The organism is Bacillus sp. DTU_2020_1000418_1_SI_GHA_SEK_038 (genome assembly GCF_032341175.1).
GTDB lineage: Bacteria > Bacillota > Bacilli > Bacillales > Cytobacillaceae > Cytobacillus.
Map to the genome: position 1 here is coordinate 2,133,849 of NZ_CP135435.1, position 922,746 is coordinate 3,056,594.

942 protein-coding genes, 2 other RNA genes, 8 pseudogenes, 9 riboswitches and 6 other annotated features (2 of these 967 running past the window's edge) are annotated in these 922,746 nt (G+C 37.8%); of the genes and pseudogenes, 211 read left to right on the plus strand and 741 right to left on the minus strand.

Going from position 1 to position 922,746, the window contains the following annotated elements; genetic code table 11:
- The 18 genes from RRV45_RS10580 to RRV45_RS10665 form a co-directional block, all read left to right on the plus strand.
- Positions 1-598, plus strand: the 3' end of a protein-coding gene (locus RRV45_RS10580; RefSeq protein WP_315668786.1) for a UbiD family decarboxylase. Its footprint begins 740 nt before the window's first position; the window shows 598 of its 1,338 coding nt (coding positions 741-1,338); its start codon lies beyond the left edge, outside the window; its stop codon occupies positions 596-598.
- Positions 599-698: 100 nt separating this feature from the next.
- A complete protein-coding gene (locus tag RRV45_RS10585; RefSeq protein ID WP_410489350.1) occupies positions 699-968 on the plus strand; it encodes a BMC domain-containing protein in 270 nt (89 codons plus the stop codon).
- A 13-nt stretch (positions 969-981) separates the two neighbouring features.
- Positions 982-1,968 carry a hypothetical protein gene (locus RRV45_RS10590; protein ID WP_315668788.1) on the plus strand — a complete coding sequence of 329 codons (987 nt, stop codon included), beginning with the start codon at positions 982-984 and terminating at the stop codon, positions 1,966-1,968.
- Positions 1,969-1,992: 24 nt separating this feature from the next.
- A complete protein-coding gene (locus tag RRV45_RS10595; RefSeq protein ID WP_315668789.1) occupies positions 1,993-2,448 on the plus strand; it encodes a BMC domain-containing protein in 456 nt (151 codons plus the stop codon).
- A gap of 23 nt (positions 2,449-2,471) precedes the next feature.
- Positions 2,472-2,756 carry a BMC domain-containing protein gene (locus RRV45_RS10600; protein WP_066288284.1) on the plus strand — a complete coding sequence of 95 codons (285 nt, stop codon included), beginning with the start codon at positions 2,472-2,474 and terminating at the stop codon, positions 2,754-2,756.
- 2 nt (positions 2,757-2,758) lie between these two features.
- Complete coding sequence (locus RRV45_RS10605; protein ID WP_315668790.1) at positions 2,759-3,493, plus strand: hypothetical protein; 735 nt, start codon at positions 2,759-2,761, stop codon at positions 3,491-3,493.
- Between the two features lie 13 nt (positions 3,494-3,506).
- Positions 3,507-3,785, plus strand: a complete 279-nt coding sequence (locus RRV45_RS10610; protein ID WP_315668791.1) for a EutN/CcmL family microcompartment protein — start codon at positions 3,507-3,509, stop codon at positions 3,783-3,785.
- A gap of 3 nt (positions 3,786-3,788) precedes the next feature.
- On the plus strand, positions 3,789-5,597 hold the full coding sequence (gene ade / locus RRV45_RS10615; protein ID WP_315668792.1) for an adenine deaminase: 1,809 nt from the start codon (positions 3,789-3,791) through the stop codon (positions 5,595-5,597).
- Between the two features lie 92 nt (positions 5,598-5,689).
- Entirely contained in the window at positions 5,690-6,373 is a 684-nt protein-coding gene (locus RRV45_RS10620) for a cyclase family protein (RefSeq protein WP_315668793.1), read from the plus strand.
- Positions 6,374-6,389: 16 nt separating this feature from the next.
- Complete coding sequence (locus RRV45_RS10625; protein WP_315668794.1) at positions 6,390-7,013, plus strand: urea carboxylase-associated family protein; 624 nt, start codon at positions 6,390-6,392, stop codon at positions 7,011-7,013.
- A complete protein-coding gene (locus tag RRV45_RS10630; RefSeq protein ID WP_315668795.1) occupies positions 7,013-8,182 on the plus strand; it encodes a M20 family metallopeptidase in 1,170 nt (389 codons plus the stop codon). The genes RRV45_RS10625 and RRV45_RS10630 overlap by 1 nt, the downstream gene beginning before the upstream one ends.
- On the plus strand, positions 8,179-9,516 hold the full coding sequence (locus RRV45_RS10635; protein ID WP_315668796.1) for a 5'-deoxyadenosine deaminase: 1,338 nt from the start codon (positions 8,179-8,181) through the stop codon (positions 9,514-9,516). The genes RRV45_RS10630 and RRV45_RS10635 overlap by 4 nt, the downstream gene beginning before the upstream one ends.
- Positions 9,517-9,624: 108 nt before the next feature.
- A complete protein-coding gene (locus RRV45_RS10640; protein WP_315668797.1) occupies positions 9,625-10,038 on the plus strand; it encodes a CoA-binding protein in 414 nt (137 codons plus the stop codon).
- Between the two features lie 361 nt (positions 10,039-10,399).
- Positions 10,400-12,376: a DNA topoisomerase IV subunit B gene (parE, locus tag RRV45_RS10645; RefSeq protein WP_315668798.1), complete on the plus strand. Its 1,977-nt coding sequence runs from the start codon at positions 10,400-10,402 to the stop codon at positions 12,374-12,376.
- Positions 12,376-14,823: a DNA topoisomerase IV subunit A gene (gene parC, locus RRV45_RS10650; protein ID WP_315668799.1), complete on the plus strand. Its 2,448-nt coding sequence runs from the start codon at positions 12,376-12,378 to the stop codon at positions 14,821-14,823. Before parE ends, parC begins: the two co-directional genes overlap by 1 nt.
- A 242-nt stretch (positions 14,824-15,065) precedes the next feature.
- The gene (locus tag RRV45_RS10655) at positions 15,066-15,836 is read left to right on the plus strand and encodes a hypothetical protein (protein ID WP_315668800.1); all 771 of its coding nucleotides are present in this window, start codon (positions 15,066-15,068) and stop codon (positions 15,834-15,836) included.
- 86 nt (positions 15,837-15,922) lie between these two features.
- Entirely contained in the window at positions 15,923-16,402 is a 480-nt protein-coding gene (locus RRV45_RS10660; RefSeq protein ID WP_315668801.1) for a staygreen family protein, read from the plus strand.
- A 127-nt stretch (positions 16,403-16,529) separates the two neighbouring features.
- Positions 16,530-16,667 (plus strand): hypothetical protein, encoded by a 138-nt coding sequence (locus tag RRV45_RS10665; protein WP_315668802.1) that lies wholly within the window; start codon positions 16,530-16,532, stop codon positions 16,665-16,667.
- 531 nt (positions 16,668-17,198) lie between these two features.
- On the opposite strand, the pseudogene RRV45_RS10670 reads toward RRV45_RS10665, so the two are convergent.
- The 7 genes and pseudogenes from RRV45_RS10670 to RRV45_RS10700 form a co-directional block, all read right to left on the minus strand.
- Positions 17,199-17,532: pseudogene (locus tag RRV45_RS10670) on the minus strand (tyrosine-type recombinase/integrase); the annotation flags it as partial.
- A gap of 24 nt (positions 17,533-17,556) precedes the next feature.
- Complete coding sequence (locus RRV45_RS10675; RefSeq protein WP_315668803.1) at positions 17,557-18,195, minus strand: 4Fe-4S single cluster domain-containing protein; 639 nt, start codon at positions 18,193-18,195, stop codon at positions 17,557-17,559.
- Between the two features lie 55 nt (positions 18,196-18,250).
- A complete protein-coding gene (locus RRV45_RS10680; RefSeq protein WP_315668804.1) occupies positions 18,251-18,754 on the minus strand; it encodes an FHA domain-containing protein in 504 nt (167 codons plus the stop codon).
- A gap of 19 nt (positions 18,755-18,773) precedes the next feature.
- On the minus strand, positions 18,774-20,186 hold the full coding sequence (locus tag RRV45_RS10685) for a hypothetical protein (RefSeq protein WP_315668805.1): 1,413 nt from the start codon (positions 20,184-20,186) through the stop codon (positions 18,774-18,776).
- Positions 20,183-21,826: a protein kinase domain-containing protein gene (locus RRV45_RS10690; protein WP_315668806.1), complete on the minus strand. Its 1,644-nt coding sequence runs from the start codon at positions 21,824-21,826 to the stop codon at positions 20,183-20,185. The genes RRV45_RS10685 and RRV45_RS10690 overlap by 4 nt, the downstream gene beginning before the upstream one ends.
- A 65-nt stretch (positions 21,827-21,891) precedes the next feature.
- Positions 21,892-23,223, minus strand: a complete 1,332-nt coding sequence (locus tag RRV45_RS10695; protein ID WP_315668807.1) for a hypothetical protein — start codon at positions 23,221-23,223, stop codon at positions 21,892-21,894.
- A 63-nt stretch (positions 23,224-23,286) separates the two neighbouring features.
- Positions 23,287-25,200 (minus strand): AAA family ATPase, encoded by a 1,914-nt coding sequence (locus RRV45_RS10700; protein ID WP_315668808.1) that lies wholly within the window; start codon positions 25,198-25,200, stop codon positions 23,287-23,289.
- 149 nt (positions 25,201-25,349) lie between these two features.
- Here RRV45_RS10700 and RRV45_RS10705 point away from each other — a divergent pair, with 149 nt between their 5' ends.
- A complete protein-coding gene (locus RRV45_RS10705) occupies positions 25,350-25,904 on the plus strand; it encodes a hypothetical protein (RefSeq protein ID WP_315668809.1) in 555 nt (184 codons plus the stop codon).
- A 776-nt stretch (positions 25,905-26,680) separates the two neighbouring features.
- On the opposite strand, the gene cmr6 is transcribed toward RRV45_RS10705, so the two are convergent.
- The 23 genes from cmr6 to RRV45_RS10820 all read right to left on the minus strand — a co-directional run bounded on the left by cmr6 (position 26,681) and on the right by RRV45_RS10820 (position 53,585).
- On the minus strand, positions 26,681-27,844 hold the full coding sequence (gene cmr6 / locus RRV45_RS10710) for a type III-B CRISPR module RAMP protein Cmr6 (RefSeq protein WP_315668811.1): 1,164 nt from the start codon (positions 27,842-27,844) through the stop codon (positions 26,681-26,683).
- A 14-nt stretch (positions 27,845-27,858) separates the two neighbouring features.
- Positions 27,859-28,245 carry a type III-B CRISPR module-associated protein Cmr5 gene (gene cmr5, locus RRV45_RS10715; RefSeq protein WP_315668812.1) on the minus strand — a complete coding sequence of 129 codons (387 nt, stop codon included), beginning with the start codon at positions 28,243-28,245 and terminating at the stop codon, positions 27,859-27,861.
- A 16-nt stretch (positions 28,246-28,261) separates the two neighbouring features.
- Positions 28,262-29,146, minus strand: a complete 885-nt coding sequence (gene cmr4 / locus RRV45_RS10720) for a type III-B CRISPR module RAMP protein Cmr4 (RefSeq protein WP_315668813.1) — start codon at positions 29,144-29,146, stop codon at positions 28,262-28,264.
- 18 nt (positions 29,147-29,164) lie between these two features.
- Positions 29,165-30,304 (minus strand): type III-B CRISPR module-associated protein Cmr3, encoded by a 1,140-nt coding sequence (gene cmr3, locus RRV45_RS10725; protein WP_315668815.1) that lies wholly within the window; start codon positions 30,302-30,304, stop codon positions 29,165-29,167.
- 2 nt (positions 30,305-30,306) lie between these two features.
- On the minus strand, positions 30,307-31,923 hold the full coding sequence (gene cas10 / locus RRV45_RS10730) for a type III-B CRISPR-associated protein Cas10/Cmr2 (protein ID WP_315668816.1): 1,617 nt from the start codon (positions 31,921-31,923) through the stop codon (positions 30,307-30,309).
- Positions 31,920-32,852 carry a type III-B CRISPR module RAMP protein Cmr1 gene (gene cmr1 / locus RRV45_RS10735; protein WP_315668817.1) on the minus strand — a complete coding sequence of 311 codons (933 nt, stop codon included), beginning with the start codon at positions 32,850-32,852 and terminating at the stop codon, positions 31,920-31,922. Before cmr1 ends, cas10 begins: the two co-directional genes overlap by 4 nt.
- Before the next feature lie 15 nt (positions 32,853-32,867).
- Positions 32,868-34,166 carry a TIGR02221 family CRISPR-associated protein gene (csx2, locus tag RRV45_RS10740; RefSeq protein WP_315668818.1) on the minus strand — a complete coding sequence of 433 codons (1,299 nt, stop codon included), beginning with the start codon at positions 34,164-34,166 and terminating at the stop codon, positions 32,868-32,870.
- Positions 34,167-34,174: 8 nt separating this feature from the next.
- Positions 34,175-35,104, minus strand: coding sequence for a CRISPR-associated protein (locus RRV45_RS10745; RefSeq protein ID WP_315668819.1), 930 nt, complete (start codon positions 35,102-35,104; stop codon positions 34,175-34,177).
- Positions 35,031-35,372 (minus strand): hypothetical protein, encoded by a 342-nt coding sequence (locus RRV45_RS10750; RefSeq protein ID WP_315668820.1) that lies wholly within the window; start codon positions 35,370-35,372, stop codon positions 35,031-35,033. Before RRV45_RS10750 ends, RRV45_RS10745 begins: the two co-directional genes overlap by 74 nt.
- 14 nt (positions 35,373-35,386) lie before the next feature.
- A complete protein-coding gene (locus RRV45_RS10755; RefSeq protein ID WP_315668821.1) occupies positions 35,387-37,090 on the minus strand; it encodes a histidine phosphatase family protein in 1,704 nt (567 codons plus the stop codon).
- Between the two features lie 142 nt (positions 37,091-37,232).
- On the minus strand, positions 37,233-38,141 hold the full coding sequence (gene cas6 / locus RRV45_RS10760; RefSeq protein ID WP_315668822.1) for a CRISPR system precrRNA processing endoribonuclease RAMP protein Cas6: 909 nt from the start codon (positions 38,139-38,141) through the stop codon (positions 37,233-37,235).
- A gap of 818 nt (positions 38,142-38,959) precedes the next feature.
- Positions 38,960-41,344 (minus strand): hypothetical protein, encoded by a 2,385-nt coding sequence (locus RRV45_RS10765; RefSeq protein ID WP_315668823.1) that lies wholly within the window; start codon positions 41,342-41,344, stop codon positions 38,960-38,962.
- 31 nt (positions 41,345-41,375) lie between these two features.
- Complete coding sequence (locus RRV45_RS10770; protein ID WP_315668824.1) at positions 41,376-44,045, minus strand: ATP-binding protein; 2,670 nt, start codon at positions 44,043-44,045, stop codon at positions 41,376-41,378.
- An 89-nt stretch (positions 44,046-44,134) separates the two neighbouring features.
- Positions 44,135-44,881 (minus strand): hypothetical protein, encoded by a 747-nt coding sequence (locus tag RRV45_RS10775; protein WP_315668825.1) that lies wholly within the window; start codon positions 44,879-44,881, stop codon positions 44,135-44,137.
- A gap of 98 nt (positions 44,882-44,979) precedes the next feature.
- Complete coding sequence (locus tag RRV45_RS10780) at positions 44,980-46,542, minus strand: AAA family ATPase (protein WP_315668826.1); 1,563 nt, start codon at positions 46,540-46,542, stop codon at positions 44,980-44,982.
- Positions 46,539-47,099, minus strand: coding sequence for a hypothetical protein (locus RRV45_RS10785; protein WP_315668827.1), 561 nt, complete (start codon positions 47,097-47,099; stop codon positions 46,539-46,541). The genes RRV45_RS10780 and RRV45_RS10785 overlap by 4 nt, the downstream gene beginning before the upstream one ends.
- Complete coding sequence (locus RRV45_RS10790; protein ID WP_315668828.1) at positions 47,096-47,290, minus strand: hypothetical protein; 195 nt, start codon at positions 47,288-47,290, stop codon at positions 47,096-47,098. Before RRV45_RS10790 ends, RRV45_RS10785 begins: the two co-directional genes overlap by 4 nt.
- 14 nt (positions 47,291-47,304) lie before the next feature.
- Positions 47,305-49,002 carry a hypothetical protein gene (locus tag RRV45_RS10795; RefSeq protein WP_315668829.1) on the minus strand — a complete coding sequence of 566 codons (1,698 nt, stop codon included), beginning with the start codon at positions 49,000-49,002 and terminating at the stop codon, positions 47,305-47,307.
- 5 nt (positions 49,003-49,007) lie between these two features.
- Positions 49,008-49,487: a hypothetical protein gene (locus tag RRV45_RS10800; RefSeq protein WP_315668830.1), complete on the minus strand. Its 480-nt coding sequence runs from the start codon at positions 49,485-49,487 to the stop codon at positions 49,008-49,010.
- 50 nt (positions 49,488-49,537) lie between these two features.
- Positions 49,538-50,155, minus strand: a complete 618-nt coding sequence (locus tag RRV45_RS10805; protein WP_315668832.1) for a hypothetical protein — start codon at positions 50,153-50,155, stop codon at positions 49,538-49,540.
- Positions 50,156-50,874: 719 nt separating this feature from the next.
- Entirely contained in the window at positions 50,875-51,312 is a 438-nt protein-coding gene (locus tag RRV45_RS10810; protein ID WP_410489373.1) for a GNAT family N-acetyltransferase, read from the minus strand.
- Positions 51,313-51,743: 431 nt separating this feature from the next.
- A complete protein-coding gene (locus RRV45_RS10815) occupies positions 51,744-52,412 on the minus strand; it encodes a hypothetical protein (protein WP_315668834.1) in 669 nt (222 codons plus the stop codon).
- A gap of 195 nt (positions 52,413-52,607) precedes the next feature.
- A complete protein-coding gene (locus RRV45_RS10820) occupies positions 52,608-53,585 on the minus strand; it encodes an L-lactate dehydrogenase (RefSeq protein ID WP_315668835.1) in 978 nt (325 codons plus the stop codon).
- Positions 53,586-53,780: 195 nt separating this feature from the next.
- On the opposite strand from RRV45_RS10820, the gene RRV45_RS10825 reads away from it, so the two are divergent.
- Positions 53,781-53,954, plus strand: a complete 174-nt coding sequence (locus tag RRV45_RS10825) for an H-type small acid-soluble spore protein (RefSeq protein ID WP_315668836.1) — start codon at positions 53,781-53,783, stop codon at positions 53,952-53,954.
- 96 nt (positions 53,955-54,050) lie between these two features.
- Here the strand turns inward: RRV45_RS10825 and RRV45_RS10830 are convergent, their stop codons facing one another.
- The 7 genes from RRV45_RS10830 to RRV45_RS10860 form a co-directional block, all read right to left on the minus strand.
- Positions 54,051-54,662 carry an FHA domain-containing protein gene (locus tag RRV45_RS10830; protein ID WP_315668837.1) on the minus strand — a complete coding sequence of 204 codons (612 nt, stop codon included), beginning with the start codon at positions 54,660-54,662 and terminating at the stop codon, positions 54,051-54,053.
- Between the two features lie 4 nt (positions 54,663-54,666).
- Positions 54,667-57,138, minus strand: a complete 2,472-nt coding sequence (locus tag RRV45_RS10835) for a protein kinase domain-containing protein (RefSeq protein ID WP_315668838.1) — start codon at positions 57,136-57,138, stop codon at positions 54,667-54,669.
- 22 nt (positions 57,139-57,160) lie between these two features.
- Positions 57,161-57,886 carry a PP2C family protein-serine/threonine phosphatase gene (locus RRV45_RS10840; RefSeq protein WP_315668839.1) on the minus strand — a complete coding sequence of 242 codons (726 nt, stop codon included), beginning with the start codon at positions 57,884-57,886 and terminating at the stop codon, positions 57,161-57,163.
- Positions 57,886-59,139 carry a trypsin-like peptidase domain-containing protein gene (locus RRV45_RS10845; protein ID WP_315668840.1) on the minus strand — a complete coding sequence of 418 codons (1,254 nt, stop codon included), beginning with the start codon at positions 59,137-59,139 and terminating at the stop codon, positions 57,886-57,888. Before RRV45_RS10845 ends, RRV45_RS10840 begins: the two co-directional genes overlap by 1 nt.
- A gap of 21 nt (positions 59,140-59,160) precedes the next feature.
- The gene (locus RRV45_RS10850) at positions 59,161-60,027 is read right to left on the minus strand and encodes a PP2C family protein-serine/threonine phosphatase (RefSeq protein WP_315668841.1); all 867 of its coding nucleotides are present in this window, start codon (positions 60,025-60,027) and stop codon (positions 59,161-59,163) included.
- 122 nt (positions 60,028-60,149) lie between these two features.
- Positions 60,150-60,812: a DUF2085 domain-containing protein gene (locus RRV45_RS10855; protein WP_315668843.1), complete on the minus strand. Its 663-nt coding sequence runs from the start codon at positions 60,810-60,812 to the stop codon at positions 60,150-60,152.
- A 99-nt stretch (positions 60,813-60,911) separates the two neighbouring features.
- Complete coding sequence (locus tag RRV45_RS10860) at positions 60,912-61,130, minus strand: hypothetical protein (RefSeq protein WP_315668844.1); 219 nt, start codon at positions 61,128-61,130, stop codon at positions 60,912-60,914.
- A gap of 275 nt (positions 61,131-61,405) precedes the next feature.
- Here RRV45_RS10860 and RRV45_RS10865 point away from each other — a divergent pair, with 275 nt between their 5' ends.
- Positions 61,406-61,921, plus strand: a complete 516-nt coding sequence (locus tag RRV45_RS10865; protein WP_315668845.1) for an undecaprenyl-diphosphatase — start codon at positions 61,406-61,408, stop codon at positions 61,919-61,921.
- A 60-nt stretch (positions 61,922-61,981) separates the two neighbouring features.
- Here the strand turns inward: RRV45_RS10865 and RRV45_RS10870 are convergent, their stop codons facing one another.
- On the minus strand, positions 61,982-62,263 hold the full coding sequence (locus RRV45_RS10870; RefSeq protein ID WP_315668846.1) for a hypothetical protein: 282 nt from the start codon (positions 62,261-62,263) through the stop codon (positions 61,982-61,984).
- A 193-nt stretch (positions 62,264-62,456) separates the two neighbouring features.
- On the minus strand, positions 62,457-63,575 hold the full coding sequence (locus RRV45_RS10875; protein WP_315668847.1) for an NAD(P)/FAD-dependent oxidoreductase: 1,119 nt from the start codon (positions 63,573-63,575) through the stop codon (positions 62,457-62,459).
- A 245-nt stretch (positions 63,576-63,820) separates the two neighbouring features.
- On the opposite strand from RRV45_RS10875, the gene RRV45_RS10880 reads away from it, so the two are divergent.
- The 3 genes from RRV45_RS10880 to RRV45_RS10890 are packed head-to-tail and all read left to right on the plus strand — an operon-like array spanning position 63,821 to position 67,642.
- On the plus strand, positions 63,821-65,356 hold the full coding sequence (locus RRV45_RS10880) for a spore germination protein (RefSeq protein ID WP_315669001.1): 1,536 nt from the start codon (positions 63,821-63,823) through the stop codon (positions 65,354-65,356).
- The gene (locus RRV45_RS10885) at positions 65,353-66,552 is read left to right on the plus strand and encodes a Ger(x)C family spore germination protein (RefSeq protein ID WP_315668848.1); all 1,200 of its coding nucleotides are present in this window, start codon (positions 65,353-65,355) and stop codon (positions 66,550-66,552) included. The genes RRV45_RS10880 and RRV45_RS10885 overlap by 4 nt, the downstream gene beginning before the upstream one ends.
- Positions 66,542-67,642, plus strand: coding sequence for a GerAB/ArcD/ProY family transporter (locus RRV45_RS10890; RefSeq protein WP_315668850.1), 1,101 nt, complete (start codon positions 66,542-66,544; stop codon positions 67,640-67,642). The genes RRV45_RS10885 and RRV45_RS10890 overlap by 11 nt, the downstream gene beginning before the upstream one ends.
- Positions 67,643-67,705: 63 nt before the next feature.
- Here RRV45_RS10890 and RRV45_RS10895 read toward each other — a convergent pair whose 3' ends face one another.
- Both RRV45_RS10895 and RRV45_RS10900 read right to left on the minus strand, forming a co-directional pair.
- Entirely contained in the window at positions 67,706-68,491 is a 786-nt protein-coding gene (locus RRV45_RS10895; RefSeq protein WP_315668851.1) for an HAD family hydrolase, read from the minus strand.
- 130 nt (positions 68,492-68,621) lie between these two features.
- Entirely contained in the window at positions 68,622-69,848 is a 1,227-nt protein-coding gene (locus RRV45_RS10900; RefSeq protein ID WP_315668852.1) for a DUF438 domain-containing protein, read from the minus strand.
- A gap of 186 nt (positions 69,849-70,034) precedes the next feature.
- Here RRV45_RS10900 and RRV45_RS10905 point away from each other — a divergent pair, with 186 nt between their 5' ends.
- Complete coding sequence (locus tag RRV45_RS10905) at positions 70,035-70,817, plus strand: hypothetical protein (protein WP_315668853.1); 783 nt, start codon at positions 70,035-70,037, stop codon at positions 70,815-70,817.
- Between the two features lie 34 nt (positions 70,818-70,851).
- Here RRV45_RS10905 and RRV45_RS10910 read toward each other — a convergent pair whose 3' ends face one another.
- Complete coding sequence (locus RRV45_RS10910) at positions 70,852-71,655, minus strand: RDD family protein (protein WP_315668854.1); 804 nt, start codon at positions 71,653-71,655, stop codon at positions 70,852-70,854.
- A gap of 145 nt (positions 71,656-71,800) precedes the next feature.
- Between RRV45_RS10910 and RRV45_RS10915 the strand changes: the two genes are divergently transcribed.
- Entirely contained in the window at positions 71,801-72,781 is a 981-nt protein-coding gene (locus RRV45_RS10915) for a stage II sporulation protein M (protein ID WP_315668855.1), read from the plus strand.
- Here RRV45_RS10915 and RRV45_RS10920 read toward each other — a convergent pair.
- The 6 genes from RRV45_RS10920 to shc all read right to left on the minus strand — a co-directional run bounded on the left by RRV45_RS10920 (position 72,759) and on the right by shc (position 79,706).
- Positions 72,759-74,117, minus strand: coding sequence for a DUF58 domain-containing protein (locus RRV45_RS10920; RefSeq protein WP_315668856.1), 1,359 nt, complete (start codon positions 74,115-74,117; stop codon positions 72,759-72,761). The genes RRV45_RS10915 and RRV45_RS10920 overlap by 23 nt on opposite strands.
- Positions 74,068-74,997, minus strand: coding sequence for an AAA family ATPase (locus RRV45_RS10925; RefSeq protein ID WP_315668857.1), 930 nt, complete (start codon positions 74,995-74,997; stop codon positions 74,068-74,070). The genes RRV45_RS10920 and RRV45_RS10925 overlap by 50 nt, the downstream gene beginning before the upstream one ends.
- On the minus strand, positions 74,994-76,133 hold the full coding sequence (locus RRV45_RS10930; RefSeq protein ID WP_315668858.1) for a DUF4350 domain-containing protein: 1,140 nt from the start codon (positions 76,131-76,133) through the stop codon (positions 74,994-74,996). Before RRV45_RS10930 ends, RRV45_RS10925 begins: the two co-directional genes overlap by 4 nt.
- A gap of 14 nt (positions 76,134-76,147) precedes the next feature.
- Positions 76,148-76,789, minus strand: coding sequence for a DUF4129 domain-containing protein (locus RRV45_RS10935; RefSeq protein WP_315668860.1), 642 nt, complete (start codon positions 76,787-76,789; stop codon positions 76,148-76,150).
- 27 nt (positions 76,790-76,816) lie between these two features.
- Positions 76,817-77,722, minus strand: a complete 906-nt coding sequence (locus RRV45_RS10940; protein ID WP_315668861.1) for a hypothetical protein — start codon at positions 77,720-77,722, stop codon at positions 76,817-76,819.
- Positions 77,723-77,834: 112 nt separating this feature from the next.
- The gene (gene shc / locus RRV45_RS10945) at positions 77,835-79,706 is read right to left on the minus strand and encodes a squalene--hopene cyclase (RefSeq protein ID WP_315669003.1); all 1,872 of its coding nucleotides are present in this window, start codon (positions 79,704-79,706) and stop codon (positions 77,835-77,837) included.
- An 86-nt stretch (positions 79,707-79,792) separates the two neighbouring features.
- Here shc and RRV45_RS10950 point away from each other — a divergent pair, with 86 nt between their 5' ends.
- Positions 79,793-80,938 (plus strand): DUF2515 domain-containing protein, encoded by a 1,146-nt coding sequence (locus RRV45_RS10950; protein ID WP_410489374.1) that lies wholly within the window; start codon positions 79,793-79,795, stop codon positions 80,936-80,938.
- Entirely contained in the window at positions 80,865-81,314 is a 450-nt protein-coding gene (locus RRV45_RS10955; protein WP_315668863.1) for a CBO0543 family protein, read from the plus strand. The genes RRV45_RS10950 and RRV45_RS10955 overlap by 74 nt, the downstream gene beginning before the upstream one ends.
- 57 nt (positions 81,315-81,371) lie before the next feature.
- Here RRV45_RS10955 and RRV45_RS10960 read toward each other — a convergent pair whose 3' ends face one another.
- The 18 genes from RRV45_RS10960 to RRV45_RS11045 form a co-directional block, all read right to left on the minus strand.
- Positions 81,372-81,692: a rhodanese-like domain-containing protein gene (locus RRV45_RS10960; protein ID WP_315668864.1), complete on the minus strand. Its 321-nt coding sequence runs from the start codon at positions 81,690-81,692 to the stop codon at positions 81,372-81,374.
- 45 nt (positions 81,693-81,737) lie between these two features.
- A complete protein-coding gene (locus RRV45_RS10965) occupies positions 81,738-82,697 on the minus strand; it encodes a threonine ammonia-lyase (RefSeq protein WP_315668865.1) in 960 nt (319 codons plus the stop codon).
- A gap of 13 nt (positions 82,698-82,710) precedes the next feature.
- Positions 82,711-83,172 carry a RidA family protein gene (locus tag RRV45_RS10970; RefSeq protein ID WP_315668866.1) on the minus strand — a complete coding sequence of 154 codons (462 nt, stop codon included), beginning with the start codon at positions 83,170-83,172 and terminating at the stop codon, positions 82,711-82,713.
- A 108-nt stretch (positions 83,173-83,280) separates the two neighbouring features.
- Entirely contained in the window at positions 83,281-84,072 is a 792-nt protein-coding gene (locus RRV45_RS10975) for an ABC transporter permease (protein ID WP_315668867.1), read from the minus strand.
- A 2-nt stretch (positions 84,073-84,074) separates the two neighbouring features.
- Positions 84,075-84,848, minus strand: coding sequence for an ABC transporter ATP-binding protein (locus tag RRV45_RS10980; RefSeq protein ID WP_315668869.1), 774 nt, complete (start codon positions 84,846-84,848; stop codon positions 84,075-84,077).
- A gap of 4 nt (positions 84,849-84,852) precedes the next feature.
- Positions 84,853-85,917: an ABC transporter substrate-binding protein gene (locus tag RRV45_RS10985; protein WP_315668870.1), complete on the minus strand. Its 1,065-nt coding sequence runs from the start codon at positions 85,915-85,917 to the stop codon at positions 84,853-84,855.
- Positions 85,918-86,166: 249 nt separating this feature from the next.
- Positions 86,167-86,790 carry a thiamine phosphate synthase gene (thiE, locus tag RRV45_RS10990; RefSeq protein ID WP_315668871.1) on the minus strand — a complete coding sequence of 208 codons (624 nt, stop codon included), beginning with the start codon at positions 86,788-86,790 and terminating at the stop codon, positions 86,167-86,169.
- Entirely contained in the window at positions 86,787-87,590 is an 804-nt protein-coding gene (gene thiM / locus RRV45_RS10995) for a hydroxyethylthiazole kinase (protein WP_315668872.1), read from the minus strand. Before thiM ends, thiE begins: the two co-directional genes overlap by 4 nt.
- Positions 87,591-87,617: 27 nt before the next feature.
- Complete coding sequence (thiD, locus tag RRV45_RS11000) at positions 87,618-88,433, minus strand: bifunctional hydroxymethylpyrimidine kinase/phosphomethylpyrimidine kinase (RefSeq protein ID WP_315668873.1); 816 nt, start codon at positions 88,431-88,433, stop codon at positions 87,618-87,620.
- Complete coding sequence (thiW, locus tag RRV45_RS11005) at positions 88,402-88,923, minus strand: energy coupling factor transporter S component ThiW (RefSeq protein ID WP_315668874.1); 522 nt, start codon at positions 88,921-88,923, stop codon at positions 88,402-88,404. The genes thiD and thiW overlap by 32 nt, the downstream gene beginning before the upstream one ends.
- 25 nt (positions 88,924-88,948) lie before the next feature.
- Positions 88,949-89,962 carry an ABC transporter substrate-binding protein gene (locus RRV45_RS11010; RefSeq protein WP_315668875.1) on the minus strand — a complete coding sequence of 338 codons (1,014 nt, stop codon included), beginning with the start codon at positions 89,960-89,962 and terminating at the stop codon, positions 88,949-88,951.
- A 24-nt stretch (positions 89,963-89,986) separates the two neighbouring features.
- Entirely contained in the window at positions 89,987-90,754 is a 768-nt protein-coding gene (locus RRV45_RS11015) for an ABC transporter permease (protein ID WP_315668876.1), read from the minus strand.
- Positions 90,741-91,484 carry an ABC transporter ATP-binding protein gene (locus RRV45_RS11020; protein WP_315668877.1) on the minus strand — a complete coding sequence of 248 codons (744 nt, stop codon included), beginning with the start codon at positions 91,482-91,484 and terminating at the stop codon, positions 90,741-90,743. Before RRV45_RS11020 ends, RRV45_RS11015 begins: the two co-directional genes overlap by 14 nt.
- 19 nt (positions 91,485-91,503) lie before the next feature.
- Positions 91,504-92,193 carry a thiaminase II gene (gene tenA / locus RRV45_RS11025; RefSeq protein WP_315668878.1) on the minus strand — a complete coding sequence of 230 codons (690 nt, stop codon included), beginning with the start codon at positions 92,191-92,193 and terminating at the stop codon, positions 91,504-91,506.
- A 111-nt stretch (positions 92,194-92,304) separates the two neighbouring features.
- Positions 92,305-92,394: riboswitch (TPP riboswitch) on the minus strand.
- 94 nt (positions 92,395-92,488) lie between these two features.
- Positions 92,489-93,559, minus strand: a complete 1,071-nt coding sequence (locus RRV45_RS11030) for a branched-chain amino acid aminotransferase (protein WP_315668879.1) — start codon at positions 93,557-93,559, stop codon at positions 92,489-92,491.
- 201 nt (positions 93,560-93,760) lie between these two features.
- Entirely contained in the window at positions 93,761-94,360 is a 600-nt protein-coding gene (locus RRV45_RS11035; RefSeq protein ID WP_315668881.1) for a response regulator transcription factor, read from the minus strand.
- An 11-nt stretch (positions 94,361-94,371) separates the two neighbouring features.
- Positions 94,372-95,493: a sensor histidine kinase gene (locus tag RRV45_RS11040; RefSeq protein ID WP_315668882.1), complete on the minus strand. Its 1,122-nt coding sequence runs from the start codon at positions 95,491-95,493 to the stop codon at positions 94,372-94,374.
- 119 nt (positions 95,494-95,612) lie between these two features.
- On the minus strand, positions 95,613-96,650 hold the full coding sequence (locus RRV45_RS11045) for a Delta(5) desaturase DesA (RefSeq protein ID WP_315668884.1): 1,038 nt from the start codon (positions 96,648-96,650) through the stop codon (positions 95,613-95,615).
- Positions 96,651-96,781: 131 nt separating this feature from the next.
- On the opposite strand from RRV45_RS11045, the gene RRV45_RS11050 reads away from it, so the two are divergent.
- On the plus strand, positions 96,782-97,144 hold the full coding sequence (locus tag RRV45_RS11050; RefSeq protein WP_315668885.1) for a hypothetical protein: 363 nt from the start codon (positions 96,782-96,784) through the stop codon (positions 97,142-97,144).
- Positions 97,145-97,179: 35 nt separating this feature from the next.
- On the opposite strand, the gene RRV45_RS11055 is transcribed toward RRV45_RS11050, so the two are convergent.
- The 13 genes from RRV45_RS11055 to RRV45_RS11115 all read right to left on the minus strand — a co-directional run bounded on the left by RRV45_RS11055 (position 97,180) and on the right by RRV45_RS11115 (position 112,308).
- Positions 97,180-98,097, minus strand: a complete 918-nt coding sequence (locus RRV45_RS11055) for a DUF1002 domain-containing protein (protein WP_315668886.1) — start codon at positions 98,095-98,097, stop codon at positions 97,180-97,182.
- 119 nt (positions 98,098-98,216) lie between these two features.
- Positions 98,217-98,807 (minus strand): branched-chain amino acid aminotransferase, encoded by a 591-nt coding sequence (locus tag RRV45_RS11060; protein WP_315668888.1) that lies wholly within the window; start codon positions 98,805-98,807, stop codon positions 98,217-98,219.
- A 2-nt stretch (positions 98,808-98,809) separates the two neighbouring features.
- On the minus strand, positions 98,810-100,132 hold the full coding sequence (locus RRV45_RS11065) for a DEAD/DEAH box helicase (RefSeq protein WP_315668889.1): 1,323 nt from the start codon (positions 100,130-100,132) through the stop codon (positions 98,810-98,812).
- A gap of 248 nt (positions 100,133-100,380) precedes the next feature.
- Entirely contained in the window at positions 100,381-101,496 is a 1,116-nt protein-coding gene (locus RRV45_RS11070; protein ID WP_315668890.1) for a Ger(x)C family spore germination protein, read from the minus strand.
- Positions 101,480-102,583, minus strand: coding sequence for a GerAB/ArcD/ProY family transporter (locus RRV45_RS11075; RefSeq protein WP_315664756.1), 1,104 nt, complete (start codon positions 102,581-102,583; stop codon positions 101,480-101,482). Before RRV45_RS11075 ends, RRV45_RS11070 begins: the two co-directional genes overlap by 17 nt.
- On the minus strand, positions 102,573-104,027 hold the full coding sequence (locus RRV45_RS11080; protein ID WP_315664757.1) for a spore germination protein: 1,455 nt from the start codon (positions 104,025-104,027) through the stop codon (positions 102,573-102,575). Before RRV45_RS11080 ends, RRV45_RS11075 begins: the two co-directional genes overlap by 11 nt.
- Before the next feature lie 175 nt (positions 104,028-104,202).
- Positions 104,203-104,913, minus strand: coding sequence for an ABC transporter ATP-binding protein (locus RRV45_RS11085; protein WP_315664758.1), 711 nt, complete (start codon positions 104,911-104,913; stop codon positions 104,203-104,205).
- A complete protein-coding gene (locus RRV45_RS11090; protein ID WP_315664759.1) occupies positions 104,906-105,679 on the minus strand; it encodes an ABC transporter ATP-binding protein in 774 nt (257 codons plus the stop codon). The genes RRV45_RS11085 and RRV45_RS11090 overlap by 8 nt, the downstream gene beginning before the upstream one ends.
- Positions 105,651-106,631 carry a branched-chain amino acid ABC transporter permease gene (locus tag RRV45_RS11095; protein WP_315664760.1) on the minus strand — a complete coding sequence of 327 codons (981 nt, stop codon included), beginning with the start codon at positions 106,629-106,631 and terminating at the stop codon, positions 105,651-105,653. The genes RRV45_RS11090 and RRV45_RS11095 overlap by 29 nt, the downstream gene beginning before the upstream one ends.
- Before the next feature lie 4 nt (positions 106,632-106,635).
- On the minus strand, positions 106,636-107,520 hold the full coding sequence (locus tag RRV45_RS11100) for a branched-chain amino acid ABC transporter permease (protein WP_315664761.1): 885 nt from the start codon (positions 107,518-107,520) through the stop codon (positions 106,636-106,638).
- A gap of 25 nt (positions 107,521-107,545) precedes the next feature.
- Positions 107,546-108,706 carry an ABC transporter substrate-binding protein gene (locus RRV45_RS11105; RefSeq protein WP_315664762.1) on the minus strand — a complete coding sequence of 387 codons (1,161 nt, stop codon included), beginning with the start codon at positions 108,704-108,706 and terminating at the stop codon, positions 107,546-107,548.
- A 189-nt stretch (positions 108,707-108,895) separates the two neighbouring features.
- Complete coding sequence (locus RRV45_RS11110; protein WP_410489285.1) at positions 108,896-109,549, minus strand: spore coat protein; 654 nt, start codon at positions 109,547-109,549, stop codon at positions 108,896-108,898.
- A gap of 203 nt (positions 109,550-109,752) precedes the next feature.
- A complete protein-coding gene (locus RRV45_RS11115; RefSeq protein ID WP_315664763.1) occupies positions 109,753-112,308 on the minus strand; it encodes a DEAD/DEAH box helicase in 2,556 nt (851 codons plus the stop codon).
- A gap of 197 nt (positions 112,309-112,505) precedes the next feature.
- Here RRV45_RS11115 and RRV45_RS11120 point away from each other — a divergent pair, with 197 nt between their 5' ends.
- On the plus strand, positions 112,506-113,036 hold the full coding sequence (locus RRV45_RS11120; protein ID WP_315664764.1) for a YceI family protein: 531 nt from the start codon (positions 112,506-112,508) through the stop codon (positions 113,034-113,036).
- 40 nt (positions 113,037-113,076) lie between these two features.
- On the opposite strand, the gene dacB is transcribed toward RRV45_RS11120, so the two are convergent.
- From dacB to RRV45_RS11145, 5 genes are all read right to left on the minus strand, one after another.
- Complete coding sequence (gene dacB / locus RRV45_RS11125) at positions 113,077-114,561, minus strand: D-alanyl-D-alanine carboxypeptidase/D-alanyl-D-alanine endopeptidase (protein ID WP_315664765.1); 1,485 nt, start codon at positions 114,559-114,561, stop codon at positions 113,077-113,079.
- A gap of 511 nt (positions 114,562-115,072) precedes the next feature.
- On the minus strand, positions 115,073-115,399 hold the full coding sequence (locus RRV45_RS11130; RefSeq protein ID WP_315664766.1) for an MGMT family protein: 327 nt from the start codon (positions 115,397-115,399) through the stop codon (positions 115,073-115,075).
- 24 nt (positions 115,400-115,423) lie between these two features.
- Positions 115,424-115,933, minus strand: a complete 510-nt coding sequence (locus RRV45_RS11135; RefSeq protein WP_315664767.1) for a mismatch-specific DNA-glycosylase — start codon at positions 115,931-115,933, stop codon at positions 115,424-115,426.
- Between the two features lie 139 nt (positions 115,934-116,072).
- Positions 116,073-117,035: a S8 family peptidase gene (locus RRV45_RS11140; protein ID WP_315664768.1), complete on the minus strand. Its 963-nt coding sequence runs from the start codon at positions 117,033-117,035 to the stop codon at positions 116,073-116,075.
- Positions 117,036-117,321: 286 nt separating this feature from the next.
- Positions 117,322-118,524, minus strand: coding sequence for a Ger(x)C family spore germination protein (locus RRV45_RS11145; protein ID WP_315664769.1), 1,203 nt, complete (start codon positions 118,522-118,524; stop codon positions 117,322-117,324).
- Positions 118,525-118,664: 140 nt separating this feature from the next.
- On the opposite strand from RRV45_RS11145, the gene RRV45_RS11150 reads away from it, so the two are divergent.
- The 3 genes from RRV45_RS11150 to RRV45_RS11160 are packed head-to-tail and all read left to right on the plus strand — an operon-like array spanning position 118,665 to position 121,660.
- Entirely contained in the window at positions 118,665-120,260 is a 1,596-nt protein-coding gene (locus RRV45_RS11150) for a spore germination protein (RefSeq protein WP_410489286.1), read from the plus strand.
- A 34-nt stretch (positions 120,261-120,294) separates the two neighbouring features.
- Entirely contained in the window at positions 120,295-120,528 is a 234-nt protein-coding gene (locus RRV45_RS11155; protein WP_315664770.1) for a hypothetical protein, read from the plus strand.
- Positions 120,529-120,541: 13 nt separating this feature from the next.
- The gene (locus RRV45_RS11160) at positions 120,542-121,660 is read left to right on the plus strand and encodes a GerAB/ArcD/ProY family transporter (protein ID WP_315664771.1); all 1,119 of its coding nucleotides are present in this window, start codon (positions 120,542-120,544) and stop codon (positions 121,658-121,660) included.
- Between the two features lie 67 nt (positions 121,661-121,727).
- On the opposite strand, the gene RRV45_RS11165 is transcribed toward RRV45_RS11160, so the two are convergent.
- From RRV45_RS11165 to RRV45_RS11195, 7 genes are all read right to left on the minus strand, one after another.
- A complete protein-coding gene (locus RRV45_RS11165; RefSeq protein WP_315664772.1) occupies positions 121,728-122,165 on the minus strand; it encodes a peptidylprolyl isomerase in 438 nt (145 codons plus the stop codon).
- Positions 122,166-122,483: 318 nt separating this feature from the next.
- On the minus strand, positions 122,484-122,681 hold the full coding sequence (locus RRV45_RS11170; protein WP_315664773.1) for a hypothetical protein: 198 nt from the start codon (positions 122,679-122,681) through the stop codon (positions 122,484-122,486).
- Between the two features lie 166 nt (positions 122,682-122,847).
- Positions 122,848-124,917 carry a transglycosylase domain-containing protein gene (locus tag RRV45_RS11175; protein ID WP_315664774.1) on the minus strand — a complete coding sequence of 690 codons (2,070 nt, stop codon included), beginning with the start codon at positions 124,915-124,917 and terminating at the stop codon, positions 122,848-122,850.
- Between the two features lie 241 nt (positions 124,918-125,158).
- Positions 125,159-126,421, minus strand: coding sequence for a glycosyl hydrolase family 18 protein (locus tag RRV45_RS11180; protein ID WP_315664775.1), 1,263 nt, complete (start codon positions 126,419-126,421; stop codon positions 125,159-125,161).
- Positions 126,422-126,541: 120 nt separating this feature from the next.
- Entirely contained in the window at positions 126,542-127,081 is a 540-nt protein-coding gene (locus RRV45_RS11185) for a histidine phosphatase family protein (protein WP_315664776.1), read from the minus strand.
- 132 nt (positions 127,082-127,213) lie between these two features.
- Positions 127,214-127,792, minus strand: a complete 579-nt coding sequence (locus tag RRV45_RS11190) for a TerD family protein (RefSeq protein ID WP_315669007.1) — start codon at positions 127,790-127,792, stop codon at positions 127,214-127,216.
- A 121-nt stretch (positions 127,793-127,913) separates the two neighbouring features.
- Positions 127,914-128,495 (minus strand): TerD family protein, encoded by a 582-nt coding sequence (locus RRV45_RS11195; protein WP_315664777.1) that lies wholly within the window; start codon positions 128,493-128,495, stop codon positions 127,914-127,916.
- A gap of 395 nt (positions 128,496-128,890) precedes the next feature.
- Between RRV45_RS11195 and RRV45_RS11200 the strand changes: the two genes are divergently transcribed.
- Positions 128,891-129,664: a hypothetical protein gene (locus RRV45_RS11200; RefSeq protein ID WP_315664778.1), complete on the plus strand. Its 774-nt coding sequence runs from the start codon at positions 128,891-128,893 to the stop codon at positions 129,662-129,664.
- Between the two features lie 44 nt (positions 129,665-129,708).
- On the opposite strand, the gene RRV45_RS11205 is transcribed toward RRV45_RS11200, so the two are convergent.
- Positions 129,709-131,484: an ATP-binding protein gene (locus RRV45_RS11205; protein WP_315664779.1), complete on the minus strand. Its 1,776-nt coding sequence runs from the start codon at positions 131,482-131,484 to the stop codon at positions 129,709-129,711.
- 235 nt (positions 131,485-131,719) lie between these two features.
- Here RRV45_RS11205 and yhfH point away from each other — a divergent pair, with 235 nt between their 5' ends.
- Together yhfH and RRV45_RS11215 are read left to right on the plus strand one after the other, a co-directional pair.
- Entirely contained in the window at positions 131,720-131,854 is a 135-nt protein-coding gene (gene yhfH / locus RRV45_RS11210; protein WP_315664780.1) for a protein YhfH, read from the plus strand.
- Positions 131,855-132,020: 166 nt separating this feature from the next.
- A complete protein-coding gene (locus RRV45_RS11215; protein ID WP_315664781.1) occupies positions 132,021-132,194 on the plus strand; it encodes a hypothetical protein in 174 nt (57 codons plus the stop codon).
- Between the two features lie 67 nt (positions 132,195-132,261).
- Here the strand turns inward: RRV45_RS11215 and RRV45_RS11220 are convergent, their stop codons facing one another.
- On the minus strand, positions 132,262-132,477 hold the full coding sequence (locus RRV45_RS11220) for a cold-inducible protein YdjO-related protein (protein ID WP_315664782.1): 216 nt from the start codon (positions 132,475-132,477) through the stop codon (positions 132,262-132,264).
- A 62-nt stretch (positions 132,478-132,539) separates the two neighbouring features.
- Here RRV45_RS11220 and RRV45_RS11225 point away from each other — a divergent pair, with 62 nt between their 5' ends.
- On the plus strand, positions 132,540-132,686 hold the full coding sequence (locus tag RRV45_RS11225) for a hypothetical protein (RefSeq protein ID WP_315669127.1): 147 nt from the start codon (positions 132,540-132,542) through the stop codon (positions 132,684-132,686).
- Positions 132,687-132,740: 54 nt separating this feature from the next.
- On the opposite strand, the gene RRV45_RS11230 is transcribed toward RRV45_RS11225, so the two are convergent.
- Positions 132,741-133,919, minus strand: a complete 1,179-nt coding sequence (locus RRV45_RS11230; protein ID WP_315664783.1) for an MFS transporter — start codon at positions 133,917-133,919, stop codon at positions 132,741-132,743.
- Positions 133,920-134,148: 229 nt separating this feature from the next.
- On the opposite strand from RRV45_RS11230, the gene RRV45_RS11235 reads away from it, so the two are divergent.
- The gene (locus tag RRV45_RS11235) at positions 134,149-135,633 is read left to right on the plus strand and encodes an aldehyde dehydrogenase family protein (protein ID WP_315664784.1); all 1,485 of its coding nucleotides are present in this window, start codon (positions 134,149-134,151) and stop codon (positions 135,631-135,633) included.
- Positions 135,634-135,781: 148 nt separating this feature from the next.
- Positions 135,782-136,381, plus strand: coding sequence for an SCO family protein (locus RRV45_RS11240; RefSeq protein ID WP_315664785.1), 600 nt, complete (start codon positions 135,782-135,784; stop codon positions 136,379-136,381).
- Between the two features lie 67 nt (positions 136,382-136,448).
- Here RRV45_RS11240 and RRV45_RS11245 read toward each other — a convergent pair whose 3' ends face one another.
- Positions 136,449-136,583: a hypothetical protein gene (locus RRV45_RS11245; protein WP_315664786.1), complete on the minus strand. Its 135-nt coding sequence runs from the start codon at positions 136,581-136,583 to the stop codon at positions 136,449-136,451.
- 278 nt (positions 136,584-136,861) lie between these two features.
- Between RRV45_RS11245 and RRV45_RS11250 the strand changes: the two genes are divergently transcribed.
- Positions 136,862-138,481: an ABC-F family ATP-binding cassette domain-containing protein gene (locus RRV45_RS11250; protein WP_315664787.1), complete on the plus strand. Its 1,620-nt coding sequence runs from the start codon at positions 136,862-136,864 to the stop codon at positions 138,479-138,481.
- 54 nt (positions 138,482-138,535) lie between these two features.
- Here RRV45_RS11250 and RRV45_RS11255 read toward each other — a convergent pair whose 3' ends face one another.
- The gene (locus tag RRV45_RS11255; protein ID WP_315664788.1) at positions 138,536-138,673 is read right to left on the minus strand and encodes a YuzL family protein; all 138 of its coding nucleotides are present in this window, start codon (positions 138,671-138,673) and stop codon (positions 138,536-138,538) included.
- Between the two features lie 115 nt (positions 138,674-138,788).
- Here RRV45_RS11255 and RRV45_RS11260 point away from each other — a divergent pair, with 115 nt between their 5' ends.
- From RRV45_RS11260 to modB, 3 genes are all read left to right on the plus strand, one after another.
- On the plus strand, positions 138,789-139,031 hold the full coding sequence (locus RRV45_RS11260; RefSeq protein ID WP_315664789.1) for a YkuS family protein: 243 nt from the start codon (positions 138,789-138,791) through the stop codon (positions 139,029-139,031).
- Between the two features lie 169 nt (positions 139,032-139,200).
- The gene (modA, locus tag RRV45_RS11265) at positions 139,201-140,001 is read left to right on the plus strand and encodes a molybdate ABC transporter substrate-binding protein (protein WP_315664790.1); all 801 of its coding nucleotides are present in this window, start codon (positions 139,201-139,203) and stop codon (positions 139,999-140,001) included.
- A gap of 5 nt (positions 140,002-140,006) precedes the next feature.
- Positions 140,007-140,660, plus strand: a complete 654-nt coding sequence (gene modB, locus RRV45_RS11270; protein WP_315664791.1) for a molybdate ABC transporter permease subunit — start codon at positions 140,007-140,009, stop codon at positions 140,658-140,660.
- A 27-nt stretch (positions 140,661-140,687) separates the two neighbouring features.
- Here modB and RRV45_RS11275 read toward each other — a convergent pair whose 3' ends face one another.
- Together RRV45_RS11275 and RRV45_RS11280 are read right to left on the minus strand one after the other, a co-directional pair.
- Positions 140,688-141,833 carry a D-alanyl-D-alanine carboxypeptidase family protein gene (locus tag RRV45_RS11275; RefSeq protein ID WP_315664792.1) on the minus strand — a complete coding sequence of 382 codons (1,146 nt, stop codon included), beginning with the start codon at positions 141,831-141,833 and terminating at the stop codon, positions 140,688-140,690.
- A 160-nt stretch (positions 141,834-141,993) separates the two neighbouring features.
- On the minus strand, positions 141,994-142,941 hold the full coding sequence (locus tag RRV45_RS11280) for a glycine-rich domain-containing protein (protein WP_315664793.1): 948 nt from the start codon (positions 142,939-142,941) through the stop codon (positions 141,994-141,996).
- 207 nt (positions 142,942-143,148) lie between these two features.
- Between RRV45_RS11280 and RRV45_RS11285 the strand changes: the two genes are divergently transcribed.
- Positions 143,149-143,601: a cupredoxin domain-containing protein gene (locus RRV45_RS11285; protein WP_315664794.1), complete on the plus strand. Its 453-nt coding sequence runs from the start codon at positions 143,149-143,151 to the stop codon at positions 143,599-143,601.
- 39 nt (positions 143,602-143,640) lie between these two features.
- On the opposite strand, the gene nadE is transcribed toward RRV45_RS11285, so the two are convergent.
- The 3 genes from nadE to RRV45_RS11300 form a co-directional block, all read right to left on the minus strand.
- Complete coding sequence (nadE, locus tag RRV45_RS11290; protein ID WP_315664795.1) at positions 143,641-144,462, minus strand: ammonia-dependent NAD(+) synthetase; 822 nt, start codon at positions 144,460-144,462, stop codon at positions 143,641-143,643.
- Between the two features lie 45 nt (positions 144,463-144,507).
- The gene (locus RRV45_RS11295) at positions 144,508-145,968 is read right to left on the minus strand and encodes a nicotinate phosphoribosyltransferase (RefSeq protein WP_315664796.1); all 1,461 of its coding nucleotides are present in this window, start codon (positions 145,966-145,968) and stop codon (positions 144,508-144,510) included.
- 131 nt (positions 145,969-146,099) lie between these two features.
- On the minus strand, positions 146,100-147,041 hold the full coding sequence (locus RRV45_RS11300) for a putative bifunctional lysylphosphatidylglycerol flippase/synthetase (RefSeq protein WP_315664797.1): 942 nt from the start codon (positions 147,039-147,041) through the stop codon (positions 146,100-146,102).
- Positions 147,042-147,508: 467 nt separating this feature from the next.
- Here RRV45_RS11300 and yidC point away from each other — a divergent pair, with 467 nt between their 5' ends.
- Positions 147,509-148,306: a membrane protein insertase YidC gene (gene yidC, locus RRV45_RS11305; RefSeq protein WP_315664798.1), complete on the plus strand. Its 798-nt coding sequence runs from the start codon at positions 147,509-147,511 to the stop codon at positions 148,304-148,306.
- A 26-nt stretch (positions 148,307-148,332) separates the two neighbouring features.
- Here the strand turns inward: yidC and crcB (RRV45_RS11310) are convergent, their stop codons facing one another.
- A complete protein-coding gene (gene crcB / locus RRV45_RS11310) occupies positions 148,333-148,692 on the minus strand; it encodes a fluoride efflux transporter CrcB (protein WP_315664799.1) in 360 nt (119 codons plus the stop codon).
- Positions 148,689-149,078 (minus strand): fluoride efflux transporter CrcB, encoded by a 390-nt coding sequence (gene crcB / locus RRV45_RS11315; RefSeq protein ID WP_315664800.1) that lies wholly within the window; start codon positions 149,076-149,078, stop codon positions 148,689-148,691. The genes crcB (RRV45_RS11310) and crcB (RRV45_RS11315) overlap by 4 nt, the downstream gene beginning before the upstream one ends.
- Positions 149,079-149,225: 147 nt before the next feature.
- Here crcB (RRV45_RS11315) and RRV45_RS11320 point away from each other — a divergent pair, with 147 nt between their 5' ends.
- Positions 149,226-149,807, plus strand: coding sequence for a YhcN/YlaJ family sporulation lipoprotein (locus tag RRV45_RS11320; RefSeq protein WP_315664801.1), 582 nt, complete (start codon positions 149,226-149,228; stop codon positions 149,805-149,807).
- A 60-nt stretch (positions 149,808-149,867) separates the two neighbouring features.
- On the opposite strand, the gene RRV45_RS11325 is transcribed toward RRV45_RS11320, so the two are convergent.
- The 4 genes from RRV45_RS11325 to RRV45_RS11340 form a co-directional block, all read right to left on the minus strand.
- The gene (locus tag RRV45_RS11325; RefSeq protein WP_315664802.1) at positions 149,868-150,071 is read right to left on the minus strand and encodes a DUF6501 family protein; all 204 of its coding nucleotides are present in this window, start codon (positions 150,069-150,071) and stop codon (positions 149,868-149,870) included.
- 26 nt (positions 150,072-150,097) lie between these two features.
- A complete protein-coding gene (locus RRV45_RS11330) occupies positions 150,098-150,352 on the minus strand; it encodes a hypothetical protein (RefSeq protein ID WP_315664803.1) in 255 nt (84 codons plus the stop codon).
- 127 nt (positions 150,353-150,479) lie between these two features.
- Entirely contained in the window at positions 150,480-150,641 is a 162-nt protein-coding gene (locus RRV45_RS11335; RefSeq protein WP_315664804.1) for a hypothetical protein, read from the minus strand.
- Between the two features lie 148 nt (positions 150,642-150,789).
- A complete protein-coding gene (locus tag RRV45_RS11340; protein WP_315664805.1) occupies positions 150,790-151,587 on the minus strand; it encodes a VOC family protein in 798 nt (265 codons plus the stop codon).
- A 194-nt stretch (positions 151,588-151,781) separates the two neighbouring features.
- Between RRV45_RS11340 and sda the strand changes: the two genes are divergently transcribed.
- Positions 151,782-151,913 (plus strand): sporulation histidine kinase inhibitor Sda, encoded by a 132-nt coding sequence (gene sda, locus RRV45_RS11345; RefSeq protein ID WP_315664806.1) that lies wholly within the window; start codon positions 151,782-151,784, stop codon positions 151,911-151,913.
- A gap of 90 nt (positions 151,914-152,003) precedes the next feature.
- Here the strand turns inward: sda and odhB are convergent, their stop codons facing one another.
- On the minus strand, positions 152,004-153,263 hold the full coding sequence (gene odhB, locus RRV45_RS11350) for a 2-oxoglutarate dehydrogenase complex dihydrolipoyllysine-residue succinyltransferase (RefSeq protein ID WP_315664807.1): 1,260 nt from the start codon (positions 153,261-153,263) through the stop codon (positions 152,004-152,006).
- Between the two features lies 1 nt (position 153,264).
- Entirely contained in the window at positions 153,265-156,108 is a 2,844-nt protein-coding gene (locus RRV45_RS11355; protein ID WP_315664808.1) for a 2-oxoglutarate dehydrogenase E1 component, read from the minus strand.
- Between the two features lie 401 nt (positions 156,109-156,509).
- Positions 156,510-156,629, plus strand: a riboswitch (SAM riboswitch).
- A 78-nt stretch (positions 156,630-156,707) separates the two neighbouring features.
- Here RRV45_RS11355 and RRV45_RS11360 point away from each other — a divergent pair.
- Genes RRV45_RS11360 through metH form a run of 4 tightly spaced genes read left to right on the plus strand, consistent with a single transcriptional unit; the run spans position 156,708 to position 164,308 of the window.
- On the plus strand, positions 156,708-157,820 hold the full coding sequence (locus RRV45_RS11360; RefSeq protein ID WP_315664809.1) for a methionine biosynthesis PLP-dependent protein: 1,113 nt from the start codon (positions 156,708-156,710) through the stop codon (positions 157,818-157,820).
- The gene (gene metC, locus RRV45_RS11365) at positions 157,817-159,001 is read left to right on the plus strand and encodes a cystathionine beta-lyase (protein ID WP_315664810.1); all 1,185 of its coding nucleotides are present in this window, start codon (positions 157,817-157,819) and stop codon (positions 158,999-159,001) included. The genes RRV45_RS11360 and metC overlap by 4 nt, the downstream gene beginning before the upstream one ends.
- A gap of 11 nt (positions 159,002-159,012) precedes the next feature.
- Positions 159,013-160,878 (plus strand): bifunctional homocysteine S-methyltransferase/methylenetetrahydrofolate reductase, encoded by a 1,866-nt coding sequence (locus tag RRV45_RS11370; RefSeq protein ID WP_315664811.1) that lies wholly within the window; start codon positions 159,013-159,015, stop codon positions 160,876-160,878.
- Positions 160,856-164,308, plus strand: a complete 3,453-nt coding sequence (gene metH, locus RRV45_RS11375) for a methionine synthase (RefSeq protein WP_315664812.1) — start codon at positions 160,856-160,858, stop codon at positions 164,306-164,308. The genes RRV45_RS11370 and metH overlap by 23 nt, the downstream gene beginning before the upstream one ends.
- A gap of 78 nt (positions 164,309-164,386) precedes the next feature.
- Here the strand turns inward: metH and RRV45_RS11380 are convergent, their stop codons facing one another.
- Together RRV45_RS11380 and RRV45_RS11385 are read right to left on the minus strand one after the other, a co-directional pair.
- Positions 164,387-164,710, minus strand: coding sequence for a DUF3889 domain-containing protein (locus RRV45_RS11380; protein WP_315664813.1), 324 nt, complete (start codon positions 164,708-164,710; stop codon positions 164,387-164,389).
- Positions 164,707-164,853, minus strand: coding sequence for a hypothetical protein (locus RRV45_RS11385; protein WP_315664814.1), 147 nt, complete (start codon positions 164,851-164,853; stop codon positions 164,707-164,709). Before RRV45_RS11385 ends, RRV45_RS11380 begins: the two co-directional genes overlap by 4 nt.
- Before the next feature lie 135 nt (positions 164,854-164,988).
- Between RRV45_RS11385 and RRV45_RS11390 the strand changes: the two genes are divergently transcribed.
- Together RRV45_RS11390 and RRV45_RS11395 are read left to right on the plus strand one after the other, a co-directional pair.
- Positions 164,989-165,156 carry a hypothetical protein gene (locus RRV45_RS11390; protein ID WP_315664815.1) on the plus strand — a complete coding sequence of 56 codons (168 nt, stop codon included), beginning with the start codon at positions 164,989-164,991 and terminating at the stop codon, positions 165,154-165,156.
- Positions 165,157-165,336: 180 nt separating this feature from the next.
- The gene (locus tag RRV45_RS11395; protein ID WP_315664816.1) at positions 165,337-165,729 is read left to right on the plus strand and encodes a globin domain-containing protein; all 393 of its coding nucleotides are present in this window, start codon (positions 165,337-165,339) and stop codon (positions 165,727-165,729) included.
- 1 nt (position 165,730) lies between these two features.
- On the opposite strand, the gene RRV45_RS11400 is transcribed toward RRV45_RS11395, so the two are convergent.
- The 3 genes from RRV45_RS11400 to RRV45_RS11410 all read right to left on the minus strand — a co-directional run bounded on the left by RRV45_RS11400 (position 165,731) and on the right by RRV45_RS11410 (position 168,898).
- Positions 165,731-166,309, minus strand: a complete 579-nt coding sequence (locus RRV45_RS11400) for a glycerol-3-phosphate acyltransferase (RefSeq protein WP_315669009.1) — start codon at positions 166,307-166,309, stop codon at positions 165,731-165,733.
- Between the two features lie 133 nt (positions 166,310-166,442).
- Entirely contained in the window at positions 166,443-168,614 is a 2,172-nt protein-coding gene (locus tag RRV45_RS11405) for a beta-propeller domain-containing protein (RefSeq protein ID WP_315664817.1), read from the minus strand.
- Positions 168,615-168,766: 152 nt separating this feature from the next.
- Positions 168,767-168,898: a hypothetical protein gene (locus tag RRV45_RS11410; protein WP_315664818.1), complete on the minus strand. Its 132-nt coding sequence runs from the start codon at positions 168,896-168,898 to the stop codon at positions 168,767-168,769.
- Between the two features lie 275 nt (positions 168,899-169,173).
- On the opposite strand from RRV45_RS11410, the gene RRV45_RS11415 reads away from it, so the two are divergent.
- Positions 169,174-169,314 carry a hypothetical protein gene (locus RRV45_RS11415; protein ID WP_315664819.1) on the plus strand — a complete coding sequence of 47 codons (141 nt, stop codon included), beginning with the start codon at positions 169,174-169,176 and terminating at the stop codon, positions 169,312-169,314.
- Between the two features lie 70 nt (positions 169,315-169,384).
- Here the strand turns inward: RRV45_RS11415 and RRV45_RS11420 are convergent, their stop codons facing one another.
- Positions 169,385-169,801, minus strand: a complete 417-nt coding sequence (locus RRV45_RS11420; protein WP_410489376.1) for a ferritin-like domain-containing protein — start codon at positions 169,799-169,801, stop codon at positions 169,385-169,387.
- Between the two features lie 208 nt (positions 169,802-170,009).
- Here RRV45_RS11420 and RRV45_RS11425 point away from each other — a divergent pair, with 208 nt between their 5' ends.
- Positions 170,010-170,756 (plus strand): thermonuclease family protein, encoded by a 747-nt coding sequence (locus RRV45_RS11425; protein WP_315664820.1) that lies wholly within the window; start codon positions 170,010-170,012, stop codon positions 170,754-170,756.
- Between the two features lie 109 nt (positions 170,757-170,865).
- Here RRV45_RS11425 and RRV45_RS11430 read toward each other — a convergent pair.
- The 5 genes and pseudogenes from RRV45_RS11430 to thiT all read right to left on the minus strand — a co-directional run bounded on the left by RRV45_RS11430 (position 170,866) and on the right by thiT (position 177,545).
- Positions 170,866-172,350 (minus strand): annotated as a pseudogene (locus RRV45_RS11430) (APC family permease).
- A gap of 252 nt (positions 172,351-172,602) precedes the next feature.
- A complete protein-coding gene (gene xsc / locus RRV45_RS11435; RefSeq protein WP_315664821.1) occupies positions 172,603-174,372 on the minus strand; it encodes a sulfoacetaldehyde acetyltransferase in 1,770 nt (589 codons plus the stop codon).
- A 44-nt stretch (positions 174,373-174,416) separates the two neighbouring features.
- On the minus strand, positions 174,417-175,781 hold the full coding sequence (locus RRV45_RS11440; protein ID WP_315664822.1) for an aminotransferase: 1,365 nt from the start codon (positions 175,779-175,781) through the stop codon (positions 174,417-174,419).
- Between the two features lie 239 nt (positions 175,782-176,020).
- Entirely contained in the window at positions 176,021-176,743 is a 723-nt protein-coding gene (locus tag RRV45_RS11445) for a GntR family transcriptional regulator (protein ID WP_315664823.1), read from the minus strand.
- A 202-nt stretch (positions 176,744-176,945) separates the two neighbouring features.
- Positions 176,946-177,545, minus strand: a complete 600-nt coding sequence (thiT, locus tag RRV45_RS11450) for an energy-coupled thiamine transporter ThiT (protein WP_315664824.1) — start codon at positions 177,543-177,545, stop codon at positions 176,946-176,948.
- A 67-nt stretch (positions 177,546-177,612) separates the two neighbouring features.
- Positions 177,613-177,715, minus strand: a riboswitch (TPP riboswitch).
- A gap of 238 nt (positions 177,716-177,953) precedes the next feature.
- On the opposite strand from thiT, the gene RRV45_RS11455 reads away from it, so the two are divergent.
- A complete protein-coding gene (locus RRV45_RS11455) occupies positions 177,954-179,687 on the plus strand; it encodes an AAA family ATPase (RefSeq protein ID WP_315664825.1) in 1,734 nt (577 codons plus the stop codon).
- Between the two features lie 198 nt (positions 179,688-179,885).
- On the plus strand, positions 179,886-181,124 hold the full coding sequence (locus RRV45_RS11460; RefSeq protein ID WP_315664826.1) for an ATP-binding protein: 1,239 nt from the start codon (positions 179,886-179,888) through the stop codon (positions 181,122-181,124).
- Between the two features lie 538 nt (positions 181,125-181,662).
- Here RRV45_RS11460 and RRV45_RS11465 read toward each other — a convergent pair.
- The 7 genes from RRV45_RS11465 to RRV45_RS11495 all read right to left on the minus strand — a co-directional run bounded on the left by RRV45_RS11465 (position 181,663) and on the right by RRV45_RS11495 (position 188,506).
- On the minus strand, positions 181,663-182,736 hold the full coding sequence (locus RRV45_RS11465) for an ABC transporter substrate-binding protein (RefSeq protein WP_315664827.1): 1,074 nt from the start codon (positions 182,734-182,736) through the stop codon (positions 181,663-181,665).
- Positions 182,733-183,533 carry an ABC transporter permease gene (locus tag RRV45_RS11470; RefSeq protein ID WP_315664828.1) on the minus strand — a complete coding sequence of 267 codons (801 nt, stop codon included), beginning with the start codon at positions 183,531-183,533 and terminating at the stop codon, positions 182,733-182,735. The genes RRV45_RS11465 and RRV45_RS11470 overlap by 4 nt, the downstream gene beginning before the upstream one ends.
- Entirely contained in the window at positions 183,530-184,333 is an 804-nt protein-coding gene (locus RRV45_RS11475; RefSeq protein WP_315664829.1) for an ABC transporter permease, read from the minus strand. Before RRV45_RS11475 ends, RRV45_RS11470 begins: the two co-directional genes overlap by 4 nt.
- Positions 184,323-185,429: an ABC transporter ATP-binding protein gene (locus tag RRV45_RS11480; RefSeq protein ID WP_315664830.1), complete on the minus strand. Its 1,107-nt coding sequence runs from the start codon at positions 185,427-185,429 to the stop codon at positions 184,323-184,325. The genes RRV45_RS11475 and RRV45_RS11480 overlap by 11 nt, the downstream gene beginning before the upstream one ends.
- A 208-nt stretch (positions 185,430-185,637) precedes the next feature.
- Positions 185,638-186,765 (minus strand): metallophosphoesterase, encoded by a 1,128-nt coding sequence (locus RRV45_RS11485; RefSeq protein WP_315664831.1) that lies wholly within the window; start codon positions 186,763-186,765, stop codon positions 185,638-185,640.
- 176 nt (positions 186,766-186,941) lie between these two features.
- Positions 186,942-187,784, minus strand: coding sequence for an oxidoreductase (locus RRV45_RS11490; RefSeq protein WP_315664832.1), 843 nt, complete (start codon positions 187,782-187,784; stop codon positions 186,942-186,944).
- A 38-nt stretch (positions 187,785-187,822) separates the two neighbouring features.
- Complete coding sequence (locus RRV45_RS11495) at positions 187,823-188,506, minus strand: M50 family metallopeptidase (protein WP_315664833.1); 684 nt, start codon at positions 188,504-188,506, stop codon at positions 187,823-187,825.
- A 208-nt stretch (positions 188,507-188,714) separates the two neighbouring features.
- Between RRV45_RS11495 and RRV45_RS11500 the strand changes: the two genes are divergently transcribed.
- A complete protein-coding gene (locus RRV45_RS11500; protein WP_315664834.1) occupies positions 188,715-189,725 on the plus strand; it encodes an AI-2E family transporter in 1,011 nt (336 codons plus the stop codon).
- Positions 189,726-189,882: 157 nt separating this feature from the next.
- On the opposite strand, the gene RRV45_RS11505 is transcribed toward RRV45_RS11500, so the two are convergent.
- The 3 genes from RRV45_RS11505 to htpG form a co-directional block, all read right to left on the minus strand.
- On the minus strand, positions 189,883-190,935 hold the full coding sequence (locus RRV45_RS11505; protein WP_315669013.1) for an ATP synthase beta subunit C-terminal domain-containing protein: 1,053 nt from the start codon (positions 190,933-190,935) through the stop codon (positions 189,883-189,885).
- A 139-nt stretch (positions 190,936-191,074) separates the two neighbouring features.
- Positions 191,075-191,299 (minus strand): hypothetical protein, encoded by a 225-nt coding sequence (locus RRV45_RS11510; protein WP_315669015.1) that lies wholly within the window; start codon positions 191,297-191,299, stop codon positions 191,075-191,077.
- Positions 191,300-191,457: 158 nt separating this feature from the next.
- Positions 191,458-193,338 (minus strand): molecular chaperone HtpG, encoded by a 1,881-nt coding sequence (htpG, locus tag RRV45_RS11515; protein WP_315664835.1) that lies wholly within the window; start codon positions 193,336-193,338, stop codon positions 191,458-191,460.
- Positions 193,339-193,545: 207 nt separating this feature from the next.
- Here htpG and RRV45_RS11520 point away from each other — a divergent pair, with 207 nt between their 5' ends.
- Together RRV45_RS11520 and RRV45_RS11525 are read left to right on the plus strand one after the other, a co-directional pair.
- Positions 193,546-193,995 (plus strand): SRPBCC family protein, encoded by a 450-nt coding sequence (locus RRV45_RS11520; protein ID WP_315664836.1) that lies wholly within the window; start codon positions 193,546-193,548, stop codon positions 193,993-193,995.
- Positions 193,996-194,019: 24 nt separating this feature from the next.
- Complete coding sequence (locus RRV45_RS11525; RefSeq protein ID WP_315664837.1) at positions 194,020-194,724, plus strand: NAD-dependent protein deacylase; 705 nt, start codon at positions 194,020-194,022, stop codon at positions 194,722-194,724.
- Between the two features lie 102 nt (positions 194,725-194,826).
- On the opposite strand, the gene corA is transcribed toward RRV45_RS11525, so the two are convergent.
- The 3 genes from corA to RRV45_RS11540 all read right to left on the minus strand — a co-directional run bounded on the left by corA (position 194,827) and on the right by RRV45_RS11540 (position 197,728).
- A complete protein-coding gene (gene corA / locus RRV45_RS11530; RefSeq protein WP_315664838.1) occupies positions 194,827-195,768 on the minus strand; it encodes a magnesium/cobalt transporter CorA in 942 nt (313 codons plus the stop codon).
- 100 nt (positions 195,769-195,868) lie between these two features.
- Positions 195,869-197,053, minus strand: coding sequence for a DHH family phosphoesterase (locus tag RRV45_RS11535; protein WP_315664839.1), 1,185 nt, complete (start codon positions 197,051-197,053; stop codon positions 195,869-195,871).
- A gap of 42 nt (positions 197,054-197,095) precedes the next feature.
- Positions 197,096-197,728, minus strand: a complete 633-nt coding sequence (locus tag RRV45_RS11540) for an NUDIX hydrolase (protein ID WP_315664840.1) — start codon at positions 197,726-197,728, stop codon at positions 197,096-197,098.
- Positions 197,729-197,908: 180 nt separating this feature from the next.
- Between RRV45_RS11540 and RRV45_RS11545 the strand changes: the two genes are divergently transcribed.
- Positions 197,909-198,400, plus strand: a complete 492-nt coding sequence (locus tag RRV45_RS11545) for a GNAT family N-acetyltransferase (RefSeq protein ID WP_315664841.1) — start codon at positions 197,909-197,911, stop codon at positions 198,398-198,400.
- A gap of 43 nt (positions 198,401-198,443) precedes the next feature.
- Here the strand turns inward: RRV45_RS11545 and RRV45_RS11550 are convergent, their stop codons facing one another.
- The 3 genes from RRV45_RS11550 to RRV45_RS11560 form a co-directional block, all read right to left on the minus strand.
- Entirely contained in the window at positions 198,444-198,758 is a 315-nt protein-coding gene (locus tag RRV45_RS11550) for a DMT family transporter (RefSeq protein ID WP_315664842.1), read from the minus strand.
- Complete coding sequence (locus RRV45_RS11555; protein WP_315664843.1) at positions 198,755-199,099, minus strand: DMT family transporter; 345 nt, start codon at positions 199,097-199,099, stop codon at positions 198,755-198,757. The genes RRV45_RS11550 and RRV45_RS11555 overlap by 4 nt, the downstream gene beginning before the upstream one ends.
- Before the next feature lie 67 nt (positions 199,100-199,166).
- Positions 199,167-199,261: riboswitch (guanidine-I (ykkC/yxkD leader) on the minus strand.
- A gap of 150 nt (positions 199,262-199,411) precedes the next feature.
- Positions 199,412-200,053 carry a hypothetical protein gene (locus RRV45_RS11560; protein ID WP_315664844.1) on the minus strand — a complete coding sequence of 214 codons (642 nt, stop codon included), beginning with the start codon at positions 200,051-200,053 and terminating at the stop codon, positions 199,412-199,414.
- 200 nt (positions 200,054-200,253) lie between these two features.
- On the opposite strand from RRV45_RS11560, the gene RRV45_RS11565 reads away from it, so the two are divergent.
- On the plus strand, positions 200,254-201,825 hold the full coding sequence (locus RRV45_RS11565; protein WP_315664845.1) for a GNAT family N-acetyltransferase: 1,572 nt from the start codon (positions 200,254-200,256) through the stop codon (positions 201,823-201,825).
- 72 nt (positions 201,826-201,897) lie between these two features.
- Here RRV45_RS11565 and xth read toward each other — a convergent pair whose 3' ends face one another.
- On the minus strand, positions 201,898-202,653 hold the full coding sequence (gene xth / locus RRV45_RS11570; protein ID WP_315664846.1) for an exodeoxyribonuclease III: 756 nt from the start codon (positions 202,651-202,653) through the stop codon (positions 201,898-201,900).
- A gap of 334 nt (positions 202,654-202,987) precedes the next feature.
- Here xth and RRV45_RS11575 point away from each other — a divergent pair, with 334 nt between their 5' ends.
- Positions 202,988-203,434: an OsmC family protein gene (locus tag RRV45_RS11575; RefSeq protein WP_315664847.1), complete on the plus strand. Its 447-nt coding sequence runs from the start codon at positions 202,988-202,990 to the stop codon at positions 203,432-203,434.
- A gap of 254 nt (positions 203,435-203,688) precedes the next feature.
- A complete protein-coding gene (locus RRV45_RS11580; RefSeq protein ID WP_315664848.1) occupies positions 203,689-205,182 on the plus strand; it encodes a nitrate/nitrite transporter in 1,494 nt (497 codons plus the stop codon).
- Between the two features lie 57 nt (positions 205,183-205,239).
- Here RRV45_RS11580 and narI read toward each other — a convergent pair whose 3' ends face one another.
- The 7 genes from narI to RRV45_RS11615 form a co-directional block, all read right to left on the minus strand.
- Positions 205,240-205,935, minus strand: a complete 696-nt coding sequence (narI, locus tag RRV45_RS11585) for a respiratory nitrate reductase subunit gamma (protein WP_315664849.1) — start codon at positions 205,933-205,935, stop codon at positions 205,240-205,242.
- Between the two features lie 159 nt (positions 205,936-206,094).
- Positions 206,095-206,697, minus strand: coding sequence for a nitrate reductase molybdenum cofactor assembly chaperone (gene narJ, locus RRV45_RS11590; RefSeq protein WP_315664850.1), 603 nt, complete (start codon positions 206,695-206,697; stop codon positions 206,095-206,097).
- Positions 206,694-208,196 (minus strand): nitrate reductase subunit beta, encoded by a 1,503-nt coding sequence (gene narH / locus RRV45_RS11595; RefSeq protein WP_315664851.1) that lies wholly within the window; start codon positions 208,194-208,196, stop codon positions 206,694-206,696. Before narH ends, narJ begins: the two co-directional genes overlap by 4 nt.
- A complete protein-coding gene (locus RRV45_RS11600; protein ID WP_315664852.1) occupies positions 208,186-211,869 on the minus strand; it encodes a nitrate reductase subunit alpha in 3,684 nt (1,227 codons plus the stop codon). Before RRV45_RS11600 ends, narH begins: the two co-directional genes overlap by 11 nt.
- Positions 211,850-212,146 (minus strand): hypothetical protein, encoded by a 297-nt coding sequence (locus RRV45_RS11605; RefSeq protein WP_315664853.1) that lies wholly within the window; start codon positions 212,144-212,146, stop codon positions 211,850-211,852. Before RRV45_RS11605 ends, RRV45_RS11600 begins: the two co-directional genes overlap by 20 nt.
- A 16-nt stretch (positions 212,147-212,162) precedes the next feature.
- Positions 212,163-212,474, minus strand: a complete 312-nt coding sequence (locus RRV45_RS11610) for a hypothetical protein (RefSeq protein ID WP_315664854.1) — start codon at positions 212,472-212,474, stop codon at positions 212,163-212,165.
- Positions 212,475-212,523: 49 nt separating this feature from the next.
- Positions 212,524-212,937: a hemerythrin domain-containing protein gene (locus tag RRV45_RS11615; RefSeq protein WP_315664855.1), complete on the minus strand. Its 414-nt coding sequence runs from the start codon at positions 212,935-212,937 to the stop codon at positions 212,524-212,526.
- A 222-nt stretch (positions 212,938-213,159) separates the two neighbouring features.
- On the opposite strand from RRV45_RS11615, the gene RRV45_RS11620 reads away from it, so the two are divergent.
- The 3 genes from RRV45_RS11620 to RRV45_RS11630 all read left to right on the plus strand — a co-directional run bounded on the left by RRV45_RS11620 (position 213,160) and on the right by RRV45_RS11630 (position 214,840).
- Positions 213,160-213,429: a CGCGG family putative rSAM-modified RiPP protein gene (locus tag RRV45_RS11620; protein WP_315664856.1), complete on the plus strand. Its 270-nt coding sequence runs from the start codon at positions 213,160-213,162 to the stop codon at positions 213,427-213,429.
- Entirely contained in the window at positions 213,405-213,686 is a 282-nt protein-coding gene (locus tag RRV45_RS11625; protein ID WP_315664857.1) for a hypothetical protein, read from the plus strand. Before RRV45_RS11620 ends, RRV45_RS11625 begins: the two co-directional genes overlap by 25 nt.
- Positions 213,687-213,913: 227 nt before the next feature.
- Positions 213,914-214,840 (plus strand): MerR family transcriptional regulator, encoded by a 927-nt coding sequence (locus tag RRV45_RS11630; protein WP_315664858.1) that lies wholly within the window; start codon positions 213,914-213,916, stop codon positions 214,838-214,840.
- A gap of 157 nt (positions 214,841-214,997) precedes the next feature.
- On the opposite strand, the gene speD is transcribed toward RRV45_RS11630, so the two are convergent.
- Positions 214,998-215,804, minus strand: a complete 807-nt coding sequence (gene speD, locus RRV45_RS11635; protein WP_315669017.1) for an adenosylmethionine decarboxylase — start codon at positions 215,802-215,804, stop codon at positions 214,998-215,000.
- 227 nt (positions 215,805-216,031) lie between these two features.
- Between speD and RRV45_RS11640 the strand changes: the two genes are divergently transcribed.
- Positions 216,032-217,162, plus strand: a complete 1,131-nt coding sequence (locus RRV45_RS11640; RefSeq protein WP_315664859.1) for a CAP domain-containing protein — start codon at positions 216,032-216,034, stop codon at positions 217,160-217,162.
- Positions 217,163-217,196: 34 nt separating this feature from the next.
- On the opposite strand, the gene RRV45_RS11645 is transcribed toward RRV45_RS11640, so the two are convergent.
- From RRV45_RS11645 to RRV45_RS11665, 5 genes are all read right to left on the minus strand, one after another.
- Complete coding sequence (locus RRV45_RS11645) at positions 217,197-217,913, minus strand: ABC transporter ATP-binding protein (RefSeq protein WP_315664860.1); 717 nt, start codon at positions 217,911-217,913, stop codon at positions 217,197-217,199.
- Position 217,914: 1 nt separating this feature from the next.
- Positions 217,915-218,865 (minus strand): ABC transporter permease, encoded by a 951-nt coding sequence (locus RRV45_RS11650; RefSeq protein WP_315664861.1) that lies wholly within the window; start codon positions 218,863-218,865, stop codon positions 217,915-217,917.
- 41 nt (positions 218,866-218,906) lie between these two features.
- Positions 218,907-219,365 (minus strand): nitrous oxide reductase accessory protein NosL, encoded by a 459-nt coding sequence (locus RRV45_RS11655; RefSeq protein WP_315664862.1) that lies wholly within the window; start codon positions 219,363-219,365, stop codon positions 218,907-218,909.
- Positions 219,355-220,713 carry a right-handed parallel beta-helix repeat-containing protein gene (locus RRV45_RS11660; RefSeq protein WP_315664863.1) on the minus strand — a complete coding sequence of 453 codons (1,359 nt, stop codon included), beginning with the start codon at positions 220,711-220,713 and terminating at the stop codon, positions 219,355-219,357. Before RRV45_RS11660 ends, RRV45_RS11655 begins: the two co-directional genes overlap by 11 nt.
- Before the next feature lie 203 nt (positions 220,714-220,916).
- Positions 220,917-221,975 (minus strand): multicopper oxidase domain-containing protein, encoded by a 1,059-nt coding sequence (locus RRV45_RS11665; protein WP_315664864.1) that lies wholly within the window; start codon positions 221,973-221,975, stop codon positions 220,917-220,919.
- A gap of 391 nt (positions 221,976-222,366) precedes the next feature.
- On the opposite strand from RRV45_RS11665, the gene RRV45_RS11670 reads away from it, so the two are divergent.
- Together RRV45_RS11670 and RRV45_RS11675 are read left to right on the plus strand one after the other, a co-directional pair.
- Positions 222,367-223,203: an undecaprenyl-diphosphate phosphatase gene (locus RRV45_RS11670; protein ID WP_315664865.1), complete on the plus strand. Its 837-nt coding sequence runs from the start codon at positions 222,367-222,369 to the stop codon at positions 223,201-223,203.
- A 127-nt stretch (positions 223,204-223,330) separates the two neighbouring features.
- Positions 223,331-224,362 carry an LLM class flavin-dependent oxidoreductase gene (locus RRV45_RS11675; protein WP_315664866.1) on the plus strand — a complete coding sequence of 344 codons (1,032 nt, stop codon included), beginning with the start codon at positions 223,331-223,333 and terminating at the stop codon, positions 224,360-224,362.
- Between the two features lie 69 nt (positions 224,363-224,431).
- Here the strand turns inward: RRV45_RS11675 and RRV45_RS11680 are convergent, their stop codons facing one another.
- Positions 224,432-225,007: a DUF1836 domain-containing protein gene (locus RRV45_RS11680; protein WP_315664867.1), complete on the minus strand. Its 576-nt coding sequence runs from the start codon at positions 225,005-225,007 to the stop codon at positions 224,432-224,434.
- Positions 225,008-225,151: 144 nt separating this feature from the next.
- On the opposite strand from RRV45_RS11680, the gene trhA reads away from it, so the two are divergent.
- A complete protein-coding gene (gene trhA, locus RRV45_RS11685; RefSeq protein WP_315664868.1) occupies positions 225,152-225,799 on the plus strand; it encodes a PAQR family membrane homeostasis protein TrhA in 648 nt (215 codons plus the stop codon).
- Positions 225,800-225,835: 36 nt separating this feature from the next.
- Here trhA and RRV45_RS11690 read toward each other — a convergent pair whose 3' ends face one another.
- Together RRV45_RS11690 and RRV45_RS11695 are read right to left on the minus strand one after the other, a co-directional pair.
- Positions 225,836-226,096 (minus strand): hypothetical protein, encoded by a 261-nt coding sequence (locus RRV45_RS11690; protein ID WP_315664869.1) that lies wholly within the window; start codon positions 226,094-226,096, stop codon positions 225,836-225,838.
- 237 nt (positions 226,097-226,333) lie between these two features.
- Complete coding sequence (locus RRV45_RS11695) at positions 226,334-227,308, minus strand: aromatic ring-hydroxylating dioxygenase subunit alpha (RefSeq protein ID WP_315664870.1); 975 nt, start codon at positions 227,306-227,308, stop codon at positions 226,334-226,336.
- Positions 227,309-227,494: 186 nt separating this feature from the next.
- On the opposite strand from RRV45_RS11695, the gene RRV45_RS11700 reads away from it, so the two are divergent.
- Together RRV45_RS11700 and RRV45_RS11705 are read left to right on the plus strand one after the other, a co-directional pair.
- A complete protein-coding gene (locus tag RRV45_RS11700) occupies positions 227,495-228,844 on the plus strand; it encodes a uracil-xanthine permease family protein (RefSeq protein ID WP_315664871.1) in 1,350 nt (449 codons plus the stop codon).
- A 208-nt stretch (positions 228,845-229,052) separates the two neighbouring features.
- Positions 229,053-230,810: a SulP family inorganic anion transporter gene (locus RRV45_RS11705; RefSeq protein WP_315664872.1), complete on the plus strand. Its 1,758-nt coding sequence runs from the start codon at positions 229,053-229,055 to the stop codon at positions 230,808-230,810.
- A 67-nt stretch (positions 230,811-230,877) separates the two neighbouring features.
- On the opposite strand, the gene RRV45_RS11710 is transcribed toward RRV45_RS11705, so the two are convergent.
- Positions 230,878-231,333: a nucleoside deaminase gene (locus RRV45_RS11710; protein ID WP_315664873.1), complete on the minus strand. Its 456-nt coding sequence runs from the start codon at positions 231,331-231,333 to the stop codon at positions 230,878-230,880.
- A gap of 363 nt (positions 231,334-231,696) precedes the next feature.
- Between RRV45_RS11710 and RRV45_RS11715 the strand changes: the two genes are divergently transcribed.
- The 3 genes from RRV45_RS11715 (at position 231,697) to RRV45_RS11725 (ending at position 235,218) form a co-directional block, all read left to right on the plus strand.
- Positions 231,697-233,433: a SulP family inorganic anion transporter gene (locus tag RRV45_RS11715; RefSeq protein ID WP_315664874.1), complete on the plus strand. Its 1,737-nt coding sequence runs from the start codon at positions 231,697-231,699 to the stop codon at positions 233,431-233,433.
- A gap of 46 nt (positions 233,434-233,479) precedes the next feature.
- On the plus strand, positions 233,480-233,827 hold the full coding sequence (locus RRV45_RS11720) for an ArsR/SmtB family transcription factor (protein ID WP_315664875.1): 348 nt from the start codon (positions 233,480-233,482) through the stop codon (positions 233,825-233,827).
- A gap of 185 nt (positions 233,828-234,012) precedes the next feature.
- Positions 234,013-235,218 carry an MFS transporter gene (locus RRV45_RS11725; protein ID WP_315664876.1) on the plus strand — a complete coding sequence of 402 codons (1,206 nt, stop codon included), beginning with the start codon at positions 234,013-234,015 and terminating at the stop codon, positions 235,216-235,218.
- A gap of 243 nt (positions 235,219-235,461) precedes the next feature.
- On the opposite strand, the gene RRV45_RS11730 is transcribed toward RRV45_RS11725, so the two are convergent.
- Positions 235,462-236,628 (minus strand): pyridoxal-phosphate-dependent aminotransferase family protein, encoded by a 1,167-nt coding sequence (locus RRV45_RS11730; protein ID WP_315664877.1) that lies wholly within the window; start codon positions 236,626-236,628, stop codon positions 235,462-235,464.
- Positions 236,629-236,823: 195 nt separating this feature from the next.
- Positions 236,824-237,014 (plus strand) — a binding site (T-box leader).
- Positions 237,015-237,059: 45 nt separating this feature from the next.
- Here RRV45_RS11730 and nhaC point away from each other — a divergent pair.
- Positions 237,060-238,481: a Na+/H+ antiporter NhaC gene (gene nhaC, locus RRV45_RS11735; RefSeq protein ID WP_315664878.1), complete on the plus strand. Its 1,422-nt coding sequence runs from the start codon at positions 237,060-237,062 to the stop codon at positions 238,479-238,481.
- On the plus strand, positions 238,478-239,344 hold the full coding sequence (locus RRV45_RS11740) for an MBL fold metallo-hydrolase (protein WP_315664879.1): 867 nt from the start codon (positions 238,478-238,480) through the stop codon (positions 239,342-239,344). The genes nhaC and RRV45_RS11740 overlap by 4 nt, the downstream gene beginning before the upstream one ends.
- Positions 239,345-239,485: 141 nt before the next feature.
- Here the strand turns inward: RRV45_RS11740 and RRV45_RS11745 are convergent.
- A pseudogene (locus RRV45_RS11745) lies at positions 239,486-239,809 on the minus strand (redoxin domain-containing protein); the annotation flags it as partial.
- An 18-nt stretch (positions 239,810-239,827) separates the two neighbouring features.
- A complete protein-coding gene (locus RRV45_RS11750; RefSeq protein ID WP_315664880.1) occupies positions 239,828-239,995 on the minus strand; it encodes a lipoprotein in 168 nt (55 codons plus the stop codon).
- Between the two features lie 513 nt (positions 239,996-240,508).
- Between RRV45_RS11750 and RRV45_RS11755 the strand changes: the two genes are divergently transcribed.
- Together RRV45_RS11755 and RRV45_RS11760 are read left to right on the plus strand one after the other, a co-directional pair.
- Positions 240,509-241,489 (plus strand): ring-cleaving dioxygenase, encoded by a 981-nt coding sequence (locus RRV45_RS11755; RefSeq protein WP_315669019.1) that lies wholly within the window; start codon positions 240,509-240,511, stop codon positions 241,487-241,489.
- Between the two features lie 211 nt (positions 241,490-241,700).
- Entirely contained in the window at positions 241,701-241,910 is a 210-nt protein-coding gene (locus RRV45_RS11760; protein ID WP_315664881.1) for a hypothetical protein, read from the plus strand.
- A 71-nt stretch (positions 241,911-241,981) separates the two neighbouring features.
- On the opposite strand, the gene RRV45_RS11765 is transcribed toward RRV45_RS11760, so the two are convergent.
- From RRV45_RS11765 to RRV45_RS11860, 21 genes and pseudogenes are all read right to left on the minus strand, one after another.
- Entirely contained in the window at positions 241,982-242,188 is a 207-nt protein-coding gene (locus RRV45_RS11765) for a helix-hairpin-helix domain-containing protein (RefSeq protein ID WP_315664882.1), read from the minus strand.
- Between the two features lie 30 nt (positions 242,189-242,218).
- A complete protein-coding gene (locus tag RRV45_RS11770) occupies positions 242,219-242,845 on the minus strand; it encodes a metal-dependent hydrolase (RefSeq protein ID WP_315664883.1) in 627 nt (208 codons plus the stop codon).
- Between the two features lie 199 nt (positions 242,846-243,044).
- Positions 243,045-243,824, minus strand: coding sequence for an enoyl-ACP reductase FabI (fabI, locus tag RRV45_RS11775; RefSeq protein ID WP_315664884.1), 780 nt, complete (start codon positions 243,822-243,824; stop codon positions 243,045-243,047).
- Between the two features lie 562 nt (positions 243,825-244,386).
- The gene (locus tag RRV45_RS11780; protein WP_315664885.1) at positions 244,387-244,770 is read right to left on the minus strand and encodes a hypothetical protein; all 384 of its coding nucleotides are present in this window, start codon (positions 244,768-244,770) and stop codon (positions 244,387-244,389) included.
- 73 nt (positions 244,771-244,843) lie between these two features.
- Complete coding sequence (locus tag RRV45_RS11785) at positions 244,844-245,404, minus strand: methyltransferase domain-containing protein (RefSeq protein WP_315664886.1); 561 nt, start codon at positions 245,402-245,404, stop codon at positions 244,844-244,846.
- Positions 245,405-245,726: 322 nt separating this feature from the next.
- On the minus strand, positions 245,727-246,401 hold the full coding sequence (locus RRV45_RS11790) for a peptidylprolyl isomerase (protein ID WP_315664887.1): 675 nt from the start codon (positions 246,399-246,401) through the stop codon (positions 245,727-245,729).
- Positions 246,402-246,858: 457 nt separating this feature from the next.
- Entirely contained in the window at positions 246,859-246,999 is a 141-nt protein-coding gene (locus tag RRV45_RS11795) for a hypothetical protein (protein WP_315664888.1), read from the minus strand.
- 123 nt (positions 247,000-247,122) lie between these two features.
- Positions 247,123-248,601 carry a protein adenylyltransferase SelO gene (locus RRV45_RS11800; RefSeq protein ID WP_315664889.1) on the minus strand — a complete coding sequence of 493 codons (1,479 nt, stop codon included), beginning with the start codon at positions 248,599-248,601 and terminating at the stop codon, positions 247,123-247,125.
- 174 nt (positions 248,602-248,775) lie between these two features.
- Positions 248,776-249,837, minus strand: a complete 1,062-nt coding sequence (locus RRV45_RS11805; protein ID WP_315664890.1) for an LLM class flavin-dependent oxidoreductase — start codon at positions 249,835-249,837, stop codon at positions 248,776-248,778.
- A 44-nt stretch (positions 249,838-249,881) separates the two neighbouring features.
- The gene (locus RRV45_RS11810) at positions 249,882-250,322 is read right to left on the minus strand and encodes a hypothetical protein (protein WP_315664891.1); all 441 of its coding nucleotides are present in this window, start codon (positions 250,320-250,322) and stop codon (positions 249,882-249,884) included.
- Between the two features lie 105 nt (positions 250,323-250,427).
- Positions 250,428-250,583, minus strand: a pseudogene (locus RRV45_RS22105) (YkgJ family cysteine cluster protein); the annotation flags it as partial.
- 2 nt (positions 250,584-250,585) lie between these two features.
- Positions 250,586-251,620, minus strand: a complete 1,035-nt coding sequence (locus tag RRV45_RS11815; protein WP_315664892.1) for a hypothetical protein — start codon at positions 251,618-251,620, stop codon at positions 250,586-250,588.
- Positions 251,621-251,773: 153 nt separating this feature from the next.
- Positions 251,774-253,318: a hypothetical protein gene (locus tag RRV45_RS11820; RefSeq protein WP_315664893.1), complete on the minus strand. Its 1,545-nt coding sequence runs from the start codon at positions 253,316-253,318 to the stop codon at positions 251,774-251,776.
- Positions 253,319-253,670: 352 nt separating this feature from the next.
- Positions 253,671-254,540 (minus strand): proline iminopeptidase-family hydrolase, encoded by an 870-nt coding sequence (locus RRV45_RS11825; protein WP_315664894.1) that lies wholly within the window; start codon positions 254,538-254,540, stop codon positions 253,671-253,673.
- A gap of 119 nt (positions 254,541-254,659) precedes the next feature.
- Positions 254,660-256,198 (minus strand): acyl-CoA carboxylase subunit beta, encoded by a 1,539-nt coding sequence (locus tag RRV45_RS11830; RefSeq protein WP_315664895.1) that lies wholly within the window; start codon positions 256,196-256,198, stop codon positions 254,660-254,662.
- A 667-nt stretch (positions 256,199-256,865) separates the two neighbouring features.
- Positions 256,866-257,771 (minus strand): hydroxymethylglutaryl-CoA lyase, encoded by a 906-nt coding sequence (locus RRV45_RS11835; RefSeq protein ID WP_315664896.1) that lies wholly within the window; start codon positions 257,769-257,771, stop codon positions 256,866-256,868.
- Positions 257,772-257,850: 79 nt separating this feature from the next.
- Positions 257,851-258,063: an acetyl-CoA carboxylase biotin carboxyl carrier protein subunit gene (locus RRV45_RS11840; RefSeq protein ID WP_315664897.1), complete on the minus strand. Its 213-nt coding sequence runs from the start codon at positions 258,061-258,063 to the stop codon at positions 257,851-257,853.
- Between the two features lie 13 nt (positions 258,064-258,076).
- Entirely contained in the window at positions 258,077-259,435 is a 1,359-nt protein-coding gene (locus RRV45_RS11845) for an acetyl-CoA carboxylase biotin carboxylase subunit (RefSeq protein ID WP_315664898.1), read from the minus strand.
- Positions 259,436-259,499: 64 nt separating this feature from the next.
- Positions 259,500-261,137, minus strand: coding sequence for an AMP-binding protein (locus RRV45_RS11850; RefSeq protein WP_315669020.1), 1,638 nt, complete (start codon positions 261,135-261,137; stop codon positions 259,500-259,502).
- A gap of 18 nt (positions 261,138-261,155) precedes the next feature.
- Positions 261,156-262,298 carry an acyl-CoA dehydrogenase gene (locus RRV45_RS11855; protein WP_315664899.1) on the minus strand — a complete coding sequence of 381 codons (1,143 nt, stop codon included), beginning with the start codon at positions 262,296-262,298 and terminating at the stop codon, positions 261,156-261,158.
- Between the two features lie 154 nt (positions 262,299-262,452).
- Positions 262,453-263,091: a TetR/AcrR family transcriptional regulator gene (locus RRV45_RS11860; RefSeq protein ID WP_315664900.1), complete on the minus strand. Its 639-nt coding sequence runs from the start codon at positions 263,089-263,091 to the stop codon at positions 262,453-262,455.
- A gap of 365 nt (positions 263,092-263,456) precedes the next feature.
- Between RRV45_RS11860 and RRV45_RS11865 the strand changes: the two genes are divergently transcribed.
- Together RRV45_RS11865 and RRV45_RS11870 are read left to right on the plus strand one after the other, a co-directional pair.
- Complete coding sequence (locus RRV45_RS11865) at positions 263,457-264,659, plus strand: MFS transporter (RefSeq protein WP_315664901.1); 1,203 nt, start codon at positions 263,457-263,459, stop codon at positions 264,657-264,659.
- Between the two features lie 191 nt (positions 264,660-264,850).
- Complete coding sequence (locus RRV45_RS11870) at positions 264,851-265,567, plus strand: 3-ketoacyl-ACP reductase (RefSeq protein ID WP_315664902.1); 717 nt, start codon at positions 264,851-264,853, stop codon at positions 265,565-265,567.
- A gap of 112 nt (positions 265,568-265,679) precedes the next feature.
- On the opposite strand, the gene RRV45_RS11875 is transcribed toward RRV45_RS11870, so the two are convergent.
- Together RRV45_RS11875 and RRV45_RS11880 are read right to left on the minus strand one after the other, a co-directional pair.
- Positions 265,680-266,576, minus strand: coding sequence for a carbohydrate kinase family protein (locus RRV45_RS11875; protein ID WP_315664903.1), 897 nt, complete (start codon positions 266,574-266,576; stop codon positions 265,680-265,682).
- 163 nt (positions 266,577-266,739) lie between these two features.
- Positions 266,740-267,735 carry a DoxX family membrane protein gene (locus RRV45_RS11880; RefSeq protein WP_315664904.1) on the minus strand — a complete coding sequence of 332 codons (996 nt, stop codon included), beginning with the start codon at positions 267,733-267,735 and terminating at the stop codon, positions 266,740-266,742.
- A 240-nt stretch (positions 267,736-267,975) separates the two neighbouring features.
- Between RRV45_RS11880 and RRV45_RS11885 the strand changes: the two genes are divergently transcribed.
- Positions 267,976-268,206, plus strand: a complete 231-nt coding sequence (locus RRV45_RS11885; protein ID WP_315664905.1) for a hypothetical protein — start codon at positions 267,976-267,978, stop codon at positions 268,204-268,206.
- 134 nt (positions 268,207-268,340) lie between these two features.
- Here RRV45_RS11885 and qoxD read toward each other — a convergent pair whose 3' ends face one another.
- The 5 genes from qoxD to RRV45_RS11910 form a co-directional block, all read right to left on the minus strand.
- Positions 268,341-268,625: a cytochrome aa3 quinol oxidase subunit IV gene (qoxD, locus tag RRV45_RS11890; protein WP_315664906.1), complete on the minus strand. Its 285-nt coding sequence runs from the start codon at positions 268,623-268,625 to the stop codon at positions 268,341-268,343.
- Positions 268,626-268,627: 2 nt separating this feature from the next.
- Entirely contained in the window at positions 268,628-269,224 is a 597-nt protein-coding gene (qoxC, locus tag RRV45_RS11895; protein WP_315664907.1) for a cytochrome aa3 quinol oxidase subunit III, read from the minus strand.
- Positions 269,224-271,170: a cytochrome aa3 quinol oxidase subunit I gene (gene qoxB, locus RRV45_RS11900; protein WP_315664908.1), complete on the minus strand. Its 1,947-nt coding sequence runs from the start codon at positions 271,168-271,170 to the stop codon at positions 269,224-269,226. The genes qoxC and qoxB overlap by 1 nt, the downstream gene beginning before the upstream one ends.
- Positions 271,171-271,339: 169 nt before the next feature.
- A complete protein-coding gene (gene qoxA / locus RRV45_RS11905; protein WP_315664909.1) occupies positions 271,340-272,254 on the minus strand; it encodes a cytochrome aa3 quinol oxidase subunit II in 915 nt (304 codons plus the stop codon).
- A gap of 351 nt (positions 272,255-272,605) precedes the next feature.
- A complete protein-coding gene (locus RRV45_RS11910; protein WP_315664910.1) occupies positions 272,606-273,970 on the minus strand; it encodes a MocR-like pyridoxine biosynthesis transcription factor PdxR in 1,365 nt (454 codons plus the stop codon).
- Positions 273,971-274,064: 94 nt separating this feature from the next.
- On the opposite strand from RRV45_RS11910, the gene RRV45_RS11915 reads away from it, so the two are divergent.
- The gene (locus RRV45_RS11915; RefSeq protein WP_315664911.1) at positions 274,065-274,640 is read left to right on the plus strand and encodes a GNAT family N-acetyltransferase; all 576 of its coding nucleotides are present in this window, start codon (positions 274,065-274,067) and stop codon (positions 274,638-274,640) included.
- A gap of 528 nt (positions 274,641-275,168) precedes the next feature.
- Here RRV45_RS11915 and RRV45_RS11920 read toward each other — a convergent pair.
- Entirely contained in the window at positions 275,169-275,963 is a 795-nt protein-coding gene (locus tag RRV45_RS11920) for a nucleotidyltransferase domain-containing protein (protein ID WP_315664912.1), read from the minus strand.
- Between the two features lie 179 nt (positions 275,964-276,142).
- Positions 276,143-276,392: a binding site (T-box leader), on the plus strand.
- A 50-nt stretch (positions 276,393-276,442) separates the two neighbouring features.
- Here RRV45_RS11920 and brnQ point away from each other — a divergent pair.
- Positions 276,443-277,777 carry a branched-chain amino acid transport system II carrier protein gene (gene brnQ, locus RRV45_RS11925; protein WP_315664913.1) on the plus strand — a complete coding sequence of 445 codons (1,335 nt, stop codon included), beginning with the start codon at positions 276,443-276,445 and terminating at the stop codon, positions 277,775-277,777.
- A 150-nt stretch (positions 277,778-277,927) separates the two neighbouring features.
- Here brnQ and RRV45_RS11930 read toward each other — a convergent pair whose 3' ends face one another.
- The 8 genes from RRV45_RS11930 to RRV45_RS11965 all read right to left on the minus strand — a co-directional run bounded on the left by RRV45_RS11930 (position 277,928) and on the right by RRV45_RS11965 (position 285,825).
- Positions 277,928-278,821 (minus strand): EamA family transporter, encoded by an 894-nt coding sequence (locus RRV45_RS11930; RefSeq protein ID WP_315664914.1) that lies wholly within the window; start codon positions 278,819-278,821, stop codon positions 277,928-277,930.
- Between the two features lie 70 nt (positions 278,822-278,891).
- Positions 278,892-279,824, minus strand: a complete 933-nt coding sequence (locus RRV45_RS11935) for a nucleoside hydrolase (RefSeq protein WP_315664915.1) — start codon at positions 279,822-279,824, stop codon at positions 278,892-278,894.
- Positions 279,825-279,890: 66 nt separating this feature from the next.
- Positions 279,891-281,126 carry a NupC/NupG family nucleoside CNT transporter gene (locus RRV45_RS11940; protein WP_410489289.1) on the minus strand — a complete coding sequence of 412 codons (1,236 nt, stop codon included), beginning with the start codon at positions 281,124-281,126 and terminating at the stop codon, positions 279,891-279,893.
- Positions 281,127-281,177: 51 nt separating this feature from the next.
- Entirely contained in the window at positions 281,178-282,062 is an 885-nt protein-coding gene (gene rbsK / locus RRV45_RS11945) for a ribokinase (RefSeq protein WP_315664917.1), read from the minus strand.
- 16 nt (positions 282,063-282,078) lie between these two features.
- Positions 282,079-283,053 carry a LacI family DNA-binding transcriptional regulator gene (locus RRV45_RS11950; protein WP_315664918.1) on the minus strand — a complete coding sequence of 325 codons (975 nt, stop codon included), beginning with the start codon at positions 283,051-283,053 and terminating at the stop codon, positions 282,079-282,081.
- A gap of 344 nt (positions 283,054-283,397) precedes the next feature.
- Positions 283,398-283,724 (minus strand): sporulation protein, encoded by a 327-nt coding sequence (locus RRV45_RS11955; protein ID WP_315664919.1) that lies wholly within the window; start codon positions 283,722-283,724, stop codon positions 283,398-283,400.
- A gap of 391 nt (positions 283,725-284,115) precedes the next feature.
- Positions 284,116-284,667, minus strand: a complete 552-nt coding sequence (locus tag RRV45_RS11960; protein WP_315664920.1) for a cysteine hydrolase family protein — start codon at positions 284,665-284,667, stop codon at positions 284,116-284,118.
- A gap of 207 nt (positions 284,668-284,874) precedes the next feature.
- Positions 284,875-285,825, minus strand: coding sequence for a ribose-phosphate diphosphokinase (locus RRV45_RS11965; RefSeq protein ID WP_315664921.1), 951 nt, complete (start codon positions 285,823-285,825; stop codon positions 284,875-284,877).
- A gap of 399 nt (positions 285,826-286,224) precedes the next feature.
- Between RRV45_RS11965 and RRV45_RS11970 the strand changes: the two genes are divergently transcribed.
- The 4 genes from RRV45_RS11970 to RRV45_RS11985 all read left to right on the plus strand — a co-directional run bounded on the left by RRV45_RS11970 (position 286,225) and on the right by RRV45_RS11985 (position 291,004).
- Positions 286,225-287,841, plus strand: a complete 1,617-nt coding sequence (locus RRV45_RS11970; protein ID WP_315664922.1) for an FMN-binding glutamate synthase family protein — start codon at positions 286,225-286,227, stop codon at positions 287,839-287,841.
- A gap of 358 nt (positions 287,842-288,199) precedes the next feature.
- Positions 288,200-288,811, plus strand: a complete 612-nt coding sequence (locus tag RRV45_RS11975; RefSeq protein ID WP_315664923.1) for a DUF502 domain-containing protein — start codon at positions 288,200-288,202, stop codon at positions 288,809-288,811.
- Between the two features lie 138 nt (positions 288,812-288,949).
- The gene (locus RRV45_RS11980; protein WP_315664924.1) at positions 288,950-290,218 is read left to right on the plus strand and encodes a mechanosensitive ion channel family protein; all 1,269 of its coding nucleotides are present in this window, start codon (positions 288,950-288,952) and stop codon (positions 290,216-290,218) included.
- A 258-nt stretch (positions 290,219-290,476) separates the two neighbouring features.
- Positions 290,477-291,004, plus strand: a complete 528-nt coding sequence (locus RRV45_RS11985) for an ECF transporter S component (RefSeq protein WP_315664925.1) — start codon at positions 290,477-290,479, stop codon at positions 291,002-291,004.
- A gap of 69 nt (positions 291,005-291,073) precedes the next feature.
- Here RRV45_RS11985 and RRV45_RS11990 read toward each other — a convergent pair whose 3' ends face one another.
- The 16 genes from RRV45_RS11990 to RRV45_RS12060 form a co-directional block, all read right to left on the minus strand.
- The gene (locus RRV45_RS11990; protein ID WP_315664926.1) at positions 291,074-291,484 is read right to left on the minus strand and encodes a vWA domain-containing protein; all 411 of its coding nucleotides are present in this window, start codon (positions 291,482-291,484) and stop codon (positions 291,074-291,076) included.
- Between the two features lie 392 nt (positions 291,485-291,876).
- Positions 291,877-291,960: a putative holin-like toxin gene (locus RRV45_RS22110; RefSeq protein WP_410489377.1), complete on the minus strand. Its 84-nt coding sequence runs from the start codon at positions 291,958-291,960 to the stop codon at positions 291,877-291,879.
- A 170-nt stretch (positions 291,961-292,130) separates the two neighbouring features.
- Positions 292,131-293,387 (minus strand): benzoate/H(+) symporter BenE family transporter, encoded by a 1,257-nt coding sequence (locus tag RRV45_RS11995; RefSeq protein ID WP_315664927.1) that lies wholly within the window; start codon positions 293,385-293,387, stop codon positions 292,131-292,133.
- A 27-nt stretch (positions 293,388-293,414) separates the two neighbouring features.
- A complete protein-coding gene (locus RRV45_RS12000; protein WP_315664928.1) occupies positions 293,415-294,209 on the minus strand; it encodes an enoyl-CoA hydratase/isomerase family protein in 795 nt (264 codons plus the stop codon).
- Positions 294,209-295,765 carry a class I adenylate-forming enzyme family protein gene (locus tag RRV45_RS12005; protein WP_315664929.1) on the minus strand — a complete coding sequence of 519 codons (1,557 nt, stop codon included), beginning with the start codon at positions 295,763-295,765 and terminating at the stop codon, positions 294,209-294,211. Before RRV45_RS12005 ends, RRV45_RS12000 begins: the two co-directional genes overlap by 1 nt.
- The gene (locus RRV45_RS12010; RefSeq protein ID WP_315664930.1) at positions 295,765-296,271 is read right to left on the minus strand and encodes a (2Fe-2S)-binding protein; all 507 of its coding nucleotides are present in this window, start codon (positions 296,269-296,271) and stop codon (positions 295,765-295,767) included. The genes RRV45_RS12005 and RRV45_RS12010 overlap by 1 nt, the downstream gene beginning before the upstream one ends.
- 3 nt (positions 296,272-296,274) lie before the next feature.
- Positions 296,275-297,150, minus strand: a complete 876-nt coding sequence (locus tag RRV45_RS12015) for an FAD binding domain-containing protein (RefSeq protein ID WP_315664931.1) — start codon at positions 297,148-297,150, stop codon at positions 296,275-296,277.
- A gap of 17 nt (positions 297,151-297,167) precedes the next feature.
- A complete protein-coding gene (locus tag RRV45_RS12020) occupies positions 297,168-297,623 on the minus strand; it encodes an SRPBCC family protein (RefSeq protein ID WP_315664932.1) in 456 nt (151 codons plus the stop codon).
- A gap of 12 nt (positions 297,624-297,635) precedes the next feature.
- Positions 297,636-300,050, minus strand: a complete 2,415-nt coding sequence (locus RRV45_RS12025) for a xanthine dehydrogenase family protein molybdopterin-binding subunit (RefSeq protein ID WP_315664933.1) — start codon at positions 300,048-300,050, stop codon at positions 297,636-297,638.
- Positions 300,051-300,160: 110 nt separating this feature from the next.
- Positions 300,161-301,279 (minus strand): XdhC family protein, encoded by a 1,119-nt coding sequence (locus RRV45_RS12030; protein ID WP_315664934.1) that lies wholly within the window; start codon positions 301,277-301,279, stop codon positions 300,161-300,163.
- A gap of 253 nt (positions 301,280-301,532) precedes the next feature.
- Entirely contained in the window at positions 301,533-302,285 is a 753-nt protein-coding gene (locus tag RRV45_RS12035) for a response regulator transcription factor (RefSeq protein ID WP_315664935.1), read from the minus strand.
- A gap of 56 nt (positions 302,286-302,341) precedes the next feature.
- Positions 302,342-303,865: a class I adenylate-forming enzyme family protein gene (locus tag RRV45_RS12040; protein WP_315664936.1), complete on the minus strand. Its 1,524-nt coding sequence runs from the start codon at positions 303,863-303,865 to the stop codon at positions 302,342-302,344.
- Between the two features lie 256 nt (positions 303,866-304,121).
- Complete coding sequence (locus tag RRV45_RS12045; protein WP_315664937.1) at positions 304,122-304,304, minus strand: hypothetical protein; 183 nt, start codon at positions 304,302-304,304, stop codon at positions 304,122-304,124.
- Positions 304,305-304,687: 383 nt separating this feature from the next.
- Positions 304,688-304,831: a hypothetical protein gene (locus RRV45_RS12050; protein ID WP_217039188.1), complete on the minus strand. Its 144-nt coding sequence runs from the start codon at positions 304,829-304,831 to the stop codon at positions 304,688-304,690.
- Between the two features lie 933 nt (positions 304,832-305,764).
- Complete coding sequence (locus tag RRV45_RS12055) at positions 305,765-306,145, minus strand: GNAT family N-acetyltransferase (RefSeq protein ID WP_315669022.1); 381 nt, start codon at positions 306,143-306,145, stop codon at positions 305,765-305,767.
- A 326-nt stretch (positions 306,146-306,471) separates the two neighbouring features.
- On the minus strand, positions 306,472-306,909 hold the full coding sequence (locus RRV45_RS12060; RefSeq protein WP_315664938.1) for a VOC family protein: 438 nt from the start codon (positions 306,907-306,909) through the stop codon (positions 306,472-306,474).
- 150 nt (positions 306,910-307,059) lie between these two features.
- On the opposite strand from RRV45_RS12060, the pseudogene RRV45_RS12065 reads away from it, so the two are divergent.
- Positions 307,060-307,869, plus strand: a pseudogene (locus RRV45_RS12065) (MFS transporter); the annotation flags it as partial.
- Between the two features lie 88 nt (positions 307,870-307,957).
- On the opposite strand, the gene RRV45_RS12070 reads toward RRV45_RS12065, so the two are convergent.
- From RRV45_RS12070 to RRV45_RS12100, 7 genes are all read right to left on the minus strand, one after another.
- Positions 307,958-308,644, minus strand: coding sequence for a hypothetical protein (locus tag RRV45_RS12070; protein ID WP_315664939.1), 687 nt, complete (start codon positions 308,642-308,644; stop codon positions 307,958-307,960).
- 221 nt (positions 308,645-308,865) lie between these two features.
- Entirely contained in the window at positions 308,866-310,245 is a 1,380-nt protein-coding gene (locus RRV45_RS12075) for a M20/M25/M40 family metallo-hydrolase (RefSeq protein WP_315664940.1), read from the minus strand.
- Between the two features lie 60 nt (positions 310,246-310,305).
- A complete protein-coding gene (locus RRV45_RS12080) occupies positions 310,306-310,908 on the minus strand; it encodes a hypothetical protein (protein WP_315664941.1) in 603 nt (200 codons plus the stop codon).
- Positions 310,909-311,019: 111 nt separating this feature from the next.
- Positions 311,020-311,364, minus strand: coding sequence for a hypothetical protein (locus RRV45_RS12085; protein WP_315664942.1), 345 nt, complete (start codon positions 311,362-311,364; stop codon positions 311,020-311,022).
- Between the two features lie 223 nt (positions 311,365-311,587).
- Positions 311,588-312,409 (minus strand): helix-turn-helix domain-containing protein, encoded by an 822-nt coding sequence (locus RRV45_RS12090; RefSeq protein ID WP_315664943.1) that lies wholly within the window; start codon positions 312,407-312,409, stop codon positions 311,588-311,590.
- A gap of 247 nt (positions 312,410-312,656) precedes the next feature.
- Complete coding sequence (locus RRV45_RS12095) at positions 312,657-313,301, minus strand: YczE/YyaS/YitT family protein (RefSeq protein WP_315669024.1); 645 nt, start codon at positions 313,299-313,301, stop codon at positions 312,657-312,659.
- Positions 313,302-313,447: 146 nt separating this feature from the next.
- The gene (locus RRV45_RS12100) at positions 313,448-313,660 is read right to left on the minus strand and encodes a hypothetical protein (RefSeq protein ID WP_315664944.1); all 213 of its coding nucleotides are present in this window, start codon (positions 313,658-313,660) and stop codon (positions 313,448-313,450) included.
- Between the two features lie 422 nt (positions 313,661-314,082).
- On the opposite strand from RRV45_RS12100, the gene RRV45_RS12105 reads away from it, so the two are divergent.
- Positions 314,083-315,638, plus strand: a protein-coding gene (locus tag RRV45_RS12105; protein ID WP_315664945.1) for an IS3 family transposase whose coding sequence is annotated in 2 segments (ribosomal slippage) — positions 314,083-314,722 and positions 314,722-315,638 — 1,557 coding nt in all. Because the reading frame shifts where the segments join, the coding sequence is not laid out codon by codon here.
- Between the two features lie 93 nt (positions 315,639-315,731).
- On the opposite strand, the gene RRV45_RS12110 is transcribed toward RRV45_RS12105, so the two are convergent.
- The 9 genes from RRV45_RS12110 to RRV45_RS12150 form a co-directional block, all read right to left on the minus strand.
- Positions 315,732-316,757, minus strand: a complete 1,026-nt coding sequence (locus RRV45_RS12110; RefSeq protein WP_315664946.1) for a phosphotriesterase family protein — start codon at positions 316,755-316,757, stop codon at positions 315,732-315,734.
- Positions 316,758-316,771: 14 nt separating this feature from the next.
- Complete coding sequence (locus RRV45_RS12115) at positions 316,772-317,788, minus strand: ABC transporter permease (RefSeq protein ID WP_315664947.1); 1,017 nt, start codon at positions 317,786-317,788, stop codon at positions 316,772-316,774.
- Positions 317,785-318,540 (minus strand): ATP-binding cassette domain-containing protein, encoded by a 756-nt coding sequence (locus tag RRV45_RS12120; protein ID WP_315664948.1) that lies wholly within the window; start codon positions 318,538-318,540, stop codon positions 317,785-317,787. The genes RRV45_RS12115 and RRV45_RS12120 overlap by 4 nt, the downstream gene beginning before the upstream one ends.
- Before the next feature lie 61 nt (positions 318,541-318,601).
- Entirely contained in the window at positions 318,602-319,585 is a 984-nt protein-coding gene (locus tag RRV45_RS12125) for a substrate-binding domain-containing protein (protein WP_315664949.1), read from the minus strand.
- Positions 319,569-320,522 carry a ribokinase gene (locus RRV45_RS12130; RefSeq protein ID WP_315664950.1) on the minus strand — a complete coding sequence of 318 codons (954 nt, stop codon included), beginning with the start codon at positions 320,520-320,522 and terminating at the stop codon, positions 319,569-319,571. The genes RRV45_RS12125 and RRV45_RS12130 overlap by 17 nt, the downstream gene beginning before the upstream one ends.
- Before the next feature lie 6 nt (positions 320,523-320,528).
- Positions 320,529-321,377: a BtpA/SgcQ family protein gene (locus RRV45_RS12135; protein ID WP_315664951.1), complete on the minus strand. Its 849-nt coding sequence runs from the start codon at positions 321,375-321,377 to the stop codon at positions 320,529-320,531.
- Between the two features lie 35 nt (positions 321,378-321,412).
- Positions 321,413-322,150, minus strand: coding sequence for a glutamine amidotransferase (locus RRV45_RS12140; protein WP_315664952.1), 738 nt, complete (start codon positions 322,148-322,150; stop codon positions 321,413-321,415).
- Positions 322,151-322,169: 19 nt separating this feature from the next.
- Positions 322,170-323,096, minus strand: a complete 927-nt coding sequence (gene rbsK, locus RRV45_RS12145) for a ribokinase (protein WP_315664953.1) — start codon at positions 323,094-323,096, stop codon at positions 322,170-322,172.
- Positions 323,093-324,103 carry a LacI family DNA-binding transcriptional regulator gene (locus tag RRV45_RS12150; protein ID WP_315664954.1) on the minus strand — a complete coding sequence of 337 codons (1,011 nt, stop codon included), beginning with the start codon at positions 324,101-324,103 and terminating at the stop codon, positions 323,093-323,095. The genes rbsK (RRV45_RS12145) and RRV45_RS12150 overlap by 4 nt, the downstream gene beginning before the upstream one ends.
- Positions 324,104-324,626: 523 nt before the next feature.
- Here RRV45_RS12150 and RRV45_RS12155 point away from each other — a divergent pair.
- Positions 324,627-325,109, plus strand: a complete 483-nt coding sequence (locus RRV45_RS12155; RefSeq protein ID WP_315664955.1) for an ABC transporter ATP-binding protein — start codon at positions 324,627-324,629, stop codon at positions 325,107-325,109.
- A 119-nt stretch (positions 325,110-325,228) separates the two neighbouring features.
- On the opposite strand, the gene RRV45_RS12160 is transcribed toward RRV45_RS12155, so the two are convergent.
- The 13 genes from RRV45_RS12160 to RRV45_RS12220 all read right to left on the minus strand — a co-directional run bounded on the left by RRV45_RS12160 (position 325,229) and on the right by RRV45_RS12220 (position 345,254).
- Entirely contained in the window at positions 325,229-326,101 is an 873-nt protein-coding gene (locus RRV45_RS12160; RefSeq protein WP_410489378.1) for a phosphorothioated DNA-binding restriction endonuclease, read from the minus strand.
- A 44-nt stretch (positions 326,102-326,145) separates the two neighbouring features.
- Complete coding sequence (locus RRV45_RS12165; RefSeq protein WP_410489290.1) at positions 326,146-327,525, minus strand: DEAD/DEAH box helicase; 1,380 nt, start codon at positions 327,523-327,525, stop codon at positions 326,146-326,148.
- 120 nt (positions 327,526-327,645) lie between these two features.
- Positions 327,646-328,557 (minus strand): CBASS oligonucleotide cyclase, encoded by a 912-nt coding sequence (locus tag RRV45_RS12170; RefSeq protein ID WP_315664957.1) that lies wholly within the window; start codon positions 328,555-328,557, stop codon positions 327,646-327,648.
- Positions 328,558-328,569: 12 nt separating this feature from the next.
- Positions 328,570-329,526 (minus strand): hypothetical protein, encoded by a 957-nt coding sequence (locus tag RRV45_RS12175; protein ID WP_315664958.1) that lies wholly within the window; start codon positions 329,524-329,526, stop codon positions 328,570-328,572.
- Entirely contained in the window at positions 329,519-330,091 is a 573-nt protein-coding gene (locus RRV45_RS12180; protein ID WP_315664959.1) for a 7-cyano-7-deazaguanine synthase, read from the minus strand. The genes RRV45_RS12175 and RRV45_RS12180 overlap by 8 nt, the downstream gene beginning before the upstream one ends.
- A complete protein-coding gene (locus tag RRV45_RS12185) occupies positions 330,066-330,686 on the minus strand; it encodes a hypothetical protein (protein ID WP_315664960.1) in 621 nt (206 codons plus the stop codon). The genes RRV45_RS12180 and RRV45_RS12185 overlap by 26 nt, the downstream gene beginning before the upstream one ends.
- Before the next feature lie 307 nt (positions 330,687-330,993).
- Positions 330,994-334,617: an AAA domain-containing protein gene (locus tag RRV45_RS12190; protein WP_315664961.1), complete on the minus strand. Its 3,624-nt coding sequence runs from the start codon at positions 334,615-334,617 to the stop codon at positions 330,994-330,996.
- Positions 334,618-334,656: 39 nt separating this feature from the next.
- Entirely contained in the window at positions 334,657-335,292 is a 636-nt protein-coding gene (locus tag RRV45_RS12195; RefSeq protein ID WP_315664962.1) for a hypothetical protein, read from the minus strand.
- Positions 335,293-336,018: 726 nt separating this feature from the next.
- A complete protein-coding gene (locus RRV45_RS12200; protein WP_410489291.1) occupies positions 336,019-338,079 on the minus strand; it encodes an AIPR family protein in 2,061 nt (686 codons plus the stop codon).
- Positions 338,080-338,085: 6 nt separating this feature from the next.
- A complete protein-coding gene (locus RRV45_RS12205; RefSeq protein ID WP_315664964.1) occupies positions 338,086-339,030 on the minus strand; it encodes a PD-(D/E)XK motif protein in 945 nt (314 codons plus the stop codon).
- On the minus strand, positions 339,002-341,716 hold the full coding sequence (locus tag RRV45_RS12210; protein WP_315664965.1) for a Z1 domain-containing protein: 2,715 nt from the start codon (positions 341,714-341,716) through the stop codon (positions 339,002-339,004). The genes RRV45_RS12205 and RRV45_RS12210 overlap by 29 nt, the downstream gene beginning before the upstream one ends.
- Complete coding sequence (locus tag RRV45_RS12215; RefSeq protein WP_315664966.1) at positions 341,700-343,130, minus strand: ATP-binding protein; 1,431 nt, start codon at positions 343,128-343,130, stop codon at positions 341,700-341,702. Before RRV45_RS12215 ends, RRV45_RS12210 begins: the two co-directional genes overlap by 17 nt.
- 387 nt (positions 343,131-343,517) lie before the next feature.
- A complete protein-coding gene (locus tag RRV45_RS12220; protein ID WP_315664967.1) occupies positions 343,518-345,254 on the minus strand; it encodes a DNA cytosine methyltransferase in 1,737 nt (578 codons plus the stop codon).
- A 198-nt stretch (positions 345,255-345,452) separates the two neighbouring features.
- On the opposite strand from RRV45_RS12220, the gene RRV45_RS12225 reads away from it, so the two are divergent.
- Entirely contained in the window at positions 345,453-345,869 is a 417-nt protein-coding gene (locus tag RRV45_RS12225; RefSeq protein WP_315664968.1) for a very short patch repair endonuclease, read from the plus strand.
- A 46-nt stretch (positions 345,870-345,915) separates the two neighbouring features.
- Here RRV45_RS12225 and RRV45_RS12230 read toward each other — a convergent pair whose 3' ends face one another.
- The 5 genes from RRV45_RS12230 to RRV45_RS12250 form a co-directional block, all read right to left on the minus strand.
- A complete protein-coding gene (locus tag RRV45_RS12230; protein ID WP_315664969.1) occupies positions 345,916-347,727 on the minus strand; it encodes an AIPR family protein in 1,812 nt (603 codons plus the stop codon).
- Between the two features lie 3 nt (positions 347,728-347,730).
- Complete coding sequence (locus RRV45_RS12235) at positions 347,731-348,753, minus strand: PD-(D/E)XK motif protein (RefSeq protein WP_315664970.1); 1,023 nt, start codon at positions 348,751-348,753, stop codon at positions 347,731-347,733.
- A gap of 25 nt (positions 348,754-348,778) precedes the next feature.
- A complete protein-coding gene (locus tag RRV45_RS12240; RefSeq protein ID WP_315664971.1) occupies positions 348,779-351,424 on the minus strand; it encodes a Z1 domain-containing protein in 2,646 nt (881 codons plus the stop codon).
- Complete coding sequence (locus RRV45_RS12245; RefSeq protein WP_315664972.1) at positions 351,411-352,889, minus strand: ATP-binding protein; 1,479 nt, start codon at positions 352,887-352,889, stop codon at positions 351,411-351,413. The genes RRV45_RS12240 and RRV45_RS12245 overlap by 14 nt, the downstream gene beginning before the upstream one ends.
- Positions 352,890-354,206: 1,317 nt before the next feature.
- Entirely contained in the window at positions 354,207-355,592 is a 1,386-nt protein-coding gene (locus RRV45_RS12250) for an excalibur calcium-binding domain-containing protein (protein ID WP_315664973.1), read from the minus strand.
- A gap of 480 nt (positions 355,593-356,072) precedes the next feature.
- Between RRV45_RS12250 and RRV45_RS12255 the strand changes: the two genes are divergently transcribed.
- The 3 genes from RRV45_RS12255 (at position 356,073) to RRV45_RS12265 (ending at position 358,937) form a co-directional block, all read left to right on the plus strand.
- A complete protein-coding gene (locus RRV45_RS12255; protein WP_315664974.1) occupies positions 356,073-357,119 on the plus strand; it encodes a TRAP transporter substrate-binding protein in 1,047 nt (348 codons plus the stop codon).
- 64 nt (positions 357,120-357,183) lie between these two features.
- Complete coding sequence (locus tag RRV45_RS12260; RefSeq protein WP_315664975.1) at positions 357,184-357,666, plus strand: TRAP transporter small permease; 483 nt, start codon at positions 357,184-357,186, stop codon at positions 357,664-357,666.
- A complete protein-coding gene (locus RRV45_RS12265; RefSeq protein ID WP_315664976.1) occupies positions 357,663-358,937 on the plus strand; it encodes a TRAP transporter large permease in 1,275 nt (424 codons plus the stop codon). The genes RRV45_RS12260 and RRV45_RS12265 overlap by 4 nt, the downstream gene beginning before the upstream one ends.
- A gap of 264 nt (positions 358,938-359,201) precedes the next feature.
- On the opposite strand, the gene RRV45_RS12270 is transcribed toward RRV45_RS12265, so the two are convergent.
- From RRV45_RS12270 to RRV45_RS12290, 5 genes are all read right to left on the minus strand, one after another.
- On the minus strand, positions 359,202-359,546 hold the full coding sequence (locus RRV45_RS12270; RefSeq protein ID WP_315664977.1) for a hypothetical protein: 345 nt from the start codon (positions 359,544-359,546) through the stop codon (positions 359,202-359,204).
- A gap of 201 nt (positions 359,547-359,747) precedes the next feature.
- Entirely contained in the window at positions 359,748-360,776 is a 1,029-nt protein-coding gene (nadR, locus tag RRV45_RS12275; RefSeq protein WP_315664978.1) for a multifunctional transcriptional regulator/nicotinamide-nucleotide adenylyltransferase/ribosylnicotinamide kinase NadR, read from the minus strand.
- Positions 360,777-361,472, minus strand: a complete 696-nt coding sequence (pnuC, locus tag RRV45_RS12280) for a nicotinamide riboside transporter PnuC (protein WP_315664979.1) — start codon at positions 361,470-361,472, stop codon at positions 360,777-360,779. It abuts the gene before it with no gap.
- A 60-nt stretch (positions 361,473-361,532) separates the two neighbouring features.
- On the minus strand, positions 361,533-362,315 hold the full coding sequence (locus RRV45_RS12285; RefSeq protein WP_315664980.1) for an NUDIX hydrolase: 783 nt from the start codon (positions 362,313-362,315) through the stop codon (positions 361,533-361,535).
- A 414-nt stretch (positions 362,316-362,729) separates the two neighbouring features.
- On the minus strand, positions 362,730-363,602 hold the full coding sequence (locus RRV45_RS12290; RefSeq protein WP_315664981.1) for an RpnC/YadD family protein: 873 nt from the start codon (positions 363,600-363,602) through the stop codon (positions 362,730-362,732).
- Between the two features lie 349 nt (positions 363,603-363,951).
- Here RRV45_RS12290 and RRV45_RS12295 point away from each other — a divergent pair, with 349 nt between their 5' ends.
- A complete protein-coding gene (locus RRV45_RS12295) occupies positions 363,952-364,572 on the plus strand; it encodes a DUF3298 and DUF4163 domain-containing protein (RefSeq protein WP_315664982.1) in 621 nt (206 codons plus the stop codon).
- 148 nt (positions 364,573-364,720) lie between these two features.
- On the opposite strand, the gene RRV45_RS12300 is transcribed toward RRV45_RS12295, so the two are convergent.
- The 4 genes from RRV45_RS12300 to RRV45_RS12315 form a co-directional block, all read right to left on the minus strand.
- Positions 364,721-365,041, minus strand: a complete 321-nt coding sequence (locus RRV45_RS12300) for a hypothetical protein (RefSeq protein ID WP_315664983.1) — start codon at positions 365,039-365,041, stop codon at positions 364,721-364,723.
- Positions 365,042-365,115: 74 nt separating this feature from the next.
- Entirely contained in the window at positions 365,116-366,552 is a 1,437-nt protein-coding gene (locus RRV45_RS12305; protein WP_315664984.1) for a cytosine permease, read from the minus strand.
- A gap of 138 nt (positions 366,553-366,690) precedes the next feature.
- Entirely contained in the window at positions 366,691-367,479 is a 789-nt protein-coding gene (locus RRV45_RS12310; RefSeq protein WP_315664985.1) for a creatininase, read from the minus strand.
- A 681-nt stretch (positions 367,480-368,160) separates the two neighbouring features.
- On the minus strand, positions 368,161-368,601 hold the full coding sequence (locus RRV45_RS12315; protein ID WP_315664986.1) for a cell wall hydrolase: 441 nt from the start codon (positions 368,599-368,601) through the stop codon (positions 368,161-368,163).
- 206 nt (positions 368,602-368,807) lie between these two features.
- On the opposite strand from RRV45_RS12315, the gene RRV45_RS12320 reads away from it, so the two are divergent.
- A complete protein-coding gene (locus RRV45_RS12320; RefSeq protein WP_315664987.1) occupies positions 368,808-369,605 on the plus strand; it encodes a metal-dependent hydrolase in 798 nt (265 codons plus the stop codon).
- 296 nt (positions 369,606-369,901) lie between these two features.
- Here the strand turns inward: RRV45_RS12320 and RRV45_RS12325 are convergent, their stop codons facing one another.
- From RRV45_RS12325 to RRV45_RS12335, 3 genes are all read right to left on the minus strand, one after another.
- Complete coding sequence (locus RRV45_RS12325) at positions 369,902-370,486, minus strand: GDYXXLXY domain-containing protein (protein WP_315664988.1); 585 nt, start codon at positions 370,484-370,486, stop codon at positions 369,902-369,904.
- On the minus strand, positions 370,464-371,756 hold the full coding sequence (locus RRV45_RS12330) for a DUF2157 domain-containing protein (protein WP_315664989.1): 1,293 nt from the start codon (positions 371,754-371,756) through the stop codon (positions 370,464-370,466). Before RRV45_RS12330 ends, RRV45_RS12325 begins: the two co-directional genes overlap by 23 nt.
- A gap of 308 nt (positions 371,757-372,064) precedes the next feature.
- Positions 372,065-372,922 (minus strand): MBL fold metallo-hydrolase, encoded by an 858-nt coding sequence (locus RRV45_RS12335; protein WP_315664990.1) that lies wholly within the window; start codon positions 372,920-372,922, stop codon positions 372,065-372,067.
- A gap of 164 nt (positions 372,923-373,086) precedes the next feature.
- Here RRV45_RS12335 and RRV45_RS12340 point away from each other — a divergent pair, with 164 nt between their 5' ends.
- Positions 373,087-373,857 carry a S1C family serine protease gene (locus RRV45_RS12340; RefSeq protein WP_315664991.1) on the plus strand — a complete coding sequence of 257 codons (771 nt, stop codon included), beginning with the start codon at positions 373,087-373,089 and terminating at the stop codon, positions 373,855-373,857.
- Positions 373,858-374,674: 817 nt separating this feature from the next.
- Positions 374,675-375,997 carry an alkaline phosphatase gene (locus RRV45_RS12345; RefSeq protein ID WP_315664992.1) on the plus strand — a complete coding sequence of 441 codons (1,323 nt, stop codon included), beginning with the start codon at positions 374,675-374,677 and terminating at the stop codon, positions 375,995-375,997.
- A 385-nt stretch (positions 375,998-376,382) separates the two neighbouring features.
- On the opposite strand, the gene RRV45_RS12350 is transcribed toward RRV45_RS12345, so the two are convergent.
- The 5 genes from RRV45_RS12350 to glnH all read right to left on the minus strand — a co-directional run bounded on the left by RRV45_RS12350 (position 376,383) and on the right by glnH (position 380,367).
- Positions 376,383-377,258, minus strand: coding sequence for a MurR/RpiR family transcriptional regulator (locus tag RRV45_RS12350; RefSeq protein ID WP_315664993.1), 876 nt, complete (start codon positions 377,256-377,258; stop codon positions 376,383-376,385).
- Between the two features lie 36 nt (positions 377,259-377,294).
- Positions 377,295-378,074 carry a nitrilase-related carbon-nitrogen hydrolase gene (locus RRV45_RS12355; protein ID WP_315664994.1) on the minus strand — a complete coding sequence of 260 codons (780 nt, stop codon included), beginning with the start codon at positions 378,072-378,074 and terminating at the stop codon, positions 377,295-377,297.
- Positions 378,075-378,107: 33 nt separating this feature from the next.
- On the minus strand, positions 378,108-378,830 hold the full coding sequence (locus tag RRV45_RS12360) for an amino acid ABC transporter ATP-binding protein (protein WP_315669026.1): 723 nt from the start codon (positions 378,828-378,830) through the stop codon (positions 378,108-378,110).
- Positions 378,830-379,498, minus strand: a complete 669-nt coding sequence (locus RRV45_RS12365; protein ID WP_315664995.1) for an ABC transporter permease subunit — start codon at positions 379,496-379,498, stop codon at positions 378,830-378,832. Before RRV45_RS12365 ends, RRV45_RS12360 begins: the two co-directional genes overlap by 1 nt.
- 62 nt (positions 379,499-379,560) lie before the next feature.
- On the minus strand, positions 379,561-380,367 hold the full coding sequence (glnH, locus tag RRV45_RS12370; protein ID WP_315664996.1) for a glutamine ABC transporter substrate-binding protein GlnH: 807 nt from the start codon (positions 380,365-380,367) through the stop codon (positions 379,561-379,563).
- 212 nt (positions 380,368-380,579) lie between these two features.
- Here glnH and RRV45_RS12375 point away from each other — a divergent pair, with 212 nt between their 5' ends.
- Together RRV45_RS12375 and RRV45_RS12380 are read left to right on the plus strand one after the other, a co-directional pair.
- Complete coding sequence (locus RRV45_RS12375) at positions 380,580-381,962, plus strand: aspartate aminotransferase family protein (protein WP_315664997.1); 1,383 nt, start codon at positions 380,580-380,582, stop codon at positions 381,960-381,962.
- A gap of 424 nt (positions 381,963-382,386) precedes the next feature.
- On the plus strand, positions 382,387-383,157 hold the full coding sequence (locus tag RRV45_RS12380; protein ID WP_315664998.1) for a S1C family serine protease: 771 nt from the start codon (positions 382,387-382,389) through the stop codon (positions 383,155-383,157).
- A gap of 425 nt (positions 383,158-383,582) precedes the next feature.
- Here RRV45_RS12380 and RRV45_RS12385 read toward each other — a convergent pair whose 3' ends face one another.
- The 10 genes from RRV45_RS12385 to RRV45_RS12425 form a co-directional block, all read right to left on the minus strand.
- Positions 383,583-383,978, minus strand: coding sequence for a (deoxy)nucleoside triphosphate pyrophosphohydrolase (locus tag RRV45_RS12385; RefSeq protein WP_315664999.1), 396 nt, complete (start codon positions 383,976-383,978; stop codon positions 383,583-383,585).
- Between the two features lie 52 nt (positions 383,979-384,030).
- Positions 384,031-384,765 carry a sulfite exporter TauE/SafE family protein gene (locus RRV45_RS12390; protein WP_315665000.1) on the minus strand — a complete coding sequence of 245 codons (735 nt, stop codon included), beginning with the start codon at positions 384,763-384,765 and terminating at the stop codon, positions 384,031-384,033.
- A 128-nt stretch (positions 384,766-384,893) separates the two neighbouring features.
- Complete coding sequence (locus tag RRV45_RS22115; RefSeq protein ID WP_410489379.1) at positions 384,894-385,187, minus strand: DUF2085 domain-containing protein; 294 nt, start codon at positions 385,185-385,187, stop codon at positions 384,894-384,896.
- Between the two features lie 37 nt (positions 385,188-385,224).
- Entirely contained in the window at positions 385,225-385,458 is a 234-nt protein-coding gene (locus tag RRV45_RS12395; RefSeq protein ID WP_315665001.1) for a hypothetical protein, read from the minus strand.
- Positions 385,459-385,579: 121 nt separating this feature from the next.
- Entirely contained in the window at positions 385,580-385,999 is a 420-nt protein-coding gene (locus tag RRV45_RS12400) for an amidase family protein (RefSeq protein WP_315665002.1), read from the minus strand.
- Positions 386,000-386,098: 99 nt separating this feature from the next.
- Complete coding sequence (locus tag RRV45_RS12405; protein WP_315665003.1) at positions 386,099-387,091, minus strand: amidase; 993 nt, start codon at positions 387,089-387,091, stop codon at positions 386,099-386,101.
- Between the two features lie 93 nt (positions 387,092-387,184).
- The gene (locus tag RRV45_RS12410) at positions 387,185-388,555 is read right to left on the minus strand and encodes an aldehyde dehydrogenase (protein ID WP_315665004.1); all 1,371 of its coding nucleotides are present in this window, start codon (positions 388,553-388,555) and stop codon (positions 387,185-387,187) included.
- 25 nt (positions 388,556-388,580) lie between these two features.
- Positions 388,581-388,754 (minus strand): hypothetical protein, encoded by a 174-nt coding sequence (locus tag RRV45_RS12415; RefSeq protein WP_315665005.1) that lies wholly within the window; start codon positions 388,752-388,754, stop codon positions 388,581-388,583.
- Between the two features lie 175 nt (positions 388,755-388,929).
- Positions 388,930-389,778, minus strand: a complete 849-nt coding sequence (locus RRV45_RS12420; RefSeq protein WP_315665006.1) for a nuclease-related domain-containing protein — start codon at positions 389,776-389,778, stop codon at positions 388,930-388,932.
- 457 nt (positions 389,779-390,235) lie between these two features.
- Positions 390,236-390,430, minus strand: a complete 195-nt coding sequence (locus RRV45_RS12425) for an IDEAL domain-containing protein (RefSeq protein WP_315665007.1) — start codon at positions 390,428-390,430, stop codon at positions 390,236-390,238.
- A gap of 159 nt (positions 390,431-390,589) precedes the next feature.
- On the opposite strand from RRV45_RS12425, the gene RRV45_RS12430 reads away from it, so the two are divergent.
- Positions 390,590-390,811: a hypothetical protein gene (locus RRV45_RS12430; RefSeq protein WP_315665008.1), complete on the plus strand. Its 222-nt coding sequence runs from the start codon at positions 390,590-390,592 to the stop codon at positions 390,809-390,811.
- A 78-nt stretch (positions 390,812-390,889) separates the two neighbouring features.
- On the opposite strand, the gene RRV45_RS12435 is transcribed toward RRV45_RS12430, so the two are convergent.
- The 13 genes from RRV45_RS12435 to RRV45_RS12495 form a co-directional block, all read right to left on the minus strand.
- On the minus strand, positions 390,890-391,969 hold the full coding sequence (locus RRV45_RS12435) for a YkvI family membrane protein (RefSeq protein WP_315665009.1): 1,080 nt from the start codon (positions 391,967-391,969) through the stop codon (positions 390,890-390,892).
- Positions 391,970-392,062: 93 nt separating this feature from the next.
- Complete coding sequence (menC, locus tag RRV45_RS12440) at positions 392,063-393,169, minus strand: o-succinylbenzoate synthase (RefSeq protein ID WP_315665010.1); 1,107 nt, start codon at positions 393,167-393,169, stop codon at positions 392,063-392,065.
- A 15-nt stretch (positions 393,170-393,184) separates the two neighbouring features.
- Positions 393,185-394,033 carry a GNAT family N-acetyltransferase gene (locus RRV45_RS12445; RefSeq protein ID WP_410489292.1) on the minus strand — a complete coding sequence of 283 codons (849 nt, stop codon included), beginning with the start codon at positions 394,031-394,033 and terminating at the stop codon, positions 393,185-393,187.
- 7 nt (positions 394,034-394,040) lie between these two features.
- Positions 394,041-395,165: a M20 peptidase aminoacylase family protein gene (locus tag RRV45_RS12450; RefSeq protein ID WP_315665012.1), complete on the minus strand. Its 1,125-nt coding sequence runs from the start codon at positions 395,163-395,165 to the stop codon at positions 394,041-394,043.
- Positions 395,162-396,022: a MurR/RpiR family transcriptional regulator gene (locus RRV45_RS12455; protein WP_315665013.1), complete on the minus strand. Its 861-nt coding sequence runs from the start codon at positions 396,020-396,022 to the stop codon at positions 395,162-395,164. The genes RRV45_RS12450 and RRV45_RS12455 overlap by 4 nt, the downstream gene beginning before the upstream one ends.
- A 231-nt stretch (positions 396,023-396,253) precedes the next feature.
- Entirely contained in the window at positions 396,254-396,730 is a 477-nt protein-coding gene (locus RRV45_RS12460) for a hypothetical protein (protein WP_315665014.1), read from the minus strand.
- Positions 396,720-397,106, minus strand: a complete 387-nt coding sequence (locus tag RRV45_RS12465; protein ID WP_315665015.1) for a hypothetical protein — start codon at positions 397,104-397,106, stop codon at positions 396,720-396,722. Before RRV45_RS12465 ends, RRV45_RS12460 begins: the two co-directional genes overlap by 11 nt.
- 395 nt (positions 397,107-397,501) lie before the next feature.
- On the minus strand, positions 397,502-398,455 hold the full coding sequence (locus tag RRV45_RS12470; RefSeq protein ID WP_315665016.1) for an NAD(P)-dependent alcohol dehydrogenase: 954 nt from the start codon (positions 398,453-398,455) through the stop codon (positions 397,502-397,504).
- 290 nt (positions 398,456-398,745) lie between these two features.
- Positions 398,746-400,323 carry a SagB family peptide dehydrogenase gene (locus tag RRV45_RS12475; RefSeq protein ID WP_315665017.1) on the minus strand — a complete coding sequence of 526 codons (1,578 nt, stop codon included), beginning with the start codon at positions 400,321-400,323 and terminating at the stop codon, positions 398,746-398,748.
- A 23-nt stretch (positions 400,324-400,346) separates the two neighbouring features.
- Entirely contained in the window at positions 400,347-402,290 is a 1,944-nt protein-coding gene (locus RRV45_RS12480) for a TOMM precursor leader peptide-binding protein (protein ID WP_315665018.1), read from the minus strand.
- The gene (locus RRV45_RS12485) at positions 402,287-404,251 is read right to left on the minus strand and encodes a putative thiazole-containing bacteriocin maturation protein (RefSeq protein WP_315665019.1); all 1,965 of its coding nucleotides are present in this window, start codon (positions 404,249-404,251) and stop codon (positions 402,287-402,289) included. Before RRV45_RS12485 ends, RRV45_RS12480 begins: the two co-directional genes overlap by 4 nt.
- Before the next feature lie 179 nt (positions 404,252-404,430).
- On the minus strand, positions 404,431-404,715 hold the full coding sequence (locus RRV45_RS12490; RefSeq protein ID WP_315665020.1) for a heterocycloanthracin/sonorensin family bacteriocin: 285 nt from the start codon (positions 404,713-404,715) through the stop codon (positions 404,431-404,433).
- 294 nt (positions 404,716-405,009) lie between these two features.
- Positions 405,010-405,555: an NADPH-dependent FMN reductase gene (locus RRV45_RS12495; RefSeq protein WP_315665021.1), complete on the minus strand. Its 546-nt coding sequence runs from the start codon at positions 405,553-405,555 to the stop codon at positions 405,010-405,012.
- Positions 405,556-405,724: 169 nt separating this feature from the next.
- On the opposite strand from RRV45_RS12495, the gene RRV45_RS12500 reads away from it, so the two are divergent.
- On the plus strand, positions 405,725-405,934 hold the full coding sequence (locus RRV45_RS12500; RefSeq protein WP_315665022.1) for a methionine aminopeptidase: 210 nt from the start codon (positions 405,725-405,727) through the stop codon (positions 405,932-405,934).
- 50 nt (positions 405,935-405,984) lie between these two features.
- Here RRV45_RS12500 and RRV45_RS12505 read toward each other — a convergent pair whose 3' ends face one another.
- Positions 405,985-407,049 (minus strand): M14 family zinc carboxypeptidase, encoded by a 1,065-nt coding sequence (locus tag RRV45_RS12505; RefSeq protein WP_315665023.1) that lies wholly within the window; start codon positions 407,047-407,049, stop codon positions 405,985-405,987.
- Between the two features lie 382 nt (positions 407,050-407,431).
- Positions 407,432-408,493: a DmpA family aminopeptidase gene (locus tag RRV45_RS12510; RefSeq protein ID WP_315665024.1), complete on the minus strand. Its 1,062-nt coding sequence runs from the start codon at positions 408,491-408,493 to the stop codon at positions 407,432-407,434.
- 193 nt (positions 408,494-408,686) lie between these two features.
- On the opposite strand from RRV45_RS12510, the gene RRV45_RS12515 reads away from it, so the two are divergent.
- On the plus strand, positions 408,687-410,732 hold the full coding sequence (locus tag RRV45_RS12515) for a molybdopterin oxidoreductase family protein (RefSeq protein WP_315665025.1): 2,046 nt from the start codon (positions 408,687-408,689) through the stop codon (positions 410,730-410,732).
- Positions 410,733-410,846: 114 nt separating this feature from the next.
- Here the strand turns inward: RRV45_RS12515 and RRV45_RS12520 are convergent, their stop codons facing one another.
- From RRV45_RS12520 to RRV45_RS12540, 5 genes are all read right to left on the minus strand, one after another.
- Positions 410,847-411,056, minus strand: coding sequence for a hypothetical protein (locus tag RRV45_RS12520; RefSeq protein ID WP_315665026.1), 210 nt, complete (start codon positions 411,054-411,056; stop codon positions 410,847-410,849).
- A gap of 146 nt (positions 411,057-411,202) precedes the next feature.
- The gene (locus RRV45_RS12525) at positions 411,203-411,580 is read right to left on the minus strand and encodes an SET domain-containing protein (protein WP_315665027.1); all 378 of its coding nucleotides are present in this window, start codon (positions 411,578-411,580) and stop codon (positions 411,203-411,205) included.
- A gap of 104 nt (positions 411,581-411,684) precedes the next feature.
- Positions 411,685-412,059 carry a hotdog family protein gene (locus RRV45_RS12530; RefSeq protein WP_315665028.1) on the minus strand — a complete coding sequence of 125 codons (375 nt, stop codon included), beginning with the start codon at positions 412,057-412,059 and terminating at the stop codon, positions 411,685-411,687.
- Positions 412,060-412,162: 103 nt separating this feature from the next.
- Positions 412,163-413,146 (minus strand): MBL fold metallo-hydrolase, encoded by a 984-nt coding sequence (locus RRV45_RS12535; RefSeq protein ID WP_315665029.1) that lies wholly within the window; start codon positions 413,144-413,146, stop codon positions 412,163-412,165.
- Between the two features lie 405 nt (positions 413,147-413,551).
- The gene (locus RRV45_RS12540) at positions 413,552-415,720 is read right to left on the minus strand and encodes a sensor domain-containing protein (protein ID WP_315665030.1); all 2,169 of its coding nucleotides are present in this window, start codon (positions 415,718-415,720) and stop codon (positions 413,552-413,554) included.
- Positions 415,721-416,055: 335 nt separating this feature from the next.
- On the opposite strand from RRV45_RS12540, the gene RRV45_RS12545 reads away from it, so the two are divergent.
- Positions 416,056-416,844, plus strand: coding sequence for a DUF169 domain-containing protein (locus tag RRV45_RS12545; protein WP_315665031.1), 789 nt, complete (start codon positions 416,056-416,058; stop codon positions 416,842-416,844).
- A 51-nt stretch (positions 416,845-416,895) separates the two neighbouring features.
- Here the strand turns inward: RRV45_RS12545 and RRV45_RS12550 are convergent, their stop codons facing one another.
- From RRV45_RS12550 to RRV45_RS12670, 25 genes and pseudogenes are all read right to left on the minus strand, one after another.
- Positions 416,896-418,068 (minus strand): phenylacetate--CoA ligase family protein, encoded by a 1,173-nt coding sequence (locus RRV45_RS12550; protein ID WP_315665032.1) that lies wholly within the window; start codon positions 418,066-418,068, stop codon positions 416,896-416,898.
- A complete protein-coding gene (locus RRV45_RS12555; RefSeq protein ID WP_315665033.1) occupies positions 418,068-418,856 on the minus strand; it encodes an ABC transporter ATP-binding protein in 789 nt (262 codons plus the stop codon). Before RRV45_RS12555 ends, RRV45_RS12550 begins: the two co-directional genes overlap by 1 nt.
- A gap of 63 nt (positions 418,857-418,919) precedes the next feature.
- A complete protein-coding gene (locus RRV45_RS12560; protein ID WP_315665034.1) occupies positions 418,920-420,095 on the minus strand; it encodes an ABC transporter substrate-binding protein in 1,176 nt (391 codons plus the stop codon).
- An 89-nt stretch (positions 420,096-420,184) separates the two neighbouring features.
- On the minus strand, positions 420,185-421,246 hold the full coding sequence (locus tag RRV45_RS12565) for a branched-chain amino acid ABC transporter permease (RefSeq protein WP_315665035.1): 1,062 nt from the start codon (positions 421,244-421,246) through the stop codon (positions 420,185-420,187).
- Positions 421,247-421,250: 4 nt separating this feature from the next.
- Positions 421,251-422,135 carry a branched-chain amino acid ABC transporter permease gene (locus RRV45_RS12570; protein WP_315665036.1) on the minus strand — a complete coding sequence of 295 codons (885 nt, stop codon included), beginning with the start codon at positions 422,133-422,135 and terminating at the stop codon, positions 421,251-421,253.
- Positions 422,135-424,051 (minus strand): AMP-binding protein, encoded by a 1,917-nt coding sequence (locus RRV45_RS12575; protein WP_315665037.1) that lies wholly within the window; start codon positions 424,049-424,051, stop codon positions 422,135-422,137. The genes RRV45_RS12570 and RRV45_RS12575 overlap by 1 nt, the downstream gene beginning before the upstream one ends.
- Before the next feature lie 24 nt (positions 424,052-424,075).
- Positions 424,076-424,846, minus strand: coding sequence for an ABC transporter ATP-binding protein (locus RRV45_RS12580; RefSeq protein ID WP_315665038.1), 771 nt, complete (start codon positions 424,844-424,846; stop codon positions 424,076-424,078).
- 165 nt (positions 424,847-425,011) lie between these two features.
- Positions 425,012-425,680 carry a CDP-diacylglycerol--serine O-phosphatidyltransferase gene (gene pssA / locus RRV45_RS12585; RefSeq protein ID WP_410489380.1) on the minus strand — a complete coding sequence of 223 codons (669 nt, stop codon included), beginning with the start codon at positions 425,678-425,680 and terminating at the stop codon, positions 425,012-425,014.
- 228 nt (positions 425,681-425,908) lie between these two features.
- Positions 425,909-427,063, minus strand: a complete 1,155-nt coding sequence (locus RRV45_RS12590; RefSeq protein ID WP_315665040.1) for a thiolase family protein — start codon at positions 427,061-427,063, stop codon at positions 425,909-425,911.
- A gap of 14 nt (positions 427,064-427,077) precedes the next feature.
- Positions 427,078-428,223, minus strand: coding sequence for an acyl-CoA dehydrogenase family protein (locus tag RRV45_RS12595; protein WP_315665041.1), 1,146 nt, complete (start codon positions 428,221-428,223; stop codon positions 427,078-427,080).
- 101 nt (positions 428,224-428,324) lie between these two features.
- Positions 428,325-429,092, minus strand: coding sequence for a 3-hydroxyacyl-CoA dehydrogenase (locus tag RRV45_RS12600; RefSeq protein WP_315665042.1), 768 nt, complete (start codon positions 429,090-429,092; stop codon positions 428,325-428,327).
- A 167-nt stretch (positions 429,093-429,259) separates the two neighbouring features.
- Positions 429,260-429,787, minus strand: coding sequence for an RNA polymerase sigma factor (locus RRV45_RS12605; RefSeq protein ID WP_315665043.1), 528 nt, complete (start codon positions 429,785-429,787; stop codon positions 429,260-429,262).
- Positions 429,788-429,803: 16 nt separating this feature from the next.
- Entirely contained in the window at positions 429,804-431,753 is a 1,950-nt protein-coding gene (locus RRV45_RS12610; protein ID WP_315665044.1) for a DUF6449 domain-containing protein, read from the minus strand.
- A complete protein-coding gene (locus RRV45_RS12615) occupies positions 431,728-432,627 on the minus strand; it encodes an ABC transporter ATP-binding protein (protein WP_315665045.1) in 900 nt (299 codons plus the stop codon). The genes RRV45_RS12610 and RRV45_RS12615 overlap by 26 nt, the downstream gene beginning before the upstream one ends.
- Entirely contained in the window at positions 432,614-433,009 is a 396-nt protein-coding gene (locus tag RRV45_RS12620) for a GntR family transcriptional regulator (protein WP_315665046.1), read from the minus strand. The genes RRV45_RS12615 and RRV45_RS12620 overlap by 14 nt, the downstream gene beginning before the upstream one ends.
- Positions 433,010-433,335: 326 nt before the next feature.
- Positions 433,336-435,417, minus strand: coding sequence for a formate dehydrogenase subunit alpha (fdhF, locus tag RRV45_RS12625; protein WP_315665047.1), 2,082 nt, complete (start codon positions 435,415-435,417; stop codon positions 433,336-433,338).
- Positions 435,418-435,679: 262 nt separating this feature from the next.
- Positions 435,680-437,461 (minus strand): L-lactate permease, encoded by a 1,782-nt coding sequence (locus RRV45_RS12630; protein WP_315665048.1) that lies wholly within the window; start codon positions 437,459-437,461, stop codon positions 435,680-435,682.
- Between the two features lie 223 nt (positions 437,462-437,684).
- A complete protein-coding gene (locus tag RRV45_RS12635; protein WP_315669028.1) occupies positions 437,685-438,455 on the minus strand; it encodes an IclR family transcriptional regulator in 771 nt (256 codons plus the stop codon).
- Between the two features lie 70 nt (positions 438,456-438,525).
- Positions 438,526-440,703, minus strand: a complete 2,178-nt coding sequence (locus RRV45_RS12640; protein WP_315665049.1) for a malate synthase G — start codon at positions 440,701-440,703, stop codon at positions 438,526-438,528.
- A gap of 144 nt (positions 440,704-440,847) precedes the next feature.
- Positions 440,848-442,305: an FAD-linked oxidase C-terminal domain-containing protein gene (locus tag RRV45_RS12645; RefSeq protein WP_315665050.1), complete on the minus strand. Its 1,458-nt coding sequence runs from the start codon at positions 442,303-442,305 to the stop codon at positions 440,848-440,850.
- Positions 442,289-443,647, minus strand: a complete 1,359-nt coding sequence (locus RRV45_RS12650; protein ID WP_410489381.1) for a (Fe-S)-binding protein — start codon at positions 443,645-443,647, stop codon at positions 442,289-442,291. Before RRV45_RS12650 ends, RRV45_RS12645 begins: the two co-directional genes overlap by 17 nt.
- A gap of 7 nt (positions 443,648-443,654) precedes the next feature.
- On the minus strand, positions 443,655-444,974 hold the full coding sequence (locus tag RRV45_RS12655; RefSeq protein ID WP_315665052.1) for an FAD-binding oxidoreductase: 1,320 nt from the start codon (positions 444,972-444,974) through the stop codon (positions 443,655-443,657).
- Positions 444,975-445,174: 200 nt separating this feature from the next.
- On the minus strand, positions 445,175-446,488 hold the full coding sequence (locus RRV45_RS12660; protein ID WP_315665053.1) for a C40 family peptidase: 1,314 nt from the start codon (positions 446,486-446,488) through the stop codon (positions 445,175-445,177).
- Between the two features lie 320 nt (positions 446,489-446,808).
- A complete protein-coding gene (locus RRV45_RS12665; RefSeq protein WP_315665054.1) occupies positions 446,809-449,157 on the minus strand; it encodes an FdhF/YdeP family oxidoreductase in 2,349 nt (782 codons plus the stop codon).
- Positions 449,158-449,535: 378 nt separating this feature from the next.
- Positions 449,536-449,886 (minus strand): annotated as a pseudogene (locus tag RRV45_RS12670) (DUF2294 domain-containing protein); the annotation flags it as partial.
- Positions 449,887-450,414: 528 nt separating this feature from the next.
- On the opposite strand from RRV45_RS12670, the gene fdhD reads away from it, so the two are divergent.
- Together fdhD and moaA are read left to right on the plus strand one after the other, a co-directional pair.
- Positions 450,415-451,203 carry a formate dehydrogenase accessory sulfurtransferase FdhD gene (gene fdhD, locus RRV45_RS12675; protein WP_315665055.1) on the plus strand — a complete coding sequence of 263 codons (789 nt, stop codon included), beginning with the start codon at positions 450,415-450,417 and terminating at the stop codon, positions 451,201-451,203.
- 20 nt (positions 451,204-451,223) lie between these two features.
- Positions 451,224-452,240: a GTP 3',8-cyclase MoaA gene (moaA, locus tag RRV45_RS12680; RefSeq protein WP_315665056.1), complete on the plus strand. Its 1,017-nt coding sequence runs from the start codon at positions 451,224-451,226 to the stop codon at positions 452,238-452,240.
- 79 nt (positions 452,241-452,319) lie between these two features.
- On the opposite strand, the gene RRV45_RS12685 is transcribed toward moaA, so the two are convergent.
- From RRV45_RS12685 to RRV45_RS12695, 3 genes are read right to left on the minus strand one after another with little or no spacing between them, the layout of a single operon-like run.
- Entirely contained in the window at positions 452,320-453,180 is an 861-nt protein-coding gene (locus RRV45_RS12685) for a DUF421 domain-containing protein (RefSeq protein WP_315665057.1), read from the minus strand.
- A 20-nt stretch (positions 453,181-453,200) separates the two neighbouring features.
- Complete coding sequence (locus RRV45_RS12690; protein WP_315665058.1) at positions 453,201-453,404, minus strand: DUF1657 domain-containing protein; 204 nt, start codon at positions 453,402-453,404, stop codon at positions 453,201-453,203.
- A 60-nt stretch (positions 453,405-453,464) separates the two neighbouring features.
- Complete coding sequence (locus tag RRV45_RS12695) at positions 453,465-453,668, minus strand: DUF1657 domain-containing protein (RefSeq protein ID WP_315665059.1); 204 nt, start codon at positions 453,666-453,668, stop codon at positions 453,465-453,467.
- 226 nt (positions 453,669-453,894) lie between these two features.
- On the opposite strand from RRV45_RS12695, the gene RRV45_RS12700 reads away from it, so the two are divergent.
- Complete coding sequence (locus RRV45_RS12700; protein WP_315665060.1) at positions 453,895-454,236, plus strand: cupin domain-containing protein; 342 nt, start codon at positions 453,895-453,897, stop codon at positions 454,234-454,236.
- Positions 454,237-454,289: 53 nt separating this feature from the next.
- Here the strand turns inward: RRV45_RS12700 and RRV45_RS12705 are convergent, their stop codons facing one another.
- From RRV45_RS12705 to RRV45_RS12790, 18 genes are all read right to left on the minus strand, one after another.
- Positions 454,290-454,961, minus strand: a complete 672-nt coding sequence (locus tag RRV45_RS12705; protein WP_315665061.1) for a GNAT family N-acetyltransferase — start codon at positions 454,959-454,961, stop codon at positions 454,290-454,292.
- Between the two features lie 56 nt (positions 454,962-455,017).
- Positions 455,018-455,710: a GNAT family N-acetyltransferase gene (locus RRV45_RS12710; RefSeq protein ID WP_315665062.1), complete on the minus strand. Its 693-nt coding sequence runs from the start codon at positions 455,708-455,710 to the stop codon at positions 455,018-455,020.
- Between the two features lie 19 nt (positions 455,711-455,729).
- Complete coding sequence (locus tag RRV45_RS12715) at positions 455,730-456,590, minus strand: carbon-nitrogen hydrolase family protein (protein ID WP_315665063.1); 861 nt, start codon at positions 456,588-456,590, stop codon at positions 455,730-455,732.
- 174 nt (positions 456,591-456,764) lie between these two features.
- Positions 456,765-457,682, minus strand: coding sequence for a DL-endopeptidase inhibitor IseA family protein (locus RRV45_RS12720; RefSeq protein ID WP_315665064.1), 918 nt, complete (start codon positions 457,680-457,682; stop codon positions 456,765-456,767).
- Positions 457,683-457,807: 125 nt separating this feature from the next.
- The gene (locus RRV45_RS12725; RefSeq protein WP_315665065.1) at positions 457,808-458,242 is read right to left on the minus strand and encodes a threonine/serine exporter family protein; all 435 of its coding nucleotides are present in this window, start codon (positions 458,240-458,242) and stop codon (positions 457,808-457,810) included.
- A gap of 40 nt (positions 458,243-458,282) precedes the next feature.
- A complete protein-coding gene (locus tag RRV45_RS12730) occupies positions 458,283-459,038 on the minus strand; it encodes a threonine/serine exporter family protein (RefSeq protein WP_315665066.1) in 756 nt (251 codons plus the stop codon).
- A 452-nt stretch (positions 459,039-459,490) separates the two neighbouring features.
- Positions 459,491-460,813: a sensor histidine kinase gene (locus tag RRV45_RS12735; protein ID WP_315665067.1), complete on the minus strand. Its 1,323-nt coding sequence runs from the start codon at positions 460,811-460,813 to the stop codon at positions 459,491-459,493.
- A 20-nt stretch (positions 460,814-460,833) separates the two neighbouring features.
- Positions 460,834-461,259 carry a GAF domain-containing protein gene (locus RRV45_RS12740; RefSeq protein WP_315665068.1) on the minus strand — a complete coding sequence of 142 codons (426 nt, stop codon included), beginning with the start codon at positions 461,257-461,259 and terminating at the stop codon, positions 460,834-460,836.
- Positions 461,260-461,274: 15 nt separating this feature from the next.
- Entirely contained in the window at positions 461,275-461,928 is a 654-nt protein-coding gene (locus RRV45_RS12745) for a response regulator transcription factor (protein ID WP_315665069.1), read from the minus strand.
- Between the two features lie 130 nt (positions 461,929-462,058).
- Positions 462,059-462,709, minus strand: coding sequence for a sensor histidine kinase (locus RRV45_RS12750; protein WP_315665070.1), 651 nt, complete (start codon positions 462,707-462,709; stop codon positions 462,059-462,061).
- A 20-nt stretch (positions 462,710-462,729) separates the two neighbouring features.
- Complete coding sequence (locus tag RRV45_RS12755; RefSeq protein WP_315665071.1) at positions 462,730-464,238, minus strand: MFS transporter; 1,509 nt, start codon at positions 464,236-464,238, stop codon at positions 462,730-462,732.
- Positions 464,231-464,503, minus strand: a complete 273-nt coding sequence (locus tag RRV45_RS12760) for a hypothetical protein (protein ID WP_315665072.1) — start codon at positions 464,501-464,503, stop codon at positions 464,231-464,233. Before RRV45_RS12760 ends, RRV45_RS12755 begins: the two co-directional genes overlap by 8 nt.
- A gap of 1 nt (position 464,504) precedes the next feature.
- On the minus strand, positions 464,505-464,816 hold the full coding sequence (locus tag RRV45_RS12765; protein ID WP_315665073.1) for a hypothetical protein: 312 nt from the start codon (positions 464,814-464,816) through the stop codon (positions 464,505-464,507).
- A 5-nt stretch (positions 464,817-464,821) separates the two neighbouring features.
- A complete protein-coding gene (locus tag RRV45_RS12770; protein ID WP_315665074.1) occupies positions 464,822-465,013 on the minus strand; it encodes a hypothetical protein in 192 nt (63 codons plus the stop codon).
- A complete protein-coding gene (locus tag RRV45_RS12775; protein WP_315665075.1) occupies positions 465,003-465,530 on the minus strand; it encodes a Rieske (2Fe-2S) protein in 528 nt (175 codons plus the stop codon). Before RRV45_RS12775 ends, RRV45_RS12770 begins: the two co-directional genes overlap by 11 nt.
- A gap of 11 nt (positions 465,531-465,541) precedes the next feature.
- Positions 465,542-466,102 (minus strand): 4Fe-4S dicluster domain-containing protein, encoded by a 561-nt coding sequence (locus RRV45_RS12780; RefSeq protein WP_315665076.1) that lies wholly within the window; start codon positions 466,100-466,102, stop codon positions 465,542-465,544.
- A complete protein-coding gene (locus RRV45_RS12785) occupies positions 466,103-468,271 on the minus strand; it encodes a molybdopterin oxidoreductase family protein (protein WP_315665077.1) in 2,169 nt (722 codons plus the stop codon).
- Complete coding sequence (locus RRV45_RS12790) at positions 468,258-469,340, minus strand: hypothetical protein (RefSeq protein WP_315665078.1); 1,083 nt, start codon at positions 469,338-469,340, stop codon at positions 468,258-468,260. Before RRV45_RS12790 ends, RRV45_RS12785 begins: the two co-directional genes overlap by 14 nt.
- A 522-nt stretch (positions 469,341-469,862) precedes the next feature.
- Here RRV45_RS12790 and RRV45_RS12795 point away from each other — a divergent pair.
- Positions 469,863-470,078, plus strand: a complete 216-nt coding sequence (locus RRV45_RS12795; RefSeq protein ID WP_315665079.1) for a hypothetical protein — start codon at positions 469,863-469,865, stop codon at positions 470,076-470,078.
- Here RRV45_RS12795 and RRV45_RS12800 read toward each other — a convergent pair.
- Positions 470,064-470,615, minus strand: a complete 552-nt coding sequence (locus tag RRV45_RS12800) for a hypothetical protein (protein ID WP_315665080.1) — start codon at positions 470,613-470,615, stop codon at positions 470,064-470,066. The two genes, RRV45_RS12795 and RRV45_RS12800, sit on opposite strands and share 15 nt — an antisense overlap.
- 385 nt (positions 470,616-471,000) lie before the next feature.
- Here RRV45_RS12800 and RRV45_RS12805 point away from each other — a divergent pair, with 385 nt between their 5' ends.
- The 3 genes from RRV45_RS12805 (at position 471,001) to RRV45_RS12815 (ending at position 471,987) form a co-directional block, all read left to right on the plus strand.
- Complete coding sequence (locus RRV45_RS12805; protein ID WP_315665081.1) at positions 471,001-471,171, plus strand: hypothetical protein; 171 nt, start codon at positions 471,001-471,003, stop codon at positions 471,169-471,171.
- A gap of 70 nt (positions 471,172-471,241) precedes the next feature.
- A complete protein-coding gene (locus RRV45_RS12810; RefSeq protein WP_315665082.1) occupies positions 471,242-471,694 on the plus strand; it encodes a DinB family protein in 453 nt (150 codons plus the stop codon).
- 128 nt (positions 471,695-471,822) lie between these two features.
- Positions 471,823-471,987, plus strand: a complete 165-nt coding sequence (locus RRV45_RS12815; RefSeq protein ID WP_315665083.1) for a hypothetical protein — start codon at positions 471,823-471,825, stop codon at positions 471,985-471,987.
- Positions 471,988-472,758: 771 nt separating this feature from the next.
- Here the strand turns inward: RRV45_RS12815 and trpA are convergent.
- The 8 genes from trpA to RRV45_RS12855 all read right to left on the minus strand — a co-directional run bounded on the left by trpA (position 472,759) and on the right by RRV45_RS12855 (position 480,592).
- Positions 472,759-473,544, minus strand: a complete 786-nt coding sequence (gene trpA, locus RRV45_RS12820; RefSeq protein WP_315665084.1) for a tryptophan synthase subunit alpha — start codon at positions 473,542-473,544, stop codon at positions 472,759-472,761.
- Positions 473,541-474,743 (minus strand): tryptophan synthase subunit beta, encoded by a 1,203-nt coding sequence (gene trpB / locus RRV45_RS12825; protein ID WP_315665085.1) that lies wholly within the window; start codon positions 474,741-474,743, stop codon positions 473,541-473,543. The genes trpA and trpB overlap by 4 nt, the downstream gene beginning before the upstream one ends.
- Positions 474,744-474,873: 130 nt before the next feature.
- The gene (locus tag RRV45_RS12830) at positions 474,874-475,509 is read right to left on the minus strand and encodes a phosphoribosylanthranilate isomerase (protein ID WP_315665086.1); all 636 of its coding nucleotides are present in this window, start codon (positions 475,507-475,509) and stop codon (positions 474,874-474,876) included.
- Entirely contained in the window at positions 475,506-476,300 is a 795-nt protein-coding gene (gene trpC / locus RRV45_RS12835; RefSeq protein WP_315665087.1) for an indole-3-glycerol phosphate synthase TrpC, read from the minus strand. The genes RRV45_RS12830 and trpC overlap by 4 nt, the downstream gene beginning before the upstream one ends.
- A gap of 1 nt (position 476,301) precedes the next feature.
- Positions 476,302-477,327, minus strand: coding sequence for an anthranilate phosphoribosyltransferase (trpD, locus tag RRV45_RS12840; RefSeq protein ID WP_315665088.1), 1,026 nt, complete (start codon positions 477,325-477,327; stop codon positions 476,302-476,304).
- Positions 477,299-477,910 (minus strand): anthranilate synthase component II, encoded by a 612-nt coding sequence (locus RRV45_RS12845; RefSeq protein WP_315665089.1) that lies wholly within the window; start codon positions 477,908-477,910, stop codon positions 477,299-477,301. Before RRV45_RS12845 ends, trpD begins: the two co-directional genes overlap by 29 nt.
- Positions 477,894-479,288 carry an anthranilate synthase component I gene (trpE, locus tag RRV45_RS12850; RefSeq protein ID WP_315665090.1) on the minus strand — a complete coding sequence of 465 codons (1,395 nt, stop codon included), beginning with the start codon at positions 479,286-479,288 and terminating at the stop codon, positions 477,894-477,896. The genes RRV45_RS12845 and trpE overlap by 17 nt, the downstream gene beginning before the upstream one ends.
- A 64-nt stretch (positions 479,289-479,352) precedes the next feature.
- Positions 479,353-479,606: a binding site (T-box leader), on the minus strand.
- 36 nt (positions 479,607-479,642) lie between these two features.
- Positions 479,643-479,897, minus strand: a binding site (T-box leader).
- A gap of 62 nt (positions 479,898-479,959) precedes the next feature.
- Positions 479,960-480,592: an MOSC domain-containing protein gene (locus tag RRV45_RS12855; RefSeq protein ID WP_315665091.1), complete on the minus strand. Its 633-nt coding sequence runs from the start codon at positions 480,590-480,592 to the stop codon at positions 479,960-479,962.
- Between the two features lie 164 nt (positions 480,593-480,756).
- Between RRV45_RS12855 and RRV45_RS12860 the strand changes: the two genes are divergently transcribed.
- The gene (locus RRV45_RS12860; RefSeq protein WP_315665092.1) at positions 480,757-482,016 is read left to right on the plus strand and encodes an MFS transporter; all 1,260 of its coding nucleotides are present in this window, start codon (positions 480,757-480,759) and stop codon (positions 482,014-482,016) included.
- 178 nt (positions 482,017-482,194) lie between these two features.
- Here the strand turns inward: RRV45_RS12860 and RRV45_RS22120 are convergent, their stop codons facing one another.
- The 5 genes from RRV45_RS22120 to RRV45_RS12880 form a co-directional block, all read right to left on the minus strand.
- Positions 482,195-482,284, minus strand: a complete 90-nt coding sequence (locus RRV45_RS22120; protein ID WP_410489293.1) for a putative holin-like toxin — start codon at positions 482,282-482,284, stop codon at positions 482,195-482,197.
- 204 nt (positions 482,285-482,488) lie between these two features.
- On the minus strand, positions 482,489-483,286 hold the full coding sequence (locus RRV45_RS12865; RefSeq protein WP_315665093.1) for a DUF2935 domain-containing protein: 798 nt from the start codon (positions 483,284-483,286) through the stop codon (positions 482,489-482,491).
- A gap of 126 nt (positions 483,287-483,412) precedes the next feature.
- Positions 483,413-484,411: a polysaccharide deacetylase family protein gene (locus tag RRV45_RS12870; RefSeq protein WP_315665094.1), complete on the minus strand. Its 999-nt coding sequence runs from the start codon at positions 484,409-484,411 to the stop codon at positions 483,413-483,415.
- A gap of 420 nt (positions 484,412-484,831) precedes the next feature.
- A complete protein-coding gene (locus RRV45_RS12875; protein WP_315669030.1) occupies positions 484,832-485,329 on the minus strand; it encodes a DUF255 domain-containing protein in 498 nt (165 codons plus the stop codon).
- Positions 485,330-485,454: 125 nt separating this feature from the next.
- Positions 485,455-486,588 carry a glycerate kinase family protein gene (locus RRV45_RS12880; protein WP_315665095.1) on the minus strand — a complete coding sequence of 378 codons (1,134 nt, stop codon included), beginning with the start codon at positions 486,586-486,588 and terminating at the stop codon, positions 485,455-485,457.
- 300 nt (positions 486,589-486,888) lie between these two features.
- Between RRV45_RS12880 and RRV45_RS12885 the strand changes: the two genes are divergently transcribed.
- Positions 486,889-487,614 (plus strand): YqcI/YcgG family protein, encoded by a 726-nt coding sequence (locus tag RRV45_RS12885; RefSeq protein WP_315665096.1) that lies wholly within the window; start codon positions 486,889-486,891, stop codon positions 487,612-487,614.
- Positions 487,615-487,688: 74 nt separating this feature from the next.
- Here the strand turns inward: RRV45_RS12885 and RRV45_RS12890 are convergent, their stop codons facing one another.
- The 4 genes from RRV45_RS12890 to RRV45_RS12905 all read right to left on the minus strand — a co-directional run bounded on the left by RRV45_RS12890 (position 487,689) and on the right by RRV45_RS12905 (position 491,051).
- Positions 487,689-487,868 (minus strand): hypothetical protein, encoded by a 180-nt coding sequence (locus RRV45_RS12890; protein ID WP_315665097.1) that lies wholly within the window; start codon positions 487,866-487,868, stop codon positions 487,689-487,691.
- Between the two features lie 66 nt (positions 487,869-487,934).
- A complete protein-coding gene (locus RRV45_RS12895) occupies positions 487,935-488,363 on the minus strand; it encodes a GtrA family protein (RefSeq protein WP_315665098.1) in 429 nt (142 codons plus the stop codon).
- Positions 488,317-489,354: a glycosyltransferase family 2 protein gene (locus RRV45_RS12900; protein WP_315665099.1), complete on the minus strand. Its 1,038-nt coding sequence runs from the start codon at positions 489,352-489,354 to the stop codon at positions 488,317-488,319. Before RRV45_RS12900 ends, RRV45_RS12895 begins: the two co-directional genes overlap by 47 nt.
- Before the next feature lie 17 nt (positions 489,355-489,371).
- Complete coding sequence (locus RRV45_RS12905) at positions 489,372-491,051, minus strand: DUF6044 family protein (RefSeq protein WP_315665100.1); 1,680 nt, start codon at positions 491,049-491,051, stop codon at positions 489,372-489,374.
- Positions 491,052-491,231: 180 nt separating this feature from the next.
- Between RRV45_RS12905 and galU the strand changes: the two genes are divergently transcribed.
- Complete coding sequence (gene galU / locus RRV45_RS12910; protein WP_315665101.1) at positions 491,232-492,092, plus strand: UTP--glucose-1-phosphate uridylyltransferase GalU; 861 nt, start codon at positions 491,232-491,234, stop codon at positions 492,090-492,092.
- Here galU and galE read toward each other — a convergent pair.
- From galE to RRV45_RS12925, 3 genes are all read right to left on the minus strand, one after another.
- Positions 492,083-493,090, minus strand: coding sequence for a UDP-glucose 4-epimerase GalE (galE, locus tag RRV45_RS12915; RefSeq protein WP_315665102.1), 1,008 nt, complete (start codon positions 493,088-493,090; stop codon positions 492,083-492,085). The genes galU and galE overlap by 10 nt on opposite strands.
- Positions 493,091-493,209: 119 nt before the next feature.
- Positions 493,210-493,677: a YndM family protein gene (locus RRV45_RS12920; RefSeq protein WP_315665103.1), complete on the minus strand. Its 468-nt coding sequence runs from the start codon at positions 493,675-493,677 to the stop codon at positions 493,210-493,212.
- A gap of 78 nt (positions 493,678-493,755) precedes the next feature.
- Positions 493,756-494,106 carry a hypothetical protein gene (locus tag RRV45_RS12925; RefSeq protein WP_315665104.1) on the minus strand — a complete coding sequence of 117 codons (351 nt, stop codon included), beginning with the start codon at positions 494,104-494,106 and terminating at the stop codon, positions 493,756-493,758.
- A gap of 159 nt (positions 494,107-494,265) precedes the next feature.
- Between RRV45_RS12925 and RRV45_RS12930 the strand changes: the two genes are divergently transcribed.
- On the plus strand, positions 494,266-494,895 hold the full coding sequence (locus RRV45_RS12930; protein WP_315665105.1) for a LysE family transporter: 630 nt from the start codon (positions 494,266-494,268) through the stop codon (positions 494,893-494,895).
- Positions 494,896-494,971: 76 nt separating this feature from the next.
- On the opposite strand, the gene RRV45_RS12935 is transcribed toward RRV45_RS12930, so the two are convergent.
- Entirely contained in the window at positions 494,972-496,348 is a 1,377-nt protein-coding gene (locus RRV45_RS12935; RefSeq protein ID WP_315665106.1) for an amino acid permease, read from the minus strand.
- Between the two features lie 129 nt (positions 496,349-496,477).
- On the opposite strand from RRV45_RS12935, the gene RRV45_RS12940 reads away from it, so the two are divergent.
- Positions 496,478-496,621 (plus strand): hypothetical protein, encoded by a 144-nt coding sequence (locus tag RRV45_RS12940; RefSeq protein WP_315665107.1) that lies wholly within the window; start codon positions 496,478-496,480, stop codon positions 496,619-496,621.
- Between the two features lie 73 nt (positions 496,622-496,694).
- Here RRV45_RS12940 and RRV45_RS12945 read toward each other — a convergent pair whose 3' ends face one another.
- Complete coding sequence (locus RRV45_RS12945; RefSeq protein ID WP_315665108.1) at positions 496,695-497,192, minus strand: spore coat protein; 498 nt, start codon at positions 497,190-497,192, stop codon at positions 496,695-496,697.
- 290 nt (positions 497,193-497,482) lie between these two features.
- Positions 497,483-497,669, plus strand: a riboswitch (cobalamin riboswitch).
- A gap of 147 nt (positions 497,670-497,816) precedes the next feature.
- On the opposite strand from RRV45_RS12945, the gene RRV45_RS12950 reads away from it, so the two are divergent.
- The 4 genes from RRV45_RS12950 (at position 497,817) to RRV45_RS12965 (ending at position 502,203) form a co-directional block, all read left to right on the plus strand.
- A complete protein-coding gene (locus RRV45_RS12950) occupies positions 497,817-500,105 on the plus strand; it encodes a ribonucleoside-diphosphate reductase subunit alpha (RefSeq protein WP_315665109.1) in 2,289 nt (762 codons plus the stop codon).
- A 116-nt stretch (positions 500,106-500,221) separates the two neighbouring features.
- The gene (locus tag RRV45_RS12955) at positions 500,222-501,268 is read left to right on the plus strand and encodes a ribonucleotide-diphosphate reductase subunit beta (protein ID WP_315665110.1); all 1,047 of its coding nucleotides are present in this window, start codon (positions 500,222-500,224) and stop codon (positions 501,266-501,268) included.
- Positions 501,265-501,714: a flavodoxin domain-containing protein gene (locus tag RRV45_RS12960; RefSeq protein WP_315665111.1), complete on the plus strand. Its 450-nt coding sequence runs from the start codon at positions 501,265-501,267 to the stop codon at positions 501,712-501,714. The genes RRV45_RS12955 and RRV45_RS12960 overlap by 4 nt, the downstream gene beginning before the upstream one ends.
- A 60-nt stretch (positions 501,715-501,774) precedes the next feature.
- A complete protein-coding gene (locus tag RRV45_RS12965) occupies positions 501,775-502,203 on the plus strand; it encodes a VOC family protein (protein ID WP_315665112.1) in 429 nt (142 codons plus the stop codon).
- A gap of 101 nt (positions 502,204-502,304) precedes the next feature.
- Here RRV45_RS12965 and ilvD read toward each other — a convergent pair whose 3' ends face one another.
- Both ilvD and RRV45_RS12975 read right to left on the minus strand, forming a co-directional pair.
- Positions 502,305-503,984 (minus strand): dihydroxy-acid dehydratase, encoded by a 1,680-nt coding sequence (ilvD, locus tag RRV45_RS12970; RefSeq protein ID WP_315665113.1) that lies wholly within the window; start codon positions 503,982-503,984, stop codon positions 502,305-502,307.
- Positions 503,985-504,234: 250 nt separating this feature from the next.
- On the minus strand, positions 504,235-504,453 hold the full coding sequence (locus RRV45_RS12975) for a hypothetical protein (RefSeq protein WP_315665114.1): 219 nt from the start codon (positions 504,451-504,453) through the stop codon (positions 504,235-504,237).
- 282 nt (positions 504,454-504,735) lie between these two features.
- Between RRV45_RS12975 and RRV45_RS12980 the strand changes: the two genes are divergently transcribed.
- A complete protein-coding gene (locus RRV45_RS12980) occupies positions 504,736-505,242 on the plus strand; it encodes a DoxX family membrane protein (RefSeq protein WP_315665115.1) in 507 nt (168 codons plus the stop codon).
- A gap of 27 nt (positions 505,243-505,269) precedes the next feature.
- On the opposite strand, the gene RRV45_RS12985 is transcribed toward RRV45_RS12980, so the two are convergent.
- Positions 505,270-505,674: a hypothetical protein gene (locus RRV45_RS12985; RefSeq protein WP_315665116.1), complete on the minus strand. Its 405-nt coding sequence runs from the start codon at positions 505,672-505,674 to the stop codon at positions 505,270-505,272.
- Between the two features lie 297 nt (positions 505,675-505,971).
- Here RRV45_RS12985 and RRV45_RS12990 point away from each other — a divergent pair, with 297 nt between their 5' ends.
- Both RRV45_RS12990 and bioB read left to right on the plus strand, forming a co-directional pair.
- Complete coding sequence (locus RRV45_RS12990) at positions 505,972-506,568, plus strand: biotin transporter BioY (protein ID WP_315665117.1); 597 nt, start codon at positions 505,972-505,974, stop codon at positions 506,566-506,568.
- Between the two features lie 27 nt (positions 506,569-506,595).
- Positions 506,596-507,591 (plus strand): biotin synthase BioB, encoded by a 996-nt coding sequence (bioB, locus tag RRV45_RS12995; RefSeq protein ID WP_315665118.1) that lies wholly within the window; start codon positions 506,596-506,598, stop codon positions 507,589-507,591.
- Between the two features lie 75 nt (positions 507,592-507,666).
- On the opposite strand, the gene RRV45_RS13000 is transcribed toward bioB, so the two are convergent.
- The 5 genes from RRV45_RS13000 to RRV45_RS13020 all read right to left on the minus strand — a co-directional run bounded on the left by RRV45_RS13000 (position 507,667) and on the right by RRV45_RS13020 (position 511,239).
- Positions 507,667-509,043 carry a HAMP domain-containing sensor histidine kinase gene (locus tag RRV45_RS13000; RefSeq protein ID WP_315665119.1) on the minus strand — a complete coding sequence of 459 codons (1,377 nt, stop codon included), beginning with the start codon at positions 509,041-509,043 and terminating at the stop codon, positions 507,667-507,669.
- The gene (locus RRV45_RS13005) at positions 509,040-509,714 is read right to left on the minus strand and encodes a response regulator transcription factor (protein ID WP_315665120.1); all 675 of its coding nucleotides are present in this window, start codon (positions 509,712-509,714) and stop codon (positions 509,040-509,042) included. Before RRV45_RS13005 ends, RRV45_RS13000 begins: the two co-directional genes overlap by 4 nt.
- 129 nt (positions 509,715-509,843) lie before the next feature.
- Entirely contained in the window at positions 509,844-510,023 is a 180-nt protein-coding gene (locus tag RRV45_RS13010) for an H-type small acid-soluble spore protein (RefSeq protein WP_315665121.1), read from the minus strand.
- A gap of 61 nt (positions 510,024-510,084) precedes the next feature.
- Positions 510,085-510,927, minus strand: coding sequence for a hypothetical protein (locus RRV45_RS13015; protein WP_315665122.1), 843 nt, complete (start codon positions 510,925-510,927; stop codon positions 510,085-510,087).
- 99 nt (positions 510,928-511,026) lie between these two features.
- Complete coding sequence (locus tag RRV45_RS13020) at positions 511,027-511,239, minus strand: cold-shock protein (protein WP_315665123.1); 213 nt, start codon at positions 511,237-511,239, stop codon at positions 511,027-511,029.
- 326 nt (positions 511,240-511,565) lie between these two features.
- Here RRV45_RS13020 and RRV45_RS13025 point away from each other — a divergent pair, with 326 nt between their 5' ends.
- Positions 511,566-511,856: a DUF6509 family protein gene (locus tag RRV45_RS13025; RefSeq protein WP_315665124.1), complete on the plus strand. Its 291-nt coding sequence runs from the start codon at positions 511,566-511,568 to the stop codon at positions 511,854-511,856.
- 54 nt (positions 511,857-511,910) lie between these two features.
- Here RRV45_RS13025 and RRV45_RS13030 read toward each other — a convergent pair whose 3' ends face one another.
- From RRV45_RS13030 to RRV45_RS13060, 7 genes are all read right to left on the minus strand, one after another.
- Entirely contained in the window at positions 511,911-512,312 is a 402-nt protein-coding gene (locus RRV45_RS13030; RefSeq protein WP_315665125.1) for a cytosolic protein, read from the minus strand.
- A gap of 105 nt (positions 512,313-512,417) precedes the next feature.
- The gene (locus RRV45_RS13035; RefSeq protein WP_066300509.1) at positions 512,418-512,618 is read right to left on the minus strand and encodes a cold-shock protein; all 201 of its coding nucleotides are present in this window, start codon (positions 512,616-512,618) and stop codon (positions 512,418-512,420) included.
- A 160-nt stretch (positions 512,619-512,778) separates the two neighbouring features.
- Positions 512,779-514,227, minus strand: coding sequence for a DEAD/DEAH box helicase (locus RRV45_RS13040; protein WP_315665126.1), 1,449 nt, complete (start codon positions 514,225-514,227; stop codon positions 512,779-512,781).
- 481 nt (positions 514,228-514,708) lie between these two features.
- Entirely contained in the window at positions 514,709-514,909 is a 201-nt protein-coding gene (locus RRV45_RS13045) for a cold-shock protein (RefSeq protein WP_066300496.1), read from the minus strand.
- A 676-nt stretch (positions 514,910-515,585) separates the two neighbouring features.
- Positions 515,586-517,244 carry a glycerol-3-phosphate dehydrogenase/oxidase gene (locus RRV45_RS13050; protein WP_315665127.1) on the minus strand — a complete coding sequence of 553 codons (1,659 nt, stop codon included), beginning with the start codon at positions 517,242-517,244 and terminating at the stop codon, positions 515,586-515,588.
- Positions 517,245-517,305: 61 nt separating this feature from the next.
- Positions 517,306-518,796 (minus strand): glycerol kinase GlpK, encoded by a 1,491-nt coding sequence (gene glpK, locus RRV45_RS13055; RefSeq protein WP_315665128.1) that lies wholly within the window; start codon positions 518,794-518,796, stop codon positions 517,306-517,308.
- 283 nt (positions 518,797-519,079) lie between these two features.
- Entirely contained in the window at positions 519,080-519,910 is an 831-nt protein-coding gene (locus RRV45_RS13060; protein ID WP_315665129.1) for a non-homologous end joining protein Ku, read from the minus strand.
- A 148-nt stretch (positions 519,911-520,058) separates the two neighbouring features.
- On the opposite strand from RRV45_RS13060, the gene RRV45_RS13065 reads away from it, so the two are divergent.
- Complete coding sequence (locus RRV45_RS13065; RefSeq protein ID WP_315669031.1) at positions 520,059-521,900, plus strand: DNA ligase D; 1,842 nt, start codon at positions 520,059-520,061, stop codon at positions 521,898-521,900.
- An 18-nt stretch (positions 521,901-521,918) separates the two neighbouring features.
- Here the strand turns inward: RRV45_RS13065 and RRV45_RS13070 are convergent, their stop codons facing one another.
- The 4 genes from RRV45_RS13070 to ribE (RRV45_RS13085) all read right to left on the minus strand — a co-directional run bounded on the left by RRV45_RS13070 (position 521,919) and on the right by ribE (RRV45_RS13085) (position 525,681).
- Entirely contained in the window at positions 521,919-523,166 is a 1,248-nt protein-coding gene (locus tag RRV45_RS13070) for an EAL and HDOD domain-containing protein (RefSeq protein WP_315665130.1), read from the minus strand.
- A 145-nt stretch (positions 523,167-523,311) separates the two neighbouring features.
- On the minus strand, positions 523,312-523,782 hold the full coding sequence (gene ribE, locus RRV45_RS13075) for a 6,7-dimethyl-8-ribityllumazine synthase (RefSeq protein WP_315665131.1): 471 nt from the start codon (positions 523,780-523,782) through the stop codon (positions 523,312-523,314).
- A 15-nt stretch (positions 523,783-523,797) separates the two neighbouring features.
- Positions 523,798-524,991 carry a bifunctional 3,4-dihydroxy-2-butanone-4-phosphate synthase/GTP cyclohydrolase II gene (locus RRV45_RS13080; protein ID WP_315665132.1) on the minus strand — a complete coding sequence of 398 codons (1,194 nt, stop codon included), beginning with the start codon at positions 524,989-524,991 and terminating at the stop codon, positions 523,798-523,800.
- Positions 524,992-525,027: 36 nt separating this feature from the next.
- A complete protein-coding gene (gene ribE / locus RRV45_RS13085) occupies positions 525,028-525,681 on the minus strand; it encodes a riboflavin synthase (protein ID WP_315665133.1) in 654 nt (217 codons plus the stop codon).
- Positions 525,682-525,799: 118 nt separating this feature from the next.
- Positions 525,800-525,947, minus strand: a riboswitch (FMN riboswitch).
- 133 nt (positions 525,948-526,080) lie between these two features.
- On the opposite strand from ribE (RRV45_RS13085), the gene RRV45_RS13090 reads away from it, so the two are divergent.
- Complete coding sequence (locus tag RRV45_RS13090; protein WP_315665134.1) at positions 526,081-526,905, plus strand: EcsC family protein; 825 nt, start codon at positions 526,081-526,083, stop codon at positions 526,903-526,905.
- Positions 526,906-526,945: 40 nt separating this feature from the next.
- Here the strand turns inward: RRV45_RS13090 and RRV45_RS13095 are convergent, their stop codons facing one another.
- From RRV45_RS13095 to RRV45_RS13120, 6 genes are all read right to left on the minus strand, one after another.
- Complete coding sequence (locus RRV45_RS13095; RefSeq protein WP_315665135.1) at positions 526,946-527,515, minus strand: peroxiredoxin family protein; 570 nt, start codon at positions 527,513-527,515, stop codon at positions 526,946-526,948.
- Positions 527,516-527,620: 105 nt separating this feature from the next.
- On the minus strand, positions 527,621-528,406 hold the full coding sequence (locus tag RRV45_RS13100) for a hypothetical protein (RefSeq protein ID WP_315665136.1): 786 nt from the start codon (positions 528,404-528,406) through the stop codon (positions 527,621-527,623).
- 157 nt (positions 528,407-528,563) lie between these two features.
- Positions 528,564-529,340: an ABC transporter permease gene (locus RRV45_RS13105; RefSeq protein ID WP_315665137.1), complete on the minus strand. Its 777-nt coding sequence runs from the start codon at positions 529,338-529,340 to the stop codon at positions 528,564-528,566.
- The gene (locus RRV45_RS13110) at positions 529,337-530,242 is read right to left on the minus strand and encodes an ABC transporter ATP-binding protein (RefSeq protein ID WP_315665138.1); all 906 of its coding nucleotides are present in this window, start codon (positions 530,240-530,242) and stop codon (positions 529,337-529,339) included. The genes RRV45_RS13105 and RRV45_RS13110 overlap by 4 nt, the downstream gene beginning before the upstream one ends.
- Positions 530,242-530,442 carry a PLD nuclease N-terminal domain-containing protein gene (locus RRV45_RS13115; RefSeq protein ID WP_315665139.1) on the minus strand — a complete coding sequence of 67 codons (201 nt, stop codon included), beginning with the start codon at positions 530,440-530,442 and terminating at the stop codon, positions 530,242-530,244. The genes RRV45_RS13110 and RRV45_RS13115 overlap by 1 nt, the downstream gene beginning before the upstream one ends.
- A 120-nt stretch (positions 530,443-530,562) precedes the next feature.
- Positions 530,563-530,886, minus strand: coding sequence for a DUF4870 domain-containing protein (locus RRV45_RS13120; RefSeq protein ID WP_315665140.1), 324 nt, complete (start codon positions 530,884-530,886; stop codon positions 530,563-530,565).
- A 249-nt stretch (positions 530,887-531,135) separates the two neighbouring features.
- On the opposite strand from RRV45_RS13120, the gene RRV45_RS13125 reads away from it, so the two are divergent.
- From RRV45_RS13125 to RRV45_RS13140, 4 genes are all read left to right on the plus strand, one after another.
- Positions 531,136-531,915, plus strand: a complete 780-nt coding sequence (locus RRV45_RS13125; RefSeq protein ID WP_315665141.1) for an undecaprenyl-diphosphate phosphatase — start codon at positions 531,136-531,138, stop codon at positions 531,913-531,915.
- Between the two features lie 35 nt (positions 531,916-531,950).
- On the plus strand, positions 531,951-532,541 hold the full coding sequence (locus RRV45_RS13130; RefSeq protein WP_315665142.1) for an undecaprenyl phosphate transporter UptA: 591 nt from the start codon (positions 531,951-531,953) through the stop codon (positions 532,539-532,541).
- Positions 532,542-532,646: 105 nt separating this feature from the next.
- Positions 532,647-533,771: an amidohydrolase gene (locus tag RRV45_RS13135; protein ID WP_315665143.1), complete on the plus strand. Its 1,125-nt coding sequence runs from the start codon at positions 532,647-532,649 to the stop codon at positions 533,769-533,771.
- A 290-nt stretch (positions 533,772-534,061) separates the two neighbouring features.
- Positions 534,062-534,625 carry a GNAT family N-acetyltransferase gene (locus RRV45_RS13140; RefSeq protein WP_315665144.1) on the plus strand — a complete coding sequence of 188 codons (564 nt, stop codon included), beginning with the start codon at positions 534,062-534,064 and terminating at the stop codon, positions 534,623-534,625.
- Positions 534,626-534,682: 57 nt separating this feature from the next.
- On the opposite strand, the gene RRV45_RS13145 is transcribed toward RRV45_RS13140, so the two are convergent.
- Complete coding sequence (locus RRV45_RS13145) at positions 534,683-534,841, minus strand: hypothetical protein (RefSeq protein WP_315665145.1); 159 nt, start codon at positions 534,839-534,841, stop codon at positions 534,683-534,685.
- Positions 534,842-535,055: 214 nt separating this feature from the next.
- Between RRV45_RS13145 and RRV45_RS13150 the strand changes: the two genes are divergently transcribed.
- Positions 535,056-536,414: an MATE family efflux transporter gene (locus RRV45_RS13150; RefSeq protein ID WP_315665146.1), complete on the plus strand. Its 1,359-nt coding sequence runs from the start codon at positions 535,056-535,058 to the stop codon at positions 536,412-536,414.
- Between the two features lie 48 nt (positions 536,415-536,462).
- On the opposite strand, the gene RRV45_RS13155 is transcribed toward RRV45_RS13150, so the two are convergent.
- Positions 536,463-537,236: an SDR family oxidoreductase gene (locus tag RRV45_RS13155; protein ID WP_315665147.1), complete on the minus strand. Its 774-nt coding sequence runs from the start codon at positions 537,234-537,236 to the stop codon at positions 536,463-536,465.
- Positions 537,237-537,403: 167 nt separating this feature from the next.
- On the opposite strand from RRV45_RS13155, the gene RRV45_RS13160 reads away from it, so the two are divergent.
- Positions 537,404-537,877, plus strand: coding sequence for an Hsp20/alpha crystallin family protein (locus RRV45_RS13160; RefSeq protein WP_315665148.1), 474 nt, complete (start codon positions 537,404-537,406; stop codon positions 537,875-537,877).
- Between the two features lie 72 nt (positions 537,878-537,949).
- Here the strand turns inward: RRV45_RS13160 and RRV45_RS13165 are convergent, their stop codons facing one another.
- From RRV45_RS13165 to RRV45_RS13185, 5 genes are all read right to left on the minus strand, one after another.
- Positions 537,950-538,732, minus strand: coding sequence for a CAP domain-containing protein (locus RRV45_RS13165; protein ID WP_315665149.1), 783 nt, complete (start codon positions 538,730-538,732; stop codon positions 537,950-537,952).
- 340 nt (positions 538,733-539,072) lie between these two features.
- Positions 539,073-540,473 (minus strand): sensor histidine kinase, encoded by a 1,401-nt coding sequence (locus RRV45_RS13170; protein ID WP_315665150.1) that lies wholly within the window; start codon positions 540,471-540,473, stop codon positions 539,073-539,075.
- Positions 540,463-541,146 (minus strand): response regulator transcription factor, encoded by a 684-nt coding sequence (locus RRV45_RS13175; protein WP_315665151.1) that lies wholly within the window; start codon positions 541,144-541,146, stop codon positions 540,463-540,465. The genes RRV45_RS13170 and RRV45_RS13175 overlap by 11 nt, the downstream gene beginning before the upstream one ends.
- Positions 541,146-542,123 carry a YncE family protein gene (locus RRV45_RS13180; RefSeq protein WP_315665152.1) on the minus strand — a complete coding sequence of 326 codons (978 nt, stop codon included), beginning with the start codon at positions 542,121-542,123 and terminating at the stop codon, positions 541,146-541,148. Before RRV45_RS13180 ends, RRV45_RS13175 begins: the two co-directional genes overlap by 1 nt.
- Positions 542,124-542,206: 83 nt before the next feature.
- The gene (locus RRV45_RS13185; protein WP_315665153.1) at positions 542,207-542,467 is read right to left on the minus strand and encodes a hypothetical protein; all 261 of its coding nucleotides are present in this window, start codon (positions 542,465-542,467) and stop codon (positions 542,207-542,209) included.
- A gap of 111 nt (positions 542,468-542,578) precedes the next feature.
- Here RRV45_RS13185 and RRV45_RS13190 point away from each other — a divergent pair, with 111 nt between their 5' ends.
- Positions 542,579-542,818, plus strand: coding sequence for a DNA alkylation repair protein (locus RRV45_RS13190; RefSeq protein WP_315665154.1), 240 nt, complete (start codon positions 542,579-542,581; stop codon positions 542,816-542,818).
- 36 nt (positions 542,819-542,854) lie between these two features.
- Here RRV45_RS13190 and RRV45_RS13195 read toward each other — a convergent pair whose 3' ends face one another.
- The 7 genes from RRV45_RS13195 to deoD form a co-directional block, all read right to left on the minus strand.
- Positions 542,855-543,682 carry a hypothetical protein gene (locus RRV45_RS13195; RefSeq protein WP_315665155.1) on the minus strand — a complete coding sequence of 276 codons (828 nt, stop codon included), beginning with the start codon at positions 543,680-543,682 and terminating at the stop codon, positions 542,855-542,857.
- Between the two features lie 113 nt (positions 543,683-543,795).
- Positions 543,796-544,725 carry a CobW family GTP-binding protein gene (locus RRV45_RS13200; protein ID WP_315665156.1) on the minus strand — a complete coding sequence of 310 codons (930 nt, stop codon included), beginning with the start codon at positions 544,723-544,725 and terminating at the stop codon, positions 543,796-543,798.
- Positions 544,722-545,123: a hypothetical protein gene (locus RRV45_RS13205; protein WP_315665157.1), complete on the minus strand. Its 402-nt coding sequence runs from the start codon at positions 545,121-545,123 to the stop codon at positions 544,722-544,724. Before RRV45_RS13205 ends, RRV45_RS13200 begins: the two co-directional genes overlap by 4 nt.
- A 106-nt stretch (positions 545,124-545,229) precedes the next feature.
- A complete protein-coding gene (locus tag RRV45_RS13210; RefSeq protein WP_315665158.1) occupies positions 545,230-546,168 on the minus strand; it encodes an LCP family protein in 939 nt (312 codons plus the stop codon).
- A 171-nt stretch (positions 546,169-546,339) separates the two neighbouring features.
- Positions 546,340-547,749 (minus strand): lmo1851 family serine protease, encoded by a 1,410-nt coding sequence (locus RRV45_RS13215; protein WP_410489382.1) that lies wholly within the window; start codon positions 547,747-547,749, stop codon positions 546,340-546,342.
- Between the two features lie 204 nt (positions 547,750-547,953).
- A complete protein-coding gene (locus tag RRV45_RS13220) occupies positions 547,954-548,808 on the minus strand; it encodes a M15 family metallopeptidase (RefSeq protein ID WP_315665160.1) in 855 nt (284 codons plus the stop codon).
- A gap of 133 nt (positions 548,809-548,941) precedes the next feature.
- Positions 548,942-549,646 (minus strand): purine-nucleoside phosphorylase, encoded by a 705-nt coding sequence (gene deoD, locus RRV45_RS13225; RefSeq protein WP_315665161.1) that lies wholly within the window; start codon positions 549,644-549,646, stop codon positions 548,942-548,944.
- Positions 549,647-549,793: 147 nt separating this feature from the next.
- Between deoD and RRV45_RS13230 the strand changes: the two genes are divergently transcribed.
- Positions 549,794-549,922, plus strand: a complete 129-nt coding sequence (locus RRV45_RS13230; RefSeq protein WP_315669129.1) for a hypothetical protein — start codon at positions 549,794-549,796, stop codon at positions 549,920-549,922.
- A gap of 14 nt (positions 549,923-549,936) precedes the next feature.
- A complete protein-coding gene (locus RRV45_RS13235) occupies positions 549,937-550,083 on the plus strand; it encodes a hypothetical protein (protein ID WP_315665162.1) in 147 nt (48 codons plus the stop codon).
- Between the two features lie 24 nt (positions 550,084-550,107).
- Here RRV45_RS13235 and RRV45_RS13240 read toward each other — a convergent pair whose 3' ends face one another.
- Positions 550,108-550,416, minus strand: a complete 309-nt coding sequence (locus tag RRV45_RS13240; RefSeq protein WP_315669033.1) for a YodL domain-containing protein — start codon at positions 550,414-550,416, stop codon at positions 550,108-550,110.
- Between the two features lie 244 nt (positions 550,417-550,660).
- Here RRV45_RS13240 and RRV45_RS13245 point away from each other — a divergent pair, with 244 nt between their 5' ends.
- Positions 550,661-551,518, plus strand: coding sequence for a glycerophosphodiester phosphodiesterase (locus RRV45_RS13245; RefSeq protein ID WP_315665163.1), 858 nt, complete (start codon positions 550,661-550,663; stop codon positions 551,516-551,518).
- A gap of 61 nt (positions 551,519-551,579) precedes the next feature.
- Here the strand turns inward: RRV45_RS13245 and RRV45_RS13250 are convergent, their stop codons facing one another.
- Positions 551,580-552,350: a sporulation protein gene (locus RRV45_RS13250; RefSeq protein ID WP_315665164.1), complete on the minus strand. Its 771-nt coding sequence runs from the start codon at positions 552,348-552,350 to the stop codon at positions 551,580-551,582.
- A gap of 182 nt (positions 552,351-552,532) precedes the next feature.
- On the opposite strand from RRV45_RS13250, the gene RRV45_RS13255 reads away from it, so the two are divergent.
- On the plus strand, positions 552,533-553,513 hold the full coding sequence (locus RRV45_RS13255; RefSeq protein ID WP_315665165.1) for a 2-hydroxyacid dehydrogenase: 981 nt from the start codon (positions 552,533-552,535) through the stop codon (positions 553,511-553,513).
- Positions 553,514-553,599: 86 nt separating this feature from the next.
- On the opposite strand, the gene RRV45_RS13260 is transcribed toward RRV45_RS13255, so the two are convergent.
- Positions 553,600-553,773 carry a YozD family protein gene (locus RRV45_RS13260; RefSeq protein ID WP_315665166.1) on the minus strand — a complete coding sequence of 58 codons (174 nt, stop codon included), beginning with the start codon at positions 553,771-553,773 and terminating at the stop codon, positions 553,600-553,602.
- Positions 553,774-553,958: 185 nt separating this feature from the next.
- On the opposite strand from RRV45_RS13260, the gene RRV45_RS13265 reads away from it, so the two are divergent.
- Positions 553,959-554,126, plus strand: coding sequence for a hypothetical protein (locus RRV45_RS13265; RefSeq protein WP_315665167.1), 168 nt, complete (start codon positions 553,959-553,961; stop codon positions 554,124-554,126).
- Here the strand turns inward: RRV45_RS13265 and RRV45_RS13270 are convergent.
- The 13 genes from RRV45_RS13270 to rsgA all read right to left on the minus strand — a co-directional run bounded on the left by RRV45_RS13270 (position 554,123) and on the right by rsgA (position 565,666).
- Entirely contained in the window at positions 554,123-554,827 is a 705-nt protein-coding gene (locus tag RRV45_RS13270) for a hypothetical protein (protein ID WP_315665168.1), read from the minus strand. The genes RRV45_RS13265 and RRV45_RS13270 overlap by 4 nt on opposite strands.
- Before the next feature lie 173 nt (positions 554,828-555,000).
- On the minus strand, positions 555,001-555,222 hold the full coding sequence (locus RRV45_RS13275) for a YozE family protein (RefSeq protein ID WP_315665169.1): 222 nt from the start codon (positions 555,220-555,222) through the stop codon (positions 555,001-555,003).
- A gap of 169 nt (positions 555,223-555,391) precedes the next feature.
- Positions 555,392-555,586 carry a hypothetical protein gene (locus tag RRV45_RS13280; protein ID WP_315665170.1) on the minus strand — a complete coding sequence of 65 codons (195 nt, stop codon included), beginning with the start codon at positions 555,584-555,586 and terminating at the stop codon, positions 555,392-555,394.
- Positions 555,587-555,692: 106 nt separating this feature from the next.
- The gene (locus tag RRV45_RS13285) at positions 555,693-555,977 is read right to left on the minus strand and encodes a YokU family protein (RefSeq protein ID WP_315665171.1); all 285 of its coding nucleotides are present in this window, start codon (positions 555,975-555,977) and stop codon (positions 555,693-555,695) included.
- 14 nt (positions 555,978-555,991) lie between these two features.
- Positions 555,992-557,416 (minus strand): lysine 2,3-aminomutase, encoded by a 1,425-nt coding sequence (gene ablA / locus RRV45_RS13290; RefSeq protein ID WP_315665172.1) that lies wholly within the window; start codon positions 557,414-557,416, stop codon positions 555,992-555,994.
- A gap of 206 nt (positions 557,417-557,622) precedes the next feature.
- Positions 557,623-559,044 (minus strand): sigma-54 interaction domain-containing protein, encoded by a 1,422-nt coding sequence (locus RRV45_RS13295; RefSeq protein WP_315665173.1) that lies wholly within the window; start codon positions 559,042-559,044, stop codon positions 557,623-557,625.
- Between the two features lie 119 nt (positions 559,045-559,163).
- Positions 559,164-560,018 (minus strand): putative beta-lysine N-acetyltransferase, encoded by an 855-nt coding sequence (ablB, locus tag RRV45_RS13300; RefSeq protein ID WP_315665174.1) that lies wholly within the window; start codon positions 560,016-560,018, stop codon positions 559,164-559,166.
- 43 nt (positions 560,019-560,061) lie between these two features.
- Entirely contained in the window at positions 560,062-561,330 is a 1,269-nt protein-coding gene (locus tag RRV45_RS13305) for a peptidase (RefSeq protein ID WP_315665175.1), read from the minus strand.
- Positions 561,331-561,373: 43 nt separating this feature from the next.
- Complete coding sequence (locus RRV45_RS13310) at positions 561,374-562,036, minus strand: 3-oxoacid CoA-transferase subunit B (RefSeq protein WP_315665176.1); 663 nt, start codon at positions 562,034-562,036, stop codon at positions 561,374-561,376.
- Positions 562,021-562,713: a CoA transferase subunit A gene (locus RRV45_RS13315; protein ID WP_315665177.1), complete on the minus strand. Its 693-nt coding sequence runs from the start codon at positions 562,711-562,713 to the stop codon at positions 562,021-562,023. The genes RRV45_RS13310 and RRV45_RS13315 overlap by 16 nt, the downstream gene beginning before the upstream one ends.
- Entirely contained in the window at positions 562,713-564,068 is a 1,356-nt protein-coding gene (locus tag RRV45_RS13320) for an aspartate aminotransferase family protein (RefSeq protein ID WP_315665178.1), read from the minus strand. The genes RRV45_RS13315 and RRV45_RS13320 overlap by 1 nt, the downstream gene beginning before the upstream one ends.
- A gap of 187 nt (positions 564,069-564,255) precedes the next feature.
- Positions 564,256-564,429: a YjcZ family sporulation protein gene (locus RRV45_RS13325; RefSeq protein WP_315665179.1), complete on the minus strand. Its 174-nt coding sequence runs from the start codon at positions 564,427-564,429 to the stop codon at positions 564,256-564,258.
- 169 nt (positions 564,430-564,598) lie between these two features.
- Complete coding sequence (gene rsgA, locus RRV45_RS13330) at positions 564,599-565,666, minus strand: ribosome small subunit-dependent GTPase A (protein WP_315665180.1); 1,068 nt, start codon at positions 565,664-565,666, stop codon at positions 564,599-564,601.
- A 341-nt stretch (positions 565,667-566,007) separates the two neighbouring features.
- Here rsgA and RRV45_RS13335 point away from each other — a divergent pair, with 341 nt between their 5' ends.
- Positions 566,008-566,772 (plus strand): DUF4397 domain-containing protein, encoded by a 765-nt coding sequence (locus RRV45_RS13335; protein WP_315665181.1) that lies wholly within the window; start codon positions 566,008-566,010, stop codon positions 566,770-566,772.
- Positions 566,773-566,829: 57 nt separating this feature from the next.
- Here the strand turns inward: RRV45_RS13335 and RRV45_RS13340 are convergent, their stop codons facing one another.
- The 4 genes from RRV45_RS13340 to RRV45_RS13355 all read right to left on the minus strand — a co-directional run bounded on the left by RRV45_RS13340 (position 566,830) and on the right by RRV45_RS13355 (position 570,691).
- Complete coding sequence (locus RRV45_RS13340) at positions 566,830-567,411, minus strand: YpmS family protein (RefSeq protein ID WP_315665182.1); 582 nt, start codon at positions 567,409-567,411, stop codon at positions 566,830-566,832.
- A gap of 2 nt (positions 567,412-567,413) precedes the next feature.
- Positions 567,414-568,247: an SGNH/GDSL hydrolase family protein gene (locus RRV45_RS13345; protein ID WP_315665183.1), complete on the minus strand. Its 834-nt coding sequence runs from the start codon at positions 568,245-568,247 to the stop codon at positions 567,414-567,416.
- A gap of 121 nt (positions 568,248-568,368) precedes the next feature.
- Positions 568,369-568,950: an SCO family protein gene (locus RRV45_RS13350; RefSeq protein WP_315665184.1), complete on the minus strand. Its 582-nt coding sequence runs from the start codon at positions 568,948-568,950 to the stop codon at positions 568,369-568,371.
- 109 nt (positions 568,951-569,059) lie between these two features.
- Entirely contained in the window at positions 569,060-570,691 is a 1,632-nt protein-coding gene (locus tag RRV45_RS13355; protein ID WP_315665185.1) for an ATP-binding protein, read from the minus strand.
- Positions 570,692-570,913: 222 nt separating this feature from the next.
- On the opposite strand from RRV45_RS13355, the gene RRV45_RS13360 reads away from it, so the two are divergent.
- Entirely contained in the window at positions 570,914-571,423 is a 510-nt protein-coding gene (locus RRV45_RS13360; protein WP_315665186.1) for a PCYCGC motif-containing (lipo)protein, read from the plus strand.
- An 86-nt stretch (positions 571,424-571,509) separates the two neighbouring features.
- Here the strand turns inward: RRV45_RS13360 and RRV45_RS13365 are convergent, their stop codons facing one another.
- The 4 genes from RRV45_RS13365 to ilvA all read right to left on the minus strand — a co-directional run bounded on the left by RRV45_RS13365 (position 571,510) and on the right by ilvA (position 574,383).
- Entirely contained in the window at positions 571,510-571,764 is a 255-nt protein-coding gene (locus tag RRV45_RS13365; protein WP_315665187.1) for a DUF2535 family protein, read from the minus strand.
- Between the two features lie 138 nt (positions 571,765-571,902).
- Positions 571,903-572,661, minus strand: a complete 759-nt coding sequence (gene tatC, locus RRV45_RS13370; protein ID WP_315665188.1) for a twin-arginine translocase subunit TatC — start codon at positions 572,659-572,661, stop codon at positions 571,903-571,905.
- Positions 572,662-572,738: 77 nt separating this feature from the next.
- On the minus strand, positions 572,739-572,936 hold the full coding sequence (gene tatA, locus RRV45_RS13375) for a twin-arginine translocase TatA/TatE family subunit (RefSeq protein WP_315665189.1): 198 nt from the start codon (positions 572,934-572,936) through the stop codon (positions 572,739-572,741).
- 178 nt (positions 572,937-573,114) lie between these two features.
- The gene (gene ilvA, locus RRV45_RS13380; RefSeq protein WP_315665190.1) at positions 573,115-574,383 is read right to left on the minus strand and encodes a threonine ammonia-lyase IlvA; all 1,269 of its coding nucleotides are present in this window, start codon (positions 574,381-574,383) and stop codon (positions 573,115-573,117) included.
- Between the two features lie 237 nt (positions 574,384-574,620).
- On the opposite strand from ilvA, the gene RRV45_RS13385 reads away from it, so the two are divergent.
- Complete coding sequence (locus RRV45_RS13385) at positions 574,621-574,857, plus strand: hypothetical protein (RefSeq protein WP_315665191.1); 237 nt, start codon at positions 574,621-574,623, stop codon at positions 574,855-574,857.
- Positions 574,858-575,005: 148 nt separating this feature from the next.
- Here the strand turns inward: RRV45_RS13385 and RRV45_RS13390 are convergent, their stop codons facing one another.
- The 6 genes from RRV45_RS13390 to RRV45_RS13415 all read right to left on the minus strand — a co-directional run bounded on the left by RRV45_RS13390 (position 575,006) and on the right by RRV45_RS13415 (position 580,748).
- A complete protein-coding gene (locus RRV45_RS13390; RefSeq protein WP_315665192.1) occupies positions 575,006-575,524 on the minus strand; it encodes a dihydrofolate reductase in 519 nt (172 codons plus the stop codon).
- Positions 575,521-576,315, minus strand: a complete 795-nt coding sequence (locus RRV45_RS13395) for a thymidylate synthase (RefSeq protein WP_315665193.1) — start codon at positions 576,313-576,315, stop codon at positions 575,521-575,523. Before RRV45_RS13395 ends, RRV45_RS13390 begins: the two co-directional genes overlap by 4 nt.
- 63 nt (positions 576,316-576,378) lie before the next feature.
- Positions 576,379-577,083, minus strand: a complete 705-nt coding sequence (locus RRV45_RS13400) for an anthrax toxin lethal factor-related metalloendopeptidase (protein ID WP_315665194.1) — start codon at positions 577,081-577,083, stop codon at positions 576,379-576,381.
- Between the two features lie 197 nt (positions 577,084-577,280).
- Positions 577,281-577,892, minus strand: a complete 612-nt coding sequence (locus RRV45_RS13405) for a TerD family protein (protein ID WP_315665195.1) — start codon at positions 577,890-577,892, stop codon at positions 577,281-577,283.
- A gap of 101 nt (positions 577,893-577,993) precedes the next feature.
- Positions 577,994-579,097: a toxic anion resistance protein gene (locus RRV45_RS13410; RefSeq protein WP_410489383.1), complete on the minus strand. Its 1,104-nt coding sequence runs from the start codon at positions 579,095-579,097 to the stop codon at positions 577,994-577,996.
- 13 nt (positions 579,098-579,110) lie between these two features.
- A complete protein-coding gene (locus RRV45_RS13415) occupies positions 579,111-580,748 on the minus strand; it encodes a YceG family protein (protein WP_315665197.1) in 1,638 nt (545 codons plus the stop codon).
- 223 nt (positions 580,749-580,971) lie between these two features.
- Here RRV45_RS13415 and RRV45_RS13420 point away from each other — a divergent pair, with 223 nt between their 5' ends.
- The gene (locus RRV45_RS13420; protein ID WP_315665198.1) at positions 580,972-581,211 is read left to right on the plus strand and encodes a hypothetical protein; all 240 of its coding nucleotides are present in this window, start codon (positions 580,972-580,974) and stop codon (positions 581,209-581,211) included.
- 1 nt (position 581,212) lies between these two features.
- Here RRV45_RS13420 and RRV45_RS13425 read toward each other — a convergent pair whose 3' ends face one another.
- The 13 genes from RRV45_RS13425 to RRV45_RS13485 form a co-directional block, all read right to left on the minus strand.
- Entirely contained in the window at positions 581,213-582,016 is an 804-nt protein-coding gene (locus tag RRV45_RS13425) for an HAD family hydrolase (RefSeq protein ID WP_315665199.1), read from the minus strand.
- Positions 582,016-583,131 (minus strand): cysteine protease StiP family protein, encoded by a 1,116-nt coding sequence (locus RRV45_RS13430; protein WP_315665200.1) that lies wholly within the window; start codon positions 583,129-583,131, stop codon positions 582,016-582,018. Before RRV45_RS13430 ends, RRV45_RS13425 begins: the two co-directional genes overlap by 1 nt.
- Positions 583,124-584,506 carry a phosphoribosyltransferase family protein gene (locus RRV45_RS13435; RefSeq protein ID WP_315665201.1) on the minus strand — a complete coding sequence of 461 codons (1,383 nt, stop codon included), beginning with the start codon at positions 584,504-584,506 and terminating at the stop codon, positions 583,124-583,126. Before RRV45_RS13435 ends, RRV45_RS13430 begins: the two co-directional genes overlap by 8 nt.
- Positions 584,433-585,644, minus strand: coding sequence for an HpcH/HpaI aldolase/citrate lyase family protein (locus RRV45_RS13440; RefSeq protein ID WP_315665202.1), 1,212 nt, complete (start codon positions 585,642-585,644; stop codon positions 584,433-584,435). The genes RRV45_RS13435 and RRV45_RS13440 overlap by 74 nt, the downstream gene beginning before the upstream one ends.
- A gap of 95 nt (positions 585,645-585,739) precedes the next feature.
- A complete protein-coding gene (locus RRV45_RS13445) occupies positions 585,740-586,513 on the minus strand; it encodes a TerC family protein (protein ID WP_315665203.1) in 774 nt (257 codons plus the stop codon).
- 196 nt (positions 586,514-586,709) lie between these two features.
- Positions 586,710-587,291 (minus strand): TerD family protein, encoded by a 582-nt coding sequence (locus RRV45_RS13450; protein WP_315665204.1) that lies wholly within the window; start codon positions 587,289-587,291, stop codon positions 586,710-586,712.
- An 89-nt stretch (positions 587,292-587,380) separates the two neighbouring features.
- Positions 587,381-587,986 (minus strand): YpjP family protein, encoded by a 606-nt coding sequence (locus RRV45_RS13455; RefSeq protein WP_315665205.1) that lies wholly within the window; start codon positions 587,984-587,986, stop codon positions 587,381-587,383.
- A gap of 22 nt (positions 587,987-588,008) precedes the next feature.
- Complete coding sequence (locus RRV45_RS13460; RefSeq protein ID WP_315665206.1) at positions 588,009-589,187, minus strand: LL-diaminopimelate aminotransferase; 1,179 nt, start codon at positions 589,185-589,187, stop codon at positions 588,009-588,011.
- Positions 589,188-589,621: 434 nt separating this feature from the next.
- Entirely contained in the window at positions 589,622-590,425 is an 804-nt protein-coding gene (locus RRV45_RS13465; protein WP_315665207.1) for a class I SAM-dependent methyltransferase, read from the minus strand.
- Positions 590,426-590,484: 59 nt separating this feature from the next.
- A complete protein-coding gene (locus RRV45_RS13470; RefSeq protein WP_315665208.1) occupies positions 590,485-590,919 on the minus strand; it encodes a BrxA/BrxB family bacilliredoxin in 435 nt (144 codons plus the stop codon).
- An 84-nt stretch (positions 590,920-591,003) separates the two neighbouring features.
- Complete coding sequence (locus tag RRV45_RS13475) at positions 591,004-592,131, minus strand: conserved virulence factor C family protein (protein ID WP_315665209.1); 1,128 nt, start codon at positions 592,129-592,131, stop codon at positions 591,004-591,006.
- A gap of 121 nt (positions 592,132-592,252) precedes the next feature.
- The gene (locus RRV45_RS13480; RefSeq protein WP_315665210.1) at positions 592,253-594,130 is read right to left on the minus strand and encodes an ABC-F family ATP-binding cassette domain-containing protein; all 1,878 of its coding nucleotides are present in this window, start codon (positions 594,128-594,130) and stop codon (positions 592,253-592,255) included.
- A complete protein-coding gene (locus tag RRV45_RS13485; RefSeq protein ID WP_315665211.1) occupies positions 594,127-594,771 on the minus strand; it encodes an HD domain-containing protein in 645 nt (214 codons plus the stop codon). Before RRV45_RS13485 ends, RRV45_RS13480 begins: the two co-directional genes overlap by 4 nt.
- A gap of 191 nt (positions 594,772-594,962) precedes the next feature.
- Here RRV45_RS13485 and cysK point away from each other — a divergent pair, with 191 nt between their 5' ends.
- The 4 genes from cysK (at position 594,963) to RRV45_RS13505 (ending at position 598,547) form a co-directional block, all read left to right on the plus strand.
- Positions 594,963-595,892, plus strand: coding sequence for a cysteine synthase A (cysK, locus tag RRV45_RS13490; protein ID WP_315665212.1), 930 nt, complete (start codon positions 594,963-594,965; stop codon positions 595,890-595,892).
- Positions 595,893-595,979: 87 nt separating this feature from the next.
- Positions 595,980-596,822 carry an ABC transporter ATP-binding protein gene (locus RRV45_RS13495; protein ID WP_315665213.1) on the plus strand — a complete coding sequence of 281 codons (843 nt, stop codon included), beginning with the start codon at positions 595,980-595,982 and terminating at the stop codon, positions 596,820-596,822.
- Positions 596,755-597,507, plus strand: a complete 753-nt coding sequence (locus RRV45_RS13500; protein WP_315665214.1) for an ABC transporter permease — start codon at positions 596,755-596,757, stop codon at positions 597,505-597,507. The genes RRV45_RS13495 and RRV45_RS13500 overlap by 68 nt, the downstream gene beginning before the upstream one ends.
- A complete protein-coding gene (locus RRV45_RS13505; protein ID WP_315665215.1) occupies positions 597,492-598,547 on the plus strand; it encodes an ABC transporter substrate-binding protein in 1,056 nt (351 codons plus the stop codon). Before RRV45_RS13500 ends, RRV45_RS13505 begins: the two co-directional genes overlap by 16 nt.
- 58 nt (positions 598,548-598,605) lie before the next feature.
- Here the strand turns inward: RRV45_RS13505 and RRV45_RS13510 are convergent, their stop codons facing one another.
- From RRV45_RS13510 to RRV45_RS13525, 4 genes are all read right to left on the minus strand, one after another.
- Positions 598,606-599,457 carry a DegV family protein gene (locus RRV45_RS13510; RefSeq protein WP_315665216.1) on the minus strand — a complete coding sequence of 284 codons (852 nt, stop codon included), beginning with the start codon at positions 599,455-599,457 and terminating at the stop codon, positions 598,606-598,608.
- A 94-nt stretch (positions 599,458-599,551) separates the two neighbouring features.
- Positions 599,552-600,430, minus strand: coding sequence for an amidohydrolase family protein (locus RRV45_RS13515; RefSeq protein ID WP_315665217.1), 879 nt, complete (start codon positions 600,428-600,430; stop codon positions 599,552-599,554).
- A gap of 302 nt (positions 600,431-600,732) precedes the next feature.
- The gene (locus tag RRV45_RS13520; protein WP_315665218.1) at positions 600,733-601,233 is read right to left on the minus strand and encodes a hypothetical protein; all 501 of its coding nucleotides are present in this window, start codon (positions 601,231-601,233) and stop codon (positions 600,733-600,735) included.
- Between the two features lie 38 nt (positions 601,234-601,271).
- A complete protein-coding gene (locus tag RRV45_RS13525; protein ID WP_315665219.1) occupies positions 601,272-602,960 on the minus strand; it encodes a formate--tetrahydrofolate ligase in 1,689 nt (562 codons plus the stop codon).
- 185 nt (positions 602,961-603,145) lie between these two features.
- Between RRV45_RS13525 and metA the strand changes: the two genes are divergently transcribed.
- Positions 603,146-604,054: a homoserine O-acetyltransferase MetA gene (gene metA / locus RRV45_RS13530; protein WP_315665220.1), complete on the plus strand. Its 909-nt coding sequence runs from the start codon at positions 603,146-603,148 to the stop codon at positions 604,052-604,054.
- Between the two features lie 37 nt (positions 604,055-604,091).
- Here the strand turns inward: metA and RRV45_RS13535 are convergent, their stop codons facing one another.
- From RRV45_RS13535 to RRV45_RS13550, 4 genes are all read right to left on the minus strand, one after another.
- On the minus strand, positions 604,092-604,784 hold the full coding sequence (locus RRV45_RS13535; RefSeq protein ID WP_315665221.1) for an AIM24 family protein: 693 nt from the start codon (positions 604,782-604,784) through the stop codon (positions 604,092-604,094).
- Complete coding sequence (locus RRV45_RS13540) at positions 604,781-605,485, minus strand: class I SAM-dependent methyltransferase (RefSeq protein ID WP_315665222.1); 705 nt, start codon at positions 605,483-605,485, stop codon at positions 604,781-604,783. The genes RRV45_RS13535 and RRV45_RS13540 overlap by 4 nt, the downstream gene beginning before the upstream one ends.
- A 150-nt stretch (positions 605,486-605,635) precedes the next feature.
- Positions 605,636-606,064 carry a transcriptional regulator MntR gene (gene mntR / locus RRV45_RS13545; RefSeq protein ID WP_315665223.1) on the minus strand — a complete coding sequence of 143 codons (429 nt, stop codon included), beginning with the start codon at positions 606,062-606,064 and terminating at the stop codon, positions 605,636-605,638.
- A gap of 306 nt (positions 606,065-606,370) precedes the next feature.
- Entirely contained in the window at positions 606,371-607,102 is a 732-nt protein-coding gene (locus RRV45_RS13550) for a TerC family protein (RefSeq protein WP_315665224.1), read from the minus strand.
- Between the two features lie 204 nt (positions 607,103-607,306).
- Between RRV45_RS13550 and RRV45_RS13555 the strand changes: the two genes are divergently transcribed.
- Complete coding sequence (locus tag RRV45_RS13555; protein WP_315665225.1) at positions 607,307-608,980, plus strand: ribonuclease J; 1,674 nt, start codon at positions 607,307-607,309, stop codon at positions 608,978-608,980.
- 136 nt (positions 608,981-609,116) lie between these two features.
- Here RRV45_RS13555 and RRV45_RS13560 read toward each other — a convergent pair whose 3' ends face one another.
- The 9 genes from RRV45_RS13560 to RRV45_RS13600 form a co-directional block, all read right to left on the minus strand.
- Positions 609,117-609,905, minus strand: a complete 789-nt coding sequence (locus RRV45_RS13560) for a cytochrome c oxidase assembly protein (RefSeq protein ID WP_315665226.1) — start codon at positions 609,903-609,905, stop codon at positions 609,117-609,119.
- The gene (locus RRV45_RS13565) at positions 609,895-610,413 is read right to left on the minus strand and encodes a DUF2243 domain-containing protein (protein ID WP_315665227.1); all 519 of its coding nucleotides are present in this window, start codon (positions 610,411-610,413) and stop codon (positions 609,895-609,897) included. Before RRV45_RS13565 ends, RRV45_RS13560 begins: the two co-directional genes overlap by 11 nt.
- Before the next feature lie 115 nt (positions 610,414-610,528).
- Complete coding sequence (locus RRV45_RS13570) at positions 610,529-612,181, minus strand: M20/M25/M40 family metallo-hydrolase (protein ID WP_315665228.1); 1,653 nt, start codon at positions 612,179-612,181, stop codon at positions 610,529-610,531.
- A gap of 112 nt (positions 612,182-612,293) precedes the next feature.
- A complete protein-coding gene (locus RRV45_RS13575) occupies positions 612,294-614,447 on the minus strand; it encodes a type IA DNA topoisomerase (RefSeq protein ID WP_315665229.1) in 2,154 nt (717 codons plus the stop codon).
- A gap of 223 nt (positions 614,448-614,670) precedes the next feature.
- Complete coding sequence (locus tag RRV45_RS13580) at positions 614,671-615,303, minus strand: FMN-dependent NADH-azoreductase (RefSeq protein WP_315665230.1); 633 nt, start codon at positions 615,301-615,303, stop codon at positions 614,671-614,673.
- 157 nt (positions 615,304-615,460) lie between these two features.
- A complete protein-coding gene (locus RRV45_RS13585) occupies positions 615,461-615,904 on the minus strand; it encodes a MarR family winged helix-turn-helix transcriptional regulator (RefSeq protein WP_315665231.1) in 444 nt (147 codons plus the stop codon).
- A gap of 172 nt (positions 615,905-616,076) precedes the next feature.
- On the minus strand, positions 616,077-617,135 hold the full coding sequence (locus RRV45_RS13590) for an LLM class flavin-dependent oxidoreductase (protein ID WP_315665232.1): 1,059 nt from the start codon (positions 617,133-617,135) through the stop codon (positions 616,077-616,079).
- A gap of 14 nt (positions 617,136-617,149) precedes the next feature.
- Complete coding sequence (locus tag RRV45_RS13595; protein WP_315665233.1) at positions 617,150-618,091, minus strand: ring-cleaving dioxygenase; 942 nt, start codon at positions 618,089-618,091, stop codon at positions 617,150-617,152.
- A gap of 332 nt (positions 618,092-618,423) precedes the next feature.
- Positions 618,424-618,708, minus strand: coding sequence for a hypothetical protein (locus RRV45_RS13600; RefSeq protein WP_315665234.1), 285 nt, complete (start codon positions 618,706-618,708; stop codon positions 618,424-618,426).
- Positions 618,709-619,034: 326 nt separating this feature from the next.
- Between RRV45_RS13600 and cspD the strand changes: the two genes are divergently transcribed.
- Positions 619,035-619,235, plus strand: a complete 201-nt coding sequence (cspD, locus tag RRV45_RS13605) for a cold-shock protein CspD (RefSeq protein ID WP_057771282.1) — start codon at positions 619,035-619,037, stop codon at positions 619,233-619,235.
- A 68-nt stretch (positions 619,236-619,303) separates the two neighbouring features.
- Here cspD and RRV45_RS13610 read toward each other — a convergent pair whose 3' ends face one another.
- Positions 619,304-619,486, minus strand: coding sequence for a zinc-finger domain-containing protein (locus RRV45_RS13610; RefSeq protein WP_315665235.1), 183 nt, complete (start codon positions 619,484-619,486; stop codon positions 619,304-619,306).
- Positions 619,487-619,515: 29 nt separating this feature from the next.
- Positions 619,516-620,172 (minus strand): reverse transcriptase-like protein, encoded by a 657-nt coding sequence (locus RRV45_RS13615; protein WP_315665236.1) that lies wholly within the window; start codon positions 620,170-620,172, stop codon positions 619,516-619,518.
- Between the two features lie 104 nt (positions 620,173-620,276).
- On the opposite strand from RRV45_RS13615, the gene RRV45_RS13620 reads away from it, so the two are divergent.
- Positions 620,277-620,663, plus strand: a complete 387-nt coding sequence (locus tag RRV45_RS13620) for a reverse transcriptase-like protein (RefSeq protein WP_315665237.1) — start codon at positions 620,277-620,279, stop codon at positions 620,661-620,663.
- Positions 620,664-620,722: 59 nt separating this feature from the next.
- Here the strand turns inward: RRV45_RS13620 and RRV45_RS13625 are convergent, their stop codons facing one another.
- Together RRV45_RS13625 and RRV45_RS13630 are read right to left on the minus strand one after the other, a co-directional pair.
- Positions 620,723-620,992, minus strand: a complete 270-nt coding sequence (locus RRV45_RS13625; RefSeq protein WP_315665238.1) for a DUF6123 family protein — start codon at positions 620,990-620,992, stop codon at positions 620,723-620,725.
- A 64-nt stretch (positions 620,993-621,056) separates the two neighbouring features.
- Complete coding sequence (locus RRV45_RS13630; RefSeq protein WP_315665239.1) at positions 621,057-621,524, minus strand: divergent PAP2 family protein; 468 nt, start codon at positions 621,522-621,524, stop codon at positions 621,057-621,059.
- Positions 621,525-621,624: 100 nt separating this feature from the next.
- On the opposite strand from RRV45_RS13630, the gene sspL reads away from it, so the two are divergent.
- The gene (gene sspL, locus RRV45_RS13635) at positions 621,625-621,753 is read left to right on the plus strand and encodes a small, acid-soluble spore protein L (protein ID WP_066294554.1); all 129 of its coding nucleotides are present in this window, start codon (positions 621,625-621,627) and stop codon (positions 621,751-621,753) included.
- Between the two features lie 37 nt (positions 621,754-621,790).
- Here the strand turns inward: sspL and RRV45_RS13640 are convergent, their stop codons facing one another.
- The 6 genes from RRV45_RS13640 to RRV45_RS13665 form a co-directional block, all read right to left on the minus strand.
- On the minus strand, positions 621,791-622,654 hold the full coding sequence (locus RRV45_RS13640; RefSeq protein ID WP_315669035.1) for a 5'-3' exonuclease: 864 nt from the start codon (positions 622,652-622,654) through the stop codon (positions 621,791-621,793).
- Positions 622,655-622,702: 48 nt separating this feature from the next.
- Positions 622,703-623,539: a sulfurtransferase gene (locus RRV45_RS13645; RefSeq protein ID WP_315665240.1), complete on the minus strand. Its 837-nt coding sequence runs from the start codon at positions 623,537-623,539 to the stop codon at positions 622,703-622,705.
- Positions 623,536-623,727, minus strand: coding sequence for a hypothetical protein (locus RRV45_RS13650; RefSeq protein ID WP_315665241.1), 192 nt, complete (start codon positions 623,725-623,727; stop codon positions 623,536-623,538). Before RRV45_RS13650 ends, RRV45_RS13645 begins: the two co-directional genes overlap by 4 nt.
- A gap of 16 nt (positions 623,728-623,743) precedes the next feature.
- Positions 623,744-627,412, minus strand: coding sequence for a dynamin family protein (locus RRV45_RS13655; protein ID WP_315665242.1), 3,669 nt, complete (start codon positions 627,410-627,412; stop codon positions 623,744-623,746).
- A gap of 353 nt (positions 627,413-627,765) precedes the next feature.
- Entirely contained in the window at positions 627,766-628,314 is a 549-nt protein-coding gene (locus tag RRV45_RS13660) for an isoprenylcysteine carboxyl methyltransferase family protein (RefSeq protein WP_315665243.1), read from the minus strand.
- Between the two features lie 3 nt (positions 628,315-628,317).
- Positions 628,318-629,406, minus strand: a complete 1,089-nt coding sequence (locus RRV45_RS13665; protein ID WP_315665244.1) for a type III polyketide synthase — start codon at positions 629,404-629,406, stop codon at positions 628,318-628,320.
- A gap of 356 nt (positions 629,407-629,762) precedes the next feature.
- On the opposite strand from RRV45_RS13665, the gene RRV45_RS13670 reads away from it, so the two are divergent.
- Entirely contained in the window at positions 629,763-630,218 is a 456-nt protein-coding gene (locus tag RRV45_RS13670; protein WP_315665245.1) for a chemotaxis protein CheX, read from the plus strand.
- Positions 630,219-630,672: 454 nt separating this feature from the next.
- Here the strand turns inward: RRV45_RS13670 and RRV45_RS13675 are convergent, their stop codons facing one another.
- Complete coding sequence (locus RRV45_RS13675; protein WP_315665246.1) at positions 630,673-631,248, minus strand: xanthine phosphoribosyltransferase; 576 nt, start codon at positions 631,246-631,248, stop codon at positions 630,673-630,675.
- A 143-nt stretch (positions 631,249-631,391) separates the two neighbouring features.
- Positions 631,392-631,493: riboswitch (purine riboswitch) on the minus strand.
- A gap of 383 nt (positions 631,494-631,876) precedes the next feature.
- Between RRV45_RS13675 and RRV45_RS13680 the strand changes: the two genes are divergently transcribed.
- The 3 genes from RRV45_RS13680 to RRV45_RS13690 all read left to right on the plus strand — a co-directional run bounded on the left by RRV45_RS13680 (position 631,877) and on the right by RRV45_RS13690 (position 634,247).
- Complete coding sequence (locus tag RRV45_RS13680) at positions 631,877-632,026, plus strand: cytochrome c oxidase subunit 2A (RefSeq protein WP_315665247.1); 150 nt, start codon at positions 631,877-631,879, stop codon at positions 632,024-632,026.
- A 23-nt stretch (positions 632,027-632,049) separates the two neighbouring features.
- Positions 632,050-632,526, plus strand: coding sequence for a cytochrome c oxidase subunit II (locus RRV45_RS13685; RefSeq protein WP_315665248.1), 477 nt, complete (start codon positions 632,050-632,052; stop codon positions 632,524-632,526).
- A gap of 119 nt (positions 632,527-632,645) precedes the next feature.
- Complete coding sequence (locus RRV45_RS13690) at positions 632,646-634,247, plus strand: b(o/a)3-type cytochrome-c oxidase subunit 1 (protein ID WP_315669036.1); 1,602 nt, start codon at positions 632,646-632,648, stop codon at positions 634,245-634,247.
- 46 nt (positions 634,248-634,293) lie between these two features.
- Here RRV45_RS13690 and RRV45_RS13695 read toward each other — a convergent pair whose 3' ends face one another.
- The 3 genes from RRV45_RS13695 to RRV45_RS13705 all read right to left on the minus strand — a co-directional run bounded on the left by RRV45_RS13695 (position 634,294) and on the right by RRV45_RS13705 (position 637,143).
- Complete coding sequence (locus RRV45_RS13695; protein WP_315665249.1) at positions 634,294-635,205, minus strand: DMT family transporter; 912 nt, start codon at positions 635,203-635,205, stop codon at positions 634,294-634,296.
- Positions 635,206-635,257: 52 nt separating this feature from the next.
- Positions 635,258-636,769, minus strand: coding sequence for a carboxypeptidase M32 (locus RRV45_RS13700; protein ID WP_315665250.1), 1,512 nt, complete (start codon positions 636,767-636,769; stop codon positions 635,258-635,260).
- A 140-nt stretch (positions 636,770-636,909) separates the two neighbouring features.
- Entirely contained in the window at positions 636,910-637,143 is a 234-nt protein-coding gene (locus RRV45_RS13705; protein WP_315665251.1) for a DUF2249 domain-containing protein, read from the minus strand.
- Between the two features lie 210 nt (positions 637,144-637,353).
- Between RRV45_RS13705 and RRV45_RS13710 the strand changes: the two genes are divergently transcribed.
- From RRV45_RS13710 to RRV45_RS13730, 5 genes are all read left to right on the plus strand, one after another.
- The gene (locus tag RRV45_RS13710) at positions 637,354-638,511 is read left to right on the plus strand and encodes an MFS transporter (protein ID WP_315665252.1); all 1,158 of its coding nucleotides are present in this window, start codon (positions 637,354-637,356) and stop codon (positions 638,509-638,511) included.
- Between the two features lie 284 nt (positions 638,512-638,795).
- Positions 638,796-639,029 carry a DUF2249 domain-containing protein gene (locus tag RRV45_RS13715; RefSeq protein WP_315665253.1) on the plus strand — a complete coding sequence of 78 codons (234 nt, stop codon included), beginning with the start codon at positions 638,796-638,798 and terminating at the stop codon, positions 639,027-639,029.
- A 5-nt stretch (positions 639,030-639,034) separates the two neighbouring features.
- Positions 639,035-639,241 carry a DUF2249 domain-containing protein gene (locus tag RRV45_RS13720; RefSeq protein ID WP_315665254.1) on the plus strand — a complete coding sequence of 69 codons (207 nt, stop codon included), beginning with the start codon at positions 639,035-639,037 and terminating at the stop codon, positions 639,239-639,241.
- A gap of 14 nt (positions 639,242-639,255) precedes the next feature.
- Positions 639,256-640,497: a hypothetical protein gene (locus RRV45_RS13725; protein WP_315665255.1), complete on the plus strand. Its 1,242-nt coding sequence runs from the start codon at positions 639,256-639,258 to the stop codon at positions 640,495-640,497.
- Positions 640,498-640,508: 11 nt separating this feature from the next.
- The gene (locus RRV45_RS13730; RefSeq protein WP_315665256.1) at positions 640,509-640,808 is read left to right on the plus strand and encodes a metal-sulfur cluster assembly factor; all 300 of its coding nucleotides are present in this window, start codon (positions 640,509-640,511) and stop codon (positions 640,806-640,808) included.
- Between the two features lie 111 nt (positions 640,809-640,919).
- On the opposite strand, the gene RRV45_RS13735 is transcribed toward RRV45_RS13730, so the two are convergent.
- The 10 genes from RRV45_RS13735 to RRV45_RS13780 form a co-directional block, all read right to left on the minus strand.
- Entirely contained in the window at positions 640,920-642,845 is a 1,926-nt protein-coding gene (locus RRV45_RS13735) for an ATP-dependent DNA helicase (protein ID WP_315665257.1), read from the minus strand.
- A gap of 181 nt (positions 642,846-643,026) precedes the next feature.
- Complete coding sequence (locus RRV45_RS13740; RefSeq protein WP_315665258.1) at positions 643,027-643,209, minus strand: hypothetical protein; 183 nt, start codon at positions 643,207-643,209, stop codon at positions 643,027-643,029.
- 220 nt (positions 643,210-643,429) lie between these two features.
- Positions 643,430-644,563, minus strand: a complete 1,134-nt coding sequence (locus RRV45_RS13745) for a THUMP domain-containing class I SAM-dependent RNA methyltransferase (protein WP_315665259.1) — start codon at positions 644,561-644,563, stop codon at positions 643,430-643,432.
- A gap of 9 nt (positions 644,564-644,572) precedes the next feature.
- Complete coding sequence (locus RRV45_RS13750; RefSeq protein ID WP_315665260.1) at positions 644,573-646,282, minus strand: putative bifunctional diguanylate cyclase/phosphodiesterase; 1,710 nt, start codon at positions 646,280-646,282, stop codon at positions 644,573-644,575.
- A 206-nt stretch (positions 646,283-646,488) separates the two neighbouring features.
- An RNA gene (gene rnpB, locus RRV45_RS13755) (RNase P RNA component class B) lies at positions 646,489-646,892 on the minus strand.
- A gap of 80 nt (positions 646,893-646,972) precedes the next feature.
- The gene (gpsB, locus tag RRV45_RS13760; protein WP_315669037.1) at positions 646,973-647,272 is read right to left on the minus strand and encodes a cell division regulator GpsB; all 300 of its coding nucleotides are present in this window, start codon (positions 647,270-647,272) and stop codon (positions 646,973-646,975) included.
- 84 nt (positions 647,273-647,356) lie between these two features.
- Entirely contained in the window at positions 647,357-647,920 is a 564-nt protein-coding gene (locus tag RRV45_RS13765; RefSeq protein ID WP_315665261.1) for a DUF1273 domain-containing protein, read from the minus strand.
- A gap of 98 nt (positions 647,921-648,018) precedes the next feature.
- Positions 648,019-648,363, minus strand: coding sequence for a spore coat protein (locus RRV45_RS13770; protein ID WP_315665262.1), 345 nt, complete (start codon positions 648,361-648,363; stop codon positions 648,019-648,021).
- A 380-nt stretch (positions 648,364-648,743) separates the two neighbouring features.
- Complete coding sequence (locus tag RRV45_RS13775; protein ID WP_315665263.1) at positions 648,744-649,979, minus strand: ribonuclease H-like domain-containing protein; 1,236 nt, start codon at positions 649,977-649,979, stop codon at positions 648,744-648,746.
- Positions 649,969-652,269, minus strand: a complete 2,301-nt coding sequence (locus tag RRV45_RS13780) for a DEAD/DEAH box helicase (protein ID WP_315665264.1) — start codon at positions 652,267-652,269, stop codon at positions 649,969-649,971. Before RRV45_RS13780 ends, RRV45_RS13775 begins: the two co-directional genes overlap by 11 nt.
- A gap of 162 nt (positions 652,270-652,431) precedes the next feature.
- On the opposite strand from RRV45_RS13780, the gene RRV45_RS13785 reads away from it, so the two are divergent.
- On the plus strand, positions 652,432-653,124 hold the full coding sequence (locus RRV45_RS13785; protein WP_315665265.1) for a Crp/Fnr family transcriptional regulator: 693 nt from the start codon (positions 652,432-652,434) through the stop codon (positions 653,122-653,124).
- A 53-nt stretch (positions 653,125-653,177) separates the two neighbouring features.
- On the opposite strand, the gene hcp is transcribed toward RRV45_RS13785, so the two are convergent.
- On the minus strand, positions 653,178-654,470 hold the full coding sequence (gene hcp / locus RRV45_RS13790) for a hydroxylamine reductase (protein WP_315665266.1): 1,293 nt from the start codon (positions 654,468-654,470) through the stop codon (positions 653,178-653,180).
- 268 nt (positions 654,471-654,738) lie between these two features.
- Here hcp and RRV45_RS13795 point away from each other — a divergent pair, with 268 nt between their 5' ends.
- Positions 654,739-655,203 carry an Hsp20 family protein gene (locus RRV45_RS13795; RefSeq protein WP_315665267.1) on the plus strand — a complete coding sequence of 155 codons (465 nt, stop codon included), beginning with the start codon at positions 654,739-654,741 and terminating at the stop codon, positions 655,201-655,203.
- Between the two features lie 27 nt (positions 655,204-655,230).
- On the opposite strand, the gene RRV45_RS13800 is transcribed toward RRV45_RS13795, so the two are convergent.
- The 3 genes from RRV45_RS13800 to RRV45_RS13810 all read right to left on the minus strand — a co-directional run bounded on the left by RRV45_RS13800 (position 655,231) and on the right by RRV45_RS13810 (position 659,216).
- On the minus strand, positions 655,231-657,639 hold the full coding sequence (locus RRV45_RS13800; RefSeq protein WP_315665268.1) for an ABC transporter permease subunit: 2,409 nt from the start codon (positions 657,637-657,639) through the stop codon (positions 655,231-655,233).
- Positions 657,632-658,495, minus strand: a complete 864-nt coding sequence (locus RRV45_RS13805) for an ABC transporter permease subunit (RefSeq protein ID WP_315665269.1) — start codon at positions 658,493-658,495, stop codon at positions 657,632-657,634. Before RRV45_RS13805 ends, RRV45_RS13800 begins: the two co-directional genes overlap by 8 nt.
- 136 nt (positions 658,496-658,631) lie before the next feature.
- On the minus strand, positions 658,632-659,216 hold the full coding sequence (locus RRV45_RS13810) for a YppG family protein (protein WP_315665270.1): 585 nt from the start codon (positions 659,214-659,216) through the stop codon (positions 658,632-658,634).
- Positions 659,217-659,510: 294 nt separating this feature from the next.
- Here RRV45_RS13810 and RRV45_RS13815 point away from each other — a divergent pair, with 294 nt between their 5' ends.
- Positions 659,511-659,693: a YppF family protein gene (locus RRV45_RS13815; RefSeq protein WP_315665271.1), complete on the plus strand. Its 183-nt coding sequence runs from the start codon at positions 659,511-659,513 to the stop codon at positions 659,691-659,693.
- A 104-nt stretch (positions 659,694-659,797) separates the two neighbouring features.
- Here the strand turns inward: RRV45_RS13815 and RRV45_RS13820 are convergent, their stop codons facing one another.
- The 3 genes from RRV45_RS13820 to RRV45_RS13830 form a co-directional block, all read right to left on the minus strand.
- Positions 659,798-660,181 carry a YppE family protein gene (locus tag RRV45_RS13820; RefSeq protein ID WP_315665272.1) on the minus strand — a complete coding sequence of 128 codons (384 nt, stop codon included), beginning with the start codon at positions 660,179-660,181 and terminating at the stop codon, positions 659,798-659,800.
- A gap of 103 nt (positions 660,182-660,284) precedes the next feature.
- Positions 660,285-660,566, minus strand: coding sequence for a hypothetical protein (locus RRV45_RS13825; RefSeq protein WP_315665273.1), 282 nt, complete (start codon positions 660,564-660,566; stop codon positions 660,285-660,287).
- Positions 660,567-660,959: 393 nt separating this feature from the next.
- Complete coding sequence (locus RRV45_RS13830) at positions 660,960-661,952, minus strand: DUF2515 domain-containing protein (protein ID WP_315665274.1); 993 nt, start codon at positions 661,950-661,952, stop codon at positions 660,960-660,962.
- A 115-nt stretch (positions 661,953-662,067) separates the two neighbouring features.
- Between RRV45_RS13830 and recU the strand changes: the two genes are divergently transcribed.
- Entirely contained in the window at positions 662,068-662,679 is a 612-nt protein-coding gene (gene recU, locus RRV45_RS13835) for a Holliday junction resolvase RecU (RefSeq protein WP_315665275.1), read from the plus strand.
- A 43-nt stretch (positions 662,680-662,722) separates the two neighbouring features.
- A complete protein-coding gene (locus RRV45_RS13840) occupies positions 662,723-665,278 on the plus strand; it encodes a transglycosylase domain-containing protein (protein ID WP_315665276.1) in 2,556 nt (851 codons plus the stop codon).
- Positions 665,279-665,333: 55 nt separating this feature from the next.
- On the opposite strand, the gene RRV45_RS13845 is transcribed toward RRV45_RS13840, so the two are convergent.
- From RRV45_RS13845 to RRV45_RS13925, 17 genes are all read right to left on the minus strand, one after another.
- Complete coding sequence (locus RRV45_RS13845) at positions 665,334-665,858, minus strand: YpoC family protein (RefSeq protein ID WP_315665277.1); 525 nt, start codon at positions 665,856-665,858, stop codon at positions 665,334-665,336.
- Positions 665,855-666,511: an endonuclease III gene (gene nth, locus RRV45_RS13850; protein WP_315665278.1), complete on the minus strand. Its 657-nt coding sequence runs from the start codon at positions 666,509-666,511 to the stop codon at positions 665,855-665,857. Before nth ends, RRV45_RS13845 begins: the two co-directional genes overlap by 4 nt.
- Before the next feature lie 30 nt (positions 666,512-666,541).
- Positions 666,542-667,249: a DnaD domain-containing protein gene (locus RRV45_RS13855; protein WP_315665279.1), complete on the minus strand. Its 708-nt coding sequence runs from the start codon at positions 667,247-667,249 to the stop codon at positions 666,542-666,544.
- A 165-nt stretch (positions 667,250-667,414) separates the two neighbouring features.
- Positions 667,415-668,707, minus strand: coding sequence for an asparagine--tRNA ligase (gene asnS / locus RRV45_RS13860; RefSeq protein ID WP_315669038.1), 1,293 nt, complete (start codon positions 668,705-668,707; stop codon positions 667,415-667,417).
- 250 nt (positions 668,708-668,957) lie between these two features.
- On the minus strand, positions 668,958-670,148 hold the full coding sequence (locus tag RRV45_RS13865) for a pyridoxal phosphate-dependent aminotransferase (protein ID WP_315665280.1): 1,191 nt from the start codon (positions 670,146-670,148) through the stop codon (positions 668,958-668,960).
- 51 nt (positions 670,149-670,199) lie between these two features.
- Complete coding sequence (locus RRV45_RS13870) at positions 670,200-670,673, minus strand: cell wall elongation regulator TseB-like domain-containing protein (protein ID WP_315665281.1); 474 nt, start codon at positions 670,671-670,673, stop codon at positions 670,200-670,202.
- Positions 670,674-670,687: 14 nt separating this feature from the next.
- A complete protein-coding gene (locus RRV45_RS13875; RefSeq protein ID WP_315665282.1) occupies positions 670,688-670,858 on the minus strand; it encodes a YpmA family protein in 171 nt (56 codons plus the stop codon).
- A 208-nt stretch (positions 670,859-671,066) separates the two neighbouring features.
- On the minus strand, positions 671,067-673,868 hold the full coding sequence (dinG, locus tag RRV45_RS13880) for an ATP-dependent DNA helicase DinG (RefSeq protein WP_315665283.1): 2,802 nt from the start codon (positions 673,866-673,868) through the stop codon (positions 671,067-671,069).
- Positions 673,869-674,044: 176 nt separating this feature from the next.
- Positions 674,045-674,431 (minus strand): aspartate 1-decarboxylase, encoded by a 387-nt coding sequence (gene panD, locus RRV45_RS13885; protein ID WP_315665284.1) that lies wholly within the window; start codon positions 674,429-674,431, stop codon positions 674,045-674,047.
- A gap of 15 nt (positions 674,432-674,446) precedes the next feature.
- Entirely contained in the window at positions 674,447-675,292 is an 846-nt protein-coding gene (gene panC, locus RRV45_RS13890; protein ID WP_315665285.1) for a pantoate--beta-alanine ligase, read from the minus strand.
- Entirely contained in the window at positions 675,289-676,125 is an 837-nt protein-coding gene (gene panB, locus RRV45_RS13895) for a 3-methyl-2-oxobutanoate hydroxymethyltransferase (RefSeq protein WP_315665286.1), read from the minus strand. The genes panC and panB overlap by 4 nt, the downstream gene beginning before the upstream one ends.
- 306 nt (positions 676,126-676,431) lie before the next feature.
- The gene (locus tag RRV45_RS13900; RefSeq protein ID WP_315665287.1) at positions 676,432-677,412 is read right to left on the minus strand and encodes a biotin--[acetyl-CoA-carboxylase] ligase; all 981 of its coding nucleotides are present in this window, start codon (positions 677,410-677,412) and stop codon (positions 676,432-676,434) included.
- Positions 677,397-678,596 (minus strand): CCA tRNA nucleotidyltransferase, encoded by a 1,200-nt coding sequence (locus tag RRV45_RS13905; RefSeq protein ID WP_315665288.1) that lies wholly within the window; start codon positions 678,594-678,596, stop codon positions 677,397-677,399. Before RRV45_RS13905 ends, RRV45_RS13900 begins: the two co-directional genes overlap by 16 nt.
- On the minus strand, positions 678,593-679,738 hold the full coding sequence (gene bshA, locus RRV45_RS13910; protein WP_315665289.1) for an N-acetyl-alpha-D-glucosaminyl L-malate synthase BshA: 1,146 nt from the start codon (positions 679,736-679,738) through the stop codon (positions 678,593-678,595). The genes RRV45_RS13905 and bshA overlap by 4 nt, the downstream gene beginning before the upstream one ends.
- Before the next feature lie 21 nt (positions 679,739-679,759).
- Positions 679,760-680,179, minus strand: a complete 420-nt coding sequence (gene mgsA / locus RRV45_RS13915) for a methylglyoxal synthase (protein ID WP_315665290.1) — start codon at positions 680,177-680,179, stop codon at positions 679,760-679,762.
- Between the two features lie 16 nt (positions 680,180-680,195).
- Positions 680,196-680,996 carry a 4-hydroxy-tetrahydrodipicolinate reductase gene (gene dapB, locus RRV45_RS13920; protein ID WP_315665291.1) on the minus strand — a complete coding sequence of 267 codons (801 nt, stop codon included), beginning with the start codon at positions 680,994-680,996 and terminating at the stop codon, positions 680,196-680,198.
- Between the two features lies 1 nt (position 680,997).
- Complete coding sequence (locus RRV45_RS13925; protein WP_315665292.1) at positions 680,998-681,339, minus strand: nucleotide pyrophosphohydrolase; 342 nt, start codon at positions 681,337-681,339, stop codon at positions 680,998-681,000.
- Positions 681,340-681,532: 193 nt separating this feature from the next.
- Between RRV45_RS13925 and RRV45_RS13930 the strand changes: the two genes are divergently transcribed.
- The gene (locus tag RRV45_RS13930; protein ID WP_315665293.1) at positions 681,533-682,393 is read left to right on the plus strand and encodes a YitT family protein; all 861 of its coding nucleotides are present in this window, start codon (positions 681,533-681,535) and stop codon (positions 682,391-682,393) included.
- 30 nt (positions 682,394-682,423) lie between these two features.
- Here RRV45_RS13930 and RRV45_RS13935 read toward each other — a convergent pair whose 3' ends face one another.
- The 31 genes from RRV45_RS13935 to RRV45_RS14085 form a co-directional block, all read right to left on the minus strand.
- A complete protein-coding gene (locus RRV45_RS13935; protein ID WP_315665294.1) occupies positions 682,424-683,104 on the minus strand; it encodes a zinc metallopeptidase in 681 nt (226 codons plus the stop codon).
- Between the two features lie 123 nt (positions 683,105-683,227).
- Positions 683,228-684,022 carry a sporulation protein YpjB gene (gene ypjB, locus RRV45_RS13940; protein ID WP_315665295.1) on the minus strand — a complete coding sequence of 265 codons (795 nt, stop codon included), beginning with the start codon at positions 684,020-684,022 and terminating at the stop codon, positions 683,228-683,230.
- 61 nt (positions 684,023-684,083) lie between these two features.
- On the minus strand, positions 684,084-684,683 hold the full coding sequence (locus RRV45_RS13945) for a lipoprotein heptaprenylglyceryl N-acetyltransferase LhaT (protein WP_315665296.1): 600 nt from the start codon (positions 684,681-684,683) through the stop codon (positions 684,084-684,086).
- Between the two features lie 135 nt (positions 684,684-684,818).
- Positions 684,819-685,586, minus strand: a complete 768-nt coding sequence (locus RRV45_RS13950) for a menaquinol-cytochrome c reductase cytochrome b/c subunit (RefSeq protein WP_315665297.1) — start codon at positions 685,584-685,586, stop codon at positions 684,819-684,821.
- Between the two features lie 44 nt (positions 685,587-685,630).
- Entirely contained in the window at positions 685,631-686,305 is a 675-nt protein-coding gene (gene qcrB, locus RRV45_RS13955) for a menaquinol-cytochrome c reductase cytochrome b subunit (protein WP_066294312.1), read from the minus strand.
- Positions 686,306-686,308: 3 nt separating this feature from the next.
- Entirely contained in the window at positions 686,309-686,815 is a 507-nt protein-coding gene (locus RRV45_RS13960; protein WP_315665298.1) for a ubiquinol-cytochrome c reductase iron-sulfur subunit, read from the minus strand.
- A gap of 273 nt (positions 686,816-687,088) precedes the next feature.
- Positions 687,089-687,553, minus strand: coding sequence for a YpiF family protein (locus RRV45_RS13965; protein WP_315665299.1), 465 nt, complete (start codon positions 687,551-687,553; stop codon positions 687,089-687,091).
- Positions 687,554-687,889: 336 nt separating this feature from the next.
- Positions 687,890-688,432 carry a ReoY family proteolytic degradation factor gene (locus tag RRV45_RS13970; RefSeq protein WP_315665300.1) on the minus strand — a complete coding sequence of 181 codons (543 nt, stop codon included), beginning with the start codon at positions 688,430-688,432 and terminating at the stop codon, positions 687,890-687,892.
- Between the two features lie 52 nt (positions 688,433-688,484).
- Positions 688,485-689,744: a tetratricopeptide repeat protein gene (locus RRV45_RS13975; protein WP_315665301.1), complete on the minus strand. Its 1,260-nt coding sequence runs from the start codon at positions 689,742-689,744 to the stop codon at positions 688,485-688,487.
- Positions 689,745-689,763: 19 nt separating this feature from the next.
- Positions 689,764-690,657: a hypothetical protein gene (locus RRV45_RS13980; protein ID WP_315665302.1), complete on the minus strand. Its 894-nt coding sequence runs from the start codon at positions 690,655-690,657 to the stop codon at positions 689,764-689,766.
- Between the two features lie 138 nt (positions 690,658-690,795).
- Positions 690,796-692,085: a 3-phosphoshikimate 1-carboxyvinyltransferase gene (gene aroA / locus RRV45_RS13985; protein WP_315665303.1), complete on the minus strand. Its 1,290-nt coding sequence runs from the start codon at positions 692,083-692,085 to the stop codon at positions 690,796-690,798.
- Between the two features lie 52 nt (positions 692,086-692,137).
- Positions 692,138-693,244: a prephenate dehydrogenase gene (locus RRV45_RS13990; protein WP_315665304.1), complete on the minus strand. Its 1,107-nt coding sequence runs from the start codon at positions 693,242-693,244 to the stop codon at positions 692,138-692,140.
- Positions 693,245-693,332: 88 nt separating this feature from the next.
- The gene (hisC, locus tag RRV45_RS13995; RefSeq protein WP_315665305.1) at positions 693,333-694,433 is read right to left on the minus strand and encodes a histidinol-phosphate transaminase; all 1,101 of its coding nucleotides are present in this window, start codon (positions 694,431-694,433) and stop codon (positions 693,333-693,335) included.
- A gap of 56 nt (positions 694,434-694,489) precedes the next feature.
- The gene (gene aroH / locus RRV45_RS14000) at positions 694,490-694,864 is read right to left on the minus strand and encodes a chorismate mutase (protein WP_315665306.1); all 375 of its coding nucleotides are present in this window, start codon (positions 694,862-694,864) and stop codon (positions 694,490-694,492) included.
- A gap of 13 nt (positions 694,865-694,877) precedes the next feature.
- Positions 694,878-695,954, minus strand: coding sequence for a 3-dehydroquinate synthase (gene aroB / locus RRV45_RS14005; RefSeq protein ID WP_315665307.1), 1,077 nt, complete (start codon positions 695,952-695,954; stop codon positions 694,878-694,880).
- Positions 695,954-697,126: a chorismate synthase gene (aroC, locus tag RRV45_RS14010; RefSeq protein WP_315665308.1), complete on the minus strand. Its 1,173-nt coding sequence runs from the start codon at positions 697,124-697,126 to the stop codon at positions 695,954-695,956. Before aroC ends, aroB begins: the two co-directional genes overlap by 1 nt.
- A gap of 215 nt (positions 697,127-697,341) precedes the next feature.
- Positions 697,342-698,115, minus strand: a complete 774-nt coding sequence (locus RRV45_RS14015; protein ID WP_315665309.1) for a CheR family methyltransferase — start codon at positions 698,113-698,115, stop codon at positions 697,342-697,344.
- A gap of 136 nt (positions 698,116-698,251) precedes the next feature.
- Entirely contained in the window at positions 698,252-698,698 is a 447-nt protein-coding gene (gene ndk / locus RRV45_RS14020; RefSeq protein WP_315665310.1) for a nucleoside-diphosphate kinase, read from the minus strand.
- A 119-nt stretch (positions 698,699-698,817) separates the two neighbouring features.
- Positions 698,818-699,780, minus strand: a complete 963-nt coding sequence (gene hepT / locus RRV45_RS14025; protein WP_315665311.1) for a heptaprenyl diphosphate synthase component II — start codon at positions 699,778-699,780, stop codon at positions 698,818-698,820.
- 136 nt (positions 699,781-699,916) lie between these two features.
- A complete protein-coding gene (locus RRV45_RS14030; RefSeq protein WP_315665312.1) occupies positions 699,917-700,624 on the minus strand; it encodes a demethylmenaquinone methyltransferase in 708 nt (235 codons plus the stop codon).
- 5 nt (positions 700,625-700,629) lie between these two features.
- Positions 700,630-701,445 (minus strand): heptaprenyl diphosphate synthase component 1, encoded by an 816-nt coding sequence (locus RRV45_RS14035; RefSeq protein ID WP_315665313.1) that lies wholly within the window; start codon positions 701,443-701,445, stop codon positions 700,630-700,632.
- 188 nt (positions 701,446-701,633) lie between these two features.
- The gene (mtrB, locus tag RRV45_RS14040) at positions 701,634-701,870 is read right to left on the minus strand and encodes a trp RNA-binding attenuation protein MtrB (protein ID WP_315665314.1); all 237 of its coding nucleotides are present in this window, start codon (positions 701,868-701,870) and stop codon (positions 701,634-701,636) included.
- Positions 701,871-701,934: 64 nt separating this feature from the next.
- A complete protein-coding gene (folE, locus tag RRV45_RS14045) occupies positions 701,935-702,501 on the minus strand; it encodes a GTP cyclohydrolase I FolE (RefSeq protein WP_315665315.1) in 567 nt (188 codons plus the stop codon).
- A 164-nt stretch (positions 702,502-702,665) separates the two neighbouring features.
- Positions 702,666-702,938, minus strand: a complete 273-nt coding sequence (locus RRV45_RS14050) for an HU family DNA-binding protein (RefSeq protein WP_066294243.1) — start codon at positions 702,936-702,938, stop codon at positions 702,666-702,668.
- 48 nt (positions 702,939-702,986) lie between these two features.
- Complete coding sequence (locus tag RRV45_RS14055; protein ID WP_315665316.1) at positions 702,987-703,154, minus strand: hypothetical protein; 168 nt, start codon at positions 703,152-703,154, stop codon at positions 702,987-702,989.
- A 380-nt stretch (positions 703,155-703,534) separates the two neighbouring features.
- Complete coding sequence (spoIVA, locus tag RRV45_RS14060; protein ID WP_315665317.1) at positions 703,535-705,013, minus strand: stage IV sporulation protein A; 1,479 nt, start codon at positions 705,011-705,013, stop codon at positions 703,535-703,537.
- 223 nt (positions 705,014-705,236) lie between these two features.
- A complete protein-coding gene (locus tag RRV45_RS14065; RefSeq protein ID WP_315665318.1) occupies positions 705,237-705,950 on the minus strand; it encodes a hypothetical protein in 714 nt (237 codons plus the stop codon).
- Positions 705,951-705,998: 48 nt separating this feature from the next.
- Entirely contained in the window at positions 705,999-706,199 is a 201-nt protein-coding gene (locus tag RRV45_RS14070) for a DUF2768 domain-containing protein (RefSeq protein WP_315665319.1), read from the minus strand.
- A 223-nt stretch (positions 706,200-706,422) separates the two neighbouring features.
- Positions 706,423-707,481: an NAD(P)H-dependent glycerol-3-phosphate dehydrogenase gene (locus RRV45_RS14075; RefSeq protein WP_315665320.1), complete on the minus strand. Its 1,059-nt coding sequence runs from the start codon at positions 707,479-707,481 to the stop codon at positions 706,423-706,425.
- A 147-nt stretch (positions 707,482-707,628) separates the two neighbouring features.
- Positions 707,629-708,939 carry a ribosome biogenesis GTPase Der gene (der, locus tag RRV45_RS14080; RefSeq protein WP_315665321.1) on the minus strand — a complete coding sequence of 437 codons (1,311 nt, stop codon included), beginning with the start codon at positions 708,937-708,939 and terminating at the stop codon, positions 707,629-707,631.
- A gap of 254 nt (positions 708,940-709,193) precedes the next feature.
- Positions 709,194-709,808 (minus strand): YphA family membrane protein, encoded by a 615-nt coding sequence (locus tag RRV45_RS14085; RefSeq protein WP_315665322.1) that lies wholly within the window; start codon positions 709,806-709,808, stop codon positions 709,194-709,196.
- Positions 709,809-709,933: 125 nt separating this feature from the next.
- On the opposite strand from RRV45_RS14085, the gene RRV45_RS14090 reads away from it, so the two are divergent.
- The gene (locus RRV45_RS14090) at positions 709,934-710,074 is read left to right on the plus strand and encodes a YpzI family protein (protein ID WP_315665323.1); all 141 of its coding nucleotides are present in this window, start codon (positions 709,934-709,936) and stop codon (positions 710,072-710,074) included.
- Between the two features lie 172 nt (positions 710,075-710,246).
- Here the strand turns inward: RRV45_RS14090 and fni are convergent, their stop codons facing one another.
- The 9 genes from fni to prsW form a co-directional block, all read right to left on the minus strand.
- Complete coding sequence (fni, locus tag RRV45_RS14095) at positions 710,247-711,308, minus strand: type 2 isopentenyl-diphosphate Delta-isomerase (RefSeq protein ID WP_315669039.1); 1,062 nt, start codon at positions 711,306-711,308, stop codon at positions 710,247-710,249.
- Between the two features lie 15 nt (positions 711,309-711,323).
- The gene (rpsA, locus tag RRV45_RS14100) at positions 711,324-712,460 is read right to left on the minus strand and encodes a 30S ribosomal protein S1 (RefSeq protein ID WP_315665324.1); all 1,137 of its coding nucleotides are present in this window, start codon (positions 712,458-712,460) and stop codon (positions 711,324-711,326) included.
- Between the two features lie 119 nt (positions 712,461-712,579).
- Positions 712,580-713,161, minus strand: a complete 582-nt coding sequence (locus tag RRV45_RS14105) for a lysophospholipid acyltransferase family protein (RefSeq protein ID WP_315665325.1) — start codon at positions 713,159-713,161, stop codon at positions 712,580-712,582.
- 2 nt (positions 713,162-713,163) lie between these two features.
- Positions 713,164-713,838, minus strand: a complete 675-nt coding sequence (gene cmk, locus RRV45_RS14110; protein ID WP_315665326.1) for a (d)CMP kinase — start codon at positions 713,836-713,838, stop codon at positions 713,164-713,166.
- A gap of 282 nt (positions 713,839-714,120) precedes the next feature.
- Complete coding sequence (locus RRV45_RS14115; protein WP_315665327.1) at positions 714,121-714,300, minus strand: YpfB family protein; 180 nt, start codon at positions 714,298-714,300, stop codon at positions 714,121-714,123.
- Between the two features lie 67 nt (positions 714,301-714,367).
- A complete protein-coding gene (locus RRV45_RS14120; RefSeq protein ID WP_315665328.1) occupies positions 714,368-715,051 on the minus strand; it encodes a flagellar brake protein in 684 nt (227 codons plus the stop codon).
- 103 nt (positions 715,052-715,154) lie between these two features.
- The gene (gene ypeB / locus RRV45_RS14125; RefSeq protein ID WP_315665329.1) at positions 715,155-716,504 is read right to left on the minus strand and encodes a germination protein YpeB; all 1,350 of its coding nucleotides are present in this window, start codon (positions 716,502-716,504) and stop codon (positions 715,155-715,157) included.
- 14 nt (positions 716,505-716,518) lie between these two features.
- Positions 716,519-717,340 (minus strand): spore cortex-lytic enzyme, encoded by an 822-nt coding sequence (gene sleB / locus RRV45_RS14130; RefSeq protein ID WP_315665330.1) that lies wholly within the window; start codon positions 717,338-717,340, stop codon positions 716,519-716,521.
- 130 nt (positions 717,341-717,470) lie between these two features.
- Positions 717,471-718,142: a glutamic-type intramembrane protease PrsW gene (gene prsW / locus RRV45_RS14135; RefSeq protein WP_315665331.1), complete on the minus strand. Its 672-nt coding sequence runs from the start codon at positions 718,140-718,142 to the stop codon at positions 717,471-717,473.
- A gap of 253 nt (positions 718,143-718,395) precedes the next feature.
- Here prsW and RRV45_RS14140 point away from each other — a divergent pair, with 253 nt between their 5' ends.
- Positions 718,396-719,373 (plus strand): asparaginase, encoded by a 978-nt coding sequence (locus RRV45_RS14140; protein ID WP_315665332.1) that lies wholly within the window; start codon positions 718,396-718,398, stop codon positions 719,371-719,373.
- A 53-nt stretch (positions 719,374-719,426) separates the two neighbouring features.
- Here RRV45_RS14140 and RRV45_RS14145 read toward each other — a convergent pair whose 3' ends face one another.
- From RRV45_RS14145 to RRV45_RS14170, 6 genes are all read right to left on the minus strand, one after another.
- Entirely contained in the window at positions 719,427-720,386 is a 960-nt protein-coding gene (locus RRV45_RS14145) for a YpdA family putative bacillithiol disulfide reductase (RefSeq protein ID WP_315665333.1), read from the minus strand.
- A gap of 227 nt (positions 720,387-720,613) precedes the next feature.
- On the minus strand, positions 720,614-721,888 hold the full coding sequence (locus RRV45_RS14150; RefSeq protein WP_315665334.1) for a Glu/Leu/Phe/Val family dehydrogenase: 1,275 nt from the start codon (positions 721,886-721,888) through the stop codon (positions 720,614-720,616).
- Between the two features lie 214 nt (positions 721,889-722,102).
- Positions 722,103-722,681, minus strand: coding sequence for a genetic competence negative regulator (locus tag RRV45_RS14155; protein WP_315665335.1), 579 nt, complete (start codon positions 722,679-722,681; stop codon positions 722,103-722,105).
- Between the two features lie 189 nt (positions 722,682-722,870).
- Positions 722,871-723,647, minus strand: coding sequence for a metallophosphoesterase (locus RRV45_RS14160; protein WP_315665336.1), 777 nt, complete (start codon positions 723,645-723,647; stop codon positions 722,871-722,873).
- 33 nt (positions 723,648-723,680) lie between these two features.
- Positions 723,681-724,064 carry a hypothetical protein gene (locus RRV45_RS14165; protein WP_315665337.1) on the minus strand — a complete coding sequence of 128 codons (384 nt, stop codon included), beginning with the start codon at positions 724,062-724,064 and terminating at the stop codon, positions 723,681-723,683.
- Between the two features lie 77 nt (positions 724,065-724,141).
- Positions 724,142-724,774 carry a CBS domain-containing protein gene (locus RRV45_RS14170; protein WP_315665338.1) on the minus strand — a complete coding sequence of 211 codons (633 nt, stop codon included), beginning with the start codon at positions 724,772-724,774 and terminating at the stop codon, positions 724,142-724,144.
- 132 nt (positions 724,775-724,906) lie between these two features.
- On the opposite strand from RRV45_RS14170, the gene RRV45_RS14175 reads away from it, so the two are divergent.
- From RRV45_RS14175 to RRV45_RS14215, 9 genes are all read left to right on the plus strand, one after another.
- A complete protein-coding gene (locus RRV45_RS14175; RefSeq protein ID WP_315665339.1) occupies positions 724,907-725,125 on the plus strand; it encodes a spore coat associated protein CotJA in 219 nt (72 codons plus the stop codon).
- Between the two features lie 7 nt (positions 725,126-725,132).
- Positions 725,133-725,393, plus strand: a complete 261-nt coding sequence (locus RRV45_RS14180) for a spore coat protein CotJB (RefSeq protein ID WP_315665340.1) — start codon at positions 725,133-725,135, stop codon at positions 725,391-725,393.
- A gap of 67 nt (positions 725,394-725,460) precedes the next feature.
- Positions 725,461-726,030 carry a manganese catalase family protein gene (locus RRV45_RS14185; protein ID WP_315665341.1) on the plus strand — a complete coding sequence of 190 codons (570 nt, stop codon included), beginning with the start codon at positions 725,461-725,463 and terminating at the stop codon, positions 726,028-726,030.
- 310 nt (positions 726,031-726,340) lie between these two features.
- Positions 726,341-726,607: a hypothetical protein gene (locus tag RRV45_RS14190; RefSeq protein WP_315665342.1), complete on the plus strand. Its 267-nt coding sequence runs from the start codon at positions 726,341-726,343 to the stop codon at positions 726,605-726,607.
- Positions 726,588-727,223, plus strand: coding sequence for a TorD/DmsD family molecular chaperone (locus RRV45_RS14195; protein ID WP_315665343.1), 636 nt, complete (start codon positions 726,588-726,590; stop codon positions 727,221-727,223). The genes RRV45_RS14190 and RRV45_RS14195 overlap by 20 nt, the downstream gene beginning before the upstream one ends.
- A gap of 2 nt (positions 727,224-727,225) precedes the next feature.
- Positions 727,226-729,433: a molybdopterin-dependent oxidoreductase gene (locus RRV45_RS14200; RefSeq protein WP_315665344.1), complete on the plus strand. Its 2,208-nt coding sequence runs from the start codon at positions 727,226-727,228 to the stop codon at positions 729,431-729,433.
- Between the two features lie 2 nt (positions 729,434-729,435).
- Complete coding sequence (locus RRV45_RS14205; protein ID WP_315665345.1) at positions 729,436-730,005, plus strand: 4Fe-4S dicluster domain-containing protein; 570 nt, start codon at positions 729,436-729,438, stop codon at positions 730,003-730,005.
- Complete coding sequence (locus RRV45_RS14210) at positions 729,998-730,804, plus strand: dimethyl sulfoxide reductase anchor subunit family protein (protein ID WP_315665346.1); 807 nt, start codon at positions 729,998-730,000, stop codon at positions 730,802-730,804. Before RRV45_RS14205 ends, RRV45_RS14210 begins: the two co-directional genes overlap by 8 nt.
- 98 nt (positions 730,805-730,902) lie before the next feature.
- Positions 730,903-731,967, plus strand: coding sequence for an indolepyruvate ferredoxin oxidoreductase subunit alpha (locus RRV45_RS14215; RefSeq protein ID WP_315665347.1), 1,065 nt, complete (start codon positions 730,903-730,905; stop codon positions 731,965-731,967).
- Between the two features lie 76 nt (positions 731,968-732,043).
- Here the strand turns inward: RRV45_RS14215 and RRV45_RS14220 are convergent, their stop codons facing one another.
- The 5 genes from RRV45_RS14220 to RRV45_RS14240 all read right to left on the minus strand — a co-directional run bounded on the left by RRV45_RS14220 (position 732,044) and on the right by RRV45_RS14240 (position 736,459).
- The gene (locus RRV45_RS14220) at positions 732,044-732,502 is read right to left on the minus strand and encodes a YpbF family protein (RefSeq protein WP_315665348.1); all 459 of its coding nucleotides are present in this window, start codon (positions 732,500-732,502) and stop codon (positions 732,044-732,046) included.
- Between the two features lie 115 nt (positions 732,503-732,617).
- Positions 732,618-733,292, minus strand: a complete 675-nt coding sequence (locus tag RRV45_RS14225; protein WP_315665349.1) for a LysM peptidoglycan-binding domain-containing protein — start codon at positions 733,290-733,292, stop codon at positions 732,618-732,620.
- On the minus strand, positions 733,289-733,903 hold the full coding sequence (locus RRV45_RS14230) for a CPBP family intramembrane glutamic endopeptidase (RefSeq protein WP_315665350.1): 615 nt from the start codon (positions 733,901-733,903) through the stop codon (positions 733,289-733,291). The genes RRV45_RS14225 and RRV45_RS14230 overlap by 4 nt, the downstream gene beginning before the upstream one ends.
- Positions 733,900-735,405: a RecQ family ATP-dependent DNA helicase gene (locus RRV45_RS14235; protein ID WP_315665351.1), complete on the minus strand. Its 1,506-nt coding sequence runs from the start codon at positions 735,403-735,405 to the stop codon at positions 733,900-733,902. The genes RRV45_RS14230 and RRV45_RS14235 overlap by 4 nt, the downstream gene beginning before the upstream one ends.
- On the minus strand, positions 735,395-736,459 hold the full coding sequence (locus tag RRV45_RS14240) for a YpbB family protein (RefSeq protein WP_315665352.1): 1,065 nt from the start codon (positions 736,457-736,459) through the stop codon (positions 735,395-735,397). The genes RRV45_RS14235 and RRV45_RS14240 overlap by 11 nt, the downstream gene beginning before the upstream one ends.
- Positions 736,460-736,706: 247 nt before the next feature.
- Between RRV45_RS14240 and RRV45_RS14245 the strand changes: the two genes are divergently transcribed.
- Complete coding sequence (locus RRV45_RS14245) at positions 736,707-736,955, plus strand: ferredoxin (protein WP_315665353.1); 249 nt, start codon at positions 736,707-736,709, stop codon at positions 736,953-736,955.
- Between the two features lie 162 nt (positions 736,956-737,117).
- Here RRV45_RS14245 and RRV45_RS14250 read toward each other — a convergent pair whose 3' ends face one another.
- From RRV45_RS14250 to RRV45_RS14325, 16 genes are all read right to left on the minus strand, one after another.
- Positions 737,118-737,702 (minus strand): ECF transporter S component, encoded by a 585-nt coding sequence (locus RRV45_RS14250; protein WP_315665354.1) that lies wholly within the window; start codon positions 737,700-737,702, stop codon positions 737,118-737,120.
- A 162-nt stretch (positions 737,703-737,864) separates the two neighbouring features.
- A riboswitch (FMN riboswitch) is annotated at positions 737,865-738,081 on the minus strand.
- A 374-nt stretch (positions 738,082-738,455) separates the two neighbouring features.
- Positions 738,456-739,694 carry a hypothetical protein gene (locus tag RRV45_RS14255; protein WP_315665355.1) on the minus strand — a complete coding sequence of 413 codons (1,239 nt, stop codon included), beginning with the start codon at positions 739,692-739,694 and terminating at the stop codon, positions 738,456-738,458.
- Entirely contained in the window at positions 739,672-740,223 is a 552-nt protein-coding gene (sigX, locus tag RRV45_RS14260) for an RNA polymerase sigma factor SigX (protein WP_315665356.1), read from the minus strand. The genes RRV45_RS14255 and sigX overlap by 23 nt, the downstream gene beginning before the upstream one ends.
- A 213-nt stretch (positions 740,224-740,436) precedes the next feature.
- Positions 740,437-742,218 carry an ATP-binding protein gene (locus RRV45_RS14265; RefSeq protein ID WP_315665357.1) on the minus strand — a complete coding sequence of 594 codons (1,782 nt, stop codon included), beginning with the start codon at positions 742,216-742,218 and terminating at the stop codon, positions 740,437-740,439.
- Complete coding sequence (locus RRV45_RS14270; protein ID WP_315665358.1) at positions 742,215-742,931, minus strand: response regulator transcription factor; 717 nt, start codon at positions 742,929-742,931, stop codon at positions 742,215-742,217. Before RRV45_RS14270 ends, RRV45_RS14265 begins: the two co-directional genes overlap by 4 nt.
- A gap of 120 nt (positions 742,932-743,051) precedes the next feature.
- Positions 743,052-744,233, minus strand: coding sequence for a c-type cytochrome biogenesis protein CcsB (gene ccsB, locus RRV45_RS14275; RefSeq protein WP_315665359.1), 1,182 nt, complete (start codon positions 744,231-744,233; stop codon positions 743,052-743,054).
- 15 nt (positions 744,234-744,248) lie between these two features.
- Positions 744,249-745,874, minus strand: a complete 1,626-nt coding sequence (locus RRV45_RS14280; RefSeq protein ID WP_315665360.1) for a cytochrome c biogenesis protein ResB — start codon at positions 745,872-745,874, stop codon at positions 744,249-744,251.
- Positions 745,875-745,894: 20 nt separating this feature from the next.
- Positions 745,895-746,419 (minus strand): thiol-disulfide oxidoreductase ResA, encoded by a 525-nt coding sequence (gene resA / locus RRV45_RS14285; RefSeq protein ID WP_315665361.1) that lies wholly within the window; start codon positions 746,417-746,419, stop codon positions 745,895-745,897.
- A gap of 171 nt (positions 746,420-746,590) precedes the next feature.
- Positions 746,591-747,313, minus strand: coding sequence for a 23S rRNA pseudouridine(2605) synthase RluB (rluB, locus tag RRV45_RS14290; protein ID WP_315665362.1), 723 nt, complete (start codon positions 747,311-747,313; stop codon positions 746,591-746,593).
- Between the two features lie 149 nt (positions 747,314-747,462).
- Positions 747,463-747,996 carry a spore maturation protein gene (locus RRV45_RS14295; RefSeq protein WP_315665363.1) on the minus strand — a complete coding sequence of 178 codons (534 nt, stop codon included), beginning with the start codon at positions 747,994-747,996 and terminating at the stop codon, positions 747,463-747,465.
- A 6-nt stretch (positions 747,997-748,002) separates the two neighbouring features.
- A complete protein-coding gene (locus RRV45_RS14300) occupies positions 748,003-748,590 on the minus strand; it encodes a nucleoside recognition domain-containing protein (protein ID WP_315665364.1) in 588 nt (195 codons plus the stop codon).
- A complete protein-coding gene (locus RRV45_RS14305; RefSeq protein ID WP_315665365.1) occupies positions 748,583-749,737 on the minus strand; it encodes a D-alanyl-D-alanine carboxypeptidase family protein in 1,155 nt (384 codons plus the stop codon). Before RRV45_RS14305 ends, RRV45_RS14300 begins: the two co-directional genes overlap by 8 nt.
- Before the next feature lie 441 nt (positions 749,738-750,178).
- Positions 750,179-751,069: a superoxide dismutase gene (locus tag RRV45_RS14310; RefSeq protein WP_315665366.1), complete on the minus strand. Its 891-nt coding sequence runs from the start codon at positions 751,067-751,069 to the stop codon at positions 750,179-750,181.
- 110 nt (positions 751,070-751,179) lie between these two features.
- Positions 751,180-751,599, minus strand: coding sequence for a hypothetical protein (locus RRV45_RS14315; RefSeq protein WP_315665367.1), 420 nt, complete (start codon positions 751,597-751,599; stop codon positions 751,180-751,182).
- Between the two features lie 96 nt (positions 751,600-751,695).
- Complete coding sequence (scpB, locus tag RRV45_RS14320) at positions 751,696-752,283, minus strand: SMC-Scp complex subunit ScpB (RefSeq protein WP_315665368.1); 588 nt, start codon at positions 752,281-752,283, stop codon at positions 751,696-751,698.
- Between the two features lie 46 nt (positions 752,284-752,329).
- Positions 752,330-753,070 carry a segregation/condensation protein A gene (locus RRV45_RS14325; RefSeq protein WP_315669040.1) on the minus strand — a complete coding sequence of 247 codons (741 nt, stop codon included), beginning with the start codon at positions 753,068-753,070 and terminating at the stop codon, positions 752,330-752,332.
- 218 nt (positions 753,071-753,288) lie between these two features.
- Between RRV45_RS14325 and RRV45_RS14330 the strand changes: the two genes are divergently transcribed.
- Both RRV45_RS14330 and RRV45_RS14335 read left to right on the plus strand, forming a co-directional pair.
- A complete protein-coding gene (locus RRV45_RS14330) occupies positions 753,289-753,381 on the plus strand; it encodes a YjcZ family sporulation protein (protein WP_315665369.1) in 93 nt (30 codons plus the stop codon).
- Positions 753,382-753,580: 199 nt separating this feature from the next.
- Positions 753,581-754,114 (plus strand): DUF309 domain-containing protein, encoded by a 534-nt coding sequence (locus RRV45_RS14335; RefSeq protein ID WP_315665370.1) that lies wholly within the window; start codon positions 753,581-753,583, stop codon positions 754,112-754,114.
- 46 nt (positions 754,115-754,160) lie between these two features.
- On the opposite strand, the gene RRV45_RS14340 is transcribed toward RRV45_RS14335, so the two are convergent.
- The 17 genes from RRV45_RS14340 to spoIIM form a co-directional block, all read right to left on the minus strand.
- Entirely contained in the window at positions 754,161-754,517 is a 357-nt protein-coding gene (locus RRV45_RS14340; protein ID WP_315665371.1) for a GNAT family N-acetyltransferase, read from the minus strand.
- Between the two features lie 534 nt (positions 754,518-755,051).
- Complete coding sequence (lysA, locus tag RRV45_RS14345; RefSeq protein ID WP_315665372.1) at positions 755,052-756,371, minus strand: diaminopimelate decarboxylase; 1,320 nt, start codon at positions 756,369-756,371, stop codon at positions 755,052-755,054.
- 239 nt (positions 756,372-756,610) lie between these two features.
- Positions 756,611-758,071: a spore germination protein gene (locus RRV45_RS14350; RefSeq protein ID WP_315669041.1), complete on the minus strand. Its 1,461-nt coding sequence runs from the start codon at positions 758,069-758,071 to the stop codon at positions 756,611-756,613.
- Positions 758,061-758,648 carry a stage V sporulation protein AE gene (locus tag RRV45_RS14355; RefSeq protein WP_315665373.1) on the minus strand — a complete coding sequence of 196 codons (588 nt, stop codon included), beginning with the start codon at positions 758,646-758,648 and terminating at the stop codon, positions 758,061-758,063. The genes RRV45_RS14350 and RRV45_RS14355 overlap by 11 nt, the downstream gene beginning before the upstream one ends.
- Positions 758,649-758,680: 32 nt before the next feature.
- Positions 758,681-759,106, minus strand: coding sequence for a stage V sporulation protein AB (locus RRV45_RS14360; protein WP_315665374.1), 426 nt, complete (start codon positions 759,104-759,106; stop codon positions 758,681-758,683).
- On the minus strand, positions 759,093-759,713 hold the full coding sequence (locus RRV45_RS14365; RefSeq protein ID WP_315665375.1) for a stage V sporulation protein AA: 621 nt from the start codon (positions 759,711-759,713) through the stop codon (positions 759,093-759,095). Before RRV45_RS14365 ends, RRV45_RS14360 begins: the two co-directional genes overlap by 14 nt.
- Before the next feature lie 132 nt (positions 759,714-759,845).
- Positions 759,846-760,604 carry an RNA polymerase sporulation sigma factor SigF gene (gene sigF, locus RRV45_RS14370; protein WP_315665376.1) on the minus strand — a complete coding sequence of 253 codons (759 nt, stop codon included), beginning with the start codon at positions 760,602-760,604 and terminating at the stop codon, positions 759,846-759,848.
- A gap of 11 nt (positions 760,605-760,615) precedes the next feature.
- Positions 760,616-761,056 (minus strand): anti-sigma F factor, encoded by a 441-nt coding sequence (spoIIAB, locus tag RRV45_RS14375; RefSeq protein WP_315665377.1) that lies wholly within the window; start codon positions 761,054-761,056, stop codon positions 760,616-760,618.
- Position 761,057: 1 nt separating this feature from the next.
- Positions 761,058-761,408, minus strand: coding sequence for an anti-sigma F factor antagonist (spoIIAA, locus tag RRV45_RS14380; protein ID WP_315665378.1), 351 nt, complete (start codon positions 761,406-761,408; stop codon positions 761,058-761,060).
- Between the two features lie 129 nt (positions 761,409-761,537).
- Positions 761,538-762,704 (minus strand): D-alanyl-D-alanine carboxypeptidase family protein, encoded by a 1,167-nt coding sequence (locus RRV45_RS14385; protein WP_315665379.1) that lies wholly within the window; start codon positions 762,702-762,704, stop codon positions 761,538-761,540.
- A 193-nt stretch (positions 762,705-762,897) separates the two neighbouring features.
- Positions 762,898-764,202, minus strand: coding sequence for a pyrimidine-nucleoside phosphorylase (locus tag RRV45_RS14390; RefSeq protein ID WP_315665380.1), 1,305 nt, complete (start codon positions 764,200-764,202; stop codon positions 762,898-762,900).
- A 55-nt stretch (positions 764,203-764,257) separates the two neighbouring features.
- Positions 764,258-765,088 carry a purine-nucleoside phosphorylase gene (locus tag RRV45_RS14395; RefSeq protein WP_315665381.1) on the minus strand — a complete coding sequence of 277 codons (831 nt, stop codon included), beginning with the start codon at positions 765,086-765,088 and terminating at the stop codon, positions 764,258-764,260.
- A 12-nt stretch (positions 765,089-765,100) separates the two neighbouring features.
- On the minus strand, positions 765,101-766,285 hold the full coding sequence (gene deoB / locus RRV45_RS14400; RefSeq protein WP_315665382.1) for a phosphopentomutase: 1,185 nt from the start codon (positions 766,283-766,285) through the stop codon (positions 765,101-765,103).
- Between the two features lie 256 nt (positions 766,286-766,541).
- Entirely contained in the window at positions 766,542-767,435 is an 894-nt protein-coding gene (gene xerD, locus RRV45_RS14405; protein WP_315665383.1) for a site-specific tyrosine recombinase XerD, read from the minus strand.
- A gap of 7 nt (positions 767,436-767,442) precedes the next feature.
- Positions 767,443-767,673: a YqzK family protein gene (locus RRV45_RS14410; RefSeq protein ID WP_315665384.1), complete on the minus strand. Its 231-nt coding sequence runs from the start codon at positions 767,671-767,673 to the stop codon at positions 767,443-767,445.
- Positions 767,674-768,114: 441 nt separating this feature from the next.
- Positions 768,115-768,582: a ferric iron uptake transcriptional regulator gene (locus RRV45_RS14415; RefSeq protein WP_315665385.1), complete on the minus strand. Its 468-nt coding sequence runs from the start codon at positions 768,580-768,582 to the stop codon at positions 768,115-768,117.
- Between the two features lie 129 nt (positions 768,583-768,711).
- Positions 768,712-769,350 (minus strand): stage II sporulation protein M, encoded by a 639-nt coding sequence (gene spoIIM / locus RRV45_RS14420; protein WP_315665386.1) that lies wholly within the window; start codon positions 769,348-769,350, stop codon positions 768,712-768,714.
- 154 nt (positions 769,351-769,504) lie between these two features.
- On the opposite strand from spoIIM, the gene RRV45_RS14425 reads away from it, so the two are divergent.
- Positions 769,505-770,077, plus strand: coding sequence for a GNAT family N-acetyltransferase (locus tag RRV45_RS14425; protein ID WP_315669042.1), 573 nt, complete (start codon positions 769,505-769,507; stop codon positions 770,075-770,077).
- 69 nt (positions 770,078-770,146) lie between these two features.
- Here RRV45_RS14425 and RRV45_RS14430 read toward each other — a convergent pair whose 3' ends face one another.
- Both RRV45_RS14430 and RRV45_RS14435 read right to left on the minus strand, forming a co-directional pair.
- The gene (locus RRV45_RS14430; RefSeq protein ID WP_315665387.1) at positions 770,147-771,310 is read right to left on the minus strand and encodes an endonuclease Q family protein; all 1,164 of its coding nucleotides are present in this window, start codon (positions 771,308-771,310) and stop codon (positions 770,147-770,149) included.
- Entirely contained in the window at positions 771,311-771,862 is a 552-nt protein-coding gene (locus RRV45_RS14435) for an NUDIX hydrolase (protein ID WP_315665388.1), read from the minus strand.
- A 76-nt stretch (positions 771,863-771,938) separates the two neighbouring features.
- On the opposite strand from RRV45_RS14435, the gene mciZ reads away from it, so the two are divergent.
- Positions 771,939-772,073 (plus strand): Z-ring formation inhibitor MciZ, encoded by a 135-nt coding sequence (gene mciZ, locus RRV45_RS14440; RefSeq protein WP_315665389.1) that lies wholly within the window; start codon positions 771,939-771,941, stop codon positions 772,071-772,073.
- A 224-nt stretch (positions 772,074-772,297) separates the two neighbouring features.
- Positions 772,298-773,209: an aldo/keto reductase gene (locus RRV45_RS14445; protein WP_315665390.1), complete on the plus strand. Its 912-nt coding sequence runs from the start codon at positions 772,298-772,300 to the stop codon at positions 773,207-773,209.
- 46 nt (positions 773,210-773,255) lie between these two features.
- Here the strand turns inward: RRV45_RS14445 and RRV45_RS14450 are convergent, their stop codons facing one another.
- From RRV45_RS14450 to RRV45_RS14470, 5 genes are read right to left on the minus strand one after another with little or no spacing between them, the layout of a single operon-like run.
- Positions 773,256-773,501: a YqkE family protein gene (locus RRV45_RS14450; protein WP_315665391.1), complete on the minus strand. Its 246-nt coding sequence runs from the start codon at positions 773,499-773,501 to the stop codon at positions 773,256-773,258.
- A 45-nt stretch (positions 773,502-773,546) separates the two neighbouring features.
- Positions 773,547-773,921 carry a VOC family protein gene (locus tag RRV45_RS14455; protein ID WP_315665392.1) on the minus strand — a complete coding sequence of 125 codons (375 nt, stop codon included), beginning with the start codon at positions 773,919-773,921 and terminating at the stop codon, positions 773,547-773,549.
- Positions 773,922-773,977: 56 nt separating this feature from the next.
- Positions 773,978-774,646, minus strand: a complete 669-nt coding sequence (locus tag RRV45_RS14460; RefSeq protein ID WP_315665393.1) for a CoA transferase subunit B — start codon at positions 774,644-774,646, stop codon at positions 773,978-773,980.
- Between the two features lie 22 nt (positions 774,647-774,668).
- A complete protein-coding gene (locus RRV45_RS14465) occupies positions 774,669-775,358 on the minus strand; it encodes a CoA transferase subunit A (protein ID WP_315665394.1) in 690 nt (229 codons plus the stop codon).
- 53 nt (positions 775,359-775,411) lie between these two features.
- Positions 775,412-776,599, minus strand: coding sequence for an acetyl-CoA C-acetyltransferase (locus tag RRV45_RS14470; protein ID WP_315665395.1), 1,188 nt, complete (start codon positions 776,597-776,599; stop codon positions 775,412-775,414).
- A 158-nt stretch (positions 776,600-776,757) separates the two neighbouring features.
- Between RRV45_RS14470 and RRV45_RS14475 the strand changes: the two genes are divergently transcribed.
- Together RRV45_RS14475 and RRV45_RS14480 are read left to right on the plus strand one after the other, a co-directional pair.
- Positions 776,758-776,889 (plus strand): hypothetical protein, encoded by a 132-nt coding sequence (locus RRV45_RS14475; protein WP_315665396.1) that lies wholly within the window; start codon positions 776,758-776,760, stop codon positions 776,887-776,889.
- A 103-nt stretch (positions 776,890-776,992) separates the two neighbouring features.
- Positions 776,993-777,919 carry an alpha/beta hydrolase gene (locus tag RRV45_RS14480; protein ID WP_315665397.1) on the plus strand — a complete coding sequence of 309 codons (927 nt, stop codon included), beginning with the start codon at positions 776,993-776,995 and terminating at the stop codon, positions 777,917-777,919.
- A gap of 32 nt (positions 777,920-777,951) precedes the next feature.
- Here RRV45_RS14480 and RRV45_RS14485 read toward each other — a convergent pair whose 3' ends face one another.
- From RRV45_RS14485 to RRV45_RS14495, 3 genes are all read right to left on the minus strand, one after another.
- On the minus strand, positions 777,952-778,470 hold the full coding sequence (locus RRV45_RS14485) for a hypothetical protein (protein ID WP_315665398.1): 519 nt from the start codon (positions 778,468-778,470) through the stop codon (positions 777,952-777,954).
- 159 nt (positions 778,471-778,629) lie between these two features.
- Positions 778,630-779,361 (minus strand): polysaccharide deacetylase family protein, encoded by a 732-nt coding sequence (locus RRV45_RS14490; protein WP_315665399.1) that lies wholly within the window; start codon positions 779,359-779,361, stop codon positions 778,630-778,632.
- Between the two features lie 270 nt (positions 779,362-779,631).
- Positions 779,632-779,964, minus strand: coding sequence for an iron-sulfur cluster biosynthesis family protein (locus RRV45_RS14495; RefSeq protein ID WP_315665400.1), 333 nt, complete (start codon positions 779,962-779,964; stop codon positions 779,632-779,634).
- A gap of 241 nt (positions 779,965-780,205) precedes the next feature.
- Here RRV45_RS14495 and RRV45_RS14500 point away from each other — a divergent pair, with 241 nt between their 5' ends.
- Entirely contained in the window at positions 780,206-780,418 is a 213-nt protein-coding gene (locus tag RRV45_RS14500) for a CDGSH iron-sulfur domain-containing protein (RefSeq protein WP_315665401.1), read from the plus strand.
- Positions 780,419-780,449: 31 nt separating this feature from the next.
- On the opposite strand, the gene RRV45_RS14505 is transcribed toward RRV45_RS14500, so the two are convergent.
- Together RRV45_RS14505 and RRV45_RS14510 are read right to left on the minus strand one after the other, a co-directional pair.
- On the minus strand, positions 780,450-780,611 hold the full coding sequence (locus RRV45_RS14505; protein ID WP_315665402.1) for a hypothetical protein: 162 nt from the start codon (positions 780,609-780,611) through the stop codon (positions 780,450-780,452).
- Between the two features lie 134 nt (positions 780,612-780,745).
- Positions 780,746-781,603: a LysR family transcriptional regulator gene (locus tag RRV45_RS14510; RefSeq protein WP_315665403.1), complete on the minus strand. Its 858-nt coding sequence runs from the start codon at positions 781,601-781,603 to the stop codon at positions 780,746-780,748.
- Positions 781,604-781,722: 119 nt separating this feature from the next.
- On the opposite strand from RRV45_RS14510, the gene RRV45_RS14515 reads away from it, so the two are divergent.
- A complete protein-coding gene (locus RRV45_RS14515) occupies positions 781,723-782,898 on the plus strand; it encodes an MFS transporter (protein ID WP_315665405.1) in 1,176 nt (391 codons plus the stop codon).
- A 189-nt stretch (positions 782,899-783,087) separates the two neighbouring features.
- Here the strand turns inward: RRV45_RS14515 and RRV45_RS14520 are convergent, their stop codons facing one another.
- Both RRV45_RS14520 and RRV45_RS14525 read right to left on the minus strand, forming a co-directional pair.
- Positions 783,088-783,420, minus strand: a complete 333-nt coding sequence (locus RRV45_RS14520; protein WP_315665406.1) for a YolD-like family protein — start codon at positions 783,418-783,420, stop codon at positions 783,088-783,090.
- An 18-nt stretch (positions 783,421-783,438) separates the two neighbouring features.
- The gene (locus RRV45_RS14525) at positions 783,439-784,698 is read right to left on the minus strand and encodes a Y-family DNA polymerase (protein WP_315665407.1); all 1,260 of its coding nucleotides are present in this window, start codon (positions 784,696-784,698) and stop codon (positions 783,439-783,441) included.
- A gap of 213 nt (positions 784,699-784,911) precedes the next feature.
- On the opposite strand from RRV45_RS14525, the gene RRV45_RS14530 reads away from it, so the two are divergent.
- Positions 784,912-785,109 (plus strand): YqzH family protein, encoded by a 198-nt coding sequence (locus RRV45_RS14530; RefSeq protein ID WP_315665408.1) that lies wholly within the window; start codon positions 784,912-784,914, stop codon positions 785,107-785,109.
- Positions 785,110-785,169: 60 nt separating this feature from the next.
- Here RRV45_RS14530 and RRV45_RS14535 read toward each other — a convergent pair whose 3' ends face one another.
- The gene (locus RRV45_RS14535) at positions 785,170-785,964 is read right to left on the minus strand and encodes an SDR family NAD(P)-dependent oxidoreductase (RefSeq protein WP_315665409.1); all 795 of its coding nucleotides are present in this window, start codon (positions 785,962-785,964) and stop codon (positions 785,170-785,172) included.
- A 12-nt stretch (positions 785,965-785,976) separates the two neighbouring features.
- A complete protein-coding gene (locus RRV45_RS14540) occupies positions 785,977-786,936 on the minus strand; it encodes an MBL fold metallo-hydrolase (RefSeq protein WP_315665410.1) in 960 nt (319 codons plus the stop codon).
- A gap of 291 nt (positions 786,937-787,227) precedes the next feature.
- Here RRV45_RS14540 and RRV45_RS14545 point away from each other — a divergent pair, with 291 nt between their 5' ends.
- Positions 787,228-788,148, plus strand: a complete 921-nt coding sequence (locus RRV45_RS14545) for an LCP family glycopolymer transferase (protein WP_410489295.1) — start codon at positions 787,228-787,230, stop codon at positions 788,146-788,148.
- A gap of 395 nt (positions 788,149-788,543) precedes the next feature.
- On the opposite strand, the gene RRV45_RS14550 is transcribed toward RRV45_RS14545, so the two are convergent.
- The 3 genes from RRV45_RS14550 to RRV45_RS14560 all read right to left on the minus strand — a co-directional run bounded on the left by RRV45_RS14550 (position 788,544) and on the right by RRV45_RS14560 (position 793,950).
- Positions 788,544-789,221 carry an SOS response-associated peptidase gene (locus RRV45_RS14550; RefSeq protein ID WP_315665412.1) on the minus strand — a complete coding sequence of 226 codons (678 nt, stop codon included), beginning with the start codon at positions 789,219-789,221 and terminating at the stop codon, positions 788,544-788,546.
- Between the two features lie 10 nt (positions 789,222-789,231).
- Positions 789,232-790,044 (minus strand): ABC transporter ATP-binding protein, encoded by an 813-nt coding sequence (locus RRV45_RS14555; RefSeq protein ID WP_315665413.1) that lies wholly within the window; start codon positions 790,042-790,044, stop codon positions 789,232-789,234.
- Between the two features lie 168 nt (positions 790,045-790,212).
- Entirely contained in the window at positions 790,213-793,950 is a 3,738-nt protein-coding gene (locus RRV45_RS14560) for an endonuclease (RefSeq protein WP_315665414.1), read from the minus strand.
- A gap of 344 nt (positions 793,951-794,294) precedes the next feature.
- Positions 794,295-794,527: a binding site (T-box leader), on the plus strand.
- Positions 794,528-794,624: 97 nt separating this feature from the next.
- Between RRV45_RS14560 and proC the strand changes: the two genes are divergently transcribed.
- Both proC and namA read left to right on the plus strand, forming a co-directional pair.
- Complete coding sequence (gene proC, locus RRV45_RS14565) at positions 794,625-795,455, plus strand: pyrroline-5-carboxylate reductase (protein WP_315665415.1); 831 nt, start codon at positions 794,625-794,627, stop codon at positions 795,453-795,455.
- Positions 795,456-795,547: 92 nt separating this feature from the next.
- Positions 795,548-796,567, plus strand: coding sequence for an NADPH dehydrogenase NamA (namA, locus tag RRV45_RS14570; RefSeq protein ID WP_315665416.1), 1,020 nt, complete (start codon positions 795,548-795,550; stop codon positions 796,565-796,567).
- A gap of 228 nt (positions 796,568-796,795) precedes the next feature.
- Here the strand turns inward: namA and RRV45_RS14575 are convergent, their stop codons facing one another.
- The 4 genes from RRV45_RS14575 to RRV45_RS14590 form a co-directional block, all read right to left on the minus strand.
- Positions 796,796-797,746 carry a hydroxyacid dehydrogenase gene (locus tag RRV45_RS14575; RefSeq protein WP_315665418.1) on the minus strand — a complete coding sequence of 317 codons (951 nt, stop codon included), beginning with the start codon at positions 797,744-797,746 and terminating at the stop codon, positions 796,796-796,798.
- 327 nt (positions 797,747-798,073) lie between these two features.
- Positions 798,074-799,093, minus strand: a complete 1,020-nt coding sequence (locus RRV45_RS14580; protein ID WP_315665419.1) for an ABC transporter substrate-binding protein — start codon at positions 799,091-799,093, stop codon at positions 798,074-798,076.
- Between the two features lie 44 nt (positions 799,094-799,137).
- Positions 799,138-799,989 (minus strand): ABC transporter permease, encoded by an 852-nt coding sequence (locus tag RRV45_RS14585; protein ID WP_315665420.1) that lies wholly within the window; start codon positions 799,987-799,989, stop codon positions 799,138-799,140.
- A 20-nt stretch (positions 799,990-800,009) separates the two neighbouring features.
- On the minus strand, positions 800,010-800,846 hold the full coding sequence (locus RRV45_RS14590) for an ABC transporter ATP-binding protein (RefSeq protein ID WP_315665421.1): 837 nt from the start codon (positions 800,844-800,846) through the stop codon (positions 800,010-800,012).
- Between the two features lie 1,190 nt (positions 800,847-802,036).
- Here RRV45_RS14590 and RRV45_RS14595 point away from each other — a divergent pair.
- Positions 802,037-802,201 (plus strand): annotated as a pseudogene (locus tag RRV45_RS14595) (NADPH dehydrogenase); the annotation flags it as partial.
- A 249-nt stretch (positions 802,202-802,450) separates the two neighbouring features.
- On the opposite strand, the gene RRV45_RS14600 reads toward RRV45_RS14595, so the two are convergent.
- From RRV45_RS14600 to mce, 7 genes are all read right to left on the minus strand, one after another.
- Positions 802,451-803,794: a sodium-dependent transporter gene (locus tag RRV45_RS14600; protein WP_315665422.1), complete on the minus strand. Its 1,344-nt coding sequence runs from the start codon at positions 803,792-803,794 to the stop codon at positions 802,451-802,453.
- 116 nt (positions 803,795-803,910) lie between these two features.
- Positions 803,911-804,126: a binding site (T-box leader), on the minus strand.
- 66 nt (positions 804,127-804,192) lie between these two features.
- Complete coding sequence (gene rnz, locus RRV45_RS14605; protein ID WP_315665423.1) at positions 804,193-805,125, minus strand: ribonuclease Z; 933 nt, start codon at positions 805,123-805,125, stop codon at positions 804,193-804,195.
- Between the two features lie 79 nt (positions 805,126-805,204).
- A complete protein-coding gene (locus RRV45_RS14610; RefSeq protein WP_315665424.1) occupies positions 805,205-806,491 on the minus strand; it encodes a DNA polymerase IV in 1,287 nt (428 codons plus the stop codon).
- A gap of 115 nt (positions 806,492-806,606) precedes the next feature.
- Positions 806,607-807,080, minus strand: coding sequence for a chemotaxis protein CheW (locus RRV45_RS14615; protein ID WP_315665425.1), 474 nt, complete (start codon positions 807,078-807,080; stop codon positions 806,607-806,609).
- Between the two features lie 104 nt (positions 807,081-807,184).
- Positions 807,185-808,306, minus strand: a complete 1,122-nt coding sequence (locus RRV45_RS14620) for a tripeptidase T (RefSeq protein WP_315665426.1) — start codon at positions 808,304-808,306, stop codon at positions 807,185-807,187.
- Positions 808,307-808,375: 69 nt separating this feature from the next.
- Positions 808,376-809,926 carry an acyl-CoA carboxylase subunit beta gene (locus RRV45_RS14625; RefSeq protein WP_315665427.1) on the minus strand — a complete coding sequence of 517 codons (1,551 nt, stop codon included), beginning with the start codon at positions 809,924-809,926 and terminating at the stop codon, positions 808,376-808,378.
- 9 nt (positions 809,927-809,935) lie between these two features.
- A complete protein-coding gene (gene mce / locus RRV45_RS14630) occupies positions 809,936-810,340 on the minus strand; it encodes a methylmalonyl-CoA epimerase (protein WP_315665428.1) in 405 nt (134 codons plus the stop codon).
- Positions 810,341-810,570: 230 nt separating this feature from the next.
- On the opposite strand from mce, the gene prli42 reads away from it, so the two are divergent.
- Positions 810,571-810,666, plus strand: coding sequence for a stressosome-associated protein Prli42 (gene prli42 / locus RRV45_RS14635; protein ID WP_315665429.1), 96 nt, complete (start codon positions 810,571-810,573; stop codon positions 810,664-810,666).
- Positions 810,667-810,717: 51 nt separating this feature from the next.
- On the opposite strand, the gene RRV45_RS14640 is transcribed toward prli42, so the two are convergent.
- The 17 genes from RRV45_RS14640 to RRV45_RS14720 all read right to left on the minus strand — a co-directional run bounded on the left by RRV45_RS14640 (position 810,718) and on the right by RRV45_RS14720 (position 831,346).
- Positions 810,718-811,230, minus strand: coding sequence for a L,D-transpeptidase (locus tag RRV45_RS14640; protein WP_315665430.1), 513 nt, complete (start codon positions 811,228-811,230; stop codon positions 810,718-810,720).
- A 34-nt stretch (positions 811,231-811,264) separates the two neighbouring features.
- Positions 811,265-812,248, minus strand: coding sequence for an aromatic acid exporter family protein (locus RRV45_RS14645; protein ID WP_315665431.1), 984 nt, complete (start codon positions 812,246-812,248; stop codon positions 811,265-811,267).
- 138 nt (positions 812,249-812,386) lie between these two features.
- Positions 812,387-813,109: an amino acid ABC transporter ATP-binding protein gene (locus RRV45_RS14650; protein WP_315665432.1), complete on the minus strand. Its 723-nt coding sequence runs from the start codon at positions 813,107-813,109 to the stop codon at positions 812,387-812,389.
- Positions 813,102-813,761, minus strand: coding sequence for an amino acid ABC transporter permease (locus RRV45_RS14655; protein ID WP_315665433.1), 660 nt, complete (start codon positions 813,759-813,761; stop codon positions 813,102-813,104). The genes RRV45_RS14650 and RRV45_RS14655 overlap by 8 nt, the downstream gene beginning before the upstream one ends.
- 81 nt (positions 813,762-813,842) lie before the next feature.
- On the minus strand, positions 813,843-814,631 hold the full coding sequence (locus tag RRV45_RS14660; protein WP_315665434.1) for a transporter substrate-binding domain-containing protein: 789 nt from the start codon (positions 814,629-814,631) through the stop codon (positions 813,843-813,845).
- 294 nt (positions 814,632-814,925) lie between these two features.
- Positions 814,926-815,363, minus strand: a complete 438-nt coding sequence (locus RRV45_RS14665; protein WP_315665435.1) for a BrxA/BrxB family bacilliredoxin — start codon at positions 815,361-815,363, stop codon at positions 814,926-814,928.
- A 99-nt stretch (positions 815,364-815,462) separates the two neighbouring features.
- Entirely contained in the window at positions 815,463-816,584 is a 1,122-nt protein-coding gene (gene meaB / locus RRV45_RS14670; protein ID WP_315665436.1) for a methylmalonyl Co-A mutase-associated GTPase MeaB, read from the minus strand.
- Positions 816,577-818,769, minus strand: coding sequence for a methylmalonyl-CoA mutase (gene scpA / locus RRV45_RS14675; RefSeq protein WP_315665437.1), 2,193 nt, complete (start codon positions 818,767-818,769; stop codon positions 816,577-816,579). Before scpA ends, meaB begins: the two co-directional genes overlap by 8 nt.
- Complete coding sequence (locus RRV45_RS14680; protein ID WP_315665438.1) at positions 818,762-820,600, minus strand: methylmalonyl-CoA mutase family protein; 1,839 nt, start codon at positions 820,598-820,600, stop codon at positions 818,762-818,764. The genes scpA and RRV45_RS14680 overlap by 8 nt, the downstream gene beginning before the upstream one ends.
- 275 nt (positions 820,601-820,875) lie before the next feature.
- Positions 820,876-822,186 (minus strand): dihydrolipoamide acetyltransferase family protein, encoded by a 1,311-nt coding sequence (locus RRV45_RS14685; RefSeq protein ID WP_315665439.1) that lies wholly within the window; start codon positions 822,184-822,186, stop codon positions 820,876-820,878.
- A 39-nt stretch (positions 822,187-822,225) separates the two neighbouring features.
- Positions 822,226-823,209, minus strand: a complete 984-nt coding sequence (locus RRV45_RS14690; protein ID WP_315665440.1) for an alpha-ketoacid dehydrogenase subunit beta — start codon at positions 823,207-823,209, stop codon at positions 822,226-822,228.
- Between the two features lie 15 nt (positions 823,210-823,224).
- Complete coding sequence (locus RRV45_RS14695; protein ID WP_315665441.1) at positions 823,225-824,217, minus strand: thiamine pyrophosphate-dependent dehydrogenase E1 component subunit alpha; 993 nt, start codon at positions 824,215-824,217, stop codon at positions 823,225-823,227.
- Between the two features lie 83 nt (positions 824,218-824,300).
- The gene (lpdA, locus tag RRV45_RS14700; protein ID WP_315665442.1) at positions 824,301-825,722 is read right to left on the minus strand and encodes a dihydrolipoyl dehydrogenase; all 1,422 of its coding nucleotides are present in this window, start codon (positions 825,720-825,722) and stop codon (positions 824,301-824,303) included.
- A 62-nt stretch (positions 825,723-825,784) separates the two neighbouring features.
- Positions 825,785-826,891, minus strand: coding sequence for a butyrate kinase (gene buk / locus RRV45_RS14705; RefSeq protein WP_315665443.1), 1,107 nt, complete (start codon positions 826,889-826,891; stop codon positions 825,785-825,787).
- 111 nt (positions 826,892-827,002) lie between these two features.
- Positions 827,003-828,100 (minus strand): branched-chain amino acid dehydrogenase, encoded by a 1,098-nt coding sequence (bcd, locus tag RRV45_RS14710; protein WP_315665444.1) that lies wholly within the window; start codon positions 828,098-828,100, stop codon positions 827,003-827,005.
- 76 nt (positions 828,101-828,176) lie between these two features.
- Positions 828,177-829,076 (minus strand): phosphate butyryltransferase, encoded by a 900-nt coding sequence (yqiS, locus tag RRV45_RS14715; RefSeq protein ID WP_315665445.1) that lies wholly within the window; start codon positions 829,074-829,076, stop codon positions 828,177-828,179.
- Positions 829,077-829,276: 200 nt separating this feature from the next.
- The gene (locus tag RRV45_RS14720; protein WP_315665446.1) at positions 829,277-831,346 is read right to left on the minus strand and encodes a sigma-54-dependent Fis family transcriptional regulator; all 2,070 of its coding nucleotides are present in this window, start codon (positions 831,344-831,346) and stop codon (positions 829,277-829,279) included.
- A gap of 247 nt (positions 831,347-831,593) precedes the next feature.
- Between RRV45_RS14720 and RRV45_RS14725 the strand changes: the two genes are divergently transcribed.
- On the plus strand, positions 831,594-831,830 hold the full coding sequence (locus RRV45_RS14725) for a DUF2627 domain-containing protein (RefSeq protein ID WP_315665447.1): 237 nt from the start codon (positions 831,594-831,596) through the stop codon (positions 831,828-831,830).
- Between the two features lie 33 nt (positions 831,831-831,863).
- Here the strand turns inward: RRV45_RS14725 and RRV45_RS14730 are convergent, their stop codons facing one another.
- The 15 genes from RRV45_RS14730 to accB form a co-directional block, all read right to left on the minus strand.
- Positions 831,864-832,595 carry a glycerophosphodiester phosphodiesterase gene (locus RRV45_RS14730; RefSeq protein ID WP_315665448.1) on the minus strand — a complete coding sequence of 244 codons (732 nt, stop codon included), beginning with the start codon at positions 832,593-832,595 and terminating at the stop codon, positions 831,864-831,866.
- Positions 832,596-832,667: 72 nt separating this feature from the next.
- Positions 832,668-833,459 carry a sporulation transcription factor Spo0A gene (gene spo0A / locus RRV45_RS14735; protein WP_315665449.1) on the minus strand — a complete coding sequence of 264 codons (792 nt, stop codon included), beginning with the start codon at positions 833,457-833,459 and terminating at the stop codon, positions 832,668-832,670.
- A gap of 293 nt (positions 833,460-833,752) precedes the next feature.
- Positions 833,753-835,039 carry a SpoIVB peptidase gene (gene spoIVB / locus RRV45_RS14740; protein WP_315665450.1) on the minus strand — a complete coding sequence of 429 codons (1,287 nt, stop codon included), beginning with the start codon at positions 835,037-835,039 and terminating at the stop codon, positions 833,753-833,755.
- 123 nt (positions 835,040-835,162) lie between these two features.
- On the minus strand, positions 835,163-836,866 hold the full coding sequence (gene recN / locus RRV45_RS14745; protein ID WP_315665451.1) for a DNA repair protein RecN: 1,704 nt from the start codon (positions 836,864-836,866) through the stop codon (positions 835,163-835,165).
- Positions 836,867-836,884: 18 nt separating this feature from the next.
- Positions 836,885-837,334 carry a transcriptional regulator AhrC/ArgR gene (gene ahrC, locus RRV45_RS14750; protein WP_315665452.1) on the minus strand — a complete coding sequence of 150 codons (450 nt, stop codon included), beginning with the start codon at positions 837,332-837,334 and terminating at the stop codon, positions 836,885-836,887.
- Between the two features lie 199 nt (positions 837,335-837,533).
- The gene (locus RRV45_RS14755) at positions 837,534-838,376 is read right to left on the minus strand and encodes a TlyA family RNA methyltransferase (protein ID WP_315665453.1); all 843 of its coding nucleotides are present in this window, start codon (positions 838,374-838,376) and stop codon (positions 837,534-837,536) included.
- Between the two features lie 3 nt (positions 838,377-838,379).
- Positions 838,380-840,272: a 1-deoxy-D-xylulose-5-phosphate synthase gene (gene dxs / locus RRV45_RS14760; RefSeq protein WP_315665454.1), complete on the minus strand. Its 1,893-nt coding sequence runs from the start codon at positions 840,270-840,272 to the stop codon at positions 838,380-838,382.
- Between the two features lie 185 nt (positions 840,273-840,457).
- Complete coding sequence (locus RRV45_RS14765) at positions 840,458-841,351, minus strand: polyprenyl synthetase family protein (RefSeq protein WP_410489296.1); 894 nt, start codon at positions 841,349-841,351, stop codon at positions 840,458-840,460.
- Positions 841,352-841,353: 2 nt separating this feature from the next.
- Positions 841,354-841,587, minus strand: coding sequence for an exodeoxyribonuclease VII small subunit (locus tag RRV45_RS14770; RefSeq protein ID WP_315665455.1), 234 nt, complete (start codon positions 841,585-841,587; stop codon positions 841,354-841,356).
- 5 nt (positions 841,588-841,592) lie between these two features.
- The gene (xseA, locus tag RRV45_RS14775; protein WP_315665456.1) at positions 841,593-842,933 is read right to left on the minus strand and encodes an exodeoxyribonuclease VII large subunit; all 1,341 of its coding nucleotides are present in this window, start codon (positions 842,931-842,933) and stop codon (positions 841,593-841,595) included.
- 303 nt (positions 842,934-843,236) lie between these two features.
- Positions 843,237-844,100 carry a bifunctional methylenetetrahydrofolate dehydrogenase/methenyltetrahydrofolate cyclohydrolase FolD gene (folD, locus tag RRV45_RS14780; protein ID WP_315665457.1) on the minus strand — a complete coding sequence of 288 codons (864 nt, stop codon included), beginning with the start codon at positions 844,098-844,100 and terminating at the stop codon, positions 843,237-843,239.
- A 44-nt stretch (positions 844,101-844,144) separates the two neighbouring features.
- Complete coding sequence (nusB, locus tag RRV45_RS14785; RefSeq protein WP_315665458.1) at positions 844,145-844,531, minus strand: transcription antitermination factor NusB; 387 nt, start codon at positions 844,529-844,531, stop codon at positions 844,145-844,147.
- A 286-nt stretch (positions 844,532-844,817) separates the two neighbouring features.
- Positions 844,818-845,201, minus strand: coding sequence for an Asp23/Gls24 family envelope stress response protein (locus RRV45_RS14790; protein WP_315669045.1), 384 nt, complete (start codon positions 845,199-845,201; stop codon positions 844,818-844,820).
- 36 nt (positions 845,202-845,237) lie between these two features.
- Complete coding sequence (accC, locus tag RRV45_RS14795) at positions 845,238-846,596, minus strand: acetyl-CoA carboxylase biotin carboxylase subunit (protein ID WP_315665460.1); 1,359 nt, start codon at positions 846,594-846,596, stop codon at positions 845,238-845,240.
- A gap of 14 nt (positions 846,597-846,610) precedes the next feature.
- Positions 846,611-847,108: an acetyl-CoA carboxylase biotin carboxyl carrier protein gene (accB, locus tag RRV45_RS14800; RefSeq protein WP_315665461.1), complete on the minus strand. Its 498-nt coding sequence runs from the start codon at positions 847,106-847,108 to the stop codon at positions 846,611-846,613.
- 959 nt (positions 847,109-848,067) lie between these two features.
- On the opposite strand from accB, the gene RRV45_RS22125 reads away from it, so the two are divergent.
- Positions 848,068-848,889, plus strand: coding sequence for a methyl-accepting chemotaxis protein (locus tag RRV45_RS22125; protein ID WP_410489384.1), 822 nt, complete (start codon positions 848,068-848,070; stop codon positions 848,887-848,889).
- Between the two features lie 44 nt (positions 848,890-848,933).
- On the opposite strand, the gene RRV45_RS14810 is transcribed toward RRV45_RS22125, so the two are convergent.
- From RRV45_RS14810 to spoIIIAA, 8 genes are all read right to left on the minus strand, one after another.
- A complete protein-coding gene (locus RRV45_RS14810) occupies positions 848,934-849,476 on the minus strand; it encodes a SpoIIIAH-like family protein (RefSeq protein ID WP_315665463.1) in 543 nt (180 codons plus the stop codon).
- A gap of 3 nt (positions 849,477-849,479) precedes the next feature.
- Positions 849,480-850,148: a stage III sporulation protein AG gene (gene spoIIIAG, locus RRV45_RS14815; protein WP_315665465.1), complete on the minus strand. Its 669-nt coding sequence runs from the start codon at positions 850,146-850,148 to the stop codon at positions 849,480-849,482.
- A complete protein-coding gene (gene spoIIIAF / locus RRV45_RS14820) occupies positions 850,141-850,770 on the minus strand; it encodes a stage III sporulation protein AF (protein ID WP_315665466.1) in 630 nt (209 codons plus the stop codon). The genes spoIIIAG and spoIIIAF overlap by 8 nt, the downstream gene beginning before the upstream one ends.
- Positions 850,771-850,783: 13 nt before the next feature.
- A complete protein-coding gene (gene spoIIIAE / locus RRV45_RS14825; RefSeq protein WP_315665467.1) occupies positions 850,784-851,983 on the minus strand; it encodes a stage III sporulation protein AE in 1,200 nt (399 codons plus the stop codon).
- A 37-nt stretch (positions 851,984-852,020) separates the two neighbouring features.
- A complete protein-coding gene (spoIIIAD, locus tag RRV45_RS14830) occupies positions 852,021-852,410 on the minus strand; it encodes a stage III sporulation protein AD (RefSeq protein ID WP_315669046.1) in 390 nt (129 codons plus the stop codon).
- 14 nt (positions 852,411-852,424) lie between these two features.
- Positions 852,425-852,631 (minus strand): stage III sporulation protein AC, encoded by a 207-nt coding sequence (gene spoIIIAC, locus RRV45_RS14835; protein WP_009794945.1) that lies wholly within the window; start codon positions 852,629-852,631, stop codon positions 852,425-852,427.
- A 61-nt stretch (positions 852,632-852,692) separates the two neighbouring features.
- Positions 852,693-853,208, minus strand: coding sequence for a stage III sporulation protein SpoIIIAB (gene spoIIIAB, locus RRV45_RS14840; RefSeq protein ID WP_315665470.1), 516 nt, complete (start codon positions 853,206-853,208; stop codon positions 852,693-852,695).
- Positions 853,209-854,135 carry a stage III sporulation protein AA gene (gene spoIIIAA, locus RRV45_RS14845; RefSeq protein WP_315665471.1) on the minus strand — a complete coding sequence of 309 codons (927 nt, stop codon included), beginning with the start codon at positions 854,133-854,135 and terminating at the stop codon, positions 853,209-853,211.
- Positions 854,136-854,314: 179 nt separating this feature from the next.
- Here spoIIIAA and RRV45_RS14850 point away from each other — a divergent pair, with 179 nt between their 5' ends.
- Complete coding sequence (locus RRV45_RS14850) at positions 854,315-854,989, plus strand: SIMPL domain-containing protein (RefSeq protein ID WP_315665472.1); 675 nt, start codon at positions 854,315-854,317, stop codon at positions 854,987-854,989.
- 54 nt (positions 854,990-855,043) lie between these two features.
- On the opposite strand, the gene ssrS is transcribed toward RRV45_RS14850, so the two are convergent.
- The 4 genes from ssrS to RRV45_RS14870 all read right to left on the minus strand — a co-directional run bounded on the left by ssrS (position 855,044) and on the right by RRV45_RS14870 (position 857,684).
- Positions 855,044-855,224: non-coding RNA, 6S RNA (gene ssrS / locus RRV45_RS14855), on the minus strand.
- Between the two features lie 95 nt (positions 855,225-855,319).
- Positions 855,320-855,877: an elongation factor P gene (gene efp / locus RRV45_RS14860; protein ID WP_315665473.1), complete on the minus strand. Its 558-nt coding sequence runs from the start codon at positions 855,875-855,877 to the stop codon at positions 855,320-855,322.
- A gap of 75 nt (positions 855,878-855,952) precedes the next feature.
- A complete protein-coding gene (locus RRV45_RS14865; protein ID WP_315665474.1) occupies positions 855,953-857,014 on the minus strand; it encodes a M24 family metallopeptidase in 1,062 nt (353 codons plus the stop codon).
- Positions 857,015-857,171: 157 nt separating this feature from the next.
- Entirely contained in the window at positions 857,172-857,684 is a 513-nt protein-coding gene (locus RRV45_RS14870) for a YqhR family membrane protein (protein ID WP_315665475.1), read from the minus strand.
- A gap of 323 nt (positions 857,685-858,007) precedes the next feature.
- Between RRV45_RS14870 and RRV45_RS14875 the strand changes: the two genes are divergently transcribed.
- Together RRV45_RS14875 and RRV45_RS14880 are read left to right on the plus strand one after the other, a co-directional pair.
- A complete protein-coding gene (locus tag RRV45_RS14875; RefSeq protein ID WP_315665476.1) occupies positions 858,008-858,952 on the plus strand; it encodes a DUF1385 domain-containing protein in 945 nt (314 codons plus the stop codon).
- Positions 858,953-859,018: 66 nt separating this feature from the next.
- Positions 859,019-859,396, plus strand: a complete 378-nt coding sequence (locus RRV45_RS14880) for an SA1362 family protein (RefSeq protein ID WP_410489297.1) — start codon at positions 859,019-859,021, stop codon at positions 859,394-859,396.
- A 22-nt stretch (positions 859,397-859,418) separates the two neighbouring features.
- Here RRV45_RS14880 and RRV45_RS14885 read toward each other — a convergent pair whose 3' ends face one another.
- The 3 genes from RRV45_RS14885 to RRV45_RS14895 all read right to left on the minus strand — a co-directional run bounded on the left by RRV45_RS14885 (position 859,419) and on the right by RRV45_RS14895 (position 863,895).
- The gene (locus tag RRV45_RS14885) at positions 859,419-860,303 is read right to left on the minus strand and encodes a patatin-like phospholipase family protein (protein WP_315665478.1); all 885 of its coding nucleotides are present in this window, start codon (positions 860,301-860,303) and stop codon (positions 859,419-859,421) included.
- Between the two features lie 145 nt (positions 860,304-860,448).
- Positions 860,449-863,007, minus strand: coding sequence for a vitamin B12-dependent ribonucleotide reductase (locus tag RRV45_RS14890; RefSeq protein WP_315665479.1), 2,559 nt, complete (start codon positions 863,005-863,007; stop codon positions 860,449-860,451).
- Positions 863,008-863,355: 348 nt separating this feature from the next.
- On the minus strand, positions 863,356-863,895 hold the full coding sequence (locus RRV45_RS14895) for a GbsR/MarR family transcriptional regulator (RefSeq protein WP_315665480.1): 540 nt from the start codon (positions 863,893-863,895) through the stop codon (positions 863,356-863,358).
- 337 nt (positions 863,896-864,232) lie between these two features.
- Between RRV45_RS14895 and proV the strand changes: the two genes are divergently transcribed.
- The 3 genes from proV to RRV45_RS14910 are packed head-to-tail and all read left to right on the plus strand — an operon-like array spanning position 864,233 to position 867,257.
- Complete coding sequence (proV, locus tag RRV45_RS14900) at positions 864,233-865,510, plus strand: glycine betaine/L-proline ABC transporter ATP-binding protein ProV (protein ID WP_315669047.1); 1,278 nt, start codon at positions 864,233-864,235, stop codon at positions 865,508-865,510.
- Positions 865,498-866,346, plus strand: a complete 849-nt coding sequence (locus RRV45_RS14905) for an ABC transporter permease (RefSeq protein WP_315665481.1) — start codon at positions 865,498-865,500, stop codon at positions 866,344-866,346. Before proV ends, RRV45_RS14905 begins: the two co-directional genes overlap by 13 nt.
- Positions 866,346-867,257 (plus strand): glycine betaine ABC transporter substrate-binding protein, encoded by a 912-nt coding sequence (locus RRV45_RS14910; RefSeq protein WP_315665482.1) that lies wholly within the window; start codon positions 866,346-866,348, stop codon positions 867,255-867,257. Before RRV45_RS14905 ends, RRV45_RS14910 begins: the two co-directional genes overlap by 1 nt.
- 106 nt (positions 867,258-867,363) lie before the next feature.
- On the opposite strand, the gene pdxT is transcribed toward RRV45_RS14910, so the two are convergent.
- Both pdxT and pdxS read right to left on the minus strand, forming a co-directional pair.
- Complete coding sequence (pdxT, locus tag RRV45_RS14915) at positions 867,364-867,960, minus strand: pyridoxal 5'-phosphate synthase glutaminase subunit PdxT (protein ID WP_315665483.1); 597 nt, start codon at positions 867,958-867,960, stop codon at positions 867,364-867,366.
- 1 nt (position 867,961) lies between these two features.
- A complete protein-coding gene (gene pdxS / locus RRV45_RS14920) occupies positions 867,962-868,849 on the minus strand; it encodes a pyridoxal 5'-phosphate synthase lyase subunit PdxS (protein WP_315665485.1) in 888 nt (295 codons plus the stop codon).
- A 259-nt stretch (positions 868,850-869,108) separates the two neighbouring features.
- Here pdxS and RRV45_RS14925 point away from each other — a divergent pair, with 259 nt between their 5' ends.
- Positions 869,109-870,509 (plus strand): MocR-like pyridoxine biosynthesis transcription factor PdxR, encoded by a 1,401-nt coding sequence (locus RRV45_RS14925; RefSeq protein ID WP_315665486.1) that lies wholly within the window; start codon positions 869,109-869,111, stop codon positions 870,507-870,509.
- A 66-nt stretch (positions 870,510-870,575) separates the two neighbouring features.
- Here RRV45_RS14925 and RRV45_RS14930 read toward each other — a convergent pair.
- From RRV45_RS14930 to RRV45_RS14940, 3 genes and pseudogenes are all read right to left on the minus strand, one after another.
- Positions 870,576-870,653 (minus strand): annotated as a pseudogene (locus RRV45_RS14930) (DNA-binding response regulator); the annotation flags it as partial.
- Positions 870,654-870,693: 40 nt separating this feature from the next.
- The gene (locus RRV45_RS14935) at positions 870,694-871,617 is read right to left on the minus strand and encodes a ketopantoate reductase family protein (RefSeq protein WP_315665487.1); all 924 of its coding nucleotides are present in this window, start codon (positions 871,615-871,617) and stop codon (positions 870,694-870,696) included.
- 117 nt (positions 871,618-871,734) lie between these two features.
- On the minus strand, positions 871,735-872,571 hold the full coding sequence (locus RRV45_RS14940) for a lipoate--protein ligase family protein (RefSeq protein WP_315665488.1): 837 nt from the start codon (positions 872,569-872,571) through the stop codon (positions 871,735-871,737).
- 171 nt (positions 872,572-872,742) lie between these two features.
- Between RRV45_RS14940 and RRV45_RS14945 the strand changes: the two genes are divergently transcribed.
- Complete coding sequence (locus RRV45_RS14945; protein WP_315665489.1) at positions 872,743-873,123, plus strand: rhodanese-like domain-containing protein; 381 nt, start codon at positions 872,743-872,745, stop codon at positions 873,121-873,123.
- Between the two features lie 69 nt (positions 873,124-873,192).
- Here RRV45_RS14945 and gcvPB read toward each other — a convergent pair whose 3' ends face one another.
- From gcvPB to gcvT, 3 genes are read right to left on the minus strand one after another with little or no spacing between them, the layout of a single operon-like run.
- Positions 873,193-874,653: an aminomethyl-transferring glycine dehydrogenase subunit GcvPB gene (gcvPB, locus tag RRV45_RS14950; RefSeq protein ID WP_315665491.1), complete on the minus strand. Its 1,461-nt coding sequence runs from the start codon at positions 874,651-874,653 to the stop codon at positions 873,193-873,195.
- Complete coding sequence (gene gcvPA / locus RRV45_RS14955; RefSeq protein ID WP_315665493.1) at positions 874,646-875,992, minus strand: aminomethyl-transferring glycine dehydrogenase subunit GcvPA; 1,347 nt, start codon at positions 875,990-875,992, stop codon at positions 874,646-874,648. Before gcvPA ends, gcvPB begins: the two co-directional genes overlap by 8 nt.
- Positions 875,993-876,011: 19 nt before the next feature.
- Positions 876,012-877,115, minus strand: a complete 1,104-nt coding sequence (gene gcvT, locus RRV45_RS14960; protein ID WP_315665494.1) for a glycine cleavage system aminomethyltransferase GcvT — start codon at positions 877,113-877,115, stop codon at positions 876,012-876,014.
- A gap of 219 nt (positions 877,116-877,334) precedes the next feature.
- A riboswitch (glycine riboswitch) is annotated at positions 877,335-877,427 on the minus strand.
- Between the two features lie 304 nt (positions 877,428-877,731).
- On the opposite strand from gcvT, the gene RRV45_RS14965 reads away from it, so the two are divergent.
- Entirely contained in the window at positions 877,732-879,420 is a 1,689-nt protein-coding gene (locus RRV45_RS14965; RefSeq protein WP_315665495.1) for a DEAD/DEAH box helicase, read from the plus strand.
- The gene (locus RRV45_RS14970) at positions 879,398-880,192 is read left to right on the plus strand and encodes a YqhG family protein (protein WP_315665496.1); all 795 of its coding nucleotides are present in this window, start codon (positions 879,398-879,400) and stop codon (positions 880,190-880,192) included. The genes RRV45_RS14965 and RRV45_RS14970 overlap by 23 nt, the downstream gene beginning before the upstream one ends.
- 139 nt (positions 880,193-880,331) lie before the next feature.
- On the opposite strand, the gene RRV45_RS14975 is transcribed toward RRV45_RS14970, so the two are convergent.
- The 13 genes from RRV45_RS14975 to RRV45_RS15035 all read right to left on the minus strand — a co-directional run bounded on the left by RRV45_RS14975 (position 880,332) and on the right by RRV45_RS15035 (position 886,922).
- The gene (locus tag RRV45_RS14975; RefSeq protein ID WP_315665497.1) at positions 880,332-880,544 is read right to left on the minus strand and encodes a YqzE family protein; all 213 of its coding nucleotides are present in this window, start codon (positions 880,542-880,544) and stop codon (positions 880,332-880,334) included.
- Positions 880,545-880,636: 92 nt separating this feature from the next.
- The gene (gene comGG / locus RRV45_RS14980) at positions 880,637-881,020 is read right to left on the minus strand and encodes a competence type IV pilus minor pilin ComGG (protein ID WP_315665498.1); all 384 of its coding nucleotides are present in this window, start codon (positions 881,018-881,020) and stop codon (positions 880,637-880,639) included.
- Positions 881,007-881,489 (minus strand): competence type IV pilus minor pilin ComGF, encoded by a 483-nt coding sequence (gene comGF, locus RRV45_RS14985; protein ID WP_315665499.1) that lies wholly within the window; start codon positions 881,487-881,489, stop codon positions 881,007-881,009. The genes comGG and comGF overlap by 14 nt, the downstream gene beginning before the upstream one ends.
- On the minus strand, positions 881,440-881,775 hold the full coding sequence (locus tag RRV45_RS14990; protein WP_315665500.1) for a hypothetical protein: 336 nt from the start codon (positions 881,773-881,775) through the stop codon (positions 881,440-881,442). Before RRV45_RS14990 ends, comGF begins: the two co-directional genes overlap by 50 nt.
- Positions 881,759-882,199 (minus strand): competence type IV pilus minor pilin ComGD, encoded by a 441-nt coding sequence (gene comGD, locus RRV45_RS14995; protein WP_315665501.1) that lies wholly within the window; start codon positions 882,197-882,199, stop codon positions 881,759-881,761. The genes RRV45_RS14990 and comGD overlap by 17 nt, the downstream gene beginning before the upstream one ends.
- A gap of 5 nt (positions 882,200-882,204) precedes the next feature.
- Complete coding sequence (gene comGC, locus RRV45_RS15000; protein ID WP_315665502.1) at positions 882,205-882,528, minus strand: competence type IV pilus major pilin ComGC; 324 nt, start codon at positions 882,526-882,528, stop codon at positions 882,205-882,207.
- A 1-nt stretch (position 882,529) separates the two neighbouring features.
- Entirely contained in the window at positions 882,530-883,561 is a 1,032-nt protein-coding gene (gene comGB / locus RRV45_RS15005; protein ID WP_315665503.1) for a competence type IV pilus assembly protein ComGB, read from the minus strand.
- A complete protein-coding gene (locus RRV45_RS15010; RefSeq protein WP_315665504.1) occupies positions 883,548-883,949 on the minus strand; it encodes an ATPase, T2SS/T4P/T4SS family in 402 nt (133 codons plus the stop codon). The genes comGB and RRV45_RS15010 overlap by 14 nt, the downstream gene beginning before the upstream one ends.
- Positions 883,949-884,524: a M23 family metallopeptidase gene (locus RRV45_RS15015; protein ID WP_315665505.1), complete on the minus strand. Its 576-nt coding sequence runs from the start codon at positions 884,522-884,524 to the stop codon at positions 883,949-883,951. The genes RRV45_RS15010 and RRV45_RS15015 overlap by 1 nt, the downstream gene beginning before the upstream one ends.
- Positions 884,525-884,971: a hypothetical protein gene (locus RRV45_RS15020; protein WP_315665506.1), complete on the minus strand. Its 447-nt coding sequence runs from the start codon at positions 884,969-884,971 to the stop codon at positions 884,525-884,527.
- 5 nt (positions 884,972-884,976) lie between these two features.
- Positions 884,977-885,099, minus strand: coding sequence for a hypothetical protein (locus RRV45_RS15025; RefSeq protein WP_315665507.1), 123 nt, complete (start codon positions 885,097-885,099; stop codon positions 884,977-884,979).
- A gap of 10 nt (positions 885,100-885,109) precedes the next feature.
- The gene (locus RRV45_RS15030; RefSeq protein WP_410489298.1) at positions 885,110-885,700 is read right to left on the minus strand and encodes a replication-relaxation family protein; all 591 of its coding nucleotides are present in this window, start codon (positions 885,698-885,700) and stop codon (positions 885,110-885,112) included.
- Positions 885,627-886,922 (minus strand): FtsK/SpoIIIE domain-containing protein, encoded by a 1,296-nt coding sequence (locus RRV45_RS15035; RefSeq protein ID WP_315665509.1) that lies wholly within the window; start codon positions 886,920-886,922, stop codon positions 885,627-885,629. The genes RRV45_RS15030 and RRV45_RS15035 overlap by 74 nt, the downstream gene beginning before the upstream one ends.
- Positions 886,923-887,193: 271 nt before the next feature.
- On the opposite strand from RRV45_RS15035, the gene RRV45_RS15040 reads away from it, so the two are divergent.
- From RRV45_RS15040 to RRV45_RS15050, 3 genes are read left to right on the plus strand one after another with little or no spacing between them, the layout of a single operon-like run.
- Positions 887,194-887,397, plus strand: coding sequence for a helix-turn-helix transcriptional regulator (locus RRV45_RS15040; RefSeq protein WP_410489299.1), 204 nt, complete (start codon positions 887,194-887,196; stop codon positions 887,395-887,397).
- On the plus strand, positions 887,394-887,756 hold the full coding sequence (locus RRV45_RS15045) for a hypothetical protein (protein ID WP_315665510.1): 363 nt from the start codon (positions 887,394-887,396) through the stop codon (positions 887,754-887,756). The genes RRV45_RS15040 and RRV45_RS15045 overlap by 4 nt, the downstream gene beginning before the upstream one ends.
- Positions 887,740-888,006: a hypothetical protein gene (locus tag RRV45_RS15050; RefSeq protein WP_315665511.1), complete on the plus strand. Its 267-nt coding sequence runs from the start codon at positions 887,740-887,742 to the stop codon at positions 888,004-888,006. Before RRV45_RS15045 ends, RRV45_RS15050 begins: the two co-directional genes overlap by 17 nt.
- 26 nt (positions 888,007-888,032) lie before the next feature.
- On the opposite strand, the gene RRV45_RS15055 is transcribed toward RRV45_RS15050, so the two are convergent.
- From RRV45_RS15055 to RRV45_RS15250, 40 genes are all read right to left on the minus strand, one after another.
- Positions 888,033-888,779 carry an N-acetylmuramoyl-L-alanine amidase gene (locus RRV45_RS15055; protein ID WP_315665513.1) on the minus strand — a complete coding sequence of 249 codons (747 nt, stop codon included), beginning with the start codon at positions 888,777-888,779 and terminating at the stop codon, positions 888,033-888,035.
- 2 nt (positions 888,780-888,781) lie between these two features.
- Positions 888,782-889,144, minus strand: coding sequence for a phage holin family protein (locus RRV45_RS15060; RefSeq protein WP_315665514.1), 363 nt, complete (start codon positions 889,142-889,144; stop codon positions 888,782-888,784).
- Between the two features lie 43 nt (positions 889,145-889,187).
- Positions 889,188-889,433 carry a hypothetical protein gene (locus RRV45_RS15065; RefSeq protein WP_315665515.1) on the minus strand — a complete coding sequence of 82 codons (246 nt, stop codon included), beginning with the start codon at positions 889,431-889,433 and terminating at the stop codon, positions 889,188-889,190.
- Between the two features lie 11 nt (positions 889,434-889,444).
- On the minus strand, positions 889,445-893,980 hold the full coding sequence (locus tag RRV45_RS15070) for an LPD38 domain-containing protein (RefSeq protein ID WP_315665516.1): 4,536 nt from the start codon (positions 893,978-893,980) through the stop codon (positions 889,445-889,447).
- Positions 893,981-894,001: 21 nt separating this feature from the next.
- Complete coding sequence (locus tag RRV45_RS15075) at positions 894,002-895,540, minus strand: M23 family metallopeptidase (RefSeq protein WP_315665517.1); 1,539 nt, start codon at positions 895,538-895,540, stop codon at positions 894,002-894,004.
- A gap of 53 nt (positions 895,541-895,593) precedes the next feature.
- Positions 895,594-895,821 carry a hypothetical protein gene (locus RRV45_RS15080; protein ID WP_315665518.1) on the minus strand — a complete coding sequence of 76 codons (228 nt, stop codon included), beginning with the start codon at positions 895,819-895,821 and terminating at the stop codon, positions 895,594-895,596.
- Between the two features lie 14 nt (positions 895,822-895,835).
- Positions 895,836-896,144 (minus strand): hypothetical protein, encoded by a 309-nt coding sequence (locus RRV45_RS15085; protein WP_315665519.1) that lies wholly within the window; start codon positions 896,142-896,144, stop codon positions 895,836-895,838.
- Positions 896,141-898,417, minus strand: a complete 2,277-nt coding sequence (locus tag RRV45_RS15090) for a hypothetical protein (RefSeq protein ID WP_315665520.1) — start codon at positions 898,415-898,417, stop codon at positions 896,141-896,143. Before RRV45_RS15090 ends, RRV45_RS15085 begins: the two co-directional genes overlap by 4 nt.
- A gap of 11 nt (positions 898,418-898,428) precedes the next feature.
- Positions 898,429-899,961 (minus strand): hypothetical protein, encoded by a 1,533-nt coding sequence (locus RRV45_RS15095; RefSeq protein WP_315665521.1) that lies wholly within the window; start codon positions 899,959-899,961, stop codon positions 898,429-898,431.
- On the minus strand, positions 899,961-900,509 hold the full coding sequence (locus tag RRV45_RS15100) for a phage adaptor protein (RefSeq protein ID WP_315665522.1): 549 nt from the start codon (positions 900,507-900,509) through the stop codon (positions 899,961-899,963). The genes RRV45_RS15095 and RRV45_RS15100 overlap by 1 nt, the downstream gene beginning before the upstream one ends.
- An 8-nt stretch (positions 900,510-900,517) precedes the next feature.
- On the minus strand, positions 900,518-900,646 hold the full coding sequence (locus tag RRV45_RS15105; RefSeq protein WP_315665523.1) for a hypothetical protein: 129 nt from the start codon (positions 900,644-900,646) through the stop codon (positions 900,518-900,520).
- A 55-nt stretch (positions 900,647-900,701) separates the two neighbouring features.
- Complete coding sequence (locus tag RRV45_RS15110) at positions 900,702-901,598, minus strand: phage major capsid protein (protein WP_315665524.1); 897 nt, start codon at positions 901,596-901,598, stop codon at positions 900,702-900,704.
- A 17-nt stretch (positions 901,599-901,615) separates the two neighbouring features.
- The gene (locus RRV45_RS15115; RefSeq protein WP_315665525.1) at positions 901,616-902,392 is read right to left on the minus strand and encodes a hypothetical protein; all 777 of its coding nucleotides are present in this window, start codon (positions 902,390-902,392) and stop codon (positions 901,616-901,618) included.
- A 119-nt stretch (positions 902,393-902,511) separates the two neighbouring features.
- Positions 902,512-902,694: a hypothetical protein gene (locus tag RRV45_RS15120; protein ID WP_315665526.1), complete on the minus strand. Its 183-nt coding sequence runs from the start codon at positions 902,692-902,694 to the stop codon at positions 902,512-902,514.
- Entirely contained in the window at positions 902,694-903,176 is a 483-nt protein-coding gene (locus RRV45_RS15125) for a hypothetical protein (protein WP_315665527.1), read from the minus strand. The genes RRV45_RS15120 and RRV45_RS15125 overlap by 1 nt, the downstream gene beginning before the upstream one ends.
- Before the next feature lie 11 nt (positions 903,177-903,187).
- A complete protein-coding gene (locus RRV45_RS15130) occupies positions 903,188-904,933 on the minus strand; it encodes a portal protein (RefSeq protein WP_315665528.1) in 1,746 nt (581 codons plus the stop codon).
- Positions 904,934-904,982: 49 nt separating this feature from the next.
- Positions 904,983-905,138, minus strand: coding sequence for a hypothetical protein (locus tag RRV45_RS15135; protein ID WP_315665529.1), 156 nt, complete (start codon positions 905,136-905,138; stop codon positions 904,983-904,985).
- The gene (locus RRV45_RS15140) at positions 905,138-906,643 is read right to left on the minus strand and encodes a PBSX family phage terminase large subunit (protein WP_315665530.1); all 1,506 of its coding nucleotides are present in this window, start codon (positions 906,641-906,643) and stop codon (positions 905,138-905,140) included. The genes RRV45_RS15135 and RRV45_RS15140 overlap by 1 nt, the downstream gene beginning before the upstream one ends.
- Entirely contained in the window at positions 906,643-907,071 is a 429-nt protein-coding gene (locus tag RRV45_RS15145; protein ID WP_315665531.1) for a terminase small subunit, read from the minus strand. Before RRV45_RS15145 ends, RRV45_RS15140 begins: the two co-directional genes overlap by 1 nt.
- Before the next feature lie 12 nt (positions 907,072-907,083).
- The gene (locus RRV45_RS15150) at positions 907,084-907,305 is read right to left on the minus strand and encodes a hypothetical protein (RefSeq protein WP_315665532.1); all 222 of its coding nucleotides are present in this window, start codon (positions 907,303-907,305) and stop codon (positions 907,084-907,086) included.
- A 304-nt stretch (positions 907,306-907,609) separates the two neighbouring features.
- Positions 907,610-907,831, minus strand: a complete 222-nt coding sequence (locus tag RRV45_RS15155) for a hypothetical protein (RefSeq protein ID WP_315665533.1) — start codon at positions 907,829-907,831, stop codon at positions 907,610-907,612.
- A 416-nt stretch (positions 907,832-908,247) separates the two neighbouring features.
- Positions 908,248-908,625 (minus strand): sigma-70 family RNA polymerase sigma factor, encoded by a 378-nt coding sequence (locus RRV45_RS15160; protein ID WP_315665534.1) that lies wholly within the window; start codon positions 908,623-908,625, stop codon positions 908,248-908,250.
- Positions 908,625-908,957, minus strand: coding sequence for a hypothetical protein (locus tag RRV45_RS15165; protein ID WP_315665535.1), 333 nt, complete (start codon positions 908,955-908,957; stop codon positions 908,625-908,627). The genes RRV45_RS15160 and RRV45_RS15165 overlap by 1 nt, the downstream gene beginning before the upstream one ends.
- A complete protein-coding gene (locus RRV45_RS15170; RefSeq protein ID WP_315665536.1) occupies positions 908,954-909,238 on the minus strand; it encodes a hypothetical protein in 285 nt (94 codons plus the stop codon). The genes RRV45_RS15165 and RRV45_RS15170 overlap by 4 nt, the downstream gene beginning before the upstream one ends.
- On the minus strand, positions 909,238-909,369 hold the full coding sequence (locus RRV45_RS15175; protein WP_315665537.1) for a BH0509 family protein: 132 nt from the start codon (positions 909,367-909,369) through the stop codon (positions 909,238-909,240). Before RRV45_RS15175 ends, RRV45_RS15170 begins: the two co-directional genes overlap by 1 nt.
- Positions 909,366-909,638, minus strand: a complete 273-nt coding sequence (locus tag RRV45_RS15180; protein ID WP_315665538.1) for a nucleoside triphosphate pyrophosphohydrolase family protein — start codon at positions 909,636-909,638, stop codon at positions 909,366-909,368. Before RRV45_RS15180 ends, RRV45_RS15175 begins: the two co-directional genes overlap by 4 nt.
- 2 nt (positions 909,639-909,640) lie before the next feature.
- Entirely contained in the window at positions 909,641-910,387 is a 747-nt protein-coding gene (thyX, locus tag RRV45_RS15185; RefSeq protein ID WP_315665539.1) for an FAD-dependent thymidylate synthase, read from the minus strand.
- 2 nt (positions 910,388-910,389) lie between these two features.
- Positions 910,390-911,013 (minus strand): sigma-70 family RNA polymerase sigma factor, encoded by a 624-nt coding sequence (locus RRV45_RS15190; RefSeq protein ID WP_315665540.1) that lies wholly within the window; start codon positions 911,011-911,013, stop codon positions 910,390-910,392.
- Positions 911,014-911,022: 9 nt separating this feature from the next.
- A complete protein-coding gene (locus tag RRV45_RS15195) occupies positions 911,023-911,418 on the minus strand; it encodes a single-stranded DNA-binding protein (RefSeq protein WP_315665541.1) in 396 nt (131 codons plus the stop codon).
- Between the two features lie 54 nt (positions 911,419-911,472).
- Positions 911,473-911,652: a hypothetical protein gene (locus RRV45_RS15200; RefSeq protein WP_315665542.1), complete on the minus strand. Its 180-nt coding sequence runs from the start codon at positions 911,650-911,652 to the stop codon at positions 911,473-911,475.
- Positions 911,615-912,127: an HNH endonuclease signature motif containing protein gene (locus RRV45_RS15205; protein WP_315665543.1), complete on the minus strand. Its 513-nt coding sequence runs from the start codon at positions 912,125-912,127 to the stop codon at positions 911,615-911,617. Before RRV45_RS15205 ends, RRV45_RS15200 begins: the two co-directional genes overlap by 38 nt.
- Positions 912,128-912,138: 11 nt before the next feature.
- Positions 912,139-912,735: a hypothetical protein gene (locus RRV45_RS15210; RefSeq protein ID WP_315665544.1), complete on the minus strand. Its 597-nt coding sequence runs from the start codon at positions 912,733-912,735 to the stop codon at positions 912,139-912,141.
- Complete coding sequence (locus RRV45_RS15215; RefSeq protein ID WP_315665545.1) at positions 912,732-913,049, minus strand: hypothetical protein; 318 nt, start codon at positions 913,047-913,049, stop codon at positions 912,732-912,734. Before RRV45_RS15215 ends, RRV45_RS15210 begins: the two co-directional genes overlap by 4 nt.
- A gap of 18 nt (positions 913,050-913,067) precedes the next feature.
- Complete coding sequence (locus RRV45_RS15220; RefSeq protein WP_315665546.1) at positions 913,068-913,280, minus strand: hypothetical protein; 213 nt, start codon at positions 913,278-913,280, stop codon at positions 913,068-913,070.
- Positions 913,270-913,476: a hypothetical protein gene (locus tag RRV45_RS15225; RefSeq protein WP_315665547.1), complete on the minus strand. Its 207-nt coding sequence runs from the start codon at positions 913,474-913,476 to the stop codon at positions 913,270-913,272. The genes RRV45_RS15220 and RRV45_RS15225 overlap by 11 nt, the downstream gene beginning before the upstream one ends.
- Entirely contained in the window at positions 913,466-914,755 is a 1,290-nt protein-coding gene (gene dnaB / locus RRV45_RS15230) for a replicative DNA helicase (RefSeq protein ID WP_315665548.1), read from the minus strand. The genes RRV45_RS15225 and dnaB overlap by 11 nt, the downstream gene beginning before the upstream one ends.
- Positions 914,736-915,005, minus strand: a complete 270-nt coding sequence (locus RRV45_RS15235) for a replicative helicase loader/inhibitor (RefSeq protein WP_315665549.1) — start codon at positions 915,003-915,005, stop codon at positions 914,736-914,738. Before RRV45_RS15235 ends, dnaB begins: the two co-directional genes overlap by 20 nt.
- Complete coding sequence (locus tag RRV45_RS15240; protein ID WP_315665550.1) at positions 915,002-915,658, minus strand: hypothetical protein; 657 nt, start codon at positions 915,656-915,658, stop codon at positions 915,002-915,004. The genes RRV45_RS15235 and RRV45_RS15240 overlap by 4 nt, the downstream gene beginning before the upstream one ends.
- 1 nt (position 915,659) lies before the next feature.
- On the minus strand, positions 915,660-915,923 hold the full coding sequence (locus tag RRV45_RS15245) for an AbrB/MazE/SpoVT family DNA-binding domain-containing protein (RefSeq protein ID WP_315665551.1): 264 nt from the start codon (positions 915,921-915,923) through the stop codon (positions 915,660-915,662).
- Positions 915,924-916,056: 133 nt separating this feature from the next.
- Complete coding sequence (locus RRV45_RS15250) at positions 916,057-916,263, minus strand: helix-turn-helix domain-containing protein (protein WP_315665552.1); 207 nt, start codon at positions 916,261-916,263, stop codon at positions 916,057-916,059.
- A gap of 161 nt (positions 916,264-916,424) precedes the next feature.
- Here RRV45_RS15250 and RRV45_RS15255 point away from each other — a divergent pair, with 161 nt between their 5' ends.
- Positions 916,425-916,646, plus strand: a complete 222-nt coding sequence (locus RRV45_RS15255; protein ID WP_315665553.1) for a helix-turn-helix domain-containing protein — start codon at positions 916,425-916,427, stop codon at positions 916,644-916,646.
- 260 nt (positions 916,647-916,906) lie between these two features.
- Here RRV45_RS15255 and RRV45_RS15260 read toward each other — a convergent pair whose 3' ends face one another.
- The 12 genes from RRV45_RS15260 to RRV45_RS15315 form a co-directional block, all read right to left on the minus strand.
- Positions 916,907-917,497, minus strand: coding sequence for a hypothetical protein (locus RRV45_RS15260; protein WP_315665554.1), 591 nt, complete (start codon positions 917,495-917,497; stop codon positions 916,907-916,909).
- 245 nt (positions 917,498-917,742) lie between these two features.
- Positions 917,743-918,111 (minus strand): YopX family protein, encoded by a 369-nt coding sequence (locus RRV45_RS15265; RefSeq protein WP_315665555.1) that lies wholly within the window; start codon positions 918,109-918,111, stop codon positions 917,743-917,745.
- Positions 918,108-918,320: a hypothetical protein gene (locus RRV45_RS15270; RefSeq protein ID WP_315665556.1), complete on the minus strand. Its 213-nt coding sequence runs from the start codon at positions 918,318-918,320 to the stop codon at positions 918,108-918,110. Before RRV45_RS15270 ends, RRV45_RS15265 begins: the two co-directional genes overlap by 4 nt.
- Before the next feature lie 218 nt (positions 918,321-918,538).
- Positions 918,539-919,399, minus strand: a complete 861-nt coding sequence (locus RRV45_RS15275; RefSeq protein ID WP_315665557.1) for a DNA cytosine methyltransferase — start codon at positions 919,397-919,399, stop codon at positions 918,539-918,541.
- Positions 919,400-919,431: 32 nt separating this feature from the next.
- On the minus strand, positions 919,432-919,785 hold the full coding sequence (locus RRV45_RS15280) for a YopX family protein (protein WP_315665558.1): 354 nt from the start codon (positions 919,783-919,785) through the stop codon (positions 919,432-919,434).
- 34 nt (positions 919,786-919,819) lie between these two features.
- The gene (locus RRV45_RS15285; RefSeq protein ID WP_315665559.1) at positions 919,820-920,053 is read right to left on the minus strand and encodes a hypothetical protein; all 234 of its coding nucleotides are present in this window, start codon (positions 920,051-920,053) and stop codon (positions 919,820-919,822) included.
- A 36-nt stretch (positions 920,054-920,089) separates the two neighbouring features.
- Positions 920,090-920,320: a hypothetical protein gene (locus RRV45_RS15290; RefSeq protein ID WP_315665560.1), complete on the minus strand. Its 231-nt coding sequence runs from the start codon at positions 920,318-920,320 to the stop codon at positions 920,090-920,092.
- A gap of 12 nt (positions 920,321-920,332) precedes the next feature.
- On the minus strand, positions 920,333-920,983 hold the full coding sequence (locus RRV45_RS15295; RefSeq protein WP_315665561.1) for an ERF family protein: 651 nt from the start codon (positions 920,981-920,983) through the stop codon (positions 920,333-920,335).
- Between the two features lie 74 nt (positions 920,984-921,057).
- Positions 921,058-921,630, minus strand: coding sequence for a host-nuclease inhibitor Gam family protein (locus RRV45_RS15300; protein WP_315665562.1), 573 nt, complete (start codon positions 921,628-921,630; stop codon positions 921,058-921,060).
- Positions 921,631-921,641: 11 nt separating this feature from the next.
- Positions 921,642-921,851: a YqaI family protein gene (locus RRV45_RS15305; protein ID WP_410489300.1), complete on the minus strand. Its 210-nt coding sequence runs from the start codon at positions 921,849-921,851 to the stop codon at positions 921,642-921,644.
- Positions 921,829-922,284 carry a hypothetical protein gene (locus RRV45_RS15310; protein ID WP_315665564.1) on the minus strand — a complete coding sequence of 152 codons (456 nt, stop codon included), beginning with the start codon at positions 922,282-922,284 and terminating at the stop codon, positions 921,829-921,831. The genes RRV45_RS15305 and RRV45_RS15310 overlap by 23 nt, the downstream gene beginning before the upstream one ends.
- Before the next feature lie 74 nt (positions 922,285-922,358).
- Positions 922,359-922,746, minus strand: the 3' portion of a protein-coding gene (locus RRV45_RS15315) for an ORF6N domain-containing protein (protein WP_315665565.1). It continues 299 nt past the right edge of the window; 388 of the gene's 687 nt are visible here — the last part of the coding sequence; the start codon falls outside the window, past its right edge — the gene reads right to left on this strand; the stop codon is at positions 922,359-922,361.

Consider the following 922,746-nt stretch of genomic DNA (forward strand, 5'->3'; position numbering starts at 1 on the left):
GCCGAATGAGCGTGAAATGGAGGGGCCATTTGGAGAGTTGGCTGGATATTATGGGTTTAGATCACCTCAGCCAATAGTCGAAATATCTGCTGTAACCTATAGGAATCAGGCCATTAACCAGACCATTTTCCCTTCAAGCTATGAGGAAAGACTGCCAATGGCTCTCGTTAGGGAAGCGACCTTATTAAGTACTGTTAGACAAGTCGTTCCAAATATTAAAGGTGTACATATTCCTATGGGAGGTGTTGCTCGCTACCATGCTGTCATACAAATCGAGAAAAAATCTGAAGGTGATGGAAAGCAAGCGGCACTTGCGGCATTTGCTAGTGATAAAGATTTAAAGCATGTCGTTGTCGTAAATGATGATGTTGATATTTTCGATTCTGAGGATGTTGAATGGGCGATCGCAACTAGGGTTCAGGCCTCTAATGATGTTTTCATTGTACCTGGAGCTAAAGGTTCTCCACTCGAATCCTCCCATAACCTAAGAGGTGTTTCCGATAAAATGGGAATAGACGCTACATATCCTTTAGGTGAGGAAGAAATGTTTAGAAGAACATCCATTCCAATTGAAGTCAATCTTGAAGATTATTTATAGACGAACTAGAAGAATCATATGAATCAGTTGAATTTTTATACCTGAATAAAAAAATAAAAGCTCATTTGACTAGTTCTTCATATTGACCTTGGAAAGGGGGATGGAAATGAAGGCAATCGGGATGATTGAAACAAGGGGATTAACAGCTGCTATAGAAGCACTTGATTCCATGGCCAAAGCAGCCAATGTTAGTTTAGTAGATTTAAAACGGGTCGGTTCTGGTTTAGTGACTGTGATTGTAGAAGGAGATGTTGCAGCTGTAACTGCCGCTGTAGAAGTAGGAAAAACTGCTAATTCTAAGACCGGAGGAGAGTTAGTATCCTTTAATGTCATTCCTCGTCCGCATTCGGAGCTTGCTAAGATTCTCTAGGAGGTGATTATGCTTGTCAGATTTCATGAAAAATATTGTTCAGGAAGTATTAAAGCCAGCCAATAAGCCGAGAGAGAATCCTCTTTTTAACGGGGGGGCTTCAAGGTTTGTTTATTCGAAATCGACTGTCAATGACAAAAAACAGGAAGTTCCTAAACAATCAATAGCAGGAATAAACCGGCCAAACTATCAGCAAAAAAATATTCAAAAAAGACTAGCTGGATTACCTGCTAATACAAATAAAAATCCAATCATTCAATCATCAAAAAATGAACAGAGAAATGTTCATACTAAAACGGCAAGTAAAGATACCATCACAGGTTCCCTTTCCAAACTGCAAACGATCTCTCTAGTCCAAGGAAACCAGCCATTAAATAAGCCTCAAATAGGTTCATTTATAAATAAAAATTTTAATGAAGAAAGTAAGTTTATCGGCCAAACGAGAAATGGAATAAAAGCTTGGGTCTATTCTGGTCTATCTGAAAAACTGCTGGAATCATTTCAGAGGCCGCTTAAGTCACATTCCGTTGGAGTCATTTCAAGCGAACAATCTACAATCGGCCAGTTATTTATCGTGAACGAGATTTTACGAGAATTTTCGGCCATGAAATATAGCTTGATATGGGATAAAGATAAAAGCAGTGGCTTTGTCCTTGAATTGTATGAAGAGGATACCGCCAAACTTACCGAAGCTGTGAAAACATTATTTCAAAAACTTTCTCACCATTCTTATAAGCCATTGCAGCTTTTTAAAGTTCAGTCCCCTAGTCCATGGTTAACGAAACAGCTTAATTTGAATGCTCATGTAGACGGGGTCGCTGTACTTGATGGGATTAATCACTATTCATCCATCCTTATATTAGATCGTTTATTGAAAAAGTCACCAAATATAAAACTCAATTATAGCGTAGAGAAGGGATATTTACTTCTGTATGGACCATTCTTAACGATTTCGGATGCTTCAGACGAATTACTAAAGGAAGCTGAGAGGATTAAATAACTTTTATGACTGGAGGCTATGTAATTGCAAGCACTAGGATTAATTGAAACAGTAGGATATTTAACAGCTGTTTCTGCTGCAGACGCTGCAGTTAAAGCCGCGGATGTGGAAATTGTAGGCATCGAAAAAGTAATTGGCGTAAATGGGTATCTGGGTGTTACGGTCCATTTCAGCGGGGACGTTGCCGCAGTTAAATCTGCTGTGGATGCTGGGAAAGAAGCGGCAGATCGTGTCGGAAAGGTTATTTCCTTTCATGTGATTCCAAGGGCTCACAACGAAGTAGCAAGTAAACTTTTACCTCATTTTAAACTTGAAGAAAAGAGTTTAATTAAGAGGGAAGACATTGGGGAAAACGCGGAGAAAGCTGAAGTAAAGGGAAAAAATATAAAAGGATCAACGAAAAAGGGAACCACTAAAAAAGTGGAAAATGATGCAACGGAAAATAGTCAATCAGAGGAAGACAATAACAAATCAAATTAATTATTATGAGGAGGAAATAAATCATGGGTGAAGCATTAGGATTAGTAGAAACAAAAGGATTAGTTGGTGCAGTAGAGGCTGCTGATGCAATGGTTAAGGCAGCAAATGTGGAAATTTGCGGATATGAAAAGGTTGGCTTTGGACTTGTAACTGTGATGGTAAGAGGAGATGTAGGGGCTGTTAAAGCAGCAACAGATGCAGGAGCCGAAGCGGCAAGTCGCGTTGGTGAATTAGTATCTGTCCATGTGATTCCTAGACCTCACAGCGAAGTAGAAAGAGCATTATTATCAAAAACGATTGGTGAATAAATATGAGCTCAAATAAGCAGAGTGTAATGATGCAGCACACTCTGCACGAGCTGTCTAACCGAAACAGCTACAGTAAGAGCCTACAGAAAAGACCATATGTCCTGGCTCTAATTACCTCTCATTTGATTGGAATGGAACCGGGACTTTTATATTTGAAAGACTTAACTAGTAAACAATGCATGCTCCGAATCTCTGTGGAAGATTCGATTTACTCATATGACGAAAGAAATGACCTCTTGAGAATAATTGGCAATGATGATTGGATTTCTCTTCAGCGATTATCAGAAAAAAATAAGATTGATATAGTCTTTCTCCCAATCCTTTCATTTTCGCTAGTATCAGATATTCTTTCCTACAATGAACAAAGACCATTTGTCCGACTAATTCTACATAGTTTAATGACTGGTAAGAAAGTTATCGCATTAAATATAGGGATTAATGATAGTCATCAGCTATGGCGAGTGAAGGGTATGGATAAAGGATCTCTATCATTTAAAAGAAAACTAAAGGAACAAATGATTCAGCTAAAAGGGTTAGGAATTGACCTTATCAATGAAGATGATAGTTTTGATGTTTTTCTTAATAATTCTCTAAAAAAATCAATTGTTACTGCAGAAACAATAAGATATTTGCATGGGCAAAATCAACAAACATTGAGTGTGTCAAATCAGACTATCATTACTCCCCTTGCCAAGGATATGGCAAGAGAGTTGAATATTGCAATCATTACAGAATAAGGGGACGATCTTTATGCACATGGGAATAGTGGTTGGCCGGGTAACTGCTACGAGAAAAGATGAAAATCTAGTAGGGACGAAGCTATTAATTACACAGCCGATTGGATTAGATGGACAGGTACTGCCAAATCCCATTATTACCGTTGATACTGTTGGAGCCGGCATAGGTGAAAGAGTGATCTATGTAACTGGAAGCATGGCTTCACGAGCGATCAGGAATAAAGATGCACCCGTAGATGCTGCAATTATTGGAATCATTGATAGTTTGGAAGGAACGATGACAGGAGGTTAAAAAGTGGACGCTCTTAAAATTAAAGAGGCTATTCAATATAGAAAATTAATTGATGTATTATTGCATCCACATCAATATGCGGACATAGTCCTTAGAGGCGGGTATTTTATTAATGTAATCACCCGTGAAATATATGAAGCAGATGTTGCCATCAAAGGACAATATATTTTAATGGTCGGAGATGCAAAGGATCTGATTGGTCCGAAAACAACGATAGAAGATGTTAGGGGGAAATTTATTAGCCCGGGCTTTATTGATTCTCATATGCATTTCGAAAGTGCCATGCTGACATGTACTGAATTTTCCAAGCTGTCCATACCTACAGGGACGACTACATTAATTGGTGACCCGCATGAGATTGGAAATGTTCTCGGTGTTCATGGAATGAAAGCGATGATTGAAGAAGCAAAAACCCTTCCTAATCGCATCTTATTCACTGTTCCATGTGCCGTGCCTGATGCTCCTGGTCTCGAAACTTCAGGGTACGATGTTTCAGCGAAGGATATGAAGGACTTATTGAATGATCCATATGTTCAAGGAATTGGCGAAATTCAAAGCTTTAGTAATATCCAGCCAGTTTACCAGCATGCCCCTGAATTAATTGATGACCTAGTTGCTGCGGTCTCCTATGCAAACAGTATTGGAAAAACTGTCGAGGGAAATGCTCCTGGATTATTTGGAAAAGAACTAGCAGCTCATATTATAAGCGGGGGAACGCATGTTTCTTGTCATGAAACGACAACGAAGGAAGAAATGGTTGAAAAGCTGCGCTATGGAGTAAGTGTGTTTATGCGAGAAGGCTCCTCCCAAAGAAATATGGCAGAGTGTATTCGTGCCATTACAGAGGATGGATTGGATTCAAGACGAGCCATATTAGTTTCAGATGATATGGTTCCAGCTGATCTTCTGAAATATGGACATATGAATGATATTGTCCGCAGAACGATTGCAGAAGGAATTGATCCTGTGGAAGCCATCCAAATGGCAACCATTAACCCGGCTACCCACTTCGGGTTTAAGGATGTAGGAGTGATCGCACCTGGTAAAAGAGCGGATATCGCTGTTATTAGTGACTTAATGAATATGACAATCGACCAAGTTTATCTTGCTGGTAAAAAAGCAGCAGAAAAAGGTGAACTAACTATCGAGATAGCCCCTTATATTTATCCTGAAAGTGTTAAGAAATCGATAAAAAGAAAAGCAGTTACTAAAGATGAGCTTACTATTAATGCACCAGGATCTCGAGCAAGGGTAAGAGCTATTGAAGCCATTCCTTTCCAGAATTTAACGGGCGAGGGTGAGTATACTCTGAATGTGAAGGATGGAATTGTCCAACCTTGTCTAAAACAGGATGTATTGCCGTTACTCGTTGTTGAACGTCACGGAAGAACAGGAAAAGTAGGGAAAACATTCCTTCATGGCTTTGATTTAAAGAGTGGAGCCATTGCAGAAAGTGTTGCCCATGATACTCATAATATTATTGTGACAGGGACGAATTATGAGGATATGGTAACCGCAGTCAACCGTGTCATCGCCATGGGAGGCGGAATTGCCATGATCAAGGATAGTAAAGTGGTTGGAGATCTTCCGCTCCGAATTGGTGGTCTTATGACAGATGAATTAACCGGTAAGGAAATGAGTGATAAAGTTGACGAGCTTTCAAGGCTTGCAAAGGAAGAGCTTGGATGCGGAATGGAGGTTCCATTCATGCACTTATCCTTCTGGTCACTAGTCACAAGTCCGAAATGGAAAATTACCGACATGGGCTTAATTGATGTCGATAAATTCGAGGTTATTCCTACGATTATATAAAAGTACATCAATAAGAAAAGATCGTCTTCGGAACAATTTGGTCATTAATTGTTCCGCAGGCGCTTACGATTTTTGAATTGGAGGGAAAAATCATGGGAGTCAGATTAGTAGACTTAACTCAGGAAATCTATCATGGGATGCCAGTCTTCCCTCTTCATCCATCAACGATGATTTTTACAAATATTACACATGAAGAATCGGAAAAAAAAGTAGGATTTCCATTCGCAACGAACAATTTAATCATTAATGAACATGGTCCAACCCATAGTGATGCTACATATGAGTATGATCCAAATGGGAAATATATTGATGAAATGCCATTAGAATATTTTTATGGTCCAGCGGTGTGTCTTGATGTTTCGCATGTTCCGACAAATCGCTATATTACGAGTCAGGATTTAGAAAGTGCCCTAAATAAATCGGGACAGTTTATCGAGAAGGGAGATATTGTTCTTCTCTATACCGGCCATTATAACAGGTCGTACGGAACTGATGAATGGTTAACTACTTATACAGGGCTTGATTACCAAGCAGCAAAGTGGCTAGCAGAAAAAGGCGTTGTCAATATTGGCATCGATGCTCCGGCAATCGATCATCCAGATGATCCAAAGTATTCTGGACACTTAATTTGCAGGGAATATGGCATGACCAATACTGAAAATCTTTGTAATCTGGATCAAATAGCTGGTATGAGATTTTTATACTTCGGGCTCCCGCTCAGGATTCGTAAAGGAACCGGATCCCCTATTCGAGCAGTTGCCGTTTTCATTGAATAGACGGAGGGTGATTTTAATGAAAGAAATCTTTAATAGGGACAGAATTCGTGAAGAAATCATCATTCCTCCCTACGAAGGCAGAAGCGCTTTTTTAAGAAAAGGTGAAGAGTTAATCATCATTGACCTGGAAGGAAAGCAGGTTGGGGATTTTGTTTGTTTTAATCATTCAGATACTCAAGAATACGTATCCCCCGTTCATATGAGAGCATCATTAAGCAGTATTCGGTTAAAAAAAGGCGATTTATTATACAGCAATAGACGTCGCCCTCTTATGCAGCTTGTAGAAGATACAGTGGGTGTCCACGATATATTTTTCCCAGCCTGCGATTATTATCGGTATAAAATGGATTTCGATCATGATGATCATCCAAATTGCCATGACAATTTAGAAAAAGCTCTTAATAAGTTTAATATTTACCCAGCTATTGTTCCGGATCCTATTAATCTATTTATGAATATTGTGCTGGACGAACAAGGTGATTATGTAATTGAAGAACCGCTTTCAAAGCCAGGGGATTATGTGAAACTCAAAGCCTTGGAGGACGTGGTCATTGCCTGCACGACATGTTCACAGGATATGGCACCGGTAAACGGGTGGAAGGTTACATCTATAAAAATGCAAATAGTGGAGGCGGAATAATGGATGATATTCAATTCCTTCAGGAACTTCTGCGGATCAATAGTTCAAATCCTCCAGGTAACGAGCATGAGGTGACTGAGGCATTTATTGAACGATGCAAGAAGAAGGGCATCCCCTTCAAGATGACTTATCTCGAGGAAAACAGAAGTAATTTTGAGGTGACGCTCAAGGGCAGTGGTGATAAGCATCTATTTTTGTGCGGCCATATGGATACGGTTTCCCCTGGGGAAGCTGAGTGGCAGTATGCCCCATTTTCAGGCGACATTGTTGGAGAGAGGATTTATGGCAGAGGGGCATCAGATATGAAAAGCGGCTTGGCTGCCATGTATCTAGCATTAGAATCTATGATTTTGGAAAAAAAGATACCAGCTGCTTCCATTACATTTTTGGCAACAGCTGGTGAAGAAGTAGATAGCTGTGGAGCTAGAGCGTTTTTAGAAGGAAATGACGATCGAGTCATTGATGCACTTGTTATCGGGGAACCAACAAATGAAAAGGTTGTCGTTGGTCATAAAGGAGCACTATGGCTAGAAATTAGCACATTTGGAAAAACCGCTCACGGGTCTATGCCAGATCAAGGTATCAATGCAGTTGATCATATGGTGCAAATTATAAATGTGTTAGATTCGTTAAAAGTGGACTGGAAAATAGAGAAGGAGCCACTTGGAAGCAGCAGCCTAGCGGTTACAATGATCAATGGGGGAGTTCAAACGAATGTTATTCCGGATCGATGTTCTATTCGGGTGGATATCCGTACAGTACCTCCACAATCACATGACCACTTAATAGATGAGCTAAATCAAAAACTAAATCAACTTGTTGAAAATAACACGCTTCACCAGTTCAAGATAACGAAAGTGCTAGACCGCCCACCTATTCTTACTGCTGTTTCATCAGATATTATTCACTGTGCTTTAAAAATAAAAAATGAAGAGGCCTCTAAATGCTTTGGAGTTTCTTACTATACAGATGCTGCAGTCTTAAATCCGAGAAGTGAAATCCCAACTCTAATCTATGGACCAGGTGATGAGAAGCTTGCCCATCAGCCAAATGAATGGGTCAGTATTGCTGCCTATGAAAGATCGATTGATTTTTATAAATCATTAATTCTGAACTTTGACGAAAAGAAAGCCGATACGACCAGTCAGGTGCAGGGAGGTGTGAAATGAGCAGCATTCTCATTAGGAACGCAGAAATTGTTACGATGAATGAGAAGGAAGAAATTATTACTGGTGATATCTATATTGTAGATGACAAAATTGTTGAAATCGGGCAAAATCTCCCCCATTTCGCGAGTAAAATTATTGATGCTACGGGACGCACGGTGATTCCTGGATTTATTCAAACTCATATACATTTATGCCAAACATTATTTAGGGGGCAGGCTGATGACCTTGAACTGATGGATTGGTTAAAGCAAAAAATTTGGCCGTTGGAAGCATCACATGATGAGGAATCCATTTACTATTCTGCGATGCTTGGCATTGGGGAGTTATTACAAAGCGGAACAACAACAGTTGTGGATATGGAAACTGTTCATCATACTGATTCCGCTTTTAAGGCGATTGCGGAAAGCGGAATTCGTGCCTTAGCAGGGAAAGTAATGATGGATAAAGGTGACGAAGTTCCAGTTCTCTTAAGGGAAAACACACAAGAATCCATTCAGCAAAGTGTTGATCTGCTCGAAAAATGGCATAATCATGATGGCGGAAGAATTCAATATGCCTTCTGCCCTCGATTTGTTGTTTCCTGTACTGAAGAATTATTAACAACAGTAAGAGATCTTTCTAAGCATTACAATGTCAGAGTTCACACACATGCTTCTGAAAATGCTACGGAAATTTTACTGGTAGAAAAAGAACATGGAATGAGAAATGTTGTCTACCTAGATAGCATTGGGCTGGCGAATGAGCGTTTAATCCTGGCTCATTGTGTGTGGCTGGATGAGGAAGAGAAAAGAATTATTAAAGAGCGCGGTGTTAAGGTCAGCCATTGCCCAGGATCTAATCTTAAGCTCGCTTCGGGAATTGCCGAAATTCCGTCTTTGCTCGATACACATGCACATGTAAGTCTTGGTGCTGACGGGGCTCCTTGTAACAATAATCTGGATATGTTCAATGAAATGAGACTCGCTGCTATTATACAAAAACCTATCCATGGACCAACAGCAATGAACGCAAGAACTGTATTTCGCATGGCTACCATTGGTGGGGCAAAAGCAGTTGGAATGGAAAATGAAATTGGCAGTATTGAAATAGGGAAGAAGGCTGATCTGGCTATTTTGGACCTAAATGATTTCCACACATATCCATCCTCTGATATTGATCCGATTTCCAGAATTGTTTATTCAGCAACAAGAGCGGATGTTGAAACAACGATTGTGAACGGAAAAGTACTAATGGAAAATAGACAGATGAATACGATTGATAAGGCCGATATATTGAGGGAATCAAACAAATCCATTAAGCGATTAGTGAAAAAGTTGGAAACAATTTTATACTAAAACTTGATTTTTTAATATTAAGTACTCTCCTAATTAGTAAAACAACTTAATTTTCGGGTATGATAAAGATAAGCAAGTAAGTAAAGTATTAGTAGGAGGGTACATAATATGTCTATAGAAATTCCAAGCCGGGAAGAGCTCGGTGTTATTCTCAAAAAGTCAAAAAAAATCGCAGTAGTTGGTTTAAGCGGTAATCCTGAGAGAACATCTTATATGGTGTCGAAGGCTATGCAGGATGCAGGATATGAAATTATTCCTGTTAATCCAACGGTTGATGAAGTGCTTGGTGTAAAGTCTGTCAAAAGCTTAAAGGATATTGATGGTCATGTTGATATTGTTAATGTTTTTCGCCGTTCAGAGCATCTGCTAGAGGTAGCGAAAGAGTTTGTTGAAATAAATGCTGATGTATTTTGGTCACAACTTGGATGCATTGATGAGAATGCCTATAATTTCTTAAAGGAAAAGGGCTACACAGTTGTTATGGACCGCTGTATTAAGGTAGAACATGCATTAACAAAATAATGCAAATGACATGAGATCTTTATAGGTCTCATTTTTTATTTTTTTGAAAAAACAGCTATCGAAACTTGCCATAAATCGGTCAAAATTAAAAATCTCATTTGCCAAATTCGAATAAATAGATACAATAAAGCATAGACGCTTAATTAAAATATGGTAAAATACAACTAAGGAACATTTGTTCTTATCTCGCTTTTTCTTTTATATATAAAGGATTAATCATTTTTTAGACGAATACGTTAAATGAATGTATAATCAATTTTGTTTCTATGATTACCTGCTTATTATATAGATACGAAAGCAGAGTCTTGATCATATTATTTTTCAGCAATTCTTTTTTTGCAGTAATGAAAGGGGTATGTTTGTGGCAAGAAATCAGGGAGCTTTTGACTATAATGATGATGCCATACAAGTACTCGAAGGGCTTGAGGCAGTTAGAAAGCGCCCGGGTATGTACATTGGGAGTACAGATGCGAGAGGGCTACACCATCTAGTATATGAAATTGTCGATAACGCTGTCGATGAAGCATTGGCAGGTTACGGTGAACAAATCATTGTCAAAATACATAAAGATAACTCAATTAGTGTTATTGATAAAGGCCGCGGGATGCCTACTGGAATGCATCGTATGGGCAAACCAACTCCCGAAGTGATATTAACCGTCTTACACGCTGGAGGTAAATTCGGCCAGGGCGGCTATAAAACAAGCGGAGGACTGCATGGTGTTGGTGCCTCTGTTGTGAATGCTCTTTCCGAATGGTTAGTCGTTACCATCAAACGGGATGGGATTGTTTATGAACAGCGCTTTGAAAACGGCGGGAAACCGGTAACAACTCTTGAAAAAAAAGGGAAAACGAATCAAACAGGGACAACCATTCACTTTAAGCCAGATGAATCCATTTTTTCAATAACTACTTATAATTATGAAACATTATGTGAGCGGCTGCGTGAATCAGCATTTCTTTTAAAAGGAATGAAAATAGAAATAATCGATGAAAGACATGGTCTTCAGGAAGTCTTTCATTATGACAATGGAATTGAAGCATTTGTTGAATACTTAAATGAAGAAAAGGATGTTTTACATTCAGTCGTTAGCTTTGAGGGTGAGCAAAATGGAATTGAAGTAGATTTAGCTTTCCAATTTAACGATGGATATTCAGAAAATGTTCTTTCCTTTGTTAACAATGTTCGGACAAAAGATGGCGGTACTCACGAGGCTGGATCAAAAACAGCGATGACTCGTATTTTTAATGAATACGCTAGGAAGGTTAACCTTCTAAAGGAGAAAGATAAAAATTTAGATGGGGCCGATATTCGAGAAGGGTTTACTGCGATTGTCTCTGTACGAGTTCCGGAGGATTTGCTTCAATTTGAGGGGCAAACAAAGGGAAAGCTTGGTACAAGTGAAGCACGATCTTCAGTTGATGCGGTTGTATCAGAGCATTTATCTTATTTTCTTGAAGAGAATCCAAACGTAAGTTCTCTTTTGATAAAAAAGGCCATTAAAGCTTATCAGGCGAGAGAAGCGGCCCGAAAAGCACGTGAGGATGCAAGGAGCGGCAAAAAAAGAAAACGCTCAGATGCGGTCCTTTCTGGAAAATTAACACCTGCCCAATCAAGAAATCCTCAAAAAAATGAAATCTATTTAGTGGAAGGAGATTCAGCTGGCGGCTCAGCTAAACAAGGGCGTGACCGTCGTTTTCAAGCGGTTCTTCCATTGCGAGGGAAAGTTATTAATACTGAAAAAGCAAAGCTTCAGGATATTTTTAAGAATGAAGAGATTAATACGATCATCCATGCTGTAGGTGCTGGAGTTGGAGCAGATTTTAATTTAGAAGATGTAAATTACGATAAAGTCATTATCATGACAGATGCGGATACAGATGGTGCTCATATTCAAGTTCTTCTCCTAACCTTTTTCTATCGATATATGAAGCCGCTGCTGGATGCCGGTAAAATTTATATTGCACTACCCCCTTTATATAAAGTCAGCAAAGGTGCAGGCAAGAAAGAAATTATTGAATATGCCTGGGCCGAAGATGATTTGCAGGACGCCATAAAAAAAGTTGGAAAAGGCTATATGCTCCAGCGTTATAAAGGTTTAGGCGAAATGAATGCGGATCAGTTATGGGATACGACAATGAATCCAGAATCACGCACCTTAATCCGGGTTAGAATAGATGATGCTGCTAGAGCGGAACGCCGAGTAACAACGTTAATGGGCGATAAGGTTGAGCCGCGAAGAAAGTGGATTGAAACAAATGTGGCATTTGGTTTAGAAGAGGATGCAAGTATACTAGAAAATGAAAATATATCTGTCATAGAGGAGGAGATTGAATAATGGCTTCACAAGAGAAATTCCGCGATCTCCCTCTAGAAGACGTTATTGGAGATCGTTTTGGCCGCTATAGTAAATATATTATTCAGGAAAGGGCCTTACCTGATGCAAGGGACGGCCTAAAGCCTGTTCAACGAAGAATTTTATATGCCATGCATGTGGAAGGAAATACACATGAAAAAGGCTTTAGAAAATCTGCAAAAACAGTTGGAAATGTAATTGGTAACTACCATCCTCATGGTGATACATCTGTTTATGATGCAATGGTTCGATTGAGTCAAGATTGGAAGCTACGAAACTTGCTTGTCGAAATGCACGGGAATAACGGGAGTATTGATGGGGATCCACCTGCAGCTATGCGTTATACGGAAGCGAGACTTTCAGCCATTTCTTCAGAACTTCTTAAGGATATTGAAAAAAGAACGGTCGATTTTGTTCCGAACTTCGATGATACTTCCAATGAACCAACCGTTTTGCCTGCTATGTTCCCAAGTCTCTTAGTAAACGGCTCTACCGGTATTTCAGCTGGATATGCGACAGAAATTCCTCCTCATCACCTAAATGAAGTGATTGATGGTGTCATTCATCGATTGGATAACCCAAATTGCTCAGTAGATGACCTTATGAAGTATATAAAAGGTCCTGATTTTCCTACTGGCGGAATTATACAAGGTGTTGAGGGAATAAAGAAGGCCTATGAAACTGGAAAAGGAAAAATCATTGTCCGTGGGAAAGCTGAATTTGAAGAAATTCGCGGGGGGAAGAAACAAATTGTCATTACGGAAATACCGTTTGATGTCAATAAAGCAAATCTTGTCAAGAAAATCGATGAGTTTAGGCTAGATCGAAAAATCGAAGGGATAGCCGAGGTTCGAGATGAGACAGACCGAACGGGATTACGTATAGTTGTTGAATTGAAAAAAGACGCGGACCCTGAAGGTGTCCTTCATTACTTATACAAAAATAGTGATTTACAAGTTCCATATAATTTTAATATGGTGGCCATTTATAACAGACATCCAAAGCTAATGGGACTTAGAGAGCTATTAGATGCGTATATCGGACATCGAAAAGAGGTCGTAACAAGAAGAACAGGTTTTGATCTTGAAAAAGCCCAAGCCAGGCAGCATATAGTTGAAGGCTTAATAAAGGCTTTATCTATTCTTGATGAAGTGATTGCCGCCATTCGAGCATCGAAGGATAAAAGAGATGCAAAAGATAATTTAATTGCCAAGTTTGCATTTACTGAGCCTCAGGCAGAAGCAATCGTGTCATTGCAGCTATATCGTTTAACGAATACAGATATTACAGCACTCCAAGCTGAGGCAGAAGAATTGTCAAATCGAGTTGCCGAGCTAACATCGATTCTAGAGAGTGAAAAAAAGCTGTATTCTGTCATTCAAAAAGAATTAAAAGACGTAAGAAAACGTTTTGCTGATAATCGCCGTACTGTGATAGAAGACGAGATTGAAGAAATAAAAATCAATCTGGAAGTACTTATCGCAAGTGAGGACGTTATTGTAACAGTAACAAAGGAAGGCTATGTGAAGAGGACAAGCCCTCGTTCCTTTGCAGCCTCCAACGGACAGGATTTTGGTATGAAGGATTCAGACCGTCTGCTCGCACAGCTAGATATGAATACGACAGATGTTCTATTATTATTCACAAACAAAGGGAATTACTTATATTGCCCTGTTCACCAACTACCTGATATCCGCTGGAAGGATCTAGGTCAGCATGTTGCTAACATCATTCCTATTGATGGGGACGAATCTATTATAAAGGCTCTTCCTGTGAAGGATTTCGAAACAGAGTCCTATTTACTTTTTGTCACGAAATACGGAATGGTGAAGAAAACGGAGCTTAAGCTGTACAAGGCACAGCGTTACTCAAAACCATTGGTCGCCATTAATGTAAAAGACGATGATGAAGTGATTGATGTCCATGAAACAGATGGCTCTAAAGATCTGTTTGTTTCTACATACAATGGCTATGCATTATGGTTCCCCGAAGAAGAAGTCAGTATCGTTGGTACAAGGGCTGCGGGAGTAAAGGGGATTAATTTAAAAGACGGTGATCATGTGACTGGAGGACAAGTTGTTGAGAATTCACAAGAACAGTCGGTTGTCATTGTTACCCAGCGCGGTGCTATTAAGAAGATGAAATTTGCTGAGTTTGAGCGGGCTTCCCGTGCCAAACGAGGTGTCGTCATGTTAAGGGAATTGAAATCAAACCCTCACAGAGTTATTGGGTCTGTCATTGTAAGTGAAAATGATGATATTTACATGGAAACGGAAAAAGGTATTATTGAATCAACAAAAGCTTCTTCGATCAGATTTAATGATCGCTATTCAAATGGGTCATTTATATTGGATGAAACGGAAAGTGGAAAAACGAAATCCGTTTGGAAAATAGCTGCTCAAGAAGAAAATAAGAACTCTAACGAATAGAGATTGACTCCCTCCTAAAAAGGCAGGGAGTTTTTCTAATTAATATACTTTCGCTCGTTAATCGTCAATTTTGTGAATATTGTTCTTGTCTAATAATTATTATTTTTATCACCATTTCCAGATTAGGATAAGGGGAAAATTTATTTCAAATAGATAAAAATTGTTTTTTATTTAAAATTCCTACATTTATTTTCCAAAACTGGACAAAATAAGATGAGATATGTCTAGGGAGGAAATGAACAATGAGAAAAGAAATCGTATTTGCTCTTGCCGCGTTCTTTTTTATTACATTGTCGGCTATGACAGGTGCTTATGCTGGTGAAAACTCCAGTAAAATGATAACCATTTCTAAGGATAAAGAAGATGTGACAGGAGATGGGAAAAAAGATGAAATCATATTGAAGGGATTGCCCTATGAAGAAGGTACTGATTTTTTAAAAGAAATATATATGGAGATCCAGGCTTCCAATAAGAAATCATTTAATGTTGAATTCGATAGCGGGTTCAATCCAAGAGTGAATTTTATTGATTTAAATCATGATGGTTTAAAAGATATTTTCGTCACAGTGGATACAGGCGGGAGTGGGGGAATAACCAATCATTATTTGTACACTGTAAAGAATTTTGCACTCACTGATTTAACTGTACCAGAACCACTAGTGATTAACAGCCAGTTTCTTGATGGATATAAAGCAGCAATTACGATCCAGGATACAGGTGAATCGTATACGTTTGATTTAAGTAACCGGGCAGAAGATTATGAACGGACAGGGCTCTATCAAAAAGGCAAACTAAGTGAGCCGACCGAGTTAATGGTCGACCCGTTTTCCACATTAAAACCTGTTTTAGTTGATGGGAAGCAATATGGGTTGAAGGGAACTCAGGCAATCAGCGGCGCCTATCATGCAGACAGAATCGCCATCATTGAGTCCTTATGGCTTTATGAGGATGGAAAATGGTCTTTAAAGAATACGAGGGTCATGGAGACCAATCTTCAGAAGAAGAAAAAGTAAAAAATAGGCGGCTGTCACGTTTTCTGGAAATGGACATAAAATAAGATAAGTGAATTTCCTATTTATTGCAAAGGAGGGCGCTTATCTTGACTAAATTGGATGCATCACAGCTTAGTGTTACGTATTTGCCGCCTGCAACGGAATTTAGACCTGTAGATGGCAGAAAGTATACACTGGTTCAATCCCTATCAACAGGTGAATGGTTTCTAAATGTTGGCTATCGCTACCATGCTAATTATGTAAACTTAAAATTTCGTGACGAAGTAATTGCTGAGTGGGTTCCTCAAATGGGGCAGTATGTACTTAGTGGAAAAGTATTTATTAGTGATCAAGACTTTGATAAGCAATATGCAAAGGTTCGGTTTATGATTTTTCAGCGTGAAGTAGAACAAGCTTTAGCAGCAATCGTTTATGGAGACCGTATATTTTATTCGAATTATCCTTGGCTTTTAGATTCACCGATTTATATTCATTTTGAATCAAATTATGAAGAGTTTAATAAGATGATCTATTTTGGAACTCCTCGTCAATATTTGAAAGCAGCCATGCTGCCGATTGAAACATAATCTATATTATCAATCCTATCCAGCTAGTTTACAGGATCCTTTCCTGTATTTTTTTTGCGTTTTTACGTGCTATAAGCATAAAATTCTTTATTAAACACACGATAAAATGGAAAGGAGTGACTTAGATATGAAAAATAAAAATGAAGAATCGTCAAAAATGAGTTATGAATCTGATGGCAAAATGGGGAAAAATAATAATCAGCAAGAGCAAGGTAAAAGAAAAGTTAATGCTGACTTTTTTAATAGCACACAAAATAGTGAATGAAATAGGTTAAACAGACACTCTAAATCAGTGTCTGTTTTTTGCTTAACATAAGAGGAAATATAACATTATTATGTAAACTAATTTCAGTAGAATGAAGTCTGCGAAGTACCTGAAAATAAAATGCAATTACATAGAACGATACCTAAATAAACAGGTAAATATAATTCATTATAGATTAGGGTTTTGTATGCAGTGAAAAATACCCTGATTAATTTTACTTATTACATTTAATCAGGGAAAATTTTGTAGATAAAATAAAAATAAGATGATTTTGCTATTTTTTTGTTTTCTGTCTCACTATCTTAAGTATACTTATAGATTGAGATAAATAATATTTAACTTCCGATAATATATATTATGTAAACTAGGATTTTTGAAAAAGAATAGTAATATATCTATCACTATTCCTCTACTGACAAGTGACACAAAATTACTTATAAAAATGACATAAAGATACTGAAACTGTGACACAAAAATACTAAATATGGTATAAACCTCTATATACTCGCAGAAATGTACACTTGCTGCTCATTAATCTTTTGGCATATTGAATTTATTAATTGCTGTTTTTAGATCCTCGTTTTTAATATGAGTATAAATCATGGTCGTTTCAATAGAAGAATGTCCTAATTGACGTCTTAGCTTTGATACATCATTTTTTCAGCGTGATATCTTGTAGCAAACGAATGGCGCAATTTATGTACAGATAAAGAAGGTTTACCGAATAATGTGGCGAATTTTTCAATAAATTTTTCTATAGCTCTTGCTGATAATCTTCTAGTTGTACCTTTTTGGACCCATTGGAGCTGAGATAAAAAGCCTTATTATCTTTAGATATATTATACTTACTAGCTCTTACACTAAGGCAGAGGACCTATCATTACAACTGCTAGTCGTTTTTCTGTGGGGCTTTTGTAGAGACCCCTTTTTCAGATAATTTCTCGCAAACACTTTTATTGAAATCTCTTGGCGGAATTCCAAAGGATATTAGATTATCTTCGTAGTAGATATTTTGAATTGGCCGGCTTTCCCCTGCAATTATCTCCCTGTATCGTTCCTTATATTTAGTATTAAAAATATGTACAACCTGATTAGAAGATCCCCTTAGCGGCCGATTGTCGTTCAATGATTCAACATACTTGCCGTCAACGAGCACCGAAATATTGAAGAGAATATCATCGATACTCTCATTTTTCTGAGCTCTTAGCTCTGCCAATGTATATCCGGAATAAACAAGGATGTCTTCAATGCTATTTTTCTGAAGCCATTTTACCAACTGTCGTAGCTCTTTAGGCTGTGCAAATGGATCACCTCCGGAAATCGTCACACCATCCACTTTATATTTTTTTAAAATAGATTCTATGTAACTGAAAATAGCTGAAAGCTCAATATTCTTTGTTGGATCGGCAGCTTGAAGTTCGGGATTGCAACAAAGATGACAACGATGGGGGCAACCAACAAGCCAAATCCCAATTCTCTTCCCATACCCTAATGTTTCTAACGGGTAAAATATGCGTTCGATTTGCATAAGTACTCCTTCCATACATTTTCAACTTTATTTAAGAGGTAGATGACTGTTAGCTTTATTTAACCATGTATTCCAAATTAGCAAAAATGATGTAATCATTTCTCTTAATAGAATATAAACTATTGCTCAGTAGCGATTGGCCATTTAATTTTGTCCCATTTGTACTGCCGAGATCAACAATTGCATAATTTCCATCAGCATTTAATTGAATTCGCGCATGCTCATTGCTCACATATAAATTACTTTGAAAATGTTCCGGCTGAATGGTTCCAGATCTGCCTATAATCCCACCTGTTGCTGGAATAGAGATTTCATAACCACTAGCGGTATTGACAAATTGAATGCCGGTCATCCGGACTGTTTTTGGCTGCATATCCATAAAATTGTCTGCACCAGGTTTCTCCACTGAAGTCGAATTTTCAATCCCACCAGCCTCAAGCTCTGCTAAATTTGTAATCGGCAGATAAGATATATCTTCCCCACATCCATCTCCTCGGCAAAAAGTCGTATCTAACGAATTTAAATGACCACATACCTTACAAATTCTAACTTCTTCCATATCCTACCCTCCTGCTTTTTTAGTTATTTATTCGGTTGTATGTTGGACTTTGAGCAGATTGTCCCCTTCTCTCTTTTCGCTTCTTCAGTATCTTCTTATTGCATATGTCAACACTACGGGCATATTTCACATCCGCTGGCTTGATGTTTTCGTTCGTAAGGTAAATTCCTTTCTTTGCTAATTCAATTTTAATGTCTTCATAATTCGTACAAAAGGCTTCCATTCCTTCTTTGATTTTTAGCTTATCCATTGAAGTAAGCTCCTTTTGCCCTTCACTTATCCCGCTTACCTCAAATAATACACTGCCGCTATCAGAAACGAACACATTGACAGCCCCGTCTTCGATTTCATACAGCTGATGGTGAATATTATCGAAATTCTTCACCATATATTCTGTTGCAAACAAGTCATATCCTAAGGCTTCCATAACATCATTGATGCTTTCAACAATATAATCGGATTTTTGTTTTTCGGCATGCAGCTTATCTAGTTGAGCGACTTCCACTTCCAGTTGCACCTTTAATTCTGAAATTACAGCTTTATCCTCAGAGAAATAAATTGAATTTTGTTCGGCATTAAGCAGTTCACAAAGTGTTTGGTATTGGATTACAAGCTTTTCATATTCTGCATGCTCATGCCCAATTCGCTCAATTAATTGATCATATTTCTTTTTTCTAGCATAAAACGTACTCATAAGCTTTTTAATTTGGTTCCTTTTGTACCGATTATCGAACTTTTTGTGGTAGTAAACATCATGAATAGAATTATAAATATTTTGGACCTCATCTATAACTCCATGATAAAAGTATGGAACATAAGATTCTAACTGTGCTATTGCAGCTTCCATCGTTTCTGGGAGACTATTAAGCGCGCTTCCTATTTCTTTCTCAGGTGTTTTTTGCGGAGCACTCGGAATAGAATATTTTTTTGGCTGTGCTGCAGGTATTTGACCGGCTTCTGTTAAAAAAGACTGGGCATGCTTTTGACGTTCTAGCCCCTGAATTTCAAGAGAAATTTTGTTTTCAATTATTTCAAACTGTGTATTAACCTTTGTTAGCATGTTATTTGTAAACTGCTCCATCCTTACAATACATTCACTCAAACTTGCCATACTGTTAGAATCATATTCAACTAGAAAGTCATCCATTTGATTAAGCAAAGTATTTTTCAACTCAATTATTTCGTTCACTGTATACGAATCGGTTAAACCATATTGATTCGCTGTGTCGCTTTGACGGTCCGCAGTCTCGTTAATTTCTTCTTTAATTCTACCAATTTCCTTATGAAGAATGGTAATCCTCATTTTTAGCTTTTGCCGTTTTATCTCTTCTTTACGTCGTCTTTCCTCTTCAAGCTCTCTTTGTCTCTGCTGCTCTAGCTGTTTTTGCCGCTCTTGTTCAATATAGAATTGACTATGCTTCGGTCCACTCATATAATCGATCTCCATTTAGCAATATGTTCTTCATACCCCATATGTGAAAGCCATGCAAAGAAGTACTGATTTTCTAATAGTTCAGCAGCCAATGCATCAATGGCGTCACTTTGTTTACCTAGATAAAGTATTAAATCATCCAAATTAGTAAACGTCATTTTTTGAAAACAAAATTCATTTATATTTTTTAAAAGGAAACCTAGTAAATAATATCCGTATAACGAGTTTCTTTGGGCCTCATTGTATATTTTTTTCGCCTCGTTATAAAACGAAGGATTTTCCTTTTCTGCTTCAATTCTTTCTAAATACATCATCAACACACCAGACTTCAATAAATCTGAAATATCCTCATTAACTTGTGGCAATGAATCATGGATAAAAGACCCAAGCCCATTCAGGTCCCTAAAGGTATGCCCTTTCCAACAAAGCGATGGATTCGGATGCAGTCCGCATATGAGCTGGAATAGTCCAATGTCTTGATTTTGTTGTTTCTCACATTCAATAATAACTAACTCGTATTCCTCACCAAATTGTTTCACGAAGTTCTTAACTAGACCATTGTATAAATGTTTTTTTGCTTCCTCCCAATGGGCAGCAAATGCAATAGCCAATTCTTCAAGACTAGTGAAATCTCTTCCCTCAAATCGATAAGGACGAATATTCCGGTGAATCAAATCTTCAATAACAATGACATGCTCCCCGTTCAGCCATTTCTTTACCTCCTCATGGCCCCAACGATTATTCCGATCTTTTCTTGTTAATCCCTTTATTAAATGTGCCAGCTTCTTAGGAATCATTGACGGCACATCAATTTGATCCATCAACGTCATCTTTATTATCTGCTCAGTATTTAAATGCTTAAAAGGGTTTTCCCCTAGAGCTAATTCCAGTAATGTAATCCCAAATGAGTAATAATCACTTTCTTCGCATATTAATTGGTTATACACTTCCGGAGCGGCATAACCGTTCGTTCGATTCGCATTATTTGTAAAAATCACACTGCCTTCGCCCTTCGTGGAGCTTATACCGAAATCGCCAATAATAATCGATTCGCCATCTTGGAAAATATTATTTGGTTTAATATCCCGATGAAACACCCCGACACTATGAAGGGTTCTTAAACCTTCATTAATAGCGGGTGCAATCACATTAAGAATATAATCCGGCTCATGAGGGTATGTTTTTGTTAAATCGCCCTGTTTGTAATAAGGGAAAATTTCGTAATACCGCTTTGATTTCTTATCGACGCCATAGTCTAGAATGGGAATGACATGACTCGATTGAATTGCGCGAATCCTATCTGTCACCTCTTGTTTCGGATTCATACCTTGAAAATAAACTTTGGCAACAAACTGCTTTTCTTCATATTGGGAAACAAAAAGGGCGGCTTCTCCCGTATTGTAGGTGAGATTTATTGTCAGCTCATATTTCCCATCCAAAATATCCCCTGTTTGAATATACCCATTTATCGTTCCATCTGCTTGATTCATATGCTCTATAGGCTGCCCGGTAGCCATACGCAGCGTTTTTTGCTGGTTTTGCGGTACCATTTTTACTGTATTATCTTGAGGCAGTTTTATTGTTTGTTCTCGTTGCTCCCTAAATGGAGCTTTCATCCGAACAGTTTGCTTCTGGCTCAAATGATCACCCATTCTCCTTTATTCTTTTCCGGCTAAGATCGACTTGAACTTCCATTTCATCCCCGTTATTCCTTCACCGTGCTTCCATGGATCCATAGCATCTCTTGCGATTTTGGCTCTAATATATAATACCAAGTCACACCATCCACTATTTTTACTTCGTAGTAACTAAGGATTGTATTATGTGCGACTGTTGTACGTTCAGTACTTTTCGAAATAAGCGGTTCAGTTCGAACATGAGCACCGGATTTTGCCACAACTATCACTGTACCAATTGCCTCCACCTTCTCCTCGTCTTCCGTGGACGTTTTTTCTTCTGCTACCTTCTCTTTATCTGTGCTAAGCGCCTCAATTTTCGCAGCAAGATGTTGCTCCATTTTTACTTGAATAAATGGAAAAATATTAGCATCGGCTTTAAAGGCAAACGTCCACAATGTCCCGAAAGCAAGCAAAGCAATGGTCAAAAACCTCATTCCTCTCTCAACAAATCGAAAAAACTGATGCGGGCGATATGCCTGGGCAGGAATATAGTTTAATTTGTCTCCTAAGATAAAACCAAGAAATCCACCAAACAAACTGCTTAGCAGAAGTAAATTCACTTCACGTAGTTGTGTAAAATTAAAGCCTGTCGGCAAATGAAAAAAATCCTGTACCAAGGCTAAAATAATAAATCCGCTTGAATATGTGAGGAGCAGGAAAATTGAGAATAAGCGCATACTTTGGCGAATATTTGCTACCCCAAGTAAAAATAGAAGAGCACCGGTTCCAATTATCCCCCATTCTACTTGTATGCCTACCGGTTTTAAATAAAGCATGAGAGCAAAAAATACTAAGGCTCCCATAACTGTTCCGAATCTCCGCATAAATATAGCCCGCATATCATCCCGGAGCGCCATATCCCTTGTTCGCAAATTTACATATTCATCAATAATCCCTTTATGATTATTCTTTTTCAGAAAATTTCTAAAAGCATCTACAGGTAATAAGCCTGTCTTATTCTTTAAAATACGAATCTTATAGTATAAGTCTTGATTTATTTGTTTTAGTGCCTCCAAATCATTCTTCGAAATAAGATGAATATCGTATTTATTATTGTTCATCCTTTGGCGGGAGGTATTTTTGAGCTCGTGAAAGCTGCTGTATAAATTACATAGTGTCGCGAATTCCGTTTGCATTTCTGGTAATGTCTTCTTTTTCCATTGAATTTTCATTAGTTTATCATGAAGTTCCTTGCTAATTGATGAAATAAAGATATAGTCATGGAGACTCTCCAGCAGCCTGTATTCTGCTGTTTCCTGTATCCGCTTATAATAAATATCCATAAGCTCAGATTGATCCTTATTTGCTACTCCTGACAGAAGCAAGAGGAATTCTGTTGTCTTTTTTGGAACGCCCATCACCATCCTCCATTTCTTTCGGTATTTTTACTCAATAATTTGTAATTGTAAGATTACAGGAAACTACAATCCTACTTTTTCACGGAAATGCTCACACTCTAACTTAGTGATTTGTTCATCTTGTACAATTTGCCGTACATGCAGCTGGCAAGGGCCCTTAATTTCGTAATCATATAAATATCTTGATAACGGGTTGATAAAAATAGACTCAACAATATTCCCAATCCCACGGCCGCCATTTTCTAAGTTTGCAACGGCTTTTTCCCTTATGTATTCCCTTGCTTCGTCATTAATGGAAAGAATAATTTCTTTTTGCTCTTTTAACGCTGCCACAATTTTTCGCAGCTGGTGATCAAGTATCAATTGGGCCACATCTTCACGGATATAATCAAACACGATAATGTTGTCGCCAATTCTATTAAGAATTTCTGGGCGACCAAGCTCAAGCTTGAAGTAATTATTAATTTCGTTTAATATTTTTTCCTTCAATTCTGGGTATTCCATTTGAGGTGTGACATTCGGAATTCGCTCGCCCATTGCATCCTTCTTATAGATTCCGAGATTGCTTGTGAAAATGATTAAAGTCTCAGAGAAATAGACCGTTTCTCCCTGACCATCCGTCATCCTTCCGTCCTCCAATATTTGCAGGAACTTATCCAAAATAGAAGGATGCGCCTTTTCAATTTCATCGAAAAGTAAAACAGAGAACGGGTTTTCTTTCACTGCATTTGTTAATTGACCGCCGGCTTCATAGCCAACATAACCAGGAGGGGCGCCTAGCAGTTTTTGATCGGCATGGCTTTGCTGATATTCACTCATATCAAAGCGGTGACAGCTTGACTCATCACCAAAAATGAGTTCCGCTATTGTTTTTGCCAGTTCCGTTTTTCCTGTTCCAGTTGGCCCGGCAAAAAACAATATTCCTTTAGGTTTGCTTGAATGAGATGAATGCTGCAAGCCAGAAAAACCGCCAACTGCACGTTTTAAAATATCCAATGTTTGAATAACCGCCGGCTTTTGCCCCTTCACCCTTTCTTCAATTTTGCTGTGGGCATCCTTTAACTTCTCAATACCCACTTCTTCCCACAGATTTTCCTTTATCCCATGCTTAAACAAGCGGATCGCTTCGGCAACTTTGCGAATATAGATCTCCTCTTGGCGACAGAGATTTCTAAGTCCGATTAATTCAATATTCGTAAACCCTTCCGTTAAGTCAATAAATTGCTGCTTTAGATTTTCCTGTTCTTCGGCGGGTACCTCCTTTGATCCAATGAAGCCATCGAACTCATTATCAATGAAGCTTGCCCGTATCTTTCGATTAGGCTTTGGAATATGCAATGTTTTCACATATGGATTATCCAGATACATCCATGCGGGAATATCATTCGCTTTATTACAAACGAGAAACAACAGATTATTTACTAGTTTGTTAGTCGCTTCAACACGATGGCGGTTCAGTTTTTGAGTAGTTAAAAATAAACGTGAGTACAGGGTATTCTCTTCCTCACTTAAATTTTGCGGCGATATAATATATCTTGATGACAAATTCAAAATGACTGCCAACGGTTTTGTTGAAGTCTCCATTGCCGTACTAATCATTTCGGTTGCTTTCGATACGGTAGCCTTCAGCGACATTCTTACATGATTCCGTTCTTCACTGGGGTCGGCAGTTGAACCACTCTCTACTCTGCCTTTCGCCAGCGATTCAAACTGCCTTATGTGGTCCGAACTGTAAGGATTGTAAAAACCATCAATATGATTATAAAAAATAATGGTTTCAAACCCTTGATTGACTAAATATTGGTATAAATAATAGTCAAGTGCACTAATATTCCACTGTCTTTTCCCATCAACATTGTGTGAGTAAGCATGTAAATCAAAGATATTCCCTTCTACGATAAAGGTTGATTTAATTGATTTAAAGCGATCTAATTCAAGCTCCCAGCTGCTGGGCTGTAAAAATGGATCCGAAGTCATTTTCTGTCCCCTTTTTCATACATATATTTAATGAGTATCCTTGAAACATCTTCCAAATTTTTAGGATTATAAGACTATTCTAGCTTAATTTTCAAAAAAGGTATATAATTTTTGAAAAATCAGAATTTTAAAGAAGGAGAAAAGACCCTATGCAAAAAACCATGCTTATCTTAAACTATTTTATTCTTGCTACAGCGGCTTTATGGACGTATTTAGATATGAAGGATGGTACAAAACAGTTCTATCTATTACTCGGAATTATGATTTGTATTCTATTTAGCCATCTTACGAATGTAAAATTATGGACTTTTCTTGGTTATTTAGGAACGTTCTCCTTTATTCTTTTCGCGTTGGTACGGCCCTTGAAATTAAGCTTGTATATCGAAGTACTTGCTTACGAAAAGGAATGGAACTCAATTAATCCAGTCCTTATATTAATTGGAATAGCTATCGGCCTAGCCATTTTTAGTACTATTATTAAGCTGTCGATTAATTTACTCACAATCATGTGGAGCATCTTTTTTAGCTTGATTTATTTTGTAACATTCACAACAGAGCCTCTAGGGGAATTTCTGAAAGAACTAACTTCATGGAAGGTAAAATCTACAGTCATAACAAACTACTTTTCAATTCTGCTATTGGCTGCAATCTCCGGGCTGTTCATAGAATTTTCGAATAGACCGCGTAGGGGAGAGATAAATTAGACAAAAAGGGGCTGGCGGTAAGTCCTCAAAATAAGGCAAGGGGAGGAAAATGATCGTTTTTCTACTCTTGCTTTTGTTTTTTGCGAGTTACCTAATTTCAAAGGAAATGAAATAAAAAAAGCAAGAGGGGAAGAACAACTCGATTTTCCTCCTATTGCTTTTTTTCATAGGCTTTACTTAGGATTACGTCATTGTTTGTAATCCCCCGAATGGCGGGGAGTACTTTGCAACGAGTATGACGGAAACGATCTAGACGCCCATTGCATTGAGCCGTTTCAATCCCCTTATGACGGGGAGTACGATGCAACAGTCGCCTGTTGAAGTCGGTACAGCGTACGCTGTGGCTGCGTTTCAATCCCCTCATAACGGGGAGTACGTTGCAACGCAATCCTTCTGAAAAGAAAAACGAACTATTATGGATTGAGTTTCAATCCCCTCATGACGGGGAGTACGATGCAACGCTGCCTTTTTTAAACCTTGTGGTTTCAAGGCTGAGGATGCGCAAATCGCGAACCTCTATAAAAAGAGAATAAACAAAGAAATTTTTTTACTTATTTTCTGCTTCTATTGTACCAAATCCCTTGATAAATGGGAAGTCCTTTCATTTTGCGAATCGAAACGGTACAATGCGGATATGACAGGTCCTTGGACCTTTCGTGCAAAATACGATTAGAAAATCATTATCCCAAAATCTCATGTTAAAGTGAATTTTTGCCTAAAGAACTAAAAATGATGAACGCTAGAGTTTCTAAGTTGGAAACTCTAGCTATTCGAGTTTATAATTGCAAAAGCTTTTTCACTTCTTGCACCTTGTTGTATTGTTTTTTCTGTTGTTTTTTTATCTTCCATTGCCCATTTGTTTCCCAATAAGCTTTAAGAGCAGAAGCAGCTGCAGCATTTTTCTGACTTAATACTTCTTCAAACAAAGCATTCTTGCTTTTATCTTGGTCGGCTTGCGAAGATGATAAGGATTGAATTTCATAGAGCAATCGTTCTTCTTTTGTCATCTTTTCTAAGCGGGCGGCAATTGCTTCTTGCTCACGGGCTTCTCCCTCTATTTCCATCTTTCTTAGCCGCTCTTTCCGTTGTTTTTCAATTCTTTCTTCCTGCCCAGCTATCACAATTTCAAATTCATCCTTCGTTACATCCGTAACTTCCGAAAAAAGGCCATACCCTAAAGCTGATTTGGAACCGATTCCTAATTCTTTGAATGCTCGACACGTCCAACTGGCAGCCGCTTGAATTAAATCATCACTCGAAATCGCTGTTTTAATTCCCTTTGGCACAGTTAAGAATATATTAGCCTCTTTTACATTCACAGTCCAAAACGGGACGGGATTTGGTTTTTGACTATCCGTTGCCGTATTTCCCCCGCTATAATATTCTTTAAAATGCACTGTTAATATATCCGCTTCAATTTGTAACTGCTCATGCAAGTAAATATCATAAAACTGGACCGCACCACGATTTTCCTGCGAGCCAAAAACAGCTTTTCCCCACTCATTGTCCGCCAACTTGGATTCGTCCCCCTCACAATAGGCATGAATAAACCAATGGCGAACAAGGCCCTTCACACTCGAAGCGGGGATATAAGGAAACCCATAGACCGGGTGCAAAGTAAGGGATGTCTCCTTTACATGTCCTGCCCCCATCCCAGGAATAATCCGCGATAAAGCAGTTGCCCTTAATTGCCGAATATGAAAGGATGCATTCATTTCGGCAATTGCCCGTTGCCTGCCTTTTTCGACCGTTTTTCCGAGCTTGCTTAACTCCGGCAGTATTCGTGGAGCGGGTTTCTTTTTATCAGGTGAATATTCAATTTTCCCGTTTTTCACTTCTTGAATCATTTGATTATAATGAAGGTGATACCATAAGTGGGCAATTTTCCCCCTATCAGCAGGTTTAAATGCTTCCTCCGTATCTTTCGGATGAAAATGCATCACACTCCCCTCCTTTACTCATTGATCATGCCGTCAGCAAACTTGCGCATCCAGTTTAATAGCGCAATGGTTTCCATTGTCAGCATCCTGTATTCGGAACTCTTTAGGCTTACAACCACTTCAACGAGTTCCTTTGATTCATCTATAAAGTATTCTCCATGCGTTTCCTTTAACCATCTATGTATTTGCTGATAAATGGCCAGATATTCTTTCTTTTTCTGGAAACAGAACGCCAATGTTTGTCCTAAGCCGTTAACCTGAATAAGGGATGGGATTTTCTTCACGTATGAACGATATTTCTTATTATTGTGGTTCCCGCTTTCAACAATCCTTTTTACTTCTCCAAATGCATACGCCGCCCGGCCATTTTCGATACCAGTGCGAGTTCTTACCTTGCTCATACACACACCTCCTCCTTTACAGCCAAATTTTTCTTAACATTCCATGCCCAAGTGTACTGTTGCCTCCTAATTGAAAAACAGCCGGAAACCGCATTTCATCTACTAAGAATGCTTCCACATCAGCAGCTGTCTTCATATCGTCAGTACCTGCTCCGCGAACATTCCCTGTGTAAAGAATGCTATAAAAAATCGTTTCCGGGGGAACATTTTCCTCGTACCAAAGTGCTCCCTTATCAACAATGCCTGTTTCTGAATTAATTTTTATCCGTGCATTTACTTCAGTTGATAAGCGCACAAAATCATTGAAATCATCATCTCCTAAGATAACGATTCGATCCCGAACATCCGCAGAAAAGTCCTGTTGAATATAATTCGCTAATTCGTCGGCGATTTGTTTCGTTACACTGTTCTCTTCCACAGAGAATGCATATTCTTCCAAAACAATTTTACCCTCTGAAACGATAAGTTTATTGGAGGATACCGAATTCGGCTGTATTTCCGAAAATACTCTTTTCTTTGTACCGTTAATTGCCATCTCATTGTAAAATCTATTTAAAACATATGGGCATGTGATCCATGCAAAGATCCCGCGCATTGATTTCACTGGAAAAAGCAATACCCGTGCATCACTGAAAGCAATCGCGCTCGACTGGGATTCATTATCAGCTTTCATATTTGGACTAGAACCAAACACTAACTCGAATTTCTCCGCATCCTCTGACTGTAATCGCTGCTCAACCGTATAGCGAATAGCTCCCTTCAACGATGAGCTTTCAATTTTCGGGAAACCTGTATGCTGCTCACGTTGGATAGGCAAATCTACTAAGCCGATTTCGCTCCCGCTCCCGGCATGAACAGAAGTAATGGCATGCAATAAAAATGGTTTTGCTTTTGTATACATAATGTCGCCTCCTAATCTTTAATCCATATTTGCGGCTGCAATGACTGCAAAGCCAAATCCTTCTTGCGCTCCTTGATCCGTCAATGAAAAACCATTGACTAATTGAAGCAATGAATCTACTTGCTCAGCTATTGTCATAGCTTGGTTTTCTTGCAGACTTATATAAATAATCGAACCTTCCGGCACCATGAAACAGCGTTTTTTCGGACGGTGCTTCACGATATCCCAACCGCCATACAAACTTGGTCTGCCGATTGCAGCTGTTAGCCAGTTGACATGAATTCCATTAGGTAAGGTTAACTTTGTTCCATCAAACGTCAGCGGTCGTGACCCTTGCTCCCAAATAGCGGGAGAAAGAAGGACTAATTTTGCTAGTTTTGTTTCCAATATTTGTTGCCTTATTTTTTCGAGTTCAGTGCTATCCCATAATGAAAAGTCACCCTGCTCTTGTTTTATCGACCAAGGACGGTTTTCTCCGCCAATTCTTGCAAATGGTATTTTTGTAAAATCTGGACTGTTAGGTGTATAGACGATTAAGCCGCCATCATCCTTGAAGCGTAGTTTTGTCATATTATATAAATAATTCTCTTTTGTTCGCCGCTCATTATAATCAAGGGCAATTCCTATTTTTTGTTCTTTTTCCAACAATTCATTGACTGAAATGACATCTTTAAACGGTTGTACGCCCAATAAGGCTGTCTTCCATTGTTCAATTTTCACATATTGATTTGCAGAGCCTTTCGTTTTTTCCTTGCGGTTTGACATCAGCCTCCATCCAGATCCTTGTGACGATGGGTTTTCATCCATTTGCAAACTGAGTGGATATGCGATATTGCCATCATTCTCTGTCGCCATGACTTGATGATCGAGCGGGAGCGGAAGCAATAATTCCTGCTTGTAATACAGCCCACAGTAATCAAGGCGGAAATCGCCCAGCTTATCTGGTGTCCCCATCCATTTTTTCACTTCCGCATGTGTACCTTCCCGAAATTCTTCAAATGATATATGGTGATGAATGAAGGCAGAGCGGAGTGCGCCGTATATTGTATTAGGACGCGGTGGGAAAATCCCTGTCATGGTACTATCTGATCCGGCTTCTGTCATCTGCTGCCCTTTGAAGAAAAAGGTATCAACCGGCGCTAACCTTAATTTTGTCAAAACTATTCCTCCTTTCTTTCAAAAAAGGTTAGAATCTTTAATAAATGCAAGAAATCCATTGTGGTAGGGGAGCAGTCATGTAAAGTGACTAAGTATTGAACAGCTTCCTCTACTGTTTCGTTGTTCAATCGACCTTTAACTGATCTCTTAAGCAATCTGCGCAATTCTACCTCAACCATCTCGCGAGAGGCTATTTTTTCGTAATCCTTCACCGTTGGATGAAGAAGAGGTGCAAATGCCTCCATAAAGGTATAAACAAATGTGGATGAAAGCTCTTCTTTTAAAAGCGAAATTATTCTTTCCAATTGCTCTATCGTTCGCGTATCCCCAATTGTCCAAGGAAGAACTGTTTCGGAAATCTCGCCTGCTCTCGTATGTACGCCTATTGCTAATGCATTTTTCACCGTCTGTCCCTTGCGATAGCTTTTCGCTTTCTTTTCAAGATTTCGTACTTCATTTAAAAGCCCTTGTAATGGGGCTTTCTCGTGGCCAATAACTAAACCAGCGGATGCTGTTGCCCCTTTTCCAAGCCCCTCCTCCTCACTACTGAAAGCAAAGCGCAAATCATTGGCAATCTTTAATGCATCCTGAACAGGCATAAAAGCCAATACATCGTCACCGCCGGCATAAACAAGCTGTGCTCGAACCTCTTTTTCGACAATCTTAGGAACAGCATCCATCGCGAATGTGGCCAGTTTTTTACTAACTTCGCTGTAGCTTTCCATACGCTCCCCCGAAAACAAGGAACCCATATTATCTCCGTCCATCATTAATATCGCATAATAGCTCTGATTCGCACTTGTCAATTCCGTCACAGAATTAAAGCCGCGAAACCCCTTTGAAAAATTATAGAAAAACTTAAAATAGTCGCGGGCCAAACGTTTGCCGGTGCATATGCCACATAAAAACTCGTTGTCTCTGATTCTTTGCACCTTTTCTCCCTTAAATCTCCGATCGCGCTTATCCCATGTCCGCGCTAATTTTCGCTTCATATCGCCATAGCGATCTTTCTCGCTAATATGTTTCGCACATAAGGCATCTCGTTCATGGCAAACACTGCATGTAAGGCCAAGCTGTTCAACTTGGGGATATTGTTTATCGTTTTTTAATGCGCCTAAACGGCTTTCAAGCTTTTCTCTTACTAATTTAAAGTTATCTTCATCCGCAAATGGCTCTATTACCCAATACATTTCAAGCAAGGCATCAATTTGCTCCTCAGTGGCTTTTAGTAGATAAGAACGTTTTTCATCTGGTAAACTAGCAAATAATGTTTTAATCGCAAAGCCGCAAACATCAAGAAATGCTTCTTTTATTTCCTTTTCGGTTTCTTGTAAATGTTCAATAACTTTGTTCATGTCTCCTTCGATTATCGCTGTAAAACGATTAGGCAATGAAGCGATGTGAAGGGTATCATGATTAGGATTATCAATTTCCTCACGGGACAATACGGGAAAAACGAGTTGAAATGTTGGAGCATTTTTATATAAATTTCTAAGTGCTTCACGAATTAAGTGGGAAAGTAAATAGCTTCCACTCCAAAAATCTTCAATTTTCCGAGCGGAAGAGATAAAGGACTGTACAGGTCCGACTGTAAACAATACAAGATATCGCTTCGTCATAACTTCACCCCAAGTCTACGTAAAAATTGATCCCTTTCCCGTGCATAGACGGCTTTGTCGCGAATATTACTTCCATTCGTGTGCAGCTCCGTAATAATAGGATAATAGAGGGATCCTATTTGTCGAATTGTGCACCATAACGGTGAAGCCCAGCGTGGTTTTGCTGATCCTAATGTTCCTGGCGGGTTCACCTCGTGGGATGCAACTCCAAAATTAGTTAGGATTTTTCTAATGGAGCTATCACCTGACCCGATATAAACAGCCCCTAATACTGGATGAGCTACTCGAACTGAGGATTTTCTTTTTACTAAACATGGCCCGGCTTCGTTCCAACTAAATTCATTCTCAAAACCTAGTCCTGTCAGGGATTTCTTTAATGATTCTGCAAAATCCGACACTGTGCCCCATTGATGATTCTCCCATTGACACGCTCCATACCCCCGGCGGGACCTTTGCCCCATTCCGGTAAGGTGAAGTATATAATTCATGTATTTTTCATATAGTTCGAGCTTTCTCTCATTGACCTTCATTACGTGCATATGGATGTCAATTCTCTCATTTTCCGGAATGACCGATGATTTAACGTGCGTTTGCTTCGGATCATTTCTATCTCCGGTTCGGTGCGGCAATAAATTCTCTTGTTTCTCCCCTTTTACTTGTTGAATTAACGAAAAAGACACTGGTGATTTTCTCATATTATCTGTTTCCGTCCCGCCAAAGAGCAGGACCTCTTCGGATAAAAGATTTTTATTATTTGGTTCGAGCTGCAAAGAACGCCACCAATACCTGAGAATTCCTTTCATTGAGGCAGTCCGAAATTCAGCTGCTCCCCGTGGATATGCCCCATGCATTGCCATTGGAGAAACAATCGTCAATGAATAGTTTCTTTTTGCAATGGCGGTTTTCCCTTCCAACATATTTTCCTGCATTCTTCTTCCTCCCCTCTATACTTGCTGTCTAGTCAGTTCTAGCATTTTCTCAAAGAACGGTCTTAGCTCTTTGACACCTTTTTTTAAACTAGGCAGAAATATTTCCGCCTTTCGAGCATCAGAATTTGTACCTGCATGATTAATATCATTTCGGTAGTCTGACAGACTATCGAAAGGCTTCAGCTGCTCACGGTAAGGCTTGAGAAAGGCTAATATTTCTCTAACAAGCGGTTTCTCCTTTTCCTTCACCGTCCATCTTTTCTCAGGAAGGTTCCGCATTAAAATTTTGATTGCCGGATTAATGCATTTTCTTTTCTCTCGTTCTGTCGGGTCAATTTGGAGGGCATAGCAAATAGCTGTTACACAACTTTCTTGCAATAGCGTAATGCCCGGCTGAATTAGGCGATGCTCTACACACCATTCAGCCGCAAGCAGCCCATTCATTATTTTATCGTCGCCGAAATTTTCATATTTTGATTCTATTTCCGTTAATAGTGGTACAAGCGGCTTAATTTTATTAGATTTGGCACCTCTTACCGTCTCAATCTGCTGCTTTAATTTATTAATTTCATCCGTAAGCACGAGGCTTCGACATGTCTGGAATGACTGCCCAACGATATCTAACTGTTTTGTCAATCCATTAAGCGCTGCTGTAGTTACCTTCTCTTCTTTCGATATGGATTGATCACGGAATACATTTCCCGTCTCATCATTTGTAAATTGTTTTATCAAGGAGGCATCACCGGTTCTAATAAATTGATCGACTCCGTTTGTCCAGTCAAGCAGCGTAAGCATGCTGGTTACATCTATAATAGGTGCCAGTTTTTCCGGTTGATTCCGATCAAAAAGTCCATACATGAGTTTATTAATCTTGGCCTTTTTTACTAAGCGGGCATAATTTAATACTATGAGTGACACAAGTGGGATGGAACGGAAGCTATGTGTCATATCAAAGTAAATTTCGTCCCCCTCCTTAATTTGCGAGAGGATAATATCAAACAAATTCCAGTTGGCTTCTTCATCCTGGGAGCTGCTAATATCAACGAGTTTGACTTTTGCCCCGGGAGTAATTCTTGCAAAAGCTTTTTCTAGTCCTTCTAGCCACTCTCCCTTTTTATTTAGATGTTCCGCCCAGTTTTGCGCTTTTGCTTCCTTTGTAGCAAAAACAATAATTTCCAAAGGTCCTTCTGTTAACGTATGTTCATAAATAGCAGTCTGGATAAATCGGGTAAACGTTGATTTTTTTCCTTCATATGTGTAATAGCAAGACTCATAGTCTCCCATTCCAAGAAAGGAGAACAATACTTTCCTCATCCCATTATTCAACCCCTAATCAAAATTTTTTCCGTTTCGTCTACGAACTTTCTTCCTACTTTATATATTCCGATTCCTATAGCCGCTTCACGCATATATTTATCATGGTCAAGCCAAAGATGATTGGCAGTTAATACATCTGTTGCCTGATCGTATTGATAAGCTAATCGAAAGGCAGTTTGTCCGTTGCTTGCTCCTTTATACAAATGATACAAAACCTTTTTAGGGTCTATTTTTTCAAATTCCTTTTCATGCATTAGGTCATTATTTAAACTATTTTCATATTTAAGCTTTTTAATTAGTTCCCGCAGCTGCTGTGCGATAAAAATAGACTGATGTTTATTTTCGATGGCAAAACGTTGGACTTGTTCAGAAAGGATATATTTAGTCCCAAATAAATGGTCATACTTTGAACGTTCAAACAAAAACTCCCCGAACGGGCTTAACGCAACAAAGTGTTCTTCCAACGAAAAGAGTGCTGTATGTTTTTGGATCAACTGTTGTTCCTCATACGTTAATGAGCCCAATTCCATTAAGTCAAGCTGACATTTTCGCAGTAATTGACTATTTTCACCCACAAAGTCTTCATCGATATCTAATGGCATTGGCGGTAATTCAATAAGAATTTGATGATCTTCATGTAAATAAGCCGTCGGATAATGCAAAAATGACCCGATCAAATATCCGAGCGATGTTATAACTTTGTATCCGCCAATTGGGGCGAAGCAGGTTGTGGCCGGTTCACCTTCGGTTAACGCATCAGCTAGTACACGCAAAACACCGGCAGCTTGATGTTTCAGATCCTTAGAATTTGAAACAGACATTTCGATATAAAGCACTTTGACATTTGCTCTTATCTTCTCTTCAAAAATATACCGCAGCATGCGTTCGCAAATGATACCCCCGAAGGTTTTTGTTACAATTAGTACAATCGTCATGTTCTCTGCACATTTTTTTATTCTTTATTAAGGTATGAATCATCGAATACTCGGCACTAACTGCATGAGGATTTTTTTCAATCTCATACATATATGTTTTAGCCTGCTCGAAATACTGCTCCATTTCCTTCGTCATTTCTTCCGTTATCCTTGTCGTCTGAAGCGATGTTGTTAATATACCAGCTGTCCTATTCCCGGTTTTATTTGAAAATAAATTATTACCGGTAAATAAAGAGATCCCACATGTCATAACAACCGTATGATACATAGCTCCACTCCCAATTAAATTGATAATTTATCTAAATGATGAGCATTATTGACACAACGAATAATTATTTGGTTATTCTTCATAATAAAATGATGAATGGACGTATCTTCTGAATCTACACGGAAATCATGACTTAACGGCAAATTCATTACTTCTTTTAAAATAACGTTAATTGCACGTCCATGCGTAACTAAACAAACTGTTTTACATTGATGCCGATGAACAAGCTCATAAAATAATTCAACGACGCGCCGATTAAATTCGATGTTAGACTCGCCATCAAATGTCCTATCAAAAATTACTTGTTTCGAAGGCAGTGGATATAAAATTTCAGCTTCGCTTTTTGTTAAACCACCAGGTTTACCATAATTCATCGCTCGTAAATCATCTAATATTATCGGCTGCAAGCCCAATTCCCTACTTATATGTTCTGCTGTTTGTTTAGCCCTGCTTAATGAACTGGCATATAATATATCGATTTCAGGATGTTCATTTTTTAGATGTTCAGCTACTAATTCAGATTGCTTATGACCCATTTCGGTCAATTCAAAGTCTGCCCATCCTTCAATCCTTTGTTCTTCTTCCCCAACATGCTGCCCATGTCGAACTAGGATAAATTCTACGCTTCCCTCATCCTGATTCGACATAAACGGCTGATAGCGCTGGTATAATTCCACCATTACCGCGTTTAGCTCTAGCTCATTTTTGGCAGTTGTATGGATGGAAAATTTCCATGTCTTTTGATCTTGTCCATACGTACCTTCAATTGCACTGTTATGTATATTCAGTATTTGAAAGACTAGCGGTCCTGTTATATCATCTTTCATTCCTGTTATTTCAACTTTTTTCACATAACTCAAAGATTGAATGCTTTCTAGAATTGTTTGTAAGCTTAATGGTATATGGTCTAAATATTCAATCAATTCAACTGACACATTCCCCTTATTTTCCGTAGGGAGATAGAGTTTTCCTTCGTCCTTAAACCGATCCCAAAGCACCTCATGTAAAAGCAGACCAACTGAGGATAAACGAAGCTGTCCTCCTGAACGTTCAATTAACCCTTTTAAAGGCTCGAGATCAACGTTATCCGGCAATAATTTTGATGATAGAATCCCTAAATTATGTAACTCCTGAAACAAGCTAAAGTTTTTCAACCAAAGCTTATAATCCAAAGAAACCGGCAGTACAGGGAGTTGCACAACTGAAGAGAAACCTTCAAATTGATAGTAGACAGGAATTTTCAATACTTGTCCAATTAATCCCGCAAACGAAATTTGCGCTTTATAGCCGCCTGTAGCATTGATGATGCATGCAGATTCGCGTTCCGGAACACTCTTAATAATTTGCACAATTACTTTTACGAGATTCCTTAACCCCTCTTCTTTAAAAAACTCTGGTTTCTCACCGTTTAAGTGTTCAATTGTAATTGTATGAACGCGATGAAAAAGAGAAATAAAATACGCTTTTAAAATTTCATTTATCTTTTTCCCCTCTTTAGTGTCTGAACATAGTAAATATAGATTTTGTTGTTCATTTAATAGTTGTTCATCTATTATAGATAGAATAGAGGATATCTCCGCACTAATTTTCCCAGGGTCCTCTAGCTTGTCTAATTTACTAGCTATCTCTTGAGCGGGCAATTCCCAATCTATTTGACTTCTTTTAAGGCTGCCTATAAGTGACGTTCCTACTGTGGCAATCACAGTGTTTTTAATCATACCCTATCCTCCATAATAAGTTATTAGCTTTAGCCTAAATACATGTATGCTTTCAGATATTAAAACATACATATATAAGAAAATTCTACTATATTTTCAGATTTAAAGGAAATATTTAGTGGGTAATCTATCCTAAATAACTTTACTTCCAAATTTTTATTTTTCCAAATCCCATTGATGTACTCTTCCCAATATGGATGAGTTCAGCAAATTTTAAGAGGTGATAGGTTTCACGAGTACCCTCGTATTTTTGTAATCCGATCAATCCATCTAACCGCATTTTTTGACTTTTCCTATTTGAATAACGTTCAATGCTAGCCGCTTGCAAAAAATCATATACTTTATTTGCAACCACATCTTGTTCCGCTCTAATATTCACGTAAAGTTCTGGATAATAATGGCTTGCAATTTGATTGACTCTGCTCGTTATACTTTTCATAATAATCGAATATGTAAGTGTTTTTTGAAGCCTACCTTGATGAGTAATTCGTGCTGGCGTTATAAATTCAATAATAACCTCATTACGTTCCTCTAATTCAAGTTGTTTTGCGGGTATTTTTTTGCACTCTATATTTCCATCAATATATATAGATGATGTTATTTGTTCATCATTATAGGCTTCAACTTTCTTCAATTTCGCCGCAAGCCTAGACGCTCCCAATCCAATTTGCCCCATTTTCTCAAAGCATTGACACAATTCCGGGGTCATATCGTTTAGAAAGCTAATGGTTATGAGTTCAAAAGAGATGCGGTCCCCTGCTTTCCATTCCGTTCGGTAATCATTGCATCGCATTACAAACGGGTGCGGCGCAAATCCACCTTGAAGATTTGGCGATTCAAAAATCTGTTTATACATGCAGCCCTTCCCATATAAACACTCCGAATTTCCGCCCTCCGCACAAGAAGGGCAGGCTGTCTCCCGTAACGCATGCCCCATTAATCCCCTAAAGGTAGACCCTTTAAAAGATGGCAGAACCCCATCTTCTAATAATTCGTAAGTCACAATAATATGTCCGATTGACATTCTCTGGATTAAATCATATATTTCCATTTCTTCGGCTCCCTTTAGATAAATCTTATCCCATTACTGTAACTATTCCATTTTGGGAAGAGAAATAAATTATTGAATGCAGTTATATACTTGCTAATCATTTTACGAGATCGCTCGTTAAATTCACTATTAAAAAAGACAGAGGATCTCCTCTGTCTTTTTCTTTGCTATTCAATTTAAAGTTACAAACAAATACTGACGACTACCAAGTCAACGAAACTGACCAGTTTCAATCCCCTCATGACGGGGAGTACGTTGCAACGCTGCCTATTTTAAACCCTTGTGGCTCTAAGGCTGATGATGCGTAAATCGCGAACCTCTATAAAAAGGTAATAAACAAAGCAACTTATTTATTTATTTTCCGTTTCCATTGTACCAAATCCCTTGATAAATGGAAAGTTTTTCATTTTGCGAACCGAAACGATATAATGCGGTTAGCGCCTTTAAGTGAGTATTCGAGATTAGACATGACTATCTTTTGTAAGGAAAATTGATCATCACCATTCATAATGCCACCCGTATGTCTAAATGTATGCGGTGATACCTTGTTATTTGATATACCACTCATTTCCCCTAATTCAGTTAGACTTCTTCTCCATGTATTACTAAGAATATCCCTAGAATCCTTATTACAAAAATTCCCGTGCATGAGATTCGTTTATCAACAGCATAAACGAATCACGCAAATGGATTTTCTAGCTTATCTGTTTCAAAGGAATCTGGAAGTAGTATAGGATTAATTCCTAGATATATATAATGAACAAAAAAGCATAAATTTCACGAAGCTTTACGCTTTTTTGTCCGATATCAAAACGAACTTAACGCTTTTTCTTCCCAAAAAACATTCTTCGAATTTTAGCGCCGTAATTATTGGCATCTTCCTCTACCGGTTGGCGCTCATATTCATCAAATCGATCCTCACTAAATTGGATATAACGGCTACGCCCAAAAAGATCTTTGCCAAGATTATAAGACCAATCCTTCACAGGCTCTAAATTTGGATTGGCTAACCACGAGTGCACATTATTTTCCACTCTTGAACGAAACATTTTAAACCGCTGCGTCCGATCCCAATCCTCCTTCATCTCATGTTGCTTGGCATGCTTCAGTTCATGCCCAAGCGTGTCCACTGTTTCCTGGACATCGTTTTCAAGGAAAAATCGGTTAATGGAAACAGTATTATTTGCTTTCCTATAACACCCGTAGCTAGCCTCAACTGCTGTCGGCTCTTTATAATAATAGTCAATCGTCGGCGGATTTTTTAAGTTTAATAGCTCTGTTGCAATATACTCGCCAACATGTTCAATCGCTGCCTCTTTTTCCTCCAACGTCTTATCAGCCCATTTGGCCTCATCTACCTGCTCTCTCGCCGCCTCTAAGCGCTGCTCCTTTGCCTCAATGATTTCATCCCAGAGCGACATCGAAGAACCAGAATCAATCCATTTATTAAAGGCTTCTTGTTCCGTAAGGTTGTCAGACTCGGTGCGGTCCCCCGTCTTTTCTAGTTTTTGATCCATAAATTCGTCAAACTCAGCCTTTGCCTCTGGCTTCCCTTCGTCTCGTTCCATGAACTTGTCAAACTCGTTCTTTGCTTCAATCTTTTCTTCGTCTTGTCCCATGTATTCATCAAGCTCAGACTTCATTTCTCGTTCTATAAGCTGGTCATGCTTAGGACTTTCGTCAAGTACATCAGTAGCTTGTTCGACACGCTGGTCCGATTCAGGCATTGCTTCGATTGGAGCTTCGCTGTCAGCTGATTCAGACTCCTTCTGGAGTTCCTCATAGAACTTCCTGCTTGCCAGCCCGTGAGCAGCGCATTCCTCGGCGATTTCAGCATTGACTAGTCCTAAAACAGACGGGTGCACATACATTTCATTTTTTTCCTTGTTATATTCACCCATGACAAGTTGGTCGCCTTTGACGACATCCCCGTTATTTGGAGCCTCAAACACCAAACGCGGAGGATCCTCTAGTTCATTTTCAGCTGCTTTTCTGAACGCACGCTGCATTAGCTCTTTTCTCTCTTCAAATGAGGAATCCTTCCAGTCTTTCACTTCTGCTTCAGCCTCCGTGATAGAAGTGGCAAGCTTTTCACGATAATCTTGTTGCAATCCTTCGAACTGTCTGTTTTTTCGGTTCACATCGGAAAACTCTACCTCTTCAGCAATTTCCGTCTGCTGATGAAGCCGCTCCAACTGCTCCTGCGCAAATGCCTCGGCATCTTCTTTAAAACCGTTTTTGCGGTACTCATTGAGAGCAATTGTCATACCCTCCTGATAAAAGGAAGCATCCCATTCCGCTGCTCTGTCATCACATGGCTCGCCGCGATACTTTTTACCCATTTCTTGATGCATATATGCTTTATACGTTTCTCGCGATAACGACGAGATCACTTTGTCAAAATCATCGAAGTGCTCTTCGTTTAATTCGATTTGGTTTAAACCTTGATGGTAGCTGCTGTCATACTTTTCGGTATGAACATTGGTATAAAATCGGATGTCTTTGCATTCCTTATCAATGCCTAACTGCTCGTGCAATTCTTGATGATATTTATTTAATTGCTCGCGTTTTTCTTCCAAACTAGCCTCGTTCCAACTATTTCCATTTAACTGGAAGGATTCACCTTCTGTCTGATTAACACTGGATTCTTCCCATTTTTCATGACGTTGTTCGGAGTCAAAGTCGCTTTCATGAAAACCGTCTATTTGCTTTTCTTCATTGCGCTTCTGACGCTCGAGCGGTTCCACTGAATCAAGATCCTTTTCTTTCAACCGTTCTCTACTTTCAAAACTGTCATCGTCCTCATCTTCCAGCCCATCGTCATTGTTTTCCTGCTCATGCTCGTTTTTCTTCTTCTCGAGAGCTGCTTCACCCGCGATCTCCAGCATCTCTGAAGCATGAACACCACCCGGGCCACCTGCCGCTAATGACAGATACTCCACGCTTTTTTTAACATCCTCAACCGTTATTTCTCCTTTTTCTTTTGAATCAGATCGTCCCTTATTATTGAGGAAATCATCTTCATTAAAGCCGTCGCTTTCATTTTCTACTTCCCTATTAAAAAAATCAGACTCGTTAAAGCCATCGTTTTCTTGCAAAAAATCTCTTTCATCAAAACTGTCTTTTGACTCAAAGCTTTTGTCTTCACGCTGCTCAGTTTTTTTTGCTTCATTACTCCCAGATTCAAAATAATCTCGTTCCAATGATCCAACACCGCCATTCATTTTAGATTAATTATTTTCCCAGATATTGAGCCATGAGTTTTTGCCTCGAACTCCTTGGTAATTTTGTTAGCTCTAATAACCCACTCAAACAACAGCGCTTTTGATTGAAGGTGAGCGAGGGAACATAACCATTTTTTTGTAGTAACTCAAAATATCTTTCCAAGTAAGCAGCAGATTCTATTTGGAGCGGCAATTTTTCCGCAAGTGTGACATGCCAGCCTTTTTCTAAGGTAATCGCCTTTATTTTTTCATCCAATTCTTTATGCTGACAAGGACCTTGGCAATACGGGCAGCCGCCAGCTTCCCCTGTGAGCTGCTCCCAATCAAGAACTTCCCGCTTCACGGTTTCACGCATTTCAGTAATCACTTGGTCACGATATTTTCGAGCCTCTCCTCTGACTTCGTCAACAAGTGGCATCTTCACAAGCTTTGGCCGAGCATCCCCTTCTGCGTAAACTGCAGCATAGCCGCGTTTTAATGTACTTATATAATCAATTTGTTCCTCATTCATATTCATCGATTGCCCAATTAACTCACGGTCTTCCTTCATAACAATGCGGTGAACAATTTTAAGATTGGTATTTTTCAGCGTATCGGGAGCCAGCTTTGTCGGTACTTGATCGGCAATCAGGAACCCTTGACCATAGCTACGTATTTCCGCGAGCAGGTTCGTGAAAAACTCAACGGCCTTGGCACGCGGATTGGCTCCTTCTCCCCCTTTAGAGACATTGGCTAAAAGACGGTGCGCTTCCTCAATCACAATCAAATGCTCAAACTCTTTTTTGCTGACATTCTCTTCTTTTAATTTCTGTTTGCGATATTCATATAATTGGACTAGTAGAATCCCCATCACAAACGCTTTAACGTCATCATCGCCGATGTCCTCCAATTCCATCACAACAGGGCGGGATAGAAGCTTTTCCATTGAGACCGATTTCGCCGTATTCATCATCGCTCCCTTGCCGCCGACTTTTAAGGAAGTAACACGGGCTTTTAAGGCCGCAGTGATATCTGACTTCATCCGCTGATCATAGCCAAGCTCGGTGACAATATCATCGATAGTGTGAAGAAGGTCATCGAGGGTTGGATATTTATCAATGCCTAATACATTTTCATTCTTTAAAATGTCCCAACCAAGATTTTCATAGATACGATAAACCGCAGTCTCTAACACAAATGGCATCGGCGGAACAAGTTCAAAACTCGCTTTAAACGTCGACAGTAAGTAATCGATATGCGTTTGTAACGGAACGTCGCCAACTTTTTCAAACGGATTGATTCGAAACGGAACAGAATCCTTGTCCTCCGCTCCAAGCGTAAAGACGAGAAGCTCGTCTGCAAAGCCAGGAACATTGGCTAACTCCCAATATTCTCTTTTCGCTGATTCAATGACAAGAAACGGCTTTTTATGATCATTCCATAACCTCATCAACAAACTTTTTGAGGTGTTGGATTTCCCTCCTCCCGTCATTCCAACTATCAGTCCATGACGATTGAAATCGCTTGTTGGAACTGAATATCTATTTTGTTCCAATTCTTCATTCCCTTTTACGATATTCCCTAAGACGAAATCTCCGTTTTCCCTTCTTTCAGCAACTTCAAACTCTACATAGGGATTGACAAAATACCCCGGCATTTCTTTACGTGGGATTTGACTAAACGTAGCTAAATCCTCACTGGATACGAGCGTTTGATAGCGGTATATAAACGACTGTATTGGTGTCTCGTTCCCTGGGCGCATCCATTGTCCAAGTGGATGGAATTCTAGCTCATTAAACGGCAATTGATTCGCCATCAAGGGAAACGTGCTTATAGTTTCATGCATATTCGTTGCATGAAGGGCACGGACCTTTTCAGGTCTAGATTTATCACCCAAATAGGTTGAAATCAATAAATTGCGGAGCTTTTGCGCCGTTTCCGACTTTGCTGCTAAGAAATAACCACTCATTCTCCACATCCCTTTGGCACGACCCGTTTCTAATCTTTGTTCGACCATTTCCAGATTCTCTAAGTAGCGTTGGTTTATAAATCTCGTACGTTCTGAAGACTCGTCTCCGAACGCACCTCCGCTACTTGTGGATACTTTTAATGTCTGACTCACCAACTCCATTTCATCTAATAGCCGTTCATGTGTGCGGTCAATAAGGAGTGAGTGTATTCCTTTCGCAACAACGATATACGCCCAATCCTCGCCAAGTAAGCCAGTACAAAGTCTTTCGATCTGGAGGATTTCGTTCTCGCCAGACGTTTTATTTGTCGGGTAGCCCATAAAAGTTCCACCAAACTGACTTCGCTCACTCGTCACTTTTTTCATTTGCTGATTACTAATCTCCGTTAAATGTATATAAGGATATACCGATTTTAAAGAGCTTTTTAAGGCTTCCTTCCAATGAACCGTCATCCCGATATAGACGCTAATGTCAGTCCGACTTCCTACTAACGCATAGACGAAAGTCGTATGCATACTATGCAATCCGCTTAATATATCCATAAAAATCGAATCATAGTTCAGGTTCTCTTCACGATCCCAGAAGTTGGCTAACCCTTTGATTTGAAAAAAGCAAAGCTCCCCTGTTTCCTCGATTTCCACCTCGGAGATCGCTGATTCTCGGTCTAAAAAACTGCGACTTAAGGCCTGATACTTCCGATTAATTTGTTCTTTCTTCAGTTCAATTCGCATTGTATACTCCTTTTTAATTAATAAAAAAGGATTGGATCAAAAATCAATCTTCCCCATTGATTTTGACTAACAATCCTACTTTTTTCTAGCTATTTAAAAAACTTTCGAATCAACATCCAGAAGACAAATCCAATGATGATCAGTGGAAAAATCGCCGATAAAACTGAAACTACAAAATTCGTAATCCCTGCTGATAAACTTTGTAATAGAGTGCTTAAATCAACAAAAAGGATGAAATAAAGCAGAAAAATCGCAATCAAGCCTGTAATAACGCGAACAGCTAAACTCGACAAGGTTTTATTGACTGCCACTGAGCTGTTGCTGCCGAGATTTTCAATCTGTTTCGCAACAATCGTATTATGCCTATCTTGCGTCCCATAGACCCGAATATAAGAATGATCCTGGAAACGACCACGAATGACTTTTCCATAAAGAATGACACTATGAATGTCCCCTTTAGGGTCATCGACATCAAAAGTACAAATATTGCCATCACGAACAAAATGGCAGCCTTTTCTCAGTGATAAAAACCACTGCTTTACCGGATTTGTTTTAATGATATCCTCATGAAAATTACGTACCGTTCCCTCGACATATGCGTTGCCTGGTTTCACTTGAATGGAAGCCTGTGCTGAACTAGTTTGAGGGGCTGTTGCTGCAAATTGCGATGCTTGATACGGAGCTTGAGCATTTGCTTGCGTTTCAGAAGCATCATGAGTTTGCTGGGGTGGGGTTGAAATTACCTTTCGCACTGGGGTTAATGCTGCTCCATCAATCGGACAATTTAGATTCGAATCATCCCAAGTTTGATCACAAATCGCACATCTTTTCGCCATCCTATCCCTCCTAATCTAGCAGGAGGCATCAGCGAGAAACTGACACATCCTACGTAAGTGATATAACCCTAATGAACTTTTTGCTTAACTCCCTTTCGTTAGACGAGAACAGAACGTGGGCCTTTGCGGCGCGGATATTGTTCCTGATCAATAGATGTATCATCAAACGGCTTACCAGCTGGGACAGCGCGCTCACGGCCCCAAGCACGGATATGATCAATTTGTTCCGGACTTGTTTGTGAGAGAGGAACCACATTCTCAAAGAAACTGATAAACGTCTGATCAGTGATCGATTCATCACCATGTACGACCGCTTGCTTCACGACATCACGAACTGCCGCCTCTAAATCAGCACCAGCAAATCCATCCGAAAGACGAACTAATTTTTCTAATAAACTTGGACTCACTTCCCGCTTTAGACCTTTATTTATATAGATTTTGATAATTTCTTCCCGTTCTTTCGATGTTGGCAAATCAACGAAAAATAACTCATCAAAACGTCCGCGTCGCAGCAGCTCAGGAGGTAACTTCGAGACATCGTTGGCTGTCGCAACGACAAAAACTCGGGCAAGGCTTTCTTGAAGCCAATATAAAAACTGTCCTACCAATCTAGTTGAAGTTCCACCGTCGCCACCACCTGTAGCCCCAGCCAAACCTTTTTCAATCTCATCAATCCAAAGCACACACGGAGCCACATGGTTAGCTGTTGAGAGTGCTTCCTTTAATCTTGATTCACTTTGCCCTAAATATTGGCCATGAATCGTTGACAAATCCAGGCGGTACAGAGGCAGATTCCATTGCGAAGCAATCGCCTTGGCAGATAATGACTTGCCACAGCCGGGAACCCCTACTAAGAGAATCCCTCGTGGAGGACGAATGCCGCGATCGCGCAAATCAGCGGTGAGCAACTTTTCATTGGCATCAAGCCAACGCTTCATTCCTTCAAGGCCGCCGACCTGGTAATCCTGACGAACCTGGACACGTTCAATTCCTGATATATCAGCAAAGATCCGGTCTTTCGCATGCATTAGCTCTTTGAGATCATCATTTTTAATTGCGCCATTCGCTAGTAAGGTGGCAATTACATTTTCCGCTTCAATCTGACTGATACCTGCTAAAATCGCCGCAGACTGCTTTTCCTCCTCTTCGCCCCATTCAATCGGGATTTCCCCACGATAGGGAGAAATTTGCCCCTGGATGATCTTTAACATTTCATCCTCATTTGGCGGTGCTAACGTAATTGACATCCCAAGACGCTGCAACTGTCCCCAAACAGGCTTGTTCGTGATGATAATAATACTTCCGCCTGTATCTGTTGCCATCATTGCTAAATCTTGGAATTGTCTAGCCGTAGGAGTGTCATCTTCAATATCTTGAACTTCAGTAAATATGAATGTGATGTTTTGTTGCTGTGCAATTTTCTGATTAGCAAAATCCAGCCCCCCCATCACCGAGCGATCATCATTGACAAGACGGTTGGAAAGAATATCTCTCGTCCCTTGTGAAATTGTATGAAAAAAGACCGGTATTGAGAGCTGATGAGCAATTTGACCAGCAATTTCTAAAGCTCTTGCCCGCTCCGATGTTCGAATCGAAATAAAGGGAATTCTTGCTTTCAAATATCTTTCCAATGTACTTAAACAGCTTTTTAAATCGTTCATGGTAAAATAACCCTTCTTTTCCTAGATTTTTGTTCCAATTTCGGAGCGGTACCAGTGGCATCGGAAATTGGAATTGCGTGAGGCGTAGAACCAAAAACATTCTCAACTTGATCAAATTGAGTAATTGGATTATTTCTAATCAGGCTGCGCATGCGTCCCGTTCGGTCAGTCACTGCACTATCCTCAAGCGACTGTTGAGTTGACTTGGCATAGTCATGCAAAAGATTCCACATCGTTTCTCTCACTTGTTCTGGAAAAGCGGGCAAATGAGCAACCCGCTTTAAGACTGCTAATCGCTTACGGGCAGATAAAATGGCTTTCACTAATGCTGTTTCATTCCCGTTACATGTATTTATTTCTCTTTGAAGCTGATCACTCGACCTTCGTAACCGATGATCAATCGTTTCATAGAGTTGCTGTGTCAGACGCTCGGCAACCCCTTTCGTCCATTCAATCTGCCCTTGCTCCATTAATAAAATTGTTTCTTCATCCTTCGTTCCTGCTTTAAATTGCTCAAAACAGTTCACCCATTCTGCATAGGTTTCCAGCTTATTCATAGTAATTTCGTGCTCCTTCTTTTCACCAAATTTGCCGGAGGCGTTAAATCCCACTCCGGAAATTGTGTAGCAAGCGCACTGTTTATTGTTTCTTTTTCAACCTCTTCGAGCATTCTTTGAAAAGGGCCTGCTTCCCCTTTCTTTGACTTATTTCTATTTAATAAGCCCGATTGATTTTCTTGATTACTCATTTGCTTTCTCCCCCTTAGTTCACAACGGCACGTGCGTTATCAAAACTTGAAAATGAATACTGCTCTGGAGTGATCGTTTCTAATAAATCTGTCACCAACTGTGCATTTTGATCCTCTTTATCATACTCTTTTCTCCAGTCAACCGTTTCAGCCAATGTTGCCCGCAACACTTGTGTACAATGCTTTAAAAGCGTATCAAACTCATCTGCAACTTGTTCTTTTCTTTTTACAAGATTTTTCTTTTCATAAAAGAAGTATCCAATTCCTGCAAGCGCAAATAAGAAGAGAAATGGAGTACTAAATCCCATGAGTGCAAATAAAATTCCACCAGCCAGTGCAGCCCAATGCTTGAACGTCAGCTTAACATTTTCAATTGCCTTTACCTTTCTGTTTTCGATATGACTTTTCAGTGACTGAACTAATTCCGATTCATTAGACCCATTTCGCGTAGATCCTTTCCATTGGTCAATCTCGAAATCAATATCTATCGGAACCTCTGCACGGTTTTCAGCAGTGATATCATCATGAGCATGTTTGACCCACTCTTTTGAAAGCGCAATGGATAGCTTTTGGGTAGCAAGCGAGGCATTCGAAACATCCGGATGCATTGCAAAATTCGTTAATAGTGTCGTAAAAGATACGCGTTCTTCAAGCGTCTTCTCATTATCAAACAGGACTTCCGCCCTTTTACGGTCTCCACCTTCTTGAATCACCAATGATAATTGACGTTCATCCCGGCGAAGCGGGAGTTCCTCATCATCAAATTTAGAAACCAACGTATCAAGCAAAGCATCTACTGCGTAAGCAATATTTTTAGCTGGAATGACTTCCTTCATAAAAATATCATTAAAATACTCATGAATGATTTTGTGAAGCTTGGCTCCTTTCAAACTTTCTTCAAGCCCTGGCCACGTCGAACTATATTCTTTCAAGTATGGATAAACATGAGCCTCCAACTCTTTCACCTTGGACTCTAGTGCCGTTTTCCATTGAACATGCTGCTCTTCTACGAAGCCCACTTTTTGAGATAATTCCTCGATCCATCCCTCAATCTGTTTCCCACTTTTGATGCGAGCATCTGGTCCAAAAATCCCATTCGCAAAACCATCAATTAATATTACAATTTCTCTCTCTAGATTATGTGGATCTTGCAGGCCAAAATAACGATCAAGCCATTCTCTGCTCGCTTTATACCTTGCACCCCTGCGGGCAACAAGAGCAAAGAATAACGACGTTTTCTCATCATCTCTTCGTAAGCCTTCTAGTAAGGCTTTATCCGCTAATTCCTTATTCCCATTCAGCCAAGCAGATAGGGCAATTAAACAAGGGGCCAACCAGTAACGCGGCGCTGCTAGCATCTGCTCCTCGCTTGAATTTTCAATTGTTTCTTTCCTCACAAGGCTGGCATCAACAGCCTGAAGTATTCCAGTAACCCGGCGGCGAACATCGCCGTAATGACCAAAATTGGTTTCCAGTTCCTGACGTACCTTTACAATTCTTGTTTCTGCCAGTTGAATATTTTTTTCTAGCTGGTCTTTACGAACATACTCATGAAACTCCTGAATTAAAGCATGTAAGTCAGATTTTGTATCCAACACTTCTTGATTGACATGATCAACTTGATCGGATACATAATTGATATCATTTTGTAAGTTACGCAGATTCCCTTCAATTCGGCTTAAATCTGCTGTATGTATTATACGTTCTCCCATTTCTCTCACCCCTGAATGACAGCTACATCGCCGCTTTTCGTAACAGCTCGTAGAGTATCGTTATATACTTCAATAAACTCATAACTTGGATGCAAGGCTAACCCTCTTCCTCGATCAAGAATCGGAACAGCCTCTCCCTTTTTATAATGCTGGACAATGTCCAATTTAATATCTAGTGTATGTACTTCATACGGATTCCCTAAGTAACATTTAGCAATAATTCCGATTGGGTATTGATACGGATTTAATTCCGGAAATTCATTTTGAATTGCTTGCTTTAACTCGTCGATCTGTGCATGACTACATGTCACTCCCCCGGCATCAAGCTTCGTCAAGCTATTGACATAGGAAGGAGACCTTTTTTGCCGCAAACGTTTATCGAGTGCCAAACCAGTTAGCTCAACCGTTGTTCGAGAAATTTGTTGAGGTGTTACACTCAATTTTGTTTTTTGTTTCACATTTGTGTTAATAAGCGGTCGGCGCATTGTTTCATCCCCTTTAAACTCTTTATTGATGAAGAAAGACCCTTTCAGGTCTACTCTTTTGAAACAACCAGTTGGGCCATTTGAAGATCCTTCGGAATAGATATAATAAAGGTTCCTCGTTTTTCCCCCCAAGAAAATTCTTCATCAAAAGCCCTCTCTAGTTTTTCACTTTGGTAAAAATAAAGAAATCCGTCCCCATTCTCAACCTTATTTCGATAGATACTATCTATCGGGAGATAAGGCTCAAGAAAATGAACGAAATCTTCTGTAGATTCAAGCGGCTCCGTTGGATAAACATTGAGCTGAAAGGCCCTTTTTTCCCGAAACTCAAAAAAAGATGCCTCGAGTTTACTATTCTCAGTTTCAAAAGAATAGGCTATAAAGCCTTCATCCTTTGCGAATTTATCGAGCTGTTTATGTTTCTCTTGGAAAGTGAACAGCGAGTCACCTAACCCACCGTCTTCAGTTAGTATATTGGTAGCAGCATGCTCTTCAATTTGTGAACTATTGAAAAACATGAGCATAATGACCAGCGTAATTAGCCCAACTACTCCTTTCGTTGCTCGACCAAATCCAAAAACCATAATAGACAGTCCTGCCAACACAATCAAAATCAAGCAAATAATTTCTATCCATTCCTTCGTGAACCATAGCAAGTCCTCGACCAATAAACCACCCCTTACTAAAGATATGTATTCACTTAGAAACTGTAAGTAAATATTACTATATATAATATGAAAATAGAACCATTTATTCATAATTTTTCAAAAATAATAAAAATATGGGTAATTAAGCTTTTTTAGGCAGTGTTCAACATTGAACTATGAATGGGTTAACTGTAGGAATTCCCTTAAGTAGAGTTAACAAAGAAGTCAGGTGAGGAGGTGAGTCGATGCAAAAAATAACGTTCAATTTAAAACTTTTTTCTTATATTAAACGCAATGATGAATGGGTGGCATGATGTAATTATTCATATCTTCCGAAAAAATTTGTCTAGGCTGTTGAAAGTCAAAGACCGCATCAAGGTGGGCTTGTAGTTTCAAAATCCATGGTGCTCCTTTTAGCATCAATCTTTCCAATGGCACTACATGCAGATGTAGTCACAATAACCTCATCTTCACTTAACTTGTATCGAAAGTGATTTTCTCTTTTCACTATATTCCAATTCATGAGAAATGACGATTGTCCGAAATTCAATATGTGGGATCTAGTCATCTCCTTTTTACAATTTGATAAACTAATAGACCAGCAAAATTATAACAATTTTCTCTTTGAAGTGACTCCCTCGTCTCTCTATACCCTTATAAAACTAATACAATAATTAAAGAATACTGAGCATTAAGTAAAAAAGCATATCTGCATATGGTAGATACGCTACCGATAGTTTTTAAAGCTTCAGCTTTAAACCTTCATGCGTTGCTTTAAAACCTAACCGTTCATAAAACCTTAACGCATCTGGTCTTTTTTTATCAGTTGTCAGTTGTACTAAATGACAACCACGTGCTTCTGCACGTTGAATTGCCCATTTTATAAGTTCAGTACCTACACCCTTACCTCTTACAGAAGCTGATGTTCTCGCTCCTTCGATAGTAGCTCTCCATCCACCTTGATGTGTTATATAAGGCGTAAAAGTAATTTGTTGTACCCCAATCACTTCTTTACCGTCACAAGCCACTACTAACTCGTTATTAGGGTCAGATGTAATAGCCTCAAATGCTTTTATGTAATTATTGGGAAGTGGATGCTCATAACGTTCACGTTTACTTCCCAAATCATCATCACCAAGCATTGCAACAATACTGTCTAAACCTTTTTCAGTAGCCATTCTAAACCATATTTCTGTATTCAATCAAATCCCCCCTCTTGCAAAGAAGCCAAAAAACGCTTCTCTACTAAGAATTGCTCAAAAACCGAAACCAAAATCAATATGTATAGGGAGCATTGAAAGTTTCGTTCATATCAGTACATTTCTTCACAATTTTTTCTATACACTTTAACATAAATATCCAATTCCCTTTTAAGTATTATTTAACAATATGGCCCGATTGCTGAATAGATTGATTGGGCTTTTTTAAAACAACTTTACTGTTACAATATCGACATTATTATGATTTAAACAATTTTAATATCATGAAACATTAAGAAAAATGGCCCTCACCATATTCAGTATTTTTGTTTCATTTTTCAACATATTAAGTAAATTTATGTCAATTAAAATGACACGAATTTACTTAATAAAAAAGAAAAAAACCTTATTCAAAGGTTATCTGATTTAAGTATTCTTGTGTCGTTCGTCATCTTTACCTCTATTAAAGACAATTTGCTCCAATCAATAAATTGAACACTATTTTCTATAATTTCATTTACATATAATTTATTTATTTTTGCTATTTGTTTAATTTCCATAATTAACATTTGATCATACGTAGTTTTAAATTGAACCCGATCCTTAGGTCTAGATTGAACATTTATCGAAATAGATTCTTGGTCCAAAAGATTTTTTAATCCGTTTTCAAGTAAGTAATTTACAGATGTTCTATGTTCTCCAGCTTTAACTTTTAACGAATTCAAGATTAATTTACTTATATTTGTTCTAAATGATATTCTGGTATTCTTTGATGAATGGACTAATTTCCCATTAGATAGATTCCACCTTGGTATATCCTCAGTATCTTCTACAAAATAAAAATTGTCAGAGTGCTGTGTCATAAATATTCTCTTATGTACAATAAAATTATCATTATTTACATTGTTATAAATGATTGATGATAGTATTTGGAGCTGTAATTTTCCTTTTATCCAAATGCAATAAATTGTTTGTTCAGTTTGCCCAATCATTGACGTAATTTCGGCATTTAATCTCCAGGATTGAAACACCTTTTGAAGACCATTTGTAAAATCACTGCTTCCTGATGTTATATGCAACCATTTCCTTAAAAGACATACCGCTTTTATACATTTTTATTATCATGGCATCAGTCATCCCAGGTCTTCTTGGCAAGGCGCTCCCCCCCTAAAAAAATGTATCTTCTCTAGTTCTATTATACAAACGAATGTTCTTATAATCAATCTATTAACATATAAAAAAAGTCCCCACCTCTACAGATGGGGAACAAATATTTACAAATAGTCCTTTCCGGTCTTAGCCACTTTCATCGTATCTTGAATATACTTTGCTGATTTATGCAGCCACTCAGTTTCCTGCTCGTCCAATTTAATTTCTAGCTGCTTTTCCACGCCATTTCGGCCAATTACACATGGCATGCTGAGTGCAACATCACCATTATAGCCATATTGCCCATTTAGAGTAGTAGAAACTGGATATACACTGCGCTCATCAAGCATGACGGCTTTTGCTAATGTAATTGCAGCCTGTGCCACTCCTGCATTTGTCCAGCCTTTATTATTTAAAACAGCAAACGCTTCTTTGACGACCTGCTGACCCATTTTCTCTCTGTTTAAAGGTTCTTTCCCTTCAAATACTTGATCCAATTCATCTTCTCCAAACCCTTTCACATTTAAGCGGCTAAAAACAGGGAAGGATGTATGGCCGTGCTCACCCATCATATATCCGGTGACACTTTTCGGATCAATATTGTAATTCGAAGCAACGACATAGCATAAACGGGCGGAATCCAGCATCGTTCCAGTTCCAAAAACACGGCCCTTTGGATAGCCAAATTCATTTTCTGCAATATAAACCATCGTGTCTAAAGGATTTGTAATCATGATCACAATGGCTTCCTTCGTATACTTAGTAATTCCAGTCATCACTTCTCGGATGACTTCTGCATTTTTTTCAGCCAACAATGCCCGATCTGGCATCGCATCCTTATCAGTTGTCAAAACACTTGGACCTGCTGCACAAATAATAACATCTGCGTCAGCACATTCTGAATAATCACCTGATCGAACTGTCGTGTTGGACATATATGTAAGAGCAGTTGCATGCGCCTGGTCTAATGCTTCCCCAAAAGCAACATCCTCTCTACTATCAATAACAGCAATTTCTGAAAAAAGACCAAGTTTCATGGCGTCTGCTAAAACATATGATCCTACATGCCCGACCCCTACTACTACTAATTTATTTTTCTTCATCTGAATACCTCCCAAGCTTTCGTCAAAAGTGTTACCTTTAAATAATATTTCACAAAAACAGCTACAAGTAAATCCTTTGAGTGGATTATTTGTTTGAATAATGGAAAATATTAATATTCTATCTCTAAAGCCGTATTTTCCCTTCTAAATAGGAAACATTATACTTGGCAGTCAAAAGACAGGAGGCGCAAAAAAATGGACAAGCAGCGTGCAAAACAAATTTCAGAATCACCAGAGATACATAAAGTTATGTATAACGGAAAACAAGTTTATATTCAGCATGTAAATGAAAATGATACAGCAAGAATTTATCCTTTGGATGACCCAGCAAATGAGCAGGATGTGTCTTTGTCACAATTAGAGGAATAGCCAACACAAAAGGCGCTATCCTAATTATTTTTTAAAGTAGGAAGGCGCCTTTTTTATTAGTTAATATCTGCCATATCATTTTAATGATTTATTCTCTTAATCCCAAACGAATGTATCCCCACAAAATGGCATAAACATCAGCTTTGTTTTCCCAAGCTCAATAACGTCATATGGCTTCAGTTCGTCTGCTGTTATGACCTCTTCGTCATTTAAATAGACAAGTCCTCGAGATTCACCAGGATACACACGGAATTGACGTTTTTTAGGGCTAAAGCTGACAATGGCATGGTTTTCTCTAGAAATAGCTTCATCTCCTGCAATACAAATGTCCATTTTGTCAGAACGTCCGATAAAGTTCCGCTCACTCCTTATTCGAAAATCCTTTCCTTTATCTGGTCCATCTATACACACTAACCACCCAACAACTGGATCAATCCCCATTTGTTTGCGGAAAACAGCTACCGTTTTTCCGTCATTTTGACTAGGTGGAACAGGGGGATTTCTAATATCATTGCGTATTTTGGCTATTGTCTTGCCTAATTCAGCGTTGTCATTTGGCAGCTTTGCCTGAGTTTTGGAAGGGTCATTTCCTCCAGGCTGCCTCATCGGCATAGTCATCCCAAGATTTAAATCAATATTAACCCCACAATGAGGACATAAACTATGTTTCGCTTCGTCATAATAATGTCCATTTATACATCTTTTCATGATCCTATCCCCCTTCTACCTCTGTTGCGGAAATAAGCCACTTGAAAATGCCGTCCGAACGAATAAAGCTGTGAATTAATGTGCTTTTCGCTTCATAATTTTGTGTACCGTCCGTATAGGTCAAAGTTTGAACTACTTTTGCTTTTGCAGTATCTCCTTTTATTTCTAATACTTCAATACTTTCAATTGCAGCTTGGATTTCGTCATACGTTTTAAAGAAACTGGAAATGCTCTGCTCTGTAAGACCTGCTGCACTTGGATCAATGGTACTTAAATATGTTTCTACATCTTCATCCTCAAACGCAAACCCATTAGCGTAAATCGTGATTTCGATTTCAAGTTCATCGGAATATACATCAATATTTGGATTATTATACATATCCTCAATCTTTTGCATATCAGGATGTGTTAAGTTTTTTTCTTTAAAATACTTAAAATCGGCTAAAACAAAATCTTTAAACAATTCATTTTCAGATACGAGTTCATTCTGATGTGAAGAATAGAGGGCAACTGCTGCATTAAACTGATTTGAGAATAAATAGGCATGTGCCAAATTCGCTTTAAACACGATATTGCTGGGATCGAGTTCGAGCGCCAACTCTGCTGCTTCGATCGCATCGTTTGGCATTTTATTTAAAAATTGAATATAGGATAGCATCCCGTAAGAATTTGCTAATTCAACATAATCATCTTGAAAAATAGGATCCTCTTCAAGCAAATCTTCTAATATATCAACACTTTCCTCGATATCTTTAAGGGCATATTCGTAATATCCTAAATTACTTTTGATTATGGAAATATTTCTATACAATACCCCTATTGAATATTGAGCATCAAAATCATATTCATTCACTTCATACAGCACCTTTGCCATATCCCGAGCTTGAATATAATATTTTAGCGCTTCCTCCATTTTATTCTCTATATCCAAGTTATATCCCTTATCCCAATATTCATTAACAATTGATAGCTTCTGAACCTTAATGGTTTCTTCATCAACAGGAAGCTCAATCCCTTTACTAACCTCTAGATGAACTAAATCGTTTTCATTTACCTTTTGGTCAGGGTCTATAGATTGCTTCATAACCCAACCTTTTTCTAGAAATAAACTTTCAACATATGTGACATTACCGAGCTTTAAGCCTTCTTTTTCTAATAAATTCTTTGCCTCTTCCTCACGAATACTCATAATGTTAGGTACTGTTACCTGTTTGATAACTGGTTTGGGTGCTTCCTGAGTTTGATTAACGGCTACAGGATTGTCTTTCGTTTTCACTATTTCCTTACCGGTTTTAGCTCCAAACAGGATGGTTGCAGCAAATATCCCTGCAAACAAAAGGATTGCAACAGCCGCTCCTCCACCAATCCAAACCCATTTAGAAATTCCTTTTCTCTTTGGGGCTTGATTTGCCGAATCTTTTGGAGGTGAAGCTTTCGCCTTCGTTACTTGATTAATGGGCTCTAAATTGTTGCTTGCTTCCGTTTTTTCGGAACTAGGTGTAACTTGTAAATTCTCCAGCAGCTCCTGCTGAAATTCATCCATAGATTGGAAGCGGTCTGCCGCTTTTACGGATAATGCCTTCATTAGCGCTGCTTCTGCTTTTGCCGGAATATCAACACCAAGCTTAGAAGGTGGAATGATGGCATCCTCTTCTAGCCTATCAAGAGATTCAGGTGGTACATGACCAACAATAGCGCGGTAAAACGTAGCTGCAGTTGCATATACATCTGTCCAAGGTCCTTGTTTACCTTTACTCCGGTATTGTTCTTCTGGTGCATATCCAGGCTTTAATATAACGGAAATGCTTTTGCTAAACTCTGTTATGGCATGACGTGCCGCTCCAAAATCCAATACTTTAACCTGACCTTCAGCCGTAATATAAATGTTATCCGGACTAATATCCCGATGCAGTGTCTCTGACCGGTGAACTTCCCTCAATGCATCCATTACAGGCATCATGATCATAAGGGCAGTTTGATAAGGGACTTTTCCCCCCTGTGTTTCTAAATACTGCTTGAAGTCGACCCCTTCTAAATAGTACATAACTAAATACGCGGTTCCATTCTCTCTAAAGAAATCCCGTACACCAACAATTCCTGGGTGGTTATTATATTGTGCCAAGGTTTTCGCTTCATCTAAAAACTTATTCAAGCCATGCTCAAAATGAGAATTAAGACTGCCTGAGAAAACAGATACCATCGTATGTCCAAGCGATCTTGTTGCAAAATCGCGCGGCATATATTCTTTAATTGCTAGCTTCATATCGAGATTTAAATCCCAAGCTAAATACGTAATGCCGAAACCTCCGTGTCCAAGAACTCTGCCTAAAAGATATTTCTCGTGCAGAATTGTTCCAGGCGGTAAATGCTGTGGTGCTTCTGCGGCCGCTCCTGTTACCCAGCCGCAGTGAGGACATATATGATTTGATCCTTTATCCTCCATACACCCTAAACAAAGATGATTAATATCCGCCATCCCTTCACCTCATTGTGACAAATTATTCACTTACAAACACAGCAACTGCACTGTAATTATCATTGTTTTCGAGAGTGCGGCCCTTCAGAATGATCTCCATCGATTTAAGCCAGTCTGAAGGGGCAGAACATACTAACCTAGTATTCTCCATCTCTTCCTCTGTAACATATTCCCAAAAGCCATCAGAGCATAACAAGAAGGAATCTCCGGGATAAACGGTCATTTCTTTTTCTAGAAAAGTAGCTTTGATTACTCCTTCTGACCCCAATACTCGAAAAAGCCGATTCCGATCCTCGTGAAATCGAATTTGATCAGCTGTTATTTCTCCTGAATTGACGAGTGCTTGGCAGACGCTATGATCCTTTGTTTGGAACAGCACTTTTCCATTCCTGATCATATATAGACGAGAGTCGCCTACATGGGTCCAAGCGGCAAGATTATTTTTACATAATAGGACAACAAGGGTCGTTCTCATTGACTTTGCGTTTGTTCCTACTAGCAAATGTTCACGAATAACCTTTTGTGTTTGGTCTATGCCATCCTTTAGCCAATAAATATCATCCCTAATTTGGGATTCTGTCAAAATGGTTTCAACTGCAAGCTTGGCAGCAACTTCTCCTGCCTGATATCCGCCTAGCCCGTCAGCTAGCACCCAGCATCCGCCATTTTCCGATTCATGAAAGCCAGTGCAATCCTGATTAACTTCTCTTCCGCCTTTATCTGAGATGGAAGCTGTTCGATATTGCATTACTTAATCTCCCAATTTACTTCAAACATATTTTCCTGTGCGCTTAAATAAAAACGATCACCAGAACGCAATTGCGTTATTTTTCCTTGAGGAATCCGCTCCCCTGAAACTAGATACGTGCCATTAGAGCTATGGTCCTCGATCATAAAGGTCCCATTGTATTTATCAAATCGGATAGTACAATGCTTCCTGCTGATCTCTTCAGAAGTATTCGGATAAACTAGCTGGCATTGCTTCGCATCACGTCCAATGGATAACAGGGTCCCATTTAGCTCTAATGTCTGGCCAGCAAAATAACCTGAAAGCCCCTTTAATTTTGGAACTGAAATTGGAGGAGAAGGTACAATAGGTGCAGGGGTTGGTACATGACCCGGCTTATTTCCTTTTTTCTTCGTCATTAAAATGACCAGGACAATGATAAAAATTAATAAGAGTAACCCTCCAACTGCGATTCCGATTATCCACCATATGGCAGTAGATTTTTTTTCAGGAACGTCAACCATTACTTCAACGATCGGATTCGTTGCTGTTAAATAGTTTATTCCTCGTGATTCAAGCATCGGAATAAGTTCATCGATTTGGACGGCGCCATTTATTCCGGAAGCACTCGTAACGCCGAATGTATTAATTCCGATTACATGACCATTGTCATTTAAGAGCGGACCACCGGAATTTCCAGGATTAATATTGACATCAATTTGGAGGATTCCTCTTCCCCCTTGAGTAGATATTTTGCTTATGATCCCCTTTGTAATCGTGACATCATTAGGTTCACCAGAAGGGGTATCATCAATTAAATCGGCATCTCCAGGGAAGCCTAGAGCATACACCTCTTGACTTGCTTTCACTTCATCGCTTTTCCCTAACTCCATAGGCGGCCGCTTAAACAAATCCTGCGACAATTCTAAAACAGCCAAGTCTTTGATTTTATCAAAGGCAATAACAGTCGCTTGAATTTGGTCTTCCTTAGATAAGAGAATGGTGACCCCATTTAAATTCGGTTCTACAACATGATAGTTGGTAACAATATGACGAACAGGTTCTGAAGTGCCAACAGCGAAGCCAGTCCCCGTATATAACCCTCCATCCGATCCATAGCAAAGAATTCTTACCACACTATTACGAAGCTCATCAATCGGCCTTGTTTCCGCATTCACCCCATGCGAATAGGAAAATAGCAGAACGATTGAATATAAGAAAATCATCCATCTCCTAAAAAAAGTGCCTTCCCGCTTATTCTTTATCTGCATCATCCATTCCCCTCTTCCATAAATCTATCTTAAGTTCAAAATGGCTACTGTCGCGTTGTCCTGATGAGGTTTTTGTTTCTTTAGAACGTATTCAATAAAATTTTCCGCTGCTTCTTGCGTGGAAAACGATCTGCATATATCGATCATCTCTTCATTTGAAACAGATCCATATAGCCCGTCACTGCAAAGGATAACGGAGTCTCCCTTCTCCAAAGGAATTGGATCCACGGAAACATCTAATTCCTCGATTACATCTAAACCTAGAAAGCTCGTTAGGCTTTCTCTTTGGGGATCATATTTAGCCTCCTCCCTTGAGATTAGTCCAGCAGCCACTTTTTCATCTAGCTCTTTAGCATAAATATGATCTGTTGTCAGCTGCTTTACAGTATCATTTCTGTGTAAATAAATTCGGCTATCTCCAACAGATAACCAATACAATTGATCTTTGAATATGACAGTGGCAATGAGTGTCGTCCCCATTCCTCCTTCTACCCCATTCTCAACGGCAAAGGCTTTAACAGCTTCATTCGCTTCCTTAACCGCAAATATCAATTTTTCTGGTATAGAATCCATTTCAAACGATGTTATATAATGATTGGTGAACGTTTGTACAGCCAGGTTGCTCGCTTCCTTACCGCCTATTAATCCCCCCATCCCATCTGCTAAAACCGCGAGAACCCCAAACTTATTGATGAATGGATGATCATGGATATCAGAAAATGCAAATGCATCCTGCTGTTCTGTCCTGCTGCCAATATGCTGAGCATTTCCAGGCACTACAGTAAAGGGCAAAGGTATTTTCGTTATCGGATCAGATTTTAGTGTTATTTGTCGCTTCATTGAAGTGCAGGACCGAAATGGAAAATACACACCCAAAACTAATATGATCAATATTATGAGGTACCCCCACCAGGGCAAATTTTTGAGTATGTCCTTAAAATGTGAAAGATCTTTTGAAACGGTATTCGTTGCAGCGGTGAAAAAAACTAGCATCATGTTTAAGCACCTTCAATCTAAAGAAGATTTTGTAAATACAAAGGGCGTATTAAACTATGTGTATAGGACATGACACTAAGCGCCATTACACTGCTGGCCAGTGATAAACTAATTGATAGATAGTGATTGCTAAGACGGCTAAAGATTAAATAAAAGATTAATGAAATCCAAAAAATAAGTGTCACAATTATTAACAGTTGGAGAATCGTAAATGCTAAAAGGGAATGGAAAGTTAAGGAAACGGAAGCTGCTGCTATAAAGAGGGGAATAAACATTTCATGAATATTTTTTATGATAGGGATAACCTTTTTTTCAGATGAAGGATTAATAATTAGGGGGATTAGAAAAAAAGGCAAAGCACTGCCAAAAAAGATTCCAGTTATTACACGAATTAAGTTAGTAGTTGAATATACACCTAAGTAAGATCCAAATCCGTCAACTACTAAAGGCAACAGAAAGAGTAACAGAATAAAGCTGTTTTTTTTATTAGGGATGGTTATATTCCTATACCTTTTCTTCACAGTGATAAACATGAGCGAACTAAAAATGCCGAAATAAATTCCTGCATCTCGAGCACAGACAGGAAAATAATGTCCCTCCATTTCGAATGTACGTTCAGGAAGCTGATGACAGATGGCTTTTCCAATGAAAAATGTAATTTGTTCAATAATTGAAATCATTTACGCCCCCCATTTTTGAAAGAAAGGGGCTGACCAATTTGATCAATTGTATATTATCGGTACGTGTGCAAATTCTTAAGGGGTCAGCCGCGCATTCAATTAATAGGTGAAGAATGCAGGCATCACAGAGAAAGCAGATAATGCAAACCAGCATACACAGCTAAGAACAATTGAAATGATACTTATAAGCAAACAATTTTTACCGACACTCTTTTTATCAAAATCTTGATCATTCATCCAGATAATTCCTAAAATAATCCCTACAATAGGAATAAAAAAAGAAAGCAGGTAAAATAAAACCCTTTGCCCTCCAGACAATTCATTCACCTCCTTCTTTAATAGTTCTTTTTAGATCACAATGCTAAAAGTCCTAGTCATATATATGTAAACATATGTCTAAAATTGCTTATCCAACTTTAAGAATTAATGTGTAACCTAAGGAATTTAAGATAGATTAGAAAAGGATAAGTTAAGAATGGAGAAAAATATCGAAATGACCGAAATTATTTAAAAAAACGTGTTTTTTCGGTCTTACATATTTATTGATATCGAGGGAATTTTATTAGTATCGATCATATAGGGAGATATGCTTTATGGATTACAAAATATTTAAGACAATTAATCAGCTTTCTGGCCGCTGTTACCCAATTGATTTGCTTATGATATTGATATCAAAAAGAATTCGTTATTTGTTTATATTTGTTTTGATTACTATGTGGTTTAGAAATAGTTCCAACAAAATAGCATCTCGTAATGCAGTGATATCTGCAGGGATTACAACGTTAATAAACATATTTATAAAGCTGTTTTATTTTAAGCAACGTCCATTTATTAAGCGGAGGGTTGGAATTCTTATTGCCTCCAAATTAGATTCATCTTTTCCAAGCAAACATACCTTGCTAGTGTTCGCAATTTCCACTTCCATATTTATTTATGAACGTTTCATTGGTTCGATCATGTGGATATTATCTGTTTTAACTGGCCTTTCACGTATATGGGTTGGGCATCATTATCCTTCTGATATTATTGGAAGTGCCCTCTTAGGTACCATAACAAGTATCCTTATAGATAAAGCTACTCGATGTGTAAATTATTTTGCCCGTCCATAATTCATTTCGAATTTTGAATATTAAAATGCCCACAAAACGGTGGGCATTTTAATATTCATACTATTTGTTTGGTAATGAATTTTTATCAGGTGCTAATTCTTTAGCAAACTCTGCTAAAACAGCGTTTGGAATTTGACCCTTAAAAGGGGTTTTCACAGTATTCATTACATTTTGAAGTGGTTTTTTCATATTTCTAGTGCGAGTTCTGTTTATTCCGTATGCTGCAGCACTTGCTCCTAGACCCAGGATTGTGGCCCAAAGCATTCCACGATTATTTCGTTTTCTGCCAAATACGGTTTGTAATATATTTGTATTTAAAAGCACTCTCATCCATTTATTCAAATCAAAGCACTTCCTCTACAGAAATTTGAAAAGCAAATTGCCGCTCTCCACTTTTAATATGTTCTATAAAAGAAATGTTGATGCTGGTAATGCTTTGATTTTGTGTTAACTTTTAATATTTAGCAAAAACATAAGCAGTACCATCAAGGGTTTTTATTTGTGAAACTATACCAATTTGAATATTAACGATATGTTATTTACCTATTGCACCAGCTACATCATAAAGAGAAAGGTCAATTTCTAATGGGTGGCCAAGTGCAAGCTTTGCCAGTTCACCACCTAAATAAGGACCCACTGTTAAACCTGATGCACCAAGGCCATTAGCAATTAATATTCCCTTATAATTCGGCAATATCCCTATCACTGGAAGAAATCCAGGTGTGAACGGACGAAAGCCAACCCTAGTTTCAAGCACCTCGCTATCGCTTAAACCTGGTGCAACGGCTGATGCTTTACTAAATATTTCATTTAGACCACCTGCTGTTACCCGATGGTCGAAGCCTTTATCGTCCTCATGTGTAGCTCCTATTACTACTCTGCCGCCATCAAATGCCAAAATATATTGGTTATTCGGCGGCATAATAACGGGCCATTCACTTGTATCAGTCTCTGCCATACGAAGATGAACGATTTGTGCTTTTTGAGGTGAAACTAAAAAGTTTATACCGAGCGGCTTTAATAATTCATTCGCCCACGCACCTGCTGTTACGATAACCTGATCTGCAAGAAATGTTTCCCCATTTACCTTAATACCAGTTACTATTTTTTCATTAAATTGTAATTCTGCATTTCCATGCATAAACGAAGCTCCGTGATTTTTGGCTGCGTTAATAAGGGATTGGCAAAGAGCTCCGCCGTTTACCCTAGCAGCACCACTTATATGAACCGAAGAATACTCGTCTGCCAAAGGAGGAAACTTCTCCTTTGTTTCCTTATTAGATAATAATGTAATTTCCCCTATCTCTGGTGCGTCCTCCAGACGTTTGAATGCTCTTTCCTGCATTTTTTTCAGCTTATTTTCATCTCCATGCAGGCTGATGGCACCAACCCTTTTGTAGCCGGTTTCTGTTTCCCCATCAGCTTCCAATTGACTTATTAATGAAGAATAATATTTCGCCCCGATTTTTGCCAGCATATACCAAGCTTTATTCCTCCGTTGTGTAAGCCATGGACAAACAATTCCAGCTGCCGCATCGGTTGCTTGTCCACGGTCTTGGCGATCAACCAGTAAGACTTCAGCACCTGCCTTTGCAAGATGATAGGCGGTTGATGAACCTAATATACCGGCTCCAATAATAATATAAGATTTCATAGTAAATACACCTTTTCGTTTATTATTATTCTCATTATTTAATCCGCTATATATTATACCTTTATTTTCTAAGAGGCTAAACCAAAAGATTTTGCAATGCAGCTTCCTTCTTTATTGCTTTTAATTATCCACAATGTGTATACAAAACCACTTAATTGGAAAAATATACTTAAGAATTTAAGGGGGGCTCTTTCACCTTGGTTAAGATACGAAAAGGGAAAAAATTATTTGATTTTAAAAAGGAGATGCAATCTGAGCCTGCCGATAATCAATCTGAAAAGTTAAGCCCAGCTCTATCAGATATGGAGGAAATTTTAAAAGGTTATTTTAAAAATTGCGCTGATTTTGTCGTTCGTCCTATTAATGTTAGTGGGGATAAGAAAATATTGCTCGTTTATATTGACGGATTAATTGATACTAAGAGTCTGGATGAGTTTTTATTAAAGCCGATATTCTTCAAAGGATTGCCCAAAGGTTTAGGTGAGATTCATACTTTTGAACAAGTGATCGAGCAGCAGCTACTCTCAATTGCTCAAGTTAAAACTATTTCGACAGTTCCTGAACTTATTGATGGAATATTAAAGGCAAATCTCGCAATTATGGTAGATGGAGAATCAAGTGCAATCCTTGCAGACTTGAAAGGCTTTGAAACAAGAAGTATTTCTGAGCCTCAAACTGAGGTCAGTATTCGCGGTCCAAGAGATGGTTTTACAGAATTATTGCGAACAAATACGACTCTTCTTCGCAGAAGAATTAGGAGTTCAAAACTTAAATTTGAATCATACTCTATTGGAGAATTTTCAAAAACGGATATCGAAATTGCTTATATTGAGGGGCTTGCTACAGATACTCTCTTGAATGAAGTGCGTGCAAGGTTAGAGCGTATTCAGATTGACGGTGTATTAGAATCAGAGTTCATAGAGGAATTCATTGAGGATTTTCCTTTTTCTCCGTTCCCGCAAATTCAAAATACGGAAAGACCAGATATCGTTGCAGCGAGCCTGTTGGAAGGAAGAGTCGCTATACTAGTAGACAATACCCCTTTTGTTTTGATTGTCCCTATGACTTTTTGGGGTGGCTTGCAAGCTGTTGAGGATTATTACGAACGTTTTATTTATACAACATTCATACGAGTTATTCGTTTTACTTTGTTGAATATTTCACAGTTTCTTCCTTCAGTATATGTCGCTCTTACAACCTATCATCCGGAACTTATTCCTACTACATTGCTCATTAGTGTTGCGGCTGCACGTGAAGGTGTACCGTTTCCTGCTATTGTTGAAGCGCTAATAATGGAGATTGTCTTTGAAGGGCTCAGGGAAGCTGGGATTCGGTTGCCTAAACCAGTTGGTTCAGCGGTAAGTATCGTTGGAGCCCTCGTCATAGGACAAGCAGCTGTACAGGCGGGTATTGTTTCGGCTCCAATGGTTATTGTTGTGGCAACAACAGGGATAGCATCCTTTGCCATCCCTCGCTACAATTTCGGAACCGCCTTTCGAATGATCCGATTCGTTCTGTTAATTTTAGCAGGTGTTTTTGGATTTTACGGAATTGTTTTCGGCTTTATAGCCATTACGATTCATCTAGTCAATCTGCGTTCGTTTGGTATTCCTTATTTCAGCCCAGTCGCGCCACAGATTCCTTCAGGATTGAAGGATGTCATTATAAGAGTACCTAAATGGGCTTATAACTATAGGCCTCCATTCATCTCTAGTATGAATAAAATGCGGATACCATTTGGGCAAAAGCCTAGTCCAAAACAAGGTGGGAAAGACAAATGATGAGAAGGCGCATTTTTAGTTATATTATTTGCTTCTTCTTGATTTTTGTATCGGGCTGCTGGGATCGTAAGGAATTAAATGACAGAGCTATTTGGCTTGCAACTGGATGGGATGTTGGAGAAAAAGAAAATATTCGACTCAGTGGACAAATTGTCGTCCCCTCTAAAATGCAATCTCAAAATGGTGGCGGAGGAGGGGCAAAGGAGTATTTTACTGTATCAGCAACAGGAAAAAATGTAAATGATGCCTTACAGAATATGCAAACGAAGCTTTCAAGAGAGTCTTTTCCTGGTCACAGGCGAGTTGTTTTTTTCGGTGAAGAATTTGCAAAACACGGACTAAAACATCAGCTTGATGCTAATACCCGGGGGCCAGATGTCAGTTTGCGAACCGATATTTTTATTGTAAAAGGCGGCACAGCAATAGAAGCTCTAAATCTTTCTTATCCGCTAGAAAAGCCCCCGGCTGCAGCAACAATTAAAGTACATGAAGAAATTGGCGGAAGAGGAGACACGGCGTTTTTGTCCTTCCTTATTGCTGCAACTAGTGATGGTGTACGTCCGACTGTGCCAGTAGTTCAAATTGGACAATCTCAAGTTGGGGATAGCTCCGGAAAAGAAAACGCATCCGAGTCGGTTTTGCAAATAGCTGGGGTGGCTATTTTTAACAAGGACCTTGAATTAATTGGGTATTTGAACAATTTAGAAAACAGGGCCATGCTTTGGGTAATGGGAATCCTCAAAAAATTAACGATTACGGTCCCAATTAAGAACGGGAATGCTAGTTTGATTATGACAAAAATAAAAAGTGATATAGTACCAGAAATAAGCAAAGATAATAAAATAAAATTTATTGTCAAGCTTACAGGGGAAGGAGCTCTTCTGGAAAATAACACCGATTTAAACCTTATTGAACCAAAAAATATTAAGTATATGGAAAAAAAGTTTGAAGAAAGAGCCCAAAAAAAAGTACAGCAAGTTATTAAAAAAGTTCAAGAGGAATACGGAACTGATATATTTGGATTTGGTGAAGCTATTCATAAGAAACATCCGCATTTGTGGAAATCATTAAAAAAGGATTGGGACATGCATTTCTCAGATGCTATTGTCTCTGTAAAAGTAAACCTAAGGGTTAAGAGGATTGGAATGACGGGACAATCCATATTGTCGGAAAGTGAGAGCAACGATGAAAATTAATGGTTTGCAAATCTTTTGGCTAATATTCACTTTTGAAACAGGCAATATGCTTCTGCTAACCATTAATCCATTAATAAGTGATGCTAAACAGGACGCTTGGATTTCCGCACTGGTCGCCATCGTCCCAGGGATTATCATCGTTCTAATCGCATCTAAAGTTAGCCTTTTATATCCTAACCAAACGTTAATTGAGTTTAGTAAGACTATTCTAGGAAAATGGATTGGAACCATCATTGTCATGATTTATTTCATTCAATGGTATTCGGTAATCGGAAATATTTTAGGTGAGTTTGCAGAGTTTACCATTTTGATCCTTTTGCCAAATACACCTTCATGGATATTGATTTTGACTATGCTTTTATTAATGATCTATGTAACTTATATAGCGGGAATCGAAGGTATAGCACGCTGCAGCGAAGTATTTGGACCCATTGTGCTCCTTATGGTAATACTATTATTTATTCTTTCAATTCCCAATATGGAATTTCGGAAAATACTGCCTATTTATTCAGATACTGGGCTTACGACAATCATAAAAGGGTCCCTATCTCCGCTCTCATTTCTTGGGGAGACTGTTTTAATGATGATGATCATTTCATTTATGGATCGGCCTAAGCAAGGTCCATTAAAAGCTATATGGGGTATAGCGCTATCAGGATTTTTAGTGAGTACAACGACGCTAAGTGTAATTATGGTATTTGGACCTGAAGTTGCCAAAAATATTCTATTCCCTGCATTTGATACAATTAGGTTCATCAGTGTAATGAACTTTATCCAAAACTTGGAGATTGTTGCCGTATTAATATGGATACTAAGCGTTTTTATTAAGGTATCCTTGTATTTTTTTTCGGCGAGTTACGGAACAGCCCAACTTCTGAAAATAAAGGATTGGCGAAAGGCGATTTGGTTTGTAGCGATTGTTACCTTCCTATTAGGCATTTATCAGCCGACTATCACATTAATTGGCATTGAATACGTGAAGGAATATTGGGTTAAATATGTAATGCCTGTCAATATGGTTGGGATCCCTCTTTTGCTGCTAGTAGTTGGGAGTATACGAAAACGAATGACTAATTCTAAAAATGCATAATAATTAATAATAAAAAGCCCTGATTTCCTTCCGATGAGAGAGAGAATCAGGGCTTTTTATTTGCTATTTTAACACATCTAATATTTCAAACAGCTCTTCCAGATGTTTAACTTCGTATGTAGGAATGACGTCATTCCGCTCTTTATCATGACGGTTAATCCAAACTGATTTAATTCCCGCTTGATTGGCACCAAGAATATCTGTCATCAAGTTATCCCCTACCATAATTACTTCATCCTTTTGCAGGGACATGAGTGACAGTGAATGTTCAAAAATGGATGGATCTGGCTTCCCTCTTCCGAAATCGCCTGATATGACAATATGGTCAAAATAAGGAGTAAGCTCCGGTGTAATTGTTAATTTAGTGTTTTGTAAATCAGGGGAACCGTTTGTAAGTAATAAAAGCTGATACTTTTCCTTTAACTTATCCAAAACTTGAAAGGTCTCCTCATAAACAAACGGAGATTTACGGCGCTCCTGTGGGAAAAGTTCTGCTAATTCATATCCAAAGTCGGGATCATCAACTCCTAACTTTTTAAGTCCCCTTGTCCAAGCCTCTTTCCGATAAACGGGAACAATCTCCTTCATTTTTCGAAAATCATCCTGGTCATCTAAAAAATTACCCCACAATCCTTCAAACGGATTAATTCCAATCATTTGTGTAAAAGGGTAAGTTTCATAACTGGCGTAAAGATTTCTTGCTTCCTCTCGAACGGCTTCTTCAAATTGATTATGGTCCAATCCATAACGTTCTTCTGCTAATTTACATGTAGCAGCAAAGGCTTCCTTCACACTTTTTTGATCCCAAAGTAGTGTATCATCTAAATCGAAAAAAACTGCTTTTATCATTTTGAGCCTCTCTTTATGCAATATTTTATATACTAGTTTATCATGACTCATAATAGAAAAATATTATTCTTTTTAATTTTCATAAAATAAAACACCATTCAGTCATTATGAACGGTGTCCTTAATTATGATTATGATAATATTCTTTTTTCCCCTTCTATCGCTTTTATCGGATCAATATTTTGGGTGAATTCCAATGTGCCAATATAATTTTCGTTTTCATCCCTAACGGCGAAATATCGAATATACACATATTTATCGCGGAACTTAATCCAGAAATCTTCAGTATCCTTCCGTCCTGATTTGAAGTCTGCTAATAATTCTTCAACAACATGAACGCTTCTTGGCGGATGACAGTTTTGGACGGTACGGCCGATAACAGCCTTTGTTCTCGCAAAAATTCTCTCTTTTCCATGTGAAAAATAGCGTACAACATCGTCTTGGTCAATAAATGTAATGTCGACAGGTAAATGATTTAAAAGCAGCTCTAGCTGTTTTAAAGATAATATCCCTGTTTCCATTTTAATATAGCCCTCTGAGATGGCATTCTCGCCTAGTTGCTTTCTTTCTGGCTTCCATTCCTCCGCAGGACTAGTTAAACAATAACCAATTTCATCGCTTTCATGTGCAATCTTGACCCATTCATCCTCAGTTAGATTTTTCAAAGCCATTGGGAACAGGATGTGCTCTTCTCTATAGATCATGTTGATTACTTCTTCCATAATAAAATGAACGAGATTCACGATTTCCTGTTTATTGCCATCATAATTGGAAAGCTTCCTTTTTGCCTCTTTAATGCCATCCCTGATAAAGTCATCAATTCTCCACATATTGTTTGTCGGACCGTAGATCCCGTACTTTTCAAGATACGGAAAAAGCAGATTTTCTTTCCGGCTGTAATGCTTATCAATATCTAATAAAAGATTGCAATCCTCCAATAGTTTGTAAACATTTTCAGCTGTATCCTCCTGGATAAACTGTTGTAAATGTATTTGGACCTTTGATTTAATTAACTTATCAAGTTCATGATTTTCTTGGATGAATGTATGAATAGGATGTCCAGGTTCATTTTCCGGCTTTTTGGTACTCTCTGCTTCTTCAATAGATCCTCTAAAAATATCAGTATGGGCTGCATACAGGCGCTGCAGATCATCCAGCGGAATTCCACCCTCCTCCATTAAATCATGCTGGAGCTGAGTAATTTCTTCAATGGTGATTTTTCCGATAAATGCATTAAAATGTGCTTTTACTTCATCTACATTTCTTCCGTTATGTAGATCAACAAAAATTTGTTTTAAAACGGTTTGACGTTCTGTATTTTTAATCGTATGCTCTCTATTATTAATGACTTCGCTCATATTGGTTCTCCTTTGCAATGGACTTTATTTAATTGATTATTATTCTCATAATTAAAGTACCATTTATTTAAGCAAAGGATTGTGATGGCCATCATACTCTTTAAAATTGAGTTCCCATTAGATTCATGATAATCTAACCGTAATCAAATACATAAACATACACAATCTGAGAAAGGGTGAGTATTAATGGCTATTGCTCCAACTGTCAATCCTATTACCTATCTTCCTCCAAAAGGGAATTATGAAATCTTTGCCGATGATAACCATTACTCGGAGAAGGTTAGAGAATGGGGTCTTTCAACAACGAAAGAGGTCAAAAAACAATTCCTCTACAAGGAAAAAAATCTTCAGTATACTGTAACAGTAAAGGGCTATGAGGTTTATGAAAAAAACAGCGAATTAAACACTATCGTTATTGAATTTCAAGACGGGAGCTTAAGCTGCATTCATCCTGCATACCTAAAGGAAATGCAGTCTTCAAGCTTTGGAAAAGGCACATTTACCGATGCACCTGAAAAAGCCTCACCCTCCACTAGTCAAGAGGCACCAAAGGAAGAAAAACAGCCTGAGGAAAATAAAAGCACAAAAGAAACAAAAGAAACAAATAAGAAAAATGAGAAGAAAGAAAAGCCAGTAAAACTCGAGCTTCCCGAAGAGAAGGTTCATTTTACGGCAGCAGTTAAACAATTCGCATTAAGCTGGAATAATTTTAATGAAGAAAATGATGAAGTTGTTATCTTGGAAAATGTTGTAATTAAACAAGAAAATCCAGTTGATGTAGGACTATCATGGTGCTCTCACTCAAAGACTTTGAAGAAATATGAACTGGCACCTGGTGATACTCTTGAATTCGATGGCAAAATCGTAAAGAAGAAATTACCGAAAGGAAAAGATGCGGAAGAAGAATTTATCGTTTCTGATCCAGTGCCCTATAAAATTAATAATCCATCTAAAATTAAAAAAGGCTAAAAGGACGTTTATTCCGTTCCTTTTAGCTTTTTTCTTACAATTCATATTCCCATTCGTCCCTTAAATGTAAATATAGGACAAGCAGGATATTTTCTAAGTCTTGAAAGCTTTTGCCTGTTGTATCCAAACCTGCTTTTGGAAGTACTATTTCACCAATTTGCCTTGTTAGTCTAATACTCTCTTCTTCTGATAAATGCAAAAACCGGCTGCAATACGTTTTAACTAAGTTCCAATCTTTCACTCCGAATGTTTTCAAAACCTGTTCCTCTAGAAAGAGATCATTTTTTGCCAATCCTCGTTTTTCAATTTCTTTTTCTATAGGGGTTAGCTTCTTTTGCTTTTTAGTTTTTCTTTCATGAACAACAATCGTTCCAGCGACAAGGTCCCCTATTCTCTTATGCTTAGAATGAAAAAAGATCATCATCATGCCAAGAACATAATTGGCTGGCAGTGAATCAATAATACGGAGGAAATTGCGAATAAAGCTAGATAGCAGAGTAATACTGTGACCATCTTCTTGAATGACTCGCAGACCTAATACTTTCTTGCCAATTGTTCGCCCGCCCGAAAAGTATTCAAATGCAAAAAAGTACCCCCAATTGAGAATGAAAAGTAAAATAATCGCGATCGCAACAGGGACAGAATTTAATTCGGCCCATAATAGGAGATCTGACTGTCCAGATAATATTAGAAATAAGATGAATACAATTAAAATGTTCACAATGGTTAAAATGGCCTGATCGATTATGTAAGCTGCTGTTCTGCTTCCAAGACCAGCCAGCTGAAAATTTAGTGAAACATATTCTGGAGTTTTTATTCCGATACGGTCTTGGTACATGAAATCCCCTCCATTTTGTGTGCAAATATCTACTTAGATGAGAGCAGATGCTCATATGAGTTTTTTATAATATTACTCTAGCTGTTTCTATTTTTCTACAAAATTACTATAATAAGGAGAAAAGTAGTAAACAAGAGGTGTCAAAATGAATGTTAAGCAATTTATTAAGCAGCACCGCGAAAATTGGCAGCAGCTTGAACAAATGGCATCGGCTATGCAGAAAAGAAAAAGAAAGATAACGGGTCCAGAAATAAATCAATTTTACCGACTTTATCAAAAGGCTGCTCAGAATTTATCATACAGTCAAACCTATTTCCCTAATGAGAACGTAACCCCATATTTAAATGCTCTCGTTTCAAAATCACACAATGTATTGTATAAAAATCAAATGACAAGCATGAAACAAATCCGTTATTTTTTCCGGACGAAATTTATCGGTTTATTAATTGAGCAATGGAAATTTATTATTGCCGCCATGATCCTTTTTACCCTCGGTGGGATAGGCAGCTTTTTTTCAGTAATTGATGACCCGCTGCATATTTACTCCATCCTGCCAGCAGATATGGCACAAGGAGTGGATCCTGAAAAACTAGGCAGCAGTGATGGTGCGGTTGATTCCTCATTCATGTCAGCCGCTATTATGACGAATAATATTCAGGTAGCGATTTTAGCTTTTACCGGTGGAGTCACCTTTGGGATATTAACGATTTATTTATTAATTTATAATGGGATCCTTGTTGGCGCACTTGCTGCCCTTTTCTGGCATCATGGGAAGTCCTATGACTTTTGGGCGTACATCGTCCCTCATGGAATGATTGAGCTTACTGCCATATTTATTGCTGGTGGTGCTGGATTATTAATGGGCTATAAGCTGTTCGTTCCTGGAAATTTCTCGAGAGGCTTTCAATTAAAGCAGCAAGCCAGCCGCTCTGTTCAATTATTACTCGGAACCATACCGTTATTTGTCATTGCTGGAGTCATCGAAGGCTTTATCACACCTGCAGCGATCTCATTAGAAGCAAAGTATTTAGTTGCTATCATTACGGTTATTGGTTTAAGCCTTTATATTGCAATTGGTAAGCTATCATTAATGAAAAAACAAGCTATAATAAATTCCGATTCATAATATCTATGTAATGAGAAACGGCTGTAACTGCTAGTTTTTCCTCTACGGCCTCTGCCATTAAGAGGCCTTGTTTTTCCCATTTAAGCTTTTCTCTTTTCTTAATGAGCATTTGCTGCTGGGCGATACTCTTTATCATTGCTTTTTGTATTTGGTCGGGCTTTGTATTGATTGTTTTTAATAAGGTCACATCTTCTAGGCCAATCATTAAAAACAAATGCCGTTGTCTAAGCCGTTTTAAATAGGTAAGGGCTGTTTCCTCGTGAAGGAAAGTTGCTACATCACTAAACAAGAAAAGAAGGCTGCGTTTTTTCTGCATCGTTTCTAAATATTGCAGGACAGCAGCATAATTTGATTCGGCAGCATCCACTTCAACATTATAAATGGCCTTAAGAATCGTCTGCAAATGAGCCATCCCCTTAGCTGGAGGAACAAATACTTTCACTTCCTTGGAAAAAGCCAGGACAGATACATGATCCCCTTTTTGCAGAGCAGCTGCTGCTACTGTCAGTGCTGCTTCTAACGATCTTTCAAGCCGATTTCCCTTTTCCAGCTCTGCACCCATCATTCGCCCGCAATCAATTAATAACGTCACATACTTTCCATGCTCTGGTTCATATTCATTTGTCATCAATTCGCGAAGCTTCGCTGTTTGCCGCCAGTTAATTTTCCTCGGATCATCCCCTATAACATAGCTGCGAATTTTGGCAAAATCCCCTGCACCACTATGACGCATGCGGATATTTACACCTTCGTAAATTAAATACGCTTGAGCATTTTCTAAATATTGCTTCGTCTCCGATAAATCGGGAATGACTTTAATAGAATCATATAATTCAACCGTCATCTGCTTTTCCCAAAAGCCTAAGAAACTGGTGTAGCGAAAATAAAGCTTTTTCACCTCATATTTTCCTCTCACACTTGCTTTCGTTTCATATGAGTATATGGTGGCAGATTCCTTCCTAACCCTCCCTCTAAACGGAAAAGGGCGATGAAATGATTGCGGAATTCCATCAATGATTCGAAAATTAAAGGATTGCAGTGAATTGTTATTAATCTCGATTTGAATGGAATAAAACTTCCCTCTTTCCATATCCTCAGGAATAATACGTTTAAGCGTTATCAGGTTTTTATTTGGTGATAACAGTAAATCTAGAAGACTGGCAGCAAAAACAAATATATTAATAATAATTACAAATTGCCATGAGATATCCATAGCAGTTCCCACCATTAAAACGATGGAAAGAACAAAGAAAATGATTAATAATTTCTTTGTTGGCAATATCCCTCTATCTTGGAACAGGAATCGACCCCACAAGCTCTTCAATGATTTGGTCAACGGTCACTCCCTCCAATTCTATATGTGGAGATAACTGAATTCGATGTCTTAACGCTGATTTTGCAACGATTTTTATATCATCTGGTGTGACATAGTCCCTACCAGCAAGATATGACCAGCTTTTCGCTGCTTTCCCAATGGAAATGGCTGCTCTCGTACTTGCCCCAAAACGAATAGACTCTGATTCACGTGTTTTTCGAACGATTTGCATGATATAGTCTAATACCCCTTCTCCAATTGTAGCTTTCTGAATTTCCTTTTTTATCGAAAGAAAACTGTTCATATCAAGTAATGGAGTAACTAAACTACTGTCAAAGCTGTTTTCAATAACCTGCTTTAAAACATTTTTCTCTTCTTCAAAATCTGGGAAGTCAATTTGAAGCTTAAATAAGAATCGATCCTGCTGTGCCTCTGGCAATGGATAGGTTCCTTCAAATTCAATCGGGTTTTGCGTTGCCACTACAAAAAAGACATCGGGCAGCTGATACGTTTCCCCTTGAATGGTTACTTGCTTTTCTTCCATTGCTTCTAGAAGTGCTGCTTGCGTCTTCGCAGGTGTCCGGTTTATTTCATCTGCTAATAGAATATTCGTAAATACAGGACCTTTTAATGTTTGGAATGTGCTGTCTTTCATGTTGTAAATGGTGCTTCCTGTTATATCACTAGGCAGAAGATCTGGAGTAAATTGAATTCGGTTAAAGTTGCCGCCAAGCAGGTTGGCAAGAGTTCGTACCATTTGTGTTTTACCAGTTCCAGGAACCCCTTCTAACAGTACATGGCCTCCTGCTAAAATGGCTGATAGTAGAAGCCGAAGATTTAATCTCTGTCCTAAAATACGCTCTTCATATTTATCTAATAAGGCTGATAATTCCGTCCTCATCTTTCTTCCACCTCTTTCTTTAAACGATCAAGTTTTCTCGACCAAAGCAAGTATTCCTGCTTGTTAATTTTTTCATTGGCTAAAATAGTGGATAAACCTAACAGAAAAGATTGAATTTCCTTCTGCGGCATATTTATCCGTTTTCGTACTAGAACATCTGAGAGGTCCACCCATTGTTTACCATAAGGAATACCCCATCTTTCCTGCATGAGAAGCTTCACATAATCTGCCTGTATTAATAATGAATCACGGTATCTCCGGCCGCGAATATACCAAGCTGATAAAGCCTGAAGGCTCTCATCGCTAAATCTAACCGTTTCTTCTCTTGGAGTATCGATTGGCCCGAACCGCTTTCCTTTGTGCCAAAGAAACAGAACAGCAATGATTATCCCTTGCAGCATCAGCATCAAGAACCATTTTGGATATAAGGCTGACATCTTTGCTGCGTTCTCCCCGCCGTGTATGTATTCATCAAATAATATCGTATATGCTTCCTCCTCAGTTAAGAGAGCTGATAGGAGTGAAAGATGATCATAGTCTAATATTTTCCCATTTGCCATCCACTCTGGAGCAATGGAAACGATTAATTGCCCCTTGCCAAAAAAACGTTTTACAGCGACTGTACCCTCTTGATCAGACAATAAAATTTCATCCAGCTCATTTGTTTGCAGACGTACAGTTGAGCTTATTTCCGCTCGAAATATATTCCCATCAAGGCTGTAAACATCAGTTACACCATCAGAAGCGGCTTCCCCGCTAATTGGGGCAGTTGTCAAATCAAACATCCCTTTAGGATTCATTTTAAATAATAGAATTGTATGACCTGCTTCCATAAAGTCGATGTAAGCTTCCATTTCTTCATCTTTTGGGAAGAAATATGGTTCTGCCATTATTAGTAGTTGATTTTTCTCACCATTACTTAAAAGATTAGGAGCATGGGACCATTTCTTCACTTTCTTTTCCTTGGTTAAATACGTATAAAAAGCCTTTACACCTGTTGGAGAGGGCGATTCCGTTACATAATTTGGATAATGCTTAGGCTCTGGAGAAAAAGAGAAAAAACTAATCATCATAAATAAGATTAGTAGTACGAGCAGATAAATCCATGCTCGTCCTTTTGAAGTAGATTTCAACAAGTTGACATTCCTCCTTATCCCTCAAGCTTAGCAATTGGTTCCTGCAGCCAAAACATGGCTTCATTGCAAAACTGATCGTATTCTACTTTCGTAATTTCACGCTCACCGTATGTGGCTTCGTCAAATAAATGGGCAAGATGATAAAAATTTTCAGCCCAGCTAGGATTTATTTTCTGGAGCTCATCATAATACTCCCAGTTCGTTTTCCAAATCCTTGCCTCCAGCCACTCCTTCTCGTGTAAATAAAGAAGCAGAGCTAAAAACATATGCCGGGTTGATAATGTATAATCCCCTAAAGCCTCAAGTTTCCTAGCTTCTAATAAATGCTCCTGAAACGTCCAATTCAATTCCTGCATTGATTGGAGGGGCTTTTGGTCACGAAGCATTCGATTTCGTTTCATATTTCGGGCAACTAAAAATACAGCGATACTGAGCAGAACAACAACGATGATAAGAATAATAATTAAAATTAATCCTGATGCACCGCTAGTTGATTCAATTGAAGGAAAAAGTTTAGAGAGTTGCTCTGCAATCCATTTTTTCGCTTCTTCCCACCAAATCTCTATCATACTTTTAGAATCGTTATAATAAACTCGATATTCCTTGCCATCTAATATTCGCTGAAGCTCATCCTTTGCCTTGTTCGTCTCCAACATCAATGATCACCTAACTTAAATAGGTTATTAATATTTATGATAGTCATCAATCATTTCCTTTAGGTCGTCTGCATCATGCCTAATTTTTAAATCAAGATACATCACTCCATAGCCTACTGATAGAATCATAGTAGTAAATAAAGTGACCAAATTTGAAATGATTGACAGCAATACACTGTAGCCTAGGAATATACTAAACGTCATTTCAACTGCAAAACTAATGCTTGAAATAATTAAAAAGAATAAAAGATATAGCCCCATTAAAATCCATGTTCGATTTTTCGTAAGTCTCCAGCTATTTGAAAATCCAGGAGATTCCCAATCTAACACAACAGAACCAAAATAAAAGCTCCATCTGGTTAATAAGTAGCCAATCCCGATTGCACAGGCTAAAAAGAGAATGATGGCCAATAGGATTCCGATTGCCGGATGTACGATCGATCCGATGAATCCAGTTATACTTACGAAGAAAATTGGTACAATCACCAATCCAAATGTTATTAAACCAAATAAAATACTGCTGCCAATCATTGGCCAGAATCTGGAAAAGGCTTTTTTAATAACAGATCCAACTGTATATTCTTCATTTTTTCGAATATGGTTGATGGCGAAAAGAATCGCTCCCTCTGCAACCGGAAATAATAGAAAACTAATGAACCCAACAAGGATTAATCCAAAACCTGATCCGATACTATTTACGGATGATTCTGTTTCAAGACCGGATAGAATTTGTTCATACCAAGTACCCCCGCTGCCTAATTCTCTAAAGAAGTTTACTCCAGATAACAGTTGAATAATCGCTTGAAGCAAGTAAACCGGTCCCATTAAAATAAGTAATATCATAAAAAAATCTTTAAACCTATTTTTACTTAAACTAAAGGTGTGATCTAATATTTCACTGAAACCTTTTGGCTTGTTAAATTTTGCATTCAATGTTAATACTCCTCCTGCCCTTGAAAAACTAAATGGTAATATTGCCTATTTTATCATTATTCTGGCTTAACTTGAGTAAAAAATTGTAAAAAAGTATAATTTGTCATGTTTATTAGGAATATTTCCCCTTATAATGTGCTAATGCCAGCAGTGGGAAAATATAGCGGTAGCTGTGGTAGTGAAGATAAAAGTCTCCTGCCATTCCTTGGCCCTTTGGGTAATCAGTTGTCCAGTCATCTTTATTAAGGTTATCTAAAATAAATTGTATCCCAGACTCTATTTCCTTAGTTGGCTGGTCATATGCCGAAATTAATGCATCTAAGGCCCAAGCAGTATGCGTTAACGTACTTGCCTTTAAAGGAACGTAACTTTTATCACTATCACTTTTACAAGACTCTCCCCAGCCGCCATCCGGATTTTGGACTACCTTCAACCAATTGACCGCTTTTGCAATAGTTCGATGTCCGGGAAAAACTCCAGCTGCTCTAAGCCCTGTAATAGCGCCCCACGTTCCATAAATATAGCAAATTCCCCATCTTCCATACCAGGAGCCATTCTCTTCTTGGCTATTAGTCAGCCAGTTAATTCCCCTTTGGATAGGAGAATATTTCTTTGGTAGATTTGTATAGTTTCCGAGAAATTCTAGAGTTCTCCCTGTCAAATCTGCAGAAGAAGGGTCAGTCAGGAGAAACTCTGCTTTTTCAATTGGCAATAGCTGCAGTAACTTGCTGTTTGTGTTTTTTTCAAAAGCGGGCCACCCACCATCGTTATTTTGCATAGATAATACCCATGACACTCCTTTTTCCCAGGGCGGACGGTAACTCGGATTCGTCATAGCGATTCTTGCAATCGATCTTAATGAAGAGGTAGTATCATCTACATCTGGGTGGATAGTATTCATATCAGCAAAACCCCAACCTCCAGGAAGTGCACCTGGATTATTAATGATCCAGTCCCCATATTTATAATGCTGTCTTTTCAGCAAGTAATGGTTTGCTCTTATCACCATTCCATCTTTAACAGAAACCCCAGCTTCCTGCAAAGCATAATTGATTAATGAAGTATTCCACACGGTTGCAGTTGTGTATTGCATATGGGGAAATCCCTTAATTTCACATTTCATTCTCATTAAGCCATTGATTGCGTTTGTAATTAATGAATCTTTTTTTGAAACCCCAAGAGACAGTAACGCGAAAATCATCAGAAATGTAGAGCTAAAATAACCATAAAGGGTTCCGTCTGGCTCAATTCGATGAAGCATAAATTGCTTCGTCTGTTCTGTTGCCAGTTTATGAATTTGGCTTGGCAATCCTATTAAACTTTTTATCCCTTTTTCAATGGTTGAGAAAATAGAACGCCATTCATCCCATTCACTTTCAAACTCTGATCCTCTCTGTATGAATAAACTTGATAAATCGGGACTGCTGCTTGATTTAAGCTGAAACTTTCGATCTGCAAGAATCATGATCGGGGCGAGATTTACCTTTCCATATTCCGAAAAACTATAGAAATTTATTGGGAAGGAAATCGGGAGTAAAATCATTTCTAATGGAATAGGGAAAAACCTTGGCCACTTTATTTGCCCTGTTATGGCCAGCATGATTTTTGTAAACATATGCGCTTTATCTATGCCGCCTTTTTTCAAAGTAAATCTTTTGGCAGCCTTTAATCTATTGTCCTCTTTCTGATAATAACCAGAGTATAGCAGCGCATAATAAGCTTCTACAGTGGCAGTAAGATTCCCCTCTCCTTCATCATAAAACAGCTTCCATGCCCCGTTCCCTTCTTGTCTGCTTAAAATCCTCTTCGTCAGATCCAAAATTAACTTTTCATCATTTATTTCTAATGTCCTTAATAAAATAATCATATAGCAATCTGTGGAAATGCCTGTTTCAAAAGGATAATCCCAGCTGCCATTGGGGTTTTGGTCTTTTCTTAGCACCTCTATAAGATTATTAATTCCATCCAAAATGGCATTTTTCATCAATCTCATTCATCTCCCCTGCAAAATGCGTCATACAAATACATATTCATCTCAGAACCGGAGAATTCTTTGAGAAGGTGATTATCATCTTAAGTAAAATATTTCAACAAAACAAACCGCCGCTTCCCGAATCTCTATTAAACATAAAGAAAGCATTAAAGAAAAAAGCCGGCGCTCCAAATGATAAAATAGAACCCACTCCTGACGAGAAATCTCTAATTCAGCGAATATATGATAGGACAAGTCTATTAAATAAAAATAATATCACTCGAACAAAAGCTTATTTAGATTTCTATAATCGCTTTCCTGAGATTCACTGGGCCTTTTTAGCTCATATGGTATCTCGAAATGGCGGTTGGAATATGACAGACTTAAAAGGCAGCTTCCTTGCTAGACTGCTTACTAAAAAAGAAGCAGCCTCCTTTTTTGCCTTTTTAGAAAGAGGAAATTGGCTGATTTTTCAAGATGCATTCCCGCAATTTTTAATCTATGAAGAAAGTTTAAAAGGTGGAAAAAACTTATTTCACCTATTGCCTCATCTACATATATCCTCGTTCATGGAACCTATTTGGAATCATTTTTTGTATCATCACGATCCATATATTCTTACTATGGCACTAGTTATTAATGAACAAAGCTATCTAGAAGAAAGGGTGCTTAAACATCCCGCTTTCAAAAAGAATGTCTTTAATACATTAGAATTTATGCTGCAGGATTTCCTTTCAATGAATCATATTCTTTTCCCATATATAGAAAATGGCAAATTGAAGCTGATCGGTCAGACGCTGCATCATTTTGAAATCTTGCATGAACGGATCTTGTTAGGAAAAAGATTGTATGCAGTTCTGTTCGGTAATAATGAGCGATATTTATTAGTGAAGAAATGGGCGGATGAACATCCACATACCGGCTCCCGAAAGGATTATTGGCCGCAAATGTTTAACGATATCAATGAAGGAGTCCCAGGAACGTTGCTCAATCCTAGTATTAAATTTTGCAAGCTCGCTCCGGGTGCATCTAAATTGTATAGTCCGAGTCTTGAATTTGCCTGGGAAAATAAAGTACATCAGCCAGCTGAACCGGGGGACTGGTTTAAGGATTGGAGGGTGGTTCAATACTTGACCGCAACAAATGAAAACGTTGATGAGGAGATTAAAAATGACTATTGCAAAACACTTGAAAGGCTTGAGCTCGCAGCAATTACAAAAAAGGCCATTTTTCTACGAGATTAAAAAGATGGTTCCTGCGATTCTTCTTGCATCATTAATTGGGACGCATCTGGATCTATTTTTTGTTGGTATGGGCGTATATTCATTTCCAAAAAGATGGCTGCCTGAAGTTTTCTCCATTAATATTGTGTTTACTCTAATTGCATTGCCTTTGTTAGTGTCTGTTTATTTATTTTTAATGAAAAGGATAAATGTTTGGAAAAAAGCAGGTCTTATTTTTGTAATTAGCCTATTTGCAGCTTGCGCTGAAAAGTTTGCAGAGGAAATGGGTTTTTTCATCCATGAAGTTTCTTGGAAGCACTCGTATTCTTTTTGCGGATATATAGTTTTTCTAATTTGTGTTTACATATTTAATCGAATTAACTTTTTGTCAGTCTAACGCTGAAAAAAATCAAAAGCAGCCGTGTATATAATCGGCTGCTTCTTTAGTGTGGGTTTAATCATTTATTTCCTTCCAGGCAGTAACACCGCCAGAAAGCACAGTAACGACAAAGCCCTTCTCATATAGTATGTCAGCACATTTTCTTGCGGAATTACCTGTCGTGCAAGTGACGATGATCTCTTGATTCTTTGGCAAAGACGAAAACACTTCTTCGTTTAAAGAAAAAATGTTTGATTTTTCAATGTTTAAACTAAGTACATTTTTATTATTAATATGGTAGGCATCGTATTTATCAGTTGATCTTACATCTAGTATAAAAACCTCTTCAGTTTCTGTGAGTTTTTCAGCAAGTTCTTTAGCTGTCATTGTTTTCATTTTATAAAAGCCACCTTTAATGTTTTGTATACCGAGATCATCATATCACATTTGCGTATCAACGATAAAATTTGAAATTTTATCAATATCAACATTTCCTCCTGAAATAACAGTTACAACCTTTTTCCCTTGGAATGGCAGCTTATTAAACATAGCTGCCGCAACAGTGGTGGCACTCGATGGTTCAATCAATTGCTTCATTCTTTCCATTACAAAGCTAAAGGCTTGGCGGATTTCATCTTCACTGACGAGAACGATATCATCTAAGTATTTCATTAATACTGGGAATGTTAGATCACCTGGCTGGTTCGTTCTTAGACCATCAGCAATCGTATTCGTTCCTGGTATAGCTGTAATCTGCTTATTCTGAAAGGATAAGTATGTATCATTAGCTAAAACGGGCTCAACACCAATCACTTTGATTTGGGGATTGGTTTCTTTAATGGCTGTCAATATGCCAGATATTAGACCGCCGCCTCCAATAGGTACAATAACTGCATCTAAATCTTGAACTTGATCTAATATTTCTAGCCCAATTGTTCCTTGTCCAGCCATAATATATGGATCATCGTACGGTGGTATATAAACACCGTTTTCTTGGCTAGCTATCTCTTTTGCTCGTGGTAAACGCTCTGCAGAGGTTGTTCCACATTTTTCAATATTCCCATTGTAAGTATTAATGGCGTTTTCCTTGCAGAGACTTATATCTTCTGGAACAACAATTGTGGCAGGAACACTGTATCTGTTAGCAATATAAGCTACTGCCTGCCCATGATTTCCGGAAGAAGCAGCTGTCACATATTTTGCCCCATCCTGAACGGCTTGGATTAACTTATTGGCAGCTCCTCTAATTTTAAATGAACCTGTTTTTTGCAGGTGCTCTGACTTTAAATAGATTTGATTGCCACAGACGTTAGATAATTGGTCTGATTTCAATATCGGAGTTACATATGTGATATCCTTAATTCTCTCTCTTGCCGCTTGTACATCAGTTATTGATATCATAGGTCTCACCCGCCTATTCATTTATAGCAAATATAAAGTCAATCTCAACAGGAGTATTGCTTGGCAGTTCAGCTACCCCAATGGCTGTTCTTGCATGGCGACCTTTTTCATCGAAAATTTTAACTAGTAGTTCAGAAGCGGCATCTAAAGCATTTGGCTGCTGGGAAAATCCAGGGGCGGATTGGACATAGCCAGTCACCTTTAAAACCTGCTCTACCTTATCAAGACTCCCAATGACTTCCTTCAAGCAGCTAAGGCCCTTTAGCACACAAATTTCTGCTAATTCACGAGCTTGTTCAAGCGTTACTCCTTCACCAACCTTACCTCTATATGGGAGATTCCCGTTCACTCTAGGCACTTGGCCGCTAATATAAGCAACATGATTGTGGATCACAACAGGTACATAGCTGTAAATCGGAGGTATTGCTTCAGGTAATATTAAACCGAGCTCTTGCAAACGTTCTTCAATCAACACTTTTTCTAATCCCCTTTATCTATTGTGTTTTCAATATAATAATTCTGTAATGACCTTAAAAACTCCTTTAAAAAAGGACAATTCCCTGTGTAAGGAATTGTCCACTTTTTATTTCCATGGGATAAGTTTTCGTTCTAGCCACTGGAGTACCCGATTAAAGAGCAGTCCTAAGAAAGAAAGTAATAAAACCCCCACCATTAATTTATTCGTGATCATGAGATTACCGTAATGCAGCACCATTGCGCCAATCCCATATTGGGCAGCGATCATTTCAGCAGATACTAAAAGCAATAAAGCTGTACCGGCTGCTAATTTAAGACCCGCAAAAATGGTTGGTAGCGCACCAGGCAATATGACCTTTCGAATCACATTAAAATGATTTGATCCAAAGGTGACCGCCGCTTTTATTAAAATAGAGTCAACACTTTTTACTCCGGAAAATGTGTTAATTAGCACTGGGAAAAATACTCCTAATGCAATTATTGCGACCTTTGGCAATTCCCCTATTCCAAACCATAAGATAATAAGCGGAAGTAAGGCGATTTTTGGAATGGGATAAATCGAATATACGATTGGGGTAAATATCGCATCAGCCCATTTTGAAAAGCCAAGAATGAGACCTATGATGATGCCTAGGGCTGCACCAAGCAGGTATCCCCAGCCAATTCGGTATAAACTTGCTAAAAGATGTTTTAGGAGCTCCCCGCTGCTAATTAATTCCCAGCCCGCTATGACAATGGCTGTTGGTGCCGGTAAGAAAAGCGGAGGGACGATGTTCATTCGGCAAACGAGCTCCCAAATGAGCAAGAGTCCTGAAATACCTAACACAGATGCATACGTTGGAATTTTCCGTTCCAGAAACCCAACCCGGTTTTTGATGATTTGTTTATGTTCACTCATTTCTACGCCTCCTTCAATGCTTCTTTAGCATCATGGCGTATTAAATTCCAAATATCAGTGGAGTATTGTTCAAATTGACTCCGATATTTTTCTTCATCCCTGCCCATCTTCGGTAAATCAATATGAATAATGCTTTTGATTTTGCCTGGATGGCGGGATAATACGATAACTCGGTCAGCTAAATAGACAGCCTCCTGAATGTTATGTGTAACATAAAGTGTACTTAATCGCGTACGATTCCAAATCGTTAAGAGCTCTTCTTGCATAATCGTTCGTGTTTGTGCATCTAATGCAGAAAAGGGTTCATCCATAAGAAGGAGGTCCGGTTCGACAGAAAGGGCACGGGCAATTCCCGCACGCTGTTTCATTCCGCCTGAAAGCTGCTTAGGATAAGCACCTTCAAAACCAGTTAATCCCACCATATCAATATAGTATTTTCCTTTTTCTTCTCTTTCTTTTTTACTGACTCCCTTTTCTTCAAGTCCATAAACGACATTTTCAAAAACGGTCCGCCAAGGAAATAAAGCAATTTCTTGAAAGACGATCCCTAAATTGGGCTCCCTTCCTTGGGTGCCTTCAAAATATACCTGTCCTTCACTTGGCGACATTAAGCCGCCCACAATATTTAGCAAGGTAGATTTTCCGCAGCCGCTCGGACCGACAAGAACGACAAACTCTTGATTTTCGATAGCAAAATTAATATTTTCAAGAGCTGTTACTTCCCTTTTTTTGGAATCAGTAAATTTCTTACTGACGTCTTCTACAACTATTCTCATGATGTTATTCCCCTAGTACTTTTAATGCTTCCTCTAACAACTCTGTATTGACAATCTCTTTACTATCAATTGCCTTATCAATCAGTTTCTCTTTTGCATACCAATCAATTTGTGTCTGAATGTCAGACTCAAGTAATTTTCCATCACGATCCATATAAGGCAGGCCTTTTTTGATAAGCTCTGGATCTTGGTCCGTATACTTGGCAATGATATTTATAACTTCCTCGTAGTTTTCCCCTGGCACTGTTTCTCCATCTTTTTTCACTAAGACAGCATCATAGTAGTAACGGGATGCCTTAATATACGCCTTAAAGAATCTTACTGCCGCATCTTTATTATCTGCAAATGCAGGCGAGAAGAAAATTCCTGAAGTTTGATAGTCGATTTCTTCGCCAATTTGTGAAATGACTTTTCCATAACCTTCAGCCTCAACGGTTGAAATATTAGGCTCATTTAAAATAACAGCATCCACCTGCTTGCTATTTAAAGCTTCCATTAGCCCTTTAATACTATTAAGTGGTACTAATTGAACGTCAGCAATGCCTAAGCCATGATTTTCTAATACTCTGCCCGCCATATAATGGAAGGTAGAACCAGTTTGAGTAATCCCGATTTTCTTTCCTTTTAAGTCTTCAATTTTGGATACATCTGAGTCATTTGGCACAAGCAAGGCAGATGAAGAGTAGCTTTTCTGCTCTCTGCCCTTGTCAGCAACAATCCATAATTTCTGTCCGCCGCTGACCATATTGTACAGACTAGCAGTAATTCCAGTAGCACCAACATCTACACTGCCACCTGCTGTTGCAACAGCAATAGGCTGTGCTGCCTCAAACCAAGTAGCTTTTGCATCTATATTTTCTTCCTCGAAATATCCTTTTTCTAATGCGATAAATAATGGTGCTGAGCTCGTTAATTTAAGCATTCCAATGTTGACAGAGGCCTTTTCCGGGCCTTTTCCAGCATCAGATTCTTTCCCTGTTGTTTGACCTTCATCTTTTTGTCCGCAACCCGTAAGTGCTAGAGCCAATGATAGAATCACTGTAAAAATAATGGTTAAAGATTTTTTCAATGTTTAAACCTCCATCGCTTTAATGTAGTACATTATTAAATTGTAACATAAATGAATTATATTCGACATAATTTTCAAAAAAAACTTAAATAAAGGTAATTTAGCATGGAAACTAATTTTCAACTATGAGGTATCGCTTCAAAGCTTTTTTTGAAAAATATTATTTTAAATATATAAAAAGAAGAAATAATAGTCAAAAACAAAAATCCACGACATCTTACATCGATATCGTGGATTTTTTATGATCAACTAATTTACTAGACTAATTTCTCTTCTAAAGTCTTTAGCTGCGGAATAGGGATTTTCAGCTTTCATAATCCCCGAAACGATTGCGTACCCAGAAATGTTATTTACTGGGAGTTTCAACAAATTATCAATCTTAATCCCGCCGATTGCAACAACGGGAATGGAAACTTTTTCAATTATTGCTTCAAGCATGCCTTTGGGAAGCAGTTTGGCATCGTCTTTCGAACTTGTTGGGAAAACAGCACCGACTCCTATATAATTTGCCCCATTCCTCTCGGCTTCTTCAGCCTCCTCAATCGTTGAAACAGAGACTCCGACAATCATAGAGTCGGGGACTATGTTTCTAGCGGCAGACAAAGGCAGATCGCTTTGGCCAATATGTATACCAGCAGCATTTACCGCAAGTGCAATATCAATCCGATCATTAATTATTAGTGGAACTTCATATTGATCTAGCAAACTTTTTAACTTAAGTGCTTTTTCGAAAAAATGTTTGCCGCTGCTTTGTTTTTCACGGAGCTGAACAATCGTCACTCCTCCTTTCACGGCACTTTCAACGGTATGGAGAAGCTCTTCAACAGGAGCTGACTCTTCTGTAACGAAATATAATGTATAATCTGTTTTCATGCTAATCGAACACCTTCTTCCCATAATTGTTCATCCATTAATGATATTTCATCCATGAGCTTCATACGGTAAGTTCCGATGCCAGCGCAATCTTGCAGTCTATTTCTTGCTCTTTCACCTGCTAAACTCATTGCTGACATTCCAGCGATCGCTGCTGAAAATAGGTCATCTGTAATTCCGGCAAAGCAGCCGATTAAAGAAGCAGTCATACAGCCTGTTCCTGTAATACGGGTTAGCCAAACATCACCATTTGCGATTTTGACAGTCTTTTCCCCATCTGAGATGACGTCTATCTCCCCGCTAATAACTGTAATTGCATTTAGCCGTCTAGCTGCTTTAATCGCCAGGTCTTCCTTCGATATTGTAATGTCTCCAGCGTCAACCCCTCTTGTTACGGCCTTACCACCAATTAAGGCAAAAACCTCCGTTGCGTTTCCTCTTATGATGGAAACATCCACTTTATTGAGAAAATCAACTGCCTTTTCCGTTCTAAATGGAGTAGCTCCAACACCGACTGGATCAAAAACAACTGGAATTCCTTTTTCATTTGCTGCTTGGCCAGCTCGAATCATTGCACTATAAGTTAGATCATTTATCGTGCCAAAATTTATCACTAGTGCATTTGAAAGACTCGCCATATCCGCAACCTCTTCAATACTTGTCGCCATGACGGGAGAACCGCCAATCGCAAGTGTTGCGTTTGCACAATCATTTATCGTGACGTTATTGGTAATATGATGGATAAGCGGCTTGCGTTCCTTTATTTTCGAAAATAACTGTTTAATCGAGTCTTTGTTCATTCCATTTGTCCTCCAAGCTAAGGATGTTTAGGAGTTATGATTGATTAGCATACTTGCTTTTTCATAGAGCTCGTAAAAATGGTTAGTAGGTCCGTGCCCATGTCCTAGATTAAGACTGTGCATAATAGCAGTCGTGATATATTTTTTGGAAATATGAATAGCTTCTAATAGGGACTCACCCTTCGCTAAATTGGCTGCGATAGCAGATGAAAGGGTACAGCCTGTTCCATGCGTATTTTTTGTATGAATTCTTTTTCCCTTTATCCAATAAAATCTATCTCCATCATAAAATAAATCATTTGGCTCACCGCTAAGATGTCCGCCTTTTAATAGAACTGAAGCTGCACCTATCGCTTTGATAGCAAGGCAAGCATCCAACAGATCATCTTCCCTGAGAATTTTACGGCCTAATAATACCTCTGCTTCTGGTATATTTGGCGTTACAACGGTTGATAGAGGAATCAATCTTTCCTTTAGAGCAGTAATGGCTTCTTCCTGTAATAGGTGATGTCCGCCCTTCGAAACCATAACTGGGTCTAACACTAGATAATTTGGCTTATATTTTTCTAAAGAGCTGGCAACTACCTCAACTGTATCAGGTGTAGAAAGCATCCCGATTTTTACAGCATCCACACGAATGTCATCGAATACTGCTTCTATTTGATCTTGGATAATGGATAAATCAATATTTTGCACCGAGCGTACTTCCTGTGTGTTTTGCGCAGTAACAGCTGTTATGACTGACATTCCAAATACTCCTTGAGCTGCAAAGGCCTTCAAATCTGCTTGAATTCCTGCACCGCCTCCTGAATCAGAGCCCGCGATTGTAAGTGCTGTTTTCATGAAGCATCCCCCCGATCGCTTTGTTTTTAATTAATATTTTTAGGAGAGCAAAGCCCATGATCGCACCTGTAAAAGAGCTCATCGTAAAGGCTGGAATTAATCCAAATAATGTGGCTTCCTTCCCTAACAGCAGCACCGCAATAGGGTAAGTTGCCATAGCACCAAGAATACCTGTCCCAATAACCTCACCGGTTGCGGCGAATCCCAAATTCTTTGTTTTTCGATAAAGAATAGCAGCTAGAAATGCACCAATCATACTGCCTGGATAGGCAAATAAACTCCCGGTACCTAGCATATTTCTTAGCGATGAAGAGATAAATGCTTGAATCACTGCATACCAAGGCCCAAGTAAAACGGCTGAAAGGACATTAGCAAAATGCTGAATCGGAAAAATTTTCGCAAAACCAACTGGAATATAAATGAAACTGCTTGAAACAGTTGTGATCGCTGCGATGATGGCAGTTAATGTTAGCTTTTTCGTTTTTTGCATACCACTAACACTCCTATTCTTCTTTTTATTCAGATACGATATTTTCAAAGGCTGTTTTTGGGTCGACTTGCTCATTAATTACCTTTGACTCGTAAAGCCAATCTGCCACTTCCTGCCAAACTGCTTCATCCTGGTAACCGAATGGTGCATTTTCATCATCCATTAATGGCAAAAGGACTTCTAAACTCTTCTTTTCTACCTCTGCATCTAAAGGAAAGCTATCATTTTCATGATCAAGTAAAACTTTGAGCCCTGCATCAGGGTTTTGCTTTACGTCTTCATGGCCTTTCGTAACTGCACGCCAAAACTTTTCAAAGGAAGCTTTCTTCTTTTCTAAAGTCTTTTCCCCAGTAACGATAATAAGTTCATAATTATCAGGAACCCCGAAATCTGGCAAACGAAGAACATTAATGTTATAGCCTTCTTTTTGTAAAAGGACCTGCTCATGATTGATGTAGGCTCCAATTAGGGCATCGACATTATCTGTCGCTAAGGAAGCCATTAAATCCCAGCCAACATCTGTCATTTTAACCTTATTCATATCCCCGCCATCGTTTTCCACCATTGATGCAACAACTGCTTCACTTACTGATGCTGATGGGTAGCCAACATTTTTCCCTTCTAAATCTTTTGGTGATTGAATACCGCTTTCAGTCTTATACATAATTGCATCAAGGGAATGTCTAACAAATGCAGCAATTGAGACGACAGGGATACCCTCTGCTCTGGAAACTAGCAGCTGACTTTGATAACTTATCGCTAAATCAACCTTTCCTGTGGCTGCAAGCTTTAACGGATCATTCGTGTCAGCAGGCATTTCTATTTTCACATTTAGACCCTCATCTTCAAAATATCCCTTTTCTTTAGCGACATAAATGGCTGAATGGACGGCATTAGGATACCAGTCAAGCATAATACTAATATCTTCAAGTTCTTTCTTTTGATCTCCATTACTAGCTTCATTTTTTCCTGTGTTACATCCTGCAAGCATGATGACGATTATTATGATTAATAGGTGAACTAAGGGTGTTCTTTTCATTTTCTGACCAACTCCAACTGTAAATTATTCTGCGTTTTTCCACTTCAGTATATATTTTTCCACTGCTTTAATTATGGAGAACAAAAGGATGCCAAGTAAGGTTAAGATCGTAATGGCAGCGAAAACTCCTTCTGCATTTAAATTCCCGGACATCCTGCGGCTATAGTAGCCAAGGCCCTCACTTGCCCCGAGCCATTCTCCAATTGTGGCTCCTACGAGGGCATACACGATTGCAAGCTTCAGCCCTGAGAAAAAAGATGGCAATGCCATTGGAATGTTTAGCTTTAAGAAGATCTGCCAGCGGTTTGCACCCATGGAGCGCAATAATTCGCTATATTCCTGATCACTTGATTTAAGGCCATCATAAGTACCAACAATAATAGGAAAAAAAGAGATGAGAATCGTAACCGCTACTTTACTCCATATCGTATAGCCGAACCAGAGGACGAAGATAGGCGACAGGGCAATAATCGGTATCATTTGAGATATTAACACAGCTGGATAAAGCATTTTTTCCAGCGTTTTGTAAAAAAACATTCCAACTGCTAATGTAATTCCTCCTGCAGCGGCAAGGAGAAATCCAATTAGAAATTCAAGCATCGTAGCTGGCATATGTTCAAGCAGAAGTGGCTGCCAATTTTCAAAAATAGAAATGACGACACTCGTTGGTGCCGGGATGATAAAGGCAGGAACTGCATCAGCACGTACGAGCCATTCTAATAAAGTCAGGATAGCAGCAGAAAAAATGAGAAACAGACTATAAGACTGAATCCATAGGTTAAATCTTTTCATAGGCGATCTTCTTCTCCAAGCTCTGTCTTAAAGTAATCAATTCTTTTTCATGGAGCATAGCAAGGTTGCGTGGTCGTTTTAGATTGACGTTTATTTCCTCAACCTCTTTATTCGCGTGCAACAATAGAATTCGGTCACTAAGAAAGCATGCTTCCTCCAAATCATGGGTGATAAACAATACGGTTTTGTTTAATTCCTGCCAAAATGAAAGCAGCCATGCCTGCATTTCTTTTTTCGTTAATGCATCGAGTGCGCCAAATGGTTCATCAAGCAATAACAATTCCTTGCCTGTTAGCAACGCGCGAAGAAAAGAAACTCTTTGTCTCATCCCTCCTGATAGTTGTTTTGGAAATGAATTCTCGTATTCTAGTAAACCTATTCGATGAAGCCACTCTCTTGCTCTGTCCTTTGTAAGCCCATTTCTCTTCTGAATTTCGGCTGAAATCATAATATTTTCTATTATTGTTCGCCAAGGGAGGAGCAAGTCACGCTGGGGCATATAGCCAACATCCCCAAGCGTGATTGCTTTTCCGTTCAAAAGAACTTCTCCGCTATCCTGTTTTAGAAGACCAGTAATTAATTTTAAGATAGTCGTTTTACCTGTTCCGCTTCTTCCAATCAAAGAGACAAACTCGCCATTACTTACTGTAAAGCTTAGATTGGATAATATTTTGTTTTCTGGTTTTCTATCTTTAAAGGCATATGATACATTTTTTAATTCTAGTGTCATTTTTCCACCGTCTTATTTGTTAAATTGGCCAGTCCTGTTTGTAATAGTTCATATCCCAAAATAAATACTCGTATTTCGAAGTCATTTGGAAATGCTCTTCTAGGACAGCGAGTTCCCGCTCTGGCTTCCCTTCTGCCAGTTCATCCATTAGTTCAATCAACCATTTTGCACCATTGCCAAATGTTTCAGAATCATAAGTTTCAATCCATTTCGCATATCGGTTGGAGGATAACTTGTCACCGTATTGTTTTCTTAATAACTTTCCAATCTCCCAATAATCCCATGCACAAGGAAGCAAACAGGAAACCACTTCGGATAAACTGCCATTTTGAGCGACATGTAACATATACCTCGTATACGCCAAATTGACAGGTGTAGGTTTAGTTGCCTCCAATTCTTCACGAGAAATACCAAATTCTGCTGCAAATTGCCTATGCAATTCCATTTCAAAATGCAAGGTTTCATGCAGGATTTTGGCAAACTTCCCCATTGTGTCGAGATCCTGCGCCTTCATCACACCTACTGCAAACAGTTTCGAATAATCAATTAAATACACATAGTCTTGCTTCATATAATGAATAAACTTCTTTTCATCTAAAATGCCCTTTCCCAGCTCTTGGACAAAAGGATGATTGTGGTTTTTCTCCCAAATTGGCTGTACATTTTCAAATAATCTTTCAGAAAACTTTTTTGTTTTAACCGTTTCCATTGTGTTCTCCTCCTGAAAATTTATATTTATTTTGTGTTGCATAACACACGAAAAAGATAAAAAAACCGCCTTCCATTTGGAAAGCGGTTAAGTCAATACGCAGAAAATATACGTAATCGTTAACTACTTCCCTACGCTAGTATGATCTAGATCAGGTTCAAAGGGTTCATCTCAGCCAAAAAGGCGCCCCTAGTAGAATTAAATAATATTTATAAGATTCATTCATAAGGATAGCATGAATAATAATTAATGCAAGTAAAATAATTCAAAAAAAGAACTGCCTGAGAGCAGTTCCTTATACTTCAACACTCCATCCAAACGGATCTTCAAGAGTTCCATTTTGAATGCCAGTTAAAGTTTCATATAATTTTTTCGCTAATGGACCAGTTTCGCCATTGTTTACAATTAGTTTTTCATTTTTCCAAGAAAATTCGCCAATTGGTGAAATAACAGCAGCTGTTCCCGTGCCAAATGCTTCCTCTAATTTTCCGTCTAAGCTTGCTTGATAGACTTCATCCATAGAAATCTTACGTTCAACAATAGGTAAGTTCCAATGCTTCAAAAGTTGAATAATGGAATCACGAGTAACCCCTTGTAAAATACTGCCATTCAATTCAGGGGTAATAATTTCGCCATTAATCTTAAAGAAGACATTCATACTGCCAACCTCTTCAATGTACTTCTGTTCTTTTCCATCGAGCCATAATACTTGGGAATAGCCTTCTTTGCCTGAAATCTCTTGTGCTTTCAAGCTGCCTGCATAATTTCCTGCCGTTTTTGCATCACCAGTGCCGCCTTTAACTGCACGTACAAATTCGGTTTCTACTGCAATTTTTACTGGGTTAATTCCTTCTTTATAATAAGCTCCCACTGGAGAAAGAATAATAATAAATTGATAGCTTAAAGAGGCTGATACGCCTAAATGCACTTCAGTAGAAATAATGAACGGACGAATATATAAAGATGTTCCTTCAAGATTAGGGATCCAGTCTCTGTCTACTCTAATTAGCTCTTTTAATGCTTCTAATGCAAGCTCTTCATCCAGTTCAGGCATGCACAAGCGAGCGCTTGATCGATTTAACCGTTCAAAATTTTTATTCGGCCTAAATAAAAAAACTTTTTCATCCTTCGTTAAATAGGCTTTTAACCCTTCAAATACAGTCTGTCCATAATGAAAAATTGTGGCTGCAGGGTCTAAAGTAATAGGTTGATATGGAACAATCCTTGGATCATGCCAGCCTTTCCCTTCCGTATAGTCCATAATAAACATATGATCTGTGAAGGTTCTTCCGAATTCAAGCTTGTCAAACGCTGGCTTTTCTTTTCTAGTTGCCGCTAAGTTAATTTCAATTTGATGGTCTTTCATCCTTCAATTCCCTGCCTTTTTGTATGCTGTGTCACTTTAATGATTGGTCCAATCACTGAAATATTCTTTAGATTACCACTAAAGAGAAGTAAATATTATTTTCAAATAATTTCTAATAGTTGTGATTGTAATTATAATTATCCGACAACTTATAGTCGTTTGTCGAGTAGTTTTTACAAATTTTTAAAAAAATTTTAACAATCATTTAAACCAGCCTTTTTCTTTCGACTGAGTAATGGCTTCGATTCTGTTTTTAACCTCAAGCTTATCTAGAATTTGTGAGATATAATTTCTTACAGTCCCTGTTTTAATACTTAATTCATCAGCAATTTCTTTTGTGTTTTTTCCATCAGCCACAAGCTCAAGCACAGCTTTTTCCCGTTCTGTTAAAGGATTTTCTTCGTTATACACATCGTCCATTAATTCTGGCGCATAAATTCTTCTTCCCGCCATCACTGTTCTGATTGAGTTTGCCAGATCTTCACTTGGACTATCCTTTAATAAATACCCCCGTACACCAGCCTTCAATGCTCTTTGAAAATAACCCGTTCTTGCGAAAGTAGTCAGGATGATGACCTTGCAATCCAATTCTTTTAATTCTTCCGCAGCTTCAAGTCCGCTTTTTTCCGGCATTTCGATATCCATCATACAGACGTCTGGCTTATAGTGTTTTACGAGGGCAATAGCTTCTTCTCCATTGCTCGCTTTTCCGACTACTTCCATATCATCTTCCAAATTGAGCAGTGAACCTAATGCGCCTAACATCATGCGCTGATCCTCTGCAATGACAATCCGAATCATGACCGCTCCTCCTAATCTGTCTGCTTAATAACACTTGGAACTTTCATGATAATGGCAGTCCCATCTTGTTCAATGATTTCTAATGTGCCGTTGACAAATTCCAGCCGTTCCTTAATTCCAAGTAATCCGTGCCCTTTTAATGAGTCATAATCTCTTCCAATACCAATTCCGTTATCTTTAATTTTTATACAAATCTCATTCGCCGTTTGCTCAATCGTGATTTCGCATTCAGTAGCCTTACTATGTTTTACAACATTTGTTACTGCTTCCTTCATACACATGCTGAGAATATTTTCAAGAAAGATGGATACATTTGAAAGCTTTAGTTCATTGCTGCAAATGAATTTGATTTGTGCTGCATCTAGGAGCTGCTTTATTAGGACGAGCTCCTCTTTTATCCGTATTCCTCTCATTTGAGAAACCATTTTCCTTACTTCATTTAAAGCTGTTCTCGCTGTTTGCTGAACATCCTTCATTTCATTTCGTGACTGTTCTGGATCTTTATAAACTAGTCTTCTAGCTAAATCACTTTTTAAACCAATGAGTGAAAGCTTTTGCCCTAGAGTATCATGTAAATCACGGGCAATTCGCTGACGCTCTTCCTGTTTCACCAGGTCTGCGATTCTCTTATTGGCATATTCAAGCTGCTCTTCAAGCTTCTCTTGTTTTTTCTTATTATACAAATTGAATGGAAGAAGAATGACACTAATCCAAATAATAATGATAAATGGCAATTGACTTAAAAAAAGCTCATCCCTCAGGATAAAGTTATAATTAATCGAAATGGTTGTGGCTACTAAATGGATGATATAAAGCGTTAAAAATGCGATGCGATTTTTAATATTTCCATTATAGTAGGCAATATAAAAAGCAAAATAGACAAACTGAAAGTGAATAGTCATGATAATGGAGATACAAATAAGTATACAAGTCCATAAATAAACTGGCCACTTCTTAGAAATAAAAGCAAGCCGATAAGTGATAAAAAAGAGAATGGTCAAGATGATTCCAATTATGATATCGATTGTTGATGAGGATTGAAAAATAAAATAAAAAGGCAGAATACTAAAAACACTCCAAATATATGGAGCAATTCCTGAGCTTTTTAACGTTGTTAAATACTTTTTTACCATACTTGTACCCCATTTAATTAAATCATTGCTTTTATATATTCATTCTAACATAAATAAGGCAAGGTTCTCATCTAAGCTGAGGCCTTGCCTTATTATTATGGAAGTATGAACGAAGACGATTATTTAATGATATTAAGCTGTTTCTCTCTTTCGTTTCGTTCCTTCATGTAATAAGAAGCCTCTTTATACGTAATAAACTTTTTATTAAGTTCATCCCAAAGCCTAAAACGTAAAGATTGTAAGCTTGTCTTTAATGAAACAGTTGGAACGTTCCGTAGTGGCTCAGTATTATTATGTGCTTCTTCTAATTTATAGTTAGGCACTCTCGGGCTTAAATGGTGGACATGGTGAAATCCGATATTACCTGTCATCCACTGCAGTACCTTAGGAAGCTTATAAAAAGAACTTCCTTCAACCGCGGCCTTTACATACTCCCAGTGCTCATCTGCCTCAAAATAAGAATCTTCAAATGTATGCTGGACGTAAAAAAGCCATATACCTGCAGCACCGGATATTAAGAAAATTGGAGCCTGAACTAGGACAAACGCTTCCCATCCAATTGCCCAGCACATCACACTATACAATGCGACAATCGAAATATTTGTTAAATAAGTATTTAAGCGCTCCTTCATTCTTGCACCTTTTCTGTTAAAACGATTAACAATTAGAAACTGATAAATCGGACCAAGGCCGAACATAACAAGTGGATTGCGATATAATCGATAACCTAAACGTTGCCAGAAAGATGCAGCGATATACTCATCTACCGTAAGCATCCAAATATCTCCTACACCGCGCTTATCTAAATTACTGCTTGTGGCATGATGGACAGAGTGGTCGTGCTGCCATTGGCTGAATGGAAAAATGGTGATGACCCCTGTAATCGTGCCTACAATTTTATTAGCGGTTCGATTTTTAAAGAAAGAGTAGTGGCAGCAATCATGAAAAATAATGAAAATCCGGACTAAGAAACCAGCAGCTACAACAGCAATTGCAAGCGTTAGTAAATAGGAAACAGATAAACTTTTATATGCAATAAACCATAATACACCAAAAGGAATCAGAGTATTTATCATTTGCCAAACACTGGCTTTCAAATTTGCTTTTTCGTAAGGAGCCATCTGTTTTCTTAAATTAATTTGCTTTTGTTTGGTCATATTAAGTGTATCCTTTCAATCGATTTTTTCTTATTATATATAATTGGATATAGAATTATAAGGCATACGTGTCATGTACAAACCATGATAAATGTCATGTTTGATAAATAAATGACAGAGGAGATCAAGACATGAACCCGATATTAAATAAGTTTTTACACAAAGCAAAAACAAGCTTACACTCAGCAACAGCACTTGTTAAAGAAAGGATTTATGCAGTGACTGGAACATCATCGGCAACAGTCGTGCAGCTGGCTGATTTTATTCGAAAACACCCGGAAACAAAAATAAAGAAAAAGGAGTTATTAGGAAAAATATTTTATTTTTACAAATTGGAAAAGGATGAGGTTCGGTATTCACTTGAATGCAGAAATTCGTATATCCTCCAATTGGACGTACATGCTGGAAATGAGCCTGTTGTGGCGTATCGTTCTTACAGGGATCATTATCAACTAAATACACCGATAAAGTTTCCTAAACTAACAGCAGAATAAAAGAAAAAGGACCTCCAAAAATAGAGGTCCTAATTTCAAGAAAAAATACTCTTAATACTGTCGATTAGATTCTTAAAAAAGTCAGAAACGGCCTGCAGAAACCCTTTATCACCTACAGCTTCTTCAATGCGCTGCTTAATATCCTTTGAAATATCTTCAAGCTGGGATTGGACATTGTCAAAGTTAATATTTAAACTGCGCATTTTTTCGAATAAATCAATGAGCAGCTGACGATCCTGTTCACTCAATTGAATTTCAAGTGATTTTAATTGATCAGTTATAATTTGTTCAATTTCTTCCTTCGTTGCTGGCTTTTGATTGGCTATTTCTTTTTTGATTTCTGTCAGAAGCTCAGTAATTTTATCCTGATCCATGCCTTCTTTTTTTGCTAATTGAGTAGCAAGGTTTAGCTCCTCATTGGCAACCTCAGTATGGTCGGTATTTAAACCTTCTCCATTTCCTTCATCATAGGCTTTGTATATACCGACCAATGCCGAATGTCCTGAAACCTTCACTGGAGATGCCACTTCAACAACTGCATCCTGTATCCCTGCCGTTAAAAGAGCATTGGCATACATTTCATCCGTTACTTCTGTAATATTTTCAGGAGTAACTTGTTTGATGACAAGCCCTTCCCCCGCGTCTTTTCGAGTGATTTTTGCGGAGGAATACATATTCGCACGCTTGTCCCCTTTAATATAGGTGACCAAATCATCTCCAGTTACCGTTATTTCAGTTACTTGACTTGTGTCTTTAACGCCTAATAATTTTCGTACCTCTTCCTTTTGGGCAGAGGATAATTTCTCCCCATATACAACAATTGGGAGTCCGAATTTCTCATTAATGCTTTCCTCGTTATTGTTCCCATTAGCCGCGAGCGCATTTGTACCGAGATTGGCTGCAAATAAAAAAACGAATCCAATCATCATCCATTTCGTTAAATTCTTTAACATGTATACACTCTCCATTATTTTTGAATTACTCTAGTAATCTATAAGCTATACGATTATTTCATTACTATATGTATAGCGTTGCAAAAATTTTACCACAATTAATGAAAAAGGTCTTGTTCTCACTTATTACCCTTTTCTTCTACTGCCCAAATAAGCTTAATTAAGAATAAGTACACTAGCTTGCATGCCTCACTAATAGTCATTTCTTCATGAAATCCATTAACACCATTAAGAGCAAAATTGAACTCCCATAATCCGTCTGCTTGTGAAAACAATAAACTAAATTTTGCCTCTCCTGCTAATTCATTCGTTAAAAAACTCTTAATTGTCTTTTCATGCTTTTTTTGCAGTTTTAAACCTAACATTGCTTCATATGTACCAAATACATCATCCACTTCTAAACATAAAGAATCTGTGCTAACAATATCAAATCGGCTAGCTTCAATGTAAATAAATTCATTCTTATGTGTATTTAAATAGTTTATTGGCTGATTCAAAAATTCTGCAGATTCTTCAGCAAGTAGTTCCTCTGTTTCCTTGTTACTGCGTTCAATATATGCATCGTTGAATAGTGAAGCATCATTTTTTTCTGTAACAATCATTTCTTCAGTAATCAGTTGCTGTTTCTTGGCATAGTTTATTTCTTCCTTAGATAAGACTATATTTGGCTGTTCGTTTAACATAAATTCTTTGAATTTTGACTTTAGCATGTTCACGGTCTCCTTTGTTTCATAGTTGGACGTTTCTTTTTGGAAGGCTTCCCTTTGAATGGTTTTGGCTCCATTATTGCTTTGAAATTGTGTTTTTTTGATTTTGTGGATTGTTTTGATTCACGATCATTTTGTTTTTTTCTTGGCTTTCCCGAGTTATTTCTATCCTGAATTGTTTTCGAACGATTTTTATCCTCATCCTTTTTATCCGTATTTCCTATATTTTGTTTTTTAATTGTAATGTTAAGCTCTTTTTCAATGAGATCAAGAGTTCCTCTGTCTGCAGATGAGTATAGCGTAATCGCCAAGCCATTCATACCTGCTCTGCCAGTCCGGCCAATACGGTGAACATAACTTTCGGAATCCTGAGGAATATCATAATTAAATACATGGGTTACACCATCAACATCTAGTCCACGTGCTGCGACATCCGTTGCGATGAGGAACTGAGTTTTAGCATCCCTAAAGCGTTTCATAGCTTGCTCCCGCTTTGCTTGTGATATATCGCCATGCAGTTCGTCACAGTTATACCCTTTTGATTTGAGCACTTCGAATAGCTTGCTGACCCTTCTTTTCGTTCGGCAAAAAATAACGGCTAAGTATGGCCGATGAGTTTCGATTAGTTGAATAAGCGTTCCTTGTTTCGCGCGGTCAGTTGTGTGAATGGCCACTTGATTAATATTTTTCGCTGGTCCTTGTCTTTTCTCTACTTGTATGTACTTTGGATCCCTCATATACTTTTTAGCAAGCTTCCTAATTTCTGCTGGTACGGTCGCAGAGAATAACATTGTTTGACGTTTAGCAGAGGTTTCCTTAATAATGTCTTCCACTTCTTTTAGAAACCCGATATGAAGCATTTGATCAGCTTCATCGAGAACGAGATAAGAAACATTAGATAATTGCACGGTATCCCTACTAATATGGTCTAATAAGCGCCCTGGTGTACCAACAACAATTTGAACATTTTTCTTAAGTTTTTTCAGCTGTTTGTCCACATCTTGCCCGCCGTAAACCGCTAATACCTCTACTCCATCTATTTTTGAAATTAATTTTTCAATTTCATCTGTAATTTGCAGTGCCAATTCCCTTGTGGGTGTAACAATTAATGCTTGAATAGTTGAGGAGTATGGTTCAATCTTTTCAATGATTGGCAATATAAAGGCAAGCGTTTTCCCCGATCCCGTTTCGGACTGAGCAATGATATCGTTTCCTTCTAATGCAAAAGGAATCGCTTGTTCTTGTATAAGTGTTGGATTAGTGATGCCGTAATGTTGTAATGATTCGATTAAATCATTCGAAATACCTAATGACATAAATTTAGGCAAAGTATTCCCTACTTTCTAAAACTCTTGTGGAATTATTATCTTATTCATTTTGCTTGTTTTTCACTGGAATAGCAAACAAAAAAACAGACATCTAAATCTATAGTCTGCTTTTCTTCTGCAATTTGTTATTTTACGCTTGAAAGTATTATTTTCAATAATGAATGTACCACCAATTTTTTTGTATTCTCTATTAGTTTTTGTATATTTATTATTTCCGAGTATTATACGAATCATTCATTCAGCCTGTCCTAACTAATGATCCCCTTTTGTATAATTTTTACTTTCACGTCCGGGTTAAAAGTAATCGTTGGATACATGGATTGCCAATCAAGCTCCTTCCATATTTTGTGGTGCAAAGCGATCATTCTTCTCCCGATACCCAGACCATCACAATTTGCTTCTTGGAGCTGTTGTATTACTTTTTCTGCTTGGTCAGTCAGCTTTTTTGAGAGAATGCTATTAAGTTTATGAATTTCCTTTTGTGAATCCAAAACATCATGTGGATATTCAACTACTTTTGCTTTTAATTCAAGACTTAAATGAACATGAATAGCAGAGGGGTTCTTCGCTTCAATCGATAAATTTCTTTTGACATCTGAAATATCAAAGGTTATATAATCTTTGATACTTTCCGTATCATTGACTTTCTCAGTAAATCTCGCCAATTTTGAAAGATGGCCCTTTAACAGGTAAAATAGTACAGTATCATCCTTATTTAAATCCATTCCTGAGTATTTTTTGCCATCAAACATTGCAGTACCCATTACTTTGGCAGTCTTATGGTCAATACGATGAATAATCGGAATGGTAATATCTTGGCCTGGATCTAAGATGATTGTGCCGATGGATTGAATATCATTATTTTTCAACATAGTTGCCTCTTCGGCACTTGATAATAAATCAGAGAGATATTCACCGATAAATAAATCAGTTTCGCTTCCTAATTTTAACACTTCTTTTGCTTTACCTTTTACCAATGCTACTTTGGCATTTAGAGCGTTTTTTGGATCTCGATAAAAAACATCTAAAGTCGAGTAGAATTCTTTTCTAGCAAGCTCCTCACCAACTAGGAGAACCTGTAATTTGGATGATTCTATTTTTTTGGAAACCTCCAAATCAATTTTGTCTCGGGCCCCGCGAGGTGTATGATCATTTTCCGTAAATGTTTCTGTTCTAGCCTTCTGTTCACCTGCCCCTTCAGAGCCTTGTAAAGTTCGAATGGAGACAGTCGTAGAAATTTTTTTCGTATCCTCTAAATCAAAAGCTGCACTATTAATCAAGCTTACTTCCTTTAATAAATTCTGATCCCAGCATCCTGTTAACACAAGAATTGAAAGGAATAAAAGACTATTTATCTTTCGCATGCAGCTGTTGCCCCTTTCTGCTATAAAGAACAAATGGCAATAGAATGAATGGAATGGAGACTATCATATATCCTGCATAGGACGCATACTTAGCAAATTGATTCATTGACTGTTCAGTATCTAATGGAATAAGTCCAGCAAAATAAATGATCGCTAACATAATTAATGTATTTACAGATGACTTTTCGCTTCTGAAAATTCCTTTTATACAATCTGCTCCCCAGAACACATATGAAACAAATGATGTAAATACAGAAACAATCCAAATAATTAAAAAAAGAAGATCTGGTCGTTCAATTATTTTGAATGAAAATGCTTTAATTAAATATAGTAAAGTTTCTGGTATTAAAAGGATGTCAACAGGACTGAAAAATAAAAAGCAAGCGATAGTTGCTAACAAATAGAAAATTGTCACGACTATATTTGCAGCTGTAATAAATTTGATTTTTAGTTTTAAGGTACCTGATGTCATCGCCGTTAAAAACATGATTATTTCAAATCCCAGCAGAGCAATAATCGCATCCTTTGTGCCAAATAATATGTCCTTCCAGCCAGAGCTTCCAACAGGCATAATATAAAAAATATTAGCATCCTTAAAAGAATATATGATCAACCCTAGAAAGATAAATAGTAGCAGAGATACGATAACATAAAATCTTGCAATCACACGTATTTCTTCTTTGGCTAAAAAATAACAACACACGACCAATAATAAGGAAATAATCCAGTTAGGCGTTTCGGGCAAAACCCAAATATCAAGAATTCTTTTGTATAAATTAATAATAAGAACGCCTACTATTAATGAATAAAATAATAGACCAATTTCGAATAATTTCCTTATAATTTTTCCGAATAATATCTCTACAATCTCTTTCACTTTTTTATTTGGGAATTTTTTCATAATAATATAATATAGGATAATAAAAATTTGTACACCGATTCCACCTAAGATAAGTGAGATCCAGCCATCAATTTTTGATGCTTGAGCCATTGAATATGGTAATGATAAAATACCAACGCCTATTTGTGTTTGAATAATGAAGAAGAATAGCTGGGCAGGCGATATTTTCTTTGTTTTATTTTTCATCTTTATCCCAGCCTCTGACCCAATTAATTTTTTTCTGTCTTTTTGTCATTGTGTCTTGAGGTCGATTATTCATAAGCCATAAAGGCAATCGAACGATGGAATCCTTTAATCCATTAACTCTAAACGGGGCAACAGGATAAAAATATGGTACACCGAAGGATTCCTGCTTACATAGTTTTATCAGTATTAACATGAAACCGAACACTAAGCCAATGAATCCAAATGTTGCGGAAATAAGCATTAGGGGAAACCTTAATAATCTCACAGCAGCACTTAGTTCATTCGAGGGGACAACAAAGGATGAAATGGCAGTTATCGCTACAACAACGATCATTATGTTAGATACAATGCCTGCTTTTACTACAGCGTCACCGATGACTAATCCACCAACAATGCCAATGGTTTGGCTAATTGGAGTAGGTAGCCTAATTCCTGCCTCCCGAATTAATTCAATTGTTAATTCCATAATAAAAGCTTCAATGATGGGAGGATAAGGTATATCTTCAACTGCATTTTGCATAGGAATAATTAACTCATTTGGCAATACTTCCAAATGAAAGGAAACTACTCCAATATAAATAGATGGAAAAGTGATGGCAATTACAAAACTGACCATTCTTAATAAACGAATAAAGGTTGCCGTAGTCCACCTGCTATTATAATCATCGGGTGATTGATAAAAAGAGAAAAATGTTACTGGAACAATTAATGCAGCAGGACTTCCTTCAGTCATAATGGCAATTCGGCCATCCATAATGTTGTCCCCAACACGATCGGGTCTTTCTGTGTACAATATTTGGGGAAATACAGTGAATGGATCGTCCTCAATAAATTCCTCAATAAAGCCTGGACTAATGATTACATCTGTCTCGATATTCATATAAGAAAGTCTTCTTTTTACTTCCGTTAATATCTCCTGATTAACAATGTCATTTCGATAAATAATAGCTGATCTCGTCTTTGTTTTCGTTCCAAGCTCTATTAAATGTACAACTAAATCTCTATTATTAATAAGTGTTCTAATCATATGAAGATTAGTATTTAATCTTTCTACAAATCCTTCATGGGAACCTCGAACAATTAATTCGGACTTTGGCTCCTCAATCGATCTTTGTACAGGCTCAGTCATATTTACAAGGAATATTTCATCCTTCGTTGCTGTTAGAATCCCGATATGGCCGCTTAGAAGCATATCTACAGCTATTTGAAAGTCTTTTGTTTGAATGCTTTTAATATTATGCAGATATTCATGAAAAAGATATCCCTCAAGTCTTGTCATTAAAGGGATGAATGTTTCTGTTAATTTCTCGCTTGAGACTAAACTTGAAAAAAACAAAATATCAATTGCCGAATCCTTGATATACAGAGTTTTAAATGAAAAATCACTTGATTCTATAAATGTTTCTTTTATCTGATCCATTAGATTGTTTCTGTGTCCATGCAATTATATCCCCTACCAAACCAAGAATTAGTACAAATTGTTGGAAAATCCATTGATTCAATCAACTTATCAATAAGTTCTCCTTTTATTTCCTATTTATGCAAAAGATAAAAAGATGGCAGGGTTATGAAACAACAAAGAAAAACCCCGATGAAAATCGGGGCTCTTCTAGAAAGTATTAACTTGATTTCTTTCCAAGGTATGCTTCAACTACACGAGGGTCCTCTAAAAGATCAGAGGCCTTGCCGCTGATGATGATTTTCCCGGTTTCCATGACATACCCATAGTCAGCAATTTTCAATGCTTGCTTGGCATTTTGTTCAACAAGCAGAACAGTAGTTCCCTCGTCTTTAATTTCTTTAATAATTTTAAATATATCCGCTACAATTAATGGAGCAAGGCCCATCGAAGGCTCATCAAGGAGAAGCAGCTTAGGCCGTGAAAGTAAGGCGCGTGCGATCGCAAGCATTTGCTGCTGCCCGCCGGAAAGTGTTCCGCCTAGCTGGTCCTTTCTTTCTCGTAAAATCGGAAAATGATCCATCACATTTTCGATATCCTTGGTGATTTCATTATCCTTTCGCTGATAAGCGCCCATTTCTAGGTTTTCCATTACAGACATGCTGCCAAGAATGGCTCTGCCTTCAGGAACAAGGGATATTCCTTTTTGTAGGAGCTGGTCAGGTCTTAACCCAGTCACATCCTCACTCAAAAACTCAATTTTTCCAGATTGAGGCTTTAATAACCCGGCAATAGTTTTCATTGTCGTTGTTTTCCCTGCTCCGTTTGCTCCGAGCAATGTAACAATTTTCCCCTGCTCTACTTCTAAATTAATGCCCTTTAAAGCTTGGATTTTTCCATAAAACGTCTCAATATTAGTCACTTTAAGCACTTTCTTCATCCTCCTCTGATCCGAGGTAGGCTTCGATAACTGCTTCATTATTTTGTATTTCTAGCGGTGTCCCCTCAGCTAGTTTTTTTCCAAAATTCAAAACCATGATTCGATCGCAAAGCTTCATAACAAGCGGCATATCATGTTCGATAATTAGAACAGTTATTCCCATTGCTTGAACCTTTTTAATTAAATCGAAAAGGCTGGCTGTTTCAGTTTCATTCATTCCAGCAGCTGGTTCATCGAGCAGCAATAGCTTTGGATTACTGGCTAAGGCTCGGGCAATTTCAAGTCTTCTTTGTTGACCATAAGCTAGATTTTCTGCCTCAGACTCCATTTCATCTGTTAATCCAACTAAATCGAGCAATTCTTTAGCTTTTTCCCGCAGTTGCCTTTCCTCACTTTTCTGGGACTTTGTTCGCAATACACTGCTAAAAACTCCAGATTTGATCCGGCAATGTCCGCCGACCATTACATTTTCTAAAGCAGTCATTTGTGGAAAAAGACGGATATTTTGAAACGTTCGACAAATTCCTTTTTCTGTTATTAAATGAGGCTTTATACCAGTGATCGTGTAGCCAGAAAAGGTAATTTCCCCAGAAGTTGGAGGAAAAAGGTTCGTAATCATATTAAACATGGTTGTCTTTCCTGCTCCGTTTGGACCTATTAAGCCAAATATTTCGCCTTCCTTTACAGAGAAGGTGACATCCGTTAATGCTGAAATCCCGCCAAAATTCTTAGAGATGTTTTTGATTTCCAGAACCATGTTCAACCCCCCTTTTTGGCCGTTTTAGCTTTTGGAACCAATGTAAAACATTATTATCAATAATTCCTTGAGGACGGAATGCCATCATCAAAATTAATATTAGCCCATAAATCATGTAGCGATATTCACTAATAAATCTCAAAACCTCTGGCATTAGGGTCATAAAGGTAGCTCCAAAAATGGCTCCTACAATTACTTCGCTTCCGCCAAACACAGCAAAAATTAGAATTTCAACGGCACGGTGGTATGAAAAATCCGCCGGGCTAATATAGGCCATAACGTGTGCAAATAATGCCCCGGCAAATCCTGATATAACTGCACCTTGAACAAAAGCCAAAACCTTATAATAAGTAATATTAATACCCATAGACTCTGCAGCTTTTTCATCCATTTTTATAGAAGCAAATGCACGTCCAACTCTAGAATGATTTTGTCTAATAATAAACCAGACTACGAGAATATTAATAATTAATAGAATGACAAATACAACTAAGAACACAAATTGATTATTCTTTAAGCCTATAACTGCGGGGTCAAATCCAGCATCTTTTAATACTCTGAAAACTTCCCGTCCAATTTGTGGGATTCCTGAGATCCCTACTGCTCCTTTTGTTACGGATTCCCAGTTAACAAAGAATACGCGAATAACTTCCCCAAATCCCAGGGTTGCAATTGCTAGATATACTCCTTGAAGACGCAGTGATGGAATTCCTACTATTAGTCCTAATAAACCGGCAACTATTGCCCCTGCAATGACTCCGATGAAAATCGGAACATCAAAATTTAATGTCAGCAATGCAGAAGTATAAGCGCCAATCCCCATAAAGCCAGCATTCCCAAGAGATAACTGTCCTGATGAAAGAGTGACATAGATGCTTAGGCCGAGAATAATATTAATTAGGATAAAGGAACCTACTTGTAAATAATATGGATTTAATAATTCTCCTAGCATTACGTCACCTCCCTGCTGCTGTAGTCTTTTGGCCAAACAAGCCTTGAGGCCTTAGTAATAAGATAAAGATGATCGTAATAAATGCGATTGCATCACGATAGCCAGAATCTCCATACGCAACAACTAAAGTTTCAGATAGTCCGAGCAATAGCCCACCAGCCATTGCACCTTTTACATTTCCCATTCCGCCTAAAATGATGATCGCAAGACCCTTTAAGCCCATTGATAATCCCATTTGGGGATTGACAGAGTTAAAGGCCATTCCAACAAGGATTCCTGCAATTCCACCCATAGCAGAAGCAATAACGACCGTCATAATGATAATTCTTTTCGTATTAACGCCAAGTATACTGGCAGTCTCAATATTTTCTGCTGTTGCCCGAAGAGCTTTTCCAGCTTTAGTTTTTAATAGCCAGTAAGATAACACCATCATCAATATAACAGAAATAACAAAAATCAAAATTTGGACTAAATAAATGGTAATTGAGCCGATTTGAAAGTTAATTTCGGAAAAGGCATTTTTGAAAGGATGATTTCCCGCACCAAAAAGGTGATGGGATAAATTCTCTAGTAAAATAGATGCTCCGATCGTACTAATTAAAGGGGCAAGGTGAGAAACACCTTGCTTACCCCTTAATGGACGCAGAGCAAATCGTTCAAGCATATATCCGAGAATAGTTGTTACAATAATCGCAGCTAAAAATGCTACCCATATAGGCAATCCTAATGTACTTGTAACAATTACTCCGATAAAGGCTCCAAACATAAAAATTTCGCCATGTGCCATATTTATGATGCCTAAAACACCAAAAACAAGTGTAAAACCTAGGGCGACGATGGCATAGATGCTTCCCAATGTAATTCCGTTAATAAGCTGCTCTAGTAGCAAAACATCTCACCCTTTGCTTCGGTAATTATTCAAAGATTTTGAATTTTTTATCGTCAATGATTAATACAGTCGGTTCCATGACAACGTCACCGTCTTGGTCAAATGAGAACTTTCCTAAAATACCTTCCAAGTCTTTAATCTCAAGAAGGGCGTCTTTTAGCTTATCGCGATCAGCTTCTCCAGCATTTTTAAGTGCCTCTGCCATAATGTAAAGAGCGTCATACGCTTGTGCAGCAAATTGGTCAGGCTTCTTTTTGTATTCTGCTTCGAACTTTTCGTTAAAACCTTTTACTTTCGGATCGTCTTTTTCCCCGAACCATGGAGTTGCTACGATAAGTCCATTAGAAGCATCGCCAGCAATCTCAATAACCTGTGGAGAGTTAAAGCCATTACCGCCTACAAAAGGAACATCAATTCCCATTTTTCTCGCTTGGTCCATGATAACAGCACCTTCATTATAAAGCGCTGAAGCTAAGATTAAGTCAGGATTTTGTCCTTTTATTTTAGTTAATTGTGCGTTGTAGTCAGCTTGTCCTTTTTGGAACGTTTCAATTGTTGTAATTTCAAGTCCCATGTCTTTGGCTACTTTTTCCATTGTGTCAAAGCCTGATTTTGTGAACACATCGTCGTTTCCGTAAAGAATGGCAACTTTTTTCGCATCATATTTATCTACAGCCTTTTGAATAGAAGCTGGAATTGCTAGTGCTTCTGGAATCGAGTTTCTGAAAACATATTCACCAATTTGCGGAATTCCTTCTGCTGTAGTTGAAGTACCCATAATCGGTATACCATTTAGATCGGCTTCAGGACCTACAACATTCATTTCTGTACTTAAAGTTGGTCCTAATAGTGCAACAATGTTATCATCACTCATTAGCTTTTGTGCAGCCGATAATGCTTGTTCTTGTTTACCTGCAGAATCTTCAATAACTAAATCAATTTTAACTTCGCCTTTTTCGTTAATTTCTTTTTGAGCCAATTTGAATCCGCTTGTAATCGCTTCTCCATAAGCAGCACCAGGTCCTGTCATATAGGAAATAACGCCAATTTTTGCTTCGATAGGACCTCCATCTTTAGAAGGATTACTATCTCCTGCTGTGTCTGTGCTTTTGCCGCTGCATGCTGATAATAAAACTAGCATGAGTACGGCCATTGCTAGAAAAGGTTTTCTAATTGCTTTTCTCATTTTTTCATTGCCCCCTATTATCTGAAAATATTAAAAACATATCTCTATTAAATACCACTTCACTGACATTGTAAATGTTTTTTTTGAATTATTAGAAAATGAAAGCGTTTTTATTTTAAAATAATATTTTTACATAAAAGAAAGGTGATTCTATCATATAGAATCACCTTTTGATCGAACAATTTATTATTAATGTGTAGTATTATTAGGCATTCCATTCGTTTGTGCCGGTGCATAAGCATTTATCATTTGCTGCATATCCTGTGCAGCTAGCTGCGGTACTTGATAATAATGATGTTTATTCTGATAAATTGAAAGTTCATATGCCATTTCTATGCAATTTGGTACCGAATCTGCTAAAACACGGCGGACAACTGGATTTGTCACCTCGAGGGCAGCCATAGTTTTTGAACCAGCCATAGCTTTAATGGAACCGAGCATTAAACCCGAAATACATGCATCTGTTAATTCGGATGCCGCATTTATTGGTTTTTTCGGCTGAGTTGGCTTCAATCCATAAATAAAATCGTTATCTTGTGTCATCTTGTAGCTCTTTGTTGGCACTGCTGGATCTTGTCCAGTTTTAAAGCAATCAACGGTTGTATTGTATTCCTGTGTAATAAACTGATATTGTCTATCAAGAATACTTGCTAGTTCTTGATCTTTTACTAGGGGACGTAATAGAGTGAATTGGTCTAAAACACCAATCGTCCCAGATAATACCTCATGGACATCAAATACCTCATGTCCCCCATGATTCATTTGTTGATTAACCATGCCCGTATGCATATTTTGATGCATTTGACCTTGTTGCTGATTTTGATTTTGGTTTTGCATTTGCATTCAAATTCCTCCCTCATATTAATCAAAATTATTTTGCGACCGAAATTTTTTTTTATTCCTTTTTTGCGAGTTAATTTTGTTTTGCTGGAAATAAATGTACTGTTAATTGGTACTGCCTTATAGAATGTAATTCATTTTCGGATCAATAAATTGATAAAATAAAGCTTAGCTCCCGGATTTTTCATTTGCCGAAAGCTAAGCTTTTAATAATGTGAATAGTTTCGCCGATATTTTCTTTCATGACATTGATCGCAAATTTGGTATTTATGATCCCATGGAAGCTTCCTTCCGCAGCTACGACATTTTTTTGCCATGTTTTTCACATCGGTTCGTAATCTGTCATGTACTTTGTCACTAATTTGCTCCCGGATCCGCTCCCAATAAATGGCTTCGGTTCTTCGATCTAACCGATATAAAAACAATAGATGGAGGCCAATCGCTTTGTATGAAAGCTCTAATTCCTCTAAGTTGCGATTCTTTAAAAGCAGTTCTGGCAGCTCAGCCCCATCAATAATGGCTAACATCGTTTGTTCCCACTGCCAGATTAATTGAGGCTCCTTTTTGGAGAAAGGCAAATGAAGAAAACCATATAGATCCATAATGGACAGTTTTGCTTCTATTTCTGAGCCACGGATCTTTTCATACAACTCTCTTTCTTCTGATAAAGAAGCCTTCTTCGTCCCCTTTGGACTTTCAAATTTATCCCATAATTCAAAAAAAGTTCCGAGATCGCGATAGTAGGTTTGAAACCGGTCAAAAACAGTACTTGTTGGTGCTACAGAAAATGTTTGAATGGGCTTATCCTCGCCAACGAGCAGATCCCACATCTTTTTAATATTAGTAACAAAAGCTACTTTACCTACATCGTAAATCCCTTTTCTTCCTGCTCTCCCGGCAATCTGTTTAACTTCCTGGGATGTAAGGAGCCGTCTTTTCTGTCCATCAAATTTCTCATTTTCCAAGAAAATGACTCTTTTGATTGGGAGATTTAATCCCATTCCGATCGCGTCTGTTGAAACGATAATAGAGGATTCTCCGCTATTAAAACGATGAACTTGTTTTTTCCTAGTTTCAGGTGGCATACTTCCATATATCATGCTTACTGAATGTCCAGAATTTTCTAATCTCGAGGCAGTTTCTAGCACTTTCTTCCTTGAAAAACAAATTAAAGCATCGCCTTTATCAACACGGCTAAATTTAAACTCCCTCTTTTCTACTTCTAATGGGACATCTCGGGTGTATTCGAAAATTTCAATGCTTGAATCACCAAGAAGCTCAAGTAATATTTCTTTTACATTATTGCTGCCAATAATGTGCACTTCATTTGCGTTTGCCTTTGTTATTGCCTTGTACCACGAAAATCCTCGATCCTTATCAGTAATCATCTGTGCTTCGTCAATAACAATACAGTCGAAAAATTCCTTTTCATGAAACATTTCGACTGTACAGGATATATGGCTGGCACCAGCTACAATCTTTTCTTCTTCTCCTGTTTTTAAAGAGCATAGTGTATCTTCCTGATTCAGTTTATCGAATACCTCTAGAGCAAGCAGACGCAGCGGTGCCAAATACAGTCCACTTGAAGCTGCTTTCATTTTTTCTAATGCATGGTGTGTTTTTCCGGTATTCGTTTCTCCGATATGCAGAACAAAACGAATATTTCTTCTAATAGAAGGCTGATATTCTTGTCCGAATATTTCATTGATGATCCGCTTTTCCTCTTCTTTTTTTCTCTCAATTTCCGCTTTTTCTTCCTCTACTCTTCGCTGTAGGCTGGCTAGATCGTCTTGATATATTTCTTCATGCTTAGTTAAATCAAATGGAATTTTTGCCAGCTTAATAAGATCATTAACATATTCCTGTTGCGCAAACTCGATAAAGTGTAAGGCTAATTCTTCACTAGTTTCAGCTAGTATTTCATCTGCAAAGGACTGAATAAATGATCTTGAGAGATTAACCTCTTTATACTGCATTTCACTTATTCCCATATCCATCATTAAATCTTTTAAATAGCTTGCTGTTTTCAGTAAAAATCGATCAAAATAAGTTTCGTATTCAAAATACTGGCGACCCCAATGAGAGGTTTTGTGAATATCCCCAGTTAATTCTTCAAAAAATTCGCTGACATAAGTATAATCAGCAGGATCGAAAACACCGATCATTTTAAGTTTTTCTTCGAGTGCAAAAGTGTCAATCTTTTTATACTTTACTGGGCCTTGAAGGTCTTTTATAAGGTTTAAGGAAATGAAGTGTCTTACATATAAATATAGATTTTCTTCATTTCTTTCAATGAAACGATCGATATCTTGATTGAATTTTTCCTGGAAATTCTGAATTGATTTTTGCAGAAGTCTCTCTTCTTCTTTTTGTAGAAAGTCCTCCCTAGCTTCTTTATATTTATCCTCCCAATTTATTTCTTCCGCTTCCCATTTCTTGTTTAACCATTCAAGCGCATGAAATGGCTTATATGTACGCATTTCAGTTCGGAAGAGATGGTTTATTAATTTCTTGTCTACATTCTCAGTTTCGTAACCTTTCCCTTTTAAATAATCCTTTTTTGTCTGTCTAGACACGCTCCCGGTAGATTTATTTAACCAGACATTTAACCATAATTGATTAATATAGGTGCTTCTTTCTAAAACATAGTCTTCATAAGCTGGCATCTTATCTTTACTGCCCAAATATAATGTTAAATCATTTAATATTTTGGCTTTTGTATTCTCAACAGCATTCCGGTAGGTTAGTTCCAATTGGTTCAATGTTATCCCTCATTTAGTTAGACTTTCCAATTCATTATTGTTATTGTAACACTTCCCATAACAAATCATGAAAAAGGCCAAAATTTTATAAATTTTTTTATTGACAAATAGAGGAAGTGTTCATATAATTTATTTAGAATTAAATTATCTCGAATTCAAGTAAAGTGAATTCGAACGAAAATTAGGAGGAAACTAAAATGACAAATTCAAAATGGGCCCTTGATCCAGCACACAGCAGCGTTGATTTTTCTATCAAGCATATGATGATTGCAAATGTAAAAGGAACTTTTAATCAATTCGATGCAGTGATTGAAGCAGATCCTACGGACTTAACGTCAGCAAACATTCAATTTACAGTTGATCTTGCAAGCATTGATACACGTAATGCTGATCGTGATAACCATCTTCGTTCAGGTGACTTCTTTGATGTGGAAAATCATCCATCTATGACCTTCCAATCTACTAAGATTGTAAATAATGGCGATGGCGAATATGATGTAACTGGCGATTTAACAATTCGAGGAGTAACGAAAACGGAAACGTTTGAGGTTACTTATGAAGGTACAGGTAAAGATCCATGGGGCAACGATAAGGTTGGCTTCACTGTTGAAGGAGCTATTAAGCGCAGTGATTATGGTTTAACTTGGAACTCTGCTCTGGAAACAGGCGGTGTCCTTGTAGGGGATAAGGTGAAAATTTCTTTAGACGTTCAAGCTGCTAAAGCTTAATATAAAAAAGCGGGTCCAAAATGGATCCGCTTTTTTAAATCTATTGTTCCGCTAAAATAACTGCAATCTTATCCTCGATTACTTTCCCCTTTGAACCGTTAACTAAATTATTTAATACGATTGAAAAAATAAGTCTTTCGCCGCTCTTCGTATCCACATAACCAGATAATGAACTGACTGTAGAAATGGAGCCAGTCTTCGCCATTACTTTGTTTTGTGCAACAGAATTAATCATTCGATTTCGAAGTGTTCCTCCAACCATTCGATCAGTCGCCCCTGCAATAGGCAATGATGTCAAATAGCTTTCAAACCATTCCTTGTCTTGAACAGCAAACAAGAGCTTGGAAATTTCATTTGCAGGTATTAAATTCACATGGGAAATACCAGAGCCATCTCTAAGAACGAGTGTGTTTGTGTTAATCCCTAATTTGATTAGCTCCTCTTTCAGCACTTCAAGGCCTTTATCCCAGCTGCCTTCTCCTTTAACAACCTTGCCCATTTCTTTCATTATTGCTTCTGCATGTCCATTATTGCTTAACTTCATAAAAGGAATAAGCAATTCAGATAATGGCATTGATTGGTGACTAACTAATACATTTGATCCCTCAGGTGCGGCTGCTGTTCGCACTTTCCCATTTAATTTTATTCCTTGCTCTAATAATGATTGTTTAAATAAATCAAGTGCATAACCAGAAGGCTCCCATACAGCCATCCATTCTCTCGCTCTGCTTGCTTCTAATGGAATGGTGCCTTCAATAATAATATTATTTGTCCCATGCTGACGTTCTATTGAAATACTTTTCTTCCCGTCTTTTGCAACTGTTTTGGCGTTATTAATAATGTTTACATAATCCGTTTTTGGTTCTAATGTAACAATAGGTTCTACACCTGTATTTTTACCTGGATTTACATCAACGATAACGGTGCCAGCGTCATAATCTTCATTTGGTGAAGCCGTTAGAGCTGAAACTTGAGCTCCATAATAATAGGTTTCATCATTCCAGGTTAAGTCCATAGAATAGCGGATATTATCATACCACGTATCATCAGCAACTAAATCACCATGAATAATACCGATTCCCAAATCTTTAATCTTCCTTGCAAATTGATCGAAATCCGATTTTAATAATGTCGGATCTCCCTTTCCTTTTAGATAGAGATTTCCTTGCAATGTTACCCCTTTTACAGAACCGTCAGTAAGCAGTTCAGTTGCGAATTTGTAGTTTTCCCCTAATGTTGATAGAGCAGCTGCAGCGGTTAGCAGTTTCATATTAGAGGCAGGCTTTAAGCGAATATCTCCAATATGATCATACAGCAACTCCCCTGTCTCGGCTGATCGAACACTTACACCAGCAAGTGCTCCTTTTAAGTCAGGATCATTATTGAGGAGCTGATTAAGTTCCTGAACCAGTGCTCCTCCTTCTTCAGTTGCCTGAACGAAAGGCTTCTCCGGGTTTATTTGAGGAACGAATGCAAGCATAAAAATCAATAAAAGACTAAGACTAAATTTCATTGGTTTTTTCAATGATTTCAACACCTTTCTTCTATCTTATGTATAATAAAATTCTTCTTTGAAAGGTGAATCCCTCTATTTCCAGTATGAGGAAAAAGTAGTGTTTTTCATTCAATATTTTATTGTATTATGCTAAATTGATCAGTATGAAACCCAATCGAATTTCAATAAGTTTTAATAAATGAATATGAAGGAAGAACGATATAGTCTTTTAGATGCAAGGAAAAAGGAATATTTAATATAATTAGAACCTTTATCATATATTATATCAACGGAATAGGAGTCCGCTCAAAATTTTAGCGGACTCCCATTCCGTTATTTACTAAAAATCCCTCTACTTCCAAATGCTTGCGGACACCAGTTCTGTTAATCGATTAAAACCATACAAAATGCACCCTCATGGACCCTATTAACGGCACTAAGTCCGATAAGACTATGAAATGAAGGTTATTTTGTGAAATAGAGGAACCACAGTCCACAAATATCCTCAATCTGACGATTCGATAACTTTAGCCCATCCTTTTTATATTAAATGGTCATAAATTTCTGGTTCATACAAATAACGATTTAGATCAATCGTTCCATTCAGTTTAAATTCTACCCCTTCACTTTTTAAAGAAAGTCTTTGAACTGAATAATGCTCATCATCTTTTAAACCAATTTCCCCTTTTGAATTGATCACCCGATGCCATGGCAGTTGATGTTTTTTACTCATGGAATGCAGTATTCTTACTACTTGCCTTGCCCCTCTCGGACTGCCTGCAAGTTTAGCGATTTGCCCATATGTCATCACTTTTCCAGATGGGATATTTTTAATAATAAGGATAGCTCTTTCCGTAAACGATTCCACTTGTTAATCTCCCTTTGTTAATATTTACAATTTAGATAGGAGCTTAGGCAACTCCGAATAAATTTGGATAATCTCCTCAATTTTCATTCGAACTAATCCGCTGGAAGACGGTGCAACAAAATCAATTATCCCGGGAACAACCGATTCCTCTTGCTTCCCCCAAGGAATGGACTTTTTATTACTAAATTCCTGATAAACTCCTTTGCCGACAAAACAGACAATTTTCGGTTTATAATCATTTATTTTTCTTAAAAGCTCGATTCTTCCAGCTTCATATTCTTCTTTCGTAATTTCATCTGCAGCCTTCGTTGGTCTAGGCACAATATTCGTCATTCCATAACCTAGATCTACTAGTTTATAATCCTCAGTTGCAGCGAATTTTCTTGGGGTCAAACCTGACTCATGAAGTATTTTCCAAAAACGATTATTCGGATTGGCAAAATGATGGCCGGTTTCTGATGAACGGATACTAGGATTAAAGCCAACAAACAATAGATTCAGATCTTCTTGTAAATGATCATTTATTGGGTTCATTTCATACACCTTCCATCATTATTTTTGATTTGATTTATTTCATAAATAATAGCATAGTTCACTCTTGTTATGTAAATAAGGGGATTTGATTTTTAAATAAAGAAAAAGCTTGGAATTAACCAAGCTTTTCAATTCGGTATTAGATTGTACTTAGTAAGTATTTAAATTCTTGTTCAATAATAGATGCCAAATGCTCTGGCACCGTTAAATATATTAAACCATTTCCTTCTAGCTTGGGTGAATAACCTAAAGGAATGGTCCTCCGAATTAATTGTGCAAATAGCTCTGGTTCAGAAAGCTGCCGTTCAAAATGCCGAATCGATATATCTTTAATTAAAGCAAGTGCACCCGAGACATGTGGTGTGGCCATAGACGTACCGCTTAATGTGGCATATTTCCCATTCAAATATGTTGAGAGAATTTCTTCACCCGGTGCTACTAAATCGATTTCATTGTGGGAATTACTAAATTCAGATGATCGGCGCTTTAGATCTATCGCTCCTACGCTAATAACTTCATTATATGATCCAGGGAAAGCAAATTCGTCAGTAGCGTCATCCCCATCTCCCTCATTCCCAGCGGCACAAACAACGAGAATATTATTGTTTACCGCTTTTTTGATGGCCTCATGAAGCTCTGGCACATCATTTGGGCCCCCGAGTGACATTGAAATAATATCAGCTTTTTGCTCAATAGCGTAATGAATGCCCTTAATAATCCAGTCATATTGACCAGATCCATTTTTATTTAAAACTTTTACGATCAACAAGCTTGCTTCTGGTGCTACTCCGATTACTCCATTATTATTCTCCGACGCAGCAATGGTTCCAGCTACATGTGTTCCATGTCCATTGTAATCCATGAAAGAGTCTGGATTCCCTCTATCATCATTTGTAAAATTTCTTCCGCCAATAATACGGTCTTTTAGATCAGGATGGGTTATATCACAGCCCGTATCTAAAACAGCGACAGTAACACCTTTTCCCTTCGAATCTTTCCAAATCTTTGGTGCTTGAATCAATTCAACCCCTTTCGGAATTTCATTTGCCCCATCTGCTAGATTCATCAGTTTAAAAGGAATAACATGAACTAAATGCTCCATTTTCTTTCCCTCCTTAAGGCGCTTCCGCTTTTCATAGAGATTAATTTGAAGCAGGTTCTAGGTGTTAATAACATTTTAATAATTCTGAATTCAATTTGCTAGTTTCATTTGGACTGTTTTTTCATAGATTTTTAGTCATTAATAGGAGCTTCTATCTAGTTAAGAGTGAATTATGTACCCTCTTCATTCCACATGTTTAAAATTAATTTTCTTCGAAGAGCAATAAGTAAAAACCCAATTTCTCATTGTTAGAAGAATTGGGTTTGTTTTTAGATTATAGGTTTAATTACTCTGCTATTTCGTTTAGAGGAGAGTTGCCAATCGTTCCAGTCTGACGGATCTTTACGTCAACCTCTATTGTCACCGGCATCTCCGAAAATTTTTGATTCCATTCTTTCTTAACTTTTTTCCAATAGGCAGGATCAGAGCGGTGGAGTGCTTCTCCAAACCCAAAAACATCTGATTGAAACTCTTTTTGGGTAACTTCTATGGAAGATTGAATGACTTCCTTAAGGGCTTTTTCACCTATTTTTTCTAGATTATAAATAGTTTCGGTTTTTTTTAAGTCGAGGCCACGACATTTAACATCGCCTACATTCCCTTCAACTTGAACCTTTATAGTGCCTTTTGGTTCACCGTTCTTAACCATTGCTTTTAAATCAGCTTTTGTCCGTACCACTTCAATCCCTATTTTTCCTCCTTTTGGACAAGAAATCACGCCAACGCTACTTTTTACTGTTCCTGTAGAGTAATGAAGCCCTCTGCTATCGTCATCATTTAACCAGCCAATTAGTTTATCATTATTAAAAAGCGCCATACCTTGATATTGAAGCTTCGTATTTAAACCCGTTTTCTCTAAATTCTTCATCGTTTCTCCCATTTCCAGATCACCTTTAATGGTAATTCCAGTTAATGCAGGATTAATCCCATCACTCACCATGTCTGCAATTAGTTTGTCTAATGTAACCGTTACACTAGGTGCCCATGCCTTCTCCGATGTCTCAAGAGAAGTGAACATTTTATTTGCTGGGATAGCTTCTAAGTGAGTTAAAATTTTTAAAACATCTCCTGCTTTAGCATCTTTTGCTACAACGATATAAAAATCAGTCCGCAATTCCGGATCCCTTGATAAAAAGTCTAGTGCTTCACCTATCCCCTCTTTTGCTAGTTCTTCCCCAAACACTAACATTCGCTGGTGGGCAAAATATAATTTTCTTGGTGCAACGGTTGTGATTTTCCTAATTGCCTGAAATATTGTTTCTCCTTTTTCTTGATAAACAATCACTGGTGTTTTCCCTCCACCGCCTCCCTTTTTAGCGATTTCCCCTGGATTCACGACTTGTGCTGTTACCAGATATTGGTCATCTGATTTATCAATTCCCAACCCTACCACGATTGCGAGCTCATTTAATTCTCGCCGGTTCCAGCAGCCAGAAACAATGATAACGAGACTAATCAATAGGGTCATAATAAGAATTTTTCTTTTCATCCGTAAGCTCCTTAAGCTTTCATAATAGTTATATAATCTGCGGAACATGGATTTTTTAAGCAAAATTAGCACAAAATATTTTTAAAAGAGTTTCTTGCCATTTTGATTAGAATATTAGTTAAAAAGATTGGAGTCTCATTATGGGGTTTTTCAAACAATTAGCCAAGAAGCAAAAATTCCGCAATTCAACTACTCAAAAAAAGATGCAACAAAACCAGCTCAAAACTAATCAATTAAAGTTGAGCGTAGCTGAAAATATTCAAAAAATAAAAGCAACCCTGGGCAACAGTGATGATATTATCACTCGTGAAATCAGCCTCGGCAAAGAACTGAAAATAAAAGCAGGAATCATTTATACGGATGGATTGATCGATAGTACTGCAAATCAAAATTTCATAATGGAATCTTTAATGTTGGATTTACCGCAAGTCAATATAGACTCACTAGAATTTGAGGATCTTTTTGTTTTTTTTAAAGAAACAGTGCTGGCAGTTGGCGAAATTTCTGATGTATCAGATTATAATAGCCTGTTTGATTTTCTATTATCTGGTCACGTTATTCTCTTATTCGAGGGTTTTTCAAAAGGTTTAGCTGTTGGGATGAAGGGAGGAAAGGAACGCAGTATTACCGAGCCAGTAAATGAAAACTCAATTCGCGGTCCAAGGGAAGCACTGACGGAAAATATTCGAACGAATACCGCATTAATTCGCCGGAAGATAAATAATCAGAACCTTTGGCTTGAGACAAAAAAAATTGGAAAACAGACAAAAACGGCTGTTTCGATCATGTATATAAATGGAATTGCTAATGAAAAAGTTGTGGAAGAAGTAAGGGAACGACTAGATAAAATTAATATTGACAGCATGCTGGAAAGTGCATACATCGAAGAATTAATTCAAGATGAAACGTATACGCCCTTTCCGACTATTTATCATACAGAACGTCCTGATGTCGTGGCAGCCAGCCTATTAGAAGGGCGTGTAGCAATTTTAGTAGATGGAACACCTTATGTGCTGATAGTCCCTGCCTTGTTCGTTCAATTTCTGCATGCTCCTGATGATTATTATAACCGGGCTGATATTGTGACTCTTATACGGATGCTTCGTTTTATTGGGTTTTTTATCGCTCTGTTAGGACCTTCCCTTTATATTGCGATTACAACTTTTCATCAAGAGATGCTGCCAACACCATTATTAATTGGCTTAGCAGCCCAGCGAGAAGGTGTTCCTTTTCCAGCTTTCGTTGAAGCGCTAATGATGGAAGTCACCTTTGAAATATTACGGGAATCAGGCCTGCGATTGCCAAAAGCGATTGGGCAAGCCGTATCAATTGTTGGAACTTTAGTAATTGGTACCGCAGCTGTAGAAGCTGGGATTGTTTCTGCCGCAATGGTCATTGTCGTTTCGATTACAGCGATTTCCAGCTTTATTGTTAGCTCTTATAATTTATCAATTTCAATAAGAATGCTGCGATTTCCTTTCATGGCTTTAGCAGCTTCATTCGGTTTATTCGGATTGATCATTGGATTGATTGCACTTACCCTTCATTTATGCAGCTTAAGATCTTTCGGGATTCCTTACATGTCCCCATTTGGTCCATATATTAAAGAGGATCAAAAGGATGCCATTTTACGCTTTCCGAGATGGGGGTTATTTTCGCGCCCTCGTTTAATCAGTCAGAAAAATATTGAAAGAGATGATACTTCAGCTCCGAAACCTCCGGAAAAAAGTGAATAAATGGGTATTTTATATTATTGAAGGGAGCCTGCCTATGTTAATGGTTATAGGGATTATAGTAATAGCCATTATAATCATTGCTATAGAAGTACCTTATCTTAAAAAAAATAAGTTAAAGAAAGAAGCTTTAGTATTTTCGATTTTGCTGCTAATTGGTATTGGATTAAGCATTGCATATAATTTACATATCCACATTCCAAACCCTTTGCAAGGGCTTGCTGTTATTTTTAAGCCATTTAGCGATTTTGTTAATAGACTGCTGAAATGAAATCTAGGTGATAATGATGCTTGAAAAGGGAAAAATATCGGTTAGGCAATTTAGGGTGCTAGTGATCTTTTTTACGATTGGGACAAGTATTCTTGTAACCCCAGCAATCTTAGCTTCTTATGCAAGACAAGACGCTTGGATTGCAGTCATAATTGGTTTAGGAGCAGGCCAATTAGTCATTTGGTTATTTACTTCGATCGCTAATCTTTTTCCTAATTTGAACTTTGTCCAAGTCAATGAAAAAGTTTTCGGTAAATGGCTTGGAAAAATTATTTCGCTTTTGTTCCTAACAATGCCATTCGTTTATACGGTTGAACTTTTGTTTTATTCAGGAACTTTCATTACTGTAAACCTCATGCCAGAAACACCGATAGAAATGCTGTATATCATGACAGTGTTCATTTTGGTGATGGCTGTACGTCTCGGACTGGAAACATTTTCACGCACAGCGGAAATTAATATAGTTGTTTTTATTTTGCTTTTTTTGATATTACTATTTATTACGCCGCAATTAAAGATTGAAAACATTCAGCCTATATTAGAAAACGGGATAAAGCCTTTGCTGCTGCCAGTTTTACATTTAGTTGATGTTAGCTATTTTAATGCGGTTGTGTTATTAATGATCTACCCTGCCTATGTAAATCAGCCGAAAGATGCACAAAAATCATTTTTCATTGGTTCATTAATAGGAGGACTAGTCGTTCTTGTAATTACTTTGTTATCTACTATGGTTCTTGGTGTTGACACGACCATTAGAAATTTATATCCGGGGTATGCATTAGCCAAAAAAATTAACGTCGGTGGTTTTTTGCAGCGGATCGAAGCCGTTATAGCGTTTATGTGGATTATGGCGACTTATTTTAAAATGCTCCTCTATTTTTATGCGACTTGTCTAGGGTTAGCTCAAGTATTAAATTTAAAGGATTACCGGCCACTCACTCTCCCTTTAGCTATGATCGCTGTTGCTTTTGCTTCATTTATGATTCCAAATGTTGTAGAACAGCAAAATTGGGATAACGGAATTAATCTGGTTTTCTCTCTGAGTGTTGGAGGAATTTTACCTTTAATGATATTAATAGTAGCAATTATTAGAAAAAAATTAGCGATCGAAAGTTCAAAAAATGATATGTAATTTTCGTACCGTATGAATTTCTAAAGACAAAAAGAGCCCAAAAGCGGCTCTTTTTTTTAGTCTATCATTATGCTTCTGTAATTTCGACTTTCTCCATTATATCGCCATTCTTCATTTTTAGTACAGTATCCATTCCCGAAGTCACTTTACCAAAAACAGTATGTACTCCATTTAAATGCGGCTGTGGTTCATGAACAATAAAGAATTGGCTTCCCCCTGTATTGCGTCCAGCATGCGCCATTGAAAGCGACCCCGCTTCATGCTTATAAGGGTTGCCTTCTGTTTCACAATTAATTGTGTAGCCAGGACCACCTGTTCCTGTGCCATGCGGACAGCCGCCTTGGCTTACAAATCCAGGAATTACTCGGTGGAAAGTAAGACCGTTGTAATAGCCTTCGTTTGTAAGCTTTTCAAAGTTTGCAACTGTTCCTGGTGCTGCATCTGGATACAGTTCAAACTCCACTTTCTCACCATTTTGCATTAATATGTATCCTTTTTTCGACATAAAATCATCTCCTTCTGTAAAAATCAATTATTATCATACCATTATTGATTACCTAAATAAAAGTAATTGCTATTTTTTGTTTTAACTGAAAAGTTCAATAAACAACAATAAAATAAAAATGATTAATCCATAAAATGATACATGCAGAAAAATGGTTGTTAGACCAAATTTAAAATCTTCAAGATTTATTCCTCTTCTACGGATTCTAGGCCGCATAATATCACCATCCTTAATTAAATACTATCCATTTCTAACTATTTTGACAATATTCTACCAGAGTTTTTTAAGAATAGTGAAGAAAAATTCTACTAGACGACCTTAAAACTTTTTATTCAGCTGTTTTTGCTTGTTCATGATCTCAAAGGATTTTTCAATTATATCTGTTAGAACATCTCCTTTATAGATCCTGCCAACCTTCATGTTTTCTTGATAATATTGGACAATTTCATCCAATTTTTGAGAAGTTTCTTTCTCAATACGAACATTGAGTTGAATTCTTTTATCCCCAGCAGTCATGTGAAATATGCCTCCAGTTCCAGTAAGTTATAGCATCCGCTATTAAAGTGCTAGCATTATGATATCGGTTTGTATCTTTGAGCTATCTTCCGATTTTATTATACCATTAAATTTATGAAGCACTGCCGCCAACAAAAAAACTGGGTATTCCCCAGTTTTTTAATAACTATTTATTCATCATGTTTTGTATTTTTTCTTTTAGAAACTCCCCAAACTGTTCTAGCTCTTGTACACCATCTATAAACTTCTCTTTCCAAATTGGAAGCTCAGCTTTGATTTTTTCAGCGGAATCCTTTATTGTTTGTTCGACTTCCTCCTGAAACTCCTTTTCGGTCATCTTTTCATTTACAGATTTCGTAGAGAACTCCTCTTGTTCAATATGGGGGATTGAATTCTCCATAATAGACTTAAATAATGGGACAACAGTTTTAGAACTGCTGCTGGATAGATAATGCTCTCTATCTGTTTGATCATAACCAAGCCATACTGCCCCAACTAAATTGGGAGTATATCCTACAAACCATTGATCCTTCGTACCGTTAATATCTTTATAAGGCAGCTGCGTAGAGCCTGTTTTTCCAGCCAGCTGGACTCCATTTATTTTTGTTCCTTTTCCAGTTCCGGATTCAACAACATTTAGGAGCATCGATGTCATTTGATTGGCTACCGTTTTTGATGTCACTTTTACTGTTTTCTTCTTTCTTTCAGCAATCACGTTACCTGTCGGGCCAACTATTTTTGTAATTAAATGTGCATCTTTTCGTTTTCCCCCGTTTGGAAAGGTAGAATAAGCCTCAGCGAGCTTCAATGGGGAAATCCCTTTATGCATCCCCCCCAAGGCAATACCTAAATACTCATCTTCCTTTTCTAGAGGAATACCAAAACGATGAAGCGAATCAATTCCTTTTTCTAGTCCAATTTGATCGAGCAGCCAAACGGCAGGAACATTTAAAGAATCTTCTAGTGCTTTATACATTGTAACCTCACCTGAATATTTCTTAGAGGCATTTTCAGGTTTATATTTTTCAAAGGACATCGGTTCATCCTTAAGTATAGATGTGGTCTGGTAGCCTTCCTCAAGCGCGGGAGTATATACAGCGAGCGGCTTTAATGTAGATCCAGGCTGTGCTTTTATATGTGTGGCTCGGTTAAAGCCCCGGAATACATAGCTGCCTCTTCCACCTACAAGTCCTCTTACCCCGCCAGAAGCGGGATCTAGAAGAACTGCTCCACTTTGAACAAGCACTCCGCTTCGCCCGCGTGGAAATAAATAATCACTTTCATATACTTTTTCTAGTCCTGATTGTAAATTTTGGTCCATTTCAGTATATATCCGGTATCCTCTAGTGAAGATTTCTTCCTGTGTTAATCCGTATTTCTGAATGGCTTCATCTAGAACTGCATCAACGTAGTATGGATATTTTCTCTCGATAAAGCTGCCTTTACCTTCATTTAACCGGATTTCTTCTGAGACGGCCTTTTCATATTCGGCTCCACTGATCATGTTATGTTCTTTCATTTTTCCAAGGACTACATTTCTCCGCTCCATTGCGCGATCATAATTTCTGAACGGGTCTAGTGCAGATGGCGCCTGCAGTAATCCAGCTAAAAGTGCTGACTCACTGATAGTTAAGCCCTTAGCACCTTTATTGAAATATTTATTGGCTGCCTGATCAATTCCCCAAGCCCCGCTGCCAAAATAAACTTGATTTAAGTACATTTGCAGAATTTCGTCTTTTTTATATTTCTTTTCAATTTCAACTGCTAGGAATAATTCATCAATTTTTCGCTTATACGTTTTTTCAGATGAAAGTAAAGCATTTTTCGTAAGCTGCTGGGTAATGGTACTGCCTCCACCAGTTATTCTTCCGGCAAATAAATTTTTAAAGAACGCACGGGTTATCCCCTTCACATCAAACCCATTATGCTTATAGAAACGTTCATCCTCGATCGCAACAACGGCATCTTTAACATAGTCAGGCAATTTCTCAATGGCAATCCCTTCCGAACGATTAGTTGCTAAGCTGCTTGCAATTTCCTCATTCTTATCGTAAATGACTGTGGATTGCTTTAAGCCTTCCTTTAAAGACTCAACATTTGCAGTTGCTGCCATAAAGGCAAAGAACAGGATTGTTCCTAGAATAAATGTCAATAAAACTAACATGGCTAGTTTGGTTATATGCTTATTACGCCAAAATCGTCTAATTGATTCCCATAATGGTTGTAATTTTTCCATTATATCTCCCTACTTAATGCATTGCTATTTTACAAGCTTCAAATATTATACAAATTTAATGCCAAATTCGCAAAGATTCTTCCTTTTCAATGGAATTGCCAATATCGATGAAACATGATATAGTATATCTTGCGATGAGCTAATTGCATAAGACGATAGACAATCCATTTCTGGAATGCACGATGTGGCGTGCAGTCAATCGCCGCAATACGTAAAAGGATGCCTCTTTTGGCATCCTTTTTTATTGTATAGTAAAATTCCTCATCATATATGGCCAGTTTTGCGGAAATGGAAGACTTAATTGCCAAAAGGTTATACCTAATAAATCATATTGATCTGCCAATTTATACTTTTCAGCAAAGCTGCGAATATCATCAAACCATACGATATGCCGGTCAGATCCTTCCCAATAAATAAAGTTTGGTGTAGATGAGATACGGTCATAATTAATTTGAGCACCCGTTGAGATTGCTAAGTTTTGCGCATATAAAAGAGAGTATGCCTTAGTCAAGTTGTCTCTTACCCTCCAATCATAACCATACAAAGGCAAAGCCATCTGCAGCTTTTTGGGCTCGATTAAGCTGATCGAATACTGGATGACATCTTCAATCCACCATATCGGTGATACGGGATTTGGCGGTCCTGTAGGATATCCGTAATCTATCGTCATAACCGCAACAATATCAGCAGCTTTCCCAATGGCTGAATAATCATATGCACCAACGATCCGGTTTTGCGGGAGATCTGCTGTTTTCGCATGAACATTTACATGGAGAATTAACGGGCCAAGTGCTGTTTTCAATTCATTTAGAAATGTATTAAAATCCTGTCGTCTAGGCGGTGGAATAAACTCAAAATCAATGCTTACCCCTCCGTATCCCTTGCTCCTAATAAAATTCATCAAACTATTAATTAAATTCTTCCGATAGACAGGATTTTCCAGTACACGACCAATTAACTCTGGACTAAATTGCTGATTTTCAAAGTTTCTTATCATTAGTAATGGGATCACATTTAATCTTTTACTTTCTTCGATCACTTGTGAATCATCTACGGCTAAATAGGCGTATCCCTCATTTGTAAGTGAATAAGAGACAATGGCTAAATAAGAGATCATATTGGCTATTTGATTTAATACAGGAAGAAATGATTGAGGAGAAAATGGAATAATGAAACCGAGAGTTTGCATGGGTAATTTCAATGGAGAAGGTATATTTATTTTTTGGCCAATTTTTAGGTTATTTGACTGAATACCAGGATTAGCTGAGAGGATAGCATTAATATTAGTTCTGTATTTCTGTGCCAATTCCCATAACGTATCACCACTAGCGACAATTTTTGATCTGATTGGTAATGCTTGGTCAGGGATATAAAGGGCTAAATCAGGTATAATAATTCCACTTGCTGGTAACCCGTTCACATTTATTATCGATTGAATTGGAACGTTATATCGCTTTGAAATTGCCCATAGGGAGTCACCGCTTTGGACGATGTGAATAGACATTACTTACACACCTCCTAATTTATTACCTGTATTATCATATGGTGTTTTTCCATTTAAATAGTACATATAATATAGATTAAAATAAGCCAATTCCTACTGAAATTGACTTAGACTTTACGGCTATTTTTCAAAAACGTATAGCATGCCGTTTTTAGGATGGCTTATTTTTGGTCCTTTAAATCCTCTTTTAAGTAATTCCTTCCGCATAAATATCATTAACGCTCCATGACTTACTATAAGAACATGTTCATTTCCAGCAGAAAAGACCTCATCTAAGAAATAATTAATCCTTTCCCTAACGGCTTTCACTGAATCCATTTGTGATGGGTGGTTGCATAGCCAAGCAAGCCGGACGAAAACTGCCCATAGCTGATAGGGAAGTTTAATATTGGCTTGAGTAATGGGATATGCTTTTACTTCTCTTAATTTGTCAGTTTTAATAATTTCACCTTTATAGATTGCATATGCTGTTTTTTCAGCTCTAGATAGATCACTGCTATAACATGTATCCCATTCCACGTTATTTAAATCAGTTTCACCCTCTTCAATGTCGGATAAATCATATTCCTCAAACCATTTTGATAGTTCTGCGGGAGTGACCCAAGTTTTTTCCGGTACAGCATTTTTTACTTTGAAATGCCTAACAAGACCTATTTTCAATCTTCGTCTCCCCTAATTATCTCATTCTATTTTCTAATAATGCTTAACCCGACTTTTCCTAAAGCTACTTTTATTATACATAAGAAAAACACTCCATATCGGAGTGTTTTTACAAATGCGTCATATGCAGTCTTATACTTGAAGGCCATAATTCCGGCATAAGGATGCAAGTCCTCCAGAAAATCCGCTGCCGATGGCACTAAATTTCCAGTCGTTTCCGTGACGATATAATTCACAAATAACTACAGCCGTTTCAATCGAGAAATCTTCTCCTAAATCGAATCGCAATAATTCTTGATTATTAGAATCATCAACTAATCTTACAAAAGCGTTTGAAACTTGACCAAAGTTTTGCTGCCTGATCTCAGCATCATGAATCGTTACCGTAATGCCAATTCGATGAATGTGAGCAGGGATTTTAGTGAAATCAACGACTAGCTGCTCATCATCCCCGTCCCCTTCTCCTGTACGGTTATCGCCCGTATGAACGACAGACCCGCTTGGATGTTGAAGATTATTATAAAAAACAAAATCAAGGTCATTCTGGCAGCGATTATTTGCATCTACTAAAAAGGCAGAAGCATCTAAATCAAAATCATGGCCACCCTGATATTTATTTGTATCCCAGCCAAGTCCAATGATCGCTTTTGTTAAACCAGGATTTGTTTTTGTTAGGTCAATTCTTTGTCCCTTTGCCAATTGAATTCCCATCATAAAACCTCCCTGAAAAAATGATTATTCAATTGGGATTTAGAAAAATTACTTCTATTCCCCTTTTTTATCAGATAACGGGGCTTTAGGTCCCCTGCTGATTGGAATTTCACCTAATTTATTAGCCAACCTGTAAACCGAAGTCAGTCGCAATCCGTGCTAAACCGCCTTGGTAACCTGAACCAACAGCAGAGAATTTCCATTCGCCATTATGACGGTATAATTCCCCTACGATAATCGCTGTTTCAATTGAAAAATCTTCTCCAAGATCATAGCGAATGACTTCTTCATTTGTCGCTTCATTGACAATTCTTGCAAACGCATTGGAAACTTGTCCAAAATTCTGCCCACGACTTTCAGCATCATGAATCGTAATAACGAAAGAAATTTTTTCAATGTTTGCTGGAACAGCGCTTAAGTCCACTTTTACTTGCTCATCATCGCCGTCCCCTTCACCTGTACGATTATCCCCAGTATGTACAACAGACCCATTGCCGCCTTCTAGTTGATTATAAAAAATAAAGTCTTTATCAGAGGCACATTTACCCGATGCATCAAGTAAAAATACACTTGCATCTAGATCAAAAGCTTGTCCCCCGTCATATTTATTTGTGTCCCAGCCAAGTCCAACAATTACCTTTGACAGACCAGGGTTTGTTTTCGTTAAATCTACTTTTTGTCCTTTTGATAAAGAAATAGCCATTTAACAATCATCCCTTCAAATAAAAAATTATTAGAACTTCCCGCTAGAGGAAGGTTCATCCAGAAAACAAATATAATAAACCATTTTTTACTATCAGCTATAAAAGAAATTTTCCCCTTCTTTTATAGTGTATCTTTTAGGCACAAAAACGTAAACAATTTAAACTTATTATTATTCATTTTTATTGTACTAGATATAAAAGCTACTTACTACTTTTAATATAAGTAAATTTTCCAATAATGTAAATTCAGAGGGGTGTTAACCCGGGAATCGTAGTGGCGATCTTTCCATTTCCTAAGACTATCGCCTAATCTTGCCACCCTTTTCCTGAATAGTACATAGCATATAAATAATGCTATTTGTATGAATAGCAGGAAATTAAAGGAGTGTTTCACTTGGGTTTATACACAAATAGTCAGATTGTTCCCAATCTGTATAATAAGAAGCCTCAAATAGATAATCAGTCTAACCAAGATTCCTATCGCCTGAATTATCTTCAAGAAATTCTTAATGAGCAGAAATTAGTGAATAACCAGTTGACTGATACGTATGAAAAGATGGATGTGCAAATTTCAGAATCTTTAAAGGGCGTCCATCATAATATCGAGCGCACATCATCCAAGCATAATAAGGATCTTGTGAGACTGATGGATAGATTAGAAAAGCAGGAAAAAGTGATTATTCAGTTCTTGGAAGCGATAAAAGCCCAGGAAGCCGCGAACCAGATTATTATAGAACGTTTGGATGAGCTCGAAGGAAGGAATGCAATCATATTGGAAAACATGGAGAAAGAAAGCCTAATTAATCAGGCCGTTCTTGATCAGGTATCATTTCAGCACGCTTCAACGGAAGCTTTGATAGGGAAAATAGACCAATTCCAATCATTTTCATATGATTTAACAAATCAATTAAACAAACAGGAAGCCATATATGATGAATTATCTCGTAAGCTTGAGGTGCATGAAGTATTTCATAAGACCGTTATGGAACGGCTAGACGGACAAGAAGCAGTCGTACAAAAAATCTCGAGACAGATTGAAAATCTGCGTTCCACCCTATATGAAAGAGCATCGTTCTTAAGCGAAAAAATAGAAACTAGCTTCAAACAATTGCTAAAACCGGTCCAAAGCTATTTCATCCAAACAGAAAAAGAAAAAAATAAAAATTAGCTTATTTGTAGAAAGGAAGGTGCTAAACCTTCCTTTCCACCCATTTACTCACTAATCACAGGTAATTCAATTGTAAATGTTGTACCTTTATTTTGTTCACTTTCAATATTGACTCTTCCACCATGGTTTTCAATGATTTGAAAGCTCACCATCAGTCCTAGTCCATTCCCTTTTTCCTTTGTCGTGAAAAATGGCTCACCTATTTTTTTTAGCTGCTCTGGTGTAATACCGGTTCCTGAATCAGTGATGGAGATATTTACATATTCATTATTTATAAACGTATTCAAAATTAGTCTCCCGCCATTTGGCATAGCCTCAATTGCATTTTTTACAAAATTAATAAAAACTTGTTTTAAACGGTATTCATCGCATTCAATAAGGATTGAATCGTCACTGCACTCAAATTGTAAATGAATTTGTTTATCTCTTATTTCAAACTCAAATAAAGATAAGACATTCCTCAAAATTGGAATAAGGTTTTTTTCTTTAAGTTCAACTGATTTTGGTCTTGCAAGGAGCATAAAGTCCTCTACTATATGATTCACTCGTTCTATTTCATCAAGGATAATATCAAAATACTCCAGCCGCTCTTTATTCGTTTCTTCCATTTGAAGAAATTCAGTATACCCTTTCATTGATGTGAGAGGATTACGAATTTCATGTGCCACACCGGCCGCTAGCTGTCCAACGGCTGCTAGTTTATCCTGCCGATGAAGTATTTCTTTCGTTCTCTTCGTTTCGGTAATGTCATTCCGGATTGCCAAATATTGATACGGCTTTCCTTCCTCATCTAAGAATGGAATGATTGTTGTATCCACCCAATATAAGGTCCCGTCCTTTGCTGCATTTCTAATTTCGCCTTTCCAGACTTTTCCTTGCCGTATAGTAGTCCAAAGTTGTCTAAAAAACTCCTTTGAATGATGTCCAGAATTTAATAATGAGTGGCTGCGTCCGATCAGTTCATTTCTATCGTATTTGGATATTTCACAAAACTTATCGTTAACATTCGTAATAATACCTTTTTCGTCTGTGAAAGCAACAATGGAAGATTGATCAAGGGCAAATTTGATATCACGCAAATAATGATCACTATCAGCCAGCCTTTTTCCAATAACAGTTCTTGAACCGATCAGGCCGCTTAATATTAGTAAAGTAATAAATAGAACAAAATAAATAATATAAGATTTAGGATGAGATTCCGCCTGGGAAACATATTCTCCCATAACGCTTGAGAATGTCCGTAAAAGTAATAAATATCCTTCAATAATGGCAGCTGTAATAATGACAGCACTAACTGGTTTAATCCAGATTTCATTAAAGGGCGACAGACTCTTTGAGAAAAATAACATCCATAAAGAAAGGACAAATGAGCCAAAAATAAGGATTATCGAAATAATAAATAAAACAGGATTAAACTGAATGCTCATGTTCATTGCATATAATCCAGTGCTATGAATGGATAAAACCGCTGCAGTCAAAAAGAAACTGCTGATCCATAATTGCTTCGTTTTATATTCCTTATTAATAATTCCAAAAAAAGCGATTCCTGTAAAAATGATTCCCGAAAGAAGGGATAAAATGGTTATAAGAACATGATAATTACTTGATCCATTTATATTTACAGCAAGCATTCCGATAAAATTCATTATCCATAATCCTACACCAAGTGAAAACGTTCCTCCTAAAAATAAAAACTTCCGATTACGATCTGAAGTGCGAACAAGAGAAAATAAATCTAAACCTGTATAGGAGCAAACAAATGTAAGGATAATGGCCACAAAAATTAACATTGGATTAATTATATTTAAAATCTGCAGCATAGGCATCTCCCTCTTGTTTTTAAGGGTTTATAATTTTTTTGACAACACTTTAGAAAATCATACCTTATGATTGTAGTCTAATTAATTATCGGTTGAAAGTGAAATATGCATTAAGCTGAAAAAAGAAAAACTTTTTAAATTTTCAAAAAAGGCTACACATTTACGATTATTTTGTGTATACTGTTATATAACAAGGAAGTTAAATAAATTCTGTATTATAAAAAGGAGTGGGATCATGTTAAATTGTAAAGTGGAGTCAATTAAGGTTGCATCAAGAAAGATTTGTCAAGAATGCGGTCAAAATATTAAAGAATATACAGAATCATATTTAATGGAATGTGACCGCTGTTTATCTAAAAAAGCTGAATAACCGGCAAAAGAATAAGCTATGGAAAATCGGAGCTCCATAGCTTTTTCTTTTTTCATTCCAATAGTAAATATATCCGTTTCAGTTAATGGTGAATAAGAACCCGCTAACTATCAAAACTTATGATTAAATACAGTTTGCAGCAAAACATATACGAGAGGTGTTTAATATGGAGAAGCATTACGCAGCAGGAAGACAAGCTCTAGATAACGCTCTTAAAGCGGAAGGTTCCCTTAAACATAATAATTATCCTAGTGATTCAATTGATGAACATCGAGCAGTTGAAACAGGCAATATTATATTAGCTGAGAAAGAATTAGGTCAACAAAATGAGAATTCGTAAAGCGTATTAGGCTGTCTCAGCAAAAATAAGACTGCCCGATTTTTTGCAACAGTCTTATGCTCGTTTTTTATTCAATTTGTGGCAATTCCCTCATTTCGGGGGATGTATCATTTCCACATAACGGACATTTTAGATCAGTTGATGCGAATTCCTTTCTCATCCAGCCATTGCAGCTTGTACAAGCATAAACTTCTGTGTCCATCATGACAACCTCTGGTTTATCATCTTGACCTTTTCTATTGAAAAATATAATAAACGCCCCCTTTTTTTCTAGTATGGACAAAAAAAGGGAAAATATCCTGTGAAAATTCGGTCCAATTTTTTTATGACAGGAGGATCTCAAACGTGGATAACCAAAAGTCAATGACAAAATATACAATTGCTGGAACAGATATTGAAGAAGTCAAACGGCTGAACAGTCAATCAGGTTTATCCTATAACGAAGTGAAAAGAATGCTCGCCAGAAAGTTTCTGAATAAGTATAGTGAATAAATATGATAAAAAAAGAAGTTGCAGTTTACTGCAGCTTCTTTGTCATTAATAACTCTAATTTTTGGCAGCGGAAAAAGTTGCATGGCCTTTTTCTTCTTTCAATAGCCAAAGATTAAGGATAATCCCCAGAATGCTTAATACACTGAAAAATAAATATAAGCTGTTAATATTAAATTCCTCATAGATGATTCCACCGACAAATGTACTAAACCAGTTACCTAGGCCGTTTCCAATTGCTGAATATAAAGTAATAGCAGTAGCGGTAATATGTACGGGCGTAATATCTCTTATATACTGAAGACCAGCAGGAATGAATAAACCGATTGAAAAACCTTGTATGACAGCTGTTGCGTAAATGAACCAAAGACTTGGCTCCATAAAATATAACAGCCATCTTATTAAGGAAACAGCACCAGCAAGTGTGGCAATTTGTAATAAACCAAACCGGTGGATCCAGCTTCCTGCTGCCTTCATAAAGGGAATCTCAGACAGTACAGCAATCAAAAAAGCAATTCCTATTCCTGTATAGGTCCCTCCGCGATTTTCAATAAAAAGGCCAAAATAATTATTATTTGCGAGATTTGGACCAAAAATCAGAAAAGTAATTCCGAGGAAGATGAGAAACCTTTTATGAACAAGAATTTCCTTAACACCTGATAGCAGGTTCTGATTTTTAGAAGCACTTTCTGAGGGCATTTTCAAAGCTAGAACACTAGCGATTAATAATGAAGCGAAAAAGGAAATAAAAATGATTTTTGGATTCCATTCAGACAGCCTCCCCATGATAAAAACCGCTAACCCAAATCCAAGAGATCCAAACAACCGTACATTCCCATAATTAACTTTAACTTTGCTCGTATATTTGATTGATAAACTATCCGATATTGGAATTATCGCACTTTGGAAAATGGCTACACAAGTAGCTATAATAAAGATCCAGTAATAACCGTTGAAAGTAATATACCCTAGTGCGAAGAACCCAGCAATGAAAGTTGTTGCTGTAAGAATTTTAATGGGTGCGTTAAGCTTATCCGAAACCATTCCCCATAAAGGTTGAAAGAATATCATAATGATTGGGCTAATAGACATAATAGTCCCGATTTGATAGCCATTTAAATGCTCTACTTCACTTAAATATACACTGAGCAAAGGATATAAGCTGCCCACGCCAAAAAAAGTTAACAAGTAAAACCCTTGCATAGATAAAATATTTCTTTTTATTTCTTTATTCATTTTGGAAACCTCTTCATTTATTAGATTAGCAAGATATATTGTATCACTTATTTTATCAATCCAGTAAAGATTTGGGTAATCGTCGAATAATGTCAGAATATTTGTAATGTTTATAGTTGATTATTAAACTATTATATTGTTACCATAGATTTGTGGGTGTTCGCAAAGAGTTTCTACCCTACCCATGGCATCATGAAATACATAGATTACAATTCTAAGGAGGAGTTTTATGAGCCAATTAACTGTAAATTTATTAGAGAAGGTAGAAAAATTCTTAAGCGGTAAAAAACATTTGTACATTAATGGAGAATTTGTAGAAAGCAAATCTCAAAAAACATTTGAAACATATAATCCTGCTACTGGGGAGGTTCTTGCAAACGTATTCGAAGCTGGTCCAGAGGATATTGATCTTGCTGTTAAGGCTGCTAGAAAGGCATTTGATGAAGGCAAATGGTCTAAGATGAGTGCTTCCAAAAGAAGCAGACTTATGTATAAGCTAGCAGATTTAATGGAGGAAAATGCTGCTGAGTTAGCACAATTAGAAACATTAGATAACGGAAAGCCAATTCGTGAAACAACGAATGCTGACATTCCGCTAGCGGTTGAGCATATGCGTTATTATGCGGGCTGGTCAACGAAAATCGTTGGTCAAACAATTCCAGTAAATGGTCCATTCTTCAACTATACTCGTCATGAGGCAGTTGGGGTTGTCGGACAAATTATTCCTTGGAACTTCCCACTTCTAATGGCAATGTGGAAGATGGGTGCGGCACTTGCTACTGGCTGTACAATTGTACTAAAGCCTGCAGAGCAAACGCCTCTTTCAGCATTATATTTAGCAGAATTAATTCAAGAAGCCGGCTTCCCTCCTGGTGTCGTTAATATTGTAGCAGGTTTCGGTGAGACAGCTGGCCAGCCGCTTGTGGATCATCCGCAAGTTGACAAAATTGCATTCACTGGCTCTACAGAAGTTGGGAAACTGATTATGGAAAGAGCTTCAAAAACGTTAAAAAGAGTCACTCTTGAACTGGGTGGAAAATCGCCTAACATCATCCTTCCAGATGCGGATTTATCAAAGGCTATCCCTGGTGCATTAAATGGGGTTATGTTTAACCAAGGTCAAGTTTGCTGTGCTGGTTCCCGAGTATTTATTCAAAAGAAGCATTTTGATAATGTTGTGGCAGACATGGCAAGCCATGCTAAGAACATTAAACAAGGTGCAGGTATTCATGCGGATACAGAGATTGGCCCGCTCGTCTCCATCGAACAGCAAAATCGTGTCCTAGGCTATATCGAAAAGGGCTTAAATGAAGGAGCCCAGCTTGTTGTTGGCGGTGACAAGCCACAAGAACAAGGCTACTTTGTCTCTCCTACTATTTTTGCTGATGTAAGTGATGAAATGACGATCGCGAAAGAAGAAATTTTCGGACCTGTTATTTCTGCCCTGCCGTATGATGATATTGACGAGTTAATTAATCGTGCGAATAGCAGTGAATACGGACTGGCAGCGGGTGTTTGGACTCGTGATGTTGCAAACGCACATTATATTGCCAATAAACTTCGTGCTGGAACAGTTTGGGTTAACTGCTACAATGCTTTTGATGCAGCTTCTCCGTTTGGCGGATACAAGCAATCTGGTATTGGCCGTGAAATGGGATCGTATGCTTTGAATAATTACACAGAAGTGAAGAGTGTTTGGATTTCAATGAAATAAAGAACTCGCTTAGAAGGCCAAAGGAATCGATATCCTTTGGCTTTTTCATTTGTTTAAAATAAACCCTCCCACCCCATATCATATGTTCACATATTATCCATAGGATTTTTCTCACATTTTCATTATTCTTATATAGGGAGGGGAAATAATGAAAAAACTATATATTATTTGTGGAATTGTTGTCATTTTAGGGATCTCAGCTGGAATTTCCTTTTTTATTATTCGAGATGTGACATCTAAGATTCCAGATGACATTACACTTGTAACGATGCATGAAGAGAAATATGCGTTCTCGGAATCAAATAAAAAGTTGAAGCTGGTCGAATTTATGTATACCCACTGCCCAGATATTTGTCCAACGACTACGCAAAAAATGAAATTTTTGAAAAACGATTTAGAAAAGGCTGGGGTTTTTGGCAAAAATGTTGAATTTTTAACGGTTTCCATTGACCCTTATCGAGATACGCCTGAGAAAATGCTCAAGTATATGGAAACCTTTGAGATTGAAGATGATGGAAATTGGCTTCTCCTTACAGGAGACCAGAATAATATGAAAGAAGATCAGCAGGAAATAAAAGAGCTAGCTGACACTTTTCAATTTCAATACAGAGATCCTGGGAATGGTTTCTATGTTCATAGTACCTTTGTCTATTTAATTGATGAAAATAATAAATTTATTAAGAGATTTCCAATGGGAGAAGAGTTTAATGAAAAGGACATCTTCAAAAAAATTATGAATGAAATTTAAAATAAAGAAAAAACGTTAAACGACCTCATGTTTAACGTTTTTTCTTAATTTGGAATATAAGTATTGGTTAGTTCGGACTTGATGATAGTCTTTTGTTTTGTGGGAAAGCTATGAGCATTTTTGATCTTGGTTTTGTAAAGCTTACATTAATCCCTGCTTTTTTTAGACGATTGACTAAATCAACGAGCTGTTTTTTGGCCACAATAAAAACTCCTTTATCCTGCCTGTATAGATTTATTGTACATGAAAAATATGAAAAAACTATGAACAACTATGAAAAGTCTTAAATTTTTTCATGGAATTTTGCTGAAATGATCTCCTATATTTATTCTATATTTTATGATCTTTTCCTGTATTTTTTCGTAAATTTAATTTATTATTTTTTTAGTTAGCACTTCTCTATTTATAGAAGAAATTAGCGATTGTTCAAAAAAAGTGGTATAATTTTATAGATTATGTTTTCTGGAGGAATTTAGATAAATGATAACAGTTAGTAATGTAAGTCTTCGTTACGGTGATCGTAAACTATTTGAAGACGTTAATATTAAATTTACACCCGGTAATTGCTATGGGCTAATTGGAGCAAACGGCGCTGGGAAGTCAACTTTTTTGAAGATTTTATCAGGGGAAATTGAATCACAAACTGGAACCGTTCATTTAGGTCCTGGTGAGCGTTTAGCCGTATTAAAGCAAAACCATTTTGAATATGAAGAGTTTGAGGCGTTAAAGGTTGTCATCATGGGACATGCAAGACTATACGAGGTTATGCAGGAAAAAGATGCAATCTATATGAAGGCTGACTTTACAGATGAAGACGGAATGAAGGCTGCAGAGCTTGAAGGGGAATTTGCTGAGCTTAATGGCTGGGAAGCAGAGTCTGAAGCGGCGATTCTTTTAAAAGGATTAGGTATCGGTGAAGAGCTCCACACGAAAAAAATGGCGGATCTTTCTGGGGGAGAAAAAGTAAAGGTATTGCTTGCACAAGCTTTATTTGGCAAACCAGATGTTCTCCTATTGGACGAGCCGACAAACCACTTAGACATTAAAGCTATTCAATGGTTGGAAGAGTTTCTAATTAACTTTGAAAATACTGTCATTGTGGTATCTCATGATCGTCACTTCCTAAATAAAGTATGTACGCATATCGCAGATTTAGATTTCAGTAAAATTCAAATTTATGTTGGGAACTATGATTTCTGGTATGAATCAAGCCAGCTAGCTCTTCGTATGGCATCGGATCAAAACAAAAAGAAAGAAGAAAAAATTAAAGAGTTGCAAGCATTTATTGCCCGTTTTAGTGCAAACGCATCTAAATCAAAGCAGGCTACTTCTCGTAAGAAGCTCCTTGATAAAATTTCATTAGACGATATTAAGCCATCTTCAAGACGTTATCCGTATGTTGGGTTTACACCTGAACGTGAAATCGGAAATGATTTGCTTCGAGTTGAGGGAATCAGCAAGACTATTGATGGTGTTAAGGTATTAGATAATGTTAGTTTCATTATGAATAAAGACGACAAAATCGCTCTTGTAGGTACGAATGAAATTGCGAAGACTACGCTTTTCAAGATCTTAATGGGTGAACTTGAAGCTGATAGCGGCTCTTATAAATGGGGAGTTACAACTTCACAGGCTTATTTTCCAAAGGACAACTCCGAGTTCTTTGAAAATAGTGATTTGAATCTTGTTGACTGGCTTCGTCAGTTCTCTCCTAACGATCAAAGTGAAAGCTTCTTAAGAGGATTTCTCGGCAGAATGCTATTCTCAGGCGAAGAAGTGTTAAAGAAAGCAAGTGTTCTTTCTGGAGGAGAAAAAGTTCGCTGCATGCTGTCAAAAATGATGTTAAGCGGCGCGAACGTACTATTGCTTGATGAGCCTACAAACCACCTGGATTTAGAATCAATTACAGCTTTAAATAATGGTTTAATCAATTATAAGGGCTCTCTTATTTTCTCATCTCATGACCATCAATTTATTCAAACGATTGCAAACAGAATTATTGAATTGACACCAAATGGTTATGTTGATAAGCAAATGACATATGATGAGTATTTAGAAAACACCGAATTACAAAAACAAGTTGCTGAAATGTACAAATAATATAAAAAACAGGATGGAACCTTAGGGCTCCATCCTGTTTTTTATATGTACCATTTAATAATCCTGTTTTTTCTTTTTGTGAATACTTGAATCTGATGTTCTTTCACCTGTTTCCATATTGGTTGTTCCCTGCCCTTTTACTTCTGGAGAGCTTAATCCAGCTTTAGATGGGTCCTTTTTTCTTTTCGACATTTGATCTCACCTCCCTTCTTACTGTTTCTTGTCTCCTGCGTAATTATTCCTTAAAACGACAGAATAAAAATCAGGTAAAATAGCCAATCTATCAACGGAGGAGGTGTAATTGATAATGAAAAAGATTGCTGTAGAACAATCATTAACAAATGTGTCTGATGCACTTCGTGAAAAGGGATATGATGTAGTTGACTTAAGGTCTGCTGCTGATGCAGAAAACTGTTCTGCATGTGTAGTGACAGGAATGGATAATAACTTTATGGGCATGCATGATATTGTAACAAAAGCTCCTGTAATTGAGGCTAGCGGGTTATCTGCTGATGAGGTTTGTCAGCAGGTTGAGCAGAGATTACAATAATCGATTGATACAAACAAAACGCGGAAAATAGAATTCCGCGTTTTGTTTTTCCATTTATTTATAAGGTCAGTTTCCACTCTTCTCCATTTCCTGCTTTTTTGTATAGTTATTAATGGTAAGATTTAATATAATGTATTTATACATTTAATAGAGTGAGGGATTGAAAAACATGGAAGGTAAATTTTTTAAGATTTTTATTCTATGTTTTCTAATAGTGTTAGGAGGCTGTACCTCTGATAAGCAGGATGATCAGTCTAACCGTAAAATCCAAGCGAATATCGAGCTCACAATTTCTGCAGCTGCTAGTTTAGAAGATGCTTTTATTGAAATAAAGCCGTTCTTTGAAGAAGAACATAAAAATATTAAGTTATACTTCAACTTTGGCGGATCTGGAGCTTTGCAGAAGCAAATCATCCAAGGCGCACCTGTAGATCTTTTCTTTTCAGCAGCGGAGGATAAATTTGATGAACTTGTTGCACAAGGAATAATAGCCGAGGATCATAGTATGGACAGGCTGGAAAATACACTTGTATTAATCATACCAAAAGAATCTAATAATCCGATAGAAGGATTTAATGAGCTTGCTAATCTTGGCGATAGAAAAATGGCTCTCGGGACACCTGAAGTAGTTCCAGCTGGAAATTATGGTAGACAAGCTCTTGAATATTTAAATTTATGGGATCAAGCCCAAGGAAACATCGTATTTGCAAAGGATGTAAGACAAGTATTAACCTATGTAGAAACAGGGAATGTTGATGCAGGTATAGTTTATAAAACAGACGCGAAGTCATCTAATAAAGTAAGGGTAGTTGCAGAGGCAAATTCGAGTAGCCATGACCCGATTATTTATCCAGTTGGAATCATAAAAACTACTAAACATTTGAAGGAAGCTGAGCTATTTTATCAATTTCTTCAAGAAAAGAAAGCAGCTGAGGTATTTGTCAAATATGGATTTAATGTATTGGATTGATTATTATGAATGATTTATTTCTATCACCTGTTCAACTTTCTATAAAAGTATCAGTCATATCACTCATTTTCGTCTTTATTATTGGTACATTGTTGGCAAAATTCATGTTGGAAAAAAACTTTAAGGGGAAAGTAATAGCAGAAACTATTTTTATGCTTCCACTTGTCCTCCCTCCAACAGTAATTGGCTTTTTATTAATTATTATTTTTGGAAATTCAAGCCCTGTTGGGAGATGGCTTCAATCAATTTTTAACCATCCTATTATGTTTACTTGGTGGGCTGCAGTTATTGCTTCATCTATTGTAGCCCTGCCGCTTATGTATCAATCAGCGAAAACAGGATTTTCTGAAGTTGACCGGGGAATTAAAGAGGCTGCTAGAGTGGATGGAGCTGGAGAATGGACAATCTTTTTCTTAATTATGATGCCCCTTGCCTATAAATCTTTAATAACCGGAGCCATATTAAGCTTCGCGAGGGCACTTGGGGAATTTGGCGCCACACTTATGTTTGCTGGAAATATTCCAGGCAAAACGCAAACGATGTCAACAGCCATTTATATGTCAATTGAATCTGGAAACATGCATCTTGCTTGGGCACTTGTAGGAACAATGATTGTAATTTCATTCCTAATGCTTCTTCTTGTTTCAATTTTTAAATAAAAAACGATAAACGGTTATGATTCACGTTTATCGTTTTTTTAATTTTTGTAACCCTATAAACAGGACTCCAATAATGAGGAGAACCATTGCGTACTTTCCATAATAACCCATCGTTTCATTATTTGCTTGATCAATTATCCGATCTGCAGTCTCTTTTTTGTTTTCTTTTTTCTCAACTAAGGAAACAGATTGGATTAAATCCCCATTTTGACTTGTTAATCGCAACTGTCCATTCGAGGTTAGATGTTTTTGATAGGAAGAAGTTGGGATGGTAATCATAACATCGCGTTCATCAGTTGTGTATGTTCTTCCTTCTGTTTGAAAAATATCAGATTTACTAATGTAGGAATGTTTAAACTGCTCAAACCCATAGTCAAGCAACCGCTTTGTATCTTCATAAACTTCTTTATCATTTGCTCCTTTCAAAACAATGACAGTTAGCTGCATCTTGTCTCGAATAGCCGTTGTAGCCAATGTGAATTGCGACTCCTGTACATAGCCTGTCTTTCCGCCGTTTACAGCTTCATATGGAATCTCCCCTTTAAGCATCCGATGATGAGTTAAAAGAGTTGTGTCCCAAGACTTTCCAATCCATTTTAATTCCTTTGTTCCATAAATTTCCCTGAAGATTTCATTCTTAAGAGCATAATTTGTAATTTGGGCCAAATCCTTCGCTGTTGTATAATGATTTTCGTCAAAAAGCCCATGCGGATTTGTGAAGTGTGTGTCTTTCACATGTACCTTAGTTGTTAAATACTGATTTATTTGTTCTTCAAATTGATTTCCGTCAAGATGCTCAGCAATCGCAGCTGCTGCATCATTTCCGGAGTTAATGAGCATGCCTTGAATTAATTTTTTTAACGGAACTTGCTCCTCTTCTTCCAGAAATACACTTGTCCCATCTGCGTTTGCTGCCGCTTCACTAACGGTTACAGTATCCTCCAGCTCACCATTTTCAATTGAATAAATGGCAGTAGCTATTTTCGTTAAGCTTGCAGGAAACATTTTTTGTTCAGCGTTTTTTTCAAAAAGTACAGCACCCGTCTCAGAGTCTACAAGGATCGCCGATTCGCTTTGTAAATCGGGTGTCGTTAGCGCTTCTGCTTTCACAAAATTGTTTGCTGGCATACAAAGATAAAAAATGATTAATATTAAAAGAAATATCTTCTTCATACAATTCCCATCCATATTATCTTATTCTTGTCCATTTTTTGATTGTATCAAAACTTTTTCTTTTTAGGAGAAAAGTCATAAAATTGTTATATAAATGTTAATTTCAATATATTTTTTGAAAAAATAGGCAAAAAAATAAGCAATCCATTAGGATTACTTATCAGGAGCTGCACCCTCCTCCACAACTTGAACAGCTAGAACCTCCGCCCGAGTCACTGCCTGAATCTTTTGATGAGCAGCTGCTGCATCCATATCCATAACATGAGGACCCCCCTCCACTCGCCTTTGCCTGCTTAATTGGAATGAGTGGATTCATATCATGTGGGAATTCTTTTGGTGAATACATCGAGAAAAAAACAGCAGCAGGAAGAAGTTTATAATATTCTTTATCTGCACTTATACGTGAAAAAGAGTATTCATTATTGTTATTCATCATTAATTCTGCTTGAGATATCTCCAGCTTCATTTTACTGATTAAGTATTTTTTAATATCCAGCCAATCTTCTGTTGCCCTGAAATAACGATTTAAAAGCTCATCTTCTGATAGATTTAAAAAATCTTGAAGAATTTCAGGCTTTATCGGGTGTCTTAAAAATCCGCCCCAAAGCATACGGCTATTCGTAGTGGACTGGAATAAGCTTAAATATACCCAATCAAAAAAAGCTCTTTCTCCTGGAATCGGTTTTGACTCTATATTTGGTGTATGATGTAAAAATTCTTTGTAAAACTTATGAGAAAACCTTTCATAATCTTTTGTAAACATAAGCATTTCATGCCAAATTTCATCTACTCTTTCACTAAACATCGGGACTGTCTTTAATAAACTGTTTAAAATAAAATACCTTTTCAGCTCAAAATATGTCCAGTCAAAATCGTGATCTGTCCAATTAGCATTGTTTTGTAAAACTCGATTCTTTAATTGACTAACATAGGACGAGGGTAATGATGAGTGAAGGAGCTTCACGATTTCCTTATCTCTAGGCTTTAAGATTCCAAGATTTGCAGGAATCGTCTCATACTTTAGTCTAAACTTCCTTCTCCATTTCCTTCGTTTTAATAGGAAAAAAACTATTAGAAACCCTACCGCTATTAAGATAATGCCTTCCATTTTCCATCCCCTTTCCTACTGCTATTTTAATTATATCTGCAGTATGTATAATTTTTACAGCCATTTTGGCTAAATTAGGAGGAATGTACTAGTCATTTTAATACAAATAGGTATTTTATGAAAGAAAATAAATAAATTAGACAAGTTCTGCCTCCCTGTCAGCATATCTATAGTAATGGACAAACATTAAATGGGGGGAGAAAGTCAATGCCATTTTTGATTTTGAAAAAAAGAGCCATCATCATGTTTTTAGTTATCTTTGTAGCTATTGCCTCTGCTTCAATTTGGTTAATTGTTAACAAAGATGCTATTTCTGTATTTAGCCAAGAAGCAAATGAGGAAGTTCGGGAAATTCACATTGTGACAGGAGAATTTAAATCCAAGCTTCCAAATGGAAAAGAAATTGAATCATACCGCTGGGATCCGGGAACGATTTTTGTGAAAGAAGGAGAAAAAGTAAATCTCATTATTTCAGGCGTGAATGGGGCTGAGCATCCATTTTCTATTGAAGGAACCGATATTAAAGGAATAGTGAAAAAAGGCGAGGATACGGTTGTCCCTCTCCATTTCAAAAAAGAAGGAATCTACAGATTAATTTGTCATACCCATCACGGAAAAGAACAAAATGGACCGATGATTGCTTATATTGTGGTGGATTAAAAAAACAGCGTTAGGAATTTTCCTAGCGCTGTTTATACTTTATTTCCACCAATTGTCATGCATGGTTGCTGGCATTCTTCTTTTATGCTCAGAAAGGAGATAGCGTCTTTCAATTTTATCAACTGCATCTTGGCTTACTTGTTTGCCCTCGAGATAGTCATCTAGTTCATCATATGTGATCCCAAGTTCGGTTTCATCTGCCTGTCCCGGTTTATGATCAAGAAGGTCCGCTGTTGGAACTTTTAAATATAGTCTTTCATCGGCACCTAATTCCTTTAGAAGTGCCTTCCCTTGCCTTTTTGTTAACCCCGTCAGTGGAGTGACATCTGCGCCCCCATCACCAAATTTCGTATAAAAGCCTGTGATAGCCTCTGCAGCATGGTCAGTGCCAATGACTAGCAGCCCACTCTCACCGCCAAATGCATACTGGGCAATCATTCTCATTCTTGCCTTAACATTTCCCTTTTGATAATCACTTAATGGTTTATTAGTTACAAGCGAGTTATATTCATTTTGAATCTCATCAACGGCTGATTTAATGTTAAAAACATATTCCTGATCAGCTTTAATAAATGAAAGTGCCAGCTTCGCATCCTTTTCGTCCCCCTGAACGCCATAAGGAAGGCGAACAGCGATAAACAAGGCTTCATGGCCCTCTTTCCGTAACTCTTCTACTGCCAGCTGTGCCAGTTTCCCTGCTAGAGTTGAATCCTGCCCGCCGCTAATGCCAAGAACATATCCTTTCGCTCTTGTTTTTATTATATAATCTTTTAAAAAAGTAATTCGATTTCTGACTTCTTCCTTTGGATCTATATGTGGATTGACATGCAATTTCTCCATTATTTCCTTTTGTATGGTCATTATTCTTCCTCCCGCTTAACGATGCTGTCTCATCCCTGATCTTTTTTAAAGCTTGTTCACTTTATCTTTTACTCTTCTAATATGCTCCATTTTATTATCCCAGCATTTCTGACTTAAGTCGACCGGATATTCTGCTGGATTTAGTGAACGCCTATTTTCCTCCCAGAGTAAAGTTAAATTTTCTTTAACAACTTGTTGAATGTCCGTCAGTTTAGGAATAGTGTAAACAAGCTGTCCGTTTATAAATATATCTTTGTGAAGCTCTCTCGCTTCGAAATTAGATACATATTTTTTAATATAGGTGTGAATAGGATGAAACATTTTTAACCGTTTTTCCTCTTGTGGGTTTTCATCCTCTAATGCAATATAGTCACCTTCAGATTTTTGGGTTTCTTTATTAATAATCCGATATACCTTTTTTAATCCTGGTGTTGTCACCTTTTCCGGGTTTCCGCTAATCTTGATCGTATCGACCATTTGACCCGACTCATTCTCAATGGAGACGAGCTTATAGACAGCTCCAAGAGCAGCCTGGTCATAGGCAGTAATCAATTTCGTTCCTATACCCCAAGCGTCTATTTTGGCCCCCTGTCCCTTTAAATTCAAGATCGTATATTCATCAAGATCATTGGATGCAATTATTTTGGCGTCTGGAAAACCAGCTTCGTCTAGCATTTTTCTAGCTTCCTTTGATAAATAGGCTAGGTCTCCACTATCTAGCCTAATGCCGATAAAGTTTATCTGATCTCCAAGTTCCTTTGCGACTTTTATAGCATTTGGAACTCCTGATTTCAATGTATCATATGTATCAACTAGAAAAACGCAATTTTTATGTCTTCTTGCATATTTATGAAAGGCAATGTATTCATCCTGGTAGGCTTGAACAAGTGCGTGGGCATGTGTGCCAGAAACAGGGATACTAAATTTCTTACCTGCCCTAACATTCGAGGTTGACTGAAATCCCCCTATGAAAGCAGCTCTTGCACCCCAGATGGCTGCATCCATTTCATGTGCTCTTCTAGATCCAAACTCCATCGCAGTTTCATCACCTAGTACTTCCTTAATTCGGGCAGCTTTTGTTGCAATTAACGTTTGATAATTAATGATGTTCAGAAGAGCTGTTTCAATCAATTGTGCCTGTGCAAGCGGTGCCTCAATTCTCATAATCGGCTCATTTCCAAATACGAGTTCGCCTTCTGCCATTGAGCGAATAGTACCAGTGAATGTAAGTGTTTTTAAGTATTCGAGGAAATCTTCCCGATAACCTAATACGTCTCTTAAATAAGCAATATCACTTTCAGAGAAATGGAAATGATTAATATACTCGATTACTCTTTCCAGCCCAGCAAAGATTCCATATCCGTTTTTAAAAGGAAGTTTGCGAAAATATAAATCAAAAACAGCCTTTTTATTATGAATTCCGTCTTCCCAATAGGTTTCTGCCATATTTATTTGGTATAGGTCGGTATGCAGAGTTAGACTGTCGTCCTGAAAATAATGATGCATGAAAAATCCCCCTAGCAAATTATTAATACTACCATTTTACCCTCTAAATTGTTGGATTACACGAAAATGAACGGTTACAAATGAATATAAAAAACTAAACAAAGTGACTAGTCAGAAAATAGCCATTTTGTTTAGCTTTGATTTCTTCTGCCAACCATTTGATAAATAACAAAAGGCGTGCTTAGCAAAACAGGAAATATATAATAGCTAAGCCGATAAAACATGATAATTAACAAGCTTAATTCTGCTGGAATCCCGTGTGTCTCCATTCCAATGAGAAAAACTAAATCAAATGACCCAATCCCTCCTGGAATAAGGCTAATGATACCTGCACAAGCCGAGATAATCACGATCGGAAAAATAATTGAAAAAGGGACAGCTACGCTCAACAAGTGGGCAATCCCCCATATACATATCCCAACAAATAACCATTCAAAAATGGATATGGTTATTAATTCAGCAATAAAACCCTTTTGTAAGTTTTCTAAGCTCCAAAACCTTTTTCTAAATGAAAAAAGAATTAGTAAGACCGGTGTATAAGCAGCAATAGCCCAGACCGCAAATTTCATAAACTTGATTTCAGCATACACATGCATATCTGAAAAGGCTACTTGCCAAGAAAGAATGGATAGACCAGTTAAATAAAATAGAGAAATCTTTGCAATAATTCTAATGACTGGAACAGTATCAGGCGCATATTTGCGATAAAAAATAGAACGTAATGTCGCACCTGCCACTCCGCCAAATCCAACTAAATTTGAAAAAGCATTTGCAGATAAGGAATAAAAAATAAACTGTATCTTTCGAGCTCTACTTTTAAATAATTGAAAAAGAACAACATCATAAAAAAACATCGGAATTAAGGCAATTAAACCAATCATAAATATCATAATAATTCTTTGAAGAGAAAGCCTGTCTAAATATATGTCAATTAAATTCCAGTTAAAATCCTTAAACAAACCTTTTGCTTCATAGCTGATTATTAGCAAGATTAATATAGGAAATACAATCTTTGCAATTGTTAATAACGTTTTTCGCTTAATAAAAGACAAAATACCCCACCGTTCAATCAAATAGTCCATCCATCCTATATTCTATTACTTACTTATATTTGGTACAACCATTATTATTTCGTAGTCATTAAATTGGATAGTGTTCTCAATTGCGCCGTAATAAAAAATCAATTATAATTTACCCATTGCCCTAAAGTACCGAGGTGAGTAAATGTTAGATTTTTTGATGGATGCTTTCAATATTACAGCTGATCATTCCATCTATGTTAGTTTTATATTAGGGCTCATAATTAAATTTTTATGGGTATGGAATATCCAATATTCATTTCATGATTCATTGTATGATTCAGAACGCTGTAATTCTAATACAATAATTCCAATTAATTATTTGAGGGTAAATGTTCAGAGGAACCCATTTTTAAATTGGATTTCAAAATGTGCGAGAAGAATAGACGATCAAAGTGGTGATCCAGACAGTGATTGCTCCTGCCAACTTAGTTAAAACGATACTAGGAGGAGTTAATCGTATGAAAAACAAGAAAAGTATTTTTCTTTTTATACTAATATCAGTCGTAACCTTATTTTTATCAGCATGTTCTACTCAAATTGGCCAAAATAATGATGGAATTTTTCATAAAATTTTTGTCGAACCTTTTGCCTCTCTTATTCATGGAACAGCTGCAGTTTTTAATGATAATTATGGGATATCAATTATTATAATTACACTTGGCATTAGGCTTATTCTTATGCCACTTATGTTGAAGCAGTATAAAAACCAGCGCCTAATGAAAGAAAAAATGGACGCGCTTAAGCCAGAAATGGACGAGATCCAAAAGAAATTGAAAGCAGCAAACGATCCAAAAGAAAAGCAAATGCTGCAAAAAGAATTAATGGGCCTTTACCAGAAGCATGGTGTGAATCCGCTTAATATGGGATGTCTGCCAATCCTTATTCAAATGCCAATCTTAATGGGCTTTTATTATGCCATTAGCGGTTCAGAGGAAATTGCTGCCCACTCCTTCTTATGGTTTAATCTTGGGCACGCCGATATTTGGATTACAGCAGCTGCGGGGATTGTGTACTTCTTTCAATTCAAGGTTTCACAGGTGACAATGCCAATTCAACAGCAGCAGCAAATGAAATTTATGGGGCTCTTATCGCCGATTATGATCGTAATGGTCTCTTTAAATGCACCAGCTGCTTTACCACTATATTGGACTGTCGGCGGTATATTCCTAACAATTCAAACAATGATTGGGAAAAAGCTTTATCCATCGGAAAAAAAGGATGTCCTACAAACATCAAATCCGATTAGCGGTAAATAGTAAAGCGGGTGACTTGGTCACCCGCTTTATAAATTTCCAATAATAAAGCCAAAAAATGCAAGTGTAATTCCTAATACATAGGTTAACGATAAATAGGTAATGGCTTTGACTTTTTTATTTGCCTGCATGAGCTTAACAGCCTCCAAATTAAATGTGGAAAAAGTTGTGAAGGCACCCATAAACCCAGTTCCAAGTAAAAAATGAATGTGATCACTTTCATTTATCCCAATGATAAATCCTAATAAAAAGGAGCCCAATAAATTAACAAAAAGTGTTCCGAGAGGGATTTTATCAGATAACTGACTATTCAACAATAAAGAAAGTTTATACCTGCAAATAGCTCCAAGGAATCCGCCTATACAGATCAGCAATACATTTATGATCATTTTGCTTCCTCACGATCCCGCAGTTCCACCATTTTAAATCCTAAATAAATGGCAGCTAGCCCTCCAATTAAGCTAAAGAAAACATATAAAAAAGCAAAAAAATATGAGCCGCTATTCAATAATAGAACTGCATCTGAGCTTAAGGTTGATAAAGTTGTGAAGGAGCCAATTGCTCCAGTGCTAATAGCAATTTTTATTTGTGGATTCATTCTTCCTTTTTGGCTGAATTTCACTGTAAAAACACCTAAAAGGAGCGCTCCTATAAGATTTGTTAGAAGTGTTCCAATAGGAAAACCCTCTCCCCAAAGTGAGACTGAAATTGAAAACATCAAATATCTAAGGAGACTTCCTACTATGCCTCCTATTCCTATAAAAATATATGTCAACAGAATCTCCCGCTTTCAGAATTTAGTCATCATATTTTCAACAATGTCGTTAACGTTACTTATTTCCTTTTCCTCTAAATTCTATGGATAGAATTGAAACTTTGATGGAAACATATTGTTGTATCAATAATAAGAGGAGGAAACTGTATGAAAATGAAAGCGATCATCGCCTCATTATTTACAATGTCCATTCTTGCAGGCTGCGGTTTTAATAATAATAATAATAACATGGACGATACAGCTTTAAGAAACCGTGATACAAATGATCTGACAAGAGTTAACAATCCTGGCACGAGAGATTTTAATGTTTTTGACGATCGGAATACGAGGAATACAGATATAACTCCAGTTAGAAATAATAATAATAATAATAACGGTCAAAATGATAACTCCAGAATGCGAGTAGCTGACCGCGCTGCTGATAAGATCGTTTCGTTACCTGAAGTAGATCACGCAAATGTAATTGTTACAGATAATAACGCCTATGTCGCGGCACGGCTTGTAAATAACCAAAATGGCTTGACTCGTGACATTGAACGAAAAATTTCTGAGCAAGTAAAATCAGTTGACCGTGATATTAATGATGTTTATGTCTCAGTGAATCCAGATTTCTATGATCGAATGAACAATTATTCAAATGATATACGGAATGGCCAGCCGATTGAAGGGTTCTTCAATGAATTTACAAATTCCGTTCGCCGTGTATTCCCAACCCAATTTAATCAATAATTTTATCATAAAAAAAGAGGAACTAACAAAAAAGTTAGATCCTCTTTTTTTAATATTGAATTAAGCATTTTGAAAATAGTCTTTGTAAAACCCACCGACTTTGCCTGAATTATCAACGATAAAATAAAATTCCTCTGTTTCATTTTTTACTTCATATACTTTTCCAGCAGTTAAAGCCTTATTTACAATATATTTTGCCGCATTCGTGTGGACGCACTTTACTTTTTTAAATGTTGCCTGCTCATTCCAGTTAAGATGAATCAATGTTGCCACTTCCTTTACTTTTAATCTTAGTATAAAGAATTTTTGTTGTTGGCTGCAACATGATTCTTGTTTTTTGTTGAACTTTGCGGATAGTGGCAGAATTTTTTTCGAAAGCTTTTGATTTGATTCTGTTCAAAAGTAAATATCTCAGATGTTATGACATTTTTCAGCGTTATATAGCAAACCTCACAAATGTGATCTATTCGGATAAATTCAAGATCCTCATATAATGTATCATCGTAAATCAATTCAATTAAACGATAATCCCAGTAAAATTTCATATAATGACCTTCCTTCTATGAAGATGGCATTATTTATTTACCACTTTCTTAGCCTGTTTCAAACATTACGGAAGGTCATAATTATTATAAAATATTCTAATAAATGGTGAATTCGTTTCTTTTTGTATTATGTGCATTGACACTTTGGCAGTTGATTGATAACAGGAAGTCTGCATAGCTTTATTTTCATTCTACTATTTCTTTTTTCATAAACAAAATACGGAATTTTTTTAAGATCCTCCGCTTTATATTGTTCCAGCTTTTCAATTAAATAAATTTGTTCATACATATAAATTCTCCTCTCTGCTCTTCTTTCAACCTCATGATAACTAATTATTGGTAAATCCTCATTGACCATGAGAATGAAAACAAATACAGCTTTAGACTGAGAGAAAAATATATAAAAAAACGCATCGTCATATGACAACGCGCAAGTATTATTGATAGCATGAACCAAATAAAAAAATCGGCTGAGTCAAAAGTTCAGGCTCAAGCTGAACTAAAAATGGTCGCTCTCCGCGTAATTTTAAAGTATCATAGACGATTCCGTTTGCATCTAATGGTTCACAGAAGATAATTTTTGTAGTTCCGCAGTTAATCGTTGTTTTTATCAAGGAGGATTCTCGGTCCTTCTCCGTGTGAGAAATTGGAAAATCAAAAAGCTGTGACCATTCCTTTGCAGATTCTTCCCCATTGTTACAGGCAAAATTAATGGATTGAATCTGATGTTTTGCTAATTTCTGATCGACCATCCCAAGTTTCTTAAGTTCATTATAACGATCTTCATCCTGCTGCTCCCATTCAATGAAAAAGGGGGATGGCAAGGTTGACTCCTGTTTAATGAAGAGCATTTTCCACTTTATTGTCGATCCATCCTGTCTTTTCCTGCTCCCTGGAAAAATGGGAAACGTTTTGCACCCTTTTTTTTCAAGCTCGTTCTTTACTGTTAAAATATCATTTGTACGGAAACAGATTTGACCAATCCCTTCCCCTTTGTGTAAATCTGATACTAATTGTGAAATAAGGGGATTGTCCGAATTTTGAGCGATTCCTTCGTCTTCAACAGCAAGGAATTCGATATATGATGTACTATTATATAGTAAGCTATTAAATGTTCCCCACTTTTCATGGCTTCCCCCTATTACTGCTTGATAGCCAATCTTTTCCCACTCATCTATTGCTTTCTTCGGGCTTCCCTTTATAAAATGGACGATATGGTCAAGTTGTAGTTCCATATTTAAGCTCCTTTTCTTTAATTAGTTAATTAATCATACAAGTTCTAATTGGTAAATTTCAATTAATATCTCTTTAAGGTTCAAAAGTACTCTTTTCATTTTTTTCGAAAATAGGGTTTTCAAATTGGATGGAAACGTTTAAAATGGAGTGAATAGAAAGAATATTCAATCCATCTACTTAGGAGGTAATGCAAATGAAGATTATGAGCAATGAACAGTTGGTCGTCTCTTATCGTGATGCATTAAAGTCTGGTTCAGAGAAAGAATGGGTTCGGATATTGAAAAAGGAAATTATTAAGCGTGGATTAAAGCCAATTAAGAAGTAGATTTTGATTTATTACTTGAGGCGGGAGGTTTTCTCGCCTCTTTTTATATGGCAAAAAAGCAGAGTGGGTTTCCACTCTGCTAAATATATTTTACGCTTCAAAAAGAAGAGATTCAGGGTCTTCGATTAATTCCTTCACGCGTTTTAAGAAAGTAACGGCTTCTTTACCATCAACGATACGATGATCATATGATAAAGCAATATACATCATTGGACGGTTTTCCATTCTTTCAGCATCAATTGCAACTGGACGAAGATTGATCGCATGCATTCCTAAAATACCGACCTGAGGCCCGTTTAAGATCGGAGTTGAAAGCAGTGAACCGAACGTACCGCCATTTGTAATTGTAAAGGTGCCGCCTTGAAGGTCTTGTAAACCAAGCTTATTATTTCTTGCTTTTGTCGCAAGATCCATAATGTCTTTTTCAATTTCTGCGAAATTCTTGCGGTCTGCATCACGGACAACAGGGACGACTAAACCTTCTTCTGTAGACACAGCTACTCCGATGTCATAAAACTTTTTCAAGACAATTTCATCGCCTTGTATTTCAGCATTTAAGAATGGGTTCTTCTTAAGTGCGGCAACGACAGCTTTTGTAAAAAAGGACATAAAGCCAAGTTTTACATCATTTTCTTCAAAGAATTTGTCCTTGCGTTTTTTTCGAAGGTTCATCACATTTGTCATATCTACTTCATTAAAGGTTGTCAGCATAGCCGCTGTTTGCTGAACTTCAACAAGTCGATTCGCAATCGTTTGGCGGCGGCGAGTCATTCGGATACGCTCAACTCTTTTTTCTCCATCTTGCTTTATTGGTGCAGGTGCAGCAGCTTTTGGTGCTGATGCTGGAGCACTGCTTGCCTGCGCTTGAGGATTGAAGGATGAAACATCTTGAGCTCGAACTCTTCCTAATGGATCAACTGTAGGAACCTGAGTTAAATCAATGCCTTTTTCACGAGCCATTTTTCTGGCGGCTGGTGAAGCGATTGGACGCTGCTGGTTTTCGTTAGAAGGAGTTTGTTCAGGAGCACTTGGCTCTGCAGGTTTCACTGCAGGTTCAGGTGCTTGTTCTTCTTGAACTGGTGCAGCAGCCTGTGCTGGCTCTGTCCCTGCTTGACCGCTTTCGTCAATAATAGCAATTACTTCACCTACATTTACATTATCGCCTTCCTGAGCTTTCAATTCTTTTAAAACTCCAGTAAAGTCAGAAATGATTTCAACATTTACTTTATCAGTTTCTAACTCGACAACGAAATCCCCTTTATTAACGAAATCGCCTGGCTGTTTTAACCACTGCGCAATGGTTCCCTCTGTAATTGATTCAGCTAGTTCTGGTACTCTAATTTCGGCCACCTTAATTTCCTCCTTCTTGCTTTTGCGTTAATGCCTCTTCAATGATGCGTGCCTGTTCATGCTTATGAATAATCGGATCTCCTTCGGATGGGCTTGAACGGCGGCGTCTGCCGACATATGATACATCTTCCCCTTGATCAGCAAGCTTTTTCAATCGAGGCTCAACAAAAGTCCATGCACCCATATTTTTAGGCTCCTCTTGAACCCAGAGTATTTCTTTAAGGTTTGGATAACGGTTCATAATTTTCTTAATCGCATCCATTGGGAACGGATAAATCTCTTCTACACGTACAATATGGAACCAGTCTTGATCCTCAATTCTTTTAAGATTTTCAGCCAAATCGATGGCCATTTTTCCTGAGGCTAAAACTAAGCGAGTCACACTTTCCGTTTCTTTTCCAAGACCAGGCTGTTCAAGAACAGGTCTGAATTCACCCTCACTTAAATCTTTAGCACTTGATGCGACAAGCTGATGACGGAGAAGACTTTTTGGCGACATAATCACAAGCGGACGAACCTCTTCACGATTTAAAATAGCTGCCTGTCTCCGTAAAATATGAAAATATTGCGCTGATGATGATAAATTTGCTACAGTCCAGTTATTTTCAGCGGCTAAAGTTAAAAACCTTTCTAAACGGGCACTAGAATGCTCTGGTCCTTGGCCCTCATAGCCATGAGGAAGTAACATAACCAGACCAGATTTCTGTCCCCATTTAGCCCGGCCCGCTGCAATAAATTGGTCAAACATAACTTGAGCAGAGTTGGCGAAATCTCCAAATTGCGCTTCCCATAATACTAGTGTTTCTGGGGCAAACACGTTATACCCATATTCAAAGCCTAATACTGCCATTTCGGATAATGGGCTATTATGAACTGCAAAGGATGCTTTAGCCGTTGACATTAAATGAAGCGGAGAATATGATTTACCGGTTTCGTTATCATGTAAAACGATATTGCGGTGTGCAAACGTCCCCCGCTCAGAATCCTGACCTGTAAGACGGATTGGAGTACCATCATTAACAATTGATGCAAATGCTAATGTTTCCGCATGCCCCCAATCAATTTTTGCTTCACCTTCTAGTGCATCCAATCTTCTCTTTAATATCTTATCGAGTTTATTAAATACAAAAAAGTTTTCTGGGAAACCTAAAAGCTCCTGATTCATTTGCTTTAATGTTTCGATAGGTACAGCCGTATTAACATTTGGCAAGCCCTTTTCAACAGTTTCAGGTGGGTCCATATCCACAATGTCAATTTTTTTATTTGGAACCTTTTCATAGGCGGATTTTAATTTATCGATGATGGCTTCTTCCATTTTCGAAGCTTCATCCTTCGTAATGGCTGCTTGGCTAATTAGCTTATCTGCATATAAATTCTTAACCGTTACTTCCTGATGGATGATTTTATACATTAATGGATTCGTTGTCATTGGTTCGTCCATTTCATTATGGCCAAATCGACGATAGCCAATTAAATCGATTAAGAAGTCTTTTTGGAATTTCTCTCTGTATTCACATGCTAATCTTGCTGCAGCTACACATGCTTCTGGGTCATTAGCGTTCACATGAAGAATAGGAATCTCATAGCCCTTTGCTAGATCACTTGAATATCTTGTAGAACGCGAGTCATAGGATTCTGTCGTAAATCCAATCGTATTATTCGCAATGATATGTATGGATCCCCCAGTGTCATAACCTTTTAGCTGGCCAAGGTTTAATGTTTCTGCGACAACTCCCTGACCTGGGAAGGCTGCATCCCCATGTATTATAATAGAGAGAGCTGATCTGAAATCTACTTCAGGATATCCTTTGCTCGTTCGATCATCCTGTGCTGCCCGTGTATATCCTTCAACAACAGCACCGACAAATTCTAAATGGCTCGGATTATTTGCAAGAGTTAACCTCGCGATAGTTGTATTTTCATCTTTTATTTGCTTGTCCAATCCAAGGTGATACTTTACATCCCCTGTCCAGCCATAGCTTATGCCAATGGAGCCTTCAGATGGAACAAGCTCTTTATTAGGAGCGTGCTGGAATTCTGCGAATATCATTTCATACGGCTTTCCCAGAACATGTGCAAGCACATTAAGGCGTCCACGGTGTGCCATCCCAATATTTATTGTTTTAGTACCATTTGAGACTGATTCGGAAACAATTTCATCCAATAAAGGAACCATCGAATCAAGTCCTTCAATGGAAAATCGTTTTTGACCTACAAATGTTCGGTGAAGGTACTTTTCAAATTCCTCTACTTCTGTAAGTCTTCTTAGGATTTTCGTCTTTTCTTCTGCTTTTAAGTTTAGATTTAATTCATTTGATTCTACTTTTTTCCTGAGCCATTCCTTCTCATTCTCATCATCTACATGATGAAATTCGAAAGCGATGGTGCCCATATACACACTTTTCAAATATTCAATCGCATCATGTCCGTTTCTTAGTGGAACCTTTGCTTCTGTACAAATAAGATTAGCTGGGATTGCCTTTAGGTCTTCTTCAGTTAAACCATATCGAGAAAGTTCAAAGAGCTTTCTTTCTGGTTCATGATTTTTTAATGGATAAATATCAGCTGCACGATGCCCGTAAAATCTAATATTATCCGCAAGACGAATAGCAGCTAAAGTTTTCTCTAATACATTAGAGTTTGTAAATGTTACATTTGCTTCTGACTTAGGGAAATCTTTAATTTCAGTAACAGGTGATCCCGTCTCATCAAAATAGGCTCTCATTTCTGGATCAATGGAGTTAGGATCTTGCAAATAGTTTTCGTATAACTCAATGACATAGCCAAGGTTTGGACCATAAAATCCTTGATTAAAAGGTCTCTCACCATTCAATGGCTTTTTCATGTAAAAAAACCTCCACCACTATATTTGAAAAGTTCTATGTCCATTATTCTTTCCCTAAAAAACGATTAAATGAGTAAATTGGTAATTGGCAATACTTAATTGAGAATTACAAGAATAATAATATTTTTAGGGTACAAATAATTTCCAAAGCCATTTTAACACGTAAAAGTTTGTTATTCAAAGGTTTTAAACATGGATATAGTAGAAAATATTTGTTTTAAAAAAACCTATTTTAGTAAAGTAATCCATAAACGATTCTTTAGCTTGATATAATAATAAAGACAACGCTTACACAAATGCTAACTATGTGTCATCTCAATATGGATAAACAAATTATTATTTAAAGAGGATTGACTTTTCTGAATGTTAACGTGTAATATTAATAGAAAATTGAAAATGATTTCTTATCAAGAGAGGTCGAGGGTAAGGCCCGAAGACGCCTCAGCAACCATCAATCGCTAAAAATAGATTGAAAAGGTGCTAATTCCTGCAAGTTTTTATTAAAACTTGAAAGATAAGAAGAGTGACTATGTAAACAATGAAAAGTCTTCTTCTTAAGAAGGCTTTTTATTTTTTTTCAATAAAAAGGAGTGCTGACAATGTATAAGACAGATACGATTCTTGCGCAAATTGGAAACCGAAGTGAAACAGTTACTGGGACTGTTAACCCGCCCATTTATCTCTCAACGGCCTATCGGCATGACGGAATTGGCCAGTCTACTGGATTTGATTATATTCGAACAGGAAATCCAACACGAACAATATTGGAAAAGGCAATTGCTGAGCTTGAGGAAGGAGATCAAGGCTATGCATGCAGTTCAGGTATGGGTGCAATCCTTACCGTCCTCTCCCTGTTCCAATCAGGCGATGAATTAATCGTTTCAAAGGATCTATATGGCGGTACATATCGTTTATTCGAGCAAGGTTATAAGAAATGGGGCTTGAATTGTAAATATACTAAGGACTTTTCAGCTGAAAGTCTGGAAAAGGAAATCACAGCAAATACAAAGGCTATTTTCATTGAAACCCCTACAAATCCATTAATGGAGGAAACTGATATTAGAGTAGTGGCTGAGTTTGCGAAAAAGCATCAGCTTTTACTGCTTGTTGATAACACATTTTATACCCCTGTTTTACAGCAGCCAATAAAGCTTGGTGCTGATATCGTCATCCACAGTGCCACGAAGTATTTAGGCGGACATAATGATGTGTTAGCCGGATTAATTGTTGCGAAAGGAAAAGAGTTATGTGAATTATTAGCCATGCACCACAATGCAGCAGGTGCGGTACTAAGCCCATTTGATTCATGGCTTCTCATACGCGGAATGAAAACACTTGCGCTGCGGATGGAGCGTCACGAAAAGAATGCTCAGGAAATTGTCCGTTATTTATCTGAACATGATGTTGTAACCGATGTGCTCTATCCTGGCCGAGGAGGGATGGTTTCATTTCGAATTAAGGACGAATCTTATGTAAATCCGTTTTTACAAAGTCTTTCCTTAATATCCTTTGCGGAAAGCCTTGGGGGTGCGGAAAGCTTTATCACCTACCCTGCAACCCAAACTCATGCAGATATCCCTGAACAAATTCGAATTGAAACCGGAGTCTGTAACCGTTTATTGCGTTTTTCCGTAGGCATCGAAAATGCTGAAGATATTATCCAGGATTTAGAATTGGCATTCGCTAAAGTTATGGAGGGTGTTGCACTATGAGTAACGAGGTTAGCTATCATTTTGAAACAAAGCTTTTGCATAATAATCATAAATATGATCCAGTAACTGGTGCGGTGAGTGTACCTATTAACCATGCCTCTACCTTTCACCAATCTGACTTTGATACATTTGGAAAATATGATTATGGAAGAAGTCTGAATCCAACTCGTGAAGCACTTGAAACAGTTATTGCGGATCTTGAGGAAGGAACGCATGGCTTTGCGTTTTCTTCCGGAATGGCTGCAATCTCAACTGCATTTTTACTCCTCTCACAAGATGATCACGTTTTAATAACGGAGGATGTTTATGGTGGTACCTATCGTTTCGTTACACAAGTACTTACCCGATTAGGCATTGAACATACATTTGTTGATATGACTGACTTAGGTGCAGTTCAAAAAGCTATTCAGCCTAATACGAAGGTGTTTTACGTGGAAACTCCTTCCAACCCACTATTAAAGGTGACTGATATAAAAGCGATAACTACACTCGCAAAAAAGCACGGAGCTTTAACATTTGTTGATAATACATTTTTAACGCCTGCCCTACAAAAGCCGCTCTCTTTAGGAGCAGATGTTGTTTTACATAGTGCCACGAAATTTTTATCGGGACATAGTGATGTTGTTGCTGGCCTTGCAGTTGTGAAGGACGCTGAACTGGCTAAAAAACTAGGATTCTTGCAAAATTCATTTGGTGCTATTCTAGGCGTTCAAGATGCTTGGCTTGTTTTAAGGGGAATTAAAACTTTACATGTCAGACTAGAACACTCTATGAATTCAGCGCGAAAAATTGCTTCATTTTTAAGGGATCATCCAGCAATTAAAAAAGTATTTTACCCTGGTTTTGAAGAGCATCCGCAATATCAAATTCAATTGGAGCAAGCAAATGGTCCAGGAGCTGTTCTGTCATTTGAACTTGAGGATGAGTCGGCAGTTAGGGAGTTTATTTCAAAGGTAAAAATCCCTGTTTTTGCAGTCAGCCTCGGAGCTGTTGAGTCCATCCTCTCCTACCCTGCAAAAATGTCCCATGCTGCGATGCCAGAAGCTGAACGTGAGCAAAGAGGGATTAAAAGCGGATTGCTAAGGCTTTCAGTAGGATTAGAAAATCCCGATGATATCATTAATGACATCACTTCAGCTTTAGCTGATTCTGTTAAGGTTTTAGAACAGGAGTACCGTTAAGGAGGATGACAATGAGTTTCCTAGATAGATTGAAAAATGAAATATTAATAGCAGATGGCGCGATGGGAACTCTTCTTTATTCGTATGGGACGGATAGCTGCTTTGAGAATTTAAATCTCACCCATACGGAACAGATCCAGCAGATTCATGAGGCGTATATCCATGCTGGAGCAGATCTGATTCAGACAAATTCATATGCTGCCAATTATTTAAAGCTCCAAAGGTATGGGCTTGAAGATAGTGTAAAGGAAATTAACACCGCTGCAGTCAGAAATGCAAGGAAAGCAGCAAAAAAGGATACATTTGTCGCTGGAACAATTGGCGGTATTAGAGGTATTAAACCAAATATGGTCGCTCTGGAGGAAATAAAAAGAAGCTTTAGAGAACAGCTCTATTGCCTCCTGCTTGAAGGTGTAGATAGTATATTACTAGAAACGTATTATGACCTCGAAGAGCTTGAAAATGTGCTGACCATTGCTCGTAAAGAAACAGATTTACCGATCATTGCTCAAGTTTCGCTTCATGAAGCTGGTATTTTGCAAGACCAAACTCCAGTTTCCGAGGCCCTAACGAGATTAGAAAATTTAGGTGCTGATGTTGTCGGGTTAAATTGCCGGCTCGGCCCCTATCATATGCTTCTGACATTGGAAAATGTACCTCTGCCAAAGCAAGCATTTTTATCCTCCTATCCTAATGCAAGTATTCCGGCCTATACGGATGGGAAATTTCATTATGAAGGGGATTCAGAATATTTTAAACAATCGGCAAGAGATTTTCGAAATCAAGGTATTCGCCTATTAGGCGGCTGCTGCGGAACGACTCCTGATCATATTCGGGCATTCTCTGCTGAGCTTAAAGGGATGCCGCCGATTGTAGAAAAAACGATCAAAAAACGCAGTGAAATAAAAATTACTAATCCTTCAGCTGCGATTCGAGAAAACCCTCCCTTACATGACATAGTTAAGGAGAGATCTTCTATTATTGTGGAGCTTGACCCGCCAAAGAAATTAAATACAGATAAATTTTTCGAGGGAGCAAAAGCTTTAAAGGATGTCGGCATTGATGCGATTACGTTAGCGGATAATTCTCTTGCTTCTCCGAGAGTATGTAATTCTTCTCTCGGCTATCTTGTTAAAAAGGAAATTGGAGTAAGACCATTGGTGCATATTACATGCAGAGATCGCAATATCATTGGTCTGCAGTCCCATTTAATGGGACTGCATACACTCGGTTTACATGATGTATTAGCTGTAACAGGAGATCCAGCAAGAGTTGGAGACTTTCCTGGTGCGTCCTCCGTTTATGATTTATCATCATTTGAATTAATCCAGATGATTAAGCAGTTGAATGAAGGTCTTTCCATTTTAGGAAAAGATTTAGGTGAGAAAGCTGCCTTTTCAATTGGCGGAGCCTTTAACCCTAATGTCAGATCAGTCGATAAGGCGGTTCAGCGGCTAGAGAAGAAAATTGAATATGGGGCAGATTATTTTATTAGCCAGCCCGTATTCTCTGAGGAAAAATTAATCGAGGTCCATCAAGCCGTTAAGCATTTAAATAATCCGATTTATATTGGACTGATGCCATTAATCAGCTATAAAAATGCGGAATTCCTGCATAATGAAGTTCCAGGGATCAAAATATCCGACTCCATAAGGAAAATTATGGCTGACTGTAAGGATGATCCAGTCCATGCAGCACGAGAAGGCATTGCCATAACTAAGTCTCTAATTGATGCTGCCGCAGAATTATTTAACGGTATCTATTTAATTACCCCGTTTATGCGCTATGAATTAACGGTTGAATTATCAGCATATGCCCAAAAAGCAAGTTCCAAAATTGCAAGGAGGAAACAACATGCAGAAGTCATTATTAATTGAACAGCTTAAGAAAAAAATACTCATTATGGATGGCGCAATGGGAACGATGCTTCAAAACGCCAATTTAACTGCTGAAGATTTCGGCGGTGAGGAATTTGATGGCTGTAATGAAAATTTAAATATTACCTCCCCTGCAGTGATTGAAAAAATCCATATTGAATATTTACAAGCAGGAGCAGATATAATTGAAACGAACACGTTCGGTGCAACAAGTATTGTACTTGATGAATATGATATAGGTCATAAAGCCTATGAGATTAATAAAAAAGCCGCACTCATTGCCCGAAAAGCAGCCGATGAGCTTTCAACCTCTGAATGGCCGCGCTTTGTTGCAGGTGCTATGGGCCCTACAACAAAGACACTAAGTGTCACTGGCGGAACAACCTTTGAAGCACTGAAGCAATCGTATGAAGAACAAGCAATTGGGTTAATTGACGGGCAAGTGGACCTTCTCCTCCTTGAAACAAGTCAGGATATGCTGAATGTAAAAGCGGGTTTTATTGGAATTCAGCATGCATTCGAAAAAACAGGCAAGAAGTTGCCCCTTATTGTTTCAGGAACGATTGAACCAATGGGGACTACACTAGCAGGTCAGTCGATTGAAGCTTTTTATATTTCTTTGGAACATATGAAGCCATTGGCTGTTGGACTTAACTGTGCAACCGGCCCAGAGTTCATGCAGGATCATATCCGTTCCCTTTCAGGTCTCGCCTCATCCGCTGTAAGCTGTTACCCAAATGCCGGGCTGCCTGATGAAGAAGGACAATACCATGAAACACCAGAATCACTTGCCCTTAAATTAGGCGGGTTCGCATCACAAGGCTGGCTGAATATTGTGGGGGGCTGCTGCGGAACAACCCCTCCTCATATTAAAGCGATTGCAGAGGAAATGGCGAAATATCAGCCTCGAAGCTATGAAAAAAGCACAACCCATAAAGTATCCGGAATCGAACCTTTTATCTATGATGATCCTACCCTCCGCCCTATCATGGTTGGAGAAAGAACAAATGTCATTGGATCACGAAAGTTTAAGAGATTAATTAAGGAAGGAAAATTTGAAGAGGCTTCTGAAGTTGCGAGGGCACAAATTAAAGGCGGAGCCCATGTTATTGACGTTTGTCTTGCAGACCCAGACCGAGAAGAAATTGAAGATATGGAAAACTTCATGAAGGAGCTTGTGAAGAAAGTTAAAGCCCCTCTCGTTATTGATTCAACAGATGACTTGGTCATTGAAAAGGCACTGACTTATTCACAAGGGAAAGCGATTATTAATTCCATCAACCTTGAGGATGGCGAAGAAAGATTTGCCGCTATATCTCCTCTCATTCATAAATATGGGTCAGCCGTTGTCGTTGGGACGATAGATGAAAAAGGAATGGGCGTTACAGCTGAGAAAAAGCTCGAAATTGCCAAGCGATCCTATGATTTGCTCGTAGGCAAATATGGAATTCAGCCAGAGGATATTATTTTTGACCCGCTTGTTTTCCCTGTTGGTACCGGGGATGAACAATACATTGGAAGTGCGAAAGCAACAGTCGAGGGAATCCGCTTAATTAAAAAAGCAATGCCTGAAGTCCAAACAATTCTAGGAATTAGTAACGTTTCTTTCGGCCTCCCTCCTGTCGGCAGAGAAATATTGAACTCTGTATTTCTTTATCATTGCACACAGGCTGGACTCGACTATGCAATCGTGAATACAGAAAAGCTTGAGAGATTTGCTTCCATCCCTAAAGAAGAAGTGCAGTTAGCAGAAAAATTATTATTCGAAACAACGGATGAAACCCTTGCCGCCTTTACGGAGTTCTACCGCGATAAGAAAAAAGAACAAAAAAGCATCTTGCCGGATATGACTCTAGAAGAACGTCTCGCCTATTATATCGTAGAGGGCACGAAAGAAGGCCTTATTCCTGATCTGGAAGAAGCTCTTCGTAATTACCCTGCCCCATTGGATATTATTAATGGCCCATTAATGGATGGGATGAAAGAAGTTGGCCGGCTATTTAATGATAATCAGCTAATTGTTGCTGAAGTACTTCAAAGTGCGGAAGTCATGAAGGCATCGGTATCTTTCCTAGAGCCTTATATGGAAAAAGACGATACTAGTGCGAATAAAGGAAAAATTGTTTTAGCAACGGTCAAGGGAGATGTCCATGATATCGGAAAGAATTTAGTGGAGATCATCTTAAGTAATAATGGATTTGAAGTTGTGGATCTTGGGATAAAGGTCCCTCCTTCTGAGCTTGTTGAAACAATCAAGAAAGAGAAACCTGATATGGTTGGTTTATCAGGTTTGCTAGTGAAATCTGCACAGCAGATGGTCCTCACTGCTCATGATTTAAAGCAGGCTGGCATTGATATTCCGATTCTTGTTGGCGGGGCAGCCCTTTCCCGTAAGTTTACAGATACAAAAATCGCCAAGGAGTATGATGGCCTTGTTTTATATGCGAAGGATGCGATGAATGGCCTCTCTATCGCCAATCAGCTGCAAGATCCAGCTGAATTTGAAAAATTAAAAACCGAACAAATTGAAAAGCAGGAAGCTGCTCAAAATGCTGTTCCGTTTGATAGAAGTTCAATTGCTGTCGCTACTGCTGTCAAAGTAAGACCAGCATTGAATACCAATGTACCAGTTTTTACACCAAAGGATTTAAAAAGAAAAATATTAAATTCCATTACCCTATCACATATCGAGCCTTATATTAATAAGCAAATGCTTATCGGGCATCACCTTGGTTTAAAAGGAAAGCTTGAAAAGCTTCTAGCTGAAGGCGATGAAAAGGCTGTTAAAATAAATGAAATGGTGAACGGGCTGATTGAGGATTCGAAGGCAAATGGCTGGATAACCCCTGCTGCTGTTTATCAATTCTTCCATGCACAATCAGACGGAGATAAGGTTCTCATTTACAATGAGGAGCAAACTGAAATTATTGAAACCTTTCAATTTCCAAGACAAGAGGTTGAACCTTATTTATGCTTGGCCGACTTTTTAAAACCAAAAGAGAGCGGCCAGATGGACTATGTTGCCTTCTTTACGGTTACTGCGGGCAGAGGAATCAGACAAATGGCCGATCAATTAAAGGAGCAAGGCCGATTCCTTGAATGTCACGCCCTGCAATCACTTGCTTTGGAATCAGCTGAAGGGTTTGCAGAATTTGTTCATAGACAAATACGAGATCGCTGGGGCTTCCCTGACCCGGTTGATATGTCAATGAAGGATCGCTTTGCTGCTAAATACCAAGGGCAAAGATTCTCATTTGGATACCCTGCTTGTCCGAACTTAGAGGATCAGCAAAAGCTGTTTAAGCTAATTAGTCCAGAGGACATTGGCGTGAATCTGACTGAAGGCTGTATGATGGAGCCTGAAGCATCTGTTTCAGCCATTGTTTTTGCTCATCCTGAGGCTAGATACTTTAATGTATCAAAGGCATAACCTATTTTCGTTTACAGAAAAAAAGCCAAAAACGTTGATACTTTTAACGTTTTTGGCTTTTTTGTTACCTACTCTCTTTTATGTTGCTGATTTCTTAACATTAATTTGAATAACCTTTTCGCTTTTTGGATCAAATTCAATATTAATAAACAAACCGAATTCTTTTCCGTCTTCGCGCAGCCAAAGCTTGAATTTTTCAATGGAAGAATGATCCTTATCCTCCCTGCCGATATGTAAATAATCGACAATGTCTGCTTTTGGATGTTTTTCCTTTGCCGTTTTTACGGCTAATTGTCCCCACTTTGCATACGATGGGGCATCTGGCCGGGCATAGGTAATGTGGCTAGAAAATAGAAAAAGAATCGTAACTATGGCAAAGATCCTACTCAAATATATATTCATATAAATTCTTTTCCTTTACGTTCAATTTCCTCTCGTAGCCGTTCTTCCTCCTCTTGAACGGAAATATAGGCACTTTGCACTGCGAAATAGTGATGCAATAGATCTTTTTCATCCTTGCATTCCATACGTTCATCGTTTTTCATTTTGCTTCCCTCCTCTTTCTAAAGCTTTTCTATAGAGTTTGACAATTGGTGGCTGCTTATTCAAGTCACATATAAACAAGAAATAATTGCATATTTTTTTCTTTAAATTGCATGCTAATTTTAGGAGGTGCAGAGATGGAACAAGAAAATAGGGTCCCAGATTTTTCGCAAATGGACCACACGGTGAATAGTGCATATACGACTGAATCTATTGTTACAAATTCAAATCTAGATTTAAATATTTCAACTGAAGAACAAAATACGGTTGAAATTAAAAACACAAAAAACTTTTTCGCTGATTAAGAAAGCATTGCCGTTATCTGGCAATGCTTTTGCGTTGTACCGATCAAATCTATTAATGGTTTTTGTTTATTAATTAATAGGATTTAATATAACGAAGTTTCGTGATTTAAATCACGATTCACTTTTTGTTTTATGTTTATAATTTACATAATAAAGGAATAATTGAAAAAGGTGATAAATATGGATTACAAATTTAAAACCCTATTTACTGAAATTGGCGGAGAAGAAACAATTGATAGACTCGTACAAGCTTTTTATCCACGTGTATATGCAGACCCGGATTTAAGACCTTTATTTGAAGGGGACATGGAGGAGATTATGAGAAAGCAGCGAATGTTTCTTTCTCAATTTACCGGAGGACCAGCCCTTTATAGTCAAGAGTTTGGACCGCCTGCCATGCAGCAGCGCCACCTGCCTTTCGAAATCACACCATTGCGTGCTAAATGCTGGCTCCGTTGCATGAAGGAAGCGTTTCATGAAATTGGACTGGATGAAAGTCCTGCAGGAGCGGCTTTTTACGATCGATTAACACAGGTAGCAGGAATTATGGTTAACACTACAGATTATGAGTAATTTATGTTTGCTTAAATTTTCTTAATAAATTTTCCGAATGCGCTAGAATAAGAATGACAATGATTACAGCTAGTATCCATATAAGCTCGATAGACTGGTAAAAATATGAAACAGAAAATGGAATTAGACAGATGGCGGCAAGTCCTGCAATTGTAAAGCTTTTCGTAAAAGGATAAAATAGTAAAAAGCCAATGATAATGACGAGTGCCAGCAATGGCTCGAATGTAATAATCCCCCCGATAAAGGTTGAAATGCCTTTACCGCCTTTGAATTGAAATAGGATCGGCTTAATATGTCCAATAACAGCGAGCGTAAGACCAACAAGTGTCTCAATTTCTGTAATCTGGAGATATTTTCCAACAACGATAACAAGACTCCCTTTAAGCGCATCACCGAGAAAGGTAATGATAAATGCCTTTTTTCCATATAATCGTCCAATATTTCTAGCACCAGGGTTCCCTGAACCTTGGTTATGGACATTGCCTTTTCCGAGAAGCTTTAAATAAATATTAGCAGTGAGGATATTACCAATTAGATAAGAGCCAATAAAATATAGTATTTGATTCATATCGTTCTCCAGCTTTTTTGATAGTTGAAACTAGGAAACTAGGTATCTAATTCTATAATGAGATATATTCTATATTATGGACAAGTTTTATTAATTATTCAATAAAATAACACCCAATAAATGGGTGTTATTTTATTTTGCTGTTTTATTTTTTCAAACTTAATTCCCCCTGCTGTTTATACGAATTCAAGTCATATGATGATATTTTCGTTGAGGATAAGGCATATAGGGAATTTCCTATATAAATAATCCGATTAATTTGATTCTCCCATTCCTCATATGGAGCTTGTGGGTCCTGATGAGTTAATTTTGTTTGTAAATGAAAACCCGTTTTTAAATCAATGTTATAAACGAATGCCCCTTGGAACTCAAATGTGGATTCATATGCACTATTTTGCTTGTTTTGATAAACGGTAATAGGGAAAGCAAAGATGTTTTTCTTTTTATGAAATAACAATGCTTTATGATCATGATTTAAAGGTGAATAGGTTCCTCTTCCTCCAATAATCTCGGTAAATTTCACTTTCGGATTTGACATATCACTCACGTCAAATAATGAAATTTTCACTCCATCTGTTAAAATAATTGGCTGATTTCCGGAGCCTTTCCCACTTTGAACTTTTGTATCATAACCAAATCCAATAAGATGATTTTCATCAAATGGGTGCAAATAGTTACTAAAACCAGGGATTTTTAATTCCCCCAATACCTTTGGATTATTCGGGTCCTTGCCATCGATGACAAATAATGGATCAGTCTCTCTAAAAGTCACGATGTAAATGCGGTCATTCATAAAGCGTGCCGAATAAATTCGTTCTCCCCTTGCCAGATCCTCTAGCTCACCCACCTGTTTCAAATTTTCATCGAGAATATATAAGTTGTTTGAGGAAGGGCGATTATTATCCCAAGCCTGCCCTATTGTCGTGGCAATGCGAAAATAGCCTTTGTATTCGTCCATGGAAAACTGGTTTAAAACCGTACCAGGAACTTCACTTGAGCTATGAAACTCTACTTTCATGTCTTCGATAGAAAATTTATATACAGTTGTATCAGGCTGTTGAGATTTATCGGCATTCATAGGAAACCAATAATAGTTGCTGACGGCTAAATAGAGATTATTTTTTGACATATAAAGATTATTGCCGCTGCCTAAATAGGTGGAGACGGATATTTTTTCAGATGGTTTGTCAAGATCGATTACAGCAATATTTGTAAAATTTGATTCATTTGAATCAGGAAAATACTGAATATGGTCGTAATCAACTGGCTTCATGCCTGATTTCTCTAATGAGTCGGAATATTTAGGGCGAATATCAATTTCCGGATTGTCTTTCAAAATCCAAAGCTGTGGATATTTATTGGCAACGAGATAGACTTTTCCATTCATAAGCCTTGATGAAAGCATCGAGCCTTCCATTTCAAATTCTCTAATTTTTTTTGGTGTCTGTTTATTATTGATATTGTATATTATTGCTTTTGTTGTTTCATGTATCGGTGCAATTCCAATTTCGGTCATTTCCTTTTGACTCGGCTGCGCCATTTTTCCATAGCTATGCCCTATAATAATTAACTGATCCTTGTAAATAAAAACCTGATAGGGAGAAAAGCTATGATCAAAAGTTATTACAGACTCCAAAGACATCGTATTAGCTGGAGCAGCTTTGATGATTTGGACCTTTCCGTCTACAACCTGATAAATATGCGAACCATCTGTTTTCACCATATCTGCTTCATCAATACCTTGAACCTGAACATTCGTTTCAGAATAATTTGATCCGCTCGTATCAGCTGCGGCACTCTCTTGTGAAGCTTCCTTTGTACTAAAAGAAATACCTGTTTTATGTTGCTTCTCTTCTTCTTTTAAACGTTTTAATAATAATTCATTTAAGGCGGATTTCGAATTAACTGTAGGAAGTGTGGCTTTTACCTCAAAGGTCTGATTTTTTCCGGATAGCAATTTCCTTCCGAACGAAGATTTAATAGCTGAATTAACATGTAAAGTATAATATTTCGCATCTAAAGAATATCCCCCAGCAGGAGGATCTACAATAATTGCATTCCCCTCTTTACTTACATTCACAGTTACATTTTGCAGTTCACCCTTGTCATCTGTCACATAAACTGATTTTTCATTAACACTTTTTGAATCCAATTTTTCGGAAAAATTGATTTTCCAAATCTTATTCTGCAAGACAATGGTCTTATCATTTCTAGTGTCCATTCCACTTACAACCTTTAATTGAGTTATGAGGAAAAATGAAAGTATAACCGCCGTGACAGTAATGACTCCTCCAATTGCTAGCCATTTTTTCTTCATCGATAAACCCCCTTTATTGCTATTGACGGAATATGACTGCCTTTCGTTACAAACGCTTTCCATTACACCCATAGATTTACACACAAAATAATAATTTCCAATAATAAAAAATACCCACTCGATTAGAGCGGATATTTGATGTTCATCATTATTTACCAGTCTTGTGTTTTTTCAAGCAATTTATCAATTTCAACTCGTCTGATTATATATCGGAAATCATCTTCATCTGCCATTTCTTGGGTAGCATCTAACAGTTTATCAATATCGGCAATAGTTAAAGTCATAATCAGACCTCCTATGATGATTATTTAATAGAAACAATGATGTTTATTTCTATAAGATCATTCGGGTCACATGAAGGATATTATGGGGGTCTAATAGAAAAAAGATTTAGTTTTTCTATATATTTACCCGAAAAAGAATTGGAATAAACCTATTTTTTCCTTATTTTATAAATATAGTCCTTATACAAGTAACAAATAAAAATAATAATGTATATACTGTAAAGTAAATTTACTGCTTAGTTTTTCATCAAATGATTATTAGAAGGTGTTAACATATGAGACCGAAAGTAAATTCGTATGAGTTTGCAAAGGTTTTACAGTCCGCCCTAAAAAAAGGACAGAATGAAAATCAATTAACCGTTCATGAATTACTAAGGGAAATCGCAAGCCAGCTAGAACCCCTTATAAAAAAATAAAAAGAAGGACCAAAAATATAAATAAAAGACAAAAGAAATCGGGCTAAGTTTCCGATTTCTTTTGTCTTTACTAGTTACCATTTTTCCGGGTTAAATAATATAAAAACCAGACGGCATGATTTTGTTCATCTGCGGCAGCTCGTTTGAATATATTTTTAATGTGAACATCTGAAACCTCGTCAGACACATCTAAATAGAAATCTACAGTTTCTTGTTCATCTAAGAAGGCAAACTCTAACCCCTTCCTGTAGTTGTTCGGGCATGCTTCCTGAATTTGGGGCTGCGGCTGCCTGCCGGATAAATTGACATATATTTGTGTGAATTGCTGTAAATGTCTTATTTCATCCGTTCTAATTTCTAATATTTGCTTCCTTTCTTTCTCGGACGGTGCCATGCCTGCTATTTTTTGATAACACTGGACTGCACTATATTCTCCATTAATAGCTTTCATTAAATCGTTTAGTAACTTGTCTGTTTGCCTGTACATTTCTTTATATTCGTAATAAGGATACAAATGAATACCTCCTATCTTTTTTCCCTATATCATACGGGAATCCCTATTGGATGTGATTAGAACTGAAACAGATGTCATATGAAGATGCTCATATTTCAAAATTTCTGGAAATAAAGTAAAATCAATATAAATATGGTAAAATGTTTATTCGAATGATTGTATAATCGGAGGTAAATAAAAGTTGTATAAAATTTTACATAATAAAATAATAGTAGTGGTCTGTTTCTTATTTTTCATTATGCTTTCAACATCTTATGCTCATTATGAAGGTGATGATAAATTAGCTAGCGGAGGAATTCGACTCGGTGAAAAATACGATGCGGAGTTTGTGAAATGCGTTGATGGGAATACTGCACATTTTAAAATAAACGGACAAGTATTTAAAACAAGATTCCTTTATATCGATACTCCTGAAAATTCAAATGAGATTGAACCATATGGAAAAGAAGCTAGTGTATTCACTTGCAATTTTTTAAAAACTGGTAAAATCACGATTGAAACAGATGGAGAATCCGTTTATGACCAATATGGCCGTTTGTTGGCTTGGGTTTGGGTAGGAGATCAGCTTCTTCAAGAAGAAATGACAAAAGCAGGATTTGTAGAAGATTTCTATGATTACGGAGATTATTTATATGAGGATCGAATCATATCCGCTATGGAAGATGCTAGAAAATTGTCAAAAGGAATATATTCCTCCGATGAATCAACTTTCAATAAAGAGAATGGTGCAAAATCAGGCCCAGCCTCTCCATCTTCTGAAGAAAAAGTGAGTGCCTCAACAGATTTAGCAAAAGAGATTAGTCAAATAGAAAAAGAAGTCTCAGAAAATACAAAATCCAAAGGCTCATCAGGACATATTATTTCGTGGCTTATTGCCCTTGGATTTTTCGTATTCTTTTATAAAAAGAGAATTAAATACCGTAAATAGCGTTTGTTACTGAGAAAGGCACTTTCAATATAAAGAAGGTGCCTCTTCTATGGGTAACTATCTTAGTAATTATACTTCTTCCAGATTTGTGCTCCGTCAACAAATACTTTTATGCATCCAAATTTACTGGCGGCACCTTATTATCATCGGCCTCATGATTTATTTGTGTATTCCCGAAAATGTAATAATCAAGCTTGTCTTTTGGGATTCGGTGATATTCTTTTCTTTTGAACAGGTAGAACACAATTCCCAATCCAACCCAAACCGCTAGGGCAACTAATGAAGGAGTTCCTAATGCAGAAGGTGAAGCTGGAATTAGAAGCAGTCCAAGAAATGTAATGCCGCTTAATGCGCCAATTAAAGCGAAAAATTTCTTTACAGGAGCAATCTCCCCATTCACTGGACCACTCGTTTCATTCCATTTAAATAATTTATAAGCTGTGAAGCATGTATAAAAATAAGCAATAGTGACACCCGTGGCGGACATATCAACGATCCATAGTAAAACAGGACGTCCAAACCAAGGTGCAATTAAACAAAAGGCGCATGTAAATATAATCCCAATATATGGTGTCCCGTATTTAGGATGCAGTTTAGAAAAAACAGTTGGAATGACTTTTGCTCGGCCCATAGCAAACATGAGCCTGCTAGTAGATACGTAGAATCCGTTTAATCCTGTGAAAATCCCCATTAAAAGGGAAACAGCCAGCAAAATTATTCCAATGCCTCCAAGTGTATCAGATACGACATCGCCTGTTCCCCAAATTGGTTTTCCTTCAACAAGCTGCTGCCATGGAACGGCTACGGCTGTTGCTATGATCATAAACGAGTATAAAGCAGCCGCGACAATCAATGAATAAATGATGAGTTTAAAAGCTTTCTTGGGAGGGAAATTAAATTCTTCAGCTGCCTGGGGAATGTTATCAAATCCTACAAAAGCCCATGGTGCAATCGCAATAATTGCAATAATTCCGGTGAGTGTTGGAACGCTAGGATTGAAAAGCGGCTGAAGATTGCTCAAATCCGTTGCTGGACTTAAGATCATACTAATTGTTAATAGGCAAACTCCGGCCACAAGGATAATACAGAAAATATATTATAGACTGCCCGAGAGAGAGGCCCCTTTAATATTGAGGAAAGCAAAAATGATGAGTGCTAGAGTTGCAATAATTACTTCCCCAAGATAAACTTGCCAGCCGTTGATTTCGTATAAGAAAACAGTATTGGTGATGGATGGCAGCAGGAATTTTCCAGCTAGGGCTAATGCGGAGGCATTTAAAGCAACAATGCAAATATAGCCTAAAGTTAAGAACCATCCACATATAAAAGCATGATCCCTTCCAAATCCTAAATAAGCATAAGCGAATTCCCCGCCGGATACTGGATGTTTTTCGATTAATACCCCATAACTAATTGCAATAATCATCATTAAAAGAGCACCAATCATTAATCCAATAATAGCTCCAATTGGACCTGCCATACCCATCCATTCAGTAGGAAGAATAAAACAACCCCATCCAATTGCTGAACCTAAGGCAATTGCCCAAATCCATTGTGGTTTAAAGGTCTTCTCTAACTGTACCCTATTATCCATTATTCTCCTCCATCTTCTAATAGATTTCCGAAAATTCAGAAAAATTCAGTGACTATTTTCCTATGATCTGGATTAACACTAATTTGGTATTAGGAATGCTTATTGTTTCGAAAACCTTAAAAGGGAGCTGCTGTCCTTTAAGGTGCCTGGCATTATACCAACATCTAGAGCAAACTTCAATAATTGGACAATAGATATTGAATAGCGGTGCCAGGCACCTTCGCCTTTAGGACAGCCCCTCCCCATTTTTTCTTACCAGTTCTTATGATCTAGATGAGCATATTTCGGCAAAAGTCTTGTTGGCATTTGGAGTGCGTCTTTTCTAAAAGGCGGAGCAAGCTGTGTTCCATCTACTTGAATATCAATGACAGTAGGTTTATTGGATTCGATGGCCTTTTGTATAGCGGGTCCCAGATCCTCAGGTCTGTTAACATTCATTCCTACTGCCCCCATAGATCTTGCAACCTCTGCAAAATCAGGATTTTGAATATCTGCACCTACAAATCGATTATTATAGAAATCTACTTGATTTTTCTTCTCCGCACACCATGCATTATTATTAAATACACATGCAATAACAGGAATATTTTCCTCAACTGCCGTACTTACCTCATGCAAACTCATACCCCATGCTCCATCTCCTACAATTGCAATGACAGGGCTGGTTGGATTCGCTAGTTTAGCTCCTAATGCTGAAGGATAGGCAAAGCCGGTGTTGCCAAATGTTAGAGCAGCAATATGTTGACGCGGATGATTAAATTTTAAGTAAGCATTTGCAGTTGATGATACATTCCCAATATCTGTTGTCACAATCGCATTTTCAGGTAATACCTTTGTTAATTCTAGCAGAGCACGCCTTGGATTAATAGGATTTCCTTCTACCATTGCTAGATCGATAAGCTCTTTTTCCCACTTATCTTTATCTTGTGAAACTTGGAGCAGCTTTTCTTGATTAGGCTCCTGATTTGGAAGCCTTTCCTTCAAGCGTTTTCCAATCTCAATGGCTGCTGCTTTGGCATCTCCGATAATTCCAATTTCAACAGGATGGGTACGGGCGATGTTCCTTGGATTAATATCAATTTGGATAATCTTTGCATTTTTTGGGAAGTAATCGATATCATAGCAAGGAAGTGTTCCAAAAACGGATAAACGTGTACCAATCGCCAACAATACGTCTGCATCCTTAAGCGTATTCATAGCTGCCTTTGATCCCATATAGCCAATGGGGCCAACTGCTAATGGATGATTGGCAGGAAAAGCATCATTATGCATATAGGAAACTGCTGTAGGAATTGTTAAATACTCTGCAATTTCCTTTACAGCCTCTATTCCATCAGAATCAACTACCCCGCGTCCGGAGATGATGACAGGATTTTTAGCTCGTGCTAACAATTCTACGGCACGATCGAGTGATTCTGGAGATCCGCATCCTCGATTATCAACACGATATTGATGTGGCTCTAGAATATAATCTTCCACCTCTCCATAGAAATAGTCTCTAGGAATATCAAAAAGGACAGGTCCTCTTTCAGCATAGGCTATTCTAAATGCAGTTCTTAAGCAATCAGCTACACGTTTTGGATGAGTGACCCGAACTGTTTCCTTCGTAATCGCTTTAAAGACAGAAACTTGATCACATTCCTGGAACCCATCCCATCCGACTGTTGGAGTACCTGCAGATGGGGAAATGACAACCATTGGTGTATGGGCTTGATTTGCAGCTGCAACAGATGTGACCATATTCGTAATGCCGGGCCCATTTTGACCGATAACCACCCCTGCTACTCCGCTGACTCTTGTATAGGCATCCTCCATATGGGCTGCACTTTGTTCATGGCGAACCCCAATGAATCGGATTCCCGCTGTTGGCAGAAGATCGAGCAAATCCATAAATGCGGATCCTAGAATTCCGGAAATATGAGTAACTCCTTCTGCAACCAGTGTTTCTACAATTGCCTCACTCGGTGTCATTTTTAATTTCTTTGTTTTGATTGATTCTAATTCTTTTTCAATTTTTGCCATTTAATAGCACTTCCTTCCTTAAAAGTTTAATAATCATTTAGATTTCATTTAATGTTTTGCAAAACATTTGTTACTGTTTCAACTACAAAATGTAAATCATCCTCAGTGGAAACTAGAGGAGGTGCAATGATGAGTACGTTGTTAAATCCTGGAACCGTGTCACCATTTCTGCCGATAATAAGTCCCTTTTCTTTACAGCGGGAAATGATGTTAGCCATAAACTCGTCTGATGCTGGCTGTTTTGATCCTTTATCTTCAACCATTTCAATTCCATATAAGAATCCTACATGACGGACCTCTCCAACGTTTTGATGGGAGATCAGGTCTTTTAATCTACCTAGTATTCGATTTCCGAGTGAGGCTACCCTTGCAACTATATTCTCATTTTCAATTATTTCTATGTTTTTAAGTGCAACTGCACAGCTTGCAGGATGACCGCCATATGTTGAAACATGTCGTAAATGATTTGATGTGCCTTCCTCCTTAAATTTTTCATAAATTCTAGAATGAACGGCTGTTGCTCCAAGCGGCAAATACCCGCTTGTTAAACCTTTTGCCATTGTAATAATGTCAGGCTGGACCCCATCTGAATGCATGAATCCAAACATTTTTCCGGTCCTTCCAAATCCTGAAACCACTTCATCCATAATCAGGAGAACATCGTGTTTTTTACAGATTTCAGAAACTCTCTGGAGATAGGACGGAGATGGTACAATAACCCCTCCTCCTGAAATGAATGGTTCCATGATGACTGCTGCTACAGTTTCTGATCCCTCCCATGCAATGATTTGATCGATAAAATCGGCAGCCACCTTATCACAGTCCGTCACTTCATCACCGAATGGGCATCGATAGCTGTATGGCAGAGGAACATGCATGAAACCTGGCATACTTGGACCATATTTATATCTTCTATTTGCCTGCGCAGTTGCACTAAGGGCACCTAAGGTTGTTCCATGATAGGCACGGTAGCGGGAAATGATTTTATGTTTTTCTGGATTTCCATTTTGAAAATGGTATTGTCTAGCAATTTTGAATGCGGTTTCATTTGCTTCCGAACCGCTGTTTGAGAAAAAGGTTCTGTATGAATCACCAAGAAGGTTACTAATTTTTGCGGATAATTGGATGGCTGGAATGTGACTTAACGTAAGAGGAAAATAAGAAAGCTTCATCATTTGTTCGGCTGCTGCATCAACAATTTCTTTCCGTCCGTGGCCTAAATTTAAGCACCATAATCCGGATACTCCATCTAAATAACGATTTCCGTCAATGTCAGTAAACCAGGCTCCTTCACCTGACTCTGCAACCATTGTTTTTCCGCCTTCAACAAAGCGGCTCATAGCATGCCATAAATGATCTTGGTCTTGTTTTACTAATTGATCGTTTACGTTTATTTGAAGATTCGTCATGTATTACGTGCCTCCTTTAATTATATTTGTCTCTTGTCATCATAACATCATGTCGTCCGTACCAGTTGAGAAATGATGATCTCATGACTTATTAAAACACAATCATTTTAAATTTTCAATATATTCTAAATAAAATAATAATATTTTTTGACAAAAAATTAATCTACAAACTTTAGTAGACTATAATTTTATGTTGTATGATACTATTAGGTCTCTTGGATTAAGCACTCACTGCCCTTTTATGTGTGTTTTTTGGACAGGTTAATTCGAAATGAATACATATCAGCTCGAAATGAAGCAATATAATATTCAATTAATTGATCATCGACATCCATCAATAGTCTTTCTGTATTTAATACATTTGTATTTTCAGGCAAGCCTAATAATTCGGCATCTCCCTTTGAAAGGAAACTGCTCGTAATAATTTGTTTTGCCTCCGATAATTTAATGTGTAAATTTTGTTCTAAAATATCAAAAAGTGTGCCTTTATCAATATCATATTTTGCCAGTTGCTCTCCAATTTCTACAGGATAATATTGAATTTCAATGGCTAACGGCTGATCATCCGCATACCGAATTCTTTTAATATAATACGCCTCTTGAAACCCTGTCGTATCAATAATTTCTTGTGGAGGAATAACCCGTCCATGCTCAATTAATTTGGCATCGGGCTTCATACCCATTTTACGTATGGTGTCTGTCGTACTTGTTAAATTGCCAAGCCATTCTTCAATCGGTTTGGTTGAAATAAAAGTTCCTTTTCCGTGAACCTTTTCAAGCACCCCTTCACGAACTAGATGAGAAACAGCTTCCCTTACAGTACTTCTGCTTACCTTATACCTATCCATTAGTTCTCTTTCACTGGGAATCTTTTCTTTATAAAATCCTTCATTTATTAATTCTTGAATTCCGTCCTTTAATTGGATATGGAGGGGGATTGGACTTTTTGGATCTAATTCCATATTATCTTCTTACCTCCTTATTATAAGTTGAACATATTATCTATCATCATTATTAATAATCATAGAATATTATGAGTGTGTTTTAAAGTAAAATAGATACACTTTTTACATTATTTATTCTTTTTAGAAAAAACATCTTTTTATAGGTATAAAAATACGCTTCTAATAATCAGAAACGTATCTTTATGAGAAGAGCAGTGTATTAAGATGCTTTGTTATGTGTGATTAACAATGTATCGTCTTTTCTAATGATTAATCGAGGTGCTGTTGAAACTAATAGAACAACAACGATTGAGCACAATACCCATGCTCCAAGCATTGTAACTCCGTTTGCTGCGAATGAGAATAAAGCTGGCGACATACCTTCAGGTGCATATTCGCCAAAGAAAATAACGCCTGCAAGGAAATGCCAGAAATAACGAGCAAGGCTTCCTGCAAATACGGCAGCAACCATCCAGCCTAATGCCTTCTTCTTAGAGCCGAATCTGATCTCTTTTTGAATTAAGTTATAGAATAGTCCAGCAAATCCAATACAGGCAAAGGCAATAAAATATTCAATAAATGCTTGTGTTGGAGTGGCAATCCAGGCGTCCCCCATTGCAATTTGCAAGACTCCCCAAAGCAACCCAGATAGCAAGCTAACCTTAAAACCCCAGCGAAAGGCAAGAATGAAAATTGGGACCATCGCAATTGAAATGGAAACTGATGGCATTGGTTTAATCGAAGGCAATAAGTCTAAGACAATGGCAAATGCTGCGAAAAAAGACGCCTCAATTAATGCAAGCAAACCTAATTTTTTCATAAAAAAATCTCCCCTTTTGTGTATTCCGTTACCTCAAGGGGAGAATAGAAAAACATCAGAAATAAACGTTCTATTCATGCCACATTCCTGCGCTAGAATTATCTAACAGGTTCGAAGGGTCAGAACAGTTATCTGTTCACTCTCAGCATAAAGCTCCCCTTGTGGTTACGTATATGTAATTTTGATCCAACATCAGTATAGTATAGTTTCCAACATTTGTGAAGGAGAATCTCTATTATCCTTTTGCTCTTCAAAATATGGCCATTCCCCTCACGAATTACATGAAAGTGTCCGTCACATCATCTGTAAATTTTTTTCCAGTTATTTCACCATTTTACATGAATATTGACCTATCCCTGTCTTTAAATATTACTTATACTAGTTAGGTACAGTAAGGAGGGAAAATAGTTGAAATTACAATTTAGAAAAGCTTCAACGATTGTACCAATTATTGTTGGATTCTTGGTGATTTTGGCTTCGGTTATATGGGCTGTTCAGGAAGGAAATAAAGAAATAGCCATTCCCTTTTCTTCTGTTGAGAAGTTATTAGCCTCACAAAATGGAGAAATGGTTGCCATTAATGAGCATAAAAACGGTAAACTGACAATTGTTACGAGCGAGGGTGAATTTGAGTCTCATGTGCCTCCGAACAGTCAGATAATTGATAAATTAGTAGAAAACTATAATGTTCAATATACATTTTCTTCAAGCAGCCCATATACACCATGGATACTTGGCGGGCTAGTTGTTTTACTAATAGTAATTGGTGTTTATTTATATAAATCAGGAAAAGGCGGACTTGGTGCTGCAAACACTATGAAGGAAAGTGTATCAAAAGCAAGACCACTCCCTTCTATTTCCCTTGCAGATGTTGGCGGGATTCAAGGTGAGATGAAGGAAGAAATTATGCAAACACTTTCAACTCTTAAAGATCCAGAACGTTCATTGAAAATGGGGGTAAATCCGCCAAAAGGAATATTATTATATGGACCTCCAGGCACAGGTAAAACCTTGCTGGCACAAGCCATTGCGAAGGAGCTTGGGGCGACCTTCTTTTCTACAAGCGGTTCAGCCTTTAATGAAATGTTTGTTGGAGTTGGCGCATCTCGTGTCCGTACTTTATTTCAAAATGCTAGAAAACAGAAGCCTGCTGTCATTTTTGTCGATGAAGTGGATGCACTTGCCGGCAAAAGAAAGCAGCACGGCGGCGAAGAAAGCGAAAAAACATTGACCGAGCTTCTTGTTCAATTAGATGGCGGTCATTCGAATGATGGAATTCTTTTCATCGCAGCAACAAACCGTAAGGATATGCTCGATGATGCATTCCTCCGACCTGGACGAATTGATTTCTCATTTAATGTACCACTTCCAGACACAAAAGGAAGGAAAGAGATTATTGACATTCATACGAAAAATCGTGTGTTAGCGGCTGATGTCATGAGTTCACTTGATGAGCTGGCAGAGAGCACATCAGGATTTTCAGGAGCCGACCTCCATTCTCTTTTTGAAACTGCAAGCAGAAGAGCGGTGAGAAATGGACAAAATGTTATAGCTAAAGAGGATTTAGATTTTGCACTAGACCGAACCATTCTAGGAAGCTCAACAAGATCACTTCAAGATCAAAATACAAAAAATCGTGTGGCTATTCATGAAGCAGGACATGCCCTTGTTGCTGCTATTACGAAGCCGGGTTCTGTTCGTAAAGCAACGATTATTCCTCGCGGACAAGCGCTTGGATATGTGGCCCCAATTCCGAAAGAGATGCATCTATCAACGACAAGCGACATGCTTGACCAAGTTGCTATGATTCTCGCTGGTGGTGTTGCTGAGCGCATTTACTTAGGAGAACATAGCATTGGTGTAAGTGGCGATGTGCAGCAAGCGAAGCAAATCATTGAACAGATGGTTGACACTGGCTTGCTTGAAGATGGATTTACTCTTACTTTTAATAAGGTAGAAAAAGAAGCGAAAATGCAGGAGTTATTCCAAAAAGCATTAGAAAAATCTGAAGGGCTCATTAACAATTATAGTGTCCAATTTGAAATATTAGTTCGCACCCTTATGAAAAAGGAAACTTTAGAAGGAATTGAAGTACAGGAAATTGTAAATAGTGAGCCTGAAAGTGATAAGGCTATTGTCTAATTTCGCCGACTCTATTGAGCCGGCTTTTTTATTTTTACAGATTTTCACTGAAAATGATGAAAATAAAGCACTTTTGTCGAATCATGATGTTTTATGATGAAAAATTGTTAAGGTAAAATATTTGATAATTAAAGGATTCACTCTGCCATTCGTTTAATTTAAAGATAAACACAAAATAAGACTAGAGGAATGGTTCTTTTGAAGGAATTTATTGCAGAACTGCTTTTTCATTTTTTTATTATGATGATTATCCCACTTGTGAATATCATTTTATCTCGTCAAAGCAGAAATAATAAAATTAATTTTACCTTTTTTCTCACTATTTGCCTTTCACTTTTAATATCATCGCTTTTTCCGGTTCGAATTACTGATGGACTAGAATTCGATTTAAAATTCATCCCTATTTTTATAGCCTTTTATTATATTGGTCCAAGATGGGGGTTAATGGCCATTGGCATCCTGCTTGGAATAACCCTATTTGTTGATATAACTAAATTAATTCCTAACATAATCAATTATTTCTTTATGACGATCTTATTTTTTATTGTTTATAAACATTACATAAGGAAAAGATTATTATTCAAGCTTTTAGCAGGAGTCATTTTTTATTTATTCATTTTTACAACACGGACGATATATCTAATGCAAACCGGAGCTATGGGAGATTTTCCTCACCTCGTTTGGTTTTCTATCGTTTCCATAATTACATTATCTACAACCATTTATTTAATCGAAATGAATAAGCTCCAGCTATTAATGATGGAGCAGCTGAAAAAGGCAGATAAATTAAATGCTATTAGCCAGCTTGCGGCATCCATTGCACATGAAATTAGAAATCCGATGACAACTATTCGCGGCTTCTTACAACTAATGAAAAACGAAAAAAATATTACTGCAAGTCAAGGGATGTTTATATCCCTATCTTTAGAAGAATTGGATAGGACTAATCAAATTATCAATGATTTTCTTTCTCTTGCACGTCCTATAAGTGAATTTACGGAAACGATTCCTTTATCGAATATCATGTTAGATATTTCCGATTTTATGAAACCATATGCTGTCATGTCCAACGTAAAAATGAACATTCATTTGGAGGATAATTTATATATTGCAGGAAATGTGAATGAATGCAAGCAATTATTCATTAATCTCATTAAAAACGGAATTGAGGCTATGCCTGATGGAGGGAATTTAGAAATAAACGGTTATCAGCGAAATGACATGGCAATCATTGAAATTAAGGATAATGGTGTCGGTTTTTCTGCTATTCAATTAAATCAGCTCGGACAACCTTATTATTCTACTAAAACAAAGGGAACCGGGCTTGGATTAATGATATCCTTTGATATCATCAAGCGATTGAAAGGCGATTATAATATAGAAAGTATTGAAAATAAAGGCACCATTTTTACAATCACTTTTCCTGTGAAAATGTAGGAGAAAAAGTTGGAAATCACGACAACTTTCGCTATCATCGGCAAATTGTGCTATTTTCTGACGGCACAACTCAGGAAATGTCTGAATTTGCGCTTTCCCAAGAAATATTTATTGAATATTTCGTCATCATTTACTGGTTAAAAAAGGAGGAAAGGTTACGACCCTTTTCCTCCTTTTTTTATTATTGAGAAATGTGACTTTGATTTGCATCTTATTTTTATTTAACTCATATACTATTGTCAAGGCCGTCCACCTCTTCTTATTCGCTTCGTTGCGGGACTAACCAGATCGGAATGTGGGCGGTCTTTTTATTGGCGGACTCTGGTTCCGTTATTATTGAAAATAATCCGATATTGAGCATTTATCGGACACTCGTTCCTTTATTTAACGAAAAACCGTCAATATCCTCTTGTTTTTTTCAAATAAAAGATTGTGTGCCCTTTAACCCCAAAAATACTCATGTATTTATGCAAATAAGGGATTCTGTGTCCTCTAAAAAGTCCACATCACTCAAACCATTTGACAATCAGTTATCTTTTTATTTCCTATGCATTTTAAATTCTAAGAAAAGATCATTGTAGTAGGCCAGCATTCTTTTTCCAAGGTTTTCGTAAACCTCAAGCTTCGCTGTCATTTCTTCATCCGGGTAAAAGCGCTCGTCACTAATGACTTCTTCATCCATAAATTCGAGTGCCCCTTTATTAGGCGTAGAATACCCAACATATTCTGTATTTTGCGCAGCAACTTCAGGATCAAGAATAAAATTAATAAATTTATGTGCTGCTTCTGGATTTTTTGAAGTCTTTGGAATGATCATATTGTCAAACCAGAGATTGGAGCCTTCCTCTGGCACAACATACTCAACATCTTCATTTTCCCACATAATTTCTTGCGCTACTCCGGACCAGACAAGGCCAATACCTGCTTCGCCATTTTCTAACAACATCCGAATTTCGTCCCCTACGATCGCTTTAATATTCGGTGTTAACAAATCAAGCTTTTCTTTCGCTTCAATAAGGTGTTTTTCATCTGTATCATTTAAAGAATAGCCTAAGCTATTTAAGCCCATTCCCATCACTTCACGGGCACCATCAATAATTAATATTTGATTTTTGAACTTTGGATCCCATAAATCATCCCAGCTAGTTATATCTATATCACCTAGCATCTTTTTATTATACGCGATTCCAACTGTTCCCCAAAAGTAAGGGATGGAATATTTATTTCCTGGATCGAATGGTAAATCCATAAATCGAGAATCGATATATTGAAGGTTCGGCACTTTTGAATGATCAATCGGGATAAGCAAATTTTCCTGCCTCATTTTATCAATTGCATACTCAGACGGAACAGCAATATCGTAAGAGGTTCCCCCCTGTTCAATTTTTGTCAACATGGCTTCATTCGAATCAAACGTTTCATAGATGACCTTTATCCCGGTTTCTTCTTCAAATCGTTTAATGAGATCCTGGTCGATATAATCTCCCCAGTTAAATATCGTCAAAGTATTTCCACTTGAATACCCTTGAGCAGAATTCAGTTTATTGACAAGCAGAATTAAACCGATTGAAACGATGATTACAGCAGCTAAGGCACGGACAAGCTGTTTCATTTCTTAACCCCCATTCCAGCTGGACGATTGCGCTTCGTGATAAAGTAATAACCAATTACGAGCAGCATCGTGAAAATAAACAGTAAAGTAGATAGGGCATTAATATTTAATGAAACTCCACGTCTTGCAAGTGAATAGATTTCAACAGACAATGTTGTAAAACCATTTCCTGTTACAAAAAACGTAACGGCAAAATCATCTAGAGAATACGTTAAAGCCATGAAAAATCCTGCAAAAATACCAGGTGTGATAAAAGGCAGAATCACCTTTGTCAGTACATCCCATCTGCTTGCACCTAAGTCAAGAGCTGCATAAATCATCGATGTACTCATCTCTTCAATTTTTGGCAGCACCATGATTACTACTATCGGTACACTAAAGGCAATATGGGCAAATAGTACAGAAACAAACCCTAATTTGATGCCAATAATAGTAAACAATATTAAAAATGACGCTCCGATAATTACATCTGGGCTGACAATAAGAACATTATTGAGAGAAAGAAGTGTGTTTTTTACTCTTCTTCTTCTGGCATAATAAATGGCAAGTGCACCGGCAACTCCTAGAATCGTAGAGATCGCAGCTGATAAAAGGGCAATAATCACTGTATTTAACACGATAATTAGAAGCCTAGTATCCCCGAATAGCTCGCGATACCAATCAAGGGTGAATCCTTCAAACTGATACATATTTCCGCCACTATTAAATGAATAAAACATTAAGTAAAAAATTGGAGCATACAGAATTAGAAATACAATGGCCAAATAGATTGATGAAAGCTTTGTTTTTTTCCTCATAGGATCCCCCTCTTTCTTCTACCGGTAAGTACCATAATGAGTACCATGGCAATAATTAGGAAGACAGCTATCGTTGAGCCCATTCCCCAGTCTTGAGTGACGAGGAAATGCTGTTCGATGGCTGTTCCGAGGGTGATAACACGGTTACCAGCAATTAGTCTAGTAAGCATAAACAATGAAAGTGCAGGAATGAACACGACTTGGCATCCTGACTTTACTCCATCCAGTGTTAAAGGGAAAATAACACGGGTAAAAGTTGTCCATGGTGAAGCGCCCAAATCATTCGATGCATCGACTAGAGATGGGTTTAATTCATCTAGCGCATTAAAGATCGGCAAGATCATAAATGGCAGAAAGATATAAACAGAAACAAAGATAAAGCTGAAATCCGTAAATAGAAGCTGCTTGCTGCCAACCCCCATTACTTCAAGGAAACTATTAGCCGCACCATATGTACCAAAGATACCGATAAACGCATAAGCTTTTAACAATAAATTAATCCACGAAGGAAGAATAATTAATAATAGCCATAGCTGCTTATGCCTAGTTTTTGTTAGCAAATAGGCTGTTGGATAAGCAATAATAAAGGCGAAAAATGTAATTAAAAACGCATACCAAAAGGAACTAAATGTCATTTTCAGATAGACAGGCGTAAAGAACTTTTTGTAATTATCAAAAGTAAATTGCCCTTCAATATCAAAAAACGAATAGTATACGACGAGAAGAATGGGTGTGACGACAAATAGTAGAATCCAAATAACATAAGGGATTAAATATAGATTACGAGAGTTAGTTTTCATAGCTTCCCTCTTCATATGCTTCTAAACGTTTGTCGAATTCTTCTTCGGTTTCTCCATGTCTCATGACGTGAATGGCCTCAGGATCAAAGTACAGCCCTATTTCTTCTCCTACCATTGCCTTTTTCGTTGAATGAACAAGCCATTCATTTCCATCCTGGTCATAGCAGCTAATCTCATAATGAACACCGCGGAAAAGCTGAGTGTCTACCTTCACTCTTAGTTTTCCTGAATCCAGCTTAGTTATTTCTAAATCTTCAGGACGGATAACAATATCAACGGCTTCATTCGGATTTAGTCCACCATCCACACAATCAAAGATCTTCCCGGCAAACTGGACAGAAAAGTCTTTAATCATCGTCCCTGGTACAATATTCGATTCACCAATGAAATCAGCAACAAATCGGTTAATCGGTTCATCATATATATCAGTTGGCGTTCCACTCTGTTCGATTTTTCCGTTATTCAAAACAAAAATCTCGTCAGACATCGCCAGAGCTTCTTCCTGGTCATGGGTAACAAAGATAAACGTAATGCCTAATCGGCGCTGCAGCTCACGAAGCTCGTACTGCATTTCTGTACGAAGTTTTAAATCTAGAGCTGATAAAGGCTCGTCAAGCAGAATCACTTCCGGTTCATTGACAATGGCTCTTGCGATGGCAACACGCTGGCGCTGCCCGCCCGACATCTCTCTAATTTCACGATTTTCATAGCCTTCAAGATTTACAAAGCGCAGTGCTTCCTTTACTTTACGGTCTACTTCATTATTTTTCATTTTTTTGATTCTCAAGCCAAATGCTACATTCTCAAAAACATTTAAATGCGGAAATAACGCATAGTCCTGAAATACAGTGTTAACTTGGCGTTTATTTGCAGGCACTTCGTTGACTAATTTTTCATTAATAAATACTTTCCCTGATGAAGGCTCAATAAAACCGGCAATCAGCCGTAATATAGTTGTTTTTCCACAGCCTGATGGGCCGAGAAGAGTATAGAATTTGCCTCTCTCAATCTCAAAGCTTACCTCTTTCAAAACAGGAGGATCATCATCATATTGTTTTGTTACATTCTCAAAGCGGATAATAGTGTTGTTCGTCATTTTATCTCCTTCTAATAAAAAAATTTCAATAAACATTTGCGCGGTTTTTATCGAAAAAAATCGAATAATTAGATATAGACATCAAACGTTATAATACCATATTCCTACCATTGGTGGAGATGTTTTTAGAAAATATTGTATGCTGAATAACAGTTGTCAAAGAAAGTCTTCCTGCACATAGATTATCTATGTGCAGGCGATGAGCATTCTATTTACTAGTTTCAAAAAACTTTTGGATTTCAAGATGTATATACTCCAATACCTTCACAATCTTGTCATCCTCATTTACTAGTGGAAGGCTCTTTCCTTTTATAGTCTGGAACACTGGTTTTACCATTGATTGACTGCTATTAACTAACCAATTTCCATTCATCTTCGTTAATTCTAGGTCAATAATACCAAGATGATTTCCCCAATAGCCAGCTTGTACAGCCGGGACCCCATTAATGGTTCCAGTTTCATCTTTTACACTGTAGAGGTTCTTCCAAGGGAAAATTAGATGGGTATGACCGTATAAAATAGCATCGATCCCTTCTACTTCACTTAAAAAATATACAGAATTCCCCTCTTTCTCCTTTAAACCTTTGTCAGGATTTAATCCAACATGTGCAAGTGCGATTATGATGTCTGCACCCATCTTTTTCATGATAGGTACAAAATGCTCAGCCGTATCCTGGATATTTTTTATCTTTAATTTACCTTGAAAATACTTCTTGTCCCATTCGGCTGCAATTGGGGTAAGAAAGCCGATAACACCAACTTTTAATTTTTGTTTATTTCCGTTAGTATCAATAAAGTTTCTATCTAAGATCAAAAACGGATTGAAATAATTAAGATCATCGCCATCGTATTGATTTTGATCATCTATATAAATATTGGCATTTACGTATGGGAACTTGGCTCCTTGCAAGCTTTTATGCAAAAAGTCTAATCCATGATTGAATTCATGATTTCCTACTGTTGCCGCATCATAATTAAGTCCATTCATCGCTTTGAATACAGGATGAAAATAATGATCGTCCATATAGTTGGTTTTATCCACATATTCGTCTAGAGCACTTCCTACAAGTACATCACCTACATCAAAAAGCAGTGAATTAATTTCCTCTTCACGCGCTTGCTTGATAAGTGATGCAGTTTTGGCTAATCCGAATTCTAGATTCGGTTTATTTTTCTTATAATTAAAACCTAACATATGTGAATGCAAATCCGTTGTTTCTAAAATTCGAAGCCGCAAGCTAGATTCCATGATCTCTTTGGCGTCTGTCCGATTTAAGACAATGAGCAAAAGGCTGATGATCAGTATGACTGGAATGATCACTTTTATTCTTTTCATCCAAACACCCCTTACTATATGTTTTCTTATTTTCTCTAATTTAGGTGATAATAATCGGATTTTAGCGAAATAGTTTATGCTTCCGTAATTATGAATAATTGGGCACATGACTTAAGGTTCATATTATTGCACGTATAAAAAAAGATGATAGAATACGCTCTATCATCTTGATACGGTTACTTATTTAAGATTTTAATAAAAGCCTTTTCCCAAAATGTCCATTTGAACATATTCCTCATAAGTAAGCTCTGCTTAACACCTTTGCCAATTGGGTATCTTAGCTCAGGCTGATGATTCTCAGCTATCTTAGTTATCTTCCTAGCTACCTCTCTTGGATCACCGAACGAATCTGATCCATTTTCAATATACTGCTGAATTTGACGCATATAATGATAGTAGGGAGATTCTTCATGAAGTGATCTTTCAGTTATATGCTTCCCGCTTGACCAAATATTTGTCTTATATGATCCTGCTTCGATCAGAACAACTTTGACGCCAAAAGGCTTCATTTCAAGCCTGAGGCATTCACTCCACCCTTCTAGAGCGTGTTTGGAAGAGACATAGGGAGACATCCCGGGGAATCCCATTCTCCCGCTGATGCTGCTCATATTAATGATTGTACCTTTTCCTTGGCTGCGCATTAGGGGCAAAAAGCTTTGAGTAACGGCAATAGCGCCAAAGAAATTTGTCTCAAATTGCTTTCTGTACTCATCAATAGGAATCTCTTCAACAAAGCCTGCACTTGCATATCCGGCATTATTGAATAGTAAATCAATCCGGCCAATTTTTTCCACATATTGTTTCAAATTTTCAATGGATGGCTGAGATGTAACATCGAGCTGGGAAACGGTAATATTTCCTTTAACTCTATTTAATCTTGCCTCTGATAAAAGCGTTTCACTTTTATTCGTATCCCTCATGGTCGCTATAACATCGTAATTTTTCTTAGCGAGCTCGATAGCTGTCAGAAGCCCAAAGCCGCTTGATGCTCCTGTAATAACGGCGATTTTTCTATTCAAATGTTGACTCCTTTCCAGAAGATATGGTTGATTTGTATTTATTTGTCGATGCGGTAAATACCCTTCTTTAACCCTGCAACCAAGAAGGATATCGATTGAGCAAAAAAGAATAATCCCCATAATTGAGCAGGAATAAACATAGTTGTATTTGCTAAACCTGTAGCGTCCCCTGCTGCATTCGGCTGAATAAAGCTAAGCATGAGGATCGTAAAGGAAGATGTTAGTGATTCTACTAAAAGGATACTAGCTATAATCAATAAACAATTTTGTACAAATGATACGGAACCTTTATATAATAACAGAATAAATAATGCGCCAAAGGAAATAAGCCAAAATACACCATAAACATTTCTAACCCAAAGCACCAGGTTTAAGCCAACAAATAGTAGCAAAATAATAATAAGTGGTTTATATTGTTTTCTGCTAATGAACCAAAAGGATAAATATGCGATAAATGATGAAAAAACATATCCGGCTATCCCGGTAAAAAAACTTCCAAACCAGTTCGTATGACTTGTATAAGTTACCCCTTCTGTATTCATAAATAACGAGATTGTATGAACCTTGCCGCCTAATAGGGCTATAATTGCGTGGCCAGATTCATGGATTAATGTATTAATCATACGTATATAGCTGCCAACGAACGGGATATTTGTTAGAATAATAGCTATTACAATAAACAAACTGAATTTCCAAGTGATATTTTGCTTTAGTAAACTCAATACTGATTCTCCTCTTTTTAGACATAAAAATGACCAAGTATCATTTTATTATATGATGCTTCCACTAAAGGTTTCAATTTCTGCCAATCAGGGAATTAATAATTTTAAATAAAATCATTATGAATATATATAAAAATATTATAAAATAAAAATAGTAAGTAATCATATGGGTTTTTACATCCATGGCACGGGAGGAATTATTCGTATAATGGAAACGATCCGTTCGTTTATTAATAATCATTCATTTAAAAGGCTGCTTATTTTTTCAATCTTAGTGTTTCTTCTTTATATGCTAAGAAGTATGATCAACCTGATCCTAATCACCTTTATTTTCTCCTTTTTATTGGATCGGCTTGTGAATATTGTATCAAATAAATTCAATTTACACCGCAAGCTAACCGTCCTAATCTCCTATTTATTAATTATTGGGCTTTTATCGATCGGTGTTATTAAATACTTGCCAATTATTATTGTAGAGATTTCACAGTTAGTCACACAATTGCAGCTGTTTTTAACACAGCCCCATGATCATGTTCTTGTTAATTATGTTTTAGGCATGATTGAAACAAAACAAATTTCAAATTATTTGGAACAGGGTTTTACTTTTCTACTTAAATACTTTAGCGGTATGAGTAAAGTCGGGATTCAAATCATGATGTCCCTTGTGTTAAGTTTATTTTTTCTTTTGGAAAAGCCAAAGCTTATTGAATTTACTTCAAAATTTAAACATAGTAAAATCGCACCGTTCTATAATGAAATTGAATTTTTCGCAAAAAAGTTTGTTTTAACATTTGGTAAAGTACTTGAGGCTCAATTTATTATTGCGTTAGTCAACTGTGGGCTAACAACTCTAGCGTTATGGATCATGGGCTTCCCGCAGCTAATGGGGCTTTCCATCCTTATCTTTTTCCTTGGCCTCATCCCAGTTGCTGGTGTCATTATCTCGCTAATTCCTTTATGTGCTATTGCCTATACAATTGGCGGCATCATGCAGGTTATCTACATTCTAATTGTGATCACGATCATTCATGCAGTCGAAGCCTATATCTTAAATCCAAAACTTATGTCTTCAAAAACAGACTTGCCTGTATTCTATACCTTTATCGTGTTGATTTTTTCCGAGCATTTCTTCGGTGTTTGGGGTCTAATTGTTGGGATACCAGTATTCGTTTTCTTTTTGGATGTGTTGGATGTGAGGAATAAGAAACAAATAAACTAACTAATTGAAAAAGCAGAGAGGTTAATGTGAACTCTCTGCTTTTTCTTTTGGTTCTGACTTATTCAGCCATTTTCCTCTATCGGTTCTTTTAGAATGTGAATGCCAGTATATACGCCTTTCAAACATGACCAGTGATTTTGCTGATTTGTTCAGAATTTTATTTATTCATTAATTGACCAATGTAATTTAGTTTTTCAGCTTCAATAGAATCAACTGCACCATCTAATATTTTTCTAATATCATTTAGAGTGTCATTTAAATCAACTGCTTCTCCCTGTTTTCCCGTGAAGGCTTCAGCAACATAAAATGGTTGTGTTAAATAAGCTTCCAGTTTTTCACCGCGTGCAAAGGTTTGAGTTTCGGCAGCTGGGAGCCGCTCTATCCCACCAACATTTACTAATAACCGGAGTTCACGATAGCGACGAAGAAGTTTTTGGGCTCGCTGCTGGATATTGAGGTGATTTTGGTCAAGATGCGCTCCTTCAAGTACTGAAGAAGTTGAATAGATTGGATTAACGGCAGGGAATTTATGTCTTGCTGATAAATCTGCGTCAAATTGCCAAACGGTTTCCAACGGTCCATATGGTAAATCTTCATCAACTGCTTCCCCTTTTAAATCAACGAGAAATGTTGTAACTGAATTGATATCAATAGCTTGCAATTTTTCTTGGAGCTCATAAATATCCCCTGTTAAAACATGGCTCCTGTCAGCTGCAAAAGCAATCTCATTTGCTTTTCCTTTTTCAGCTATTGCTTCATATGCTTCTTCAATTGAATGGACGATAATATCTGTATTAATTTTTACATCGTTTAATTCTGGATAGTTCCCTTCTGGCATGAGCAGAACTGTAACATACTGATCTTTCTTCAGTCTGAAAAATACTTCAGATAGTAAGACAAGCTGCCCCATCCCATGACGTGCAACTAATCCAATCGTGCCGCCCTTGGCAAGCGGAGCAAATAAATCAAGCGTTTTTATCTTAGTCTCGATCATTTCAATTTTCTCCCCTCTAATGATTAATTCATCCAAACTACATTCCGCAAGCTCAGCAAGAGCCGCTAAAGTTCGAACTTCACATCTGCCAACTGGAATTTTTCCGGTACACAAATTTGAAACAGTGGCCGGCCGTAAACCTACAGATTTAGCTGCAGTCGTCAAATTAGGTACCTTTTTTCGTAAAAGTGCCACATTCAATTTTAAATTTTCCAGTTTTCCCACCCCTTTACTTTATAAGGTAATATATTTTACTTTTAAACGCAATATTATTTTACTTTTCAGAGTAATTAATTTTTCTTTAAAATAAAAAATGGAGAACAAGAAATGAATCCGTCCTCCATTTTGCTAAAAATCATAATATTTTTGGTTTGTTTTTGTATTCTTCAAGCTGCATTTGCTCAAGTTCCAGTCGCATCTTTTGTGTCTCAATTAAATAATTCTCTTGTTTTAACTTTTCAAGCTCAATTTGGTCTTGTATCATTTTGTGCTGAATCTTAGTTTGTTTTTGAAAATGAGTTGTAACAATTGCGATGATTGGAATTGAAAATACCATTACGACTGCGATTGTTCCTGTCAACATCATTCCACCTCGTACTCACAAACGAGAAATGCCGTTTGTATTTATTTTCCTTAATCATAACATAAATAATGGAAAAGTATTCTAGATTTTTCGACACCATATTTTATCTTATTTGCAAATAACAGCAAAAAGAGCTGCCGAAGCAACTCTTTAGTTTAAACCATTACTTTACAAATATCATTTGTAAACTCGACCGGATCTTGGAGTGGAAGCCCCTCGATTAACAGCGCTTGATTATAAAGGAGGTTTGTATATAACGTCAATTTTTCTTTATCCTTTTCAAACGCATTCTTTAATGATTGGAAAACCTCATGATTTACATTAATTTCTAAAACCTTATCAGCTTTAACATTTTGATTATCTGGCATTGAATTAAGGATTTTTTCCATTTCAATTGTTACTTCCCCATCGGAAGATAAACAAACAGGGTGGGTTCTTAACCTTTTTGATACCCTTACATCCTTTACTTTTCCTGATAAAATTTCTTTCATACTGTCAAACAGCTCTTTATTCCCATTTACTTCCTTGTCCGTATCTTGGTTATTTTCATTCTCGTCAATACCTAAATCAGCGCTTGAAACAGACTTAAACTCCTTCTCTTTATAGGTCATTAACATTTTAATGGCAAACTCATCAATATCATCAGTGAAGTATAGGATTTCATAGCCCTTTTCTGCCACTAACTCTGCTTGTGGCAGCTTGGCAATTCTCTCGTTCGATTCTCCAGAAGCGTAATAGATGTATTTTTGATCTTCAGGCATTCGAGATACATATTCATCTAAAGTAACTAGCTTCTTTTCTTTTGAAGAATAGAACATTAATAAATCTTGTAAAACCTCTTTATGCATACCAAAATCATTATATACGCCAAACTTTAACTGTCTGCCAAAAGATTGATAAAACGATTCGTATTTCTCTCTATCATTTTTCAGCAAACTTTGCAGTTCACTTTTAATTTTTTTGTTAATATTTTTGGCAATGAGCTTTAATTGGCGATCGTGCTGTAAGATCTCTCTAGAAATATTAAGAGATAAATCCTCAGAATCAACCATTCCTTTTACAAAGCTAAAATAGTCTGGAAGCAAATCAGCGCATTTATTCATGATTAAAACACCATTTGAATACAACTCTAATCCCTTTTCAAACTCTTTTGAATAATAATCAAATGGAATTTTCTCAGGAATATATAAAATGGCATTGTACCGGATCGTTCCATCTGCACTAATATGAATATGCTTTAAAGGCTTATCAAAGCCGTAATGCTTTTCATTATAAAATGCTGTATAATCTTCTTCCGTGAGTTCATTCTTGTTCTTTCTCCAAATCGGAACCATACTATTAATAATTTGTTCCTCTGTATAGTCCTCTAATTCATTTTCGCTGCCTTCTTTAGGCCTTTTACCGCTAATATCCATTTTAATCGGATAGCGGATAAAGTCTGAGTATTTTTTTATGATCGCTTTTAATCGATATTCGTCCAGATACTCATCATACGTATCTTCTTCATGATTTTCTTTTATTTTTAAAATAATTTCAGTGCCTACTAGCTCTTTATCGCATGGTGTGATTGTGTATCCATCCGCACCCTCGGATTCCCACTTGTAGGCTTGATCACTGCCTAAAGCTTTACTAATAACAGTTACAACATCTGCAACCATAAACGCTGCATAAAATCCAACTCCGAATTGACCAATAATATCATGTCCATCTTTTAGTTCATTTTCTTTTTTAAATGCTAAAGAACCGCTTTTGGCAATGATCCCGAGATTGGTTACTAATTCTTCCTTCGTCATTCCGATTCCAGTATCGATTATCGATAAAGTACGATTCTCTTTATTAGGAACAACCTTTATGTAGTAGTCTTCTTTGTTAAAACTTAAATTTTCATCTGTTAATGCTTTGTAATAAATTTTGTCAATCGCATCACTAGCATTCGAAATCAACTCTCGCAGGAAAACCTCTTTTTGAGAATAGATCGAGTTGATCATCATTTCTAAGAGCCTTTTAGATTCAGCTTGAAATTGTATTTTTTCCATTGTGTCCTCTCCTTCCTAGACTTTACATCCATTAGAATGAATAGCCATGTTAGCACTCTTCCCGTTAGAGTGCTAAACCACTAACAATTAAATACCATATCCTTTTTTTCTTGTCAATTGAAGTATCATCAATTAATGATAAAATGAATAACAGAATGGTATTTAGAAGATTTTGCTATATTTTATACAAAGGAGAGTTTGCTAAAGATGAAACAATGGACACATGAGGTGGAAATAGATGCCCCTATCGAAAAAATATGGAATCTCCTTAATGGCTCATTAGAGAATATGCAGAAAATAATGCCAAATGTAGTTGAAAACACACCAATAAAGATTACAGATGAAGGGGTCGGAAGTGTATACCGTCAAAAGTATAAAGAAGGTAATCGAGTCGAAGAGTATGAAGTTGAAACAATAGAATATCTGGATTCATCCACGTATAAAAAGTTAAAAGTTGGGTTTACATTGGCAAACATGTTCGACATAACAGCTTTTTATGAATTAATTCATATTAATGATGAAAAGACTTTATTTAAATACACAGTTACCAATCGACCATTAAAATGGTTTGTTAAATTTCTCTTGCTATTATCAAACAAGAAGGTTGTTGTAGAATTTTCGGACAGGGTCAAGCAAATCGCTGAATCTGAAGCTTAATAGTTAAAGGAGGCAGTGTAAAAATTGATTAATAGATGGTTAAAGGAATCGAAATATACAGTAGTGTTTACTGGTGCAGGGATGTCAACCGAAAGCGGATTGCCAGACTTCCGCTCTTCGAAACAAGGTTTATGGAATAAAAAGGATCCAAGTAAGATTGCCAGCGTAAAATCACTTAATGAAAATGTGGACGAATTCATTGAATTTTATCGTGAGCGAGTCTTAGGGGTAAAGGAGTATCAGCCGCATAAAGGACACTATATTTTAGCAGCTTGGGAAAAACGCGGGGTTATTCAATCAATAATTACTCAGAATGTCGATGGTTTTCACCAACTCGCAGGAAACAAGAGAGTTGCAGAGCTCCACGGGACATTACAACAATTACATTGCCAGTCTTGCGGGAAAAAATACAGCAGCGAAGAATATATCAATCAAGAGTATAATTGTCAGTGCGGGGGATTATTGCGCCCATCCATTGTGTTATTCGGCGAATCATTACCTGAAGCAGCTTTTCAATTTGCATTGAATGAGGCGGAGCAGGCTGAATTGTTCATTGTTTTAGGCTCTTCCCTTACTGTTACGCCAGCCAACCAATTTCCATTGATTGCAAAAAAGAACGGAGCTAAGTTAGTGATCGTGAATATGGAGCCAACAGATTTTGATACCTATGCTGATGAAGTCATCAACGGTAAGGAGATAGGTAATTGGCTGATTCAACTAAATAACTAAATTTCGATATAGCCATATATAAACAAATACCTTATATATATAAAATATAATAAGGGCTATCCATAATGAATATGGAACAGCCCCTTAACATATTTTACCTATCTACTTAAACCAGCCCATTCGCCATAGAACGAATAACAAGGTAGACCCGACTAAAAGCATAACGCCAAGTACCCCAAAATAGCCCCATTTCCATGTAAGTTCCGGCATGTATTCGAAGTTCATCCCATATATGCTGGCAATGAAGGTTAAAGGAATAAAAATGGAAGACATTACAGTCAGGGTTTTCATGATATTATTCATTCGATCCGAATTTATTGAGAGATAGCTGTCTCGAATATCTTTTGTCATTTCACGATTGGACTCAATCATTTCCGAAAGCTTAAGTAAATGATCATATATATCCATGAAATACATTCTTTCATCCTTTGGGATAATAACCCTCTCAGAATTTAAAATCCGATATAATAATTCACGCATTGGGAAAATCGTTCTCCGCAGTTTCAACAATTGGCTTCGTAATTCGAATACATTATTCATTAAATCTTTCTTGGCATCTTTTAGTTCAATCTCATTTAACTTATCCTCAATTTTATAAACAGCAGGAAAGTACTCATCCACTATTTTATCCATCAATTGATAAAACAAATGTAAAGCTCCTTTTTTATAATGGAAATCATCAGCTAATAACTTTTGTCTTACGATGGTAATTTCCGATGAAGGAGTTAAATGAAAGGTGACGATGAAATTTTTCCCTACAAACACATCCACTTCTTCTGGTAAAAGTGTATGCTGATTTAATGTATGGATGACATAAAAGTCATAGCCTTCATAGTAATCAAGCTTCGGCCGCTGCAGTAAATGCAGACAATCGTCAATTGCTAATGGATGGAAGTTAAAATGGGTTTTAAGAAGATTCGTTTCTTCTTCAGTTGGAGATTCAAAGTCTATCCAAAACCATTTTATATCGTCTTGAAATAATTGTTCAATTGGCAGATTCTCTGCAAGCTGATAGTCACTTGTTATCGAAAAAGAACGGATCATTTGGATAAAATCCTCCTATAACGAATAGTTTGCATTAGATGTGAAGGAAACTAATTCAAAAAGAAAAAAAGAATAGGAAAAATTCCTAATTCTTTTTTTCTTATATGTCTTTCCTTTTCACTTCTTTCATCAAATATTCAACAAATACATCATCTCTTACAAGCCAAGCTGCATAATTTCTTTTTAAGTAACTTTCGGCTTCTTCAAAACTTGAATAGTTATGATTCATTTTTGTATTATTTTGTTCAATGCTCCATGTTCCATCATCGTTTGAATATAAAAGAAATAAATCATCCGTTCGATTTGTATATAGAGTTCCAAAAGGCGACTGTTTCAAATTATAGCGATTTTGCTTTGAATCCTCTCTTAATGGTTCTAAATGAAATGTTTCTGCAGCAAACTGTCGATAGGCTTTTTCAGTTAATGAACAGCCTGATGCTTTCGCATGGCCGCCACCGCCATATTGTCCCGCCACTTCAGAAACATCTATATGATCATGGATGGTTCGGAATCCAAGCCGTTTTCCGCCAATATTTATTATGGCGATATAATCAAGATGGGGATATTCTTTTCCTAATTCATTCCCAAGCTCGGAATGGTAAGATTCTGCATAAACAATTCCAGCAAAATATTTACCAATTTTCGTTTGGACCAACTCTCGCCTTTTCCGGCGTATGTAGCGTTCAATTTTATCTTCTTCCATATCCAGAATCTTTTGTTCAAACTCATCAAAGCGAAAATGATCACTCGTTTTGAGCCGGCTAATCATTTTTTCTTCAAATTCCTCAATTGAAACTAGAAAAAAGAGTGCATTCAGCCGCTGAGCCTGCTGGTTGTTATTCTTTTCCCATTCCCACGTGTCATATTGCCTGACAAGCTCAACAAATTCTGTGATTGCTTCTGATGGATTTAGCAGCTGATTGGAAACAAGATATTCATAAAGTAAGGACGTAGCAGAAGTTAATTTACCTTCATCGTCTTCAACAATAACATGCCCCCAATTATAATCGTTGTAATGCAGAGACGTTTTATGATGATCCAGGAGCTGTAACTTCCCGCCCGAGTGGTAAAACTCTTCAAGTCTGGCTTCATTTTCTTTACTAACGGATAAATCTGTAATAAATAGAAATGTTTCCTTGCTATCGTTTTCTAAAAACCATTCCACTTCACGGTCGAGACCCGACACGGAATTGTAGCGTACCTTTACTTGCTTATCAAATGCAAGCTTGGCCAATATTCCACAGCCTACACCGTCCAAGTCATTATGTGATAATAGTTTGTACATGAACTTCACCCCTGAACGTAGTATGGTTCGAATTTTGAAAAATTATAAATAATTGTTAATTTCTTTAGTGATGAAATCTATTATATCCTCATAATATGATTGTTCATGCGGAACAAAATCTTTTCTCCTTACTTGCTTCCGAACGGTTATTTTTTTTCCAAACTGATTAATTTCGAATCCTTCTACCATAATTTCATCACAATCTCGTAGCATTAGTCTTGAAAAGTCTTGAAATTCAGCTTTAACAATTCCCGCTACTTCTTCTTTTTGCAAAATGTACTCATTAATAGAAAATTGACTCTTATATAAAAAAACATGTGAAATTTCATTATCAATAAATTCATTCCTAGTATGGCTGTACTCAATAATACCTAAAGGAACCAACTCATTAAATGTGACATCGATCCCTAATTCCTCTTTTATTTCCCGAACACCATCTTGAATGGTTTCCTGTGCTAAAATATGCCCAGCTGCTGTAATATCTAATAAATCGGGATAATCTTTCTTTAAAGCACTTCTTTTTTGCAGATAAATATAATGTACCCCATCTTCTTCACTTATGAACCAACAATGAAATGTTTCATGCCAATATCCTGCTCTATGTACTTCCTCCCTTGAGGCAACTCCTCTAGGATTTCTTTGTCGATCAAATATGTTTAGAAATTCTTGTTCCATCACTTTCTCCTTTGCTTAGGTTTTTTACCTGAATTTTCCTACTAAAATGATTATATCTATTAATTTAGAAACATCACATTAATTTCCCTTAGAAATAAATAAATTAAACACTAATTTTCCCTAACTATGATAATATTGGAAAAAATACATTTTGAAAAATAATAAGAAAGGTGGATTAACATGAAGTATTCTATCCGGATTATGACGCTCGATGATATTCCACAGGTACAAAATGTGGCAAAATCAAGCTGGAATCATACATATGAAGGAATCATCCCAAGAGACATCCAAGATAATTTCTTAAAATCGGCTTATAACTATGAAATGATGAAAAGAAGATTGGAGCATTCCTATTTATATGTTTCAGAAATAGATGGAAAAATTGTAGGTTTTGCTAATTTTTCTCCTGTTAAAGAACATGGAGAGATTGAACTTGGCGCCATTTATCTTTTGCCGGAATATCAAGGGAAAGGGATTGGAACAGCATTGCTCCGTGAAGGGCTTCATCTTATTGAAGGAATTAACGAGGTTTATATAAATGTAGAAAGAGATAATCATATAGGGAAAAATTTTTACGATGCCAAAGGTTTTACAGTAGTATCTGAATTTGACGACAACTTTGACGGACATATTTTGAAAACCGTTCGAATGGTTCTAAAAAAAATAGATTGAGATAAGATTTTTTTAAAAAAGCTCGCCTTTATAGCGAGCTTTTTCACGATACTAATTTCAACCCAATAGCAGCCCCTAGCACCATACTTATAAACAAGAGCCTTTTCCAATCCTTTTGCTCACCATACAAAATAATACCTAAAATAGCTCCACCAGAAGCTCCAATTCCTGTCCAGATGGCGTAGGCTGTTCCCATTGGCAATTCTTCCATCGCAAGGGCTAGAAAAAGAAAGCTTGCTCCGAATCCAACAATGAGCATGATAAAAGACTGCCAATTTCGGTTTTTGTGTAGACTGTTGATCATCAGAACTCCAATCATCTCACATATCCCTGCTAAAATGAGATAAACCCAACTCATGATGCAGCCTCTCCTTTCGATACAGCTTCTTCTTCATTCGTAACTAGCTTAAGCCCAATAACTCCTGCTAATAAAATTAGAACGAGAATAAGCTTGGATATTTTCAAAGGCTCGTCAAAGAAAATAATTTCTGACAATACGGTTCCTGCCGTACCCAAACCAACAAATACGGCATATACCGTACCGACCGGCAGCTTCTTTCCCGCCATGATTAATACATAAAAGCTGACAATTATAGAAATGACTGTCCCAGTCCATGTCCAAAAATCATAAGCATGCTTTAACCCTATCACCCAAAACACCTCAAAAAACGCGGCAATAAACACCTTTAACCAATTCATGCTGTTCCCTCCAATGCAAATTTTCCAAAAACAAAAAGCCAAGGAGATTACTGTTAAATATACAGTCATCTCCCAGGCTTTTATCCTTCCGTGGCACAGAATTATCTGTGATTTTTCTCTCGGACCAGACCAGCAAGCTGCGGAACCCTAGAAATCATTTTTATGAATTTCCTTTTATTATATAAAAAACGAAACCATGTGCAAGAGGAGCTATCAGCGAATATAAGCATCAATATCCGGTCAAATTACTTCTATCTCCAATATTCTCTGCTTTTCTTATGTTTTTAATTTCTTTTGTAGGGTCAAGAAACATCAATAATAAAGGTTCCACCTCCAAGCTAGGAATCCCATCAAAATGAAACCTCCTATACCTAGTCCAATGGAAAAAAGAATCTGTTTCCAATAAACCACTTCTTCTCTTTCTACCCGATATTTTTCAATAATATTTGTTTTGATATCTTCATATTCGTATAAACGCCACCATTTTTTAAAGCTTAAGTGATACGTCTTAAATTCCTTTTCTCCTCCCCAAGGATTGCTCACCTTTATGACTGTTTGGTCCTCTAGGTTAAATTGGTGCAAATCTGAAAGATCAAACCCCTCCTCTGTAAAAGAAATGGATAAGCGATTTAATTCTGAGCGCACACGTTCAACTATTATGTTTTTAGATGTATGTTTAACCACAATGACTTGCCCCGTCACAAAAAACCTATATAAAATAATGGCAAAAACGATGAATAAGCTGAAAATAAGGGGATATAAAAAATTTTCGTCAAAGATGTATTGGCTGGAGAGAACCATTTGAACGATAAAAAATGAAAAGGAGTATAGAGCCTCCACCTTTGATTTAGCTGAGATTCCTCGATATTTATACACTCTGTAAGCCTCATAAAAGTACAATAGTGAGGCAAATAGTCCAGAAATAATAAGAAAAATCTGCATATAATTATTCATAATTAGACTCCCGAAAATTTTATAAAACTATCATTCGTTGATTCCTAATCATACCAATTTTACCATACATTTATATTTAATCACTTCTATTACCATATTTAGGAGAAAAACATTTCTTTCAATCTAAAATTATGCGAAAATAGATTTTAGTCAGTTTGCATATAGTATAGAAAGAGCTTGAACGAAGAGAGGTTTTCAATATGTATTGGTGTAAAATAGCTCGCACAGAAAGAGAATTTTCCGAAATAGCAAAATTAAATTACGAAACCTTTGTTGAAGAGATCCCCCAGCATGAACCAGATGAAAATGGCGTTCGAGTGGATCCTTTTCATAATGAAAATAAATATATTATTGTTTTAAAAGATCAAGAGCTTGCTGGTATGATTGCGATCCGTGATCAGCGGCCTTTCTCCTTGGACAAGAAAGTCGGTCCTGTAGAAAATCTGCTGTCGGAAGATGCTTTGTCAGGAAAGCTTTGCGAAATTAGGCTTCTCGCAGTACGAAAAGAGCATCGAAATGGAAGGGTATTTTTCATGCTTGTCAGTGCATTATCAGAGTATGCTTATAAACAGGGGTATAGTGCTGCAGTTATTTCTGGAACAATTCGTGAGCAAAAGCTTTATAAGCAGATGGGCTTTGAAGCTTTTGCCGATACGGTTGGAACAGAAGATGCACAGTTTCTTCCTATGGTGTTAACTAGAAAGCAATTTGAGAAGTCAGTTGCTGCTAGATTAAAGCAAAAAAGATACTCTTTTTATCCCGGTCCAGTCGTATTAAAAGAAGATATTCGAACTGCCCTGACAGAAGAACCAGTCTCCCATCGCTCATACGATTTTTCGATAACACTTGAAAAAGTTAAGCAAATGCTTTTATCCATGAGTAAGGCAGCATATGTTCATTTATTAAATGGCAGCGGAACTCTTGCAAATGAAGCGATGATTGCTCAAGTGAAAAGGCTTCCCGGAAAAGGTCTAATTTTAACTAATGGAGCATTTGGGGACCGTTTAGTGAATCAGGCAAACAGATGGGGATTAACATTTGATTGTTTAAGCTATGAATGGGGTAAACCCTTCGATGAACTTCAAATTTCTAGAAAACTAGAACAATTGAATTATGAATGGGTACTTATGGTGCATGGAGAAACATCTACTGGTATGCTCAATCATATAGAAAAGATCCAAGAGCTATGTAAAATACATGAAATAAAGCTTTGTCTTGATTGTGTCAGCTCCTTTGGTTCCCTCCCATTCTCGCTTGCAGAAATATACTTAGCTACTGGGGTCAGCGGGAAAGCGATTGGAACAATGAGCGGGCTCTCGTTTGTTTTCTCAAACCATAAAATCGAAGAAGATTCAACTCTTCCTTCTTATCTAGATTTGGGTTTGTATGCGAATGGGAATATCCCGTTTACCTATTCTTCACAAGTGTTAAAAAGCTTAGAAAGAGCATTACGATATTATATGGACGAAGACCGATATACTGTATTGAAAAATCGCTATGAACAAATCCTTACTGCAGAGAAAAATGAGGAAATGGCCTTTTTAACCCCTTATGGCTATCCGATGATCGTAACATTAAAAGGTGAAGACAGCTGTACAAATATGGCAGAGGATGCCTCCCTTTCAGGCTTTGATCTGCATTTTAAGAGTGCTTATTTATCGAAAAGAGCTTGGGTCCAACTTTCAATTATTCAGCCGGATTTTGATGAGGCATGGGAAAAGTTTCGGAAGTGGCATTTGAATTATAAGGAATATCAGAGGAGACAAGGGTAATTTGAAATAACTTTTACAACTATAAAGCCGACTTCCTATTAATGTAACAGCAAGAAGTCGGCTTTAATTTATTTATAATTCCATCTCCAGCATAACAGGACAATGGTCACTTCCCATAATGTCACAATGAATTTCTGCAGCTTTTATTGCATTTTTCATTCTTTCAGAAACGATAAAATAATCGATCCGCCAGCCAATATTCCGTTCTCTTACTTTAGCCATATATGACCACCATGTATAGGCGCCTTCTGCATCTGGATAGACGTATCTAAAGGAATCAACGAAGCCCGATTGGAGCAAGCGAGTCATTTTATTCCTCTCCTCTTTTGTAAAGCCAGAGTTGCCATCATTCGATTTTGGATTTTTTAAATCGATCTCATTATGTGCGACATTTAGGTCTCCACAGTAAATAACCGGTTTTATTTGATCTAGCTCAAGAAGATATTGAAGCAGTTCTTTTTCCCACTCTAATCGATAAGATAATCGAGCCAAATCTCTTTGTGAATTTGGCGTATATACATTGACCAAGTAAAAAGATTCAAACTCTAACGTAATGATTCTTCCCTCTGGCTCCGTTTCATTCTCTCCTACACCATATTTAACGGAAAGCGGCTTCTTTTTTGTAAAAACTGCCGTACCTGAATAACCTTTTTTTAGCGCATAATTCCAAAATTGGTGATAGCCTTCAAGCTCAAGGTCGATCTGCCCTTCTTGCAGCTTTGACTCTTGAATGCAGAATATATCCGCATCCACCTCATGAAAATAATCTAAAAAGCCTTTTTTTACACAGGCTCGAATTCCATTCACATTCCATGATACAAATTTCATTTGGTATGACTCCTTTATAAAAAAACTCTAGATTAATAGAATATCATGGAACTAGTTTGCATGCTAATTAATAGCAGACAGAGAATCCCCTTATTACCTAAAAATTCGCATATTCGGCGAATGAATAGGACACAGAATTCGTTATTATGAGAAAGTATCCTTCTTTTCATGCAATAACGGAATGAGGGTCCGCAAACCTGGTGAAAAATAGTCTTTTCGGATAATTAATGGAACTACGGTCCTCTAAGTCCCTTTTTATACCTAAATTACAACTTTTCATCAAACTATCGTAAAATATATTCAAAAAGTAAGTTTCCTAGGAGGTTTTTTTACAATGGCTCAACACCATTTTCATTTAACAGCACATTGGCCGGGGCTTCGAAACGATGTGGGAGATATCGAAGTTGGTCAGTTGAAGACAAAAATTTCCATCCCGCCAGAAATGGATGGCCCTGGGATTGGGACAAATCCGGATGAAATGCTTCTTGGGGCGGCTGCTACTTGTTATATCATTACTTTGGCAGCGATGATGGAACACAGTAAGCTAGAAAAAAATAATTTATCGGTGAATTCCACAGGAATTGTTGATGTAACAAAGGGTGTGATTACATACAAAAAAATCATTCACCGCCCAGTCATCGTTTTAAAATCCGAAGCAACAGAAAAAGATAAAGCTTTAGCTCTAAAATTAGCCCAAAAAGCAGAAACGTCCTGCATGATCTCAAGAGCATTAAAAGGCAATGTAGAAATTGAACTGGAGGCAACGATCATTAAACAATAGGGGCACACGCTATAAGTTTATTGTTTTCATCAGCTGACAGCTAAAGAATGTGAAAATGTTTATTCGACCTTTTAATCAAGAGCTGAATTTGTCCGTAAGATGAGGACAAATTCAGCATTTTTTTTCAATTTATAGCAGATTGACGAGCTGTAAAACCGCCACTTATTGAAGTTTCACTTTATAGGATAAACATAAATAGTTAATACTATTAAGGAAACAAAATAGCTTTGATAATACATAGAAAGGAGAACATCATGCAAAGCAAAGGTTTTCAGTTAACATTACAAACAGGAAGCTTAGTTGCAGGCTTTTTGGTGTGGGTTATCCTCTCTTCCTTAATGCCTTTTATTAAAGCTGATATTCCGCTTTCAGAAAATGAAATTGCTTGGGTTGCGGCAGCACCTGTCATACTTGGTTCCTTGCTTCGCATTCCGATTGGCTTTTGGACAAACCGATACGGGGCAAGAGTTATCTTTACAATAAGTTTTCTCCTTCTAGTTTTACCAGTTTTCATTATTAGTACAGCCAATTCCTTCTTCACCTTAATTCTTGGCGGATTAATGCTAGGTATCGGCGGTGCGGTTTTCTCCGTTGGGGTTACTTCACTTCCAAAGTATTATCCTAAGGAGAAGCATGGATTTGTCAACGGAATTTACGGAGCAGGGAATATCGGCACAGCTGTAACATCCTTCCTAGCACCTGTTTTGGCAAACTCATTTGGATGGAGATTAACCATTCAATTTTATATTATCTTAATGGTCATAGTAGCTGTACTAAATTTATTACTTGGCGACCGAAAAGAAAAAAAGGTCAATGCTATTTTCTCCCAGCAATTCAAAAGTGTGTACAAAAATCCAAAACTCTGGCTTCTGAGCTTATTTTATTTTATTACTTTTGGCTCCTTTGTTGCTTTCACTATTTATTTGCCTAATTTTCTTGTCAATCATTTTGAGCTTGAAAAGGTCGATGCAGGATTTAGAACTGCCGGTTTCATTGCATTAGCTACCTTTTTGAGACCTGTTGGGGGATGGCTTGGTGATAAATTCAATTCATTCCTCATATTAGTTGTCGTGTTTTCCGGTCTCACTTTTGCCGGCTTCCTCCTTTCATTTACACCTTCCCTGCCTATTTATACTGTTGGTTGTTTAGCAGTTGCGATCTGTGCCGGAATTGGAAATGGAACGATTTTTAAGCTTGTGCCGATGTATTTCTCGAAGCAAGCTGGAATTGTAAACGGGATTGTTTCAGCAATGGGTGGACTTGGCGGGTTCTTCCCTCCTCTAATATTAACGATTTTGTTTAATTGGACTGGTCATTATGCGATCGGATTTATGGCTCTTTCTGAATTTGCATTAGCAAGCACCATTTTGGTTGTATGGCTGTATTACCAGGATAAACTTTCTCTTTCCAGCCAGATTATTGAAAGTACAAGTGAAGGAATAATGGTTACCGATTTAGACGGAAAGATTATCAATATCAATCCATCCTTTACAAGAGTTACTGGATATACCCAGCAAGAGGTTATAGGAAAGACTCCAAGTATTTTGCAATCTGGCAAACATGATGCAGGGTTCTACGAAAACATGTGGAAGAAAATTGATGATGTCGGGTATTGGCAGGGCGAGATTTGGAATAAACGGAAAAATGGCGAGGTTTACAAGGAATGGCTAACGATTAGCGTTTTGAAGGATGAAAATGGAGATCTTAAAAAATATATCGGCATGTTTAGTGATATATCTAATAAATAATAACGAAACACAAAAATCACTTTCGATTCAGAAAGTGATTTTTTGTATGTGAGTATCTCATTGTCTGCTGTTTTTGTATTCATCACGAGCCCGATACTGCTGTGGGGCTCTTGCAGGATAGCGTCCTGGAAAACTAAACATATGAATTAATTGTGTAAACGGAATGGCCGCAAATAATATGAATGATGTAATTACATGAATTTGGAAAAGGAGTGGCACTCCAGTCATAAGCTGGTAATCAGGCTGAAAGGTAAATAAACTCCGAAACCAAGGTCCAATCGTCACACGATATTCATATGCCACAACAGTTGTATTGTATACAATCGTCATATATGTGCCAATTCCTGCCACAATCAAAAGCCAAATCACTGTAAAATAATCTGCAAACGATGCATGGGCGCTGACCCTTGGGTTCGTAAACTTTCGTATCAGTAAAATAATTAAACCAGCCACAACCATTAGCCCTGCTAGTCCCCCGCCAGCTATTGCAAAGAAATGGTATAAATGGTCAGTCACCCCCAAGGCCAAATAGAAGCTCCTTGGAATCAATACTCCCATCAAATGACCAATAAAGGCGAATAGGATCCCCCAATGAAATAGCAATGAACCGGCTCGCAGCCATTTTTTCTCAAATATTTCAGTTGAAGGAGCATGCCAGCTTTTGCCGCGAAATACAAACCGATAAATTGAAGCAACAACTAAAATCGTCCCAACGATATAAGGAAAGATTCCCCACCAGAATAATCCATTCATGTCTGCCCTCCTTTAATAATTTTCAAAAATTACAAAGATCTATTTAAAGCAAATTTAAAGGACATAGTTCCTGCTATTTCTCAATTTCATGTCCTTTAGACCCAGTATGAAGAACACATTTTAGAAATAACTCTCAAAATAAGCGCACATCACTACAGCTTACCCGTACAGCATTGGATATGGGAGCTCATCCAGATCTGCATCCTCTCGTTCATTTTCTAGCCGGGCAATTTCCTCTTGGTTTGGTGCTTTAAAAATATAGGTCATTAACATATCAAAAACCAGATAATAAGGATTGCTGTTAGGCAAATGTGTAAAGATCCGGTGGATTGCATAAGCTAGCCTTCGCTCCAGCTGTTTGATTTCCTCTGTTTCTGGAGCAACGGCAATAAGCTCTAACAGCATCGGTATATAGTCGGCCAGTTCTTTCCCAGCAGGCTCATATCCAGTTTCTTCGATTAATTTTTGTAATTGAATAAGAGCACTGCCTCGCCTGCGGCTATCCCCAAGTTCTTGTGAGGTTAAATATAAGCCCGTTTTCTCCTTATAGTCGAAGGTTTCTACATAAAGCTCTTGAAGTTCGATGAGAGTCCGATCCAAAAGGATTTTTAAACGGCTGGAAAACTCCTTTTGTAATTTCTCAGATGAGATGTTCTGATTCACATAATTATCGACCTTTACACATTCTTCATAGAAATCCTGTTCTGGATAATCCAGAAAACGCGACACAAACAAAAGCGTAAAGGCACGGTCATTCTTCATGCATTCTCACTTCTTTCATACGGGTACGTCACCATTCCCTCAGGTGGTGCGATGTCCTCAATACTGCAAGAACCTTGGCGATAATGTAAATTATTATCCATTTCCCGTCTGCCGGTTGGAATGACAAACCGTTCATTATACTTGGCCACTCCAAGCAGTCGTGCCATCTCTTCTAATTCTTCTACAGTCGTATTGGCTTCCTGAAGCAATTTGCTTTTTTCCATGTCATCAATGCCCCCGACTGTTTTGGCACGCATATGAACACGCATCGCAGCCATTTTCAAAAGCACTCTCCGAATGACGTTCGTATCATCGGCAGATAGTAATGATGCCAAATATTCCATCGGTATCCTCATGTCGTCAACTGCTGGAATCCAGCCATCCATGCTCAGCTCATGTTCATTTGTAATATGGTTCATGATCGGGCTAAGAGGTGGGACATACCACACCATTGGCAATGTCCGATATTCAGGGTGAAGCGGAAGAGCAATTTTCCATTTCATCGCCATTTTATAAATCGGTGATTCTTGTGCACTCATTATCCAGCTATCATTGATGCCAGCTTCACGAGCTTTTTCAATCACTTCGGGATCATTTGGATCTAAGAAAACAGATAGCTGTGCTTCATATAAATCTTTCGGGTCCTCAACAGAAGCTGCCGCTTTTACTCGGTCGGCATCATATAAAACAACGCCAATGTAACGAATCCGCCCTACACATGTTTCCGAGCATACGGTCGGCAGCCCTGCTTCTGTCCTCGGATAACAGAAATTACATTTCTCTGCTTTATGAGTGTTCCAATTGTAATACACCTTGTGATAAGGACACCCGTTCATACAAAAGCGCCAGCCGCGGCACGCATCTTGATCAACAAGAACAATACCGTCTTCATCCCTCTTATACAAAGCACCTGATGGACAAGATGCCACACAGGATGGGTTTAGGCAATGTTCACAGATTCTTGGCAAATACATCATGAAAGTTTTTTCATACTCCATCTTAATATGCTCCTGGAGCTTTTGGACGTTAGGATCCATCGGAACAATTTCACTGCCGCCTGCAAGATCATCATCCCAGTTAGAGCCCCATTCAGGCTTATCGATAAATTTCCCGGTAATCATTGATTTAGGGCGGGCAACTGGTAAACTTTCTTTCTTCGGCGCCTTCTGAAGATGCTCAAAATCATAGGTCCATGGTTCATAGAAATCATCAAGCGTTGCCATATTTGGGTTGTAAAAAATATTCGCGAGCTTTGAAATCGGACCTCCAGCTCTTAAATGAAGCCTTCCATTTCTTAATGTCCATCCGCCTTTATATCGGTTTGTATTTTCCCATTCCTTCGGATAACCCGGACCTGGCCGGGTTTCTACGTTGTTATACCAGACATATTCCATGCCTGGTCTATTGGTCCATACATTCTTGCACGTTACTGAACAGGTATGGCAGCCAATACATTTATCAAGATGCATTACCATTGCCACTTGAGCCTTAATTCTCAAGCCAATCGACCTCCTTCAACGGGCGAATAACGGCCATCGTATCCCTGTTGCTGCCGGTAGGACCATAATAATTAAAGCCATAACTAAGCTGCGAATACCCGCCAACCATATGTGTCGCTTTTGGATTAATTCTTGTCACACTGTTATGTGTCCCGCCGCGTTTTTTATTAATTGTGTTTCCTGGAACACCCATTGTCCGGTCCTGCGCATGGTACATATAGGCCACTCCTCTTGGCAGCCGGTATGTGAGAATCGCTCTAGCTGCAACAACTCCATTACGGTTATAAACTTCAATCCAATCATTGTCCTTAATGCCAGCTGAAGCCGCATCCTTTTCGTTCAGCCACACAACCTGCCAGCCTCTAAACAGCTGTGACATTTGGTTCGTGTCCGTGAACATCGTATGGATTCCCCACTTCTGATGCGGGGTCATATAACGAAGCGTAAGCGACTTTCCAGAGTTTTCAACCTCTTTCTCCCCTTTTAAAAACGGTCCCACATTAACAGGCGGAAGATAGAGTGGAAGCCCTTCACCAAAATCAAGCATGACCTCGTGATCTAAATAAAAGCTTTGCCGGCCTGTTAGCGTATGCCAAGGAATGTTATATTCCTTGTTAACGGTGAAAGGAGAATAACGTCGGTTATCATTTTCCAATCCGCTCCAAACAGGTGTGGAAATGGTTTGGCGTGGCTGAACAGTTAGAGCATCCAGCGTGTAATCTTCCTCTTCACGGCCTTCGGAGATATGACCTAGTTTCTTACCAGTCTTTGCCTCCATTGATTTCCAGCCTTCAACTGCACGCTTTCCATTCGTTGCACCTGACATGAGAAGAATCGCATTGATAGCCTGTTTATCAGAATAAAGCTCTGGATGGCCTTTGCCGATACCCTCACGATTTGAAACACCCAATCTATTCAACAACTCTTGATACGTCTTTTCCCCATTTACCTTAACACCTTTTGTTCCGTAGCCATTGCGAATATTTTCACCGACAGTGGTCCACATGTTATATACATTCGGATAATCCCTTTTGACGATCGTTAAATTGGACATTGTTTTGCCTGGGATTGCTTCGGCATCTCCTTTACGCCAGTCTTTAACCTTGCCGTATTCTTGAGCAATTTCATTGATTGTATCGTGTGCAAGAGGTGACATGATTATATCCTCTTGTGCTGGGAGATGTTTTTCTGCTAGTTCTGAGAATACTTTCGAAATTTCTCTAAAGGCATCCCAATCACTTTTCGTTTCCCAAGGTGGTGAAATCGCCGCATTAAAAGGATGGACAAAGGGATGTAAATCAGTGCTGCTTATATCAAATTTCTCGTACCATGTTGCGGCAGGAAGGATAATGTCTGAAAATAACCCGGAGCTCGTCATCCGAAAGTCCATCGCCACAAAAAGATCGGTTTTTCCTTCCGGCGGCTTCTTGTCTATGTTGACGTCCACTGGCTGCCATGAATTTTCTGTATCGGTCAGAACGGAATCATCAGCTCCGATTAAGTGCTTAACGAAATATTCATGACCTTTCCCGCTGTCCCCTAATAAATTGGAGCGCCAGTTAAAGAATATACGCGGGAAATTTCGCGGATCATTCGGATTCTCAATTGCATAATTAATTTTTCCTTCAGCAATCTGCTTGGCAACATCCTTAATGATCGCCTGATCATCCTCTTTGAATCGTTCGCGAGCCTCTTTCATTACATCAAGGGAATTTTCTGACCACTGCGGAAAGCTAGGCAGCCAGCCTAAGCGAGCAGATAATGCATTAAAATCAGCAGGATGAACATGACTGTATTTACTGCCCCACTCTGTCACCTTTTCTTCTGCCTGATACTCGTAGCGGAATTGCTCCGTTGCAAAATAGAAAAAGGACGTTCCATTCATGAATCGAGGAGATTTTACCCAATCGTTGGCAAAGGCAATTTGTGAGAATCCCTCAATCGGACGGACCTTTTCTTGTCCGACATAATGAGCCCATCCCCCGCCATTTACACCTTGAGAGCCTGTTAAAAGAATTAGATTTAGGATGGAGCGGTAGATTTGATCACTATGGAACCAATGGTTTGTCCCACCACCCATAGCAATCATGGATTTGCCATTTGTTCTTGCTGCATTATCCGCAAATTCTCTAGCTACTTGAATGACATGTTCTTTTTTGACCCCTGTAATACTTTCCTGCCAGGCAGGTGTATATGGCTTGTTTGGGTCATTGTAATCAGCAGGGTAATCCCCTTGAAGCCCACGATTAATCCCAGTATGTGCCATCATTAAATCATAAACCGTTGTTACGACAAGCTCATTACCCGCTTGATCCTTGATTTTTTTTATAGGAACACCTCGTGATACAATTCCCCCTTCCTTTTCAGCAAAATAAGGAAATTCAACCATTGCTACTTCATCAGAATCCTGTATAAAACTGAGTTTAGGATTGATATTTTGTCCATCTTCACTTTGCAAATCAAGATTCCACTTATTCCCGCTATCCCAACGGAATCCTTGGCTGCCGATAGGAATGACTATTTTATTCGAAAGTTCATCCCAAACAACGGTTTTCCATTCGCCTAGCTCATGTCCACTTTGCATATCAGATGCTCTAAGGAAACGATCTGATCGATAACGTCCATTTTTATCGTTTAATATAATTAAAAATGGGAGATCCGTGTATTGTTTTGCATAATCTGTAAAGTAAGGTGTTTCTCGATCTACATAAAATTCCTTCAAAATGACATGTGTCATGGCCATGGCTAGAGCCCCATCAGTCCCAGGTTTAGCAGGCAGCCAAATATCAGCAAACTTATCATATTCGGCATAATCCGGACTGACCCCAACGACTTTCGTGCCATTATAGCGTGATTCCACCATAAAGTGCGCATCTGGTGTTCGGGTTTGCGGAATATTCGTTCCCCAAATAATGAAGTATTTAGAGTTATACCAATCTCCGCTTTCCGGAACATCCGTTTGATCTCCCCATACTTGTGGAGAAGCAGGCGGCAAATCGGCATACCAATCATAGAAGCTGAGTATTGTTCCGCCAATTAAAGATAGAAATCTACTTCCGCCGGCATAACTGATCATCGACATGGCCGGAATTGGACTAAAACCAACAATGCGGTCAGGTCCATACTTTTTAATCGTGTAAATGATCGAAGCAGCAATTAATTGGCAGAGCTCCTTCCAACTACCGCGTACAAAACCTCCTTTTCCGCGGGCTTTCACATACTTCGCCCGCTTTTCTGGATTAGTCACAATATTTTCCCAAGCTTGAACTGGATTATCTGCTGTTTTCAGCTCACTTTTCCATAATTCATATAAATCACTACGCACATATGGATGTTTCACCCGTGTTGGACTGTATGTATACCAGGAAAAGCTAGCCCCGCGAGGACATCCGCGAGGTTCATAGTCTGGAAAGTTTTCCCCTGTTGACGGGTAATCAGTTTGCTGTGTTTCATAGACAATAATCCCGTCCTTCACATGGATTTTCCAACTGCATGAACCTGTACAATTCACTCCATGAGTGGAGCGGACGATTTTATCGTACTGCCAGCGTCTGCGGTAAACATCTTCAGAATTACGCGGCCGCGGACTTTCTTCAGTCCAGCTATCATTAATCCGATTTCCTCTTTTTAAATGCTTCAATGCGTGAGAAAGCTTATTCTGCTTTTGCTCCATAGTGGTCGTCCCTCCCTAGTAGGTAGCTTCCAATTGGGTTGAAATCCTCTCCCAAAATCCGGACAGCCTCTTCTCCAGCTTCTAATTCCCGCAAAAAAACCTCCCAGCTGGCTGAATTCGCTGCTGCTAATATTAATCTTTGAAGAGAACTCATCTCATTTATTTCATAGATTTTCTCTATTACTTCGCCAGGGATAAAGCCAAACCTCATTTGCAAGACAGCAATTAAATCCTCTCTATCCTCCACGAGCAATGCATCACTTTCAAAAGAAAACATGTATCTATCACCCCTTTTAAAGCTTAATCATTTTGTAATAGTCCGATATAAGCAAGCTTTTGCATTTTTCAGCGGCCTCTTGGAATAAATTTTCGGTTTCTGTATCAGGCACCAATGCCTGTTCTTTACTAATTGTTATCGTTGCTATTTCAGAAAAATGATTAGCTGACTTGATTGTTATGTCATATCCATTTTTAGCAGGCTTAATCGTTCCTATCGCATCATATGGATGAATATTAAACTTTTTAAAAGAATCCACCATTGTTTGATAGACATGCGGTGCTGCAAATCGCAGTGACTGTTCTCTTTCCAGCTGAAATTCTCCCATATTCACCCTCCTTACTCATTTCCTGAATTTCCCTGCGTTAGTATTTGTGTTATGCCAGAAGTTTATTCATCTCATCATCATTATGAATTTGGTCGACAATGATGAGCCCATCCATCAAACGAATAAAATGCTCATCAGGTTCAAGTTTTTTCAGCTTTTCTTTCATATTTTCCACCATTCTTCTCATGAGATCATGATCCCTGGTAAGCTGAAGGACTAATTCCTGCAGTTGTGGATTTTCGTTAGCCATTTCCTGATACAAGCCATTTTCCTCTGACTCAGCATGTGCGAGTGTTCTTGATTCCCAATGTTCAATGGTTATTTCGGCCACATGTAGAGCTTTTTGTTTGTCCCCCTCCTTTAAACAGCGGCTGTATAGCTCCCTTAATTCCATCGCTTCATTTAAAGCTGCTTCATGGATCGAAGAATGAGCATCCTGTTTCTTTAAGCTTGGTCCTGACATCAAAGTCCACTTCCTTTCTGTTTTCAGCGTGTTTCCACATTTACCCATAAGCATGTCCATATTGTTAGTTATAAAAACTTTAATAAATCAAAACTTTAGGTCAAATCTGTGAGTGTTTTCGTTAATAGGCTAGTTTTTGGGAAGTATCATTCTCCTTTATTGTGATTGAAATCACCTGCTGTCTTTATGCAGAATATTAAAATATAAGTATGAGGTGAGAAAATGAGAAGAAACTGGTCAATTTCTCTAGAGCATGGAGAATATGAGGAGGATATAGAGTTACTTGTCAAGGATGCCATTAATGCGGTCGAGCAAACGAAAAAGGGCTACTATGTGAATGTTGTGACACCTGCTGTATTTGACCATCCTGGTCACTATTTGACAGAGGCTTTAGTTCTATATTTTGGCAGCAGCATTCACATCAATTATATTGATCAATGCGGCTGTGGGGGGCATGTGCTAAGAGTATGGAAAAAAGAATCGAGCAATTAGGGGTATTAGCGGAGTTCCAACATTGTCAAGTCATCCTCAATTTTTACGATGAAGACGATTTCCTTTGGAAAAGAGAGGGCTTCCATTTCGATACGATCGATGTGACTGATGATCATCTTATTTTTAGCCGGAAAAACGACATTAACTATACCATTTATTTACAGGAATATCCAAATTATTTTATTAATCGTGCTTTTCAGCATTACTATACTCTGAGAAATCAATCTTGCAAATTGGATATTTATTTTCCCCATTAATTAGAGGAGAGCGAACAGCAACTGTTTACTCTCTTTTTTTCGCTAAATATGATCCACGCTGTCGAAATCCCCTATTTCTGCTGAAATCCGTCTTCTTTTGATAGCTTTTGTCATGTTGCAGGAAAAAGGGATAGGCTTTGCTGAATAACACTTACATAGAAAAATTAACTCGGAATTACCTTCCGAAACATTCATAACGACTATAGACAGAAAGGGATGAAGAATTTATGCCAAATCAATTCGTTAAAGCCTATACGATTAAGGAAGTCTCAAAAATGATAAATATTCCTCCTGGAACACTGCGGCAATGGGAAAAGGATTTAGATGGGTTGTTAGTGATCCCCCGATCTAAGCAAGGGGCACGATTCTATACCAACGAGGAAATCAAATTACTTGAAACCATAAAGCAGATGCGTAATAAAAACCTGAGTAAGGAAATGATTAAGGAATTGCTTCACCAGCATATGGTTTCGGAATCAACTTCCGAATCAATCGAAACCTCACTAGCTCCCATATCAGAAGAAGAAATTAGCAGCAGGGAGGAAATTCCTGATATATCAATGGTTTATGCAGCAATGGAAACATTCAGGAATCAGTTAATTGATGATGTCAGAGCCGAAATTCGGACAAGCATTCGTAAAGAAGTACTAGAAGAAGTAAAGAAAGAAATATCGAAGGGATCAGTACACATAGTGAAAAGTCTATCTGACTCCATTTATAAATCGAATGAAAAAACAAAGCTTGAAATTCATGAGCTTTCAAACCATATACATAATGCTTCGGAACACGCCTCCGAAACGCTCGAAGCTCTATCGAAAAGGGTTGCGAAAGCTTCGAAAGGCACTTCCGAACAGCTGCGCTCTTTGGTTCATCGTGTTACAGAATCGTCTGAAGCTGCTTCCGAGGAATTCAAAACGATGATCCATTATATTTCAAGCTCAGCCGAGGTTACCCATACTGAAATTAGTGCACTTATTGAAACATTAAATACGGATAGAGAAATTTATCTTGAGACCATTACACGCGAACGGGAGCAATATTGGGAAGATGTTAATCATCGGGAAATGATGTTTCAGGATTTAATCGTCAGCTTCCGTAAAGCCGCAGCGGCTGAGGAGAAGGTTGAAAAACCATGGTGGAAGTTCTGGAGTTAACATAAATCCTGCATCTTTTTGATGAATTTCTCTATTTCTGGTCAAATCAATGATGTATTTGGACAGGTTTTGGGTAAAACACTGAAACCTGTCCAGTAAACCAGTATTTGAGGATTTTTTTTATTCCATTTCTCCCAATTCTTGTCCAAAATAAGGTTTAATTTATATTCGTCCCGTAAAAAATCTCGTCCATTTCAGTTTTGAGTTTCTCGGTGATTTCGTCCACTTCCTCTTGGCTAAGAGTGTCCTTTGTGTATCCAAAGAGATAATTATTCAAATCAAAATCCCGAATCCGGCATTTTGTATGGAAAATATGCGACTGATAAATATTCACATCAATCATATCAAATTCATTTTTGATTTCTTCTGGAATGTAGTTTTGGATCGAGCTTATATCATGATCGATAAAGAGCTTTTGGCCATCTTTATCTCTTGTAAATCCGCGGACACGGAAATCGATCGTCATAATGTCAGTATCAAAGGAATGAATTAAGAAATTTAAAGCCTTCAAGGGAGAAATTTCTCCACAGGTCGACACGTCAATATCTGCACGAAAAGTACTTATTCCTTCCGAAGGGTGATATTCAGGATAGGTATGTACAGTGATATGGCTTTTATCAAGCTGCATGACTACAGATTCAGGAAGGGGCCCTGGTGATTCTGAAAAGGATTCGCTCGGAACCTCGACAACAGGGCCTTCTGACACAAGCATAGTCACACTCGCACCTTGTGGAACATAGTCTTGCTGGGCAATATTCAGCACATGAGCTCCAATGATGTCAGATACATTCTGAAGGATTTTGGTAAGCCTTTCGGCGCTATATTCCTCATCAATGTACTCTATGTAAGCCTCCCGCTCTTCCTTCGTTCTTGTATAACAAATATCATACATATTGAAACTTAACGATTTTGTTAGATTATTGAACCCATGCAGTTCAATTCTTTGTTCTGGAGTTAAGCTCACAATCCATTCCCCCTCTTTAATGACTGTTAATAAATCTCCGTAAATATTGTTATATTGCCCAAAATCGCTTCCAATAATTAGTTTTTTAATTAACAAAAAATCATGCAATGTCATTTACCAAAAATACCTAAGTGTATTTTATTTTATTAATAATTGTTTTTTAAAATTTATAATGAATGGGTAATAATTGTGATAGTCAATAGAGGATAAAGACGGATGGTGAAACGTTGAGGAAATTTTTTCGAACATTATTGTTACTTTTTATTTTGTATATATCATGGCCCTTCATTGAAAAACAGTTGGAACAAACTGATTTTTATCCGGTGTTAGATAGGTTTAAGGATGAAGTTCAAGCCATATCGGATAATCCTCAGGTTTCTGAAACGATCGAGACGATTTATTCCGCCATTAATCAGTTAGCTGGGAAAATGAATGAAAAAGTTGAGCTTCTTCCAAATAAAGATCCAAACCCAATAGATAAACCGAAATTATCCATTCCTTCCAACCAAACCTTTTCGATTCATAATATTGTTCTTGGGGAAAGTAAGGAGAATGTTGAAAAGCTGGCAGGCACTCCCAAAAGGACCACTTATAATGAATATGGAACTAAATGGTATACCTATCATGAAAATTATCACAACTTCTTCATGGTCACATACGATACGAATCAACAGGTTTCAGGTCTATACACAAATCAAGACTTAATTTCTTCAGCAAAAGGGATAAAGCTAGGCAGTACAAAAGAAGATGTTCTTCAACAACTTGGTAAGCCTTTAAATCAAATTCGCAAAGGCTTAGTTTTTTATCAGTTTGAAAAAGAACGAGATTATGATGTTTTTTCTATGGACCAGAGCTATGTAACGGTTTTTTACGATAAGCACGTCAATAATACCGTGACAGCCATTCAAATGATTGACGATGATTTAGAACAGGCTAAAAATTACTTTTATGCAAATGAGTCACAACAGCTGAAGGAAGGATTTGAATACCAATTATTTGATTTGACGAATGCTGACCGTGTAAAACATGGCAAGTCCGTATTGAAATGGGATGATCATGTAAAGGAAACAGCTCGGAGCCATAGCCTTGATATGGCTGAAAAAAATTACTTTTCCCATACAAATTTAGAAGGACAATCACCTTTTGACCGTATGAGTGAGGATCAGGTATCGTTCACTGCAGCTGGAGAGAATCTCGCAATGGGACAATTTAGCAGTATTTTTGCCCACGAAGGTTTGATGAATTCACTCGGTCACCGTGAAAACATCCTTAGGCCAGAATATCAATATTTAGGTGTGGGTGTGGCATTTAATTCGAAGTCCCAACCCTACTATACTGAAAAATTTTTCAGAAAATAATGAACGGGCTGAGCATTTAACTCGGCCCGTTTTCTTATATCATTCTAGCATTCAACTGCTCCTGGTTTTCATTTTCATGGATGCTTAAGAATACTTCCTCAAGCGATTCACTGTTATGCTCATGATAAATTTCCTCTAAAGTCCCAAAAGACCGGACCTTTCCATTAAATAAAATCATGACTTTGTCGGCGATTTCGATGGCATCTCGCATGATATGACTGCTGACAATCACGGTTTTATGTTCATTTTTCAGCTTTTGTAAAATTCTTTTAAACTGAATGACCCAGTAAGGATCCAAGCCATTCGTAGGTTCGTCTAATATATATATGTCTGTATCTGCAAGCAAACATTGAGCAAGGTTAAGGCGCTGGTTCATGCCTTTAGAGAAGCCGCCAACCTTTAGATTCCGTTCCTCCCACAAGCCCACTTCCTGCAAAACCTGTTGAATTTTTTCCTTGTCCGCTTTTAAAAACTTTCCATAGTAATGTAAGATTTCAATGGGTGTCAAATCTGGCGGGAAATTCATTTGGTCTGGCATATAGGCAAATGGCTTTTTCTTTTTATAATGAAAAACCACCTTTCCAGAGGATGCTTGATCAATCCCCGTTATCATTTTGATCATCGTACTCTTACCTGCACCATTTCCTCCACATAATACGACACATTCTCCCAGAATAATTCCGGCATCTACCGGATATAAAGCCGTTTTATGTTTATATTTTTTGGAGAGATTTCTTAGTTCAAGTATCATGCTAGACTCCCCTTTTCTTCAACATTTTAGTTGAGATGACCATGGCGATCCACATTAGAAGCACGATTGAGATCATTAATGAAATGGAAAGCATGCCACTCTCACTCCATTGTTCAATTATTAAAAACTCTGGACCAAATACGTATTCTGCATTAAGCTTAGAAATCGACCATACTCGAATAGATTCAATTGGGTTTAGCAAAATAAAGAAAAATAAACTATTGAGTTTAAAAGCGTATGGAATCCAATTGATAACAGTCATAATAACAAACTCATAAATGAAAACTGTAATACACCAGAAGAACAGTGCATATGACAATCCCTGCATTCTTGTTTTGCTAATCGCTCCTACGAATAATGAAGCGGCAGAAAATACAATAATGAGAAGCATATTCACACTTAGGAAAACCTGAAAGATAGAAGCTTGAAAAGATTTCCCGATGATAGAAAAAATAAGACCGAATAATCCATAAGATACGCCCATGACGACAAACATGGAAACCACTAATGATAAAAATTTGCTGAGCATATATTTCCAATAAGAAATTTGATACGTTTTATATAATCCTAGTCTGCCGCTCTCTTTGTCTCCAATAATGGAATTTGCCCCCAGAATTAAACAAATAATCGGCAAGAGCCATAGGGATAAATTAATGAGCAATGCAATAGAACGATTATATGCCGTTTGATTTATATTTTCCGAATCTGCTGGCTGCTGTTTAATCTCCTTTAAACCGTAATACTCTGGATTCACGCCCATTGTTTCGATATTGCTATTAACTCCTTCTAAACCATAAGTTACTTTGACGGGATCTAGTTTAACGGAGTTCAACCCATAGAAATAAAGCAATCCAGATAGAAAAATAAAGAGAATCATAAAATTCAATAACCACTTACTTCTAAGCAGCAATCGCAGCTCATGTCTAACCATTGAATACAAAATATCCATCATTTCCCCTCCCATCTATGGATTTCCGCCAAAATCTCCTAAACTTAATGCCCGTGCTTTGTACCCTTCAAATCCTTTTCTAATAACTCTTTTGCAGTATATATCTCCCCTCCTTGTTCCTTTTGCATGGCAGCTGCTTGTTTCTCTGTTTCATATGCTGCAATTCCATAATTCATAGGACTATGAATATCCTGACTTTGGATGAAAGTACTATTATCGAACGATATCCATTCCTTTGAGTCGTAGTCGTGAACGAAGGCAGCTTCATACTTTGTCTGATGTTCTTTCATATAGACCACCATACAGCCAATATCATCGAATAACATCGGTTTGCCATCCTCCAAAATGATCTGTGCGGCCGAATGTAAATCTTCTATGCCCATGTGACAAGTATCACAATCTTCCTCATTTGCTTTTATTTCGATTGGAGCAGCTGTTTTATCAGAGCAGGCAGTTAAGAATACCACAACAGCCAATAACAGGATCCACCATCTACACTTCATGTTTCTCCCTCCCAAACTTAAATAAGATATAGGAACATACCGATAAAATGAGTAAAAAAGAGAGGATCTGAGAAAAGTTCCTATCTCTTTTCTCTTTATATGACAGCTCACTTTGACTCTTTTCCCAATTAACGGGCGCTGGGTTCATGAGCGGATATTCATCAATCACAAATGTATCAGATGGAATCGGGGTGAACTTTTCAATCATATTCCATAACTCCACTGCTGGACTTCGATGGAAAATTTGTAAATACGGCTCTTTGTTTGTCATATTGTAAAAAACATCCCCGCTTTTATAGGCAAAATCAACAATTTTATCTTTATTTAGGCTTAAGGATTGATGATCATCGAAATAATTTCCATATTGATCCTTGCTAAACTTATTCACATTCTTACTATCAGAAATTATCTGTTTTGTATTTTGATAAAAATTGTTTAAATAAACATAATTCTGGTCAGAGTTCTTTCTTAATTCCAATCCTGTATCGTTTTCTAGAAATGTATTAAACTCAATCCGATTTCGTTTCGCATTTTCCATAAGGATTCCCTTATAGTTACTCATGACCACATTGGAGGCAATTTTTGAATCGAAAGTGTCATAGATAAACATCCCTGCACCGTCAACTTTTGTATTTAAATAAAAGATATTTTCTAGAATAAAAACTTCATAGCTTTGCATAATCATCAGTCCATTTACACTTTCACGTACTTGATTTTGCGAGATTAGGACGTTTCTGGAATCCATTGTATGAACACCATACCTTGTCCGAATCATTTGATTTCCTTTTAACTCACAGAATTCAGAATAGGATACATAAACCCCATCCTGTGTTTCAAAAATGAGGTTGCTATTGGCAGAAGTATTTGGTGCCTTCACTAAATAAATCCCATAGCCTTTATATTTAGACTTTTCTTCAAAACTAGTAATAGTATTTTGTTCAAAACGATGGCCATAGCTTTCATGAGCATAAATCCCATGAAATACATTTCTAATTAAATTATGATGAATATGAGAACGATTGCCTTTAATATAAATCCCAGCATTTTGAGAACCGCTTCCTTCTATCTGCAGACCTTCAACCGTCACGTCATCTGCATCAATGGTAAGAACGTTCCCTTCATATGGACCGATGATCTTAGCTCCTTTTTCACCGATAAGTTGGACGGAATGAGTTATGGTTAATGGGCCTATATATTCTCCCGTTTTGAGGTTTATCACAGAAGAAGTTGGATTTAATAATGCCCCTTGAAGCTCCTTTGTATTGGATACAGTTACTTCCGCTCCGTGAACTTTACCAGCAAAAAAGAACCAGGCACATACAATAAATAGGAGAACTTTTTTATTCAAATGGGATACACCTCCCCAATCACTGTTACCATAATAAACGATTTTTTGATGATACAGCTAAAAGGGCAGTGTTCCTAGGTTGCATGTTTCACATCTGTCCATAAATCGTTTAGGAATATCTGCCCTCTTTATTTGAAACTTAAGGTTCACATTATTAATTTTTTCTTGTATACTTTTAGTTGTGTGATTTATTTATCTATTTATTAATGGCTCATTGTAGCCTTACCGTCGTCTTCACCAGTTTCGGTTACTTTAAGAATGGCGACGGCTCCTTTTTGTGCATGGTTGAATTGGTGTGTGACAATTGGGTAGCTTCCTACTCTTGTTACAGTAAATTCAACTACAGCACCGCCGCTGGCTGGAAGCATAACTGTTTGTAATCCTTTGTAATGGTTATATGGGTTACCGTCAATATATACATCATCAAATATTGTACCAACAACATGGAATGAGCTAACTTCATTTGGTCCTACATTGTTAATATAGATTCTTACTCTGTCTCCAACTTTTGCTAACAGTGGCTGCTCTTTTAGTGTGAACGTATCACCATTTGTATTTAGGTCACCTTCTTGAAGAGCTTTTGCTGAAAATACGACATGACTCGGTACACCATTTGTGAAATCGTCTAAATCGTTATATTTATACCATTCGTTTTGTATCATTACGAATTCTTTATTAATTCCTTCATCTGTTGGATAGCCATTTTTCGGCTTAACAATGATCGTACCATGCATTCCGTTTGCAATATGTGAAAGTACTGGTGCTGTTCCACAATGGTACATAAATACACCTGGCTTATTTGCTGGATAGCTGAATGTTCCTGATTCATTAGGCATTACATTGATAAAGTCCTTAGATGGTGCTGCATGAACAGCATGAAAATCCATGCTATGCGGAATGGCCGGATCCATATTCTTTAATGTAAAGTTAATTGTGTCTCCTTCATTTACTACTACAACCGGTCCTGGGGCTTCCCCGTTAAATGTCCAAGCTTTGTAAATATTTCCTTTGTCTATTTCAATGTCTGTAATCTGTGATGTCATTTCCACGTTTACTTCTGTAGGACCCACCCTTTCGATTTTCAACGGTACTGGTTCCTGGTTGACCCCTTTATGTGGGGCTATGACCTCATTAGTACTTTTCTCTGCTGCTAATACCTTTTGCTCTGGCTGTGGTTTTTCTTGTAAAGATTGTTGGTTACATGCGGTTAGTAAGCTTAGTCCAATTGCGGATGTTAGAAGATATTTCAAACCCTTTTTCATGTTAACTCCTCCTTTAATATCCTTTCCTTCACATCTTAATCATACTGTTTCCAATTCTCTGAATAGGTGATATTACTCACAAAAGATCCCGAGTCTGTGAAAAGTTTGTGAAGTATGTTCTTAAGAATCTTTCCGTACATAATTGCAGACTTTCGTATAAAATTGGAACTTTGAAATCGCTGTCATTCCAAACATCCGATAATTCCATGGAAATCTCACTTTTATTTGTGCTATACTTTAACAGCCCATGCATTTTGTCCGTTTTATAAAATACTTTTAATCTATAAGTGTAAGGTTTTGAACTGCATATTCGTCTATTATAATGAGAGCAAAAGAAGCAATTGAATAGACTTAATATCCCTACATACAAAAAGGAGAATTTCAGAAAAAAATGATAGTTGATTTTATGATGATTTTAAAAGCAATCATACTTGGATTAGTTGAAGGTTTAACAGAATTTGCTCCAGTTTCATCTACGGGGCATATGATCATTGTGGATGATATGTGGCTTCATTCAAAGGATTTTTTATCGAAGTCGACAGCGAATACATTTAAGGTTGTTATCCAGTTAGGATCCATTCTTGCAGTTGTCATCATCTTTAAAGATAGATTTATTGACATGCTCGGTCTTGGGAAACAGAAAAGGGATGCTGCGATTCCAGAAAGCCGTTTGAAGCTGACTCAGGTCATTGTCGGTCTGATTCCGGCTGGTATTCTTGGTGTTTTATTTGAAGATTATATCGATGAATACTTATTTTCCATTGAAACAGTTTTAATTGGCTTAGTTATTGGGGCTATCTTTATGATCTTTGCAGATATTTTTGGAGGGAAACGGCCAAAAGTGGACACTGTTGACCAAATTACTTATAAACAGGCATTTTCTATTGGATTGATACAATGCTTTTCACTCTGGCCCGGTTTTTCACGCTCAGGTTCAACGATTTCCGGTGGAGTATTGCTCGGGTTGAGCCACCGTGCAGCAGCTGATTTCACCTTTATCATGGCTGTACCGATTATGGCTGGTGCGAGCTTCATCTCACTATTAAAAAACTGGCAATATTTCACGATCGATGCCCTGCCGTTTTTCATCGCTGGCTTTATTAGCGCCTTTGTTTTTGCCCTTTTGTCTATACGTTTCTTTTTAAAACTGATTAATAAAATCAAACTTGTGCCATTCGCCATTTACCGAATTGTTTTGGCATTAGTCATCTATATTGTATTTTTCTAAAAAAGCGGACTAGCCTTAGTCCGTTTTTTTTGTAAGCATTTCATTATCCTGATTTCTTATTAATTGATAAAATTGCTTTTAAAGGTAAATCCTTTAAGAGAATATTGTATGAAGGTAGATGAAGAATATGGAAGTACAGTCTGAAAATAAACCACTTCACGAAATTCACTATTCTGTTTTAGACCTGTCCCCTATCATAGTTGGCGGTACAGCATCTGAAGCGTTTCGAAATACGCTAGATCTTGCTCAGCAAGCTGAAAAATGGGGTTATCACCGTTACTGGCTTGCCGAGCATCATAATATGCAAGGGATAGCTAGTTCAGCGACTTCAATCGTTATTAGTCATGTGGCAGCTGGAACTAAGAAAATTCGAGTTGGTTCAGGAGGAATTATGCTTCCCAATCATGCCCCTCTCATTATTGCAGAACAGTTTGGTACATTAGAATCGCTATTTCCTGGCCGCATTGATCTTGGCCTGGGACGTGCTCCCGGAACAGACCAAATAACTGCAAGAGCATTGAGACGTGACCGAAGATCAGATGGACAGGATTTTCCTGAACAGTTGGAAGAATTGCGTACATACTTTGATCCATCAAGAGCTTCAGGTCAAATGCCAGTTAGAGCTGTCCCAGGTGAAGGGTTAGACATTCCAATTTGGCTGCTTGGTTCGAGTGGTTTCAGTGCACAGCTTGCAGGACTTCTTGGCCTCCCATTTGCATTCGCAAGTCATTTCTCGCCAGAGAACACTTTGCCAGCCCTTGATTTATATCGAAAAAGCTTCCAGCCCTCCTCTGTTTTGGATAAACCCCATTCTATGGTAGGAACGAATGTGATAGCTGCTGATTCTGATGAAAAAGCAGAGTGGCTCGCAACATCTATGCAGCAGCAATTTCTAAACTTAGTCAGGAATACGCCAGGTCAGCTAAACCCTCCTGTCAATAATATGGATGAACTTTGGAGCGAATATGAGAAATCCATCTTAGAAAAGCAGCTCGGTTCTTCGATTATTGGCGGACCAGAAAAGGTTAAAGTGAAGCTCCAACAGTTTCTGAATGAAACTAAAGCAGACGAAATCATGATCAATGGGCAAATTTATTATCATCAGGATCGCCTCCGGTCGTTTGAAATCATATCAAACATTATGAAAGGCTCCTCTTGAGAAGGATGCATTTCAGGTATATAGGCCAGTCGGGAATCATGGGACAGTGTACCTGTCCCCATGCCCCTTCTAATTCTTTTTCTCCCCTAACTCATCAATTAGCCTCTCTGCTGTTCGGCGATACAAATTACTCATATGGACGAATGAGGCAATCATAAGGATTTTCTCTAGTTCCCCTGAAGCACTATCTTCCAGCAGCTTTACCTCATGCTTTACATCCTCTACTTTATTTTCAGCATCATTATAAAAGACTGAAAGGTTCTTTTCAGTAAGATGCAGAAAGCTATCATAAAATCGATCCACCTCGAATTCATGGTCGATGATTTTTGCATTAATGTTAGACAATGTATCCTTAATATCATTTATTGAAAGTCCGCCCTTCAACTGATAAATAAGGCTAATTAATATGAGATGGTCTTTTGAATACTTTTTATTTTTGATTGGGAATAAAAGCTTTCCTTTAGCATAATTATTGATCATTGTTTTTGTCAGAACCTTTTCATCCTCATTACGCTTCGTGCTGCTAAATTTATTTTCAAACAGCTGGATAACTTGATCCATATAAAGATCAATTTCAGGAATCTCATTTAAAGAAATTTGTCTGTTTAAGTTAAGTGATTCGATTATTTTTTGCAAGTTTTCCATATATATTAACCTCTGAATTCATAATCATTAAGTAAATATTACAGTATTAATAAGAGTAAGTAAATGATTGACTATGTATCAGAATGGCTGTATCATTATAAGTAGTTATAGAAACTACATACAGTCACATTAGGGGGATAATTTATGACATCTTTTATTCGAGAGCCTATTAACGGTCTTACGCATTTAGCTGGAGCGATTCTTTCCTTTGTTGGACTTCTAGCGATGGTGATCAAAGCTTCCATAACAACAGCGTCTCCAATTGCGATCACTTCTGTCATTATTTTTGGCATCAGCATGATTCTGCTTTATTCCGCATCAGCTACCTATCATATGGTAGTTGCTAAGGATAAAGTCATTTCTTTTCTCAGAAGACTTGACCATTCAATGATTTTTGTATTAATTGCTGGATCCTATACACCCTTTTGTCTGATTAGCCTAAAGGGAACGACAGGCTGGTTAATATTTTCAATTGTTTCTGCCATCGCAGTGGTCGGTGTCCTATTTAAAATGGTCTGGTTTAATTGTCCAAGATGGCTATCTACCGCACTTTATGTGGCAGTAGGCTGGATTATTGTGTTTGCCTTCTCCCCTTTGTCTGAATCATTAAGCACGGCTGGCATTCTTCTTCTATTAGCCGGAGGAATCCTTTACACAATTGGAGGAGTGATTTACGCGCTAAAGCCAAAGTTTTTGGAGTTTGAACATTTCGGCTTTCACGAAATCTTTCATATTTTTATTATGCTTGGCAGCATGTCTCATTTTCTATGTGTTTATATGTTTGTAATATAATGAAAAACCCGCTCTGTGAGCGGGTTTTTCTATTCTCTAATAGCCCATATTAATAAACATCGATAGGAAAAATGCAAAAATAAGAATAATACCAATGATAAGCAAAATAAATAAAACGACAATAATCCAGCCTAACACTTTTCTATTTGTGACGATTAAGTAAATCCCCAAGCCTAACAGACCTAATATAAAACCTAGGATTCCCCATAATACCGGACTTTTCCCATGCTTAGGTGCATCAATTACCATATATGCCGTAATCGCGATGCTTATAAGTAACCCTATAATATACTCCATTGCTCTCCTCCTCTAATAAAACACATATAATAAATTTCTATACAACTTTAACAGAATTATGCAATGGATTTAAGATGAAATGAATGGCTAAAAGGGATTATTATGACAACTTCTATATGGAGCCTGACCGATACATAACTTCAAAGAAATTTGGAAAACTTGTACAGAGGGAGGTGTGTTGCAAATAAAGTGAAAAACGCGGTACCTTAATAAAATAGTACCGCGTAAACTTTCTTTTTAATTCGTTCCCAAGACTACGCCAAGTTCTTTTAAATACTGCCTATAAGCAATACTCATTCTATCACATACAAGTGAAAGCTCAACCTGTAAATCAAGCGGCAGCTCTTCAGGCTTTTGATTCTCTACGACTGGTTTGTCTTGTAAGAAGATTTCATCTTGGAACTTTATAATCTCCTCATCTTTCAACCCAGTTTCATAGTCGAAGGAAAGGATACCGTAAGCAACAGAATTATCTTCATCCTTTGGCCGGATCGTTAATAATATCGTCATATGGGTCCCGTTTTCGCGATCTCTCTTCGTAAATAAAACGGTTAAAGGACGAATAATCTCATATGTGTAATACACATATTTCGGGTTTCCAGACCCATCGGGATCAGGCTGGTAGATAGCAATTTCGTCTGAATAAATTCGGCTCCCCTCTTTATGGACATAGTAATCCTGAATTTCACGATGAGTTTCTGTGCCAAGGAATCCTTGGTGGACAACCGCTAAGTGACCGACATCAAGGAAATTTTCTACGATGCGAGGCGGTTTAGCGTTTACTTCCTGCGGTCCCCAAATAACATTACGATAATTAGTTCCTTCCATCTCTTTATAATAGAAAAAATCAGGATTATTATTAGCAAGATTCACCCAGATAAAACCATACTTTTCTTGACATGCATATTTAATCGCTTTTGCTTTTTTTGGAATAGCACGCTCCTTAGGAAGCTGCGGGATCTTGACACAATCTCCATCATGATGAAATTCCCACGCATGATAAGGACAAACTAGGCAGTCATTCTTCACTTCGCCCAATGATAAAGCAGCCCCTCTATGAATGCATAAATCCTTAAATGCATGAACCCCTTCACTATTTCTAAAAATAACTAGCCGCTCTCCCATTAAGACCACTTGGATTGGCTTTTCTTTCACATCAACAGAACGACAAGCTACAATCCAATCTTCTAACAAAACTTTATCTTGTATCATGTTAGTCTCCTTTATCACGTTTTTTCTATTTTCATTGTAATAAGATTATTATCTTCGGTCAATATAAAATACGAACGTATTTAAAAAAAATTAAAAAAATGTTCGTTTTTTATATACAAACGATTTGATTTTTAATATAATCCACTTGAAAACATGAAAAACACAGATAATCAAGGAGGAATTCTGTTGGATAGGAAACCAGAAAATGGGATTATCATCGGAGTAGATGATAAAATTAGTTATGGCAAGGCACTCCTTCTTGGAGCACAGCACGTGTTAGCTATGGATTTGTATATTGCACCAATCATCATCGCAGGACTTTTATCTTTAGGAACTGAAAATACGTCATTCTTTATTCAAATGTGTTTTCTGGCAACAGGGCTTGCTACTTTAATTCAGACAGGTGCAGGAATTAAGCTGCCAGTTGTACAAGGTCCTTCCTATGTACCGATTGGAGCCATTGCAGCTATTGGGGGAAAGCTTGGTTTAGGGGCTATTGCAGGAAGTCTTATTCCAGGAGCACTGATTATTGCGCTTCTAGGATATCCAATGAAATGGTTTGCAAAGGTTGTCAAAAGAGTCATTCCCCCTCTTGTCGGAGGAACCGTTATTATTATTGTTGGGATTGCCTTAATGCCTGTCGGAATAAATAATATCTATATTGCACCTGGTAATGTAGGTGACAACATAATCGTTGCTGCAGTTTCTGCAGGCGTACTGATCGTTTGTATGCTTCTTGGCCGCAAAGTGAACGGAGTAGGAACCTTTTTCCGCTTGGTTTCTGTGTTAATTGCCATAGTTGCCGGAACTGCAACTGCTAGTTTTTTTGGTACTGTTGATTTCTCCCCTGTTAAGGAGGCAGCTTGGTTCTCATTGCCATCATTTCTTCCTTTTGGAAAACCGATTTTTAATGTAAGTGCTATTATTACAATGGTTTTAGTTTATTTTATTATTTTAATCGAAACGACTGGAACTTGGTTTGTCGTTTCTACCGTTACTGGAAAAGAGCTTGATGAGAAGCGTTTAAACCGTGCATCTGTTGGTGAAGGTCTAGGATGCTTTGTTGGTGCCCTGTTTGGAAGCACGCCAATGACTGGTTACTCATCTAATGCGGGACTTCTTGCTATCACGGGTGTTGCAAGCAGATTAGCAATTATGGCCAGTGGTTTCATCCTTGTATGTTTAGGACTTGTACCGAAGCTATCAACTGCCATCACATGCATCCCTGAACCTGTTATAAACGGGATATTCGGGATTGTCTGTGTCGCCATAGTGACAAATGGAATGAAGGTAATCCAGCCAATTATTATTGATGACCGCAATATGATGATTATTGGGATTCCAATTCTTTTAACTCTAGCTGTTACTGTTTTGCCAAAAGAAGTTCTATATAGTGCACCTGAATGGGCAACGTATATCTTATCCTCTGGAATTACAGTTGGCGCACTTGCCACTGTTATATTGAATTTAGTCATTCCGTCCGGAGAAAAAAAATCTGCTGCTGAACCAGTAAGTGAGATAACCGATACTCCATAAAAAGAGAAGTTTATTTTGAAGGAACTAATTTTAAAATTAGTTCCTTTTTTTGTATCCATGTTAGTGTTTTCGCTCGGTTTTTTTCAATACAAAGCCCTTCTAGGAATCTCTTTCATTGACTTTACTTCCTATACAAGATACATTCTATATATAGTATATTCAAATAATCAAATATACTAAAATAAAAATATATGAAAAAGGGATGGTTATGCAGCGGAAATCATTTTTTACTGGGAGATATGAGGGTTATTCTTTTCGAGGATTTCAAAAGGATCTTTTATCCGGCCTGGTAGTTGGTATCATTGCTATCCCGCTTGGTATGGCATTTGCCATTGCTTCAGGTGTTAAACCGGAATACGGAATTTATACAACCATTTTCGCTGGAATATTAATCTCGCTTTTCGGCGGTTCGAAGTACCAAATTGGCGGTCCTACTGGGGCATTTATTCCCATTCTATTTGGCATAGTCATGACATACGGATATGAAAATTTATTAATTGCTGGTTTTTTAGCGGGCATCATTCTTTTGCTCATGGGATTTTTCCGCCTTGGGTCTTTAATTAAATTTATCCCTAAACCTGTCACGATTGGTTTCACTTCGGGCATTGCTGTGATTATATTTTCTGGACAAATCGCTAATTTTCTTGGCTTGGAGAACATTGAAAAACATGAATATTTTCTGCAAAACATGCGAGAAATCATTGTTCATATCGATACAATTAATATCTATAGTCTCTTAACTGCGGGAATTTGCCTTATGACCGTTCTCCTCACTCCGAAGTTTCTTCCGAAAATTCCAGGTCCTCTTATCGGTTTATTAGTATCTACCGTCATTGCGTCCATTTTCTACCCTGGCCAAATTGCCACGATTGGCACAGTTTTTGGCGAAATTCCAAGTTCATTGCCCAGGCTGCAGCTTCCAGAAATTACACTGGAAAAAATCCGACTATTAATCGGACCTGCATTTGTGATCGCTCTTTTAGGAAGTATTGAGTCTTTATTGTCAGCTGTTGTTGCAGATGGCATGACGAATGGAAAACATAATAGTAACAGGGAGCTTAAGGGACAGGGAATTGCGAATATAATCACCCCATTATTTGGAGGGATTCCGGCAACTGGAGCGATAGCGAGAACCGCCACAAATATTAAAACAGGGGCAGTTTCTCCTTTTTCTGGAATCATCCATGGTGCTGTTGTTTTACTTGTACTTGTTCTATTTGCACCATATGCCTCGACGATTCCACTGGCAAGTATGGCGCCTATTCTTATGGTTGTCGCTTGGAATATGAGTGAAAAACATGTATTCAAACATATATTAAAGACTAAGACTGAGGATTCAATTGTTCTCGTTGTTACCTTCCTGCTTACTGTTTTTGTAAATTTAACTATTGCAGTTCAAATAGGCCTACTGCTCGCTCTTGTCTTATTTACAAAACGGATGAGTGACATTTTGGTCACAGCTAAGGTTTTGCCTAACCCACTGCATAAGAATAAAAAAGTGGAGTCGACTATGGTCACGAAGAACCGTGATTGCCCGCAAATTAGTATTTATAGTGTTGAAGGACCATTATTCTTTGGGGCTGCGCAATCTTTCTCACAGACGATAATGAAAACTATTCATTATAAACCTCGGGTCTTACTTTTGAGAATGGGAAAGGTTCCTTTCATGGATATAACGGGTGAAGCCTCACTTGCCTCTATTGTGAGGCATTTTTCAAAAAGCGGGGTTGTTTTAATTGCAGGCATAAATGCTCAGCCTAAAAGTGTTTTGCAACGAACAGGCTTGTACGATGTGATTGGTGAGGAGCATTTCTTTGAGCACACTGGGGATGCCATCAATTTGGCTCTTGCCCTTCTCACTAAAGATAAATGCCTTGGATGCAAGCATTTCGCCTTTAATGAATGTAAGGCCCTTTCACAAGGAAATGAAATGTTAAGTCAGAAGAAACTTCTCTCTTCATCATAGCTATGTCAAAAAGGAGCGAACTTGCAAAAGTGCCGCTCCTTCTTATGTTAATTATATCGACTTGTTCCTACTTTTGCTTTTCCTCCCATTGCTCCATCGGATCAGCAATGGACTCGTCATTAGGCATATGAATCATTTTTATTTCTCGCTCATTTCGTCCTTTAGCAATATCAAGATAGATCATTTTTGATTTGCCTAGGCCTGCTTTTTCCGCATCATCGATGGAAGCAGCATAGTAAACTGTCTTAATCCCTGCAAAATACATGGCAGTTAAGCACATTGCACATGGTTCACCACTAGCATACATGGTGCAGTCACTTAAATCTAATGTTTGCAGCTTCTCTTGAGCCCTTCTGATTGCTAATAATTCTGCATGTCCACTTACATCATAATGAATGTGAAGTTCATTTACTCCTTCAGAAATAACTTCATTGTCTTTTACCAAAACAGCACCAAACGGCTGCCCTCCCTGCTCAACATTTTTCAACGCTAATTGAATGGCTTGCTTCATGAATAAATCCATAATAATAAAATCTCCTTTCTATACTAAACTCATTTCTTATTAACGTATCATAAAAAATGGCAAGGTGAAACTCCAGAAATATTTCTTAAACTCTTTCAATCTATTTACCCCCATGCTTGTAGAGCTTTGAAGAGAAATTGGGTAATACAGTTTTGTCTAACTTTCACTATCATAATTCTCATTTTTTGAAATATCTTGCATTAGTGAATGCCCATTTCCCTTTTATACAATCTGTAAAAATCTTTTTATCCAATCAAAATTTTCTTTGACAGGATAAAAAATTGGGTGTACATTTTTAATATGATATATTCAAATAATCAGATATACTAATTTATGATTATACTAAAATAAAGAAGGGTTAACATGAAGCAAGAAAAATGGTTTTTTACAGGCAGGTATAAAGGGTATTCTTTACAGGGCTTTCAAAAGGATCTATTGTCTGGATTAGTTGTAGGTGTCATAGCTATTCCTCTAGGCATGGCTTTTGCCATTGCATCAGGGGTCAAGCCCGAGTATGGAATTTATACTACAATTATTGCCGGAATTTTAATTGCTGTATTTGGGGGTTCAAAATACCAAATTGGCGGTCCAACTGGGGCGTTTATCCCGATATTATTTGGAGTTGTGATTACCTATGGCTACGAAAACCTTCTAATTGCAGGATTTTTAGCGGGGATTATGCTCTGTTTAATGGGAATATTTCGGTTAGGGGCATTAATCAAGTTCATCCCTAGACCTGTCACGATCGGATTTACTTCGGGAATTGCTGTTATTATATTTACAGGGCAAATCGCCAATTTTCTTGGGCTTCAGGACGTGAAGCAGCATGAATTATTTCACAACAACATTGTAGAAATTTCTAGACATCTTCATACAATTAATTTTTATAGTGTGTTAACTGCTGGAATTTGCTTAGTAACTATTATTCTCACACCTAAGCTTTTTCCTCGGGTGCCAGGACCATTAATTGGCTTGCTATTGTCAACGATTGCAGCGTCCATCTTTTATCCAGGAGAGATTGCAACCATTGGCTCAACTTACGGGGAGATTTCTAGTACTTTACCGCGGTTCTCCATTCCTGAAATAACCTTTGACAAAATCGTGCAGCTGATTAGACCCGCGTTCGTCATTGCCATCCTCGGCGCAATTGAATCTTTACTGTCTGCCGTCGTGGCTGATGGAATGACAAATAGCAAACATCACAGCAATCGAGAACTTGTAGGACAGGGGATCGCCAATATGATTACTCCTTTATTCGGGGGTATTCCAGCAACCGGTGCGATTGCCCGAACAGCCACAAACATAAAAAACGGGGCAGTATCCCCATTCTCTGGGATCATTCATGGAATCATGGTATTATTAATACTAGTACTCTTTGCCCCATACGCATCAAGTATTCCATTAGCCAGTATGGCGCCAATCTTAATGGTAGTTGCCTGGAATATGAGTGAAAGACATGTATTCTATTATATATTAAAAACAAAAACGGAAGATTCCCTTGTTCTGACCGTCACCTTTCTTTTAACTGTATTTATTAATTTAACAGTTGCTGTTGAGGTCGGATTATTATTAGCCGTTGTTCTATTTACGAAACGGATGAGTGATGTAATGGTAACTGCTAAAGCATTGCCAGATCCGAAGAACAAACACGAAAAAGTTCTAACCCATATGGTTACTGATACTCACGATTGCCCCCAAATTAGTATTTATAATATTGAGGGCCCCTTATTCTTTGGCGCGGCGCAAACCTTTTCACAAACAATCATGAGCACCATCAACTATAAACCAAAGGTATTGCTGCTAAGAATGTCTAAGGTTCCATTTATGGATACAACAGGAGAAGCTTCTTTAGCCAGCATCATTAAAGAATTCTCCAAGAATGGCACCGTTTTAATTTCTGGAATAAGGCCACAGCCGAAGAAAGTTATGCTAAAAACCGGTTTATTCGACCTGATCGGAGAAGAGCGATTCTTCGAGCATACAGGCGATGCGATCGATTATGCCTTACAGGATTTAAATAAGGTGAAATGCCTAGGCTGCAAACATTTTGCTTTTAAGGAATGCACCGCGTTATCCGGCATGGCACAACAAACCGGTTAAAAGGCATTTACTTCATCATTGCACTAAATAAAGAGGGGTTATTGAAATGAACCTTGAAATGCAAAAATTTAAAGCAGATTTCTTTAAAGCCTTAGCTCATCCACTTAGAATACGAATTCTCGAGCTTCTCTCAGAAGGCGATAAAAGTGTAAACGAAATTCAAACACTCGTCGGCAGTGAAGGCTCAGCGGTCTCCCAGCAGCTAACAGTGTTGCGTTCGAAAAATATTGTTACGGGTACAAAGGATGGCAATCGGGTGATTTATTCCTTAAGAGATCCATTAATTATTGAATTGCTTCAAGTGGCAAGGCAAATTTTTAATAATCATCTTGTGGATGCGATATCAATGTTGGATAAATTATCTGAGATGGAGAGCAATGAGGATACAGACTAACACAGCATTTGATTGCTGTGTTTTTTTACGGTTAATACAAAGAATAAATCCTTATTGATAGATAAAACTAATGCCAAACCTTCTAAATAGAATTTTCATCCAATTTTATATACAATAGATATTATATTTAGCGTCTCTAAATATAATAAAATATTATTAAAGAGTTACACAGGGGGAAATTTAAAATGAGCCAACATGGAGTGGATGATACAACCGGGAATAGGATAAGGCCCGATAAGATTTGGACGCGAGATTTTATCTTAATTGTGATGTCTAATTTTTTGGTTTTCCTTGGGTTTCATATGACTCTGCCAACGATCCCGCTTTTTGTCGAGGAATTAGGCGGAAATGATCAGCTCATCGGCATTGTAGTCGGAATTTTTACTTTTTCTGCCCTGCTTCTTCGTCCTTATGCTGGGCATGCACTAGAATCAAAAGGAAGGCGTTTTGTCTACTTATTTGGGTTAGGGATATTTGTCATTTCCGTAGGATCTTTCGGTTTTGTACCAGGCTTATTTTTTCTGTTCATAGTTAGAATTGTTCAAGGAGTTGGCTGGGGTTTTTCCACAACTGCGTCTGGAACGATCGCGACCGATCTTATCCCGCCAAGAAGGCGCGGAGAAGGAATGGGGTATTATGGACTTTCGGGCACCATTGCATTAGCTCTAGGACCTACACTAGGCCTTGCCCTAACAGGATTTATTTCTTTTAAGATCTTATTTTTATTTTGCTCACTTCTTGGATTAATGGCCTTTATTCTTTCCTTTAAAATCCGATATAAACAAGTTGACCCTGTAGCTGTGCAGCAGCCTCATAAGAAATGGGACATCTATGAAAAAAGCGCTCTTCCGCCATCTTTGCTGTTATTCTTTCTAACCGTTACCTTCGGAGGAATCGCTACATTCCTGCCCCTTTATTCTTCGCAAAAAGGGATAGAAGGGATCCAATGGTATTTTCTGCTTTATGCCTTAGCCTTAATGCTATCACGAACATTTTCGGGAAAAATATATGACCAAAAAGGACATAAAGCCGTTTTTGTCCAAGGTGCCCTTCTTATAGTGATCTCGATGGGATTACTTTCATGGCTACCGAATAGCCTGATTCTATACATAGCTGCCATTCTTTATGGCTTAGGCTTTGGGACCGTTCAGCCAGCCTTGCAGGCATGGTCTGTAAAGGAAGCACCCATTCATCGGAGAGGAATGGCCAACGCAACATTTTTCTCTTTTTTTGATTTAGGAGTGGGAATAGGAGCTATCGCATTCGGGCAGATTGGCCACTGGTTTGGATATAGTGCAATTTATATGGCATCAGCAATATCTGTTCTATTCTCCATCATTCTTTATCTATTTATAGTCGCTAGAAGCCGTGAACATGCAGTTAGCAGATAGAGGATAAAATAAGAAAGATGGTTTAGACAATTTAACCCGTGTGTCCACAAAAATGAGGAATTAACCCCTTTTGCCACGGATAAGGAACTGATGTCCGCTAAGCTTAGAAGAAAATTAACATCTGTCTTCAAAATCCTGGTTGAACGAAAAAAGTGCGACAAAATAACTGTTGTCGCACTTTCTTATTGCTAAGATTCTTCTCTAGGTGGAACCGCATTAATCACACCTGCAATTCCTTCCTTATTATACAACCGGTAAAGCAAACTCTCTAAAACGCTCTACTGCCTTTTCTGTATCTCCTTCTAATCCTTGTTCCTTCAGCGTCTCTCCAATTAAGACGATTGCTTTTTCAAGCATTTGATCAGTCGTGTTCCCCATATGGCCGATTCGGAATGCTTTGCCAGCCAAGTGGGCAAGTGCTCCTGCTACGATTAGTCCCTTTTCAGCTAAAGCAGCCCGGAATGAAGCATCATCTATGCCCTCTGGATAAAGAATACAGCTTAATGTATCAGCAGCCACTTCTTCTTCTGCTAAAGCTTTCATGCCATATACAGCAAGGGCAGCCCGAACCGCTTTTCCAAACGCTTTATGACGTTTATAGCGATTTTCCATCCCCTCAGCTAGAACTAGGTTCATCCCTTCTTCATAAGCATAAATTAGATTAACAGGCGGGGTAGCAAAATATTTAGAAGGGTCATTCATAATTGGTATCCAATTGTTAATATCACAATAATAAGCAGGCACACGTTTAATTTGTTCCCGTGCGGCCAATGCCGTTTTATTAAAGGCAACAATTGCGATTCCCGGCGGTACGCCGATTGCTTTTTGGGAACCTGTTAAAATAACATCAATCTTTGCATCTTCATCCCCATACGACTTACTCATATCCTCTTCCATTGCAGCTGTAGCACAAACGCCGTCAAGGATGATAAGAGCTCCGTGCTTTTTAATGATTGGTACAAGTACATCCAAATCAGCTGCTACCCCTGTCGAAGTATCCGCATGTGTAATGGTAACTGCCTTAAAATATCCTGAATTCAGTTTTTCTTCTACATCTTGAGGATTAACCTGTTTTCCCCATTCAGCTTGAATGACCTCAACCTCAATCCCAAAGGCTTCCCCTATTTTGATGAAGCGGTCACCAAAAAATCCTTGGCTTATAACAAGAATCTTTTCACCAGCTCCCACTGTATTGACTAGTGCCATTTCCATTGCAATTGTACCTGATCCTGCGATCACGAGCACTTCTCCATCGGTTTTAAGCATTTCCCTAGTCTTGTTGATTGCACTCCGATAAATGGCCGTAAATCTTGGATCTGTATGACTTCTTGTTTCCTCTGCAAGTGCATCATAAATAGAATCGACAACTGGTGTCGGACCCGGAATTAACAGCATTTCTTTGTTTCGCATGATCATCCTCCTAATTGATTCTAATATTTATACTACATACAATTACTACTTCTATACTTATATTAAAAACCCTTCAATTATTAAATAATTCAGATTTAACTCTTTTATTTATAATTATAAGAGAAAAAATATTGACTTATAAATGATTTTAATAATATCATAGTTTTATACTTGATTACACAAAAGCATAAAAGCATAAAAGCGTTGAACTATTTAAGTAGCTGATACAAGCTTGAAAAGCAGAGACCTGATGGTGGTGAAAATCAGGCAAGGTGTATAGTGAATTACAGTTAGGGAGCTGTTTTTTCCGGTTTCGGCCGTTATCAAAACAAGAGAGCAGAGTAATCTGCTAACTAGGGTGGTACCGCGGAGCTTCCGTCCCTTTTTGGGATGGGGCTTTTTTGTTTTTATCTAAGGAAGGAGAAATTAATATGAAAAAAGAACTTACGATTGGAATGTCAGTTATCCCCATACTAGCACTAATTATTTCTGCTGCTTTATCGATCTTCTTTTGGAAGGCGGGAATGCATATTCCATTAATGATCGGAGTCATCCTTGCAGCAATTGTAGCAAAGGTATGTGGCTGGAACTGGGATGAAATTCAAAAAATGATGGTTCAGGGGGTTGCGAGAGCTTTACCAGCTGTATTTATTCTGCTCATTATTGGAATGATTGTTGGTTCATGGATCGCAAGCGGGGTTATCCCGACCATCATCTACTATGGTTTGTCAATCATTAAACCAGAATTGTTCGTACCGATTGTGGCTCTTGTTACTGGAATTGTTTCTGTTACACTAGGAAGCTCCTTTACTTCTATTGCAACTATCGGTCTAGCATTTATGGTGATTGGGGAAGGACTTGGATTTTCCCCTGGTCTTGTTGCTGGAGCAGTGATTTCTGGTGCCTATTTTGGAGACAAATTATCTCCCGTTTCAGATACTACAAATATTGCACCTGCTATGGCGGAAACGGATTTATTTAGCCATATTAAGCACATGCTTTGGGATACGCTTCCTGCATTTTTTCTTTCTATTCTTTTGTATTGGATCGTTAGTAATTCCGGAGCGATAAGTGTTGGCGCAGATGCAAGTGTCATTGATACGATCAAGACTGGTCTAAATGATGTATTTTTAATTCATCCGCTATTATTGATGATGCCAGTTCTAACGATCATCTTAATGATTATGCGTACACCAGCCATTCCTGCCTTAATGGGAGTTAGTATTTTAGGTGGTGTGCTTGCCCTCTTCTTCCAAGGGGCAACCGTATCTTCCATTATCCAAGTTATGACAAGCGGATATTCCGCTGAATCTGGAGTCGCAGCATTGGATTCTTTGTTAAATCGCGGCGGCATGATGTCCATGCTTGGTACAATTGCTTTATTAGTCATCGCGACTGCACTTGGAGGAATTTTAGAAGAAACAGGATCCTTTGAAGTGTTAACACGAAAAATGATGGCGAAGGTCAAATCTGCTGGAACCTTAATTAGTTCAACGATTCTTTCTACTTTTGTTGTAGCCTTTGCAAGTGGTGCTCAATTTTTGGCCATAATTTTACCGGCCAGAACCTTTGTAAATAAATATAAGGAAATGGGAATAGATACGAAAAACCTTTCAAGATGTGTAGAAGCAGCTGGAACGGTTGGGATTAACCTCGTACCATGGGGAGTCCCTGCTGTATTTGCGATGAGCATCCTTGGCGTATCCCCGGGCGAATTTATTCCTTACGCTTTCTTTGTTTTCCTTGTCCCGCTTATCAATATCCTATTCGGCTTCACAGGCTGGACGATTTCAAAGAAGAATTATCATGAAGATACTAAGCTATTGAAAGATAAAGGAGAAATTTCACTATGAGCGAAGTGATTTTACATGTATTAGGAACGGCACAAGATGCTGGACTGCCACATCCGAATTGTTATTGTAAAAATTGTACTGATGCGATTAACAATCCAAAGCTTCGCCGCTTTGCCGCCTCATTAGCCATCGTTCTTCTGAATGATCGAAAATGGCATTTAATTGATGCGACACCTGATTTAAAAGAACAGATGGTAAATCTGCAATTAAAATACGGCTTGCAGGGCCAGCTTATGGATAGCATCCTTTTAACACATGCCCATTTAGGTCATTATCCAGGATTACTATTTTTGGGACGTGAGGCAATTGGTGCTGCTGGAGTTCCTGTATTTGCAGGTCAAAAAATGAATCAACTGCTAAAAGAACAGGCGCCATGGAGTCAATTAACTAAGCTTAAGAACATCATGAATCATGAAATTAGGAATGGACAACCCCTTCCCATTGCTCAGCAGGTTTCGATTATTCCAATCGAGGTTCCACATAGAAATGAATTCTCTGAGACTTTTGGATTTGTGATTAAGGGACCAAATAAAAAAGTACTGTACATCCCGGATATCGATCGCTGGAATGAATGGGAAAAAGACATATACAAGGCTTGTCAAGAGGTTGACATCTGCCTGCTTGATGGGACCTTTCATTCACCAAAGGACCTTGAAAAAATTGGCCGTGATTTCAGAGAAATCCCCCACCCTCTTATGACAGAAACAATGGATAGGCTTCAAGATTTAGCTGGTGAAAAAGAAATTTATTTTACCCATCTTAATCATTCGAACCCAGCTCTTGACGCTGATCGCCAAATTAGAAGCCAAATTGAGGATAGAGGCTTTTTTGTCGCTGATGATGGGATGGAAATTAGATTGTGATTTTCTTTATAGCCCTTATGTCACTGACATTTTTCAGTAACAGTGTCTAAGAAGTTCATTCATTAGTAAATGTCCAAGTTCTGCATATAAATGGCCAGCCTCAAGAATTTATAATACGTGAGGCTGGCCATATTTTTGTATTTACTTTATTTTTTTATATTCTTCTTCAATATCTTGTACAGTTTGTTCTATCTGTTCGCCCCAATGATCATTTACTTTTTTGAAAATGATTTTCCCATTTTGATCCAAAATTCCGTAGCCGCGATAAGCAACATCGCCATTCTTCATTCCGAATCGGTCAATCAATTCCAGTTTCGGGTCAGAAATAAATGGCAAACTTGTACCAAAATAGTCTTTTAGATGGCTGTATAATTCCTTTTGCTGTTCCGGTGTATCATGGCTGATAATAAACATTTCCATATCCATATCATCTAACATGTCAAGATTTCCATGCAACTCAACTAGTTGCTGCTGACAAAGTCCTCAGGTGTATGTTGTAATAAAAAAGAACAATGCTGGCTTCTCTAACGGAAATGTAACTTCATTATTATCTTGATCTGATAATGTAATTGGATCTTCTAAACCCTTTTGTCCACATGCAGCAAGAAAAAGCACTGCTGCTAGTGTCAATAAAACCATTCGTAATTTCATAATGTCTCCTTTCTAGGTGCATGAAAAATAAACCATCTAATCCTGGCGATGTAGGAAATTGGCATTTTGGCATTCACCTGCATCGTATTACTTAAGATATTGTATAATAGATATCTATCCGAATCCACTAACAAGAATCCAAGTGTATTATAAAAAAACTATCCCCAGTGCTTAATTAATCATTCTTAATAATCAAGTATAAATTAAGCAAGAAGCTGCTTTCTAATATTTTTACCTCAAAATTTTTTTCAGATATCAGCAAAAATTTGAGATAATTAGTTTACATAATAAAATTACAATTAACTATGATTAGATAAAGTTCGAATTTTTACCTTAAACGGTTCTGTGAAATGGAAAATTATTAATTAAAAGTTGTCAGTCGTTACTATCCATGATATTATTATCTCGAATTAAAGATAGTTTTATTAAAGGTAAAATTTAATTCATGTGTACGAATCGCAGGGGAAAAGTAATTTATATAGGAAAATAAATAGTATTATAGGAGGAAGAATGATGAACGAACTAAAAGGCATCCATCATGTAACAGCCATAACAAGCAGTGCTGAAAAGATCTATGATTTTTTTACTTTTGTTTTAGGAATGCGCTTAGTAAAGAAAACAGTTAACCAGGATGATATAAAAACATATCACTTATTTTTCGCAGATGACGCTGGAAATGCAGGGACAGATATGACTTTCTTTGACTTTCCTGGTATTCCTAAAGGCGTACACGGAACAAATGAAATTTCAAAAACATCCTTTCGTGTCCCCAGTGACGCAGCATTAGAATATTGGGTGAACAGATTTGACCGTCTAGAAATTAATCATACAGGGATTACCGAGCAATTCGGAAAAAGGACATTATCCTTTATTGATTTTGATGAACAGCATTATCAATTGATTTCCGATGAACATAATAATGGGGTGGAATCTGGGACACCTTGGCAAAATGGTCCTATTCCTTTAGAATATGCGATTACTGGCCTAGGTCCAATCTTTGTTCGCATCGCAAATTTTCCCCATTTTAAAGAAATGATGGAAAAGGTCCTCTTATTCAGAGAAAGCGCTCAGGAAGGATCATTTCATTTATTTGAAGTTGGAGAAGGTGGAAATGGCGCCCAAGTTATCGTAGAAGATAATCCTAATCTCCATCAGGCTCAACAAGGGTTTGGCACCGTTCATCATGCCGCATTCCGTGTTGAAGACCGCTCTGTTCTAGAAGAGTGGGATAAACGAATTCGCAGCTTCAGAATTCCTACATCTGGTTTCATTGACCGTTTCTTTTTTGGGTCCTTGTACTCAAGAGTAGCACCCCAAATATTATTCGAGTACGCCACAGATGGACCTGGATTTATGGGAGATGAACCGTATGAAACACTTGGAGAAAAATTATCCCTACCACCGTTTTTAGAAGGAAAACGTGAACAAATTGAAAAAATGGTTAGACCAATTGATACGATTAGAAGTACGAAGAAAATAGAAAAGGAATATTAAGTTTTAAATCTTTAAAAGATTGCCTGATTTTTTCATTTTGGAAAATCAGGCAATATCACTTTTTATAACTTACTTATCATAAATTGCCTTTCTTTATCTTCAAAAGGATGCATACTTCTTTTATACATAGCTTCCCCTTCCTTAAATATGCTTTTTTAATACTTATAATTTTCCCTATCAGAAGCAACCTATTGATACAGGAGGTGCAGATATGACAGAGCCAAGCCAGCCAGGAAGCAAAAAACTGCCAGATTTTGATAGTCTTAATGATCGAATAATAGCCCCACAACGATCTTCTGGTCCCACTTTGGTCATTAAAACGAATCTGGATCCAAAAGACTCAACAGTCGAAAATCCCTATTTTGTAAATGATAAATCAACAGATATGAAAGAATTTAGAGATTTCTTTGAGGATGTTTAACTAGTAATAATACGAGTAGTCGGAGCCGGTATTTTGAATATCGGCTCTCCTAGCAGACTCAGATGATTTATTTACTTTTGAAAGGTCATCTCCTTTTCCTTTAGAGCATGTCTAATTTGCTCCAAAGCTTTAGGTCCCATTCCATGAAGCTGTAATATTTCATCCTCACTCACTTTCTTGAATTGCTCAAGTCTAAAGTAACCAGCGCCTTCCAGAGCACGTCTTGCTGGTTTTGCTAATCCGGTGGGAAGGTCGCTTTTCATTTTATCTTCATTCATTTTGAGCCCCCCTCTTTTATAGTGTAACTGTTAAAATTCCTTCTTCGAAAATGGCAAAAAGAATTTAATCCCTCTCTTGTTAAAGGGCAGTATCTTCATGTCGGCAATTATATGACTTACATAGCCCATAAGACACGTAATAAATACACCTTCATGCCCAATTGCTATTTCGAACTGAACGGATATGTATGCAAAAAAGAGAACACCTAATAATGAATGTGTATAGCTTCTATGAGGAACAAATGAAGCTGCGATAATATAAATGCCTAACAGCCATAACCAATTTTCTTGAAGTGATAAACCTCCAAATAGGACACCCATTCCTGTAATTGTCAGCATCCGTCTTTGTGTGATAAACGAGGATATGATGATAATAAGCATTCCTATTCCAATACCTATCCATTTGTTCATTCCTGTACTTGTAAAATAACTATACAAAACCAACAGTACAGCAATGAATTGAGCTGCTGTTCTTACGATGTTATGGGAAATTGTGATTTTATTACTTAACTTTCCGTCAATATCGATATCAGGCATTAAACCCGAAATTGCCCCTATACCTATTAATAAGACGGTTCCGGTTGGATCTGTATGCAGCAAATTAGCTGTCAAAAAGCCTGTTGCTGCGCCGATGACTGTATGTGATGTACCGTTCAATTTTTCACCTGTTTCTTTAATTTACCTGCTTAAATTTATTAATGAAAAAAGGAAACTACTTTTAGAACGTATGTTCCAAAAATGAATTATACTCTTAATTTCTATCAATCGCAAGGAAGATTCTTCATATTTTTCCCAACATAAAAGGAGATTCTAATTTGTCATCCTGACCAACGAGAATCTCCCTCTATTTAAAGCATTATCCCATAATATTATATCCCGCATCTACATAAACAATTTCACCAGTAACCCCTCTTGAAAGATGGCTCATTAAGGCAAGTGTCATATCCCCAACTTCCTCTTGAGTAACATTTCTTTTCAAAGGTGCTGTCTCTTCAATTTTGTGAAGGATTTGGTTAAAGGACGGAACTCCTTTTGCAGCAAGCGTACGAATGGCACCAGCTGAAATCGCATTGACACGGATATTGTCTTTCCCTAATTCAGAAGCTAAATATTTCACTGATGCTTCAAGGGAAGCTTTTGCAATCGCCATTACATTATACCCAGAAACCACACGCTCTGCGCCAAGATAAGACATCGCAATGATGGTGCCTCCTTCAGTCATGAGAGGCTTAGCGGCTTTCGCAACAGCAATTAACGAGTACGCACTTGTGTCTTGGGCAAAAGCATAACCGCTTCTTGTCGTATCGATAAAATCACCCTTTAAGTCTTCAGCATGCGCAAAAGCAACGGAATGGAGCACTCCATGAACGGTACCTGCTTCCTCTCCAATTTTATTAAAGGCTTCAGCAATACTTTCATCACTGTTCACATCGCATTGTACGATTAATTTCGCTTCTAAGTTATTATCACTTAGAAGTTTTGTCAGTTTTCCAAGAGAACGTTCTTTTCGATATGTAAAAATGACATTCGCTCCTGCTTGATAAAGAGATCTTGCTACTCCCCAAGCGATGCTCCGTTCATTTGCCACTCCCATAACAACAATATTTTTGTCTTTTAATTTAAGTAAATCTTCCATGTTAGCCTCCAAAGCGCAAGAAATTTATTTCAGCAAATCATAGAATTTGCTCTTAAATATTCATTATACCATAATACTTTCTATTTCAATGTTATTAAATGTGAGGATAAAGATGTTGCAATGAAAATGGAATAGGTCCCAGTATTGAAAGTTACTGAGCAGCTACATTGACCTAATGCGGATAAGAAATTTTTTTGGAGAGTAGTTTGAGGTAGATTATCCAAGAGCCTTACCAAGTTTGAGAATTTGGGATACATCAAGGGAAAACTCATTTTTAATAAAAAGAGTTTCCCTACATCCAAATAACATTTATTAAAAAGCGTTTCTTCAATAGTGCGTACTCTTAAAGTGAGGAAATTGAACAATTCTTGAAAAATAATAGTCTTTAATGAAGTAATCGAGGATTCTTGCTGCAGTTTTTAATGATTTTTTAACTTGTAAATTTGCCTGGAGTGCTCAGAAATCATTTGATCATAGTATTCCAGATCATGTTTAGTGGCCATTGAATTTTTGATTTCTTTTACTTCGTCAATAACCTTGTCTACTTTCTTTTCAAGAGCATCTATGTTTCTGAAATTTTTACATTCGTTGCTGCTACTGTTTCACTTAATGAAATTACCTTTTGATCCAATGTGTTTACTTTTTGATCCAGCGCGTTTACCTTTTGATCCAGGGCGTTTACTTTTTGATCCAGAACGTTTACCTTCTGATCCAGCGCGTTTACTTTTTGATCCAGAACGTTTACCTTCTGATCCAGGGCGTTTACTTTTTGATCCAGAACGTTTACCTTCTGATCCAGCGCGTTTACTTTTTGATCCAGGGCGTTTACCTTTTGATCCAGCGCGTTTACTTTTTGATCCAGCGCGTTTACTTTTTGATCTAAATTGGTTACCTTTTGATCCAAATTATCAAGTTTAGTCAAAATCAATTGAAGTGTTTTTTCCATGATTTTCACCTCCTTCTTATATTCCTGCCTATTATAACAGAATCCTGTAGAGATTTGTCGGTATAGCTAATAATTACCCTTTCCGACAAAATATTGTTTGCCGCCCCTCTTGTTCATTTTCTTCAAAATAAAGAATGCCCCAATCTTTAAACTCCTTTAATAACTCGTTCGGCTGTAGTTTAAATTGGTCAGAAATCTGCTTATTTTCGCTATGCGGTGAGTAGAAGTAGGTTTCCATGAAGAAATAACCACTATCTTTTATAAGGTTCTTTACAATCGGAAACAGTTTTCTATCCAGATAATAAGTAATAACAATTAGATCAAATGGTTCTTTAAGCCACTGACGGTCCATCATTTCCGTAAGATCACCAATACGTGTTTCGATGTTGAGATGATCTTTGGCAGCCTGTTCATTAACAAATTCGATGGCAACGTCTGAAATGTCAATAGCTTGAACTTGATAGTTTAGACCCGCAAGGAACAAACTGTTTCCCCCAAGACCACAGGCAAGATCCAGCGCAGTGCCACCACGAAGATAATCAGACAGCTTCTCTAATCTTGGATTGGCTACAGATGCCCTTAACTGCTTAATGCGTTCCTGATGTTTCATGTTCCATTTGTTTCGAATGTTCATTTGAAAATATCCTTTCCAAACCGTTAAGTGATTTGTTTAGCTTATTGGTCGTGCTTGTTCCATCTCAGCTATTCTATTCCCTTTACAATGGCACGTAGGGACTCGAGATGACTGTTTAATTCCCATTTCTCTAAATTTTTTAATTATTTTTGATTGTCTCAGTTTAAGATTAAAACAGCAAGGACAGATATCAAGTACTATAGTGATATTAAACACCATTAGTTTACATAATATTATTATGGGATAGAAGATGCGATTAATAATAAGAGCCTGACTCCTGCCGCGTTATTTCATTAACGGACCATGAGTCAGGCGCTATGTATTATTGAATTTTTTTTGGTTCTGGATAGTCAAAGCCTTTAGTATCAACGTTCACCGTTTTCATTTTCTGATCTTGTAATGGCTTGTCCATATCTCCAGTTTCAACGGCCACGATTGAATCAACTGTTTCCATTCCTTCAATGACTTTCCCGAAAGCAGCATATTCACCATCGAGATGTGGAGCTTCTTTAACCATGATAAAAAATTGCGATCCAGCTGAATTCGGGTCGGGAGTCCGTGCCATTGAAATGACGCCACGCTCATGTGTGATGTTATTTTCGAATCCGTTTGAAGTAAATTCACCTTCAATGGAGTATCCGGGGCCACCAGAGCCATTTCCCTCAGGATCTCCCCCTTGAATCATAAAATCAGGGATAACCCGATGGAAAATAAGTCCATCATAAAATCCATCTTCAATTAATGAAATGAAATTTGCTACAGTATTTGGTGCTGCAGCCGGATCCAATTCAATCACAATCTCTTTTCCATCTTCCATTGTTATTGTAACAATTGGTTTCTCTTGAACAGATGCTGGATAATCTGTATTTTCTGCAGATTCTTTAGCGGTATTTTCTTTTGTCTTCTCATTTTCCGCTTGCGTGCCACAGCCTGTCAAAACGAAAGCTGAAACCACTATTGCAAAAATAAAATAAAATGCTTTATTACTTAAAAACATATCCCTTTATATACCTCCTGCTGAAGAAATTGGCATAACTATTACTGATTTATTATAGCATTATTTTAAATGCTAAGAAGACCAATCTTACAAAAAACAACTACTCTCCATACTAAATATTTGTATCTTCTTTGTAACCTTAATTAATCTTTCATTAACTACTTTCCACCTTAACCAATATAAAATAAAGATAGATCATAATAGGAAAGAAGATAAGAAAATCAGTATGCCGATCGCCCAGACAGTATTGAATATAAGGAATTTGAGAAAATGAGCCTTGATTTTCAACTGCTAAAGAAAACCTTTATGTTTATCACATATTTACGTTTCTACAAGCTTCACTTTATCCTAACGTTAAAAGACAATCATCCGAGTTTCACGTTTTATCACATAGGCAAAAATCATCACGGGCATCCAAAAACATCATATGGAGCCCGTGTTGTGCCTTTTATCGTAATTATTGACCCTGTGCACCATTAGAAGTTACTCGGCGAACATGATCGTCTTTAAATCCATTTTTTCGGAGAGCTTCAACTTTGTCCTCGAGTAATTGCTTTTGATCGACTTGACTTGAGGGTGTTTGCTTGTTTTTTGCCACCTAAAAAACCTCCCTTGAAAAAATTCAATTAACGCCTTCTTATTTTGCTAGATTTAATAAAAATTAACCTCATTTGATGGATTTTGCAATTACTAGCAAATCAAAAATATTTTACTAAATGTATCAAGTTCCACAATAAGTTCTGTACGGAAGGTTTGAAGGTTCAGGTGTTGTGCAATATTCATTCTGTTCGGATGTATACGCAAAAGGATTTGAAAGAGCTTGGAGCAATCGTTCCATCACACTATAATCCCCATTGTTTACTGCAGCCTCAAGCGCTTCCTCCACCCGGTGGTTCCGCGGGATGACAGCAGGATTACTGTCACGCATCAACTGTTGAGAGGATTCTTTCGATGTTTGCTGCCTCGTCAATCTCGCCGTCCAGAGCTCATGCCACAGATTATAATCAGGGGTGCCGATAAGCGGAGTATCCTCCATCTTGTCTGTTGTTAAAGCACGGAAGGTATTCGTATAATCCGCTTTAACCTTCTGCATGATGCTCAAAAGTTTTTCTATCATTAATGTATCTCCTGGTTCTTCATTCGTTAATCCAAGTTTTGCCCTCATGCCAGCAAGCCAGTTTGATTGATAGATTTCACTATATTTTGAAATCTCATCCTGCGCCAGCTTAAGAGCCTGTTCTTCATCATCATGCAGCAGCGGGAGAATAGCTTCCGCAAAACGTGCGAGGTTCCAACCGCCTATAATTGGCTGATTACGGTAGGCATAGCGTCCTTGTCTGTCAATGGAACTGAATACTGTGTCAGGATCATACACATCCATAAAGGCGCAAGGTCCGTAATCAATCGTTTCTCCACTGATGGTCATATTGTCAGTATTCATTACCCCGTGTATGAAGCCAACTGATTGCCATTTAGCAATCAATGCGGCCTGTCGCTTAATCAATTGCTGAAGAAATGCAAGATATCTATTTTCATCCTGTTCAATTTCTGGATAATGACGATTTATCGTATAATCGGCAAGGATTCTTAACTCTTCTACTGGTCTCCAGTTTGCAGCAAATTGAAAGGTTCCAACGCGCAGATGACTGGCAGCAATACGGGTTAAAATAGCTCCTGGAAGTCCCGTTTCACGAATCACCTTTTCCCCCGTTGTCACAACTGCTAGACTTCGGGTTGTTGGTATACCAAGTGCATGCATAGCTTCGCTGATTATATACTCACGAAGCATCGGCCCTAATGCCGCTCGGCCATCACCCCCGCGGGAATATGGTGTTCTCCCCGAACCCTTAAGCTGCACATCAAATCGCTCACCATGTGGCGTCATTTGCTCGCCAATCAAAATGGCACGTCCATCCCCTAACATTGTAAAGTGGCCAAATTGATGACCTGCATAGGCTTGGGCTAGCGAATGCGCATGTTCAGGAACCTGGTTGCCAGCAAACACTGCCACTCCATCTTCACTTTTCAGTAACTGAGTATTTAAACCGAGTGCCTCCACCAATGATTCATTAAATTTGACCATTTTAGGTGTGCGTACAGGTGTCGGCTTAATGCTAGTAAAAAATGCTTGCGGCAATCGGCCATAACTATTGTCAAAATTCCAGCCAGCCGCTGTTGCTCCCTCTTCCTTATTTAACATTTAATCACCATCCTTCTTTTTGCTACCTACTTATATAATTTTCTGCCTCTATAAGTTTATTATACCTTTTGTATTAGCACATAGGGTCCGGTTAAGTGTCTACAGAATAAAAAAAATCCCACTTAAAGTGAGATTCCAAATTTATTACATATAATTGTTCAATTGTATGTAAATTTATTTCCGCCCTTCCATTTCCGCTTCCCATCTTTCAACTTCTTCCCTTACTATTGGGGCCACTTCTTTTCCGAGCAGCTCAATGGCTCTCATTACCTCATCATGAGGCATCGTGCCTAATGGGACATGAAGCATGAACCGGGTAATCCCAACGTTCTTTCTCAGATAGATGATTTTATCAGCAACGGTTTGTGGGTCACCGACATACAGAGCACCTTCCAAGCTGCGGGCAGCATCGAAGCTGGAGCGAGTATAAGGAGCCCAACCTCTTTCTCTTCCTAGTTTATTCATCACCTGCTGAGTGGAAGGGAAAAATTTTTCGGCTGCGTCTTCTGAACTCTCAGCAATAAAACCATGCGAATGCGAAGCAACAGATAGCTTGGACAAATCATGTCCAGCATGAGTTGCTGCTTTTTTATACAGCTGTACAAGCGGCTCAAAATGGAGAGGACTGCCGCCAATGATCGCAAGGACAAGAGGGAGTCCAAGCAGGCCAGCACGAACAACTGATTCAGAATTTCCGCCGCTTCCAATCCATACTGGCAATGGATCCTGAACTGGGCGAGGGTACACCCCGCGATCATGTATAGCTGGCCGATGCCCGCCTTTCCATGTCACCTTTTCAGTTGCTCGGATTTTTAGCAATAGCTCCAATTTCTCTTCGAACAACTCATCATAATCCTTCAAATCATAGCCGAATAACGGAAATGATTCGATAAATGATCCTCTGCCAGCCATAATTTCTGCACGGCCATTTGAAATCGCATCCACCGTTGCAAAATCCTGAAACACCCGAACTGGGTCAGCTGACGAAAGCACTGTGACCGCACTTGTCAGCCTGATATTTTTCGTTCTAGAAGCTGCTGCTGCCAAAATAATAGCTGGGGAAGACGCAGCAAAATCCTCGCGATGATGTTCTCCCACTCCATATACATCCAAACCTACCTGATCCGCTAATACAATTTCCTCAACGACTTCACGAATGCGCTCAGCATGGCTGATTACCTCACCCGTTTTGATATCTGGTGTTGTTTCTACAAACGTGCTAATACCTAGTTCCACTTAAATTTCCTCCTGTTTCGAGATTTAGAGACAGGGCCTCCAAATTACCACACTAATTCTTCATCTTCTTGATACAGGCTGCTTGCATAGTCAATAAATTCCATTAATTTATCTTTATTAATTGCATCAATACTGATTCGATATGTCTTGTCATATTTCATGTTAAGTTCTAATGCTGTAATATCCACACCAAGAAAACGATCTTCATTCATATATGTATAGTCGATATCCTCATATTTTGCAATGAACCTGGAGGTGCTGTTGGCAGCATCCTTCACACAAACAGAATCGATGGTTAAAACTAAGCCTGCTTTACCATTGCTGGATAAGCTCGTATCTGTTATATCAATCATTTCTTCTTTTTTATACTTACCTTGACAAATGATTTCCCGAGCATTCTTAACTCTCGGTGCATAATCATCCCCAGGCGCGTACCCAAATATCTCTTCAAATTTATTAATTAATGCATCCTTTATATCGCTCACTCTAATATTCTCCCTTTCCTTCAATATCTCACAAGACCGATAATTTAACCTGTAGTACTCATCCAGCGAGATTTTTGTTTTAAAAAATGCCTCATAGGCGTCATCTATCCGGCAAATAAGTGGTCGATTTTCATAGATATTGCAATGGTTCGTCTCCAAATTAAAGTGGATGCACACTCCATCTCCACGATCTAAATGCTGATAGATCTCAGATGCACCAACAGCCTTACAGCATAATCCACATTGATCACACTGAAACATCTCTAAACTTGTGAAAGCATTTGCAGATATTTATTTCCATCTTCAAGAACTTTATCGGTAGCCTCATCTAATTGGCCTTCCTGCTTCAATAAAGGGGCATCTAGTATCAGCTTAATTGTCTGCGCTAGCTGGACACATTTATAAATGTCCTGCTGTTCATGCATTGTGTAATCCTGCCAATCCAGACCTCGACGGTTTATAATATCCTTCATTTCTGTTACTCCCTTAGAAAAATGGATATCTAATTTTTGCAGTAGCTCCGTTAATTGATTCGCACGTGTAAAAATCCCTTTCAAAGCTATGCCGATATTTTTCGCCTGTTTCTTGAATACCTTAGCCTTATCAAAATTTCCATAAGCATCATTTAAGGCAGCTTTAGCTTGGCTAGCAAAAATCGTTCCCCCAATAGCAAGCGCTGGCCCTGCTACTAAACCGCCTAATACAACCATTCCACCTGCCATACCAAAGCCACCAGCTGTTAATGCCCCGCCACCAAGCCAAGCTAATGTTGCATTTGTTGCTGCAACACCTGTCAAGGATGTAAGAGCCGTTCCCGTAGTAGCTGTTACTAAAAGACCCCCAAGTCCTCCCATAACAACACTATACGTTCCATATGCAAGGAGAGCTCCGGATCCAATTGCAGCAATCCCATTTATCGCAACTTGCTTTGCTTCAAAGGATGCCTCCTTTAATTGTTTAAAGCTTTCACTAGTAGGATTGAAATTTTTCAATTCATCAATCCCTTCACTATTTTTGAGATTAATATTTTTAATTTTTTCATAGTGAATAACAAATTCATTAATAGATGTAGTCAAAATTCTTATTTTTTCCTGACCTAAATTAGTAATTGCCTCATTCGTATTCTCTTTTGCCATTTCAATAAACTTTTCAGCTTCCTTGGCCATCTCTTGTGAAGTTGCGTTTAGAGATTTTGCTTCATTCATATCACGTTTTGCATCTAAACCTTTTTTAACTCCTGTTGCTGCCGTAGCTGCGGCTATTCCTGCAATAATTGCCGGTACTAGTGGTAGTGGCATATCTAATTCCTCCAGTTGTAATTTATCATTTAAAGGCGATTTAAATAACAAACCGCCATGTACACATGTTCTCACTTGTTTTCGTCTCGAATAAAACCCTTTCACTTGCAAACAAAAGGCGAATTCAACATCAATTACCTAACATAGCCTTATTTAAAATTCTAAAACGGCTTCGTTATCCAACATAAATTGATTAAATTCATTAAAATCTTTAAATTGCAGTGCTCCGCCCATTTCAAGGGCAATTTGATTAAGGCCAGCTGTAAATAGGTCCAAATTCCCCTCTTTCGCAGCGGAATCAATTTTTAATAGACCTTCTGAGAACACTTTTGATCTATTCGAATAAAATTCATTCATTAATGCTAATAATTCTTTTCCTTGCAATTCCATTGCCTCAATTGCTGCTGTTGCTATCGAATGAATTTGGTTCCTTCTTGCTAGTGAAAGCTGCTCTTCATGTAAAACCTGCATACAAGCCTGGTAGATGGTAGAGCTTGTCATATAGCCAACCATCCCGCCAACCACTGTTCCAACCCCAGGAAAAATGGCTGTTCCAATAGCAGCCCCAAAGCTCGCTGCCATCATCCCTGTTCCCTTTTCCCCTAATTCCTCGGCGAGCTGAAGACTATCAATCTCACCTTTCGCATAACGAATCAGTGATTTACTTACTTGAACGGTAGTTGTTGCAATCATCGCTGGCACATTCGATTTTGACAAATGAACATACACACTCTTTTTACTAGCTGCCATAAATCCTCTGATAGCCGTATCCCCTGCTCCGATGACATAAGCAGTGGCAGCACCGCTAGCCGTATCTTTGGCAACATCTTTCACCGCTTCTTTAGCACTTTTGTCTCCACGAATAAGACTGGTCACATTTTGGGCTGAAGAAATAGCGACTGATATGATTGCTGCACTCTTTGCATTTTCCATTCCTGAACGATGAGCGGTTTTGGCTACATATTTGGCAGTAGCCAACTTTGGATGTTCACGAATAAAAAGAGCTTCCTTTGATGTAATCCCGCTATTTTCTAAATCTTTGGATACTTGCAGGTATTTTTGTGCCTTTTGATCCAGTAAATCAGCTTTCTCTAGATGCCCTTGTTGTCTAAATTTATCTGCCTGTTCAGTCAAGCTTTTGGCAGTGTCCTCTGCATACTTTTTTGCTAGATCGTATTGTTCTTTTGGCACTAAAACTTTGTTTCCTCTGTATCTTTCCCATTTATCTCCAGTCATTTTTTTAACAAGATCCTCTGAGCTTGCCTTAATCTCTTCAGGGGTACTAAACTTTCCGCAAAACTTCATTTGCGCACCCCAGGTTGGGTTCCCGTGATCATCTACTGACAAAATATCAAATACGGGATCATTACCTCTGCCTATATCATTAGAGCGATGTACACGCTCCGGATTTCGATTTATAATATTTTCCGCATTTGTACGATCAGTGTAATGTATTTCAGCGGAAAAACCAGATTGCTGTTTGATATTTTGGTATTGATAGTCAGGATGAACATTGGACTCTGAAACATGCTTAAGTCCTTTTTTCACGATATTCCCACTATCATCCACAATACCTTTATAACCCTTCAAATATTCCGATGCTGCCCGGCCAAATCTTTCGACATTTTCAGTTGTTGCTGATCCGATGACGGAATCAATGGGACCGCTATGATTCTTTTTATCTTCTTTTTTAGTCATAATAGTGAGATCCTTTCAAGAAGAAGTCAAATTAGGTTTATATGTATCATTTTTTTAAGGGGTCTAGATTAGATTATTTTTCCAATATATAACCTTATAGTCTGAAAGTCTATGTACATTTTACAACCTTTAATAAAAAAATGAAAACTTTTTTCCTATTTTTCCATAGAATCTCAAATTGTTGGTAAGGAAAAGGGGTATATTTATACTGGGAATTTCCCTATATGACTCGCTTCCCATAAAAACACTTCTACTGCCGATATAAATTTTAGGAAAAAAATGAAAAGGACCGAACATGATTGATTCATGCCCGATCCAATAGCTGAGTTTATAGGCTTCATTTTTTTAATTGTTATTCCACACTATTTAAGAATGCACGTATCACCTTCAAAAATTCTGCCTCTTCCTCTATATAAGGCATATGAGCACTGTTCTCAAACACATGGAATTTCGCTTTCGGAGTGAGTTTGCTGAAATATTCCGTTGATTGTGGAGTTGCTTCATCATAACGGCCACATGTATATAGTGCTGGGATATGAATTTCATTCAAACGAGCCGTGCAATCAAAGTTTTTCAAATTACCGGTAACATGAAATTCTGATGGTCCCCACATGATATTGTACACTACTGGATTTTTGTACTGTGCTCCCTGTTTTAAAAATTCCGGGAAAGGATCAAGACGGCAGACGAACCGCTTGTTAAATTCTGTAGTTGCCTCTTGGTACTCTTCTGAATCGGTTGTCCCATTTTGCTCACATTCCCTTAGCGTAGCTTGAATATCTTCCGGCAATAAGGAGCGATTTCGTTCTTGATCCTCTGCCCAAAGCGGTGCGCTTAAACACGGACTTGAAAAAATGACACTCTTGACTCCCTCAGGTATTGTTAATAAATAAGCAGCAGCTAATGTCGTCCCCCATGAATGTCCAAGAATGTGCATATCATCAAGTGATAGAGCTTTTCTGATCTGCCCCAATTCCTCAACAAAGCGATCAATCGTCCATAATGATTCATCATTAGGCCGGTCTGACTTCCCACAGCCCAATTGATCATAAAAAAGAACCGGTCGCTCATCCGCCAGTACTCTTAATCCTTGCAATGAATAATGTGACGAGCCAGGGCCTCCGTGTAAGATGATCACTGGTGTTTTCTTTGAGTTGCTATCATGATACTGATACCAGACCTTTCCGCCCGTTACTTCAATAAACCCTTCTTGGATTGCCATATCCTTATCCCCCTAAAGCTTTAGCGTTTTGAAGGGGCCGATTATGAATCATTGTACTTCAGACCCGGCCCCTTCTCCCATTATAAATCGTGACAGGGTTCCTGTCCCTCTGTTACGCCTTATACAGGGTAAACTCCGTGCTTGCGCTCAGTGAATACGAGATATTTTGACATATAAACATCCAGTCTAGCTGCGAGTTCCTCTCGCAGATGGTTTGGCTCAACAACATCATCAATAATCAATTCGGAAGCGAGTCTGTAAATATCGATATCTTCACGGTATTCTTCACGCTTTTCGGCAATAAAGGCAGCTCTTTCCTCTTCCGGAAGTTCAGCGATTTTATTCGCATAAACGGCATTGACCGCGGCCTCAGGACCCATAACGGCAATTGAAGCTGTCGGAAGCGCAATACAGCAGTCCGGTTCAAAAGCAGGACCTGCCATTGCATATAATCCAGCCCCGTATGCCTTACGGACAATAACAGTCATCTTCGGAACAGTCGCTTCACTCATCGCGGAAATCATTTTCGCCCCATGGCGGATGATTCCTGCTTTTTCCACATTTGTACCAATCATAAAACCTGGCACATCAGCAAGGAACAGGAGCGGAATATGGTAGGCATCACAAAGGTTGATAAATTTCGCTGCCTTATCTGCACTGTCATGGAAGAGTACCCCGCCTTTAACACGCGGCTGGTTAGCGATGATCCCAATTGGCTGTCCATTAATCCTACCAAGACATGTAATTAACTCAGCGGCAAACAGCTTTTTGATTTCACACATGGATCCCTCGTCAATTAAGCGATCAATCAGCTGATACATATCAAACGGCGCATTTTGGTTTTTCGGAATCAGTTCCTCAATTGTTTTTTCGAATGTTGCTGGTGCTTTTGCTTCCGCTTTTGCAGGCTTTTCGGAAAAATTATTAGGGAAATAAGTTAAATATTTGCGGGCATAGGCAATGGCTTCTTCCTCGGTTTTTGCAAGCACATCTCCACAGCCAGAAATAGAGCAATGCATTTTGGCGCCGCCCATTTGCTCAAGCGTTACTTTTTCACCGATTACCATTTCAGCCATGCGTGGGGATCCAAGGTACATGGAGGCATTACCTTCAACCATGACGACAATGTCACAAAATGCTGGGATGTATGCACCACCAGCTGCTGAAGGTCCAAACAATAAGCAAATTTGTGGCACTTTTCCTGAAAGCTTAACCTGATTGTAAAAAATTCTTCCCGCCCCTCTGCGTCCCGGAAACATTTCAAGCTGATCAGTGATACGGGCACCGGCAGAGTCAACTAAATAAAGAAGCGGACAGCGAAGCTTTTCAGCTGTCTCCTGAATGCGAATAATTTTCTCTACCGTTCTTTTTCCCCAGGAACCGGCCTTAACGGTCGAGTCATTCGCCATTACACAAACAGTGCGTCCATGGATTTTACCAATTCCAGTGACAACACCGTCAGCCGGCAGATCTCCAGCAAGGATATTGGCAAACATCCCATCCTCTGCCTGCAAACCATTATCAAACAGCATATTCAGGCGCTCACGAACAAAGAGTTTCCCTTTCTCCTGGTTTTTTTCATGGTATTTTTCATGTCCGCCCTGCAGGACAGAATTCTTTTTTATTTGATATTCGGACTTTGCTTCAGTTTCGTTCATCTTGCACCCTCCTTAAATTTCTACAACTGCTGAACCTAATAAGACTGCCTCAACAGAATCGATTCGAAGTAACATGCCACTTACGGAACTCCATATACCACTTTTTCAGGTTATGGTAGAAGTTTTTAATTTATATTTGTATAGCAACTGTTTTCTACTAAATTTAATCAAAACATGAGTTATGATCTTTTTATAGTGAGTGTTTTCTACTTGGGCCATTCAAAATGCGCGTTATGAGTGTTTCATTGTGCGTGTTTTCCGCTGAAACTCATCTAAACGCTCTCCATGAACACTTCATAGTGCGCGTTTTTTCGCTGAAACTCATCAAAATGCTCTCCATGAACGATCCATAGTGCGCATTTTCGGCTGTGCCCCATCAAAATGCTCTCCATGAACAATCCATAGTGCGCGTTTTCGGCTGTGCCTCATCAAAATGCTCTCCATGAACGATCCATAGTGCGCGTTTTCGGCTGTACCTCATTAAAATGCTCTCCATGAACAATCCATAGTGCGTGTTTTCGGCTGTACCTCATCAAAATGCTCTTCATGAACGATCCATAGTGAGCGTTTTCGGCTGAACCTCATCAAAATGCTCTCCATGAACAATTCAAAGTACGTCTTTTCACTCGAACACTATTAAAAATACCGTCAATCACGAGATGCACTCTTACTCTTCCGCGTGAAATATATCCATCTGCCGACTTTTTAATCGCTTTCCAAGTGTTCCTTCAATCAGCAGGGCCGATTTTAAAAGTTGATCAAGGTTGATCCCTGTTTCAATCCCCATTTCATGAAGCATATACAACAAGTCCTCTGTAGCGACATTTCCTGATGCACCTTTCGCATAAGGGCAGCCGCCCAATCCGCCAATCGCACTGTCAAAAATGGTAATGCCCATTTCAAGGGATTTGACTATATTGGCAAGTGCCGTTCCCCTTGTATCATGGAAATGCATTGCAAGCTTTCCTGAATCAAAATGCGGCAAAAGCTCTTCCAAAAGGGATTCCACCTGACTTGGCACGCCAACCCCAATCGTTTCACCGAGCGAAAGCTCATCAATGCCCATCGAAAACAGTCGGTCCGCCACTTCCCTAACCTTTGATGGGGCAATGGCCCCATCATACGGGCAGGCAATCACTGTAGACACATAGCCTCGAACAGATTTTCCAGCCTGCTTTGCTTCTTTGACTACTTCCTCAAGAATAGGATATGTTTCTTCCATTGACTTATTGATATTGCTCCGGTTATGCCCCTCGCTTGCGGACATAAAGACGCTCACTTCATCGACTTCGGCTTCAAGCGCACGTTCAAGTCCTCTAAGATTAGGAACAAGGGCGGCATATGTGACGCCCTGTTTTCTTTTTATCGTCTTAAGCACATCATAGGCATCCGCTAGCTGAGGAATCCATTTAGGGTGGACAAAAGAGCTGACCTCGATGTAGGAGAGCCCCGTTTCTGATAGAGAATCAATCCATGAGATTTTATCTTCCGTAGGAACGAGCATTTTTTCATTCTGCAATCCATCCCGAGGTCCTACTTCTTTAATTATGACTTTTTCTGGAAGTTTCAACATTTCACCCCCTGGATGCTTTTTTGACCGTTCTTCAAGTCCACTCTAATTTCGCATAGCAAGCCAGTGGACCATAATCAACCTACTCAGTTTCTACAAGCAAATCAGAGTCGTTAACAAATTCCCCTTCCTGGGCATGGACCTTTGTCACGATGCCATCTTCCTCAGCTGCAATCGGAATTTCCATTTTCATGGACTCAAGGATGACTACGTCTTGACCCGCCTTCACCTCGTCACCTTCTTTAACTAATACCTTCCAGACATTTCCAGCCATACTTGCTTCGATTTTCGCCATCTGTCATTTCTCCTCACTTAGTTGATGTAATGAACGGTAAATAATATTCGTTTACAAATTGGGTCGTAGTGTAACCTGATAAAAACTGCTCATGGGTTACAGTTTTAAGCAGCATCGGGATATTTGTCTTTATTCCAACAATTTTATAATTTTCAAGAGCCGTCTTCATTCGTGCTGCAGCCTCATCCCTTGTTTCGCCCCATGCTATCAATTTAGCAATCATCGGATCATAAAAGGGTGTCACTTGAGAACCTGCTTCAATTGCACATTCATTCCTGATTCCTTCACCGTGAGGCAGCTGGAATTCGGTTATTTTTCCAGGTGATGGGAAGAAGGTGTTTGGGTCTTCTGCATAGATTCTGACCTCAATGGCATGCCCCTTCCGTATTACCTCTTCACGGGTAAAAGAAAGCAGTTGACCCGTTGCCACTTTCAGCTGTTCCTCGACAAGATCGAGTCCGGTAATTTCTTCTGTAACCGGATGCTCAACTTGCAATCTTGTATTCATTTCAAGAAAATAATAATTTTGTTCCTTATCTACTAAGAACTCAATCGTGCCTGCGTTTGAATAGCCAATATGCTTTGCTGCTAAAACAGCTGAATCCAGCATTTTCAAGCGTGTATCTTCGCTAATAAAAGGGGACGGTGCTTCTTCAACTACCTTCTGATTGCGGCGTTGGATAGAGCATTCCCTCTCCCAAAGCGGGACAACATTTCCATACGTATCAGCCAGGATTTGAACTTCAATATGATGTGGCTCTGGAATATATTTTTCTAGAAACATAGCCCCATTGCCAAAAAAGGACTCAGCCCGCTTTTTATTGCCAGCGAAAGCTTTGACAAGCTCTTCCTCCGAATGAACGAGCTGCATACCAATCCCACCGCCGCCTGCAGATGCCTTCAGCATAAGAGGATAACCGATCTTTTCGGCAGCCAATTTGGCTTCCTCTTCGTCCGCAAGGGCAGTGTTGATCCCTTCAATAATCGGAACTCCGGCTTCCTTCATCATCTTACGCGCTTCGATTTTGCTGCCCATTGAAGCAATTATTTCAGGTGCTGGGCCGATAAAAACAAGGCCTTCATTCTTGCATCTAGCTGCAAATGCCGCATTTTCCGATAAAAGTCCGTAGCCTGGATGAACGGCCTCTGCCCCACTTTCTTTAGCAACCCGAATTATTTCGTCCACATTCAAATAACTCTGGTTTACTTGTGGCTTGCCCACACAATAAGCTTCATCCGCGTTTCGAACAAAAAGGGAATCGGCATCAGCCTCTGAATAGATGGCAACTGTTTTAATTCCAAGCTTTTGGCATGTACGGATCACCCGTAAAGCGATTTCGCCGCGGTTTGCGATCAATATTTTTGAAAACAAGAACATCACTCCTTCCGGTTGCTGGATTAATCGTTGTTATAGGGCACTTGCCCACAGCACTTAATTAAATGGTTAATAGATTTATAGATTGCTCGCGAAGCTTGAACTTTTGGATTTTCCCGGAAGCGGTCATAGGGTAGGCATCTGTGAAATAGATATATTTAGGAATCTTGTGGCGTGCCACTTTGTTTTTAAAATATTCTTTGATTTCTTCAGCAGTTGCCGTTTCGCCATCCTTCAAAATCAGCCAAGCCATTACTTCTTCGCCATATTTCTCATCAGGAATCCCGATTACTTGGGCGTCAAGCACCTTCGGATAGGTGTAAAGATACTCCTCAATTTCCCGTGGATAGATGTTCTCTCCCCCACGAATAATCATATCCTTCAGGCGACCTGTAACCCGGCAATAGCCATTTTCATCCATAACAGCTAGATCACCAGTATGCAGCCAGCCATCTTCATCAATGGCCTCCCTCGTTGCATCATCATTCCTGTAATAGCCCTTCATCACATGGTAGCCCCTCGTGCAAAGCTCGCCTTGCTGATTAGCCAGCAGTTCGTTGCTTGTTCCAGGTTCTACAATCTTTACTTCCACATTCGGAAGAGCTCTGCCAATCGTTTCTACCCGCAGCTCGATCGGATCATCTGTCCGAGTCTGTGTTATGACCGGAGATGCTTCGGTTTGGCCGTAACAAATCGTAATTTCCGTCATATTCATTTTGTTCATAACCGCCTTCATCACTTCAACCGGACAGTTAGAACCAGCCATCACACCAGTACGAAGTGTAGAAAGGTCATATTTTGCAAAATTAGGATGATTGAGCTCAGCAATAAACATTGTCGGTACCCCGTGAAGTGCTGTGCATTTTTCCATTTCAACTGTTCGAAGCACCGTTTCAGGGTCGAATTCTTGAACAGGGACCATCGTTGCCCCAACACTGACACAGGCTAGCGTACCAATGACACACCCGAAACAATGGAAAAATGGAACAGGAATACAGAGCCGATCTTCTTTCGTGAGCTCCATGCACTTTGCAATGTTATACCCATTATTTGTTAAATTACTATGTGTCAGCATGACTCCTTTTGGAAAACCGGTCGTGCCAGATGTGTATTGCATATTGATAACATCATCTGGCTCCAAAGTGGCCATTCTCTTCTTTAATTCTTCATCAGTGATCTGACTAGCCATTTCAATGATATCGGACCAGTTAAAAGCCCCATCATACTTCTTGTCACCAAGGATAACTACGTTTTTCAATAATGGAAGTCTCTTCGACTCGAGCTTTCCAGGTTCAGATGTTTTCAGTTCTGGACACAGGTCATAAATAGTATCAATATAAGAGTTTCCTCTGTAATCTTCAATTAAAAATAGAGTAGTGCTGTCTGATTGTTTTAAAAGATATTCAAGTTCTGAGGAGCGGTAGTTCGTGTTGACCGTAACTAAAACAGCACCCATTTTTCCTGAGCCAAATTGCAGGCTTACCCATTCCGGTACATTTGTCGCCCAAACAGCAACGTTTTCTCCCTTTTGAACACCTAGTGCCATTAAGCCCTTTGCTACCTGCTCACATACATCATTAAACTCACGGTATGAGTAGCGCAGGCCCCGGTCGGGATAAACAAGGGCATCATGGTCTGGCATTTCCTCTGCTCTGTCTGCTAAAAGCTGTCCTACACTTTTTCGGATCAATTCGGTCATCATTATTCCTCCTGCCTATTAACAACCTAAATGGCGCGCAATGACCAAACGCTGGATTTCGGACGTCCCTTCCCCGATTTCCATTAATTTGATGTCGCGCAAATGGCGTTCAACATCATATTCTTTCATATAGCCATAGCCGCCATGAATTTGGATTGCCTGGTTGCAGACGCGGAAACCTGCCTCTGATGCATACAGCTTAGCAAAGGCGGATTCCTTGCCAAATGGTTTACCCTGATCCTTAAGCCATGCTGATTTGTAAACCATATTGCGGGCCAATTCAATTTCCATCGCCATATCAGCCAATTTAAACTGAATCGCCTGAAAGTTAGAAATGGATTTCCCGAACTGCTGCCTCTCCTTTGAATATTGAAGGGCTTTCTCATAAGCAGCCTGCGCTATGCCAACAGAAAGGGCTGCTATCGAAATTCTTCCGCCATCTAGCGTATATAAAAATTGGCTAAAGCCTTTTTTCTCATCGCCAAGCAAGTTTTCCCTCGGAACTCGCACATTTTCAAGAACAATTTCACACGTATTGGATCCCCGGACCCCCATCTTGTCATAATTGCAGGAAATCCTTACTCCCGGTGCATCCGTTGGCACGATAATTGCAGAAACAATATTGCGGCCGTTGTCTTTTTTCCCAGTGACAGCGGTTACAATTACTTGCCTAGAATAACCAGCATTTGTAATCCAGCATTTTTCACCATTAATGACCCACTCGTCACCATCAAGCACAGCTCTTGTTCTAGTTCCGCCAGCATCAGACCCTGCATTTGGCTCCGTCAAACCAAAGGCACCCATCGTTTCACCTTTCGCCATCGGCACAAGCCATTCCTGCTTTTGTTCCTCAGTTCCGAAATAATAAATTGGGCTCGCTCCAAGACTGGTGTTTGCTGCATAGCTTAATCCAGTTCCTCCGCATGCTCTCCCAATTTCCTCCACTGCGATGATATAGGACATCGTATCCCCGCCAGCACCGCCGTATTTTTCAGGAAAAGGAATGCCCAGTAAACCAAGTTCCCCTAGCTTTTTAAAAGTTTCATAGCGCATTTGCGAAGTTTCATCCACTTCTTTTGCATATGGCTTGATTTCTTTCTCTGCAAAATCCCTTACCATTTCCTTAAGCATTTGCTGTTCATTCGTTAATTCGAAATTCACGTTTTTTCCTCCTCTTTTTAAAGACCGACCAGTTGGTCTGCATAGAGTTTAGATAATGCTTCGAATTGGGATCATGTTGTGCGGATCTTTTGTACTGGCTGTTCCAATTGAAAATACCGACTAGTCGGTCTGTCCTTTGTTTTTTAATAGCCAGCTAGAATGATAGAGGCTGACTTTTGAGTAAATATGTGTTGACTGCTTCATCCTTCATGCCCTTTTCCGTTAAAAGTGAATGAAGTATCAAGTCATTAAAGACCAGTGCAATTTCATCAATCGACAGTGGACCTTCTTTGCTAAACCATTTGTATGTCCAGTTAATCATGCCAATAATTGACATCGTTGAGATTTCAGCCGGAACTTCAGAGCGAAAATCGCCGTTTACTTGCCCTTCCTTAATCACTTGAACGATTATTTTCCGGTACTCATCACGCTTTTCATTAATTTTCTGATAAAAGTCTCCAACTAAATAAGTGCTTTCCTGGTAAAAAACTGTAATATGAGGTTTGTATAAATCAAATACTTTTGTAAAAGATTGAATGATGGCACATAAGCGAGAAACAGGTGTATCAAAATTATCATATGCTTCTCTGGCTTTATCGAGAACATAGGAGATAAAAACATCGTGGATGTGATAAAGCAATTCATCTTTCGATTTAAAATTGTGATAAAACCCCCCTTTGGACGTCCCGCACTCATCAACAATTTGACCAACAGTCACTCCGTGGTAACCATGCTTTTCAAACATAACGAGTGCCGTCTCAACAATCCTTTCCTTGAGTGGCAGCTTCTTCATATACATCATCCTTTGAAAAATATAGTAACATAGCAGATTAGAAGTATCAATTGAAATTTCAGAAAAGACAATAATATTCAGAAAAGAACAACGACGGGATAAAGAAAGTCGCTGCGAATGTGGGTTTTTTTGGGTTAATGACAGAATGGCTACGATAATACCATTTTATAAAAAAGTTAGAATTTAATAGCGATCTTCCCTTATAGACATTATACAGCCTGTACCTAGATTTACTTTGATTGAAAACAACTCTAAATAATTTTTAATAATAAGGAAAAAATAAACTTGTCATGTTTAAAAAGGAATTTTCACTAATAAATTACCACTAATTTTAGAAATAGCCTTGAAAGGCGGTCTTAAATACCATGGGTATAAAAAAAGTTAAACTATGGACTAACCAATATGTAATTATTATTTTATTGTCTTTAGTAATGTTTTGTGCTTTTTATATGATTACAGCAGGTTTCCCCATTTTTGTATCAACTATTAGTGATAACCCTGCGATTGCAGGAATCATGACCACTACCTTAATGTTGGCATCACTCATTACGCGCTTCTTTGCAAGTGTCATTATCCAAAAAGTGAATATGAAATTGCTGCTTATTATTTCTCTCCTTTATTTTTTGGGTACAATCGGTCTCACTTTTGTAAACCAATCAATCGGATTTTTAATATTCATTCGAGCACTACAAGGTATCGGATTTAGTATGCTTACGATTTTAGTCTTTACAATATCAAGTAATATTGTTCCTAAATCTCGGTTAGGTGAGGGCATTGTTTTTTTCGCAATGTCTACAAGCGTTGGGACGACAATTGGGCCACTAATCGCAATTTCCTATCTCGCAAATTATTCATTTAGGTCGATGATGATGATAACTCTCGGACTTATGTGTTTTTCACTTGTGTGCAGTTTTTTCACAAAGACTTCAACGGTAAAAGAAGAAAAGGAAAGTCCTCAGGCGACAAATAATGAACCTTTTTATAAGTACATGTTCGATAAGCGTGTCCTTCTTCCATGTATTTTGGTATCGTTAAATTATATGACAATTGCAGGAACAGTTAACTTTATGGGGGCGTTTGGTAAAGAGATCCATGTTGGCGGAAGGATTTCACAGTTTTTTATCGCACAGGGGATTGCGATGGTCATTTTTCGAGCATTCTCTGGTAAAATTTTCGATAAATTCGGTCACAGAATCCTTATTATTCCAGCCGCTATTTCAGGGGCTGTAGGTTTGATTCTTTTAGGCTTTTCTACTAGTATGGTGATGGTTTTGATTTCAGGGGCATTATTTGGAATCGCGTTTGCCATCATCCATCCAATTATCCAAGCCTGGGCATTAACTCTTGTTCCACCCGAGAAAAAAGCAACAGCCAATTCTATGCTTCTTATTTTTATTGATTTTGGTTTGGCCATTGGGTCAGTTGGCCTCGGATTCTTAGCAAAAAGTGTTGGGTACGGTATGACCTTTAGTTGTTCTGCAGCTTTTATGATTATTATTTTGTTATTGTATCTAATTGGGAGCAAGAAAATGGTAACATTAGATGCTAAAAAAGATAAATCATCCTGAGCTTATAGATACAAGAATATAATAAAAACCACTTGTGATAAAATAACGGGCGTATAATCCACCTGAGCTCTTCTAGCTAAAGGTCGGATTTTTTGTTAAATTTACCCTTTACGCTATAATAAATGAATGGGCGAATTCTTGCATCTACTATTGCCCTAATTATTATTTTGTTATTTCTAAGGAGCGATCATATGATTTCACTAAGCGGAAAAACTGCCCTGATTACTGGAGCTGGCAGAGGGATTGGCCGTGCTACTGCCATTGCATTAGCAAAAGAAGGTGTCAATATCGGATTAATCGGTTTAAATATGTCAAATCTTGAAAAGGTCAGTGCGGAATTGGACCAATATGATGTGAAGGTTTCAGGTGCTGCAGCTAACGTTGCAGATCTTGAATCGGTTCAACACGCGGTTGACCATATTAAGTCCGATCTAGGAACAATCGATATTCTTATTAATAACGCGGGAGTAGCCAAATTTGGAGGGTTTCTTGAGCTAACACCAGAGGAATGGGAAAACATTGTTCGCGTTAATTTAATGGGTGTATATAATGTGACAAGAGCGATTCTACCGGACATGATTGACAGGAAATCTGGTGATATCGTAAATATCGCATCAACTGCCGGCCTGAAAGGAGCACCCGTTACAAGTGCTTATAGCGCATCCAAATTTGCAGTGCTAGGGCTAACTGAGTCGTTAATGTTAGAGGTTAGAAAGCATAACATTCGTGTAACAGCTTTAACGCCTAGCACTGTCGCTACTGACTTAGCCATTGAAAACAATCTTATTCAGGAAAATGCTGACAATGTCATGCAGCCAGAAGATCTCGCTGAGCTCATTGTTGCGGGCTTAAAGCTGCATCCGCGAGTTTTTGTGAAAACAGCAGGTTTATGGGCGACCAATCCGTAATAATACATAAAATGCACAAATTTTATTAAAATAATCCACCGGACCAGGTGGATTATTATTATTGTAATTTAATTGAAACATTAACCTTTTTCTTTAATTCCACAGAAAACCACTATAATGCTCCAATCCTAGTGGTCGCATTTGCACCAGCTTGATTTGCAAAATGAATGAACTCTTCCATTAGTACATCCGTGACGGGTCTGCCTTTTTCATGAAAACAAAATAATAACGCCGCTAGAAACGCATCTCCCGCACCAGTTGTATCTATTGCTTGTACCTCCACTCCTTTCACACATAACTCTTTTCCACCATAATAAACACATGCCCCAGCTGAACCTTTTGTAATAAATAGATATGGAATATTAAATTTACTAATCTTAATAATCGCTTCATCCATTACTTTCGATTCTGTTAAAAATAGAAGTTCTTCTTCTGTCATCTTAACTAAATCGGCTCGATTCAGGAATGAACAAATTGTGTTTCTGCATTCTTCTTCGCATCCCCATCGTTTTTGGCGGATATTTACATCAAATGCTACTAATAAATTGGTTTCCTTTGCATAATCTAGGGCCTTTTCTGTAGTCTTCCTGGCTGTTTCATGAAAAAGCGTCCCCGACCCAATATAAAAGATTTTTCCTGTTTCAAACAGCTCTTTCTCTATTTCATTTTCCGTCAGCCATTCGTCAGGTGTTGGATTCACGTATGAATGAAACACTCTATCACCGCTACTATCTTGCTGAACATACACTAAACAGATCTTCTTTGTAGAAGAACGCACACAATAATCGAGACAAACCTCCTCTTTTTTAAAGGCCTTCTCAACGAATACACTTGTTTCATCCATACCTATTTTACAAAGATAATAGGATTTTACACCTAATCTTTTCACGCCTACAGCTAAATTAACCGTTGCCCCACCGAGGAACGGCTGAAAATTTTTATTCGTTTTATCTTGAGAAATCATATCTACTATGACCTCTCCGAATGAAATAATTCCATTTTTATTCATTTTGGTTACTCCTTGGGGACTATTGATTTATTTCCTTTTTCAACAACAATGGTTATGTAAGTACATCGTTTATGAACAAAGACTGAACATGCCTGCGACATGTTCAGTTTAGTAATGATATTAGTAGAACAACTATTAACTCAGAACCTTTTTAACAACTATATCATGCAAACCGATAATATATTAACACAAATGTAGCTAGAACAAAGATAAAATTTAAAAATACAAAGATAAACTGATCGACTTTAGTATTATGCATTTTAATCGGAGGATTGTAAAAGGAAACCCCTTCAATTATAAAGACGATTAATACAATATGAATCATAAAATGACCGATAATTTCTGTCATACCAAATAACATGGTTGTCATGATAAATATAACGGTTACAACAAATCCCAAAACCCGATTCAATATTCCGACCACTAATAAATACCCAACCACGAACTCAATAAAGGCGGCCATAACAATAAATGCATCTGGCGGAAAACCAAAAGTTGGAACACTGTGGCTTGCAACGATATCTAAAGTCATCGCTGGGTATACCCACTTTTCAACTGCCACCCAGCATAGAGATAAACCCGTGCCTAAATATAAGAAAGGAAAACCAATATCCTCTAGTTTCGTATTTCCTACTAATAAGACACCAATAATGGCGACATAAAATCCGTAATCCAACATGTGGAAAATACCGTTATCAATTGTTATAAATACGAATAAGCCTAATAATAAAACTGCCCCAAGTTTTGTGGGAATATGATGTGGAATAAGCAATAATCCGATTATTACCCAAACCAGAACTATAATGCTTGTATTTTCGAGTAGAAATTCTGGCGCAAACAATGTGCCGTTTGATACTTGGATGATTAAAGAAACAGCAGTTCCATATTTCAAAATATTTCTGCTGTACTTTCTTAAGCTAGAAAGTCTTTTATCTATTTTCTTGATGGTGCTCCATTCAGTTGTTTTTGGAATAATAATCGCCAGTAGAGCCAACGCAATTGCTGCGATAATGGCTAACAAAATAAATAATGGCGATAATATATTTTCAATCGATTCTTTTAGAGGGGCAACCTCTGTGAACCACTTTACATGTGCATGCGTAAAAAACGGAGAAAATATGATGCCTAACAATAATAGAAGTTGAAATATCCTTTTCATTATAAGACTCCTCTTCTCTATATAAACAAGATGAATACATTAATAATATACCCCAATTATGATTTTTACGTATGGATTAAAACTGACTTTTATGTGAAGTTTATCACATAACAAACAGGTGACACTTGAATTCTTCTGCAAATGAACTTTGCCAGACAGTCTGTCCCTCCCTCTTTAACAAAAAGTATTTGACAAATTTGTGAACAAAATGAATAATGTATGAAAAGGGGGATGAAATAAATGGATTCTAAGTTAAAAATACTTAATGCTGCTAAATCTGTTGGTTACACAGTACTTGCAATTGGGATAGCAATTTTCTTATACGGGTTTTTTGTAAGCGATTACAGCATAGTTACAGGAATTGGTATTGGAACTGTAATGGGGGCTATTTTTATCTTCCTTATAGGGGTATTCTTCGTTGCGACAGAAGAAATGAATGAAAAAACAGATAAGGGCATCAAAATTTTTTAGCGAGATAGAACGAACACTGGTAAATCTAGGGGTAGTTTGCCATGACGATTTCATATTTAAGTACAATTCTATTAATCTTTAACGTTTACTAAAACAAATAAAGGAGCGCCATAATTGACGCTCCCTTACATATTTTATGCCATATCCCAAATCAAAATGAGTAACGTACCGAAAATGGTCACTAAGGCGATGGCAAATGCATAATAAATATTCGTATAAATCGAACCTTTGTCTCCTGTTTCACCAGCGTGCATAAAGACAACGAGTTGAACACCTGCTTGCACGAATGCTGTTATTAATAGAATGGTCATACCCATTGCAAATGATAAATCAAAGAAGTAAACAGCAAGCGCCACAGCAGTAAGAACTAACGAAAATACAAAACCAATGACTTGTTTGCGCGGGAATAATTCACTCATTTTTACATCAATCCTTTCAAGTAGACGAAGCTGAAGATGAAAATCCAAACAACGTCTAGGAAATGCCAGTAAAGTGAAAAGATAAACGCTTTATTCGTTGTTTTCGGTGTCAAACCTTGTTTTTTCACTTGGAGAATGATGAATAATCCCCAGAATAAACCAAGCGTAACGTGCGCTCCATGCGTTCCTAATGTTGTTAATAAGGCCGCAGTAAAGGCACTCGTTTGCAGACCTGCTCCAACGTGAACATAGTGTACGAATTCATAAATCTCAACGCCTAAGAAGATTAGGCCAAGAATGAGTGTGATGGCAAAAAAGGTCATCATCGCCTTTTTACGGCCAATGCGCATCGCATGAACACCAAGACCGATCGTGAAACTACTTGTTAAAAGCACGAATGTTTCAATGAGCACTGGTGCAATTTCAAAAATCTCGGCTCCTGATGGCCCGCTTCCTGTCCGATCTACTAATGTGAAGTAGGTTGCAAAAAGTGTGCCAAAGAGCATAATTTCAGCTCCAAGGAAAATCCAGAAGCCTAAAATATTCATTTGATTTTGCTCAGTACTATATTCAAGTGGAAGCGCGTGATCTATTTTCATTAGCTAGCACCTCGCAATTTTTTTTCTGTGTCTTCAACTTCTTTTACGGAAATATAAAATCCGTCATCCTTCTCAAATGAACGATGAGCCATACAAGCAAAAATACCAATCGTAGTAATGATTAATGGAATCCACATGCTAAATACAAAACAGAAGCCCCATACGAAGAAAATACTACTCATAATAAACGGAACGCCACTGCTATTTGGCATATGAATTTTTTCAATTTTATCTTTATAAATTGGTGTACCTTTTTTCTTATGATCCCATAATGGTTCAATCGAATCCACTTGCGGTGTTACGGCAAAGTTATATGATGGTACAGGGGTATGTGTAGCCCACTCAAGTGTACGAGCATTCCAAGGATCCGCACTGATATCTCTTGAAGCATAACGTGTGCTGTAATAAACGTTATAGACAATTAACGCGAAGCCAATTGCAAGTCCAATTGCCCCGGCAAATGATAGTAAGTTAAGCGGTCCAAATCCAGTTTCTTCAGAGTATGTGTACATACGGCGTGCTTGCCCATCTAACCCAGTGAAGAACATCGGGAAGAATGTCACGTTAAAGCCAATCGCGATAAACCAGAATGCCCATTTTCCGATTCTTTCACTAAGCATGAATCCGAACATTTTTGGCCACCAGTAAGTGAGACCTGCAAGCATCGCAAATACGACACCAGGAATAATTGTATAGTGGAAGTGAGCAACTAGGAACATTGTATTATGGTACTGATAGTCGGCGCTTGCCATACCTAACATAACCCCAGTTACCCCACCGATTGTGAAAATCGGAATAAATCCTACTGAATAAAGCATTGGAACAGTAAATTCAATTTTTCCTTTATACATCGTTAACAGCCAGTTAAAGATTTTAATTCCGGTCGGAATTGCAATCGCCATTGTTGTAATCGAGAAAATACTATTCGTTAATGGTCCCTGCCCCATTGTAAAGAAATGGTGTGTCCAAACTAGGAATGATAAAAACGAAATAATTACAATGGAAGCAACCATTGATTTGTAGCCATATAGATTTCTACGTGCAAAAGTGGAAATTACTTCACTGTAAACTCCGAATGCCGGTAAAATTAATATATAAACCTCTGGATGTCCCCAAACCCAGAATAGGTTCGCCCAAAGCATATCCATGCCGCCATTTGTTGTTGTAAAGAAGTTTGCTCCAAATAATCGGTCCATTGTTCCTAGAAGTAGTGCAACTGTTAGTACTGGGAAAGCAAATACAACGATAACGTTCGCAATAAACGCAGTCCATGTGAACATAGGCATCTTCATTAATGTCATGCCCGGTGCTCTCATTTTTAAAATCGTCGTGATAAAGTTAATTCCTGAAATTAATGTCCCGATCCCTGCAATCTGAATCGCTATCATATAATAATTCGTTCCTACTGATTGACTGAAATCATTTCCTGCTAGAGGGAAATATGAAGTCCAGCCTGCATCAGGAGATCCCCCGATGACGAAGGAAATGTTGAATAACATCGCACCCATAAAGAATAACCAGAAGCTTAGCGCATTAAGACGCGGGAATGCTACGTCACGAGCACCAATTTGTAATGGAACAACGAAGTTCATTAAGGCATAAATAAATGGCATCGCCATAAAAATGATCATTACCACCCCATGGGTAGTGAATACTTCATTGTAATGCTGAGCATCAAGCAGCGTATTGTCAGGTACAGCCGTTTGTGCCCTCATCATAATCGCATCTACCCCACCACGGAAAAGCATGAGGAGAGCAGCTATCAAATACATAATACCGATCTTCTTATGGTCAACCGTTGTCAACCATTCACGCCATAAGTAACCCCATTTTTTAAAATAGGTAAGACCGGCGATGATCGCGATAACGGTCAGACCAATTGCAACCATCGATGCATAAATCGCTGGACTTGGATGAGGTATGGCAAATCGATCAAAGTAATCCATATTTATTTGACTCCTTTCAGGAAATATTGATAATTTCACTAGATGTAAACTTTGAATCTAGCATTTATTTTGGTGCACAGTATTTTTTGTCATATCTTAAGGTGAATCATTCGAACTGTGATATTGTCCCACTTGTTCATGTTTTGATTCTTCATGTAATTGATTCCTGTTAATGACCAGCGTGTTGATCTTCATGAGAATCATTTGATTCCTGCTTATCACCAGCATGTTGACCTTCATGAGTATCATTTGATCCATGATTATGTTCAGGAGCAGGTCTGAATTCTAAATGTGTATTGCTAAACGTTAATTGACCAAGGTGGCCTGGTTCGAGTAATTTATCGAATTTTTCTTCTGTTAAAGGCTCTGCAGTCTCTTTCACTTCTTCTACCCATTTATCAAACTCAGTTTCAGGCATCGCTTTCACATTGAATGTGTTTTCAGCGAATCCTTTCCCGCTAAAGTTTGAATTACGTCCCATATATTCTCCAGGAACATCTGCTGCTAAGTGCAACGTAGTTACCATGTCTGACATGGCGTATTTTTGTCCTCCTAACTGTGGAATCCAGAAGGCCGTGATTGGTCCAAATGAGTATAGCTTAAATTCTAACGCCCGATCAGTCGGGATATATAGGTAGTTAACCGTTTCGATCCCTTCTTCCGGATAACTAAAATGCCACTTCCAGTTAGAAGTTGATGCATAAACAACTAAAGGCTCCTTATCTTCATATCCCTTCGGAGTAGCTTCCACCTCATACGTGGATTTTACTGTAATGACAGACAGGAAAATGATGATTATAACGGGAATCCCTACACAGATTGCTTCAACAATCGGATTTCCTTCGATATGTGGAGGTTCATAATCCTCACTTTGTTTCGATGCACGGTATTTTAGTAGAACAAATACTAGCAGAGCAAAAACCGCAATGACAATGATCGCCATCATCGCAATCGATATCCAAATGACATTGGCTGTCGTTTCGGCTTGAGGTCCTTTAGGATCTAAAACCATTAATGATTCACAACCTGTTAACACAGTGAGAATAGTAATAACTAAACATAAAAAAGCCCATTTTATTTTCATTGAGGGTGCCCCTTTCTTTTAAATTCAGCTTTGAAGCATTAAATAAAAGTTTATCTGTGATTTATATCACATTTAACAACTATCTTATTCTCATAAAACATTTAAAACAATAAATAAAGCACGATGTCACAAAATGTTCATGATATAACGGCGAGAAAATTCACAAAAAGTTCAAAGATCGCAAACAACTAATATATTCATATAATAAATACTGGCATTATAAGAAGTAAGTGGATTAAAAAGAAAAATTAATTAATGGAAATTAAAAAAGACCAAACATAGAGAAATATGTCCAGTCCATTGAAATAGGTTTCCTTTAATTTCAATATAATGAGAAACAGCCTCCCTCCCCTATAACCACGCCTCTTGTAATCTTTGAATGCCTTCTTTAATTTCTTCTATAGTAAGCCCCCCATATCCAAGGATCACCATATGTGTTTTCGGTCTTTTTATAAATGATATGGATGCCGGGTATATCCGGACCCCTCTCTCTGCTGCTTGATGGATTGCGTATTGCTCTGTTAGGTTGGGAGGCAGCTTTAGGACAATATGCAGGCCAGAATTTTCCCCAATCAACTCAAAATCTTCGGGAAGATGGTATTCTATAGCTTGTAATAATGCTTGATGTTTTTTCCGATATGTAGTGCGCATTTTGGCGAGATGGCGATCAAAATAGCCTTCTTTCATAAAATCTGCTACTGCTAACTGATCGATACGTGAAACCGTTGACTTTCTGTGAATATTATATTTTTCAAACTCTTCAACTAAAGTTATTGGCAGAATCATATAGCTCATGCGGATGGATGGAATGAAAGATTTGGAAAATGAACCAAAATAAATAACATGCTGAAGTTGATCAATCTGAGTTAATGACGGAATCGGCAGCCCATTATAGCGAAATTCTGAGTCATAATCGTCTTCAATAATAAAACTTTTATGTTCATTTGCCCATTTTAATAATTTTATTCTCCTTTCAATGGACATAATCATTCCTAAAGGAAACTGGTGGGCCGGTGTTGTATACAATAAATCTATTTTTCTATCAGGTATTGATACTCCGTAATCATCAACTGGAATGGGGATCATTTTAATAACTAAATTTGCAAGTACAGCCTTTGCCCGAATAAAACCAGGATCTTCCATGCCAACACGTATATCTAAGCCAAAAAACTGGCATATATCCTGTAGCTGCATTTGTGTTCCGCTATAAAGAAATACTTGCCCGGCTTCGCATTGAACTCCGCGAGAACGTCCCACATATTTTGCTATCTCACTGCGTAACGCCCATTCCCCTTGCCACGGACTACTCACTAAGAATGATTCTTCAATGTACCGACGAATCATCCGTTTCCAAATATGATAAGGAAAATTGGCTGTATCCACATGTCCTGAATTGAAATCAATGGGCAATTGATTATTCGGATACATGGCTAAATCCTTATTTGGTATATTTATCGTTTTAGGCAGCCATTCCTGTTCAAAAGATGATACAAAATAGCCCGACCGCTCCCGGCTCATTATATAGCCTTCCGCTAATAATTGTTCATACGCTTCGCGCACGGTATGAATACTTACACCCAGTTGAGTAGAAAGCTCGCGTTTAGAAGGAAGTTTACTATGAGCAGCTACTGTTTTATTAAGAATGGCTGTTTTAATTTGCTCATAAATTTGGATATACTTAGCCTTTCCATGCTCTAAATAAATCGGCAGTTCCATTGGCTTCTCCTTTTGGTATGGCTAATATTTTTCATTTTGGTTATTTTTATCATACCAAATTTTCATTTTAATGGAGGCAAGGAGTGATTAAATCATGGAAAATATTAATTTAGAAAATGACATTGTTTTGTTAAGAGAAATGAATCAAAATGACGTGGAAGGAATTTATGAAGCTTCACAGGATGAATTAATTTGGAAGCATATGACGTTGAACATCGCAACTAAAGGCGATGCGGTGGAATTTGTGGAAATAGCACTAAGTTTAAAGGAACAAGGGACAGAATATCCATTTGTCATCATTGATCAAAAAACAAAGGAAATCATCGGATCGACTAGATTTTTAGATTTACATTTAGAGCATAAACGATTAGAGATTGGCTATACATGGCTGAATCCAAAGTATTGGCGTACAAGTATCAATACAAATTGTAAGTATTTGCTGCTAGAATATTGCTTTGAAAAACTGAATCTTCACCGCGTTCAACTTAAAACAGATCACGAGAATTTCCGATCGCAAAAGGCCATTGAACGAATCGGTGGAAAAAAAGAAGGCATTCTGCGCAACCATATGATTCGCCAAGATGGCACTGCCCGTCATACGGTCATGTACAGTATCACGCACGAAGAATGGCCATCTGTTAAGGAACATCTCCAGCAATTACTGGAATAGTTGAGTAGTCCATTGGGGAGTTTTGGAGGAATTCCAGTTAATATGAATACTATAAAGGTTTCATGGTGCACGTTTTGGTGGAGCCGCAGTTAAAATGGTAACTATGAACGATACATAACGCGCGTTTTGGAGGAACTTCAGCTAAAACGAGCACTATGAAGACTTCATAACACGCGTTTTGGAGGAATTCCAGTTAAAACGGACACTATGAAGACTTCATAACACGCGTTTTGGAGGAGCTTCAGTTAAAACGGTCACTATGAAGACTTAATAACACGCGTTTTGGAGGAGCCGCAGTTAAAACGGTCACTATGAAGACTTCATAACACGCGTTTTGGAGGAGCTACAGTTAAAACGGCCACTATGAACGATTCATAACACGCGTTTTGGAGGAGCCGCAGTTAAAACGGTCACTATGAACGTTTCATAACACGCATTCTGGAGGAACTCCAGTTAAAACGAACACTATGAAGTCCTCATGACGCAGGTTCTGTAGGAGATCCAGTTAAAACGAACACTTTGGGGATCTTATTCCCAGGTCTCTTTCAATATATCCCTGAAAAGCTGATTAAGCTCATTTGTTGGATTCGGACCATCCCGATGTATCTTTTTTGCAAATCCTTCGAGATGTTCAATTTCTGCCAGAATAAATGAATGGAGAATATCAATGTTCAAGTCAGCGCCAAACTCTTCTCCGTTCATTTTATATTGAATTATTTTTACAACTTCATCTGCCAGCTCTCCTGGTGAAATAAGCATATCTAACAAAATATGAAAGTTAACGGGAGGTATGGTTTGAAATGTTTCAATCCATTTGGCTGCTAGAAGTGGTCTTAATACATTGATATATTTTTTATTTTTTCGTTCAATCCTTTTAAGACAGTCACGGAAATTCCCTTTTGCCATTTTTACATAATGATTGACCCCAATTACAGGCAAAAATGCATTCTGTGCTATCAACCTCATTCGGTCGATGGTTGAATAGGATTGATGATAAATAATACTAGAATGAAGCCATTCGAAAAGAGACGGATTAGATTTCCTTAACAATCTCAATGCCTTTGTCAGCTCCCAGCCACTTAAATCCAATTGATCGTCAATTGGAATTGAAACGGCATCCCGATTCGGAATTTCAATCGTATCCCTCTGTTGATCAATAGATAAATACCAATCCATCCGGTGTACATAAATGAAACGAACATCGTAGTCACTAACTTTTGACGGGAACCCCCATGCTCGGCTACCCGCTTCACATGCATAAAGGACCTTTATATCATAATCCACTTCCAGTTGATGGATTACCTGCTCGATATGGTCTAACATTTGGATGCCCCCGATCTAATCATGATTAAGTATAGTCTTGGAACAATACCTATTTTTTTAGTATGACAATATTAATGTGACATAAGCAAATATAAGGAGATCATTCAATTTCAATTCAATTAAAAAATAAAAAAATTATATTGACATATTATTTTCTGTCTGCTAAATTTACTGTAATAACAAAATCAGTGACGAGAAAGAGTAAGATAAGCAACCCTGTTCAACAGAGAATCGGTATTTGGTGAGAGCCGATGTTCAGAACTTATCCGAAAATCATCTCCGAGATGCAAAGCTGAAATCAGTAAGCTTTGACGGGTTTCCGCCGTTACCATGGATCACGTATGATTGTACGTTGACTTAAGAGCCGTAATTTTTTTGTTTATTTTTACGGAATAAGGGTGGTAACGCGAGCGATAACTCGTCCCTACTATAGGGACGAGTTTTTTTGTTATTCAAATATAAAAAAGGAGAGAGTTTTAATGAAAAAGTTAGACACATTATTTATTGGCCTTATGTTATTTTCAATGTTTTTTGGGGCTGGAAACCTGATTTTCCCTCCAGTTCTAGGTTCTCAGTCGGGCACAACCTTTTGGTTTGCTATGGCCGGTTTTATCCTAACAGCTGTTGGGCTGCCATTTGCTGTCCTCTTTGCCGTATCACTAGTTAAGGATGGCGCAACAACAATTGGAAATCGAGTGCATCCAGTATTTAGCACTGTTTTCATGGTTGCTGTCTATCTATCAATCGGGCCATTTCTTGCAATTCCGAGAAACGCTAATGTTGCTTACGAAATGGGCGTGAAACCATTTTTACAAGAATCGTGGAACAGTTCAGTTGTACTACTTCTATTTTCAGTCGTGTTTTTCGCGCTAGTTTATGTAGTTAGCTTAAACCCTGCTAAAATGGAAAAATATATGGGGCGTTTTATCACACCAGTACTGCTACTATCAATGGTTATCTTATGTACAATTGGCTTTATGAAATTGGATGCACCACTCGGTACGCCAACTGCTGATTATCAAGATGGCGCATTCTCTAAAGGATTTATTGAAGGTTATAATACAATGGACGCCTTAGCTGCGTTAGCATTCGGGATTGTCATTCTTAGCGCAATTAAGAAAAAAGGGATTACTGACAGAAAACAATTAACTAGCTTTACATTAAAGGCTGGAGTCATTGCTGGGGGATTATTATCTCTTGTCTATGTAAGCATTGGTTTAATCGGAGGAAAAATGACAGATGCTTCTTCCTTTGAAGCGGGAACAGACATTTTAACAGCTGCTTCTACCCTATTATTAGGTTCTGGCGGAGTAGCTTTACTAGGCCTGATCTTTACTTTAGCATGTTTCACAACTTGTGTAGGATTAACAACAGCTTGCGGGCAATACTTTTCCAAAGTAATTCCTTCTGCCAGCTATAAAACACTCGTCTTAGCCGTAACAATTGTAGGGTTTACACTCTCAAACCTTGGTTTAAATCAAATTCTTAAATTCTCAGTGCCATTCCTTGTAACAGCATACCCATTAACAATTGTGTTAGTGACTTTGACATTCTTCAATCGTTTCTTTAAAAATTCAAGAAAAGTATACGGCAGCACGGTGTTATTTACAGGGGTATTTGCATTAATGGGTGGATTAAAAACCTTTGGTCTAGACTTAGGACCTCTAGAATCAGTCAGAGCAATCCTTCCATTCTCCTCGGCTGGATTAGAATGGGTCGTACCGGCCATTGCTGGGGCAGTTATTGGTATTTTATTGAGCGGGTTTGATAGAAAAGTAGAAACGTCAAAAACTGCAGATGTTAAAGGGTATTAGGATTTTATGTGTGATTTATATTTTTATGGTTCAGAAGATTTTGAAGTATAGAAATGGACAAATATAAAAGGCGAACGCAGATTATCATTGTTCGCCTTTTTACCATTTTCCCTTAAAAGTGACTTTAGGACAGGTTCTTTGTGTCAAAAGTTATTGAAGTTTAACCTTACTATTTATTAATTGTTTAATAGGTGTTACGGATATTCCTAAAAGAATAAGCAGTACTCCTCCCCATTGAAGAAAAGATACATATTCTTTTAATATAATAATGGAAGCAATAATGGCAGTAGGAAGCTCGGCACCGCCTAGAATAGTAGCCAATCCAGATCCTGTTTTCGGAGAACCAATAGCAAAAAAACTAATTGGAATAACTACTCCTAATAAGCCTAATAAAACACCATATTTCCATAATCCCTCTGTCATTGAACCATTATATAAAAATGAAGGTGAAAAAGAGATCATTAATATGATAACTGCTCCAGTTGTCATTAATGCTCCCCGATTTAGAAAGGGAACATCAGCTTCGATTCTTCCGCTGCTAAAAATAAATAAGGAAAATGTAATGGCTGACAATAATCCAAAAATAATCCCCTTCATATCGAGCGCCGAAAAACTGTTACCTATCATCCCACTAGCCATAATAGTACCAATTAATAGAATCACAACAGACAAAATTTTCTCTTTGCTTGGCAGTCGTTTATCAACCAGGCTTTCTATTAATATACCAATCCATGTAAATTGGAATAATAGTACAATTGCTATAGAAGCCGGAATTGTCATAAGGGATATTCCATAAAACATACCAGTAAAGCTTGATGAAGTTCCTGCAAGGATTAAAATTAGGGATTTTTTGAATGAAATACGTTTTCTAGAAAAAATTAGGCTTAACATCAGCAGCATTAACCAGCCAAAAAAATATTGACTGGTAATAACTTCCCCAACCGTAAAGCCATCCTGATAAGCAAGTTTTATAATAGATGCAATCACTCCATAGCTGCATGCCCCAAGAAAAACAAGAAGTGAATATTTATATGTTTTAAGCACGTATACCTCTCCTTAAGTTGTAAAAATAACGAATACCCACCTAAAAAAAGGTGGGCAATTAAAATGATATCTATTTTTTCAAATATTCGATAAAACGTTCAAGAAATCTTTCGTGATCTACATCTACACAAATGTTTACATTTGGTTCTTTTTTCAATAAATTTCTAAAGTCACAGATTGTCTGTCCATAGCTTAAATCACTTTTTGTCTCTACGTCAACATAATATTTTTCTGTCTTTACAAGACTTTTGTCTAATGCCACAGCAACGGCTAGTGGATCATGTAAAGCACAAGCATTGACGCCATATAGGTCTAAAGAAAATTCCCTGTACACGCCTGTACTATTTTTGACAAACTCATAATATTTGGTACCCTTTAATCCATTAATATGTTCTTCAGAAAGCATCACTTGTCGAGTCACATCTAAACTAACTAAAGTAATGTCCATGCCTGAATGGAAGACAATTTTCGCTGACTCTGGATCCCCATAAATATTAAACTCAGAAGTCGGCAACGTATTTCCTCTACCGGAAGATTGAACGATTCCCCCCATAATCACAACATCTTTAACCCATTCGGCCAATCTAGGTTCTTTACGAAGGGCTAGAGCGAGGTTTGTCAATGGAGCAACCATAATGAGAGTGAGTTCTCCCTTATATTTTTCTGCTTGTTCGATAATGAAATCAGCAGCAAAAATATTATTTTCTTGGATGACTGTATCGATATGATCAAGCGCACCACCGATCCCATCTTCTCCATGAACTCTAAATTCATGAAAAGGTTCTCTTAGAAGAGGACGAGAAGCACCTTTATATACATTAATCTTGTTTTCGATGCCGAGTAATTTCAACATTCTATTCGTATTAATATTTACTTGATCAAGTGGAACATTTCCGCAAACCGTTGTAATTCCTAAAATATCTAACTGTTCGCTCTGTGTCGCATACAAAATGGCAAGTGCGTCATCTACTCCAGTATCCACATCGATAATTACCTTTTTCACATCGATCACTCCTTATTTCACATGTACACAAAAGACTTTTATTCACCTTAAATTATTTACATAGACTTAGAAATAAATTCCTGCAATAGCTCCACTCATTAAATTTGCCAATGAAGCGGCAATTAACGCACGAAAGGCTAATTTCTGAATAACATCTTTTTTATTTGGAGCCATGGTTGATAATGCTCCTACTAATATTCCAATAGAGCCTAAGTTTGCAAATCCGCATAATGTAAACGTGATAACGGCTTGGGCTTTTTGTGAAAATTCAGCTGTTTCCCCAGCGAATGAAGCAAAGGCAACAAATTCATTAAATACTAATTTTTGCCCAATTAAGTTCCCTGCCATTACTGCTTCGCTCCAAGGAATTCCAATAATAAAAGCAAGCGGTGCAAATAAATAACCAAAGATCATTTCTAAAGATAGACCTTCAAATCCGAACAGTCCTCCGATTCCGCCAAGGACACCATTTGTGAATGCAACTAATCCAAGAATAGCCATTAGCATAACGGCAACACCAAACGCTATTTTGGCACCATCAAATGCACCATCCGTAATGACTTCTAAAATATTTCTTTTCTTCGGATTTTCACCATCGTTTGCTAATTTCTTCAAGTCAATCTCCGTGTTCTCTTCTGTTTCCGGCATTAATATTTTAGCCATGACAAGCCCTGCTGGAGCGGACATGAAACTCGCAGCAATTAAATATTCAATAGATACACCCATAGTAGCTAGTCCAATCATGACAGCTCCAGAAACAGATGCTAATCCTCCAACCATGACAGCAAAAATTTGCGATTTAGTCATATGTGGCAGATAAGGCTTAATAACAAGTGGTGCTTCTGACATCCCAACGAAAATATTAGCTGTAGCTGACATTGACTCAGTCTTGCTAACTTTTAAGAGTCTTGAGATAAACCCGCCGATAATTCGGACAAAAATCTGCATGATTCCTAAGTGATATAAAAGAGAAATTAAAGCTGATAAAAAGATAATTATTGCTAATACTCTAACCGCAAAAATTGAGCCTGCCGGACCAGTCTTATCTGCAAGACTGCCGAATACGAACGCAACACCTACATCTCCATAATGGATAACCTTGTTAACCCCAGCTGAAACTGCTTGTAATGCTTCTTGACCCAATTTTGATTTAAGAACGATATACCCAAAGACGAGCTGTAATAGAAATCCTAAACCAACTGTACGAAAATTAATCGCTTTCCTGTTTGAAGAAACTAGGTAAGCAATAAAAAATATGATTGAGCATCCGATTAGACCCCATAGAATATTCAATTCCTTCACCTCTCAAAAGTTTTTTAATTGTTTAGATTACACTTATTAATCCCAATATGCCTACTCGTTAGTTTTGATAAAATCATTAACTTCAATTTCCGTTGGCATGCCCGTTTGCGCACCGAGCTTTGTTGTAGATAACGCAGCAACTGCATTTCCATATTTACACGCAGCATTCAACGTAAGCCCTTTGCTTAGTGCAACCGCAAATCCGGCGTTGAATGAATCTCCAGCACCAGTAGTGTCTACAACATTTACTTGGAAAGCTGGTATATTTACTTCTTTTTCATCTAGATAGAAACTAACACCTTGGCTCCCTTTTGTAAGGATTACTTTTTCTTTTAAGACTTTTTCATCCATTCCATTTACTAATTCCTTAAACTCATGTTCATTCGGTGTTAGATAATCAATTTTTTCAATAAGATCTGTTGGCAGCTCTTGAATGGGAGCAGGATTTAAAATGACTTTGACCCCATTTTCTTTGGCAATTTCCACTGCTTTTAGTACCCCTTCAAGTGGGATTTCTAGCTGAAGAATGAGAATGTCACTGGCAGCAATCACATCTCTTTTTGATTCAACGAACGCTGCCGTCACATGTTCGTTTGCTGCAGGAACGACAATAATACTATTATCTTGATTGGATACAATGATCGTAGCCGTTCCCGTTGAACCTGTAACCGGTTCCACATTACTTACATCAACACCTTCGTCATTTAGATGTTGAAGAAGCTCTTTCCCAAAAGTATCATTTCCAACGCACCCTATCATGTTGACATTTGCCCCTAATCGGGCTGCTGCCACTGCTTGGTTTGCGCCTTTTCCCCCAGGATTCGTTTGAAATCGATTTCCTAATAGGGTTTCGCCTATTTGGGGAATTTGATCGGTTATCGTCACTAAATCCATATTAATGCTGCCGACAACCGTTATTTTCGGTTCAATGGCCATTCTAATGTTAACCCCCTTAAGTTGATTGCCTTTCAACAAGATGAACATCTAATGTATAGAATGTTTCCTTAATTGGCTGCTTCTCGATTAATTGAACGAGCAATGTAGCTGCTTTTTCTCCTAATTCATAGATCGGCTGGACAATTGTTGTTAATTCAGGCGTTGTAGCAACAGACATCATGATTCCATCAAATCCAACAATCGCAATATCCTCGGGCACTTTTTTCCCAAGCATATGCACAGCTTTAATCGTTCCAATGGCACTTGTATCATTCGCTGCAAATATCCCATCAATTTCAGGATGCAATTGCAAAAGCTTAACGGTTGCCTCTATAGAGGTTTGCATGGCAAAATCTCCATCAATGATGAACGATTCTTTAAACCAAGGCTCATGACTTATAACTTCTAGATATCCTTTACACCGCTCATCTGCAGTAAAAATACCGTGCGGACCCCTAATATGTGCAATCCGATTTCGCCCTATTTCTTTCAAAAAATTTGCAGCAAGTCTTGCGCCTTTTCTATTTTCAACAACGATAGTAGGCAGCCCCTTACTAATTTCCCGGTCAAGGCTGACAACAGGGATATTAAGCATCTCAATCTGCTCAGCACTTAAAGTATTAGATGCAACAATTAAGCCATCTACGTACTTCTGCATCATCATATCCAAATAACTCTGTTCTTTATCCCTATTCTCATCTGAATTGCATAGAATCACCGTATAGCCAAGCTTTATTGCTACGTCTTCAACAGCTCGAGCAAGCTCTGGGAAGAATGGATTCATTATATCCGGGAGCATTAAGCCTAATGTTTTCGATTGTTTCTTAAATAGACTCCTTGCTACTGCATTAGGTTTGTAGTTCAATTCGCTAATTGCCCGCTCGATCTTTTTTCTGGAATCTTCACTTACATAACCTTTATTATTTAATACTCTTGAAACAGTAGCTACGGAAAGACCTGCATGCTTTGCGACATCCTTGATTGATACCATTTTGTCACCTCATTAACCTGTAACCGGTTACACATATTTTATAGTATAATCATTTTATTAGTCAATAAAAATTTTGTCGAAAACCGTATAATGTGTCATACAAAATAAATGAATATGACACATTTATTTACATTCACACTGTTCTTTTTCATCATAAATCCATATTTAGTTATTAATGGCTGGACATTAAAATAGCGAACAGTGACATTCTCTGTTCGCTATTAAACACCCTATTACAATCATTTTGCTATAAAAACCTTACAGATTTTCTGAACGAGAAAGACTTGCAGGTCGCAGACGATCTTTAGATATTGGATGATAGTGAGATCAAATTGATAAGCTCACTAATCTTGAATAATCCGAATGGCGTCCTGATCTAAGCTTTCCACCCCTTGTTTGAAGGCCAGTCTTGTTTTAAATCGATAGGATAAAGTGTCTGTCGATAGTCTGGCATTGTTTGGCAAAAGGAAAGAGAATGGAATTTTGTTTACGGCTTCAGACTGAATAATTTTAGTAGTTAAAATAGAGATAGAATCCACAATTTCTTCTCTTTCATCTGTCCTATTAAAGGTGACCAAATCGCAATCTATCCTTTTGAGTTCTTGTGAGATTGTGCCGCCCTTAATCAAGAAATGACCCTTTACGACTTCACCAGACCTATTTATTTCCACTCCCTTTTCCAATTAAAGTTAGCGATTTATCAAATCCTAAAAGCTTTTGTTTGTTATGAGTAGTGATCATTTTGACACTTGTAGCTAAATCAATATATTGCAGAATAATAGACACCTCTCCTTGTATATGTGTAACGAACAATCAAAAAAAGACGTTATAACCGATTTTCTGGTTATAACGCCTTATACAAAAAGACCTTACCAAAAAATCGGTAAGGTCTCGCAAACAATTTAAAATTGCCAATAAAGCCGAGGAATAAATCCCGTAATGACGACTTTATTGTACTGCTACTCCCCTTAGACGGAAGAATTATTCGTATTAGTTAATCATAGTATAATAGCAATCTTTGAATGAGTCAAATATCCAGCCCAGTTTTTATAGATGAATTCCTTACTTAATAATCGTAGCACCTAGTGTTTTCTCAAAATGAGTAAGCGCCCATTCGTGCCCGTTTGGATTGAAAGACGCAACTGCGTCCTCGTAAATAAAAATTTTGTATCCTTCATTATAGGCACCAATAGCCGTATGGAGTACACAAATATCTGTACATACCCCCACTATATATATATCTGTAATCCCCCTCTCTCTAAGTTTTATAGAGAGATCTGTTCCGGCAAAAGCGGAATATCTTGTTTTATCCATATATTGAACATTCTTTTTGCTCTTATTTTCATCATATACTTCTTTCAAGGCACCATACAAGTCTCTACCTTTTGTACCACGAATATTATGGGGCGGAAACAATTTCGTTTCTGGATGACATGGATCCCCTTTTTCATGGACATCGATGGCAAAAACGACATAATCATCATTTTCAATAAACTCTTTTGTAATTTCTGTAATTCTTTCTTCTAAAGCCTGACCGGGTTTTCCGCATGTTAATGCGCCGTCTTCTGCAACAAAATCATAGGTGTAATCTACATTAATTAATGCCTTTTTCATAGCAATACTCACTCCTATTATTTTGATTACTTTAATTTATCTTTCAATTCAATCTTATCTTTGCCCCTCCTAATATTCAACTAAGGAGTTCTTCGAAATAAAGTTTTTTAGAATTTGATTGAGCCTAAACCCCTTATTACCGATTCTGGAGATACAAATAAGGAAGTCGAAAACATCAACTTCCTTTCATTACATGATCCCCCATGATTATTCAAATAACGGGCTCACAGCTTTTTCATTGTGAATACGGTCGATTGCTTCTACTAGTAATGGCGCAACAGATAATGGTGTAATTTTATCTAGTCGTTTTTTCTCTGACAGGTTAATTGTATTTGTTATGACTAATTCTTTAATCGGTGAAGACTCGATTCGCTCAATAGCTGGGCCCGAAAGAACAGCATGAGTGCAGCAGGCGTATACTGCTTTTGCCCCATTCTCGAATAAAGCATTTGCACCTGTCGTAATAGTTCCAGCTGTATCAATTAAATCATCAACAATTATTGCGTTTTTCCCTTCAATATTGCCGATAATGTGCATGATTTCAGTTTCATCATGCTCCGGACGACGGCGATCAATAAGAGCGAGTGGCACATTAAGCAAATTAGCCATCTTTCTTGCCCTAACAACGCCTCCATTGTGCGGGGCCACAATGACAAGATCCTCCAATGCTTTTTTCTTAAAGTAGTCTGCCAGAATTGGAATCCCGGTTAGATGATCCACTGGTATGTCAAAAAAGCCTTGTACTTGCGGAGAATGAAAGTCGATCGTCAGGACTCTAGCTGCTCCTGCCATTTCCAAAAGATTAGCAATGAGTCTGGCTGTAATCGGCTCCCGAGAACGGGCTTTTCGGTCTTGCCGCGCATAGCTATAGTAAGGCATCACAACATTGATCATTTTAGCGGAAGCTCTTTTTAAGGCATCAATCATAATAAGGAGTTCCATAATATGTTCATTCGTCGGCTCTGAAGCCGATTGAACTAAAAATACCTCACTTCCTCTCACACTTTCTTCAATTTGAATTTGAATCTCGCCATCACTAAATTGTCTACTTGAGCATTTCCCAAGCTCACAACCTAGAAGTTGTGCCATTTCTTCAGCAAGCTCTCGATTTGAGTTTAAGGTAAACATTTTGAAATTATCTTTTAATATGTATGACACCGTTTTTCCTCCAAGGTTTCATTTTTATTAATTTACTTTATATTACATGAAATGGAATGAGCAAGAAAGCATTTACTGCTTTTATTTACTTATGAAACGAGCAATGAACCAACAATTCAACTCTGCTTTTTTCTCTTCATAGCAAACCTATTTTCACCAAAAAACATAGATCATTACAAGTACGCAATAATTTTTTGCGCCAAATACTCTTTTTCGGAGCAAAAAAACCTTGCATACAGATCTATAATAATCCATTGTACATCATATTTCCCTGAGTTAATAGGCTTGGCATACTTCTTGCAATATTGTATGGTAAAGATTGTGAGTCTACTGCTGTAGTAAAAACAAGCTTGAATCCTTATTATTTTTTATTGAAAAATCCTAGGAGGATGTATATCAATGAGCACCTTTAGCAACATCATGATAATTGGGGTATCTGTCCTATTTATCGTCACTCTATTACTAATTCTTACAGTAATCGTTTCATTATTGGTAATCAGAAAGAGGGATAAGTCACAAACTCAACACGCAATCAGACGAAATTTTCCTGTCCTTTCTCGTATTCGGTATCTTTCCGAACATATTGGCCCGGAATTAAGACAGTATTTTTTCGAAGGAGATCATGAAGCTAAGCCTTTTTCACGGCTAGACTTTCAATACATAGTGAAAGCAGGGAAATACGCCAAAAACATCATTGCATTCGGAAGTAAGCGCGATTTTGACAAACCAGGCTTTTATATTCGGAATGCTTTTTTTGCGAAACAACTAACAGATTTAATAGCTGATAATGAAAACTTTATCGCTACACATAAATATATAGAAGATAAAGATACACTATTTGCCCGTCATGAGCATAGAGAGGAGGCTCAAATCAAGCCATGGCTTTATACAGATGCAGATAAGATCGTCATTGGAAAACATTCATGCCGTTATCCTTTTACGATTAAAAGCCCTGTGGCCATGAGCGGAATGAGCTACGGAGCCCTAGGTGACCGAGCAATCAAGGCTCTTTCTTATGGATTGAAAGATGCGGGTGCCTATATGAATACAGGTGAAGGCGGCCTTTCGCCCCACCATCTAAAAGGCGGCGCAGATATTATGGTTCAGATTGGCCCAGCCAAGTTTGGATTTAGAAACCCTGATGGAAGCTTCTCTTATGATTTGCTTCGTGAAAAGGCAAGTCATCCTCAGGTAAAGGCATTTGAAATTAAACTAGGTCAAGGAGCAAAAATTCGCGGCGGGCACATTGAAGGTTCAAAAGTAACACCTGAAATTGCTGAGATCCGCGGAGTAGAGCCATATAAAACCATCGATTCCCCTAATAGATTTGAAGAATTCGATGATATGGACATGATGATGGATTTTATTGATAGAATTCGGGATGAATCCGGTAAGCCTGTCGGAATAAAAATGGTCATCGGCAGTGAAGAAACGTTTGAAGAATTTGCAGCTTATATGGCGATTATGAAGAGATACCCAGATTTCATTACCATTGATGGAGGCGAAGGCGGAACAGGTGCTACCTATCAAGCAATGGCTGATTCTGTCGGGCTTCCGATTAAACCAGCATTAATGATTGCTCAGAGAGTATTGAAAAAATATAACGTTCGAGATAAAGTCACGTTAATTGCCAGCGGGAAGCTGTTCTCCCCTGATCGAATTGCAATTGCACTCTCCCTTGGAGCGGATATCTGTCATATCGCCAGAGGACTAATGATTTCCGTTGGATGTATCGGCGCTCAAAAATGTCAATCCAACGAATGTCCAGTAGGAGTTGCTACTACGAATCCAAAGCTACAAAAAGCTTTAGTCATTGAAGAAAAAAGATATCGCGTAACAAACTATATGACAACACTTCGAGAAGAATTGTTCACGCTCGCAGCAGCTGCTGGTTTGACATCTCCTCGACAATTCAATGAAAAACATGTCGTCTTTGTTGATCAAAACTTTAATGTAAAAACGATAGACAATGTAAAGCAAAAAGATGAGACAAGAGAAGTTGTTTCCATTTCATAAATAAATGAAGAAGCCATACCTAGAGAAAGTCTGTTGCAAGAGATTGTAACAGACTTTTTTCTGATTTTCCCGTTGAAAGGCTTTAAGGCGATTTCTAAACTCCCTTCTGAACCAATTTTTCCCATCAAAAAAACTTTAAAGAGACTTCTTAACGAACCCTTCGCTACTAATTTAACCTGTCTCCATCTAAGCTCTACAAAGACACTTTGGATCTTTTATTGTCCAATAGATATAGGTCAAAACTAATGTAAAAGTCTCGAAATCACCTGTTCCTATGTCTCTTCTATCACTTGAATAGTTCGATTTGTTATGTGAAAATTAATGAAATAGTGAATGCCTTATAAAAGGAGAAAACAAAATGAAACGTGTTGTTCAAAATTTTGTTAAGGGGATTATCACCATTGTCCCGATTATTTTAGTTATTTATGTTGTCTATCAATTATTCATCTTTTTAGATAGTTTATTAGGAAATTATTTAAAGCCTTATTTACAAGAAGGTTATATTCCTGGAATTGGTTTAGTTCTTACCCTAATCCTGATCACAATTTTAGGATGGTTATCAAATAAAGTGTTCACAGGAACGCTAATCCTAATCATTGACAGATTACTAGAAAAAATCCCACTCATTAAAACGCTTTATTCAGTTAGTAAAGATACGATTCAATCATTCCTTGGCGAGAAAAAGTCATTTTCAAAAGTTGCATTGGTAACCATTCCGGGTACAGAAATGAAAACCATCGGATTTATAACTACGGAAGATGTCGAAAGTTTTTATCATCCATTAAAGGACTATGTAGCTGTCTATATCCAACAAACTTTTCAAATTGCTGGACTTACGGTTCTAATTCCGAAAGACAAAGTAGAAATCATTGATGTAACGCCAGAAGACGCGATGAAATTTGTTGTTTCAGGCGGAATGACATCAAAGAAAGAGGAACAAACCACTAGTCGTAGGACTTCATTTGAATAGAAATTTGAATGTATGAAAAAACTGAATCAATCAGACATGCTCCCAGCAAAGTATACAGTAAACAAAATAGTGCCTAAATATATTGCCCGCCCCATTATTTAGTAAGTCTGTAATACTTATATACAACGGAGGAAATAGATGAAATTTATTAAAAAATTTATTTCACAATTTGACTTGGATCCTGTAGCAGCTAAGTATCTATCTGCATTTCTTGATGTGCTTTTTATTGCCCTAATCTGTATAATGGCAAATTTTATCACCAAAAAGGTGGTAATCAGAATCATCACTCATATTGTAAACAATACGAAATTCGAATGGGATAATATCATTTTGGAACGGCAGGTATTTCGTAAGTTATCTCATATTGTTCCGGCGATCATTATTTATCACTTTTCATTCATCTTCCCCTCTAATGAGGAGTTGATTAAGAAATGTGCGATTGCTTATTTAATTATTGTGGGATTATGGGTCATTAATAGCCTATTAGATGCCATTACTGATATTTATCAAACCTTTGAAATCTCAAAGGTTAAGCCGATTAAAGGCTATATTCAGGTGACTAAGATTATTTTTGTCACGCTTGGGGTTATCTTAGTAATCGCGAACATGATAGATAAAAGTCCGTTTATACTTCTAAGCGGGATTGGCGCCTTGTCAGCCGTCTTTTTGTTAGTTTTTAAAGATTCATTATTAGGACTGGTTGCGGGGATTCAGTTGGCGGCCAATGATATGGTACGGGTTGGTGACTGGATTGAAATGCCTAAATATGGAGCAGACGGAGACATCATTGATATCTCTTTAAATACCGTAAAGGTGCAAAATTTTGATAAAACAATAACGATGGTTCCAAGCTATGCCTTAATATCTGATTCCTTTAAAAACTGGAGAGGCATGCAATCCTCTGGAGGAAGACGGATTAAACGGGCATTATTTATCGATACGAAAAGTATTTCGTTTTGTACGGATGAGATGATTGAGCGCTATAAAGATATCCACTATCTTTCGGATTACATCATCGAAAAAGAACTTGAAATTGCCGAATTCAATTCTATGAACGATATAAACCGAAGCAATCCAGTGAATGGAAGAGCCCTTACAAATGTAGGTGTATTTAGGGCGTATATTAGTAATTACCTTAAAAATCATCCGGGAATCAATCAGGAAATGACGTTAATTGTTAGACAGCTGGCACCTAGTGAATACGGATTGCCGTTAGAAATATATGCATTTACGAATGATGTTAGATGGGCGGTATACGAAGCCGTTCAAGCTGATATCTTTGACCACCTTTTTGCCGTAGCGCAGGAGTTTGGTCTGCAATTATTCCAAAATCCTTCAGGTCATGACCTAAAAATAATGGTCGATGCCTCTAAATGGGATGGCATGATTAGAGAAATGGACCATTAGATGTATTTAGGCCTGTCCCCTACCACTATAAGGGTTAATCCTTTTAGTGAATTGGGACAGGCCTTTTTCTGCATTACTTCGCCTTTAACTTCTCGCTAAAATAAACTAAATATAAATAAAGGACAAGCACCTGACATTATTGCTTCCAAATAATTAATGTTGCCAGCATCATAAAACAATTTAATATAAAGAATTTTGTATTTATTAAATACATGATTAGTAGTATGATAATATATAAAAAAAGAAAGAGGACATCCTATGAATTCAACAGTCTTGCAGAGAGAAACAACTAAAACAAAAACTTTAGTCATCCATGCTCTTTTTATCGCACTAACCCTTGTCGCCACAATGTTCATCAATATTAAGCTCCCAATTATGGGTAATGGCGGCCTAATCCATCTGGGTAACGTGCCTCTTTTTATAGCAGCCTTAGTTTACGGAAAAAAAACTGGGGCCATTGCAGGCGCCTTTGGAATGGGCTTATTCGATCTTATATCTGGCTGGGGCGCATGGGCACCGTTTACGTTCGTCATTGTTGGTACAATGGGCTTTTTAGCTGGCTTAATATCCGAAAAGATGCCAGGTAAAAGAGTAGTTGTAAACACACTGGCAGTTGCCGTTGCTCTAATAATAAAAGTCGTTGGCTACTATTTTGCCGAAGTGCTCCTATACGGTAACTGGATCCTTCCTTTCGGCTCCATTCCAGGAAACGTTATGCAGGTTGTTATCGCAGGGATCATTGTGATACCTCTAGCGGACCGTTTTAAAAGAGCTATGCGTATTTAGGTATGAAATTTATTCATTGGACTCATGGATAGTAGAATCCCTCACAAGAGTGAGGGATTCTTTCACATTTTAAGCAACTTTAATGGCTTTTCCAAATGGCACCCTAGGGAGAAACGTGCCTGGGACTAGCCAGAATAATTCATAATTCACATCTTTGATTTCATCTGTAATAAAACCAGTTACATCGGTGATATAAAACAATGTATCCACCTTATTTTCCTCAGCCCATTCAAGAACTAAGGTGTAGGAAGATTTCCCATGTGAATAATATTTAATAGAATCGCTCTTTACGGGAATAATACTCCTAATTTTAAAATCTGCTTGAACTAATAAAGCATCTGATTTCACTTGTTCAAATAATTTCACAATGTTGTTAATTAAAATCTTAGGGACTTCATTTGTGGATGTATCGACAGCTATGGCAACATTTTTATCCTGCCGTTGCTGCAGCATAGATAGTAGCATTTTATGCCATTTCAATTTGACCACCTCCCCTTTGAATATAAACAAGCTTTACTGGCTTCAACAGGAGTTTCTGAAGTCAGTTATTGCCCATCTTATTTTGGGTTATTGCAAGGAGAGTTATTATTGAAATGTTGAGGAAATAATATGCAATTTTTTTAAAACGATAAATTGTACTACTTTATCGGAATTATATGTTTTTTTACTTCGCTAGTTACCTTTAATCCAAGTAATCCATAAAGAATTTGAACTTTTACACAATTATCGGTTATAATGGCACTAAGTACAGCATAAAATAAAAAATGACCGGACATGCTAGTAACATGTCCAGTCTAGCAATAGACGGTTCCCACAAAGGGATCGGCTATTAACGGGGAAAAATCCACCTGAGCGCCTAACTCAAGGGTGGATTATTTTTTATGGTTAAATGACAGAATGGCTACGATCAAACTTGCAAATGCAATCGTAAACATTAATGCTTCAAATACTGTCATTCAGCATCACCCCCTTTCCGTTCGGGAGTGTGCCGACCACCCTTGAGAAACCTATTCTATTGCTTCTTTAGTTTATCATATATTCAGCCCAATAGGAACGTGCGTTCTCTTCTTGTCGAAAAATTAAATTAAATAGGAACATGAGTATCGACCCATGTTCCTATTTCAAGTCAAATTGCACTTTTCATATTTCCATTTGTTTCGTCTGCTTGTAAATCAGTTTTAAAAGAGTCGAAGTCTGCTTTTTCAATTATAAGTGATACTAGAACTCCTCCGATTAGTGCCCAGAAAGGTGAACTGATTCCGAAGAAACTTACTCCTGACATGGCAATAACTAAAGAGAAAAATGCGCCAATTTGAAACTTTCTTTCAGAAAAGGAAGCTTGCAGGGAACTAATTAAAACACCAACCATCGCTAGACCAGCAACTGTTGCAATCAATGTGCTTGGCAAGGCGGTCACAAACGGAACCGCAATACCGGCAATTAAACCGAACCCTCCAAAAAGAAATGCATTAACTAAAACAGAGGCGTAACGTCCCTCCTTATTATCTCCTGATTCTTTTGAAGCACATATTGCTGTCATCGGACCGGCGATATTGGCATTGTGTCCACCAAAAAATGCCGTAACCATTCCACCAATTCCACTCCAGACTGTCATAGTATTAACAGGCGGTTTATAACCTTCTGCCATCAAAACACCAATAGCCTGAGCATTTTCAGCTCCTATGACCAGGAGTGTCAATGGTATAGCGACAGAAATGATTGCATCAATCGAGAAGGTTGGCATAAGAATTTCGGGAAGTGTCAATCCTGCTTCCATGCTTGTTGGCTGAAATCCCCCCATTGTTGCAGCCAGTATACCAGCAACTAAAAAAGAGGTCAAAATGGGCGGTACCTTTTTTAGATACCGTGATGATAGTAAGTAAACAACTATCGCTGACCCTGCAATTAGCGGTGCCCCTTGCAGAGATGTAATCATTCCGGTGCCAAATCGAATCATTGCACCGACTATCATCGCCATTACAATCGGGACTGGAATCCATTTCATCGCTTTTCCGATTAATCCGGAAATACCTAAAATGAATACGAGTACACCTGAAACAAAGTATGCACCTGATATTTCACTAAGTGAGTAGTGCTGCAGTGCACCAGCAACTAATACAGCCCCAGGAATTGAATAAGCACCGACAATAGGTTGGCGATATTTTAAAGCTAAATATAATCCAATTAAGCTTCCAAAAAAATAAACTGCAAACAACCAGGAAATCGTTTGTTCAATAGACAATCCTGCATCTGTTGCCCCACCAATGATGATTAATGCCGGACCGGTACAGCCAAATATGGCTGCAAGGGTCCCTGCACTAATAGTGTTAACGTTCAAATGCTTTGGAAACAATTTTAAGCTTTCGCCAACTGAATGTTTCATACATTCCTTCCCCTTTATATTCAATTTTTACTTGCCTTGGAATTTAGGTTTTACTTTATTATCAAAAGCCTGGACTCCTTCATTGAAATCCTCTGTTGAACGCAACATACCATAAGCAAATCCTTCAATTTCCATTCCCATGCTTAATGGTGCATCTTGAGAAGCATTAATTACGCGCTTGAGTACTTTAAGTGTCATTGGGGAAAGTCTAGTAAGATCTTCTACAAGTTTATTTACTTCTTCCTCAAGGTTTTCTGGGCTTGTTACTGTAGTTAGCAAGCCCCATTGGTGTGCTTCCTGTGCTGGAATACGTCTGCCTCTCATAATCATATCTTTTGCGCGTCCAACACCAGCAATTTTTGCAATTCGCTGTGAGCCACCGCTTCCAGGGATCATCCCAAGATTGATTTCTGGCAGAGCTAATAATGTATTGTCGGCTGCTACACGGAAATCGCATGCCATGGCGATTTCAAGTCCCACACCAAAAGTGTAGCCTTGTAATTGGGCAATAACTGGTTTCGGTGAACGTTCTGGTGCTGCCACATTGACGTGTAATTCAGAAAGGATGGAAGGATGCTGCTCCATGAATTCTGAAATAGTTCCTCCAGAGCTAAACGCTTTTTCTCCAGATCCTTTAATCACAATAACGCTTACTTCCGGATCATGGTTTAATTCATTAAATATTTCATTTAGGTGGGAACGAGCGATAAAACTCAAAGTATTCATTTTTTCCGGTCGATCTAAAATAATCGTTGCCGTTTGAGCTTCTGGATTTTTTTCTACTAGAATGTGATCCCATTGATAAGTTTTTTTGTTTGTCATTAACTTACACTCTCCTCTTTTATCGAATAAGTTTTATAGTTTTCTTTCAATTTTCTTCTTAAAATTTTTCCAACAGGGCTTTTCGGAATCTCAGGAACAAAATAATATTCCCTAGGCCGTTTAAAGTTTGCTAGACTTTCAGAAACCTTACAGTATTGATCCAATTCCTCAACTGACAATTTGCCATTTCGATCTACGACAAAAGCGACAACCTTTTCACCATAGCGATCGTCAGGTACACCTACAACTGCAACTTCAAGAACTTCCGGATGGGAAGCAAGAACATCCTCTACCTCCAGCGGATGGATATTTTCACCGCCAGAAATAATCATGTCATCAACTCGTCCTACAACATACAAATCTCCGTCTTCGTCCAGTACTCCCATGTCTCCTGTGAAATACCAGCCATTTCTAATTGCTTTTTTATTGGCATCCGGACGCTTCCAGTACCCTTTAAATGCTTCAATGGAATCAATATTAACAATAATTTCACCAGGCGTACCTTGTGGGACTAGATCATCAGGTGTAGAGTAGCCTTCAGGGTCAGGAGTTACAACTCTTAACTCTTGGTGAAGCCCTGGTTTACCTGCGCACCCTGGCTTTTTATCCAGGTAATCACAAATCGAGAACGTATATACCTCTGTACTGCCATAATGATTCACAAACACATCCGGCTTTAGTTTTTGATAACAAGCTTTTGTTAATTCGGTCGTCATCGATGCACCGGCATACCCTATTTTCCGAAGTTTCTGTAAATTGAATTTCGAAAAATCCTTATGATTTAAAAGATCATGAATAATCGTAGGTACTAAGTATACACAGCTTATTGCTTCCTCTTCCATAGTTGTTAACATTTTGATCGTTTCATTATCAGGAATCATGACTAATTTCCCATTTAAGAATGCCATTGAGAGTAGAGAACGCATGCCCATAGTATGGTAAAGAGGCATCACACCTAATGTGCTCTCATGAAGGACATATTGATTTTGGATAATGTGGGCAATGGCTGCTCCATATTCATTCTTATGGCTTCTAGGAACCCCTTTCGGCTTTCCTGTCGTTCCGGATGTATATAGCATTAAGCAAGTATCATCAAATTGAATGGTTGGTCGATGAAAATTTTCTTGTTCGTGGTCTAGAAGTTCTTCGTATGTTACATCGGATCCAGTTGCACCTAGTACACCGATTAACAACGGCTTATTAGTATACTCTCCATCAAGCGCAGCATCCTGACTGCTTGGTTCATATATGATGGCTTTTGCATCTGCATTGTTTACACAATAAGCGACTTCCTCCGTTGATAGCCGAAAATTTATCGGGGTAAAGATCGCGCCAATTTTTTGAATAGCCCAATAGAATGTGACCATCTCTAAGCGGTTTTTTAAAATGATGACTACTCGGTCCCCTTTTTCAATTCCTTTCTTTTGCAGTGAGTAGGCAAGCCGATTAATCTGCTTGTTCATTTCCTTATAGGATAGGCGGATATTATCCTGGGTGATAGCGATTTTATCCGGGAACCGCTTAACCGTAAATTCAAACAATGTTCCAAGATCCACTAATTTTCACCTTCTTTACATTCATTAGAACAACATGCCTTTTGGATGGCATTAATAATACCTGTATAACCCGTACACCGGCAAAGATGTCCAGAAAGCATTTCTTTAATTTCCTGCAGGTTAGGTTCTTCGTTGTTATTCAAAAGCTCTACAGATGACATTAAAATCCCTGGTGTGCAAAAACCGCACTGCAGACCATGACATTCTGTAAATGCTTGTTGTAATCGATGCTGCTCTCCGTCTTTTGCTAATCCTTCGATGGTTTGAATGTCAGAACCATTCGCTTGTACAGCAAACATTAGACAGCTTCGCACAGCTTTGCCGTTGTAAAGAACCGTACAAGAACCACACACTCCGTGTTCACAACCTACATGTGTTCCTGTTAAACCAAGGTCTTCTCTTATAAAATCACTAAGCAGCTTTCTAGGCTCTGCCTCTCCACCCATTTCCTTCCCATTAACAGATAATGAAATTTTCACTTTATCCTGCACAGAGAAATTCGTCATTTTTTAGCCCTCCTTTCCTAACCCGCGATTATAAGCTTTTAACAGCGCTTTTCTTGTCATTACCTTTGTTAATTGAAGTCTATATTCCTTTGAGGCATGCAAGTCAGCATCTGGATCTGCATCATTGACAGCTATTTCCACTGTTTTTTCTAAAATATCTTCTGTAAGAGTTTTTCCTATTAAATATTCCATTGCATCTTCTGCTAACAGAGGAACAGCATCAACGCCCCCTAATACAATCCTTGCTTGATCGATAATGCCCGCATCATCAACTGAGAGTAAGCAGGCGGCTGCAACTAAAGCAAAATCACCATGTCTTCTGCTAAATTCCTCGAATGCGTAGCCCGCAGGCTGAGATAACGGGACATGTATCTCTGTTAAAATTTCCTCCGGCATAAGCTCTGTTGTTAAATAGGTAATAAAAAAGTCGTTAATACTTGTAGTCCTGCTTCCATCGGCGCTAGTAATCACAATTTCAGAATCCAAAGCCAAGAAAGATAGCGGCAGCTCTGCACTAGGATCTGCATGGGCAACACTGCCTCCAACTGTTCCTCTGTTTCTCGTTTGAACGTGGCCAATATATTGAGCCGCCTCTACAAGCAGGGGGATATGCTTTCTTATATCCTCATGCTGCTCCAGTTCTCTTTGGGTGGTAAGGGCACCAATTTTGACAACCCCATCTTCTATCCGAATTCCCTTCAGCTCTGTTACTTGGTTAATGTCAATTAGACACCCCGGCTCAGACATTCTCATATTTAAAATGGGGATAAAACTTTGTCCCCCAGCAATAATTTTCCCTTCGCTGCCAAACTCATTTAATAGCTTGACAGCCTCTTCTAAATTCGAAGGACAATGGTAATCAAATGTTGCCGGCTTCATGTATGCTCCCTCCTTTCTTAGTCAGCCAAATGAACTGCTTCTAGCTCCTTTTTTATCTTTTTAAAGAAATCTTTAATAATCAATTTAGCTACTCCACCTAACATACGCTGACCAATTGCAGCAACTTTACCGCCGACGGCTGCTTCGTATGTGTAGCGAAGCTCCGTTTGTTCATCATCAATCCGAATTAACTGAATTTCTGCTTCTGCCTCTACAAAGCCTGGTGCCCCTTGACCATTGACAATCAACTTATAAGAGTTCGGCGGATTGAGGTCAGTTAGGCGTATGGTTGCATCGTATTTCCCTTTTACTGCTGCAACGCCAACCGATAGGTCAGCTACATAGACGTTTTCCCCCTGCTTATTTAATTGATTACAACCCATAATGCAGTTTTGTAAAACGACAGGATCTAATAAACTAGTAAAAACCGTTTCAAGATTTCCATCTAGTTGAATTGCTCCATCTCCATTCATCACAATTCCTCCCTAGTAAGTATTGACCGTTTTTTTATTTTGAATGATTGACCAAATCCGATCCGGTGATAGCGGAAGCTGGTCAATGGATACGTTAAAAGGTTTTAAAGCATCAGTCACAGCATTTGCAATTACAACAGGGGCACTCATCGTATTTCCTTCACCCAACCCCTTTGCACCTAGTGGCGTTAATGGCGATGGTGTTTCAATATGCTTAATAGTCACTTTAGGAATTTCAGTTGCTGTAGGACATAAATAATCCATAAAGCTTCCTGTCAAAAACTGACCCCGACCATCATAGGCAAGCTCCTCATACATAGCAGCACCAATTCCATGTGCTAAACCACCCATAATCTGACCCTCAACAATATTTGGATTTAATAGCTTACCAGCATCATGAATAGTCGTATAGTCTATTATTTTCACTTCACCTGTATCAATATCCACCTCAACTTCAACGGCATCAAAGACAAATCCGTATGTGACGGAACCATTTACTAAATCAAATTCATTCGGTGACTTTGCTGCTGGCAAAGTATAAAAGGCAGATTCATGAATTCCTGGCTCTAAACCACTAGGAAGCCCCTCTGGGTTCCAATGGGCTAAACCTACTAATCTTTTAATCGGTATACTTTTTTCAGGATTATTTTTTAATATTACTTTTCCATTATCAAAGACTAGCTCATCTGTAGGTTCGTTTAGCTCCTGCCCGGCGATTTCAAGCAGCTTCGATTTCACTTTGTGAGCAGCTTGATAAACTGCACTTGATCCAATTGGCGCAAATCTGCTGGAATAACTTCCAGATGCTACGGACCAAGGGCTTGTTAATGTGTCTAATTCAGCAACCACCCGAATTGTGGAAGGATCTACACCGAGAACATCTGCAACAATTTGAGCAGAAACGGTTTCATGGCCCTGACCTGTTGGAACCGTACTAATCCGAACGGTTATTCCTCCCTGTGGATCTATAGATACGGTCGCCCCTTCAGAGCATCCTGATTTCGGTAAGGATTTCGCTCTTTCTTCTGGTGTTAATGCAAGCGTAACGTATCCCATATTGGAACCAGATGGTTCAACAATACAAGCAAATCCTAACCCTAAATATTTTCGATTTTTCCATGCCTCTTTTTGCTTTGCTTTAAACCCTTCATAATCAATGGATTCAAGAGCAAGATTTAAGGCTCTGTGATAATCGCCGCTATCATAAATTCCTCCTGATGCGGTTTGATATGGGAATTCTTCTTTTGTGATCAGATTTTTCTTGATAACATCGATTACATCGAGATCTAGTTCATCCGAAATAATTTGGACCATGCGCTCAAGCGGGAAATAGTGCTGCGGACCTCCATATCCTCTTATAAGCCCTGTTGGACTTTTGTTGGTGACAACGGCAATTGCTTCAATTGCTACATTTTGAATCCGGTATGCCCCAGTAGAATTTGAATGGGTTCTGTATAAACAAGCTGGTTCTGGTGCCCGGATATATCCGCCAACATTATCTGCATATTTCATTTTTAATCCAAGTATTGTTCCATCCTTTTTTACAGCCGCTTCAATCCAAGTCACACGATCAGTACCACTTGAGCTTGCCATCAGATGTTCCTGACGATCCTCAGTCCATTTAACTGGTACCTTTACGATTCTAGACACTACACCCATCAGCACCATGTAAGGAAACACACCAGACTTAATGCCATAGCTTCCGCCTATATCTTTAGGTGTAATAATTCGAAGCTTATTACTTGGTACTTTTAAGGCTGCAGTCATAACAGAGTGAAGAGTGAAAGGACCATGGAAATTAGACCAAATGGTATAGGCTCCTTCACTTTTCGTATAGTTCGCAATCACCCCATAATTTTCAACTGGAGTGGCGCTAACCTTTGGGAAATTAAATTTTTTACTAATAACGTGATCCGCGTGATTAAACGCCTCTTCAACATTTCCATAATTGAAAAATCGCTGATTGACAATGTTGCTTCCCACTTCTTCATGAAGAATGGCAGAATCGGCTGATAAAGCATCTTCAATATTGACAACCGGATCTAATGCTTCATATTCTACATTTATTAGTGCTAGAGCATCCTCAGCAATATAACGATCTTTGGCGACTACTACCGCCACTGCTTCTCCGACAAAACGCACCTTATCAACAGCAATCGGATAATAATGAACCGGAACCTTAACACCTACCGGAAATGGCCGGGTCAATGCTGCAACATCATGGCCAGTCACTACACCAATTACACCTGGCAGCTTCTCAGCTTCTTCAGAATCGATTTTAATAATCCTTGCATGGGCATGTGGACTTCTCAAGATAGCCGCATGATGAATATTTGGCAGAGGTGACATGTCATCAATAAAGATCCCTTCACCCGATACTAATCTAGCATCCTCTATTCGTTTAAGAGGTTTTCCGATATAGCTCAAGTTAATTGCCTCCTTTTTAGTGAATTTTTTAAATTCTTAAATGTATTGAAACCATTTCCTTCTACAAAGTAGTTTGAACCTGCAGTAAACACTATTTTCTATTTTCAACATCAAACGAACTCTTTTAATTTACAATTTTGATATTCGAGGCTCGGCTGATGAATAGAACCTCTTTTCCACTTTAAGGGCTGATAACTTCCCTTATTTTTAAAACTCATAATTTCGGCAGCAATACTTAATGCGATTTCTTCAGGCGTCTCAGACCCAATATCAAGCCCAATCGGGGTATGTATCTTATCTAGAATATTCTGCGGGATTAGAACCCCTTCCCTCAGCAGATCACTCTTTATATTCTCATACCTTCTCTTTGGACCTAATAATCCGATATAAGCAGGCTCCATCTGAATCAATCCTTTGAGAAATATAAGATCCTGTTCATAATGATGAGTCATAATAACGGTATAAGAATTATTTAGATAGAGATCGTTTGGAAACTCCCGAGGTGGAACAAGTATCATTTCATCTACATTCGGAAAGTTCTCTTCATTTAAATAACCTGGACGATGATCGACCATCGTAACATGCCAATTTAACAGTTTCAGTTGATTAGTTAATGACAATGCGTCTGGTCCGGCTCCAAAGATCACAATGCTTGGTGCTGGTGTAATCGTTTCCAAAAATATAGTCAGCTCTAAAGCTTTTTCATCAATTGTCAAAATTTGATTTTTTAAAATTCCATTTAATTTATTCATTGGATTATGGACAAAATCCATCTCCTTCGTGTCCAAAATATATCCAGGCTGAATCAATTCTTGGTTATCAGAGGTTATGACAGTTCCTATTGTGAAAGCTCCGTTACTTACATATTGCCGTGTAAAAACATCCAGCATTTTCTCTGCTTCTCTCCTATTTTCGATAGGGTTTATGAGTGTTAGCCAGATTGTAATGACACCATTACACCCCACACCTAATCCCCAAGGTGTTTGATCGTCATTACGCAAGTCATAAATAACTTCCTTTGGTTCACCTGTTTCAAAAACTTCCTTTGCATGTTCAAACAGATCTTGTTCAATACATCCGCCGCTAAGAACCCCAAAGGTAGTTCCATCTAATAGAATGAGACTTTTTGCACCAACTTGGCGATAGGATGATCCCTTTTTATCAATAATGGTTGCAAGGATTGCTTTTTGATTATTTTGAATGCACTTCTTTAATTCAGTGATAATCAAAGTTCATCACCTCTTTTTCTTTGCATACACAAATTATAAAAATACTCAGAATACTTAAGTTTCATTATTCTCTCAATTCTATTTTTAAAATTTCATCAAAAACATTCATGAGCGGCTGCTCACAACCAAGAATGTAAATGTCGTTGGCTTCATTTCTCTGCACTGGTGATTACTTCGTACATCAAGGCTTGTTCAATGAATCCAACGACAATTTAGTTTTACATAGAAAAGGGATGAATCTCTTTTTTGAGATTCATCCCTTTTCAAATAAACTTCTATATTTTGAAGGCGTGAAGCCTTCACTTTTTCTGAATATAGTGGCAAAGTAACCAGCACTTGTAAAACCCATTTGGTGCGCAATAACCTCTATGGGCAAGGAAGTCATTTTTAATAATGATTTCGATTGTTCAACCCTAAATGCGGTCAAATATTCAACAAAAGTAACTCCCATTTCCTCTTTGAATAACCTGCTGAAATGGGAAGGGCTTAAATAGACAGAATCAGCTACAGTATTTAAAGTAATTGGCTCTTTAAAATGTTGTTGAATAAATTGGATTGATGATTCGATTGGATTTGCAAGATCAGGATTAGAAGGTGCTTCGTTTTTGTGAATAAAATAATTAGCTTCTGTAGAAAGACTTTGAATACTAATTCTCTCGAATATCTGCTTCAACTCACTTCTTAACACCGGTTTTAATAAATAAGCAGAAAATCCAAGATTTATGGCTTTTTGCACATTTTCAAATATTTTTAACTGAGACAGAATAATGACGGATATTCCTGGTTCCAATTGTTTTGCTTTCTCTCCAAACTCCAAACCATTTTGATCGGGCAATGAAATTTCTACTATAAGGATGGATGGTTTTAGCTGTTTTAACATGAGTATCCCTTTTTCATATGTGTCTGCTTCATGTACAGTAAAATAATTATATTCGCTAGTTTGAATAAACTCTCGAAGGGAATAACGGCTTTCCCATTCATCATCTACAATTAATAAATTTGGCAATGCCCACCCTCCCCCAACAATGCAAAGTTTTAAAATTTTGCTCCAATGATAAAATTTTAAAACTGAATGGAATTTATTTTATTGCGCAGGATTTTTCCTCCCGCTGTTTTTGGAAATGAAGATTGAAAAATGTATTTTCTCGGTCTTTTATAATTTGATAGTTTAGGATGCCTTTTACAAAATAGGTCTAATTCATTCGCTGTTAAAGAAGTATCATTTGGAACAATATAAGCCGCCAATACATTGCCCCATCTTTCATCTGGTTCGCCTGTCACTACTACTTCCTGAACTTTTGGATGTTCTAATAATACCGATTCTACCTCAAGCGGATAAATTTTTTCTCCCGCATAAATGATCATTTCATCCATTCGGCCAACCACAAACAGATCTCCATCATTATCTACATAGCCTAAGTCGCCAGTATAATACCAATTTTCTTTTACACTTCTTTTTGTTGATTCGGGTTTATTCCAATATCCTTTAAAAGATTCTGGTGAACCGATATGTACAATAATTTCTCCTATCTCCCCTTTTGGGACAGTGTCATTTGGTGATTTCGTGCGATTTACATCTGGATCTATAATTCTAATATTTTGATGGATGCCAGGCTTACCTACAGAACCGGGTTTCTCTATTACACGATCACAAAATGTAAAGGTATAGTTTTCCGTACTTCCATAGTGGTTGACAAAATATTTGGGACGAAAAACTTGCTGGCATAAATGAATTAATTTAGGCGACATCGGAGCACCTGCATAAACGATCGAATGAAGATCATCAAAATGAACTCTTTTAGTTTCAAGCAGGGCAGCAATATCATGGAACATATTTGGAAGCAAATATAAGACATTTATTTTCTCTTGTTCTATTAATTGAACAGCATCAAATGGGTCATAGTCTCGTAAAATAACAAAAGTGCCATTTAACATCATCATACTAATAAGAGATCTTAAGCCCATAGTATGATTGAGGGACATGACGCCAAGTGTAATATCATGCCACTGATAATGACATTGAAAGATATGAGCAAATGAAGCAGAATACTCATTTTGATGGGAACGTGGAACACCCTTAGGATTGCCAGAAGTTCCGGATGTATATAGAATGACAGATAAATCATCCTCTTTGACTTGATTTGGTGTAAAATCTCCTACTGGCTGCCTTATCAGGTCATGATAATTGATATCGCCTCCATTTCCATCGATATTAATAAGAAGGGGGCGTTCAGTAAAATTATTTTTATTAATTAAATTTTCTGTTACTTTTCCATAGATGACAAATCTCGCCTCTAAATCATTTAAACAATAATGAACAATCTCTTGAGACTGTCTAATATTGATCGGGGCAAAAATAGCCCCTAATTTTTGTATTGCCCAGAATAGAACAACTGCTTCTATTCGATTTTTTAAGAGCACAGCCACTCGGTCACTTTTTTTCATGCCAAGACTGTGTAAGGAAAAGGCAACAGCATCAACCTCTCTAGCAAGCTCCAAGTATGTATACCTTTTATTTCCATCCACAACTGCAATTTTATTAGGGTGTCTTTCAACAGAATAATTAAAAACCTTGCATAAATCCAAAAAGATCCCCTCCCTCTAACTAAAAAAGAGACGATTCTTCTGCCTCCTTAAGAAAGCTAGAAAACCATCCCTATGCTTGTCTACAATAATTATAACAAATCTTCTAAAAAAACAGTAAATATTTTATAATCATCAAATAATACGCTTAAAGCTTTTTCATTATTAATATGATCTAATGCCTCTACTATTAACAGAGCAACATAATGATTTACATCAAAATTATTTCCGTTCAAATCCTTCGTGTTAAAAGAAGCAATTATCTTATTAAAATAAAATGCTTATTCAATTCCGCTTCTGTAATAACAATCCTCCGAGTTAAATCTTCGGTTCGCAGTACAAATTCCTTTACACCGATAAACTCTGATTCGGCCACCAAGTAGAATTTTGTTCCTCTTTTGTAGCCTTTGAATTCATTTTTCAACCTATAATTCTTCATCATTAAACCCCTGGTATCAATTTAATTCTTAATATTAGCCTCTCAAAAATACTCTAAATATCAATTTTTAGCAATAGAATTCATTACCTAAAAATGACAATCACTTCACAATCCTTCGATTTCTATGACCTACTTTCAAATAAAAATGCTTCGATTTTAACCAGACCGTTACTTATTACTATATTGAATTAACCCGCTCCGTTCGTAAAATATGTTCAATATGTGCAACTAAGTCAGCATCAGTTGGTGGCTTAAATAATTTTAACGTGAATTATAAGCTGTTGGATCTTTTACAGTGAATTATATAAGATTAAACATGGGAAGCCTAGAATAGGCTGTAAACAAAGAAAAACCAGCTAACACATTGTCAACTGGTTCGTAATCCATTACTTTAAATCAACTTTAGGATTAGTATTAAATTTTCCATTTTTATTTTCCTTTTCGTGACCGTGAACTTGATCCCCACCATCACCTTTTTCCTTAACAATTTTTCCGCCTAAACTAACGTTTTGATAGTCCTTTTCTGTCATAATATTCACCTCCAATTATTAAAATGTCCATTAGCAATGGGAATTATAGAAAAAAGACAACCTTTGACGGCTGCCTGAAAATGGAGTTTATTATTGAATTTCTTTAACTAGCTTTCTACGCCTTTAGAAGGGGCAATAACTTTATAGGTATATTTAATGCCTTCTCTTTTAAAAATTGCTCTAACCTTTGATAATACTTCCATTGAAAAATATATTTTGTTCCATTTTCAATGCAAAAAGAGACAAGGCTTTATGCCCTGTATTCTTGTGATAATAATTTAATTATTTGTGTGCTTAAAGTAGAAAAATTTGTACTCTTCACTGCAGTTGTTTCCACTTTTCCATTGATTCCTATAAAAAATTTTTACTCTTCCCTGCAGTTGTTTCCATTTTTCCATAGATTTCTATAAAATTTGTACTCTTCCCTGCGGTTGTTTCCACTTTTCCATTGATTCCTATAAAAATTTGTACTCTTCCCTGCAGTTGTTTCCACTTTTCCATTGATTTCTATAAAAGTTTGTACTCTTCCCTGCAGTTGTTTCCATTTTTCCATAGATTTCTATAAAAATTTGTACTCTTCCCTGCGGTTGTTTCCACTTTTCCATTGATTCCTATAAAAGTTTGTACTCTTCCCTGCAGTTGTTTCCATTTTTCCATAGCTTTCTATAAAAGTTTGTACTCTTCCCTGCAGTTGTTTCCACTTTTCCATTGATTCCTATAAAAATTTGTACTCTTCCCTAAATCTTTCTGAGGAAACAGATTGTCAGAGTAAGAGTTATATAATTGCATGAATATTTTTCCAATTTAAACTTCACCAGTTGCAATAGTATGGAGAGAGAGCCTAAATATACAAGAAGTGCATAAAACCTTGTATATTCAGGTTCTTTAATTTTATTCCTTATTGTGTTAGAGCACCCGATAGTTCAATAACACTTATAAATACATAATCATAAAGTCTACATCAAAATAAATATTATTTTTCAGCCTTAAACCTTTTTTCTCTGTACCAAAAACTTCAAATCCCAATGAGGTATAAAGTTTTTTTGCTGATTCATTTGTTGAAACAACCGCTAAATATACCTGTTCCAACCCTTCTATATTTTTTGCTTTCTCTATTGCTTCTCCCATTAAAGCCTTCCCAATTCCTAAACCTCTTATGGAATCAGAAACATACATTGCTCCAATATGTGCCCTATGGCTTAGTTTATAAAACTTTTCTTTATATAAAGTAATGATTCCAACCAGTTCTCCCTTCTCAAAAGCTCCGTAAGTAAAAGAGTCGTTCGATTGAAACTCGTTTTGATATTTTTCAATAGAAAAGTCTCTTTCTTCTTCATAACTGGAAGCGAATGCTTCTGGAGTATTTTTTAAAGATTCAGTCTAATTCTCCGATACTTTTCTGCATCTTCTAATGAATTTAAAATTCTAATTTCCACTATTCTTCCCCTTTAAGCACTTAATCTATATGTTTCATTATAAAATAAAGCTTTTACTTGTTGTTAAGTTTAACTGTCCCTTTAGTTTAACAAGAAAAAGAGCAGCAATGGAACCCTTTGCAAAACATAAGCATCCGTTAATTTAAGTACATTTCTTGACAAACTATAAAAATGTAAAGTAACAAAGAGCCGTTCTTTCATTACTTATATGATTTCCTCAGCCAACTCCAAAATAATTCCCTCTGGACCACGAACGTAGCATAATTTATAACTTTCTTCATATTGCTGTATCTCACTAAAGATTTCTGTACCCTTCTTTTTCAATTTGGCAACAACAGCTTCAATATCTTCAACAGAAAATGCAATATGTCGGATACCCAGTGTATTTGCAAAGGGTTGCTGAATATCTTTTTCATCTGAAGGCTTATAAAATTTGATTAGCTCTATCCATGTCTGACCGTCTGGCGTTCCCAATCCTACACAAGCTACTTTAACGTCATTAAGCCCAACTGCATATCCCATCAACTCTCCTTCCATTTCCCATTCCCCTTTTACCTCAAGTCCAAAATCGAGAAAAAACTCTTTAGCGGCAGAGAGATCATTTACGATTACACCCACATGATCTATTCTTTGGATCTTCAAATTTCATATACCTCCTATGTTCCTTTTATTTTACAATTTCCTGTATTCAAATTCTAGTATTAACAAAGGGACGATTAATATAATAATAAGATACCAGCATTGCCAGTGAAGAAAAGAATCATTTCACAAATGTTATATTAATTTATTTTAGGTATTTTGGAAGCTGGATTTGGATTTAGACAAATGCTTATTGTACATGGGTCTCTCTTTTTAATTCACTACTTTGACTGGAGAATCGCGAATTTTGCATTAGGATTATTCTTATTGGTCTTGATCTTACCTGTCGCTGCCATTTTAATAAGAAATGATCCAAGTGAAAAAGGGATGTCTCCTATTGGCGGATTTATTAAAGATGAAGATGTACAAAAAGGAGATAAAAAGGCAAAAAATTTTTCCATTTGGGAAGTCATGCGAAAGAGGCAATTTTGGTTCTTAATTTTGCCTTTTGCTTTTTGTGGTTTTACGACAACCGGCCTAATGGACACTCACCTGATCCCCTACTCCCATAATCACGGATTTTCCACCACGGTCACTAGTGCAGCAGTTAGTATTCTAGCTGCATTTAATATTATTGGAATTTTATGTTCAGGGGTTATCATCGATCATTGAAGTAGTCGAAAACTCCCCGTTTTCTTGTACTTTACACGTGCCTTATCCATCGTTATTCTCATATATAGCCAAGACCCAGTGTTATTACTTATTTTTGCGGCCTTATTTGGATTAGTTGATTTTGCCACTGTTGCACCTACACAATTGCTTGCTACTCAATACTTTAAACATTATTCTATTGGGTTTATTGTAGGGTGTTTATCTTTAGGGCATCAAATAGGATCAGCATTAGGAGCTTATATTCCAGGATTACTATTTAATGAGTTTGGAAACTATGATTTTGCGCTTTACCTTTCGATAATCATCTTGGTGGTGGCAGCCGTTTTAAACTTTTTACTTCCTGAATCTTAAAGTAGATGCCTGTCCAACAATGCATAAATGTTTTGTTGGACAGGCTTCAAGAATTGCAGCTGTGACCTTTTTTTAACTCAAGCCCCCATTAGCTCAATATGTTTGTAGTAATAGAATCTTTTATATTAGAGTAAAATTGCTTGCCTTTCATGTACATAAAATTGGGATGATAGGTGCGAATAGTATTATTAGGCAATAATTCATGTTTCAACAATGCTATTTTCCTCGTTTCCCAACTATTAACACTATTAATCTTTAAATCTCGCCACTCAGTTTTAATGTATTGATCATAATTTGGACCAGTAAAAAAGATAATTAAGTCTGGCTTTAGAATTTCAATCTCTTCCTTAATCACAGGGAACTTTTCTTTTTGAATATTTACTAAACTTTTGTCAGGTGCTCCCTTAGTTTTTTCCTTTCCAATCTTTATTATATTGTTCCAAACACACTCGACACTTTTATCTGGATTTAATTGTTTTATTGTATTTACGTAATCTTTCACAGTATTCCAAAACGGACCACCATATTTAAAACATTTACCGTTTCCAAAAAAGTTGGAGTATGTTACTAATAATTCATCTATGCTTTTATTACCTAATTCTCCTTCCCATGTATTGGTTTCTTGTCCAAAAAACATAATTTTGATATCAGCATATTTATACTTGTCTTCATCATTTATATAAAGTAACAACGGATTACTTAGTTGATTTCCTTCAAGGGAAGAAACCATATCTGACCAATGTCTGCTATATAGGTTTAAAAGATTTTTATTCATAACAAATCCACCTTACTAAATATACTTTATTTAATATTATCATAGAAAGTTAATTACCTTATTAAACGTCACTTGACTAAAATAAACTAGAGACTGAACATACTGTTATCATGTTCAGTCTAGAAATAGACGGTTTTCTAAAAGAGATCTGTTATTCAGCAGGACAAACTACCTGAGCCACTTACACATCAAGGGCGCATATTTTTAGGTTAAATGTACCCTTATTGTGCTTTTTTCATAATCCTAACTGTGTCGGATGTATAGTCCCTCCGACCCAATACTCGTATCAACTCTCGATATCTCTCAAAATACCTGTCAACCAACAGAACTGTCCCGTAGCATGATTCAATGTCCAATGTTTCAGATGAAGTGTGCTCATGGGCATAGCCGACAGATAGGTTCACACATTGGATGCCATGTGATGCCCAAATTCTTGTGTCACTGCTGCCTCCTGCTGTACATTTCCAGCCTGTTAATCCCGCTTCCATTGCAGTTTCTTCAATGAAATTCCCATAATTTTGATCGCAGAAACGTTCGTGTCTGCCACATGATACAACAATATCTCCACTCCCACGCCTATCTAGCACAAGCGCAGCATCCACATCCCAGAGGAAATACTCATGCACCTGGCTGGCACCAACCAAACCTACCTCCTCTTTCACGGTAAAAATAAATTTCACAGTACCGCGAAAATGTGATTGTTGTAAGTTCCTTGCCATTTGCAAAATAATCGCCACACCAGCACGGTCATCAGCACCTAAAATCCCTTCGCTGCTTGACCAAACTCCATTATCCTTCACAATTTTCCGTCCCGGAACAAAAGATTCATACGTATCTAAATGAGCATTCAGCAAGATGCACGGACCATTGCCAGAACCGTATTTTTTCTGAGCCAAAATATTTCCGCTTTGATCCACTGCAATATGATCAACAAACGGAGTAAGAACTTGAACCACATAATCTCTTATTTCGCCCTCATTCCCGCTCTCTCCATTTATTGATAGCACTCGCTCCAGCTCGTGAAAAAATAACTGTTTTCTCATAAACTCTTCATTATGATTCAGCCATTCTTTTTCAATCTTTTGTATCCCTTCAGCAATATCTAACAAATCATAACGATTACAAAGGAAAGTTACATTTCTGTTCCTGATGCGGTAACGTCTTGTGGAGATCGCTCTGAAAATCATTTCCACCTTCTCCATATCTACCCCTGGGCGAAACAGGAGATATGGATTTCGATTGCCATGACCATCACAGCTTCCAATGGTGTATAAACCGAGACGATTAAATTGTCTAACCAATCCGCTTAAATACGTATCTAGTTCATGAATTTTTGGCGCTTCCGATTCTGGAGTAAACCAGTCTCCGAAATGCCCTCTGTCTTGAAAGTCAACTGCTCGCAGCCAATCAGATTCGATGACTGGTCCTGTACCGATGGTTAGTACGTTACGAACTAAGGTAAATTCGACATCCAACTTAAGAAGACACTCCCGTAAAAACTTTAAATTTACCTCGGATTCCTTTGAACAGTCGAACTGATTCTCTCCCATTTCCTTTAAGTTAAACCCTTGTCGAATAAATAACTGATTCCAATTTTTCATACATGATCATCTCCCTTTTCGTGATGTCTCTATTATCACAAAAAGGCGATGACCGACCTGTCATCGGTTGATATATTCACTTCCGTAAGCATCATCGACCCTAAACATGACAATATAAGGAACGCTTTCATTGAAAAAATAGGCGATGTCATCTTGATACCGTGTAGGCTCAATAATAAATGGAATGCCAACCGCGTCAAGTTTCGATCTTAATCTCTCTATAGCTTTCACCAGGTTCGCTTTTTTAACTAGACCATCTACCCCTGTTTTACCGAAAAAATCAACCAAGTTTGCTCTCGTTCCTGGATTTTCTTTATTGCAGCGGAGAAGGAAATGTCTGAGCATCGCAGCCTGATTAGGTGTGAGCACTTTTTCCTCCCCATTGAACACGAGAATATTTTGTTGGTCGTTAAAGTATAAAACGATGGTGTTCATCGGACTCTGTCCAGCAAGTTCATCACATGAATCCCTTGAACAAGACTCAATACCATCTTTCGATATTTGATAAAACGCATTGGCCTCCAAATAATTTTCATTATGTTTTAAAACATCGTAAAGAGGTGATAATTCAAGATTAGGCAATTGTCCATGGGATCTGTCTAATTGTTCAAGTGCCTGATGAGTGGAGCTCGCAACATATAAAGCACTATTCGTTAAATACATGTGGGCATGGAAAATTTGCTTGTCACTTAATTGATACTCCGACTTAATATGTGAGCACTGACAGTCTAATGCCGATTGAAAATATTGTACGGCCCTGCTATAACGCTGCTCTTAATAAGCCAAAAATCCTAAACGGTAATACGCGATCGGGATCGTTCGATCATATTTCAGCGCCTTTTCAAGCGAACTTTGAGCAAGCCCATCATCTTTCTCATTATTCATTTTTAAAAAAGTACCGTATTTAATAAGATGTGAGATTAATAGTTTTTTGATATATATAACCGTATCTCCGAATTGTTCTTTATCTTTTCTGGCAAGCTGTATTTGCCTGCGATACATTTCTTCATAGACGTTTATCAGCATGGAGTAATGACCAAAGTCACTTTTCGGTTCATTTTCGTGTAAGGTTTGTTCTAGGGTTTCTAATTCTTCTATGGATAATTGGGATAGTCTCATGGATAGTCATCTCGCTTAGCTTTTTTATTTGTTAAGTAGAATGTCGGGACTTTACTCGATTCCTCGATAAGATTAGTAAGGAAAAAATCCCGTTTAATCAGTCTCAACTATTTTTTGGCATTTCTAACTCAAAAACTACCAGATCCCCCTGATTATATCAATATTAGATATTTACTGTTCAAATTCATGCCAACTCATGAACATGTGATCTATTATTATATACTTAACCATTTCCATTAAGGAATTCGTTAAAAATGTCAAATCCAAAATGCCTATATTCCTGCCGCTTTGTAACCACCAATTTCGCATAAACAACGGAATAAAAATATCCTTCAAATGTGGTATGAATCTCCCCTGCCTTTTGCATAAACACAGTTTGTTTAAACGCACAAACAATAATTTCAATAACCTCTTCCAAAGGTTTTTCAAGTTTGCTTTTTCGATAAGCGATTAAGGCACGCTGCCACAGTTTATAAATATCAATGGCATAAAAAAATGGAGAGGCAGTTTCACTAAACTTAGGATGAACAGATTCAGGAAGGTAGCTAATATCTAGCTGCTTATTTGTATTCATTTTGTCAGGTTTCTTTACGTTCTTTTCGTTATGTTTATTCTCACAGAGTGAATGATGTTTTTTCTCTGTTTTAATAGGAGTGACAGATGGAGTGACATCTTGGGGTGACATATTATTTTTTTGCTCCTCAACAGTCGGAAAAGGTTGAATGACAAGCAAATTCATACCTTGTTTCCCATTCATTCGTGCCGTTGCGATTTTTTTAAGAAATCCTAGAATTTCAAGTTTTTGAACAGCTCGAATAACGGTCCTTCGGGAAAGCTGAACAGCCTCAGCAATCGTATGGTATTTGGCAAATGACACGCCCACCACTTTAACCGAATGCCTCCAAATAAACTGGAGAACTTTCAACACACCTTGTGAAAAGGACGATTTATGTACATATAAAAAGCCGCGAACCGCTTTGTCCATTTCTTCCAAATCCGCAAAAGATTGATACCTTTGAATGGTTTCATAATTTAATTTTTCCATTTTCATAGCCTTTCTACTGTGCACGATCTATTATTCCTAGGTAGCTCTAAATTAGTATAAATTTATAAAAAAAGGAAATTAGCAAATAAGGCCATAAACACGTTTTTTCAAGCCAAAAGTGATTTTTGAGGCGAAAAGAGGGGTTAATATGCAGATTTGGGGCTCAAATTGGAACTTTGATATTAAAAAAGAAGATTAATACTGATGTATATATTTAGAGACTGACTATGACAAGTCAGTCTCTGATTCATCGAATAGATGTGTTTGTAATGGTCGAAGTCTCTTGTTTGAGGCAAAGAGAATACAATTTTTTACATTGAGGAATTGAAATTCCGAGGATGGGCCCTAACCCAAACGCAATAATGACCGTGCCTACTCCTACAGGGCCTCCTAACATCCAGCCTATAAGAAAAATGATGATTTCAATCCCATTTCGTACCCAGGGGATGCTCCAGCCCGTTTTTTCAACAATCAAAAGCATAAAATGGTCTCTTGGTCCTGCTCCAAGGTCAGCAGAAACATATAAACCAATTCCATATCCTAGTAAAATAACACCGATTATATACACTAACGATTCCCCTATTAAACCATCAACCGGTGGAAGCAGCCAATTAAAAAAATCAATAAACAACCCTAGAAACACCATATTAAGCAGCGCTCCTATTTTGGGCCATTCCTTTTTAATTACGGAACTAATCAACAACAGTAAACATCCACTGATGATCGACCAAGTGCCAATGGAGAGTCCCAATTTGAGAAATAACCCGTAATGAAAAACGTCCCAAGGTCCAATCCCCAATTGTTTCCCTTTAATCGTTAAAGAAATCCCAAAAGCTAAAATCATTAATCCAAAAACAAAAAAAGACCAGCGCAGAAACCATTCTCTTCTCATCATGACTGCTCCTTCATCTTATAGAATGCTATACTAATATACCATAAAAATTTAGGAATTGGACATTTGGAAAGGAAAATGTCTCAGAGGCCTCGCAGCTAAAATGGGAAAAACTCATTCATAGATTAGTTAGAAGTATGGATGAATTACTCAGGATATTTATCTGTACGATCAACAATAGTATAATTAGAATAACTTCTTTTATGTAATTCAAAAGCTTCCTCAATTGAAGCCACATCAAACCATCCACCATCTCTTAACATTTCATTTATGCCTTTGCACTTTGGGTTACGTGACTTATTCTTACTGTGAACACCAAAATGTTTAGTTGGCTTGTCAATATCAATCCAGATGCTCATGTTAAATGCTTTATAACTATGATTTGTTTATTGATAATAATAATCAATTATTACCTCAAATAATACTCGTTTAAGCATTTTCAATTTTATCAATCATTTTCAATCACAAAGACTGCAATTCTAAGTAGAATTATTTGCAAGTTTAATTGCTTTACAGTTAAAGAAGATGGATTCCTAAAAAAGGGAGTATATAACCATCAAAAGACAGGTAAATATTTTATTCATATACAATTGAGGAAGCAAAAAAAATTTTGATGTAGAACCTGAATCAAATGAGTCATCAAGGGACAAAAAAGTTCAAATCTACCCCTTTTATAATTATTACGAAAAAAAAAATAAAACACCCACAACATTGATATGCTCCCCTATAGGTAGACAGATTAAAAAATAAAAATCTGGCCACCTATGGGGGAGTATTTTTAATGTCTAAAAGAGCTTATTCTGCAGAAGAAAAATATGAAATATTGAAAGCGTTAGGGGACGAACATTCGACACACGAAATTGCATTAATTTATAAGGTGCATCATTCCTCTATTTTGGAATGGAGGCATAAATTTGATAAATTTGGTCTGGAAGGGCTAAAGGAGTCTTCAACATGGAAAAAATATTCTAAAGAGCTAAAGCTATTAGCCATAAAAGATTATTTGTCTGGCGATTACTCTATGCGTGAGATTACTAGAATGTATGAAATATCGGATGTATCTGTCCTCAGAGGTTGGATTCGGAAGTATAATAGTCATAGTGAAATAAAAGATACGTCACAAGGAAGGACGAACTCTATGACTAAGGGAAGAAAAACGACTTGGGAAGAACGAATACAAATTGTACTTGACTGCTTGGGGAACGGAAAAGATTATCAAGAAGCAGCTAATACTTATAATGTTTCTTATCAACAAGTCTATCAATGGGTTAAGAAGTATGAAGACGGCGGAGATAAAGCGCTGAAAGATAAACGTGGTAATAAGAAAGAAGAAGCTAAACTAACGCCAGAAGAGAAAATCAAACTTCATATGAAAAAGTTAGAAAGAGAAAATGAACGGTTACGTGCGGAGAATTTATTCTTAAAAAAGTTAGAGGAGATCGAAAGGAGGCGAAAATAAGCCAAATTCGATTTGAAGATAAGTACATCGCTATTCAGGAGCTTCACGAGAAAGAGAATTTAAGCATTAGTTTACTTTGCGAAATTGCGGAAATTGCACGTTCTGCATACTATAAGTGGCTTAATCGTACCCCTTCTTCCCGAGAATTATTAAATGAAGAAATAATTAAAGAGATGAAAATTCTCCATGAAAAGGTTGATAGCACCTTTGGCTATCGTCAAATGACACTTCATATGAATAGAAAGTTTCAAGAGAAACTTAACCATAAAAGAATCTATCGACTAATGAAAGTAGTTGGCTTACGCTCTGTCATTCGGATCAAGAAAAAACAATATAAACGTACTACACCTCAACATGTGGCAGAAAACATATTAAATCGGGAATTTACCGCGGAAAAACCAAATGAAAAATGGGTTACAGATGTAACAGAACTTAAGTATGGCCTATCAAAGAAGGCTTATTTAAGTGCGATTCGTGATCTTTATGATGGATCAATTGTAAGTTATGTTTTAGGACATTCCAATAATAATCAGCTTGTATTCAAGACGCTTGACCAAGCTACAGTACTATTAGATGGGGAACATCCACTTATCCATAGTGATCGTGGGTTCCAGTACACTTCAAAAGGATTTAAGCGTAAGATAGACGCGGTGAAGATGACACAAAGTATGTCACGAGTTGGTCGATGTATTGATAATGGACCAATGGAATCTTTTTGGGGAACACTGAAATGTGAGAAGTATTATTTACATAAATATAAGACATTTGAGGAACTTTCTCTTGCGATAGATGACTACATTCATTTCTATAATCATGATAGATACCAAAAACGATTAAACGGCCTAAGCCCTATGGAATATAGAGCTAAAGCCGCTTAAATCATTTTTATTATTTCCACTGTCTACTTGACAGGGTGCATATCACATTTGTGAGTGCTTTATTGTTTTTTCTAAAGAGACCCTTATGTTTTATTATATATCTCTCTCAAAAATACGTCGAGGATTATCCACTAACATCATATTAATTTCTTTTTGATCTACTCCCATTTTTCTCAGACGTGGCACAAAGTTTTCAAGAATATGAGAATACCCCCAACCACCATAAGTCTTTAATAATATCTTTAAAAATACATCATGCGAGAGTAATAACGATTGCCCATAACCTTTTTCTAGTAATCTAATAATTGCTCGAGCATTTTCTTCATCTGATGGAGATTGTCCTTCTGGGAATAACAAATCCATACCAATCTGGTCATATTCCAAGAACGCTCCTCTATCCGCTAGCGAAGTTTGATAATCAAAGTCATCCATACTTGGATTCATATGATCAAGTATAGTTTTTTGGATAGATCCGCCCTCTTTTTCCACGATATCAAGTACTTTATGACCATACCTTTCCCATCCTGGGAGATGGATTGTCAGTACTTTTCCTGTTCTTTTCTGTGCCCTTGCAGCTGCACGCAAGACTTTTACTTCAAGGTCTGTCATTTCGGGACCAATCCCAATTTCCCCTATAATTCCCGCTTTAATACCTGTCTCATCTACACCAAATTCTAAGTCTCTAACAATGTCATCTTCTATTTGCTCTATTGACCACTCCCTTACATGTAGTGGGATGGCGTTATGAAGATAGTACCCACACCCCATAATAATATTTAACCCCGTTCTTCGGGATAAACGATATAATGCCTTAGGATCTCTCCCTAGACCGACTGGAGTGACATCGATAATTGTTGCACCACCGAAATTGTAAAATTCCTTTGCCTCTCTAACAGCCACTTCTTCATCCACCATTAAACAATTGTCTTTATTATCATAAGGATTTAATCGGAGCTTTCCTAAAATATCCATTGTTACATGTTGATTAGCAAAATACTTTGCGGGTCCGTTTGGCTCTTCCCAAAGATGGGACCGATCGATATAAAGATGTTCATGCATCAATGTTATTCCTAGCTCTTTGCTGTCGATTGTTCCTTGAACCGTTTGAACTGTAGCCATACTGAATCACCTGATTAATTATTTTTTTTAAAGCCAAAAACTCGTATGTTTAAAATAACTGCTAGTAGTAGAACTGCTCCCTCGATAATCTGAATAATATAAGGTGAAACCTGCATGAGTGTTAGCCCGTTATTTATTACACCGATTATTAAAACACCAACTAAGGAACCCATCATTGAGCCTTTACCACCCATCAAGGCTGTACCTCCAAGAACTACAGCTGCTATTATATCCATTTCAAACATTAACCCAATATTTGATGAACCTGAACCTAATCTAGAAGAAATAATCAGTCCTGCCAATGCTGCTGCTGTTCCACTCATCATATAGGTGATTAGTTTTATTTTTCTAGTATCCACACCTGAACGTCTAACGGCCTCTTCATTTGCTCCAATTCCAGTAACATAGATACCAAATCTACTATTAATCAATATTATTGCACCTATTACTGCAATAATTATTGCCAATATTGTAGAGATAGGAATCCCAAATAATGTTCCAAGACCAATATTGATTAGTCCATGATCTCTAGAAATCGCAATAGAATAACCACCTGTTACTAGCAATGCTAAACCACGAACATAAAGCATAGATGATAATGTTACAATAAAAGGTGGAATCTTGTGATAGGCAGTAATATATCCGTTTACGAAACCCGCAAGTAATCCACATAAAATCACTAACAAAAAGGTGGATGGGCTACTAAACCCAGCTTGTAACGCTGTTGCCGTTACAGCACTAGAAAGTGCCACAATGGACCCAACTGAAAGATCTATTCCTCCAGTAGTAATAATGAAGGTCATTGCAACCACAACAATTAAGTTTGGGGCTAATTGTTGAATTAAATTATAGAAGTTTCCAAAGCTAAAGAAGGCATTAGTCATAATTCCAAAGTAGATAGAGATAAGGAGAAAAATAAAAAAAATACTTAGAACCTGCTTGTTTTCTGCTAACCACAATGAATTTTTAAAGGTTGACTTATAAGATTTTAGATTTACATTATTCTCTTCAAGTTTTTCCTTCATCATCATTTAGATGCCACCCCCAGATTACCCATGATCGACTTAATGACTGATTCGAGAGTGAATTCTTCAATTGGTCGATTATCAATGCATTTTCCTTCATGTAACACCATTAAGCGATCGCATACCTCGAATAAATCTTGAAGACGGTGGGTGATAAGGATTACACTGACTCCTGTTTTCTTCACTTTATTGATTAATTCTAAGACCATATTAACCTCTTTTACTCCAAGAGCTGAGGTTGGTTCATCTAAAATCAATACATTGGGCTGGAATATCATTGCTCTTGCAATTGCAACAGCTTGGCGCTGTCCACCTGACATATTTTGTACTGCTAATTTGGTGGATGCAATGTTAATTCCTAACTTATCTAATTCCTCACGAGTTCTTTGATGTAGTTTCTTTTTATCGATCAATCTTCCAGCAAACTTAACCGGCTCTCGTCCTAAAAAAATGTTATTAGCAACATTTAAGGTGTCACAGAGGGCCAAATCTTGATAAACTGTTTCAATCTGTAAATCTTTAGCGTCTCTAGGATTTCTAATATTAACTTTTTGACCGTTTACATAAAATGTCCCTTGGTCTGGAATGATAACTCCACTAAGAATCTTCATTAGAGTCGATTTCCCTGCGCCATTATCGCCGAGAAGTCCAAGGCATTCTCCTTTGTACAAAGATAAATCCACACCTTGTAGAGGTTTTACTGGACCAAAACTTTTATGGATATTTTTCATTTGAATACGAATCTCTTTATCCTTCAAAACACAAACCTCCTTTAAAAAAAGCGGAAAAACTGAGTTTCCGCTTTTCCGTCACAGCCTGTTATTTAAATGAGTCTCTATATTCATCAATATTTTCTTTCGTAACAATAGAAACTGGAACGTTTAGTTGTTTTTCTACTGTTTCTCCGTCAATTAATTTCTTAGCAGCATTCACTGCCTCGCTTCCAAAATCAAATGGATGTTGTTGAACTACCGCTTCAACGAAACCTGCATCTATTCCTTCAATAACTTGTTTACTCAAATCCCAGCCAAAAAGTTTAACTCTGTCTTCAGCTTTTTGTGATCGAACAGCTGAAACTAACCCTATAAAAGCAGGTTCTCCAGTAGCAAAGGCAAAAGTTAAATCTGGAGAGCCAGTTAATAAGTTTTCTGAAGCAGTGAGTGCCTTTTCCTGAACATTTTCTCCATCCACCGTATTAACAATTTCTAAATTTTCGTTATTTGCTATAGTATCTTTAAAACCATCCTCACGATTTATTTGGATAGGAGAATTCAAAGCACCAACAACACCTAGTTTTATTTTTTGTCCATCATATTGACTTTTTATGAATTCATTAAAGTATTTTCCAAGTTCAACACTAGATTCGTAGTTGTCTACCCCAATTTGTACATCTACTGCATCACTCTGAATAATTGAATCTACTGAAATAATGTAAATGCCTGCTTTTTTTGCCTTTTCTACTACTGACTTCATTCCACCAGAATCAATCGCATTGACGATAATTGCATCAACGCCAGAGCTAATAAAGTCCTCAACGGAATTATGTTGACCAACTGTATCATTATTAGCATTATGAACAGTAAATTTTACCCCTAACTTATCAGCAGCTTCCTGAGCTCCTTTAACCATATCAGTAAAAAATAATGCTTCTTGGTTAATTACAGTCATAGCAATAGTTATTTCCCCATCATCTTCACTTTTCTTTGCAGGTTCTGTATTTCCTGCCGTATCGTCCACTTGACCACAAGCCATCAAAAATAAGAACAGCATTCCAACTAATAAACTGCTAATCCATTTTTTCATTTCCATTAGACCCCCTTGTTTTATTAATAAAATCTTCTACTTCCTTTCTATAAGGAAGAGAAGGTTGAGCCCCTTTCCTTGTAACAGAAATCGATGCTGCTACAACAGCTTTTTTAGTTGCATCAAACAAATTTTGTTCTTCTAACCAATACACTACAAGTGCACCGCAAAAGCAGTCACCCGCTGCTGTAGTATCAATAGGTTGAACTTCTGGTGAAGGAATGTGATTAATACCTTCTTTGTTCCCTACTATAGCCCCTAATCTCCCCATCGTTAATACAACATTAACTTGGTCCTCATCTAATAACTGTTGTACAGCTAACTTGGCATCATTTAAATCATGAATAGGCAGACCGGTTAACTGACTTGCTTCCACCTCATTAATAATTAGAAAATCTACTAACCTTCTTATATTGGAGTTGATTTCCATTACAGGAGCCAAATTTAGAAAAATAGGAATATTACATTTGTATAATGTCTGTATGATGGAATGAGCGACATCCAAGTCCATCTCTAATTGAAGCATTGCAGCTTTAGCGTTGTCTGATTTTTCTAGTGCTGCATTAGCCTCATGTAGTGTTAAATATTTGTTTGCATTTTGATTTGTAATAATGATATTTTGACCTTCATCATCCACCAAAATCATGGAATTACCTGTTGATGTTTCTGAGGCTGTGTAAATATGGTCAACGAGAATTCCTTCCTCTATGAACTTTTTTCTTAATAGATGTGCATAGGGATCATCACCAACTTTCCCTATAAGAGCTACTTGAGTTCCCAGTCGTTGGATAGCTAAGGCTTGATTGGCTGCTTTCCCCCCTGGAACTTGCTGGAATTCATTAGAAGAAAGAGTCTCTCCGATCTTAGGAAAACGTGAAACATAGGAGACAAAATCAATGTTGATAGTTCCAATAACTATTACTTCTGGTTTCTTCACTTCAACCTACTCCCTAGACCTAACTTTTTTTACCTCACTCATAAAGTTGATTACCTCTTCCTTGGATACAGGGTTCCACCATTTACCTTCTTCTTTCAGGGAACTTCCAACAATACAGCCATCAGCAATAGAAAGTATTTTAGATGCATTCTCTCGTGTCATACCACTACCAACGATGACAGGGAGATTAGTATAGTTTTTTATACCTTCTATCTCGTTAATTTGTGTTTCATTTCCAGTCCTTGTTCCTGTAGCAATTAAAACATCAGCATCAAAAAATACGTTGTCATAAGTTTGGTCTGCTAAACTTCGATCCGCGATAATTGAATGGCTTCCATGTTTTACATGGACATCCACGAACATTTTTATGTTCTCCCCCTTTATTTGTGACCGGTATCTTGAAGCTTTTGCCGCTGCGCCTTCAACAAATCCTTCGTTGGCCACATAGGCGTTTACCCATTGATTCACCCTAACAAACGGCAATTCAGCAGCTTTGGCAACAGCAAGGGCTTGGATTGCTCCATTAGCTAAACAATTAATGCCAATTGGAATAGTAATTTGTGATTTTAATCTGTTTGCTACCGATGTCATAGCTGCTACAGTTTCAAATCCAATATCCTCAGGCTTAGAAAATGGTATATCCCATGCGTTCTCTATGATTATTCCGTCAAACCCGCCTTTTTCAAGTACAATTGCATCTCTTATTGCCCAGTCATATACATCATCTAGATTTCCACCTTTATAATGGGGTGCGCCTGGTAATGGTCGAAGATGAACCATCCCTATCACTGCACACTCTTGGTTAAAAATCTCTTTTAGATAATTAGGTTTGCTAGGGAAAATTTTATTTGACATAATCTCCTCCGAAATATAGTTATTGAAATGTAAAGTTATTTTACCGTCAAAAAATTTAAAATACGGACCCATACATCTCGATAATGTACCCAATTCATAAATTCGGTTGTTCCCCAGTGTGGTGCACAATCACTTGCAAAGGCAGCAGTTTTTCCTTTACCATAGTTCCCAATAACAATAAATGGATCATCCATTACTTTCACCAAAACTTCTGCATTTTGCTTGGCTTTAAACTTGTTATAGCCAAGAAAGGTTGGCCAATTTTCAATGTCCTTTGTTATTTCATGTTGGGTAATGGTTATTGGGTTTATTCCATGAGGTGCTTCAATACGATCATCCCCATCTTGCAACTCCACAGGCAATACTTCTGATAGAACAGTATTTTTGTAGTTTGCTTTCCCTTCAATACCCATGAAGGATAAATATCCTCCAATCATTAACAAACCTCCTCCAAGATCTACATAATTGCGAATTAAATCTAGAGCATTTGGAACGACTTCCATTTGATAGAAGGTGCGGTTTTGCAAAAGAAACGTGTTGCTTCCAATATCACTGATAACAATAGAATCGTACTTTTGTAATTCTTCAACCGTTTTTGGAAAACGAACCTGTACTTCATGTGCTGGCATGTAATCTACTTCTACTTCCGATTCTTTTAAACAGTTCAATAAGTATGTAGCTCCTTCTTCATATTTCGTTGAAGTAAAACTATCATACCCCTTTGAGTGAATCATATGAATTACCCATGATTCTCCAATAAAAAGTACCTTCATTTAAAACACTCCTTATTTTTTAAATATTTTCTATTGCTTCGAATTTCAGTACATCATCTATATGTGGCATGCTAGATTGCGCACCAAATTTTCCAACAGAAAGAGCAGCCACCTTATTTGCAAAGGTAAGAGCATCCGATATCGGTAGCCCACTTCCTAAAGCAAAAGCTAATCCTCCGTTAAAGCTATCACCAGCCCCCGTAGTATCAACCACATTAACATGGTATCCGGGGTAACTCTTTATTTCTTGGTGTTTTGCTTTATAAAGAGCACCCTTCTCACCCATCGTGGCCACAACATGTTGTACATCATGTTCTAGGAGTCTATCGATACTGTACTTTAGAGTTTCGGTATTTACTTTATTCGTTGCTGTTAGTACTTTTAATTCCGTCTCATTGGGGGTAATAATATCAATTTGTCGCAATAATTCATCGGGAAGTTTTCTTGCAGGAGCTGGATTTAAGATGACAGTTTTCTTGTACTTTTTGGCAAGCTGTACGGCATGTTGTACAGTTTCTAGGGGAATTTCTAGTTGGATAAGAACTAAATCTGATTCACTAATAATATCTTGATTATTGTCAATATCTTCTTTCTTACATTGTGCATTTGCACCCTGTATTACAGTAATTCGATTATCTTCCTTGTCTAAGAAGATAATGGCTACACCACTGGATTCACCAGGTACTATTTTTATACGCGCAGTGTTAACTTTGTTTTCTTTTAACATATCAATCAACTTTTCTCCATAAATATCATCTCCAACAGCCCCAATCAAAGTTACGTCCGCTCCAAGCCTTGAGGCCGCAACCGCCTGATTTGCCCCCTTTCCTCCTGGAAGGTATTTCAAGCTCTCACCCAGTACAGTTTCTCCACTAGTTGGAAACCTGCAGGATTGTACAACTAAATCCATATTTAAACTGCCTATTACAGTAATTTTTGGTCTCATGTCTTCACCTCACTTTTCAGCGTAGACTCTCGTACAACTAATTTTGTATCCAATTTAATTACTTTTTCTCGAAAATAGGAATGTTCAATGTAATGAATTAAATGCTCTGCAGCCAAATTTCCAATTTTATAAGTCGGCTGAACTACTGTTGTAATTTCGGGTGTTGTAATTTCAGTTAGACTAATTCCATCGTATCCACATATTGCTAATTCTTCTGGAACCTTAATCCCTTTCTGATAAAGCAGTTTTAATGCACCGATGGCATTCATATCATTTCCAGCAAAAATTCCATCAACATCGGGATGCTTATCAAGGATTTTTCTTGTAGCTTCAATCCCTCCTTCTATGGAAAAATGCCCTTGGGCTAGTAAACTGGGAGTGAACCAAGAATAATGTTGAACAACATCTTCATAACCTTTTAAGCGTTCACGTGCAGTACTTATTTCCAATGGACCGTATATATGAGCGATTTTTTTGCATCCCATCTTAAGTAAGTGTTCAACCGCCTGTTTAGCACCTTTGTAATTATCTACTAAAATTTCACATTCTATGTCCATATCAGGAACACGGTCTAGAACAACAAGTGGGATTTTCGAATTTCTAATTTTTATGGCATCCTCTGGGTTTAGTACCCCCGCTGCAAATATGATTCCATCCACATACTTTTGTTTTAATAAATCCACGTAAACCTTCTTATTTTTACCAGTTTGTTCGTAATTACATAAAATTAGAGTGAAACCTCTGAAATTGACGTAATCCTCTACACCCTTAGCTAACGTTGCGAAGAACGGATTTGTAATATCAGGTATAAATAAGGCAATTGTTTTTGATTTTTTTACCGTTAAACTTCGTGCAACCTCATTTGGCTCAAAATTTAATAACTTTATTGCCTCTTCTATTTTTTTTCTTGTTTCGGTACTAACGTACCCTTTAGAATTTATTACTCTAGAAACGCTTGCGGTAGAAACTCCAGCTAGTTTAGCAACATCCTTTATGGTAGCAGACATATTCTTCAACACCTTTTTGAATATAGTAAACCGGTTACACAATGTTTATATAAATTTTTATACTATCGCCTTTAGAGTTTCAAACAGTAGTAAACCGGTTACACATTTTATAAAAAAAATAGTTTCTAAAGTTAATGAGCTAAAGACCAAAATATTCAGAATATATAAAATATTTAATATCAATAATATATATGTCTAAACTCACCTTGTCAACGCTTACATTTTAATTTTTTAAAAAAATATATATAAAACAGACGGAACACACAGGAGGCATCGCAGCTAAAATGGGGAAAACTCATACACATATTAATTGTTTTGCTAAATCTAGATTAAACAAAAAATCAATGAAACTCCCATTTTTCTTGGTTCGCACCTCCAAATATACTTTATCCAACAAATTACGACCTACTTCTTTAAATCCCCTTTAATAAAATCTTGTAGAATTATTGATGAGTGGCATTTTCCTTCGTGTTTTAAAAAATATATCCCAATTTAATTGGAATTAGCACCAAAAATTACCTAAATGGGACAAAATAACTATTATCTATTGTTTTTCTTCCGTAATCATTTAATAATAGAATTAGAGGAATATATAGGAATAAATGTTAATGAAATTGAAGTGGATAAGGTGTTAAAAGGGCTTCTTGATAAAATATTTAAACCAACCCAGCAGACATCTCAACAAAAGACTGAGAACATTAGCCAGGCGGATGTCGAGGCAATAATAGATGCAAAACTTAAAGAACATGCAGCAGCCATTCAATCTACCAATGTAAATCAGCAAAATCAAAAAACGGAAACCAATAGGGATGATTACAAATTAACCGCCAAACAATTGGAGTTTGCACTTTCACTAATTGCCAAAGTCAGTAAAGAATTTAAGCTTGTAATTGACCCATCTGAATTAACTGTAAAGGACTTGAATAGACTCATAGCCTATCAAAGGTATGGGAATAAGGGGACACTGATTAATCTAGTAAAAAATGGGGTTTTGAAAAAAATCTAGCCATAAAAAAATATCCCCTGGTTCGGGTTCCAGGGGATTCAAGTATTTAAATATTATAAGGAAGCATTTTATTATTCTTGAAAATAAGACAGTTTCTTAAATTAATGTGTAAATTAAACTCAATTGACTACATACCGTGATGGTCCTTTAAAGACCTCTTTGACATGCCAACCAAGAAATGAATCATTCGGAACATAGTAATGCTGAACAGGGTTGCGTACTGATTGTCCATGATATTTCATTACCCATTCGTCAAAACCATTTCCGCCATTTGCATATTCAGAGACTAGGAATTTTCTTTCGTGGTTTATTGTAAAAATACCACGATCGAACAGCTTATGATGTAAGGAACAAAGTGCTATACCATTCTCTTCAGTATCTGGACCGCCAGCCTGGTGCCATTTAATATGAGCTGCCTCAATTCCCACTAAATGATTCCCTAATCGAACGTTGAAACCACAAACTGCACACCGGTATTCATAAGCTTTGAGCACTCGGTCTCTGAACTTGGGATCACGGCTGCTTTTTTTACCAAAGGTAAAATCTAGCCCAATAGAATCAAGAATGTCTTCATGCAAGGTTTCCGGGAAGTGAGCATCGAGTACTGTTTCAGCCACTTCCCTCTGTAACTGGATATCATTTTTTAATAGTAAATATATCTCTGTTTTAAACCCTGCAGAGATTTGTTTATCGATTAGTTGTTTATTCGTGAATTTACTAGTATTTATTGGCTGTGAGAGGTCCCAGATACCATCATTCACTAATCTCACAAATGGCTGCTCTGGATGATATGAACTTCTTAGCGGACCAAATTCTACTAATAGCTCCTTTAATTTTTCTCTTGCTTTATTATATGGGATAAGACGTTGACTCTCTTTTTGCAAATCCGCAATTGCATACAAAATCAAGAGAGGTTTATGTGGAGCACGTTGATCCCCTTTTTTCCAAATCGATAATTGATTTAATCGATTAATTAATTCATTCCTATCTATTTTCACCATGCCCCCTTCCCTTTACAATTGAACGTATATTCACACTAACTAGTCTTTTCTCCAGACTTCTTAACAGTCTGCCGTTCCATATTGATCTCATCAAAATATTTCGTATACTCCGATTCTCCGGAATACGATAGGCATAGATATTCCTTTGCCCTTGTCATTCCAATATATAACAGAGATGCTTCTCGCTCTTTATCATCTTCTAAAGCAAACGGCATGTTATCTATATTCACAATAAAAACAGCCTGAAAATCTAAGCCTTTGCTGCTGTCAATTGTACTAATTTTCACGGAATCCTCTTCTCGTTCAAACTTCCGCTTGGACTCACTATTTTCAGTTAGCCAGTAATACCTAACGCCCTCCTGATCAAGGGCTCTCTTTAACACATCGATGTAATTCATCTGATATGTCTTTTTTACCCTATAAAGAATCAGCATTTCAGAAAAAGGAACTTTGTATTGCTCATGCAGCTTCTGAATTTGCCGTACCACAATTTTTGCCTCTTTAAAAAAACTGTCAGTTTTAACAATGGCTGGTTCTACACCTTTTCTTCTAGTACTTTGAGGTGCAATGATTTCCCCTTCGTGTTCCTTACTAACGACCTTATTTTTAAGAGCAGAATGCTTTTGATAAAAATCCCAAGCAAATTTCACAATCTGAGCTGTGTTACGATAATTAATGCTTAATACCTTAGATCTACCTTGAAAGCTCAACCCAGTGTCCTGCACATAACTGCGCTTCCGTTTGTATATAGTTTGGGCCCTATCCTCAACCAATAAGAGGGATTTTGTATCCGGATTCAGTAATTGACTAACAAGACCAAACCAATCTCCTTGGAAGTCCTGTCCCTCATCTATTAATATAGCATCATACATCGGTAAAATAGCTTGCCCGATTTCTAGTTTTTCAATCATGGATGGAATAGCATCCTCTGTGATCCTTAAATCATTCCTAAGCCATGCGTGGAAATTACGGACCTTTATATTATGTATTTTTGTATCGACTTCTTGTTCTGCCGCTGAATAATTAAAATCAAAGAGATTATCAGGCTCATTCATCATATGATAAATCATTTGCTCAATACTTCGGGCAAGAGAAATGTTATAACATAATATTAAAATCTTCCAATCCGGATGATCCTTTGCCAGCATCTTTGCCCGGCTGGCAAGTATCAATGTTTTTCCGCTCCCCGCCACTCCGCGAATCAAACGATTTTTATCCCCTATTTGCTTCGCCAGCATTTCCTGATGAAGGTCCATTGCCTTAATATCATGCAATGACAAAAGCAGCTGATCTTGGTATGGAACTGGTTGCTTAAATTCAGCACTAATGCGTACCTCCGGAAATAAATGATAGCGGATTGCATCCAGTTCTTCCTTTCCTAATGGAGCGGGCAAACGATAAGGGACAATGAACATATTAGAGATTTTTTCAAATAAATTTTCTGTCTTATAGTAGGTCGCAGAAACTTTTTAATTAAAAGTTGTAGTGTGTTTACCTATTTTTTACATCAAAAATAACGAATGCCGCATTTTGATTTATTTTCCAAGTATGTCCTTCCATTCATCAATTGAGCTGGCATTATTAATTTTCTTTTCTAAAATTCGGAAATTATTACTTATTCTTTTTCGATTAATACTATCTTTTACACCTAAATAATCATCTACATGTAAAGATTGACCTGTACTATCCTTAATTGGACTTAAAACAGCTGACCTGGAATGCTGACAAAATTTTTGAAGTGCTTCTTTAACCGTCTTAGGAAATGTTTGATTATTTTTGAAAGCCTCAATTGCTAATGATTCAATATGATAGCCAGAAAGGCGGTTCTTCTTGGGGAATTGGTCGTTAATACTCTTGAACAGTTTAATCATCGGTGTAACCTTACCACCATTTGACTGATTCACCTTGGATAGCTTTTCAGCAAATTTCTTAGGCTTAATAACGTTACTCCATTCGTTAATACCAGGCTTTGCAATTTTATAACCAGTAGCTGTCTTAATACTTGGTAATAATTGAACTTCATAACCACTTTTGAATTTAACAGTAACAGCTAAATCACCCTTTTTCACTTCTGTTTTAGGGAGTCGATTTTTGATTTGCTGAACAAAATAATCTAATACATCTTGAGGTTTTGCGTTTGCTAACTCGCTATTATTAATCCTAACTAACATGTCCACATCACTTAAGCCTTGCGCATAGGTATGTTTACTAACAGAGCCACCAAATAAAACGTCAACAGTTCCATCCACATCTTTTTCGATTGCATCTTTTAGCGTATTCAAGTGACGTTGAACTTGTTCTGTATCTCGATTATTCAACTCCGATAATAATGATTGAAGATAATCGTTAATCGCTCTTTCGTTTTCCTTTTGCTGTTGACTAGCTTGGTCTTTTAATAAATCCGATAAACTCATCTTTGGAACATTCCAACCTCCACCGCCGCCCAATTACTTCTCCTCCTACACTAAATCTATTATTTTGGTTATCTCTCTTTCAGTAGTTTTATCCAATTCAAAAACAGACAAATCATTTTCTTGAGTAAATAATTTCATTTTATGTTTTAGGTTATTTAAAGTTTTTATGTTCTCTAAATAAGAAATCAGTTTTAGTTCATCTGTTCTTAGACTCCAATTCCCACTTGAAATAGCGAAGCTATTAAAATAAACAGGATTGTTATCTTTGAAACCATATCTTAACCATGATAATCCATCAAATATATCTGCTCCGCACAAAAAATATACGATAATGTTTAATGGGTCCAAGCAACCAAAAATATGAATTGGTTGTTTTAATCCTTTATCATTAAGAGTGTTCCTGATTTTACAAATATTCCGGCACCTTTCATATACCGAATAACCTAACTCCTTTTCAGTGAAACCCAAAATTGAAAATGAAGATAACCTAGAAACATTATTAATGACACTCTCAATATTTATTTTTCCTTCTCCATTTTCCGGTTTAATTAGAAAGTCACTAGAAAACAAAGGGAATTTACTAAAGATAGAATTCGCCTTATTTATTTGTTCAAATACTGGTAAACCCATGTAATCGTAATTAATTAATACAATATCTGTCATCGGTTCAATACAGGCTATTTGCTTAAAATAAATCTCTTCATTCCAATCCAATGGTTTATGTGGAAAATCATATATTTCTGACAAATCTGGTTCAATACCTGCTTCGTAGCCACCGCTGTCAATAAATAATATTTCGGTTTCATATATCTGTTTACCATCGATTAGGTTGTAATATAAATCATAAGAACTAAATAGTGTAGCATCTGATAAATAGTCTTTTAAATTATAAAAGATTTCAGCAAATTGCCTTATACCTTTACTCGAAAAGGAAGGTATTAAAATTGGAGTAGTAACCTCTATTCCTTTTACTAACCTTTCCTTACATAAGTAATTACTCATTCAGAAACCTCCTTCTATCTTTGCATGATAAGCATCTCCCACAGTTCCCTTCATGACCAAGCTCACAACTATAAGTAAGAGCAACTGGTATAGATTTCTGTAAGCAATAATCTATTATTTGTTTTTTTGTAAATTGGAGAAAAGGAACATCAAGTAATACTGTACCGCTAAAATAACCATCTATTATTCTTTGATAATCTTCCACGAACGTTTGAGAACAATCATAATAAGGAGTTCCAGCATGAATCCCTAGCGCAATCTTTGAATAATTTGATGGAAGAAAACTTAGGGCTGCTGTAATAAATAATGCATTTCTTCCTACGAATTCACCATTGTTATTCTTCAGAGAAAAGCCTATATTTGATACAATTAAATTAATTCCATAGTACCGGCATATATCTTGAACTACTTGATTCTCTTTATTACTGCCTGGTTGTCCATAATCGAAAAATAGAGCTGTAACCTCATATTTTTTTAAAAGATAGTATTCAAGTAATGCAGTAGAATCTATCCCTCCACTAAACAGTACCAGGACAGTATTACTTTTTCTCATCATTACCCCCATTACTTACCTCATCCTTTTCTACTTTTTTTAGTTCTATTAACATCTTTTTTAACTTGTACAACCATAGAATCATGTAAGGATTATGTTCAAGTGCTGTACTTATCTCAATTTTTCTATAAAGATGCCTTTTAGCTTTTAGAAAATACTTATCGGGTATCATGGGGGTTGTTTCACATATTAATGTGTAATGTAAGGTTAAATGGTCGATATCTTCATTTGTTACATTTGTCCGTTTTTCAATCGAATCCGCATAACGAATAAACGAAGTTAATTGCTTCCCTGCACTTTCATATTCAGAAGCCCTTTTTGATAAGCTCAAGAACTCTTCGATAACTGTAAATATAAATACCATAGAGGCTAATAAACCAATAACTACTTTATAAACAGGCTCTGTTAAGTTTTTAATCATAGGTAAAAACACATCAAAATTGGCAAATGTTAAAATGGCAACTACAGTCGAACCTATTAATATTAAAAAGTGCAATAAACTACTTGATAATCTATATTTTTTGGATAACATAAAATATGCATTTCTAGAATTCTCCGCTTTTTTTCTTAGTTTTTTGATTTGATTTATTTTATTCAGTTCTGCCATAAACTAATTCACCTACAAGTCAAAATTTTTTAAAATAAAGGAAGAAGCCAATAATAAGGCAAATTACTGCTCGTTCCAATAATGCAAGATAATAGTCATAGTAAATTGGAATTACATTCCATCTAGTTCTATGATACCAAATATACACAATAAATGTATATTCATATATTTACTTCAATACACATGATGTAAAAAAACTGCCAAAAATTAATTTGGCAGTTTTTCGTGTCGTTTTTTTATTCTTCTAGCTTATTTTTTTCGCAAGGGCAGAACTCTCGTGTTTTTCTTAATTCACTTAATAATCATTTTAGTTAACAACCTTCTCTATACCCATTTCCTCCAATTTACCCCATAAACTTTCAAGTGACTTAGTTTTGTTGTAATAAAACTCTCTACCTCTAACTCTCCAAAATTTCCAACCAGCTCGTTCTAAGTCATTTTGCCGTTGCATATCCTCTTCCCATTTTTCAGGACCGTGCCACCTCTCACCATCACATTCAACAGCAAGACGGTCTCTGATTCCTTCAATAACTAAATCAATACGGTAATTACCTACTTTAACTTGAGGTTGTACTTTATAACCTTTCGCTACTATCATACGTAATACTTCAATCTCAAATGGTGAATCACATTTTTCTTCTAAGTTCTCAATAATTTCATTTACCCTTGCTGGATTTTTACAATAGCTTAATAACTGGTATCGGTAACAGTCTTTCTTCAATTCATCTAACTCGACTGAATGATACAGTCTCATTTGATTTTTAGCTCTACTTGCAGCTACATTAAAGGTTTGTTGTTGGTCTTTCTTTGCCATCGCTACAAAACGTCTGTTCCCTGCAACAACCATTGATAAGAATACAATATCTCTTTCGTCCCCTTGAAGGCTGTATGCATTTCCACAAATTATTTTTCTCTTTACAAATTCACTTTCAGATATTCTCTCACGTATTTTATTCTCAATAAGAGCTGCTTGTTTATTTCCTTGTAATGCAATCACACCAATTGTTTGATTTTCAAACTGTGGGTCTGCAATTATTTTTTCAATGTCTTCAACAATTTTATCTGCTTCCGGAACATTTATTAAAGAACTTCCTTCCGTGGCATAACCGTCCTCAACTTTAATTGCAACTACTGGAGGCCCAATTTTTTCGTTTTCAAATGGAAGTCTTAAAGGAACCATTTGTCCACCATAACTAAGGTCATTCGAAAATTGAATAATTTCAGGTACACATCTAAAGTGTTCTTTTAGCATTAATCTACCGCTCTTAGGGAAGATTTGGTCTGCAATTTCGTAAAGAGATATTTTATGGTCAAATAACCTCTTGTTTGGTACCCCTTCTAGATAGCGTTGTATCAATTCTTCAATTTCAGAGTCTTTTGTACCAATACCATACGGGCGTATTTGTTCATCATCACCTACAACAACAATCTTTTCACCACGTAATAGCACGGGAACAGACATGATATCGCATTGACTACTTTCATCAAAAATAATGACATCAAACTTATCATTATAAATTGGGAAGTTTTCAATAACTTGATTGACCGGCATAATCCATACAGGAATCGCTGATTGTGCCTTTTCCATTTCTTTACGTGCATCGGCTAAGTATCGCTTGTTGTTACCAGTAGCTTTACCATAACGCTTTATAAAGTTTTTCCAAGCTACAAGAGCTCTCTTTTGTGTTTCAGTTATTCGATTAATTTGGTTTAACCAAGTAGAATTTGACACTATTGATGTGATTAATTTCTTTTGATAATCTTGTTCAGATTTGATGTTGTTTTCTATTCGTTCCGCTTCAAAGCCTTGATTTTCTGTCATCCAATCATATAAAGATTTAAGTTCCCAAGACTTTTGAACTTCTTGAGGAATCGCTACATCTTTAGAGAGTAAATCAACTATCATAGCTGCTGTTTTAGGCGCAGTTGCCTCAAGTCGCGTAAATAAAGCAAAGTATTTAGTTACATCTTCTTTCTTATTGATTAGATACTTTAATTCATCAAGTACGGACCCCCACCTAGATTCATCTTTGTCATTTAATATTTCAAGGAATGATTTAACAATTGGGTGTATTTCTTTTTCATTCAATAGCTGATTTAATGAATCTCTATATAAATTATATTCCCTTTCCCATTCTTGAAAGTTAAGAACATCAAACAGGCGATTAGTTGTTGATTTAAGCTCTACATAAAGATTGTAATTTAGCCAGTTTGAATTATTCAGTAACAGGCGATTTGAAGTTTGTATAAAACCTTCTACTAAAGCTCCTAGACGTATTGTTTTCTCATAGGATTCAATTGCTTTATCAATTGTGCTAAAAAGACGCTTATCTTCGATATCAATTGGAGTTCCACTAATTTCATCGATGTTAGCGTTCCAAACACGAACTATCTCCACTTTTTTTCTTTTTAAATGGAGGTACTGTTGCAGTATCTCAATTTCTTCAAGAGTTCTTACTGGATGACCATTAATGATTGGTTCTTGCCATAAAAATTTCGCATTCTTTCCCTTTGTTAATGCAAATATCGTATTAGGTTTCTTGTTCGCTCTTAATCGTTCCCCATATATATAAATATCTGATTCTAATTCAAAATCTGGTTTTTTAGGAAGGGTAAAGTCATAACTAATAATGGTTTTATGAATAGATACCAATTCTTTGTTTAATTCTTTTATCTCATTAAAGAAAGAGGTCCAGCGCTCTTTTCGGGTATTACCAGCCAGGTAGTCTTCCAGTATCTTCTGATGTGCAGTTCCTTCTATAAAGCAATCTTTGTATTCTAATATTCTTGAAAGCTCTATGTTTAATTTTTCAGCATATTCCTTATCATGCGGAAATTGAATTTTATTAGTGTGAATGATTGCCATATCATGTTTAATTTTTAATTCCTGACCTTTTGAAAGCCATTTTTTCATTTCTTCTGTGCTTTTTAATAAATGGAAATCCGGAAGAATACTATCTCTTAAATAAAGGTCCTTTCCTTCTAATGAACCTCTTAGTTCCCAAAGAGTCTTAAATTCTTCTTCTGATAACGGAAATTCAGAATTCAACTCCACTTTATCTAAAATCCAATGAAAATCTAATGATTCTTCAGTCAACATTTGGGCAGTAACCGCTTTGCTGATAGAATTACCTTTGTAGTCAATTTCTGTTTTTTCACTTTTGCTGTATTCCAGTAACTGATGCTTATATTTTGCTTCATTTCTTCGACTACTATCTAATTCGTTTTTACTTCGAGCAATTTCTGCTTCTAATTTTTCAATGGATGTATTTCCAAGTTTCTCCGAAATTGTCCTTATGGATGCCTCAATTTCTCTTAGTGAATCTCTTCCGCCACCTAGGACTGGTACACACAAATCACGTATTTCTTCTGGAATTTTCTCTTTAAGAACTTTTAGAGGGTTTTCCTTTTGGCTAGTAATAAGTATTTTTTTTCCATGTGCAAGTAAATGAGAAACAATATTGGCTATCGTATGAGTTTTACCAGTCCCCGGAGGTCCTTGTACTGTCAAACCGTAGTTACTCGCCAGCCTTCTGGCGATTTCTTTTTGTTCTTCATTTGCAGCAAGAGGAAAATATAAATCTGTGGCAAGTTTATCCCAGTTTAAGCTATTCATTTCTTCATCTATTTTAACTTCATTCCCGACAATTGACTCTATTGTTGCAGGTACTTCATAGCCCTCTTCTTGCATAGACTCAATGATTTGTTCTAAATCTCTTTGTATAACCTGATTGTCTTTTCTTCTTAAAATAATTACATATTCATCTAAGTGTCCTATAGCATCTTTTGACTGATGGATAGGTTCATCAGTTAAAGAAGTACGACCACTCGCATCAATTACCTGCATAAATTGACTTGATAAATCCCTAACATCTTCTTCAAATACATCTCTATATCGAGCTATTCTTCCTATATTCTGAATCTCTTCCAAATTAGGAAGTGGGATACCACTAAGAATATTCAGTTCAAGCTAGTATCCTTGATTAGTTGGTTTGACAGTAATAATACCTTTATCAGTATCAAGTTCTATATCCAGTTTCGTCGTAAATAAAGGGTGTAATATAGAATCAACTTCATGTTTCCAAGTAAAAATTGTATTTCCTAATAGTAGTTCAATACCCTCACCTTCAACTTGGAAATCTTGATTAATTCTGAAAAAAAGCTCATACAAAGTTTGAACCTTTTTCATTCGAGAAATTTCCGCAGCCCAGTCACTCCACACTGATTTCCAACCATTGAATAACTTTAAACGACTCGAATCCTCTTCAAAACGCACTTCTACCTCATCTGTGCCTTGGATTAATACTTTGGGTGCAGGAATATTTGGAGGTTTAGTTTCATGATTATACGAATATGTAATCCACTCTCTAATGGACTTGTCAGGATGAGGAGGCGTCAAAATTTCTTCTGTGAACTTCTGTCTATGAATCTCAATAATTGCTTCCCCATCTTCTCCTTCTCCCAGTAAATATACTCCATCACCGTATTCCTCAAGAGAAGCTTTAGTCCAATTTTTATCATATTCCTTAAAATCACGGATAACCTTAAATCGCAAGTTATTGACTGCTAACAAATATTCAAACAGCTGCCTAGCCTTGTCGCTCAATTAAAAGCACCTCTTTATTATTTCATATAGTCAATATATCACATTGTATGTATGGGAATAAAAGTTAATTCTTGCTAGGTTGCTTGTATACTACCCATAAAAATAAGACATAATCGTTCAAACAAAGGGTGATATAAATGAGTCTTTTGTCACAGTACCAGATTTGTATCGTTTTAACCATTTTAATATATTTTTCTTAATACGTGATAAAAGCTTAGAGAATTTATATCTAAGCTTTGTACACTAACTATTACATTCCTATTAAGCTATGTATTGGTTCCTTGGTGCATGAACATTATTATAAATCCTCGGCGTTCCATCTTTTTCAATTTCTAACCGTGAAATGAATCTATTGATTACCTCAGGTAGGGTTTCTGGAGCGTAAAGATAGTTCCCAATCTTTTAATTCTTCAAAGCCTTTTTTCTTGAGCTCGTTTATGTATTCGTTATTTAGAATTCTAATAGAGTATTTTTTCCCCCTTGGGCAAAGACTTCTGGGATACGATCACTGACTAATTTGTTATATATGGGTATGGTTTGACCTCTGAATTTAAATGTAAATTATTTTAGTAAACAATATACGGTAATAAGGTTGAAAAGGTAAACCTAATGGTGAGCACTGGCCGTACAAGATGTTAGCCGCCAGAACTCTTGAGGAGCAAGTTATCAAAAGAAGTAACGATTTTCTCCTGTGGTATTTGAGTTTCGCATAAATCGATTTTTATTCTATACACCATAACTTTCTACAACTTCCCATCCTTCATTTACTGCTTTTTGATATAGCGAATAAAGAACCTTTGACTGCTTCTCGGACGGTAAAGGGATTTTACCATCAGTATATTTTTTTAAGATGTCCCTTTGTGTAATAGTAAGCGATCGAAAATTGTTATTGCTCATAAAATATCCTAATAGTTGAATCCAATGTTCTAATTCGGTTTGAACAACAAACGCTTGTATTTCAATACCATTGTCCAATTCTTTTTGTTTTTTATCTGATTTTTGTTCATATTTGGCTTCCTCTGTAGTGATAACTATTTTCTTAAGCGGTAATAAATCGATTTCTATACCACGAACATCGTTCCAGCATTGCTCTTTTTTACACCATTGTGCAATATTAGCGGAGCCTAGCGGCGGATTAGTAATTCTCTCATATACTTTCATTGTGATATGCTTCATTAATTCTTCTAACTCAAATGGTAACCGCTGTTCATCCCATATTCTACCAAAATCTAAAAATAGCTTCCGTCTTTGTATAGAATGAGAGAGCAATGAGATTGAATATGCAACTGTTTGTGCTCTAAAGGCATTTTCATACCAAGGGGCCTTTGAAACAATTTTTTCTGTTGCCCGGAATAGAATAACCCTTGATACTGCATCCTTAAAATAATTCTCTGTGATTGCCAGATCATTTTTTTCTAATGTATTTGTTATCGATTTGGCAAACTCCTCAAAGCTGTATTGGGCACCTTTTGAAACAATATGCGGTTTTCGATCCCATGAATTTTCGCTTTTCGCCAAGAACGTCTTTTCGATTAGCTGATCTTTAGGGTTTTCAATTTGAAATTGTCTTTTTTTAGCTGGTGATAAATAAGCTTGCTCATTTAAATATTCACCACGCACTCTTTCGTAAAACCAATGAGTACGTTTCTGAGAACCTCCTTGAGTAGCAACCCAAATGCGTTTAGAGTAATCTTTCATTTCTTTATGGAACGGACTATTAGAGAAGAAGTCTGATTTGTTAACTTTGTTTTGGGTATTGGCGTACTCCGACACGCTCGATACAAACTCGCTTTTTTTCTCAAAATTATTTACAACGGATAATTTCATTTGTACCGATATATTTGAAATATCCAGCTTTGAGTTCTTTTTTGCTGCATAAATGGCAGAAGTAGTTTGGCCGCCATTAACTATCTGGAAATCGGTAATTTTGGTGATATATCCGTTCCTCGTTTCCACATCCGTGGCAGTTGCAGTAATGCCGTTATTATAGGCAAAAAACATATCCGGTTTATACTGAATGGTATTTCGTATTCCTTTATTGACTCCTCCTCTAAACTGTAAAAAGGTACGGACGTTTTGTTCAAGAAGCTTTTGCCCGTATTCATCGTAAATTTTAAATAATTGTTCTCCGTTCATAATCCCTAAATAGGACTGATATTCATCCGATGTGTTATGTACTTCCAAATAAGGAATGTTCAATTCAATATTGTATGAACCAGAGCTGTTTTGAGACATATAGATACTGTATAAATATTGTATATCAATAATTTTATGCTCGCATACAATACCTTCAATCGATTCGTTTGGTATATGGGATATATTTTTTGACATTTTACCATCTGTTAAGACAATAAAACGAAATTTATCAATTAAGTTGTTTTGCACGTGCCGATTAATAGTAAATGCCAAAGAATAGGCATCAGAGGTCTCCTCTAAATCATAATGAAGACCATCCATGCTTAACTCCGCATATTTTTTTAAACGATTAAACTTTGTCGTTATCTGTTGTTTGGTTAATGTTTCAATGACATCATCTTGAAAGAATTGAAAATTAATCAATGTAAATATTTTTCTGCCTTCATCATAATCGTATCCATAAACCTCACAACCTGTTTTAATGAATTCCGCCATTTCATAATTATTGGTTAAATCGCCTACTTGCATAAGATCTTCACATACTAATTCGAAAAAAGACTGAGCTTTCAATAATCCGCGACTTTCGGAATCCGAAAATATGGATTGTAAGAAGTCCTGATGGAACTCTACTAAAGTTGCCATGACTACCATCTCCGTTTATATTAAAATATCTGTTATGTTTACTTTAAAATTTGTACACCCCGATAAATCAATGTTGTACTTTATGTTTGGTATTAAATGTGAAACATGTTCTGAAGCTATCTTCGGAAATCCATCTCTTACTTCATAACCGATAACCTGTTCTAATAGAAACTTTGATAGAGATTCCTGCGGTATTTCAGGAAAATAACCATACTCTTCAACCTTTTCAGTAAACTCATTTGAAAGGCTTTCATTTTCAATTTTTTCTTTAATCGATTTAACCAAGTCAGCAATGGTTTCCCCGCTACCTGCTTCATTTAGAGCACAGGAAAATAGATACAAAGGATTTTTTTCTGAATTCAATTGTTCTTTAGAAGAAATCCAAACACGATTACCTGAAGTCATACGAAAGGATTTTACTTCAATCGCGAAGTTCTTCAGGAGGAAATCCTGCTTGTCTCCCAATGCGCCAACCCAGCCGTGGATACCGACACTATAACCATAAGCAGGTATGATGTAATCGCGTAAGATTTTTAATTCGCTGTACAAACCCATCTGTTCTTCTTTTGACATGATTTTAAAACTTGACTTGCGAAGCAGCTTCTGCCAGCGTTCTACTCGTTTCATTACATTTACAATTATATTTTCATTATGTTCCTTCATAACATTTATTAAATCATTGCAAAGGATTAGGAAAATCTCCCAATCCTTCGATTCTTTTAATAGTAAAATAAGCTTGTTCGGACTTGAAGATTGATCAAGCTGAATTTGAATCCCATTAAGCTTGATCTCGCGGATCGGCTGAATAAAATCTTCATCACATTGCATCATTAATCCATATTTATTGAAGGCATCCACAATCCAAAACGCATTATATTTGATTGTTTCTTTTACTCTTATTCGGCTGAGCCGGTCTAATTGTAACCAGGGATTATTCATCATCATAGTCACCGTCTTCACCAGCTTCTTCTCTATACGCTTCTTCCAGTTGCTTTTTGTATACACTATTTATCCGAACTTTTACATTGTTAACAAAAGGATCTTTTGAATTTGGGAAGCTGATACTAAACCCAACAGCTTCTATTTTATTATTTTTTCTATCCCCAAGTTCTAAAGCATGTACGAATAATACTGGCTTCATCAATTTTTCGCGCATTTCGTGTGATTTCAACTTTTTGAATACAGTCGGCATGATAATACTTTCTGGTTTCGCTCTTGAAAGCTGTCTATTGGCAACTTCGTAATAACTGTGCTTTTCTGTTACAGAACGGTATTGTCGCTGAACTTGAATGGAATCAGCCTCGAATATTGTATCGCTATTACCATTGTATAAGACTACATCCCAGTCTATATTAACTCTTTCAATATAATCTTTGATAAATTCAATCGGCATTCTCGATTTTAATCCCAAAGGGTCATTTTTATACAATCGGTAATTTTCCACGAATCTTTTAACAATCGTTTTATCTACATTTTTCCAAACATGACTATCGGTTGCTACATACTCGTATTCCCCCTTTTGTAAGGCTTGGATTGTTTCTTTTAACAGGGTTTCATTTGCATCAAGATCGTCTGATTTATTGCTGATCCATCTAGTTTCTTTAATCTGACCATCCAGGTTCATCTCTAAATACATATCTTCTGTATATTTTGACTTGTTGCGTGCTGTAACCTGAAGCAGACTATCTGGATGCAATTGCACGGCCAAACCAAAGTCTTCCGGTGTTAAATTTTCTTCTCGCATAACATTTAAACGGCTGACTAATTCATTCGTAGCATCAATAATAAATCCAAATTTTTTATTCATGTCATCCGTTAAGTACACTCTGCAAATATCTTCATAACCGATTCGGTAACCAAACCATCGGCCCATTTGCATTAATGTATCATAATAGATCGTCGTTCTTAAGAAATAGCTCACGCTTAATCCCTCTAATGTAAAACCGCGGGACAAGCTTAACCCGCCAATTACGATAACATTTGATTGAATATCCTTTCGATACTCTAAAGGAATTTTGGCTTTCTGATGTACATCTACAACTTGAATGGAATCTACTAATAAACAGACTTCTTTTAAAACCGTACCAAAATCAAATTCGATATCTTGTAATCTTTCAGAAAATGTATCTTTCATTGCTTTCAAATGTGAAAAATTGTACGGATTCGCCAGGTTTCCATACGCTTTAATTTCAGCTTTAAGATCCTCAAAGTAACTTGCTACAAGTTTTTTCACCTTAACATGTACGCCAGTGAATCTAGAAATATGGATTAACATACTATTATGCTTCTTTTGATTCCGTAAATTACGGATTGCAATATTGATAACAAATAAACGAACAGCATCCTTTAAGCTTTCAGGCAGCTTTCTTAGTTCACCATCATAGTCCTTTTTGTGCTTAATGACAAAAGGGATTTCATTTGGAGGATAGAGAATGTCATCATCTAACTCATAAGCAACTTCATCATTAGGAATTTCGACTACATACTTCTCGTTGTCTTTATTAAAAATCTTTTCTGCACCGAAATAATTAGATGGTGCTTCAAGCGCGTAAATAAAATCGCTTGGGAATATGTCTCTGCCTGCACCTTCATTTTTGGCATTATGATCGATGAAAATGTTAGCATATGGTGTTGCTGTATAGGCTACATAGGCACTCTTTTTGAATTTCTGTAAGAGAAGCCGTATCTTCTCATTGATAACGGTTGGTTCTTCTTCTTTTTTTGTATTAATCGATGCATAATCGGATTCATCATCGATCACAAGCATTGGTTTATCCACCTGATTCTTATAATGAATATCTAACCATTTTAAAAGATGATCTAAGGTCTTCGTATGTTTTTTAATCACTACTATAATTGGTTGCTTCATATTATCAAAATTTGTAGTTCCCTGCGCTCTGGCTGTTTCAATTTTGAAGTCATTTTTTGCATTGGTTAAACTTGCAGGCATTTTTTCTCTTTTAAATTCAGGTAATAGCCCGACACCCCTGTAATTTGCTCCGACAAATACTTCGTCTAGTCGTGCTTGTGTCTGGTCACGCAAGTTATTTTGTCCGCCGGCAATAACAACTATAAAACGATAACCGGCATCAGCAGCCTTACAAATTAACGAAGCATAGTTGGAGGTCTTTCCTGATTGGACATGGCCCACAACCATGCCATATCTTGAAAAGGACTCTAAATCAGGGTCTGCTAAGTTATTCATAATGGCATCCGTATCATCATTAATAGTTTCGAGTACTTTTTGCGGTAAATCACGTTTCATGTACGTCATATAATTGGTTAAATAATAATTATCAGATTGGAGCTTTTTTTTACCTGTCCACCAAGTGGTGTCTCTATTCTTCTGATCTTTTCCTGTTACAAGAATCCCTGTTGTGATCCGAACATTAAAGGATTGCTCCATTTCAGTTTGAAGATACTTCCATTCCTCTTCCATTAATGGACGTATATTATTCGCATCAGCTATTCCTAAAATTGTCTTTAAGAACTGTGGCTTTGTAACTTTGATTAAAGATTTCCATTCTTCGATAATTATTTGGATAGTATCTTCCTGCAAACCGCTTTGTTCCTGCAGTGTTCCAGAAATTTTTTCTTTTACATGTTTATACATGACATAATGATTAATCTTAGTGTTGGCTTGCATTTTCAAAATACCCCTCCTTGTTTTTGTATACTTCCGTTTTCAGTAATTCCTTAATGAACGCTTCACTAACACCTTTTGAACGCCAATTTTCCACTAGCATTATAATCTCATTTTCATTAATTAGTGTTTCTTGTTTGACTTTTAGCGGATTAGTATTCAACTGAGCAACAATGGCATCTAACGGCAAATAGCTTTCTAACCCCATTAAAATGACATTTAATAATTGATGTTGGTCTTCTCTTAGTGTGTCTTCTAGATTTTTGATAATCGGGTGCTCTCGATTGATTGCAAAGTGAATATCTTTATTATCAGCAACCAGCTCCCAAAATCGAGTAGTTGTCTTATCTTCAATCTTTTTACCTCTACCTGTGAAAGGTCTCGATCCCTTTACAGTTACTTGCTGAATGATACGCTTTAGGTCTTTCTTAATTTCACTTACTGGATTGGCCGCTGATTTCTTTATATCAATTCCCCATGCGGTATCCTGATTGTTAGGGATATCAATTTTAATACGTACAAGCTTGTGTGCATCGTTTGTTCTATGCATACCCCACCATGTGCCGTGAATCAACAAGCGATGGGCACGATATAAATAAAAACCCTGTGATTTGGTGTAGCCATCTTTTGTAGCGTATTTGTCAAATTCCTGTTGAGATAGCTTCGAATGGTGCGGTAATATATAAGGTTGCACTATTATTTCCGAATTTAAATATTTTATTTTTTCCGGTACCAATTGCTGCGTTGCTATATGTTTTGGGTTAAATGGATTAAAAGGTTCTAATGATTGACCATTGACAAAAATTTTTAAGGCATTTTTTCCAGGAACGATCCCTTCTAAAAAGCAATGAAATACTAAAGATAAATGGCTTCTCAATATATCTAACTTATTAGGTATGTCGGCTTCTTTAAACGTATCAATCCCGCGCCACACTACCAACGTCCCGTTTTCTTGTTGCATAAACTCCTCAAACAAAGGCACATTAGTGTACTCACTTATATCTGGCGTTATTAATAACCATTCGTTTTCTCTTGAAATAAATTTTAAGTCCCATTGTTTAATAGACACTACCCCATTCTTTTTCGATAAAACTGTTAAGTCTATACATTGTGAAAAAGATGCTGTTTTTAAGCCCAAACCAAATTTCCCCAAGTCTACTCCTTCTCTAGGAGAGTCTGGATCATTTGTAGCTAAACGCATAGCATCAATAAGCTCACTATTAGACATCCCAGTACCATCATCTAATAATGTAAACACTGTACTTGGATTTGGCATACAAGAAATATGTACATTTTTTGCTTTTGCTGTAATGCTATTATCAAGCACATCTGCAACAGCTACCTCAAATGTATACCCTATATCTCTTAAGGATTTTATAAAATTGGATATATTCGGTTGTACTACTTCCGTTATCAATTTTTCACCAACTTTTTTATTATTAAATATTATCTCGAGAAAAAAATACTATTAAAATATTTTTTAACTCGGTATTAATCATAAATTTTATCCTTGTTAAACTTTTATATCTTCTTTCATTTTGAAAAAAAATGCAATTTCAATTTTTTAACGTTACTGAGGTATAATTAAAATATCATTCTATTTACCTTAATATTTAAATTAATTGGGATGCTTATCTATGTAAAATTTTTAAAGTATTGTGTTTCCAAATTATTAAGAATCTTTATGATATAATTGTACCTTAAAAGAATTATCTTTTGGTAATATAATTCCAATAAAATTTAATTATTGAAAAATAAAAGAAGCTATATCCATCGGATATAGCTTCTTTTATAGATTATTAGGTCAATGGACCTCATATTCCCCTGTATTAACCATTTGCTCAGGAATTATTATATCTTTAGTTTTAACCTCTAACTTTATTCCTAACGACTCCAATAACCCTTCTGCTATACACCTTGCCAATATTGGTGGAACAGCATTTCCAACTTGCTGATACTGAGAATCCTTCGTTCCAACAAATTTGTAGGAATCTTGGAATGATTGTAATCTTGCAGCCTCTCTTATGCTGATAGCTCTGTCTTTTACCGGGTGTATCCACATTGATTTTCTAACATTTACAACTGTATCTGCAGGCTGACTGTATGATAGTCTTCTATAAATAGTATTTTGAGTTCTGCTATGATCAGTATAGGTAGTTTTTAATGACTCGTCCAAATCGTGGAAGTTTTGTCCTTCTTTTAGAGCTTGAAATCTTTTAACTGCAACATCTCTAGATTCTGTTCGTACATGGTTATAGATTTTTTGATTGCTATTATTGTTAAGGTATTCATTTAATGGGCTGCCAAAAATGGGCGTATTGGATCCCCTATCCATTTCATCTTCCTTAACATCAGTATTTGGGACTAACTTCTCTAAGTCCCCAATAGCATCATATATTTTATTAAAATCCTCTTTATTAGTAAATAATGGTTTTGGAGTTATAACCTTTTCAGCTTTTAAAGAGTCTTTTCGGACTCCCATTAGAATCAGTCTTCTTCTTTCCTGTGGAACCCCATATTGAGCTGCATTGAAAATATATTGATCTCCATTAAAAACATAACCCAAGTCGGAGAATTTTCTTTTAATATAATTAAAAACATTAAAGGATTTTATTGTAACTTGAAGAGTGTGCTCATTAATATTAATATCATACAGTATTATACGGTTCTGAATTATTTCAGCTATTTTATTAATAACCTTTTGAGTTTCAACAATCTCTTCTAATCTGTTCTTTAAATCGTAAAGATTTAATTCATTTTCTTCAATTAAGTTTTTAAGCATATCACCCAGATCTGCCCAATCTAAATGGTAAAGGTTGTCCCAAAACTCTTGATGTGATTCCTGCCATTGATTATTGATAATTCTTGTAAAATATTTTTGATTTGTTTCTTTATTAAGGAATTCCACTAAGGCCCTATTCGATTCCTTTCTAGCTTTTCTTAACAAAGAGTTCAACTTAGATAAAAGCTCTTTGTTCACCATATAAGGTTTTAAATCTATCTTTTTTTGATAAGCATTGAAAAGAAATTCTATTAATCTCCCTGAATATGAATTTCTGTATCCAATCTTAATCTGTTCTTCTGATGGCTCAATATTTAATTTTTTTAATTCCGCTTCATCTTTATCATTTAGATAGAACTTATGTTTTTCAGATTCTAATGTTCTAACATTTTCCATTACAAATGCTTTTGGTTTTATTTCCTCGATTGCACGAATAAATTCTCTTACTAACTGATTGTTTGAAGAAATTAGTGTATTTTGCTGCCTATTTGCATTTGAAAATCCTTGGCATGGAGGGCCTCCGATTATTACATCAATATCTTTGTATTCTGGCTTTTGTTCTCCTTCGTTATTTACATACTCCAGTCGAGTGATATCTTTATGTAAAATAACGTTATTTTCATGGTTTCTTTTGTATGTTTCCCTTGCATAATCATTGATTTCTACAGCAACCTTAACTTTAAACTTTCCAGTCTGTTCAAATCCATTGCTGAGACCGCCAGCGCCTGCAAAAAGGTCCATTACTTTCAGTTTAACCATATTAAAACCTCACTTCCACATGAAGTAGTTCATTTAAATATATTATAATACAGAACGCACGTTCTGTTCAAATTTTTTGACTAACTTTTCTATTATACCATAATAAAATAAACAGAATTAAAAGGGTTTTAGTTTAAGATTAAATCTATTCTTTTTCGGGAAAGATTTTTATTAGTAATAAAAAATGGAAGTGATTCGATGCCTGATAAAATAACAAAAGAGCAGCGCTCCAAAAACATGCAAGCAATCAAATCACAGTCAAATTTAGAAAACAATGTTTCAAAAGCACTTTGGAAGAAAGGGTTCCGATTCAGAAAAAATACAAAAATGTTCGGAAAACCTGATATCTCCATTAAAAAATACAAGGTTGTCATATTTATTGATTCCTGTTTCTGGCATTGCTGCCCTGTTCATGGAAATATGCCAAAATCAAACCAAGATTATTGGAAAAATAAACTCGGCCGAAATAAAAGCAGGGATAAGGAGGTAACCAGCTTTTACATTGAGAATGGCTGGAAAGTACTCCGGATTTGGGAACACGAGTTTAAACAGGACTTTGAAAAAACAATAGAAATGATTGCTGACTTTATTAGAAGTGCAAAAAATTCAAAATGAAAACACCCAACTCTTTGCTGAATTAAGATAAGGGTGTTTTCATGTTTTAAATTAAATTACTTAATTCTTTTGAACATGAGTCTTTATATTGTATCCAGCACGCCTCTTGTTTTGCCCATTGAGTAACGTTTCGTTCACCAGCAGAGTCTTTTAAATAGAATAAAGTTTTATCAGCAATGATTCTGATAACTTCATCCCATTTATCAGATAAAGATTGTTCTTCCCAAACTGCAACTAAATCGATTTGGCCGCTGTACAAATGATGCAGCATAGATGCTGTATAATAAATAACATTCGCCTTATAGCCTCTCAGTTTCATTTCATTAACAATCTCTTCTACTCGCTGATTAATGATTGCTCTTGCGATTAATTTTTGATAGACAGATAGGGTTATTTTGTCCTGCGTACTGCCGCTCCAAAAACTTTTGTTCAAATCCATGAATTTTTTAAAAGCTTCCTCTCCGCCTTTACTTGAAACATGAGGATAACCTTCCCATGACATGAAATATTTCGCAAGGTCTACTTTTGTCAGAACTTTATCTTTAGGATACTGCTTTTTGAAATCGCTTTGTTCTTTTCCGCGCTTTCTTCGGCTAATATCAACCATATACTGGCCTCTTGCACGTTCAAAATACCATTTATTTTCGGGTTTTCTTCCGTCCAGTGGAGGAATCCAAATATTTCGGGAGAATTTTTCTAAATCAGACATAAATCGGGTATTAGCGAGAAGATCTGATTTGTTTATTTTGTTTTGTGTATTTGCATATTGCGAAATTCTTGAGATCATATCATCTTCTAACAAATGCTGATCTTTTGTAACAAATTCATTAACCTGAAGAATAGTAAGCTTTGCCTGTACATAAACATCTTGCAGGCTAATTCCTTCTTTATAAGCCTTATGAATAGAAGCAGTAGTTTGTCCTCCATTAACAATCTGCCAGCCGCTTAGACCCTTTACTCTATACTGGTTTACACCTTCATTTACCTTTTCAAAATCACCAGTTCGGGCTACAGTTGAAATACCGTTGTTATAGGCTACAAACATTTTACGCTGAAAAGGATCTTTTAGTGTATCTCTTATGCCTTTATTTGTCCCTCCTCTGGCTTGGAGAAATGAACGGACGTTTCTTTCAACTAATTTCTGTCCCCATTCATCATATGCTTTTGCAAGGAGCTCTGCTGAAATGTATCCGACATAACAGTCAAACTCCTTAACCCCATTCGCAGGATCTGGCACAAACATCATTTCAAAGGTCTCACCATAATCCTTTTCAAAGTCAATATAGTCTGTTTCAATAGCCTGTTCGGAAGTAATGAGCTGCTTAACACGATCAATATCCCAAACTTGTACATTGACTGTTTCAATACCAGGGATTGACATCTCTACAGGCTTATTAGAAGAATAGTACATGTTTGTTACAACAAAGATGTTAATTTCGTTAAGATTAGCCATCTCATTCGAAATAATCTTAGCAAGATCAAAAGCTTCTAATGAATGATCAATAGTTTGCATAAGTGACTTTGCGTTTGTTACAAATCGCTTTGCCTTATTGGCAGTTTCGGTAACTGCAGTCATGTTAACTGTAAGAAGAACATCTTCATTTTGTTCAAAATTATAATCCGTTACGTACAGGTCTAATATATTATTCTCATCGTCAAAGGAATAAGCATTGACTGCAATATTCTTTGCTGTATCTAAATATGGCGGGATCAAAATTTCAGGATCATCAGGCCTTTCCATGAATGAAAGCATTTTTTCAAGAAATGGAATCTGATAACTCCCTGTTTTAGCCGCCTTTTCTTCTAGCTCCTCCATAAAGTCGATGAGAAATTCTTTTCTTTGTCTAGTTTCTACCATTTTTTATCCTTCCACTCTAAACATTTGGTATATGGCTTCTTGATCTTTCTCAAACTCTGAACAATGGGTAAGATCGATATTATATGATACGTGAGAAATACCCTTAGGGAGATCTTCCTTTAGCAGTCTGGGAAAATCCTCCCCTGCTTCATAGACTTCTGTCTTTTCTACAAAGTATAAAGTATCAGCGTATTCTTCTTCTCTAAAACCAAGGTCCGTCATTAGATCACAATATAAAAGTGCAATTCTTTCGGACCTTTCTGCTATTTTGTTCCGAACTTGGTTTGCGAGTTCCTGAAGAGACAATCCGTGTGTTCTGCTCTGCTCAAGAAAACATACATAAAGAAATATAGATGACACAGCTTCACTTAATTTAAGCTGATTTTCATTAGATATTTTAATTGTTTTAGATAATTTATCAATGACAGTTTTAATCTCAAGACCGCATCGGCTTCCTTTAAAATCTATTCTACCTCTTGTAGGGCCTTCCCACTGCTCAATAATAAGCGGGGGCTGTCCAGGGTTTTTATCAAGCCATTCATTTATAAACCATAATTCTCCAAATAAACCTCTTTGCTGTTCTTCTGAAAGCCTTTTAAACCCGCCTCTCTGGAAAAAGATCCTCCATCTATCGAGAACTCTATAAACTATTGAGAAAAGAGATTCCTCATTTTCAGCAACCAAATGATCAGCAAGGTTCTGGAGAACAACGTCAAATATTTCTGAGCTTTGTTCATCCTCCTGCCTGATAACGAGAAAATAATGCTGTTTTAACAGAAAAACCTTCTCAAAGTACTCGATTTTCACAGACATCCCGCGCCATTTCGGCAAGGCTTTCTCCTGATCATCCGCCCATGGTTCGGTTCCCAAGTCAATGTAAAGCTGGCGATGATGATTGGCTGGATCAATTCCTGCAAGCATGACAGGATTCTCGTAAGTAAGGACATTAAGCTTATAGACCTCGGTCTCATCTTGGCTTTTAAGTTCCTTGATCATTTGTTCAAACTCTATTTTTAGGTTAATCACAGCTACTCTCCTTAAATAAAGTTATTTATACAGTTTTGTTAGTCTGGTAGACACTTGTATCATCAATCTCAGTGCCAGGGAAAGAAAATGCAATTCCAATTGGCACTAATTTTGAAGAGAATTTCACATCCAGACTTTCGAAGATCTGCACTTGCGGATGTAAAGGATATATTAGGATTAATCCTTTTTCTTTGTCACGGATTCTGCGTTTATCTGTCCGGTCTTTTATTCCCTTTATCTCTTCAGGGTCAAGGTCAATGTATTCATGATTTGGAGATACAATTGCCCCAATGTCTCTTATTTGATCCTTGCTTACCGGCGGTTTTACTTTCTTCCCGAGGGCAGCAGCAGATTTTAATTTTAGTTTTCCTATTTCAACAGGGTACTCTGCCAGACCTGAGCTGACAGAAGGATCTCCTTCAACCACTGCAACAGTCCACTTTATTAGCTCTCCACTTCTATTAGCACGGTCAATATAATCAGATATCAATACGGAATTCACGATAGTACTGTCAGCAGTCTGATACTCTGACAGGTACTCTTTAATCAGTTCTGCATTAACGTTATATGCTGTAAAGTAGTTCGTTTTTTTGTAAGTGTTTTTTTCTAATTGAAGCTTGTTCACTAACTTAACAGTGGCGTCCATATTTCCTTTTAGCACCTGTTCACTTGGGTCAAATAGCCGTGTTTGCTGCAATGTACCTGCATAAATCACATTCGAAGAAACAGCATTTCTCATCTTTAGCGGGCTTGTCAGCATCATTGTCGGATGACTCAGCATTTTGACTGCATATTCAGAGGGGGTTTTTCCCATCGCAGCAAGACGGTCAAACTCCTGGCGAAGCTGGATCATCGCGATAGCCAGATGCTCAAAATTTGAAGCAATCTCTTCTGACGTGTAAATACGGCAGAGATCCATATAGCCTTTTCTATAGCCAAACCAGCGGCCCATCTGCATGAGTGTGTCATACATTAGCGTGTTCCGGAAATAATAAGTGATGCTTAATCCTTCAAGTGTAAGTCCCCTTGATAATTTGTCACCGCCGACAGCAATTACATTTAATCCATCTTCTTTATATTGATGATAGTCCAATGCATCCCGGCTGTTACCGTTTATTTCAAATACTTGAATACTCTCACTGCACTTTCTTAGTTCTTCATATACATCTTCCCAGCTGAAATCAGGATGATTCTCATTTGGCCATTCTCTGCTAGTCAGTCGAATGTCATTTTCATACAGTTCTTGCAGTTCAGCAATCACACTGCTTTCAGGATTATACTGCAGCTGTTTTGAGATGGCATCAAAAGTCCGCCAGACTTCATCTTTCACACTTGATTGAACATCCTTGAAGCGTGATGTATGAATAAGCATCGAATTATGTTTTTTCCTCTGCCCCCTCAAATTACGGATGGCAATGGCGAGTAAAAATGCCAAGATTGCCTCTCGCATTTGCGGCGGCACTTCTTCGAATTTATCAGCATCTGATTTCTTTTTTATAGTAGTAAATACATCAAGATCTTCCTGTCTCAGTGGACGAATTAGACTCGGCCTTGTGTCATCTGCATCTTCTTCTACATTAAAGTACTCTTCTGGCCCGCAATATTCCTTCGGTTTAGGAAGACCAACAAGGAAATCTTTCGGATAGAGGTCATCTCCCTCTTCCTCTGTTCTCCCCTCTTTGCTGATAAGAAGATTTGCAAAAGGTGTTGCTGTATAGCCAACAAAAGCCTTCCGGTTAAATACCTCAAGTATTTGCCTGATTAGCCGGTTAATCGTTTTTGGATCTTCGTTTTTGTCCGGATTAGAAGTATCAACAGATGCCTGGTCAGCCTCATCGTCTATAATAAGCATAGGAATATCCAGGTTATATAAATCACGGTGATTGATTAGCTGATCTCTAAGCGATTCCAATACTGTTTTGTTTTTCTTCACAACCATTAAAGTGGGAGCATTAAGATTGCTTGTGCCTCTTTGGCTGGACTTAATATCATTAATCTCTGTTGTCCAGGAGGAGATAATATGTTCTGCTGTATTTGAATATATTTGGGCAACTCCAATCGGGTTGCCATTCTTATCTGTCCGGTTGCCAATCACTTCTTCATTCAGCCTAATCTGTGTCTGGGCTCTTAAATCATTATGAATACCAGATAATACAATGACCAATTTATAGCCTAAGTCATAGGCTTTATTGATAAGTCCTGTGAAGTTGGCTGTTTTCCCTGACTGAACATACCCTAATGCAAGACCGCGATTATCAAATGGCTCCATGGATTTAGGGTTTCCAATTGAAGCCATAATTTGATTTGTTGTCTCGTCAATTGCTTGAACAGCCTCCAATGGCCATTTTTTTACCTCAGAGAGATATCTGCGGTACCTTGTCCAGAAAAATCCGCTCGCTGCCATTTGAGGCTTAAACCAGCCTTTTTCTCTACCGTTCCGCATGACATAATCCTTTGGAACCTCTAAACCAATTTTGTATTTCTTAAACATTTCAAGTGACCACTTTTGAAACATTACATCATCAATTGGGCCAAACCCAGATGCTAGCATCCTAGCTGATTCTAATGCTTTCTCTGCAGCTTCTTCCTGGGTTGAAGATACGGTTTTAAGCAGATAATAATTATTTGTAAAGGTCTGTTCAAATAGACTCTTAGTATCAATAACTGACAAACAAATTCGCCTCCGTTATTATTGCTTTTAATGTTGCCCGGTTCAATCCATCAAATGCAGGCTGTGATAACAAAATATTCAGAAGCTGCTCTTCTTTGTCTGCTACATTTAGCTTAAGCATGGAAGAAGCAAACTGGATAACCAGCTCTCTCTGACTATCCTGCACCTCCTGAACCTGTTCTTCGGGAACCTTTGGAGAGTCTATAATATTGCTTGGCGAGCCAAGCTGCACAAATTTAAGATACAAGTTTAATAGCTTTGCATTTTCGTCATCCAAGTTCTTAAGGAGCTCTGATAGAATTGGATGATTCCTATTTAGAATAAATTGCGGGCCATCTTCGCTCCCAGACTGTTCCCAAGTATTCAGACTTCCTTTAAATGTCTGGTTAGTGGAACCTGTCTGAGTCCGGAAATAGAATATATCCTTTGACACTTTCCTTGCAATAGCAGAAATGGTCTCCAGCCTTTTTTTCGCATCCTCTGGTAAGTTTATGCCTGATTTCTTTATATCTACCTGCCAATCAGAATCAGCCGTATTAGGCAGATCAATACGCACTCTTGCAAGCTGGGACGCTGCATCCTTTGGGAACATCCCCATCCAATCTCCAAAGTAAAGCAGCCGGTTCTCCCGGTATATATACAGACCCTGATGATCACGCCAGCCCTTATATCCGCCTGCCTTTTTGTACTCCGGCTCACTTAAGTTAGAAGCGTGAGGCAGGATAATATACTGGACTCTAATTCTATTATCATTAATTCGAAGCATCTGTGTTTCGCCTTCAATTGTATTTTGATGGTATCGCATAAACGGATCCCATGGCTCAATCACTTTTCCGTTAATAAACATTTTTACTTCGTTTTTTTCAAGAATAGAGTGGAAGACAAATTCCAAGTGTCTATTTATTCGGGAGACTTTATTATAATAGCTGGTTTCTTTTAATTTTCGCTTGCCTCCATATCCCATGAATCGGTCAAGCTTATCAATGCAGACAATTGTGCCGCTTTCCTCTAGTATTTCTCCCATTTTCACTTTAACTTCTTCAGGAATATTTGTGAAAAGCTGCCATTCATTACATTCAGATACGTGGTCTAAATCCCAGCATCTCTCAAAATATTGGCCTTCTCTTTTTGTAAGCACACTTAATCGCTTTCCCATAGAGAAGGATGCTGTCTTCAGACCCATTCCAAATCTTCCGAGTTCATTGGTGCTTCTTTTTGCACGCGGATCCTTAGAACCAATATTCATAGCAGTTTGAAGCATATCTTCATCCATTCCAAATCCGTTATCAATAATTCTGATCATTCCATCTGAATCGCCATAATCAAAATTAATATTAACTAAAGATGCTTTTGCATCCAGACAATTATCTATCAAATCAGAAATAGCAGTGCTAGCATTATAGCCAATAGATCGAAGTGCCTGAATTACTGGTGCTGCTGACGGCTGCGTCAATACAGTATTCATAAGAAAAACTCCGTTCAATTAAAATATTTATTTTAATTATAACAAAGATTTCACATTTACATATATTTGAATAAGGACTTACTAATTTTACTAAAAGTAACATTTGAATTTTTTTCAAATTAAGATATGTAATAGAATTTAAAATTAATACGAATCGAATCTCAATACATCTTACATTGGAAAAAAAACTAATTAAAAAAGGCCGCGAAAGTACGGCCTATTCCTCTTTATTGCACCTTATATATCTATATTTCAATTGTCTAAATTCTGTTAAAGCTGTCCAAAAATGAATCTAATTCACTTTCATTGGCAAATTTGAAAGAATAACCGTAATGAATCGGAGCCGCGCCTGTATGCATTTCTTTTGGAAATTGTGTGAGTGCTGTACTATGAAACTTTTTATCAGCTCTAAGGATCGCTTTCTTATCAACTATTTCTGGATTTAATATAATGCTAATCTCCTTCTTAGTTGGAACTAAATAAATAATTTCTTTCGTTTAATCATTTTTGAACTCTGCAGCCTTTGTTGTTTCCTTCGTGAGATTAAAATTGTTTTTGCTGAAAGTAGGATATAATTTTTCCATATAATTGGCTCCCCCATTATTTTTATTGTATTTATTAGCATCATAAAGGAAGTATATCATCAATATATAGTTACTAATAATAAGGATAAGCTCCTCATAAAAATACTAATCTTTTCTGGGCTGCTTTCATCAACTTCTGCAGTCGGCGTTATCATTCAATCGAGTATGGGATTCATTGTTTTCTAGTATTTAAAGAACTTTATGGAAACGATCGGTTTCGGAAGGAAATAAAGGGTAGTTTAGAATGGAAATCTTTATGGTGCTTGGGAGCATTTGATAGGAAACACGGATTGAGAATTTTTGTAATAATTCCACTAGGAAGGTTATAAGGTCAAATGATCAATGATTTCAGTTTTTTAATATAAGTAAAGGTGGGTTTGTACTCCCTTTTTGTACTTTTTCTGTGTAAAAAATGTGTAAAATGATATCAAAACCTAGCTTTATCAGGAATAGGCTTAAGACCAACTTGTTACGGAATTGTATTAGGTGTAACTAGTAATCCCCTTCCCAGCCTGCCTTCAGACGCGACACAAGAACTTCTTTCAAGCATAACTCATTAAGGTGAAGAGTCCTGATGGTGTTGTTAGATTAATGCCTTCATACGGACGGGACAGCTGAATCAGAAGAAAGGTGCCTGTTTCCCTATACTTAAAGACTGGGACCAGGCACCAATTATTTTATAAGATTCGGAGAAAAATCTCATATAACAAAAGTAATTTCTTTCTATAATATTTTATCTATCACACCCTATTCCATCTCCATCACGGTCAAGGTGTTTCGCGTACCCTGGTTCTCCTTTATATATTGGTGCAGCGCCAGCAGCACGAGCTTCACTACAGTTTTTATAATTTACAAAAACCTGTTTTTGTTCTTGGGCTAAACGATCAGCTTCTTCTTGTTTGAGCTTTTCTTCGGCTAAGCGAGCGGCTTCTTCTTGTTTACGCTGTTCCTCTGCTAAACGGGCAGCTTCTTCTTGTTTGCGCTGTTCCTCCGCTAAGCGAGCGGCGGCTTCTTGCTTACGCTGTTCCTCTGCTATACGATTAGCTTCTTCTTGTTTACGCTTCTCCTCTGATAGCCGAGCAGCTTCATTTGACTTATCTGTATTAGAATCAGATACTTCAGTAGCTGGTTTAACATTATCAGATTCTTTAGATTCTTCACCAAAAGCTATTGCAACAATCATAAGCAATGTAAACAAATAAACAAGTGACGCAATTGTTTTTTTCCACCACTTTCCGCTTCGAAAACCAAGTATTTTTTGATGCCATTTTCTTGTTTTAATTTTGAAAGGGATATTAGAAGTAGATAATATATCAGTAAACTTTTTACCAGAATTATTCATTACTAATTTGCCTTCATTATTACTAATTACAGTTTTAATTGCATAATGATCAATAACTGTATTTGAAAAGAAAACTAAAGGCCAAATGTGAATCTGTTGAGCTTTTCGTTCCTTATCATTATATTCATATAGTAGTACACCATTATCTATTACAATAAAGTTACCCTTTTTCTGTTTTTCGTGGTAGTAACCCTCAACAATGAGTACAGCATATTTATGTTTTTCACGCAGAAGTCTCTCGCCATTTTTTGTTTGTCCTAGATCATCTCGTTTCATTAGAAACGTTGTAATTTTGATTCCGCGAGTTCGTAAATCTGCAAGTCTTTCAGAATGTAAGAAATAGTCAAAGTCATGAGTAACCGTTGTATGTATCTCATGAGATTGATTAACAATCATGTGTTCAAGAGTTTCAATAAATTCTTGACTATCATCATTTTTCTTAATATCATCAAATATACGCTTAGATCGCCCAATTTTAAGAGTTATCTGCCACTCATGTTTGTCCTTACCATCATTTCGAACATCAATATCACTAATTTGTGAGTATTTATATACCATGTGTTCACGTTTAGACATGAAAATGATTGAATCTGATGTCAATATTAATACTCCGTCTAGTTCACGTCCGCTTTTTTTATCACATTCTGCCTCAATAACTTTTAGAACTTTTTCAGTAGAAGATATTATTGTATTTTGTGCTTGTACTAATAATCTTTCATACTTTGAAACTAACGCTTTCTGACCAATTGTAGGTCGTTTACCTATCCACTTCTCCATTAAGTGCCTCCAATTTAAAAATCATTGTTGCTTATTAACATTATTGTATATAATTGTGGGTACAATTAAAATTTAAAAAATCATACAGTTATACCACTTTATTACAAGTGGTTTGTGATTTTTTACATAAATCGAAAAGGTTACGAATCACTTATCTTGAGGTAGTCATAAAGAATCAATACTGTGTTTTCTTTAATACAGCTAAAAAGAACTTGGATAGAAAAGTTCAAATTTCTTCAATCTATTTAGATATTTCTTTTCTATCTAATTTCTAAATTTTCGGATCTCCCCCTGCCAACCTAAACTAATTAATACTAAAATGCTAGCCTCTTCGAGATTCACATTTCATACATAATCTCTTAAAAAAATAATACTATTCATTGAATTATAAAATGAACTCATATGAGACTTTTTGGATTTATTGGAATATTTTACATACCAAAATAATACCATTTGATAAGTAAACAAGGGGGTGTTTGTTTGTTAAGGAAGACAAGCAAGTATTTTTTATTGTCACTTTTTACTGGTATTCTCCTTCTTGGGTGTGGGAGACCCGCTGCTGAACCAGTTAAAGAAGATACCTCAAAACCTGATTCACCTAAAAGCTCAGATGTAATCGAAGTCAGCTTTGGCCATGGATTTATGCCTGAAACCCCTCATCATCAAGCCGCTTTAAAGTTTAAAGAGATGGTGGAGGAAAAATCTGATGGGAAATTGGCTGTAAATATTTTTCCTTCCGATCAACTTGGGAGTGCACGAGAACAGTTCGAAGGATTACAAATTGGCACTCAACAAGTGGCACTTTTGCCAACTGCAAGGATTAGCGGATTTGTCCCTGAATTGCAGCTGTTTGATCTTCCATTCTTATTTCCAAGCAAAGAAAAAGCCTATGAGCTTATGGATGGAGATGTTGGGAAAGAACTGCTAGAAAAGCTTACTGCACAGAAGGTTAAAGGTATTGCATTCTATGAGGATGGTTTTAAACATTTTACCGCCAATTCTAAGATTGAGGGTTTAAAAGATTTTAACGGACTAAAGTTCAGAACAATGGAAAGTCCAATTATTATGGAGCAATTTAAAAAGTTAGGGGCTAACCCCACTCCAATAGACTTTACAGAACTATACAATTCTCTCCAGCAAGGTGTAGTGGATGGACAAGAAAATCCGCTTGTAACAATCAAAAATATGAAATTCTATGAGGTTCAGGATTATGTAATTCTTAGCGGTCATGGATATTTAGGTCATGTTTTGATGTTTAGTCAGGCGTGGTTTGATTCCTTACCTAGTGAATTGCAACAAATTTTAGAGGAGACTGGTAAAGAGTTAGCATCGTGGCAAAGAGCTGAAGTACAAAAAGAGGAATCTCAATATTTAGAGGAAATAAAAAAACACGGAACTGAGGTCCTTGAATTATCAGAGGATAGTAAAGCAGAACTTAGAGAGGCAACTAAGTCAGTACATGAATTATATAAAACTGAATTCGGATCTCATTTATTAGATAAGGTATATTCTTCAATCGGGAACTAATTCAATTACGGGATGTTGGATATCAATCCATCATCCCTCCTTCGTCATAAAGGAGATGAAAAATTTGGCCTCACTATCAGAATGGGGAAAGAAAGTTCAAGAATGGTTTATCGGCGCGGGATTATTAATTATTGCTCTCATTCTATTTATGAACGTAATTCTGAGATATATTTTTGGATCATCAATCGAATGGGCGGAAGAGTTTACTCGCTACGGAATAGTTTGGATCACCTTTATCGGTGCTAGTGTGTGTATCTATAAAGGAGCCCATCTTGGTATAGATTCCTTATTGTCAATGCTTTCCGAAAAAGGGGCTCGTTATATGAGTTCCATCGTTCTTGTCATCTGCGTTATTTTTTCAATTATCTTTGTTGTTTTATCACTTACGATTACTTTAAAAGTAGCTGAAACCGGACAAGTTAGCTCTACTATCGGGGTGCCTATTTATATAATCTATGGGGTCATGCCATTTAGCGGAATTTTAATGACCATTAATTATGGGGCTCAATTTTGGAATATCCTTCGTAAAAAGGAGAAACTATTATGATTGTTACTCTTTTTGTGGTCTTATTCGTATTACTTTTGTCTAGTGCCCCTGTCTATATTGCCTTATCACTTGCATCCGTCATCGCACTCTACTTTTTTACTGCACTGCCAATGGAAGTCATCCCTCAAAGAATGTATGCAGGAATTGATAAATTCTCACTTATGGCTATTCCCTTTTTTATACTTGCAGCGAATGTTATGCAATCGGGAGGATTATCGTCTCGTATATTAAGACTAGCCAATGCCCTAGTTGGTCACCTTAGGGGCGGGCTTGCTATTTCAGTTGTTATTGCAAGTATGTTTTTTGGAGCTGTTTCTGGGTCTAGCCCAGCTACGGTAGTTGCTATTGGCGGATTAATGCTGCCAGCCCTAATGAAAGCTGGATATCATGAAAAGTTCTCAACTGGTCTAATTACATCGACTTCTGCAGTCGCCGTTATCATTCCACCGAGTATTGGATTAATTGTATATGGAGCGGTAACAGGTACATCTGTTGGAGATCTATTTATTGCAGGAATTTTTCCCGGAATTGTCTTTGGATTAATTTTTATTGGCTATAGTTATTACTATGCTAGAAAAAATCAAATTCCAGTTAACGCAGCCGCCTCGAAAAACGAATTATTCTCAGCATTCAAAAATGCAATATGGGCACTCGGTATACCAATAGTTATAGTCGTTGGCATTTACGGAGGAATTTTCACCCCAACAGAATCAGCTGCTGTTGCATCCATTTATGCTATTTTCATTGCGTTATTCGTATACAAAGATCTTGATTTCAAAGGGTTAATGCGTGCAGCAATCGAATCAGGGATAGGAACCGCACAAATAATGATACTTCTAGCTTCTGCTTCGATCTTTGCTTGGTTATTAACAAGGTTCCAGGTGCCACAAGGGTTGGCGGAATTGATGGTTTCGATAAGTGATTCAAAGATCGCTATACTGTTGATGATGAATCTCATCATGCTAATTGCGGGAATGTTTATTGATTCAGCTTCTTTTACAATTATCCTGGCTCCACTATTTTTACCTATAGCCCTTCATTTTGGCATTGATCCCGTGCATTTAGGTGTGATTATGATCTTAAACGGAGCAATTGGCATGTTCACACCACCGTTCGGGTTAAATCTATTTGTCGCATCGGGGATATCAAAAGTACCTGTGGCTAGAATCATTTCAGGGGTTATTCCATTTATTATACTGTCGCTCATCACTCTATTATTAGTTACTTATATCGAGCAGATTACGATGTTTTTGCCGAATTTTTTGAAGTAATACTTTAGAGATATTTATAAGACCTAGTTACTCTTAACTATTTATAAAAGCCATATAGTTAAGAATAAGAAAATAGGTCAGTCTGCTATCAAAATTAAGGAAATTTTGTTATCAGACTGACCCGCATACGATTCGATAAATATGCTTGCTTAATAAGTATGCTCACCAGAGGAACACCATTTTTAATAGTGCTGTTTAGCCCTCTGAAATTAAATTCCTCTATAGTCCAGCCTCATGTTAATGTAATATCTGCTCGGCTATTTATTATTCTTCTTCAGACAACTTTTGCACACCGTTTACCTTGCTCCCTCTTTCAGTGGCAGGTGAATCGTGCAGAGAACCACCACCAACTACAAATTCGGAACCTTTTGTCCCTCCACGAATGAAAAGATCTGGTACACCGTCCACTCCAACATCAAAAAATGCCCCTGGCGCCACAAACTTACCCGAATTACCTGCCTGTTTGATATCCTCCTCTGTTACTGCTCCAGCTCCATCCTTTTTGTTTGCCACGTAACAGTAATGGGCAGAGGATACAGTGGCGAATGAAAAGCTAAGGACTAGAGTAGAAATTGAGATTTTGAGAACTTTTCCTATTTTTTTCTTCATGACGAAAGCACCTCTCATATAAGGATAAACAACAATAAAAAATATTCATTTTTTTAAATAAGGTGCCAGTCCCCCAGTACTTTAAAGAATTGAGCGACAGGCACGAATTATTCAAATAAAAATCGAAAAACTGCAAATGCATAAATCGCGTACTTTAACGTTATCATCTCATCACCTACACCTTTATTTATGCCTTACTGGCTATACCTTCTCTAACATTCTACCAATCAGTTCCATAGATTTTTCCAAACGCTCTTGATACGTCCCGCTAACACTTACAAACTCAATCCCATTCTCATCCAATAATTCCTTCAGCCTGTTATTATTTTCTTCCCGGACCTTTTGCTCCCCATGCACTCTTAATCCATCATCGACCCATTTGACATCAGGCTCTAAATATAGACATAGATCATATTTTTGGATGCGAGCAATTTCATTTAAGACTGCTTGGTGTTTTTGATTGTACAGCTCTGAGTAAAATTGAGTAACCGCTGCCTCTGTGTCGATAAAGACGATTTTATTGGAATTTTTAATAGCTTCATATTCTTTAAGTTTATGGCCGTATGCAATGATCGGGTAATCTTCCTCTAAAATAATCCCATCGCAGCCTCCTAAATATTCACAATAATCTCTTCCGTATTCTTTGACATAGGTTGTGTTAAAGATAAGTGCCAGATTTCTAGTAAGAGTGGATTTCCCACAGCTTTCAGTCCCTAAAATGACTACCTTTTTAATAAAATACGGTTTTGCCACCTCGGGAATGTAATCCCAATATTCAAAGATTCCTTTTTCCCGAATCTTGGTAGCTGAAATCTTGATCTGATCTCTTTTTTCATCAATCAAGACATGTTTTGCTTCAGGATATAATTCTTTAAATATTGATTCGTATTCGATTTCGGAGCTAAAGACAACATCGATTTCTTTCCCAATCGCTTGTCGTATTTTCAAAGACCCTTCTTCCCAGTTATAATCCTCGTTGCCGTCTTGATCCTCCACTTCTACAACTTTGACATTTTCCATTTCCCTTGTTAATTGACAGAGCCATCGTAGCCTAATCTGAGCTGGAATGTAGGATAGCTTGCTTCCATCACATAATGCCCGATCCCTTTTATCACTATGAGAAAGGACAACGTATAATTCATCCACCATTGTAGAAGCTTTGACAATTGCATACACATGACCTTGATGCAAAGGCAAAAACTTACCTCCAAAAAACCCAACCTTTTTCATTTACATCACTTCCCCCTTCTGTTTTTTATACACTTTCGTCCAATTGTAATAACCATATATGCTATTAATTAGAAACGCCGACCACATGACAAGCATCGATACATCGTTGCCACCTTGTAAGATCAATGCCTTCACCCAAAGTACAATTGATAACACATTCACCGCGATCCATAATAACCATTGCTGCGTGTATCTTTTTAACATGAGGATTTGGGCAATGACAGATAATGTAGTAGTTGCAGAATCAATCCACACCACATTTCCTCCGATTTTTTGTAAAAGCAGCGCATATAGAACAAAGATAATCAGAAAAGAAGTTAGCGTTGCGATCCAGCCTTTTTTCGTTAAAGCTTTGATTTGAATATCTTCTCCTTTTATCTTGATGGCAGTTGTATGCTGCTTCCATAGATAGATCCCGACAAATTGGAGAGGAAAATAAAACAAAGCATTCAACATTACCTCACCATATAGGCCATACCCATACGAGATATAGGCATAGGTTCCTGTTTGTATAATGCCAAAATAAAAATTACTCACTTTTCCTTTCGCGACTAAAACAACACAAAGCATTCCAGAAATGGAGGTAATCAAACCTAGAATCGTATCATCCCAAGCAAAGAACAAGTAAATATTAATAAGCGTGAAAGTTAGAAGCCATACCCTTTCAAAAATGGTCCAGTCTCTCCAAATTTTCATTTTTTATCACTCCTTATTAATTATCAATTAACATATTGTTAATTATAAAATGTAAAAAAATTAATATTTTGCATTGTAAATCGAAACATATGGCTCGTAGTCATTAAATTGATACAGCTGTGCTTTATTTTTCGACCAGCGATTTGTTTTTTGCGGCTCTCCATCCTTCATGACTTTTTCGATAAAAGGTAAGGTTGGAGCTTTCCGAAAAAATTGAGCATCAAGCTTAAGCCAAGGCTCATCCATGACAGTTAACAAAACCCCTTGCAGTTCCGATAGGACAAATTGCTTTGGCAAGAAGTTTTTCGCCACTGTTGTTAAGGACATATCTTTTTTTATAAACCATAACGCTTCTTCAATAATTTGCCTGTGATCGAAAGCCAACTCAAGCTGAAACACTTCGTCCATCGAAAATAACTCTACTTCTGCTGCATCATCTGCAGCTCTCCTTTTGATGAGCTTATTTTCTGGAACAATTGCGTAATGTGCATTTGATATAATCCATCCCCTCCTATCACGGCCAATTTGATCGTAGACGCCAAAATGCTTGATTCTTAACCCTGTGACACCTGTTTCTTCGCTTAACTCTCTAACTGCTGCATCATATGCGGTTTCCTCGGGTCTGATAAACCCACCTGGCAATGCCCATTTCCCCGCTTCTATATTGGGGTCACCTTCTTTTGTTTTCTCTGCTCGTTTAATTAGCATGATTTTTAATGTTTTTTGTGGAGGCTTATAGGCACCCACTTCTGTAGAAATAATAGTAAAAACGGCAATATCACTCGTATATCCATCAGGAGTTCGATATTTGCTCACATCATAATTTAACATTTCCTCGCTCATTATCTGATCACCTTTTTAGAAATTTAATTAACATTTTGTTAATTGTTAAATAAATCATATCATAGAAATGCATTGTTTGTCACTATCCGATTTTAGACGATTCTAAAAATAATACAAAATTGTTTCCTGATAGATGCCCCTATTGTTGCAGATCTTCTTGATAACATATTGTTACGGACTGTTTGTTTCATTAAGTTAATCTGCAAATAAAAAATGACTGAACACTTTGCTTAAGTTCAGTCTATTAATAGCCTTCTTTAGGTTTCTATAAAATTTCAAATGCATCGACAATTTGTCTATTTAAATGAACCTTCTTTTTGAACTTAAATCATTGCAATTCTACAATCACTAAAACAAAACATACAATAACTAAAGTAAATTTAACTTCTATCCAATTGCCATTAAAATTTAGATTCATTTTTGATTGGATTGAAGCAATTCTTTAATTTCCTGTTCAGATAATCCTGTAAAATCGGAAATGGCCGCAATTCCTATTCCTTTATTTATTAGGTTCTGGATAATTTCAAGTTGTCCTTCTCTTCTGCCTTCTTGTATCCCCTCCTGTCTTCCTTTCATTTCAAATTTCTTATAAAGTTCTTCGAATGGTTTTGCCATTTCAAGCACCTCCAATATTTTAGCCTTCTCAGGATCTTTAATCTGACTATAGTTAACCGCCACCATTGCACCTATAAGATAGTGAGCCAAATCTTTATTATGATATTGTTCTAATGTTTTTGTGAGTTCATACGCTCTTTTAGACGCTGTAGCTTGATTGGTTTTCATCATCGGTAATAATAATATTTGGAGCTTTTCCAAGTTGGTAAGTAGATCACCTACAACAATTCTTTCCTTTATTTTACCAAAAATCTCATCACCATTAAAGTCATGCTCAAGAAAAATGCAGTCGTGCTGCTGCTTCACACTTCCAATATCAAGTTGTTTTATGGTGGTATCGGCTACTCCGGACGAGAAGATAATAATACGGCGGATTTTTACTTGGCGTTGATTGTAGAGCTGTAAATCATAGTGGGCAAAACGAATGAGGTCAGCTTCCTTGAGGGCATCTGATTCAAATTCAATATGAGCAATCGTCCCATCTTCGAGAAGGAAATTTAGATCCATTCCGCGGTCTTTCACTTCAATCATAGGTACATTTGTTTCAATAATATCTTTTACTTTTGGGAGCTTAATTCCTGTAAAGGGGATAAATTCGTCTTTGAACATAACTGCGAGGGATCGAAACCCAATGTCTTTGTGGTTCCTGGGGATGTTGAGGTCTTTTGTCAATTTACTTGACTCCTTTCATTAAATTTTTTTCATCCTTCATTATATATATTTTGACAAAGATAGTAATTTTCCTTTATTAATTTAGATGATTGTTATTTAAAAATCATAGGGCCGTTTTGTAACCTAATCTAAAATGAATCTAATTCACTTCCTTCTGCAAATTTGAAAGAATTCGTATCTCTTTTTTACAATTTCCTGATTTTAAATAATGCTAATCACCTTCTTATTTGGTACAAAGGAAAATTTCCTTTTTCACCATTACTATGACTAATAATTGTAGTACAAAATTCTTATTACACACCATTCCTCTTCTCCGAATAATATGTAAAAAACTGAAGGATTGATTCATATGCCTATTTCATTTCCTGTCAATATCGAAACCGTATTAATTAGCAGCGGACCAGATAAAAAAGTCTTTTATCCCAAGGTGACTGGTTTACAAAATCAAGGCTTCGAAAGGTTAATTAATCGCACGATTGCCGCTCAAACACAGCAACTTATCAATAAACAAGCTGGTGATATGCCGACTTCAGTCGTTGAAATGATTGGATCTTATGAGATCAAGAATAATCAGCGCGAGATTCTGAGCTTATCACTCTCCAATTACACTTACCATTACCATGCTGCACACGGTATGACGTATATAAAATCTTTGACATTTGATCTGCAAAATGGAAAGCAATGTCAACTTGTAGATTTATTTAAACCTGGAAGTAATTATGTCAAAAGGCTCTCAGACTTAATTCGCAAGCAAATTAATCAACGGAACATTCAAACGCTAGTTGACTTTAAAAGCATTAAGCCAAATCAAGATTTTTATATAGCAGACAAATCTTTAGTGATCTATTTTCAGCTATATGAAATAACCCCATATGCTTTTGGTTTCCCGATGTTTCCTATCTCTGTATATGATTTGGAGGATATCATCGATGAAAACGGGCCGCTTGGACGCATGGCTGTTAATGTATAAGTACAAGTCTTAGCAGTCATTTTCGAATATAACAAATATGAAATCCTTTGAGCACTAATAACTCCAGACCATGAAAAATAGTCTTCCCATCAAGAGAAGACTAAAATTACCACGTAGAAATTCTTTTTTTATTACGTAAAAGATCTGTTTAGGTTTCCTGCTTTGAAAATTTTACCCTTGCCCAGACATCCAGCTTTTTTACATGTTTTTTTCCAATAGTAAGACCATATAAAATCAACAGTACAATGATCAGCGTAAATAAATCCACTTTTTTTGTGAATATGAAATTAATGATCCCCATTAGTACTTGGGGAATCACTCCGGTGATGGCTACTAAAACTGCGGCAACTTTGAACCAGAAGTCTGATTTTAAGCTGTACCTCGCATATAGGAGGAAAAAGATTGAAGCCCATGCCAGTACCTCAAGGGTTATTAAGATGATCCATTTATTTTCCATTAAAACATTCAATGCTCCGCAACCTCTTTTTTTTAGGATTTTGTCTTCTTATATTTTGATGCCAGATTCAATCCAATTAGAGAGTTTTAAATTACATGGTCAATTTTAGAATCATCATTAATAGTAAAATTTGTAAGATCCTCGGCTGTTTCGGAAACCATTACTGGGAATTTTTTCGCGAACAAATTGCCTGCAAAAATGTAAAGCACCGATGTAGCAGCTAAGGAAACAAAGTAATTATAATCCAAGAACAACAGACCAATTATTATACCCGATACATAACAAGATAAGGATACGGGATTGATTCCATGCCAGTAGAAATATTTCCCCCTGCTGTTAAATAGATCCCCAAGACTGTATTTCCTTTTTCGGAAGTAGTAATAATCTACGGCTATGATTGCCAGCGCAGGTCCGCCCGCTGCCCCGAATACAGCTAAAAACACATCTAAAATTGGCCCAAACTTCCACGGCTGTAGAACAAACGCAAGCACGCCCACAATGACGGTGGCTGTCTTGAAATTTATCTTTTTAGGGGCTAGCGCGCATATGACATAAACTGAAGGGAATAGATTTGCAGCAGTATTTGTAGATAATTGTGCTACGAATACAAACAAGGCTAAGATTGCGATTATTAGATTATTCCCTCCGGCAACTAATTCCGTAAGGTACGGCAGCACTTCTGAGCCAGTCATGCCAGGCACCAAAACTACCGTAATAATGCCAATCATTGTAAAAAACATAAATGCAGGCGAGGACATAATAATGTACGAAATCAAATGTGTTCTTGCGGCTTTTTTCATGTTGCCATTTTTTATCGTACAGTCCTTAGTAAAATCGTTAAATCCCATTGCAACAGCCGCATATCCACCTAAACAAACACCAAAACCATACAGCCAGCTTTTACTAGTTCCCCCTGTACGGCCAAGGTCCCAAACATCAATCAAAGAAACACTATGAGTTTTCATCAATACATAAAACATAATTCCGCCAATTATGATCATCAGTGGTGCCGCAAACGTCGTAAATCGTTCAATCCCTTTGGCACCGGATATGGTTACTAAGATGAGCAGTATAGCATTAATAATTATCGCAACTAACATGTTACTGAATCCAAACACAGCCGTCATAAACATGTTAATTGCTGTTGCACCTATAAAACCGTTTAATCCGACAAAAATTATGGCAGGCATTGCTCGCACAAGTCCAACAATCTTCCCGCCAAGCGGCCCTGCCACAGCCGTTATTGTTGTGGCGAAAGAAACGCCATACTTCAGTCCAATCTCCTGTGTGACGAAGCAGGCTAAACACACTAGCAGCTGACCAATCAGATTAATCCAGACAAGTTCTCCAATTGTATAATACTGTACCAAAGGTGTCATAACCAAAAAGCTTGTCACCTGCACCGCGATTCCGAACCATATGACACCGATACCAAATGAACCGATCTTTCTTTTGGAATACTCTACTGGAGCCAACGATTCGCTATAGAGGTCATGTTCAGATTTTGCCTGAAAATTTATCATTATTTTTCCCTCCCAAAATGATATCGAAAAACATCCATTTTACCGTTGTCTCCAATATGAATCCTTGATATCAGACTAGCATTATGACACCAACATCAAGGCTTTTTCGCGCGCATATACAGATAAATATTTATCTGCCTAGTTCTCCTTTTCCCACCTTGTAAACTCCATATTTACACACTCTACTAAATTCTGGCTAATCTCTTTCCATACCACTTCACCCTTGTCCTTAGTTGCTAGTGATGCCTTCCACAGTATACCGCTCTCCGTTGTAATTCTTTTTGGAATAGGCAGCATATCGTAAAATGGATAATATTCCGCTTTATCATCCTTTGCCTTCGAAAAGTCGACTAGCTCAGGTGCTACATACAACATTACAGATGTTTCAAAAATAGAAGCATGCTCAATCCCCCACCCTGGAAAGTGTCCCTCAAACACATATTCCATTGTCTCTGGCTTTAATTCACTAAAGGGAGATTCGATTATAAGCAACTTTAAATCGGGATAATCTCTTTTTCTATCCTCGAGCACATTATAAGCAGCATCATAAATAAAATTTGAATTTTCAAAATGCCAATTAAAGAGTACTATTTTTCTAAAACCCGTTCGAATAAATTCCTTCACAACGTCCATAATTACTGCGGTCAAGGTTGAGCCGCTAACAGAAGTTGTGCCTGGGAAGGTTTGCCCGCCACCTGTGCAGGGGCGCGAGCGAAATCCATAGCTCACTGTAGGTGCAACGATCAAGTTTGTTTCCTTTGCCACATCCAATGCCATTCTCTCCGCTAGAAGTGCATCTGTGCACAGAGGCATATGTGGGCCATGCTGTTCCGTTGCTCCTATTGGCAGAATCACTCCACATCCATCATCAACAGCATCTTTGACCTCCATCCAAGTCATTTCAGACATCAATCTTTTACTACGCATTGATAACACTCCCTTTCTACTTTTAGTTACACAATAAAGCCGGCAAAGACTACCTCGCCATCAACTGATAATGGCAACCTGGACAAACTGATGCAGTGCCACAATCATAACGAAGTTCCCAATGACTAAATCAATTGCATAATCTACTTAAGCGATATTGTTCACTCTCAAAACCATTAATTGGAATCAATGAAAACGCTGTCAAAAACTGGTATTCTTTCGCTTTTCTTGGTAGATGGAAGATTTAACCAACGCAATCTCCGTTCATGGTCAATTGAGTTCAAATCGCTTATATAGCATGTATACTCGCTTTCTGATGAGACAGAACTTCTTTTTTTGATCTTCTTACTCCATTTGAGTCCTATTAAGGAACAAACTAGTAAATCTAAAAAGGATATAAAAAAACAAAAAAAGCTAGTCACCTCGCGTGAGTAGCTTTTGTTTTTTCTATTATTAAATTTCAAAGTGACCGGTTTTTCCGCCGTTTGAATAAAGATTTAGGTGTTAAGGGGAAGGTGATTTATGGTTCTAATACTACTAAAAACGGATCCGTCTTAAATAATTCTCTTGAATAGCAAAATAGTTTAGCAATTATATAGCAGATTTTTTACGAAGAAATGCCAAAAGATAGGAATGACTTAAGTGCTTAATAGAAATGAATTTAATAGTAGATGAAGCTTTTTATCCTCTATAAACACTATCACATGTTCCAGGCGCTGGTTCATAAAAACAATGCTGTTTAAATTGACCAGTAAAAGGTTGGTTGTACCATGTAGGAGGACAAGGACCGTATGGATTAAAGTACCAAAGAGAATATTTCGCTGGGTGATCTCGCCAAGATTCCAAATTCTGTCTTGCTAATCTTCTTTCAAAATCTCTTGCCCTTTGATAAAATACATTGCCTTTTTGAACAGCTTCAAATGAAAAATTTCCTCCTTGTACTTGAAATATGACTTGATTAATTGTTCTCAAATCTTTAAAGTCAGTACAATCTGCGACAACGCGGTTAACAATTACATTTCCGACATATAACATTCCTTGTTTTCCTTCGCCTTCTGCCTCCGCTCTCATCATCCTGGCCATTAAGTCAACGTCTGCACTTCGATAAGCTACTCTTGCCATTTTTCCACCTCCACAATATAAGTATGAACAAACGAATTCATTAATGAATGTCATTGAACCTTATTTAAAATCCCTCTGCAAATTGTAAATAAAGGCCACAGGCATTTTTTCTTTTTTGGAGAATGGAGCAAACGATACATCAATGTCTATCAGTCTTCATAAATTTATACATAAAGAATAACAATCAGTTTGTGGGGAGGCTGTATATGAAAATATGGCGTTTAGGTCATGCAATGTACGTATTGAAAAGTAAATCAGGCAAAAATTATTTGATTGATCCGTTTTTTGATTTGAACCCTGGTTTTGCAAAAGAATTAGATGATGAAAGTTTTTACAAATCCATCGATGTTGTTTTTTTGACTCATGGGCATTTAGATCATTCGAGCGGTTTGTCTAAATTAATTCAATATAAACCAGATATCATGATTGTTGCGCAATATGATTTAGCAATGATTCTTCTTCAAAAGGGAATGAAAAATGTTTTTCCGATTAATTTCGGCGGGAGCGCTTCGCTAGATGATGTACATGTAACTATGGTTCAGGCGTTGCATACTTCATCCTATGGCGAAACTGAAGGATTACCTGTGTATGCCGGAGAGGCAGCCGGCTATATATTTGATTTTAAAGATGATTATACCGTTTATCACTCTGGAGATACTGGATTAATGCTTGATATGAAGCTGATACAAGATTTCTATCAGCCTGATATTGCCATCCTCTCTTCAGCTGGCCAACTTACCATGGGACCGAAAGAAGCAGCCTATGCTGTTCAACATTTATTAGATGTGAAATATGTTATACCAAGTCATAACTTTCCAACCGAAAAGACCGCAACCAATTTAGACTCTCATACTCAGCTGACAAAAAGTTTCCCAATTGTCGGGTATATGATGAGTACTGGTAAAGAATTAGTAGAATTATTGAAGGATTATTCAAAGACGGAAGTGATCGAACTTTCCTTTGGGGAAGAAAGAGAGTTTACGAAGGAAAGTGTTGTTGAATGAGAAAAAGAGCCTAAACTGTCAATTGGCAGTTTAGGTTCTTTCGATTACTACAGATCAAAAAATCAGCCTGAAACTAAATTTATTCATATTAAAAAAACAAAAAGCCGTCAATTTGACGACTTGGATTCAATCATTTTTCATTGAAAACTTCAATAAATTCCTGTGTGTTTACTACACTGAATTGATATTGTCCGTTCAAATTAAACATACCGCTCTAAAAAAATTTAGAAAATCCATACCATATTTAATAACACAATGAGGAAATATTAATCGAACCCGTATGTGATATATTCCAATTAATGACGCGCACTCAAAAATACCTCCTGCAGAATCGGATAACCATTCTTTACTTTGATTTCCGCAATTAATCGACCTTCCCTAGCATCTTGTTCTAACTGTTTCCCAGTGTTTTCTTCTAAAAAGTAGCGTTCAACTGGAATATCGATGTATACAACTTCTTCGGATGTTTGATCATTCCAATCGGAATAGGATATGTAAGGACTCATGATTCCTTTAATGTAAGGGCTGGAGGATGGTTTTTTTTCTGTAATGATTACTGCTTCGTGGGTCCCTGATTTTTGGTTTAGTTCTAAAACGATGTAAACAGATGTATCTTTATAGTCTTTGAAGGAATGACCGTTACTCTCTAGTTTGGATTGAAGCTCCTTATCTAGTAATGTTACAGGCAACCTCTCTATTTCAAATTGCAGATTTACGTAATCTCCATAGAACAAATCTCTTGGGTCAAGGGGGACTGTTTGCAGATAAATTGTTTCCCCAAAAAAGGTTGTTAAAAGCGGTTTTACTGTCATCCCTAACAAGATCATGACAGGAATGATTAGCGAAAGGAGAAATTGTTTATTCTTTGAAAGTTGGATCATTCTTTTTCCCTCCTTTTCTAGTTCGCTCAAACCAAATACCTAATGCGATCAAGAGAATCCCGCCAATAAGGAATGCGATTGATTTGTTCATGAATTGCAAGGATAAGTCTACATAGAAACGAAGGATAAACACACATACAATCCCTACCCCGAATAAGTTGCCTTTACTTGCCATTGATAACGCATAGATAGCATATAAAACCCCTACTACAATACAAGGGATTAAGGCCTTTGTATCAGTTGTTGCCCAATTAGGGAAACTTAACTCCCACATGAAAGGGATAGTTAGCATAATTGCTGTTATAAAGTGCAGGGCTGAACCGATTACTTTCATAGGGATTTCATAATCTGTATGCCGAATGTGCGTATACGCCAGGCCAAGTACAAATAAGAAGATGAGCAGCAAAATAATATTTTCTATTTCATAGAATACATAGACTGTTATGATTGCTTGAATGACCATTAAAGTGTTGATAGAAAATAAAATGATAGACTTGTTTAGGAACTTGTGACCTGAATAAAACAATGGCGGTATTAATACAATGAATATCCAAGGTAAAGATTCTGTTTCTGCAAGAGTTCGGAAGTAAAAATGCGTTTGGATAAATTGATATAAAATAAGCATGTTAACCACTAGCATAATTTTTCTGCTTTCTTTCATGATATAATGCCCACAGAAGAATAAGAGAGGAATAAGAAAGATGGCTAGATACCACAAATCACTTTCGTAATGGATGAACTTCAGTTCAATAAATACATAAATAAATATTAAACTGATAGCTTTTAATATTTTATCTTTACAATAGAACGCTAACGGCAGAGTTCCTAATCCCCACCATATGAAAGTATTTTCTGCTTTGCCTCCTAAGTGGAATAGTTGTCCTATGTAAAATAACTCTCCACCAAAAGCAAATACCCCTATATAATAGAAGGCTCTGGCAATATACGGTCTCCTATTTTCTAACAGTCTGGCACTTATGAAGAAACCAATTAAGATGGTAAGCAATAAGATATATTTTGTGCTGCTTGTCATGTTAGACCAGTTACTTGCTATAAAACTTAAAATACCTAACCCGATAAGAAATGCTCCTATTGTTAAAAGGATAGAAATCATATTGATTTTTTTACTCGGCTTTAATGCTCCATTAGGATACTCATAAAGTGCAATCAATTTATCTGCTTGGCCTTCTTGAAGGTTACCTGTTGACTCTAAATACTTGAATTCGTTCTTTAGGAAGTCGTATGACGACCTGTGTATGACTTTCTTCAAGTTCTTTACCCCCAGTTATTTCTTCTTGTTCTAATAATCTATAGCCTTTGTTTAACTTTATTCAAAAGTAACCAGCTAATTCACTTAATTGCCAACAAATATATTAATGTTTTTTCGGTCATCATTTTATTATCTATTACAAAATTCAATACATACACAAGAAATCGACTTTTATATCAAGGCATTCTTTTGTCGTTAGGAACATTCTAGAGGAAATTGTTTCAACTATTTATTCTAAATAATTTCATCCTTGAACGTTGTTATATTTGGGAGAGGAACATGGCCCCTCATCCCATCCAAACTTGAAATTACTCTCCAAGTTCAAAACCATTTACAAAATAATCCAACGTCTCAAGTTCATCCTCATTCAAGTCTCGATTGACAATCGATTGATAGGCTATTTTAATTTCATCATATCGTCCTTCGTATTGTTCAGTTAAATGGGCTAGATTCCTTAACAGTTTTGCCTCTTGCTGATATTCGTGTTTTGATACAGGTTTCCAATGAGAAAGGATATAGGTTTCTGCATCAAATTGGGCAATTTTGTCTAAAAGTTGAAGTGTCCGCTTTACTGTCATATTTCTTTTACTAGCATAAAGGTTAGCGTAAATCGCATCCGCCAAAAACAATATTTTTTCTTCTTTAATATAGACAATGACAGAGTCTTGAGCATGATCGCCGCCAACATGGTGAATTTGACAAGTGACTCCGCCTAGGTCAATGTCCATTCTTTTTTCAAAAGTTACTTCAGGAAGCTTTATAGTTATATTTCTTTCACTTCCAAACTCTTCCTTTATGGCATTTGCGCAAAATTCTATTTCCACACCAGACTTCACTCGTTCATCCAATGCTGCATCGCTCCATTCGAACGAAACGAGCTTTTCTAGCTCATCTTTCGTTTGTTTGGAAGCAACAGAAATCATGTCCAATGCAGACAATCCAAAAGTATGATCCCAATGCCAATGTGTAAGCACAACTAAACTTGGCTGAGGGATATGATTCTTTTCTAACTCGCTAAGAAAATACTTAGCATGTGCTTCTGAATTGCCAGCGTCTATCATTAAAGACCGTTTATCCCCAATGACCACGCCTAAAATAGGCCGGTCCGTCTCCGAAACAGGTGTTTGATACCAAAAACGATTACTGATTTTTTCTAAAGCTTGCATCTGCCTTCCTCCTGCTCATCTTTCGAATAATCATATTATACAATTTTTTCCCAGTGGGATACGAGGTTTACAGTAATCGTTTTTTTAGCAAAATAGATCTGGCAATTGTATAGTAGATTTATATTAATAATAAAGTCCGAATACATATGAAAGGATTTTACGGGATGAATCATTACGATACAGATGAAAACAAAGATAAATTCGAAGAACCTCCATTAGAGGATTTCTTGCCAAATGAAGAGGATGAATGGCTGCGAGAAAAGCAGAAAAGGCGAAATATAATTGTAAAAAGGACCATTTCCGTTGGTGTTGCGATTGCTTTAATAGTAAGCATGCTTCAAATTTGGCCGCAAGTCTTTAATCTGCCATCGATCAATTTTTTACAGAAATCAGCTGAACTATCGAAACAGGAAGAGATTCAGAAGTATAAAGAAGCCGTTGTTACTGTGCAAGACCAGCATTCCAAAGGAACTGGATTCAATATATCTGAAAATGGGTTAATCATTACAAATCATCATGTTGTCGATAACATGTATCCAATAACCGTCACATTCTCGAACGGAAACATTTGCCAAGCCACCATTTTACAATCATATCCCGATATCGATCTTGCCTTTTTACAAATCAATGGAGAGCAATTACCCGCACTTTCTTTAGGTCAGCCTAATACATGGGCTGTTTCCGATCAAATTTATGTGATTGGCAACCCGCTTTTACACAATCAAATTGTGATTGACGGAGAAATACTGGTGGGATCAAATAAAAATGGAGTTCTTATGCTCTCATCCCCTATTTATAACGGAAACAGCGGAAGTCCTGTTATCAATTTAGAAGGAAATGTGATTGGAGTTGTTTTTGCATTATCTACGAAGGATCAAATAGGACTCGCCATTCCGATTGAGAAGGTGCTGGAGAAATTACCTGAAGAGTATTAAAAGATGGATTCATCCCTTTGCTAATATTCTATAAAGTTTTAGGTATGGTTAAAGGATCTTGGAAGAAGCATACCAAGTTAGATATAAGCACTTCAGGTGGAGGGAAATTTGCAGAGGTTCCGCTAATTCTTAAAAATAGCCTTATTACATAGTCCTATCGGACATAGGTTCCGTAAACAAGGTTCAAAAGGGTGATATTCGCAAGATTTTCATCGGTTTACGGAACTGTGGTCCTATACATTCGAAAGTAGGGGGATTTTTAGCAAATAGCGGAATGGGAGTTCGATAAATTTTGAGATTTAAAAAAGACTTTAATTATAGTGAAATAATCGAGAATGCTCAGCTTCCTGGAGGGTACCTAATACTAATTCAATATAGAAAAGCCGACTCAAAAAGTTCGTTCATAACGTAAATTTTTTCATCTGCAGTGCCTTAACCTCCTGAAATGATAGCTCAAGCGTGTCCATACGCTTGTATGAAGGTGCTGTACGCCCCAGATGAATCCGGTCCATTGGCCCCCGTTTTACTAACGAAGAGTAAATACTATTACAAGCTTGTAAATCTATCAACAGAATATATACAGTTCAAAAGTATTGATTATTTTCCTCGTTTTATGGATCATGAATTATTTATTAAATTTCCATTTCACTGCTAGGTAATTATGTGTGTGAAAATGGAAAAAATTCACTACTCCATAAATTCCAACACTAGTTTTTTCCTGTTTTTTCCCGTTTACCCACTATTAACCCCCTCTTAAAAGTGAGTCAACATTCTAGGTTTATATTAGATTTGTAAACCACTTTAGGAGGGATTTTAAATGAAAAAGAAATCTATTAAAAAGAAACTGATCCCGTTTGCTGTAGTGTCATCAATCGCAATTGGAAGTCTTGTTGGTAGTTTTTCGGCTCCAGTGGCTGATGCAAAGTCTAATTATGGTCAAAATAATGGAAAAGCCAAAAATGTTATTTTTATGGTACCAGATGGATATTCTGCTTCATTTGCAACAAACTACCGCTTGTTTAAGGGTGAAGAATCAATTTTAGATTCAATGCTAGTTGGAATGCATCGCACCTATTCTGCAAATTCAGAGGTAACGGACTCTGCAGCTGCTGGGACATCCATGGCAACTGGTGTTAAAACAAATAATGGCATGATAAGTACAACTCCAGACGGTAAAGAGTTGAAAACCATTCTTGAAGCAGCTGAAGAAAATGGTAAATCATCTGGCCTAGTAGCTACTTCAACAATTACTCATGCAACTCCTGCTGTATTTGCTTCCCACGTTTCTTCACGTTCAAATGAAGCTGACATCGCACCTCAACTACTAGAAAATGGTGTTGATGTACTTCTTGGAGGCGGGAAAAAGTATTTTCCAGAGTCCTTATTAAATGAAGCAAAAGGGAATGGCTATGATTTCGTCTCGAATAAAGAAGAGCTTACTAAAGCGAAAAAATCAGACAAGCTAATCGGGCTTTTCGCTGAAGATGGCATGGCACCAGAGCTTGATCGTGATGAGACCGATCAACCAAGCCTTGCAGAAATGACTGAAACAGCATTAGATGTACTTAAGAAAGATAAAGACGGTTTCTTCTTAATGGTTGAAGGCAGCCAAATTGATTGGGCAGGTCATGATAATGATGCTGCATGGGCAATGAAGGACAGTGAAGCGTTTGAAAAGGCAGTTGAAAAAGCCGTTGAATTCGCAAAGAAAGACGGCAACACATTAGTAGTCGTTGCTGGCGACCATGATACTGGCGGCATGTCAGTCGGCGGATATGGAAAAGGCGATGCGAAACTAGAGGTATTACGTCAAGTTTCTGCAACCGGTGATTTTATGGAAAGCAAACTAAATGCAGATCGCAGTAATGTAAAAGAAATCATTAAACAAAATACAAACCTTGACTTAACCGATGCTGAAGCAGAAAGAATTAAAACAGCAAAAAGTCCATCTATGGCGATAAATCAAATCATTTCTGAGCGTGCATTAGTGGGTTGGTCGAGCACTGGACACACAGGCACAGATGTTCCATTATATGCATTCGGACCAGGCTCTGAATTATTTAGAGGGTTGCTTGAGAATACTGATCTGCCTGTATTAATGGGAGAAGCTATGAAGATTAAGTTTACTCCAGGAAAATAATTAATTTAATTTATACTTCCGCCGAAAGGAGCTGTGGAAAAAACAGCTCCTTTTTCAAGTGGAAGAATCACAGCACAATTAACTTTCACTGAGATCTTTTTCCAGATCAATTAATTACTCTGACAAATTACGCATATTCCTTCTTTGTTGGCCAAAAATTCTAGTTCGAATAAAATCAAAAGGAAAGAAAACAATAAAATGTTAAGAGACATTATTTGGCTTTGGTGCATTATCCATACGATACAAGTGGTCCTAGTCCGGGTACATTCGAAGTTTTCATCGTCCCAATCTCAAACGGTGATGGATAATCAAATGAAAAACAGCTAAAGAAAAACTTGTCATTTTTCTCCAGCTGTTTTATTCGTTTCAAATTAAGGCTTAGTATTTATTTTTGACTATCTTTCCCATTCAAATAAAAAATCCCAAATTTACCCCATACCTCTTCTAATTTTTCTAGCCGATCCTCAACATCCTGCATCCGTTCCCTTCCTATAACTGCTAACAATGCATTTATAAGGCTAAAAGGCGCTGTAAAGGAATCAAGAAAAGAAGGCATTTGACTGGAAGCAGTTAAGTAAATATCTGCATATGGAATTAATGGAGACTTTAAATTATCTGTTATGACGATTGTTGTTGCGCCTTGTTCCTTCGCAAATTTCACCATATTGATGGTCCCAACAGAATATCGCGCAAAACTAATTCCAACAACTACATCTTTTTCGCTTAATTGGTATAATCGATCTGAAAATGATTCAATAGAACCAAGTAACTCTGTATTTCCCAATATAATGTTTAAATAGTATTGCAAGAAAACTCCCAGTGAAGCAGCACTTCGGTTTGCTGAAATGTACACTTTTTCCCCTTGAAGAATAAGATTTACTGCCTTGCTAAAAGCATCGATGTCTAATTTTTCCATAGTTGATTTAATATTGTCTATATCGTCTTGAAAGATATCATAAATCACCTGTTCTTTTTCCTCGTATACTTCAGATGACATTTTCAATCTTTCCGTTGTCGTTAATTGCTTCTGAACAGAGTTCTGCAAATCTTGCTGTAACTCTGGATAGCCAGAATATCCAAGAAAAACAGCGAATCGGACAACTGTTGCCTCACTAACCCCAGCTTTTTTGGATAATTTAGAAACAGTAAAGAATGGCACAGTATTTGGGTTCTCTAATATATATGAAGCAATTTTTTCTTGAGATTTACTCATTTCCGGAACTTTTTCAGCAATGCGCTGATACACATTATGATGGTCCATACCTTCCACAAATCCTTTTCAATCAATTTAAAGGAATCAACTTCCAGGAACCAATTTCATATCGAATTCCTCTAAATAAGGAATTCTGACTCTTGTTTCATCAATTAATGATGAATCAATATCGTGAAGTAAAATATACGGCTCGTCTCTTGGAGCCTCACATAAAACATGCCCATCAGGTGCTACAAGTTTAGTCTTTCCGCAACTTCCTTCATATACTGTGTTTACCCCAAGAACATATACAGTATTATCTAATGCTCTTGCCGGAAGCTGAATATCCCATCTGGGTTCAGCAGGAATACTCCAAACAGATGGCGCAACAATAAGCTCTGCACCTTGTAATGTTAGGATACGGCTTGGTTCTGGGAATTCAATATCATAACATATTAGAACTCCAATTTTACCTAGAGAAGTATTGACGACTTCATATTTCCGTTCACCAGGAGTAAAAATTCCTTGTTCTCTTCCCCATAAAAATGATTTACGATAATTTACAAGCAAATCTCCATTTGATTCAATAATGGCTTGTGAAATATATAAATCATCTTGTTCTTTTTCTACATAAGGAACTATCATTACAATTCCCCACTTTTTGGCTAACTCCCTAAATAAAGAAACCGTTTTCCCTGTAGGTTCTTCCCCGAATAGTTCAAATTCCTCTCTTGAAAGATAATATCCGCTTAACCAAAGTTCGGGTAATACCACTAATTGTGCACCCTTATTTACTGCCTCTTCAACCATTTTAATACATGTTTGGATATTAGTCTCTCTTTCTTTTGGTTTGGAATGCATTTGTATTGCTGCTAGTTTATACATGAATGTCACTTCTCCTTTTATAGATTCTTATTTTTATAATACTTTTCTTAGAAATGATTTTGTTCTTTCATTTTGCGGATTGGAGAAAATTTGTTCAGGAGCACCTTCTTCCATAATAATACCCTCGTCCATAAAAATAACCCTATCACATACTTCTCTTGCAAATCCCATTTCGTGTGTAACAATCGCCATTGTCATTCCTTCTTTCGCGAGGTCCTTCATAACCGCAAGAACTTCACCGACAAGTTCAGGATCTAGAGCTGAGGTTGGCTCGTCAAATAACATGATTTTAGGGTTCATTGCTAGCGCTCTAGCAATGGCTACACGTTGCTTCTGACCGCCCGAAAGCTTATCTGGATATTCATCCGCCTTATGTGCCATTCCTACTTTTTGCAGAAGCTCCATCCCTTTTTCCAAAGAAGATTCTTTCGTTTCATTATTCACTTTCATCGGGGCAAGCATGATATTTTCAAGAACGGTCATGTGAGGAAAAAGATTAAAACCTTGAAACACCATACCTACTTTACTTCGAATCTTGTTAATATCTGTTTTTGGATCGGTTAAGCCTTGACCATCTATGATGATTTGTCCATCTGTTATTTCTTCCAGACGATTCATACAGCGGAGAAATGTACTTTTTCCAGAACCGGATGGGCCAATAATGGATACTACTTCGCTTGTGTCAATGGAACAATTAATCCCTTTTAAAACCTCAACGGACCCAAAGGATTTATGTAAATTATTTATTTGGATCATCATTGAATTTGCATCCTCCTTTCCATAAAACGAAGGCCAAATGAAATTGTTAGCGTCATAATTAAATACAATATAGCAACAATTGTATATATTTCAACTGCACGGAAATTAGAAGATACAACAATCGTTCCTTGTCTTGTCAATTCTCCAACGCCTATTACGGTCAATAAGGAAGTGTCCTTTAAACTGATAATAAATTGATTTCCTAGAGGTGGAATCATCCTTTTTAAGGCCTGTGGCCAAACAACATAATAGAATGTTTGAACTTTACTTAGGCCTAAAGATCTTCCTGCCTCAATTTGACCTTTATCAACCGATTGAATAGCCCCTCGAACAATTTCTGCAATATAAGCACCAGCATTAATTGCAATCGTGAAAATCCCTGCAATTAAAGGGTCAATTTTCGTGTCAAAAATCATTGGAATGGCAAAGTAAATATATAGGGCTTGAACCATAATTGGCGTCCCGCGAACAACTTCCACATAAATACTAGCAATCCCATAGATAATTTTATTTTTCGCTAAACGGCTAATCCCTGTTAAAATCCCAAATAAAAAACCAATACCTATTCCTGCAATCGCTATGAATATAGTAAATTTAACTCCCTGCATTAATACTGGTAAAGCATTAATGGCAACACTCCAATCTAGATCAAAACCGTTTCCCATTCTAAAACCTCCTTGAATTTGAAAGGTGTAACAATAATTGTTACACCCCTTTTCTAGTCCAATTATTTTGGCATTGATTTTGGTTCTTCACCAAACCACTTCTTATATAACTCTGCATATATCCCATTTTCCATAACCGTGTTTAAAGCTACATCGATCTTTTCACGAAGTTCACTGCCCTTTGGGAAGGCAATTGCAAATTGCTGTCCTTGCAAAAGATCACCTGCCGTCTCCACCTTACCTTCTCCTTTCGTTTTTATGTAGTAAAGAACATTTGGAGAATCAAAAATAACTGCATCTGCGGAGCCTTTTTCTAGTTCCATATAAGCCTGGTCAATATTAGGGAATGGTACTAAATTTTTGAGTCCTTGAATTTGTGACGCATATTCATAGGAAGCTGTTCCTTGTTTTGTTGCAACTGTTTTTCCTTTCAAATCATCGATTCCTTTAATATCATTATTGCCTTCCTGCACAAGGATCAGCGTTCCCGCATCATAATATGGTCGACTAAAGTCGATAATCTCTTTTCGTTCATCTTTAATCGTAATTCCTGCAATCGCCATGTCTAAGTTTTTTGTTTGCAGTGCAGGAATAATTCCATTGAAATCCATTGGCTTTAATTCATATTCAATTCCCGCTTCCTTTGCAACTGCATCTAATAAATCAATATCAAATCCAGCATATTCCCCTGTCTTCTCATCTAAGAATTCAAATGGAACATAGCTCGTGTCTGTTCCTACAGTTATTTTCAATTTTTCATTTGCATTACCGGAGGCTGGTTCATTCCCTTTCTCAGAATTACCGCAGCCTGTCAAAACAATCATTACTAATAGTAGGATAAGAAATCCAAGTTTTTGTAAGCGCTTCAATAAAATAGCCCCCTTATTATTTTCATTATTGTTATTATTTAAATAATATTTGAAAATTTCTTGAAATGCAATAATTATTTCATTTTTTTTAAAAATAAGAAATATTTTTATCAATCATACTTCACAAAATGAAATATAAAGATTATTATGTAATGTATATTTCAAATTTTTATATTAAAGAAATTTAATTTTCTAAATCGAGGTGGATAAGAATGAAAATTGAAAATGTAAGTCGTGCCGTTGATGAATTTATGGAAAAAACACCAAAATCAAGAGAATTTGCAAAAGAAGCTCACAAAGTCATGCCTGGTGGAGTTACAGCAAATATTAAATCCTTTGCTCCCTATCCAATCATTATGGAGAAGGCAAAAGGTGCCTATCTATATGATATTGATGGAAATGAATATATCGACTATCTCTTATCATATGGGGCCTTAATGCTAGGGCATGGACATCACCAAATCATCCAGGCAATCCAAACACAAATGGAGCAAAATGGGACATTCTTATTTGGAACACCTCATGAACTAGAAATTGAAATGGGCAAGAAAATTCAACATCTATATCCAAGTATGGAGATGGTCCGATATACAAACTCTGGTACAGAAGCTACTTTACTTGCCATTCGGATGGCCTATGCCTATACAGGCAAATACAAGATTGCTAAGTTTGAAGGCCATTACCATGGGGGCTATGATCAAGTCCTGCTTAGTGTAAATCCTCCTGTGAATGCTGCTGGTCCAGCAAATGAACCGAAGAGTATTATTGAGTCAAAGGGTGTTGACCCATATCATGAAGAACATACGATTGTTCTTCCTTTTAATAATCTCGAAGCAACAGCAGAAATTTTAAAGAAAGGGAAGGATGAAATTGCAGCTGTCATTTTGGAGCCTATTCAAGGCGGATTTATTCCAGCTGAACAATCTTTCATGAATGGTTTGCGTAAAATTACCGAGGATTTAGGCATTTTGCTTATATTTGATGAGGTGAAAACCGGCTTCCGGTTAGGTTTAGGAGGAGCACAATCAATTTATGGTATTAAGCCTGACATAACAACACTCGGAAAGGTTGTAGGTGGCGGGTTCCCCGTTGGCATTATAGGCGGTAAAAAAGAGATAATGATGGTTAGTGCTCCAACATCATCTTCAGATGTATTCGACAGCAGTCAAAGTAAAAAATCCAGTGCAAAGGACGTTTTATTTCACAGCGGAACATATAATGGCCATCCTACGATTCTAGCTGCAGGTCTAGCAACCATTCAAGTTCTTGAAAAGGAAATTTATCATGTTTTTGAGATGACCGAAAAATTAAAGAATGGCATTATGGAAGTTTTTTCCAATAAAGGAATTAAAGTGCAAACAGTTGGTTTAGGATCAATATTTAATGTTGTCATTACGGAAAAAGAACAGATTTTAAATTACCGAGACTTTCAACAATCCAATTTTGAACTGCGCAAAAACATGGACTTCTATTTATTAGCAGAGGGAATTTATACGAAGCCCTTAAATAGATACAGCATAGCTACCGTCCACCGTGATAAAGAAATTAACAGGACTCTGGAAGCTTATGAAAAAGTAATCTCTAAATGTATATAAATATATAATTTAATGGAGTATGATTGAGTGATTGAATCCCGTTCTTTCACACCAACGTACATTCAGTTCAGAATGCTGTAGTTCAATTAAGATAAATTTACACGAGAATTTATAACTTTTTGTAGAACTTTAAGCCCTTGATAACACTAAATGAGGTATCAAGGGTTTTCTTTTCAATAATAAATGCCTACTCTCGGTATCGGGGACAGGCACCCTTGCTCAATTTTCATAGCTTAAACTTCTCCTCTTTTACCGCGTACTCTCTTTTTGACCTCGAACGGGCAATAAAACTACCGCTCTTTTACCTAGTACGCCCTTTTTGAACTTATACGGGCAAATTACCTTTTTATTAGCAAAATTATTTTGGCAATTGTATAGTAGATTTAAAGTAATTCCAACAATACATAATGAGAGGATTTGAAGAATGAATCATTATGATAAAGGTGAAAGCGAAGATGGATATGAAGAACCGCCATTGGAAGACTTCTTACCAAATGAAGAGGATGAATGGCTACGAGAAAAGGAGAAAAAGCGAAACTTAATTGTAAAAAGGACCGTTACAGTCGGTGTAGCGATTGCTTTAATAGTAAGCCTGCTCCAAATTTGGCCGCAAGTATTTAATCTATCATCGATTAATTTTTTACAGAAATCAGCAGAGCTATCTAAACGGGAAGATATTCTGAAATATAAAGAAGCAGTTGTTACCGTGCACGACCAACATTCCAAAGGAACTGGATTTAATATATCTAGGAATGGGTTAATTATTACAAATCACCATGTGGTCGATAATATGTATCCAATAACGGTTACATTCCCTAACGGAGAAATTTTCCGAGCAGCTATTATACAATCTGACCCCGATATTGATCTAGCCTTTTTACAAATTGAAGCGGAAAACCTACCCACGCTTAACTTAAGTCAACCTAATACATGGACCGTTTCCGATCAAATTTATGTGATTGGCAACCCGCTCTTACATAAGCAAATTGCCATTGATGGAGAAATACTTGAGGGATCCGATAAAAATGGACTTCTTTTGCTTAATGCATCGATATTTAATGGAAACAGCGGCAGCCCTGTCATTAGTGCGGAAGGTCATGTTATTGGGGTGGTCTTCGCCATATCTGTAAAAGATCAAACAGGTCTTGCCATTCCTATAGAGAAGGTGTTGAAGAAATTACCTAACGGGTATTGAAGGTGAATTCAAAATTAATATTGCTTCTTTCTGCTTCCATCCACTCTTTTGTTAGAACACACTGCGTCCTAAACGTGGATCCTTGCGAAGTTGCATTTGTTTTGAGGACATGTAATCCGTTATCATTACAAATAACCCTAATTTAAGGACTCAGCGAACACAGGGTACGTTAATACGAAAATAACACAAGGTAATGACTTCTTTTTTACGAAATAGAGGAACCTATGTCCACAAACATAAGCAATTAACCTTTTTTGTAACCAATAACGGAAGTGGTGTCCGCAAAGCTTGGATAGACTAGAAGATCGTTATTATTTCGGATGCTACTTAAACTTAATAGACCAAATCAGTATTGTGATTTGGTCTCCCTAAATAAAATGCTAATTACAATTCTTCTTGGAAGCAATTTTCTTAAATCTTCTTTTTTACAATTGTATTTCTATTAATTTCTCGACAGTGGGAATATCTGCAGGTGCCCAATCCAAGGAAATTAGTTCATTTGATTCTAACCATTTAATCGCCAAATGCTCAGTAAGGCGTGGCTCCCCTTCAATCAGTTTACAGTTGAAGGTTGTTAAATGAGCATTTCCGAAATCATACTCATATACGGTATGAGCGATTTGCTTTTCAATTTCAATTTGGCATTGCATTTCTTCCTTAATTTCTCGTTTTAGTGCCTCTTGTGGCAATTCACCTTCTTCTATCTTACCGCCGGGAAATTCCCATTTGAACGGTAAAATTTTATTAGAGCCTCTTTGTGCGCACAAGATTTTTCCCTTATCAATGATTACAGCACCCACAACAAAAATATCCTTTTTCATTTCATGCCTATCCTCCCACTATACAACATCATGCTTTCTTACTGATCTTAAGTTAAAGTACATTATCAACAAATATTTGTACAATGAGAACCAATGTTACCATTCTTAAAATTGGTTTGACAAGTTGCGGTTTTAGCTTTTGAGCTATTCGCACTCCAATTTGTGCACCTGTAATGGATCCTAACAACAACGCCAAAGTTACCGGCCAGATGACTTTTCCGGTGGCAACATAGGTAATCGCTGCCCCAAAACAACTTGAAAAAGTCGCAAGACGGACCAATCCAACCGCACGAATATAAGCGATATTTATATAGCCAAATAAATATAGCATCAATGTCCCCTGACCAGGGCCAAATAGACCATCATATATTCCTATGCTGTAAAGCCCTGGCGCACTAATTTTGTTAAATTTTAAAGACTCCTCCCCGGTAAAATTCCCTTTTCCTAAAAATGATACTATAAATGCAAATATTAGGAGGACAATCGCAACAATATACATATTTTTTCCTGAAATCCATGATGCAATAAAACCCCCGGTAATTCCGCCGCAAATACTGACTGGAATGATCCAATATGATTCCTTTAAGGATATTTCCTTCTTTTTTAGCAGGTAGAAAAAGCTTGAAAACGAACTAACGGTATTTGATACTTTATTTGCACCAATAGCCGAATGTACAGGTATACCCATAATCAGCATTGCTGGCAGGCTGATTAATCCTCCACCACCAGCCAGCGTTCCTAATGAGGTAGCACAAATTCCGATGAAAAAAAGAGTAATATATTCCACTATTTACCACCCCTGTATTAAGTATAGTAGTATTTTGGTGATAAATAAATTTAAAGTTATTTATGAAAGTTAATAAGGTTTACTTATCATCAGAATAACCTTAGTTGATTGTTTCAATGGGAATCACCTTATAGGAAAAAAGAAATAATCAACGAGCTTACACTTACAATCAAAATACTCTGTCCAAAACCACATAATAATCCGGTAGAAACCCTAAAAAAATTATTACTCTCCCGATACTTCATTTTCTGAGTCCAACCATCGACAACCATCGGAATATTGAGCAACACACCTAACCATATAGATAAATTAAAATCGCTGATTATAAGTATAGGTAAAAGGAAATATCCAATCAAAATTCCCATGCATCTAGTGCACAAAGGGAATGTGTATCCTTTAATAGTCAGACATCTATCTTTCATCCGGTGACAAGGAACGATCGATAATAATCTATTCAAACTAATTGCAATCAGGTCCGCAATCACAATCTAGATCCGGCACGCAATCACAGTCTGGCATACAATCAAACTTCTTTTTGCGGTTTTTCCTTTTTCTATAGTAAATGAGAATAAACAATAACAATAAGCCCCCTACAACAAAAGCTATGATAGCTAATAGCGTTTTTCCACCCATGATGAGGGCAGTACCAACAATAATTGAAACAATCATTGCGGATAAAACTAGAAAAAACATAGACATCCCCTTTTCCTATGTCTTGCCACATCATTTCAATGAGTATAATTTTATTATTCTTTGATTTTATGTGCAAATATATTTGATTTATAGGAACATTTGTTCTATAATAGGCTTATTATTAAAAGGTTGTATTCTGATTAAACATGGGATTTATCCGTACATCTTGCCAAATTTCCATTTGTTCAAACATCCCAGCCATTTGCAGCAGTAAATCTTCTCTGCCTCGGGCTGCCATCACCTGTACTCCTACTGGCAAGCCATCCTTCGTGAGGTGTACAGGCATAGACATAGCTGGCTGTCCAGTAAGATTTGCGAGCTGAGTAAAAGGTGTACGCATGAGGTTTTTCTCAGCAATTTGATCAACAATCCCTGCTTTTTTTAATAATCCACCAGCGTTCAGTCTTCCAACAGTGCTAATTAGTAGTTTCTCAGAAGAAGTCGGTTCTAGCTCACCAATTTTTGCTGGAGGAAAAGCTGTAGTTGGTGTTATATATAAATCATAAGTTTCATGAAAGACTTCCATTTTGTATGCAGCCAAATCCCATTCTCTTAAACTAAGGACAAATTCTTCCGCAGTGGTAGCTTTACCAAGCAGTCCTAATAACCATGTGGTAGGTTCAAAATCTTGAAAAGTCGCTTATCTTCCAAGGATTTCTTCAAGGGAAGAAATGGTTGCGGCCGTTTCGCCAAAATACATAGTTAAATAGCTTTTCGCGATTTTCTTTCCATCCACTGGGGCATCGATTTCTTCGATACTATGTCCCATTGATTCTAATTCTTTTACAGTTTTCCAAACTGCCTCTTTACAGTCTGCATGTACAATAGTTCCAATCGGTGACTGTACCGAGAACGCAATGCGAAGGTTATTTTCTATAGGTGTTTGTGCGGCTTGAAGATATTTCCCGCTAAATGGCGAAACATGGAAAGCTGCAGCTTTTTCAAATATCGATAACTCATCCAGCATAGCCGCACTATCTCTAACCGATCGGGTTAATACATGTTCTACTGAAGCTCCCTGCCAGCTCCTTCCCATCTTTGGTCCAACCGGAGTTCTTCCCCTTGTTGGCTTTAACCCAAATAACCCGCAATAAGCAGCTGGAATTCGAATAGATCCACCCCCATCATTTGCACCAGCAATAGGGACCATACCTGAAGCAACTGCCGCACTCGATCCGCCACTCGAACCGCCAGGAGTATAGTTCTCATTCCATGGATTCCGTGTGGCTCCATAGTGCTTTGGTTCGGTTACCGCTACCAATGCAAACTCAGGAATATTTGTTCTGCCCATAAATACGGCTCCTGTATTTCTTAATTGCGATACATACAACGAGTCCTTTTCAGCACGATAGCCTTCGTAAACCTTTGAACCTGAAGTAATCGGCTCCCCTTCAATTTCTTGAGTAATATCCTTCAACAGCATGGGAACACCCGCAAACAAACCGGAGTATTCTCTGTCCCCTTCTTTTCTAGCTTGTTCATACATTTTATGAATAACCGCGTTGATCTTCGGATTTAAGGATTCAATCGTTCGAATCGACTCCTCCACCAACTCAATCGGCTTCAACTCTTTTTTCTTCACCAGCTCTGCCAAACCCAGCCCATCATATTCTCTATAATTGAACCCTAACATCCAACTCGCCCCCGCCCGGGACAAAGGCACAGGTCCCGCGTCCCAATAATTTATCTGCACAATAGCATTTGCCATCTTAGCAATAACCTGCATCTATTTCAAAAACATCTTAATCTTCTTTAACCCGTCCTTTACATTCGGGTAGCGGAAAGGAATATCGAATAGTGTCGTTTGCTTTAGGACGCTCTTTTTATGTGAAAAAGTATCGAAGCTTCCCTTTCCATGATAAGCACCCATGCCGCTGCTTTTTACTCCGCCAAATGGAAGATAGGGAGATGCAAAATGATAGACTGTATCATTAATGCAGCCGCCCCCAAATGAAACACGTTTTAATACTTCTTGTTGAATTTGATTATTTTCAGTAAATAAATATAGAGATAGTGGGTCCGGATATTTTTGAATGCCTTCTATCACTTCCGACAGGTCACTAAACTTCAAAATGGGAAGAATTGGGCCAAAAATCTCATCCTGCATGATTGGATCTGACCAAGAAATATTTGTCAAAATGGTTGGTTCAATGGTTAAGGTTTCCCGGTTTGTTTTTCCACCCAATAATACTTTCCCATTGTCTAGGAAGGCGCTGAGTCTATGGAAATGCTTCTCGTTTACAATCCGTGTGAAATCTGGATTTTCCAAAGGTTGGTTACCATATAATTCTATAACGGCAGCCTTTATTTCCTTAAGGAATTCAGCTTTAACCTCTTCATGAACATATAAGTAGTCAGGGGCGATACAGGTTTGACCAGCATTTAAAAACTTCCCCCATGCTATTCGTTTTGCCGCTAGTTTGATATTTGCATCTTTATACACAATACAAGGGCTCTTCCCACCCAATTCTAATGTCAAAGGTGTTAGATTCTTCGCTGCTGCCTTCATAATGATTTTCCCAACAGGCACACTTCCTGTAAAAAATATATTATCGACCTTTTCACTAAGCAGCGCCTCACTCATCTCCACTCCGCCTATAACGACAGAAACATATTCTTCTGGAAAAATTTCAGAAAGAATCTTTCTTAATAAGTCAGATGTATTCGGTGTCAATTCGGACGGCTTAATTATTGCACAATTTCCCGCAGCAATGGCTCCGATTAATGGAGAAATGGCTAGCTGAAAAGGGTAATTCCATGGTGAAATAATTAACGCGACTCCATAGGGTTCCGAGTATATATAACCTTTCGAACCAAAATGTGTGAGGGGAGTTTTCACTTTTTCCGGCTTTGCCCATGACTGCAAGTGTTGAATAGCATGTTTTGTTTCTTCAAGCATTACTCCAATCTCAGTTGTATAGGCATCAAATTCTGATTTATTGAGATCCTCCTTTAGTGCCTTCATGAGATCACTTTCATATTTTTGTATAGCTTTCCTTAACGTTTTTAATGCCTCAATTCGGAAGTTGACATCTTTAGTCTTATCTAATTGGAAAAATGACTTCTGTTTTTCAATTAACACACGAATAGGGTTCAATGGATATCCTCCTACTAATCTATGTCTATTCTTTTATCATATAATAAATTTCAATGATTTCCTCTTTGCTGAGTATTCTCGGTACTGGATAGAGAGGATTAGCCTCTTTATACGCCCGTTGCGCCATTGTCAGAATATCCTTCTCCATAATAACCTGCAATACCATGCGAACATGATATAAATCACTTTTAAAGGACATGGGTTGCTTGTTTCTCCTCTTCTATGTCCTTTAAATCACTTTTAAGGGACATAGGTTTCAAGATTCCTCTCCATCATGTCCTTTAAACATAATTAAGTTATAGTTTCTCGCTTTCCTATAGTTATAGGCACAATAACATTGACGTTTATCTGTGATTTTCTCATTTATTATCAATTTACGGTTTGATAAAATAGCTATTCTTCCGGTTTCCAATTAATTTGTGATTTTCAAGAAGGATTCTGCGAATGGTTCTCTCGGTCTTTAGCCCGTTGCACCATTCGTGAATCAATCCAGTTGTAATTTTCTTTTGAGGAAATAGGAGAATAAATTCATCAACATTTCTTAATATTGCAGATTTGACTCGTTCTGTTTCACCGCAAATTTTACAAATGAATAGATCTGCTTTAAGGTTTTCCAAAAAAGAATTGCACTTACTACATCGAATTCCCTTCCTCAATTCCTCAAATTGATATTCATAAACACGCTTGTGTCGTGACTCAATTAGATGAGCAGCAACCAATTTTTCTGCAAGCTTTATGGGTGCTTTCTGTATTGTTGGAGGGTTCTTTTGCAGTTTTTGGATAAATCGTGGAAGCTGTGTTGGAAAAATAATAGGCTGATAGCGTGGGGCTTGGAATAAGTGGAATTCGGGGTTAACGAAACATACGAAGGATTTAATTGGAGTTTTGACGCCGAATTCAAGAAGAAGTCTTCGAAATAGGGATTCACTACGTTCCAGCTGAAGCAATGGATTATTAATTTCTTTTCCCGAATGAGAAAACCATTTATCGTCTTCGATATAAAAATCACCATCGAAATTTTTTACTTCGAACTGATAAATTGACTCAGATGAAATCAATAAAGAGTCAATTTGAAATTCAGTATTGTTGGATTCAAATAATAAATCATTTAAAATAATCCAATCATTTGAAAGCCCTTCTACCCAGCTGTCGAAAAGCAGCTCTCCTGCATAGCCCTTTTCGAGATTAGTAAGGATGGTCAGTTCTTTATCTGATAGATCCATCCTTGATCTCAGGCATTTTAACAACTTTAATTCATCTGGTTTATTTCTTATTTTTGTAATAATAACTCTCAAATCCTTTATAAAATAATTTAGCCTATCCCTCAAAAGCTTAATATATCTGTCGATCAACAACAACAAATTCATTGTTTTTTTCATAAGAGATACATAATACCTTAAAAATAAAAACCGCCGAATGCCGGTCCATCACAAAAGGAATATCATCAATCAAATTTTGAATATCTGTATCAACTGCCCCATCCAGGAACAATTTAAACTCGACATTTCCTCAGCACTCACCTGTTGGATAGGCTTTCAACCGAACAGATTGACCTTCAACCATTTCCCTTAGCTTCCCAGCTGCCTCTTTTGTAATAAAGATCGGTAATTCACTCACAAATATCTACTCCTTCAATAAATGAAGGCTGCTTATCGTCTAGATAGCAGCCTCAAGTATACTCTATGAAATGCTCTTTAATTCTTCCGTTAAGCGCATGAATTCTTTTTTGTCCCGATCAGTTAACGTTTTATCAATTTCCAATTTGAGCCGTTCTCTTCGAAATGTCAGCAAGGTGTTGTTTAAAAATTGCTCTGCAAGAATTTCATCCATTTTCTCTTCGTGTTGTTGAGGTGAATTCAATAAATGTTTTTCCATTGTAACCAACTCCTTGACCTTTTTTCTATTTTAGCAGTAATTATTAGATAATTCAATCTATTTTTTCGAGACAAATCTGTCCAATTACTGGATAAGTAGGAATCCATTGGGTAATATAAGGATGGAACGGCTTCAACAACTTTTAAGGAAGTGTGTAGAATGAATTTATACAATAATATGGAATTTGAAATGAAAAGCTGTTTTATCCCCAATCTTGCTAAGTCGGAATCATTAAAGATTATAGAGGTAAACCCAGGAAGTATCGTTGTGCAAATGTATAACCCTGATTGCAGAGGGGTCTTTCCATTGGACAGCTTCCAATATTGGATTAAAAAAGGATCACTCATTGAAAAAAGTGATCACCAGAAAAAAACATCTTAGCTATTTGCACATAAGTCTAGAAAAGAAAAAACCCTTTGAGATTACGTTTATTATCGTAATCACAAAGGGTTCTGCTTATTAAGAAGCGATCTTTTCTGCTTGCTGATTATTGTTGTTTCTTTTTCCTCGTACCCAAGCAACAATAACCGCGGCAATCAAGGCAAGTCCAAGGTAACCAGTAATTGGATATAATGTTCCAACTAGTTTAGTAAATCCTACGAAGCTTGCAGCAAATCCCGCTAATCCGATTGCTATAACAAAGCCTTTAAACTTAGGCGTGCCTGGCTTCATTACACGAACGGAGAATCCATATAACATTCCGACTGCTGTATTGAAAATCATCGCTAAAAGAACAATGGACATAACGATTCCTACAACAGGAGAAATTTCATTTGCTAAGTAAAGCATTGGAATATCAAGTGTTCCTACAGCATCTAATCTTGTATACATTCCAACGTTAATTAAGATAAGCATCAATCCTAAACCTAAACCTCCAAGAATTCCGCCTATTCCAGCAACCTTATCATCCTTAGTCGTCCCACCCATAACTGCAAGCATCGGGATAGCGCAAACGATGTTGAACGAAACATATAATAGACCTGATACAAACCAGTTAGATGCAGCTGATTTTTGTCCTTCGGCTAGGTGCTGAAGTTCTGCAAAGCTAGTATCCATTGTAATTAATGCATATGCTGCAATAGCAAGTACTAAAGCAATTAAAACCGGTGTAATACTTCCAATAATATTAATAACCTTTTCAACGTTAAATAAACAAGTAAGAATAGTTAAAGCAACCATAATAAAGCTTCCAACTGCACTTGGAATACCGAATTGCTGCTCGAAAGTCGAACCTGCTCCCGCGAACATGATGACAGCAACACCAAATAAGAAGAAAGTGATAACTACATCAACCGCGATCCCAAGATATTTTCCGCAAATGCTATAGACTACATCCTTATGTGAATGTGTTTGCAAACGGCTTCCAATTTGTGTAATTTGCATTCCCAAAAATGCAAATAGCAGCGTGGCTACGGCTGCCCCGGCAAACCCAATCAATCCAAAGCTTGTAAAGAATTGTAAAACCTCTTGGCCTGATGCGAAACCGGCTCCAACAATTGTACCAATGTATGCCCCTGCTATTTGAATGCTCTTTTTCATAAAGGCCCCCTGTTATTGCTGAATTTTTTGTCAAATTATTTTGAAAGGAGCTGAAGGACCTCCCATTTCCCTTCATATCCTTTGTAAAATCACTTAAGAAAAGGTTTTTTCACTGACTGTAAATTCTTTAATCGTTTCACGGTTTGGTTCATACCCGATTCCAGGTGTATCAGGAACTGTAATATAGCCATCCTTTACAATTACTTCAGGATCAATGATATCCTTGTCCCAATAGCGTGAAGATCCAGCTGTATCTCCTGGCAGTATGAAATTATCTAGAGTTGTGAGTGCAATATTATGTGCTCTTCCAATTCCTGATTCAAGCATCCCGCCACACCAAACAGGAATATCGTGGTGCTTACATAGGTCATGGATTCGTTTTGACTCTGTCAAACCTCCAACACGGCCAATTTTAATATTTATAATTTTGCAGCTTCCTAGTTCAATGGCTTTACGAGTATCTTCATAGGAATGAATACTTTCGTCTAAGCAAACAGGCGTGCTGATTTGTTTTTGCAGTGTAGCATGGTCGATAATATCATCAGATGCCAATGGCTGTTCAATCATCATTAGATCAAATTCATCCAAGGCACGTAAGCGATCAATATCTTCTAAGCGGTATGCTGAGTTAGCATCAGCCATTAACGGAACATTCGGGAAATGCTTTCTAACTTCCCTCATAACGTCAACATCCCAGCCTGGCTTAATTTTTACTTTCATCCGTTTATAGCCTTCAGTCACATACTCATCTATTAATTTCAGGAGGTCATCAACCGTGTTTTGAATACCAATACTGATGCCAACTTCAATTTTTGACTTTTCTCCGCCAAGTGCTTTTGCAAGAGAAATTCCTTTTTCTTGAGTATAAAGATCCCAAACGGCTCCCTCAAGGGTAGATTTTGCCATGTTGTTCTTACGTATATAAGAAAAAATCTCTGAAACCTCATCAGGATGTTTGATATCTTTATTTAACAAGCCCGGAATTAGAAAATCCTCAAGCATATGCCAATTCGTTTGTAATGTTTCCTCATTATACCAAGGCGAATGGAAGGCAACAGACTCGCCCCAGCCGCTATTTCCATTTTCATCCTTTGCTTCAAGCAAGATAAAATCCCGGTCCTGCATCGTTCCGAAGCTTGTTGTGAATGGAGATTTCATTCTCATCTTTAAATGACGCAATGTTACTTCTTTTAATTTCATGGGTGATCCGCCTTCCTACTTTTTAATACTTAGTGTTTGAAGCTTTGTTAATACATAATAATGAACTGGCTCATTTGTCGTTTTTTGCAGAGCCACTACCGCATAACCCGCTTCAAAGAGCTGCTGAAAAATCTTCCTTGTCTTTGAGCGCCAGTCAATTGCAAGCTCATGGTCTGTTTTTTTCAACTCTTGAAAGTTTGCAGGTACAGGTACAAACAGCGGTTGATCGACATTAGCTAAAGTTGGATGTACTTGATCGATATCACCTAATTTTGGCAGTTCATTGCTAGTTGTCTCCCAGCTGATCAGATGGATACCTTCTTTAGACTGCACCTCATTCAAACTTTGACTGTCTGCGACATGCTCACTATTAATCCACCAATCAATTTTAAATCGATCAGATGGCAGTCCGCTATTCAGTCCGTCTTCCATTTCACCGTAGCAATTTTCGATATAGGTGCAACAGATGCCGCGAAGCTTATTCATATTTAGGTAGGCATTCCTGCTTTCAAGCGGGTCGAACGTCCAAATGATCAATTCGTATCCCATTTCGGCAGCCACTCTTTTTTGTGCCTCTTTTAACTTTGCACCAATCCCTTTTTCCTGATACTCAGGGTGGATTCCGAGCATATGAGAGCAGAGATAAATTTGATTTTGTTCAAAGCCAGTAAATCCGTAGCTGAATCCAACTAGTTTCTCTTGATGGAAAGCCCCTAACATAATGCCGCCATTTTTTGCAGCCGTAACCGTTTGGTGAATGGGAATGGCACTCATTTTCCAAACTTCTTCTTCTAGCTTCTGAACAAGTTTCATTTCACTGCTGGTGTGTAAAGTTCGTATTTCAAAATTTCCAATCAAGTTCATCACCCTCTTAGTTGTCTGAAAATGTGTTCATAATGGTTCTTGTTAAAATTTCAATTCCTGAGTACATCGCTTCACGATTAAATGTCATGTTTGGATGATGGAGGCCTGGTGTTAATCCACAGCCAAGTCCCAACATTGTTGCTTTTATGTTCGGTCTCTTTAAAGTGTAAAAGTGAAAATCTTCACCACCAGACGAAATAATCGGCTGTTTCAGCCCTTTTTCACCTAGCGTATCTATAATAGCCTGTCTCATAAACGCTACTGCTTCCAAATCCACCTCAGCCGCAGCTACACTTGCTTTTGTTTCATATGAAATGTCTACCCCATATAGTAAACTTATTTGCTTAAAAATATTTTCGATTTTCTCCGTAAGTTCGTCCATTACTTGATTCGTTTGCGCTCGTAAATCCATGCTAAAGGAAGCTCTGCCCGGTATAATATTGCCTGAATCTCCGCCTGCATGGAATTTAGTCATTTTTGCTGAGTACGGAACCATTGGATTTAGATGAATGCCTTTTATTTCATTGACGATCGCGGCGCCAATTTCAATTGCATTTTGGCCAAGGTGAGGTCTAGCTCCATGTGCATCTTCACCGATAATTTCGCCCGTAATAAACTTAGCGGCTCCATGGTAAATGGCAGGTACAGCATATCCATCTTCTAGCTCCTGAATAGGTCTCAAATGAACACCATATAGATAGTCAACATCGTCAACTACATTCTTCTCAACCATTTTCAATGCCCCTGTTCCCTTTTCTTCAGCAGGCTGGAAAATAAATTTAAGCTTGCCTTTATTAGGGAAGTTTAATTTCTTAAGCAGCAACATCGTTCCAATGATCATAGTCATATGTGAGTCATGCCCACATGAATGGTTTGCTTGATATTTCCCATTCACTTCCTGCCATAGTGCGTCAATATCTGTACGTAATCCTACACAAATATCTCCGCTTCCGACTTCGGCAACAAGGCCAGTACAATCATCAAAGGTATGTACATTAAAGCCTTCTTTCTCAAGAAATGTTTGAATGTATTCAGTCGTTTTGTACTCTTCCCAGCTAACTTCTGGATGTTGATGAAAGTAGTCAAATAGGGAGTTAATCGTTGTTTTAAGCTGAGCTAAGTGTTCTTTCAAGTAACTTCCCCTCCATCAATAAAGAAATAATCTTTAAATAATTCTTCATATTGCTCTTTGCGCTTTTCAAAGCGATTTGAATTTTTTACTGTTACACCGGCAACAACCGCATTTAAAAAAGAAAATAGGGCTGTTGTTGTGTCAATGGCAGATTTATTAAAAGGAAAAATCGGAAATAGCATATCAGAATATTCACTTATCGGTGATTGAGGAGAATCTGTAATCCCGATAATGATTGCCCCCTGCTGCTTTGCCAATTTTGCAATCTTAATCGTCTCTTTTAAATAACGGTGAAAAGAGATGGCTATCATGACAGATTGACTATTCATCCCGCTTAACGTGAAAACAATATCATCTGAATCGGAACGGACTAATTTAACCCGATCCTTCACTAAACTAAGTGTAAAAGAAAGCCAATTTGCTGCCGGAAATGATGTTCCCATTCCTGAAATATAGATGGATTCCGCATTTACAAGCTGATCGACCATTCGGTACAATTCATCTTCATTGACAAGCAACATCAATTCTTTAATGCGCTCCCGATCCTTTTCCATGACCTTTGCGAAAAAGTTTGGCTCCTCGGCTAACTGCAGCTTGGTTGAATGGTAAGTCCCTAGACTGCTCTCCTGATGAAAAAGCTGTTCCCGGACCTTTTTTTGCAAATCGGTATAGCCAGATAAATTTATCGCGTAACAAAATCGAATAACAGTCGTTTCACTGACCCCCACTTTGAAACCGATTTCATTTGCGGACATCAATGCAAAATCTTTAGGCATATTGAGAAGGTAATTAGCAACCTTTTGCTGTCCCTTCGAGAGCTTATTATAGTTTGCAAGGATAATCTTTTTTAATTCCATGTTTTTCCCCTTAAAAATGAAGTGTAGACTTAATTTTGGAAAAATAGTGAAGTTTGCACTTCATTTTTATTACTTTTATAAAATAACACATTTCGACAAAACAAACAATAATAATTCTGAAAATTCATCAAAAATTGATTGTTACTTATATTTAAATGGTTCGTAACATTGGACAACCAATAATATGCCAAAAAAAAATGCAGCCTTACATGAAGGTGCATCTAATTAGGTTTATTTAGGAAAAATGACAGAAATAATTTTATCCATATTCATTCCAGATTCGACTTCATAAATCCCCGGCCGCAGCTCGTTTGATAATCCCCGCTTTTCCACTTCATTTGAAAATGTTCTTGCATGATCAATGATTTTGGCTCTTTCCAGACTTCTTCCAACATCAATGCTTGTCATTCCTGAGGAAACGTTTAATACTGTGCGGTAAATTACCTTGTCCTCTTTATTGCCGTTTTCTGTTTCAGTTTCTTCAGTCGCTTTCTCTTGATCCCCTTGATCTGCGAGCTGTATCCATTCTGTTTCTGTATAAATAACATAGCCTTCAGATGTAAGCTTGTCCTTCATCTCTTCATTCGATAGTGTTTCAACTTTATTATTGGCAGGCTCTTTGGCTGAACCACTAAAGTACACAGCACCGCACAAGGTCGCTGCAGCCAATAATCCACCTGCAAAGCTGCGCATCGATTTAGCCGTCATTGTCGACCTTGCCCCTTTCCTCTTTTTGCTTAATATAAGAAGCTAATAGGCGTTCTGCCTCATCTGTAGTCAACTGTTTTTCCATAGCAATGCTTTCATATGAATATCCTCGCCTATGTAAGTCAATCAGCTCACGAAGCAACATTCTTTTCTCATAAGGAACTGTTTCATTGCCTGCTTCTTTAGCTGTAATTTCAGCATCGATTTCAAGACTTTTAATTTGCTGCTGAAGTTGATACACTTCTTCCATTAATGAGAAGGTAAGTTGATCTATTTGTTGTTCTAGTCTTGTTGAAGATTGCCCCGTTTTATAAAACGATAAAATGAGCAGCACGACTGCTGCAATAAATAAAATGGCTAATGCCCATCCCATCATTCTATTCCTCCCTTACCTAAATGTTTTCTTGCAATTTATTATTATACATGATGTAATCGAGAATTCTATTTTAAAACGACAAAACAGAACTATAGTCATGTGTAAATGACAAAATTAGCCGCAGATAGAATATTTTATTTTAAGTGACCAAACCCCGCCAGGTGAGTCTAGCAGATTAGTCACATTCTCCAATAAATAAAGGTATTCAGTAGTATTAAAGATAAAAAAATAATGAGGCTGGGAGAGAAGTCAAAATGAAAATGCTTTAGCATTTTCGAACGAGTCTCAGCCAGCCTAGGAAGTTGGACGAATTTCAAATAAAGGAATGTGCAGATGGTTACTATTTCACTTGTGCACTTGTTAGAGATTACCATTTTGCAAATCTCTTCAGATTATTAAATCGTGACAACAACTTTCCCTTGAGCATGGCCCTCTTCAAAATATTTAACCGCATTTGGCAATTCTTTAAATGAAAAACTTCGATCAATAACAGCAGTTAATTGATTTTTTTCAACAAGTTCATTAATAAAATTTAAATCTTCTTGTTTATGAGATTGCAAGAAAATGTTTATCTTTTTGTTTCCAATAGAACGAAACATTGCCTGAGGCATTTGCTTTTGAGAACCACCAACAAGTATAAACTTTCCATTAGCTTTTAATGCTTTTAAATAAACTGAAATGGGTTGATAGCCATTTACTCCAAGAATTAAGTCATAAGTATTATCTTTTTCGAAAATTGTCTCTTTCTTATAATCTATTACATGATCAATACCTAAAGATTTAATGATGTCAACATTTCTTGTACTACAAACAGCTGTCACGTTCGCACCTAATGCTTTTGCAATTTGAACTGCGAAGGTGCCAACACCACCAGAAGCACCATAGATTAAAACTTTCTGACCTTCTTGAATAGCCCCTTTATTTCGTAGTGCTTGAAGGGCAGTTGTTGATGCCATTGGTAAAGCAGCGGCTTCTTCAAAGGATATATTTTTTGGTTTCAAAGCAATTGCGTTTTCTGGTACCGTAACATACTCAGCAAATCCACCCCAGCCGCTGCTCGATAAATCTCCGAAAACTTCATCTCCAATTTTAAAGTGTGTTACTTTATTTCCGACAGCTTCAACGATCCCTGCAATATCTCCACCAGGAATTTTATATTTTGGTTTTGTAATACCGAAGGCAAAACGTGCCAAAAAGGGCTTACCTCGTAAAAGAACAATATTACCATAATTAATGGAACTCGCATGTACTTTTACCAGAACCTGATTGTCATGACAAACCGGCTTTTCAACATCTTGCAATTCTAAAACATCAGGTGACCCATACTTATTTGATACGAAAGCTTTCAAACTTCATCCCCCTCAATAGTAAATTCAAATCTTTCATAGGATTCTTTTATTCTATTCATGTTGGTTAACACTTATTTTCTTAATGATAAGTAAAAAAGTTTTAAAAAAACACAAAAGGTAAGAAGGTAAGCTCATGGTTAATGAGAAGCGGGAGCAAAAAAAGAATGGTAAGAGGATAATACCTTACCCGCATAAATCAAAAATGAAATGAAAAAAGTGAAATCGAGCGGTGTGATTTCACTTTTTTCATTTTATAGATGCTAGTTATGTCCCAGCCTTATTATTTTTTGTTAACCCTGTAAACTTCCCCTTAACCATGCCCGATCTCGATAGGGGCCAATCGGAATTTGGATGAGGCTGGTTTTTCCTTGAGAATCTAATTGGTAAATCTCATCACATAATTTTGCATCAAAGCCGAGAAGCGGGTGTCCCCCCATTCCGTTGGCTAATGCCGCTATTAATAATCGCTGTACCAACATCCCCGCTTCCATTTGCTGGATACGATATCCTCTATACCCAATTGCTTCAATTAAATGATCCTTATCCCCTGCTACATGCAAGCAGAGTGGAACTTGAAACAAATTAATATTGGGTCCAGTCAATCCGCTTTGCAGCCTGAAGCGGTGATCTCCAAGATCTATCGATCGAAGTGAATGATCACTACTGTCATAATAATAAGCGCCATTTGGAATGCCTTCAACATTATAAAAACAGCCATATATGGAAAAACGGGGCTTGTTCTTTATATGAATTGCATCTAAATCATTTCGATAGGAAAAGGAAGCAGTCGCCTCCTTCAGCAGATTACCTAGTTGAAGGGGGCTAACTTTTCCCAATATGAAGTCCATATCAGGTGAATATCGCTTTTTGCAAATTGAAGCTAGATCATACGTCAAGCGTTCGGCTTGTGGCAAAGGTACAGCTTGACCGTTTCCATCCACACAATTTCTTGACTGGATCTTCCGAAGCGACTGTGTTGTTTCCATCATAGATGCTTCATTTATCCTTGTTAACATCGAATAGTCTGCAAGCCTCTTTGACCGTTGAAAATAGTGATGATGAATCTCTGGCAGCTCTCTGCACAATTCTTCAGCAGTGATTACCCCGTCCTTGTCACCTAGGTTACAAGTCCAATTTGTTGGTTCAATCGATAGAGGTATAACTGCATATACACTTTCCTCCTGTTCGGGCAGACCAAGCAGATGATTCAATGACCGATCAAGAAATTGATAATAAATCCCTGATGCGTAGCCAAAACGTTTCGACACTTCCAGCAGCTGCCCAATTAGCACACCAGCATCCAACGCTTGCAGCCGGTAGGAAAAGTTATGATACTTAAAGAAATTTTTCCAAAACATAGTCGAAACAAAAACTGTGCCAAAACAAGCGGACACTTCACAGCAATTTCCAAGAGCCTTGGCTAAATATGAATCGAAGTTCCCTTCTCGCAGCAGGACTAAACGATGATGTGCGACATCATAATGGTACACACCAACAGGCAAATCCTCCAATTTTAAATACATATATAATTCGTTTGGATACAGTCCCCCGCCAGAAGGAATGAATCGCCTATATGAATGTATGAATTCAGCTGTGTTTTCTGTGGATTCTAATGGAGAGACTGATTGGGAAAATTGGGTAAGGCCATTTACAAACCATAGAAAATGGCCGATTGTGCGGAGGTCAGGCTTCTCAGGTATTTCTCTTCCTTCTAGCGTCAGCGGTACTTCTAGAGATAATGGCACGACTGGCAAGTCACGGTAAAGCTTATATGCTAATGGCGCATCAGCCCAATCCGCTTCCCAGTCCTGCGGAAGGATCTTTTCAATATCAAAATGGAGATTGTGCAGAAATGTCTCAAGACTCATCTAACTTACCTCCAAGCAACCGCTTATGGAAACGGATGCGGATATGGATTAAGCTGCTCATATGTCAGCGGATGTTTCGAGTAGCCAAGTTCCATTGGTACTGTTAACACTCTATCCAGCCCGATTAAGCGGGTAAGATGGTGTCCGAATGTCATTGGCAACATTCCCGGAATCAGCACTTTAACGCAATACAATCCGTTTCGTTTCGTTTCCGATGCCGTCTGGTCAACCACAATGACATCTAGATTTAATCGGCGAAATTCCAGTAGAATGTCCCGCAGATCATCTGTTAAGTCTTTATGCTTTGACTTCCATTTGAATTCCTCTTCAAACGTCCGCATAGGACGATTCTCATTCAGCAAAAACTGCAGACGCTCTTCCGCTTGTGGTAATCCGTATAGCATCCCATGATGATTCATTTTCCGTACAAGGGTAGAATCTTGCAACATTCGCACGTACTCCTCCTTGTTCGCTTCAAAATCCTCGTCAAGAGTCAGCATCATACCTGCCAATTCGTAAACCGCGCTTTTTGCTGCTCGTACTGGGTCCAAATGCGCACCGGCCGCACAGATGATGTTTAGTCCCGTATCTTTCTTGTTTTTCGCCAATGCCAATACGCTTGGAATTCCATTCTCCATCGTTGAGTTATAAAAGTACAAATCATATCCTGCAACCGCACGTGCACGTTCGATCATCAATTGTAATTCTTGGTCGTTTGCAGAATAAGGGTCAAGACGAGGGAGTGGCAGCTGGGCGTACCAAGTCATCAAAAATGAATCACGCTCTACCACTTCCATCATTCCATAGAAAATAGCCTCCACCAAACTTCCTCCTAAAGCACATCCGTTGGAAGTTTCATAGACAAAGCCCCCATCGCACCCCAAACTATAATAAGCAAGCAGCTCAGGAACTAGAATCGGACACTCTTGCAAAAACGAAAAGCCCCATACCCAATTCATTGAGCGTTCAGGATGAAACGGTTTGAACGGAAAATCAGGTTGCGAATACTGATCCTTAGTGTGTACACCTACTTGGAAAGGATTGAGCGCTTGATGTTTTAGGTTTTGGAAACTGTCATAGACGACTGTCCGCTTTCCATGCGGAGACAAACCGCAGTACCTCTCCAAACCTTCTAAAATAGCTGTCGATTCACTAACCGCATATGAATTTGTCCTGCCTGCCACTCCTTCGTCTCCCGAGAACAATGGCAAGTTGACACCTACATCAGCAAATGGTGTTTTAACGTCATACATTTTTCCATTTAAAAAGCCAGTCCGATGGTCCAAATAATCTTTGACAAGAACTTTATTTAGTTCATTCATCGATCGGGTGCGGTAACTATCATGACTGATTTTCGGACTTGCCTGCAGCGAAATTCGGGCCTCAGTCGCCGAATCGTCTGGTAATTGTCCACAAACTGCGCACAAGGAGTCTGGCAAAAAGAAATGCCGTGAACTCTTCAATGTTTTTAGATTGATTAATAATACATGATTTTCCGAGCGCGACTTATCACCTTGAATAATGTTTTGCACCTCTGCTCTAACTAGGTGGGTCATCTGTAAAATTCCCGTTCGCGATGCCCAAGGGTCACGCGGTTTTCCTCCTTGGTTAATAAGTCTCTGCTCAACCTCCCACATCTCTTTACGATCTCGTCCGGCCATAAGACGTCTAATGTTTGCACACTGGGAGCACCCTGGCTTGCCTTTTTGAACTAAGGGGCCGACAACTCCCTCGCCGAATGAAACGAATCCTCGCAACCAAGGGATGCCGGTTATTTGCAATATCTCTTCTGCCTTTTGGTGAACAGAGGGATACCAAGTATCGTGCAATACAAGAACCAATTTAGCATCTTGTGGTACATCTGTCTCAAAATCAGCTAGGCGAACGATCTCGTATTGAGTGGATAGTTCTGTAGAAACGCTGTCTGCCAACAATCCTCTTCCGACAACTACTACGACAGCACTCACTGGGATTCCACCTCCCGTATCATCACACCATAAATCCCTTCCAGTCCCATTTTCAAGAATGGCTCCAATCCTGCTTCGAAGACAAGAAGCTGCTTGTGGTTTCTTTCTAGCGTTTTTATTGCGGAGCGAAGCAAAGCTGGTTCTGTTTGGACTTCACACTCATGAATAACAAGGCTTTGATGCTCCCTTTCTTCCAGACGTACACTTGGAACCTCAAACACCTTTGTCGAATGGGAAGCTGATTCATTTTGTACTATCATAAGCACATGCTGCAGCACATTTCGTAACGCCCCTGTGATATTCAATCCTACACTGCCATACCAGCTTCCGTTCGTACCAATCCATACTACAGGGAATCCGGCCACTTCCTCCCCTAAGCCTATAATTGGTTCTCCCCGCATCGTTGTTAGTGCCTGAAAATAATAACGGCAACGGTCATCTCCTATCTCACTTATGCTCACCCGAGAGACATAATTTTTCTGATGGGCCAATTGTTTGTTTAGTTCCATTTCCAAACACCTTTGCAATCCACGGCCAACACCTTCTGCAAATGTTTCCCCCGCACCGAACCCAATAAATTTCTTCTTATCTGCTAAACTGGTTTCCACACCTTTGTGTGGGGGCAGACTCGTTATGAGAAGATTAGTAGTTTGTGAGATATATGCCTCGATTCCTGACAGTCCTGCTTCTTTCAGTGCCTCCTCATGAGTCAAACCGGTACAGATCATCTCTGGCAATAGCCCTGCTGGCCCTTCCGTTAACAAGTCAACCGCCTGAACACGACACTGAGCGAGCGGCAGCTGCTTTAAGTCCCCCTCTTCCCAAATATGAAAAATGCCTGATTGGGCAGATGCTAACTGGCTAAAGAAAAACAGTAATTTGCTCGACTCATCTTTGTTTATGCTACGTTCAAGCCGTAAGTCTATATCTTGAACCCATTCAGCAGAAACACCACTATCGACCAACGGGTGCGGCACGAAGGAATGCCAGCTTCCTTCCAACGTATTCAGATTAAGCATGAAGATTTGATTATTCTGTTCCGATTCTCTCTCTTTCGTACTATCTTTGAATAATTCAAACACGATCACATTAGCCAACATCGCTCCCGCAGTAGAAGAGAAGGCAGTTAACTGCTGGTCTCTGAAAAATACAGATTGATGTATACGGCGCCATGCTGACTCCCAGCATGCAATAGAGTCTGGATGCACCAAAGGACCTGCAAGTCCAACCTGTTCTAGGCAAACAGCTGGTATAAACACCTTTTTTTCTTCCCTGCAAATCCTATGAAGATCCCGCAGTTCCTCTATATCACCGTTTTGCGAGACATACAAAATTGATTGATATGCTTGCACAGTTTCCTTCCATGAACTCCCGCTCTTCTCCTGTAGAATAACCTCCTCTACAGCTACTTCAGGATCTGTTTTACGGGCATGTGCCACCAGTTCCATTAAACGCCGAGTATTGGTCTTTACTGAATCAGTAATTAGTACATGAAACTTTGGCAAACCTGATTCAAGCAAAGCAGAAACCAAGGAAACAAAAAAAGAGCCGGAGCCAACTGCCAAAACCTTAGCCTGCCGATAGGCTTGAAACCGGTAGGCACCTGAGTCGCCGAAACTGTCTAGGAATTCAATTTGAGAAGCATGCTTTTTAAGTATCTGATTCGCCAGTTGATGTGGACGATCTTGGCTTACATCCCTTACAAACCCGTTTTGATAAAGCACTTCTGCAATTTCATACACCCGATCCCGATATGGACCCGGCAATCCGTCAGTCAAATTTGCCAACGTGTACTCCCCGTTAAACATAGGTATCAGCTTTTCAACCCACTTATCGATCATACTGCCTTCCATTCGAAACGAACTTAGGTTGTTTCGAAAATATACTCCACTGTTTGGATCTGGGAAAAAAAATGTATCCCCTTTCACTTTCAAACGCATAGACGGGGTTAAATTCGTCATTTCGCTCCTCCTTACCCGTGAGCTGTACTTCAATTCCAAATATTTTCACTATTACCCTATGTACCGTTATATGTCCCATATGTCTAATCTTTTAGAGAAAAGCCCCGCACAGCAACTCATGCAGGGGCAAATTCTTCTCCATTAGCAACCATTTTTTTCGATAGAAAACTAAATAATGATTAACGGCATCGTCCGCAGTGACCGCAGCTGCCGCAGCGACCGCAGCGGAAGCCTCCACAACGAAAACCGCCACAGCGGAAGCCGAAACAAGAACCAAAACAACCAAAACCGAAACAAGAGCCAAATCCGAAACATGAACCAAAACCTATACCAAAACATGAGCCAAAACCGAAAAGACCAAATTGCCGATCCATATAGTCCTGATTTGGATCCCAAGGAATTGCCGCGTTTGCGTGGAAATCACCAACATTCAACATTTGGAGATCTCTTTGAAAATCATACATTTAGCATAGCCTCCCTATTTTTTTATACAGGTGTCTAGCAACTAGGAATAATCACAGCTTAGCCATAATGAATAGCTTTACGCACCTATACCTTTCCTCAACAAAGTATGAATTGCGTTTGGGTATTGTTACCAAAGTAAAAGCCTATTTTAATCACCAGATCAATATCTATAAAAAAACATCCAGGACATGTTATGACCTTGGATGTTCAGCGTTATTATAAAAAATTTCAATTTTCCAATGAAGTTTTTTACCCAAAATAAAATAGTCTTATAAATAGGGCTGTCCTCCCGTTTAGAAAATCCTCTTTGCCAATGCTTTTTGCATCATCACTAATTCTTCCGCCAGATCTTCAATACGATCCAATACTTCTTCGTCTGCGATTTCATTGGCTTCATTAAAATGACTGGAGTTAACATAAACATAGCTTGGCGCTACATAACAGCGGTAATATCCCGCAATTGGCTTTAGCTGATTTTCTATGACGAGGTAGTGCTGATAGGTTCCTCCATTCGCTGCAAACCCCATCACTTTATGTCTAAAAACGGATGGAGGCAATAAATCGAAAATATTCTTTAATGGCGCTGGAAAGGAACCATTAAAGATTGGAAAGCCAATTAAATAAAAATCCGCCTCAGAAACAGCTTTCATCACCTTTTTTGTATCATTATTGTATAATTCCGGTTTTCTGCCATCACAAAATTCTACCTGATAATTCCGTAAATCAAGCAGTTCTATTTCAATTTCAGGGTGTTTAGTTTTTATTATTTTTAGCACTGAATCTACTAAAATAGCAGTTTTTGACCCAATAATGGTTCCTGAAATACCTAGTATTTTCATTTAACAAGGTCTCCATCCCATATTATATTTCAATTGGCAAATACCTCTTAGTTTAACTTACAGCCTTCTGCAACAAAATATGCATTTCAGAAAATGAACGAGATATCTTTAGTGTATAAAAATAGGCATTTTAATAAAAAATAAGAAAAAAAGGTTAGGGGTGACAAAAATGGGCCTAGTGAAAGCATTTAATGACTGGAGAGCCGCAAGGTATGAAAACCATGTTTCCCAAATGAAAGAAATGAACAAATGTCCAGAATGCTATGGGAGAGGCTTTATGCCTTATCCAGCGAATGAATTTGCCTTTTATGGCAACTTGCTCGACTGCCCAGGCTGTAACGGCAGCGGCGATTATGGGGATTGGAATGAACTTGTTTAATATGAAAAGGGTCAGACTCTGCATCTTGACCCTTTTTACTAACCTATCTATTACTCATCGGATTCTTCACTTTGTCTATTAGTTTGTGTTGGAAGCGTATCCCAGAAGGTTGTATCTGCTGATTCGATAGAACCGTCAGCAATTGCTCGGACAGCTGCATCTAATGTGGTAATCGTTTGTTTAATCAAATAGCCATTACTCTTTTGGCCAATTGCATAGGATTCAATATAATGATCAGACATGCCACGCATTTCAAACAATAATGTAGAGATGTCATAATAAGCAGCAATTCCATTACGGCCGATATTATTAGTCGAGCCTCCAGCATATTTTCCAAGATGTCCCCAGCCTGTTGGTTGAATCGCATTAAATACGACTGCCCCTAGCTTTTTAGACCCTTCTACCACTTCTGGCTTCACACTTGGGCTTGTTGGATAAAGGATGGAACCTGAAACGAGCTGCCCTTCTGTTTCACTTAACGTTCCTTGGTGATGCAGATCAATCATAAAATCAATATCATATTTTTGAAGAACATTTTCATGTAAAGCCCTTGCTTCAGGCTCCATTTTGCTAGATTCTTTATCATGCTCCCGGTTTAAATCAATATAATTGGCATTGTAGCGTGTTAAATGGCGATCACCATCCGCTAGGTAGTTATCAAGTGAGAAATTAACATCTCCCATTGCCCCATCCGCATTTAACATCGGAATTACAAGAACATTTACATTATCAAGGACACCTTTTGTTTTTCCTGTGCCAAGATGTTTGATAAATTCTAGTGCACCCTCAGTTGTAAGTTGTTCATTTCCATGCTGTTGAGTTAGAAATAAAATAGTTGGGTTGGCTGGATTAGAAATATACTTTGCCATATAAATATCACGGCCTTTGACTGTTTGGCCAATTACTTCTAACTCCATTGCCTGTTGCTTGGCATCCTGTGTTTTCAGATAGTCAACTAAACTATCATATGTATGAAGAATTGATGTTTGAATCGCACCGTTGCCAGCACTTGGCCCATTCCCAACAGCTTGTGCAGGCATGGAAACTGCTGTTACAGCCCCTAACGCCATTAAACTTGATAATGAAACAGAAAGTACCTTCTTTTTTAAGCTCATAACCAATCCTCCCAATTCCGTTTTGATGTTACACGCTCATTGTACGATTTGAGAGAAAAGGTGTTAATAGAGTGACTTACCTAATTGTTAGACAAAAAACGCTAATTCAAATGTAGATTATTAACTTATTATAGGAAAATTTTGTATAAAAAATATGTATTATGAAGGATTCAATACTAGTTTCGATCACACACATCTAAAATAAGTTAGTTCGAAACACCTCTATTATTTATCCCTGTCTGCATAGCATTTTAATAAAGCTGCCTAAGACAGGGTAAAATTTATCCTCAATGAATGAATCATGTCGAAACACGGAAAAATCGGCAGGAATTTAGGCTAAAAGATAGACCCAGAAAAGATAAATAGAATTTAAATTTCATACCTAATCCTGAAAAAGTCCCTCTACCACTTTCCCTTCTCTCCCACGTGTTGTGTCTGCTTGTGATAGAGAATTCCAAATCGCTTCCTCCGTGGCCTCAGCAGCTGCAGTAAACACTCCATTAAAGATTGGCTGATCCTCTCTTATAAATCTACCTGTTTCAAAATTTTCTTTGGAAAAATGGGAAATTTTATTAGCAGTTGAAAAAGCAATGACAATATCCCCGCTGCCATGGCTAAAATGGCTACCCGTTCTTCCAAGACCAATGCCGCATCGCTTCGCAACCCTCTCAAGCTGCCGATCACTAAGGGGAATGTCAGTAGCTAATACGATAATGATTGATCCATCTGATGTTTTTGATATACTATTCCCATTAAGCTCCAACTTCGAAAACTTATCTCTTGGCAACTCATCCTGAGAGCCAAAATTTGTTAACACCATGCACCCAACTATGTATTCCTTCTTATCGATTTCATCATAGATCACTCTTGAGGAACTGCCAATTCCTCCTTTATATCCAAAGCAAACCATTCCCTTTCCGGCACCTATGGCTCCCTCTTGGGAAAGATTCGTTGTTGCGGACGTAATGGCTTCAATCGCGTGACTAGATTTAACAGGGAATCTTCGAATGGAATTTAAGATTCCATCATTACACTCGCCGGTAACAATATTAATTGTTCCCGTTGTATCCCCAATCTTTGAATTTCTTTCAAGCATATATTCTAATGTCCCTTGGGTTACTGCTGGAACGCCAAATGTATTTGTCAACATAATAGGCGATTCGATTACCCCTAGCTCATTCACCTGAATAAGTCCAGCCGTCTTCCCGTATCCATTAATAACATAGCTTGCAGCAACAACCTTTTCTTGAAAAAGATTACCGCCGTGCGGAAGAATCGCCGTCACTCCTGTGCACGCGTAATCCTCTCCCTCCATTGGAAAATCAAGTGTTACATGTCCCACTTTTACTCCTTCAACATCTGTAATGCAATTTTTCTTCCCGGTTTTCATAGTTCCAACGATGTAACCTCTATCTCTAATTTTCTTGCCTGTAGATTTATTCATTCCAATCCTCCATTTAATTAAATAAGCTAATATTAAAAATAATAGCAAACTTCTTTCAGATTGTGTTTAACTATATCTTTACATCACAATAATTGAAACGATTACTAAAGGATCTTTTGTTGCTACTCCTATGAATCTATTTTATGATAGTATCATTCTAATAATCTAATAATACCTATAAAGGAGACTGACCATGCCCTCTTTTGTAAATGAACGTAATGGAATTTTTCCTTCTGTATGTCCGCTTGATTGCCCGGATCAATGCGGTCTCCTTCTCCATAAAATGGATGGAAAAATTGTTAAAGTAGACGGAGATCCTAATCATCCAGTGACGAAAGGGAATATTTGCAACAAGGTACGTCATATGACAGAGCGAATATATGATGAAAACCGACTGAAATATCCGATGAAAAGAATAGGTCCGAAAGGCTCAGAAACGTTTGAAAGAATTAGCTGGGAGGAAGCGATTAACACCATTACTTCGCACTGGCAGGAGCTCATCCGAACAGACGGGCCAGAAAGTATTCTTCCTTATAGCTTCTATGGAAATATGGGCAATCTAACTGCTGAGGGAATGGATCGCCGCTTTTTTCACAGGCTCGGTGCATCACAGCTTGATCGAACGATCTGTCAAGCAGCAGGAACTGCAGGTATTAAATATACAATGGGCGGAAGCTTTGGAATTGATCCTGAGGATACAATCCACTCGAAATTGTTTATCTTTTGGGGAATTAATGCTGTAAGCACGAATATGCATCAGGTCGCTCTTGCCCAAAAGGCTAGGAAAAACGGAGCAAAGATTGTCGTCATTGATGTTCATAAAAACCAAACTGGACGTCTTGCTGACTGGTTTATTCCGATTTTACCTGGAACAGATTCTGCGCTAGCTCTTGGAGTGATGCATATTTTATTTGATGAAGGCATGGTAAATGAGGACTTTTTACAGGAATATACAGTCGGTTACCATGAACTTCGCGAGCATGTAAAGCAGTACAATCCTGCACTCGTTTCCGATATTACCGGTGTTCCGGTAGATGATATTTACAAGCTTGCTCGTATGTATGGGGAAACTACCCCATCTTATATCCGTATTGGAAATGGACTTCAGCATCATGATAACGGCGGGATGGCCATCCGGTCAATCGCCTGTCTTTCAGCTTTAACAGGACAGTGGCTGGAAAAAGGCGGCGGTGCGATTAAAGGGAATTCTGGTTATTTAGCTCATAATTCTTCAAGGTTGCAACGACCTGATTTACTGGAAAACAAGAAGACACGAATGATCAATATGAATCAACTTGGTAAAGCCCTTTTAGAATTAGATCCGCCAGTAAAATCACTGTATATTTATAGCAGTAATCCAGCAATTGTTGCTCCAGAAGGCAATAAGGTTAGAAAAGGGCTGGAACGGGATGATTTATTTGTTGTTGTCCATGATCTATTTATGACGGAAACGGCAAGATACGCTGACATTGTGCTGCCGGCTACCTCATCTTTTGAAAATATGGACTTCTATACTTCCTATTGGCATCATTACATTCAATTACAGCGGCCAGTGATTGAACCATACGAAGAGGCTAAATCAAATGTAGAAGTTTTTCGTTTGCTTGCCGATGGGATGGGCTTTCATGAACAAGCGTTTAAAGATTCTGAAGAGGATATGATTCGACAATCTTTAGACAATCCAAGTAATCCATATTTGAAAGATATTAGTTTTGAGAGCTTAATTGAAAAAAATTATATGAAAGCAAATGTAAAACCATTATTTCCTGGAAAGCTGCCAACACCAAGCGGAAAAATTGAACTCTATTCAGAGCAAATGAAAAGAGACGGGTATCCTGCTCTTCCAACCTATGTCCCGCTCCATGTAGAAGAGGATTTTCCACTTTTATTCGTTCCAGCGCCGAACCATAATTTCTTGAATTCAACTTTTTCTAATAATGAGAAGCATGTTTCGCTCGAGAAGGAACCTAAGCTTCATGTAAATCATGAAGATGCGAGTGCTTTGAATATTGAAGATGGTGAAATTGTACGTGTCTGGAATAACCGCGGAGAATGTGAGCTGAAGGCAGCTGTCGGAGATTTGGTCCTTCCAGGTGTGGTTGTTTCCCAAGGTTTATGGGCAGATGCTCCTGATAAAAAGCAGCATGTAAACTCACTGACTCCAGATCGCCTTTCAGATATGGGCGGAGGAGCTACCTTTTTTTCTGGAAGGGTGAAAGTGGAGAAAAAGAATGTATAATAAGAAGTTTAGTTAACGCGGAGAAAAGCATATGTTTTTGTTTTTGTTTAGATGCAACGAAACGCTTGGAATTTTTTCCAAGCGTTACTTTTTTCATTGGCACTTTACTTTCATTTAGCGTGACACTTTTGGCGGTTGGCACACGTCACATTTACGTTGATGATTATTTTTAAACTTCGTAAATGTTTTTTCAAAATTGCTTCCACATGCACATTTAAATAATAATTTTTGAGAAAACCCGTGATATTCCGTTGTTAGCAACTTACTTTCCGAATTGTTCTCAACAAATTCTTTAATTTTACTGATTGTCCATCGTTTATTCATTTTCTTACACCTCCATATTTTATCACTTGCGCGGAGGCTTTCTTGGCATCCGTTCATGAGCAAAAATCATATTTATTCTAAGCCCAAATTATATATGAGCTGCACGCATTTAAACAGATCATAATTTTGATTACTTTCCTACTTTTTTAATCTTGATTAAACCACAGTTGATCTTTGTCATCCACGTCGCCATTATAATTAATTAGAATTTCATCTCCAGCTTTTATATCTGTGAAAGCATAGAAATCAAATGTGTGATTGTTAAAATTAATCTCATAAATGGCATTAGGTTCATAAGAATGGTTAAACAACATTCCATATCCAAGCAGGATCGCAGAATGATTTTTCCCATACTCAAAAGCATAATCAGCAAGCAGAGTTTGCTCAATGTGTTGATGCTGGTCATTCGGATAAGAAATGACAGGGGCTTCATGCAAAAGTGTCCCTTTTTTAATATCGCATGTAGCAAATACTCCTCTATTGAATTCTCCATCACTTAGTGAAGATGTTTTTACCTCGATCATGTTGTCGGCCTTCTCACTTTTTAGATTTTCTTTCTAACTGTAACATTAATTTGAACAATGAGCTATTTTTATATGTATTAGCATCTATTTTCATCACTTTTGGTTTACAGTATCACTCCGGCAAAATTGCCTTTCAAGACTACCTTCTCAGTTTGATTACTGCATAAAAAGGAAGCAGTGATTCGTGTTCTATTATCCTGCTTTTCAAATTGTTCAATTGTTACTTCACAAATAATTGAATCACCAGTATATACTGGTCTTAAAAACTCAAAATTCATCGTACGAGCCAGTACATTGTTATCTCCACCAATTTTAGTTGGTAATGTCGCAGTCAACAACCCTTGAACGACAAGTCTGCCCTGTTCATCAGGGATAATATGGTGCTCTCCCTCATCACCTGATATTTTAGTAAACAATTTAACATCTTCTGCTGTGAAGGTCCGTTCAAAAGTAATAATATCGCCCACTTTTAAAGACAACGGTATTCCCCCTTATTTTTATCACTTATGATGAAATTAGTAATTTAAATAATTTGAGCGGACATTGAATCCGTGAAATATAAAGCCAGCATCACACTTTTAGCTATGAGAACAAATCTTGAGGCTCCCAATTTTTTGGTTTTATGTTCTTATTCATCCATTCCTTTTGTGGTGCCTGGTATGAGGCGGCTGCGATTAAATGATTATTGTGCCAAGCCGCTGCTCCGGAACGAATCATTTCATCAAGCAGGATTCTAATAAATTCTTCTGGCCGATGCTGGAAAGAGTAGCGAGCAAAATCTTGGAACCAACCACAATTTAGCAGGTAGTCATCGATTTCTTCTTTTGCCAGTCCGTTTTTTAGCATTAAGGTGAATGAAAAAATTCTCTTACAGGCATGCCATGATATTTTTTCTGGTGCCTTGAGCCACTTTTCAAACCGATTCCTAGCTGCATCGATTGAACTACTAGGATTCTCTATTTGTGGTCCATGTCCTGAATATGCCTGTTTAATCCGGAGCATGGACAACCGATCCAAACTTTCGAGAGATCGTTGGATAGATGAAACACCCTCTCTAAAGATATTTAACCAGCCGATGTCATTCTTGTGAAAGAGATCCCCGCAAATTAAAACCTCTTCTTCAGGTTCGTATAAAGAAATATGCCCTAAAGTATGTCCCGGTGTGTGCACGACTTTCAAGGTTCTGTCTCCAGTATGAATCTCATCGTTATCTGAAAGCTTTTTATCTACTCGATAAGGTTCTACAGGCTGATCTAACCATTCTGCACTACAGGCTTCATGGTCACAAATATTAATTAAATCGGCGTCCCATTTATGGGCAGCAACCGTCACTCCATAGTTTTTTTGAAGATGATAATTGCCTCCTACGTGGTCACTATGATAGTGCGTGTTCACAATAAGATGCAGCTCTTCTGGCGAAACGCCTGCTTCTTTCATTAATTGCTCGGTTTCAAACGCATCACTCCCAAATCCTGTATCAATAAGAATCGGGAGTTGATCTTTAATAAGGACCATGTTTGCACTTGGAAATTTTCTTTCAAAGAAAATAATCTTGGAGTTTTTCATATGCTATTCCCCCTTTATACAATTATGATCGAACGTTCACTCAATTTTAATTTATATAATTTACAGTGTTTAGAAATAAAGTATTGGCTTCTTTTGATGTGTGAAAATTAATTTATTGAAAATTTTAAACTATACAAATATTTTACGTGAAAGTGTATGAATAGTAAACTTCCATTTACATGTGAGTTGGTGGAGAAGCTTAAAACGGTGGTCGATATTGCGGATATAAAAAAATGAGGAAACCATAAGCGAGATATGAACGGGACTGGTTAATAAACTCTACATAACAATTACATTAAACAATCCTATGTTAGCGTTTTACTTTAAACACAGAAAAACGGGCACCTTTCTCTGCATTTGGTGCCCGCTCCAGGCGGATATTTGTCATAGTAGGAATCATGCTAGTTATAGACTGAAGACCTTTTCAAACTCATGCTTTGGCAGTGGCTTACTTATGTAATATCCCTGGATTTCATCGCAGCCGATTTTTTCCAATATATGTATGACTTCCTTCGTTTCAATTCCTTCAGCAACAACCTTTAGATTCAATTCATGTGCAAGATACGTAATCGCTTTTACGATGGCGATATCATCTGAATTCTTTGCAACCTCCTGAATGAATGTACGGTCGATTTTCAAGGATTGAATCGGAAACTTTCGTAAATAGTTTAGTGACGAATACCCTTTGCCAAAATCATCAATGGCCACACTCACACCCATTTTTCTCAATTCATTTAAGCAAGTTATACACTCCTCAGCATTGTCAATGAAACTATTTTCCGTAATTTCAATTTCAAGAAGATGTGGTGATAGCCCCGTCTTATCTAACACTTGCTTTATGACATGGTGAAAATTAGGCAAACGGAAATGAAGAGGAGAAATATTAACTGAAATTTTAACCGGCTTGGAAAAAAGAGAGTCATTCCATTCTTTATTTTGCTGACAAGCTTTTTCCAACACCCATTTATCTAATTTATGAATAAATCCTGTGTCCTCGGCAGTTGGAATGAAAACCTCAGGTGAGAGTTTTCCGAGTTCACGGTTATTCCAGCGTAATAAAGCCTCCATCCCATTAATTTCCTTTGAAACCAGGTCCAGCTTTGGCTGAAAATAAAGTTCAAATTCATCATTCTCAATGGCATTTCGTAAATGGTATTCGATCGATAACGCTTTCTCATGTGACTGAAACATATCTTTTTCATAAATTTTAAATGTATTTCGACCTTTTGATTTCGCCCTATACATTGCTGCATCTGCATTTTTTAATAATGTTTCACCATCATCTCCATGGTCTGGGAAGATACTGATTCCAATACTGCATGAAGTAAATATTTCCAAACTATTTAATAGCTTAATTGATTGATCAAAAATAGATAGAATTTGATTTGCATAATGTGTTGCGCAATCATAGTTATTGATTTGTGGTAAAAGAATAATAAATTCATCTCCGGCAAAACGATAAATCTGTCCTTTCTGGCAAAGTGCTTTTTTAAGCAATAAAGAAACTTTTGTAATTAATTGGTCTCCCACTGCATGACCGAAGGAATCATTAATTTGTTTAAATCGATCAAGGTCGATGTAAAATAAAGCAATTCTTTCATTCTGACTTTGAGAAATTGAAATTAAGTGATTTAAATCATCGCTAAACTTTCGTCTATTAGGTAGACTAGATAATATATCATGATATGCCATATATTCTATTTGCTGCTGGGCATGGTGCAATTCAGTAATATCATTCATGCAGCCAAGGATTTCTTTAATCTCTCCATCCTCGTAAATAGGTGTTATATGGGTTAATAATTGCCTTCCCTGAAATGGATATTGATAAGAAACCTGGCGGCCTAAAAACGCTTGATGATAAAATTTATTTAGATTTTCGGTTATTTCTTTAGGAAATATTTCATGAACCTTTTTATTCTTCATATTTCCGTTTCCTAAACCTAATTTATTTGCTAACTGCCCCTCATTAAGTGTATATACAAAATGATCTTGATCCTTTACTACTTTAAAGATTAGATTATTCATAGAGGAAACGATTTGCTGATAATCATTCTGCAAGGCCGATAATAACTTCTCCTTCGCAAACTTCCCTTCTGAAATATCGGTCCGTATCGCTATAAACATTATTGTTTCACCATTGATATCCTTTAAGGGCACGATCGTTGTTTTTACCCAATAATATGAGCCGTCCTTTGCTTTATTTTTCACTTCACCTTCCCATACTTCTCCTTTTAAAATTTGGCTCCACATATTTCGGAAAAATTGCTTATCATGATAGCCTGAATTTATGATTCGATGATCCTTTCCAATTAACTCTTCACGGCTATATTTTGAAATCTCACAGAATTTGTTGTTAACATAAATAATTTCTCCATTAATGTCCGTAACAGCTACGATCGCTGAAACATCAAGTGCGAATTTTAAATTGGTATAGTCCTCAAGGAAATCGCTAATCTCCTCAATACCCTTTTCCATTTGTAAAAATGTCTGATAATTTTTTTGACCATTTTTAAAAATCTCTTTTAAAGAATTAAGCCATGGCTGCACTCTATTTTGTTCAAACATTCCAGCCATTTTCACACCCCTTTAATTACATAAAAATCAATAATTATTCATAAATATAAATCTTTTGAATTTAAGCAAAAAGACCTGTTTTCATTCATTTAAACGTATAATTAAACAATTCACTTAAGTATAAGATCATATTTATTTAGTAAAATTTGTAACTAATGATAGATTAGTTTATTTTTATCATATTTTGTCAGTATATACAATATGTTGTCGATTTTACACTATGATCACGTTAGCAATGTATATTTATGCTAATCGAGAGATAATATATTAATAGTGGGCAGAGGATTAAAATTTAATTTATAGAATACTTAGATAAATAGAAAGGAGATGGTGATTTGCAACAAACAGATAGGAATAAATTATTAACACAATTAGAAGAAGCCATTCAAATCTATGTCAGGCCGGATACGTTTCCTTTAGCTCTTCGAGTAATGAAAAAAGGAGAACCACTGCCTGAACGTGTCAAAAGGCCTTACAAAGACTTCGGGAAAACATTTAGTATTTGTCAAGGGATTACAATGGCTAGAAGATATGGATGGGGATTGGCGATGGATCGGGAGGATCTTTCATGTCCGATTGCAAAGATCGCGTTTGGATTTGAAGAAGAATTAGCCTATTATACAGAAGGTAATTTAACAGATGGAATGTATACAAAAACATGTGATTTAGGTGCACTTACAGAGTCAGCAGTCCCTAAGTTTACAACAGTTGAAGCGGGAACAGTATTAATGGCTCCTTTATCCCGTGCAGCATTTGAACCTGATGTGATTGTTGTCTATGGAAATTCCGCACAAGTCATGCGTATGGTTGCAGCGGCTCTATATCATACCGGCGGTGAAATTACCTCAACCTTTACTGCAAGGGCTGATTGTGCAGATATTGTTATTAAGACTATGAAATCAAACAAGCCACAAGTTATTCTTCCATGCTATGGTGACCGAGTATTTGGACAAACACATGATCATGAAATGGCCTTCACCATTCCCTACTCCTCAGTTGAAAGTTTCATCGATGGATTGAAGCAAACACATAAAGGCGGCGTCCGCTATCCCGTTCCAACGTATTTGCAGTATGAAGCAAAATATCCTGAAACCTATGAAAAATTAAATGAGATGTTTAAATAAATGTATAGCAAATGAAAAGAATGAGAGTCCCTGGGGGCCCCTCATTCTTTTTTATGCATTCTTCAAATCTAGCAGCCTCTTATCTATTAGGCGTTTTTCATCTTTATTAAACGTACCTGGTGAGACTTTCTTAAGGATGGGTGTAACGCGAATGACATCTTGAAGTTTGCCTATTAGACTTTCATCAAGCTCCTCATGAGACTCAATGAATAACTCGAATTCGTCCTGATTGTGTACAGATGACACAATTCCTTGGAACATTCTATACCCTGCTTCCTCCATTAGGAGAGAAAGCTGCTTTTCTCTAACGAACATCCCTTTCACCTTTACTCCATCACTTACTCTTCCAAGAACTCCAGCAATCCGCTTCCCTTCATAACCTTCCACCCAACGTGACAAATCTCCGGTCCCAAAGCGAATAAGCGGATAGCTTTTATCATATAAAGTTACGACAATTTCACCTTCACCGGTATGAGCCTCGTTCCCAGTGTGGGGATCGCAAATCTGCACTATCGCTGAATTAGTCAAACGTAAACCAGGGCCTAGCTTATCCTCAAAGCCAATACATCCGCAATCTGCTGTGCCATATCCTTCATAGACAGATATCCCATTGTCCTCACATCTTTTTCTCATTTCCGTTGTAAGCATTTCCGCTGTGAAAAATACCTTATTAATGTGAATTTCTTTCCCTGGCGCCCATCCTTTTTCCTCTAACGCATCTAATATAATGGCCAAGAAACTCGGAGTACCTACATATCCAGTCACTTGTAAATCCTTCATCACTTGTATTTGCAGCTCACGATTTCCTGTTCCAGCTGGGATGACTGTGGCTCCTAATTCTCTAAGAGCAGAGTCAAACATAAAGCCAGCGGGCGATAAATGATAGGAAAAGGTATTTTGTACAATATCCTCTTTGCCGAAACCTGCAATAGACAAGGCTTCCGAAAACCTCCAAAAATCCTGTTCATGTGTTTGAGGATCGTAGATTGGACCAGGAGACATAAATATTCTTGCCATTTCCGTTGTAGGGATAGTCGTAAAATTTCCGAAAGGGGCATTTATACTCTGAAGCTCAGGCAATTGATCCTTTTTTAATACCGGAATTTTCTCCAAATCTTGGATTGACTGAATATCTTCTGGTGAAAGGCCAGCATTACCCATGATCTCTCTGAACCCTTTTGCGTTATCATAAGCATGCTGGATAATGTCCTTTAGTGCCTCCATCAAAGCCACCTCTTTCTTCTTTTATACGATTTAATATCTTTATAGCTTTTTCGACCCTTATCACTCATACCTAAATAAAATTCGCGAACATCCTGATTGGCTAGTAATCTTTCAACTGTACCGTCCATCACAATCCGGCCATTTTCCATTATGTAGCCATAATCAGCGATAGACAACGCGACATTGGCGTTTTGTTCGACAACTAAAATCGTTGTACCTTCCTCTTCGTTAATTTTTTTGATAATGTCAAAGATTTCTTTCACGAGCAGTGGAGCAAGACCAAGAGAAGGCTCATCTAATAGCAGCACTTTAGGCTTAGCCATGATTCCCCGTCCGATGGCCAGCATTTGCTGCTCACCCCCGGATAAATAGCCGGCTTGCCGGTTTTTTAACATTTCCAGCTTCGGAAAATAATGATATACTTTCTGGATATCGTCTTTAATATTTTTCCGGTCCTTACGTGTATGGGCACCCGCTATTAAATTTTCCTCAACTGTTAATTGCTCAAATACTCGGCGGCCCTCCATGCATTGAAAGATCCCTTTTTTTACAATGGTTTCGGCATCGCTGACATCAATTCGTTCGCCGTACAGCTCGATATAACCGTCTGTCACTTCACCATTTTCACTTTTTAATAGACCGGATATCGCTTTAAGAGTAGTTGTTTTTCCTGCACCATTACTTCCTAATAAGGCAACAATTTTTCCTTTAGGAACGACCATTGACATTCCTTTCAGAACAAGAATAACCCGATCATACATGACTTCGACATTATTAATCGTCAGCATACAATTCCTCCCGTTCCTTCACTTTCAAAAAGGGAGCGTCTGTTAAAACGCCCCCACCCTTCATTAATAGCCGATATAATCAGTGAATATTTCAAACTTGCCATTTTCTACTTTTGCCAGTCGGATTTGATTTGTACCTGCGTGATTATCAGCAGAGAATGAAACAGGTGCTGCAAGACCGCCAAGATCAAGATTTGATAGTTTTTCTAATCCGCCTCGAATCCCTTCACCAGTTGTCGGGTCATCCGCCAGCTTCATGCCCTCAACCATAATTCTCGCTGAAACCCATCCTTGGATGAACTTTTGGTTCTTATCCTCTAATTTTTCTCCTTTACTCTCCAAAAACGTCTTAATTTCCGCTATTCCCGGAAGATCTTCATAAGGGAATGCATGTGTAACCACTCCGATAAAGCCTTCAGCCGCATCGCCGGCAATTGGGATCAGCCCTTCACCTGCCGCCCAGTTCAAGCCAATAAATTGGGTATCTAGACCAAGTTTTTTGGCATCCTTTAAGATCGTTGCAGTTGCTCCCCATGTTTGCTGAATGATTGCGTAATCAGGATTTTTCTTCTCCATATTTAATAATTGGGATGTTGCATCAAGTGCCTGAAGCTCGACAATTTGTTCATCAACAACTTCTATTCCAATCTCTTTTGCAAAATTTTTCGCATCTTCAATTGGTGACTTTCCAAATGCCGTATCATTATAAAGTAAAGCCACCGTTGGAGTGCCACCGCTATGATTATCCTTTATCCACTTTAAGGCTGATCTGGCTTGGTCTGAATACGTTGCCGCTGCTAAGAAGTTGTATGGACTCTCCTCTATATTTTTGAGGTTTTCAGAATAAGAGCCAGAAATGTATGGTAGCTTATCAGCTGCCACTTGCTGGCGAAGAGCTTCAGTATCACCTGTTCCCCATCCTAAAATAGCTGACACCTTATCTTTTGATTTTAGTTTTTGATAGAGTTTTTGGGCTTCAGGTATTTTATAGGCATAATCATCACCAATTAATTCAACCTTATATCCATTAATATCTTGATCTGCCATATGCTCAAAATATGCTCTTGCACCTTCAGCATAAGGAGTTCCAACATCTCCAGTTCCCCCTGTAATATCAAAAATCCCGCCAAATTTTACTGTTCCTTTTGAACTGCCTGAACTCTTCTCTTCGCCCGAACACGCCGCCAGTACCCCAAAGACTAACATCATCATTAAAAATCCAGCCAAATACTTTTTCATTTTTCTCCCCCTTGATATTTTTGCAAAATGAAATATTAATAATTGAAAGCAATGCTTTCAAATATTCCCAAGTTTTATCTACTTTAACGCTAATATGAAAATGGCCACAATCTAAAGTAATCTTTAATATTTTTCCATATTTTCGCCAGCCCTTGTGGTTCATAGATAAGGAACAAGATAATAACAAGTCCAAATACAACTTCTTTCATTCCAACGAGAACATTAGAAATATCCGGGAAGACACCACTTAGAAGTTCAACACCCGAACGGAGGACAACAGGCAGTAAAGTGATGAAAACTGCACCGTAAATAGAACCGAATACACTGCCTAATCCACCTACAAGTATGATAGCTAAATATTCAATCGAGACACCGATGCTATAGAGCTCTGGGCTTACAACCATCGTGTAATGTCCAAGCAATGCCCCAGCAACCCCTACAAAGAAGGAACTCACGATAAAGGCAAGAACTTTATATTTAAATAAATCAATACCCATTACTTCTGCAGCAATATCTCTGTCCCTAACCGCGATGAAGGCTCTGCCAACCCTAGACCGGAAAAGATTTAATGTGAACATGGTCGTTATGATCAGGACACCAAACATTAAATAGTAATAGCTCGTTTCACTGTTAAAGATAAAACCACCAATTTCAGGTCTAGACAGGACCATTCCTGCTGTACCGCCTGTTAATGAGTCCCATCTGGAAATAACAAAGAGGATGATCACCTGGGCTGCCAAGGTGGCTATAGCTAAGTACAGTCCCTTTAAACGGAGTGAAGGTAATCCAAATAATCCTCCAACAATTGCAGTGATGATCCCGGCCGTTGGCATCGCAATCCAAAAGCTTAGGCCAAGCTTTGCCGTTAGAATGGCTGATGTATAGCCGCCGACACCTAGAAAGGCCCCTACCCCAATGGATATTTGTCCAGTAAAACCAGTTAATATGTTTAGCCCGATGGCGCCGATGGCAGCAATTCCACAAAGAGTCGCGAGACCAACAACGTAATCGGATGCTAATAGCGGAAAAATGGCTAAGAGTGCAAGCATGATAAAGATACGTACTCTTACGCGGGTGATTTTCCATATGGCCATATCTTGTTTGTAGTTCACATGGAATTCTCCACACCCCATTACAAATGGATTCTTCATCCGATTACACCCTCTCGATTTCTTTTTTGCCAAATAAACCATAAGGCTTGAACATGAGAATAAAGACTAGAATGACAAATGGCATGACTTCTTTCAATCCACCACCAACTAATGGATCTAAGTAGCCTCCTGTCATACTTTCGATCACACCAATGATGAGTCCCCCGATAATTGCTCCGGGGATACTATCCAAGCCGCCGAGAATGGCGACTGGCAGCACCTTAAGACCAATAGCTGAAAGAGATGCATTGACACCATTTATGTTTCCGAGCAAAATTCCGCCCACTGCAGAAACAACCGCAGCAATGGCCCAAGCTACAGCAAAAATCACCTTCACACTAATGCCCATTGACATGGCCGCCTGCTGATCATCCGCAGTTGCACGCATCGCAATGCCAAGCTTCGAATATTTGAAAAACAAAGTGAAAATTAACAGCATGATGACAACAATGGCCAGTGACCATAAATAAACTGGAGCCACTACAACTTGACCTAAACGTACGGGCTCTTCTGCGAAAATTTTTGGAAACACACGAGTTTCATGGCCCCAAATAATATGAACGATTCCAGCCAACACACTTGATAATCCAATGGTGGCCATAATCATAGAGATAACAGGTTCACCGATAAACGGCCGTAATACAATTCTTTCAATGACAAAACCGAGTACAGCACTGAATATGAGCGCAATCAATAATGCGGCAATAAAAGGAATGTTGTAAGCCGTTATTAGGGTAAGACAAACATATGTCCCAATTAATAGAAATTCCCCTTGCGCAAAGTTAATGGCATCACTAGATTTATAGATTAATACAAATCCTAGTGCCACTAATGCATATACACTTCCTACTACGATCCCAGTTACAAGCATTTGCAAAAAAAACGCCATTAAGCAGCTCCCTCTCCTTCATCCATGAAAATCACTTGAAGTGTTGTATGAATCGTTTGCTCATTTCCATCCCGATATCTGATTTTTCCTTCTACCTTAATCTGCCCCTGCTCTGTATACAATCCTTCAATCAATGATTCATATTTTTTTGCTACAAACTGTCTTCTAACTTTTTTCGTTCTTGTCAGCTCCTCATCATCCGCATCCAGCTCTTTATAGAGAAGAACAAATTTTCTAACGCGAGCCTTCTCAGGTAATGTTTGATTAATTTCATTTACCTGTTTTTGGATCATGTCTAATACTTGAGGTTTGGATGATAAATCTGTATATGTCGTATAGCTAATTTGATTTTTCTCAGCCCATCTTCCAACGTTTTCCATATCAATATTAATCATTGCCACCACATAAGGACGGTCTTTTCCGATCGCTACCGCTTCTTGAATGTATGAGCTGAATTTCAATTTATTTTCAATAAATTGCGGCGAAAACATTTCCCCAGAATGCAGACGGATAACATCTTTAATTCGGTCAATTACATATAAATGACCTTGATCATCAAGTCTTCCGGCATCTCCTGTATGCAGCCAGCCGGATTGTATCGTTTCCTTCGTTGACTTTTCGTTTTTGTAATACCCTTTACATATGCTTGAGCTTTTGATGAGGATTTCTCCCTCCTCAGAGATTTTCACCTCTGTACCAGGAATAGGAATGCCTACACTATCAAATTTAATATCGCCGTCCCGATGAACGATCGATATTCCAGATACTTCTGTCTGTCCGTATATACTTTTTACATTTACACCTATACTATGGAAAAATTCGAAAACATCTGGTCCAAGCGGTGCGCCCCCTGTATAAGCACGCTTCATATTGAGAAGGCCCAAATGGTCTCTAATCGCGCTAAACATAAAATAATCGGCGATTTTATATTGCCATTTCGTCCTGAATGATATTGGCTTATTTTCAAAATGGGCTTTGGCTACTTTTTCACCGATTGGCTTGCACCATTGATAGATTTTTCTTTTTAGCCAGCCGGCATCCTGTATTTTTACTTGAAATTTCGAAAGCATATCTTCATATATTCTAGGTGGCGAAAACATCACTTGAGGTCCGATTTCTCGTAAATTTTCTAATACCGTGGAAGGTTCTTCTGGGAAGTTAATGGTCATTCCATTATATAGGCCCATTGCCATGGTCATCATTTGTTCCCCAATCCATGCGAGCGGGAGGAAGGATACATATTCATCCTTATCTGTTAGTGGGTCAATCGTTGAAAGGTTTATTGCCATATCCAGCAGGTTCTTATATGTGAGCATCGTTCCTTTTGGATTCCCGGTTGTCCCAGAAGTATAAGAAAAGATCGCGATATCCTCTTCATTTCCTTTCTCAACCTCTGATAGAAAAAATGAAGGGGACTCTGATTCAAAATCCTTTCCTATTGCTTGGACTTCCTTAAAGCTTAGTAAAGATTCATCCTTATAGGTTCTCATTCCACGTGGATCATAGTAGATAATCGTCTTCACTTTCGGAATTTCTTCGCGAATATCAAATACTTTATCCACTTGCTCCTGATCCTCTACGACAACAATGGTGGCATCACAATGATCTAAAATATAGCTAATTTCACTTGGAAGTGATTCTTGATAGATTCCAACAGATATGCCTCCAAGACACTGGGTAGCTAATTCGCTCATGACCCATTCTGGACGATTGTCTCCAATTACGGCGACTTTATCTCCTCTCTTAAGTCCTAGCTTGGCTAAGCCTAGACTGAGGAATTTAACTTCTTCTAAATATTTTTCATAAGTAATTTCATTCCATATGCCAAAATCCTTTTCTCTCAAAGCCACATTTGACCCTGCTTTACTTGCCCACTCTAGTAAAATCTTAGGAAATGTCTTGTTCGAGCTGGACATCAATTTAAAACCTCCCCTATCTGCTTACCCCACATTTTCTTCACCTAAATATGCATCAATAACCTTTTGGTTATTTTGAATTTCATAAGGCGTTCCGTAACCAATTAACTTTCCGAAATCAAGTACAGCGATATGGTCGGATAAATCCATAACAACACCCATATCATGCTCAATTAGAATAATAGTCGTGTTCATCTCCTCATGAATATCGATTATGTACCGAGCCATATCTTCTTTTTCCTCATTATTCATCCCAGCCATCGGCTCATCAAGAAGCAGTATTTCCGGTTCTAATGCAAGTGCTCTTCCCACTTCTACCCTTTTTTGCAGGCCATAGGCCAGTCTTCCAACAGGCGTATCCCGAATATGTTCAATTTCTAAGAAATCGATGACGTTTTCAACCTTTTCCCGGTGCTCCACTTCTTCCCTTTGTGCCTTACCCCAGTACAAACCTCCAGAAAGGACGCCCGTTTTCATACGGACATGCCTGCCAAGCATTAAATTATCCAAAACTGACAGATGCGGAAACAATTCAATATTTTGAAAGGCCCTTGCGATCCCTAGGCTTGCGCGCTTATGAGGTTTTAATTGGGTAATTTCCTCTCCTTTAAAAAGAACTGATCCCTCTGACGGACGATAAAGGCCACTAATACAATTGAGCATACTTGTTTTTCCAGCCCCATTCGGACCAATTAATGAGAAAATCTCACCCTCCTTCACTTCATACGATACATGATCTAAGGCTACGACTCCCCCAAATCGCAAAGTAATATCCTTTATTTCTAAAATCCCCACCTAACAATCTCCCCCTATGCCGTACTTAATTTGAAAAATTTAGAATATTAACTATATTCTACGTAGAATTCTCTTTCCCTTTTTTATTGCTATGATTAATTGTGTTATTTTATCCGCTATAAGAAAAAAAGAGTGCAAATCCATTAAGATTTACACTCTTCCAGCTCATACTTGCTTTTTATTTTTCCCTTTGACGAATCGATAGGCAAGATAGGCAATATATAACGGTGCGGCAATATAAATTAAGTATGGAAATTGTCCTTGTGTTCCTTTTTTATAAATAATATATAAAAGACAACCAAGAAATATTGTTACAATCGTCCCATACTTTGGAAGCGGTATTTCTTTAAGACTAGGAATTCTAATTTTACTAACCATTAAAAAACACATACCTGTAAATACAACGGTTGTGATAATCTGGGGAATTTTATCCCCAAATAATGTTAATATTGCTAAAATCCCACCTGCTGCTGTAATAGGTACTCCGACAAAATAATTTAATGAGGCCTTGCTGGAGCTAATATTAAATCTCGCTAAACGATAAGCTCCGAACAATGGAAATAATCCAGCAATAGCCATTCCTAAAATGCCAAATTGAAAGAAATATGTATAATATACTAAAAATGATGGCGCTACTCCAAATGTAACAATATCGGCAAGTGAATCAAGCTGTTTCCCTAATTCGCTATCAACGTTTAGCATGCGAGCCAGCCTTCCGTCCATGCTATCGAGCATCATCCCGATTAAAATTAATATAGCTGCGTTCTTAAATTGTCCGGTCGCAGCAAAACCGACTGATAAAAATCCACAATATAAATTTCCGAGCGTAACCATATTGGGAATTGCTTTATATATTTTCACAAGTCCTAATCTCTCCTAACGATATTTATCATATGCCATTATATTATTTCCACACAAAATGTTATGTAAAATTTATTCCCTAGCAGCTTGCTAAAGAAAATTATAACACTTATTTCATTTGATTAAGCAATCTTCTTAAATAAAAAAGAATAAAAAGGCATCGGAATATGATCCGATGCTGCATAAAATAAATTCATTAAGTCATGAATCTATTCTTTCAATAATAGTTGCATTGGCCATTCCATGACCTTCGCACATTGTTTGGAGACCATATCTTCCCCCAGTGCGTTCAAGCTCATGAATCATTGATACCATTAACCTTGCCCCGCTCGCTCCAAGAGGATGACCGAGTGCTATAGCACCTCCATTTGGATTAAGCTTTGATGGGTTGGCACCCGTTTCCTTTAGCCAAGCCAGCGGGACAGGCGCAAAGGCCTCATTTACTTCAAACACATCAATTTCATCGATTGATAATCCAGCTTTCTTTAATGCTTTTTCAGTGGCTGGAATTGGACCAGTTAGCATTAAAGTTGGGTCCGAACCGACAATAGTTCTAGTAAGAATGCGAAATCTTGGCTTCAGTCCGAGTTCCTCGGCTTTTTCTCGAGACATAATTAGTAAGGCTGCAGCTCCGTCACTAATCTGACTCGAGTTTCCTGCATGAATGATTCCATCTTCTTTAAACACAGTTTTTAAACCGCCAAGTGCTTCTACAGATGTTTCCGACCGCGGTCCGGCATCCTCTGAGACAGTAAGGGTTTCGCCGTCTGGCAAATTGACTTGAACAGGAACAATCTCTTTTGAAAAATAGCCATTGGCTTGTGCCTTCAAAGCTTTTTGATGGCTTTCATATGAAAATTGGTCCAATTCCTGACGAGTAAATCCGTATTTTTCAGCTATTCGTTCTGCTGATAAGCCTTGATGAATAATTTCATGCTGGCTCATCAGCTTGTCACTAAATGGAACCCCTTGATAGCTGGAGCCAATTGGGACCCGTGACATATTCTCTACTCCGCCAGCAATGACAACATCCATATCACCAGCAATGATTGCCTGGGCAGCAAAATGAACAGCCTGCTGGCTTGAACCACATTGACGGTCAATAGTCGTGCCAGGGACCTCAATTGGAAAACCAGCTATGAGGGCGGCAACTCTTGCAATATCACCACTTTGTTCTCCAATTTGGGAAACACAGCCCAATATAACATCATCAATAATTCCCGGATCTATTCCTGTTCGCTCGATTAATGCTTTTAACGCCTCAGCAGCAAGATCATCTGCTCTAAAGTCTTTAAAAATTCCATTTCTTCTCCCGACAGGTGTTCGAACCCCTTCAACAATGACTGCTTCACGCATGTTATTATCCTCCCTTAAAGCCCGATGTTTTTGGCAATTATCGTTTTCATGATTTCATTTGTTCCAGCATAAATACTAGCTACTGGAATATCACGATAGCGTCTGGCAATCTCGTATTCTTCCATATAACCATATCCGCCATGAAGCTGCATACACTCTACAGCAATCTTTCTTGCGTTTTCAGTGAGCTTCCACTTTGCCATAGAAACCTTTGTCACAACATCTTTTCCATTCATATGCTCCATGATTAGCTGATCCAGAAATACCCTGTCCATTTCGACATCTGTTGCCATCTCAGCGATTTTAAATTGTGTATTTTGAAATTGACTGATTGGACGGCCAAATGCTTGACGGGATTTAACATAGTTTATCGTCATTTTTAGCATCTCTTCTGCAGCAACTTGAGCAGCGATAGCTACGATCAGGCGCTCCTGCTGCAATTTTTCCATCATATATTGAAACCCCTTGCCTTCTTCGCCAATCAGATTTTCCTTTGGAACGTTACATTCTGCGAAAATTAATTCTGCTGTGTCTTGACAATGCAGACCTACCTTATTTAATTTTCTTCCCCTTGTAAACCCTGGCGTATCTCTTTCGATTGCGAGCAAACTAATTCCCTTATATGCTGGCACTGCGTGAGGATTTGTATTACAAGCTACAATAATCAGATCTGCATGGATGCCGTTTGTGATAAATGTTTTTTGACCATTGACGATATAATGGTCACCCTCTAGTCTGGCAGTTGTTTTAATTCCTGCAAGGTCTGAACCCGTTCCAGGTTCCGTCATCGCAATGGCGGTGATTATTTCGCCTGTTGTACAGCGTGGAAGCCACTTTTGCTTTTGCACTTCATTCCCAAATGAAGATAGATAAGGAATGACAATATCATTGTGGAGCCCAATTCCGATAAGCCCTGAACCAACTCTCTCCAGCTCTTCATTAATGACCACTGAAAATCCCCAATCTACCCCGCTTCCGCCATATTTCTCATCTAAGTCCGGACATAGGAATCCTTGTTCCCCCATTTTAGTCCAAAATTCCCGTGGGATGATTCGATCTTGTTCCCACCTCTCATAGACGGGATATGCTTCCTTCTCCAAAAACCTGCGCAATGATTTGCGAAATATTTCATGTTCGTCTTTTAAGTATTGTGCTGTCATGGAACTCCCCTTTCTCAATAAGAAATTAATCTAATTTTTTGGGCAGTGTCATATTATTCGAACATTCAGTATTCATTTTTGAACTTACTTGTAAAGCAGAATCATTTCGACTGCATTCTGATTCCCCCATCGAGTCGGATTGTTTCACCATTTAGCATTGGATTTTGAATTATACTTTCTACGAGCATGGCATGCTCCCCCGGTTCTCCTAGTCTTTTTGGGAAGGGAACCATGCTTCCTAATGACTTCCTTGCTTCTTCTGGTAGTGAATCAAACATGGGCGTATGGAATAATCCTGGAGCGATGGTCATTACTCTTATACCGTATTCTGCGAGCTCTCTTGCCAGAGGTAATGTCATACTAACAACTCCCCCTTTAGATGCACTGTAAGCTGCTTGCCCGATCTGCCCTTCAAATGCTGCAACAGACGCGGTATTTATAATAATTCCTCTTTCACCAGAAGCATTCGGCTCGTTTTTAAGCATCTTTTCCGCCGTAATTCTAATCACATTAAAAGTTCCAATTAGATTAATATCCATTACTTTCTTAAATGAATCTAATTGATGCATGCCTTTTCGACCGAGTAGTTTGGAAGCGTAAGCAATGCCGGCACAATTTAGTACAAGATTAATTTCTCCAAATTTCTCCGTGCATGCTTGTGTCGCTGCCTTAACATCCTCTTCCTTCCTTACATCTGTTTTCATAAACAGGACGTTCTCCCCAAGCTCTTCCTGCAGCCTTATGCCACGCTCATCATCCTGATCTAGAATAATGGCTTTTCCGCCTTTATCAATGATATTTCTAACATTCGCCTCTCCAAGCCCAGAGGCTCCTCCCGTTACAATTGCTATGCAATCTTTTACATTCAAAATATAACCTCCTCTAATGATTGATTTACCTATCTTTGATTTCAATTTTTCACATTGGTTCTCCTGCTTAGGTTCTAGTAAATGTATATTATTATTTTGATAAAAGATTCTTTTACTAATTAAAAAAGGCCCATCTAGTTAAGTACTAGATGGAGCCCAAACTTTTTTCAAGCCAATTCGCTTTCAAGCAGGATAGACTTTAAATATTTTCTAATTCTATACAATTTCGTTTTTACTGTATTCTGGTTTAATTTCATTAAATGGGCTATTTCTCTTTCTTTTAGTCCATAATTAATTTTTAGTAAAAACACTCTTTTTTGATCAGGTGAGAGAGAGTTAATCACAGCATGAATTTGCTCATTTAAGAAATTCAGTTCTACTTCCTGTTCCACGTTTTGGTTCATAATCAGGTTCGTATTCTCAATGTCTTTATTCGCAGCCAATCTTTCAGTTGTTTTCCTTTCTTTACGGATCACGTCAATGGCCGTTCTCGTGGCAATAGATGACAGCCAGGCTCCCATTTTCTCTTTATCCTGAATGGTGTCCATTTTTTGGTAAGCTTTGAGTAAAGTTTCCTGAACAACATCCTCAGCTAAATAATGATCTCTTGTAATACAATAAGCTGCATGAAATATCCGCTTATAATACAAATCACAAACTTCTTTCATATCAATAGAGCAAGCATCCATTTTCATTCCCCTCCCTCACCAACTATTCAAAATATTGCTTCACAAAATCCGGAACTCTGTCACTGCTAAAGCTTTTTATATCTATATACCGATCATTTTTATATTTAATAGCTACCACATATGGTCCATCAATATAGCCCTTTGTATCCTCCAAAGTTGTTTCCAGCATTGTTTTATCTGTTATCTTAAGAACGTTACTAATATTTTCCATCTGATTAAATACTTCCTCATGGGAAAATCCTCTAAAGTCGATATCCAATTCATCCTTTGGAGCAATGTATGCAGTGTCAATATCTGAAGCATTAACTCGCGCATTCTCTAATAGCCCCTTCTCAGAAAGCCACTGTTCAAATTTTTCATATGAAACTCGCCATTGCATCATAGCCGTTTTATCATTCCGCTGAAAAATTTCAATAACCGAATAGGCATCCCGATCATCCTGAATCTCTTCATAAGTTGCCTGATTTATTTCATCTTTTAAAATGGAAATTGCTTCTTCCATTTCAGTTGGATCAACAATGATTGACCTTTTACTTACAGGACCGAAAGGCTGAATAGTTATTTTTTCTATTTGATCCTCTTTTACTTGAAAAATCTCGTTAGTAACCCTTTTGTATTCTTGAGATTCATAGATTAACTTATAAAACTGGGCGTATTTATTTTTATCAATCTCATAGTTTCTTATTATTCTCTTTCCATTGGTCAGCTCATAAACAAAAAAGGCAGAATCTCTAGAAGATGGGCTTTCGCCCTTATTGGCTACAATTTCTTTATGAAGCCTTCTTATGAGCTCAATATTGTCTGTATCCTCTAGATAATAAGGTTCTGTTTCAGAATCAATAAAACGGTAGTAGCTGTTTCCAAAATGAACACGTTCAATTTCACTCGTATACGGAATATTTTTCTCATATTGAGTAAAATCAAATTGGAATAAGATGAAAAGAACAGCCATTGTACAAGCATAAATGAGAAACCCTCTTATATGAATGATGATTCTCCAAGATTTTTGTAATACCATTTCAGCAATAAAATATCCTAAAATGGAGCCAAACAAATAACCTGCAATAAGCCACAAGGTGCCTCCTTCCATTTTTCCGAAGTACATTCCGCCTAATAACATCGAGCAAAAGGTTGCACCATATTTAAAGATTGGCTTCATAAAGGGAAAAATGAGAGCCTGAGATACTGCTTCAAGCCTTCTGTGCTTATAAATCCATAAGGATGCTCCATACAAAGTAAAAATTAGCAAAATATAGATGATGATTTCTCCCCATCCAACCGGACGTTCGTTGATTAAGCTTAAAGCGACTAAAGGGGAAATAGAGTCAATTTTATTTTCCATGAAATATTGTTCAGGAAATCCATACAAGTAAAACGGCAGATTAAAACTAAACAACATAATTAAGCCAATCGGCAGTAGCAGAAGTATATAAGTTAACCCGCCTTGGACAACGGATAATCCTGTTATCATTGCCACAAAGACCGCTGCCATATAAATTACTAAATTAAACATAATTGTTATGCCCATCCATTGGAATACATCGCCAATACTTAAAGTTTCCTGTAAATCTAATGGACCGTAAATGATCAATACAATTAAGCTATTTAGTATAACCGGTGTTATTAATATCACTGCTCCCAAAAGTGTGAACACGTGATAAATTCGCTCTCTCTTCAATGGCAGACTATGCATAAAATCGCTAAAATGCTTTACCTGCAAAAAGCGAAATAAGAATATCGCCAAAAGAACAGGAAGTGCAATAGATAAAACAGTTTGAATCTCAGCATTAGATTGGAACAGATTTTCTATCCTTATAAAATATCGGTGTTCCTCATACTTAGATTCTGTCATTAATATTTCTAATGGAACGGCGATGAATAAACCAAGAAAATATAAGATGGATACCCACCCGACACTTCTCAAGATGGTTTTCCAAATCTCTCTGCTAACCAAGGATATTTTGGACTGCATATCCAACATCCCCCATTTCATAAATAAAAATTTCTTCTAATGTAAGTGGCAGGATATCAAATATGATAGGGTTATACTTGATAATTCTGGCTGATATCTCTTCTTCTTTTCCATTCAAAATAAATAAATGAATACTTCCGCGTTTTTCCTTATGAAGGATTTTGACATTGTCAAAGATTCCTGGCGGAGTTGGTCCATTAAAGGCAATCTGGATTTTGTGGGTATCTGATTTTAGATCGTCCAGTTCCTTTTCAATCATTAATTTTCCTTTATGCATAATGCCAATGAAATCACATAAATCTTCAACCTCTCTTAAATTATGTGAGGAAATTAATACAGTCATTTCACGTTCAGCAACATCTTCAATAAGTAAGCCTTTTACTTTTTTCCGCATGACCGGATCTAGTCCATCCATCGGCTCATCAAGAAGAAGAAGATCTGGTTTCGTTGATAGGCCGAGGATAAACGCAGCCTGTCTTTGAATCCCCTTAGAAAATTTATGAACCTTTTTATGTATGTCCATATTAAAAGCTTTAACTAATTCTTCAAAACGATTCTGATCCCAAGCAGGATATATATTTTCATAGAATTGTGCCATTTGCTTCACTGTATATTGGGGAAGGAAATAAGGAATATCCTGGATAAAGAAAATTCTTTGCTTGATGTTTGTATTCTCATAAACTGGCATTTCATCTATCGTAATTACCCCATCATCCTGAACATAGATTCCTGCTATCAGTTTAAGGAGTGTCGTCTTTCCTGCCCCATTGGAGCCAAGTAAACCATAAATCGACCCTTTGTTCACAGTTATATTAATATTCTCAATAGCTTCTAAGTCCTCAAATGACTTGCGAACATTTCTAATTTTGATCATCTTCTATCCCTCCCCCAACAGTAGCCTCAACCTCTTGAATGATTTTGTATAATTCATCTGCCGACATGCCTAGATACATGGCTTCTGAAAGCAGCTTAATTAGCTCTGATTTCACCTTACTTAGCTTTTCAGTATTAGGCGAGGGACTAGCCGGACTAACAAAACTGCCTTTTCCTTTAATGGAGTAAATATATCCTTGAACCTCAAGCTCTCGATAAGCTTTTTGGATCGTATTCGGATTAATGGTCAGCTGCTGGGCTAGCGTTCTCACTGAAGGTAGCTGTTCATCTGTCTTTAATATCTCTGTAATTATCAGCTCTTTAAGCCGCTCAACCAATTGCTCATATATCGGTTTACGGCTCCTTACATCCAGCTCAAACATTATATGCCCTCCCATCTGTACTTAGTGTACTACCATACATAGTACAGTTGATACAGTTAGGATTATATTATAAAAATATGGAAATGGGAATAGGTATTTGGAAGTTTTTTTATTAAAGGCTTAATTCGGATATTACTAGTGCTGACCGATATTTATCCAAAAGTGACCGATATAACAGAAATCTAACCGATATTTCTGTATAAGTGACCGATATTTTCATTAACTGACCGATATATCTGAAATGATTGTTGGTATTGGAAATTTCATATGCTCAAGGCATAAAAAAAGGAAAAGTGATCAATCCACTTTTCCTTTTCCCAACATTTCTATTCAATTACTTTATTCAATGCTTTAATCTTCACGGCGCATGCTTTATATTCTGCCGTACCCGAGATCGGATCAAATTCATTAATCGTCAAGACATTTGTTGGAACGTCCTCAAAGTGGAAACTCATAAAAATCAAGCCTGGTGCTACCTGATCGGTTACCTTAGCTTTTACTTGAACGCTTCCTCTTCTTGAACTTACCTCGACTAAATCTCCGGTTTCAATCCCTAATTTCACAGCATCTTCCGGATGGATATCAGCTGACTCCTCAGTTTGTTTAATTTTCACACCACTTGCATAAAGATTTGTTTGGGTGTGCGTATTATAAGATTCATAGCGTCTCCCGGTTGTAAGCGTAAATGGATATTCCTCGTCCGGTTTCTCGATTGGACCAGTATACTTAACAGCATTGAATGGTGACAATCGTACATTGCTTGCATTTTCATCAAAGAATCTTTGATGAAGAATAAAGGTGCCAGGATGAGTTTCATCTGGGCAAGGATAATGAAGACTGTATTCCTTCTCCAATCTGGAGTATGGCATACCTCCATACATTTCCCAAGCTAAAGTACGGACTTCCTCCCAGATTTCTTCACTATTATTATAGTTCATTGGATAGCCAAGTCTTGAGGAGAGTTCACACAGTATTTCCCAATCATCCCTAGTATCGGGATGAGCATCAACTGCTTTTCGGACACGTTGAATTCTGCGGTCTGTATTTGTGTAGGTACCCTCTACCTCACCCCATGATCTTGCCGGAAGAACAACATCGGCTAGCTTAGCTGTTTCAGTTAAAAATATATCCTGAACGACCAATAGATCAAGGTCATTTAATAGCTTTTCAGTATGTTGTCTATGAACATCTGCTACTAATGGATTTTCACCAATACAGTAAAGCGCTTTTACAAGCCCCTTTTCCATTTGTTCAAATGCCCGGGTTTGTGTATTACCAGGCTCAGGATTAATTTTCACATTCCAGGCCTTTTCAAATCGTTGGCGATACTCATCGTTAGATAGACTCACACCACCTGGCATCTGGTTCGGCAAGCAGCCCATGTCGCCGGCGCCTTGAACATTATTTTGCCCACGTAATGGCATAATACCGCAGCCTTCTCTGCCAATATGTCCTGTTAATAGAGCAAGGTTGGCAATATCGAATACATTATTAACACCACAATGATGCTCTGTAATTCCTAATGTGTAAGCAATCATTGCTTTATCTGCCCTTGCATATTCTCTTGCAGTCTCAACGATATCCTCGGCACTAACCCCTGTAATTGTTGCTGCGTATTCAGGAGTATACATTTTTACATGTTCCTTTAATGTGTCAAAGTCTACAGTAAATTTGTTGATAAATGCAGGGTCATACAAGTTTTCTTCAATAATCACGTGTATCATAGCATTCATAAGGGCAATATCAGAGCCAACATTAATTTGTAAATGACGATGTGAAACCTTCACCATGTCTATTTTTCTTGGATCGATCACAATGATCTTCAATCCTGATTTCACTGCTTTTTTCATACGGTTTGCAATAATCGGATGTGCCTCAGTCGTATTTGAACCCATTAACAGTAAAACCTCTGCACGATCAAAATCTTCCAATGTGTTTGTTGGAGATCCATTTCCAAATACAGTTGCCAGACCGGCAACGCTAGGAGCGTGTCAGGTTCGGTTGCAGCCGTCAATATTGTTGCTGCCGATCACTGCTCTCATAAATTTTTGTGTTACATAGTTTACTTCATTTGTACTTCTCGCTGTAGCAAACATCGTAATGGATTCAGGACCAAATTGATCTTTGATTCCTCTAAGTTTGTCAGCAATAAAGGTGTATGCCTCTTCCCATGTCGTTTCCACAAGCACTCCGGCCTTACGGATCAGCGGTGTCGTTAAACGTCTATTCGAATGAACGTATTCATAGGCAAAAGACCCTTTTACACATGTCTGTCCTTTGTTAACTGGCGCTTCTTTGTCACCGCGAATTTTGACAATTTTATTATTGGCAACTTCCACAACAAGTCCACAGCCTGTTCCACAATAACCACAAACTGTTTTTACCTTTGCAGCTTCTCCCATATTCATCCTCCATTTTGTGAATTTTTTAAGAGTCTCTTATATCAAATTGCAGAAAGCAAAATTCTGTAATAAGAGAACATCTTAACAAATAGCAGCTCATCTCCCCAGATAGCTGTATTTTAATTAATTTCAATTAATTGAAATATTAAAATACATATCTAGTATACTATATTTTTCGCTCAGTAAATAGGTGATACTATCTAGAAGAGAGCTCCTTTATTTATTGTATGCAAAGAGCCAGCGATATCTCCCTGGCTCTTATCTATCATTATTTTTTTATTGATGTGTCTTGTGGCAGCAGTAAGTTTGCCCGCCTATTATTTGTGGCAATGATGTATACAGCAGCGACTGCGATGATGACTGCGATGAATGAGCCAATGTTGAGGATGCCTTTTTGAGAGTACCAAACAATTGAATATCCCACTGAACCCGCTAACAAGGCATAATAAGCGAATGGGAATAAGGTTTTTCGAATGACCACTCCTTCTTTTCCGTAGAGACCAACTACTGCGGATGCAGCTACAACGTTATGAACACAAATCATGTTTCCTGCTGCACCGCCAACAGCCTGAAGTGCTACAATCCATGTTGCATCTACTCCAATTTGTGATCCTACATCATATTGGAATAAAGAAAACATCATATTACTAACTGTATTACTTCCCGCAATGAATGCCCCTAATCCGCCAATAAAGGTTGCAAAAATTGGCCAAAATTCTCCTGCAAGTGCAGCTACCCCATTTGCCAGTTCAATTGGCATTCTTTCAAACCCTGCTGCCCCTCCTCCAGAATTCAAAAATACTTGAACCATTGGAACGGTAAAGATTAAGGCTGTGGATGCTGCAACGGTCGTTTTCGCTGATTGAGACCAAGCTTTCTTGTAAGCGTTTCCACCCATTCCGTGAATGAAAAATGTAATAGCTGATACGACAATAAAGATTGTTCCCGGCGAAAACAGTATTTCAAAGCTAGATGTTATTCCAGAACCAAAAATATTTTCGAATTTAATGACGACAGATTTTAGCCAAGCCATTAAAGGCAAACCTTTCAATCTAGTTAAAACAAGAAATAATCCAACTAAAATATATGGCGACCATGCACGAACCATACTCATACTGCCATTTTTATGATTTTGGATCTTGATTTCAAGCTTTCCAGACCATTCCGGATCCCATTTTGACTTCTCTTCAAAATCCCATTCTTCTCCTTTTGGAGGCATAAGGAACCCTTTTTTTGCAGCAAAGACTACAATAGCAAGTCCTACTAATCCCCCGATCATGGATGGGAACTCAGGTCCGAGTGTATTTGCTACGATTACATAAGGAATCGTCATAGCAAAGGCTGCAAATAATGCAAACTTCCAAACCTTTATTCCTTCAGAAAATGATTTGTTTTTACCGAAGAACCTAGTCATTAATGCTACTACAAAGAGCGGAACCAAGGTACCTGCAATCATATGCAAGATGGCTACTTGTCCGCCGATTGCCGTTACAAGACCCAGCATATTATCTGTAATGCTTGCATCAGCTGATAAACCGGTGCTTACCCCAACAAGCATTGGTGTACCTACAGCACCAAATGATACTGGTGTACTTTGGATAACCATTCCAGCTACAACCGCAGCCATCGCAGGAAATCCTAAGCCAACCATCAGAGGAACAGCTACAGCTGCAGGGGTACCGAAGCCTGATGCTCCTTCAATAAAGGATCCGAACAGCCATGCGACAATGATAACCTGAATTCTCCGATCAGTTGAAATATCGGTAAAGCCTTGCCGGATTGTGCTGAGCCCCCCACTTTCCTGCAGAGTATTTAAGAGCAGAATGGCACCAAATATAATGTACAATAAGGTAATTGCCACAACTAGTCCATTAATAGATGCTGCTGCAACATTGGCTCCTGGCACCTTCCAAACAAATAGCGCCAATCCTACCGCAATAACATAGGAAATAGGCATAGCTTTACTGGCTGGCCATCTAAGTCCAACTAAGAAGACTCCTACTGCAATGATTGGCAAAAGAGATAGTAAAGAAAGCATTCCTGTACTCATAAGACATTTTCCTCCTTTTGTTTCATAATGACGAACTTATAATAGCTACTGTTGCTTATGGCGAAACAATGTTTTCCAAATTGCCCCAGCCTAAATAATATTATACAGGCATTTGTAAGAATATCAACAATATTCGGAAAATTATAACCATTAAGTTAAATTTTTGCTAATTATATAAAAAAATACTGCAAATACTATTATTTATAGTATTTGCAGTATTTTACTATTTTCTATAATATCCGAGTCTCTCTGATATTTGCTCACCAATATGGATAATACGTGGTTGAAGAGCTTTTAGCCGATCCTTTGTCATTCTCATGGTTGGTCCAGAAATACTGACAGCTGCAATGACTTTACCTAAATGATCAAAAATGGGAACTGCCATACATGTAATTCCATACTCGTTTTCTTCTAAATCTAACGCATATCCACTCTTTCTAACTTCGATTAGTTCTTGAAGAAATTGATCAATGTCCGTTATCGTCTTATCGGTATGGAATGGAAGCCCTTTACGCTCTAGAATATCAGTTGCCACTACTGGAGGCAAATGGGCAAGTATTGCTTTCCCTACGGAAGTACAGTGCATTGGGGCTCTTTTTCCAACCTTTGAATGCATTCGGAGTGTCTCATTCCCATCCAATTTTTCAATGTAAACGACCTCCCCTTGATCGTAAACGACAAGGTGTATGACTTCATTCGTCTCCATTTCTAATTCTTTCAGAAATGCCTTTGCTTCTTCTCTTAAATCAATAGACTCTAAGAGTTTTGAGCTTATCTCTAAAAATTTATATCCGAGCTTATACCTGCCTGTATCTTGATCCTGCTCGACATAGCCATATTGAACTAGCGTTGAAAGTATCCGATATACAGAGCTTTTATTAATATCCATTTGGTTTGCAATTTCCGTAACACCTAGCCCCCCTTTTTTCATGCTGACGAACATGATAATATCAAGGGCACGACTTACGGATTTAACCATATTCTCTCTTTCCAACATTCCCTCTCCTCAAAAATCGAAATCAAAATTGCATGGCACCCCAATTGAAATGCCATGCTTAAAAGTCTTATTGTTTAATAGCAAACTTCGCCTTTGCCTCTAACCGGCGTTTGTGCAATATTGGCTCTGTATAGCCATTTGGCTGGTCATAGCCTTCAAAAATAAGATCGCGAGCTGCTTGGAAGGCGATAGAACTAGCATAGTCTTCTGCCATTGGGCGATAGTCGAGATCGCCCGCATTTTGCTCATCGACCACCTTCGCCATACGCTGTAAAGTCTCTTCAACTTGTTCCTTCGTACAAATTCCATGATGCAGCCAATTTGCAACATGCTGACTTGAAATCCTTAATGTAGCACGGTCTTCCATTAAGCCTACATTATTAATATCAGGTACTTTTGAACAGCCGATGCCCTGCTCTACCCAGCGAACGACATAACCAAGAATCCCCTGTGCATTATTATCAAGCTCTTGCTGAATTTCTTCTGCTCCCCATTGCGGTTTTTCAGCAACCGGTACTTGTAAAATCTCATTCTTCAAGTCTGCTAATTCATTTAATAGGTGGCTTTGAACCTCTTTGACATGAACCTCATGATAATGAAGCGCGTGTAAGGTTGCTGCAGTTGGTGAAGGAACCCATGCGGTATTGGCACCTGCTTTTACATGGGAAATTTTTTGTTTCAGCATCTCTGCCATCATATCAGGCATTGCCCACATCCCTTTTCCAATCTGGGCGCGGTATTGGAAGCCTGTCGCAAGACCATTATTAACATTAGACCTTTCATATGCATGAAGCCATTCAGTCCCCTTCATGTCATTCTTCCGGATCATTGGCCCAGCCTCCATGGAAGTATGGATCTCATCTCCAGTGCGGTCAAGGAATCCCGTGTTAATAAAGGCGATCCGCTCTTTCACTTCACGGATACAAGCTTTTAAGTTCAATGAAGTTCTTCTTTCTTCATCCATTAGACCAATTTTTAATGTATTCCGTTTGAGACCGATCAAATCCTCAACACGATTGAACAGTTCATTGGCAAAAGCTGCTTCTATTGACCCATGCATTTTCGGCTTAACAATATAAACGGAACCTTTGGCAGAATTTGTGAGGGCTGTGTTTCCTAATAGTGAATGTTTCGCTATTAAACTCGTTACAATTGCATCTAAAATACCCTCTTGGATTTCTTCCCCGTTCTTATCCAACACGGCATTTATAGACATTAAATGACCAACATTCCGGACAAACATTAAAGAACGTCCAGGAAGAGCAAAGGTATTTCCATCTGGTGATTTATAGCTGCGATCCCTATTCATCGTCCTTGTTACGGTTTTCCCGCCTTTTTCAAAGCTTGCCGATAAGTCTCCCTTCATCAATCCAAGCCAATTTCGGTAAACGAGTACTTTATCCTCTGCATCAACTGCTGCAACAGAGTCTTCACAATCCATTATCGTTGAAAGCGCAGATTCAAGAAGGATATCCTTAACGCCAGCTTGATCTGTTTTCCCAATAGGATGGGTCCGATCTATTTGAATTTCAAAATGCAACTCATTATTTTTAAGCAATATCGTTGATGGATTCTCTGAATCACCATTATACCCTGCGAATTTCTCTTCATTCTTTAATCCAATTTCCTGACCATTACTTTGGACAGCCATCAATTTTCCTGAAATTACTTTGTACTGAATGATGTCATGATGGGACCCTTCCTCTAATGGCACAGACTGGTCTAGAAAGTTTTTTGCAAATGTAATAACCTTTCCTCCGCGAACCGCATTATAACCACCCGTCCTAGCTGCGCCCCCGTCTTCACTTATCACATCTGTTCCATAAAGGGCATCATACAAGCTGCCCCAACGCGCATTTGCAGCATTTAAGGCGTAACGGGCATTATTGACAGGGACAACAAGTTGGGGTCCAGCCTGAAGTGCGACCTCATCATCGACATTTTCAGTCAGGATACTGAAGTCCTCCCCCTCCTCTTCAAGATAGCCAATTTCCTTAAGGAAGGCTTTATAGCTGGCAAGGTCATACTTTTGATTTTCCCTGTGCCATGAATTGATTTTTCTTTGAAGCCCATCCCGAATCGCAAGCAATTCTTTGTTCTTAGGAGTTAATTCATCAACAATTTTCTCAAATCCAATCCAGAACTGCTCTTGATCCACATCACTGCCTGGAAGAACTTCATCATTAATAAACGCAACAAGCTCGCTAGCAACCTGCATTTTTCCAACTTGTGAATAAGCTGTCATCTTATTTCCTCCTTATCAATTCATTCTCCCAATTTATCCATTCTCTCTGTTTGTTATTACGCAACGCTGTTTCATTCTATCGATAAAAAAAGAATAGCATAATCATTTGTCTATTTCAATAATATTCAGAAAATAAAAATTTGTTTATGCATTTAAAGCTGCTTCTTTCATCTCTTTCTTTATTTCAACACAGCGGCCAGGTGTCGGAAAAAGCTTACCGGCATTTAACAGGTTTTCTGGGTTGAAAACTTCACGTATATTTGTCTGTGCGATTATTTCATCGTCATTAAAAACGAAACGCATTTCTTCCCGCTTTTCGATTCCAACTCCGTGTTCCCCTGTAATCGTTCCTCCAACATCTGCACATACCTTAAGACATGCACTGCCTGCCTGCAACGCTCTTTCAATTTCTCCAGGCTTTCTCGCATCAAAAAGAACAAGCGGGTGAAGATTTCCATCACCTGCATGGAAAATATTCGCAATCCGTAACCCAGACTCCTCACTAATTTCGTTAATTTTCTGAAGTACTTCAGGAAGCTTACTGCGGGGAATTACGCCATCCTGGACTAAATAATCTGGTGAAATCGCACCCATTGCTCCAAATCCCGTTTTCCTATTTGCCCACCAGCGTTCTCTTTCTTTTTCATCCTTTGCAGCTCGCACCTCACGAACATTACACTTCCTGCATACGTCAAGGATCTGATTAATTTGTTCATCAATTCCTGCGGCAATCCCATCAACCTCAATGAGCAAAACCGCTTCAATATCTTTTGGATGTCCGACAGGAAAAGCAGCGGCCTCTACTCCTTCGATCGCAACTTTATCCATCATTTCTAAAGCAGCAGGCACAATCCCAGCCGAGATAATGTCAGAAACAGCCCTGCTTCCATCCTCTACTTTGTCAAAATAGGCAAGCACTGTTTGTTTTCCTTCAGGATTCTTTAATATCCGCACCGTTATTTTTGTGACAATTCCTAAAGTACCCTCGGATCCTGTTAAAAGACCAAGCAAGTCATACCCTGGCTCGTCTAAAATACCTTTATTTCCGATTTCAATAATTTCACCATTTGGCAAGACGACTTCAAGTCCTAATATATGATTTGTTGTAACGCCATATTTCAAGCAATGTGCTCCTCCTGCATTTTCAGCGACATTTCCGCCTATCGTACAGCAATATTGACTTGAGGGGTCCGGGGCATAATAATACCCTTTATCAGATATCGAATTCGTCAGCTTCAAGTTGACAAATCCTGGTTCTACAACAGCTCTTCTGTTTTCTAAATCAACACTAATTAGCCGCTTCATCCGAACAAGACTAATAATCACTTCTCCGTTAATTGGAATGGCCCCGCCACTTAATCCAGTTCCTGCCCCGCGAGCTAGGAAGGGGAGGTTATTTTCCGTACAATATTTAACAAGCTTCGCCACTTCCTCCGTATCCTTAGGAAACACAACAGCCTTAGGTAAATGCTTATGAAGCGTAAAACCATCACAATCATATGATATTAAGTCTTCCTTATGGTATAGGATGGACCGTGCTCCACCGACAATTTCGGCTAATTGCAGAATGTGAATATCATTCGTTTTAATTTTTTTCCTCATCGTTCACAGCCCCCTTCTCATTTTGATAGGCCCAATCTAATAGTTGTACAGTATGAACTATTTTTTGACTTCTGCCATATTTCTGTACACCAACTGCCATCTGAAGCATGCAGCCGGGATTTCCCATAGAAATCATTTCGACATCATGGGGTACATTTTCCATTTTGCTTTCTAGAACAGCATCAGCCATTTCAGGATTGGTAATATTGTAAATTCCCGCACTTCCACAGCATCGATCCGCATTTGGCATATGGACCATCTCCACACCAGGAATATCTAATAAAATTTCCCTTGGCTCATTGCGAACACCCTGTCCATGTGCAAGATGACAGGCATCATGATAGGTGATCCTTGTTTTCACTTCAGCTTTTGGCTTTTCATAGCCGGTATCATGAAGATGCTTTGATATATCAACAACCTTTTTGGAGAATTCCTTTGCCTTCTCCTGCCACTCTGGCTCCTCACGGAATAACTCTGCATATTCTTGCATCATACATCCGCATCCTGCCGCATTCACAATCACTTTTTCGGCATCTTTAAACGCTTCAATATTTTGCTTGGCAAGCTTTCTCCCCATATCACGGTCGCCAGCATGAACATGAAGGGCCCCACAGCACGTTTGATTTTCTGGCATCTTCACATCATTCCCATTCCTTGTTAGAACGTTAATGGTTGCTTCATTAATATCACTAAACATGACATCCATAATACAGCCAGTAAGCATAGCTACTTCTCTTTTCGTTTCGCCTTTTGCTTTAATAACTGTTTGATTTTTATATCTTTTTCGCACTGACTCTTTTACTTCGGGCATAATGGCTTCCATTTGAACTAAATGATCAGGCATAATATTAATAAGCTTTGTTTTTCGAACAGCCTTTTGAATTCCGCTTTTTTGATAAAACTTGAGCAATCCTCCAAGCGAATTTAGGCGAGTATGATGCGGAAATAGACCATGCAGGAAGAATTTACTAACAGTCCCTTTCCAGCCCTTAAGTGGCATTGCCTGGCGGATTTGTCCTCTCGCTTCCTCAATTAACCCGCCAACATCCACATCAGCTGGACAAGCAGTTGTACAGGCCCGGCAATCTAAACAGGCAAATACTGGGTCCATAAATTGCTCATTTACTTCTAGTTTCCCTTCAGCAACTGCCTTAATTAAATACACACGCCCTCTAGGAGAATGCTGTTCCTGACCAGTATGCTCATAAGTCGGGCACGATTCAAGGCACATTCCACAGTGAACACAGTCTGCCCATTTATTTTCATCAGGCGGATCTTTCCATAAATAATTGCCTAAGCTTGTTGTACAAGGGGGTGTTTGTTTTAATTCTGTTTCCGTCATACTCACTTTATATCCCTCCTACAAAACGTTTCGGATTTAATATCCGATTCGGGTCTACCTTCGTCTTTATTCCTTCAAGCAATGAAAAATAAGTTGGCTTTTCTCCCCAAACATTTATTTCCTTACGGATAGAATATGGCAGATGCTTCACAATCACATAACCGCCTAAAGGCCCAACCGTTTTTCTAAACTCGTTAATAGTGTTAACAACATCTTCTTTGGAGCCATTTATCGTTGCCTGGCAAAGACCGTGTCCAAGGCCACCGTGTGCTTCAATGGCTACATTATTTAAGTCCTGTAATGCTACTGCCTCCTTCAATACCTTAATGACGTCAAGATTTACAGTTCCTAGCTTTAATACAGCTGCCACTTCTTTCCCGGAAGGTTGCTCAATTAAATTTAATTCATAAAACCTTTTCCAAAAATCCTGTGCTTCACTTTGGTTGAGAATGGTAAGAATCGAATGAGGAGGTACTAAAGCTTTAATCATCTCCTCTTGATATTGAACAGATGTTTCAACATCTTCAAAGCAAATCGCTATTGTAAAATTCTTTTGATTACTTAGTCTTTCAGAAAGGGACGGGGTTAACAATTCAATACTGACTGGCTCAAGAACAGAATCCAAGACTTTAATCGCAAACTCCTTAATAGTAGCTTCATTTCCATCTGGAAAGCTTACCAAAACAAGAGATTCATATTTTGGCAACGGCCTTAGCTTGAAGGTTACTTCTGAAATGACACCAAGAGTGCCCATTGAACCAATAAATAGCTTGTTCATATCATAGCCCGCGACATTTTTAACAACCTTGCCGCCAGAACGAATGACTGTACCATCAGGATAAACCGTTCTTAGTCCAATGACAGAATCCCTTGCTGAACCATATTTCAATCTTTTAGGGCCGCTATCATTTGCCGCAATAATTCCGCCTATGGTTGCTTCAGCAGGGGAAAAAGGATCAAGCGGAATTTTTTGGCTTGCTTTTGCCAAATAATCCTGCAACTCCTGGAAATTTGTCCCAGATTTAACCGTTATCGTCATATCTCCAACCGTATGCTCCACAACCCCTTTATATTTTTCTAAAGAGAGCAGAATATCACTGGATTCCAATAGTCCGCCAAAACCTCTTTTTGTGCCTCCACCCATAACCGAAACCGTTAATTTATGTTCATTGGCATGTTTTAAGACAGCTGCCATATCCTCTTCCTTATATGGATAAACTGTTGCTAAACCACAATTACCTAAGTAATTATTATGATTACTCTCTAATGATAATTGCTCCTCTGACAAAACTGACCTTAAATCTTCTAATAAAACGGCAGTATTCATAGCCAGCTCCCCTTTTGTTTTGTAATAGGAAACACTGTTTTCGTTTAATGCAATAATTGTTATTAAATTATGTATTCAATTATAATTAAAACATTCTAATCTATTAAATTCAATAAATATTTAGAATTAATTAAAAAGTCAAAATTTTAATCTCGTAAAAAAACCTGACTACGAATAGAATCGCAGTCAGGTTTAATAAATTAAAGTACTCTAATAACACGTCCATTAAATTTGCTCTTCCAATAGCCGCTGCTCATATTTGCATTAGCTACTCCTGTAGAACTTTGCGAGCCGATAAATTTACCGCCCCCAACATAAATTCCTACATGCCCATCTTTTTTATAAGTATCAAAGAATACAAGATCCCCAGGTCTCATCTCACTAGAGGAAACTTGCTTGCCCACACTCTTTAATGCCTCTGTATAGGCAGGTAACTTTACGCCTACTTGGGAATAAGCCCATGAAACGAAACCAGAGCAGTCAAATCGTCCGTTAGCAATATCAGAAGAAGTTCTTCCGCCGCCAAAAACATAAACAGAGTTCCCAATATACTTATATCCAGCCTTGATAACAGTATTGACATCACCTTTTGCAGCAGGAGCTTCTTTCACTGGAGCACTTGGTGCTACATTTGCTGAGGCTTCTTTAACTGGTGCGTTTGGTACTACACTAGCTGAAGCTTTCTTCGCATCATCGTTTGATCCGCTTGATAGGTTTAAGTTATATTGTGGTGCTTTCGGTTTTGAAGCAGTGTACTTGCTAGCTTCAAGTCTTGCCTGAATTTCTGATTGTTTTGATGCAAGAACACTATCTTGAATTTTTAGACTAGCTTTTAATGCCGCAACTTCATTTTCTTTTGATTTCAATTCTTTTTCTAATTGTGCATTTTGCTGTTTTTGTTCTTCCATTTGAGCCCGCATTCCTTCAAGCTCTACTTTCATACTTTGTAAATCAGAAAGTTTATTCTCAACAGCTGATTTCTTTTCTTCAACCGCTTTCTTATCCGCATCATGCTGAGCGATTATATCTTGGTCTGCCTGAACGATCTTTGTTACCGCCCCTACTCTTTCAATGAAATCGCCGAAGCTAGTAGATCCAAGCAAAACCTCAACATATCCAATTTTGCTATTGCCGTTTTCTTGATAGGAAACAGCGCGTTCCTTTAAAATATTATTTCTTTTATCAATTCTTTCTTGGATTTCAGCAATTTCTGTTTTTAATTGTTCTACTTCTGCCTTCGTACTAATAATATCTTTTTCTGTTTTATTCACTAAATTATTATTATCTGTAATGGCTTGAAGGACTCTTTCAATTTGTGCATTTAACATGGCACGTTCTTCAAGAACAGCTGTTAATTCCTGTTCTGCTTTTGAAAGGCTTGATTGAACATCGAGTCTCTGTTTTTGAATATCTGCTTTCTGACTATGTAAGGATGCTGCATCAACTGAAGGAATGGCAAAAGCGCCAAGCCCAAGCATAAGTGTTGTATTTATTACTACTAGTTTCTTTTTCATTTATGTCCTGCCCCCAATTGTTAGTAGCTCTCGTTGCCCTATGGCATATGTATTTAATAATCTTCTGAAGGTATTTTTCATTTACGATTAATCAAAAGATATATTTTTAAAACTATTTATAGATTGAATTATAACATGCTAATTTAACAGAACTATTTTAGTTATATTACAAAAGTATTTCAAACCGTTCCATCTACCCCCTAACCGGGGAAATTACTGGAAAAATATTATTATCATATATATTAAAAACAAAAAAAGCTGATCATGCAGCAAATTATACTTTGCGTGCAAGATCAGCTTATATAATAGAAGAAACTAGGTTAGCTCATACTCATTTCGAGTTCTTCAATTCTCTTTTCTACATATTTTCGATCTTTTTGTGCATGGAAGGTTTCTGCCTTCTCGAGAATGATCGTTGTATTATATTCCGGAATTTCCGCATATTTCTCATACACGCCCTTCGGAAGCAATACATTTCCTTCTGGCCAGAATACAGCAATATTACCTGCCCTCACATCTTCAAACTTTGCTCTTCCTTGATAACTACCGTAACTGTTAAATGCAACGATGGCATCTCCCTCGCGAATATTAAGCTTTTCAGCATCGTCAGCATTCATTAATATATCATAGCGATCTGCTCCATTAAATGGATCTGTTTCACTATAAACCATTGAATTGAATTGTTTTCCCCGTCTAGTTGTTACATAGAACTGACCTTCCGTTTTCCGCAGCTCAGGAATTTCAATGGCCAGCAGATTTCCTTTTCCATCTGGAGTTGGACAAACTCCGCCCTCGCATAACCAGGCTCCGCCCCACTGGAACACATCTCCTTTGTTTTTCAAATGCTGGATGCCATCATAGTTTCTGTTGGCAATTGAAATTTCATCTCGAATTTCATCTGCATGCTTGAATTCAATAAGATGCTTTTTATCAGGAAAAACTCTCGATGCAAGGTCAACATAAATTTCCCATTCCGGCCTTGCTTCCTCTATTCTTGGCCCTTTAATCTCCGGACTGAAGTAAACCATTCTTTCCGTACTTGTGGATGTACCTCCACCTGGCTGCTCATATCTCGTCATCGCAGGTAATACAATGACTTCTTCCTTTGCATCCACTAGGGTAGAAGTATTAAAAATAATATCCTGATGGACCCGAAGTTCAACATTTTCAAGAACCTCCTGAATAAAATCTGGATCGGGCATTGTTTCTAGGAAGTTTCCCCCACTTGTAAAGAAGAGCTTCACTTTTCTCGGATGGTTCTCCGGCAGCATGACATTTTCTAATGTTTGACCTACAGTATCCCCCTGCCATCTAGGAACCGGGAATCCCCATATATATTCCATCCGTTTTGCATTTAGCTCATCAAAATCACTTCCAGGAAGAACAAATGGATCTGCTCCCATTTCTCCCGATCCTTGGACGCCGCTATGGCCGCGGATTGGCATTACACCGCAATGCTCTCTTCCAATAAAGCCGCGCAGCATGGCAAGATTTGCCACTTGGGAGATGTTATCCGTTGCAAAGCGATGCTGCGTTAATCCCATACTCCAAATAAAAACACCAGATTTTGATTTCGCTAACAACTCGGCAAACTCATACATTCTTTCCTTCGTTAATCCAGATGAATTTTCAAGCAGTTCCCAATCTTGATTCTGGATATGAACTTTTAATTCAGAAATACCATTTGTATGCTCATTAACAAAATCATGGTCAATCGCAGATCCCGGAACTTTTTCCTCCATTTCAAACCAGTGCTTCATCACACCATTCATAAAGGCAATATCTCCGCCAATATTGACTTGATACACATCATCGACAATTTGAGTACCAAACAATGCACTTTCCGGAACCGAAGGAATCCAGTAATTTTCCATTGCAGGCTCGCGATATGGGTTAATCATAATGATTTTTGTTCCCGCCTTTTTAGCCGCATACATATATTTAGTTGAGACAGGCTGATTATTCGCTGCAACCGAGCCCCAGAATATTAATACGTCTGTCCCAATCCAATCTTTATAATTACAGCTTGATGCCCCAATGCCTAATGATCTTTTTAATGCTGTTTTACTTGGTGAATGACAAATTCGTGAGGCATTGTCAATATTATTTGTCCCGAGAAAACGTGCAACTTTAGCAGCTGTATAGTAGACTTCGTTCGTAATTCCTCTAGCAGTTAAATAGAATGCAAGCTGTTTAGGATCAATTTGCTTTATTTTCGCGGCGATCCTGTCTAAAGCTTCGTCCCAAGAAATTCTTGTAAACTTCTTTTCTCCTTTTTTTCGAGAAAGAGGATATGGAATTCTTCCAAGCTTCCGAAGCTGTGTACTGTCTAATTCCTTCAATTTATCTATATTCTCTAGCCACTCCGAATCAATAGCCGGCATGGTGTTTAAGCGAAGAACATTCAATCTTGTTGTACATAAATGAGGACCAGTCAAAGTTTGGTCATAAAGCCCAGATACACCAAGGGCACAGCCATCACACACACCTTGTGTTAGAATCCGATAAGCATATCCTAAATTATCTTTATTATCCCATGCTACCTTCATCGTATCTCTAATATGGTGAGGCTTTATCTTCCCAAGCCCCATTGGCGCTTTTCCAGCCCACAAGGATGGCTTTAAGGAAGTATCTAATTTGATTGGTCCTGTATGCTTAGTTGAACTCATGACAATCTTCTCCTTTTTCATTTATGCTGAACAATGAATTGTTTAATGATCGTAATTCTATAATCTAAATAGCGGTTTTTTCCATGAAAAATATAAAAACCACCAGACACAAATATTACGCTTGTGTGTGGTGGTTAGTCTTTAGCAGGATCGCTACCAAGTGCCAACTTCCGTTTGACTATTTTATTATCAATTTCGCCTCGGCGAAATTGCGCCCAGATTTTTATCGAACTTGCTCGATAATTTCCTTTAAAAAATCTGAGGCATCCGCCGGAGGCTTTAACTTCATTCAGCCGGAGTTTGAATCCCTCCTGAATTAGATGCCTTTTTAGAATTCACCCCACTAATAGAAGTGGGAGACTTTTGCTGAGTGAAGTTATACATTTCTTCAATGTTGTTATCAAAAACAAACACTGACATCCCAAAGTCTCTTTCGATATCGATATCGACAAATAGGTCGATGAGCTTGGATTGCAAAAATTCCTCCATCTCAATTGGCTGGTTCTTTTTATACATATCCTTGACCATTTCGGTTCTGGCAGCGCGAACCATTTGTTTTCCATCATCTGCACTCGCAATAAACTTTTCAACTGGGGAGAGGTTTCCCTCCATTTCGCAAATAGCCCAGTTTTTGCAAAAGGTAGTCGTCACTTTACTTGGTCCTTTTCCCATATGCTTTTTTCGAAAGGAACGGACAAGATTGCTAAATTCAGCTTCATATTTATTCATGCTATTTTTCAACCCTTTAATTCCAGTATATAATATGTTGTAAGAATCATTCTTGTTTGCCAATACTTAACTAATAAGTTGAAAGATTGATCCCATTATCTTAAGTTAAACAATAATTCACAAAACTGTCAAATTGTTTGTATTTGTTCTTTCTACAGTCTCTTAATATTAGGCAAAAAAGGGTCGACGCTAAAACGACAACAAACCTGCCGGAAAAATATAAAACCGTCAATCCTCCCTATCTAATCTTAGGGATAATTGACGGTTAGTTAACAGCAGGATCGCTACTTTACACCAACAGTAAATCACTTTCATATAATGTCATAATCAATATTAACCGACGACAGGTTCGCTATCTCGCGTCAATATATGTTACAACTTTATGAACTTTACTAAATATTAACATTATCCTTTATAATATTCAACCTTTTTTTCGTTTATCACTATATTAGATTTTTTTACTATTGCTATATGAATTTTTTATGCTACTATTTTGGTAATTAAGTACAGATGGGCAGGTGAAAGTGAATGGCAGGTCAAATAAGTAATAATAGCTGGATTTATAGGTATGAAAACGGCATGTTGCAGGAACAGCTTGATGAGATTGTGACTGAACAGCCAATGACGATTATGCTAGATGGTCAAGAATTTGCAACAATGGTTTGTACTCCGGAAAATCTCGAAGAATTAACGATCGGCTTTTTGGCTTCAGAAGGAATTATCCGTCAACAGGATGAGATTAAATCCATAAATATTGATGAAAGCAAGGGAATTGCTTACGTTGATTTACATGTTCAAGTTACAACCAGTCATGAATTTCACTCGAAACGATTTATTGGTTCCTGCTGCGGGAAAAGCCGCCAGTTTTATTTTCACAATGATGCTCGTACGGCTAAGACATCTACTTCCAAGACAACGATCACACCAGATCAATGTCTATCTATCATGAAGCAACTCCAGGACAGCAGTTTGATTTTCCAAGAAACTGGCGGTGTGCATAATGCAGCCCTCTTCTCAGGAGAGGAAATGATTATAAGCAGGACAGATATCGGCAGGCATAATGCATTGGATAAAATTTTTGGGTACTGCATCCAGAACAAAATTCCCGTTAAGGATAAAATTATTGCCTTTAGCGGCAGAATTTCATCTGAAGTACTATTAAAGGCTGCAAAAATTGGCGTTGGAATTATTCTATCAAAATCAGCTCCTACTAATCTTGCAATTAAATTAGCTGAGGATTTAAATATTACTGCTGTTGGATTTATTAGAGGAAACTCATTTAATGTATATTCTCACTCTTACAGGATCATAGATTAAGAATAAGGAGGCGAACGTTCTTGATTTTACAGGATAAAAGAAACAGACCACTCAGGGATTTGCGAATCTCCGTAACGGACAAGTGTAACTTTCGCTGCACCTATTGTATGCCTGCAGAAATATTTGGTCCGGATTATCCTTTTTTGCAAAAAGAACAGCTGCTATCATTTGAAGAAATGGAACGGTTAGTTAAGATTTTTGCTAAGGCCTTCGAAATTAAAAAAATCAGGCTCACTGGCGGAGAGCCATTAATGAGAAAATCATTGCCTGACCTAGTAGAGAAGATTGCTCGAATTGATGGAATTGATGATATTGCGATGACAACAAACGGAATATTGCTGCCACAATACGCAATGGATTTAAAAAAAGCTGGATTAAAACGAGTCTCCATCAGTCTAGATTCCCTTGATGACCATTTGTTTGGAAAAATTAATGGCAGAGGGATTAAAGTACAGGAAGTTTTAAATGGCATTGATGCGGCATCTGAAGCTGGCCTAAAAATAAAAATTAATATGGTTGTAAAAAAAGGCCTAAACGACCATGAAGTTGTCCCAATGGCCAAATTCTTCAAAGAAAAAGGCCATATTTTGCGGTTTATTGAGTTTATGGATGTCGGAAATACGAATCAGTGGAATATGGAATCTGTTTACTCGAAAAAGCAAATTCTAGAATCTATACAAGGTGTCATGCCGTTCGAACCAATAGCACCAAATTATTTAGGTGAAGTGGCTTCTAGATTTAGATATACTGGGACAGAGCAGGAATTTGGGATTATTTCATCCGTAACAGAGGCATTCTGCTCATCATGCAATCGGGCACGACTTTCAGCTGAGGGCAAGCTCTATACATGTCTATTTTCTGGAGTCGGACACGACCTGCGGACAATTCTGCGTTCTGAAGAAGATGTTTCAAAATTAGAAAAAATGATAACAGAGATTTGGACAAATCGTAATGACCGTTATTCTGAAGAACGTGATGTCCTTCTTCAGCAAAATAAAGGCAGGAAAAAGGTTGAAATGTCCCATATTGGGGGTTAAATCTTTTATTAAAGTCAATCATTGACATATTATTTTTAAAAATAATCCCTCTGTTAATTTAGCAGAGGGATAAACTTTTTTAATTATTTAAGTACGGACTAAGTATTTTTATCACTTCGTTCAGCTTATTAGCGTTTTTCTTATACATTTTTTTGGCATCCGGCGAGTCTGTTTCTAACTCAAATAATTCTAAATCCGCTTGACACTTTTTAAGCTGAGCCATCAATAATGGCCTTGTTTGTGGAGATGGCTGTTGCATCTTATCATCATATAAATCAACAGTTAAATCACCATAGGAGTCAATCTGTCCATAAAAGACATTGTCCATTGTGACTTCAAGCTTATCTAATTCATCAAACAACCACTTCCGTGTTTTCCCGGCAGATGCGAGAGAATCGTGCACAATATGTCCGTCTCGAATCACCGTTTGAGGAACCTTATCATTCGCTACCTTCATATTAAGGTCTTTAGGTGTTAACGGTCTGTTCTCTTTTTTTAATAAAATGCTTAAATTACCTGTTGGTTCTAAAACCGCAAACTCTACATCTGCCAGATTAAATACATCTTTTTTGCGCAGAAGTGTTGACAGTTCGTCTGTAGAGTATTTTTCCTTTTTTAAATTATCCTCCATGATTTTCCCATCTTTAATAAATATTGTTCCTTTTCCTTCAACAAAATCACGAAATGAATTGCTTTTTAAGGAAATAAATCCTACAGCAATCGTTACTAACCCAAAGATGGCAATCGCCAATACTCCATGTCCGATATTATTGTCCAATCCCATAATAACTTCGCCGGCAATACTTCCTATTGTAATGCCTGATACATATTCAAAAAAGGAAATTTGGGAAATTTGCTTTTTCCCTAATAATTTTGTCATTACAAATAATACAAAAAGAAATATAAAAGAGCGAATGATTATATGACTCCATTCTGACATTGTGTCACCTCTTCAATTATTCATCCCTTATACTGCGGCTCTTCTAACATCATTTCATTTACTCTTACTTGCAGGTCTTTTTTTATATCGTTCATCATATTCATCATTTCGTGAAAAGTCCTTTGTGCCTCAGGATCAAGCGAATTCAATGCCAATATAGAAAGTTGAGCTTCGATTCCCTTAATCGTGGATAAGCTTTGTTTAACATTCGAAATAACAGTCATGACATTTACTCCCCATCTATAAATGATGAAAAGGTTGGCTATAAGCCAACCAGGATAAGGCTATTGATTGTACTGTGGTTCCTCATCAAGAATTTGCTGCAAACGCGGCTGTACAGAGTCAATAATTGATTGAGTCTGCTGTGCACAAGTTTGGTATAATTGCTTAGCCTCCTGATTATCAGTTGCTAATGCAAATCCTTCAAAGCTCGCTTGAGCACTTTTTAAGCCTGCAATTGCTTGTTTAACTTGTGTGCCTACTGTCATTGCTTTCCCTCATTTCTATGGTAAATGACTTACAATAGCTATTATTTCTTATTACCCGATCTTTATAAATAATTATTACTGGAAAATTTAGCAGATCCCCTTGATTAAAGGAATGCTAAGATTTCTATAATAAATAGTATAGATGTGATTTAAATCAATACATCTTTAATTGATATTGATTATCATTAATATGTAAGAGAAATATCTCTAATTGGGGGTCATTTATATGGAAAAGAAGTCGATCACAGATGCAATAGAATTTAGCGAAGAAAAGTTTACGAAAAGGATTATTTTTCGCGAAGGCGAAAGCACAGTATTCGTCTTAAATTTTATGCCTGGACAGCAGCTTCCTGCTCATAAACATCCTGGAACAAATGTGTATTTAATGGTCCTTCATGGAAACGGAACTCTTATTATTAATGGAGAACCAATCGAGGTTGCAGAAAAAGATGTCGTCCGTGCAGATGGCGAAGAAGAATTTGCATTTACAAATAGCGGAAATGAAAATGTCAGCCTTTATGTCATGTTAAATAAAATTCCCGATGAGCGCTATGCACAAAATATATAAGTGAAAAAAGCTTTCCTATTGGGGCTAATCCCCTTTAGGAAAGCTTTTTTTACTTATAATGGCAACAGTTTTATTCCAGTATTGTTATTTATTTCTTCAATCATTTGAACCCATTCCTGCGGTTTATTAGAGAGCACTGAATAATAAGTCGTTAAAAAGTCAGAAACTAATTGTGCCGGAATTTCGGAAATAGCTTCATCCTTCGGCATAAAACAAAAATCGAGACCTTTAACTGCTTCGCCATCATTTTTCCAGGAAGGATGTACATAAGATAAATCCAGGCGCTTATAGCCGAGATGGGATAATACTTCACGGCGAACAAATGGATTCATTGGCTTAACTCCGCCAAATTCATGATCATCGAGCTGATAAGGATCATAGATTTCTGCGAACATGCCAAACAATTCTTTTCCATTCGCATGAGCTAATTCATTCAAGTCTTTTTCTCGATTTTGTGCTAAGAAGCGACCTAGGCTAAGCCCTGGGCGACCAATAATCGTAAAATCTGTCATCGCAATATTCCAGTCCGGATAGTAACGATATTCCGTTGCACCTACAACTTCATCTTGATGAACGGCGACGAACACCCTGATTCCCGGATCTTCTAATGGCTCTTTCCATAATTCAAATTCCAGTACCTCTTCAGGAGGAAATACCTCCTTCATTAAATCATGCATTTTGACAAACAATGGATCTTCAATGCTCGTTATTCTTCTATATTCCATTGATTCTTTCTCCTCTCTATAGAATTGTATTCTTTTTTCAATAGTCATCCCCTACCTTACGAATCAGGAGACTTTTGCCCAATAAAGTTAAAGGGATTTTTCCACTCCATCAACACAGCATGGTTTAGGGATTCCTCATCTTCTAAGTAGTTTTCAATGATGGCAATCGGTGTTCTGCCAGATCGCAACAGAAAGGAAATGACCGGATCTGGCAGTATCCCTTTGATCACAGCGTCTATATATTCGTTTGGAGTCATGCTCTCTGCTACTTTGTGATACCCTGGCATTCTCCCGCCGCCAAGCAAACGATCAAGCCCTAGTTGAACGACAACCTGATACATCGACTGCATCAACATTTTTCCTAGTCCCAGCTTACGATACTTTGGTCTGACACTTATATCAACAATATAAAGGGTGTTCCCTTTCGGATCATGATTGCGAATATATCCGCTATCCGTTACCTCTTCCCATTTATGTGAAGGATGTTTCGGATCAAAATGAACACAAACCCCAGTTAATGAGCCCGCTAATTCGCCATCTACCTCAACGCAAAGCGCCCCTTCAGGAAATAGGGTAACATGATTATGCAATTGCTCTTTATTCCACCATAATTCGGAAGGAAAGGGCGGTGGAAAGCATTCAGCCTGAATTTGTATAAGCTCATCAAAATCAGAATTCATATAATTTCGTATGACAATGGGGACTGGTTTTTCCTGATTAAAGGCATAAAATTCGCTGCGATAAGCCATTTTCATCCCTCTTTACTATTTATTTTTCCCAATCCGGATATAGATCGACACGTCGGTCACGCCACGTTGTCACTGAACCTCGTTCTCTTACTTCATGTAATAATCTTAAATCGAGATCAGCTGTAACGATCATATCATCATTGATTTCCCCTTCAACCATAATGCCTTTTGGAGGAAATGGGACATCATTTGGAGTAATAACGGCTGCTTGGCCAAAATTCCCCCGCATGAAGTCAACAGTCGGGAGTGAACCGACAGTACCTGTTACGACAACATACACTTGATTCTCAATTGCACGTGCATGGCATGTATAACGAACGCGGTGGAAGCCGTGACGGTCATCTGTACAAGATGGACAGAAAATGACATCTGCCCCCTTAGCCTTTGCCATCCTAACAATTTCCGGAAATTCAATGTCATAGCATGTCAAAATGGCAATTCGCCCTTTATCCGTATCAAGAACCTCAAGTCCATCACCGGCAGACATGTTCCATTCCTCAACCTCTGTTGGGGTAATATGTAACTTAGCCTGCTCTACAACACGGCCATCGGGGTAAAACATATGTGCTACATTGTATAAACGGCCTTTCTTTTCTATCACATGTGTACCGGCAATAATATGCGTATTCGTTTCTTTAGCAAAATTTGAAAAAAGATCTTTATATTGTTCTGTAAAGTCAGGGAGTTCGTTAATCGATAAACTTGTTCCTTGTTCATTTCCAATCGATAAAAGCTGGGTAGTAAAAAATTCAGGAAACAAAATAAATTCCGAACCAAACTCCTGTGCTGTTTTAATATAATGTTCACATTGCTTCGCAAAATCTTCGAATGAATGAATGGTATGCAGATGATACTGCACCGCAGAAACACGTAGTTTCAATGTCATCCCCCTTATCTTTAATAATAGAGATGAGTTGTTAACTCAATCATTATTGATTATCAGATATTTCACAATAAATAACAATACTCAATTTAAAAGTATTCATTTCTAAAAAAAAAAAGCGATGCTATTAGAGCAACGCCATTAGGTGTTTTTTATAATGAAATCCTTCAATTATTCAAGATGTTGTTCCATTCCAGCACCTACTATTTTGAATTCCATCTCACCCGTATTTTCTATGAGAAAATACATTTTATTTTCCCCATTTTTCAATTGGCCCTTATATCCCTTTTCCAATTCAGCATGGAAGGATACAACAAACTCAACTTGCGTTTTCGTTCTAGCAAGTTCTTCTAACTTTTTCATTTCAATTTTCTTAATCCCTTTTTTGAATGCTGCCGTGTCAAAATCTCCATAAAGGAATTGTTCTGCAGATTGGGTGTGATCCACTAACAGGAATTTAAAAAAGATAAAAGCTGGGTTAATATTACCTGGAATATCTAAATTCACAGGCATATATGGTCTTTCACTAATTTTCCACCCTTTTCCTTGCAAATAAATAACCTCAGCATGAAAGACTTCCGTTTCTTTTGTCTCTCCCACTGGAACCTCTAACTTATAAATTCGTTTCTTGTCATCCTTTTCTAAGAAAACAGCCTTTGCCTTATCCCAATGCAGAAGGGAACCACCATCCGCTTCAGGCTGAGCCATTTTTCCTTTATATTCAATAATACCCCGTTCCTCAATAAACAGATTAGCTTGGGATCTCGTTAAAGTGGCAGTCAAGTATTTTAGAAGCTTTTTCTTTGTTCCTATATCACTTGATAAATACCGGTATGGCATATTTTCGTACTGAAATGATTTGTATTCCCCTTCTTTGTAGTTTCCGCCACTTTGAACATATGTTTCACTTTTCTTCCATTTACTTACTAAAGAAACAACTTGTTTTTCAGAAATTTTCTTTTCCTGCTTCACATTTTGAACGATTTTATTCGGCGGTTCTTTTGCCATTACTCCGTCCGTTAAAGTGAATACAGGTAAACTTAATATCGTTACGGCAAGCCCTGAATATAACCATTTTTTTGCTCTCATCTTGAATTCCTCCATTAACTCGTTTTGCTTTGTTTCTAACTGAATTGTACTCCAGCTCCGAGTTTAAGGATTTACGAAAAGGTTAAAAAATAGTTCTATTTTGGTAACAGAAATTGTACCTCATCTTACACTTGCCTGAATTTAATTTTTAAAATTATCTGGTTTAATACTTCCGAAATGACAAGTCCAACAGCGATCGCACCAGAAATCATGAAGGCCTTTGCCGCTAATTGGAGGGCCGTATTATAATCGTTTACAACAAAATGGCGCATTGCGTTATAAGCAATTCCACCAGGGACGAGCGGGATAATTCCAGATATACTGAAAATGATACTTGGCGTTTTATATATTTTTGAGAGGATTTGACTGATAACTGCAACCATAAAAGCTGCAAAAAATGATGCAACAACCGCATCAAATTCATATTCTACAAGGGAAATATATACAATCCAGCCGATCATTCCAACTAGCCCGCATTTAATAAGGGACTTTCTCGGTGCGTTAAATAATATGGCAAAAGAAGCAGTAGCAACAAAGCTAGTGATTAAATGTAAAATCATTATATCTCCCCCATCACTCTTCTTAAAAAAGTGTCATTGACTAAAAAAATGCGATAACGACTGCCACTCCTGTTCCGATCGCACAAGCGGTTAAGAACGCCTCCGCCCCTTTAGACAAGCCAGCCACCAAATGCCCAGCCATAAGGTCTCGTATTGCATTCGTGATTAATAACCCAGGAACGAGCGGCATAACGGATCCAATAATAATTTTGTCTAGCTGTGTCCCTATTCCTGTCCGCACAAAAAAATAGGCACTTAGCCCAATAATAAAAGCAGCTAAAAACTCCGAAAAAAACTTAATTTTAACTAATCGATGTATATAAATAAAACAGATAAATCCTAATCCGCCACTGATGATGGCTGGTAAAAAATCACTCCATTTTCCTAAATACATCAATAGGAAACACCCACTGGAAAGAGATGCTGCAAGAATTTGCTGATAAATAGGAAATGCGAAATTAGCCTTTTCAATTTCATTTAGCTTTTTAAAGGCTTCTTTAATATCCATTTCTCCACTGCTTATTTTTCTTGAAATGCCGTTAACTAAAGTAACTTTATATAAATCTGTAGTCCGCTCAGAGATTCTAATGAGCTTTGCAGGCTCTGTTCCATCAATTGAAAAGATAATGCCTGTTGGCACAACATAACTATGGGAATGAGGAATTCCCAACGCTGCAGCAATTCTTGTCATCGTATCCTCCACCCGATACGTTTCTCCACCGCATTGCAGCATGATTTTTCCAGCAAGCAGACATAAATCAATCACTTCTAATGTTTGAGGAAATTTATTTTCCATCCTTTTCCCTCCCTTTGATAAAAAATATCTTTATTCTTTAATATATAACTATTTTTAAAGATCATATTAAACGAAATGCTTAAATAATATAAGGGCAAAATCAATATTATGCAACATATATTCCCTTTTACAATGTTAATATTATGTAAATTTTTCGTTTACATTTTCAACCATCCGATTTAATTTTGCTATGATGTAGAAGATTTCATTTGAGGGAGAATAATTGTGAAACAAAACGATTAGCCATAGGATCTCTCCTATTATTCGTTTTGCTGTTAGTAGGTTTACCTGTATTGGAAGAGATGACTAATTTAAACTGTGTCTCCAGCTATCCTTTTAACGATGCTAGCGTATTTGAAGCTTCCGCAATGTGTCATTGGTTTAACTAGAGCAGCAGGCGGAATATTACTAGAATATATTTGATTGAAAAGGCTGCCAAATCGGCAGCCTTTTTATAATGGAATCTCCAAAATAACTTTCGTTCCCTTGCCTTTTACAGAATGGATCGTCATTGTCCCACCCGCTGCACGCGCCCTATCCTCCATACTGAAAAGTCCAACTCCACGTGATATTTGATCTATATCAAATCCTATTCCATTATCCTTAATCACTACTCTAATCACATCATCCATTTTTCGAATGATCACTGACGCCTCATCTGTTTCTGCGTATTTCCTAATATTCGTTAGACTTTCTTGAATGATGCGATAGATAGAAATTTCGGTACTGGGACTAAGACGGCTATTTAAATAGCAATCAAAATGAACATTAATAAGATAATGTTCTGAAAACCTCACTAAATAAGACCTTATTGCCGGAATTAGCCCTAGATCATCAAGTACGGACGGTCTTAGCTCCCATGAAAGATCACGTAGGTCTTCAATAATTTCTGTTGCTTCATCTTGCATTTGTTCCAGTAAAGGATGTTCCATTTCTGCCTGCAGCCTGTTTATCGTAATTAAATGGCTATATAAATTTTGTCCCACCCCGTCATGCAGCTCTCTTGATAATCTTCTTCTTTCCTCTTCTTGAATATCGATTATTTTTGTCATCATTGTTTGGAGTTCATCTTCAATCTGCTTTCTCTTAGTAATTTCATGCCGAATCGCTAAGTATTGATAAGGTTTTCCATTTTCACCAAGGAAAGGAACAATGGTCGTATCTACCCAGTAAAAAGCACCATCCTTTGCTTGATTCCTTATTTCACCCTTCCAAACCTCTCCTGAAGAAATAGTCCGCCAAAGCTCGGAGAAAAATTCCTTAGAATGAGTATTTGAATTTATGATTCGATGATCTTGGCCGATAAGCTCCTCTGCTGAATACTTAGATACTTCGCAGAATTTCTGATTGACATAGGTAATGATGCCTTTGTGGTTAGTGATTGCGACAATCGTTGACTCATCTAATGCGAATTTTAAATCGACAAGTTCATGAAGATGATAAGATTGCTGTTTGTTAATTCTGGAATGATCCATAGCCTGATGAAAAATAACAAGAAAATATTTCTCCTGTTTTAAATAAAATGTGTTCACTCTATATATAAGGGAAAAGATTTGACCATCTAAATGCTTTGCCTTTTGATGAATAACCACACCTTCTTTAATTTCCCTTAAGTTCGTTTCAGGGAATAATACATTAAAATCAATTCCAACCATATCACTTTCTAGATATCCAAAGCTTTCACAGGCTTTATTATTGGCATACGCAATGACGCCTGATTCATTAACGAGAAAAGTCGCTTCCCTCGAATCAGGAGCAGGTAAATTCCGGTTCATTATTAACCTCCTGTGGGCAACTAAAACAAACTTTCTAAACCTTTTGCAGCTTGTTTAACTGTTAATTGTTCCTTTTCTGCTATAGGAGTATTTGACCGTCTCCCGACTAATAAGACACCTTTCGGAACACTTTTTATAAATAATGGAACTGCGAATGCATATACAAGCTTTTCAGCCAGCATAATAGGATATTCAAGTGCCTTGCCCGTAATCTCTTCAGGAAAATTCTTTATCGTGATTGGGCTTCCCGTAGAAATCACTTTACCAGCAATTCCTTTTCCATAACGAACAGTAATTCTCTTATACTTCTCATTACTATTGCCAGCTGCAAAATGCCACCTAACATCAGGACCTTCTTTATTTTGCAAAGCCAGCCCTACAAAATCAACATCTATTGCAGTTAAAATTTTTTCACATTGTTTTGCAATTCCCTCTGAGTTTATCAAGGCAGAGACCATCCCTTAAATTCCATATCCTAATAACCCCTTTTTTAAAGCAAATTCAACAAGCTCTGGCCTTGTTTTCATTTGCAGCTTTTCCATTAAGTTGCTTTTATGTGTTTCGACAGTTTTTACACTAATTACTAGTTGTTCAGCAATTTCTTTATTAGAAAATCCTTTGGCAATAAAGGTAAGAACTTCCTTTTCTCGATCGGATAACAGGTTAAAAGTATCTGTATTCCCTTGTTTAACTCCGAATAAATATTCTTCCATTAATCTTTTCGTTGCAGATGGGTGCAAATACGCGTTACCATTGGCAACGGAACGAATGGCTGACAGCAGTTCATCATGTGGGGCACTTTTCAAAATGCATCCTGAAGCTCCTGCTTGGATAGCTCTAAATAAATATTCTTCATCATCATGCATTGTTAGGATAAGAATAGCCGTTTCTGGCAAAAGCTTTTTTAATTCAGAAGTTGCTGATAATCCATCTCTGCCATGTGGCATGCTTAAATCCATGACCACAACATTGGGTTTAAGCTCAAGTGATTTCTGGATACCCTCATTTCCCTCGGATGCTTCACCGACAACTTCTATGTCCGGATGATTATTTAAAAGCATTTTTAAACCCATTCTGACAACGGCATGATCATCACAAAGAAGTATCTTAATCAAGTCATCTCCCCCATTCGTTTTTCTTTTTTCTATGTAATACATTATATAAAAATTTACAGCAGACTCCTAGTTTAGTCTGCCAAATATATAATAAGGGATTGCATACCGCAAATCCCTTAAGTGTTTGTATTTATAATAGAGGCAGATGAAGTTCAATTTGTGTGCCTGCCCCTATTTTTGAAGAAAGAAACCATTGACCGCCAATTAAAAGCATGCGCTCCTGCATGGCTGCTAGGCCAGTCGATTGATTCATTCCTTTTTCCATATCAAAGCCTTTTCCTGCATCTTTAATAAGGATTCTCAAGTGGCTTTGCTCCCAAATAAAGGTTACCTCTGCAGTTACTGTATCCGCATATCTGGCAATATTGGCTAAGGCCTCCTGACAAACTCGGAATAAGGTAATCCTTTCTTTTTCCTTCAGAGAGACCTCTTCACCAATACTCATTAAATGTACCTCAATCCCATAGGTAGAAGTATAAAGCTTTATATAGCTTTTCATTGCCGGCAGAAGTCCAAGCGTTGTTAAAGTAGGAGGGTGTAATTCAACCGAGAGCAGCCTAATTTCTTGAATCGTTCTTTCCAGTATTTCAGCCATGCCGCCGACATAGCCTTTCATCGTATCTCCTTCAACGGAGGATTCAATGAATTGCATACCTGTATAAAGACTATACAAAGTTTGCCCGACACCTTCGTGAAGTTCAATAGCTATTCGCTTGATTTCATCTTCTTGTGACTGAATAATATAAGAGCTAATATTTCTTTGGGCTGATTTTGTATCCATACCTTCCCTCCTCTCTAACACTACGCTTTCTTCACATTCCTGCTTCCTGACTTATCACTAAACATACCGGCATATTGCACAATATCTCCAGCATCATTTTTTATTGCACTAATCGTTAGCCATTGTAAATACGGTTCTCCGTCTTTGCGTTTATTCCAAATTTCTCCTTGCCAGAATCCATTTTCTTCAATCGATTGCCATAAACCTTTGTAAAAACTCTCCGATTGCATACCAGATTTTAAGATATTCGGATTTTTGCCAATGACATCGCTCTGTGCATACCCTGTTATTTTTGAAAATGCAGGGTTTACTGAAATAATTTTACCGTGAGTGTCCGTTACAAGGATCCCTTCAACTGTATGATCAATTACTTCTTTAGCGAGCCCGATTTTTCCTTGGAAATACATCCAAATAACTAAAATTAAGCTTGCTAAAGCAACTTCGGATAATGCCATAAATCCGATTGCATAATGTCCAGTAACATTATACAAGATTGTTAATAATAATGGCGGGAAAAATCCTCCTAGGCCGCCCATCGCAGAAACAATCCCATTGACGATACCAGCCTGCTTATGGAAATACATTGGAACAAGTTTAAATATAACACCATTTCCGATACCTGCACAAAGTGCAATCGTTAAACAGCCAAAAGTGTACCAGCCAATAGATGGAGCAAAGGATAGGATCATTGCTGAAATCGTATATACTCCAAAAACAAACATTAATAAAATTAGAGAATGAAAACGGTCAGCTAGCCAGCCGCCAAGTGGTCTCATAATGGTAGCAATGACGATAAATCCAGCTGTTCTTAACCCAGCGTCTACTTTATCAAGTCCGAAATTAGCAACTAAAAAGTTTGGCAGATAGATCGTGAATGCAACAAATGAACCGAAAGTAATAAAGTAAAATAAACTTAAAAGCCATAGTTTTTCGTTTTTGTATACACCCTTAATTTGTTCAAGTAATGGTGTTTTGACTCGATTTTCTTTTTTGTCGCCTAAAAAGAAGTTGGCTACGATGAAAATTCCAAGAATAACTAGATAAAACTGTACAGTCGTAGACCAGCCAAACTTTGAAGCTAATACAGGAGCGCCAAAAGCAGATAGTGCAGTTCCTAAGTTACCAGCACCATAAATTCCATTGACAAACCCGTGGCGTTCTTTTGGATAATATTTTGGAAGAGAGGTTACCCCAACTGAGAAAACCGCTCCGCCAATCCCTAAGAAAAGACCGCCAATTAATAAATCAGTGACAGAGTTAGCGATGCTAATATAATATACAGGGAATATTAGCAAAATAAAGCTTATTAAAAAGATCGTTCGTGCACCAAATTGATTCGCATAATAGCCTAATGGAATCCTTAATATGGAACCAAGGATAACAGGAATGGCTGTTACAAGTGCTAATTGATTAGCAGGGATCGCAATATCTTCTATAATAAAAGGCATAAGGGAGGAAATTATTACCCAAACCATAAATCCAACGACAAGGTTTAATGTTTGTAATGGAAGCTGTATTTTTTTAACCATTCAAACCACTCTCTCTTCTGATCACATAATTTAAACCTGATTGCTCATCCAAGGCCGACCATTCACTATCATTTAGTACCACTTTCGCCGTTAAAGGGATCGCAAAGAAATACCGGTCATCAAAATAAATGCGAAGATGCGTCCCATCTGGGCATAGCCCTGTTTTCGCAATCGTTTTTTCCACAAAAGGGGCTTGATCCTCATTCTCTTGATCTAAAATTGCTACTTTCACTCTTTTTCTTACAAATGAATCTATAGTTTCCATTTTAATGTGCTCCACAGCTTGAGCATCCTCTCTTTGCAGGGTAAACGAACATTTTATAGCCTTGAAGGTATTCCCAGAATGCGGAATCCGCATGATCCTCGATAAAGGCCGCTGTTTCATCTTCAGAATTCCATTTACTCATACCCTTTACTTCGGCAATAACGATTTCTACATCATTTTCGATTTTTTCTTCTAAATACCAGTTCAAACGGACACCAGAAAAAAGCTTTTTCAGCATCTGATCAATTTCATCAGCAAAATTCCCTGATGCCATTCTCATAAAACAAAAGTCAAGATATGTTTCACTGTTCATATGCTTCACGCCTTTACATTTTTCATCTTTTTATAAGCAAACCAAGCAATTGGAAATAGGACAATATTTAATCCGCAGAAAATTAACGTATTTACATAGTTTTCATAAAAGAATTGGTGGACCATGTATTGAGTGAATACGATATTGAGAAACAATACTGCAGCAAGGACAAAAACTCCAACGTAACTACGCTTCATATCGTTTCACCTTTACTGCAAAGACAGCACCCTTCTCTACTTTCACTTGAATTTCTGGCAATGGCCGTCTTGGCGGTCCGGCAGTTGGCGCACCTGTTTCAACATCGAATTTTCCGTGGTGACAAGGACAAATCATTTCCCCTTGATCCTTCACCCAGAATACGGGACAGCGTAAATGGGTACATGCATTTTGATAGGCAACATATTTATTTTCAGCTAATCTTATTAGAATCGCATCATCATGTTCGCCAGGAAATTTGAAATCAATGGCATCTCCAATTGGGAGTTTTTCGATATCGATAATTTTTTTATGGGGATATTCCTTCTCCCCAAGACCCATTAATTCTTTTGCGGCAACCGCTCCCCAAGGAAGAGAGGAAACAGCGAACACCCCAGCTGCTCCCACTAATGTTTTCATGAAGCCGCGGCGGTCGAGCTTCCGTTCATTATTCTGTTCTATATTATGAGTGTAATTATCTTCTTGAAAGGGGATTTTATTATTTTTATCTGATGGCACTTGAATCCCTCCTAAAACAACTTAGTTACGCCTTGTAAAATACCAGGCAGATTGACTTTAACGTTCGTTTCACCTTCAAGATAAGGCAGGCTTGTTACCCATTTGCCATTATCAAGGTTGAATTGATTTTTCTTGTTTTCAATTTCTTCATCTGTCAGCCATTGAAGAGTATTGGATGGGCAAACACTCGCACACATTGGCGGAATGCCATCTTTTGTTCGGTCAATACATAGATCGCATTTATACATTAAGTTCTGTTCAGTATCAAATTTCGGTATTCCATACGGACAAGCAATTGTACAGTTCTGACAGCCAATACACTTTTCCACTAATGCTGATAAAACAGCTCCTGTTTCATGAATCTGAATAGCCTGAGCCGGACAGCTTCTTGCACACGCTGGATTCACACAGTGAAGGCACATAAGAGGCATGGTTTGCCTGTTCACAAGCGGGTTTACATCGTAAACATAGTTCCTGTTTCTTTCCTCATGCCCGCCGCACTGTGTACAAGCGGCAAGGCAGGAACGGCATCCGATACAATTTTCTAGTTCTAGATAGAGCCTCTTTTTCATTTACTGCACCTTCTTTATTTCTAGTTTTTCAATTTGCACAGCACAGGCCTTAAATTCTGGCATCCGGGACATTGGATCTAACGCTGCAATCGTTAAGAGATTAATAGAATCATCGTGACCGAAGTGATATGGAACAAACACAGTATCTTTTCGGATCGCTTCAGTAATTTTCACTTTATAGACAGCTTCGCCTCTTCTAGTGAAAAGACGAACTCTTTCCTCATGTATGATATTGTACTTTTCAGCGGTTTCAGGATGCACCTCAACATATGGTTCTGGACACATATCATGCAGGAATTGAATTCTGCGGGTTTGATTCCCTGATAAATAGTGGTAAACGACACGTCCCGTTGTTAAGCGCAACGGATATTTTTCATCCGGCTCTTCAGCTGGCGGGCGATATGGAAGTGCACAAATTTTTGCCTTTCCGTCCGGATGATAGAACTTTTTATCAAGGAACATATGTGGTGTACCTTCATCATTTTCATCCTTACATGGCCAAAATACGCCATCTTGCTTATCGATTTTATCCCATGTTGCACCATAGTAATCGGCATAGCCGCCTTTAGATGCTAATCTGAATTCATCTGCTACATCTTTTGCTGTTTTTAGGTGTGAGAAGTATTTCCCTCTTCCTAACCGTTCAGCAAGCTCAACCTGAATTTGCCAGTCAGGCTTTGATTCGCCAATTGGTTCTTGTGCTTTATTAATTTTTATAATACGGCCTTCAAGGTTTGTAACTGTCCCCTCATCCTCTGACCAAGTGACTGCCGGAAGGACGACATCGGCGAATTCAGCAGATTCAGAAAGATAGAAGTCCGCACAGACCATGAAGTCTAAGTTTTTCATCGCTTTTCTGACAAAATTCAAATTTGGTGCTGAAACTGCAGGATTTGAACACAATAGATACATTGCACGAATTTCTTTTTTATCCATCAATTCGAACATTTCATAAGCAGAAACTCCTGCTTGCGGCATTTCCTCTGGTGTAATGCCCCATACTTGGCAAACCTCTTTTACGTGCTCTGGGTTTGTGATTTTGCGGTAGCCTGGCAGCAAATCTGACTTCTGACCATGCTCACGGCCACCTTGACCATTTCCTTGGCCAGTGAATGTTGCTACTCCAGATTTTGGCCGACCGATTTTCCCGGTAATAAGCGCCATATTTGTGTAGCCAGATACGTTATCAACACCCTTATGCTGCTGTTCAATTCCGCGGGCAAACATTACGACTGCATTTGGTGCCATACCATAAATTTCTGCCGCACGGATAATTTTTTCAGGTGCAACCCCTGTTATCATGCTTGTATATTCCGGTGTAAACTCTTTAACGAGTTCTTTCGTTTCTTCAAATCCATTTGTATGGTTTTGGATAAATTCCTCATCTGTGTACCCGTTTTGGATTAATAAATTTAAGATTCCGTTTGCCAGCGCAAGGTCTGTACCAGGACGTAAATCAAGATGAACGTCTGCTCTTCTCGCAATAGGTGTTTCCCGTGGGTCCGCTACAATAAGATAACCGCCTCTTTCCTGGACGTTCCAGATACGGAACATGGAAGTTGGATGACATTCAGCTGTGTTGCTTCCAGCAATAAACAGGCAGTCTGTTTCATGAATATCTGTCCAAGGCAATGTTGATCCACGGTCAACCCCGAAGGAACGAAGGAATCCGCCAGCCGCACTTGACATACAGAAACGGCCATTATAATCAATGTAGCGCGTACCCAGTGCGACACGGGCAAACTTTCCTGTTAAATAGCATTTTTCATTTGTCATTGAAACACCGCTAAATACAGATACTGAATCTTTTCCATATTCATTTTGAAGTTTAGTGAAGTTTTTAACGATTAGATCGTATGCCTCTTCCCAGCTAGCTTCACGGAAACCTTCTTTTGTTCCTTTTAATGATGCATCGTCACGGATTAGCGGTTTTAATAACCGATCATTATGGTTCGTTTGCTGGTAAGCCGTTACCCCTTTTGGACACATTTTTCCAACTGTTACCGGCCAGTCATAACGCGGCTCCACGCCAATGATTTTATTAGTAACTGTATTCACCCTCAAGTTCATTCCACATTGCATTCCACAATAGCTGCAGTGAGTTTTGATTAATTTCTCATTTGGATGATTCAAATTCTCGATTTCTTTAAAAAACTTATCCCTTTGCATTTTGGTTGGCCTCCTTCACTTTTACCTCATGGGTAGGGAAACCGGAGAATTGTGCAATCCGGTATTTTCTTCGGCAAGGGAGGCACATTTCTGCAAGATGATGCCCTTCCTTTGTCATAAATTCAATATGATTTACGCCGAGCACTTCAACGACATCTTTTGATTGCTCTGTTGATACAAAGCCTTCTCCACAAACCTTACATTTCTTCATTTCTTGTTCTGCATAATGTTCTCTGTAGTTTCTCGCTAGTACACTCATTGGACGGAAAGGAATGTGTGCCAGCTTTCCGAATGGAAGATAAATGAGTGTAATAATGACGGACCACTGATGAATGAGTGACATCGCAGGCTGTCCTGCACCGTGTAAAAAGATGTTCATAAAGGTTAAAGCTAATCCTGTGATACTAACTAATAAAAGCATGTAAAGCGGCAGGAAGTCATATAAGAATTTTTGTTCAGCTCTTGCCTGCATATTTTTCAAGCGGCGGTATAATGCCATGCATACTCCTGCAATTACCATTACTGCTGTAATATTTAAAGCATTATAAGATAAGTTCGCAATTATCCCATCTGCTGGGACTGTCATGACCTTCATGCCCATTGCGATAATATTGTAGTAACCGTTGTCGTCCATCGTGAAATACATCCAGCCGAAAACTAGCGGAAAGGTAACAAGGCAAGAAAGGATACATCCCCATCCGATTAGGACGTGCTGGGTCCATCGGTAAATTCCCCTATTCCAGATGAATTTGTATGTAGCTAAATGCTCTACAGATGTTTTTGGAGTTGATTTTCTAAAAAGCAGCTTCATGCCTTTTTTGATAAAGATCTTTGTTGGCGGTCTTTCTCCCCATGCGATAAATCGATAGAAGAACCCCCCGATAAACACAATTGTTCCAACCATATATCCATAAAGGTTTAAATCAACATGTGTGAACATTCTTGTTCCAATAAAGGATAAGATGACTAGCCCAAGAACTGATAGAAACATAGACTTAGCAAAATTTGATGCAAATGCATTATTAATTGAATTGACGCGCTTTTCTTCAACTGGGACTTTTGCCTGCATGATTATTCCTCCTCATTCCAAACAATTAACTTACCCTAATTGTAAGAGTTAGGAGATTTTTAACCTATCGGGGAACTTCCCTATCTTGTGGGGGAAATCCCCTTATCTTGAAGTTTGGGAAACTACCTGCACTTTGTTTCCACTTTTTCTTGGATTTCTTGAAATTTGGGAAACTACTCGCACTTTGTTTCCACTTTTTCTTGATTATCTTGAAATTTGGGAAACTACTCGGACTTTGTTTCCACTTTTTCTTGATTATCTAGAAATTTGGGAAACTACTCGCACTTTGTTTCCACTTTTTCTTAGATTTCTTGAAATTTTGGAAACTACTCGCACTTTGTTTCTACTTTTTCTTGGATTTTTTGAGATTTGGAAAACTACTCGTGTTTTGTTTCCATTTAACTCGAAATCTGGTAAACAAAAAAAGCACTGTTAGTCTGTACTATTTTTGAATGCTTATTTTCAAATGTTTTGAAACCAATTATAATAAAATAGGAAGATAATTATTAAGGAGTGATTTTGTTGGCTAGATCGAGAGCAAAAAAAATGAGAGAAAGATCCGTTCGCGAGGGAAAAAGAGATCCTGAATTAAATCGGAGCTCATTTGCGTTTGCAGATATGAGGACAAGAACAACGAAGACAAAGAAGGATTATTTATACCGTGAAAAACATAAGAACCATACACTCGTTGATAGAAGTGATGGTTCTTTTTATTTTGTAGCATTATTGAGCTTTTAAATATTTTTCCCGAAAGGTGATATAGGATTGTAAACTTCCTTGATAAATAAGCCTATGAGAGGAAGCTTCTTTTAGATCTTGTGGGGTGATCATGCAAAGTTGTTTATTGATTTCGAGGAGCCTGCCTTCTTGCAGCACCATAGCAACAAAATGTGAACAGAAAAAGGCGTGTTTTCTATTAATTCTTTTATTTAATGCAATGGCCAATAAGCCAAGTAAATTGTAGCGATATTTTTGCTTATTTTCATCGATTTCTTTAATTATTTTTAACATGCGATTATATTTCTTTTCATTTACCGTAAATACATATACGGCACAGGATGCATTCTTGAATAGCTCTGACCGAATATCTTCCTTTACAAATCCGCCAACAAAGGGATTCCTTGGTCTTTTTCTTCCAAAACTGTATACCTCAGTCAATTCGCAGTCAAATCCAATCGAAGCATGGTTATGACATTCTTTCGTATATAGCTTAATCATTCTAGTAAATATCGTTCCTGTATCGGTAAGCAGAAGATACACCTTTCTGTCCCCCATGAATAACCCTCCTATAAGAAAAGCGCAAGCGACTTGGTCACCCCCGACAAGCACAAGACGAGCCTCTCGGAAAGGTGCTCTTTACCTTTCTGGGAGGATTGGCTTGTGACCTCGAGGGGGTAGGCGCTGGAGCTAGACAGTTCCACTTGCATATGTATTCCGCAATTCTTCTGCTTCCATTAAAACAAATTATTATTCTATTCAATAGACACTAGAGATTTAACTTATCATAGGGCCAGAGACGTATTCGTACTATTTTTCTACTTTTCTGCTCATATCCAATATTATACAAAAATTATTCACCTTTGAAAATTAAAAAGTGAAAAAATTGGATGAATTTGAATATAGATGCAAAGAAGGATGGATGTTAGTAAGGGGGAATTTCATGTGGTTCTGGTTTCAGGCGTTTATAATGATAATCATTTTATGGATACTGATTGAAGAAGGGATTTATTTTTTTGTTAATCGCAGCATTTTTGGCCAATCTTTTTTAGAAAAGAAATGGAGAAGCTTTTTTAAATGGGCAGGGAATAAATTAAAAAGGAATGCATCTTAATTGCATTTTTGTCAAAAGTATTAGAGGATGATATTGAATAATACATAATTATATATTTGGAGGTAGAAGCATGAATCCTGTTAATCATTTTCTGTCACATCGTACTGTAACGAATGCCTTAGTTGAAAAAATCGAAAAATCCAATTACGAGTTTAAACCAACTGAAACATCGATGAGTGCACAAAAATTAGTGACACATATTTACACTTCTTATTATAAGTTTATTAAAACAGTTAAGGAAGGAAACGGATCTCCTTTTTTGGAAAAATTCGAGGATGCCGAATTGTCTCTTTCTCAGCTAGGTGAAGAATTCACTGAGAAAACAAAGGAACTTCTAGCTTCACTTACAAAAGAGGAGCTTGAACGTGAAATCGATATGTCGAAAATTTTCGGCATGAATGTGACGGGCCATCAAATGGTACAAATGGCCATTGAACATGAAATTCATCATAAGGGCAATCTATTCGTCTATGTTAGAGAAATGGGACATACGGATCTGCCGCTTTACATAAATTTAAGATAAAACAAAATCATTCTGAACAGACTTGCGGACATTGCAAGTCTGTTTTTTTACTGAAAATTATTGGGTAAAATTTTGAAGTAAGTACATATTAACAATGTCAGCAGGACTAATTGAAGGAGGTAATCTACGTGACTAAGCAAGGAAGACATAACTCAAATCAAACCCGTGCCCAAATAGAAAAACAGGATAAAAGGAATGATATTGAATTAGGAGCAGAATTCCAAATCGGCAATGATTCCTCACAAAGCCAGAAGAAAAGCGGGAAACAGGCCAATAAGAAGAAAATGAAATAATAAGGAAGCCGCTTCGATAAAAGTTATCGAAGCGGTACTTTTTCCGATATAGGCTTGCGAGGTAACTTCATGGAAACCATTTTTAAAGTCCTTTGATAAAACAAACACCATCCGCTTCATGACCTTCATTGAATGAGCAATTCATAGTAAGAGTTTTTACTGATCACTTGCTGAAACAAGCACTATGAGCACTTCATAATAAGCGTTTTTAACGATCACTTGCTGAAACAAGCACTTTGAACACTTCATAGTAAGCGTTTTTAACGATCACTTGCTGAAACAAGCACTATGAACACTTCATAGTAAGCGTTTTTACTGATCACTTGCTGAAACAAGCACTATGAGCACTTCATAGTAAGCGTTTTTAATGTTCACTTACTGAAACAAGCACTATGAACACTTCATAGTAAGCGTTTTTACTGATCACTAGTTGAAACAAGCACTATGAACACTTCATAGTAAGCATTTTTACTGATTACTAGCTGAATCAAGCACTATGAACACTTCATAATGAGCGTTTTTACTGATCCCTTGCTAAAACAAGCACTATGAACACTTCATAATGAGCGTTTTTACCGATCACTTACTGAAACAAGCACTATGAGCACTTCATAGTAAGCATTTTTAATGATTACTAGCTGAAACAAGCACTATGAACACTTCATAGTAAGTGTTTTTACTGATCACTTGCTGAAACAAGCACTATGAGCACTTCATATCAAGCCTTTTCACCTTTTTCAAGTAAGAGCACTCTCCTAAAACGTACCCGCCTCAGCTTTCAACATTAGCCATTTTAGATGCGTTAATTAGCTCCTCAATTCCTGCCAGATCCCCCTGTTCAAATAGCTCGATAATCTTGCTTCCGACAATAACGCCATCACAATATTGGTTCATTTCCAGGACATGTGATGGAGAGGCTATTCCAAAGCCAGCCAAAACTGGAAGGCAACTTACACTTTTTACCTTTTTCAAATGCTCGCCTAGCTGATCACTGAACCCTTTTCTAGCACCAGTTATCCCATTTACTGTTACAGCATAAAGAAATCCGTGCCCCTTCTTGGATATTTCCTCTACCCGCGCTAACGGGCTCGTCAATGTAACAAGCCTAATAATCTCAATGCCCGCCTTCTCTGCGTAAGGAACAATAATATCCTCCTCTTCTATTGGCAAGTCAGGTAAAATTAACCCATCTACGCCTGAACGGAAGCACTCCTCTATAAACTCTTCAATGCCAAAAGCCATGATCGGATTCATGTAAGTCATAAAAATCAAAGGAATATGAACGATGGGTCGTATTTCGGATATTATCTTCAATACTCCCCTTAATGTCGTTCCGTTTTCAAGCGCTCTAATACCCGCCCGCTGGATTACGGGTCCATCAGCTACAGGGTCTGAAAAGGGAATCCCAATTTCAATCGCGGTTGCACCTGCTTTTTCTAAAAAAGTAATCCGTTCCGCCAAACTATTCAATCCGCCATCTCCAGCCATTATATAAGGAACAAATGCCTTCTCGTTATTCTCCGCTAAAGTTCGCATCACTTTTTCAATACGGTTCATTTCACAGTCCCTCCCAGTCTTGCTTTTACTGTTTCAACGTCTTTATCCCCTCTGCCTGATAAACAGATGACTAATCCGTCGTTTTCCTTCATTGTTGGAGCCAGCTTTAATGCATAGGCGACTGCATGCGAGCTTTCCAAAGCAGGAATAATTCCTTCTAACTGACAAAGGAGCTGTAAGGCTTCCATTGCTTCTTCATCAGTGATAGACTCGTAATTTACTCTTCCGCTATCTTTTAAATAACTGTGCTCAGGCCCGACACCAGGGTAATCCAGTCCAGCAGAAATTGAGTGAGCCTCTTGAATTTGTCCGTCCTCATCCTGAAGCAAATACATGAGTGCGCCATGAAGGATCCCTGGCTTCCCCTTTGTCATTGAAGCTGCGTGCTTTGAAGCATCTAAACCTAACCCTGCTGCCTCCACCCCATACAATTGGACTGCCTCATCCTTAATAAATGGATAAAACATGCCCATTGCATTACTTCCACCGCCGATACAAGCCACAATGGCCTCTGGAAGCTTACCTTCCTTTTCTAAAAATTGCTCCCTCGTTTCCTTCCCAATGACACTTTGAAGATCTCGGACAATCATTGGAAATGGGTGCGGCCCCATTACAGACCCAAGAATATAATGGGTATCCTCTACGTTTGTTACCCAATAGCGCAACGCCTCGTTTACTGCATCCTTAAGAGTTGCACTGCCTGACTCAACACTCACAACCTTCGCACCTAAAAGCTCCATGCGAAACACATTCAACTGCTGCCTGCGGATGTCCTCCGCTCCCATATATATAATGCATTCTAAATTAAGAAGCGCACAGGCTGTTGCCGTTGCTACTCCATGCTGTCCTGCCCCTGTTTCAGCAACAATCTTTCTTTTCCCCATTCGGGCTGCCAGCAAAGCCTGACCTAATGAATTATTGATTTTGTGTGCGCCTGTGTGGTTTAAATCCTCACGTTTTAAATAAATCTTGGCCCCTTGAAGATGCTTTGTTAAGTTTTTGGCAAAATATAAAGGTGTTTCACGTCCAACGTAATTCTTCAGGAGATCATCGAGTTCACTTTGGAATTCTGGATCTGCCATCGCTTTTTTATATTCTATTTCGAGCTCAAGAACTGCCTGCATTAACGTCTCTGGCACATATCTTCCTCCATATGCACCAAAATGTCCCCGTTCATCAGGTAAAGTGTATGTTGTCATTTTAGATTCTCCCTTTGTTAGCAAAATTTTTAAGTTTGTCAGCCAATTCCTATCATTTATCAGCTGAATTTCGAGTTTGTCAGCCAATCCCTAGCCATTATCAGCCAAATATCGAGTTTGTCAGCCAATTTTAAAGTTTATCAGCCAATACACTAGACTTCTGTCCCTTCTTAGCCTGATCAATAAATTCTTTAATCTTTTGAATATCCTTTTTTCCATCCGTTTCTACTCCACTGCTGACATCGACCATATACGGTGCCGTTAACTCAATGGCCTGCTCAACATTATCAATTGATAGTCCGCCAGCAAGAATGACTTTTTTTCCGTTCAACTTTTCGCCGTTTAAAATACTCCAATCAAATGTGACTCCGTTCCCCCCGCGGTATTTGCCTTTTGGGCTATCCAATAGGTAATAATCACATGAATACTGATCCAATTGTTTTAAATCCTCTTGAGATTCAACGCTCAACGCCTTAATAACAGGTACAGAAAATTGCCCACAATATTCAGGTGACTCATCCCCATGAAGCTGAATAACATTGATTCCTGTCTCTTTAACAATTTCTCGAATGACATCTGGATCTTCATTAACAAATACGCCTACTTTAAGAATCCCATCTGGAATTTCATTAATAATTTCCTTTGCCTGATCAGGAGTTATCTTCCTTTTGCTCTCTGCAAAAACAAATCCGAGAGCATCTGCCCCAAACTCGACCGTTTTTAACGCAGTTTCAACGTCCATAATTCCACAAATTTTTACCTTCATTTCTTCACCACCTCTTTTAAAGGCTGTTTCATTGTTCTAAATAATCCTTCTAAATTATCTGATTTCATAAATGCCTCACCAACAAGGATCCCATCGGCACCTGCATCTATTACCCTTTGAACATCCTCTTCTGTTTTTATGCCGCTCTCACTAATAAGGAAGGCACCTGCGGCTTTAATTTTTGGAGCAAGTTTTTCTGTTATGGCTAAATCAACTGAGAAGGTTTTTAAATCACGATTATTTACACCGATTATTTGAGCCCCTGTACGTAAAGCCTTTAACAGCTCGGCCTCGTTATGAACCTCCATAAGTACTTCAAGCCCATTGGTTATAGCGAAAGAATATAGCTCTTTCAGACGTTGCTCTTCTAATGCTGCAGCAATTAACAGAATCAAATTTGCCCCTGAGGATTTCGCTTTCAGAATCTGAACTTCATCGATGATAAAATCCTTGCAGAGCAATGGGGCATCTACAGACTCTCTAACAGTTGATAAATCTTCAAAACCTCCTTTAAAAAAGGGAGTATCAGTCAGAACAGAAATGGCATCCGCTCCAAAATCGATATAAGATTGAGCTTGGACATTAGGATCAGCACCGATATTGATATCTCCTTTTGAAGGTGATGCCCGCTTAAATTCTGCGATAATGGAAAGTGAGTCCCTTTGTTGAAGCTTTTTCAGAAAGGAGCGCTTTTTTCTAATCGGCTGGTCATGAGTATCTAATTTTTCTTCCCTAAGTCTCAGAACCTCTTTTTCCTTTTCCTCCAAAATGATATCTAGGATCGTTGTCATTTCAAATCACCTTTTCCTTCATAAATTTGCTCTCATGAATGAGCTGTTCCAGTTTATTTAGTGCCGCTCCAGAATCAATGCTTTCCTTGGCATATTCAATTCCTTTTTGAATGGTCTGCGATTTCCCTGCGGTGAAAATTCCAATTCCTGCATTAAGGAGAACGGTATCGCGATAGGCTCCCTTCTTTCCATTTAACACATCCAAGAGGATACGTGCATTCTCTCTGGAATCGCCGCCGCGAATCGCATCATTCGTGTAAACTGATAAGCCTACCTCTTCTGGATGAAGCACCCTTTCAGTTAAGCTTCCATTTTCCAGGATCACTAAGTGATTCTCTCCCTGAAGTGACGCCTCATCCATAAATCCTGCTCCATTTAGTACAACAGCACGCTTCCTCCCTAATGCCTTTAACACTTCCGCAAATAGGACAAGATAATCTCGGCGATAGATTCCAAGAAGCTGTGTTTCTAGATCAACTGGATTTGTGAGCGGTCCAATTAAATTAAATACAGTCGGAATTCGCAATTCCTTTCTTACCTTCATAATTCTTTTCAGCTGCGGGTGTACATGAGGAGCGAATAAAAAGGCAATTCCTACCTTTTGTAAAATTTCCTCTGTTCGTGCAGCATCCAAATTTAAATTCACACCGAGATGTTCTAATACATCCGCACTTCCTGTTTTACTTGACACACTTCTGTTACCATGCTTGGCAACCGGGATTCCAGCACCTGCAAGAACAAAAGCAGATGTCGTACTTATATTAAAGCTCTTCGACCCATCTCCACCTGTACCGCAATTATCCATAACATTCGGAATTTTCTTATTAAACGTCAGTGATTTTCCCCTTAACGCTTTTGCTAAGCCAGCAATTTCTTCAACTGTTTCCCCTTTCGTTTTTAGACCGATTAATAAACCAGCAATTTCACTATCGGAAATATCCTCTGTAAATAAAAGCTCGGTTGCTTCCGTTATTTCTTGTTCTGTTAATGAATCTCCATTAGAGATTTTCTGTAAGATACTTTTCATTTTTTAATTCCCTCCCAGTATGATTTAAGAAATTCTCCAAAATTCGTTTCCCGAACATAGTACCAATTGATTCTGGGTGAAATTGCAGCCCATATAACGGGAACTTTTTATGTTTGATCGCCATTATTTCGTTGTCATCCATCGATTTTGCAAGTATCTTGAAGCTGTCAGGTAATGTCTCCTCGGAAATAATTAATGAATGATATCGCATGATGTCAATCGGCTGTGGCAAATATTCAAATAAATCCAATCCATTATGCTTTAATTTAGAAATCTTCCCATGCATAATCTGGTTTGCTTTCTTTATGTCAGCTCCGAATGTATATCCAATTGCTTGATGGCCAAGGCATATTCCCAAAATGGGAGTCGTCTCATAGAAGGCTTGAATAATTGCTGGACAAAGGCCTGCATCCTCTGGTCTGCCAGGCCCTGGTGATAGGACAATGGCAGCCGGCTCCATTGCATTAATTTCTTCAATTGAAATTCTGTCGTTCCTAGCAACATGTACTTCCTCCCCCAGCTCACCTAAGTATTGGTATAGGTTATAAGTAAATGAATCATAATTATCAATAAGTAATATCATCTTGGCCCTCCAAAAAAGCTCTTAATTTATGAATGGTTTCATCAAACTCTTTTTCTGGTACTGAATCATGGACAATTCCAGCACCTGCCTGAATATATGCTTTTTGATCCTTAATGAACATCGTGCGAATCGCAAGTGCAAAGTCCATACTTCCATTTGCTGAAAAATAGCCGATCGCTCCTGAATACACCCCTCTTTTTACTTCCTCCAGCTCGTTGATAATTTCCATAGCTCTGATTTTTGGAGCACCAGAAACCGTTCCAGCCGGCAAACAGGCTATTAAGGCATCAATGGCTGATAAATCCTTTGTTAACGTGCCGCTCACTTCTGATACTAAATGCATGACATGCTTATATTTTTCAATCTCCATATACTTTTCGATTTCGATCGAACCAAGCTCACACACACGGCCAAGGTCGTTTCTGCCTAAATCCAGCAGCATCCGATGCTCCGCAAGCTCCTTTTCATCCACCAATAGTTCCTTTTCATTGGAATTATCCTCCAAATCAGATTTCCCTCTTGGCCTTGTTCCTGCTATTGGATTGGTTGTCACCTTCCCACCATTTACTTTAATTAAGCTTTCTGGTGAAGTACCGGCGATTTTATAGTCTTCGAAATCCAAATAGTACATATAGGGTGATGGATTTTTGACCCTAAGCTTGCGATAGAAAGAAAACGGATCACCTGTTATCGTTCCTTGCAGCCGCTGAGAAAGCACGACTTGAAAAATATCACCTTCCAAGATATACTCCTTCGCCTTTTTCACTTTTTCAATAAAATCTTCTTTCTTTATGGAAGCCTTGAAGGTGGATAATAAAACTTCATCTGATCCGCTTTTCGCAGTTCCAAACTGGATTTCCACCAATCTCTTTTCATGTAAGATTTTCAGCTCGGATAAATGGCTAAATAATGGGATAGAAATTAACTGTACTTTTTGTTCAAGATGATCAAACACGACCACTTCCTCGAAAAACATTAAATGAACATCAGGAATGTTTAATTCATCTTTTGGGATAACCCCAATATTTTCATATTGACGTATGATATCATAGCCAACATACCCAACAGCCCCACCACAAAATGGGAAATCCTTAATTACATCCTGATCAAGAGGTGCTAATACATTTTTCAGTACTTCTAGTGGCTTCTCCTGAATCAATTTCCTCTCGTTTGCCGAAATGATAGTACAGCCATTATCTTCACCGATTAATTCCATAACTGGATCAACACCAATGAAGGAGTACCTCCCTGCCTTTTCATGTTTTAGCGAGCTTTCAAATAGAAATTTTTTTGCCCCATTAAGTCGCTGGTAAATAAGAATGGGTGTTAATGTATCCCCTTCAATTTCACTAATCAATATTTCCTCTACTTTCGGCATGATGCACTCTCCTTATTGGTTTTAAAAAATAAAAAAGTCCCCTATACGCACAATATTTGTGCATATAGAGGACGTATCGTTGACCGTGGTGCCACCTCAAATTTAGAGCAGCTAACTGCTCCCTTGTTCAGGTACGGATGTACAATATAGTAACATCGATACCCTATCCATATAACGGTGGAATTCCGTGCTACCCTACTGTCCTTCAAGAAGCCTCTCGTAAGTCCATTCCAACTGCTCTCCACGTACCGGTTCTCACCCTTTCCGGCTCTCTGTAACGCTTCTGAACATTGTACTACTCTTACTCAACGATTTAGTTATTCTTTTTTTAAATACAAAAAGGGCCTCCCTCCAAAAAAGGACGAGAGACCCGTGGTGCCACCTTCATTAGCTAAAAATTAGCTCACTTAACAGATATCAAAATGATCATCATTTGAATATCTGTCTCTTGTAACGATGAGACCGTTCGCCAAAGCCTACTGCTCCTCATAGGAAGGTTCGATTTGGAGGCTCGGAAGTCCATTCGCTATTACGATTACACTGATTTCCACCACCCATCAGCTCTCTAAAGTACTCGTAAAAGTTACTACTCTTCGTCAACGCCGTACGTTATGTTGTTTATTATATTATTCTTAATTATACAAAAAGTCAATAAGAAATATTAATATTTTTTAAAGTGCCTTCATAAGCCTGTTTCTCCAAACTTCCGCAAGCTCTTCTAACTGAATTAGCTCCTCAATCGCTTCACGATTTTTCCGATCATGAAACATTAGTTGATTTCCAGCTAACACAGAAAACTTCTCTTGCCTGCGCTCCATTAATGTCAGGGAAGAGTCAGCTTTCACTATTCCCTCCTGCAGGACCCTAAAGAAATAGCCGGTATATCCAGTCTCCACTACCCTGCTTAGCAGGTTCTCTGCTTTGTTATGCTTGGATATGGATGTACATGGCACCCTCCCTTGAGAAACCTGAATAATTGCTTCACCAAGTGAAAAAATATCGCCAATATATACGTCCTTTTCTTGATGATCAGCCACGCTAATATTTTCCCCAAATGCAGGCATCTGAAATGGCTTTTGAAATTCATTTTCCCATTGCTCATAATGCTCAATTGGGTATAAGCAAACGGCCCTGTCTGGTCCACCATGAACTTCAGGGTTTCCAACTGAATCTCCCTTAAATCCGTCTTTTGTCAGCAAAACTTCACTCACTGGCCTTTTTCTTATAGCCGAATTAAATGTTACACCATCCCATAAATGAAGATTCGGCCTTCCAATATTTAATGCCAAAATTTGATTCCCCATTATTTACACCTCGAATATTGATATTATTTCCTTGTATCAGCCTTCTACCCATTATAATACATGACAATGAATTCCAATTATTATTTACCATAAAAGACCTTACTACTTTCTTTTTTAAAAGCCATATTAATATTAGGTATGATAATTAAGGGGATGGATGTTCAATGGAGCATGTTGAAAAATTAGAAATTGGAGGCCAAAAGGCAAAGAAAAAGTCCAGACGCAATGTCCATAACAAAAAGTGGGCTGTTCTGTCACTCGCTACGATTCCACTTGTCATGACACTTGGAAATTCCATGCTAATTCCTGTTCTGCCTGCCATGGAGAAAAACCTTAATATAACCTCGCTGCAAACTAGTATGATTCTGACCGTATATTCAATTGTAGCCATAATCCTAATCCCAGTAGCGGGGGGGTTATCGGACTATATCGGACGAAAGAAGGTCATTATCCCCAGCCTCTTAATTGCTGGAATAGGAGGACTCATCTCAGGATGGGCAGCCTGGAAAGCCAATGATGCTTATTGGATCATTCTTTGCGGACGTGCTTTACAAGGGGTTGGGGCGGCGGGCGCAGCCCCCATTGTCATGCCACTTATTGGTGATATGTTTAAAAGCGATGATGAAGTGAGTAGTTCCCTAGGGATGATTGAAACATCAAATACATTTGGTAAAGTTCTTAGTCCTATACTTGGAGCCTATCTAGCAAGTTTTTTTTGGTTTCTCCCCTTTTTTGCCTTTCCAGTGTTTTGCGCACTTTCAATATTACTTGTATGGCTTTTAATCAAAACACCTAAAGAACGTGAGGAGCCCGTTCCATTCAAGCAGTTTTTAGTAAATATCAAAAAGACATTTACACATAATGGAAAATGGCTGTATGCCATCTTTGTCATAGGTGTCATCATGATGTTTGTATTGTTTGGCGTTTTGTTTTACTTATCTGATGTACTGGAGAAAAAATATGACATCATTAACATAAAAAAAGGGCTGCTGCTTGCCGTACCTTTAGGAGCATTATGTTTAGCCTCTTTTATAACAGGAAAAATAATAAAAGAAAACAAAATTTTAATGAAATGGATCATTTTTGGTGGCACTGTATTAACTGCCGTTTCTGTCGGTATATTAAGTTTTTCAAATGGATTATGGTTCATGCTAATTTTATTTACCTTTGGAGGTATCGGAATAGGAGTAGCCCTTCCCTGTTTAGATGCCTTAATTACATGTGGAATTGAAAAAAAGGAAAGAGGAACCATTACATCCATTTATAGTTCAATGAGGTTTATTGGTGTTGCTGCAGGTCCTCCGGTCATGGCGTTGCTTATGAAAAATACAGAAAAGTTATTATTTTATTTCTTAAGCGGCCTTACTGTCATAGCCATCCTTGCCACTTTTATGGCTATAAAGCCTGATGAAGAGAATGCTTAGAGAAAAGAACTTCAGGATGACTTTCTAAATCATTTATGTTATCCTTTAGTTATATAAATAAAATAATTAAATGACCGCAGGTGTTGGAGCACCCACGGTCATCCGCAATAGTCGTTCCCTTAGGGGATCGGCCAGTCCAAAGACTAGACCTCTCCTCAATTATCAGGTCAAGGGAGGTCTATTTTTTGTGGTTAAAAGATAAGACAGCAATGATTAGACTTGAAAAAGAAATCATAATCATAATCGTTTCAAATACTGTCAAAGGCATCACCCCCTTTCAAACGGGGTTAGCCGACCACCCTTGAGAAAACTCCCTATTGCTTCTCCATTATAACACAAACTTGCCCCAACAAAAGAACGTATGTTCTATATTTGTAAAAATGATGCTTTCCTACTAGAATTATGTAAATCTTCAAACAGAGAAAGCTTGTTATTCTGAAAAAAATAACCACCAAAAGGTGGTTTCACTCCTCTATTCCTTCAATCTAGGCTTAGCAGGATTACAATCAGGTTTTTCTGCCTGTGTTGATTCTGCAAGTTTTGTTAAATAGTAGCATTCTTCTCTGAACATATGGTCTGCCATTAGCGCCGAAAATGTTCCTAATGCCTCTTTACTTAACCGCAATTCCTCAATTTCATCTAAAAAGTTCATAAACAGCTTCATTTCTAGTGATACATCTTTATTAAATTTTTGCAGGGCTGGGAAAGAACTCAGATTAGTTCGAAGAAATCCCGTCAATTCAACAGCCTTTAAATAAAAGGCTTCAAAATCCTTCGTAAACGTATCACTCAATTTTTTTATTCTTTTTTCAGGAAGTTCCATATTATCAGAAATTGCCCCTGCATGCCCTGCAGCATCCAAAAGCCAAAGCAAATGGTGATGTAGCTCATGAAAGATTGGTGGAGCTTCCTCGTTTTTCAGATATTTTAAAATAAGTAAATACTCATCTACTTCGTTTACCATATGATTCATAAATGTTGGTCCGAGGTGAATCTTTACTTTTCCAACGAGATGGCGCTCAAGAATTGTAAGCTTAAACTGTCTAATCTTCTTGGCTTCTTCATCTGCTCTCAAACTTAGCTCCAGTAAATTCTCTGCCTCCACTCGACCAAGGAGCTGATCAAAAACCCCAATAAAATAATTGGCTTCTTGAATGAATTCTTTCTCTGACGGTGCAAGAGAATCAAGGATAAATCGTGCATGGTCTCCTAATACTTGCAGCCAAAATCCATGCTCAAATTTTGCAGCCTTTTCGAAGCTTGCAGCCAAACAATCTCCTCCTTTTGACAGTTGTCTCTTAAAAGCTTATCGAGGAAATTAGGTCTTTATGACATATAAATCTTTTAATCATAAAAGGACATTAATCATGAAAACATGGATTAATGTCCTGTATTATTAAAAGTGAAAGGCAGAAAGCTGCTCATTCAATACTTCAGCTTGATAACCGTTTGTTTGCAAATAGGTTAGCAGGGCTGGCAGATGCTCTGCTGTTGTTCTTAAATCATGCAGTAAGATGATAATAGGTTTGTCATTATGTTGAATTTGTTCGATTTGCCCAATAACTCTGTCAACATATTCACCATTTTTATATTTCCAATCCTCACTATCCACTGTCCAATCCCATAGATGAAATCCGGCTGCTTCAACAGCTTCCTTATAGGAAGGCTTCATATATGGTGCTGAACCATAAGGTGTTCTAATTAAGGATGTGCCTGTACCCGTCATTTTCATTAAAGTGGCTTGAGCTATTGCCATTTCGTTCACTACTGTCTTTTCCGAACGATAAATTTTGGCAACATTATGAGTAACTCCGTGTAGGGCGGGGATATGACCATTTTTTATAATCGCATCTAACTCTTTAGGATATGCTCTCATATTAGGCTCAAGCATAAAAAAAGTGGCTTTCATATTATACGTATTCAATGTTTGCAGTATGTCTAATGTAAAGGCGGAAGGTCCGTCATCGAAAGTTAAATAAATGACTTTTTGTTCATTTTGCTGATTTTTCTGTGAGTCTTCGTGTTTTACAGAGCCGTTTTCTTCAAGATTACTAGTTTTTATACTTTGTGCAGGATCATGTTCTTCTGGTTTATTTTTCACTTCTTGATCATCTAGTGGTTGTTTATTTTGTTCTTGAGCCAATTTTTTCTTTAATGTGTAATAAGCTTGAAGCTTGTTATTCATTGAGCCATTCATCTCATCAATATGATCAAAATGCCTCTTTGTAAGTAAGGAATACATAATATTAATAGGCTGTGTTAAACTAGAAACTGCCAATGCCTCACTATGATTATTTGAATTAACCGTTGCAAAAACCAAAGTCAAACAAACCATAATTGAAATCAGTAATTTTCCCCTCGTATATGTTGTCTTTCTCTTCCTTTTTTTTCTCACGGAGGCTCACCTTTCCTGCTAGTATTCGTCTATTAATATTAAGAAAAGTTGTCATATTTAACTATTTCATTACAAAACAATTAAATTTTCACTACAATTCTCCTTTCTTTAAGATTACCTAATCTCTCATTCTTTTTCAATTCTTTCCAATAATTAATAAATATTTTGTAGATAGACGTAATGAAACATGATCTTTCTAAATAATTTGCTCTTAAAATATAAATGTGATAGAATTCTTTCTAACAACATATAGTATTTCTTTTTACCCTTATATACTATATGTTGTTGATATTGCGAATTATTTCTTAATTGATCCAAGGTCTCTTTTTTTATCCGCTCCTCATGGGCGGAATTTTTTTGCGAAAAAAAAGCTCTTGCATGAAGGCAAGAACTGCAATTGTTACGTAATTTCCTAAATACTTATTCATAATCACGGTTTTTGTCATTTTGTTCATACACCTGGGTGATTAATTCTTTAAATCTAATCATCCCATCATCAAGGCTTTCCCTCGGTAAATACCTCGCAGCATAAAGAATTTCCTGCTCAGAGGTCAAAAAAACATTTAGCGGCCCTTCCCCTTTTCCCACCATCTTTTGGCACTTGCTCAAGTATAGAGCAGCAATATCTGGATGCTCTTCCTTGTCAATCATAATGCAAATAAACCGATTATTTAATAATTGGGCTGTCTCCTCATCTTCAAACGAATCCCGACCCATGAGAGCACACAAATGGCAATGACTATCCGCTATATAGACAAACACCAGCTTCCCTTCCCTCTTCGCCTTATCAAACGCTTCCTCCGACCATTCCAGCCAGTTGACCGGATTCCGTTCATGTTTCTTTAAAAAAGGACTTCTGGATAAAACTAACCAATTGTATGTTGGTGAATAACGATCTTCTGATAGGAATGACTGCATTTTTTTCACTTCTCCTTAAATCGGAAAATACGTCAAACTAGACGATAATCTACGATCAATATAAACATATGACATTGATATTATTTCCATTAAGACAAGGAAAAATTAATAAACATTCATGACTTTCAATTAGATGCTAAATAGGTCCGCATAACTTGCTCAGCACCTTGCTCCAACAAAATAGCAGCATTCGCAATGGCTTCTTGAAGAGTGATAGGCGAATTAATAATGCTATGAACACTTGTAATGCCATGTTCATATAAAACATCTATTCCTTTCCCAATCGATCCAGTTAGTGCAAAGACTGGAATACCTTTGATTTTAGCTGCTTCAGCCACGCCCATGGGTGTCTTTCCTGAGGCGGTTTGGAAATCAATTTGACCTTCGCCGGTGAATACACAATCGGCGTCTGCCAAATGGTCACTAAGCCCTGAATATTCAATGACTAGATCAATTCCCCGCTTTGTAACTGATGGAAAAAAGGCTTGGAAGGCTCCGCCAATTCCGCCCGCCGCTCCAGCACCAGGCATATCATGCAGGCGGATGCCTGTTTTTATTCCTACTAAGTCTGCCCAATGTCTTAAGTTGTTGTCTAGAATTTCAACCATTTCTGGTGTAGCTCCTTTTTGCGGTCCAAACACAAAAGATGCTCCATTTTCCCCTACTAATGGATTCTGAACATCCGTGGCAATTAAAAATTCACAATTAGCAATTCGGGAATCGAACTCTTGATCATCAATATGAGCAATCCTTATTAGTTCGGATCCCCCATATCCGACTGGCTCTCCATTTGCATCGAGAAACTTCATTCCTAGTGCTTGAAGCATACCAACCCCACCATCATTGGTAGCACTTCCACCTATAGCTAAAATAAATTTACTGCACCCATCATCTAAAGCCTTTTTAATAAGCTGACCAGTTCCAAAGGTTGTAGCAGTCATAGGATTGAGCCTTGCAGAATCAATGAGACATAATCCTGATGCACTAGCCATTTCGATCACGCATGTTTCCTGATCACCTAAAATTCCATAAGCTGCTTGTACAGGATGGAGTAAAGGCCCCTTTACCTTATGCTCGACTTTATGGCCATTTGTAGCAGAAACTAGACTGTCCATCGTCCCTTCGCCGCCGTCTGCCACTGGAACTAGAACGGTTTCTGCATGCAGAATCGCATTTTTTACCCCTTTTTCAATAGCTTGAGCTGCTTCAAGTGCTGTTAAACTCCTCTTGAATGAATCCGGTGCAATCACTATTTTCATTTTACATGCCACCTTTTTAAATATAATGCATTATATGTAAAGTTTTATTTATAGAAAAATCAGAAAATTATTCAACCTTTATTTACTATTATAAGTTTAAGCTCGTTTAAATGGTATTAAAAAATGTCTAATCAAAAGAGGTCCATGCATGTGGGCATGAACCAAATCTTTTTATATTTATATCAGTATCCCATCCTAGTCACATTCAGCTTACCTTTCTATTAAAATTACCGTTGGACAATCACATATCCAAAGATCATGAATATTTTAGTGAAGTAAGGATAGGAGTGTGCCTTAACCATGATATTACTTAGAGATTCAGAGCTGGAAAATCTTCATACAGAATCTTGGCATAAGAAAGCTTACGAGCTATTTAAGCTAAAAATGACAGATGCGAATCAATTATTTCCTTGTATCCCTGCTCTTTTAGGATTAAAGTCTGGACACCTAAGATACGGCTTCATTGGCAGCCCGTTAAAATATGAGACCTCTTACGAACTGGCTGCAATACTAAAGGAATATTCCTTACATTTTAAAAGCTTTGGAAAATATACGTCCCTTATAATATTTTTTGAAAGTCCAAAAGAAAGCTTGGACTTAGGCGTCCAAGAATATCAAGAACTATTTTGGCAACATCTTATCAATTTAACGAGGCTAGATGAATTGCCTTGGCCCGAAATCATACCATCAAACCCATCTCATCCACTATGGGAATTCTGTTTTCATGGTACACCCTATTTTATGTACTGTGCGACCCCTGCACACATAAATAGAAAGAGCAGAAACTTTCCGTATTTAATGTTAGCCATTACGCCAAGATTTGTTTTAAAAGAATTTCTCGCAAAAGAAAAACAGACTGTTAAAATAAAACAACAAATCCGCAAACGCCTAAAAGAGTATGACAGCATCCCAATACACCCAGCATTAAATTCTTATGGAAATAACGATAACTATGAATGGCAACAGTATTTTCTGCCAGATGATCAAATCATATTTTCACAATGCCCTTTTCATAAGGAAAAATAAAAGGTAAAAAATAAAAAAGCCAAACTTTTTAATCCAATTAGGATAAACAGTTTGGCTTTTTTACAAATAGGCTGTCACTCTAATGTCGAAATTTCCGAGCTGCCATTGTTCTGCTTCTCTTCTAACGTATTTGTCTCGTTCGACTCAACGACAGATTCCAACCCATATCCTGTTGTACTAATCTCGAATTCTGTTTCTTTCCCCTGTGTATTTAATTTATGCTTATTAAGATTGAATTGATCATTTCGCATCATTAACCCTCCAAATTACCTTAATGAAAGCCAATCTGTAACCCTTATTGTTCCTGGAAAAAGCAAATGTCATATTGTCTTAAATACATATAACCTTTGCCCTAAATAATTTAGGAGCGTATATAATCCGGCCCCTAAAATGACTGCAAAGTTTTCTTTCAGAAGGATATGATCCTCTTCAAAAATCCTTAATGCCATATGGCTTACAGTATAAGAAAGAATATAACAACTCAAAATCACGATAATAAAACGAGGAATAGTGGAATTCCATTTTGCTTTACTTTGAAAAGTAAAGCTACGATTTAATAAATAACTTATTAAAGCTCCAACACCATTTCCAATAAAGGTAGAAATCCAATAGGACATTTCTGCTGCATTTAATAGAAAGAGCATAATGGAGAGTCCAATTAACGTATTTAGTACTCCTACTAATAAAAAACGGAAAAAGGTATTAGTTCGTTTCAGATAATTTTCCATAATTACGCTCAAAGAGCTCATGTTCACTGCCCCCATCATTTATTAGAGAACGTGGAATCGGCAAATTGAATGTATCAATGTCAATTATATATTTCGGTCTGCGCTTCGTTTCACTATAAACTTTACCAATGTATTCACCCACCAACCCGATAGAAATTAGCTGAAGGCCACCAATTAGCCAGATTGAAGTGATTAATGATGTCCAACCCGTTTCTGTTTTGCCGGAAAGCTTTAAACTGATAAAATAAATTCCAAATAATAAACTAATAAAAAAGAAAAGAAATCCAATAAGCAGGACAAGACGAATGGGCGTCACAGAAAAGGAGGTTACCCCTTCAAATGAAAAGGCGATCATTTTTTTTAGCGGATATTTCGTTTCTCCGGCACTTCTTTCTTTTCGGTCATAGTAGACGGAGTCAGACTTTAAGCCTAGGATTGGCACAATGCCACGGAGAAAGAGATTCACCTCTTCATAGCGCTGTAACTCATGAAGAGCCCTTTTGCTCATTAATCGAAAGTCAGCATGATTATAAACAAGATCCACACCCATCCACTTCATTAATTTATAAAAACCCTGGGCTGTGCTTCTTTTGAAAAAAGTATCTGTATCCCTTTTTCGCCTAACTCCATAGACGATTTCATTGCCTTCACGAAACTTTAGAATAAATTCACGTATGACAGAAATATCATCTTGAAGATCTGCATCAATGGAAATGACACAATCGGAAACAGTCTTTGCTGCCATTAATCCCGCCAAAAGCGCCTTTTGGTGTCCAACGTTTTTTGCTAGTTTTACCCCCCTAATTAACTCGTCCTCTAAACTCTTTCGATAAATCATTTCCCATGTTTGATCCTTGCTTCCATCGTCTACAAACAAAATTTTACTTTTACTCGAAACCAATCCCTCTTTTTCAAGCTCTCGGAGGGAACTGCTTAACTGTGACATCGTAGCTGGGAGAATTTCTTCTTCGTTATAACAGGGAACAACTATTGTGAGCACTGGGTGATTCATTTTGATTCCTCCTGGTGTTAGATTGCCTTGTATAAATAGACTTTCCAAACGGAACTCGATGATTCGAACGTCCTTTCTAAGCTCAAATTGTTTTCAAATGCATTATCAATGGGAACGGCAGAAAAAATATACTTCCCACCCATTTCTTTAAATGGCTTGATGTTGAGCTCAAGGTTTTTTAGTCGCTTTTTTGAATTTTTTTTAAACATATAGCGTTTACCTAATTCTGCTGTAAAAATATAGCATCGCCCGCCCCATTCATCGAAATAAATTCGAATCGTTTTATTTTTTGCCAATTCCTTTTCGATAATTTTCCTGAATTGATTTTTATAAGTAAGAGGGTAGAAATTATTATACGTATCAAGGGTATAAAACCCGTTATATTGGGCGATAGCCGGGTGAATCCCAATGCTGGCCACTCGATAATCTTCCTGGGGGATTCCTATGTAATCTTTAATCTCATTAAATTGGTCCTCGGCGAAAAACTGCTTAAATGTTGGCTTTGTTTGAAAGATAATTTCTTCATTTGTTAGTGAACAAACAATAAGCTGTGCAGCAACAAGTATAGGAACCGTCCTTTTCCACGGTGTAACCAAAAGGATCTTTAATGACAAAGCAAACAGTACATAAATGACTAACGGTCTCAGAAAATGATATCGGGCAAAATTAAAGGTATCCAAAAAGTGAAATCTCTCAGTTAATGGCAGCCATCCCTTGTAAAACCAAAAGGCGTACCATGCAGACAAAGCGATATTTAGAATAAATAATAATATAAAGGTTCTTTCCTTTTTCCAGATTTTCTTTCTGATAATGATGAATAATGCCAAAATCATTACTGGCAGGATGACTAAAGTATGTATAGTTGCAGCATGATGATGTCCATAAATGAAATTTTTATAGGTAAGTCTAATAGAGCGCCATAAGGATAGCCTTGCGTGAAAATATTCATCTCTACTGTTAGGTTCATCATCAAATAGAAAAGAATAGACGAGCCGATATTCCACTATTGCATACATAAGAGTCATAAAAACAATAGACAAAAGAAAACGCCCATTCCACCTCTTTGTTCTAATAACATCAATCAGCCAAAATATCCCCATAGCCGTAAGAAAAAAGAAAAAGCCTAAAACAATACTAGAATAGAAAGGAAGAAGAGTTAGCACTAAATAGCTTTTCCGCATTTTCTCCTTTTTCCGGATATTGAGAAAAGCCCATAAGGCTAAAGGCATACCAAGAGTGCTTAACATTCCTGATGGCCAAAAAGGTGTAAAGGCAAATGCAAGAGAGGTACCAACGTTGATTGCTAGAATATTCCACTGTTTCCCCGAAAGAAAATGGGTTTTCAAAAGTAAATACATTCCTATGAACGCCAACACCCTAGTAATCGTCTGGCTGAGCGCATAAGCCGTCATCGGAGGAAAGAGGGCATATAGCCAAACGATCAGGCTAAATTCAGTTCCAAATGCATTTCGGGATAATTGTCCATTAATAATTTGCGGAATAACGGCATCGGCTGGCCCGATTAATTGTCCGCTTTCAGCTAGAACTTTATACCAGGCTAAATTCGAATCCAAATTATCATGAACCCGAATATGTGCATTCTCCCCTAATATAAACAGTGGAGAAACAAAAACAGCTAAGGCAAGAAAGGCAAAAATTAATAACCTTCTTTCGATATGATTTTTTTGAATTGGCATTTATTCATACACCTCAAAAGCATTTTCCCTGCAAAAATCTTCTTATCATAATAGTTTTAAGTTGCTCTTTGTGCAGGAAAATATTCCTTTTTGCTCTTTTTCTGTAAACAGTTGGGATAAGACAGCCTCTTCCATTCATAGAAATGGAACGGGATAGCCAAATGATAAGGGGGATCATGGATGATAAAAAAAGCAGTCATTCCTGCCGCTGGTTTAGGAACCCGATTCCTGCCGGCAACAAAAGCTCAGCCAAAGGAAATGCTCCCAATCGTGGATAAACCAGCCATCCAATATATTATTGAAGAAGCGATTGCGTCAGGGATTGAAGATATTATTATTGTAACAGGAAGGAATAAAAGAGCTATAGAAGATCACTTTGATAAATCAGTAGAAATGGAATTGCTTTTAAAGAGAACTGGAAAAATAGAAATGCTGCATGAGGTCCAGAAAATATCTGAAATGGCCGATATTCACTATGTTAGACAAAAGGAACCATTAGGTTTAGGTCATGCCGTCTTTTGTGCAAAGAAATTTATCGGAAATCAGCCATTTGCTGTTCTATTGGGTGATGACATTCTTGATCATAAAGAGCCAGCCTTAATGCAAATGATTAATCAATTCAAAAAAATGGGAACAAGTATTATCGGCTGTAAAGAGGTACCGCGCTCGGAAGTTAATAAGTATGGTATTATCGGCTATACAGAACAAAAGGGGGAACTGTTTAAAGTTGATAGTTTGATTGAAAAACCTTCCATTGCTATGGCGCCATCCTCACAAGCAATTATTGGAAGATATATTCTAACCCCACAAATTTTTGAAATTCTTGACCATGTACAGCCAGATAAAAATGATGAAATCCAGCTAACGGATGCTTTGCATTTACTGCTAGAGCACGAGTCTATTTTTTCATATATTATCAAAGGAAAACGGTATGATATTGGTGATAAATTCGGCTTTCTGGAAGCGTCCATTGATTTTGCATTAAAGAGACCTGAATTAAGAGAAAAACTATATCTGTACCTAAAACAAATTCATTTATGAAAAGCAGATTTACTTTTGTAGCCCTCTGGATGCTTTTTGTGCCATCTCCAAGCATCCTGTATTATTTTACGAATAGAAGATTTACTTGGTTTCCAGCCTAATATTTTAAAAGCTTTATCTGAACATGCAATTAATTCTGCGGGATCGCCACTCCTTCTTTCGCCTACTATCACCTTTATATTCTTCCCCGTTTCCTCTATAGAAGTGCTTATTACTTCCTTTACCGAATATCCCGAAGTATTGCCAAGATTCAATACATCACTTTTCCCTCCGTTTTGTAAGTAACGGAGTGCCATTAAATGAGCTTCTGCTAAATCCTCTACATGAATAAAGTCACGGATACAAGTTCCGTCCTTTGTCGGATAATTGTCTCCATAAACCGTTACATATTCTCTTATTCCTAGTGCTGCCTGCAGAATAATCGGAATTAAATGGGTTTCTGGTAGATGATCCTCTCCTAATTCACCTGTCTCCTTGGCACTCGCGGCATTGAAATATCTAAGCGAGACATAGCTTGCATCAAAGGCATCTCCCCACCATTTAATCATCCTCTCCATTGCAAGCTTTGTCTCACCATATGGATTAGTGGGCTTAAGTGGAAAGTTTTCTTTAATTGGCTGTACATGCGAATCCCCATAAACGGCGGCAGAAGATGAGAATACTAGGTATTTAACACCGTACCTGCTCATCACTTCAAGCAGAATCCGTGTTCCGCTTACGTTTACATCGTAATACTTTAAAGGGTCATTCGTTGATTCTCCGACAAGTGAAGCGGCCGCAAAATGAAAAACTGCCTCTATTTTTTCCTTCATAAAAATATTCATTACACTTTCTGAAGAACGAATATCACTCTTGTAAAAAATCGCCTTTGGATGAATGGCCTCTCGGTGGCCAGTTTGCAGATTATCGATGACAATTACTTTCATACCCTTCTCAATTAAATATGCCACAAGATGTGAGCCAATATATCCTGCCCCGCCAGTTACCAAAATGGCCATTTGTTCTCCCCCTTAACTGTATTTCTCCTTTCTCTATATGCCAAAGTAATTGACAGTATTCTCCCGAAAGAACATTAAAAAAACGCCTGCTCGACTAAGCAGACGTTCTTTAAAATGGATCATTTTTCACCACGATTACTTTTATCTTCATCTATCTTTAAATCTGTTTCAGAAGGAGTAAGCTCTTCTGAAGCTTCTGTTTGGAATTGCAGCTGTCTCGGACGTATAGGGCTGGTTTTCATATTGGTGATAATCTGATTTGCCATATATCTATGAAATATGATTTCAAAAAGGGCGACTCCAGCGGCAGCAACGAGAGACATCGTCACAATATTTTCTCTTAGCGTCAAACTTATACTTAATGACCAAATCACGAAAAATGCAAGAACATAATCGGTTATTGTCGCTATGAAATTATTAGTCCTAGGCAGCACTAGAAAGTCGCCAAGAATATAGGAAGTTGCTGCTAATGTTAGGGAAGTTAAAAAAACCATTCCAAAGGACATGCCGTAAAATAAGCCAAGTATAATATATAGCAGGACTAAACATGAAATAAACTTTAACACAAATGCTTTTACATGTTTCACAACATCATCTCCTTTTTAGTCTATTTTGCTTATATGGGGCTTATCCTATACAGCTTTGGGATTTGTGAATTAAAGTTTCTATTTGCCTTTTTCCTTATCTTTATCTTTCATTTCCGGCTTTTCATTCATGACTCTATAAAATTGTGTATTCATGCTGCCTTGAATAATATCCTCCAAAAAAAATTGACCAATCAATTTTAAATACTCATCATCATCGAACATCTTTTTATTCTGCAGCTCCATTTCCGCGAGCCCTTCGTAAGTTGAAATGACAGCGTATGTATGGTCCTTGCCCGTGATTGGTGTTAGGATTTCTACTTTATGATTATAATTTTCATTTCTGTATTTCTTAATTTCAAGTAAATTATCTAATCCATCTTTAAATTTATCTTGTTTTATTTCAAAGGTTTGGTAAACGATGACCGACATGTTTCATATCCTCCAGTATGAGTATTTAAGAAGATTTATTTTATTATTTTCCTAATTGGATTATTTATTCTTTACGAAAATTTGTCGTACAACCCCTAACGAGCGAATAGAATGTGTACAAACCTATAAGTTGAATAATACATAGCAAGGAGAATAATTATGGGAATCTTTTTGGGTTATGTCTTTCTCGGGCTTACCTTGGCTGCACCGATTGGACCAGTGAATGCAGCACAATTAGATAAGGGAATTAAAAATGGCTTCCTCCATGCTTGGCTAGTAGGCTTTGGAGCGATGATTGCAGATATCCTATACATGATAGCTGTTTTTTGGGGTGTAGTTCAGTTTCTTGAAATACCCATTGTCAAAACCTTTTTGTGGTCCTTTGGATTCTTTGTTCTCATTTATACAGGATTTGAAAGTATTCAAAGTGCCGGAAAAATTGAGTTAACAACTCGTAACAAAAGTGAATCAGCAATCAAGTCATTCCTTTACGGTTTTTTCATCTCCATTTCTAATCCTTTAACTATTTTATTCTGGCTTGGCATTTTCGGATCTGTCTTGGCAAAGACAGCTACGCAATATGATCAGCTTCATTTGTTAACATATAGTTCTGCCATTATTGTTGGTTTATTAATTTGGGATGTGACGATGGCGGGAATTGCGAGCAGCTTTAGAAGATTTTTGTCTGGAAAAATTCTTGCAGGTATCTCTATTTTTTCAGGTATTTCATTAATTGGGTTCGGAATTTATTTTGGGTATGAAGCGGTTCTTTTATTATTTTTCCAATAAAAAGATGACCATAGGTTGATTTCTGGGGTTGTCCTCTAATTTCCATTAGACGATCAACCCATGTTTCTTAAAAATTTTATGCTTCTTGTGGGTTATACCCTCCTTTACTACCCTTTCGTTTCTTTATTAAGTTCATAATTAATAGCACACTTATCACTAAACCAACAAAAAGAATACTCACGAAAAATCCTGGGCGGCTTGACTTTTCGAATAGGGTTCCGCTTATTGCGAGCAAAATTAAGCCCATCCCTATAAAGCGTTTCACATGATCGAATTTAGTAGCTTTGATTAGTCTCGGAAAAGAGATAAGAATAAAAAACCAATTATATAACAGCATTAACCCAGCTGCTGTCGTAATATATTCATACACACTATCAGGCATGACTAATGCCATGACAACAGACGTTACTAGTCCACCAATTGTTAAGGCAAGTGCCAGGGGAGGAACTTTTAGCTTCCCCTTCTTAGAGAATATTTTCGGGGCATCTCCATCTTCTGCTAAAGTGACAATCATACTGGTTACCGCAAATAGAGAAGCTGCCATGGTAGAAAAGCCCGCAATAATAATGCCTCCTGTAAATACATGCGGAAAAAAGGTGATATCATATTTATCAAGAGCAATAACAAAGGGACTTTCATTTTTACTAAATTTATCTATCGCTGCCAATCCTGTCGCTAAAGCTAAAGAGATTAAGTAAATAGTCGTTAAGATGATTAGCATAACAGAACCTGATTTACGAACATCTTCTTTATTTTTTAATCTAGTGGCTAATATCCCCATAATTTCTATCCCGCCGAAAGCATAAAATCCAAAGATTAGTGCAGACCATAAGCCATAAAATCCTCTAGGCAAGATTTCCTCTCTATTAGCAGGAATTTTAAAGTCTTTAATGTCTCCTCCAAACAACCCAAATAAGACAGTTGCTGCCAGAATAATAAACATAAAAATAGCAGCAATTTTAATAACGGCAAAAACATTTTGGGCTTTCTCAAAACCCTTTGTTCCTATGACAATGACGATAACCCCTAATACTGCGTAAATAGAGGAAAAAACCCAAAGCGGCACATCTGGGAACCAGAAGCGTGTCAGTAATGATAGTGCAGTCAACTGGCTTCCGGTTATCAGCATTTCAGAAAACCAATAGACCCAGCCGCTGCTAAATCCTGCCCAACGTCCATATGCTTTTTTCGCGTACGAACGAAATGCCCCTTTTTGCGGGTCTTTTGCGGACATTTTTCCTAAGGCGTCAAAAACGGTGTAAGTGCCGATCGCAGCTAGAATAAAGGCTATTAAAATAGCGGGACCTGTCATTCTAACACCAATTCCTGATCCAACAAAATACCCTGTTCCAATAATGCAGCCAACACCGATTAAAGACAGCTGCCACCAAGCTAATTTTTTTCCTTCTTCGCTTTTATCCCCTTTGTCACCAGCACGAGCAGGTATCTCCATGTAAATCCCTCCCTTAAACTCCAAATTATTATTTGTGCTTTGTCCTTAAATATGTATCTTGAAGCGGTCTAACCATAAAGAATAATTCATCACGAAACGTTTAAAAATAAGATCCAAGGAGGGATTAAAATGGATAATCATTGTTTTTATTGCAGGATTGAAACCGGGGAAAAAGAAATACATCACGTCACTTTTCAAGTATCGGATAAGGACAAAGATGAAATTCTTTGTCCTGATTGTTACCAGGAATGGCTGCATGGAATTAAAGGTTAATACATACAAAAAGGACTTTTCTCAAAGTTGGAAAAGTCCTTCTTACTGTTCAATTTACATAACATATTTATTTTCATTCATACTTCATATTCAACGCTTTTTGTGCATTATTAAGATCATTTTGCAAAAGCTGCCCGAAATCATATGAAGGATAGTAACCCTTCCGATACATATAAAGGTAAATACTTTCATGGCCATTAATCACTCTGATCATTTGGTTTACTAAAACTTTTCTTAACTCAGGGGTAGCTGTTTCTGTTATGGCAACTGCATAATTACGGACGGCCGTTTTTAGCAGCACCAAAAGGTCACCGGCATAAAAAGCAATATCGTCCCCTACTGGTTCATTTCTTCCTGGTGGAATCGGGGCTGAGGGGTAATATCGGATTAGTTCATTTAGGTTTTTTTCCATATCTTTTATGGATTTCCGATAAATAACTTTAAGTTCATTGTCACTTGCTTTTTTAAATGCCATTTTCAATTTCATTAATCCAATTGATTGAAAACCGACTAACTCATGAATTTCAAGGGTTTCATGCCAGGCTAACGTTTTTCGAATATCATAATTCATTTCTTATCCTCCATTATTAAATAGTGCACACACCCTATCCTATTCCAAATATGGTGAGTAGATATTTGTCCCTTCTTCTATTTCTGACTAGAAAATATTTATTAAGAAAATGCTAATATTAATTTTGTGCGCTTCTTGAATGGTGGCACCAAAATAAAGAATTTATCAAAAAGAAAAATATTAAATATTCCCTCTATTTTAAAAAGGTTGTCAAAATAACGCATTTGACTTATAATCGAAAAAGTTACATATATATAGTGTTTATTTTTGTTCAATAACACAATATACAGTGATAAACCAATAAATATGGTGTCCCTTTATGGACTTAATAGGGAATCTGGTGAAAATCCAGAACTGTTCCCGCAACTGTAAGTGCTATCGAAATAAGTAGAAACCACTGTCTTTTTTTAAGATGGGAAGGACTTAAAGTAGGCTAAAGCACAAGTCAGGAGACCTGCCATATTTATAACGTGTTATCTTCTTCGGGAGTTGGGAAGGTAAAACGAGGGTATTTTGATAGACTATTTTTTTTATATTCTATTATCATATCAGCGTTTTACTTACCCATCCTCGTCTTGAGAGATGGGTTTTTTGTATTTTTAAAAAAGTAAAGGGGACTTGATAATGAATACATCTATTGTAACGGAATTAGATTCAGTATTAGCGGAGTTAGACAGAGCTTCAAACACTTATAAGATAAACGTGGAACCACTAAAACATCAGTTGAAAGAACTGCAAAGAACCGAGTCATCTTTAAATCAGCATGCACTTCTTTATTCACTGAATAATATATCTATGGAACAGCCTAACTGGACCTTTCTAGCAGCTCATTTATATTTAAATGAATTGTATGTAAAGGCTGCAAAAAATAGAGACTATAACGAAAGTCTAAAATATGGTGACTTTTATCATCTTGTAAAAGAACTCACGACTATTGGGATCTATTCGGAAGATCTACTAGCTTACTATTCAAAAGAGGAAATCAAGGAAATTGAAAAGTATATAGATCCTGAGAAAGATTATTTATTTAACTATGTTGGCCTTTTTCTTCTTGCTGATCGTTACCTTGCCAAGGATTATGAGAAAAAAATATTTGAGCTGCCACAGGAACGATTCATGATCATCGCGATGACATTAATGAAAAATGAAGATAAGTCAAAACGATTATCATTTGTCAAAGAAGCTTATTGGGCATTAAGCAATCTATATATGACTGTTGCAACCCCAACACTTTCTAATGCCGGAAAAAGCTATGGACAGCTTTCTTCTTGTTTTATCGATACGGTAGATGATTCCTTAGACAGCATCTATTTAAATAATTGGGATATTGCCAGATTAAGCAAGGATGGCGGTGGAATAGGCATTTACTATGGGAAGGTTCGGGCTTTAGGGTCAGATATAAAGAGATTTAAGGGCAATTCTTCTGGTGTTATTCCCTGGATTAGACTTGTTAATGATACGGCTGTCAGTGTCGATCAGTTAGGGCAAAGACAAGGAGCCATAGCCATTTATTTAGATGTTTTTCACAAGGATATTATGAATGGGTTTTTAGATTTAAAGACAAATAATGGGGATGAGCGCCGGAAAGCCCATGACATATTTACAGGAGTAGCGATTCCAGACCTATTCATGAAGAAACTTGAAGAAGTTGATGAAACTGGTAAAAGCATTGGCGAGTGGCACACCTTTTGTCCGCATCAAGTTAAACAGGTTATGGGATGGAAGGATGAGAATGGAAACCCATTGGGACTTGAGGATTATTATGATGAGGTCGAGGAAAAACACTTTACGAGAAAATACGAAGAAGCAGTTAACCATCCCCTTCTTCCTAGAAAAACATACCGCGCAATGGATATTATGGCAAGAATGATGGTTTCACAATTGGAAGCTGGTACACCTTATATGTTTTATCGAGATGAGGTTAACCGCCAAAATCCAAATAAACATGTAAAAGGAAATGGAAGAACTTCTATTTATTGCAGCAATTTATGCACAGAAATTATGCAGAACATGTCAGCGACTGTTATTCAGAATGAATATCAAGATGAGGATGGAAATATTATTATTGTTCGGAAGCCTGGAGATTTTGTTGTATGTAATTTATCTTCTATTCATTTGCCAAATGCGGTGAAGGCAGATGTATTGGAACGCCTAATTCGAATCCAAATGAGAATGCTTGATAATACAATCGACATTAATCAAATCTCCGTTGGACAAGCAAAATGGACGAACCAGAAATATAGAGCAGTTGGATTAGGAACATTTGGCTGGCATCATCTCTTGGCTATTAAGGGAATTCATTGGGAATCTATCGAAGCGGTTGAGTACGCAGATAATTTATATGAGGATATCGCTTATCTTGCAATAAATGCCTCAATGGAGCTTGCAAAAGAAAAAGGTGCATACAAATTATTCAAAGACTCTGAGTGGCAATCAGGAGAATATTTTAAACGAAAAGATTATTCATCTGAACGATGGAAGTATTTACAAAAAGATATCCAAATTAACGGAGTCAGAAATGGCTGGATGATGGCTGTTGCTCCAAACTCTTCAACGGCAAAAATTGGAGGATCAACCGATGGCATCGATCCACTATATGCGATCGAATATGCAGAAGAAAAGAAAAACTTCAAATTCAAAGTTACTGCACCTGATTTAGATCATAACACATACAACTATTATCGCCGTGTAAGGCATGAGTTAGACCAATTATGGAGCATCAAGCAGAATGCAGCACGACAACGGCATATTGATCAGTCAATTAGCTTCAATCTTTATGTTCGCCATGATATAAAAGCAAGAGATTTATTGCAGCTTCATTTAGAAGCCTGGAAGCACGGTTTAAAAACGACCTATTATGTACGCAGTACTTCACAAACTGAAATTGAAGATTGCGAAGCTTGCCATAGTTAATATATCAGCCTATTTTCCGATTATATCGGTGACTTTTTTGATATTTCAGCGACTTTCCGGGTATATCAGCGACTACCCGGAATAAGTTGAAAACCATTTTTAAAAGGAGCGATTCTATGTCACACCAACAATTATTAACAAAAATCAAATTGCTAAATCCTGAGTTCCCTAATAAATCTACTAATCTGATAAACGGTCAAGCATCAGGGATCCTAAATTGGAATGACATTAGATATCCACAAATGTATCGAATGTATCAGACCTTATTATCTAACTTTTGGAAGGCCCAAGAAATCAATATGCAGGATGATATTAAACAGTGGGACTCCTTGAGCACCATTGAACAAGATGTTTTTTTACGAATTAACACGCAACTGGCCTCACTTGATAGTTTACAAACGCCTATGATGACACAAGTGATGGATTATGTAACAGACCCAAGCTTTAAAGCTATATTTGCAGTTATTTCGCAGCAGGAGGCGGTTCATAATGAATCTTATTCTTATATATTAAGTTCTCTTATTCCTATTCAGGAGCAAATAGCCCGTTTTGACCAAGCGAAGGATGATCCAATTGTACGAAAGCGTAATCAATTAATTCTAGAATCGTATGAAAAGTTCAGAAATAGCCCAAACCTGCAAAATTTATTCGAGCTTGGAATTAACTCGATTAATTTAGAAGGAATTTATTTCTATGCAGGCTTTGCCTTTTTCTATAACTTGGCCCGTCAGCAAAAAATGCTTAAAACGAGTTCCATGATTAGTTATATTCAACGTGATGAAATGCAGCATGCATACTTCATTGCGCAATTTATCCGTATTCTTCTTACTGAAAATCCTGAATTAAACTCAGAGCAAAATATTCAATATGTCTATAATACTATCCAAAAAGCAGTCAAGCTTGAAAAAGAATGGGCTCATTATATATTGAAGGATATTCAAGGAATCAATTTAGAGGAATTTGAGGGCTATGTTGAATACCTCGCGAATAAACGGCTTCGGCAATTAGGCCTTGAAAACCTATATGAGGGACGGGAAAATCCGATGCCTTGGATCCATGTTTTTAGCGATGAAATGATGAATGAAACGAAGTCTGATTTCTTTGAACAAAAGTCTCGTACGTATACAAAGGTTTCTCAAGACAACGGTTTTGATGAGCTATGAGAATCGGCTTAATTTATACCTCGATTAGCGGAAATACAAAGGAATTGGCCTTAATATTATATGATCAGTTCAAGAAAAGAAATTTAGATGTTTATTTATATACCATTGAACAATTTACCTGTAATCGGTTAGATGAATTTGATGCGGTTGTTGTTGGTACTTACACCTGGGGTAATGGGGAAATTCCGGAAGAAATGATGTATCTTTATCGGGAGTTTGAGAAAATCAATAGAAGTAATATGGTCACTGGCATATTCGGGACTGGGGACAGTTTTTATCTTCACTACTGTGGAGCGGTCGATATGTTTAGAGACCTATTGAAAGTAAGAACAGATTTATCGGTTACTTTAAAAGTTGAATTATTGCCCCAAAATCAAGACTTAACAAGATGCGAAAAATTCGTTGATTTAATTTTAGCACGCCTTGAAAATTTGATATCGCATTGATAGATGATAAAATGTAATAGCAATAGTTGGCAAAAATAAAAATATCAAGGAGTGTTGCAAATGGCTGTTAATGTATATCTTAACTTTAATGGAAATTGCCGAGAAGCGGTTGAATATTATGCTGACGTTTTTGAAACAGAAAAACCTAAAATTATGACGTTTGGAGAAAATCCTCCAAACCCAGATTATCCTCTGCCAGAGGAAGCAAAAAATCTTGTCATGCATACGAGACTGAATATAAGCGGAAGTAATGTTATGTTTTCTGACGTTTTTCCAGGCATGCCTTTTATTGAAGGAAATAATATTAGCCTTGCAGTCGTCAGTACAAATCTTGATGAAATGAAATCTCAGTTTAACAAATTAAAAGAGGGCGGACAAGTAGGTGTGGAGCTTCAGGAAACCTTCTGGACCAAACTGTATGGCCAAGTTACAGATAAATTCGGCATTGTCTGGCAATATAATTATGATAATGGCGAAAGTGTTATGTAGGTGTTAATTACAGACTTTTCCACCTTATAAGATGTGCTTGCTATTACATATAAAGACCTATGAAAAGTCCAATGTGACTATTCATAGGTCTTTGCTAATTATTAATACTTCATTACTCCGCCAGTATTTGCTGATGTCACAAGCTTCGAATATCTTGCTAAGTAGCCTTTTTTCACTTTCGGTTCAAAGCCCTTCCAGTTTGCTTTTCTTCTTTCCATTTCCTCATCAGAAATTTCCAGCTGGATAGTCCGTTTCTTTAAATCAAGCTCAATGATATCGCCATCTTCTACAAATGCGATTGGGCCTCCCTCAGCAGCTTCAGGAGAAATATGGCCGATTGAGATTCCTCTTGATGCACCTGAGAAACGTCCGTCTGTAATTAATCCAACTTTTGCTCCAAGCCCTCTTCCTACGATTTGTGAAGTAGGTGCAAGCATTTCTGGCATACCAGGACCACCTTTTGGCCCTTCATAGCGAATAACCACGACATGCCCTTCTTGTACTTTACCCGTAATGATGCCAGAAAGTGCGTCTTCTTGAGAATCAAAGCAAATCGCTGGTCCTCTATGGTAGCCGCCAACCGATTCATCAACTGCACCTACTTTAATAATCGAGCCGTCCGGAGCTAGGTTTCCGAATAATACAGCTAGTCCTCCCTGCTCGGAATGTGGATTATCTAATGGCCGGATAACATTCTTGTCCAAAATATCACTGCCCGCAACATTTTCGCGAATTGTTTTTCCTGATACCGTTAAACAATCACCATTAAAGGCACCTGGCTTCTTAAGAAGCTCATTGATAATTGCGCTAACCCCTCCTGCATTATGCACATCTTCAATATGATAATCTGAAGCTGGAGCGATTTTCGCTAAATGCGGTACACGGGTTGCAATTTCATTAATACGCTCTAATGAATACTCAATTTCTGCTTCATGTGCCAAGGCTAGAGTATGAAGAACTGTGTTTGTAGAGCCGCCCATCGCCATATCTAAAGCAAATGCGTTGTCGATTGCATCGATTGTTACGATATCACGAGGTTTAATATCTCTCTCAATGAGTTCCATTAATTGCTTAGCAGATTGTTTAACAAACTCTTTACGTTCCTCTGCGACAGCTAGAATCGTACCATTACCAGGAAGTGCAAGGCCAAGCCCTTCCGCTAAACAGTTCATGGAGTTTGCAGTAAACATCCCTGAGCATGACCCGCAAGTAGGACAGGCGAGTTGCTCAATTTCTAGTAATCTTGCTTCATCAATTTTACCTGATTGGAAAGCTCCTACCCCTTCAAATACAGATGTTAAGTCGAGCGGATTACCTGCACTGTCTGTTCCTGCCTTCATCGGTCCGCCGCTGACGAAGATTGTTGGGATATTGAGGCGAAGTGCCGCCATCATCATTCCAGGAGTAATTTTGTCACAGTTAGGAATACATACCATTCCATCGAACCAATGTGCTGCAACAACTGTTTCAACAGAATCTGCAATGATTTCACGGCTTGGCAAAGAATATCTCATTCCAATATGCCCCATCGCAATCCCATCATCGACACCGATCGTGTTCATTTCAAACGGAACTCCACCTGCTTCACGGATAGCATCTTTCACAATTTTACCGAATTCTTGTAAGTGAATATGTCCTGGAACTATATCAATATATGAATTGACTACCGCAATAAACGGCTTTCCAAAGTCCTCTTCTTTAACACCTGCTGCACGAAGTAAGCTTCTGTGAGGCGCACGATCAAATCCTTGTTTTATCATATTACTGCGTAGATCTGCCACGTTTAATCCCTCCACATTTCTTTTTCAAATTTTATACATATTTTAATTGATAAATATTATTTAATTATCCTAAATAATATTATAATTTAACACTATATCTTGCATAATGTAAAGGAAAAACTTTAAAAATTCAGTATTTTTATAGTATAGAATGTCCACTGCTTCCTATTTCAAAATAATTAATTCACGGATTTATTTATAAGCAAAAAAAAATGCCCCTATTGGACACTGTTTTCTGGGATTTGATTATCTATTGAAGCTTCTCAACTGCTGATTCCCTATTTTCATACCATAGCTTAAGATGTGTGAGGATTGCGAAAACTAGAAATGCATTCATTGCCCATACAGAAATAAAAGGCGCCATACCGCCAAAATCAATTGAATAATACCCTTTTAACACCATAACAATATAAGATTCAATGAAAACTAAAATAAATCCACCGATCCCTGCAATTGCCGTACGAACCATTTCTATCACACCTTCTATCGATCTTTTATACACAAAATTTAAATATATTTATAATAATAATTATAATTTAAAAGCTGTCAGCCTTCAATAAAAATTTCATAAATTAGTCAAAATTAAGCATTAATATTTCTTGACAAACCAATCCCCTCTATAAATAAACATTTTTCTTGAAATTTTCACATTTTATTTACATTTACGTGAAATGGATCACAGAAATGTTAAATATAGGGATATTTTTGCTACTATATTCATGTATTCATCAAAAAGTTGGGAGAGATATGTATGTTTGTTAATTGGTTAAGAGAAAATCAATTATCTGCTGGATTTTTGACTATTATTCGATTGTATCTTGGTTATTCTTGGATCAGGGCGGGATACCATAAAGTTACAGATGGATTTGATGCTTCTGGATATTTACAAGGAGCCATCGCGAAAGCCTCAGGGGAGAATCCAACGGTACAAGGATGGTGGGCTAGCTTTTTAGAAGGATTTGCCCTTCCAAATGCAGGTCTATTTAGCTTTTTAGTTGCATGGGGAGAACTATTAGTAGGATTAGGTTTAATTCTTGGCTGCTTAACGACTGCTGCTGCATTTTTTGGAATCATTATGAACTTTGCCTTTATGTTTTCAGGAACAATAAGTACAAACCCGCAAATGATATTATTAACAATATTCATTTTAATCGCCGGATATAATGCTGGGAAAATCGGAATAGACCGCTACATTATTCCTATTATCAGAAACCAAATGAAAGGAAAATCTACTAGATCAGAAATCGCATCATCCTAGTCTATGGTTGCAGGGCAAGGCAAGCTATTAGATAGCTTGCCTTGCCTTTTTTTCTTCCTTTGTAAAAGTTAAAAAGAAAAATAATAAGAAGCTTAGCAATAAGATGGACCCACCAACAATGTAGAGAATCGTGTTGACGGCACTTGGAAGAAATGCAGGTTTAAATATATAGAGAGCCATGCCCCCTGTTAATCCGATAGAACCGATAATAGCAGTATATACATGAAGCTTTGCTAAGATTCCAATTTTCGGGGAAAATACTTTATAGTATACTGCCCATGCAAATAGTGTTAACCAGCCAACAACAAGTATATGGGCGTGAATAGGTCTGAACGCATAATCCCCTGCCCCAGCCATATGTGACCCTAAGAAAGCGCCAATAAATCCAAATAGTGCTGAAAGTCTTAATAATAGCTTACTATAATTGTTCATATTTTCCATCTCCAATTTGTATTTTTTCCGATTCATTCTAAATCAAATCCCAATTTATAATATACAACGGGTTCTATATATTAGGAAAGGCTAACATCAATAAGAGCTTTGAAGTTTTCCCCCTCATTTTCTTATAATAAGCTTCTAATATGAACAGAAGATGAACATCCTTTTACAAATTGGAAATCTCCCTATGATAGTTTTATATGTTAACTAAAAATAAAATAAGTTGACATATACTTAGGTTAGCCATTATCCTTGATTTATATTTACTAATAATGTTTGGAGGATAGGGAAATGAAAAAGAGATTAAGAACCATTGATTTAACGCTTGCTGGTATGTTTGTAGCTTTGATGTGTGTAGGAGCAAATATAACTACATTTGTTCCCTTTATGGTTATAGGCGGTGTACCGATTACGTTGCAAACATTTGTTGCCATATTATCTGGAGCTATTTTAGGCAGCCGGCTAGGAGCCATTTCAATGGCCGTTTATGCCTTTGTCGGTCTTGCAGGTGCGCCAGTATTTGCTAAATTTGGCGGAGGTATGTCATCCTTAATTAGCCCGACTTTTGGCTTTATTCTCTCTTACATTCTTACAGCCTATGTAACTGGAAAAATCATCGAAATGAAAAAGAGTATCCCCGTTTATATTAGTGCAGCTTTAATTGGAATGGTTATTAATTATGTTATTGGCACAAACTGGATGTATTTTGCCTATAAGCTTTGGGCAGCTGCTCCGGATGGATTTACTTATAAAATGGCTTGGATGTGGATGGTTGTGCCATTGCCAAAGGATATTGTTCTTGCCGTTTGTGCTGGGATCATGGCAAATCGACTTGAGCATAAGGTTTTTGCCCGCAGTCAATTTAGAAAAATCCAACGAGCTTCCTAATTATTATTTCAAAAGGAGGAGAAAGCGATGGGGAACTGGCAAAGTCTTGCTGAAAAAGTATTAGAAGGGTATGAGCTTACGAATGAAGAAGCTCTTAGCGTATTAAATTGCCCTGATGATGATCTTCTAGCGCTATTACATAGCTCATATAAAATCCGCCGCCATTATTATGGAAATAAAGTAAAGCTTAATATGATCATAAATACGAAATCTGGGCTTTGCCCTGAAAACTGCGGCTACTGTTCACAATCAAGTGTATCAACTGCACCAATTGAAAAATATCGCATGATGGATAAGGATTCCATCGTTAAAGGTGCCCAGCAAGCATTTAATATGAATGTTGGCACTTATTGCATTGTTGCTAGCGGAAGAGGTCCGAGCAATAAAGAAATTGACCAAGTCGTTTCCGCTGTTAAAGAAATTAAAGATAAATACAATCTCACTGTATGTGCATGTCTTGGATTGTTGAAGCCAGAACAGGCTTCCATGCTTAAAGAAGCCGGCGTTGACCGCTATAACCATAATATTAACACATCCGAAAATCACCATGAATCCATAACAACTTCACACACATATGAAGACCGGGTCAACACCGTTGAATTAGTTAAAGAATACGGTATTTCTCCTTGCTCGGGTGTAATTATAGGCATGCGCGAAACAAAGGAAGATGTCGTTTCAATGGCCAGAAGCTTGAATGCTTTAGATGCAGATTCCATCCCTGTTAATTTTCTTCATGCAATTGACGGAACTCCACTTGAAGGAACGAAGGAATTAAATCCGAGATACTGCCTTAAAGTATTATGTTTAATGCGACTTATTAATCCAACAAAGGAAATTCGCATTTCCGGCGGACGTGAAGTAAATTTGAGAAGTCTTCAGCCATTAGGACTTTATCCGGCAAATTCTATTTTTGTTGGAGATTATCTGACAACTGCCGGGCAGGAAGGATCGGCTGACCATCAAATGTTAAAGGATCTCGGCTTTGAAATTGATTTTGTTACGGAAAAGGCTGCTACATGTTAAAGTAAGATATTATTATAAAAAATGACAAGGTGCTATAGGCTTCACTGCTCCTCATAGCACTTTGTCAATGTATCTCTATCCCTTTGGTAATTTCACCGTAAACATAGACCCCTCCCCTTTCTTGCTCCCCACTTTAATTTCGCCATCATGCATGTCCAAAATAGATTGAACAATTGATAGTCCAAGTCCTGTTCCTTCTATAGTACGAGTCCTTGAAGTATCAGCCCGATAAAAACGGTCATAAATCCTTTCAAGTTCTTTAGAGTTTAAGCCAATCCCATGATCTTTAAAGCTTACCTCGATCGAGTCTGGCTGGTCATTTAATGTAATGTCAATCTCACTGTTTTCCTCGCTATATTTAATGGCATTTGTTAAAAGGTTTTCCCAAACGGAATATAACAAAGAAGGATCTCCATGCACATAAACTTCAGGGAATGAGTAGCTTATCATCAATCCTTTTTCACTTAAAATCCACTGGTACTGACGTATAACTGTCTTTAATTGTTCACTTAAATTAAATTCTTTTTTATCAAGCAAATCCCTTTGGCTATCAAGCGATGATAGCAACAACAGCTGCTTAGTTAAATAAGATAGCCGATTCACTTCCGAATCAACAACATCAAAATATTCTTTATGCTGAGCCGTTAATTCAGCACTCTTTAACAGCTTTAAATAACCTTTAATATTTGATAGCGGAGATTGAATATCATGTGAAATATTCGAAATAAACTCTTTGCGTATATCATTTGCCTGTTCCAATCTGCCTGCCATCGTTTGGAAACTAGAAGCGAGTTCCCCTATTTCATCCTGCCTGTTAATATTCAGCTTAATGCCAAAATTCCCCTCTGCTATTAAACTCGTCGCTTTATTCAATTTGGAAATAGGCTTTATGAGATACTTCGTGCTGATTAATACTAAAAGCATACTAAAGACAACCATACCTACTACAAGCCATCCAAACATCCGATGCATTTCATTAAATAAGAGTTTTATATCCGGCCGAAGAAATAAAGCATATCTTTCATTTTTATATTCAAAAGGAACCCCAACTGTATTTCTTAGTTCATTAGCAAAGAAACCTGTCACGAAAGTTTTGTGAGGAAAATCAGCAATGCCATGAAAAACTTCCCCATTTAGCACCCTTTGTACGGGCACTTTCGAAAGATTTTCAACTCTAAATGCTGCACCGAAAAATTTCCTATTCTCGTTTCCATCGATTATGAGAATTTGATAGCCAATCGAGCCAAGATGCTCAAAATATTCCTTCAAATTTATTTGATTTTGCAAATGAATATACTCAGAAATCTCCAATGCAATATTTGTCATTTTAAGATCATTTTGGTTTTTTAAATAAGATTGATAATAGATGTTAGAGATTAAAAAGGAAATGATTCCGCTTGCGAGCATGATTAGAATTGTAGTTATTGCAAACTTGGAATAAAGAGATTTCATTTTTGAACCTCCAGCGAATACCCAATTCCTCTAAAGGTTTTTATTGAAAAATCACCTGATGTTTTTGAAAAGCGTTCCCTTAAACGTTTAATATGGACATCTACTGTCCTTTCATCCCCCTCATAATCCATTCCCCACACTTGTTCAATTAATTGCCCTCTGCTAAAAACTTGATTTGGATTAGAGGCTAAATAATACAATAGTTCAAATTCTTTTAGCGGCAATATGTATGTTTTTCCATTTAGTTCAACTTCATAGCTTTTTTTATTTATAAACATCGATCCAATTCTAATATTAGATTCCATTACTTTTCCATATCTTCTTAAAAGGGCGTTTACCCTAAATATTAACTCTTTCGGCTCAAAAGGCTTTACTAAATAATCATCCGTACCTGAAAGATAGCCTTTTTCCTTATCTTCTATTTGACTTTTTGCAGTCAATAACACAACTGGAATATCAAAATTTTCTCGAATTTCCACTGTTAATTTATACCCATCCATTACAGGCATCATGATATCAACGATTGCTAAATCGCAAATTTGATTATGAAGCAACTTCAACGCCTCTGCACCATCTGCCGCTTCAATAACCTGAAACCCTTCTTTCATTAATAGCTTTTTAACTAAATACCGAATATGCACATCATCATCTGCAACAAGGATCGTTTTCATTTGATTCCACCTTCTTTCTGCTGGATCTCCTCTATTTTAATAAACCACGCTGTTAAAACCAATGATATTGTATTTAATATTAGCCTAATATTAAAACAACCACCCTAATTTTTTAGGGTGGCTGCTATATTACCTTTCTTGAAGCTCCGTTATATCTACAGTCGATCTTTCTTCAAGTGGACCTCTTAGATGAACGGTAGCTGTTTTTCCATCTTCATTTAACTGATCAATCCACACAGATGCACCATTGTACGTCACTTCGATATCTGCTGATGAAGAAAGGATTTGTTTAACGCGTTTAACATCCATTTGTGTTCACTCCTTCATATTAATCATTATATTTTTTGTTAGGAGGAGAAAATTATGCTTCCTAAACGAAATCCTTTTCCCCTGGAAAAAGGTAATCATTAAACCTTTTAACAATAAAAACTATAAACAAATGAATGAAGGCAATGACAATGACTACTTTGAAATCAATCACATAAAGTATCCCCAATTTTATTAGTACAGTATTAAAAATGACCGTAAAAATAAAGAGAGCAATTAACGTTACATACTTATATGAAAATAGAACGATGGCTGTTAATGGGATGGTCAAAATGATATTTATCATTGTTTTTAGAATTGTGTGATCTTTATATATCGATTCAAACAAGTCCATTGAATACCAGCTAAGTTTGAGAACAGCAGACAGAAAAAAAGTTATCGTATGCAGAATTATCGTAAATAACATATATATAGTGATAAATTGCATCCAAATGGAAGGATTATTTAATTTTCTTCTCCACCACTTCATGATGTAGGAAGCGAACAAAAGAAGACCAAATGTGTACCATGTTAGCCACCAATTATGTTCGTAAATTCCTAGCCGTAAAAATAGTTCTTCAATTAGTATGATTACAAAAATGATTAGTATTACCCATTTTTCCCTTAATTGAAAAGCCCCTATTGCCATTAACGCGATAGGGATAATGAAGCCCTGAGAAATCAAAGCTCCAACGATATTATCCGACCAATGCTCTTTGAGAAAATGAGGATAATAATCGTACGCTTGAAAAAGGATAAGCACGATAACTTCCCCGAAAAAAGAAAGACCGGCAGCAAAAATATAAACAGCTAAATCCTTTCGAAAATGATTTGATTTTATATATACTAATATGAAGACGATTAGACTAATGAAAACTAAGGACAAATACCAAAAAGAGTTTGGCAACACCATTCACTTCCAAATTATTTAGTTTCCATTATTTTGTTCATGTTATGATAAGCTATACAAAAAGAAAGAGGGCGATCAAAGATCGCCCTCTTTATATTAATTATTGGAATAAATACTATTGTTATTCACTACTTGAAGCTCCCTTATTGCTTCTTTCATTTCACTCTTACAAATTGGACAAGAATGCTGTTGACTGCTCTTAAAATTATCTCGGACCCAGCAATTACATGAATCTGATGTGCATTCCCAAACCTTTACTTCTTCCATTTTGATCTCTTCTGTGTTTTTTCGCCCAAATCCCATTGCCATATTAAGGCACCTCCCAAAGGGTAGAACCCTATTTTTCCCTAAAATAAAAAAACTTGTTAAATAAAGGGAAAAACTCACCAACTCTAAATAACAAGTGATTTATGGGAAACTCTGTACATACATTAAACTCTTTAAATAGTATAACATAATTTCCCTTAACAGTCAAAAGGTCAAATAACTTTCTTTTAGTACATAAACCTAATTTTTTAAAAAATCGAAAATAGAAACTTTTTTAAAGAAAAAGTAATACTATTTCTTTTTATCGGGTAAGGTGTATAATGTTCTCGTTAACTAGATTTTGGTTTGATTAAGAAAGGGTGAAGCCTATGGAAATAACAAGTTATACAGTGGAGCAGCTAAAAGACCCTACAGGAATTTTATTAGGAGATCGTTTTGAATTCTTTTTAGATATTGCAGTGAATGAAGATGATGATTTGTACTCTGAAAACGGATTACAGCTTCGAGTTTTGTTTTATAAAAAAGAGGATGATTTTCGAATTCTTAATTATCATTTTCTAAGTTCAGATCAAATATTAGACTTTGCATTAGAAGAGGATGAAGAGAAACTAATCTCAAAGTTTTGCATGGATCACTACATAGAAGCAGAGGATAATTAAGTAATCGGCTGTCCCGTAAAGTGCCAGGCACTTATAGGACAGCCTAATTATTTTCTAAACTTCAATTCCTTTCCCGTCTTCAGCAATATGATACATTAAATGCGCTAAATGGTGAATTGGACTATATTCGTCTTCGTCTTCATCGCTTTCATTCTCTTCCTGGAACTCTAAATCATTTAAGTGTAATGCAGCAAATTGATAAAAATCTTTTAATTCAAAAGCATAGCATGCACTTGGATCTTCATTCTCGTCCTCGTATTGAAGGACCATATACGATTCTTTCCCACTGTCATCAATGGCATCGAAGAAAATAAAGAATCCAATATTCGTGTCCAATTCAAATAAATGTCTTGTTCCACCCTCGGTTAATCTTTCAAAATCTTCTTCACTTAATTTCTGAACTTTCATTGCTTCAACTTGATCTTCCTTATGAAATTGAACAGTAAATTCCTTCACAGCTCTTCCCCCTACTTTCGTACTCCATTTTATTATGACCAATTATCCTGCTAAAGACAAAAAATAATAAAAGAGCCTATAATAAATATGGCTCTTTTACATTTGTTAAGCTTTAGTTACATTCACTGCTTGAGGTCCGCGTTGTCCCTCTTCTATGTCAAAATTAACTTCTTGGCCTTCATCAAGACTTTTGAAGCCTTCACTTTGGATAGCTGAATAGTGTACAAATACATCCTCTCCACCTTCAACCTCAATAAAACCAAAACCTTTTTCTGCGTTAAACCATTTTACTTTACCTGTTGCCATTTTAATCCTCCTAAATATCAATCAGTGACAGAATATATTACCCTGCAAATCTTATTATGGGTAATTATTTAGGATTTTAACCAAATTCTCTTGAAGAAATACATGGAAAAATAAAGATTTACCAATTAATCACAAATTTAGGGGCTGTAAACCCTGCTGATTATTTATTGGTCGTCCGGTTTCTTCTTCTTTCCCTGCCATCTCTTCTATCTCTTCCGCCACTTCCTGAGCTTCTGCCACGGTCATTATAGCGTTTTCTATCCCCGCCTCTATCTGTTCGCGGCTTTCTAACACGAATCGGTTCAACAGCTGTTAATTTAACTGGAGTAACATCAATATCCTTAGTTAATAATTTTAATGCCGCTGCTAATAAGGAAACAGAGTCAGTGTCTTCGAGTAAATTTTCGGCTGCACGCTTATAATCATTATGGTCATTTTTCTCAATAACAGCCATTAAACGATTAATGGTAGCCTGCTGATTGCCTGCAAGTACATCTTTAAAAGATGGGACTTGCTTTTTCGCCATTTTGCTCTTCGTTACGTTTTCAATGATCTTCAAATGATCAATTTCTCTTGGTGATACAAATGTTACTGCAAGTCCTTTCTTTCCGGCACGGCCTGTTCGTCCAATTCGATGAACATAGCTCTCAGGATCCTGCGGAATATCAAAGTTATATACATGGGAAACTCCGCTAATATCAAGGCCCCTTGCTGCCACATCTGTAGCAACCATGATATCGATCGTTTGCTCTTTAAAACGACGAATCACTTGGTCACGCTTCGCCTGAGGGATATCACCATGAATTCCTTCAGCTGAATAGCCGCGTTTAATTAATCCTTCTACCACTTCATCAACACGTTTTTTTGTACGTCCAAATACAATCGCAAGGTCTGGAGATTGAATATCAAGCAGACTGCAAAGCACATCAAATTTCTGTTTCTCATGAACTTCCATATAATGCTGTTCGATATTTTCCACAGTCATTTCTTTTGCTTTCACTTTTACTAGTGCCGGTTCCTTCATGAACTTTTCAGCAAGGGTTTGAATTCTTCTTGGCATTGTGGCAGAAAATAGGAGGGTTTGACGCTCCCCTTTAATTTCACTCAAAATTCTTTCGATATCTTCAATAAAGCCCATATTTAACATTTCATCCGCTTCATCAAGTACAACCATTTTTATATTGCTAAGACGAATCGTTTTTCTTTCAATATGGTCAATTAGTCTTCCAGGAGTGGCCGCAATGATATGTGGTCTATTTTTTAAAGCACGAATTTGGCGATTAATATCCTGACCGCCATATATTGGTAAAGTTTTCACACCTTTAACTTGACCAATTCGGTTTAATTCCTCTGCTACTTGAACAGCCAGCTCACGAGTAGGAGCAAGAACAAGACCTTGAATGCCTTCTTCAATATTAATTTGTTCCAGAAGCGGAACGCCGAATGCAGTTGTTTTTCCTGTTCCGGTTTGGGCCTGCCCAATCATGTCTCTACCCTCAAGACCAATAGGTATTGCTTGGGCTTGTATTGGTGTTGGTTCCTCGAATCCCATATTTGATAATGCTTTTACTATTTCATTACTTAAGCTAAAATCTGAGAATGTTGTCAAAATATTTGTTCCTCCTTAATATAACTACACTTTTTAATCTTATATTAAACAATAACTACGTTAATAGGTTTTCCAGTTTGCATCTCTTTTTTACATTTTTATAATGAGAATTTATTTTCCCATTATAAAAAATGATCTTTATAGTATTTTCCAATTACGTGAGGAAAAGTATTATTCCTAAAAAGCAAGTTGGATGGATTCTCTTTTGAGGAATGGATGAAGATTATACAAAGTGGAGAAAAAATAACGTAAATAGAAAAGCGAAAGCGCCTCGCCCACCCCCGACAAGCACAAGACAAGCCTCCCGGAAAGGTGTTTTTTCCTTTCTGGGAGGATTGGCTTGTGACCTCAAGGTCGACAAAAGCGGGACGTCCTGTCCCATTGTCGACACTAGTACGTCCTGTACGTTGGGGGTAGGCGCTTTCGCTAGACAGCAAAAAGTGATGCATGAATGACATGCACCACCCCATTTCTAGCAATATTATGCTTTGTTTACGTTAGAAGCTTGAGGTCCACGGTTACCTTCAACGATTTCGAAAGTTACAGCTTGACCTTCTTCTAAAGTTTTGAAACCATCAGTTTGGATTGCAGAGAAGTGTACGAATACGTCTTGACCTTCTGAAGACTCGATGAATCCAAATCCTTTTTCTGCATTAAACCATTTTACTTTACCTGTGTTCATGTTATTACCTCCAAAAATATGTTTCACTATAAGTCTTTAATATATAGGCTTTAACATAAAAAGATCGCAGCCACAATAAATGAGGAATAAAATCGTCCACAATTTATTGTAGCTACGACCACTTATCCAAAAATATATATAACGAACATTACAGCGTTAACCTTATAATAACCGGGAATCCTAATAATGTCAATACTAAAAGGATAACTAAAAACTTTTACACCTTATGGCCTATTCGAGGCTTTATAATGTCGTGCTTCAGCGCATAAACTTGTTTAACACCTAAGACAATGAAAGCCCTACCTCTCTTCCATCCTTACGGCTCCTTGACCGTGCCAGCGGGAATCAGGTATTACAGAAAATCAGATAATTATCGAATTTAATAACATTTTTGTGATTTTATATTTTGAAGAATTTAAAACTGAAGTGTAGATGTTCCGGGTATTCAGAAGAAGATTTAAGAAGAAACTGCAATATAAGTTGATAAATTAATCAGTAATTATATTATTATTCCGCACCTTAAAAAAACGAATAATGTATTGGGTTACATCAAAATCCACTACTCAACGATTAAACCTCAAATAAGCAAGTATTTATAATATCAAAATTCCCACTAGATGTCAATCGAATCTCCAAATTAAAATTAGGGGACCCAGGGGGTCTTAGGGTCCCATTACTATTCCTCAGGATTTGTTGCATCGCTTAACTCCTGCTCCAGCTCCATAATAAATTGGTATTCCCTCTCTTCACTCCATCTAAAGTAATCTGACATATATTTTTGTACCTGTTTTCGGTATCTCCATACTGATTTAATATCAAATAATAGGTCACCTGTTCTTCTTGTAAAAAAATCGGAGGGTGTCGCAGCCATTTCATATTCAAGTGCGTATTTGAGCTTCACCCATAATGTAAGTGGCATTTCATATTTTTCCGCTTCATTTCTGCCATTTGCTTCAATCATTGTTAATAATATTGAAGTATTTGAACCGTACATCGAAATGAGATGAAAAGACTCTTCTTTAGTTAACCCCATTTCTATCCCATTCCTAGATTTACTCTCGATAAAGGCATTAAAGTTCCTAGAACCACCCACATCTCCACCTGAAATAGGTAAAGTCTTTGTCGTGCAGGGAGGAAATTCCCGATTGTTTTCTACTTTAAATTTATTTGCAAGCATATTAACAATGGTCTCAGCCATTTTACGGTATCCGGTTAATTTACCGCCAGCTATAGTAATGAGACCAGATGAAGATTCCCATATTTCATCTTTCCTTGAAATTTCAGAAGGGTCCTTCCCCTCTTCCCAGATTAATGGGCGAACTCCTGCCCAGCTTGATTCGATATCTGTTTCTCTCACCCCTGCTTCTGGGAACATATCGTTTATTGCTTGGATGAGATAATGTCTATCTTCATTCGTTATTTTTGGATTTTGAGGATTTTGATTGTAAAAAGTATCCGTTGTCCCTACATAGGTTTTTCCATTTCTCGGAATCGCGAAGATCATACGATTATCTGACGTATCAAAGTACACAGCTTGCTTCAATGGGAACTTGGATTGATCAATAACAATATGGACACCTTTTGTCAGTTGCATCGTTTTCCCTTTTTTTGAACTGTCCATTTCCCTAATGTAGTCAACCCACGGACCAGCCGCATTGACAATTTTATGTGCTTTAATTTCGTACTCCTCTCCAGTTAACTCATCAACAACTAATACGCCAGCTACTTTATTATTTTTATAAAGGAGCTTAACGGCCTTCGTGTAATTTATAGGTACAGCCCCTTTTTCATAGGCTGCTTTCATTACTTCAATTGATAAACGAGCATCATCTGTACGATATTCAACATAATATCCAGCACCCTGAAGACCTTCCTTTTTAATAAGAGGGACCTTCTCTATCGTTTCTTGAACATCCAGCATCCTTCTTCTTTCTTCTCTATTTACACCTGCTAAATAATCATAGGCCCTAAGGCCAACTGAAGTGCTAAGCCTTCCAAACGTTCCACCTTTATGAATGGGCAGAAGCATCCATTCAGGTGTCGTGATATGCGGCCCGTTCTCATAAACAAGGGCTCGTTCCTTCCCAACTTCTGAAACCAGTTTAACTTCAAAGTTTTTCAAATAGCGAAGACCGCCATGGACTAGCTTAGTTGAACGGCTGGATGTGCCTGAAGCAAAATCCTGCATTTCAACTAAAGAGGTTTTCATTCCTCTCGATGAGGCATCGAAAGCGATCCCTGCGCCAGTAATTCCCCCTCCTATAATCAAAACATCAAATTGTTGCTTTTGCAGAATGTTAATCAATTCGTGGCGGTTTTTGTTTGAAAATAACAATATTGCATCCTCCTTTTCAAAAGTGGCTATTTTTCCATATTACTAGAGGATGTAAGAAATTTTATTTAAATGCCATTGCTGCATGAACTGCTTTCTTCCAGCCGTTGTATAGATTATTCCGATTCTCTTCCTCCATATTGGGGTTAAAAGTACAATCAATCGCCCACTTTTCAGCAATTTCCTCCTGACTACTCCAAAATCCGACTGCAAGTCCTGCCAGATAAGCAACACCAAGTGCTGTCGTTTCATTAATAATTGGACGATCAACAGGGACATTCAATATATCTGATTGAAATTCCATGAGAAAATTATTTTTCACTGCTCCTCCATCTACCCGCAGTTTTTTTAAGGTAATACCCGAATCAGCTTCCATTGCGGATAAGACATCCTTTGTTTGATACGCTAGAGACTCTAAAGTTGCGCGGATAAAATGCTCCTTCGATGATCCCCTTGTTAAACCAAATACAGCTCCACGAACATCGCTATCCCAATACGGAGTTCCTAGACCAACAAAAGCAGGAACAACATATACCCCTTCAGTTGAAACAACCTTTTTCGCATATAACTCACTATCATTAGCACTCCTAAGCAACCTTAATCCATCTCGGAGCCATTGTATGGCAGACCCCGCGACAAAAATACTTCCTTCTAAAGCATATTCCACTTTTCCATTTAAGCCCCAAGCAATTGTCGTTAAAAGTCCATGTTGAGAACGAACAGCTTTTTCACCTGTATTCATTAGCATAAAACAGCCAGTGCCATACGTATTTTTTGCCATGCCTTTTTCAAAGCAAGCCTGTCCGAAGAGGGCTGCCTGCTGATCTCCTGCAGTGCCAGCAATCGGTACCTCCCTGCCAAAAAAGTGATACTCTGATGTATGGCCATATATTTCAGATGATTGTCTAACTTCAGGAAGCATAGTATTTGGTATCTCCAGAATTTGAAGCAGCTCTTCATCCCATTTTAAATCATAAATATTAAACATAAGGGTCCGTGAAGCATTCGAGAAATCTGTTATGTGACATTTTCCGCCTGTAAGCTTCCAGATAAGCCAAGTATCCATCGTGCCAAACATTAATTTCCCTTGCTTTGCATCTTCCTTTGCACCTTCTACATGATCCAATATCCATTTAACCTTTGTACCTGAGAAATAAGCATCAATTAATAAACCAGTCTTTTCACGAAAAAGATCATTATATCCTTGCGCTATTAATTGTTCACAAATTTCACTCGTCTGTCTGGATTGCCATACAATTGCATTATAAACCGGATTGCCCGTTTCTTTATTCCACACAACGGTCGTTTCCCTCTGATTCGTTATCCCAATTCCAGCAATTTGTTGGGGTTTTATTCTTGTTTCTGATAGAACTGCAGCAATAACCGCTAGGATGGACCCCCAAATTTCATTTGGGTTATGCTCAACCCACCCTGGGTTCGGAAAGTATTGCTTAAATTCTTTTTGCGCAATATGGACAACGGCACCTTTTCGGTCAAAAATAATTGCGCGGGAGCTTGTCGTTCCCTGATCTAGAGATAATATATACTTTTCCACTTTCATCTCTCCCCATTGAAAAAATCTGCGGCTTTTTTCCTTATTATTACTATATTAGCAAAAACATTTAATTTGCGATTAAAAAAGCCGATTTTGCTAAATTACAAAATCGGTCAAATTCAATATAAAGAAAGTTTAGCTTTTGAAGTTTGAGAACTGTCTAGCTTCAGCGCCTACCCCCTCGAGGTCACAAGCCAATCCTCCCAGAAAGGTAAAGTTCACCTTTCCGAGAGGCTCGTCTTGTGCTTGTCGGGGGTGACCAAGGCGCTTCCACTTTTCTTGGCTAGGCTTCTTTCTTTGCTTTTGTCGCCACACGCTTTTTCTTGGGAGCCGGTTTATTAGGCTTTGTTTTATCAATCGATGCTTGTAAAGCCGCCATCAAGTCTGTCACATTCGATACTGGCTCTTTCTCTATAGGGGTAACTATTTCTTTTCCTGTTCTCTTCGATTCAATTAGTTCCAATAGGGCTGTTCGGTATTCGTCTGTATATTTTTCCGGTTCAAATTCTGTTGTTAGCTGATCGATTAGAAGAATGGCCGTATCAATTTCTTTTTTTGTCACTTTATCTTCCGCTGGCACATTAGGGACATCCTCGGCTTTTCGAACCTCATCCGGATAATGAATCGTTTCCATGACTAGTGTATTTTCGTAAACCCGAATAACGGCTAGCTGTTCCTTGGAGCGAATGATGATTTTTGCTAAGCCAACCTTTTGAGAATCTTCCAATGCCTTGCGAAGTAAAGAATATGCTTTGCCTCCTCCATCACCTGGGGACATATAATAAGTTCGATCATAATAGATAGGATCAATTTGCTCCATCATAACAAAGTCCATGATTTCAACAGCTTTATCCTCATTTTCCTTCTTTAGCTTTTCTAAATCATCAGCCTCAAGAACAACAAACTTTCCTTTTGTATACTCATATGCTTTAACAATATCCTCATTCTTTATTTCAACATCACAGATCGTGCATTTTTTTTCGTATTTAATAGGAGAATGACATTCTTTATGAAGATTCCGCAGCTTAATATCCTTATCCTCTGTTGCTGTATGCAGCTTAATTGGGATATTGACTAAACCAAAGCTTATACTTCCTTTCCACATTGTATGCATAGGTGTACTCCATTCTTCTTTTTCTTTAATTTGTGTGAAATGCGAGAACTCATTCCCTTAAACTTTTGGAAATGGAGTAGAGAATAATAAAAAGGGAATTCTATTAGCACTAACATGTTTGGATGTGAGGAAAGGATGTTCGATAATGATCAAACCAATGCTGCCCAGTTTATCTTTTGAAGCCCCTAATGGAAAGGATTGGCTTTATGAAGTGAAGTATGATGGGTTTCGGGCCATTTTACATTGGAGTCAATCTGAATTGTCCTTAAAGAGTAGAAACGGCAAATCATTACTAGAGATTTTTCCGGAAATCAAATTCTTTCTTGATAAAAATATAGATTCATTTCGACCCTTTCTCCCAATTACATTAGATGGTGAACTCGTTTTTCTAGAAAATGCATATAAAGCTCATTTTGGACAGATCCAAGTGAGGGGGAGGATGAGGGCAGAAAACAGAATTGCTAAAAAAGCAAACAGCTCACCGTGTCATCTATTAATTTTCGATATATTGGAACTAAAAGGAGAATCATTAAAGGATGTTGATTATCTATCAAGAAAAAAGAAATTAGCTGAGGTATTTAAACATTGCTCACTCCCTCTCCAGCCAAATGAAAACAGCAATCAACTCATGCAGCTAATTCCATTTTACCATACGTTTCAAGAGATTTGGGACAAGGTTACCCTTTATGATGGTGAAGGAATTGTCGCAAAACAGGAATTGAATAAATGGGAGGAAGGGAAAAGAACAACATTATGGATCAAATATAAAAATTGGAAATACGTTTCCTGTTTCATTACCGCTTATGAAAAAACAAACGGCTATTATTATGCTGCTGTTTATCAAAATAATCAAGTTTTTCCTATTGGACAATTTCTATTTGGATTAAAGCCAGACGAAAAAAAGGCCCTTTTTGAAATTATTAAAGCTAACAAAACGAATGAAGATGCCCAATTTATTTATGTCGAGCCAGGAATATGTGTTGAAGTGAAATACTTAGAAATTTATGAAGGGCAGATTAGAGAACCGCACTTTCACACGTTCCGCTTTGATCTGAAGCCTGATGATTGTAAGTATGAGCAATTTATTCAGCAGCAGAAAAATTTACCTTCCGATATTGAAGTGACACATCCTGATAAACCATTATGGGAAGATCCGCCTATACAGAAAATCGATTATATTCATTATTTAAGAGAGATTTCTCCGTATATGCTCCCTTTTCTCAAAAATCGCCTTCTAACAGTGATCCGCTACCCTCATGGCATTTTCGGAGACCCCTTTTATCAGAAGAATTGTCCTGATTATGCACCTGAGTTTGTGGAAACAAACATGTCTGAAGGAATTAATTATATCGTGTGTAACCATTTAAAAACGTTGCTCTGGCTAGGGAATCAGCTTTCATTTGAATTTCATATCCCCTTTCAAACGATTTACAGTAAAGGACCAAGTGAAATTGTTTTTGACTTGGACCCGCCATCAAGAGACGAATTTGGACTGGCAATTAGAGCCGCTCTTTTAATAAAAGAGGTGCTAGAACAACTTAAATTGCTTAGCTTTGTGAAAATATCAGGGAATAAAGGGTTGCAAATCTATATTCCATTGCCAGAAAATACATATTCTTATGAGGACACAAGATTATTTACCTCATTTATAGCTGAATATTTAATATCGAAAGATCCCGATTCTTTTACAATAGAGCGTATGAAAAAAAATAGAGGAAAACGGCTCTATGTTGATTATATTCAGCATGCAGAAGGAAAAACAATTGTTTGTCCTTATTCACCGCGAGGGACAAAAGAGGCAACGGTTGCAGCACCCCTTTTTTGGGAGGAGGTAGAGAAAACATTAAGAGTTGAGGACTTTCAAATTCCAGAAATTATTAAACGCGTCAATCAGCTAGGCGACCCTTTTAAAACCTATTTTGAAACGAAAGATAAGCAAAACTTTGAACCTATATTGCAATTTTTAAAGGATAAAAAGGGGCTGCCCTAAAGGACAGCCTCTTCATATTTAATATGTGAATTTTTCTTCTAACACAAGCTCATTAGACCAGTTTAATGATTCTGCATACAACTTGAATAAGTCTTTTTCATCGATGTTTATTTCTTTGCATTTTTCACTTATGACACCCCACTGAGCAGTTTCCACTGCAAGAACGAGATCAAGAACATCCTTCAATTGATTTGGCTGCCCATTTAAAGCATCACAAATATCTTCTTCAAGAGGAAGTTCATTTAGTATCATGTTCATTGGCATAGATAAAATCGAATCCATGATGGAAAACATCCCTGTCATAAAATAGCTTGGAGAAGGTGACCTTTTCACTTTCATTTTTGCAATTTCTTCACACAATTTTGCTCTTGTGAGACTAATTTGAATGGTTTCTTGAGATATATTCCTTTTCTCAATTGTTGATTCCCGGACAGCTAATACATATATCCATTTTTCTAATTCAATTAAACCGAGCAAGACTACTGCTTGTTTAATTGAATTTATCTTTTGCTTAGGTCTAAAAGCAGGAGAATTTATCAATTTCAATAATTTGTATGATAAGGAAATATCCCTTTCAATCAGTTCAGTAATTCGATCAATACTTGGTTCATTTGTTGCAAAGTTTTTGATCATTTCATAGTAGGAGTGGAAGTAAGCTGGTATGTCACGAGTTGAGAGTATACTTGGCTTAGCAAAGAAGTATCCTTGGAAATAGTGATACCCTCGTTTCCTCGCCTCTTCAAATGCCTCTCTAGTTTCAACCTTCTCAGCAACTAATTTCAGATTCATTGACTTGACAACCCATTCAATTTCCTCTCTCATTTCGGCTGTAGTTGAGAGAAAATCAACTTTAACAAAATCCGCATTTTTAAGAAGCTCATATGAATACTTATTCTCTTTATTGAAAACATAATCATCTAGCGCTATTTGGTAACCAAGCCCCTTCAGCTCTTTGCAGATTTCTACCAATTCAGCATTAGGATCAATGGATTCCAAAATTTCAACAACTATTTCACGCGGTCGAAAATAAGTTGGAAGCTTAAGCTTTAGCAGTTTTTCGGTAAAATTAATAAAACAAGGCTTACCGTTAGAGAGCTTATCAATCCCAATATTTAAAAAACTATTAACTATAAGTTCTGTTGTCGCTTGATCACCATCAATATCAGGAAAGGCATTTACTTTCTGATTCTTGCGGTAAAGAAGCTCGTATCCGAATACATCTTCATTAGCATTAAGAATCGGCTGCCTCGCTACAAAAACCTCCATACATTACCTCCGAAAAATACTGCATATAATGATAGTCCCTATTGTATACAATAAACTTAATTAAGTTTGTCGAAATATGCAATAATTGAAAAAATTATCTATTCTATGCAATTTTACAGAGACAATCGGAAATCAGCAACCATTCTTATTTGGAAATCTGTTTATATAAATTACCCATCTCAATAGCTCCTACCGCTGCATCCCAGCCTTTATTTCCAGCCTTTGTGCCTGCGCGTTCAATTGCCTGTTCAATCGTATCTGTCGTTAACACGCCAAAGATAATGGGGATTCCGCTCTGCATTCCGGTTGAAGCAACCCCTTTTGCAACCTCATTACTGACGAAATCAAAATGTGGCGTTGCACCTCTTATGACAGTTCCTAGTGTAATAATCGCGTCATACCCTCCGGCTTCAGCGAGCTTTTTGGCTACTAATGGGATTTCAAAAGCTCCTGGCACCCAAACAACGGTTACATCCTCTTCACTTACACCGTGGCGTTTAAGAGCATCTTCTGCCCCGGTTAATAATTTCCCAGTAATAAATTCATTGAATCGTGCCACAACAATACCAATTTTCAATCCTGATCCAACTAAATGCCCTTCGATTACTTTTTTCATTATTCATCTCTCCCATTATAATTTTAATAAATGTCCAAGCTTTGTTTTTTTCGTTTTTAAATAGGCTTCATTTTCACTCTTTGCCGGCATTTGCAATGCAACGCGTTCTGAGACCTCTAACCCATAGCCAGCCAAACTAGCAATTTTTCTCGGATTGTTTGTTAAGAGCCGCATTTTTTTCACACCTAAATCTCGTAATATTTGTGCACCTACTCCGTAATCACGTAAATCATCGCCAAATCCAAGCTTATGGTTTGCCTCAACTGTGTCGTACCCTTCTTCTTGAAGCTCGTAAGCCTTCATTTTGTTGATGAGGCCAATTCCTCTGCCTTCCTGTCTCATATACAGAAGAATGCCTCTCCCTTCCTTTTCAATTTGGGCTAATGCAGCTTCCAGCTGAGGTCCACAATCGCATCTGTTTGAACCGAAAACATCTCCTGTTAGACATTCCGAATGGACTCTTAATAGGACGGGCTCGTCTTCGGTAATTTCTCCTTTTACTAAAGCAACATGCTCTTTGTCATCCAATTTACTCGTATATCCAACAGCTCTAAACAATCCGTATTGGGTCGGAAGCTTAATATCAGCCTCTCTTTTTACAAGAGAATCATGTTCAAGCCGATATTCAATGAGCTGTTGAATGGTAATCATTTTTAGATCAAATTTTTTGGCTATGATCTCTAAATCCTTTACACGGGCCATTGTTCCATCATCCTTCATAATTTCACAGATGATGCCCGCTGGCTTCGCACCGGCAAGACGTGCCAAGTCGACAGCTGCTTCCGTATGTCCTGCTCTTCTTAATACGCCGCCTTCCTTTGCAATTAAAGGGAATATATGTCCAGGGCGATTAAATTCATCCGGATGTGCATCATCCTTCAGCATTCTTTCGATCGTAAACGCCCTCTCAAAAGCACTTATTCCAGTCGTTGTTTCTTTGTGATCGATTGATACAGTGAATGCTGTGCCGCGACTGTCTGTATTATTTTTCACCATTGGAAGAAGATCTAATTTTTTGGCCAGCCCTTCAGAAATGGGTGTACAAATGAGTCCTCTTCCTTCTTTCGCCATAAAGTTAACTGTCTCTGGAGTCACAAGCTCGGCAATAGAAAGAAAATCGCCTTCGTTTTCCCTGTCTTCATCATCACAAACAATGATGACTTTCCCTGCTTTCAAATCTTCTAATGCTGCCTCTATTTCACTGAACATGCTTTCCCTCCTGGTGCCAACATAGTTTTTTAAAAATTAAAGAAAACCATTTTCTTTTAAAAAGCCTTCAGAAATACCTGGATTCTCAGTCTTATTATTTTGTTCCTTTGTTATGAATGAATACAGATATTTAGCCAGCATATCAAACTCAAGATTGACAATCTCCCCAACTTGCTTAAGTCCTATTACCGATTCCTTAGCAGTATGTGGGATAATCGAAACTGTCACTGATTGTTCTGTAACCCCAAAAATAGTTAACGAGGTGCCATCAATGGCGATGGACCCTTTCATTAATTGGAGGTGATTAAAGGAACTTGGCACTGATATTTCAATATATATAGCATTTTCATTTGCGGTCTTTTTAAGTATTTTACCTGTACCATCCACATGACCTGTTACGAAATGGCCTCCAAAACGGCCATTTGCAGCCATAGCTCTTTCCAGGTTGACCTTTGCCCTTTCCTTTAAAGATGACAAAGAGGTGCTTTTAAACGTCTCCGGCATAACATCTGCGGAAAAGCCGTCCTGATTAAACTCTGTAACAGTCAAACAGACACCATTGACAGAAATACTGTCACCAAGCTTTAGATCATGGAGAATCTTTGAGGCTTTAATCGTTAATTTAATCGAATTTCCAATCTGGGCGGTTCGTTCTACTATCCCTAATTCCTCAATAATTCCTGTGAACATATAATTTCCTCCCTTCATTTGAAATTCTTCAGAAAAAAACCCGTACAAATAAATGTACGGGGCATAATAACATAGCTAAATAAGCGTAAAGAAAAAAGACTTTTTTACGCAAGCTTGTCCATTCCTTCTCCCATCCAGACTTTAACTGTCGGCTTTGGAATTACACCAAATCCACCGTTTTCAACATTGAAACCGGGTCACGGACTAAGAGGATTTTTCTCCTCATCACCGCCGGTTGGGAATTTCACCCTGCCCCGAAGGATTCTTATTCGATTAGTAAAAATAGTATCATGAGTTTTATAAATAAACAATTAAATTCACTTGGCTGTTAACTAATTGAAACTTTTTAGTCTATATAGCGTATATGTATGTATCTAAAACGGGAAGGAATATGCTGAAATGGAGACAAAAGAACAATTACTGCTGGAATTAAAAAAGAGTGAGGACTGGGAAAAGGCGCAAAATGACTTATGGTTTTGGGAAAAGCTTGGCAGACTGCCATTTAAGCTTTTGGACAAGTTCACACCTGCTTTTTTACAAAAGAAAATTGGGGTTATCCTTGATGAACTTGGCCAATATATTCAATCTGGCGGAAGATATTTAAGCTCTGTTTCTTCTTTAAAATCATATTATCCCGATAAGTATATTAATAATTTAGAGGAAGTTTATTCCATACCTATTAATGAAATGGATGCTGCTGTTACTAAACTGACAGGAAACCGGAAACGACTCGCTACGCTCCAAGGTGCCAGTACAGGAGTTGGCGGCATTCTAACCTTATCACTAGACATTCCACTTCTTCTTGGGATCCAGTTAAAAACACTTCAGGACATCGCTATTTGCTACGGATATGATCCAAAAGATAAGAGAGAAAGAATGTATATGGTGAAAGTCCTGCAATTCGTTTCTTCTGATATCGTTGGGAAAAAAGCGATTCTGCAGCAGCTTTCCTTAATCGATTCGCCAAATGATAGTGCTAACAGAGAGGTTATTTCAGAGATTCAAGGATGGCGTGAGGTGGTTTTTACATATAGAGATCAAATCGGCTGGAAGAAGCTTTTTCAAATGATCCCTATTGCCGGTCTTTTATTTGGAGCCTTTATCAATCGCTCAGCAGTTAATGATATTGCCGAGGCTGGAATGATGCTCTATCGAAAACGAAGAATTAAAGAGAAATTAGAAGCTGATTCAAAAAATAAGGAAAAAAACCTGCCTGGCCAATGAATAGATTAGCCAGACAGGTTTTTTGTCATTCTATCTCTTATTAAGGTAAACGTTGAATTAGTTTTTCCATTGCGTCTTCATCTACTGCCCCTAACACTTTTTTACGAATAATACCATCTGAGTCAATAAAAAAGCTCGTTGGATAGACCATAATGCTATAATCACTAAATGCCTTTCCTTTTTCATCAAGCGGGATTGTAAAGGTTAATTGATAATCTTCTACAAATTGATCAACATGATTTCTGTTTTTTTCCGATGTTGTCACATTTACTCCAAGGATTTCAAACCCATCCTTTTTATATTTTTGATACAGCTTTTCCATATGCGGCATTTCAGCCTTACAAGGAGGGCACCAAGTTGCCCAAAAATTTAGCAGGACCTTTTTCCCCTTATAGTCACTGAGCTTTACTATATTCCCATTCAAATCCGCAAGGGTAAAATCAGGTGCCCTTCTGCCTTCCTCGATCCCAATTTGAATCGTTTCAGGATTTTCTATCCGATCGTATTTCTGATTGAGGTTGTTTACAATACCTTTATCCTGGAGAATCATTTTATCGACCATAAATAAACACAGAACGATTACGCCCACAATCAGCAAAAACTTTTTCATGCTACACCTCATCACTAATATCTTGATGCAAAATCTCTATTGATTAATATACTATATTAGCCTTTAAGAAACCATTTATCTGCATGAACGAGTCTATCTTTTAAATTAGTGATTTGACGACTGAAATAATTTAGTTATGATAGCATACATCAACAGCTTGTCCTCTGCCAAAATTGATTGCCCAAATGTAAGAACTGGCATATTCGGATCTTTAAATCTGTTTCCCCATTCCAAAGGCATCCAGCCTTTTCGCAGCCTGCCTATCGGTGTTAAATTAGTATGGAAAAATCTAATATCCATAAATTGAAAGGATCGCTTAACTATAATTGTATTACTTTCATTATCATAAGTGAATGTAAAGCTTTTATTGGTTGGCTCGCAAAAAATTGTTGTAAGAACGTTTGAATTAGCATCGGTTATTTCTATTTGTTTTTTCTTTAATGTAAAGCATCTAAGTAATTGGTTGGTTTCATCATAAAAGCCATACCTTTTCTCAAAAAACCTATCAAGGAAATAAGGTAAAAACCATCGAAACTTCCAAAATTGCATATCCCTAATCTCTCCGAGAAGCTTACCATTTATATCAAAGATTTGCATTCTTAAAGTAGGGGACGGCAAAAAAGTAAGAATCACCTGATCTTTGTCTAATAAAAGACCATTATCTAATTGATTTTGCAAAATCGAAATTTCCTTAGAACGCTGATCGTTTAATAAATAATAGTGATAGCAAATAAGGCTATAAAGTAAAAAAGGAATAATCACTAGAACAAAACTTATGTTTGGGGCAATAATTATTCCATAAAGGATAAACAAAAATGGAGGAAATAATGAGGCTAGGCTGGCATTTAAAGATATCATAGCTGACTTCTTATAATATTCTTGAATATTCATAACCAAATCTCCTAACATACTAAATAGGAAATTCATTCCCAGTAATGTGTTTATATACTAAATTAATAGAGTCTCTTTCCTATATCTATTAACTATTTTCTTCAAACATGATTTTTTCTGTAAAAAAAATAAAAAAAGAATCCAAAACCATGGATTCTTAAGCAAGTTCTTTTTTCCGAAATATATGAATGCTTCCTGCAAGCATTATAAAAATGCTAACAATTGAAACGATTAAAGCTGGTAAGGTTTCTTTCGGGGCTCCCCCGTAAAACAGTAATTGACTTGTATATGCCGGAAGCTGAACTGGACTCCAATCTAACCAATTTGCAAATATACTATTGATAATACTTAATAGAATAATAGCTGTTAGCGAGACAAAACCTACAGCTCCAGGAGATTTGAAGATTGTATTAAAAAGAAACGTAACCGTTAAAACAAATGACAGCCAGATACCATTTAAAAGGAAAGACTGGATAAAGTCAGCGAAAGGAACTGCTTCAAACAAAATAACGACATAATACCATGATGCAAGATAGCCTGCGAAATAAGAAGCCCATAATAACAGCAAGGCACCGGCCCATTTTGCTGTAATAAAAGATGTATAAGATACAGGCTTTACCAAAATGAGACCTGCGACACCACTTTTTCTTTCTCCGGCAATGATGCCCATTGAAGTTAAAGCAATAATTAAAACGCCTAAAGTATTAAATTGACTAAGGATTGCAACCATAACCTCTGATGCAGATGGGACTGGAAGCTGAATGACAGCCCCTTCTGGCAATCCTCCGACAGCATCAAGGATCTGAGGCATGTAATACAGTGTTAATGGTTCTTTTACCGAAAGCAAAATAAAGACAAGTGGAACCCAAACCCATTTAAAATTTCTCGACATTTCAACCATTTCTTTATTAAAAAGAGTCAACCATTGGCTCATTTTTGCACCACCTTCATAAATACATCCTCTAGACTTGTTCTGCTAATCTCAAACTTAAGTATTGGCAAGTTTTTTTCAACTATTTTTTTAAGAACAGCTCCTTTTGCCATTTCAACATCACTGGCTGCAATCCTGATAATATTCCCGTCTACTGAGACTGGTAATGATAAGCTTGAAAAATTTTCAGCAAACTCGTCTGCTTTCCCCCGGAATACTAGCTCAATCTTAGCGTGCTGATGTTTTTCACGAAGCTCTTCCATTGATCCTGATTCTATTATTTCCCCATTATGCAGAAACAGGATTTCATCACAAACCTCCTCAGCATCATTTAAAATATGTGTGGAAAAAAGAATAGTTGTTTCTTTTTTCAACTTTTCAAGAAGCTCGAGAACTTCTCTCCGGCCAAACGGGTCAAGAGCGGACACAGGTTCATCCAGCATAACTAATTTTGGCTTGTGAATGATTGCCTGAGCAATTCCGAGCCTCTGCTTCATTCCGCCTGAATACTTTCCAATGCGGCGGTTCTTCGCATCAGCAATCCCTACTAATTCAAGAAGCTCATCTGTCCGTTTTTTTGATTCACTTTTCTGTAAACCAGCTAATTGCCCTGCGTATTCTAGAAATTCCTTGCCCGTCATCCATTCATAGAACACCGGATGCTGCGGAAGATAACCGATCCATTTTCGAAAGTCTGCCCCCTTTTCCATATCTACAAATTCAATGCTGCCCGAGGTTGGCATCATTAGACCTGAAAGCATTTGCAAGGTCGTTGTTTTTCCAGCTCCATTTGCTCCAAGTAAGGCGATACACTTTTCTTTCGTTAGAGTAAAATCCAACCCTTTAATTACTTCAAGGTTTTTAAAGGCTTTTTTAAGTCCTTTGACATTGACAACTACAGACATTAATGATTTCTCCTTCCAACAACAAAATACAGGATCGGGCCGACGAGATTTACAAATAAGATAATGATTGCCCACAACCACTTTGGCCCATTGGTTTTTTCAATACGGACTAAATCAATAACTGCAATGACTAATAAAATGAGCTGTATAACAATAATGGGAGCAAGGATTGCCCAATTGATGCTTTGTAATAATTCCATTTTATATAACCTCCTAAGTAATCATTAATTTGTTTACAGCTATTAGACGTCTCAGTTCAGAAATCGTTCAAAAAAAATAAAAAAAGTCTAAGAGATTAATAATCCCCTAGACTTAAAGCTTTATCTAAGAATCCTAAACACTAACGGAATATGGTATTCCTTTCCTTCGTACGCTTTTATCGCAGCAATAATCGTAAAAATAAATCCAAGTGCCCCTACAATCCATATTGTGACGAAACCGATTAGAACGATCATTAAGATTCCACTGATCAAAGCATACACTCCATAAGAGATCACAAAATTAAAATATTCCTTGCCGTGTTGATCAATAAATGGTGAATCGTTTTTCTTTAATAGCCAAATAATTAGCGGCCCAACGATGGTTGTAAAAAAACTTGTTACATATATGGCTGCTGCCAGCATTCTTTCATCCTGTGATGGCATGTTTCATTCCCCCAATTCCTTTTTTCGATAACTTATAAATAATTCCTCTTACGTTACTATTTACGTCTTAAAAGCTAAAATGTTTCATAAAATTTCACACATTTTTATTTGCCTTACACTATATGCCAATTTCGGTTCTTGTTTAGGACAAGATGAATACAATTTGTAAAGACAACCTCTATTTGGAAAACGACTTACATATTTCATCCAAGAGGTTAGAAGATTTTTTACAGAGGGTGATGCCATTTGATGTCAAAGCTTGAAGCATTTATACTCGGAATCATTCAGGGGCTTACCGAATTTTTGCCTATTTCAAGTACGGGGCATTTGTATTTAGGGAGACACTTATTCGGTCTGGATGAAGCGGGTCTTTTTCTAGATACGATGCTGCATGTCGGTACATTACTTGCCGTGCTTGTCGTATACAAAAACGAACTTCTACAAGTTCTGAAAAACCCATTAGGCAAGCTTTCGATGCTGCTAGTCATTGGAACGATTCCGGCAGTTATCGTTGGCTTGTTATTTAGTGACCTATTTGACTCAATCTCAAAAACAGGGGTTACGATTGGCTGGGAATTTTTAGTGACTGGGATGATTCTTTGGTTTGCCGATCGAATTCGTAATGGGGCAAAGAAAATGGAGAGTATTTCCTATGGGGATGCATTATTTATTGGTACTTTTCAGGCAGCAGCCATATTCCCAGCTGTTTCAAGGTCCGGCCTTACGATAGCGGCAGGATTATTTAGAAAACTTGATAGGGAGACAGCCGCCTATTTCTCATTTTTATTGTCAATTCCAGCGATAGCGGGAGGGATTGTTCTTCAATTTGGCGAGATGCTATCAGGCCGCACCGAAGCCATTTCCTTAGGAAGTCTGTTTGTCGCTACCCTTTCTTCTGCAATTTTTGGATATATGGCAGTTGTCTGGATGATTAATTTTCTAAAAAGGAAATCACTGAAAATTTTTGCCGTTTATGTTTGGGTTCTTGGCATATCGATCATCATCCTTCAAATGACAGGGATATTCTAATGGTCCCGATTTGAGATTAAAAGGGGTTATACAAGATGAAAGAGTTTATTCTTTCTGTTTTTGACATTTTATCACAGCTTGGCTATTTTGGTATTGCTATTGGCCTGATGGTGGAAGTGATACCTAGTGAAATTGTTTTAAGCTATGGAGGCTATTTAATTAGCACTGGACAAATTCATTTCTGGGGTGCCCTTATCGCAGGAGTTGTTGGGGGAACCTTTGCTCAGCTATTCCTATATTGGCTCGGGGTTTATGGCGGAAGGCCAGTCCTTGATAAGTACGGGAAATTTTTATTAATCAAAAAATCCCATTTGGATGCTTCAGAGGAATGGTTTAAGAAATATGGGACAGGAGTCATATTTACGGCACGATTTGTCCCTGTCATTCGCCATGCGATTTCCATTCCAGCTGGCATTGCCAAAATGCCGTTATCCACTTTCACTTTATATACGATAGCAGCCATGATTCCATGGACCGTATTATTTTTATTATTAGGCATGGAGTTAGGTGATCATTGGAGGGATATTAAAAACTATGCAAAGCCATTTCTGATGCCAATTATCATTTTGGCTTTTGTGTCGATCGGAATTTATTTCTATTATAAAAAACGCCAAGAAAAAATATAATCTCTCTCCGCCGCTTATTGCGGCTTTTTCTATTAAATTATATTTCTTATTATTATCGTATTAGTTAAAATAGAAACAAAAAAGTTAATACCAGAAAGGAATACCATGACAAAAATATTATTGAAAAACGCCAATGTTTACCCAGTTACAGAATCTCCGTTTTTTGGCGATGTTTTAGTGGAAAACGGGAAAATTGCCGGAACTGGAAAAATAGATGTTTCAGGTCCAGATATATATGTCATCGAATGTCATAGCCGTTATTTACTGCCTGGATTTATCGATGTTCATACACATCTCGGGCTGTACGATGAAGGAACAGGCTGGGCAGGAAATGATGCCAATGAAACAGCTGAGCTCATGTCACCTCATGTACGAGCAATGGATGGTGTCTACCCTCTAGATCCAGCATTTTCTGATGCAGTAAAATACGGAATTACGACCGCTCACATTATGCCTGGCAGCGCAAATGTAATTGGCGGAACAACGTCTGTTATCAAAACGGCTGGAAAGAATATTAAGAAAATGCTTGTCCAGGAAACCGCAGGATTGAAAATCGCTCTTGGCGAAAATCCAAAGCAAATTCACAGCCAAGGGAATAAAGACTCGATCACCAGAATGGGAATTATGGGAAAGCTTCGTGAAGTATTCTATGAGGCTATACAGTCAAATCAGCCTGAATCATTACGAACCGTTCCCATTATTCAAGCTCTCAATCGAGAAATCCCTGTTCGGATTCATGCTCATCGTGCAGATGATATAATATCTGCTGTCCGATTTGCAGAGGAATTTAATCTCGATTTACGGATTGAGCACTGTACTGAAGGTCATCTCATTGCTGAGGAATTAGCCAATCTCAACTTAAAGGTATCAGTCGGCCCAACTTTAACAAGACGTTCGAAAGTAGAGCTTAAGAATAAAACATGGAAAACATATCAAGAACTTACGAACCAAGGTGTGGAGGTATCAATAACAACAGACCATCCCTATACACCTATTCAATATTTGAACTTATGTGCTGCTATCGCCGTACGTGAAGGCTTATCAGAGCAAAAAGCTTTAGAGGGAATTACCATTCTCCCAGCGAAAAATCTGCGCATTGACAAACAGCTGGGCAGTATTGAAACCGGGAAGGATGCTGATTTAGTTCTTTGGAGCCATCACCCCTTTCATTATCTCGCAAAACCAAAATGGACAATGATAAACGGAGTTTTTGAATACACAGAGTCATAAGAAAATTGTAGGATTTTGCTGTTGAAACTTGTTGAAAAAAATTCACAAAAAACCTATTTCCTTTTTTATTTTTTTTTAGTATTATACGATAGTAAAATATTTTTTTATTATAATTCAAATATCGGAAACGATAGAATAGGGAAGGCAAATGGTGCGCCACCAGTAAAACTGGTTCTAGTGGGTTCGATTCCCACCCCGAAATTTTTTAGCAACATACAAAAAATTTCGAGGGTGGACCGTAATCTCTATTTGGCATGGAGAAGGACTGTCCTCAAACTGGAGGGATAACCTTGCTCAAGAAACGTGATTTTCATGAATGCCATGATTTGTATGATTTAATGACGCATCCTGATGTCTTCCCTTTTGTGCGCCAAAAAGCCAATTCCTATGATGAGTTTGTCTTTATTACAAAACAAACGATAGAGGCTGAAGAACGTGGTGAACTAATATCACGTACCATTCTTGATGAGTGGGGTGCTCCAATTGGGACAATTAATTTATTTGATATCGAAGAAAATGCAGGCTTTTTAGGTACTTGGCTAGGAAAGCCATACCATGGCATGGGCTATAATAAATTAGCCAAGGATGCATTTTTTGATGAGCTCTTTTATGAAATTGGGATTGAAACGATCTTTATGCGGATTAGAAAAGAAAATATTCGTTCACAAAAGGCGGCCGAAAAGCTTCCCTATGTGATTCTTGCCAATGAATCAAGAAAATCAGTCTATGAACAGTTGAATGCAAATGGATTTATCTATAATTTGTATGAGATTCCTAAAGATTTATATACATTTGAAGTTCTTCGGCATCGAACTTCTTCACTTCAAGGTTCAACACATTTAATGGAAGCATAATAAGAGCAAAAAGCCAAACGAGTATCGTTGGCTTTTTGCTTTTTAATGCTTATGAGTTTAGTCTGTGATTGTTGAATCCATTTCATCATGTTTTTCACTTATCCCCATTTGTCCCATTAATTCCTCTAATTCTTCATTCGTGAGTGTTTCAAAACGACCATCATGAAACAATACCTGTGTCTGATTAGGATTAATTCTGTTTAAATGAAAGCTCATATTTTCCCACTCCTTTATCCATGATTAAAAGTTTCTTTATCATATATATTTCGCAAAATAATACTTTTTCATTCATGATTTTTAAAATTTCACATAATTGAAAAATCATTTTGTCGAAATCATGACAATTCGCATTCAACTTGTTTTATGGGTATAAATAAATAGGATATGATATAATTTCTTTTTCGAATTAAAATTGGAAGAGGAATAAAACATGAATGAAACATACACGAAAAAGGAAAAATTAAAGCAGCTATTAACAATATTAATTCCGATTTTGATCACACAGCTCGCTATGTATTCTATGAGTTTTTTCGACACGATGATGTCAGGGCATTATAGTTCTGAGGATTTAGCCGGCGTTGCAATCGGTTCTTCGCTTTGGATGCCTGTTTTTACGGGGCTAAGCGGGATTCTTTTATCGATTACTCCTATTGTTGCACAGCTTATTGGGGGAAGAAAAAAAGGGGAAGTAGCCTTTTCTGTCCTTCAAGGGGTCTATCTTGCTGTGATCATCTCGATTATTGTGTTAATATGTGGCGGTTTTGCACTAAACCCGATTTTGCACGCAATGGATTTAGAGGAAATTGTTCATTTGAAGGCGTATGGCTATTTAGTTGCCTTAGGCTTTGGGATCGTTCCGCTATTCGTATACAATGTTTTGCGTTCATTTATCGATGCGCTAGGGAAAACTCGTGTAACAATGTTAATTACACTAATGGCTTTACCTATAAATGTCATCTTTAATTACTTGCTAATTTATGGGAAACTGGGGTTTCCTGAGCTTGGCGGTGTAGGAGCAGGCTATGCAACGGCTATAACCTATTGGCTGATTACCATTATTGCCTTTTTCATTGTCCATAAAGCGGTTCCCTTTTCATCGTTTGGGATTTTTCGAAAGTTTTATTCTGTATCTTTTGCAAAATGGAAAGAAATCCTTGTTATCGGAATTCCTATTGGCTTCGCCATCTTCTTTGAAACGAGTATATTTGCTGCGGTTACCTTGTTCATGAGTAAGTTTACTACCGCAACCATTGCCGCCCATCAGGCAGCATTAAATTTTGCTTCTCTCCTTTATATGGTTCCACTAAGCGTTTCAATGGCCTTAACTATTGTCATAGGATTTGAAGTTGGAGCTAAGCGATATAAGGATGCTAAAGAATATAGCTGGATTGGTATAACCATTGCAGTAATTATGGCTTCCCTATGCGGAATATTATTATTTTTTACTCGTTCAGAGGTCGCTGGAATATATTCGAATGACCCTGAAGTAATAAATCTTACCGCTCAATTCTTAATCTATGCAATCTTCTTCCAGCTTTCAGACGCCATTCAAGCACCAGTACAAGGCGTATTGAGGGGATATAAAGATGTCAATATTACCCTAATAATGACCTTAATATCCTATTGGGTTATTGCCCTTCCCTTTGGATATTTTCTGGCAAATTACACGAACTGGGGAGCATACGGCTATTGGATTGGCTTAATTACCGGCTTAGCTGCTGGGGCGATATGTTTATCAAGCAGGCTTGTTCTAATTCAAAGGAAACCACTTATGCAACAAAGGGCTTAAGAAAACTAGAGATGGGGAATTTTCAGATTCCCCATCTTTTTTTATCTATCAATCTCTGAATACCTTTCCTAATACATCTTTTCCTCCGGTTACTGGTATGATGCTTCCTGTAATAAAGTCGGATTTTTCATCGATAAGAAACGAAATCACTCTTGCAATATCCTCCCCAGTCCCAGGTCTGCCAATTGGGGTGTCGTCATTTATTACTTCCACAGCTTGAAATATCTCTTTTTCCTTCCAATCTTCTGTAATGTCACCAGGACAAACCATATTAGCTGTAATTTGATGTTTTGCTTCTTCTAGTGCAATTGTTTTAGTTAAAGAGGCAGCTCCGCATTTTGCGGCAGCAAATGCAGATCTGTATATCCAGCCTGGAACAGTCTCAACCCGGTCAAAGCCAATTGTAATAATTCGGCCCCACCCTTTTTCCCTCATTCGAGGCAGCAATAATTTGCTTAAATAAAATAGTGCATTTAAATTCCCGTTAATGATGTAATTCCACTCGCCAAATGAATATTCGGTTAATACTTTCCTTTCATGCATATAAGGCCCTGCATTATGGACTAATATATCTATATTTGAAAAAACGGCCAAAGCCTCATCTATAGCTCTCTGACATTCTTCTAAAGTTGTGATATCGCCGCCGATGGCGATATTTTTCGTTCCAAAATTTTTTGATAGTTCCTCGGCAAGTGAGACAGCTTCCACTTTGCTTTTTCTGTAATTGATCACAAGATGAACATCATTTTCAGCCAGCTGATAAGCTGTTCTTTTGCCAATGCCTGTTGCTCCCCCTGTTATTAAAGCTGTTTTTCCTCCCACAGAAATACCTCGCAATACCATTTATTTTTTTATCCTATATAATCAATATACTATTAAGAACATCTATTATATGCAAATGAAAGACATATTTTATTAACGAATAGGCGTGTTTCTGCATACCTTAAACCATACGAATGTTCTAGCTGCTTGAAAGGAGGATGTGCCCTATGTTTCCTTGGTCCTCATTCCCATTTAATAAGGATATGAAGAATATGATGAAGCAGATGAAGCCAGATGAGGTTAACAAATATGTACAAAGCATTATGGACCAGATGATGCCTCAGCAAATGCAAGGTATGATGAATCCGCAAAATATCATGCCCGGATTTAATAACGGAAACGGGCAGAGCCAAAAATTGAATTCACTTCCCTCTTCTGTTTTTGAAACTCATGATGATGTTTTTGTTAGAATACCCATAAAAAATGAGCAGTGGTTGAAGGATATGAGGATTTATCATACGTCTAATCAAATAATTATTGAGCATATACCTGAACATGAGGATAAGCATACCATTATTCTCCCCGCCCTTGTGAGAAAAAAGGGGGCAACCGCTCTATATAAGGACGGAACGCTTGAATTGAAAATTCCTAAAAATATCGACATGCAATATTCTGAAATTGATGTTACTGAAACTTTATAAAGTATCAGGGATAAAATAATATAACAGTAAAAAGAGCAGCGTTACACTGCTCTTTTTAAAATGTTTTATTAATTATTTTCCAATAAACATTTGTGTCCAGTAGTTTCCTTCTGCTACATGGCCAACACCAATATGAGTAAAGTTTGCATTTAAGATATTTTTACGGTGGCCTTCACTATTCATCCATGCGTTAACAACTTCTTCAGGAGAACGTTGTCCCATAGCGATGTTTTCACCTGCTGTACGGTAAGTGATGCCGAATGATTTCATCATATCAAATGGTGATCCGTAAGTTGGGCTATTATGATCAAAGTAACCTTTTGCTTTCATATCACTTGATTTTGCACGAGCAACCTTGCTCAAGTTTACATCAAGCTGAAGAGCTGGTACGCCGTATTTAGCACGCTGTTGATTTGTTAATTCAACCACTTTTTGCTCAAAAGCACTTACAGATGAAGAAGCTGGTGCTGTTGGAGCTTTAGCTGGCTGTTGCTGTACTGGCTGCTGTTGAACTGGCTTTTGTACAGGCTTTTGTACTGCTGGTTGTTGTTGTACAGGCTTTTGCTGTACTGGTTGTTGCTGAACTGGCTTCTGCTGCACTGGTTTTTGTTGTACTGGTTGTTGAACAAATTGTTTAGTTAATTCATTCATATCCAATTGAATATTGTAATTCTTAAGGTATTTTTGCAGAATGCTATTAACTTGATCGGAATTTATATTAGCAGGTTGTGAGTAATAAACTTTAACTTGTTGTGGTGTTGGGCAATTGGATGCTGCTTCTGCCTTATTCACCACTGGATTAGAAACTAGTAAAGCTGCCGCTGCTGCTACTGAAAATAACATTTTTTTATTCATCTATTGTATCCTCCCTGATGTGAGTTATTTAAGTGCTGTCTTGCTTGCACAATCATCATAACACATGGTTTTTCGTAATATTTCTGGGGGGATTTAACAATTACGTTGTACATGAAACAAATTAAACTAGAATCATCACATGAATCTAGTAAAACCCCTTTATTTAGTAGGTTTATAAAAAATAGACTGGATGATATTCACTTGGATAAATAACCCTTTTGAGGAAGCGGCCCTAAAGGTGCTCCATAATATTACTAAGAATTCGGTGTTGACAAGTTTTTATAGAGGGAGCTTGTTTTACTATTGTTACAAAATCATTACACATATGATGGCTTTATAACTAAAGATCGATAACTGGAAGAATAATCCTAACAGTCGTCCCCATACCAAGGTTGCTCGTGATCATTAGCTTTCCGCCATGGAGATTAATAATCTTTTCGACAATCGCAAGCCCCAAACCTGTTCCCCCATCCTTTCTTGTCCTCGCCTTATTAACTCTGTAAAATCGCTGCTTTATTTTATCAATATCTTCTGGTGGAATTCCTATTCCGGTATCCTTCATTTCAATACAGCAGCCTTCCTTTATTTTATAAAGCTCTAGGCTGATTTTTCCGTTGTCAGTGTATCGAATTGAATTGTCCATTATATTTTGGACTATCTGTTCAATCCGGCCTTCATCTCCATTTATAATAATATCCGGATCGAGCTGATAATGGAGGTCTATATTCTTATTCTTTATGATTGGTCCGTACTTTTGCAAAGAGTTTTCAATAATTTGAGCAAGTGGAAGCGGCATTTTTTCCAACTTAAATTCTTCCGAATCCAGACGTGAAAGATCAAGAAGATCACCAACAAGCCGTTCCATTCTTCCTGCTTCCCGATGAATGATATGTACATATCGTTCATGGTCTTCCTTTTTTGCAATCCCAGAAATTAATGCTTCACTGTACCCTTTTACATAACTTAACGGGGTTCTTAGTTCATGAGAGACATTGGCGAGAAACTCTTTTTTCCTTTCATCTTCACGCTGAATAGATGAAGCCATATGATTAAATGCATGTGCAAGCTGACCAATTTCATCTGTAGAATGATTGTCGATCTTTATTGAATACTCCCCCTCTGATACACGCTCAGCAGCAGCCTTCATCTCAAGTAAAGGTTTTGTCAGCCTGCGGACAAGGATCGTTCCGAAAGAAATTGCAATAATTAAAAATAGAAATGCCGCAATCATCCATAAATAAGCAAAGTCTGTCGTGACCTCAGAAATTTTTGCTAGCGGTAAATATAAATAAATAATTCCCTCAAGTCTAGTTTCATCTAAAAGTGGAATAACGACAGCCATAATTTGCCGATCAAAACGCTCCTCAAAACCAACTTTATGTACCGATTCACCTTTAAGCAGCTGTTCTCTTTCCTTTCCGCTTATTAATGCCTCATAATCGATATCAAAAGGTAAACAGGCACTTAGCTCCCTAGGATTGCTGACAATAAAAATTTCCGCTTCCGATTTAGTTCCATACCATTCAATTTTATCTTTTAATTCCTCACTTAAAGGACCCCCATCATATTCACTAGCCAAACGATTTCCTTCCTCTATTAATGAAGTCTCTACATTATTAACATATAGTTTTTCATAAAATAGATAGGAGAGGAAATAGGAATAAATAATCGTAACTAAGATGGCCGCTGTTATGGTAAGCCATAGTTTTTTTGTTAGACTATTGGTGAATTTATCCTTCATTGTGCGGCACCTCGAATTTATAACCAATCCCCCATACAGTCTGTATATAATCCCCTGCACCAAGCTTCATTCTTAGTGTTTTAATATGTGTATCGACCGTTCGAAGACTTCCTATATAATCAATTCCCCAAACCAAATCAAGAAGCTGTTCTCTACTTAATGCGTGTGATTGATGATCTACGAAGCAAAGCAGAAGTTCAAACTCCTTAAGTGTTAAAGATATATTTTCTCCAGCTACGTTAACATTTCTAGCCAAACGGTCAATGATTATTTTTCCAATTTGGATATGAGTGTCCGTTTTCGTCAGACCGCTTCTCCGCAGGACCGCATTAATTCTTGCAACAAGCTCTCCTGGACTAAATGGTTTGACTAGATAATCATCACCGCCAAGCTGAAGGGCCTTCACTTTGTCCCATTCTTCCCCTTTAGCTGATAGAAAGATGATCGGAGTATTATATTTTTCTCTAACCTTCTTACACACTTCATACCCATCCTCATCAGGCATCATAATATCAAGAATAATTAAATTAATATATGATTCCTTGAGGATAGCATATCCTTCCTGCCCATTAGCTGCAGATAAACAATGAAACCCGGAATTCTCCAGATACATTTCTACAAGATGTCTCATGTCCTCCTCATCATCAATGATAAGAATATTTTGTTTCTCCATTACTTTCTCTCCCTTAACACAATTCGAAATGGACCCTTTCCTACTGGTATTGTTTTGATTATTTCTAGGGTGGCAGGATTTACAATATGAATATCATTGCTATCATAGCCTGCTATTATTAAATATTGATCGAATATTGCTATTTCAAAGGGATTTGCACCGATAGTTTTCGAATTGATCACTTTCCCCTCAACATTTAATTGATAAAGCATACTAGATCCGTGACTGAGTACAAAAACTTGATGGTTAAATTCCAAAAAGTTTACGGGCATCGATGGAGCCGGAATTTTGTATGTTAATTCACCTGTATCTGAATTGTACACATGGATATCCTTTTCCACCTCTGCACCGGCACCATGTCCTCCAATCCAGAGTTCATTTCCACCTTCATTAAGCCATGCACCTGCAGCAGCTGGATGTATATCATATTCCGATACTTTTTTTGTACCATTTAAATCAATTACAGTGAGCTTTTCTTTACTAAAGCTCAATACATACAGCTTTTTTTCTTTAACAGATTCCAGTATCGTTAATGGATTACTCGCCGTTTTAATTTGGGCTATCTCTTCTCCATCAAAATTAAAAAATCTGATTTTCCCAAGATTTTGATCGGCTAAAGCTATATTGGAATTGGTGTTAAGCAGCTTGCCATTAACAATTCCTTTACCGGTCTTCCAGCTGCTAATCATTTTTCCGCCTTTTAAAGAAAATAAGTCAACTGTCTCTACTTGTTTCCCAAATAATAATAGTGTATCTCCATCTGGGAGAATAACGGCACCTGTATAGGGCTTCTTAAGGTCCCAATCATGAAGCTTTTTCATATTTTTGATATCAATAAAAGAAACAGTCATATCCTTAATATTAACCGTTGCAGCAATAGAAAGATCTTCTTGTATGGGCAGATACTTCTGATTGGTGCATGAGGATAATAATATTGCTATCACAAATATAATCAACAATCGGACTAATATGGGCACTGAATTCTCCTCTTTTAATCTTTTTTCCATATTATATGGCCTATATGTGTTTAATCTGTGAAGTCCATTTTAATGATTGTATGCTATTTTGTGAACTCCATCAGCACTACATGCAATTCGATTAAAGCTAGTTTACTTCGTTCAGACAACTCTGATTCGATGATTCTTTTTGTTGCCATATAATACTTCTCCATTAATGTTTTTCGAACTCTTGGATGAGCATTTTCATCTTTCAGCTCTCTTACAATAGCTTCTTTTAATATAAATTCTGCAGACTCATCAGCTGATAGGGAACGATTTTTCCAGAGCTTTCGATATTCATCTAATAAATTTTGATAATCCATATTTCTCTCACCATCTTATTTTTTTGATAGGCCTTTATTATTCCATTTTTACATAAATAAAATGGGATATGCAAAAAATAGATAAAATAATGCTGAAGGGAGATAAACTTGATGGGTACCCCATATTGCTGTCCGAATTGTAAAACTAATAGGAGCCGCTTTAATATTATTAGACAGGTTCCGCAATCCGTTAAACTTGACCCTCACACAGGAGATCTTGTGGAAGAATTTACGAACGAAAATTTAAGCCCGTTCCATATGGCATATAAAGGACCGGAAATTAAAGTTCAATGCGGTTCCTGCGGGTTAGTAGAAGATGAAAGAACATTTATTAAATTTGGTGAGAGATAGCAAAAAATAGCAAAAACAAAAAAACTTGAGGCAATCTCAAGTTTTTTTGTGTATATCCTGCAAGAAACGAACGGTATCTACTTTCCATGGGTCTGCATATGAAAAACGGACTAAATATATGCTTTCATTAAAGCTTTTTCTTCCTGCATTTCGAATAGTCATATCTATTTCAACAGGTACTTCTATACTTAATTCATTGGATAGATCTTCAACAGGTAAAATGGCCATACGATTCAAATTAATATTTTCAATCTTCTTTAGATTGCCTTTCCCTTTCATTTCTTGCAGTGAAAAGGAGGAAACAATGCTAGCATCCTGCTGTTTATACCCTGTAATATAAGCACTGATTATTTCATAAGGATCGGCACTGCCAGCGTATTCCTTAAGCTTTCCTGCAGCTTTTAATATCATTAATTTATGGGATAGATCCATAAAGTTAGTACGATGTGTTGTACTTCCATGAAAATGAATACAAAAATGCCCGGGAAAATTATTCTGCAAGGCACCAGCTCCGTGGGGCATCCCATGCATGGAGGCTGCAAGCCATTTTCCTTTATGGATAACGATAATCGCTCTCCTCTTCCAGCTCCATTTTCCATCATAGATTTCCTTCATTATTTTAGTTTCTGTTAATGTTAAGGGCTGAACATCAGCATGGTGACTGCCAGCTCTTCTTTGTACTTTAAACTTTTTACCTGTTTCCACATCCATGACGGTGAATTTTGAGAATTTGGGCAAAATTTTATTAACCTGTTCCCATGGCAGCATTTCAATTTCATGTCCCACCAAGCTTTCACTAGCTTGAACATTAGTATCATGGATAAATGTAGTGATAAACAGTAGAAAAGCAATGAAAAATTTCATTTTCTCCACTCAATTTCTTCGTATAATTTCTTAGTTCCTCTATGAAAGTCTTCCAAAAAACCGATACATGTATTCATTTTTAAACAAAAAATCGTGCTGACTACACGATTTCATTAAAAGCTTGGTTCTTTTTTCTCTAATACTTTAAGCTGCCTTTCTATCTCCTGCCAGTTGATATTTTCTCCGATAAAAACTAAATTAAGGGGCATATTCATATTTTCCTGCAGATAGATTGGCATGCCGTAAGAAAATTGAAAAAGAAAAGGAAAATTCGAATATGAAAATTTTATATACCCTTTTATCCTGTACATCGTATCAGGTAGATTCCTTAAAAAGTCTTCAAACTCTTCCTGTTCAACTTGCTTTTCAAACTTATAAACATAAGAACTTAACTTTAAATCCTTTTTCACATGCGAAAGGACCGTTCTTTCTTTTGTACTAAATGATAATTTCTTTATATACTCAACAGGTACTTTTGAGAATGCGGTTAAAACGGAAAAAGCACGGGAATTTAGTCCCTGTATTTCCATAGATAGTTTAGCTTGCTCTTCCTCAGATAATTCATCGGTTTTGTTTAAAAGGATTAAATCAGCATGTCGAACCTGTTCTATTAAAAGCTGCTGTACTTGAGGGCTCAATGTTTTCCGGTTAAGCCATCTAAATCCGTCAACCACCGATATGATACCCTTGACATGGATTTTATCTGCGAATAAAGGTGAAAGTACTGCATCTAGCACCTCAACTGGATGGGCCGCACCAGTTGCTTCTATATAAATGACTTCTGGTTTTTCAATCATGAGCAGCCCCTGAAGCTGTGCCTCTAATTTATCTTGAATGCTGCAGCAAATACATCCATCCAGCAGTTCTTTAAGTGGGACATCCTCTTCAATTGCGTCTGAATCAATTGATACCTTTCCAAGCTCATTCATCATGACAGCGACTCTTCGATTTTGCTTTTTTTCCTCTATTAACAGCTGCTTTAATAAGGTTGTTTTTCCGCTGCCTAAAAACCCCGCCAACACATATATTTCTGTCAATATCATGTAACTTCCCGCTCTCTCCTATGATCTTCATAAATTTCTTCGATCATTTTTTGTAATTTTTTCTCTAAAGAATTCAGGTTTAAATTTATTAGATAGCCTACTGTATGAAACATTTCCATCTTGCATTTCCATATAGGAATATATCCATTAGGATAATATATCCCATTTATTTCTACCCCTATTTCTAAATAGGACTTATAGCTATCTGAAAATAGATCTTCCTGTGTTGCAGACTTTCCTTTTTTTTCACGTAATAGCTCGATTATTAACTTTTCCGTCAGCATACTAAAATTGTTTTCATACTTGCCTTGAAGTATTTTTCCTAGCTCTTCACACTCGTTTTCAACCGTAGCTACCTCTTGTCTTATTTGTTCATTAAGGTGAACAATTTGTTTCAAGAAATCACCTCATCACACTATGCCTAAAGACACATTTTATCCCATTACCTTGTTAGTTACAATTGTAAAGACCCGAGAATACATAAAGCGGGCATAAGCCCGCTTCTTATTTTTCGTGTAAAAAATCCTTAATCGCTTCTTCATTTTCCATAAAATCCAATTGCAAAACAGATCCTGCATGCTGATAATGTTTGTTTTCAAAGCTATTAGAAATGGGTACTCTTAATGTTTGGACGTCATTAACAGGATTTAAGAGAAAGCTGGCACCAAGAGAAAAGGCTTCGTCAAACTTCAGATCCGTTTCTACGTTCTGCATAGTATGCTTGATCATTTCCGGAAACCTTGCAATTCCATCAATTGTTGCAAATTGTTTAATTGTCTGATCTTTCAGTGAAATGAGAACCTCCTGCTGCCTATTAACCCTTCCAAAATCATTCATATCATCATGCCTAAATCTTACGAATGACAAGAGGTCTTCACCTTGAAGTTTTTGCTTTCCCGGTTTTACACTTAAATTCATATCATCAATCATTATTTGAGAAACCTCAACCTCAAGGCCATTAGGAGCAATCGTGTTCATCATGCTGATAAATCCTTTAAAGTCAATGACGGCAATATGATCAATGGTTACTCCAAAATTTTGTTCAACTGTTTGTTTCAACAAATCCTTTCCTCCTAAATAATAGGCATGATTGAGTTTACTATAGTTCAATGGATGATTTGGAATTTTAACGTAACTATCTCTCATGAGAGATACAAGCTTAATCTTTTTATCAGCTGGCTCATATCGTGCAAGCATAATGGTATCCGAACGTGAATTTTCTTCTCCCCTGCTATCAACACCAATTAATAAAAAATTCTTTGGCTCTTTTGCCATTTTTAACGGCTCTGATGGAATAGGAGGAATGTTTCTTTCAATCACTTTTTCAATAACAGTCATCGATTTGGAATGATCATCTTCTTTAAGGTTTCTTTCAGAGGAGAAGGATGTACAGGCACTTAACCCAGCACAAATGAAACATAGAATGATCCATCGTTTAATCAAACACATCACCTCTTTATGTGGAAAAGCTTTTTAATAAAGCTTTTTTGTTTTTCAATAAAATCTAAGACTGCCTTAACTTCATTGTTGGAAAGTAGAGGTGTTTCTATACCCGGTGTGTTTTGCTAATGCAAAAAAGCACTCTCAGCTGAAAGTGCTTTTCTACATTAATGATCAAGATTCTAGCTGTTGTTTCAAAATTTCCGCGGCTTTTTGAATTTGCGTATCATTTTGATTTAGTTTTTCTCTTACCTTTTCCATTAATTTTATAGTTGAATCTCCAGTTAAAACACCGTTAACCTCAAGTTTTTCAGCCGCCTGGAATTTTTCGACTGCATCCTTTGTTTGTTCATCAAAGAATCCATCTTCTCTTCCTGAGTCATAGCCAATAGCCTTAAGCATTTGCTGAGCAACTTTTACCTGTGCAGATGAAGAGCTAAGCTTTAATTCCTGATCTGGATCAATAACAGGCAATGATGCATACTCAGGAAGTGTAACCTCATAATCAGGGTTAATTCCTTTTTTATGTATCCAATTGCCATTTGGAGTCAACCATTTTTCGGTTGTAAACTTTAAATTGGAGCCATCTACAAAATCCTCTGCACGCTGTACAGTCCCTTTACCAAATGACTTTTCGCCGACTAAGGATACATTTGCTGATTCTTTAACAGCACCAGCAAGAATTTCTGAAGCACTGGCGCTTCCTTTATCAATGACAACAACTAGAGGAATATTGGGACTTTTTGATCCTTTAGATTTAACTTCCTCTCGATTTCCATTTCGATCCTCGATTTGGAAGATCGTTTTCCCTTCCGGAACAAAAAGACTAGAAATCTCGATTGCCCGCTCTAAAAGACCGCCGGGATTATGTCTTAAATCAAGTACAATCCCCTTCATCCCTTGACCTTGTAATTCATTTAAGGTTTCGATTAATTCCTTTGTCGTGTTCTCTGAAAAAGAAGTGATTTGGACCTTTGCAATGCCATTCTCTAGCATCTCTCCATAAACTGTCTCAATCGGAATCGTATCACGAATAATCGGAACTGTTAGTGCTTCCTCCATACCTGGTCTTTGAATTGACAGTTCAACCTTTGTCCCTTTTTTCCCTCTAATTAAGGTAACTGCCTCTGTGGCACTCATTCCCTGAATACTTTTCCCATCAACGGAAAGCACCTTATCATTTGGTTTTAATCCAGCCTTTTCAGCTGGAGAGCCCTTAATTGGGGTCACTATGACAATGAATCCGCCTTGCTCTTGTATTTCTGCACCGATTCCTTCAAAGGAAGAAGAAATGCTTTGATGAAAGCTTTTTGCCTCATCTACAGTCATATAATCCGAATATGGATCATCTAGTGCGTCAACCATGCCATTTATGGCGCCATTGATTAATTTTTCCTGGTCAACCTCCTGAAAATAGGCGTTGTTCAACGTATCAAATGCCGCATATAGTTTTTCAAATTCCTTTCGGTCACGGGTACCCATATCTACAGCCTTTTCATCGCCAAAAGCTAGTGCAAATCCTGTGATCCCTACTGATAAAAACACAATAAATAACACGAGCATAACAAAATGGAAGTTTTTCATACGAATAAAGCCCGCTTGTTTAACCGGTGGTTCTTGATTGACATCTTTCTCTTGCAAAACCTCTCACCACTTTCATAACCAAAAATTCCTCTGTGAAATCCTTAATGAATAGAATACCATTTCTATCATAAAAAGCACAAAGAAAATACCTAAACCGAAAAAAATCATGTAAAAGAAAAGAGGCCAGACATATTCTGACCCCTCCTATATTTTCTTCACAATTTCAAAATATTCTTCTAAAGTAAGCTGTTTTTCAAATATAACAGCTGCTGCTTCTTTACCAACATACCGGAAATGCCAAGGTTCAAATTTATACCCAGTGATTTCTTCTTTTCCTTTAGGGTAACGAAGAATAAAACCAAATCGATGGGCATTTTCTGCGGCCCATTTTCCTTCTGGCGTTTCACCAAATTCCTCTGATAACTCAAAATTAGCACTTTGACTGGAAATATCCATGGCTAATCCAGTTTGATGCTCGCTGCTGCCCGGAAAGGCTACAGCCTGTATTGCCTTATCCTCGCCATATTTGCTTACTTCTGCATCAAATACGGCTCTCTGTCTATCAAATGAACGATATCCGGATACGGCAAATAAATGAATCTCTTGCTTCTTTGCTTCCGTAAACATCGCTTCAAGGGCTTTAGCCGCTTCGTCCCGTAAATAGGCTTTTTCTATATCCTGTTCGCCAAACGAAAACAAAACTGCTGGTCTTATCAAATCTTCAGGGGCATACCCGTCTGGAAGAGCAAATTGTTTATTTACTAAAACCATATGATTCGTTGGATTTTGAATAATTCGCTTTCCATCTACTGTCATAATTTCATTAAAATAATTCGCTTCAAGGGAAGGAATATCATTTTCCGGGCTGTCGTTATTCTTGGCAGTTCCGCTGTCCTCTTCCTTAGCTGAAACTTCTTGTGGCTGTTTGTTTTCATCCAATTGCTCTTTAGCAGACTCTTCCTTTTGTAAAAAAGGAATCTTCTCTAAATATGGCTGAAGCTGATTACAGCCTGTAAGCATAATAGACAATATAGCGGTTAATGCAACAATCTTTTTCATTTTTTCACCTATCTTTGATTACTTTTACCGCCTATTATTTTAACATGAAAAAGAACTTTTTTCAGAAGTTTGTTTTGTTCCAATAATAATAAAAAAGAACCGGTTCATAAATCAAACCAGTTCGATTCATTTTTTATTCTTTTATCGCCGCTTCAAGAGCCACTTCGATCATTTCATTGAAGGTTGTTTGTCTTTCTTCGGCAGTTGTTTCCTCACCGGTTAAAATATGGTCACTAACTGTTAAGACAGATAATGCCTTGCGATCAAATTTCGCCGCTAACGTATAAAGAGCTGATGTTTCCATCTCAATAGCCAAAATTTGATATTTTGCCCATTTTTCTAATTCTGAATTATCGTTGTAGAACATATCAGCAGTAAATACATTTCCGACTTTAAGCTGAAGTCCTTTTTGTACTCCTGCTTCATAAGCACGTTTAAGTAAATCAAAATTAGCTGTCGGAGCATAATCGACTCCGCCAAATGTAATCCTATTCATTTGTGAATCTGTTGAAGCGGCCATGGCCAGGATCACATCCCGTACCTTTACATCCTTTTGAATAGCCCCACAAGTACCAACACGGATTAAATTTTGAACATTATAGCTTTGCATGAGTTCATTAATATAGATAGAAATAGATGGTACACCCATACCTGTTCCTTGAACAGAGATTGGATGGCCCTTGTATGTACCTGTATACCCAAACATACTTCGAACTTCATTATAGCATTTTGCATTTTCTAGAAAGTTTTGCGCAATATATTTTGCACGCAACGGATCCCCTGGTAAAAGGACTGTTTCAGCAACCTCATTTTCTTTGGCACCAATATGTATACTCATTCATTTAGCCTCCCAAATTTTCTCAAGGGTAACTGCCCTCCCTCACTATATCATAATATATCCCAGCTTTAAAACGTTCCATTCATTCAGCATGTTTTTAAGGCTTACGGGAAAGCTATCTATAGCCAAATCAGGAGGTGTTGATTAGTGGCACAGGAAAAAATGAGTAAAAAACTTAGGCAGGCTGTTCAGCACGCTAATGAAACAAACCCAACATCTAGATCAAATACAGAGCCTAATACTTCTAAAACAGTGAAAACGATCAGTAAGAATTAAAACGGAGGCTGCAAATGGGTAAAAAACATCGAAATCGAATCAATTCACCAAAAAAAAATAATCACATTCCGAAAGAGGCAATTATCGCTGAACAAGAGGCTCACGGTAAGGAATTTACTGCCCAAAAACGGAAAAATGGACCTGGTTCGAATATTGAATAAGGAGAGCCTATAGCTCTCCTCTTTCTATCTAATATGAATGCGGTTAATCTCCTGCCAGCCTCCCGGTTTTAATTGAAAATAATATTGCCCTTTCCGTCCTTCATCAATATACAAAATATCCCCTGTAGAAATGAATCTTCCATTAAAGTCATTAGGGATCCGGTCATGAACATTAAATGTCGAAAAGACCGAATATATGCATTCATCATGGTCAGACGCCTCCACAGTTAATCGATAAACTTGCCGATATCCTTTGTTTTGTCGAAATTCAGGAGTTTGGAAAATCGTTACATCATATTCCTTCCTTTTAACCCTAGTTAATTCCTTTAGCATCATAATTCCCCCTTAAGAAATAAATTATTTCCCATGTCTTGATAAGATGGAATATATTAAGTAAAATATAATTAAATATTCAAATATTTCAGATAAGCTTACACCTTCTATTAGATACTCCCTTTGTCGTTTCCTTCATCAAAAAACTACTACTTTTGTCGAACAAAGGATTATTTACAAAGAAAGCGCTTACATTCGAGGAAGTAGTTTCATATAATATAAAAATAATATAAGGAGGCTAGAAATGATCATAACATCGCCCATTAAAAGACCTGTTTTAACCTGCATCTTTCTTGGTCTTTGGTTAGTGATTTCCAACATTTTTTATTATCTGCAGCCGCTGCATCCATTCAAGTCTATTGCTCATCGGGGAGCCTCCTATTATGCTCCTGAAAATACAATTGCTTCCTTTCAAAAAGCTGTTGATCTTGGGTTTGATTATATTGAGCTTGATGTAAGACTTAGCAAAGATGAGCAGCTAGTTGTTATTCATGATGAAGATGTTTTAAGGACAACTAACGGGACCGGATTTATCAGTGATTTGACTGTGATGGAATTGAAAATGCTTGATGCTGGCTCTTGGTTTTCTAAAGATTTCAGCGATGAAAGGATTCCACTCCTTGAGGAAGTACTCTATCTCTTTGGAAAGAAAATTGGTATATTAATTGATGTAAAGTCTCCTGAAAAACAGCCAGGAATGATTGATATTTTATCAAATATATTAATAAGCCATATTGAAAATGGGATGGATCCGGAATTCGTAAAGGTCCAATCCTTTAACATTAACGAGCTGAAACGTTTAAAGGAACATGTACCTGACATCGCAACCGGACTATTGTTAAACAAGCCTTTAGATTTACTTCAATTGGCTTCGTATAGGCCTTATGCCTCTTTCCTGTCCATTCATCACCAATTATTAACGAAAGCCTTTATTAATAAGGCACAATTATTAGGTTTTGATATTTTTTCCTGGACAATTAAGAAGCAGTACCAATTCCCAATTATGCAACGGTTAGGCGTACACGGCATCATATCTGACGAAGAATTTAGAAAGCCAAGTTATAAGTTTACTAGTTTTATTTCTCCTGTTATTAAGGAGTAAAATATTTTTTCGAAAAAATAAGCCCTTATCTGGATCAAAGGGCTCATTTTTTTGTATCAAATTATGAGTATTGCTGAATGATGGATTGAATTCTATGCTGCATTTGCGGCATATCTGCTCGGTTTACAGAGAATCGTACATGTGATTCATCTAAATTGAGTGCTTCGGAAAACAGGCTTCCTAATCCTCTTACTTTTCTATCAACCTGCATTAATATTTCAATTTCATTGCTTGAAATTGGGAAAAAGGTAATTTCTAATTCATCTAAACGGCCACGGAATGGACCAGAAGATGGGACAAATTCAAATTCCTGAATAAATGGCAATCTGCTGCGGAGACGGCTAGATGCATACTCACATTCTGCTTCCCTTAACCGAAAGCCTAGACCATTTATTGCTTGGAATACGGATTCCATAAGTTCATTAGGTACAACTCGAAGATAATCTTTATCTGTAGGATCAACAGCATTTTTAATATCAAGACCTGTCGAAACCCATACCTTTGTCTTCCCGATAGAAAGTGGAGTATCCGATGGAATGATGAAGGAAAACGGAATTTCTTTACGTTCATTGGCTAGGAGATTAAATGATTCAGCGATTCGAAAACTGTCAATTAAGCCTGTAACTGTGTACTTTTTATCATCTGATTCCTTCAAATACGTTGTGTTAAGTGACAAGTAGATCGCATCAATCTTTTGTTCTACATTTCCTCCCCGAATTTCAACAACCCCTCTAATTTCCCCGCCTGGAGTAACTGTATCCTGAACTAGTTTCGTATCCACTTTTGCAGCCCCAATTCCAACACTTGCCAAGACTTTATTAAAAAACGACATTCCATACTCCTCCTTTATTATTTTCCTTAATCAAAGATACTACGAATCAATTAATTTAAAGGTTTCATAAATAAAAAACTTTTTTCAGCCTATATGCTTTTACTTGGTAATGTTACAATACAGATAATTGAACGAATTTTTCAACAAATTCCATTGTAGATAGGGGATGAATTTTTATTACTATGAAGCTATTTATTACCCGAAAGCCGCCTCAGCATGTGTTAGATTATCTAAAGGAAAACTTTCAAGTTGATTTTTGGGATTCTGAGGATGAGGAAGTACCAAGGGAGAAATTACTTGATATTGTCCATCAATATGATGGTTTACTTTGTTTACTTACTGAAAATATCGATAAGGAAGTCCTGGATCAAGGAAGCAATCTTAAGGTAATTAGCAATTTAGCTGTAGGCTATAATAATATTCAGATAGAGGAAGCTAGTCTTCGTGGAATCATGATTACGAATACACCTGGTGTATTGACTGAAACGACAGCTGATCTTACATTTGCGCTTTTACTTGGAACTTCTAGAAGATTGATTGAAGCTTCAAATAGCTTACGTGAAGGGAATTGGAAAACATGGTCACCAATGTTTTTGACTGGAATGGACGTACATGGATCAACATTAGGGATCATAGGTTTAGGAGAAATTGGAGCTGCAGTAGCTAGAAGAGCGAAAGGCTTTAATATGAAAATATTATATAATAGCAGAACTCCTAAGCCATTATTAGAAGCCGAGCTTGATATTCAATATGCTGACCTCGATACTTTATTGCAAACATCAGATTTTGTCTGTGTACTTACCCCCTTTACTAAGCAAACGCGGAACATGATCACATTAAAAGAATTGAAACAAATGAAAAAGACCGCCATACTAATCAATACAGCGAGAGGCGGCATTGTAAATGAAGCAGATCTTGTACAAGCATTATCAGAGGGAATAATTTGGGGTGCGGGACTGGATGTTTTTGAACAGGAGCCCATTCCTACTGATCATCCCCTATTGCAGTTCACTAATGTTGTCACTCTTCCCCATATCGGCAGTGCCAGTATTCAGACGAGAACAAAGATGTGGGAGCTTGCCGCAAGAAACTTAACAGATGGATTACAAGGAAAGAAGCCTCCTAATCTTGTCAATCAAGAGGCGTATAAAACAAGAGAATAAATCGTTCATATGTAATATCAATTTTAGCTAAGAGGCTGTCCTAGAGCAAAGGTGCCAGGCATCATATTGGACTGCCTCTTTCTATATTAATCATGGTCAACTTCTTCATCGATAATGCACTTTTGCAATAAATAATCAAAAACGATATCTGCTAGTTCCTCTAATTCATTTTCAGCAGGCACAAAACCTCTTCTTGTTAGCTCATGAAAGAAAAAATCTGCAATTTCCTCCGTATCAATAATAACCTCAATTTCTCTCACAGCGCCGCCCCCTTTTTAGAGAATGTATGACGTTCTCCTAACATTCATGCTAAAATTAGTCATTTTCAAGTAAGCTTTTCCTTTAAATTAATTTTTTCTCCTGACATTTTTCTCACTGACAAGCATATAAATATCCTTAAGAAACTGTATTGGTGGATAAATCTAATATTGGAGGAGAAAAATTCATGAATATTTCTACATTAGCTTCAGCCATAAAAAAGGATGTAAACAATGAGGATAGTATCATTATTAATTTTTACGGTCTAGTATTAAAAGGCATGTTTAAGATCATTCTGTTTTTGGGTGTTCCCTATATTGCCTATCTGCTATTCATGTTTGGCCAAAAAGGCTAAACAGTACTCTTTCCATCATTGCTGGAAATCTGCTTTAGTTTTCTGACAATAATCCGCATAATATGTTTATATTCCTCATCACGAAACATCTCATATAGAATTCGGTAATCATTATATATATCTAATAAACCATCAATCAATAATTTTCTTTCACGTATACTATCTAATATTTCTTTCTCGGCTTTTCTGAAATTGGGGGCCCCGCCCTTCTTTTCAATTAGTTTAGGCAGTTTTTCTTTTTTATTCAGCAAATATAATAGTCCTAGCTTTTGGATGAAAGCATCCGCGCTTTCCGCATCGGCAACAATGGTTAATTCCTCTTCCCCTGCCTCAAGCCATTCACCATCGCTAATTCTTGTGAGTTCATAAATGATATCCTCCCAGGCATCTTCCTTATAGCGCCAAATCTCTGTCCGAAATCCTACTACTTTAAACAGATCAGATCCATAGCCTTTTACTTGTACTAAATCACCAAAAAAGTACTTATACTCTATATCAATATGCTCCTTCTCGATGATTTCCCCTTCAAACTCGGAGAGCATTTTGAGACTGGATTCCATAAAAAGACCTTCACTTTTATTCACCTCATATACATACATCCCGTCTAGCCATTTTACATCTGTAATCTTCCCAACAGTTCCATATATAGTGATCACGACTGTATCACCGATATTATATTTTGATTTTTTCCTATCGCTCATTTCCTCCATCCTTCCAGGTGTGAGTCGTGAAATTTGATTAAGATATTATATGCAAGGATAGGAAAAATCGGTCCGTATATAGAAAAACTGATTAAAAATGAATAGAAAGCGGAAATGTCAAACAAATTGAAGGCGGACATAAAAAAAGGGCAACTCCAAAAGAGTCACCCTGCCTATCCTTCTGATATTATATATAATTCCCACGCTTCATCAAAGACTGCCATACTTTCCATATATGATCCATTTAATTCTAAATATAAGCTAATTTCATGATAATCTGATGATGTTTTCGGAAAGTCATGATCTAAATATGCATGATTTGCAAAACGGCTAATCCTATCCTTTGGTGAAGGATGCCGATATTTCATTAAAAAATGATAAAAAGTTTTTGCCATAATGACCGCCTCTTTGGAAATTTAATGAAAAGTTCAATTTTTGCTTTAATATCGTATACATACTATACGCGAAAAACTGAGTTTTCGTCCATAGAAAAAAGCAACCCAATTTTTAGGTTGCTTTTTTCAAATTATATAAGAGCTTTTGACATTCCAATTAGAAATTTAATTACTGATAGCGTGATGATTTAGCTAATTCAGTAAGAATCCAAATAATGTTAAACATTAAAATCGCCACTGTAATTGGAACAGCCTGAAGCCAGTTTTTCCCATACTTTTCTTTAATTACACCTGCATAAAATCCACATAAAAATAAAGCAAACATAGCAACTGCAAGCATAATCATTAAAGTTAGTTCCATCATTCTTCCTCCCTAGTATATGAATATCCCCTATATTCATTATAAAGAGTGGAGAATAGGAGTTTGTGAAAAAAACGTGAATACTTTGTGAACTATGAGATATATCACATCACGTTGTAAAATCGAAATAATTTCTTTTCAAAAGTTTTGGCTGCCCCATTAAATTTGTATAGGTCGTTTCTTGCCCGATCTCCTTCGTATTGATTAGAAATAATTGGTCATCAATTTCTTTCACTAGCCTATCTGTTTGATATTCCATCTGACAATTGTGACAAAAGGTGGTAGGGACTTCACTTATTTTTATCGCCCTTGACCCATCGGGCAGTTCCCAATAAACATCCCCGATTCCGGTTTTAATCTTTTCACTCTCACACCAAGCACATGTTTCCTTCACTTAAATGAACCCCCTTATTCACTCGCAATTGCTTTTATATCTAAATCATTAGGTTTTTGCTTCACTTGCTGAGCCATGAACTTCTTCTCTTTTAGCTGATCCCGTTTTTCTCGTTTATCCTTTAACGATATGTGTGATGGATCATGCTCATATATTTCTCGGCGCTCAAGGCGTACTAATCCTTCAGGAACAAGGTTAAATTTCTGGTCATTCATTAATCCAGCGATCCCAACGTTCGATTGTTTCACTTCCATATCAGGATAGATTTCCTTGAAGTAACCTTCCGCACGCCCTGATACATAGTTCTCAGGTTCAGGATAAGTCGTTATAACCCCTTCAAAGTTACGAAGAACTACCTTATTAGCACTTTGCGAAATTAAATAGTTAGGCTGAAGAGCTATTTTTCCACCGCCTCCAGGAGCATCAACGACAAATGTTGGAACTGCATAGCCTGATGTATGCCCGCGAAGTCCTTCAATAATCTCCAGCCCCTTTGATACTGGTGCGCGGAAATGGCCAATTCCTTCAGATAGGTCACATTGGTAAATATAATATGGACGCACTCTAATTTTAACGAGGTCATGCATCAGTCTCTTCATAATAGGAACACTGTCATTTATTCCTGCGAGAATTACAGATTGATTGCCAACTGGCACACCAGCATTGGCGAGCATTTCACAAGCTCTTTTCGATTCTTCTGTTATTTCAATTGATGTGTTGAAATGAGTATTTAGCCAAATTGGATGGTATTTTTTCAAAATATTGCAGAGGTTTTCGGTAATTCTTTGCGGAAACACGACCGGCGCTCTTGTTCCAATTCGAATAATTTCGACATGATCAATTTCCCGAAGTTTTCTTAAAATATATTCCAATATATTATCATTAATCAGAAGCCCGTCACCGCCGGATATGAGAACATCTCTTACCTGCGGGGTATTTCTAATATAGTCTATCGCGGCATCAAGTTGTTTCTTAGGGACACCCATTCCAATCTGTCCAGAAAAACGGCGTCTCGTACAATAGCGGCAATACATGGAGCATTGATTGGTTACAAGAAAGAGAACACGATCTGGGTAACGATGCGTTAATCCAGGGACGGGGGAGTCCTCATCTTCATGGAGCGGATCCTCCAGATCATATTTTGTCTTGTAAATCTCCTGTGAAATGGGCACTGATTGCATCCGAATTGGACAGCGGGGATCATCCGGATTCATTAAAGAAGCATAGTAGGGAGTAATATTCAAGGGAATAGTCTTTGTGGAAATTCTCACACCTTCTTCTTCTTCAGGTGTAAGATTAATAACTTTCTTTAAATCATCAACCGTACGGACGGTATTTGTTAATTGCCATAACCAATCGTTCCATTGTTCGTCAGTAACATCCTTCCAAAGCTCAATATCCTTCCAATGACGATTAGGCTTATACAAATATGATTTCATAATATTCCTCCTCAAAAATTTTCTTATTAAAGATACATGCAAGTACTGTGCCAAAATCCTAATTTCCAATACATTTTATGCCTAATCCACTTAAAATGTCCTGTATTATTAAGACTTTATGCCAGTTAAATTTTTTTGAGGGGTAATTTTTCAACATCGAAGGCAAGAAAAAAATGCCGATTGTTCGGCATTCGTAAAAGAGATACTTAAGCCTGGTAGACTTTATTATTTTCGAGCTTCTGCAACTTGTATTGCAGGGTCTGCCGAGGAATTTCCAAGAGCTCTGCAGCCTTTTTAACATTTCCGTCTGATTGCTTTAGAGCGTTCAGAATAAGGGTTTCCTCTAGCTTCTGCATATTCTCTCTTAAGGAAAGTTTAGATTTGTTATCCTCTATTTTAAACATACTGAAATTTTGCTTCATCATCACAGGGAGATCATCCGTGGTCAGCAATTCTTCCTCACAGACATTCATCATATATTCAATGGTATGCTTTAATTCTCGAACATTACCCGGCCATTTATAGGCAAGGAATCGTTCCAGAACATGATTGTCAGCACCTTTAACTGTTTTCTTTAATACTTTATTAAAAGATGAAACAAAATGGTCGAGCAAATACCCGATATCTTCCTTTCTCTCTCTTAATGGAAGCAATCTAAAAGTTAATACATTTAATCGATAAAAAAGATCATCCCTTATTTGCTGATTTTCCATTGCTTTTTGGGGATGTATATTCATCGCTGCAATAATTCGAACATTCACAAAGGTACTCTCCGTACTTCCTACCCTCCTTACATGACCGTCCTCCAAAACACGGAGAAGCTTTGCTTGCAGTTCAATAGGCATTGTATGAATTTCATCTAAAAAAAGTGTGCCCCCATCTGCTACCTCAAACAGACCAGGACGATCAACTGCTCCTGTATAACTGCCTTTAGATGTACCAAATAAAATGCTTTCTAGCAATGATTCTGGAATCGCAGCACAGTTTTGAGCAATAAATGGACCTTTTGCTCTTAAAGAAGCATGGTGAATTCCTTGTACAAATAATTCCTTCCCGCATCCGCTTTCACCAAATACCATGATAGGAGAGTCTGATTTTGCCAGTTTCTTAGCCTCATTCTTAACTTCAATGAACTCAGGGCTAACAGTTAAAAGACTGTCTAGCGTATATTGCGTATTGCTGGATGATCTTCTTTTACTCTTCTTTGCAGACTTCATCTTTTTCTGTAAATCTAGCAAGCTTTCAGAAAGGAGCTTTAGTCTGGAATAATCCTTTGCAATTTCAACTGCACCAACCGTTTTCCCATTTACTCTAATAGGCAATGTTGTATTTATAGTCTCGATTTGGTGACCATGTACATTGACATATGACTGTGATTGATTATAAATAGGCTTATTTGTTTTAATTACTTTTAATAGTGTACTTGTTTGTTCATCTAATGAAGGAAATGCTGTTACGAGCGGCTTGCCTAATACTTCATCGACATTCATTCCATCATGCTTGGCGGCAATTTCATTATAATAAATGGTCTTCCCATTTATATCAACTACATGAATTCCCTCATCTATCCCTTTCAATATTGCAGAGAGAACCTCTCTTGATTTCACATGTATTTCAGTGATCCTCATCCCCTCCCTAATAATATATATGTTCAACTGCCGAAAATTAGTCTTTTTGCTGCCCAAAAACTGGCATTTACAATAAAAACTGATAACTAAAGCTAACCCGAGAATCTAAAAGAAACTCATCATTTTTGAGAAAGATCCTTCACCCATACATTCATATCCTCAAGCTTGTCGAAAATAAAGCAATTATTTGTAAGTCTGCCCCTATAGCTATAGCCAAGCTGATGAAGTGCTGCATTCATTCCGAAAGATAAAGATCTTGCAATCGAATAGGCACAGTACACCCCAGTTGTCTTCAATTCTGACTCAAGCTTTTCTAATAAAATTTTCATTAGACCATGCTTTCTATGCTGGGGCAATGTAGCACAATCGGTTAATTCTGCATTTTTGTAAAAGGTATTCACTTCAGCAGAGGCTGCACTAACAATCTGGCCATTGTATTGGAAGCCATAATAGATTGTACCTTCGTTCATAGTTTCCTTAATATAATGTGGATCATTGAGTGGAGTTGGATAAATTTGAAACACCTCTTGATAAAGTGCTGCTAAGCTATCTGCATCTTCTTGGGTGAGCTTCTTAAAAATATATTCTAGTGGCGGTTTTATGGACTTTAAGTATGGTTCAAGCTTTAAAACGTTTTCTGTAATGGAATCTTCTTTAAGCCATTGACTGCTTGTCCTTCTCTCAGTTGTATAATATTTGCAGAAAAAATACATATCAGAGCCTAAAAAATATCGCTCAATCATCGCTTCACACGTAAAGCCGTTCTTAATCAGCAAGGGAAATTGTTCTATTCTTCCTTTAAGAATCAATTTTTCCGCTTGCAGCTCTTTTGCTATTTTTTCAGCTTTTTCCATTCCTTGTGAAACATCTCCATATAAATCATCTACTCGAATTCGTTTATTAAACGAATCAATATAAACCTTCATCGTATAGTTCTCATTTTTTATCAATTGCACAGCTGCAATTGATTCCATAATCCATCCCTCATTTTCATAAAGGGGCGCTAGGGCCCCTTTTTTATTTTATTTCCTCATTAACTCCGCACCAACTAATGATCGATAAGGCAATGATTTCCGCAGCTTCAAACATCTCATCAATAGTAATATACTCATTTGCATCATGGGCAGCCGCGGTAACTCCAGGGCCAAAAACAACAACCGGTGTATTTCCTACAACAGAAAGGATTCCGCCATCTGTCCCCCACGGTGATGCCTCGATAATCGGCTTAGTCGTTGTTACTCTTTCAAATGCTTCTGAAATTGTTTCCATTAGAGAATGATTTTCTTCTAAATTTCCTGGCAGCCATCTTCCGCCAAACCATTCAATTTTCGGTGGATTCTCACTGAGCCAATCATCTTTTCGAGCTACTTCAGCCAAGGCAGCTTCCAATTCTTGTTCTGCCTCTTCCATTTTTTCATGAGGGGCTACGCCCATTCTTCCTTCGATGACAGCTATATCGGGGACAGAGGATGGCCAATCCCCGCTGTGAATTTTTCCGATATTAATAGGAATTGGGATTGGGATATGTTGATAAAGAGGATCTGATATTTTCTCATTTCTTCTTTTCTCCAATTTTTGTAATTGTTGAATGACATGCACCATTTTCTCGATGGCACTAACCCCTTCGTACCTTGTTCCGCCGTGTGCTGAACGTCCCTTTACTGTAATGCGAAACCACATAGAACCTTGCTGTTTTGGAAACAGCTTCATATTTGTTGGTTCAGGGATAATGGCACCATCTGCCTTATACCCTCTTAATACGGCAGCCAGTGTTCCAGCACCGCCGCTTTCTTCTTCAATAACACTTTGGAAGATAACATCCCCTTTAAGCTGTATCCCTAGATTGATTATGGCCTCTATGGCGAGAAGCAGGGCCACAGAGCCCCCTTTCATATCTGTTGACCCTCGGCCATATAATTTTCCATTTTCAATATGTCCACTAAAAGGATCATGTTTCCAATCGTCCCGGTCCCCTTCCGGCACTACATCTATATGTCCATTTAATATGAGTGACCTTCCCCCGCCTGATCCTTTAAGGACCCCAATAACATTTGGATTTCCTGTAAAGTCCTTTCGATCTGAACAGAATTTAGGGTGGTTGATAAGCTGTTGCTCACCTATTTCCCAAATATCTACACAAAGACCGAGTTCCCTGCACTTTTCAATAATTATAGCCTGTGCACTGCTTTCATTTCCGCGAATGCTGCCTTCCTGAACAAGTCTTTGGAGAAGATGTATCCCCTTTCTTCGATTCCTGTTTAGCCAATCCTTTATTCCCCATTGCATCCGACCACTCCTCTCTATGCTACCAGAATATTGCTAATTTTTCTTAATCTATGATTCTAAGTAGATCGCTTATTTGAAATTCACAGCCAGTTTTCGCTTTTATTTCTTCAATTGTATGTGGTGTGAATATTTCGGTTAACACTAGCCCCTCTGTCGTCACTTGAAAGGCTGCCATCTCTGTAATAATGATGTTCACACAGCTTGAGGAGGTTAAAGGAAGAGAGCATTCACTCACTATTTTCGCTTTTCCATGCTTATCCGTATGACTCATGACGACAATCACTATTTTTGCCTTTTGAGCGAGCTCCATCGCTCCGCCCATTCCAGGAACTTTCTTACCTGGAACGATCCAATTGGCTAAATCGCCTTTTTCGCTTACTTCTAGTGATCCAAGAACGGTCATATCCACTCTTCCCCGCCTGATCATGCCAAAGGAAATGGCGCTATCACAATAGGATGCACCTTCGATAACGGTCACAGGAAACCCGCCTGCATTGCAAAGATTTTCATCCTCCTCACCTTTCATTGGGCTTGGACCCATACCAGTGATGCCATTTTCCGCATGAAAAATAACGTTCATTTGCTCTGGCAAATAATTAGGGACAAGTGAAGGAATGCCAATACCTAGATTCACGACCATTCCATCTTTAATCTCCTCTGCTGCACGCTTGGCAATTCTATTGCGTATATCTATTCCCATGCCCATTTCCAATTCACCCCTTTAGAAGGAACAATATAATCAACAAAAACTCCTGGTGTTACCACTTCATCCGGATCTAGGCTTCCAACAGGGACAATTTCCTCTACCTCTGCAATGGTAATATCCCCTGCCATTGCCACAAGAGGATTAGTATTACGGGCACTTTTATCGTACATAAGATTTCCGAACGAGTCGGCTTTCTTTGCAAATACGATGGATACATCACCTGTTAAAGCTGTTTCGACTAGATATTGTTTATTGCCGATAATGATTTTCTGCTTATTGCAGGAAACCATTTCATTATCCATCCCAATATCTGATAGAATTCCACCTAATCCCACTCCACCAGCTCTTATTCTCTCTGCAAGAATTCCTTGTGGAGAAAACTCAACCTCTAGTTTTCCTTCTGTCATTAATTGTCCAGCAACAGGATTTGATCCAATATGAGAAGCAATAATTTTCCGAGCTCTCCCTTGGCTAACAATTTTACCTATCCCAATATGAGGAAATCCAGTATCATTCCCAATCAATGTAAGATTTCGTATTCCCTTCTCAAGAATCCCATCGATAATCGTTGGAGGAGAGCCTATTCCTCCAAAGCCGCCAAACAAGATGGTCATTCCATCAGTGAAATACTCTAGTGCTGCATCAATCGATATTATTTTTTTGAAGGAGTTTTCCATTACTTGCAACCCTCCTCAGTTGATAAATATTTTTCAGCAAACGATTCAAAAGTCATTTGCAAACGCTTTAGTAATTCATCTATTTCTTGGAAAGTAATCGTAAGAGGAGGTGCAATTAAAACCGCATCCCCATTCATGCCATCAATACCTGCACCTGCAGGATAAATAATCAACCCATAGCTTTGTGCAAGCAGTATTAATTTTTGCGTAAAAAGAAGGGATCGCGGGAAAGGCGTTTTTTCTTCATGATTTTGGACAAATTCTAACCCGATCATTAGCCCTTTTCCACGAATATCTCCAATAAACGGGAACTTCTCTTGCAATTTCACAAGTTTTTCAATTAAATAATGCCCCTTTTGATCAACCTCTTTAATAATTTCGTTTTTATCTAAGTATTCAAGAACAGCTAGGGAAACTGCACATGACTGGGGGTTTGCACTTAAAGTATGCCCGCTCATGACGATTTTTGAACCTGAGAGGATGGGTTCCATCACCCGTTCGCTTACTAAAGCAGCTGCAATTGGGGCATACCCAGCCCCCATTCCTTTTCCTAATGCAACAATATCTGGCTCGATGCCCCAATGCTCACAGGCTAACATGGCACCTGTTCTTCCAAAGCCAGTCATCACTTCATCCGCAATAAAAAGAATTCTGTTTTTATCACAAATTTCTTTAATGACCTTGTAGTAGCCCTTAGGAGGGGTAATGGCTGCACCAGAAGCACCAATGATCGGTTCCGCAATAAAAGCTGCAATATATTCGGCACCGATCCGCTTTATCACTGTATCAAGCTCCTGTGCACAGACATACCCACAATCTGGCGCCTCTCGATTATATGGACAGCGGTAACAATAGGGAGGATGAATAACCGGAAAATCTTCAAGAAGTGGAATAAATCTTGCCCTTCTGCCTGTATGCCCAGACATGGAGAGTGCACCTAATGTAATCCCATGGTAGCTCATCCATCTCGATAATACTTTTGTCTTTGTCTGCACTCCTTTTTCCTGCCAATACTGAATAGCAATTTTCATCGCAGTTTCCGTTGCTTCTGAACCGCTATTTACAAAAAAACACCAGTTTAAGTCTCCAATCGTCTGCTCGGCAATTTTTCGTGCAAGATTTTCGGCTGCATCACTCGTAAACTGTGACCGATAGACAAATGAAACCCGTTTAGCCTGCTCATGCATGGCATCAATAATTTCCTTTACCCCATGACCGATATTGGCTGTAATGGCCCCAGATGATGCATCCAAATATTCCTTCCCATCTTGATCGTATAAGTATATTCCTTTGCCATAATCAATCACTGGATATTCACTTTCCAGCACTGGTTTAATTAAATTGGACTTATTCATAAGCCCTCCCCCTCCATCCACTTGAGAAAGCAAATTCTTACTTTAGGACAATACTAGATTATATGAGAAGAATGTTTGAATCTTTCATGGATAATAGCGAAAATATCCAAGCTGGAATACACACTTAAGACAAAATAAAAAAGACTGCCTTTTTAAACAAAGACAGCCTCAAGTATAACGGGGAATATTACCAATCCCCACAACAGCTTGCACCGATAATAATCAACAGAATAAACAATACAACGATTAAAGCAAAACCACCGAATCCATGTCCTGCATGAACGCCAGCAACTGGATAACCATGTCCAGGATAGCATGGATCAAACGCACCGGCTACTGGATGACAATGTCCATAATACATATTCCTTCACTCCTCATCTTTTTTAAGGCATTTTCCATATTACCTTATGAAATGGGAGCTTGCCCTGTACGGGTATTCGCCTATTTTCCCAAAGTTAAAAATATGTATGAAAGAAATGACTCCTATATGCAAAAGAGACCTCTTCAATAGAGATCTCATCAAATAAACCTTAATACAGTTTCTTATTTATATTTTTCATGCTTATGTTCATGCTTTTCCATCGTTTCTTCTCTTCGAGCTGCGCCCTCTGATCTTGCTTTCTTTCTAAATAAGCCAATTCCCTTTGCAGCTTCTTGTAGCTCACAAGACGATTGCTATCGAGCAAGCCATTATTAATAGCGAGTGCAACAGCACAGCCTGGCTCTTGAGTGTGGCTACAGTCTCTATACTTGCATTGCTTCGCTATCTCTTCAATATCTGTAAAGCTATCCATTAATCCTTCAGCACTGTCCCAAAGCTGAAGCTCCCTCATTCCCGGGGTATCGATTAGCACTGTTCCCCCTGGCAGCAGAATTAGCTCTCGATGGGTTGTCGTATGGCGTCCCTTATCATCATCTTCACGAATATCCTGCACCTTTTGCTTCTCAGCACCTAACAGATAATTCGTTAAGGTTGATTTCCCTACACCTGATGAACCGAGGAGAGCAATTGATTTTCCTGGGTGAAGATATGGCTTTAAACCTTCAAGCCCTTTTTCCTCTAGGACACTGACCGAAACAATCGGTACACCCATTGCTATACCTTCTACTTCAGATAACTTTCCTTCTACATCATCACATAAATCAGCTTTTGTTAAAACAATAACTGGATTTGCACCGCTTTCCCACGATAAAAGTAAATATCTTTCGATTCTGCGCAAGTTTAAATCGTCATTTAAAGAATTAACTAGAAAGATCGTATCTACATTCGTGGCGACAATTTGCTCTTCTGTATTTTCGCCAGCTGCTTTTCTAGAAAATTTGCTTTTTCTCGGGAGCACCTTATGAATAGTGCCGCGACCTTCAGCTTGGCGAGCCTTTATTACAACCCAATCACCTACTGCCGGATAATCTTCTCTAGCAGTGGCTACATAAGAAAACTTCCCGGAAACTTCACATAATATTTCGCCTTCCTCAGTCCAAACCCGATACATTCTTTTATGTTCAAGTGAAACGCGGCCTACTGTAAAGCCATCCGCTTCGTATGCTTCAAATTCTTTTTCAAAAAATTCATTATAGCCAATCATATTTAAATTCAATTTTTCTTCCTCCATGCAAATAAAATATAAAAAAACCATAGGCACCACAGCCCATGGTTTAATAAGCATAGAAAAAGAACATTCCTATCACATTAAACAGAATTAGATTGGGCTGTGCAAATATTATCAACAATGAGATTATTTACAATTAATAATTTTGTCATTGCACTTCACCCGCCTTTCATCTAATGAATTTATTATATGGAACTCCTATCCATTTGTAAAGTGTTTTTTCAGCTGGAACAGTTGTGTCTAATGAATGGCAAAAGGTATGTGACACCAACCTATGCCCATTTGCATATGTTATTGACGTAAACACCATCTAGATAGGAGCGAGGGGTATGTCCCGAAATCAAAATTATCATGATTTTTTACAAAAAGCTAGTAAATATGACCTGCTAGCAAATTACTATAAATATACAAATCCCGCCAGCCATATAGCCTATTATCAAAAACATTTGCAATATATAAATATGGCAGTTCAAATGATGCGCACTCATACAATGCCCAATCAACAAGATCAAATCAGTTCTGGAAGGGTGCGTTTTATACATGCTTCCACAGATGCCCCTAATGTAGATATATATATTGATGGCACAAGAATATTAAAAGATTTTTCTTATAAAGAGACGAGCAATTACCTTTCTTTGCCCCCTGGCAAACATCAAGTAGATATTTATCCAACAGGAAATATGGTATCGACTGTCCTAAGCCGAAAAGTAATAATTGAACAAGGAAAACATTATACCCTAATCCCAACTGGGCATGTAAAGAATCTGAAGTGGCTTGCCCTTGAGGATGACCCTCGTGTGCCTAGTGGTGAATCAAAGATTAGATTCATTAATCTTTCTCCTGATGCACCTGCCTTAGATATTGCTGTTAAGGGCAGAGATGTTATTTTTTCTAATTTATCCTTCCGTAAACATACAAGCTATCTTGGACTGTCCCCCATGACAGTGGACCTGGAAGCAAGAATTGCAGGGTCCTCCAATATTGCCCTGCCATTACCACAAATACAACTGAAGCCAAACAAAGCATACACCATCCTTATCGTTGGTTCCATTACGAGCGAGCAAGGGCTAGAAGTTGTTTTCATCAAAAATTAAAAAAGCATAATGCAAAGGTAGCCTGGCCTTTGCATTATACTTTTTGAACGATTTAAATTACTTGATCGGTACGAGCAGTGTGAATCGAATATCATCATTTTTCAAATCGAATTCATCAACCTTTACATGAATATCGCTTTTTAATTTCATTTTTTGTAATGAAACATAAATTCTTTCCTCGTTTGGCTGTATAGTAACCCAATTGGGTACTTTATATTTATCTCTCACAAACTTTAAAACATATGATACTGGCAATTGAAGCTGACCGACTGAAATTGATTTCTGCTGAAGAAGAATATCTCCATTATCTAATGCTATCGGTTCAAATGCTAGCTTCATTTGAATTTCTTGACTAAATACAGGGACAGTACCATATAACTCCACTTCTTTGTCTAAATTAATTCGGTAATCAATTGGTCCTGTTAAACCTTCTTTGTCTAGATAATGGTTAATTACCTGATTTAAGTCAGCCTTATCTGTTTGAATTCTAAATGGTACATGTTCATTTAAATCAATGTTTTGTGGTGAGTAATAATCATCTTCACCGGGGGTCTTGACAATCACTACTAACACCGCAATGACGATTATGTTGATCGCTAGTAAAAGGAAAAAGAGCTTTTTCCACTTCTGTTCCTTCAATTTCAATTCTCTCCAATCCCCACTGTGTAGAATCTCTCTGATAGCTTAGTTAATGCTTCCTCTTTCAATGTATCATAAACCCGGCCAGCAATAAGTTCATACCCTTTATCATTTGGGTGGAAAAAATCTGTAAAGAGCAAATCCTCCGCATTCTTTTGAAAAATATCATCAATTTCTACAAAAAACGTATTTGGATATTTTTCAAGGATTTCCTTGCTCGTAGAATTCCATTCATCAACAATCACATTAATTTCATTAATATTAGCAAACCAAGATATAAATGGATTATATAATCCAACTAAAACAACAAGGCTATTTGGATTATCCTCTCGAATTTTTACGAGCGAATCATCTAAATTATCTTTAAATATTTGTTTTTGTTTTTGAAAGGCCTTCAAATTTAAACTTGTAAAATTTTCACGGACGACCTTCATCATATCATTGCCGCCAATCGTTACAATGACTATATCTGCTTCGCCAATTGCAGACTTTATCTTACTTGAGTCAAGTCTCTTTAAGAGCTGATCTGAACGATTTCCTTTGACACCAAAATTATAAAAATAGGCATCAGCAATTCCCTTGTCATTTTCTAACTTTTCTTTTAAGTATGGAATATACCCACCTCTATTTGTACTATCCCCCACACCCTCAGTTAGTGAGTCTCCAGCAGAAACAATTGTGATGTCATGGGGAATAAAATCATCTTCCGGCATATTTTTTGCCGTTAGTACGGTTTGTTTTGATTTATTTAGTTTCCCAACTTCAGAAGAGGAAAGAATATTGCATGAAGCAAGAATGAGTATGCTTACAATGAAAAAGAGGAATTTAATCTTCATGTAATCACCCGCCTTTATTAAAACGTAGAAATCCTAGAGGTGGGGCACGTTATTTACCGTATAGGTTATTATAACACGTTGGTCTTTATTAATGACAAAAAAAATAGACCTATGGAAGGGTCTATTGTAATGTCTTGATATCATTAATAATTTCTTCAAAAGGGATGTCATCAAGACCAGAATATAATTTCATGATCTTGCCTTCTCCATTTACTAAATAAAAATAGGTCTGATGAATGACATTAGGGTCATTTTCAGGCTTTTTTACAAGAGTTTTAAAATTATCCATTGCAAATTTCTCAATTTCCTCTTGTTTATATCCAGTTAAAAAGTGCCAATTATTAAAATCTACATCAAAATGACCCGCATAGGCCGTTAAAACTTCTGGGCTATCGATTTCCGGATCTATACTGAATGAGACAAACTCAATATTCTCAATTTCCTCTTTCTTCGCTAAATCCTGTAATTTAGCCATATTAAAAGTCATTGGCAAGCAAACATCAGGACAGTTCGTGTAGATAAAATCAGCAACCCAAACCTTACCTTTTAAATCGGATAATCCAAGGGATTTATTATTTTGATCTGTAAAAGTAAAATCGGCAACTGGCCAGTTTTTTGCATCTTTTATTTCACTTTGGCCACAAGCTGAAAGTATTAAGACTGTTAAAATCGATAGGATGATTGTCATAAATCTAAATTTCATTTCTTTATCCGCTCCTCTATATATTCGAACCTATTCTAGCAGACAGAAACGAAAGAAGAAAGAAAAAACTATGGCAAACTTGTGACAGTACACTGATGTCAATTTATTTTTAAAGATATTCCACATTATCATCTGTTAATGGAACAAAAATCTTGAAGGTTGTTCCCTTTCCATTTTGACTTTGAACTTCAATCTTCCCTTTCATCCTTTCAATGATTTGGTAACACACCATTAATCCGATTCCAGTTCCTTTTTCCTTTAAGGAATAAAATGCCGTTCCCAACCGTTCTAATTCCTCTGCACTCATTCCAATTCCTGTATCACTTATTTCAAAAACTCCATACTTTTCATCTTTATAAACCGAAATACTTAGCGTACCCCCGACTTTCATTGCTTCTATCCCGTTTTTTAATATATTTATCAGTACTTGCTTTAGCTCACTGCTATTGCCTTGAATAATAACCCCTTCACTCAAATTAGGAACGACCATGATATTTTTTGACATCATGGCATATGAATTCATCAGGTCAAGCACCTTTGATGCTGTTTCACCTGCATCCACCTTTTCGGATTGTTCAATATCCGGCTTCGCCAAAGAAAGATAATCATTGATGATTGTTTCGGCACGTTTCATTTCTTCAATCATCAATCGAATATACATACGCTCTTCATCACTCATTTGGTCTTTTGCCAAAAAGATTTGCAGGAATCCTTTAACAACAGTCATTGGATTTCTAATTTCGTGGGCAACAGAGGCTGCCAGCTGTCCAATTGCGTTCATTTTTTCTGCTCTTTGAAGTTCTCGCAGAATTTTTGTTTTATGTAAGATTTGTTCCATTTCATCTATAGCTTCTTCAAATCTGTGCATGGAAACAGGATTTTTATGATTTGTCCCAAACTCCACAGATGTTGCGGATAAGCGATCAAAAAGCAAGGATAGCTTACTGGTCATATTATTAAATCGTTCGGCTAAAATGCCCAAATCAGCCTGATTTACGGACTTTAATTTCACATCGAAATTTCCATTACTCACTTCATTAAAGCCTACGATTATTTCATTAACCGGATACAATACTTTTTTCAAGCCTCTTTTAAGCATAAAATAACCACTTACTGTCATCAGAAGAAAAATAGCAATTATGTAGGCTGAAATCTTATTTCGGTTTTCCGTGACCAGTTCTGCATTTATATCAAAGCTGATAACGCCGACAACTTCACTGTCTTGTCCAAGAATCGGAACAAAGGCAGATATCCAAGGCCCATACTTATCCTCGTACATTTCAGTAGATATAATATTTTTTGTCGAAATAGCTTTCTTATAACCTTCTAAATACACCTTACCAGCTTCATAATTAGAAAATGGATGCAATCCGATCTTTTTATAGCTTTTGGAACTGACCAGAATAAAAATTTCATCTTCATTAGTAACATCTGTAGAAAGTAGGACGGCATTTGTATAAGGTGATTTCTCATTTACAAGTGTCAGCTTTTCAGTAATATTTTGAAATGCAGGATGTTCTGCATTTCTATCTTCATTTATCCTCTTAATATCTTTTGCATCGAATGTGGTACTCCATAATGATGACATTTCAACAACCCGATATTTCATCTGTTTTTCCATCTGGTTCGTTTGTAGGATTAAACTTATTCCAGCTGTAATAGAAACTAGAATTAAACTTATAAAAAACGAGAATAGAAAAACTTTTCTGGGCAAAGGTAAATTATTAATATGATCCTTCATAAATCAGTCCCCGAATCATTTATATTCTCAAACATTTAATCTTTTCGACAAAGATGAGCATAATTCCTTTAATGTCTAGTAAATGTTACAATATTTGCGTCTCACCTCCTATTATATATGACAAATTAATGAATCGTGGCTATCATTTTAAATTTATTAAATAAATTATGATATAGTTGAATTGATCATTTCCGATAAAACTATTAGAATTTAGGTGATTTGATGAGAATAAAATTATTTGCTTATTTCCTTACAGTTATCGGCATCCTTTCTCTATTATCGGCTTGTTCCTCCAAATTAGAAGAATCAGCCAATTCAAATAAGGATGAGGATATTCATACTTACCATGCAGAAAATGGAGACTTGCGCGAATTAACAAATTCTAATGAGGTGCTTCCGGATTTTCTAAATGAAAAGCCCGAGCAAATGCAGATCATATACGGGGCAGCAGCTCAGCACAAGAATCTGTTGGAAGCCATTCCATGTTATTGCGGATGCAGTGAATCAGGAGATCATAAAGATAATTACGATTGTTTCGTATATGAAAATAAACAATCGGGTGGCGTTGTTTGGGATGACCACGGAACACGCTGTGGCGTCTGCTTAGATACAGCTGCTGAAAGCATTATTCAATACAAAGATGGAAAATCCATTAAAGAGATTCGCCAATACATTGATAATAAGTACAAAGAAGGCTACGCAGAACCAACTCCAACCCCATTTCCAAGCTAATCACAACCTAAGCGAAATCAATCGCTTAGGTGTTTTTTTGCAAAATAAAAAGAGTACCAGCTGCTAAGCTGATACTCAAAATTAGTTCAAGCGTTATTCTTTAATTCAGGAGTCTTAAATAGCTCTTCATACACTGGCCATTTCAGAACTCTTTTTAAATACTCTCTAAAGGAGTGATTTTTCATAACTTTCTTGGAATCCTTATAAAGGAATGTCATGAAAGCTTGCAAACGGACTTGAATCATGAAGTAAAATGGGCTATTTCTCTCTAGTACAGGAATTTCCGTAATCTTAACCTTCTGTCCAACAGCATTTTTGAACTCTAGGCTTTTAAATAGCAAAATATCAATCCTCTTTTTTACCCGTTTGATTATATTATACATGAAATCGCTATCGAAAGGTGTCTAAATATGTGTATATAAAAATATTTTTTGTTAAATCTTTTACCTAACAAGCTTGTATAGTTCACTTCAATACAATTAGTTTTCATCTAAAGGCTCATAGTCATTCTGTTCTTCCCATTGCTGTTCCTTCTTTAATTTACGCTTATAGACGATTTTTGATAGGTTGATGCTAATTTCATATAAGAATAATAATGGAATGGCAACAAGGAAATCTGACATAAAGTCAGGCGGGGAAATGACAATTGCAATAACAATAAGAACAAAATATGCATATTTTCGAATTTTTGCAAGGGCATACGGGTTAAGTATTCCTAACGATGTCAAGAACATGACAACGACCGGCAATTCAAACAATACTCCAAATGGCATGGTCATATGCAAAATAAACCGGAAATACTTTTCCGCAGTGAAATTCGTTTCCAGCATCTGCCCGCCTAAATCAACCAGAAAGCCCAACACAGTCGGGAAAATAACAAAATAGCCGAAACAAAGACCAACGATAAATAAAATAAATAATGCAGGAATATATGAGAGTGAAATTTTTCTTTCTACTGGACTTAGAGCTGGTTTAACAAATAGCCATATTTGCACAGCTAAAACCGGGATTGTCGCTGCAATGGCAATAACAGATGCAATCATAAAGTAAACCCAGATAATATCACTTGGACCAAGTACAATAAGTTTCACATCAAGGTCGCGGACAACCCAATGATAAATTTCTTCCACATACATGAAACCTGCCACAAAGAAAACTAAGAAAGCTGCTATTGAAATAATAAGCCTTTTCCTTAATTCATCCAAATGCTCAACTAAGTTCAGTTCTTTATCTTCCATTTTCTTCTCCTGAAAATACTATATTTGGCATAACAGAAAAAAGATAAAAAAAAGGCAAGACATGAAATCTTGCCGCCTTATTTAATCGTTTTTTTCTTGTTGTCATCCTCTATTTCTTCCATCACGTCACTTGTTAAATCACGAGTAGACTTCTTAAATTCCCTAAGTGTTTGACCGAAAGCCCGGCCGATCTCAGGTAATTTTTTTGGACCAAATATTATTAATGCCAAGATAAGAATTAGAAATAATCCAGGAAATCCGATGTTTGATAGCATAAACATCCTCCTTAAAATTGCTTACTGATAAACCTTGATTTAATTATAGTGCTTTTAACCCCGCTTGTGGCGAAAGTTCAAGAAAGTTCATATTTAGTTCACAAAACTTATACCTTCCTGCCACTATAATAAGCTAATAAATCTGTTTATCCTTATCATTATAATATTGGATGTTATTTTAAACAAGCAAATGGAAGAGATTACTGTCTTTATTAATGTCCTGATAAGCAAAACCCTTTTTATTCAATCTTTGGATTAAACCAGGGTAATCCTCTTTATTCTTCAGCTCAATACCCACTAATGCCGGACCATTATCCTTATTATTCTTTTTTGTATATTCAAATCTCGTAATATCATCGTTTGGCCCGAGAACCTCATCGAGGAACTCTCGCAATGCACCAGCACGCTGTGGAAAGTTAACAATAAAGTAATATAAAAGCCCTTCATACAATAAGGATCTTTCCTTCATCTCCTGCATTCTGCCGAAATCATTATTTCCACCGCTAATAACACAAACGATATTCTTCCCTTTAATTTCTTCTTTATAAAAATCAAGTGAAGCAATTGGCAAAGCCCCTGCAGGTTCTGCAATAATTGCATGTTCATTATATAATTCTAGGATTGTCGTACATACCTTTCCTTCAGGCACGAGTAGAATATCATCAACAAGTTCTTCGCATATGTCAAAAGTTTTTTCTCCGACACCTTTGACTGCAGCTCCATCAACAAATTTATCAATATTTTCTAGTAGAGTTACAGATTTATACTTTACAGATTCGCTCATCGATGCTGCACCGGCAGGCTCAACACCAATCATTTTCGTTTTTGGTGAAATACTTTTAATGTAAGTACTTAACCCAGACATCAACCCGCCCCCGCCAATACTAGCGAAAACAAAATCAATCGGCTCCTCACAGTCATTCAATATTTCAACCGCCACGGTCCCTTGTCCTGCAATGACCCTTTCATCGTCAAATGGATGGATAAACGCCCGCTTCTCATCTTCTGCACATTTATTGGCCTCAGCATAGGAATCATCAAACGTATCACCAACTAATATAATATCAACAAAGCCGCGGCCAAACATTTCAACCTGGCTTACCTTTTGTCGTGGAGTCGTTGTTGGCATGAATATTTTCCCTTGAACACCTAAATGTCTGCATGCGTATGCTACACCTTGAGCATGATTGCCCGCACTTGCACACACAACGCCATTTCTTGTTTCATCTTCACTTAGTGACTTGACTGAATAGTAGGCACCTCTAAGCTTAAAGGATCGGATATGCTGTAGATCTTCCCTTTTCAAAAACACATTACACTCATATTTTTCAGAAAGAAGCTCATTTCTTTGCAACGGTGTATGGGCGACGATATCCTTCAGCTGTTGGTATGCAATCAGAATATCCTCCAGTTGCACCCATTTTTTCTTCAATACTTTCTGTTCCATATTGTCACCTTCACTTATTACGATTTAATTTTTCTATTATACCATTTGTATACCTGATTTCAACCTTATAAATTAAAAATTTTTATTTTTCCGATATTCATTGAATAGCAATCTAAGATTTCATCATATAATAAGCAAAGTTAAATTTTTCTAATTTTAAGATGAATTTACTCTGGCTATTAGCTGAAATGATCAAATGGGACGATTATTTTGTATGATTAAATGGGGGTGGGGCAAATGGAGTTTTCATTATGCAGTCTTGATTGTGCATTGCCAGTAGAAGTAACATTAGATGAGGATAACGGCCGGTACATGATCAGGAAAAGCGATTCGAGCGGGGAATTTTTCAATACTCCCCACGAGCTCATTCAATGGGTTAGAAGTAATTTCTCAGCTGATGAATTTTGTGACCCAATGGAATTTCATGCAATGGTCAAAAAGTTGACGGACTATTTAGTTAATCCTAATGGTTAATAAGAAAAGACTCCGCGCAGGAGTCTTTTCTATTTTCTATCATAAAGTGAAACTTCAATCAGTGGGGGTTTCCTATCATCCCCCATTGATTGATAGTTGAACCAATCGGGCCTTTACGGGCTGTTGATCCTCACTAAGAATTTTTGTTTTACTCAACTTCTTGAAGTGGGGTCTTACAGCCCGTTAATCTGCGATAAATTTCAAATTCGTAGTCGTATGGATTTTTCTCATCCTTGATGCCTTTTTCCTTTGTAATTAGCTCCCATTCTTCCATCTTCAGTTCTGGGAAAAACGTATCCCCTTCAAATTGTGCATGAATCCGGGTTATATAAAGACGATCTGCAACGGGAAGAAATACTTTAAATATTTCAGCACCGCCAATAACAAATATTTCATCTTCCTTCTCATTACTATATTGAATAAATTCCTCAACTGAGTGAAATATTGTAAACCCTTCTTTTGTGAAATCATGGTTACGTGTTATCACAATATTCTCTCTGCCGGGAAGAGGCTTCCCAATTGAATCCATGGTTTTTCTCCCCATTGCAATCGGATGTCCAATGGTTGTTCTTTTGAAAAACTTCAAGTCTTCAGGAAGATGCCATGGCAGCTGATTATTTTTGCCGATGACTTGATTCTCGTCCATTGCCCATATTAAAGAAATCATATACTTACCTCCCCCTTAATATGAGGATGGGCCTCATAATTGACTAATTCAAAATCCTCAAACTTAAATGAGAAAATATCCTTTACTTCAGGATTGATTTTCATTTTCGGCAACGCCATTGGCTCACGGGTAAGCTGGAGTTTCACTTGATCTAAATGATTTAAATAAATATGAGTATCCCCGAAGGTATGAATGAATTCTCCTGGCTCCAAGTCACAAACCTGTGCAATCATGAGGGTGAGAAGAGCATAGGAAGCGATATTAAATGGCACCCCTAAGAACACATCGGCTGATCTTTGGTAAAGCTGACAAGATAATTTCCCTTCAGCAACGTAAAATTGGAACATGCAATGGCACGGAGGAAGTGCCATCTTCTCAATATCTCCAACATTCCATGCATTCACAACCATCCGTCTAGAATCAGGATTTGTCTTTAGCAGATGGATTAATTCGCTGATCTGATCAATTGTATTTCCGTCTGCTCCTGTCCATGATCTCCATTGATGACCGTAAACAGGGCCTAAATTGCCTTCCTCATCTGCCCATTCATTCCAGATTCTAACACCGTTATCCTGGAGGTATTTAATATTTGTATCTCCTTGTAAAAACCAGAGCAACTCATAAATAATGGATCTTAAGTGCAGTTTTTTTGTTGTTATAACCGGGAACCCCTCCTGAAGATTAAAGCGCATTTGATAGCCAAATGTACTGATTGTGCCTGTTCCTGTTCTGTCCTCTTTTTTCACGCCATTTTCCAAGACATGCTGACAAAGCTCTAAATACTGTTTCATTTACATCCAACCTTTTCTATTCATACATGGTTAATATTCTATACCAAAACGGCTAACATTTCCTTAATTTAAATTTTTAATAAAATGATAGGTTTCCGGTGCTTTATTTTTTAATAGCATATTTGATTCGCTATTCAGATAAAAATAAGCAAAAGCCTCAGCAAAATACTCCTCAGGAAAGGTTAGAAAATAGTCTTGATTAGGAAATAATTTAGAACTTTCATGCTTCCAAACAGAAAGAAATTTTTGATTGTAACGGATCCCATTATAAACATATTTATCAATCGAATGGGCAATCTCATGCAGCTCTAAATTAATAGAACCATGCCCTTTTCCTTTTTCACTAAAACCTATTTTCACTAAAACGGTTTTGGATCCGCCGATTCCTGGAACATCATCCCATGTAGTTTGACTTTTGTATCCTCTCGGAATTATTCCCGATAAGTACTGTGCTGTAGGATTATCCGTTAATTTTCCAACAAACAGCTTCAGTTTAATATCTTCTCTAGCTATTTTTTCCAATAGGAAATATGGTAAGCGGTCAATCCTTTCGATGATCTCGGCTGCTTTCAGCTCATCAAATGGATCTATCGGAAGTATGATAATACTTCCTATTAAACTTGGAGATTGGAGATCAAGGGATTGGTGCAGAAGAGAATTGTAAGGATAATTCTTCAGTTGAATCCCCCCCATTGCAGCTTGTGAACTGCCCATTAATGAAAGGGTTAGAGTCATTAATATTGTCAAAGCCATCAATCTTTTCATCATAGACTCCCCTCCCCCGCAGTTCCAATGAAAAACTTAATAAAGTAAAGAATTATGAAATAATAATTAAATTATAACATATGAAAAAATAGCTTTATATAATCGAAGTCTAGCAAAAACTTGGAAACTCTGTTTCAAAGAGGGGCTAAACGTGAAAAAGCCCTGACAAATTTGCCAGAGCTCGACTAATTACTATTGACTTAACTGTAGGAACGAACAACATCTGCTAAGCCTGGTGAAGAAGTGCCAGTCCCAACTGCAGCAAATTTCCAATCTGCACCGTGGCGGTAAATTTCGCCTACAACTAAACAAGTTTTTCCGCTGTAATTATCTGTCAAATTGTAATGAATCATTTCTTGGTTGTTTGCAGAATTCACAATACGAATAAATGCGTTTTGGATCATTCCAAAATGCTGTTTACGTTTTACACAGTCATAAATATTAACAACGAATACAAGCTTTTGAACTTGTGCTGGAACACGGCTTAAATCGATTAAGATTTGCTCATCGTCTCCATCACCGTCACCCGTCAAGTTATCACCTGTATGCTGAATACTTCCGTCTTTGCTTTTTAAATTTCCAAAGTAAATGACGTCACTGTTATTTCTGATTTTATCATTTTCATCTAACATGATTACGGACGCATCACAGTCGATATTAGCTCCACCGCCGCCTCCGAATAGTGAACCTAATAATCCACCGCCGCCGCGACTCTGTACTGGGTCCCAGCCAAGTCCTACTAAAATTTTTGATAATCCTGGATTTCCTTTTGTTAAATCAACTCGTTGACCTTTTTGTAAATTAATAGCCATATTTTCACCTCATTAGTTTTTTGATCCTTTAATAGATCTTTACCATTACTTTTTTATTTTAGCTTTTTCATACTGCACATGTTAAGGGAATTGCTTATCGATTAGCTTCCTTGGTGCTTAATTTTTTTAAAATTATCTTGAAGCTGTTCTAATCTTCTTGTTCCTTCTTCACGCATACGTTTGTTTTCTTCTTCGATCGCCTTTGTTTCCTGCATTCCTTTAATAATAATATTCCATGATTCCTCTATCGTTTCAATCTTAATGCTTGGTGCCCCAGCAAGTCTAGCAATATCTGCGCTTTGCGAGGAAATATTTTGGGCATTGCGAAGGAGCATCTCATTTGTTCTTCTATCAAGCTCATTCATAGAATCTGCTACTAGCTTTTGCCGTTTAGCAGCGACTGCTTGAATTAAACCGTTTTTAAAGATTGGAATCGTTGTAACAAAAGCAGAGTTAATCTTCCCGATAAGCTTTGTATTTCCTCTTTGTAATAAACGAATTTGAGGTGCTGTTTGGAGTGACACCATTTTTGCCATCTCCAAGTCGTACACTCTTTGTTCCATTAAATCAATGGCATTTCTTAATGTATCTAGCTGCATGGAAGCCATTTGATCTCCAGCTGCTGTTCTAGCTTCCAGCTGAGGAAGCTGATTCGCTTTAAGATCGTCAATCTTCATTTGTCCTGCTACAGCGTATTTTTCCAGTGTTAAGTAGTATTGATAGTTTTGCTCGTACATTTGATCAAGCATTGTAGTAGAGTCAACCATTTCACCTTGATATTTTGATATTTCTACATATACTTTATCTATTTCTTGGCCCATCGTCTGGTATTTGCCAAAGAGCTTATCAATAAGCTTTTCGCCCTTTTTGAAGAGCTTTCCAAACAAACCGCCGGATGTCTTTTCAAAGTCTTTCTTATCAAACTTATCCATGATTCTGCCGAGTTGCTTTAATAATTCCCCAGAATCCTCAACTTTTGTTGATCTCATATTACTTAATATTTGATCGGAGAAGCGTGAAATTTGAGTAGCTGGCTCCTTCCCAAATTCAAGAATTTGGATTTGATCTCTCTCATCAATTGAACGCGCTAAATTTTGGACTTCAGGATCATTTCTAAGAGCTAATTTGATTTCCGATGCAGATGCTTCTGTAAGCTTATCCTCTTGAGTTTTATTTAAAGTAAGGTCTAAATTTGTCTGCTGCATTTGATTCATAACCTCAGTCTCCCCTTAAATTTTTTAATATTCCTTTTACTTTTTTTAATATGGAAGGTTCTTTAAATTCCTGTTCAAATACAACATCCTCCAGCCAATGCACATCATATAAACCGTCCTCTATAAAGTTTTCTAGATCATTATGTCCTGGCGGATTATATAATACAATGTCAATGCCAAATTGATTTAACAGCAATAATAATGCTGCATCTGTCCTTGTCATTGTACCATTTAGTTCATTGTTATAGAGAATGAGCTTTGGTACATCCTGTGAATAGTCAAATTTTTGCAGCAGCTGTAAAACACTAGCTGGAATCTGCATGCCTTGTGTAAACAAGTAGGTTTTCAATTCCTCCATACCTTCGTGATGGATTGGTTTAATATATGGTCGATAACATATATTTCGAATCGCTGTCGCTATACCATTTTGTAATCCGGTTGGCAAGTGCTGGTATTTCCAGTAGTGGGCCGTCACCATTTTATGAGTATCAAGCAATCCATCATTACCGAGGGCATTGCGATAGTGAAACCGAAAATCATTATTCACATTATTTGTAAATGGGAATCTTCTAATTAAAAGACTATGATCGTACTCTGAAATGGATTGTAAGCGGTCCCAATACTCTTTCCGATTTTTGCTTACACCTTGTACCTTGGCAAAAATGGAGGGAATTTTGACTTGTCCGTTTTTCACTTCAAAGTTTGGTCGTACCATTGCCTTTTCTTTAATTAAGATAAAGAGCTCATCATAGGTTGTTTTAAGCGTGACAGATAGAGGCGTGTAGTCCCTGAGCTGCCAAGGCTTATAAAGACCTGATCCTTCATGGTTTAATATGGATTCAATCTCTCTTGATGCCCGGTAGGCAACGGTAGCTGAGCGTCTGCTCTTTTCAGTTGGAAACCGCTCGGGTTGCTTCCGCTCAGGATAGCTGTGAACAAAGGTTCCTTCTTGCCCCTCATTCCAGCCGGCTAGCCAATCACTCCCTGATGGCGAGAAAGAAACTAGATCACATCCTAAATTCATTAAATAATAAAGGAAGTATTTATGGCTCTTATTTGTTTCCCCGTACCATAAAAATTTCGGCATCGCTTTTTCCAGTTCGATATTATTCCAAATCTGGCCGAGATGGTTAAAAGACCATTTAATTACATCGACTAGCACTCTTCTCAATTCTTGACTGTTTAACCCTTCTGGCTCCTCTGTTGAAAACAGCTGCAATACCGAAATCATTGCTTCCCTTGTTTTCCGGTGAAGAGAAGGGATATTGGATTTTAATAATAGCAGTTCGCCGTCAAGGAATGCCACAAATCGGTTAATAGATAACTTTTGATCCCTGTTAATATTTAACACCTTTTGGATGGCTTGAAAGTGATGATTATCGATTGATTTATCAAGCGCCTCTTCACTAATTAGAATGAGGTCTGCTTTCTCTGTATGAATTAAATCATAAAGACGATTATAATACTCATCTTCATCCAAAGGAACACCTAAAAAGCGGACAACAACCTGTCCAAAATGAATGGTACCATCCTCAATAGAAAATTGCGGCCTTTCCCTCAGCAGCTTTTTCAAAGTACTAAACCAGTTATCATTTGATACCGGCAATAAATGTGTTTTTATTTGATTATATGAATGATTCATTTTATTTTCCCTTCCCTTTGCAAGCGAAAGATGGTAATGGCATGTATTAATTTATGCATATGTAAAGTTATTACCATCATATCACACCTGAAGAAGTTTTCTAAAACGATTCCATTAATATTGCAAAAAAACTTCCAATGAAATGCTTCTTATTTTCAATCTTTCACCTTCTTTCTTGTCCCAGCATAATGTTAAGTACGTTGAATTATAGAAGGTGATTAAAATGAGGTTCCTTTTTAGAAAGGCGAAATACCATTTACAAGAATCAGATTTGCAGTCTGTCGAAGCAATTCTAGGTTCAGGCTACTTTATATTAGTAGATTTGTTTTTTTGGTCTTTACTGATTACTTTTTTGACGATGTCTTTGCATTTCTCATTTTTATGGGGTTCTATCATTTTTGTTGCTTCATACCTGTTTGGAGGCGGCCTATTCTTTATTTTAAGAAAGTGGCTTGGGGAATAGCCTATAATGGTTTATTTGTTACAGTCTTGAATATTTCAGCTAGAATTTCTTCCCCTGCCATTACTCCTCTTGTATTAGTTAAAGTATAATGATAGTCTTCATTAAACTCATTGGCCAATTCCCCATGTGATGGAACAAATGGAAAATCACAATCTTTTAAGAAATCATGATCAAGCAGAGAATCACCAGCCCCGTAAACGGTTGATATTCCCTCACGCTCTTTTATAAACCTAACAGCCTCTCCTTTGCTAATTGGGTTTGGCATAAAATATAGCTTCCTTCCCTGCAGTGAAACTCTCCAGCCAAATTCAGTCGCTTTTGATTTAACTATCATGATTTCTTCCTTGCTCAAGTTCACATCAAGAATATAGTATAAGAATAAGCCTTCTGCCCTTTTTATTGTCCCTGGTATTTTTAATTCCCTTAATTCCGCTTCCATTCCATCGATCGGATTGCATTCAGACCTTAGACGCTCATGAATTAATCCTTGCCATTCGATTAGGGAGTTCCCCTTATAAGTGATATTGGCACCATTTGACGTTATTGCATATGTTAATGGAATGTAGTTCGAAAATATGAAGATTCGTTTAAATTGCTCCCATGTTCTAGTCGTTACGGGTACAAACAGCATATGGTCTGCAATTTGGCAAAGAGCTTCTGCAGACCGTCTTGTCATAAACGCAACTTCCCGATCCGCTTTTTTCTCCACTCCGATTAGATCATTTACTCCTGTTTGTTTAAAGTCTGCCAGAGCCCGCTCTGAATAGATGAGTGTACGATCTAAATCTGACGCAAACATTTTCATTATTTCTTTCCTACCTTTTTAATAAGTCCACAGCATGTATAGCTCATATTTGGATAATGAATAACTTCCACATTTCTTTCTTTAGCGAGCATTAATATATGTCTGACATATGGACTTTCCATGTCCTTCATGAGAATTTTCCACGGTACTCTTCTTAATAAAACCCTAGTCGTTTCTCCAACACCTGGCTTAATATAATTCGTATTTTCGATATTATATTCCCCTTTTATTTTTTGCACATCTTGCATACCTTGAAACGTTGCCTCTTCATGGTACTGGAGCAGGTATGCCGCAGATTTAGCTGCCTCCTCAAAAATAGCAGGAAATTCATTAGTAATTACATCTAAATACTCATTGGAAACATCAGATTCGGCTAAATTGTGATAATATTTTGCCCCATGAAAATCATCGGGACCTATAAGTTCTTTATTTAGTACAGTGCGGCTTACTAATCCAGAAACCGTTGAGTTTAAACAAGCACTAGGAATTAAGAAATCCTCCCTAGTTCCATAAAGAGTCGTACAATGCCCAGGATCTGCAAGTACAGCGAGGCTATCATCAAGCACAATACCATATTTCTCTGAAATTTCCTTACAAGCCTTTGTTAATTCAATTGAAATTGCGCCTTTGCCTGTCCATCCATCAATAAATTGAATTGTTTTTCCCGGGTGTTTCTCTAAAATAAATGAAATTGCATTTTCGTCCAACCCTTTATCACGAATTATTGAGACACTGTAATGAGGTAAATCCGCATGGTATTTTTCCTTAATATAGCGTTTGATTAAGATTCCGATCGGAGTTCCGGCCCGTGCTAATGAAACTAGAACGGTATTTTCACCCTTTAGTCCGTAAATTTGTTCGGCAACAATCCCCGTGCATAAAGCCACTTTTTGCTTATATTCAATCAATGTTTCGCGAAACAATTCCATATAATTAGCTGGCGGCTGATATTCGATCGGCAAAGTTTCACTATAATGCTGCCCTAACTGAATCTGCTTTTCTCGATTATCAATTGAACCCTCCAACTGAAAATGGCTTAAATCTTTCAAAAGAAAAATCACGTCATTTTCAGCATATGATCCAAATTTCGTTATATTATTTATTGAACTATTCATCTCGTAAACCTCCATTAAAGAATACTATTTTTATGTCTTTAATGTTTGTCTTTTTCAATTCATTAAGGAATGGCTGCAGTTCTTCCTCCGATACCGCTCTTTCAAAAAATACAAACAGATCATCGTATTCATTTGGGGGGATATTATAAACAAATTGGTCGACTTTCCAATCATCTGGATTAGGGAATGATAGACCAAATAAGGCTCCATATGATTCCCGATTCTCGACGTAAATAGGGCTTCTAGTAGTAGACTGGTAGCTGACTCCTTTTCCCATATACGATGCGATCTTCATCGGCATATACATAAATTCGCCTGTTCCAAGGCAAAGAGTCCTTTCCCCTGATCTATATGTCTTTAAGTAATTTCCCACTTCCTCCATCGATTGTTTCCATTCATTATTAGCCGCGGAATTTAATCCAAATCTGCCAGTTTCTTTTACATAAGGAATACTCTTTGTTGTTCCTTCTAATGAAAGGGATGGATAATGGACAGCGGTTGTATGTTCCGGGAAGACATCATGAAGCGTAATCTTTTCTACAGTTTGGACAACGGATGTGACACTTGGTGGTGAAGGTATTGGACTTTCAATATCCGGGGAACCAATTGCCTTCATGAACCCCTTTAGCAAACTTACTGATTGAATCGTAATATTAAGCTCTTCTTCAAGCTCTTTGTATAAAAGCTGGTCCCCCTCCGAACGCCAATCCAAAATGGACACCACTGTATACTTATTTCGTGGAAACTGTTTTTGAATGGAGCGAATAATATTTATCGCCGTCTTTCCCGTTGTCATTTCATCATCAACTAAAATAATCTCACGCTGATTATTTAATAGGGATTCATTGACATAACACCGGTGAGAGGTGGCATGGGAATGCTCCTCCTCAAAGGTTATCACTGGTTCTATTCCAACTAGCTTTTCTCTCGTTGTATGGAAGAAATCTGCCTTATTAAAAAATTGATAAAAGGCATGTCCGAGTGCTGTTGCCGTCTCTGCAAAACCGATAATGACTGGATTTATTTGTTCATCAACAAAAGGCTGTTCGGTAAAGCTATCAGCACCATTATGAAACAAGGATATTAGCTTTTCCGTTAATCTTGCTCTTTCACTACAAACCGTCTCTAAATAACGATTTGCCAGCAAAGCACCTGTTAATATTCCCATCCTAGGTTCAATAGGGATATGCTTTCCTAAAACCCTGCTTACAAATAAAAATGATCTCTTTTTATTAATTCGTGCAGCCATGGTAAATAATTGGTCGATAGGAAGCCCGTATGGATTTTCTGTAATTTCAATTTCAACTTTTAACTGGTTGAGGATTGGAAGCGTACATTTCGTTGGTGAGCAAGTCAATGTATGTGTATTCTTCATTTAGCACCCCGTAAACTTCAGATTTTAATAGAATTTTTTGTGCCCAATAATAATGAGGCTTGATTTCATTCATTTTATTGGAGAATTCACTTTTCATGACGCCGATTTTTCCATTAGACTTATCAATAATACTTTTGGCATCCAGATATTCCTCAAAAGATACCGTATTTAAAGCTTGTACAGGCCTTATATGAGTAGGGTGAATGATCGTCTTTCCGGTTAAACCATTTGTAATATCCATCATTATTTCCCTAATCAGCCCGTCCATATGTTTATCAATTAATTCTGACCGGAAATGAATTCCCTCCTGACCAAATCTTTCGCGAAAAGGCGTCTGTCTAAGCTGCGGTTTTAGCATTCTTTCCTTAGAGGAAAAATACTCCCAAACAGGACCGGAAATAACATATGGATGATCGGAACGTAAGAACATATTAACGATATCAGAGATACAATCGCGAATAACCGCAATATCATATACAGTCGTATCCGAATTTCTGCGGATGCCATATAATCCGCAAAAATCTGTTGCCCCGATTCGAATGTTAAGAATGAGATCTTCATATTGGTCAACTAAATTTTTTATAGCCATTAACTCATCTAGTCGTGTTTCCTTTTCAATGACCTTTTTTGTCTCTAATATGGGAAGTGCAAAAAGTCTAAAACCCTCATTATTTAGTGTTCTAATTTCCTCTAAAACTAGCGAATCTTTATCAGGAGAAAATTTTGGAATGACAATGCCTGTTAATAAGTCGAGACCTTTTTGGATCCGGTTTTTTAGTCGCTTTAGCTGATCATAATTCCTTATGCGAATAAACATTAATGGAAGGTCTTCCTCCATTAAGAGACCATTCTCAATATCTTCCTTTAAATTTTTTAGTTCCTGTACGAGCATGAATTCAGCTATCTCAACTTCCTCATCACCAATTGCATCCTCCAGGCATATCACCATGGATGTAAGCCCGGAATGTTTTTTTGACAGCAAATCCTGATGAATATTCGGTCGGGTTGCAGGCATATATAGCGTGGCCCCAAGCGCGTAAGATAAGATTTCTTTCCCGGAATTTTTCGAGAACTCCTGCGGCTTTTTATAGAAAATTTCATCGCAATTAACATCACTTAGGTTTGAAAATAATCTCATCCTGTTTACTCCGTTTCCAATAAATTAACAAAAATAAAATAGGTAAAAAGAAAGGGAGCGGACAATAGTCAGTTCCCTTTAGTATATATAGTAATTTATTTTTCTCCAGCTGCTGCTTCTTTCTTCTTATTCATAAAATGAACAACGAAAGTAGCCGCAAATGTAATAAGTAAAATAATAAAGAAATAAATATGATCAATGTGAATGCCAGCAACACCCAATAGCATTTTCACAGAGATAATCAATATAAGAACATAAGCTGATGTTTCCAATTCTGGCACTCGATCAATAAGCTTTAGGAATACTCCTGCGATCCCACGCATCATTAAAACACCAAGCATTCCACCTAATAATAAAACCCAGATTTCCTGGCTGACTCCGAAGGCTGCTAATACACTGTCAACGGAGAAAGCAATATCCATTAATTCGACAGCAATTACAGTACCCCAGAATGTACCGAAGAGACGAATTAATAAACCGCTCTGGTTCATTCCTTCAATTTCATCTTCCTCTGACTCAGCTTCTTTCTTTTTATCTATAAAGTATTTAATGGCCAACCAAGCAAGATATCCGGCACCTAATATTTTTACCCACCATAGCTTGATGAGGAAAACTCCGATTCCAATTGCGATAAAGCGAAAAATATAAGCCCCAAGTAATCCGTAAAAAAGTGCTTTCTTACGTTGCTTTTCTGGTAAATGCTTTACCATTACAGCAAGTACTAGTGCATTATCTGCAGATAAAAGCCCTTCTAAAATAACAAGTGTTCCAATTAATCCCCAGCTTACTGGATTTGATAAAACTTCAACCCACATTTCCCAATTGAAAAACTGGGAATAGGTGTGTAGAATACCTTCTAATATCGTCATTCTTGATTGTTCCTCCTGAAAATGTCTAGTTTTTATGTGTAGGATTATACATATTTTATCTTATTAAAGGATATGCAGTATACAGCCTTTTAACAAAAGGAATGAACTACCAGCATATCCATTGGTAAATATTTCAATGGAGTTTTTATTTTTCAATGTCTAGCTATAGCGCCTAGGGGTTCGAGGTTCCGCTTTTCTAGCCAACCTGTAAGCCGAAATCTTTTGCTAATGCAGCAAGACCGCCTTGATAGCCGCTTCCAATTGCATTGAATTTCCACTCGCCATTATGTCTGTATAGTTCACCTACAACAAGGGCAGTTTCAATTGAGAAGTCTTCTCCTAAATCATAGCGGATAAGCTCCTCACCTGAATCTTCGCTTATTATCCGAGCATAGGCGTTGGAAACTTGCCCAAAGTTTTGATTGCGTGCTTCCCCATCATGGATAGTAATGGTGAATGTGATGCGCTGAACATTAGCCGGCACACTGGCTAAATTAATTTTTACCTGCTCATCGTCTCCATCGCCATCACCTGTACGGTTATCACCTGTATGTACAACAGAACCATTTCCGCCAGTCGTATTGTTATAAAAAATAAAATCACTATCAGATGCTACTTTTCCATTATCCCCAAGCAGGAAAACTGAAGTGTCCAGGTCAAAGTCATTGCCGCCGTCATATTTATTTACATCCCATCCTAAGCCTACAACTACCTTTGATAGTCCAGGATTTGTTTTTGTTAAATCTACTTTTTGCCCTTTTGATAAACTTACTGCCATAATTTTAATACCTCCGATAAATAGAATATGTTTTATTTACGTTGCTTTTGCAAAAAGGTTTCAATTAACTATAAAGTTTTTGTGTTTTTTCAACTCATCCATTTTGGCGGGGTATTTTTATCCCAATAAATACTCCCGAGCTCATGATGTGCTTGAAATTGGTCATGATGTGTGTGGTAATGAAAGTTAAACCAGTAGCCTTGTTGGGGTGGCTGATCTCTTCTAACATGAAAACGGATAACATCTTCGTTAGTTTTATCATTAGTAATATTAAAAATCTTTTCTGAGTGGCCTTTACCTGGCCTTTCAGTTACTGTTAAATAGGCTAACTCTTCTTCAGGATACTGTTCTGCAACGTTTTGAATAGCCTTTTCAATATTAGGTAATATTACTTCAGTAAATTCATTTTCGATGACTGGTTTAATCCGTGCCCCGAACTTCGTAAAGGATTGAGCTTCAGCTTCCATAAGCATCTGCCTAATAAAATCCTCTTTACTAATATACCCAACATGCTCATCAGCCAATGCCGGATTATTTATTACATTTTTATTTTCTGATAAGGCATCAAAAATATCCTTTTTTGGCGTTTTTACTGCATTGGAATGTTCATAAAGAAAAGCTTGTGATGGTGTAACCAAACCAAATGTTAAAATGGTTACCATGACAACGAGTGATTTACGAAGCCAATTAGGCATAGATTAAACCCTCCAACCGTTACTAATTCGTTACTGCTTCTAATATCCCTGACTGCTTAATATTGCTTACTGCTCTCTTTAACATATCTTCTGATTGTACGAGTGCAATTCGCACATAGCCCTCTCCCCAAGACCCAAATGCGTTTCCAGGAGTCACAACGACATTTGCACGATTGATTAATTCAATAGCAAAGTCCTTAGATGTAAAGGATGAAGGAACTTCTGCCCAGACAAACATGGATGCTTTAGGCTCACTTACATTCCAGCCAATTTCACGTAAGCCGTTCACAAGAACATCTCTTCTATTCTTATAGATCGCACGAAGATCACTTAAGAACTGAGATTCATCCCTTAATGCCTTTGCAGCCGCAGCTTGGATCGGAAAAAATACACCGTAATCCACATTGGATTTAAAATTAGCAAGCATAGAAATAATTTCTCGATTTCCAGCTGCATAGGCAATTCTGCAGCCAGCCATATTAAAGCTTTTTGATAATGAATTCATCTCAATGCCGACTTCCATTGCCCCGTCAACTGATAAAAAGCTGATTGGCTGCTCTTCATAATAAAGCTCAGAATAGGCAAAATCATGCAAAATAACGATATTGTATTTTTTTGCATAGGCAATGGCCTCTTCAAAGAAAGCTTGCGTCCCCATTGCCGGAACAGGGTTTCCTGGAAAATTCAAGATCATTAATTTTGCTTTTTCACTGATCTCCTCTGGAATTTCAGAAAAATCAGGAAGAAATTGATTTTCCTTTTTTAATGGCATCGGATATAATTTTGCTCCTGCCATACTCACCCCAGTTTCATATGCAGTGTAACCTGGGTCGGGTACGAGTACATAGTCTCCTGGATTACAAAGCACCATTGGAAAATGGACTAAGCCGTCTTGAGACCCCATTAAAAGCGAAACCTCTAGATTAGGATCAAGCGATACACGAAAGCGTCGGTCATAATAAGTACACACTGCTTTGTGAAAATCATCTGTCCCTTTCATCGAATAACCATATAAATTTGGGTTCTTCGCTAACTCAGCAATCGTTTCCGTCACAATTGCAGGTGGCGGTGTATCCGGACTTCCCACACTTAAATCAACCATTTCCTGTCCTTCGGAAAGCTTTAATTTCTTATAATAAGCTAATTCAGAAAAGATACTTTCCTGAAAAGAATTCATTCTCTCTGCCATTGTTATTTTCATCTTCGTTCCCTCTCTATTTATACGGTATCAATGCTATTATTCTATTATACTTTCTTTTACGATGAAAAGGAAAAAATGGTTTCACTTTTTTATTTTTTTTTGATAGTTGGATTGAATTATTTCTAAATAAACTAGAATTCCGAGAGATGCATTTAACTTCTGCAAGATGCACGATTCGTGGATAGTTTGCACAATAATCCAGAATTATGTACGATTTTTAGGTTATTTGCACATTAGCTGGGTTTTTTCAACATTTGTATTTGCGGGTATAGTTTACTGAAAAATACATATAACTTAATGTAATAATAGTGAAAGGGGATACTCCTATGGATTTGTCTCTTGTAATCACATTCATAATTTTTATTATGTTAGGGTATTTCGTTTATTTAGCTATCGCAGATTAATGACAGAATAAAGAGGAAGGAGTAGATTTATTAAATACTCCTTCCTTTTTGTTGATCATCAAGCTTTTTTATCACTCCAAAATGAAACTTGGATGATTTTCTTATTATTACATCAAAATTAAACTTTTCGAATCTTGAGCTTCTAAAATGATCCTTCAACACTATTCGATCTTTTGCCACTCTTAGAGCTTCATCTATTAATTTCTGTGTAATATCCTCATAGACTGCAAATCGGCTTAAAGCCTTTATGCCATCCGATTCTAGAATATGCTCTTCAAACATCGGATCGAAATAAACGATGTCATAGCAATTGTCAGGAAGACTTTCAAGATAAGAGAGGGAGGACATATTCACAACCTCTATTCGGTTCATAGCTTCGTTCATTATCGGTATTTCCGAATCCCAAGATTTCAGCCCCTTATTAACCATATATGCCAAAAAAGGATTTGCTTCTATTCCTGTTACTTTTCCTTCCTCCCCTGCAACGAAGCTTGCTACGATACTATCTGATGCAAGTCCTAGTGTACAGTCGAGAACTGTTTTCCCTGAATAAATGGACGCTGCCTCAATAAAAGGATCAGGCTCTCCTTTCATTATCCGCTTAATTCGGAACATGGCTGAATTTGGATGAAAAAAGAAAGGCTCCTTCTCACCATATGGATAAAGTTCAAGCCTTTCCTTCCCAACTACGATACAATCACCCTCTTCAATCTCTTGAATAGCCGAGACTGAACGCTTTTTTCTTTCCACATACTTACTCTCCAGTTCGCTTGCTATGTTGATTGCGTAAGCTGTCATATATTCATTTGTTCTTCCGGCTGTTGTAATTATCATTTTAGTCACCTGTATCTAAAAAGAAAAGGACGTCAAAAGACATCCTAGTCAATCCATATTTAACAATTGGCTTCAAATGCTGAAAGAAGGTTTTCCATAATCGTTTCCATGGAATGATCCTCAATATCATGACGATGAATAAAGTGAACGACTTCTTTTCCCTTTAATAAAGCCATAGATGGAGAAGATGGCTCTAAGCCTTCAAAGTATTCTCTCATTTTTGCAGTCGCATCTTTTTCCTGGCCAGCGAAAACAGTTATTAAATGATCAGGCCTTTTCTCCGTTCTTAGCACAGCTTGAGTTGCTGCTGGACGGGCAAGACCCGCTGCACAGCCGCAAACAGAGTTGACTACGACAAGTGTCGTTCCTTCAACATTTTCTATGAATTGTTCAACCTCTTCAGCTGACAATAATTCTTTGAATCCTGCCTGTACAAGCTCTTGTCTCATCGGTTTTACCATTTGCTTCATATATTCTTCATAAGCCATTGACATCTTATAAACATCTCCCGTTCATCATTTAATATGAATACGATACTATAATCTATGCTATTTTTCAAAAAGAACTAATAAATAAAATTAATTCTTTCTCGATTCTGTCATTTGCTTCCAAACAGAACCCTTCGCTTCTTCTCCTTGCTCAATTCTTTCGATAGCTAGCTTAATTTGCATACTGACCTCAAATTCCGAATCATTTTCAGCTGCATTTAGTGCAGGGAGAGCCGTTTCATCTCCAACCTCATAAAGGAACATCGCTGCACGCCAGCGAACAAGTTTACTGCTATCCGTTAAAGCTTCCATCATTTCAGGCATGGCTTCTTTAAAGCCTAAATCAGAAAGACAGTCACCTGCTGTTCTTCTTACAGTGACAGTTTTGTCTTTTAATGCTTTATAGAGCAACGGAAGGACTTGTTTATCTTCAATCATTCCTAAATAAACGGTTGCTAATCTTCTAATTGAAGCCTTTTCATCCTGTAATGCTTTTTCCAAAACTGGCAAATCAGAAAGTTCAGGATCATCCATTTGCTCAAGCTTTTGGTAACGAGTGCGCCAATCAGGATCCTCTAAATCTTTAAGATTAATTTTAATTAGATTGCGAACAAGCTTTTGATTGCTTTTTTCAGGATTTTTAGCTTGCTCAACTAACAGGTTAAGCCGGCTATCGGGATAGGCTGCCATTAACTCTTCAACAACCTCTTTCCCAACTTGATCAAATTCGCCGTAACGAACTCCGACTTCTACCCATTTACGGACTAATACAACATTATCCTCTTTTGACTGTGCTCCCGAAAGGGCCTTCATAAACAAATCAGGCAATCCAAAGCGTCTTTCTTCCGTTCCATCTGTCAGCTTCACTTGCATTGGGATCTCTTTATATTTTTGCACAAATACTTTGATTTCACCAAAGTGGTCATTCGTCTTCGGTCCATCATTATTTTCCGCTTCCGCAGATTCACCGAAAGCCATTCTAACTTGAGGAAGTATTTCTTTCCAATCAAATTTAGCATTTCTTTCTACGGCTAAAAAATCAGCTACGTGATAAACACCTTTTACTCCATCTATCTTCAGGATATCTTCAATCACTTTTGGCGCGCCTTCATATTTTTCTTTTTTATAATTATTGCTTTTCCCCATTGGCAGCTCTTCATCCAAAATAACCTTCATCGTATTCGGACTTGGAGTTGGTTCAATTGATAATATTTTCACGGCAAAATCACCCTTTACACTATAATCAGCATGTTAACTACACTTATATTAACATAAAGTGGTGAAAAAGCAGTATTTTCAAGCTTCGACTGCGTACTACCTATTTGTTCATTATTATCTATTAGTCTACAAGCTCAGAAAGATAAGTCCACCGCTCAATCAAATGTTCAAGTTTTTCATTTAATTCTGCTTCCTCGTCCATCAGCTTTTGAGCTTTTTCAAAATCGCTGCCCGTGTTAGCCATTTCTTCAGCAATTTCCTCTAATCGGGCTTCAACCCCAGCAATCGTGTCTTCAATTCCGTCCCATTCTCTTTGCTCATTATAGCTTAGCTTTTTCTTTTTCGGTTTTTCCCTTTCCTTCTGTACTGGGGTAGCCGATTTTTCTTGAATATTGCTTTTCTCAGCTTCCTTTTCCAGATATTCGGAGTAGTTCCCATAGAAGGAACCAATAAGCCCATTCCCATTTAAGATGAGAAGCTGATCAGCTACTTTGTCGAGAAAATAACGATCATGGGATACGGTAATAACAACACCAGGAAAATCTTCGAGATAATCCTCTAAAACCGTTAAAGTTTGTGTATCCAAATTATTTGTCGGTTCATCGAGAAGCAATACATTCGGCTCAGACATTAATATTTTCAATAAATAAAGCCGGCGTTTTTCTCCACCAGAGAGCTTTCTGATTGGTGTCCCGTGAGTATATGAAGGAAATAAAAATCTTTCCAGCATTTGTGCCGCGGAGATGGTCTTCCCGTCCGATGTTTCGACAACCTGCGCAGTTTCCTTTAAATATTCAATCATTCGCTTATTTTCATCCATGTCTTCGCTTTCCTGTGTATAATAAGCGATTTTCACAGTCTGGCCGATAATAACCTCACCAGAATCCAATGGGATTTTTCCAGCTAAAACATTCATAAGCGTTGATTTTCCAGAGCCATTTTTTCCGATGATTCCGATCCGATCTCCCGGCTTCACTAGCAAATCAAAATCATCTAAAATGATTTGATTTCCATATTTCTTAGAAGCAGATTTTAATTCAAAGACCTGCTTCCCCAGTCTGCTGCCGCTTAATGACATATCGAGCTTTTCGGATGATTTAACAGACGCAAGCTCATTATCTAAGCTCTCAAATCTTTGAATTCTCGCCTTTTGCTTCGTTGTTCTTGCCTTTGCTCCCCTTCTTATCCATTCTAATTCTCTTCTATAAAGATTTTTTTGCTTTTCAATTGTTGCAGCCTCATTTTCTTCGCGAATCGCTTTCGCTTCTAAAAAAGCCGCATAATTCCCTTTATAGCTATATAGTTTTCCGCCCTCTAGCTCAAACATTCTGTTCGTCACCCGGTCGAGAAAATAGCGATCATGGGTAACTAACAATAAGGCACCTTGATATCTGCCTAAATATTCCTCTAGCCATTTAACGGAATCATAATCAAGATGATTTGTCGGTTCATCGAGAATAAGCAAATCCGGTGATTGAATTAAGCTTTGCGCAAGGGCTACCCTTTTCTTCTGTCCGCCAGATAGCTCGCCAATTTTTTTATTAAAATCTTCAATTCCAAGCTTTGTTAAAATAGATTTTGCATTTGTGTTAGCGTCCCAAGCATTCAACGCATCCATTCGTTTTTGCAGCTGGAATAGCTTTTCTTGATATCCCTGATTCTCGGGTTCTCTGTTCATTTGAATTAGTGCCTGCTCATATTCCCGTAACAATACAAGAACTGGCGCATCCCCTGCAAAAACTTGATCTAAAACAGTCATATGGGGATCCAAATTAGGTTCTTGTTCAGAATAAGAGATCGTATAATCCTTCGGTGCCATAATTTCTCCAGAATCGGACAAATCCACTCCTGCTACAATTTTCAGCAAGGATGACTTCCCTGTCCCATTTACACCTATTAAACCAACTCTGTCTTTTTCCGAAATTGTAAATGAGATATCGTTAAAAAGCTCCTTTTCACCGTATGTTTTAGTTATATTTTCAACTGAAATCATTTTCATGATTGACCATTCCATTCATTAAAAAATTCTTCAAGATAGATTTCCATCAATTGATGACGTTTTTCCGCTATTTCCTTTGCTGTTTCCGTGTTCATCAAATCTTTCAGCTTTAACAGCTTTTCGTAAAAATGATGAATGGACGTTGACTTCCCTTTTCGATATTCCTCTTCTGTCATTGCCTCTCTTACCTGAATATCCGGAGAATAGATTAGCTGACCCTTTTTCCCACCGAAGGCAAAGGTTCTTGCAATTCCAATTGCGCCAATTGCATCTAATCTGTCGGCATCCTGCACAATTTTAGCTTCAACACTTGTTAATTCTGTTTTTTTTCCGCCTTTAAAAGAAATTGAACCAATAATCTCAATCATTTGATCTCGCATATTTTGTTCAAATTCAAGTGATCTAAGAAATTCAAATAGCTTCCTCTCTCCTTCTTCTTTAGAAGAGTTTAGTTTCTCATCAGGAACGTCATGAAGCAAGGCAGCCATTTCAATAATAAATCGGTCACCAATATTTTCCTTTTCACATATATATAAAGCATTTCTGCGAACCCTTTCAATATGAAACCAATCATGACCTGTACAGTCATCACCAAGAAGATCTCTTACAAAGTGTTCTGTTTTTTGTATAACAGCCTCCATAACAACTCCACCTTCAATTATCATCAAGAACCATTTTACCATGAAGGAATGAGATAGTTAAAAAATTACGCAGCCCAGCATACAATAAAACAATATTGCTTAATTCTCAGTAAAAAGGTATGGTTAATGAGATATTAATCTGGTAATATATAAAAAATGATAATATTCAAAATACGAATGAAGGTGAAACGATGAAGGTCGTAAAGAATATAGCCGAATTAATTGGAGAAACCCCGTTAGTTAGATTAAATAGACTGCCTTCCAAAGATGGGGCAGAGGTTTATGTAAAACTCGAGTATTTCAATCCAAGCCGCAGCGTAAAAGACCGGGCAGCTTACAATATGATTGTCGAAGCAGAAAATGCTGGGCTGCTGAAAAGAGGTGCAACCATTATTGAGCCGACTTCAGGAAATACAGGAATCGGTCTTGCGATGAACGCGGCTGCCAGAGGTTATCGGTCGGTTATTGTTATGCCAGACTCAGCGACTGCAGAGAGAATTAATATTCTAAAAGCTTACGGAGCTGAAGTGGTACTTACACCTAGTGATGAAAAAATGCCAGGGGCTATTAAAAAAGCTCGAGAAATTGCCGCTTTCACTCCTAACAGCTTTGTTCCGATGCAGTTTGAAAACGAAGCAAACCCTAATATTCACCGAAGGACAACTGCAATCGAAATCATTAAGGCCATGGAAGAAAACGGGAAGAAGCTGGCAGCGTTTATTGGAACTTCGGGGACGGGTGGAACGATTACAGGTACAGGTGAGGAATTAAAAAAATATGATCCTTCTATAACGGTACATGTTGTAGAGCCCGCGGGGTCTCCAGTATTGTCAGGGGGAGAACCTGGCAAACATAAGCTAGTTGGCACGAGCCCAGGCTTCGTTCCTCCCATTTTAAATACGTCAGTGTACGATGAAATTTTTCAGATAAAAGATGAAGAAGCATATGAAACGGTAAGAAAGCTTGCTGCCCTAGAAGGGATATTACTTGGTCCCTCAGGCGGCGCATCCGTATTTTCAGCCCTTAAGGTTGCAGAAAGATTAACACCAGCAGAAACCGTTGTTTGTATCGCTCCAGATACAGGTGAACGATATTTATCAAGTGACCTCTTTGATTTTTAATAATAGGATGTACTGTTCATCCTATTTTCTTTACACCTAAATCCGATTAATTTCATGCGAATAATTATGATAAGTTGAGGTGAAGTCATGTACTTAACAATCGATAACATTAGTAAAAGTTTTACTAATGAAAAGAATGATAAAATCAAAGTTTTAGATAACATAGATTTAAAGATTGAAAAAGGAAGTTTTAATTCGATTGTAGGTCCTTCTGGCTGTGGAAAATCAACATTGCTTTATTTAATTGCAGGGCTGGAACAAGCAGATGATGGTGAAATCAAAATGGATGGAAAAAATGTAAATCTTCCTGGACCGGACAGAGTAGTTGTTTTTCAAGAGGCTGGTTTATTTCCATGGCTGACCGTACTAGAAAACGTAACTTACGGTTTGCTTCTAAAAAAAATCCCGAAAAAACAAGCAGAAGCGAAGGCACTTGCAATATTAAAAATGGTTCATTTGAGCCGCTATACCGATTCCTATCCCCATCAGCTTTCCGGCGGGATGAAGCAAAGAGTTGCTATTGCACGCGCACTCGTGATGGAGCCTGATATATTACTAATGGATGAACCTTTTTCCGCTCTTGATGAACAAACGAGGATGGTCCTTCATAAGGAACTGCTTGACATCTGGCGTAAAACAAAAGTGACGATTCTTTTTATCACTCATAATATTCGCGAAGCTGTATTACTTTCGGAAAAAGTCATCGTGTTTGCCACACGACCGGGAAAAGTAAAAGAAATCATTACGGTTCAGTCGGCTAAAGATGGAGTCATGCCAGACAGTGTAACATTACATTCCGAACAAAGAATCTTATCGATTTTAGAAGAGGAAATAGAAAAAGTGCTGAAGGAGGAAATGGGTGATGACTACAGCTTTAAGGCGGATCGGCTTCATCGCGATCATAGCGGCGATTTGGGAAATCACATCTAGATTTTCAGGTCTCCCCGCATTTATGTTTCCACCGCTTACGCAAATTTTCGAAACATTGATTAGCGGAATTATTAATGGTCAAATTACTGCTGCCGTTGGCGTAAGTATCAGCAGAATTTTAGTTGGCTTCTTGATTGCCATTATTTTAGGAACAACAATGGGTTATTTAATCTGGAAGTTTAAAATTGTTGAAGATACACTTGGTTTTTTAGTGACGGCGCTTCAGTCGATCCCAAGCATCGTATGGTTTCCGCTTGCTATTATCTGGTTCGGACTCAATGATTTTGCCATTCTATTCATTGTTACAATTGGTGCAACATGGACAATGACGATCAGTGCGACAAGCGGTTTTAAAAATGTGCCAAAGCTATATCAGCGAGTGGCTAGAACATTTGGATCATCAGGCTTTCATTTTATCCGGACGGTCATCTTGCCTGCCTCTGTTCCTCAGTTACTTTCAGGACTACGAATTGCATGGGCTTTTTCCTGGAGAGCATTAATGGCTGGAGAATTGCTTGGAGCAGGCGGTGGACTTGGAAAACTTTTAGAAACAGGAAGGTCCCTTGGACAAATGGACCTTGTAATATCAGTTATGATTGTGATTGCTATTATTGGAACGATCATGGATAACATTGTATTTGTCCGTCTAGAACGATCGGTGCAGACAAAATGGGGAATGAATTAACAACTAAATTGAGAATAAGGGGTTGGAATGAGTTGAAGAAAATTATTATTGCTGTAAGCACCTTTTTATTAATAGGTCTACTAAGTGCATGCACACAGAACGGAAAAGAAGCAAATACAAATTCCGAAGATCAGACTGTCAAAATTGGCTACTTCCCTAATTTGACTCATATTGCTACAATCGTTGCTCTTGAAAATCAATACTTTAATGAAGAGTTTGGAGAGAATGTCAATATTGAAACGAAAACAGTAAGCAATGGCGGTTTGTTTATGGAAGCCATGACAACAAAAGCAATCGATGTAGGAACGGTTGGACCTGGTCCTCTTCTTAACTTTTATGTAAAAAACCCTAAATTCCATATTATATCCGGTGCTGTAAATGGCGGAGCAGTGCTTGTAGCCAATGAAGGAAGCGGTATCGAGAAGCTTTCAGACCTTGATGGAAAAAGAGTAGCTATTCCGGTCATTGGAAGTACACAGGATGTCATGTTAAGAAAGGCACTGAAGGAAGTTAACCTGAATACAACAACCAACGGCGGAACAGTTGAACTCTTTGCAGCTGCTCCAGCAGATACAGCTACACTATTCGTCCAAAATTCTGTAGATGCCGCAGCAACTCAAGAACCGTGGGGTTATTTTCTAGAAACGCAGGCAAATGGAAAGCTATTGCTTAACTGGGACCAGTTTGCTTGGGGCAAAGAGTCAACAAATACAGTTGTCGCAGTAACTAACGAATTTTTAGAAAATAAAGAGCTAGTTCAAGCTTATTTAAATGCACATAAAAAAGCGGTTGCGTTTATTCAAGATAACCCAGAAAAAGCACAAGAATTAGTCATCAAGCATATTAAAGATTTAACAGGGAAAGAGATTAATAAGGAAGAAACAGCTGCCGCTTTCAGTAGACTGCAAGTAACGACTAATGTGAACGAACAAGTAATTCAAGAAATGGCCGACATCAGCAAAGAAGCTGGCTATATTCCGAGCAACAATATTGATGGGCTGATAAATTTATCACATCTTCAAAATTTAGGAAAACAATAATTTTCATAAAAAAAGCTGACCCGAGAGTAATTGCTCCTTCTCTGGGCCAGCTTTTTATTTAATCAAAATCTAATCCATTAAACCAGCTAATACCAAGCGTGTTTTCTCCTGCATGTACACCAATGGCAGCACCAAGTGGATACGGCTCAAATGCAATTTCAGGGAACTCTACAATTAGCTCATCCTTCCACTTTACCGCTTCTGATTCGTGTAATCCATACAGCAAGTAAGCTTCTTTAATTGGTTTTTGCTGATGAGATTTTCTTAAAAGCTGAATCATTTTATCCTTCGCTTTTCTGTCACTTCTTACCTTTTCATTTGTGCTAAGTGCCCCATCAACGATTGCAATGATTGGAATAATATTCAGCATACTTCCAAGAAAAAATTGCACTCCAGACATTCTGCCGCTTCTATGAAGCTGTTCGAGACTGCCGATTCGTACATAAGTCTCATTTGTTTCACGTAAACTTTCCAAGCGTAATTTGATTTCTTCTGGCTCCATACCTGATTCGGCTAACTCAATCCCCTTTTTCACAATACGGGTTAATGGATAAGTAAGCACCTTCGAATCAATTGTTATTACCTTTGCATCAACAAGCTGTGCAGCCTGTTCACTTGAAGAAGCAGTTCCGCTCAGTTTGCTAGAAATATGAACAGAGAAAATCACATCATACTTTTCACCAAGCTTTTCATATAAATCTTTAAATGCGCCAATTGAAGGCTGTGATGTTTTTGGCGGATTTTTTAATGTTTTTAAACGTTCATATAACTGGGCAGGCGTTAAATCCACCTCTAAAAATTCTTCCTCGTCTAGTAAAATTGTAACCGGTATCGCGTAAACATCAGGATGATTAAGCAGCTGCTTTTCTAAATAGGCAGTACTGTCTGTAACCCATGCTATTTTAGCCAATATTTTTCCCCCTAATTTTTATTTATGTAAAAAGTTGAAAGAGGTTGGCTAAAACACCAGCCCCTTTCACGAAAACCTTGGGCTTCATTCAAAATCAGACCTTCTGAGCTAAACTTGATTGCAGCAAAAATGGTTTGATTTTTGGAAAAACCTTTATTGCTGTATTATAAAACACGTCCTCATGATGCTCTTCCGGGATCAGTTTTTTTATAAATTCAATATATGGTCCAACGGGAACGAGCGGCCAATCTGTCCCAAACAGCAATTTATGATAGGAATCGGAAAAAGTAAGCGCATGTCTTAAATGATCTAAAAACCTGCCTTCACTTTTGCTTATAAGTTCCTCTTCTGGACCAACAAGGAGACCAGATAAATCGGCATAAACATTTGGATTTTTATAAATGATCTCTGCCCCTGTTAATGTCCAAGGATCACCAAAATGAGCCATCATAAACGTAACATTGCGATGCATTACAGCAACTTCATCAATCGTTAAAGGATGGGCATACTTTAATAGTCCTCTTTCCGAATAAGTGTCGCCAGTATGAAATACAATTGGCAGACTATATTTTTCTGCCAAACGATAAACAGGCTTATACACTTCATCATCCGCATAAAAAGGATAGTAGCCTAAATAAATTTTCATCCCAACAACACTTGGCTTCTGAATCTCTGACTCAAGTCTTAATATGGCCTCTTTATTGAGATCATATGGGTTAATTCCTGGACAATAGACGATTTGATTAGGAAGAGACCTTGCTAGATCAAGTCCCATTGGCGTCTGCGCGTGATAATCAGGAAAACCCATTTCAGGCGTTTCCGTAACCCCCATCGCAATACTAAGAACGACATTAGCTTTATTAAATTCTTCTATATAGCCATTATATGAGTAATCAACAAAAGATTGCTCTCTTGCTGTTTGATGAAAAGATAAAATATCTGAAAAGTGAATATGTGCATCAATAATTTTCATATTAACTCCCTCTTTAGCTGAAATTCAACTTGATAATTCTGACTCAAAAAAGAGTTTGCTAGATTTGTTTGAGCATAGAAAATAAAGCTTAACTTCTTTTAATTTTTTACCTTCTGCACATAGTTTACTTGAAATGATTCTTTATTCATATACCTTTTCTCAAATTTTATTCTAGGTACTATTTACTAGTCCAAACGAATCCCATTTTTATTAATCGTATTAGCTCAATATAATAATGTAAAGATAATTTTGAACTTTCCTTAAAAAAGCTCTGCCTAAGAAAAGGCAGAGCTTAAAAAAGGCTATTTTATTATATTCCTCAATCTATCCAGACTATCGATCATATAATCCGTCATTGTCACTAAATCATCCATTTGCTCCTCAGAGACTAACCTGTTGAAGCTTATGACCGTTTCATTCTTTATAAATTTTTCGTTTAAGAAGGGATTAAGAATGATTGACTGCCTTATTGTTCGATCGTTGCCCCAAATATCTTTAAGTCCTTCTTCAATCTCTTGAAAAATCTTAAGTTCATTCAAATGCATAGTTAAGAACCTTACAAAGAGGTGAGAGCCGGACAATCGATCAGATTGGACTGCTGGCAAAAGCTCAGCAGCCAAGTTTTCAAGGCCAGCTTCCATGATGATAGAACAATGGATATGTTCAACATCATGTTGTTTAGAAAAAGTAACTTCATACCGCCTGGATAGCTTTGCGGTATTAATAAGGTCATTACGATCAATTATGATAATATCCCCAGCTAAATCACGATCATAAAGCGCTCCCTCAATCACTACCTTCATATTTTCAAACGCTGTCGGATCAAACATCTAAATAGTTATTAAAATAATCCCATTGCATTGCCATTTTCATCTACGTCCATTTTGAGCGCCGCTGGCAATTTAGGCAATCCTGGCATTGTCATCACATCTCCTGTAAGTGCAACAATGAATCCAGCACCAACAGATGGCTTTAGTTCTCTAATCGTAATGGAGAAGCCAGTTGGACGGCCAAGCTTGGCAGGATCATCTGAAAGGGAATACTGAGTTTTAGCCATACAGATTGGCAAGCTGCCCCATCCAAAGCTTTCGAAATCTTGAAGCTGCTTCTTCGCTTTTGATGAGAATTCAACCTTTTCAGCACCATAAACCTTTTGTGCAATTGTAAGGATTTTATTTTCTAGTGTGTCTGAAAGATCATATAAAGGCTCGAAGTTGTTTTCTTGCTTTTCAATAACTTCAAGAAGCTTGTTTGCAAGGTCTACGCCGCCTTCTCCGCCTTTTTCCCAAACTTCAGTTAATGATACAGGAATACTAGACTGACTGCAAAGATCCATTAACGCCTTTACTTCATCCTCAGTATCTGTAATAAATTTATTAACCGCTACAACAAATGGCAGACCAAAGCTTTCAATTGTTTCGATATGCTTCTTTAGATTCGCAAAGCCTTTTGTAAGGGCTTGTACATTTTCTTTTCCTAGCTCAGTTTTTGGAACGCCGCCATGCATTTTTAATGCTCTAATCGTCGCTACAATAACAACTGCTTCTGGTTTAATTCCGGCACTCCTAGATTTAATGTGCAGGAATTTCTCAGCACCTAGATCAGCGCCAAATCCACCCTCCGTAACGACAAAATCAGCAAGTTTTGAAGCAGCTTTTGTTGCGATTACACTATTACAGCCATGTGCAATATTAGCAAATGGGCCTCCATGAATAAAGGCAGGTGTATGCTCAATTGTCTGAACAAGATTTGGCTTAACTGCTTCTTTCAGCAGCATTGTTAATGCCCCTTGAACACCGAGGTCAGCTACTGTTACAGGCTGCTTATCGTAATTATAGGCAATGACCATACGCGCAAGTCTATCTTTCAAATTTTTCAAATCAGTAGAAAGACATAGTACAGCCATGATTTCTGATGCTACTGTGATATCAAAGCCATCTTCACGAGGAACACCTTGAACAGGACCTCCTAATCCGATTACCACTTTTCTTAGAGCCCGGTCATTCATATCAAGAGTCCGTTTCCAAACAATTCTTCGCGGGTCAATGCCAAGCTGATTACCTTGCTGAAGATGATTATCAATGAATGCTGCAAGAGCGTTATTAGCAGTCGTAATGGCGTGAAGATCACCAGTGAAATGCAGGTTAATATCTTCCATCGGCAGAACTTGGGAGTAACCTCCTCCTGTTGCACCGCCCTTTACACCCATTGTCGGACCAAGTGAAGGTTCACGCATCGCAATGATTGCTTTTTTGCCAATTTTAGTAAAGGCATCCCCTAAGCCAACGGTTACAGTTGATTTCCCTTCTCCAGCAGGAGTAGGATTTATAGAAGTAACAAGAATGATTTTTCCACTTTGTTTTGTTTCAAGCTTTTTTAATGCGGCTGTTGATAATTTCGCTTTGTGTTTTCCAAAAAGCTCCAGGTCATCTTCTTGAAGACCGATTTTTTCCGCAATTTCTGTGATTGGCTTCATTGGTGATTGTTGAGCGATTTCAATGTCTGACTTTACAATTGGTTTAACATTCATTTTTTATCCCCCTATGCATCACAATTATGTAAACGTTTCCTACCTTTTCATTGTACCATTTATTTTATTACTAGTAGAGTATGAATAAAAAGTTTTTTTATTTTCGAACTTCTTAATCATTGCTACAGACGTTTTTCATCATTATAATAGATTTTAATTGAATTTTCTAACAAGGGGATGATGATTTGCCTATTAAGATTCCACAGCTTCTGCCGGCAAGAGAAATTTTAGAACAAGAAAATATATTCGTTATGGATGATGATCGTGCACTGATGCAGGATATTCGACCTTTAAATATACTTATTTTAAATTTAATGCCTGAAAAAGAAAAAACAGAAACACAGCTATTAAGGCTTTTAGGGAATACACCACTACAAGTCAATATTTCTTTTCTGAGGACAGCTACACATGAATCAAAGAACACAAGCCCATTGCATCTCGAGCAGTTTTATACTACCTTTTCTGACATCAAGCACCGCAAATTTGATGGCATGATTATAACAGGAGCTCCTATTGAATTGCTCCCATTTGAAAAAGTAGATTATTGGGAGGAGCTATCTGCAATTATGGATTGGACGAAGAGCCATGTAACCTCCACCTTACATATTTGCTGGGGTGCCCAAGCCGCATTGTTCCACCATTTCGGCATAAAAAAATACGAGCTAGCAGGAAAATGCTCTGGTGTCTACACCCATCAAGTCCTTGATCGTTCGGAAAAATTACTTAGGGGATTTGACGATGCCTTTCTAGCTCCACATTCCAGATATACTGATATATTCATAGAAGAGCTGGAAAAACATCCAACATTAAAGTTACTTTCTACGTCTGAAGAAGCTGGTCCATTTATTTTGAGTGCAAATAATGGGAAACAAATTATGATAACAGGACATTTAGAGTATGAAGCGGATACATTAGCTGAAGAATATCGAAGAGATGTTCAAAAGGGATTGGATATTCAAATTCCTTTGCATTATTTTCCAAATGATGACCCATCGAAGCAGCCATTAAACAGATGGCGCTCCCATGCACATTTATTATTTTCTAATTGGCTAAATTATTATGTATACCAAGAAACTCCTTATGAGTGGGATTAAAAGGAGGAGGCAGATCAATACGGTCTGCCTCACTTAATTATGATTGCTGCGAATAATACACTTCCTCAAAAGGCTGAACTACAACAAATCCATTTCCAGAAAATTTCATTTGAATGGATTCTCCACTTCCTCTTCCCAGGAGGGTTTTGAAAGAAATATCAGTTACAAACTCAGGCTGCAAGGTCCCTGACCAAGCAACAGTTGCATTTGGATCTGTATAAACAGGATTATCGGGAGTAACGAGCAAGGTTAATGGCTCATAATGTGAAGTTATCGCAACCATGCCCTTCCCTTCTAGACGAACATTGAAAAGCCCGCCTGAAAGCATTCCAGCCACTCGTCTCATTAATTTAATATCCCAGCTGATTGAAGGCTCGAACGCAAGTAAATCATTGCCATTCACATAAATTGAATCCCCCTGTAAATGTAGGATGGAGATCTTTTTCCCTTGGTCGGCTAAATACAATTTTCCATTCCCAGTCGCTTTCATTAAAGAAGTGCCTTCACCAGTTAATGCTTTTTTAAACAGTTTCCCAAGCCCATGTTCAAGAATACCCTCACGCTCAAACTTAATATTGCCGCGGTATGATATCATAGCCCCAGTCTTTGCCCATATTTGATTAGTTAAATTAATTTCTAATATTCTAGGCGTTTCAAGCTCAAATAAACCTTCCCCTTTATCCTGCTGCTGAGTCGACTGTACAAAATCATGAATTGAATAACGGCTCAATGGTCATCCTCCTTATCTTGCTTACCATTTTTCAACATAAAAACCCACATAAATGAAAGTGAATGTCTTAATTCTAGTGATAATGACCCTATAGGAAGCTGGGCTGCTCCACGCTTATATACGCCTAGTTCGCCGACTTTATGCCAATTATTCTCTTCTGCCAGTTTCTCAAACTCCCAAGGCATCATCGTGTTACAAATAACCTTTTCCTGATATAGTCTCCGATAGCTATTTACTCTCGGAGCTGCTGTTGGCCCTAGAATACCGATGCATGCATATCCTCCAGGCTTTACAATTCTTTGTGCTTCGATTAGAGCTTTAAGCGGATCCTCGGTCCACTCAAAAGAGTTTATCGCCATGACAGCATCAAAGCTATCTTCGTCAAAGGGAACTGAAGAAATATCACCCTTTATAAATTGTGAACGATTATTTTGATTTATTTCTTTTGCCTTCTCAATCATTTCCTCTGAAACATCAATCCCTGTCACAATATATCCAGCCTCAGCTAACTTTAATGACCCAAAACCATCTCCACATCCAAGATCACAGACCGTGCTTCCAGATGGGACATTTTCAGAAAAAAATGGTGCAATATCTTTCCTGCTTCCACTTTCCCACATTTCTTTGCTCATTGAATTCCAGCTAGCAGATTTCTCATCCCATTGCTTCTCAGCTTCTTTACTCCATTCAAACTTTTCCATTATTCCCCTCGCTCTCTATGTAGCCAATGTATACTTCAACCCCATTATTATTTCTCTAAAAAAATATGGAATCCTTTTAAAAAAACAGCTTACTTCTAAATGGTATACCAGAAATAAAATTAAAGGACCTGCTACATTTGCAGGTCCCTATCATTGTTCTTGCTCTTCGTTTTGTCTTTGAATCTCTCTTAATGCTTCAATCCGCTCGGAATCCTCTTCAAAAAACTGCACAAGATCAGCAATTCTGTCGATTGCATCCCAGCTTAAATGATGTTCAATCCCTTCAACATCATCATAAATATTTTCTTCTTTTACCCCGATTATCCGAAGCATCTGTTCCAGCAAATCATGCCGAAATACAAGCCTTTTTCCAATCTTATTACCTTTTGAAGTCAGACTTAAGCCTCTGTATTTTTCATAAACTAGATACCCATCTTTATCAAGCTTCTGAACCATTTTTGTTACAGAGGAGGGATGTACAGAAAGAGCTTCTGCTATATCTGAAACACGGGCATATGTTTTCTCAGCAATTAAAATATAAATCTGTTCGATATAGTCCTCCATACTAGGTGTTGGCATCTCGCACCCCCCATATGAACTAGACAAACGCGTTTCTCTTTTTATGATATGTACACACCTACAATGCGTGTTTTTATCTAAAATTCGTAAGTCCTCTAAAAGTTTACTACATTTGTATAAGAGAGACAAGGATAGTGAAGCGGATAAGAATCAATTTGATTTTGCGAATATAGCCTTTGGGGTGGATGTTTACCATTTAATCGGGGAATGATACCTCTTCTATTTAGCGGGGAACCACTCTTTTCACTCTTCACGGGCAATGAAACCTCGTCTTCTAATAGTTAGAAATATACTTACAATTTTTTATCAGTTCGTTTTCTCTTTAGATAAAAACCAACCACCTAAAGCAATAAGGAGCATAACTGACCAAAAGATTGACTTCCAGACTACTCCTTCGACAAAATCATGAGAAATAATGTGCACTGAAGGATGAGCAAGAGTATGCATCAATAGCTTAACCCCAACCCAGCCAACTAATAACATTGCAGCTTTTTCAAGGCTAGGGCGTTTTGTCAATAAATGAACAAACAAACCTGCTGCATATCGAATAACAATTAAGCCTGCAATTGCACCAAGGATAATAACAATAAATTTAGCGCCATCCATACCGCCTATTTCCCTCATAGGCGTATCAGGTAAGTCAATGACAAGAGCAACTGCTGCTAAAATAGAGTCAACTGCGAATGCGATATCCGCAAGTGCAATTTGGGCAACGGTCATTCGATAGCTTTTCCCTTTTTTATTTTTATCTTCGCTGTTTCTTCCTAGCAAGTGTTTTAAAGCGATGAAGATTAAATAAGCAGCTCCAATCGCTTGAACTTGCCAAACATGGAAGAGGAACGAAATAATAAAAATTGCACCGATTCTAAATATAAATGCTAATAGCAAACCAATATTAATTGCTTTCTTTTGTTGTTCTTCCGGCAAATGCTTTGCCATAATTGCTAAAACAAGAGCATTATCTGCAGATAATAAACCCTCCAATAGAATCAAAATAAGTAAAACCCAGCCATACTCTAACAATAAAGAAAGCTCCATATTATCCTCCATTTTAAATAAAATAAGCCTTTTACATTTCAAATATTATCCCATTGCTCCCACTTTCTTATTCAACCCTTCTAATTACATTAATTTAAATGCAAGTCTTCACGATTAATGAGATTAACGGAGCAGCCTCTCTTATAAATAGGTCTCCCGTAGGAAATACTACTAATAACTTAATGAATTTGGGAGGATATGACCTTGAGCACAGGAAAGAATACATTATCCATTTTTGCCTTAGGTGGATTGAATGAAATCGGGAAAAATATGTATGCAATCGAGTATGCAAACGATATTTTGATCATCGATTGTGGTAATAAGTTTCCGGATGAAAGTTTATTAGGAATTGATTTGATTATTCCTGATATTTCATACTTACTCGAAAATAAAGATAAAATCAGAGCGCTGATTGTTACTCATGGACATGAAGATCATATCGGAGGGATTCCATACCTCCTAAAGAAATTAAATGTACCAGTTTATTCAACACGTTTTACATTAGGTTTAATCGAATTAAAATTAAGAGAACATAAACTCTTAAGAGAAACTGAATTGATTGAAATTAACTCAAATTCAAATTTAAAATTCGAAGAAATAAGTGTAAGCTTTTTCAAAGTGAATCATAGTATTCCCGATTGTTTAGGTATTGTTTTCAATACACCTGAAGGTAATATCGTGCATACTGGAGACTTCAAGTTTGACTTGACTCCTGCAAATAATGAGCATTCAGATATTCATAAAATGGCTGAAATCGGCAGGAGAGGTGTCCTCCTTCTATTGTCAGAAAGCACAAACGCAGAACGTCCAGGTTCTACCCCAACAGAGAAAATGGTAGGTAAACATATTGAAGAAGCTTTCATAAGAGCAGAACGCAAAGTTATTCTTTCAACCTTCGCTTCAAATATTAGCCGCGTTCAGCAAGTCGTGGATGCTGCACAAAAAACAAATCGAAAGATTGCCTTGCTTGGACGAAGCATGGTCAATGTAGTGGATGTTGCCATGGAACGGGGTTACTTAACAGTTCCTGATGGAATGTTAATTGAACCTCATGCAATCAATGAAATGGCTCCCGAAAAAGTCGCTATTTTATGTACAGGCAGTCAAGGTGAACCATTAGCTGCTCTTTCTCGTCTATCAACCGGAAACTATAGAGGTGTAGAGATTTTTCCTGAAGATACAGTTATCCTTGCCGCAGGTCCAATCCCCGGGAATGAACGGAATGTCACACGGATCGTAGACAACTTATATACACTTGGAGCCAATGTAATTTATGGAACGGGAAGTTCATCAGGAATGCATGTTTCTGGCCATGGCTATCAAGAAGATTTAAAACTGATGCTTACATTAATGAAACCAACATATTTTATTCCGATTCACGGTGAATATCGAATGCTGCATCATCACCGATTGTTAGCTGAATCAGTTGGTGTAGACCAAGGAAACACGTTTATTATGAATAATGGCGATGTCGTAGATATTGAAAACTCTATTGCCCGTCAAACTCGGAAAATACCGGCAGGCAATACGTATGTTGACGGGGAAGGTGTAGGTGATGTCGGGGACATTGTGTTGCGTGACCGTAAACAACTTTCTGAAGATGGTATGCTCGTGATCATTTTAACGATGAACAAAACTGACGGAAAATTGGTTTCTGAACCCGACACCGTTTCCCGCGGATTTGTGTATAACAGAAAATCAGAGGAACTCCTAAGAAATGTTAATCTACTTATTACAAAAACCGTTAACGATTTACAAAAAGGAGATAAACACCAATGGAATATTATTAAAAAAACAATAAAAAAATCTATAGGCGAATATCTATACACACATACTAAGAGAAAGCCAATGATCCTTCCGATAATTATTGAAATTTAACAGCAACAAACCCTCTATAGAAAGAAAGTTAACCAAGACTAACTTTCTTTCTTAAGGGGTTCTCTGAAGTTAAGAACAATTCAAAGTAAAGTGTTTGTATATAAAGGTGGGGCAGGTTTTAAAACTGGTTTAAAGCTTACAAGCTTACCGATTCATGTACCGCTGTTCGAGGTCGGCTTGCTCTATACCATTGCAAGCAAAGAATGAATATAATTATTATATCAACCGCATCCCCGCCATAGTACATTAGCATGCCTCCGATTTCTGCCTGCTCTAAGGGAACGTTACTAGGTGGATGAATATAGATGTACTTTGATAGAATTCCGTGACCAGCCAGTGCAATCACAAATATAATCGCACGATAGACGAAGCTAGTGCGATGTGGTGTCGGATCAATATAAATCATAGAGATAGTAAAGAGGTAGCCAGCTAAAAAAACATGTATGTGTATTAATACATGTAAAATCATATTCTTCTGCATTGCCCCGTACAATTCGGTTGTATAAAGTACCCATAGCCCTCCAACATTAAGAAGAGACGCAACAGCAGGATTGCTAACAACTTTTACCGGTAAACTTTTCAAGATGCGTGATAGACGGCGCGCAAATTTCACATTAAGGATTCGCAGGAAAAGAGTCATAGGTGCGGCTAACGCTAGAAGAAGTGGAGCAAGCATTCCAATAAGTAAATGACCAAGCATGTGTGCAGTGAAATCAGCGTGATTTGCTACGGGGCCGACAGCCGCCGCAGCTATACAGATCACTCCGGAAATCCAGAAGGCAGTTCGGTATAGCGGCCACCGTTTGTAACGGCGATTTGATATAACCACTGCCAGTATATAAATAATCAATGCGATAATTAGCAGTAACAATAAGACGGGCCCGAAGGAATTTCCACTAAAATGATGAATGTGATTATTGTTCATTTGCTGCTTCCCTTCTCACTAGTTGGAGTTCCTTCCGTGTTTGAATAAGGATAAATGTACCGATTACTATCATTACAATTGCAATTAAATTCCATATCAAATCATAGATAAGTACATTCTCTACATAGCGAATCTGATGTATTCTCATTACCTTGTGTTGGATTGTACCATCATATAACTGGAATGCCCCTCCTCCAATCTGCATGCCTCCCCACCATCTTTTTAGCCAAAATAAATTTCTGCGGCGAAGGTCAGCTACCATAAATAACGAACCGACTGTTGCAAACCAACTAAAAGCATGAAAAAAACCGTCTGAGACCAAACCAATTTCCGTTGTGGATTTGTCATAGAAATGGTGCCAATGCAAAAGTTGATGAAAAATAGCTTCATCTATAAAAGATACAAAACCTAGGCCAAATAGGAAGCCGGACCATAGATTGTGTCTCATGAATGAAGAGCGAGTTGACCAGGCTAAATGATTCATGTTAGTAGCCGTTGGCTTTTTCATAAAATCGTACCCTTTCCATATATGCACTTTCTATATCCCAGTTTATCCAATAGTAAAAAGGTATACACATACCTCAAAAAAAGTACCTGCCCTATCATGGGCAAGTACTCTATTTTTAGCCAATTAATTGACGTATCACTTCTTTTGTTATTTTCGGTACGATTTCGGTTGAATATTGAATTTCCATTCTTTCATATTTCTTATGTCCATCATAGCCGTATGGACCGATATTAATAGCTGGAACGTTTATATCGCGAATATCTTCATAATTCACATAATGTTTTGTGCCCCAGCCTGGATTATTTTCCATTACTGCTCGAATCTCTTCTTCATCATCACTTAATGCCACAAAGCTCATATCACAAATATAAGGGAAGAAATTTTTTGTCACAATCGGGTGAGCATACTGTGGCTGGACAGCTTCTACCGCCTTATCTAAAGCTTCCAACAGATCTGCTTCTCGCTGATTCTTCCCTGTTAAATCGAGGGCAGGAGAATATAGGGATGAATAAAATAGAATGATAGCCGGACTCTTATCCGTCATCCAATCCCATTCTTCCTCAACGACCCTGGCAGCAAACATTCTCGTATCTATGCTTTTGTCTACCAGTAATTGAGCTTTAAAATCTTCCATATGTTTAATAAATGGTTCTCCATGCTCTTTTTCAAGCATGGCTCTCATATCCTCATAAAGCAGAATTCTCGTTTTCCATGGGAGGTTCTGACTCGGCTGATTGCACTTACTATTAAAAATTGCATAGCGTTCATTTAATGTAGCTAATGCATTTTCAAATGCGATTTCAGCCTGATCAGAAAGCTTGTTCAAAACTTCTCGAGGAGACCATGAATGAACAAAGAAATTAAAATAAACGTAAGCTGATAAAGCCGTTTGTACCGTATAATTTGGCTTTAAATCTGTTTGCTTTAATGAAACAGGCGGAGCTGGCGTTTCACCAAGATAACTATCACTTAAATCTGGGTTATAACTTATTTGCCTCGTTAGTTCTGCCGCAAGAAAGTTTGGGTCTAAGCCTTCAAAGGCAGAGCCAACATGTGTTTCAGCACCTGTTATAAAAAATGAAGGAAGAAGCTTGCCTACCGTCCCTTTATAAATATAGCGATTTTCATCGCCATCATATAATGGTGTAACAAAGTCTGAATTTATAAGTCCAATATAATCAAAGCCATGGTCCTGCTTCCATCTTTTCAAATTTTTAAGACTAGACAAAACGCCATGGGAGCCATCTTCTTCGTCACATTCAGCGATAAAAACTAAATTTCCTGATAATTCTTCTGGATGCTCTGAATAATATTTCAGCAGATATAGGTTGCTGGCAACCCCGCTTTTCATATCTAGAACACCGCGCCCAAAATACCACTCGCCTGAATGGAGCTGCTTCTTTACAAGTTCAGGCAAAGATTCGTCTTTAAGTTTTTCCATCAATTCAGCTGGAGAACACGCAACATCCTTTAAATGGGCAAAATCATCAATCCCGACCGTATCGATATGCCCCATTAATATAACAGTTTTATTATTGCCAATGTCCTTCGTACCCTTTACAAAGGCCAAAACATTAAATCTCTTCGCTTCATCATCTGATGTTTGAGGTTTGATGAGCTGGTTCGGATATTCCTTAAAATATGGAAAGCTTGAGATGATATTGTGAATTTTATTCGCAATATCAATTTCCCCTTTCGTATTTACAATACTTTCAACCCTAACTAATTCATCAGTAAAGTGTAAGACATCATTTTCAGTTGAAATCATTCGAATTCGCTCACTCTCTTAATTTACTCATTTATACTATATTAAAAAATCGCTTAGAATGACTATACACCAAATTCCAATTTTTCAAAATATATATTACTTAGTTTCTATGCTACTTCATAAACTCCATCTTCCAATTAAAGAATTCGTTATCGGCATTTTTTTCATATCTCATATTAGCATTAAACTTATTTCCTTTTTTGCTTGTTAAACCTTTTACCGTTACCTCCCCATTTTTTAATAGAGTTTTCACCATCGTTTTAGAAGGCTTTTTCTTCATTGCAGCTAGAAATTTATCATTCTTCCATATAACAAATTTACATCCATTTTTCCAATTGCTGCAGCCAAACCCTTTCTGTCCTTCAATAACTCCACTTCCGCAAAGAGGGCATTTTCCCAACACTTCAATTTGCCTCTTTTCCCTCGTCACTTCATTGATGATGACTTGTTTTTCATTTTTTATTCTTTCAACAGATTTAATAGTAAAATCAAATATTGCATTGAGGAATTCTTGCTTCGTGAATTTTTGTTTCTCAATATCAGATAATGTTTTTTCTAGACGGCCTGTAAATTCTAAATCAAATAATTCCTTGATCGGGAACGTCTCGACAAGATTATTGCCAAGCTCTGTGCAGAGTAAATTTTTGTTTTGAACTGTAATATAGCCGACATCTTTTAACTTTTTTATTGTTTCAGCTCTCGTTGCAGGGGTTCCGATACTAAAACCACTTAAAATAGCAGCCATTATTTCTTCGCTTTCCTGATCATCATGCCCTTTACCACACGTTTCCATCACTCTTAGTAAAGTTTTTTCCGTATGATGTTTTGGAGGCTTTGTGACGTGTGAAGTCAGTTTATGATCCATAATGCTAACCATTTCATTTATATTTACAAAGGGTAAAATGGTATCCTTCGATTCAATTTTCTCTACCTTTTTCCAGCCTTCAACAAGTTGTACCTTTCCCTTTGAAATAAAAACTCCTTTTATTTCACTATTATTGATTTTAGTCATAATCTTCGTTTCTTCGTGCTCTGCGACAGGCATGAACTGCATAATAAAGCGATTTTTAATAGCCCTATAAACGATGTTCTCATCTTGCGTTAAGGACTTTGGAATTAAATACGTTGGGACGATGGCACTATGGCTCTCCACTTTTGAATTATCAAAAACACGTCTAGCCTTCGTAAATTTAATTTCATTCTCAAACGGTAATCCCTTTTTTAAAATTTCTAGTACCTTCGCCGCCTTACCTACTAGACTTTCTTCCAATACAACACTAGCTGTCCGGGGATACGTAATGTATTTTTTCTCATAAAGTGATTGGGCTACCTTTAATACTTTATCTGAAGTCCATCCTTTGTATTTGCTCGTAATAAAACCCTGTAAATTTGAAAGATTAAACAAGTAGGGAGGATACTCTCTTTTCCGTTCAACTTGTTTGTCTATTATAGTTGCTTTTTGATTGGATAGAGCTTGTTTTATTAATTCTAGTGTTTCTTTGTTTTTAAATTTATCCTCTTCGTCTTCAACATATGTTCCCTCGTATTCTTTTTCATCCCTAGTCTTAAAAATTGCTGATAGTTTAAAGTAATCTTCCGGAATAAAGTTCTGTATTGCCTTATCTCGATCATAAATGACTTTTAATGTAGGTAATAGCACTCTTCCAATATTTAAGGCCTTCCCTGCACCTTTCTGATACTTTAATGTTGCCACTGATGTCAAATTAATACCAATAACCCAGTCAGCCCACTGACGACTAATACCAGCATCTTGCAGAGGTCTCATTTCTGTATTTGGTTTTATATTTTTTAGTCCTTTTAACACTTCATCTGGTGTCCATTCGTTAAGCAATAAACGATAAACCTGTTTTTGTGTCTTGAGATTATAAATAATCGTATCCCCAATAACTTGTCCTTCCCGGTCAAAGTCACAAGCTGAGATGATCTGTCCTACATCATTTCTTTTTATTAAACTATAAATTATTTTCAATTGTTTTTTTGCACCAAGGTCTTCTTTGCCTTTATTTCGTGCATCGCTTTTTACCTTATATCGAAACCCTGATGGGATAAAGGGAAAGTTATCCAAATTCCATTTTGCCATTTTTTCATCGTAATCCTTGGCATCGTAGAGTTGCAGCAAATGTCCAAACGCCCACGTAATGATATAGCCATCCCCTTCAAAATATCCGTCTTTTCTATTTTTGATTTTCAATGCATCAGCAATATTCTTCGCAACTGATGGCTTTTCAGTTAGTATTAGTTTCATAGAATCGTTCACTTCCAATTTTATTAAAAATACATAAAGTCTATCTTAATCATACTGAATAGAGTCGTTAAGGACCAGTAAATACTTACTTATTGAAGGGGTGAAAAAGCAAAATGGTTCTATGATCGTTGAATTCATACTAGAATAATATGAAATAAAAAAATGGAGTAAAATCTAATTTAAGATTTTACTCCATTTTATATAGTTGGCTTTTATTTAATCATTAAACAGTTACTGCAGATAAACCTTTTGCAACGGCTTCAACTTTTGCTAGACCTTCAGCAATAATTGTTTCAGCTTGATCTGGCGCCGCAGCGTGACCTTCAATAATTACTTCATCAACAAGCTTCATACCGAATACTCCGCCGCATACATTTTTAATATAAGTTGCAGCCATTTCCATTGGTGCCGCTTCTGGTGATGAGTAATTACCTCCACGTGCACTTAGAACAACGAATTTTTTATCAGTTAATAATTGTACTGCATTTCCATTTTCATCATATTTGAAAGAAAATCCAGCTTGGTAAATATAGTCAATGAAAGATTGCAATTTCGCTGGAATTGTTAAGTTCCATAATGGGAACGCGAATACAACTACATCTGCAGCTGTTACTGCATCCATTGCTTTTTGTTTAGCAGCCAAAATACGCTTTTCAACGTCTGTCATTTCTTCGCCAGACGCTACTTTACCGAAAGCGCTGAATAAATCCTGGCCAAGGTAAGGCATATCTTCTGCAAATACATCGTAAGTAGTTACATTTACACCTTCAATGCTATTCATAAAAGCTTCATACATTTTAGATGATACTGCTTCTGATGCTGGGCGGTTGTTTGCTTTTACTACTAGAATATTCATTATTTTGTAATCTCCTTTAGATGTCTTTTAGTTAATTATCTCGAATTAATAATATATTAAACTAAGGTATTGGTCAACAGGAAAGTTTTAATTAATTTAAATATAAATTGGGTATCCGTTATTTAACTTGATTAATCAAGCGATAGTGCAAAAAAAATTACACCGGCGGTAATTCTTTTTTTTGGCTATGTTTATGGACACGAGTTATCAGCATGTACAATGTTTTCCTTTCTTCCTCGTTTAAAACCTCATCAAAAAATGACGATTGAAACGCAAGTTGAGCTGGCATCGCCTCATCTAATATCGCTTCGCCCTTCTCAGTGAGACTGATCGTTTTAGTTTTCCAATCTTGCTTGCGTATGATATAGCCTTCTTTTTCAAGCCGTACAAGCATTCGGGAAATACCGCCTTGGGTGACTGTTACCTTATCAGCTAGCTCCATTTGCGTGAGTGGCTGATATACTTGTATTTGCACGAGCACATCAAATTGTGCTGTTGTTATATCAAAACGCTTTAAAAAATCATTCGAAAGCTGGTTACTGCGATTAGTAAAACGCATTAAGCGCAACCATATTAAAGACCCCATCGTATTATTACGCAATATATTTCCCTCCCCAAATTTAACCTCGCTTTCACTTTACCACTCAAATGATGAGAAATCAAGTTGATCATCTCATAATTAATAGTCTTGAATAACCAAAAAACTGGTTTCCTATGATAAATCATCAATTGATAAGCTATCAGTAAAAATCGTAGCCTGCTTCTTTGCCCCCTTAATTTTTAACTGTAAATTTTCTAACTGCTGGCAAAATTACTGTGGCAATCAATTCGATGTTTTTCATAATTTTATCGAATGGCACACCACCAAAGTCAACTTGTGCCATGAATCTCTGCTGATTGTATAGTTCATATTGATAGTGCATTTTTTCAATAATTTGCTGTGGGCTGCCTATCATTAATGCATCGCGATAGTCAACAGCCTGAGCGAATTGCTGCTTCGGATAACCGCCGCCTTTTAATGCCAGCATCCCTGTATTCACATGTGGATAGTACTCACGAAGTGCATCCTGTGAATTTTCTGCCGTGTAAAATAAGCTCGTTGTGGCAATAGGCAACTCACTTGAGTCAAATCCGCTTTGCGCTGCAGCTTCACGATAAGCATCTACAGATATTTTAAAATTTTCCGCTGGGCCCCCAAGTGTCGTTAGCATCATTGGTACTCCTGCATAGCCTGCTTTAATGGCACTCGCAGACGGACCGCCAACAGCACGCCAAATCGGCATATGGCCATTAAGAGGCTGAGGAAGAATATAGGCATTTTCTAGTGGTGCACGGAATTGCCCTTCCCACGTCACTCTTTCTTCATTATTTATCTTCAACAGCAGCTCCAATTTTTCCTCAAATAACTCTTCATAATCTCGGACATCATACCCAAGCAAGCTATAAGCACCAATCCTTGATCCTCGACCAGCGACAATTTCAGCCCGGCCATTTGAGATTAAATCAATAGTCGCAAAATCCTCATAAACACGAACCGGGTCTGATACACTTAACACCGTTGCCGAGCTCGCAATTTTAATATTTTTTGTCGCTTGTGCAATTGCACCTAAAATGACCGTATGTGCTTGGGTTGTAAAATGCGTTTGATGACTTTCACCAACAGCAAAGACATCTAGTCCCGCTTCATCCGCTAGCTTACTTGCTTCTATTAATTCACGAATGCGTTGTTCTGAACTAATTCGACTTCCTGTATACGGGTTTAGCAAATGATCACCAATTGAATATAATCCAAATTCTAGACCTTTATTTGCATCGATACGATACTTTTCCATTTTCTTATCTCCCCTTAATCAAGCGGCTTTAAATTGGCTTCAATTTCTGCACGTTTCTCTTCTAAAAATGGCGGTAAATCTAAATTTTGTCCTAAATCTTCAATTGAAGAATCTGCTGTAAATCCAGGTCCATCTGTTGCAATTTCGAATAAAATCCCATTAGAATCACGGAAATATAAGCTTTGAAAATAAAAACGATCAACAATGCCTGATGAATAGAATCCACGTTTTTTCACTTCTTCATTCCAAAACAGGAGTTCTTCCTCGTTTTTTACACGAATGGCTAAATGATGAATACTCCCACGCCCCGGCTTTTCACTTGGCCCCTCTTGCTGCTTAACAACAATTTCACCAAATGCTTGACCGGCAACAGACTGATAGATTGCTTTATCTTCTGTGCGCGTCACTTCAATATAACCAAACATTTCTGATAAAGTTTTAGCTGTTCGTTCCAAGTAACGCACTGTAATTTCTACAGTTCCCATTCCTAAAATACGATGCTCTGGCTCCACAGCTGAATCTTCCCAAGCCATCCAGTATTCTGGTATCTTTTCGCCATTATTATTTAATAAAACAAGTCGCAAACCTTCTGAATCTTCAAACTGAAGTGCTGCTCGACCAGCATAGGTTGTGATTTCACTGTGCTTAACTTCAAATTGCTCAAAGCGTTTTTTCCAATACTCAAGACTTTCCAATGATGGGACGAGTAAGCCGATTCCAGTAATGGCATTTGTTCCGCGATACGTTCTTCCCGCTAACGGCATTTCAAAAAAGGATAGTTCTGTACCTGCACTTCCGGTTAAATCTCCGTAAAATAAATGATATATGGAAGGCTTATCTTGGTTAACGGTCTTTTTCACCCGCCGAAGACCTAACACGTTTTGAAAAAATTTATTATTGGTATGAGCGTTTTTTGTAATCATCGAAATATGATGGTGTCCATAGATTTTATACATAACAGTACCTCCTTTTTTAACTTGATTAATCAAGTGAATACTTAAAAAAATATAAAAAACAATTCATTAATTGCTCCGTTAGTACCTTATAATCAATTTACCACTCAACTGATATTAATTCAAGTTAAATATTTTGAATTCGAGATATTCAATTACTTTCTTGAACAGGTAATCAGATTTATTATTTGATTCTCTCTTTCATTCCCATTTTTTCTTTCTAAAGGATTTGTATAAGTTTCCTCAGCGCAATTATTTTCACCGCAATCAAAACTTTGTTAATCTCTTTCTTTATTAAAAAACAAAAAATCGGCTTTCGCCGATTTAGTTAACTGTTACTTATAAGGTTTTAATGTATAATTTTCTTGTATATACCATCGATCTTTACTAATAATATTGGATACTGTTAATATTAGAGAGGGGATTTTCTCTACATTAAATACAATCAATCCAATCTGGTCATTCATAATGATGAAAGACTCTCCGTGAGGAAAAGATGGGAGCTGTTTACCTAGTTGAACAATAGAGCTAACGATAATTTGTTTAATATCCAGCTCTATTTGGACATGAGGAGAGAATCTTAATATCCAATCATCTTTATCAATCGAAAATCGGTACATGACCTCACCCTCTTTTGAAAGATAGCTTAATTAATAATAGATATGATAAAAGATTGATATTATGAAAATTTTTTTGATTTTAAAAAAATCCCTTTAAGCAATATAAGAATATTTATTAATTTCAAAAATATTTCAAATTTTCGATAGTTTTTATGAAATTATCCTTATTTTCCTTGACTGAATCGGTACATTCGTGTATATTAAAATCATCATTTAACAGAATATATTTCCGTTATTTCTAGAAATATCTGCTTTGTATTTTGTTGGGTGGTAATATTTATCTTAGACACAAAAGTGTCTTGAAAGGCTTAGGAGGCAAAGTTAACATGCAAAATGGTAAAGTAAAATGGTTCAACAATGAAAAAGGATTCGGTTTTATTGAAGTAGAAGGCGGAGACGATGTATTCGTACACTTCACAGCTATTACAGGTGACGGATTCAAATCTTTAGAAGAAGGCCAAGAAGTTTCTTTCGAAATCGTTGAAGGAAACCGCGGACCTCAAGCTGCAAACGTTGTAAAACTATAATCTTATAAATAACCTGGCTGGCAATCATTTTGCCAGCCTTTATTTGTATTTATTCTTGAGATTTGCCGCTAAGATTTAATAAGCTTGCTCCCGGTAAGCTTTATTTGTTCCCCTACAGTACATTTTGTTATGCAGAATCTGTGGGCATATCTTCGACCTTTTTCATCTTTATGATGTTTATGCAGTAAACAACCTTGACAATAGGTAATCATTAACTCTTCTACCTCGTCAAATATTTGCTTTCTTTTCAATTCACGCCCACCCCTTTCATCTAATCGGTCTATATGACTTGCATTTTACTATGAATTATTTTCCCTTCAAGTGCTTGGGTTGCAAGCTTATCTGCTTCTTTATTTTCTGTTCTCGGAATTGGAGAGTATCTTGCTTCAATGGAAAGCTTCTTCATTTTTTCTTCAATTCGATCAAGCCAACGATTTAAATTATCTTCATAACATGGCCAGTCTCCTTTAAGCTGCATTAATACCCCCTGGGAATCCCCTTTAAATTCACAGATCATATGGTGCACACCCATTTCCTCGAGCAAGTTTAAAGTAAAATACAAGGCAGCATATTCAGCTTCATTATTATTTTCTATTTCATGAAAAAGTTCATTTGCACGAATACGATACTTCTTCTTTCCTTGCTTATAATAAATGACAGCACCAAGCCCAGCCTGATAAACAGCTTTATTAAACCCTCCATCGAAATAAACAGTTAAATCGTGTGGATCCTCCTCAATTTCGGTCAGGAGCTTCCGCATTTCTTTCGTATTCCATGATGTCCCCATTTCATCATGATAGAGGACATCTCTTCCTTTTCCGCTCTTTTCAATATCCTCTCCCACTATTAATGCCGCTTCACCATCTAACCAATCAGAGTGAAAGATCACTCCTTCATTCCCTTTTATTTTATAAGTCCATTCCAATTTATATTTCACTTTTTTCAGCCTTTCTTAACTTACTCATTATTGGTACACTTATTTTATCTTACCCTGATGTGGGTTAGAATAAAAAATTTCTATTAATTTTGGAGGAAGCTTGTTTGATTGAAGTATATATTGATGGGGCGAGTGCCGGTAATCCCGGTCTTAGCGGTGCAGGAATTTTCATAAAAGGAAATGGCGTCGTTGAAAGATATTCCATCCCTCTTGGTCATATGGAAAATCATGAAGCAGAATATCATGCATTAATTAAAGCGCTAGAGATCTGTATTGAAAAAGGCTATAGAGTAGTTTCTTTCCGAACTGACTCCCAAGCTGTTAATCGGGCCATTGAAAAAGAGTACGCCAAAAAGGGGTATGCCTTATTACTTGAAACGGCTCTGCATTTAAGCAGGCAGCTGGATCTATTTTTCATGAAATGGGTCCCTAGTTCAGAAAACAAGGCAGCAGATGAATTAGCAAGAGCAGCTATCCGAAAAAATAAATAAAAATAGGACGAAATAATGCTACTTCATCTCGTCCTTTTTTATTGTGCTATTTTATTGACTTAGATTGAGATAATTTCTTTATCCTTTACAAACTGGATTGCCTCAACGCGGGTACTAATCTTATTGGATATGAGCATTTCCAGCAATGATACATAAAAGCTGCCGTCAAATGATTTTTGTGCCTTTAAGGTTAGTTCTATTGCTGTGTTTGTCAGTTCATCTGTTGCATTCGTGTAATGCTTCCCAAAATAAATAAAGCCAACCGCATCCTCTTGAAACTGAAAGCCTTTACTTTGTAAAAAACTCAAATATTCTTCCACTGTCTTCAAGAACATGTCATCCCTTTCCCCTTTTTAACCCAAACACTCTAAATTTTACCTTATATTTCGACAATTATCTACCTTTTTTTGTGAGTAAATACCCAATCGCTCCTGTCGCGACCCCTAGCAAGGCACCTCCGATTACTTCCGCCGGCTGATGACCAAGCATCTCCTTTAATTTCTTAGGTGTCTTTTCTTGTTCAAATGCGACAGACTCTTCTTTGTGAATTTTCTCGATTAATTCACCCATGCTATTTACTTTTAATGTTAATTCTCCTGTTTGTCTTCGAATCCCTTGTGCATCATACATAACTATTAGCCCATAAATTAGCGAGAGGGCGAAATCAATGGTCGGTATTCCTCTTTTTAAGGCTATAAATGTGGTTAAGGATGATACTCCAGCAGAGTGTGAACTCGGCATTCCACCTGTGTGAAAAAATAATTCTGGCCGAAATTCCTTTTTCCTGAAAAAGTGAATCGGGATTTTCAAAGCTTGAGCCAACCCTATACTTAATAAAGCAATATAAACACCTTTATTCATTTATGAACTCACCTCTATGTTTAGTGTGAAGATAGATGAGTGTAATTATTCTTTTTGGAAATACTAGCAACGAAAACAATTTTAGGGAGGTGTGTAAAAGTTGGGAAAAAGAGAGAGAAACAGAGGAAAGCTTGCTTCTGGCGTAAATCCACAAGGCTATGGACAGGATATTACCGAGGATCCGAAAAGCAAGTTAGAGAATGCTGCAAAGAAGAAGAATACGAAATAAAAAAACGGCTGTCCCTTTATTCGGGACAGCCTGCATGTTAAGCATATTCTTTAATATCAAGAAGTCGATCAAGCCCACGAAATTCAATTTCATCAAACTTATTTATCACTTTGTCTCGATTTAGGCGGAACATTGCTTCGTCTAATGCACACTCAACTGGAACATCACATTTAATTTCAGCAAGCTGTCTGCTTAAATGAAGCATTTCAAGATCTTGTTCAATTTTAGTCCTTTGTGCTTTAGTTAATTGATCCAAGTTTTCAAGTACGCCTTCAATATGTCCAAATTGCTGTAATAGCTTTAAGGCTGTTTTCTCGCCAATGCCTTTTACCCCAGGATAATTATCACTTGAATCGCCCATAAATGCTTTTAAGTCGATCATTTGCCTTGGTTGAATGCCTTTTTCTTCATAAAATGTATCTTTCGTATGAATTAAATAATTGCCATACCCTTTTTGCAATAACACTACGGATATCTGTTCATCCAAAAGCTGCAAAATATCCTGGTCACCTGTTAGAATGCTTACTAAGGCATCCTTTTTTACTTGACTAGCAATCGTTCCAATACAATCGTCTGCTTCATAGCCTTTCAACCCAATATTAGGTACATCGAATGCTTCAACAACTTCCTTTACAAGATCAAATTGTGGAATTAGTTCAATAGGTGCTTCCGGTCGATTTGCTTTATACCCGTCATACATTTCTGTTCGAAATGTTTTACTTCCCATATCCCAGCAAACAGCGACATGTGAAGGATTGAATTTTGACACAGCCGTTAAAAAATGTTTAATAAATCCATATACTCCATTCGTTGGCACACCTTTGGAATTCACCATAAATTGCCCGTGCACTGCAGTAGCAAAATAGGCTCTAAATAATAATGCCATTCCATCGACAAGCATAAATGAAGGCTTATTTTCGTTTACCAATTTTTCATCTCCCGTTCTTAATTATTTTCCCGTTTCTATTACATTTTCATCATACGAAATCCAATCACTAAAGCTTCCGGCATATAGTTTAACATGTTGGTACCCTGCAGCTTTTAGTGCCATATAATTTGGAGTGGCGGTGACTCCTGAACCGCAATAAACAATAATTTGTTTATCTTTATCAATTTCAGAAAATCTCATTGCCTGTTCTTCGCCACTTTTGAAAGAGCCATTTTCATAGCCATCTAACCAAACTTTATTAATCGCGCCTGGGATATGGCCAGCTTTTTTATCAATTGGCTCTACTAGTCCTAAATATCTCTGACTTTCTCTAGAATCAATAATGACCGTTTCTTGTTTCATCCCATCAACCGCTTTTTTAACTTCTTCATAAGAAGCAAAAATGTCTTCATCCATATTTATCTCAAAATCTGTTTTTGGAAATTCAGGAATTGCACGATCTACTGGATACCCGGCTTCTGTCCAGGCTTTATATCCGCCATTTAATACAAACACATTCTTATGGCCTACATAATGTAATAGCCACAAGAGCCGGGCCGCGAATGATCCTTGGCCGCCGTCATATGCTATGATAGTTGTTCTATTATGAATGCCGGCATTTTGAAGCGTCTGCTTAAATTGCTCGATTTCGGGTAACGGATGTCTGCCGCCATGAGAAGAAACGGGTCCTGATAAATCTTTTCCAAGATGAAAATAAACAGCTCCTGGAATATGATCCTTAACATATAATTCAAATCCTTCTTCTGAAGAGCCCAAATTATATCGGCAATCAGCTATTCGAATATCTCCATCACTTAATCGCTCTTTCAGCCATTCCTTTTCAACGGTCAATTTCATTCCTTCATCTCCCTCAATCTTTTTTCCATCAGCTTTTGCACATGTTCTTTCGGTGTCCAGCATTGAAATTGGTAATTTGGTTTCGTTTCATAACCGAGACGCTTGCAGCGATAAGATATACCTTTTTCATATTTTTCAGCCTGAAAATGAATACAAGTTGCACATGCATGAAAGGACTGCTTCTTCATGAAAACTCCTTTATATTTATGATTCAAGTGAGAAGTGAGTAATTTCTTGCTCAGTTTTCTCCAGCTCTTCAATTGGGAAGTCATCTCTTAGAACTGCCAAAAGCCCCTCATAATATTCATTCGCCTGTTCAGCTAGAATCGTAAGCATATGTGAATATTCTTCGATCAGAAGTGCAGCATAATGTTTTTTCAGCCTTTCACCTTCAGTCTGTAAATAATGTTCAGATAGCGGATTTATTAGCTGCTCTAGTTCATCGCTTAAATTCTTTCTTTCATTCTTTTCGAAAAATGACTTTGGATTTTTGAAATGGGCTAATGCCTTTGAAAACTGAGCTCGATTCTCACTGATAAAAGCTGTGTCAAACTCAATTCCTTCCATTTTTCTCGTTTCATATTGGCTAAATCTTAATTCCTTATTAATCTCTGCAACCTTTTGACCCTGCATATCTTGAGCCTGCTTACATAATTTACCGATATAAGCTTCTAATCTTAAAGTAGTTGCTCTTAATTCCTGAGCAAAATCAAATCCAAAGCTTTGCAGGAAATCTTCAAGGGCAGCTTGCAGGGCTTTCTTTAAATTACGGCCATCATCCTTAAGAGCAGCTGGGTTAAAGGCCTCCTTAATGAAATCACCAAAGCGCAGAAACACCCTTTGCTTAATATAAAAAACAAGCTCATCAGCCTCTTGCTCTAGCCTTTGGGTAAAAATCGCTGCATCCTGATTTTTGAACAGGTTAAGAATGGTGCTTAATTCATCTTCGAGCTGGATACGTCTTTGAGCCTTTAATTCCTTATTCGTGTATGATGACTGAATAAAGGAGCGAAGCTGCTCCATTACACGATTCCAGCCCAATTGGGCAGAAGTAATCGAAATTTGCATAAGCTCATTTGTTATAAAAGCATAAAAGCTTGCCTCAAACCTATCAATTTTCGAATGTTTTTCCTCCCTGTTTTCTAGCTTTTCAGTTAGAGCCTCAAGACTAGAAAGACCGAATAGATTAGGGCGGCGGATCCCATATTGGACAAGCTGCTCGCCCACATATTGTAATACGGATTCCTTTTCTTCTTCATTATTGGCAAGATCAATCGCATTAACCACAAAAAACATTTTATCAAGTTCAAAAGAATCCTTAACACGCCCCAATTGAATAAGGAATTCACGGTCTGCTTTTGAGAAGGCATGATTATAATAAGTGACAAAAAGGATTGCATCTGAATTCTTGATATAATCAAAGGCTACACCTGTATGACGCGCATTAATAGAATCGGCTCCAGGGGTATCTACAAGCGTGATCCCCTTTCGTGTCAGCTCACAATCATAGTACACTTCAATCATGTCAACAAAACAGGATTTTTCTTCTATAGCCACATAGCCTTTAAATTCTTCTAGATCTGTTCTAACGGTTGTCCCGAGTATTTCCCTAAACGCATCAAATCCACGTAAAAAAGCATTAAGGAAGGCAAAGTGGGTCTTTTCATTGGCATCAAAATCTGTGATGCTGCTCATTACTTTTCTAATCTTCGCGATTGCATCATCGAAATCTGCAGCTGATTGACTAAAAACCTTTAATGACCTTTTTACATCGTCAAATAAGATTTCTGCCGACTTTACCTTTACTAAAACCGTTCCATGATCAAACTGATCATTTACCGGCATAATTTTATTAATAGCGGCAGTTGTCGGGTTTGGCGATACTGGAAGAAGCTTATGGCCTATTAATGCGTTGGCAAATGAAGATTTCCCCGCACTAAATGCACCAAAAAGTGCTACTGTAAATTGCTTATCTTTTAGACGCTCTGCTTTTTGAAGCAATTCCGAAGTCATATTTTTGAATCCAGGAACGTCTTGAATGCTATTAGCCGTAAAATATAATTTTTCAACTAAAGCATTTACTGCTTTTTCTTCTACTCTATCGCTTGCTTCTTGAAGGTCGTTGTCTATTTCATGTAATACATTACTTGCTTCTTTTAAATCAATCACAGTTTCATTTGTTTGATGAATTATTTCAACTTCCTCAGTTGGCAGGGAAAGTAGTTTTTTTGTCATTTCCTCATATTTTTCCTGAGAAAACTTCCCTTCTAATAAATCATTCATGTTGACTTTCGCAGAGCGAAGGCTTTCCTTTATTTCAGTTAGCATTTGTAAGTCATCTTTATATCCCTTGTACAGTTTCCATTCACTGTCAATAAGGCTCTGCTCTTTCTGAGTTTTTAAAGATAAAGTATTTAAGAGCAATTCTTTAAAATCTGCCAAACTATTTTTAGCCAATTTCTTAATCGATTCTGCTAGATCATTCGTATATTGGAGAACATAGTCGCCAGAAAGGAGTGCACCTTCCTTCACTGTGTTTCCCAGCAGATCCTTGTTAAAGTCAACAGAATAGTTCTGTGCTTTCCCTAATAGATCGGAATCATGGACCTCAAGCTGCTTTAGTTCATTAATCATTAATTCCTTAATATGCCAGTCAATTTGCGACTTTACTTTTTCAGAAAGGTCTTGGAAAAAAAGCTCAAGACGATTCGCTCTTTCCTGTTCTGTTTTCTGCCGTGAGAAGAAGAGTCCTACCTTAAAGCCAGACTGGCATGACTCGATATAGTTTTCTGCAAGCTCTCTCGTTTGGAAGGGCATTAAGTAAGCATTATCCAGAACATCGTCAACTTTATTGATGAAGTTAATTTCGGTTGTTTTTAGAAAAGTTCGGCCCGCCTTAAGCTTTTCCTCTATTTCAGTAACCTTTTCAGACAGTGCTTCTCTTTCACCTAAAGGCAGTTCTTCTAATCTTTTCTCATATTTCTCAATTTCAGCCCAGCTTTTTTCTTCTAAATAAATCAAATGTTCACTTGAAAGCTTCTTCAAGGAATGATAAACAGACTCTGGAAGCAGCCATTCGCTATTGGCAATTTTATCAGCAATAAATTTTTGTAAAGCTAGAAATTCATTTTCCTTGTGGTCTTCATTTTTTAGCGAAGTGTAAAATATTCTTTCTGGCGTTACCCCCCAAGAGGCAAAGGAATCTTTCACACTTTGTTTAAATTGATCGAAACTCAGTTCTTCATCGCGATGCTTATCAATTTGATTAATAATTAAATAAACCTGCTTACCTGCAGCAGCCAGTTCCTTTGTGAATAAGAAGTTCAGCTCTGACTGGACATGATTATAATCCATGACATAAAACACAAGGTCTGCGAGATGCAAGGCTGACTCTGTAGCAATTCGGTGAGCATCATCCGTTGAATCGATACCAGGCGTATCCATAATTACTGCATTTTTCGGCAGGCTCGTATCAGAGTAGCTTATTTCTATTGAATGGATTTGATCTCCATCCTTACAATAGGATTTTACTTGATTATAATCATAGGGAGCTGGATATAATCTAGGGCGCTCCTCTTTGAAAATAACCTTTGCATAGTCTTCACCAGATTTAATTTTCACTAAATTAGCGCTTGTTGGAATCGGACTGGATGGCAATAAGTTTTCACCAATAATCTTATTGATCATGCTTGATTTCCCAGCAGAAAAGTGTCCGCAAAAGGCAATTGAATATTCTTGTTTATCTAGCTTAAATGCTAAATCCTTAGCCCTTTCTGCTGTTTGGATATCTTGATTTTCATTAAAAAAATCGTATAAAGCCGTTATCCTATTAATTAAATCAACAGTCTCTAGTTGAGGTACCGTTCGAACCATGAATGCCTATCCCCTTGTTCAATCATTTTCCTTCTATTCTAAATGATTTTTCTTATAATGCCTATATTTAGAATATGGAACTTAACATTTTTATGACCACTAGCTACCAAATAAAAAAAATAAAACCAGGTGTGCACCTGGTTATGTAGTAAAAGAATTTATACTTTTGTATGTGGCCTTGCAACATGATTTAAAACATATTTCATAACTAACGCATAGGCTGTTACTGTACCCGCAATAAAAATCGCTACCATCTGTAACAACACCCTTCTGTTAATGAGAATAATTTTCAAATTCAATTAGAATTTTATCATTAACGATAATCATTTTCAATAGAAGATCAACAAATTATTTCAAATTTTTGAGAGGCTTGATCTCTGTGAAAAAGCTTGTTCGTATGCCGTTAATTTCTTTAATGCATTCTCTTCAGCGGGAATTCTAATCGCCAAAATGATGATATTCAGAATGGTAAAGAGCGCCGTTGTTAAATAGGCTTCAAACATAAGTGGAATAATGAGAAATTCAGCAGCAACAATTACATAATTTGGATGTTTGATGTAACGGTACGGTCCCTTTCTAATGATCCTCGCATTAGGCAAAACAATAATTTTTGTATTCCAATATGGGCCAAGAGATTTAAGTGCCCAAATTCTCCCTGCTTGTGTAAGCAAAAATAGTGGGAGCAGGATTGGCCAATAGGAGGAAAGTTCACTGCCAAACAAGCTTACCTCCATTATATAGGATACAAAAAACAAACTATGTACTGCTACAATGAACGGGTAATGTAATTGTCCAAACTCCAGGGCTCCTTGGCTTTTCATGAAACGTTCGTTTTTCTTTGCAATAGATAATTCTGCTATTCTCTGTATTATGATTACGGCAATAAAAATAGTAAAAACCATTTGCTAATTCTCCCATCTCAGCAGCAGCATTTCCGAACAAAATCCTGGCCCTAAAGCAGTTGCAAGACCGTATTCACCCTTCTTCCCAATTTCCATAAACCTTTTTAATACATATAAGATAGTCGCTGAAGACATATTTCCGTATTCTTTAAGAACATCGAGCGAAATCCTTGTCATTTCTGGTTCAAAACCGATTGATTGGATGTAAGCATCAATCACTTTTTTTCCTCCGGGATGTGCAATGAAATGAGTAATTTCATCTATTTTCATTCGTTCTTCCACCAAAAAGTTTAAAGCAACAGGCTTGAGCCAGTTTTCTATTATCGAGGGTATGTCTTTAGAAAATACGACATAAAGACCTTTACTCTTTACCTCCCAGCCCATCACATCTAATGAATCCTGCATGAACGTTGATTGCGTACGAAGAATGGCAGGTACTGATTCAAGCTTCTGGAAGGTGTTTCTACCCGCCTCGTCCCCCGCAACGAGTGCACATGCAACACCATCGGCAAAAAGCGAAGTACCAATTAAGTTGCTTTTTGAACGATCATTCATTTGAAAGGTCAGACTGCATAATTCAATTGCCAGCACGATAACCTTTGCCTTTGGGAAAGCTAGGCAATATTCATACGCCCTTGACAATCCCGAAGCCCCACCGGCACAGCCTAATCCCCATATCGGAATTCTCTTCGTATGTGGTTGAAAGGTGAGCCTGTTCATGATTCTTGCTTCAATACTTGGTGTAGAGATCCCAGTGCTCGAGATGAAAAAAATTGCGTCAATTTCATCGTATGATAATTCCCTGCTGAGGAAATACCCACTCTTTAAACAATTTTCAATTGCTGCTGTACCTAGTTCTACTGCGCATTCTATGTATGCTTCATTTCTTTCTCCAAATGTATTTTCCTTTTTATACCATTTCAGCTCTTTCACAAAATGCCGTTTTTCAATTTGACCATTATGAAAAGCTCTTAATAACCGTTCAATATCAGAAAAGGTTTCGGAAAATAGATCTCTTGCAAAATCCATAACCTCTTCCTGTTTGAGAGTATAAGGGGGTATCGCTTCTGCAACAGAGACAATAGATGGCATATCGTTCTCTCCTTCTTTATGCTTAACGTTAATTTTTCCCAATAAACGCATAATATTCATTTACACCATCAGAAAAGTGCCAAGCATTAGCAAACATAGAGAAATAAATAAAAAAAAGCTCCCTCTAACTGAGGAAGCTAACGTTTTGAAGGAGTTGCTGTGCACTTATTATTATAAATTCTTTTACTTCAGGAAGCATCACCAAAACATTACCAAATGTGTTAATAGAATGAATATGATTTTTAGGCTGTCAAGGAAATAAGTAACAAAAAATTATTTTTTTCGTCAATTTTTAACATTTTTCTTTTTAATAAAATGTTAAAATAGGACTATTGATGTTCTTGGGGGAATGCTGTATGTCGATCACAAAAAGTGTAACAGATATTTTAAATGGAACAATAGAGGCTGTTAAAGCAGTTGTTCCATTAGAGATTGTTGTAGAAAAGCCAGCTCTATTTACCCAGCCCTTCACTCAGCATTCCATTGGCGTCTTAATTGGAATGACAGGTGATGCAAGAGGCCGAATTATCATTGATGGCGATGAATTGGTCTTTGGCAGGATAGGCGAAGCCATGTTTGGGATGGTGCTTGAAGGTGAAATGCTAGAATCCTTTGCTGGTGAGCTCGGTAATATGATCGCAGGAAGTATTTCAACCTTTGCCTCCCAAAGAGGAATTGAAATGGATATTACTCCCCCAACTGTTTTGGTCGGTCAAACAAAGGTTTATGGTTTCACTAAAGCCTTTCGCCTGCCAGTAACCATTCCAGATGCAGGAAGCCTGATGATTGTCTTAATGGTGGAAATCGGATAATAAGTACAGTGATATTAAAAGCTGATCTATAAGGTGCCTGACTCCACAATACTAGTAAGAATTAGAGCCAACTCAACTATTTTGACACTAGATATTGAATCGTGGTGCCTGGCACCATTGCTCTAAGGACAGCGTATTATTTTTTTGTAGGATCATCTTGCTTTTGGACCTCGATAATTATCTTTTTTCCTGCTAGTGCCCCACATACTTTGCAAGGCCCCTCTTGATGATAGATAAGTCGGCAATGATCGCAATAATATTTTTCCATCGTTGAAGTTCACATCCTGTAAAATTCGGTTAGACCATTATATTTTCATAAATATGGATGTGTGAAAACAAAAATACGTGGTAAATTAGGGTAATCTAATAAACGAAAAAACCGCCCATCGGGTGGTTTCTTCAATATAAAGCAAATTTTTTAAATCGATGTTATTTCATCGCTTAATTTTACAACTTATTCCTGTGTAAAAGTTACCTCTCCATTTCCCAAGGAGCTTACTATTGCTAGTGATTCTACGCGATATCCATCTTTTCGAAGGTTATTGCCTCCATCCTGGAAACCTTTTTCAATGACAATTCCAATTCCGGCAATTTTAGCATTTGCTTGCTTAACCATATCAATAAGTCCAAGAGCTGCTTGACCATTTGCCAGGAAATCATCAATAATGAGTACTCGGTCATCTGCTTCTAAATATTTTGTTGATATAGAAATTTCATTCGATTCCTGCTTTGTAAATGAATAAACAGTGGAAGTATATAATTCATTTATTAAAGTTAATGATTTACGTTTTCTAGCAAAGATAACAGGTACGTTAAGCTGTAAACCTGCCATGACTGATGGCGCGATACCAGAAGATTCGAGCGTTAATATTTTAGTGATTCCTTCATTACGGAAACGGTTGGCGAATTCTTTTCCGATTTCATACATTAACTGAGGATCAATCTGGTGATTGAGAAAAGAATCTACCTTTAAAACATTTTCTGACAGCACAATTCCCTCTTCTTTTATTTTATTCTTTAATAATTCCAATGTTATTCCTCCTTGATGAATACGAAATGCTTTTTTAAAGTATGAAAAAAACCTAAAAATCGATGTTCACATCATAATAATGAGTGAAGCAATGACCTTCAGGCTTACATAATAAAAATAGCGAAGAATTGAGATATAAAGTACCTCATTCATTGCTCACCCATAGTCAGATTATTTACGGTAATCAGGTAGAAACTTACAGGCCATATTCCTGCGATTATATGAGTGAAGCTTATTCAATTAAATTATTATTTTGCAATAAAAGTATTATAACATCTACTCATTGAAAATCAACAAAAACAATGCTGATAACACGAATTATTTAATGTTTTAAAGAATTAATGTTCGTGTTTAGACAACCCCGATCTTTAACAATAGTAAAGCTAGGATAAACTGCCCACTTACATCCAAAACGGTTCTTAACCACCTTCACAATTTCTTCACATTTTCCCTCCCCCGAATGTGATATACATCACTGATTTATCAACTTATCACTATTACCATAGTAACAAAGTAACGAATGAACAATTTGTGAACTCCGAAAAACCATCTAGATTCTCATAAATAGTGGAGTATTATGGAATTGTAATCATTTACTTTTTCCAAATTTCCGAAAGGAGTGAAGAAAATGGCGAAACCAGAACTAAGCAGACAACCAGAAACCGAAATTGAAGATAGTTCCTCATTAAAGGGGACGTTAGCATCCGTAATGATTTTAGGAGTAATCCTCATCGTCACTTGGGTTAGCATTTATTCATTATTTTTAGATCGTTCTTAATAGTTGAAAGGGGAAAATAAGCCATGCATATGCATAAGTTTGAAAAAATTTGGCTAATTTTTGGTGTAGGATCGCTGCTTGTATTTTTAACCGTTATCGGAGTTAGCGCTTTCTATCTTGGAAATCAGCCGCCAAGCTGTCTAGCAGTCATAGATCCAGAGAAAGTTGATACAACTGCTCCATTTGATGAACCTGGTCTTAAAAAGGTTGAAGGGAAGGAATGGGATTACGAATTAGTATTTGTTGCATCTGCCTTCCATTATGAGCCAGGTGAGGTTCAAATTCCTAAAGGCGCAAAAGTAAAAGTTATAGCTACAACAAAGGATGTAATTCACGGTTTTGAGGTAGCCGGTACAAACGTAAATATGATGCTAGAGCCAGGCTACATAAGTGAAAACGTTTATAATTTTAATAAAGCTGGTGAATTTTTAGTCCTATGTAATGAATATTGCGGGGTTGGTCACCACATGATGACTTCGAAAATTGAGGTGGTTGAATAATGCTTACACAAGAAGCAACTGCAAAAACTGACCGCCGTGACGGCAAATTGGTAAAATCAAATATTACGCTGAAACAGCAAGAAAATACAAAAGTTGACCGCCGTGATGGTAAATTAGCAATGGCCCACTTTTATGTGGCATTTATTGCTTTAGCAATTGGCGGGCTTGCAGGATTATTGCAAGTATTAGTCCGTTCTGGGAAATTTGTTTTGCCAGCTGGCATCGGATATTACCAAATACTAACTGTACATGGCGTTGTTTTAGGTCTTGTTCTAACTATTTTCTTTATTATTGGATTTATGGTTTCTTCAGTGAGCAAAACTTCTGGAACATTTACTAGTCGCCAGCGTACACTTGGCTGGATCGGTTATTGGTCAAAGACAATTGGTACAGTTATGGCTGCAGTAATGATTTTATTAAATGAAGCAACAGTATTATTTACTTTTTACGCACCTCTTCAAGCACACTTTCTATTTTACTTAGGCTTAACATTGGTCATTGTCGGAACGTGGTTTGATAGTGCTATGATTTACATGAAATATGGCGAATGGAAAAAAGCAAATCCTGGGCAGCCAAGCCCGCTTCTCACCTTCATGTCTGTCATCACATTTATCATGTGGGATGTTGCTACAATTGGTGTAGCGGTAATGGTATTATTCCAATTATTACCTTGGTCTCTTGGCCTTGTTGATACAATAAACATAGGTGTTAGCCGTACATTATTCTGGTATTTCGGACACCCGCTTGTATACTTCTGGTTATTACCTGCTTATATGGCTTGGTATGTTATTATCCCGAAAATTATTGGCGGAAAAATTTTCTCTGACTCATTAGCACGGATGTCATTTGTTCTATTATTATTATTCTCTATCCCAGTTGGTTTCCACCATCAGTTGTTGGAGCCAGGAATTGATCCAGCTTGGAAATTCTTACAGGTTGTATTAACATTCCTTGTTGTTATTCCATCGATGATGACAGCTTTCTCTCTATTTGCTACTTTCGAAAGCTTCGGACGTTCAAAAGGTGCAAAAGGACTATTTGGCTGGTTTAAGAAGCTTCCATGGGGAGATGCACGATTTACGATTCCATTTATCGGTATGCTATCATTTATCCCTGGCGGAGCTGGCGGTATTGTTAACGCTTCTCACCAAATGAACCAAGTTGTTCACAATACAATTTGGGTTACAGGTCACTTCCATTTAACAGCTGCTACTGCAGTTATGCTTACATTCTTCGGCATTTCTTTCTGGTTAATTCCACACTTAACTGGCAGAGTATTCACGAAGAAAATGAATAAATTAGCAATGATTCAAGGGATAATTTGGACGATTGGGATGACATTTATGTCTGGAGCTATGCATGCCGCTGGACTGCTTGGTGCACCACGCCGCTCAGCCTACTCTGAATACGGTGGCGCTCCACAAGCATTAGAATGGATTCCATATCAGATTGCACAAGCAGTTGGCGGATCTATCCTATTCATTGGTATTATTCTTATGCTTTACATTTTTGTTAATCTTGCATTCTTCGCTCCTAAAGGAGATCAGGAATTCCCTGTTGGCGAAGTAGCAGATGAGGCAGAAAAGACTCCAATGGTTTTCGACAACTGGAAATTATGGGTTGGTATTACAGCTGCATTGATTCTTTTCGCTTATACACTACCACTCATTGATTTAATCCAAAATGCGCCTCCGGGAGCTAAAGGATTTAAATTATGGTAATTTACTGATATATAATAAAGCACTCCGAAAATCGGAGTGCTTATTTTTATGAAATCTTCTGCTCCAACGGCTTTGCTCCCCTTTTACGGAAGGTTACATTCACGATAATAACAGAGCAAAGAATTAGGATAGCTCCTGCAATTTGGATAAGACCCAACCTCTCTCCGTAAAGCATAACACCTAATAAAGTTGCAACTACTGGTTCTACGGTCGCAATAACTGACGCCTTACTCCCCTCTGTCTTCTCAAGACCCCATGTGTAAATGAAATACGCTAATACGGATGGAATAAACCCTAAGCCAATACTATATAAAAGGACATAAGGATCCATTAATAAATCAAGCCTGTTCCATAGTTGGGTAATTGGCAATAAGAAAAGGGAAGCAAGTATAAAAGTATATAGCGTAACGGTAAATGGCTGATATTTTCTTAAAGCAAATTTTCCAAATATCGTATACAATGCGTACCCAAGTCCAGATCCTAAACCAGTTAATATGCCAATAAAGGTAATCTTACTTGCTCCTGCTGAAACCCCCGCTATTAAAATACACCCAATGATGGTACCAATAACAGCGAGTATTTTATTTAGATTTAAGCTTTCCTTTAAAAATAAAAAGGATAAAATCGTGACAAACGCTGGAGATGTATATAATAGTATGACAGCAATTGAAATATTCATCTGACTGATCGTTGTAAAATAACAAAAATTAAAAAATACGACACTTAAAATACCTGTGCCAATAAACAGCCTTACATCCTTCTTTTCTTTTAACTTCATTTCGTTTCGATACTTAAATACACCAATTAATAGTAAGAATAGGGCTGCATAAATGACTCTAATTGCAACAATTTCCATAGGTGCAAACCCAAAATCCGCTAAACCTTTAACGAAGATTGCAATAATTCCCCAGAGACTGGCTCCCGCTGCAATCATGAAATAAGGTAGAAGCCTCTTCATTATATTCTCTCCTTAAGGGAAGGGAATGACTATCGTCATCCCCTACGTCAACCTAGTTTAATTTATAAACGTTGTTGTACTTTTCATCTAAATAGCTTATTAAATGCTGGGCATTTAACCCTTCACCTGTAGCATCTTTAAGAATTTCAAGCGGTTTTTTGAGCTTACCAAACTTGTGGACTTTCTCTGTGAACCACTCCTTAATCGGAAGCAGGTTTCCTTCTTCTAATAGCTGGTCAAAATGTGGCAGGTCTTTCAGCATCGCGTTCTTTAACTGAGCAGCGTACATATACCCTAGAGCGTAAGACGGAAAGTATCCAAACATCCCCCCTGACCAATGGACATCTTGAAGGACACCATTACCATCATGATCAGGTCTTACACCTAAATATTCTTCATACTTATCATTCCAGACTTTCGGTAGATCTTTAACTTGAATTTCATCATTAAATAACCCTTTTTCAATTTCATATCGGATAATGACATGCAATGGATAGGTTAACTCATCTGCTTCAATACGAATAAGTGATGGCTTTGATTCATTAATGGCTAAATAGAAATCATTCAGCTTAACCTCATCAAATTGCCCTGTCGAATATTTCTTTAATAAATCAAAATTCTTTTTCCAAAAGGATGGATGCCGCCCGACAAAATTCTCATAAAAAAGTGACTGGGATTCATGAATACCCATTGACGTGCCATCACATAATGGAGTACCGATCAATTCCTGTGAAATGTTTTGTTCATATAACGCATGACCACCCTCATGAATCGTACCGAACACAGCCGTCCGGAAATCATTTTCATCATATTTAGTAGTTACGCGCACATCACCAGGATTTAATCCTGTTGCGAAAGGATGAACAGTTTCATCAAGTCTGCCCGCATTAAAGTTATAGCCCATTTGCTCTAATATGTCCAAACTAAATCGACGCTGATTCTCCTTAGGGAAGTACTCATATAAAAATTCAGTATGTGGTTTAATGGAAGAGTCATTAATTTTTTGTACAAGTGGAACGATTTTTTCTCTTAATTCTCCAAAAACTTGATCTAATACTTCAACTGTTATTCCAGGCTCATACATATCAAGCAAAGTATTATATTTATTTCCTTCATAGCCCCAGTAATTGATAAAGCGCTTTGTCACTGCAACAAGCTTCTCTAAGTATGGCTCAAACATCCCAAAATCTGATTTCGCCTTTGCCTCTTCCCAAATACCTTCTGCCTTTGCTTGAAGAATAACAAATTCCTTGTACTCAGAAGCAGGAATCTTTTTATTACGGTCATATTCCTTTTTACATTGGGCCAATGTCTCCTTCATTATGTCCGATAATCTATTTTCTCCTGATAATTTTTCTATGTATGCAGCCATCTCTTCGGAGGTAGACATATTAAAAACATCCGAAGATAGCATTCCAATCACTTCTGATCGCTGCTCAACCCCTTGTTTTGGTGCCCCAGTTCGCAAATCCCAATAAATTAATGACAATGCTTCATTATAGGCTTCTATTTTCTTTACATAATCTAAGAAGTCTTTCTCTACCTGCTGTAATACCTCCATCATGACAGTCCCCCCTATTGTTTAAATACTCTTTCTATTTTAACACACTCCTCCAATAGAAAAGGATTGGATTTCTTTCTTTATGTAAAAAAAAGACAACAGCATCTACTGTTATCTCTTTAATCGGTGTTATTATTAAATGTTTATTTTTTTCCGATTGCCACTTTCCAAAGATCAGGTCCTTCTTCTAGATACTCCCATGTGAAATCATTTTCTCTTTCTATCATAAATTGATATTGCAGAGGTTTTGGATCGTGGTCATTGACAAGCAGCATAAACTCTCCAGATTCTAAAGAATCAAATGCTCTAAAAATGGTCGGATGCTTCTCTCTCGGCGGAAAATCCGGTGCTATAACGGTTTGTGCAAACTCAATCATTTTTTCTCCTCCTTAACTGTAATTACAAATGTATTGTATAAAATAATCACTTGTACAATAGTGAGCATCGTCACTGTGAAGAAAAGACTTTATTTTAACTAAAAGGAATGATTCTATAAGACTTCATCTACTGATAGGTACATTAATCGTTTTCTTCTGGAAAAACAGTTATAATAAAAAGACAGACTATAAATCATAGGAAGAGATACTATGAAACAATTTATTTTTATTATCGTTTTAATTTCTTTTATCGACATGTTTGCACAACTCCCTATTATGAGTCCCTTTGCCAAAGAACTAGGGGCTACACCTGCATTAATTGGATTAGCTGTTGGTATGTATTCCTTTACGAATATGTTCGGCAATATTCTCGCTGGGTATTGGATTGATAAACATGGCTCTAAGAAAGTATTACTGGCTGGTTTTTTTCTTACAGGTTTAATTATTCTCCTATATACAGTTGTTTTTACACCATGGCAATTAATAGCAGTAAGATTCCTCCATGGGTTATTCAGCGGCTTTCTTGTACCTGCAGCCTTTACCGTTATTGCGAATCGAGGAAAAGAAGGCAAACAAGGAAAGTCAATGGCTGTTTCAGGGGTGGCAGTTGGCATATCTGCCATAATCGGTCCAGCCTTTGGCGGAATTATCGCTTCTAAATATGGAGTGAATTGGGTGTTCATTTCTATAGCAATTGTTATGCTTGTCATTTTTATATTGTCAGCCTTTGTTATTCCTGATACAACAAAACAAATAACAAGGAAAATTGAACCTCCCGTTAAAACACTTGTAGCATTATTAAAAAATCCTATGCTTTCAATTAGTTTTAGCGGTGCGTTTTCCTTAATGTTTGCCCAAGGTGTACTAGCCTACATGCTGCCTTTGCAGGTGGACTCACTGCAATTTGGGACTCAATATAGTGGAATTCTTCTTAGTACATTTGGGATAACAGCGATAATAATTTTTGCCTTACCAACAAATCGATTATTTGACCGCTATCAACACCAAAATACAATGATGGCTGGGATGAGTGTTATTGGGATCGCACTTATTTTCCTAAGCATGTCCACAACATTGTCATTCTTATTTATTTGTATGGTTATTTACGGGACTGGTTTCGCATTTCTCTTTCCATCTATCTCTGCAATGCTTGTAAAGCATACTGATCTAGAAACCAGAGGAAAAGCCTTCGGGTTATTTTACGCCTTTTTCTCATTAGGTGTTGTCATCGGCTCCTCCTTAACTGGAATTTTAGCCGTATCGTTTGCAACAGGTTTTTCTATTGCAGCTTGTATTTTATTTGCAAATACTTTGTGGACATTCCTTTATTTCAGAAGCAAAGCTGGAGTTACAGAAAGTATGGAGTGAACTAAGATGAATGAATATGTGAGTAAATGTGCCGATTGTGGAAAGAAGCTATATTGTTTAGATGGTTTTTTCAATGGTGTTCTTACAGAAAATAATGAAACTTTATGTTTAGATTGTGCAGATAATAAGAAGATATCCGAAGATTGAACACGGATTTCTTCTTTTTTCTTTTTAATTGAGAATGATAATCATAAATTTAGTATTCTATGATTCATGTCACTTAAGAGAAGAATTTCTGGTGATACACTATGTATAAAGAATAAAGAATATGAGGTGGCTAGAAGATGGAAAATAAGACGGTTGAATTAGATGTAAGAGAAGATATTAAAAATAAACTTGAGCCTTTTCAAAAAATTATGCAGGCTGTAAAAGAACTAAGTACTGGAGATGTATTTATCCTTCATGCTCCCTTTAAACCTGCTCCCCTATTCCCTATTTTAAAAGGAAAAGGCTTTGAATATGAGGCAGAAGAGATTGAGAAGAAACATTGGAAGATCACATTTACAAAGAGGAGCTGATCATCATGTTATTAGATAATCGCGGACTTGAGCCGCCTCAGCCCATGATGAGAACGTTAGAGGCTCTTGAGAGCTTAAAGCCAGGAGAAACGCTGTCGATTATTAATGACCGCCGCCCGATGTTCTTATATGAGCAGCTTGAAGAAAGAGGATTAAAATATGAAACTACACCAAATGAAGATGGAAGCTTTTTAATTGAAATTACGAAATAGAGCAGGTGATGAAGATGAACTCTTCTTCAGGAAATGAAACAAATATTAAACTGCCATTTTCTTTTATCCTTGTCAGTATTATTGCTATTATAGGATCACAAATCTTACTTCTGTTCCATGGAGATTACATGATTAGTGGCCAATTTCGCGTACCGGGAATATGGTCAGCAGCTCATTTATTTTTGTTAGGGTGGGCCCTGATGATTGCTATGGGTGCTATGTATCAACTAGTGCCCGTTGCTTTCCTTACCCCCATTTGGAGTGAAAAATTTGGCTTTATTCAATTTGGGGTATATGTAATCGGAGTATTCTCATTTGCGCATTTTCTATTTTATGAGCCGCAAAAAGCGTTAGTGCCTGGAATCATCACACTCATAGGGATTCTCATGTTCCTCTTCCAAATGTTTATGACTTTAAGAAAACAGGCAAAACCAAATATATTAACCCTATATGTCGGTACAGCTTTAATTTGCCTATTAATTACTATTATCCTAGGTATTACAATGTTATTCAGCATGAAAACGGGTTTTGCAGGCCATTACTATCAAGCTATTTTTAAGAGTCATTTACTGCTTGGAATGACAGGCTGGTTTACACTGCTTATATTCGGTTTCTCTTACAAAATGGTGCCGATGTTTTCATTATCTCATGGTTTTACGATGAAGCTGGCCAATTATGTTTACCCGGTCTATACAATTGGTTTAGCTGCAGCAGCTATTTCATTTTTTATAGAATCAAAAGCACTTTTAACTGCAGCACTCTTTTTTCTATTCGCCGGATTTATCATTTTCATGTACCATATTTCGAATATTTTAAAGAAAAGAGTGAAGAAAAAGCTTGACTATTCCTTTATATTCGCCCTCATCGCGATCATAAGCGGGGGAATTATTCACCTTGCCGCATTTATAACAGGGCTGTTAGGAGTATTTCATAAAGCAGCGGGGCCATTATTATTTCTATACATGTTCTTATGGATTGCCTTTAGTATTATAGGCTATTTATACAAAATTGTCCCATTCCTATGGTGGACTGCTAAATACAGTAAGGAAATTGGTAAAAAGGATGTTCCCGCATTAAAGGATATGATCAATGACCGAGCAGCTACTCCGGTGTTCACCTGTCTCATGATTGGAGCAATCGGCGTTGCGGTTTCCCTCTCTATTGGGGGCAAGGCATTATTTTATCCGAGTCAAATCATATTCACTTTTGCCTGTTTAATGTTTTCAATTGCTATTGCAAAGGTTGTAAAAAAATAGGAGGGATTATTGTGGAATTAAAAGATACAGTGCTGGCTAACTTACGAAGGGTTTTGGACCCTGAGCTTAATATCAATGTGGTAGATTTAGGATTAATATATGACATCGAGATTCCAGAAGATGGAATCGTTATGATAACTATGACATTAACAACCCCGGGCTGCCCTCTTCATGATAGCATTGTCAGCGGGGTAAAATATTGTATTGAAGAATTGGAAGAAATAAAACATGTTGATGTTGAACTCGTCTGGGAGCCTGCATGGACACCAGACCGAATGACTCCTGAAGGAAAAAACCAATTAGGCAGATAAGAAAATCGGAAGCGCCTGACCAGGAGCCAGACAGTACTCAAACTGGTGAAAGGTTAGACTTTATCTTTTAAAATCCCCTCTCTGCTTTACACTAGCAGAGAGGGGAATTTTTTAATTTAACCCTTCCGTTGTAGGAAGGACACTTTTGATTTGTTCAAGTACTACCTTATCTTCGTCTTCCTTGATAAGAATATGAACTCTCCCTTTGTCCTCATGTGTTCTGATTAATCTTCCAATTCCTTGTCTTAACCGTAATAGCATATACGGCAAATCAACCTCTTTGAACGGGTCAGAAGCACCCTCACGTTTTGCTTTAAAAACAGGATCTTGAGGAGGAAATGGCAATGAGAAAATAAAGACATTTTCAAGTGCTCTTCCAGGAACATCCAATCCCTCCCATAAATGAACAGAGCAAAGTACTGATTGCTCTTCATTTTGAAAATTGGATACGAGCGTACTAATTTCGGCATCTCCTTCAAAATAAACAGGGAATTTCATCTTACCGGCAATCCACTTTTTGAAGCTGGTAAGCTCGTCTTTTGCTGTAAAAAGGACTAACGCTCTTCCATCAGCTTTTTCTAGTTGCTCTTGGACATATTGCATTTTCTCATCAATTGAAGCCTCTTTGAATGTCGGCATGTTAATAACCATATTTTCGTCATAATTAAATGGCGAAGAAACAGTGAAAGATAGATAGTTGTCGATTCCTAAGCTTTTTGCCATATAATCAAATGATTTATTTTCCGAAAGTGTCGCCGAAGAGAAAATAAATGGCTTCTGTTGTGAAAATACTTCTTCTCTCATTATATCCTCAACCATGCGGGGCATAATAACGAGTGTTCTTTCCCCTGCATTTTCCTCAAACCAAGTGATACCTTTCAAATCCTTTAGAAATAAGGATAACGAATATGATATTTGTTCTAAATATTCCTCAACAATTTTTAAATCATATTCATTTATTACATACATTTCACTTTCAAATACAAGTTCATCTTCGAGTGAACAAATAAATTGAAGAAGTTTTTTACCTTCTTTTATGACAATGTCAGACTTTTGAATTGTTTTTTTATCCGAACCTTCTGCTAAAGAAGATGCATTTTCAAGTGAAAAGAAAAACCGCTCATTTTGAATAATCGTTTCATCGATTATATGCAATGTCTTTTCCCTTACATCATTGGCCATTAATCGGGTTAAAAGCGATTCAAGAATCTGCTCTGTAAATCTATACGTTAATGCCTTCTGTGAGGCATATTCCAGTAAATGACCTTCATCGAAAACGACACATGAGCTGTCCGGCAATAGTGGAAGCTGTCCTTCTCTCTTTCTGGATTCCTTTGTCCAAATATGCTCCATATAAAAATCATGGGAACAAATAATTAAATCTTTCGAGTTTCGGTAGAAGTCACGGTTCAATGTTTGTCCACAGCGGTGGCGCTTTTCACATGTAAAGCAATCTTGAAAAGGATCCCATGCGATATGGTTCCATTTTTCATCTGTTAATTCCGGAAATTCCTTTCGATCACCATATCTTTCAAAGCTTTGCATAGAAGAACCGGAATGCACAAATTCAGGAAGCTGATCGTAAACCGAGTTATATGTATCCAAATCATCACTTGCAACTAGTTGGTCGAGCTTATTTAAACATAGATATTGGTCCCTTGACTTCGCTAGCCGTACATCAATATTTAAGTTTAGAGCCCTTTCAAGCTTAGAAATATCGCCCTCTTTTTTCACTAGCTGTTCAATTAATGTTTCATCTGCGCAGGCAATGATCGCTGGCTTGTTCAAGTATCTTGCATAAGCTAGGCTATAGAGCAAATAAACGATAGTCTTTCCTGTACCTACTCCCGCTTCAGCGAAAATAACCTTCTTTTCCTTAAAAGCCTTTTCAAGCTGAAAGGCCATGAAAATTTGTTCATCTCGCATTTCAAAACCTGATTCAGGAAGGATATCGTAAAAAACATCCCCGATCCATTCACTTAATTTATCAAAAAAAGATTCGCTTTTGGACAATGCAAAAGGCATCCTGCTTTGCATATTACCCCTCCGACATAGAAAAAATTTAAGCGTCCGATTATAGACGCTTATTTTCATACCTGTATCATTATCTCATCATTGCATCATTGTTAAACAAAAGACCATCAATCATTGTATCGTAAATAAGGAAAGTGTCAAGATAAAAAGAAAAGAACCTGACTCATCTCAGCCAGGTCCCAAATTAATAGCCGATCTTTTTATGTACAGATGAAAATGATAATGACATTGCTTGCTGAAGTTCATTTTGAGCAGTTTGCAACTGTTCAAGTGCCCCTGATGTTAAATCCTGTTCCCCCTTCATCGCTTCAATCGTATTCATTAACACCTGTGAGATTTTATTAAAATCAATATTGGAATTCTTCATTACCGCTAGGCCCCCTGATCCTTAAATGATACATCTATTGTATTCAAGGTCAGGATGTTCTATACTCCTGTAGAATTACTTTTCTTGAGTTTGAGAACTGTCTAGCTTCAGCACCTACCCCCTCGAGGTCACAAGCCAATCCTCCCAGAAAGGTAAAGAACACCTTTCCGAGAGGCTCGTCTTGTGCTTGTCGGGGGTGGGCAAGGCGCTTCCGCTTTTCTTATTTTTGAGGTCTTTTCCCCCAATATTGATAGTAGTCTGTTTTAATAAAACCATTAAATAATTTCCGCTTCTTTGTTGCTTGTTTGCCATAGAATTTCTCAAAATCCTCGTTAGAAGTAAGGACATATATTGACCATGTATCAAGGTATGATAATGCCTTCCCCATATCTTCATACATTTTCTGAACTGCTTCTTTTTCTCCTAATCGTTCGCCATATGGGGGATTGCAGGCAATGACTCCGTAATCCTTTGTTGTTGTAAAATCCTTTACCTGCATTTGTTTAAAGCTGATTAAATCGCCAAAGCCTGCTTCAAAAGCATTTTCCTGTGCAATTTTCACCATTCGATGATCAATGTCAGAGCCTGTAATATCTAATGGCTGATCATATTTAGCGAGATCTTCCGTCTCCATTCTTGCCTCTTCCCAAACTTTTTCTGGTACCCATGCCCACGATTCAGAAATAAATTCACGATTAAATCCAGGAGCGATATTTTGGCCAATTAAAGCTGCTTCAATTGGAATGGTTCCAGAACCGCAAAAAGGATCAACAAACGGTTTTTCTGCATTCCAGTTCGTAAGCATGACAAGTGCTGCGGCAAGTGTTTCCTTTAGTGGAGCTTCTCCTTGACCAGCACGGTATCCCCGTTTATGCAAGCCGCTTCCGCTCGCATCAATTGTTAGCAAGGCGATATCTTTATGTATGGCCACTTCTATTTTATATAACGGTCCATTTTCTTCGAACCAGCCCGTTTTTTTATAATGGTTTCTTAATCTCTCAACAACTGCTTTTTTGACGATTGCCTGACAATCGGATACACTGAATAACTTCGATTTAACTGATTTTCCAGTTACGGGAAACTCAGCATCCTCGGATAAATAATTTTCCCAAGGGAGTGACTTTGTTTTTTCGAAAAGTTCATCAAAGGTGGTAGCTTTAAACTCCCCTATTTTTATTTTTATTCGATCAGCTGTACGAAGCCATAGATTCGATCTAGCAATCGCGAGTGCGTCCCCTTTATAGCTGATTCTTCCGTTTTCAACTTCACATTCATACCCTAGGGCGCGTACCTCCTTCGCGACCAAGGCCTCTAAGCCCATGGCAGATGTTGCAATCAGATCATACTTTGTCATAATTTCACCCTAATTCATTATTTCCGTTTCCCAGCTAGTTAAAAACGTCAATAGCTTATGTAAAGGAATCGGTTCGGATATATAAAAACCTTGAATAAGGTCACATTGCTCTTTTTTTAGAAATTCATATTGTTTTTTGTTTTCAACACCTTCTGCCACAACCTTTAAGTGCAACCGATGCGCCATCGTAATAATAGCCTCCACAATGGAGCTATCTTCCTCATATAGTGTTAAACGGCTAATAAAGCTTTGATCAATTTTCAGTGTGTCGAGCGGAAAACGGTTTAAATAGCTTAACGATGAGTAGCCTGTCCCAAAATCATCTATTGATAATTTAACGCCAAGCTGCTTTATCTTTACAAGCTTATTAACCGTTTCACTTGCTTTAGGCATAATCATGCTTTCTGTTAATTCAAAATCAATAAAGTTTGGATTTACATTTGTTCTTTGAAAAATCTCACTTATGGATTTAACGAAATTTTCTTGGTTAAAATGAATCGCCGAAATATTTACGCTCATTCTCAATTTAGTATTCCCATGTAAATGGATCGCTTTTAAATCTTCACATGCTTTTTGAATGATCCATTCACTTATTGGAATAATTAAGCCTGATTCTTCTGCTAGAGGAATAAATTCTGAAGGCGGCACTAGGCCCAATTGTTCTTGTTTCCACCTAACCAATGCTTCCAAACTAACAACTTTATTCGTTTTCACATCAATTATCGGATGATAAACAAGAAATAATTCATTACGCTCGATTGCTTTTCGCAAATCATTTTCCATTTTCATCTGTCTTGGCTCATTTTGATGCATCTTTTTATGATATAGCTCAAATTGATTTCTTCCGCCGTTTTTTGCCTCATACATAGCCTTGTCAGCGGTTCTCAATAATTTTTCAATATCCGTTCCGTCAAAAGGATATAGACTTATCCCAATACTTGTAGATACGTATACTTCTTGCGTGTTAAGGTGAAAGGATTTTGTGAAACTTTCAATGATCATCTGAGCAATATGGACAGCTTCCTTTGGATGCTTGAGATTAGGCAAAACGATGACAAACTCATCACCGCCCAGCCTTGCGATCATATCTTTATTTTTCAGCAGTCCTTTTAATCTTTCAGACACTTTCTTCAGGAGCATGTCTCCATAATTATGGCCAAGAGTATCATTAATTTGTTTAAACCGGTCTAAATCTAGAAAAAGGACAGCTAATTGCTGATTATATTTTTTGGCAGTATGAATTAAGCCTTCAAGCCGCTTATTTAAACTATAGCGATTTGCCACTCCTGTCAAAGAGTCATTATGTGCTAAATATCTCAGCTGATCCTCAGCATGTTTACGATCCGTAATATCAGAAAATACAGCAACAAAATTCGTTATGTATCCATTTTCATCTTTAATGGAGCTAATGGTGATCCATTCCAGAAAAACATCTCCATTTTTGCGTTTGTTCCAAATTTCACCTTTCCAGTATCCATTTTCATAAATTTGCTTCCACATATTATTATAGAACTGTGCATCATGAATTCCAGATTGAAGGATATTTGGGTTTTTTCCAACTACCTCCTCTTTAATGTAACCAGTCACGATTTCAAAAGCTGGATTTACAGAGATAATTCGAGACTTCCCATCTGTAATCATAACTCCTTCACTCGTATTTTCAAGAATCTTCTCTGCGAGATTTATTTTTTGACTGACCCTGACCTCAGATAATATCATATTAATCGTCCTTATTTACTATTTATTTTCTTTCTTAGTATTTATTATTATCATATAGTTAATCTCTTCAATATACAATATTGGCAATAGCCTCATAAAAATGCTTTCCTAAAAAAGTCGAAAAAAGGACAAAATTCTTTATACAAAAGGAAAAGCTCTCCTAAAAAGGAGAGCATTTGCTTCATCTATTCATTTCACTAATAACGTTCTGTAAGCCATGTTTTGTACCTTTGTACTGCATACGACCCAAAGTCTCGTACTAAGGTGGTAATCATCTATCTACAGGTATATCCCTGTCCTTCTCCTCGTTCAATTCCTCAGAGAAAGCGCCCCTACCATAATTTGGGTTTCTCACTCGTGGGGTTTACCTCGTTCCACCCTCTTCATTTCTGAAGAGGCTCCGTCACTGTGGCACTTTCAAGGTATTCATGCCATATCCTATTGGACTTAGGCATTTTCCCTGCCGTCAGCCAAGCAAATGCAAGCATCAGCCTAACTGCCCTAGCTTATTTTTTCGCTAGGCACGAACACTACAGGCATCGCAGCCTGTGCGAGCATGGACTTTCCTCTACAATTCGCTAGAAGCTCATTGCAGCGATTACCCGAACGTTATTAATGCTAACAAAGTTATTATATGTAACTTTTAGTGGAATAGCAATGGTAATTCATTTGAAATCAAGAAAAAAACTGTCAATCGTACAATTTACTGCCAAATACATGCTTTTCTAAATTGGATAGCCGTTTTAGAATATCGAAATTCGTTGTTCCAGCCGTTTGTGCAGCTGGACGTCTGGAAGACTCTTCAAGCTGCTTCTTTAATCTCATGTTTTCTTGCTGTAAATCTTCAATTTCCTGATGAAAAGTTTCATAATCCTTTATGATCCAATCGAGAAATTTATCTACTTCTTCTGGTTTATAACCACGCATGGCTGTTTTAAATTCTTTTTCCAAAATATCTTTTGCCGTTAATTTCACTTTATCGGATAACATGACAATCACCTCAAAGTTCACCATCATCATATCTATTTTTTCAGAGATATGCATTTTTGTCAATTTTTCTTTCGAACTAATTTTTTATTCATAGCCAGCTTTCATTTGCTCTTCCTCAGCTAATACTTGTAAGTCATCAAAACTGATCATTCTAATTTCGTAATGACTCTTTTCCTGCTTCCTTTTCGCCTCTTCATATAAGTATTTTGGGCTTCCCTCTTTCTCAGTATCATAAAACAAAAGCAGAACATCACTCTTTTCAATAAAAAATTGGTTTTTCAAACGAAATTGCCAAGGCTTTTCATAAGGCTTTCTAGAGACAGAGTCAACATAATCAGCCTGTGCCAATACCGATTCATACCATTCTTTATTTGCTTCCTTCCATGAATCTTCCTGATTTAAGAAAGGAGTTATAACGGCTAGTTGAAGGTTATGGAAGCCTTCGAGCTGAAGATCAAAGACCACTTCTGCAGCCCATAATTCCGTACCTAGCTGCCCGCTTATGATGACCCATTCCAGTCCTTCGTCTAACAGAGATAAAAGCTGGTTTTTTAAAGCTAATTTAATGATATAGACAGCCGGATCTTCATTTTTAAATATACCAATTTCATATGGTTTATAGCCAGATACGATTGCAACTTTAGTCATAGCATTAGCCTTTCTATGTATAATAATGTTTTCATTTGATACAATCATACACCAAATATATAAAAACAAGGGCATAACCGAATATGCCCTTGTTTTTATTATTTCCTAAAGAATGGTCCTGCACCGTACATCCCTGGTCTAGGAACACCAAATGGTCCTTGAGGTTGTGCGCCAAATCCTGCTTGAGGAAATGCTCCTGGTCCGCCAAACGGAGCGACTCCAGGTCCTGGCGGTGCTACAAACTGTTGATGCGTTACTTCATTTACTACTGATTGCGTATGCGGGAAAGAATGCACATGCTGAAAATTATGATGGTTCACAGTAGTTGTATGACTTGGATGAATATGTGGAACGATTGTATTTTGGAAAGTATGATTTACACAGCATTTAGTTGGCGATACTGTTGCTGGCAAAACATTTGTTGGCCTTGGTCCACAATACATATAAAGATCCCCTTTCTACATAATTTATTTACATTAACAGCCTATGTAGATAGGGGGAATCTTGTACTAATGAAAAAACCTATTTTAGTTATATTGTACGTCTGCCTAAATAGAAACAATAGCAACAGGGTTTCAGAAATATGTATGATCCTTTTAGAACATACTATAAAAACTCCCCTTTAAGTTGGAGAAAATAACGGCTACAAATATAATGACGAAAAAAAACAGAAATAATATTGCTTTATACATACTATCTGCCTCACTCTATTCCTAAATAATACTGCACAATTACACATTCTACAGCTTTTGCAATAGGCTTACAACTAGGAAATAGTGGTTTTTTCGCATTATTATTATTAATTTGAGAAGATAGTAGATGACTATTTCTTTCTCATCAGTCGTTGCAGCCTTTTAGTAAGATCCTCATGTTTAACTGAAGAGTTCTCAACCTTATTTGCTCGATAGATGGATTCAGCCATTTCCGTATATTTAAGAGCTTGTTCGATATTTTTCTCACGATGTTCAAAAATTTTCGCAAGTTCGATACAGGCATCCAGTTTAATTTCCAATTCGCTATGCTCAGCAACGTCTTTCCAAAGCTGAATGGCTTCAAGCCAATTCTTTTGTTTTTTATATTCGAATGCAAGTGCATGCTTGGCTTGAAGAGCTTCAGCACCATTTCCTGCTGATATATTAGAGAATGCCTTCTTGGCTGATACAGTTTCTCCTAATTGTGAAAACCATCTGCCAACTTCGTATTTCTCCCGCGCAGTCTGCCCCTTATCAATCCCAAGAATTTGAAAGGAAAGGTGAGTATACAAGCTAATAAGGGATAATATATCAAGTTCATTATGCTTTAACACTGCAAGCATTCCTTCTGGATTTTTTGTTTCCACATAATCAAAATAAATCATCGGTGCTAAAAAACCTGGAAGGTCATCCTTTCTTTCTACACCTAATACTTCTTTTTCAACAACTGATAGCTTAATTCGTTCTAATTTATGCTTCCACATCCTTCTAGAAGCATGATATAAATCGAAGTGGCCAAATGGGGGCAGCTTAGGAACTTGGTCTCTAATAAGAGTATGTCTCGTTTTCACTTGCGGCCAATCAAATGATTTTCCATTATAGGTCGCCATCATCTTATAATTTATACTGTCTAGAAAGCTTTTGTATAATGGAACCTCTGCTCCTGGATGAGGTAAAATATGTTGTTTCAAATGAACCTTGTTTCCTTGAAGGCTTGCATGGCCTAGAATAAAGATTGTGTTTCCAACTCCCCCGCCAAGTCCAGTTGTTTCTGTGTCAAAGAAAAAGAATTGATCTGACTGAAACCCGGCAGCAGACAACGGATGACTGATTTCTGCAGAATTCCATGCTTCTACTGCCTGATAAAATTGGGCAAACGTATAAATGCCGTGTTTCTCACTAATTGAATATTCCTTTTCTCTAATTAAGCAAAAGTCTCCGTCAAAATAAAAGGGAAAAACCCCAGCTTTTTCCCAAACCTCCCTATAAGGGAAGTCGGTGACATCTGCTTTTGGAACTAGCTTTTCACTGCCGGTTTTATGGGAAAGTTGTGGCTTTAATCGATTCAGCTTGTTTTTAATGGACATGGCTTTCACCATAGAATTGATTTCTCGTTGTGAAGCTTGTTAATATTTTAAGGACATCTGATTTGGCAGTCTTGGAAGCAGTTTCAGTCCCAATGCAGGAAGGACAGCCTTGTTCACATTGACATTTATCAACCATTTCCCTTGCCTCATGTAAAACATGCTCAAACCCTTCGTATATCTTTTCGCTTAGTCCAACCCCGCCAGGATAACGATCATAGAAAAATATCGTTGGCTTCTCATTGTGTGCCGCTTTTACTTGCGGGACAACATGAATATCCTGAGGGTCACACATAACAAATAGCGGGGCAATATGCCTTAATGCATGAGCTGCCCCTATAAGCCCTTGCTCTAAGCTCTCTTGTTTGTCTAGTAAGGAGTCTTCATTCAAAGAGAACCACGCAGAGCTCGTATGAAGCTCGGCTTCCGGAAGGCTAATAGGCCCCGATCCAATATTTTCATGTGTTTCAAATTTTATCTTTTTAAAAATAGTGGCCATCGCAACAACACTTACATCCCCATAGCCGATTTCCCCTGAAGGTAAGATGCGCTGCTTATCTTGTTCAAGAACTTTTAGATCAACGGCAAGATTAGCATCTGTGAAGTAATCTGCATCTACTTCTCTAACGAAGGCTTTTTTCTCCTCCCAGTCTAGTAGTTCTACTTGGAATTGCGTTCCTTGGTGAAGGTAAATAGCCTCTTCATGCAGGAGTGTCATCGCAGAAAATTGATCCATTTCACCAATTACCTTCACATTCGCAATGTCAGACTGATCAATTATAACGACATTTTCCTGCGAAGCTGAACGCAAACTAATATTATGAGCAGGAAAAGAATCATTCATCCAATAATATTTTCCGCCCTTTTCATAAAGAACTCGTTCTTCTGCTAAATATTCAAGGACCTCTTCCGTTTCAAATGACCCGAAGGATTCACCCGCATGAAAGGGGAGCTCGAAAGCTGCGCATTTGATATGATCTATTAATATTATTAAATTATCGGGATGAATTCTCGCCCTTTCAGGGCTTCTTTTGAAGAAGTAATCAGGGTTTTGAATGACATATTGATCCATTGGGCTGCTGCTCGCAACCATAATGACAAGGGATTCATCATGCCTCCTTCCTGCACGACCAGCTTGCTGCCATGAGCTTGCAATTGTTCCAGGGAAGCCATTCATTATACAAACCTGAAGCTGACCAATGTCCACTCCCAGTTCCAGAGCATTCGTACTGACAACACCGTATATTTCTCCAGAACGCAGGCCTCTTTCTATTTCCCGTCTCTCAGTTGGCAAATAACCGCCCCGATAGCCGCGGATCGCTTTTGGACCTAATTTATGTTTAACAAGGTCCTGTAAATATGTCAGCAAGATTTCGACCCTGACACGGCTCCTGGCAAAAATAATCGTTTGTATTTTATTTTTTAACAATATGGAAGCGAGCTTTCTTGCTTCTAAAGTAGCACTTCTTCTAATATTTAATGGCTTATTAACAATTGGCGGATTATAAAAAACGAAATGCTTTCTCCCGCTTGGTGCCCCATTATTATCGATTAATTTAACCCTTTTCTCAGTTAACTTCTCTGCCAATTCCATAGGATTGGCGATCGTTGCAGACGTACAAATAAAAATAGGGTCACTCCCATAGAAGCGGCAAATTCTTTGTAATCGACGGATAACATTGGCGACATGACTTCCGAATACACCACGGTAAATATGAAGTTCATCGATCACAACAAATTTTAGGTTTTCAAAAAGGGAAACCCACTTTGTATGATGCGGAAGGATGGCTGAATGAAGCATATCAGGATTAGTAATGACAACATGCCCCGCTTTTCGGACCTTCTGCCGAATATTAGCTGGGGTATCACCATCGTATGTATAGCTATTTATTGCTAAACCTGTTTCATTTATTATTTCATTAATTTCACTTTTTTGATCTTGGGCAAGGGCTTTAGTTGGAAACATATATAGCGCTCTTGCATGAGGATTATTAATAATCGTCTGTAATACAGGGAGATTGTAGCATAGAGTCTTCCCTGACGCAGTTGGAGTTACAGCAACAAGACTTTTTCCATTTATAGCGGTTTCATATGCCGACTTCTGATGAGTATAAAGACTTGTTATCCCTCTTCTTTGTAATGCCTCTTTAAGTTCTGGGCTTATATCAATGGGAAGATCATCAATTCGCGCTTCCTTCTCTTCAATTGTGTGCCAATGAACGATATTTTGCTTGAACTCTTCTAAATGTTTCATTTGCTTCATTAAATCATGCAAGCTTTTCCGGACTTTCATCTTACTCACCTCATAGCTATTATTCTAGCGAATAAGCGTTCGTTTTTAAAGGAAAACTTCCCGTCATAAATTGTTCAAATACTTCCAGCCAAAAAAGCTACAATCCTGTGTCTTTTTTGTTACAATATTGGTAACAATGGTTTTACTTGAGAGGTGTAAAAGATGAATTTTTCCGATATTAAAAAGGTACTTTCACAGTTTACTCTGTTTAGAGAGCTTAGTGATACAGAGATTGATAAAATAGTGGAAATCTCCATCTCTAGGGAATGGAAAAAAGGCAGTCATGTATTCATGCAGGATGATCCGTTAGAAAATGTATACTTTATTCAAAGTGGCCGCATAAAAATTTATAAAAGCGATGTGAATGGCAGAGAACAAATTGTGGCAGTTGCGAAAAATGGGGATATGTTTCCACATGTCGGTTTCTTCCGAAAAGGTGGATATCCTGCCTTTTCTGAGGTGCTTGAAAGTTCCACATTAGTAGTCGTGCCAATTGACCAATTTGAGAAGGTGCTATTAGAAAATCCTGAACTTTGCATTAAAGTGTTTAAAGTACTAGGAGAAAAAATTGTTGACCTGCAAGAACGGTTAGAATCTCAAATTCTAAATAATACATACGAACAAATCATTAAACTCCTTGTTCGTCTAGCCAAAATTCATGGTCAGAAAATGGATGATGGTTTATATCTCTTAAAAGCGGAATTCACTAATAAGGATTTGGCCAATATGATCGGTACAACTCGAGAAACCGTCAGCAGAACATTGACAAAGCTTAAAAAGGACCAGTTGATTGAAACAGATGCATCCGGAAATATTATCATTGACCCTGAAAGTCTATTAGAAGAAATTTTGTAAGCTTAACAAAGAAGAACCACTTTTTTGAAAAGGTGGTTCTTCTTTATTAGCTATTAATTATATTGAAGCATTTCTTCCAAGTCTTCTTGAACCGTTCCAATAAGTTTTAGATTGAAAGTATTTTGAAGTACATTCAAAACGCCGTCTGAAATAAATTCAGGTGCCTTTGGTCCAATACGGATATCCTGAATTCCTAAACTGAATAATCCTAGTAAAATCGCAACCGCCTTCTGTTCGAACCAAGATAATACAATACTTACTGGCAGCTCATTAATTTCACATTCAAAAGCATCTGCCAAAGCTTTTGCAATTTTCACGGTTGACCCAGAGTTATTGCATTGTCCTAAATCAATATATCTTGGAATTTCTGTTCCTGGAACAACCCCATAATCGACATCATTGAAACGGAATTTTCCACAGGATGTTGTTAATATAACTGCTTCAGGCGGTAATGATGTAGCAAGTTCACGGTAGTATTCTCCGTCCTTTCCTGGGGCATCACAGCCAGCGATGACGAAGAACCGTTTTATTTTTCCTTCTTTAACAGCTGCAATAACCTCTGGTGCAAGACCTAGTACGGTTTCATGGTGGAAGCCTGTTAGTAATGTTTCATCTGATTGAATATTTGCCTCTGGCAGCTCTAATGCCCGATTAATTAGCTGGCTGAAATCATCATTCACTATTTTCTCCACATTTTCTAGACCTGCAACCTCATAGCTAAACATCCGATCTGCATATGTACCTTTTATTGGCATAACACAGTTAGTCGTTGCCAAGATGGCGCCAGGGAACTTTTCGAATAATCTGCGCTGGTCATACCAAGCTTTACCGATATTTCCTTTTAAATGGCTATACTTCTTCAATTGGGGATATCCATGAGCCGGAAGCATTTCTGAATGTGTATAAATATTAATTCCTTTTCCCTCTGTCTGCTTAAGCAGTTCCTCTAATGCAAATAAATTGTGTCCTGTTACGATAATACATTTACCTTCGATTTTGTTTTGCGATACACGGATTGGCTGCGGAACGCCTAGTCTTGTAGTATGGGCCTCATCAAGCATTTCCATTACCCTAACAGCTGAACGTCCTACCTTTAACGCCATCTCAATATGTTCCTGTACATTAAAATTTGAGTTTGTTAATGTCAAATACAGTGCCTCATGAGTCGTTGCATCAACAAATGGATCCGTGTATCCGAGCTGATTTGCATGTGTACGGTAGGCAGCAATCCCCTTTAATCCAAAAATAATTGTATCTTGCAAGCTTGCAATGGTTTCATCTTTTCCACAAACACCGATAACTTTACATCCCCCACTCGGAGTTTGTTCACACTGGTAGCAAAACATCCTTTAAATCTCCCACTTTCCCAATAAATTAACATGATCTGAATATTTTCAATACCAAAGATAAAATGTGATTCAAATCACGCTTTTTCATAACATGATCAGAATATCCTCAATTCCAAAGTTAAAGTGTGATTCAAATCACGCTTTTTCAATTGTCAATATTTGTTCAAAAATTACCAATATTTTATTTACCAAGAACAAATACCCAGTATCCTTCATAAGATATTGTGGCTATGCCAACATCATTAATTGATAGGGGCTGAAAAAATTGAGCAACGATAGCAAAAAGGGAAAAAATGAGATGGGAGATTTAATGAAATCGATGAATCAATTCTTTAATGAAAAGCCAGTTCGGGGCTTTCTGCAAACTATGGATGAGTTCTTCAGGAACCCATTCCCCTTTCATTCTCCTTTTCACGTTGATGTCCGAGAAACAGCGGAAGAGCATATTATTACGGCAGAGCTGCCTGGTGTAAAGCGTGAACAGATTCAGCTCGATGTCCTTGATAATTACGTAACCATTTCCGTTCAGTCTCATGAAATATTAACCGAAGAGGATGAGAATCAGAAAATGATAAAAAAGCGGCAATCAATGCAAAGATCAAGCAGAACCATTCCTCTCCCACAGACAATCACCGAAAGCAAAGTTAAAGCATCATACCAAAATGGGCTCTTAAAGATCCGTGTTCCTAAACAAAAGGGAAAGCATATTAATATTGATGAAATTGAATAAAAAACAAGCAGTCTCATAAACTGCTTGTTAATGCTCTGAAGTATCTAGCCATTTATTAAAATAACCAGTAGGTACACTGAAATAATCCTTTGTAAATCGTATAAACTCCTTCGTATCTACTTCTTTGTATTTAAAATGCTCATAATAGCTAGAAAGGAATTGCATGCTTACTTCCTTTACATCGTCTCCTTTTAATCTGTACTTATCCTCCATCATCTTTAACATTTCAATGGCAGGCTGTCCATAAATAAAGCCTGTATTTTTTACTTTATCTAACGAAACATTTGAATATTGTCTGCCAATTGGAGGATTTGCAGCCTCTATACGCTCTATTCGGTTATATGGAATGCGAAATGCTTCTCTTCTGCTTTGATTTTTGCCAGCATAAAAATACATAGAGGTGGCAAACTCAGTCATGCCTTCATCAACCCATGCCTGATGATATTGATCGTTCGCAACAACACCATAGAAATACTGATGAGCGATTTCATGGACTATGGCGTTTTTGTAAAAATACACATCCTCTATGTAAGGATTAATCGTTACTACCCCTGAATATTCCATAAATGGACCATTATCCAAAATAATATCTAATTGCTTATGAGGATATTTCCCTATATTCTCCTGATAGAAACTTAAAGCATCTCTTGCTAACTCTAAAGTTTCCTTAATATTTTTCTGATGATCCGTCTTCGTGAACAATCGGATTTTGACCCCGTCATTAGCCTCCGTTTCATGGATATCCATATCCTTAACAATGCCAATGAAGAAATCCCTCACTTTTTTTACTTTGATTTTCCCTTCACTTTCCTCTATTCGAGGGTCTTTATCGGATGAAGAAATAAGGGAGTACCCTTCTGGAATTTTATAAGTGACTTCAAAATTAGCAAAATCTGTATGGAAGGTCTCCATTCCATCATCATAATCTTCTTTATTCCATTTTCCATTTTGATAGGTTGCTAGCATTGGATACCAGTGAGCCAAATAATAATTTTCCTTTTCTTTTGAAAGGCGAACCCCCTCATTTGGAATCGTAATTGCATACTCTATTTTAACTTGATGCTTTTTCTTTTTCTGCATGGATGAAGGGATGCTAATTATTAAATTATCATTATCCAAGCTATATGTTGCTTGATCGCCATTAATCATGATTTCGTTCATTTGTACAGTAGAATACCCTTTAACAGATTGATAGGGATGCCCTTTTATAAAAGCATTTGGAATAAAATAAAAGGTGATGTCTTCCCAATTATCATCTGATATATTTTTGATTTGAATATTTGCTGTTGTATGAAAGACACCCTTTGCATCCATTTCTACATGCATATCATAGTAGGCTTTACTGTCATTTTTTACCCCTACATCTTTATCCTTTGTGGCTATGACATAAACTCCTGCTCCAATAAATACCATGACTAGGAAAGCGAAAGCAAGCCTTTCTCCTTTAGGGAGTAAACGCTTCCTTTTCTGATTTAATTGTTTGCGGATTGGTTTAATCCTTTGTGTCTGACCTGTTTGGATCCATGGCGTTCTTGAGTAGTTTGCCTGAAAGCGATTTTTTAGACCATTTGCCAATAAGCTAAAGGAAATAGTTGTAAATAAGAGAACCATTAAGGGGGTCATCAGAATATGAGTATTACCATTAATATTTCCTCTAGCTTGTCCAACTAAACCAGACAGTTCCTTCGTTACTGACAAATATATAAGCGGATCAAATCGAACAGTTGTTCCGCCAATAAATATATTCATGAGTGACAACTGGCCCATAATGGTAATAACATAAACAATTTCCAAAATGAACATAACTAATAATGTTTCCTTCATTTGCGGAAATATATGCTTCCAAATTAGTCTGTTTTTCCTGGCACCAAGAACATTTGCAGCCTCAATATAAACAGATTTATTTAATTCAGCCGTCTTTAGTCTCACGGTGGAAACAATACTAGGGATACTAATGACAGAAGCTATCATAATAAAATATCCAATAAGAGTGCTTGAACTTAACTGACTATTAAAGCTGATTGGCCTCATAAAAAAATATAAAATGAGAAATAAAGGGATATAGCTCCAAGCATTTTCAAAAGCGCCAACCCAGCTAGGTGTTTTTTTCCACATGCCTGCATATAATCCCATTACTGTCCCAAGCAGCATCTTTATACATGTAACAGCCAGTGCTACAAATACCGTAAAACGAATTCCATATAGGATCATCGTCATCAAATCATAGCCCCATTTATCTGTGCCTAATGGGTAGCTATCATTTATAAATGGTTGAATTGGAGGGGCTAATACCTTTCCATTCGTATATTGCGTTTCCAGCATCTCTGTTAATGAGTGTGGAGCCAGAATTGGACCAAATACACAAAGAAAAAGGATGATTGATACGAAGAGGCTCCCTGCATATAAAGAATAATTGATGTTAAATAATTTATTCATAAATAAATCCTCGTTTAAAAAGGTAAAGTACTAGTCTAATCGATAAAAAGACGACTCCAGAAATCAAAAGCATCGAAAAAAGCCCAATTGCAATAGGCTGAATTTCATTACTTTGAAAAATGAATTTCGTGATACCTGATACATTCATAATGTACTCGACTATAAATAGATTACCGATGCTTAAGGAAATGACTTTAATTAGCTCGGCTTTAATAAAGGGCTCAACATTTTTATAAACATGCTGGAAATTAATATAATTTAAACGCATTCCCTTTGCTACGGCTGTCTTGATATAATCTTCACTGCTCGTTTGAAGATATCTCACTGATACAAGCTTAAACATATATATTGTCGGTGCAATACTTACAAGCAAGGTCGGAAACCAAAGATTGAGCGCTCCCGCGTCAGCACGTAAAGAAATGATTCTAACCCCTGTTACCTTATAGAATTTCACCGCTAAAATCAAAGATAGAATAATAATAATAAAATCAGGTATCGCTGATAAAACGTTTAAAATGAAATTTAAGAGCTTCGTTAATCGAAAACGGCTTATGAAAATTCCAAAAATTAAGCTAATGATAATTGAAACATTTACTCCGATTAGCATGATTTTTAAACTAGTAAAAAAGTTATTCCCTATGTCCCCTGCAATTTCCCGATGCTGTGAACCTAATTGATATGTACCTAGGCTTCCATTACTAATTTCACTAATAAAATCCCCATAAATTCCAGGCAATTTCTCAAAATGCCATTTCAACCGATTCTCATGCTGATTTACTTCAACTATCATTGGTATGGCAGCAAGAGAAAGTATTAAGAGGAATATGATAACAATTTGCTGTAATGTACGTAACATCTGCATCCCCCATCTATATTCATTTCTCTATTTTTTCACCTGTTTCTATTTATTGTCAATCATAATCTTCAAATCTAATGAAAAAACAAGGTATTCGCATGACATTCTTCGCGAATACCTTGTTAAATTTTTCTCATTAAACCTTGATTATCCCGCCCAATCCTTTGACAAGCGATGAAACTTGACTAACAGCATTTACCATTTGTCCTGCCGTATTCATCATTTTGTTAATATCTATTGAGCCATCCTGTGCCTTAAATGAATTCATGAGAGATTGTACACCTGATGACTGTTTCGGAATAAAGGACTGCTTCGGGTAAGGGTTCATATAAGAATTAGAGAAATAGGGATTAAAAGAGTTCGAATTATTTTGGTTTGTTTCAGGATCTAATGGATTTTGGAAAATGCTCTGTGAAAAATTACCCTGCCCCATCTGCATCCCATTTTGCTTCATCGGATATCCATTGGTTGGGAACGGGCTATACATTAAATTTTGGCTTGCCATGGAAGGAAAACCATTTTGGTACATCATGTCACTTCCATATGGAAACGGTTGGTTGTGTGGACTATTGTAGAACCCCATATTCCCTGCAGGAGAAGGATAATAAGGGGGCTGCTGTCTCCATTGATTTTGATTTAGTCCGTACTCTACATTATTTATAGATGTTGGGTGATATTGATACATATAATGGCTGGCTCTATTTCCTCTTCGGCCAAACATGGGGACATCCTCCTCTTTCATTAACAAAGTATCTCAGCCTGCTTGAGAAATCATTACTATAATTTATGAAAAGTATGCCTATATTGTGATTACACTGGAAACGTTTTCATTTTTTGTCTATTGTTGAGGATTCATGTCGGAAGTCTTAATATTTGAAAAATAAAGAATGCAACTATTTTTATGATAGGATATTGAAAAGAAATAAACGCTGTACAGTAAAATTTCGTATTTTGCTAGCGAACGAACTTCATAGTTTAGCAGAGTACGAAATAAAATTAGAGGAGGGAAATTAGCATGAATGTTCACGAACTAGCAATGAAGTTTTTTCAAATGAGGAATTATAGTCCTGAAAGTGTAAATGAATTACTCGATTTTACGAAAAAGTCATATATTCATAACGATATTTGCATCACTGACTATCGTAACCTTGTTCGTGAACTCGAGGCTCAAGGAGCAGAAGTTCCTGAATCCCTTTAAACCACATGAAGAAACAACTTAAAGAAAGATTGTACAAGTAGTCAATCATTTGTATCAAAAATGCATTCTTAGCAGCAAATTTCAGAATTAGAACGGCCCTCGCCTTAAGTAGCAGGAGGGCCCATTTCTTCTTTTACAGTTTGAAGCAGTCGGTCTAGTACATATTGTGAAGATACAATTAAATTAGTAAACCTCGACTTACTCGTTTCAGGATAAAAGGCCTGTACAGATATTGCTTCAATATTTTCATATGTAGACTCTATTTGCTGAACAAATAGGTTTTTCGGTCGATTTAATTTAATCCATTGTACCGCTTTTTTTTTCCATTCATCATTTGTAATTTTTACTTCATCCGCGAATGGTTTAACTTCTTTATAAAAATCTCCAGACTTCTGAAGCTCCCTTGCCTTGTCATATCTTTCCGACAAAAAGAAAATATAATTTAATAATTGATTCGACAAATTGCTTAATTCTACATTTTCATTCATCTATTATCAGCTCCTAATTTATAGACAGAAATGGCTGTCAGGAGAATTTTTTGCAAAAATAAAAGTAGCTTATAAAAATCAGCTACTAAAGATTGATCCAATTTTAGTGTAATTTATATCCTAATTCAAGCTTTATGCTTGGCTGACGCTGAGTACTTTCCTTCCCATCGGCCTTGCCGCTCTTTGCCTGATAATAAGCGATCTCTGTTTCCAATGCTTGCATTCTATCCGTACAGCTTGATAGGTGATCTGAACAATCCATTTGCAATGCGTTCCTAATACCAGAAAAGTTTGAATCAAGAGCAGTTTCTAATTCCTCAAGCTGATTATAAATTTCAGAAAGCATATTAATCAGTTCCTCTTTTGCGCTAACATTTTTCTTCATCTTCTAAGCCCTCCTTCGAATAAGAACACCTGTTATAGATACTGTTATGTACTCTATTCGCTCTCCTTTATTCCAATCCTTCACGGCTGACAAAACTAGAAGCGTTTCGTCAAAGTAAGAAAAAATTTTTATTTATCTCTCCTTTCTTTCGACATTTTCCTCTCGCATGGAAAACCCATAATTGTGCACACTAATAAGCGGAGGTGCGGTATTTTGAATAAAAATGAAACACATACGAAAAATCAGCCAAAAAAGCAGGAAGAAACTAAAACCGGTTATGGAAATAAAAAACTCGAAGGACCCAATCGCCCATCAACTTAACAGGACGGTTTTTTTGCATTTTCCAGCTAAAAAGTGGAAGCCAGCATTATTGTTGGTTTCCACTTTTAGCTATCATTTCACTCCCACTATTTCTTTTAAGGAAATAGCCTTCTTAATTTGGGTTTGTTTATTTATATACCATTCTGTCAATTCAATCGGATGATTATGCTCCACATTTTCTTTAAACCATTTTCTTTTTAACCTTCTATTTTTAGACCAGTCTACTGCTTTTAGTTTTCTATGCTTTATTAATGGGAATGTACATCGTAAAAATGGGGTAGTTCTACTAGGCCGATTCTTAAAATAAATTTCATAATCATACCTAGAGCCAGTGTGAACTGTCTGTTTAGCAAATTGGTAAAAGGATGGATATAAATCCTTATTAAATAGAATATCGGCAAGGCGCTTTCCTAGATCAATTCTCTTAGATAAAGATTTAAAACCATTTACACTAGCACCATATAGTAGCCCTTCACAGGTCGGAAAGATAACTGAGCTATAATGAAACCAATCCTGAAGCAGAAACTGTGGAGATCGGAAGACTTTATTCTTATAGGCTGGATGCTTAAGAACTGGCTTCTGAATGATATTTTGTTCATTAATTATTTGTGAAATCAATAGTCTTTTAATACATTTTTGTTCCCAAAAAAGCCGCCATTCCCTTTCCATAAATATAGATACATGAAAAAATTTTAGTAAATGAAACATTGGACGATTCATTTTCGTTGAATATTGATAGAGCAGCAATTGCGGAAATGCATCTTGAAAAATAAGCCAGTTGGCCCGCTCATAAGTTAAAAAGAGTTTTTTTCTAAATTTTTTATTTATTATTTTTGGAAACCACTTTCCTTCGAGGTCACACATATTCCATCCAGCGTTACGGGACACCATACTTGCAAGGAATGACCAAATAACTTCGGGATTTCGATTATAATAATGAAAATAGGCATTTGTCCGGGATATATTATCGGCATTATATTTTTGTGTGCGACTTTTTATTTTTCGTATCAATTCTAATTCTTCTATACTTAACCCATTAAGATAACTTGCCCTTTCAAAAAACATAATTGACTGCCTCCCAAAAAAGCATATGGCTTAACATTTGCAAATCTGGACTTTTTATTCAACCATAAATTACGAAGATTTGTTATGATAAGTAGTAGCTTGTGAGGTGAACTTAATGAACTTCCATTATCCGAACGGCAAGAAATTTCTACCGGTAAAAAAGAAATCCATGGATATCAATAAAGAAAAAAAATGGTCCTACAGCAACCGTGGTATGACTTTGGAGGAAGATATAAATGAAACGAATGAGTATTATTTAGCGAATGGCATTGCTTCCATTCATAAAAAGCCTACACCTGTGCAAATCGTCCAGGTGGATTACCCGAAAAGAAGTGCGGCGGTCATAAAAGAAGCGTATTTTAAACAAGCTTCAACAACAGATTACAATGGAGTATACAAAGGCAGGTATATTGATTTTGAGGCAAAGGAAACAAAAAATCTAACTTCCTTTCCATTAAAAAATTTCCATGACCATCAAATTGTGCATATGGAAACAATTCTGAAGCAAGATGGAATCTGCTTCGTTCTATTAAGGTTTTCTTCAACAGAGGACATATTTCTGCTTGAGGCAGAGCATTTACTTATGTTTTGGAAAAGGATGAAGGATGGCGGCAGAAAATCTATTACTAAGGATGAAATAGAAGCGCTTGGCCACCAAATCCCATTAGGATATAACCCTAGAATTGACTATATTAAAAAAATCGATTATCTTTATAGCCTCGGATAATTATCTCTATCTACCTTCTACTCATCAGAAAGGATGAACATATATGTCAGAAAAATATCAATCGAGAGAGGAGCGCCGTAAACAGCAAGCTTCCAAATCAAATAACAAAGGAAAGAAACCGGCAAATAGCCTATTTAAACGTATCTTCCTAACACTAATTGCACTTGGTATTGTAGGAATGCTTGTTGGAGCTGGAACCTTTGCTTTTATGGTAAAGGACGCACCTAAACTTGATGAACAACAATTAAGGGATCCTATTCCTTCAAAATTATTAGATAAAGACAATAATCTTATTACGGAAATTGGCTCTGAACGACGAGAATATGTTGAATATGAGGATATTCCTAAATTAGTGGAAGACGCCTTCCTTGCAACAGAGGATGTCCGGTTCTATAAGCACCATGGAATGGACTTAAAGCGTTTAGCCGGGGCAGTTCTGGCAAACTTTACCCGCGGTTTTGGTTCAGAAGGCGCCAGTACCATTACCCAGCAGGTAGTGAAAAATTCTTTTCTAAATAATAATAAAACATTAAGCAGAAAAGCTCAGGAAGCATGGCTGGCCTTTCAGCTTGAGCGTAAATATACGAAGCAAGAAATATTTGAGATGTATGTTAATAAGATCTGGATGGAAAATCGCAGTCATGGGGTTTTAACAGCTTCTCAAGTTTACTTTGGAAAGAACCTTGATGAACTTACACTTCCCGAAGCTGCTTTGCTTGCAGGCTTGCCGCAAAGTCCGGCAAACTATAATCCTTTTAAACATCCAGACCGGGCAGAAAAAAGAAGGAATATCGTTCTTTCCCTAATGAATCAGCATGGCTTCATTTCAAAAGAGGAAATGGAAGCAGCAAAGGCAGTATCTGTTGAATCCTCACTCGTTCCCGAAGAGGAAAGAAAACAAAACGATTCTCCTTATGATTCCTTTGTGGATATCGTAATTGACGAGGTTCAGAAAAAGTATCCTGATCTTGACATTTCTTCGGATGGCTTAACGATTTATACAACATTAGATACAAATGCACAGGATTATATGGAAAAAATGTTAAATACAAATGAAATTATTGATTTCCCAGATGAGGAATTCCAAGCCGGGATTACTTTGCTTGATACTAAAACTGGTGAAATTCGAGCTATTGGCGGCGGAAGAAATCTTAAAGTAAAGCGTGGGTTTAATTTTGCCCAAGATACGAAGAGACATGCCGGATCCACGTTTAAGCCAATTATTGATTATGGGCCAGCCATTGAATATTTAAAATGGGGCACCTTCTATACTCTTGACGATAAACCATACACTTATTCAAATGGGACGAAAATAAATAACTGGGACCGAAAGCATATGGGTCCGATGTCAGCGCGTGAGGCTTTAGCACGTTCAAGAAATATTCCCGCCCTGCAAACATTACAGGCGGTTGGACTTGATAAAGCAAAACAATTTGCTAATAGCATCGGATTTGATATAAAGGAAGTTTTCGAATCGTATTCCATTGGTGCATACGAGGTTTCACCGATGCAAATGGCTGGAGCATACAGTGCATTTGGCAATAACGGCATTTACACTGAACCTCATTCCATCACGGCCATTGAAATGCGTGATGGTTCAAAGATTGATGTAGCTCCAGATTCAAAACCAGTCATGAAGGATTACACTGCCTTTATGATTTCAGATATGCTTAGAAGTGTTATGAAAGATTCTTATGGAACGGGTAAATTAGCTAATATTTCAAACCTTCATGTTGCAGGTAAAACAGGTACAACTAATTACACTCCACAAGAAATAAAGGATTGGGATATTCAAAATGGAGGCATTCCAGATGCATGGTTTGCCGGATATACGACCAACTATACAGCTGCTGTGTGGACTGGTTATAAAGAAAAGAAAAACTCAATAGCTCCAAAGGATCAAAAGCTTGCTATGCTTCTTTTCAAAAATTTAATGGCGCATGTTTCTACAGGAGTAGAAACACCTGACTTCCCTGTTCCAAACAGTGTAGAAAAAGTTGCGATAGAAAAAGGCTCAATCCCAGCAAAGCTAGCAGGTGAATTTACACCAAAAGATCAAATCATATATGAGTATGCGGTGAAAGGAAATGCACCAACAGAAGTATCCGAGAAATTCGATAAGCTTGATTCTCCTTCAAACCTAAACGCAGCTTATGATGAAATGGTCAATGAAATACTATTAACTTGGGATTATCCAGAAGAAATAGAGAACGTTCAGTTTGAAGTGACTGCAGCATTAGACGATGGGGCAGACCAGCTATTACAGGTCATTACTGAAAAAGGCATTAAGGTTGCTGCTCCAGTACCAGGCGGCATTTATCAGTTCAAGGTAACAGCAATCAGAGATGACCAAAGAAGTGACCCTGCTCTCGTAAAGGTTGAAATTCCTTTACCTGAAGTTGACGATGGTTATGGAGAAGATAATGGCCAAGGGTACGAGGATGGTCTTCCTGGCGATAATGGAACCGGGAATGGCAATGGGCAAGGCAACGGTAACGGACAAGGAGATGGTGATGGAGACGGTGGTGATGATGACCAGTCTGACTCTAATCCTATAATCCCTCCAATTGTAAATCCACCAGGAACTGGCGGACAGTAGGCTGGATTTTTTCTATCCGCGATTCCATTTAACTAACAAAAAAAGCGTCCTAAGCTTAATGCTTAGACGCTTTTTTCATAACTTGTTGTTTCACATATTGTTTATTCATTTCACCTATTAGTTCTGTTAATTGAATAAAAGAGTGATATAAGGATGGTCTCTGCATAATAAATTCGAGCCGTTCTGATATATTGACAGGCTTAATAGCTAATTTACTTAAGTCCAAGCTGTTTGAAAGAACTACGGGAAGCCCATTTCCCCAATAAACGAATTCTAGTAAGAGGCTAATCCCTTTTTTCATGGGTGGCAGCACATGAATGATTTCCCGTTTGGCAAAAAGCGTTTCTAGTAATTCTTTTACCGATTGCCATTCCTTCATTATAGCAGGTATGCTTTCTTCCTGGATTTCCCATGGTTTTACTGCTTGTACCTCTGAAAAGTAGGCGGCCTCATAAAGAAAAGGCTTGGATGCATTCATATATGTCAGTTCATCTTCTTCGACAATTAATTCCTTGCTCTCTGCAAAGAAAAATGGATGAACTAACTCTAAAGGAACTGATAGGGTTATCTCCTTGCTCATTCCCCTAGCTTCCCCTTCATTCTTTTTTTTCCTTCTCTGCATATTTCCAGTAACGGGCAACTCTCACATTGAGGATTTTGTGCTTTACAGTGGTATCTTCCGAAGAAAATCATCCGATGATGCGTAACAGACCATTCATCCATCGGAACCTTCCTCATCAATGTTTTTTCTACTTCTAACACGGAATCTTTCCAACGGCAAATAGCTAATCTCTTACTTACCCGTTCAACATGTGTGTCAACCGCAATCGCTGGAACATCAAATGCAACTGAGACGACTACATTTGCTGTTTTCCTGCCGACTCCCGGAAGCTTAGTCAGTTCATCCCGATCACGGGGTACAACCCCATTGTACTCATCCAATAACATCCTGCACAGCTTTTGAATATTTTTAGCCTTGTTTCTGTAAAGACCAATTGATCTAATATCGTTTTGCAGCTCCTCCAAAGATACATTTAAATAATCTTCAGGAGTTTTATATTTCTGAAATAAATTCTTGGTTACTTTATTGACAAGCACATCTGTGCACTGTGCAGATAATGCAACTGCAATGACAAGTTCAAATGGGTTTGAATGGTTAAGTTCACAGTGTGCATCTGGAAACATCTTGCCCATCTCATCAAGGCAGAGTCTTATTTGACTATTATTCAACAACTTTCTCACCACTTTATTTTTTCTACAATATTATTGCTCTAGCCAATTATAAAAAGGAATGGTTTTTCCAGGCTGTTCAGAAGCTTCGTTAAGCTTTCCTCTTTGTTGCTGGTTTTGTCTGAACTTTTTCCCGTAGCTCTTTGCCTGTTCAATCGTTTTTATTCCATTCTTTTTCCATTCGAATAAAATTCTATCGATATAACGGAAATTTAATTTACCCGAAATAACCGCTTCTCGAAGTGCAGCTTTAATAATATGGGGATCATGGCGGTCATCATCCATCCACAGTGCAAGTGTTTCACATTCAAATGGAGACAATGGGCGGCCAAATTCTTGTTCAAAGCATGTATATAAATCTGTCTCACTCTGCTGTGATATCCGGGCTGATTCCAGCTTTTCTTTCATTAGAAAATGTTCAACAAGCTTTTCCCATAATGGGTCAATATTATACATTTCATAACGAATTCCATCGGAGGTATAATTATCTTTAATTTCAATATAACCTTTTTGAATGAGCCTTCTTAAAATTGCTGTACATTCTGAAACGGAGATCGTCATACTAGAAGATATTTCTACTGGAGTAGGAAACGAATTTCCTTTCTCTATATAGGAGATCACATGCAAAATTAATACTACATCATGTTCATTTAAATTCATTTCTTTATAATGGGTTAATAAAACTCCAGGTATAGTAATATTTCCTTCCTGGAGCCACTTTAATATACTCGTTTTCGACATCCCTGACACCTCCATATCAGTATATCATGAACTTTCTCTTAGAAGTAAGGAGAATAACAGGTAACTTTTCTTTCCAAAACTTCCTTGACAGTCACTGATAAATTCTGGCATTTTTAAATTAAATAGAAGAACCGCCTTTGCGACGATTCCTCTAATAATAAAAAATTATGGATATAAACGATTTAACAGACGCGGGAATGGAATGGTTTCGCGTACGTGTTCCACTCCGCTAATCCAGGCTACTGTTCTTTCTAGTCCAAGCCCAAACCCAGAGTGAGGAACTGAACCATATTCACGAAGCTCTAGATACCATTTGTAAGTATCCATATCTAAATTATTTTCCTCTAAACGCTGTTTCATTAAATCATAATCATGAATACGCTCTGAACCGCCAATAATCTCTCCATAACCTTCCGGTGCAATTAAGTCTGCACATAGAACAACTTCCTCCCTATTCGGATCAGGCTGCATGTAGAATGCTTTAAGGGAAGTTGGATAATGGGTAATAAAAACTGGCTTATCATAGCTTTCAGCAATCGCTGTTTCATGAGGAGCACCAAGGTCATCTCCCCACTCGACATCATCAAAGCCCTTTTCATGTAAAAACTTAATCGCTTCATCATAAGTAATACGTGGGAATGGTGCCTTAATATTCTCTAGTTTAGACATATCTCGGCCTAGAGTTTTTAATTCCAATTCGCAATTTTTTAAGACAGATTGAACAATATAAGATACATATTCCTCTTGAACCTTTAAATTATCTTCATGGTCATAGAAAGCCATCTCAGGCTCAATCATCCAGAACTCAATTAAATGGCGGCGAGTTTTAGACTTTTCTGCACGGAAAGTTGGACCGAAAGAGAATACCTTTCCAAGTGCCATTGCCGCTGCTTCTAAATGTAATTGCCCGCTCTGTGATAAATAAGCATCTTCATCGAAATATTTAGTTGCAAATAATTCTGATCCGCCTTCAGCCGAGCTTCCCGTTAAAATTGGAGGATCAACTTTGACGAATCCTTCATTATTAAAAAATTCATATGTTGCGCGAATAATTTCATTTCTAATTTTCATGATTGCATGCTGGCGGCGAGAACGAAGCCATAAATGACGATGATCCATTAAAAATTCCGTTCCATGCTCTTTCGGAGTAATTGGATAATCGACTGCTGCTTGGATTACTTCTAATCCCGTTACAAGCATTTCATATCCAAATGGTGAACGCTCGTCTTTTTGGATTTTTCCAGTTATGTAAATAGATGATTCTTGAGTTACAGATTTTGCCCCTTGAAAAACTTCTTCCGGAACATCCGTTTTCACCACAACACCTTGGATGAATCCTGTTCCATCACGAAGCTGTAGGAAAGCAATCTTTCCGCTTGAACGTTTATTTGCAACCCAAGCGCCAATTTTCACTTCTTGATCAACATATTTGTATACTTCTGATATAGTTGTTTTTATCAATGATATTCCCTCCAAAAACTAACAAATCACTTTTGCATCCTATCTATTATACCTTTTTAGCTGTGGGACAAGCAACTAAGAAAAGCGGATGCACCTTGGTCAGCCCCGACAAGCATAAGACAAGCTGGCAGGAAGGTTGTTCTTTTAACCTTCTTGACAGATTGGCTTATGACCTCGAGGGGCTAGGTGCAGGAGCTAGACACTAAGGAAAGCGGCAGCTGTGATACTAGCTGCCGCCGCCTTATTGTTATTTTATTTTCTTTTCAACAAATTGATGGATTCGTTCTACAGCCTTCTCCAGTAAATCTAAAGAAGTCGCATACGATAAACGAATATTATCTGGAGCACCAAAGCCAGATCCAGGAATTACAGCAACCATTGCTTCTTCAAGCAGCGCTTGTGAGAAATCGTCAACGTTAGCAAAACCCGTTAATTCAGCTGCTTGCTTAACATTAGGGAAAAGGTAAAAAGCACCTTGTGGTTTAATGCAGGTAAAGCCAGGAATTGCGATCAGCTTATCGAAAATAATATTTAAGCGTTGTTCAAATGCCTTTTGCATTTCTGAAAGCATCTCTTGTGATCCAGCATATGCAGCAATTGCTCCATATTGTGCAGTTGTTGTTGGATTCGATGTACTATGGCTCGCAAGATTTGTCATGGCTTTAATTATTTCCTTATTTCCTGCCGCATATCCAATTCTCCAGCCTGTCATAGAATGAGACTTAGATACACCGTTCACAAGAATGGTTTGTTCTTTAAGCTCTGGTGAAAGCTGAGCAATGGAAACATGCTTATTGTTTCCGTACACTAACTTTTCATAAATTTCATCTGAAACGATTAGAATATTATGCTTCAAACAAACCTCGCCTAATGCCTTTAACTCTTCTTCAGAATAAAGCATACCAGTCGGGTTACTTGGTGAATTAATAAGAACGGCTTTTGTCTTTTCAGATATTGCTTTCGCTAATTGTTCAGGCGTAATTTTGTACTCGTTTTCCTCTTTACCTTCAACGTAGACAGGAACACCATCTGCTAATTTTACTTGTTCAGGATAGCTGACCCAGTATGGAGTAGGGATGATTACCTCGTCCCCTTCATCCAAAATAGCTTGAAATAATGTATAAAGTATATGCTTTGCACCGCTTCCAACGATAATTTGAGCGGCTTCATACTCGATTCCCTGATCTGCTTTAAACTTGTTTACGATCTCTTTTTTCAATGCAGGAAGACCTGCAGATGGAGTGTATTTTGTGTGTCCTTCATTCATCGATTTAACTGCGGCATCAATAATATGCTGCGGTGTATTAAAGTCAGGCTCTCCAGCTCCTAAGCCGATTACATCATAGCCTTGTTCCTTCAACTCTTTTGCTTTTGCCGTAATAGCAAGTGTTGTCGATGGGGTTAATGCTTTTACTCTTTGTGCTAATTGAAAGTTCATTTCCTTTTCCTCCACTCAAATAATGGCATTTAAGAAGACTAAGAACTGGGATCATAAATTCTCTATCTTCTTTAGCCACTCACCTGTTTTGAAATCAACATAATAATAATTTATTAAATTCCCCTCTGTCCGGTAATAAATTTCCCATAACGGAATATTCTTTTCCATTCCGAGGCGAACGGAAATAATCTTTTTCGGGTTTTTTTCTTCTTTTAACTTATTAATTGCTTCCTGTTTGGAAACTCCATCTGTCACCTGTCTAACAATAATCTGTCCTTCTTTTTCAGGTACCCAGACGTAAATGCTTTTTCCAGCTCTATTTTTCCCTTTTATAACATAATAAGTTTCCAGTCCATGATAAAGTTGAAAATCTTCAGCCTTCGAAAGCCTTGTTTCTTTCATCGCTCTTTCAATGGCTTCTTTTTCAGCTGCCTTTACAGGCTCAACTGCATTTAAATAAACAATAATCCCAGACCCCAATATAATTGAAAATATCAATAAACTTATAATAATTATTTTTTTCACATTTGTCACTCTTCTTATGTACGATAAATCGAAAAAACAGCTTTATTTTGATCATCTTTATCAAGTGCCAGTCCAAACATTAAATCTTTTTCCTTTAAAGTTCTGTTTAAAGCATCAACAACTTTATAGAGGTCAGGGCTAGCCTGAATTTTCACTGTAGATAAGACCTCAATTTTGCTTTCCATTCTGGAATTCCTCCTCAGGCAGTACAATATTTGTAACTAATACGCATGCAAATATAGGACAAGCTATATGTACGAAACAATTTTAACCTTTAAATATCAGTATAACAGCTACATGTTATGGCTTGAATAAAAAATTCTATTATTTCTTCTAATCCACCAACGTCATTGGCTGCGCCTTACATGGGCGCAGCTCTTTTTTAGTAATTTATTACATCGACTTATTGATTAATTCGACTATTCCATTGATATCGCTTTTGGTATGAGGAATTTTCGGAATGGAATCTAAAAAAGCTTTTCCATACTGGGTTGTAAGCAATCTGCGATCAAAAATAAAAATAAATCCTTTGTCACTTCTAGTTCGGATAAGTCTTCCAAATCCCTGTTTAAAGCGTATTATTGCTTCTGGTAAGGAATAGTCAGAAAATGGATTTCCACCTTTTTGCTTAATTAGGTCACATTTCGCCTCTGTAAAAGGTTCATCCGGTGGTGAAAAAGGAAGCCTGACGATAATTAAACAAGTTAAATCCTCTCCAGGAATGTCTATTCCTTCCCAGAAACTATTTGTGCCTAATAGAATTGCCTTTTCGAATTTTTGAAAATTACGAGTTAACCTTGACCTGCTTCCGCTCGATACACCTTGGGCAATAATGGCATAATCATTTAGAAACCCAGATTCTTTTATAAGCTCATATGTTTTTTTGAGCATCTCATGAGAAGTAAATAATATGAGCATTCTTCCCTTTGTTGCTTCTGCTATGGAGATAATATGTTCACTTATAGCCATTACATATTCATCCAATGAAACAGAATTTACTTCAGGAAGATCATCCGGAATAACAAGCTTTACTTGTTCATTATAATCAAAAGGGGATTGAATTTGCTCTGCTGTGCAGTCTGTTAATTTCAATCCCAGTTCATTTAACATATAGTTAAATGAGTTTTTTACAGATAAGGTAGCAGAAGTGATAACAGCTGATTCTTTTTTACTGAAGAATTCTTCCTTTAATAAATGACCTGCATTGACAGGCTGTGAATAAACAGTAGTAGCATTTTGCATGGACCTAATATCCATTTCAATCCATGTGACAAATTCATCAGATGGCTGTAAAAAGATATGTTTTATCCCAGAAGTTATTTCTTTTATTTCTTCCACCACAGAAACAAGCTCTTCCAATGAGGATTTTTCCTTAGCTGACAATTTCTCCTTGTGGTGACTTATCATATTTAATCTTTTCTCTACTTCTGCAGTGAAATCCTTAAGGAGAAATAAAAATCTCTCGGCGCTCGTTTTCATTGCTCTAAGTTCGTTACTCGAATCATCAAATGAAAAACGGCTGCTAATCCGATTATATCCTTTTTTTGATTTCGATTTCTTTTTTGCGAAAATGCTAATAATTTTAAACAGCTCGTCCATTTCGAAACTAAGCTCTTGCACCATTACATTCATTTCAAAGGAGTGAATCAATTGCTTATTCTCGATTTCAGCTTTTTCTAGGACTTGCTCAAGCTTATATAATAATTGCTTCTGTTCCAATTGCCCGATACGGCCAAGCAAAAATCGAGTCTTTAAATAGTCAAAGGAATAGCCAAAATACTGGCCTGAGACTTTCACTAAATGATGGCCCTCATCAATGACAATATGGCTATATTCTGGCAATATTTTGTTGTTTGAGACTAGATCTGTCAGCAACAGAGAATGATTCGTAATGATCAAATCAGCCTTTAAAGCTGATTTACGAGCCTTCATATAAAAATCTCTCGAAAGCCAGGACTTGTTTTGAAGGAATATCGTTTCATCATTTTTGATTTTATTCCAGAATATCATTCCGCCACTGGACAAATTTATTTCATCAATATCCCCAGTGAACGTTTCTGTCAGCCATACGAGGATCTGCATTTTTGTCAAGGTAGTATCGTAATTGTCTTCTAGATCCTTTAAAGATTGCTCAAATTTAGCCAAACTTAAATAATGGCTTCTACCCTTTAGTAATACCGCATTAATAGGAAAAGGAAGCATCTGTTTTAATTTAGGTATATCATTGGAAAGAAGCTGCTCCTGAAGCTGTGTTGTATATGTACTTATAATGACAGATTGACCGCTTTCTTTTCCATAAATAGCAGCAGGAATTAAATAGGCTAATGATTTTCCGACACCTGTGCCCGCCTCAATTAATGCATGCCGTTTGTGCTTAAAGGCTTGATAGACTGAATCCATCATTTTAAATTGACCTAAACGAATTTCGTAATTAGTAAAAGCCTTTTTGAACAGCTCCTCCTTCACTTCTTGCTGACTAGGATAATTCAATGTCTCATGCTCATTATTAACATCTTGTTCATGGAACCTTTTCAATGCTATGCCTTGGTGAATTTCAAGATCGTTTTCTAATACTTCGACCGTAGCTTCTTTTTTGGTAATGATGGTATCTATGAGTAAATCTAAATCGCTCTTTAATCCGCCAGATAGCTTATAAATTTGCTTGATTGTGGAGAGCGGCAGCCGTTCCATCCGGTCTAGAAGGAGAAGCAGGAGCTCGGCCGTTACATAGGCATCACTGTCAGCCTGATGTGGACGCTCATGATTTAATCCTTCTCTGTAAGCCAATTCTGATAATTGAAAGCTATCAGCTGTCGGCATAAATACTCGAGATAGCTCTACTGTATCCAAAACTGGTCCATAAAATCCATTATACCCAGCCAGAAGGAGCTCCTCCTGTAAGAACGAAAGATCAAAAAGGACATTATGTGCAACAAAATAAGCATCCTCTAATAAAGTAAGGACTTTTGGTGCTATTTCAGAAAAAACAGGGGCATCCTTGACTGCCTCATCATCCAAACCGGTTAACTCCTCAATAAATGGAGGGATTGACTGTCCCGGGTTCACAAGTGAGGAATATTCTTCAACTATTTTTCCGTTTTCTATAACAACAGCTGCAAATTGGATCATTTTATCGCCCTTCTTTGGAGCGTTCCCTGTTGTTTCTAAATCAATTACAACATATTTATTACACATACTACACACCTCTAACATTCAGTCAATCAAACGGTATCATAAAAACGGAAAAAGAAAAAGAATTAATGCCATTCATTATATATTTTAGGCAATTTTCAATGTTTTCAAAAGAGGATTGGACAAAAAAGCCGACTCGGTTATATAAACCGGTCAGCCTTTTTACATTAAGAAATCAATTACATCATGATGGTTTTTTCAGGTTCCTTATTTATTATTTCCTTAATTCTATTTTTTTCGTCCATTATAGCCACTTTAGGCTGATGCATATAAATTTTATCCTCAGCAACTAACGCATAGGAAATAATAATAACAACATCTCCCTCTTGGACAAGTCTTGCTGCAGCACCATTTACACAAATGACACCACTGCCTCTTTCTCCAGGAATGATATACGTTTCAAACCTTGCTCCATTGTTATTATTAACGATTTGCACCTTTTCATTTGGAATCATTCCGACTGCATCAAGAATATCTGTATCAATTGTAATGCTGCCAACATAGTTCAAATTAGCTTCTGTCACAACTGCTCTATGAATTTTACCATTCATCATGGTGCGGAACATGATGTTTCCCCCTATTTAAATAGCTAATATTAAATTATCAATAAGTCGGGCTTTGGAGAACTTTACGGCTAAAGCAATAATTATATTTCCTTCTATACGTTCTATCTCTTTAAGGTCTGGATAAGAGTAGATTTCAATATAATCGATTGTCCCGCTCGTCTTTTCGGAAATCATTTCTTTCATAGACGAGATAATTAGTTGAGAGTTCCTTTCACCCTCTTCAATCATGGCTTTTGCCTTGAGAAGACTTTTGTATAGAATAGGTGCTTGTTCTCTTTCTTCTGGGAGCAAATAAACATTTCTTGAGCTTTTGGCTAGCCCATCATGTTCTCTCACAATGTCCACTGGCACAATCTTGATGGGGAAATGAAAATCGTTCACAAGTCCTTCCACAACGGCTAACTGCTGAGCATCTTTTTTGCCAAAATAAGCTTTATTCGGCTGAACTATATTAAAAAGCTTTGTTAAAACTGTCACAACCCCATCAAAGTGGCCAGGTCGGGATTGTCCGCATAATACATCCGTCCGATCTTTAGCGATTACGGTAACCGATAACGGTGCGGGATACATCTCCTCTGGGGATGGATTGAAAATATAGTCAACCTGATGTTTTTCAGCTAAAGTGGAATCACGGTCAAAATCTCTTGGATATGAACTTAGATCTTCACTTGGCCCGAATTGGAGCGGATTTACGAAAATACTTAATACGACTAAATCATTTTCTTGCCTTGCATGATCAATTAATGTCAGATGGCCCTCATGTAAATAACCCATTGTAGGGACATAGCCAATTGATTTCCCTGACATTTTCTCTTGTAACATTATTTGCTGCATGTCGCTAATGGATGTAATGACTTTCATACTTTTCCTCCGTACAAACTTAAAAGCTCAGTTTCTTTCATCGAGAAACTATGCTCTTCTCTAGGAAATTCCCCTTGTTTCACTTCAGTCACATAGGCAGTAATGCCTTGATCAATGACCTCATTCATATTTGAATATTTCTTAACAAACTTTGGTACTCTTTCAACACCATAAGAAAGTACATCATGATAGACAAGAACTTGCCCATCCGTATCAATGCCAGCACCGATTCCAATTGTCGGGATTGTCAGGCATTCGGAAACTTCCTTTGCCAGCTGCTTCGGAACACATTCTAATACAACGGCAAATGCACCAGCCTGCTCGCATTTTTTCGCGTCTTCGATCAGCTTACGTGCCGCTTCTGCACTTTTGCCTTGAACCTTATAGCCTCCAAGCACTGCAACAGATTGTGGTGTTAGTCCGAGATGAGCCATGACAGGTATACCAGCCTTCGTTAATGCTTCGATTCCGTCAATCACTTCATCTGCACCTTCAACTTTAACGGCATGTGCCCCTGTTTCTTGAATAATGCGCGCACCATTTATAAGTGTGTCGCGAACTGACAGATGATAGCTCATGAATGGCATATCTACTACAATAAAGGTGTCCCCAGCTCCTCTTTTGACAGCCTTTCCATGATGAATCATGTCTTCTACCGTAACAGGGATGGTTGAATCATATCCTAAAACAACCATTCCAAGTGAATCACCGACTAAAATCATATCAACCCTGGCTTTTTCTGCTTGCTTAGCAGCCGGAAAATCGTAAGCTGTCAGAACAGCAATCTTCTCACCATTCTCCTTCATTTTCAAAAAATCAGTCGTTTGCTTCATCCTTATTCCTCCTTTTAATTAAGGAAGAGGGTGAAAAACAAAGAAAAAAATCCTTCTGTAAGCAGAAGGATTCCGAATTCGTTTCGTTCTTTATTATGTCTCATCCCTCTGTCCCGGTCCATTTTTGGATCTAGGCAGAATATCTTTAATTTTTAGGTGTTCCCAGATGTTTCCATTGATGAAAAAAAATCACCTAACGATACACGGTGCAGTTCAACTTGAGGATACTGCCCAATCATTTAGCTTACGCTAGACAGCTTAAGTATAACAAATTAATAATTAATTTGACTACAAAAACTTTTTAGTTTATTTAAGTTCAATGTCTGCTGAGTAAACATGGTGGACCTTGCCCTTTTCATCTTCAATCATTAGAACACCATCTTCTGTTATACCCATTGCTTTTCCATGGATACTTCCCGTTATCGTTCTAGCGGTTATGATTTTACCTATGCTGATGGCATAGCTTTCCCAAAGCAACTTTATAGGATAGAAGCCTTTTTCTAAGTAAAGTGCATATAAATTCTCCAATTTGCTTAACAGAATTTTTACTAATTCTGCTCTTTGAAGTTTTTTACCGCTTTCGATAGCTAGCGAGGTAGCTATATTATGCAGCTCCTCAGGATAATCTTCCTTCTGCTGATTTACATTAATGCCAATCCCGATAATTATGGAAGTGATTCGGTCTGCATCAGCTTGAAGCTCAGTTAATATTCCAGTCACTTTCTTCCCATTAATTAAAATGTCATTCGGCCATTTTATTTGCGGGGTTAGGTTTGTAAACTCTTCTATGGCTTGTACAACAGCAACTGCCGCAATTAATGTTAGCTGCGGGGCTTTTTGAGGAGGTATATTTGGTCGAAGAATTACACTCATCCAAACTCCGGTATATTTCGGAGAATGCCATTTCCGGTCCATTCTTCCCCTGCCCAAAACCTGCTCCTCTGCGATAATGACTGTTCCTTCTGGAGCATCTTCATTTGCAAGCCGATGGGCAATTTTTTGGGTAGAGTCAACACTTTCCTCATAATGAATATTTTTTCCAAAAGACTTTGTTACTAGCCCTAATCTTATCTCATCAGCTGTAATTCTTTCCGGAATCTTTGTAATTCGATAACCTTTCTTGCGTACAGCTTCGAGTTCAAATCCGTCCTTACGCAACTCTTCTATATGCTTCCAGACCGCTGTCCTTGAGCATCCTAAAAGATCGGCTAAATATTGGCCAGACAAATATTCATCGTCATTTATTGTGAAAGCATCGAGCAGTTTCTTCCTTAACTCTGATTGCACCCTAACAGCCACTCCTTTAACGAATCTTTGCGATTACTGATTTGCTTATTTAAAACTGCGACCTCAACTTCTCCTAATTTTTCCTTTATCCAAGGTCCAGGGGATTTCTGATACCACTCTTGCAGGTCAGTTCCTGTAACCTGTAATTCACCTCGCTGTTTAATGGGCAATAAATGATAACTTAACAGTAATCTTTCAATATCGATGATTACATCCTGATTATGTAATACATTATAGATTTTTTCTGTTCCCTCAATGATTTCAGCGCCTGCATCGAACATTGCTTTATTTGTCCAATTGCTTCTTTCTCTAAAATCCAGCCAAAATAATAATTGATGGATTTTTTTTATTTGTTTCACTGGCAGCTTCCAATTTTTCATAAAATCATTAACTTTATGTAAATCAATCTTAAAAAGATAAAGTAGCAGTCCCCACATTTCATTAACTGAAAGCTTGCTGCAATCATACTTAGCTATATTTGTTATTGTTTCGATATGTGGTTTCATTCCTGGCAAATAGTTTAAAAGGCCAGTGTCAGCTAGTACAAGCAATGCTTGGATTCGATTATTTCCAGCCAAAAGCTTTTCGAACTCCGCTAGTTTCCTCTCTGTTGAGATCTTTGCAAGTAACGAAGCGGAAGTTTTCAAGGCCTGATAGGTGGTCTCTTCAATTCGAAAGCCTAGCTGGCTATAGAACCGGACAGCACGCATCATTCTTAAAGCATCCTCAGAAAAACGATCCTCTGCCTTCCCAACGGTCTTTATCATTTTTTCCTTAATAGCCTGTCTGCCTAGAAACGGATCAATAAACCTGCCTTCCTTGTCCATCGCAATCGCATTCATCGTAAAATCTCTGCGTTTTAAATCTTCATGTAATGACCGGATAAATTGAACCTCGGACGGCCGTCTAAAGTCCACATACTCTGCTTCTGTTCGAAAGGTTGTCACTTCATATGGAATTCCATTAAATAGGACTATAATGGTCCCATGCTCAATTCCCACATCAACAGTTTTCGGAAAAATATTTCTAATTTCATCAGGTGTTGCAGAGGTAGCAATATCGACATCTGCAATTTCCTTCTCTAACAAATAATCTCTAACCGATCCACCTACAAAATAAGCTTCATAGCCTGACTCTTGAATTTTTGATAAAAGGGGAATTGCTTTTAGAAAAGATTCCTTCACATCACGTCATCCTCTTTAAGTAGGTTGTAATATATATTCTCATATTGAGTGACAATAAGTTCTGAGCGAAAGTTATGGTACGCAGTGTTTATGGCCTCTCTGGAAAACCGTTGGTGGAGTTCCTCATTAGTTAGCATAGCGATGCCTTTTTCAGCAATTGCTGGAATATCGCCAAGCTCACATAAATAGCCGTTTTGCCCGTTAGAAATCACTTCTGGAATGCCTCCGACATTTGTTCCGATACAAGGTACTCCACAAGCCATCGCTTCTAGAGCAACTAAACCAAAGCTTTCTTTTTCCGAAAGCAACAGCATTAAATCACTTATGGAATAAAGCTCCTCTAGATTATCCTGCTTACCTAATAAAAGTACCTTTTCATGAATGTCCAATTGGTTTACTAGACCGCAAACGACAGTCATCTCAGGGCCATCACCAACAAGCATCAGCTTGGCAGGGACTTTTTCAGCTATTTTGGCAAATGCTTTTACTACATCCTGAACTCTTTTCACCCCGCGGAAATTTGAAACATGGATGACAACCTTTTCGTCCTCTGTAATCCCATATTCCTTCCGTAAATAAGAAGAATCCATTAAACGGTATACACGCTCATCAATAAAGTTATATACTACTTCAATCTTTTTTTCTGGTTTGATGACATCGTATGTTTGTGCGGTTAAGGAGTTAGAAACTGCCGTAACGGCATCAGATTTTTCTATTCCAAATCGGATTGCTCCCGTTAAAGACTGGTCATAGCCAAGAACGGTAATATCCGTTCCGTGTAAAGTAGTAACAATTTTAATATCGCGTTCACTCATTTGCTTGGCGAGAATGGCACAGACAGCATGTGGAATTGCATAATGGACATGAAGCAAATCAAGATTTTCCCGTTTAATGACTTCAGCCATCTTACTCGCAAGGGCAATATCATATGGAGGATATTGAAAAACAGAATATTGATTTACATCTACTTGATGGTAAAAAATATTTGAATGCATTCTATTTAATCGAAACGGAAGGCTTGAGGTTATGAAATGAATCTCATGCCCTCTTTCAGCAAGCTTTTTACCTAATTCAGTCGCTATAGCTCCAGATCCGCCTACTGTCGGATAACAGGTTATGCCAATTTTTAATTTTGTTTTCATTCGTTTTCACCAAATATTATCTCAAACATCCTGACCACCGCTTTTTCCGTAGACAATTGTTCTCCAAGATAAATCCCCGCGTTCAAGTCCTTTAATCAGGATTTCTGCTGTCCCCATATTTGTAGCTAGCGGGACTGAATATACATCACATAAGCGCATTAATGCAGTCACATCTGGCTCATGGGGCTGCGCTGTTAAAGGATCCCTGAAGAATATCACTATATCCATTTTATTATTTGCTACTAATGCACCAATTTCCTGATCTCCACCAAAAGGGCCAGATTGAAATCTATGAATATTCAAGCCTGTTTCATTAATTAATCTAGAGCCTGTCGTTCCTGTGGCAAAAAGGGTATGCTCAGCTAAAATATTTTTATACGCTGTTACAAAACGTACAAGATCATTCTTTTTTTTATCATGTGCAATCAAAGCTATATTCATCTAATTCCCACCCTTACTAATCCAAGATGTTTTCTAGTCCATAAATTAAAGTATCAATTTTTAACACAGTATCTACAGCATGTTTTACCCCTGACATAAAGGAGGCACGATTATAAGAGTCATGCCGGATTGTTAAGGTTTGTCCTTCTGAACCAAACATCACTTGCTGATGGGCAATTAAACCTGGCAATCTGACTGAATGGATGTGCATCCCTTCAAAATCTGCCCCTCTTGCACCAGAAATTGTTTCCTTTTCGTTCGGATGACCTTGTTTTTTCGGCTCCCTGACCGCTGCAATCATTTCCGCTGTTTTTACTGCTGTTCCTGACGGAGCGTCCAGCTTTTGATCATGATGGAGTTCAATAATTTCTACATCATTGAAATATCTCCCCGCCATTTGTGCAAACTTCATCATTAAAATAGCACCTATGGCAAAATTAGGCGCAATAATACAACCTAGTTCCTTATCACGACATAGCGATTCAAGCTCGTTAAGATCCTCTTTACTGAAGCCTGTTGTTCCGACAACCGGTCTAACCCCATGTGCTAATGCCGTTTTCGTATGGAGCATGCCATATTCAGGCGTAGTTAAATCGATAAGGACATCTGTATCAATTTCCTGGAAGCATTGAGACATATCAGTATAGATAGGAATATCAATTCCGCTAAAACCATCAAAATTACTGAGCAAGCCTCCTCCATTTTTGTGATCAACTACTGCTACGAGCTGATAATTATCAGTTTCCTGCACGAGCTGAACGGCTTCTCTTCCCATTCTTCCTCTTGCTCCTGCAATGACAATTTTGATTTTTTCCATGTTATTTATCCCCCTGATCTTCAATTCTTGTCCAACGGTCTTTATCACGAGTATTAAATTTATTCATTACTCCATTATGTGCAGTTTCAAGATCAATATTTAATGAATTAGCTAGGCATATGAGGACAAATAACGTATCCCCCAATTCTTCTTCAATCGCTTTTTCTGTTTCGGTAGCTTTTTTCGGTTTCTCACCGTATTGATGATTGATCTCTCTTGCAAGCTCGCCTAGCTCCTCTGTTAGCCTTGCCAACATAGCAAGAGGACTAAAATACCCTTCTTTAAATTGGCTTATGTATGTATCCACTTCTTCTTGCAAATCTTTCATTGTTTTTTCTTGCACGCTTAATTTCATCCCTTCTTATGTTTAAAGGTAAACCTACTATTTCCCTTCTTTCATGTTAGCTAAACGATAGTTCTTTTACAAATATTTTTTATTAAATATAAGGTGGATCCGTTTGTCAAACTCCCTTGACTTTATCCTTGATAAACGGGCACAATAATTTATGTAGGAAATTGGAAGCGGAGGATTTTATATGAAATTGAAAAATAGTTTTTTTATCTTGTTTGGAGCTGCTATCTTTTCTTTCGGCATCGTTCATTTTAATATGCAAAATAATTTATCAGAAGGCGGATTTACTGGAATTACCCTTCTTTTATATTTCCTATTTAAATGGGATCCTTCGTATACAAACTTATTGTTAAATATCCCGCTATTTTTTATAGGCTGGAAATTACTCGGAAAACAGTCATTCCTCTATACAATTCTCGGTACTGTCAGCGTATCAGTCTTTTTATGGATATTTCAGCGTAATCAAATACATATGCCCCTTAATGAAGACCTAACACTTGCTGCATTATTTGCTGGTGTTTTTATCGGTATAGGCCTAGGGATAATATTCCGTTTTGGGGGAACAACTGGCGGAGTTGATATTATCGCAAGATTAGTGAACAAATACGCAGGCATAAGCATGGGGAGAACAATGTTCATATTTGATGCTGCTGTCATTACACTATCATTAATTTTTTATTTATCCTATCAAGAGGCAATGTATACACTTGTTGCAGTATTTGTCGGAGCAAGAGTAATTGATTTTATGCAGGAAGGCGCCTATTCCGCAAGAGGAGCAATGATTATTTCTGATTTAAATGATGAAATAGCCGAAAAGATTATGACAGAAATGGAACGTGGCGTGACTGTCCTTAGAGGATATGGATCCTTTACTAAAAAGGATCGGGAAGTTTTATACTGTGTAGTTGGAAAGAATGAGATAATCCGTTTAAAAAATGTTGTTAACTCTGTTGATCCCCATGCCTTTGTTTCGGTTACAGTTGTCCACGATGTGTTAGGGGAAGGCTTTACATTGGATGAAAATAAAAAGCCAATTGAACATTAATACATAACAAAACCAGCCAAATGGCTGGTTTTAGTCTTGTCTTTGCATTCCAGTATAAATAAGGATTAAGCGGAGTAATTCTAAGACGGCAACTGCAGCTGCTGCTACATAAGTAAGTGCTGCAGCATTTAGCACCTTTCTCGTTTCCCTTTCTTCATCGTTTCTGATGATGCCAAGTGATACGATTTGATCCATCGCACGGTTGGATGCATTAAATTCAACTGGAAGAGTGACAAGTTGGAAGACTACAGCTGACGCCATAAAAATAATGCCAAGTAACACAAATCCGCTTAAACCTGCAAAGAAACCGATCATAATTAGGATCCAAGAAAAATTGGAACCGATATTTGCGACTGGAACAAGCGTATGGCGGAAACGTAAAGGTGCGTATTCCTGCTGATCCTGTATGGCATGACCGACTTCATGGGCTGCAATTGCCGCAGCGGCTACGGAGTGACCATGGAAATTTGCAGTTGACAGCCTTACTGTTTTAGAACGCGGATCATAATGGTCTGTTAAATGACCTCTTACTTCCTCAACACTTACATGGAATAATCCATTCGAGTCCAGAATTCGTCTTGCAACCTCCGCACCTCTCATATGTGATGAGGCTGGGACTTTTGAAAATTTTGTATATGAGCCCTTCACTCTCATTTGCGCCCATAGCGGAATCAAAATAATGATAGCAAAGTATATAAGGTACCCACCCATTGCTATCCCTCCTTATTCAGCTTTTCTCAGATGCAACATCTAATATGTTGGTAGAACAAATAAGCCCACTCCTCAAAATAAGTAAAGCTTATTATATTATTGTATTTTTGCTGAAAGATGGCGTCAATCTTTTTGCCTTCTGGAAAGGGATTTCTCCTTTTCCTTATCTCCCTTATATTTTCTCCAGCCAACGTAGGATAATGTAAGAATAATGATGCTTCCTGTTGAAATGATCACCCACCATAAGGAAGGATCTGCTTCGTCTTCAGTCATTTCATCAAATAATAGCTGTAAATCTGCCTCTAATGCTTCGAGCTCCATTTGGCTGGCTGATTCCGTTAATACTTGAGGACGATATTTATCAATAAAATCGATTTTTGCATCTAATCTTTGTATCTGTTCTCTATCCACATTGATTTTTATACTGGGATAAATCATGTCATACAATGATAAAAATGAATTCAATGTACTATGAAATTGCTGTTTATCACCAGTGTAAGCAGCTTCCTTTACCTCTGAAAAAACAGTCATAATGGGTGATTCCATTTCAGTCCATAACGGTTGATATGGTGAAGTAATAGCATCCATAACAAGCCTGAACTTCGTTACGCGGTTAATTTTCTCATCATGATTCATTGTAGCGTTGGCAGTAGCCTGTACAGCCTCATCATGAGAAATCGTTAAGATCCTCAACTCATCCGCAGTAAATGAGATTTCTTTTCCCGTTACTGAAACAAATTGTTCTGAGAAATAATCTAGAAGCTTTTTGGCATCTTCATACCGATGAAGCTTAACCATCTGCAATGCTTCATCCGATAATTGATCCAATCTATCTACAGGTGAGGTTTCGTTTGCGATAACTGATATAGGCAATAATAGAAAACATATAATGACTGTAACAATAAACCTAGCTTTCATTCTTGTCCCCCCTCAAATTACTATTAAATATCTATGAGAGATGGGACAAGGTTATACCTATTCAATAAGAATTCAATTTTAAGGTAAATCGATTTTTTCTTAATGTAAAAAAAGCAGTAACGCCTATAGAGAACAAGCTCAGCCAAAATGTAAAATAACCAATTTGTGGCGTATATAAGTCTAAAATAGGGTAACGAGGAAGCATAAAAAACACATAATCTATTACATCATTATGTAATGTCCAAATACTTGTAACAACTAAATGCCAAATTTTAATACGATAAAATGGAGCATACAGCACACCTTGAACAGCCATGGCACCATGAGAAAGTATTAGCATGAGGGCAACTAAATCCAATTCTCCTGTTACATTAAAAACTAGCAAATTCATCACTACAGCCCATACTCCATATTTAATGAGTGTTACAATAGCCAATGCTTCAAAAAGGGGCCAGTTTTTCCCAAGCAAAAAGGCAATCAATACGAAAACAAAAAACAAACTAGCTGTTGGACTGTCTGGAACAAAAGGCAAGAAAATGGGCGGTGTCTCAACGAGTTGCCACTTATACCAAATATACCCGTAAATGGTCCCTGCTATATTCACGATTAATAACAGCCATAGTACGGCTCGGTGAGCAAGGATAGGATAAATCCACTTCATGAAGATCCTCTTTTCTATTTTAATTATCTATATTGATTATTTTACCATAGAGATTTTATTATAGCCGGCTAGAAAGTTTTTTTATGCTTTTGAGCATAAAAAAAAAGCTGACGCGAAATCGTCAGCTTTTTTTATTTATTTACTTGTTAAACCTGAAATATATTCAGCAAGTACTTGTAATTCTTCATCCGTACCTTTGAACATACCAGGAGGCATGCTGCCAACACCATTTTTCGCAATCTCTGAAACTTCTTCTGGAGTTAATCCAGTGTCGATAAGAGCAGGTGAACCTGCACCACCGGTAAGTTCAGCTCCGTGACATGACAAGCAATTGTTTGATTCCAGAAGTTTATAGCCTTCTGCTTCAGTATCAATATCAACTTCTGCTACGATTTTCCCTTGGTTTGCAGCAGCTTCCCAGTCATGATAAGCTACAGACTGCCAAGTTAGGAATGTAATACCTGCAATAGCTAAAAGCATAAATCCAGTTGCTAATGGTCGTTTAGATGGTCTGCGTTCAGGACCACGGTCAATAAATGGTGCTAACAGTAAAGCCCCAAATGCTAGACCTGGAATAATAAACGCACCTACTGCATTGTATGGTCCAGATGCATAAGTATACTTAAGCAATTGGTATAAGAATAAGAAATACCAGTCTGGAAGCGGAATATAAGCTGTATCACTCGGATCAGCTATTTTTTCTAACGGTGGTTCATGTGCAATTGTTAAACATAAAAATCCGATTAAGAAAACAGCACCAACCATCCATTCCTTTAATAGGAAGTTCGGCCAGAACGCCTCTGTTTTTCCAGGGTATTCCGAGTAATCTTTCGGAATATTCGGTTTACGTTCAGCAGGAACACGAGAGTCACCTACGAATTTCATACCTTTACCACGATGCATTGGGCGATTCCCCCTCCTTTTTCAAAATTATCGTAATCGTATTTTTACAATGGACCTGAAATACCTTGTTTACGAATCATTACAAAGTGTGCTGCCATTAACCCGAATAAGGCTGCAGGCAAGAAGAATACGTGAATCGCGAAGAAGCGGGTAATCGTTTGAGCACCGACAATTTCCGGATCTCCTGCAATTAGCGTTTTTAATTGCATACCAATAAGTGGAGTTGATTCAATAATTTGCATTGTAACTTTTGTTGCAAATAATGCTTTCATATCCCAAGGCAATAAATAGCCAGTTAATCCAAGTGCTAGCATAACGAAGAAAATAAGTACTCCAACAACCCAGTTTAACTCACGCGGCTTCTTATAAGCACCTTGGAAGAAAACACGAAGCGTATGTAAGAACATCATTACAATGACTAGGCTTGCTCCCCAGTGATGCATTCCACGGACAATTTGTCCAAAAGCAACATGGTTTTGCAAGTAATATACAGATTCCCATGCATTTTTGATATCTGGAACATAATACATCGTTAAGAACATTCCAGACAAGATTTGGATAACAGTAACGAAGAACGTTAAACCGCCAAAGCAGTAAACGAATGCAGAAAAATGGTGTGCCGGGTTTACGTGCTCAGGCACTTCATGGTCCGCGATGTCGCGCCATAAAGGCGTAATATCTAAACGTTCATCTACCCAATCATAAATTTTGTTTAACAATGATTACGCCCCCTTTTTCGGCTCAGCTTTTCCTAAGTATAGGAAACCGTCTTTTTCAATGTAAGGATATACGTCAAGCGATGCAAATGGCGGAGTTCCAGGAACGTTCGTACCATCCTTTGTATAAAGACCGCCATGACATGGACAGTAGAAATGATTCGGATTAGACTTGTCAGTATCCCAGTCAACTACACACCCCAAATGTTTACATACAGGCGATAAAGCAACAATTTCATCTTTTTCGTCTTTGTAAACCCATGCTGTACCAGATACGTCTGAAGTATACCAAGCATCCTGCTGTTCAAATGTAAAGTCAACCCGAGTTGGAACCTCGGTAATTTCAGCAACTTTTTGTTTAGTTGGAATGAAATCACTTTCAGCTTTCGCTTGCAATACTGGGTCAATCGCAAAACGAACCATAGGCATTAACATACCTGCAGCCATGAAACCGCCTACACCAGTTAGAGTATAACTAAGGAATTGACGTCTAGATACACGATTTTTGCTCATACTTTTCCCCCCTCTATTATGAAGTTAAGTCCAACGGACATAGTTCAACACAATATAAAACTAGGACATAATCATGATATATCAATCTCCATTGAAGGTCAATATAATCCTTTGGTAAAAACATGTAGACTCTGTGACATATTCTAATTATTTTAAATTTAATTACATATTTTATATAAATAAGAGCATAATTATTAACCAAAATTCCCCTACTCATTCAGACATTCCTTGATTATTAATTACATTCAATTGAATATTTACATATTCCTAGGATTATTCAGCGTTTTGCCATTTTTGCATAAACAGATTTAATAGCTGTTTTACTTGATCCTCAAGTATTGTATTTCGATTCCGCTCATCCATATGCTCAAGTGGAATCGATGGCAGCCAAATTAAACTTCCATCGAGTTGATCTTCCATTGACTTCCAGCTGCTGTCAGAGGTGACATGAAAAACATGCTTAAAACCATTAGCAAACAATTCATTCTCCCAAAACTTTATATCTCCACTAAGCTTGTCCGCTGATGCTGATTTAAGATAAGAATATCCTGGCAGCATCATAACCCTGCCCCTAAACTGTCTTTCTAGCTGAACACTAAGTAAAGAAATAAACTCACTCATCGAAGCTGATTGTTTCATATCATTGCCGAGGGAGACAGGAAGCAACGGGATTACTGCCGTATCCACATACTCCTTTGACTGAAGAAACTTATCAATATCCTGGGAAATCCACTTCATCCAACTCACTCCATATTTCTAATTTTTCCTATTTATCTTATCACTAATACGAATATTCGACAAAAGTTAAAAGCGGAAGCGCCTTGACCACCCCCGACAAGCACAAGCCCAGCCTCCCGGAAAGGTTGAACTTTACCTTTCTGGGAGGCTGGGCTTGTGACCTCGAGGTCGACAAAAACGCGACGTCCTCCCAAAAGCTCACTTTTGGTCGTACGATGTATTGCTGACGAAGCGTTCCTTGTCCTGTCGCATTGTCGACACTAGTACGTCCTGTACATCGGGGGTAGGCGCTAGAGCTAGAAAAAATAAAAGCCTGCTAATCATAGCAAGCAATCATTAAGGCTTTAATTTTCTTAGTTCTTCAGTTAATTGGATGAAAGCTGATTCGTCTTGATTATCCAAAGCCTCATCAATTTTTTTAAGAAGGCTCTCTCTTTGGAATTTCTTTATGCTGTCGCAAAGGAACTTTTCAGCAACCATTTTATCCTTTTCACTAATTTCCATTTTATTCGGTAAAAATGGATTCTCCTCCAAAACAGCCGCATATTGATGGGCTTTATTGGATGCGTGAAAATTTAACTGGATAAAGATATCCTCCTCACGATTAAGCCGTATGTCGTGAAAAGATTTCTCTGCATCAGTCGTCATGACATTTTCCTTGTAGAATCGAAACGGGACTTCGTCAACACAATGAGTTGACATGATTAATCCTTTCGGACAATACTGTGCATGCTCAACAAAATGAACTTTTTCCATTAACTGATCGTGGCTCATTAAATAGTTAAGAATCCATACACATTCCCGTCTCTTTAATTGATAATGGTTTAGAAACCAGCGAATAAAATCTTTTTTCTCGTTGACAGATACAGGGGCTGACATATTCGATTCCCTCCTCTGCTATTACAAAATTAATAAGCCTATTTCATTTTAATCATTGTTCCAAAAGTCTTTGTAATATTTCCTGATATTCAATGATGCCTGGTTCAATTTTCACTAATTTACTAAAAACTTCGGCAGCCTCAGTGCTTTTTCCTTCCTCAATTAAAAAATTTCCGTAATCTATTAGAAAATCCGGCTCTTCCTTAAAGAAAGTATATGCACGATTGTATTTGTTTAATGCCAATGAATATTCTTCAAGCTGGTGATGGGCTAAGGCTGAATCCCAAATAAGTTGCGGCTCCTCTTCCTCAAAATCACTTAACAATTCCGTAATTTCCAAAACATCCTTATATCTTTCCTGCCTTAGAAAAAACTTTGTTAAACTGGCCCCTGCTTCAATATATTCTGGGTCAAGTGCAAGCGCCTCTCTTAATAAATTTTCCGCTTCCTGTTCCTTGCCTACCTTTAGCGCAAGTTTACCGCCATATAAATAAAGCTCTTTATTATATTCGTCATATTGAATTCCCATCTTAATCGCATTAAAGCTGTTTTCTAATTCCTCTTCACGCTCGTAAGCCTTGGAAAGATTGATATATAATGAATGATATTCGGGATCAAGCTCCTTTAATTCATTAAACTTTTCGATTGCTGTTCTATTATATCCTGCCTGCAATGCTGTAAATGCATAGCTAAACAGCGTATTAATTTCAAGTTTATCCTCCATTGCTTTTTCATAGTATGGCAAAGCCTCCTCGAATGCTCCTCCCACGCTGAGAACCTCAGCCAGCCTTTGATTAACATTCACGCCCGCGATGATTTCATCCGTTTTAAGGACTTGTCCATAGATTTTCGCAGCCTCGAGAAACCTGCCTTGTTCTGCGTAAAGCTCTCCAAGTGCAAAATCAACAATAACCTCTTTAGGTAAGATCTTTTTTGCTTTTAACAGCTTTTGTTCACTCACCTCATATAAACCTTCCATTTGATAAAGGTCTGCAAGCAGCAATAACGATTGCGGGAAACTTGGATCTTCCTCTTGTACTTTTTCAAGAACAAGGATTGCTTCATCCTCTTCCCCGAGGTCAATATGGGTTTCTGCTAAAAGGACAAGCAGTTCTCCCTCTTCCGGATAAGATTCAAGCAGTCTTTCAAATAGTTTTTTTGCTTCTTCCAGAAATCCGTAGTGCAGCAATTCCTCACCTAGAACAAATCTTTCTTCATGTGACCCATTTAATAAAATGCTTTGATAATGGATCAATGCTTCTTCATGTTGACCGCTTTCAAGCAACTTAATAATCTCACTAATTTTTTCCATATCTAAATTCCTTTCATGTCTAAACGTCAATCCTAAAAAAAGATGGTGTCTTTATTTTAACATGCTTGCCATATCCTGGCCTAAAAACTACATTACTGCCGGAACGGACCACATCTCCATTTTGAACTGTAATAACTAACTTTTCTCTATGATAATGAAACAATTGCGATTCTTCAATTTTTCGGATTTCTCTGCTTTTCAAATAAAAATTATAAGACAATTCACACCCTTGGTAAATGCCTCCCTTGAACGGATATATCCCAATCTTAGATAGAATGGCTTTTGGAATTGGCTGATCTTCTGTTAATTCATCTTCCACAAACGGTATCTTCTCTTCATTCATGAGCCTATTCCATTCATTTGCATCCTGTTTATTGGCATTCATAAATATGGGTATTAGGGGGCTGTTATATGGAAACATAGCCTCCCGAAGCCATCCCCATGGCAAATCGTACAGCTCGTCCATTTGATATATATCCACAAAAATAGCAGGAACTTTTTCTTGCTTGCATTTTCTTAAAAAGGATTGGGTTAATAAACGGATAGGAACCCGAACACCTATAATATAATCAATGGGGCTATTTAGCAGCTGAACTTTCAAACGGTTTATCGCGTTTGATAACTCATATTCATACTTTATAGTTGCCATTGTTAAGAAAGCTGTGCAACCCTTTAAGATAAATTCTTCAATATAATATTTTTTCATCTCTAGAAAAGGCTTATCAAACGGAAAATCTTTTTTATACAGGATAGAAGTGGGGGTCATAATAAATGGTTCTGCATTCATTTTTGTATACTTATACCTTTTAAAGTCCTGTTTAATTGACAAAATAGATCCGTTATCAATTAGAAGTGAGGCTTTTGTTAACTTCTGGTCCCTTAGGATATTGGCGTATTCAATGATATATGTCATAAAACCACCCTTTTTACGGTCTTATGACAAGCTATGAAAAATATTTTTATTTATGATTATTTATTAAGAAGTTATTATCAATTTAATATATGTAACAAAACAAAAAGAGGCTGATAGGCAGCCTCCTATAAATATAGGTTAATTACTAAGACTTTCTAAATGTGTAAAAAAGGAAGGATAGGAAATATAAATTGATTCTTCATTTTCGAGCTGCACGTCTTCCTTACAAATAGCTGCGGCTATGGCAAGCATCATTCCAATTCTATGATCGCCATAACTTGAAACGATTCCACCGTTCAATTGAGAGTTTCCTTTAATAATCATTCCATCCTCAGTTGCTTCAATGTTTGCACCAAGCTTTGTAAGCTCATTTACTACCGTATCTATTCGGTTTGTCTCTTTAACCTTTAATTCCTCAGCATCTTTAATAACAGTTTCACCCTCAGCTTGCGATGCTAAAAGAGCGATAACTGGTATTTCATCAATTAATCTAGGGATTAAGTCGCCTTCAATCGTTATTCCCTTAAGATTGGATGTTTTAATTGTTATATCTCCACATGGTTCAAAGGTATCGTCCTCATATGGAACTATGGTCATATCAGCGCCCATTGCCTTCATCACATCAATAATTCCCGTTCTTGTCGGATTTAAGCCAACATTTTTTAATGTTATGCAGCTATTAGGTATGATAGCTCCTGCAACAAGGAAGAAAGCTGCAGATGAAATATCGCCTGGAACATGAATAGAAGTTCCTGTCAGCTTCTGACCACCCTTTATGCGAACTGTACGTTCATCTGCTTCGATTATACCTCCGAATTTTCTTATCATTCTCTCAGTATGATCCCTAGTTTTCGCTGGCTCAATAATGGTTGTAGTCCCATTAGCTTGTAATCCCGCAAACAATAGGGAAGACTTTACTTGAGCACTTGCAACAGGTAATGAATACTCTATTGGTTTTAAAGACCCGCCAGATATAGATATAGGTGTATATTCACCATTCTTTCTTCCTTGTATGGCTGCACCCATCGTTTGTAAAGGCTTTGTCACCCTTGTCATCGGTCTTTTTCCGATAGATTCGTCTCCAACTAATACGGAATGAAATGGGCGTCCAGCAAGGATTCCTAACAGTAAACGAATAGTTGTTCCTGAATTTCCAACATCTAATATTTCAGAAGGTTCCTTTAGCCCATCAATGCCGTTTCCCTCAATAATCACTTTATCTTCTAGCTGCTGAATAGGTATGCCTAATTTCTTAAAGCAGGCGATTGTACTTAAACAATCCTCCCCCAACAAAAAGTTGGTAACAGTCGTTTTTCCTTCTGCAATAGCCCCAAACATGATGGATCGGTGAGAGATTGATTTATCACCTGGAATATTGATTGTACCCCTTAATGAAGGGATATTGGTCTTTAATTTAATTGGCTTCAAAAAAAACACCCCTTATTAACATGCTTTTTTCTTCCATTTCTTCGTAACAAACTTAAATTCCTACAGAGGTTTCAAAATTAGTGTAATTATGAATACAAATCTCAGCACGTGCACGATCTTCTTCTGTTTGAAAACTAATAACTAGAATTCCATTAATATCCACTCGAGTTTCTAGGATTCGAATATTCGTAATGCTTATCTCCTCTTTTGCTAAATATCCTGTAATCTCAGAAATTACACCTGGATAGTCAGGGATATCAACAAAAAGATCGTAAAAGGATGGGATGGCTCCTTTTTCTTTTTGCGGCAATTCATCACGAAATTGCTTAGCACGATGAAAATAATGATAAATCTCATGTTCATTTTCTTCGGAAAGCATGTTAGAGACTTTCTGCATTTCTTTTTGCCAATCATCAAGAAGATGTAACATAACCTCTTTATTATGTAGTAAGATGTCTTTCCACATTTCAGGGTTACTAGATGCAATTCTTGTTACATCACGAAAGCCTCCTGCTGCCAAACTCGGTACAAGCTTCTGCTTTGCACTTGTTTTCTCAGCCTGATGAACGAGAGAAGCTGCGATAATATGAGGAAAATGGCTGATAACTCCTGTCAAATAATCATGTTCCTGTGGGGATAGAGTAATAAATCTTGCTTTTGTCCCAGAAAGCCAATCTTGCAGTTCCTGCAGTCTATCGTTTGCAATGTGATCTTCAGGAGTAAAAATATAAAAGGCGTTTTCAAAAAGGATCGATTTCGCAGCAGTTACACCGCTTTTATGTGACCCAGCCATCGGATGCCCGCCAATAAAAGTGATTCCTCTTTTCTTAAAAGCATCTGCCAATTGAACGATTTCCTTTTTCGTACTGCCAGCATCCGAAATAATAACTTGATTTTTTAAAGGAACATTTTCTAAAACTTTAAAAATCTGTTCAGTTACTTTCACTGGAGTAGCAATTAAAATTAGGTCAGCATGTTCAGCGCCTTCTTCAATTGATACGGCTATTTCATCGATAACTCCAAGCATCCTTCCAAGCTTCGACTGCTCTTCATTGATATCGAATCCAATGACAACTGCGTCCTTGTGAGTCTTTTTAATGCATAATGCCAATGATCCCCCGATTAATCCTAAACCTATAATAAATACACGGCCTTTCAAGCGGCTCACCACCTTTATGATTGAAATTAGTGGGAAAATAGGTTCAGAGGCCATAGCAGCCTCTGATTTCTAATAAAAAATAGTTTTCTTAAGAAACGATTGACTTTTCAGCTAATAGTTCGGACATGATGTTAATTACACCTTCGTTTTGTTCCTTTGAACCAACTGTCACCCTCACACAAGTAGGGAAGCCTAGCGCCTTGCCTGAACGGACGATAAAACCTCTTTCGAGTAAATATTGAAACACTTCATTTCCGTCCTTGTTAAAATCAATTAATATAAAGTTTGCTTGTGAAGGGTAATAGCTTAAACCATTCTCCTCACAAAATGTATAGAATTGTTCCAGACCTTCACGGTTTTTTTGTTTACAAAAATTAACATACTCTTTGTCTTCAAGAGCTGCTATTGCTGCGGCCTGGGCTATTGTATTGACATTAAATGGTTCCCTAGCTGGTTCTAATGTTTTAATGATTTCAGATTGGCTGATTCCAAATCCAACACGGAGGCTTGCTAAGCCATAAACTTTTGAGAATGTACGCAAAACGATAATATTAGGAAAACGATCCAGTAAATTTACAGAACTGTTATAGTCCTCAGCAACAGCATAGTCAAAGTAAGCCTCATCAATCACTACTAGAATATCATTAGGGACTTTCTCTAAGAAAGAAATTAAACGATCTTCACTTATATAAGTGCCTGTCGGATTATTTGGGTTACAAACCCACACTACTGAAGTTAACTCACCAATAGCCTCAAGCATTCCATCAAGATCATGTTCCCCGTTTATTTGTGGAATTTCCTTAACCTCTGCTCCATCAATGATGGCGTTATGTTTATACTGCGAAAAGGTTTGTGAAGCCATTACTGTATTTGTGCCTGGTTTTAAAAGAGCCCTTGAGATAATTTGGATGAGGTTATCAGCCCCATTGCCAAAAATAAATTGTGACGGGCTTAAACCGAAATAGCTAGCAATCGTTTCTCTTAAATTGGTAGCATTCCCATCTGGATATAAAGGAAATGAAACAGATGAACTTTTGATAGCTGCAATCACATTTTCGGAGCATCCAAAAGGATTTTCATTGGATGCCAGTTTAACAATTTTCTCTAAACCATATTGTCTTTTTACTTCATCGATTGGTTTCCCGGGTTGATATGGGGATAATTGAAGCAACTGCTCTTTCCATTTCATAATGACTCACCTTTTCTTTTCAATGTCGTAATTAATCAGTGTGAAATTGATTAGTGTTAGAACTTGTCAGCAGTATTTAAATCAGGTCTTAGCTTAATTGCATTTCCTAAGTATATGTGACTAATATCTTGTTGCGAAATATTTGTGTTCACATGCATCATTACACGAATACATCTTTCTAATGAGGATTCTACTGGAATTTCCCTCATACACATAACAGGAACATACTTCCAGCCATCAATTAATCTCATCGCTCTTGCAGGGAATACTGCTGTGATATCCTCTGTCACTGAAATGAAGACAGATGCAACCGTTTCAGCATCGATCGAATTTTCCTCAATCATCTTCCTCAGCAAAATCTCAGTTGCCTCAATTATTTCCATTTCATTATTTTCATTTACCGTAGTAGCCCCTCTAACTCCACGTATCACATGCAACCCTCCCTTATTGTTGAAAATATTCTAGCTGCTTAACCAATTGCGCTTCTGAAACCTCACATAATCCGGGATTACCGATTTCCTTTAATAGAACAAAGTTTACTTTTTGGCCGATGGACTTTTTATCTTGTTTCATACGCTCAATTAAATGTTGAGCCGTTAATGCTTTAGGGATTTCGGTCTCATAGCCAAGACGAGTGAGCCAATTTCTTAATGGTTCAATATCAAAGGGAAGACCTGTCATGTTTTTGCTTAATTGCAAGGCAAACAGCATACCGATCAATATAGATTCCCCATGCGTCCATTTACCGTAGCCCATTTCAGCTTCAATAGCATGGCCAAGCGTATGGCCAAAATTTAAGTAAGCACGGATTCCGGACTCTTTCTCATCCTTTGAAACAAAATAGTTCTTAATTTCAATCCCCTTAACTAAGGCATATTGCAAACTCTTCCCGTCAAATTCCTCTAGGGAATTCACATGGTTTAACAGCCATTCATAAAAGGATGGATCATGAATTAAACTATGCTTGATAACTTCGGCAAACCCTGATCGTCTTTCATTTAGTGGAAGAGATCGCAGAAAATGCAAATCATAGAATACAGCTTCCGGCTGATAAAAAGCGCCGATCATATTTTTTCCCAATGGATGATTAATAGCCACTTTACCGCCTACAGCGCTATCATGTGCTAAGATTGTTGTTGGCACTTGGAGAAAAGGGATTCCCCGCATGAATGTAGATGCTACAAATCCGCCTAGATCTCCAATTGCTCCACCGCCAAATGCAATCAATAACGATTTCCTATCCAGCCTCTTTTCCAAAGCAAAACTTAGTGACTGATAATATACATCAAAGGTTTTCGCTTTTTCTCCGCTTGGAACGATGCAGAATTCCACTTTAAAATTTGATAAGGCAGATTTCATGCTATCTAAATAAAGCTCTGCAACTGTTTCATCAGTCATGACCATAATCGTTGTTAAAGAAGGGAATTTTTCTTGAATAAATGAACTGACTTGATTGATAACCCCTGGGCTAACATAAACAGGATATGTTTTCGAATTTGTTTCAATGGTTACGGTGTCCATTAGAAATCCCTCGCAAACTCTCTTTGCCCATCAATAATTTCCTTTAGTGTTTCAAACCGGTCTGAGTAATATTGATCTACGATTGCAGCTGCTAATTCCCAAGCTATAACATTCTCTGCCACAACTGCTGCGGCAGGAACCGCACAGCTATCTGATCTCTCAATGCTTGCTGAAAATGGCTCCTTTGTTTCAATATCAACACTTTGAAGCGGCTTATATAAGGTAGGAATTGGCTTCATAACGCCTCTTACTACAATTGGCATGCCCGTTGACATTCCGCCTTCTAAACCGCCTAATCGATTCGATTTACGGTAGTAGCCTTGTTCCTGGCTCCATGCAATTTCATCATGAACCTCACTGCCAGGCTTGCTTGCAGCTTCAAAGCCGATGCCAATCTCTACACCTTTAAAGGCATTGATGCTCATAATCCCGCTAGCTAATTTAGCATCTAGCTTCCGATCATAATGAACATAGCTGCCGACTCCAGGAGGCATACCTTCAACAATCACTTCAACAATGCCGCCAATAGAATCACCCTGCTCTTTTGCATCATCAATAGCCTTCATCATTTCCTGTTCAGCATTCTGATCAATACAGCGAACTGGTGAGGCTTCTGAAATCTCCTTTAGCTTTTCAAGCGTTTCATATTCTCTAACTGCAGACCTGACTCCGCCAATTTCTATCACATGAGAAGCGATATTAATTCCAAGTTCAGCCAATAGTTTTTTAGCTACTGCCCCTGCTGCCACTCTTACTGTTGTTTCTCTAGCTGAAGAACGTTCAAGTACATTTCTCATATCTCTGTGTCCATATTTAAGAGCGCCGTTCAAATCAGCATGCCCAGGGCGGGGGCGAGTAATTTTTCTTTTTATTTCGTCTTCTTCTTCTGGAGCAATTGGCTCTTGCCCCATAATTTTCGTCCAATGCTTCCAATCATTATTTTCAACAACTAATGCAACTGGGGATCCTAAAGTGTAACCATGCCTGACTCCCCCAGTAATTTGTACTGTATCCTTTTCAATTTGCATTCTTCTGCCTCGGCCATGTCCTTTTTGACGTCTAGCCAATTCTAAATTTATATCAGAAGCAAGCAAAGGCAATCCCGCTGGCAGCCCCTCAATAATAGCGGTAAGCTGCGGGCCATGTGATTCACCTGAAGTTAAATATCTCAAAGCTCTTTCCCCCTTCAACTCATTAAAGAATTATGTATCAATATAACATATCGGCAAAAATATGAATAGTAAAAATAGAAAATTCATTTAATTTTTTGTAAAAAAACAATAATTAAGCGGATATAGCTTCTATTCTCTAAATGCGTTCAAATTTAACACGAAAAATATTTACTTCAAAAAAGAAAGAAGCCTGTATCGATACAGACTCCTTATCTTTATTTTTTTCTATAGAAAAAAGTATCCTCCGTTTCAAAATCATATTTATTCGGATTAAATATTTGCTCTGTGCTGCCTACAAAAAAGATGCCATCTGTTTTTAAAGCATGGCTAAATTTATAATAGAGCTCATCCTTCGCCTCTTCTGTAAAATAGATAAGGACATTTCGGCAAACAATGAGATCAAAAGGTCCGCTAAATGGATCTGACAGCAGATTTTGCTTTCTAAAGGTTACGGTTTTTTTAATGTCATCTGACACCTTATAAAAGCTTCCTTCCTTAACAAAGTATTTCTTCTTCATTTCCGCAGGGACTTCGTTCAATGATCTTTCAGGATATGTACCAATCTTTGCTCTTGCAATGACATTTTCATCAATATCTGTTGCCAATATTTGCACTTGGGATAATGGCATGAAATTTGACATTATCATAGCTAACGTATATGGCTCTTCACCAGTTGAGCAAGCAGCACTCCATATTTTTAATCGCCTGTTATTTGCCAGCAATTTAGGAAGTATTTTTTTCTCTAGCACCTCCCACCTTTTTGAATTTCTGTAAAACTCAGAAACGTTAATGGTCATTCGGTCCAAAAATTCATTTAATAGCACACCATCTTTTCTAATTGCCTCAAAAAAATCTTGAAAAGTCTTGAATCCCTTCTTTTCATAAAGAGATAGAAGTCGCCTTTTCATTTGTGCTTCTTTATATAAAGAGAGATCAATTCCTGTTTTTTTCTTTATATTTACAATAAAACTCTGATAATCACTAGACATTGCCCTTCTCCCCTAGTTCATTCTATTCACCACATAAGTATAGCTGAAATTTTGACAAAAAGGACCAAAATTTGTTACAAAAACCTTTCATTAACAAAAAAAAGCACCCGCAATCCATTGCGAGTACTCTTTCCATTTAGTTAATCCATTCATTCATTAGCTTTGAATATTCAACAAGCTCAGCTTGGTTAAAGAATAAGCCGATTTCACGTTCTGCACTTGCAGGTGAATCAGAACCATGAATAATATTTTTTCCTACAGTAGCTGCGAAATCACCACGGATCGTGCCTGGTGCTGCATCTTTCGGATTCGTTGCTCCCATCATTTGACGAGCTGTTGCAATTACATTTTCACCTTCCCAAACCATTGCGAAAACAGGGCCTGAAGTGATGAAATCTACTAATTCGCCGAAGAAAGGGCGCTCTTTGTGCTCGCCATAATGCTGCTCAGCAAGTTCCTTTGAAATGCTCATAAGCTTACCGCCAACAAGCTGAAAACCCTTCTTTTCGAAGCGAGCTACAATCTCACCAATTAAATTACGCTGAACGCCGTCAGGCTTAACCATTAAAAATGTTTTTTCCATGAATTTCAACTCCTAAAGCTATGTATAGTGAATTATCCTATTACGGTAATCCACGAAAATATTAACATTGTTTTGAAGATAATACAAGTTCATTAAAAAGACATTGAACCTAATTGTGATTAAAAACTTCTTTTGCCAATTACTTTCGCAATATCGATTAATGTCTTCTTTGCACGATTTTGCGGGAGTTCCTTTAATATATCCAGTGCCTTGTTTAAATATAAATCACTGACCTGCAGAGATCTTTCGATGGCGCCAGAGCTCTTAATCAGCGAAATGATTCTTTCAATATCACTCCGTTCTGTCGTCTCTCGAACTTGAATAATCTCTTTTCGGATTTCTTCATCCTCCATGGCAAACAAAACCGGCAAAGTAATATTGCCTTGGTGAAGGTCATCTCCAGCAGGTTTCCCCAGGTCTTTTTCCGTGCCTGTAAAATCAAGGACATCATCAATAATCTGATAGGACATTCCGACATAATATCCAAAGCGATAAAGCATTTTATGAATCTTTTCATCAACGTCAGCTGCAATTGCACCAAGCTGACAGCTGACAGCTATAAGAATCGCTGTTTTCCGTTTAATTCTTCGGAAGTAATCACGAATATTTTGTTCGAAATTATATTTATCCTGAATCTGTTCAATTTCCCCAATACAGAGTTCTACCAAAGTGTTAGACAAAATCTGGTGAGTAAATGGTTTCTCAATTTCTGTAATCAGTTCCAAAGAACGAGCAAAAATATAATCTCCTGTATACATGGCGACTTTATTGTCCCATTTGGCCTTAATAGTCGGCTTTCCCCTTCTTAATTCTGCGTCATCAATGACATCATCATGAACGAGAGAAGCCATGTGAATTAACTCAAGCGCAACTGCCACATTTTTTATTTTATTTATGTCATAGGCACCAAACTTGCCAGCAAGCAAAACAAAAACAGGGCGGATTCTTTTTCCCCCGGCTTTTAATAAATGCAAGGATGCTTTGTGTAATAAAGGAGACTCCGCTTGAACTGTTTCTTCGAGAGTTTGCTCTATATTTTTTAAATCTGAATTTAGAAATGAATACATCATTTTTAATTTCATTTCTCATACTCACCCAGCTTAAAATCCTGTCTGCAGCTTCCATACATTTAGAGGACGTTCAATTTGTCAAGCTAGCAGCTCAACATTGATCCATCCGAATATCAATTTCGATGAAAAACGCATTCAGAAAAAAGTTTTATTTTTCTTTACTTCCAATGTGCACCGCTGCAACCCCGCCGCTGTAAGGTTTATAAGTAACTTTTACAAACCCAGCTTCTTCGAACATGTTAGCAAGTTCCTTCATACCAGGGAAGTCGCGGGCTGATTCTTGTAACCATGAATACTCTTTATAGCTCTTTGCAAATATTTTCCCGAACAAAGGCATAATAAAGCGGAAATAGAGGTAATATGCTTGTTTGAAACCAAACATAGTAGGCTGGGATGTCTCAAGGCATACAGCCAATCCACCTGGTTTAAGCACCCGGCGCATTTCCTTTAAAACTTGCAAATAATCCGGTACATTCCGGAGTCCGAAGCCAATTGTTACATAATCAAATGTATGGTCAGGGAATGGCAATTCCATTGCATTGCCATGCACAAGCTTAACATGCTTCAAATTATGCTCTTTTACCTTTTGCTCACCAATTTTCAGCATATTTTTACTGAAATCAAGCCCAACTACTTCTCCGTCTGTACCAACTGCCTCTGCCAAGCTAATAGTCCAATCAGCAGTCCCGCAGCATAGATCTAAAGCTTTGGAACCTTTTTGGACATTCATGCGCTTCATGGTGTCCTTACGCCATCTTAAATGCTGTTGAAAGCTAATGACTGAATTCATCTTATCATAGTTGTCATAAATCTTCTCAAAAACATGATGGACGCGCTCTTCTTTTGATTGTTGCATGCCTTCTAACCTTCCTCCACAAATATATTTTCCGCAGGCTGATGCTGACTAATTATCGCATTTGCTCTTTGCTTCATTGGTTCATTCAGATTTGGGAGCTTGCTCATATATTTTTCAATTAATTTCTTTGAGTTATCGAGATACCTGTCGCATGTGTGAATTAATAAATGCTGCTGGTCAGAGCTTTGCTCGGTATATTGGTTTTTAGATATTAATAAATTTTTCAGCGCTTCAAAAACGATTGATGTCTCACCTTGTAAAAATCTCATCTTCTCCATCAACAGCCTTTTCCTAAATAAAAGGTTAGAAGCAAATTCGTTCCAATTTGGATCCTCCAGTAAATCGATTACCTTTTCAAACAAAGAGGATTCAATTTTTCTAACACTCTCCATTAATATGTCAACTGCTTCAACTGCTGTTTGATATACTGAAATCTTATTTTCATTTACTTCTTTAATGCCTGTTGCGAGGGATCGAATTAAGGTGATATCCTCAAATTCTGCCAGAATTTTATAATATAAACCGCTATAGTACACACCAGCTAGTACTGTAAGCTGCCGGCTTTTTAACTGGCCGGCGTCTAATTCTTCATTTGTGACTAATTCATGTGTATCAAGCGCAATTTGAATCAGCATGGTTGTAGTAGCATAATTTCTTATCTTTTCTTCAGGAAGATCCATATGATCAAGAACTGAAACTAGGAGTAACAGCTTATCTTCATCTATATTTGGCGATTCTATGTATTTAAGTAAATAAGGGTGCCGTATCTTTTCTTCGATTTGCTCCTTAACAATTGCCATTTTCACCTTCATGTCTAGCATGCGATCACCCTTGTTTTCCTTAAGTTTTCTTCATCACTGTGATATTATCATTTTTTCGTTTTTATACATTATTACACATACCTTTATCCATAAGGCAGGACAATTATATCACAACTTAGAATACCTTAATAGGAGATTTTCCGGAAAAAACTAAAGTCTAGGATATAAAAGCCTGCAAATGTTAATTGTTATTTTTTTGCTTCGCTGTCAATCTCACCATAGGAGGTAAGGATTGTCGCGCTTCCTCTAATTTTTATAGCGGAAGTATGCTCTGTGAACTGAGCAATCATGACTTCACCTTGATCCAGTTTTTCCGAATGATGAAATCTAGTATCAGTTCCTCTTGTTAAACCTATGACATTGACACCGTCTTCCTTTGCCTTAATAACGATATAATCATTTCCATTGGGATTTTTCTTATCCATACTAACACCCTTTTAGCGATTATTTATAAGTCAATAAGAATTCACTCAATCTTAGCTTAATGGATTAAAATTTTATTAAAGATAAAACTTCAGCACGTGCTTTGTCATCTTCTGAAAAAGTTCCTCTAACAGCCGTTGTAACTGTTTTGGAACCCGGCTTTTTCACTCCGCGCATCGTCATACACATATGTTCAGCTTCTACTACAACCATTACTCCATTTGGCTCAAGCTTCTCTAAAATCGCATCCGCAACTGTAGAAGTAATTCGTTCCTGAAGCTGTGGACGTTTCGCAACTGCCTCCACTGCCCTAGCCAATTTACTTAAACCTGCAACTCGGCCATTTCTTGGAATATAGGCAACATGAGCTTTTCCGTAAAAAGGTACAAGGTGGTGCTCACAAAGTGAATAGAAAGGGATGTCCTTTACTAATACTAACTCTTCATGATCTTCGCTAAAAATGGTCTCGAAGTATTCTTTCGGATCCTGATTTAATCCTGCAAACACCTCTTCATACATTTTTGCTACTCGCTTTGGTGTATCTAATAATCCTTCACGGTTTGGATCTTCCCCGACTGCTTCTAATATTAAGCGTACGGCATCCTCTATCTGCGCACGATTTACATTCGACATCAAACTTCCCCCTCAGACAATCTTGCTTTCTTAAACTCCAATATTTCCATATTAGCATATTATTTTCGTAACAAGCAAAAAGAATAATGGTAGGGGGGAATATAAAAAAACCGCGAATGATTCGCGGTTTTTACTTTAGGCTTTGTTTAAGCACTTATATGTACTTATTTAACAGCATCTTTCAATGCTTTACCTGGTTTGAAAGCAGGGACTTTGCTTGCTGCAATTTCGATTTCTTCACCAGTTTGTGGGTTGCGGCCTTTACGAGCAGCACGCTCACGAACTTCAAAGTTTCCGAAACCAATTAATTGTACTTTATCACCGGCTTTTAAAGCATCTAGGATTGCATCAAATACTGCATCAACTGCTTTAGTAGCGTCCTTTTTAGAAAGTTCACTGCTCTCAGCAACTGCGTTAATTAGTTCTGTCTTGTTCATGGTTTCACCTCCTCCCAAAATTGAAAAGCGTAAGCGCCTTCGGAACAATCAAAGGACAATTGTTCCTGCGATGTTTAATCGCAGAAGCATTCCTTTATGTCCAGCCCCGACAAGCACAAGACGAGCCTCACGGAAAGGTGTTCTTCCCTTTCTGGGAGGATTGGCTTGTGACCTCGAGGTCGGCAAAAACGCGACATCCTGTCGCATTGCCGACACTAGTACGTCCTGTACGTCGGGGCTAGGCGCTGAAGCTAGACAGGATTAACTTAAAAGATTGACCTATTAAGCATTCTTACTTACATTTGTAAACAAAATTAGTCAATTCTAAACGTTGTAACGAATTTTTGTTTAACATGCCTCATAATAAATTAATTTAATGAACTTTTCAATCCATTTCTTCAAAAAAACCTTAATTACTAAGGGTTTAGGCGATTACAACGGTAATTCTGTTAAAAGATTATCACAATCATTTCGTGTTATCAAGAATAATCCGCGTTTTAATGGGAAAGTTTTCTTATTACATCCATTTACCTCCTAAATTTATGTTTATTTGTCATATTTAATGGGTAAAAAGAAAAAAGACCCCTAGTGGAGTCCTATAAAATGATGGCTATTAATCCGCCTGAACCTTCATTTATTATTCTTTCAAGTGTCTCTTTTAATTTATATCTTGCATTTTCAGGCATCATGGAAAGCTTTGCCTGAATCCCTTCTCTTACAATCGAGCTTAAGCTGCGGCCAAAAATATCGGAATTCCAGATAGATAATGGATCATCTTCAAAATCCTGCATTAAATAACGAACCAATTCCTCACTTTGCTTCTCAGTTCCGATAATTGGTGAAAATTCCGATTCCACATCCACTTTAATCATATGGATGGATGGAGCTACCGCCTTTAGCCTTACACCGAACCTTGATCCATGCCGTGTAATTTCAGGCTCATCAAGACTCATATCAGCTAACGAAGGGGCTGCAATGCCATATCCCGTTTGTTTCACCATTTTCAATGCATCTGAAATTTGATCAAACTCCCTTTTGGCATGGGCAAAATCTTGCATTAATTCTAATAAATGATCTTTTCCGCGAATTTCTACGCCAACAATCTCTTTCAATACTTCATCATAAAGATCGTCTGGGGCATATAAGTCAATTTCTGCAACACCTTGACCCATTTCGATGCCTGCTAGTCCCGCCCGATCAATAAATTCAAAATCACTGAATTGATGGACGACCCTATCAACATCCCTCAATCTCTTAATATCTTTTACTGTTTCTTTAACAGCATCTTGATAGCTTTCTCTTAGCCAATGGTCTTCCCGAAGTACCATTACCCAGCTTGGAAGATTTACATTGACTTCCAACACAGGGAACTCATACAGGGCCTCACGCATAACATTTAATACATCTGATTCCCTCATGCCTTCTACACTCATGGCTAGAACAGGGATATCATACTTTTCAGAAAGCTGATTTTTCAGAGCATCCGTATTTGGATGATGAGGCTGAACACTATTAATAATCATAATGAAGGGTTTTCCAACCTCTTTTAATTCATTTATTACTCTTTCCTCGGCCTCCAAATAATTGCTGCGAGGTATTTCTCCAATTGTCCCATCAGTAGTAATAACAACCCCAATGGTTGAATGCTCTTGAATGACTTTTCTAGTCCCAATTTCAGCCGCTTCGTGGAACGGAATCGGCTCTTCATACCAAGGAGTATTAATCATTCTAGGGCCATTTTCGTCCTCATACCCTTTAGCACCAGGAACCGTATACCCTACACAATCAACTAATCGAATATTAACGTCCAGGCCTTCATCCACATGGACTGAAGCTGCCTGATTGGGCACAAACTTAGGCTCTGTTGTCATAATTGTCTTTCCGGCTGCACTTTGAGGGAGTTCATCCTGGGTGCGAGCACGGTCAGCCTCATTACTCATGTTCGGCAAAACAACTAATTCCATAAATCTTTTTATAAAAGTTGATTTGCCTGTACGTACAGCTCCTACTACTCCGAAATAGATATCACCGCCAGTCCTTTCGGCAATATCTTTAAAAATATCTACCTTTTCCAAGTGATCCCCTCCCGAATCTGTGGGATAATATTTTCCTATCAATTACGTTTGGACATTATATGTTTATGATGTTGTCCTATCTCGTTATGACAGTTTTTATTAAAAATTACCCCTCTGAGATAACATTTTTCCGCATATTATGCTTTTCCATTTACATTTAATGTTAAAATTGCATTAAAAAAACCCTTCTCCTACAATATATTTTGCAAGAGAAGGGTTATGCCTATTTTGATAAAAAGATTGGATTTTTTGTTTCATTATCAATCGTATATGGCAGGGAATAAGCAGGAACAAATGCTGAATCTTTCGTAAGAATTTCCCTTACATCGTCCCCTTGCTTATATGATATCTCCTGTTTCTGCATCGCTTCATGAAGATCACTCGTGTAATCAACATAAACCTCCGCTTCACCTGTGATAACAAAAGGAAGATTTCTGCCACTATAAGGGCTCAATGCGACTGGGTTTTCTTTATAGCCAAGCTTAGTAAAGTCCAATGTAAAAACATTTCCTGCAATCTGTTCTTTATAAGGAGGATATTTTTGTGATTTTATTCTTAGCTTAATGTCCCGAATCGTTTCAGCCATCCTTAAGTCAAAAATTTTTACTGTTGGCTCTGTCTCCACATCTATTAGAATATATTGAAAAACACCACCAGATTCGTACGCATTACCAGGCGGCTCTGCCATAAAATGAGGTATTAGCTTTTTGAAATCAATTAGATATTTTTGATATATAGGGGTAGTTTCATCTTTAGTTTTAATTGGCAGAAGTCCCCCATTTGCTTCTTTATACGAATTGACAGCAGTTTGTACAGCCTTAATCTGATCTTCATAAGGAACTTTATTTTGTGCTAAATGTCCTTTTGGATACATACAACCAGCTAACAGCGGTATAAATAGCAGCAAGGAAGCCAACAGCAGCAAAACTTTTTTCATTGATATCAATCCCTTTAGTCTATGTATAATTTTTTATAAAGAACGTTATTAATCACTTGTTGGTCCGCTGAAAACGACTAAGACAATAATAATTCCTGATACGACCATTAAAAAATAGGCAATAATGGCAGTTATAACTTTTAAGATTCCACCTAATTTAAAGCGGCTTAAATAAATCATTAATAAAGAAATAAACATAAAGCCCATTGACGCAAGAGAAATCCACATTTTCATTAATGACGGGGACATGATTTCAACTCCTTTTTCCGAAATGTATTATAACATAGAGCTTGTCTGTTTGAAAAAGAAACTGCTATAAAAAAAAGATGAGTTAAAGAAAGGGGCATTTCTTTAACTCAAGCTTATACGACTAAATAACCCATACACCCTGTTCATTTCACCAGTTTGCTTCGTTGCATTGTATGCAAAAAGTGACCGGCACGCATCATCGAATGCCTATATTTAAAAAATATTAGGATTTATCATTTAAATCTAATTCAAGAACGTTTGTTAAATCCTCCATTTCGTCCTTCTTACCACGCGCCATCAAAAGATCTACTGCCTTCTTTGCATTCACACCATTAAAAAGAACGTCATAAAGAACATCGGTAATTGGCATATTCACTTCATATTTTTCCGCTAGTTGCTTGGCTGCTTTTGTTGTTCTTACACCTTCTACTACCATTCCCATATTATCGAGAACTTCTTGTAAATTATGTCCCTTACCAAGCAAATTTCCTGCCCTCCAATTTCGGGAGTGAACGCTTGTACAAGTTGCAATTAAATCTCCAATTCCCGTTAAACCAGAAAATGTAAGGGGACTAGCACCCATCTTCATCCCTAATCGGGCAATTTCTGCTAAACCTCTAGTCATTAGCGCAGCCTTCGCATTATCACCATAGCCCAATCCATCTGTAATACCCGCTGCTAGTGCAATGATATTTTTTAATGCTCCGCCAATTTCAACTCCGATAATATCAGGATTTGTATAAACACGGAAATTCTGATTAATAAATAAATCTTGAATTCTTTCAGCTGCATCCATGTTCTTAGATGAAACAGTGACAGTTGTCGGATGCCTTAAAACAACCTCTTCTGCATGACTTGGACCTGAAAGAACAACGATACTGTCCAAATTTTCAGGTGATATTTCCTGTTCAATCATTTCAGAAATACGGAGTAAAGTATCTGGCTCGATTCCCTTGCTCACATGAACAATGGTTAAAGGCTCCTTGCAAATGATGTTAATCTTGCCGACTGTTTCACGAATTGCTTTTGACGGAACAGCTAGAATAATTGTATGAACTCCCGATATAGCTTCCTCTAGATCAAAATACCCAGTAATTCCTTCAGGAAGGATTACCTCTGGTAAATATTTTTTATTCGTATGGTATTGATTAATTTCATTAATTTGCTGGAGTTTATGACCCCAAAGACGAACTTCATGGCCATTATCTGCCAGAACCATAGCCAAAGCTGTTCCCCAGCTTCCCGCTCCAACAACAGCTACTCGTTCAAACCTTTGCTCCATTTAATCACTGCCTTATAAAATTATTTGTTTAGCTCAGCGCCTGGGGCTCGCTGATTAAGTACGCCTCGTCCTGTGGCAACGTTGGTACTAATACGTCCTGAACGCTGGAAGTCTTAAGCCCCTTATCAAGCCGCTTCTGCTTTTCTGTTATTTTCTCTCTCTTGCAAATATCTTGATTGGTGTACCTTCAAAGCCAAAGGCATCCCGAATTCTATTTTCTAAGAACCGCTCATATGAAAAATGCATTAATTCAGGCTCATTTACAAATACAACAAAGGTTGGCGGCTTTACAGCAACTTGAGTTGTATAATAAATTCTTAAGCGTCTTCCTTTATCAGTTGGTGTTGGATTCATGGCAACTGCATCCATAATAACATCATTCAGGACACTCGTTTCAACACGCAATGCATGATTGTCACTTGCTGTATTGATCATAGGAATAAGAGTATGAATCCGTTTTTTTGTTTTTGCCGAAAGGAAAACGATCGGAGCATAGTCAAGAAACAGGAAATGCTCCCGAATCTTTTGTTCAAATTCCTTCATCGTTTTCTCATCTTTTTCTACAGCATCCCACTTATTAACGACAATCACTACTGCTCGTCCAGCTTCATGTGCATAGCCGGCAATTCGCTTATCTTGCTCGATAATGCCTTCTTCTCCATCTAAAACAACAAGGACTACGTCTGAACGCTCAATAGCTCTTAAAGCACGCAAGACACTATATTTTTCAGTTGTTTCATACACCTTGCCTTTTTTGCGCATACCCGCTGTATCGATGATGACATACTTATCTCCATTATAAGTAAGCTGTGAATCAATTGCATCTCTTGTCGTCCCGGCAATATTACTGACAATGACACGGTCTTCACCTAAAATAGCATTCACAAGTGATGATTTCCCAACATTAGGTCGGCCAATTAATGAAAATTTGATTACATCATCATCATAGTCTTTTTGTCCATGCTTTGGAAAATGTTTCGCAGCCTCATCAAGTAAATCACCTAACCCTAATCCATGCGAACCCGAGATAGGAAAAGGTTCTCCAAATCCGAGAGCATAAAAATCATAAATATGCTCTCGCATTTCAGGATTATCAATTTTATTAACGCCAAGAACGACAGGTTTTTTTGCCCTATAAAGAATTTTTGCCACTTCTTCATCTGCAGCCGTCACACCTTCTCTTCCGTTCGCTAAGAAAATTATGACGTCAGCCTCATCAATTGCAATTTCAGCCTGCTGGCGAATTTGCTCAAGAAATGGCTCATCTCCAATATCAATACCACCTGTGTCAATTATATTAAAATCGTGGTTTAACCATTCCGCTGAACTGTATATACGATCCCTAGTAACTCCAGGAATATCTTCGACAATAGATATACGCTCTCCAACAATTCTGTTAAATATGGTGGATTTTCCAACGTTTGGACGTCCGACAATCGCAATCACTGGCTTTGCCATGAACATCACCCTTTCTTCCTAATACATACTGAATTTGATACCTGTTTGTAAACATCTTCACTCATAGAAGTGGGAGACTTCTGCTAAATGAAGTTAAATAAACCCTTCTTACTGGTACAGAGAAGGGCCTAACTTTATAAGTTTATCAAAGCAGTACCTTACTAGCAATTAAAAACTTGGAATAACTTGCTGTTACACCATATTGAGGGTTATTGCTAAGCTAATGTACTTATTCATAATAGATCTACTATCATTCACGATAATTTTTCCTTACCTTTTTCCTTTTCAAATTGGTTAGTTTGTTTTTCAAAGAAGTCAGTCAAAAATTCAACCCCTGACCAAACTGCTAGAAAACCAGCTGAAAGTGTAATGCCATCTAAATATGCATATGAACCAATTACATGCGGAAATGAATATTTATTTAGAATATATGCATAAAGGAAGTCTCCCTGTATCGATCCCAATAGAATGATAATTAATCGGTGTACTCTATTATTATGCAGAATAATAGCTAAAGATATAATTACAAAAGCCAACATCCATTTTAGTGGGAAGATTATCCATACAGGATCAAATAATGCGAATAAATGGAAGCAAACATATGCAATCATAACAATAAATGAGCTAAGCAATACATAGGCGGCTGTCGATCTTTTAAATCTGCTGATTAACACGAATAAAGTGCCTAGCAATAGAATGCTTACATATGATATCTCATAATTGAATAGTGTAAAGGAATATGGAGAAATAATAATTAGTACTAATAGCCATAAAGATAAGCAAAACCTAAAAAAACTATCCTTTTTCAAAAAAAAGGTTGCGATGACCCAGAATATCCATGCGAACCAATAAAAAGTCAAACCTTCCATTACCCACACCTCCTGTCCTTCCCATTATGGCACTTTCAAAAGCTCTTTAATCATTTTCATTAACTCTGTTTTGCTGAATAAAATATATTTGCTAGTCCATGTTAAATAGAGGGAGGTGTTCATTAATGGGAAAAGACCGGCAAGAAAAGAAACTAAGAAAGAGCAGAAGAGTTGAATCTGACAGGGATCAAGCACTCCACTATGGAGGGGCTACAAGACTGCAAAGCCCAGAGGAAGCTAGGGATCTAAATAATAATAAACTGTAAAAACAAATGCGGAAGCGCCTTGGTCACCCCCGACAAGCACAAGATGAGCCTCACGGAAAGGTTGTACTGTACCTTTCTGGGAGGCTTGGCTTGTGACCTCGAGGGGGTAGGCGCTGCAGCAAGACGTAGAAAAAAACTCTTGCTAGGTTGTGAACTTAGCAAGAGCTTTTTGTTATTTAAAGAACATCCGCTGACTGTATTTCTTTGTATCGATGTTTCTTTCGTTTAACCAGTGATGGGTTTTTCCAGAAATGATTAATGGGGCTTGCTGCAGCTCGGTTATATTACTTGCACCGATAGCGGTCATGATCATCTTGATTTCATTATGTATGATTTGAAGCTCTTCCAATAATGCTTCCATGCCTTTATTCATGAGAATACTAAGAACAAAGCCAGCCATTCCAACTGCCTCAGCTCCAAGGGCTATTGCTTTTGCGATATCTAAGCTCGTTTGTATTCCCCCTGATCCGATAATAGATACGTCTTTTGAGGTTTCTTTTGCTTCTACAATTGAAACTGCAGTAGGAATCCCCCAGTCATTAAAAATGGAAAGCTCTCTATTTCTCCGTTCATTTTCTATTTTGGCAAAATTAGTACCGCCATACCCTCCAACATCAACAGCCGAAACACCGATTGAACGCAGCATTAAAACCGTTTCTCTGCTCATTCCAAAGCCTACTTCTTTAACGATGATAGGAACATTAGTATGCTTCACAATCGCTTCAATCCGCTGAAGTGCTGATCGAAAGTCACGGTCTCCTTCAGGCATCGTCAGTTCTTGGACAACATTTAAATGAATTTGCAGTGCATTTGCTTCAATCATGTCAATGGCGGCTTTTGCTTGGTCTACTGTAGCTTCACTGCCAAGGTTCCCAATAATAATGCCGTCTGGATATTCTTTACGTACGACTTCATAAGATTTTCTTTCTGAAGAATCCTTCAAAGCAGACATTTGTGAACCAACTGCCATCGCCATTCCCATCTCTTTTGCGGCTTTTGCCAATTCTTGATTAATTCGTAAAGTCGGTTCTCCTCCACCGCCTGTCATCCCATTTATGAAAATTGGCGAACTTAAAGAAAGTTCGCCAATTTTTACATTTAAGATTGCCTGATCTAGTGAAGTATGAGGCATACTTTGGTGAATAAAGGTAATATCATCAAAACCTGCTAGCCTTTTCTGCCCTGTAGTCAAAGCTAATTGAATATGATCCCATTTCCGTTTTGATCTAGACACCATTTATCACCATTATCATTTTAAATTCTTTAATTGATCACCAATCATTTCTCCTAGCTGAAATCCTTTTGATTCCTCTGGGAGTTCATAATCAGTAACATAATCTGGTTCTTTTTCCTGTAGTTCTTTAATGCTCAGAGACAAACGCTGTTCCTGTTCATTTACGTCCAATACTTTAACTTTAATTTCTTGGCCTTCCTTTAAAACTTCATGCGGAGTTGCAATATGTTTATGTGAAATTTGGGAAATATGAACTAGTCCTTCCACACCAGGGAAAAGTTCTACAAACGCTCCATATGACACAAGTCTTTTCACTACACCATCAAGTATACTTCCTTTTGGAGCTTTTTCAGCTATATTTGACCATGGTCCAGGCAGAGTTTCTTTAATTGATAAAGAAATTCGTCCATTTCCGCGATCAACACTTAGCACTTTTACTTGGACCTTTTGACCTTCTTTAACTACTTCAGAGGGGTTGTTCACATGCTCGTGGGAAAGCTGGGAAATATGAACTAGTCCATCTATGCCGCCAATATCAACAAAAGCGCCAAAATCGGTAATTCTTTGAACAGTTCCTTCCATTAGCTGTCCTGGCTCAAGGGAATCAAGGATTTGATTTTTTTGCTTACCCTTTTCTTCCTCGACAACAGCCCTATGAGAAAGAATTAAACGATTTTTCTCCTTTTCAAGCTCAACGATTTTAAAGGTCATTGTTTTTCCTTTGTAGTCTGAAAAATCCTCAACAAAGAAAACTTCAACTAATGAAGCAGGGATAAATCCTCTGACACCAAGATCAACGACTAAGCCGCCTTTAACAACATCCTTGATCTCCGCTTCCAATATTTCACCGTTATTAAATTTATCTTCAAGATCAGCCCATGACTTTTCAGCATCTACTTTTCGTTTTGATAGTATTAAGGCATCCTCTTCCACTTTTAAAACTTCAAGCTCTAGCTGATCTCCTTCTGAAACAGCATCACTTGCTTTCTCTACATGTAGACTTGATAATTCACTAATAGGAATAATTCCATCAAGCTTGCTATCATTGATGTTTACGATTACTTGCTTTTCTTCAACCTTTGTAACTTGGCCGGAAACCTTATCGCCAATTTCGAAATTTCTCACTTGAACTTGATTCATCTCTTCTGACATATGTATTCCTCCTTATTTGAAAGGCGGAAGCGCCTTCGCAATATCAAATTATTAATATTTATAAAATTCGCCTTTTAACTAACTTCTTATAAACAACTTCTTTTGTCAAGTAAGAAGGTTTAACTATTCTCATTTATCAGTTTGCGAATTTCACCCATAATTAATTCAGTCGTCTCCTCGGCGGAAGCTTTCTTTTCGCGCATAGGAGCCATGTCTATTGGTTTTCCATAAACAACTTTCAATCTTTTAAAAGACTTATATGGACCTATAATGGCACAGGGAACAATGGCAGCATCGGTACGAAGAGCAAAAAAACCAGCTCCCGCTAGCCCTTGACCCAACTCTCCTGTTTTACTTCTTGTCCCTTCAGGAAATAAGCCTAAAACCTTGCCTTCTTTCAAAATGGCAAGTCCTTTTCTCAGAGCTTCCCTGTCACTCATCCCCCTCTTGACTGGAAAGGCATTTAAATCGGGAAGAATCTTCCCTAAGATAGGCACTCTAAACAATTCTTCCTTTGCCATAAAGTGTACAGGCCTTGGTGCATTTATACCGACAACTGGCGGATCAAAATTATGAATATGATTGGAACAGAGCAAAACACCGCCTTCTCTAGGGAAGTGCTCTGTACCAATCACTTCAAAACGGTATATTGGTTTTAATATTCCATAAACAACTGATTTCGCAAAAGAGTATAAATTCACTATCATCCGATCCTTTCATAAGCAAGCACCATAATTCTTTCAACAACCAGATCAATTGATAATGAGGTTGTGTCAATTTCGACTGCATCTGACGCCTTTTTCAGTGGTGCAACTGCACGTTCTGAATCTAATTTATCTCTTGTAGAGATTTCTTCTTTTAATTTTTGTAAATCGGATGGAAAGCCCTTTTCGATATTTTCAGTATGTCTGCGAATCGCACGTTCATCTACAGATGCCAATAGAAAAATCTTAACCTCTGCATTGGGCAGTACATGTGTCCCTATATCTCTGCCATCCATAACGACACCGCCGTTTTCAGCAAAGCTTTTTTGCCTCGCAACCATTTCTTCTCTAACGAGTTTATGCTTTGCTGCTATCGAAACGGAATTGGTTACTTCAGCAGTCCTAATATCATTTGAAACATTTTTTCCGTCTAAAAATATGGATTGACCATTTTCACTTGGCAATAATTCAATGGTTGTTTCTTTCAAAATATTTAATAAGCCGTGCTCATCTTCTAAGTCTATTTTCTCATTAATGGCTTTGTATGTTAAAGCCCTATACATTGCCCCTGTGTCAATGTATATATATGAAAGTTTTTCAGCTACAATTTTTGCAACAGTGCTTTTTCCTGCAGCAGCAGGACCATCAATTGCAATAGAGATCTTTTTATTCATAGTGCCTCCCAAAATTTGAAATGCGGAAGCGCCTTGGTTAGCCCCGACAAGCTTAAGACGAATCCTTACAAAAGACGTTCTTTCCTTTTGAAAGGATTTAGCTTAAGACCTCGAGGGGGTAGGCGCTGAAGCTAGACAGTTATCTAACTCAAAAAAGGTATAGTCAATTTAATAAAGGTTCTCGTCTATTTTATTTTATCATATGATGGGTTAAATAACCGTATTAAACTATGAATCCCTAATTACATTTCGAAACAAAAAATAGCAGGCAAGCACCTGCTATTATTGCCCCCTGAATGTTTCAAGGAACTCCGTAAAGTTATTGTCCGTGACACCCTCATATTGTGTAAGCTGTTTGAGTTCAGGAAAAACATTAAATTTGTGAAAAAACAATTGAGTTATAAAGAGGAATAAGAATTGAATAATAACAACCTTTACTAATATTCTTTCAATCGATCTCATAGCGCTCTCCCCGCATTTTTACTATATATAAAGTATGCGAGTATTTTTTATATTTTATTCCTATCACTTACATTTCTATACCTTTTTTCTTATACGCAAGCTGGCGGTCAAAACAGAATCGAAGCAATACCTGTCTGTCAGACTGTGAAATATCGATAAATTGAAGTGAGATTAGCGATTTCCACTCATTGACTGCAACGATCCTAACAATTTTACTTTTAAGTTTTAAATAATGAATATCCCCATTTTGCATCGGAAGAACAAACCAGCTCTGGATCATCATATTTGGTGACAAAGTTCTCTTTTTGTCATTAATGATAGCAGCTCCTCCAGCACTTATATCATCTGTTACCGTTACAAAAGGGGCAAACTCCCCATCTATCGGACGTACAGCAACGTCTACTCCTGTCTCGATACGGACAAATTGGCGGCGCTGTATCTTGACAAGATGTTCAGCTCCCGGATAGGATAATATAATCATTGGAATGTCGCCTTTGACCCTTCTAAGGACTTCACATTCAAAAAGGTAAACTGACCCATCTCCAGATATAAAAGTTCCTTTTAATTGAGTGCCATCTATAAGAAAAACGGTTCTATTTGTTTCCATATTCATCGGATAATCAATATACACAGTATTGTCTTTTTTTTCTAAAATTCTGCATTTGTATTTCTCAACATTAGTAGAATGTCTTGGCTCTAAAAAAAGTACATCACCAATTTTTATCATGCTGACCACACTTTCTCTATCCATTTTCCTTCAATAGGATAATCTTGTCATTTAATTATGCCATGTATACTAGTGTTTGTACATCGCATTTATTACAAACAGAAAAGGAAAGGCTTATGACCTTTCCTTAAATTACATCTTCATATATTGGTTCTGCATTTTTTAATTTTTCAACAAGTTCTTCATTGCCGGTTTCTGCATTAATAAAGATTCTGTACGTATCGTCACCAAGAGTGCCTAGAAACTCATAACAGAGAACCTCTTTATTAATATCATTTTCAATAACTGCAAGTCTGTTTTCCATGACTTTCACTTGAGGATTTATATCTGATCTTGCATTTTCAAGGGAAATTGCCGGTTTCTGTATGACTCTATCATGGTTACTTTGCAAATAGTTTCCAGCTGATAATCCAACAATATTCCCATTGTCCAAGGCAATCTTCACCTTAATGGAGTCTGGATAAATTCTAACATTATCTTTTTTTGAAACGAAGTTAAAGACTCCAGTATAGTTGTACTGAGCACTTTCAAAAAGTTCTAAATCTTTAAATCCATTATCTTTCAAAAATTTAAGGGCTTGATTGCTTGCCTCGTTCAAGCTAATTGTTTGTTTTTTAATATCTCTTGAGATGATAAACCAGATTGGATATCCACCTTTTTTAGTAATATCCATGTTGGCCTCCTGTTTTGTTCTCTGATCTAGGAGAGACACACTATAAAAACCGTAATCCGAGCCCTCGCCATTTTCTGTCACTTTAACTGCTACATCATTTTTAAATCCGGAATATTTTTTAGCGATATTGATTGCTTCTTGTTCTGAAATCCCCTTGCCTTTTAAGTGTTTAAAATTGTTATCTTCCTTCTCTAAGCTGACGTTTGTTGGACCAAGGTCCGTTTCTTCGTAGCCATCTACTGTTTTTTCTACCGTTTTGAAACCATCAATTATGGTATTATCTGCTGTTTCTTTCCCTGTAGCAAGCGCCATTTCTACATCCATCCAGCGAAGATTATTTTTCAGCACTAAGTGCTGCACTTTACGTAATTCATTCTGGATCTCAGCAGAGTTGGAATATAATTTTTTTAAGTTTTCATATTCTTTGTCTGTTAATGGTTCCTTGTCTAAATCTCTGACCGCCGTCCTGTAACTAAAATCACCAATATTAGCAAGAAACTCCTCTGTTTTATTAAATGGCAATAAAGTTAACGGCAGCTGACCAACATAGGAATGGGCCTCAGATGTAAGTCTCCATACGTCAGCCAATGCTGGGGATAAAGATTTACGGGTATTCATCGCCAAGGTCGTTCCGATTTTATCGTGCAGTAAATCTATATTATAAGTTAGACTGTGGAAGGCGCTCTGATAATTATTTTCCGCATTAATTAAGATTGCATTTTTTTCACGATGCTCTTGGTAGCCCCAAAATGCAACTCCTGCTATACCTAATGAAAGTACGCCAATTAATATTCCTCTAAACAATAGCTATCACCTCTTTATTTGCAAAAAATATGTTTTCCGATTTTTTTAATTTGTGGACGGGTCCAAATCCAGGGACTTGTTGCAGTATCTGGATTAAAGTAATAAAGGGCATTCCCAGTTGGGTCCCAACCGTTTATAGCATCTATAACTGCCTCCTTAGCTTTTTCGTTGGGAGTAAGCCAAATTTGCCCATCTGCGACAGCAGTGAACGCTCTTGGTTCAAAAATAACCCCAGATACGGTATTCGGGAATGTTGCACTGTTTACACGGTTCAAAATAACAGCAGCAACTGCCACTTGCCCCGTATATGGCTCCCCCCTTGCTTCACCATAAACAGCATTAGCCATTAACTGAATATCATTTTGCGAAAAACCGTTGGGCATGTTAGCTGCAGTTGGTTTTTGAGTTGTTTGATTCTTTGCAGGTGCAGGTGCTGGTTTTTTTTGTGTTTCTAGGTCTACTCCCCCGTAATGCGTAAATTTATTGCCTTTTGAAATTTGCTCTTTTACAAATTGCTGGTTGTATTTAGATGCCTTGACGAGCTTATTTTTCGTTTCAGCTCCTGCCATCCCATCAATATCCAACCCAAATTCATATTGAAAATTTCTTAAAGCCCAGTACGTTCCCCAGCCAAATACCCCATCGATCTTTCCATTGTAAAACCCTAAGTATTGCAGTCTTGACTGTAATTCAATTACATCATCTCCAACAGCTCCTTGCTGAATGACTTGATTGGAAAAAGCTGTTGCCCTCTGCTCGTTTCCACTCATAGGAAGTGAAATCATGCAAAGAGAGACAATAAGAATTACTTTAGTAAACAACAAGTTCTTTTTCATGGATCGTAACCTCCAAAGTAAATCTTGATGACATTATCTCTATATTTTGTAGTAGCTGGTTTTTTATGCAAATCCCTTTTAATTTTTGCCCAATAAAAAAACTCCTCATATATGTAATGAAGAGTTCATTTTAGAAGTTAAGCTGGTTTTCCATATGTTTTGCACTTAATTCCCTGGCCTTCTTAACCTTTCTTAGTCCTAGCCACCAGAGAAAGATCATGAATGGGAACATAATGATCAGCCAATTTTCTTGGGTAATTAGAATGAAGTCGTAGGTACCGTGAAGAAACATAGGAAATAGGAAGGAAAGTATAAGCCATTTTGCTTTAGAGGTTGCTGAAAATTTCCCTTTTCCTATATAATAGCCCATAATGACACCAAATAAAGCATGACTAGAAACAGGCAGGAGGGCCCGGCCAATTGCATGCTCTAATCCATAGGATATAAGATAGAAAATGTTCTCCAATGAAGCAAACCCTAATGATACAGAAGCACCATACACTATTCCATCATATGGTTCATCAAAATCAACATGCTGATAGATAGCATAAAAAAGGATGAACCATTTAAAAAATTCTTCAAGCATACCTGAAGAAAGAAACGCATTAATAAAGCTAGAATTAATATTGTACTCTGTTTCCAGAACATATTGAATAAACGCAATAGGAAAAACAAGTATGGCTCCAAATATAAAAGTCTTAAACACTGTAAAGACCGGCTCAGAGTCATATTGATCTTTTAAATAAAAATAGCTTAATAGCGCTAATCCAGGGGCAATACCCGCGGATAATATACCAAGCATGTACCGTCCTCTTTTCTATTAATTTAATGAGGTACATTTCCTCAATAGGAAGCTGAATTTCGCAATTAGCAATGAGTTTTTGTACAATTTTTTCATCACTTTTATCGTAACATGATGCAGGAAGAAAGAAAATGCATTTTCAAATATTGGAATTAAAAAAATGTTAAAATTCTTAAATAGTAAACTTTCATTCAAATATACACTTTTTACACTAAATTAGATTTAGATAATTATAAAGTTGGAGGAATTACTAATGCAAAAGAAAAAAATTCTAGTTATTCATACTGGCGGTACGATTTCAATGAGTGAAGATGCCTCTACTGGAGCAGTTAAACCGTCCGAGAGCAATCCAATGACCGAAAAAACGAAAGAATTGCTTACATTAGCAGATATTTTCATTGAGGAGCCATTCCATCTTCCTTCCCCGCATATTACTCCTGTGGAAATGCTAATGCTGAAGGATTTAATTAATGGCTACCTAGAGAAAAAGGAAATCTCTGGGGTTGTAATTACACACGGAACTGACACTCTAGAGGAAACAGCCTACTTCCTGCACTTAACGGTTCAGACAACACTTCCAATTGTCGTTACAGGTGCGATGAGGTCAAGCAATGAAATTGGGGCAGACGGCCTCTACAATTTAATTACATCTATTAAAGTTGCTTCATGTGAAGAGGCAAGAAATAAAGGGGTTCTTGTTGTATTAAATGATGAGATTCATACTGCAGAGAATGTTACGAAGACTCATACAAGTAATGTTTCAACCTTCCAAAGTCCTCAATATGGACCTATCGGAATCGTGACAAAAAGAGGTGTTTTTTTTCACCATCTTCCAACAAATAATGAATATTATAATATTCAAGATGTTTCTACTCGCGTAGCATTGATTAAGGCACATGCTGGTATGGATTCAACACTTCTATACGCCATCCGAGATCTCAATTATCACGGCGTAGTTATTGAAGCTTTAGGACAAGGTAATTTACCCCCTGCAGCAGTGGAAGGAATTAAGGCACTTATTGAAAAAAACATATCTGTTGTTATTGTATCCAGATGCTTTAATGGAATTGCCCAAGATGTTTATAGTTATGAAGGTGGAGGGAAACAATTAAAAGACTTAGGTGTGATTTTTTCCAATGGTCTTAATGGCCAAAAGGCACGCATTAAATTGCTCGTTGGGCTAGCGACAACTAATAGCCGCGATGAAGTGGAAGAAATGTTTCAGATTTAAAGTCAAGAACATTAAAAAAAGAAATCGGCAAATTAGCCGATTTCTTTTTTTACTCAGTCTTTTTTTATAGCCTTCGCTATTAAGTCGCCATGATACCGGCCATTTTCTATAAAAATTTCATTTGCATTATTGCCTGCAGCAATGACACCAGCAATATAAATCCCTTCAACATTCGTCTCCATTGTCTCGCTGTCAAATATCGGTCTTCCTGTCTTTGAGTCAATTTGGACCCCCATCTTTTGCAGAAACCGATGGTCAGGATGGTAACCGGTCATCGCAAATACAAAATCATTTTTAATTTCAAACCGGTCTTCGTTAATTGTATATATAATCTTATCATTTAATATCTCTTTTACATGGGCATTAAATTCCATTTTTATTACTCCATTACGAACCAAGGAATCAAATTCAGGCAAGATCCATGGCTTTATACTAGGTGAATATTCGCTTCCTCTATAAATAACCGTTACTCTTGCACCAGCCTTTACTAATTCTAATGCAGCATCCACGCTCGAATTCTTTCCGCCTACTACTACGACATCCTTATCAAAATACGGATGGGCTTCTTTAAAATAATGAAATACCTTTGGTAAGCTTTCACCTGGAACATTCATGTAATTTGGATGATCATAATAGCCAGTTGCAATTATTACATTCTCCGACCTGTATTCATCCTTATCTGTAATAACTAAAAATCCGCTTTCTTGTTTCATAACTGACATAACCTTTTCATAAGCATTTATTGCGATGTTTTTTCGTTTTACGACTTCTCGGTAGTAGGATAACGCTTCGTTTCTTCTTGGTTTATAATCAACTGTAATAAAAGGCACTCCGCCAATTTCCAGCTTTTCACTTGTACTAAAAAAGGTTTGATGTGTTGGATAATGGTAAATGGCATTAACGATATTTCCTTTTTCTATCACAAGCGGTTTCATCCCGATCTCCTGAAGAGAAATCGCAGCTGCTAACCCACATGGACCTCCTCCTACAATAATCGCTTTTTCATCTTTCAATTTATTATACTCCCTTCGATAAAAAAATCTCCTATCAAATATGATAGGAGATTTTTAAATAAGATTCAATTATTGAACTTATCGCAGATTAACGGGCAGTAAAACTCCCTCCTCTATACTTAAGATGAATCGTAGAAGTATAGGCGGGAGTCAACTGCCCGTAAAGGCCCGATAAGTTCAACTAACATTCAGTGGGGGAAAAACACCCCACTGGATGAAGTTTCACTTTATACCCAGCCACGGAACCTTGATGCTTCTGCCATTTTGCGTACTCCGACCATATAAGCAGCAAGACGCATATCTACGCGGCGAGATTGTGATGTTTCATAAATATTATTAAAGGATTGAACTAAAATCTTCTCAAGCTTTTCTGCAATTTCTTCTTCTGACCAGTAGTAGCCTTGGTTGTTTTGTACCCACTCAAAGTAAGAAACCGTAACACCGCCTGCAGATGCTAATACATCTGGAACAAGAAGAATTCCGCGCTCAGTTAAAATTTGTGTAGCTTCTAATGTTGTTGGGCCATTAGCAGCTTCAACTACAATTTTTGCTTTGATGTTATGAGCGTTTTCATCAGTAATTTGGTTTTCAATTGCAGCTGGAACTAAAATGTCACACTCTAACTCTAAAAGCTCTTTATTTGTAATTGTATCATTAAATAAATTAGTGACTGTCCCGAAGCTATCGCGACGGTCTAATAAATAATCAATATCAAGTCCATTAGGATCATGTAATGCACCGTAAGCATCAGAAATGCCAATTACTTTTGCACCAGCATCATGAAGGAATTTTGATAAGAAGCTTCCTGCGTTCCCAAAACCTTGAACAACAACACGAGCTCCTTCTAATTCAATGCCACGCTTCTTAGCAGCTTCTCTAATACAGATTGTTACCCCTTTAGCTGTTGCTGTCTCACGGCCGTGAGATCCACCTAATACTAATGGCTTTCCAGTAATAAAGCCTGGTGAATTAAATTCATCCATTCTGCTGTACTCGTCCATCATCCATGCCATAATTTGTGAGTTTGTAAATACGTCTGGAGCTGGAATGTCCTTTGTTGGTCCAACGATTTGGCTAATAGCTCGTACATATCCACGGCTCAATGCTTCTAATTCACGGAAAGACATATTACGAGGGTCACAGATAATACCGCCCTTACCACCGCCATATGGTAAATCAACAATTCCACACTTTAAGCTCATCCAAATTGATAGAGCTTTAACTTCCTTTTCAGTAACACCAGGATGGAAACGAATTCCACCTTTTGTAGGCCCAACCGCATCATTATGCTGTGCCCGGTAGCCGGTAAAGACTTTAACTGTTCCATCATCCATCCGGACTGGGATTTTAACTGTCATCATTCGAAGAGGCTCTTTTAATAATTCAAACACCTCATCAGAATAACCTAGCTTTTCCAAAGCCTTATGAATAACCGTTTGTGTTGACTTTAACACGTCAAGCTTGTCTTCTTTAGTTGTATCAGTACCATTATTGGCTACCATTTGTAAACCTCCTAGAATCACTATCATTTGTTGTCCGCTTCCATGCAATAGTATACACCTTTGTTTAATTTATGCAAGATAGAAGTAGTATTTTTCCGCATTTTTTGATAATTTTATGTAACCGTTTTTACTTTGGTTATTTAAGGAAAATCTAATAATTTTAAAGCTGTAAATTAATAATTATAAGGGAGAAAAAATTCTCCCTCTTCTTTTATTATTGAAAAAACTGCATAAGCTTTTCAACAGCCAGATCTTTAATTATTTCCGTTCCATATTCCTCAACCATATGAATACTTATCATAGATGGATTTCCATACTCTGCTATAATAGCTATAAGTTTATTTTTATCGTCTGGGTTTTGGTTTTCCAAATGAACATAATAATTATTCTTATAGGCATACAAGCTTGCGTTTGTAATGTTTAAAATATCAAGACGTTTTGCCAGCTGAATAACGTTTTCGAAGTCTTCTAGTTCAAAGAAAATTTCCTCGCTGCTATCCATGATAACCTGCATTTCAATGAAGCCATCCTGAAGGAGCTCCTCATCATTCTGATCCTCCATTGTTACAATCATAATCATTCCCTGCGCCTGCATGGAGAAAATCTCTACTGCAACAGAACCTTGAATGTCGACCCCGAATTCTTCACTTGCCTCATCAAGCATATCATGAAAAAGCTGATGCCATTTCATCGAATCCTTCCAAATATCCTCTTTCGTTAGCCCTCTTTCCGATAAATCATCTTGAGTTAGAAAAATTTTGATTTTGTTATAATTTAAACGTTCTAAGCGCATGTTACTGCCCCCTGCCGTGAACCAACTCTTTTATTTAGTGTATGACAGAATCTAAGGATGGTGAGTCGTCTAAGTTATTTACCCTATGCGCTTATATTGCCTCTTTACCTCAATGTTGAAGAGAAGCCAAGGTTAAGCCTCCTATTTATCGCAGATTAACGGGATGAAAACCCCCCACTGCTTGAAGTTTCACTTACCATTTTTTATCGTGATTAAATGAGTTTCTGCTTTTGCCCCTAATCTTAATGGCAAAGCAGTAGTTCCATAACCATTACTTATTAATAATGTCGTTTCCTTTCGTTTTTTTATACCCCCTTTTTCATAAGGACTGTAGCCCAAAATATGTATCTGCCCTCCATGCGTATGACCGCTTAGCACTAATGATATTTGATGTTCCTTTTTTATTTTACTCATAATTTGAGGACTGTGGCTTACTAAAACTCTAAAGCCTGTTTGACCGGCATCAAGTAAAGCGAGATCAAGTCTATCGCGCTTTTTACTCATATCGTCAACACCTAACAAAATGAACTGATCCCCAGTTTCAGATTCAAAGGAAACTGCAGTATTATCAAGAACCTTAACTCCAAAATCTAAAAATATCGTATCCAGCTCCCGAAAATTTACTTCGTAATCATTATTGCCCCAAACAAAATAAACAGGTCCTAGTGTTTTTAGCTTAGCTAAATTTTCTTTCACTCTTTGAAGCGGAACTCCTTTTTCAACTAAGTCGCCGCCAATAATAACTATATTTGGTTTCAATAAACGGACATCCTCAATAATTTTGTCGGAAACGACTCTTTTATGTATGTCAGAAATGAAAAAAATCTTGACTTCCCCAAAGCTTGCAGGAAAATTCTCAAAGGATAGATGATTTAAACTGACTCTATCTGCATTCGCTTCCTTATACATAAATACAATAAATCCTACTCCGATTAATAATAAAATAATGACAATGGTAAATATCATACTGTCTCCTGCCCCGCAATCTTGTATCTCGACTTATGCTAGTTTAAGTTCCTTTAAATCTATAGAAATAATACCATAAAGAATAGAAAAACAGAAAAATACAACTGTTTGCCAAAATCCTATTTGAAATAAAATGATAAAACCTGCGAGAAAAAATAAAGAGTAAAGTAAATTAAATACCGTTGTCTTTCGCTTCATAAATAACTGAACTGTGAGGATGATTTCTTCGCCAATCAATTCGGCATTTGTAAGAAAGCCAACGATAAACACGATTGCGGAAGCAAAAAAAGGAACTGGCCTCAAAATGCATGCAGCAAAAATTTCTGTAAGCCCTGATGCAACACTAACCGGAAACCACTCAATAAAGAGTAAACCACAAATAAAACCTGCTATAAGCTGAACTATTTTACGAAACAAGAAAATCCCTCCCATAACAATTGTATGAGAAGGATTATTCTTTATTGCTTTGATTTAGTTTTCAATCTGGACAACTATTAATCTTCATAAACATTAAGAATTCGAAACCCTGAGTCTTCAAGCTTATTAAGGAATTTCTGTATATTATCTTTCTTTTCTACTTTCATAACAATCCTGCGTACAAGTTTATCTGTTTCGTCAAATGTGACAATTGAGATGATCTGTTCATGAAACTGACGGGCAATCTCAGATAATCTTGCTAATCTGCCTTCTGTTTCAGAGGCGGTAAACGCAATTCTTACACCTGGTTTGTTCATACCGAATGCAGATTGAAACTGGGCAAGAACATCAAAACGGGTAACGACCCCTAAAAACCTTTGCTTTTCATCAAGAACAGCTAAAAGCGGAAAGTCCTTCAAACTCAGCAAAGTTTTTTCGAAGATCTCATTCCCCCTAAGGTATTGGTCCTTATGTGTAGCAATGTCTTTTGCCCTCGTATTCTGTAAATAATCTTCCTTTGTTTGTTTAGATGTAAAGTAATTTTCATAGATCCCATATCTAGTAATTATTCCAGCATAGTTGTCACCATTTAAAACTGGCAATCCATCGATTCCATGCTTCTCTAATTTGTCAAGGGTTTCTTTAATTGAAGTTTCATGATCAATTGTATAACTAGAATATTTAGGAATCATAACGCTTTTTACAAACATTCGTATCACCCCAGAGAATTATTTTACCTACTAAGGAATTCGACAGGAAAGATCCATTACCCTTCCTTTATTTAACATGAAAGCAGACTATTACTCATAAGATTGAATGACACACATTGAAGGAGGGACAGCATGTTTACACTTCGAAAATCCTGGCACCCATATGTAAGCCCTTTTGACCCCTGTAAACCGATTCGTGTAAAAACGTTTTCGACGCCCCCGAATCTTTATATGGGCTTCCAGCCGCCAAATCTGCCGCAATTTACTCCAATGGAAGCATTAAGGGCCGGAACCTTATGGAAGGCTTTCTACGATCCTTGGTATAGTCCATATGAAAAGGCAAGGGAGTGATGTCAGCATGAAGCAGATGCCAGCAGAATACTATCAGTTATTAGAACAGCTTCAGACTGTAGACTTTGTCTTAGTAGAACTCAGTTTATACCTTAATACCCATAATGAAGATGAAGATGCTATCAATCAATTTAATCATTATGTAAAGGAAAGGAAAAAAATCAGCAAATTATTCGAAAGCCAATTTGGTCCCCTCATGCAATTTGGCCATAGCTATTCAGGAAAGCCTTGGAACTGGGATGATACACCTTGGCCTTGGCAAGTTTAACTCGGCAGCCATGTCTCGGGGCTAGAGCTACTAAATAAGTAAAATGAACGGAAGGGAGCTGATTTAAATGTGGGTATATGAAAAAAAGCTACAATATCCCGTTCGAGTAAGTACATGTAACCCAAGACTTGCAAAATTTCTTATCGAACAATATGGCGGAGCCGATGGGGAACTTTCTGCTGCATTAAGATACTTAAATCAACGATATACGATACCCGATAAAATTATCGGGCTACTCACCGATATTGGTACAGAAGAATTTGCCCATTTAGAAATGATTGCAACGATGGTGTTTAAGCTGACTAAGGATGCTACTCCTGAACAAATGAAAGCCGCAGGATTGGATGCCCATTATGCGAACCATGATAATGCTCTATATTATGAAAATGCCGGAGGAGTTCCTTGGACAGCAACTTATATTCAAGCTAAAGGGGATCCAATCGCAGATTTATATGAAGATATTGCTGCTGAAGAAAAGGCACGGGCAACATATCAATGGATCATTAATATGAGTGATGATGTTGACTTAAATGATGGTCTCCGTTTCTTAAGAGAAAGGGAAATCATCCACTCGCAAAGATTTATGGAAGCTGTTGAAATTCTAAAAGACGAACAAGGAAAAAAGCGAATATTTTAATGTTCACGACAACAAAAAGTCAATGAGATTAAAAACGAAAAGCGTCTTGCTTATGAATACCAAGTACAAGAGGAGCCTCACACGGATGGCTCCTTTTGACTTTAGTTGAAAATAAAATAAATTTGATTTTGCCCTCAGAAGCTGAGATAAGATTTTCTCGTTAAATGATCAGACCGCGTTTTTCCCTGGGAGCTTATCTTCTTCGCTTTTTCTAATTGTTCGTAAATCTGTCACTGAACATTCCTAATTCGTTCACAGATGATTTTGAGCTGCGATGATATACTTCTGGTAACAGGGAAGGAGCGATTGTATGAAGATTCGTAGTTTGGTCGCAGTAGTTTTTAGTATTATGGCGATAGCGAGTGTAATGGGGTGTTCCCATCTCGATATGAAAGCAGCTAGTAATGAAAAGATTCAAATGGTGCCTAATGATAATTATGAAGGGAATCCGAATCCAATTAATGAAGAAAATATGAAGCTGACTGCTGAGGAGCAACTGTATTTTGACCAATTAAAGGCTGATCTGAAGAAGAATAGCAGGGATGAGGTGATGCAGGATGACTCAGCGAAAGAATGAGCAGGCGGAAAGGAATTTTCAGTTATTTCTTTTTTTTCAACGCTATTATTCAGGGGAGGCCCTTTCATATGGATTACAAGATTGGAAGGAAGTAGCGCGTGTTTTAAATAGCGAGTGGCTTCCTTTTAAAAACGATAACTTTGTGAAAGGCATCACAATTTTACAGACTATTGATAGTGATGATCTTGAGTCCCTTAAGTATGATTTTTCCCGATTGTTCATTGGGCCGCGAGAGCTGCTTGCCTCCCCTTACGAATCTAGCTATCGAAATGTGGAACAGCTGTTAATGCAAAAGGAAACGTTACAAGTACGCAATTTTTACATGCAAGCCGGATTGGCGGTGGCGAACTATGAAAGTGAGCCTGATGACCATATGAGCATTGAGCTTGAATTTATTTGTTACTTACTAGCGAAAAGGCTTGAGCAGCCTGCGTATGATCAATTATATGTGAGATTCTTACAGAATCACCTTTTAAAATGGTTTGAAGATCATTGCTCAAACATTCACAAATATGCACGTAATAAAATTTGTAAAGCAATGGGGCTTCTTCTTTTAGGCTTTTTATCAGCCGAGAAAAATAGACTTCTCACCCACGATCCCACAGGAGGTAGATGAACATGCTAGATCATAAATTAACAAGACGCACTCTATTAAAAAGCGCAGCCGCTACAGGTGCACTATTGGGGTTAGGGACATCGGGGAAGGATTTTAAACTGAAAAGTCTCTTCCCTTCTAAGATAAAGGCGAGCGGTGCGGAAAAGTATTTCTATAATGCCTGCCCACGTAACTGCTATGATACTTGTTCGATTGTGACAACTGTTAAAGATGGCCGAATTACGTTTATTACTGGAAATGATAATAATACTTATACAAAAGGCCGCTTATGTGTAAAAGGAAATACTTATCCACGGGTTGTTTACTCTCCGGACCGTATTAAATATCCGATGCGTCAAAAAGGAAAAGGCAGTGGCAATTGGGAAAGAATTAGCTGGGATGAGGCTTACACCATTATTGCTAACAAAATTCTCGAAATCAAAAAAGAGTACGGAAACACATTGCCGATTTGCCTAAATAAGTACTCAGGGAATTTTAACATCCTTAACTACAGTGTGGAAGGAATGTTCTCAAGTATCGGCTACACGACAAGGGCGAAAGGAACACCATGTGAACCAGCTGGGGCAGATGCTCAAGCCTTTGATATGGGCGTTAATATGGCGAATGATCCTGAACAATTTTTACAATCGAAATACATTATTTTATGGGGCTCCAATCCAGCCTGGACCTCCGTCCATTCTATGTATTTTATTGAACAAGCTAAGGAAAAAGGCACGAAGCTTGTCGTCATTGATCCTATTGTGACAGCAACCGCGTCAAAAGCAGATGAATATATCCAAATTAACCCGAGTACAGACGGTGCATTAGCATTAGGTATGGCCAAATATATTGTGGACCATCACTTATATAACGAAGAGTGGCTAGCAGCAAACGCTAAAGGGTTTCATGAATTCTTCAATTATTTGCAAAACAACATAACGCTCGATTGGGCAGCGAAGAAAACCGGGGTCCCCGTTCCTGTAATTGAACGGTTAGCTAGGGAGTACGCAACTGCAAAGCCAGCGAATATTTGGATTGGCTTCGGGATGCAGCGCCATACGAACGGCGGATCGATGGTTCGGGCCATAGATGCACTGGCTGCATTAACTGGGAATATTGGCGTAACGGGCGGAGGCGTCAATTATATTCAAGCGGAAACATGGACATTCAACTATCATGTAATGAGTTTTCCGCCACCAAAAGGTAGCAAAGGAGAAAAAGATCGTTACGTGAATATGAACAATTTCGGCGCCCAAGTTCTTGCCACACAAGATCCTCCGATTAAAATGATGTGGATCGCCTGCCGGAACCCTGTTTCCCAAGACCCTGAGCCAAACGTTGTGAAAAAAGCACTGCATCAAATGGATTTAGTTGTAACAGCAGACTTATTTATGAACCAAACCGTTGAGATGTCTGACATTGTTTTACCTGTGACTACCCCCTTTGAAACGGTCGGAATTAACGCTAGCTATTGGCATTATTGGTTAAATATGAACGAACAAGCAATTAAGCCGTTACACGAAGCAAAGAGCGACCTTGAAATAGCGATGGGATTATCGAAGAAATTAAATGAATTAGCCCCAGGCTCTTGCACGTTTCCTTCTTCAGGTAACCTCGAGGATTGGGTGGAAAAGGAAGTTAACGATGATTTGCGTAACCTTTACGGCATTCGTAGCTGGAGGGATTTAAAGAAGAAAGGGACCGTAAAAGCAAGGAAAAATTTAACCCCTTGGAAAGATGAAAAATTTAGAACGCCTTCTGGTAAATACGAATTTTGGTCAGATCAAGCGATGGAATATGGGCATCACCCACTTCCTGTTTTTGTTGAGGAAATGAAGGCACCGAAGGAATTCCCAATTCGTTGCATCTCCCCCCACTGGAAATTTGGGATTCATAGCCAATTCCAAAATATCGATTGGCTCATGAACATTCAAAATGAGCCATTTATTGAAATTCATCCAGACCTCGCAAGGAAGAAAGGTATTCAAGAGGGCGATTATGTGAAAATGTACAACGATATCGGTGCTATGACCCTTCCTGCAAAAGTAACGAAAACTGTGCCAGTCCATACTGTTGTCATCTATGAAGCTTGGTTTAAAGGAGTGGACTATAACCAAAACTTTACGGTAAAAGCGATTCCTTCCGATATGGGTGATTTCCAAAAAGGGCAGCGCGGCATTGCTTTTCACGATAATTTTGTCAACATTCAAAAGGTATTAGGGAGAGGATAATCATGGCGAAAAAAATGGGATTTGTCGTAAACATTGACCGATGTATCGGCTGCCACGCATGTGAAGTTACTTGTAAGAGCTTTTATCAATTAGAGCCAGAGGTAAGCCGTCGTCGTGTCAGACAATTACCAGAAACAATAGCAGGTGTACCTACACGTGCTTATTTATCAATGGCCTGCAATCATTGTGATATGCCGGCCTGTCGAGATGCTTGTCCTGTCGGCGCGTATACGAAGCGTGAGGACGGCATCGTCATTCATAATCAAGACCTTTGCATCGGCTGCCAAATGTGTGGAAAAGCCTGTCCGTACAGTGTTCCACAATACGATCCTGTAAAGAAAAAAATGAATAAATGCAGCATGTGTTTCGAACGGCTCGATGCGGGTGAGCTGCCAATTTGCGTCCAAAACTGTCCGTTGGAAGCCATCCAAATTGTTGATTTAAACGAGCCGCAGTATCAAAATTTAGCTAAAACAGTACCTGGATTTCCAGACCCGAGCATCACCCAGCCAAACATTCGATTTATTTTACCAAAGGCTGGTAAACAAGTTAGGAGTGAGGCCAATGCATGATTTACCATTAGCAATCTTCACCGTTCTTTCGCAAATGGCCATTGGAGCCTTCATTACGATGTGGCTGTTAGAACTAAGAAATAAAGACATCTCTTATAAAACTGGAGTACTTATTTCTGTATCAATAACCATCATTGGAAGCATTTCTGTCTTATTTTCATTATTTCACTTAGGACACCCCTTCGCCGCCTACCGAGCCATATTAAATATTGGCCGGAGCTGGCTCAGCAGAGAAGTTACTCTTTACGGTGGTTTCATTTTTTTAAGTGGCTTGTATACGTATTTTTGGTGGAAAGGAGATTCGTCCAAACGCTTCTTATGCGGGGTATTTGGAACAATTGTGGGACTGGCAACCATCTTTTCCTCAGCCATGATTTATGTGATTCCAGCCATTCCAGCTTGGGATAGTCTCTCAACGATTGTGGCCTTTTTTGTCACTGGCCTCATTTTGGGCCCTTTATTCACGGGAATGCTTTTACAATGGAAAAAGGAATTATCCTTTAATATATCTTTCGTCACCCTTATCGGTTTAGCCATCTCTGCCTTAACGGTGGCAATGTACACCTCATCCTTATTTGGCGGATTACCTGAAGCCGTTGCAACAGGGGAGCTAATGCTCGACAGTTCCTTATTCTGGGGACGAATTATGGCATTCATTATAGCTCTTTTTATCTTTTTGCTCGCACATATCAGACGGAGAGCATCTCATAAAATACTGTATACAACAGGATTTGTGTTACTCTTAGCCAGCGAATTTTTAGGCAGAGTCCTATTTTACACATCCGCTATTCATTTATAAAGCTTTACTAGTTGATGCTCTGTTCCCCTCCCTGCTTTGTGGGATCAAAGGCGTGTGGCATCGGCTTTAAACCACTATAAAAAGGGAGGGGTTATTTTATGTTTGGCTTAGTAAAACTGGCAAATATAATTGAAAAGCATGCAAGCATACTAGATGTTCAGCCAAATATTTGTACAAGGGTCATTTCTCCGCTCAGCGGGTGTACTCGCTGTATAGATCAATGCCCAGCAAACAGTATTCACATCACCAATAAGGAGATTGAGATATCTGATTGCATAGAGTGCGGGATATGTACGACTGTTTGTCCGACTGGAGCCTTAACATGGAATAAGCCCTCCCTCCAGCAATTGTATGAACAAATACAACATGCAGCAAAAAAGCAACAAGCCACTTACATCCATTGCAGTAAGGTGCTTTTTCCACGAAAAACAGCAAATCATATGGAAGTCCCATGCTTAGGGGCCATCCCTTGGGAACTATGGCTTTCAATATTAAGGCATAATGAGAAGCTTCAAGTGTTTGTACATGAGGACGACTGCAAGAATTGCGATTTTGCGACAGGCTGTCATGTGTGGCAAGAAGGAGTAGCCTTAGCTGAAAATGCAGTGAATAAAAAGCTCCAAATAGTGGACGAGCTGACGACTGTGAAGCAAGCTGCCCCCTATGACATCGATCGCCGGCAATTTTTTTATAGTGTCTTCCAAGGCATTAAAGCAACAAATCGGACGGCAGTGAAGGAGTGGTTGCAAGTCGGCCGCTCTCAAGGTCCTCTTGATAAGCACAGCCGCGAACAAGATGAACCTTCCCTTCTGTATCAAATTGAAGAAGCGAAAGAAATATTCGTAGAAAAAATGGTAGGAGACACGTTCCAAGCTCCTTTGAAAAAGCGGCAAATTCTTTTGCAAGAACTTCAGCAAAACCGCAGTTTACGTGAGCGATTGATGATCAACATCCCCGTCATTAACGAAGAATGTAATGTATGTGGCGCTTGTTCCATCCTATGTCCAACAAATGCGCTCATTCAAGAAGAGAACAAGTTGAAAGTCAAACCCCTCCAATGCGTAGACTGTAAGCTATGTGAGGAAATATGCTGGGAGAAACATATTAAGATTATGAATCTTCCTTTGACTAAAAATGATGAGCTTCTTGTCCACCATTCTTGATTTGGGATTAGACGTAGACGATTACTAATCGTGAAATAAAACTACCACATGCCAAGAGCTGTGGTAGTTTTATTTATTATTTATTTTCATGATACAAATTAATATCATAATTCGCCTTCATCATTTCATAAACGACATGTCTGTTTTTCCACTCATCTTCTTTTTTCCAAAGATCTTTGCTTTTATCAATAATTTCGCATCTGAGTGCATGGTACTCTTTCTCAGCCTTCTCTCGTTTCTCCCTTAATAAATTCATTAAGCCATATAATCCAACTGTGAGTATAAGGAAATATAGATTAGCTTTTTCGTTTACAAAAACCGAAAACATAGCCGAAAATGAATAGGAGAAGGGCTCCATTACCGTCTTATAAATATAAAAAAGATAAATGAACGACAAAAACATTGTTGCCCACATCGTGATTAAATGCCTTTGCTTAAATGTGTCGAATTTCTTTTTTCTTTCAACTACTTTTTGCAGCATCTGCCTTGTAGCCTGGTCTGTTCGATCATCAAGCATTTTTATAGATGATTCCATAATCCCCCTCCATTCACCAATGCAAACCATATGATAGGCAAATCCTGGACAACACTCTTTTCTACTTAATGTATGAGCTTGTACAGCATTATATGATAGGGGGAAAGGGAAACAATTATTTAGGTATTTTCAAAACTTGTCCAGCCTGTATCTCATCATTTTTTAAATTGTTTGCTTTTTTAATAATATCGATGCCTGCTTTTGATTGATAATAATTCATTGCGATTCGGAAAATGGTTTCATTAGGTTTAACAGTATGATAAATCAATTCCTTTTGTTCCGATTGCTGTTCATCTTTCACTTGTTCGTTTTCAACGGTTTCTGAAGGCTTTGCGGAACCTTTATCTTCAGAATCACTGATGACTGGAGTTTCAGAAGCTGGTATTGCCGATTCCCTATCCTCACTTTTGCCTTGGTCATTGGTGTTTACCGGATCCTCTTCTCTTTCCTCAATGATCGTTCCTTTTGCATCTTTATCTTCTAGCTCTTCAAATCCTATTGTTTCGTAACCAGTTTGTGTACTGGCTTTTTCAGCACCGCCGTTTTCATTCTTTTGCAAATAGTTATACATAGTAAAAATAGTAATTGGCAGTAAGATAAACAGTAATGCCAGAAGGCGAATAACTGGGTATTTGACCTTCCATTTATTTTTCTTTCTCTTTTCCCGGTGAAGCCTGCTTCTCGGCGGCAAGGTTTCCTTTTCCAGAACAGGGTCTTCATTATCCCAATTCCTATCAACCTTTTTCCGTAGCCGTTCAGCCTGATCCCTATAAGGGCCTTCTTTGTTCATGAAACATCCCTTCCTATGTTCCCACTTTTGGAACCTGTATTATGTCGGTATTTTATAATTAGTCCAAGCAAAAAATCAATAATAAAATGCATTAAAATGGTCACGAATAAATTGTTTGTTATTAAAAAGATATAGCCGATAAAAAAGCTTAAAACAACAACATTTAAGAACAAAAACCAATTAAATAAATAGCGGTAATGGACAATTGCAAAAATCAGACTGGAAAAAACAAGTCCAACATGTGTCTGAATTACCCCTCTGAATAATAATTCCTCGCAAAAAGCAACGGTTGCAGCGATTATAGCAATATGAAAAACACTTCGATTGCGAAAAACCCTTTCATTTAAGCCTCCATCATCGTAATATGAGGGCGGCAGGATTTTCATAAGAATTAAATCTAAAAGAACGACTGCCAATCCAGCTGTTCCCCCGATGAGTAAAATATTCATATCGCCTATCTTAAAAAGATTAAATATATCAGAAAGGCGATTAAATAATATCATACTTAAAATAACAGAAATTGATAATAGGATAAATTGCGTTAAATATAGATGAAAAAGCAGTTCTCGATCTGAGAGCTCTTTAATAATCCCTGTATATTTTTCTTTCATTTCATCCGCCTGCTTAAAAGTATTTCTCCCAAATGATCTTCCCAACTAAAAGAGAATTCGATTTTTGTTTTCTCTTCTTTATCGGTAGAAGAATAAAATATTGAATAATTAACACCGCACAGATCGCAGCAATCCTCTATCTCTATTGTCTTGTCTTCTCTAAAATACTTCAAGATATTTTTTCTGCGGCATTCCGATAACTGAGTCCAACGGAACATTTCATTTATTTTTTTCCTTTTGACCCCAATGCGTTCTTTAATAAATGACTTTATTCCGCTGCTTGATTGCTCTAGTTGATCTACCGTAACGCCTTCAAGCAAATCATGTGTAATTCGCCATTGAATATCTGTTAATCCAGAAATTCTTCTAATTTCTTCCTCAAATGCTGGCAATTTCGTTAAAGCATGCTGATTATCTCCTAGCCATTTAAAAAGCCAGTCAATCTGTTCTACTGTTGGCAGTTCTCCTTCAGCAAGCTGATACGGCAGCTGTTCATCCCCTGGCGAATACAGCAAAATAGCAAGGCTCTTCCTTCCGTCCCTTCCCGCTCGACCGATTTCCTGCAAATAGGATTCAATCTGAAGCGGCATATGGAAATGAATAATATAACGGATATTATCTTTATTAATTCCCATCCCAAACGCACTTGTCGCACAAATCACATCCAATTGACCTTGAATAAATTGCTGCTGAATTAATATTCTCGCCTCTTGTTCCATACCGCCATGGTATGCCGCAACATTAGAGACTCCGCTTTCCTTTAAGAATTCAGCTATTTGTTCAGACATTTTCTTGCTCGAAAAATAGACAATTCCTGAACCATTTAAAGTTTGGACGAGTTCAACAAGTCTTTCCTTTTTTTCTTGAAAGGAATTTATGGTTTCAACAGTAAGTGAAATATTTGGGCGGTCAACGGAATAAATAAATTCCTTCCAATTTCCCCATGACAGTGACGCAATAATATCTTCTTTAACCTCTCGTGTAGCTGTCGCAGTTAAAGCTAATGTTAGAGGGTTGCCGATTTTTTCTCTTACTTCGCCAAGCTTTAAATAATCAGGCCTGAAATCATATCCCCATTGTGAAATACAATGTGCTTCATCAATAACAAATAAAGCAATATCAAGGTCACTAAGCCTTTTTATGACATGCTCTAAGCGCAGCATCTCAGGGGAAAGGAAAATAAACTTATATTTATTTAACCGAGACAATGCACGATATTTTTCTTCTGTGGATAAAAACGAATTAAATGCAATGACCCTTTTCTCCCCATTCATCATTAATTGTTCAGCTTGATCCTGCATTAATGATAAGAGCGGAGATATAATAATCACTTGTCCACTTAATGCATATCCAGACAATTGATAACATAAAGATTTACCTGTTCCTGTTGGAAGCATGGCGATTGTATGATTCCCCTCCAGTATGGAGGAAATGACTTCCTTTTGACCTGTTCTAAATGCAGTATAGTTAAAATGATGCTGTAATAAATTTTCAAGCTTCATTTACTTCACCTGCTCTTGCTAATGTTAAGCGTATTTCAAAATAATCTGCATTTGGAACTAATTCACGAATTTGCTTTAGTTGCTTTGTGGTATTTGTTTTAACAACATCTAAAATCAATTGCTGCTTTTCATTACAAACAAAAGGAGTGATTTCAAATTTCTTATCATTCAATGCTATCTCAACAATATGATCTTCTATTGTACTTCTCTTAAGCTTTCGACTCTGAACAATTTCATTTATATCCATGCCATTCTTTAGCATTGAGAAAGTCCGTTTAGCGGTCTGAGTCAATGAAACCCGCAGCGAATCATCCGAAATAAATTTACTTAAAAGCGGAAAGGTTTCTGGTTTTAATCTGATCAATTCTAGCATAAAATGAATCAAACTTTTAAATTGGATTTGATACACGTCAAATTCCAAATTCAGCCTTTCAGCTGCCTGCAAAGGAGTAAGTCCTATAATTTTGTTCCCTGTTAGTCTCATGACGAGTATGGAAGGATCTATTTCTTTATTGCGGCCTAGACATTGGACCAACTCATTGTATAGGTTCTCACATAATTCATCTCTTTTTAAAGACGTTTGCTGTAGAAAATTCTTTACCCAATAGTGAACCTCTTTTTTTCGCTGGATAGGAAGATATTTTGTTTCTCTGCTTTTTAAATAGGACATGACCTGTACAGTAAGGGATAATCTTTCCCAAAAAAGATCGGTAACCTGATGGTACTTCAAACCATTTAGTGAAACTGGTATTGGCTGTTTCGACAAAGATTCTTCCAAAAACCTCGTACCTGTTGTTGTTAGACGATAGCCTTGCTCAGAGATTTGTCTAATGAATCCCCTATCCTTTATTCGGGCAACTATATGATCTACATTTGTTCGTTCGAGAAAAGGAAAAGAATTGAAAAGATTCGTTAATTGGAAAAAATGAGCATCTTGAATCGTTTGGGCTGATTTTTTCCCCTTCAGAAGATGTAAAATTGAATAAATGGATCGCTCTCCATCAATTTTATGTAAACAATATAAAACTATCAAATTCAAAAATGAATTCTTCATAATATCACACCATATAAGAGTTCTATTTTGGACATAATAACAATTAATCATCTCCTTTATCTTATCATGAATGTAAAATATGAGCCTCTATAATTCTGACTATTGTTAGAACCTTGTTATGATAAGCATTCTCAATACTTTTACTATTGAAATGTTTGCCATTCAGTTTTACAATAGGGGGTGAGGGATGTCTTTCCATCTTCAAAGAAGGAAATTATTTTGTTATAATCTTGGGAGGTAATTTTTCATGGCAAAATTTACAATTGTTGATAAGGAAACATGCATCGCATGTGGAGCATGCGGGGCAGCAGCACCAGATATTTATGATTACGATGACGAAGGCATTGCATTCGTTACTCTAGATGATAACCAAGGAATTGTAGAAATTCCAGATGTATTAATTGATGATATGATGGACGCTTTCGAAGGCTGCCCAACTGATTCCATTAAAGTTGCTGACGAAGCATTTGATGGCGATGCACTTAAATTCGAGTAGTAACAATTAAAGTTCAATTTTATCCACCGCTCCCTTTCCATATGAAAGGGAGCTTTTTCTTTTTTAATCAAACTGCAAAAATAGAAAAATATTTTTTGAAAACTAAATTTCCTAATAAAGCCAACAGAAAAAGCAACGGTAAGTCAGCCGTTGCTTTTTCTTTTATGCTGCATTATTATATGAACCTTGTTTGCTGATCCATGTGCTCATACGCGCAAAAATTAGCATAAATACAATAGTTATGATTAATCCTTTTACAATATTAAACGGTAAAATGCCCGTTACAATCATTGTACGCATTTCTGGAGCAGACATAGCTGGCATATTTAAGAAAAATGTATAGGCTGGCAGGATGATGAAGTAATTTAAAATACTCATCATTACAGCCATAATAGCCGTCCCAATAACTAACCCAAATGTCATGCCCTTTCTCGTTTTTAATTTGTTGTAAACATAGTAGGTAGGCAATACGAACAGGATGCCCGCAATAAAGTTAGAAATATGACCAACTGGAACTCCAGTTGCGCTTCCTGTCATAAAGTAATCTAAAATATTTTTAAATAATTCAACTAAAATGCCTGCCAGCGGACCGAAGACTAACGCAGCGATTAATGCAGGAATATCGCTAAAATCAATCATCAGAAACTGTGGAAATGGCGGCAGCGGGAAATTCAGCAGCATTAATACATATGATATACTGCTTAACATCCCAATTGAAACTAAAGCTTTTACAGAAAATCTTTTCATGTTCCTCTCTCCTTGTTAGGACTATCTCTCCTAAAGAAGAAAGGTTCAGCAGATCATGTAGCCGTCAAAAATAAAACCCTCAAGTAATATACCTGAGGGAGATTAATAAGGCTCACTAAATAAACGTTCATTATTCCAGCAATTTTTGAACGTCTGCAGAACCTCCATCTTCTCCCATCCAGACTGTACTGTCGGCTTTGGAATCGCACCAAATCCTGCCATAGCTTTAAGCTTTCACGAAGAAAAAGAATGAAATATGCCAGTTTGACCATCTTTCTCAGCTTTTTCCAATGAGTTGCTTCAGCCGTAAGGCTCGCGGGCTTAGAGAAAAAACCTCATCACCGCCGGTCGGGAATTTCACCCTGCCCCGAAGATAGACCGTATTTAATTTATTGTTACAATAAATATTATACTTGAAAACCTACGAATTGGGAAGGAATTAAATTACCCTATCCTTTTTCCGCCTTAAAGCTTGTACAAACTTCCCCCTAAAAATAACAAGCTAATAAATATCCCCATAATTCCAGCAATCATAAATCTTCTTAAATAATCCCGCATTTTTTCCTCCTGTAAACGCTAATAAGTTCTTGTCCAATATCCACAGTATGTAAAGGGAAGTTATTTTAGAACAAAAGAAAGCAAATCTGATTAATCAGCCTATTAAAAACAGGCAGAAAAACAAATTGAAGGAATTTACGAATCCCTCATGATTCCCAAAAATAAAGACGGGCCACAAATGGCTCGTCTCTAGTTCTAATTGGAAATTGTTCGCTTATTAGCTGAAACAGGAACTTTTATTTCCTGATTTAGATCAAATATACCAATTCTGTCAATATTCGCATTTTCCAGCTTTACGAATTCATAATTAAACTCTTTAGCAGTTAATAAAATTGCTTCAATTGTATGAAGAGTTTCCTCATCATTGTTTAATTGTGAACCCTTTTCAAATTTAATAATCAACTTTCCTTCTTTCGGATTTTCTTCAGTTTCGAATTGGATAGTATCTGGAATAGATGCTATTAATTTCTCCCCCGCCTGATTATTTCTCATTATCGAAAAGGCTTCTTGGATTGTGCCCTGTTTTTCAGTAAATTTATATGGGACAATAAATGGCTTTGTTTCAACATCGCTTGGAAAATAAAAATAATAAGCATCATCGCTCGATTGCTCTTTCGTTACAAATTCATCTATTTTACCGAGATGGCTAAATCCAATGCCCGGATTTCCTTCAGTCGTCAAATTAACTTTCTTAATATCAAATGAATCCATTATATAATTCATTACTTGACCTAATAGCCATTCCGTATTCGACGACATGCCATATGAATGGTTAGCTGGAACATTAAATGTCATAATCTGATTTTCCTCATCAAAATTCAAATCGGCTTGTAAAGGGTAATAGTCCGTTAATCCCCATTTTACTTCAGCCAAATTCGGCATATTTTCTAGAAATAAATCAAATTTAGACTTTTGGTCATCTTTAGGAACAATGAGGCTAATAGGAACAATAAAAGAAACATCATGATTTGGAACTGCATATGTCAGTACTTCTTTATCAATAATATCCTCCTCATATACAGCAGTTGTCTCGTCAGCCACTTCTATCGAAGTGATCCCCATTTGTTTCTCTTCTTTCTCTCTTGCCATTTCAATAGAGGCTCCATTTTCCTCTGTAACAGCAAGCTGATCTTTATTTTCTTCCAGACTCTTTTTTTCCATCATTATTTCGGATGCGGAAGATGATTTATCTGCTGTTTCCATTGAATTCTCACTAAAGCTTTGCCAGTTAAAAAGGTTGGGAACAAGGATGAAAAACAGAAGGAATGCCCCTGCAGTCGCAATACTAGGCATAATCCACATTTTTTGTTTCCGCTTTTGCATTTTGATGGCAACATGATGATAAATTTCTCTAGGATCCCGTTCATCCTTAATTCTTGGCATCTTGCCTAATAATTCTTCAAGTTGTTCTTCAGTCCATTCTGATTTTTTCATTTTCTAGAGTTCCCTCCTTCCTTTTTATTTCGTCCATATGAGCCTTTAATACCTTCAACGCTCGATGCTGAGTTGTCTTTACTTTACTTTCTGTCCATCCGAGAGCTTGGGCTGACTCTGTAATGGAAAGCTCATGAATGTATCTCATAACAATGACCATTCTTTGATCTACTGTACAATGGTCAAGGCATTTGTAAATATATTGAATTTCTTCATTTTGAACAATAATTTCTTCTGGAATGGGGTATTCATCCTTTACTTGTTGTGTAGACCAGTCGAATTTTTCAAGAAGCCGCTGCTTCCAGCCCTTCTGTTTGCGGAAAGAATCGATAGCCACGTTTCTTGCAATGGAAAACAACCAAGTCTTTTCACTGCTTTTTCCTTCGAATTTTTCATATGATTTTAGAACTCTTATATACACCTCTTGGACAAGGTCCTCGGCAAGTTCCCTATTTTTGACCATATAAAAAAGAAATTGAAAAACGTCATGATGATATTTTCTATATAATTCATCAAAAACGGAGTCCATTCGTTTCCCTCCCCGTTTAATTTAATAGTCGTAAAAATTCTAGAAAAGGTTACAAACCTGAAAACAATCCTCACGCCCTATTATCTTTTAATTTGATAAAAAAAGGAAGGATTTTTAAATAAATCCTTCCAACATAGAATTTGAAACATACATTCAAGTAAATAATATTAGATGTTTCCCATGTATCAAGAACAATCGGCATGTTTTTCTAAATTACTCTATAATTCGAGGGATAAAGAGAGAAAATGTCGTTCCTTGACCTATCTTACTCTGAACAGTTATTTGACCTTTATGTGCGTGAATAATATTCTTCGCAATAGCAAGTCCAAGACCAGTTCCGGATCGTCCCCTCGTTCTAGCTTTATCAGCTTTATAGAAGCGTTCAAAGACGAAAGGTAAATCCTCTTCGGGAATCCCTGATCCGGAATCTTCCACCTCTATATAAAGGCCCTTTTCATCATTCCTCTCTGAAACTATAACCTTGCCTAAATTTGGGGTGTGCCGAATTCCATTATCAATTAAGTTAGTTAATACTTGCTCTATTCCGTCTGGATCAAATCTTAACCAGGCCGACTGTTCACTAAGCTGTAAATCAAGATGAATTTCCTGTTCCTTTGCTAATCCCTGGAACTTACGAACTACTTTCTGCAGAAATGGTTTGACCTCGATTTCCTCCATTGTTAGCTGGATATGACCTGCTTCCATTCTTGCAAGATCTAAGAGCTCGTTCACCAACCGGCCCATTCTTAACGATTCATCATAAATGACACTTGCCATTTCTTTCTTTTCCTCATCCGTACTGGCAATATCATCGACAATGGCTTCGCTATATCCTTGCATCATGGCAATGGGTGTTCTAAGCTCATGTGAAACATTTGCAATAAAATCCTGCCTTAGCTTATCAAGCTTTCTTTCTTCAGTCATATCCCTGATAACGGCAACAGCGCCGCGGATATATTTATCATTATATAATGGACTAACAATCATTACCCAGAAACGGCCCTGAATAGAAATTTCCCCAACTTGCTCCTTCTCTGTACTTACTGCCAGCTGAAAGAGCTCCATTACCTTAGATGGTACTGCTTGAGTATCTTTCTTCACTTCATCCTGTTCGTAATACCAATTACGCAAAAAGCGGTCAGCAGGGGGATTTGTGATTAAAATCGTTCCATCTCTATTAAAAGTGATAACTCCATCCGCCATTCCACTGAGAATACTAGCAAGCTGTTCTTTTTCCTGACTAAGGGCAGCCATATTAAATTTGAGCTGCTTTCCCATTTGATTAAAGGCGATAGCCAATTCCCCCATTTCGTCTTGAGAAGGATAAGGTATCTCCGTATCAAATTTCCCTCTAGCTACCTCAAAGGCAGCTTCACGCATTTTCCGAAGAGGAGCAGTAATCCGTGTGGATAAGAAAAATGCAAAAATGGTCGTTAAAATGATGGCAACACCTGCTGCAAGAAAAATGAATTTCGTTGTTGTGCGCGTTGTTTCCTCTACAACCTCAAGCGATTGATAAATATAAACAGCCCCATTTTCACTAGTAGACCCCTTTAGTGGAACACCGATTATTAAAACCTGGGAATCATTGGTGTTTTTTTCCTTATCAGCAGTAAATACAGACATTTTCTTCACTGTTTTATTTTCAGTGATTACCTTTTCCAAGTCAGCATCCTTTGTCAGATAGGTAATGGGAAGCTTGAAGTCTTGATTATCATTTGGTGAATAATAATATTCATTTGGATTCGTCACAATTACTACTTCCGTGACATCATCCACTAATTCCCAAGAAATCTCAAGGCCAATATTCAGTTCATGTTCATCTAAAATCCTGGAAATTTTTTGGGCCGTATTTGTAAGCCCTCTTTCCATTTCGTTAATATGATAGTTTTCAAAAAACTCCAACAGCATAATAGTTAAAATAAAAAGTACTAAAGATACGAGTAAAAGAATTGTAACCCAAACTTTACCTACAACACTTCGCCAAAGCATCATTCATTAATAACCTCGAACTTGTAGCCGACACCCCAAACCGTTACAATCATTTTTGCAGCTTGCTCAGAAACTTTATTTAACTTTTCACGTAAGCGCTTAACATGTGTGTCAACAGTCCGCAGATCCCCAAAAAACTCATAATGCCACACTTCCTTGAGTAATTGTTCGCGATCAAAGACTTTATCCGGTGATTTTGCAAGGAAATACAGTAATTCATATTCTTTCGGTGTTAAACTTACCTCTTTCCCGTCAGCAAGTACTCTATGTGCATCATGATCAATGGTTAAATGAGAGAAGACAATAATATCTTTCGCAGCTGCTTCGGTTTGAATATACGTTGTTTTAGATGCACGGCGCAATAGTGCTTTAACACGTAAGACTACCTCTCTTGGGCTGAATGGCTTAACAATATAGTCATCGGTACCTGCTTCAAAGCCTTGTACTCTATTTACTTCCTCGCCTTTTGCAGTGAGCATGATAATTGGCGTAGCTTTCTTTTCTCTTAATTCCTTGCAAACTTCAATTCCATCCTTACCTGGCATCATTAAGTCGAGGAGGATGATATCGTAATCATTTGCTAGACCTTTTGTTAATGCCTCATTTCCATCTCCAGCCTCATCGATAATAAAGTTTTCTCTTTCTAAATACATCTTTAATAAACGTCTGATTCTCTCCTCGTCATCAACCACTAAAATCCTTACGTCTTTTTCCATAGCCACATATCCCCCTTTATATTTCCGCTAATGAATAGAACTTTTTGAAATAAGCCTCCACAAAGTGAAGGCTTTTTTTAGGTAAACTAAATGAATCTGATAAAAACAAAATGACCCGATTTAAGATCCTGCGTATGAATGCAAACCAGCGATTACTAGGTTAACTGCCACTAAATTAAACATGATAATAACAAAGCCGATAACGGCAAGCCATGCAGATTTTTCACCGTGCCAGCCTTTAGATAACCGGAGGTGAAGAAAGGCTGCATAGAAAAGGAATGTAATAAGTGCCCATACTTCCTTTGGATCCCATCCCCAAAAGCGAGTCCAGGCTATTTGGGCCCATATCATCGCAAATACTAAACCACCCAGCGAGAAAATTGGAAATCCAATTAGTACAGACCGATAACCAATCTCATCAACTAAATCAAGATTGATTTTTCTTACGATTGGCTGTAATGCAGCTCCTATACGTTTCCTTAGCACAAGTCTAAATAATAAATATAATATAATCCCTGCTCCTAATGACCAAATAACTGTATTTAATTTTTTCGCATTAATAATGGCAGGAACTTCAACAATTGGCTCAAACTTTCCAGCTGTAACAAGTTCACCTTCATGAGGACCCGTTATTGCAGGCATCCCATATTCGAATGTAGCATTCTGTCCTTCTTTATTAATCCAATTAAATTCAGCTTTATAATCCATTGCAGAGAAGCTGGTAGATATAATTATATAACCAAGTGTGCAGGTTAAGCCGAACATAACAACCTCTAACCAAACAGTACGTTTGCTAGATTTTGTCTGATCAACAGCTTTCACTAAATAAAGAATTCCTGCCACAAAACTAATTGATAATATCGCTTGTCCCACAGCCGTTGTTATAACGTGAATATATAGCCAGTCACTTTGCAATGCAGGAATTAGAGGTGAAATGTCTCTAGGGAACATGCTTGCATATGCAATTAGCAGCAAGGCTACTGGCATTGTAAATAATCCCAATAAAGGAGTTTTGTAAATAAAGTAAATAATAATAAAAGCACCAACGAGAGACATTCCAAAGAATGTCACAAATTCAAACATGTTGCTAACTGGGGCGTGTCCAGCTGCAATCCAACGAGTGATAAAATAGCCTAATTGAGCAACAAAGCCGATTATACTTACTAAGAGGCCAAGCTGCGCCCATCTGTTTGGCCCTTTTTTCTCGTTCCTCTTATCCTTAATTGAGCCTGCAAATAGCACAGTGGCAATAATGTAAAGAATAAAAGCTGTATATAATAAATTACCGCTTAGATTAACCAACCTAGGGTTCCCTCCTTATGCTGTTTTTTCATTTTCTGTTTGGTCAAGGGGCTCTTTAATACTAGTTCCCTCTAAAACAGCTTGTATTTCTCTCTTTAATCCGTGCCAGTTTTTATTTGTATGTCCAGCTACCCAAACCTCTCCATTTATCCTGCGAACCCATATGCGGCGGTGCGTCCAATAAGAGCCTTGAGCAACCCCAATCATGAAAATCAATCCGCCTAATGCGATGATCCAGAGTGTTAAATCTTTGCGGACAGTTAAAGCTGTAACATTTTTCGTTTCTACACCTTTAAAAGCAATTTTATAGTTGTTATCCCCAAATGGCTCGATTGTCTGACGGATGGCTACAAAACTGATTTCTCCTTCTGGCTTATCTGGAGTAATCATTTTAAATACGAAAGCAGGATTGTTAGGAATTCTCGATTTTGTTATTGGCTCTCCACTTTTATCAAATTCAAAGTCTGGGAAATAACTCATAACTTCAACAGAATACCCTTTTCCTAAATCATATTTATCCTTTGGATCAAATAAATCTACTGTTAGATTTCCGTATTCCTCATTCGTTTGTTTATTAGCAAGAGCAAAAGTCATTTTATTTAGTTCATCAAGTTTATATTCAACTTGATATAAGGCAAAGCTTTCAAACTTTAATGGATCGTTTACACGAATCTCGTAATCCTTTACTTTTTCGAGCTCAGGCTTTTCCCCAGCAATTGCTTCCCCTTTTCTTTTGTATAGAGTTACATTAGATTGGAAATTTTTAGCGACCATTCCGGTTTTTTCAAGCGCAGCATCAAAAACCTCTTTATCTTTATCTTTCTCATAAACTTCAAGGATAAAACGGTCATTTTTCAAGTAATATTCCCCGTGCGTTTCCGGAATAACTTTCGTTTCACCTTCACGAAGCCACAGGACCTTGTCAACATACATGCCAGGGACAAAACGAAGCATCCCGCCAATTAGAAAAATTATTAAGCCAATATGGTTAACATAAGGGCCCCATCTTGAAAACCGCCCTTTTTCAGCAAGGATATTTCCCTCTTCTTCGCGAATATTGTATCGTTTAGCTTTCAACTTTTCTTTTACTTTTTCATATGAATGATCAAGATTTGTTACTTCCGAAATGCCAAACAGGCGCTGACGCTTTAAGAATCCTTCATGTCTGGTAACACGCTGAGCCTTTAAAGCGCGATAAAGCGGAATAACGCGGTCTAAGCTACAAATAACAAGTGAAATCCCTATTGATGCAATTAATATTAAATACCACCAAGAGCTGTAAAGATTATGGAACCCAAGCTCATAATATAACTTACCAATCCATCCATACTGATCTTCATAATACTCGTTAGCAGGCATAACAGGCGGAATATACATTTCTTGTGGCAGTATAGTTCCAAGTGCAGAGGCAACTAGTGTGATAACAATCAGCCACACCCCAACCTTCACGGATGAAAAGAAATTCCAAACTTTATCTACAATTGTCTTGTTGTAAGTTTGCGAACGGCGGGCACTCCCCTCATAGCGCATATCTACAAGTTTCTTCTCTTTCTCATGCTCTTCAAGAATTCTCCCGCATGCTTCACAAAGAATCGTTCCATGCGGGTTTACATGTCCGCATTCACATTTTACGTCTTTCATTTTTAAAAACTCCCTATATCTTATGGTTTAACCTGCTCCATCATATCTCTAATCATGTCTTCTGAAAGCTCTCCGGTATGATATTTAACGACTTTTCCATCCTTATCAATCATATATGTAGCAGGAAGAGGACTTATTTTATATGCGGTTTGCACTTGACCATCCGTATCTTTTAATATAGGAAAAGTTAAGTTATGTTTATCTGAAAATTTCTGTACAGCCAGATCCGATTCACCTACATTGACAGCTAGAATCGTTACGCCTTTGTCTTTAAATTCCTTATATTGATTATCCATATAAGGCATCTCACGTTCACATGGCTTACACCAAGTACCCCAGAAATTTAAAAAGACCCCTTGTCCTTCATAATCGGATAAACGATGTTTTTCACCGTTCATATCCATAAGGACAAAATCAGGTGCTTTTTCACCAATTGCTACTTTCTTAACATCATCCTTCGTAAAGTTTGCATATAAAGTGTAAGCGACAGTGGCGCCTAATATAAGCAATATGATTGTCCTTATAACTAAACGCTTTTTTTTCATTCATATATCCCCTTTTAAAACATGATTCATGAAGCTTTATGCACCCATTATTTCTATGATAACTAACGAGAATAACAGAGAAGCTCCTATTAATTATAGCATTTATCACCATTATGATAATGTTTACAATATGAAGGAAGTGTGACTATTCTATGAAATTTAATTAAAAACCTATTTTGCTTGAGCAAGTACACGGAGCTGTTTTACTTCATGAGCTGTTAATTCTCTCGCTTCTCCTGCTTTTAGCCCATGAAGTGTAAGTGTTCCATATCTTTCGCGTTTTAATTTCATTACTGGGTGTCCAATTGCTTCAAGCATTCTTCTTACTTGGCGGTTTCGTCCTTCATGGATTGTTAGTTCGATAATGGCTGTTTGCTTCTTCTTATCCATCGATAGCATTTTTACGCGTGCAGGTGCTGTCATTCCATCTTCCAGCTTAATACCTTTTTCCAAACTTCGCGTTTTTTCACGTGATGGAATTCCTTTTACCTTCGCTACATATACCTTCTCTACTTGGCTTTTCGGATGCATAAGTAAATTGGCAAATTCCCCATCGTTCGTTAGTAAAAGAAGGCCAGATGTATCATAATCTAACCGGCCAACTGGGTAAATTCTCTGTTCAATATTTGCTAAATAATCTGTAACAACTTTTCTGCCTTTGTCATCTTGAACACTGGAAATAACTCCCCTTGGTTTATAAAGAAGGAAATATACCGGCTCTTCCCTTTCAATAGGAATTCCGTTTACCTCCACTTTATCAGAGGAAGTAACTTTGACACCAAGCTCCTTCACAATTTTACCGTTTACTTTAACATGTCCTTCAACAATTAACTGCTCAGCCTTTCTTCTTGAAGCAAAACCAGCATGTGCAATCACTTTTTGTAATCTTTCCAATTATGTCACCCCAACTTAAAATGCTTTCATATAAGGATTTTACCTAATTCTATCCTTTTGAATTATGACATAAATCAAGCTTTTTTCAAAGTAAGGGTTTTTTAGCAAAAAAAAGATACCATTTCGGAGGTATCTTCGTACAAAACTATTTACATACCGAAAACAAGTGTCACGACAATGATAGCTGCAATTATTCCGACCAAATCTGCCAATAATCCCACTTTTAATGCATCCCCCATTTTTTTTATTCCAACTGCTCCAAAATAAACAGTTAAAACATAAAATGTCGTATCTGTGCTTCCTTGAAGGACGGATGCAAGACGGCCTATGAAAGAATCAGGTCCGTATGTAGCGATAAGATCACTTGTCATGCCAAGTGCAGCAGAGCCTGAAATCGGGCGGATAATAGCAAGTGGAAAGATTTCAGGAGGTACACCAATTGCTTCAAGTGCTGGCCTAATTAACTCAACGAAATATTCCAAAGCCCCTGATGCACGAAAGATGGAGATCGCAACTAGCATGCCAACAAGAAAAGGTATGATCGATACAGCAATTTTTATTCCTTCTTTTCCCCCGTCTACAAAGCTTTCATAAGTGGGAACACGCTTAATAGTCCCATATAATAATATGAAGCCAATAAGGACGGGAATAAACCATAGAGAGATAACAGATACAATTTGCATGCAGCTTCATCCTTTTCTTGTTCTTCGATAATAGAAATACCGATCAATTAAGATAGCCCCGATAGCCGAGCTTATGGATGCAATTAATGTTGGACCGACAATCTCTGTTGGTGAAACGGATTCATACTTCATCCGTATGGCAATAACCATCGTTGGAATAAGGGTGATGCTTGACGTATTTATAGCAAGGAAAGTGATCATCGAGCGGGTAGCTTCATTTTTTCCTCCGTTTAAATTTTTTAATTCTTCCATTGCCTTTATCCCAAGAGGTGTGGCTGCATTTCCTAACCCGAACATATTTGCCATCATATTGGATAGAATATACCCCATTGCTGGATGATTTGTAGGTACCTCGGGAAAGAGCCGTTTTACTATCGGTTTAAAAACTTGAGAAAGTTTATTTAATAGCCCAGCATTCTCTGCAATTTTCATCATTCCTAACCAGAATACGAGAATACTAATTAAGCCAATACAGAGGGTAACAGCCTCAGCTGCACCTTTGAAAACCGCCTCATTTACTTCATTCATCGTCCCATTTACCATAGCAAAAACAATGCCAATTAACGCCATCAATGCCCAAATAATATTAATCATTGTCTTTCACACCAACGATAGAAATAAAAATATTTCTAAAAATGCCAAAAAAGGAACCCTTCTCTTTCGTTCTTTCCTGTTTAAAATAGATAGGTAATGTTTTTAATGGGCGGTTATCAAAATAAACAGTCGCCTTACCAACAATATCAGGAATGTTCTCTCCGTCCTCCCACTTCCTGTCGGGCTTCATCATTTTATATTCAATCTCGAAAAGGTCTTTCTCATCCCTTGTAATGGGGTAATTGAAACCAGCCTCCAAAAACACTTTCTTTTTATAAACCTTGTCCTTTATTTCCTTAATGATACCCTTCGGCAAAACCTCTGTTAAACTGTAGTTTTTAAAACCCATTTCATACATTTGGATATGATCATTCCAATCCGATTGTCCAGTCGCATTTAACGTTACAGCGATTAAATCAAGCTCTCCCTTGGAAGCAGTTGTGACTAAAGTCCGTTTTGCCCGCTTCGTAAATCCGGTTTTTCCGCCTGTACAATATTCATAATCTGAAAGTAAGCGATTTTTATTCGTCCATTTTCGATCCCAGCTTTCATTAGGATGCGGTGTCTTATGAACTTTTGTACCGGAAATTTTGCCATATTCTTTATTATTCATTGCATAACGGGTTAATAATGCCATATCATACGCTGTTGAATAGTGATTTTCATGATCATCGAGCCCATGGGGGTTCGCGAAATGGGTATTTTCCATTCCAATTTCCTCCGCTTTTTGATTCATTAAAAAAACAAAGCCGTCTAAGCTCCCCCCAATATGTTCTGCAATGGCAACTGCCGCATCATTCCCTGAACGGAGCATCAAACCATAAACTAAATCCTCCAATTTAATTTTCTCCCCAGGTATTAAATAAATGGATGATCCCTCTGCCCTCACTGCTTTCTCACTAACCTTCACCATCTCGTCCATTTTCCCCGATTCAATGGCCAAAATCGCAGTCATAATTTTAGTGATGCTGGCTATTCTTCTCGGTGTAAACGCATCTTTTTCAAATAATATTCTTCCAGATCCCTGCTCCATCACAATAGCACTGCGCGCACTTACATTAACAGAAGCTTTTGCCTTCTGCGGAATCAATCCGGCTAAGAGTACAGCTATCAATGGAAAGATCAAAAGATTTTTAAATTTTTTCATTGTAAAACCCCGTCTCCTGTAGCATTTCTTATGTCTAGCTCCTGCACCTAGGAGCCCGAGCTTTCTTTTTGTCTAGCTCCAGCGCCTAGCCCCAACGTATAGGACGTACTAGTGTCGACATTGCGACAGGACGTCGCGTTTTTGTCGACCTCGAGGTCATAAGCCAATTAGTCAAGAAGGGAAGGAACACCCCTTCTCGCCTGCTTGGCTTATGCTTGTCGGGGCTGGACACAAAGGAAAGCTTCTGCGAATATTCATCGCAGGAACAATTGTCCTTTGATTGTTCCGAAGTCGCTTCCGCTTTTCTTAGTACAATTTTATGCGGGACAAGCGGGGTTATGACAAAAAACACGAACTTGAGGGCAGTACCTCTTCGTAAATAAGAAGTGTTTAAAAAACAGAAAAGCGAAAAACTAAATGTTTTCCGCTAACTCTAATCGATTAATATGGTTTCCATTTTAGCTCTGATGCGATTCGGAAACGCTCCTCAACATTTTTCCAATTCACAAGATTCCACCAGTTATTTACATAATCACCACGATTATTTTTGTATTGCAGATAATAGGCATGCTCCCAAACATCCAGAACTAATAACGGGATCGTGTCCCATTGGGTTAAAATCATATGCCTTTCAGATTGGAGAATTTCAAGATGACGAGATCGTGGGGACCATACGAGTATAGCCCAGCCAACACCTTCGACTCCCTTAGCTGCTTCACTGAAATGCTTCTTGAATGATTCAAAGCCTCCAAAATATTTCTCTATTTCTTTCAACAAACCTCCGGATGGTTTCCCCCCGCCTTTAGGCTTCATATTACTCCAAAAAATTGTGTGCAAATAGTGGCCAGATCCATGGAATGCCAGTTCCCTTGACCAATGTTTCACTAGTGAAAAATCTCCGGTTTTCCTTGCTTCATGCAACGCAGTTTCTGCTTTATTTAAGCCATCAACATACGATTTATGATGTTTGTCATGGTGTAGCCTCATAATTTCTTCTGATATATAGGGCTCGAGCGCATTATATGGATATGGAAGCGGGGGAAGCGTATGGTTGCCTGCTGCTACATTCGGTTCGTGCATATAAATGGTCCCGATCTGCTGCCTTTCATGAAAATATTTCTCTAAGTCCGAATGAAGCTCATCAACATGATTTTGTAAAACAGAAAGCTCCTCAATACTTTGCGGGCTCTTAATCCCTTCCATGATATCTGTTAGGCGCTCCAGTTTGTTCCAAAGTTCCGATTTCCCTTCAGTATCCTCCGATTCGAGAAATGCACGCATCTCTTGATTCCACTTAAATACTTCTTGAATATACTCATCCAGACGGCCCATACTGATCCCTCTTTCCTGCTTTTTCTATGTCCGCTTCTATCGTATGAGCAACTGCATGAAAAATTGCATAAAAAAAAGCAGCTATAGGGCTGCTTTTCTAATTTATTATTCTATTTGGGCTGGACAATATATTCTAATGGTGAGCGGAGATGATAGCTTTTTTGACTCACCAAAGCTTCAAAAATGGCAGGGAGTTTAGAGAAATCTATATCCTGAAAATAGGAAGCAAACTCCATTTGTGTATTTATGTAGACCCGTTTGCGGTGGCGGAAGCCAGGGTTTTTCAATAAACATACAAGAGCAACAATATCTTTCAATTCCACTGCCCTCTCGCCTGCAGTAAAAATTGGATTCGATTCAAACGGTGTAAATTCACTTAACAAGTCCTCAAAATAGCGGACATACAATACATGCAAAGTTTTTTCTACACCATCTTCTTCAAAAGTAATTTCACTTCGATTAAAGAAATCCTCTGAAGTATTCGATTTTTCTTTTTCGAGCTCATAGCCATTACACTGATTAATGATCATGTAAAACCCTCCCAGAACTATATCCCCATATGTAATAATGTTATAATTCGATATAGTTATATTTTAACATAAATTACATGAGATAAATGACTAAACTCAAGATTCTAATGTTTCCTGGAATTTCCCGAAAAATAAATCTGCATCCTCCTGCAGGAAATCATCCCCGTCAATTTTTTCTGGAAGTGGCGGCAGTTCTTCTATTCGCTTTAAGCCAAAATAATCAAGGAACTCCTTAGTCGTTCCATATAAATAGGCTCTCCCCGTACCTTCAGCCCTTCCTACTTCTTTAATAAGGGCTTTTGCAGCTAAAGTATGCAGGGGGCGCTCTGTTTTGACCCCTCTAATTTCTTCTATTTCCGCTCTCGTTATTGGTTGTTTATATGCAATAATGGCAAGTGTCTCTAGTGCAGCCTGAGAGAGACCTGAAGTTGTCGGAGTGACGACCAGTTTCTTAAGGTAATCGGAGTTTTCTTTCTTCGTTGCCAGCTGGAAGGTTCCAGCTAGCTCAACGATTGTAATCCCTCGTGAAGAATCAGTGTAATCCTCCATTAATTCTTTCATAATTGATTCAGCCTGTATTTCATCGATCTCTAGGACAATGGAGATTTGTTTTAAAGACAGACCTTCATCCCCGGCTGCGAAAAGAAGGCTCTCTGCAATGCTTTTCCAATTGATTACTTCCAAGTATCTATGCCCCCTTTATTGTACAATCATTTGTTTAACCGTAAAGCTATACAATCATTAGGAATATTTCCGAGAAATTTTTCTCCTGTTCTATATGTATCTCTTTCCGTTTAATGAGCTCTAAAACAGCAAGAAATGTGACAACAATATGTTCCCGGTCAGAGACTGTAAACAAATCGTTAAAGCTTTTTCTGCCTTTAATTCCCTTTAAATCATCTAAAATCTCAGCCATTCGTTTTTCAATTGGAATTTCCTGGCGGGAAATTTTTGTTGTCACTGGCTTCTGCAGCTTTTGCCTTCGCAATAGCTTTTGAAACGCACCGAGCATGTCATATAGAGACACATTCAAATCCGTTTTTTCAGTTTGAACTTCCTTAACATAATCGGATAGGTCGCTTGGAGGCTTTGTAAACATCAAGCCTCTTTCCTGTTCCATTTCCTTTAGTTCAACAGCCACTTCTTTATATTTACGGTATTCGATTAATTTCTCGACTAGCTCGTCCATTGGGTTCTCTTCTTGTTGAATGGAAAGCTCATCATCAAATAACTCCTCATCATGCTTAGGAAGGAGCATTTTACTTTTTATGGCTAGAAGTGTTGCGGCCATCACTAAATATTCACTTGCAACATCTAATTGAAGCTCTTGCATTGTATGGATATATAATAAATATTGCTCCGTAATCTCTGCCACTGGAATATCATATATATCGATTTCAAGTCGGTGGATCAGATGAAGCAGCAAATCGAGCGGTCCTTCAAACGCGTCAATCTTTACATTATAATGCATGACATCCTGCATAAAATATTCACCAAAATTTCTATTTAAATTCCCAGTTAACACTATTATAAGTATAAATTATTCATTGTTGTTATCCAATAGAAATTTAAACCTTATTCATTCAACGAAATTGGAAGAAAAAACATTTCATTCGCCCAAACCATTTAACATTTGCCTACATATGATGATTTTGAACAAATAATTGAAATAAATAGGAGGTATAAGGTATGTCAAATGTAGGCTTTGGGCACACAGGATTTGCTCTGATTGTCGTGTTGTTTATCCTATTAATTATTGTGGGTGCTTCTTGGTGCTTCTAATGAAGTAGGCAGATTAAATTTCTGAAGACCTCATAAAGCTTCGGAGATTATAATATGATTAGCTTGGCAAGATTTAAAGTGAACCCGGTTGTAAGCCGGGTTTTTATTATTGAAATATGGAAATAATCATGGTTGAGAAGCCTAATTCGCATCCATTCTTATGTTAGAATAGACATTAACATCATTGGGGGTGAAAGCCGTGTATCCAAATGAATATATTGATTATTTAATTCATTTCCATGGAGATCGGGATTATTTTGAGTGTCATGAAATCCTTGAGGAATATTGGAAAAAGGTTGATCCAAAGAATAAGCATTCCATTTGGGTTGGTCTTATATTATTGGCTGTTTCTAATTATCATCATCGGCGCGGGAACATTGGCGGTGCTAAAAGAACACTAGAAAAATCCATCCAAATTCTCCAAAAGAACCGGGGGCAAATAGAACATTTGGGCCTTAACAAAGAAAAGTTTCTGCTAGAATTAGAAAAAAGGCAAGCTAGCCTCTTAGAAGGCAGCCAATACACTAGCTATAATTTTCCGATAATGGATACCTCTTTACTTACCAGCTGCAAGGATAAATGTATACAAGCAGGGCTAAACTGGTGTGAAGATAGCGATTTAAATAATGAAGACATAATTCACCGGCATTCACTGAGAGATCGACGCCAAGTCATCCAAGAACGATTAATGGCTTTAAATACAAAAGCGCAGGAGCTGGATGCAAAAAAATAGCAATCGGTATTGATCCGATTGCTCGAGCCTAATTTTTTAAGGAATTTTATACATCAGTATTTAAATCACATTTATTCAAAAAAGAATCAGTCATCTCATTGGATCTTAACTCTTTTTCGGCAAACATTTCTTTCAATGCTTTAACCATTGCCTTTCCAATGCCTTGATGCCTATGTGAAGGATTGACTGAAATATGCTCAATCATAGCAGAATCATCCAGAAATGAAACACCGATTAAGCCAATAATATCGTCCCCGTCCTTCCAGAGAAATAATTGCTTGTTTTCAGCCGTTTCATATTGCTTCATTGTCTGCTGTAAAACCTTCAGATCCTTTTCATTTGGCATAAATGATAAAAGTCCCATAGCAATCTTTTCAAAAGCCTTTTTATATCGAATTAACATATTATCCCTCATTATTAGTAAAACTTAGTGTTGGCTTGCCAATTTGCTCATACTCCGTTTTACTTATGCGATATTTTAATTGGAATCCCTTTTATTTACGAGAGTTCCATATTATCACCATGATGATTAGTCTTTATAGCGTGTTAGATTAGTTTCACACATGCAAATATTGAGCTAGTTTTTAATTTCTATCCCTATTTTCTCCAAATATTCATCATTTCAAACTTGTTAATAATATATGTACAAAACTTCTCTTTGTTCCCTCGCGAGTGCTATTTATTCAGCTTTACACCTTTTACAGTTTTCAAAGCCGATTCACTTAGATGGAACAATGACGAACCAATAAAAAAGCCCCCATGCCAGGCTGCCTATTAAGAATAAAACGAAAAGAAGCCAATTATTTTTCTTCATATACCCTTGGTTGCCCCTCCTAAAGAAATCTTAAAAACAATGGACAACTTCATTTTACACGATAGAGAATATTATTTCCATGCTACATACTGAAAATAACGTAAAGCTGCCTAAAAGGGCAGCTTAACTGTTTATTTTTTCTTTAATTGAAAGATCCATTCTTATTAAATCATCATATGTTTCCCGTTTCACAACAAGTTTCGCTTCCCCATTCTCGACAAATACGACAGCAGGTCTTGGGAGACGATTATAGTTATTAGCCATTGCATAACCATAAGCTCCTGTACAAAATACAGCTAATAAATCATCGCTATCCGATTTTGGAAGGGGAAGATCCCAAATAAGCATGTCACCTGATTCACAGCACTTTCCTGCAATCGAGACAGTTTCCTCCGTCTTTTCATTCGCTCTATTGGCTAGAACAGCCTCATACTTCGCCTGATACAGTGCAGGGCGAATATTATCGCTCATCCCGCCATCAACTGCCACATATTGGCGAACATTTGGCACTTCTTTTCTAGAGCCGATTTTGTAGAGAGTCGTTCCTGCATCTCCAACTAAAGATCTTCCTGGCTCGATCCATATTTCAGGCATCTTCATGGAGTAATTTTCTGCCTGTTGTTTCACTTCTTCAATAATCTCGGCAACATATTGTGCCGCTGGCAAAGGCTTATCCTCATCCGTATAGCGGATTCCAAAGCCTCCGCCTAAGTTTAACACCTCGGACTCATAAGAGAAAGATTCCTTCCATTCATGCAATTTTTCAAAAAGCTTCTTAGCGGCCAAAATAAAGCCTGTTGTTTCAAATATTTGCGACCCGATGTGACAATGAAGTCCTAATACTTCGATTCTCTCAAAATCAAGGGCCATTTTAAGAGCCTTTTCTGCTTGGCCATTTTGCAAATCAAAACCAAATTTAGAATCAGCTTGTCCTGTTAAAATATAATCATGGGTATGCGCTTCAATTCCAGGAGTCACTCTTAATAAAATTTTTGTGCTCATTTTCAAGGTTTGGCAAAGCGAATTTAATAACTCCAGCTCATAAAAGTTATCAACAACAATACAGCCAATCTCATGCTTTAGTGCCATTTCAAGTTCTTCCTTGCTTTTATTGTTTCCGTGAAAATGAATACGCTCCCTAGGAAAATCCGCTGCTAAAGCTGTATATAATTCACCGCCTGAAACAACATCTAAAGATAGTCCTTCTTCCTCTGCCAATTGAACCATCGCAATTGTTGAAAAAGCCTTGCTTGCATAGGCAACCTGAGCCGGTACCTTTAAATTTTCAAATGTTTGTTTAAAACCCCTTGCCCGCTCTCTTATTAACGATACATCATAAATATATAATGGTGTTCCATATTTCTTAGCAAGTTCAACCGTGTCTATTCCGCCTATTTCAAGATGACCTTTAGAATTAACTTTTGATGTCCCATGTAAATACATATTTTCCCCTCTTCCTAAAAGCACAGTTGTTTACATGCCTTAAATTTATTTTATTCACTTGTTATGAGGCTTGATAATCAAATCCGCCATTCTCTTCTTTTTTAGCTTCATTCCTAAGAAATAAATAGACAGAATCCCAAGAGATACTGTCTACTTTCATATTCTATTGAAAATATTACAAATACTTTAACATAAAAACAAGCTAATCACAATCGGAAATACTAGGCTGTTTTATTATTTTACGGCTGCCTAACTCGATCCCTAGGACGGTTTATACTTGGACGAAGTTTCGATCCAGGTACCGCTCTTCGAATGAGCACTTGTAATAATGCTTTCGGATAAAATGGAATGAATGGCCATAAATAAGGTGTATTCAACGGCCTTTTGCTTGCAAGCCAAATGATGAATATAGTAATTGAAACAATAAGCCCTGGTCCATGGAATATGGCAACCGCGATTAATAAACAAAGTCTTGTAATTTTATTAGCAATACTTAATTCGTAACTTGGAGTCGTATAAGTTCCAATGGCCGCTAATGATACATAAAGGATTACTTCCGGGACAAATAATCCAACATCAATTGCAATTTGCCCAATTAACACAGCAGCAATTAATCCCATAGCTGTGGCAAGGGGGGTCGGTGTATGAATAGCTGCCATCCGCAGAATTTCTATACCAAAATCAGCTAGAAATATTTGTACGATTATCGGAACGTTCGTTTCTTTATTAGGACCAATAAATTCAAGGCCTTCAGGCAAAAGTGACGGTTCTAAAGCAAATAAAAACCATAGTGGCAACAGAAACAGGGAGGAAAATATCCCAATAAACCGCATCCAGCGTTCAAATGTTCCTACTGCGGGAGACTGCCTATACTCTTCCGCATGCTGCATATGATAGAAATACGTTGTAGGTGTAATTATGACACTTGGTGATGTATCAACATATACGAGAACATGCCCTTCGAGTAAATGGGTTGCCGCAACATCTGCGCGCTCTGTATAACGAACATATGGAAAAGGATCATATCCTTGTTTGAAAAGAAATTCTTCTACTGTTTTATCAGCCATCGGGATGCCATCAATTTTAATGTTCGCAATTTCTTTCCGGATAATTTCTATTAAATCCGGATCCGCAACATCCTTAATATAACCAATGGCTACATCCGTTTTTGATCTTTCTCCTACTTTTGTTATTTCAAAACGAAGTCTTTCATCCCTTATCCTTCTTCTAGTTAAAGCCGTATTCAATATAATGTTTTCTACAAACCCATCCCTAGATCCACGAATGACTTTTTCTGTATCTGGCTCCTGCGGCGACCTCCCTGGATAGCTTCGTACATCTATGATAAATGCAGTCGTTTCTCCCTCAACTACTACCGCAATTAATCCCGAAAGAACCTGGTCTACAAGTTCATCCAACGTTTCTATTTTTGCTACAGAGCCATGCACCAAACGGTTGTCAATAATCTCAAAAAGTTTGGAGGACTGTCTCTCATTATCGTTAATATTAACAAGTTCTTCGATTAATTCAACGATGATAAGTGAATCCGTTAATCCATTCACATAATACAAATTTACATCTTTTTTTAGAATTTGAAGCTCTCTAATTCCTAAATCAAAGCTTACTCCAAGTCCAATTCGTTCTTCCATATATTTTTGAATTTTAGGTAATGATTCAGGGATAGGTATTTTATTCTGCATCTTGTTGTCTGACACGATAACCGCTCCTTTCCAAAATAAGGTCTACAGCCTTTCTCGTTATGGGCGACCCAATCGTAAAGTCATCTTTTTTCGACATTTTACCTATATCGCCAATTCCAACAATAATAGGGACAGTTAGCTCATCCAGGCAATACACAGTGTCCCCGTTTAATCTCCCTATTTCTAGCTCAGGGAGCCCATATTTATCCACACCATACGGAGTTAATTCTCCCTCCCGGTCAATGCAGATATTTACCCTTGTCCATTCAGACTGCCTCGTTTTTGCGGCAACAGCAATAATTCCCAGCACTTCTATATCTTCATGGGACGCTACATATTTTAAGGCCTTTTCTCCTGCTCCTTCTCCTTCAAAGCCACTATCATCAAACATAACGATAACCGGATCATGGGAAGCTTTTTTTATCAGTTTAACGATTTGAGGACCACTTAATACTGTGGGATTCCCGTGGGATAATGAAATACATCTTCCACCTACTTCCTTTGCCACATACTCGATTGACCTTCTAGCATAGTCATCCCCATCTGTAACTAAAATCACGCTTCTCCTATCATCCATATAAAATGATCCTTTCATTGTGGTTTGGTCTATTATTTATCAACAAAATACACCCATTGATATAAGGAGCCAAAGATTTTACCGAAAACAATCGCCATTAATAAAATAACTATTTGTCCATCAACTCCAATTCTTTTCGCAAGAATTGGCAGTACATTTAATACTTCTGTCAACGCTGCGGCAACCATACCTACAAACACGCCTGAGGCTAACCCAATTGGCAATAATATGTAGGGAGTAAAGGCTAATATGGGGTCCCATAATGTAGCAGCTGCACCTATAACAGCACCTAAAACGATTGCCCACTCATAATATCGGACCATTTTCATCGTTTTAGTAAGCTGTGTCAGTCTAGGAATAATGCCAAATATGGTCAAAAATGCGACAAAGCCTGAACCTACCGCTAACCCGCCGGCAAGACCAATAAACACAACAATAACAACATTAATGGTCGTCAATATTCTTCATACTTTCTTTGTTTTGATGCAAAGTTATATAGCTGTCCAAATCCATCTGATAATTAAACATCTCCACTTCCAGCGGGCTCGGCTCTTCATTTAAACGCTTTTTAAATAAATGGTTAAAAAAAAGAATCATTCCTGCACCTAAACCAATAGAGTAAGGGATTTGGAAAATTAACGGCTTTGAGTCGACCTCCCCAGTCATAATCGTATAAATACGCTGTTGTACAATCTGCATGCTGACATCTTCATGGAAATTCATGATCGTTAGTCCAGCTCCAAAAAATAATAAGAGCCATACTAAAACAAATAGAGGAATGGATATCTTTCGTTTTTTTGCCACCACTTCAACGATTACTTGTGAGGGTCCAACCGTTTGAATCTCCACTTCAGGAATTTTTTTAACTATATCCCTTATTACTTTCATTACATCTATTACGATCATGTTCCGATCCTTTTCACTCACCTCATAAACTTTTAAATTTCTTAATTGAACGTAAATCTGTTCATCGGCAATTATTTGCGCAATGTCCTTTAAAAAAATGGAGTTTCGCGGTCGAACTTGCAATCGATGTCGCAATCGAATATAAACCGTCTGTTCCATTTTGCTCACTTCCTACGTATAGATTTCCTTATATATGTAGTATGAGTTACATATATTAACTTCATGATTACCAATATTTAGATGTATAAAAGTACAAATCCCTGAAGCTAGACGTAAAAAAGACCGTATGGATCATAAATCCATACGGTCTTTCATTTGCTGAAGTATCTTTTTCTCTAGCCGTGAAACCTGAACCTGTGAAATTCCAAGTCTCGCTGCAACCTCTGATTGGGTCTGGTCCTTGTAATAACGTAAATAAACGATTAATCTTTCCCTATCATCCAAATCATTAATGGCTTCTTTTAAGGCAATTTTATCGAACCATTTCCCTTCATTGCCATCGTCAATTTGATCGAGCAATGTAATTGGGTCCCCATCATTTTCATATACGGTTTCATGAATAGACGAAGGGGTGCGTCCAGCTTCCTGAGCTAGAATAATATCCTCTGGCGGAATATCAAGAAACTCAGAAAGCTCATTGACAGTCGGGATGCGGCCAAGTGATTTTGATAACTCATCTTTTGCCTTCCGAATTTTATTCCCCATTTCTTTAAGAGATCGGCTTACCTTCACTGTCCCATCATCACGAATAAAACGCTGAATTTCTCCTATAATCATGGGCACAGCATACGTTGAGAACTTAACATCATAGCTTAAATCGAATTTATCAACAGACTTTAGCAATCCAATACAACCGATTTGGAAGAGATCATCTGGTTCATATCCCCTGTTTAAAAAGCGCTGGACAACAGACCAAACAAGACGCATGTTCTTTTGAACAATCGTATCCCGTGCACTCTGATCCCCGTCTTGGCTCTTTTTAATAAGATCCTTCACTTCATAATCCTTCAAAAATGCTTGGCCTTTATCAGCTTTTACCTCCACATCCATAGCAAGACTCCTTAATTACACAGCATTTTACTTTTTGATAAATGCTTTTTTAATCGGATCTCTGTGCCTTTCCCCGGCTGCGATTGAATTTCGATTTCATCCATAAAATTTTCCATAATCGTAAAACCCATACCTGATCTTTCTAACTCAGGCTTGGTTGTAAATAATGGCTGGCGGGCTTCCTCTACATCCATAATCCCAGATCCCTCATCTCTAATAGACATATCGATGAAGCCATCCTCCATTTTAACCGATATATAAACCATTCCATTTGGATCCTGTTCATAGCCATGAATAATTGCATTCGTAACTGCTTCAGAAACAACGGTCTTTATTTCTGTCAGTTCATCCATTGTCGGATCGAGCTGAGTAATAAATGCGGCAACAGTTACACGGGCAAATGATTCATTTTGGCTTAATGCACTAAATTGAATATGCATTTCATTTTTCATATTAGGCAACCCCCAGTCTTTGCAAAGCAAATTCTTCCGTCGGTTCTAAGCGAATAATCTTAAATAACCCCGACATTTCGAATAATCTTTGTACGGCTGGAGAAATTGCACAAACGACCATTTCACCATGATGCTGTTTAATTTGTTTATACCGGCCTAGAATAACACCTAGTCCTGAGCTGTCCATAAATGATAACTGCTCAAGATTTAATACAATATGGTGGATATCATAATCTTCAATTGCCTTCGTAGCTCGTTCACGCAGCTCATCAGCTGAATGATGATCTAATTCCCCGCTAAGACGAATACATAAGACATCTCTTTTAATTTCTAAATCAATCGAAAGACTCACTCTTATAGCCTCCTTATCTAGTCTCTAGTGAGTCCAATTCGATATTCTTACTTGCATTTCCTTCCTAAAGACAAAACTAGTGCTTATTCGCTAAAACTAGAAGGCATATAGTTATTTTCGACATTTCTGTTAATTTCCAGCCCGTGTAAACATCCCAATGGACCGTTTATACAAAGTCCACCAGTTGGCTTCCTTGCTAGCCTCTTTTGCTACTAGAGGGCTTTCTACTAATGTTTTTCCGTCTTGAATGAGCTTTAGCGTGCCGACCTTATCACCTTTTTTAACGGGCGCCTTGATATTTTTGTCCAAAACAATAGATTGTTTAATGTTTTCAATGCTTTCTCCTTTTTTCGTTAATAAGGAAATCGGCTCGCTTGTAATGGCTTCTACCTTTTTCTTGTCACCTTTGCTGATGGCAACATGACCTAGTGCTACGTTTCTTTTAAACATTGGGTGGGTTTTGTATTGGCTAAATGCATAGTCCAGCATTTTCGTAACTTGTGCATTACGATCCTTAGAGGTTGGCGCTCCAAATACAACAGCTATAACGCGCATACCATCTTTTTGTGCTGTTGCTGTTAAGCAATATTTAGCCTCATTTGTAAATCCAGTCTTTAGTCCATCAACACCTGGGTAGAAACGAACTAGCCTGTTCGTGTTGACTAGCCAAAACTTTTTATCTGTGTCTTCACGCAGGTAGGATTCATAAGTACTCGTAAATTTCGTTATGTCCTCATATTTGAGAAGTTCCTTAGCCATAATTGCCATGTCATGAGCAGTACTATAATCTTTTTTTCCAGGCAGTCCAGTTGCTGATTTGAATTCAGTATTCTTTAATCCTAATTCTTCAGCCTTTTTGTTCATTTGCTTGACGAATTCTTCCTCAGATCCTGCTAGCCTTTCCGCCATGGCAACCGATGCGTCATTCCCAGATGCAATGGCAATCCCCTCTAACATTTGCTTCGTTGTCATTTCCTCGCCAGGCTCAAGGAATATTTGGGAACCTCCCATTGAAGCTGCATATTCGCTCGTCCGAATCTTTTCATCCATGGAAAGCTTCCCCTCATCGATGGCTTCCATTATAAGAAGCATCGTCATAACCTTTGTCATACTTGCAGGGGGAAGTTTCTCTTCACTGTTTTTTTCATATAGGACTGTCCCTGTGTCTCGCTCGATTAAAATAGCAGATTTCACATTTTGAACAAGGTCTACCTCACTTTCCCTTGCAAAGGCAGATGGCACAAAGGCCGATGCAAATAAAAAGGAGATTACCATTATAGAGATTATTCGTTTCATCACATAACCCTCCATTCTTTATAGCCTCCATCTTTTCCATTTGAAGGGAAATTATACAACTCGATCCTCGTCAAAATGAATATTTTCTTTAATAATCGGATATTTTATAAATTTGCTTCAAGCGTTACTTATTAAAATATAAAAAATACGCCAGAGGAAAAAATTCCACTGACGTTTTTATGTTTGTCACTGCTTATTCTGTTATTTCCTCATGAATTAAAATTGGAGGGTTTACTTTATTCTTAGATATCCTTATATTCTCATATAGCTTTTTTTCAACTTCGGAAATATTTTCGAAATTACTATAAATGGTTACGAGTGAATCGCCTTTTTTCACTTGATCACCAATTTTTTTGCGAAGAGTTAAACCAACAGCAAGATCGATGGCAGATTCCTTCGTAGCTCTTCCTGCTCCTAGAAGCATAGCTGCTGTTCCAATTTCATCTGCGACTATTTCAGAAACGTAGCCATCTTCCTTTGCTTCCAATTCAAATGTATACTTTGCCTGTGGAAGCATGGCTGGATTATCAACAATGGCTGCATCCCCGCCTTGTGAGGTTAAAAAGGTTTTAAAGACATTTAAAGCAGTTCCATCCTTCATAACACCCTCTAGCATCGTGCGTGCTTCTTTCAGTGTATTGGCCTTTTGCGCTAAATAAACCATATGGCTTCCTAAAGTCAGGCATAGTTCTGTTAAATCCTCTGGACCTTCCCCTTTTAGCGTATCAATAGCTTCTTTTACTTCCAGCGCATTCCCAATGGCAAATCCAAGCGGCTGGCTCATATCAGATATGACTGCCATCGTATTTCTGCCAACATTATTTCCAATCTGGACCATTGCCTTTGCAAGCTCCCTTGAGTCATCGAGAGTTTTCATGAAAGCCCCTGCGCCGGTTTTGACATCAAGAACAATCGCATCAGCGCCAGCAGCGATTTTTTTACTCATTATGGAGCCTGCGATTAGCGGGATGCTGTCAACAGTAGCCGTAACATCCCTGAGAGCATATAGCTGTTTATCAGCAGGTGTTAAATTCCCGCTTTGCCCAATGACAGCAATTTTATTTTTATTTACAAGATTAATAAACTCTTCGTTCTCCAGTTCCACATGGAATCCTTTTACCGATTCCAACTTATCAATCGTCCCGCCCGTATGTCCGAGACCTCTGCCGGACATTTTTGCTACGGGAACGCCGATAGCTGCAACGAGTGGCCCTAATACGAGTGTTGTTGTATCTCCAACTCCGCCGGTTGAATGCTTATCTACCTTTATTCCTTCAATCTTTGATAAATCGATTTGGTCGCCTGATTGTACCATCGCCATCGTTAGATCGGCTCTTTCCTTTTCAGTCATTCCCTGAAAATAAATCGCCATCATCAGGGCACTAGCTTGATAGTCAGGGATTGATTCATCTGTATATCCCTTAATAAAAAATTGAATTTCTTCAGCAGTTAGCTCTTTTCCGTCTCGTTTGTTTTCAATAATATCAACCATTCTCATTATTAATCACCGACCGTTCAAAAATTTGAGTAACATAGCAAAAATTCTAATCTTGTTAATAATTGCTTGCACCTATTTCTGCAACTATGGCTTTTACATACTGCAGAAAATGAGCTTTCACCTTTTCAGTTGTCTCAATGACCTCTTCATGATTAAGCGGCTGATCTAGGATTCCTGCAGCCATATTCGAAATACATGATATTCCGAGTACCTTCATTCCCGCATGTCTTGCCACAATTACTTCAGGAACGGTTGACATTCCTACAGCATCCGCGCCCATTGTACGAAGCATGCGGACTTCAGCAGGAGTTTCATAGGTCGGCCCTGTATTTCCTGCATACACACCTTCTTGAATGGGCAGGTTTAATTTTTCTGCTATATTTCTTGCAAGCTTTCGCAGCTCCTTTGAGTATGCTTCTGACATATCAGGAAAACGGACACCCATTCGGGAATCATTTGGACCGATTAATGGGTTACTCCCCATATTATTAATATGATCGGAAATAAGCATTAAATCTCCTGGAGTAAATGTTTCATTTACACCTCCAGCAGCATTTGTCACGATTAATTGATTAATTCCAAGCTCCTTCATTACTCTAATAGGAAATGTAACCTTATCAAAGCTATATCCTTCATAATAGTGAAACCGTCCCTGCATAACTGCAACTGGAACTCCATTAAGAAGACCAAAGACTAAATTCCCCGCATGCCCCTCTACCGTTGAAACAGGGAAATTAGGAATTTCATTGTATGGAATTTTTAAGGCGTCTTCTACTTCTTCCCCTAATACACCTAAACCTGAACCGAGTATAAGTCCAATAACTGGCTGCAGGTTATATTTTTCTTTTAAAAATTGGGCAGCCTGTTGAATTTTTTGATAATCCATTTCGTTTTCCCCCTATTTAAATTCCGTTAAGAAGCTCTTTCCATATGCAGGCATTTTAACTTGAAAATTTTCTGCAACCGTAGCACCAATATCCGCAAAGGTTTTTCTAATTGGAAGCTCTTTACCTTCTTCCATATTTTTTGCGTAAACTAAGAGCGGTACGAATTCTCTCGTATGATCTGTTCCGTGATGGACTGGGTCGTTTCCATGATCTGCAGTAATGATAAGTAAGTCATGTTCCTGCATCTTAGCAAATACTTCAGGAAGCCGCTCGTCATATTCTTCAAGCGCTTTGCCATAGCCTATTGGATCACGCCGGTGTCCATAAAGTGCATCAAAATCAACAAGATTAAGGAAGCTTAAACCTGTAAAGTCCATATCGAATGATTGTAATAATTTATCCATACCGTCCATGTTTGAAACCGTGCGCAGAGATTCTGTTACCCCTTCTCCGTCAAAAATATCTGAAATTTTTCCTATTGCTATAACATCCAATCCTGCATCCTTTAGCTCAGACATCACTGTCCGTTCAAATGGCTTTAGTGCATAATCGTGACGATTTGAAGTTCTTTGGAAATTGCCTGGCTTACCGATGAAGGGTCTGGCAATCACGCGGCCAACCATATATTTTTCATCTAAAGTTAACTCGCGGGCAATTTTACAAATCCGATATTGCTCTTCAATCGGAATAATTTCTTCATGGGCCGCAATTTGGAGAACTGAGTCAGCTGATGTATATACAATAAGAGCCCCTGTTTTCATATGCTCTTCCCCAAGCTCTACAATAATTTCCGTTCCGCTTGCAGGTTTATTGCCAATAACTTTTCTGCCAGTGCGCGATTCCAGTTCGGAAATTAACTCATCTGGAAAACCGTCCGGGAACACTTGAAATGGTGTTTTAATATTCAGACCCATTATTTCCCAATGACCTGTCATTGTGTCTTTACCGTTAGATGCTTCCTGCATTTTAGTATAGTAGGCAAGTGGCTTTTCCGCTTTTTCAATGCCTTTAATTTCACGGATATTACTAAGACCAAGCTTTGCCATATTCGGCATCCTCAGTCCGCCCATTTTTTCTGCAATATGACCGAGTGTATCTGAACCGATATCCCCAAATATTTCTGCATCTGGTGCCTCCCCAATGCCGACAGAATCCATTACGATGACAAATATTCTTTTATACGCAAATGATGACATGTTGATTCCTCCTAGTTTCATGAATGCGATTTCAACAAAAGTCGAAGTTTCTTTAATATATTTAAAGGTTGCCCTTTCTATTTGTGTTTAACACAATTTTTCTTCTCATACGTCAGAAGTCTGACATCTATATTTTACATAAGGGAAGTAAAAAGTAAAAGAAAAAGCTGCCAATTAATATGACAGCTTTATGACATATAGGTTTATCGCAGATTAACTTGCAGTTAGACCTCATTAATTGAAGTTTCACTTTATACTAAGCCCGCGGATGAAACTGACTATATACATCTTTTAATCTAGTTTTCGTCACATGTGTATAAATTTGCGTTGTTGAAATGTCCGCATGTCCAAGCATTTCCTGGACAGCACGTAAATCAGCGCCATTTTCAAGAAGATGTGTTGCGAAGGAATGTCTTAAGGTATGTGGGGTTAAATCCTTTTCGATTCCTGCCTCTGCTGCCAGACGCTTTAGGATTTTCCAAAATCCCTGCCTTGTTAATCTTTTGCCATGATGATTTACAAAAAAAGCATCCTCCTGAACCTTTTTTGAAATAAAATGTTTTCTTCCTTCTTGTAAATATTGATTTAGTGCGGTTGCTGCTGTTTTTCCAATTGGAATGATTCGCTCTTTATTTCCTTTTCCAACACAGCGCACAAATCCCATCGTAATATGAACATCGCCCATATTTAACCCAATTAATTCACTTACCCGAATTCCGGTTGCATAAAGGAGCTCAAGCATGGCCTTGTCACGAATTCCAAAGTGATCACAAGATTTAGGTGAATCTAGTAAAATTTCAACCTCTTGCATGTTAAGCACCTTTGGCAGTGATCGCTCATGCTGCGGCGACTCTATATGGACAGAGGGATCGTGATCAGCAGCTTTTTCACGAAGAAGAAATTGATGAAACGCTCTAATTGAGGCAACATGCCTTGCCATTGTTTTCGAAGATTTCCCCTGCTCCTTTAATAACCCCAGGAAATGAATGATTTGAGTGCGCTGAACTTCATTTAAGGAGATCAGCTTTTCAACATTCTTTAAGTATTTCGTATAGCTTTTCAGATCTCTTTCATAAGAAACAATCGTATTTCTTGCGAGACCTTTTTCAACGATTAAATAATGAATAAAATCTTTAAGCTCGTCCTCCATTATGACTCTACTCCCCATTTAAATAGAAAAGGATTAACCGGTCCAGCCAGTTTGAAGATTCACTATTGTTTGCACTTGCTGAAACCTTCACAGCCGCTCCCTTGGGCTCATCGTACCGGTGATAATCCTGATATTCTTCATTTAACCACATAATACCATAATAAAAAAGGATTGTGCATCCTGTGAAAAGCACGAATACCTTTATTGTCTGAAATGCGATTTTTAGCCAAGATACCATTTTACTTTCCCCCACAAAACCTTATTACTAAAGGTTATGCCATCTTGGACAAGAAATATACCTAACCTAGCGAATTTCTAAACTGACTTTTTATTAAATACGTTTGTGGAAAAATTATGCGGACATTGCATCCGCTATTTTCATTAAATAACCTAATTTAAGAGCATGGCGGACACTGAGTACGCTATTCACGAATAAACAGAAGAAAATCACTGCTTTTCTGGAATATAGAGGAAGCTATGTCCCCAAGCATATGGAATTAGCCCCTTTTGTTACAGATAAGGTAACTTGTGTCCGCAAAGCTCAGATAGATAAGAGTCTCATTGTTATTTCACATGCTTTTTAGTGTACAAAACAAAGCTAAAAAGACCAAATCAGTATGCGATTTGGTCTGCTGATTAGCATGTGTTTACAATTCTTACTAACTACCCAAGCTAATCGTTATTCACTTTCTTCATTATTATCATTGTTATTATCATGACAGCGATGGCAAATTCCATGGAAAGTAAGGCGATGATCTTTAATTTTAAAGTTCCATCTGCGTTCAACCACTTCTTCTACCTCTTCAAGTAAGTCTTCCTGAATTTCATCCACTGCCCCGCATTCAATACAAACTAAATGATGATGGAAATGTGCTGCTCCTTCTTGGCGAAGGTCATAGCGGGATACACCATCACCGAAGTTGATTTTATCGACAATTTTAAGTTCCGTTAGCAATTCGAGAGTTCTATATACAGTTGCTAAGCCTATCTCAGGCGATTTTTCTTTAACTAGGAGGTAGACATCTTCCGCGCTTAAATGATCCTCTTCATGCTCTAATAATACGCGAACGGTTGCTTCACGCTGAGGCGTCAATTTATAGCTAGACGAATGCAACTGCTTCTTTATTCTATCAATTCTGCTTTCCATTCCGAAGTCCTCCTCGCCCACTTACACATTCTCATTATAGCAGAAACGCGCGGAGATTCAAAATAAAATTATTACAAATAAGCATAGATAATCATTATTAAATAATAATTACTTAAAATAGTTCTGTTATTATAATGAATTTATCACAGATTTCATTAAAACAGGGGATAAAAAGGCCTCAATGCCAGCAGCTAAGCATAAAAACACGATGGCAAAAGCAAATGAGATCATATACTTTCCAAACAAAGGCATAACCGGCGGCCCAAGTTTTTTCATAAATTGTCTGCTAATCATTTTTAATGAAAAAGAAACGGCTAGCGTTGCCGAGATGATAAATATCGGAATGATGATTAAATTTTGCGGCAAAACAGAAACAAAGGATAATAAAAAACCATTCCATTCCATTTGATTAACTAAAAATCCAACTGTGAATCCGACAACCATCCCTTTCATAAATAAAAGAATGAGGATGATCGGGAGACCGATAATGGAGATACCTAAAATACACATTAATCCAATAAATTTCATGTTATGAAAGAGGCTTTGTTTGAAAAGGTCCTTCGATGTTGCCACTTCATCATTAGAAACTTGGCTGAAAAATTGGGATAAATAAAAAAACAAGTCTTCTTTTTGCGTTAAGCTTAAACTGTTGACAACGATAGCTCCGAAAATCACACCCATTAAAAACAAAACAATCACAAACAAATAAATTGAGGAATGCTCACGAAAATGGTTTGCGATGACGTTCTGGTACATATTTTTTCTCATTGCTCTTCCTCCCGCAACAATTCTGTTATTTAATTGTATGCTTGTCCTTTTGCTGTATGACAAATTTAGAGGAGAAAAAAATGCAGTTGAATTTTTAGAATTTTACATTATAATAATCAAAATTGACTTTTCAAATGCGGGAGGGGATTTAGTGATGAATCCAGTATTAATTGAATTTCCGGATAGAATTGAAACGGAGAGACTTTATATGCGAATTTGTATGCCTGGGGATGGCAAAACCGTTCATGAATCCATCCAAGCTTCTATTGAGGATTTAAAGCAATGGCTTCCTTTTGCCAATAAGGAACAATCAGTTGATGATGTCGAAATAAATATCCGTAAATCCTATTCTCAATTTTTATTGAGGGAAGATATTCGAATTCATATTTTTAGAAAAGAAGATGACGTGTTCGTTGGTTCCACAGGCCTGCATCGAATGGATTGGGCAGTGCGGAAATTTGAAATTGGCTATTGGTGTGACTCGCGCTATCAGAAAAATGGGTATATAACGGAGGCAGTTAGCGGTTTAGTTGATTTTACTTTTAACCATTTGGAAGCAAACCGGATTGAAATTCGCTGTGACACGAAAAATATCAGCAGCAGAAAAATCCCTGAAAAATTAGGATTCCAATTAGAAGGCATTTTAGTGAATGATGATCTAAGCGCCAATGGGAAAGAACTAAGAGATACTTGTGTGTTTGCTAAGGTGAGGAAGAAGAGTGAATAATATATTCTGTTAATAATGATGAGAAAAAAGACTGTAAACAACCAGTCTTTTTTCTTGTTTCAGCTTATATTAATCGGAAATTTTCCCATACTTCCCCCCGCCCCCTGCTGAAAGGCTCAGCTTTCCTTCTCTTGCCTTTACGATGAGATCGGCGGTTTTTGCTGGAATGATTTCACTTAATTTTTCCAATGGTACTTCATGAAGGATGGCCATTTCTGTTCCGAAGTGATCCAATAGTTTTTGCAGCATTTTCGGACCGAGTCCTGGAATAAATTCCAGCGGCACTTGATGTACATAAGGCGGGCGATTGTCCGGCAGCTCGTTAGATGTTTTTAATTCTGTTATTCTGTCAGCGACCCCTTTAATATACTTTATGCTTCCGCAATTTTCACATTCATTAATAATCGGATCGAATGGGGCAAAGCACTGGGAACATACTGTTTGATGATATTTCCCAAGAAGCGGATCAAGTCCGTAGTTTGCCTTAATTCTGCGCCCATCCTCTCCTTTTAACGCCCTCTCCAATTCTAGAAAAGAAGGTTCAGCCATTTGAAGGACATGATACTCCCTTGCAATTTTCTTTAAGGAATGAGCATCAGAATTCGTCAAAAATGAATAATTGTGGAGCTCCTTAATTTGATCTGCCATTGCTGTATCAGCACTTAATCCAAGTTCAATGGCATCAATTTGATCTTTGTCAAATACTTCTTCTAACGACCTGTGAACCCCTTTTCCATAAAGGCTTTTGAAAGGGGTAAACACGTGGGCTGGGATAAATAATCCGCCTAATTCTTTTACCTTTGTCTGAAGCCCACGGCCTGAAGCATAAATTCTTTGTGAACTTAAGGTGATATTTTTCAAGTGGTTCGAAAGCCAGTACGAAAATTCCTTCATTATTGTTAATGTTGGAAAATAACAAAGTACATGAATAGGTCCTTGGCAGTTCTCATCGTAAATTTCCAGTTCAGATCCTGGGATAATGGTTAAATCTCCATATTGTAAACCGCCCTCCTGATGCTCGGTCACGTCTCCTGTTTCCATGAGCTGGGCAATTTCTAGAATAACCTCGGGGGAATGGCAATCAATAATTCCAATCATGTTTAACCCTTTTTCATTTCGCGCATGTTCAATAATATTTGTAAATGTAAGCGATTTTGCCCCCGTTATTTTAACCGGCTTCCCTGTCATCGTGCGACCGATATGAATATGCAAATCTGAATAATAATCCTTCATTTACTTTTTCAACACCTTTTGAAGTTGCAAATATTGAATAGCATATGCAGTTTTGGCATCATATATTTTTTGTTTTTTTATGTATTGCTCTGCCTCTTCAAGTGTCAGCTCAAGTAAATTGACAAATTCATCCTCATCTGGTGATGCTGCATTTTCCTTCTTTTCCAAGCCTTTCGCAATGTATAAATGAATGATCTCATCAGCAAATCCAGGAGATGTATAGAAGGAAATCAGCCACTCCAGTTCCTTGCAGTCATAACCCGTTTCTTCCTCAAGCTCTCTTTTTGCACAAACTTCTGGATCTTCTCCTGCTTCTAGTTTACCAGCGGGAATTTCAACAATTGTCTTTTCCAATGCTTTGCGGTATTGCTCCACCATCACAATTTTTTCATCGTCTGTAATAGCTAGAACAGCTACTGCCCCAGGATGCTTAATCACTTCTCGTTTGGACATTTTTCCGTTTGGCAGCTCGACATCTTCTACTTGCAGACTTATCACTTTTCCCGTAAATATTTTTTCAATATTGACCGTCTTTTCTTCTAGGCGACTCATGATTCCAGCCACTCCTGTTCTATTCCGATTAAGTTTACTCATACATATTATCATACTTTAATTGGGGGAGTATGATATGAAAATATATGTTCACGAGAAGGGCGTCATCTTAGTCGGAAAAGCATGGGAAATTCGAGAGAAGCTAAAGGAATACAGCAAGGATTATCGCTTGATTAAGGAGTGGATTGAACTAAAAAAGACTTTTTCTTGAAGGTAGCTGAAGTTTGTTTGCGATAGTTCAAGGTTTGTTTGCGATAGTTGAAGATTTATTTGCGATAGTACCGGATTTATTTGCGAAAGTGATAGGTTTATTTGCGAAACCCTAGATTTAACCTAATCGTTACTTAATTTAAATACGAAAAAGTACAATTTATTTGTGATCCACCAATTTCTTTCGTTAAAATAAAAAGAAAATGTGAAATTGAGGTTGTTTTTATGAAAAAAAGACAGTTGGGCACATCGGATTTGTATGTAAGTGAGCTCGGACTTGGGTGTATGTCCCTTGGCACGGATGCGACAAAAGCACAAGAAATTATAGAAGCAGCATTAGAGGCGGGGATTAATTACTTCGACACGGCTGATTTATATGATTTTGGAACAAACGAGCAAATTGTTGGTCAGGCTCTACACCATGTAAGGGATAAGGTCATCATTGCTACGAAGGCAGGAAACCGCTTGAATGACAGCAAAGATAGCTGGAGCTGGGACCCTTCTAAAAACTATATAAAGGAAGCTGTCAAAGCAAGCTTAAGCAGATTAGGAACGGATTACATTGATTTATACCAGCTTCATGGCGGGACGATAGATGATCCAATTGATGAAACGATTGAAGCATTCGAGGAGTTAAAAAAAGAAGGTTTAATCCGCTTTTACGGAATATCTTCTATTCGTCCTAATGTCATTCGTGAATATGTGAATAATTCGAATCTGGTTTCTGTTATGGTCCAATACAGCTTATTAGATCGCCGGCCGGAAGAGGAGGTGCTTCCGCTTCTTGAGAAAAATGGCATTGGAGCTGTTACTCGCGGACCACTGGCAAAAGGGATTTTAAGTGAAAAAATGCTAGAAAAAGCAACGAAAAAAGGCTATCTAGACTATCAGCTGGAAGAACTACAGAAAACGATTCCTCTCTTGCGGGAAAAACTTTTTGATGCCCGTTCCATGACAGAGATTTCCTTGCAATATAATTTGGCTCATTCTGCTGTTTCGTCTGTTATCGCGGGAGCTAGCAGTGTTAAACAAGTTAAAGAGAATGCTAAAGCTGTTGAAGCAGAGCCGTTATCGGAAGGAGAGATTTCTATTATAAAAGCAATCACGAAGATGAGCTTGTATGAGCAGCATAGATAATAATAGAGCATAAAAAATCGCTTAAACTTAAGCGATTTTTTACACCCTATTTATATTCCTTCCAGTTAAGATTGCTTTCACTCAGCAATTCTTCAAAGCTCTTGTTCTTTTCCCGCAATCTTCTTTCTTCCCTTTTTCTTTGCTCTTCCTCTTCCTTTTGCTTATCTTCTGCTGCTTTTAATTCCTGCTTCGTGTCTTTTAATTTTGCCATTAATTCTTGGTTTAGCATATCTCCAAGTGTAATTGGTTTATCATCCTTTTTAGGCTGGGAATGCTGCTTTTTCTTTTTCATAGAAATCCCCTCATAAAATTAATTTTGCCACCAATTATATCATAATTACTTATTTAAAAACTCCAGAAATTCAATTCTATTGCCGAATGGATCATCGACAAAAAAGCGACTTCTTCCCTCAATTGGCGGCTCTTCTTTAATTTTGCATCCTTTAATTTCTAATTTATTACGCAGGCCCTCTAAGTTCTCCACAATTAAGCCTGGATGTGCTTTTTTTGCCGGAAGAAAGTCTTCTTGCACCCCTATATGTATTTCCTGGGTTCCGCATAAAAACCAGCATCCTCCTCGCTTTTGGAGATTTTCTGGCTTTGGTATTTCTTCTAGACCAAGGATTTCTCCGAAAAACAATCTTGCCTGCTCCTCACAGCCTTTTGGTGCAGCTAATTGAATATGATCAATTCCTTTAAATCGAAATGTCATTGAATCTCTCCTTTAATTAGGAAAAGCACAGCCATTGATAACTGTGCCCATCAAATTTAATAAGCGTCTGTTAGGACATGATCGTCTACCTGTAAAGAAGCTTCCGTTGATTGGACAACCTCCTCAATCGTAAAGCCCCTAGCCACTTCCACAAGCCTTAGTCCCGAATCTGTTACATCAATGACTGCTCTCTCCGTAATAATCCGATTGACAACTGCTTTGCCTGTTAATGGGAGTGTACATTCTTTGAGGATTTTCGACTCCCCGTTTTTATTCGTATGATCCATGATAACAATAATTTTCCCTGCACCGTGAACGAGGTCCATCGCTCCCCCCATTCCTTTAATCATTTTGCCTGGAATCATCCAGTTTGCAAGATCCCCATTTTCAGAGACTTCCATTCCTCCAAGAATGGCAATATTAACATGACCTCCACGGATCATGGCAAAGGATTCAGCACTATCAAAATAAGCAGCACCCGGAATGGCTGTCACTGTTTCTTTTCCAGCATTAATTAAATCAGGGTCGACTTCCTCTTGAGTAGGGTAAGGTCCAATGCCAAGCAGACCATTCTCAGATTGAAGTACCACTTGCTTATTACTTGATATATAGTTAGCAACGAGGGTTGGCATTCCAATTCCTAGATTCACATAGAAGCCATTTTCAATTTCCTTTTCAGCTCGCCGCGCAATTTTTTCACGAACTCCAGCTTTATCGTTACTCATGGCAAATTCTCCTTCCCAACAATTATTTCGACAATGTCAGTCTTTCAATGCGTTTTTCCTGATTCCCTTGGATTAGCATTTGCACATAAATGCTAGGGGTATGAATATGATTTGGATCTAGCTCACCGATTTCATATAGATTTTCTACCTCTGCTATTGTTACTTTTCCCGCAGCGGCAATCATCGGGTTAAAGTTTCTGGCTGTTTTGTGATAAACAAGATTGCCCATCTTATCAGCCTTCCAAGCTCTTACTAGACTGAAGTCAGCGACAAGTGCTTCTTCAAGCAAATATTCTTTTCCATTAAAAACCTTTGTTTCCTTCCCCTCTGCAATTGGGGTTCCTACACCTGCTGGCGTATAAAAAGCCGGTATGCCAGCACCGCCAGCACGAATTTTTTCTGCCAGTGTTCCTTGCGGCAGAAGTTCAACCTCAATTTCACCGGCCAGCACCTGTCTTTCGAACTCTTTATTTTCCCCTACATAGGAGCCTATCATTTTCTTAATCTGTTTATTTTTTAAAAGGAGCCCAAGACCCCATTCGTCTACGCCACAGTTATTCGAAATAACCGTTAAATCTTTAACACCCTTCTCAACTAATGCAAGAATCAAATTTTCCGGGATTCCACAAAGTCCAAAACCGCCAACCATTAAAACAGCGCCATCATGAATATCCTTCACTGCTTCATTAAAGGAAGTACAAATCGTTTTCATGTCATTCTCCCCTCTCATTCGAGAACGTATATTTTAGGCTTTCTCCCCCACTATTAAACTAATTCAACTACGGTTGCAACACCCTGTCCCCCGCCGATACATAAAGTTGCAAGACCCTTTTTGGCCTGACGCTTTTTCATCTCATGAATTAACGTCACTAGAATTCTAGCACCGCTTGCACCAATTGGATGTCCTAATGCAATGGCCCCTCCATTCACATTCAGAATATCTTTATTAAACTGAAGCTCTCTGTCTACAGCTAGTGATTGTGCTGCAAATGCCTCATTTGCTTCAATTAACTCTAACTCCTCCATTGAAACTGCTGCTTTCTCAAGTGCCTTTTTAACAGCATTTACTGGCCCTATGCCCATAATACTCGGGTCTACTCCTGCACTTGCATTTCCTTTAATTGTGACGAGGGGCTGGATCCCAAGCTCATCGGCCTTTTCCCTGCTCATAACGATTAGAACTGCAGCACCATCATTGATGCCCGAAGCATTTCCTGCTGTAACACTGCCGTCTTTCTTAAATGCCGGTCTTAGGGCAGCTAATTTTTCAGCAGTTGTTCCTTTTTTCGGGTATTCATCCGTATCAAACACGATCGGATCTCCCTTTCTTTGCGGAATCTCAACAGGAACGATTTCATCTTTAAATTTGCCTTCTTCAATAGCCTTTACAGCCTTTACTTGGCTTGCGGCAGCAAACTCATCCTGCTCTTCCCTGCTAAGTCCGTATTTATCACAAAGGTTTTCTGCAGTGATTCCCATATGATAATCATTAAAAGCACACGTCAGTCCGTCAGAAACCATTGTATCTAACAGCTGCTGGTTGCCCATTTTAAACCCATTCCGTGCATTTTTTAATATGTAAGGTGCCTGGCTCATGTTCTCTATTCCACCAGCAATCACAACGTCAGCATCTCCTGCCAAAATTGCTTGTGCTGCCAGATGAACAGCCTTCAATCCAGATCCGCAAACTTTATTAATCGTCATTGCGGAAACGCTTTCAGGAAGGCCCGCTTTAAGTGCTGCTTGTCTTGCAGGATTCTGTCCAAGCCCTGCCTGCAGTACATTTCCCAGAATTACCTCATCAACCTGCTCAGGCTTAATTCCGGCCTTTTCAAGTGCTCCTTTAATCGCAATCGCACCTAATTCAGGAGCTGATACATCCTTTAAACTGCCATTAAAGCTCCCTATTGCTGTACGCACTGCGCTGACAATGACTACTTCTGTTTTTGACATTCTAATCATCCTTTCTCGTCCATCTCATGAATTATACTTCTATTAAATAGTGCTAAAATCCTTTAATTTCTTGGCAAAAATTATCTAATGCATAAACTAGCCCTACTTTATCCATCTTATTAGGTGTACTTAACAACACTCAGAAGGGGGATGAAAGAATGACTCAAAAGCGTGACAAAGGCTATAGCCAAAAAGGAAAGCCAAACAGCGATAGTGTTAACCCTACAATTGCAGCAGAGGAACTAGAAAAAGCGATTCATCCTACAAAACGTCAGAATTCTAAACAATAAGCCGCCGCTCCTTGAGCGGTTTTTTTACATATAAAATAACTGTGAATGTTTTAAACGCCAATAAAATGGTAAAATAAAGAAAAAGGCTGCGAGGAGGATGAAATTGAAAAGACTTCTTCGTTATATTCGTTACTTCCTATCCTTCATTCTCTTTTTATCATCTATTGGGATTTATTTTACAAATCGCCTTATGTACATGAAGAAAAAGGAAGATCAGTTTATTATTGATCGGGAAAAAGAAGCTGGGCGTCTCAATCCAATCGAATATGAAAGCCTGCCAAAAACAGAAGTGCTCATCCCTTCTCCCTTTGGCTATCCTCTTAAAACCGTGATTGCAGAACCCTTTCCAAATAAACGCTTCGTCATCATTTCACATGGAGTAACAGAAAATAAAATAAATTCCATTAAATATATGAATCTTTTTTTGGAGCGCGGATTTAACACGGTTATTTACGATCACCGCAGACATGGAGAATCCGGGGGAAAAACGACTAGCTTCGGTCATTATGAAAAATTTGATTTAAAGGCGATTGTTGATTGGCTCCGTAAGGAAAAAGGATCTGATATTTTGCTTGGTATTCACGGTGAATCGATGGGGGCGGCAACGATGCTGTTATATGCAGGCAGTTTAGAGGATGGAGCGGATTTTTATATTGCCGATTGTCCATTTTCCGATTTTAAAGAACTGCTAGCGCACCGATTAAAATCAGACATGAAACTTCCTGCCCCAGTCATCCTGCCCATTGCCGATCTGTTTTTACGATTGCGGCAAAAATATGCCATTAAACACGTTTCTCCCATCTCAGTGATTAGCAGCATTCAAAAGCCCGTGTTATTTATTCACAGCGAAAAAGATGACTTTATTCTGCCTTATATGACCAAGGATTTATATGAACGGAAAAAAGGACCCAAAAAGCTTTACATCGCTCCAAATGGCATTCATGCTCAATCATTGAATGAAAATCGGGAGGACTACGAAAAAGCGATTGACGAGTTTTTGAATGATTTTGTTTTCACCGAGAAGGCCTGATTTCCTTAGGCCTTTTTTATTTGAACATTAACCTATTTACTGTTGTTTTTCACTATTCCTCTCGCCATCTCATAATCTCCTAATTTTAAATAGTATCGTCCGCCCTCTTTTTCAAAAATAGGAGCATTTTCAAGCTTTCCATTTTCCCCGTATACGACCACTGATTGAATATCCTCACGTACAACCTTTCCATAAATGACTGGAAGGCGATTTTCCAAATTGCCCCTATGATTATATTCGTAAAAAACATCCTTATAAACAGTCATCCAGTCGTTTTCCTCATGCTCCCAATGATTATGCCCCGCGTTTCCCCAGCCATCTCGGTCATTTCCTTTTAAAAATGCTACCGTTACGGCATCAATCGGTTCTCTACCGCTCTTCTGTTTCGTTACATACAGGAGAACAACTCCATCCTTGACCTTTTCCTTATGAATAACTTCTATCACATTAAATGGGATATCCTCTTCTATGACCTGGTCCATCGTTGCACCCGAACAAGCCGAAAATAGCAGGACCACAAACAAAAGAGAAGTGATCCATTTAAGTTTCACTTTATCTTCCCCCTCCGTTCTTTTGCGTCCTTATCATTTAATGTGAAAAGATAATGAAACATACTCACTTTTACATATTTGGGTAAAAATAACTAATATTTTTTACACAAAAAGGACTGTCCGGAAAGTCAGCTCGTTAACTTTTGGGACAGCCCCTCTTCATTCTCCAACTATCTTTGCGAATTCCTCAAGACTTGTTGAATACTTAATATAAATTCTCGGTAAATAATACAATTCATCTTTTATACCCTTTTCAGAAAATAGTTCGGGAGTCGTTGTAAGTCCGAACATATAATACTTTTTTGTCTCTGCTATGACCTTGCTATTGAAATTTCCATAGGGGTAAGATAAAGCAATAACCGGTTTTCCTGTTATTTTTTGAATTTTATCCTTGGACTTCTGCAGTTCATATTCATAATTTGTGATTTTCGTTAAATCTGGATGGGTGGCGGTATGAGATTGAATTGAAAACAGTTGTGAATCTGACATTATTCTTAAGTCTGATTGCGATAATCGGTTGGCGCGGCCAATAAAGTCAGATATAACAAAAATGGTTCCAGTTGGTTTAAAATGGTCACTTTTTAGCTTTTGAAAAATATCCATTACATTTAAATTGTTTTTGTATCCATCATCAAAGGTAATGAAAATGGGCTTGTTCACTTTGTGTATATCTTGCCACCGCTCAAACGTCAATAATGTGTAGCCTTGATTCCGTAAATACATCATTTGCTTCTCAAAATTCTTTGGAGTTACATATAACTCTTTAGTGCCATGACCATCGTACTCATCAATGGAGTGGTAAATTAATATCGGTATTTTTTGAGCCGCCAATACTTGTGCTGAAGGAAAAAAGATAAGAAGACTTAAGAATAATAAGACAGCTTTTTTCATAAAACTCCCCGCTTTATTTTTTTCTTATTATTCCTTAAAGGGGTAAAAAAATTATTAAGAGGTCGGAAGAAATTAATGCGGACATAAAATCCGTTATTTTCATTAAATGGCCCTAATTTAAGGGCTAAGTGGACACTGGGTGCGCTATTTACGGAAAAGCACAAGGAAATCACTGCTTTTTACAAAATAACGGAACCTAGGTCCGCATACATATGGAATTAACCCATTTTCACACAAATAACGGATCTGGTGACCACCAAGCCTTGTTCTTCATCTTCCAGCTGTCTTATCAAAAAAACTCATTCGCGGATTTAGGTATTCATTAGGCGTTTTCAATTGAAAGCAGTTTGCTTTTTCGGAGAAATCTATTTTTAAATTCTCATCAAGAAAAACTTCTTTTGATTTTTCTGTGTAAATACTGCCAATATCTGTTTTAATTTCCCGGTCATCGCTGTCTAATTCATTCACTAGCCAGAGAGCGGTTACCCCGCTAACAACACATCCACAGCCATCCGTATCATATTTAAGCTTTAAATAGCCGTTTTTTCCAGCTATTCTTTCTTTTATTTTTCTTGCTGCTGCCTCGGTTATTGCAATGTCCATTTTCTTATCCCCTTACCTCGCTTTTTCTCTATTATTGTAGCATATTCTGGCGAAGCACCCTCCTCTTGATTACCTTCAGTAGGGAGTCTTCCTGGTGAAGGGCGTTTTAGAGTTCTCTTAACTACTTTCCACTGCAGTTTTATCTGGTAAATAGTGTCATAAAGCACTTTATTTGCTTTTTGCCACTTAACCTTTTAACATAGAAAATAAATGTGTCAATTTTGTGAAGGGGTGGATTTTAATGTCAAAAGTTACAATTAAAGTAAATAACAATGGCTCATACCGAATTACAGGTGATATTGAATTAATTGATGCGGAAGGAAATAAGTTTGAAACAAAACAAACTTTCTCGCTTTGCCGCTGCGGCAGATCAGCTAAAGCACCATTTTGCGATGGATCTCATAAGGGAAATTTTGAGTCTGTTGTTCGTGCACCGAAATCCGAAGAAGCATAATTTAATCAATCTTTTTTTGGAAACGGGGATATTACCCCCGTTTTTTCATTTCCGTCCCAACTTTTGCTGGTGCTACCTCTTCTTCTTCCGTTATCCCTTGCAGGATTTCCCGGTCCATCCGACTGCTGTCATCCCCCGCACCAGGAGCGACATTAGCCATCGGAAGCTGTTCGAGTTCTTTTCCTCTTGGCATGAAAAAAACACCTCCTTCTTTCTTAAGGTGCTTCTCCTGAAGGATCTTTAATCATTTCCATTACATTCATCAAGTTTCTTACTTAATCAACTGCACAAACATCTATATTAGAAATTTATCAATGATGTTTGGAATCAGGCTTGCAGCATATGTTCAAGCAATCGTTGAATCGAGTCTAATTTGCGTTTTGAATAAATAATATAGCTTTGAATAATTGGCGGTTTCGTTTTCGAACGAAAGGAAAGTGACACCAGTTCCTCTCTCTGTATGAATGTATCCGCTATAACGGATGGCAATAATCCCAGAAAGTGGCCGCTTCGTAAATATTGAACATACAGGGAAGCATGGTCGACCATTAAAGAATGCGTTTCCTTGCCAGCGCTTTCTTCAAACCAATGGTTATAACTAGGTCCCCAATCCATATGAATATAAGGCAATTTACTTAAATTAGCCAAATCGATTTCTTCCGTAAAATTGTTATCTGCATTTGCAACTAGCTTAATTTCTTCTTTCTTAAATGGAAGGACCTCGATGTCTGAATGAGTAGGTGGAATAAGGACGACCCCAAAATCAACGACTCCATCGAGCACATGCTGAACAATATCCCATGAATGCCCCGTAATGAACCGAAGTGCTGTTCTTGGGTGCTTTGCTTGAAACTCTTTCATTATTGGAAACAGCAGATAATCCCATAACGAATGCAAGCTTCCTACGACTAATGAGTTTTCAAATGTTTCTTCTATACTTACTTTTCTTGATCCTTCATCAACAAGCTCAATGATTCTCTTTGCATAGTCCAGCAACTCTTTACCTGCGGCGGTAAGAAGAACTTGCCGATTATCCCGCTCAAATAATTGTTTCCCAAGTGTTTGTTCTAACGCTTTAATACGCATTGTAACGGTTGATTGGGACATAAACAGTAATTCCGCAGATTTTGTAAAATTTTTCGTCTGAGCTACAGACAAGAACGCACGAAGCTGTTGAATTTCCACTTTATTCATCCTTACAATTAGTTTTTTTGATTAATGCTATTATAATTATTCGTTATACAAATAACAATTGTGCTGATACACTTTTAATAGATTCGTTTTGGATGAAAGGTGAGAGCTTGATGAGAGCGATACGTTTATTACTAGTAAACTCATTTCTTATGAATGTCAGTTTTTTTGCATTTATTCCGTTTTTATCTGCCTATATTACTGGGAATTTAGCTCTTTCTGCCGGTATTGCAGGAGTCGTTCTTATGATTCGCCAGTTGACACAGCAAGGCACTTCCTTTTTATCAGGGATGCTCGGGGATCGGTTTGATTATCGAATATTGATTAGTACAGGGATGATTTTACGCGGAGCAGGCTTTTTGCTATTTTCATTTTGCACAAGTGCGATGGAATTAATTGCTGCTGCTATTATCGCTGGAATAGGCGGTTCCTTATTCGAGCCAACAAGTAAAGCTGCTATGTCCATTTTTAGTCACCCTTCTAAACGAGGGGATATTTTTGCTCTAGATAAAATCGTTCGCCATTCGGGGATTATTTGCGCAGGGATTTTAGGCGGAATACTGCTGCAGCTTGACTTTTTCTATTCTTCCTTAGTTTGCGGCGGGATTTTTGTTTTCAGTGGGCTGATCACTTTTTTGATTTTGCCTAAAGAAAATGTAAATGTGCCGAAGCAGTCCTTTAAGGTCTCTTGGCAAAAAGTTAAATCTGACCGGCTGTTTATTTATTTTACAATTAGCATGATTGGGTTTTGGTTTATGTTTATGCAATTATATCTGACTATTCCTCTGCATGCTGCCAAGGTGTTTAACAGTTCAACATTCGTGTCGAGCCTGTTTATCGTCTATGGGATGATTGTCGTTTTTCTTCAATATCCTTTGCAAAAATGGACAAAAAAGTTTTCCCGATTATCGGTCATTAAAGCAGGAATGGGTATCATGGCAATAGGGATGTTACTAATTGGGATGTCTGATAGCTTCCTAATCTTTTGGGGTGGTTTCTGTGCATATGCTGTTGGGATTATGTTAGTGGAGCCAACTTCATACGAATATACTTCGAAAATTGCCCCCTCACAATTTTCTGCCAGCTATTTTGGTTTTTCCCTGCTTGCCATGGCAATCGGAGGCAGCTTGAGCCAAGGTGGTGGCGGGTGGATGTATGAGCACATGCCACATGTAAATTGGGTTATTTGTACTTTAGCGGGACTCTTATCAGTCTTAGGTATTCAATGGCTGCAATGGATATCTAGAAAACATCTCCCATTAAAAGGGGTGGAGAATAGCAACATATAACAATAGAAATAAAAAAGAGGGTTATTATTGGAAGAAATTACGGGGCTCTTATGGGGTTCTTTAGATTTGTTTTATCCTTTACTTAACACTGAAAAACGCTTGGGCATTGAACTGCCCCCCAATTGTCAGTTGTGTCTACAATTGGGGTCACTTCAGCATTCAAGCGTTTTTATTGCTAAAATTATTATTTTAATCAGCAACCCGTACATCAGCTATATCCGAAATGCTAATCCGATGCACTTCCTCAAAGCGATCCACAACATGCAGCTTCTGATTCATTTCATCCCAAAAATGAATATTTCCCATTACAAGCTCATAATTTTTGTAGCGATAATGAGTAACGGCAACGATTTTTCCAAATTCCATTGCCTCAGAAATGATTTCGTTCATGCTTTCAAGCTTTTGCTCGTCTATTTCCCGTTTTTGGTCGTACGTATCTTCCTTTGTCCAATCTCTCAATAATTTCACATGTTCCGGGAGCATCATAGATGTCCATTTTATTCTGCCACGGTCTCGAATCATTGAACTCCCCCCTTTGCGCTACATTTTATGGCCTCCTACTAATGTGGCACGGTGCCTAGCTGTTCCCGCATTTGTATAGGACACTGCTCGTAAAAGAGCACCTGCACCAAACTTTGATCTGATATAGTCGACTGTGTAGCCAAGCTCCCTCTTCTTCCATCCATTCGTATCAAAAAGAGTTAGCTGCATTTCATTATCATCAACAAGATTGCCGATAGACATAGAAATTTGCCGAACTGTTTTTCCCTCATAAAATTTATGAAAAAGCTGTGTGCACACACGATAAATATCCATCGTCACATTTGTTGGCTCTTCAATCGTTTTCGACCGGTAAAATCCGCCTCCAAATTCATCCTGGCTGTAGCCGATCCCAAAGCTGATCGTCCTGCCCGCCTTTCGGTGAGTGCGCGCCCTTCTTGCTACTTCCTCACACATTTCAAGAATGACAGACTTAATTTCATGCTCTTCTTTATAATCCCTAAGCAGAATTTGGCTTTTTCCAAAACTAATTTGCCCCTCTATAATTGGTGCTCCAATCTCAGATAGATCAATCCCCCAGGCATGATGGTAGAGCTGGTTTCCCATAATGCCGAATTTCTTCTCCAGCTTTTCTAAACCATAGTGAGCAAGCTGGCCAACTGTGAAAATCCCCATTCCATTCAGCGTTTTTTCCACACGGCGCCCGATTCCCCACATTTCCCTTAAAGGAGAAACTGGCCATAATTTCGTTTGGACATCCTCATACGTCCACTCAGCAATTCCATTATGCTTCGCTTCCAGATCGAGACAAAGCTTTGCCAGCAGCATATTAGGCCCAATCCCAATGGCACATGGCAGCTGAAATTCAAGTTCAATATCATTCCGTATTTTACGGGCAATCGTAAAAGCATCTCCCCAAAGATGCACAGCCCCATCCACTTTAATAAAACTTTCATCCACACTGTATGTGTGAATCGCCTCTTTCGGGACATACCGATTAAAAACACGAGTAATTTCAGTCGCTATCCTCAAATAAGTGGCCATTTTTGGTTCCGCTACAATAATGCGCGGATCATTTGGAACTTCATAAAGCCTGTTTCCCGTCTTAATGCCAAACTCCTTTTTCATCTTTGGCGATGCCGCTAGGACCACACTTCCCTTCCGCTCCTTTTTTCCAGCCACAACAAGATAGCATTCAAGAGGATCAAGCCCTTCCATAACAGCGGAACAGCTTGCATAAAAGCTCTTCATATCGACACACATAATTTGATTTTTGGGCATCGTGCTGTAATCAATCATTGGCCTTATTTCCTCCTAGCTGCAGATGTGTTGAACCCTTAGGGAACGAAAAACAAGAACAAATGTTCTTATAATATATATACCCATTATATTAAGCGAATATACGTTCGTTTTCAATGGAAATTTTACGACTAATTTCTTAAATAAGGGGGCTTTTCCAGTATGTCTATCTGCCTAAAAGGCTTATAATCGACAAGAGGAGGCATTAGTAAGATGGATCGAACCTTTATTTTCAAAATGATACAGAGCTGCTTGAAGCAATATAATGAGTCAATTTCGATTAACAGCGTGGAATTTGCAGAAATGTATGACAAAATAAATGCCATAAAAAAAGAGGAAGTTGAGAGCGATTTACATGATATTATAGTTGATGTTGTTTATGGATATATAACGGATTCTCCCTATTTTTAAAAGCAATAAAAAACAGACGTATTAAAAATTATAAACGTCTGCTTTCGTTATGAATTGCATTCACTTTTGATTAAACATCCTTTTGCCCAGCCGTTCAAACAAGCGCGGAAAAAGAGTATATACAATACTGCCCGCATTCATCCATCCGGGCAAATTAATTTCTCTTATCGGGGTCAGCATCGCATTGACAACCTTTTTTGCCACATACTCTGGCTTTAGCATGAATCTTTTTACATTATTAACGTAGGTTCCTTTTTCATCGGCAATGGTAAAAAAATTCGTTTCAATCGGTCCGGGGTTAACGGCCGTTACAAAAACGCTATGGTTGATAAGCTCCATTCGAAGACTATTTGTATAGCCGAGAACGGCATGCTTCGTTGCTGAATAAACGCTTGATTTCGGAGTGGCGATTTTTCCAGCCTGGGAGGCAATATTGATAATATGACCGCTTCCCTGCTGTCGCATAATAGGCAAAACCATACTTGTGCAAGCCATTAAGCCAACAACGTTGACAGCAAACATCCCTTTAATATCATCGATTTTTGCCTCATGAGCCTCGCGAAAAACCCCGTAGCCTGCATTGTTAACAAGTACATCAACATGGTCAAGCTGCTCCAAAATCTTTGAAAAAACAGCCTGCACCTCGTCAGTGTTGGAAACATCCAGCTTATGTATATCAACCTTTACATGAAAGCGGCTTTCTAAATCCGTTTTCATCTCAAGAAGCTTCTCGTAACTTCGGGCAAGCAAAACAAGGTTAGCCCCTCTTTCCGCGCAAAGTAAAGCCATTGATGCACCGATTCCGCCTGAGGCTCCTGTAATAATAATCGTTTTATTCTTCAATCGATCCGACATATCTCACCTCAGCTAAGCAGAAAAATAAAATGCCTTTCCCGCTTTTTTAATACTAATTTCCCCCAGCGCATCCAAATAGTCAAGCTGGGCGATCGTTTCTGAAATCGTTAAGCCAAACTCCTTTTCATATACGGCAGGAAATAGCCGTTTGCAAATTTCAAAAACAGTTAACGGCTCCTGCTCAAGCCATTTTTTTATAAATATCGCGCGTTCATGCTGGCGAGCCAGTCTTTTCTCAATTAATTCATTAGGATTATAAATATCCTCACCATGCCCTGAGTAGACAAGCTGGATTGGAAATTGCATTAGCTTCTTTAATGATTCATTATATTGCAGCTGTGGTTTAGGCCGCTGTGTTTCTCCAGGAAGGGGCGGTTCCATTAGAGGATTGGGAGAAATATGTGCCAGTAAATGATCCCCTCCGATAAAAACCCCATCCTTCTCTCGGAACAAACCAATATGACTTTGAGCATGCCCAGGCGTTTCAATAACCTTCCAGTCATCAAGGCCGGGCGGAGTGTCCCCTTCTTCCAATACACCTGTAAGAGAACGGCTGCAGGAAAAACGCAAAGACTTTTTTAACGAACTAATAAAAGAGAGATATTGATCTGGAATTCCGCACTTAGGTAATAGATCATAATAAAATTCATCGTGCGCCTTTAAAAAAGCATCCGTTCGCATTACCCATCTTTCATTATTACGATGGCCAAATACATCTAAGCTAGATGGGAAAAAGTCCAAAAGTCCAGCATGATCGGGATGATGATGAGTAAGGATAACCTGTTCAATATCTTCAGGAGATAGATGTAAATCTTTCAATTGCGCGGTTAATGCCTCCCAAGCATCTTCCGTTTTAGGTCCAACATCGACAAGTGTCAACCGCTCTCCCTTCATCACATATATATTCACATCCCCAACCGCAAAAGGAGTAGGGATAACCAATTTAGCAATGCCATTTTTCCATTCCGCCATTTCTTCAGCTCCTCAAAATACTATATCTAAATAAAATAAGCTCTAATCAGTTTAATATATAAACATAAGTTTACTCCTTAATTTACCAATTGTCATTATTTTCACATAATTACCCCCCACTAAATTCAAACATTTTAGAGTCGTTTGCGGTTTTCACTGTGAATGAATGCGCTATTTGATAAGTTAATCGGAACTTTTTATTAAAATTCGCTTGCCTTATTCCTTACCTAACATTATTCCTCTTATAAATGAATAAATATAAAAAAGAAGTCGAATTTATGGAGGATGAAAATGAGATTCGGCAAAAGAAAAACATGGCTATATATAACGGGAATAACTATTCTATTCATTTTAACGGGGACAGCAATATACGGGTACTTAATATATAAATCTATCACAGACGCTGTCGAAACAATGCATCAGCCGATTCAACGAGAAATATCAGAAAAGAGGAACGAAGAAATCACATTAACAAAACAAGAACCTTTCTCTGTCTTACTGCTTGGTGTCGATGAAGCTGAAGGTGACCGCGGCCGTTCAGACTCAATGATCGTACTAACAGTGAACCCAAGATTAAATTCTGTTAAGATGCTTAGTATCCCGCGAGATACTAGAACGGAGATCATCGGTCGTGGTACAGATGACAAAATTAATCATGCCTTTGCATTTGGCGGAGCAGAAATGGCCATAGCGACAGTGGAGAACTTTTTAGATATGCCGATTGATTTTTATATTCAAATAAATATGGAAGGTTTTATAAAGATTATTGATTCATTAGGAGGGGTAACCGTCCATAATGACTTAGACTTTACCTCTAATGAGAAACATTTCCCAAAAGGGGAATTGACTTTAAATGGAGAAGATGCATTATCATTTTCCCGCATGAGGTATGAGGACCCAAGAGGAGACTTTGGCCGCCAAGTTAGACAACGACAAATCATACTCGCTATTCTTAAAGAAGGAGCAAGCCTCTCCTCACTCATCAAATATAAAGAGATTTTTAGCACATTAGGCAAAAATATAAAAACAAATCTAGAATTGGAAGAGATGGTTGAGATTCAAAGAAATTATCGTGCAGTTACCAGACAAGTTGAACAAATATCCATCGAGGGAAGCAATGCAATAATGAACAGTATATACTACTTCATTGTTCCTGATGAGGAAAAGCAGCGTGTTCAAGGTGAATTAAAAAAACATTTAGAATTACAATAAACAAATACACAACGGACGTTTTCACTTATTCCATATCTCTTTAAAACTGGTTTATAGGACATAACTGGACATTTTCACCTTTTTCATGTCCTTTAAAACTGGTTTATAGGACATAACTGGACGTTTTCACCCATTTCATGTCCTTTAAAACTGGTTTATAGGACATAACCGGACGTTTTCACCCATTTCATGTCCTTTAAAACTGGTTTATAGGACATAACCGGACGTTTTCACCCATTTCATGTCCTTTAAAAGTAGATTATCGGACATAACCGGATGTTTTCATCCATTTCATGTCCTTTAAAAGTAGATTATCGGACATAACCGGATGTTTTCATCCATTTCATGTCCTTTAAAACTGGTTTATGGGATATAACCGGATTATCAAAAACTTCCTAACATATTCTCTGAATCAAATCCACTGAATTATTCTTTGGCGAATTAACGAGCGAGGAAACCTCGTACGTCTCCATCAAGTCTGGCTTAAGAGGTTTGAGTAAATGATCTAATTTAGATGTATCAGTTATTGTTCGGTCGAGCCAAGTTTTTTCATCTTCCGGCTTTAAAATGGCAGGCATACGATCATGAATGTCTTTTACGAGTTCATTAGGTGCTGTCGTAATTACAGAACAGGTGAATACTGATTTCCCTTGTGGAGATTTCCATTGTTCCCATAAACCAGCCATCGCAAATAGTTGATCTGACTTCAGTTTAATTCGCATCGGGATCTTCGTTTTATCATCATGCCTCTTCCATTCATAAAAGCTGTCAGCAATAACTAAACAGCGTCTGCTTCGATAAGCCTGCCGGAAGCTAGGTTTTTCGTTTAACGTCTCTGCCCTTGCATTAATCAGTTTGTAGCCAATTTTCTCGTCTTTAGCCCAAGAAGGGATTAGCCCCCATCTTAGAAACCCTAATCTGTTTTTGCTGCCATCGTTGATGACCGATAAAACAGATTGTGAGGGAGCCACATTGTAATTCGGAGAAAGTAAATCTTCTTCGATAAATTGTTCGATATCAAACCGGTCAATAATTTGTTCAAAAGAAGCTGTTAATGTGAAACGGCCGCACATACGAATCACCTCATGATTTAATTGTTAGTTTCGCAATGCTCTCCTTTTTCACAGCGAGCCATGGCCTATTTTCTTCCCAACGAACACTTACAGGAGTTTTAAAGGCATCCGTTAATAATTCATCCGTCAAAACTTCCCTTTTTGGCCCAGCTGCGATAATTTTTCCATCACGGAGGAGTAAAGCGTGTGTAATCTCTTCTACTAGCTCTTCTATATGATGTGTAACATAGACTAAATGGCAATTATTTTTAACAATTTCCTTCATTAGAAAAAGGACTTCCTCTCGAGAAAGAACATCTAGCCCAGTACACGGCTCGTCTAATATTAAAATTCTAGGGTTGCTCATTAGTGCCCTGGCGATGATGACTCTTCTCTTTTCACCTTGTGATAAAAGACGGAAGTGTTTCCCTTTCAAATAATCGAGGCGAAGACTGCTCAATAATGACTCCGCCTTTTCGACATCTTCAGTTGAAACCTCTTCATACAAACCGATTGATGCAAACTTTCCGCTTAAAACAATTTCTTCGACCGTTTCATGATTCAAGCTATTTGTAAACCGATCCAATGAGCTGCTGACGAACCCAATTTCTCTTCGAAGCTCTGGTAAATTCGTTTTTCCAAATATATTTCCAAGGACAGCTACTTCTCCTGCTGTCGGAAATTGATAGCCGGTTACAATATTGAGCAGAGACGTCTTTCCGGATCCATTCAAACCTAGTATTGCCCAATGTTCATTTGAATCTATTTCCCAATTTAAATTACTTAAAATTTCTTGCCCGCTTCTGCGCCAAGATACATTTTTGAAAGTTACAATTTTCTCCACTGATTGTAAGCCTCTCTTTCAATAAAATCAGAATTATCATTTTAATTGACAATAGCACAATCTCATTTTGATTGAAATAGAAAAACATTATTATATATTAAGTATCGAAAACAACAAAGAAGCTATGCCCAAAAAGCTATAGCTTCTTTGTTGAGTAAACATCTGTATTTAGCTTGCCTCTCCCCAAATCACTTCCGCCCACTCAGGGTGATCTATGAATGGATTACGGTTGTGCTGCCATTTTTCATAGATGATATTATTGCGGTTTCGTTCGAAATCATCTACTGGATCTTGGAGATGCCACTTCAGCAGAACAGATAATTTCCCATGAAATGGCTGCGATCCATTACCGACTTTATCGTTTAATTCTAAATCAATTTCGCCATTCGTTCCTTCATAGCGAACAGCCATATAGAAGAGCATTCTAGCAACGTCTCCCTTTACCCGATCTGGCGGTTCCCATGAATTCGAAGTTCTGAAGCATCCATTACAGCCGCAAACTGGGGTTCCGCCATAATCAAAGTCAAGATTGCCTCTCGAACTATTAATCTGCACATCAGTTGGACGCAGGTGATGAATATCTGTTCCGAGCCCAATGCTCGTTCCGAATCCGCCATGGGATTGTGCCCAAACATGCTCGCGATTCCATTGACCTACATTACCACCATTCGCAAGCTTTGAACGGGATTCCCCCTTGTATAACAAAATAATATGATCTTTGTTATTCGGATCCTCGTCCGTCTCTCTTAGTGCATCCCAAACTTGACTATAAGATATTTTCGTTTGCTCGCGAATAATGCTGTGGAGAGCGAGCTTTAAATCTGCTCCGGTTTTTCCGGAGGCCAATTCATAATAGTCGTCAACCTGCTCCTTCTCTTCTACCGAAAATGAGAAACGGGCTGTTATCTCACCCCCATTTCCATCTTTAACCGTAATGGCGATTAGGAAAGTTCCAATTTCTTCTGTAGGAAGAATAAGAAGGGAATCATCTTCTACTGTTCCAAGTGTTGTTGAAAATGTCAGTTTATCTCCATCTGGATCAGAGAAGTATTCACTAAGTTCGATTATTACCTGTTCTCCCTGTTTCGCAGTCATCTTCTCTATAGACTTGGTCAACTGGGGTGCTTTATTTTCCTTTGGTGCAAAAGGAGAAGGAATTTCTTCCCCTTTTGAGTTGGTAAATTTAATATGAGAAGTATCAACCTTTTTACCAACAGACCAAGATTGAACGTTTTCAGCGCCTCTAATTTCCTGTACTTTATCCTTTTCAATCAGTACTTCTTTAACTTCTGTTCCAGTTAAATCAACAATAGTGCCTTTTTGAGCAGAGCTGACCACAACCTTCGTTTTCTTCAAGCCCTCCCCTTTTAGAGTAGCTGACTTTTTCAGCCATATCCCCTCTGTAATGGAGGAAGTCTTATCCATGATGATTAAGGCAGCATGTGGTCCAATAACCAGTTTCTTCGCTTTGTAGCCGACTAGATCATACACTTTGTCATACTTCGGCTCTTCTGGTTTGATTAGCTCTTTCAAAGTTGTTTGAATCAAAACAGGGTCATGATCGCTTGCACGGCCATGCTCCTCCATGAAGCCAGAGTTAATATGAACAATATCCACTTCAGTTGAGGCCGCAAGATTATTTGATACTAAAATATGATCCAATACTTGCGCATTTCCTTGATAGTTATACGTATAACGCTCTTCTGCAGGAACCTTTTCAATCATATTTGTCAATTCCTGTCCTTTTAGAACCTGCAGCGGATTGGAGAATTCAAAGTCATTAAAATCACCAAGCAGGACGATGTTGGCATTCGGATCTTTTGACTGAATGTTCTTGACAAAATGGTTTACAATCGCAGCAATTTGCATGCGCTGAACTTCACTATTTAAAATAGGAGGCTGCACTTTTCCGAACAGAGGAAGATCTCCGCCTTTAGAGTTAAAATGGTTAGCGACCACAATGATATTTTCGCCATTAAATTCAAACTGAGCTGCTAATGGCTTACGGCTGGATTCAAAAGCAGGATTAGTTGGATCAACGCGTCCAGGGTTTAAAGTAAGCTTGCCGTCTTCAAATCCAACCGCTTGAGTCGCCGTTCCTTTCGTACCTGGAACTAGCGTAACCCGCTCCTCATTGTAAAGGAAACCGACACGAATATTTCCTCCAGGCTGCCCGCCATCCACTTTATCTTCCGGTGCAATATCTGTATACGTGTATTTAGGTCCGCCAAGTGAAACAATTCGATCAATTAATTTCGCCGCACTGGAATTTGCATCTGTTGTTCCGCTATCCGTTGGTCCATCATTATCCTGAACCTCTGTCAAACCGATAATATCCGGCTTCTTCATATTAGTTACAATGGCTTCTGCTAATCTAGTGACCTTTGAATCATCTGTTACTGTTGAAAAGTTTTCTACGTTGTAAGAAGCGATCGTTAATTTATTTTCATCAGGTTTAATCGGTGTTATTTCCCTTGCATTAGAACCTTCAACAAGAGGCGGCAATGCCGCTCTATCACTTAATACTTTATAGTTGCTGAAACCATAGCTGACAACACCTTGTATTGGGCCTTGAAAATGATCGCCCATTTTGGCAACGTATCTAGTATCATTGATATCGATCGTTATTCTTTCTGGGTTAAAATCGCTCTCAGTAATACGCAGTCCACCAGCTGCCGTATTAGTCGAAACATTTTCTGGAACAACAATTACTTCTCCATATTTTTGTGGTGCTACCACTTTAGGGTTATTTATTTGTACTAGCATCCCTTCTAAACTTTCAAAAAAATCAATTCCATCTTCATTAGGATCAAAATTCTCAAATTGATCATTATCAATAATCTCTAAAGGAAGCATCCGGTCAACACCAATAACAACCGGTGCCGGAAGCAGTTGATTGCTTGCGATTATTTGGATATTGGAAGCATTTATTTCTGTAACAGGAAGGTCTGTTTGCAGCTTCTCCGCATAGCCTTCTAAGACCCATTCCTTCACCTGTCCGCTAGCTTTTACAACATCCCCTACTTTAACTCCGTGAAACCTTTTATAAATTAAAATCCCTTCAGAGGTATATGGGTTATTATCCGGCTGCAAGTCCTGCATATAAAAATTACTTCCGTCAACAACCTTTGTAACGATTCCCTCAACACCAGCAACGAATTGATCAGCATATGGGGAATAGTGGCCAGCACCTTGAATGTCATGAATGCGAATGACTTCCTGCTGAATCATATATTCGAACACAGCTACTTCACTGTTTTCTAGGCCCGCTTTTACAGCAACAGCTTTGATTGTTACAGGAGCATTTATTTTGATAGGGTCTGTGTAAAGTGTGCTTGAAGTCGCAGGCTCAGATCCATCTAAAGTGAAATAGATTTCTGCTTCTTCAGTGGCTGTCGTAAGTGAAATCTTAGTCCCTTTGACAACTGTTCCTCCAGCATGATTTGCTGACACTGCTTGTACTTTAGCAGGTTCTGAACCATCACTAAAAGAATAAGCTTTAGGATTTTTCAATCCAGGTACTACGAAATAGGCTTCTAAGCTGCCAGTAATTTGGATTTTCTTTCCGAGATTTTCTGGATGATCACGAAGATTTAATTCGTCTCTAATAGCACCTTGAGTCAATTGAACAGGTAAAATTCTCCTGCCATCTGTTTCATCCGCGGAATCAGCAATGGCAATGTTGGTGTTAACCGAAAATGGTCCACTATGTTGGTATTTAGGTCCATTATTTGTGACACCTACAATATACCCCTCTACTGTCCCCGTTCCGCTATTATTAGCGATGGCCTCAGCAACGGTTATAGTCCCAGCGGCTTTTGAAACATGTAATGGAGCAAATAAGCTGAAAATCATTGTGAGGGTGAGTACAATGCTGATAGTTTTTTTCTGCAGCCTTCCTATCATTCAATCTCCTCCAGACTCTATTTTTTGGCAAACTGCTACTTCACTTCTAGTTAAGCATGGCTCTATTAACTGTACAATTGCATTTTTGCAAATTATATATATATTTCCAAAAATGATAATATAAGCCTATTAATCTTATGGGATGTTCTACTCAGTTTTTTCTATTAGAAATACCATTGTTCCTAAATTCCACTTCAAGCGGGTGTTGGAATTAATATTTGAAAAATCCCCCTTTTTCGAAAAAATAATTTAATTCCCCCTTGACAAACACACTTGTCCTCCTCCATAATCACTATTAATATTATTTGAAAGGCGCCAATGGTGTCGGATCGATTAAAAACGAGAAAAAAGCGATGAATAAGGCCAGTAAATGGAAAACGGCGAAAGAGAGTGAAGCTCAGCGGCTGAAAGGCTTCACCGTCCACTTGTCCATTGAAACCTACCTTATGAGCAGTTAGGAAAACCTAAACGTGCTTCCGGCGTTAACGGAATAGAGATGCCTTTTTCAGAATATGACCTTCTTGAAAAGGGTAATTAAGGTGGTACCACGAAAAGCAAAAGCCCTTTCGTCCTTTACATGGATGAGAGGGCTTTTTTATTTTCTCCGAACGTTCAAAACTACTGGTTAACACAAGCATTTTTTAAAATAGACATTAATTCAAGGAGGGTTCATCATGAAGAAAATAGCTTTTATCGGTGCTGGCTCTATGGCTGAGGCATTAATTTCTGGAATAGTTGAAAATAAATTGATCGACAGAAAAAGAATTTGGGTAACGAATAAGGCCGACCAAGAAAAATTAACTGAGCTTCAGAACCATTACGGAGTCCAAACAACCTATAATTTGAAGGAAATTTTTCAGGATACTGATATTGTTTTTCTTGCCATGAAGCCTAAAGATGCAGCAGAGGCCATTTCACGAATAAAGGATTACTTAACAGAAGAAATCCTCGTGATATCCGTTCTAGCAGGAGTAAGTATTCGCAGTGTTGAAAAGCTTATAGGAAAGCCATTAGCCATTGTGAGGGCCATGCCAAATACATCAGCAGCTGTTGGAAAATCCGCAACTGCACTTGCGATAAATGAAAAAGTATCAAACGAGCAGATGACTCTTGTTGCGAAAATGTTTGAAACAGTTGGCTTAACGACAATTGTGCAGGAAGAGCAGCTTGACGCTGTTACTGGACTGTCTGGCAGCGGACCGGCCTATATATACTATCTTGCGGAAGCAATGGAAAAAAGTGCAATGGACATTGGACTTGAAAAGACGGTCGCGAAGGAATTGATTGTGCAGACATTACTTGGTGCAGCTGAAATGCTCTCAAAGTCAGCGAAAGAGCCCCAGCAGCTCCGTAAAGAAGTGACGAGCCCAGGCGGAACAACCGAAGCAGGCATTAAAATTCTGGATTCCTATAGTGTGCAAAAAGCTTTTATTGATTGTATTAAAGAAGCTACTGCACAATCAAAAAGACTTGGAAAAGCATTCGGTTCTGAAATTAGCGTATAGAAGCGGAGCATTTAAAAAGGATTGGGGCAGAAGTTTTTTATAAAATGAACTTCCTTGATATACTATTTATGAATTAAAAAAGGAGGATTTTTATGGAAACTAAGCTGTTTTCTCCGTTTACAATTAAAAACACAACCTTTAAAAATCGAATTGTTATGTCGCCAATGTGTATGTACTCTTGCCCTAATGAAGATGGATTGGTGGAAAATTGGCACCGAACTCACTATACAAGCCGTGCTGTCGGTCAGGTTGGGCTCATTATTATTGAAGCTACTGCTGTAACCCCACAAGGACGAATTTCTCCGAATGATTTAGGCATTTGGAGCGATGAACATATTGAAGGATTAAAAGAACTAACTAATTTAATGAAGGAACACGGCTCAGCAACAGGTATCCAACTTGCACATGCTGGAAGAAAAGCAGTTCTTGAAGGAGAAATTATTGCCCCTTCCGCTCTCGCATTCAATGAAAAAATGAAAACACCAAGAGAAATGACTATTGAAGACATTCAAGAAACGATTGAAGCATTTAAGCAAGGGGCCGTTAGAGCAAAAAAGGCAGGTTTTGATGTCATTGAAATTCATGGAGCTCACGGCTACCTTATCAATGAATTTCTCTCCCCATTATCGAACAAGCGTACAGACAATTACGGAGGCTCAGCAGAAAATCGCTATCTTTTCCTGCGTGAGATTATTGATGCCATTAAATCTGTTTGGGACGGGCCTCTTTTCGTTAGGATATCAGCCAATGATTATCATGAAGAAGGTTTAAAAGCAGATGATTATGTGCAAATGGCGCACTGGATGAAAGAACAGGGGGTCGACCTGATCGATTGCAGTTCAGGTGCTGTTGTCCCTGCGAAAATACATACGTATCCAGGCTACCAAGTATCGTTTGCTGAAAAAATAAAGCAAGCTGCCGATATTTCAACAGGCGCAGTTGGTTTAATTACATCCCCGATTCACGCGGAAGAAATATTGCAAAATAATCGCGCAGATTTGATCTTTATCGCGCGTGAGCTTTTGCGGGATCCATATTGGCCAAGAACTGCAGCAAAAGAGCTCGGCGTAAAAATCGAATCGCCTAAGCAATATGAGCGTGGCTGGATCTAAAAAACAAAACAGGATGGAGAACTTTTTCCATCCTGTTTTGTGCTTTTTAAACAAACTTAGTCTGCGGCTGTCAATCCCTTCCAAATTGGCCCGAATCAATGTGTCTGCTGCTAATATTGCATGAGCGCGTTGAAAGCCAATTTTTGTAAAAACGTCAATCGTAAATTGAATTAATTCTGGCTTCAAACCTGTTAATTTCACTAGTTTCTTTTCTCATCTATATATCCCTTATACAAGACATAGCGACCCTTTCCCACCAAGCACTTTTCCAACCTCTTGTGCAACCAATAAGGATATCCGAACTTGAGACTCGGTCGTCAGCCCAGCAATATGCGGTGAAAAAATGACGTTGTCCAATTGTAGCAGCGGGTTCATCTGATCGATCGGCTCCGATTCCAAAACATCTAAATATGCTCCCGCTATCGTTCCCTCTTTCAATGCGCAGTAAAGGGCTTCTTCATCTATAATACCACCCCTAGAAGTGTTTATAATATAAGCCGTTTGTTTCATGGAGGATAGCTGTGACTCAGATATTAAATTTTTTGTTGATGAGGTAAGTGGAACATGTATAGAAATAAAGTCAGCTGAGATTAACACATCTTCCAACATATGTTTCAATTGAACGGATGTTTCTGCAACGATATGATCATATGGGGTTAAGAAAGGATCGTATCCGATCACATTCATGCCGAACGCTTTTGCCCGTTTCGCAACGCGGTGGGAAATCTCGCCGAGCCCAACGAGCCCAATCACTTTATGAAAAATTTCCCCGCCAGTATGTTGCTTCCGGTCCCAGTTTCCTTTTCTAACATCCTCATTTGCTAAAAAAAGCGGCCGGTTCGCCATCAATATTGCCGCCATCACATATTCTGCAACAGAGGTAGCGTTCGCATAACGAGGAACAACGGTTTGAATTCCGCGTTTTTTTGCATCATCTACTGCAATGTTTTCCAATCCGACTCCTAACCTGCCGATTACCTTTAATCCAAGAGCCTTCTCAAGCAGTTCTTTATCTACCTTTGTTTGATTCCGTACTATTAGTGCATCAACATCAATGACTCGCTCTAGAAGGGCCCCGCGGTCCTTCCATAAATGTGGGTCGTAATGAACATCAAAGCCTAGCTTTTTCAATTCCACAAGTCCTTCTTCCCACATTACTTCGGTGACCAATACTTTCATGATATACCCTCCCTAATTTAAATTTTCTTTTAATATCTTGCTGATTCTAATTATTTCTTCGTCACTTACTTGGATTTCAATTCCGTTCGCCTAGATGATTTTAGGTGCGACAATTTTCACAAGTAGTCACAAAACCCCGTGAATATACATCCTTATGCATATTCACGGGGTTTTGCCTTCCTTGTCATTGTCAAATTTAAGCATTTTTGCAAACTGCTCCGGCACCTTTATCATGATGGTATAGAATAAAACTTTGAATTTAAAACATTCAAGCGCCCCGATCCGTGTCAAAAATGATTTAGTCAATAATCACCGTCCGTACGATGATCAGCATTCGCCAGGATTGCCTAGATTCTCATGCAGGATATCCTCACATGCAGGGATTTTGTCGATCATTTTCAACTCCTTCATGACCTCAGCAAAATTGATGAATCCATTGGGCTTGGTAGTATATTGAATATAGTCTTGTGTTATCCATTCTTTGTACTGTTCTGCCGAAGGACTGCCATCGGAATCTTTCGAAAGTATTTCGGCTGCTTGAGCTGGATCATCGTTTAGCAAATCAATCGCTCGTTGAACATTTTTGTATAAGACATCCATTATTTCGCGATTATCGTTATAGTAATCTTCTGTAACCCAAATACTATTGAAGGTGTGTTCCCCGAAAAGATCATAGCTTTTTAAAATTATGTGTGCACCCTCAGCTTCCTCTTGCATTTGGTATGGCGGGGAAGTGAGATGCGCAGTAATTTGATCACTTAAGAGAGCTTGCATAGCGGTTGGGTGCTCTAATGCGACCATATTTTCATCTAAACTTCTTGCGTCACCCAGCTCTTCAAGCGCACCTTTTCGTAAAACAACAGATTGAATTGAATCCAGCCCGGGCATCGCAATTTGATCTTTTGGGCCGAAGTCTTTTAAACTTTTTTTGTTAGGATCTTTACCCATAAGCCATAACTCCATGTTGTCCATTGAGCTCAAAATTTTCCATTTTACTCCCTTATCCCAACCAAGAAGAAAGGGACCAATTCCGCCTGCACCAACCTGAATTTGACCGGCCAGGAGACCATCTCTAATCGCAGCACCCGAAGCCAAGGTTTTCCATTCAATATTCACATTAGGTAGTTCTTCATCAAGCCAAGCCATTTCGCGTAAAATAGTTAATGGAGCATATCCAAGACCCGGTTGAACAACAATGGTCATGTTTTGCTTGGCAACGTTATTATCGCCATCATTTTGATTAGCCGGTTCCGCCGAACCGCCGCCGCATCCAGCAAGAACCAGAAGCATGGTGAATACTATAACCATAATAAAGGAATTTTTCTTTGAACCCCGGACTTTCAACATCAATCAACACCCCTTTTCCAATTTTTGAGATACTGAAGATTTGTTTATTTACCTTGAGCCTTCATACCCCACCTGATAACGGTTTTCTTCTCAATTTGATTGAACAACACATCAAACAAAATCCCAATCAATGAAATCGTCACAAGACCGGCAAACATATCCGGAATTTTTAAGAAGAAACGCGCCTGACTGATAAAAAAGCCAAGACCGCCTCCGCTGCCCGCAACACCAAAAACTAACTCAGCCGCAATAATGGTCCGCCAGCCAAATGCCCAGCCTGTTTTTAGACCAGAGATCATGTGTGGTAAGGCAGCTGGCATGTAAACGTCTTTTACCAATCTCCATCCGCGGAGTCCTAAATTTCTCCCTACCATCAGAATTGTTGGAGAAACCGTGCGAAAGCCCATGCTAACATTGATTGCAATTGGCCATGTGATTGCATTAGCTAGTACAAAAATTAGAGAAGTAGGGGTTAGGCCAAACCAAATAATTGCGAGAGGCAGCACACCTATTGCCGGAATTGGATTTAATACCGCCGTAAGTAGTGTAAGTAAATCATTTCCTATTTGCGTCCAAGTAGCAAGAGTAGTTAATATTGCAGCAACAACAATCCCTATAAACATACCGAGGAGTAATATTTTCATTGTAGCTACAGTTACGCTCAAGAGAGTCCCATTTATCCAATTTTGCCAGAACACTTTTCCAATTTCCGAAGGGCTTGATAAGAGTAAAGGGTTTATATCCATAACCATAAAAGTAATTTGCCACAATAGCAGAATAACGACTAAAAGAAGTGTTTGTCTTGCCCATGCGGGTAACTGGGACCATGAAAAATTATTTCCTTTTACTTTACTTTTCACTGGCGCTTCTTTAAGAACCTTACTTTCTATCGACATATTTGTCACCCCCTATTAATCTAGCTTCCTAACAGTTTACGCAAGTGTTGTTGTATCTCGATGGATTCGTCACTTTCCAAGTTTTTGGCCTTATCTGAAACATTGACAATTTCCGCAATATACGATGGTGGATGAGTAAGTACGATGATTCGATCAGCGAGAAGCACTGCCTCTTCAATACTATGAGTTACAAAGAAAATAGTCACACGTGTTTTTTCAGCAATTAACCTTAGCTCTTCCTGTAAGCGAGTGCGTGTAAGCGCATCCAAAGCACCAAATGGTTCATCCATCAAGAGCATTGAAGGTTCAAGGGCGAGAGCACGTGCAATTGCTACACGTTGTTTCATACCACCAGACAACTGATGAGGAAATAGATCATGAGCCCTTGAAAGATTTGTCATTTCAAGGTAGTATTTTGCGCTTTCAATGGCTTCACTTTTTTTCCGACCGGTGACCCGCAGGGAATAAACTAAATTATCGAAAACTGTTCGCCAAGGAAAAAGTTGATCATGCTCCTGAAAGACAACAGCACGGTCTGGCCCAGGCTCTAGGTCAGTACGTCCCGCAAGTAAAATATCTCCAGCAATAGGCTTGTTAAATCCAGCGATCGTCTTTAACAAAGTCGATTTTCCACATCCAGAAGGTCCGATCATCATTATTGTTTCTCCAGACCGAATATCAAAGCTAATATCATTGATTACTAGGTTAAATTCATTTTCAACTTCGTACCCAATCTTTACATTTTTTACGGATAATATTTGTTGTGGCTGCGCGTGTTCATTTTCTTTTTGCTTACCTGCGTGGGAATCGCCATAAAGGCTTCTATCTAGCGTGGATAATTGTTGTTGATTTCCCATCTCGTACTGGCCTCCTTATAATTTGAAGCCGAACTAATTTTTGTGAATCTGGAAAGTTAAAGCAATTTAATAGTTTTTACTCCTACCTTTTAGGAAATCCAGTCTTCGACATTATGTTCGGACAACAAGTATGTGGTATTACCGATAGTTTTAAAATTTTTTACAAAATTACAAAATAGGTTTTGAAATTGCTCCTAATAAGAATAGCAACCATCTTTTCCAAATTCGCTGTTTTTATCAACTTGTTTAAACGTCCGCCCAACTACGCACCCTTGATACCTCCCTCTACCAAAACGCCAGCCATTTCCAAAGGTATTATACTCCGCCAACTCCGAGAGCCAAGAGGAAACACATAATAAGACTTGAACTAATCGCTTTATGTAAAGGAAGTTTTTTAAAAATAGAGAAGCACCGGAACAACAATAAATCAGACTGCAACTCCCATTATTCAATTTGATGCATGATCAAATTAGCCAGATTAGTTGACGGCTTCTTTTCACCAACAGCTGCAGCTGAACTTGCTTCGCTCACTTCACATGCCTCCTTCATCATAATAAAATATGAAATTTAGGAGTAGGATCATCTCAGGTGCAGTGACCCTACCACTTGGGTATCATTAAACCATTTACGAGAAAATTAGTCAATACTAACTTTTGTGAATTTTCAGAATAAATTATACAAATACTCTATATATACTATTTCGTAAACTATTTGAAGAACTAAATATGCAGTCTCGCATAGCAACAGTTTATTTGATAGAAAGCGTTAAGTGTAGGGAATTTGCACAACCGCTTTGTAAAGACGGATGTAATGATCCCTAAGAAAATACTTTTAAAATATAACGAAGTTTTCAAAAATATTTTTTGGTTACTTTAGGGCTAGACTCCCCATAACTTTAAACGCGTTACCACAGAAAAATAAGCAGTCTCTTAAAATTGGAATACAAGCCATTGTAGCAAGAATACGAGCGATTGTTGTGCAAATACTGGCGATTTGACACGAATTCAATCCATCGTGCCTAATTTAATACAAGCCTTCAACGGTAAAATACCGGCCGTTGAACGTACTCATATAAAAGTCACACAACCCGTCCATTGTACTGGTTTCAGCGTAACAAAAAGCACATCTATTATTCACACTACGTCTTATATTAAAGCTGCCGATATTTTTCAACACGTGCATTCGGCTAAATTACATCCCCGATTCACGCGGAAGAAATATTGCAAAATAATCGCGCAGATTTGATCTTTATCGCGCGTGAGCTTTTGCGGGATCCATATTGGCCAAGAACTGCAGCAAAAGAGCTCGGCGTAAAAATCGAATCGCCTAAGCAATATGAGCGTGGCTGGATCTAAAAAACAAAACAGGATGGAGAACTTTTTCCATCCTGTTTTGTGCTTTTTAAACAAACAAATTATCGCTTTCACAAATAAATCCGGGACTTTCGCAAACAAATCTATAACTTTCGCAAATAAATCCGCAGCTTTCGCAAACAAGTCTACAACTTTCGCAAATAAATCTGCAACTTCCGAATTAAATTGCGCTTTCGCAAAGCTATCTCCGCTTTGAGCTAATATATCTCCGCTACTTTTTCGCTATCTCTCTTATAGAATATCCAAAGAATCTAAAAAGACGATAATAATGACTAGAGGAACAACATATCGCATCAATAAATACCACACAGTAAAAATTAAATGGAATCCTTTTGATCCTTGAATCAATTCGCTTCTTAATAAATCTTTTTTCATTTTAAAAGAAACGAAAATAGAAATGAGGAATGCACCGGAAGGCATTAAAATATTGCTGACTAGAAAGTCTGCGCTGTCGAAAATGCTTTTTCCAAAAAAAGTAATGTCAGAAAGGGTACTAAAGGATAATGCTGATGGAATCCCAACTAAGAAAATCGCGGCTCCTATGAACCATGACATCTTGCCTCTTCCTTTTCCCCTTTTACTAGTAAACGCAGCAACAACGATTTCTAGCATTGAAAACGCCGATGTTAATGTTGCAAATAAGAATAAAGCAAGGAAAAGCAGCAAAAACCAATCGCCAAAAATGATTTTGTCAAATACTGAAGGGAGAACGATAAACAAAAGCCCCGGTCCCGCAGTTGGCTCATAGCCTAGCGAAAACACCGCCGGAAATATCGCTAGCCCAGCAAGAAGAGAAATAAAAAGATTCATTAGTACAACAGATAAAGCTGGCTGAAGCAGGTTCTCCTTTTTCGATAAGTAAGAGCTATAGGTAACCATGACTGATACCCCTACACTCAATGAGAAAAACGATTGCCCCATTGCATAAAGAACACTCTCTGACGTTAAGCTTGAAAAGTCAGGTTTTAAAAAGAAGGTTACCCCATCCATTGCGTTATTCAATGTGAGGGAGCGAAAAATTAAAATGATAAATAATATAAACAAAGCCGGCATCATAATTTTACTTATTTTCTCAATTCCTGCTTGCACACCTCTAGCCACAACAATGATGGTAATAATCAGAAAGATGCCTTGAGCAATAACCACTTGAATAGGACTAGAAACAGTCTTTCCAAACAGAGCTTCGTAATCAACACTCTCAGACGCTCCAATTAAATCGTTCACATTATGATACAAATACTGAATAATCCAGCCGCCGATAACACTATAAAAGGATAATAACAGAAAGCATGTAAACACACCTAAATAGCCAATCCAATGCCATTTTGACCTTGGAGCAATCGCTTTATAGGCTGAAATCGCCTCTTTTCCGGTACTGCGTCCAATGACAAATTCACCTAAAAGAAGCGGAAAGCCGATTAGCAGGGAAAAAATTAAAAATAATAATATAAAGGCACCGCCCCCGCTTACACCCGTAACATAAGGTAGCTTCCAAATCGCTCCGAGCCCGATCGCTGAGCCGGCTGAAGCTAATATAAATCCAATTTTCGAAGACCACTGTTCATCTTGCTGCATAATTGCTCGCTCCTCCTGTAAACCAAATTCTGATGAAATGATAAGTGCCTAAAGTAATATTTTCATTATCCGAAGTTCTTAATTCATCGGCAAAAACAAAAAAGCCACAGCATCTCAAAAGGGACGTGAATATTTCACGCGGTACCACCCTTTTTGAAAGCATGTGACTTTCCACTCAGGCATGTTAACGGTATGACCGTTTTACTGCAAAATAAGCAGCAAAAAAAGCTCCAAGCTGAAATTCGTCTTATTTTTGTGTTAGTTTTCACCAGCCACTAACTCTCTTAAAAACAGGGAAATAAGACTTAATAAATACTCTTCATCACTTTACTAATATAACAATTTAGGTTTAAGTGAGATTATAGTATGAGCTTGTACGGATGTCAACAGGAATATTTTTAATTATCCTTCACAAGCACGATAGGTATCTCTTTATAGTCCATTGCAATTTCGGTATTGGAAAAAATAGTTTCCGATTCCTGAACTAATCGCAGCCAATCGTTACGATCATATCGCGAACTGATATGTGTCAAGCAAAGCTTTTTTACACCTGCTGATTTGGCAACCTCTGCTGCCTGTGTCGTTGTAGAGTGATAATATTCGTAGGCAAGATGCTCCTCGCCCGCGGAAAAGGTTGCTTCGTGAATGAGCATATCTGCCCCTTTAGCCAATTCAACAGCCGACTCACATTTTCGTGTGTCTCCAAGGATTGTCACGATTCTCCCCTTTTGTACCGGTCCCAAAAACTCTGATGGATGAATAACACCGCCATCCTCAAGAACCACCTGTTCCCCATTTTTGATCCTTTTATAAAGGGGTCCAGGCTTTATGCCTGCCTCAAGAAGTTTGTCCGCCAGAAGTGTGCCTGGTCTATCCTTTTCCACAATTCTGTATCCATATGAAGGTATTCCATGCTCAAGAAGCCGGGCTTCAACGATAAATTCCTCGTCTTCAAAAATGATCCCTTCTTCAATTTCAATAATTTCTAAAGGATATTTTAAATACGTTTGGCTAATGGCCAACGATACCTCCACATATTGCTTTATTCCCTTTGGTCCATATAAGATCACTTTCGATTCCCCGCCTTGAAAGGAGCGGCTCGAAAGCAAACCAGGCAGACCGTAAATATGATCGCCATGAAGGTGTGTAATAAAAATCTTTTCAATTCTTCGCGGTTTAATTGATGTATGTAAAATTTGGTGCTGAGTAGCTTCCCCACAATCAAATAGCCAGATCGATCCTCGTTCCTCGAGCAGCTTTAACGCGATAGAAGTTACATTTCTCATCTTCGCAGGCATCCCAGCTCCTGTCCCTAAGAAAAATACATCCATAAAAATTCTCCTTTTTCAGTTCAGCTCATTATTTAAACTATACCATAACCATTCCAGTGGATAGCAACAAGCGAAAACTCTACTCTTTTTCTTTATCTGAATGCGTAGAGAAATCATGGAGAAAATCTTTATTAAAGCTAGTTTCAGTTCCGATGCCTTGCTGCTGTTTCTTTATTTCTGGCATGCCGGCAGCCGTATCAATAATCTGAGATCCATATTTTTCACGCAAATTAGAGAGAGCCTCGAACAATGGCTCCTTCTTCGCTTCCGTTTCATAGCTAAACAGATCAAGCTGTTTAACTGCTTCATTATGTTCTACTAATTCCATGCCTGTGATTCCGAGAAGCCTTACTGGGTCACCGTTCCAATGTTTTAAGAATAATTGTTTTGCCGCTGCAAAAATATCATCGCTTTTTTGAATCGGGTTTTGGAGCTTTTTACTTCTAGTCACTGTTTTTCTATCCTTATAACGAATCATGATACTTACAGCAGCAGCGAGAACTGTTTTTCTTTTAAGCCGTGTGGAAACTGTTCCTGCAAGCTCCTCAATTACACGAAGCAGCTCCTGCTGATTAGTGTTGTCCCGCGGCAAGGTAGTAGAGTTTCCAACACTTTTAAATTCTGTTGCTGCTTCCGGATCCACTATTCTTCGATCAATTCCATTTGCCCTTTCCTTTAGACGGAGACCGTTTATCCCGAGTGTAGATTTAAGCTGGATATCATTTGCAACGGCTAAATCACCTATTGTGTTAATATGAATACTTCGTAATTTTTCTCCTGTTTTCTTACCGACCCCATGCATGTTTTCAACTTCCAAAGGCCAAAGAATATTAGGGACATCTCTTTTTCTTAAAACTGTAATACCCATTGGCTTTTTCATATCGGATGCCGTTTTTGCCAAAAATTTATTCGGTGCAATTCCAATGCTGCACGGTAAATCAAGCTGCTGAAGAATCTGCTTTTGAATTTTCTCAGCAATTTCAGGCGGAGTTCCGTGCTCATAGCTATTTGTTATATCAACATATCCTTCATCAATCGAAACGGGTTCAACCAGATCAGAATATTCATTAAGAATCTCAAACATACCAATGGAAGCGGCACGATATCTATCAAAATTCGGCTTTTTAACAATTAGCTGCGGACATAGCCTTTTTGCCTCCCAGAGCGGCATGGTTGTTTTAACACCAAAGCTTCTTGCCTCGTAGCTGCATGTTATAATGATCCCTCTTCTTTCGGCGGGATTCCCTGCAATGGCAAGAGGCTTCCCTTTTAATGTGGGATCATAGGCCATTTCGACCGATGCATAGAAACTATTCATATCAACATGTAAAATGACTCGGCCATTTTTCGGATACATTTGTTTCATGCTGACACTTCCCTTTATTTTTTCTGATACTATTTTACCAAATCAATAAGGTTCCTTTCATCTTGTAAGGATAATAAAAAACAGAGGATGGCTATTCATCCCCTGTTTGAAAAAATTATGTAACTTTCTGTGATTTCATAAATTCTTGAATTTGTTTGATACCTTCTAATGATTGGACCATTTGCGAAGGGTCTATTAGAGTAATAATTCGAGAATCTAAATTAGCAATACCTGTAAAATAGGTTGTTTTTTTGTATGCGATCAGGCCTAACTGCTTTAACTTTTCTTGAGGTATATCGATAATTTCCTTTGCATCCTTGACAATTACTCCGATAGATAGATCATTTGTCTGCAAAACAATGATCTTTGTTGTTTCATTTGTCAAGGTAGGCTGATTATATAGAACTCTTTCAAAGTCAATAACAGGAATCAAATCTCCTCTTACTTTAAAAACTCCATTCACATAGGCAGGCAAATGAGGGATCGGTGTGATTCCTTCTATTTTTTCTATTGAAATGACAGATCGGACTGGAATCGCATATTCTTCATTTCCAACTTGAAACACAACAACTTTATTCGTCTCTTCCAAAAGCAATCCCTCCTAATCAAACGGGTATTTTCCCCTATACCTATATTACTAAATGGAAAGGGATTTTTGAAGGAATTATTACTTTTTTATGCGCCATTATATAATTACTGAGCCGCAACCTCCTCTACAATAGCAATAACCATTTCTGCTAATTTATATAGCTCCTCAATAGGCATACGCTCATTAGTTGTGTGAATCTCTTCATAGCCGACAGCAAGATTAACTGTTGGGATACCGAAACCAGCAATAACATTGGCATCACTGCCTCCACCGCTTTTCAGCAATTCACAGCTGCGGCCGATTTTTGCTGCAGCCTTCCTGGCCACCTCGACAACATGATCGCCTTCACTAAACTTGAAGCCAGGATACATGACTTTAATTTCAACGTTAGCCTTTCCGCCCATTTCCTCAGCAGCACTTTCGAAAGCTTCTTTCATTTTGCGGACCTGCTCTTCCATTTTTTCATTCACTAACGAGCGCGCCTCTGCAAAAATATCTACTCGGTCGCATACAATATTCGTTTGAGTCCCCCCCTCAAAACGGCCAATGTTTGCAGTTGTTTCCTCATCAATACGGCCTAAAGGCATTCTCGAAATGGCTTTTGCAGCGATTGTGATTGCGGAAACTCCCTTTTCTGGCGCTACTCCTGCGTGTGCCGTTTTGCCGTGAATTGTCGCATTCACCTTCGCTTGTGTTGGAGCAGCGACAATAATATTTCCGACCTTGCCATCACTGTCTAGCGCATAGCCATACTTTGCTTTCAGGAGAGATGAATCAAGAGCCTTTGCACCTACTAGACCTGACTCTTCCCCAACAGTAATAATAAATTGGATGGTGCCATGGGGAATACTTTGTTCTTTCAGGATCTTAATGACTTCAAGCATAACGGCAAGTCCTGTTTTATCATCTGCTCCTAGGATGGTTGTCCCATCTGTCACAACATAGCCGTCCTTAATAGATGGTTTAACCCCTTTAGCAGGCACAACTGTATCCATATGAGAGGTGAAATAGATAATGTCTACGCCCTCTTTTGTTCCAGGCAGCGTACAAATCAAGTTGCCTGCACCGTGTCCTGTTTGTGCTATTGTGTCATCCTCAAAAACTTCAACGCCAAGATCAGAAAATTTTTGTTTTAATACCTTTGCAATTTTGGCTTCATATTTTGTTTCTGAATCAATTTGAACAAGCTCTAAAAATTCATTTAGCAAACGTTCCTGATTAATCATGCTATTTTCCTCCAATAATTTACGTTTAGTACCTGTCTATTATAAATATCAAATTGTGCAACTCCAACCTTAAAGCGGAATATTCCCGTGTTTCTTCTTCGGTCTGGATTCTTGCTTATTCCGCAGCATCTCAAGAGCTTGAATAAGTTTGATTCTTGTTTCACGAGGGTCAATGACATCATCCACCATTCCTCGGCTAGCAGCAACATATGGATTAGCAAACTTTTCACGATATTCTTCAATTTTTTGCGCCCTAGTCGCTTCAGGATCTTCACTGTTTTGAATTTCTCGGGCAAAAATAATATTGGCAGCCCCCTGGGGCCCCATTACGGCAACCTCTGCATTCGGCCAAGCGAAAACCAGATCAGCACCAATCGCTTTACTATTTAAAGCCACATAGGCCCCGCCAAACGCCTTTCGCAAAATCACCGTTAGCTTCGGAACGGTTGCTTCAGAATAAGCATATAAAATCTTAGCACCGTGGCGAATGATTCCCCCATGCTCCTGTTTTACACCAGGGAAAAAGCCTGTTACATCCTCAAAGGTGATAATTGGAATATTAAAGGAATCACAGAAACGAATAAATCTCGCCGCCTTATCAGAAGAATCGATGTCAAGACCGCCTGCCATGAATTTTGGCTGGTTGCATACAAGTCCAACGACTTCACCCTTAATTCGCGCTAAGCCAACGACAATATTCTTTGCAAAGTCCTGATGAACCTCCATAAAAGATGCATTATCAACCACCTGCTCAATAACCTTGCGCACATCATAAGGACGTACAGCATCAAACGGGATAACATCTGTTAAATCCGGACGATAATCATCATCTTTATCAGCCTCAAGCATTGGCGGTTTTTCTTCATAATTTTGCGGCAAATAACTTAATAAATGGCGAACTTGTTCAATGACTTCCACCTCTGACTTGCCTTTAAAATGCGCATTGCCGCTAATTGTATTATGTACGCTTGCTCCGCCTAAATCCTCTGAAGAAATCTTTTCTCCTGTAACCGTCTCAATTACCTTAGGTCCCGTAATAAACATTTGGCTCGTATTTTCGACCATAAACACAAAATCTGTGATCGCTGGCGAATAAACTGCCCCGCCTGCGCACGGTCCCATAATGACGGAGATTTGAGGAATCACACCAGAATAAATCGAATTTCTGTAAAAAATATGTCCATAGCCATCTAAAGACACAACACCTTCTTGAATTCGCGCACCACCGGAATCATTCAGACCGACAAATGGTGCCCCATTTTTTGCTGCTAAATCCATCACATTGGCGATTTTCTTCGCATGCATTTCACCAAGTGCCCCGCCGAAAACCGTGAAATCCTGGGAAAATAGAAAAATTGGTCTGCCATTTACTTTTCCATACCCAGTTACAACCCCATCTCCAGGGCCCTTCTGTTCATCTAGCCCAAAATCCGTACAGCGATGCTCAATAAACGGATTTAGCTCGACAAAAGTCCCTGGGTCCACTAGTAAATCAATTCGCTCTCTTGCTGTGAGCTTCCCTTTTTCATGCTGCTTTGCAATTCTTTCATCTCCCCCGCCAAGTTCAATTTCTCTTCGGCGGTCATATAATTCATTAATCTTTTCATAGATGTCTGCCATGATCCTGTTTCATCCTTTCCTTTCGCAAAATTCATAAAGCACTTTTCCCGTAGATTTCGGATGCATAAATGCAATCTGTGCTCCACCTGCACCCATTTTTGGAGCGTCATTTAGCATGGAAATTCCTTTTTCCTTCATTTCATTAATCCGATCCTGGATTGAATCCACACCTAATGCTACATGATGAAGACCTTCACCACGATGCTCAATAAATTTTGCGACAGCGCTTTCAGAACTAGTCGGCTCTAATAATTCAAGCTTCGTATCCCCTGCTTTCAGGAAAGCAACTTTAAGCTTTTCACTTTCTACCTCTTCAATGCCAAGCAAAGGGAGCTTTAGAATATCCGTATAAAAAGGCAGTGCCTCCTCGAGTGAGCGGACTGCTATCCCGATATGATCGACTTTTTTAATCATCTGTTCCCCTCCAAATGCTATCCTTCTAAAATTATAATCTTTTCAATACTAAAGTTAAACTTTAATCATGAATAGGATTCTTCACATAGTCCGAAAAGCTTGCAAAAAAACAGTCCTATTATGTATTCTCTAAATATGTCGAAAAATCCTTTCTAACTCGAGCGGTTGTTCATTTTGATTTTTCCTAGTAAAATGTAAGTAAGAGAATACAGATTAAAGGGGGAATTCTTTTGTCTAATAAAAAAGCACGTAAGATCATCGTTTATTTAATGATTTTTGCCATGCTGGCATCTTCATTGTTTGTTGGAGCCTCAATGTTTTTTTAATAGATTTAAAAAGCAGTGGATTTCATATTATTATGAAATCCACTGCTTTTCTTATTGTATCGCCCCGTAGGAACGCCCGAGCGTCTCAAAATTTTCGGGGGAGGAAACAATTAATATTTTCGTACCAACTGGAACCAAATCATATAAAGATTCAACTGCTTCATTTTGCAGGCGGATACAGCCTTGAGAAACATATTTTCCAATGGATGAAGGATTATTTGTCCCATGGATTCCATAAATTCTCCCATCTGTTTCTGCTGCATCAAATCCAATCCACCTTGTTCCTAATGGGTTCTCGGGATCACCGCCGTTAATATCTTTTTTCCGATAATAAGGATCCTTCGCCTTTACCGTTATTGTAAAAAAACCTTCAGGTGTTAAATCCTCTGTCTTGCCAGTTGCCGCAGCGATCACCGTTTGGACTTTATTGTTATGAATAAATGCGACTTCATTTGTTTTTTTGTTGACAATAATAAATGGGTCGCCTGGCACCGGATTTTGCCCTAGAGGCCAGATCGGCGAAATTGCAAGTACCATCATCAACGTATAAATGAGATTAACCATGTGATCACCAACCTTTTAGAAGTTAGTTTTCACTTTACTCATTGTGAACATGCACCTTTTTTCCGATCGGGAGCTCTTTTGTCGAGCTTTTAATCGATAAATATTCCCCAATTTCGCGTGTAAATTGCACAAGAGCAGCCCGTGCTTCAAATTCAATCCTCGTTTTTGGCAATTCCATATTTTTAAAAGATTCATTCATTGCATTAAGCTTTTCTAAATATATATGGGCAGTATTTCCTGAATGAATATTTTTGGATAATTCCTCGATGAAATCAGCAACCATTTCTCCTTGTTCAACTGTATAGGAAATAGAGGTAACGATTGGAAGAACCCGTTCAATAATTTCAAATTGTTTTTCTCTCATTTTAAAATAATGGTAATAAACATTTTCATCGCGGAGAAGATGATTTTCTACATCCCGATAGGAAAGGGCTTCAGCCTCCTCTATAAGCCTTGCCGTTTCCGTAATTTCCAACCCATCCCAGTTACTCTCATTTACCCGAAGATAGATAACAATCTCTTCAAAAATCCGTTTGAAATTTTCTTCAATTTGCATTTGATATTCTCCAAGCTTCTGATCGAGGCTTGGCATAAAAATATTTGCAATTAGGGCAACACCAATTCCGATAGTAATGATGCCAATTTCATTTAAAACTAAATCGAAAGTTACTTGTCCAGCAGTGTATAAGTGCAAAATTGTCACGCAGCTTGTAACAATTCCATCACTTACCTTAAGCATAACAGTCATCGGAATAAAAAATAACAATAAAAGTCCTATCATTAAAGGATGATAAGCAATCCCTTCAAAAACAATCATAGATAGAACGATTGCCAAAATACCAGCAATGAAGCGTTCTATTGAAGCTTGTAAAGATTTCTTCTTTGTAGGCTTTATACAAAGAATCGTAATAATCCCTGCCGAAGCAAAATTATGAAAACCTAATATTTGGGCTAAAATAATAGCTGCCGTTGTGCCAATAGCGGTTTTTATCGTCCGATAGCCGATTCGAAACTTCATAGTTTAATTACTCCTAGTCAGATCCATTTATATGCGAACAATTATAAGCTTCCAAACAAATTATGTCCAAAAAAAAGAAGATGATCAATAGAAATCACCTTCTTTTCTTAAAAATCGTATTTTATATTTTTTACATGGTTACAGAACTTTTTGCAAGAAATCTTGAGCTCTTTCAGATTTAGGACTAGCAAAAAATTCATTTGGCGGTGCATCCTCCACTAGCACCCCTCCATCAAGAAAGAGCACTCGATCGGCAACCTCTTTAGCAAATCCCATCTCATGGGTAACAATCGCCATGGTCATTCCTGTGTGTGCCAACGACTTCATAACATCCAACACTTCCTTGACCATTTCAGGATCTAGTGCTGAGGTTGGTTCGTCAAACAGCATCACTTCAGGCTTCATCGCAAGCGCTCGAGCAATCGCCACTCGCTGTTTTTGCCCCCCAGATAAGCGGTTTGGATATTCAGTAGCTTTTTCGGATAACCCAACCTTCCTTAACAGCTCTAACCCGATTTCTTCTGCTTCCTGCTTTGAAATGCCTTTAACCGTCATAGGAGCATACGTTAAGTTTTGCAGAACCGTTTTATGAGGGAAAAGATGGAAATGCTGAAAAACCATCCCTACATTTTGACGGACTTTCATAATATTTGTTTTCTTGTTTGTAATATCCTGATCTCCAATCCAAATTTGTCCAGCTGTCGGGCTCTCCAGTAAGTTAATACAGCGGAGAAAAGTTGATTTCCCAGAGCCTGATGGGCCAATAATGGCAACAACTTCCCCTTCTTTTATCGTTGTTGATATCCCTTTAAGCACTTCCAGTTTGCCGAATTGCTTATATAATTTTTCAATTTTAATCACCGCGTCTCATTCTCCTTTCAACTGCTTTTCCGAGGAGTGTTAGCGTAATAACCATTACATAATAAATCAAGCCAGCTAATAATAATGGTTCAAAGAAACGATATGTGTTCGCCCCGACTTGATAAGCTCTGCGCATAATATCCATCACCCCGATGGTTGTTACAATCGCGGATTCTTTTGTTAATGTAATAAATTCATTCATAAGTGCGGGCAAAATATTTTTTAATGCTTGAGGTAAAATGATATTAAGCATCATCTTGTTGTACGGGACACCAAGAGCCATGGCAGCTTCTCTTTGACCTTTGTCAACAGCAAGAATTCCTGCACGAATAATTTCGGAAATATATGCTGCAGAATTCAGACCAAAAGCTAGAACAGCAGCAAGGTAAGGTTCAATTTGATAGCCAAATATTTGCGGAGAGCCAAAATAAATAATCATCAGCTGCAGAACTAGTGGAGTTCCACGGAAAATTGAAGTATAGGCATCCGCGAACCATAATAGTGGTTTTATCGAACTAATCTTAAATAATGATAAAATAATTCCCAATACAAACCCTAATAGACCGGCTGCTGCTACGATTTGAAGTGTTATGGTAATCCCCTTTATCATGTATGGAAGGGAAGGGAGTATGGAAGTAAAATCTAAATTCATCCGGAAGCTCAGTCCTCTCTCTTACAATAAGGGCAAAAAAGGGCTGTCCTTTAGGACAGCCCCTCGCCGCCAGTTCTTATATTACTGTTCTTCAAAATACTTTTTAATAATCGCATCTACTTCGCCGTTTTCAATCATTTCTTTCAATACTTTATTGAAGTCAGCAGTAAGCTCACTATTCTTCGGCATAGCAATCGCATATCCGCCATCAGCGTCTTCAACAGTAAACCCTTCAATGTCAGGGTTATTATCTAAGTACCCTTTAGCAACTGTATCTTCAATAATTACCGCATCAAAACGGCCAGCTTTAATTTCTTGAATTAATTCAGGGATACGGTTGCGGTTTTCCACAGTCATTTCCACTGTTTCAGCTAATTCATTCGCTTTTTCTTCCTGGATCGAACCTAATTGAGCACCGATCTTTTTGCCTTTAAGATCCTCTACCTTCGTAATTCCACTATCTTTCTTAGAAATAATCATATGTTTTGAAGTATAGTATACTTCACTAAAATCTACACTTTGCTTTCTTTCTTCTGTAGCAGACATAGCTGCCATAACGAAATCAACTTGACCAGATTGCAGAGCCTGAATTAAGCCGCCAAAATCCATATCACGAACTTCAAATTCATAGCCTAATTTTTCCGTTACTGCTTTAGCAATATCAATATCGATACCAATAATGTCATCGCCTTTAGCTGTATCGATATATTCAAACGGAGGATAATCTCCGGATGTTCCCATGATTAATGTTTTCTTTTCTGATTCTTTTTTCTCTGAACCATTTGATGAAGGTTCTTCACTTGTTCCACAAGCAGCAAGTAAACCCATTAATAGAATACTAACAAAAAAATAAGAAACTATTTTTTTCACATTCATTTCCCCCTATATCTTTCTGAAAATTAACATTATTGAAATATATTATCGTTGATTGTCTATTAATTTTCAAGTACTCTGCGAAAAATTAATATTTATTCAACTAAATGTATTTTAACACATACTAATAATTATGCAATATATTTTTTCGATATACACTATTTTACTATTCTGATAAATCTTCTTTTAAAAAACATTAGTAGTCTTTTATATTTTATATGAATAAATATACGTATTTCCGAATATTTATAACAAAAAACATACAAAAGAAAAAGCCCCTAAAAGGGACTTTTACAGATCCTCACAATATTGTTCAAAAGCATTTTGCAATTTTTGAACGACAGCCATTGGTTCGTGTCCTTCGATTTCATGACGTTCAATCATCGCACAAAGCTTTCCATCCTTTAACAATGCGAAAGAAGGAGATGATGGCGGATACCCTGTAAAATACTCTCGTGCAGCTGCAGTAGCCTCTTTATCCTGTCCAGCAAATACTGAAACTAAATGATCTGGGCGCTTATCATAGTGAACTGAGTGTGCTGCTGCAGGTCGTGCAATTCCACCGGCACAGCCGCAAACAGAATTAACCATTACTAGAGTAGTTCCTGATTTTTTTAGAGCTTCCTCAACCTCGTCTGGTGTTTTTAGCTCTTCATAACCAGCAGCTACGATTTCTTTACGTGCCTGATTAACGACATCCGTCATAAATAAATTAAAATCCATATTCATTTAAATTGCTCCTCCTGTTTTCAAAAGTTTGCCATACTTACATCATACCAATAATTAAACATTCTTTTCAATGCAACTGCCCGATAGAATGCTTTTCATTTATAAATTTTTCATATAAGCCTCAAATAATTCTCCCACTGCTGAAGTGACAGTGCGATTTCCTGCAATAACTTCGTTTTCCATCTTTGGCAGCAGTTGCTTGACGTCCTGATGATAGAAAAAACTATATTGCAGCTGATCAATGATCATAGAGTAAATCCATTCCTTTGTCTGCACTCTTCTACGCTCCTCAAAAACACCCGTTTCTTTCGTATGCTGTTCAAAGGCTTTAATTGATTCCCAGATTTCTTCCATTCCATCATTGTACTTGGCCGAACAAGTAAGCGCTTTAGAAGACCAGCCTTTTGTTGCCGGCTGCAGGAAATGGAGGATCCGGCTATATTCGGATTTTGTTTTTAAAGCAAGCTTTTTATTTTGTCCATCCGCTTTATTAACAACAACGGCATCTGCCAGCTCCATGATTCCCTTTTTCATCCCCTGAAGTTCATCCCCTGCCCCAGTTAATGTCAAAAGCATAAAAAAATCAACCATATCTCTGACAATTACTTCACTTTGTCCAACACCAACCGTTTCAATAAGAATGACATCAAAGCCTGCTGCTTCACAAATTAGCATCGTTTCCCTCGTTTTTCTATGAACTCCACCGAGCTTGCCAGCAGAAGGGGAAGGGCGAATATAGGCTCTTGGATTTCGTGAGAGCTGTTCCATCCTCGTTTTATCACCGAGAATGCTTCCTCCACTAATTTTCGAGCTTGGGTCAATGGCGAGAACCGCTACCTTCAAGCCTAAATCACATAAATACGTTCCGAACGCTTCAATAAAGGTGCTCTTTCCTGCCCCTGGAACACCAGTTATCCCAATTCGAAGGGCTTTCCCCGAATACGGGAGGAGCTGCTGCAAAAGCTCTTGAGCCTTTCGAAAATGGTGCTCCGCATTGCTTTCAATTAGAGTAATGGCTCGGGCAAGTATTGAACGGCTTCCTGCAAGAATGCCTGCTGCCATTTCATTATAATCCAGTTCAATCTTATTCTTCTTTTGAAATCTAGTATTCTTTGTATACCCTAAGCTCTCCTGCGGCAATTCAACACCCTTCCTCACAACACTTGTAAAGCTGTCAGGATTTGTGCCATCAAACCATTCAGGTTTTTTCTCTTTATCCATTTGCTACTTCCTCGTAACCTAATCGATTATAAATCTCGCGAATGACTTTTTGCGCTGCCACAGGAATAACGGTTCCAGGCCCAAATATAGCTGCTGCACCTTGTTCATATAAGTATTGGTAGTCTTGGGCTGGAATAACCCCGCCTATAACGACTAGAATATCTTCCCTGCCAAGCTTTTTAAGCTCTTCAATTAGCTGAGGAAGAAGGGTTTTATGACCTGCCGCCAATGAACTAATCCCAATAACATGAACATCATTTTCAACTGCCTGTCTCGCTGTTTCCTCAGGTGTTTGGAATAATGGACCAATATCCACATCAAAGCCTAAATCCGCAAATGCTGTTGCAATGACCTTTGCTCCACGGTCATGTCCGTCCTGTCCCATTTTGGCTATAAGAATACGCGGTCTTCTTCCTTCATTTTCTAAGAAGTCGTCCGTCATCGTCTTCACTTCTGCAATTTCTTCTTCATTAGAAAATGCAGAACTATAAACACCGCTTATTGAACGAATGATCGCTTTATGACGGTTGGCCACCTTTTCGATAGCAGTGGAAATTTCGCCAAGCGTTGCCCGCGCTCTTGCAGCTTGAACAGCTAGCTCCAGCAGATTGCCATCTCCTGTTTCGGCAGCCTGCGTAATCGCTTCAAGTGCCTCAGTGACCTTTTCTTCATCACGTGAAGCCTTCAACGTTTCTAGCTTTTCAATTTGCTTTAAGCGGACTGCGGTATTGTCTATATCCAAAATCTCAATGGGCTCTTCTTGTTCAAGCCGGTATTTATTTACACCGATAATCGTTTCTTTTCCAGAGTCAATCTGTGCTTGTCTGCGTGCTGCCGCCTCTTCTATTTTCATCTTTGGCAGCCCTGTTTCAATGGCCTTTGCCATTCCGCCGAGATTTTCAATTTCTTCAATATGCTCCCAAGCGCGTTTAATTAATTGATCTGTCAGTGACTCAACATAATAAGAACCTGCCCATGGGTCAATAACGTTTGTTATACCTGTTTCCTCTTGAAGATATAGTTGTGTATTTCTGGCAATCCGTGCGGAAAAATCAGTTGGCAACGCGATAGCTTCATCTAGAGCATTTGTATGAAGTGATTGAGTGTGTCCCATTGCCGAAGCATGTGCTTCAATTAATGTCCTCGTTACATTATTAAATGGATCCTGCTCGGTTAAACTCCAGCCCGAAGTCTGAGAGTGAGTTCTAAGTGCCATTGATTTAGCATTTTTCGGATCAAAGGTTTTCATCATTTTTGCCCAAATAAACCGGGCCGCACGCATTTTAGCGACTTCCATAAAGTAATTCATGCCGATTGCCCAGAAGAAAGATAGTCTTGGAGCGAAAGAATCGACATTTATTCCAGCCTTCAAACCAGTTCTGACATACTCCAACCCGTCAGCAAGTGTATAAGCTAACTCGATATCAGCTGGTGCTCCCGCCTCCTGCATATGATAGCCGGAAATACTGATGCTATTAAACTTTGGCATATATTTAGACGTATATTCGAAAATATCAGCAATAATTTTCATCGACATTTCCGGGGGATAAATATACGTATTCCTTACCATATATTCTTTTAATATATCATTTTGAATCGTGCCTGCTAATTTGTCCTGGCTAACCCCCTGCTCCTCTGCCGTTACAATAAAGAAAGCCATAATCGGAAGTACTGCACCATTCATCGTCATGGACACAGACATTTGATCTAAAGGGATGCCGTCAAAAAGCGTTTTCATATCTAAGATAGAATCTATCGCTACTCCAGCTTTTCCTACATCTCCAACAACTCTCGGATGATCAGAATCATAGCCTCGATGTGTAGCAAGATCAAACGCAACTGATAAGCCTTTTTGTCCCATTGCCAAGTTTCGCCGGTAAAAAGCATTACTTTCCTCAGCCGTTGAAAATCCAGCATATTGACGAACCGTCCAAGGGCGGTTTACATACATAGTCGGATAAGGTCCTCGAGTATATGGAGGCAGGCCAGGTGCACCATCCATATGCTGTAAACCTTTAAGATCGTCCTCAGTATAAAGAGGTTTTATCGCAATCTGTTCATTCGTTTCAAAAAGAAGATCATCAATCGAAGCGTTAATTTCAGCCTCTGCGTTCTTTTTCCACTCTTCCTTAGATGGTTTCTGTTCATCAAAAAGAGGAATGCTCTTAAAATCTGGCTTATTCATTGCTTGCCGCCTCCATTTCTTTTAAAAGAGAAGATAGGAGTTCATAACAATTACTGCGAAGGTGAATAAATTGCTCGACCCCAGCTAGTTTATATTGGTCCTGCGTATCCTCATCCGGCAGACCGGCAAGAAAAATTTTTACGTTCGGCTGTTTTTCTTTTATTAACCTGATTATTTCAAGACCTGATTCGTCATACTGTTTATCCGTTCCGCAAATAACATAGTGATTAAGCTTGGAGTCGATCACGAATTGTACAGCTTTTTCCGATTCAACAATATTCGGACTTTCGTATGCGTGAATCCCGCCCGGGGCAAGTAGACCAGTAATAAAGTCCTTTCTTGCTTTATGGGCCTTGAATTCCCCTAAACAAATTAATCCAGCTGCAGGCTTATACCCTGCTTTCCCCATTCCTTCCGCCAGTTTGCGAAGTTTTTCAAATGGCTCTGATAATCGGACTTGAGGGATGCCTCCTTGATTAGCGTTAGCGCTTTCATCTAACTGTAGTGGAGTGTCACTTAGATTTGCATAAACATTTGTACCAATTATACTTTTCTTTCTTGTGAAAATATCTGCACTTCTTTTAGCCAAGACCTCTGCAATTTGAGATTTTATCCATCCAGAAGTCAAACTTTTTTCAAGCCCACCTTGATCATCAATTTCCTGAAATAATGTCCAGGCTTTTTCGGAAAGCTCCTCTGTTAAACTTTCAATATACCAGGAGCCCCCAGCAGGATCGATTACTTTTTCTAAATGAGCTTCGTTTTTTAAGATTAATTGAGTATTTCGTGCAATGCGGTCAGAAAAAGGTGTGGACTCTCCTTCTGGTTCATTAAATGGACTAACATGCAAGTATTGAATTCCTCCAAGGACTGCAGCAAAAGCTTCATTGCCTGCTCTTAGAATATTTACATACGGGTCATATACAGTTTTCGTAAAAGCTGAAGTTTCGGCAACAATGACCATACTATGATCTTGAGGTTTAACTCCATATGCTTCCACAACCTTATTCCAAAGAATCCTTGCAGCACGAAGCTTAGCTATTTCCATAAAAAAGTTTGCACCAACGGAAAATTTAAAAACCATTTTACTAAAGATTGTTTCCAGCTTTAATCCTTGATTAAGGAGCTGTTGAACATGGTGAACACCTGTCGACAATGCCAAAGCTAGTTCTTGAATAGCATTTGCACCGGCGTTATGGTATACATTTGTGTTAACAAGGATGGTGCGAAGATTTGGCATGCTGCTGTCAGTTAATAAAATCATATTAGCAATTTTTTCGTAAGCAGCTTTATTTATTGTTGTTCCATTTAAAGCGGATGCCGCTAAAGGATCAAAGGCCATATAGCCGGAAATCTTTTCACTATCAGGCAGCTTCGATAGTTCTGTAAGAATTTCTGCCTTATTTTCATTTATTTCAATAGAAAAAGGATATTTAGTATATACCCCCTCTACTAAACTTATAAAATCTTTAATGGTAACCTTATCAGCATCAATGGCAATGACGGATTGGCCTTTTTTAAAAGATGCAAGAAGATTTTCCCTGAGGCACTCTCCTTCTTGCGCCACAATCTTTTGGGCAACCTTCCAATCCTGTGAAAGATAACCGAGAGAATTGGAGCCCCTTCTGTAGTCTGGCAGTCCTGGAAGATGAGAGGCTTTTTCGTTATCAAAATCCTCTTTTGTATAGAGAGGCTTTAATTTAATATTTTCATACGTATTTGTGTTTAAGGAATTTACAGGTTTCCCTTTTAAGGCTTCCACGGCTTTCTGCTCCCAATCACTAAGGGAAAACATATCAAATGATTCATTTATCATCTTTTTTATTGTCATTATCACTGTCCTTGCAGACAGCTTCCCCTCCCTCCGTATGCTTATAAGACCGTCCATTCTTTGATAGGAAACTAAAGCTGAAAAGCTATAGCTTGGAACGGAATTATAAAAAAATTCGTAAAAATCATCTCATTTATATTTTATAACACGTAAATTAAACAAGCAATTAGGGTCTATCCCCTTAATTAGGTTGCTCACACTGATAAAATGCTGTTTTACACGCTAATAAGAAAGGCCGCCAGTTTTTGGCAGCCCATAAAAATAATTACCGCTTTTTAATATACGGATGTATTTTCTTTTGATGTATTTTCAAGAATTTCCTTCACACGCTGCAAGAAGCGTCCGCAAACAAGACCATCTAATACACGGTGATCAAGAGACATGCACAGGTTAACCATATCGCGTACAGCAATCATTCCATTGTTCATTACGACTGGGCGTTTAACAATCGATTCAACCTGAAGAATTGCTGCCTGGGGATAATTAATAATTCCATTAGACTGAATTGAACCAAATGAACCCGTATTATTTACAGTAAACGTTCCTCCAGACATTTCTGCTGAAGTCAGTTTTCCGGCCCTTACTTTTGCTGCCAGCTCGTTAATTTCACGCGCGATGCCTTTGATTGTCTTTTCATCAGCATGTTTAATAACTGGTACAAACAATGCATCTTCAGTTGCAACAGCGATAGAAAGATTTATATCCTTCTTTTGAATAATTTTGTCGCCAGCCCACATGGAGTTAATTTGTGGATATTCTTTCAGTGCCTGTGCAACAGCTTTTACAAAGAAAGCAAAGAATGTTAGGTTAAAGCCTTCTTTTTTCTTAAATTCATTCTTAATTGAATTACGATATTCGACTAAATTTGTTACATCAACTTCAATCATTGTCCACGCATGTGGAGCTTCGTGCTTGCTGCGAAGCATATTAGCTGCTATTGCCTTGCGTACACCGGAAACAGGAATTTCTATATCCCCTGGCAGAACTGGTACATTTGGAGCCGGAGCAGCTTGTTTTACTGGCGTTGCCGCTGCTTCCATAGCTTGTGGTGCAGCAGCTTGTGCTGGTACAGCTTGACTAGCTTGTGGAATATTTCCTGACTCAATAATCTTCGTTAAGTCTTTCCTAGTGATTCGACCGCCAGCACCTGTACCTGTTACAAGACTTAAATCAATGCCATGTTCCTGAGACAGCTTCAATACAGCAGGTGAGTAGCGAGCTTTATTTCCATCTTCAATCACAGGTGCAGGTACAGCCGCTGCAGCAGAAGTAATGCGAGTCTTTTCAGCAGGTGCTGAAGCTTCTGCTTGTGGAGCAGCTGGAGCCTCATCAGCTGTGCCTCCGCCTTCCGTTTCAATCGTCAGAATCACTTCGCCTACTGCATATGCAACACCTTCTTCTGCAATTAATTCTTTAATTGTTCCGGTAAAAGAAGATGGAACCTCTGCATTCACTTTATCAGTCATTACTTCTGCTAGCGGATCATATTTATTTACTTTATCCCCAACAGAAACTAACCATTTACTAATTGTGCCTTCAGTAACACTTTCACCTAATTGAGGCATCTTAATCTGTTCAATTGCCAATGAAATTGCCCTCCTTCTTGCATTCGAATATCCAGCTGATTAATATTCAGCAAGTTCTCTCATCGCTTTTTCAACTTTATCTGGGTTGACCATAAAGAATTTTTCCATTGTTGGAGCATATGGCATAGCAGGAACATCAGGGCCAGCAAGACGCTTAATTGGTGCATCAAGCTCAAAGAGGCAATTTTCAGCGATAATTGCTGAAACTTCACTCATGATGCTTCCTTCTTTGTTATCTTCTGTTAATAATAAAACTTTACCTGTTTTTGAAGCCGCCTCAATAATCGCCTCTTTATCGAGCGGATATACGGTTCTTAAATCAAGTATGTGAGCAGAGATGCCATCTTTTGCTAATCTTTCGGCTGCTTGAAGAGCGAAATGAACACATAAACCATAGGTAATAACTGTGATATCTTCGCCTTCCCGCTTTACGTCAGCTTTCCCAATCGGCAGCACATAATCATCATCTGGAACTTCCCCTTTAATTAAACGGTATGCACGTTTATGCTCAAAGAATAGAACAGGGTCTTCATCACGAATTGCTGCTTTTAATAATCCCTTTACATCATATGGTGTAGAAGGCATGACTATTTTTAGACCTGGCTGGTTGGCAAAAATGGCTTCAACAGATTGTGAATGGTATAAAGCACCATGAACACCTCCACCATAAGGAGCTCTAATAACAATTGGACAGCTCCAATCATTATTGGAACGGTAACGGATTCTTGCTGCCTCCGAAATAATTTGGTTGACTGCGGGCATAATAAAATCAGCGAATTGCATCTCAGCTATTGGGCGCATCCCGTACATGGCCGCACCAATTCCAACTCCTGCAATAGCAGACTCGGCAAGTGGTGTATCAATTACTCGATCCTCTCCAAATTGATCATAAAGGCCTTGGGTTGCTTTAAATACGCCGCCTTTTCTACCAACGTCTTCCCCTAAAACAAAAACTTTCGGATCTCTCTCCATTTCTTCACGGATTGCCATTGTAACAGCATCAATATAAGAAATTACAGCCATTATAGTTCCCCCCTACTATTCAGCATAAACATATTTCAGTGCATGGTCCGGCTCTGCATATGGTGCATTTTCTGCATAATCAGTTGCCTCATTTACTAGACTCATAACACGATCATTTATTTCTTTCTCATTGCCTTCATTCAAAATTCCTAATTCTTTCAGATAGGCTCCAAAGGTAATAATAGGATCCTTTGTTTTTGCCTCTGCAACTTCATCTGCTGAACGATAGCTGCGATCATCATCGTCTGATGAGTGTGGTGTTAAACGATAAGAAACTGTCTCGACAAGAGTTGGCCCTTCCCCTCTTCTGCCTCTGTCAGCTGCGTCCTTAACTGCTTGATAAACGGCGAGCGGATCATTTCCATCAACCGTAATCCCTGGCATACCATATCCAATCGCACGATCAGATACATTTTCACATGCTAATTGCTTTTCAATAGGAACAGATATCGCATATTTATTGTTTTCACACATGAAAATAACTGGGAGCTTATGAACCCCTGCAAAGTTTGCACCTTCATGGAAGTCTCCCTGGTTCGAAGAGCCTTCACCGAATGTAACGAATGTAACTAGGTCCTTCCCTTCCATTCTTCCTGCCAATGCAACACCTACAGCATGAGGAACTTGAGTGGTAACAGGTGAAGAACCTGTTACAATCCGATTTTTCTTTTGGCCAAAGTGTCCAGGCATTTGTCGCCCGCCTGAGTTTGGGTCTTCTGCTTTTGCAAAAGCAGAAAGCATTAAATCTGTCGGCGTCATCCCGAATGTTAAAACAACACCCATATCCCTGTAATATGGAAGAACATAATCCTTTTCCTTGTCAAGTGCAAAAGCTGCACCAACCTGTGCCGCTTCCTGACCTTGGCACGAAATCACAAAGGGAATTTTACCAGCACGGTTTAATAACCACATCCGCTCATCAATACGACGGGATAAAAGCATGGTTTCATACATATTTAATACCGTTTCATCACTCAAACCTAACTCTTTATGACGGTTTTCTACCATTACAATACCTCCTAAATAAGTATGTATAAAGAGCTGAAAAGCCCTTTTTGGGGATTGCTTTATAAAAATAGTGATTACAAGTCTTACCCGTGGATTGCCTTCCCATCGACTGCGAGAGCAGCCTCGCCAATTGCTTCTGATAAAGTCGGATGAGGATGGATCGTATGTGCTACTTCCCATGGGGTAGCATCCAGCACCCGAGCTAGACCTGCTTCAGAAATCATATCAGTTACATGCGGTCCGATCATATGAACACCTAAAATATCATTTGTATCCTCGTCTGCAACAATTTTTACGAACCCATCCGCTTCACCAAAAACCAAGGCTTTCCCAATTGCCCGGAAGGAGAATTTTCCTGTTTTAACCTTATAACCCATTTCTTTCGCTTCATCTTCCGTATAGCCGACACTTGCTGCTTCCGGCGAGCTGTATATGCATTTAGAAACAAGGCTGTAATTGATCGGTGAAGGATTTTGGTTTGCCATATGCTCCACTGCCACAATACCTTCATGAGAAGCAACATGTGCAAGCTGAAGTCCGCCAATCACATCTCCAATCGCATAGATATGTGACTCTTTTGTTTGGAAAAATTCATTAGTTGCTATAAAGCCCTTCTCAACTTGAATATCTGTATTTTCAAGCCCAATTCCTTCGATATTTGCTTGGCGGCCAACGGAAACAAGTAGCTTTTCAGCACTATACTCCCTCTGCTCACCTTTTACTTCAGCTGAAATGGCAACATTGCCTTCTGCCTGTTTTAGGGTTTCAGGGAGCACTTTTGCTCCTGTTACAATTTTTACACCTTTTTTCTTCATTAATCGCTGCATTTCCCTTGAAACCTCTTTATCTTCTGTAGGGATAATTCGGTCCGCATATTCAACAACCGTAACGTTTGCCCCGAAATCAGAGAGCATGGAGGCCCATTCTATTCCAATTACTCCACCGCCGACAATAATGATCGAGTTAGGAACCTCCTCCATCATAAGCGCTTCATCTGATGTCATTACATTTCCGCCAATTTCAAGACCAGGTAATGTTCTTGGACGGGAACCTGTTGCTACAATTACATTTTTAGGAATAAGCATGGCGTTATCGTCTCCATTATTCATTTCAACTGAAATGGTTCCCGGCATAGGAGAAAAAATCGATGGACCTAAAATACGGCCAGTTCCTTCGTAAATGTCAATTTTACCTTGCTTCATTAAATGCTGAACACCTTTATGAAGCTGGTCAACAATTTTGTTTTTTCTTTCTTGCACTTTGCTGAAATTGACTTCAACATTACTTGCAGAAATACCAAATTCTTCACTACGTTTAGTTGTTGCGTACACTTCTGCACTTCTAAGGAGTGCTTTACTTGGGATACATCCTTTATGCAAGCATGTTCCGCCAAGCTTTCCTTTTTCAACTAAAGCTGTTTTTAAACCTAATTGGGAAGCGCGGATCGCTGCAACGTATCCGCCAGTTCCTCCGCCTAAAATGACTAAATCGTATTCTTCTGCCACGTTTATTCCTCCTATTTGACTAGCACCTTGGAGCAAATGTGCATTTGCTTATTCCATTTATTCTAATGAAAGGCAGTTTTCGATTTGGCTCCAGGATATTCCTTGTCAGCTTCCTCCCCGCGAAGTACACGAAGAGCACCTTCAGCTAATGCCTGCAGTTCGTTTTCTCCAGGATGGACAATAACATCTGCAATCCAATTAATGCGATCACTTATTTCTTTCACAAAATCTTTTCCGTAAGCAAGACCCCCGGTGATAACAATCGCATCGACTTTTCCACTTAACACCGTGCTGGCTGCACCAATTTCTTTCGCTACTTGATACGCCATTGCCGAATATATAAGCTTTGCATTCTCATCGCCTTTTTTAATCATTTGTTCAACCTTAACTGCGTCATTTGTTCCTAAATAGCCTACAAGTCCACCATGTCCCACTATTTTTTTCATGATTTCTTCACGATAATAAGAACCGGAGTAGCAAAGAGAAACTAAATCTCCGACTGGAACAGTTCCAGCACGTTCAGGACTAAATGGCCCTTCTCCATGTAAACCATTGTTGACATCGATTACTTTTCCTTTTTGATGGGCGCCAACTGTAATTCCTCCGCCCATATGTGTAATGATTAAATTTAATTCTTCATATTTTTTTCCGATTTCTTTCGCTGCTCTTCTGGCAACTGCTTTTTGATTCAATGCATGAAATATACTCTTTCTTTCAATTAAAGAAAAACCGGAAATACGTGCAATTGGAGCTAATTCGTCAACAACAACTGGATCAACGATGAAGGATTGAATATTTAATGCCGAAGCAATTTCATAAGCGATTATACCTCCGAGATTAGAAGCATGCTGACCTGCATAGCCTTCTCTCAAATCCTTTAGCATAGCCTCATTGACGGAATAGGTTCCCCCTTCAATCGGTCTTAGTAAGCCTCCTCTTCCACAAACTGCACTTAGCTTAGAAATATTAAATCCTTCTTTATCCAATGTCTCGAGAATTACATTTTTACGGAATTCGTACTGGTCAATAATATTTTCGAACGCATTAATTTCATCTGTATTATGGCGTATTGTTTTTTCTAAGATAGATATTTCATTATCGAAAACTCCAATTTTCGTAGAGGTAGATCCAGGATTGATAACGAGAATTCGATGTTCATGTTCTTGCACTTTGAAACCTCCGTATGAAAAGCGATTATGCTCACCGAATTAGAGTTTTAATCCGGTGAGCAAAGTATAAACCGCTATTCTTCAGTCTATTAAAAAAATAGTTTAACACTCTTATTTACGACGGCTTAATATATGATGGCCATTTTGCAGGAATTGACTTCTAGAATTGCGCATTCTTTCAATTCTCTCTTCTACCATGCGGTCAGCTGCTTTATAAGTTGGAATATTATCACGTTTTGAAATTTCAATGACTTTTTCAATGCTTTGGTAAAGTCCTTCAACCTTCTTCAATGCCCGCTCTGCATTGTAACCGTATAATTCATCTGCAACGTTAATTACTCCACCGGCATTTATAACATAGTCTGGAGCGTAAACAATTCCCATTTCATGAAGAATATCTCCATGACGCTCTTCTTTTAATTGATTATTTGCAGAGCCTGCAATAACTTTTGCTTTTAATTGCGGGATCGTTTCATCATTCACTGTTGCACCAAGAGCACAAGGCGCATAAATATCACATTCAACTCCATAAATTTCATTTGGATCAACTGCTTTTGCACCAAAGTCATTTACTGCACGCTGAACAGCCTCTTTATTAATGTCTGTTACGATTAATTGAGCTCCTTCTTCATGCAGATGCTTGCACAAGGTGTAAGCAACATTCCCAACACCTTGTACTGCAATAACTTTTCCTTCTAAAGAATCTGATCCGAACGCTTCTTTCGCCGCAGCCTTCATTCCAACGTAAACCCCATAAGCTGTTACAGGTGATGGATTGCCTGATGAACCAAATGCAGGTGAAATTCCAGTTACATAATCAGTCTCTTCATGGATTAGGTCCATATCAGCTACAGTCGTACCGACATCTTCGGCAGTAATATAGCGCCCATTTAATCCTTGAATATAACGGCCAAAGGCACGGAACATTTCTTCGTTTTTATCCTTTTTAGGGTCACCGATAATGACAGTTTTTCCTCCGCCAAGGTTAAGTCCAGCTGCTGCATTTTTATAAGTCATTCCTTTTGCAAGACGTAATGCATCTTCAATTGCGGCTTCTTCTGATGCGTATGTCCACATACGAGTTCCGCCTAACGCTGGCCCTAATGTTGTATCATGGATCGCGATAATCGCCTTTAAGCCCGATGTTTTGTCCTGGCAGAATACTACTTGCTCATAGTCATATTTTTCTAGATATTTGAAAATTTCCATTTGAAATTCCTCCTAAAATAGTTTGGTTTTTAGAATCACTGTAATAATTTGTAAACATTTAGTTTGAGATTTATCGCTATTTTGCTGAGCATAAAGCCAATGCTAGGGAATAAAGCTTACTCTCGGCTGTGTCAGCCCTGGATGTTAAAACAATAGGTGCCTTTGCACCTGCTATGACTGCCCCAACCTTTGCCTTGGCAAAATAAATCAATGATTTATAAAGTGCATTCCCAACCTCAATCGTTGGAACTAATAATATATCTGCTCTTCCTGCTACATCACTTGTTATCCCTTTATGTTCGGCAGCAGTCATAGAAATGGCATTATCTAAAGCTAACGGTCCATCAACTATACAATCTGTCAGCTGCCCGCGCTTGTTCATCAAGGTTAGGGCTGCTGCATCAAGAGTAGCTTGCATAGCTGGATTTATCACTTCAACTGCTGCAATTGGGGCAACAAGCGGTTTGTCAATCCCAATGCTCTTCGCTATTCCAATCGCGTTTCTAAGAATCTGTGCCTTCTGCTCTAAATCGGGGGCAATATTCATAGCAGCATCTGTAATCATTATAAATTTGTCATAGCTCGGAACTTCAAATACAGCAACATGAGATAAGACGCTTCCAGTCCTTAAACCATAGTCTTTATTCAATACGGCCTTTAAAATAGTTGCAGTAGGAATATTTCCCTTCATCAAAACATCCGCTTCATTTAACTTTACAGCCTTTACAGCATTCTCAGCTGCTAATCCTTTTGATAACGTATGAATGATTTGGATATTTCCACTAGAGGCAAGATTTTCGTGTTTATTTACGATTTGTAAAATTTTCTCCTTATCCCCGTACAATAAAAAATTTGCTAAGTTTCGTTTAACTGCTTCAGAAACGGCCTCAATCACCTCATGATCCTCTGCTGCAGCAACGGCTACTGTTTTCATTTGATATTGGGTTGCTCTCACTATAAGCGAATCCAAATCCATCTAGTCTCAACCCCTTTACTACAAAGCGTGTAATGCTTGCTTATTTGCAATTTGAAATAGACTGCTCTAGTTCAAAGGCAATTTAACACAATGACTGCTACAGCCATTTAATTATTTGCAAGAATTGTGCCAAACCAAATTACTATGAAAACGCTTTATTTATAGTTTCGGTACATGAAGATTATTGCACAGTATGAAATTTATTGCATGCTATTATTTGCAATTCCGTACTTCTCAAGTTTATAGTACAAATTTCTTACTGATAAACCGAGGGATTTTGCGGTGATTGTTTTGTTTCCGGCAGATCTTTTTAAGGTTTGCAATATTAGCTCTTTCTCATACTGCTCAAGCATCTGGTTTAATGTTTGGTTTGGGACTGCTTCCTTACTTTCATTTTCGTTTTGGGTTTTATCGTTTATTTTTATCAATTCCGGGACATGGGCCTCGTCCAAAACATTTTCATTATAATTCATAAAAATAATGGCTCTTCCGAGAATATTATCTAGCTCTCTGACATTTCCAGGCCAATCATACAACATTAATTTATTCAATGCAGATTGGGATATTTGCTCTACATTCCGTCCGTATTCCTGATTGATTTTCTGGATCAGACGATTACATAGCAACGGAATATCTTGCTTTCTTTTTCTTAACGGTGGAATATGAATGGGCATCCGATTCAAACGGTAGTATAAGTCTTCCCTAAATGTTCCATTTGCAATTCCTTTTTCTAAATTTACATTTGTCGCTGCAATTACCCTGACATTGATCTGAATTGGCTTTGTTCCACCTACTCGAGTAATCTCTCTTTCCTGTAAAACCCTTAGTAGTTTTGCCTGTGTATTGGCTGATAACTCACCGATTTCATCTAAGAAAATACTGCCATTATTAGCCTCTTCAAATAGCCCCCTTTTTCCTCCCCTTTTCGCTCCTGAAAATGCACCTTCTTCATATCCGAAAAGTTCACTCTCTAATAAAGTCTCAGAAAGAGCAGCACAATTAACACGAATGAATTTATTGTATTTACGGTCACTGCCATTATGTATAGCGTGGGCAAATAATTCTTTCCCTGTACCTGATTCCCCTCTTAATAATACAGTTGCAGGAGTTTTTGCCCCAAGACGAGCTTGCTCAATCGCAATGGTCATCTCTTCGGAATTGCCGATAATATCATCGAAGGAATACTTCGCTTCCAGATTTCGAATGATTTGCCGTGCTTGATTTAACTCTCTATTTAATATTTTGATTTCAGAAACGTCATGAATGACACCAACACTGCCTTTTAATTTTCCATCTACTATGACAGGTGCTACATTAACGATTACCTCTTTTTTATTTGGTCCAACTCGCATCGCAACGCCTCTAACTGCTCTTCGTGTTTGCAGCACCTTCATATGTACACTTTCGCCCTCAGAAATATCTGCGTTTGCCGGTTTACCGATAACCTCATCCTCTCTGAGACCAGTGATTCTTGAATAGGCAGGATTTATTAATATGCCTCGGCCGTTTTCATCGACTACTGAAATGGCTTCATCACTTGAATGAATGATGGCTTGAAGCATTGTTTGGATTTCTTTTAAGTTTGTAATTTCCTCTGCAAGGTTCATCACTTCGGTAATATCCTTGAACACCGCAAAGGCGCCGATTAGCTCGTTATTCTCCCCAACCATCGGAATTCTTGTTGTAATAATCTTCACACCATTATTTAGGACCAACTCTTGATTAGAATATGTACGTCTAGTTTCTAATACTCTTGGTAATTCACTGTTAGAAATAACATCAAGGATATGTCTTCCGATGGCTTCATTTCTATTAGTGCCCGTCATTCTTTCAGCACTTTTGTTAAATAAAATGATTTCACAGTGTTTATTAATCACGATCATGCCATCTCCAGTAGAGTTGAAAATGAGATCATGCTTATATTTTTCGTTCTGTATATTAGTTATTAATTCTTCTTTTTCCTCAATTAGATTTGCAATTAGAGCAGCAACACTGCCAGGTATGAGAACTGAATCTTTTCTTTTCGTTTCTCTTAGCTCAATAAACACATCTTTATTGCCTGTCACTTCAACGATTATATCAATATCCTGCATAATAAATTTCCGCCAGTCAGTGCCAGTGGGAATTCCTTCTTCGTTTGCAATTAAAAGGCCAGGCGCGTTTATATTGTGGTCAACAACAGCTATTACTTTTAACATCGCTGTTTCTTTCAAGATTTTTAAGATTGCTGATCCGCCTTTTCCCGCACCTACAATCATTACGGTTTGCATCGTATTTGACCACCCTCTAGATTGAAATTTATTGCATTCAATTCTGTTTCTTTTTGCAAGTTATTTCATATAAGTGTATTTTATCTTAGAAAGTCGGCCAAGCCAAATAAAAATGTTTTTCACTAATTTTTATAACCGAAAAAAGTATTCAAAAAGCTTGAATTGCTTGACAAATTTCCCTATTGATTTATTATTTTTATGAACGGTATTAATTAAGTAGTATTTATGAAACGAAGGGATTTTTCCGATGGTTAGATTAATCGCTTTATTAATTATGCTTATACCAGGCCTCTTGGCTGCCTATGGAATAAAATTAATGAGAGATATGGTTTTTGGAATTTTGCAAAATCCTTTTCCTTATTTATGGCTTCAATTTCTAGCTGGTCTGCTATTCTTTTTGATCGGACTTGGCTTTATTGCTGGATTTATTCTTCACCGCGATCGAAAGAAGAATAAGGTTCAGCCGCGTTTCCAAAGGAAATAAAAATTGAAAGAGGCTGTCTTAGGACAGCCTCTTTCATTGGTATATACCTTTAATTTCATTTGCTAAGACTGGATTATCTGTAATAAATGCTGAACAGCCAACTGAAAATAACCTGTGCATTTCCTTTTCCTTATTAACGGTATAAGGTCTAACCGCAATACCATACTCTTCTGACGCCTTTATTAGCTCTGATTTGGCGATTGTATATTTAGGATGAATACTTCCGGCACCAATGGATTCGGCATAAATCCAAGGCATATAAAGGCCCTCTGAAAACAATGGTGCTGTTTCAATCTCTGGGGCTAGACGGTAGCAATATACAATGCTGTAGTGATTGAATGAAGAAAGGATGACACGATCCGTTAAATCATATGCCCGAATAAGGGTAATAACCTTTTCCTCCATCCCTTCGTATGGAAAAACCCCATTTTTCAATTCAACATTACAAATCATACGGTTCGTCTTCATCCATTCCAAAACTTCAACTAATGATGGAATCGGCTCTATTTGGGAAAAAAGCTTTTTCCTCTTGCCACTAGCGTCAAGCTTTCTTAAATCTTTATATATAAAATCTTTTACGTAGCCTTTCCCATTTGTTGTCCGATCTACTTTTTCATCATGGATAACAACAACTTCGCCATCCTTTGTTAACTGAACATCCAATTCGATTCCGTCCGCACTCGCTTTTTCTGCTTCCCTAAAAGCCTTCATCGTGTTTTCAGGGTACAAGGCGGAATATCCCCTATGAGCAAATATTAATGTCATAAACATTACTCCCCATTAGAAAAGCGTCCTCTGAAAAGAGAACGCTTTCTCAATTTACTTAATCTAACTCTTTCAAGAAGCTTTATGCTCAAGCCTTAATTTATCAGCGACCATTGCAATGAATTCTGAATTGGTTGGTTTCGCTTTAGACATAGACACAGTGTAGCCGAATAGGGACGAAATGGAATCAATATTCCCCCTGCTCCAGGCTACTTCAATCGCATGGCGAATAGCACGCTCTACACGGCTTGCCGTTGTATTGTATTTCTTCGCAATATCAGGATATAACACTTTTGTAATCGAACCGAGGAGCTCAATATCATTATATACCATTGAAATCGCTTCACGAAGATACATATAGCCTTTAATATGCGCCGGCACACCTATCTCATGAATGATGCTCGTTATGCTTGCATCGAGATTCTTGGGCTTTGATTCCACTTGTGACCGATAAGATGAAGTGGATGGCTTTCTAATAACTGGATTTGCTTTTCCACTCACTTGACGAATATGACTAGCAAGATTCTCCATATCAAATGGCTTGAGAATAAAATAGGAGGCGCCCAAATCAACTGCTTTTTTCGTTACGTCCTCCTGTCCAAAAGCAGTAAGCATAATCACATTTGGCAAATTAGCCTTTTTCATTTCCCGCATCTTCCCAAGAACCGCTAAACCATCTAAATGAGGCATAATTATATCTAAAATAAGAACATCAGGATCTTCTTGATCTAAAATATCGAGGCATTCCTGTCCATTATGACCAACACCCACAACTTCCATATCTTCCTGAGTTGAAATATATTCTTCTAAAAGCCCGACAAGCTCTCTATTGTCATCGACAACACAAACTTTAATTTTCTTCACGTATTCTTTCCTCCTCGATCCTTAATGGTCTCTTTAGTATCTATTCTTATTCTAAATGAGAAATTCGACAATGCAACTGAAAATCCTTTAGATTTTTTAAAAATTCTCAAAAATAGGTGAAAATCATTAGTTTTCTTTGGTTTTCTTTATTATTCGACCCTTTTCGATAATAGATGGGTATTTCGAAGATGTTTTGTCGAATAATCTTTATGTTAATTATAGCATATGTAATTAAATTTCATTTATTGCTTTTAAACCTCAAAAAAAGACGGGTCATCCCCGTCTTAAAAGCTTTATGAAGCTTTTTCTCTTTGTTTTTCATATATATCGATTTCTGCTTCATTGAGCATCCATTCAATATGAACACCATATCCGCTCGTTGGATCATTCACAAAAACATGTGTGACGGCCCCAATTACTTTATCATTTTGGATGATGGGGCTGCCGCTCATTCCTTGAACAATTCCTCCCGTTTTAGCTAAAAGCTTTGGATCGGTAACTTTTATTACCATCCCTTTTGTCGCGGGGAACTTTTGTGGAATCGTGCTCACAATTTCAATATCAAATAAGTTTACCTCATCATTATCAACTACAGTTAAAATTTTTGCAGGACCTTCTTTTACTTGATGAGATAATGCGATCGGCATCGGCTTATCTAAAATACCATTCCTAATATCCTGATTTAGCTCTCCGAAAATCCCAAAAGGACTATTTCTGACGATATTCCCGATAACTTCCTTATCCTCTGAAAAACGGGCAAGTTTTTCCCCAGGATTGCCATTACTTCCTTTCTCAATAGAGGTAACTGTAGAGCGGACGATTTGACCGTCATCAACAACAATCGGTTTTTTCGTATCCATATCGGAAATAACATGGCCTAAAGCTCCATATTTTCGTGTTTCCGGATGATAAAATGTCATTGTTCCGATTCCAGCAGCTGAGTCGCGAATATATAATCCAAGCTTGAAGGAACCCTCTCCTTTTTCTTTAAGGGGAGTTAATTCTGTTGAAAAATGATTATTTTCTCGATTTACAACAATCGTTAGCGGCTTGCCTGATTTCCCTGCTTCTTGGACAAAAGGAGCTACATCTGACATTTTTTCAATTTTTTTGCCGTTAATTTTCGTGATGATATCTCCAACTTTAATTCCAGCTATTTCTCCAGGAGAAGACTTTCCATTTACTGTATTTATTTGATGGTGGCCTACTACTAAGACGCCAACCGTATTAAGTTTAACACCTATAGACTGTCCACCTGGAATCACTTTAAAATCCTTTAGTACATTTACATCGACCTTTTTGATTGGGAAACCTGCTAGTTCTAAAAACATTTCATTTTCCCCACGATTATTTGCTTTTAGGGAAACTGAATGATTGTCTTGGTTAAGTGCAATACTTGAATCTGTAGACATAGTTGCCGTTACCATTTCTGCTTTAGCCAGCTGAATTTGCTGGCCCTCAAAAAGAGTGATTGAAGTTGGAATTTCTAAATACTTTTGAATGGGTTTGGAAAATCCAATTGCAATTAATGAAACAAGGAGAATTCCACCAATTATTTTTCTTAAAGCTTCTGCTGTCAAAACCTTCACTCTCCTCGCTTCTAATCCACAACGTCAAATGGCTACATCTATAATTTTGCCTGTATGGCGTGCATTTATAACTGATTTGGCGATAAAAAAAGCTATCCTGCTTTGGATAGCTTTTCAATGTATTTTTTCTTCCTGCACCTTAATTTTTTTTGCAAGCTGAAGAAGCTCTTTTGCATGCTCTTTCGTTAAATCAGTAATTTCGACCCCTGAAATCATCCGGCCAATTTCCTTGACTTTTTCTGCTTCATTTAGTGCCTTAACTGATGTTTTCGTCCGGCCATCTTTAATATTTTTTGCGATATACAAATGTGTATCTGCCATTGCAGCTACTTGAGGTAAATGAGAGATACACAACACTTGCGAATTAATCGCAACATGGTGAATCTTTTCTGCAATAGCTTGGGCAACCCGGCCGCTTACTCCTGTATCCACCTCATCAAAAATAATAGAGGTAACTCCTTGGTGCTTTGAAAAAATACTTTTTAAGGCAAGCATAATTCTTGATAATTCTCCCCCTGATGCAATTTTTGAGAGGGGTTTCAATGGTTCTCCTGGATTGGTTGATAGGTAAAATTCAACTTTATCCAATCCATTTTTTGTGAAATTCTCCAAATCTGAATCAAATTTCACTTCAAATACAGTCTTGTCCATATAAAGCGCTTTTAATTCTTTATGTATTAATTTTATTAAAGTTTTAGCTGTGTTTTTTCTTAAAGTGGACAATTCTTCCGCTTCAACTGTAAGATCTTTTCGTAAGGAGGAAATTTCTTTTTCTAAATGGCTTATATGTGTTTCTTTATTTTGTAATGTTTCTATTTCTTCTTCGATTTTTGAAGCATACTCAAGAATCTCAACGATAGTCTTTCCATACTTTCGTTTTAATTGTTGTATCTCATTTAGTCTGTCCTCGATTTCAGCAAGTCTTCCAGGATCGTACTCTAGAAAATCAAGTTCATTCCGAAGGCTTCTCATTACATCCTCTAGCTGATAATAGCTGTTTGACACAGCTTCAGCAAGCTCCTTATATGATGGATCAATTCCAGCGGCATCTTCAATATGCCCCATAACAAGTCCTATCCAATCCAGACCTCTTTGCTCCCCTTGAAGACCAGAGTAGCCTGCTTGTAAGGAATCGAATATCCGTTCGAAGTTACTAAGCTTTTTCCGCTCTTCATAAAGCTCCTCATCTTCATTTAGCTTTAAATTTGCTTTTTGAATTTCATCATATTGAAACTGGATTAAATCTAGCCGATGGGCCATTTGCTGATCATTTTCACTTAATGTTTTTAAGTATTTTAATTTTTGCTCATACATTTGATAAACTCGCTCGTATTCGAAATGTGCAGAGCTAATCTTCTCACCGCCAAATTGGTCAAGAAGACTAATATGCTTTATTTCATCCATCAATTCCTGGTGCTCATGCTGCCCATGAATATCAATCAATGTACTTCCAATTTCCCTTAAAATCGAAATTGTAACGAGTTTGCCATTGATTCTGCACACACTTTTTCCTGACTTTGAAATATCTCTTCTAAGAACAATCATGCCATCTTCCAGTTCAATACCAAATTCGATCGCCCTTTTGTATATTGGGTGATTTGGATCTTCCATTTGAAACAAACCTTCTATTTCGGCCTTATCCTCTCCATGCCTTACATATTCCGCAGATCCTCTTCCGCCTACAAGGAGATGAATCGCATCAATAATGATCGACTTACCCGCACCCGTTTCACCGCTTAAAACAGTCAAGCCCTTATCTAATGAAATGGAAAGGGCTTCAATAATAGCAAAATTCCTAATTGATAATTCAGTTAACAAAAGAAATCATCCCCATTTTTAAAGCATTTCAAGAAAACGATTTGTAATTTCTTCAGATTGCTCTGGTGTTCTGCAGATAATTAGGCACGTATCATCCCCGCAAATAGTACCAAGTATTTCTTCCCAATCTAAATTATCGATAAGCGCCCCAATAGCCATCGCATTTCCCGGAAGTGTTTTCATAACGAGCAAATTTCCTGCTGAATCTATCCGGACAAAAGCATCCATTAGATTACGTCTTAATTTCTGTAAAGGATTAAACCGCTGATCTGCTGGAAGACTATACTTATATCTGCCATCTTGCAGAGGAACTTTTACAAGATGAAGCTCTTTAATATCTCGTGACACCGTGGCTTGTGTTACATTGAATCCGGCATTCTTTAACTCATCGACAAGATCATCCTGTGTTTCAATATCATTATTTGCAATAATCTCCCGTATCTTAATATGACGTTGTCCCTTTGTCATATACTCACCCCAATTATATAAAACGCTATGCGCCTGATTTTTTTATATCTCTTCCAAATGAATGTAAAAAAAGACTAAAATCTAATTATATGTTAGCTGATTTTCCCTATAAAGTACAATTATTCTTTGTTTTTCTACAGATTATTTGCCATTAATATACACGCAGACATAAATAAAATGAAGAGGAATAAGCAGCAGCTTAATCCTCTTCATTTTGCTTCGTCTTAAGTTCAGTATGGGCTTCATTCACTACTGCTTTAGCTTCAAAATTCAAGTCATTTTCGCCGATTTCCTTTTCGCCTGTCCAATAAAGGTGGAGCAGAAATTCAATATTCCCATCACCTCCAGTTATAGGAGAAAACGATAGGTTTTTCACATCGAATCCTAGACTAAGGGCAAAGGAAATCATTGTTTCTAGAACCTGAACATGAACCTTTGCATCGCGTACAATGCCTTTTTTTCCAACCTGTTCACGTCCAGCTTCAAACTGCGGCTTAACGAGCGCAACTACATCACTGCCTGAAACTAAGAGAGTCTTTAATACAGGAAGAATAAGCTTTAAAGAGATGAATGAAACATCAATTGAAGCGAAGTTTGGCATCCCTTCTTGAAGATCGGCTGGTGTTACATAACGGAAGTTGGTCCGCTCCATGACAACAACACGCTCATCCTGCCTTAGCTTCCAGGCGAGCTGATTGTAGCCGACATCAAGGGCATATGACATTTTTGCGCCATTTTGTAAAGCACAATCTGTAAATCCGCCCGTTGATGAACCAATATCAAGAAGGATTTTATCTTTTACTTCCAGGTCAAAAATTTTTAATGCTTTTTCAAGTTTTAGGCCGCCTCTGCTCACATAGGGCATGACTTTTCCCTTTACCCTTAACGGAATATCGCTGTTTACCTTTTCTCCGGGCTTATCGAGGCGTGTTTCATTACTAAATACAAGTCCAGCCATAATCGTTCGTTTCGCCTTTTCCCTCGTCTCTGCTAAACCTCTTTCAACTAATAAAATATCTAAGCGTTCTTTTTTTGCTTTCATTCCTTAAGCCCTTTTCTGTTTCTTTCTGGCAAGAATATTTATTCTTTCGACTACATCACTAGTAGTCATCCCGATTTCTTCTAATAGCTTATCAACACTGCCATGCTCGATAAAACGGTCTGGAATACCCATCCGGTCAATTTCTATATGATGAAAGCCGTTTTCATGGGCAAATTCAAGAACCGAACTGCCAAAACCGCCTTGAAGAATTGCCTCTTCGATCGTTAAAATCGGCATATCATCTTTAAATAATTCGAGAAGCATTTTCTCATCTAATGGTTTAATAAATCTTGCATTAATTACTTTTATTGATTGGCCTTGTTTTTCTAATATCGCAGCTGCTTTCATTGCCATCGGAATTGTTGTTCCAAATGTGAGAATGGCAGCATCTGTACCATTCTTTAGCACTTCCCAAGTCCCAATAGGAATTTTTTTGAAGGTTGTGTCCATTGGTACACCCAAGCCATTTCCTCGTGGAAATCTCAAGGCTATTGGTCCATCATCATAGTTAACAGCAGTATAGACCATATGCTGGCCTTCATTTTCATCTCTTGGCATCATCAGGACAAGATTTGGCACATGTCTCAAAAAGGCAATATCAAAAACACCTTGATGTGTTTCTCCATCAGCACCAACTAAGCCAGCTCTGTCGATTCCGATAAAAACATTTAAATTCTGCCTGCAAATATCATGCACGACTTGATCATAGGCACGTTGAAGAAATGTTGAATAAATTGCTAGAAACGGCTTCATTTTCTGTGTTGCTAAGCCAGCTGCCACAGTTGCAGCATGCTGTTCTGCAATTCCAACATCATACATCCGTTCAGGGAATTCACTTGCAAAGCCCTCTAATTTTGAGCCTACCGGCATAGCTGGAGTAATGGCAACGATCCGGTCATCTTCTCTCGCTAATTTGCGAACCGTTTCACTTACAAGTGAACTCCATGCTGGTGGCGTATTAGCCGGTTTCACAAAATCTCCTGTTTCAATTTTGTAAGGCCCCGTTCCATGCCATGTTCCAGTTGTATCGCGTTCAGCAGGGGAATAGCCCTTTCCTTTTTTTGTGATAACATGCAACAGAACTGGTCCCTCAGTTTTCTTGGCATAGCTTAAATTTTCAAATAGGCTTTCAAAATTATGACCATCAACTGGTCCAAGATAGGTGAAGCCCATCTCCTCAAAAAACATCCCTGATACAAAAAGATATTTAAGGCTATCCTTTAATCTTTCAGCTGTTGAAGCAAGCTTGCCGCCTACTGCAGGGATTTTTTTCAGGAGAAGTTCGAGTTCATCCTTTGCCCACTGGTATTTCCCAGCTGTACGAAGTCTTCCTAGAACATTGTGCAGTGCCCCTACGTTTGGAGCAATGGACATTTCATTATCATTTAATATGACAATCATATTCTTTTTTTCGTGACCGATATGGTTCAATGCCTCTAAAGCCATACCGCCAGTTAATGCACCATCACCAATGACTGGTATCACGTAGGATTTTTCCTTTTTCAAATCCCTAGCAATTGCCATTCCCATAGCAGCAGATAGTGAGGTTGAACTATGTCCCGTCTCCCATACGTCATGTTCACTTTCAGACATTTTTGGAAAGCCGCATAGGCCCTTATATTGCCTCAATGTATCAAATTGATCGGCACGGCCAGTCAGGATTTTATGAACATATGATTGGTGGCCAACGTCCCAAATAATTTTGTCCTTCGGGCTGTCAAAACATTTATGCAAAGCAACTGTTAATTCAACAACACCCAAATTTGGCCCAATATGGCCCCCAGTGTACGACAATTTTTCAATTAGAAATTGGCGTATATCCTGGCTTAATGCCTCTAATTCTTTATTTGATAGCCCTTTTAAAAAAGTTGGGTCTTTAATTTTCATTAGATCCATTCAGAGGATCACTCGCTTTCATTTCTTAATCATGCACATATCTCTTTTGATGTTCATTAGCCTGTATCTCTTATGAAGTTATCCCTATATACGGTTTATTATAACAGTATGAATGAATTCCTCAAGATAGTGTAGTAATTTGGCAATTTAGAGATAATGCCTTTTGTGTATTCAAAATAAATTTTTTAATGGTTTCTTTTTTCGATTAGGTCTGTAATTTCCTCTAGAAGCTTTGTATTCAGGCCGGTTACTGCAAGCTTAAACTTTGCTTGCTGGATATGGTGATGCAGGGCTTCTTTTGCACCGTTCAATGTAAGCAGTGAAGGATAGGTGCTTTTGTGGTTAGAAGCATCACTGCCAACAGGCTTGCCAATTACCTCTTCCGTCCCTTCTAAATCAAGGATGTCATCACGTATTTGAAATGCGATTCCAAGATGGTAAGCAAACTCACCAAGTGTTTTCATTGTTTCCTCGTCTGCTCCAGCAAGAATTGCTCCAGCCACAACACTGTATTGCAGAAGTTTACCCGTTTTATGAATATGAATATACTCTAATTCATTTAACGTTAGGACCTTATCCTCTCCACTTATATCAGCAACTTGTCCACCGACCATTCCTTCAGCTCCAGCTGCTTTTGACATTTCTTTAATAAGTTCAAGCTTCGTTTCCGCATTAGCAAATTCTGAAGGAGTTTCAGTAATTAATTGGAAGCTGTATGTTAACAGGGCATCACCTGCCAAAATCGCATAAGCATCTCCAAATACTTTATGATTGGTTGGCTTTCCCCGTCTCAAATCATCATTATCCATACTCGGAAGATCATCATGAATGAGCGAATAAGTATGAATCATTTCTACTGCAGAAGCAGTTTGAAGACCTTTCCTTGTATCTTCCCCAAATGCTTCAAGCGTAGCTAATAACAGAAGCGGTCTAATTCGCTTTCCTCCGGCTTCTAATGAATACAGCATCGATTCTTTAATAACGGAAGGAGCATTCAGCTTGCTGACACTTTCCCTTAACATATTTTCTAATAAGGCTTTTTGATTTTTTGCAAATAAAGAAAAGGATGGCTGCTGCAAAATTACTCCTCCTCGGTAATGACGAAATTTTCTTTCCGCCCATCCTCAGTCAAAATTTGAGTGAGCTGTGATTCTACATTTTTCAACTTATCATGACAAAGCTTGGATAGTTCCATACCTTGCTTATAAATATTGATGGCCTCTTCAAGAGGGACGTCCCCTTCTTCGAGCTTTTCTACAATCACTTCTAGTTTCTCCATAGCCTCTTCAAATGTTAGCTTTTGTTCTGAAGACAACGAAATCACTCCTCTATTTCCGTAACAAGGCAATTTATTATTCCATCTGGCACCTTTATTTTTACTTGATCATTTTCCTTAATTTGTTTAACGGATTTAACTAAGTTTTCTTCCTTTGTATAAACAAGACTATAGCCTCTATCCATAATTTTCAATGGATTTAGTGCTTCTAACGTAGCAATTTTATGTGAAAAATCTTTCTCTTTAGCGGCTAAAATATTTAGTATGATTTTATTGAGCTGCTTTTGCATTTTTTCCTGTTGTTCTTTAGAAGCTAATAGCAGGTCGTTCAATGGCTTTCGCTGCATCCGTTTCTGTATTTTCTGCCATTCGTCAATTTTTTGATGGAATAGCTTTCTAGAACCTCTTTCTAGCTGCTCAGTTAATCTGTCTACCTGCTCGAGCTTTTGTTCGTACAATTTCTGCGGGTAACGGAAAGCATATGATTTTTGAATTCTAGATAGTCTTTCGCTTTTTAACGTCATTTGTTCCTTTAGTGCCCTTAGTAATCGCGACTCTCGATTTAGAATTCTTTCTGTCAGATCCTCAATATGGGGGACAGCCATCTCAGCCGCACCTGTTGGTGTGGGAGCACGTAAATCAGCCACAAAATCAGCAATGGTAAAATCGGTTTCATGTCCAACAGCAGAAATGATGGGAATTTGCGAATGGAAAATGGCTTTTGCCACCTCTTCTTCATTAAAAGCCCAAAGCTCTTCAATCGAACCACCGCCACGCCCAATAATAAGCACATCTGCTTCATTTAATTCATTGGCTAATTGTATTTGCTTCACAATAGATGGTGCCGCCTGTAACCCTTGGACAAGTGCAGGGAATATTGTGATATTTACTACAGGATAACGCCTCTTAATCGTTGTTAATATATCACGGATTGCTGCTCCAGTTGGGGATGTTATAATACCGACTGTCTTTGGGAATTTAGGAATGGGTTTTTTATTTTGAGGTGAAAAAATTCCTTCCTTTTCAAGCCGTTCTTTTAACTGTTCAAAGGCTAAATATAAATCGCCAATTCCGTCAGGATGCATTTCTTTAATGTAGATTTGATACTGGCCGCTTGGCTCATAAACGGTAAGATCACCTCTAATAAGAACCTTCATCCCATTTTCAGGCGAAAATTTCATTCCCCGATTATTGCTTGAAAACATAACAGCAAGAACGCGGGCCTTTTCATCCTTTAACGTAAAATACATATGACCGCTGGAATGCTGTTTAAAATTCGAAATTTCACCCTTTACCAAGACGTCCTGCAAATGCGGGTCAGCATCAAATTTTCTCTTTATATATTTAGTAAGAGCATTCACTGTTAAATAGCGTTGGTCTTTCATAATAATAATCTCCTTATAGAAATGCGCAAGCACCTTGGTCACCCCCGACAAGCACAAGACGGGCCTCCCGGAAAGGTGAGCTCTACCTTTTTGGGAGGGCCGGCTTGTGACCTCGAGGGGGTAGGTGCTGGAGCTAGACAGTTCTCAAATTTTGAAAAAAGTTTATTATCTTTAGTATACCAACAACAAAACTGCCCTTTCATTATAGATTTAGTTTCTTAAACCGTCACGTATAAAGCGTACAGTGTAAGAGGAACTAAAGCATCATTTGAAAAGGGCAGAAGCTAGACAATTTATTAATTTTTACTTTGCATTTTTTTGCTGAATGGACTTAGCCGCCTTTAATGTATTAAACATAAGCATTGTTATTGTCATTGGACCAACGCCGCCTGGTACAGGTGTAATATAGCTTGCTACTTCCTTCACTTCATCGAAGTCCACGTCTCCGCAAAGCTTACCTTCACTATTTCGGTTTATTCCAACATCGATAACGATAGCACCTTCCTTAACATGCTCCTTCGTTATGAAATTCACCTTACCAACAGCTGCCACAATAATATCTGCTTGTCTAGTAAATTTTTTCAAATCTGTTGTTTTAGAATGGCAATATGTAACCGTTGCATGCTTATTTAGGAATAACTGGCCTGCTGGTTTTCCTACAATATTACTGCGTCCTACGACAACCACATGCTTGCCTGAAATATCTACATTTATAAAATCAAGCATTTCCATAACTCCATATGGGGTACATGGCAGAAACGCATCCTGTCCCGTCATCATTCTTCCAATATTAACGGGATGAAACCCATCTACATCTTTATCCGGAGAAATGGTTTCAATTACTTTCACTTCATCAATATGATGAGGCAATGGCAATTGTACTAAAATCCCATGAATATTTGGGTCCTCATTAAGTTCTATTACTTTCCCAAGAAGTTCTTCTTCACTTACCTCTTCAGGCAGCTCAATTAACTCCGAATGCATTCCAAGGTCCTTACAAGTTTTTTCTTTACTCGAGACATATGTTCTTGATGCCTGGTTATTTCCGACTAAAATCACGGCAAGTCCCGGAATAATGCCTTCTTTTTTTAGTTTTTCTACCTCTTCAGCGATAAAGGTCTTTTTTTGTCTAGCTATTTCTTTTCCATCAATCAAATTCACAGTCATGTTATCTTCTCCCTAAAAATTAATGAAAGGAACCTACTGACACATTAAAGCTGATGCTTTATCTTGGAAAGAACACCATTTATAAACTTGCTTGATTGATCATCCCCATATAATTTTGCAATTTCAATTCCCTCGTCTATAACGACATTTTGGGGTGTATCCTTGCAAAATAAAAGCTCATAAACGGATAGTCTTAAAAGATTTCGATCAACTGTTGCCAATCTTTCCAATGTCCAATTTTCTAAATTTTTCTTAATTATTTCGTCAATAGCTTCTTTGTTTTCTACAACTCCATTGACAAGCTGATTAAGAAATTCATTGCTTGGCGCATTCTCTAAAACATGTTCAATGGCTGAGGCTGGATCTACTTCGCTTACATCAATTTGAAAAATGGCTTGTAATGCTTTTTCTCTTGCTGTTCTTCTTTTCATTCTATTATTTACTCCTTTAACAGGGAAAGTTTCAGTTGCAGCCTAAGTCTAATCACTCATTGCATTATTGTTATTATCATTTATGCCATTTAATTCTGTAAAAATACATTTTAAATAATAGCATAAGATTGTCCAATAAGCACTGAGTAAGAAAAATTTTCCCCATTAAGCCAAATACTTTATCCATAATAACTCTAGCAGAAAACAGAATAAATTTAAACTATTGATAGACATTTAAGTAAAAAAGCCAAAGACAAATTTGTGTCTTTGGCCTTTTGATTATCAATTATATTTCTTGCTCGTACTCAACTGCTTGTTTTTGATTTTCAAAAACGATTCCAACAACATGAACATTTACTTCTTGTGCTTCTAGTGCAGTCATATTCAATAATGCTTGTCGGATATTGTCTTGAATTTTCTGGGCAACATTTGGAATGGAGACGCCGAATACCATTGAACAATATACATCTACCTTAATACCGTCCTCAGAAAGCTCGACTTTTACCCCTTTGCCATGATTTTTCTTCCCTAAACGTTCTACAACGCCTGTAGCGAAGTTTCCACGCATTTGCGCTACTCCTTCTACTTCTGATGCGGCAATTCCAGCAATGACTTCAATTACTTCTGGAGCAATCTCAATTTTTCCTAATCCATTGTTTTCATGACTCATTTCTAGAATATTCTCGTTCACCCTAAGCACCTCCAATTAGTCTTCTCTCTGCATAACATTATACATTTCTAAAAATTTAGTGTTGAATTGACCATCCACAAATTTTTCATGACTAAGAAGCTTTAAATGGAATGGAATAGTTGTGTGCACACCTTCAATAACAAACTCGCTTAATGCTCTTTTCATTCGGGCGATGGCTTCGTCCCTAGTTGCGCCATAGGTGATTACCTTTGCAATCATGGAGTCGTAATAAGGGGGAATCATATATCCCGGATATGCCGCAGAATCAACACGAACTCCTAAACCGCCTGGAGGAAGATACATGTTAATTCTTCCTGCGGATGGCATAAAATTCTTCTCTGGATTTTCTGCATTAATTCGGCATTCAATTGACCAGCCATTAAATGTAACATCCTTTTGCGAAAAATTCAGCTTTTCACCTGATGCCACTTTTATTTGTTCCTTTATTAAGTCAACTCCTGTTACCATTTCTGTAACTGGGTGCTCAACCTGAATCCGGGTATTCATTTCCATAAAGTAAAATTTGCGATTCTGGTAATCATATATAAATTCTATCGTGCCAGCGCCTGTATAATCAACTGCTTTTGCAGCTTTTACGGCAGCATTTCCCATTTCTTCACGTGTTTCACCATCTAATGCGGGAGATGGTGTTTCTTCTAATAGCTTTTGAAGACGTCTTTGAATCGAGCAGTCTCTTTCCCCTAGATGAACTGTGTTTCCGAATGTATCAGCTAAAACTTGAATTTCAACATGGCGGAAATCCTCAATATATTTCTCTAAATAAACACCAGGGTTGCCAAAAGCCGTTAAAGCTTCCTGCTGTGTTATGTTAATTCCCTTTACAAGCTCTTGCTCATTACGGGCAACGCGGATACCTTTTCCGCCGCCGCCTGCTGTAGCTTTAATAATAACTGGATATTCAATCTTGTTAGCAAGTTCAATAGCTTCCTCGATATCCTTAATAATTCCATTCGAACCAGGGACAATCGGTACGCCTGCTTCCTTCATTGTTTCTCTTGCAATATCCTTCGTTCCCATTTTCGTAATGGCTTCTGGCGTTGGCCCTACGAAAATAATATTACATTCACGGCATAGCTCTGCAAAATCTGCATTTTCCGCTAGGAAGCCATAGCCTGGATGAATCGCATCACAATCGGTTAGCTTTGCGACACTAATGATATTGGTGAAATTTAGATAGCTATCTTTAGATGCTGTCGGTCCAATGCAATATGCTTCATCGGCAAGCTGGACATGAAGAGCTTCTTTATCAGCCTCAGAAAAGACGGCGACCGTTTCAATCTCCATTTCACGGCAAGCACGAATGATCCGAACAGCGATTTCTCCTCGGTTTGCAATTAGCAGTTTTTTAATCATCCTGTTACCGCTCCTTATTCTGCTTTTACTAAAAATAATGGCTGGCCGTATTCTACCAATTGCCCATCTTTAACTAGAACTTCAACAATTTCCCCATTGACTTCGGCTTCAATTTCATTGAAAAGTTTCATTGCTTCTACGATACAAACAATCGAGTCATTAGAAACCTTAGAGCCTGCCTTAACATATGGATCTGCATCTGGAGATGAGGATTGATAGAATGTACCAACCATTGGAGAAACAATTTTATGTAGGTTCTTCGTATTAACCTCTGCTTCCTTAACAGGTTCTTGAACAGCAGTTTCAACTGGAACCTGTTGAACAGCTGCAGTTTGTACTGGCTGTGGAACTTGAACTTCCTGGGCTGAAATCTTGTCTGGCTGAACAACAACTGCTTCAGCCGTTTTCTTTTTCATTTTAATTTTTGATCCTTCATGCTCATATACAAATTCATCAATATTTGACTGATCGACAAGCTTAATAAGCTCACGAATTTCTTGTACTTTTAACATATTGGGCACCCCTTGTTTTCACTTGAGCTCAAATATTCCAGGCAATTTCTCCTGATAAATAACGAACCCGTAAGAATAATTTATGACTAGCTACTAATATCATACGATAAAATCTTATTGAAATTCAATCATGTATTACGACTATGAATAATAATTATGCCCAATTACCCTCTTCTCTACGATTATTTTCCACTTTTTCAAGTCATATGTTAAAAATTCGTGAGTTTCCTCAGAGGAATTTCACAAAAAATAGCGAAATAATAATCCAAATGGACCAGGAATAGAGGAGAAGGTGGAAAATGAGTTCGATAAATGAGATAAAAAGAGATGATTTAATTCGAAAAAATTCCTTAATTATCAAAGCAGCCTTAGTATGTGTCGTTCTTGCTGCCATTGTCGATATTGTAATGAAGAAGGATTTGGCAGTCATTCTTTCTATTATAATTGCCGGAGGAGCAGGCATCGGAATTGTTTCTATAATGCATTATCTAAAAAAAGGAATATCTCTCATTCCATATTTAGCTATTCTAATAGTCTCAATCGTAATGTTTGTCATAATGGAAAATAGTGTATCCCCGACAGCGTATTTTTTAATTTATTTCGTTGTTGCTATGGCCGCTATTTATATGCAGCGAAATATCCTTTTGCTTGCTTTTGTTCTTGGCTTAGCGGTGATAACTGTTTTCACTTTTTTACATCACGATCAACTGCCTCTTGAAATGAAAAATTATGTGACTATTTATTTACTTTATTTTCTCGTAACTATTCTGCTATTCTTCCAGCTAATCTTATCTAATAAACTATCGGAACATATTGTTTCGGCACAAATCGAGACCCAATTATTATTAGAAAATAATATTAAAATGAAAAAGACAGTCCATAATAGTTCAACAGACCTTTATTCCATGATTGAAAATGTGAAACAATTGAGTCAGGAAAATTATGAGGCAGCTGTAGAAATGAGCCAGTCCATTGCTGAAATTTCCTCAGGTATTCAATTCCAAACTGATACTGTTCTTGACATTACCTATTCACTTGAACGTGCCAATCAACTAACAGATCGTGCAAGTTTGCTTATTGAAAAACTTCATAATGATTCTATTGAGGCTGAGCAAATCACAGAAAAGGGACGTTCTCTCGTTCATCATTTAAGAAATAATTTAGAGCATTCCTATAATGAGATACATAAAGTTTATAATGAAATTTCCTCACTTGCCAATCTTGTGAATGAAACTTCCAATTTTTCAGCCAGCATTCGTGCAATAGCTGAGCAAACGAACCTTTTGGCACTCAATGCATCCATAGAAGCAGCAAGAGCCGGTGAAAGCGGAAAGGGCTTTGCGGTTGTTGCAGAAGAAGTAAGAAAGCTAGCTGATACAACTGGAAAAACAGCCAAACAAATCACTGACAATCTTAATAGAATTATGATGAATACAGAAGAGACGAAAAACAATGTTCAATTAGCAGGGAATAAAGTTAGCAGCAATCTTACGCTTTCAGATGAAACACATGAAGCATTTCAAGATGTATATCAAAAATTTAATTTTTTAAAAGAAGATATTTCAAGCTATGACTTCCTTACAAAAGAAATAAATGAATCATCTAAGTCCATCAGTAAGTCTGCTAACGAATTCAGTGCGGTGATCGAACAAACTTGCTCTGCCTTACAAGAGCTTTCCTCGACAGTTAGTTTGCAGACACAACACCATAATCATTTAGTTCATGTGGCAGTAAATGCAAATAAATCAATGGAAGAATTGATTAAACTGCAGGGAAAATAGCGGACCCATATGGGTTCCGCTATTTTTTTGATGTATAATCTATATTACTTTGGAGCTTTAAATTCTACTGTTACTGCCTGAAGACCGCCAATTTCGTTATTAACTTCACGAATAATGTCGTTTGCGGCTGAACGGGAAAGTTCTTTCGCTTTCACAGTCACACGAACATTTTTCCCCTCTGCACGTACTAGTACATCTTCGTAATTCATGGCACGAATTAATGTTTCTAGCATTTCTTCTTTTTTAGCTAGGGCATCAAGCAGGTCAATCTGATCCTTTGCCGCGCTGATTTCCTCGGCAGGAAGCTCTGTATTAGCCATCTTAGCCGTTAACTCTTCAATCATTTTACTGCGCTCATCATTTAACTTCAGGCGTAATGCTTCAAACATTTCATCTCCAGATGCATTAGTAATAATTGCACTATCATCTAAATTCTCTACTGCTGTTTCATTTGACTGCTGGGCTTCCTCAGTCGGATTTGCTAGATTATTTCCATTTTGCTCTGGTGATGTAATATAGTACACCGACAATACAACGACTAGGCTTAGCATAGTTAATAACCAGACAGTTTGTTTTTTTAATAACATCTATTATTCCCCCTTAGTTTTTTTAGGCATGACAGCAACTCTATGACTAGGAACATCTAGTGCTCTTGTTACCGCCTCAATAATCCAGCCTTTTACTGTTATATTTTCAGCACCTTTTGCAACAACTAGAACTCCTCTTATTTTGGGCTTCTTCGTTTCTAGTACAATCGGAACCTCTTCTTCTCCCCTTCTTGTAATCACCAGATGCTCTTCGTTCGAAATATCCTCGACATTTCTCTTACCGCCTTCACGATCGGTTTCGTCAGTAACTTGAGTTTTGCTAGTCCTGTTCTTCTCGAGGACCTTCGCTTCAGTCGCATCTACATTAACGACCACTGTCACATCGTCTACTCCAACGATAGTATCAAGTGCTTCTTTCAACTGGGCTTCATAAGCCCGTTCATAAGCAGCAATCATGTCATTGCCTGCCTTCTGCTTCTGGCCAAATGCTGGAATATCCTCTTCCTCATTCGTTTTTTGATTATTATTCATAACAGGTATGTTTGAATTCGAAGACTTGTCATTAAAGAACATATTGCTAATTAGCATAATGGCTGCTCCAAAGAGGAGGACAAGAAGCAAATATTGATACTTCCCAGGCTTTTTATCAGGCTGATCATCTTTGGAAAGCCATTTTTTCAATAATGTTAAAGGCCCTTTATCTTTATCCATCCTTTTTCAACTTCCCTCCTTCTACCCGAACTTCAATTTTTTCTTCATTCATATTCCATTTTTCCGCTAATAGAGAGGCAATTTTTTCAGTTTCACTAGTTGGATTGTTCGAAGGAAGAGATTCCCGCGTATTGATTTCGACTTTTTTAACGACTTCAACAGCTTCCTTTGTTTCTGCTTTAGCCTTCAACTGGACTGTTACCTTAAGAAGGTTTTCCGGGAAAGTGCTATCGGCTTTTTCATCAACTTCAACAGCAATTCTTGAAATTTCTAATTGATACTGTGCCATCAGCTCCTCTTCAGCTAGTTTTTCTAATTGGACAGCCATGTCTTCTAGAATATATGCATCTTGCCAGGCTTGTATTTCTCTTTTCTTCATTTCAATTGAATTTTCTAAGTTTTTTTCTCCAGGACCCTCGATTGCTGGTACAGATGCGAGCACTTTTTCGAAATCATTCGAAATGAGCTTTAAGACAGGTGTTAAAATAACGGCAATAAGTAATAGCCCTGTCACCATTTTTGTGTACTTTTGCAAATTTGAATTTGGAAGCAGCATGTCGATCACTGTTGCTAATAAGACAAACAAAATAATATTTGTAATCCATTCCTTAATAAAATCCATTTGCAATAACCTCCTACCTGACCATCATCGTCAAGTTTCCAGCTGCAATGATTACAGTGATACTTAGAAAGAACATAAGGGAAACAACGGCTAGTGCAGCAAATACATAGATGACACTTTTACTAATAATGTCAAGGCAGGAGATAATAGGCCCGCCGCCTAAAGGCTGTAAAATAGCAGCTGCAAATTTATAAATGAACGCAATCATGAGAATTTTGATTGCAGGGAATGCCGCAATAAGAATTAAGATAGCCACACCAGCAATTCCGACAGTGTTTTTTAGTAAAACAGAGGCGCTGATGACTGTATCTGTTGCGTCTGTGAACATTCTGCCTATAACAGGTATGAAATTGCCGGTAATAAATTTAGCCGTCCTAATCGCCACTCCATCTGTTACAGCAGCAGATGCTCCTTGAACGGAAATTACTCCTAAGAATACGGTTAAGAACAGACCAAGCAGGGCAATACTCCAATTTCGCAGTAAATTTGCAAGCTGAGTTACCTTGTAGTGATCAGACATGATACTGACAATACTGAGCAATGCCGATAGAAATAATAATGGCAATACAACATATTGAATTAGTAAACCGCTTATATTCATTAAAAATAGAATGACTGGATGGAAAAACGCAGCGGATACAAGCCCTCCAGATGAGGCGATTAAAGCGAGTAATAATGGTATTAGCGCAAGAATAAAAGAAATCATCGTATCAATTGCTTCCTGAGTATAGCTGATGGCTATATGGAAACTGTTTAGTGCAAGGATGATTAAAACCATAAATACAATCGCATATGCCGCCTTGCTTACCGTGCTCTTTTCGAAGGAGTTTTGCAGCGATTGCAGAAACATGCTGAATATTGTAAGCAATATGAGTGAGCCTAATAGTTTTCCATTGACAATAAATTCATGGAAGATGAATTTCATGAACCCTGAAGTCCAGTCTTTAAAGGAAAATTTCTTCTCCCCTTTTAGAAATTCATATAATGTGCCTTTCTGACTTTCAGGCAAAAAGCCTCCATACTCGGTGCTAATTTTTTCCCAGAAGCTTTTTAATTCATCGATATTGAGAGAATCAAGCTGTGAATTAACAAGTGCTTGCGGACTAATTGTATTGTTTACTTCTTCTGTTTGCGGAGAGGCTTGTACACTTGGTATTAGTAAAAAGAAGAATAGTAGATTGAGAAATAATATTTTCTGCAGCCGTTGCTCCATCCGTTACACCTCATTTAAGAAAAATGCCGCGCATCTATTAGCTAGGTATCATTTGAATAATCGTTTCAATCATGACTGTTAATATTGGGATCGCCATTGCCAGAATAAGTATTTTTCCTCCTAGTTCAATCTTTGAAGCAATTGCTCCTTGGCCAGCATCCTTCGTTATTTGAGCTGCAAATTCAGCAATATAGGCAATGCCGATAATTTTTAAGATTGTTTCAATGTAAATCATATTTACTTTTGCATTGATAGCGATTCTTTCAATCATGTGGATGATGGCATAAATTTGATCGACTAAAAAAAGGAAAATCGCACAACCAACAAATACAATGAGCAAAAAAGCAAAGTTTGGTTTCTGTTCCTTCACAATTAAAGCAAGAAAGGTTGCTACAAGTGCGACTCCGACTATTTGAATAATTTCAATGGCAAAGACCTCCCTTACCCCTGAAATAAAAACACCGATTTGATTTTCTGAAATAGATCATCTACGATTGATGCAACCATGAACAAAATATAGATAAACCCAAACAGTGTCACCCACTGGGCATATTCCTTTTTTCCAACTTGATCGAGTATAGTGTGCAGAAAGGCGACAACTATTCCGACACCCGCAATTTTAAAAATAATATCAACCTCAAGGCCCATCCTTTTCCCTCCTATGAAAATCAAGCAGCATGCTTTTGCTTCGTTTATGCGTTTCCGCGATTTACATTAATAAAATGATTAATAGTAACCCTGTTAGAAATCCTAGACTTTTCACCATCTTTTCATATTTGGCTTGTTTGTCGTAGGCATCATTTTCTTCTCGTTCTAAGTGTGATAATGTCAGCATGATTTGCTTTTGCTGTGACTTTCGGTCATGGCGGCCCAATGTTTCTCCAAATTGTTTCATTATTTCAAACTCGCCCTGTTTCAGAGCAGTCATTTTCCAAATTTCCTTGAGGCTTTGTTCCCAGGCTTCCTTCACCGTTGTTTCACTATTTGTCAGTTTTTTTGCGAATTTTTCAAAAAACCAGGACAATGGTTTTGCCGATTGAACCGAAAGCCTTCTTGCCGCTTCATGCAGTGGAGTATGACCATACATAATTTCAGCTTCTAATGACTGCAATGCTGACTTCAGCTGTCTAAGCTGGCGCGGCCGTTCATGTAAATGCCTAGATGCTTCAAAACCAGCCCACGTCGTGGCAACGATAATAAAGACGGCACCAATTAATTTCATCATTTAAGTCACTCTCACTTCATTAATAATCCCTGTTCCATTCCCATCCTTGAGCCCTGCTACAGTTCCTGGGCCATTTTTTCTAGTTAACTCAATAAATCGCTGGAAAATCCCCATTTCTATAATGGGCTTCATCGTTGGCCTCTTGCTTATCTCTTCTAAGGAATTTCCGTGAGTAGTCATGATTAGCTTGATTCCTGCATTCACAGCCTCCATTATCGCTTCTGCATCTTCTTTTCTTCCGATTTCATCAACAATGAGCACATCAGGACTCATTGAACGAATCATCATCATCATGCCCTCAACTTTTGGGCAAGCGTCCAGAACGTCTATGCGTGGCCCAAATGTCATTTGAGGAATACCATTCACACTTCCTGCAATTTCAGATCGCTCATCAATGATTCCTACCTTATAGGAGGGAAACCGATTATTCTTGTCGCCGCTTGAAATGATTCTTGCAATATCACGAAGCAGTGTTGTTTTCCCCGTTTGTGGCGGTCCAATGATCATCGTATGAAGCCAAGAACCCCTATCGAGCAAGTTCATTATTAATTTATCTGCTATCCCAATTTGTTCTCTGGCAATTCGGATATTAAAGGAAGAGATATCTCTTATAGCTTTTACTTTTCCATTCTCTAGGATGACTTTTCCCGCTAAGCCAACACGGTGTCCGCCCTCAATCGTGATATACCCCCTGCGCAGTTCTTCCTCAAGGGTGTAAATAGAAAAATGGCTGATCTTGTTTAACAAATGCAAGGCATCCTCTTGATTTACAACATAAGGCAAAAATTGTGGTTTTCCTTTAATCGTTAATTCGAGCGGGCGATTAATCCGAACACGAATTTCTTCTAGTTCATTCAATTGTGGAGGTGAAATATGCAGCATTTTTTCTGAGATATTTTTCGGTAAAAAAGCTAAAATCGTTTCCAATTTGTTGATCCTCCCATTTTTCTAGTAGGACTAGCATCTTACTACTTAAAATGTATGCCTGCATTGAAACAATATGACTTTGAATTGATTTCTTTCGTGGAAAACACTAAAAGTTCGAATGTTATATTTCATTTAGCCGTATACATTTACAAAACCTAATATACAGAAAGTGAGGGAGAATGATGTATTATCAGCAGCCACCCTTTAGAACACCTCTAGCAAGTGGAAAAAGGCAAAATATCATCAGAGTTTCCGGCATCGGAAAGGTAACAGTGGCACCAAATAGAGCAGAGATCACATTAGGTGTTTCTACAGAGGATGTACAATTAGAGAAAGCTCAGAACGATAATGCCGCCGCAATAGCTAACATAAAAAACGCCTTAAATTCGATTGGCATTCATGATGACCAAATACGAACGGTCAATTACTCCATTTTTCCACAATATGATTATATAGAAGGAAAACAAATTTTTAGGGGCTACAGAGTAGAGCACTTACTGCTCATTACAATTGGTGATATAGAGAAGGCGGGATTGGTCGTTGATACGGCAGTAAAAAATGGCGCAAATATAATAACAGGCATCAAATTCTCTGTAAATAATCCAAGCCAATACGAACAACAAGCATTGTCTTTTGCTGTTATCGATTCTTTTCAAAAGGCTGAAGCAATTGCGAGAACATTAGGAGTTCAACTGAATAATACCCCAATTTTAATACAAGAAATGGGCCATCGCGGAGAACCCTTTCCAATTCAGACATCTGCATTTGTTAAAAGTGAAGCAGCTACAGCAATTCAGCCAGGCACATTAGAAATTAGCAGTCAAGTATTAGCTGAATATACTTATCTTCCATAGATTTTTAAACATAAAAAAAGCAATAACCAATTGGTTATTGCTTAAGTATCCATATGTATAGCCGCCTTTGCCGCCGATTTATATGGAGTTTCATACCTGCTCCTCCAGGTGGGTGTCCGCAATTACTGCCCAAACGTCCTCTCATTGGAGGCATGTTTTTCAAGTAATGGTGTTGAACTCCCTAAATAAATATAAAGGTTGAAACTTCATATACAAGCGTACAACGCAGCTTCTGTATCATTATAATACGTAATATCGCTGAAAACTTCAAGCGGAAGTTTTTTACAGGAAAGGATGTTTAAAAAGAACGATCACTTTCCAAATCATTTTTTAAGCACGAGATACGTATGTACCTTCTTCTGTATTGATAATTAATTTATCTCCTTGGTTGATGAAGAAAGGCACTTGAACGATTAGACCCGTTTCAAGCTTTGCCGGTTTAGAACCACCAGACGCTGTATCCCCTTTAATACCTGGTTCTGTCTCAATTACTTCCAATTCAACCGTATTTGGAAGCTCCACTCCTAAAGTTTCAGTATTATACATCAGAATATGAACTTCCATATTTTCTTTAAGAAATTTCAATTCATACTCAATCGCTGATGCCGGTAATTCAATTTGATCATATGATTCATTATCCATAAAAACATGCTGGTCCCCATTAGCATAAAGGTATTGCATTTTTCTATTATCAATTTGTGCTTTTGCAACTTTTTCACCTGCACGGAACGTTTTTTCCTGAACGTTTCCATTGCGAAGGTTACGTAGTTTGGAACGGACAAAAGCTGCACCTTTCCCTGGTTTTACGTGTTGGAAATCCATTACACGCCAAATACCGTTATCTACCTCGATGGTTAAGCCTGTACGAAAATCATTAACAGAAATCATCAAAAAATCCTCCTAATTGTCTACATGTCTTTGCTAGCTTGAGCACCAAATAGGGCTCATTCTAAACTTATTAAATTATAATATGATTAGTTCTTTTGTTGAATGCGTGAGCGATTCATTATGATCTTTTGTAATAACCGTATCGTCTTCAATTCGAACCCCGCCAAGTCCAGGGATATAAATGCCCGGCTCAACAGTTACGACCATACCAGGTTCAAGAATAATATCAGATTTGAAGGAGAGTGTTGGTCCTTCATGAACTTCTAATCCGATACCATGGCCAGTCGAGTGCCCGAAGTTTTCCCCATAACCCTTTTCAGTAATATAATCGCGTGTGAGAGCATCTGCTTCCTTTCCGCTCATTCCAGGCTTTATGCCATTCATTCCTCGCAACTGTGCTTGAAGAACGATATCATAAATTTCTTTAAGTTTGGCATCAGGCTCTCCAACTGCAAGAGTTCGGGTGATATCTGAAATATATCCATTATAATAGGCACCAAAATCTAATGTAACGAAATCGCCTTTTTCAATTACTTTGTCACTAGCTCTCCCATGTGGAAGTGCAGAACGATAGCCGGAAGCAACGATAATATCAAAAGAAGACGAAGCAGCTCCCGCTTTTCTCATAAAGAACTCTAATTCATTTGACACATCAAGCTCTGTGATGCCGGGACGAATGAATTCAAGAATATGTTTATATGCGGCATCCGCAATATCAGCTGCTGCCTTTAATATCTTAATCTCTGCCTCACTCTTTATCAAGCGTAACTTTTCAATTTCACCTGATACAGGAACTAATTCTCCATCCACTGCTTGTTCATAAGCTTTATAAGCGGAAAAAGTTAAATGGTCCTGTTCAAAACCAAGCTTTTTAATGCCCAGTTTCTTTGCTTGCTGGGCTACCTCAACGGGGATGGAGCCTGTATGTTTAACAATTTTATAGCCTTCACATTCCGCATTTGCCTGTTCGATATAGCGGAAATCAGTAATAAATTGTGCATCTTCCCCACTGATAAGTACAACGCCTGCAGAACCAGTAAAGTTTGTCATATAGCGGCGATTATATTCACTTGTGATTAGCATGCCATCAATACCTAACCGTTCAAAAACAGACTGAAGCTTCTGTAGCTTTTCCATTTTTTTCTTCTCTCCCTCTTAAGATAACTATTCCTATTACTCAAATAGAGAATATTTTGCTGAATGATTCACCAAGAACATTCTATCACAATTGAATTTATTTTAACTACCACGAAAATCCAAATTCTATTCACCTTTTCGTATTGGACGAGGGCAATTAGGATTTCGCCTCTTTTTCCCTTTTTTCCTTATATTTCACTTCGCCCTCCTCATAAGAAATCGTATATCCGACAAATACACCATATAATACATATAAACATATAGATGTAATAATCGTATTTCTCTCGAGTTCATTGTAAGGGTTTATACCAGGAAAAATCGGATTTAGCACAAAAAAGACTAACAAAAAAAGAAAAATCCCATAAAAAATCCCCACCCATATATTCAGAAACTTTCTAAGCAGGGCATAATAGATGAGGGCTGCAACAATAGAAATCGCACCTATTATGAGAAGGGAAATAACGGTTCCTAGCCAACTATCCTTCCAATCTCCAATTGTCCATGGATCTAATATAACCTTCGGATGTATTTCTGTTAAATTAATAAAATGTGTAAAGTATCCAATTCCACTCCAAAGTATCCCTCCTATTAGGCCTGTTAAAATAACTAGTGTCAAGAAAGACATTGGTTTATCATCGTGATTTTGATCAGTTTGCTTATCATCTGCCATTTTAGCCACCTCCATTTATATTATGTCCCTTTGCCATTATTCACTTGCATATTAAAATGAATTAAGCTGCTGATTGATACAATTTATCTATTTCAGCAGACATAAAAAAATTATTTAATATCAAATATCAGTCATTCCTAGAGGTTTTTTTGGATTTCTAGTAGAATAAAGATAGGTACATACAGCTTCAGTCGTAATCATATTTTGAACAAGTTTTTTCAAGCATACTTTATGTTTTGACTTAATGAGGTGGTTTTGAAATGCACCCTTGTTTAATTAGCTGTTAAATTCCGAGTTTAAATAATAGGTTGGTGCAATTACACATGTCAAAAAATCAAAAGCCTGTATACGGAGGTCAAGCGGTTGTAGAAGGAGTTATGTTTGGCGGAAAGCATAATTATGTCACTGCGGTTCGTCGTAAGGACGACTCCATAGAATACTTCGAGCTTCCCCGTAAATCGAATGCTTCTTTACAATTAATCAAAAAGATCCCATTTCTTCGAGGGATTGTGGCCATTATTGAGGCTAGCGCAAATGGCTCTAAGCACTTAAATTTTTCTACTGAAAGATATGATTTGGATCCCAGCGATGACGAAAAACTGAAAGAACAAGAAGGCTCTAAATTAACAATGTGGCTTGGTGTTGCTGCGGTTGGCGTTATTTCCTTTCTCTTTGGAAAGTTTATTTTTACTCTCGTTCCTGTTTTCTTAGCTGAGTTGACTAAGCCTGTTTTTCCCGGACATTTTGCACAAATCCTAGTCGAAGGCTTTTTTAAACTGCTGTTATTGCTCGCATATATATACTTTGTTTCATTAACACCTATCATCAAAAGAGTATTTCAGTATCATGGTGCAGAGCATAAAGTAATTAATGCTTTTGAAAACGGAAAAGAACTCACAGTAGAAAATGTTCAAGCCCAATCGAGACTGCATTACCGCTGTGGAAGCAGTTTCATATTATTCACAGTTATTATTGGTGTTTTTGTCTATTTACTCGTACCAACTGAACCATTATATGTACGTGTCCTCAACCGACTTGCTCTTATTCCTGTAGTACTCGGCATTTCATTCGAGGTACTGCAATTGACTAACAAAGTTAGAAATGTCCCTGTATTGAAATATTTAGGAATTCCAGGTCTTTGGCTGCAGCTTCTCACAACAAAGGAGCCAAAAGACGATCAAGTGGAAGTAGCAATTTTATCGTTTGAAAAATTATTAGAAAAAGAAAAAGCTTCTGAAGCGCGTTTAAAAACAGAAGAAATCGTTTAATTTTTAATGTTCGTAAGTTTAAAAGAATGGAAATATGCTCATCATGCTCATAGGGAGGTGGCTTTCTTGAAAAATCGGATTTCACTATTGGTTATCTCTGGTCTTATTCTCCTGGCTGTTTTAGGAGTGTCAACCAGCTTGATTGCAAATCCTGCCGGTTTTTTACGGAGAATAGCTGTCATTTTATTAGTTGGTGCTATCGTGTTTTACATCTTTCAACGTTTTTATAGAGCTAGCCCTAAAAAACAAGAGCAGCGAGCATTTATTCGTGCAGCAAAAAAGTCAAAGAGACGATTTCATCAGCCAGATGCTGGAAAAGGCAACAGTCGCAAGGCAAGCTCCGGTTCTTTAACTTCCATTAAAAGGACTAGAAAAAAATCTTCAACACATTTAACAGTAATTGAAGGAAAAAAGGGCAAAAAGAAAGATCGAGCTTCTCTTTAACTAGCTCGATCTTTTTATTTTATTAATAGCACCATTGTGAGAAGAATTGCTTCGTACATTTTTTACCTAAATCAACAAGTTGTTGCTTTTTCTCTGGGGTCAAATGAAATTCTGTCGTTAAAACTCCCTCTGTTGGGATAAAGATAATATTGCTAGCATGTTTTCTGGAAATATATCTAGAATCATGTGCCTCCTTCATCGTCTCAAATAATGCTTCAAACATTTGAATTGCATTTTTTATTTTATGCTGTGGATGCTCACTAAGGCTATGGCTCAATTGCACGCCTAACACTGGCCTGACTTTCTTGACATTATCTTTATCAAATAACCACATTGGAAAATTACTTAATACACCGCCATCAACGATGATATTTGCGCTGCGTTGTGTAAAGAGCTTTACTGGCTCGAAAAAATATGGAAGGCTGCAGCTCATGCGAATCGCTTTTGCAACCGAAAATGACCCAGGGTCAATTCCATACTTAATTAAGTCATCAGGCAATACGATAAGTTGACCATTCGTTAAATCTGACGCAATGACACGCAACGCTTGTGGAGGGAGATCCGAAAACTTCTTTACTCCCTTTGCCGCAAGCTTTTCAGCTAACCACTTTTCAAGTTCATCCCCTTTATATAAGCCTAGACGCCAAAAAAGAAAAATCCATTTTGTAACGGCAAAAGGAAAATATGTCTTTCGTGGATCAAGAAATTTTTCCAGTTGTAATTCATCAAGCAGTTCGTAAACCTCTTTACTAGAATAATTAGCCGCAATTAAAGACGCAATGATAGATCCGGCACTTGTACCTGCCAGTCTTTTAAAGCGAAAACCCCTTTTTTCGATTTCTTCATAGGCACCGATAAGCGCAAATCCTTTAATGCCTCCACCTGAAAAAACACCATCTATATACATGGCAGCCACCCCTATCGATGTATTAATACATCTTTAATCGATGGCTTTTGAATTTAGTACGGAGGACAATGTTAAAATTTCCAAAAAAAGAAGATGGGGCTTATCCCATCCTCTTTAATCAAATGTAATACTAATTTAACTAATTTTATAAACCGCATTTTAATTGGGCATTACAGTTCGTACAAGTATTACATCCGCCAATTTCTTCTACGTTACCTTTACGGCATACTGGGCAAGTGTTTCCAACCTCTGATCCAATTACGTTTGTTGAACGCAGGTCATTGATTGTATCAACAAGCACGACATGCTGTTTCGTTTTTTCTTTTTTGCCGAAGTTAGTTTCTTCAAAGCTGTTTTCTTCAGCTTTTAACGTTAGAACCTGTGAATCACGAGATCCGTCAACGTATACGGTTCCACCTTTTGCACCACCGCGATACAGGCGCTCATATACCTTTTCAACCTGCTCAACACTATAGCCTTTTGGTGCATTAACTGTTTTACTGATAGAGCTATCAATCCAGCGTTGGATTATACATTGAACATCCGCATGTGCTTCAGGTGCTAAATCCATCGCCGCAATAAACCAATCTGGCAGATTATTTGGATCTGCATCCGGATTCTTATCTAAGTACTCTTGAACAATATCAGCCTTCACTTCAATGAATTTACCAAGACGGCCACTTCTGAAGTAAGAGAAAGAGAAGTAAGGCTCAAGTCCTGTTGAAACACCAACCATTGTCCCTGTGGATCCAGTGGGAGCAACGGTTAGCAAATGCGAATTACGAATACCATTTTCAAGGATAGCTTCTCGGATATCCTCAGGCATTTTCTGCATGAATCCTGTCTCAGTAAAGGCTTTTCGCAATCTATTTGTTTCTTCTTCTGTTTCAGCAGTTAAGAATGGGAAGCTTCCCTTTTCTTTTGCGAGTTCTACTGAAGCACGGTAAGCTGTCGTTGCAATTGTTTCGAATACTTTATCTACTAGTTCATTGCCTTTTTCAGATCCGTATTCAGTCTCACAATAAATTAATAAGTCATGAAGACCCATTACACCAAGACCAACACGGCGCTCGCCAAGGGCTTGCTTTTTATTGTCTTCAAGGAAGTACGGAGTTGCATTAATGACATTATCCTGCATTCTGACTCCTACTTCGACTGTTCTCTTTAATTTTTCAAAGTTAACCGTTTTATTCTCTTTATCTGCCATCTCAGCTAAATTGACAGCAGCTAAATTACAAACACTATATGGTGCGAGAGGCTGCTCTCCGCATGGGTTTGTCGCTACTACCTTCTGTCCATACGCTTTAGCATTCGTCATTTCGTTAGCATTGTCGATGAAGAAAATGCCTGGCTCTGCTGAGTAAGTAGCGCAAATATTAATTAAGTTCCAAAGCTCTTTCGCCTTGATTTTACGATAAACTCGTACTTTATGACCGAGCTTTTCCCATTCGCGAACATCTCCAACCTTATGCCACTCTTCATTATAGATGCGCATTTCCTCTTTATCATAGCTTTCCACGTCAGGGAAGCGCAGCTCATATTCTGCATCATTTTCTACTGCATGCATAAATTCCTTTGTTAAGCATACTGAAATGTTGGCGCCTGTTAGGAATTCTGAATTGTGTACAGAATAAGAACCTCCAGTTTCAAGCTTATCCTCTGCATCATGAATAATCTTTTCACTAAATCCGCCATAGCCTGGAATGTTTTTATAATTAATTATTCCTTGGTACATAGCAATCTCTTGCTCAGTGAAAGGATTAAATTTCAATTTTTCTTTCGCATATTTCTTAATCATTTCATCATTTGTTGTTTCAAGAAGGAAACGTAAAATTCTTGGGTTTTGCATCTTTGAAATGATAAATTCAATGATGTCAGGGTGCCAGTCAGCCAGCATAATCATTTGCGCGCCGCGTCTTGACCCACCTTGCTCAACAAGATGTGTTAGCTTAGCAATATCATCCAGCCAAGAAACAGATCCAGATGATTTACCATTCACACCTTTAGCCAGTGTATTGCGCGGTCTTAAGGTTGAGCCGTTCGTTCCAACTCCACCGCCTCGGCTCATGATTTCCATTACTTGCTTGCGGTGTTCGGAAATACCTTCACGCGAGTCAGCGACAAATGGCATAACGTAACAATTAAAGTAAGTTACGTCTGTATCTGCACCTGCTCCATAAAGAACACGTCCAGCTGGGATAAAGTTTAGGCTCGCAAGCTCTTGATAGAACTTTTCAAACCACTCCTGTCTTTTTTCTTCTGTTTCTTCAACAGAAGCGAGGCCAGTTGCATTACGTTTCGCAATTTGCTCATAAAAAAGCTCTAGCGGTTTTTCAATCACATCTAGAGATCTCTTGATGATTCCTGTTTTTGCTTCTTCCGGGCCATCAAGCACTCCACGATAATCTTCTTCCACTAGAACTGATGCTGCTTTGTTTTCCCAATCAATATCTAAAATGTAACCAAGCCCTCTGGCAGGGAATTTTGGATCTTCTTTAATGGTGAGTACGACAAAGTCCCCATTAGTTAACGTGATTTTCTCCGTATCCTTAAATGTGTACCTATCAAGCATAACTAAACGGGAGACCCCTTTGTGGGTCATTTTCATATCTGAGGTGATAGGATGAACCTGAGGAAATAATCGGATGTCCTGGTTTAAACGATCAATATTTAAACTCATTTTTTGTCCTAATGCTACAGACATTTTTACAACTCCTTCAAAAGAAAATATTCAATTTTAATATTAAACTAGGATTTGGTAGATTCTAGTTGTTTTTATTAATACAATAAAGGTATCATATCAAATATGTAAAATCAATAAAAAAAATCTATATATAGTAGTGAAAATATTTCTCGCACTACTACATATTGTGTTTGAATCATGTTTATTTTTTTTTGTCAAAATCAAAAAAAACTAGAATCAGGAGAAAATAAAAGATAATATGAGTTTATAGACAGATTTAGACAAAATTTAATATATTTCGCGACTTGCATTTATTCTGCACAAAAAAGGATGACTCAAATTAAAAGAGTCATCCTCTATAAAATCCATTTATTTCTCTTCATCTTTAGGAATAAAGTCAAAAATCTTCCCTGAATCAAAACTGTCAACTAATCGATTTAGCCATTCATAATAGCGAAGTGCATCCTTCATTTTCTCAATATCAATACTGGCAGCGCGACGAATTTCCTCATCTGTTGCTTCAGAGTTAACTAATGTCTCAAGCTCTTTTAATGATTTTTTCATGGCTGATACATTCATTGATATTCCCGCCCTCCATTTTATCGAAAAAAAGTCGATGAAGGTTTGATACCAATCTTCCTCTGCTTGATACAGATCCTTTCTAATTCCCTTTTTCCAAATCTTTTCTACCATCTTAAGTTCAAGCAACGTTCGGACAGAAGTACTCATACTTGTTTTGCTCATACCGAGCTCTTCTTTCATTTCATCAAGCGTCAATGGCTGATCGTGAAAGTACAACATCCCATACAATCGACCAACCGAATCAGTAACACCATATAAGTTCATATTCATGGCAATCGTTTCAATGACACGCTCACGCGCATGCTCAAGCTGTTCTTTTCCATTCATGTAAACATTCACATCCATAAATGTAAATTTGTTATAAAAAACCTTACCTTTGAAAAATGGCGATCATTTTATCGCAGAAAAACGGGCTGTAAGACCCTCACTGATTGAAGTTTCACTTTATAGACTATCATGTTTTTTTTGAAAGTAAAGCAGCTCCCTATTAAGGAAACGGCAGTAAATGAAAGGAATTGTAAGGAAACAGTAAGTACAGTACGTTCAGTTTTTCCTGTACAAACTTTATGGATATATATGGGGGAATATCAGCTTTGCCCTTTATCTTCTAATACTTATACAATTAAAAGGTCTTAATGAACGGCGTGAATATATGAGCGAGGTGATTGTTTTGAGTGATGAAAACGCAAAATTAAGCGTAAAAAATGTAACAAAAATATTTGGAAGGAATGGAAAAAAAGCATTACAGCTTCTTAATGAAGGAAACAGCAAAAGTGAAATTCTAAAAAAAACCGGAGCAACTGTTGGGGTTAATCAGGCAAGTTTTCATGTGTATGCTGGAGAAATCTTTGTCATTATGGGACTTTCAGGAAGCGGTAAATCCACATTAGTTCGTATGCTTAACCGACTTATTGACCCAACTGTTGGCGAAGTTTTAATAGATGGTAAGGATATTACGAAAATGAAGAAAGATGAGCTAAGAGAAGTTCGCAGAAAAAAAATCAGTATGGTTTTTCAAAAATTTGCGCTTCTTCCACATCGGACTGTGCTCGAAAATACAGAGTACGGTTTAGAAATTCAAGGGGTAAATAAGGAAGAAAGAAAACAAAAAGCAATTAATGCCCTAAAACTTGTAAATCTTGAAGGATATGAAAACCAATTCCCTGATCAGTTGAGCGGAGGAATGCAGCAGCGAGTCGGGTTGGCCAGAGCGCTCGCAAACGACCCGGATATTTTATTAATGGATGAGGCCTTTAGCGCATTGGATCCATTAATTCGGAAGGATATGCAAGACGAATTAACAGAGCTTCAATCAAAAATGGAAAAAACAATTGTATTTATCACCCATGATTTAGATGAGGCTCTTAGAATCGGTGATCGTATTGCATTAATGAAAGATGGAGAGATCGTACAAATTGGCACCCCTGAAGAAATATTAATGAAACCTTCGAACAAGTATGTTGAACGATTTGTCGAAGATGTTGATTTATCGAAAGTCTTGACGGCAAACCATGTTATGAAGAGAGCCGAAACCGTACAAATCGATAAAGGCCCTCGAGTTGCGCTGCAAATGATGAGAGAGCTTGGAATTTCTAGTATTTATGCAGTAGATAGGAAAAAATCTCTCCTTGGTGCTATTCATGCAGCAGATGCAAAGTCTGCTGCCGATAAAGGCCAATCTCTGCTTAACATTCTCGATATTAATGTAAAAAAGGTTCCAGGAGATACTTTGTTAGCAAACCTGTTCGATAAAGTATCGACCGCCACGATTCCAGTTGCCGTTGTGGACGAAAATGATCGCCTCCTAGGCATACTTGTCCGAGGTGCTGTAATAGGGGCATTAGCAGGCAATAATGACGTAATTAATGATTTTGAACAGGCAAGAGAGGAAGCGGCTGTAAGTCAAACTGATAAAGGGGTGGTGATCAAATGGAAAGCATAATGCCAAAACTGCCGATTGCGAAATGGATGGATCACTTTGTTGATTGGCTGACAATCACCTTTGAAGCTGCTTTTGATGGGATTACTAAAGTACTTGAAAGTGTTGTTAATGGCTTAGTTGCAGGTCTAAGTTTTATTCCCTTCTATATATTTATTATTCTACTAACAATACTTGCTTGGAAGCTATCATCAAAAGGAATGGCACTGTTTACTTTTATTGGCTTGTTCCTAATCTATAACTTAGGCTATTGGGAGCCGATGCTTGAAACACTTGCGCTAGTATTGGCAGCCGTATTCCTGTCTGTACTCATCGGGGTTCCTGCAGGAATTTGGGCTTCACAGAGTAAAAGGGTAAAGCAGATTGTAACGCCAATTTTAGACTTTATGCAAACGATGCCTGCCTTCGTCTATTTAATTCCTGCTATCTTCTTCTTTAATATTGGTGTCGTTCCTGGAGTTGTAGCATCCGTTATTTTTGCTATGCCGCCAACGATAAGATTAACGATACTCGGCATTCAACAAGTCCCTGCAGATATTATCGAAGCGACTGAAAGCTTTGGTTCTACAACAAGCCAACGTCTCATGAAAGTTCAGCTGCCTCTAGCCATGCCTACGATCATGGCAGGGATTAACCAAAGCATCATGCTTGCGCTTTCAATGGTCGTAATCGCATCAATGGTAGGTGCACCAGGATTAGGTGCTGATGTTTATCGTGCAGTTACACAGATTCAAATCGGCAAAGGTTTTGAGGCTGGTCTTGCGATCGTGGTTATCGCCATTATCCTTGACCGGATGACCCAAAATATAGGAATAAAAAAACAAGGGGGAAATATGTAATGAATAAAAAATGGATGTCTGCATTAATGATTCCTGTCCTCGCATTAGGACTAGCTGCTTGCGGCACAGACAAGGCTGACAGTAACGAGAATGAGACAGAAAAAGGAGCTTCAAATCAATCTGTAGGTGAAAGTGTTGATTACAAAATCATCGGGATTGATCCAGGCGCAGGAATAATGAAAGCATCAGAAGCTGCTGTTAAGGAATATGAGCTAAATGACTGGGATGTCGTTGAAGGTTCAGGTGCTGCAATGACTGCAGCATTAAAAAAGGCCTATGCCAAGGAAGAACCAATCATAATTACTGGCTGGACGCCACATTGGAAATTCTCTAAATTTGATTTGAAATATTTAGAAGATCCTAAAGGTGTTTACGGCGGGGAAGAGAATATTCATACCATTGCGCGTTTAGGGCTTGCTGATGATCACCCATCAGCCTACAAGTTTCTTGATCAGTTCAATTGGACTTCAGAAGAAATGGGAGATGTCATGGTTAAAGTGACAGATGGCGAAGATCCCGAAAAAGCTGCCAAAGCTTGGGTTGAGGCAAATGCTGACAAAGTAGCCGATTGGACTGAAGGTGTAGAAAAAGTAGATGGTGATAAAATTACCCTTGGCTATGTTGCATGGGACAGTGAAATCGCTAGTACTAACGTAATTGCAACTGTGTTAACAGACCTTGGTTATGATGTTACACTTCGCCAGATTGAAGCTGGACCTCTATGGGCCGGTGTTGCTGACGGAAGCTTAGACGCAAGTGTTGCTGCTTGGCTGCCTGTCACACATGCTGATTACAATGAAAAATTTGATGGCAAATTCGAAGACTTAGGTTCGAATATGGAAGGGACAAAAATTGGGTTAGTCGTTCCCACCTATATGGAAATCGATTCTATTGAAGATTTGAAAAAATAACCATATTAAAAGACAATGCCAACACGGCATTGTCTTTTTTTTCCATTATTAACACATCACGTTTCCGCTCTGTAGGCGGTTTTTCTATAGATGGGTCGTAAAACATTTATCCTACTTGCACTTCTTTTTGCATCTGACTCTCTACCATTTTAACGAATAGTTGAAGAAAACGAGTATCAGAAGTTAACTCTGGATGGAAAGCACAAGCAAGAACATTCCCTTCTCTTGCCGCAACAATTTTCTCATCATGTTTTGCTAAAACCTCTACATTTTCGCCCGCAATTTCAATATAAGGTGCACGAATAAAAACAGCCTTATAAGGATCGTCAATACCAGCTATATTAAGATCTGCTTCAAAGCTGGCAATTTGTCGGCCAAACGCATTTCTCTTTACAGTAATATCCATAATCTTCAGGTGGGATTTTTCTGAATCAACAAGTTCCTTAGCAACTAATACCATACCAGCGCAAGTTCCAAAAATGGGTTTTCCAGCCGTGTAGAATTCTATTAATGGATCGAAAAAATTGTAGCGGTCGATAAGATTTCGCATCGCTGTACTCTCACCGCCAGGGAGAATTAGTCCATTAATTTGTTCAAGCTGCTCTGGTTTCTTTACAACAACAGCCTTTAATCCCAAGGTTTCAATTTGTTTTACATGCTCGGCAACGGCACCCTGCAGCCCTAAAACCCCGATTGTTGTCATATTACCATCCACGCTCCTGCATTCTGTCTTCAAGAGACAGCTTGGAAATATCAATTCCTTTCATTGCAGCTCCTAGCTCTTTTGAAAGCTTCCCAATTAAATCGTAATCAGTGTAATAAGTTGTCGCTTGAACAATTGCACTTGCAAATTTCTCAGGATTTTCGGATTTAAAGATACCTGAACCAACAAACACTCCATCCGCACCAAGCTCCATCATTAATGCAGCATCAGCAGGAGTAGCGATACCACCAGCAGCAAAGTTAACAACTGGCAGCTTTCCTAGTTCTTTAATTTGCTTTAAAATTTCAAAAGGCGCACCTAGAACCTTTGCTTCTGTCATTAATTCATCATTGCTCATCACAGAAATTTTGCGAACCTGCGCATTTACTTTACGCATATGTCGAACCGCTTCCACAATATTACCTGTACCAGGCTCACCTTTAGTACGCAGCATTGCTGCGCCCTCGCCAATACGGCGTGCAGCTTCTCCAAGATCACGGCAGCCACAAACAAACGGTACAGTGAAATCACTCTTCAATAAATGGAACTCTTCGTCTGCAGGCGTTAATACTTCACTTTCGTCAATGTAGTCAACACCCATAGCCTCTAATACTCTTGCCTCCACAATATGACCAATACGAGCTTTAGCCATTACTGGGATTGATACTGCATTCATTACTTCTTCAACAATACGAGGGTCAGCCATTCTTGCAACCCCGCCGGCAGCGCGAATATCAGAAGGCACTCTTTCTAATGCCATTACAGCAACAGCACCTGCCGCTTCTGCTACTCTTGCTTGCTCTGCATTCACAACGTCCATAATAACGCCGCCTTTTTGCATTTGAGCCATGCCTCTTTTTACAGTTTCAGTTCCTAATAATTTTTCCATATTTCACACTCCATCTCATTTAACTATTGTATTTTACGAATCTATTGATTAGTATAAAAATTTATTGACCTTCTGGAAAGTGTCAGTTATATATGTTTTAATAGGGTCAGTTATAATTAGAAATGTTATTTGTCTCATTCCGTTTCATAAACTATTGAATTTTTTGAATCTATTGATTAGTATAAAGAGCAATTGACCGTATTGAAAGTGTCAGTTTTACAAAATATAACCAGTCCAGTATTAAGGAGGTTTTATAAAAATGGAAATGTTATCATGTCACTTAAATAGATCTAGTGAAATACCATTGTATGACCAATTATACCTATATATTAAAAAGGAAATAATAGAAGGACGCATACAATACGGAACAAAACTGCCATCAAAGCGGAAATTAGCTGATTTTTTAAAAATTAGTCAAAATACTGTGGAAACAGCCTATCAGCAATTGACCGCAGAAGGATATGTCGAGGCTTACCCGCGTAAAGGATATTTTGTCATGACACATGAAGACTTAGAATATATGCAAACAAACCATTCCTTACAGGAAAATACAAAAATAAGTCAGGAATATATAAAATACAATTTCCATCCAAGCATGATTGACACTGAAAATTTCCCATTTTCCGTATGGAGAAAATACGCAAAAAATACAATCACAAAAGAAAATCATTCTTTGCTGCTGCTTGGCGAGTTACAAGGGGAGATGGAATTGCGGCAAGAAATCGCTCACTATTTGTATCAAGCCAGAGGGGTACAATGTTCACCAGAACAAATAATTGTTGGGGCAGGTATCGAAATTTTATTGCAGCAGCTCTTTCTTCTATTTGATAAAAAAATGGTTTATGGTGTGGAGGATCCAGGTTACCATTTGATATTGCAAATTCTTAAGGGCTTTCCAAATGAAGTGCATACTCTTGAAATAGATGAGGAAGGAGTAAAAGTAGAACCTATTAATGATAAAAACATCAATATCGTTTATGTAGCTCCTTCCCACCACTTTCCATATGGAACTGTATTATCGGTAAACCGCCGAACTAAGCTGTTAAAGTGGGCTGCAGCTGAGAAAGATCGTTATATTATCGAAGATGACTATGATAGTGAATTTCGCTATAGCGGAAAATCAATTCCCTCCTTGCAAAGCATGGACATTCATGAAAAAGTGATTTATTTAGGTGCATTTTCAAAATCATTAATGCCATCAATCAGAATTAGTTATATGGTGCTGCCAAAACCTCTTTTACAGCAATATAAAGAGGAATTGCCGTTCTACCATTCATGTTCCGTCTCAAGAATTGACCAGCATATTCTAGCTCAGTTCTTGAAGGAGGGGGATTTTGAAAGACATTTAAATAGAATGAGAAAGATTTATCGTCGTAAACTCGAAAAAGTTGTTGAATTATTAAAACCATATCAAGATAAGCTCGCCATCATTGGTGAACACTCTGGCCTTCATATCGTTCTCGTTGTTAATAATGGCATGAGTGAGGGGGAACTTGTTCAAAAAGCAGCTGAGAATGCCATGAAGGTTTATCCATTATCCCATTACTCACTAGAAAAAAAACATGAGATTCCCGCGCAAATTGTTCTTGGTTTTGCTGGAATTCGTGAAAATGAATTAGAAGATGCTATCCAACTCCTATTAAGATGTTGGAAGTTTTAATTTATAAACTAAAAAAATAGCAGCAAGAACCATAGCTTTGGTCTTTGCTGCTATTTTTAGTTTGTTTTAAATCCAGCCCTTTTCCTCTGCGATGCTAATCGCCTCAATCCTATTTTTCACCTGAAGCTTACTAATGATTTCTGACCGAGTGTATCATACAAATCACGAGCAATTAAACGTAAGCTTAATATTCATTTTCAATTGCTTTGATACGGTTATAGAACTTTTCGTTTACCGGAGTCGAAATCCCATGCTTTCTCCCTAATGCTAAAACAGTTCCTGAGAAAAGTTCAACTTCACTGAAGCGCTTAGCCTCTAAATCCTGTGCCATCGATGGCTTTCCCTCTGGGCTTAATTTACTTAAGACGTCTAACCAATACTCGATATCCGCTTCAGTTAAATGGATTCCCTCCTTTTCAGATAGAACCATTACCTCTCTCATCGCAGCAATCATCGTCTCTCTTGCTTCTCCTAGTCTTTGAATTTCGCCATAATTGCCTTCATAGACCGCAACGGTTTGATTAACACCGACATTTAACATAAATTTACTCCACAAATGTTTATACATTTCAGGAATAATTTGATAAGGAAATTCCTTTCTATCAAAGAAGTCCGCAACCGCTCTGACCTTTTCAGTTGATTCTTCGTCTGAATATTGTTCACCAAAGCAAAGCATCCCCATATGATCATAAGTCAATTGGTTCCCTGCCTTAACGGCATCCATTCCCTGTGCCACACAGTATAGAACCTTATCGATTCCGTATGCATCACCAATAATCCCCTCGCTTGTTATGCCATTTAATGCAGATAGGATAATCGTATGTTCCCCTACATGATTTTTGCAGGCTTGGATTGCATCAGATAGTCCCTCATTTTTTACCGTAAAAATTAGCAGATCAGCTGGGTCTACCTGCTCTTCAGGTGTTACATATTGAAAATCGCAACGTTCATTATTGCAGTAAACCTGTTCCCTCTGATATTTATCTACTCGTCCTTTGTCAGCAATAATTCTTAGATTCTCTTTTGGCATTTTGTTAGACAGATAGTGACCAAACATGATCCCCAATGCCCCTAAGCCTATGATGGATACGGTTTTAATCTCTTTCACACCTATAATCTCCTTTATCTTTTTTCTTTACTGAATATTTTAACATAGGATGAGGAGCAAAATGGTGAATTAAACCTTTTTGAAGATAAACAAAAAGCGGTGCCATCTGGCCCGCCTTTATCGTTTGAAATTCCATTCATCTTGTTCATAGCGCTCTTTTGCAATTTTATTCACATATGCTAATTCATCCATGTTGAGCTCATATGGCTCCAATTCAATATCAAGCCCTTCAGCAAACCCTACCCGAAATGCTTCTTTTGCCTGCTCAAGCGTAATTCTTTCTTTACTAATTTCATTAATTGCGACGGCCTTATTTTTGAAAGCCTTTTGCATCCGTTCCTTCACCCGGTCACTTGGGTATTTAAACAGGCTAAAGAGCTTGTCTTCTTCAATATCGAGTAAAATTGAGCCATGCTGAAGAATAACGCCCTTCTGTCTAGTTTGTGCGCTTCCAGCTACCTTTCTTCCCTCTACAACAAGCTCATACCAGCTAGGAGCATCAAAACAAACGGCAGAACGAGGATTTTTCAAAGATTCCTTTTCCTCTTCCGTTCTCGGAACTGCAAAATATGCATCCATTCCTAGATGGAGAAATCCTTTAAGAATGCCTTCAGAAATAACTCTATAAGCTTCAGTAACTGTTTTCGGCATTTCCGGATGCTCTTCCGATACAATTACGCTATATGTAAGCTCATGCTCATGCAGGACGCCTCTTCCTCCAGTTGGCCGGCGGACGAATCCTAAGCCATGATGCTTAACAGCTTCCATATCAATTTCTCTATCAACCTTTTGAAAATAACCAATTGAAAGAGTTGCAGGATTCCATCCATAGAAGCGAATTGTCGGAGGAATTTTTCCTTCACTATGCCAATCAAGCAATGCTTCATCCAGTGCCATATTGAAAGATGGGGTACCAGCACCTGAATCAATAAAACGCCAAGTTTCTTTTGCCATTGCATTAACCTCTTTTTCTCATTTATGTATGCGATTTTAGTCTATCAAAAAAAAGCTAAAAATCAAAGCAGCATGATTTTTGCATGGAATTTGTCTGATTTCCTTTACTCGTCTTATAGAACACTTATATAATAGAGAAGGCAAGCTTTAGTGCGAAAGGAGAAAGACATTTTGGAAACACTATATTTCCTTCTAATCATGGCAGGCGGATTTCTTACGTATTCCCTAATAACATGGTTATACCAGAAGAGAATTGTCAAGACATTGACAGAAGAACAATTTCGCGAGGGCTACAGAAAAGCCCAGCTAATTGATGTCCGTGAACCAAATGAGTTTGAGAATGGACATATTCTAGGAGCTCGAAATATTCCGCTATCACAGATGAAAATGCGCTTGAAGGAGCTTAGACCTGACAAGCCTGTCTACTTATATTGCCAAAGCGGCATGAGAAGCGGCAGAGCTGCCCAGTTTCTTCATCGTAAAGGCTATAAAGACCTATCACATCTTCAAGGCGGATTTAAAAAATGGTCTGGTAAAATTAAGACAAAATAATACGAAAAGCTGTAGTCAGTGCCAAAAGACCTCTGCACATTTTCTATGCAGAGGTCTTTTATATATATATTATTGTTTTTGATAGCGAAGCACTGGCTTACGAGCAGCCATTGTTTCATCAAGACGGCCAATGACCGTGCTATGAGGTGCTTCTTGAACGATTTCTGGATTCTCCTCTGCTTCTTTTGCAATTTGAATCATTGCATCACAGAAGGCATCGAGAGTTTCTTTAGATTCAGTTTCAGTCGGCTCTATCATGATACATTCTTCCACATTTAATGGGAAGTAAATAGTAGGAGGATGGTAGCCGAAATCTAACAGACGCTTCGCAATGTCAAGTGTACGAACGCCAAGTTTCTTTTGACGCTTTCCGCTTAATACGAACTCATGTTTGCAATGTCTATCAAATGGAAGGTCATAAGAGCCTTGAAGTCTTCTCATCATATAGTTTGCATTTAATACTGCATATTCAGTTACTGCCTTTAAGCCATCTGGACCCATTGAACGGATATACGTGTAGGCACGGACATTAATTCCGAAGTTTCCGTAATAAGGCTTCACACGTCCAATAGACTGAGGACGGTCATAATCTAATACAAATTGATCGCCTTGTTTAACTAAAACTGGCTTTGGAAGATAAGGAATTAAGTCTGCTTTAACGCCTACAGGGCCTGAACCAGGACCGCCACCGCCGTGTGGACCAGTGAATGTCTTATGCAGGTTAAGGTGAACTAAGTCAAATCCCATATCTCCTGGGCGTGCTTTAGACATAACAGCGTTTAGGTTAGCTCCGTCATAGTAAAGCTTTCCGCCTGCACCGTGAACAATTTCTGCCATTTCAAGAATATTTTCTTCAAACAGCCCTAATGTATTTGGATTAGTAAGCATAAGTGCAGCAGTATCTTCGCCTACTACTCGTCTTAAATCCTCCAAGTCTACTAGTCCATCTTCATTCGATTTAACAGTAATTGTTTCAAAGCCGGCAACCGCAGCGGAAGCAGGGTTTGTACCATGTGCTGAGTCAGGAACAATTACTTTCGTACGTTTAAAATCACCATTTGCTTCATGGAACGCACGGACCATCATTAAAGCTGTCCATTCTCCATGAGCGCCAGCTGCTGGCTGAAGTGTAACTTGATCCATACCCGTAATTTCAATTAAATGCTCTTGAAGATCATACATTAACTCTAAAGCACCTTGAACAGAACTTTCATCCTGAAGCGGATGCAAATGAGCAAATCCAGCATAACGTGCCACATTTTCATTGATTTTCGGATTGTATTTCATTGTACAAGAACCAAGCGGGTAAAAACCAGAGTCAACCCCGTGGTTACGATTAGAAAGTGCAGTATAGTGACGCATAATATCTAATTCAGATACTTCTGGCAGCTCTGGTTCTTCTTCTCTTAGAAAGCCCGCTGGAACCAGTTCATTAATATCAGTTTCCGGAACATCCATTTCCGGGAGACTATAACCGATGCGGCCAGGTGTGCTTAATTCGAAAATGAGTGCTTGATCATCCTTATGCATGGTACTCCCCCATTTCTTTAACAAAAGTATCAATTTCTTCTTTCGTTCTTAATTCAGTAACAGCAACTAACATATGGTTCTTTAAGTCAGAGTAATCACGGCCTAAATCATATCCGCCAATAATACTTTTTTCTAGAAGTTTTTGATTTACTTCTTTTACAGGTGTATTTAATTTAATGATAAATTCATTAAAGGACGGGCCTTCAAATACTACTTCAAAGCCATTTTCTTTAAATGCTTTTTTAGCATAATTGGCTTTCTGAATATTAGCTATAGCCATTTCCTTAACGCCTTGCTTTCCTAATGCCGTCATTGCTACTGATGCAGCAAGAGCATTTAACGCTTGGTTTGAACAAATATTAGAAGTCGCTTTTTCACGGCGGATATGTTGTTCACGCGCTTGAAGCGTTAGTACAAAACCGCGGCGCCCTTGTTCATCTACTGTTTGTCCAACAAGACGTCCAGGAACTTTTCTCATTAATTTATTCGTAACAGCGAAGTAACCGCAGTGAGGACCGCCAAATGCTGTCGGAATTCCGAAAACTTGCGCATCTCCAGCAACAATATCAGCACCGAATTTTCCTGGAGGTGTTAGTGCTCCAAGTGCTAGCGGGTTGCTTGATACGACAAATAATGATTTTTGTGCGTGAATAATTTCTTCAAGCTCTTTCATTGGCTCAATTCTTCCAAAGAAGTTTGGATATTGAACGATTACCCCAGCAATATCATCATTGATCATTTCTTTCAATGCATCGACATCAGTTACACCATCTTTATGTGGGACCTCAACAACTTCAATGTTTTGGCCTTTTGCATACATTTTTACAACTTCTTTTGATTCTGGATGTACTGCGCTCGAAATTAATAATTTATTACGGCGAGTTTGAGCAGCACTTAGCGTTCCAGCTTCAGCAAGAGCAGTTCCTCCATCATACATAGAAGAGTTTGCCACATCCATACCTGTTAATTCGCAAATCATTGTTTGGAATTCAAAGATTGCCTGAAGCTCTCCTTGAGAGATTTCTGGCTGGTATGGTGTATAAGCTGTATAGAATTCAGAACGTGAAAGTACATGATCAACAATTACAGGCATGTAATGATCATAAACACCTGCTCCAATAAAAGCGGTATTGCTCTTAAGATCAGCATTCTTTTGTGCCATTAACGAAAGCTCTTTCATTAATGCTGTTTCAGTTGCTGCAGGTTTAATGTTATATTCACCTTTAAATCTTACTCGTTCAGGAATATCACTGAATAATTCATCGATTGAGTTCACACCGATTGTAGCAAGCATTTCTTTTTTATCTGACTCTGTCATCGGTAAATAGCGATGTTTCATTATTATGTCTCCTCTCCTGTTATTTCCCTTTTTTATAGAAAGGCGTCGCTGCCACAACTGCTTTTAGGCGCTTCCCGCGAATCTCTACTTCAACTTCTGTTCCAATTGCCGTATTTTCGGTATTTAATAAGGCCAAGCCGATATTTTTCTTTAAAGTTGGAGATTGTGTACCTGTTGTTACTTCTCCAATTTGCTCTTCACCTTTGAATACCGGATAGCCATGACGCGGAATTCCACGATCAATCATTTCAATTCCAGCTAATTTTCTTGTTAAACCCTCTTCTTTTTGTTTTAAAAGAACTTCTTTACCAATAAAATCAGCTTCTTTATTCACTTTTACGGCAAAACCGATTCCCGCTTCAAGTGGAGAAATTTCCGGAGAAATTTCTTGGCCGTATAGTACAAGGTTGGCTTCAAAGCGCAATGTATCACGGGCACCTAATCCGCAAGGGATTACCCCTTCTTCTTTTCCGGCTTCTAAAATATCCTTCCAAATAGCTACAACATCATTGGCATCGCAATAAATTTCGAAGCCGTCTTCTCCTGTATAACCCGTTCTGGAAACAAGAGCTTTTTTGCCATTTATATCGACTTGATCTTGAAATTTAAAAAAACCGATATCTGATAAATTTGTTTCAGCAGTCAGCTTTTGAAGAACAGACTCCGCTAACGGACCTTGAATAGCAACCTGAGCCGTCTTGTCGGAAAGGTTCTCGATTGTCACATCTCCTTCAAGATGGTCTGTGAGCCATTGATAGTCTTTTTCAATATTAGAAGCATTTACAACTAGCAAATAATGATCATCTGCAAATTTATAGACAAGTAAATCATCAACAGTCCCGCCATTTTCGTAACACATGGCTGTGTACTGGGCACCAAAAGTTTTTAGTTTTGAGATGTCATTTGTCATCATTTTTTGAAGATAGTTTAGGCTGTCTGGGCCTTTTACTTCTATTTCACCCATATGGGATACGTCAAACAACCCAGCTTTTGTACGAACTGCCTCATGCTCCTCTTTAATGCTAGAGAACTGAACAGGCAGATCCCAGCCGCCAAAGTCAATTGTCTTCGCACCATAGTCTTTGTAAACATCGAATAATGGTGTACGTTTTAACTGTGACATTCACTTGTCCCCCTTTTTATCCTTTTTAAAAGTTTAGAAATTCGCCAATTTAATGCGGTAAGCGCCTAGACACAGAAGCTAGACATATTACAGACACTAAAAAAGGGCAGAAATCCCCCTTAAAATAGAGAAGATCCCTGTCCTTGCACCTGAAAGTTTACCGATAACCGGCTTTCCCCTTTGGTGGCTTCCCTAATTAAGAAGCACTCTCCAGAGCTACGTCAAACAAGGGTTCTTTTGCCTGAGAGATTCACAACTGAAATTGCTTGCTCCTTCGGCGCTACAAAATGTAGTCTCTCCCCTTATCATCATCCGTATTTATAAAATTTTCCAAATTGGTCATACTAAACGCAAATACGTTCCTTAAAAACATACTTTTTAGCCTTGAATCCAATTTGAAACCTTTTTCCTTTAATAAAATCACTCGTTAAACTAAGTGGTTGTGGCAAATTTCAAAACTTTCAAAGCTATTATTATCCTACCATTAGAAACCTATTTGAGCAATGGTTAATATTTTTCTCATATAAAAGAAATGCGGAAAGCGCCTCGATGGTCCAAATGTCCACTATAACTGAGGCAGGCGCTAAAGCTAGACAGCTTTCAAAGGAGAAGTTTTATGACAGTAAATATTGAATTTGATTCTTCATGGCAGGAGGACTTTTTAACAAGAATCGTGCAGGACGGACCATGGGGGAACTGGGAACTTTATAAACTAGCGATAGAGGTTGAAAATCATACAACGATCCCTGAATTTGAGGGTCTGCAGGCCCCTAAGCATCTTTCAGGTCTTACTCCATTGCCTCACCAGCTGGAGGTGGCAAAGCAAGTAGTAGAAAATATGAATGGAAAAGCCATTCTTGCAGATGAAGTGGGTTTAGGAAAAACAATAGAAGCAGGATTAATATTAAAAGAATACATGATACGCGGCTTAGTCAAAAAAGTATTAATTCTTGTACCGGCCTCTCTTGTAACTCAATGGGCCATTGAACTAAACACCAAGTTTTTCATTCCAGCTGTTACCCAGAGGAAAAGCTATGTTTGGGAGCAGTGTGATGTGGTTGTATCATCTATTGATACGGCTAAACGGAATCCTCATAGAGATATTATTAATAAGCAAGATTATGACTTAATCATTATAGATGAAGCACATAAGCTCAAAAATAATAAAACCAAGAACTATGAGTTTGTACAAAATTTAAAAAAGAAGTTTTGCTTGCTTTTAACAGCTACACCTATTCAGAATCGCATCAGTGAAATTTTTAATCTTGTTTCGCTATTAAAGCCCGGCCATTTAGGAAATGAATCTGCTTTTTATCGAAAATACAGTAAGGATGCTCGTGACCTAGATGATGACAAGCATTTAAAGGAATTAGTGAATAAAGTAATGATTCGCAATCGGCGTGCTGATACAGGCATCGAGTGGACAAAACGAGTTGTTGAAACGATTCCTATTGAATTTTCAAAAGAAGAAAGAGATCTTTATGAAGCAGTCACTAACTTGCGGCGAGATGGCAATTGGATCAGCTCTAGCCAATTTTCCGTGATGACCCTTCAGCGCGAGGCGTGCAGCAGCCGTGAAGCTGTTTATTATACATTAAAAAACATGCTAGAAAGACAAGAAGAACCAACTATCGCCTATCAAAAGCAAATTCAATATTTAGTTGAAAAGGTTGAAGCCGTACAAAAAAACTCTAAAGCGGAGAAAGCACTTGAATTAATTCAGCAAATTAACGATAAAGTTATTATTTTCACAGAATATCGGGCAACACAAATGTATCTTCAATGGTTTCTCAAGCAATATGGCATCACTTCAGTACCCTTTCGAGGAGGGTTTAAAAGAGGCAAGAAAGACTGGATGCGTGAACTTTTTCAAAAAAACGCTCAGGTGCTGATTGCAACAGAAGCAGGCGGTGAAGGGATTAATCTTCAGTTTTGTAATCACATCATTAATTTTGACTTGCCATGGAACCCAATGAGGCTCGAACAAAGAATTGGGCGTATTCACCGTCTTGGACAGGAAAAGGATGTCATGATCTATAATTTTGCTACAAAGGATACTGTTGAAGAACATGTATTAAAGCTGTTGTACGAGAAAATTAATCTTTTCGAAAAGGTGATTGGCGATTTAGATGATATTCTTTCTAAGCTGGATTTCGGAAATGTTGAGGATCACCTAATTGATATATTCGGTAAATCTGCCTCAGAGGGTGAAATGAGAATAAAAATGGAGAACCTAACATCGATGATTCAATTTGCTGAAGAAATGCGGGAGGGTGAACAAAATGCAGCAACAAGAAATTCATAAATTTCTTGAAAGATACTTCCATGCAAACGGCTGTGAAATTACAGAAAATGGGCAAGGCTACATGACTGTCCAACTAACGATTGATCTTGATAAAGAACTTATGAATAGACCATTCTACTGGCATTACTTGGAGAAAACCGGAGGAATGCCTAATCCGATGAGGCTTACTTTAATAACTAACCCGCAGCAAGCTCCGGAACATATTAAAGGAGAAAGCATTCACTTTGGCTCGCCGCGCCTGCACCAAATTTTTCAAACAACCAAAAGCTTAGCGGGTTATATTCGATTATATGAAAACCATCATCAGACACCTGGGCAACAAATCCCTTTGAGGCCATGGCTTGCAATGAATGTCCGCATTTCCTATGAATGTGATCGAAAAAGGGACGTATTTAAATCAATTGGACTTCAATTAATAAATGGACAAATGGTTGAAAATTTTCATGATAGGTTGCTTCAATTGCAGCTAACACCGAAAATTCCAGACTATTCATTTACACTTTCCCCACTAATTATGCCAAGAAGCGGAATCTCAAGAGTGGAAAATTTCTTAAAATATCAAATTGAACAAGAGGATCACTCTTGGGCTATAAAAGCTAGAGAGCGCTGGGACAAGGACCTAAATCTACTTGAGCATTTTTATGAAGAGGCAGAAGAAAAGGATGAAAGTTATGAAATTGAAAAAACGGCCTTGAAGGAACAATACGAGCCTAAGGTGAAAATATCCATTGTCAATGGAGGATTGTTTTATTTAACTGATATGGCTGTGTAATAACAAAAGCGGAAGCGCCTTGATCAGCCCCGACAAGCATAAGACAATCCGGCAGAAAGGTTGTTCTTTAACCTTTTTGACGGATTGGCTTATGACCTCGAGGGGCTAGGTGCTGGAGCTAGACGTAAAAAGAAACCGCTCAAATTTTGAACGGTTTCTTTTCATATTTGTTTTCTTTTTTCCTCTTTAAATTAAAGTAGAGGACATAAGGGATCAATCCGAACCACCGATATAAGAATGGTTCTTTAATATCCTTCTTCTCTAATCTGCTTTTCTTGCGCTCATCTTTTGGCTGATCAATATACTTGACAACAGTTTCGGTAATGTATTTAACATAGTCATTCGATTTCATATGATGCACCCTGATTCTATTATTTAATAACTTCAATTCAAGTATGTCCTCTAATAACATATTTATTCAACTGCATCATCTTGCAAAGAAATTCAATTTTTTTCGATCCACTTTATCATTTTACCTTCCTCCTTATCAAAATACCCATAGGCGAGCATTTCAATATTTGTCCCGATGCGTAAATTAAATGTTGACATCAATAAAGTATCGGTTATTTTAGCCGTTTCATAATGGACTTCTCCATCGGAAAAAGAAAAAACACCAGTGTACTGATCTTCATCCTCCGTTAATAAAATATCTTCTATCCGTTTCAGAGAACTTATTAAATAATACTCTTGTTTCAAAAGAGTTTGTGATTCTTGTAAAAAACGAATCTCTGTTAAATAAAATTCAATATGCATTGTAAGCAGAAGCGCAACTAGCAAGATAATTGTAAAGGTAAGCGGGTAGGTAAATCCTTTTTCATTCTGGAGCATAATTTTCGTCCAAACTTATAAAGGAATATAATAATACGGAGTACTTTTGATCATAATGATCAGTCAACGTCAGCTTTACCCCATCACGTATCGGAGAAAATTGGAATGAATCTACTTGCTGAAGGACGATTTCATGTCCTTTGAAATCAACCCGCCTTCGTAAATTAGTTCCATGCTTTTCATATAGTATTAATTGACCATGCTTTGTAAATACCAGCCTATTATCTGAAACAATTATTTCCTCCGCTAATCGAAGCTCCTTCTTTATTTGATTGACAAATACATGCCATTCCATTCTTTTTAGACGTGCCTCCAGCTGATCATTTCCCATGAAATATTTAAAGATTAGTGGAAAAAAAGAAACAACAAGCAGAAAAATGGAAAAGGCATATAACATTTCTAGCATTGTAAAGCCTTTATTATTCATATATTTCACATTTCGTCTGTAGCTTCTTGAATACATCCTCATATTTAACGCAAACCTCCTGTTCAGCGTTTCCCCCTGAAGTCCCTTCATATATTTCATAAACAGTTTGATTGATCGTAATCAATTCTGATTGAGGCTGTAAATCTTCCTTTTGAGCCTTTAGCAATGTCTCATATAAAGCTTTAGTGCTGTCAAATTCTTGCCGAAGTTGAACAGATTGATCCATTAAATTCATTATTAAGGGTATAAAAATGGTTGTACTAACGAGCCATGCAGATAGAGTCAACAGCATCTCAGGCAAAAAGAACCCTTCATTCTTTTGCAACATAAAATCTTCCCTTTCCAATATAAAACATAAACCGATATTTCTCCCTTCCCGCAAATATGACAAAGGAACCAAATCTATTAATATTCCCATCTGACTGAAACTGAAAGTAGAGCTTCATTGACTCCTCTTGTACTGTAATCATTTCTGGTATTTCTCTTTCAATCAAGTAGTTGGCACTAAGCTTTTCATGTACGACATACTTACTCTCTTCCGGCAGAATATGAACATACACATCAATATGATGGGATAGAGCATATTGTTGAGCATAGAAAAGATCTGCTTTCAATTGTGAGATGAATTTTTCTTTTTCAAAGGAGATAAAATGGGGCTTTAATAGAAAGGCGGGTACAGAGGCAATAATGAGAAATACACTTAAGACAAATAAAGACTCTATTAAAGTGAAGCCTCCCTGTTTGCTAACCATATTGCTTAATCCATTTCTTCAACAGTTGATACTTTTCCTTGAGCTGAGATTGTAATTTCAGTTCCATTTGGACAGGTTCTTTCCTTATCGTTAATATAATCAGCATCAACAAGTGCTTGAATATCTGCTGGCGGTGATTTTTTTTCAATTTCATAAGCCTGCGCCTGGGCTTGTACCATCTTGACAAATGCCTCACACCCCTTGCTGTTAATTTTGGAATTATGCTTCGTAATATTTGGTATCGTAATAATTAGTAAAACAGAAATAACAAGCAGAACAATCATCATTTCAATCAGTGTAAAAGCTTTTTCGTTTTTCAATACCTTCATATTAAAATCCCTCCAGTAAATGAAACATTGGTAATAGTACAGCTAAGTACATAAATACAATCATTACACCAATAACAGAATACAAAATCGGCTGAATGGTCTTTAGTAATTTTTCTGAACGCTCTTCAATTAGCGTTAAGCAATGTTTGCTAAAGAAAGCCAGCTCCTGATCGAGCTTCCCGTTTTTCTGGCCATGCCTGATAATATGAGGAAGCTCTATTTCTAAAAAAGAATAGCCTATCAGTATATCTTCTAGCCTCTCCCCCCTTCGAAGACTATCAATAATGTCAGCCCCGAGCTCTTGATAGAGAGGCTGTTTATCATTTTTCTCAAACATTCTTAATGCCTCGTGAATAGACAAACCACCCGATAATAAATAACTAATTTGAATCGAAAAATAATGTGAGTAAAATAATTTTAAAAACAAACCCACTACTGGAATTGAAACGAGTATACTCTTTTGCTTGACTTGAGAAAATTTCCGAAATTGTAAAAGGTAGTAACTGAAAAGAACAGCAAGGAAAAGGGTGCATAAACCGAAGAAGAGAGGCATTATATTGCTAAAGAACGTGACTGCGTTCATAAAAAAGTTTGGCTTTAGCTTCATTGAGGAAAATAATGAAGAAAATCTAGGAAGGATCATATAATCAACAAAGATGAATAACACTAACGTAATAAAAATTAATAATACGGGATAAACAAGCAGTTTTTTCAGCTTTTCCAAGTCCCTGTCTCTTTTAAGCATCATTTCACTGCCTTCTTGGAATGCCTGTGCCAAACCGCCATGCTGTTCAGCAAAAAAGACATAGCCAATAAGATGTCGGTTAAACTGAAGCTTTGATAATATTTGATAAAATGGATAACCTTCTCTTAATTGGGCTAAACATTCACCTACCTCATTTTTCTTTCTTCGCGGAAGTTGAAATAGAATAGATTCTATTGCTTCGGATAGCGGGTAGCCTCTTGAAAGAAGCTCCCCTGTTCTTTTTAGAAAATGGCTTTGTTCCTGAAGACTCCACTTATGCCTCCGCATAATCAAGCACCCACCGATCATATTCTGTTTCTTTAATATACCCTAGAGCAATCCCTTTTTTGATGACCTCTTTTAATGTAAAATAATCTACATCCATATATTCACCCTTCGCCTCCATCATTGATGCATGTAAAGCACGTCCTGCAAGAAGCTCAAAAACACTTGCTCTCTTCCATCTTCCATAACTAAAGCAATAGGGTGAACATTCCCCTTGGCAAAATGGACAGGTCAATTCGACTAGCCTTTGTGCTGTTACGGCAACAAGGGTTTGTTCGATTTCCACCCAATTGACACCAAATTCATTTAAGCGGTATATGGCACCTTTTGCGTCTCTTGTATGCATCGTAGAAAGCACTAAATGCCTAGTAACTACAATAGGAACATGCACTATAATATTACCAATCCACCTAAGATAAACACTCCTACAACCCCTACTGAAGCAAGCCTGCCGCTAACCATATTAAGTAGACCCCACACAGCAAAACTAACCCCCACCAGGACAGGTAACGAAATAATAAAATCCGAAACGAAATGCTCAATCCGACTTTGAATAAATTTATCAAAGAAATACCCTCCTATCGACTGCTCCCATGCCATTAATTTATGAGCTAAAGGAGTAGGATCTATAAAGCTACCGTTTTCTTTTAAAGCCAAGTGTAAATGTGGGCCTGTTGAATTCCCTGTATTGCCGCTTAAACCAATTATCTGACCTTCCGCTATACTTTGACCTGCCTTAACCTTAATATCGCTTAAATGCCCGTATATTGCCTGTTTTCCATCAGCTAAACGAAGGATAACTCCTTTGCCAATATTTTCAGAGCCATAGTCAACAATCTTCTCAACAACTGAATCACCAATGGATTTTAATTCGCTCCCCTCTGGGAATGATAAGTCTATTCCAGTATGTGGCTTACTCCGAAAACTCTCCATTTCTCGAAATTTAGAAGTAATTCGGATAATCATTTACACCACACTCTTCATGGCACCGATTAATACATTTAAGACCATAGGAGCAATATTAATAAGAATAATACCTAATCCTGCTGACATTAGCATGGAATAACCTTTTTCCTGCTGACCGATCATCACCATAATAGCCCCGCCTAATACCACGACCATTCCCACAGGATAAGCTAATGCTTGAACTAAATCGATTATAGGACCGAAGGCAGTCATTAACTTACTGGATAATTCCGCAGAAGCCATTACCGGAACTACTTCAGCTGCAAATACCTCTTTCGCTTTTATGGCAGGAGCGAAGATTAAAGGGAGAGAAGTCATGGTAGCCAACCAACCCATTGATTCAACCTTCTCAAAACTAGCTAATTCCTTGGCACAAAAAGCGTTTTCCATCACATGCTCTTTATTCATAAACTGTTTAATGCTCATGGTTTCTTTACGTTTAAACATGATGATCACCTCTTTTTGTTTGTTTTACGCTTCGTAGTTGTGCGTTTCTTTGTTTTCTTTTTGCTCTTTTTTAATCCGTAATCAAGAGCCAATAACCCTACTTGAAGTGCTACTTTTTTCCACGGCATATTAATCCTCCTAATGTAAGTCTTTGATGGTATACACAATGGCATCTAAACCCTCGCATAATTGAAGCAATTGTCTCTTTCTATATTCTGTTGTGGTAATCCAGATGAATTTTGGTCTTTTCTCAAATACATTTAATTGAATCAACTTTCGGTATCTTTCTATCTTTCGTTTGTTTTCTAACATTTTTTGAGTATGGTCTACTTCGATGATGTGATATTGACCAGCCATTGTATAAATAGCATCGGCAATTACTGATACTTCATCTTTGACCGACAGTTTCACTTCGTTTTTCCATGAAATCGGGCAACCTCTAACTATAAATAAGGTGTTCCGCATTAAATGATGTGTAATTTGATGTGTTTTCTTTAATATCTTACTGGCACCCACTCGTTGTCTGCCTTCCGCATTCAAGTAGTAGACATTTTCATTAAGCCTGACTATATTCAGATAACCTCCCATGTCCTTTAATATCCGGTTAGTATTCCTAACACCGCCCAAACGATGAAGCTTTTGAAGTTGCGACCTACTAAGAAAGCCCAATTTCTTCAAGCTCAAGAGAATGTTTTCGTGTCGTTGTTCCTTTGATGCTCTCACCGACATCACTCCTTGCTTTAAATGTAATGTGCGGCTGAATGGTTTCTTTAATGGTTTGATTACTGATATAAGGTGTTTGTACTTCAATTAAGCCTAAATCCTTATATAAGGCCCTTCCTTGGATAGCAGAAAGCTTTTCTGCACCGCCTTGATCTAACACCACTTGGCTTGCTGTTGCTGTGTCCAGAACAAAGCAAAGTCTGCCAATACAATTACGCTTTACTTGTGAGCTTATCGTTTCTGCTGTTGGATATTGTGTTGTGTAGATTAATCGTAAACCGCTTGCCCTCCCCTTCCTTGCAATGTCCTTCAATAACTTCTGGCAATCTTTATCGTCTGCCATGTCCGCTGCTTCATCAATGACAATAAAATGACGATCCTTGAATCCTGCTTCTTTTACATTCGAAAATCCTTTTTCTAATAAATACTCAGTAACCTTATCCATCTGATTTACCGCTGACTGTAAAGCTTTTCTTGCTTCTTCCACATCTGGTGCATATGCCTTTACTTGTTTTAAATGGCGATAACGGTTAAATTCTAATCCTCCTTTTAAGTCGATAAGGGTAAATGATACATCATCCCCTTTGTTCGTCAGTAAAGTGTTAATCGTACAATTTACCCAATTGGATTTTCCGAAATCTGTTGTGCCAGCTACGATAATATGAGCCTTTTTTTCAAAGTCATGAATTATCCAACCACTACGGCTTTTTCCTACCGGGACCATCCAACCATCAGTTATCCCTTTCTCATAATCAAATTTCGTGATTAATGGTTCATCAAACACCTTAATCTTCAACACCCCATCATAGGACAGCTCTATTTCTTTTTTAAGCTGTTTCTTCTTGTTGAGTAAGGTCTTTATATCCATTATCAGATTGCGGTCTAATCGAAGTGTTTTTATGTCCTGAAACGAAATGTTAGGGATTGCCTGTTTGTTGTTGATTCCGTCTTGGATATTGTCTTTTTTGTTTTCGAAATCATGAAAACTTAAACCTAATGGAATTCTGAAAGCGCACTCGGTTCCAACTACTTTTCCACCATCTTTAATTTTTGATCGCCTTAACAGCTGCATTGTTTTTTTCTCACCATTTTCTTTTACGGTCAGTCCGTTATTGGTACAAATTCTTTGAATCTTAGCCGCGTCATTCACTCCCCCACCCTGCTTCTGAAGAAACGAGTAACCGACTAGACAACCTGCTAACAATGAAGTTGTTACCTCCACTAACATGAAGTCACCACCACCTTTAATATACGTAGTATAGTCCTCGACAAAAAGAAGAAATAAGATTGGTTGCAACCATTGATAAAACTGAATTTCTCCCCTTCCAGAAATGATTCTAGGATAGAATTTTGAAAGGAATATCTATTTGGAATAATATACTATATGGGTGTAAGCCCAATAAATGCGTGTCCTGCACAAAATTAGTTGTATTTTTTTTAACCTAATTTTATGAAAGGGATAATATTTAATTTGTGGAATGTATATATTGGTGATAAATATGCTGAAGAGCAATATAGGGAAATTAATAGATGAATCTCCTTACAAGAACGAATATGTCATGAGGTATATGGAGGTATCAAGAAACACACTGAGTAATTGGAGGACAGGAAAAGCGTTCCCTTCAATTGAAAAGGCTTTTAAGTTATCGAGGTTGTTGAATAAAACGGTTGAAGAACTATTTGAATGGGAGGATAGAAAATGATATTTGAATTGTTAGGTGCTGCATTAGGTGCTATATTAGGTGCGTTGCTGATCTTTACGTTAATTTCATTCTTTTTAGATGTAATCACTAGGTATAGAATAAGTATTTCGAAGAATTTGAACATAACTTTAGTATTAACGATTGTTTTCGCTGTTGTTTGGGGAGAAATATGGGGTTTGTCACCGGATGAATCCATTATTCGGTATGTTCCTGGGATATTGATTATCTATTTTTATGATAGGTACAAAAAACTAAAAAAGAAATGTCCGCATTGTCAGGAAAGGATTAAACTTAACGCCAGCAAATGCAAGCATTGTCAAACTGCTTTGGAGAATAAAGTATATGAAAGTATTAATTGAAACTCATACAAGGGTTGAAGGAACTGGCAACATGCGCCGGGGTGAATTTTATGTGAATGATCAGGAATTTAAAGAAAATCCGGACTTTACTGTCGGGGTTGTGGCTTATGAATGGGTTGAGCAGCAGAAGCGAGAAACTGGATTTAGAGACACTGTTATTGAAAAGGTAATCTGGAATGAGGTAAATGACATTACTGAACTCGTAAAACAAATTAGACCGATTGAACCAATTGACGATTTACCATTTTAAGCCCCTCTCGAAAGAAGGGCTTTTTCTTATTTCAACTTCTTTTCTAATTCTTCTACTCGGCGGGCTAACGGAATCATTGCATTCCATACATAATACTGATTTACTTCACGGAATGGTTTTTTCCCGTCAGTAATTCCTAAACGAATAGCTTCTTGCCTAACGGCTTCCTGTCCTGGAGTTAGAGTTTGTTCGCTCACAGATTTTACCTCCTTTGGATTTAAAGGCTTATATACGACACCTTCATCTCTGCAAATTGCTCGAACCACACATTCATACATACCTTCACGGTAGGCCTTATCTTTTATTTTTTCAGATTGTGGACCATCCACAAAATCATATTCAATTATTGTTGTACGACAGTTACCGGTGCGCCTATGCATGTAATAAAAATCTTGTTTCGGATTGTTAGGAAGAGACTTAAAGAATACTGGTCTAGATCTTACAGGATAGCCAGCTGCTCTAAATTCCTCAATAAGGAAATGCTCGAACTTCCCATCAGAATGTATAGAATGGATCACCTCTATACCGCTTCCACCACTAGCGTTAAAATGGTGCGACATACACTTTTTAAACTTTTTAACCTTTGCCACTCTTTGATCTTCATCTAAAGTTTCATCCTTATACCTAGTGCACTCACTCTCTATTCCATGATCTGACAAACGTTTATTTACATAGAGAGCCGCTTCAAGAGTGTACACTTTTTCAATATTACCTTTCGCAACCGCGCCTGGATCTTTTCCACCATGACCAGCATCTTGTTTCCAGTTAGTCACCTTTACTCACCTTTTCCGACTTTATTTTTATCGAAATACTTCGTGAGGAACTTCATATCAATTCCGATTCTGCTGAAATTCTCAATAATGCTTAACCCCTCATATGCCGCAATTAAACCCACACCTAGCTTAATAATGTAGCCTTGCGAATCTAAATAAGCATCAATAAACACAAGAAAAGCGAGCGCAACAAGCTCACCTACTTTTCGAATAAAGCCTATATAATTTATGGAACTATTGATTTTCTTTTGCGCTCCTGCTGCCAATAAACCTGTCACTACGTCAAAAAGAATTAGCCCCAAGACAAAAAACCAAAAGTTGCCCACTATATTAGTTATGTCAAAACCGCCAATAATTTCCTGCATTGTTTTCCTCCCCATAAAAAAGAGGACTGAAATTTATCAGCCCTCAAAAATGTTTTTTGAATCCTTTTTCATCCCGGGTTTTGTCATCTTTGAAAATACTAACGACAATATCCTTTATGACTATTAATAATTTAACCACACCAACTATCACGACTAAGAAAAAGATACCACCAAACACAATACTTAATAGTGGGTCTAAAAAGGATATGGTGTGGATATAAGCTAAATAAATTACAATCCCCAATGGAATCCAGAATAAAGGGGATAGATACTCAAACAGTTTCTTCAAGTTCTCACCACCTACGGGATTCTATTACCCGCCTTCGCAATTTGAGTAATCGCCTGGTCAATTCGTTTGATTACCTCTGTTTTTTCTTTACCGCTCATATTCGGATCATCAATAACCGCACGTTTAGCTGCTTGCAATTCGCTGATTTCCTTAGATAGCTTGTTAATTGTCTGGTATGTCTCGCTGTTTTCGTGGTCAGGGTTATGTTTCTTCGCTGACAGATTTTCACGCCTTAACTTTTCCATTCGTTTGTAGAAGTCATTTACACTCTGGTTATTGCCATCGAGATTTTTAACTACAAAACGATTTAATACTGGCATATCCGCAATTCCGCGATCAGGCATTTCAGGACGTTCAACACCGCCTAATTTAGCCCCCAAGTCTGTAAGCTTTAAAGCATAATTCCCCAAACCGCCTGTATACCCTTTGAAAACATGTTCTGCTTTTCTTGGTGATTTTTTCGCAATAGCACCAAACTTTTTCGAGATTTCACTTTGATATGGCCCAAACTGATCTTCAGGCAACATGTCTTGTTCACGCCTAGGCACGATAGGAGAATCAAAGTGTATACTCTTATTCCCAAATACTTCAATCCATGGAAGAAAAGCAGTTGGAATCCAGTTAGGTGTAAAGGCTTCGCGGACTGTTTTCCCAAATCCTTCGAATGCTTTCGGATCATTCGTTTTCATGGAGTCCAACAATCTCTCAAAAGACGTACCGAACATAACCCCTGCTTCAAACGGTTTAGGAAGTTTGTAAATCTGATCTCCGGCTTTGAAGTGCCAAAACAAATCTCTTTCACGTTGTGGGATCTCTCTATACCATTCTTGGTCGTGATTATAGTAATATGCCACGACAGATGGTAATGTGATGCTGGTTATCGCCTTAACGGGAGCTTTAACTGGATGTTCTTTAAAGGTTCGAGCTAGTTTATCCATAGACTGAACAGCTGCATTAAAGAAAGCTGTTACTTGGTTGTATTGCCTTCCGATGTTTCCAGCTCGGCTAAAGTCAATCAAATCACGTGAAGAGAATGCCGCTTCTTTTGGTGTAGCACCCTTTTTCAATCCTTTCTTAAATTCACCTACCCTTGTGGATTCTTCCGTGATCTCGGAAAGCTTTCGTAAAGGTTCAAGCGCTGACTTTATAGGACTCCTTGCTACATTCTTAGTTTTTTGCCATGCGGTTTGTTTTATCATCTTACGCAAATCTTGTTGTAGATATTCGCGGTCAAGTGTTGATAAAACCGAGTTTGCACCGCCACTTTGCTTCCATAGCCAATAATCGCTATCTTTCTTTAGAACACTTTTCATCCCTTTTGCCATATCTACAAATGGAATAAATCCATACTTGGAGTTTACAAAGGCAGACAACTGATCTCTGAAAATGTTTACTGGCCCGAAGTCAGGAGAGAGCACAGCACCAGCGCGCAATGATCTTGCAGGGATGCCCATGACATTAAGAAAGACATTTTGTTTTTGTGCATCCAACGAAAGCATAGCCTTGTATAAATCCTCTTGAAGTTCCATTTCAATCTTCTGCCCATCTTTGTACACGTAAACTTTATTCCCTTCGCCTTTAAAGAGATTATCAATCGCATCTGTTCGGCCGTCAGTCATTTGGATGGTTGCATCATCCAGGACACTAGAAAGATTATCAATCGAACTGTCTTGCTTGGTTACGTTTGTAATCCGGCCCCACATGTTATCCTTTGGCGCACTCTTGATTAAATCATGTAACGCCACTCCGACTTTGTTTCTTTCTGCAATGTTCGTGATAACATACGTGTTCTTAACCAAACTTTCAACAGGGTTAATGATTGGTTTTTCTGAGCCTGTTCTCTGTTTCACGGGATTGGTCAGACTAGCAAACTTCTTTTTCGGGCTAATCGGTTCAAACCCTCTCACCCTTGGCTCCTGCACCCGGTTCATCGGAATATAGTTAGGGTTATCCTTGAAAATTTGCTCGATTGCATCATCGGTGTAATAGCCGGATTCTTTTAATTCTTTCATAAGCGTTTGACTATACTTCACTAATTCCTTTTGATGCTCTTTAAATGCTGGTGATTCCGCTTCAAGTTGGCGAATAGCCGCTTCTGCAAGCTGATAATCATTCATTCCTTCGACATTCTTTGGCTTAATTCCTGCTGTTAATCCTTTTTGGTCATAATCTAAAGCACGTTTAGAAGTTGTATAGGCAAGAAAATCATCTATTTTATTCTCGATTGGCTTAATGATCTCTTTAAGGGATTTCGCCACTTTTTGACCTTGTTCATTAAACACTCCGCCGTTTAAATAAGTTTCTGCTTTCCCTGCCACTCCACGCGCTAATTGAGCCAGTTTGTGAGGGTCATTTTCGATTTTAATACCTTTACCGCCTAAATCCTTTGTAGCTTTATTTACTGCGTGCAAATCACTTACAAGAGCAGTGTAGACTTTATCAAAAGACCACTTAGACTTTTCTCGTTTTCCTGTTGTATCAATCTGTTGTTTTACTATCTCTTTCGGATTATTTATGTCAATCGGTGTACGGTCGACAGGTGTACCTCGAATAATTTTTGGTTCTTTAGCCTTTGAAGCAGAAATAGCTTCAAAACCTTTTGTTGTTTTCCCGCTCATCACAGGAGTGTTTTTAATGTCAGCCTTATTCCAACCTTTAGGAATTGTTTTTTGTGATTGGCTAAACTGCTTCACCAAACTATCCTGTGGTCTGCTAAAACGCAAAGCATCAAATGAAGGTTCTGGCTGTTTAGGTGGTGCTAAATCCTCTGCGTGTTTGAACATCTCATCTAAGGTTGCTAATCGGCTTATTTTAGGTTCTGGCTTCTTTGGAGGAAATAAAGCTTTTATCTTTTCATTAACAAGTGGATCTTCTCTTAAATCATCTTTGATCGTTCTCTTTGGTGGTTCTGGAATAGGTTCTGGTTTAGGTGCTGGTGGCGATTCGAATCCCTTTGGATAGGCAAGGTCAACTGCTTGTTCTAAGCGAATCGGCTCATCATATCGAGCAAACTGGCTCCACAAATCTTCCAAAGCTTCAGGAGTCATACGGTTCATGTCATAATTATCGTTTACATGACGAGCGAATTCTTCATATCTGCCCTGCCAATATACTTGCCCTCTACTTAAATGGTCAATAGGAGTTTCAATGGGTGTTAAATCAGGTCGAGACTTCGGTGTATGCTTTCCGCTTTGGGCAAAATTAACTCCCGCCTGTTCAAATTCCCCTCTTTTAGCTGCAATCCTCATTACATCTGGCATTTGTGGGATAGGACTCGATAATCCGTTTGGTTGTTTAAAAGCGTTGTTGAAGGTTTCTGAATTCGGTTTTACTCTTGGTCCAGGTAATTGCAACTGTGGTTCTGGAAGCCCTAATGGTTTAGCTGGTGCTGGAATTGGTGTTTCTTTAGGTGCCGGCAAAGCTAATAATTCCTCTGTTTGTGGCCTAACATTCTTCGCCGCTCTTGCGCCTTTTATTAAATTGTAAATTCCGTGCATAGCAGGATCTAAAACTGCTCCAGCAGTCAATCCAATCCCTGTTCTAATAGCGTGGTCTTTCATGTCATAAGCTTCTGAATTCACCATTTCATTGACCGCTGAAATTCCACCCTCTGCAATTCCTCCTGCTAAACCGCCTGTAATTGCTTTTTGTCCATATGGATTCGCAATCTTAGAGAAGGCAGGAACTTTATTTAAAGCATGATTTGCTAACTTATAAGCTTGTCCATAAGGAGCGATAGCAGCTGCTAATAAACCGCCTGTGTTTAGGATTTTTGTTTCAAGCCCTCTGTCCTTTTGAGCAGCTTTAACAACCGGGTTATCAGGAGCATTTTGCGCCATCCGTTCAGCGTTCCCAGGCGCGATAAACTCAGTGGCACCTTTTGAAATAGGAGCAAGAAAACGGTCAGCTAAACCTAACATTCCATCACGTTCTCCATCACCATCCACATCTTTGCTAGTGAGGAAATCGCCAACTTTACCTAGGAATCCCTTTTGGGGTTTACTGTCATTTTTTTTTAATGCGTCAAAACCCTTTTTCTCCGCTGGCTCATTGCTATACTGTGCGATTAAATCTGCTGTTGTAGGCTTTTTATTTGCTTCTTTTTGTAAGCTTTTAGAAAACTCCTTATACTCCCTTTCAGAACGGAATTGACCGTTAGAGAGTTTGTCGTACAAGGAATTAATGTACTCACTGACACTAAACCCCTTTTCCTTTACTTGAGCCTGTAAATACGGGTCATTTCGGATTTCTTCTCCTACGCGGTAAGCACCTTGAGATCTCATATCGTCAAGAGTTAATGTGGAACCATCCCGTTTAATCAGCGTATTATTTTCTAAGTTATCAGACCACAAACTTTGTTTTGATGCTTCTTTTTGCGCTTTCTGATATTCTTTTAATCGTCTTTGATAATCTTGTTTTTCGAAATCAGCTTTCGCTTTAGTCGCTCCAATACTTCGAGCATTAGAAAGACCGACATCAAAAGAGCCGGCCCCGTAACGAGATTCAAATATTTTTTTATACTTGTTTTCATCAAAATTAGATGCCATGGTTGCACCCCTCTTTACTGTTTACTTTAAGAAACGAGATGGGTCAACCAGCCCACCTTTTGAATTAGTCACTTCATAATGCAAATGGGCGCCTGTGGAACGTCCAGAGTTGCCGGATTTACCTATGAAGCTTCCTCTTGATACCTCTTGCCCTACTTTTACATTAACGCTGTCTAAATGGGCATAACGGTGTAGAAATCCATTCGCATCTTGAATAACGACTGTATTCCCATAGCTAGAATGACCACTCGTGGAAACGACTTTACCGCTAACTGTTGAAGCTAGTGAAGTACCCTTTGGTACCGCCAAATCTACACCTCTATGTGAATCTTGTTTTCCGGTGAAGGGATCCGCTCGCCCTCCGTATTGTGAAGTGATCTTGTAGTCTTTTGTATTCGGAATCCAACCATCCCCTTTCACCTCTGTATTAAAACCCGCGTTTTGGTAGTAATCGATCATAGCTTGATTCATAGCTTGATCTAAATTTCCCCTGTATTCCATCTCATACATACGCCATGCAGCTTCTTCACCATATTGAGCTTTAGCCCATTCCAATTGAGCCTTTTCAGAAGCAGACATATTATTGAACACGTACTGTCTCCATGCTCTTGCATCCTTCTGTTCAGATTCCCATTCTGCATCTCTACGGGCATCACGGGACTGCTGATAACCAAAATTACGTTCATCAAGTGCCCTTTGATAGTCAAACTGCTGATTATATCGCTGGTCACCAATAAGATCTCGAGACCTGTTATAATCGAAATCACGTTGGTTAGTAAACTTGCCAAAGTCAAACTGTTCACGGTTAAGGTTAAGCCCTTCGACTCCAAGGTATTCAGATAAAGCCGCAGCACGCTCTTGCAACGCCATGTTTTGATCATACTCAACCATTCGTTGAGCCATTTCAGCAGTCTTAGCCGCCCTTTGAGCATCAAGATCAGAAACATTTGATTGGGTAGCTAAGCCGATTTTATTCATTTGATCAGCTGCTAATCCGCTATGAGATAACCCTCGTTTACTAGCAACTTCAGATGCATTTAATTCGTTCTGATAACGCTGTTTATAGACGTTTTCTAATGCACGTTCATATAAGGGGTCTAGTTGTTGTTTTGCACGATCAGAAGCTTCACCATAAGACATAGCTTGTCGAGAACTAGGATTATAAGTACCTCTGGAACTACCTCCAGAAGATAATGCTGTATCACTGTTGTTCATCCCTTGTGCCACATCTTGTTGAGAAAAATAAGCATTCCAATCATCATACTTTGATGGCCCTTGAGTTGATTGACTAAAGTAGTCTTTCAAATTACCGGAATCATAAAGCTTCTGCTCGTTTGGTGATAACCATTGTCTACGGTTGTCCGGATTATCGTAGTAGCCGCTATTTACTTTTTGTAATTCATTACTTCGGTAATTATCTATTGCTTTATATTTATCATCGACAGTAGGAGGAGTATATCTTCCATACTTCTTATCGATTTCAGTTGGTGACAATCCAGTAAAATTACCCTGTTTTTGACGTTCCACTGCTAATTTATATTCATCTTCATATGTTGCCATTTGCCATCAACTCCTTTCGAAGCATAAAAAAGAGAGCCGTTAGGCTCTCCTGGTTATTCAGATACAGTTGGGTATTTGTATGCCATTGTATCGTTGAATTGTTCCTCATTAATCCACCCTTGCGTGTAAGCATGCTTAATCTGATCATCGGTATAATTAGCTGCCGCGAATTGTTTAACCGGCTCAATATAAGCCGGGTCAATCGTTTCGAATTTTGTCACACCAAACATGTAAATATTTCTTGCGTAGGTTGAAGTTCTAAATCCATAAATTACAGTCATTTAAATCACTCCTATTATAAAGTAGAAAAGTAGAATTCCATAAACGCTTCTAAATCAACGCTCATAGCTTCTACTTGGGTTTTTAATAATTCTATTTCTGAAGGCGGTTGAGTAGGAGGTTCAATATCTGGCGCTTGTAGTTCTATAGCTACTACTTCTCCATTTACTTTCTGTAATTCAAAATACGCATAGGGAACATCTATAAAACCATAGTCCTCTATATTTCCACCAACATTTAATTCAAAATCACGTTCAGGGGAAACACCTTGCGGAACGGTGCTAACAATTCGCAAGTCTGTTTTATGATAGATTTTCACACTCATATTCCCCACACCTCCAGTATCACTTTACCCACAAGAGCAACATCAGTTGTTGTGTTTGTATTATGAAAAACTATAACAAGTTCTGTATTCTCTTTATCAAAGTAAATTTGCTTAATCCTCGCAGTAGTGGTAGCGGCAGCAAATATAATGTTCGCACCGTGTCCTCCTGTGCCTATGGATGGATATACATCTAATACATCCTTACTAAACGGCACTAAAAACTTAGAGTAGGTCGAGTTGTTCGTTACCCACGCTCTCCCTGTTTTTAGTGTTTCAATAGAGCCACTATAGATAAAGTTAAACTGATGGTCGTTCGGTGTGGTTGTGTTATATCCGCTTAATGCAATTTCAAAACCATCGGTCATCTCTATGCCATCAATCGGAATACGTTTGGTATATGTCCCCCCGTTTTTTGTAACCATTACGTTGTCGGTACTAGCCACTTTCCATCGGAATTGTTTTGACGTTATTAAGGCAGATTTACCATCAGCTCGTAAAGGGCTTCCGTCACTTCCTAATAAAGCAATACCGTCTTTCACCCCTAAACGATTAATCACATTTAGCCCAATCTGAGCTAAAGCGTTCTTTATTTCTTGTATGTCTTTAACCTGTTCATTTCCTTCCATATGGAAGTTGATTGTATGATGCGATTGTGTATCTCCGATATTACATGAATAAGCAAATTTATCTTTTACTTTATATGTGATTTCGTATAACGCTAATGGATAATGTAATGATTTATCCTGTTGAGCATTTGAGCCTATTGTCCAGTTGTCCTTTTTCCCTCGTTTTGAAACTTCAATAACATTATCAATCTTGTATTTCGTTTCAGAACCACTAACAGCAAGGTCACCAATAACATAATTATTTCCGGATAAAACAGGAGTAGCTTTCTCTCTAAGGACAACTCCTTCGCCTAGCGTAGCCTTATTTGTACCTTTGACTAATCTTAACGACCCTTCATGCTTAGCCGGAACATCCTGTTCAGAAACAGTCTTATAAATTAACTTTAATGGATTCCATCCAAAGTACGATTCTTGAGGTAAAGCAGTAGATTCGCCTTCACCAATGAGTCTTATCCACTTCTTAGCACCATTTGTAGCCGAATCTGCTTCTTTATAAGGGACTGTTCCGTTATTATGAGCCATCTTCCATCCTTGAATGAAAGCTAGGATTTCTTGCTTAGATGGAGTAACATCATCCCCCCACCCTGTTTCTGTTGTGGAAGCAAACAATATAAAGTCCGTGTTATCCATGAAATATCGGTCATTCGTAATATTTGCTGCTGAATCCGTTTTTGTAATGAATGTATGATTAAACTTAATTAATTCAGTATCATAAATATCAATGCCTTTAGCGATTTCATTTAAAGGAATTTTAATCCCTTTGCCGCCTGTGTAGCTGGAATTGATGGTAGGAGTCTTAACGTTTTCCAAAGTTAATAAGCTTTCAATCTTATTCTGCTTCTTGCGCCAGTTGCCTTGACCATTTTGATAAAGTTTATCTCCTTTATAGAGATATTCGTCAAAATACAAGTAAGATCCATTGTCTACTTCGATATATGGACCGCGTACAGGTTGATAGTTTTGAACAGATTCCCTTTCGACTGTTCCCTCTACTAACACTCGACCTTCAAAAGTGAAAGTACCAGGATCATCATTTTTATTCTTGAAGGCAATATGAACGGAATCGTTATTACCTGAATTAAATTTAATAAACTGCTGATCTGTATAAGCAACAATTACATTCAGACTCGCATCTAATACCGCAATAGCTCCAGTATGCTTCATGCTATAAACATAATCTTGATTACGCTTCACGGTTATTTTTAGCGTACTCGCTTCATTAGGGGCAGCCGCATTTAATGTTACTTTGTCTGAGCTGTTTTTAACAGCATTTGCATGAAGAGTCCAATGGTCAAAATCTAGAGCAAGGTTTTTCACTTCATCCCCTAATATTTCAAGAGGAACTAAAGAAGCATTTTCAGGAGCTTCAATGATGTTCTCGCCACGTTTTAAGGTAACCGTAACCTTTTCCTCTTCCTTAACCATGTTTTCCATTGCTGTAACGCGCCCAGCAATAGCAGGATCAGCTTCTTCAAAGGGGATTCCATTCCAAGTGCCTTGAAAATCTCCTTTAACATCAACCTTTTGCTTTACCTCGTCATCCAGGTCATTATGGGCACGGATAAGATTATCGAATTCATCATCCACCTGTTCAGCGTTCGTCCTAGTGCCATTCTGGAAGTCATATAATCGCTGTGTTTTCGCCATGTTATCACTCCTTATGGCTTTTTCAATTTATATTGAAAGGTCATGCCGTAAATGGTTAACGGCTGATCTACTTCATTATTCGTAATGATTAATTGAATGTTTTTACCGCGCTTCTGAATCCTTAATTCATTCTGTACAACATCACGATAACCCCAATAGGATTCACCCCAAATCCCTTCACCCCACGCTTGAGATTCATCAGTGGACACTTGTTCAATATCCACGTCAATATAATCCACTTTAGCAGAAAGGTTGAAGATAGATTGTTCGGCATCGTATTGTCTTGCTATCGTCCAGAACTTACGATATTTCTTATCCTGGACTTCATAACCGAAATCAAAATTCTTTGTTTTCAACATGAAAGGAATAGCTTCCCCATCATCTGAGTACACATTTTCATCAAACTTATAAATGTGCCCACTGTTAGAAGCAAAAAATAAAACCCCTTCTTTGGTTAAGAAAGAGTTTGCTTGGATATTTGTGAACTTAGTCCAGCATTGCAGGATTGTATCGTAAACAAGTGCTAATCCACTTGGGAAAGATAAATAATATTTATTGTCGTGATAGTGCCCGACTGCTTTACGCTTATCAGCTAATGGGATAGATTTCAAAGTGTTTTCAATACTTGATAGTATTCTTCCTTCGCTCACAAGCGTTGAGACCAATCTAGCACTCACATAGTTTTGGTCAGTGGAATACATAGCATATAGTCCATCCTCCGCAAGATAAAAGAGCTCATTTCCTACTATTTTCACTGAATTTGGAGCAATACAACCAGTGGGCACATTGATTTTTTGCTGATCAAAGTCATTTATTGTACGCCCATCACCACGAAGAAACCAAATAGAATTCTCACATAAGACAACCAACCCATCGCGAAACACTTCCAGTTGATTGATAACATCGTTGTTATCTGTTGCAATATCGGTAAAGAAAATAGCTGGCCAATAATCGTAAGCCGCATAGCCGATCTTTGGATCATGATGACAGAAGGAAAGGCGATTCTTAACTGTTGGATGTGCTGCAGCATAAATGCGGTCCTGCTTAATCGCTAACGCTCTGAAATTAGTGAGGTTAGCTAAATCATTTAGACCAGGATCCGTTTGCTCATTTGTATCAGCCGCATGCGGTGTAACCTCGCTAACTACACCAGCTTGATAATGTTTCAGTTTGCCACCATCAGCAAAAAGAACAACGTCACCAACGTTACGGTCCTTATAACTTATCATCTGTACATCTGAACCGGTTAAAGAGCCTGTAATCGGGCTTAAATTACCGTTTGATTCAGTATAGACCTTTTTATCACTGACAGCTAAAAATGCCTTATCTCCGTTAAATCTATTGTGCTGGTAGTGCTTCGTAATGGGTTGTGGTAATTGATTGGAATATCTAACATAACCGTTCCGTTTCCAGAAAGGACCCTTTCCAAACACCACGTTTTCAGCATCCACTACCGCTTGATCCGGAATCAAATTAGCTGCTGTTTTATCATTTATCCCTAATTCAAATGTTCGTAAAGGATATAATAATTTAGGCGATACCATTATGTCACCAACCTAACTTGACCAACTTCCCCGTCTTGATTTTGTTCAGCTGCAAACTCCCTCTTCTTCGCAAGATATTCATTCCATGCGTTCAATTGCATTTCTGGTTCTTCTTCCTTGTACTTAGCTTTTGCGACTGTAAATAACACTAATAGATCATGATAATAAGAGGGGATTGTTGGCACATCGTCAGAGTTAGCAAGGTGGGGGAGTTTGGCATAATAGTATAGCGTCAGCTCTCCACTTGTATCAGGCGTTGGTTGAATTGTCAGGTCATTTCCCCACTTTTTATAACCTCGGCTTGTGCGGTCTTTTAAAGGGATTTCGGACAGTTCTTGTTCATCTATGATTAATTCTATTTTGTGAATATCAGAAGGGCACTCGTATTGATTTTGTCCGGAAACCAATTGAATTGCCGCTGTCTTTTTATACTTTGCAACCGGTGTAAGATCATCTAATGCTCGATTAATCCACTGCGTTGCATCAGCATTGGATAAGGAATCGTCATTGTCCTTATTTACTTCTTTAATTAATTCTTGTAAGTTCATGCAATCACCTACTTTTTAGTAGTGGTGGTTTTTGGTTTTAATTCCTTGATAATTTCATTCTTCATATCTTCAAGTTTCTGATCAATATAAGCAGCTAATAGCTTTCCATCTTCACTGTTTGGTAGTTTGATTTCCATTGTGATTCCTCCTTACAAAAATAAAAAGGGAAGGTAAAAACCTCCCCTAAAACGATTAAGCGCCTTTACTTCCGACAATCCCCCTGAAGTCTGAAACTCCTACCGAGTAACGGGTATAGCCGCGGTATTTAGCGTTCAATGTGTCGAAGTCCTCTTCGTGTTTAAACTCCGGCTTGATTCTCCAAAACCAGTTCAATTGAGCAACAGAGGAGTCCATAATAAACCAAGCTTTGTCATCAGTTAAATAGTCATACACAACAACTTCAAGCGCACCTTTGACTGTGTTAATGTCGTTGTTGTTTGTGCCTGCTTTTTGGTTTGAGTTTACAATTTCTTTCGCCACAAACTCTAAACTACGTGGAACAACTAACTTATTAGGTGTATAAGCGATTTTATTCCCAACCTCATCCGGAATGTCATGCATTTGTTTGATAGCTAACTTTAGGTTAGCATCTGTCAAGGCTCCTGTAGCTAAGTTAGATGCAGAACCCCCGCCTTTTAGAGGATGATCCGCAGCAAAAAGAGCTTTTCCGTCATAAATCTCACGTGTTACACCATCAAACCCTGAATTTAGAACGGCTGCCGCATCTGTTTCTACTTTTGTACGACCTGCTCTAGCAAGGTTTTTAGGAAATTTATTGATGATATTGTATTGCTCATCATCATGCATCTCACGAGTTACCACAAATCCACTAGCAAATGAATCATGCTTGTAAACAATTTCGTAACCAGATACAGGATCTTGATATGTGATGGCCGCTCCTTCATCTTTGCTTTCCCATGGCTTGAATCCACCTAAAGATAGATCATATTCTCTTGCTTTCTTGGAAGTATTCACATTAAAAATCTTGTTAAATTGTTCCGACTTCTCCGGATACGTTTCAAAGAAAATCTTTCTTAATCCAGGCTCTAGTAATTTACCAAAACCCGCTGTAGTTGTTTGTAAAGTCATTCAATATCATCCTTTCTTTATTTCCACTTAGCGTATTCTTCGGGACTAATCCCCATGTTTTTCGCCATCGTAATTTCTTCTTCGCTTAGACCTAGATTAACCATGGCGTTTTCATCATGCGTTTCAACATGCTTCCCTTGCCTAGCTTTTATTTGATCCACCACTTTTTGTTCCGCTTGTTGCTGAATGGAGGGTATTTGTTCTTTTAATCCTCGTAAGCTTGCAAACTCATAAGCTTCAGTTAATGTCATGTTGTATTTAGTGGCCATTTCGAATGTTTCTTTCTCGTATTTCGAGAAATTTTCATCCTTCTTCAGCTCATTTAATTCAGCATCAATTTGCTTATGAATGGATTCTCTGCGCATTTCCTCTAATTGCTGTTTAACAGAAGTTAATTCTTGATTAACAGGTGCAATATATTGGCGGTATGCTTCTTCATCCATTCCCAAGCGTTGTGCTTCCTGTTGGATACGTTGCTGTTCTTCGAATTGTTGAGAAGCTTGAACGAGTTCATCAATAGAACTGTAGCCGGTGAGTTGTGCAACCTTTTGAAGATGTTGCTCATAATCATTGGCTTTTTGCTGTACTTTATCGTAGTTATATCCCTTTTGGAGATATGATTGTCTCTCGGAAACTGGGATTCTAACTTCTTCTTTGTTGTATTTAATAACGTCAAATTCTTCCTGTGTGGTGGCAGGAGGTTCATTGGTTTCTGTTTGCTGTGTTTCAATTTCTGTTGTTTCAGTTACTTCTGTTGTTTCTTCAACGATATGGTTGTCGTTTTCAAATTCCATGATAATTCCCCTTTCTTCCTATGGTTGGGAAGATGATTTTTTAAATGCGAATAGGGCTACCGAGTCTCACGATAGCCCCAAAATCTATATAAATTTGTCACACTAAAGAACCCCGTTAGTTAGATAAGGTAAGGTTCTAAATCGTCATAGGAGAATGTATTGTACTCGATATTGTGATCATTAAAATATTCTCGTACTTTTTCCACTATGAACGATGGTGTTTGTTCCATTTCATAACCCAAATCGGAAATATTCTTTTGTGTTAATGCCCAAGATACAGCTTCTTGTGTTTGAGTCGGCATTAGTTAATCACCCCTTTTATAATAATAGTCAATGTACCTGATGTTGGAGCAGTTAACGCTTTGTGTCTTAATATTAAACTCGATGTTAAATTAGCTCTTTTCCATTGAGCGTTATCTACTAGCCCTGAAGTTCCTTTAACACTAAATAAACCTAAAGGCACAAATGCTGCCCCTGTTACGGGTATTTCATAGAAAGTTGTTCCAATAAGATTCGCGTTTCCAATAGTGCCGTCTGATTTCACATATCTTAGATTAGTTCCGTTTTCAACAAAGTCTATCCCTATTGGCTGACCTAGAGTGTTCGAAATTAATATTTCAAAATCCTTATATTTTTTTAATAATGCCACATCAATCGGAGCATTTCTGACTGTTGTATCTGTAACAGCCAAGGCATTTACTAAAATAGTATCTTCAACATTTCTCCCCGTTAGTTTGACATCAACTGACCCATCTTGATTTACTCCTTTAACTAATTGAGCCATTGTTTACCCTCCTATCTAAGCAATGTTTGCATGATTTCATCTTCATTCATGCCCTGCTGTAACATTTCATCTATCGCCTGTTTTACTTCAGGCGGTGCATTTTCAGCGAATGTATTAAAATCTGGCGGACCTTGCGGCGGACCACCTTGCGTTGCTTGTTGTTGCATCATCATTTCCTGTTTACGCTGTAACACTTCTTCTGCTTTCGGGAATTTGACTGTTTCCAGCAATGCTTGATCGTCAATAACCCCCGCTTTATGAAGTTCTTTAGCTTGCTCATATAAGAAAGCTTTCGAATACTGCATAGACGAACCAACTTCAACCCTTACATCGAAATCAGGATCTATTTCAATCATTTGTTTCTCCATTTGACCTTTTTCCTCGTTAAAAACATCGTACTCTCTTGAAGTCTTCAGTGTATCAGCCTTGAATTTAATAAACTCAGTTTCGTAATTATCACCAAGAATACGAATAAACCTTTCCTCTTGATAAAACTCTCTGACTAATTCAATGATAAGCTCACCTATTTCTTTTAATCCTGCTTCGAGCGTGCGCCCTAACAGCCTTACACGTTGGTTCGCGCTCTCTTGAAGAGCTAATATAGCTGATGCAGCTGTAACCCCACTTGGAGCCTTGCCTTGAGTTACATCATGAATACCTGATACTGATTCAGCATCCCTCTTCTTAGTTGCTAAGTGATTAGGGATAAAATTAGGGATTGCCAACCCATTCTCTTGTTTTATTCCTTGTACGCTTTGAACAGGAACTAATTTCATCGGCATATTAGTGAATTGTTTAGTATTCAATCCTGCTGTAGCTTCATAGAATACTGTTCCATTTCCACCCAATCGAGCATTATCTAATATCTGCTGATCCAATAGGTTAACGATCATCTGAGGTGAAATGATTTGAGCAAGAACACCCATGGCCCAAAACTTCTTTTCAACAGGGAATGCAGGGATAGCCACGAATGGATAGCGACCATGCTTATAGAATTCCTTTTCATCCCTCAGCAATGTATCTCCTGCAATCGTCACAAGCCTTATTTGCCCGTTTTCCTTCGTCCAGTATTCGATTAAGAGTACTTTGTTATCTCTCCGTGGTGAATCGTCTGTATCATCAAATACAGCAATTTCCTCGTACTTTTTGTCCGCCTGTACATCTTTGCCGTAACGCTTTTTGATGTACTCTGTACTTTTTTGAGAAGCATAGATAACATAATCGCTGTCCTGTACACTCTTTGCTCTTGGAGAGATAAAGAACTGATCTAATGGCACGTTGATGATGTCTATATCTCCTAAGCCTTTTAACAGCTCCGGATTCCAGAACACTTTGTATATGCCCATACCATGCTTTATTCGGGTACGCTCGTTTAGGATGAGTTTATAATCCATGTCGCGAACATCCCAAATGTATTCGATAATCTTGGAGAGAATTTCTGCTTTCTGTTCGTCACCCGGTTCAGTCGGCAAGCAAACAATCTGAGGACGGTTATCTGTTAGCTGCGGGATAATGCTTTCAACAATAGAAAAACATATGTTGGTCACTGGCTGTATCTGACCTTCATATGCTGGTTTACTCTTCCATTGGTTCCCTTTGTAGAAGTCCTCTTGCCTTTGCCATGATTTTTCTTCGGCTGCTTTAATGGTTCGGGATTCAATGAATCTATTTTGAATGAGTTGAACGAGTTTTTGTTCGTTCTGTTTTTGTTTTTCAGTTGAGTCTTCACTTTCAACTTTTTCTTTGGTTAATTCCAATGGGTATCACCTACTTTCGCAATAAAAAAAGCCACTCATAAAGAGTGACCTACATGTTATATTGCTTTTTGATTTCTTCGACTGATAATCTTTCAGTTAAGATAATTGAGTCTAATGTTTTCACATCTATTCCTTGCAAGCTATACTCAATACGGTCAGGGAGTTCTTTAATCACAATTTCTTTTTCAATTGTATTTTTTACCATCACAAATACCCCTCTCCATCCTCGTGGTATTCCAGCCCCGTTTCATCTTCCCAATGGCTGTAATGGTCATAATCATTAGGATTCTTAACAAGCTTTTCTTCCTTAATCGGTTCAAATAACTGCTGTTCCCTTGCCTTATGAGCAATAGCAAGAGATATGATTAAATCATCATGCTTACCTTCTTGTGCTTCCGGCTTCCCATTTTCATTTCTAACGAATGTAAGCATTTCATTGAGGGTATCAATATCATTTATCAATTCAACGTGTTCGCGAACGATTTTGACCAACTCCGCAATGATAACAGGCCGTGACATACGATCAGTTCTGAAACCGAATTTATGCTGCTTCTTCTTACTGATCTCGTCAATCGTTTCACGTTTGAATTGGCGATAGTACCCTAAGCGTTGAAGCTCTTTCACTGGATATGTCGAGAAGTTAACCTCTAAGCTTATTAATGCTTCGTTGTAATGCTTCCCTAAGCAGTAGGCTTGCTTTGCAAATAAGTCTTCATCGGTTTGGTGATGAATGGTTGCTACTTGCTCACCTGTAATGTTGTTTAGGATATGTCCAGCAAAGAAGTCACTGCCATCCCCTGCGGTATCCCCACCTAACACATAAGGAGTTTGCTCGACTTTATCTTTGTAAATCTTTATCTGGCCATTTGGATCATCAACCCATTTGATAGTTGAATCGATTATCTTTTCGTTTTTATAATCAAAAATAAAAAAGCCTTGTTTAATTGGCTTTTTATCTCGCAAATATGCAATTCGCTCACTAACCTTCTGCGCATCAAAGATGGTTTTACCAACTACTCCCCATTCTCCGAGTGCATAGACAGTGTAATAGTATGGATCAGTTTCTTTAAATCCCTCAAGAACGTCAATTTGTTCTTTCTCAAGGAATTTATTATCTTTGTACGTGGTCCGTAATGTGGTGCTGTTCTTTTTCTTGTGGTCGAAGAACTCAGCTTTAAGCCAATGTGTAACGGATATAGGGTTAAACGAAATGATGATCTGCTTATACCATATCGTCTTGTCACGTAAACGAATGTCTAGCTGGCGAAAGTCCTCTGCATCCATTTCAGATGCTTCCTCGAGCCATATCCCAGTGATTCCTACAATGGATTTTAGCTTTTCTACATCATCTAATCCAGCGAATATGATTTCATTCCCATTCTTGCAACGGATATATAGTTCACTTGAGCGACCTTTAGGTATTTGGAATAGATTACCTAGATTCCATTTGTTTATCACGCTCTTAAACTGTTCAAATACTGAACCTCTTAATGTGTTCTGTACTTTTCTCAGCACAAGAAAACGATGCTTATAGGTTGGATGACTTTCTTTCATCATCCTAATAATTATCTTTTGAGCTGCAAACACCGACTTACCACTACCGCCCCCACCCATTAATACCAGGTAGCGATCTTGATTATTCAGCAAATCTTTCTCAAGATAAATTTCATTAAATACCTTTTTGCTTATCTTTACATTTGCTCTGGCCATTAATCATCATCAAGAGAAACGTTTATCTCTAAATCTCCCGATAACTCCAATTTGTCTTTAAACATCCCTAAGTGCTTTCCAATCAATTCAGTTGCCTTATTAGCCCCATGGCTATCGAATTGATACTCACCTGTTTCGACCATGCTCTTTGATTCATAGTCAAACGCCATAACAGGCTCGGTTGTCATGCAACGGTCTGATATTTGAACCAATCTCCGAAGCACCCACTCTTGATCTATTTGAAGCTTTTCTGAACGTTCAGATTGCAATTCCTCTATACGCGCGAGAATGTGAGGTTTTGTGAGGTTTTCATACCCAATCTCTTTTGCAGAGATTTTACTATACCCTGCTCTGATAGCGGCTTGGGTTGCGTTTAAATCAAGGAGGTATTCTTGCACAAAAAGTTCTTGTTTATCTGTTAGCTTCATATCCCTCACCCTCTACAAATAGTCATCATCCCTCTTATCCTCTACTACTGGAGGACGAGACTTTTCTATTTCAACTTGAGCCCGCTGCAATTCATCAGCTCGTGCTTCTCTTTTGTATTCCGTATAATCTTTGGCTAATACTTTGTCTGTTAGCTTCTGTATGTTGTCCATACTTAACTTCACATAAACAATGAATGTAATTAATATGAGTGCTAATGCTGTAATGTATGTCATTTGTTTCACCTACTTTCTATAAAAACGACTCATTCCAATCGTCAATATCATAAGGATCATCTATTTCCCAATCCACAAACTCTTTGCCTTTCACCTTACCCACTCCACTTCTGTACCTCTTTTCCCTTTTACACCCGATAGCTTAATCACAGCTCGAGAAGTGATACAAACGTATTTCCATTCTCTACATTGCGCATTTGCAGAGAATAGCAATCGCCCCCACCTTTGGCTTTAATGATTGCTGTTTACCCGCCCGAAGGCACACCAAATAAAAAAGCACTCCCGAAGGAATGCTATAGTTTAACTATTCTTTTTCGACATACTTACTTAGAGATCCAACCGCAATGTTTAGTCCGTCTCTTACACCTTCAAGATATAACTTCTTTTCACTTACATTCCCGGTTGTTTGAAGATTGATTTGAGAATCATAATGATCTCTTTCTTTTGCCAACCTTTCAATAACTTCCCTGATGTGTTGCTCTTTCAGTTCTTCAAGTTCTTTAACCTTTTCTTTGATTTCATCCACTTCTATTCCCTCCCTTCATCTACTGATTTCGACAAAAGGAAGTAATTTTCCTCCAACTACTTTTCAAAAGAAAAAGACGATGCTCTCACCTCTAAGAAGCACCGTCTTAAAAAATATTGCATGATTGGGGAATACAAGTTTAGCAGATAACCGTCTACTACTCGGATTAATAAAAACAAAAGGAATTCGCCAGGCTAGTTTTCTCGATTGTTTCCGCAACCGATATTAATTACCTACTATCATCTTAACACAGTAATATCAAGGTTTGTGTTGCCTGTTTGTTGCATGTTGATTTCGTGCAGTTCATTATAAAAATACGTTTTTTACAAATAGCAATATTGTGTTTATCCATAAGACGATGTACAAAACCAATGGTACTTCAACCGTTTTCAGAACAATCATCCCTTCGCATTTTTTCAGATTGCCTTTCTCATCTTCATCATAATTTTTCTCACATACTGATGAGTATAATTCAATTCATTTGCGATTTCTTTTAATGACTTGCCTTGCACAAACCGCATATATGCTATTTTCCTTGGCAATTCCTCATAATCATTCATCAAGGATTCTACACGTCTTTTGGTTTCCTCTTTCTTCTTGAGAAGGGATTCTACACGCTCTATTTTGTTGGATAGTTTATCGAATCTTTCTGCCGCATTATCCATCGGTACCGAATGAAACAGCCTTCCACCGATCCACCACTGTTCCCTTTCTGATTCTGCTAGTTCCAGTTGTTCTTTAAGAATTTCGATTTCTAAGCATAAATCGTTATAAAGAATGAACGTGTCTAGCACTAGATCACCTCATGATATTTGCTTATCGTTTGCAGTACGCTCGCTTGTGTTTTAACGGCTTCTAAGGCTGAAATTCCACTCTTGAACATATCCTTAGCTAAATCCCTTTCGAACTTCAAATAAGCAACCTTGCCCCTTGCTAAGTCCGGTATAAGGGTAGCTTGTACACCGTCAGCACGTAGTTGAGCAATCTCTTTCGCCAATGCTTCTCGATACACTTTTTCAAACTCCGCTTTTGCTTTAGCTAGTTTAAATATTTCTTTACTTGCTTTATCTATTCGTTTGGAGACTGTATGCATTTCTTTTGTGATCTCGATTAGTTCAATGCTCATTTCATCAGCTCCTTAAACTTATCCAGCGTCATGCACACAATCCATTGTTTCCCGTCAGTTCTTAAAGCTACCGCATCCGGCTTTTCCCTTTCATCCTCTATCCAATCGTAAAGCTGTTTAAAGCCACTCTTGCGCCTTTTTACTTCCCATGCTAACCCTAAGCCTATTACATCGTTTGCATATCCTTCTTGAGCCCCCGATAAAGGCACACGATGACCGCCTATTAATTTAGCAAACTCTCTTTCTGCACGTTGTCCTTTATCTCTGCTTGCCTTCCCCATTAACCCACACGCTCCTTATAGAGCTTTTCGAGTTGTTCATCAGTCAACTTGATTAAATACTCTCTGCTGTATGCTGTTCTCCATTCCAGCACGCTGATCATATTTTCTCTCTCCCAAGCATCGAGTTTCATAGTTCTTTCCCTCTCTCCACGACTTGTTCAGCAATTGCGACCGCAACAGCTGCCACTTGCACTAATTCTTTATATAAATCATCTGCATCCGATTCTTTATAGCTAAAATCCCCAATTTGCATTGCTTGAGCGACTTCGCCAACTTCTTCGATTAGGATTTTTAACCAATCGCCCATTGGATGGCGTTGTCTGCCCCATAATTGATTTTGCCTAATTCTTTCTAACCACACATCATCCATGACTGGTCTTGTTAACTTATCTGCCTCCACGACTATTCTCCTTTGCCGAAAAACTGTTCTGTCCAACATTCCGCATTTACCACTTCACCTTTTATCTTTTCAGCTAATTCCCTGATTTCCCATTGAGCTTGTTTTGCTGATCGCTTGCCGTAAAAATCTAGGATGGAGCGCAAATTCCCCGTTAAGACTAAATTGCATGTTGCAGCATTAGGGAGAATGTAACGAGCATCTTCAGCTGGCACTCCGTATTTTCTTAAATCGTCATAAATGTCTTGAATCCTCTCCATAGCGATAGAGTACATATCAAGCGTTTGGTCATTCTTTTCAACACTCGCTGGGATAACGTAATCAAATCCCCCGCTTTTAGATGTCGTTTCAAGTTTGTTATAGCGTTGTGACTGTACGCTATAAGAAAAGTGTCTGTGTCTTGTTAATTGGGCTAATAACGAGCGCGAAATGCCTTCAATGGCAAATGTGAAGTTAAGGTGCTCCATCGTTGACGTATGACCGCTATTGACAATGTGACGTAATAATCTGTCTGCATCTGTTCCCGACTTCCCATCCGAAGCTTCTGAACCAAAGTATTTTTCGCCTTCTAATTCCACGATTTCAGAAGGGTTATTATGCGAGTAGCACGTTCTGATTGCTGTTAAGGCAATCACTTGTCCGTCTGTACATCCCCAATAATCCTGTGGCGTTTCCCAGTCACAATCCCCTGTTCTGTCAATCAAAAATACATCATCAACTAATTTTGAGTGAGCTAATAGCTTAACTTCCATCTTCAAGCCCCCATTTTCTTTTTTAATTTGGCATATGCCCTTTTTAACAAAACACTCGCATAGGTATCTCTATATCCAAGCATTCTACTGATCTCGTATTGTCCATAACCTTGATGCTCTAGGCTAATTGCTTTCTTTTCTACGTCATTTAAAACGTCCCAACTATTTTCAATCATGATTTTATTAATAACCGTTCGTTCCACATTTACAGGTGATTGAAAGATTTTGGTTTGAATCTTTTCGTCTAGGTGATCCACATCTTTAGTGCTGATATTGGCAAATCTCTTTTCTGCTTGTGCATCACGAATCATTTTCATAAACCTGCCTTTAAGACACATGATGATAAATGTTTTAAATGTCCTCAGGCTAGGTTTAAACTTTTCGACCTGAAGCATAATCTCGATATGCCCAATATGAATCAATTCCTGCCGATCCATTTTTAATTGATGTTTGAGAATGTATTTCGCATTTTGGAATACCTGCTTAGCTGAAAACACGATGATTCCTTCCCATAAGTTACGTTTAATCATTTCAAGAGCTGCCCCCTTCAATAAAGAAGGAGGACACTCATTGTCAAAACCAACGATACACATTAATTGTTCATCTGTTGCTAGTTCCCATTTCATGATGTTCACCTAAAACGGGAGATCAGAATCTTCTATATCTGGTTGACCGCCAGCGAATGGGTCTGATGGATCCTCTGTATATTTTTGCGTTTGTTGCTTATCCTTTTTGCTGTCCAAGAAAGTAATTTGATTAGCAATAACTTCAGTAACATAAACTTTACGACCTTCGCTATTTTCATAGTTCCTAGTTTGTATAGAACCACTTACCGAAATTTGTGAACCTTTTTCTGTATAATTAGCTAGATTTTCTGCTGTTTTCTTGAAGCACACGCAATTGATAAAGTCTGCTTCATCCTTTTTCATGCGATTGACTGCTAGTGTAAAGCTTGCTACTGGTGTTCCATTCGGGCTGTAACGTAATTCTGCCGCCTTCGTCATTCTTCCAACCAAACTCACATTATTCATGGTTGTTCCCCTTTCTGTTCCCGTAGGAATTGACATATAATATATATTGGGTTTTTATGCTCTTTTTTCTTTAAACTCATAATATTTGCCATTAAAAATCAATACCTCATGCGCTTTGCTATATCGATTATCCTTTTTTAGTTGTTCCTTTTTGATACCAGGCTCCCATACGGTAACAATCAGCAACTCTTCACCTTCAAAGTTCTGCTTCCGATGATGTGTCACCCTTCGCATGTTCTTCCTCCTTCACCATAAAAGTTTCATATGCTTCTTTCGCGGTGTTTGGAATTAAACCTAATGCGAATAAATCAAAGCGATCCATGTAATAAAATTTACCGTATAACTTCCTGTGTTCTTCCTGCAGCTGTATCATGAGTGTGTTTCCGTTCTTTCCATGCACTCCATTTTCTCCCCTGTGGTGTTCTGGACATAAGGCTCGAAGATTTCTCCACATTCCCCTGCCTGATTCTCCGCTGTATTTCTTAGGAAACACATGATGCATTTCTACATTGGGATTTCCGCATACCCAACAAGTTTCTCCATGCTTCCTTAGAGCTTCGTTATATTCAACTGCAGTAATTCTTCCTCTCGTTTTCTTTGTGGGAATAACCCTGCCTTTTATAACTTGCGGTTTCTTTTTCTTTTGTGCTGGATACCGCTTCTTTTTGTACTTAGGCTTGTCCTTTGGCTTGGATACAGGCTTAGGCACAGGATGGAATCCTAGATCCATAGCGCAACCAATTCCCTTAGCGCCTTGTTTTCTTGAGCAAAACGCTTAATTGTAATATCAACGTTTTCAAAGTCACGCTTCACGTTCTCAAGTTCATAATCCTTTCTTACAAGTTCATCCCTTGTTTCCAGGAGTTGATCACGGTAGTTGTCTCTTTCTGTTCTTAAGCTACTAACCTCTAATTTTGCATCTTCACATGCTGTGCTTAATTCACTGATTAACGTCCTGTATTCGGCTTCTTGATCCGTTTTCGAGGGTTTAGTCTCAGAAACTTCTGGAACATCTGCAGCCGGCTGTTTTGGCTTTGTAAGTTCATTTCTTTTCCACGCCTTCAACCGATTGTAAAGAGTAGCTACACTGGTTTTCATTTCATCTGCTATTTGAGCGTTTGATATACCCTTCGCCCGCATCTTTTCATAATCTGCTTGAGTGTACACTTTCGTTCCTCCCTTATCTCCATTTCGGTATTTTGCTAATTCCTCAGGAGAGAGGAAGGAAGTCTTGACGCTGCTATCCCATATGTCTTTGCTTCCTCTCGTACCAAACCGTGGTTCACCAGTGCGATATTTTGAGATTTTGGCACTCATGAGACATCACTTCCACTTTTTAATACTCCGTATCCTGCAATATCTTTCCAAGGGTTTTCTTCAAATGCCCCTTTATTTGTCGCAAGACGCATTAACTTATCAAATATCCGAACGATAGCTAACATATCGCTATATTGCTCTGGATTAATTCCATTTGGGTAAAGTAACTTTAGAAAATCGTCTGACTTATTGAAAGCATCCCCGTAAGCTTTGTTTTTTTCGTCTACAAGTTGACCGATAGATAAAGCAACTCTTTCGTATTTTCCTGTGTTTGGATGTGCTTGTATCGGCAATTGGTCAAAGTTAATACTCAATTTGCTCACCTCATTTAATTATTCCACTTTTTCAAAGTACTGCTTGCCAAAATGGTTCACGATCAGCTCCATTGTCTTTGGTCCAATCCCCTTCACCTTGTCTAACCCTTCAAACCGACTGGCGAATAAATTCATAGCTGCGTTTGTTCCGAACTTCTGCCCTAAGATAAAGCCTGTTTCGTAACCCTCTTTACGGGCTTTTTCAATTACAGGGTTTTTCTTAGCCCCCATTCCGTTTCACCTCGTATTCTTTTAAATGGTTATTCACATAATCACGATGTTTGGGGTTGAAGAAAAACTTATGTAAAATCTCGCTGTTATCTTCCATCCGGAATAATTTCTTTTCATACACCCCAAACTCGATAACTAATTGCAGGCTGAAATGTTTACCCTTTAAAGCTTCTGCATACAACTCTCTAACCGTCATACCTTCGCTCCAAATTCAGGAAGGTGTTACTTTCTTTTAAATAAGCTAACTGCGCAACTCCAAGTGATCCGTTTCTGTTTTTTGAAACTATCACTTCAATAATGTTTTTATTTTCAGTATCTTTGTCATAATAATCATCCCTGTGGAGGAAAAGGATTTTGTCGGCATCTTGTTCTATCTCTCCGCTATCCCTTAAATCTGAAAGCATAGGCCGTTTATCTTGCCTTTGCTCCACCCCCCTTGATAATTGAGATAAGAGTATAACTGGTACGTTTAAATCTCTTGCCATCCGTTTTAAGTTTCTGCTGACTTCCCCCACCTCTAAATGGCGTTCTCTGCGACCGCTTCCTTGTATTAAGGTAAGGTAGTCGATAATCACTAAGTGACGTTTATCTGGATGTTTACGAATGTTCTTTTTTGTTCTTGAGCGTATTTCTTGTACGGTTACCTTCGATTTATCGCAAATATCAAGGTTGTGTTTGTAATTGGAGAGTATCCCTTGTGCCGCCTGATACCTCTTCCAATCTTCTTCATCAAATCTTTTTAAAGCATTTTTTATTTTCATGGAATTAATTCCACCAATGCTGCATAACATTCTAGTAAGTAACGACTTGTCCGACATTTCTAACGAAAAGAAATTTACAAAGTGGTTATTCTTCATAGCGTTGTTGGCTATCGCTAATGAAAAGGCTGTTTTTCCGACTGACGGCCGTGCTGCTAAGATTAGTAATTCTTCTTCACTTAGACCATCCAGAAGGTTGTCCAGTTCTACGAATCCGGTTGGTATGCCATTAATGCCTTCCTTCTTCGTTTCCACATCATCATGGATGGAATAAAGAACTTCGGATAAATCGAAATCCGATTCTTGACCATGATCCAGTGTTTCATTTATTTCTGCTATTGCTTGTTTTAACTTCTCTATATCCCTGGGGGAATTTACTTCCGACAAGGTTTGAGTTATCTCTTTAGTTTTTCTAATTTGAAATTCTTCAAAAACATACTGTTCGTATTGTTTAAAATTCTCTTCATTGGTCATAATGTTGTATAGGTCAGCTAAGTAGCTTGAACCACCAATGAATATGATTTCGTTCCCTAATTCAGTGTTGAGTGATACAATATCTATAGGGATTTCTTTCCTTTCAAGCTGTCGCATAGCTTGAAATATTTTTTTGTGTGGAACATATTCAAAGTGTTCTTCGTTTAGCGCGATCTCTTTAATGAGTTCGCCTTTTTTTATGATGCAGGAAAGTAATGCTTGTTCACTGTTTTCTAGCTGCATTCTTTTCCCACTCCTTTATTTGGTCCAGTACATTTGTTTTATAAGCTTCGTGATTTCGTTCTCTCAAATCTGCAAGCGTAGGAGGGAATTTACTTTCTAAAACAAACTTTTCAGCATTCCTCATAACTACTGCTGGATTTTGATCTTTAAGCAACCTAGCCCATGTATCAATTTTTTCTGTCGTTGCTTCAAACTGCGGATAAACATTAACAAGAAGTTTAAATATCTCTTTAACATGCTCCCTGTTCATAGGTCCTCCCAATTAATTTGTTTTTTAGGCTTAGAATTTTTTCTTTCCCAAGCAAGGATAGTTAAATAATCATTCTTGTACTTAACCCCTTTAGAGCCTTTGTAAAGATTTAGATTTTCTATTCTGTCCTTTGTTCCTTGCTCTCCGAATTGTTCTAAAAGCTTTTCATATTCTGATTGAGTCATAGAAACAAATTCAGCATATTTATTCTTCTTTTCATTCTTAACATTATTAACATTCTTGTTTGTGTTCAGTTGATGTTCAATTGTTGTTCGTTTGTTGTTCAGTTGATGTTCAATATCCTGTTCACTTTCTTGGTAATCAGCCCATTTAACTATTGATACAACGCTGTATTTAGTGGTTTTTTTGATGTTCAACATTCCCCACAATTCTAGATTGTTTAAGTATCTCCACCAAGTTGATTCACTCTGCCTTAATTTCGGTTTCATCCCCTTATTTAAGTCATCTGATAAAGAGGTTCTTCCAGTGACAAATTCTCCTGGCATTAGCTTGATAACTTGATTTCCAACTAACTGTTCTCGTTCTTTGTGGGATGCCTTCATCAAACAGTACATCCATAGTTTTAAATAAACGGGATCTTGCCAAACAGGACTGCACATCATTTTGCGATAAACCTTTATATAGCCTTTCACGTTATCCCTTCTTTATAAATTCAATGGCATCTTTGATGTGTTCCTCTCCGGTCATATCAGGCATCATTTCTAATGCAGTAATCAATTTGCTGATTATCTCGCTTTTTTCATCATCTTTCCGATACTTGCGAATAACTAACCCTTCACTACTCATAAACATTTCCATTGGTGTGTTAGTATCCCAACCGTGAGCCCTTCTTACTTCCTTTGGGACTACAATTCTCCCTAAATCATCAATTTTGCGAATGATCCCTAATGCCTTCATTTACTTTTCCTCCTTTATTTTTTGGCTTAACAACTTCCCTAAACAATCGGCACACAATGTACGGTTCCAGTGTATTGCGCTATGTGTCTGACATTCGATGCATTTCTTGATTTCAATTTTCATAGAAAGCACCTCACTTTTTAATGACAAGCAATTCCCCAACTTCACAATCCAGTTTGTTACATAAATTAATCAAAAAATCACGATCAAAGCTGTTAGTTTCATTGTTTGCTAACTTGCGTAAAAGGTAATAACTCAATCCGTTATCTTTCGCAAATTTTTGCAATGATTTGTAGCCTTTATCAGCTACCAAAGCCCTAACTCTTGTATGAAGTTCCACTTTTTCACCTCCGTTGGTTCTATTTACCTCTTACAATTAATATTGTAATAGATATAATAAGTAATGTAAAGGATGTAATAATAAATTTATCTATAATTGTGCAAATTTTTGTCATACATTATAATTAATTGCATATACTAGAGTGAAAGATGGGTTGTCCAATGAAAGTATTAAAAAATAACCTGCGCTTACTTATGGCTAAAAAAGGTGTTCGGACTATGGTCGAGCTGGAAGAAAAGTCAGGAGTAAGCCGTCAGGTACTGGATCGGTTTGAAAAAGATAAATCCAAACGATTAGATTTTGAAACTGTTGTAAAGCTTTGCCAATTCTTTGAATGCGAAGTTGGAGAATTGCTTTACATTGATGAACAAGAGGGAGAATAACCTCCCTCCCCTTGCTAATTAACTGGCTCTATCTTTTGTTTCCTTAAAACTTCGCTATAGCACTCTTATACAAATCAAGTACACATTCTGGACAAAGTCGAATGGTGGTGGTTTGGTTTTCGTTCAGGCCTATTGATATATCAAGGATTTTTTCATTTGAATAACAAGACTGACAACGGACATATCTTTTCTCAACAACCTCAACGCTTATCAATATTCAATCACTCCTTTCTGATAAACACTTCCTACCTTTTGTTTCGTTATTCGCCTTCTTTATATCTGCTGAAATGGTAATCATCCATTCCATCACTTTTAGGCTGTTCTTTTTGGAAATGCAAATAGTCCTCAAAATCTCCGATATATTCATCATGAGAAGCTGCATATTCCTTCTTTGTCATATCCCAGCACCCCTTACACATAGAAGCTGGAATATCACCCATAAATGGAGTTGGTCGCACTTTATCGACATATTGCTCACAATAATCACACTGTTTTTTATCAACACATTCTTTGCACCAATATTCTCCCAGCGATTCACCAACTTTATATTCATTTGTTTCAAGGTCAATCTTTTTATTACATGCGACACATTCCTCAAAATGTTCTTCGTGAAGATCATTACCCCAATGTCCATGACGCTTCAAAATTTCAATGATTTTATCTGCATATGGTTCGTCTGTATTGATTACAAGGTATTTTTGATAATTCCTTTTACCATCTAATCGCCTGCCACTTCTGATTTCCTCTAACAAGTATTCCAGATGTATTTTTTGAGTATCAGTGAGATGTTTTTCAATGTCCTCATTTTTGATTACAGTAAATTTCATTTCCATACCTTTTAAATTCGACATCCTCTTTCCCTCCTAATTAACTGATCTATCATTTTGTTTCCAAGACCTTAATCCTTGCCCCGCACTTGCACTTGTTTATGTGCTTTATCAATTCAACTTCGCTTCCGCATTTATTTTCATCGGTTACTCCTTTTTTAACTTGCTGGTAACTTGCGCATTAATTTCGAAATGCGAACTAAATACTAAACATTACACAAGTAAAAATAACCCCACAAATAAAACCTAAAATCCACTTTCCCATGCTTTCACCTCTCTTCGGGATATTCTGTAAGCAGTTCTTTGTTTTCGTGAATATTACCTATGACTTTCCATCCGTACTTATCATATCGTGTTGCTCCACGATAAGTATTCGGATAATAACCACCACCATATCCTCGAAAAGTAAACTCTTGCTTATAATCGTGCCACGTTACATAGAACCTTTCTTTTGTGCCTAATTCAACAATATCCCCTTCGTAAATCTCTTTACCTTCCTTGTCTTTTAAACCTGTATATTGCATGGCATACGTCCAGCGGTCATTTTCTTTATTTAAATCACTGACCATCCATTCGTCTGATTCATAAACCATTTCTTTGTGCCTTTTATTAAAAGCTCTAAATTTTAATTCCCTCATTTGTCCATCTCCTTAATCCATACCCCATGTTTTAAATTTGCTAGAGTGTAATTAAATAACGGCAATCTTCCGAGCTTCTTTGTCCACAAAAAGTTAATCGGAAACCATGTTTCATCAATGTCCTCTCCGTTTTCGAACAAAAATCCTACTGGCTGTGTTTTATTTAACTCAATAGCTTCCTCAAAATTAACGTATTTTCTTTCGTTCATTTTCTCTCTCCTTACTGCACAATATTTGTCAAATCTACACCTTACTTTTACGGCCATTTATATAATCAGCATGAACCAAAGCATAGTTTTGACCGTTAAACCTAATGCTAGTTGGTACACCGTTTTTAGCTTTCAAGACCTCAACAACAGGCCTAAAGCTATCACCTTTTTGACGAGCCTTTGGTTTCCTTATTGATCTCACCCCTTAGGAAATTCCTTTACTCTTGTGTTTCCATGTCATGAATTTGTTTAATGAATTTAAAAATCGGATATATCTGTTGCGGAACTACTGCATTTCCCAAGGCTTTTAATCTATCTTTGTCCAATCGTTTGGAAATCCCATCATCCACTCTACAAACTGTGGGTTGATTATTTTCCCAATGCTCTCCGGATGATGCTCCCCGATACTCCCAGGAAGAACTTTTCCATGTTTCCCTGCTGCTTCTGATGGAGCTAGCGCTCTTATTGGTTTGTAATTTTGACTCGCTGTTGGAGTTGCGTAAAACCTTCTTAATATCTCGCCTGATACCGAATCTCTTTTCCGCTGACTTGGTGGAAGAGTTATGTTTTTGTAATCGCTTGCTGTAGGAGTGGGCCACAATGAAGATTCTGTCTCTCCTATGGTTGGCATTGACGGCAACAGCCGGTATAATAAACGATTGCCCTCTGTAACCGATACTTTCCAGGTCAAGAAGTGCGTTATCGAGCCCCATATTGGCGAAGTTAGCAACATTCTCGCCAACAACCCAAGTTGGTCTAATCTCTTCGATGATCCTAAACATTTCTCCCCAGAGTGCACGGTCATCATCTTCGCCTTTTTTGAGCCCGGCAATACTGTAAGGTTGACAAGGGAATCCTCCGGAAATAAGTTCAATTGCTCCAATGTCTACTCCCCTTTCTTCCAATGTTTGCTTATTTAATGTACATACATCATCAAAAATCGGAACAGAAGGCCAATGCTTATTTAAGACTTCTTGGCAAAATGGTTCACGCTCACAGAAGGCTACAGTTTCAATTCCAGCCCATTCAGCAGCAAGGGCAATTCCCCCGATTCCTGCGAATAACTCGATGCTTTTCATCGGCCGACTCCTTTCTATGAAACTTAATTAATTCAAGAGCTGATTAACTCCGGATTTTCGTAAATGTTGCCGATGACTTCAGACCAATTACTAAAAATGTTCAAGCAATCATCAACATGATTTTTGCTTAAAGCATCGAAACCTTTACCCAAAAAACATCCACCATCAAAATAGACTTCTAAAATTGTTCCTCTTCCGTTTTTTACAATATCACCCTCATAAATATCCTTGCCGTTCTTGTCTTTTAGGCCTGTGTATTGCATAACAACTGCATCTAATTTGACTTCGTTGTAAACAGGAAACCCAAAAGGACTAATCCAGAAAGGTCTATCGCCGGCATTTTTCATTATTCCGTTTTCAAATATCCGAAACTTTATCTCACGCACGTTCATTCCTCCTTTAAGGAAACTAAATACAAATTCAGTTGTTTATAACTCCGCACATCATCAGGACTGCGACAATCCCACTAAACGCCCAAAACACATATGGCCAAATCCAATGACAATGATTCAAAAACACACAAACTTCTTCGTCTGTTACTTCCATTTGCTTCTTTACCGTTCTAACAGGTCTAACTGACTGATATTGAATCGCTAACGTATCCAAGGTGTATGTAGTTCTAAGGGTGCGATCATTAGTGTAATTTGGCTGCATATCTAATCCCCCCAAGGGAGCCGAAGCCCCCTCTATTTATTTAGCGAAAAACGGTAGATACATTTCAGTGCGTTTCTTTTCTTTAATCGAATATTTCTTAGCTGTAGCCTTTAACTTTGCATTTTCTTTCATAAGAGAATCAGCAAGGATGCAAGTGTTTACTAAAGCGTTACGCAATTCTGATGCCGTTACTTCTTTCCCTTCAATGGAATCACGTACAAGTTGAACCGCTTTTTGAATTTCTTCCACACGTTGAATGTTTTTCATGTTGTTATCCTCCTATGCACCTTGTTTAAGGGCGTTATTTAGTATTTCAATAGCCTTGCTTGCATCAGACGGGCTATACCATTCCATATCCTTTTTCATTTGTTTATGGAGGGCTTGGTAGGTTTTTTCTTTGGTGCTTCCGGTGTAATTCGCAACATCGACTAAGAGTTTGTTGATAAGGTTTAATTGCTTATCAGTTGCCGCTTGCGCTTTATTTGTTTTACCCTTCGCATTACCTTCATGAATAATCCCATTCGCATCATCGTCATCTTCACTAGAGATTCCAAGCAAGGAAGAAAGCGAATACCTTCTGCTGTACGTGATGGCGATCCCAGCTGCTTGAGCATCATATATTTTTACTGCATCTTTGCCTAATTTATAGGCAGGAAGAATAATAGGATCTGATTCAATCCATTCCCCTGATTCGTGCATGAGAAGTGTAGTTGTGCCGATATGAAGCCCATCCTCTGACGTTGAGGGGGATTGGATATAAGACAAACCAAACTTCGCTAGAACGGGTTTAACAGTGTTTATAACGTTATCTAAAGTTGAGTACTTACTTTTATACATCGGGTTTGTTGCGTTGTTGCTAGGATTCTTCACTTCCGCTTGGAATTTCGCTAACGCACAAGCGATTTCCTTAATAGATTCAGAACGTTTCATTTTCATTCTCCTTTTGGTACAATGACCGTAAAGTGTGTTTTTTAGAGAGGGAAGCTGATGGCGGTCAGCAACCCTCAGTTATTTAGCTCCACAGTGAATTTTTCATCACGTTCTACCACAACTACTCCTGGAACTTGTTCTCCGTTCATGTCATACAATTTTCCGTCAGCAACTACACAACTTTTCTTTAACTCTGCCCAATCGGTTGATTCTTTCACTTTCACAAACCCTGCTAATTTCGCATATTCCAGTAATGTTGCTTCATCTTTTTGGAACTCTGGTTGTTGTTTCTTCAAACTCACTTTGCCATAAGGGAAGGACCATGTTTTCTTTGGCTTCTTCCCTACTTCAATCTGCTCCGCAATTTCTTTTCTCATGTATTGCTCGAGTAAAATAGTGTAATAGGCCTGCTTTTCTTCATGTTCCACTTTCGCTTGAATGCCCCATTCTTTGATTTTTTCGATTTTTGCTAAGTATGGAGCGATCTGCTTTTCAATAATGCGGTCGATCTCCGCTTGACGTTCCACGAACCAAGCAATTCTTCTTTGCGCTTCAATAGCTGATTCCAAATCGTTTACCACAAAAGCGACTTGCATTTCCTCTGTTTCTTGCTCGTTAATATCAAGCAACACGTTTTCTAAACTCATTTAACATCCTCCTATTCAGCTGTTTTAAAAGTGAATTCCAATTCTTCTGATAAATAACGCTCCAAGTTATCCTTTAAAATGAGCTCTCCGTCAAACTCGCAGTATTCATCACCTGCAAGGATTTCATCACCGAAGAAGTCAATTCCAGCATGTTCCGGTTGATTCATCATATTAGGGTAGCCAGTGCGCTCGATTCGACTAATCATTGGATGCTCTAGCAAGTTCCTCACCTCCCGAAAGGTCTACATCCTCAACCATGTAGTTTGAATAAAAGAATGTACCCCGAAAATTGGCGCTTATATTGCCTACCGAAAGCCATTTAACCCCATTGCTTTGTATTAAATTTACTGGTTCATCTGTTATCCCACTAAGTTCAGCAGCTAACTTTTCCGCATCCTCCCTGCTTCTTCCAAAGCTATTGAAACTCATTTCAATTTGCGCGCCATTGTCGATAGCGTTAGAGATAAACTCCATTAATTTTTCTTTATTCACACCAATATTTTTGACATTGTCAGCAAACACATTTTTAATGTCATTTCCCAGTTCATCACATTTCACAACAAGCATTTTACGACCGTCATAATCACTGTTGTAGCTATCAATAACAACACCTTCTTTTGCCTGGCCTTCAACTTCGATTATCACCTTTTCCATTTTTCCTTCCTCCTTAAATTTATCTGCCCAATCAGATTGGACGATTTGCTGGTGAAGCTTTTCGAGTAGGTTCATCAAACGGTCACTTTCCTTGGAATCCAAGCTTCGATATACCTTGTGGCCGCCTGCGTATCCTTGCGCTTAATATCCTTGTAACTCGAAACTCCGAAACGATCTTTAATTTCCCTGTGCAACTCCCGGAATAAATTTGACCTTTCTTCTGAATCACTGCATAACTCATAAACTTTAGCCGCTATACCCCTTTGAATCTTTCTTTGCTCGCCATGATCTAAAGTGATTTGGTTTTCAACCATTCCCCTGATCTCTTTGACTTCACTTTTTACAAAGGTGATTTCTTCGGCTGTTTCAAGAGAAAGCTTCATGGAAGCTATTAATTGTTCGCGTTCTGTAAGGACTTTTACTTGTTGTTGGATATTGTAGTAATCATCTACAAGCATTTCG

Excerpts from the sequence above, each read along its gene's own strand:
- RRV45_RS12340 (WP_315664991.1), top strand. The coding sequence starts at position 373,087 with ATGAATCATTACGATACAGATGAAAACAAAGATAAATTCGAAGAACCT.
- RRV45_RS14850 (WP_315665472.1), top strand. The coding sequence starts at position 854,315 with ATGATGTATTATCAGCAGCCACCCTTTAGAACACCTCTAGCAAGTGGA.
- RRV45_RS13825 (WP_315665273.1), bottom strand. The coding sequence starts at position 660,566 with ATGAAGAAAAATGTTAGCGCAAAAGAGGAACTGATTAATATGCTTTCT.
- RRV45_RS11020 (WP_315668877.1), bottom strand. The coding sequence starts at position 91,484 with ATGACACTAGAATTAAAAAATGTATCATATGCCTTTAAAGATAGAAAA.
- RRV45_RS13455 (WP_315665205.1), bottom strand. The coding sequence starts at position 587,986 with ATGCCTAATTGGCTTCGTAAATCACTCGTTGTCATGGTAACCATTTTA.
- RRV45_RS14875 (WP_315665476.1), top strand. The coding sequence starts at position 858,008 with ATGTCAAAAAATCAAAAGCCTGTATACGGAGGTCAAGCGGTTGTAGAA.
- RRV45_RS13415 (WP_315665197.1), bottom strand. The coding sequence starts at position 580,748 with ATGAATCATTCATATAATCAAATAAAAACACATTTATTGCCGGTATCA.
- RRV45_RS12505 (WP_315665023.1), bottom strand. The coding sequence starts at position 407,049 with ATGAGCTTAAAAAAGAAGGTACTTTCTGTTTCATTATCAAGTTTAATG.
- RRV45_RS15070 (WP_315665516.1), bottom strand. The coding sequence starts at position 893,980 with ATGGCATCTAATTTTGATGAAAACAAGTATAAAAAAATATTTGAATCT.
- RRV45_RS11740 (WP_315664879.1), top strand. The coding sequence starts at position 238,478 with ATGAGCGAAGTGATTTTACATGTATTAGGAACGGCACAAGATGCTGGA.
- thiT (WP_315664824.1), bottom strand. The coding sequence starts at position 177,545 with ATGAAAAAATTAGGTTTGCTTGCATTAATTGAGGCGTCTTTTTTCGCA.
- RRV45_RS14235 (WP_315665351.1), bottom strand. The coding sequence starts at position 735,405 with ATGAAGCTTGAAAATTTATTACAGCATCATTTTAACTATACTGCATTT.
- RRV45_RS12495 (WP_315665021.1), bottom strand. The coding sequence starts at position 405,555 with ATGAAAATACTAGGTATTTCAGGAACCATTATTGGGTCAAAAACTGCT.
- RRV45_RS11260 (WP_315664789.1), top strand. The coding sequence starts at position 138,789 with ATGAAAAAGATTGCTGTAGAACAATCATTAACAAATGTGTCTGATGCA.
- RRV45_RS14990 (WP_315665500.1), bottom strand. The coding sequence starts at position 881,775 with ATGTTGCAAAAGAATGAAGGGTTCTTTTTGCCTGAGATGCTGTTGACT.
- thiE (WP_315668871.1), bottom strand. The coding sequence starts at position 86,790 with ATGAAAACAGATTATACATTATATTTCGTTACAGAAGAGTCAGCTCCT.
- RRV45_RS11610 (WP_315664854.1), bottom strand. The coding sequence starts at position 212,474 with ATGGGAGAATTTCAGCTGGAAAGAGAACAGTCACTGCGATTTGCAGCA.
- RRV45_RS13580 (WP_315665230.1), bottom strand. The coding sequence starts at position 615,303 with ATGAATATTCTAGTAGTAAAAGCAAACAACCGCCCAGCATCAGAAGCA.
- RRV45_RS13875 (WP_315665282.1), bottom strand. The coding sequence starts at position 670,858 with ATGGAAAGCAAAATTGAGGTCTTATCTACAGTGAAAATTCAGGCTAGC.
- RRV45_RS15045 (WP_315665510.1), top strand. The coding sequence starts at position 887,394 with ATGATATTTGAATTGTTAGGTGCTGCATTAGGTGCTATATTAGGTGCG.
- RRV45_RS13010 (WP_315665121.1), bottom strand. The coding sequence starts at position 510,023 with ATGGATGTTAAACGCGTTAAACAAATCCTTTCTTCATCAGCAGATATC.
- RRV45_RS12655 (WP_315665052.1), bottom strand. The coding sequence starts at position 444,974 with ATGAATACTGCCGTTTTATTAGAAGATTTAAGGTCAGTTTTGTCAGAG.
- RRV45_RS10925 (WP_315668857.1), bottom strand. The coding sequence starts at position 74,997 with ATGAGGACGGAATTATCAGCCTTATTAGATAAATATGAAGAGCGTATT.
- RRV45_RS13765 (WP_315665261.1), bottom strand. The coding sequence starts at position 647,920 with ATGACTAAAGTTGCAATCGTATCTGGCTATAAACCATATGAAATTGGT.
- RRV45_RS12140 (WP_315664952.1), bottom strand. The coding sequence starts at position 322,150 with ATGAAGGTACTTTTTATTGGAGAATCATGGGTAATTCATATGATTCAC.
- RRV45_RS13430 (WP_315665200.1), bottom strand. The coding sequence starts at position 583,131 with ATGAATAGTTCAATAAATAATATAACGAAATTTGGATCATATGCTGAA.
- RRV45_RS22120 (WP_410489293.1), bottom strand. The coding sequence starts at position 482,284 with ATGCCTTTGACAGTATTTGAAACGATTATGATTATGATTTCTTTTTCA.
- RRV45_RS12760 (WP_315665072.1), bottom strand. The coding sequence starts at position 464,503 with ATGGAAACTATAGATTCATTTGTAAGAAAAAGAGTGAAAGTAGCAATT.
- RRV45_RS12570 (WP_315665036.1), bottom strand. The coding sequence starts at position 422,135 with ATGGCGTTTTTTTTGCAAATGCTTGTAACTGGGATCGTAGTAGGAAGT.
- RRV45_RS14175 (WP_315665339.1), top strand. The coding sequence starts at position 724,907 with ATGTTTACACTTCGAAAATCCTGGCACCCATATGTAAGCCCTTTTGAC.
- gcvT (WP_315665494.1), bottom strand. The coding sequence starts at position 877,115 with ATGTCACAGTTAAAACGTACACCATTATTCGATGTTTACAAAGACTAT.
- RRV45_RS10585 (WP_410489350.1), top strand. The coding sequence starts at position 699 with ATGGAAATGAAGGCAATCGGGATGATTGAAACAAGGGGATTAACAGCT.
- RRV45_RS15150 (WP_315665532.1), bottom strand. The coding sequence starts at position 907,305 with ATGACATACATTACAGCATTAGCACTCATATTAATTACATTCATTGTT.
- RRV45_RS13250 (WP_315665164.1), bottom strand. The coding sequence starts at position 552,350 with ATGTCGTTTTTTAATAAAGTCTTGGCAAGTGTTGGAATTGGGGCTGCA.
- folE (WP_315665315.1), bottom strand. The coding sequence starts at position 702,501 with ATGTCGAATGTAAATCGTGCGCAGATAGAGGATGCCGTACGCTTAATA.
- RRV45_RS11710 (WP_315664873.1), bottom strand. The coding sequence starts at position 231,333 with ATGGATTTATTCATGAAGCAAGCCATTCAATTAGCGTTGAAAAATGTT.
- RRV45_RS11605 (WP_315664853.1), bottom strand. The coding sequence starts at position 212,146 with ATGTTTTCTTTTGAAAGTGATGCATTGCTCGTGGAGGATAGAGAGGAT.
- RRV45_RS11415 (WP_315664819.1), top strand. The coding sequence starts at position 169,174 with ATGAGACCGAAAGTAAATTCGTATGAGTTTGCAAAGGTTTTACAGTCC.
- menC (WP_315665010.1), bottom strand. The coding sequence starts at position 393,169 with ATGAAATTAAAAGAAGTAACATTGCGTCATTTAAAGATGAGAATGAAA.
- RRV45_RS13265 (WP_315665167.1), top strand. The coding sequence starts at position 553,959 with ATGAATATTTCTACATTAGCTTCAGCCATAAAAAAGGATGTAAACAAT.
- RRV45_RS12665 (WP_315665054.1), bottom strand. The coding sequence starts at position 449,157 with ATGAGTTCAACTAAGCATACAGGACCAATCAAATTAGATACTTCCTTA.
- RRV45_RS14455 (WP_315665392.1), bottom strand. The coding sequence starts at position 773,921 with ATGACATTTCGATTTAAAGGAATTGATCATATTCAATTAGCTGCACCA.
- gcvPB (WP_315665491.1), bottom strand. The coding sequence starts at position 874,653 with ATGCATAAGGATGATCAAGCACTCATTTTCGAATTAAGCACACCTGGC.
- mtrB (WP_315665314.1), bottom strand. The coding sequence starts at position 701,870 with ATGGATAAGAAAAATCCCAATGGAAATGATTATATCGTTATTAAGGCA.
- RRV45_RS13315 (WP_315665177.1), bottom strand. The coding sequence starts at position 562,713 with ATGGAAAACTCCTTCAAAAAAATAATATCGATTGATGCAGCACTAGAG.
- RRV45_RS14310 (WP_315665366.1), bottom strand. The coding sequence starts at position 751,069 with ATGGGCCGTCTGGATGAGTATATTCAAGAAGTATTTAAGTGGAATCAA.
- RRV45_RS13320 (WP_315665178.1), bottom strand. The coding sequence starts at position 564,068 with ATGAATAAGTCCAATTTAATTAAACCAGTGCTGGAAAGTGAATATCCA.
- RRV45_RS12355 (WP_315664994.1), bottom strand. The coding sequence starts at position 378,074 with ATGTATAAACTAGCAGCAATACAAATGCATTCCAAACCAAAAGAAAGA.
- RRV45_RS14300 (WP_315665364.1), bottom strand. The coding sequence starts at position 748,590 with ATGATTAATATTATTTGGGCATTGATGGCGTTAATTGGCATTGTTTTT.
- RRV45_RS14540 (WP_315665410.1), bottom strand. The coding sequence starts at position 786,936 with ATGGCGGAATGGAAAAATGGCATTGCTAAATTGGTTATCCCTACTCCT.
- RRV45_RS12935 (WP_315665106.1), bottom strand. The coding sequence starts at position 496,348 with ATGGAGATACCTGCTCGTGCTGGTGACAAAGGGGATAAAAGCGAAGAA.
- RRV45_RS10810 (WP_410489373.1), bottom strand. The coding sequence starts at position 51,312 with ATGGCTACTGAAAAAGGTTTAGACAGTATTGTTGCAATGCTTGGTGAT.
- fabI (WP_315664884.1), bottom strand. The coding sequence starts at position 243,824 with ATGGAAGATTTACTTAAATTAAAAGACAAAAATATTGTTGTTATGGGA.
- RRV45_RS15235 (WP_315665549.1), bottom strand. The coding sequence starts at position 915,005 with ATGAACAGGGAGCATGTTAAAGAGATATTTAAACTTCTTGTTAATGTT.
- RRV45_RS12115 (WP_315664947.1), bottom strand. The coding sequence starts at position 317,788 with ATGATGATGAAGGAAAAACTTGAAGAGAATAATGTAAATCTAAAATCT.
- RRV45_RS14535 (WP_315665409.1), bottom strand. The coding sequence starts at position 785,964 with ATGTCGGATCGATTGAAGAATAAAACGATTATTATTACAGGAGCCTCA.
- RRV45_RS14730 (WP_315665448.1), bottom strand. The coding sequence starts at position 832,595 with ATGACATTAATATTTGCTCATAGGGGATATTCCGCCTTGTACCCTGAA.
- RRV45_RS13045 (WP_066300496.1), bottom strand. The coding sequence starts at position 514,909 with ATGAACACAGGTAAAGTAAAATGGTTTAATGCAGAAAAAGGATTTGGA.
- RRV45_RS13485 (WP_315665211.1), bottom strand. The coding sequence starts at position 594,771 with ATGGAGGCTGTTATACAAAAAACAGAACACTTTGTAAGAGATCTTCTT.
- RRV45_RS13815 (WP_315665271.1), top strand. The coding sequence starts at position 659,511 with ATGAATGTTCACGAACTAGCAATGAAGTTTTTTCAAATGAGGAATTAT.
- qoxB (WP_315664908.1), bottom strand. The coding sequence starts at position 271,170 with ATGGATTACTTTGATCGATTTGCCATACCTCATCCAAGTCCAGCGATT.
- RRV45_RS14645 (WP_315665431.1), bottom strand. The coding sequence starts at position 812,248 with ATGAAGTTTCGAATCGGCTATCGGACGATAAAAACCGCTATTGGCACA.
- RRV45_RS14390 (WP_315665380.1), bottom strand. The coding sequence starts at position 764,202 with ATGAGAATGGTTGATATTATTGAAAACAAACGAGACGGAAAAGAGCTA.
- RRV45_RS12880 (WP_315665095.1), bottom strand. The coding sequence starts at position 486,588 with ATGAAAATAGTGATTGCACCGGATTCATTCAAGAGGAGTTTAACAGCA.
- RRV45_RS10955 (WP_315668863.1), top strand. The coding sequence starts at position 80,865 with ATGACTATTGCAAAACACTTGAAAGGCTTGAGCTCGCAGCAATTACAA.
- RRV45_RS15050 (WP_315665511.1), top strand. The coding sequence starts at position 887,740 with ATGAAAGTATTAATTGAAACTCATACAAGGGTTGAAGGAACTGGCAAC.
- deoB (WP_315665382.1), bottom strand. The coding sequence starts at position 766,285 with ATGTCATCATTTGCGTATAAAAGAATATTTGTCATCGTAATGGATTCT.
- modA (WP_315664790.1), top strand. The coding sequence starts at position 139,201 with ATGGAAGGTAAATTTTTTAAGATTTTTATTCTATGTTTTCTAATAGTG.
- RRV45_RS13095 (WP_315665135.1), bottom strand. The coding sequence starts at position 527,515 with ATGAAAAAGTTTTTGCTGATTGTGGGCGTAATCGTTCTGTGTTTATTT.
- RRV45_RS13745 (WP_315665259.1), bottom strand. The coding sequence starts at position 644,563 with ATGACAAAGTATGATCTGATTGCAACATCTGCCATGGGCTTAGAGGCC.
- RRV45_RS13845 (WP_315665277.1), bottom strand. The coding sequence starts at position 665,858 with ATGAGCAAGGAGATAACCCTATCAGTTCCTTTAGAGTTAGTTCATCCA.
- RRV45_RS12710 (WP_315665062.1), bottom strand. The coding sequence starts at position 455,710 with ATGGCTTATCGCAGCGAATTTTATGCCTTTAATCAGGAAAAACCAGTC.
- RRV45_RS13600 (WP_315665234.1), bottom strand. The coding sequence starts at position 618,708 with ATGTACCGATTTTCGATTGATAAAGATGATTGGATATTAAGATTCTCT.
- RRV45_RS14870 (WP_315665475.1), bottom strand. The coding sequence starts at position 857,684 with ATGGCAGATGATAAGCAAACTGATCAAAATCACGATGATAAACCAATG.
- yqiS (WP_315665445.1), bottom strand. The coding sequence starts at position 829,076 with ATGGATTTGGATTCGCTTATAGTGAGAGCAACCCAATATCAAATGAAA.
- RRV45_RS12720 (WP_315665064.1), bottom strand. The coding sequence starts at position 457,682 with ATGAGAGCAAAAAAATGGTTATATTCAGGGCTTGCCGTAACGATATTA.
- RRV45_RS11750 (WP_315664880.1), bottom strand. The coding sequence starts at position 239,995 with ATGAAATTACGAATGGTTTTATTGACACTAGCAGCAGTGCTTTTTCTT.
- RRV45_RS12940 (WP_315665107.1), top strand. The coding sequence starts at position 496,478 with ATGGATAATCATTGTTTTTATTGCAGGATTGAAACCGGGGAAAAAGAA.
- RRV45_RS14560 (WP_315665414.1), bottom strand. The coding sequence starts at position 793,950 with ATGATAGGAAGGCTGCAGAAAAAAACTATCAGCATTGTACTCACCCTC.
- RRV45_RS14295 (WP_315665363.1), bottom strand. The coding sequence starts at position 747,996 with ATGCAAATTGTATCTGTTATCTCTCTATGGTTTATTCCCGTCCTTATT.
- pnuC (WP_315664979.1), bottom strand. The coding sequence starts at position 361,472 with ATGAAAATTTGGAGAGACTGGACCATTTTTGAAAGGGTATGGCTTCTA.
- RRV45_RS15040 (WP_410489299.1), top strand. The coding sequence starts at position 887,194 with ATGCTGAAGAGCAATATAGGGAAATTAATAGATGAATCTCCTTACAAG.
- RRV45_RS11090 (WP_315664759.1), bottom strand. The coding sequence starts at position 105,679 with ATGGTTCTGGAAATCAAAAACATCTCTAAGAATTTTGGCGGGATTTCA.
- RRV45_RS15120 (WP_315665526.1), bottom strand. The coding sequence starts at position 902,694 with ATGCCGACTCAAACACAAGAAGCTGTATCTTGGGCATTAACACAAAAG.
- scpA (WP_315665437.1), bottom strand. The coding sequence starts at position 818,769 with ATGAATAAGCCAGATTTTAAGAGCATTCCTCTTTTTGATGAACAGAAA.
- tatC (WP_315665188.1), bottom strand. The coding sequence starts at position 572,661 with ATGGAAGATAAAGAACTGAACTTAGTTGAGCATTTGGATGAATTAAGG.
- tenA (WP_315668878.1), bottom strand. The coding sequence starts at position 92,193 with ATGGAAACGGTTAAAACAAAAAAGTTTTCTGAAAGATTATTTGAAAAT.
- deoD (WP_315665161.1), bottom strand. The coding sequence starts at position 549,646 with ATGAGTATACATATTGGTGCCAAAGAAAATGAGGTTGCTGAAACAGTC.
- RRV45_RS14515 (WP_315665405.1), top strand. The coding sequence starts at position 781,723 with ATGAGAGCGATACGTTTATTACTAGTAAACTCATTTCTTATGAATGTC.
- RRV45_RS13465 (WP_315665207.1), bottom strand. The coding sequence starts at position 590,425 with ATGATAATTACAACAGCCGGAAGAACAAATGAATATATGACAGCTTAC.
- RRV45_RS11285 (WP_315664794.1), top strand. The coding sequence starts at position 143,149 with ATGCCATTTTTGATTTTGAAAAAAAGAGCCATCATCATGTTTTTAGTT.
- RRV45_RS12165 (WP_410489290.1), bottom strand. The coding sequence starts at position 327,525 with ATGTTCATTGTCCCTTATCGTTTGCCCGCTCCATTAGGAAAGGAAGAA.
- RRV45_RS14490 (WP_315665399.1), bottom strand. The coding sequence starts at position 779,361 with ATGAAAAAAGCTGTCTTATTATTCTTAAGTCTTCTTATCTTTTTTCCT.
- RRV45_RS11105 (WP_315664762.1), bottom strand. The coding sequence starts at position 108,706 with ATGAGAAAAGCAATTAGAAAACCTTTTCTAGCAATGGCCGTACTCATG.
- RRV45_RS15270 (WP_315665556.1), bottom strand. The coding sequence starts at position 918,320 with ATGAACGAAAGAAAATACGTTAATTTTGAGGAAGCTATTGAGTTAAAT.
- RRV45_RS13950 (WP_315665297.1), bottom strand. The coding sequence starts at position 685,586 with ATGCATCGTGGTAAAGGTATGAAATTCGTAGGTGACTCTCGTGTTCCT.
- RRV45_RS11465 (WP_315664827.1), bottom strand. The coding sequence starts at position 182,736 with ATGAAACAGCTTGTCCGTGCCTTAGCTGCTGTAATCATCGTTTCAATC.
- bshA (WP_315665289.1), bottom strand. The coding sequence starts at position 679,738 with ATGAAAACAAAATTAAAAATTGGCATAACCTGTTATCCGACAGTAGGC.
- nadR (WP_315664978.1), bottom strand. The coding sequence starts at position 360,776 with ATGAAAAAGGTTGGGTTTTTTGGAGGTAAGTTTTTGCCTTTGCATCAA.
- RRV45_RS13480 (WP_315665210.1), bottom strand. The coding sequence starts at position 594,130 with ATGAAAATGATTTCAGTTGAAAATATAACTAAAACATACGGTGAAAAG.
- RRV45_RS14155 (WP_315665335.1), bottom strand. The coding sequence starts at position 722,681 with ATGCGCTTAGAACGTTTAAATTATAACAAAATCAAAATTTTTCTAACT.
- RRV45_RS13680 (WP_315665247.1), top strand. The coding sequence starts at position 631,877 with ATGGCGAAACCAGAACTAAGCAGACAACCAGAAACCGAAATTGAAGAT.
- RRV45_RS14530 (WP_315665408.1), top strand. The coding sequence starts at position 784,912 with ATGGATCGAACCTTTATTTTCAAAATGATACAGAGCTGCTTGAAGCAA.
- RRV45_RS14170 (WP_315665338.1), bottom strand. The coding sequence starts at position 724,774 with ATGTTTGTAAAAAGCGTTATGATTCCTAAATATTCTAGTTATACAATT.
- comGB (WP_315665503.1), bottom strand. The coding sequence starts at position 883,561 with ATGCGGAGGCATAAGTGGAGTCTTCAGGAACAAAGCCATTTTCTAAAA.
- der (WP_315665321.1), bottom strand. The coding sequence starts at position 708,939 with ATGGCAAAGCCAGTGATTGCGATTGTCGGACGTCCAAACGTTGGAAAA.
- RRV45_RS12790 (WP_315665078.1), bottom strand. The coding sequence starts at position 469,340 with ATGCAGGCAAAAGTCCCAGTTGAAGAAAAGCGCGTCAATTCAATTAAT.
- RRV45_RS12490 (WP_315665020.1), bottom strand. The coding sequence starts at position 404,715 with ATGTATGATTTTCAAAGAGATCTCCAAATGTTGAATGTTGGTGATTTC.
- RRV45_RS15255 (WP_315665553.1), top strand. The coding sequence starts at position 916,425 with ATGAAAGTATTAAAAAATAACCTGCGCTTACTTATGGCTAAAAAAGGT.
- RRV45_RS13560 (WP_315665226.1), bottom strand. The coding sequence starts at position 609,905 with ATGAACAATAATCACATTCATCATTTTAGTGGAAATTCCTTCGGGCCC.
- RRV45_RS15020 (WP_315665506.1), bottom strand. The coding sequence starts at position 884,971 with ATGTTTAAACGTAAAGAAACCATGAGCATTAAACAGTTTATGAATAAA.
- RRV45_RS11975 (WP_315664923.1), top strand. The coding sequence starts at position 288,200 with ATGAAACGTGTTGTTCAAAATTTTGTTAAGGGGATTATCACCATTGTC.
- RRV45_RS13060 (WP_315665129.1), bottom strand. The coding sequence starts at position 519,910 with ATGCATACAATGTGGAAAGGAAGTATAAGCTTTGGTTTAGTCAATATC.
- dxs (WP_315665454.1), bottom strand. The coding sequence starts at position 840,272 with ATGGATCTAATGAAAATTAAAGACCCAACTTTTTTAAAAGGGCTATCA.
- RRV45_RS10620 (WP_315668793.1), top strand. The coding sequence starts at position 5,690 with ATGGGAGTCAGATTAGTAGACTTAACTCAGGAAATCTATCATGGGATG.
- sda (WP_315664806.1), top strand. The coding sequence starts at position 151,782 with ATGAAGATTATGAGCAATGAACAGTTGGTCGTCTCTTATCGTGATGCA.
- RRV45_RS10910 (WP_315668854.1), bottom strand. The coding sequence starts at position 71,655 with ATGTACCAAGACCGTATCGGAATAAAAACTCCAGAATATGTTTCACTA.
- ribE (WP_315665133.1), bottom strand. The coding sequence starts at position 525,681 with ATGTTCACAGGAATTATTGAGGAATTAGGGATAGTAGAACGAACCGCC.
- RRV45_RS13935 (WP_315665294.1), bottom strand. The coding sequence starts at position 683,104 with ATGGGTGGGTACCTTATATACTTTGCTATCATTATTTTGATTCCGCTA.
- RRV45_RS14065 (WP_315665318.1), bottom strand. The coding sequence starts at position 705,950 with ATGAAAAAAGTTTTGCTGCTGTTGGCTTCCTTGCTGCTATTTATACCG.
- sigX (WP_315665356.1), bottom strand. The coding sequence starts at position 740,223 with ATGGACTCCGTTTTTGATGAATTATATAGAAAATATCATCATGACGTT.
- RRV45_RS13945 (WP_315665296.1), bottom strand. The coding sequence starts at position 684,683 with ATGAAGTGGATTTATCCTATCCTTGCTCACCGAGCCGTACTATGGCTG.
- RRV45_RS15210 (WP_315665544.1), bottom strand. The coding sequence starts at position 912,735 with ATGAGTGCCAAAATCTCAAAATATCGCACTGGTGAACCACGGTTTGGT.
- RRV45_RS11330 (WP_315664803.1), bottom strand. The coding sequence starts at position 150,352 with ATGAAATTTTACTGGGATTATCGTTTAATTGAATTGATTTACGATGAT.
- RRV45_RS14640 (WP_315665430.1), bottom strand. The coding sequence starts at position 811,230 with ATGGTTAATCTCATTTATACGTTGATGATGGTACTTGCAATTTCGCCG.
- RRV45_RS11830 (WP_315664895.1), bottom strand. The coding sequence starts at position 256,198 with ATGAACGAAACTGAAGCAAAGTCCGAATATCAAATAAAAAAGAATTCT.
- RRV45_RS12615 (WP_315665045.1), bottom strand. The coding sequence starts at position 432,627 with ATGATCAAAATTAGAAATGTTCGCAAGTCATTTGAGGACTTAGAAGCT.
- RRV45_RS14200 (WP_315665344.1), top strand. The coding sequence starts at position 727,226 with ATGCTAGATCATAAATTAACAAGACGCACTCTATTAAAAAGCGCAGCC.
- RRV45_RS12730 (WP_315665066.1), bottom strand. The coding sequence starts at position 459,038 with ATGGAAAATAAATTTCCTCAAACATTAGAAGTGATTGATTTATGTCTG.
- RRV45_RS14505 (WP_315665402.1), bottom strand. The coding sequence starts at position 780,611 with ATGCCAAGAGGAAAAGAACTCGAACAGCTTCCGATGGCTAATGTCGCT.
- spoIIIAE (WP_315665467.1), bottom strand. The coding sequence starts at position 851,983 with ATGGAGCAACGGCTGCAGAAAATATTATTTCTCAATCTACTATTCTTC.
- RRV45_RS14090 (WP_315665323.1), top strand. The coding sequence starts at position 709,934 with ATGGGAAAAGACCGGCAAGAAAAGAAACTAAGAAAGAGCAGAAGAGTT.
- RRV45_RS12810 (WP_315665082.1), top strand. The coding sequence starts at position 471,242 with ATGAATCCTGTTAATCATTTTCTGTCACATCGTACTGTAACGAATGCC.
- RRV45_RS12220 (WP_315664967.1), bottom strand. The coding sequence starts at position 345,254 with ATGGTTAAACTGAAAGTAATGGACCTTTTTGCAGGCGCTGGCGGTCTC.
- RRV45_RS13390 (WP_315665192.1), bottom strand. The coding sequence starts at position 575,524 with ATGATTTCTTTAATATGGGCAATGGACGAGAATCAAGTCATCGGCAAA.
- RRV45_RS11180 (WP_315664775.1), bottom strand. The coding sequence starts at position 126,421 with ATGTCTATTCACATCGTCCAAAGCGGTGACTCCCTATGGGCAATTTCA.
- RRV45_RS13310 (WP_315665176.1), bottom strand. The coding sequence starts at position 562,036 with ATGGGCATGGGAATAGATATACGCAATAGAATTGCCAAGCGTGCAGCA.
- RRV45_RS11405 (WP_315664817.1), bottom strand. The coding sequence starts at position 168,614 with ATGAAGAAAAAATGGCTAGCAATTGGAGGAGTCATTACTGTCACGGCG.
- RRV45_RS11580 (WP_315664848.1), top strand. The coding sequence starts at position 203,689 with ATGCAAAGCAAAGGTTTTCAGTTAACATTACAAACAGGAAGCTTAGTT.
- RRV45_RS14475 (WP_315665396.1), top strand. The coding sequence starts at position 776,758 with ATGACTCAAAAGCGTGACAAAGGCTATAGCCAAAAAGGAAAGCCAAAC.
- RRV45_RS10680 (WP_315668804.1), bottom strand. The coding sequence starts at position 18,754 with ATGGAAGAAGTTAGAATTTGTAAGGTATGTGGTCATTTAAATTCGTTA.
- RRV45_RS13590 (WP_315665232.1), bottom strand. The coding sequence starts at position 617,135 with ATGGAAAAGTATCGTATCGATGCAAATAAAGGTCTAGAATTTGGATTA.
- RRV45_RS12660 (WP_315665053.1), bottom strand. The coding sequence starts at position 446,488 with ATGAAAAAGAAACTAGTAGTAATAAATACAACACTTATGCTTGGGCTT.
- RRV45_RS12050 (WP_217039188.1), bottom strand. The coding sequence starts at position 304,831 with ATGACAGAAAAGGACTATCAAAACGTTAGTTTAGGCGGAAAAATTGTT.
- RRV45_RS11780 (WP_315664885.1), bottom strand. The coding sequence starts at position 244,770 with ATGGAAAAAACACTTCAATTGATTTTGACTAAACTTGATAATTTGGAT.
- RRV45_RS13245 (WP_315665163.1), top strand. The coding sequence starts at position 550,661 with ATGATCATAACATCGCCCATTAAAAGACCTGTTTTAACCTGCATCTTT.
- RRV45_RS13025 (WP_315665124.1), top strand. The coding sequence starts at position 511,566 with ATGGAAATAACAAGTTATACAGTGGAGCAGCTAAAAGACCCTACAGGA.
- RRV45_RS12155 (WP_315664955.1), top strand. The coding sequence starts at position 324,627 with ATGGGACAAAATAACTATTATCTATTGTTTTTCTTCCGTAATCATTTA.
- corA (WP_315664838.1), bottom strand. The coding sequence starts at position 195,768 with ATGATCCGTTCTTTTTCGATAACAAGTGACTATCAGCTTGCAGAGAAT.
- RRV45_RS11920 (WP_315664912.1), bottom strand. The coding sequence starts at position 275,963 with ATGTTAGACCATATCGAGCAGGTAATCCATCAACTGGAAGTGGATTAT.
- RRV45_RS10840 (WP_315668839.1), bottom strand. The coding sequence starts at position 57,886 with ATGCAATATCGAACAGCTTCCATCTCAGATAAAGGCGGAAGAGAAGTT.
- RRV45_RS13130 (WP_315665142.1), top strand. The coding sequence starts at position 531,951 with ATGAAAGAGTTTATTCTTTCTGTTTTTGACATTTTATCACAGCTTGGC.
- RRV45_RS12085 (WP_315664942.1), bottom strand. The coding sequence starts at position 311,364 with ATGAGACTATCCCAATTATCCATAGAAGAATTAGAAACCCTAGAACAA.
- RRV45_RS11395 (WP_315664816.1), top strand. The coding sequence starts at position 165,337 with ATGGATTACAAATTTAAAACCCTATTTACTGAAATTGGCGGAGAAGAA.
- RRV45_RS12230 (WP_315664969.1), bottom strand. The coding sequence starts at position 347,727 with ATGGTAGAAACTAGACAAAGAAAAGAATTTCTCATCGACTTTATGGAG.
- RRV45_RS11070 (WP_315668890.1), bottom strand. The coding sequence starts at position 101,496 with ATGCGAAAGATAAATAGTCTTTTATTCCTTTCAATTCTTGTGTTAACA.
- RRV45_RS15225 (WP_315665547.1), bottom strand. The coding sequence starts at position 913,476 with ATGACGGTTAGAGAGTTGTATGCAGAAGCTTTAAAGGGTAAACATTTC.
- RRV45_RS10625 (WP_315668794.1), top strand. The coding sequence starts at position 6,390 with ATGAAAGAAATCTTTAATAGGGACAGAATTCGTGAAGAAATCATCATT.
- RRV45_RS11785 (WP_315664886.1), bottom strand. The coding sequence starts at position 245,404 with ATGAACATTCGAAACAAATGGAACATGAAACATCAGGAACGCATTAAG.
- RRV45_RS10600 (WP_066288284.1), top strand. The coding sequence starts at position 2,472 with ATGGGTGAAGCATTAGGATTAGTAGAAACAAAAGGATTAGTTGGTGCA.
- RRV45_RS14925 (WP_315665486.1), top strand. The coding sequence starts at position 869,109 with ATGGAAATGTTATCATGTCACTTAAATAGATCTAGTGAAATACCATTG.
- efp (WP_315665473.1), bottom strand. The coding sequence starts at position 855,877 with ATGATTTCTGTTAATGATTTTCGTACAGGCTTAACCATCGAGGTAGAT.
- RRV45_RS15200 (WP_315665542.1), bottom strand. The coding sequence starts at position 911,652 with ATGCGAAGGGTGACACATCATCGGAAGCAGAACTTTGAAGGTGAAGAG.
- RRV45_RS10835 (WP_315668838.1), bottom strand. The coding sequence starts at position 57,138 with ATGGCGGATATTAATCATCTTTGTTTAGGGTGTATGGAGGATAAAGGA.
- hcp (WP_315665266.1), bottom strand. The coding sequence starts at position 654,470 with ATGTTTTGCTACCAGTGTGAACAAACTCCGAGTGGGGGATGTAAAGTT.
- RRV45_RS12805 (WP_315665081.1), top strand. The coding sequence starts at position 471,001 with ATGTGGTTCTGGTTTCAGGCGTTTATAATGATAATCATTTTATGGATA.
- RRV45_RS14435 (WP_315665388.1), bottom strand. The coding sequence starts at position 771,862 with ATGAGTCGCCTAGAAGAAAAGACGGTCAATATTGAAAAAATATTTACG.
- RRV45_RS12265 (WP_315664976.1), top strand. The coding sequence starts at position 357,663 with ATGATTGTTACTCTTTTTGTGGTCTTATTCGTATTACTTTTGTCTAGT.
- RRV45_RS14425 (WP_315669042.1), top strand. The coding sequence starts at position 769,505 with ATGAATCCAGTATTAATTGAATTTCCGGATAGAATTGAAACGGAGAGA.
- RRV45_RS10905 (WP_315668853.1), top strand. The coding sequence starts at position 70,035 with ATGGCTATTGCTCCAACTGTCAATCCTATTACCTATCTTCCTCCAAAA.
- RRV45_RS14240 (WP_315665352.1), bottom strand. The coding sequence starts at position 736,459 with ATGAAGAATTCATTTTTGAATTTGATAGTTTTATATTGTTTACATAAA.
- RRV45_RS11120 (WP_315664764.1), top strand. The coding sequence starts at position 112,506 with ATGACAAATTCAAAATGGGCCCTTGATCCAGCACACAGCAGCGTTGAT.
- gcvPA (WP_315665493.1), bottom strand. The coding sequence starts at position 875,992 with ATGAAACATCGCTATTTACCGATGACAGAGTCAGATAAAAAAGAAATG.
- RRV45_RS11045 (WP_315668884.1), bottom strand. The coding sequence starts at position 96,650 with ATGACCAAACAAAAGCAAATTAATTTAAGAAAACAGATGGCTCCTTAC.
- RRV45_RS13105 (WP_315665137.1), bottom strand. The coding sequence starts at position 529,340 with ATGAGCCAATGGTTGACTCTTTTTAATAAAGAAATGGTTGAAATGTCG.
- RRV45_RS11995 (WP_315664927.1), bottom strand. The coding sequence starts at position 293,387 with ATGAAACATTCAGTTGGCGAAAGCTTAAAATTGTTTCCAAAGCATTTG.
- RRV45_RS11140 (WP_315664768.1), bottom strand. The coding sequence starts at position 117,035 with ATGGAGCATTTAGTTCATGTTATTCCTTTTAAACTGATGAATCTAGCA.
- spoIIIAB (WP_315665470.1), bottom strand. The coding sequence starts at position 853,208 with ATGATGAAATTAATTGGTGCCGTCTTTATTATCGTTGCCACGACGTGG.
- crcB (WP_315664799.1), bottom strand. The coding sequence starts at position 148,692 with ATGATCATAAATGTATTGCTGATCTGTATAGGCGGATTCCTTGGAGCT.
- RRV45_RS11860 (WP_315664900.1), bottom strand. The coding sequence starts at position 263,091 with ATGAAGAAGCTGCCACTCAAGGAAAGGATTGTTGAGACGGCACTCGTT.
- ndk (WP_315665310.1), bottom strand. The coding sequence starts at position 698,698 with ATGGAAAAAACATTTTTAATGGTTAAGCCTGACGGCGTTCAGCGTAAT.
- RRV45_RS10890 (WP_315668850.1), top strand. The coding sequence starts at position 66,542 with ATGAAAATTAATGGTTTGCAAATCTTTTGGCTAATATTCACTTTTGAA.
- RRV45_RS13655 (WP_315665242.1), bottom strand. The coding sequence starts at position 627,412 with ATGGTTCGAACGGTACCTCAACTAGAGACTGTTGATTTAATTAATAGG.
- RRV45_RS14450 (WP_315665391.1), bottom strand. The coding sequence starts at position 773,501 with ATGAAAAAGAAAAAGCAGCATTCCCAGCCTAAAAAGGATGATAAACCA.
- RRV45_RS11205 (WP_315664779.1), bottom strand. The coding sequence starts at position 131,484 with ATGCTGCAGATTTTAAATATAATTAATCCAATGTTAATTTTTGTGGCC.
- RRV45_RS13470 (WP_315665208.1), bottom strand. The coding sequence starts at position 590,919 with ATGTCAATGGCTTATGAAGAATATATGAAGCAAATGGTAAAACCGATG.
- RRV45_RS11295 (WP_315664796.1), bottom strand. The coding sequence starts at position 145,968 with ATGCATCATTATTTTCAGGACGACAGTCTAACTCTGCATACCGACCTA.
- RRV45_RS11475 (WP_315664829.1), bottom strand. The coding sequence starts at position 184,333 with ATGAAAACTAACTCTCGTAATCTATATTTAATCCCTTATGTTATTTGG.
- RRV45_RS12735 (WP_315665067.1), bottom strand. The coding sequence starts at position 460,813 with ATGAACCGGAATTTACCTGCTCCTGATTCGAGGGAAGCGACTTTTCTC.
- RRV45_RS14150 (WP_315665334.1), bottom strand. The coding sequence starts at position 721,888 with ATGGTAGCCAATAATGGTACTGATACAACTAAAGAAGACAAGCTTGAC.
- RRV45_RS11555 (WP_315664843.1), bottom strand. The coding sequence starts at position 199,099 with ATGAATTGGTTAAAGGTGTTTATTGCCGCGTTTTTTGAGGTGTTTTGG.
- RRV45_RS12555 (WP_315665033.1), bottom strand. The coding sequence starts at position 418,856 with ATGCTGACGATTAATAATGTCGAAGTCATGTATGATCGGGTTATTCTT.
- RRV45_RS14460 (WP_315665393.1), bottom strand. The coding sequence starts at position 774,646 with ATGAGTAACGATAAAGCTGGAGTTCGTGAAAAAATTGCGCGGCGAGCT.
- RRV45_RS15115 (WP_315665525.1), bottom strand. The coding sequence starts at position 902,392 with ATGGAATTTGAAAACGACAACCATATCGTTGAAGAAACAACAGAAGTA.
- RRV45_RS14520 (WP_315665406.1), bottom strand. The coding sequence starts at position 783,420 with ATGATTCGAGACCGTGGCAGAATAAAATGGACATCTATGATGCTCCCG.
- RRV45_RS13215 (WP_410489382.1), bottom strand. The coding sequence starts at position 547,749 with ATGAAAAACTTCCATTTTGTTATGCTCGTGTTATTTATTGTGTTTTTA.
- spoIIIAG (WP_315665465.1), bottom strand. The coding sequence starts at position 850,148 with ATGGATAAAGATAAAGGGCCTTTAACATTATTGAAAAAATGGCTTTCC.
- RRV45_RS10935 (WP_315668860.1), bottom strand. The coding sequence starts at position 76,789 with ATGTTGGAGACGAACAAGGCAAAGGATGAGCTTCAGCGAATATTAGAT.
- RRV45_RS12700 (WP_315665060.1), top strand. The coding sequence starts at position 453,895 with ATGGAAAAGAAGTCGATCACAGATGCAATAGAATTTAGCGAAGAAAAG.
- RRV45_RS13965 (WP_315665299.1), bottom strand. The coding sequence starts at position 687,553 with ATGAAGTGGATTTCCCAGGATATTGATAAGTTTCTTCAGTCAAAGGAG.
- nusB (WP_315665458.1), bottom strand. The coding sequence starts at position 844,531 with ATGAAAAGAAGAACAGCAAGAGAAAAAGCATTACAAGCCATTTTTCAA.
- RRV45_RS12325 (WP_315664988.1), bottom strand. The coding sequence starts at position 370,486 with ATGATCCAACTTTCAAAGAATAAACAATTTCTCCTTTCGCTAATCATT.
- RRV45_RS13665 (WP_315665244.1), bottom strand. The coding sequence starts at position 629,406 with ATGCCATCTATTGTCTCTGTTGCAGAAGCGATACCCCCTTATACTCTC.
- RRV45_RS11705 (WP_315664872.1), top strand. The coding sequence starts at position 229,053 with ATGCAGCGGAAATCATTTTTTACTGGGAGATATGAGGGTTATTCTTTT.
- RRV45_RS11625 (WP_315664857.1), top strand. The coding sequence starts at position 213,405 with ATGGAAAAAAGAATCGAGCAATTAGGGGTATTAGCGGAGTTCCAACAT.
- RRV45_RS12980 (WP_315665115.1), top strand. The coding sequence starts at position 504,736 with ATGTTTGTTAATTGGTTAAGAGAAAATCAATTATCTGCTGGATTTTTG.
- RRV45_RS12900 (WP_315665099.1), bottom strand. The coding sequence starts at position 489,354 with ATGAATCACCCAGTGCTCACAATAGTTGTTCCCTGTTATAACGAAGAA.
- nadE (WP_315664795.1), bottom strand. The coding sequence starts at position 144,462 with ATGACCATACAAAAGGAAATAATGGAGAAATTGCATGTCAATCCACAT.
- RRV45_RS13345 (WP_315665183.1), bottom strand. The coding sequence starts at position 568,247 with ATGAAGATTAAATTCCTCTTTTTCATTGTAAGCATACTCATTCTTGCT.
- RRV45_RS14905 (WP_315665481.1), top strand. The coding sequence starts at position 865,498 with ATGGAAAGCATAATGCCAAAACTGCCGATTGCGAAATGGATGGATCAC.
- RRV45_RS13460 (WP_315665206.1), bottom strand. The coding sequence starts at position 589,187 with ATGAAAATAACAATGGCAGAGAGAATGAATTCTTTTCAGGAAAGTATC.
- RRV45_RS12785 (WP_315665077.1), bottom strand. The coding sequence starts at position 468,271 with ATGCAAAGGGATAAGTTTTTTAAAGAAATCGAGAATTTGAATCATCCA.
- RRV45_RS13565 (WP_315665227.1), bottom strand. The coding sequence starts at position 610,413 with ATGAAAAAGCCAACGGCTACTAACATGAATCATTTAGCCTGGTCAACT.
- RRV45_RS13410 (WP_410489383.1), bottom strand. The coding sequence starts at position 579,097 with ATGCAGCAGACAAATTTAGACCTTACTTTAAATAAAACTCAAGAGGAT.
- qoxC (WP_315664907.1), bottom strand. The coding sequence starts at position 269,224 with ATGAAAATAGATCACGCGCTTCCACTTGAATATAGTACTGAGCAAAAT.
- RRV45_RS14625 (WP_315665427.1), bottom strand. The coding sequence starts at position 809,926 with ATGGCAGACATCTATGAAAAGATTAATGAATTATATGACCGCCGAAGA.
- RRV45_RS15170 (WP_315665536.1), bottom strand. The coding sequence starts at position 909,238 with ATGGGGAAGGCAAGCAGAGATAAAGGACAACGTGCAGAAAGAGAGTTT.
- RRV45_RS12100 (WP_315664944.1), bottom strand. The coding sequence starts at position 313,660 with ATGAGCATCTGGATTGATATTGACAAGCCAACTAAACATTTTGGTGTT.
- RRV45_RS10640 (WP_315668797.1), top strand. The coding sequence starts at position 9,625 with ATGTCTATAGAAATTCCAAGCCGGGAAGAGCTCGGTGTTATTCTCAAA.
- RRV45_RS12905 (WP_315665100.1), bottom strand. The coding sequence starts at position 491,051 with ATGCCAATTCAAAAAAATCATATCGAAAGAAGGTTATTAATTTTTGCC.
- meaB (WP_315665436.1), bottom strand. The coding sequence starts at position 816,584 with ATGGATAAAGAGAAAAAACCTGAATGGTTTGATGGCACAAATCCTGAC.
- RRV45_RS11150 (WP_410489286.1), top strand. The coding sequence starts at position 118,665 with ATGGGGTTTTTCAAACAATTAGCCAAGAAGCAAAAATTCCGCAATTCA.
- trpD (WP_315665088.1), bottom strand. The coding sequence starts at position 477,327 with ATGAAAAGTATCTTACAGAAAATCTCTAATGGAGATTCATTAACAGAA.
- RRV45_RS12765 (WP_315665073.1), bottom strand. The coding sequence starts at position 464,816 with ATGAACAGTGAAACATATCTTGACTTTTGTTTTATGAGAATGGCATCA.
- RRV45_RS12845 (WP_315665089.1), bottom strand. The coding sequence starts at position 477,910 with ATGATATTACTTATTGATAATTATGATTCATTTACTTATAACCTATAC.
- RRV45_RS13830 (WP_315665274.1), bottom strand. The coding sequence starts at position 661,952 with ATGTTTTTTGAAAGGGCAAGTTATCTTAATGGGTTAAGTATAGAAGAA.
- RRV45_RS14230 (WP_315665350.1), bottom strand. The coding sequence starts at position 733,903 with ATGAAAGAAAAATATACAGGGATTATTAAAGAGCTCTCAGATCGAGAA.
- RRV45_RS11730 (WP_315664877.1), bottom strand. The coding sequence starts at position 236,628 with ATGCGAAACAAAGAAATGCTGTTAATTCCGGGTCCGACACCAGTTGTC.
- RRV45_RS12095 (WP_315669024.1), bottom strand. The coding sequence starts at position 313,301 with ATGAGAAGAGAATGGTTTCTGCGCTGGTCTTTTTTTGTTTTTGGATTA.
- RRV45_RS13395 (WP_315665193.1), bottom strand. The coding sequence starts at position 576,315 with ATGAAACAGTATTTAGAGCTTTGTCAGCATGTCTTGGAAAATGGCGTG.
- trpE (WP_315665090.1), bottom strand. The coding sequence starts at position 479,288 with ATGCCGAAAGTAGAGGAAATATTGATTAGTGAAATTGAAGGGGATACA.
- panD (WP_315665284.1), bottom strand. The coding sequence starts at position 674,431 with ATGTTCCGCACCATGATGAATGGTAAAATTCATAGAGCAGTTGTGACA.
- RRV45_RS14790 (WP_315669045.1), bottom strand. The coding sequence starts at position 845,201 with ATGAGTCATGAAAACAATGGATTAGGAAAAATTGAGATTGCTCCAGAA.
- hepT (WP_315665311.1), bottom strand. The coding sequence starts at position 699,780 with ATGAAATTAAAAATGATGTATTCATTTCTAAATTCAGATTTAAAAAAT.
- RRV45_RS11470 (WP_315664828.1), bottom strand. The coding sequence starts at position 183,533 with ATGAGGAAAAAAACAAAGCTTTCATCAATCTATTTGGCCATTGTATTT.
- RRV45_RS14600 (WP_315665422.1), bottom strand. The coding sequence starts at position 803,794 with ATGCAGCAAGATGAACAGTGGTCTTCGAAAATTGGATTTATATTAGCT.
- RRV45_RS14620 (WP_315665426.1), bottom strand. The coding sequence starts at position 808,306 with ATGATTAATCAGGAACGTTTGCTAAATGAATTTTTAGAGCTTGTTCAA.
- RRV45_RS15090 (WP_315665520.1), bottom strand. The coding sequence starts at position 898,417 with ATGGCGAAAACACAGCGATTATATGACTTCCAGAATGGCACTAGGACG.
- ypjB (WP_315665295.1), bottom strand. The coding sequence starts at position 684,022 with ATGAAAGCTAGGTTTATTGTTACAGTCATTATATGTTTTCTATTATTG.
- RRV45_RS14910 (WP_315665482.1), top strand. The coding sequence starts at position 866,346 with ATGAATAAAAAATGGATGTCTGCATTAATGATTCCTGTCCTCGCATTA.
- trpA (WP_315665084.1), bottom strand. The coding sequence starts at position 473,544 with ATGAACCGTATTGAAAAAGTGATGCGAACTTTAGCGGAGAATAACGAG.
- RRV45_RS13980 (WP_315665302.1), bottom strand. The coding sequence starts at position 690,657 with ATGACATATATCATTGAATACGCCAATATCCTAAGGGACCAGAAGTTA.
- RRV45_RS12320 (WP_315664987.1), top strand. The coding sequence starts at position 368,808 with ATGAAAATATGGCGTTTAGGTCATGCAATGTACGTATTGAAAAGTAAA.
- RRV45_RS13595 (WP_315665233.1), bottom strand. The coding sequence starts at position 618,091 with ATGTATAAAATCTATGGACACCATCATATTTCGATGATTACAAAAAAC.
- RRV45_RS11255 (WP_315664788.1), bottom strand. The coding sequence starts at position 138,673 with ATGTCGAAAAGAAAAAAGGACCCATCTAAAGCTGGATTAAGCTCTCCA.
- RRV45_RS12755 (WP_315665071.1), bottom strand. The coding sequence starts at position 464,238 with ATGGTTAAAAAAATACAGCTTCCATTACAAACATTAAACCTTGTCGTT.
- RRV45_RS11765 (WP_315664882.1), bottom strand. The coding sequence starts at position 242,188 with ATGAATGAAGATAAAATGAAAAGCGACCTTCCCACCGGATTAGCAAAA.
- RRV45_RS13400 (WP_315665194.1), bottom strand. The coding sequence starts at position 577,083 with ATGATGAAAAGATTGATGGCTTTGACAATATTAATGACTCTAACCCTT.
- spoIIIAF (WP_315665466.1), bottom strand. The coding sequence starts at position 850,770 with ATGGATTTTATTAAGGAATGGATTACAAATATTATTTTGTTTGTCTTA.
- RRV45_RS13750 (WP_315665260.1), bottom strand. The coding sequence starts at position 646,282 with ATGATATTATCTGAGGTCAGGGTCAGTCAAAAAATAAATCTCGCAGAG.
- RRV45_RS13360 (WP_315665186.1), top strand. The coding sequence starts at position 570,914 with ATGAGAATAAAATTATTTGCTTATTTCCTTACAGTTATCGGCATCCTT.
- RRV45_RS15060 (WP_315665514.1), bottom strand. The coding sequence starts at position 889,144 with ATGCAGGAAATTATTGGCGGTTTTGACATAACTAATATAGTGGGCAAC.
- RRV45_RS11840 (WP_315664897.1), bottom strand. The coding sequence starts at position 258,063 with ATGGCGAAAATCGAAGCAAGTATGGCTGGAAATGTCTGGAAGGTATTA.
- RRV45_RS10745 (WP_315668819.1), bottom strand. The coding sequence starts at position 35,104 with ATGACGATTGTACTAATTGTAACAAAAACCTTCGGGGGTATCATTTGC.
- yhfH (WP_315664780.1), top strand. The coding sequence starts at position 131,720 with ATGTTAAATTGTAAAGTGGAGTCAATTAAGGTTGCATCAAGAAAGATT.
- RRV45_RS15295 (WP_315665561.1), bottom strand. The coding sequence starts at position 920,983 with ATGAAACGTTCTGAATCTATTAAGGAAATCGCTTGTGCGTTAGCGAAA.
- RRV45_RS14185 (WP_315665341.1), top strand. The coding sequence starts at position 725,461 with ATGTGGGTATATGAAAAAAAGCTACAATATCCCGTTCGAGTAAGTACA.
- RRV45_RS15105 (WP_315665523.1), bottom strand. The coding sequence starts at position 900,646 with ATGGAAATCAAACTACCAAACAGTGAAGATGGAAAGCTATTAGCTGCT.
- RRV45_RS12945 (WP_315665108.1), bottom strand. The coding sequence starts at position 497,192 with ATGAATTATGATATTCGAAAAACGTTAGCCTGGCATGAAACCCTTGAA.
- RRV45_RS12500 (WP_315665022.1), top strand. The coding sequence starts at position 405,725 with ATGGGCCTAGTGAAAGCATTTAATGACTGGAGAGCCGCAAGGTATGAA.
- RRV45_RS13810 (WP_315665270.1), bottom strand. The coding sequence starts at position 659,216 with ATGTTTGGCCGAAGAGGAAATAGAGCCAGCCATTATATGTATCAATAT.
- RRV45_RS12475 (WP_315665017.1), bottom strand. The coding sequence starts at position 400,323 with ATGAGTCTTGAGACATTTCTGCACAATCTCCATTTTGATATTGAAAAG.
- RRV45_RS12875 (WP_315669030.1), bottom strand. The coding sequence starts at position 485,329 with ATGCAGTCATTCCTATCAGAAGATCGTTATTCACCAACATACAATTGG.
- RRV45_RS13115 (WP_315665139.1), bottom strand. The coding sequence starts at position 530,442 with ATGGAATTATTACAAAGCATCAATTGGGCAATCCTTGCTCCCATTATT.
- RRV45_RS13515 (WP_315665217.1), bottom strand. The coding sequence starts at position 600,430 with ATGAAAATTATTGATGCACATATTCACTTTTCAGATATTTTATCTTTT.
- RRV45_RS13255 (WP_315665165.1), top strand. The coding sequence starts at position 552,533 with ATGAAGCTATTTATTACCCGAAAGCCGCCTCAGCATGTGTTAGATTAT.
- RRV45_RS14245 (WP_315665353.1), top strand. The coding sequence starts at position 736,707 with ATGGCAAAATTTACAATTGTTGATAAGGAAACATGCATCGCATGTGGA.
- cmr1 (WP_315668817.1), bottom strand. The coding sequence starts at position 32,852 with ATGCAGGAAAATATGTTGGAAGGGAAAACCGCCATTGCAAAAAGAAAC.
- RRV45_RS12630 (WP_315665048.1), bottom strand. The coding sequence starts at position 437,461 with ATGAGTACAGGAATGCTTTCTTTACTATCTCTTTTGCCAATCATTGCA.
- RRV45_RS14975 (WP_315665497.1), bottom strand. The coding sequence starts at position 880,544 with ATGAAATCGAATGACTATGTTAAATACATTACCGAAACTGTTGTCAAG.
- RRV45_RS13350 (WP_315665184.1), bottom strand. The coding sequence starts at position 568,950 with ATGAAATTTAGATTTATGACAATCATCCTATCGATTTTAACAGTCTTA.
- RRV45_RS15300 (WP_315665562.1), bottom strand. The coding sequence starts at position 921,630 with ATGAGTTTAGAAAACGTGTTGCTTGATATTAACGAGCAAGAAACAGAG.
- parC (WP_315668799.1), top strand. The coding sequence starts at position 12,376 with ATGGCTTCACAAGAGAAATTCCGCGATCTCCCTCTAGAAGACGTTATT.
- proC (WP_315665415.1), top strand. The coding sequence starts at position 794,625 with ATGAAGAAAATAGCTTTTATCGGTGCTGGCTCTATGGCTGAGGCATTA.
- RRV45_RS13540 (WP_315665222.1), bottom strand. The coding sequence starts at position 605,485 with ATGGAAAAGTTTGAATGGAGTAAAGAAGCTGAGAAGCAATGGGATGAG.
- RRV45_RS11985 (WP_315664925.1), top strand. The coding sequence starts at position 290,477 with ATGAATTCAACAGTCTTGCAGAGAGAAACAACTAAAACAAAAACTTTA.
- RRV45_RS11850 (WP_315669020.1), bottom strand. The coding sequence starts at position 261,137 with ATGACCGAATTGATCCGAAAAAGTGTAGGACAGCTTTTAGCAGACAGA.
- RRV45_RS12270 (WP_315664977.1), bottom strand. The coding sequence starts at position 359,546 with ATGAAGAAAAAAATAGGAAAAGTTCTCAAAATCTCAATTTCTACTCTA.
- RRV45_RS11320 (WP_315664801.1), top strand. The coding sequence starts at position 149,226 with ATGAAAATGAAAGCGATCATCGCCTCATTATTTACAATGTCCATTCTT.
- RRV45_RS14330 (WP_315665369.1), top strand. The coding sequence starts at position 753,289 with ATGTCAAATGTAGGCTTTGGGCACACAGGATTTGCTCTGATTGTCGTG.
- RRV45_RS11340 (WP_315664805.1), bottom strand. The coding sequence starts at position 151,587 with ATGGAACTACAACTTGACCATATCGTCCATTTTATAAAGGGAAGCCCG.
- RRV45_RS13110 (WP_315665138.1), bottom strand. The coding sequence starts at position 530,242 with ATGTCTGTAGTTGTCAATGTCAAAGGACTTAAAAAAGCCTTTAAAAAC.
- ablA (WP_315665172.1), bottom strand. The coding sequence starts at position 557,416 with ATGAAATCATATTTGTATAAGCCTAATCGTCATTGGAAGGATATTGAG.
- RRV45_RS14695 (WP_315665441.1), bottom strand. The coding sequence starts at position 824,217 with ATGGTAGAAAACCGTCATAAAGAGTTAGGTTTGAGTGATGAAACGGTA.
- RRV45_RS14255 (WP_315665355.1), bottom strand. The coding sequence starts at position 739,694 with ATGAAAAAATCAGAATGGACTGAAGAACAACTTGAAGAATTATTAGGC.
- RRV45_RS12380 (WP_315664998.1), top strand. The coding sequence starts at position 382,387 with ATGAATCATTATGATAAAGGTGAAAGCGAAGATGGATATGAAGAACCG.
- RRV45_RS12090 (WP_315664943.1), bottom strand. The coding sequence starts at position 312,409 with ATGGAAAAATTAAATTATGAAACCATTCAAAGGTATCAATCTTTTGCG.
- sigF (WP_315665376.1), bottom strand. The coding sequence starts at position 760,604 with ATGGATGTGGAGGTAAAAGCTGATAAAGGCCAAGCATTTTTGAAGGAT.
- RRV45_RS12430 (WP_315665008.1), top strand. The coding sequence starts at position 390,590 with ATGAATTTATACAATAATATGGAATTTGAAATGAAAAGCTGTTTTATC.
- RRV45_RS10790 (WP_315668828.1), bottom strand. The coding sequence starts at position 47,290 with ATGAGTAATCAAGAAAATCAATCGGGCTTATTAAATAGAAATAAGTCA.
- RRV45_RS10665 (WP_315668802.1), top strand. The coding sequence starts at position 16,530 with ATGAAAAATAAAAATGAAGAATCGTCAAAAATGAGTTATGAATCTGAT.
- RRV45_RS11670 (WP_315664865.1), top strand. The coding sequence starts at position 222,367 with ATGATAGTTGATTTTATGATGATTTTAAAAGCAATCATACTTGGATTA.
- RRV45_RS14325 (WP_315669040.1), bottom strand. The coding sequence starts at position 753,070 with ATGCATTATAATGTAAAGATTGACGCGTTTGAAGGACCGCTCGATTTG.
- RRV45_RS12620 (WP_315665046.1), bottom strand. The coding sequence starts at position 433,009 with ATGTTTGAGCTGGATGTAAGGAGCCGTAAACCGATATATGAGCAATTG.
- RRV45_RS13305 (WP_315665175.1), bottom strand. The coding sequence starts at position 561,330 with ATGCAATGGGGAATAAAGGATTGGCTAAACAGGAATCGAAGAAAGGGG.
- RRV45_RS10610 (WP_315668791.1), top strand. The coding sequence starts at position 3,507 with ATGCACATGGGAATAGTGGTTGGCCGGGTAACTGCTACGAGAAAAGAT.
- RRV45_RS15175 (WP_315665537.1), bottom strand. The coding sequence starts at position 909,369 with ATGAAACTCGATGCTTGGGAGAGAGAAAATATGATCAGCGTGCTGGAA.
- galE (WP_315665102.1), bottom strand. The coding sequence starts at position 493,090 with ATGGCCATTTTGGTAACTGGCGGGGCAGGATATATTGGCTCACATCTT.
- RRV45_RS11035 (WP_315668881.1), bottom strand. The coding sequence starts at position 94,360 with ATGATTCGGATTGTCATTGCAGAGGATCAGCGCATGATGTTAGGCGCA.
- accB (WP_315665461.1), bottom strand. The coding sequence starts at position 847,108 with ATGTTAAAAGTACAAGAAATTCGTGAGCTTATTAAGCTTGTCGATCAG.
- RRV45_RS11690 (WP_315664869.1), bottom strand. The coding sequence starts at position 226,096 with ATGGAGTATATTATAGGGTTACTTATAAGCATCGCGATTACGGCATAT.
- RRV45_RS12395 (WP_315665001.1), bottom strand. The coding sequence starts at position 385,458 with ATGTTTTTTCTAGTTTTATCCGCAATGATTGTTTCAATTATTGTTGGT.
- rbsK (WP_315664917.1), bottom strand. The coding sequence starts at position 282,062 with ATGGCCATTGAACCGAAAATAACGGTTGTCGGCAGCATTAATATGGAT.
- spoIIIAC (WP_009794945.1), bottom strand. The coding sequence starts at position 852,631 with ATGGGCCTTGAGGTTGATATTATTTTTAAAATTGCGGGTGTCGGAATA.
- RRV45_RS15025 (WP_315665507.1), bottom strand. The coding sequence starts at position 885,099 with ATGCCGTGGAAAAAAGTAGCACTTCAAGTAGGGTTATTGGCTCTTGAT.
- RRV45_RS12705 (WP_315665061.1), bottom strand. The coding sequence starts at position 454,961 with ATGGAATATAGAAGAATAACGAGCATTGAAGATCCATTGTTTGTCAAA.
- RRV45_RS12385 (WP_315664999.1), bottom strand. The coding sequence starts at position 383,978 with ATGAAAAAGGATATTTTTGTTGTGGGTGCTGTAATCATTGATAAGGGA.
- RRV45_RS14305 (WP_315665365.1), bottom strand. The coding sequence starts at position 749,737 with ATGAAAAAATTTAAAAATCTTTTGATCTTTCCATTGATAGCTGTACTC.
- RRV45_RS14075 (WP_315665320.1), bottom strand. The coding sequence starts at position 707,481 with ATGGAGCAAAGGTTTGAACGAGTAGCTGTTGTTGGAGCGGGAAGCTGG.
- RRV45_RS11175 (WP_315664774.1), bottom strand. The coding sequence starts at position 124,917 with ATGGAAAAATTACAACCATTATGGGAATCAATTAGACGATTTTGGCGT.
- RRV45_RS14890 (WP_315665479.1), bottom strand. The coding sequence starts at position 863,007 with ATGTCTGTAGCATTAGGACAAAAAATGAGTTTAAATATTGATCGTTTA.
- RRV45_RS11820 (WP_315664893.1), bottom strand. The coding sequence starts at position 253,318 with ATGACTAAAAAAGAAGATAAAAAGAATCATAGCGGTCCCATTGATTCC.
- bcd (WP_315665444.1), bottom strand. The coding sequence starts at position 828,100 with ATGGAAATTTTCAAATATCTAGAAAAATATGACTATGAGCAAGTAGTA.
- xth (WP_315664846.1), bottom strand. The coding sequence starts at position 202,653 with ATGAAATTTGTATCATGGAATGTGAATGGAATTCGAGCCTGTGTAAAA.
- ahrC (WP_315665452.1), bottom strand. The coding sequence starts at position 837,334 with ATGACAAAGGGACAACGTCATATTAAGATACGGGAGATTATTGCAAAT.
- RRV45_RS13435 (WP_315665201.1), bottom strand. The coding sequence starts at position 584,506 with ATGAAGAATACACATACATTGACTTGCTCACCAACGAAATGTACGCTT.
- qoxD (WP_315664906.1), bottom strand. The coding sequence starts at position 268,625 with ATGAGTGAATTATTCCCGCGCAAACAAGTCATTGGTTTTGTATTTTCG.
- RRV45_RS10820 (WP_315668835.1), bottom strand. The coding sequence starts at position 53,585 with ATGAAGAAAAATAAATTAGTAGTAGTAGGGGTCGGGCATGTAGGATCA.
- RRV45_RS11420 (WP_410489376.1), bottom strand. The coding sequence starts at position 169,801 with ATGTACAGGCAAACAGACAAGTTACTAAACGATTTAATGAAAGCTATT.
- RRV45_RS12225 (WP_315664968.1), top strand. The coding sequence starts at position 345,453 with ATGCCTGATAAAATAACAAAAGAGCAGCGCTCCAAAAACATGCAAGCA.
- RRV45_RS12750 (WP_315665070.1), bottom strand. The coding sequence starts at position 462,709 with ATGGATACAAAATCAGCCCAAAGAAATATTAGCTCTTATATTATTCAG.
- resA (WP_315665361.1), bottom strand. The coding sequence starts at position 746,419 with ATGAAAAAAAAGCGTTTAGTTATAAGGACAATCATATTGCTTATATTA.
- RRV45_RS14195 (WP_315665343.1), top strand. The coding sequence starts at position 726,588 with ATGACTCAGCGAAAGAATGAGCAGGCGGAAAGGAATTTTCAGTTATTT.
- RRV45_RS11885 (WP_315664905.1), top strand. The coding sequence starts at position 267,976 with ATGGATTCTAAGTTAAAAATACTTAATGCTGCTAAATCTGTTGGTTAC.
- RRV45_RS13145 (WP_315665145.1), bottom strand. The coding sequence starts at position 534,841 with ATGAGCTTTCATTTAAACAGAATTAATCCTAATCAGACACAGGTATTG.
- RRV45_RS12080 (WP_315664941.1), bottom strand. The coding sequence starts at position 310,908 with ATGTATTTAACGAATAGTGCTTTATATGTTGCGAGCTCCACTCATCAG.
- RRV45_RS10780 (WP_315668826.1), bottom strand. The coding sequence starts at position 46,542 with ATGAACGATTTAAAAAGCTGTTTAAGTACATTGGAAAGATATTTGAAA.
- RRV45_RS12990 (WP_315665117.1), top strand. The coding sequence starts at position 505,972 with ATGAAAAAGAGATTAAGAACCATTGATTTAACGCTTGCTGGTATGTTT.
- RRV45_RS12960 (WP_315665111.1), top strand. The coding sequence starts at position 501,265 with ATGAGAATCGGCTTAATTTATACCTCGATTAGCGGAAATACAAAGGAA.
- RRV45_RS12445 (WP_410489292.1), bottom strand. The coding sequence starts at position 394,033 with ATGAACTTGATTGGAAATTTTGAAATACGAACTTTACACACCAGCAGT.
- RRV45_RS13740 (WP_315665258.1), bottom strand. The coding sequence starts at position 643,209 with ATGAAGAATTCCAATATTGATTTTAATAAAATCTCACAGGTGTTAATG.
- narI (WP_315664849.1), bottom strand. The coding sequence starts at position 205,935 with ATGAATGGATTATTCTGGTGGGGAATCTTTCCTTATATCGTTGGGACG.
- RRV45_RS12250 (WP_315664973.1), bottom strand. The coding sequence starts at position 355,592 with ATGGAGAAGTGGATAGGTAAACGACCTACAATTGGTCAGAAAGCGTTA.
- RRV45_RS11095 (WP_315664760.1), bottom strand. The coding sequence starts at position 106,631 with ATGCTAGGAGAATTATTAAATCCATATTATTTACAAGTAGGTTCCTTT.
- RRV45_RS12575 (WP_315665037.1), bottom strand. The coding sequence starts at position 424,051 with ATGTCCAGCTCGAACAAGACATTTCCTAAGATTTTACTAGAGTGGGCA.
- comGD (WP_315665501.1), bottom strand. The coding sequence starts at position 882,199 with ATGGTTAGCAAACAGGGAGGCTTCACTTTAATAGAGTCTTTATTTGTC.
- mciZ (WP_315665389.1), top strand. The coding sequence starts at position 771,939 with ATGAAAATATATGTTCACGAGAAGGGCGTCATCTTAGTCGGAAAAGCA.
- RRV45_RS13645 (WP_315665240.1), bottom strand. The coding sequence starts at position 623,539 with ATGAAATTGACCGTTGAAAAGGAATGGCTGAAAGAGCGATTAAGTGAT.
- RRV45_RS14015 (WP_315665309.1), bottom strand. The coding sequence starts at position 698,115 with ATGTCTAGTGATTATCAGAGTTTTATTGTAAATATAAAGAAAAAAACA.
- narJ (WP_315664850.1), bottom strand. The coding sequence starts at position 206,697 with ATGAAGAATGACCGTGCCTTTACGCTTTTGTTTGTGTCGCGTTTTCTG.
- RRV45_RS14545 (WP_410489295.1), top strand. The coding sequence starts at position 787,228 with ATGAGATTCGGCAAAAGAAAAACATGGCTATATATAACGGGAATAACT.
- RRV45_RS12930 (WP_315665105.1), top strand. The coding sequence starts at position 494,266 with ATGGGAATCTTTTTGGGTTATGTCTTTCTCGGGCTTACCTTGGCTGCA.
- ablB (WP_315665174.1), bottom strand. The coding sequence starts at position 560,018 with ATGGAATCAATTGCAGCTGTGCAATTGATAAAAAATGAGAACTATACG.
- RRV45_RS13325 (WP_315665179.1), bottom strand. The coding sequence starts at position 564,429 with ATGTATTATGGACATTGTCATCCAGTAGCCGGTGCGTTTGATCCATGC.
- RRV45_RS13080 (WP_315665132.1), bottom strand. The coding sequence starts at position 524,991 with ATGTTCAGTGAAATAGAGGCAGCATTAGAAGATTTGAAAGCAGGGAAA.
- RRV45_RS13505 (WP_315665215.1), top strand. The coding sequence starts at position 597,492 with ATGGGGAATGAATTAACAACTAAATTGAGAATAAGGGGTTGGAATGAG.
- RRV45_RS11695 (WP_315664870.1), bottom strand. The coding sequence starts at position 227,308 with ATGATACAAGATAAAGTTTTGTTAGAAGATTGGATTGTAGCTTGTCGT.
- comGF (WP_315665499.1), bottom strand. The coding sequence starts at position 881,489 with ATGAGGATGTATTCAAGAAGCTACAGACGAAATGTGAAATATATGAAT.
- RRV45_RS10770 (WP_315668824.1), bottom strand. The coding sequence starts at position 44,045 with ATGCGAATTGAACTGAAGAAAGAACAAATTAATCGGAAGTATCAGGCC.
- RRV45_RS14965 (WP_315665495.1), top strand. The coding sequence starts at position 877,732 with ATGACAGTAAATATTGAATTTGATTCTTCATGGCAGGAGGACTTTTTA.
- RRV45_RS11335 (WP_315664804.1), bottom strand. The coding sequence starts at position 150,641 with ATGTATGAACAAATTTATTTAATTGAAAAGCTGGAACAATATAAAGCG.
- RRV45_RS15290 (WP_315665560.1), bottom strand. The coding sequence starts at position 920,320 with ATGAAAAACATTCAACGTGTGGAAGAAATTCAAAAAGCGGTTCAACTT.
- RRV45_RS14365 (WP_315665375.1), bottom strand. The coding sequence starts at position 759,713 with ATGGAACAGACGGTTTATATTCGATTGCGACATCGATTGCAAGTTCGA.
- RRV45_RS12925 (WP_315665104.1), bottom strand. The coding sequence starts at position 494,106 with ATGTCGGTCATCGTTTACCAAACCTTTGAAATAAAACAAGATAAATTT.
- RRV45_RS12200 (WP_410489291.1), bottom strand. The coding sequence starts at position 338,079 with ATGGTAGTCATGGCAACTTTAGTAGAGTTCCATCAGGACTTCTTACAA.
- RRV45_RS12350 (WP_315664993.1), bottom strand. The coding sequence starts at position 377,258 with ATGGACCATCATAATGTGTATCAGCGCATTGCTGAAAAAGTTCCGGAA.
- RRV45_RS13520 (WP_315665218.1), bottom strand. The coding sequence starts at position 601,233 with ATGAAGGTAGTGATTGAGGGAGCGCTTTATGATCGTGATTTAGCTGGG.
- RRV45_RS14970 (WP_315665496.1), top strand. The coding sequence starts at position 879,398 with ATGCAGCAACAAGAAATTCATAAATTTCTTGAAAGATACTTCCATGCA.
- thiM (WP_315668872.1), bottom strand. The coding sequence starts at position 87,590 with ATGAACAAAGACTCGATTAAACAGTTATTTTCGAAAATAAAGGAACGC.
- RRV45_RS14895 (WP_315665480.1), bottom strand. The coding sequence starts at position 863,895 with ATGAATGGAAAAGAACAGCTTGAGCATGCGCGTGAGCGTGTCATTGAA.
- RRV45_RS11390 (WP_315664815.1), top strand. The coding sequence starts at position 164,989 with ATGGAACAAGAAAATAGGGTCCCAGATTTTTCGCAAATGGACCACACG.
- RRV45_RS11235 (WP_315664784.1), top strand. The coding sequence starts at position 134,149 with ATGAGCCAATTAACTGTAAATTTATTAGAGAAGGTAGAAAAATTCTTA.
- RRV45_RS14205 (WP_315665345.1), top strand. The coding sequence starts at position 729,436 with ATGGCGAAAAAAATGGGATTTGTCGTAAACATTGACCGATGTATCGGC.
- metC (WP_315664810.1), top strand. The coding sequence starts at position 157,817 with ATGAGTAACGAGGTTAGCTATCATTTTGAAACAAAGCTTTTGCATAAT.
- RRV45_RS13780 (WP_315665264.1), bottom strand. The coding sequence starts at position 652,269 with ATGAAAGTCCGGAAAAGCTTGCATGATTTAATGAAGCAAATGAAACAT.
- RRV45_RS11550 (WP_315664842.1), bottom strand. The coding sequence starts at position 198,758 with ATGAGTTGGGTTTATCTCATTTTAGCAGGGATATGTGAGATGATTGGA.
- RRV45_RS13445 (WP_315665203.1), bottom strand. The coding sequence starts at position 586,513 with ATGACGATATTAGAAGGTATTCTACACACCTATTCCCAGTTTTTCAAT.
- RRV45_RS13840 (WP_315665276.1), top strand. The coding sequence starts at position 662,723 with ATGTCAGAAAAATATCAATCGAGAGAGGAGCGCCGTAAACAGCAAGCT.
- RRV45_RS11615 (WP_315664855.1), bottom strand. The coding sequence starts at position 212,937 with ATGTCAGGACCAAGCTTAAAGAAACAGGATGCTCATTCTTCGATCCAT.
- RRV45_RS13240 (WP_315669033.1), bottom strand. The coding sequence starts at position 550,416 with ATGCTAAAGGAATTAACTAGGGTTAAAAGGAAGGAATATGATGTAACG.
- RRV45_RS14725 (WP_315665447.1), top strand. The coding sequence starts at position 831,594 with ATGGTTAGATTAATCGCTTTATTAATTATGCTTATACCAGGCCTCTTG.
- rpsA (WP_315665324.1), bottom strand. The coding sequence starts at position 712,460 with ATGTCAGAAGAGATGAATCAAGTTCAAGTGAGAAATTTCGAAATTGGC.
- modB (WP_315664791.1), top strand. The coding sequence starts at position 140,007 with ATGAATGATTTATTTCTATCACCTGTTCAACTTTCTATAAAAGTATCA.
- RRV45_RS14210 (WP_315665346.1), top strand. The coding sequence starts at position 729,998 with ATGCATGATTTACCATTAGCAATCTTCACCGTTCTTTCGCAAATGGCC.
- ilvA (WP_315665190.1), bottom strand. The coding sequence starts at position 574,383 with ATGGAACAGAAAGTATTGAAGAAAAAATGGGTGCAACTGGAGGATATT.
- RRV45_RS13570 (WP_315665228.1), bottom strand. The coding sequence starts at position 612,181 with ATGATTTCAACTGAAAATGATGTCTTACACTTTACTGATGAATTAGTT.
- RRV45_RS12135 (WP_315664951.1), bottom strand. The coding sequence starts at position 321,377 with ATGTCAAATAAAATTTTCCCTAGCAAACCTAATTATCTAAAAGAGATT.
- spoIIM (WP_315665386.1), bottom strand. The coding sequence starts at position 769,350 with ATGAGAAAAAATATGTACCAGAACGTCATCGCAAACCATTTTCGTGAG.
- thiD (WP_315668873.1), bottom strand. The coding sequence starts at position 88,433 with ATGAAAACAGCACTTACAATCGCGGGCTCTGATTCAGGAGGCGGTGCA.
- comGC (WP_315665502.1), bottom strand. The coding sequence starts at position 882,528 with ATGAAGGTATTGAAAAACGAAAAAGCTTTTACACTGATTGAAATGATG.
- RRV45_RS12860 (WP_315665092.1), top strand. The coding sequence starts at position 480,757 with ATGGAGCATGTTGAAAAATTAGAAATTGGAGGCCAAAAGGCAAAGAAA.
- RRV45_RS13500 (WP_315665214.1), top strand. The coding sequence starts at position 596,755 with ATGACTACAGCTTTAAGGCGGATCGGCTTCATCGCGATCATAGCGGCG.
- RRV45_RS11015 (WP_315668876.1), bottom strand. The coding sequence starts at position 90,754 with ATGAAAAGATTTAACCTATGGATTCAGTCTTATAGTCTGTTTCTCATT.
- RRV45_RS14575 (WP_315665418.1), bottom strand. The coding sequence starts at position 797,746 with ATGAAAGTATTGGTCACCGAAGTAATGTGGGAAGAAGGACTTGTGGAA.
- RRV45_RS15110 (WP_315665524.1), bottom strand. The coding sequence starts at position 901,598 with ATGACTTTACAAACAACTACAGCGGGTTTTGGTAAATTACTAGAGCCT.
- RRV45_RS11715 (WP_315664874.1), top strand. The coding sequence starts at position 231,697 with ATGAAGCAAGAAAAATGGTTTTTTACAGGCAGGTATAAAGGGTATTCT.
- RRV45_RS13020 (WP_315665123.1), bottom strand. The coding sequence starts at position 511,239 with ATGGCAATGGGATTTGGGCGAAAAAACACAGAAGAGATCAAAATGGAA.
- RRV45_RS15145 (WP_315665531.1), bottom strand. The coding sequence starts at position 907,071 with ATGAAGCTAACAGATAAACAAGAACTTTTTGTGCAAGAATACCTCCTT.
- RRV45_RS13035 (WP_066300509.1), bottom strand. The coding sequence starts at position 512,618 with ATGGCAACAGGTAAAGTAAAATGGTTTAACGCAGAAAAAGGTTTTGGT.
- RRV45_RS14350 (WP_315669041.1), bottom strand. The coding sequence starts at position 758,071 with ATGCAGAATAAAATACCTATCCCTGAATCATTACCTAAAATTCAAAAA.
- RRV45_RS12565 (WP_315665035.1), bottom strand. The coding sequence starts at position 421,246 with ATGAAGAATCCATTTGTAATGGGGTGTGGAGAATTCCATGTGAACTAC.
- RRV45_RS11030 (WP_315668879.1), bottom strand. The coding sequence starts at position 93,559 with ATGAAAGACCATCAAATTGAAATTAACTTAGCGGCAACTAGAAAAGAA.
- RRV45_RS13440 (WP_315665202.1), bottom strand. The coding sequence starts at position 585,644 with ATGAGATTATTTTCAAACCTAAGTGATGTTAATTGCGATGAAATTTTC.
- RRV45_RS15100 (WP_315665522.1), bottom strand. The coding sequence starts at position 900,509 with ATGAACTTACAAGAATTAATTAAAGAAGTAAATAAGGACAATGACGAT.
- RRV45_RS11010 (WP_315668875.1), bottom strand. The coding sequence starts at position 89,962 with ATGAAAAGAACACCCTTAGTTCACCTATTAATCATAATAATCGTCATC.
- RRV45_RS11645 (WP_315664860.1), bottom strand. The coding sequence starts at position 217,913 with ATGATACTTGAACTAAGAAATCTCTCCAAAAAATATAAACATAAAACG.
- RRV45_RS12955 (WP_315665110.1), top strand. The coding sequence starts at position 500,222 with ATGTCACACCAACAATTATTAACAAAAATCAAATTGCTAAATCCTGAG.
- RRV45_RS13120 (WP_315665140.1), bottom strand. The coding sequence starts at position 530,886 with ATGCCATCACAGGATGAAAGAATGCTGGCAGCAGCCATATATGTAACA.
- RRV45_RS14495 (WP_315665400.1), bottom strand. The coding sequence starts at position 779,964 with ATGGACATTGCAATAACCGAGGCAGCAGCAAGAAAAATAAAAGAAAGA.
- RRV45_RS22125 (WP_410489384.1), top strand. The coding sequence starts at position 848,068 with ATGAGCCAGTCCATTGCTGAAATTTCCTCAGGTATTCAATTCCAAACT.
- RRV45_RS11275 (WP_315664792.1), bottom strand. The coding sequence starts at position 141,833 with ATGAAGAAGATATTTCTTTTAATATTAATCATTTTTTATCTTTGTATG.
- RRV45_RS12595 (WP_315665041.1), bottom strand. The coding sequence starts at position 428,223 with ATGACAGCACAATACTTAAAAGACGAACATGAAATATTTCGCAAATCA.
- RRV45_RS11145 (WP_315664769.1), bottom strand. The coding sequence starts at position 118,524 with ATGAAAAGAAAAATTCTTATTATGACCCTATTGATTAGTCTCGTTATC.
- RRV45_RS11135 (WP_315664767.1), bottom strand. The coding sequence starts at position 115,933 with ATGAACCCAATAAATGATCATTTACAAGAAGATCTGAATCTATTGTTT.
- RRV45_RS11675 (WP_315664866.1), top strand. The coding sequence starts at position 223,331 with ATGGAAGTACAGTCTGAAAATAAACCACTTCACGAAATTCACTATTCT.
- RRV45_RS12020 (WP_315664932.1), bottom strand. The coding sequence starts at position 297,623 with ATGAATGGAGATGGAGCAATTCAACTAGATGGAAATCTTGAAACGGTT.
- RRV45_RS14050 (WP_066294243.1), bottom strand. The coding sequence starts at position 702,938 with ATGAACAAGACAGAACTAATTAACGCAGTTGCTGAGAGCAGTGAACTT.
- galU (WP_315665101.1), top strand. The coding sequence starts at position 491,232 with ATGATAAAAAAAGCAGTCATTCCTGCCGCTGGTTTAGGAACCCGATTC.
- qoxA (WP_315664909.1), bottom strand. The coding sequence starts at position 272,254 with ATGAAAATAAAATGGGCTTTTTTATGTTTAGTTATTACTATTCTCACT.
- RRV45_RS11360 (WP_315664809.1), top strand. The coding sequence starts at position 156,708 with ATGTATAAGACAGATACGATTCTTGCGCAAATTGGAAACCGAAGTGAA.
- metH (WP_315664812.1), top strand. The coding sequence starts at position 160,856 with ATGCAGAAGTCATTATTAATTGAACAGCTTAAGAAAAAAATACTCATT.
- RRV45_RS13805 (WP_315665269.1), bottom strand. The coding sequence starts at position 658,495 with ATGTTACGTACATTACAGCAAATTGTTATCATATTCCTCTTAATACTT.
- RRV45_RS12895 (WP_315665098.1), bottom strand. The coding sequence starts at position 488,363 with ATGAGCTCTTTGAGCGTAATTATGGAAAATTATCTGAAACGAACTAAT.
- spoIIAB (WP_315665377.1), bottom strand. The coding sequence starts at position 761,056 with ATGAAAAATGAAATGCATATTCAATTTAGTGCATTAAGCCAAAATGAA.
- RRV45_RS12550 (WP_315665032.1), bottom strand. The coding sequence starts at position 418,068 with ATGGAGGCACTAAAGGACATTATCCAGCATGCTTATGATAACGCAAAA.
- RRV45_RS13190 (WP_315665154.1), top strand. The coding sequence starts at position 542,579 with ATGGGTACCCCATATTGCTGTCCGAATTGTAAAACTAATAGGAGCCGC.
- RRV45_RS14070 (WP_315665319.1), bottom strand. The coding sequence starts at position 706,199 with ATGTCCCCGTCATTAATGAAAATGTGGATTTCTCTTGCGTCAATGGGC.
- RRV45_RS13165 (WP_315665149.1), bottom strand. The coding sequence starts at position 538,732 with ATGAATAAAAAAATGTTATTTTCAGTAGCAGCAGCGGCAGCTTTACTA.
- RRV45_RS15165 (WP_315665535.1), bottom strand. The coding sequence starts at position 908,957 with ATGAGCATTGAACTAATCGAGATCACAAAAGAAATGCATACAGTCTCC.
- RRV45_RS12780 (WP_315665076.1), bottom strand. The coding sequence starts at position 466,102 with ATGAAAAAGAGGCTCTATCTAGAACTAGAAAATTGTATCGGATGCCGT.
- RRV45_RS12375 (WP_315664997.1), top strand. The coding sequence starts at position 380,580 with ATGAAAATTGAAAATGTAAGTCGTGCCGTTGATGAATTTATGGAAAAA.
- RRV45_RS11110 (WP_410489285.1), bottom strand. The coding sequence starts at position 109,549 with ATGCAAATGCAAAACCAAAATCAAAATCAGCAACAAGGTCAAATGCAT.
- RRV45_RS13735 (WP_315665257.1), bottom strand. The coding sequence starts at position 642,845 with ATGCAAAGCAGGATGCCTTTTGCATTGTCCAAAAGCGAATCTTTTTTT.
- RRV45_RS11980 (WP_315664924.1), top strand. The coding sequence starts at position 288,950 with ATGAAATTTATTAAAAAATTTATTTCACAATTTGACTTGGATCCTGTA.
- RRV45_RS13175 (WP_315665151.1), bottom strand. The coding sequence starts at position 541,146 with ATGGAGAAACAAAATATTCTTATCATTGATGATGAGGAGGACATGAGA.
- RRV45_RS14215 (WP_315665347.1), top strand. The coding sequence starts at position 730,903 with ATGTTTGGCTTAGTAAAACTGGCAAATATAATTGAAAAGCATGCAAGC.
- RRV45_RS11355 (WP_315664808.1), bottom strand. The coding sequence starts at position 156,108 with ATGAAAAAGCCATTGAATGGTGAGAGACCTTTTAATCAAGGATTTTAT.
- tatA (WP_315665189.1), bottom strand. The coding sequence starts at position 572,936 with ATGCTATCAAACATCGGATTTCCTGGATTATTTCTAATTCTTATCTTG.
- RRV45_RS10915 (WP_315668855.1), top strand. The coding sequence starts at position 71,801 with ATGAATGTTAAGCAATTTATTAAGCAGCACCGCGAAAATTGGCAGCAG.
- RRV45_RS11280 (WP_315664793.1), bottom strand. The coding sequence starts at position 142,941 with ATGGAAGGCATTATCTTAATAGCGGTAGGGTTTCTAATAGTTTTTTTC.
- RRV45_RS12045 (WP_315664937.1), bottom strand. The coding sequence starts at position 304,304 with ATGATGAAGAATTATAGGTTGAAAAATGAATTCAAAGGCTACAAAAGA.
- RRV45_RS12310 (WP_315664985.1), bottom strand. The coding sequence starts at position 367,479 with ATGCGTAGTAAAAGATTGATGTCTGAAATGACTTGGATGGAGGTCAAA.
- RRV45_RS13280 (WP_315665170.1), bottom strand. The coding sequence starts at position 555,586 with ATGATGGAACTAACTTTAATGATTATGCTTGCAGTTGCTATGTTTGCT.
- RRV45_RS15080 (WP_315665518.1), bottom strand. The coding sequence starts at position 895,821 with ATGACTGTAATTTATGGATTTAGAACTTCAACCTACGCAAGAAATATT.
- RRV45_RS10605 (WP_315668790.1), top strand. The coding sequence starts at position 2,759 with ATGAGCTCAAATAAGCAGAGTGTAATGATGCAGCACACTCTGCACGAG.
- RRV45_RS14590 (WP_315665421.1), bottom strand. The coding sequence starts at position 800,846 with ATGGGAAATCAACAACAATTATCCACGCTAGATAGAAGCCTTTATGGC.
- RRV45_RS12590 (WP_315665040.1), bottom strand. The coding sequence starts at position 427,063 with ATGCGTGAAGCAGTCATTGTTGAAGGGGTTCGAACACCTGTCGGGAGA.
- RRV45_RS13405 (WP_315665195.1), bottom strand. The coding sequence starts at position 577,892 with ATGGCTATTAATTTACAAAAAGGTCAACGAGTTGATTTAACAAAAGGA.
- RRV45_RS14115 (WP_315665327.1), bottom strand. The coding sequence starts at position 714,300 with ATGAGATCGATTGAAAGAATATTAGTAAAGGTTGTTATTATTCAATTC.
- RRV45_RS10685 (WP_315668805.1), bottom strand. The coding sequence starts at position 20,186 with ATGAGTGGACCGAAGCATAGTCAATTCTATATTGAACAAGAGCGGCAA.
- RRV45_RS15030 (WP_410489298.1), bottom strand. The coding sequence starts at position 885,700 with ATGTCGGTGAGAGCATCAAAGGAACAACGACACGAAAACATTCTCTTG.
- RRV45_RS14585 (WP_315665420.1), bottom strand. The coding sequence starts at position 799,989 with ATGTCGATAGAAAGTAAGGTTCTTAAAGAAGCGCCAGTGAAAAGTAAA.
- RRV45_RS13150 (WP_315665146.1), top strand. The coding sequence starts at position 535,056 with ATGAATGAAACATACACGAAAAAGGAAAAATTAAAGCAGCTATTAACA.
- RRV45_RS14550 (WP_315665412.1), bottom strand. The coding sequence starts at position 789,221 with ATGTGCGGCCGTTTCACATTAACAGCTTCTTTTGAACAAATTATTGAC.
- RRV45_RS13705 (WP_315665251.1), bottom strand. The coding sequence starts at position 637,143 with ATGATTGAGTTTGCACAAACCGTTATAGCACCGGATTTTCCGCCGAGA.
- RRV45_RS14030 (WP_315665312.1), bottom strand. The coding sequence starts at position 700,624 with ATGCAACAATCAAAAGAAGAGCGCGTCCATCATGTTTTTGAGAAGATT.
- RRV45_RS13650 (WP_315665241.1), bottom strand. The coding sequence starts at position 623,727 with ATGAAGAAGCAGTCCTTTCATGCATGTGCAACTTGTATTCATTTTCAG.
- namA (WP_315665416.1), top strand. The coding sequence starts at position 795,548 with ATGGAAACTAAGCTGTTTTCTCCGTTTACAATTAAAAACACAACCTTT.
- RRV45_RS14120 (WP_315665328.1), bottom strand. The coding sequence starts at position 715,051 with ATGGATAGAGAAAGTGTGGTCAGCATGATAAAAATTGGTGATGTACTT.
- RRV45_RS11445 (WP_315664823.1), bottom strand. The coding sequence starts at position 176,743 with ATGGAATTAGATCCAAAAAGTCCAATCCCCCTCCATATCCAATTAAAG.
- cysK (WP_315665212.1), top strand. The coding sequence starts at position 594,963 with ATGAAGGTCGTAAAGAATATAGCCGAATTAATTGGAGAAACCCCGTTA.
- RRV45_RS11575 (WP_315664847.1), top strand. The coding sequence starts at position 202,988 with ATGGCTCAACACCATTTTCATTTAACAGCACATTGGCCGGGGCTTCGA.
- RRV45_RS13685 (WP_315665248.1), top strand. The coding sequence starts at position 632,050 with ATGCATATGCATAAGTTTGAAAAAATTTGGCTAATTTTTGGTGTAGGA.
- RRV45_RS13960 (WP_315665298.1), bottom strand. The coding sequence starts at position 686,815 with ATGAGCAAAAATCGTGTATCTAGACGTCAATTCCTTAGTTATACTCTA.
- RRV45_RS14445 (WP_315665390.1), top strand. The coding sequence starts at position 772,298 with ATGAAAAAAAGACAGTTGGGCACATCGGATTTGTATGTAAGTGAGCTC.
- RRV45_RS11040 (WP_315668882.1), bottom strand. The coding sequence starts at position 95,493 with ATGGTAAAAAAGTATTTAACAACGTTAAAAAGCTCAGGAATTGCTCCA.
- RRV45_RS12645 (WP_315665050.1), bottom strand. The coding sequence starts at position 442,305 with ATGAGGAAAAAAATTAAAACGAATGATATTCACATTCTGCAATTAGCC.
- RRV45_RS11950 (WP_315664918.1), bottom strand. The coding sequence starts at position 283,053 with ATGGTATCAATCAAGGATGTCGCAAAGCATGCAGGTCTTTCCGTAGCT.
- RRV45_RS14720 (WP_315665446.1), bottom strand. The coding sequence starts at position 831,346 with ATGCAAACCGTAATGATTGTAGGTGCGGGAAAAGGCGGATCAGCAATC.
- RRV45_RS11485 (WP_315664831.1), bottom strand. The coding sequence starts at position 186,765 with ATGAAAAGAATAAAAGTGATCATTCCAGTCATACTGATCATCAGCCTT.
- RRV45_RS15075 (WP_315665517.1), bottom strand. The coding sequence starts at position 895,540 with ATGGCAACATATGAAGATGAATATAAATTAGCAGTGGAACGTCAAAAA.
- RRV45_RS11540 (WP_315664840.1), bottom strand. The coding sequence starts at position 197,728 with ATGGAACAAGAATTTCTAAACATATTTGATCGACAAAGAAATCCTAGA.
- RRV45_RS14690 (WP_315665440.1), bottom strand. The coding sequence starts at position 823,209 with ATGGCTGTAATTTCTTATATTGATGCTGTTACAATGGCAATCCGTGAA.
- RRV45_RS14755 (WP_315665453.1), bottom strand. The coding sequence starts at position 838,376 with ATGAAAGCAAAAAAAGAACGCTTAGATATTTTATTAGTTGAAAGAGGT.
- RRV45_RS15245 (WP_315665551.1), bottom strand. The coding sequence starts at position 915,923 with ATGAAGGCATTAGGGATCATTCGCAAAATTGATGATTTAGGGAGAATT.
- RRV45_RS11075 (WP_315664756.1), bottom strand. The coding sequence starts at position 102,583 with ATGAAAAATAAAACAAAGAAAATATCGCCTGCCCAGCTATTCTTCTTC.
- RRV45_RS15085 (WP_315665519.1), bottom strand. The coding sequence starts at position 896,144 with ATGAGTGTGAAAATCTATCATAAAACAGACTTGCGAATTGTTAGCACC.
- RRV45_RS11620 (WP_315664856.1), top strand. The coding sequence starts at position 213,160 with ATGAGAAGAAACTGGTCAATTTCTCTAGAGCATGGAGAATATGAGGAG.
- RRV45_RS10630 (WP_315668795.1), top strand. The coding sequence starts at position 7,013 with ATGGATGATATTCAATTCCTTCAGGAACTTCTGCGGATCAATAGTTCA.
- RRV45_RS10800 (WP_315668830.1), bottom strand. The coding sequence starts at position 49,487 with ATGCGCCGACCGCTTATTAACACAAATGTGAAACAAAAAACAAAATTG.
- RRV45_RS12610 (WP_315665044.1), bottom strand. The coding sequence starts at position 431,753 with ATGCAGTCCAAAATATCCTTGGTTAGCAGAGAGATTTGGAAAACCATC.
- RRV45_RS12335 (WP_315664990.1), bottom strand. The coding sequence starts at position 372,922 with ATGCAAGCTTTAGAAAAAATCAGTAATCGTTTTTGGTATCAAACACCT.
- RRV45_RS14035 (WP_315665313.1), bottom strand. The coding sequence starts at position 701,445 with ATGCTAGACATGAAGGTGAAAATGGCAATTGTTAAGGAGCAAATCGAA.
- RRV45_RS12950 (WP_315665109.1), top strand. The coding sequence starts at position 497,817 with ATGAATACATCTATTGTAACGGAATTAGATTCAGTATTAGCGGAGTTA.
- RRV45_RS12510 (WP_315665024.1), bottom strand. The coding sequence starts at position 408,493 with ATGAATAAATCTACAGGCAAGAAAATTAGAGATAGAGGTTACATCGTT.
- RRV45_RS11230 (WP_315664783.1), bottom strand. The coding sequence starts at position 133,919 with ATGAATAAAGAAATAAAAAGAAATATTTTATCTATGCAAGGGTTTTAC.
- RRV45_RS15265 (WP_315665555.1), bottom strand. The coding sequence starts at position 918,111 with ATGAGGGAATTAAAATTTAGAGCTTTTAATAAAAGGCACAAAGAAATG.
- RRV45_RS11250 (WP_315664787.1), top strand. The coding sequence starts at position 136,862 with ATGATAACAGTTAGTAATGTAAGTCTTCGTTACGGTGATCGTAAACTA.
- RRV45_RS14465 (WP_315665394.1), bottom strand. The coding sequence starts at position 775,358 with ATGAAAACGATTTGTACTTCCTTTAATGAAGCAGTGAAGGATATTCAT.
- trhA (WP_315664868.1), top strand. The coding sequence starts at position 225,152 with ATGACATCTTTTATTCGAGAGCCTATTAACGGTCTTACGCATTTAGCT.
- RRV45_RS13785 (WP_315665265.1), top strand. The coding sequence starts at position 652,432 with ATGAATTTTTCCGATATTAAAAAGGTACTTTCACAGTTTACTCTGTTT.
- htpG (WP_315664835.1), bottom strand. The coding sequence starts at position 193,338 with ATGGAAAAAATACAATTTCAAGCTGAATCTAAAAGGCTCTTAGAAATG.
- RRV45_RS11720 (WP_315664875.1), top strand. The coding sequence starts at position 233,480 with ATGAACCTTGAAATGCAAAAATTTAAAGCAGATTTCTTTAAAGCCTTA.
- RRV45_RS14865 (WP_315665474.1), bottom strand. The coding sequence starts at position 857,014 with ATGGAAAAGCTACAGAAGCTTCAGTCTGTTTTTGAACGGTTAGGTATT.
- RRV45_RS10895 (WP_315668851.1), bottom strand. The coding sequence starts at position 68,491 with ATGATAAAAGCAGTTTTTTTCGATTTAGATGATACACTACTTTGGGAT.
- RRV45_RS11545 (WP_315664841.1), top strand. The coding sequence starts at position 197,909 with ATGAAGTATTCTATCCGGATTATGACGCTCGATGATATTCCACAGGTA.
- RRV45_RS13700 (WP_315665250.1), bottom strand. The coding sequence starts at position 636,769 with ATGATGGAGGTATTACAGCAGGTAGAGAAAGACTTCTTAGATTATGTA.
- RRV45_RS12435 (WP_315665009.1), bottom strand. The coding sequence starts at position 391,969 with ATGAAAAAGAGCATTCAAATAGCAGGGGCATACATTGGTACAATTGTT.
- RRV45_RS13185 (WP_315665153.1), bottom strand. The coding sequence starts at position 542,467 with ATGGATTATCAAAATTTATTAGATGAATATCGAAAGCTCTGGAAAAAT.
- RRV45_RS14355 (WP_315665373.1), bottom strand. The coding sequence starts at position 758,648 with ATGGATGATAGGAGAAGCGTGATTTTAGTTACAGATGGGGATGACTAT.
- RRV45_RS11915 (WP_315664911.1), top strand. The coding sequence starts at position 274,065 with ATGGAAAATATTAATTTAGAAAATGACATTGTTTTGTTAAGAGAAATG.
- RRV45_RS10695 (WP_315668807.1), bottom strand. The coding sequence starts at position 23,223 with ATGGGCGTTCCAAAAAAGACAACAGAATTCCTCTTGCTTCTGTCAGGA.
- RRV45_RS13970 (WP_315665300.1), bottom strand. The coding sequence starts at position 688,432 with ATGTCAGCCCCTGTATCTGTCAACGAGAAAAAAGATTTTATTCGCTGG.
- RRV45_RS14385 (WP_315665379.1), bottom strand. The coding sequence starts at position 762,704 with ATGAAACGAATAATCTCTATAATGGTAATCTCCTTTTTATTTGCATCG.
- csx2 (WP_315668818.1), bottom strand. The coding sequence starts at position 34,166 with ATGAGGAAAGTATTGTTCTCCTTTCTTGGAATGGGAGACTATGAGTCT.
- RRV45_RS10705 (WP_315668809.1), top strand. The coding sequence starts at position 25,350 with ATGCAAAAAACCATGCTTATCTTAAACTATTTTATTCTTGCTACAGCG.
- panB (WP_315665286.1), bottom strand. The coding sequence starts at position 676,125 with ATGAAGCAAACGACTGATTTTTTGAAAATGAAGGAGAATGGTGAGAAG.
- pssA (WP_410489380.1), bottom strand. The coding sequence starts at position 425,680 with ATGGTTACGCTCGGAAATTTATATTGTGGATTTTTATCAGTCGGTTTT.
- RRV45_RS10865 (WP_315668845.1), top strand. The coding sequence starts at position 61,406 with ATGGATTACAAAATATTTAAGACAATTAATCAGCTTTCTGGCCGCTGT.
- xsc (WP_315664821.1), bottom strand. The coding sequence starts at position 174,372 with ATGGCAAAAATTGAAAAAGAATTAGAATCAATCAAAACAAAGAAATTA.
- RRV45_RS13090 (WP_315665134.1), top strand. The coding sequence starts at position 526,081 with ATGGAGACAAAAGAACAATTACTGCTGGAATTAAAAAAGAGTGAGGAC.
- RRV45_RS12285 (WP_315664980.1), bottom strand. The coding sequence starts at position 362,315 with ATGAGCGAGGAAATGTTAAATTATGATGTGAGCAAATATCGAACTCCT.
- RRV45_RS15140 (WP_315665530.1), bottom strand. The coding sequence starts at position 906,643 with ATGGCCAGAGCAAATGTAAAGATAAGCAAAAAGGTATTTAATGAAATT.
- RRV45_RS11160 (WP_315664771.1), top strand. The coding sequence starts at position 120,542 with ATGATGCTTGAAAAGGGAAAAATATCGGTTAGGCAATTTAGGGTGCTA.
- RRV45_RS12345 (WP_315664992.1), top strand. The coding sequence starts at position 374,675 with ATGAAAAAGAAATCTATTAAAAAGAAACTGATCCCGTTTGCTGTAGTG.
- RRV45_RS11815 (WP_315664892.1), bottom strand. The coding sequence starts at position 251,620 with ATGCCACTACCACTAGTACCGGCAATTATTGCAGGAATAGCCGCAGCT.
- RRV45_RS14085 (WP_315665322.1), bottom strand. The coding sequence starts at position 709,808 with ATGGAAGGTTTGACTTTTTATTGGTTCGCATGGATATTCTGGGTCATC.
- RRV45_RS13275 (WP_315665169.1), bottom strand. The coding sequence starts at position 555,222 with ATGGCAAAAACTTTTTATCATTTTTTAATGAAATATCGGCATCCTTCA.
- RRV45_RS14340 (WP_315665371.1), bottom strand. The coding sequence starts at position 754,517 with ATGTTAATTCGATATAAAAAGGCTTTTGAAAAGATTGCTATGGGACTT.
- RRV45_RS14140 (WP_315665332.1), top strand. The coding sequence starts at position 718,396 with ATGCAAAAGAAAAAAATTCTAGTTATTCATACTGGCGGTACGATTTCA.
- RRV45_RS13855 (WP_315665279.1), bottom strand. The coding sequence starts at position 667,249 with ATGTCGAAAACGAGTATATTAAAGTGGCTCCAGGAAGGAAATATTACT.
- RRV45_RS11190 (WP_315669007.1), bottom strand. The coding sequence starts at position 127,792 with ATGGGAATTCAATTGGCAAAGGGACAAAGAATTGACCTAACAAAAACA.
- RRV45_RS12295 (WP_315664982.1), top strand. The coding sequence starts at position 363,952 with ATGCCTATTTCATTTCCTGTCAATATCGAAACCGTATTAATTAGCAGC.
- RRV45_RS11600 (WP_315664852.1), bottom strand. The coding sequence starts at position 211,869 with ATGGAGCAAAAGCAGAATAAGCTTTCTCACGCATTGAAGCATTTAAAA.
- trpC (WP_315665087.1), bottom strand. The coding sequence starts at position 476,300 with ATGACAACGATCCTAGATATCATTTTGGAGGAAAAGGAAAAAGAGGTT.
- pdxS (WP_315665485.1), bottom strand. The coding sequence starts at position 868,849 with ATGGAAAAATTATTAGGAACTGAAACTGTAAAAAGAGGCATGGCTCAA.
- folD (WP_315665457.1), bottom strand. The coding sequence starts at position 844,100 with ATGACTGTGAATTTGATTGATGGAAAAGAAATAGCTAGACAAAAAAAG.
- RRV45_RS14655 (WP_315665433.1), bottom strand. The coding sequence starts at position 813,761 with ATGAATTTAGATTTTACTTCCATACTCCCTTCCCTTCCATACATGATA.
- RRV45_RS11050 (WP_315668885.1), top strand. The coding sequence starts at position 96,782 with ATGAACCCGATATTAAATAAGTTTTTACACAAAGCAAAAACAAGCTTA.
- RRV45_RS12605 (WP_315665043.1), bottom strand. The coding sequence starts at position 429,787 with ATGAAAATGGATGCTTGCTCTATTGATATGAAAGAAGTTTGTGATTTG.
- RRV45_RS13070 (WP_315665130.1), bottom strand. The coding sequence starts at position 523,166 with ATGGAGGTTTTTGTAGCGAGGCAGCCGATTCTTAATGCTAATGAAGAT.
- mce (WP_315665428.1), bottom strand. The coding sequence starts at position 810,340 with ATGATTAAAAAAGTCGATCATATCGGGATAGCAGTCCGCTCACTCGAG.
- RRV45_RS12695 (WP_315665059.1), bottom strand. The coding sequence starts at position 453,668 with ATGACAGTAGGCACACAAGTTAAACAAGCAATTGCAGGCTTAAAAAGT.
- RRV45_RS11440 (WP_315664822.1), bottom strand. The coding sequence starts at position 175,781 with ATGACGAATCTTCAAATAAACGTAAACGATCAATTAGTAAAACAAGAC.
- RRV45_RS14680 (WP_315665438.1), bottom strand. The coding sequence starts at position 820,600 with ATGACAATAAAAAAGATGATAAATGAATCATTTGATATGTTTTCCCTT.
- RRV45_RS11165 (WP_315664772.1), bottom strand. The coding sequence starts at position 122,165 with ATGTCGAAAAAAGGATACATATTAATGCAAAATGGTGAGAAAGTGGAG.
- RRV45_RS11800 (WP_315664889.1), bottom strand. The coding sequence starts at position 248,601 with ATGTTAAATAAGGAAGAGGGAGCAACAGCGGCTGGCTGGAATTTTGAC.
- RRV45_RS22110 (WP_410489377.1), bottom strand. The coding sequence starts at position 291,960 with ATGACAGTATTTGAAGCATTAATGTTTACGATTGCATTTGCAAGTTTG.
- RRV45_RS12975 (WP_315665114.1), bottom strand. The coding sequence starts at position 504,453 with ATGGTTCGTACGGCAATTGCAGGGATCGGTGGATTTATTTTAGTTTTC.
- RRV45_RS15015 (WP_315665505.1), bottom strand. The coding sequence starts at position 884,524 with ATGATTATCCGAATTACTTCTAAATTTCGAGAAATGGAGAGTTTTCGG.
- RRV45_RS13640 (WP_315669035.1), bottom strand. The coding sequence starts at position 622,654 with ATGCTTGTCGATGGAATGGCATTATTATTTAGAGCCTATTTTGCTACT.
- RRV45_RS12515 (WP_315665025.1), top strand. The coding sequence starts at position 408,687 with ATGCCCTCTTTTGTAAATGAACGTAATGGAATTTTTCCTTCTGTATGT.
- RRV45_RS11565 (WP_315664845.1), top strand. The coding sequence starts at position 200,254 with ATGTATTGGTGTAAAATAGCTCGCACAGAAAGAGAATTTTCCGAAATA.
- RRV45_RS12015 (WP_315664931.1), bottom strand. The coding sequence starts at position 297,150 with ATGAAGCCGGCAACATTTGATTACCATTGTCCTTCGAATTTAGAAGAG.
- RRV45_RS14580 (WP_315665419.1), bottom strand. The coding sequence starts at position 799,093 with ATGTTGAAAGTCCGGGGTTCAAAGAAAAATTCCTTTATTATGGTTATA.
- RRV45_RS12520 (WP_315665026.1), bottom strand. The coding sequence starts at position 411,056 with ATGAATAAACGATGGACAATCAGTAAAATTAAAGAATTTGTTGAGAAC.
- thyX (WP_315665539.1), bottom strand. The coding sequence starts at position 910,387 with ATGGAAGTTAAGCTATTAGCTCACTCAAAATTAGTTGATGATGTATTT.
- RRV45_RS12305 (WP_315664984.1), bottom strand. The coding sequence starts at position 366,552 with ATGATAAATTTTCAGGCAAAATCTGAACATGACCTCTATAGCGAATCG.
- RRV45_RS13385 (WP_315665191.1), top strand. The coding sequence starts at position 574,621 with ATGGAGTTTTCATTATGCAGTCTTGATTGTGCATTGCCAGTAGAAGTA.
- RRV45_RS11385 (WP_315664814.1), bottom strand. The coding sequence starts at position 164,853 with ATGAAAAACGATGAACGTATGGAATGCAAGGATGAAAAAGATCTATTG.
- RRV45_RS13135 (WP_315665143.1), top strand. The coding sequence starts at position 532,647 with ATGACAAAAATATTATTGAAAAACGCCAATGTTTACCCAGTTACAGAA.
- RRV45_RS12000 (WP_315664928.1), bottom strand. The coding sequence starts at position 294,209 with ATGACAAACAAAAAAACTTATCAATGGGATCACATTCTAGTAGAAAAA.
- RRV45_RS12365 (WP_315664995.1), bottom strand. The coding sequence starts at position 379,498 with ATGGGAAACGGTTTTGATCTAGATTGGAGTGTTGCCATTAATGCTTTA.
- RRV45_RS13450 (WP_315665204.1), bottom strand. The coding sequence starts at position 587,291 with ATGGCAGTAAGTTTATCAAAAGGGCAAAAAGTAGATTTAACAAAAACA.
- RRV45_RS10980 (WP_315668869.1), bottom strand. The coding sequence starts at position 84,848 with ATGAGAATAGTTGTAGAAGACGTCAGTAAGAAATTTACTGATTCCAAA.
- RRV45_RS15035 (WP_315665509.1), bottom strand. The coding sequence starts at position 886,922 with ATGTTAGTGGAGGTAACAACTTCATTGTTAGCAGGTTGTCTAGTCGGT.
- RRV45_RS13525 (WP_315665219.1), bottom strand. The coding sequence starts at position 602,960 with ATGAATGTTAAACCAATTGTAAAGTCAGACATTGAAATCGCTCAACAA.
- brnQ (WP_315664913.1), top strand. The coding sequence starts at position 276,443 with ATGAAAAAGTTAGACACATTATTTATTGGCCTTATGTTATTTTCAATG.
- cmr5 (WP_315668812.1), bottom strand. The coding sequence starts at position 28,245 with ATGAGCAAGGTAAGAACTCGCACTGGTATCGAAAATGGCCGGGCGGCG.
- RRV45_RS13425 (WP_315665199.1), bottom strand. The coding sequence starts at position 582,016 with ATGAAAATGTTTGCGTCAGATTTAGATCGTACACTCATCTATTCAGAG.
- RRV45_RS13725 (WP_315665255.1), top strand. The coding sequence starts at position 639,256 with ATGAACTCTTCTTCAGGAAATGAAACAAATATTAAACTGCCATTTTCT.
- RRV45_RS13720 (WP_315665254.1), top strand. The coding sequence starts at position 639,035 with ATGTTATTAGATAATCGCGGACTTGAGCCGCCTCAGCCCATGATGAGA.
- RRV45_RS15275 (WP_315665557.1), bottom strand. The coding sequence starts at position 919,399 with ATGAAAAGCATCGAGTTATTCGCAGGAATCGGGGGAATTGCCCTTGCT.
- RRV45_RS12485 (WP_315665019.1), bottom strand. The coding sequence starts at position 404,251 with ATGACGAATTTAACCCCGTCTATGCGTTTGAAAGTGAAAGGGGATACA.
- RRV45_RS12890 (WP_315665097.1), bottom strand. The coding sequence starts at position 487,868 with ATGATGCGAAATGATCAATTCAATCTTAATAAGCATAAATTAAATACA.
- RRV45_RS11760 (WP_315664881.1), top strand. The coding sequence starts at position 241,701 with ATGACAGAGCCAAGCCAGCCAGGAAGCAAAAAACTGCCAGATTTTGAT.
- RRV45_RS10775 (WP_315668825.1), bottom strand. The coding sequence starts at position 44,881 with ATGGCGAAAAGATGTGCGATTTGTGATCAAACTTGGGATGATTCGAAT.
- RRV45_RS12885 (WP_315665096.1), top strand. The coding sequence starts at position 486,889 with ATGATATTACTTAGAGATTCAGAGCTGGAAAATCTTCATACAGAATCT.
- RRV45_RS15220 (WP_315665546.1), bottom strand. The coding sequence starts at position 913,280 with ATGGGGGCTAAGAAAAACCCTGTAATTGAAAAAGCCCGTAAAGAGGGT.
- RRV45_RS13220 (WP_315665160.1), bottom strand. The coding sequence starts at position 548,808 with ATGAAAAAGATTGTTGCATTAACCGCTATATTGTCTATTATGCTTACA.
- RRV45_RS14225 (WP_315665349.1), bottom strand. The coding sequence starts at position 733,292 with ATGAACAAAGAAGGCCCTTATAGGGATCAGGCTGAACGGCTACGGAAA.
- RRV45_RS15135 (WP_315665529.1), bottom strand. The coding sequence starts at position 905,138 with ATGGTAAAAAATACAATTGAAAAAGAAATTGTGATTAAAGAACTCCCT.
- cas6 (WP_315668822.1), bottom strand. The coding sequence starts at position 38,141 with ATGGAAATATATGATTTAATCCAGAGAATGTCAATCGGACATATTATT.
- RRV45_RS12650 (WP_410489381.1), bottom strand. The coding sequence starts at position 443,647 with ATGACGGAAACAGAATTAAAACAAACACCCCCTTGTACAACAAGCTTA.
- RRV45_RS15195 (WP_315665541.1), bottom strand. The coding sequence starts at position 911,418 with ATGAATAATGTGAGTTTGGTTGGAAGAATGACGAAGGCGGCAGAATTA.
- RRV45_RS10900 (WP_315668852.1), bottom strand. The coding sequence starts at position 69,848 with ATGAGCGAAGTCATTAATAATAGAGAGCATACGATTAAAAATACAGAA.
- RRV45_RS12110 (WP_315664946.1), bottom strand. The coding sequence starts at position 316,757 with ATGGCTACAGTTCAAACGGTTCAAGGAACAATCGACAGCAAAGAGCTA.
- RRV45_RS11215 (WP_315664781.1), top strand. The coding sequence starts at position 132,021 with ATGGAGAAGCATTACGCAGCAGGAAGACAAGCTCTAGATAACGCTCTT.
- RRV45_RS12855 (WP_315665091.1), bottom strand. The coding sequence starts at position 480,592 with ATGGGGAATCAAATTTTGGCATTAAATATTGGAAGGCCGAATCTTCAT.
- RRV45_RS13270 (WP_315665168.1), bottom strand. The coding sequence starts at position 554,827 with ATGAGCGATAGGAAAAAATCAAAATATAATATCGGTGATACAGTCGTG.
- RRV45_RS13670 (WP_315665245.1), top strand. The coding sequence starts at position 629,763 with ATGTCGATCACAAAAAGTGTAACAGATATTTTAAATGGAACAATAGAG.
- RRV45_RS13125 (WP_315665141.1), top strand. The coding sequence starts at position 531,136 with ATGTCAAAGCTTGAAGCATTTATACTCGGAATCATTCAGGGGCTTACC.
- RRV45_RS15285 (WP_315665559.1), bottom strand. The coding sequence starts at position 920,053 with ATGCAGCCAAATTACACTAATGATCGCACCCTTAGAACTACATACACC.
- RRV45_RS10755 (WP_315668821.1), bottom strand. The coding sequence starts at position 37,090 with ATGATTAAAAACACTGTGATTGCCACAGTAGGAACGTCACTTATAGGC.
- RRV45_RS15190 (WP_315665540.1), bottom strand. The coding sequence starts at position 911,013 with ATGAAATGGGAACTAGCAACAGATGAACAATTAATGTGTATCGTTGGT.
- RRV45_RS12455 (WP_315665013.1), bottom strand. The coding sequence starts at position 396,022 with ATGGAATTAAAAAAGATTATCCTTGCAAACTATAATAAGCTCTCGAAG.
- RRV45_RS12800 (WP_315665080.1), bottom strand. The coding sequence starts at position 470,615 with ATGGGGGACAGAAAGGTGTATCTTCTGCTTACCGATACAGGAACGATA.
- RRV45_RS10855 (WP_315668843.1), bottom strand. The coding sequence starts at position 60,812 with ATGATTTCAATTATTGAACAAATTACATTTTTCATTGGAAAAGCCATC.
- aroB (WP_315665307.1), bottom strand. The coding sequence starts at position 695,954 with ATGGACACCGTAACCATTGAAACAAATTCGAAAACATATCCTGTTTAT.
- sleB (WP_315665330.1), bottom strand. The coding sequence starts at position 717,340 with ATGAAAAAGAACTTGTTGTTTACTAAAGTAATTCTTATTGTCTCTCTT.
- RRV45_RS11755 (WP_315669019.1), top strand. The coding sequence starts at position 240,509 with ATGAACGAACTAAAAGGCATCCATCATGTAACAGCCATAACAAGCAGT.
- lysA (WP_315665372.1), bottom strand. The coding sequence starts at position 756,371 with ATGTATTTACATGGGACATCAAAAGTTAATTCTAAAGGTCATCTTGAA.
- RRV45_RS12725 (WP_315665065.1), bottom strand. The coding sequence starts at position 458,242 with ATGATTTTACATTTAATCACTAGCTTTGTTGCTACTGCTTCTTTTGCC.
- RRV45_RS11910 (WP_315664910.1), bottom strand. The coding sequence starts at position 273,970 with ATGGAACTGCCGATTTATTTAGAGCATGGAAAGGCTAAGTATATCCAA.
- recU (WP_315665275.1), top strand. The coding sequence starts at position 662,068 with ATGAACTTCCATTATCCGAACGGCAAGAAATTTCTACCGGTAAAAAAG.
- RRV45_RS11370 (WP_315664811.1), top strand. The coding sequence starts at position 159,013 with ATGAGTTTCCTAGATAGATTGAAAAATGAAATATTAATAGCAGATGGC.
- RRV45_RS13005 (WP_315665120.1), bottom strand. The coding sequence starts at position 509,714 with ATGAAAACGATCCTTGTTGCAGATGATGATGTGCATATTCGGTATTTA.
- xseA (WP_315665456.1), bottom strand. The coding sequence starts at position 842,933 with ATGAAAGACCAACGCTATTTAACAGTGAATGCTCTTACTAAATATATA.
- RRV45_RS14160 (WP_315665336.1), bottom strand. The coding sequence starts at position 723,647 with ATGATATTTACCATTGTCATTATTTTATTATTAATCGGAGTAGGATTT.
- shc (WP_315669003.1), bottom strand. The coding sequence starts at position 79,706 with ATGAAAAATGCCATTTTGGATGGAATTAATAATCTTATAGAGGTGCTA.
- RRV45_RS13630 (WP_315665239.1), bottom strand. The coding sequence starts at position 621,524 with ATGAATAAAGGTGTTTATATTGCTTTATTAAGTATAGGGTTGGCTCAA.
- RRV45_RS11835 (WP_315664896.1), bottom strand. The coding sequence starts at position 257,771 with ATGTTGAAACTTCCAGAAAAAGTCATAATTAAAGAAGTAGGACCTCGG.
- RRV45_RS13550 (WP_315665224.1), bottom strand. The coding sequence starts at position 607,102 with ATGGAGCTTTCTTTATTGTTAGAGTATGGCTGGGTTTTACTTATTTTG.
- RRV45_RS11630 (WP_315664858.1), top strand. The coding sequence starts at position 213,914 with ATGCCAAATCAATTCGTTAAAGCCTATACGATTAAGGAAGTCTCAAAA.
- RRV45_RS11865 (WP_315664901.1), top strand. The coding sequence starts at position 263,457 with ATGGGTATAAAAAAAGTTAAACTATGGACTAACCAATATGTAATTATT.
- RRV45_RS13195 (WP_315665155.1), bottom strand. The coding sequence starts at position 543,682 with ATGAAATTTTTCATTGCTTTTCTACTGTTTATCACTACATTTATCCAT.
- RRV45_RS11880 (WP_315664904.1), bottom strand. The coding sequence starts at position 267,735 with ATGAAAAGGATATTTCAACTTCTATTATTGTTAGGCATCATATTTTCT.
- accC (WP_315665460.1), bottom strand. The coding sequence starts at position 846,596 with ATGATTAAAAAACTGCTAATTGCAAACCGAGGAGAAATCGCTGTTCGG.
- RRV45_RS11240 (WP_315664785.1), top strand. The coding sequence starts at position 135,782 with ATGAAAAAACTATATATTATTTGTGGAATTGTTGTCATTTTAGGGATC.
- prsW (WP_315665331.1), bottom strand. The coding sequence starts at position 718,142 with ATGCTTGGTATATTATCCGCGGGTATTGCCCCTGGATTAGCGCTATTA.
- RRV45_RS13660 (WP_315665243.1), bottom strand. The coding sequence starts at position 628,314 with ATGGTTTTTACTATTTTTATTGCCGTAATCATAATACAGAGAATAGCA.
- RRV45_RS13865 (WP_315665280.1), bottom strand. The coding sequence starts at position 670,148 with ATGAACTTTCAATTAGCACAAAGAGTAAAAGCATTAACCCCATCGACA.
- RRV45_RS12125 (WP_315664949.1), bottom strand. The coding sequence starts at position 319,585 with ATGAAAAAATGGATTAGCAGTTTATTAGTTGGAATGCTGTTCTTATTT.
- RRV45_RS12965 (WP_315665112.1), top strand. The coding sequence starts at position 501,775 with ATGGCTGTTAATGTATATCTTAACTTTAATGGAAATTGCCGAGAAGCG.
- RRV45_RS11650 (WP_315664861.1), bottom strand. The coding sequence starts at position 218,865 with ATGATGGATATTTTGTATTCAATGGTTAGACATGAGCTGCGATTGCTG.
- RRV45_RS12560 (WP_315665034.1), bottom strand. The coding sequence starts at position 420,095 with ATGAAAAAGTATTTGGCTGGATTTTTAATGATGATGTTAGTCTTTGGG.
- RRV45_RS14430 (WP_315665387.1), bottom strand. The coding sequence starts at position 771,310 with ATGAAGGATTATTATTCAGATTTGCATATTCATATCGGTCGCACGATG.
- RRV45_RS13235 (WP_315665162.1), top strand. The coding sequence starts at position 549,937 with ATGGGTAAAAAACATCGAAATCGAATCAATTCACCAAAAAAAAATAAT.
- RRV45_RS14395 (WP_315665381.1), bottom strand. The coding sequence starts at position 765,088 with ATGGATTATCAAAAAATTCAACAGGCTGCCCAATTTTTAAAAGAAAAA.
- RRV45_RS11060 (WP_315668888.1), bottom strand. The coding sequence starts at position 98,807 with ATGCTAAAGTCAAAATTCAAAGAATTTATGTTAAACGAACAGCCAAAT.
- RRV45_RS13355 (WP_315665185.1), bottom strand. The coding sequence starts at position 570,691 with ATGAAGGATCATATTAATAATTTACCTTTGCCCAGAAAAGTTTTTCTA.
- RRV45_RS13575 (WP_315665229.1), bottom strand. The coding sequence starts at position 614,447 with ATGAAACTAATACTAACTGAAAAGCCATCAGTTGCGAAGAATATTGCT.
- RRV45_RS11535 (WP_315664839.1), bottom strand. The coding sequence starts at position 197,053 with ATGTACAAACTATTATCACATAATGACTTGGACGGTGTAGGCTGTGGA.
- dapB (WP_315665291.1), bottom strand. The coding sequence starts at position 680,996 with ATGGAAAAAATCAAAATTGTCATTGCAGGAGCAAGAGGAAGAATGGGA.
- RRV45_RS15095 (WP_315665521.1), bottom strand. The coding sequence starts at position 899,961 with ATGGTATCGCCTAAATTATTATATCCTTTACGAACATTTGAATTAGGG.
- RRV45_RS10635 (WP_315668796.1), top strand. The coding sequence starts at position 8,179 with ATGAGCAGCATTCTCATTAGGAACGCAGAAATTGTTACGATGAATGAG.
- RRV45_RS12420 (WP_315665006.1), bottom strand. The coding sequence starts at position 389,778 with ATGGATCTATCAGATAAAGAACTGACCATCCTTACTAATCTCGAAAAG.
- RRV45_RS12070 (WP_315664939.1), bottom strand. The coding sequence starts at position 308,644 with ATGAATAAAAATCTTTTAAACCTATATAGCAGACATTGGTCAGATATG.
- RRV45_RS10875 (WP_315668847.1), bottom strand. The coding sequence starts at position 63,575 with ATGAAATCTTATATTATTATTGGAGCCGGTATATTAGGTTCATCAACC.
- RRV45_RS11875 (WP_315664903.1), bottom strand. The coding sequence starts at position 266,576 with ATGAATAAAAATGGAATTATTTCATTCGGAGAGGTCATAGTAGATATG.
- RRV45_RS11520 (WP_315664836.1), top strand. The coding sequence starts at position 193,546 with ATGAAACAATGGACACATGAGGTGGAAATAGATGCCCCTATCGAAAAA.
- RRV45_RS12535 (WP_315665029.1), bottom strand. The coding sequence starts at position 413,146 with ATGAAAAACTCCAAGATTATTTTCTTTGAAAGAAAATTTCCAAGTGCA.
- bioB (WP_315665118.1), top strand. The coding sequence starts at position 506,596 with ATGGGGAACTGGCAAAGTCTTGCTGAAAAAGTATTAGAAGGGTATGAG.
- RRV45_RS13770 (WP_315665262.1), bottom strand. The coding sequence starts at position 648,363 with ATGTATTGTGGACCAAGGCCAACAAATGTTTTGCCAGCAACAGTATCG.
- RRV45_RS10675 (WP_315668803.1), bottom strand. The coding sequence starts at position 18,195 with ATGCAAATCGAACGCATATTTTACCCGTTAGAAACATTAGGGTATGGG.
- cspD (WP_057771282.1), top strand. The coding sequence starts at position 619,035 with ATGCAAAATGGTAAAGTAAAATGGTTCAACAATGAAAAAGGATTCGGT.
- cmr4 (WP_315668813.1), bottom strand. The coding sequence starts at position 29,146 with ATGTATACAAAAGCAAAACCATTTTTATTGCATGCCATTACTTCTGTT.
- RRV45_RS11970 (WP_315664922.1), top strand. The coding sequence starts at position 286,225 with ATGAGCACCTTTAGCAACATCATGATAATTGGGGTATCTGTCCTATTT.
- dinG (WP_315665283.1), bottom strand. The coding sequence starts at position 673,868 with ATGTGTAATAAATATGTTGTAATTGATTTAGAAACAACAGGGAACGCT.
- RRV45_RS10845 (WP_315668840.1), bottom strand. The coding sequence starts at position 59,139 with ATGATGCAGATAAAGAATAAGCGGGAAGGCACTTTTTTTAGGAGATGG.
- RRV45_RS11665 (WP_315664864.1), bottom strand. The coding sequence starts at position 221,975 with ATGAAAAAGGGTTTGAAATATCTTCTAACATCCGCAATTGGACTAAGC.
- RRV45_RS12640 (WP_315665049.1), bottom strand. The coding sequence starts at position 440,703 with ATGACAGCTTATTCACAAGTTGGAAAAATGCAGGTTGCTAGCGAGCTT.
- RRV45_RS13800 (WP_315665268.1), bottom strand. The coding sequence starts at position 657,639 with ATGAATAAATTATTTAACATCAATTATTCTTTATATGCAGGGAGCCTC.
- RRV45_RS14940 (WP_315665488.1), bottom strand. The coding sequence starts at position 872,571 with ATGGCAAAAGAAACTTGGCGTTTTATTGATTCAGGTGCTGGTACCCCA.
- RRV45_RS11825 (WP_315664894.1), bottom strand. The coding sequence starts at position 254,540 with ATGGCAATCCAAGAAGGGTTTATTGAAGTAACGGGCGGAAAGGTCTGG.
- RRV45_RS13170 (WP_315665150.1), bottom strand. The coding sequence starts at position 540,473 with ATGAAGGATAAATTCACCAATAGTCTAACAAAAAAACTATGGCTTACC.
- RRV45_RS13495 (WP_315665213.1), top strand. The coding sequence starts at position 595,980 with ATGTACTTAACAATCGATAACATTAGTAAAAGTTTTACTAATGAAAAG.
- RRV45_RS12465 (WP_315665015.1), bottom strand. The coding sequence starts at position 397,106 with ATGATGGGATGGGCATTAGCCATTTTATTTATTGCAGCAGTCGTGCTG.
- RRV45_RS11500 (WP_315664834.1), top strand. The coding sequence starts at position 188,715 with ATGGAAACGATCCGTTCGTTTATTAATAATCATTCATTTAAAAGGCTG.
- RRV45_RS14810 (WP_315665463.1), bottom strand. The coding sequence starts at position 849,476 with ATGTTATTAAAAAAACAAACTGTCTGGTTATTAACTATGCTAAGCCTA.
- RRV45_RS13000 (WP_315665119.1), bottom strand. The coding sequence starts at position 509,043 with ATGAAATCTCTTTATTCCAAGTTTGCAATAACTACAATTCTAATCATG.
- xerD (WP_315665383.1), bottom strand. The coding sequence starts at position 767,435 with ATGGAGGACGAGCTTAAAGATTTTATTCATTATTTAATCGTTGAAAAA.
- RRV45_RS12180 (WP_315664959.1), bottom strand. The coding sequence starts at position 330,091 with ATGGGGGTAATGATGAGAAAAAGTAATACTGTCCTGGTACTGTTTAGT.
- RRV45_RS13710 (WP_315665252.1), top strand. The coding sequence starts at position 637,354 with ATGAAACAATTTATTTTTATTATCGTTTTAATTTCTTTTATCGACATG.
- RRV45_RS12075 (WP_315664940.1), bottom strand. The coding sequence starts at position 310,245 with ATGAAAAATTGGAATCAGTTATTTATTCGACAAGGGTTTAACTTAAAG.
- RRV45_RS12690 (WP_315665058.1), bottom strand. The coding sequence starts at position 453,404 with ATGACTGTTATTTCGAATGTTAAACAAAGCTTATCCACGATTAAGGGA.
- rbsK (WP_315664953.1), bottom strand. The coding sequence starts at position 323,096 with ATGAGACCAAAAATTACTGTAATAGGCAGTTTAAATATGGATTTAGTT.
- RRV45_RS10655 (WP_315668800.1), top strand. The coding sequence starts at position 15,066 with ATGAGAAAAGAAATCGTATTTGCTCTTGCCGCGTTCTTTTTTATTACA.
- RRV45_RS14190 (WP_315665342.1), top strand. The coding sequence starts at position 726,341 with ATGAAGATTCGTAGTTTGGTCGCAGTAGTTTTTAGTATTATGGCGATA.
- RRV45_RS14885 (WP_315665478.1), bottom strand. The coding sequence starts at position 860,303 with ATGTATATAGATGGTGTTTTTTCAGGTGGAGGCATTAAAGGATTTGCG.
- RRV45_RS13695 (WP_315665249.1), bottom strand. The coding sequence starts at position 635,205 with ATGAAGAGGCTTCTACCTTATTTCATGATTGCAGCGGGAGCCAGTCTC.
- RRV45_RS10830 (WP_315668837.1), bottom strand. The coding sequence starts at position 54,662 with ATGAAAAGATGTATAAATGGACATTATTATGACGAAGCGAAACATAGT.
- RRV45_RS14665 (WP_315665435.1), bottom strand. The coding sequence starts at position 815,363 with ATGAATATGGATTTTAATTTATTTATGACGGATGTCGTTAATCAGGCA.
- RRV45_RS12175 (WP_315664958.1), bottom strand. The coding sequence starts at position 329,526 with ATGAGTAATTACTTATGTAAGGAAAGGTTAGTAAAAGGAATAGAGGTT.
- RRV45_RS13775 (WP_315665263.1), bottom strand. The coding sequence starts at position 649,979 with ATGTCCATTAAAAACAAGCTGAATCGATTAAAGCCACAACTTTCCCAT.
- RRV45_RS13295 (WP_315665173.1), bottom strand. The coding sequence starts at position 559,044 with ATGAGGATCACTGAAATACATGTGAAATCAAGAGAGGTTCTCTCTGCA.
- RRV45_RS12405 (WP_315665003.1), bottom strand. The coding sequence starts at position 387,091 with ATGTTAGGGTTCAATTATAGAGAATATGATGGGCTGGGTTTGGCAGAG.
- RRV45_RS11480 (WP_315664830.1), bottom strand. The coding sequence starts at position 185,429 with ATGACGAACAACACTATTATCCGCTTTGAGAATGTAACAAAACAATAT.
- RRV45_RS10825 (WP_315668836.1), top strand. The coding sequence starts at position 53,781 with ATGGACAAGCAGCGTGCAAAACAAATTTCAGAATCACCAGAGATACAT.
- RRV45_RS14265 (WP_315665357.1), bottom strand. The coding sequence starts at position 742,218 with ATGATGCTTTGGCGAAGTGTTGTAGGTAAAGTTTGGGTTACAATTCTT.
- RRV45_RS14315 (WP_315665367.1), bottom strand. The coding sequence starts at position 751,599 with ATGATCATTAATCAGTGTAATGGCTATGAGCTCGAAAAAGAAAAATCG.
- thiW (WP_315668874.1), bottom strand. The coding sequence starts at position 88,923 with ATGCAAAAAACGAAAAAGCTAACATTAACTGCCATCATCGCAGCGATC.
- yidC (WP_315664798.1), top strand. The coding sequence starts at position 147,509 with ATGAAAAACAAGAAAAGTATTTTTCTTTTTATACTAATATCAGTCGTA.
- RRV45_RS14525 (WP_315665407.1), bottom strand. The coding sequence starts at position 784,698 with ATGATTGATTACAGCACGATGCCCAAAAATCAAATTATGTGTGTCGAT.
- RRV45_RS13930 (WP_315665293.1), top strand. The coding sequence starts at position 681,533 with ATGAAATTGAAAAATAGTTTTTTTATCTTGTTTGGAGCTGCTATCTTT.
- RRV45_RS13690 (WP_315669036.1), top strand. The coding sequence starts at position 632,646 with ATGGCCCACTTTTATGTGGCATTTATTGCTTTAGCAATTGGCGGGCTT.
- gpsB (WP_315669037.1), bottom strand. The coding sequence starts at position 647,272 with ATGTTATCCGATAAAGTGAAATTAACGGCAAAAGATATTTTGGAAAAA.
- RRV45_RS12315 (WP_315664986.1), bottom strand. The coding sequence starts at position 368,601 with ATGGCAAGAGTAGCTTATCGAAGTGCAGACGTTGACTTAATGGCCAGG.
- RRV45_RS10795 (WP_315668829.1), bottom strand. The coding sequence starts at position 49,002 with ATGGGAGAACGTATAATACATACAGCAGATTTAAGCCGAATTGAAGGG.
- cmk (WP_315665326.1), bottom strand. The coding sequence starts at position 713,838 with ATGAATAAAAAGATCTCTATTGCAATTGATGGTCCTGCTGCTGCAGGA.
- cmr6 (WP_315668811.1), bottom strand. The coding sequence starts at position 27,844 with ATGCATTTTCATCCGAAAGATACGGAGGAAGCATTTAAACCTGCTGAT.
- RRV45_RS14250 (WP_315665354.1), bottom strand. The coding sequence starts at position 737,702 with ATGAAAAGATTTTCTGTAAAAGCTTTAGTTTCAATTGGGATGTTAAGC.
- RRV45_RS12685 (WP_315665057.1), bottom strand. The coding sequence starts at position 453,180 with ATGTCAGAATGGAGTCATATAATCATTCGCTCTTTTATATTTCTTTTT.
- ribE (WP_315665131.1), bottom strand. The coding sequence starts at position 523,782 with ATGAAAAAAGTAATCGAAGGGCATTTAGTTGGATCAGGATTGAAAATT.
- rnz (WP_315665423.1), bottom strand. The coding sequence starts at position 805,125 with ATGGATGTATTTTTCTTAGGGACAGGAGCTGGGATGCCTGCGAAGATG.
- RRV45_RS12210 (WP_315664965.1), bottom strand. The coding sequence starts at position 341,716 with ATGCAAGCCAACACTAAGATTAATCATTATGTCATGTATAAACATGTA.
- pdxT (WP_315665483.1), bottom strand. The coding sequence starts at position 867,960 with ATGACAACAATCGGGGTTTTAGGGCTGCAGGGTGCCGTTGCCGAGCAT.
- RRV45_RS12460 (WP_315665014.1), bottom strand. The coding sequence starts at position 396,730 with ATGACGGCTAAATCGATGCGCAGCTTTGCAGGTGGATTATTGGCTGCA.
- RRV45_RS12245 (WP_315664972.1), bottom strand. The coding sequence starts at position 352,889 with ATGAATACTGTATTGACGCAGCCGTCAGCAGCACCAGTAATTCAGGCA.
- hisC (WP_315665305.1), bottom strand. The coding sequence starts at position 694,433 with ATGAAATGGAAAGAGCAGTTGCTTCAATTATCCCCATATCAACCCGGG.
- RRV45_RS14410 (WP_315665384.1), bottom strand. The coding sequence starts at position 767,673 with ATGGTATCTTGGCTAAAAATCGCATTTCAGACAATAAAGGTATTCGTG.
- RRV45_RS12360 (WP_315669026.1), bottom strand. The coding sequence starts at position 378,830 with ATGATCCAAATAAATAATTTACATAAATCCTTTGGGTCCGTTGAGGTT.
- RRV45_RS15125 (WP_315665527.1), bottom strand. The coding sequence starts at position 903,176 with ATGGCTCAATTAGTTAAAGGAGTAAATCAAGATGGGTCAGTTGATGTC.
- dnaB (WP_315665548.1), bottom strand. The coding sequence starts at position 914,755 with ATGCAGCTAGAAAACAGTGAACAAGCATTACTTTCCTGCATCATAAAA.
- RRV45_RS13975 (WP_315665301.1), bottom strand. The coding sequence starts at position 689,744 with ATGGAAAAAATTAGTGAGATTATTAAGTTGCTTGAAAGCGGTCAACAT.
- RRV45_RS10785 (WP_315668827.1), bottom strand. The coding sequence starts at position 47,099 with ATGAATAAGCTGGAAACCTATGCAGAATGGGTGAACTGTTTTGAGCAA.
- RRV45_RS13715 (WP_315665253.1), top strand. The coding sequence starts at position 638,796 with ATGGAAAATAAGACGGTTGAATTAGATGTAAGAGAAGATATTAAAAAT.
- nhaC (WP_315664878.1), top strand. The coding sequence starts at position 237,060 with ATGAAAAAAGAACTTACGATTGGAATGTCAGTTATCCCCATACTAGCA.
- RRV45_RS12010 (WP_315664930.1), bottom strand. The coding sequence starts at position 296,271 with ATGACGAATTTCTCTGTGCAGGATAAAGTGAAAATTTCATTATCTGTT.
- RRV45_RS11960 (WP_315664920.1), bottom strand. The coding sequence starts at position 284,667 with ATGAAAAAGGCATTAATTAATGTAGATTACACCTATGATTTTGTTGCA.
- RRV45_RS11155 (WP_315664770.1), top strand. The coding sequence starts at position 120,295 with ATGTTAATGGTTATAGGGATTATAGTAATAGCCATTATAATCATTGCT.
- RRV45_RS12425 (WP_315665007.1), bottom strand. The coding sequence starts at position 390,430 with ATGGAAAAACATTTATTGAATTCACCTCAACAACACGAAGAGAAAATG.
- RRV45_RS14500 (WP_315665401.1), top strand. The coding sequence starts at position 780,206 with ATGTCAAAAGTTACAATTAAAGTAAATAACAATGGCTCATACCGAATT.
- trpB (WP_315665085.1), bottom strand. The coding sequence starts at position 474,743 with ATGACAACATACACTTTACCTGATGAACGGGGACATTTTGGTGCATAT.
- RRV45_RS13100 (WP_315665136.1), bottom strand. The coding sequence starts at position 528,406 with ATGAATATTCAAGAATATTATAAGAAGTCAGCTATGATATCTTTAAAT.
- RRV45_RS14415 (WP_315665385.1), bottom strand. The coding sequence starts at position 768,582 with ATGGAAAGCAGAATTGATAGAATAAAGAAGCAGTTGCATTCGTCTAGC.
- RRV45_RS14280 (WP_315665360.1), bottom strand. The coding sequence starts at position 745,874 with ATGAAAGACGTAAAATGTGAATGCGGACATGTAAACCCGCATGGAACG.
- RRV45_RS15310 (WP_315665564.1), bottom strand. The coding sequence starts at position 922,284 with ATGGAAAAGGTGATAATCGAAGTTGAAGGCCAGGCAAAAGAAGGTGTT.
- RRV45_RS11560 (WP_315664844.1), bottom strand. The coding sequence starts at position 200,053 with ATGAATAATTATATGCAGATTTTTCTTATTATTTCTGGACTATTTGCC.
- cas10 (WP_315668816.1), bottom strand. The coding sequence starts at position 31,923 with ATGACGAAGCGATATCTTGTATTGTTTACAGTCGGACCTGTACAGTCC.
- RRV45_RS12415 (WP_315665005.1), bottom strand. The coding sequence starts at position 388,754 with ATGTCCTTTAAAAGTGATTTATATCATGTTCGCATGGTATTGCAGGTT.
- RRV45_RS12150 (WP_315664954.1), bottom strand. The coding sequence starts at position 324,103 with ATGTCTGCTACCATAAAGGATGTTGCTAAACTAGCTGGAGTTTCTACC.
- RRV45_RS10975 (WP_315668867.1), bottom strand. The coding sequence starts at position 84,072 with ATGAGTGAACATAAACAAATCATCAAAAACCGGGTTGGGTTTCTGGAA.
- mntR (WP_315665223.1), bottom strand. The coding sequence starts at position 606,064 with ATGCCAACACCTAGTATGGAGGACTATATCGAACAGATTTATATTTTA.
- RRV45_RS13820 (WP_315665272.1), bottom strand. The coding sequence starts at position 660,181 with ATGAATGAAAATGTAGAATTAAGCAATTTGTCGAATCAATTATTAAAT.
- panC (WP_315665285.1), bottom strand. The coding sequence starts at position 675,292 with ATGAAAGTCATTACATCCATTAGCGACATGCAGCAAATAATGTTACAA.
- RRV45_RS12830 (WP_315665086.1), bottom strand. The coding sequence starts at position 475,509 with ATGAAGGTAAAAATTTGTGGAATTATGGACGTTGAAACTGCGTTAAAA.
- RRV45_RS12525 (WP_315665027.1), bottom strand. The coding sequence starts at position 411,580 with ATGATCGAGGTAAAAACATCTTCACTAAGTGATGGAGAATTCAATAGA.
- RRV45_RS10750 (WP_315668820.1), bottom strand. The coding sequence starts at position 35,372 with ATGTATCATACGGTTGTTATGACATGTGGGATCTCTTTATTTACCGGT.
- RRV45_RS12770 (WP_315665074.1), bottom strand. The coding sequence starts at position 465,013 with ATGAAGCGTAGTTACGTTGGAGTTTTTGTCCTTGCTGCAGTATTGTTT.
- RRV45_RS11410 (WP_315664818.1), bottom strand. The coding sequence starts at position 168,898 with ATGACTTTAACTATTGCCGATATTGATAAACTGTTAGATGCTACCCAA.
- RRV45_RS13160 (WP_315665148.1), top strand. The coding sequence starts at position 537,404 with ATGTTTCCTTGGTCCTCATTCCCATTTAATAAGGATATGAAGAATATG.
- RRV45_RS13335 (WP_315665181.1), top strand. The coding sequence starts at position 566,008 with ATGTCCCGAAATCAAAATTATCATGATTTTTTACAAAAAGCTAGTAAA.
- RRV45_RS11380 (WP_315664813.1), bottom strand. The coding sequence starts at position 164,710 with ATGAATATATATTTGAGTAGGATCTTTGCCATAGTTACGATTCTTTTT.
- RRV45_RS12185 (WP_315664960.1), bottom strand. The coding sequence starts at position 330,686 with ATGGCAGAACTGAATAAAATAAATCAAATCAAAAAACTAAGAAAAAAA.
- RRV45_RS11055 (WP_315668886.1), bottom strand. The coding sequence starts at position 98,097 with ATGTTAAAGAATTTAACGAAATGGATGATGATTGGATTCGTTTTTTTA.
- RRV45_RS11195 (WP_315664777.1), bottom strand. The coding sequence starts at position 128,495 with ATGGCTATTTCTTTATCAAAAGGACAAAAAGTAGATTTAACGAAAACA.
- fdhD (WP_315665055.1), top strand. The coding sequence starts at position 450,415 with ATGGCAGGTCAAATAAGTAATAATAGCTGGATTTATAGGTATGAAAAC.
- RRV45_RS11655 (WP_315664862.1), bottom strand. The coding sequence starts at position 219,365 with ATGAAGTGTAGATGGTGGATCCTGTTATTGGCTGTTGTGGTATTCTTA.
- mgsA (WP_315665290.1), bottom strand. The coding sequence starts at position 680,179 with ATGAATATAGCTTTGATTGCACATGATAAAAAAAAGAATGATCTTGTA.
- comGG (WP_315665498.1), bottom strand. The coding sequence starts at position 881,020 with ATGCTCCAGAATGAAAAAGGATTTACCTACCCGCTTACCTTTACAATT.
- RRV45_RS14220 (WP_315665348.1), bottom strand. The coding sequence starts at position 732,502 with ATGGAATCATCTATAAAAATGCTTGATGATCGAACAGACCAGGCTACA.
- RRV45_RS14470 (WP_315665395.1), bottom strand. The coding sequence starts at position 776,599 with ATGTCAAAAACAGAAGTAGTCATTGTCAGCGCAGTGCGTACAGCAATA.
- RRV45_RS14610 (WP_315665424.1), bottom strand. The coding sequence starts at position 806,491 with ATGAAACAAATGTATCCGAAAAATGGCCGAGTCATTTTACATGTTGAT.
- RRV45_RS11725 (WP_315664876.1), top strand. The coding sequence starts at position 234,013 with ATGAGCCAACATGGAGTGGATGATACAACCGGGAATAGGATAAGGCCC.
- RRV45_RS10965 (WP_315668865.1), bottom strand. The coding sequence starts at position 82,697 with ATGATATCAATAACTGATGTACAAGCGGCAAGAGAGAGAATTAAGGAT.
- RRV45_RS12985 (WP_315665116.1), bottom strand. The coding sequence starts at position 505,674 with ATGAACAATTATAGTAAGCTATTATTAAGACTTTCAGCACTATTTGGA.
- RRV45_RS11680 (WP_315664867.1), bottom strand. The coding sequence starts at position 225,007 with ATGGAAAACTTGCAAAAAATAATCGAATCACTTAACTTAAACAGACAA.
- RRV45_RS13200 (WP_315665156.1), bottom strand. The coding sequence starts at position 544,725 with ATGATATTGACAGAAATATATGTGTTGGCGGGGTTTTTAGGCAGCGGA.
- RRV45_RS11170 (WP_315664773.1), bottom strand. The coding sequence starts at position 122,681 with ATGACTGCTGGGGATAAAAGAATTCAACTCAATGTTCGTATTGAGAAA.
- RRV45_RS14180 (WP_315665340.1), top strand. The coding sequence starts at position 725,133 with ATGAAGCAGATGCCAGCAGAATACTATCAGTTATTAGAACAGCTTCAG.
- RRV45_RS10885 (WP_315668848.1), top strand. The coding sequence starts at position 65,353 with ATGATGAGAAGGCGCATTTTTAGTTATATTATTTGCTTCTTCTTGATT.
- RRV45_RS10960 (WP_315668864.1), bottom strand. The coding sequence starts at position 81,692 with ATGAAAACAATGACAGCTAAAGAACTTGCTGAAAAACTCACAGAAACT.
- RRV45_RS11790 (WP_315664887.1), bottom strand. The coding sequence starts at position 246,401 with ATGTTTTTAAGTAATAAAGCATTTTATTTTATTTTTGCAATAGTGGTT.
- RRV45_RS22115 (WP_410489379.1), bottom strand. The coding sequence starts at position 385,187 with ATGAAAGATAGATGTCTGACTATTAAAGGATACACATTCCCTTTGTGC.
- RRV45_RS11870 (WP_315664902.1), top strand. The coding sequence starts at position 264,851 with ATGATTTCACTAAGCGGAAAAACTGCCCTGATTACTGGAGCTGGCAGA.
- RRV45_RS14270 (WP_315665358.1), bottom strand. The coding sequence starts at position 742,931 with ATGGAAAAAGACGTAAGGATTTTAGTGGTTGATGACGAGGAGAGAATC.
- RRV45_RS10880 (WP_315669001.1), top strand. The coding sequence starts at position 63,821 with ATGCAATCTGAGCCTGCCGATAATCAATCTGAAAAGTTAAGCCCAGCT.
- RRV45_RS10700 (WP_315668808.1), bottom strand. The coding sequence starts at position 25,200 with ATGACTTCGGATCCATTTTTACAGCCCAGCAGCTGGGAGCTTGAATTA.
- RRV45_RS12540 (WP_315665030.1), bottom strand. The coding sequence starts at position 415,720 with ATGGCTGGAATGTTTGAACAAAATAGAGTGCAGCCATGGCTTAATTCT.
- RRV45_RS15260 (WP_315665554.1), bottom strand. The coding sequence starts at position 917,497 with ATGTCGAATTTAAAAGGTATGGAAATGAAATTTACTGTAATCAAAAAT.
- RRV45_RS13420 (WP_315665198.1), top strand. The coding sequence starts at position 580,972 with ATGAGGTTCCTTTTTAGAAAGGCGAAATACCATTTACAAGAATCAGAT.